Annotated in this window: 815 protein-coding genes, 8 tRNA genes, 2 pseudogenes and 2 riboswitches (1 of these 827 only partly in view); of the genes and pseudogenes, 368 read left to right on the plus strand and 457 right to left on the minus strand. The window is 42.7% G+C overall.

Going from position 1 to position 922,746, the window contains the following annotated elements:
• Positions 1-1,425, plus strand: a complete 1,425-nt coding sequence (gene dnaA, locus SNE25_RS00005) for a chromosomal replication initiator protein DnaA (protein ID WP_290327702.1) — start codon at positions 1-3, stop codon at positions 1,423-1,425.
• Between the two features lie 400 nt (positions 1,426-1,825).
• Here the strand turns inward: dnaA and SNE25_RS00010 are convergent, their stop codons facing one another.
• The 3 genes from SNE25_RS00010 to recJ all read right to left on the minus strand — a co-directional run bounded on the left by SNE25_RS00010 (position 1,826) and on the right by recJ (position 6,026).
• Positions 1,826-3,346 carry a GH3 auxin-responsive promoter family protein gene (locus SNE25_RS00010; RefSeq protein ID WP_321563035.1) on the minus strand — a complete coding sequence of 507 codons (1,521 nt, stop codon included), beginning with the start codon at positions 3,344-3,346 and terminating at the stop codon, positions 1,826-1,828.
• Between the two features lie 129 nt (positions 3,347-3,475).
• Complete coding sequence (gene lptB / locus SNE25_RS00015; protein ID WP_321563036.1) at positions 3,476-4,216, minus strand: LPS export ABC transporter ATP-binding protein; 741 nt, start codon at positions 4,214-4,216, stop codon at positions 3,476-3,478.
• Between the two features lie 112 nt (positions 4,217-4,328).
• Positions 4,329-6,026 (minus strand): single-stranded-DNA-specific exonuclease RecJ, encoded by a 1,698-nt coding sequence (gene recJ, locus SNE25_RS00020; protein WP_321563037.1) that lies wholly within the window; start codon positions 6,024-6,026, stop codon positions 4,329-4,331.
• A gap of 129 nt (positions 6,027-6,155) precedes the next feature.
• On the opposite strand from recJ, the gene SNE25_RS00025 reads away from it, so the two are divergent.
• Positions 6,156-6,923: an MBL fold metallo-hydrolase gene (locus SNE25_RS00025; protein WP_321563038.1), complete on the plus strand. Its 768-nt coding sequence runs from the start codon at positions 6,156-6,158 to the stop codon at positions 6,921-6,923.
• Here the strand turns inward: SNE25_RS00025 and SNE25_RS00030 are convergent.
• The 3 genes from SNE25_RS00030 to SNE25_RS00040 all read right to left on the minus strand — a co-directional run bounded on the left by SNE25_RS00030 (position 6,920) and on the right by SNE25_RS00040 (position 11,602).
• The gene (locus SNE25_RS00030) at positions 6,920-7,318 is read right to left on the minus strand and encodes a response regulator (protein ID WP_321563039.1); all 399 of its coding nucleotides are present in this window, start codon (positions 7,316-7,318) and stop codon (positions 6,920-6,922) included. The two genes, SNE25_RS00025 and SNE25_RS00030, sit on opposite strands and share 4 nt — an antisense overlap.
• A 537-nt stretch (positions 7,319-7,855) precedes the next feature.
• On the minus strand, positions 7,856-10,747 hold the full coding sequence (gene gcvP / locus SNE25_RS00035) for an aminomethyl-transferring glycine dehydrogenase (RefSeq protein ID WP_321563040.1): 2,892 nt from the start codon (positions 10,745-10,747) through the stop codon (positions 7,856-7,858).
• 138 nt (positions 10,748-10,885) lie between these two features.
• A complete protein-coding gene (locus SNE25_RS00040; protein ID WP_321563041.1) occupies positions 10,886-11,602 on the minus strand; it encodes a pyridoxine 5'-phosphate synthase in 717 nt (238 codons plus the stop codon).
• Between the two features lie 233 nt (positions 11,603-11,835).
• Between SNE25_RS00040 and SNE25_RS00045 the strand changes: the two genes are divergently transcribed.
• Positions 11,836-12,834, plus strand: a complete 999-nt coding sequence (locus SNE25_RS00045) for a polysaccharide deacetylase family protein (RefSeq protein WP_321563042.1) — start codon at positions 11,836-11,838, stop codon at positions 12,832-12,834.
• A 443-nt stretch (positions 12,835-13,277) separates the two neighbouring features.
• Positions 13,278-13,616, plus strand: coding sequence for a hypothetical protein (locus SNE25_RS00050; protein WP_321563043.1), 339 nt, complete (start codon positions 13,278-13,280; stop codon positions 13,614-13,616).
• 427 nt (positions 13,617-14,043) lie between these two features.
• Here the strand turns inward: SNE25_RS00050 and ahcY are convergent, their stop codons facing one another.
• The 3 genes from ahcY to SNE25_RS00065 form a co-directional block, all read right to left on the minus strand.
• A complete protein-coding gene (gene ahcY, locus SNE25_RS00055; protein ID WP_321563044.1) occupies positions 14,044-15,360 on the minus strand; it encodes an adenosylhomocysteinase in 1,317 nt (438 codons plus the stop codon).
• Positions 15,361-15,441: 81 nt separating this feature from the next.
• Positions 15,442-15,807, minus strand: a complete 366-nt coding sequence (locus SNE25_RS00060) for a bactofilin family protein (protein WP_321563045.1) — start codon at positions 15,805-15,807, stop codon at positions 15,442-15,444.
• 121 nt (positions 15,808-15,928) lie between these two features.
• Positions 15,929-16,795: a M23 family metallopeptidase gene (locus SNE25_RS00065; RefSeq protein ID WP_321563046.1), complete on the minus strand. Its 867-nt coding sequence runs from the start codon at positions 16,793-16,795 to the stop codon at positions 15,929-15,931.
• A gap of 209 nt (positions 16,796-17,004) precedes the next feature.
• On the opposite strand from SNE25_RS00065, the gene SNE25_RS00070 reads away from it, so the two are divergent.
• Complete coding sequence (locus tag SNE25_RS00070) at positions 17,005-17,415, plus strand: BrxA/BrxB family bacilliredoxin (RefSeq protein ID WP_321563047.1); 411 nt, start codon at positions 17,005-17,007, stop codon at positions 17,413-17,415.
• Positions 17,416-17,496: 81 nt separating this feature from the next.
• Here SNE25_RS00070 and SNE25_RS00075 read toward each other — a convergent pair whose 3' ends face one another.
• The 10 genes from SNE25_RS00075 to SNE25_RS00120 form a co-directional block, all read right to left on the minus strand.
• Complete coding sequence (locus SNE25_RS00075) at positions 17,497-19,032, minus strand: alpha/beta hydrolase-fold protein (protein WP_321563048.1); 1,536 nt, start codon at positions 19,030-19,032, stop codon at positions 17,497-17,499.
• A gap of 19 nt (positions 19,033-19,051) precedes the next feature.
• Entirely contained in the window at positions 19,052-21,442 is a 2,391-nt protein-coding gene (locus SNE25_RS00080) for an ABC transporter permease (protein ID WP_321563049.1), read from the minus strand.
• 60 nt (positions 21,443-21,502) lie between these two features.
• The gene (locus SNE25_RS00085) at positions 21,503-23,899 is read right to left on the minus strand and encodes an ABC transporter permease (protein ID WP_321563050.1); all 2,397 of its coding nucleotides are present in this window, start codon (positions 23,897-23,899) and stop codon (positions 21,503-21,505) included.
• Between the two features lie 100 nt (positions 23,900-23,999).
• Positions 24,000-26,360, minus strand: coding sequence for an ABC transporter permease (locus SNE25_RS00090; RefSeq protein WP_321563051.1), 2,361 nt, complete (start codon positions 26,358-26,360; stop codon positions 24,000-24,002).
• Between the two features lie 155 nt (positions 26,361-26,515).
• Positions 26,516-28,891: an ABC transporter permease gene (locus tag SNE25_RS00095; RefSeq protein WP_321563052.1), complete on the minus strand. Its 2,376-nt coding sequence runs from the start codon at positions 28,889-28,891 to the stop codon at positions 26,516-26,518.
• Between the two features lie 60 nt (positions 28,892-28,951).
• Entirely contained in the window at positions 28,952-31,318 is a 2,367-nt protein-coding gene (locus tag SNE25_RS00100; RefSeq protein WP_321563053.1) for an ABC transporter permease, read from the minus strand.
• 91 nt (positions 31,319-31,409) lie between these two features.
• On the minus strand, positions 31,410-33,782 hold the full coding sequence (locus SNE25_RS00105) for an ABC transporter permease (RefSeq protein WP_321563054.1): 2,373 nt from the start codon (positions 33,780-33,782) through the stop codon (positions 31,410-31,412).
• A gap of 66 nt (positions 33,783-33,848) precedes the next feature.
• Positions 33,849-36,278 carry an ABC transporter permease gene (locus SNE25_RS00110; protein WP_321563055.1) on the minus strand — a complete coding sequence of 810 codons (2,430 nt, stop codon included), beginning with the start codon at positions 36,276-36,278 and terminating at the stop codon, positions 33,849-33,851.
• A 64-nt stretch (positions 36,279-36,342) separates the two neighbouring features.
• Positions 36,343-38,742 carry an ABC transporter permease gene (locus SNE25_RS00115; protein ID WP_321563056.1) on the minus strand — a complete coding sequence of 800 codons (2,400 nt, stop codon included), beginning with the start codon at positions 38,740-38,742 and terminating at the stop codon, positions 36,343-36,345.
• 59 nt (positions 38,743-38,801) lie between these two features.
• Positions 38,802-41,234, minus strand: a complete 2,433-nt coding sequence (locus SNE25_RS00120; RefSeq protein ID WP_321563057.1) for an ABC transporter permease — start codon at positions 41,232-41,234, stop codon at positions 38,802-38,804.
• 308 nt (positions 41,235-41,542) lie between these two features.
• On the opposite strand from SNE25_RS00120, the gene SNE25_RS00125 reads away from it, so the two are divergent.
• Positions 41,543-44,041: a M1 family metallopeptidase gene (locus SNE25_RS00125; RefSeq protein ID WP_321563058.1), complete on the plus strand. Its 2,499-nt coding sequence runs from the start codon at positions 41,543-41,545 to the stop codon at positions 44,039-44,041.
• 184 nt (positions 44,042-44,225) lie between these two features.
• Here SNE25_RS00125 and pyrH read toward each other — a convergent pair whose 3' ends face one another.
• From pyrH to rplM, 6 genes are all read right to left on the minus strand, one after another.
• The gene (gene pyrH, locus SNE25_RS00130) at positions 44,226-44,930 is read right to left on the minus strand and encodes a UMP kinase (protein WP_321563059.1); all 705 of its coding nucleotides are present in this window, start codon (positions 44,928-44,930) and stop codon (positions 44,226-44,228) included.
• A gap of 126 nt (positions 44,931-45,056) precedes the next feature.
• Complete coding sequence (gene nagA / locus SNE25_RS00135) at positions 45,057-46,178, minus strand: N-acetylglucosamine-6-phosphate deacetylase (protein WP_321563060.1); 1,122 nt, start codon at positions 46,176-46,178, stop codon at positions 45,057-45,059.
• 179 nt (positions 46,179-46,357) lie between these two features.
• Positions 46,358-47,209: a translation elongation factor Ts gene (gene tsf, locus SNE25_RS00140; RefSeq protein ID WP_321563061.1), complete on the minus strand. Its 852-nt coding sequence runs from the start codon at positions 47,207-47,209 to the stop codon at positions 46,358-46,360.
• 157 nt (positions 47,210-47,366) lie between these two features.
• The gene (gene rpsB / locus SNE25_RS00145) at positions 47,367-48,227 is read right to left on the minus strand and encodes a 30S ribosomal protein S2 (RefSeq protein ID WP_321563062.1); all 861 of its coding nucleotides are present in this window, start codon (positions 48,225-48,227) and stop codon (positions 47,367-47,369) included.
• An 18-nt stretch (positions 48,228-48,245) separates the two neighbouring features.
• On the minus strand, positions 48,246-48,632 hold the full coding sequence (gene rpsI / locus SNE25_RS00150; protein ID WP_321563063.1) for a 30S ribosomal protein S9: 387 nt from the start codon (positions 48,630-48,632) through the stop codon (positions 48,246-48,248).
• Between the two features lie 25 nt (positions 48,633-48,657).
• Entirely contained in the window at positions 48,658-49,095 is a 438-nt protein-coding gene (gene rplM / locus SNE25_RS00155; protein ID WP_321563064.1) for a 50S ribosomal protein L13, read from the minus strand.
• Between the two features lie 293 nt (positions 49,096-49,388).
• On the opposite strand from rplM, the gene SNE25_RS00160 reads away from it, so the two are divergent.
• Positions 49,389-50,675, plus strand: a complete 1,287-nt coding sequence (locus SNE25_RS00160; RefSeq protein WP_321563065.1) for a BamA/TamA family outer membrane protein — start codon at positions 49,389-49,391, stop codon at positions 50,673-50,675.
• A gap of 91 nt (positions 50,676-50,766) precedes the next feature.
• Positions 50,767-51,450, plus strand: coding sequence for a PAS domain-containing protein (locus SNE25_RS00165; RefSeq protein WP_321563066.1), 684 nt, complete (start codon positions 50,767-50,769; stop codon positions 51,448-51,450).
• 58 nt (positions 51,451-51,508) lie between these two features.
• On the opposite strand, the gene SNE25_RS00170 is transcribed toward SNE25_RS00165, so the two are convergent.
• Positions 51,509-51,919 carry an SPW repeat domain-containing protein gene (locus tag SNE25_RS00170; RefSeq protein WP_321563067.1) on the minus strand — a complete coding sequence of 137 codons (411 nt, stop codon included), beginning with the start codon at positions 51,917-51,919 and terminating at the stop codon, positions 51,509-51,511.
• A 308-nt stretch (positions 51,920-52,227) separates the two neighbouring features.
• Between SNE25_RS00170 and SNE25_RS00175 the strand changes: the two genes are divergently transcribed.
• Complete coding sequence (locus tag SNE25_RS00175; protein WP_321563068.1) at positions 52,228-52,362, plus strand: hypothetical protein; 135 nt, start codon at positions 52,228-52,230, stop codon at positions 52,360-52,362.
• 91 nt (positions 52,363-52,453) lie between these two features.
• Here the strand turns inward: SNE25_RS00175 and SNE25_RS00180 are convergent, their stop codons facing one another.
• Together SNE25_RS00180 and SNE25_RS00185 are read right to left on the minus strand one after the other, a co-directional pair.
• The gene (locus SNE25_RS00180; RefSeq protein ID WP_321563069.1) at positions 52,454-54,415 is read right to left on the minus strand and encodes a TonB family protein; all 1,962 of its coding nucleotides are present in this window, start codon (positions 54,413-54,415) and stop codon (positions 52,454-52,456) included.
• A 2-nt stretch (positions 54,416-54,417) separates the two neighbouring features.
• A complete protein-coding gene (locus SNE25_RS00185; RefSeq protein WP_310096478.1) occupies positions 54,418-54,789 on the minus strand; it encodes a BlaI/MecI/CopY family transcriptional regulator in 372 nt (123 codons plus the stop codon).
• 169 nt (positions 54,790-54,958) lie between these two features.
• Between SNE25_RS00185 and SNE25_RS00190 the strand changes: the two genes are divergently transcribed.
• Positions 54,959-56,362 carry an MBL fold metallo-hydrolase gene (locus SNE25_RS00190; protein WP_321563070.1) on the plus strand — a complete coding sequence of 468 codons (1,404 nt, stop codon included), beginning with the start codon at positions 54,959-54,961 and terminating at the stop codon, positions 56,360-56,362.
• An 84-nt stretch (positions 56,363-56,446) separates the two neighbouring features.
• Here SNE25_RS00190 and SNE25_RS00195 read toward each other — a convergent pair whose 3' ends face one another.
• Complete coding sequence (locus SNE25_RS00195) at positions 56,447-59,164, minus strand: hypothetical protein (protein ID WP_321563071.1); 2,718 nt, start codon at positions 59,162-59,164, stop codon at positions 56,447-56,449.
• 342 nt (positions 59,165-59,506) lie between these two features.
• A complete protein-coding gene (locus tag SNE25_RS00200; protein ID WP_321563072.1) occupies positions 59,507-61,063 on the minus strand; it encodes a M20/M25/M40 family metallo-hydrolase in 1,557 nt (518 codons plus the stop codon).
• A 141-nt stretch (positions 61,064-61,204) separates the two neighbouring features.
• Between SNE25_RS00200 and SNE25_RS00205 the strand changes: the two genes are divergently transcribed.
• Positions 61,205-61,561, plus strand: coding sequence for a bleomycin resistance protein (locus tag SNE25_RS00205; RefSeq protein ID WP_321563073.1), 357 nt, complete (start codon positions 61,205-61,207; stop codon positions 61,559-61,561).
• Here SNE25_RS00205 and SNE25_RS00210 read toward each other — a convergent pair.
• The 3 genes from SNE25_RS00210 to SNE25_RS00220 all read right to left on the minus strand — a co-directional run bounded on the left by SNE25_RS00210 (position 61,554) and on the right by SNE25_RS00220 (position 64,723).
• Entirely contained in the window at positions 61,554-62,246 is a 693-nt protein-coding gene (locus SNE25_RS00210) for a response regulator transcription factor (protein ID WP_321563074.1), read from the minus strand. The genes SNE25_RS00205 and SNE25_RS00210 overlap by 8 nt on opposite strands.
• Before the next feature lie 9 nt (positions 62,247-62,255).
• Positions 62,256-64,070 (minus strand): sensor histidine kinase, encoded by a 1,815-nt coding sequence (locus SNE25_RS00215; protein WP_321563075.1) that lies wholly within the window; start codon positions 64,068-64,070, stop codon positions 62,256-62,258.
• Positions 64,071-64,354: 284 nt separating this feature from the next.
• On the minus strand, positions 64,355-64,723 hold the full coding sequence (locus SNE25_RS00220; RefSeq protein ID WP_321563076.1) for a DUF3127 domain-containing protein: 369 nt from the start codon (positions 64,721-64,723) through the stop codon (positions 64,355-64,357).
• Between the two features lie 89 nt (positions 64,724-64,812).
• Here SNE25_RS00220 and SNE25_RS00225 point away from each other — a divergent pair, with 89 nt between their 5' ends.
• From SNE25_RS00225 to SNE25_RS00245, 5 genes are all read left to right on the plus strand, one after another.
• Positions 64,813-65,985: a THUMP domain-containing class I SAM-dependent RNA methyltransferase gene (locus tag SNE25_RS00225; RefSeq protein WP_321563077.1), complete on the plus strand. Its 1,173-nt coding sequence runs from the start codon at positions 64,813-64,815 to the stop codon at positions 65,983-65,985.
• Positions 65,986-66,483, plus strand: coding sequence for a hypothetical protein (locus SNE25_RS00230; protein ID WP_321563078.1), 498 nt, complete (start codon positions 65,986-65,988; stop codon positions 66,481-66,483). It abuts the gene before it with no gap.
• Between the two features lie 206 nt (positions 66,484-66,689).
• The gene (locus SNE25_RS00235; RefSeq protein WP_321563079.1) at positions 66,690-66,929 is read left to right on the plus strand and encodes a helix-turn-helix domain-containing protein; all 240 of its coding nucleotides are present in this window, start codon (positions 66,690-66,692) and stop codon (positions 66,927-66,929) included.
• A gap of 121 nt (positions 66,930-67,050) precedes the next feature.
• Positions 67,051-67,698 carry an HD domain-containing protein gene (locus tag SNE25_RS00240; RefSeq protein ID WP_321563080.1) on the plus strand — a complete coding sequence of 216 codons (648 nt, stop codon included), beginning with the start codon at positions 67,051-67,053 and terminating at the stop codon, positions 67,696-67,698.
• Positions 67,699-67,741: 43 nt separating this feature from the next.
• Positions 67,742-69,052 (plus strand): carbohydrate porin, encoded by a 1,311-nt coding sequence (locus tag SNE25_RS00245; RefSeq protein WP_321563081.1) that lies wholly within the window; start codon positions 67,742-67,744, stop codon positions 69,050-69,052.
• Between the two features lie 240 nt (positions 69,053-69,292).
• On the opposite strand, the gene SNE25_RS00250 is transcribed toward SNE25_RS00245, so the two are convergent.
• Positions 69,293-70,177 (minus strand): UbiA family prenyltransferase, encoded by an 885-nt coding sequence (locus SNE25_RS00250; protein WP_321563082.1) that lies wholly within the window; start codon positions 70,175-70,177, stop codon positions 69,293-69,295.
• Positions 70,178-70,314: 137 nt separating this feature from the next.
• Between SNE25_RS00250 and SNE25_RS00255 the strand changes: the two genes are divergently transcribed.
• The 8 genes from SNE25_RS00255 to SNE25_RS00290 are packed head-to-tail and all read left to right on the plus strand — an operon-like array spanning position 70,315 to position 77,397.
• On the plus strand, positions 70,315-70,851 hold the full coding sequence (locus tag SNE25_RS00255; RefSeq protein ID WP_321563083.1) for a YceI family protein: 537 nt from the start codon (positions 70,315-70,317) through the stop codon (positions 70,849-70,851).
• Positions 70,852-70,869: 18 nt separating this feature from the next.
• A complete protein-coding gene (locus SNE25_RS00260) occupies positions 70,870-71,979 on the plus strand; it encodes a type III polyketide synthase (protein ID WP_321563084.1) in 1,110 nt (369 codons plus the stop codon).
• Positions 71,980-71,982: 3 nt separating this feature from the next.
• Positions 71,983-73,110, plus strand: a complete 1,128-nt coding sequence (locus tag SNE25_RS00265) for an NAD(P)/FAD-dependent oxidoreductase (protein ID WP_321563085.1) — start codon at positions 71,983-71,985, stop codon at positions 73,108-73,110.
• Between the two features lie 15 nt (positions 73,111-73,125).
• Complete coding sequence (locus SNE25_RS00270; RefSeq protein WP_321563086.1) at positions 73,126-73,824, plus strand: methyltransferase domain-containing protein; 699 nt, start codon at positions 73,126-73,128, stop codon at positions 73,822-73,824.
• Between the two features lie 10 nt (positions 73,825-73,834).
• Positions 73,835-74,899 (plus strand): sensor histidine kinase, encoded by a 1,065-nt coding sequence (locus tag SNE25_RS00275; RefSeq protein WP_321563087.1) that lies wholly within the window; start codon positions 73,835-73,837, stop codon positions 74,897-74,899.
• Positions 74,900-74,946: 47 nt separating this feature from the next.
• Positions 74,947-75,597: a DUF47 domain-containing protein gene (locus tag SNE25_RS00280; protein WP_321563088.1), complete on the plus strand. Its 651-nt coding sequence runs from the start codon at positions 74,947-74,949 to the stop codon at positions 75,595-75,597.
• 20 nt (positions 75,598-75,617) lie between these two features.
• Positions 75,618-76,628: an inorganic phosphate transporter gene (locus SNE25_RS00285; protein ID WP_321563089.1), complete on the plus strand. Its 1,011-nt coding sequence runs from the start codon at positions 75,618-75,620 to the stop codon at positions 76,626-76,628.
• Between the two features lie 37 nt (positions 76,629-76,665).
• Positions 76,666-77,397: a DUF4197 domain-containing protein gene (locus SNE25_RS00290; protein ID WP_321563090.1), complete on the plus strand. Its 732-nt coding sequence runs from the start codon at positions 76,666-76,668 to the stop codon at positions 77,395-77,397.
• Between the two features lie 184 nt (positions 77,398-77,581).
• Here the strand turns inward: SNE25_RS00290 and SNE25_RS00295 are convergent, their stop codons facing one another.
• Together SNE25_RS00295 and SNE25_RS00300 are read right to left on the minus strand one after the other, a co-directional pair.
• Positions 77,582-78,979 carry a carboxypeptidase-like regulatory domain-containing protein gene (locus SNE25_RS00295; RefSeq protein WP_321563091.1) on the minus strand — a complete coding sequence of 466 codons (1,398 nt, stop codon included), beginning with the start codon at positions 78,977-78,979 and terminating at the stop codon, positions 77,582-77,584.
• A complete protein-coding gene (locus tag SNE25_RS00300) occupies positions 78,969-79,541 on the minus strand; it encodes an RNA polymerase sigma factor (protein ID WP_321563092.1) in 573 nt (190 codons plus the stop codon). Before SNE25_RS00300 ends, SNE25_RS00295 begins: the two co-directional genes overlap by 11 nt.
• Before the next feature lie 79 nt (positions 79,542-79,620).
• On the opposite strand from SNE25_RS00300, the gene SNE25_RS00305 reads away from it, so the two are divergent.
• The 4 genes from SNE25_RS00305 (at position 79,621) to SNE25_RS00320 (ending at position 84,165) form a co-directional block, all read left to right on the plus strand.
• Complete coding sequence (locus tag SNE25_RS00305) at positions 79,621-81,546, plus strand: vWA domain-containing protein (RefSeq protein WP_321563093.1); 1,926 nt, start codon at positions 79,621-79,623, stop codon at positions 81,544-81,546.
• A gap of 159 nt (positions 81,547-81,705) precedes the next feature.
• On the plus strand, positions 81,706-82,224 hold the full coding sequence (locus tag SNE25_RS00310; RefSeq protein ID WP_321563094.1) for a helix-turn-helix domain-containing protein: 519 nt from the start codon (positions 81,706-81,708) through the stop codon (positions 82,222-82,224).
• Positions 82,225-82,316: 92 nt separating this feature from the next.
• Positions 82,317-83,054, plus strand: a complete 738-nt coding sequence (locus tag SNE25_RS00315; RefSeq protein ID WP_321563095.1) for a MauE/DoxX family redox-associated membrane protein — start codon at positions 82,317-82,319, stop codon at positions 83,052-83,054.
• 223 nt (positions 83,055-83,277) lie between these two features.
• On the plus strand, positions 83,278-84,165 hold the full coding sequence (locus tag SNE25_RS00320) for a PfkB family carbohydrate kinase (protein ID WP_321563096.1): 888 nt from the start codon (positions 83,278-83,280) through the stop codon (positions 84,163-84,165).
• A gap of 76 nt (positions 84,166-84,241) precedes the next feature.
• Here SNE25_RS00320 and SNE25_RS00325 read toward each other — a convergent pair whose 3' ends face one another.
• From SNE25_RS00325 to SNE25_RS00360, 8 genes are all read right to left on the minus strand, one after another.
• On the minus strand, positions 84,242-85,027 hold the full coding sequence (locus SNE25_RS00325) for a tetratricopeptide repeat protein (RefSeq protein WP_321563097.1): 786 nt from the start codon (positions 85,025-85,027) through the stop codon (positions 84,242-84,244).
• Positions 85,005-86,843 (minus strand): BatD family protein, encoded by a 1,839-nt coding sequence (locus SNE25_RS00330; protein ID WP_321563098.1) that lies wholly within the window; start codon positions 86,841-86,843, stop codon positions 85,005-85,007. The genes SNE25_RS00325 and SNE25_RS00330 overlap by 23 nt, the downstream gene beginning before the upstream one ends.
• A gap of 19 nt (positions 86,844-86,862) precedes the next feature.
• Positions 86,863-87,621, minus strand: a complete 759-nt coding sequence (locus SNE25_RS00335; RefSeq protein WP_321563099.1) for a tetratricopeptide repeat protein — start codon at positions 87,619-87,621, stop codon at positions 86,863-86,865.
• Entirely contained in the window at positions 87,618-88,658 is a 1,041-nt protein-coding gene (locus tag SNE25_RS00340) for a vWA domain-containing protein (RefSeq protein WP_321563100.1), read from the minus strand. The genes SNE25_RS00335 and SNE25_RS00340 overlap by 4 nt, the downstream gene beginning before the upstream one ends.
• 4 nt (positions 88,659-88,662) lie before the next feature.
• Positions 88,663-89,667, minus strand: a complete 1,005-nt coding sequence (locus SNE25_RS00345) for a vWA domain-containing protein (protein ID WP_321563101.1) — start codon at positions 89,665-89,667, stop codon at positions 88,663-88,665.
• Positions 89,664-90,626: a BatD family protein gene (locus tag SNE25_RS00350; RefSeq protein ID WP_321563102.1), complete on the minus strand. Its 963-nt coding sequence runs from the start codon at positions 90,624-90,626 to the stop codon at positions 89,664-89,666. Before SNE25_RS00350 ends, SNE25_RS00345 begins: the two co-directional genes overlap by 4 nt.
• Positions 90,627-90,628: 2 nt before the next feature.
• Positions 90,629-91,570 (minus strand): DUF58 domain-containing protein, encoded by a 942-nt coding sequence (locus SNE25_RS00355; RefSeq protein ID WP_321563103.1) that lies wholly within the window; start codon positions 91,568-91,570, stop codon positions 90,629-90,631.
• A 69-nt stretch (positions 91,571-91,639) separates the two neighbouring features.
• A complete protein-coding gene (locus tag SNE25_RS00360; RefSeq protein ID WP_321563104.1) occupies positions 91,640-92,695 on the minus strand; it encodes an AAA family ATPase in 1,056 nt (351 codons plus the stop codon).
• Between the two features lie 228 nt (positions 92,696-92,923).
• Here SNE25_RS00360 and SNE25_RS00365 point away from each other — a divergent pair, with 228 nt between their 5' ends.
• Positions 92,924-93,964, plus strand: a complete 1,041-nt coding sequence (locus SNE25_RS00365) for a hypothetical protein (RefSeq protein WP_321563105.1) — start codon at positions 92,924-92,926, stop codon at positions 93,962-93,964.
• Between the two features lie 117 nt (positions 93,965-94,081).
• On the opposite strand, the gene SNE25_RS00370 is transcribed toward SNE25_RS00365, so the two are convergent.
• Positions 94,082-94,930, minus strand: coding sequence for a DUF4198 domain-containing protein (locus SNE25_RS00370; protein ID WP_321563106.1), 849 nt, complete (start codon positions 94,928-94,930; stop codon positions 94,082-94,084).
• Positions 94,931-94,989: 59 nt separating this feature from the next.
• Here SNE25_RS00370 and SNE25_RS00375 point away from each other — a divergent pair, with 59 nt between their 5' ends.
• A complete protein-coding gene (locus SNE25_RS00375; RefSeq protein ID WP_321563107.1) occupies positions 94,990-96,969 on the plus strand; it encodes an alpha-ketoacid dehydrogenase subunit alpha/beta in 1,980 nt (659 codons plus the stop codon).
• Positions 96,970-97,251: 282 nt separating this feature from the next.
• On the opposite strand, the gene gldD is transcribed toward SNE25_RS00375, so the two are convergent.
• The 6 genes from gldD to SNE25_RS00405 form a co-directional block, all read right to left on the minus strand.
• On the minus strand, positions 97,252-97,830 hold the full coding sequence (gene gldD, locus SNE25_RS00380) for a gliding motility lipoprotein GldD (protein WP_321563108.1): 579 nt from the start codon (positions 97,828-97,830) through the stop codon (positions 97,252-97,254).
• Entirely contained in the window at positions 97,827-98,627 is an 801-nt protein-coding gene (locus SNE25_RS00385) for a shikimate dehydrogenase family protein (RefSeq protein ID WP_321563109.1), read from the minus strand. The genes gldD and SNE25_RS00385 overlap by 4 nt, the downstream gene beginning before the upstream one ends.
• A 36-nt stretch (positions 98,628-98,663) precedes the next feature.
• Positions 98,664-99,425, minus strand: coding sequence for a YoaK family protein (locus tag SNE25_RS00390; RefSeq protein ID WP_321563110.1), 762 nt, complete (start codon positions 99,423-99,425; stop codon positions 98,664-98,666).
• Between the two features lie 148 nt (positions 99,426-99,573).
• Positions 99,574-100,335 carry a phosphosulfolactate synthase gene (locus tag SNE25_RS00395; protein ID WP_321563111.1) on the minus strand — a complete coding sequence of 254 codons (762 nt, stop codon included), beginning with the start codon at positions 100,333-100,335 and terminating at the stop codon, positions 99,574-99,576.
• 241 nt (positions 100,336-100,576) lie between these two features.
• Positions 100,577-100,735 carry a hypothetical protein gene (locus SNE25_RS00400; protein WP_321563112.1) on the minus strand — a complete coding sequence of 53 codons (159 nt, stop codon included), beginning with the start codon at positions 100,733-100,735 and terminating at the stop codon, positions 100,577-100,579.
• 244 nt (positions 100,736-100,979) lie between these two features.
• Positions 100,980-102,383, minus strand: a complete 1,404-nt coding sequence (locus SNE25_RS00405; protein WP_321563113.1) for a tetratricopeptide repeat protein — start codon at positions 102,381-102,383, stop codon at positions 100,980-100,982.
• Between the two features lie 239 nt (positions 102,384-102,622).
• Here SNE25_RS00405 and amaB point away from each other — a divergent pair, with 239 nt between their 5' ends.
• The 3 genes from amaB to SNE25_RS00420 are packed head-to-tail and all read left to right on the plus strand — an operon-like array spanning position 102,623 to position 106,465.
• Positions 102,623-104,164: an L-piperidine-6-carboxylate dehydrogenase gene (amaB, locus tag SNE25_RS00410; protein WP_321563114.1), complete on the plus strand. Its 1,542-nt coding sequence runs from the start codon at positions 102,623-102,625 to the stop codon at positions 104,162-104,164.
• Positions 104,165-104,191: 27 nt separating this feature from the next.
• A complete protein-coding gene (locus SNE25_RS00415; protein ID WP_321563115.1) occupies positions 104,192-105,844 on the plus strand; it encodes a S8 family serine peptidase in 1,653 nt (550 codons plus the stop codon).
• Positions 105,845-106,465, plus strand: a complete 621-nt coding sequence (locus SNE25_RS00420) for a class I SAM-dependent methyltransferase (protein WP_321563116.1) — start codon at positions 105,845-105,847, stop codon at positions 106,463-106,465. It abuts the gene before it with no gap.
• 109 nt (positions 106,466-106,574) lie between these two features.
• Here the strand turns inward: SNE25_RS00420 and SNE25_RS00425 are convergent, their stop codons facing one another.
• The 4 genes from SNE25_RS00425 to ileS form a co-directional block, all read right to left on the minus strand.
• A complete protein-coding gene (locus SNE25_RS00425; RefSeq protein ID WP_321563117.1) occupies positions 106,575-107,798 on the minus strand; it encodes an IS4 family transposase in 1,224 nt (407 codons plus the stop codon).
• Between the two features lie 187 nt (positions 107,799-107,985).
• A complete protein-coding gene (locus SNE25_RS00430) occupies positions 107,986-108,591 on the minus strand; it encodes a lipoprotein signal peptidase (protein ID WP_321563118.1) in 606 nt (201 codons plus the stop codon).
• Positions 108,592-108,975 (minus strand): TraR/DksA family transcriptional regulator, encoded by a 384-nt coding sequence (locus SNE25_RS00435; protein WP_166092596.1) that lies wholly within the window; start codon positions 108,973-108,975, stop codon positions 108,592-108,594.
• Positions 108,976-112,368, minus strand: a complete 3,393-nt coding sequence (ileS, locus tag SNE25_RS00440; protein WP_321563119.1) for an isoleucine--tRNA ligase — start codon at positions 112,366-112,368, stop codon at positions 108,976-108,978.
• Positions 112,369-112,480: 112 nt separating this feature from the next.
• Between ileS and SNE25_RS00445 the strand changes: the two genes are divergently transcribed.
• A complete protein-coding gene (locus SNE25_RS00445) occupies positions 112,481-112,654 on the plus strand; it encodes a hypothetical protein (protein WP_321563120.1) in 174 nt (57 codons plus the stop codon).
• 117 nt (positions 112,655-112,771) lie between these two features.
• Here the strand turns inward: SNE25_RS00445 and SNE25_RS00450 are convergent, their stop codons facing one another.
• Together SNE25_RS00450 and SNE25_RS00455 are read right to left on the minus strand one after the other, a co-directional pair.
• Positions 112,772-113,548 carry an SDR family oxidoreductase gene (locus SNE25_RS00450; protein ID WP_321563121.1) on the minus strand — a complete coding sequence of 259 codons (777 nt, stop codon included), beginning with the start codon at positions 113,546-113,548 and terminating at the stop codon, positions 112,772-112,774.
• Positions 113,549-113,652: 104 nt separating this feature from the next.
• Positions 113,653-115,989: an efflux RND transporter permease subunit gene (locus SNE25_RS00455; RefSeq protein ID WP_321563122.1), complete on the minus strand. Its 2,337-nt coding sequence runs from the start codon at positions 115,987-115,989 to the stop codon at positions 113,653-113,655.
• Positions 115,990-116,154: 165 nt separating this feature from the next.
• Here SNE25_RS00455 and SNE25_RS00460 point away from each other — a divergent pair, with 165 nt between their 5' ends.
• Complete coding sequence (locus tag SNE25_RS00460; protein ID WP_321563123.1) at positions 116,155-116,511, plus strand: diacylglycerol kinase; 357 nt, start codon at positions 116,155-116,157, stop codon at positions 116,509-116,511.
• A 1-nt stretch (position 116,512) separates the two neighbouring features.
• Positions 116,513-117,238, plus strand: coding sequence for a DNA repair protein RecO (recO, locus tag SNE25_RS00465; RefSeq protein ID WP_321563124.1), 726 nt, complete (start codon positions 116,513-116,515; stop codon positions 117,236-117,238).
• A gap of 74 nt (positions 117,239-117,312) precedes the next feature.
• Here recO and SNE25_RS00470 read toward each other — a convergent pair whose 3' ends face one another.
• Positions 117,313-117,567, minus strand: a complete 255-nt coding sequence (locus tag SNE25_RS00470) for a hypothetical protein (RefSeq protein ID WP_321563125.1) — start codon at positions 117,565-117,567, stop codon at positions 117,313-117,315.
• A 693-nt stretch (positions 117,568-118,260) separates the two neighbouring features.
• Here SNE25_RS00470 and SNE25_RS00475 point away from each other — a divergent pair.
• The 3 genes from SNE25_RS00475 (at position 118,261) to SNE25_RS00485 (ending at position 124,569) form a co-directional block, all read left to right on the plus strand.
• Entirely contained in the window at positions 118,261-118,776 is a 516-nt protein-coding gene (locus SNE25_RS00475; protein WP_321563126.1) for a DUF2062 domain-containing protein, read from the plus strand.
• Positions 118,777-119,514: 738 nt separating this feature from the next.
• Positions 119,515-122,685, plus strand: a complete 3,171-nt coding sequence (locus SNE25_RS00480) for a SusC/RagA family TonB-linked outer membrane protein (protein ID WP_321563127.1) — start codon at positions 119,515-119,517, stop codon at positions 122,683-122,685.
• Between the two features lie 18 nt (positions 122,686-122,703).
• On the plus strand, positions 122,704-124,569 hold the full coding sequence (locus SNE25_RS00485; protein WP_321563128.1) for a RagB/SusD family nutrient uptake outer membrane protein: 1,866 nt from the start codon (positions 122,704-122,706) through the stop codon (positions 124,567-124,569).
• Positions 124,570-124,631: 62 nt separating this feature from the next.
• Here SNE25_RS00485 and SNE25_RS00490 read toward each other — a convergent pair whose 3' ends face one another.
• The 11 genes from SNE25_RS00490 to SNE25_RS00540 form a co-directional block, all read right to left on the minus strand.
• On the minus strand, positions 124,632-125,054 hold the full coding sequence (locus SNE25_RS00490) for a hypothetical protein (RefSeq protein ID WP_321563129.1): 423 nt from the start codon (positions 125,052-125,054) through the stop codon (positions 124,632-124,634).
• A gap of 60 nt (positions 125,055-125,114) precedes the next feature.
• Positions 125,115-127,496, minus strand: a complete 2,382-nt coding sequence (locus tag SNE25_RS00495) for an ABC transporter permease (RefSeq protein ID WP_321563130.1) — start codon at positions 127,494-127,496, stop codon at positions 125,115-125,117.
• A gap of 222 nt (positions 127,497-127,718) precedes the next feature.
• The gene (locus SNE25_RS00500; RefSeq protein ID WP_321563131.1) at positions 127,719-128,213 is read right to left on the minus strand and encodes a hypothetical protein; all 495 of its coding nucleotides are present in this window, start codon (positions 128,211-128,213) and stop codon (positions 127,719-127,721) included.
• A gap of 159 nt (positions 128,214-128,372) precedes the next feature.
• Positions 128,373-129,779 (minus strand): sulfatase-like hydrolase/transferase, encoded by a 1,407-nt coding sequence (locus SNE25_RS00505; protein ID WP_321563132.1) that lies wholly within the window; start codon positions 129,777-129,779, stop codon positions 128,373-128,375.
• A gap of 223 nt (positions 129,780-130,002) precedes the next feature.
• The gene (locus tag SNE25_RS00510) at positions 130,003-130,446 is read right to left on the minus strand and encodes an META domain-containing protein (RefSeq protein ID WP_321563133.1); all 444 of its coding nucleotides are present in this window, start codon (positions 130,444-130,446) and stop codon (positions 130,003-130,005) included.
• Between the two features lie 879 nt (positions 130,447-131,325).
• The gene (locus SNE25_RS00515; RefSeq protein WP_321563134.1) at positions 131,326-131,784 is read right to left on the minus strand and encodes a JAB domain-containing protein; all 459 of its coding nucleotides are present in this window, start codon (positions 131,782-131,784) and stop codon (positions 131,326-131,328) included.
• A 982-nt stretch (positions 131,785-132,766) separates the two neighbouring features.
• Positions 132,767-133,183 (minus strand): hypothetical protein, encoded by a 417-nt coding sequence (locus SNE25_RS00520; protein WP_321563135.1) that lies wholly within the window; start codon positions 133,181-133,183, stop codon positions 132,767-132,769.
• 3 nt (positions 133,184-133,186) lie between these two features.
• Entirely contained in the window at positions 133,187-136,645 is a 3,459-nt protein-coding gene (locus SNE25_RS00525; RefSeq protein ID WP_321563136.1) for a DUF6443 domain-containing protein, read from the minus strand.
• Between the two features lie 96 nt (positions 136,646-136,741).
• Positions 136,742-140,662: a DUF5977 domain-containing protein gene (locus SNE25_RS00530; RefSeq protein WP_321563137.1), complete on the minus strand. Its 3,921-nt coding sequence runs from the start codon at positions 140,660-140,662 to the stop codon at positions 136,742-136,744.
• 209 nt (positions 140,663-140,871) lie between these two features.
• The gene (locus SNE25_RS00535; protein WP_321563138.1) at positions 140,872-141,843 is read right to left on the minus strand and encodes a hypothetical protein; all 972 of its coding nucleotides are present in this window, start codon (positions 141,841-141,843) and stop codon (positions 140,872-140,874) included.
• Positions 141,844-141,847: 4 nt separating this feature from the next.
• Positions 141,848-142,939 (minus strand): hypothetical protein, encoded by a 1,092-nt coding sequence (locus tag SNE25_RS00540; RefSeq protein WP_321563139.1) that lies wholly within the window; start codon positions 142,937-142,939, stop codon positions 141,848-141,850.
• Between the two features lie 1,003 nt (positions 142,940-143,942).
• On the opposite strand from SNE25_RS00540, the gene SNE25_RS00545 reads away from it, so the two are divergent.
• Together SNE25_RS00545 and SNE25_RS00550 are read left to right on the plus strand one after the other, a co-directional pair.
• Positions 143,943-145,043 (plus strand): hypothetical protein, encoded by a 1,101-nt coding sequence (locus SNE25_RS00545; RefSeq protein ID WP_321563140.1) that lies wholly within the window; start codon positions 143,943-143,945, stop codon positions 145,041-145,043.
• Between the two features lie 36 nt (positions 145,044-145,079).
• Positions 145,080-146,096: a hypothetical protein gene (locus SNE25_RS00550; RefSeq protein WP_321563141.1), complete on the plus strand. Its 1,017-nt coding sequence runs from the start codon at positions 145,080-145,082 to the stop codon at positions 146,094-146,096.
• Positions 146,097-146,223: 127 nt separating this feature from the next.
• On the opposite strand, the gene SNE25_RS00555 is transcribed toward SNE25_RS00550, so the two are convergent.
• From SNE25_RS00555 to SNE25_RS00580, 6 genes are all read right to left on the minus strand, one after another.
• Positions 146,224-146,463, minus strand: a complete 240-nt coding sequence (locus tag SNE25_RS00555; RefSeq protein WP_321563142.1) for a fibrobacter succinogenes major paralogous domain-containing protein — start codon at positions 146,461-146,463, stop codon at positions 146,224-146,226.
• On the minus strand, positions 146,456-147,412 hold the full coding sequence (locus SNE25_RS00560; RefSeq protein WP_321563143.1) for a phage integrase SAM-like domain-containing protein: 957 nt from the start codon (positions 147,410-147,412) through the stop codon (positions 146,456-146,458). The genes SNE25_RS00555 and SNE25_RS00560 overlap by 8 nt, the downstream gene beginning before the upstream one ends.
• Positions 147,413-147,447: 35 nt before the next feature.
• A complete protein-coding gene (locus tag SNE25_RS00565; protein ID WP_407666945.1) occupies positions 147,448-148,431 on the minus strand; it encodes an ISAon1 family transposase in 984 nt (327 codons plus the stop codon).
• The gene (locus tag SNE25_RS00570; RefSeq protein WP_321560923.1) at positions 148,424-148,780 is read right to left on the minus strand and encodes an ISAon1 family transposase N-terminal region protein; all 357 of its coding nucleotides are present in this window, start codon (positions 148,778-148,780) and stop codon (positions 148,424-148,426) included. The genes SNE25_RS00565 and SNE25_RS00570 overlap by 8 nt, the downstream gene beginning before the upstream one ends.
• 201 nt (positions 148,781-148,981) lie before the next feature.
• Positions 148,982-149,056, minus strand: a tRNA-Val gene (locus SNE25_RS00575).
• A 119-nt stretch (positions 149,057-149,175) separates the two neighbouring features.
• The gene (locus SNE25_RS00580) at positions 149,176-149,496 is read right to left on the minus strand and encodes a hypothetical protein (RefSeq protein ID WP_321563144.1); all 321 of its coding nucleotides are present in this window, start codon (positions 149,494-149,496) and stop codon (positions 149,176-149,178) included.
• A gap of 512 nt (positions 149,497-150,008) precedes the next feature.
• Here SNE25_RS00580 and SNE25_RS00585 point away from each other — a divergent pair.
• A complete protein-coding gene (locus SNE25_RS00585) occupies positions 150,009-150,710 on the plus strand; it encodes a ferritin-like domain-containing protein (RefSeq protein WP_321563145.1) in 702 nt (233 codons plus the stop codon).
• Positions 150,711-150,721: 11 nt separating this feature from the next.
• A complete protein-coding gene (locus SNE25_RS00590; protein WP_321563146.1) occupies positions 150,722-151,579 on the plus strand; it encodes a ferritin-like domain-containing protein in 858 nt (285 codons plus the stop codon).
• 65 nt (positions 151,580-151,644) lie between these two features.
• On the opposite strand, the gene SNE25_RS00595 is transcribed toward SNE25_RS00590, so the two are convergent.
• Both SNE25_RS00595 and SNE25_RS00600 read right to left on the minus strand, forming a co-directional pair.
• Entirely contained in the window at positions 151,645-152,106 is a 462-nt protein-coding gene (locus tag SNE25_RS00595; RefSeq protein ID WP_321563147.1) for a thioredoxin family protein, read from the minus strand.
• A gap of 96 nt (positions 152,107-152,202) precedes the next feature.
• Positions 152,203-153,993: a DUF6600 domain-containing protein gene (locus SNE25_RS00600; RefSeq protein ID WP_321563148.1), complete on the minus strand. Its 1,791-nt coding sequence runs from the start codon at positions 153,991-153,993 to the stop codon at positions 152,203-152,205.
• Between the two features lie 184 nt (positions 153,994-154,177).
• Between SNE25_RS00600 and SNE25_RS00605 the strand changes: the two genes are divergently transcribed.
• On the plus strand, positions 154,178-155,140 hold the full coding sequence (locus SNE25_RS00605) for an isopenicillin N synthase family dioxygenase (protein WP_321563149.1): 963 nt from the start codon (positions 154,178-154,180) through the stop codon (positions 155,138-155,140).
• A 97-nt stretch (positions 155,141-155,237) separates the two neighbouring features.
• On the opposite strand, the gene SNE25_RS00610 is transcribed toward SNE25_RS00605, so the two are convergent.
• From SNE25_RS00610 to tilS, 3 genes are all read right to left on the minus strand, one after another.
• Positions 155,238-156,203, minus strand: coding sequence for a hypothetical protein (locus SNE25_RS00610; RefSeq protein ID WP_321563150.1), 966 nt, complete (start codon positions 156,201-156,203; stop codon positions 155,238-155,240).
• Between the two features lie 155 nt (positions 156,204-156,358).
• Entirely contained in the window at positions 156,359-156,847 is a 489-nt protein-coding gene (locus SNE25_RS00615; RefSeq protein ID WP_321563151.1) for a hypothetical protein, read from the minus strand.
• Positions 156,844-158,181: a tRNA lysidine(34) synthetase TilS gene (gene tilS / locus SNE25_RS00620; RefSeq protein ID WP_321563152.1), complete on the minus strand. Its 1,338-nt coding sequence runs from the start codon at positions 158,179-158,181 to the stop codon at positions 156,844-156,846. The genes SNE25_RS00615 and tilS overlap by 4 nt, the downstream gene beginning before the upstream one ends.
• 54 nt (positions 158,182-158,235) lie before the next feature.
• Between tilS and SNE25_RS00625 the strand changes: the two genes are divergently transcribed.
• Entirely contained in the window at positions 158,236-160,923 is a 2,688-nt protein-coding gene (locus SNE25_RS00625) for an OstA-like protein (protein WP_321563153.1), read from the plus strand.
• A 14-nt stretch (positions 160,924-160,937) separates the two neighbouring features.
• Here the strand turns inward: SNE25_RS00625 and SNE25_RS00630 are convergent, their stop codons facing one another.
• The 3 genes from SNE25_RS00630 to bshA all read right to left on the minus strand — a co-directional run bounded on the left by SNE25_RS00630 (position 160,938) and on the right by bshA (position 164,232).
• The gene (locus tag SNE25_RS00630; protein ID WP_321563154.1) at positions 160,938-162,332 is read right to left on the minus strand and encodes a voltage-gated chloride channel family protein; all 1,395 of its coding nucleotides are present in this window, start codon (positions 162,330-162,332) and stop codon (positions 160,938-160,940) included.
• A 205-nt stretch (positions 162,333-162,537) separates the two neighbouring features.
• A riboswitch (Fluoride riboswitch) is annotated at positions 162,538-162,602 on the minus strand.
• A gap of 85 nt (positions 162,603-162,687) precedes the next feature.
• Complete coding sequence (locus tag SNE25_RS00635; protein ID WP_321563155.1) at positions 162,688-162,879, minus strand: hypothetical protein; 192 nt, start codon at positions 162,877-162,879, stop codon at positions 162,688-162,690.
• A gap of 198 nt (positions 162,880-163,077) precedes the next feature.
• Positions 163,078-164,232: an N-acetyl-alpha-D-glucosaminyl L-malate synthase BshA gene (gene bshA, locus SNE25_RS00640; protein ID WP_321563156.1), complete on the minus strand. Its 1,155-nt coding sequence runs from the start codon at positions 164,230-164,232 to the stop codon at positions 163,078-163,080.
• A 122-nt stretch (positions 164,233-164,354) separates the two neighbouring features.
• Between bshA and SNE25_RS00645 the strand changes: the two genes are divergently transcribed.
• Entirely contained in the window at positions 164,355-164,777 is a 423-nt protein-coding gene (locus SNE25_RS00645; protein ID WP_321563157.1) for a VOC family protein, read from the plus strand.
• 319 nt (positions 164,778-165,096) lie between these two features.
• Here SNE25_RS00645 and SNE25_RS00650 read toward each other — a convergent pair whose 3' ends face one another.
• From SNE25_RS00650 to SNE25_RS00665, 4 genes are all read right to left on the minus strand, one after another.
• The gene (locus SNE25_RS00650) at positions 165,097-165,480 is read right to left on the minus strand and encodes a VOC family protein (protein WP_321563158.1); all 384 of its coding nucleotides are present in this window, start codon (positions 165,478-165,480) and stop codon (positions 165,097-165,099) included.
• Between the two features lie 96 nt (positions 165,481-165,576).
• Positions 165,577-166,389 (minus strand): helix-turn-helix domain-containing protein, encoded by an 813-nt coding sequence (locus SNE25_RS00655; RefSeq protein ID WP_321563159.1) that lies wholly within the window; start codon positions 166,387-166,389, stop codon positions 165,577-165,579.
• A gap of 180 nt (positions 166,390-166,569) precedes the next feature.
• Entirely contained in the window at positions 166,570-167,811 is a 1,242-nt protein-coding gene (locus SNE25_RS00660) for an MFS transporter (protein WP_321563160.1), read from the minus strand.
• Positions 167,812-168,067: 256 nt separating this feature from the next.
• Positions 168,068-168,583, minus strand: a complete 516-nt coding sequence (locus SNE25_RS00665; RefSeq protein WP_321563161.1) for an OmpH family outer membrane protein — start codon at positions 168,581-168,583, stop codon at positions 168,068-168,070.
• A 271-nt stretch (positions 168,584-168,854) separates the two neighbouring features.
• Here SNE25_RS00665 and SNE25_RS00670 point away from each other — a divergent pair, with 271 nt between their 5' ends.
• Positions 168,855-169,094, plus strand: coding sequence for a putative periplasmic lipoprotein (locus SNE25_RS00670; protein ID WP_321563162.1), 240 nt, complete (start codon positions 168,855-168,857; stop codon positions 169,092-169,094).
• A 265-nt stretch (positions 169,095-169,359) separates the two neighbouring features.
• The gene (locus tag SNE25_RS00675; protein WP_321563163.1) at positions 169,360-170,091 is read left to right on the plus strand and encodes a hypothetical protein; all 732 of its coding nucleotides are present in this window, start codon (positions 169,360-169,362) and stop codon (positions 170,089-170,091) included.
• A gap of 131 nt (positions 170,092-170,222) precedes the next feature.
• On the opposite strand, the gene SNE25_RS00680 is transcribed toward SNE25_RS00675, so the two are convergent.
• The 3 genes from SNE25_RS00680 to SNE25_RS00690 form a co-directional block, all read right to left on the minus strand.
• The gene (locus SNE25_RS00680) at positions 170,223-172,058 is read right to left on the minus strand and encodes a serine hydrolase domain-containing protein (protein ID WP_321563164.1); all 1,836 of its coding nucleotides are present in this window, start codon (positions 172,056-172,058) and stop codon (positions 170,223-170,225) included.
• Positions 172,045-173,676 (minus strand): amidohydrolase, encoded by a 1,632-nt coding sequence (locus SNE25_RS00685; RefSeq protein WP_321563165.1) that lies wholly within the window; start codon positions 173,674-173,676, stop codon positions 172,045-172,047. The genes SNE25_RS00680 and SNE25_RS00685 overlap by 14 nt, the downstream gene beginning before the upstream one ends.
• Positions 173,677-173,799: 123 nt before the next feature.
• Positions 173,800-174,114, minus strand: a complete 315-nt coding sequence (locus SNE25_RS00690) for a hypothetical protein (RefSeq protein ID WP_321563166.1) — start codon at positions 174,112-174,114, stop codon at positions 173,800-173,802.
• Positions 174,115-174,189: 75 nt separating this feature from the next.
• On the opposite strand from SNE25_RS00690, the gene mutL reads away from it, so the two are divergent.
• The 5 genes from mutL (at position 174,190) to cysS (ending at position 180,398) form a co-directional block, all read left to right on the plus strand.
• Positions 174,190-176,052 carry a DNA mismatch repair endonuclease MutL gene (gene mutL, locus SNE25_RS00695; protein WP_321563167.1) on the plus strand — a complete coding sequence of 621 codons (1,863 nt, stop codon included), beginning with the start codon at positions 174,190-174,192 and terminating at the stop codon, positions 176,050-176,052.
• Between the two features lie 21 nt (positions 176,053-176,073).
• Positions 176,074-176,793 carry a rhomboid family intramembrane serine protease gene (locus tag SNE25_RS00700; protein ID WP_321563168.1) on the plus strand — a complete coding sequence of 240 codons (720 nt, stop codon included), beginning with the start codon at positions 176,074-176,076 and terminating at the stop codon, positions 176,791-176,793.
• Positions 176,794-176,826: 33 nt separating this feature from the next.
• Positions 176,827-177,705 (plus strand): rhomboid family intramembrane serine protease, encoded by an 879-nt coding sequence (locus SNE25_RS00705; RefSeq protein WP_321563169.1) that lies wholly within the window; start codon positions 176,827-176,829, stop codon positions 177,703-177,705.
• Positions 177,695-178,810: an endonuclease/exonuclease/phosphatase family protein gene (locus tag SNE25_RS00710; RefSeq protein WP_321563170.1), complete on the plus strand. Its 1,116-nt coding sequence runs from the start codon at positions 177,695-177,697 to the stop codon at positions 178,808-178,810. Before SNE25_RS00705 ends, SNE25_RS00710 begins: the two co-directional genes overlap by 11 nt.
• Before the next feature lie 124 nt (positions 178,811-178,934).
• On the plus strand, positions 178,935-180,398 hold the full coding sequence (gene cysS, locus SNE25_RS00715) for a cysteine--tRNA ligase (protein WP_321563171.1): 1,464 nt from the start codon (positions 178,935-178,937) through the stop codon (positions 180,396-180,398).
• Between the two features lie 3 nt (positions 180,399-180,401).
• Here cysS and SNE25_RS00720 read toward each other — a convergent pair whose 3' ends face one another.
• Positions 180,402-181,085 (minus strand): hypothetical protein, encoded by a 684-nt coding sequence (locus SNE25_RS00720; RefSeq protein WP_321563172.1) that lies wholly within the window; start codon positions 181,083-181,085, stop codon positions 180,402-180,404.
• A gap of 283 nt (positions 181,086-181,368) precedes the next feature.
• Between SNE25_RS00720 and SNE25_RS00725 the strand changes: the two genes are divergently transcribed.
• Positions 181,369-182,232, plus strand: coding sequence for a hypothetical protein (locus SNE25_RS00725; RefSeq protein ID WP_321563173.1), 864 nt, complete (start codon positions 181,369-181,371; stop codon positions 182,230-182,232).
• A gap of 158 nt (positions 182,233-182,390) precedes the next feature.
• On the opposite strand, the gene SNE25_RS00730 is transcribed toward SNE25_RS00725, so the two are convergent.
• Positions 182,391-183,353, minus strand: coding sequence for an AAA family ATPase (locus SNE25_RS00730; protein ID WP_321563174.1), 963 nt, complete (start codon positions 183,351-183,353; stop codon positions 182,391-182,393).
• Between the two features lie 6 nt (positions 183,354-183,359).
• The gene (locus SNE25_RS00735; RefSeq protein ID WP_321563175.1) at positions 183,360-184,838 is read right to left on the minus strand and encodes a peptidylprolyl isomerase; all 1,479 of its coding nucleotides are present in this window, start codon (positions 184,836-184,838) and stop codon (positions 183,360-183,362) included.
• 181 nt (positions 184,839-185,019) lie between these two features.
• On the opposite strand from SNE25_RS00735, the gene SNE25_RS00740 reads away from it, so the two are divergent.
• The 4 genes from SNE25_RS00740 (at position 185,020) to SNE25_RS00755 (ending at position 187,004) form a co-directional block, all read left to right on the plus strand.
• Positions 185,020-185,595: a hypothetical protein gene (locus SNE25_RS00740; protein WP_321563176.1), complete on the plus strand. Its 576-nt coding sequence runs from the start codon at positions 185,020-185,022 to the stop codon at positions 185,593-185,595.
• Positions 185,596-185,650: 55 nt separating this feature from the next.
• Complete coding sequence (locus SNE25_RS00745; RefSeq protein WP_321563177.1) at positions 185,651-186,235, plus strand: non-canonical purine NTP diphosphatase; 585 nt, start codon at positions 185,651-185,653, stop codon at positions 186,233-186,235.
• Between the two features lie 77 nt (positions 186,236-186,312).
• Positions 186,313-186,468 carry a hypothetical protein gene (locus SNE25_RS00750; protein ID WP_321563178.1) on the plus strand — a complete coding sequence of 52 codons (156 nt, stop codon included), beginning with the start codon at positions 186,313-186,315 and terminating at the stop codon, positions 186,466-186,468.
• Positions 186,469-186,521: 53 nt separating this feature from the next.
• A complete protein-coding gene (locus SNE25_RS00755; RefSeq protein ID WP_321563179.1) occupies positions 186,522-187,004 on the plus strand; it encodes a hypothetical protein in 483 nt (160 codons plus the stop codon).
• A gap of 153 nt (positions 187,005-187,157) precedes the next feature.
• Here SNE25_RS00755 and SNE25_RS00760 read toward each other — a convergent pair whose 3' ends face one another.
• Positions 187,158-188,300 (minus strand): lactonase family protein, encoded by a 1,143-nt coding sequence (locus SNE25_RS00760; protein WP_321563180.1) that lies wholly within the window; start codon positions 188,298-188,300, stop codon positions 187,158-187,160.
• A 73-nt stretch (positions 188,301-188,373) separates the two neighbouring features.
• A complete protein-coding gene (locus tag SNE25_RS00765) occupies positions 188,374-189,768 on the minus strand; it encodes a pseudouridine synthase (protein WP_321563181.1) in 1,395 nt (464 codons plus the stop codon).
• Between the two features lie 245 nt (positions 189,769-190,013).
• Here SNE25_RS00765 and SNE25_RS00770 point away from each other — a divergent pair, with 245 nt between their 5' ends.
• The 9 genes from SNE25_RS00770 (at position 190,014) to SNE25_RS00810 (ending at position 204,733) form a co-directional block, all read left to right on the plus strand.
• Positions 190,014-190,784: a lytic transglycosylase domain-containing protein gene (locus SNE25_RS00770; protein WP_321563182.1), complete on the plus strand. Its 771-nt coding sequence runs from the start codon at positions 190,014-190,016 to the stop codon at positions 190,782-190,784.
• 556 nt (positions 190,785-191,340) lie between these two features.
• Complete coding sequence (locus SNE25_RS00775; protein ID WP_321563183.1) at positions 191,341-192,342, plus strand: phosphotransferase; 1,002 nt, start codon at positions 191,341-191,343, stop codon at positions 192,340-192,342.
• A gap of 406 nt (positions 192,343-192,748) precedes the next feature.
• Positions 192,749-195,595, plus strand: a complete 2,847-nt coding sequence (uvrA, locus tag SNE25_RS00780) for an excinuclease ABC subunit UvrA (RefSeq protein ID WP_321566271.1) — start codon at positions 192,749-192,751, stop codon at positions 195,593-195,595.
• Between the two features lie 279 nt (positions 195,596-195,874).
• A complete protein-coding gene (locus SNE25_RS00785) occupies positions 195,875-197,656 on the plus strand; it encodes a DUF885 domain-containing protein (protein WP_321563184.1) in 1,782 nt (593 codons plus the stop codon).
• 207 nt (positions 197,657-197,863) lie between these two features.
• On the plus strand, positions 197,864-198,259 hold the full coding sequence (locus SNE25_RS00790; protein WP_321563185.1) for a hypothetical protein: 396 nt from the start codon (positions 197,864-197,866) through the stop codon (positions 198,257-198,259).
• 171 nt (positions 198,260-198,430) lie between these two features.
• Positions 198,431-199,819 (plus strand): TolC family protein, encoded by a 1,389-nt coding sequence (locus tag SNE25_RS00795; protein ID WP_321563186.1) that lies wholly within the window; start codon positions 198,431-198,433, stop codon positions 199,817-199,819.
• 13 nt (positions 199,820-199,832) lie between these two features.
• Positions 199,833-203,084, plus strand: coding sequence for an efflux RND transporter permease subunit (locus SNE25_RS00800; RefSeq protein WP_321563187.1), 3,252 nt, complete (start codon positions 199,833-199,835; stop codon positions 203,082-203,084).
• Positions 203,081-204,163, plus strand: a complete 1,083-nt coding sequence (locus SNE25_RS00805) for an efflux RND transporter periplasmic adaptor subunit (RefSeq protein ID WP_321563188.1) — start codon at positions 203,081-203,083, stop codon at positions 204,161-204,163. The genes SNE25_RS00800 and SNE25_RS00805 overlap by 4 nt, the downstream gene beginning before the upstream one ends.
• 150 nt (positions 204,164-204,313) lie before the next feature.
• Positions 204,314-204,733 (plus strand): VOC family protein, encoded by a 420-nt coding sequence (locus SNE25_RS00810; protein WP_321563189.1) that lies wholly within the window; start codon positions 204,314-204,316, stop codon positions 204,731-204,733.
• Positions 204,734-204,740: 7 nt separating this feature from the next.
• On the opposite strand, the gene SNE25_RS00815 is transcribed toward SNE25_RS00810, so the two are convergent.
• The 4 genes from SNE25_RS00815 to SNE25_RS00830 all read right to left on the minus strand — a co-directional run bounded on the left by SNE25_RS00815 (position 204,741) and on the right by SNE25_RS00830 (position 207,132).
• Positions 204,741-205,136 (minus strand): DoxX family protein, encoded by a 396-nt coding sequence (locus SNE25_RS00815; protein WP_321563190.1) that lies wholly within the window; start codon positions 205,134-205,136, stop codon positions 204,741-204,743.
• Positions 205,137-205,299: 163 nt separating this feature from the next.
• Positions 205,300-206,187 carry an EamA family transporter gene (locus SNE25_RS00820; protein WP_321563191.1) on the minus strand — a complete coding sequence of 296 codons (888 nt, stop codon included), beginning with the start codon at positions 206,185-206,187 and terminating at the stop codon, positions 205,300-205,302.
• Position 206,188: 1 nt separating this feature from the next.
• Complete coding sequence (locus SNE25_RS00825) at positions 206,189-206,611, minus strand: cupin domain-containing protein (protein ID WP_321563192.1); 423 nt, start codon at positions 206,609-206,611, stop codon at positions 206,189-206,191.
• A gap of 5 nt (positions 206,612-206,616) precedes the next feature.
• Complete coding sequence (locus tag SNE25_RS00830) at positions 206,617-207,132, minus strand: TQO small subunit DoxD (protein WP_321563193.1); 516 nt, start codon at positions 207,130-207,132, stop codon at positions 206,617-206,619.
• Between the two features lie 182 nt (positions 207,133-207,314).
• On the opposite strand from SNE25_RS00830, the gene pdxR reads away from it, so the two are divergent.
• Positions 207,315-208,775, plus strand: coding sequence for a MocR-like pyridoxine biosynthesis transcription factor PdxR (gene pdxR, locus SNE25_RS00835; RefSeq protein ID WP_321563194.1), 1,461 nt, complete (start codon positions 207,315-207,317; stop codon positions 208,773-208,775).
• Here the strand turns inward: pdxR and SNE25_RS00840 are convergent.
• Positions 208,769-209,671 carry a metallophosphoesterase family protein gene (locus SNE25_RS00840; protein WP_321563195.1) on the minus strand — a complete coding sequence of 301 codons (903 nt, stop codon included), beginning with the start codon at positions 209,669-209,671 and terminating at the stop codon, positions 208,769-208,771. The genes pdxR and SNE25_RS00840 overlap by 7 nt on opposite strands.
• Before the next feature lie 84 nt (positions 209,672-209,755).
• A complete protein-coding gene (locus SNE25_RS00845) occupies positions 209,756-210,649 on the minus strand; it encodes a glutamate--tRNA ligase family protein (RefSeq protein ID WP_321563196.1) in 894 nt (297 codons plus the stop codon).
• Positions 210,650-210,742: 93 nt separating this feature from the next.
• On the opposite strand from SNE25_RS00845, the gene SNE25_RS00850 reads away from it, so the two are divergent.
• Complete coding sequence (locus SNE25_RS00850) at positions 210,743-211,042, plus strand: Dabb family protein (protein ID WP_321563197.1); 300 nt, start codon at positions 210,743-210,745, stop codon at positions 211,040-211,042.
• A 69-nt stretch (positions 211,043-211,111) separates the two neighbouring features.
• On the opposite strand, the gene SNE25_RS00855 is transcribed toward SNE25_RS00850, so the two are convergent.
• Together SNE25_RS00855 and SNE25_RS00860 are read right to left on the minus strand one after the other, a co-directional pair.
• Positions 211,112-212,188, minus strand: coding sequence for a ParM/StbA family protein (locus tag SNE25_RS00855; protein ID WP_321563198.1), 1,077 nt, complete (start codon positions 212,186-212,188; stop codon positions 211,112-211,114).
• Between the two features lie 150 nt (positions 212,189-212,338).
• Positions 212,339-212,887, minus strand: coding sequence for a 5' nucleotidase, NT5C type (locus tag SNE25_RS00860; RefSeq protein ID WP_321563199.1), 549 nt, complete (start codon positions 212,885-212,887; stop codon positions 212,339-212,341).
• Positions 212,888-212,982: 95 nt separating this feature from the next.
• On the opposite strand from SNE25_RS00860, the gene SNE25_RS00865 reads away from it, so the two are divergent.
• Positions 212,983-213,732 carry a DeoR/GlpR family DNA-binding transcription regulator gene (locus tag SNE25_RS00865; protein ID WP_321563200.1) on the plus strand — a complete coding sequence of 250 codons (750 nt, stop codon included), beginning with the start codon at positions 212,983-212,985 and terminating at the stop codon, positions 213,730-213,732.
• 5 nt (positions 213,733-213,737) lie between these two features.
• Here the strand turns inward: SNE25_RS00865 and SNE25_RS00870 are convergent, their stop codons facing one another.
• Entirely contained in the window at positions 213,738-214,709 is a 972-nt protein-coding gene (locus tag SNE25_RS00870) for a helix-turn-helix domain-containing protein (RefSeq protein ID WP_321563201.1), read from the minus strand.
• A gap of 119 nt (positions 214,710-214,828) precedes the next feature.
• Here SNE25_RS00870 and SNE25_RS00875 point away from each other — a divergent pair, with 119 nt between their 5' ends.
• Positions 214,829-216,523, plus strand: a complete 1,695-nt coding sequence (locus SNE25_RS00875) for an FAD-dependent monooxygenase (RefSeq protein WP_321563202.1) — start codon at positions 214,829-214,831, stop codon at positions 216,521-216,523.
• 375 nt (positions 216,524-216,898) lie between these two features.
• On the opposite strand, the gene SNE25_RS00880 is transcribed toward SNE25_RS00875, so the two are convergent.
• The 3 genes from SNE25_RS00880 to SNE25_RS00890 form a co-directional block, all read right to left on the minus strand.
• Positions 216,899-218,440 (minus strand): alkaline phosphatase family protein, encoded by a 1,542-nt coding sequence (locus SNE25_RS00880; protein ID WP_321563203.1) that lies wholly within the window; start codon positions 218,438-218,440, stop codon positions 216,899-216,901.
• A gap of 92 nt (positions 218,441-218,532) precedes the next feature.
• Positions 218,533-220,413, minus strand: coding sequence for a gamma-glutamyltransferase family protein (locus SNE25_RS00885; RefSeq protein WP_321563204.1), 1,881 nt, complete (start codon positions 220,411-220,413; stop codon positions 218,533-218,535).
• A gap of 71 nt (positions 220,414-220,484) precedes the next feature.
• A complete protein-coding gene (locus SNE25_RS00890; protein ID WP_321563205.1) occupies positions 220,485-221,249 on the minus strand; it encodes a DeoR/GlpR family DNA-binding transcription regulator in 765 nt (254 codons plus the stop codon).
• Between the two features lie 316 nt (positions 221,250-221,565).
• Here SNE25_RS00890 and SNE25_RS00895 point away from each other — a divergent pair, with 316 nt between their 5' ends.
• From SNE25_RS00895 to SNE25_RS00955, 13 genes are all read left to right on the plus strand, one after another.
• Positions 221,566-222,975: an L-fucose/L-arabinose isomerase family protein gene (locus SNE25_RS00895; RefSeq protein ID WP_321563206.1), complete on the plus strand. Its 1,410-nt coding sequence runs from the start codon at positions 221,566-221,568 to the stop codon at positions 222,973-222,975.
• Positions 222,968-223,807 carry a transketolase gene (locus SNE25_RS00900; protein WP_321563207.1) on the plus strand — a complete coding sequence of 280 codons (840 nt, stop codon included), beginning with the start codon at positions 222,968-222,970 and terminating at the stop codon, positions 223,805-223,807. Before SNE25_RS00895 ends, SNE25_RS00900 begins: the two co-directional genes overlap by 8 nt.
• 7 nt (positions 223,808-223,814) lie before the next feature.
• Complete coding sequence (locus tag SNE25_RS00905; protein WP_321563208.1) at positions 223,815-224,786, plus strand: transketolase family protein; 972 nt, start codon at positions 223,815-223,817, stop codon at positions 224,784-224,786.
• Between the two features lie 30 nt (positions 224,787-224,816).
• Positions 224,817-225,755, plus strand: a complete 939-nt coding sequence (locus tag SNE25_RS00910) for a D-ribose ABC transporter substrate-binding protein (protein WP_321563209.1) — start codon at positions 224,817-224,819, stop codon at positions 225,753-225,755.
• Positions 225,756-225,758: 3 nt separating this feature from the next.
• Positions 225,759-226,382 (plus strand): DUF2291 domain-containing protein, encoded by a 624-nt coding sequence (locus SNE25_RS00915; RefSeq protein WP_321563210.1) that lies wholly within the window; start codon positions 225,759-225,761, stop codon positions 226,380-226,382.
• Positions 226,382-227,887 carry a sugar ABC transporter ATP-binding protein gene (locus SNE25_RS00920; protein ID WP_321563211.1) on the plus strand — a complete coding sequence of 502 codons (1,506 nt, stop codon included), beginning with the start codon at positions 226,382-226,384 and terminating at the stop codon, positions 227,885-227,887. Before SNE25_RS00915 ends, SNE25_RS00920 begins: the two co-directional genes overlap by 1 nt.
• 13 nt (positions 227,888-227,900) lie before the next feature.
• Complete coding sequence (locus SNE25_RS00925) at positions 227,901-228,875, plus strand: ABC transporter permease (protein ID WP_321563212.1); 975 nt, start codon at positions 227,901-227,903, stop codon at positions 228,873-228,875.
• Positions 228,868-230,358, plus strand: a complete 1,491-nt coding sequence (locus SNE25_RS00930; RefSeq protein ID WP_321563213.1) for an FGGY family carbohydrate kinase — start codon at positions 228,868-228,870, stop codon at positions 230,356-230,358. Before SNE25_RS00925 ends, SNE25_RS00930 begins: the two co-directional genes overlap by 8 nt.
• Positions 230,359-230,367: 9 nt before the next feature.
• Entirely contained in the window at positions 230,368-232,011 is a 1,644-nt protein-coding gene (locus SNE25_RS00935) for a DUF5060 domain-containing protein (protein WP_321563214.1), read from the plus strand.
• A 97-nt stretch (positions 232,012-232,108) separates the two neighbouring features.
• A complete protein-coding gene (locus SNE25_RS00940; RefSeq protein WP_321563215.1) occupies positions 232,109-232,672 on the plus strand; it encodes a sigma-70 family RNA polymerase sigma factor in 564 nt (187 codons plus the stop codon).
• A gap of 117 nt (positions 232,673-232,789) precedes the next feature.
• A complete protein-coding gene (locus tag SNE25_RS00945; protein ID WP_321563216.1) occupies positions 232,790-233,851 on the plus strand; it encodes a FecR family protein in 1,062 nt (353 codons plus the stop codon).
• A 144-nt stretch (positions 233,852-233,995) separates the two neighbouring features.
• Positions 233,996-237,451, plus strand: a complete 3,456-nt coding sequence (locus tag SNE25_RS00950; RefSeq protein WP_321563217.1) for a TonB-dependent receptor — start codon at positions 233,996-233,998, stop codon at positions 237,449-237,451.
• A gap of 17 nt (positions 237,452-237,468) precedes the next feature.
• The gene (locus tag SNE25_RS00955; RefSeq protein ID WP_321563218.1) at positions 237,469-238,890 is read left to right on the plus strand and encodes a RagB/SusD family nutrient uptake outer membrane protein; all 1,422 of its coding nucleotides are present in this window, start codon (positions 237,469-237,471) and stop codon (positions 238,888-238,890) included.
• Positions 238,891-238,958: 68 nt separating this feature from the next.
• On the opposite strand, the gene SNE25_RS00960 is transcribed toward SNE25_RS00955, so the two are convergent.
• On the minus strand, positions 238,959-239,687 hold the full coding sequence (locus SNE25_RS00960; protein WP_321563219.1) for a 3-keto-disaccharide hydrolase: 729 nt from the start codon (positions 239,685-239,687) through the stop codon (positions 238,959-238,961).
• Positions 239,688-239,849: 162 nt separating this feature from the next.
• Here SNE25_RS00960 and SNE25_RS00965 point away from each other — a divergent pair, with 162 nt between their 5' ends.
• Positions 239,850-240,131 (plus strand): hypothetical protein, encoded by a 282-nt coding sequence (locus SNE25_RS00965; RefSeq protein ID WP_321563220.1) that lies wholly within the window; start codon positions 239,850-239,852, stop codon positions 240,129-240,131.
• A gap of 3 nt (positions 240,132-240,134) precedes the next feature.
• Here SNE25_RS00965 and SNE25_RS00970 read toward each other — a convergent pair whose 3' ends face one another.
• On the minus strand, positions 240,135-241,202 hold the full coding sequence (locus SNE25_RS00970; protein ID WP_321563221.1) for a serine hydrolase domain-containing protein: 1,068 nt from the start codon (positions 241,200-241,202) through the stop codon (positions 240,135-240,137).
• A 138-nt stretch (positions 241,203-241,340) separates the two neighbouring features.
• Here SNE25_RS00970 and SNE25_RS00975 point away from each other — a divergent pair, with 138 nt between their 5' ends.
• Together SNE25_RS00975 and SNE25_RS00980 are read left to right on the plus strand one after the other, a co-directional pair.
• The gene (locus tag SNE25_RS00975) at positions 241,341-241,625 is read left to right on the plus strand and encodes a hypothetical protein (RefSeq protein WP_321563222.1); all 285 of its coding nucleotides are present in this window, start codon (positions 241,341-241,343) and stop codon (positions 241,623-241,625) included.
• Between the two features lie 24 nt (positions 241,626-241,649).
• A complete protein-coding gene (locus SNE25_RS00980; RefSeq protein WP_321563223.1) occupies positions 241,650-241,841 on the plus strand; it encodes a hypothetical protein in 192 nt (63 codons plus the stop codon).
• Between the two features lie 40 nt (positions 241,842-241,881).
• Here the strand turns inward: SNE25_RS00980 and SNE25_RS00985 are convergent, their stop codons facing one another.
• The 3 genes from SNE25_RS00985 to SNE25_RS00995 all read right to left on the minus strand — a co-directional run bounded on the left by SNE25_RS00985 (position 241,882) and on the right by SNE25_RS00995 (position 244,774).
• Positions 241,882-242,229, minus strand: a complete 348-nt coding sequence (locus tag SNE25_RS00985; RefSeq protein WP_321563224.1) for a cupin domain-containing protein — start codon at positions 242,227-242,229, stop codon at positions 241,882-241,884.
• A gap of 136 nt (positions 242,230-242,365) precedes the next feature.
• Complete coding sequence (locus SNE25_RS00990) at positions 242,366-243,913, minus strand: FAD-dependent monooxygenase (RefSeq protein ID WP_321563225.1); 1,548 nt, start codon at positions 243,911-243,913, stop codon at positions 242,366-242,368.
• Positions 243,914-243,955: 42 nt separating this feature from the next.
• Positions 243,956-244,774, minus strand: a complete 819-nt coding sequence (locus SNE25_RS00995; protein ID WP_321563226.1) for an AraC family transcriptional regulator — start codon at positions 244,772-244,774, stop codon at positions 243,956-243,958.
• Between the two features lie 370 nt (positions 244,775-245,144).
• Here SNE25_RS00995 and SNE25_RS01000 point away from each other — a divergent pair, with 370 nt between their 5' ends.
• A complete protein-coding gene (locus SNE25_RS01000) occupies positions 245,145-245,771 on the plus strand; it encodes a HEAT repeat domain-containing protein (RefSeq protein ID WP_321563227.1) in 627 nt (208 codons plus the stop codon).
• Positions 245,772-245,890: 119 nt separating this feature from the next.
• Here SNE25_RS01000 and SNE25_RS01005 read toward each other — a convergent pair whose 3' ends face one another.
• Both SNE25_RS01005 and SNE25_RS01010 read right to left on the minus strand, forming a co-directional pair.
• Positions 245,891-246,418, minus strand: a complete 528-nt coding sequence (locus SNE25_RS01005) for a hypothetical protein (RefSeq protein ID WP_321563228.1) — start codon at positions 246,416-246,418, stop codon at positions 245,891-245,893.
• On the minus strand, positions 246,415-246,921 hold the full coding sequence (locus SNE25_RS01010; protein WP_321563229.1) for a hypothetical protein: 507 nt from the start codon (positions 246,919-246,921) through the stop codon (positions 246,415-246,417). The genes SNE25_RS01005 and SNE25_RS01010 overlap by 4 nt, the downstream gene beginning before the upstream one ends.
• A 154-nt stretch (positions 246,922-247,075) precedes the next feature.
• Between SNE25_RS01010 and SNE25_RS01015 the strand changes: the two genes are divergently transcribed.
• A complete protein-coding gene (locus SNE25_RS01015; RefSeq protein ID WP_321563230.1) occupies positions 247,076-247,483 on the plus strand; it encodes a cupin domain-containing protein in 408 nt (135 codons plus the stop codon).
• A gap of 112 nt (positions 247,484-247,595) precedes the next feature.
• Here the strand turns inward: SNE25_RS01015 and SNE25_RS01020 are convergent, their stop codons facing one another.
• Both SNE25_RS01020 and SNE25_RS01025 read right to left on the minus strand, forming a co-directional pair.
• A complete protein-coding gene (locus tag SNE25_RS01020; RefSeq protein WP_321563231.1) occupies positions 247,596-251,267 on the minus strand; it encodes an ABC transporter permease in 3,672 nt (1,223 codons plus the stop codon).
• 51 nt (positions 251,268-251,318) lie between these two features.
• The gene (locus SNE25_RS01025) at positions 251,319-251,606 is read right to left on the minus strand and encodes a hypothetical protein (RefSeq protein ID WP_321563232.1); all 288 of its coding nucleotides are present in this window, start codon (positions 251,604-251,606) and stop codon (positions 251,319-251,321) included.
• A gap of 564 nt (positions 251,607-252,170) precedes the next feature.
• On the opposite strand from SNE25_RS01025, the gene SNE25_RS01030 reads away from it, so the two are divergent.
• Positions 252,171-253,424 carry an alpha/beta hydrolase-fold protein gene (locus SNE25_RS01030; protein ID WP_321563233.1) on the plus strand — a complete coding sequence of 418 codons (1,254 nt, stop codon included), beginning with the start codon at positions 252,171-252,173 and terminating at the stop codon, positions 253,422-253,424.
• A gap of 122 nt (positions 253,425-253,546) precedes the next feature.
• Here SNE25_RS01030 and SNE25_RS01035 read toward each other — a convergent pair whose 3' ends face one another.
• The 3 genes from SNE25_RS01035 to SNE25_RS01045 all read right to left on the minus strand — a co-directional run bounded on the left by SNE25_RS01035 (position 253,547) and on the right by SNE25_RS01045 (position 255,157).
• Positions 253,547-254,530 carry an ISAon1 family transposase gene (locus SNE25_RS01035; RefSeq protein WP_407666945.1) on the minus strand — a complete coding sequence of 328 codons (984 nt, stop codon included), beginning with the start codon at positions 254,528-254,530 and terminating at the stop codon, positions 253,547-253,549.
• Positions 254,523-254,879, minus strand: coding sequence for an ISAon1 family transposase N-terminal region protein (locus tag SNE25_RS01040; protein WP_321560923.1), 357 nt, complete (start codon positions 254,877-254,879; stop codon positions 254,523-254,525). Before SNE25_RS01040 ends, SNE25_RS01035 begins: the two co-directional genes overlap by 8 nt.
• Positions 254,880-255,085: 206 nt before the next feature.
• Positions 255,086-255,157 (minus strand) — tRNA-Glu (locus SNE25_RS01045).
• A 193-nt stretch (positions 255,158-255,350) separates the two neighbouring features.
• Between SNE25_RS01045 and SNE25_RS01050 the strand changes: the two genes are divergently transcribed.
• Genes SNE25_RS01050 through SNE25_RS01075 form a run of 6 tightly spaced genes read left to right on the plus strand, consistent with a single transcriptional unit; the run spans position 255,351 to position 261,721 of the window.
• Positions 255,351-255,632 carry a DUF427 domain-containing protein gene (locus SNE25_RS01050; RefSeq protein WP_321563234.1) on the plus strand — a complete coding sequence of 94 codons (282 nt, stop codon included), beginning with the start codon at positions 255,351-255,353 and terminating at the stop codon, positions 255,630-255,632.
• 2 nt (positions 255,633-255,634) lie between these two features.
• Entirely contained in the window at positions 255,635-257,020 is a 1,386-nt protein-coding gene (locus tag SNE25_RS01055) for a mercuric reductase (RefSeq protein WP_321563235.1), read from the plus strand.
• A gap of 9 nt (positions 257,021-257,029) precedes the next feature.
• Positions 257,030-257,989, plus strand: coding sequence for an ABC transporter ATP-binding protein (locus SNE25_RS01060; RefSeq protein ID WP_321563236.1), 960 nt, complete (start codon positions 257,030-257,032; stop codon positions 257,987-257,989).
• The gene (locus SNE25_RS01065; RefSeq protein WP_321563237.1) at positions 257,982-259,553 is read left to right on the plus strand and encodes an ABC transporter permease/substrate-binding protein; all 1,572 of its coding nucleotides are present in this window, start codon (positions 257,982-257,984) and stop codon (positions 259,551-259,553) included. Before SNE25_RS01060 ends, SNE25_RS01065 begins: the two co-directional genes overlap by 8 nt.
• Before the next feature lie 4 nt (positions 259,554-259,557).
• Complete coding sequence (egtB, locus tag SNE25_RS01070) at positions 259,558-260,706, plus strand: ergothioneine biosynthesis protein EgtB (protein ID WP_321563238.1); 1,149 nt, start codon at positions 259,558-259,560, stop codon at positions 260,704-260,706.
• A 22-nt stretch (positions 260,707-260,728) separates the two neighbouring features.
• The gene (locus tag SNE25_RS01075) at positions 260,729-261,721 is read left to right on the plus strand and encodes an L-histidine N(alpha)-methyltransferase (RefSeq protein WP_321563239.1); all 993 of its coding nucleotides are present in this window, start codon (positions 260,729-260,731) and stop codon (positions 261,719-261,721) included.
• Positions 261,722-261,809: 88 nt separating this feature from the next.
• Here SNE25_RS01075 and SNE25_RS01080 read toward each other — a convergent pair whose 3' ends face one another.
• Entirely contained in the window at positions 261,810-262,631 is an 822-nt protein-coding gene (locus SNE25_RS01080; RefSeq protein ID WP_321563240.1) for a phytanoyl-CoA dioxygenase family protein, read from the minus strand.
• 125 nt (positions 262,632-262,756) lie between these two features.
• Between SNE25_RS01080 and SNE25_RS01085 the strand changes: the two genes are divergently transcribed.
• Positions 262,757-263,653 (plus strand): AraC family transcriptional regulator, encoded by an 897-nt coding sequence (locus SNE25_RS01085; protein ID WP_321563241.1) that lies wholly within the window; start codon positions 262,757-262,759, stop codon positions 263,651-263,653.
• Positions 263,654-263,672: 19 nt separating this feature from the next.
• Here the strand turns inward: SNE25_RS01085 and SNE25_RS01090 are convergent, their stop codons facing one another.
• The 4 genes from SNE25_RS01090 to SNE25_RS01105 are packed head-to-tail and all read right to left on the minus strand — an operon-like array spanning position 263,673 to position 266,302.
• The gene (locus SNE25_RS01090; protein WP_321563242.1) at positions 263,673-264,329 is read right to left on the minus strand and encodes a response regulator transcription factor; all 657 of its coding nucleotides are present in this window, start codon (positions 264,327-264,329) and stop codon (positions 263,673-263,675) included.
• 42 nt (positions 264,330-264,371) lie between these two features.
• A complete protein-coding gene (locus SNE25_RS01095) occupies positions 264,372-265,154 on the minus strand; it encodes a sensor histidine kinase (RefSeq protein ID WP_321563243.1) in 783 nt (260 codons plus the stop codon).
• Positions 265,130-265,762 carry a hypothetical protein gene (locus SNE25_RS01100; protein WP_321563244.1) on the minus strand — a complete coding sequence of 211 codons (633 nt, stop codon included), beginning with the start codon at positions 265,760-265,762 and terminating at the stop codon, positions 265,130-265,132. Before SNE25_RS01100 ends, SNE25_RS01095 begins: the two co-directional genes overlap by 25 nt.
• A 39-nt stretch (positions 265,763-265,801) precedes the next feature.
• The gene (locus SNE25_RS01105; protein WP_321563245.1) at positions 265,802-266,302 is read right to left on the minus strand and encodes a hypothetical protein; all 501 of its coding nucleotides are present in this window, start codon (positions 266,300-266,302) and stop codon (positions 265,802-265,804) included.
• Between the two features lie 427 nt (positions 266,303-266,729).
• Between SNE25_RS01105 and SNE25_RS01110 the strand changes: the two genes are divergently transcribed.
• A complete protein-coding gene (locus SNE25_RS01110; RefSeq protein ID WP_321563246.1) occupies positions 266,730-267,665 on the plus strand; it encodes a hypothetical protein in 936 nt (311 codons plus the stop codon).
• A gap of 53 nt (positions 267,666-267,718) precedes the next feature.
• Here the strand turns inward: SNE25_RS01110 and SNE25_RS01115 are convergent, their stop codons facing one another.
• The 11 genes from SNE25_RS01115 to SNE25_RS01165 all read right to left on the minus strand — a co-directional run bounded on the left by SNE25_RS01115 (position 267,719) and on the right by SNE25_RS01165 (position 281,970).
• Complete coding sequence (locus tag SNE25_RS01115; protein ID WP_321563247.1) at positions 267,719-268,276, minus strand: hypothetical protein; 558 nt, start codon at positions 268,274-268,276, stop codon at positions 267,719-267,721.
• 89 nt (positions 268,277-268,365) lie between these two features.
• A complete protein-coding gene (gene metF / locus SNE25_RS01120) occupies positions 268,366-269,322 on the minus strand; it encodes a methylenetetrahydrofolate reductase [NAD(P)H] (protein ID WP_321563248.1) in 957 nt (318 codons plus the stop codon).
• 145 nt (positions 269,323-269,467) lie between these two features.
• Positions 269,468-273,157, minus strand: coding sequence for a methionine synthase (gene metH, locus SNE25_RS01125; protein WP_321563249.1), 3,690 nt, complete (start codon positions 273,155-273,157; stop codon positions 269,468-269,470).
• A gap of 152 nt (positions 273,158-273,309) precedes the next feature.
• Positions 273,310-273,419, minus strand: a riboswitch (SAM riboswitch).
• A 135-nt stretch (positions 273,420-273,554) separates the two neighbouring features.
• A complete protein-coding gene (locus SNE25_RS01130; RefSeq protein WP_321563250.1) occupies positions 273,555-274,286 on the minus strand; it encodes a Bax inhibitor-1/YccA family protein in 732 nt (243 codons plus the stop codon).
• A gap of 150 nt (positions 274,287-274,436) precedes the next feature.
• On the minus strand, positions 274,437-275,420 hold the full coding sequence (locus SNE25_RS01135; protein WP_321563251.1) for a YihY/virulence factor BrkB family protein: 984 nt from the start codon (positions 275,418-275,420) through the stop codon (positions 274,437-274,439).
• Positions 275,421-275,492: 72 nt separating this feature from the next.
• Complete coding sequence (locus tag SNE25_RS01140) at positions 275,493-276,173, minus strand: M15 family metallopeptidase (RefSeq protein ID WP_321563252.1); 681 nt, start codon at positions 276,171-276,173, stop codon at positions 275,493-275,495.
• An 11-nt stretch (positions 276,174-276,184) separates the two neighbouring features.
• Positions 276,185-277,411 carry an alanine dehydrogenase gene (locus SNE25_RS01145; RefSeq protein WP_321563253.1) on the minus strand — a complete coding sequence of 409 codons (1,227 nt, stop codon included), beginning with the start codon at positions 277,409-277,411 and terminating at the stop codon, positions 276,185-276,187.
• 52 nt (positions 277,412-277,463) lie between these two features.
• Entirely contained in the window at positions 277,464-277,880 is a 417-nt protein-coding gene (gene tsaE / locus SNE25_RS01150; protein WP_321563254.1) for a tRNA (adenosine(37)-N6)-threonylcarbamoyltransferase complex ATPase subunit type 1 TsaE, read from the minus strand.
• A gap of 152 nt (positions 277,881-278,032) precedes the next feature.
• Complete coding sequence (locus SNE25_RS01155; protein ID WP_321563255.1) at positions 278,033-279,013, minus strand: alpha/beta fold hydrolase; 981 nt, start codon at positions 279,011-279,013, stop codon at positions 278,033-278,035.
• A gap of 243 nt (positions 279,014-279,256) precedes the next feature.
• Positions 279,257-281,575 (minus strand): TonB-dependent receptor, encoded by a 2,319-nt coding sequence (locus SNE25_RS01160; protein WP_321563256.1) that lies wholly within the window; start codon positions 281,573-281,575, stop codon positions 279,257-279,259.
• Positions 281,576-281,643: 68 nt separating this feature from the next.
• Positions 281,644-281,970 (minus strand): hypothetical protein, encoded by a 327-nt coding sequence (locus tag SNE25_RS01165; RefSeq protein ID WP_321563257.1) that lies wholly within the window; start codon positions 281,968-281,970, stop codon positions 281,644-281,646.
• 204 nt (positions 281,971-282,174) lie between these two features.
• On the opposite strand from SNE25_RS01165, the gene SNE25_RS01170 reads away from it, so the two are divergent.
• The 3 genes from SNE25_RS01170 to SNE25_RS01180 are packed head-to-tail and all read left to right on the plus strand — an operon-like array spanning position 282,175 to position 284,043.
• Positions 282,175-282,522 (plus strand): hypothetical protein, encoded by a 348-nt coding sequence (locus SNE25_RS01170; protein ID WP_321563258.1) that lies wholly within the window; start codon positions 282,175-282,177, stop codon positions 282,520-282,522.
• 24 nt (positions 282,523-282,546) lie between these two features.
• On the plus strand, positions 282,547-283,242 hold the full coding sequence (locus SNE25_RS01175) for a peptidylprolyl isomerase (protein WP_321563259.1): 696 nt from the start codon (positions 282,547-282,549) through the stop codon (positions 283,240-283,242).
• A gap of 33 nt (positions 283,243-283,275) precedes the next feature.
• Positions 283,276-284,043 (plus strand): exodeoxyribonuclease III, encoded by a 768-nt coding sequence (locus tag SNE25_RS01180; protein WP_321563260.1) that lies wholly within the window; start codon positions 283,276-283,278, stop codon positions 284,041-284,043.
• A gap of 143 nt (positions 284,044-284,186) precedes the next feature.
• Here the strand turns inward: SNE25_RS01180 and efp are convergent, their stop codons facing one another.
• The 6 genes from efp to SNE25_RS01210 all read right to left on the minus strand — a co-directional run bounded on the left by efp (position 284,187) and on the right by SNE25_RS01210 (position 290,299).
• Positions 284,187-284,750, minus strand: a complete 564-nt coding sequence (gene efp / locus SNE25_RS01185; protein ID WP_321563261.1) for an elongation factor P — start codon at positions 284,748-284,750, stop codon at positions 284,187-284,189.
• A gap of 101 nt (positions 284,751-284,851) precedes the next feature.
• Positions 284,852-285,472, minus strand: coding sequence for an ABC transporter ATP-binding protein (locus tag SNE25_RS01190; RefSeq protein ID WP_321563262.1), 621 nt, complete (start codon positions 285,470-285,472; stop codon positions 284,852-284,854).
• Positions 285,473-285,599: 127 nt separating this feature from the next.
• Positions 285,600-286,385: an acyl-ACP--UDP-N-acetylglucosamine O-acyltransferase gene (lpxA, locus tag SNE25_RS01195; protein ID WP_321563263.1), complete on the minus strand. Its 786-nt coding sequence runs from the start codon at positions 286,383-286,385 to the stop codon at positions 285,600-285,602.
• Positions 286,382-287,791, minus strand: a complete 1,410-nt coding sequence (locus SNE25_RS01200; protein ID WP_321563264.1) for a bifunctional UDP-3-O-[3-hydroxymyristoyl] N-acetylglucosamine deacetylase/3-hydroxyacyl-ACP dehydratase — start codon at positions 287,789-287,791, stop codon at positions 286,382-286,384. Before SNE25_RS01200 ends, lpxA begins: the two co-directional genes overlap by 4 nt.
• Before the next feature lie 76 nt (positions 287,792-287,867).
• On the minus strand, positions 287,868-288,911 hold the full coding sequence (gene lpxD / locus SNE25_RS01205; protein WP_321563265.1) for a UDP-3-O-(3-hydroxymyristoyl)glucosamine N-acyltransferase: 1,044 nt from the start codon (positions 288,909-288,911) through the stop codon (positions 287,868-287,870).
• A 161-nt stretch (positions 288,912-289,072) separates the two neighbouring features.
• Positions 289,073-290,299 (minus strand): HD domain-containing protein, encoded by a 1,227-nt coding sequence (locus SNE25_RS01210; protein WP_321563266.1) that lies wholly within the window; start codon positions 290,297-290,299, stop codon positions 289,073-289,075.
• A gap of 266 nt (positions 290,300-290,565) precedes the next feature.
• Here SNE25_RS01210 and porX point away from each other — a divergent pair, with 266 nt between their 5' ends.
• The gene (porX, locus tag SNE25_RS01215; protein WP_321563267.1) at positions 290,566-292,119 is read left to right on the plus strand and encodes a T9SS response regulator signal transducer PorX; all 1,554 of its coding nucleotides are present in this window, start codon (positions 290,566-290,568) and stop codon (positions 292,117-292,119) included.
• A 409-nt stretch (positions 292,120-292,528) separates the two neighbouring features.
• Here the strand turns inward: porX and hisS are convergent, their stop codons facing one another.
• Positions 292,529-293,959, minus strand: coding sequence for a histidine--tRNA ligase (gene hisS, locus SNE25_RS01220; protein WP_321563268.1), 1,431 nt, complete (start codon positions 293,957-293,959; stop codon positions 292,529-292,531).
• A 183-nt stretch (positions 293,960-294,142) separates the two neighbouring features.
• Between hisS and SNE25_RS01225 the strand changes: the two genes are divergently transcribed.
• Complete coding sequence (locus SNE25_RS01225; protein WP_321563269.1) at positions 294,143-294,652, plus strand: GNAT family N-acetyltransferase; 510 nt, start codon at positions 294,143-294,145, stop codon at positions 294,650-294,652.
• A gap of 16 nt (positions 294,653-294,668) precedes the next feature.
• On the opposite strand, the gene SNE25_RS01230 is transcribed toward SNE25_RS01225, so the two are convergent.
• From SNE25_RS01230 to SNE25_RS01250, 5 genes are all read right to left on the minus strand, one after another.
• The gene (locus tag SNE25_RS01230) at positions 294,669-295,136 is read right to left on the minus strand and encodes a low molecular weight protein-tyrosine-phosphatase (protein ID WP_321563270.1); all 468 of its coding nucleotides are present in this window, start codon (positions 295,134-295,136) and stop codon (positions 294,669-294,671) included.
• Positions 295,137-295,200: 64 nt separating this feature from the next.
• Positions 295,201-295,995 carry a S1/P1 nuclease gene (locus SNE25_RS01235; RefSeq protein WP_321563271.1) on the minus strand — a complete coding sequence of 265 codons (795 nt, stop codon included), beginning with the start codon at positions 295,993-295,995 and terminating at the stop codon, positions 295,201-295,203.
• A gap of 1 nt (position 295,996) precedes the next feature.
• The gene (locus tag SNE25_RS01240; protein ID WP_321563272.1) at positions 295,997-296,452 is read right to left on the minus strand and encodes a fumarate hydratase; all 456 of its coding nucleotides are present in this window, start codon (positions 296,450-296,452) and stop codon (positions 295,997-295,999) included.
• 149 nt (positions 296,453-296,601) lie between these two features.
• Positions 296,602-297,999: a class II fumarate hydratase gene (gene fumC / locus SNE25_RS01245; RefSeq protein ID WP_321563273.1), complete on the minus strand. Its 1,398-nt coding sequence runs from the start codon at positions 297,997-297,999 to the stop codon at positions 296,602-296,604.
• A 384-nt stretch (positions 298,000-298,383) separates the two neighbouring features.
• A complete protein-coding gene (locus tag SNE25_RS01250; RefSeq protein WP_321563274.1) occupies positions 298,384-299,319 on the minus strand; it encodes a tetratricopeptide repeat protein in 936 nt (311 codons plus the stop codon).
• Positions 299,320-299,450: 131 nt separating this feature from the next.
• On the opposite strand from SNE25_RS01250, the gene SNE25_RS01255 reads away from it, so the two are divergent.
• Complete coding sequence (locus tag SNE25_RS01255) at positions 299,451-299,747, plus strand: hypothetical protein (protein WP_321563275.1); 297 nt, start codon at positions 299,451-299,453, stop codon at positions 299,745-299,747.
• A gap of 25 nt (positions 299,748-299,772) precedes the next feature.
• Here the strand turns inward: SNE25_RS01255 and SNE25_RS01260 are convergent, their stop codons facing one another.
• A complete protein-coding gene (locus SNE25_RS01260) occupies positions 299,773-300,774 on the minus strand; it encodes a tetratricopeptide repeat protein (RefSeq protein ID WP_321563276.1) in 1,002 nt (333 codons plus the stop codon).
• A gap of 109 nt (positions 300,775-300,883) precedes the next feature.
• Between SNE25_RS01260 and SNE25_RS01265 the strand changes: the two genes are divergently transcribed.
• From SNE25_RS01265 to SNE25_RS01275, 3 genes are all read left to right on the plus strand, one after another.
• A complete protein-coding gene (locus SNE25_RS01265; protein ID WP_321563277.1) occupies positions 300,884-302,098 on the plus strand; it encodes a serine hydrolase domain-containing protein in 1,215 nt (404 codons plus the stop codon).
• A gap of 92 nt (positions 302,099-302,190) precedes the next feature.
• Positions 302,191-302,496, plus strand: a complete 306-nt coding sequence (locus SNE25_RS01270; RefSeq protein WP_321563278.1) for a YbaB/EbfC family nucleoid-associated protein — start codon at positions 302,191-302,193, stop codon at positions 302,494-302,496.
• A 124-nt stretch (positions 302,497-302,620) separates the two neighbouring features.
• Positions 302,621-303,301, plus strand: a complete 681-nt coding sequence (locus tag SNE25_RS01275) for a metal-dependent hydrolase (protein WP_321563279.1) — start codon at positions 302,621-302,623, stop codon at positions 303,299-303,301.
• Between the two features lie 156 nt (positions 303,302-303,457).
• Here SNE25_RS01275 and SNE25_RS01280 read toward each other — a convergent pair whose 3' ends face one another.
• The 6 genes from SNE25_RS01280 to SNE25_RS01305 form a co-directional block, all read right to left on the minus strand.
• Positions 303,458-303,646, minus strand: a complete 189-nt coding sequence (locus SNE25_RS01280; protein ID WP_321563280.1) for a hypothetical protein — start codon at positions 303,644-303,646, stop codon at positions 303,458-303,460.
• Positions 303,647-303,719: 73 nt separating this feature from the next.
• Positions 303,720-304,982, minus strand: a complete 1,263-nt coding sequence (locus tag SNE25_RS01285) for a glucose-1-phosphate adenylyltransferase (RefSeq protein ID WP_321563281.1) — start codon at positions 304,980-304,982, stop codon at positions 303,720-303,722.
• Entirely contained in the window at positions 304,979-306,403 is a 1,425-nt protein-coding gene (locus SNE25_RS01290) for a glycogen synthase (RefSeq protein WP_321563282.1), read from the minus strand. Before SNE25_RS01290 ends, SNE25_RS01285 begins: the two co-directional genes overlap by 4 nt.
• Positions 306,404-306,808: 405 nt before the next feature.
• Positions 306,809-309,616, minus strand: a complete 2,808-nt coding sequence (gene polA / locus SNE25_RS01295; RefSeq protein ID WP_321563283.1) for a DNA polymerase I — start codon at positions 309,614-309,616, stop codon at positions 306,809-306,811.
• A gap of 196 nt (positions 309,617-309,812) precedes the next feature.
• Entirely contained in the window at positions 309,813-310,373 is a 561-nt protein-coding gene (locus SNE25_RS01300; protein ID WP_321563284.1) for a DNA-3-methyladenine glycosylase I, read from the minus strand.
• A 159-nt stretch (positions 310,374-310,532) separates the two neighbouring features.
• Complete coding sequence (locus SNE25_RS01305) at positions 310,533-310,877, minus strand: carboxymuconolactone decarboxylase family protein (RefSeq protein WP_321563285.1); 345 nt, start codon at positions 310,875-310,877, stop codon at positions 310,533-310,535.
• 82 nt (positions 310,878-310,959) lie between these two features.
• Between SNE25_RS01305 and SNE25_RS01310 the strand changes: the two genes are divergently transcribed.
• Positions 310,960-312,219, plus strand: a complete 1,260-nt coding sequence (locus SNE25_RS01310) for a hypothetical protein (protein ID WP_321563286.1) — start codon at positions 310,960-310,962, stop codon at positions 312,217-312,219.
• A gap of 103 nt (positions 312,220-312,322) precedes the next feature.
• The gene (locus tag SNE25_RS01315) at positions 312,323-312,682 is read left to right on the plus strand and encodes a VOC family protein (RefSeq protein ID WP_321563287.1); all 360 of its coding nucleotides are present in this window, start codon (positions 312,323-312,325) and stop codon (positions 312,680-312,682) included.
• Here the strand turns inward: SNE25_RS01315 and SNE25_RS01320 are convergent.
• From SNE25_RS01320 to SNE25_RS01390, 15 genes are all read right to left on the minus strand, one after another.
• Positions 312,677-313,009 carry an MGMT family protein gene (locus SNE25_RS01320; protein ID WP_321563288.1) on the minus strand — a complete coding sequence of 111 codons (333 nt, stop codon included), beginning with the start codon at positions 313,007-313,009 and terminating at the stop codon, positions 312,677-312,679. The two genes, SNE25_RS01315 and SNE25_RS01320, sit on opposite strands and share 6 nt — an antisense overlap.
• A gap of 11 nt (positions 313,010-313,020) precedes the next feature.
• Entirely contained in the window at positions 313,021-313,671 is a 651-nt protein-coding gene (gene trmB / locus SNE25_RS01325; protein WP_321563289.1) for a tRNA (guanosine(46)-N7)-methyltransferase TrmB, read from the minus strand.
• 73 nt (positions 313,672-313,744) lie between these two features.
• Positions 313,745-314,182 (minus strand): hypothetical protein, encoded by a 438-nt coding sequence (locus tag SNE25_RS01330; protein ID WP_321563290.1) that lies wholly within the window; start codon positions 314,180-314,182, stop codon positions 313,745-313,747.
• Between the two features lie 4 nt (positions 314,183-314,186).
• Positions 314,187-314,537: a phage holin family protein gene (locus SNE25_RS01335; protein ID WP_321563291.1), complete on the minus strand. Its 351-nt coding sequence runs from the start codon at positions 314,535-314,537 to the stop codon at positions 314,187-314,189.
• A gap of 119 nt (positions 314,538-314,656) precedes the next feature.
• The gene (locus SNE25_RS01340; RefSeq protein WP_310094725.1) at positions 314,657-314,923 is read right to left on the minus strand and encodes a YtxH domain-containing protein; all 267 of its coding nucleotides are present in this window, start codon (positions 314,921-314,923) and stop codon (positions 314,657-314,659) included.
• A gap of 156 nt (positions 314,924-315,079) precedes the next feature.
• On the minus strand, positions 315,080-316,120 hold the full coding sequence (locus SNE25_RS01345) for an AI-2E family transporter (protein ID WP_321563292.1): 1,041 nt from the start codon (positions 316,118-316,120) through the stop codon (positions 315,080-315,082).
• An 85-nt stretch (positions 316,121-316,205) separates the two neighbouring features.
• The gene (locus SNE25_RS01350; protein ID WP_321563293.1) at positions 316,206-316,415 is read right to left on the minus strand and encodes a hypothetical protein; all 210 of its coding nucleotides are present in this window, start codon (positions 316,413-316,415) and stop codon (positions 316,206-316,208) included.
• A gap of 3 nt (positions 316,416-316,418) precedes the next feature.
• The gene (locus tag SNE25_RS01355; RefSeq protein WP_321563294.1) at positions 316,419-317,837 is read right to left on the minus strand and encodes a sigma-54-dependent transcriptional regulator; all 1,419 of its coding nucleotides are present in this window, start codon (positions 317,835-317,837) and stop codon (positions 316,419-316,421) included.
• 173 nt (positions 317,838-318,010) lie between these two features.
• On the minus strand, positions 318,011-318,595 hold the full coding sequence (locus tag SNE25_RS01360) for an outer membrane beta-barrel protein (protein WP_321563295.1): 585 nt from the start codon (positions 318,593-318,595) through the stop codon (positions 318,011-318,013).
• Between the two features lie 324 nt (positions 318,596-318,919).
• A complete protein-coding gene (locus SNE25_RS01365) occupies positions 318,920-319,702 on the minus strand; it encodes an enoyl-CoA hydratase/isomerase family protein (RefSeq protein ID WP_321563296.1) in 783 nt (260 codons plus the stop codon).
• A gap of 12 nt (positions 319,703-319,714) precedes the next feature.
• Complete coding sequence (locus tag SNE25_RS01370) at positions 319,715-320,134, minus strand: cobalamin B12-binding domain-containing protein (protein WP_321563297.1); 420 nt, start codon at positions 320,132-320,134, stop codon at positions 319,715-319,717.
• Positions 320,135-320,388: 254 nt separating this feature from the next.
• Positions 320,389-320,793, minus strand: a complete 405-nt coding sequence (locus SNE25_RS01375) for a hypothetical protein (RefSeq protein ID WP_321563298.1) — start codon at positions 320,791-320,793, stop codon at positions 320,389-320,391.
• A gap of 126 nt (positions 320,794-320,919) precedes the next feature.
• On the minus strand, positions 320,920-321,729 hold the full coding sequence (locus tag SNE25_RS01380; RefSeq protein ID WP_321563299.1) for a DJ-1/PfpI family protein: 810 nt from the start codon (positions 321,727-321,729) through the stop codon (positions 320,920-320,922).
• A gap of 189 nt (positions 321,730-321,918) precedes the next feature.
• A complete protein-coding gene (locus SNE25_RS01385; protein ID WP_321563300.1) occupies positions 321,919-322,083 on the minus strand; it encodes a hypothetical protein in 165 nt (54 codons plus the stop codon).
• The gene (locus tag SNE25_RS01390; RefSeq protein ID WP_321563301.1) at positions 322,080-322,544 is read right to left on the minus strand and encodes a hypothetical protein; all 465 of its coding nucleotides are present in this window, start codon (positions 322,542-322,544) and stop codon (positions 322,080-322,082) included. Before SNE25_RS01390 ends, SNE25_RS01385 begins: the two co-directional genes overlap by 4 nt.
• A 182-nt stretch (positions 322,545-322,726) precedes the next feature.
• Between SNE25_RS01390 and pdeM the strand changes: the two genes are divergently transcribed.
• The 4 genes from pdeM (at position 322,727) to SNE25_RS01410 (ending at position 327,248) form a co-directional block, all read left to right on the plus strand.
• The gene (gene pdeM, locus SNE25_RS01395) at positions 322,727-323,392 is read left to right on the plus strand and encodes a ligase-associated DNA damage response endonuclease PdeM (protein ID WP_321563302.1); all 666 of its coding nucleotides are present in this window, start codon (positions 322,727-322,729) and stop codon (positions 323,390-323,392) included.
• A 150-nt stretch (positions 323,393-323,542) separates the two neighbouring features.
• Positions 323,543-324,325, plus strand: a complete 783-nt coding sequence (locus SNE25_RS01400) for a succinate dehydrogenase cytochrome b subunit (protein WP_321563303.1) — start codon at positions 323,543-323,545, stop codon at positions 324,323-324,325.
• Positions 324,326-324,401: 76 nt separating this feature from the next.
• Positions 324,402-326,336, plus strand: coding sequence for a fumarate reductase/succinate dehydrogenase flavoprotein subunit (locus SNE25_RS01405; protein WP_321563304.1), 1,935 nt, complete (start codon positions 324,402-324,404; stop codon positions 326,334-326,336).
• 120 nt (positions 326,337-326,456) lie between these two features.
• Positions 326,457-327,248 (plus strand): succinate dehydrogenase/fumarate reductase iron-sulfur subunit, encoded by a 792-nt coding sequence (locus SNE25_RS01410; protein ID WP_321563305.1) that lies wholly within the window; start codon positions 326,457-326,459, stop codon positions 327,246-327,248.
• A gap of 199 nt (positions 327,249-327,447) precedes the next feature.
• On the opposite strand, the gene SNE25_RS01415 is transcribed toward SNE25_RS01410, so the two are convergent.
• Positions 327,448-328,839, minus strand: a complete 1,392-nt coding sequence (locus tag SNE25_RS01415; protein WP_321563306.1) for a Gfo/Idh/MocA family protein — start codon at positions 328,837-328,839, stop codon at positions 327,448-327,450.
• Between the two features lie 185 nt (positions 328,840-329,024).
• Between SNE25_RS01415 and SNE25_RS01420 the strand changes: the two genes are divergently transcribed.
• Complete coding sequence (locus tag SNE25_RS01420) at positions 329,025-330,929, plus strand: beta-N-acetylhexosaminidase (RefSeq protein WP_321563307.1); 1,905 nt, start codon at positions 329,025-329,027, stop codon at positions 330,927-330,929.
• Positions 330,930-331,178: 249 nt separating this feature from the next.
• On the opposite strand, the gene SNE25_RS01425 is transcribed toward SNE25_RS01420, so the two are convergent.
• From SNE25_RS01425 to thrA, 6 genes are all read right to left on the minus strand, one after another.
• Positions 331,179-331,784, minus strand: a complete 606-nt coding sequence (locus tag SNE25_RS01425) for an HAD family hydrolase (protein ID WP_321563308.1) — start codon at positions 331,782-331,784, stop codon at positions 331,179-331,181.
• Positions 331,781-332,140, minus strand: coding sequence for a hypothetical protein (locus SNE25_RS01430; RefSeq protein WP_321563309.1), 360 nt, complete (start codon positions 332,138-332,140; stop codon positions 331,781-331,783). Before SNE25_RS01430 ends, SNE25_RS01425 begins: the two co-directional genes overlap by 4 nt.
• Positions 332,141-332,187: 47 nt before the next feature.
• Positions 332,188-332,562 carry a hypothetical protein gene (locus SNE25_RS01435; RefSeq protein ID WP_321563310.1) on the minus strand — a complete coding sequence of 125 codons (375 nt, stop codon included), beginning with the start codon at positions 332,560-332,562 and terminating at the stop codon, positions 332,188-332,190.
• Positions 332,563-333,873: a threonine synthase gene (gene thrC / locus SNE25_RS01440; protein ID WP_321563311.1), complete on the minus strand. Its 1,311-nt coding sequence runs from the start codon at positions 333,871-333,873 to the stop codon at positions 332,563-332,565. It abuts the gene before it with no gap.
• Positions 333,874-334,129: 256 nt separating this feature from the next.
• Positions 334,130-335,101 carry a homoserine kinase gene (locus SNE25_RS01445; protein WP_321566194.1) on the minus strand — a complete coding sequence of 324 codons (972 nt, stop codon included), beginning with the start codon at positions 335,099-335,101 and terminating at the stop codon, positions 334,130-334,132.
• Positions 335,102-335,212: 111 nt separating this feature from the next.
• Entirely contained in the window at positions 335,213-337,663 is a 2,451-nt protein-coding gene (thrA, locus tag SNE25_RS01450) for a bifunctional aspartate kinase/homoserine dehydrogenase I (protein WP_321563312.1), read from the minus strand.
• Positions 337,664-338,024: 361 nt separating this feature from the next.
• Here thrA and rsgA point away from each other — a divergent pair, with 361 nt between their 5' ends.
• Positions 338,025-338,945, plus strand: a complete 921-nt coding sequence (gene rsgA, locus SNE25_RS01455; protein WP_321563313.1) for a ribosome small subunit-dependent GTPase A — start codon at positions 338,025-338,027, stop codon at positions 338,943-338,945.
• A gap of 91 nt (positions 338,946-339,036) precedes the next feature.
• On the opposite strand, the gene SNE25_RS01460 is transcribed toward rsgA, so the two are convergent.
• Both SNE25_RS01460 and SNE25_RS01465 read right to left on the minus strand, forming a co-directional pair.
• Positions 339,037-340,233, minus strand: a complete 1,197-nt coding sequence (locus SNE25_RS01460) for a serine hydrolase domain-containing protein (RefSeq protein ID WP_321563314.1) — start codon at positions 340,231-340,233, stop codon at positions 339,037-339,039.
• A gap of 78 nt (positions 340,234-340,311) precedes the next feature.
• On the minus strand, positions 340,312-341,550 hold the full coding sequence (locus SNE25_RS01465; protein WP_321563315.1) for a cystathionine gamma-synthase family protein: 1,239 nt from the start codon (positions 341,548-341,550) through the stop codon (positions 340,312-340,314).
• Between the two features lie 267 nt (positions 341,551-341,817).
• Here SNE25_RS01465 and dtd point away from each other — a divergent pair, with 267 nt between their 5' ends.
• The 3 genes from dtd to SNE25_RS01480 all read left to right on the plus strand — a co-directional run bounded on the left by dtd (position 341,818) and on the right by SNE25_RS01480 (position 343,620).
• Positions 341,818-342,276: a D-aminoacyl-tRNA deacylase gene (dtd, locus tag SNE25_RS01470; protein ID WP_321563316.1), complete on the plus strand. Its 459-nt coding sequence runs from the start codon at positions 341,818-341,820 to the stop codon at positions 342,274-342,276.
• A 9-nt stretch (positions 342,277-342,285) separates the two neighbouring features.
• On the plus strand, positions 342,286-342,612 hold the full coding sequence (locus SNE25_RS01475; RefSeq protein WP_321563317.1) for a nucleotide pyrophosphohydrolase: 327 nt from the start codon (positions 342,286-342,288) through the stop codon (positions 342,610-342,612).
• A gap of 120 nt (positions 342,613-342,732) precedes the next feature.
• Entirely contained in the window at positions 342,733-343,620 is an 888-nt protein-coding gene (locus SNE25_RS01480; protein ID WP_321563318.1) for a DUF4349 domain-containing protein, read from the plus strand.
• Positions 343,621-343,738: 118 nt separating this feature from the next.
• On the opposite strand, the gene SNE25_RS01485 is transcribed toward SNE25_RS01480, so the two are convergent.
• The 17 genes from SNE25_RS01485 to SNE25_RS01565 form a co-directional block, all read right to left on the minus strand.
• Positions 343,739-344,491: a 2-phosphosulfolactate phosphatase gene (locus SNE25_RS01485; protein ID WP_321563319.1), complete on the minus strand. Its 753-nt coding sequence runs from the start codon at positions 344,489-344,491 to the stop codon at positions 343,739-343,741.
• 53 nt (positions 344,492-344,544) lie between these two features.
• A complete protein-coding gene (gene gcvT, locus SNE25_RS01490; RefSeq protein ID WP_321563320.1) occupies positions 344,545-345,630 on the minus strand; it encodes a glycine cleavage system aminomethyltransferase GcvT in 1,086 nt (361 codons plus the stop codon).
• Positions 345,631-345,752: 122 nt separating this feature from the next.
• Positions 345,753-346,952, minus strand: coding sequence for a glycosyltransferase family 4 protein (locus tag SNE25_RS01495; RefSeq protein WP_321563321.1), 1,200 nt, complete (start codon positions 346,950-346,952; stop codon positions 345,753-345,755).
• Positions 346,953-347,008: 56 nt separating this feature from the next.
• On the minus strand, positions 347,009-347,605 hold the full coding sequence (locus SNE25_RS01500; protein ID WP_321563322.1) for a ribonuclease HII: 597 nt from the start codon (positions 347,603-347,605) through the stop codon (positions 347,009-347,011).
• A gap of 167 nt (positions 347,606-347,772) precedes the next feature.
• Entirely contained in the window at positions 347,773-349,011 is a 1,239-nt protein-coding gene (locus SNE25_RS01505) for a PP2C family protein-serine/threonine phosphatase (protein ID WP_321563323.1), read from the minus strand.
• 38 nt (positions 349,012-349,049) lie between these two features.
• On the minus strand, positions 349,050-350,249 hold the full coding sequence (locus SNE25_RS01510) for an ABC transporter permease (RefSeq protein WP_321563324.1): 1,200 nt from the start codon (positions 350,247-350,249) through the stop codon (positions 349,050-349,052).
• An 80-nt stretch (positions 350,250-350,329) separates the two neighbouring features.
• Entirely contained in the window at positions 350,330-351,460 is a 1,131-nt protein-coding gene (locus tag SNE25_RS01515) for a glycosyltransferase family 2 protein (protein WP_321563325.1), read from the minus strand.
• Positions 351,444-352,418, minus strand: coding sequence for a lysylphosphatidylglycerol synthase domain-containing protein (locus SNE25_RS01520; RefSeq protein ID WP_321563326.1), 975 nt, complete (start codon positions 352,416-352,418; stop codon positions 351,444-351,446). The genes SNE25_RS01515 and SNE25_RS01520 overlap by 17 nt, the downstream gene beginning before the upstream one ends.
• Before the next feature lie 81 nt (positions 352,419-352,499).
• Positions 352,500-353,345 carry a dienelactone hydrolase family protein gene (locus SNE25_RS01525; RefSeq protein WP_321563327.1) on the minus strand — a complete coding sequence of 282 codons (846 nt, stop codon included), beginning with the start codon at positions 353,343-353,345 and terminating at the stop codon, positions 352,500-352,502.
• Between the two features lie 349 nt (positions 353,346-353,694).
• Positions 353,695-354,675 (minus strand): FAD binding domain-containing protein, encoded by a 981-nt coding sequence (locus tag SNE25_RS01530; RefSeq protein WP_321563328.1) that lies wholly within the window; start codon positions 354,673-354,675, stop codon positions 353,695-353,697.
• Positions 354,672-355,316: a (2Fe-2S)-binding protein gene (locus SNE25_RS01535; protein WP_321563329.1), complete on the minus strand. Its 645-nt coding sequence runs from the start codon at positions 355,314-355,316 to the stop codon at positions 354,672-354,674. Before SNE25_RS01535 ends, SNE25_RS01530 begins: the two co-directional genes overlap by 4 nt.
• A gap of 424 nt (positions 355,317-355,740) precedes the next feature.
• Positions 355,741-356,112, minus strand: a complete 372-nt coding sequence (locus tag SNE25_RS01540; RefSeq protein ID WP_321563330.1) for an RNA recognition motif domain-containing protein — start codon at positions 356,110-356,112, stop codon at positions 355,741-355,743.
• A gap of 216 nt (positions 356,113-356,328) precedes the next feature.
• Positions 356,329-356,781, minus strand: coding sequence for a 3-oxoacyl-ACP synthase (locus SNE25_RS01545; protein WP_321563331.1), 453 nt, complete (start codon positions 356,779-356,781; stop codon positions 356,329-356,331).
• A gap of 427 nt (positions 356,782-357,208) precedes the next feature.
• On the minus strand, positions 357,209-357,838 hold the full coding sequence (locus SNE25_RS01550) for a gluconate 2-dehydrogenase subunit 3 family protein (protein WP_321563332.1): 630 nt from the start codon (positions 357,836-357,838) through the stop codon (positions 357,209-357,211).
• Between the two features lie 24 nt (positions 357,839-357,862).
• On the minus strand, positions 357,863-359,596 hold the full coding sequence (locus tag SNE25_RS01555; RefSeq protein ID WP_321563333.1) for a GMC family oxidoreductase: 1,734 nt from the start codon (positions 359,594-359,596) through the stop codon (positions 357,863-357,865).
• Between the two features lie 129 nt (positions 359,597-359,725).
• On the minus strand, positions 359,726-360,397 hold the full coding sequence (locus tag SNE25_RS01560) for a 3-keto-disaccharide hydrolase (protein WP_321563334.1): 672 nt from the start codon (positions 360,395-360,397) through the stop codon (positions 359,726-359,728).
• Between the two features lie 157 nt (positions 360,398-360,554).
• Complete coding sequence (locus SNE25_RS01565; RefSeq protein WP_321563335.1) at positions 360,555-361,610, minus strand: hypothetical protein; 1,056 nt, start codon at positions 361,608-361,610, stop codon at positions 360,555-360,557.
• Positions 361,611-361,929: 319 nt separating this feature from the next.
• On the opposite strand from SNE25_RS01565, the gene SNE25_RS01570 reads away from it, so the two are divergent.
• A complete protein-coding gene (locus SNE25_RS01570) occupies positions 361,930-362,961 on the plus strand; it encodes a serine hydrolase domain-containing protein (protein WP_321563336.1) in 1,032 nt (343 codons plus the stop codon).
• A 94-nt stretch (positions 362,962-363,055) separates the two neighbouring features.
• Positions 363,056-363,484, plus strand: a complete 429-nt coding sequence (locus SNE25_RS01575) for a CBS domain-containing protein (protein WP_321563337.1) — start codon at positions 363,056-363,058, stop codon at positions 363,482-363,484.
• A gap of 71 nt (positions 363,485-363,555) precedes the next feature.
• Here the strand turns inward: SNE25_RS01575 and SNE25_RS01580 are convergent, their stop codons facing one another.
• Positions 363,556-363,957: an EthD family reductase gene (locus SNE25_RS01580; protein ID WP_321563338.1), complete on the minus strand. Its 402-nt coding sequence runs from the start codon at positions 363,955-363,957 to the stop codon at positions 363,556-363,558.
• Positions 363,958-364,210: 253 nt separating this feature from the next.
• Between SNE25_RS01580 and SNE25_RS01585 the strand changes: the two genes are divergently transcribed.
• Together SNE25_RS01585 and SNE25_RS01590 are read left to right on the plus strand one after the other, a co-directional pair.
• Positions 364,211-365,437: a DEAD/DEAH box helicase gene (locus tag SNE25_RS01585; protein ID WP_321563339.1), complete on the plus strand. Its 1,227-nt coding sequence runs from the start codon at positions 364,211-364,213 to the stop codon at positions 365,435-365,437.
• Positions 365,437-366,438, plus strand: coding sequence for a glycoside hydrolase family 43 protein (locus tag SNE25_RS01590; RefSeq protein WP_321563340.1), 1,002 nt, complete (start codon positions 365,437-365,439; stop codon positions 366,436-366,438). Before SNE25_RS01585 ends, SNE25_RS01590 begins: the two co-directional genes overlap by 1 nt.
• Before the next feature lie 114 nt (positions 366,439-366,552).
• Here the strand turns inward: SNE25_RS01590 and cysM are convergent, their stop codons facing one another.
• Both cysM and epsC read right to left on the minus strand, forming a co-directional pair.
• Positions 366,553-367,428, minus strand: a complete 876-nt coding sequence (gene cysM / locus SNE25_RS01595) for a cysteine synthase CysM (protein WP_321563341.1) — start codon at positions 367,426-367,428, stop codon at positions 366,553-366,555.
• Positions 367,429-367,461: 33 nt separating this feature from the next.
• Positions 367,462-368,289: a serine O-acetyltransferase EpsC gene (epsC, locus tag SNE25_RS01600; protein ID WP_321563342.1), complete on the minus strand. Its 828-nt coding sequence runs from the start codon at positions 368,287-368,289 to the stop codon at positions 367,462-367,464.
• A 170-nt stretch (positions 368,290-368,459) separates the two neighbouring features.
• Here epsC and SNE25_RS01605 point away from each other — a divergent pair, with 170 nt between their 5' ends.
• From SNE25_RS01605 to SNE25_RS01620, 4 genes are all read left to right on the plus strand, one after another.
• A complete protein-coding gene (locus tag SNE25_RS01605; RefSeq protein ID WP_321563343.1) occupies positions 368,460-369,254 on the plus strand; it encodes an NIPSNAP family protein in 795 nt (264 codons plus the stop codon).
• 80 nt (positions 369,255-369,334) lie between these two features.
• The gene (locus SNE25_RS01610) at positions 369,335-370,219 is read left to right on the plus strand and encodes a sugar phosphate isomerase/epimerase family protein (protein WP_321563344.1); all 885 of its coding nucleotides are present in this window, start codon (positions 369,335-369,337) and stop codon (positions 370,217-370,219) included.
• A gap of 126 nt (positions 370,220-370,345) precedes the next feature.
• Positions 370,346-370,501 (plus strand): hypothetical protein, encoded by a 156-nt coding sequence (locus SNE25_RS01615; RefSeq protein WP_321563345.1) that lies wholly within the window; start codon positions 370,346-370,348, stop codon positions 370,499-370,501.
• 56 nt (positions 370,502-370,557) lie between these two features.
• Positions 370,558-371,703, plus strand: coding sequence for an alpha/beta hydrolase (locus SNE25_RS01620; RefSeq protein WP_321563346.1), 1,146 nt, complete (start codon positions 370,558-370,560; stop codon positions 371,701-371,703).
• Here SNE25_RS01620 and SNE25_RS01625 read toward each other — a convergent pair.
• The 3 genes from SNE25_RS01625 to SNE25_RS01635 are packed head-to-tail and all read right to left on the minus strand — an operon-like array spanning position 371,688 to position 373,982.
• On the minus strand, positions 371,688-372,482 hold the full coding sequence (locus SNE25_RS01625; protein WP_321563347.1) for a molybdopterin-dependent oxidoreductase: 795 nt from the start codon (positions 372,480-372,482) through the stop codon (positions 371,688-371,690). The genes SNE25_RS01620 and SNE25_RS01625 overlap by 16 nt on opposite strands.
• Complete coding sequence (locus tag SNE25_RS01630) at positions 372,463-373,170, minus strand: cytochrome b/b6 domain-containing protein (protein WP_321563348.1); 708 nt, start codon at positions 373,168-373,170, stop codon at positions 372,463-372,465. Before SNE25_RS01630 ends, SNE25_RS01625 begins: the two co-directional genes overlap by 20 nt.
• A gap of 11 nt (positions 373,171-373,181) precedes the next feature.
• Positions 373,182-373,982, minus strand: coding sequence for a DUF1223 domain-containing protein (locus tag SNE25_RS01635; protein ID WP_321563349.1), 801 nt, complete (start codon positions 373,980-373,982; stop codon positions 373,182-373,184).
• A 221-nt stretch (positions 373,983-374,203) separates the two neighbouring features.
• On the opposite strand from SNE25_RS01635, the gene SNE25_RS01640 reads away from it, so the two are divergent.
• The 4 genes from SNE25_RS01640 to SNE25_RS01655 all read left to right on the plus strand — a co-directional run bounded on the left by SNE25_RS01640 (position 374,204) and on the right by SNE25_RS01655 (position 375,927).
• The gene (locus tag SNE25_RS01640; protein ID WP_321563350.1) at positions 374,204-374,773 is read left to right on the plus strand and encodes a sigma-70 family RNA polymerase sigma factor; all 570 of its coding nucleotides are present in this window, start codon (positions 374,204-374,206) and stop codon (positions 374,771-374,773) included.
• Between the two features lie 9 nt (positions 374,774-374,782).
• Complete coding sequence (locus SNE25_RS01645) at positions 374,783-375,061, plus strand: hypothetical protein (RefSeq protein ID WP_321563351.1); 279 nt, start codon at positions 374,783-374,785, stop codon at positions 375,059-375,061.
• A 76-nt stretch (positions 375,062-375,137) separates the two neighbouring features.
• Entirely contained in the window at positions 375,138-375,614 is a 477-nt protein-coding gene (locus tag SNE25_RS01650; RefSeq protein WP_321563352.1) for a DoxX family protein, read from the plus strand.
• 94 nt (positions 375,615-375,708) lie between these two features.
• Positions 375,709-375,927 (plus strand): hypothetical protein, encoded by a 219-nt coding sequence (locus tag SNE25_RS01655; protein WP_321563353.1) that lies wholly within the window; start codon positions 375,709-375,711, stop codon positions 375,925-375,927.
• 91 nt (positions 375,928-376,018) lie between these two features.
• On the opposite strand, the gene SNE25_RS01660 is transcribed toward SNE25_RS01655, so the two are convergent.
• From SNE25_RS01660 to modA, 3 genes are read right to left on the minus strand one after another with little or no spacing between them, the layout of a single operon-like run.
• On the minus strand, positions 376,019-376,633 hold the full coding sequence (locus SNE25_RS01660) for an ATP-binding cassette domain-containing protein (RefSeq protein WP_321563354.1): 615 nt from the start codon (positions 376,631-376,633) through the stop codon (positions 376,019-376,021).
• Positions 376,630-377,301 (minus strand): molybdate ABC transporter permease subunit, encoded by a 672-nt coding sequence (gene modB, locus SNE25_RS01665; RefSeq protein WP_321563355.1) that lies wholly within the window; start codon positions 377,299-377,301, stop codon positions 376,630-376,632. Before modB ends, SNE25_RS01660 begins: the two co-directional genes overlap by 4 nt.
• An 8-nt stretch (positions 377,302-377,309) precedes the next feature.
• Positions 377,310-378,077: a molybdate ABC transporter substrate-binding protein gene (modA, locus tag SNE25_RS01670; protein WP_321563356.1), complete on the minus strand. Its 768-nt coding sequence runs from the start codon at positions 378,075-378,077 to the stop codon at positions 377,310-377,312.
• A gap of 206 nt (positions 378,078-378,283) precedes the next feature.
• On the opposite strand from modA, the gene SNE25_RS01675 reads away from it, so the two are divergent.
• A complete protein-coding gene (locus SNE25_RS01675) occupies positions 378,284-380,248 on the plus strand; it encodes a 7TM diverse intracellular signaling domain-containing protein (protein WP_321563357.1) in 1,965 nt (654 codons plus the stop codon).
• Positions 380,249-380,344: 96 nt separating this feature from the next.
• Here the strand turns inward: SNE25_RS01675 and SNE25_RS01680 are convergent, their stop codons facing one another.
• The 3 genes from SNE25_RS01680 to SNE25_RS01690 all read right to left on the minus strand — a co-directional run bounded on the left by SNE25_RS01680 (position 380,345) and on the right by SNE25_RS01690 (position 384,990).
• Positions 380,345-381,868: a serine hydrolase gene (locus tag SNE25_RS01680; protein ID WP_321563358.1), complete on the minus strand. Its 1,524-nt coding sequence runs from the start codon at positions 381,866-381,868 to the stop codon at positions 380,345-380,347.
• Between the two features lie 118 nt (positions 381,869-381,986).
• Positions 381,987-384,089, minus strand: a complete 2,103-nt coding sequence (locus SNE25_RS01685; protein ID WP_321563359.1) for a glycoside hydrolase family 97 protein — start codon at positions 384,087-384,089, stop codon at positions 381,987-381,989.
• Between the two features lie 262 nt (positions 384,090-384,351).
• A complete protein-coding gene (locus tag SNE25_RS01690; RefSeq protein WP_321563360.1) occupies positions 384,352-384,990 on the minus strand; it encodes a hypothetical protein in 639 nt (212 codons plus the stop codon).
• A 292-nt stretch (positions 384,991-385,282) separates the two neighbouring features.
• Here SNE25_RS01690 and SNE25_RS01695 point away from each other — a divergent pair, with 292 nt between their 5' ends.
• The 3 genes from SNE25_RS01695 to SNE25_RS01705 are packed head-to-tail and all read left to right on the plus strand — an operon-like array spanning position 385,283 to position 387,520.
• Positions 385,283-385,852 carry a dihydrofolate reductase family protein gene (locus SNE25_RS01695; protein WP_321563361.1) on the plus strand — a complete coding sequence of 190 codons (570 nt, stop codon included), beginning with the start codon at positions 385,283-385,285 and terminating at the stop codon, positions 385,850-385,852.
• Between the two features lie 45 nt (positions 385,853-385,897).
• Positions 385,898-386,254 carry a YciI family protein gene (locus tag SNE25_RS01700; protein ID WP_321563362.1) on the plus strand — a complete coding sequence of 119 codons (357 nt, stop codon included), beginning with the start codon at positions 385,898-385,900 and terminating at the stop codon, positions 386,252-386,254.
• Positions 386,255-386,296: 42 nt separating this feature from the next.
• Positions 386,297-387,520, plus strand: coding sequence for an RNA polymerase sigma factor (locus SNE25_RS01705; protein ID WP_321563363.1), 1,224 nt, complete (start codon positions 386,297-386,299; stop codon positions 387,518-387,520).
• 3 nt (positions 387,521-387,523) lie between these two features.
• Here the strand turns inward: SNE25_RS01705 and SNE25_RS01710 are convergent, their stop codons facing one another.
• On the minus strand, positions 387,524-389,056 hold the full coding sequence (locus tag SNE25_RS01710) for a SulP family inorganic anion transporter (RefSeq protein ID WP_321563364.1): 1,533 nt from the start codon (positions 389,054-389,056) through the stop codon (positions 387,524-387,526).
• 232 nt (positions 389,057-389,288) lie between these two features.
• Between SNE25_RS01710 and SNE25_RS01715 the strand changes: the two genes are divergently transcribed.
• Positions 389,289-389,456: a hypothetical protein gene (locus tag SNE25_RS01715; RefSeq protein WP_321563365.1), complete on the plus strand. Its 168-nt coding sequence runs from the start codon at positions 389,289-389,291 to the stop codon at positions 389,454-389,456.
• Positions 389,457-389,509: 53 nt separating this feature from the next.
• Here SNE25_RS01715 and SNE25_RS01720 read toward each other — a convergent pair whose 3' ends face one another.
• Together SNE25_RS01720 and SNE25_RS01725 are read right to left on the minus strand one after the other, a co-directional pair.
• Entirely contained in the window at positions 389,510-389,872 is a 363-nt protein-coding gene (locus SNE25_RS01720) for a DoxX family protein (protein WP_321563366.1), read from the minus strand.
• A 63-nt stretch (positions 389,873-389,935) separates the two neighbouring features.
• The gene (locus SNE25_RS01725) at positions 389,936-390,499 is read right to left on the minus strand and encodes a Crp/Fnr family transcriptional regulator (RefSeq protein WP_321563367.1); all 564 of its coding nucleotides are present in this window, start codon (positions 390,497-390,499) and stop codon (positions 389,936-389,938) included.
• A gap of 168 nt (positions 390,500-390,667) precedes the next feature.
• On the opposite strand from SNE25_RS01725, the gene SNE25_RS01730 reads away from it, so the two are divergent.
• Together SNE25_RS01730 and SNE25_RS01735 are read left to right on the plus strand one after the other, a co-directional pair.
• Positions 390,668-391,045, plus strand: a complete 378-nt coding sequence (locus tag SNE25_RS01730; RefSeq protein ID WP_321563368.1) for a nuclear transport factor 2 family protein — start codon at positions 390,668-390,670, stop codon at positions 391,043-391,045.
• Positions 391,046-391,065: 20 nt separating this feature from the next.
• Positions 391,066-392,352, plus strand: a complete 1,287-nt coding sequence (locus SNE25_RS01735) for a ComEC/Rec2 family competence protein (protein ID WP_321563369.1) — start codon at positions 391,066-391,068, stop codon at positions 392,350-392,352.
• Positions 392,353-392,412: 60 nt separating this feature from the next.
• On the opposite strand, the gene SNE25_RS01740 is transcribed toward SNE25_RS01735, so the two are convergent.
• Entirely contained in the window at positions 392,413-393,456 is a 1,044-nt protein-coding gene (locus SNE25_RS01740) for a DUF4097 family beta strand repeat-containing protein (protein WP_321563370.1), read from the minus strand.
• A gap of 101 nt (positions 393,457-393,557) precedes the next feature.
• On the opposite strand from SNE25_RS01740, the gene SNE25_RS01745 reads away from it, so the two are divergent.
• The 6 genes from SNE25_RS01745 (at position 393,558) to SNE25_RS01770 (ending at position 398,548) form a co-directional block, all read left to right on the plus strand.
• A complete protein-coding gene (locus SNE25_RS01745; RefSeq protein ID WP_321563371.1) occupies positions 393,558-394,238 on the plus strand; it encodes a GNAT family N-acetyltransferase in 681 nt (226 codons plus the stop codon).
• Positions 394,239-394,478: 240 nt separating this feature from the next.
• Complete coding sequence (locus tag SNE25_RS01750) at positions 394,479-395,927, plus strand: tyrosinase family protein (protein ID WP_321563372.1); 1,449 nt, start codon at positions 394,479-394,481, stop codon at positions 395,925-395,927.
• A 32-nt stretch (positions 395,928-395,959) separates the two neighbouring features.
• Complete coding sequence (locus tag SNE25_RS01755) at positions 395,960-396,427, plus strand: hypothetical protein (RefSeq protein ID WP_321563373.1); 468 nt, start codon at positions 395,960-395,962, stop codon at positions 396,425-396,427.
• 108 nt (positions 396,428-396,535) lie between these two features.
• Positions 396,536-397,651 (plus strand): acyltransferase family protein, encoded by a 1,116-nt coding sequence (locus SNE25_RS01760; RefSeq protein ID WP_321563374.1) that lies wholly within the window; start codon positions 396,536-396,538, stop codon positions 397,649-397,651.
• A 35-nt stretch (positions 397,652-397,686) separates the two neighbouring features.
• A complete protein-coding gene (locus tag SNE25_RS01765) occupies positions 397,687-398,019 on the plus strand; it encodes a hypothetical protein (RefSeq protein ID WP_321563375.1) in 333 nt (110 codons plus the stop codon).
• Positions 398,020-398,137: 118 nt separating this feature from the next.
• Positions 398,138-398,548 (plus strand): cupin domain-containing protein, encoded by a 411-nt coding sequence (locus tag SNE25_RS01770; protein ID WP_321563376.1) that lies wholly within the window; start codon positions 398,138-398,140, stop codon positions 398,546-398,548.
• 35 nt (positions 398,549-398,583) lie between these two features.
• Here SNE25_RS01770 and SNE25_RS01775 read toward each other — a convergent pair whose 3' ends face one another.
• Entirely contained in the window at positions 398,584-399,249 is a 666-nt protein-coding gene (locus SNE25_RS01775; RefSeq protein WP_321563377.1) for a C40 family peptidase, read from the minus strand.
• Between the two features lie 562 nt (positions 399,250-399,811).
• Between SNE25_RS01775 and SNE25_RS01780 the strand changes: the two genes are divergently transcribed.
• Complete coding sequence (locus tag SNE25_RS01780; RefSeq protein WP_321563378.1) at positions 399,812-401,140, plus strand: sensor histidine kinase; 1,329 nt, start codon at positions 399,812-399,814, stop codon at positions 401,138-401,140.
• 146 nt (positions 401,141-401,286) lie between these two features.
• On the opposite strand, the gene SNE25_RS01785 is transcribed toward SNE25_RS01780, so the two are convergent.
• The 5 genes from SNE25_RS01785 to SNE25_RS01805 all read right to left on the minus strand — a co-directional run bounded on the left by SNE25_RS01785 (position 401,287) and on the right by SNE25_RS01805 (position 405,096).
• Positions 401,287-401,721: a nuclear transport factor 2 family protein gene (locus SNE25_RS01785; protein WP_321563379.1), complete on the minus strand. Its 435-nt coding sequence runs from the start codon at positions 401,719-401,721 to the stop codon at positions 401,287-401,289.
• A gap of 362 nt (positions 401,722-402,083) precedes the next feature.
• A complete protein-coding gene (locus SNE25_RS01790; protein ID WP_321563380.1) occupies positions 402,084-403,133 on the minus strand; it encodes a hypothetical protein in 1,050 nt (349 codons plus the stop codon).
• Positions 403,134-403,516: 383 nt separating this feature from the next.
• On the minus strand, positions 403,517-404,500 hold the full coding sequence (locus SNE25_RS01795) for an ISAon1 family transposase (RefSeq protein ID WP_407666945.1): 984 nt from the start codon (positions 404,498-404,500) through the stop codon (positions 403,517-403,519).
• Positions 404,493-404,849, minus strand: coding sequence for an ISAon1 family transposase N-terminal region protein (locus SNE25_RS01800; RefSeq protein WP_321560923.1), 357 nt, complete (start codon positions 404,847-404,849; stop codon positions 404,493-404,495). The genes SNE25_RS01795 and SNE25_RS01800 overlap by 8 nt, the downstream gene beginning before the upstream one ends.
• Positions 404,850-405,023: 174 nt before the next feature.
• A tRNA-Met gene (locus SNE25_RS01805) sits at positions 405,024-405,096 on the minus strand.
• A 146-nt stretch (positions 405,097-405,242) separates the two neighbouring features.
• On the opposite strand from SNE25_RS01805, the gene era reads away from it, so the two are divergent.
• Positions 405,243-406,118 carry a GTPase Era gene (gene era / locus SNE25_RS01810; protein ID WP_321563381.1) on the plus strand — a complete coding sequence of 292 codons (876 nt, stop codon included), beginning with the start codon at positions 405,243-405,245 and terminating at the stop codon, positions 406,116-406,118.
• Between the two features lie 141 nt (positions 406,119-406,259).
• Complete coding sequence (gene der, locus SNE25_RS01815; RefSeq protein ID WP_321563382.1) at positions 406,260-407,561, plus strand: ribosome biogenesis GTPase Der; 1,302 nt, start codon at positions 406,260-406,262, stop codon at positions 407,559-407,561.
• A 109-nt stretch (positions 407,562-407,670) separates the two neighbouring features.
• Here the strand turns inward: der and SNE25_RS01820 are convergent, their stop codons facing one another.
• On the minus strand, positions 407,671-409,260 hold the full coding sequence (locus tag SNE25_RS01820) for a S41 family peptidase (protein WP_321563383.1): 1,590 nt from the start codon (positions 409,258-409,260) through the stop codon (positions 407,671-407,673).
• 101 nt (positions 409,261-409,361) lie between these two features.
• Between SNE25_RS01820 and murQ the strand changes: the two genes are divergently transcribed.
• From murQ to SNE25_RS01835, 3 genes are all read left to right on the plus strand, one after another.
• Entirely contained in the window at positions 409,362-410,168 is an 807-nt protein-coding gene (gene murQ / locus SNE25_RS01825) for an N-acetylmuramic acid 6-phosphate etherase (protein WP_321563384.1), read from the plus strand.
• Positions 410,169-410,210: 42 nt separating this feature from the next.
• Positions 410,211-410,777: a hypothetical protein gene (locus SNE25_RS01830; protein ID WP_321563385.1), complete on the plus strand. Its 567-nt coding sequence runs from the start codon at positions 410,211-410,213 to the stop codon at positions 410,775-410,777.
• Positions 410,778-411,024: 247 nt separating this feature from the next.
• The gene (locus SNE25_RS01835; RefSeq protein ID WP_321563386.1) at positions 411,025-412,323 is read left to right on the plus strand and encodes an IS110 family RNA-guided transposase; all 1,299 of its coding nucleotides are present in this window, start codon (positions 411,025-411,027) and stop codon (positions 412,321-412,323) included.
• Positions 412,324-412,473: 150 nt separating this feature from the next.
• Here SNE25_RS01835 and SNE25_RS01840 read toward each other — a convergent pair whose 3' ends face one another.
• The gene (locus SNE25_RS01840; RefSeq protein WP_321563387.1) at positions 412,474-413,799 is read right to left on the minus strand and encodes a D-alanyl-D-alanine carboxypeptidase/D-alanyl-D-alanine-endopeptidase; all 1,326 of its coding nucleotides are present in this window, start codon (positions 413,797-413,799) and stop codon (positions 412,474-412,476) included.
• A 62-nt stretch (positions 413,800-413,861) separates the two neighbouring features.
• Between SNE25_RS01840 and SNE25_RS01845 the strand changes: the two genes are divergently transcribed.
• Together SNE25_RS01845 and SNE25_RS01850 are read left to right on the plus strand one after the other, a co-directional pair.
• Positions 413,862-415,109 carry an aspartyl protease family protein gene (locus SNE25_RS01845; protein ID WP_321563388.1) on the plus strand — a complete coding sequence of 416 codons (1,248 nt, stop codon included), beginning with the start codon at positions 413,862-413,864 and terminating at the stop codon, positions 415,107-415,109.
• Positions 415,110-415,191: 82 nt separating this feature from the next.
• Positions 415,192-417,837 (plus strand): zinc-dependent metalloprotease, encoded by a 2,646-nt coding sequence (locus SNE25_RS01850; protein WP_321563389.1) that lies wholly within the window; start codon positions 415,192-415,194, stop codon positions 417,835-417,837.
• Between the two features lie 112 nt (positions 417,838-417,949).
• Here the strand turns inward: SNE25_RS01850 and SNE25_RS01855 are convergent, their stop codons facing one another.
• On the minus strand, positions 417,950-418,222 hold the full coding sequence (locus SNE25_RS01855; RefSeq protein ID WP_321563390.1) for a hypothetical protein: 273 nt from the start codon (positions 418,220-418,222) through the stop codon (positions 417,950-417,952).
• Positions 418,223-418,422: 200 nt separating this feature from the next.
• Between SNE25_RS01855 and SNE25_RS01860 the strand changes: the two genes are divergently transcribed.
• Entirely contained in the window at positions 418,423-419,109 is a 687-nt protein-coding gene (locus tag SNE25_RS01860; protein ID WP_321563391.1) for a collagen-like domain-containing protein, read from the plus strand.
• Positions 419,110-419,321: 212 nt separating this feature from the next.
• A complete protein-coding gene (locus tag SNE25_RS01865; protein WP_321563392.1) occupies positions 419,322-422,291 on the plus strand; it encodes an outer membrane beta-barrel protein in 2,970 nt (989 codons plus the stop codon).
• Positions 422,292-422,555: 264 nt separating this feature from the next.
• Here SNE25_RS01865 and SNE25_RS01870 read toward each other — a convergent pair whose 3' ends face one another.
• Positions 422,556-422,930: a response regulator gene (locus SNE25_RS01870; RefSeq protein ID WP_321563393.1), complete on the minus strand. Its 375-nt coding sequence runs from the start codon at positions 422,928-422,930 to the stop codon at positions 422,556-422,558.
• 269 nt (positions 422,931-423,199) lie between these two features.
• On the opposite strand from SNE25_RS01870, the gene SNE25_RS01875 reads away from it, so the two are divergent.
• The 3 genes from SNE25_RS01875 (at position 423,200) to SNE25_RS01885 (ending at position 426,833) form a co-directional block, all read left to right on the plus strand.
• Positions 423,200-424,609 (plus strand): glycoside hydrolase family 30 protein, encoded by a 1,410-nt coding sequence (locus SNE25_RS01875; RefSeq protein ID WP_321563394.1) that lies wholly within the window; start codon positions 423,200-423,202, stop codon positions 424,607-424,609.
• Positions 424,610-424,642: 33 nt separating this feature from the next.
• Positions 424,643-426,430, plus strand: coding sequence for a cellulase family glycosylhydrolase (locus SNE25_RS01880; RefSeq protein ID WP_321563395.1), 1,788 nt, complete (start codon positions 424,643-424,645; stop codon positions 426,428-426,430).
• 190 nt (positions 426,431-426,620) lie between these two features.
• Positions 426,621-426,833, plus strand: a complete 213-nt coding sequence (locus tag SNE25_RS01885; RefSeq protein WP_321563396.1) for a hypothetical protein — start codon at positions 426,621-426,623, stop codon at positions 426,831-426,833.
• A gap of 25 nt (positions 426,834-426,858) precedes the next feature.
• Here the strand turns inward: SNE25_RS01885 and SNE25_RS01890 are convergent, their stop codons facing one another.
• The 4 genes and pseudogenes from SNE25_RS01890 to SNE25_RS01900 all read right to left on the minus strand — a co-directional run bounded on the left by SNE25_RS01890 (position 426,859) and on the right by SNE25_RS01900 (position 427,851).
• A complete protein-coding gene (locus SNE25_RS01890) occupies positions 426,859-427,014 on the minus strand; it encodes a magnesium chelatase subunit ChlI family protein (protein WP_321563397.1) in 156 nt (51 codons plus the stop codon).
• Complete coding sequence (locus SNE25_RS01895; RefSeq protein ID WP_321563398.1) at positions 426,980-427,411, minus strand: ATP-binding protein; 432 nt, start codon at positions 427,409-427,411, stop codon at positions 426,980-426,982. Before SNE25_RS01895 ends, SNE25_RS01890 begins: the two co-directional genes overlap by 35 nt.
• On the minus strand, positions 427,408-427,539 hold the full coding sequence (locus SNE25_RS31810) for a magnesium chelatase domain-containing protein (RefSeq protein WP_407666979.1): 132 nt from the start codon (positions 427,537-427,539) through the stop codon (positions 427,408-427,410). Before SNE25_RS31810 ends, SNE25_RS01895 begins: the two co-directional genes overlap by 4 nt.
• A 10-nt stretch (positions 427,540-427,549) precedes the next feature.
• A pseudogene (locus tag SNE25_RS01900) lies at positions 427,550-427,851 on the minus strand (magnesium chelatase domain-containing protein).
• Positions 427,852-428,062: 211 nt separating this feature from the next.
• On the opposite strand from SNE25_RS01900, the gene SNE25_RS01905 reads away from it, so the two are divergent.
• Entirely contained in the window at positions 428,063-428,566 is a 504-nt protein-coding gene (locus SNE25_RS01905; protein ID WP_321563399.1) for a M15 family metallopeptidase, read from the plus strand.
• 72 nt (positions 428,567-428,638) lie between these two features.
• On the opposite strand, the gene SNE25_RS01910 is transcribed toward SNE25_RS01905, so the two are convergent.
• The 13 genes from SNE25_RS01910 to ruvX form a co-directional block, all read right to left on the minus strand.
• Positions 428,639-429,034, minus strand: coding sequence for a hypothetical protein (locus SNE25_RS01910; RefSeq protein ID WP_321563400.1), 396 nt, complete (start codon positions 429,032-429,034; stop codon positions 428,639-428,641).
• A gap of 213 nt (positions 429,035-429,247) precedes the next feature.
• Positions 429,248-429,376 (minus strand): hypothetical protein, encoded by a 129-nt coding sequence (locus SNE25_RS01915; protein WP_321563401.1) that lies wholly within the window; start codon positions 429,374-429,376, stop codon positions 429,248-429,250.
• A gap of 36 nt (positions 429,377-429,412) precedes the next feature.
• The gene (locus SNE25_RS01920) at positions 429,413-430,384 is read right to left on the minus strand and encodes a quinone oxidoreductase family protein (protein ID WP_321563402.1); all 972 of its coding nucleotides are present in this window, start codon (positions 430,382-430,384) and stop codon (positions 429,413-429,415) included.
• Between the two features lie 70 nt (positions 430,385-430,454).
• The gene (locus tag SNE25_RS01925) at positions 430,455-431,039 is read right to left on the minus strand and encodes a Crp/Fnr family transcriptional regulator (protein ID WP_321563403.1); all 585 of its coding nucleotides are present in this window, start codon (positions 431,037-431,039) and stop codon (positions 430,455-430,457) included.
• Positions 431,040-431,152: 113 nt separating this feature from the next.
• Positions 431,153-432,787 (minus strand): carboxylesterase/lipase family protein, encoded by a 1,635-nt coding sequence (locus SNE25_RS01930; RefSeq protein WP_321563404.1) that lies wholly within the window; start codon positions 432,785-432,787, stop codon positions 431,153-431,155.
• 229 nt (positions 432,788-433,016) lie between these two features.
• Positions 433,017-434,627 carry a M1 family metallopeptidase gene (locus tag SNE25_RS01935; RefSeq protein WP_321563405.1) on the minus strand — a complete coding sequence of 537 codons (1,611 nt, stop codon included), beginning with the start codon at positions 434,625-434,627 and terminating at the stop codon, positions 433,017-433,019.
• Positions 434,628-434,797: 170 nt separating this feature from the next.
• Positions 434,798-436,126, minus strand: a complete 1,329-nt coding sequence (ffh, locus tag SNE25_RS01940; RefSeq protein ID WP_321563406.1) for a signal recognition particle protein — start codon at positions 436,124-436,126, stop codon at positions 434,798-434,800.
• A 400-nt stretch (positions 436,127-436,526) separates the two neighbouring features.
• The gene (locus SNE25_RS01945; protein WP_321563407.1) at positions 436,527-437,549 is read right to left on the minus strand and encodes a DUF3078 domain-containing protein; all 1,023 of its coding nucleotides are present in this window, start codon (positions 437,547-437,549) and stop codon (positions 436,527-436,529) included.
• Between the two features lie 289 nt (positions 437,550-437,838).
• A complete protein-coding gene (locus SNE25_RS01950; RefSeq protein ID WP_321563408.1) occupies positions 437,839-438,639 on the minus strand; it encodes a peptidase associated/transthyretin-like domain-containing protein in 801 nt (266 codons plus the stop codon).
• 186 nt (positions 438,640-438,825) lie between these two features.
• On the minus strand, positions 438,826-439,656 hold the full coding sequence (locus SNE25_RS01955) for a glucosaminidase domain-containing protein (protein WP_321563409.1): 831 nt from the start codon (positions 439,654-439,656) through the stop codon (positions 438,826-438,828).
• 64 nt (positions 439,657-439,720) lie between these two features.
• Positions 439,721-440,269 (minus strand): glucosaminidase domain-containing protein, encoded by a 549-nt coding sequence (locus SNE25_RS01960; protein WP_321563410.1) that lies wholly within the window; start codon positions 440,267-440,269, stop codon positions 439,721-439,723.
• 2 nt (positions 440,270-440,271) lie between these two features.
• Entirely contained in the window at positions 440,272-440,910 is a 639-nt protein-coding gene (locus tag SNE25_RS01965) for an O-methyltransferase (RefSeq protein WP_321563411.1), read from the minus strand.
• Positions 440,911-441,103: 193 nt separating this feature from the next.
• A complete protein-coding gene (gene ruvX, locus SNE25_RS01970) occupies positions 441,104-441,520 on the minus strand; it encodes a Holliday junction resolvase RuvX (protein WP_321563412.1) in 417 nt (138 codons plus the stop codon).
• Between the two features lie 154 nt (positions 441,521-441,674).
• On the opposite strand from ruvX, the gene SNE25_RS01975 reads away from it, so the two are divergent.
• The 6 genes from SNE25_RS01975 (at position 441,675) to SNE25_RS02000 (ending at position 447,037) form a co-directional block, all read left to right on the plus strand.
• Positions 441,675-442,820 carry a DNA polymerase III subunit gene (locus tag SNE25_RS01975; protein WP_321563413.1) on the plus strand — a complete coding sequence of 382 codons (1,146 nt, stop codon included), beginning with the start codon at positions 441,675-441,677 and terminating at the stop codon, positions 442,818-442,820.
• Between the two features lie 2 nt (positions 442,821-442,822).
• Positions 442,823-444,265: a PSP1 domain-containing protein gene (locus SNE25_RS01980; RefSeq protein WP_321563414.1), complete on the plus strand. Its 1,443-nt coding sequence runs from the start codon at positions 442,823-442,825 to the stop codon at positions 444,263-444,265.
• The gene (locus SNE25_RS01985) at positions 444,265-444,747 is read left to right on the plus strand and encodes a gliding motility lipoprotein GldH (protein WP_321563415.1); all 483 of its coding nucleotides are present in this window, start codon (positions 444,265-444,267) and stop codon (positions 444,745-444,747) included. The genes SNE25_RS01980 and SNE25_RS01985 overlap by 1 nt, the downstream gene beginning before the upstream one ends.
• 101 nt (positions 444,748-444,848) lie before the next feature.
• Entirely contained in the window at positions 444,849-445,097 is a 249-nt protein-coding gene (locus SNE25_RS01990; RefSeq protein ID WP_321563416.1) for a hypothetical protein, read from the plus strand.
• A 182-nt stretch (positions 445,098-445,279) separates the two neighbouring features.
• Complete coding sequence (rmuC, locus tag SNE25_RS01995; protein ID WP_321563417.1) at positions 445,280-446,650, plus strand: DNA recombination protein RmuC; 1,371 nt, start codon at positions 445,280-445,282, stop codon at positions 446,648-446,650.
• Positions 446,651-446,740: 90 nt separating this feature from the next.
• Positions 446,741-447,037 carry a GIY-YIG nuclease family protein gene (locus SNE25_RS02000; protein ID WP_321563418.1) on the plus strand — a complete coding sequence of 99 codons (297 nt, stop codon included), beginning with the start codon at positions 446,741-446,743 and terminating at the stop codon, positions 447,035-447,037.
• Positions 447,038-447,194: 157 nt separating this feature from the next.
• On the opposite strand, the gene SNE25_RS02005 is transcribed toward SNE25_RS02000, so the two are convergent.
• The 3 genes from SNE25_RS02005 to nadA form a co-directional block, all read right to left on the minus strand.
• Positions 447,195-447,629 (minus strand): hypothetical protein, encoded by a 435-nt coding sequence (locus SNE25_RS02005; protein ID WP_321563419.1) that lies wholly within the window; start codon positions 447,627-447,629, stop codon positions 447,195-447,197.
• 2 nt (positions 447,630-447,631) lie between these two features.
• Positions 447,632-448,675, minus strand: coding sequence for a thiamine-phosphate kinase (gene thiL, locus SNE25_RS02010; RefSeq protein ID WP_321563420.1), 1,044 nt, complete (start codon positions 448,673-448,675; stop codon positions 447,632-447,634).
• 445 nt (positions 448,676-449,120) lie between these two features.
• Positions 449,121-450,113 carry a quinolinate synthase NadA gene (gene nadA / locus SNE25_RS02015; protein ID WP_321563421.1) on the minus strand — a complete coding sequence of 331 codons (993 nt, stop codon included), beginning with the start codon at positions 450,111-450,113 and terminating at the stop codon, positions 449,121-449,123.
• Positions 450,114-450,521: 408 nt separating this feature from the next.
• Here nadA and nadB point away from each other — a divergent pair, with 408 nt between their 5' ends.
• A complete protein-coding gene (gene nadB, locus SNE25_RS02020) occupies positions 450,522-452,114 on the plus strand; it encodes an L-aspartate oxidase (RefSeq protein ID WP_321563422.1) in 1,593 nt (530 codons plus the stop codon).
• 114 nt (positions 452,115-452,228) lie between these two features.
• On the opposite strand, the gene SNE25_RS02025 is transcribed toward nadB, so the two are convergent.
• Positions 452,229-452,301: transfer RNA gene (locus tag SNE25_RS02025), tRNA-Gly, on the minus strand.
• 70 nt (positions 452,302-452,371) lie between these two features.
• On the opposite strand from SNE25_RS02025, the gene SNE25_RS02030 reads away from it, so the two are divergent.
• On the plus strand, positions 452,372-452,884 hold the full coding sequence (locus SNE25_RS02030) for a gamma carbonic anhydrase family protein (RefSeq protein WP_321563423.1): 513 nt from the start codon (positions 452,372-452,374) through the stop codon (positions 452,882-452,884).
• On the opposite strand, the gene SNE25_RS02035 is transcribed toward SNE25_RS02030, so the two are convergent.
• The 5 genes from SNE25_RS02035 to SNE25_RS02055 all read right to left on the minus strand — a co-directional run bounded on the left by SNE25_RS02035 (position 452,874) and on the right by SNE25_RS02055 (position 459,428).
• The gene (locus SNE25_RS02035; RefSeq protein ID WP_321563424.1) at positions 452,874-454,526 is read right to left on the minus strand and encodes an Ig-like domain-containing protein; all 1,653 of its coding nucleotides are present in this window, start codon (positions 454,524-454,526) and stop codon (positions 452,874-452,876) included. The genes SNE25_RS02030 and SNE25_RS02035 overlap by 11 nt on opposite strands.
• 115 nt (positions 454,527-454,641) lie before the next feature.
• Positions 454,642-456,504 carry a tRNA uridine-5-carboxymethylaminomethyl(34) synthesis enzyme MnmG gene (mnmG, locus tag SNE25_RS02040; protein WP_321563425.1) on the minus strand — a complete coding sequence of 621 codons (1,863 nt, stop codon included), beginning with the start codon at positions 456,502-456,504 and terminating at the stop codon, positions 454,642-454,644.
• Positions 456,505-456,659: 155 nt separating this feature from the next.
• Positions 456,660-456,905, minus strand: coding sequence for a CBU_0592 family membrane protein (locus SNE25_RS02045; RefSeq protein WP_321563426.1), 246 nt, complete (start codon positions 456,903-456,905; stop codon positions 456,660-456,662).
• A 1-nt stretch (position 456,906) separates the two neighbouring features.
• Complete coding sequence (locus tag SNE25_RS02050; protein ID WP_321563427.1) at positions 456,907-458,775, minus strand: ABC-F family ATP-binding cassette domain-containing protein; 1,869 nt, start codon at positions 458,773-458,775, stop codon at positions 456,907-456,909.
• Entirely contained in the window at positions 458,772-459,428 is a 657-nt protein-coding gene (locus SNE25_RS02055) for an oxidoreductase (RefSeq protein WP_321563428.1), read from the minus strand. The genes SNE25_RS02050 and SNE25_RS02055 overlap by 4 nt, the downstream gene beginning before the upstream one ends.
• Positions 459,429-459,513: 85 nt before the next feature.
• Between SNE25_RS02055 and SNE25_RS02060 the strand changes: the two genes are divergently transcribed.
• From SNE25_RS02060 to SNE25_RS02075, 4 genes are all read left to right on the plus strand, one after another.
• Positions 459,514-460,224 carry a pirin family protein gene (locus SNE25_RS02060; RefSeq protein ID WP_321563429.1) on the plus strand — a complete coding sequence of 237 codons (711 nt, stop codon included), beginning with the start codon at positions 459,514-459,516 and terminating at the stop codon, positions 460,222-460,224.
• Between the two features lie 88 nt (positions 460,225-460,312).
• The gene (locus SNE25_RS02065) at positions 460,313-461,089 is read left to right on the plus strand and encodes an MlaE family ABC transporter permease (RefSeq protein WP_321563430.1); all 777 of its coding nucleotides are present in this window, start codon (positions 460,313-460,315) and stop codon (positions 461,087-461,089) included.
• Position 461,090: 1 nt separating this feature from the next.
• Positions 461,091-461,882 (plus strand): ABC transporter ATP-binding protein, encoded by a 792-nt coding sequence (locus tag SNE25_RS02070; protein ID WP_321563431.1) that lies wholly within the window; start codon positions 461,091-461,093, stop codon positions 461,880-461,882.
• On the plus strand, positions 461,879-462,700 hold the full coding sequence (locus SNE25_RS02075) for an MlaD family protein (protein WP_321563432.1): 822 nt from the start codon (positions 461,879-461,881) through the stop codon (positions 462,698-462,700). The genes SNE25_RS02070 and SNE25_RS02075 overlap by 4 nt, the downstream gene beginning before the upstream one ends.
• Positions 462,701-462,905: 205 nt before the next feature.
• Here the strand turns inward: SNE25_RS02075 and SNE25_RS02080 are convergent, their stop codons facing one another.
• From SNE25_RS02080 to SNE25_RS02100, 5 genes are all read right to left on the minus strand, one after another.
• Entirely contained in the window at positions 462,906-463,421 is a 516-nt protein-coding gene (locus tag SNE25_RS02080) for a glutathione peroxidase (protein ID WP_321563433.1), read from the minus strand.
• Positions 463,422-463,468: 47 nt separating this feature from the next.
• Complete coding sequence (gene ybeY / locus SNE25_RS02085; protein WP_321563434.1) at positions 463,469-463,894, minus strand: rRNA maturation RNase YbeY; 426 nt, start codon at positions 463,892-463,894, stop codon at positions 463,469-463,471.
• The gene (locus tag SNE25_RS02090; protein WP_321563435.1) at positions 463,894-464,319 is read right to left on the minus strand and encodes an ATP-binding protein; all 426 of its coding nucleotides are present in this window, start codon (positions 464,317-464,319) and stop codon (positions 463,894-463,896) included. Before SNE25_RS02090 ends, ybeY begins: the two co-directional genes overlap by 1 nt.
• A gap of 1 nt (position 464,320) precedes the next feature.
• Entirely contained in the window at positions 464,321-467,650 is a 3,330-nt protein-coding gene (locus SNE25_RS02095; RefSeq protein ID WP_321563436.1) for a DUF4175 family protein, read from the minus strand.
• 256 nt (positions 467,651-467,906) lie between these two features.
• A complete protein-coding gene (locus SNE25_RS02100) occupies positions 467,907-468,395 on the minus strand; it encodes a hypothetical protein (protein WP_321563437.1) in 489 nt (162 codons plus the stop codon).
• Between the two features lie 473 nt (positions 468,396-468,868).
• Here SNE25_RS02100 and SNE25_RS02105 point away from each other — a divergent pair, with 473 nt between their 5' ends.
• The 7 genes from SNE25_RS02105 (at position 468,869) to SNE25_RS02135 (ending at position 479,806) form a co-directional block, all read left to right on the plus strand.
• Entirely contained in the window at positions 468,869-469,057 is a 189-nt protein-coding gene (locus SNE25_RS02105) for an Arm DNA-binding domain-containing protein (protein ID WP_321563438.1), read from the plus strand.
• 373 nt (positions 469,058-469,430) lie between these two features.
• On the plus strand, positions 469,431-469,760 hold the full coding sequence (locus tag SNE25_RS02110; protein WP_321563439.1) for an SH3 domain-containing protein: 330 nt from the start codon (positions 469,431-469,433) through the stop codon (positions 469,758-469,760).
• Between the two features lie 829 nt (positions 469,761-470,589).
• The gene (locus SNE25_RS02115) at positions 470,590-471,813 is read left to right on the plus strand and encodes a hypothetical protein (protein WP_321563440.1); all 1,224 of its coding nucleotides are present in this window, start codon (positions 470,590-470,592) and stop codon (positions 471,811-471,813) included.
• Between the two features lie 47 nt (positions 471,814-471,860).
• A complete protein-coding gene (locus tag SNE25_RS02120; RefSeq protein ID WP_321563441.1) occupies positions 471,861-474,116 on the plus strand; it encodes a hypothetical protein in 2,256 nt (751 codons plus the stop codon).
• Positions 474,076-475,764, plus strand: coding sequence for a DUF5977 domain-containing protein (locus SNE25_RS02125; protein ID WP_321563442.1), 1,689 nt, complete (start codon positions 474,076-474,078; stop codon positions 475,762-475,764). The genes SNE25_RS02120 and SNE25_RS02125 overlap by 41 nt, the downstream gene beginning before the upstream one ends.
• A 12-nt stretch (positions 475,765-475,776) precedes the next feature.
• Positions 475,777-479,316, plus strand: coding sequence for a DUF6443 domain-containing protein (locus tag SNE25_RS02130; protein ID WP_321563443.1), 3,540 nt, complete (start codon positions 475,777-475,779; stop codon positions 479,314-479,316).
• Positions 479,317-479,326: 10 nt separating this feature from the next.
• Positions 479,327-479,806, plus strand: a complete 480-nt coding sequence (locus SNE25_RS02135; RefSeq protein ID WP_321563444.1) for a hypothetical protein — start codon at positions 479,327-479,329, stop codon at positions 479,804-479,806.
• Between the two features lie 73 nt (positions 479,807-479,879).
• Here SNE25_RS02135 and SNE25_RS02140 read toward each other — a convergent pair whose 3' ends face one another.
• Complete coding sequence (locus SNE25_RS02140) at positions 479,880-480,302, minus strand: helix-turn-helix domain-containing protein (RefSeq protein WP_321563445.1); 423 nt, start codon at positions 480,300-480,302, stop codon at positions 479,880-479,882.
• Positions 480,303-480,345: 43 nt separating this feature from the next.
• Between SNE25_RS02140 and SNE25_RS02145 the strand changes: the two genes are divergently transcribed.
• From SNE25_RS02145 to SNE25_RS02165, 5 genes are all read left to right on the plus strand, one after another.
• Entirely contained in the window at positions 480,346-481,956 is a 1,611-nt protein-coding gene (locus tag SNE25_RS02145) for a hypothetical protein (protein WP_321563446.1), read from the plus strand.
• Between the two features lie 38 nt (positions 481,957-481,994).
• Positions 481,995-482,507, plus strand: a complete 513-nt coding sequence (locus tag SNE25_RS02150; RefSeq protein ID WP_321563447.1) for a hypothetical protein — start codon at positions 481,995-481,997, stop codon at positions 482,505-482,507.
• Between the two features lie 872 nt (positions 482,508-483,379).
• Positions 483,380-484,327 (plus strand): RHS repeat domain-containing protein, encoded by a 948-nt coding sequence (locus SNE25_RS02155; protein ID WP_321563448.1) that lies wholly within the window; start codon positions 483,380-483,382, stop codon positions 484,325-484,327.
• 1 nt (position 484,328) lies between these two features.
• The gene (locus SNE25_RS02160) at positions 484,329-484,619 is read left to right on the plus strand and encodes a hypothetical protein (protein ID WP_321563449.1); all 291 of its coding nucleotides are present in this window, start codon (positions 484,329-484,331) and stop codon (positions 484,617-484,619) included.
• Between the two features lie 1,009 nt (positions 484,620-485,628).
• Positions 485,629-485,702, plus strand: a tRNA-Pro gene (locus SNE25_RS02165).
• A 326-nt stretch (positions 485,703-486,028) separates the two neighbouring features.
• Here the strand turns inward: SNE25_RS02165 and SNE25_RS02170 are convergent.
• The 4 genes from SNE25_RS02170 to SNE25_RS02185 all read right to left on the minus strand — a co-directional run bounded on the left by SNE25_RS02170 (position 486,029) and on the right by SNE25_RS02185 (position 489,051).
• Complete coding sequence (locus tag SNE25_RS02170; RefSeq protein WP_321563450.1) at positions 486,029-486,238, minus strand: hypothetical protein; 210 nt, start codon at positions 486,236-486,238, stop codon at positions 486,029-486,031.
• An 89-nt stretch (positions 486,239-486,327) separates the two neighbouring features.
• The gene (locus SNE25_RS02175) at positions 486,328-486,939 is read right to left on the minus strand and encodes a porin family protein (RefSeq protein ID WP_321563451.1); all 612 of its coding nucleotides are present in this window, start codon (positions 486,937-486,939) and stop codon (positions 486,328-486,330) included.
• A 329-nt stretch (positions 486,940-487,268) separates the two neighbouring features.
• Positions 487,269-488,033: a LytR/AlgR family response regulator transcription factor gene (locus SNE25_RS02180; protein ID WP_321563452.1), complete on the minus strand. Its 765-nt coding sequence runs from the start codon at positions 488,031-488,033 to the stop codon at positions 487,269-487,271.
• Positions 488,014-489,051: a sensor histidine kinase gene (locus SNE25_RS02185; RefSeq protein ID WP_321563453.1), complete on the minus strand. Its 1,038-nt coding sequence runs from the start codon at positions 489,049-489,051 to the stop codon at positions 488,014-488,016. Before SNE25_RS02185 ends, SNE25_RS02180 begins: the two co-directional genes overlap by 20 nt.
• A 257-nt stretch (positions 489,052-489,308) precedes the next feature.
• Here SNE25_RS02185 and SNE25_RS02190 point away from each other — a divergent pair, with 257 nt between their 5' ends.
• Both SNE25_RS02190 and SNE25_RS02195 read left to right on the plus strand, forming a co-directional pair.
• Entirely contained in the window at positions 489,309-489,755 is a 447-nt protein-coding gene (locus SNE25_RS02190; RefSeq protein ID WP_321563454.1) for a DUF2141 domain-containing protein, read from the plus strand.
• An 87-nt stretch (positions 489,756-489,842) separates the two neighbouring features.
• A complete protein-coding gene (locus SNE25_RS02195; RefSeq protein ID WP_321563455.1) occupies positions 489,843-490,529 on the plus strand; it encodes a DUF4397 domain-containing protein in 687 nt (228 codons plus the stop codon).
• Between the two features lie 116 nt (positions 490,530-490,645).
• Here SNE25_RS02195 and SNE25_RS02200 read toward each other — a convergent pair whose 3' ends face one another.
• Complete coding sequence (locus tag SNE25_RS02200) at positions 490,646-491,140, minus strand: DinB family protein (protein WP_321563456.1); 495 nt, start codon at positions 491,138-491,140, stop codon at positions 490,646-490,648.
• A 267-nt stretch (positions 491,141-491,407) separates the two neighbouring features.
• Between SNE25_RS02200 and SNE25_RS02205 the strand changes: the two genes are divergently transcribed.
• Positions 491,408-492,154, plus strand: a complete 747-nt coding sequence (locus SNE25_RS02205; RefSeq protein ID WP_321563457.1) for a hypothetical protein — start codon at positions 491,408-491,410, stop codon at positions 492,152-492,154.
• Between the two features lie 354 nt (positions 492,155-492,508).
• The gene (locus tag SNE25_RS02210) at positions 492,509-493,087 is read left to right on the plus strand and encodes a dihydrofolate reductase family protein (protein WP_321563458.1); all 579 of its coding nucleotides are present in this window, start codon (positions 492,509-492,511) and stop codon (positions 493,085-493,087) included.
• Positions 493,088-493,147: 60 nt separating this feature from the next.
• Here SNE25_RS02210 and SNE25_RS02215 read toward each other — a convergent pair whose 3' ends face one another.
• Complete coding sequence (locus tag SNE25_RS02215) at positions 493,148-493,552, minus strand: ester cyclase (RefSeq protein WP_321563459.1); 405 nt, start codon at positions 493,550-493,552, stop codon at positions 493,148-493,150.
• 628 nt (positions 493,553-494,180) lie between these two features.
• Between SNE25_RS02215 and SNE25_RS02220 the strand changes: the two genes are divergently transcribed.
• From SNE25_RS02220 to SNE25_RS02345, 26 genes are all read left to right on the plus strand, one after another.
• Positions 494,181-497,354, plus strand: coding sequence for a SusC/RagA family TonB-linked outer membrane protein (locus SNE25_RS02220; protein ID WP_321563460.1), 3,174 nt, complete (start codon positions 494,181-494,183; stop codon positions 497,352-497,354).
• A gap of 13 nt (positions 497,355-497,367) precedes the next feature.
• Positions 497,368-498,816, plus strand: coding sequence for a RagB/SusD family nutrient uptake outer membrane protein (locus tag SNE25_RS02225; RefSeq protein WP_321563461.1), 1,449 nt, complete (start codon positions 497,368-497,370; stop codon positions 498,814-498,816).
• 15 nt (positions 498,817-498,831) lie between these two features.
• On the plus strand, positions 498,832-499,524 hold the full coding sequence (locus SNE25_RS02230; RefSeq protein WP_321563462.1) for a fasciclin domain-containing protein: 693 nt from the start codon (positions 498,832-498,834) through the stop codon (positions 499,522-499,524).
• 5 nt (positions 499,525-499,529) lie between these two features.
• Positions 499,530-501,221, plus strand: coding sequence for a glycoside hydrolase family 28 protein (locus SNE25_RS02235; protein WP_321563463.1), 1,692 nt, complete (start codon positions 499,530-499,532; stop codon positions 501,219-501,221).
• Between the two features lie 147 nt (positions 501,222-501,368).
• Positions 501,369-502,781, plus strand: coding sequence for a polysaccharide lyase 6 family protein (locus tag SNE25_RS02240; protein ID WP_321563464.1), 1,413 nt, complete (start codon positions 501,369-501,371; stop codon positions 502,779-502,781).
• A gap of 4 nt (positions 502,782-502,785) precedes the next feature.
• Positions 502,786-504,837 (plus strand): discoidin domain-containing protein, encoded by a 2,052-nt coding sequence (locus SNE25_RS02245; protein ID WP_321563465.1) that lies wholly within the window; start codon positions 502,786-502,788, stop codon positions 504,835-504,837.
• 301 nt (positions 504,838-505,138) lie between these two features.
• Entirely contained in the window at positions 505,139-506,566 is a 1,428-nt protein-coding gene (locus SNE25_RS02250; RefSeq protein ID WP_321563466.1) for an alpha-L-fucosidase, read from the plus strand.
• 35 nt (positions 506,567-506,601) lie between these two features.
• Positions 506,602-507,492, plus strand: a complete 891-nt coding sequence (locus SNE25_RS02255) for an AraC family transcriptional regulator (protein WP_321563467.1) — start codon at positions 506,602-506,604, stop codon at positions 507,490-507,492.
• Between the two features lie 385 nt (positions 507,493-507,877).
• Positions 507,878-508,438 carry an RNA polymerase sigma-70 factor gene (locus tag SNE25_RS02260; protein WP_321563468.1) on the plus strand — a complete coding sequence of 187 codons (561 nt, stop codon included), beginning with the start codon at positions 507,878-507,880 and terminating at the stop codon, positions 508,436-508,438.
• A 128-nt stretch (positions 508,439-508,566) separates the two neighbouring features.
• A complete protein-coding gene (locus SNE25_RS02265; RefSeq protein ID WP_321563469.1) occupies positions 508,567-509,754 on the plus strand; it encodes a FecR family protein in 1,188 nt (395 codons plus the stop codon).
• A gap of 340 nt (positions 509,755-510,094) precedes the next feature.
• Positions 510,095-513,445, plus strand: coding sequence for a SusC/RagA family TonB-linked outer membrane protein (locus tag SNE25_RS02270; protein ID WP_321563470.1), 3,351 nt, complete (start codon positions 510,095-510,097; stop codon positions 513,443-513,445).
• Positions 513,446-513,465: 20 nt separating this feature from the next.
• Positions 513,466-514,995, plus strand: a complete 1,530-nt coding sequence (locus SNE25_RS02275) for a RagB/SusD family nutrient uptake outer membrane protein (RefSeq protein ID WP_321563471.1) — start codon at positions 513,466-513,468, stop codon at positions 514,993-514,995.
• Between the two features lie 27 nt (positions 514,996-515,022).
• On the plus strand, positions 515,023-516,921 hold the full coding sequence (locus tag SNE25_RS02280; protein ID WP_321563472.1) for a glycoside hydrolase family 97 protein: 1,899 nt from the start codon (positions 515,023-515,025) through the stop codon (positions 516,919-516,921).
• A 104-nt stretch (positions 516,922-517,025) separates the two neighbouring features.
• On the plus strand, positions 517,026-517,562 hold the full coding sequence (locus tag SNE25_RS02285) for an RNA polymerase sigma factor (protein ID WP_321563473.1): 537 nt from the start codon (positions 517,026-517,028) through the stop codon (positions 517,560-517,562).
• Positions 517,563-517,681: 119 nt separating this feature from the next.
• A complete protein-coding gene (locus tag SNE25_RS02290; RefSeq protein ID WP_321563474.1) occupies positions 517,682-518,557 on the plus strand; it encodes a FecR family protein in 876 nt (291 codons plus the stop codon).
• 135 nt (positions 518,558-518,692) lie between these two features.
• The gene (locus tag SNE25_RS02295) at positions 518,693-522,094 is read left to right on the plus strand and encodes a SusC/RagA family TonB-linked outer membrane protein (protein ID WP_321563475.1); all 3,402 of its coding nucleotides are present in this window, start codon (positions 518,693-518,695) and stop codon (positions 522,092-522,094) included.
• Between the two features lie 11 nt (positions 522,095-522,105).
• Complete coding sequence (locus SNE25_RS02300) at positions 522,106-523,815, plus strand: RagB/SusD family nutrient uptake outer membrane protein (protein WP_321563476.1); 1,710 nt, start codon at positions 522,106-522,108, stop codon at positions 523,813-523,815.
• A 54-nt stretch (positions 523,816-523,869) separates the two neighbouring features.
• A complete protein-coding gene (locus tag SNE25_RS02305; RefSeq protein WP_321563477.1) occupies positions 523,870-525,426 on the plus strand; it encodes a rhamnogalacturonidase in 1,557 nt (518 codons plus the stop codon).
• Between the two features lie 10 nt (positions 525,427-525,436).
• A complete protein-coding gene (locus SNE25_RS02310) occupies positions 525,437-526,732 on the plus strand; it encodes a PQQ-dependent sugar dehydrogenase (protein ID WP_321563478.1) in 1,296 nt (431 codons plus the stop codon).
• Complete coding sequence (locus SNE25_RS02315; RefSeq protein ID WP_321563479.1) at positions 526,729-527,166, plus strand: c-type cytochrome; 438 nt, start codon at positions 526,729-526,731, stop codon at positions 527,164-527,166. Before SNE25_RS02310 ends, SNE25_RS02315 begins: the two co-directional genes overlap by 4 nt.
• A gap of 31 nt (positions 527,167-527,197) precedes the next feature.
• A complete protein-coding gene (locus tag SNE25_RS02320; protein ID WP_321563480.1) occupies positions 527,198-528,415 on the plus strand; it encodes a glycoside hydrolase family 88/105 protein in 1,218 nt (405 codons plus the stop codon).
• 2 nt (positions 528,416-528,417) lie between these two features.
• Positions 528,418-530,019, plus strand: a complete 1,602-nt coding sequence (locus SNE25_RS02325; RefSeq protein ID WP_321563481.1) for a glycoside hydrolase family 28 protein — start codon at positions 528,418-528,420, stop codon at positions 530,017-530,019.
• A gap of 28 nt (positions 530,020-530,047) precedes the next feature.
• Complete coding sequence (locus SNE25_RS02330) at positions 530,048-532,105, plus strand: hypothetical protein (RefSeq protein WP_321563482.1); 2,058 nt, start codon at positions 530,048-530,050, stop codon at positions 532,103-532,105.
• The gene (locus SNE25_RS02335) at positions 532,074-532,973 is read left to right on the plus strand and encodes an SMP-30/gluconolactonase/LRE family protein (RefSeq protein WP_321563483.1); all 900 of its coding nucleotides are present in this window, start codon (positions 532,074-532,076) and stop codon (positions 532,971-532,973) included. Before SNE25_RS02330 ends, SNE25_RS02335 begins: the two co-directional genes overlap by 32 nt.
• Before the next feature lies 1 nt (position 532,974).
• Positions 532,975-535,557, plus strand: coding sequence for a glycoside hydrolase family 95 protein (locus SNE25_RS02340; protein WP_321563484.1), 2,583 nt, complete (start codon positions 532,975-532,977; stop codon positions 535,555-535,557).
• Between the two features lies 1 nt (position 535,558).
• Positions 535,559-537,712, plus strand: coding sequence for a glycoside hydrolase family 31 protein (locus SNE25_RS02345; protein ID WP_321563485.1), 2,154 nt, complete (start codon positions 535,559-535,561; stop codon positions 537,710-537,712).
• Positions 537,713-537,933: 221 nt separating this feature from the next.
• On the opposite strand, the gene SNE25_RS02350 is transcribed toward SNE25_RS02345, so the two are convergent.
• The 17 genes from SNE25_RS02350 to SNE25_RS02430 all read right to left on the minus strand — a co-directional run bounded on the left by SNE25_RS02350 (position 537,934) and on the right by SNE25_RS02430 (position 553,826).
• The gene (locus SNE25_RS02350) at positions 537,934-539,148 is read right to left on the minus strand and encodes an ABC transporter permease (RefSeq protein ID WP_321563486.1); all 1,215 of its coding nucleotides are present in this window, start codon (positions 539,146-539,148) and stop codon (positions 537,934-537,936) included.
• Positions 539,145-541,553, minus strand: coding sequence for an ABC transporter permease (locus tag SNE25_RS02355; protein WP_321563487.1), 2,409 nt, complete (start codon positions 541,551-541,553; stop codon positions 539,145-539,147). Before SNE25_RS02355 ends, SNE25_RS02350 begins: the two co-directional genes overlap by 4 nt.
• Positions 541,554-541,943: 390 nt before the next feature.
• Positions 541,944-542,864: an IS3 family transposase gene (locus tag SNE25_RS02360; RefSeq protein ID WP_321563488.1), complete on the minus strand. Its 921-nt coding sequence runs from the start codon at positions 542,862-542,864 to the stop codon at positions 541,944-541,946.
• Entirely contained in the window at positions 542,861-543,412 is a 552-nt protein-coding gene (locus tag SNE25_RS02365; protein ID WP_321560245.1) for a hypothetical protein, read from the minus strand. Before SNE25_RS02365 ends, SNE25_RS02360 begins: the two co-directional genes overlap by 4 nt.
• Positions 543,413-543,590: 178 nt before the next feature.
• On the minus strand, positions 543,591-544,169 hold the full coding sequence (locus SNE25_RS02370) for a YdeI/OmpD-associated family protein (RefSeq protein ID WP_321563489.1): 579 nt from the start codon (positions 544,167-544,169) through the stop codon (positions 543,591-543,593).
• A 29-nt stretch (positions 544,170-544,198) separates the two neighbouring features.
• Positions 544,199-544,759: a DUF4256 domain-containing protein gene (locus SNE25_RS02375; protein ID WP_321563490.1), complete on the minus strand. Its 561-nt coding sequence runs from the start codon at positions 544,757-544,759 to the stop codon at positions 544,199-544,201.
• 29 nt (positions 544,760-544,788) lie between these two features.
• Positions 544,789-545,181, minus strand: a complete 393-nt coding sequence (locus SNE25_RS02380; RefSeq protein ID WP_321563491.1) for a DoxX family protein — start codon at positions 545,179-545,181, stop codon at positions 544,789-544,791.
• 81 nt (positions 545,182-545,262) lie between these two features.
• Positions 545,263-545,700: a VOC family protein gene (locus tag SNE25_RS02385; RefSeq protein ID WP_321563492.1), complete on the minus strand. Its 438-nt coding sequence runs from the start codon at positions 545,698-545,700 to the stop codon at positions 545,263-545,265.
• A gap of 48 nt (positions 545,701-545,748) precedes the next feature.
• Positions 545,749-546,216, minus strand: a complete 468-nt coding sequence (locus SNE25_RS02390; RefSeq protein WP_321563493.1) for an SRPBCC domain-containing protein — start codon at positions 546,214-546,216, stop codon at positions 545,749-545,751.
• 6 nt (positions 546,217-546,222) lie between these two features.
• Entirely contained in the window at positions 546,223-546,546 is a 324-nt protein-coding gene (locus tag SNE25_RS02395) for an ArsR/SmtB family transcription factor (protein ID WP_321563494.1), read from the minus strand.
• A gap of 128 nt (positions 546,547-546,674) precedes the next feature.
• Positions 546,675-547,328, minus strand: a complete 654-nt coding sequence (locus SNE25_RS02400; protein WP_321563495.1) for a bifunctional 4-hydroxy-2-oxoglutarate aldolase/2-dehydro-3-deoxy-phosphogluconate aldolase — start codon at positions 547,326-547,328, stop codon at positions 546,675-546,677.
• A 1-nt stretch (position 547,329) separates the two neighbouring features.
• Entirely contained in the window at positions 547,330-548,310 is a 981-nt protein-coding gene (locus tag SNE25_RS02405; protein WP_321563496.1) for a 2-dehydro-3-deoxygalactonokinase, read from the minus strand.
• Positions 548,311-548,494: 184 nt separating this feature from the next.
• The gene (locus tag SNE25_RS02410; protein ID WP_321563497.1) at positions 548,495-548,962 is read right to left on the minus strand and encodes a carboxymuconolactone decarboxylase family protein; all 468 of its coding nucleotides are present in this window, start codon (positions 548,960-548,962) and stop codon (positions 548,495-548,497) included.
• 131 nt (positions 548,963-549,093) lie between these two features.
• Positions 549,094-551,898 carry a hypothetical protein gene (locus tag SNE25_RS02415; RefSeq protein WP_321563498.1) on the minus strand — a complete coding sequence of 935 codons (2,805 nt, stop codon included), beginning with the start codon at positions 551,896-551,898 and terminating at the stop codon, positions 549,094-549,096.
• A 279-nt stretch (positions 551,899-552,177) separates the two neighbouring features.
• Positions 552,178-552,435, minus strand: coding sequence for a hypothetical protein (locus SNE25_RS02420; protein ID WP_321563499.1), 258 nt, complete (start codon positions 552,433-552,435; stop codon positions 552,178-552,180).
• Between the two features lie 182 nt (positions 552,436-552,617).
• Complete coding sequence (locus SNE25_RS02425; RefSeq protein ID WP_321563500.1) at positions 552,618-552,995, minus strand: response regulator; 378 nt, start codon at positions 552,993-552,995, stop codon at positions 552,618-552,620.
• A 201-nt stretch (positions 552,996-553,196) separates the two neighbouring features.
• Entirely contained in the window at positions 553,197-553,826 is a 630-nt protein-coding gene (locus SNE25_RS02430) for an NAD(P)H-dependent oxidoreductase (protein ID WP_321563501.1), read from the minus strand.
• Between the two features lie 237 nt (positions 553,827-554,063).
• Between SNE25_RS02430 and SNE25_RS02435 the strand changes: the two genes are divergently transcribed.
• Positions 554,064-554,444 carry a VOC family protein gene (locus SNE25_RS02435; protein ID WP_321563502.1) on the plus strand — a complete coding sequence of 127 codons (381 nt, stop codon included), beginning with the start codon at positions 554,064-554,066 and terminating at the stop codon, positions 554,442-554,444.
• A gap of 115 nt (positions 554,445-554,559) precedes the next feature.
• On the opposite strand, the gene SNE25_RS02440 is transcribed toward SNE25_RS02435, so the two are convergent.
• Complete coding sequence (locus tag SNE25_RS02440; protein WP_321563503.1) at positions 554,560-556,806, minus strand: transglycosylase domain-containing protein; 2,247 nt, start codon at positions 556,804-556,806, stop codon at positions 554,560-554,562.
• Between the two features lie 119 nt (positions 556,807-556,925).
• On the opposite strand from SNE25_RS02440, the gene SNE25_RS02445 reads away from it, so the two are divergent.
• From SNE25_RS02445 to SNE25_RS02455, 3 genes are all read left to right on the plus strand, one after another.
• Complete coding sequence (locus tag SNE25_RS02445) at positions 556,926-558,011, plus strand: Mrp/NBP35 family ATP-binding protein (protein ID WP_321566196.1); 1,086 nt, start codon at positions 556,926-556,928, stop codon at positions 558,009-558,011.
• A gap of 197 nt (positions 558,012-558,208) precedes the next feature.
• A complete protein-coding gene (locus SNE25_RS02450; RefSeq protein WP_321563504.1) occupies positions 558,209-558,487 on the plus strand; it encodes a NifU family protein in 279 nt (92 codons plus the stop codon).
• Between the two features lie 115 nt (positions 558,488-558,602).
• Complete coding sequence (locus SNE25_RS02455; protein WP_321563505.1) at positions 558,603-559,238, plus strand: hypothetical protein; 636 nt, start codon at positions 558,603-558,605, stop codon at positions 559,236-559,238.
• 107 nt (positions 559,239-559,345) lie between these two features.
• Here the strand turns inward: SNE25_RS02455 and def are convergent, their stop codons facing one another.
• On the minus strand, positions 559,346-559,918 hold the full coding sequence (gene def / locus SNE25_RS02460) for a peptide deformylase (RefSeq protein WP_321563506.1): 573 nt from the start codon (positions 559,916-559,918) through the stop codon (positions 559,346-559,348).
• A gap of 23 nt (positions 559,919-559,941) precedes the next feature.
• Positions 559,942-561,168 carry a M16 family metallopeptidase gene (locus SNE25_RS02465; protein ID WP_321566197.1) on the minus strand — a complete coding sequence of 409 codons (1,227 nt, stop codon included), beginning with the start codon at positions 561,166-561,168 and terminating at the stop codon, positions 559,942-559,944.
• Between the two features lie 162 nt (positions 561,169-561,330).
• Here SNE25_RS02465 and hpt point away from each other — a divergent pair, with 162 nt between their 5' ends.
• Positions 561,331-561,870 (plus strand): hypoxanthine phosphoribosyltransferase, encoded by a 540-nt coding sequence (gene hpt / locus SNE25_RS02470; protein ID WP_321563507.1) that lies wholly within the window; start codon positions 561,331-561,333, stop codon positions 561,868-561,870.
• Between the two features lie 445 nt (positions 561,871-562,315).
• On the plus strand, positions 562,316-562,708 hold the full coding sequence (locus SNE25_RS02475) for a hypothetical protein (protein WP_321563508.1): 393 nt from the start codon (positions 562,316-562,318) through the stop codon (positions 562,706-562,708).
• Here the strand turns inward: SNE25_RS02475 and mfd are convergent.
• The gene (mfd, locus tag SNE25_RS02480) at positions 562,705-566,061 is read right to left on the minus strand and encodes a transcription-repair coupling factor (protein WP_321563509.1); all 3,357 of its coding nucleotides are present in this window, start codon (positions 566,059-566,061) and stop codon (positions 562,705-562,707) included. The genes SNE25_RS02475 and mfd overlap by 4 nt on opposite strands.
• Positions 566,062-566,217: 156 nt before the next feature.
• Here mfd and SNE25_RS02485 point away from each other — a divergent pair, with 156 nt between their 5' ends.
• The 3 genes from SNE25_RS02485 (at position 566,218) to SNE25_RS02495 (ending at position 567,587) form a co-directional block, all read left to right on the plus strand.
• Entirely contained in the window at positions 566,218-566,625 is a 408-nt protein-coding gene (locus SNE25_RS02485) for a DUF4199 domain-containing protein (protein WP_321563510.1), read from the plus strand.
• A complete protein-coding gene (locus SNE25_RS02490; RefSeq protein ID WP_321563511.1) occupies positions 566,618-566,938 on the plus strand; it encodes a DUF2752 domain-containing protein in 321 nt (106 codons plus the stop codon). The genes SNE25_RS02485 and SNE25_RS02490 overlap by 8 nt, the downstream gene beginning before the upstream one ends.
• 286 nt (positions 566,939-567,224) lie before the next feature.
• Positions 567,225-567,587, plus strand: a complete 363-nt coding sequence (locus tag SNE25_RS02495) for a TM2 domain-containing protein (protein ID WP_321563512.1) — start codon at positions 567,225-567,227, stop codon at positions 567,585-567,587.
• A 222-nt stretch (positions 567,588-567,809) separates the two neighbouring features.
• Here the strand turns inward: SNE25_RS02495 and SNE25_RS02500 are convergent, their stop codons facing one another.
• Entirely contained in the window at positions 567,810-569,465 is a 1,656-nt protein-coding gene (locus SNE25_RS02500; RefSeq protein ID WP_321563513.1) for a M28 family metallopeptidase, read from the minus strand.
• Between the two features lie 131 nt (positions 569,466-569,596).
• Positions 569,597-570,868: a serine--tRNA ligase gene (serS, locus tag SNE25_RS02505; protein WP_321563514.1), complete on the minus strand. Its 1,272-nt coding sequence runs from the start codon at positions 570,866-570,868 to the stop codon at positions 569,597-569,599.
• Positions 570,869-571,018: 150 nt separating this feature from the next.
• Here serS and rsmI point away from each other — a divergent pair, with 150 nt between their 5' ends.
• Both rsmI and lnt read left to right on the plus strand, forming a co-directional pair.
• Complete coding sequence (rsmI, locus tag SNE25_RS02510) at positions 571,019-571,732, plus strand: 16S rRNA (cytidine(1402)-2'-O)-methyltransferase (protein ID WP_321563515.1); 714 nt, start codon at positions 571,019-571,021, stop codon at positions 571,730-571,732.
• Positions 571,733-571,835: 103 nt separating this feature from the next.
• Positions 571,836-573,458, plus strand: a complete 1,623-nt coding sequence (lnt, locus tag SNE25_RS02515; RefSeq protein WP_321563516.1) for an apolipoprotein N-acyltransferase — start codon at positions 571,836-571,838, stop codon at positions 573,456-573,458.
• Positions 573,459-573,556: 98 nt separating this feature from the next.
• Here lnt and ypfJ read toward each other — a convergent pair whose 3' ends face one another.
• Positions 573,557-574,414, minus strand: a complete 858-nt coding sequence (gene ypfJ / locus SNE25_RS02520; RefSeq protein ID WP_321563517.1) for a KPN_02809 family neutral zinc metallopeptidase — start codon at positions 574,412-574,414, stop codon at positions 573,557-573,559.
• Positions 574,415-574,795: 381 nt separating this feature from the next.
• Here ypfJ and SNE25_RS02525 point away from each other — a divergent pair, with 381 nt between their 5' ends.
• From SNE25_RS02525 to SNE25_RS02540, 4 genes are read left to right on the plus strand one after another with little or no spacing between them, the layout of a single operon-like run.
• Complete coding sequence (locus SNE25_RS02525) at positions 574,796-575,476, plus strand: DUF6134 family protein (RefSeq protein WP_321563518.1); 681 nt, start codon at positions 574,796-574,798, stop codon at positions 575,474-575,476.
• 30 nt (positions 575,477-575,506) lie between these two features.
• Positions 575,507-576,127: an RNA polymerase sigma-70 factor gene (locus SNE25_RS02530; RefSeq protein ID WP_321563519.1), complete on the plus strand. Its 621-nt coding sequence runs from the start codon at positions 575,507-575,509 to the stop codon at positions 576,125-576,127.
• Positions 576,128-576,131: 4 nt separating this feature from the next.
• Entirely contained in the window at positions 576,132-577,115 is a 984-nt protein-coding gene (locus SNE25_RS02535) for a FecR family protein (RefSeq protein WP_321563520.1), read from the plus strand.
• 51 nt (positions 577,116-577,166) lie between these two features.
• Complete coding sequence (locus SNE25_RS02540; protein WP_321563521.1) at positions 577,167-578,813, plus strand: peptidase associated/transthyretin-like domain-containing protein; 1,647 nt, start codon at positions 577,167-577,169, stop codon at positions 578,811-578,813.
• Between the two features lie 259 nt (positions 578,814-579,072).
• On the opposite strand, the gene SNE25_RS02545 is transcribed toward SNE25_RS02540, so the two are convergent.
• Positions 579,073-580,608 carry a Do family serine endopeptidase gene (locus tag SNE25_RS02545; protein WP_321563522.1) on the minus strand — a complete coding sequence of 512 codons (1,536 nt, stop codon included), beginning with the start codon at positions 580,606-580,608 and terminating at the stop codon, positions 579,073-579,075.
• A 187-nt stretch (positions 580,609-580,795) separates the two neighbouring features.
• Here SNE25_RS02545 and dapF point away from each other — a divergent pair, with 187 nt between their 5' ends.
• Positions 580,796-581,581, plus strand: coding sequence for a diaminopimelate epimerase (gene dapF / locus SNE25_RS02550; protein ID WP_321563523.1), 786 nt, complete (start codon positions 580,796-580,798; stop codon positions 581,579-581,581).
• Between the two features lie 408 nt (positions 581,582-581,989).
• On the opposite strand, the gene SNE25_RS02555 is transcribed toward dapF, so the two are convergent.
• From SNE25_RS02555 to ku, 5 genes are all read right to left on the minus strand, one after another.
• Complete coding sequence (locus SNE25_RS02555) at positions 581,990-582,487, minus strand: anti-sigma factor family protein (RefSeq protein ID WP_321563524.1); 498 nt, start codon at positions 582,485-582,487, stop codon at positions 581,990-581,992.
• Entirely contained in the window at positions 582,484-583,062 is a 579-nt protein-coding gene (locus SNE25_RS02560) for an RNA polymerase sigma factor (protein WP_321563525.1), read from the minus strand. The genes SNE25_RS02555 and SNE25_RS02560 overlap by 4 nt, the downstream gene beginning before the upstream one ends.
• 168 nt (positions 583,063-583,230) lie before the next feature.
• On the minus strand, positions 583,231-583,386 hold the full coding sequence (locus SNE25_RS02565) for a lmo0937 family membrane protein (RefSeq protein WP_183561773.1): 156 nt from the start codon (positions 583,384-583,386) through the stop codon (positions 583,231-583,233).
• Between the two features lie 191 nt (positions 583,387-583,577).
• On the minus strand, positions 583,578-584,123 hold the full coding sequence (locus tag SNE25_RS02570; RefSeq protein WP_321563526.1) for a YciE/YciF ferroxidase family protein: 546 nt from the start codon (positions 584,121-584,123) through the stop codon (positions 583,578-583,580).
• 174 nt (positions 584,124-584,297) lie between these two features.
• Complete coding sequence (gene ku / locus SNE25_RS02575; protein WP_321563527.1) at positions 584,298-585,068, minus strand: non-homologous end joining protein Ku; 771 nt, start codon at positions 585,066-585,068, stop codon at positions 584,298-584,300.
• 305 nt (positions 585,069-585,373) lie between these two features.
• Here ku and SNE25_RS02580 point away from each other — a divergent pair, with 305 nt between their 5' ends.
• Positions 585,374-586,060: an SIMPL domain-containing protein gene (locus tag SNE25_RS02580; protein WP_321563528.1), complete on the plus strand. Its 687-nt coding sequence runs from the start codon at positions 585,374-585,376 to the stop codon at positions 586,058-586,060.
• A 223-nt stretch (positions 586,061-586,283) separates the two neighbouring features.
• A complete protein-coding gene (locus SNE25_RS02585; RefSeq protein ID WP_321563529.1) occupies positions 586,284-586,658 on the plus strand; it encodes a DUF6249 domain-containing protein in 375 nt (124 codons plus the stop codon).
• 49 nt (positions 586,659-586,707) lie between these two features.
• On the opposite strand, the gene SNE25_RS02590 is transcribed toward SNE25_RS02585, so the two are convergent.
• Positions 586,708-587,223 carry a DinB family protein gene (locus SNE25_RS02590; RefSeq protein ID WP_321563530.1) on the minus strand — a complete coding sequence of 172 codons (516 nt, stop codon included), beginning with the start codon at positions 587,221-587,223 and terminating at the stop codon, positions 586,708-586,710.
• Positions 587,201-588,415 carry a sensor histidine kinase gene (locus SNE25_RS02595; protein ID WP_321563531.1) on the minus strand — a complete coding sequence of 405 codons (1,215 nt, stop codon included), beginning with the start codon at positions 588,413-588,415 and terminating at the stop codon, positions 587,201-587,203. The genes SNE25_RS02590 and SNE25_RS02595 overlap by 23 nt, the downstream gene beginning before the upstream one ends.
• 168 nt (positions 588,416-588,583) lie before the next feature.
• Here SNE25_RS02595 and gltX point away from each other — a divergent pair, with 168 nt between their 5' ends.
• The gene (gene gltX / locus SNE25_RS02600) at positions 588,584-590,107 is read left to right on the plus strand and encodes a glutamate--tRNA ligase (RefSeq protein WP_321566198.1); all 1,524 of its coding nucleotides are present in this window, start codon (positions 588,584-588,586) and stop codon (positions 590,105-590,107) included.
• 68 nt (positions 590,108-590,175) lie between these two features.
• Here gltX and SNE25_RS02605 read toward each other — a convergent pair whose 3' ends face one another.
• Positions 590,176-590,865 carry a class I SAM-dependent methyltransferase gene (locus SNE25_RS02605; protein ID WP_321563532.1) on the minus strand — a complete coding sequence of 230 codons (690 nt, stop codon included), beginning with the start codon at positions 590,863-590,865 and terminating at the stop codon, positions 590,176-590,178.
• Positions 590,866-591,504: 639 nt separating this feature from the next.
• On the opposite strand from SNE25_RS02605, the gene SNE25_RS02610 reads away from it, so the two are divergent.
• Positions 591,505-591,918: a hypothetical protein gene (locus SNE25_RS02610; RefSeq protein WP_321563533.1), complete on the plus strand. Its 414-nt coding sequence runs from the start codon at positions 591,505-591,507 to the stop codon at positions 591,916-591,918.
• A 1-nt stretch (position 591,919) separates the two neighbouring features.
• On the opposite strand, the gene SNE25_RS02615 is transcribed toward SNE25_RS02610, so the two are convergent.
• Positions 591,920-593,251, minus strand: a complete 1,332-nt coding sequence (locus SNE25_RS02615) for an APC family permease (protein ID WP_321563534.1) — start codon at positions 593,249-593,251, stop codon at positions 591,920-591,922.
• Between the two features lie 166 nt (positions 593,252-593,417).
• Here SNE25_RS02615 and SNE25_RS02620 point away from each other — a divergent pair, with 166 nt between their 5' ends.
• The gene (locus SNE25_RS02620; protein WP_321563535.1) at positions 593,418-594,461 is read left to right on the plus strand and encodes an NHL repeat-containing protein; all 1,044 of its coding nucleotides are present in this window, start codon (positions 593,418-593,420) and stop codon (positions 594,459-594,461) included.
• 77 nt (positions 594,462-594,538) lie between these two features.
• Here SNE25_RS02620 and SNE25_RS02625 read toward each other — a convergent pair whose 3' ends face one another.
• Positions 594,539-596,293, minus strand: coding sequence for a M61 family metallopeptidase (locus tag SNE25_RS02625; RefSeq protein WP_321563536.1), 1,755 nt, complete (start codon positions 596,291-596,293; stop codon positions 594,539-594,541).
• A 170-nt stretch (positions 596,294-596,463) separates the two neighbouring features.
• Between SNE25_RS02625 and SNE25_RS02630 the strand changes: the two genes are divergently transcribed.
• From SNE25_RS02630 to SNE25_RS02660, 7 genes are all read left to right on the plus strand, one after another.
• Positions 596,464-596,901 (plus strand): MarR family winged helix-turn-helix transcriptional regulator, encoded by a 438-nt coding sequence (locus tag SNE25_RS02630; RefSeq protein ID WP_321563537.1) that lies wholly within the window; start codon positions 596,464-596,466, stop codon positions 596,899-596,901.
• A gap of 30 nt (positions 596,902-596,931) precedes the next feature.
• Positions 596,932-598,017 (plus strand): efflux RND transporter periplasmic adaptor subunit, encoded by a 1,086-nt coding sequence (locus tag SNE25_RS02635; RefSeq protein ID WP_321563538.1) that lies wholly within the window; start codon positions 596,932-596,934, stop codon positions 598,015-598,017.
• A gap of 4 nt (positions 598,018-598,021) precedes the next feature.
• Positions 598,022-601,147: an efflux RND transporter permease subunit gene (locus SNE25_RS02640; protein ID WP_321563539.1), complete on the plus strand. Its 3,126-nt coding sequence runs from the start codon at positions 598,022-598,024 to the stop codon at positions 601,145-601,147.
• 5 nt (positions 601,148-601,152) lie between these two features.
• Positions 601,153-602,469: a TolC family protein gene (locus tag SNE25_RS02645; protein WP_321563540.1), complete on the plus strand. Its 1,317-nt coding sequence runs from the start codon at positions 601,153-601,155 to the stop codon at positions 602,467-602,469.
• Between the two features lie 66 nt (positions 602,470-602,535).
• The gene (locus tag SNE25_RS02650; RefSeq protein WP_321563541.1) at positions 602,536-602,916 is read left to right on the plus strand and encodes a response regulator; all 381 of its coding nucleotides are present in this window, start codon (positions 602,536-602,538) and stop codon (positions 602,914-602,916) included.
• Positions 602,913-603,767, plus strand: coding sequence for a BadF/BadG/BcrA/BcrD ATPase family protein (locus SNE25_RS02655; protein ID WP_321563542.1), 855 nt, complete (start codon positions 602,913-602,915; stop codon positions 603,765-603,767). The genes SNE25_RS02650 and SNE25_RS02655 overlap by 4 nt, the downstream gene beginning before the upstream one ends.
• 243 nt (positions 603,768-604,010) lie before the next feature.
• Positions 604,011-604,841 carry an N-acetylmuramoyl-L-alanine amidase gene (locus tag SNE25_RS02660; RefSeq protein ID WP_321563543.1) on the plus strand — a complete coding sequence of 277 codons (831 nt, stop codon included), beginning with the start codon at positions 604,011-604,013 and terminating at the stop codon, positions 604,839-604,841.
• Positions 604,842-604,929: 88 nt separating this feature from the next.
• Here SNE25_RS02660 and SNE25_RS02665 read toward each other — a convergent pair whose 3' ends face one another.
• The 4 genes from SNE25_RS02665 to SNE25_RS02680 all read right to left on the minus strand — a co-directional run bounded on the left by SNE25_RS02665 (position 604,930) and on the right by SNE25_RS02680 (position 608,860).
• Positions 604,930-606,597: a glutamine--tRNA ligase/YqeY domain fusion protein gene (locus SNE25_RS02665; protein WP_321563544.1), complete on the minus strand. Its 1,668-nt coding sequence runs from the start codon at positions 606,595-606,597 to the stop codon at positions 604,930-604,932.
• A gap of 115 nt (positions 606,598-606,712) precedes the next feature.
• A complete protein-coding gene (locus SNE25_RS02670; protein ID WP_321563545.1) occupies positions 606,713-606,997 on the minus strand; it encodes a hypothetical protein in 285 nt (94 codons plus the stop codon).
• 4 nt (positions 606,998-607,001) lie between these two features.
• Positions 607,002-607,793, minus strand: a complete 792-nt coding sequence (locus SNE25_RS02675) for an SDR family NAD(P)-dependent oxidoreductase (protein ID WP_321563546.1) — start codon at positions 607,791-607,793, stop codon at positions 607,002-607,004.
• Positions 607,781-608,860: an NAD-dependent epimerase/dehydratase family protein gene (locus SNE25_RS02680; RefSeq protein ID WP_321563547.1), complete on the minus strand. Its 1,080-nt coding sequence runs from the start codon at positions 608,858-608,860 to the stop codon at positions 607,781-607,783. The genes SNE25_RS02675 and SNE25_RS02680 overlap by 13 nt, the downstream gene beginning before the upstream one ends.
• Before the next feature lie 151 nt (positions 608,861-609,011).
• On the opposite strand from SNE25_RS02680, the gene SNE25_RS02685 reads away from it, so the two are divergent.
• From SNE25_RS02685 to SNE25_RS02710, 6 genes are all read left to right on the plus strand, one after another.
• A complete protein-coding gene (locus tag SNE25_RS02685; protein WP_321563548.1) occupies positions 609,012-609,374 on the plus strand; it encodes a TM2 domain-containing protein in 363 nt (120 codons plus the stop codon).
• Between the two features lie 37 nt (positions 609,375-609,411).
• Entirely contained in the window at positions 609,412-610,509 is a 1,098-nt protein-coding gene (locus tag SNE25_RS02690) for a Nif3-like dinuclear metal center hexameric protein (protein WP_321563549.1), read from the plus strand.
• Entirely contained in the window at positions 610,509-611,252 is a 744-nt protein-coding gene (locus SNE25_RS02695) for a zinc ribbon domain-containing protein (protein WP_321563550.1), read from the plus strand. Before SNE25_RS02690 ends, SNE25_RS02695 begins: the two co-directional genes overlap by 1 nt.
• Positions 611,253-611,430: 178 nt before the next feature.
• Entirely contained in the window at positions 611,431-612,654 is a 1,224-nt protein-coding gene (locus tag SNE25_RS02700) for an IS4 family transposase (protein WP_321563551.1), read from the plus strand.
• A gap of 122 nt (positions 612,655-612,776) precedes the next feature.
• Positions 612,777-613,223, plus strand: coding sequence for a DinB family protein (locus SNE25_RS02705; protein ID WP_321563552.1), 447 nt, complete (start codon positions 612,777-612,779; stop codon positions 613,221-613,223).
• Between the two features lie 9 nt (positions 613,224-613,232).
• Entirely contained in the window at positions 613,233-613,598 is a 366-nt protein-coding gene (locus SNE25_RS02710; RefSeq protein WP_321563553.1) for a ribosomal maturation YjgA family protein, read from the plus strand.
• A 22-nt stretch (positions 613,599-613,620) separates the two neighbouring features.
• Here SNE25_RS02710 and SNE25_RS02715 read toward each other — a convergent pair whose 3' ends face one another.
• The 9 genes from SNE25_RS02715 to rsfS form a co-directional block, all read right to left on the minus strand.
• Positions 613,621-614,928 carry an alkaline phosphatase family protein gene (locus SNE25_RS02715; RefSeq protein ID WP_321563554.1) on the minus strand — a complete coding sequence of 436 codons (1,308 nt, stop codon included), beginning with the start codon at positions 614,926-614,928 and terminating at the stop codon, positions 613,621-613,623.
• A 142-nt stretch (positions 614,929-615,070) separates the two neighbouring features.
• The gene (locus SNE25_RS02720) at positions 615,071-616,141 is read right to left on the minus strand and encodes a PA0069 family radical SAM protein (protein ID WP_321563555.1); all 1,071 of its coding nucleotides are present in this window, start codon (positions 616,139-616,141) and stop codon (positions 615,071-615,073) included.
• Between the two features lie 29 nt (positions 616,142-616,170).
• A complete protein-coding gene (locus SNE25_RS02725) occupies positions 616,171-616,815 on the minus strand; it encodes a response regulator transcription factor (protein ID WP_321563556.1) in 645 nt (214 codons plus the stop codon).
• Positions 616,781-617,611, minus strand: a complete 831-nt coding sequence (locus SNE25_RS02730) for a sensor histidine kinase (protein ID WP_321563557.1) — start codon at positions 617,609-617,611, stop codon at positions 616,781-616,783. The genes SNE25_RS02725 and SNE25_RS02730 overlap by 35 nt, the downstream gene beginning before the upstream one ends.
• Positions 617,581-618,228, minus strand: coding sequence for a hypothetical protein (locus tag SNE25_RS02735; RefSeq protein WP_321563558.1), 648 nt, complete (start codon positions 618,226-618,228; stop codon positions 617,581-617,583). Before SNE25_RS02735 ends, SNE25_RS02730 begins: the two co-directional genes overlap by 31 nt.
• Before the next feature lie 92 nt (positions 618,229-618,320).
• Positions 618,321-618,680, minus strand: a complete 360-nt coding sequence (locus SNE25_RS02740) for a hypothetical protein (RefSeq protein ID WP_321563559.1) — start codon at positions 618,678-618,680, stop codon at positions 618,321-618,323.
• Positions 618,681-618,917: 237 nt separating this feature from the next.
• On the minus strand, positions 618,918-619,568 hold the full coding sequence (locus tag SNE25_RS02745) for a LutC/YkgG family protein (RefSeq protein ID WP_321563560.1): 651 nt from the start codon (positions 619,566-619,568) through the stop codon (positions 618,918-618,920).
• A gap of 42 nt (positions 619,569-619,610) precedes the next feature.
• Positions 619,611-621,710: an ATP-dependent zinc metalloprotease FtsH gene (gene ftsH, locus SNE25_RS02750; RefSeq protein WP_321563561.1), complete on the minus strand. Its 2,100-nt coding sequence runs from the start codon at positions 621,708-621,710 to the stop codon at positions 619,611-619,613.
• 96 nt (positions 621,711-621,806) lie between these two features.
• Positions 621,807-622,181, minus strand: coding sequence for a ribosome silencing factor (gene rsfS / locus SNE25_RS02755; RefSeq protein ID WP_321563562.1), 375 nt, complete (start codon positions 622,179-622,181; stop codon positions 621,807-621,809).
• Between the two features lie 47 nt (positions 622,182-622,228).
• Here rsfS and SNE25_RS02760 point away from each other — a divergent pair, with 47 nt between their 5' ends.
• From SNE25_RS02760 to pfkA, 4 genes are all read left to right on the plus strand, one after another.
• Positions 622,229-622,999, plus strand: a complete 771-nt coding sequence (locus tag SNE25_RS02760; RefSeq protein ID WP_321563563.1) for a biotin--[acetyl-CoA-carboxylase] ligase — start codon at positions 622,229-622,231, stop codon at positions 622,997-622,999.
• A gap of 4 nt (positions 623,000-623,003) precedes the next feature.
• Positions 623,004-623,456 (plus strand): protein-disulfide reductase DsbD domain-containing protein, encoded by a 453-nt coding sequence (locus SNE25_RS02765; protein ID WP_321563564.1) that lies wholly within the window; start codon positions 623,004-623,006, stop codon positions 623,454-623,456.
• Positions 623,457-623,476: 20 nt separating this feature from the next.
• Positions 623,477-625,231, plus strand: coding sequence for a protein-disulfide reductase DsbD family protein (locus SNE25_RS02770; RefSeq protein ID WP_407666981.1), 1,755 nt, complete (start codon positions 623,477-623,479; stop codon positions 625,229-625,231).
• A 143-nt stretch (positions 625,232-625,374) separates the two neighbouring features.
• On the plus strand, positions 625,375-626,352 hold the full coding sequence (gene pfkA, locus SNE25_RS02775; protein WP_321563565.1) for a 6-phosphofructokinase: 978 nt from the start codon (positions 625,375-625,377) through the stop codon (positions 626,350-626,352).
• Between the two features lie 18 nt (positions 626,353-626,370).
• Here pfkA and SNE25_RS02780 read toward each other — a convergent pair whose 3' ends face one another.
• Positions 626,371-628,122 (minus strand): PAS domain S-box protein, encoded by a 1,752-nt coding sequence (locus tag SNE25_RS02780; protein WP_321563566.1) that lies wholly within the window; start codon positions 628,120-628,122, stop codon positions 626,371-626,373.
• 66 nt (positions 628,123-628,188) lie between these two features.
• Positions 628,189-628,728, minus strand: coding sequence for a 5' nucleotidase, NT5C type (locus SNE25_RS02785; RefSeq protein ID WP_321563567.1), 540 nt, complete (start codon positions 628,726-628,728; stop codon positions 628,189-628,191).
• Between the two features lie 156 nt (positions 628,729-628,884).
• On the opposite strand from SNE25_RS02785, the gene SNE25_RS02790 reads away from it, so the two are divergent.
• Both SNE25_RS02790 and rimM read left to right on the plus strand, forming a co-directional pair.
• Complete coding sequence (locus SNE25_RS02790) at positions 628,885-629,427, plus strand: 30S ribosomal protein S16 (protein ID WP_321563568.1); 543 nt, start codon at positions 628,885-628,887, stop codon at positions 629,425-629,427.
• A gap of 75 nt (positions 629,428-629,502) precedes the next feature.
• On the plus strand, positions 629,503-630,030 hold the full coding sequence (rimM, locus tag SNE25_RS02795; protein ID WP_321563569.1) for a ribosome maturation factor RimM: 528 nt from the start codon (positions 629,503-629,505) through the stop codon (positions 630,028-630,030).
• A gap of 143 nt (positions 630,031-630,173) precedes the next feature.
• Here rimM and SNE25_RS02800 read toward each other — a convergent pair whose 3' ends face one another.
• Positions 630,174-630,353 carry a hypothetical protein gene (locus SNE25_RS02800; RefSeq protein WP_321563570.1) on the minus strand — a complete coding sequence of 60 codons (180 nt, stop codon included), beginning with the start codon at positions 630,351-630,353 and terminating at the stop codon, positions 630,174-630,176.
• Between the two features lie 175 nt (positions 630,354-630,528).
• On the opposite strand from SNE25_RS02800, the gene SNE25_RS02805 reads away from it, so the two are divergent.
• The 5 genes from SNE25_RS02805 to trmD all read left to right on the plus strand — a co-directional run bounded on the left by SNE25_RS02805 (position 630,529) and on the right by trmD (position 632,799).
• Positions 630,529-630,945, plus strand: a complete 417-nt coding sequence (locus SNE25_RS02805; protein WP_321563571.1) for a hypothetical protein — start codon at positions 630,529-630,531, stop codon at positions 630,943-630,945.
• Positions 630,946-630,950: 5 nt separating this feature from the next.
• The gene (locus SNE25_RS02810) at positions 630,951-631,151 is read left to right on the plus strand and encodes a helix-turn-helix transcriptional regulator (protein ID WP_321563572.1); all 201 of its coding nucleotides are present in this window, start codon (positions 630,951-630,953) and stop codon (positions 631,149-631,151) included.
• A gap of 13 nt (positions 631,152-631,164) precedes the next feature.
• Positions 631,165-631,554, plus strand: coding sequence for a VOC family protein (locus SNE25_RS02815; protein ID WP_321563573.1), 390 nt, complete (start codon positions 631,165-631,167; stop codon positions 631,552-631,554).
• A 49-nt stretch (positions 631,555-631,603) separates the two neighbouring features.
• Positions 631,604-631,975, plus strand: a complete 372-nt coding sequence (locus SNE25_RS02820) for a VOC family protein (RefSeq protein WP_321563574.1) — start codon at positions 631,604-631,606, stop codon at positions 631,973-631,975.
• A gap of 149 nt (positions 631,976-632,124) precedes the next feature.
• On the plus strand, positions 632,125-632,799 hold the full coding sequence (gene trmD / locus SNE25_RS02825; protein WP_321563575.1) for a tRNA (guanosine(37)-N1)-methyltransferase TrmD: 675 nt from the start codon (positions 632,125-632,127) through the stop codon (positions 632,797-632,799).
• Between the two features lie 50 nt (positions 632,800-632,849).
• On the opposite strand, the gene SNE25_RS02830 is transcribed toward trmD, so the two are convergent.
• Positions 632,850-633,629 carry a MerR family transcriptional regulator gene (locus tag SNE25_RS02830; protein ID WP_321563576.1) on the minus strand — a complete coding sequence of 260 codons (780 nt, stop codon included), beginning with the start codon at positions 633,627-633,629 and terminating at the stop codon, positions 632,850-632,852.
• A 287-nt stretch (positions 633,630-633,916) separates the two neighbouring features.
• On the opposite strand from SNE25_RS02830, the gene rplS reads away from it, so the two are divergent.
• On the plus strand, positions 633,917-634,264 hold the full coding sequence (rplS, locus tag SNE25_RS02835) for a 50S ribosomal protein L19 (RefSeq protein WP_321563577.1): 348 nt from the start codon (positions 633,917-633,919) through the stop codon (positions 634,262-634,264).
• 1,083 nt (positions 634,265-635,347) lie between these two features.
• Here rplS and SNE25_RS02840 read toward each other — a convergent pair.
• The 4 genes and pseudogenes from SNE25_RS02840 to SNE25_RS02855 form a co-directional block, all read right to left on the minus strand.
• Positions 635,348-636,001: pseudogene (locus SNE25_RS02840) on the minus strand (phosphatidylserine decarboxylase family protein); the annotation flags it as partial.
• 133 nt (positions 636,002-636,134) lie between these two features.
• Positions 636,135-636,941, minus strand: a complete 807-nt coding sequence (locus tag SNE25_RS02845; RefSeq protein WP_321563578.1) for a phosphatidate cytidylyltransferase — start codon at positions 636,939-636,941, stop codon at positions 636,135-636,137.
• Positions 636,938-637,150, minus strand: coding sequence for a putative signal transducing protein (locus tag SNE25_RS02850; protein WP_321563579.1), 213 nt, complete (start codon positions 637,148-637,150; stop codon positions 636,938-636,940). Before SNE25_RS02850 ends, SNE25_RS02845 begins: the two co-directional genes overlap by 4 nt.
• A complete protein-coding gene (locus SNE25_RS02855; protein ID WP_321563580.1) occupies positions 637,150-638,094 on the minus strand; it encodes a CPBP family intramembrane glutamic endopeptidase in 945 nt (314 codons plus the stop codon). The genes SNE25_RS02850 and SNE25_RS02855 overlap by 1 nt, the downstream gene beginning before the upstream one ends.
• Before the next feature lie 39 nt (positions 638,095-638,133).
• Between SNE25_RS02855 and dusB the strand changes: the two genes are divergently transcribed.
• Both dusB and apaG read left to right on the plus strand, forming a co-directional pair.
• The gene (dusB, locus tag SNE25_RS02860; protein ID WP_321563581.1) at positions 638,134-639,126 is read left to right on the plus strand and encodes a tRNA dihydrouridine synthase DusB; all 993 of its coding nucleotides are present in this window, start codon (positions 638,134-638,136) and stop codon (positions 639,124-639,126) included.
• 47 nt (positions 639,127-639,173) lie between these two features.
• Positions 639,174-639,560 (plus strand): Co2+/Mg2+ efflux protein ApaG, encoded by a 387-nt coding sequence (apaG, locus tag SNE25_RS02865; protein WP_290326484.1) that lies wholly within the window; start codon positions 639,174-639,176, stop codon positions 639,558-639,560.
• A 104-nt stretch (positions 639,561-639,664) separates the two neighbouring features.
• Here apaG and SNE25_RS02870 read toward each other — a convergent pair whose 3' ends face one another.
• Together SNE25_RS02870 and SNE25_RS02875 are read right to left on the minus strand one after the other, a co-directional pair.
• Positions 639,665-640,699 (minus strand): YXWGXW repeat-containing protein, encoded by a 1,035-nt coding sequence (locus tag SNE25_RS02870; RefSeq protein ID WP_321563582.1) that lies wholly within the window; start codon positions 640,697-640,699, stop codon positions 639,665-639,667.
• A 216-nt stretch (positions 640,700-640,915) separates the two neighbouring features.
• A complete protein-coding gene (locus SNE25_RS02875; protein ID WP_321563583.1) occupies positions 640,916-641,644 on the minus strand; it encodes a zinc metallopeptidase in 729 nt (242 codons plus the stop codon).
• A 135-nt stretch (positions 641,645-641,779) separates the two neighbouring features.
• Here SNE25_RS02875 and SNE25_RS02880 point away from each other — a divergent pair, with 135 nt between their 5' ends.
• Positions 641,780-642,919 carry an NAD(P)/FAD-dependent oxidoreductase gene (locus SNE25_RS02880; protein WP_321563584.1) on the plus strand — a complete coding sequence of 380 codons (1,140 nt, stop codon included), beginning with the start codon at positions 641,780-641,782 and terminating at the stop codon, positions 642,917-642,919.
• On the opposite strand, the gene SNE25_RS02885 is transcribed toward SNE25_RS02880, so the two are convergent.
• Complete coding sequence (locus SNE25_RS02885) at positions 642,908-643,315, minus strand: winged helix-turn-helix transcriptional regulator (protein WP_321563585.1); 408 nt, start codon at positions 643,313-643,315, stop codon at positions 642,908-642,910. The genes SNE25_RS02880 and SNE25_RS02885 overlap by 12 nt on opposite strands.
• A 92-nt stretch (positions 643,316-643,407) precedes the next feature.
• Here SNE25_RS02885 and SNE25_RS02890 point away from each other — a divergent pair, with 92 nt between their 5' ends.
• The gene (locus SNE25_RS02890) at positions 643,408-644,148 is read left to right on the plus strand and encodes an SDR family NAD(P)-dependent oxidoreductase (protein ID WP_321563586.1); all 741 of its coding nucleotides are present in this window, start codon (positions 643,408-643,410) and stop codon (positions 644,146-644,148) included.
• Positions 644,149-644,176: 28 nt separating this feature from the next.
• Here SNE25_RS02890 and SNE25_RS02895 read toward each other — a convergent pair whose 3' ends face one another.
• The gene (locus SNE25_RS02895; RefSeq protein ID WP_321563587.1) at positions 644,177-645,508 is read right to left on the minus strand and encodes a UDP-N-acetylmuramoyl-tripeptide--D-alanyl-D-alanine ligase; all 1,332 of its coding nucleotides are present in this window, start codon (positions 645,506-645,508) and stop codon (positions 644,177-644,179) included.
• 159 nt (positions 645,509-645,667) lie between these two features.
• A complete protein-coding gene (gene recQ, locus SNE25_RS02900; protein WP_321563588.1) occupies positions 645,668-647,824 on the minus strand; it encodes a DNA helicase RecQ in 2,157 nt (718 codons plus the stop codon).
• A gap of 178 nt (positions 647,825-648,002) precedes the next feature.
• Here recQ and SNE25_RS02905 point away from each other — a divergent pair, with 178 nt between their 5' ends.
• Entirely contained in the window at positions 648,003-650,504 is a 2,502-nt protein-coding gene (locus SNE25_RS02905) for a M14 metallopeptidase family protein (RefSeq protein WP_321563589.1), read from the plus strand.
• A 146-nt stretch (positions 650,505-650,650) separates the two neighbouring features.
• Here the strand turns inward: SNE25_RS02905 and SNE25_RS02910 are convergent, their stop codons facing one another.
• From SNE25_RS02910 to SNE25_RS02920, 3 genes are all read right to left on the minus strand, one after another.
• Positions 650,651-653,101, minus strand: a complete 2,451-nt coding sequence (locus SNE25_RS02910; RefSeq protein WP_321563590.1) for an outer membrane beta-barrel family protein — start codon at positions 653,099-653,101, stop codon at positions 650,651-650,653.
• Positions 653,102-653,679: 578 nt separating this feature from the next.
• Entirely contained in the window at positions 653,680-655,350 is a 1,671-nt protein-coding gene (locus SNE25_RS02915; RefSeq protein WP_321563591.1) for a PspC domain-containing protein, read from the minus strand.
• A gap of 24 nt (positions 655,351-655,374) precedes the next feature.
• Positions 655,375-655,707 carry a PadR family transcriptional regulator gene (locus SNE25_RS02920; RefSeq protein ID WP_321563592.1) on the minus strand — a complete coding sequence of 111 codons (333 nt, stop codon included), beginning with the start codon at positions 655,705-655,707 and terminating at the stop codon, positions 655,375-655,377.
• Between the two features lie 184 nt (positions 655,708-655,891).
• Here SNE25_RS02920 and SNE25_RS02925 point away from each other — a divergent pair, with 184 nt between their 5' ends.
• Both SNE25_RS02925 and SNE25_RS02930 read left to right on the plus strand, forming a co-directional pair.
• Positions 655,892-659,146: a SusC/RagA family TonB-linked outer membrane protein gene (locus SNE25_RS02925; protein WP_321563593.1), complete on the plus strand. Its 3,255-nt coding sequence runs from the start codon at positions 655,892-655,894 to the stop codon at positions 659,144-659,146.
• A 10-nt stretch (positions 659,147-659,156) separates the two neighbouring features.
• On the plus strand, positions 659,157-660,623 hold the full coding sequence (locus tag SNE25_RS02930; RefSeq protein WP_321563594.1) for a SusD/RagB family nutrient-binding outer membrane lipoprotein: 1,467 nt from the start codon (positions 659,157-659,159) through the stop codon (positions 660,621-660,623).
• Between the two features lie 69 nt (positions 660,624-660,692).
• Here the strand turns inward: SNE25_RS02930 and SNE25_RS02935 are convergent, their stop codons facing one another.
• Complete coding sequence (locus SNE25_RS02935) at positions 660,693-661,100, minus strand: DoxX family protein (RefSeq protein ID WP_321563595.1); 408 nt, start codon at positions 661,098-661,100, stop codon at positions 660,693-660,695.
• Between the two features lie 36 nt (positions 661,101-661,136).
• The gene (locus SNE25_RS02940) at positions 661,137-662,078 is read right to left on the minus strand and encodes a S66 peptidase family protein (RefSeq protein ID WP_321563596.1); all 942 of its coding nucleotides are present in this window, start codon (positions 662,076-662,078) and stop codon (positions 661,137-661,139) included.
• A gap of 98 nt (positions 662,079-662,176) precedes the next feature.
• Between SNE25_RS02940 and metG the strand changes: the two genes are divergently transcribed.
• The 5 genes from metG to SNE25_RS02965 all read left to right on the plus strand — a co-directional run bounded on the left by metG (position 662,177) and on the right by SNE25_RS02965 (position 667,771).
• Positions 662,177-664,246 carry a methionine--tRNA ligase gene (gene metG, locus SNE25_RS02945; protein WP_321563597.1) on the plus strand — a complete coding sequence of 690 codons (2,070 nt, stop codon included), beginning with the start codon at positions 662,177-662,179 and terminating at the stop codon, positions 664,244-664,246.
• A 147-nt stretch (positions 664,247-664,393) separates the two neighbouring features.
• Positions 664,394-664,465 (plus strand) — tRNA-Arg (locus SNE25_RS02950).
• Positions 664,466-664,785: 320 nt separating this feature from the next.
• Positions 664,786-665,691: an aldo/keto reductase gene (locus SNE25_RS02955; RefSeq protein ID WP_321563598.1), complete on the plus strand. Its 906-nt coding sequence runs from the start codon at positions 664,786-664,788 to the stop codon at positions 665,689-665,691.
• 397 nt (positions 665,692-666,088) lie between these two features.
• Positions 666,089-667,129 carry a methyltransferase gene (locus SNE25_RS02960; protein WP_321563599.1) on the plus strand — a complete coding sequence of 347 codons (1,041 nt, stop codon included), beginning with the start codon at positions 666,089-666,091 and terminating at the stop codon, positions 667,127-667,129.
• A gap of 141 nt (positions 667,130-667,270) precedes the next feature.
• On the plus strand, positions 667,271-667,771 hold the full coding sequence (locus SNE25_RS02965) for a hypothetical protein (RefSeq protein WP_321563600.1): 501 nt from the start codon (positions 667,271-667,273) through the stop codon (positions 667,769-667,771).
• 59 nt (positions 667,772-667,830) lie between these two features.
• Here the strand turns inward: SNE25_RS02965 and SNE25_RS02970 are convergent, their stop codons facing one another.
• The 3 genes from SNE25_RS02970 to SNE25_RS02980 all read right to left on the minus strand — a co-directional run bounded on the left by SNE25_RS02970 (position 667,831) and on the right by SNE25_RS02980 (position 670,704).
• Positions 667,831-668,811, minus strand: a complete 981-nt coding sequence (locus tag SNE25_RS02970; RefSeq protein WP_321563601.1) for an aldo/keto reductase — start codon at positions 668,809-668,811, stop codon at positions 667,831-667,833.
• 93 nt (positions 668,812-668,904) lie between these two features.
• Positions 668,905-669,795: a helix-turn-helix domain-containing protein gene (locus tag SNE25_RS02975; protein WP_321563602.1), complete on the minus strand. Its 891-nt coding sequence runs from the start codon at positions 669,793-669,795 to the stop codon at positions 668,905-668,907.
• Positions 669,796-669,885: 90 nt separating this feature from the next.
• On the minus strand, positions 669,886-670,704 hold the full coding sequence (locus tag SNE25_RS02980; protein ID WP_321563603.1) for an SDR family oxidoreductase: 819 nt from the start codon (positions 670,702-670,704) through the stop codon (positions 669,886-669,888).
• Between the two features lie 220 nt (positions 670,705-670,924).
• Here SNE25_RS02980 and SNE25_RS02985 point away from each other — a divergent pair, with 220 nt between their 5' ends.
• On the plus strand, positions 670,925-671,458 hold the full coding sequence (locus tag SNE25_RS02985) for an ester cyclase (protein WP_321563604.1): 534 nt from the start codon (positions 670,925-670,927) through the stop codon (positions 671,456-671,458).
• 98 nt (positions 671,459-671,556) lie between these two features.
• Here the strand turns inward: SNE25_RS02985 and SNE25_RS02990 are convergent, their stop codons facing one another.
• The 6 genes from SNE25_RS02990 to SNE25_RS03015 all read right to left on the minus strand — a co-directional run bounded on the left by SNE25_RS02990 (position 671,557) and on the right by SNE25_RS03015 (position 676,561).
• A complete protein-coding gene (locus SNE25_RS02990; RefSeq protein WP_321563605.1) occupies positions 671,557-671,727 on the minus strand; it encodes a hypothetical protein in 171 nt (56 codons plus the stop codon).
• A gap of 160 nt (positions 671,728-671,887) precedes the next feature.
• Positions 671,888-672,736, minus strand: coding sequence for an NmrA family NAD(P)-binding protein (locus tag SNE25_RS02995; RefSeq protein ID WP_321563606.1), 849 nt, complete (start codon positions 672,734-672,736; stop codon positions 671,888-671,890).
• Between the two features lie 93 nt (positions 672,737-672,829).
• The gene (gene trpC, locus SNE25_RS03000) at positions 672,830-673,612 is read right to left on the minus strand and encodes an indole-3-glycerol phosphate synthase TrpC (protein ID WP_321563607.1); all 783 of its coding nucleotides are present in this window, start codon (positions 673,610-673,612) and stop codon (positions 672,830-672,832) included.
• Between the two features lie 197 nt (positions 673,613-673,809).
• On the minus strand, positions 673,810-674,421 hold the full coding sequence (locus SNE25_RS03005; RefSeq protein ID WP_321563608.1) for an anthranilate synthase component II: 612 nt from the start codon (positions 674,419-674,421) through the stop codon (positions 673,810-673,812).
• Between the two features lie 68 nt (positions 674,422-674,489).
• Positions 674,490-675,899: an anthranilate synthase component I family protein gene (locus SNE25_RS03010; protein ID WP_321563609.1), complete on the minus strand. Its 1,410-nt coding sequence runs from the start codon at positions 675,897-675,899 to the stop codon at positions 674,490-674,492.
• A 233-nt stretch (positions 675,900-676,132) separates the two neighbouring features.
• Positions 676,133-676,561 (minus strand): cytochrome B, encoded by a 429-nt coding sequence (locus tag SNE25_RS03015; protein ID WP_321563610.1) that lies wholly within the window; start codon positions 676,559-676,561, stop codon positions 676,133-676,135.
• Between the two features lie 209 nt (positions 676,562-676,770).
• Here SNE25_RS03015 and SNE25_RS03020 point away from each other — a divergent pair, with 209 nt between their 5' ends.
• Entirely contained in the window at positions 676,771-677,301 is a 531-nt protein-coding gene (locus SNE25_RS03020) for a DinB family protein (RefSeq protein ID WP_321563611.1), read from the plus strand.
• A 153-nt stretch (positions 677,302-677,454) separates the two neighbouring features.
• On the opposite strand, the gene SNE25_RS03025 is transcribed toward SNE25_RS03020, so the two are convergent.
• Together SNE25_RS03025 and pdhA are read right to left on the minus strand one after the other, a co-directional pair.
• A complete protein-coding gene (locus tag SNE25_RS03025; protein ID WP_321563612.1) occupies positions 677,455-679,119 on the minus strand; it encodes a pyruvate dehydrogenase complex dihydrolipoamide acetyltransferase in 1,665 nt (554 codons plus the stop codon).
• Positions 679,120-679,162: 43 nt separating this feature from the next.
• Complete coding sequence (gene pdhA, locus SNE25_RS03030) at positions 679,163-680,158, minus strand: pyruvate dehydrogenase (acetyl-transferring) E1 component subunit alpha (protein WP_321563613.1); 996 nt, start codon at positions 680,156-680,158, stop codon at positions 679,163-679,165.
• 496 nt (positions 680,159-680,654) lie between these two features.
• Here pdhA and SNE25_RS03035 point away from each other — a divergent pair, with 496 nt between their 5' ends.
• The 3 genes from SNE25_RS03035 to SNE25_RS03045 all read left to right on the plus strand — a co-directional run bounded on the left by SNE25_RS03035 (position 680,655) and on the right by SNE25_RS03045 (position 684,902).
• A complete protein-coding gene (locus SNE25_RS03035) occupies positions 680,655-681,251 on the plus strand; it encodes a C40 family peptidase (RefSeq protein ID WP_321563614.1) in 597 nt (198 codons plus the stop codon).
• A gap of 94 nt (positions 681,252-681,345) precedes the next feature.
• Positions 681,346-682,485, plus strand: coding sequence for a CapA family protein (locus SNE25_RS03040; RefSeq protein ID WP_321563615.1), 1,140 nt, complete (start codon positions 681,346-681,348; stop codon positions 682,483-682,485).
• Between the two features lie 74 nt (positions 682,486-682,559).
• Entirely contained in the window at positions 682,560-684,902 is a 2,343-nt protein-coding gene (locus tag SNE25_RS03045; RefSeq protein WP_321563616.1) for a S9 family peptidase, read from the plus strand.
• Between the two features lie 78 nt (positions 684,903-684,980).
• Here the strand turns inward: SNE25_RS03045 and SNE25_RS03050 are convergent, their stop codons facing one another.
• Positions 684,981-685,166, minus strand: coding sequence for a hypothetical protein (locus SNE25_RS03050; RefSeq protein WP_321563617.1), 186 nt, complete (start codon positions 685,164-685,166; stop codon positions 684,981-684,983).
• Positions 685,167-685,264: 98 nt separating this feature from the next.
• Between SNE25_RS03050 and SNE25_RS03055 the strand changes: the two genes are divergently transcribed.
• The 4 genes from SNE25_RS03055 (at position 685,265) to SNE25_RS03070 (ending at position 691,188) form a co-directional block, all read left to right on the plus strand.
• Positions 685,265-686,209 (plus strand): SPFH domain-containing protein, encoded by a 945-nt coding sequence (locus tag SNE25_RS03055; RefSeq protein WP_321563618.1) that lies wholly within the window; start codon positions 685,265-685,267, stop codon positions 686,207-686,209.
• Positions 686,210-686,230: 21 nt separating this feature from the next.
• Positions 686,231-686,791 (plus strand): DUF922 domain-containing protein, encoded by a 561-nt coding sequence (locus tag SNE25_RS03060; RefSeq protein WP_321563619.1) that lies wholly within the window; start codon positions 686,231-686,233, stop codon positions 686,789-686,791.
• Between the two features lie 165 nt (positions 686,792-686,956).
• Positions 686,957-688,075 carry a DNA polymerase IV gene (gene dinB, locus SNE25_RS03065; protein ID WP_321563620.1) on the plus strand — a complete coding sequence of 373 codons (1,119 nt, stop codon included), beginning with the start codon at positions 686,957-686,959 and terminating at the stop codon, positions 688,073-688,075.
• A 218-nt stretch (positions 688,076-688,293) separates the two neighbouring features.
• Positions 688,294-691,188 carry a DEAD/DEAH box helicase gene (locus tag SNE25_RS03070; RefSeq protein ID WP_321563621.1) on the plus strand — a complete coding sequence of 965 codons (2,895 nt, stop codon included), beginning with the start codon at positions 688,294-688,296 and terminating at the stop codon, positions 691,186-691,188.
• 231 nt (positions 691,189-691,419) lie between these two features.
• On the opposite strand, the gene SNE25_RS03075 is transcribed toward SNE25_RS03070, so the two are convergent.
• The 7 genes from SNE25_RS03075 to aspS all read right to left on the minus strand — a co-directional run bounded on the left by SNE25_RS03075 (position 691,420) and on the right by aspS (position 697,501).
• Complete coding sequence (locus SNE25_RS03075; protein ID WP_321563622.1) at positions 691,420-691,734, minus strand: low molecular weight protein tyrosine phosphatase family protein; 315 nt, start codon at positions 691,732-691,734, stop codon at positions 691,420-691,422.
• 6 nt (positions 691,735-691,740) lie between these two features.
• The gene (locus tag SNE25_RS03080) at positions 691,741-692,643 is read right to left on the minus strand and encodes a hypothetical protein (RefSeq protein ID WP_321563623.1); all 903 of its coding nucleotides are present in this window, start codon (positions 692,641-692,643) and stop codon (positions 691,741-691,743) included.
• A 23-nt stretch (positions 692,644-692,666) separates the two neighbouring features.
• Complete coding sequence (locus SNE25_RS03085; RefSeq protein ID WP_321563624.1) at positions 692,667-693,182, minus strand: nuclear transport factor 2 family protein; 516 nt, start codon at positions 693,180-693,182, stop codon at positions 692,667-692,669.
• 22 nt (positions 693,183-693,204) lie between these two features.
• Positions 693,205-694,512 (minus strand): amidohydrolase, encoded by a 1,308-nt coding sequence (locus tag SNE25_RS03090; protein WP_321563625.1) that lies wholly within the window; start codon positions 694,510-694,512, stop codon positions 693,205-693,207.
• A 144-nt stretch (positions 694,513-694,656) separates the two neighbouring features.
• Entirely contained in the window at positions 694,657-695,127 is a 471-nt protein-coding gene (locus tag SNE25_RS03095; RefSeq protein WP_321563626.1) for an FKBP-type peptidyl-prolyl cis-trans isomerase, read from the minus strand.
• A gap of 78 nt (positions 695,128-695,205) precedes the next feature.
• Positions 695,206-695,667, minus strand: coding sequence for an FKBP-type peptidyl-prolyl cis-trans isomerase (locus SNE25_RS03100; RefSeq protein WP_321563627.1), 462 nt, complete (start codon positions 695,665-695,667; stop codon positions 695,206-695,208).
• An 88-nt stretch (positions 695,668-695,755) separates the two neighbouring features.
• Entirely contained in the window at positions 695,756-697,501 is a 1,746-nt protein-coding gene (aspS, locus tag SNE25_RS03105; RefSeq protein WP_321563628.1) for an aspartate--tRNA ligase, read from the minus strand.
• A 481-nt stretch (positions 697,502-697,982) separates the two neighbouring features.
• Between aspS and SNE25_RS03110 the strand changes: the two genes are divergently transcribed.
• From SNE25_RS03110 to SNE25_RS03155, 10 genes are all read left to right on the plus strand, one after another.
• On the plus strand, positions 697,983-700,424 hold the full coding sequence (locus SNE25_RS03110) for a TonB-dependent receptor (RefSeq protein WP_321563629.1): 2,442 nt from the start codon (positions 697,983-697,985) through the stop codon (positions 700,422-700,424).
• Between the two features lie 60 nt (positions 700,425-700,484).
• Positions 700,485-701,096 carry a nicotinamide riboside transporter PnuC gene (pnuC, locus tag SNE25_RS03115; RefSeq protein WP_321563630.1) on the plus strand — a complete coding sequence of 204 codons (612 nt, stop codon included), beginning with the start codon at positions 700,485-700,487 and terminating at the stop codon, positions 701,094-701,096.
• 63 nt (positions 701,097-701,159) lie between these two features.
• Complete coding sequence (locus SNE25_RS03120) at positions 701,160-702,254, plus strand: acyl-CoA dehydrogenase family protein (protein ID WP_321563631.1); 1,095 nt, start codon at positions 701,160-701,162, stop codon at positions 702,252-702,254.
• A 168-nt stretch (positions 702,255-702,422) separates the two neighbouring features.
• Entirely contained in the window at positions 702,423-704,105 is a 1,683-nt protein-coding gene (pafA, locus tag SNE25_RS03125; protein ID WP_321563632.1) for an alkaline phosphatase PafA, read from the plus strand.
• 96 nt (positions 704,106-704,201) lie between these two features.
• The gene (locus tag SNE25_RS03130; RefSeq protein WP_321563633.1) at positions 704,202-704,825 is read left to right on the plus strand and encodes a thiamine phosphate synthase; all 624 of its coding nucleotides are present in this window, start codon (positions 704,202-704,204) and stop codon (positions 704,823-704,825) included.
• 4 nt (positions 704,826-704,829) lie between these two features.
• Complete coding sequence (locus SNE25_RS03135) at positions 704,830-705,207, plus strand: hypothetical protein (protein WP_321563634.1); 378 nt, start codon at positions 704,830-704,832, stop codon at positions 705,205-705,207.
• 55 nt (positions 705,208-705,262) lie between these two features.
• Positions 705,263-705,835 (plus strand): thiamine pyrophosphokinase, encoded by a 573-nt coding sequence (locus SNE25_RS03140; protein WP_321563635.1) that lies wholly within the window; start codon positions 705,263-705,265, stop codon positions 705,833-705,835.
• 162 nt (positions 705,836-705,997) lie between these two features.
• Positions 705,998-707,119 carry a DUF6515 family protein gene (locus SNE25_RS03145; protein ID WP_321563636.1) on the plus strand — a complete coding sequence of 374 codons (1,122 nt, stop codon included), beginning with the start codon at positions 705,998-706,000 and terminating at the stop codon, positions 707,117-707,119.
• Between the two features lie 155 nt (positions 707,120-707,274).
• Entirely contained in the window at positions 707,275-708,354 is a 1,080-nt protein-coding gene (locus SNE25_RS03150; protein WP_321563637.1) for a GDSL-type esterase/lipase family protein, read from the plus strand.
• A 73-nt stretch (positions 708,355-708,427) separates the two neighbouring features.
• On the plus strand, positions 708,428-708,772 hold the full coding sequence (locus SNE25_RS03155; RefSeq protein ID WP_321563638.1) for a four-helix bundle copper-binding protein: 345 nt from the start codon (positions 708,428-708,430) through the stop codon (positions 708,770-708,772).
• Positions 708,773-708,947: 175 nt separating this feature from the next.
• Here the strand turns inward: SNE25_RS03155 and SNE25_RS03160 are convergent, their stop codons facing one another.
• Complete coding sequence (locus SNE25_RS03160; protein WP_321563639.1) at positions 708,948-710,066, minus strand: DUF4407 domain-containing protein; 1,119 nt, start codon at positions 710,064-710,066, stop codon at positions 708,948-708,950.
• A gap of 209 nt (positions 710,067-710,275) precedes the next feature.
• Between SNE25_RS03160 and SNE25_RS03165 the strand changes: the two genes are divergently transcribed.
• From SNE25_RS03165 to SNE25_RS03185, 5 genes are all read left to right on the plus strand, one after another.
• Positions 710,276-710,590 (plus strand): rhodanese-like domain-containing protein, encoded by a 315-nt coding sequence (locus SNE25_RS03165; RefSeq protein WP_321563640.1) that lies wholly within the window; start codon positions 710,276-710,278, stop codon positions 710,588-710,590.
• A gap of 2 nt (positions 710,591-710,592) precedes the next feature.
• On the plus strand, positions 710,593-710,781 hold the full coding sequence (locus SNE25_RS03170) for a DUF6358 family protein (protein ID WP_321563641.1): 189 nt from the start codon (positions 710,593-710,595) through the stop codon (positions 710,779-710,781).
• A 9-nt stretch (positions 710,782-710,790) separates the two neighbouring features.
• On the plus strand, positions 710,791-711,696 hold the full coding sequence (locus tag SNE25_RS03175; RefSeq protein WP_321563642.1) for a prohibitin family protein: 906 nt from the start codon (positions 710,791-710,793) through the stop codon (positions 711,694-711,696).
• Between the two features lie 367 nt (positions 711,697-712,063).
• Positions 712,064-712,924: a helix-turn-helix domain-containing protein gene (locus SNE25_RS03180; RefSeq protein ID WP_321563643.1), complete on the plus strand. Its 861-nt coding sequence runs from the start codon at positions 712,064-712,066 to the stop codon at positions 712,922-712,924.
• A gap of 96 nt (positions 712,925-713,020) precedes the next feature.
• Positions 713,021-713,818 carry an alpha/beta hydrolase gene (locus SNE25_RS03185; protein ID WP_321563644.1) on the plus strand — a complete coding sequence of 266 codons (798 nt, stop codon included), beginning with the start codon at positions 713,021-713,023 and terminating at the stop codon, positions 713,816-713,818.
• Positions 713,819-714,233: 415 nt separating this feature from the next.
• On the opposite strand, the gene SNE25_RS03190 is transcribed toward SNE25_RS03185, so the two are convergent.
• Positions 714,234-715,244, minus strand: coding sequence for a dipeptide epimerase (locus tag SNE25_RS03190; protein ID WP_321563645.1), 1,011 nt, complete (start codon positions 715,242-715,244; stop codon positions 714,234-714,236).
• A 196-nt stretch (positions 715,245-715,440) separates the two neighbouring features.
• Here SNE25_RS03190 and SNE25_RS03195 point away from each other — a divergent pair, with 196 nt between their 5' ends.
• A complete protein-coding gene (locus SNE25_RS03195; protein ID WP_321563646.1) occupies positions 715,441-716,430 on the plus strand; it encodes a hypothetical protein in 990 nt (329 codons plus the stop codon).
• Here SNE25_RS03195 and SNE25_RS03200 read toward each other — a convergent pair.
• The 3 genes from SNE25_RS03200 to SNE25_RS03210 form a co-directional block, all read right to left on the minus strand.
• Positions 716,399-717,028 carry a rhomboid family intramembrane serine protease gene (locus tag SNE25_RS03200; protein WP_321563647.1) on the minus strand — a complete coding sequence of 210 codons (630 nt, stop codon included), beginning with the start codon at positions 717,026-717,028 and terminating at the stop codon, positions 716,399-716,401. The two genes, SNE25_RS03195 and SNE25_RS03200, sit on opposite strands and share 32 nt — an antisense overlap.
• 456 nt (positions 717,029-717,484) lie before the next feature.
• Positions 717,485-717,841 carry an MmcQ/YjbR family DNA-binding protein gene (locus SNE25_RS03205; RefSeq protein ID WP_321563648.1) on the minus strand — a complete coding sequence of 119 codons (357 nt, stop codon included), beginning with the start codon at positions 717,839-717,841 and terminating at the stop codon, positions 717,485-717,487.
• Positions 717,838-718,584 (minus strand): hypothetical protein, encoded by a 747-nt coding sequence (locus SNE25_RS03210; protein ID WP_321563649.1) that lies wholly within the window; start codon positions 718,582-718,584, stop codon positions 717,838-717,840. The genes SNE25_RS03205 and SNE25_RS03210 overlap by 4 nt, the downstream gene beginning before the upstream one ends.
• A 75-nt stretch (positions 718,585-718,659) precedes the next feature.
• Between SNE25_RS03210 and pepT the strand changes: the two genes are divergently transcribed.
• The gene (gene pepT / locus SNE25_RS03215; RefSeq protein ID WP_321563650.1) at positions 718,660-719,910 is read left to right on the plus strand and encodes a peptidase T; all 1,251 of its coding nucleotides are present in this window, start codon (positions 718,660-718,662) and stop codon (positions 719,908-719,910) included.
• 22 nt (positions 719,911-719,932) lie between these two features.
• A complete protein-coding gene (locus SNE25_RS03220) occupies positions 719,933-720,433 on the plus strand; it encodes a GNAT family N-acetyltransferase (protein ID WP_321563651.1) in 501 nt (166 codons plus the stop codon).
• A 3-nt stretch (positions 720,434-720,436) separates the two neighbouring features.
• Here the strand turns inward: SNE25_RS03220 and SNE25_RS03225 are convergent, their stop codons facing one another.
• On the minus strand, positions 720,437-722,488 hold the full coding sequence (locus SNE25_RS03225) for a M13 family metallopeptidase (RefSeq protein WP_321563652.1): 2,052 nt from the start codon (positions 722,486-722,488) through the stop codon (positions 720,437-720,439).
• Positions 722,489-722,572: 84 nt separating this feature from the next.
• Positions 722,573-722,815, minus strand: coding sequence for a helix-turn-helix domain-containing protein (locus tag SNE25_RS03230; protein ID WP_183557205.1), 243 nt, complete (start codon positions 722,813-722,815; stop codon positions 722,573-722,575).
• 401 nt (positions 722,816-723,216) lie between these two features.
• On the opposite strand from SNE25_RS03230, the gene SNE25_RS03235 reads away from it, so the two are divergent.
• The 3 genes from SNE25_RS03235 (at position 723,217) to SNE25_RS03245 (ending at position 727,325) form a co-directional block, all read left to right on the plus strand.
• Positions 723,217-724,356, plus strand: coding sequence for an acyl-CoA dehydrogenase (locus SNE25_RS03235; RefSeq protein WP_321563653.1), 1,140 nt, complete (start codon positions 723,217-723,219; stop codon positions 724,354-724,356).
• 168 nt (positions 724,357-724,524) lie between these two features.
• Positions 724,525-725,772 carry a TlpA disulfide reductase family protein gene (locus SNE25_RS03240; protein ID WP_321563654.1) on the plus strand — a complete coding sequence of 416 codons (1,248 nt, stop codon included), beginning with the start codon at positions 724,525-724,527 and terminating at the stop codon, positions 725,770-725,772.
• Positions 725,773-726,026: 254 nt separating this feature from the next.
• A complete protein-coding gene (locus SNE25_RS03245; protein ID WP_321563655.1) occupies positions 726,027-727,325 on the plus strand; it encodes an IS110 family RNA-guided transposase in 1,299 nt (432 codons plus the stop codon).
• A gap of 206 nt (positions 727,326-727,531) precedes the next feature.
• Here the strand turns inward: SNE25_RS03245 and SNE25_RS03250 are convergent, their stop codons facing one another.
• The 3 genes from SNE25_RS03250 to SNE25_RS03260 form a co-directional block, all read right to left on the minus strand.
• Positions 727,532-728,284: an ABC transporter ATP-binding protein gene (locus SNE25_RS03250; protein ID WP_321563656.1), complete on the minus strand. Its 753-nt coding sequence runs from the start codon at positions 728,282-728,284 to the stop codon at positions 727,532-727,534.
• A gap of 1 nt (position 728,285) precedes the next feature.
• On the minus strand, positions 728,286-729,761 hold the full coding sequence (locus tag SNE25_RS03255; protein WP_321563657.1) for a DUF5687 family protein: 1,476 nt from the start codon (positions 729,759-729,761) through the stop codon (positions 728,286-728,288).
• A gap of 244 nt (positions 729,762-730,005) precedes the next feature.
• Positions 730,006-731,286 (minus strand): replication-associated recombination protein A, encoded by a 1,281-nt coding sequence (locus tag SNE25_RS03260; protein ID WP_321563658.1) that lies wholly within the window; start codon positions 731,284-731,286, stop codon positions 730,006-730,008.
• A gap of 199 nt (positions 731,287-731,485) precedes the next feature.
• Between SNE25_RS03260 and SNE25_RS03265 the strand changes: the two genes are divergently transcribed.
• The gene (locus SNE25_RS03265; RefSeq protein ID WP_321563659.1) at positions 731,486-732,139 is read left to right on the plus strand and encodes a DNA-3-methyladenine glycosylase family protein; all 654 of its coding nucleotides are present in this window, start codon (positions 731,486-731,488) and stop codon (positions 732,137-732,139) included.
• 104 nt (positions 732,140-732,243) lie between these two features.
• On the opposite strand, the gene cphA is transcribed toward SNE25_RS03265, so the two are convergent.
• The gene (gene cphA / locus SNE25_RS03270) at positions 732,244-734,871 is read right to left on the minus strand and encodes a cyanophycin synthetase (protein WP_321563660.1); all 2,628 of its coding nucleotides are present in this window, start codon (positions 734,869-734,871) and stop codon (positions 732,244-732,246) included.
• 247 nt (positions 734,872-735,118) lie between these two features.
• Between cphA and SNE25_RS03275 the strand changes: the two genes are divergently transcribed.
• The 12 genes from SNE25_RS03275 (at position 735,119) to SNE25_RS03330 (ending at position 748,427) form a co-directional block, all read left to right on the plus strand.
• Entirely contained in the window at positions 735,119-736,039 is a 921-nt protein-coding gene (locus tag SNE25_RS03275) for a cyanophycinase (protein WP_321563661.1), read from the plus strand.
• Positions 736,040-736,169: 130 nt separating this feature from the next.
• Positions 736,170-737,012 carry an isoaspartyl peptidase/L-asparaginase gene (locus tag SNE25_RS03280; RefSeq protein WP_321563662.1) on the plus strand — a complete coding sequence of 281 codons (843 nt, stop codon included), beginning with the start codon at positions 736,170-736,172 and terminating at the stop codon, positions 737,010-737,012.
• Between the two features lie 148 nt (positions 737,013-737,160).
• Entirely contained in the window at positions 737,161-737,784 is a 624-nt protein-coding gene (locus tag SNE25_RS03285; RefSeq protein ID WP_321563663.1) for a tetratricopeptide repeat protein, read from the plus strand.
• A 186-nt stretch (positions 737,785-737,970) separates the two neighbouring features.
• The gene (locus tag SNE25_RS03290) at positions 737,971-740,106 is read left to right on the plus strand and encodes a carboxy terminal-processing peptidase (RefSeq protein ID WP_321563664.1); all 2,136 of its coding nucleotides are present in this window, start codon (positions 737,971-737,973) and stop codon (positions 740,104-740,106) included.
• 174 nt (positions 740,107-740,280) lie between these two features.
• Positions 740,281-741,384 carry a ligase-associated DNA damage response exonuclease gene (locus SNE25_RS03295; protein ID WP_321563665.1) on the plus strand — a complete coding sequence of 368 codons (1,104 nt, stop codon included), beginning with the start codon at positions 740,281-740,283 and terminating at the stop codon, positions 741,382-741,384.
• Positions 741,381-742,997: an ATP-dependent DNA ligase gene (locus SNE25_RS03300; RefSeq protein ID WP_321563666.1), complete on the plus strand. Its 1,617-nt coding sequence runs from the start codon at positions 741,381-741,383 to the stop codon at positions 742,995-742,997. The genes SNE25_RS03295 and SNE25_RS03300 overlap by 4 nt, the downstream gene beginning before the upstream one ends.
• Before the next feature lie 67 nt (positions 742,998-743,064).
• Positions 743,065-743,526, plus strand: a complete 462-nt coding sequence (locus SNE25_RS03305; RefSeq protein WP_321563667.1) for a MaoC family dehydratase — start codon at positions 743,065-743,067, stop codon at positions 743,524-743,526.
• Positions 743,527-743,709: 183 nt separating this feature from the next.
• Positions 743,710-744,444, plus strand: coding sequence for an acyl-CoA desaturase (locus SNE25_RS03310; protein ID WP_321563668.1), 735 nt, complete (start codon positions 743,710-743,712; stop codon positions 744,442-744,444).
• A gap of 207 nt (positions 744,445-744,651) precedes the next feature.
• Positions 744,652-745,908 carry a pyridoxal phosphate-dependent aminotransferase gene (locus SNE25_RS03315; RefSeq protein ID WP_321563669.1) on the plus strand — a complete coding sequence of 419 codons (1,257 nt, stop codon included), beginning with the start codon at positions 744,652-744,654 and terminating at the stop codon, positions 745,906-745,908.
• Positions 745,909-746,090: 182 nt separating this feature from the next.
• On the plus strand, positions 746,091-746,675 hold the full coding sequence (locus SNE25_RS03320; RefSeq protein WP_321563670.1) for a DUF4142 domain-containing protein: 585 nt from the start codon (positions 746,091-746,093) through the stop codon (positions 746,673-746,675).
• Between the two features lie 201 nt (positions 746,676-746,876).
• A complete protein-coding gene (locus SNE25_RS03325) occupies positions 746,877-747,896 on the plus strand; it encodes a Gfo/Idh/MocA family protein (protein WP_321563671.1) in 1,020 nt (339 codons plus the stop codon).
• 42 nt (positions 747,897-747,938) lie between these two features.
• On the plus strand, positions 747,939-748,427 hold the full coding sequence (locus SNE25_RS03330; RefSeq protein ID WP_321563672.1) for a TlpA family protein disulfide reductase: 489 nt from the start codon (positions 747,939-747,941) through the stop codon (positions 748,425-748,427).
• A gap of 100 nt (positions 748,428-748,527) precedes the next feature.
• Here SNE25_RS03330 and SNE25_RS03335 read toward each other — a convergent pair whose 3' ends face one another.
• The 7 genes from SNE25_RS03335 to SNE25_RS03365 form a co-directional block, all read right to left on the minus strand.
• A complete protein-coding gene (locus SNE25_RS03335; protein ID WP_321563673.1) occupies positions 748,528-749,496 on the minus strand; it encodes a transglutaminase family protein in 969 nt (322 codons plus the stop codon).
• Positions 749,497-749,507: 11 nt separating this feature from the next.
• The gene (locus tag SNE25_RS03340) at positions 749,508-750,443 is read right to left on the minus strand and encodes an alpha-E domain-containing protein (RefSeq protein ID WP_321563674.1); all 936 of its coding nucleotides are present in this window, start codon (positions 750,441-750,443) and stop codon (positions 749,508-749,510) included.
• A 131-nt stretch (positions 750,444-750,574) separates the two neighbouring features.
• Complete coding sequence (locus tag SNE25_RS03345; RefSeq protein ID WP_321563675.1) at positions 750,575-752,035, minus strand: circularly permuted type 2 ATP-grasp protein; 1,461 nt, start codon at positions 752,033-752,035, stop codon at positions 750,575-750,577.
• A 229-nt stretch (positions 752,036-752,264) separates the two neighbouring features.
• Positions 752,265-753,395: an acyltransferase family protein gene (locus SNE25_RS03350; RefSeq protein WP_321563676.1), complete on the minus strand. Its 1,131-nt coding sequence runs from the start codon at positions 753,393-753,395 to the stop codon at positions 752,265-752,267.
• Positions 753,396-753,504: 109 nt separating this feature from the next.
• On the minus strand, positions 753,505-755,286 hold the full coding sequence (locus SNE25_RS03355; protein WP_321563677.1) for a RagB/SusD family nutrient uptake outer membrane protein: 1,782 nt from the start codon (positions 755,284-755,286) through the stop codon (positions 753,505-753,507).
• 23 nt (positions 755,287-755,309) lie between these two features.
• Positions 755,310-758,876, minus strand: coding sequence for a TonB-dependent receptor (locus SNE25_RS03360; protein ID WP_321563678.1), 3,567 nt, complete (start codon positions 758,874-758,876; stop codon positions 755,310-755,312).
• A 167-nt stretch (positions 758,877-759,043) separates the two neighbouring features.
• Entirely contained in the window at positions 759,044-760,108 is a 1,065-nt protein-coding gene (locus SNE25_RS03365) for a FecR family protein (protein WP_321563679.1), read from the minus strand.
• Positions 760,109-760,349: 241 nt separating this feature from the next.
• On the opposite strand from SNE25_RS03365, the gene SNE25_RS03370 reads away from it, so the two are divergent.
• Positions 760,350-760,916, plus strand: coding sequence for an RNA polymerase sigma-70 factor (locus tag SNE25_RS03370; RefSeq protein ID WP_321563680.1), 567 nt, complete (start codon positions 760,350-760,352; stop codon positions 760,914-760,916).
• Here the strand turns inward: SNE25_RS03370 and SNE25_RS03375 are convergent.
• From SNE25_RS03375 to SNE25_RS03435, 13 genes are all read right to left on the minus strand, one after another.
• Entirely contained in the window at positions 760,898-761,404 is a 507-nt protein-coding gene (locus tag SNE25_RS03375) for a hypothetical protein (RefSeq protein WP_321563681.1), read from the minus strand. The two genes, SNE25_RS03370 and SNE25_RS03375, sit on opposite strands and share 19 nt — an antisense overlap.
• Positions 761,405-761,444: 40 nt before the next feature.
• The gene (locus SNE25_RS03380) at positions 761,445-762,125 is read right to left on the minus strand and encodes a TonB family protein (RefSeq protein ID WP_321563682.1); all 681 of its coding nucleotides are present in this window, start codon (positions 762,123-762,125) and stop codon (positions 761,445-761,447) included.
• A gap of 67 nt (positions 762,126-762,192) precedes the next feature.
• Entirely contained in the window at positions 762,193-762,939 is a 747-nt protein-coding gene (locus SNE25_RS03385) for a peptidoglycan DD-metalloendopeptidase family protein (protein WP_321563683.1), read from the minus strand.
• A gap of 10 nt (positions 762,940-762,949) precedes the next feature.
• Positions 762,950-763,321, minus strand: coding sequence for a 30S ribosome-binding factor RbfA (gene rbfA, locus SNE25_RS03390; RefSeq protein ID WP_321563684.1), 372 nt, complete (start codon positions 763,319-763,321; stop codon positions 762,950-762,952).
• 104 nt (positions 763,322-763,425) lie between these two features.
• Positions 763,426-763,797: a hypothetical protein gene (locus tag SNE25_RS03395; RefSeq protein ID WP_321563685.1), complete on the minus strand. Its 372-nt coding sequence runs from the start codon at positions 763,795-763,797 to the stop codon at positions 763,426-763,428.
• A 9-nt stretch (positions 763,798-763,806) separates the two neighbouring features.
• Positions 763,807-765,033 carry an FtsX-like permease family protein gene (locus SNE25_RS03400; RefSeq protein ID WP_321563686.1) on the minus strand — a complete coding sequence of 409 codons (1,227 nt, stop codon included), beginning with the start codon at positions 765,031-765,033 and terminating at the stop codon, positions 763,807-763,809.
• Positions 765,034-765,135: 102 nt separating this feature from the next.
• Positions 765,136-765,774 (minus strand): MBL fold metallo-hydrolase, encoded by a 639-nt coding sequence (locus tag SNE25_RS03405; protein WP_321563687.1) that lies wholly within the window; start codon positions 765,772-765,774, stop codon positions 765,136-765,138.
• A gap of 157 nt (positions 765,775-765,931) precedes the next feature.
• Positions 765,932-766,543 carry a SprT-like domain-containing protein gene (locus SNE25_RS03410; RefSeq protein WP_321563688.1) on the minus strand — a complete coding sequence of 204 codons (612 nt, stop codon included), beginning with the start codon at positions 766,541-766,543 and terminating at the stop codon, positions 765,932-765,934.
• 255 nt (positions 766,544-766,798) lie between these two features.
• Positions 766,799-768,913 (minus strand): ferrous iron transport protein B, encoded by a 2,115-nt coding sequence (feoB, locus tag SNE25_RS03415; RefSeq protein WP_321563689.1) that lies wholly within the window; start codon positions 768,911-768,913, stop codon positions 766,799-766,801.
• 11 nt (positions 768,914-768,924) lie between these two features.
• On the minus strand, positions 768,925-769,140 hold the full coding sequence (locus SNE25_RS03420) for a FeoA family protein (RefSeq protein WP_321563690.1): 216 nt from the start codon (positions 769,138-769,140) through the stop codon (positions 768,925-768,927).
• Between the two features lie 415 nt (positions 769,141-769,555).
• The gene (locus SNE25_RS03425) at positions 769,556-769,951 is read right to left on the minus strand and encodes a VanZ family protein (protein ID WP_321563691.1); all 396 of its coding nucleotides are present in this window, start codon (positions 769,949-769,951) and stop codon (positions 769,556-769,558) included.
• The gene (gene gcvH / locus SNE25_RS03430) at positions 769,952-770,332 is read right to left on the minus strand and encodes a glycine cleavage system protein GcvH (protein ID WP_321563692.1); all 381 of its coding nucleotides are present in this window, start codon (positions 770,330-770,332) and stop codon (positions 769,952-769,954) included.
• Positions 770,333-770,509: 177 nt separating this feature from the next.
• Positions 770,510-771,226, minus strand: a complete 717-nt coding sequence (locus SNE25_RS03435; protein ID WP_321563693.1) for a hypothetical protein — start codon at positions 771,224-771,226, stop codon at positions 770,510-770,512.
• A gap of 55 nt (positions 771,227-771,281) precedes the next feature.
• Here SNE25_RS03435 and SNE25_RS03440 point away from each other — a divergent pair, with 55 nt between their 5' ends.
• On the plus strand, positions 771,282-771,992 hold the full coding sequence (locus SNE25_RS03440; RefSeq protein ID WP_321563694.1) for an SAM-dependent methyltransferase: 711 nt from the start codon (positions 771,282-771,284) through the stop codon (positions 771,990-771,992).
• A gap of 3 nt (positions 771,993-771,995) precedes the next feature.
• A complete protein-coding gene (locus tag SNE25_RS03445; RefSeq protein ID WP_321563695.1) occupies positions 771,996-773,591 on the plus strand; it encodes an FAD-dependent monooxygenase in 1,596 nt (531 codons plus the stop codon).
• A gap of 59 nt (positions 773,592-773,650) precedes the next feature.
• On the opposite strand, the gene SNE25_RS03450 is transcribed toward SNE25_RS03445, so the two are convergent.
• The 8 genes from SNE25_RS03450 to SNE25_RS03485 form a co-directional block, all read right to left on the minus strand.
• Positions 773,651-774,184: a hypothetical protein gene (locus SNE25_RS03450; protein WP_321563696.1), complete on the minus strand. Its 534-nt coding sequence runs from the start codon at positions 774,182-774,184 to the stop codon at positions 773,651-773,653.
• Positions 774,185-774,243: 59 nt separating this feature from the next.
• The gene (locus SNE25_RS03455) at positions 774,244-774,984 is read right to left on the minus strand and encodes a dioxygenase family protein (protein ID WP_321563697.1); all 741 of its coding nucleotides are present in this window, start codon (positions 774,982-774,984) and stop codon (positions 774,244-774,246) included.
• Positions 774,985-775,101: 117 nt separating this feature from the next.
• Positions 775,102-775,803, minus strand: a complete 702-nt coding sequence (locus SNE25_RS03460; protein WP_321563698.1) for a LytR/AlgR family response regulator transcription factor — start codon at positions 775,801-775,803, stop codon at positions 775,102-775,104.
• Positions 775,804-775,809: 6 nt separating this feature from the next.
• Positions 775,810-776,979, minus strand: coding sequence for a sensor histidine kinase (locus SNE25_RS03465; RefSeq protein ID WP_321563699.1), 1,170 nt, complete (start codon positions 776,977-776,979; stop codon positions 775,810-775,812).
• Positions 776,980-777,051: 72 nt separating this feature from the next.
• Positions 777,052-777,651, minus strand: coding sequence for a tRNA-(ms[2]io[6]A)-hydroxylase (gene miaE / locus SNE25_RS03470; protein WP_321563700.1), 600 nt, complete (start codon positions 777,649-777,651; stop codon positions 777,052-777,054).
• A gap of 173 nt (positions 777,652-777,824) precedes the next feature.
• Positions 777,825-778,397: a nicotinate (nicotinamide) nucleotide adenylyltransferase gene (nadD, locus tag SNE25_RS03475; RefSeq protein WP_321563701.1), complete on the minus strand. Its 573-nt coding sequence runs from the start codon at positions 778,395-778,397 to the stop codon at positions 777,825-777,827.
• Positions 778,398-778,486: 89 nt separating this feature from the next.
• Positions 778,487-779,077: a guanylate kinase gene (gene gmk / locus SNE25_RS03480; protein ID WP_407666983.1), complete on the minus strand. Its 591-nt coding sequence runs from the start codon at positions 779,075-779,077 to the stop codon at positions 778,487-778,489.
• A gap of 82 nt (positions 779,078-779,159) precedes the next feature.
• Positions 779,160-780,035 (minus strand): YicC/YloC family endoribonuclease, encoded by an 876-nt coding sequence (locus tag SNE25_RS03485; protein ID WP_321563702.1) that lies wholly within the window; start codon positions 780,033-780,035, stop codon positions 779,160-779,162.
• A 237-nt stretch (positions 780,036-780,272) separates the two neighbouring features.
• On the opposite strand from SNE25_RS03485, the gene SNE25_RS03490 reads away from it, so the two are divergent.
• Complete coding sequence (locus SNE25_RS03490; RefSeq protein WP_321563703.1) at positions 780,273-781,073, plus strand: hypothetical protein; 801 nt, start codon at positions 780,273-780,275, stop codon at positions 781,071-781,073.
• Here SNE25_RS03490 and rnc read toward each other — a convergent pair.
• The 3 genes from rnc to SNE25_RS03505 are packed head-to-tail and all read right to left on the minus strand — an operon-like array spanning position 781,070 to position 783,317.
• Complete coding sequence (rnc, locus tag SNE25_RS03495; protein WP_321563704.1) at positions 781,070-781,795, minus strand: ribonuclease III; 726 nt, start codon at positions 781,793-781,795, stop codon at positions 781,070-781,072. The two genes, SNE25_RS03490 and rnc, sit on opposite strands and share 4 nt — an antisense overlap.
• Positions 781,796-781,807: 12 nt before the next feature.
• Entirely contained in the window at positions 781,808-783,061 is a 1,254-nt protein-coding gene (gene fabF / locus SNE25_RS03500; RefSeq protein WP_321563705.1) for a beta-ketoacyl-ACP synthase II, read from the minus strand.
• 19 nt (positions 783,062-783,080) lie between these two features.
• On the minus strand, positions 783,081-783,317 hold the full coding sequence (locus SNE25_RS03505) for an acyl carrier protein (protein WP_031266521.1): 237 nt from the start codon (positions 783,315-783,317) through the stop codon (positions 783,081-783,083).
• Positions 783,318-783,465: 148 nt separating this feature from the next.
• Here SNE25_RS03505 and SNE25_RS03510 point away from each other — a divergent pair, with 148 nt between their 5' ends.
• The 5 genes from SNE25_RS03510 to SNE25_RS03530 all read left to right on the plus strand — a co-directional run bounded on the left by SNE25_RS03510 (position 783,466) and on the right by SNE25_RS03530 (position 791,362).
• Positions 783,466-783,891, plus strand: coding sequence for an IPExxxVDY family protein (locus SNE25_RS03510; protein ID WP_321563706.1), 426 nt, complete (start codon positions 783,466-783,468; stop codon positions 783,889-783,891).
• 66 nt (positions 783,892-783,957) lie between these two features.
• On the plus strand, positions 783,958-785,394 hold the full coding sequence (gene pyk, locus SNE25_RS03515) for a pyruvate kinase (RefSeq protein WP_321563707.1): 1,437 nt from the start codon (positions 783,958-783,960) through the stop codon (positions 785,392-785,394).
• 449 nt (positions 785,395-785,843) lie between these two features.
• Positions 785,844-789,176: a vitamin B12-dependent ribonucleotide reductase gene (locus SNE25_RS03520; protein ID WP_321563708.1), complete on the plus strand. Its 3,333-nt coding sequence runs from the start codon at positions 785,844-785,846 to the stop codon at positions 789,174-789,176.
• A gap of 431 nt (positions 789,177-789,607) precedes the next feature.
• Complete coding sequence (locus SNE25_RS03525) at positions 789,608-790,345, plus strand: carboxypeptidase-like regulatory domain-containing protein (protein WP_321563709.1); 738 nt, start codon at positions 789,608-789,610, stop codon at positions 790,343-790,345.
• 228 nt (positions 790,346-790,573) lie between these two features.
• Positions 790,574-791,362 carry a DUF1835 domain-containing protein gene (locus SNE25_RS03530; RefSeq protein WP_321563710.1) on the plus strand — a complete coding sequence of 263 codons (789 nt, stop codon included), beginning with the start codon at positions 790,574-790,576 and terminating at the stop codon, positions 791,360-791,362.
• A 20-nt stretch (positions 791,363-791,382) separates the two neighbouring features.
• Here the strand turns inward: SNE25_RS03530 and SNE25_RS03535 are convergent, their stop codons facing one another.
• On the minus strand, positions 791,383-792,945 hold the full coding sequence (locus SNE25_RS03535) for a glycoside hydrolase family 10 protein (RefSeq protein ID WP_321563711.1): 1,563 nt from the start codon (positions 792,943-792,945) through the stop codon (positions 791,383-791,385).
• 346 nt (positions 792,946-793,291) lie between these two features.
• Here SNE25_RS03535 and SNE25_RS03540 point away from each other — a divergent pair, with 346 nt between their 5' ends.
• Positions 793,292-794,206 carry a hypothetical protein gene (locus SNE25_RS03540; protein WP_321563712.1) on the plus strand — a complete coding sequence of 305 codons (915 nt, stop codon included), beginning with the start codon at positions 793,292-793,294 and terminating at the stop codon, positions 794,204-794,206.
• 293 nt (positions 794,207-794,499) lie between these two features.
• Here the strand turns inward: SNE25_RS03540 and SNE25_RS03545 are convergent, their stop codons facing one another.
• From SNE25_RS03545 to SNE25_RS03595, 11 genes are all read right to left on the minus strand, one after another.
• Positions 794,500-795,300, minus strand: coding sequence for a hypothetical protein (locus SNE25_RS03545; RefSeq protein ID WP_321563713.1), 801 nt, complete (start codon positions 795,298-795,300; stop codon positions 794,500-794,502).
• A 22-nt stretch (positions 795,301-795,322) separates the two neighbouring features.
• Positions 795,323-795,823, minus strand: a complete 501-nt coding sequence (locus SNE25_RS03550) for a heavy-metal-associated domain-containing protein (RefSeq protein WP_321563714.1) — start codon at positions 795,821-795,823, stop codon at positions 795,323-795,325.
• 71 nt (positions 795,824-795,894) lie between these two features.
• Positions 795,895-796,281 (minus strand): HYC_CC_PP family protein, encoded by a 387-nt coding sequence (locus tag SNE25_RS03555; protein ID WP_321563715.1) that lies wholly within the window; start codon positions 796,279-796,281, stop codon positions 795,895-795,897.
• Positions 796,282-796,423: 142 nt separating this feature from the next.
• Positions 796,424-797,104 (minus strand): OmpA family protein, encoded by a 681-nt coding sequence (locus SNE25_RS03560; protein ID WP_321563716.1) that lies wholly within the window; start codon positions 797,102-797,104, stop codon positions 796,424-796,426.
• A gap of 220 nt (positions 797,105-797,324) precedes the next feature.
• Positions 797,325-798,659, minus strand: coding sequence for a sensor histidine kinase (locus SNE25_RS03565; RefSeq protein WP_321563717.1), 1,335 nt, complete (start codon positions 798,657-798,659; stop codon positions 797,325-797,327).
• A gap of 3 nt (positions 798,660-798,662) precedes the next feature.
• Positions 798,663-799,346: a response regulator transcription factor gene (locus tag SNE25_RS03570; RefSeq protein WP_321563718.1), complete on the minus strand. Its 684-nt coding sequence runs from the start codon at positions 799,344-799,346 to the stop codon at positions 798,663-798,665.
• A 4-nt stretch (positions 799,347-799,350) separates the two neighbouring features.
• The gene (locus SNE25_RS03575; protein WP_321563719.1) at positions 799,351-800,220 is read right to left on the minus strand and encodes a hypothetical protein; all 870 of its coding nucleotides are present in this window, start codon (positions 800,218-800,220) and stop codon (positions 799,351-799,353) included.
• A gap of 30 nt (positions 800,221-800,250) precedes the next feature.
• On the minus strand, positions 800,251-800,595 hold the full coding sequence (locus SNE25_RS03580) for a hypothetical protein (protein WP_321563720.1): 345 nt from the start codon (positions 800,593-800,595) through the stop codon (positions 800,251-800,253).
• A gap of 188 nt (positions 800,596-800,783) precedes the next feature.
• On the minus strand, positions 800,784-801,731 hold the full coding sequence (locus tag SNE25_RS03585; RefSeq protein WP_321563721.1) for an FAD:protein FMN transferase: 948 nt from the start codon (positions 801,729-801,731) through the stop codon (positions 800,784-800,786).
• A gap of 309 nt (positions 801,732-802,040) precedes the next feature.
• Complete coding sequence (gene prfA / locus SNE25_RS03590; RefSeq protein ID WP_321563722.1) at positions 802,041-803,114, minus strand: peptide chain release factor 1; 1,074 nt, start codon at positions 803,112-803,114, stop codon at positions 802,041-802,043.
• A 166-nt stretch (positions 803,115-803,280) separates the two neighbouring features.
• Positions 803,281-804,042, minus strand: coding sequence for a UDP-2,3-diacylglucosamine diphosphatase (locus SNE25_RS03595; protein WP_321563723.1), 762 nt, complete (start codon positions 804,040-804,042; stop codon positions 803,281-803,283).
• A gap of 175 nt (positions 804,043-804,217) precedes the next feature.
• Here SNE25_RS03595 and SNE25_RS03600 point away from each other — a divergent pair, with 175 nt between their 5' ends.
• A complete protein-coding gene (locus tag SNE25_RS03600) occupies positions 804,218-804,436 on the plus strand; it encodes a hypothetical protein (RefSeq protein ID WP_321563724.1) in 219 nt (72 codons plus the stop codon).
• 12 nt (positions 804,437-804,448) lie between these two features.
• Positions 804,449-804,793, plus strand: coding sequence for a hypothetical protein (locus SNE25_RS03605; protein WP_321563725.1), 345 nt, complete (start codon positions 804,449-804,451; stop codon positions 804,791-804,793).
• 64 nt (positions 804,794-804,857) lie between these two features.
• Here SNE25_RS03605 and SNE25_RS03610 read toward each other — a convergent pair whose 3' ends face one another.
• Positions 804,858-805,610, minus strand: coding sequence for a hypothetical protein (locus tag SNE25_RS03610; protein ID WP_321563726.1), 753 nt, complete (start codon positions 805,608-805,610; stop codon positions 804,858-804,860).
• Between the two features lie 414 nt (positions 805,611-806,024).
• On the opposite strand from SNE25_RS03610, the gene SNE25_RS03615 reads away from it, so the two are divergent.
• From SNE25_RS03615 to SNE25_RS03625, 3 genes are all read left to right on the plus strand, one after another.
• On the plus strand, positions 806,025-808,082 hold the full coding sequence (locus SNE25_RS03615; protein WP_321566201.1) for a prolyl oligopeptidase family serine peptidase: 2,058 nt from the start codon (positions 806,025-806,027) through the stop codon (positions 808,080-808,082).
• Between the two features lie 99 nt (positions 808,083-808,181).
• Positions 808,182-808,952, plus strand: coding sequence for a GDSL-type esterase/lipase family protein (locus tag SNE25_RS03620; RefSeq protein WP_321563727.1), 771 nt, complete (start codon positions 808,182-808,184; stop codon positions 808,950-808,952).
• Between the two features lie 131 nt (positions 808,953-809,083).
• Positions 809,084-811,348, plus strand: a complete 2,265-nt coding sequence (locus tag SNE25_RS03625) for a Tex family protein (RefSeq protein WP_321563728.1) — start codon at positions 809,084-809,086, stop codon at positions 811,346-811,348.
• A 64-nt stretch (positions 811,349-811,412) separates the two neighbouring features.
• Here the strand turns inward: SNE25_RS03625 and SNE25_RS03630 are convergent, their stop codons facing one another.
• On the minus strand, positions 811,413-811,889 hold the full coding sequence (locus tag SNE25_RS03630) for an Lrp/AsnC ligand binding domain-containing protein (RefSeq protein ID WP_076373882.1): 477 nt from the start codon (positions 811,887-811,889) through the stop codon (positions 811,413-811,415).
• Between the two features lie 152 nt (positions 811,890-812,041).
• Between SNE25_RS03630 and SNE25_RS03635 the strand changes: the two genes are divergently transcribed.
• The 3 genes from SNE25_RS03635 (at position 812,042) to SNE25_RS03645 (ending at position 818,165) form a co-directional block, all read left to right on the plus strand.
• Positions 812,042-812,153 (plus strand) — tRNA-Asp (locus SNE25_RS03635).
• Positions 812,154-813,156: 1,003 nt separating this feature from the next.
• On the plus strand, positions 813,157-816,582 hold the full coding sequence (locus tag SNE25_RS03640; protein ID WP_321563729.1) for a ThuA domain-containing protein: 3,426 nt from the start codon (positions 813,157-813,159) through the stop codon (positions 816,580-816,582).
• Positions 816,583-816,713: 131 nt separating this feature from the next.
• Positions 816,714-818,165: an IS1182 family transposase gene (locus SNE25_RS03645; protein ID WP_321563730.1), complete on the plus strand. Its 1,452-nt coding sequence runs from the start codon at positions 816,714-816,716 to the stop codon at positions 818,163-818,165.
• Between the two features lie 221 nt (positions 818,166-818,386).
• Here SNE25_RS03645 and SNE25_RS03650 read toward each other — a convergent pair whose 3' ends face one another.
• A complete protein-coding gene (locus tag SNE25_RS03650; protein ID WP_321563731.1) occupies positions 818,387-818,959 on the minus strand; it encodes a porin family protein in 573 nt (190 codons plus the stop codon).
• A gap of 269 nt (positions 818,960-819,228) precedes the next feature.
• Here SNE25_RS03650 and SNE25_RS03655 point away from each other — a divergent pair, with 269 nt between their 5' ends.
• From SNE25_RS03655 to SNE25_RS03670, 4 genes are all read left to right on the plus strand, one after another.
• Positions 819,229-819,444 carry a hypothetical protein gene (locus tag SNE25_RS03655; protein ID WP_321563732.1) on the plus strand — a complete coding sequence of 72 codons (216 nt, stop codon included), beginning with the start codon at positions 819,229-819,231 and terminating at the stop codon, positions 819,442-819,444.
• 51 nt (positions 819,445-819,495) lie between these two features.
• Complete coding sequence (locus SNE25_RS03660; protein ID WP_321563733.1) at positions 819,496-821,253, plus strand: S41 family peptidase; 1,758 nt, start codon at positions 819,496-819,498, stop codon at positions 821,251-821,253.
• A gap of 120 nt (positions 821,254-821,373) precedes the next feature.
• The gene (locus SNE25_RS03665) at positions 821,374-821,895 is read left to right on the plus strand and encodes a hypothetical protein (RefSeq protein ID WP_321563734.1); all 522 of its coding nucleotides are present in this window, start codon (positions 821,374-821,376) and stop codon (positions 821,893-821,895) included.
• A 229-nt stretch (positions 821,896-822,124) separates the two neighbouring features.
• Positions 822,125-822,757 carry a hypothetical protein gene (locus SNE25_RS03670; protein WP_321563735.1) on the plus strand — a complete coding sequence of 211 codons (633 nt, stop codon included), beginning with the start codon at positions 822,125-822,127 and terminating at the stop codon, positions 822,755-822,757.
• Positions 822,758-822,986: 229 nt separating this feature from the next.
• On the opposite strand, the gene SNE25_RS03675 is transcribed toward SNE25_RS03670, so the two are convergent.
• Positions 822,987-825,452 (minus strand): TonB-dependent receptor, encoded by a 2,466-nt coding sequence (locus tag SNE25_RS03675; RefSeq protein ID WP_321563736.1) that lies wholly within the window; start codon positions 825,450-825,452, stop codon positions 822,987-822,989.
• A gap of 122 nt (positions 825,453-825,574) precedes the next feature.
• Here SNE25_RS03675 and SNE25_RS03680 point away from each other — a divergent pair, with 122 nt between their 5' ends.
• Positions 825,575-826,225, plus strand: coding sequence for a metal-dependent transcriptional regulator (locus SNE25_RS03680; RefSeq protein ID WP_321563737.1), 651 nt, complete (start codon positions 825,575-825,577; stop codon positions 826,223-826,225).
• Positions 826,226-826,320: 95 nt separating this feature from the next.
• Here SNE25_RS03680 and SNE25_RS03685 read toward each other — a convergent pair whose 3' ends face one another.
• Positions 826,321-826,821 carry a hypothetical protein gene (locus tag SNE25_RS03685; RefSeq protein WP_321563738.1) on the minus strand — a complete coding sequence of 167 codons (501 nt, stop codon included), beginning with the start codon at positions 826,819-826,821 and terminating at the stop codon, positions 826,321-826,323.
• A 204-nt stretch (positions 826,822-827,025) separates the two neighbouring features.
• Here SNE25_RS03685 and SNE25_RS03690 point away from each other — a divergent pair, with 204 nt between their 5' ends.
• The gene (locus tag SNE25_RS03690) at positions 827,026-828,564 is read left to right on the plus strand and encodes a tetratricopeptide repeat protein (protein ID WP_321563739.1); all 1,539 of its coding nucleotides are present in this window, start codon (positions 827,026-827,028) and stop codon (positions 828,562-828,564) included.
• Positions 828,565-828,638: 74 nt separating this feature from the next.
• Here the strand turns inward: SNE25_RS03690 and SNE25_RS03695 are convergent, their stop codons facing one another.
• Positions 828,639-829,622 (minus strand): pyruvate dehydrogenase complex E1 component subunit beta, encoded by a 984-nt coding sequence (locus SNE25_RS03695; RefSeq protein ID WP_321563740.1) that lies wholly within the window; start codon positions 829,620-829,622, stop codon positions 828,639-828,641.
• 142 nt (positions 829,623-829,764) lie between these two features.
• Between SNE25_RS03695 and SNE25_RS03700 the strand changes: the two genes are divergently transcribed.
• Positions 829,765-831,657: a DUF4153 domain-containing protein gene (locus SNE25_RS03700; protein WP_321563741.1), complete on the plus strand. Its 1,893-nt coding sequence runs from the start codon at positions 829,765-829,767 to the stop codon at positions 831,655-831,657.
• A 438-nt stretch (positions 831,658-832,095) separates the two neighbouring features.
• Here SNE25_RS03700 and SNE25_RS03705 read toward each other — a convergent pair whose 3' ends face one another.
• From SNE25_RS03705 to pdxA, 13 genes are all read right to left on the minus strand, one after another.
• Complete coding sequence (locus SNE25_RS03705; RefSeq protein WP_321563742.1) at positions 832,096-832,638, minus strand: dihydrofolate reductase family protein; 543 nt, start codon at positions 832,636-832,638, stop codon at positions 832,096-832,098.
• Positions 832,639-832,664: 26 nt separating this feature from the next.
• Complete coding sequence (locus SNE25_RS03710; protein ID WP_321563743.1) at positions 832,665-834,056, minus strand: LutB/LldF family L-lactate oxidation iron-sulfur protein; 1,392 nt, start codon at positions 834,054-834,056, stop codon at positions 832,665-832,667.
• Positions 834,057-834,167: 111 nt separating this feature from the next.
• Positions 834,168-835,730, minus strand: a complete 1,563-nt coding sequence (locus tag SNE25_RS03715) for a M28 family peptidase (protein ID WP_321563744.1) — start codon at positions 835,728-835,730, stop codon at positions 834,168-834,170.
• Between the two features lie 74 nt (positions 835,731-835,804).
• Positions 835,805-836,239 carry a ribose 5-phosphate isomerase B gene (gene rpiB, locus SNE25_RS03720; protein ID WP_321563745.1) on the minus strand — a complete coding sequence of 145 codons (435 nt, stop codon included), beginning with the start codon at positions 836,237-836,239 and terminating at the stop codon, positions 835,805-835,807.
• 155 nt (positions 836,240-836,394) lie between these two features.
• A complete protein-coding gene (tatC, locus tag SNE25_RS03725) occupies positions 836,395-837,258 on the minus strand; it encodes a twin-arginine translocase subunit TatC (RefSeq protein WP_321563746.1) in 864 nt (287 codons plus the stop codon).
• 73 nt (positions 837,259-837,331) lie between these two features.
• Complete coding sequence (accC, locus tag SNE25_RS03730; protein ID WP_321563747.1) at positions 837,332-838,666, minus strand: acetyl-CoA carboxylase biotin carboxylase subunit; 1,335 nt, start codon at positions 838,664-838,666, stop codon at positions 837,332-837,334.
• Positions 838,667-838,824: 158 nt separating this feature from the next.
• Positions 838,825-839,307, minus strand: a complete 483-nt coding sequence (accB, locus tag SNE25_RS03735; protein ID WP_321563748.1) for an acetyl-CoA carboxylase biotin carboxyl carrier protein — start codon at positions 839,305-839,307, stop codon at positions 838,825-838,827.
• Between the two features lie 238 nt (positions 839,308-839,545).
• Positions 839,546-840,535: a beta-ketoacyl-ACP synthase III gene (locus SNE25_RS03740; RefSeq protein ID WP_321563749.1), complete on the minus strand. Its 990-nt coding sequence runs from the start codon at positions 840,533-840,535 to the stop codon at positions 839,546-839,548.
• 11 nt (positions 840,536-840,546) lie between these two features.
• The gene (plsX, locus tag SNE25_RS03745) at positions 840,547-841,485 is read right to left on the minus strand and encodes a phosphate acyltransferase PlsX (protein ID WP_321563750.1); all 939 of its coding nucleotides are present in this window, start codon (positions 841,483-841,485) and stop codon (positions 840,547-840,549) included.
• 16 nt (positions 841,486-841,501) lie between these two features.
• Complete coding sequence (gene rpmF / locus SNE25_RS03750) at positions 841,502-841,693, minus strand: 50S ribosomal protein L32 (protein WP_076373869.1); 192 nt, start codon at positions 841,691-841,693, stop codon at positions 841,502-841,504.
• A gap of 14 nt (positions 841,694-841,707) precedes the next feature.
• Entirely contained in the window at positions 841,708-842,232 is a 525-nt protein-coding gene (locus SNE25_RS03755; protein WP_321563751.1) for a YceD family protein, read from the minus strand.
• Between the two features lie 221 nt (positions 842,233-842,453).
• Positions 842,454-843,638 (minus strand): DUF5009 domain-containing protein, encoded by a 1,185-nt coding sequence (locus SNE25_RS03760; protein ID WP_321563752.1) that lies wholly within the window; start codon positions 843,636-843,638, stop codon positions 842,454-842,456.
• Between the two features lie 81 nt (positions 843,639-843,719).
• Positions 843,720-844,775: a 4-hydroxythreonine-4-phosphate dehydrogenase PdxA gene (gene pdxA, locus SNE25_RS03765; RefSeq protein ID WP_321563753.1), complete on the minus strand. Its 1,056-nt coding sequence runs from the start codon at positions 844,773-844,775 to the stop codon at positions 843,720-843,722.
• A 232-nt stretch (positions 844,776-845,007) separates the two neighbouring features.
• On the opposite strand from pdxA, the gene rsmA reads away from it, so the two are divergent.
• The gene (gene rsmA / locus SNE25_RS03770; protein ID WP_321563754.1) at positions 845,008-845,796 is read left to right on the plus strand and encodes a 16S rRNA (adenine(1518)-N(6)/adenine(1519)-N(6))-dimethyltransferase RsmA; all 789 of its coding nucleotides are present in this window, start codon (positions 845,008-845,010) and stop codon (positions 845,794-845,796) included.
• A 104-nt stretch (positions 845,797-845,900) separates the two neighbouring features.
• Here the strand turns inward: rsmA and SNE25_RS03775 are convergent, their stop codons facing one another.
• Complete coding sequence (locus SNE25_RS03775; protein WP_321563755.1) at positions 845,901-846,461, minus strand: hypothetical protein; 561 nt, start codon at positions 846,459-846,461, stop codon at positions 845,901-845,903.
• 174 nt (positions 846,462-846,635) lie between these two features.
• On the opposite strand from SNE25_RS03775, the gene SNE25_RS03780 reads away from it, so the two are divergent.
• From SNE25_RS03780 to SNE25_RS03795, 4 genes are all read left to right on the plus strand, one after another.
• Positions 846,636-847,559 (plus strand): NAD(P)-dependent oxidoreductase, encoded by a 924-nt coding sequence (locus SNE25_RS03780; RefSeq protein ID WP_321563756.1) that lies wholly within the window; start codon positions 846,636-846,638, stop codon positions 847,557-847,559.
• A gap of 437 nt (positions 847,560-847,996) precedes the next feature.
• Positions 847,997-848,470 carry a transcription elongation factor GreA gene (gene greA, locus SNE25_RS03785; RefSeq protein WP_321563757.1) on the plus strand — a complete coding sequence of 158 codons (474 nt, stop codon included), beginning with the start codon at positions 847,997-847,999 and terminating at the stop codon, positions 848,468-848,470.
• 142 nt (positions 848,471-848,612) lie between these two features.
• Positions 848,613-849,008, plus strand: a complete 396-nt coding sequence (locus tag SNE25_RS03790) for an HIT family protein (protein WP_321563758.1) — start codon at positions 848,613-848,615, stop codon at positions 849,006-849,008.
• Between the two features lie 6 nt (positions 849,009-849,014).
• On the plus strand, positions 849,015-849,578 hold the full coding sequence (locus SNE25_RS03795; RefSeq protein ID WP_321563759.1) for a hypothetical protein: 564 nt from the start codon (positions 849,015-849,017) through the stop codon (positions 849,576-849,578).
• A gap of 26 nt (positions 849,579-849,604) precedes the next feature.
• Here the strand turns inward: SNE25_RS03795 and ruvC are convergent, their stop codons facing one another.
• From ruvC to SNE25_RS03815, 4 genes are all read right to left on the minus strand, one after another.
• Positions 849,605-850,183 (minus strand): crossover junction endodeoxyribonuclease RuvC, encoded by a 579-nt coding sequence (gene ruvC, locus SNE25_RS03800; RefSeq protein ID WP_321563760.1) that lies wholly within the window; start codon positions 850,181-850,183, stop codon positions 849,605-849,607.
• Positions 850,184-850,262: 79 nt separating this feature from the next.
• Positions 850,263-850,904 (minus strand): leucyl/phenylalanyl-tRNA--protein transferase, encoded by a 642-nt coding sequence (gene aat, locus SNE25_RS03805; protein ID WP_321563761.1) that lies wholly within the window; start codon positions 850,902-850,904, stop codon positions 850,263-850,265.
• Between the two features lie 11 nt (positions 850,905-850,915).
• Entirely contained in the window at positions 850,916-852,859 is a 1,944-nt protein-coding gene (locus tag SNE25_RS03810; RefSeq protein WP_321563762.1) for a DUF3857 domain-containing protein, read from the minus strand.
• A gap of 7 nt (positions 852,860-852,866) precedes the next feature.
• On the minus strand, positions 852,867-854,801 hold the full coding sequence (locus SNE25_RS03815) for a DUF3857 domain-containing protein (protein WP_321563763.1): 1,935 nt from the start codon (positions 854,799-854,801) through the stop codon (positions 852,867-852,869).
• A 294-nt stretch (positions 854,802-855,095) separates the two neighbouring features.
• On the opposite strand from SNE25_RS03815, the gene hflX reads away from it, so the two are divergent.
• Both hflX and SNE25_RS03825 read left to right on the plus strand, forming a co-directional pair.
• Positions 855,096-856,280: a GTPase HflX gene (gene hflX, locus SNE25_RS03820; protein WP_321563764.1), complete on the plus strand. Its 1,185-nt coding sequence runs from the start codon at positions 855,096-855,098 to the stop codon at positions 856,278-856,280.
• Positions 856,281-856,309: 29 nt separating this feature from the next.
• The gene (locus tag SNE25_RS03825; RefSeq protein ID WP_321563765.1) at positions 856,310-856,858 is read left to right on the plus strand and encodes a hypothetical protein; all 549 of its coding nucleotides are present in this window, start codon (positions 856,310-856,312) and stop codon (positions 856,856-856,858) included.
• Between the two features lie 245 nt (positions 856,859-857,103).
• Here SNE25_RS03825 and SNE25_RS03830 read toward each other — a convergent pair whose 3' ends face one another.
• Both SNE25_RS03830 and mqnB read right to left on the minus strand, forming a co-directional pair.
• On the minus strand, positions 857,104-857,982 hold the full coding sequence (locus tag SNE25_RS03830) for a menaquinone biosynthesis family protein (protein ID WP_321563766.1): 879 nt from the start codon (positions 857,980-857,982) through the stop codon (positions 857,104-857,106).
• A 104-nt stretch (positions 857,983-858,086) separates the two neighbouring features.
• Positions 858,087-858,707: a futalosine hydrolase gene (gene mqnB, locus SNE25_RS03835; RefSeq protein ID WP_321563767.1), complete on the minus strand. Its 621-nt coding sequence runs from the start codon at positions 858,705-858,707 to the stop codon at positions 858,087-858,089.
• Between the two features lie 229 nt (positions 858,708-858,936).
• Here mqnB and SNE25_RS03840 point away from each other — a divergent pair, with 229 nt between their 5' ends.
• From SNE25_RS03840 to SNE25_RS03855, 4 genes are all read left to right on the plus strand, one after another.
• Complete coding sequence (locus SNE25_RS03840) at positions 858,937-859,353, plus strand: 6-pyruvoyl trahydropterin synthase family protein (RefSeq protein ID WP_321566202.1); 417 nt, start codon at positions 858,937-858,939, stop codon at positions 859,351-859,353.
• Positions 859,354-859,362: 9 nt separating this feature from the next.
• On the plus strand, positions 859,363-860,007 hold the full coding sequence (gene folE, locus SNE25_RS03845) for a GTP cyclohydrolase I FolE (protein ID WP_321563768.1): 645 nt from the start codon (positions 859,363-859,365) through the stop codon (positions 860,005-860,007).
• A gap of 93 nt (positions 860,008-860,100) precedes the next feature.
• Positions 860,101-860,985 carry an ACP S-malonyltransferase gene (gene fabD / locus SNE25_RS03850; RefSeq protein WP_321563769.1) on the plus strand — a complete coding sequence of 295 codons (885 nt, stop codon included), beginning with the start codon at positions 860,101-860,103 and terminating at the stop codon, positions 860,983-860,985.
• 61 nt (positions 860,986-861,046) lie between these two features.
• Positions 861,047-864,778, plus strand: a complete 3,732-nt coding sequence (locus SNE25_RS03855; protein WP_321563770.1) for an ATP-binding protein — start codon at positions 861,047-861,049, stop codon at positions 864,776-864,778.
• A gap of 89 nt (positions 864,779-864,867) precedes the next feature.
• Here SNE25_RS03855 and SNE25_RS03860 read toward each other — a convergent pair whose 3' ends face one another.
• Positions 864,868-865,416 (minus strand): YfiT family bacillithiol transferase, encoded by a 549-nt coding sequence (locus SNE25_RS03860; RefSeq protein WP_321563771.1) that lies wholly within the window; start codon positions 865,414-865,416, stop codon positions 864,868-864,870.
• Positions 865,417-865,504: 88 nt separating this feature from the next.
• On the opposite strand from SNE25_RS03860, the gene SNE25_RS03865 reads away from it, so the two are divergent.
• On the plus strand, positions 865,505-867,331 hold the full coding sequence (locus tag SNE25_RS03865; protein WP_321563772.1) for an FAD-dependent oxidoreductase: 1,827 nt from the start codon (positions 865,505-865,507) through the stop codon (positions 867,329-867,331).
• On the opposite strand, the gene SNE25_RS03870 is transcribed toward SNE25_RS03865, so the two are convergent.
• Positions 867,328-867,846: a GNAT family N-acetyltransferase gene (locus SNE25_RS03870; protein ID WP_321563773.1), complete on the minus strand. Its 519-nt coding sequence runs from the start codon at positions 867,844-867,846 to the stop codon at positions 867,328-867,330. The two genes, SNE25_RS03865 and SNE25_RS03870, sit on opposite strands and share 4 nt — an antisense overlap.
• A gap of 89 nt (positions 867,847-867,935) precedes the next feature.
• On the opposite strand from SNE25_RS03870, the gene SNE25_RS03875 reads away from it, so the two are divergent.
• On the plus strand, positions 867,936-870,302 hold the full coding sequence (locus tag SNE25_RS03875; protein WP_321563774.1) for a S9 family peptidase: 2,367 nt from the start codon (positions 867,936-867,938) through the stop codon (positions 870,300-870,302).
• Between the two features lie 77 nt (positions 870,303-870,379).
• On the opposite strand, the gene SNE25_RS03880 is transcribed toward SNE25_RS03875, so the two are convergent.
• Positions 870,380-870,838, minus strand: a complete 459-nt coding sequence (locus SNE25_RS03880; RefSeq protein ID WP_321563775.1) for a hypothetical protein — start codon at positions 870,836-870,838, stop codon at positions 870,380-870,382.
• Positions 870,839-871,031: 193 nt separating this feature from the next.
• On the opposite strand from SNE25_RS03880, the gene SNE25_RS03885 reads away from it, so the two are divergent.
• The 12 genes from SNE25_RS03885 (at position 871,032) to SNE25_RS03940 (ending at position 888,102) form a co-directional block, all read left to right on the plus strand.
• A complete protein-coding gene (locus SNE25_RS03885) occupies positions 871,032-871,451 on the plus strand; it encodes a hypothetical protein (protein ID WP_321563776.1) in 420 nt (139 codons plus the stop codon).
• A gap of 129 nt (positions 871,452-871,580) precedes the next feature.
• Positions 871,581-872,045, plus strand: coding sequence for a ribosome assembly cofactor RimP (gene rimP, locus SNE25_RS03890; protein ID WP_321563777.1), 465 nt, complete (start codon positions 871,581-871,583; stop codon positions 872,043-872,045).
• A gap of 3 nt (positions 872,046-872,048) precedes the next feature.
• Entirely contained in the window at positions 872,049-873,284 is a 1,236-nt protein-coding gene (gene nusA, locus SNE25_RS03895) for a transcription termination factor NusA (protein ID WP_321563778.1), read from the plus strand.
• Between the two features lie 60 nt (positions 873,285-873,344).
• Positions 873,345-876,389 (plus strand): translation initiation factor IF-2, encoded by a 3,045-nt coding sequence (gene infB / locus SNE25_RS03900; protein ID WP_321563779.1) that lies wholly within the window; start codon positions 873,345-873,347, stop codon positions 876,387-876,389.
• 265 nt (positions 876,390-876,654) lie between these two features.
• Positions 876,655-877,404: a hypothetical protein gene (locus tag SNE25_RS03905; RefSeq protein WP_321563780.1), complete on the plus strand. Its 750-nt coding sequence runs from the start codon at positions 876,655-876,657 to the stop codon at positions 877,402-877,404.
• 102 nt (positions 877,405-877,506) lie between these two features.
• Positions 877,507-880,302: a TonB-dependent receptor gene (locus SNE25_RS03910; RefSeq protein ID WP_321563781.1), complete on the plus strand. Its 2,796-nt coding sequence runs from the start codon at positions 877,507-877,509 to the stop codon at positions 880,300-880,302.
• A 4-nt stretch (positions 880,303-880,306) separates the two neighbouring features.
• Positions 880,307-881,479: a DUF4249 domain-containing protein gene (locus SNE25_RS03915; protein WP_321563782.1), complete on the plus strand. Its 1,173-nt coding sequence runs from the start codon at positions 880,307-880,309 to the stop codon at positions 881,477-881,479.
• Positions 881,480-881,483: 4 nt separating this feature from the next.
• Positions 881,484-882,662: a DUF4249 domain-containing protein gene (locus SNE25_RS03920; RefSeq protein WP_321563783.1), complete on the plus strand. Its 1,179-nt coding sequence runs from the start codon at positions 881,484-881,486 to the stop codon at positions 882,660-882,662.
• A 23-nt stretch (positions 882,663-882,685) separates the two neighbouring features.
• On the plus strand, positions 882,686-885,073 hold the full coding sequence (locus SNE25_RS03925; RefSeq protein ID WP_321563784.1) for a hypothetical protein: 2,388 nt from the start codon (positions 882,686-882,688) through the stop codon (positions 885,071-885,073).
• A 197-nt stretch (positions 885,074-885,270) separates the two neighbouring features.
• Positions 885,271-885,344: transfer RNA gene (locus tag SNE25_RS03930), tRNA-Asp, on the plus strand.
• 497 nt (positions 885,345-885,841) lie between these two features.
• Positions 885,842-887,113 carry a site-specific integrase gene (locus tag SNE25_RS03935; RefSeq protein WP_321563785.1) on the plus strand — a complete coding sequence of 424 codons (1,272 nt, stop codon included), beginning with the start codon at positions 885,842-885,844 and terminating at the stop codon, positions 887,111-887,113.
• Entirely contained in the window at positions 887,110-888,102 is a 993-nt protein-coding gene (locus SNE25_RS03940; protein ID WP_321563786.1) for a PDDEXK nuclease domain-containing protein, read from the plus strand. Before SNE25_RS03935 ends, SNE25_RS03940 begins: the two co-directional genes overlap by 4 nt.
• A 94-nt stretch (positions 888,103-888,196) precedes the next feature.
• Here SNE25_RS03940 and SNE25_RS03945 read toward each other — a convergent pair whose 3' ends face one another.
• Together SNE25_RS03945 and SNE25_RS03950 are read right to left on the minus strand one after the other, a co-directional pair.
• A complete protein-coding gene (locus SNE25_RS03945; protein WP_321563787.1) occupies positions 888,197-891,859 on the minus strand; it encodes an SIR2 family NAD-dependent protein deacylase in 3,663 nt (1,220 codons plus the stop codon).
• Between the two features lie 629 nt (positions 891,860-892,488).
• Positions 892,489-893,538: a hypothetical protein gene (locus tag SNE25_RS03950; RefSeq protein ID WP_321563788.1), complete on the minus strand. Its 1,050-nt coding sequence runs from the start codon at positions 893,536-893,538 to the stop codon at positions 892,489-892,491.
• A 438-nt stretch (positions 893,539-893,976) separates the two neighbouring features.
• Here SNE25_RS03950 and SNE25_RS03955 point away from each other — a divergent pair, with 438 nt between their 5' ends.
• Both SNE25_RS03955 and SNE25_RS03960 read left to right on the plus strand, forming a co-directional pair.
• On the plus strand, positions 893,977-894,474 hold the full coding sequence (locus SNE25_RS03955; protein WP_321563789.1) for a DinB family protein: 498 nt from the start codon (positions 893,977-893,979) through the stop codon (positions 894,472-894,474).
• Between the two features lie 173 nt (positions 894,475-894,647).
• A complete protein-coding gene (locus tag SNE25_RS03960; RefSeq protein ID WP_321563790.1) occupies positions 894,648-894,947 on the plus strand; it encodes a helix-turn-helix domain-containing protein in 300 nt (99 codons plus the stop codon).
• 483 nt (positions 894,948-895,430) lie between these two features.
• Here SNE25_RS03960 and SNE25_RS03965 read toward each other — a convergent pair whose 3' ends face one another.
• From SNE25_RS03965 to SNE25_RS04015, 11 genes are all read right to left on the minus strand, one after another.
• The gene (locus tag SNE25_RS03965) at positions 895,431-896,750 is read right to left on the minus strand and encodes an efflux RND transporter periplasmic adaptor subunit (RefSeq protein WP_321563791.1); all 1,320 of its coding nucleotides are present in this window, start codon (positions 896,748-896,750) and stop codon (positions 895,431-895,433) included.
• A 1-nt stretch (position 896,751) separates the two neighbouring features.
• A complete protein-coding gene (locus tag SNE25_RS03970) occupies positions 896,752-897,876 on the minus strand; it encodes an efflux RND transporter periplasmic adaptor subunit (protein WP_321563792.1) in 1,125 nt (374 codons plus the stop codon).
• Between the two features lie 4 nt (positions 897,877-897,880).
• On the minus strand, positions 897,881-899,116 hold the full coding sequence (locus SNE25_RS03975) for a TolC family protein (protein ID WP_321563793.1): 1,236 nt from the start codon (positions 899,114-899,116) through the stop codon (positions 897,881-897,883).
• A 1-nt stretch (position 899,117) separates the two neighbouring features.
• A complete protein-coding gene (locus SNE25_RS03980) occupies positions 899,118-901,004 on the minus strand; it encodes an efflux RND transporter permease subunit (RefSeq protein WP_321563794.1) in 1,887 nt (628 codons plus the stop codon).
• Complete coding sequence (locus SNE25_RS03985; RefSeq protein ID WP_321563795.1) at positions 901,001-902,275, minus strand: efflux RND transporter permease subunit; 1,275 nt, start codon at positions 902,273-902,275, stop codon at positions 901,001-901,003. The genes SNE25_RS03980 and SNE25_RS03985 overlap by 4 nt, the downstream gene beginning before the upstream one ends.
• Before the next feature lie 49 nt (positions 902,276-902,324).
• A complete protein-coding gene (locus tag SNE25_RS03990) occupies positions 902,325-902,585 on the minus strand; it encodes a heavy metal-binding domain-containing protein (RefSeq protein WP_321563796.1) in 261 nt (86 codons plus the stop codon).
• An 85-nt stretch (positions 902,586-902,670) separates the two neighbouring features.
• Positions 902,671-903,288, minus strand: a complete 618-nt coding sequence (locus SNE25_RS03995; RefSeq protein WP_321563797.1) for a hypothetical protein — start codon at positions 903,286-903,288, stop codon at positions 902,671-902,673.
• Positions 903,289-903,489: 201 nt separating this feature from the next.
• Positions 903,490-903,876: an HYC_CC_PP family protein gene (locus SNE25_RS04000; protein WP_321563798.1), complete on the minus strand. Its 387-nt coding sequence runs from the start codon at positions 903,874-903,876 to the stop codon at positions 903,490-903,492.
• A 243-nt stretch (positions 903,877-904,119) separates the two neighbouring features.
• The gene (locus tag SNE25_RS04005; RefSeq protein WP_321566203.1) at positions 904,120-905,742 is read right to left on the minus strand and encodes a protein-disulfide reductase DsbD family protein; all 1,623 of its coding nucleotides are present in this window, start codon (positions 905,740-905,742) and stop codon (positions 904,120-904,122) included.
• A gap of 32 nt (positions 905,743-905,774) precedes the next feature.
• On the minus strand, positions 905,775-906,224 hold the full coding sequence (locus SNE25_RS04010; RefSeq protein WP_321563799.1) for a protein-disulfide reductase DsbD domain-containing protein: 450 nt from the start codon (positions 906,222-906,224) through the stop codon (positions 905,775-905,777).
• Positions 906,225-906,236: 12 nt separating this feature from the next.
• Positions 906,237-907,298 (minus strand): PLP-dependent cysteine synthase family protein, encoded by a 1,062-nt coding sequence (locus SNE25_RS04015; protein WP_321563800.1) that lies wholly within the window; start codon positions 907,296-907,298, stop codon positions 906,237-906,239.
• Positions 907,299-907,462: 164 nt separating this feature from the next.
• Between SNE25_RS04015 and SNE25_RS04020 the strand changes: the two genes are divergently transcribed.
• The 4 genes from SNE25_RS04020 (at position 907,463) to SNE25_RS04035 (ending at position 911,621) form a co-directional block, all read left to right on the plus strand.
• A complete protein-coding gene (locus SNE25_RS04020) occupies positions 907,463-907,930 on the plus strand; it encodes an Lrp/AsnC family transcriptional regulator (protein WP_321563801.1) in 468 nt (155 codons plus the stop codon).
• Between the two features lie 108 nt (positions 907,931-908,038).
• Positions 908,039-909,022 carry a type I glyceraldehyde-3-phosphate dehydrogenase gene (locus tag SNE25_RS04025; RefSeq protein WP_321563802.1) on the plus strand — a complete coding sequence of 328 codons (984 nt, stop codon included), beginning with the start codon at positions 908,039-908,041 and terminating at the stop codon, positions 909,020-909,022.
• 315 nt (positions 909,023-909,337) lie between these two features.
• Entirely contained in the window at positions 909,338-910,702 is a 1,365-nt protein-coding gene (locus SNE25_RS04030; RefSeq protein ID WP_321563803.1) for a hypothetical protein, read from the plus strand.
• Between the two features lie 28 nt (positions 910,703-910,730).
• Positions 910,731-911,621 carry an SIR2 family protein gene (locus SNE25_RS04035; RefSeq protein WP_321563804.1) on the plus strand — a complete coding sequence of 297 codons (891 nt, stop codon included), beginning with the start codon at positions 910,731-910,733 and terminating at the stop codon, positions 911,619-911,621.
• Positions 911,622-911,628: 7 nt separating this feature from the next.
• On the opposite strand, the gene SNE25_RS04040 is transcribed toward SNE25_RS04035, so the two are convergent.
• From SNE25_RS04040 to SNE25_RS04120, 17 genes are all read right to left on the minus strand, one after another.
• Entirely contained in the window at positions 911,629-912,363 is a 735-nt protein-coding gene (locus SNE25_RS04040; RefSeq protein ID WP_321563805.1) for an ion channel, read from the minus strand.
• A gap of 48 nt (positions 912,364-912,411) precedes the next feature.
• Entirely contained in the window at positions 912,412-912,987 is a 576-nt protein-coding gene (locus SNE25_RS04045) for a hypothetical protein (RefSeq protein WP_321563806.1), read from the minus strand.
• A 190-nt stretch (positions 912,988-913,177) separates the two neighbouring features.
• Positions 913,178-913,546 (minus strand): DUF2493 domain-containing protein, encoded by a 369-nt coding sequence (locus SNE25_RS04050; protein WP_321563807.1) that lies wholly within the window; start codon positions 913,544-913,546, stop codon positions 913,178-913,180.
• Between the two features lie 6 nt (positions 913,547-913,552).
• Positions 913,553-914,005 (minus strand): macro domain-containing protein, encoded by a 453-nt coding sequence (locus tag SNE25_RS04055; RefSeq protein ID WP_321563808.1) that lies wholly within the window; start codon positions 914,003-914,005, stop codon positions 913,553-913,555.
• 3 nt (positions 914,006-914,008) lie between these two features.
• Positions 914,009-914,203 carry a hypothetical protein gene (locus tag SNE25_RS04060; protein WP_321563809.1) on the minus strand — a complete coding sequence of 65 codons (195 nt, stop codon included), beginning with the start codon at positions 914,201-914,203 and terminating at the stop codon, positions 914,009-914,011.
• A 10-nt stretch (positions 914,204-914,213) separates the two neighbouring features.
• On the minus strand, positions 914,214-915,038 hold the full coding sequence (locus SNE25_RS04065; protein ID WP_321563810.1) for a PRTRC system ThiF family protein: 825 nt from the start codon (positions 915,036-915,038) through the stop codon (positions 914,214-914,216).
• Positions 915,035-915,760: a PRTRC system protein B gene (locus tag SNE25_RS04070; protein ID WP_321563811.1), complete on the minus strand. Its 726-nt coding sequence runs from the start codon at positions 915,758-915,760 to the stop codon at positions 915,035-915,037. Before SNE25_RS04070 ends, SNE25_RS04065 begins: the two co-directional genes overlap by 4 nt.
• Positions 915,741-916,670 carry a hypothetical protein gene (locus SNE25_RS04075; RefSeq protein ID WP_321563812.1) on the minus strand — a complete coding sequence of 310 codons (930 nt, stop codon included), beginning with the start codon at positions 916,668-916,670 and terminating at the stop codon, positions 915,741-915,743. The genes SNE25_RS04070 and SNE25_RS04075 overlap by 20 nt, the downstream gene beginning before the upstream one ends.
• Positions 916,671-916,726: 56 nt before the next feature.
• The gene (locus SNE25_RS04080; protein ID WP_321563813.1) at positions 916,727-916,903 is read right to left on the minus strand and encodes a hypothetical protein; all 177 of its coding nucleotides are present in this window, start codon (positions 916,901-916,903) and stop codon (positions 916,727-916,729) included.
• A gap of 10 nt (positions 916,904-916,913) precedes the next feature.
• Complete coding sequence (locus SNE25_RS04085; protein WP_321563814.1) at positions 916,914-917,132, minus strand: PRTRC system protein C; 219 nt, start codon at positions 917,130-917,132, stop codon at positions 916,914-916,916.
• A 10-nt stretch (positions 917,133-917,142) separates the two neighbouring features.
• Positions 917,143-917,721: a hypothetical protein gene (locus tag SNE25_RS04090; RefSeq protein ID WP_321563815.1), complete on the minus strand. Its 579-nt coding sequence runs from the start codon at positions 917,719-917,721 to the stop codon at positions 917,143-917,145.
• Positions 917,722-917,738: 17 nt separating this feature from the next.
• Positions 917,739-917,990, minus strand: a complete 252-nt coding sequence (locus tag SNE25_RS04095) for a hypothetical protein (protein ID WP_321563816.1) — start codon at positions 917,988-917,990, stop codon at positions 917,739-917,741.
• 11 nt (positions 917,991-918,001) lie between these two features.
• The gene (locus SNE25_RS04100) at positions 918,002-918,547 is read right to left on the minus strand and encodes a hypothetical protein (RefSeq protein WP_321563817.1); all 546 of its coding nucleotides are present in this window, start codon (positions 918,545-918,547) and stop codon (positions 918,002-918,004) included.
• Between the two features lie 9 nt (positions 918,548-918,556).
• A complete protein-coding gene (locus tag SNE25_RS04105) occupies positions 918,557-918,934 on the minus strand; it encodes a hypothetical protein (RefSeq protein ID WP_321563818.1) in 378 nt (125 codons plus the stop codon).
• Between the two features lie 47 nt (positions 918,935-918,981).
• On the minus strand, positions 918,982-920,052 hold the full coding sequence (locus SNE25_RS04110) for a DUF932 domain-containing protein (protein WP_321563819.1): 1,071 nt from the start codon (positions 920,050-920,052) through the stop codon (positions 918,982-918,984).
• 57 nt (positions 920,053-920,109) lie between these two features.
• Positions 920,110-920,508, minus strand: coding sequence for a single-stranded DNA-binding protein (locus tag SNE25_RS04115; protein WP_321563820.1), 399 nt, complete (start codon positions 920,506-920,508; stop codon positions 920,110-920,112).
• Positions 920,509-921,196: 688 nt separating this feature from the next.
• A protein-coding gene (locus SNE25_RS04120) for a hypothetical protein (RefSeq protein ID WP_321563821.1) crosses the window boundary here: on the minus strand, positions 921,197-922,746 show its 3' portion. It continues 202 nt past the right edge of the window; the window shows 1,550 of its 1,752 coding nt (coding positions 203-1,752); the start codon falls outside the window, past its right edge; the stop codon is at positions 921,197-921,199.

The raw sequence follows: 922,746 nt of genomic DNA on the forward strand, positions 1-922,746 counted from the left end.
ATGGAAAAAACTTGTACTAACGTTTGGAATAGCTGCCTCCAGATCATAAAAGATAACATACCAGCACAAAGCTTTAAAACTTGGTTCGAGCCAATAAAAGCTTTACGCATGGAAGGAAGCGTCCTGACGATACAAGTACCAAGTTTATTTTTTTACGAATGGCTTGAAGAACACTATGTAGGTTTACTGCGCAAAACAATAAAAAAACAATTAGGCGACGAAGGACGTTTAGAGTACAATATTGTTGTTGAGCAATCATCAAGTAAACCATACACAACGAATATGCCTTCGAACGGAAATGGTGCCGAGTCAAAAAATCAATCAATGCCGATACCCATCTCAATTAATAAGGACATAAAAAACCCTTTTGTGATACCCGGCTTGAAAAAGTTAAATGTAGATCCGCAGCTGAACAGGAACTATACCTTTGAAAACTTTGTTGAGGGTGATTGTAACCGTTTGGCCCGCTCTGCCGGTTATGCTGTAGCTGCAAAACCCGGAGGCACCTCTTTTAACCCCTTAATGATATATGGCGGTGTTGGTTTAGGCAAGACCCACCTGGCCCAGGCCATTGGCAACGAGATAAAACGTTCATTGCCCGATAAACTGGTACTTTATGTATCGTGCGAGAAGTTTACCCAACAATTTGTTGATGCGCTTAAGCATAATAACATCAATGACTTTGTGAACTTTTACCAGGCTATTGATGTACTGATCATGGACGATGTACACAACTTTGCTGGTAAAGAAAAAACACAGGATTTCTTTTTCCATATTTTTAATCATTTACACCAGAGCGGCAAGCAACTGATCATCACATCAGATAAAGCGCCGAAAGATCTCGCTGGTTTAGAAGAACGTTTGTTATCCCGGTTTAAATGGGGGCTCTCCGCTGATCTGCAGATCCCGGACCTGGAAACTCGTATGGCCATCCTGAAAAACAAAATTTACCAGGACGGTATCGAACTTTCAAATGATGTAATTGAGTATGTAGCGCATAACATTGATAACAATGTACGTGAGCTTGAAGGTGCCATGGTATCCCTGCTGGCACAATCAACCCTTAACCGTAAGGAGATTGACCTGAACCTGGCTAAGCAAATGCTTAAAAACTTTGTAAAAAATTCATCTAAAGAAATTTCGATGGAATACATACAGAGCCTGGTTTGCGAGTATTTTGAAGTGCCTATTGAAATGGTAAAATCGCAAACACGCAAACGCGAAATTGTACAGGCCCGTCAAATTTCTATGTACCTGGCCAAAGCACATACCAAAAGTTCATTAAAATCTATCGGTCACTTTTTTGGGGGCCGTGATCACTCCACCGTAATTTACGCGTGCCAAACCGTTGAGGACCTTATTGATACCGATAAGAAATTTAAAGGTTATGTTGCCGACATTCAGAAGAAGCTCAAAATGTCTTAACAGACCTATTATCATATTACTATGGGCCCTGCATATGTTTTATGCAGGGCTTTTTGTAAAAAAACATGACAGTCGGATAATAATGCGCCTACATAAGTTGTAAAACACATTATGCTCCGTAGGAGCTACCTGTTTGTAGAAAACGGAAGCTATTTTCTTTTGCTCCGTAGGTGCAACCTAAAATATAAAGGGTAATTGATCATGTTGGAAACAGTTTGCACCTACGGAGCAAACTTTGATTCGGCTAATTTTCTATAAACAGGCGGCTCCTATGGAGTGAACCGATAAATAACTCATAGAGTTGAACTATTACTTTCCCGCCCGATTTTTGTAATGTGTTATTAAAAAATCATCTGCATACTTAATATATGGCCTAGGAAACTTAAATATCTTGTACCTATTATCCTACCGGTTCCATCATTTTTAAAATGGCATCTACATACTCCCGGTTGTTGGCTAAGCGGGGTACTTTATGCTGACCGCCCAGTTTACCTTTCTCTTTCATCCAGTTAAAGAAAGTACCTTCTGGGGCACGGCGCACAATGGGGCGGCGCAGGGCCAGGTCTTTAAACCGCTTGGCATCGTAATCGGAGTTTATACGGCGCAAGGTTTCGTCAAGCAGGTCGACAAAGCGTTCAAACTCGGCAGGTTTCTTTTCAAACTCAATAATCCACTCATGTGCACCACACTGGTCGCCGTTAAAGTAAACAGGCGCCGCAGTATATTCCCTGATAATAGCTCCGGTTTGATGACAGGCTTCTTCCAGCGCACGTTCGGCATTATCAATAATTACTTCTTCGCCAAAGGCATTAATGTAGTGTTTGGTACGCCCGGTAACCTGTATGCGGAAAGGCGACAGGGATGAAAAGCGAATGGTATCGCCTATCATGTACCGCCAAAGGCCGGCGTTGGTAGTGATGATGAGCGCGTAATTTTTATCCAGTTCCACTTCATCAAGTGTAAGCGTAACCGGGTTTTCGTCATGCAGGTGTTCGATAGGTAAAAACTCATAAAATATACCATAATCGAGCATCAGCAGCATATCACCCGGCTCTTTGGTATCCTGAATGCCAAAGAAGCCCTCAGATGCATTATAATTCTCCAGATAATACATATCATCACTCGGAATAAGGCCTTTAAACTGCTCACGGTATGGCGTAAAGTTAACCGCTCCATGAAAATACATCTCCAGGTTGGGCCATATCTCCAACAGGTTCTTTTTACCGGTTATTTCCAATATACGTTTAAACAGTACCAGGTTCCAGGTGGGTACTCCGCTAATACTGGTTACGTTCACATCTTTAGTGGCATGAGCTATCTTTTCAATCTTTTCCTCAAAATTATCGAGCAAGGCTATATCCAGATCGGGGGTGCGGTGAAACTCGGCCCACATTGGCAGGTTCTTCATAATCACTGCCGAAAGATCACCAAAGGAAGTTTCCGCACTCAACTGACTAATTTGATGACTGCCGCCGAGTGTTAGTATTTTACCAGTGAACATCCGGGCGTTGGGCCTATTGTTAAAATAAATGGTAAGCAGATCCTTCCCACCTTTAAAATGGCATTCCTCCAGTGCCTCTTCGCTAACTGGTATAAATTTACTCCTGTCATTAGTAGTACCTGATGATTTGGCAAACCAGCGTATCTCAGATGGCCATAAAACATTCTTTTCGCCCATGAGCATGCGCTCTATGTAGGGCTTCAGCGTGTCGTAGTTTTGAATTGGAACCCGTTCCTTAAACTGATTAAGGTTTTCAATGCTTTTATACTGATATTTTCTGCCCCATTCGGTGCTTTCAGCACCTGATATTAACTGCTCAAACCACTCCTCCTGTACTTCATTAGGGTATTTCATAAAAAGCTCTATCTGGTGAATACGCTTTTTCATGAACCAGGTAAATACCGAATTAAAGATTGTCATATCAGAGAGTCAAGAAATTAGAATCAAGAGTCAAGATATGAAAAATCCGGTTAATCCTAAAAGCTCTGTCAGCAAGTTTCATAACAGGGCATTGCTAACTCTTGATTCTTAACTCTATCCTCTTGATTGTTACTGCGGAAATACTTTTCTTTTCAAAACAAAGTTTGATCCCAGGTATACTTTACGTACCATTTCATTTTCAGCCAATACTTCAGGCACGCCGGATTCCAGTATCTTACCTTCAAAAAGCAGGTAAGCACGATCAGTAATAGATAAGGTTTCCTGTACGTTGTGATCTGTAATCAGGATGCCTATGTTACGATGTCTTAGTTTGGCCACCATAGCCTGTATTTCTTCCACCGCTATGGGGTCAACCCCTGCAAAAGGCTCATCCAGTAAAATAAAGTTTGGCTCTGCCGCCAGTGCCCGTGCAATTTCGGTTCGGCGGCGCTCGCCACCCGATAGCAGGTCGCCACGGTTTTTGCGCACTTTATGCAAACTAAACTCATCTATCAGCTCTTCCAACTTTTCGCGTTGTCTTTCCTTGGGCATTTTACCCATTTCCAGTACGGCTTTAATATTATCCTCTACAGAAAGCTTCCGGAACACTGATGCTTCCTGCGCCAGGTAGCCAATGCCTTTCTGCGCACGGCGATACATCGGGTCGCCGGTAATATCGTTATTGTCCAAGAAAATAGTACCTTCATTAGGTTTTATAAGGCCTACTATCATATAAAATGAGGTGGTTTTACCTGCACCATTTGGCCCCAGCAAACCTACTATCTCACCCTGCGATACCTCAAACGACACATCGTTAACAACCGTTCGCTGTTTATATTTTTTTACTAAATGTTCTGCTCTTAAAATCATGTTATAAATTCAAAAGTCAAAATTCAAAAGTCAAAAAACACATTTTCAACTTAAATTTTGCCCTTATATCTGATCAAAAGCCATTCAATTTTTGACTTTTGAATTTTTTTTCTTAAATCCTTATTCCTTTTATATTCAATTGTATAGTTCGTCTTTCGCGCCACACATTTTCTTCAATGCTGTAGCAAATGTCAAACGGGACGCCGCTTTTTAACTGGGGTAAGTATTCGCCGTGGTTAAAGGCAATACAATCAAAAGCTGCTGAACCTTCCTGCATAAGGTTCATTTTGATATGTGCCGCACCCACCAGGCCTACGTTACCGCTAACATACACATTTTTACTTATGAAAACTGGCGACATATTTTCCGGCCCAAATGGTGCAAACTGGTTCAATATCCTGAAAAACTTGGGCTCTATCTGGCTTAAACGTAATTCGGCGTCTATTTGTATTTGCTGTATCAATTGTTCGGGTGAAATAGTAGCGCTTACCACCTCCTCAAAACGAGCTTTAAAGGCTTCTACATTTTCGGGTTCCATGGTTAGGCCCGCCGCATATTTGTGTCCGCCAAATTGTATCAATAGATCTTTGCACTCGCACAGGGCTTCGTACAGGTCATATCCCAATACTGAACGGGCCGAACCGGCTACGTGCCCGTTTGAACGCGTAAGCACAATGGTTGGCCGGTAATATTTTTCGGTAAGGCGCGATGCAACTATACCAATAACCCCCTTATGCCAGTTTTCGTTAAAAACCACAGTCGATTTCCGGTTTATCAACACCTCATCATTATCTATCATATTCAACGCCTCACCGGTAATATCCAGATCATGCCCTTTTCGCTCGGCATTCCGGGTGTTGATCATGAGGCCTTTCTCTTTGGCAATATCTTCATCACAGGCAATCAGCAGTTCAACCGCATGCTTGGCATCATCTATGCGACCGGCAGCATTAATACGCGGCCCCAGTAAAAAAACCACGTCGGAGATGGTAAAGCTACCTGTACGCCCAGCTACTTGCATTAATGTTTTTACACCGATGCAAGGGTCGGTATTAATTTTTTGCAGGCCGAAATGCGCCAGTACTCGGTTTTCGCCTGTAATGTGTACAATATCACAGGATATACTGATAGCCACCAGGTCAAGAAAGCGGGCAACCTCTTCAAAAGGGATATCGTGTTTTTCGGCATAAGCCTGTATCAGCTTAAACCCAATACCGCAGCCTGAAAGCTCTTTGTACGGATATTCACAATCGTTTCGTTTGGGGTCAAGTACCGCTACCGCGGCCGGTAGTTCGGCACCGGGGAGGTGGTGGTCACAAATGATGAAATCAACGCCGCGACTATTAGCATATTCAATTTTATCAACCGATTTAATGCCGCAATCGAGTGCAATAATCAGTGTAAAGCCATTATCCGCAGCATAATCAATTCCCTGTGTAGATATGCCATAACCTTCCTTATAGCGGTCGGGTATGTAATACTCCAGTTTTGGATACCAGCCTTTAAAAAATCCATATACCGTTGCAACAGCGGTAGTACCATCTACATCATAATCACCATATACCAATATTTTTTCGCCAGCGGCTATGGCATCTTCTATACGCATAATGGCCTTTTCCATATCCTTCATCAAAAAAGGATCATGCAGGTGCCGTTGGTCGGGCCTGAAAAAGTAACGAGCCTCTTCAAAAGTACCTATACCCCTGTGAACCAGCAAAGTACTTAAAACAGGATCAATATTAAGCTCGACGGCTAATTTTTTGACCACATCCTGATCAGCATTATCCCTTACCGTCCAACGTTTATTCATACATTTGCAGCTTAAAAACAGTAAAGATAATTTTTTAGTATCAAGTAGTTGGTATCAAGTATCAAGATTTTGGCGCTTTTACTAACAATGCAACTGTCTTGATACTTGATACCAACTACTTGATACATTATGGAAATTTTCGCGTTAGGTGAGGGCTCTTATTCGGTTGATGCAACCAAAAAATTTATTCCTTTTAACCCGGAAGTTGATAATCCCAAAGATCGTCCGGCCTCATTATTTATCCACGTTAACCCTTTCCTGATCAAAACCAGTCAAGACCTGATTGTGCTTGATACCGGGCTCGGATTTAAAGATACCCGCGATGAATTACTGATACACCAAAACATACGCAATGCGGGTTTTGATCCCGAAGATGTAAGCCTTGTACTGATGTCGCATCTGCATTATGACCATTCGGGTGGTCTGGTGGTTGAACGTAACGGCAAATTAGAGCCCAGCTTTCCGCAAGCCAGGCACGTGATACAACGCAAGGAATGGGAAACCGGACTGGCAGGAAAAACTTCTTCATATCACAAAGAAATATTTGGGGCACTAAGTGGAGCCAACATTACTTTTGTTGAAGGCAGTGGCGAATTACAGCCGGGCATCAAATATGAACATTCGGGCGGACATTGCCCTTATCATCAGGTTTTTTGGATAGATATAGAAGGCAGAAAAGTACTTTTTGGTGGAGATGAATTGCCTGAGCCAGAACAGCTGATTAGAAAGTTTATTGCAAAATATGATATGGACGGGCGCAAAGCAATGCAATTGCGCGAGGAGTATGGGAAAAAGGCAGTAGAGGAAGGGTGGACCTGCCTATTTTATCACGCCAAATCATTTGCTATTGGTAATGTATTACAAGATGACGGACATTTTAAAGTTGTACCTGCTTAACTTGCGTTTTGAACTTCAAAAAGCTCTTTTATTTTTTCGACATTAAGGGGTTTTGATATAAAATCCTTTACCAGGGGGTATGATTTAGCTTTATTTATATCGTTACTGAACACCGATGATGAAATAATATATATTTTACTTTTACCCAGAGGATCTATATTCAGTCGTTTATATTCATCAAGAAATTCCCACCCATTCATAATAGGCATATTAATATCCAGCAAAATATAGTCGGGCATTTTATTGGGGTCTTTCCGCTGTATATCTGCTAATTGGTCAATAGCAAATTTACCATTCAAACACGCCATGATCTCCGTATTTAATAAGGCTTTCTTTATTAATTTAATCGAAATGAAATTGTTGATTTCATCATCATCAATTAATAATACACTCACGGGCTTTGGATTAATTGTCATAACGCATTTTCAATAGATGTACTTAGTTTATTATATAGATGTACTTTATACGCTGCACGAAATTAAAAAGTTATATTCCTATAAGTTGTATAACCAAGTATTGTTTCAATTGCGTGGATTAATAACTTAAAAGCAAGGCATTTATTTTATTCGCCCCCCTGTTTTTTTAAGAAACCGCAATCAAAGTGTATTGAAATCACATATAATTCACAAACACAAATTGCAAATAAAAATCAAAACACACACATAACAATTAAATAATAAGGCTTTATAATTATTACCTAATTTTTAATAAAGCTTCAAAATAAACTATAGTGTATTTTAATATTACAATTTCACGTCGCGAATTTATGATAAATCACTGAATAAAATGATTGCTTAATAATCAAATGACTAAAAAGAAGAAGTACAAAAAGTCAAAATAGTTGAAATAATAAAATGTGCAGATAATTTATAACTATCTGCACATTTATTAACGCATTAAAGCATTTTTTGTCTGAAATTTACTCTTTTATTTTATTCTACTATGCTCTCTTCAAAAGCATAATCTTCAAGTGGCGGGCATGAGCAAATCAATGTTCTGTCGCCATAGGTATCATTAACACGTCCTACTGATGGCCAGAATTTATAGGCAGCCACATAAGGAAGCGGGAATGCCGCCTTTTGACGGGTATATGAATGCTCCCACTCATTACCGGTAATTACAGCAACAGTATGTGGCGCGTTTTTTAATGGGTTATCTGTTTTGTCAGACACTCCATCGGCTATATCGGCAATTTCATGACGGATAGCGATCATGGCATCGCAAAAACGGTCAAGCTCATGTTTTGGTTCAGATTCGGTTGGCTCTACCATAACGGTACCGGCAACCGGGAAAGATACGGTTGGCGCATGGAAGCCATAATCCATCAAACGTTTCGCAATATCAGTAACTTCAATACCAAATGGTTTAAACGAGCGGCAATCCAATATCATTTCGTGCGCGCAACGGCCGTTAGCACCCGTGTATAATACCGGGTAATGATCCTGCAGACGGGCCTTAATATAGTTGGCATTCAATATTGCATAACGGGTAGCGTTGGTTAAACCATCGGCGCCCATCATAGCTATATAAGCATGTGAAATAATCAGGATAGAGGCCGAGCCCCATGGTGCTGCTGATACCGCATGGATAGATTTACCCTGGTCAATGTCAACCACGGCGTGGCCTGGTAAGTAAGGCACAAGATGTTTGGCTACGCCGATAGGCCCCATACCCGGACCACCGCCACCATGCGGAATACAGAAGGTTTTGTGCAGGTTAAGGTGGCAAACATCGGCGCCAATATTGGCCGGACTGGTTAAACCTACCTGGGCGTTCATATTGGCGCCATCCATGTAAACCTGGCCACCATTCTGATGTATAATATCACATATCTCAATGATCGACTCTTCAAATACCCCATGGGTAGATGGATAGGTGACCATCAGGCAAGAAAGTTCGCCTTTATACTGTTCTGCCTTGGCTTTCATATCAGCCACATCAATGTTGCCGTTATCGTCGCATTTTACAACCACTATTTTCATACCGGCCATAGCTGCCGATGCAGGGTTGGTACCATGTGCAGATGATGGAATCAAAGCAATATTACGGTGGTTGTCGCCCCTGTCTAAATGATAAGCACGGATCACCATCAGACCAGCGTATTCACCCTGGGCACCGGCATTCGGCTGTAAGCTCATCGCAGCAAAGCCAGTAATTTCACTCAGCCAGTTATTGATCTCGTCAAAAAGCTGCATGTAGCCACCCACCTGGTCGGCAGGGGCAAAGGGATGAATTTTGCTAAACTCCGCCCAAGTAACGGGCACCATTTCGGTGGTCGCGTTCAGTTTCATGGTACATGAACCTAAGGCGATCATGGAGTGACAAAGCGAAAGATCTTTAGTTTCGAGCGATTTGATATAACGCAGCATTTCATGCTCTGAATGATGTGAATTGAACAGGCTGTGTGTTAAATAAGCAGATGTACGTTGTAATTCGGCCGGGATAACAGTTTTTAAGTCTGTCTTTAACTCATCAACATTTACATCGTTAATAGTTTTGCCTTTCACCTTGGCAAAAAACCTCACTATGTTTTTGATATCTTCTGCCGATGTAGTTTCATCAACAGAAATGGTAACAACAGAACCTTCGTAGTTGAAATTCATCTCGTTGTTCAAAGCCTCTGAATGAATAGGACCCGCTAAATGGCCAACATCAAATTTCAGGGTATCAAAAAACGATTCGTTCAATTGTTCATAACCTAACTCATTTAATGAGTTGGCTAATAAAACAGCTAAACCATGTATCCTTTCGGCAATTAATTTAATGCCTTGCGGTCCGTGGTATACGGCATACATCCCGGCCATAATAGCCAGCAATGCCTGAGCAGTACAAATATTGGAGGTTGCTTTATCCCTGCGGATATGTTGTTCGCGGGTTTGCAGCGCCATACGCAGGGCGTAGTTACCGGCGCTATCAATGGTAACACCAATAATACGGCCGGGGATAGAACGTTTATATTCTTCCTTAGTAGCAAAAAACGCTGCGTGCGGCCCGCCGAAGCCCATCGGTACACCAAAGCGCTGGGTAGAGCCAACCACAATATCGGCCCCCCACTCACCGGGAGGGGTTAACAGCACCAGGCTCATAATGTCAGCAACAACGGTTAGTTTAATACCTTTTTCATGTGCTTTGGCAGCATAATCAGTGTAGTTATATACAGCGCCATTACCGGCAGGATATTGAACTATGGCACCAAACATTTTGTCGGTTAGCTCAACGGTGCGGTGGTTGCCTATCTGCAGTTCAATACCATAAGGTTCTGAACGGGTTTTTAATATATCAATAGTCTGCGGAAACAACTCTTCCGAAACAAAGAAAACATTAGCATTTTGATTTTTGCGTAGGCTGTATTGCATAAACATGGCCTCGGCGGCGGCAGTACCCTCGTCAAGCAATGATGCATTAGCTATTTCCATCCCAGTAAGGTCAATCACCATGGTTTGGAAATTCAGTAAAGCCTGTAAACGCCCCTGTGCAATTTCAGCCTGATATGGCGTATACTGTGTATACCATCCGGGATTTTCCAGGATATTACGCTGTATAACGCCCGGCACAATCACATCATAATACCCTTTGCCGATGAATGATTTGAATACCTTGTTTTTTGAAGCAGTTTGCTTTAAAGTGTTTAGATAATCGAATTCGCTTTTTGCGGCAGGAAGATTGAGTGGTTGTTTTAACCTGATCTTGTCAGGAACGGTTTGCGCTATCATTTCATCAAGCGAATTTACACCGATAGTTTTTAACATTTTTGCCGTATCGGCCTCATTTGGAGCAATATGTCTCGACTGAAACTTCTCCTGGTAGTCTGCGTTCAACATCATGAATCAAGTGTCCCTCTAAATTTAGCGCAAAGGTACTATTTTACTAATTGAGTAACAATTACCTAATATGATATTGACAAAGTGTTTACAAGCTTTTTTAGATAAACGAGCAAAGACAAAAAGATAACAGACAGTTAACTATATCAGCTGCCTTAAATATTGCTGTATGGTGTTTTCGAGCCCGTAATACAACGCGTCGCTGATGAGTGCATGGCCTATACTTACCTCCTGTAAACCAGGCACATTTTCGGCAAAGTATTTCAGGTTATGCAAGTCGAGGTCATGGCCGGCATTAATACCTAAGCCTAAGCTTTGGGCAACCTTTGCGGCTTCAATATAGGGGGCAATAGCAAGCTCTTTACCCTGGTGAAAGTGGGTGGCATAACCTTCGGTGTAGAGTTCAATACGGTCGGTACCTGTTTTGGCGGCGCCTTCAACCATTTGCACAACAGGATCAACAAATATAGAAACCCGTATGCCCGCGTTTTTAAACACGGCTATCATATCTTTTAAATAGTGATAGTTGGTAATAGTATCCCAGCCATGGTTCGAGGTGATCTGTCCAAGCACATCGGGTACCAGGGTAACCTGTTCGGGTTTGTTGGCCAATACCAAGTCAATAAACTTTTGTTCCTGGCAATTGCCTTCAATATTAAACTCGGTGGTAACTATCTTTTTCAGCTCAAATACATCATTGTAGCGGATATGTCTTTCATCGGGACGGGGGTGTACGGTAATACCCTGTGCGCCAAAACGTTCGCAATCTTTGGCAACTTGTATCAGATCGGGGTTATTGCCGCCGCGCGAGTTGCGCAGGGTAGCTATTTTGTTTATATTGACAGATAAATGGGTCATGCTTCAAAGTTAATATTTCATCTATATATGCCTAACTAAAAACGCGGCGATAAGTTTAATTTTTATCGAATTCAGGAGTGTTCGTTTTTTTGAAGTGCGAACACCCATGAACAGTCGCGAACACCTGCGAACGCAACCGAACAGGTGCGAACACGACAAATAATTACACCTCTTTCCTAAATTCCGTGTGTCGTTTACATTAAAACTTATATTTAACTGGAATTTTAACAAAAATGAACAGCAGGCTTCTTAAATATATACTCACCTTATTCCTTTTAACCGGCCTACATCAATTGGCCTGCGCGCAAGCCAATTACCGTAAAATAGAAAATTACAAACCCTACTTTGGCTGGGCTCACCACTTTCCGCAAGACTGGATGATACTGCGCCAGTTTGAAAACGAGGGAAAAAGCTATTACCTGCTCGTGAACCCGCAAACGCTGCAAACCAAAACTGATGAGTGCGATTTTTACGAGGTAAAAGCCATGAATATTGCCCAGGCGCGCGATTTTTTTAAAAACACGCCCTATCAAAAAGCATTGCGCAAAGCCGAAAAGCAATCGGTAGCGCTGCAAGATGCCGGTATTGAGAGTGGCATCCCTAAAGAAACAGGCATCAGCCTCACTGCCGATCTGTGCCCATCGCACAGGCCTTTGGATAAACGCATATTCACCGATATATTTACCGAATTTCAGAAAGTGGAGCGCCCCGTGCCTGTAGCCCTCTCGGTTACCGGCGTTTGGATGCGCCAACACCCGCAGGATCTCGAGTGGCTTAAACAGATGCAGGCCAAACACGAGATCTATATCACCTGGATCAACCATTCCTTTAATCACCGCGTGAGTTTGAAAGCCCCGCTGAAGAAGAATTTTTTGCTGGAACCCGGCACCGACATGAACTACGAAATACTGGAAACCGAAAAGGCCATGCTCAAAAATGGCTTGCTGCCTTCGGTATTTTTCAGGTTCCCGGGACTGGTGTCTGACCAGCAATTGATTTATAAACTAACCGACTATGGCCTTATTCCCGTAGGTACCGATGCCTGGCTGGCCAAAGGACAGCAACCGCAGGCGGGTAGTATTGTACTGATTCACGGCAATGGTAACGAACCAACAGGCGTAAACGATTTTATAAAACTGCTGCAATCAGAAGCTGGGGCAATAGCCAAAAAACAATGGTTATTGTATGATCTGCGCGAAAGTGTAGAGGAGGAGTTTGAAGGAAGTAATTGATAAATTGACCGTTTTAGCTATCAATACGGATAACCATTGTTTTAACCCTCAGCAGTTCACCGCTTTGATAAATGTATGGGCATTTGATTCGGCGGTTCGTCAAAAGCTCCCAGGAAACATTTGTGCACGATGCCTTACTAAATTTATCAAAATACACGATGTTTAACAACCAATGCCATTGTTTTTTTTTAAAATAGCTGCAAATGTTAAAACATCCGCAAGTTCACGGAATATTAGCCGGCATATCTTGATCGTAAACCGCAATCGATGCTTTTTTCTGTAAAGTTTGAGTTTTAAAGTGTGCTGAAATTCACAAAATACCCATTATGATTTACAATTTACTATAAAAAATTGACTGCTAATTAATTAAAAGTCATATTTATATAGCTATTCATCGAAGGGGATAAGCGAAAGCTGATTCCCCTTTACAATCCCGCCAGTCTATGACAGAATATGTGAGCCAACTTGCTGAATTAAAAACCCGGTTAGATAATTTAACCGAATACTCTTATTCAAACGGTAATACGTTACAATCTTTATTGCAGCGGTATGATAGTATAGTTGTACATCTGTACTGCATCAATAATGAAAAGTTTCAATGCTCTGTTGAAACTATCGGGGTGTTGGAATACTATATGGGACAAATTTGTTCGCCGAAAATTTCGGGCGTAAAAAAGAAAAGTATTTACCATACAGCCAAGTATATCCTAAAAACCTCTATCAATTTAGACTTAACCAATTATTACCAACACGTTTTATTGGATAAGATAATTTATAATTAGGGTATTACCACTAAATATCAGCTTGGGGAACGTGCGCAGAAACCTCCGTCAAAGGGTTGCGCGCAGAGGCCTGCCCACTATGCTTCGACGATGCTCAGCATGACACTCTTTTTTCTCATTAAATATTAAAATTCCCCTCATCCTGAATTTATTTCAGGACCTCTCAGGACAGTTACGCTTGTTGTAAAACCTTGCTTATATACCGAAACAAGTTCAGCATGACATTTCTCTCTAAGAAATGAGCGTACAGAGATGGCCTGTCATCCAGACCTTCGTCAAAGGGTCGTGCGCAGAGGCCTGCCCACCATGCTTCGACAAAGCTCAGCATGACAGCCCATTAGTTATATCGATACCTACAACAAAAAAGGGCATGATCCGAAAACCATGCCCTTTTGAATTTTTATTTTTGAATTTCGGCTTTCAACGGTTAGTACCTGTAGTACTCCGGTTTAAACGGACCTTCAACAGTTACGCCGATATACTCTGCCTGATCCTGGTCAAGAACTTCCAGCTCAACACCAATTTTGGCAAGGTGCAGGCGGGCTACTTTTTCGTCAAGGTGTTTTGGCAGGGTATATACTTTGTTTTCGTAAGCTGCACCATTTGTCCAAAGCTCCAGCTGGGCCAAAGTTTGGTTGGTGAATGAGTTACTCATCACAAAGCTTGGATGACCGGTTGCACAGCCTAAGTTAACCAAACGACCTTCGGCCAGTACAATTACATCTTTACCATCAATGGTATATTTATCAACCTGTGGTTTAATTTCAATTTTAGTATTGCCGTAAGTACCGTTTAACCAGGCCATATCAATTTCGTTATCAAAGTGACCGATGTTACAAACAATGGCTTTGTCTTTTAACGCACGGAAATGCTGTTCACGAACAATGTTCTTGTTACCGGTAGCTGTAACTACAATATCGGCTTCTGTAATAGCGGTAGATAGTTTTTTAACTTCAAAACCTTCCATAGCTGCCTGTAACGCGCAGATAGGGTCAATTTCGGTAACTATAACACGAACACCGGCATTGCGCAGTGAATCGGCAGAACCTTTACCTACGTCGCCATAGCCGCAAACAACGGCTACTTTACCTGCCATCATTACATCGGTAGCGCGGCGAATGGCATCAACCAATGATTCGCGGCAGCCATATTTATTATCAAATTTTGATTTGGTAACCGAATCATTTACGTTAATGGCAGGCATTGGTAAAGTACCTGCTTTAACACGCTCGTATAAACGGTGAACACCAGTAGTGGTTTCTTCTGATAAACCTTTAATTTCCGCAACCAGCTCAGGATATTTATCCAGTACCATGTTGGTTAAGTCGCCGCCATCGTCCAATATCATGTTCAATGGTTTGCGGTCTTCGCCAAAATGAAGAGTTTGCTCAATACACCAGTCAAATTCTTCGGCGTTCATACCTTTCCAGGCATAAACAGAAATACCGGCAGCAGCAATCGCGGCAGCGGCATGATCCTGGGTTGAGAATATATTACATGACGACCAGGTAACTTCTGCGCCAAGGGCAATCAGGGTTTCAATTAAAACTGCGGTTTGAATGGTCATGTGCAGGCAACCGGCAATACGCGCGCCTTTTAAAGGCTGTGTTGGGCCATACTCTTTACGTAAAGCCATTAAGCCAGGCATTTCGGCTTCGGCCAGTTCAATCTCCTTCCGACCCCACTCGGCCAGTGATAAGTCTTTTACTTTGTATTTAACGAATGCGGTTTCTACTGATGACATAACATTTCATTTTTTGAATTGCAAAAATAGCTTATAAAAACATCAAAATGAAATGACGAAGATCACACTTTCAGAACCAACTTATTTATCAGCCTGCTGCATATTAAGATTACCATTATAAACACCCCCGTTTTCAACCACGAGGTTTTGTGTTTTAATATTGCCGGTAATTTTTCCTGTTGCTTTTATTTCGAGTGAAGTGGTGTAGATATCGCCGTTAACAATACCATAAACTACAATTTCTTTGGTATTGATATTACCTGCCACCAGGCCTCTCTCCCCAAGTATCAATCCTTCATCAATAGTTACGTGGCCGTTTACTTGTCCGTCAATCCGCGCAAAAGCAGGGGCTTTCAGGTTGCCCTCTAAAATACTTCCGTCGCTTATTAGTGTAGATATTGCTTGCAGATCAAGCGCAACTTTTTCCTTTTTACTAAAAATTGTCATTGTGCGTTTAGGGTTATGCGTATACAATTTTGAATTATACTGCCCTTTTACGAAAACAACGCCCCGGATGTTTAATAAAAATAAAATTTACTTATTATTCACCCCGGCAAACCACCGTATATTATTTATTGAGCGTTAAGAAATTAACCGGGTTTATTGGCCGGCCATTTTTACGCACTTCATAATGTAGGTGTGCACCGGTTGAGTGCCCGGTTGAGCCAACCAAGCCTATTTCGTCGCCAACGTTTACCTGCTGGCCAACCTTTACCTTAATGCGCGACAGATGGCCATAAACGGTTTCAAAATTATTGATATGCGCTATACGGATGCAATTGCCGTAGCCACCGCTCCAGCCGGCAAAAACCACCTTGCCGCTTGCAGTACATTTTACCTCATCGCCCTTTTTGCCCTTAAAATCAATACCCGGGTGAAACTCGGCGCGCCCGTCATCAAAAGGGTCGCTGCGGTAACCGAAGAAGGATGTAAAAGAACTAACCCGCGGATAGCCCATCGGCGTAAACGCTATGGTACCCATTAAATGGTTTAGATAATCGTTGTACAAGGAGTAAACTTCTGTATCGGTTAGTTTATTCTCTTCGCTATTGCCGTCGCCGCCTATGCCCTTGGTCGAGAAACCTTTTAAGCCTCGCCTTTTTAAATAACTGTTAATGGTTTTTAACTTACTTTCGATGGCCTGTATATAGGATTGGGCGCTGCCCTCCTTATTTTCTATTGGCGCAACATCGGGGATAGCGCCTTTAAGTTTTACAATTTGCTGTAATAATGCCTGCTTTTCCAGCTCTTGCTTTTTGTTTTGCGATCTTAAATAAAAAATAAAACCTATTAACACCAATAAAACAGATAATACGCTAAACGCGTAGTGCTTTACCCTGTTAATATGCTTTGTTTTTATTTGTAATGATTTGGTGTGCTGCTGGTTTTTGTTAATGATAACAACCGTACTGATGTCGGAAGGTTTTTTATTCATCAAAGTCATTAATTAGGATATGCAAGATAATTATTACAATTTATAAATCAATACTTATTCTAAACAAAACTATAAGGAATAAATAATTTAATATTGCCTTTACATAACGTTTGCATCGTCAGCAAATTGTTATTATTGTGCTTTTTACATGCAAACTGATAATGATTTCTTATTTTTGTTTTCAGGTAAATTTTAGAACATAAAAAATCATGTATCCAGAATATTTAGTTGCCCCGATGCGGGAAGATTTGACAAGAGTTGGCTTTGAGGAGTTGAAAGATGCCGATGCTGTAAAGCAAGCTATTGAAAGCGAAGGCACTGTATTTGTAATGGTAAATTCTGTTTGTGGTTGTGCCGCAGCTAATGCGCGCCCGGCGGCCAGAATTGCTGCAGCTAACGAAAAACACCCTGATAAACTGGTAACTGTTTTTGCAGGCATGGAAAAAGAGGCAGTTGATACAGCACGTAACTATATGTTGCCTTATCCGCCGTCATCACCGGCAATGGCTTTGTTTAAAGACGGTAAACTGGTACATATGATAGAGCGCCACCAAATTGAAGGCCGCCCTGCACAAATGATTGCCGATAATTTAATTGGCGCGTTTGAACAATACTGCTAATTAAGCCGAAAGCTTATAAATAAAAAATCCGGTGCAGAAAACACTGGATTTTTTTGTGCCTATTAGGCTCAGCTACACCTGTTAATGATCGCTGTATTGCAGATCTAACGGGATTGTAACAGGCTCCTTAGTAGTACTTGTTAAAGTTGGTGTCAGGTAAACTAACTCCAATTTACGGTCTCCTGTTTTATGCAGATACTCAAGCTTGAATGGGTAAAACCCTTTTTTTAGTGGCAGTATATATGATTTGCCATTGTCATGTAAACTATCAGTAGTCATTAATAACTGGTTACCCAGGTATAGTCTTGATCCGGCGTCGGCGTCGAATCCAAAAATATAATAACCATCTTCCTTTGCCTCCATTTGCCCGTTAATAAGCAGGGCGAAATTATTTTGCCGGGGCAGCTTATTAATATCAAAATCTTTGCTTGTTATACCTGTTTGAACCGGTTTCAGTTTTTTAAAAACGGGCAATCCGCTCCACTCACCTTCATAATAAGCATAACTGAAACCGCCTGGCTTTGCATTTTTCTCTTTTTTAACAGCAGGTAAATCTGTACCAGCTTTAAAATCGCCGATAGTACTTCTGCTATACCGGGCTCTGTTGGCAAATCTTTTCACGGTAAGGGTAGTCGGCCCGGGCAAGGTGATCTCACGCTCTATTTTGGCGGATGTAGGTACCGGTTCTGTTCCGTCTGTAGTATAGTATACTTTAGAAGGGTCGTTAAAATACCACAATTTAAATGGTTTGTTTTTTAAAACGATACCATTCATCGGATGAAATACTATATCCTTGCCGGTGTACCCGCTGTATAAAAACCTCAATCCGTCATAAGTAATTTTAAACCTTACCGAGCTATGTGACTCATCCGGATAGTTAATGGTTTTCCAGGTTAGTCCTGCGGGAGCTATTTTTTTAAGAATAGTATCCATAGTATCAATCTTCATTGATCTACCGGCCTCGCCTTCACGACCGCCCATAAAAAGTGTAATATTTAAACCCGCCAAACCGGGTAATTTATCGGCAGCAATTTTAGGGAGATACATCTTGTCCCACCAAAGACTGGGGTCCACCGCTATGTACGATTTAAACACCTTTGGTTCATTTAGCAGCGCGTACATCACAAACAAGCCGCCTAACGAATGCCCCCAAAGCGTATTATCGCCATTAGAGGGGTATGTTTTATTGATGTAAGGGATCAGCTCATTTTTTATAAAACCAAGGAATTTATCAGCCCCGCCCGATGTTTTCCAATCTTCCATGTGCGTTGGAGTAAGGTCTTTATTCCGGTCGATACCCAAAACGCTCACGATTATTGTAGGGGGCATATAATCCTCACCCTCTAAAAACCGCTGGATATCAGCAATTAAACCGGTGTTCCAGTTGCCGCCGTCAAGCACATACAGTACGTCATATTTATTGGTACTCCCCGGTTTGTAATTTGGCGGAGTAAACACTTGTATAAGCCTTTCCTGTTTTAATATGTTTGAATTTAAAGAGTCGAGTCTTCCCTTATAGAATTTTCTGATAACGGTGTCCTGTGCTGCTACAGTGTTAAATAAACCACCGGTCATTATTATCGATAGTATTAAAAAGGTGAAAAGTTTGTTTTTCATTCTATCTTACCTTTTACTGTTATTCCGTTTTTAGGCTTTTTACCGGGTTTGTTAGTGCTGCTTTTATACTCTGGTAGCTTACCGTAAGTAGCGTAATCATAATAGCGCCAATAGCAGTGAAACCAAATATCCACCAGGAAAGCTCGGCCCGGTATTGGTAACTTTGCAGCCAGCCGTGCATAAAGTAATAAGCAACGGGTATTGCTATGGCCAATGCTATAACTACCAGGGCTACAAAATCCTTCGACATTAAACGCCACAGACTGAATATCGAAGCGCCCAGTACTTTACGCACTCCGATTTCCTTTATACGCTGTTCGGCCATAAACGATGCCATGCCAAACAAGCCCATGCAGCTGATAAAAATAGCCAATATGGTAAAAAAGCCGGCCAGCTTGCCTATGCGCTCCTCATTTGCAAATTTTTGCGCATAGTCTTCGTTGGTGAATTTATATTCAAACGGACTGCCGGGATTGTAGCGTTTAAAAATGGGTTCGATTTTGCTTAGGGCTTCTCTCGGGTTCATTTGGGGGTTCAGGCGAATGTCGATCATTTCCATGGCATAATTGGCAATGATGAATACGCTTGGTTTTACAGGCTCATACGGCGACGACATAACCATATCCTTTATCACACCGATAACCGTAAAATCGCGGTACCACTTTATGGTTTCGCCCACCGGGCTTTTCAGGTTCATGAATTTTACCGCCGCCTCATTTAGTATAATGCCCGATGTATCGGCCACCGCCCTTGTGAAATCACGCCCATCCACCAATTTCCAGCCAGCTGTTTTGCCAAATTCCGGACTCAGCCTTATCGTTCCGAAATCGTCCTGCAGGTTGGGGTCTTTGCCCCGCCAGTTTAACCCGCTGTTGTTTGACCATACACCCGTTAGCGGACTGCCCGATTCGGCTACTTCTACGATGGCGCCGGTTTGCAACAAGTCATTTCTGAAGGCCATAAAATGTTTGTGTATATCATCGCCGTGAATGTTCATTTGTACAAGTCCGGTACGTTCATAGCCTACCGGCCGGTTCTTGGTAAACTGTACCTGCCTGAAGACAATTATGGTGCCGATGATTAGTGTTACCGAAACTGTAAACTGTAAAACTACCAGTACCTTACGAGGCAGTGCAGCAAAGCGTCCTGCCTTAAATGTTCCTTTTAAAACTTTTACCGGCTGAAATGATGACAGGTAAAATGCCGGATAGCTGCCGGATATTATACCGGTGAGCAAGCTGAACATTAACCCGCAGAGCCAAAAAACAGGATTATCCCATAGTACAACTATATCTTTACCGGCTACCTGGTTAAACCATGGTAATATCAGCATCACTATAACTATCGATACCATAAATGCAAAAACGGCAATCATTAACGACTCCATAAAAAACTGGCCAATAAGCTGCCTCCTCAACGAACCTATGGCCTTACGGATTCCTACCTCCTTAGCCCGTTTCTCAGACCGGGCGGTGCTCAGGTTCATGAAGTTGATGCAGGCCAGCAGCAATACAAACACGCCTATAATGCCAAACATCCAAACAAATTGTATGGCGCCGCCTGTGATTACGCCGTTTTTAAATTCCGAATATAAATGCCACTTATTCATGGGGTGTAAAAACAGGGTCGATTTAAATGCCATGCCAACTAAATCGTTATCAGCTGTAAGCCCCTTATGTTTCAGATCTTTTATTTTGGTGGCTACCTTATTGATATCGACATTGGGCGCCAGTTGGGAAAATATTTGCCATGAGGTGTTACCCCAGCGTGTAGCCTGCTTTTTTAATTGGGGATCGGTGGTCATGTACAAATCCCACGGTGCAATAAACTTCATACCACTAAATGAGGTATTCCGGGGCAGATCTTCATAAACACCGGTAACCTTAACATTCCATTTATTGTCAATCTTTACAGCTTTGAGCATCGGGTCGGCATTACCGAACAGCGCTTTGGCCACCGATGCCGAAAGCAGGATAGATGAAGGGTCTTTTAATCCGGCGCGCGTACCCTTGAGCATTTTTAAGGTTAGCATATCCGGCGCTTCAGCCTGCATGTAATTGCCGTCCTGGGTTATTTTAGTATCGCCATTGGCCAATACGTGCCCGGATGTCCAGGTTGATAATACGGCATATTTGAAATCCTCCTTATAATCCTGACGAAGTTTATAACCCAGGGGTATAGGTAACGAATTTTCTGAGGTGATTTCGCCATTGAAGGTTTCATGCTGCATGACCCGCACAATACGGTCGTGGTTTTCAAAATACTTATCGTAAGATAGTTCATCCCATATCCACAGACCAATAAGCATGGCCACCGCCATACCCACCGACAAGCCGGCCACATTAATAAATGTGTGAGCCTTGTTTTTCACAAGGTTTCGCCAGGCTATTTTTAAATAATTCTTGATCATTATAAGTAGTTCAATTGTTCATTAGTTCATTGGAGCTTTGACCTTTATCCTTTAACCTCACTATTCGCTTCTTAAACTTTTTACGGGATTAGCCAGTGCCGCTTTAATGGCCTGGAAGCTTACGGTAACCAGTGTTATTATAATGGCGCCTACTGCCGATACACCAAATATCCACCAGGAAATTTGAGACCGGTAAGTGTAGCCCTGCAGCCAGCCATGCATAAAATAGTAAGATACCGGCGATGCGATAATAAAGGAGATGATAACCAATACAACGAAGTCTACTGACAGCAGTTGCCACAGGTTAAATACCGATGCACCTAAAACTTTGCGTACACCTATTTCCTTAACCCTCTGCTCGGCCATAAAGGTTGCCATACCAAATAGGCCCAAACAGCTGATAAATATGGCCAGCATGGCAAAAAAGCTCGCCAGCTTGCCTATACGCGTTTCGCCGTCAAATTTTTTTGCATATTCTTCGTCGGCGAACTTATAATCAAACGGCGAAGCCGGCGAATATTTCTGATGTATGGCGGCAATTTTTTCGAGCGCATCGCGGGTGCTCATCTTCGGATTTATCCTGATAGTTACCACTCCCTGCGGGTCTTTATCCAGGAAAAAGAAAGTTTGCTTAACCGGTTCATAAGGCGATGACATGAGCATATCTTTAATAAGCCCTATTACATGGTACGGCTTGCCGTCGGTTGTTATGATCTCGCCCACAGGGTTTTTAAAATTCATGAACTTTGCCGCGGCCTCATTAATTACTACACCGGTCGAGTCGGTTAAAAACGCGGTCGAAAAATCACGGCCATCCTTAAACTGCCACCCAACGGTTTTACCAAAGTCAGGTGTTATGCCTACCGTCGCAAAATCATCCAGCATGCCGGGCGGCTTCCCTCTCCAGTCAAAACCACTATTGTTGCTCCACACACCGGTAACGGGACTTCCCGATTCGGCCGTTTCTATAACAGCTCCCGATTTTATCAGCTCATCTTTAAAAGCTACGTAATGATTATGGATATCGCTTGTTTTTTGCACCATGTAAACCAATCCTTCGCGGCTATAGCCAATAGGCCTGTTCTTGGCAAATTGTATCTGCCTGAAAACAATGATGGTGCCTATAATAAGCGTTACCGAAACGCTGAATTGTAAAACTACCAGCACCTTACGGGGTATAGCAGCCAGCCGTCCTACTTTGAATGTTCCCTTTAAAACCTTTATAGGTTTAAATGACGACAGGTAGAGCGCCGGGTAACTACCAGCTATTAGTCCGGATATGAGACTAAAAACCAAGCCCAGTATCCAAAACCATGGATTGTTCCATAAAACAACCATCTTTTTATCTGCAACACCGTTAAACCAGGGCAGCGTAAGCATTACCAGTACTATTGAAAAAACAAAGGCAAAAGCAACTATCAGCAGCGATTCCATAAAAAACTGCCCTATGAGCTGTATCCGCTGCGAGCCTATGGCCTTGCGGATGCCTACTTCCTTAGCTCGCTTCTCGGACCGGGCGGTGCTCAGGTTCATGAAATTGATGCAGGCCAGCAATAATACAAACACCCCTATGATGCCAAACATCCATACAAATTGTATGGCGCCACCTGTATTTACACCGTTTTTAAACTCCGAATATAAGTGCCATTTATTCATTGGGTGTAAAAACACGGCCGGTTTAAAATCGGCCCCTAATTTGTCGCCCTGTGCGGCTATGTTTTTGAGCTTTAAGTCTTTAATTTTGGCTGATACTTTATCGGCATTAGCATTGGGTGCCAATTGCGCAAATACCTGCCATGAATTGTTGCCCCAGCGGGTAGCGGCTCGTTTAAGCCAGGGCATGGTGCTCATGTACAGGTCCCAGGGTGCAAAAAAGGTGACCTCTCTAAACTCGGTGTTGTTGGGCATATCCTCATACACACCTGTTACCTTAACCACCCATTGGTTGTCAATTTTAAGTGTTTTATTAAGAGGGTCGGCACCACCGAAAAGTGTTTTTGCCAGCGATTCAGACAGCATGATAGACGACATATCCTTTAGTCCGGCGCGCGTGCCTTTAAGCATTTTCAGCGTTAGCAGATCGGGCATTTCGGGCTGCACATAGTTACCCAGCTTGGTGAATTTCTTGTCGCCATTGGTAATAATGTGCTCCATAGTCCATGTCGAAAGTACCACATATTTAAAATCGCTCATGTACGATTCACGAAGTTTTAAGCCCAGCGGAATAGGCATGGCCGTTTGGCTGCCCACAACTCCGTTAAATGTTTGGTTCTGCCATACCTGTACAATACGGTCGTAATTTTTAAAATACTTGTTGAACGAGACTTCATCCCAGATCCAGAGCCCAATAAGCATGGCCACCGCCATACCAACCGAAAGGCCCGCTACGTTAATAAAACTGTGCACCTTATTTTTTACAAGGTTTCGCCACGCAATTTTTAAATAATTCTTTAACATGTTGTACGTTTTAGTTTATACGTATTACGTTATACGGCTTTCAGCTTTATGCCTTCGGCCCTTATTATCTTTCGCCTTTGACCTTTACTCTTTCGCCTTACTATTCGCTCCGCAAGCTTTTTACCGGGTTGGCCATGGCCGCTTTTACCGCCTGGAAACTCACGGTTATTAGTGTAATGGCTATTGCGCCGGCGCCTGCACAAACAAATATCCACCCGGAAATTACGGCTTTATACTGGTAGCCCTGCAGCCAATGTTGCATAAAATAGTAAGCCACAGGTACTGCTATAAGCAGCGATATAAAAACCAGCACCACAAACTCGGTTGATAACAGACGCCACAGGTTTACCACCGATGCGCCCAGCACCTTGCGCACCCCAATTTCTTTAACCCGCTGCTCGGCAACGAATGATGCCAGCCCAAAGAGGCCCAGGCATGAAATAAAGATAGCCAGTACCGCGAATATGGAGGCCAGGTTACCTATACGCTCCTCGTCCGAAAATTTATGAGCGTATTCATCGTCATTGAATTTAAATTCAAAAGGACTGCCAGGGTTGTATTTTTTAAAAACAGGTTCAATTTTGCTCAGTGCCTCCCGTATGGGCATGTTTGGTTTTATGCGTACGGTGATCCAGTTAACCCAGCCGGGGGTCATAAAGAATATGGTGCCTTTGGTTTTTTCATACGGCGATTCCATCACCATATCTTTGGCTACGCCCACAATTACATGGTTACCGTCGTGCCAGTGTATGGTTTTACCTATCGGGTTTTTAATACCGCTCATTTTAAGCGCCGATTCGTTTAGGATAATAGCGCCCGTATCGGTAGGGAAGTTACGTGAAAAATCGCGCCCCTGTGCTATTTTCCACCCTACAGTGTGGCCAAAATCATAAGTTACGCCTATAGTACCAAATGTAGGGTCATACCCGGGGGTTTTGCCGGCCCAGTCAAAACCGCCATTGTTTGACCATATCTGGGTTGTTGTGCTGTTTGATTCGGCCATATTTTCCACCGCACCGGTTTGTATCAGGTCGTTGCGCATTACTTCATAGTGGCCATAAATTTCGGGCGTGTTCATTTCAATAGAAATAAGGCCCGCACGCGAGTAGCCAACCGGCCGGTCTTTAGCAAACTGAATTTGCCGTAAAACAATGATGGTGCCTATAATTAAAACGATAGATACCGTAAACTGAACCACGACCAGCACCTTGCGTGGGATAGCAGCCAAACGGCCTACCCTAAATGTACCCTTTAACACCTTTACCGGGTTAAAGGCAGATAAATAAAACGCCGGGTAACTACCCGATATCAGGCCTGTAAAAATGGTAAAGCTCAACGTAAGCAACCAGAATAGCGGATTGCCCCAGGGTATGGAAACCTCCTTATCTGCAACATGATTAAAGTAGGGGATAGCCAGCAGTACCATGATAACCGTTAATACCAGCGACAGGAACACCACCAGCAACGATTCACTTAAAAACTGCCCGATAAGCTGGTTGCGAACAGAACCTATAGCCTTGCGTATGCCTACCTCTTTGGCCCGTTTTTCGCTTTTAGCTGTACTCAGGTTCATGAAATTGATACAGGCCAGCAACAACACAAACAGGCCAATAATTCCAAACAACCAAACAAATTCTATGCGGCCCCCAACGGCTACTCCGTTCTTAAAATCGCTGTATAAATGCCATTTGCGCATGGGGTGTACCTGTATTACCTCGTCGTTCATTTTAAAGTGCGGCTTGGTAATGTTCCTGATCCTGGCTGATACTTTATCAAAGTCGGCATGATCATTCATCAGTACAAATAAATGGCAGGCGTGATTATCCCAGGCTTGCATTTGGGTGCTCCACCAGTTTGCCGGGTTACTGAATGGGAGCATAAACTTTGTTTCGTAAAATGTGGTATTGTGCGGCAGGTCCTGATAAACGCCAATTACTTTCATATTGGTTTTATTATCAATCCGCACGGTTTTATTTATGGGGTCGGCATCGCCAAACAAGGCTTTGGCCATTGATTGTGATATCAGAAATGACGAAGGATCTTTAAAACTGGCATAGCTGCCTTTTACCATGTTCAGTGAAAGAATAGTGGGCATAGCAGGCTCGGCCCACATCCCGTTTTGCGATATCTTTTTATCGCCTACAGCCAATATGTGGGCGCCTTCCCAGATAAGGGCTGTCAATTTAAAATCGCCCGCATATTTGGTACGAAGTTCGTTACTCAGCGGCACAACAGTCGCCCCAAAAGTGGGGGTTTCGCCATTGGCCGTTTGGGTGACCATTACCTGGCCTACACGGTCATAGTTTTTATGATACTTATCAAATGACAGTTCATCCCAGATCCAAAGGCCAATAAGCATGGCTATAGCCATACCAACCGACAGGCCAACAATATTTATGGCCGAATGCACCTTGTTCTTAACGAGGTTCCGCCATGCGATTTTTAAATAGTTCTTTAACATGATCTCTTAAATTCTAAACGCTAATCTCTAAAATGGACTGCCATCCATCCTGTCGAAGAATCGTGCGGAGAGGCACCGCCCACCATGCTTCGACAGGCTTCAACATGAACCCTTTTATTTTACTCACTACTCAAAACTCATAACCCGCAACTCCTTCATTCACTTCTCAAACTTTTAACCGGGTTTATCAGTGCCGCTTTTACTGCCTGAAAACTGACCGTCGCAAGGGCTATCAGTATAATTATTGCGCCCGACAGAGCAAATACCCACCATTGCACCGGTGTACGATAAGCAAAGCCCTGCAGCCATTTGCCGGTGGCATACCAGGCTATTGGCGATGCTATAAGTAGGGCAATTACCACCAGTACTATAAACTCCGATGACAGCAGCGTAAATAATGAACTTACGCTCGCGCCCAATACTTTGCGGATACCAATTTCCTTAACACGCTGCTCGGCAGTAAACATGGCCAGCCCGAGTAACCCGAGGCATGAAATAAATATGGCCAGAAATGAGAACCCGTTTGACAGTTTACCCACTATCTGTTCGTTTTGATATAGTTTCTGATATTCCTCATCAGAAAAAGTGTAGGTAAACGGATAAGCAGGGTTAATTTGTTTGCACAAGCTTTCCATGCTGGCCAGCGCCGCACGGGTTTTGCCGGGCTGGGTTCTGATCAGGATGTTGCCATAAATTTCATCAGCCCTTGATCTGATAATTAATGGCCTTATTTCCTCGTGCATGGAGCTATAATGAAAGTCTTTTATCACCCCAATTATTTTGCTTTTGCGCCCCCAGAAGGTGAGCGGCTGCCCGATGGGGTTTTTATATCCTATCCTTTTTAAGGCGGCTTCATTCAGTATAAGACCAACAGAATCGGTGGGGTAATCTTTTGAGAAATCGCGTCCTTCGAGCATCCTTAGTTTCATGGTTTTTACAAAATCGTACCCTACGGAGGTTTGCGTAAACTGGATATTCACAGTGGTGTCTTTACCAATCCATCCTACTCCACCAGTGCTGTTCTGGATGTTTGTTGGCGCATTGGTCATGCGGGTAACCGATTGTATTCCGGGCATAGTTAAAGCCTGCTCCTTAAACAGATCGTATTTGTGGGCAAGCTCTCCCTCCAGCGGTATGTAAATCAGGTTTTCGCGATCGAACCCCAGGTTTTTTGATTGGATATAGTTCATTTGCCTGGATATAACTATAGTACCGGTAATTAATATAACCGACAGTACAAACTGAAATACAACCAACCCCTTACGAAACAGGGTAGCGCCCGAATCTAATTTCAAAGTACCCTTTAATACTTTAACCGGGTTAAATGACGATAAAAACAAAGCCGGATAACTGCCCGATATCAGACCGGTAACCAGGGTAATGCATACCACCTTTGTCCAAAAACCAGTTTGGTTAAACGGTAGCTCAATTTGCTTTTGGGTTACCTGGTTAAATACCGGCAGCAATACAACCAAAAGCAACAGGGCAAAAATTACTGAAAGCGAAGTGATCAACAGCGATTCGCTGATGAACTGTTTTATTAATGCCGATCGCATCGCGCCAACTACCTTACGTACACCAATTTCTTTGGCGCGTTTAACCGAACGCGCGGTGGTTAAATTCATGAAGTTAATGCAGGCTATCAACAAAATGAATATGGCCACAACGCTAAAAATGCGTACATATTCAATACGGCCACCGCTAATTTTGCCATTATCAAAACTGCCGTGCAGGTATTGCTCGCTGAAAGGTTGTATCCCTAAGTCGATAATAAACGTTGATGTTTTACGGTCGGTGCTGTTATAGGTATCTAAAAACCGGGTTATCTTTTGTTCAAACTGAGCCGGATTAGCTCCTTGTTTTAACATGACAATGGTCGGCGGTCCCTGGTTGCCCCAGTCACGCGCCCAGCTGTTATCCTGTAAAAAGCTATACCAGTTAACCAGGTAGTCAAACTTTTGCGATGAATTTTTTGGCAGGTTTTCAAATACAGCTGTTACCTTAAAGTTTTTACTGTTTTCATAACGGATGGTTTTACCTATGGCCGCCTGCGGGCTGCCAAAAAAGTCTTCGGCCATTTTGCGTGATATGGCCAAACTTACCGGCGAGTTTAACGCGGTTTGGGCATTGCCCTGCAGCAGTTTAAAACTAAATATGCTAAAATATTCGTCACTTGCTGATGAACCATTCTGCTTTAATATTTTATCACCAACCTGAAATGTGTTGTTTTGGCCAAACCCTAAACTAACGGCATGCTCAACCTCGGGCATTACCTTTTTCATTTCATTAGCAGTGGGGCCGGGGGTATTATATGTACCATTAATCTTATGATCAAATTGCTGCCGTTCATATATGCTATACAAACGATCACTATTTTTAAAAAAGCTATCAACACTCAGCTCATTTTGTACCCATAACAAAATAAGCAGGCTGCACGCCAAACCCACCGAAAGACCGGCAATATTAATAAAGGTTTGGACCCTATTTCTGACAAGGTTGCGCCATGCGATTTTTAAATAGTTCTTTAACATAACAATCAGTTTATTGGTTCAATTGTTCATTAGTTCATTGACCTTTGCCTTTTAACCTCATTATTCGTTCCTCAAACTTTTTACCGGGTTTATCAGTGCCGATCTTGCTGCCTGGAAACTTACTGTTGCCAGGGCTATCAGCATGATCAACCCCGCCGAAAAGGCAAACACCCACCACTGTATCAAAGTGTGATAGGCAAAGCCCTGCAGCCATTTATTCATGGCATACCAGGCTATAGGCGATGCTACAAGCAAGGCAATAACTACCAGTACCAAAAACTCTGATGATAGCAATGTAAATAAGGAGCTTACACTTGCACCTAATATTTTACGGATGCCTATTTCCTTTACACGTTGTTCTGCGGTAAACATGATCAAACCCAGCAAACCCATACAGGAAATAAAAATTGCCAAAAATGCGAAGTAGCCAGAAAGGCGACTAACCACTTGCTCACTGTTGTACAATTTGGAATACTCCTGGTCAGAAAATTGGTAAGTAAATGAAAAGTTGGGGTTCAAATCTTTGCAGATCTTTTCCAGTGCGGCAATAACCTGTTTGGTTTTACCAGCTTCAACACGGACCAATATAGTTCCCCAGGTTTGATTTTCTGACAGGCGGATAACCAATGGTTCGATAGCCTCGTGCATCGAATTAAAATGAAAATCTTTTAGTACACCAATGATCTTCCCCTGGCGGCTACCCCATGATAGTGGCTGGCCAACAGGGTTTTGATAACCAATTTTCTTAACAGCTTCTTCATTGACCATATAACCTACAGAATCGGTACTGAAATTCCTGGAGAAATCTCGCCCATCCTTTAATTTCAGTTTCATGGTTTTCACAAAATCATACCCCACAGTGGCATCTGCAAACGGTGTAATCAGATTGGGATCTTTCCCTACCCATCCAATATCATCCTTAGTATGACCAATTACAGTAGGCGACTCCTTCATTTTTGAAACAGACTGGATACCTGGTATTTTACCCACCTCTTCCTTGAAGAGATCATATTTTTTAATCAAATCACCTTCTATCGGGATATATAAAAGATTGTCGCGATTGTAACCGAGGCTTTTGGTTTGCATGTATTCCATTTGGCGATAAATCACAATCATCCCCACTATAAGTATAATGGAGAGTGAAAATTGAAAAACGACCAAACCTTTACGGAAAAAAGTTGCTCCCCGGCCAAAGATGAGACTGCCTTTTAAAACCCGGACTGGGTTTAACGAAGACAGGAAAAACGCTGGATAGCTCCCTGCTACAATGGCTGTAAATAGTAACATGCCTGATATCGTTCCCCAAAAAACAGGTTGCTCAACAGGTAAAAACAGGTATTTCCCGGTAAGGTTATTAAATGCCGGTAGCAGGGCAATTACCAGGATAACTGCAATTATGATGGAAATAGATGTGAGCAACAGGGCTTCGCTCAAAAACTGCACAATCAAGCTTGACCGCGCCGCGCCAATAACTTTTCTGACACCGACTTCTTTAGACCGTTTGATAGAACGCGCAGTTGCCAGGTTCATGAAATTAGCACAGGCAATTAGCAAAATAAAGATAGCTGCAAGACTAAAAAGATGCACATATACTATACGTCCTCCATCAATTTGGCCATTTTTAAACGTAGAGTTAAGGTATTTTTCGGCATACGGCTGCAAGTATAGTTCCGTATGATTGCTATTTGTTTCTGAGTTATACAGGCTGATGAAATTTTTGACCTTAGCAGCCGTCTTATCAGGATCAGCATCGGCACGTAATTGCAAAAAGGTAGCAGGACTGAAGTTGCCCCAGTTATTTACCCAGGCGTTTTCTTTTACAAATGCTTTCCAGCTTCTCAAAAAATCAAATTGCCGGGAAGAATTTGCCGGCAGGTTTTCAAAAACCGCTGTAACCTGAACATTGTCCTTGTTCTCATAGCGAAGACTTTTCCCAATGGCTTTCTCAGCAGATCCAAAAAAAAGTTCAGCCATTTTTCGCGAAATGGCAATACCGGCAGGTGTATTCAAAGCTGATTCAGGTGTGCCCTGCAATAATGGATAACTAAACATGCGGAAAAAGTCGGCTCCGGCAAATGTCCCTTCCATTTTAACGATCTTATCACCAGATTGAAACGTCAATGGGTGCCCTTGCTCCAGACCGCTGGCATACCGCACTTCGGGTATTCTTCTTTTTAGTTCATCGGCTAATAAAGCTTGCGTAAGATAACTGGCCTCAATTTTACCATCATGAGACTGTCGTTCGTAAACCTGATATAACAGCTTGCCATTGGCATGAAAAGCATCTATGCTTCGTTCATCCTGTACCCAAAGCACAATCAACAGGCTGCAAGCCAGGCCAACCGAAAGACCCGAAACATTTATAAATGAATGCGATTTATTTTTGATGAAATTACGCCATGCGATTTTTAAATAGCTTTTTATCATTGTCATATTTTTTAGCTTATAGCACAAGCCTAAAGCCTTTATATAATCTTATTTATTCCTTTTTAACTTAAGCCATGTGCTTTCGGCTTATCTATTCGCTTCTCAAACTTTTAATGGGGTTTATGAGTGCCGCCTTTATTGCCTGGAAGCTTACCGTTAGTATAGCTATCAGTATAATAGTAGCTCCCGACAAAGCGAACATCCACCACTGTATAGGGGTACGGTAAGCAAACCGCTGCAGCCAATGGTTCATGGCATACCAGGATACGGGCAACGCGATAAACAGGGCAATAATTACCAGTAATAAAAACTCCGACGACAGCAGCGCGAACAGTGAACTCACACTCGCGCCTAACACCTTGCGGATGCCTATTTCCTTGATGCGCTGCTCGGCGGTGAACATGGCCAGCCCCAATAATCCCAGGCATGAAATAAATATGGCCAGGAAAGCAAACGCATCCGAAAGCTTGGTTACCACCTGTTCGTTTTGATATAGCTTCTGGTATTCCTGATCTGAAAAATTATAAGTAAACGGGAAAGATGGGTTAATTTGTTTACACAATGTTTCGAGGCTGGCCAGCGCCTGTTTGGTTTTACCCGGCTGGGTTTTTACCATTACAGTACCATAATCTTCCCCTTCTCTTGACCTTATCACCAGCGGTTGCACCTGCTCATGCAGGGAGTTAAAATGAAAATCTTGAACCAGCCCTACAATTGTGCCTTTTTTACCCCAAAATGTTAGGGGCTTGCCAATAGGATTTGCATATTTGATCCTTTTCAGGGCCGCCTCATTAATAATATAACCTACAGAATCTGTGGGGTAGTCCTTTGAAAAATCTCGCCCGGCCAGCATTTTCAGCCTGAGTGTTTTTACAAAATCATACCCTACCGATGTTTGGGTAAACTCAATGTTTACATTAGGATCCTTACCTTCCCAGTTTACATTGCCTGTGGTGTTTGACATATTGGTTGGTACGCTGCTCATACGGCTTACCAGTTGTATACCCGGCATACGCAATGCCTCTTGTTTAAAAGTGCTGTATTTAGGTATCAGTTCGCCGTTCATGGGTACATATATCAGGTTTTCACGGTCGTACCCCAGGTTTTTTGATTGTACATAAGCCATTTGCCGCGATACAACTATGGTGGCGGTTATCAGTATAACCGATAAAGCAAACTGAAATATAACGAGCCCCTTGCGGAACATAGTGGTTCCTGAATCTAACTTGATGGCACCCTTTAATACCTTAACCGGGTTAAAGGACGATAAAAACAAAGCCGGGTAGCTGCCCGAAATTAAACCGGTTATGATAGTTAAAGCTGCCAGTTTTATCCAGAATAAAGGCTGATTAAATGGCAGATCAATCTCTTTTTGGGTGATATGGTTAAACACCGGCAACAACAGCACCAGTAAAACCAGTGAAACTACTACCGCCAGCGTGGTGATGAGTAATGATTCGCCGATAAACTGTTTGATCAAAACCGACCGTACTGCGCCTACTACCTTGCGAACCCCTATCTCGCGGGCACGTTTAACTGAACGTGCGGTGGTAAGGTTCATAAAGTTAATGCAGGCTATCAGTAAAATAAAAATGGCTACAATGGTAAACAGATGTACATACTCAATACGACCGCCTTCTATTTTACCATTATCAAAATTGCCATGCAGGTAACCTTCGTCTAAACGCTGCATACCCAGTTCTTCTGTAAATGTGCCCTTCTTTTGATCTTTATTTAAATTATCTAAAAAGTGGGTGATCTTTTTTTCAACCAATGCTGGATTGGCATCGGCCCGTAACATGATCATCGTAGCCGGTCCGTTATTGCCCCAGTCTTTCGCCCATCCATTCTCTTCCAGGAAACTATACCAGTTCCTTACGAAGTCGTACTTTTGTGATGAGGCTTTTGGTACATCTTCAAATACCCCGGTTACTTTAAAATCCTTTTTGTTTTCGTAACGTATGGTTTTGCCAATAGCCGCCTCGGGGCTGCCAAAAAAAGCCACCGCCATTTTGCGCGAGATAGCCAGGCTCACAGGCGAGTTTAACGCGGTTTGCGCGTTACCTTGTAATAGCGGCACGCTCACCATTTTAAAATAATCGGCGCCGGCATCGGCGCCTGTCATTTTCAATATTTTATCGCCAACCTGAAAAGTGTACTCATCTCCGTATATTAAATTGGTAGCCGCTTCAACTTCCGGGATCTGCTTTTTTAATTCATCAGCAAGTACTCCCGGGGTAGCATATTGCCCCTGAATTTTATTATCATAATACTGCCGTTCATAAACCGTATAAAGGCGATCTGCGTTTTTATGATAAGCATCTATACTCAACTCATTTTGTACCCATAACAAAATAAGCAGGCTGCAGGCCAGCCCAACCGAAAGGCCCGCGATGTTAATAAAGGTGTGTGCCTTGTTCTTAACTAAATTACGCCAGGCTATTTTTAAATAATTTTTTAACATAATAATTCAGTTTATTAGCTCATTGGTATAATACCTTTTGCCTTTGACCTTTATCCATTCACCTCTTTACTCCGTTTTCAAGCTTTTCACAGGGTTCATCAACGCTGCTTTAATGGCCTGGAAACTTACGGTTACCAGGGCAATAACAATGGCCAGTACACCCGCCAGGGCAAACATCCACCAGCTTATATTTATACGGTAAACAAATGCCTGCAGCCATTTACTTGCGGCCCACCAGGCAAATGGAGTTGCAATTACTATGGATACCATAACCAGCTTTAAAAAATCTTTTGATAAAAGTGCTACTATACCCGATACACTTGCACCAAGCACTTTGCGGATACCTATTTCTTTACTCCGCTGTTCGGCGCTAAACGCTGCCAAACCAAACAAGCCAAGGCATGAGATTAGGATAGCGATCAGCGTAAATGAATTAATGATCTGCGATAAAGTGATTTCCGATTCATATTGTTTTTGCACCTCGCTATCCAGAAACGAATATTCAAAAGGTGCGTCTGGGATATCTTTGTGCCATACGGCTTCCATTTTTGACAGCAGGCCCTTATAGTTTTTACTATCGGTAGATACAATAATGGTGTTCAATTCATCTTGTTGACCGTCATAAACCAGCATAAAGGGGTTTACTTCACTATGCAAGGAGTTGTAGTTAAAATCTTTCATCACACCTGCTACCTCAACAAAGGTGACCGGATTTGGCTCGTATTTGGTGTACAGCCTTGTCCCCGGGGCGGTTTGCGGGTTTAAACCCAAACGTTTGGCAAGAGTTTCATTGATAAGTACCCGTGTTGAGTCGTGTTGCCTGAGATCGCGGCCGCTGATCACTTTTATACCATTGGCTTTTACAAAGTTTTCATCAACGTTTATATTTTGCGCGTCGATAGCCGTGGCCATATTACCGCCGGCCAGGTAAACCCCATGATCATGCGGCACAAACTGGCCCAAATAATTATCGGCGTTACTAACCGCTTTTACCCCAGCCAGTTGTTTCAGGTCGTTGGTAAATGCGGGCATTTGCCGCTGGGTAGTACTGGTATAAAAATTAAATATCAGTTTTTGGCTCTGGTCAAACCCGAGGTCTTTATTTTTAATATAATTAAGCTGACTGTAAATTACAATAATGCCGGTTACCAGCACAATTGATAATACAAACTGAACCACTACTAATGATTTACGGATGCCACCTGCCGAAATATGATTGTTAAAATTACCTTTCATCACTTTTACCGCTTTAAAAGCCGAAAGGTAAAATGCCGGATAGCTACCAGCAACCAAGCCGGTAACAACAACCAGGCTCAGCAACATTATCCATAAGCGATAGTTTGTAAAAAAGGATAGTTGTATATCTGAATGGGTTATCTGGTTTAGGTATGGCATTAATAAGATCAATAACGGCAGCGCTATAGCCACCCCAATAAGGGCAAGTAAAAACGATTCGCCCAGAAATTGTCTTATCAAATCGCTCTGGCCTGCGCCTATCACTTTTCGTACGCCCACTTCCTTGGCGCGTTTGGATGCGCGCGCGGTTGATAGGTTCATGAAATTGATGCAGGCTATAACTTGTATCATTACCGCGATGAGTATTAGTATGTACAGGAACGACGGATCAAGTGTTTTGGTAAATTCATGTTCAAAGCCCGGCGTTGTATGTATGGTTGTAACCGGCTGCAGGTGCAGTACTTTTTTCATGCCTATCTCCTTTAGTTGCTGTGCGCCATACTTGTTTAAAAGGTCGGGCAGTTTTTTTTCAAGCGCGGCTGCACTGGCACCCGGCTTCAGTTTGATATATGCAAACAGAAAATTATTACCCGCCCAGGTGGTGTTCTGGCGAACGAATCCGCCCAATCCCCCGCTATTCATGGCCATAAACATATTGGCGTGGATATGTGTTTTACCTAGGCTTTCATCAATTACCCCGGTCACTTTAAAATCATGCTTGCCAAATGAGTTGTCGATAGATATCATTTTACCTATCGGGTCTTCAGTACCAAAAAGCTTGTCAGCAACGGGTTTAAAAAGTACAAGTGAATATGGTTCGGTTAATACTTTTGACGCATTCCCTCCAACAAAATGATAGTTGAACATATCAAAAAAGGTAGAGTCGACATAAGCAGCATCGTGCTCATAAAATGATTTCTCCTTATAGCGCAGCAAATGCTGTTTAGCGCCAAAGCCATCTGTCGGCACTACCCGCGTAAATTGCTGCACCTCTGCAAAATCATTTTTCATGGCCGGTGTAATGGGCGGCGAGCTTGTACTGCTATGGTGCTTATCGCCCGTTAATTCCAGGTCTGTTGTAATGCGATAAATGTTGTCAACCTGTTTATGATGCTTGTCATAATTGTACTGTTCCTGCACATATAACAAAATATACAGGCAGCACAACGTACCCATTGCCAGGCCAAATATGTTTATAAAACTAAAGGTTTTGTTCTTTAACAAAAATCTCCAGGCGGTTTTTAAATAACTTTTAATCATACAATTAGTTCATTGGTTCCATTGTTCATTGGTCTTTGGCTTTTCATCTTTATCCTTTCACCTCTCACTCCATTTTTAAGCTTTTTACCGGGTTCATTAGGGCGGCTTTTATACTTTGATAGCTAACCGTAAGCAGGGTAATTAAAATAGCACCGAAGCCGGTTAATACAAATATCCACCAGGTTATGCCTGCATGGTACGCGTACCCTTGCAGCCACTGGTGCATGATGTAATAAGCAACTGGTGTTGCTATTAACAGTGAAATGATAACCAGCCCAACAAAATCTTTTGAAAGTAAACGCCACAGGTTAAATATCGATGCGCCTAATACTTTGCGTATGCCAATTTCTTTGATGCGCTGTTCGGCCATGAAGGTAGCCATCCCAAATAAACCTAAACAACTGATAAATATGGCGAGGCCCGAAAAACAGCTGGCCAGTTTTCCAATACGCTCTTCGTTATCAAATTTTTTGGCATAGTCATCGTCAACAAATTGATAGCTAAATGGGGTTGCGGGGTCGTACTTTTTAAATATTGTGCTGATCTTGCTTATGGCATCATGAGTGCTTACCAGCGGGTTTATTTTTATGTTGATATTACTCAAATTTGTCCAGAAGCGCGGCAAAAAGAAAATAGTTGGCTGAGGGGCAGCATATACCGACTGATTGACCATATCTTTTACTACACCAATAATTTTAAACTTATTGTCGTTCCATACCATAGTTTCACCAACCGGGTGTTTCAGCCCCATAAATTTGGCCGCGGTTTCGTTGATAATAAATGTTAAAGAATCTGATAAGAAAGCAGGGTTAAAATCCCGTCCCGCGGTAATTTTCCAGTCGAAGGTTTTCCCAAAGTCAGACGTTACGGCCATGGTAGTAAATTGTTCCTGTACGCCAGGGTCTTTACCCGGCCAGGTAAGGCCGCCATTAGATATATATATTTGAGTGATCCGGCTTTCAGATTCGGATACATTTTTTACAACTCCGCTGGCAAGTAAATCATTTTTAAGGGCCTGGTATTGTTTATTAATATCATCGGTTTGCAGATTCACATTTAACATGTTATCGCGGCTGAAGCCTGCCGGGCGGTTTTTTGCAAACTGGATTTGCTGGAAAACCACGACCGTGCCGATTATCAGTATTACTGATACGGTAAACTGAACTACCACCAATACCTTACGTGGGATGGCTGCCAAATGGCCAACCTTGAATGTCCCTTTTAATACTTTTACGGGGCGAAATGATGATAAGTACAATGCCGGATAGCTGCCTGCAATGAGCCCGGTAAATAAACTAAAGATGATACCCAGTGCCCAGAATACAGGGTTACCCCATAAAATAACTATTTTTTTACCCGCAAGCTCGTTAAACGCAGGCAGGCATAACAAAACCAGCAACAATGATAAAACTAAAGCAGCAACAGCTATTAAAAGAGATTCAGTGTAAAACTGAGCGATCAGCTGGCTGCGAACGGAACCGATAGCTTTGCGAATGCCCACTTCCCGGGCCCGTTTTTCGGACCGGGCTGTGCTCAGGTTCATGAAATTGATGCAGGCCAACAGCAACACAAAAACGCCGATTATGCCAAACATCCATACGTACTGGATATGGCCTCCGGTATTTACGCCATTTTTAAACTCGCCGTACAGGTACCAGCGGTTCATGGGGTGCAAAAAAAGCGCCGACCGGTAGCGTGCATCGCTATTGTGCAGGCTTACGAGCGCGTTCAGTTTCAGGTTTTTGATTTTAGCCGAAACCTGGTTCATGTCGGCATTATCAGCAATTTGTACAAATGTCTGGAACCAGCTGGCTCCCCAGGGATTATTGAACCTGGTGGCGTAATGTTCGCTTGTTGCCAGCATTTGAAATGGGGCGATGAAAGCAAGATCGCCAAAAGATGAATTTTGCGGCAGGTCCTGGTAAATGCCGGTTACCTTGGCTTCAAGCTTCTTATCAATCCTTATAACATTGTTTATCGGGTCGGCATTACCAAAAACCGCCTTAGCGGCCGACTGAGAAAGTAGTATAGATGTAGGGTCATTTAAACTACCGGCATTGCCCTTTAGTATTTTTAAAGAAAGCATGTCGGTTACCGCAGGCTCCATATAGTTGCCTTTTTGGGTTACTGTTTTATTGTTATAGGTTAAAAGATGGTCGTTTGTCCACGATGTTATAATAACATGTTTAAAAAGGTTTCCGTAGCTATTTCTAAGGGCAGGTGCCAGTGGCAAAGCTGATCCGCCAGATGTTTCCACTTCATTATTCACCCATCCGTTATCCATTACTTTAGCGATGCGATCTTTATTTTTGAAGCCTGAATCATAGGATACCTCATCCCAAATCCATAAACCAATAAACATGGCCACTGCCATACCAACAGCCAGGCCGCCGATATTAATTAAAGAAGAAGCCTTATTTTTTATAAGGTTTCTCCACCCGATTTTCAGATAGTTTTTGATCATGACAATTAGTTCATTAGTTCAATTGTTCATTGGTCTTTGACCTTTATCCTTTCACCTCATTACTCCGACTTTAAACTCGTTACCGGGTTTGTTAACGCGGCTTTTATACTTTGGTAACTAACCGTTACAAGGGCTATTAATATGGCAACTATCCCGGCAAGGGCAAACATCCACCAGCTAATGGGCGTGCGGTATGTAAAATCCTGCAGCCACTTGGTCATGGCCCACCATGCAATTGGCGATGCTATGATAATAGCCAGGAAAACCAGCTTTAAAAAATTCATAGACAACAGCGTGGTTATATTACTAACAGTTGCTCCCAGCACCTTACGGATGCCTATTTCCTTGCGCCTTTGCTCGGCCATGAAAGCAGCCAAGGCGAACAGGCCCAAACAGGCAATAACAATGGCCAGTATGGCAAATGTGGTAAATATGCGCCCCATGCGCTGTACATCGGCATACATGCTGGCAAAGCGCTCATCCATAAAGGTATAGCGAATGGGTTGGTTGGGCGCAAAGTTTTTCCACGTTGAGCTGATCTGAGCCATCGTATTTTTCACATCACCGGCCTTTATTTTTACCGACACGATAGAATTGTTGTTAGCCAAATGCATTACCAGGGGATCTATCCCATCTCTGAGCGACTCGAAATTAAAATCCTGCACTACACCTATTATTAACCTTGTAGTACCGTAATGACTAATACGTTTACCTACCGGGTTTTTGAGATTAAGCTTTTTAGCTAAAGTTTGATTGATAATAACCGCCTGTGAATCGGTTTTAAGCGCAGGATTGAAATTGCGGCCCGCCACTATTTTCATCCCGAAAGTTTTGATATAATCTTCATCTACATCCCAAAACTGGCTACCGGTACCGGCCTCAGTTTTTTCCTTACCTTCGTTATGAAATTCGTTACCGTTTCGCTTGGTACCCGATACCGGCAGAAAATCGCTGATGGATACACTTTGTACCGACGATAATTTTAGCAGTTCATTTTTAAAGCTTTTTACCTCATTATCTAAAGTACTGGTGCCCTGTATCATTACCACCTGATCTTTTTCAAATCCTACTTTTTTATTGAGGATAAATTGCATCTGGTTATAAATAACAACCGTGCTGATGATCAGGATAATAGATGTAGTGAACTGGAAAACAACTAATCCGTTGCGCAATACTGAGCTCTTACTGCCTATGCTTAGTTTGCCTTTTAATACTTCGGCAGGTTTAAAACCTGAAAGATAAAATGCGGGATAGATGCCAGCAACCACCCCAATTAAGACTGCCGATATGAGTACAGCTGGTATAAACCACCACTGTAACCATGGCATGGTAAGCGTTTTTGATGCCAAAACATTGAAATAAGGGAGCAATACAGTAGCCAATATTAACCCCAATACAAAGGAGAAAAAACTATAAATTAATGATTCGGTCAGGAACTGGCTGATCAGCCCGCTGCGCTGTGAACCCACCACCTTGCGCAAACCAACTTCTTTTGCCCGATTGGCAGATTTTGCTGTTGACAGGTTAATGAAATTGATACAGGCTATAAGTAAAATAAAGCAAGCTACCGCGCCAAATAACCATATAAACCGGATATCGCCATGCTGCATGCCGTCATGTATATCATACGAATGCAGGTTGATATCCTTAACATTCTGCAAGTACATTTTTAGCGCATCTGCAATTCTTGCCGCGTTTTTATCCCCGTTCTTTTGCATACTCGGGATAAAATAATTGTTGATTATATCATCATTTATCTTTTTCCCGAGTGCAGCAACATTAACTCCCGGCTTCAACAACAAATAAACACTATAGTTGGCTGCCCCCCAGGTTGTTTGTTCGTCATCCCAAAATTTAACCCCTGTAAGCGTTAATAAAAAATCATAATTAAGGTGCGTGGTTTTTGATAAATCCTGCATTACGCCGCCAATTTTATATGGCTTGGTTTTATCGTTATTAAGGTACATTACTTTGCCAACAGGATTTTGTCCGGGGAAATATTTATCGGCCTTACTTTTTGATATCACCATGGTAAGGGGCTCAGCAAGTGCATGTGCCCTGTCGCCATACACCATGCGTAGCTTCAATATGTCAAGCAACGATTGATCGGCGTAAGCGAAGCCCTCTTCATGTGTATTTTCCACGTTTTCGGCACGCCTTAACTCGTTGCTGCCGGCCCCCCAAAACAGCGAGTTAGGCATCAGTCTGCCAAACTTCTCAACTTCAGGAAAATCAGCTTTAACAGTGCGGCCCATTACAGCTGGCCAATCAACCCCCTTTCCGTCAAATCCATCAACATGATATGCACCAACAACCCTATATATGCGATTGCCATCCGGATAACTCTTATCAAAGCTCAGTTCATTTCGAATGTAGAGCGCAATAAGTAAACAGGCCGCTATACTAAACGCAAAACCACCAATTTTAATAGCAGCGTACATTTTTTGTTTGCGCAGTTGCCTAAGGGCTATTTTTAAATAATTTTTGATCATGCTGATATAATTTAAGGACCGGACGCCTGATTTTATTTTTAATTGTTGATTTATATCCTATGGTTACTGAGAACATGCCACAGCACACAAAGAATAAAATATGTGCCACTCATTCAATTAACTAATTATCAACAAGTTAAATATTTAATTTTACCACTACTGTACGAAACCGAACAGCTGGTGTTCGCTTTTACGCTGTTTCATAGCTCAATAAATCGCGCATGCAGTAACATACAGCGTTGTTAAACGTCATAGGAAGATTAAGGGGCATACTTTTTTAGTTTGCCCTCAAAGTATTAATATTGTATATGACTGATTTCAAAAAAATTTCAACGCTCCTGTTATCATGTGCGTTAACGGCAGCTTTTACCCCATCCCGCGCCCAGGAGGCGCCTAAGCCAGATGATCCGGCATTAAAAATTTACCGTGCAGTGCCTACCAAGGTGAACGACCTGGTGCATACCAAACTCGATGTTCGTTTTGATTACAAAAAGCGCTATCTGTATGGTAAAGAATGGGTTACATTAAAGCCTCATTTTTATCCTACAGATAGTTTAAGGCTTGATGCCAAAGGCATGGACCTTAAAAATATATCGGTTGTAAAAAACGGTAAAAATATTCCGCTTAAATTCACTTATGAGGATAGCCTTTCGGTTGCCATTAAGCTCGATAAAGTTTATCGCAACAACGAAAGCTATACCATTTACATTGATTATACGGCCAAACCTAACGAGCTAAAACAAAAAGGCAGCGCTGCCATTAATGATGCAAAAGGTTTATATTTTATAAACCCAGACGGCACCGAAAAAGATAAACCTACGCAAATATGGACACAGGGCGAAACCGAAAGCGCGTCGGCCTGGTTCCTTACCATTGATAAGCCAAGTCAAAAAACTACTGATGAAATCAGTATGACGGTACCTGCAAAGTATGTTACCTTATCAAACGGCAGACTTGCCTTGCAAAAAACCAATACCGACGGTACCCGCACCGATACCTGGAAAATGGAATTGCCGCACTCACCATACCTGTTTATGATGGCCGTTGGTGATTTTAAAATTTATAAAGACAAATGGCGCAATAAAGAGGTAAACTACTACCTGGAACCAAAATACGCTCCTTATGCCAAAGAAATTTTTGGCTTTACCCCGGAGGTAATTGAGTTTTATTCCAAAACTCTGGGTGTTGATTATCCATGGAACAAATATTCACAAATTGTAGTGCGCGATTATGTGAGCGGCGCTATGGAGAATACCACGGCTACACTGCATGGCGAGTATGTACAGGCCACGCACCGCGAGCTGATTGACGCTTATTATAATAACGGCCGCAGCACCATTGTTCACGAGCTGTTTCACCAGTGGTTTGGTGATTATGTAACCGCCGAAAGCTGGAGCAACCTTACCGTAAATGAATCATTCGCCAATTTTAGCGAAACCATTTGGGCCGAACATAAATACGGCAAAGATGTCGCAGACGAACATAACCATGATGATATGCTGACCTATTTAAGATCGGCAGATGGTAAGACTAAAAACCTTGTGCGTTTCTATTACGCTGATAAAGAAGATGTTTTTGACGCGGTTACTTATCAAAAGGGTGGTCGTATTTTAAATATGCTGCGCAACTATTTGGGCGATGCTGCATTTTTTAAAGGCCTGAATATTTACCTTAAAACAAATGCATTTAAAAATGGTGAGGCCCAGCAATTACGCCTGGCGTTTGAAGAAGCCAGCGGGCTCGATCTTAACTGGTATTTTAACCAATGGTATTATGGAGCAGGTCACCCGGCATTAAACATCAGCTATAAATGGGACGATGCCACCAAAACCCAAACAGTTTACCTGCAGCAAACCCAGGATGGCCAAACCTTTAAACTGCCTATGGCCATTGATATCTATGCCGGTGGTAAAAAGGAGCGCCATAAAGTTTGGATGAATGATAAAGCCGATACCCTGACCTTCCATGTAGCAAGCAAACCCGACCTGGTAAACGTTGATGGCGACAAGATATTACTTGCTAAGAAAACCGACAATAAAACAATTGATGAGTTTTCGTACCAGTACTTTAATGCACCGTTGTATATGGACAGGTATGAAGCCATTGAAGCGGCAGCAGCCAATCAAAAAGAAAAACCAAATCAAAAAATTATAATTGCGGCTTTAAAAGATAAATATTATGGCTTGCGTATTAAGGCCATTAAAGCCCTAAACCTTACCAATGATGATGTGCGCAATGCTGCACTACCTGTATTAACCTCGCTTGCCAAAACCGACGATAATACACTGGCACGGGCAGCAGCAATTATTGCTTTGGGCAAATTAAAAATGGCGGGCAATTTAACCCTGTTCAAAGAATCATTAAACAGCCAATCATATGCTGTACAGGGAGCCGCTTTAACCGGCATTGGTTTGTTGGACCCGGCACAAGCACTGCCTTTGGCTAAGGGTTTTGAAAAAGACAATAAAGGTGCTTTAACTACTGCTATATTTGGTTTGTATGCTGCCAATGGCGGTAACGATCAGTGGCCTTATGTTTATGACACTTTTACCAATGCTACACTGCAAAATAAATTTAACAGCGTAAGGGCTTTGGCAGAAATGACCGGCCGCGTTGAAAAACCTGAATACGCGCAACAAGGTATCGCACAGCTAAAGGAATTCGGTGTTAAATATAAAATGTATGGTGCCGATCAGTTTGTAACCCAGCAAATGCTTGATATTAAAGCCAAACGTACCCAGATGAATGATACCGCATCGGCAAATGCTGCTGATGATGTTATCAAAGCTATGGCCGTGGCCAAGTAGTTAATTGCACTTATAACGTAGAAATCTCAAATCTTATCTGTCATTCTGAGCGTAGCGAAGAATCTGTTAAACGCCATACATATTTGTGAATAGATTCTTCGCTGCGCTCAGAATGACAAGATGTATAAAAAAAGAAAACCCTGATATTATCGGATATCAGGGTTTCTTTGTATAAGTCTTATCCTTAGTGTACCAGCGTTCCGATAGGTTCACCTTGTGCAATTTTCATAAAATTGCCCGATTCATTCATATCAAATACAATGATAGGCAGTTTATTTTCACGGCAAAGTGTTATAGCGGTCATGTCCATTACGTTCAATCCCTGATCATATACCTCCTGGAATGATATTTCATCATAACGGGTAGCTGATGGGTCTTTTTCCGGATCGGCAGTATAAATACCATCAACACGGGTGCCTTTCAATACTACATCGGCTTTAATTTCAATAGCACGCAGGGAAGCGGCTGTGTCTGTAGTAAAATAAGGGTTACCGGTACCAGCGCCAAATATCACAATTTTACCAACCTCTAAATGGTGCATGGCACGACGACGGATGTAAGGCTCGCAGATCTGTTCCATTTTTATGGCCGATTGCAGGCGTGTTTCAACACCAATACTTTCCAGCGCGTTTTGGAGGGCCATACAGTTAATTACGGTGGCCAGCATTCCCATATAATCGGCCTGGGCACGTTCCATACCCGATTTTTCGGCACTTAAGCCCCTGAAAATATTACCGCCACCAACTACAATCGCAATTTCAATACCTGCATCATATACATTTTTAATATCATGAGCATATTGCAAAACCTGGTTATTATCAATACCATATTGTCTGGTGCCCATGAGCGATTCGCCCGAAAGTTTTAGTAAGATTCTTTTGTACTTCATCTGGTGTGATTTGTTTTTAATAGAAATAGATGGAACTCGCTTGCGTGTGTATCATGAATTGATAAAGCTCTGTTCATATCAGGAGTAGTTCGCCAAAAATAATTAATTAAAGCCAGTGTTAAAATTTTATCTTGTCTTTGTTAAAAAATCACCTTTTAAAATGGTGTTTTTTACTTCAAAATCAGCATCAAAAATGATCATATCGGCGTCAAAGCCTTTTTCGATTTTACCTTTTTTGGTTTGCTTTGCCAGCTCAGCTGGGTATAATGATGCCATGTTTACTGCCTCGGCGAGTTCAATACCAACCTTCTTTACACAATTTTCAACGGCCTTAAGCATGGTTAAACATGAACCCGACAGGGTGCCGTCGGGCATGGTATATCGGTCGCCACGCAGCTCGTGCTGGTAAGCGCCTTCTTTTGTTGAGGTAACCGCGTCGGTTATTAAAAACAGCTTATCACCCAGTTCGCGTTTTGCCAGCCTTATCATAGCAAAATCAACATGGATACCATCAGCAACAACGCTGGTGTACGGGCGTTCCTCAAAAATTGCAGGAATATAGCCAGGCTCGCGATGGTGCATCTGCGGCATAGCGTTGTATAAGTGAGTAACTGCCTGTACCGGTTTATTTAAAAAAGATTTCCCTTCGGCATAAGTAGCATTGCTGTGGCCCGATGAAAGGATAATACCCTGGTTGTATAAATAATCAATCACTTCCTGATCCTGTAACTCTGGGGCAATAGTAATCATCCTGATAACACCGTCAGCTCGTTCAATCCAGCTTTTTACTTCGGCAAGTGTAGCTTTTTTAATAAACTTTTCGGGGTGTGCACCTTTTTTAGCCGGATTTAAATATGGCCCTTCCAGGTGCAGGCCCCAAAAAGCGCCCTTACTTTTTGGGCGATAGCTCTTTGCGGCGTCAATTCCGGTTTCAACTATATCATTTGTATTGGTGCCAATGGTGGCAAATACCCCTGTAGTTCCCTGACCAAGCAGGTCGTTTTCCAGTTGCTCCAGCGCTTCAACAGTAGGAGTGCCGGCAAATAGTTTACCGCCGCTGCCATAAATTTGTAGATCGATAAATCCGGGGGCAAGATAAGCTCCCTGAAGATCTGTTTTTTGAGCATCCTGCGGAATGGCATTTTCCGCAATTACATCAATGATCTGGCCGCCTGATATTAAAACGGCTTTACCTTCGGTGATCTGGCCACCTGAAATAAGTTTGAGATTGTGAAGCGCTGTTATCATAGATTGAAATATTTATAACGTCGTTCTGTTGCGTCCTTTCGGGCAAGGTGTCATGCTGAGCCTGTCGAAGCATGGGCGGTCAGGCCTCTATGCGCAATCCTTCGACAAGCTCAGGATGACAAGGCCAAAATATTATTGCAAAAAAAATCCCTTCCGAATTAACGGAAGGGATTAAATATTTAAGCTCCTAAAGCTACTCGCTTAAAGGCTGTTACTGTTAAACCCTTTTCAACAGTGCTCAGGAACTGAGCAACAGATTTTGAAGGATCTTTAACAAACTCCTGGTTTAACAGGGTTGAATCTTTGTAAAATTTGTTCAGTTTACCTTGAGATATTTTTTCAACCATTTCTTCTGGTTTACCTTCTGCACGGATCTGATCTTTTGCAATTTCAAGCTCACGCTCAACTGTAGTAGCATCAACACCGTCTTTATCAACCGCGATAGGGTTCATAGCTGCAATTTGCATAGCTACGTCTTTACCTGCCTCGTCAGCACCGGCTGGGTTAGCATTTAAAGCAACCAATACACCTAAACGGAAGTTACCATGTATATAAGCAATAACTTTGTCGCCTTCAACAACTTCATATTTAGATACACCAATTTTTTCGCCGATTTTTCCGGTTTTATCAATAACAGCCTCACCAATAGTGGTAGTGGTATTATCAGTATCGATAGAAAGAGCGTAAAGCTCTTCGATAGTAGCAGGTTTGTTTTCAACAGCTTTGTTTGCAATTTCGTTTGCGAAAGCAATAAACTCAGCGTTTTTAGCCACGAAATCAGTTTCGCAGTTAAGCTCGATGATTACACCGGTTTTTCCATCAGCAGAAGTGCGCGAAATAACAACACCTTCGTTTGACTCCCTGTCTTGGCGGCTTGCAGCAACTTTAGCACCTTTTTTTCTTAAAAAATCGATAGCTGCTTCAAAATCACCGTTTGTTTCGGTTAATGCTTTTTTGCAATCCATCATACCGGCACCAGTTTGCTGGCGCAATTTGTTAACGTCGGCTGCAGATATTTGTACTGTAGACATGTTTTTTTGAATTTTAAGTTTTGTGTTGTGAGTTGTAAGTTTTGCGCAAAATTAAAGTGCCGTTATAACCTGCAACTATTTTTAATATTAAAACTATGGGCTGTAAGCTGTAATTACAAGAAACCTTATAACCCACAACTTACAACCCACAACTTAATTACTCTTCTGTTTCGGCAGCAGGAGCTTCAGCATCGGTTTCGGCAGCAACGTCTGCTACTTCAGCAGTTTTGCGGGCTCTTTTAGCACCTTCAGCTCTGTCGGCAACTTCAGGAGCATCTGCTTTAGCTTTCGCTACAGCTGCTTCTTTTTCTGCTTCGTCTTCTTTTTCGCGTTTGCGCTCATCTAAACCTTCTTCAATAGCTTTGATGATAATGCTGGTGATCAATGAAATTGATTTGGTCGCATCGTCATTTGCCGGAATAGGGAAGTCGATGTTTGAAGGATCAGAGTTGGTATCAACCATAGCAAATGTAGGGATGTTCAACTTTAAAGCTTCTGAAACCGCGATATGTTCTTTCTTAACGTCGATCAGGAATAATGCTGCAGGTAAACGGTTCAAATCAGAGATACCTCCTAAAAGGGTTTCTAATTTGATACGCTCACGTTGTATCATCAGTCTTTCTTTTTTAGAAAGGTTGCTGTAAGTACCATCTTTAGTCAGTTTATCGATGTTTGACATCTTTTTGATTGACTTACGAACAGTTGCAAAGTTGGTTAACATACCGCCCAACCAACGCTCGGTGATGTAAGGCATGTTTACACTTTTTGCATAATCGGCAACAATATCTTTCGCTTGTTTCTTTGTAGCTACGAATAATACCTTACGGCCTGATTTTACAATTTGTTTGATAGCTGCAGCAGCTTCTTCAACCTTGGTTAAGGTTTTATTTAAATCAATAATGTGGATACCGTTGCGCTCCATGAAAATGTACTGTGACATTTTCGGATCCCATTTGCGGGTAAGGTGACCAAAGTGTACACCTGCATCCAGTAAATCCTGATATGTTGTTCTTGCCATTTTGTTGTCCTCCTTTGATTAACGTTTACTGAATTGGAATCTCTTACGTGCTTTCTTGCGTCCTGGTTTTTTACGCTCAACCATACGGTCATCGCGGGTCATGATACCTTTAGCGCGCAGTGAAGGTTTCTTTTCAGGATCAAGTTCAACAATGGCTTTCGCAATAGCTAAACGAACGGCTTCTGCCTGTCCTTTTACACCACCACCTGCAACATTTACTTTAACATCAAATTTTCCGGTTGAGCCAGAAACCTCAGTGCTCTGAGTAACGATGTATTGTAATGGCAATGTTGGGAAGTACTCTTTGTAATCTTTACCGTTTACGATGATCGCACCATTTCCTTCTGAAAGGTAGATGCGGGCAACGGCTGTTTTTCTTCTGCCTGAAGTGTTAGTTGTTGGCATTTTTTTTCTCCTTTAAAATTAAAAGTTAAATGGTTGTTGGGTTTTGTGCTGCATGAGGATGCTCAGAACCTGCATATACATACAGGTTACCAAATAATGCTTTACCCAAACGATTTTTAGGTAACATACCACGAACGGCTTTTTCAATTACGCGCTCAGGATGTTTCGCCATTAACTCCTTAGGAGAAATGAAACGCTGACCACCTGGATAACCAGTATAAGAAACATATTCTTTTTGGCTGAATTTGTTTCCGGTCAACTTTACCTTGTCTGCATTGATAACTATTACATTATCACCGCAGTCTACGTTCGGGGTGAAATCTGGCTTGGTTTTACCACGGATGATCATTGCGATCTTAGTGGACAAGCGCCCCAAAATCTCGCCTTGTGCGTCAACAACAACCCATTGTTTGTTAACGGTTTTTTTGTTGGCTGAGACAGTTTTGTAACTTAACGTATTCACTTGCTTTAAATTAAATTGTTTAAACGTTTATTATACCCCGCATTTTCGGGACTGCAAAGATACGCTTATTTGAATTATTTACAAATAGTTTTGAGGTTTTTATTAAAGCCGGGCAGCACAAAATTCAAGATGGCATTTCAGATAGGTTCCGGACATTGACCCCGAAGAGCATTTTAAACCATTAGTTAATGATAACTATACCTTCAACATTAAAAAATTACTTTTTTATGACTTTTCATTTTGATGTTGGTGGGATAACATTATATTAGCAATAAGTAATAAATTAAACCTAATTGATCATCCTTATTTGCAGATGCGCGCTTATAACAGGTTTTGTGATATTAAGTGCCTGCAGGTTGTTTGCCCAAACAGAGGCCAACATTGCAGACTCCTTAGCATCGCAAAGGGATGCTAATGGCATTTTGAGTGAGTTCTTCAGCGGTAAAAATACTATCGCAGCTCCGGTTGATATGACAAAAGCAGGCAGCTGGTCGGTATTACCATCCGCAGCCTATAATCCCAGTGTGGGTTTTGCCGTAGGAGCAATTTCATCGGGCGGCAAATATTTTGGCAACCCAGCCAATACAACCCTATCAGTAATTAATGCCGGATTTTATATTTCAACCAACAGGCTTTCAACATTTGAATTAAAGCATAACGCGTTTTCATCGCAAAACAAATGGAACCTGCAGGGCACCATACAAATTGGTAAAACCATAGCAATGGACAACGGCCTTGGCACCGGCCGCCGAAGCTTTGGCGATGGCGAACTGCGTATGAATAACGAGCAGTTTCCAAACAATCCTAACGAATACCCCCTGCGATATGTTTATATCAAAGCAAATGAGCGCATATACCGCAAGCTTGCTGATTACCTGTATGCCGGCGCAGGCCTCAGTTTTAATTTTTACAGCGGCATTGATGATGGACGCAAAGAGGTACCCATAACCGCCACACATAATTTTAGGTATAGTGTTAAAAACGGCTATTCGCCCAGCGCCTACCAGGCTAATGGCGTATTGGTGAATTTTCAGTTCAATAACCGCGACCAGCCAAACCGCCCTTTCAGGGGTATTTACGCCGATGTTATTTTAAAAGAAAATGAAACCTGGCTCGGGAGCGACCGTAAGGCGGTTCAGCTTAAAGTGGAGTTCAGAAAATACTGGAGCCTGTCGTCTACCAATCCCGAAAAAGTATTTGCCATTTGGCACTGGTCAAACTATCTGCTGAGTGGTTCATTACCCTACCTGGAACTACCTGGTACCGGTAGCGACGCTTATGGCCGTATAGGGCGTGCATTTATAATCGGGCGTTTTAAAGGCATGTCATTTGTGTACAATGAGGCCGAATACCGTTTCCCTATTACTGCTAACAAGCTGTTGAGCGGCGTTGCGTTTGCAAATATAGAATCGGCCAACAACCAGCGCGATATTAAGTTGTTTAGATACTGGGAGCCAGGAGCCGGGGTAGGGCTCAGGCTATTATTTAATAAATACACGCGCTCAAACCTGTGTATTGACTATGGTCGGGGCAGTTATGGTTCAAATGGCTTTTTCCTGGGGCTTAATGAGGTATTTTAATTTATTTAATTAACTCAATGCTTTATTGTTTAATTAATAATTTATAAATGGTTTCATTTTTGCAGGGTGATACATATCAACCTCAAATGAAATGCAAATTCCATTAACACCTATTTTACTCGGCAATCTTATAGAAAAGGGCTTTACTTATATGTTGGCCAACATTGAGACCAAGGATAACAGCGACGCTATAACTACCATACTGGTACCTGTAAGAAAAAAGCCCGACCTAAACAACCTGCCCCAGGGTTATACTACCTTTTATAAAATTACAGGCGAACCTATGCAGCTGGCCTGCGGCGCCGAGGAAACCAATCCGTTAGTTGAATATCACACGCTTGACGAAACCATAACCAGTAATGATATTTTTGAAGACAGGTATTTCAGAATGAGTGAAGACTTTTTCAGACAGGTGCTGGACAGTCTGGAAGATTACGCCGTGGTTACAACTGATAAAAACGGAGATATTAACAGCTGGAATACTGGAGCCGAAAAAGTTCTGGGTTATAAAGAAGAAGAAATTATAGGCAGGTGTGCCAAGGTGTTTTTTACGCCGGAGGATATTGCAGCCGGCACCCCGGAAAAAGAGCTAAAAACAGCTTTAACAGATGGACGTGCTATTGATGAACGTTACCATATGCGTAAAGATGGGTCGAGATTTTGGGGCAGTGGTCTTGTTTTTCCGTTATTTGATGAGCAGCACACTCACCGTGGGTATACCAAAATTATGCGGAACCTCCGCGAACGCGAGCAAGCCGAAGAGCAGGTTTTATGAAAAAAGAAAGGGATGTAATATAAACTACATCCCTTTCTTTTATATATCAGAAGTATTTTTATTCTTCAATAATCCCGGCAAGCCCTTTGTCATGATGATGAGGAGCCGGGGTTGAAAATCTTGATCCTTTTGTAAAGGCACCCATTATTACCAATAAACCACCTAAAATAACTTGTGGCCAATAGGTTACGTGAGCATAATCATATATCCATGGTGAGCAAAACAGGAATGAACCACCAAATACATCTAAAAAGAAATGCATCTGCATAGGGAACTGCTTGATAAAACCAAATTGGTGATTGCTGAAAATTGCCATAATAAGCTGAAACCATCCTAAGATCATAGGTAAAAGCAAAGCCGCACCTATTTTATGACCTTCGAAACCAAACAACCATGGCGATGCTATGAGTACAATAGCAACTACATAATTTAAACCTGCATAAAGTGTTGGCGAAATAAAACTTTTCATTTTAAGCGAATTGTATAGTTTATCTGTATAAACGTGTATATATCAAAAAAATTTCCCAAAGTTAAGCATTATACAGGCAGTTTGTCAATTAAATACGTATAATATATATTTAATTCAGCCACCTTTATTATTAATTAAAAGCCTACCTTTAAGTAATTGCTGCAATAATTGGTCAAAGATATAATTTTCAAAAATTAAAGCAATCTTTTCTTCAACAAGCCGGGCTTAAACAATCGCGTCCGCAAACTACTTCACGATAATATCTGCAGCAGGAACATTATTCTGTTACACATTAAAAACATAAAACCATGAGCAAGGACAGACAAGCAATAAAAGAAAAAAAGAAACCTGCTTCAGAAGGCAGCAAAAAAGCACCGTCAGATTATCAATCGGGCAAAAAAGATGGGGTAAAACCGATTAGCGAACCAGGCAAAAAGAAATAGCCACCATCACGGTAAATCCATAAAAAGCCTTTCATAGTTTATGAAAGGCTTTTTATGGATGTTAGTTTAATTGTTTTAGGTTCCGTTGTTTTTATTTTTTGCCTTTTGACTTAATTAATATTACACCATTTCTGCCACTGTTTCCATAAATTGCTGTAGCCGAACTACCTTTTATCACATTTATGCTTTCAATATTGTTCGCATCGAGTAATCCCATATCCACGCGGCGTACCACCTTATCATCTAATAAATACAATGGCTCCGCGCTGGTAAGGCTTCGGCCAAATGCAATTTTAGGGCTTTTATCAATAATTTTATCGGTGTCTTCGGTAATGCTGTGAGTCACCAATATTCGTTCGCTCTTGCCCTTAATAGTCTCCGCGTTTCCTGTACTCTCCTCGGCTGGTTTTCCGGGTTTGTCGTAATTAAGAATAAAGCTGATCGGAACAGAATAATGCACACGTACCGTTCTGCCGTTTTGCACACCTGGTTTCCATTTGGGAGATAGTGAAAGCACACGGAGCGATTCGTCGTCTAAACCGGAACTCAATCCCCGGGTAATTTTCAAATCCGACAGTGAGCCGTCAGCTTCTACAATAAATGTAGCAATAACCCTTCCCTGTATGCCTTTAAGCCTCTCGGCCTGAGGGTATCTTATATTGGTTGCTAAAAATCTGGAAAAAGCTTCCTGGCCTCCTGGAAACTCCGGCACCTGCTCAACAGACGTAAATACCGGCGCTGATTTATTGGTATCGGGTTTGCTTGCCTCGTTGGCTAAACTAAAATTTATGGGTACCGAATACTGAACTCTCACAGCTTTGTTATTAACCTTTCCCGGTTTCCATTTGGGCGACAGTTTAAGCACTCTTATCGACTCTGCATCTATATCGTCACTTATCCCTCTTAAAACCTTAAAGCCCGATAGTGATCCGTCCTTTTCTACAAAAAAAGTTACAATAACCCTTCCCTGCAAGCCTTCATCAAGGGCTTTTTTAGGGTATCTTATGTTTGTACCTAAAAAACGGCCAAATGCATTAAGCCCGCCCGGAAAACCCGGAACTTCATCAACTGATGAAAATACTTTTGAAGGTTTTTCATCCGTGGTAGTAACAACAGCATTGTCGGTTTCTTCCGGCTTATCATTATCATTAAATACATCATTTAATGCCGCAGGCTCTGCCGATATTGTAAACAGTTGGTGCGCTTTGCTATTAATAACGGTAACCGGTTTACTGTTATTTATTGTTGCCGATGATAAAATGAGCATCAGAATAAACAAAGGTGCCGACAGGCCATATTTAATAAGCGAGATGCGCTGTGATTTATTTTTTTGGAGCATCATGATGCGCTGCCTCAACAGACTACGATTAAAAAACGGGTTTACCAACTGGTGTGCCGGTGCGTTAAATGTTTGGCTTAATAACAGCAAAGCATAATCAACTTTGCTGGTGCCTGCTTGCACAGCCTGCCGGTCGGCTATATACTCATGAATATGTTTTATAGCAAAACGGTACAGGTACACTACCGGGTTAAACCAGTTAATAATCATAACCAGCTCGATGAGCATAACATCGGCCGAGTGCCATTGCTGGACGTGCACCTGTTCATGGGCAATAATTACCGGATTAACATCATTCTCCTCGTTGAGCCTGATTTTCTTAAAAAAGGAATAGGCGGTAGATGATTTTGGTTGCCTGATCACTTTTCTTAACCTGATCAGTTGCCACATGAGGCGTATTGATAAAAACAATATGCCTATTCCATATAAAACGGTAAACACCTGTCCTATACTTATTTGTGTGGCTTCAATTGGCTTAAAATGATATATCATTACCGGACTGCTGTAAATAGTATATTTTACCTGCTGGGTAATAAACAGGTTCCGTACCCACTCTACCTGTATAAGCGGAATAAAGAAGGATAGCAATGAGGCCGCTACTAAATAAACCCTATTAAGTTGAAAGAAAGTTTCTTTACGGAGCAGTAAAACATAAAATCCATAAAACAACACCAGGTAAATATTTACCAGTAATAAGTATTGCCACCAGCTCATAATTATTTGTCTTTAAGTTTTTCGATCAGTTTCATAATGGCATCTGCCTCTTTCAGATCTATTTTCTCTTTTTTTACAAAAAAGGACAGCATACGGTTTACTGAGTTATCAAAATAACCGCTAAGCAGTTTATCGGCAGCAAAATTCTGATATTGATCTTTACTTACTACCGGATGGTACTGGTGACTTTTGCCAAATGCCGTATGCCCTACAAATCCCTTTGTTTCCAGTATGCGGATAATGGTTGATACCGTATTATAGGCCGGCTTGGGCTCGGGTAACAAATCAATCACATCTTTTACATACCCTTTTTCAAGTTGCCATAATACCTGCATAATCTGTTCCTCGGCGCGTGTTAGTTCTTTAATTTCCATGGTGCTTGTAAATAAAAATTTTTGATGCATTAACCAATACTGCATCAAATTATCCAATTGGTTAAATCTAAGATAAGTACTATAAATGAAAATAACAACTAAGATTTTAGTTTCCGTTTTGTAACCTTTTATTGTGCATCTTGCATCTGCAATTTTATACCACTCATAAATGAATATAACTTTTCATGGCGCTGCCCGTAACGTTACCGGCAGTAAGCATTTGATCAGGCTGAAGGATGATACTACCATTCTGCTTGATTGCGGCATGTTCCAGGGCATGGGCGAACAATCTGAGGACCTTAACGAGCATTTTGGATTTAACCCTAAAAAAGTTGATTACCTGGTACTTTCGCACGCACATATTGACCATTGCGGTTTAATACCCAGGCTGGTGGCCGAAGGATTTAACGGACCAATATTTTGCACATCGGCCACTATGGATCTGGCCCGCATACTGCTGATGGATTCGGCACACATACAAATGCAGGATGCAGAATACAGTAACAAACACCGCGTCCGAAAAGGGCTTCCACCGGAAACCCCGTTATATACCGATGAGCAGGCTATGGCGGCCTTACGATTGTTTAAAATAGTAGAGTATCATGAGGAATTTGAAATAACGCCACGAGTAAAACTTACTTTTACCGATGCCGGGCATATTTTGGGCAGCACGGCAGTGCATTTATCTATACTGGAAGATGGCAAGCTTACCCATATTACCTTTAGCGGTGATGTTGGCCGTTATGATGATTTGCTGCTAAATGATCCAGAAACGTTTGAACAGTCTGAATATATTTTGCTGGAATCGACTTACGGCGACTCATTACATAAAGAGCTGGGGCCGATTGAGGATGCCTTGCTTGACATCGTCAGGCAAACCTGCGAGATCAAGAAGGGGAAATTGATTATCCCGGCATTTAGCGTTGGCCGCACACAAGAATTATTGTATGCTTTAAACGCACTTGAAATGCGTGGTGTATTACCGGATTTACATTATTATGTAGATAGCCCGCTGTCGCAAAAAGCTACCGAGGTGCTCATGAACCATCCGGAGGTATATAACAAGGGTGTTAAGGAAGTTTTAAAAACTGACGCCAACCCGTTTGGCTTTAAAGGCTTGCGTTTTATACAGTCGACCGAAGAATCAAAAGCTTTGAATAACGACCAGCGCCCCTGCGTTATTATATCCTCATCGGGCATGGCCGAGGCGGGACGGGTAAAGCACCATATTAAAAACAATATCAGCAATAATAAAAACACCATTTTAATGGTGGGCTATTGCGAACCCAGCTCGCTGGGCGGCCGTTTATTAAACGGCGACCATGAAGTACACATTTTTGGTGAAATGTATGAGGTTAAGGCCGAGGTAAGATCTATCAAATCGATGAGCGCTCATGGCGATTATGAAGACCTGTTACGTTTCCTCACTTGCCAGGATCCTGAAAAAGTAAAAAAGATATTCTTGGTACATGGCGAATACGAGGTGCAGCAGCATTTTAGCGGCAAACTAAAAGAGAAAGGGTTTAAACATGTTGAAATCCCATACCAGCACCAGAAAATTGAGCTGGAATAATTAATCATTTTGGTAACAAGCAATCAGCCCCGTTCTCTTATGCAGAACGGGGCTGATTTGTAAAGTACAAAAACTAAATATTTATTAAAGTTTCAATAAGTCGCTGTAACAATCACCATATCCTTTATCAGGTAAAAAGTACCCCAAAATCTGTTTAACGTCTTTATCCAGCCTGAAAAAGAACTGCCCGTTATCGTCTAATTTTACGGTTACATATTTTTTCACCACATCGGCAAAGAAAAGTTCGAGAATTACTTTCCCCCTGGCAGGGGCCTTGGTTGCCTTTACCAATACCTGGCCGTATAAGGTATCACCGTCATTACCAAACCTAACAAACTGGGTGGCCTTACCGGTAACAACCTCCACCTCGGCACCACCTAACACATATTTTGAATGCCGTGGATTATCATGAGGATTCTCGATCATACATGCCAGGTTAACTTTATTAGGAACGTCCTGGTATTTTCTTTGTATCTCTTCCGCATTAATTTTATGATCATTATTGCTGGCAATTACATTTATTGATTCATAAACACCCAGCGACAGCGGCCCTTTAAATAAATTGGTATGATCATACTCAAACATCAGTTTAATTTTGCGTGTTTCGGCCGGTTCAAGCCATAACCACATAAATTCTGCATAGGAGCGGTACAAGGGATTAGTTTGATCAGGTATGAGATACACCTGGGTAGCTACCGGGTAAGGATTGCCAACGGTTACATAAGTGATCATCCTTTCGGCCGGCGACGCGCTGGCCGAAATAAAACGGTCATAATTGGATTGGGCCAAATTATTAAGTTCGGTCATTTCGACAATGGCTGGGTTGTCTGGGCGCTGGTATAGCTCTATTCTTACAATAATACAAAAGTGCCCTTCGGCTGGGGGGTTCCAGCTCGTGGTAAACTCTATAGGAGCTCCCCCGGCAGGTACATCTTTCACAACGGTCCCGAGCGGACTTTCGGGAGCTCCGCCAACATTGTAATCTTTAACAGCAAAATGGACCACTACCCCCGGAGCATCAAGGCTGCCATTATTCCTCACCTGCGCAGCTACCGTATTGTCATGCCCTACCCACGGAACATTGAACCATTCGGGGTTTGATGCATTGCGGTCATTACGCACTTCTATATCCGGGCTTTGGTATTGGTGATCAGGCCGCGGCCACGGCCTGATAGAAGGATCGGGTTTGCTGTTTACACCATATTGTACGCGCACACTGGCATTGCTGCCGTTAATGCCACTAACCCCTACTTTAAAATCGGTAGGAAAGGTAGGGTCGGTATGATCTGTTTCTTTATAATCCTTTCCGTTGGTGAGCACACTGCCATCGCCGTCTGCATCATTATTTAACAGTAAGATTACGGGCCTTGATATAGGAGGCACCCAAGGTGCCGATACCACATCCGTTCCAAAAACCACGCTGTCGGTTGGCAGTTGTTTATCTCCAAGTTCCGCCGCCTGGCCTTTACGGTATTCAAAATAGTAGTTCCATCCATCGGCAATACGTACTTCTATCGCCGATGCCTGCCCCGCAGCCGGGGCAGCCTCTATAGGTTGCAGCGTTGTACTCTGGTCAACCGGGGTAGCCATTGAGCTAAAGTTATACTGAACAATATTGGTGGCAGGTAGCCAGCCAAGCATCATGCGGTGCGCCACCGAAAAATATGGCCAGTTCCGCTCAAAATCCATCAATTCCCAATCATCAAGGTTTCTTCCGGGTACCGATGGGGTATATTGATCCAACAGGCCCAGATTGTGGCCAAACTCATGAGAAATTGTTTGATAACGCTTTCGTCCATCGGCTTCCTCCCAGTCATGCGGCATTGACATAATACCAAAACTCTTGTCACCCTCGGAGGTGGAGTATGGGCCCCACTTACCAATAGATGAATAAGGCCAGGCAGCTTTAGCCCTTACAATATTGCCACCCGCATCTGTTGTATGAACAGGTTGGGAAACGCAAAGCAAATATTCATAATTGTTATAATTGATCAGTCCGTCACCGGCTGTAATTGCTGCCTGGTTAAATGCACCCTTGGTTGTTCCATCGGCATTGAAATAAGTATCAAAATCTGCAGGCAATTGTACGGGCCCAAATACATCGGCTGTAATGTCAATATTATTATATGAAACTTCGCGGTAAAATTGCTTTACACTCCTGGTTATACCGCCTTCGGTAACCCCATTTATTAATGAGTTCATCCACTTGTCTTTAATAGCCTGCACATCTGCAATAGTAGTAGAATATCTTTCTGAACTTGTATCAACCAATAAAACGGCAATGCGTTTGGTTCCCGACTGTGGGATAACATTCAGGTTTTGCGGGGCGGCCGGCCCGCCACCCCAGGCGCTTCCGGCGCTATACCCGGTTACAATACCAGTAAATGATCTTGAAGCGCCTACTTTATTATCCGTCCAGATAGTGGTAACCGAAAATTTTTCTTCACTCATCAGAGCCGACGTACTTTTATTATAGCATTGTAGTCTATAATCTCCGGGCTCATAACCAATGCATAACATAATATCGGGATTGGCCGGATCAAATTCCTTATCCTGGCAAAGAGAGATAGTGCCTGCTTTGGGGCCATCGGGTATGGTAAAATAAAGATCATCCAGAGTAAGCACAGGAGAACCGGTTATTTTCAGTTTTACCTTGGTGTAAGAACCAACAAAGTAATCGCCTGCATCAAAAACCAAAACTACCTTTGGGGCTGATAAAATGCCTAAATGCTTTAATAACCATTGCCAAAAGCTAAGGATGAGGGTGACTAAATAGTTTAAAAATTTCTTTAAAATACTCATGACTATACGCTTTAAGGTTAAAAGAAAGTTATTCGTTTATCCCTGTAAGCGATAGAATTTATTAAAGAAAGGCTTTATAATTTTAGATGTACAGGTACCGCAAACAGGAGAAGTATATTAATAATAAAGTTATAGCCCTATTTTAAGGTAGCCATAAGTAATTCTACGCATTATAACAGAAAACACGCAAGTACTTTTACTCGATTTAACAATCAGTAATACAATTACTTACACATATTAATGTCCAATTTTACACAATATGGATTCAAACCGCAGTTATTAAAAAGTAAAAGCGCTCCGGCAGGCCGTGGCGCTTTTACTTTTTAGCTGAAAAATCTGTTTTTACTTTGCAGGCTGTGCTTTTGGCAGCTCCTTGCGTGGTATCATTTCGGCACGTTCAGAAGTATTGTAGACAAATGAGGCTACAATGGTTGCAGCCTGTTTGAGATCGTCCTCTATCAGACGATCGTACGTATCCTGGTTACTATGGTGCGTACGTGAACTATAATCAATAGGGTCTTGTATAAACTGAAAACCGGGGATACCCACCGCGTCAAAAGAAAGATGGTCTGTCCCGCCGGTATTCCTGATGGTTAAGGTTGTTGCGCCCAGGTCATTAAACGGTTCCTGCCATTTTTTAAATATCGGTGCCACGGCCGAATCACCCTGTAAATAAATGCCCCGTATTTTGCCGGTACCATTATCCAGGTTATAATAAGCGGATAATTTAGCCTGTTCGGGTTTAAGCTGCATGGTTTTAGGATCACCGAAGTGATTTAATACATATCCTTTTGAACCAAACAAACCCTGCTCTTCCGAGCTCCACAAGGCAATACGTATAGTACGTTTGGGTTTAAAGTTTATGGCCTTCAAAATACGTACGGCTTCCATCATTACCGCGCTGCCGGCAGCATTATCGGTAGCACCGGTAGCAGCATGCCATGAATCAAGGTGACCGCCTATCATAACAACCTGCTCTTTTAATTTTTTATCAGTGCCTGGTATTTCGGCCACTACATCATAACCCTGAAGGTCGTCTGTTAAAAACTGGGTTTTAATGTCAGCTTCCATCTCTACTTTTTGGCCGCCCTTTGCCAGGCGCAAAATACGCTGGTAATCTTCACTACTGGTTTCCAGTTCGGGCGCCACCGCTTTAGCTGTATCGGCGTATGACGCACCGTTGGTTGTAAATACAGTACCATCGGTACCACGGGCCTGGCTTAAAATCAGCGCAGCCTTTTCATCATATACAAAGCTTCTTAATGCTGTTTGAAAAGCGCGGGCTTTACGGATAGCAGCAAACTGGGGCGAATTAATATCAGCTGGAGCAGCTTGAGGTTGGGGTGTTGCATTGGCCATTTCGGCAAGCTCTTCGTCAGTATACCTAATGGCATCCGGTTTAAGCGTGCGCTCTACCAATGGTTTCACGTCAAATATCACAATCTTTCCTTGCAGCTTACCCTTGTATTTATCCAGATCAATTGCAGAATCGGCCTTTACCACCACAACATCGCCTTTGATGAGGCCATTAGTGCCAGGCGTCCAGGCTTTGGGGATAGCTATAATAGCATGATAATAGGGCACTGTGATTGCCGCATAATTTTTCTGCACTTCCCAGCCTTTGCCAAACGTACCCCATGGCTCCAGTTTGGCGTTCACCAGTCCCCAGGTTTTTAATTGATTAACCGCCCAGTTTTGCGCGCGCCTTAATCCCGGAGAATTGGCCAGCCGCGGACCGGAAACATCTGTTAAATAAAACGCTGTTTCCATTACTTTGGAGTGGTTCAACCCTTCTTCGCGTATTTTTTGAACAGCAGCGGGGTTAACAGTTTCCTGAGCAATTACAGGTAAAGCAATGCCTGCAGAGATGAGGCATGAAAAAAGTAACTTTAGTTTCATAGGTAATGAATTAATGTGATCAGTTAATAACAAACCTATTTATTAATAGTCAAAAAACAATTGCCTGTATTAAAAAAAGTTGTTACAAACGGATAATTTGAGATATATTAGAATTAATAGCCATTTTGAAAACCTGATATTATGCTGCAAATCGCCATACCTGTTTTAGCATCATTAAATGAAGCCAATACCGTGAAGTTTTACACCGAAAAACTGGGATTTGCATTTCATGCCAGTTGGGATGGATATTTGATCCTGAGCCGCGACGGAATTTATATCCATTTGTGGCCCTGCGCTAATGCTGCAATTGCAAAAAGCACCAGTTGTTATATTATTGTAAACGAAGTTGAAAAGTTATATGCCGAATATAAATCAGCAGGTGTTGTTCATCCGGAAAACGAACTGCAAGACAGACCCTGGAAGATGAAAGAATTCAGCATATTGGATAATAATGGCAACCTAATCCATTTCGGTCAGGATATTTCGGGAGTTAATTAATAAGCAGTTTATAGCCCCGGCCATGTACGTTTATGATCTCTACACTGGGATCATCCTTTAAATACTTGCGTATTTTGCTCAAAAACACGTCCATGCTGCGGCCGTTAAAGTAATTATCATCGTGCCATATATTCAGCAAGGCTTCTTCGCGGGTAAGCACTTCGTTTTTCCGCATGCATAATAAGCGAAGCAGTTCGGCCTCTTTGGTTGAAAGCTTTTGCTGCGCATCGCCTATAGTAATGATCTGTGTAGTATAATCAAATATATAGCGGCCTATCTTAAATGTAGTCTGTTTTTCTTCTTCCTTTTTATCGGTACTCTCGGTTCTTTTAAGCAAGGCATTAATGCGGAGCAGCAGTTCTTCAATACGGAATGGCTTGGTGATATAATCGTCGCCACCCAGGTTAAAGGCCTGCATTTTATCTTCGATCATACCTTTGGCTGTGGCAAAAATAATAGGCACATGCGGGTTTATCTTCCTGATGTCCTTACCCAGGGTAAAACCGTCCTTCTTAGGCATCATCACGTCTAATATCAGCAGGTCATACACTTGTTTGGTAAAGGCACGCAAGCCTTCCTCGCCGTCTTTACACAAAACAACATCAAATTTACCCTTCAATTGCAGATAATCCTGCAACAGTAAACCCAAATTGGCATCGTCCTCAACCAGTAGTATTTTCTTCATATAGTATAGTTAGGCCAGCAGAAATTTCAGTTCAAACTCCGAGCCTTTTTCCTTTTCAGATTTTACGCTTATAGTACCGTTCAGTCTTTTGACAATGGTATTTACGTAGCTCAGCCCTAACCCAAATCCCTTAACATCGTGCAGGTTACCGGTAGGTATACGGTAAAATTGTTCAAATATTTTTGTTTGCTGATCGCGGCTCATGCCTATGCCCTTATCTGCCACCCTGATGAGTACCTGCCCACTTTTAACCACTGTGCTTATCGTTATCTCGGGCGCTGTAGCGCTGTATTTTATGGCATTATCAATCAGGTTATACAACACATTTGAAAAATGCAGCTCATCGGCAACAATTACCGTATTTTCATTGGTAAGGTTAAGGGTAGTTTTCGCATTATGCTTATGCAGTTTAAGTGCCATGCTATCCAGCACAACAGCTATCATATCATTTACATCAAGCGGCTTTTTGTCCAGTTTAAAATCATCCTTTTCAATACGGGCAACGTTCAGTACACGTTCAATATGACTGCCCAGCCGCGCGTTCTCTTCAAATATAATATTAGCCAGGCGCGACACGCGGCTTTTATCCTCAGCAATTTCATTATCCTTTAAAGCCTCACTGGCTATCATAATGGTTGACACGGGTGTTTTAAACTCGTGGGTCATATTATTAATGAAATCGATCTTCATTTCCGATACCTTTTTTTGTTTGAGGATGGAAAAGATGGTATAACCGAAACAAAATATCAGCACTGCCAGTAAACCTCCCGAAGTACCTACAGTGGCGGTCATGTTTCTTAATATGAGCGAATTTTTTTGCGGAAATGCCAGCTTAATTTTACCCGGATCGTTAATCACATCTTTGCTGAATATGGGCGTTTGATAGGTATTTGCAGCTATAAACATGGGTTTGTTACCATCGTTATCGGTAGCGCTCGAAAATATGAGCGAATCACTGCTGGCCGTGGTTACTTCATAACTGAAGGGCAAAAAGATGCCTTTGTTATGCAACTCAAAACGAAGTAAAGAGTCAATCCAGAACGGGTTTACTCGTTTTTTCAAAGGTTCACCGGTTTTACGGTATTCTTCGGCAAGGTTTTCAATTACAGTGGTTTTGCCGCTGTTGAGGTTTTGCAGCGAGTCTGTTTCCAGCATTTTCTTGATTTGGGCAACCTGTCGTTCCTTTTGCTTGCGTATCTGCTCTCGCTGCCATAAAGGATTTATCTGTGGTACCGAAATTAGCTGTTTACCAAACTGCGGATCGATATATACATACCTTAAGGTATCATATTTATGCAGCTTTTTTGGTCGGTTTATGGTACGGGTAATGCGTGTTCGTACAATTTGCGGAGTAAAACGGCCGTGTACCACACCAAACTCATCTGTATATTCCTCAACCTTTACCTGAAAATCAACCGAACTTTCCTGCTGCAGCAAATTAGCCAGTTCATCATCCATTTTTTTATGCATGATCATCCGCTCCAGGCTATCGCGTAATATGGCAATCTTCTTTTCGCGCAGGGATTGCTTTTTATTCTTTTTATACGCGTACGGCTTGTTGGCATTACTTTTCAACACCCGTATTCCTGCGTTGCTATCATTACCTGCGGTAATACTGCCCTGTGCCTTATTGCTTAAAAAATTAACAGCGTCCTGTTTACTAACTTTTGACACCACATTGTTAAGCGCCTCATTTACCGAACGGTCAAACAATTCAGATTGCATCTGGTACGATTGCCTTAAAAAGTACAATTGCATGGCCATTACACCCAAAAGCGCAAAACCCATTAACCCAATAATTAACCCGATGCTTCTTTTCTTCATTTGCTAACAAGCAAAATTATTTTAAATAACTGTACTATAATTGCTTTTAACAAAATTTAACAATTGTTAATTACAATAACCTGTTGAAATATAACCTTTTGCTTCGACATGGCCTATACCCAGCGATCAACAATAAAATATACAAAAAATAGAAGGAGACAGGTTATATATGGGAGTAGGGGCCTGTAGTTTGTGCTAAACAAAAACAACCATAGCCAAAACGATCCCTTTTTTAATTAAAAAAGGGATCGTTTATTTAATAAGTACTTTATTAAGCAGGCCGATTAAAACGGCAGATCGTCGTCATCATTTGATGAGCTGATATCTGACGATGGCGCCGCATATTCTGGTGTAGTTGCGCTGCCTGCACCTGCTGCCAGCGCATTTACTCTCCATAGCTGCAGGGAGTTGAAATAGCTTTTTTTACCTGTTTTATCAGTCCATGGGCGGCCTTTCAGGTTAAAGAAAACTTCAACATCATCGCCTACCTTAACATTGTCTAATAGGGCGCAGCGATCCTGTATAGCTTCAAATTTTAAATATTCGGGATATTGAGGGTTCTCAATATATTCAAGTATCAGTTCGCGTTTTTTTAGTGATTCAGTTACCTGCACTGTTGGCGACACTTCATATACCTTACCTTTAACTTCCATAATAATCTTCTCAAAAAAATTTAAAATGTAAAGTTAATAGATAAGAAATTAAAATAGGGTGTTTTTAATTTATAAATTCGCAAAATAATATGCAAGTTTTCCACACCGAAAGTAAAATCGTAATTACCTGTAACAAAAGACTGTCGCCTTACCTGCAGCAGGAAGTTGAGGAATTGGGTTTTACACCTACCCGTGTTTTTCAAACCGGAGTTGAATTATTGGGTACTGTTACTGATACCATTGCCCTAAACCTTAACCTGCGCTGCGCAAGCCAGGTACTGTACTTATTAAAAAGCTTTAAAGCAGCCAACCCCAATGAGCTTTATGAAGAGCTGGTTACCATTGAATGGGAAAAACTGATAGATTTCGCCGGATATTTTTCCGTATCGTCAAACGTTAATAACGAACATATCCTTACCCCGTTGTTTGCCAATGTAAAGGTTAAAGATGCCATTGCCGACAGAATAAAATCGGTAAAAGGTATACGGCCAAACTCAGGGGCCGAGGCTAATAAAACCCTGATTCACCTGTACTGGCAGGATGACAATGCCGATATTTTTATTGATTCATCCGGCGAAACGCTGGCCAAACACAGCTACCGTAAAATACCGGGCAAGGCTCCTATGCTCGAAGCTTTGGCTGCATCAACCATTATGGCTACCCGCTGGGACAGGAAGAGCACCTTTATTAACCCCATGTGCGGTTCGGGTACGCTGGCCATTGAGGCGGCACTGCTGGCTACCGATAAATGCCCGGGCTTATTCAGGATGAATTACGGCTTTATGCACATTTTAGGGTATGATGAAACCGTGTTTTTTACCGAGCGCCGTAAATTAAAGGATAAGGCAAAAAAAGAAACAAATTTTAAAATTATAGCTACCGATATATCTGCCGACGCCGTTGACATTGCTCAAAAAAATGCAAAAACCGCCGGGGTAGAACATTTAATTGATTTTAACGTTTGTGATTTTGAAGATACCGAAGTGCCCGGAGATGCAGGTGTGGTAATGTTTAACCCCGAATACGGCGAACGTCTGGGCGTACACTCCAAACTGGAAGCTACCTATAAACGTATGGGCGATTTTATGAAAAAGAAATGCCTCGGATACCGCGGCTATATTTTCACGGGCAACCCCGACCTGGCAAAAAAAATAGGTTTGCGCCCGGCACGAAGAATTGAATTTTACAATGGAAAGCTTGATTGCCGCCTATTAGAGTATGAGCTGTATGAAGGCAGCAAAAGAGAACCAAAAGAAGTATAAATGAAGAAGACCCTGTTATTTACTATAGCTATTTTATCATCTGTTTACAGTATGGCCCAAACCGAGCTTGCATTCCCGTTTCAGGGTGGTGGTGCGGTAATGTCCCGTTTTTTTAGGGATAGCCTGAAAGTATCGCCCGAGATAATTAAAAAGAAAGCTACCGGCACTGCAGTATTTAAGTTTACAGCCGATGAAAAAGGCACTATTAAAAAGATAATCGTTTACTACGCTGATGATTATGTTTTAACCCTACCTATTATTGAAGCCCTTAAAAAATCGAACCATAAATGGGTTATTCCCGATCATGAAAAGTTTCATGATTTTATCATTCCTTTTTCCATCAGTTTTAATCCGCCTGCGATGGCCAGCAATGCTACCATTAAGGAGGCATATAATTTTTATAGTCAGCGTAAACCCATCGTGTCTTACAACCAGGTACCGTTAGAATATGCTACACTGCTGCCAACAGTGGTGGTAAGCTATAATTTGCCGGAGTAAAACAAACTGATAATCAATAATACACGAAATTTTGTTGCCGCGAATGTATATCAAAACATTCGTGCCAATGTGTTATACGCAAAAAATTACTTTCTCTGGCACTCTGCTCATTCATCAAATAAAAAAAATATTTTAATTTAAACTAAAAATTTAAAATCCGGGCGACCTTTAATTTCGTTAGTTATAGTAAACCAATAACTAATTGAATGAAAGACATGCTGAATTTCAAGATAAGGGCAATTGCAGCTAACATCAGAAATACAAGAGAAAACCTGAACTATACTCAGGAATACCTGGCTGCCAAACTTGGCATATCACAAAATGCTTACAGCAAAATTGAACTGGGCTATACCAAGATAACTGTTGAACGGCTTTTTCAAATTGCCGCTATTTTAGAAGCCGACGTTCACGAATTAATAGATACTGAGAAAATAGTCGCCGCTTAATGAAACTGAAAGGCAAAAAACCCGACATTCATCCTCGGATATTTAAGCCGAACCTTATCAAGCCCAAAGCAAAATAAATAATTCCATTTTGCTGTGGGCTTTTCACTTAAATTTGCCCCTGATGGAAAACAATAACCTTATTGCTGCAACCGCAGGATTTGTACGGGATACCTTGAAAAATGCAGAAGGCGGCCATGACTGGTCGCATATACACCGCGTATGGACCAACGCCAAATTAATAGCGCAAACAGAAAAGGCCGATCCGCTTGTTGTTGAGCTCGCGGCCCTTCTTCACGATATTGCCGACAGTAAATTCCATAATGGCGACGAGGAAATTGGCCCCACCACTGCAGGTAAATACCTCAATAGCATGAATGTTGATGCCGGAATTGTTGAACATGTGCAGCAAATTATCAGGCACATGTCGTTCAAATCAAGTTTTGATAACCCTGCCTTTCATTCGCCCGAACTGGCTATAGTACAGGATGCCGACCGTCTTGACGCTATTGGTGCCATAGGCATTGCCCGCGCATTCACCTACGGTGGCTTTAAGGGTCGGGAGCTGTATAATCCGCAAATTAAGCCCAATCTGAACATGAGCAAAGAGGAATATAAAAACTCTTCTGCCCCAACCATTAACCATTTTTACGAAAAACTGTTATTACTGAAAGACAAAATGAACACCGAAACGGGCAAAAAACTGGCACAGCAACGTCATGAGTTTATGGAGGCTTATTTACAACAATTCTATATGGAGTGCGGACAGTAAATTTTTAGCTAAAGTTTACTTTCTTTGCGCAAAAATTGGGCTTATGAAAAAAACTTTATCACTCACCGTAATTCTAACGGGCATTTCGTTTTTTTGCCGCGCACAGGATACGCTCAAACAGCAGCGTTTTAACTTCCATTTCCAGCAAACGGTAATTACCCAGACTAAGCCCTCCTTTAGTGCCGATTATACCGGAGCAAACAGCATGATTACCAAAGGCGAAACACAAAGTTCGTTAACAACTACCCTTTTTGGGGGTGCTCGGTTATGGAAAGGTGCCGAAGCCTATTTTAACCCTGAACTTTCTGGGGGTTCAGGATTAAGCAAAACATTAGGTGCTGCCGGTTTCCCCAACGGCGAAACTTTTAGGGTGGGTGCCGCAGAACCTAAAATTTATATAGCCCGGTTATATTTTACCCAGAACTTTGAATGGGGTAAAGAAAAAGATACCTTAACCGATGATGCCAATCAATTGGCCGGCCTTAAAAGCAAACGTTATTTTTCTGTAACCGTTGGTAAATTTGGCATGGCCGATTTTTATGATGGCAACGAGTTTAGCCATGATCCGCGCACACAGTTCATGAACTGGTCGTTAATGGATAATGGCGCGTGGGATTATCCCGCAAATACCCGCGGTTACGTAATGGGTGTCCATACCGAATTGGGCCAGCCCAACTGGACTTTAAGATTTGCCTTCACCATGTCAACAACCGAAGCTAACGGTGCTATCTGGGATGCCAAAATAGGCAGGGCCAACACACAGACTTTAGAATATGAACGGCGCTATACCCTTAATGGCAATAAAGGAACCGTACGTGTTTTAGCGTTCAGGAATAATGGCAAAATGGGGGTATACAGCCAGGCGCTTGCTATTAACCCGGTTAATCCTGTTGTTGATACCAACCTCGTATATAGCAAACACAAATATGGCTTCGGCATTAGTGCCGATCAGTATCTGAGTAAGGATTTTGGCGTATTTGCAAAGCTTAGCTATAATGACGGTAAAACAGAAACCTGGTATTTTACTGAAATAGATCGGTCGCTAAGCTTTGGCGGCGTCCTTAAGGGCACTTCATGGAAACGCGCTGATGATGAACTCGGACTTGCATTTGTGGCCAACGGATTATCAAAACCACATCGCGACTACCTGGCCGCCGGTGGCTATGGCTTTATTATCGGCGATGGTAAACTAAATTATAGTCATGAACTTATTGCCGAATTGTATTATAAGATAAATGCTTTTCAAAAGAAATTCTGGCTCACCCCCGATTACCAGTTTATCCTAAACCCGGCTTACAATAAAGACCGCGGCCCCGTGAATGTGTTTTCGCTAAGGGCACATGTGGAGTTTTAAAGAAACATTGAAGTGGAAAAGCCTAACGTGTTCACGTTCACACCCCGTGAACAATCATGGACTTTTATGAACAATTGATAATCAGCCAATTGCATTTTTAAAGCAAAATGTTATATATAGGAAGATATAGCAGATTTAATAAGATTCCCTGGTCGGGAGATAATTTCTCGCTACCGTTCTATTTAATATATGCTTTATTTCTTCCGAACACTTGTGGTGTTGCCACCAATAACCATTATATCACCCCATTATAGCCAGCACACCAAAATAAATTAACATACAAGCCGAGCTTAAAAAATTCATGCGCATGGCGTTTTTAAAATTGGCATTTTCTGTTGACTGGCCCACTTTGTAAAACCAATAATTAAAAAACAAGAATATGGGCAGCGCGCAAAGCAAAAAAAAGTAAAAGTTCAGCATCATGCCTGCTAAATGCCAGTAGTACCATGACAAGGCTATCCCAGTTGCAAATAATAATCCCGAAAAAATAAAAGAGCCCTTATAACCCAACAGTAGACTCAGCGTCCGGTCGCCGCGGCGGCTATCCTCCGCATGCTGGTAAATCTGTGTTAAGGGATATGAAGCACCTATTAAACAAGAGCAAATTCCTCCGGCTATCACAAACCCAATATCCCAATGCCTAAACAGGCTTAATCCTGTTAAAGCCGAATAGGTGGTAAAATATATAAACGCCCCTTGAAAAAAGAAAACCGTAAGGAAACTAATAATTGGGTATTTCTTTAATCGAGTGGCCGGGTGGCTGTATAATTTTGACATGATACCATATAGCAGTACGGCGAAGGCAAACTCCCAGTTAATTAAAAACCCAATTAAAAAGGCCACAGCTTCCAGCAATATCGAAAAATAGTACAAACTTATATCTACCTCAGGCGGTTTAGCTAAAAGGGCAATACTTTCTTCATCACGGTCAAAATAACTATTATATCCGTTACTAGCCGGGAAAGCCAGCAAATGCCAAATAAAAAATATAAGCAGTGCCTGAGCAGTGTTAACCGCATCAGCCTGACTAAGCGCAAAAAGATATACCGGCAATAAAAAAACAGAAAACACAAAGCGCAGATGGGCCAATGCCGAGCGGGTAGGTATAAGCTGTTTTAGTTTCATTTATAAATGTTTTATAAAGCCAGGTTGTTTTGCCTGTCATGTTAACAACGAAATAAATACCCACGTAGTTGCCTGCACATACTAAAGTAAAAATTAGTATTCAATAAAATGTTATGTTTGATAGTTACGTTTATTCCATGATGAAAAAAATATATATCGTCTTAATTTTAGCCATTTTAGCTTGCAGCAGCTTTGCGCAAACAAAATCAACCATTACCAAAGCATCTGTTACATTTAAAATTAAAAATCTGGGTATTAACACTTCCGGGGCTTTTAATGATTTACAAGCCAGCATACAATTTAAACCGACAGACCTTGCCGGTAGCACAATTGAGGCGTCTGTTAATTCGGGTTCCATTAATACCGATAACAGCATGCGCGATTCGCACCTTAAAGGCTCCGATTATTTTGACGCAGTCAACTATCCCCGGGTCACCATGAAATCGGTATCATTTAAACATAAAAGCGGAGGCAACTATATTGGCCATTTTAACGTAACTATAAAAGATAAAACAAAGTTAATAGAAGTACCTTTTACTTATACAGAATCGGGCAATACCGCTATGTTTAATGGCAGCTTTAAAATAAACAGGTCTGACTTTGGTATTGGAGGCAAAAACATGGTGCTGGCAGACGAGGCCACGGTTACTGTAGATACCGAAATCAGCAAGTAAAAGGATGATATAATATAAATGGATAGTTGCATAAGTGCCATTGGGATAGCAAATCCCGACAACCGTATAGCGCAAAGTGATATTTACCACTTCATGGTAAATGCATTTGGGCTGGATGCAACCAATGCTTCACGGCTTAAACGTATCTATGATCATTCGGGTATTGATTATCGCTACTCGGTGATCCCCGACTTTGGCAGCAGCGATCCGTCGCAATATACTTTTTTTGAACAGGTTACTGATCTGGAACCCTTCCCCGGAACACAAAAAAGGCTAAAACTTTATGAGCAGGAGGCTATATCTATTGCCATTAAGGCTGTAAAAAACTGTCTTAACAATTTTGAGGATGGCATTTTACAACAGATAACCCACCTTATAACGGTTAGCTGTACCGGCATGCATGCTCCCGGTATTGATATTGAACTGGTTGAAAAACTACAGCTAAACCGCGATACCGAGCGTACCTGCATTAATTTCATGGGATGTTATGGCGCCATAAATGCCCTGAAGGTGGCCGATTATATTTGCCGCGCCAACACGGAAGCCAAGGTTCTGGTGGTAAGCGTGGAGCTATGTACACTGCATTTTCAAAAAGACAATACCCTTGATAACTGGGTGGCCAACTCCCTGTTCAGCGATGGGGCGGCGGCGGTATTGGTTGAAAATACAGTAAACCGCCTGGGTAAAGGAACATACCTCTCATTAAAAAACTTTTATACCGAATTTGTTACGGAGGCCCGTGATGATATGGGGTGGTACGTGGGGAATACCGGTTTTGAAATGAAGCTCACTTCACGCGTATCCAAACAGATAAAAAAACACATTAAGGATTTAACAGGGCGTTTCCTGCAAAAAATCAAGATCGATGCCGATCAGATAACCGCATATGCGGTACACCCCGGCGGCCGTACTATACTGGAGGCGGTTGAAGACGCCCTTGAACTGCCTGAAGAAAGCAATGCTTTTGCCTACCAAACACTGCAGGAATACGGAAACATGTCGTCGGCTACCATATTATTTGTTTTGCAAAAGATGTTGGCAGCTCAAAACCTGAAAGAGCAAAAAATAATGAGCTTTGCTTTCGGACCGGGTTTAACAGTTGAAGGTATGATACTGGAAATGCATTAAGCCATGAACGATGTAATTGTAGTTGGCGGCGGTTTGGCAGGATTATTTAATGCCATTTTGCTTAACCGGGCCGGTCTGCGGGTTACAGTTATCGAGAAAAAGAGCTATCCCATGCACCGTGTTTGCGGCGAATATATATCAAACGAGGTTATACCTTTCTTGAATAAGTTAGATATTGACCTGGAACCACTGCAGGTTGCCCGGATTAATCGCCTCGAAGTAACCGCAGTATCGGGCACCAAACTTTCTCAAAAACTTGATCTCGGTGGCTTTGGCCTGAGCCGCTTTACCTTTGATCATCTTTTATACCAAAAAGCCGTTGCCGAAGGTGTAAGCGTACTTACCAGTACCCGGGTAGAGGATATCCGTTTCGTTGATAATCATTTCGAGGTTACAACCCCTGACGGTATACTGACCGCCCCGCTTGTAATAGGTTCATTTGGCAAGCGTTCCAATCTAGATCAAAAATTAAAACGCCCGTTTTTCTATAAACGCAGCCCTTTCCTGGCCGTAAAGTTTCACCTGAAGATGGATTTTCCTGATGACCTGATACAGCTTAATAATTATAAAGATGGTTATTGCGGTGTAAGTAAAACCGATGGCGACCGCTACTGCATGTGCTACATGGCTCACCGCGATGATCTGCGTAAATACGGAACCTTGCAGGCGCTGGAAGAAAACGTGATCCGCAAAAATCAATATCTTGATGATATTTTCCGCAATGCAGAGTTCTTGCTGGATAAGCCCGAGGTGATCAATGAAATATCCTTTGAAAAAAAATCACCGGTAGAAGATCATATCCTAATGAGTGGCGACACCGCAGGCATGATAGCCCCGCTTTGCGGCAATGGCATGACCATGGCTATCCACTCGGCCAAAATACTGTCCGAAAAAATCATCAACCATTACCGCAGCGATAAATTCACTCCTGATAACCGGGCGGCACTGGAGGCCGATTACAGTCAAAGCTGGAACAATCAGTTCGCCAGGCGTTTATGGACAGGGCGCCAGTTACAACGTTTATTTGGCAATAATACTACTACAGCCCTCACCCTAAATGCATTAAAGGTGATGCCCCCTGTATCCCGGTTTCTGATCAGCAAAACCCACGGCAAACCTTTTGCCGGATAGCAGCGTATTCATTATATGGCAAATTTAAGAATGCGCGCCTATGACACTGAAATAATGGACGATTTTGATCTACCCATGAGCGAGATAGCTCCGGTTTTGAGTGGTTTAGGTAAAGTTAATTCCTGGTTTGGCGGCCACAACCACCTTATTAAAGCGCTAAAGAATTTCCCCGTTCAAAAAGGCTACTTTGTAAGCGACTGGGGCTGTGGAGGCGGTGACGCTTTGATAGCTATTGCCAAATGGGGCGCTAAAAACAATCTCGAATTAAAATTAACCGGTGTTGATGCTGCCCCTGCTGCTATCAGCTTTGCCCACAGTCAATCAACAGCATTTTCAAACATAAATTACCTGAAGCAGGATGTTATTACAGATGAGGCCGGCACCCGGCGATATGACATCATTATCAGCAGCCTGTTCACCCATCACTTTGATGATGAGCAATGGGTAAAACTCATTAAAAATATGCAGGCATCGGCACGTAAAGGCATCATCATTACCGATCTGCACCGCCACTGGCTGTTATATTACGCCGTTATAGTCATAACCCATATTTTCACCCGCAATAAAATGGCGCGCAATGATGGGCCCCTGTCGGTAAAACGCGCCTTCAAAAAACACGAATTGGTGGCATTATTAAAAAATGCAGGAATTGATAACTATAATTTAACATGGCATTGGCCGTTCCGCTGGCAGTTAATCATCTATAAATCGTAACTTTACGGTTATGAACTTGCGTGTACTGGTTTTAATAACCGCGCTGGGCGTCGCTATAACGCTTTCAGCTGTTAACTTTTATTTTCAGCATAAGTGGTACGATGTAATGGTAACCTTTTTAGCTACACTGATCACCAGCTATGTAGTTTTTTATTACCTCATTGAAAAATACATCTATTCCCGTATAAAACTCATATATAAGCTCATTCACAACTTAAAGCTGGGTCGCGATCTGCGCGATGCCCTGGGCGAGCATGTAAGCGCCAATCCCATTAATGATGTGGAACAGGAAGTAAAGGAATGGGCCAAGCAAAAAAAGATTGAGATTGATGAACTGCGCAAACAGGAAAAATTTCGCCGTGATTTTTTGTCGAACATTTCACACGAATTTAAAACCCCGCTTTTTGCCATACAGGGCTATATTGAAGCCCTGCAGGACGATGATTTTGAAGACCGCGAAATGGCCCGCCAGTTTTTAGAAAAAGCGTCAAAAAATGTGGACCGCCTGAGTTATCTGATCAAGGACCTTGATGAAATATCGAAACTCGAATCGGGCGAAATACCTATTAATTACAGCAAATTCAAGATCAACGACCTCATTAAAGAAGTTTTTGAATCATTAGAGATCAAAGGCAAGCAATACCATATTAAATTAATATTTAAACAAAAATATGATGAAGGTATATTGGTATACGCCGATCGTGAAAAAATAAGGCAGGTACTGGTTAACCTTATCGACAACTCTTTTAAGTACGGCAAGGAGGAAGGCAGCACATCTGTAAGCCTTTTTGTACTGCATGACCAGGTATTGGTTGAGGTTACTGATGATGGTATTGGCATTGAAGAAAAGTTCCTTCCACGCTTATTTGAGCGATTTTACCGTACCGACAGCAGTCGTTCAAGACAAATTGGTGGCTCGGGGCTTGGGCTGGCTATTGTTAAACACATTATTGAGGCACATCAGCAAACCATTAACGTGCGCAGTACAGAGGGTTTGGGTTCAACATTTGGTTTTACCCTGCAAATTGCAAAGCAAACCCTGCATTTACCCAATATACCCGTGTTAAAAAGTTAACATTAACTTAACATAGCAACTGTACCTTTATCCCAATTTAAAGCATTATGTCACTTAACAGTATATTCCAGTATTTTGTACCTAAGGACAAAAAGATATTTTTTCCTTTATTTGAGCAGGCGGCAAGCAATGTAGTTACCATGGCTACAGTATTGGTTGAGGCCGTTAACTCGAATAATGCGGTTACCCAGGAGGAACTGTACAAACAGATTGATAAATTAGAGAACAAAGGCGACGAGCTTACCCACCAGATATACCTGGAACTGGGTAAAAACTTTATTACCCCCTTTGACCGTGAGGATATACATGCACTGGCTACAGCTATTGATGATGTGGCCGACTATATTCATGGTGCTGCAAACCGCATGAGCCTTTACAAGATAGATGATTTTAGTGAGCATATCCGCAAACTGTCCGACCTGATATTGCAGGCAAGCATCGACCTGGAAAAAGCCGTGAAAGAATTAAAGGATCTTAGAAATGTACGTAACATAGCCGATTCCTGCATCAGGATCAACAGTGTAGAGAACCAGGCCGATTATGTTTTTGACCGCGCCGTGGCCGACCTGTTCCTGTATGAAAAGGATGCTATCCGCCTTATAAAATATAAGGAAATACTTGCAGCCCTCGAAACAGCCACTGATATGTGCGAAGATGCTGCAAATGTTATGGAATCAATTTTAGTTAAAAACGCATAAGCATACTTAATCACCACTAAATGGTTACCTCCCTACTTGTTGTTGTTGTTGTACTTGCTCTTTTGTTTGACTATACCAATGGTTTTCATGATGCGGCTAACTCCATAGCCACTATAGTATCAACCAAGGTACTCACACCATTTCAGGCTGTGTTAATGGCTGCCATATTTAACTTTGTAGCTTACTTTTTCATTAAAGATCATAAGGTTGCCAACACCGTATCTAAAATTGTATTGGAGCATTTTGTAACCATACATGTTATACTGGCTGGTTTAATAGCCGCCATATCCTGGAACCTGATCACCTGGTGGTTTGGTATACCATCCAGCTCATCGCACACACTAATAGGCGGTTTTGCAGGCGCAGGCATGACAAACGCCCTGTATATGCACTTAAATCCGCTAAAGGCTATTGAAATGGATTATGTGTTAACCATTATAGCTTACATTGTATTAGCCCCGTTTATTGGTTTACTGATAGCTTATCTGGTTACCATTTTAATATTACACATCTGTAAAAGGGCAAAGCCGGCTGTTGCCGAGCGCTGGTTTAAAAGATTACAATTAGTTTCTTCGGCTGCGCTGAGTTACGCACACGGTGGTAACGACGCTCAAAAAGTAATGGGTATATTATATGTAACCCTGGTTACATCAAATGTAATAAAAAGCGGCGCCCCAATGCCGGAGTGGATACCACTTGCCTGCTACTCGGCTATCGCTGCCGGAACAATGTCGGGCGGTTGGAAAATTGTTAAAACCATGGGGTCAAAAATTACAAAGGTAACTCCATTAGAAGGTGTGAGTGCCGAAACCGCGGGCGCTATAACTCTGTTCATCACCGAAAGATTTGGTATCCCGGTATCAACCACACATACAATTACAGGTTCTATTATAGGTGTAGGCTTAACCAAACGCGTATCCGCGGTGCGCTGGGGTGTTACTATTAACCTGGTTTGGGCCTGGATCATTACCATCCCTATATCGGCCCTTATTGCAGCTGGTGTATTTGCATTGTTCAAGGTAATAGGGTAAGCTAATTGTGGCCGTATTTTTTCTAAATTTAACCGCTATGAGATCAAAATTTTTAATCATAACCTCGTTATTAGTGTTTACCGGTTTAACAAGCTGCGATACACTTAACCAGGCCGCCCAGGCGGCAGTTCAGCAGCAGGGAACACCATCAACTTTAGAAATTGGCAACGGCCTTAAACAAGCGCTTGAAATTGGCACAGGTAAAAGCTCAGACCAGCTTTCGGCTTTGAATGGCTTTTTTGGTAATGCCGCTATCAAAATACTTTTCCCGCCCGAGGCGCAAAAAGCTGAAAAAACACTGCGCGGACTTGGCCTCAACAGTTTATGCGATAACGTAATATTATCGCTTAACCGTGCTGCCGAAGATGCCGCCAAACAGGCAAAACCTATATTTGTTGATGCCATTAAGCAAATGACGTTGCAGGATGTTACCAACATACTATTAGGCAACCAGGATGCTGCTACCCAATATTTTAAACGTACTACTACCACACAATTGTCGGCTAAATTTAAGCCTGTTGTTCAGGGTAGCCTGAATAAGGTAAATGCCACAAAATATTATACAGATGCGGCCACTGCCTATAACAAGGTGCCATTTGTAAGCAAGCTTAACCCCGATATAAGCGATTATGTAACGCAAAAGGCCATTGATGGTTTATTTGTAGAGATAGCCAAAGAAGAACTGAACATCCGCTCCAATTTAGGCGCACGTACCACTCCGTTATTGCAAAAAGTATTTTCTTTTGCTGATAAGAAGAAAAAATCCTGATAAGCAATAAAAAAAGCGATGGGAAGGTTCCATCGCTTTTTTTATTGCTATATAACCGTGTCATTTCCACGAACTTTTGCTGACAGGAGCAGTAGGATGAGGGGAAATCTTATGCGATATGTGAACTCATATGCCAGTCGAACAAGATTTCTCCTCGATGACATTTCTGTCTGTCATAAAACTTCTACTTCATTTTTTGAAATTTCACCTTAACCGTAACCTCTTCGGGTTTGTGGTTGTTATTGCCCTCCCACTCAGGCCCGTTTTTTATCAGGTCTATAGCCTTTTGATCGGCTATAGCATTCAGGCTCCTTTTAATTTTAAAATCACTGAGCGTACCATCAATACCAACAGTAAATAATACGGTTACGCTTCCGCTTGTGCCATCGGCTAAATAAGCATTAGCCTGCAAATATTTTTTGAGACTACCCCATCCATCTTTCGGCTGAGCACTTTGCGCCGCAGGTTCATCATCTGCATCTTTTTTAGAGCCATAACCTGTTACAACCACTTCACTTAATGAACTTTCATTGGGTTTTAGCTCCACTTTTAAATTATCACCAGCCTGTGCTGTTACTAACGTATGGCCATAGCCTATATATACAATATCAAGTGTTTCCTTGTTTCCGGAGCCTGTAGATATAGCAAATTTGCCATTGGTATCGGTTACTGTTGATTTGTTTGTTCCCTTAATACGTATGGCGGCGCCAATTATAGGCTGGCCATCGTCTTTCCCAATAATAATACCCGAGATACTGGTACCACCAATGTTTCCGGCACCAAAAATTGTTTTTGCTTCTCTTGATGTAGTTGTGCTTAACCCATCGACCTTGCCTGGTAATTTAGCGTTGGTCGCTGCGACAGAATACCGGGCTTTATTCTGCACTTCAGCTTTAGCTATACTATCCTGATTGCTTTGCTGGGTGTAGTTCATTACTACCATTTCACTCAGCTTTTGGGTGTTATCCTTTTTCTCTTCCTGCGGTTTGGCAGGCTCGGCGGCCGGAGCAGATTCGTATCCAGGATTTCCACTGCTTTGATTCGCAGCAATTTTATTATCATTGGCCGATATTTCCTGCTGATATACAGATTTATCTGCCGGCTTAGTCGCTGATCTTGCAGCGGGTTTCAAAACAGCTGCGGGTTGTGCATTATTTTGAGCAACTAACTGTTGCTGTGCAAGAGGGGCTGCGGAAGCTTTTAAAGTATCTTTTGCCTTTGATTCGGTGACGGCTTTATCCGGAGCGGGCAATGCTATGTTTGCTATCTTCTTTTCTGGAGCTGGCGCCTTTTTAAGCCACAAGCCCCCAATAGTTAAAACTACAATGACTGATGCCGCTATTGACCACACCTTCCATGAAATAACCCGACCCTTTTTCTCAGCTGCGCGCTGCTGCAATCGTGCAGATAGTTCATCAATGTTAGCCTGCTGATTTTTACTAATATCGCCGTATCCTTCCAGCGCGTCCATTAAAAACGGATCGTCGAGCGCCTCACGTTCCAGCTTGTGCATAGCATTGGCGTTAAGCTCCCCGTTAAGGTACTTCCTGATCTGCGATATGTCTGCCTTCTTATTGCTCACTGTTCTTCTCCAGGCAAATTTTCAGATTCCTTTTGCCGTTTTGTATATAACTTTTTACTTCATTTAAGCTAAAACCGGTTACTTCAGCAATCTCTTTATAACATTTCTCCTGCAAATAAAACAGGTCGATGCTTTGCTTCTGCGCACCGGTTAGTTTATCAACACAACGCTCCAAAGCTTTATAAGCCTCTTCGCGGTTATTATCATCAGGATGCAAAAGCGGAGTAAATTCCATAACATCATCCAACGCAACCACCTCCATCTTTTTACCGGCCCTTAACTGCATCAAGCAATAATTGCGCCCAAGTACATATAACCAGCTCCTGAACACACTGATATCATGTTGTTTAACCTTAATTATCAGCTCCTCAAAAATCCCCATCACGGCATCTTTGGCAGCTTCTTCGTCCTTGAGGTATTTTAAACAAACGCCGTAAACCAAAGGCATATACCGTTCATACAACTGTCCTAAAACCGCAATATCACCGTCATTCCGGTAAATGGCAAGCAGCTCGTGGTCAGTTGGAGAACTTAGTTTATTTGGTTTGATAAAATTGGCCATTAAAAGCCGCAAAATAAATTTTTTTAATGGCTTATGGAAATTAACCGTTGCGTACATCCTTATTAAAAAAGAAAAGGTTATGAAACAGCTATTATTCATTTTAATAATCGCAGGCTTAGCGGGGTTTAAGCCAGTTGCCACACGGCATATCAGCGGAACAGTTTATGATGATACCAAAACGGTATTGCCAGGTGTACAAGTAACAGTGGCCGGAACGAATACGGCTACCCAAACCAATGCTAAAGGCCAATACAACATTGATGTGCCCGCCGACAATGCGAGTTTAATGTTCAGTTTTATCGGATTTGAAACACAAACTGTTAAAATTGGTAAAAGCAACGTTATTGATGTTTATCTTAAATCATCCAGCCAGGCATTGAGCGAGGTAGTAGTAATAGGATATGGTTCACAAAAGAAGGTTGATTTAACAGGAAGTGTATCAAACATAAATCCGTCGCCATCATCACCTGGCAGCGCCCCTAATGTAAAAATGAGAGGACTAAACAGCACTGCCATCTATGGCTCACGCGCAGCAGATATGCGCATGATGCCTGCTCCGGAAAATACCGAAAGCTACAAAGGCATCACCGAAAATGGTTTTAAAACAGTTGAAAGCGAGCCACTATCAACATTTTCAGTAGATGTGGACGCGGCATCATACAGCAACGTGAGGCGCTTTATCAATAACGGGCAACTGCCGCCAGCTGATGCGGTGAGGATTGAGGAAATGATCAATTATTTTCATTACAATATACCCGGCCCTGCTAATAATGAGCCCGTGGCCATCCATACCGAACTATCTTCAGCACCATGGAACGGCAATCACCGCCTGTTGCGGATTGGCATCAAAGCTAAAACCGTTGCCACCGATAAATTACCGGCCTCAAACCTGGTATTCCTGATAGATGTTTCGGGCTCTATGAATGAAGCCAACAAGCTACCGCTGGTGCAATCGTCATTAAAAATGCTGGTTAACCAATTAAGGCCTCAGGATAGGGTAGCCATTGTGGTGTACGCCGGTGCGGCAGGTGTGGTATTACCGGCTACTACAGGCGACAAGAAAACAACTATTAACAACGCCATTGATAATTTACAGGTAGGGGGCTCAACCGCGGGCGGTGCAGGCATAAAGCTGGCCTATAAAATTGCGCAGGAAAACTTTATGAAAGATGGCAACAACCGGGTGATGCTGGCTACAGATGGCGATTTTAATGTAGGGGCATCCAGCGATGATGATATGGAGAAACTGATTGAGAAGGAACGCGAAAGCGGTATATCGTTATCTGTTTTAGGGTTTGGAATGGGCAATTATAAAGACAGCAAGATGGAAACGCTGGCCGATAAAGGCAACGGCAACTATGCCTATATTGACAATATTACTGAGGCACGTAAAACCCTAATCAGCGAATTTGGCGGTACGCTGTTTACCATAGCCAAAGATGTAAAATTGCAGGTTGAATTTAACCCGGCGAAGGTACAGGCCTATCGTTTGGTGGGGTACGAAAACCGTGCACTGAACAAAGAAGATTTTAACAATGATAAGAAAGACGCGGGCGACATGGGCTCGGGCCATAACGTAACCGCCTTTTACGAAATAGTACCTGTCGCGGTTAAAGATGATTACTCGGGCAGTGTAGATCCGCTTAAGTATCAAAAACCTAAAAAAGTACAATATTCCAGCACCTCTGATGAAATGCTGACCATTAAATTCAGGTATAAACAACCAACCTCATCCGTAAGTAAAATGAGCCATGTGGAAGTATATGATAAACCCATGGCCATTGCATCAACCTCAACCGATTTCAGATTTGCTGCCGCGGTAGCCGAAGTGGGTATGCTGCTCCGCGATTCGCAGTTTAAACAGCACTCCAGCTATGAGCAGGCTATAAAAATGGCCCGGGCGGCCAAAGGTGATGACAGTGAAGGTTACCGGGCGGAGTTTATAAAACTGGCCGAGAGCGCAAAACTGTTAAGTCCGGATAAGGTATTGGCATTAGAAGAGTAATCCATTATACCTGCATAGCATTTTAGCATTGTTATATAAATATAATAAACCTGCCTTTTGAGGCAGGTTTATTGCGTAATATGAGTTTATATGTAGCTTTACGTATATTTAATATCTGTGAAACTATACGTTAAAAACATGGTTTGCAATCGCTGCAAAATGGCGGTACAAACAGAACTGGACAAGGCCGACATGGAACCTCTAAGTGTGGAACTCGGCGAAATCACCCTTAAAGAAAAACCAACGCCATCGCAGCTGCATGAACTGGCAAAAGCCTTAAATAGTTTAGGCTTTGAGATAATTGACAATCAAAAAAGCCGGATGATTGAGCAAATAAAAACACAGATCATCAGCCTGGTACATTACACTGATATTACAACGCCATTAAAACTTTCGGCTGTATTATCAGACCAGCTCAATCATGATTACAGTTACCTGAGTAACCTGTTTTCGGCTGTGGAAGGTACTACTATCGAAAAATATTATATAGCTCAAAAAATTGAACGGGTGAAAGAGCTTTTGGTTTACAATGAGCTTAATCTTTCGGAGATTGCTTACCAGATGGGTTACAGCAGTGTGGCCTATCTTTCTTCGCAATTTAAGCAGGTAACCGGGATGACACCGTCACAATTCAAGGGCCTGCAGATACATCACCGTCAAAATCTTGATGACCTGTAAGCGAAAAATCTTATAACATCCTTCGATAATTCCGTAACGCCTGCCGGTGCACGTGCAGGTAAATTTGTGTCAGTAATTTAATTATTTTAATCATGACACATACCTATCAGATAACCGGCATGACCTGCAGCGGTTGTCAAAATAAAGTTCAAGCACTGCTTTCGCAGGTAAAAGGGATACAAAACGTTGATATTTCCCTTGTCGAAGGCACAGCGGATATCACCATGAGCCCGCACGTTCCAACATCGGTACTACAGGATGCACTTAAAGATTATCCTAAATACCATCTCAGCGAAGTCCCGCACAGCCACACCATGAGCATGGAGCCAGACACCGAAAGCCCGTCATGGCTGGCAACCTATAAGCCCATATTGATCATATTCGGCTATATATCCGTTATCGCGGTTATTGCGGGCTACAGCATGGGCAATTTTATGACCATGACTGCCATGCGCGTATTTATGAGCGGCTTTTTTCTGATATTTTCCTTTTTTAAATTACTCGATCTCCAGGGCTTTGCCGATAGTTACTCCATGTATGATATCGTAGCTAAAAAGTTCAGGGCATGGGGATATATTTATGCTTTTGTTGAACTGGGTTTAGGTTTGGCTTTCGCCCTGAATATCGCACCTGTAATCGTAAACGCTATAACATTTATCGTAATGAGCGTAAGCCTGATAGGTGTACTGCAAAGCGTACTAAACAAAAGAAAGATACAATGTGCCTGCCTGGGAGCGGTATTTAACCTCCCTATGAGCACCGTTACTATTGTGGAAGATGCGCTAATGATTGTAATGAGCGCGGCGACATTGTGGAGCGTGGTTTTTTGATCTGCATATTAGGAGACGCATGTGATGCGTCTCTACGTTTCGTTTTTGTAGAGACACATTACATGTGTCTCTCTATATGTCTCTGTATTTAACAATACCCATATATGTCATTTTTTAAAGATGTAACCTGCATGATACATGTAAAAAGCATCTTATTGCCTACATTTGCGGTTTGCTCAAAATATGAAAATATAAAAGGCAATTTATCATTAATAAAAACTTCATGTACGACATTTGTTGCATAGGGCATATTACGTTAGATAAGGTGGTGACGCCAAGAGCGGTTGCACACATGGCCGGAGGCACATCCTTTTACTTTTCAAGTGCCATCCGTAATATGGATGTAAGCTATACCTTAGTTACCTCGCTTGCCGAAACTGAAATGCACACGGTTGATGCCCTTCGCGCAAAAGGCACCGAGGTACACGCTTCTACCTGTGCGCATACTGTTTATTTTGAAAATATTTATTCGGGCAACCAGGACCATCGCACACAACGCGTGCTCCAAAAAGCCGATCCTTTTACTATTGAACAATTACAGGGTATTGATGCCGGTATTTTTCATTTAGGTCCGCTGCTTGCCGATGATATTCCGGTTGAACTGATCAGGGAACTGAGCAGCAGAGGCAGGGTATCGTTAGATGCGCAAGGCTATTTACGCAAGGTTGAAGACAAGAATGTAATACCAGTTGACTGGCCCGCGAAAAAAGAAGCTCTGCAATACATTGATATTTTAAAAGTTAACGAACACGAACTGGAAGCGCTCACCGGCCTTACCGATATTAAAAAGGGCGCTGTTATGTTGGCCGACTGGGGTGTAAAGGAAGTTGTTGTTACCCTGGGCAGCATGGGTTCGGTAATTTACGCCGATGGCCTTTTTTACAACGTACCAGCTTACATCCCAACCGCTGTAGTTGATGCCACCGGGTGCGGCGATACCTATATGGCGGGCTATTTATACCAGCGTACCAAAGGAGCTTCGTTCCAGGAGGCAGGGGAGTTTGCCGCCGCTATGGCCAGCTTTAAAATCGAATCATCCGGACCATTTACCGGCACTAAAGAAGATGTGATGAATTTATTAGAGATTGGCCAAAAAACCTTTAGTTACTAACTCAAGATCAGACTAATCAAGCGAGATTTACGAAGTTTTAAAAACTTCGTAAATCTTAATATCTCTCCGTAAGTATTTATATTTCCTTTACATCCGTAGCGCTTATCCAGCCTTCGTTTCCGTTAGAGAGCCGTATTTTCATCCACTCGTTATTGTGCTCCAGGATGTCGACTTTGGTACCATCATGCAGTATAAAAAGATCTTTTGACGCTCTGCCTGGTCCGCTTTTTATGGTTACCGTTCCGCTAAAAACAATAGCTTGCCTGTGCGATTCAAAATAATCTGCCTGCCTGCCGGCTATAAAAACGAATACAACCCCTAAAAACACCAGTAAAATAGCCGAGTAAAACGCCGCTTTTTTAACGCCTACCGATTGGGTAAACCGGTAAAGGATAAACGTTACGGAGCCGGCGAAAATAAGCAGCACACTTATTATGGCTAATGTATTTAATGAAAGCCCTAATATAAAGGCGTGCCACCATTTAGTGATAAAAAATTCAGGCGCTTCATCCAGTTTATCGGTAGTTTTTAAATTAGCCAGCTGAATGTTTACGTGGATGTCTTCGTCCCCGGGAGATAATTTGCGGGCTTTTTCGTAATATAGCAATGCCGATGGTATTTCGTCGGTTTTATAATACGCGTTGCCCAAATTAAAATATAAGGCGGCCGACTGGTACCCGCCATCTACCAGTTTCTGATAGGTTGCTATAGCTTCGGCATACTTTGCTTTGGCATAGGCATCGTTCCCTTTTTTTAATAACGCGCTGGCAGCGTCATTGCATAATGCCATTAAGGGCGATACGACGAGCAATAACAACCAAATAATACGCCTGATCATGTTATACTTCATTTTCGATGTCATTGATCATATTTTTTGCCTTGTCAAACACCTGCTGTTCTGAAATGCCGGATACCGGCGCGTAACGGGCCATATCGCACAGGTCAAGTGTGTCCAGTAGTTCATTAATCAGCCTTTCATCAATAGCGCGCGTTTTTAGCTCAGCGGCAATTTTTTCACGGTTCAAATCAGCGGCGGCAATATTCAGCTTGTCACTTAAATAACCATACAGGCCTCTAAACACATTTTCATAGAATAACTTTGAGTTATTGGCCGATAATTGTGCCTTAGCGCTCGCCAAATGTTTGGCCGCAATTCTACCAGCCTTGCGGCTTTTAACCTTAACAATGTCGCTGTTATTTTTTTCGTACCACTTGCCGTAAACCAAAGCTCCTAAAAACAAAAGCGGCCCGAATGCAAGCAGACTATAGTAAAGGTCCGAATCATAAAAGCCTTCTCCCTTTTTGCTGACATCAACATCCTCAGTTTTAATATACCTGATATCCTTGTTCAGCATTTTAACATCCTGTTTGTCCGCACCCGAATAGGCCGTCACGTTACTTTCAGATGTTCCTTTATTTACTTTAACCGGGTATGCTTTTGTTGGAAGCGACACGTACCTGCCGGTTGAAGGATCGAAGTAAGAGAATTTTACAGGATCAATGGTAAACTTACCTTCATGCCGAGGTATCAACAGATAAGTATAAGTGCGGCTCCCCGATTGGCCGTTTTCATTTTCGGCAATGGTATCAATAGTTTTAGGATCGTACTTTTCAAAATCGGCAGGGAAGCTCGGAGTAATTGGCTTCAGCAATTTAAGATTTCCCTTCCCAGAAATCCTGATCTTGTAATTCAGTGGTTCATTGGTTTTAAGCTCATTTTTATCAAGCGATGTGCTGATATTGAACTTACCCACCGCGCCGCCAAAACCAATGGGTTTCCCGGCCTGGGGCAAGGGTTTAACATGTATGGTTACCGGAGTACTTTTAATTTTATACCGTACATCATTGTACGAGCCAAAAAACTGCCCTATCATGTCATCATCATCGGCCGACTGATCGGCTTCCCTTACGACAAATATCATTGATATGGGGTCGATGGTAACATCGCCGGCGTGTTCAGGGAACAGAATGGTCTGCTTCATGTTGGCAACATTGTACTTAACGCCTTTATAAGTTTCGGTAGTCCATTGTACCTGCTGGTTCGGGTTTTTCGGGGTAATATCCTGGCTGTAAAAACCGTTCAGGTCGGGCAATTTATCCGGTTCGCTGCCTACCAATGCCACACGGGTATATAGCTTATAAGTTAAGGTGATCTGTTCGCCCAAATAAACATTGCTTTTATCAAGCGCGGCCCTTATAAATAACGATTTGGAAATATCGGAACCGGGGCGCTTCATGGTAACCCTACTATCCATGCCGTTTTGCTGAGCGGCGTTTTGCTGCCCCTGTTGAGCGGGCTGACCGCTACCTTTAACTACATTTATTTTGATGGGTTTGGTGGTTAGCTGTTTACCGTTCACCACAATACTGGCCGGCCCAATAGTGTAAGAACCCGGTTTTACCGCTATCAGCTCATAACTATACTCCATGCTTGATGAGGCATTACCGTTAATTACCGTCATGCTGGTTGATACATTGGGTCCGGAGGCTACCAGGAACCCGGTAAACGATGGCGGGGTAAAGCGGTCGCCATTACCGTTTACAGAAAACGTTATTTCAAATTGCTCGGTTGTACTTACCTCTGTTTTACTTACTGATGCGGTAAATTTTATATCGGCAGCAAAAAGCAAGCTGGTATTGAGCAGCAAAAGCAATAATATACAATATCTTCTTTTCATTTATTTACTACAATAACGCTTACCAGTCTTTACTGATGCGCAATTTAGCACCTTTCAGCTTTTTATTTTTTAGTTTATCCTGCGTTTGCTTCTCATCGTTGTTCAGGGCCTCCAGCATCCGTTCGGCGTCGTCTTTTGATACGTTGTTGGGCTGCGGCTGCTGACCATTTTGCTGGTCTTTTTTATCCTGGTCTTTATTTTTATCGTCCTGGTTCTTTTTATCCTTGTCGTCCTTGTTTTTATTGTCGTTCTTCTTATCCTGGTCCTTCTTATCCTTGTCTTTATTTTTGTCGTCCTTGTTCTTATCCTTATTATTCTTGTTGTCTTTGTTCTTTTTATCCTGCTGTTGTTTCTGTTTCAGCTTTTCCTGAGCATAGGCTAAATTATAGCGGGTCTCTTCATCCTGCGGATTGTTGAGCAGCGATTTTTTATATGCAGCCACACTCTCCTCCAGCTTTTTCGACTCCAGCAGGGAGTTACCCAGGTTATGATAAGCTTTGGCCAGTACTTGTTTATTATTTGAGCCCGACGCTATTTTATTGAACTGCTGGCCAGCCTCAGAATATTTTTTTTGCTTGTACAGTGCGTCGCCCAGGTTAAAATTACCTTCAACTGTTTTATCCTTTTTCCCAACCGAAAGGCGGTAGTTGCTTTCGGCATCCTTATAATTTTGCTGCTGATAAAGATCGTTACCTTTTTTGATGTACTTTTTTTCTTGCTGGGCAAAAAGGAAAGAAGCCTGCAGTACTAATAATACAACTATGATTAATTGCTTCATGACTTTTTTACTTCAAATAATTTTAACCCGCTTAACCGCATATTTTTCCGATTGGATATAAAGAACTCCACTACCAGCAATGCCAGCGCTATGGCCAGGAAAAACTGAAAACGGTCTTCAAAGTCCTTGAATGATTTGCTGTCTAAAGTTTTGCGTTGTATTTTACCAATCTGGTCCATTACAATGCCTAACCCGCTGTTGGAGTTGTTGGCTCGTACATAAACGCCGCTGCCTGCTGCCGCAATATCTTTACCCATATCCTCATTCAGTTTACTTACAACGGGTTTACCCAGGCTATCGGTATGGTAGCCTGCCGGCTGCCCGTCTTTATAAATTGGTATAGGTGCGCCCTCCGCCGAACCTACGCCTACCACGTTAATAATTACCCCCCTGCTTTTTGCCTGCGTGGCAGCCTCAACGGCATTATCCTCATGGTTTTCACCATCGGTAATAATGATCATGGCTTTACCTGTACCGTTCTTAAAATCAAACGACTGCATACCCAGGTCAATAGCGGCGCCAATGGCCGTGCCTTGCGTGGGCACCATATTGGTATTAATGGTATTTAAAAACAGTTTAGCTGCGGAGTAGTCGGTAGTAATAGGCAGCTGTACATAGGCCTGACCGGCAAAAACGATAATGCCTATGCGGTCGTCGTGCATTTTATCAATAAGCTGGGCTATAGCCTGTTTGGCATTTTCCAAACGGTTAGGTGCCAGGTCTTGCGCAAGCATACTGTTTGACACATCCAGCAGGATCATCAAATCAGCACCTTTACGTTTTACTTCCTCGGTTTTTGAACCCAGTTGCGGATCGGCCATGCCTACAATTAAGCTGGCGTAAGCTACAGCAAAAAAGATGAACTTAAGCCAGGGCCTCGAAAAAGAAACCTGTGGCATCATTTCCCTCACCACATTTTTATCGCCAAGTGATGCAACCGCCTTTTTTTTCCAGCGGCTTACCACCAAAAATAAAAGCACAAAAACCGGAATAACCAGTAATCCCCACAAAATATCTATATGTGCAAAACGTAGCATTTTATTAAGTTAAGGCCCCTTTTAGCAGGGTGTTTTTTAATAAAAATTCAAGCGACAATAATACCAGCGCTATAATGGCCCATGGCAAAAACATTTCGGTTTTTTTGCGGTATTGGGTTACATCAATCTTCGCTTTCTCCAGTTTGTCAATCTGGGCATAAATTTCTTTCAGCGTTTCATTATTGGTTGCCCTGAAATATTTACCGCCGGTTATCCTAGCAATTTTTGATAACGTCCCCTCGTCAATGTCAACTTTCATGCGCTGGTATTGCACACCAAAGGGGGTTTGCACCGGGTATGGCGCATAACCATTAGTGCCCAGGCCTACAGTGTATACCCTTACATTAAACTGCTTGGCAATTTCGGCAGCAGTAATAGGCGGTATGGAGCCCGAATTATTTGAACCATCGGTAAGCAATATCACCACCTTACTTTTAGCCTCGCTGTTGCGCAGACGGTTTACTGCGGTTGCCAGGCCCATGCCAATGGCGGTACCATCTTCTATCATTCCGTTCTTGATATCGGCATACATGTTAACAAGCACGTCATGGTCAATAGTTAAAGGACATTGGGTAAAGCTTTCACCGCTAAATACCACCAGGCCTATCCGGTCATCCGGGCGGTTTTTTATAAAATCAATGGCTATATTTTTACCTGCTTCTAAACGATTAGGTTTAAAGTCCTCGGCAAGCATACTGCCCGAGATATCTGAGGCTATCATGATATCGATACCCTCAGTAGTAGTGTTTTGCCAGCTTAATGACGACTGCGGCCTTGCCAGCGCTACTATCAACGCAGCAAGAGCCAATGACCTTAACACAATACCCACATGCCTAAAACGGCTTATTTTGCTTTTACGGGCAAGGGCAAATCCCTTAAGCGTAGGTACATTTAAATTACCCTGCAGTTGCTGTTGTTTCCAGATATACCATGCCGTCATTAATGGGATAATGATCAGCAACCAGAAAAATCCGAGATGGGCAAATTCTATTCCGTTAAACCAGCTCATTTTTTATCCTCTCCCTTTATAACGGGTGTTTGAACTACCTGCTTGGTGTTGTTTACAAAAGCCACAGCATTATCCAGGCTCTGCTCATTTTCATGAGGCAATGGCTTTTCTTTGGCAAATTTCACCAGATCGGCCAGTATCAGCATCTGCCGTAACAGGTTTCTGTTCTCCTCGGATATATCCATATACCGTAAACTGGCAAAAATCTCATCAGAGGTTTGTTCCTGGGCCTGTATGGCATAGCGGCTTTCCAGGTAATCGCGTATTACATCTGTAAGCTCGGTATGGTATTGCTTGGTTTGCTCCTGCTGCCAAAGCTTTTTGTCGCGCAGCTCGGCAAGTTTCTGCAATGCGGTAACATATGCTGGTATAACCGGTTTAGGAGGTTCCACAACCTCTACTTTCTTAGGTCTTGTCCGCAGGTAATAAATAATACCGCCAATGATCAGTATAACAGCCAATGCACCAACTACCCATACCCAGTTATCGCGCAGCCAATCCCAAAATGTATAGGAAATGGCTAAAGGTTGCTTAATATCATACGCCGCTTTCGTGGTATCAACTGCTACTGTGGCTACCTGCAGTGTTAAAGGCTGGGTTTTAACATCGCCCCCGGTTGTATGGAAAGCATAAGCCGGAATTGCGTATTGCCCGCTGTCAAAAGAGGTAATGGTATAATTGTGCCTGATAGTTTGAATGCTGACATCATCCTTGTCAAAAATGGTATCTATCTTGCTGCCTACAATCAGTACTTTACTGCCTATACTATCCGCCAGCGCCGGAAACTCAACTTTATCCTTAACATGAAAACGCGCAACCAGGTGCAGCTGGGTTTGCTCGCCTATTTTTATCGCGGTACGGTCAAGCTTTGCTTCGGCCTGAACATCTTGCGCCTTAGCGTTATAAACAGAACCGGTTAGTAATATAAACAGGATCAGGATGTAATTAAAATTCCGCATGGTTATCTTCTGCCTTCCCGCTTTTTAAATAATGTCATTAATGGTTTCACGTATGATTCATGTGTGCCCACGCTGGTAAAATCAACCCCCGATTTATTAAATGTATCTTTTAACACACCATTGCGTTTTAAGGCTTCTGCCTTAAATGCCTTACGCACGGCTTCGTCAGCTGTGTTTACCCAAAGCAGTTCACCTGTTTCTTCGTCCCGCATCGGGATCAGGCCCAGATTCGGAAATTCTTCTTCGTGCTTGTCATACAGCCTAAGGGCAATGATGTCATGCTTTTTATTGGCGATCTTCAGCTCGTCATAAAACGCCGGACTTATAAAATCTGACAGAATAAAAGCAGTACATTTTTTCTTGATCACCCGCGTAAAATATTTAAGCGCCTCTGCAACGTTGGTACCTTTACTTTCTGGTTTAAAATCAATCAGCTCACGGATGATCATCAGGATATGGGTACGTCCTTTTTTGGGCGGGATGAATTTCTCTATCTTATCACTGAAAAATATCACACCAACCTTATCATTATTCTGTATGGCCGAAAATGCCAGTACGGCGCAAAGTTCGGTAGCCAGGTCCTGCTTTTGCTGATTTTGGGTACCAAAATTTTCGGACCCGCTCACATCCATCAGCAGCATTACGGTAAGCTCACGTTCTTCGTCAAAAACCTTTACATAAGGGTGGTTAAAGCGGGCCGTAACGTTCCAGTCAATCGTCCTGATCTCATCGCCCAGCTGGTATTCGCGCACTTCGCTGAAAGCCATACCACGTCCCTTGAAAGCCGAATGATACTCGCCCGAGAATAAGTGGTTACTTAACCCACGGGTTTTAATCTCTATCTTCCTTACTTTTTTAAGTAGTTCTTTGGTATCCTTAGCCATATGGAGCCCTCTAAAAGCCTCACCTAAATCCTCTCCAAAGGAGAGGACTTTGATCAGCAAGTTTAGTTTTTATTTAGTGGTTAAATCGTTCTTTTTACTCCCTCTCCTTTGGAGAGGGTCGGGGTGAGGCTATGGAACCTCTACCGCGTTCAGTATCCCTGTAATTATGTTTTCAGAAGTGATGTTTTCTGCTTCAGCCTCATAGCTTAGCCCAATACGGTGACGCAGTACATCATGACAAACGGCCCGCACATCCTCCGGAATTACATAGCCGCGGCGTTTGATAAAAGCATAAGCCTTTGCAGCCAGTGCCAGGTTAATGCTCGCCCTCGGCGAACCTCCAAACGTAATGAGATTTTTATAATGGGCCAGTTTAAACTGCTCGGGATAACGGGTGGCAAATACAATATCAATGATGTATTGCTCTATTTTCTCGTCCATATACACCTCGCGCACTATCTTGCGGGCCCTTACAATTTCTTCGGGTTTTATGATAGGCGAAGGCTTAGGCATACCGCCGGGTAATATATTGGCACGGATAATTCTTTTTTCTTCCTCCTTATCTGGGTAGTGTATTACCACCTTGAGCATAAAACGGTCAACCTGTGCTTCGGGCAGCGGGTAAGTACCTTCCTGCTCAATAGGGTTTTGGGTTGCCAGTACCAGGAAAGGGTTTGGCAGCGGGAAAGTATTATCACCAATGGTAACCTGGCGCTCCTGCATGGCTTCCAGCAACGCACTCTGCACCTTTGCCGGGGCACGGTTAATTTCATCGGCCAGGATAAAATTGGAGAACAACGGCCCTTTACGAACGATGAACTCTTCCTTTTTTTGATTGTAGATCATGGTTCCCAGCAAATCTGCCGGTAAAAGATCCGGAGTGAACTGGATACGGCTGTAATCGGCCTGTATAGCTTTTGCCAGCGTATTGATGGCCAGCGTTTTGGCCAGCCCCGGTACACCTTCTAATAAAATGTGCCCATCGGCCAGTAAACCGATCAGCAGGCGTTCAACCATATATTTTTGCCCGATGATCACTTTATCCATCTCCAGTTTAAGCAGATCGATAAAGGCGCTTTCCTTTTGTATCATTTCATTCAGCGCCCTGATATCGGTTGAATACGATAAACTACCAGGAATTGAGCCTGATGAAACGTTTTCGGTATTACTTTTTAATTCTTCCATGCAATCTTTTTTATTCGGTAGGCAAACTTAAACACACTAACATTTTTTCACCAAAAAAATTCCCCTCTTAAATGTTAAATTTTGTTAAATTTTTAACAATGGCGGTAAATATATAAGTTATGCAAGGTATTTAGGCTTATTTAATTCATTAAAAACGACAGTATTTACTATCAGCGCTTTGCAGGTTAATAATCGCCACTATTACGAATTTAACTTATATTTATACCTATGATAAAACATTATCTGTACATTTTGCTGATGGCGGCAATTATATGCACTTCTGCGACAGCGCATGGCCAGGATTCGTTTAAAGCAATTGCATTGCCTCAAAATATCAACAGTGTAGACGAAGAATTTTCGGGCATGACCATGTATAACGGACGGCTCTATCTGCTGCCCCAATATGGCGATCATAAGGAAACAAAGCTCAATGGCACTTTTTCCATTTACAGCATCGTGGCCGACAGCATAGGCAGGGTAATAGACAAAAAAGACACCGCGCTCACAGCCTACAAAGCCATCAGCGTTAAAAAACTTAATCAATTACCCGATTCTGTAAAAGCAAATTATGAGGGCTTTGAGGCTATAACTATGGTAAATAATATGGTTTACTTATCCATAGAAACCGATGATAGTTATGCTTATTGCTTTTTACTAAAAGGCACATTTGATACCATTAAAAATACCATAACTATTGACCCGTTGCATTTTGTAACGCTTAAAAGACCAATCCACATCAGCAATGCCGGTTTTGAAAGTGTAACGTGGTTACCTAAGGAAAAAAAACTATTGGCCTATTATGAATTTAACGCAGCTGCAAAAGGAGGCAATGGCTATTTAATTGATACCTCGTTTAATAAAACGCCCGAACAAGTAAAAACACCTTTCCTTTATTTCAGAGTTACAGACATTGCCGCTACCAGTGACGATAAGATATACGGCATTAACTATTTCTGGAACGGCGACTACAACTCATATCTGAACAATGATGTATTAAAGAACCAGTTAGAAAATATCAGAAAAACAATTCCAGACCTTAACAATACCGTTGCGAATGATCCCGATTATTTAAAAACAAACAGCTACAACCGAATAGTAATGCTCAATAATCGTAAGGACAAACAGTGGAAACAGGTTACCTCAACATTTCCGGTTTTAAAAAATAATTGGGAAGGTATAGCGCTTTACCGGAAAGGTGCTTTGATCATTACCGATGCCAATATGAGCGGTAAACAGTTAAGTACGTTTGGATATGTGGAGTTCGAGTAGAGGCATTAAATTCCCCTTGTCATCCTGAGGAACGAAGGATCTATTAACGAACTATGTACATCGCAAAATAGATACTTCACTGCGTTCAGTATGACAAGCTTTTTGAAAGTCGGGCTCTTAGTGCTTATCGCCAAAACCAAACTCTTTGTACGTATTAGGCATGCTGTCCTCATTGCTGAAAGCGAAGGTGTAGGTGGCGCCCCAGCTTTCAAAATCGGCATTTTTATCAGTAGAAGTTTCCACATGTACAGAACTTATCATGTAAATACCCTCACGGCTTAGTTTAAAATAAACCTGTCCCTGGGCATCTGTAGTTAGTTTCTGTGGGAATACATTGCCGCTTATGGTTTTTACATATACAATAACTACGGCATCTTTAAGTATCTTACCTTTGAACAATACCTGCGCTGTTACATCATCGCCATAGCTGGCCTTGTAGGGATTTTGTTGTATCACTATCTCATAATCCTCGCCCAGTGGTTTATCAAAATCTTTACCGTTAGGCTTGTCAACGGATATCAGCGTTTTTAAGTAGCGGTTTGATTTTTCGACAAAATATTGCTGGTTGCTATTCTTCGCGTCTTCGGCTATTTTATCCAAACCTTCATTAGCAAGGTATTTCAAAAATTTGTTCCGTTCAGACTCTATGCTTTCACTTTTTACCAGTTCAATCAATGCAAGTCCACCGTTTTCAAGCTGGTAGTTGAGCACATTGCTTGCTGTGTCTTTTGGATTACCCAGGTCGGTCTTTTTTGATCCCTCATACAGCATAAACTTCAAGATCTTTTTAGGTTCGTATTTATACTCGGCATCTTTCTGAAACTCGCTCCCACTTAATAAGTGCAGGTTCAGCTTATCACCCTTCTTCATATAAAAGCTTTGGGGCAGCAAAAAATAATCCTGTGAGCTGGCAGCAAAACCAATAAACAATAGTAGCGCGAGTAATAAAAAACCGAATCGTTTCATACTTTTTTGATAGGATTGTCAAACATACAAAGTTTTAAAAACTTCAGTAGTTTTACGTCATGATTTTTGACCGTAAAAACCTTGATACTGAAAATTTAACACTTTTTTACAAAAAATTGTTGTTGCCACGACTGATTGAGGAGAAAATGCTGATCCTTTTACGGCAGGGGCGTATAGGCAAATGGTTTTCAGGAATAGGTCAGGAAGCCATTGCTGTTGGCAGTACATTGGCCATGCAAAGCGATGAATATATTTTGCCCATGCACCGCAACCTCGGGGTTTTTACGTCAAGGGATATTCCTCTTTCGCGGCTAATGGCGCAATGGCAGGGCAAGCCATCTGGTTTTACCAAAGGCCGCGACCGCTCCTTCCATTTCGGTACACAGGAATATAAGATCATCGGTATGATATCGCATCTGGGGCCACAGCTGGCATTGGCAGATGGCATTGCCCTGGCCGATGTTTTATCGGAACGGAAAAAATCAACCCTGGTATTTACCGGCGAAGGAGCAACCAGCGAGGGCGACTTTCACGAGGCGCTTAACATTGCCTCGGTTTGGAAACTGCCGGTTATATTTTTAATTGAGAATAACGGCTATGGTCTCTCTACTCCGGTTAACGAACAATATAACTGTCTTAAACTGGTTGATAAGGCTATAGGCTACGGCATAGAGGGCCGCCGCATTGATGGCAATAACATACTGGAAGTTTACCATGCCATAAAACACATAAACGAAAGCATCCGGGAAAACCCAAGACCGGTTTTGGTAGAGTGCATGACATTCAGGATGCGTGGGCATGAGGAAGCATCGGGTACTAAATACGTTCCGCAGAATTTGTTTGAATGGTGGGAAGGCAAGGACCCTGTGGCAAATTTTGAAAAGTATCTGCTGAACGAAGGTGTGCTCCGCCCCGAGTGGATACCGGTAATTAAAAAAGAGCTCGCCGCCCATATAGAAACCGAAATTGAAAAGGTTTATAGCGAAGCCGATATTGTTCCGGATATAGAAACTGAGATTGCGGATATGTACCAGCCTTATCAGTTCCCGGCGATACAGCCACCGACTACACCAACTACCAGCAAACGCTATATTGATGCCATAAGCGATGGACTAAAACAGGCGATGCGCAAACATACCAACCTGGTGATCATGGGCCAGGATATAGCCGAATATGGCGGCGCTTTTAAAATAACCCAGGGATTTGTAGAGGAATTTGGCAAAGGTCGGGTGCGTAACACACCTATCTGCGAGTCGGGGATTGTGGGCGCGGGCATGGGACTGGCATTAAATGGGTATAAAGCAATCGTAGAGATGCAGTTTGCCGATTTTGTAACCTGCGGCTTTAACCAGATCATTAATAACCTGGCCAAAACCCATTACCGCTGGGCACAGGGTGTAGATGTGGTGATTCGTATGCCAACGGGAGCGGGCACCGGGGCGGGGCCTTTTCACTCACAAAGCAACGAGGCCTGGTTTACCAAGACCCCCGGATTGAAAGTGGTTTATCCGGCCTTCCCGGCAGATGCCAAAGGGTTGCTGCTGGCCGCCGTTGACGATCCCAACCCCGTAATATATTTTGAACATAAATACCTGTACCGCAGTATCAGCGGTGATGTACCGGATAATTATTGCTTGATAGAAATTGGCGAAGCTAATGTTGTAAAACAAGGAGAACAGGTTAGCATTATTACCTTTGGACTGGGCGTACACTGGGCGCTGGAGTATGCCGGCAAACATCCCGAGCAATCTATAGAAATTATCGACCTCCGCAGCCTGTTACCCTGGGACAAGGAAGCAGTAGAAGAAAGCGTAAAGAAAACCGGCCGGGCACTGGTGCTGCATGAAGATACCCTGACCAGCGGTTTCGGCGCCGAGATAGCCGCCCATGTTGCCGAACATTGCTTTAAATATCTTGACGCTCCTGTTATGCGCTGCGGCAGCCTTGATACCGCCATACCCATGAACAAAGCTCTTGAGGATCAGTTTCTGGCCAAAGCAAGACTGGAAGAAACAATGGAGAAGTTACTGGCTTATTGATTTTGAAATTTTTGTCATGCAGGAACGGGGTGAAGCATCTATCAGACGAACAACCGCCGTGGATAAGACAGCTATCCGCGGTTAACAAATAGTTTTACACTTAAATATTAATGCATTGATTATCAATGTGTTCATAAATATTCACGGTGTTCATGCCTCTGTGAACGTGAACACTGTGAACGCGCTCATATTGAAGAAGATCCTTCGTACCTCAGGATGATAAATTTTTATTTTTTCTACTTTAACTTCCTGATTCTTGCCTCTTATTTCTTGATTCTTAGCTCACTTCCACCTAAAACTCTTAATCATTACTTCCATGTCCTTTTTTATAAAATTGAGCACAGGTTGTATGGAGTCAAGCCGGGGTTCGGTGTTGAAATAGAGCGCGCCGCGCAGGTAGTTTTTAGTACTGTCGGTCAAAAAAAACTGTGCCGACGATGCCGCGTTGCCGTCAATAGTGTAATAAATACCAAAAACCTTACGGTCGGCATAGCTGATCACGCCTTCGTCAATAGAGGTTGCTTTAACCGTATGTTTAAATGCAAAGGTGCGGGCATCTTCTACCAGCTCATTAAACACTTTTTTTGATGTTACCGGCTGGTAGCTTAAGTGCAGTGTGGCCCCAAACTGCGGAAACTGCATATTAACCCAGCATGATTGGGCGCCTTTCGTTGTATCGGGCTCAATAAAAGCGTATTTAGGATAGCTAAAAGTATAAGGGCAACCCACGTTATAATCCCGGTATCCCTTTTTTGGGAAAACTATGCGGAAATAGCCCCGCGGCTTTGGCGAATAGTCGTGATTGCCACCGCAAGCCGCAAAAAGCATTATCGCGCCCATTAATACGCTAATGTATCTCATAAGCGGTTATCTTTAGCATTCCAGATCTCCCATGATCTTTCGGCCTGTAAAACGAGCATTTCATAACCATTTTTAGTGGTGGCCCCTTGCTCCCGTCCTTTCCTTAAAAACATCGTTTCTTCCGGATTATAGATCAGGTCGTACAGCAAATGGTCGTCGGTTATAGCATCATAAGGTATAGGCGGGCATTCGTCAATTTTGGGCGAAGTGCCAACCGGGGTAGTATTGATGATGATCTTATGCTGTTCAATATGGTGCGGTTTAAGCTGGTTGAACAAAATATTGCCAGGATGCGGTTTCCGGGCGACCGTTTTATAGGCGATACCCATATTTTCGAGCACGCATTTAACCGCCTGCGCGGCGCCGCCGTCGCCCAAAACAAGGGCCTCGTGATTGGTATCTTTAATTAATGGTTTTATAGACATTTCAAAGCCGTACAGGTCGGTATTATAGCCTTCCAGCCTGAAATCATGCCCACCTACTCCAACTTCGCCGGTAAAGGCAGCCTGCAGCGGACTTTCGGCAATTACGCAGATACAATTTACGGCACCCGCCTTACGTGCATCGTGTTCAATCCAGTCCAGGTAAGGCAACACCGCCATTTTATGCGGAATAGTTACATTAAGCCCCTTAATATGCGGATTTTCATCGAGCAGGTCCTGCAGGTCTTTGATGTTTTCGAGCGGGTACAAATCATAAACAGCATCTGTAATATTTTCGTTCTTAAATTTCTCTGCGAAATACTTCTTTGAAAAAGAGTGTGAAAGCGGATAGCCTATAAGTCCGTATTGTTTCATGCGGTAATATTAGCAACAATTCATAAGTTATGAAAACTATTGATCGGTACGCCGTGATTTATACCTTATTATAGGATACAAAAACCTTGCCTTTTGCCTGCGCCAGCAAATAATGAAAGCGATGAACAAAACACCGGCAGGTATAAACAGGGAATAATCATGCAGCCTGGGGGTCGTTAGCGCGGCTAAAATCGCTCCCGCCAAAAAACAAAGACATACAAAACCAAACAAGCGGGCTTCGCGCAGGGCAACACGATCAAGACCGGGCATAGTTCCCCTGAAAAAAGCTTCGGCAAAGCGGCGAAGGTTGCCGGTGGTCATTACAGAGTTATACGTCCACAGTTCGAGCTTGGTAAAATTTGAATTTTGCATGGCCGCCACCAGCGCAATGGCCAGCACCAGCAATACATCGGGGAATGAATCTGATAAAAAGGAAGCCGCTATCAGCACTATAATTTCGAGCCCGAGGCAGGTCAACGCCGGCTTGGGGAAATATTTTAATACCGAAGGCAAATGCATGCGGTAGGCAATAAGTACACCTGCTAAAAACGCTACAATTGGCGGAATGTGCCTCATGGCCTGGTGCCAGTTACCTGTTGCAGCGTACATGCCCAAAAACACCACGTTACCCGTCATGGAGTTGGCAAATACATGACCGTGCCCTATATAAGTAAACACATCAAGGAACCCACCTGAGAGGGTGAGTAAAGCCGCAACCTCTATAGAATTATCAGAATATACCTGCACCGGCAATTCATCGCGGTTTACGCTGGGCAGGTTTTCAGCTTCTGGCGCCATATTGCTGTTCAGTTTTACAAAACCGGTAACTGGTTTTAATTCCTGTTAAGATAATAAATCCGCAACATTACCAGTAAGCCTAAAATAAAAAAGCCCCCAGAAATTATTCTGAAGGCTCCGTTAACTTTATAGTAAGATCAGTCAAAAGTTACAAATTTAAAAAATGGTCAAAGGTATCACTCCGGATACCCAGGCGTAAGGTTTCAAGAGGTATAATATCAGCGGGAGCAATATTGCCCAGGCTTACATTGGCACCTATGAGTTTAATGAACCAAACCTGCTGGGCCTTTTGTGGGGCCTCCCAAATAATGGTTCCTTCGGGTATCTGGGTCAATATTTCATCAACCAGTCCCTGTCTCACTTCCCCCGAATCGCGGTATATGCCTACATTGCCACTTTCGCGTGCTTCGGCTATTACCTTCCACGAGCCGGCTTCAATTTCGGCCTGCATCAGTTTAATCCATTTGTAGGGGGCAAATATCTTTTGCACATCTTTCGAGCCTACTTCAGATATTACCGTTACCTGTTTGGCCAGCCTGCTAATATACTCGCACTTCTCATCGTGCTCAATTTCAATAGAACCATCAGACACTTCACAGTGTTCCAGATTGTATTTATCCAGTATACGGCAATAATCATCAAATTGTTTCCTTACAATAAAGGCTTCAAACAAAGTGCCGCCAAAATATACGGGGATACCGGCCTGCTGGTACAGCTTTATTTTTTCTGTTAAATTGGGGGTAACGTATGATGTTGCCCAGCCTAATTTAACAATATCGGTGTACGGGCCGCCAACTTCTAAAAAATCCTCTACCTGCCTTAAACTGAGCCCCTTATCCATCACCATGGTAATACCTTTGTCGCGGGGTTTGGCTGTACGTTGGGGAAGATCATTGATCATATAATTCATATAGATAGTTGGTTATAGCCTATAACTAAAAGTTCTAACACTGCAAATGTCGGAAATTATCCGGAGATTGAGCAAATCCCATAAAATTTTTACGAAAATTTGGCAGGAAGCTAATTTTCAACATATGTGGATTGAATACATTAGAGGCCGGCCCGCAAATAAAATGGGTTCCTCTGTGCCTATAGCACAAGGGAACCCATTTTTAACTTAAAAGCCTACCCGCTTTTAAAAAATGTTTTTGCTATGCGATATTGCTTGCTTCCTGTTCCTTTTTAGGTTCTTCCATTTGCGGAACAAGAGCAGCTCTGGCACCTTTATAAAGAGGGTTGGTTCCTACCTTACTTGCCAACAGCTGAGCATTCACGTTTAATTTGGGCGCCTGCACTTTACTTTTTGTCATGACTTTTAGGGGTTTTATAACTTGATCAATAAATAAAGGCAAATATAACGTTTTCTTAACCCACTGTATATCAGCATGTAAAATTGTACAATTGTGTACCTAAATGTTAAAATTATACAAAAAAAAGCCAAAACTTATTTTAAAGTTTCGGCCTTTTCATATTCATTAATTAGGGTATGGATACGTTTAATAAACCATGCCTATTTAATTAATAAGCCAGTTTAATTAAATTATAACTCGGTTTTTATTTGGTATACCTATTTATAATATCCACAATCACTTTGTTTTTTTGTAACTGGGGCAGGTAATCAAAAAGTATATAATGCTTCTCCGGATCGCTTGTAAGCGCTAGTTCCAACTGGTTAAGCGCCTCATTATACTCGCCTTTTGCAAATAAATAAGCTACCATACGGTAATAAAGCTCAGCGGCTTCTGGGTTATTCTTTATAGCTTCCGAAATGATTTCAATAGCGCTAACCAACCTGTCTTGTTCATACAATATGGATGAATAGTCGAGCCAGGCATCAATATCCAGCGGGTTTAATTCAACCACTTTTTCATAAGCTTGCTCGGCTTCAGTCATGTGGCCCAGCTTATATTCCGCGTCGGCAATGGCAAACCAGTAATCGGCGTTGGCAATATCCAGGTCGAGCGCTTTTTTATAAAAGTGCAGGGCCTCAAAATAGCGTTCCTCAAAATCAAGCGTAACACCAATCCCAAACCAGGCATCGGCCAGCTTAGGGTCCATCTTAACCGATTTTTTGTAAAAGGCCCGCGCATCGTCCATTTGCTCCAGCTTTTCATAGCATTCACCAATGGCGCAATAAGTATCGGCATTAGGCTGCTCATACTCAAAGGTGTGGCGGTACACTTCAATGGCTTCGGCATATTTCTCGAGGTTAACAAGGGCGTTACCCTTATTAAAATAGGCCGATGCAAAACTATCTTTGATCAATATGGCATAGTCATACGCGTCAATAGCTTTTTCGAACAGGCTCAGCTTGGTATAGGCATTACCCAGATTATACCAGGCAGCGTAGCTATAGGGCTCGTTATCAATATACTGCTGGTAAAACTGTACACTTTCCTGCTGGTTGTCCATTACATCGTAACAAAAAGCCAGTTCGTAGAGGGCATCCTGGTTTTCCATATTTTGCTTAAGGCATAGCTTAAGGTAGGTTATGGCAGTATCATAATCGCCCATGTTTTGGTAAACGTAGGCAATATGCAGCAGTATCTCGTCGGTTTCTTCGGCAAGCCCTAATGCTTTTTCATAATTTTCCAGCGCTTCGCCAAAACGCTCCATGCTCTCATACATATTGCCGCGGATAATATAAATATCAGCGTCAGAAGCTTCGAGCATAGCCGCTTTATCCAAAGCCGCGAAAGCCTCGGTCACTTTGTTGGTTACAACCAGCAACTGGGCTTGTTTAATTAAAAAAACTGCTGCAAAAGGGTGCTGGTTACGCGCGTACTCTGCTACTTGCAGTGCTTTGGCCGGATCATTCTTTTCGATGTAATAGTCGATAATGTTCTCAAACGCCTGGGCATCAAAAAAGTACTGGTCGTGATTACGAATCATCTCCTCGTACCGTTCTACCGAAAACTTTGGATCTTCGGTAAAACCAAATTCAAATTCTTCTTCCATTCAATTTTGTTTGCAGAACATCCGCTTTAGGTTAACAATTGTTATTGCTTCGTAAAGACTTATTGAGTTCAAAATACAACAAGTAAGCGTCCGTTTAGCAATTAAGTTTTCCACATTCACACATTTATACAACAATTGTGTTGCAATGCATTGATAATTAATAACAATCAATTAATAGGCCAAAGGTGGGAAAACGAAAAATTGCCTTAAGATTTTTACCTTTGACAAAAGTAACAATTATGAACCTCGATATTTCAGATATTCTAAAACGTTTACATATAAACGATATTAGTGAGGCTTTTAGTACGGGCGCAACCTGGGGCAGCAGCGCCGGGGCTGCCGTAAAAGATATTATATCGCCGGTTGACGGTAAAAAGATAGCGGCGGTAAGATTTGCAACCGAAGATGATTATAATAAGGTTATTGAACAGGCTGCCCAGGCTTTTAAAACCTGGCGCAACACCCCCGCACCAAAACGCGGCGAAATTGTACGCCAAATAGGCGAGGCGCTGCGTAGAAACAAGCAAGACCTGGGCACACTCGTATCATACGAGATGGGCAAAAGCCTGCAGGAAGGATTGGGTGAGGTGCAAGAAATGATTGACATTGCCGATTTTGCTGTTGGCCTCAGCCGCCAGCTTTACGGCTTAACCATGCACTCTGAGCGTCCAAATCACCGCATGTATGAGCAATACCATCCATTGGGTATTGTAGGTATCATTTCGGCATTTAATTTCCCGGTGGCTGTTTGGAGCTGGAACTCGCTGCTGGCCTGGGTTTGCGGTAATGTTTGCATCTGGAAACCATCTGAAAAAACCCCATTAACCGCTATCGCCTGTCAGCGTATAGCACAGGAAGTATTTAAACGCCATAACATTGACGAGGGTGTATCAAACCTCATTATTGGCGACCGTAATATAGGCGAGCTGATGGCGACTGATACCCGTGTGCCATTAATATCTGCTACCGGCTCAACCCGTATGGGTAAAGCGGTTAGCGCTGCGGTAGGTGCCCGCCTGGGCAAAAGCTTGCTGGAATTAGGGGGCAACAATGCCATTATTATTACTGAAAATGCCGATCTGGATATGTCGCTCATCGGAGCGGTATTCGGCGCAGTGGGTACCGCGGGGCAGCGCTGCACCAGCACCCGTCGTCTTATCATACACGAAAGTGTTTATGAAGCCTTTAAGCAAAAACTGGTGAATGCTTATGGCCAGATACGCATTGGCAATCCGCTTGATGAGCATAACCACATGGGCCCGCTGATTGATCATGACGCGGTGAGCCTGTATCTTAACTCAATTGAAAAATGTAAGGCCGAAGGCGGCAAGTTCGTGGTTGAGGGCGGTAAACTGGAGGGAGAGAACTATTCATCAGGATGTTACGTAAAACCCTGCATTGCCGAAGTGGAAAACCATTTTAAAATTGTGCAGCACGAGACATTTGCGCCCATACTTTACCTTATTAAATACAGCACTCTCGATGAAGCTATTGAATTGCAGAATGGGGTACCGCAAGGCTTGTCATCGGCTATTATGACTAATAATTTGCGCGAGGCAGAACAATTTTTATCATACGCTGGTTCTGATTGTGGCATTGCCAACGTAAATATAGGTACATCGGGTGCGGAAATAGGTGGAGCGTTTGGCGGTGAAAAGGAAACCGGCGGTGGTCGCGAATCTGGCTCTGATGCATGGAAAGTTTACATGAGGCGGCAAACTAATACTATTAATTATTCAAAAACGTTGCCTTTAGCACAAGGCATTAAGTTTGACCTCTAAAAAATATTTTATTACTAACTTTTGTACATGTTTAATTTCCCCAAATTCATTACCGGCACCACCTTATTAGTTTCATTAATAATCAATATACCTGCTTCCGCGCAAACACTCCCTAAACAAGAACCCGAACTGCCCAAAGGCTGGCAGCTGATGGACCTGAAAGAAACCGGTTTTTATGGCATCAGTTTAAAACCCGCCTATCTGTTTTTACAGGGTAAAAAAAGCAAACCTGTTGTGGTAGCTACAATCGATAGCGGTGTTGACACCCTGCAACGGGATCTGAAAAGTATTTTATGGGTTAATACAAAAGAAATACCGGGTAATGGTATTGATGACGACCATAACGGTTATGTTGACGATATACATGGCTGGAATTTTTTAGGGGGCCCTAATGGCAAAGCCGATTTTAATGAAACTACCGAAGAAGTTAGGGAATACAATAAGCTCAAAGGTAAATTTGAAACACTTACCGATACCAACTCGGTAGATAAAAAACAATACGCCTATTGGAAACGGGTAAAAACCATTTACGATACCACCATTAACAAGGCCCGTACCGAAACCGAGCAGCTACAGCCCATTATGAATGCCTTAATGGTAACCAGCGGCTATATTAAACGGGGGCTTAACTTGCCCGCTAACGGAACATTTAAACAGGCCGACCTGGTAAAGCTTAAGATGACCAATGATACCCTCACCCAAAGTAAATACGTTTGGGACTCCATATTTTCGCAGGAAGGTGGCAATCAAAACAACGCGGCTATTATTAAAGACCTGAGCGAATACCTGGCTAAGCTGAACAACGACCTGTCGCCTGACCTGGAAGCACGTAAGCGCATAGTGGGCGACAATGTTGACAGTATGGATAATAAGCCCTACGGCAACAACCTGCTTAAATTTGCTGACGCGTCGCACGGAACAGGCGTGGCCGGACTTATAGGCGCTTTACGCAACAATGGGTATGGCATTAATGGCGTGGCCGATAACGTACGGATCATGGTTATAAAGGCCGTACCCAACGGCGATGAGTACGATAAAGATATTGCCAATGCTATACGCTATGCTGTTGATAATGGCGCCAAGGTTGTTAATATGAGCTTTGGTAAAAAAATATCACCACATAAAGAGTGGGTTGATGAGGCCTTTAAGTACGCCGCGTCAAAAGATGTGCTCTTGGTACAGGCATCGGGTAATGACAGTGAGGACATGGATGCCAATCCTGATTTTCCGAATGATACTTTCTTAGATGGCTCATCAACCGATGCGGATAATGTAGTTAATGTCGGAGCTTCGGGCCCGAGAATGGGTGAGCAGCTGGCGGGTGAATTCAGCAACTATGGCAAAAAAAGCGTGGATGTGTTTGCGCCGGGCGTCAAGGTTACCACAGTTGATACCGATGCCGAGTTCATGACCGAAGACGGCACCAGTTTCTCATCGCCTGTTACGGCTGGTATAGCGGCATTGGTACTGGAATATTATCCAACGCTAAGTTCTAAACAACTTAAACAGGTCCTGTTGCAGTCGGTTACACCATTAACAGGCACTATGGTACTTAGACCAGGCAGCAAAACCATTAAAGTTGATTTTGCCAGCTTGAGTAAAACCGGTGGCATTGTAAATGCTTATAAAGCATTGCAGATAGCGTCAAAAATGAAGGGCGAACGCGTGATTGCGAATTAAATGGCAAACGAAACCGAAAAACCTGAGTTCTGGGAATCAACTTTTGGCGAAAAGCAGGAGATGTGGGGCTTTGAGCCGGCTAAATCTGCAGTATTGACCAAGGATTTTTTTGTCCAAAATTCGGTAAAGAACATCCTGATTCCCGGAATTGGCTATGGGCGGAACGCTCAAATCTTTAAAGAAAACGGAATAACAGTAACCGGCATTGAGATCTCAAAAACGGCTATTGCCATGGCAAGAAAGCATTACGGAACGGATATGGTTATCCACCACGGCTCTGTAACTGATATGCCATTTGATAAAAACAAATACGATGGCATATTTTGTTATGCCTTAATTCATTTACTGGACAGCAGCGAAAGGGAAAAACTCATTCGCGACTGCTATGATCAACTGGCAGAAAATGGCTATATGGTATTTACGATGATTTCGAAAGAAGCCCAAACCTACAGACAAGGCAAATTTATCAGCATAGACCGTTACGAAATATTTGAAGGCGTAAAGATGTTCTTTTACGACAAGGAATCAATAAAATCAGAATTTAAAAAAGCCGGATTATTTGAGATCTTCGAAATCAACGAAAATCAGCCATTTTTTTTAATAAAATGTAAAAAGAGTTAATCCTCCTAAGGTTGGCCTGTCACCCTTGATTACGTGCGGTGAAATAGCTTATAATAATACGAAAGGCCGCTAATTGCCACGAATGGTCGGAAGAAATTCGGGCCATTTTTTATGTCTTAAAAAAGAGGCCGGGATCACCACCACATTGTACAACAATTAAAGCAATGGCCAAGTCTCTGACTTCCATAGCAAATCGTCTTTTAGAAGTTTTATAACCCTGTTTATTCCCCTTTTTGTAGATCAATACCAGCATACTGGTTATCAATGTCATATATAACATAACCTGTAGACCGTTTTTATTTAGCGAAACCAGGTGGCTCACGTTGAGTTCTTGTTTGAGGAACCGAAAAAAAACCTCCATGTCCCAACGCCTGCGGTAGGCTTGGGCGATGTCTTTGGCTGATAAGTCGAACTCATTGGTTAACAGCCAGTACTCTTTACCATCATCGGATTTACTTTTTACGACAACCAGGCGAAAAGGACGATCCACCAGTACCTCTCTGTAATGTTTATTCCCCCGCTTGTTGGCTATAGGCATACCTGTATAGAGCCGGACAATGCTATCTCTAAGCAAAATGGATCCCCCCATATCCATGTTCTGCCCTTCAGTGATCAGCGATTCTACCAATTCGAACTTTCTGTTCTCCTTTGAACGACAGATGAAGTTTAGCTCACTTTCACTGAAAGTTTTCATTGTCCGGGTAGATTGAAGCCCCCTGTCCAGTACATAGATATTTTGATGCCCGGGTTCTTTCTTTACGTGCGCCATGACAACCTCGGGCAGTGCATTATCTTCGTTGCCATACTTTGGGCTGGTAAAGACCTGCGCAAGGCCTGGCAGCAAGCCATCAAAAGCAAGACTATATTTGATTGCTTTCTTGCTACTGCCGGCATTGACAATGCCTGCGGTTAGCTTGCCGGCGGTTTCACTGACTATAGTGCTGTCTACACGGATGAGATTATACTGCTTTCTTTCCCTTAACGTATAGGAGCAGGAAAAACGCTCGTAGATGTATTCATAGATCTGTCTGAAATAGTCCGGGTCAACCTTAGACAACCTTTCCGAAATGGAACTCCTGCAGACCTTTTCATCTTCATCAAGGTTAAAAAGCACTTTAAATACCGAAGCATTGAACGTGTCCTCAAGGCTTCTCTGGCTAAGCCTGTCGTTGTCTAAAATACCATAGAGCTGCAAATAAAACAGCTTATTGCCATGCAAAACCTTTGCGTAATGATCGATCTTGCTTGTGAGCGACAAATTTGCTATCAGCGCCTCCGGAATGAAACCTAAAAGCTGTTTTACAGTAATGTTATGATCTTTAAATATCGTCATATCTGATTGATTTACTGCATTTAATATACTCAAAATCAATGAGAAAAACAAGTAAATAATTGATAATCAAATGCTTAAATACAAAACATTAAGCCTGAAAAACAAAAAAAGTCGGAAGATAAAATCTTCCGACCATTCGTGGCTAATTGCGGCCTTTCGTATTATTATAAGCAAAATTAATATCCGTTTACTCCTCCACCATTTCACTGTTGGGGCTGTTTACTTCGGGCACTTCGTGTTTAAAGTAGTGTTTCTGGAATATCAGTATCATGATTACGCCAACGCAGATTGCCGAGTCGGCAAGGTTAAATACCGGCCTGAAAAACTCGAATGATTCATTGGCCCAAAACGGGAACCATGAAGGGTATGTACCCCTGAACAGCGGGAAATAAAACATATCAACCACCCGGCCATGAAATAGCGGAGCGTAATTATACATTATGCCATAAAAGGTCGAGTCGATAATGTTACCCACCGCACCGGCCAGTATAAGCGCCACATTCATGATAAGCCCGCGGTGATATTTGTGCTTTATTAAGTAAATAAGGCAGTAAACAATACCACAAACCGCAAAAATGCGAAACAATGTTAAAGCCAGCTTACCTGCATCACCTCCCCACTCCATGCCAAACGCCATACCGTTGTTTTCGGTATAGTGCAGCATGCCGTGGCTGCCCAGAAAACGGATCTCTTCGCCCATGAACATGTGCGTTCTAACCCAGGTCTTTATGATCTGGTCGACAAGAATAATAAATATAGCAGTTAAAAAAGGTTTGGTGTAAGCAGCCTTCATTTATTGCTTTAATTTAGCTTCCATTGTAAGGGTAGTGTGCGGCACGGCACGTAAACGCTCCTTTGGAATCAGCTTGCCAGTTTCGCGGCAAATGCCATAAGTTTTGTTTTCAATACGTACCAGGGCAGCTTCCAACTGGTCAATAAATTTTTTCTGACGGGCAGCTAACTGGTTTATCTGTTCTTTTTCCAGCGTGGCCGAACCATCTTCAAGGGTTTTATAAGTACCGGCAGTATCATCAGTTCCGTTAGCATTAGGCGAACTTAACGAAGTTGCAAGGGAATTTAATTCCTCTTTAGCAATACGCAGTTTATCAAGAATAAGTGTTTTAAACTCTTGCAGGTCTGATTCAGAATATCTGGTTTTTTCGTTTTCTACTTTCATTTATACTTTACTAATAACAATAAAAATTTCATTTCCATCAATCTCTACTTTATCACCATCATTTAGCTGACTATCAAGCACTATACTTTCGGCTAAAATTTCGGCGCAAATATAGGATAAATTATTTTTTACCGCTTCTCTGATATAAGGATGATCGCTAATACGAACATTTATCTTATCAGTAACTTCAAAACCTTTTGTTTTACGCAGGTTCTGAATACGGTTTATCAACTCACGCGCAATACCCTCCTCCTTCAATTCGTTGGTTATGGTAACATCTAAAGCTACAGTTAGTTTTCCTAAATTTGCAACTTGCCATCCGGGCACATCTTCTGCAATAATTTCAACATCTGTTGCTGATATTAAGTATTTGGCATCAAGCACGTTAACCGCACCTTCGCTTTCAAGCTTAGCTATATCATCCTGTGTAAAATTATTAATAACCTCAGCTACAGCCTTCATATCCTTACCTACTTTTTGCCCTAAAGCCTTAAAGTTGGGTTTTATCTTCTTTTTGATAAAGCCTGCTGTGTCGGTAATATACTCAATATCCTTAATGTTTGTTTCAGATAAAATTAATTCTTTTACCTGCTCCACGTGCTGTTTAAAGCCTTTATCCAATATCGGCAATAATATTTTACCAAGTGGCCGACGTACCGGGATTTCAATTTTCTTACGTAATGATAACACTAATGACGAAACATCCTGTGCCAACTGCATACGTTCTTCCAGATCGGCGTCAACCAGATCATCATGATAGGTTGGGAAATAAGCCAGGTGTACCGATTCAAATTCCTCTTTACCGGTTACCTTGTTCAGGTCTTTATACAAACGATCTGCAAAGAAAGGCGCTATAGGCGACATCAGTTTGGCAATGGTCTCCAAACAAGTATAAAGCGTTTGGTAGGCCGATAGTTTATCGTCAGAGTTATCAGACTTCCAGAAACGGCGGCGGCTTAAACGGATATACCAGTTACTAAAGTGCGCGTCAACAAATTCCTGTATGGCACGTGCAGCTTTGGTTGGCTCAAAATCGGCATAAAAACCATCAACCTCGCGACTCAGGGTATTTAACAATGATATGATCCAGCGGTCAATTTCCGGGCGTTGGGATATAGCAATCTCTGGTTCGCTGTAGGTAAACTTATCAATATTGGCATACAGCACAAAAAACGAATAAGAGTTGTACAGCGTACCAAAAAACTTACGTCTAACTTCATCCAGGCCTTCCTCGTTAAACTTGAGGTTGTCCCATGGTGATGCATTACTGATCATGTACCAGCGGGCGGTATCGGCACCGTATTGATTAATGGTTTCGAACGGATCAACCGCATTGCCTAAACGTTTAGACATTTTGTTGCCGTTTTTATCAAGTACAAGGCCGTTTGATACTACGTTTTTAAACGAGATACCTTTATTGCTAACCAGCGCGTTCACAGCCTTTACCTCATTGCTGCACTCGCTCAGCATTACGGCTATGGCATGCAGGGTAAAAAACCAGCCGCGGGTTTGGTCAACACCTTCGGCAATAAAGTCGGCCGGGTAGGCATTTTTAAATTCCTCCTGGTTTTCAAAAGGGAAATGCCACTGCGCATAAGGCATAGCACCTGAGTCAAACCAAACATCTATGAGGTCGGGCTCACGGAACATTTTGTTGCCGGCTGCCGATGTTAAAATTACATCGTCAACATAAGGGCGGTGCATATCTTCCAGCTTAAAACCTGCAGGCATAAAACCGGCATCAATAGATTTTTGTATCTCCGTGTTCAGCTCCGCGATAGAGCCGATACATTTTTCTTCAGTACCATTTTCTTCACGCCAGATAGGCAATGGGGTTCCCCAGTAGCGTGAACGTGAAAGGTTCCAGTCAACCAGGTTCTCTAACCAGTTACCAAAACGGCCGGTTCCGGTCGATTCGGGTTTCCAGTTAATGGTTTTATTAAGCTCTACCAGTTTTTCCTTTACCGCAGTGGTACGGATAAACCAGCTATCGAGCGGGTAATATAATATCGGTTCATCTGAGCGCCATGAGTGCGGGTAGCTGTGCTCATATTTTTTAACGTCAAACGCTTTATTGTCTTCTTTAAGCTTAATAGCTATCAGTACATCGGTACCCCTGAAATCAGATGCGGTACGTTCGGCATCGGTATAATACTCGTCTTTAACATAGCGTTTTGCAAAGTCGGTTACTTCATCAACAAAACGGCCCTGTTTATCAACCAGCGGCACATCCTTGCCAAATTCGTCCTTCACCATTACCGATGGTACGTTATTCTCTTTACAGGCCCTGAAGTCATCCGCACCAAAAACAGAGGCGGTGTGTACTATACCTGTACCATCTTCGGTAGTAACAAAATCGGCAGGGATAACACGGAAAGCGTTTTTCTCCAGGTCCTCATTGGTAACATAAGGCATCAGCTGGTGATAGCGTAAGCCAAGCAGTTCAACGCCTTTAAATTCGACACGTACTTCCCACGGAATAACTTTATCACCCCCTTTATAATCCTGGAACGAAGCAATTTCGCCTTCGGTTTTAAAGTACTTACCAACCAGCGCCTTTGCCAATACTACACTAACCGGCTCATAAGTATAAGGGTTAAAGGTGCGCAGTTTAACATAGTCGATATTTTCGCCAATGGCCAGCGCGCAGTTTGATGGCAGTGTCCATGGCGTGGTTGTCCAGGCCAGTATAACGGTATCTTCGTTCACATCTTCAAACAAAACCGGCATCAGCGGGTGCTGCTGGTCGTTCTTTAAATGAAACTGGGCCACTATAGAGGTATCCTTTACCATTTTGTAAGTACCCGGCTGGTTTAACTCATGCGAGCTTAAGCCGGTACCCGATTTTGGCGAATACGGCTGCACCGTGTACCCTTTGTATAATAGATCATTATTATAAAATTCCTTCAGTATCCACCAAAGGCTTTCAATATATTCATTTTTGTAGGTGATGTATGGGTCGTTAAGATCAACCCAGTAACCCATTTTTTCGGTCAGGTCGTTCCATACGTCGGTATAGCGCATTACCTCCTTGCGGCAGGCATCGTTATAATCCTTAACGCTTATTTTTTTACCAATATCATCCTTGGTTATCCCTAAAGCTTTTTCGACTGCCAGCTCAATAGGCAGGCCGTGTGTGTCCCAGCCGCCTTTACGCTTAACCTGGAAACCTTTTAAGGTTTTGTAACGGCAAAAAATATCCTTTATGGAACGTGCCATTACGTGGTGAATACCGGGCATACCATTAGCGCTCGGCGGCCCCTCGTAAAATGTGTAGGGGTTACTTGCCGGACGACTGCTGATACTTTTTTCAAATATGTTGTTCTGCTGCCAGAACTCCAGTATCTCTTTGCCTGTTTGCGATAGGTTTAACTGCTTATATTCCTTGTACATCTATATATTCTACCTTTATTACCTCTTTTTTAAGAGGTTGCAAAAATACGGAATTTATAAATGATTTTTTTAATTTAGACGGGTGAAAAATAAAGTAAAGCGTACGATATATATGTTATTGATCGCAGTGTTGCTGTTTTCGGCTTCTATGGCTATCCCCGCTTTACACACTTCCAAATGGAAGGATCTCATACAGGGTGCTGCACTGGGCCTGACCCTTGCCGGCATCATCAGCATAATTACCCTTATTATTGATTATTTGAGGGAAACAAAAAAAGGATTTTAGCGCTTCCTCCCGCATCTGACCTTGATTTATATGATTCAGGTATTAACCTGGTTTTTAAAGTAAAAGAGACACATGTGATGTGTCTCTACAGATAATCTTTAATCTGACAAATCATGGTCAAAATATAGCTCTGTTTGCCCCGCCATCAACCTGTATAGTGGTTCCGCTAATATAGGCTGCCTGTTCAGATGCTAAAAATGTAACCAGCGCGGCCAATTCTTCGGGTTTGCCGATACGGCCAAGAGGTATACCCCTTGTTTTTTCTTTTAAAGCCTCTTCCTCACTAACACCTTTGGGCAGAGTGTGTTTTATCCTGTCGGTAAGGATCAATCCAGGGGCCACGTTATTTACGGTGATATTGTACGGGCCGAATTCGTCGGCCATGAGCTTAGCCATACCCACTACGCCCATACGCATGCTGGTTGACAGTACCGAATTGCCCAGCACCGCTTTTACCGATCCGCTTATAATGTTGATTATACGCCCGCTACCTGTTTTTTGCATGTGCGGCAGCGCCAGTTTACTAAGGCGCGCGAAACTAAGCAGGTTAAGATCAAATGCTTTTTGCCATTGTTCGTCGTCAAAGTTCTCAAACTTATCAAACGGCGGCCCGCCGGCATTGTTCAGTAAAATATCTATCCGCCCGAAAGTTGCTACGGCTTTTTGAATAAACGCCCCCAACTGATCGGCCTTTGAAACGTCAACAGGTATAGCAATCACCTCATTACCGGTAAGCAGCTGTATTTCGGCTGCTGTTTTAGTAAGTTCTTTTTCATCCCGTGAGCCGATGACCACTTTCGCACCCTCGGCGGACAAGGTGGTTGCTATTGCCCTGCCTAATCCTTTACTTGCCGCTAATACTACGGCTACCTTGTTGTTGAGTTTAAGATCCATAAAGATAGTTTTAAACCTCACTTAAACCCTCTCCAAAGGAGAGGACTTGATTAGCATTGTTAAATATTTTAGCTCCCTCTCCAAAGGAGAGGGCTGTGGTGAGGCTACTCTTCTATATCTGGCCCCTTAATTTTTTCACGATCAATGCCACGCTCCAGGCTCAATAAAAACGCCGGCAACAGCGTAAGGTTACTGATCATGGCAACCAGCAGGGTAATGGACAATAAAACCCCCAGCGCTACCGTACCCCCAAACTTTGATACCGCGAATATACCAAAGCCAAAAAACAATACAGTGGCTATAAATATCATGCTCACACCTGTTTCGCGAATGGTATCGGATACGATGTGTGATATAGTTTTTTTACTATGGCGCAGTTCGTGACGGTAACGGGTTATGAAATAAATCGTCTGGTCAGACGAAATACCCATAGCTATACTAAATATCAATATGGTTGACGGCTTTAACGGGATGCCAAAAAAGCCCATGATACCGGCCGTAATTATAAGTGGCACCAGGTTAGGCACTAACGACACGACTATCATTTTAACCCCTCTGAACAATATCCACATCACTGCGGCAATTAACAAAATGGCCCAGGCCAAGCTCTCATACAAATTTTTGAGCAGGTAGTTGGTTCCTTTGATAAATATGATGCTTGAACCGGTAAGCTCCACATGAAATTTGGCAGGATTAAAAATAGAATCGATACGGGGCTGTAGTTCAGCCAGCACGGCGTTCATTTTTTTGGAACCGGCGTCGATCATCTCAAACGTTACACGGGTAACCTGGCGGTTACTGTCCAGATAACTGTTCAATGCGCCGGAGGTGCCTTTGCCCGAATTGCCCGCATAGTTCAGAATAAAATTTTGCTCGAGCCCATCGGGTAACCTGTAATACTCCGGGTTGCCGCCATAAAATGCCTGGGTTGAGAATTTTAATACCTGTATTAATGATATTGACCGGCTAAACTCCGGATACGATGAGATAAGCTTCTCCAGTTTTTCAACCTTGCGGATAGTGCCCAGGTTCATGACGCCATTTTTGCGCCTGGTATCAATGCTGACCTCCAACGGCAACACCCCGTTAAAGTTCGATTCAAAAAATCGGAGGTCATTCAGTGTATTGTTGTGCTGGGGAAGGTCATCAACTACATAACCGTTAATATTGATCCTGGCTATTCCAATCGCCGAAATAACAATGAGCACCAGTGCGGTAATATAAATTGCTTTACGTTTATGGTGCACCATGACATCTAATTTCACCAGCAGGGTTTTCATTACTTTGCTGTCCTTAATACCTGTTTGTTTGGCTTTGGGGCTCGGCAAATAGCTAAAAACAATGGGCACCAATATCAGGCTTAAAGCAAATGTGGCCAGTATGCTCATAGACGCTACCAAGCCAAACTGTGTTAACAATTCGCTATTGGTAAAACAAAGCACACCAAAGCCTATGGCTGTGGTAATATTGGCGATAAAAGTGGTTATCCCGGCTTTCTCGAGCGCTATGAGCAATGCCCCCATTTTATCGCCCGACATTTCAAACTCGTGATAGTATTTGTTCAGAATAAAAATAGTGTTTGGTATACCGATAACCACCACCAGCGGCGGGATAATGCCGGTAAGGATGGTCATTTCGTAATGCAGCAACACCAGCATACCCAGGCTCCATACTACACCAAGCACCACAATAAGCACCGGGAAAACAACCGGGAAAAACGACCTGAAAAAGATGAGCAATATTAACGCCGTGATCGCGATAGACAGGCTCAGGAACATGGAAAACTCGTGCGCAACCAGGTCGCCTACAACGGTACGTATAAGGGGAAGGCCCGAGTAGTGCACCTTGATGTTATGCCTTTTTTCAAATTGCTGCCCAAGGCTAAGCATTTTATTGATGATGGGTACGCGATAGGGCGTGTTGATTATCTTATCGTCAAAAGTAATGGCCATCAGTGTCGACTTGCCATCGTCACTTAACACTAATCCTCTATAAAATGGCAGATTTAAAAGCCGCTGTTTTACACTATCAACCGCCTGTGCGCTTGGTAATATACCGGTAACCAGCGGCTTTATCACAAAACGATGCTGTGCTGTATCTTTTTGCAGGTTATAAACATTGGCTGCAGAAACTACTGCTTTAATGCCCTTAATCTGTTTTAGCTGTGTACCTATCTGGTACCAGTCATTAAACACATCCTTATCAAAAATTTTATCTGACTTGATGCCCAGCACCATAGATGAGGCATCCTGACCGAAGGTTTTTTTAAACTCATTATAACGTATGTAAGCCGAATCGGTAACCGGTAGCACCTTACCGCCGTTAAAGGTTATCTTTACTTTTGATGCCTCAAACCCCATAAAAGTGCTCAGCGCAATGACGCAGATAAATACGATAAGTCTGTTTTTGAGGATAAAAGAAGCAGTATGTTTCCAGAACATTATGAGTGATATTAAGGGCGGCGCAAAACTACGAATTTTGATTTACCCACCCGCCTGCTATTTATTTTGTGACAAAGTTATAACCCACTTCCTGCTTCTTTATGGGTAATTAAAGGATAAAATAATTAAATCCATAAATGTTGATAACTATGTATTTTTGCATATATGAGAAGACTGATACGCAGTTTTGGCTTTGCCTTTAAAGGCCTGGCATACGCGGCAGAGTCGCAGCCTAATTTCAGGATACACCTGGTGATGAGCCTTGTTGCCATTGCACTCGGGTTCGCTTTGCATATTTCAACAGCAGAGTGGCAATGGGTAATGTTGTGTATAACCCTGGTGCTGGTGACCGAACTTTTAAACACGGCCATTGAAACACTGACCGACCTGGTTTCACCTACCTACAATGTTAAGGCCGGCCACGTTAAAGACGTAAGCGCCGGGGCTGTGGTTGTTGCCGCTGTATTTGCCTTTATAACCGGCATGATCATATTTATACCTAAACTTATTTTACTGTTTTAGCATGCTGCATAAAACCAGGGGCATCGTATTTAAGGCAACCGACTATGGCGAAAGCAGCGTTATTGTACAGCTGTTTACCGAAAAGTTTGGCCTGCAATCGTACATCATTAACGGAGCCAAAAAACCACGGGCCAAAATTGGCCGTAATATGCTGCAGCCGCTCCATTTGCTTGACCTGGTAGTCTATCATAAAAATACAGGCAGCGTGCAGCGCATAGCCGAACTCAAAAACTCGCCGGTATTGCAAACCGTTCCTTATGATGTGATAAAAAGTTGCCTGGCCATTTTTTTAAACGAGGTGTTATACAAGGCTATCAGGCAACAGTCGGCCGATGAAAATTTGTTTGATTTTGTATTCAGCGCCATAGAGTGGCTCGACCACCAAGCAGACAGCGTGGCCAACTTCCACCTGCTGTTTTTAGTGCACCTTACCCGTTATCTTGGTTTTTATCCAGACAGGAACCTGTCCGGTAATGCCGATTATTTTGATATGAAGAATGGCACCTTCAGCAAGTATAAACCCGATAATACTTTATACCTGTCGCCTCCGCATACTCAAAACTTTAGCTTGCTTCTACAGTGCGGCTTTGAAAACATGCAGCAATTAAAATTAAGTAATGATGAGCGCCGGTACTTGCTCCAAAAATTATTGGAATATTATGCCCTGCATATTGAAGGCTTTGGCAATGTCCGTTCAGCAGATGTGCTGGAAGAGGTGCTCGCTTAGTGAGATAAATAACCGGCATCGCAATAAAATTACTGTGTCCCGCCTGAATCTGATCGAGATACCGGTGTCCTGAATTACTGTTCAGAATGTTCTAAAACATGTTTCTTTATAAATTCAATACTGGAATCAGGTAAATCACTGCCCCCTGTTTGAACGATACCACCATCAGGTTTTATCTCCAGTTCGGCATTAATGTTACTATCTATAAAAACATGAAGTTTATTTTGCTCTTTTTCCACCCGGCAAGCCAGCTCCCGGCCCGAATAATTGATGTGAAATTCATATTTACCATCCTTTGCTGCAGGTGACGTGTCTTTAGGATCGATCATAGTTATCGTGTTTAATATCATAACACTGCAACCTGCCCGATGTTTTGCCGGAGAATAAAATATGTATCAGCCTAAAAAAACAAAAAAGAGAAAGCCAGGGGCTATCTCTTTTTTTAGTTGACTGACCTCATTATTTACCATAAAGAACTAATTGGTTAGATCGATAATAACAATTGTTACAAATATATGCACTATAGAATTAGTAGACTAATTTTTTAATAAAAATTTAACACGCTATTTTACTTATAATGTGCACTATAGCTAATATTTAAATCTACGGCATCATTAACAGATTGACACCTGGGCAACTTCTTATTGGCTATTACACAAAAACACTGTATTTACCCTATGTAGTTGTTTCTATTTAAAAAGAAGTGCAGCGATATCTAAAAAATAAACGGTGTTTTCTCACAAAAAAGCACCATTTTAAACAAATGTCAATCCAACAGCTTATGAAGAATAATCGCCATTTACATATTATATACCAAAAGCACCTATTAAATACAATATAGCTATAAATTAGCCATTTATCGGAAACTATTATCACCGCCAAAATATGTCGCCAGAGTTAATTATACAGGCTTTTTTTAGCTATTATTTGTTAAAAAATTAAACATCAATTAACGCTAATTAAGATAAATTTGCGCGTGCTTTAGTAAGCCTTGTTAAAATGCACCGCAGGAAATTCATAGTATGGCTCTAAATAAAACAAAGCTTCAAAAATTCAGATTCAGTAACATTAAACCTTTACATTTTTTCAAAACCCTTTTTAGCCGCGAAAAAAGCCGGCAGTTCATAAAAGAACACCTGTTTAACCCGCAGCACTCGGCACAGTTAAAAGCTTCATCCATTGGCTTTGGGGTATTTATGGGTATAATTCCTATATGGGGGTTTCAATTAATAGCTGCTTTTTTGTTGGCTGTACCGCTCAGGTTAAATAAGGCGCTGGTCATTTTAGCTGCCCATATCAGTTTTGCACCCATGATACCGGTTGTAATTTTCCTGAGTTATAAAGCCGGGGGCTGGTGGATGGGAGAGGAAACCGTTGATATACCCTTTAGTCATAACATTACTTTAAAATTAATAAGTCTTCACCTAAAACAATATCTATATGGCAGTATATCACTTGCTATAACAGCAGGTTTGTTTGCCGGTTTATTAACCTTTGCCTTGCTAAAACTGTTTACCAGGAAAACTACATCCGCATAGTCAAGTTATGTAAAACCTTTTACTGACACTAAAAAGGGGCTTTTTTTGAAATCGCCGACCATACCAACGAAAACGTTATCGTAAATAAAAACAGTTAAAGCTTATGAAAAGCTATTCGCTCCGGATATTTTTGACATACGCTATATATATAATATTTTAACCAATTGTAAATAACTAAGCGCTTTTAATCACTAAAAACCGACTTAATTATTACTTATAAAACCGCTTATACCTGCAAATCTTCGTTGTTCTGCAGCACATAAATAGTGTTAACTACGCATGTTTGCCGGGATGAAAAATAGTACATAGAGTAACCTTTAATCACAGATCATGAAAAAATAATTCAAGGCTCATCCCAAAAAGGAATCGGTAGTGGGTTCAGCACTACCGAAATCTTTAATGTCCCGTTAAGCCAAACAACAACATTTTATGTTGCAGGGGACGCTTTTGCCTAATTCAAACCGAAATTTTAAATAAGCAACACAAATATGAAGAAAAAAACCTCACATTTTGTCATATAAACCGGCTTTGTTGCAGCATACTATTGCAACAAACAGAAATGTGGCTTACCCGTACTCCGGGCTGGATACCCCTATTCGCATCAGCTAAATTTTATGTCTTATAAACAGGATCCCTACGGATAACCCTGTTGATCTGCTTGCAATGGGTTTATACACCCTCAATATTTCCCACGTAAGCATTAACCTCCTATAAACCAATCTATTAAGTATTGAAATTATGAGAAAACAAATTACGCTCCTTATTTTATTTTTCCTGGCGAGCTGCACGCTTGCGCTCGCACAGGATATATCCATAAAGGGTATTATCAAGGATGATAAAGGCCTGCCTATACCTGGCGCAACCGTTAAGATAAAGGGTGGCACCAAAGGGGTAGCCGCCGATTTAAAAGGCAATTATTCGCTGACTGCTCCATCAAATGCCACATTAGTATTCAGCATAATAGGCTACGCAGCCCAGGAGCAGCCTGTAAATGGCCGTACAGCTATAAATGTTATACTGGCCGAGGACAACAAACAGCTAAACGAAGTAGTGGTGGTTGGTTACGGAACCCGGCAAAAAAAGGATGTTACCGGCGCCGTATCCAGTATAAAAGCTACACAGCTTGAAAATGAAAACCCTACCAGTATAGGCGATGTGCTTAAAGGTAACATTCCTGGTCTTACGGTGAGTATGAACACTTCGGCTAAGGGAGGCGGCGATCTGCTGGTGCGCGGAAAAAGTACATTAACTGGCAATACTTCGCCATTAATTGTATTGGATGGCGTTATTTACCCGGGTCAGCTGGCCGATATCAACCCGAACGATATAGCATCTGTTGATGTGTTAAAAGACGCCAGCGCCCTTGCCGTATATGGTTCAAGGGCCGCGGCCGGCGTAGTTGCTGTTACTACCAAAAAGGGCAAAACCGGGCCACCTGTGATAACCCTCAACAGCAATTTTGGTATAGCGCAGTTGGAAAAAGAGCAAAAAGTGTATGGCCCGCAAGGCTTTCTAGACTGGCGCGCCGATGTAATGCGCAGTATCAACGTCAACAACCCTGCCTACGAGTATACCGATCCACGAAGTTTGCCCGCCGGCGTAACCGTAGATCAATGGATGGCCTTAACTAATGCAACCGGCGACCCGGTTGACCAATGGCTGAGCAGGCTTGGCCTGGTACCAAATGAAAGGGCCAATTATTTCGCCGGTAAAACGGTTGACTGGTTTGACAGGGTTTTCCGCAATGGTTTCAGGCAGGACCATACTGTGAGCATGTCGGGAAGGCGGGAAGATGTTAACTACTACATGTCGTTAAACTACACCAAAAATCAAAACCTTATTGCGGGCGGCGATTATAGTAACATACGCGCCCGGTTAAACCTGGAAGGGCAGGCCACCAAGTTTTTAACAGTAGGCGTTAACGCACAATACGCGGTAAGGGATGAGAGCGCCCTGCCGACCATCAGTAATGTTAATAACAATACAGTTGACCGTGCCCATACGATGGAAGCCGACTGGACACAGATAACCAACAACTCCCCTTATGGTGATTTTTATAATGCCGATGGTACCTTAAGAAGGATACCGACAGATGATGCGGGCCTCAATGCCAGGAACCCGTTTTTAAATACACAGTATGATGAGAGCATGAACATTCAGAATACTTTGTTTGCCAACCTATACGCAAGGGTAACGTTGCCATTGGGTATAACCTTGCAAACCAATTTTACACCAAGTATCGACTCTTATCGTAATTTCTATCATAACTCTTCAAAAAACCCCAATGTAACCGTTCCTGGCGGGCAGGCACAGCGCGCAATGGAGAACCGCTATAATTACCAGATAGACAACTTATTGAAATGGAACCGCACATTTAACAATATCCACAATATTGATGTTACCCTGTTGGTTAACAAAGAAAAATATCAATCATGGTACACCAAGGAAACCAATGAAGGTTTTAGCCCGAATGATGACCTGGGTTTTCACAATTTGGGTGCTGGCAATAAACCTACAGCAAGCAGCGATGACCGGTACTCAACAGCAAACGCTTATTTAGGTCGTATTAACTACACGCTGATGCAACGGTATTTACTTACCGTTTCTGTCCGCCGCGACGGGTATTCACTATTTGGGCAAAAACACCCCAGTGACAACTTTCCATCAGTTGCCGGTGGCTGGATATTTACAGACGAAGACTTTATGAAATCGGTTAAATGGCTGAGTTATGGAAAGCTCCGCCTGTCATACGGTGTTAATGGTAACCGCGATATCAGGGATGTAAACGGAACGGTTGACCCTAACAGGGCTTTGGCTGTTATAACTGCAGAAAAATATCCAACTGTAACTCCTGGAGGCACGGCTACTGCAAATTCGGCCCTTTACATCAGCAGAATGGCCAATGCAGAATTGAAGTGGGAACGCACTACCTCATTAAACGCGGGTCTTGACTTTGCATTGTTCAACAGCCGTTTAAATGGTTCAATTGACGTTTACAGCAAAAAAACCACCAACCTGTTAGTTCAAAGAACATTACCCCAGGTATCTGGCTTTGAGAGCGTTATTTCAAACATAGGGCAGGTAAATAATAAAGGTTTTGAGTTTAACCTGTCGAGCAAAAACATAACATCCAGCAATTTTAACTGGACCAGTACGGTCAACTTTTTCTTAAATCGCAATAAAATTGTGCATTTATATGGCGCGGCCGATGTTACCAATGCCGATGGTAGCGTGAGCCGTGTTGAAAATAGCGACAAAGCTAATGGCTGGTTTATAGGTAAGGACATCGATGCCGTATGGGATTATAAAATTTTAGGCGTATGGCAAACCAACGAAAAAGATGAAGCCGCCAAATATGGTGCGGTACCGGGCGATTTTAAATTGCAAAAACTGGTTAACAGCGGTCCCAATCAATATAAATATACCGATGATGACAAGCAATTTATTGGCCACGAGTCACCAAGGTTTAGCTGGTCGTTACGGAATGATTTTAATATCTACAAAAACTTCGATTTTGGTTTCCTGCTGCTCTCCAACTGGGGGCAGCTTCGGAAATATAACCAGGCCATTAACAACCAGGGCGGTGTAAGTATTTCAAGAACATCATCATATGTACAGCCATACTGGACGCCTGATAACCCCATAAACAACTATGCCCGCCTAAACTCAGGTTCAAGCGGCACTACTGTTACTGTATGGCGTAAGGCCTCATTTATCAGGCTCAACACGGTTTCCCTGGGTTATAATTTCCCTAAATCATGGCTTACTCCTTTAAAAATACAAAGCGCCAAATTATATGCAAACGTAACCAACGCATCTGTATATGCCCCCGACTGGGATTATTGGGACCCTCAAAATGACGGGCCAACCCCAAGATATATATCAGTAGGTGTAAACGTAGTATTTTAAAAATTTGAACTGATTAACATGAAAACGATAAATAAAAGAATTATAGCATCAGTTACTTTAGTAACCATGCTGGCCGCAGGGAGTTGCAAAAAGGATTACCTGAAACCTAAAGATCTTTCTGACTTTACCCCAGATATTACCTTAACATCGGTACCTGCCATGCAGGCTGCACTCAATTTTCTGAATAAGAATTTAAGGGCGGAGTTTTTTGGCGATTCGGCTCCTATGCTTACAGAATCTATTTTCTCTGACGTGGCTGTTGAGGGAACTACCGATAAAACAACACCTGCACAAGATCTTAATGTACGTATTACTCCAACGGCCGAACTGAACAATAACGATTATAATAAAATAGGCTGGTACTGGAAACAATGGTACCAGGGTGTGCGCTATGCAAATACCATCATTTCGCGTATCGACAATGTTAAGTATACCTCTGATGCTCAAAGGAATGACATTTTAGGCAAGGCCTATTTTCACAGAGCCTATTGCTATTATCGCCTGGTACATGAGTTTGGCGATGTGCCTTGCCCCATTAAAGAAGAGAGCGCCCCAAATGTAGCTTACGTAAGCGTAAAGCGTGAGGTAATTCTTCAGAAAATGAAAACCGACCTGGAGTTTGCCCAGCAATGGGTAACCGACGCGGGTAATAAAGGAGATGTTACCAAAGGGGCCGTTAGCCATCTGCTTACCAAGATAGATCTTGCACTGGGTAAATTTGATGATGCCATTGCGGCCTCAAGTTCGGTAATTAACGGCCCATATCATCTGATGACCACCCGCTTCGGAAGCACCGGCGCCGATGCAACCAAAAACGTGATCTGGGACCTGCACCGCCCGGATAATAAAGCCATTGCAGCTAATACCGAAGCATTATACCTGGTTATTGACAGGGATAACCTGGAAGGGAATACCGATCTTGGTTCGCAGTTAATGCGTAATTGTACCCCTTTTTACTCACAGGCTAACACCATACTTACCCCGGGTAAAAATAAAGCCGGAATAGTTGATGCCGTAAACGTTGAAATTCCGCTTACGTTATATTATGGACGCGGAATAGGCCGTTATAGAGGTACTACTTACAGTACCAAAGCTATTTGGACAGACAAGACCGATTTAAGGCATGCGCCGGGAAACTGGATTGACATGACCGACCTGGTGTATAATAACCCAGCCTTAAAAACCTCGGATCCAGACTGGTATGGCAAGCCATTGGAACAATGGACAAAGGATAATGTTGCCACCCGGTTTTTAAATGGCCCGAGAGATACCATACGTTGCTGGTTTGGCTGGCCGCACTACAAAGTATTTGTCAGTTCAACTAAAACAGCAACTGATAAATTCTGGAGCCCGCCACGTGGTACCGATACCGATTGGTATGTATTCCGTTTAGCCGAAACTTATTTATTGAGGGCCGAAGCTTACGTATGGAAAGGCGACTTGAACAACGCCATGGCTGACCTGAACATAGTTAGAGCCCGCGCGCAGGCAGCCCCCTTAACGGATGCAAGTAAAGTTAACATAGGCACCGTACTTGATGAACGCGCAAGGGAGTTGTATTGGGAAGAGCCGCGTAAAACGGAGCTAACCCGTATAGCCTATATTTTTGCGCTAACCGGTAAACCATCATATACAGGTAAATCATACAATGTAAATAATTTTTCGGAATCAAATTTCTTTTACGATCGCATCATTGAGAAAAACGATTTCTATAATAAAGGTGTGGTTACCAACTCAGGAAATACTTTCACTATATCTCCATACCATGTATTATGGCCTGTACCAAATAATGACATCCAGTTAAATATTAACGGACATATCAACCAAAACAAAGGTTATGCAGGTTCCGGAAGTAATGTTCCGGCACTCGATAAAATTCCATAAGCAGCCAGTAAAGCGGGTAAGGCCATCCGGGTTTTATCCGCTTTACTTTGTTGCAAAGTTCTTCAATCCAAACTATCTAATATTTGCTTGGTGATCTCATCGGCATAATTAACATCATACCTGGTATGATCAAAGGGGACAATAATTATATCGCCCCAAGCCGTAGCCGAGGACAATGGTAATTCATCTGCGACTTCCAGAACAAACCAGTTTTCTTTGCCGTCCCATATCAGGCGCAAAGCATCCTCATTATTTGACCAGATAACAAAGCGGCTGTAAAACACCTTGTCGTCATTATGTTCAATTACTATTTGATACCCTTCGGCATTTAGCCTGCTATTTAAGGCATCCTTAATTTGCTCATAAGTCAGATCAATCCTGCTGCTAACATCCATATCATTTAAATTATACCAGGTAACCGCAATTTGCATACCATCAATGGTTATCAATCTGTGGCTTTGCGGTTCCTTAATATAAAAGACCACTTGATCAGTGGTATTTTATATTAGCTGCGGATGAAAATTATTCCTCATTCCTCAATGCTGTTATTCGGTTTTTAAACTCTTTATGGGGTTTGCCAATGCTGCTTTTATAGACTGGAAACTAACCGTAAGCAGGGTAATTGATATAGCACCCAGACCCGTTAGCAGAAATATCCAGAACGATATGGTGGTATGATAATCAAAATGCTGCAGCCAGTTATGCATCAGGTACCAGGCCACCGGGCTGGCAATTAAAATGGATATGGTAATAAGGCGGATAAAATCGGTTGACAACAGGCTCCATAATGTGAATACAGAAGCGCCCAGTACCTTGCGTACACCTATTTCTTTTACGCGCTGCTCAGCCATGAACGATGCCATACCAAACAGGCCCAGGCAACTGATCAGGATAGCCAGGCTGGCAAAAAATGCGGCCAGCTTTCCAATACGCTGTTCGTTACCAAACTTTTTGGCATACAACTGATCAACAAAATTATAGGAGAAGGGTTGTTCAGGATTGAAATGCTTAAACACCGGCTCTATCTTTTCTAAGGCAACGTTAGCGCTCAGTTTAGGATTTATTCTTAGCAATACCGTGCTGCTTGAACCCTTATTCATGAAAAATACGGTGGGCCTCACCTGCCCGTACGGCGAGTCTACAACGATGTCATCTATTACACCTATAATCTTAAACTGGTTACCATAGTAAGTGAGACTTTGCGTGAGCGGGTTTTTCAGCCCCATAAATTTCACGGCAGCTTTATTGATCACTACCGCGGCAGAGTCGGTCAGGAACTCCCGCGAAAAATCACGACCAGCTATAAATTGCCAGCCAGCCGTTTTGCCATACTCCGGCGATACCCCATTTTGCAGAAAATCTATACTAAGGTTCGGATCTTTACCGCTCCACTCAATAGCGCTGGTACTACCTGCCGTTTCGGTGGGCGCAACATCGCCCTCGGCCATTGATACAACCGCACCTGTTTTAAATAGCTCATCCTTTACCGCCTCATAGCTTTTATGGATATCATTGGTACCTGCCGGAATTGATATCAGCCCATCGCGGCTATAGCCTACCGGGCGATTTTTGGCGAACTGTATCTGATGAAAAACAACAACCGTACCTATAATAAGGATAACTGATACGGTAAACTGAACTACAACAAGCACCTTCCGGGGCACAGCTGCCAGCTTACCAACCCTGAATGATCCCTTTAACACCTTAACCGGTTTAAACGATGACAGGTAAAGCGCCGGGTAGCTGCCCGCTATCAATCCGGTAACTAAACTGAAACCTATACTCAATACCCAGAACAGCGGTGACTTCCACGGAATAACCATTTGTTTATCTGCCACTTCGTTAAAAAAAGGAAGGCTCAACATTACAAAAAGCAGGGCTAGTAAAAATGCCAGCGTCACGCATAATACCGACTCGCTAAAGAACTGATAAATCAGCTGACTGCGCAGGGAACCAATGGCTTTTCGTATCCCTACTTCGCGGGCGCGCTTCTCTGACCGGGCGGTGCTCAGGTTCATGAAATTAATACACGCCAGCAGCAATACAAACACACCAATTATACCAAACATCCATATATACTGAATACGGCCGCCAACGTTTTTTCCATCTTTAAACTGATCATATAAATGCCATTGGCTCATTGGCTGTAAAAAAAGCGCGGGTTTCTTTTTGGCCAGTACCTGGTTAACATGACGCAGCTTTACATCTTTTATTTTTAGCGAAACCGCGTCCATATTGATATTGGGAGCCATTTGCACATACAGGGTAGTAAAATTGGGCCTCCAGGGCTCATTCATCGATTTTATATCATTGGCATTATAAAACATCTCCCAGGAGCCGATAAAGCCAAGATCGGCAAAGCTCGAATTCTGCGGCAGGTCCTGGTAAACACCACCTACTTTTGCTACAATCTGGTTATCGATTTTTAAGGTTTTATCCATCGGGTCGGCATCGCCAAAGTATGCCTTGGCGGTAGATGAGGAGATTAAAATTGATGAAGGGTCTTTCAGTGAGTTTCTGCTGCCGGCCAACATTTTTAAAGTTAACATATCGGGGCCCTGGCTTTCCATATAACCGCCGGTACGGGTTAACTTCTTGTTATCGAGGGCCAAAATGTGGCTGCCCATTCCGGCGGTCATTACCACGTACTTAAAATCACTGCTGTACCCCTTGCGCAATTCGGCAGCCAGGGGGTAAGGCATGGTTTCCCAGGTTTGCACCTCACCATTATTGGTTACATTCTGTTTTACCTGGGCTATATGATCATAATTGGAAGTAAATTGATTAAATGATACTTCATCCCAGATCCAAAGGCCAATAAGCATGGCTACCGCCATACCAACAGATAGGCCCACGATATTAATAAAGGAGTGAACTTTATTTTTAATTAAGTTTCGCCAGGCAGTTTTGAGATAGTTTTTTATCATGATTATACAATTGGTACATACCGATGATAAAATTCCATGCCATTTTAATAAAAACCTAATAATCAGTGATTTATCATTAAATTTACATTATTAATGTATCATTTGCGAACAGTGAATTGTTCGGTTTTGGAAGGTATTGACCCAGTGATATTACAATGGGTTAAGAGTGGGTTAACCATTCCTCAGAAATCTGAGTCTGCCTTTTACTGAATTATTATCATTTCACTGTTCTTTTGAAAATGTATATATGTCACCGCTGTTTCCTTTGCACTTAATAAATATTTCTTTTGGCAAACCATTACTAAGATCAATATATGTTATAAGCTTTGGATCGCAACCTGAGCCCTCTTTATCGATATTAAAAAATAACAATTTATTATTCTTTAGTTTGCTAGGTAAATCGTACGTCATTCCTACATAATATTCACCTACAAAATGGTTATATTTATTAAAAATTAAGACCCTGCTGGTGGCTCTATGTGATAGCCCCCAAATCCAGATGGAGGTCATTACTTTATAAGTGCCACCTTTACGGGTCTCCACTTTTCCCAGATAGGTTAAATAAGTAATTGTTTTATCTTTATTCCGAAATCTATATTCTTTTCCAACATGCGCTTTTAACAGCACTTTAGTTCTTGTGCAATTGTTATTCAATTGTCCATAACAATTAAACGACAAAACAAATGATGTAAAAATTGTGAGCCAGCCTTTAATCATACATCAGTCTGATGTTACCGTGAAATTGATTGGGAAATAGTATATTTTGTCAATTGGCTTTCCATTATTACTGGTAGGTACCCACTCTGGCATTAGTTTAAAAGACTATAGGTACAATTTGAGTGCTTATTGAGCCTTTTTTGCATTCCCTCTATATCCTTATTTTTTTAATTTAGGAAGTGACGCCCACCATTTAATTAATTTATTTTTCAATTCAATGGCTATTTTGGGAAAATCTGCGGCAACATCTTTGGTTTCATTTTTATCGTTCTTTATGTTGTACAACTGCGCATCGCTACCGTCATTGTTCATCAGGAGCTTCCAATCTCCTGATCGTATAGCCAGATTGGGGCTTTTATCACGGCCCTTCGGATAGTTGAAAGCGATATTGTTACGGCCATACTCCCAATACATATCCATGTTTCTCGCAGACGGCTTCCCCAACAAAACCCCACTCCGGTCTTTGCCATCACCACGATAATCGGCCGGGAGTTTTACACCCGCTATTTTGGTTAACGAGGGTAAAAGGTCCAGCGAACTCAATACCGAAGTTTCATCTGTTGTACCTGGTTTAATATGACCGGGCCAGCTTACGATAAATGGCATGCGGATCCCCCCTTCGTATAAGGACAGTTTGGAACCGCGCAATCCCGCCGCCCGGCTGCCTCTAAAACTGGGTAGCGGCCCATTATCGCTGGTGAAAATCACAATCGTATTTTTATCAAGTCTCATATTTTTCAATCCATCGAGCAGCCTGCCGATCTGCATATCGTATTCTTTTAAAACTAATTTAAATGCAGCCTCTTCTTCAGGGTTCATAGGGAACTTGCCTGTATATTCTGTCTCCGTTCGGGGCACCCAGGGGGTATGCACATCATCGGGCCACAGATTAATGAAACACGGTTGCCCTTTATGCTTCTGCAAAAACGCCAATGTTTTGTCAACAAAATATTTTGTTCGATCCCAGCGCTTGATACTGTCTTTTTCTGACCATATCCAATTTGTGGCGGTAATTAACGGATCGGGATCGGGGCTTTCATAGGTACTAACATGTTCGTCAAATCCATACCTTTCAAAGCCTGGCGCATCTTTCACATCCCTACCGCCACCTAAATGCCATTTGCCGAAATGTCCCGTAGCATACCCGGCACTTTTAAAAAACTTAGCAATTGTTGGCACATTAGAGTCAAGGTAGTCTGCCTGTTGCGCGTTACGGTTATGCTTGCGATTATCCAAATAAGTGCTGAAGTTCCATCGTGCTGGATAATTACCCGTGATAATACCGGCTCTGGATGGCGAACATATGGGCGCGGCGCTGTAAAAGTTTGTGAATTTCCTGCCGCTTGCCGCTAACCTGTCAATGTTAGGCGTTGGAACAAAATTACCACCAAAACACCCCACATCGCTATATCCCATATCATCCGTAAGTATATAAATTATATTCGGTCTGTTATCAGTTGCCTTATGTATTGCGGGCTGAGCAAAAAGCTCCCCGTTCAATATAATGGCTCCAATAATAAGGATCACTCTCAAGACCTTTAACTTTACTTTTTGTTGGTTTATCATAGATAGTGCATTTTATTAGTAAACTATGTGGATTAGGCGATTATGGAGATCGGGGTTACCGTTTATTCAATCCCCGTCAGTCACCTTCTCTTGATGAGGTTACCCCTGCAATATAAAAATATCGATCCTTACTATCCCGGATTTTGAGTTTTATACTGGATTTGAAGCTAATTGCTGGTTTTGACAAGGAATCTGATTAGTTAACTAACGGTTGGACGACCCTTTAGTCAATCATAATCAGCTTGCGGAACCTGACCGTAGTAGGCACATTGGGCCATACAGCCTTGTAAGTTTGGTAAGTCAGCGTAAGGGTGTCGTTGCTGATGCTATAAGTCGCTTCAGGGAATAGCTCCTGATTGACAGCTATGGTCCGCGCGGATTTCCCAGGCTCTTGTACCGACATTTCAGTGGCGGTTACGCTGATGGCTTTCCCTTTCAAATTATAAGTTCCGGAATACCTCATCGAGGTTCCTGCAACCACTGCGGAAGATGAAAAAGAATTGTCCTTGCTGAAATTCAGTGATAGCGATTGTCCGCTTGCTGATCCTATCTCGTGCCAGTCACCGCTAAGCTTGTTTTCAGACGCTGGCTGGCGGTTCTTTTTACAAGCGGTAAAACAAATGACCATTGAAAGCAGGCAGGTAAAGGTAATGATGGCTTTTTTCATAAGTTTTAAGGTTTAGTACTGTTACGAAAGAAACAGAAAAACGCTACACGAACGTGAACGATTTACTGTCTGAGCATTATCTGTTAGTCTGATACCCTCGGTTTTTTTATCTCATTTAAATGAAGCCGGACTGTGTAACGTTTTAAATGCAGGGAGAGTTTTGTAACAAAAAACTAAACAATACATGTACCATAAAGCCCTATTCCTTATTATATTATCCTTCCCATTTTAACTGTAACCCTGTCTGCTCAAACATTTGCCCAGCAACCGTTCGCGGTCACGCAGACAGAGTTAAAACAAGTCACGGATACTTTAGCTAAAAGGATAAGTGGTTGGTACGTTTACCCGGAAGTTGCCGGACTACAAGGCAATTAAAACTGAAGCCGAAGGAAAGATCGCCGTACTGGAAGCAAAGATTAAGAAACTGTCGAATACCTCTTACATGAGTTTGGACACAGTTGAAGCAATATTGGATGATCGATAGTTAACTTAACCGGCTTGGATGCAATCTTCTGTACATCAGGCACTAACAAGAAAAGAGAAATACTTGGTTCGATCTACCTTGGAAAATTCACTTTTGAAAACCTATTAGGCCGAACCGCGAAAATTAACGATACGTATGTTCGTACATATCAGATAAACAGCGAATTATGTGGAAATAAAAACGGGGCAAATGAATATTTTTCATTTGCCCTGTATGGTGGGAGTTACTGGGTTCGAACCAGTGACCCTCTGCTTGTAAGCCTAAGGTCATTCCTTGGTTTCAAACGTGTTAAAGCCCTTTTATGCCCTCTATATGTAGTCTGTGCAAACTGTGTGCAAACAGAGCGACCTTGTTAATAAATTAATGAACCCAATTGCTAATATAATGAATTGGTTTTACAATATACCTTCATCAGCAAATGAATAGTAGCCATCGGATGCTACGATAATATGATCTAACACCTGAATGTCCAACACTCTTCCGGCTTCTTTTATTCGCCTTGTCATTTTTAAATCTTGCTCACTTGGCTGTAAGTTCCCTGACGGATGGTTATGTGCCAAGATCACATTATGAGCACAACTTAGTAACGCTGATGCAAATACTAACTTCATATCTACAAAGCAACCTGCCATTCCACCTGTACTCACAGTATAGATACCAAGTACCTTATTCGACCTGCTTAGTAGCATCAATTTAAATTGTTCTATAAACTCTATTTTACCCTTATTCCAGGACGATAATAGTAATTCATAAGCTTGTCTTCCCGTTTCAACTTTGGGTCTGTGTTGAACCTTAATAACTGGCCTGTAGGTTAACTGAATTTCTGCACATTGAAGCATGTTTTGCATTTCCATAATTTTAATTGTTAAGTGAATAAATAATTATGGTGCCCCAACAAATGCAAGACTGAATTAAATGCAAGGAGGAACGGAATAAATGTAAGGTAGTGCGTAGGGTAGTGTTTATGCCGGAAATTCCTTGCCTTGTATTCCAGACTCCCACTTAACTTTGCTGAATAATTATTATCTCACCCCTTCTTCCGTTTCACTCTGCACATTTTATGTCTGAGTCCTATAACTCTATACTGTATGATTCAGAAATGTGCAGGTTTAACTGTAAACGCTAAGTTATATGAGAATACAAATTGAAAGTATTCCTGAGTATGGAGATTTCTTATTTTTTTAAAGATTTTGTAAGTACCCTTATAGTAGTAAAATTGTTATAAAAAAAGGAAAAGAGAAAGTGCTTGAGGATGGCTTAAATTGGATGTCTGCCCACTGTCTTTAAAAGGTAGGCTGTCCAATTATTACTCAATCAGCCATCTTCAGTACCTTTTAATAAAATAATTAAACCACGCCTATGTTTTAAAGTTTCCCTAAGAGGCTATTAAGAACTTTGATAAAGAAAAGGCCATCTATATTATCCAGAATAATTACGAAGCCTCATCCAGCAATTACAGCGGCTTGTATCATTGTACGTTTAACCCCATTGATAAGCTTCTTGAAGTTATCGAAGAGAACAAAAAGCTCTATGAGCGTCTCTTAAAGCCGAACAGGAGAAAAACGAGCTGCTGAAAGGCAGCTAAGCCGGTTTAACGAAGACCAAGTTGCGCAGGTCTTCCACCCCCCTTACCGCTCCGGTGGCAAGGCAAGTAGTTTTTGGGGCACCCTAAAACACAACTTGCAGCTTAAAAAACAAGCGTATATGCAGATAGTTATAAATGCATATACACAAACGAGCCAGGCGTAATGGCCAGGCTCTGCTGCTTTTTATTCACACATCCTAGGGTAAACTAACATTTGAACAAGTATGCGTCTACAGGTATGTCCTAACAATTTATTTTTGCCACAGATGCAATTTACGGTTTAAAAAATCTATCAATTTTTTATTATAAAAAGTTATTCCATCTCTCTCAAAGTACCCATGTGCATCAAAACAATATGCAATTTTATTTTTCTTGTAATTAAACGTTATTACTCCCCGCACATCCATATTCCTACTCTTTTTTATGAATAACTCATTTAGTTGCTTAAATTGATTCAAACATAATTTTCTATTTAAAACTACCTGGTGAATCGTATTTCCAAAGGCAGTCCTAAATGAGGCGCAATCCACGTTGTCAAAACTTTCAGTTAGAAAGTTTTCATATTCAATTTTAACAGATAATAATTTTCCATCCTGCGCATAAGATTTGCAAACTGCCGTGGATATAATGATGGTAAGAAGCATTATAATAACTGGTTTCTTCTTCATAGATTATTCTTTGTTTTTCTTAGGTGCCACAATCTTAATTTCCTTCATATGATACATGCGCATTATCGGAGTTCCTTTATTAGATATCGGACTAGTTACGAAAATAGGTGTTTTAAAACTATGTGAATCTCTGGTTATTTGATCCTTACGAATTTCTCCAAGCCCTCTCGCTGTTCTTTGCTCATTACCTTCTATCACTCTTTTTTCTTCTTTATTGTTATATTTTGGATCATCAGTTTTTCGCCTTTCCATATATGCTTTGGGGTCACTATCATAACCTGCACCATGTGCAAATTCATGATTTATTGCAGTAGTAGGAGAAATTGACGTACCATTTATATCTTGTTCTCCCGTTGTAGGATTCCATGATATAGTTCCTCCTGGCAACAATTTACCATCGCTATCTTGATTCGGTTTAAAATAGCCATTTGTATCTTCGGTTTCCTTAATAGTATAAATAGCTGTCGAATTTTCCAATTGTGTGACCTCTTCATCTTGGCCATGTTCATGTAAATAAGCTCTGGCCGTTGCATAATCCTTTTTAAATTGCTCGGACGCATGAGGATCTAAACGAACGGTATCACCTTGCGGGTCAATATTTCGTATAGGGTTGTTCAGAACATAACTGTAGGGTGACCACTTTTCGTATTTTTCTAACTCTGGATCAACTGTTGTAAAACGTCCAATCACCGGATCATAGAACCTTGCACCGTAATCGTACTGGTTCAGTTCCTCCTGTAATTCCTTCTTATTGTAAAGATACTTATTTCCCGCATTGATCTGGCGGTGCACATTCATCCCGAACGGGTAATAATCATCTTCACCTACTTTACCACCAGTCTGGTCAAACGTCACCCGGTTATTACCCAGGTGATCCGTTAAGGTGTATTCATATACGTAGTTCGTCCCGCTTTTGTTCGCCCGTCCTTCTTCCGTCTGGATGAAATCCAGGTTCGGGGCTCCGCTGCCCGTTGTCGTGTACTGGATTCCGCCAATATAATCCGTTGCCGTTGTCCCGCTCACCTTCCGCAGCTTTTCTCCAGCCGCGTCATACACATAACTGATCGCAGGACTGCCTGTTACCGACCGCGGCAGGTTCAGCACATTGTAAGAGACGTCCCGGTTGTTCCGCCCGTCATGCCTCATGTTCCCGTTCGGATCATACGTGTAGGTACTGCCCGTCAACCCGGTCACCGTCTGCAATTGATTCCCAGTATAGTTATAGCTGTATTCCGGGCTTGTTCCACGGGTCAGCTTTTTGATATTGCCCAGGTTGTCATATCCGATACTCTTTTCGCTGAACGTCGCACTGCTGATCCCGTCCGTTAGCCGGTTTAGCGCATCATAGCTGTACTTGACATTCTGTTTACCGCTGATGCCTGCGTTATAGATCTGCTCTGTGATATTCCCGTTGAACTGCGGTAACACGCCAGCTGGCGCCTGGTTATAGTTCAGCTGTTCGGCAAACAATTGTTTACTGTTTAAAGCAACCGACGGGTCATTGATCTTTGACAGCCAGCCACGTTCATTGTAGGTATAATTGATATCCTGCAGAAAGGCCGTTGTGCCGTTTGGCGCATGCAGGTGTTTGGCATCTACCTGACCGATCTCGTTATAATCGGTTTGCGACAGCACCACCTGCGGATTGTTATCGATCTGTTCTTTGGTCTGGATCTTCCGTCCCATATGGTCATACACATAGGTATTGAGCACCGTTACGCCTTTTACCTTATCCGTATTGCCCGCGTTTTTGGTATAGTGTTCCCGTTTGCTGTCCGTCAGTTCACTGGTGATATTGTTATACGTATTGTTGATCTCGTCATAGTTATAAGGGCTTGCTGTCCGGCCCAAATAGTGCTGTTTAAAGGTCTGCTGTTCCCGCCCCTTGGCATCATAACGGTGGATTGTCCATAACATGGGGCCATAGGTGCCATCGGCGTTCAGTATCGTCGTTTTGGTCGCCGTCAGTAAACCCGTTGGATTGGTGATCGTCCCGGTGGCGGCTGCGGTGTAGGGATTACCGGGAAAAGTATAATCATCATAGTAATTAACCGTCAGCAGTTGTCCCTGCGGGCTCTGGATTCCATAACCGGTTGCCGTGGTATTGTCAGGGGTAAGCCAGAACACGGTTCGGCCATTTGCCCAGTTCACCAGCCATTGTCTCAGCTCCCGGCTTGGTGAGGGGATATTCGTGTCTGCAGCACTTCCCGATGCCCCGCCTGATGACCATATACCGGTGATCGCTACCCGGCCCATCGCATCATACTGCGTAAAGGTCCATACCTGCGGGCTTTGCGTACGCTGGTTAGCATCCTGACTGAAGATCACCTGGTCCAGTTTATTATAGACCATAAACTCCCAGCCTTTGCCCGGCACCTTTTTTTCTATTAACCGGTTACGTTCATCATAATGGTAACCATAGGCATAACCGGTGAATATGGCGTTCGTTTCCGGAAGGCTTGCCAGATAGGTCGTTCCCGCGGGCAGCGGCGGCAATACATAGGCCAGGTTACCCAGGTCGTCATAAACATACTGCGTGGCCAGGTAACCTGCCGGTCCCTGTGCCTTTTTGCACACCACATGTCCTTCCTTATCTTTATATTCGATCGTGTTGTTCCCGTTTTCATCCGTCGTCGTCGTAACATATAGCTGACCGGCATCGTAGTTGGTATTACCCCCGCTCAGGCCATTACCCGTGGTATTGACGCTCCATAAAGGAACATCGGTTCCACCGTTCGTTCCGTAGGCTATTTTTACCGTATGACCGCCGCCGCTGACGCCGCTGTTCGACAGCTGCCAGGGGATGCCCGGCGCGCCCTGTTCCACTACCCGGTTCAGGGGCGAGGGTTCAAAATTAGTGCCGGCTGACGGATAATCGATCCGGCTCACACCGGAGGTTGCCGGAGGGAGATTATAGAATGCCGCCTGATCGCTTATCGCGCTGCTTTTATAGCTCCCGTCTGCCGTGCCCTGCGCCGCATACGGCAGGTATTTCTGTGTTTCCCGTCCGAACTGGTCATAGACCATCGGCTGCACCACGTCTTTATTCGCCGGGGAACCTTTTACCTGAACCGTTTGCAGGGGCCTGCCCAAACCGTCAAAATACTGCACACTCTGCATCAGCTCGCAGGTCGTCCTGTTCGCAAAATCTCCCGAGTTTGGGGTGGAGCCTACCGTTCTCATGCCGCCAACCCTGGGCACTGAGGTGACGATATAATTCTGGTTCTGGTTAAAGCTGTTTGCCAGTTTCTGGCAATCCGGATTGGCGATATACAAACTCAGGCTGCTCCCTGCTGCCGCCATAAAGCTAAAACCGGGGCTTAGAGTAATACTGCTATAACTAAAGTATGAACCCGCCGCTGGTGTACTCGTCATCGGAGCCGTTACCTGGGTCTGGGCTTGTAGGCTAAAGGCCAAAAGCATAAAGCTGAAGGCTATGAATAGGCTTTTTATATTTTTCATTCGTGATAATGTCTTGTAGGTTGATCCTTCGGTTTATTGCCCCTGGTAATGATAATCCATGTATCTGATGATATTGCATTTTGTAGCGCTTTAAAATTATAAGCTATAACCACCAGCCAAGAATATTACTTCTGAACCTACCGGCTTGGGGCCGTTTAACAGCTTAACACTAATGGTTCCTCCGGCTATTGTTACTTGCCAATTACGAGAACCTCCCGTCGAATCCTGGATGGTATTAAATGTGTGACTATTACCTGTTGAGCAAGAACCTATAATAGATGCGATAGTATAAGGCCCGGCAAGATCATAGATGTTACCTGATGTAGAAGAAAACCGAATGTTAAGTGAAACAGATGTGCCAATGTTTGTTAAGCTACCTGACAAAACACTCCAGCCCTGAGCCGGCGCGAATGAGCAACTTGAATTACAACTTCCATTTGCATTTGCATAATTCTGACCATTCGCGGTGATATCATTTAGTGCTATTTGATTGGCATCCCCCACGCTAATAGCAGAACTATATTTATTAGCAGGAACAATGTAACTAACTACAGTTCCTGTACTGCCGCTGCCACAATTGTTTTTAGTAAAATCCCTTTTCTGCTCTGTGTTATAATAGGTTGCGCAAATACCATTAGTGTTGGCATAACTTTGCCCGTTGGTATTTACATCATCTTTTGCTTTTTGGTCGGCATCTGCCTGGCTTACGGGTGAACTGTGTGTGCCTGCGGGTACTGTATAGGTAACTGTACTCCCCGGCACCGTAACAGAACAGGTATTACGGGTGAAAACACCAATCTGAGCGGTATTAAAAAATGTACACCAGCCATTTGTATTTGCGTATTGCTGCCCATTTCTATTTACATCATCCTGTGCTTTTTGGTCGGCATCTGCCTGGTTGATAATTGAACTATAACTTTTTGCGGATACCGTATAAGTGGTTATCCCACCTGTGCCTCCCGAAGGACAATTATTTTTAGTGAAATCTCCTCTTTTTTCAACATTATAATAAATAGTACGCCCTAAATCGTCTGTCGCCGAATTTGCATAATTATAACGGTAGTTGTTTACAATATTTCCATCCTTATCTTTCACGTTCATCAGCCGTTGGGAACTATCATATTCAAAGATAGTCGTCTCGCCCTTCGCATCTGTTGTACTGGTTATACCAATCAATGGGGTGTAGGTGTAGGCAGTAACCTGGGAATTTTTTAGCCTGCTATCTGTACGCAATGTATTTAGTAATGCTCTTAAGGCGGCATCACCGGTGGCGGCAGCATTATCTATTTGTGTTTGGGTGATTATACTGCTTACTGTGGTATAGTCGCTATTGATAATTTTAGCTACCGGATACTGGCCGCTGTAGCTCCAGAGATAGACCTCTTTGGGGCCTCCTGTTTTTTGTTGTTCAAGAATATTACCATAGCTATCATACCTGTTAAACTTTGATATAGTATCAATCGGGTAGGATAATTGTTTAACAGCAGCACTTTTAGGTGCATAAACCGCCCCAGTTGGATTAAAATATTGAATGCCGATCCATTTTAATTGATTGGTAGCTGCATCTTTACTTAATACATCGGTTTGTTCAACCATAGGATTAATGATGTTAAGACTGGCCATTTGCTGGAATATGCCGGCAGGGTCCTTTCCTTCACTAATCATATCTTTAGGGTATTTATAAGTTGTTGTGATGAGCGCTTGGTTACTCTTTTGAATAGATTGCGACCTGATGTAATAATTGGAGGGATCATAGGTATTGGTTGTTTTAACTACTACTGAATCCCCGTTATTTGCATAGGTTGTATTGGTGGAGCCGGCCAATTGTTCACGTCCCGTGGCAGGGTAATAACTGCAATGCATCCAGTAAACAGGTGCTCCATCGTTAAAAGACGGTTTGGTGATTTCTCTTGTCGTAAATTTGATAGGAGATACCATAACAGATCTGAAGTTTTCCATTCGGGTTGGAGTGGTAATCAGGTCCTCGCCCTCAATAGCATCATATTTGTTCTCTGTCTTTTTTATCAGCCGGTTTTGAGCATCATAAACCAGTTCCTGCTTCATTAATCCATAAAGCCAGTCTTTGAAACGTGGCGGAGGATGAGGGAATTGAGAAGTGGAAAAATCAGATGCGGTGTCATAATCGCCAAAAACAGAAAAAATCCTGACTGTTTTGCCGTTTGAAGTGGGATTTGTACCTGATATTTTCTCTTCTACCCGCTGATAGGTGACCGGGCTGCCCATGGCAAAGGCCAGATTGCTCAAAGATGAAGAAGAACGGATCAGTACATTATAATCTGTTGATTGATAAAGCTCCCGGTAACCTGGTTGAAGGTGGTATACTCCGCCAGAACTCCCGTACCCAGGTATGGGAAGGGGTGACCAATAGCCTAAAGATGGATATCTAACGTCACCAGCTTCTACTGTGATAATCCCGCCGGGCCCAATCTCAGTAGTCTGCCTATCAGTAGGTGGAAGTTGTTTAAAGTCGTAAGAAAGCGCATCAGAGTAGTGCGGGTAGTTAGCAATAACACCTGAGCTTTTTCCATCCGGTAAAGTGTAAGTAAATTCACGCGTTAGTGCCGGTGTAGTGCCAAGTCCATCATAATCCTGAATTTTCCTTATTCGTGCACCGCCAATAACATCATATCCGCTGGATAGCCCGGGAATATATAAATTTGGATTGTAATCGGTAATGTTCGCATCATTGGCCTCCATCTCAAATAAAGTATATCCACCAGTTGGATAAGTCATTTTTTTTATAGTTCCATTTATGGTCACAAAACTGGCGTTACGATAACCGCCTTCGTACAACTTAGGTGCAGGACCTGGATAAGATTGTTGCATCCGGTACTCTGCCGGGATCATACGTCCGTCAGGATTGCGAGTCGGAAAACCCCAATGATCCTGATTGGCGCTTAATCTTTCCGGAAGGTCGGCATCCCCATTATAATCAAACGCATATTCGCCCTTTGCTGCACTAGTAGCATCTTTTAAAATTACCTTGTCCAGGAACAGCCTGTTTGATGCATACTTCTGCTTTAAGTCAAACTTTTTATACTGCTTGTTATTATTGCTGATTGTGATACTGTTTAACGCCTTATCGCTGGCCCAATCTGTTCTATTTGTTGCGTCATATGAAAAGTTAACTTCAGTTAAATCAGCAAATTGGATCTTCAATAATCGTTTATAATTGCCACTTTCAGTAACCTGGTAATTTGAATATAAATAAGCGGGAGTGGGTGTAGTATATTGTGCTGATGACAATGCATATTTTTCTGATGTTACGTTAGAAACGGTATGCGCTGCGCCAAATGTTTCATATTGAAAAGTTATAACATCTGCTCCATTGGGGTTGGTAATTTTACTCAGATACCATGCCGTGGGGTATTCCCGAGCATAAGTCCAAGTGCTGGAATACGTTGTCTCCTGATCTGCAAATTCATATTTAAAACCATCTTCGGTTGTAATAGTAATTTTACTGGTGATGTTTGTGCCGTTGCCGGAGTCGGTTTTTTCAATAATAAGCTTTTGCTGCGGGGTGATCAGGACATCGCCATTCTTACCTAAATAAAATTTCCCGCTCCTGCCATTAAAATTGAATGAGTAATCATCAATCTGCCCATCCATCCTACCATCTTGCATCATATTTCCGGGTGTAGTATACGTAGTCGCGTCGGCTGTATAGGAGGCTCCGACCGCATCTCTTGGTAAAGACCGCTGATCCACAAGAAACCCTTTTTCATCTGGAAGATCTAATTCGTCAGGGTTGCCATTTATTGTTCTTGTGATAACACCACCTGCGTTTAAGGCCCAACCAAGCCCAACATTTGAAGCAATTTCATCAACCCGCACACCACCGGCATGATAGTCAAGGGAAATGCTTAACCCGCATTTGTTATTACCCCCCTGGCGTTCAAATATGGGTATGTTAATTTTAGGTATCCCATTTGATGGGGATACAGGTATACTCCCAAATTTTCCAAGTGCCGCAGCGCTGGGAGAAGGCAAAGTCATATTTAATATATTCGGGTTCAATTGGGTGGTTTGTGCCAAGCAATCTGTGGTAATGAGTAAAACAATAATTGTGATCAACAGAAATACGCGAGGTAGGTGATTTGTCAGAAACATAAGTCTGTTAATAAAGGATTCTTCTTTTTTCATATATATTTAACAGCTAAGAGCAAGGTATACTTGATTTGATCTAACTGATGATAGTAGCTTAGTTAATTTTCGACCCAGGATAGTTTATTGATTTGTTTTTGTTGCTCGTCTATTCGCTTGTTCTGTTCAATCAAATACAAAGTCAGCTCTTCCACCTTCTTCATCAGCAGTTTATTCATTTCCCCCAGGTTCAACCCTTCCCTCGCGATTTCCTGTTCTGAAGGTACTTCCGGTAAATGTTTATTTTGTTCGATATAGGTTTTGACATCAGTTAGGGATGGTAATTGGTAATCCTTTTGGAAAACATAATCCGGCCAGTTAGCTGTCTCTACTTTGATCTGTTTAGAACGAATGTTACCATTCACCGACAGGGTCTCTTTAGGTGTAGCTGTACCAATCCCTATATACCCACGATTGTCGATCACCATTCTTTCTACCGGACTACTTCCACCGTTATTTCCGGTGTAAAATCTCATGACCGACCCGGTCTTGGTATCATCGGTATAAGTCTCCGTGGCTTCCCCGGAAATGTAAGCGACCATTTTCGGGGCACTGAAATCCACATCATTGGATACAAATCCCAATTGTCCAAGATATTTATTAACAGCGTTCGCATTAGCAGACCCGATGACTATACTATTGGTAAGACTTGGAGTCGTTGGTGCGCTCAAGCCACTGTTCACACTTAAAAGAGAGAATGGAATAGTTGTTCCGATACTGACTTTACCCTTAAAATAACTGCTTCCGCCAACGGCGGCTGACAGCCCGATATTAGGTGTAGTAGAGCCCCACTGCGACAATAGAAATGTGTCGCCAGTGTTTGAAATACGGGAAGCACTCCCACTGTTCCACCACATGATACTGGCGTCATGGCGAATTCCTCCATTTTGATCACTTCCGATCACAATATCAGCGGCGTAGGGATCTGCGGGATTTACCAGGTTGTTGCCGGTCGTCACAATTTTAGTTTGGGCAGAAACTGTATCTAAAATAATTGTACACCCAACTATCCACAAGAGTAATATTCGTTTCATATTTTTATTTAGATTTTCTTAATGATTCATTTTGTTTTTGTAATTCCTTGATCTCTGCCTTCATTTCAATCATATATAAAGTCAACTCTTCCACTTTCTTCATCAGCAGTTTATTCATTTCACCTACGTTTAACCCATCTTTTTTAATTTGTTCCTCGGATGGAACCTCCGGTAAATGCTGGTTCTGATCGATATAGGCTTTAATTGCTTGAAGAGACGGCAATTTATAATCTTTTTCGAATACGTAATCTGACCAGCCGTTGAGATCAATTAGCACGGACTTGGAATGAATAGTTCCATTAACAGCTAGTTTATAATTCTGAGGATTGTTTGTACCTATAGCTACGTTGCCATTCCCCTGTATCAACATGAGACGACTTTCTGCATCAGCGTTATCATGATTATAAAAGGCAAATCCGCCCGCGCTTCCGGCTCCTTGATTTGCTATAAAGTCAGTTTCCCCATATCCGCCTGTTCTATTCCAGCCGATAAGCATTTGTCCCGTGTTTGCCAAGTCAGCGAGCGTCAATCCCGTACTTGGCGCCAAGTTAACTCCCGAGCCCCCCAGACGTACATCTCCACGCACGTCCAACAAGGATAAAGGTGCTGGTTTTCCAATGCCGACCTTTCCGGACGAAGTAATGGTCATTTGTTCCACGAGTGTATTATTCGGGCTACCAATAAAGAAAGATAATTTACCTGGAATATAATTAGTACCAGCCAGGCCATCCTGGTAACCGATAATCCGGGTGCTAAAGCCAAATGTATTATTTGGACGGACACCCATATAATCCACTGTTCCCATGATGTCCCCGGAAAGCGTTGTTACCTGAGAACCGATCGTAGTCCCGCGTGACTTCGTTAACCGAAGATATCCTCCTCCGCTGGCTGAGTTTTCAAATCCTTGGATGCTTATTATAGCCCCCCCATTGCCTGATCCCACCCGTTGTATATCCAGCGGATTCTGAGGAGTGGTGGTACCTATACCTACGAAGCCGCTGTTGATATAAACATTATTTCCGGTATTCGTCCATTGTGCGTGAGCCAGCTGGGAGATAGTTAAAAGAAAGAAGGATGTCAGTATTGTTCTTTTCATGGAGTGACATAGTTACAGTTTACAGAATAGCATATATATATATATATATATCAATACCTGCATACAGTATGTACGGATACTATTCTTTAATAACTGAAGGTTGTTGATTGAGTCTTTGTGAGACTTAGCGAAGTATATTTTTTATTGCGACAGGTTAATCATATTAAGTGATTTAGGTACAGCAAATATATATAATTATCATTTGAAACAAATAACTTGTAATAATATTCTTGTTATTGATAAATAATAACATTTGTTGACATCCTTCTGCGAGCCGCCTGCGAACAGAGCAAACCGTCTGTGAAAAGAAAGCACAATGTGCGATTTCACAGCATGCTTCACAAAGTTTTGGCGTCGCATTTGACCTTATAAGGCAAGTGTTGAAAAGGCAATTATCAAATGCTGTGACAAGACTGAAGCGGGTTTGCGAGACGCAGGTGAGCTAAAATAATGGAATGCGTCTGATTTAGCAATGAATGAGCATAGCGAATAATTGATAAGACCAGAGACAGCTTACATAGAGCAATGACTTTGCTTAAGTCAAATTGGATGACAGATCGCAATGTGGGTTTATCTGCACATTTTATTAGTGGGTGGTATATGTTATAGGGATTGAAATAAAAAAGTGCAGGTATCGTGTGTTAGCCTTGCGGTGGAGTTTAATGTGTCGCAGACTTATTAAACGTACGAAATCTGGCGACTGATTTGAAAAACTTAAGAATTGCGTAATACCGATCTTCCTGGTGTGTGAATGGCCTCTGCGCCCAGCCATAAGCATAACTTGCCTTTCCTGTTGTAAGCAACCAAAATGGGAGAGGCAAGTGCTGACTTATGCAGTTGAATTATTTTACTGAATCAACAAAACTTCGATTCACGAAGAGCCAATACAAAACCACACATTACGCACAGACGTTTCTCAAAATAGTATACGAATGCGGAAGAGATGCTCCATTCTTGTTTTCGGACAGCTAAATTTAATTACCAATCAATCAAAACCTCCTTTATGAAAACAAAACCTACCTACATCACTTGTCTGGTTATTTTTTTCATTTTCTTGGTTTCCTGTCAGCGTAAAGATTCTATACTGCCTTTGAGTCAAAAAAATAATGGGCAGGGACTATCTTCGGGCGAAAACCAGGTAAACCTGCAAATTCAACCTTACACTGTTTTTAACGTTGCCGGCGCCGTAGATCCGGGCAATGCAGATGGAACTGGCACAACGGCAAGTTTCAGGAGCCCCGAGGGCTTGCAATTAAAGCCAAACGGTATTTTATATGTTGCAGATTTTGGCAATAATGCTATCAGAAAGGTGGTGATTACGCGCTTGAACGGTAACGTTAACCAATATACTGGCACTGTAACTACCCTGAACACACCCGCCGGTCCAAATGCATTGCAGCTTACCCATCCAGTTCGCGTGGGGGTTGGCGATGATGGCTCAATAAACACTGTATTCTTGCCGGATACCCGTTTTTCATCCGGAATAAGCCTTGGCAGAATCTATAAACCATCAGGCGAAATATATACTACTCAAATTGATGAAACTAGCACAATTCCGGGATTGACCAAAGACCCAACCGGCGATTTTTTCTGGTTTCTGGGCAATGGATCCTTAGGCAAATTCTGGTCGGGTCATATCCAATTACCTAATCTTACGCTTCCCCGGGATTCGTTCTTAGTTCGTTACACCGACCATCCTGATTACATATATTCGAGGGCATTACCGAACGTGATTTATGCATGCCCCAACGGCGTAAAATATTTAGCCACACCAAACCAGTTTTATAAAATATCAGCAAATGGAACAGTTTCCAAAATAAAACCGATAGTTACATATCCCGACCTGCCTTTCGAGAGCGTGAATGACCTTGTCACATCCGATGACGGTAATACCATTTATTTTACTTCAAAAGGATCTATATATAAGCTGAACAATGGCGTCATAACCACATTAGTTGAAGTTCAGCAACCAACGGGTGAAGAATCGATGCCTGGCGATGTATATGCCTGGGGGCTGGCAATTGATGACAAGCAGCACATTTTATACTTTACTGATGTAAAGAGCATAAAAATACTCACACTACCAGGCTACGTTGCCCACTAACTTGACCTTTTCTCATAACAACAGATTTTGAACAATATGAAAAATATTATAGCATTTGTAACAGGCATTTTATTCGTGCTGTTATTTACCACCTGTACCAAAGAGAGATTGAATGATCTGAGCGTCGCGTCCGGAAAAAAAGCAGCAGCCGGTAGTACTCAGTATACAGTCACAACACTCGCGGGCGCTTTTGTGCCATCAGAAGATGAACATGACGGCGTAGGCCGCGGTGCATCTTTTTTTGAACCAAATGGCATAGCTGTTGCGCAAAATGGTGACTTGTATGTCGCCGATATCAATGGCAACAGCATCAGGAGAATTGTAAAAGACAGTGTTGTTTCAACCGTGCAATTTCCGACGAGCGGCGTCGGAAACCAGGTTCCATTTGCGCCTTTTGAAATCGCGGTATCAACAGATGGCTACATCACCTTTACTCAAAACGGCGATTTCAGATCGGCGCCATCAGTAATAAGCTATAAACCCAATACGGATATTTATAAAGAACGCTCTTCACCAGATGGTTCCGCATTCTCGAGTGTCAGTCTTGATCCCCATTTTAACCTGGTCTGGGTTTGCAGTTCGCAGGTTTTTACAAATAGTTATCAGATATATAAAGTCGATCCACCAAAACAACAGCTATACCCTAAGTTGGTTGCTATTGATAATGTCGGCCAGGATGTAAGCTTTGTCGCCATTTCAGCATGTTTGAACAACATTAAATACCTCGCAACAAGCAAAAACACTTTATATAAGTTTACTTCCGACCAGCAACTGGTACTTATACCAAACATCCATTTCGATTCAATAATGGGCATGGCAGCTACAAAAGACGCAAGTACAATATATGTAGCTGATGACGGTTATATTAAAAGGATTGACGTGGCAACGGGAACAATGACCACCATTGCCGGACCGGATGGGTCGAATACCCAAAAAGATGGAGTGGGTATGGCTGCCGATGTAAGCGCCATAAGGGTTGCCCTATCGAACGATGAGAAAACATTATATTTTACCAATTACGGCTTCATTATTCGAAAAATAACTTTGATGTAATTCATCGGCGATTACTTATGTGATATGCTTTTTGACAAAAGCAAACAAAAAGAGCCTACCCGAAAGTAAGCTCTTCTATCATTTTGATTTCCTTTTAAGAGGTCAGCTTAGTTGTCCTTTACAAATCTTAAAGAACCTCTTTCATTAGTTGCGCCAATGATATCTGTAACGATAGCATCCGTTTCTCCATCCTGCTGATAGATATTAAAGCATCAGGAACATTGTAATCAGGTAATATGGATGTCGTAAGAAATACCGCATCTGTACCTTTGCCATCGTAAACGCCATTTGAAAAGAACCCTACAGCCAAAGCATTAAAGTTTGATGCATTGGTACCTGTGTTGCTTTCCCATCCGGTTTTAGCCATAAGTTTGTTTGGATCGGAACTTTGTGAAGCCAATAGTTTCTTTCTGTTGTTCTTTAATGGTTACTTTTGACTGTCTATAAATTCTATCCTTATCGCCTATTGCATAGTCTTCTATGCTATATGTCGGGGTGAATTGCTTATCTTGTTCTTTATAAGCCTCTTGTAACAGATCGAAGCTTTTGTAATAGCCTTTAACTCTGTCCTCATGTATGTAATTATCTACTTTGAACTCATTGACTCTCATCTTCGAGGTGTAGAACGTACTAATGAACGATTTGTCAAGAAAATTCTGTAACATATCTTTACTTCCTTGATTTTTTTCCTTGACAGCCAGCTCTCGGATAAGTTCGTAAGTATCAAAACAACCTTTAAGATAAGCTAGTGACTCTTCTTTCGTTTTGGCTTCAATGTCAGAATTGCTTATTGAATTGACCTTAACCCCGTCCTTTATAAGCTGACGTTTAAAACCTTCAAGAAAGGTATATGTTATATCAGTAAACTTAAGTTTAGGATTACCTGCATAACCCATTAGTCTATTAGTAGCCGTTTGATAGACAATCGAGTTCCCTGCTTTATTGATAGCAAGCATATCACTTATGAGTTGGTCAGCATACTCCTTAAACTGTTGAACGCGATTAATCTTCGGAGCAACAACGTTTGTGCTTAATCGGCCTTTCAGTTCTCCAAAGCTGAAACTATTTTCACTTTCAAGTTCTATAACCGCCTTTTGTACCTTGAGATAAAACTCTGTTATCTTCCGATTTAAAAGGGGAGCATTGGGGTGGGTATTGAATACTTTGCTTTGGGCTTCATCCCAAAATTCTTTCTTCACAAATACGCCAGTGTTGGCCGTGCTACTTATTCGATTGGCTGTGATTCTGATTTGAACAGAATAGGTTCCATCTGACTTTGCTCGTCTTGTATCTAACAAAACTTTATACGTAACCATAAGGGATCAGTCCGAAAGGTTGGGGGAATAAAAAATCAGGCATAGATATTTTGGAGTCTGAATAAGAAGAAAGCGGTATCTCTTACGCCTCTTGAAGTAGCTCTGAAAGCTTTGATCTTGGCGTTGAATGATTCGGCAGAAGCATTGGTGGCCCGGTTATCGAAGAAGTTCAGGATTGATTCATAGTGGGTTTTGACTGACCTTGCCACCGTACTGAACGCATCTATACCGGCAGTTTCCACGTCATTATACCAGATAGCCAGCCCTTTAAAAGCTTGTTGTTTGTTCTTACAGTTGGTAAAGATGCTGCCCAGCCGAATCGATAGCTGATAGGCCTTTTGTAATAGCGGATATTTATGGAATAATAGATCTGCCCTTTGCTTTTGTGACAGGTTCCATTTCGTATGATGTTTGAAAAGCAGGTAACGGCTCCGGGCTAACAGTTGCTTGAGCGTGTCGCCATTGCTGAACACTTCGGGTTGATAGCTTTGTTTATTCTTTTTAGCGTTATCATATGCAAGATTCTCGGCATCCAACGCTTCCCAGCGATATTTAATCCGCGCCTCCTGTACAGCATCATAAGCCAGCTTTTGCACATGGAATCGGTCGATCACCCGGCTGGCATTAGCAAAGCACCGGCGGATGGATTTGATCATGTTTGCCGCCATATCCATCGTTACTTCGCTGACCTTGTTCCGCTTACGTAATGGAATACGTTCCAACACGGCCATGATCTGCTCGGCCTGTGTGCCTTTTAGCATCGCTACAATCGCTTTCTTGCCGCCTTTGGCTGCTTTGTTGGTAATAATGGTGTAGAGCTCGCCATTGCTTAGGGCTGTTTCATCGATGCTTAATGACGGTCCGATATTATCCGGAAACAGCAGCCATTCTTCTGCATGCTCTTTTTGTGGCCAGGTATGAAAATCGCTTAGGTGATCTTTATACTGCTGTTGTAGCTGTTTTCCGTCGACGCTGTAAAGCCTGCCCAGCAAGTGGCAGCTGATCGGGTTATTATCCAAATATACCTTTTAAAAAAAGGCCGAATTCCGTTGTCATTCGTGCCCCTTTTCGTACTAAATCCCAGTCCCTGGTGATGACCTCACCGCTGGATTTTACTTCCCATCTGCGCCGTTTAATACAGAGTGCTACCTTATGACCACGGATCGGAAAGTCCTGGATAGCTGTTTCAGGCAGAAAGCCTTTTGACTCTATTTGTGCCTTTTCATAACCGGCAGGAGGCAGGTTCTTTTCTTCCAGGTAAATATTCAGCTGACCACTTTCTGACGGTTTAACGTCAGTCAGTTCAAAATAATCTAACAAGCCTTCAGGAAGTATAAGGCGGACCAGGGTTTCGTATGCGTTGGACAAGAGATCGTGTTTCGTTAAATACAAAACAAATACTTTTTATCTTATCCCACAACTTTTCTGCTTGACCCACCATAAGATTGTGATTATGGCCACTCTGTTTGTGCAAACAGTGTGCAAACAAACTATAGACGAATAGGACTAGCAGGAATTCTCAATCCAACAAAAAACCCCTCAGAAGTTAATCTGAAGGGTTTAAAAGTGTGGGAGTTACTGGGTTCGAACCAGTGACCCTCTGCTTGTAAGGCAGATGCTCTGAACCAGCTGAGCTAAACTCCCTTGCTTTTGGGTCTGCAAATATAGAAGTTCTGATCTATTCTTCAAAAAAATATTTTCAATTTATATTAAAGCGCTGATTGTTAGTCTATTTTTTTTTGAAATTCGTGACTAAATTACCTTTATTGACCATACATGGCTACATTTTGGCCCGGGCGGGGGTCTTCGGGTAGTATCTCCATCTGGGGCTTATCAATGTAACTGGCATACCACTTAATGGCGTCAAGTAGGTCAATTGCGTCTTCGGGTATAATATCAATAGTTTCAAATGCCAGTAGTTTATCATCGGCATAACCGTACAACTGCAATTCATTATCATCCGGACTAAACCGCTCTTCATTGAGGCAAAAAACCCTAACCTTCAAACGGGTATCCCTCGAATGGATAACATCCCTGCAAGGGTTTTTAGGGTCAGTAGCCAGCAAATAAATGTTATGGTCCATAATGATAGTTAACAATGTTATTAGTGTATGGTTTCCGGAGTCATCATTTATATATTAACACCTGGCAATCAGACAGTTCTAAAAATACAAATCCGGGCAAATAGTCCCCATATATTGGGAAGTATTTTCCACAACACATTGAGCATTAGATATAAAAATACACTTTTGGCACACAATTGCACACATTTTGATTACTGGCACTGCATTTGACTTAATCTTATTACCCTTCTCAAAGGGTTGTTTTTCATAGGTAGATGTAGGGCCGAAACACTGCGAGAGTTTTTCGGCCTTTTTTTGTTTAAACTTTTTTGCCTCAAGTCATTTATTAGCGCAAGACCTCCGCTTCTCTGTCGATCTCAAATAAGCACTTATTTTTCTTCAATATTTAACCTTTAAGAAAACCACTCTTATTAAGAGTAAGTTATTTACCAAAATCAACAATCCGCGCTGTTCAATTAGGCGTATGTCCTTTTACAAAGCAAACTAATTGAAACAATTTTAAAACTTAACTTATGAAAACAGAATCACAAGAAAGCATATCAGATGCAAATATGGCCAGGCGGTCGTTTTTGCGCTATGCAGGTGTGGGTGTTGCGTCAATAGGCTTATTAGCTACCGCGGCTTGCCATAAAGATCACCAGGTTACACCAACACCAAACGGAGTTGACCTGGGCGCCAAAAATGATTTCGCTATTTTAAACTATGCCTACGCGTTAGAGCAACTGGAAGCAGCATTTTATTTACAGGTTGCCGCTACTCCTTTCAGCGGCATAACTACTGCCGAAACCAAATTGTTAACCGATATTCGTGATCACGAGGTTTTACACCGCGAATTTTTTAAAGCCGCCTTAGGAGCAAAAGCAATCCCCGATTTAACACCCGATTTTTCTTCTATTGATTTTAGCAGTCGTGCCAAAGTATTGGCCGCGGCAAAAGCTTTTGAAGATACCGGCGTTACTGCTTATGATGGCGCAGGTTACCTTATCGAAAGTCCAGATTACCTGTTGATAGCCGGCAAGATTGTTTCTGTAGAAGCACGTCATGCCGCACTGATCAGTAACATGATCACTCCGGGTTCCTTCGCAGGTGCCGATGTAATTGATACCAGCAATAGTTTAAACAAATCGGCCACTATAGCGGAAGTCCTTAAGATAGCCAATGGTTTCTTAAAAACAAAAGTTAGTGCAATAAATTACGGTTACGTAGCATCTTAAAACCCATCGTCATGAATTTATTTAACATAATAGATGAAATTGAAAATATTGATCCGGAAGTTTACGGAAAGCTAAGCCAGCGCCGTGATGTGATCAAAAATATAGCCAGTTTTGGTTCAAAAGTAGCAGTTGCCGCTTTACCGTTTGCTGTTGGTACAATGTTTAAAAAAGCTTATGCCGCCGACGCTTCGGCACCATCGGTAGTTGATGTATTGAATTACGCGCTTACGCTGGAGTACCTTGAATCTACCTTTTATAATGCAGGTAAAGACAAAGGCTCAGCTTTGATTCCGGCAGCAGCTGCTACTCAATACTTTAACCAGGTAACAACTGATGAGAACAATCACGTCACATTTTTAACATCAGTAATTAAATCATTGGGTGGAACGCCTGTTTCTAAACCAGAAATTGATTTAACAGCCGGTAATGGCTCAGGCAGCGGTCCGTTTGCCGATGTGTTAACAAATTATGCTACCTTCCTGGCTGTTGCACAGGTATTTGAAGATACCGGTGTAAGAGCATATAAAGGCCAGGCGGGTTTTTTATTAAAAAACCAGGTAGTATTAACAGCAGCATTATCCATTCATGCGGTTGAAGCCCGCCATGCTTCAGCTATCCGCCAGATCCGTTCACAAACTCCTTGGATAACAAGCACCGCTGGTTTAGGTAATGATACCGGTATTGCACTTGTAAACGGTAATTATGATGGCGAACAAAATGTAAAACAAAGTACTGTTGATGTTACTACTTTAAAAAGTGCAACAAGCAGTTCTACCTCTGTAGCTGTAGCCACGGCAGCATTTGATGAGCCTTTAAGCAGCACGCAAGTACTTGCATTATTGCAGGGATCATTCCTGGTAAAAAAATAATCAGGTTTTTGCTTTAGATTAAAAAGACCAGAAATTAATTGTCCTGGTCTTTTTTATTTATATGCTTATTTATTTAAAGCCTGTACACCAAATTTAATCAGGTCATCTGGTCGCATAAAACCTTCTGTGCCATAAACAGGTTTCCCTTTCGCGTTAAAAATAATCAGTGTTGGATAGGCGCGCAATCCCCATTGTGCGGCAAGAGCAGGCCCTTGCCCCTTTTCCATATCAATGGCCACGTTAATAAAATTGCTGTTATAAAAATCGGCCACCTTATTATTTTTAAATGTAGTAGCCTTTAGCATTTTACAGGGGCCACACCAGGTGGCATAGGCATCAACAAAAATGTATTTCTTTTGGGCTGCAGCCTGTTTTAACGCTTCGTTCCATGAATTTTCAATAAAGTCAATCTGGCCCGATTTTTTACCCGCTTTTGAAACCTGCTGAGCGTTACCAGTAAAGGCAAACAGCACTAAAAATAAGACGATAAAAAAAACGGATGGTTGTTTAAAATTCAGAAATTTCATAGCTGTACAGCGGTTTATTATGAGCCATAAAAATAGCACATATAAATCAAATTAGTTTATATGTGCTATTTCTCCCATGTCTAAATCTGACCAGTATTAATTATTGCCCTGGGGCCTTGTGCGGTGGGCCTCCTGTTGCCGCTGCTGTTGTTGTTGCCGCTGGGCTTCCTGCTGTTGCTGGCGTTGAGCTTGTTGTTGTTGCCGCTGGGCTTCCTGCTGTTGCTGGCGTTGAGCCTGTTGCTGTTGGCGCTGAGCCTCCTGCTGTTGCTGGCGTTGAGCCTGTTGTTGTTGACGCTGAGCTTCCTGCTGTTGCTGGCGCTGGGCCTGTTGCTGTTGACGCTGAGCTTCCTGCTGTTGCTGGCGCTGGGCCTGTTGCTGTTGGCGCTGAGCCTCCTGCTGTTGCTGACGTTCAGCCTGTTGCTGTTGACGTTGTGCCTCTTGCTGGCGCTGAGCTTGTTCTTGTTGACGTTGGGCGGATTGTTGTTGCTCACGCTGAGCAGCTTGTTGCCTTTGTTCGTCAGATTGTTGCTGACGTCTTGCGCCCTGCTGTTTTCTCTGCTCTTCTTGTTGCTGCTGACGTTGCACCTCTTGCTGTTGCTGGCGCTGAGCGGCTTGTTGCCTTTGCTCATCAGACTGCTGCTGACGCCTTGTAGCCTGTTGCTTTTGCTGGTCTTGCTGTTGGTGACGTTGTGTTTCCTGTTGTTGCTGACGCTGAACTGCCTGCTGCCTTTGCTCATCAGATTGCTGCTGACGCCTTGCACCCTGCTGTTTCTTTTGCTCTTCTTGCTGCTGGCGCTGTGCTTCCTGCTGTTGCTGGCGTTGGGCAGCTTGTTGTTGCTGAACATTTTTTGCATCCGGTTGCCCGGTACGCTGTCCTGAACCACCATGTTGATTTGCAGGCTGACCTGGCCGCGCACTCGGCTGGTCCGGACGTTTGTTATCTGGTTGTGCTTGCCTTACCGGCCTGTTGTTATTAACTTTTACCAGTTTGTTATCATTACTTTTAGCAACCTGAGCTAATCGCGCGGCATTACCACGGTTTACAGTTGCCTGTCCGCCTACACGGTGTGCAATACCTTCATTAGGGTGTTCTTTTCTGTATTCGGCAGCATTTACTACTCTGGCCGGACGGGCATCAGGGGCTTTCCTTATTTCTGGACGGTAAATATTCAGCCTGTTATTGCTGATGCTCGGCCTGCCGGTAGGCCTGTTTACATTATTTACCCTGTACACCTGTACATTTTGCCTGGTAACCCGCCTTACCTCGTTAATACGTGGACCGGTTACATAGGTGCGTTTATTATAAACATAAGTATTGTTAATAATGGTAGTACGGTGTATAATATTTACTACGCGGGTATGTGGCTCGTAATAATTATAAATATTGGGGCGGTTTATATACTCCTGCCGTGCACATACCCAATAATAATCGGGCACCTGGTAACTATTACCGAACGAAAGGCTAATACTTATACCAGGTTGTAAAGGGGCCCATCCATAATAACCGCCACCGCTGCGCCAGTTAACCCAGGCCGGAGCCCATTCATGTCCCGGAATCCATTCCCATCCGTAATAATCATCATAACGCCAGCGGCCATAGTGGAAGGTTGCCCATCCCCATGGATAATCAGAAACCCATGTGTTACCATAATCGGTTACAACCCAATGGCCACGGGTGGCATAGGGCCTAAAGCCGTCTTCTGCATCGGGAATCCAAACGTTACCGTAAGTAGGGTCATCTACCCAGGTACCGTAAGGATCAAGTTCGTCGTAAAATTCCTGGTCAGAAACATATTCCCCTTCCTGAGCCCGGGTTTTATTCGGAGCGGCCAGCACAATTAAAAATGCTATTAAACTTAAACCGCATATTTTCTTTATCAATTTCATTTTTTGTCAGGATTAAATGATTGGTTTATAAGTATGACCAGACAAATTGTAAAACGTTTAAACCAAGAATTGTTTTGTCTGTTAATATAGCTCAATTAACATGCCGTGAAACTTTTTATTTATACCTTGCATAAGCTATATTAGACATTAAATAATTTTACATTTTACTATCTATACTATTACCATGAGTACAGTAAATATCCCAAGGCTTGATCTGGACAGTTATATAAATGGCAGCGCGGCCGAACGCAAACAATTTTCGGACGATATTGGCCGGGCATTTAACGAAACCGGCTTTGTAACCATTACCAATCACGGTTTAAGCAAACAATTAATAGATGAGCTTTACCAACAGGTGAAGGCCCTGTTTGCATTGCCCGAGGATACCAAACACAAATATGAAATACCCGGGCTTGCAGGTCAGCGTGGATACACTGGTAAAGGAAAAGAAACCGCCAAAGGGTTTAAAACCCCCGACTTAAAGGAGTTTTGGCAAATAGGCCAAACCGTAACAGATGGCTCACCCATTAAGGAGCAATACCCTGATAACATAACGGTTGATGAACTTCCTGTTTTTAACACTACGACACGTGAGGTATATAAAAAACTGGAATCTGCGGGTACACATCTGCTTAGGGCCATCGCGGTATATTTGAATTTAGACGAGAATTATTTTGATAATAAAGTGCACAATGGAAATTCTATACTGCGCACCTTGCATTATTTCCCTATTCTCGACCCTGATTCGGTACCTGCCGACGCAGTACGTGCCGGTGCACATGAAGATATAAACCTGATTACCTTGCTGATTGGCGCAAGTGCCGATGGATTGGAACTACTTACCCGCGAAGGCAACTGGTTTCCGGTTAAGGCTCATGGGGAAGACCTGGTAGTGAATGTGGGCGATATGTTGCAGCGCCTAACTAATAACAAGTTAAAATCAACCACGCACAGGGTAGTAAACCCACCCCGCGAGCTGATGAAAAACTCCCGTTACTCGGTTCCATTTTTCCTACACCCGGTATCAGACATGGAATTAACCAGCCTTGAAACCTGTATAGACGCGCAACATCCTAAATTATACCCGGACATTACAGCAGGCGAATACCTGGATGAGCGACTAAGAGAGATTGGCTTAAAAATGTAGTAAAACATAAGAGACGCATCACATGCGTCTCTTATGTTTCTTTCTTTCGCAGAGGCACATTACATGTGTCTCTTTCTATTTTCTGGTCTCACAAATCTTATTTTTTACTCTCCCCACGTGCAGACGTTTTTCCTTGTACATGTAAAGTTATATTGCTCGAGTGCATAAAGCCAAGCGTAGTACCCGGAATAATTTTAAAATAATATTTTAAATAGCTATCCATCACGCTTTGCGAAAGATGGATATATGATTTTTGAGCCTCTTCGCCAACCATTGAAAAGTCAATTAGCGGACGCAGGTAATGCATCTCGCCCCTGTCATCTACGCAAGCCGTAAACGAATAATAAAAATCGGCATAAGCTTTATCAATATTGATATCATATTCCGGGCTAAGATAATCGGTAGCGGTATCAAAATTATTCATGATATCGGGCTTTGTACGCAACTGTTTGGCGGTTACCAAAGGGCTTTTGCTTATGAACTGAACAGGGTGCCTGGCTGCAAAAGCCTTGGTAATATCTTTATTGGCCTTGATCACTAATGATTTTACAAACTGTGTGTCGCGGCGACTTGGTCGTCTTAATGTCGCGGTATCGGAGTGTAATACGTTTTTGATATAATTATCTGCATAAAACAACATATACACTTTTGATCCATTAATCTCTATCGAGTCGTTCTTAGCTTTAAGTATTTCCAGTACCAAACTGTCTTTATTCATTTTTTTAACCCTGAGCCAAGCCCTTGCTGTATTGAAGACAGAATCATACCCACGACTAAGCGGGAAATTAAGGAATTGCTTTTTGATAGGACTGTATACACTTGCTGAATCGTCAGACACAAAATTTATCTGCCATTGAGGCTCCAGTTGGTATCCATAAGCATTTAACGCAAGGCCATTCTTTTGAAGCCGCTGCACTTCACTGTAATGTATTCCTTGAATTGGTTTAAATGATATAAGCTGCTTTTTGCTACTACTTGAACTTGCATTATTGCATGCGGTATATATAATTGAAATTACGACCAGCAATATTGGCCCGAAAGCTTCTATTAATTTTTTATTCATATTAAACATTTCGGTTTAAATATATAATTCAACAAGTTGATATAAATGGTTTTGTGGTAATAATGTTTGCACGCAACTTCATTTTGCAAAACCGAAGGCTGAAAATAAACAGAAGATTGTTGGGAATGCTGAGGTAACAAAAAATGGCAGGTAAATTAATTTACTTTTTTCATTTCTTCCTGTATGGCCCGTAAAAACTCATTGGCATGCTGCGAGCCAATGATGTACAGCAGGCCGTCCCTGTCTGTAAGGTGAATAGCATCATTACCCGCTGCGTAAAAGCGAATAGTTCCTTTAGTATGCAGGTTATATACCGGATTATTGAACAGGTAACGGCTGTATATACCTTTTTCAACCTTAACAATACTGTTCAGGTCAATTTTTACCAGGCGGGCTGTCCACAAACCGTTAAGCAATATGCTTTTGTTTTGCACCCTGGTACCAAAATGAAGCAAAAAACCCATGATAATGGATATAATGATAATGGCAAAGCCAACTACCACCAGCAGGTCGCCGTTGCGTTCACGTTCATCGGTAAAAAAATAGGCTGCAAAGCAAAACATGGCCAAAACCAGGCGTATGGTAATAGGTATAAATTCCCTGCCGAGGTACTGTTTTTCTACAAAGATCGGTTTATCGCTCATCTTAATTTGTACAGTTCGAAGATAGTAACTTTTTTAGTGTTATTGTTTACTTTATACCTTTCATCGGGCCGGTAACTGCCTACCCATATCACATCGCCGTTGCCATTTACAAGCAAAGGCACTTCATTTTTTTGATGCAGCGCTATTTTCTGGCCGATGAAAAAATCGCTGAGCTTTTTTCGCCCCTTCATCCCCAGCGGATAAAAATGATCGCCCTCCTGCCATGCCCGCACGGTTAATGGAAATATCAGCAGGGCCGAATCAACCGACACCGCCATCGGATTGTCTTTTACAATCAACGGGCTATCATCATGCAAAATATTCAACTTATAATTGCCATAATGCACCTCCCGTGTTTTCTCTGCAATTAGCGCAGCTTTCCGCAGTTCGTTTGTCTTTTTTTGCAGTATAAACCTGTCACGGTCACGTATCAGCAAAAACCCTGCAGACTCAAATACCCTTCCCGGGTGTTTATCCAATACCGATATCAGATCATCAACGGTTGTTTCATTAAAACCGTATTCCTGCAGCAATTTAAACAACAATAACCTGATGGGGTTTAACTGCTTTACGTCATCAAGCAACAAATAATTACCATCGGCCCCGTGTCTAATTACAGTTTTTTTAAGTTCGGCTACTTGGCTTTCAAGCAATATTTCCAGGTCGCGAAAGTGTTTCAGGTTGTTTTCAAATGTTTTTTCAAGGCTGGGGTTTAGCTCCTTTAATTTGGGTATCACCTCCAGCCGTAGTTTATTACGGGCGTATTTGGTAGATGAGTTAGAGCTATCCTCCACCAAATCAAGCTTATTATCAACTACCAACGCGGTTATTTCTTCGCGCCTTAAAAATAACAGCGGACGCACCAGATTGCCATTTTTGGGCAAAATACCATGCAAGCCGGCTATCCCGGTTCCGCGCGTAAGGTTTAACAATATTGTTTCAATTGTGTCGTTTTGGTGGTGTGCAAGCGCAATAACCTGGTAGTCTGATTGCTGGCTAACAGTATCAAACCATTGATAACGCAGTTCGCGCGCGGCCATCTGTATAGATATTTTATTGTCGGCCGCATAATTCCGGGTATCAAAATTGATGGTATGGAAAGGTACACGAAGCCGGTTGGCCAGATTGTTGCAAAACTCCTGGTCGCGCAAGGCCTCGTCGCCACGCAGCTGAAAGTTACAGTGTGCAATGCCAAAGGTGTAGCCCGCCGCTTTTAACAGGTGAGCCATTAAAACAGAGTCGGTGCCACCGCTTACAGCAGCTAAAATTTTGCTGCCGGCGGCAAATAGATTATTTTGTTCAATAAAATCAACAAACTGTTTAACTGGTAGCATTCACCAAAATTATTAATTTAATAACCCCAACAAAAAACTAATTTTGCCAACGCAATGAAATATGTTTTAAGCTTTTTGTTATTGATGGTGGCAGGGGTTGTTATGGCCCAAAAAACCAAAAAGTCAATTGTAAATTTAATACAATCAGAAAGCAGCTCCTTTGCCAAAATTAACGGACGCGATGTAATTAAGGTTTACAAGGGAGTTTTCAAACAGGATTTCTCCATCTTACGATCAGACAGCGCTTATTTTTACCCCAATGAAAATGCTTTCGACGCATTCAGGAATGTAAATATTAACCAGGGCGATACGCTCAATATTTTTTCGGATAAGCTAAACTACAATGGTAATACTAAGCTGGCCATATTAACTGATAATGTAAAAATGGTTGACCGTGATGCCACCCTAACAACCAATTTCCTTACTTATAATACAGCTACCCGTATAGGCACCTATACCAGTGGCGGCAAACTGGTGAATAAAGACAATGTGCTTACCAGTAAAAACGGATACTACTTTGCTAAATCTCGCGACTCGTATTTCCGTTATGATGTAGTGCTTACCACAATTGACGCTATTATAAAGACCGACACCTTACGGTATAATACCGGCACCCGTATATCTTATTTTTACGGACCTACCAATATTTATGGAAAAAAAGATAAAGACACACTTTATACCGAAAACGGCTTATATAATACCGTAACCGAACAGGCTTTTTTTGGCAAGCATAATTTATATAAACAAGGTACAAAATCATTAAAAGGCGATAGTCTATTTTATGACAGGTTGAAGGGATATGGCCGCGCGGTTAAAAACATCACCTTTAACGATAACGAACAAAAAATTACACTGAAGGGCGATCTGGGCACTTATTACAAGGCTGATGAGCGAACAGTGGTTACCCAATATGCCTACGTAGTAATGATTACCGAACAAAAGGATACCACCAAAACGGATTCGGCCGCAGGCAAAGCCCCGCCCCAGCTGGCCCAAAATAAAAACCCCAAAGCTACTGCTACCGATGCCAAAAAAATAACCAATATGGCCAAAATGGTTGAAGAGCTTAAACCCAAAGGGATAGTGGGCAAAGCCGACTCGGCAAGGGCTGATTCGGCGGTAAAGGCGTTGGCTGCGCAGGGTAATAATGTTAAAAAGGAAGATGTAAAAAAGATCACTAATCTGGCACGGATGGCGGAGGACCTGAAACCAAAAGGGATAATTAGTAAAACCGATTCGTCAAAAGCCGACTCCACACTCAAGGCCCTCACTTCGCATGCGAAAAATATAAGACCAGGGGATGTTGCTCAGAATTTGGCAAATGTGGAGAAGGTAGCCGGGAACATTAAAAATATCAAGACTAAAGGAGATAAACTGCCCGCGGCATTGGCGGATACGGCTAAGAAGCCCGAGAAAATAAAACGCGATTCGATATTTATGACTGCCGATACGCTCGAAACGCAGATCATGACCTTTAAGAATCTCAAAATATATCAGGAAAAACAGCGCATGCTGCATTTCAGAGATACAACCGAAAAGGGGATGAGACTGGCTGTTTTAAATGCAAAACTTAAAGGAATGCCAATAGTGTCATTACACATCCCGAAAGATACATCCTACCTGCACAAGGACTTTTTTGGCAAACCAAAAGTTGATTCATCACAAATAAAAAAGGACAGAACAGCTGCAATAAGAAAAGCGAAGCAAGATAGCCTGAGGCAGATACAAATGAAAAAAGACCCGGTTTTTGCAACACGGGAATTTAACACCAGTGATACCGCCAGGGTGAGGATATTGATTGCCCATCATCATGCTAAAATATTCAAATCGGATCTGCAGGGTAAGGCCGATTCTATTTTTTACAGCAACAGCGACTCTACCATACGCTGTTATGTAAAGCCCATGTTCTGGACCCAGGGTTCGCAACTATCGGGTGATACGGTTTACCTGCAAATGCGAAACAAAAAGCTGGATAACATGGAGTTGTTTCCGTCGGCATTTGTAGTCAATATTGAAAAGGATGACTCCGTACACTTCAACCAGGCATCCGGCAGAAAAATGCGCGGCTTTTTCAGGGACGATAAGCTTCACGAGGTATATGTAGCAGTAAATGCCGAAAGCATTTTCTTTAAACGCGACAGTGGAAAGGTGGCCGGCTTGCAGCGATCACTCAGCAGCCGTATCCATGCTGTTTTTAATAAGGGTGAAATAAAAGCTGTTACCTTTTCTACCAAACCTGAGAACCGGTATATCCCGATAAAAAAAGTAACTGACGAGGATAAGGAATTAAAAGGCTTTATCTGGAAACCAAAGGACAGACCTATCTCGAAAGAATCCATTATACCATCGCGTACAAAAAAAATACCGGTGGCAAAATCGCCTCCCAAAACTAAACCTGATAGCTTAAATAAAACAAAAACAGATAGCCTGGGAAGGCCTTTGACAGATAGCTTGGGAAGACCGTTGAACATTAACCAGGATTCGACACAGGCTGGACCTGATACTGTTGAAGCGCGTGGCCACCCTAAAACAGTAAAAGATACGTTGAATCAAACAGCGCCAGAAAAAGCACCTGGTACAAAAGCGGCAAAGGATACCGTAAATAAAGCATCCGGTACAAGCCCTCTGCCCGCAATAAAAACGACTAAAGATACCTTAAACAAAGCGAGAACATTGCCGCCACCGCCAATAAAAGCTGTGAAGGATACGGTGAAAAACCCGGCAAAAAAGCCTGAGGATTAGTGATCAGGTAGTATTTACTTATTTTTATTCCGGGTCCAAAGTCCATACTTTTTCATCTTGTGCCGCACGTAGTTCTGCCGCCGGTTACCGGCTTCGGAAAGGGTGGCCGAGTCTGAAAAACGAGAACCTGTTATTTTAGGCACGCCAATACGTTGTGCGCCATATATACCCGAATGCCCGCTGAAAAAATAAGCTGTAAAACAAGCAACGGCGAAAAATAGCACATACTGTCCGCCAAAAAGCTCAACCCCCATAATGGTGCAGGCCAGTGGTGTATTGGTTGCGCCAGCAAAAACGGCTATAAAACCCAACGCGGCAAATAACCCAACCGGGGCATCCATTAATACGGACAAGGTATTGCCAAGTGTTGCGCCGATATAAAAGAGCGGGGTAACCTCACCGCCTTTAAACCCTGTACCCAGGGTAATGGTAGTATAAATGGTTTTCCAGAGCCAACTCCAGGTATCGGCGCCACCTGCTTGAAAAGCAGACGGAATAGTAACCGCCCCGGCGTGTTCCGCGTCAACTCCCAGGCTCAGGTAATCGGGTTTACCAATAAGCATGGTAATGCTAATAATGAGCAATCCACCCAAAACCGGTATAAGCCACGGCACTGATACCTGTTTAACAAAAAATGTCTTGATGCCATGTACCATATAAGCAAACAGGTAACTGGCCAGTCCGAAAGCCGCGGATGCGATGATGATCTTAAAAAGCAATACAAAGTCAACCGGCAGCCACGCTGAGAACCAATGAGGGGTAATGATGAAAACATCGATATGATAAGCCGTGTGATGAACACCCCAAGCAGCAACAGTTACATCGCCAATAACACTGGCTATGAGACAAGGCAATAAAGCGTTATATTGGATACGCCCCAGGGTGAGCACCTCCAAGGCGAATATGGCGCCGGTTAAAGGGGTGCCAAAAACCGCCCCGAAACCTGCTGCTACGCCAGCCATTAACACAATACTTGTATCGTTTTCGTTCAGCCCAAACCAGTTCCCAAACATTTGGGCAATACTGCCGCCAATTTGCACTGCTGTGCCCTCACGCCCGGCCGAGCCGCCAAAAAGATGGGTAATAATAGTTGTTATGAGCACAATAGGCGCCATACGCTTAGGCACACCGCCACCCGGCTCATGAATTTCGTCGATAATCAGATTGTTCCCCTTTTCGGCATTGCCGCCTGCCAGCTTATAAATAAAATATATGAGCACCCCGGCAAGCGGCAAAAAATACAGTGTATATGGATTACGGAACCTGAAATGGATCACAAAATTAAGCAGCCATAAAAAAAAAGCCACTGTGCTGCCTATGACTATAGCAATGGGAATGATAATGAATGTCCACCGAAGCAGATGTTTCAATATAGAAAAATGTTCGGACGTAAAAATTTTATCTTTCATTTTATGGAAGGCAAATTTAGGTTTAATATGGCGGGATTAAGGCACACGAAAACGCTTCCGGACCTGCCGGAAATTTTCGGCGCAAGATCACAGGAAGACAGCAGCAATTGCAGCCATAAATTATGATCGGAGATTTTGAATGAGATTGGTTGAGTTTTTTTTTCCACCTACAAAAAATCAGCACAGGTCAAATCCTGTGAGTTAATTAATTGTAGGCGCCATCAGCTTTTCAGGGCGGTTAGTTAGGAAGACACCATTTCCTTTATGACAAATATAACTTCTTTTTTTAAAAGCACATAATTATCAGGGGAATGTTTATGAACAAACCCGCTATTAAATAGATTGGCACTCGTTTTTAAACAGCCAGTTCAACCTCTTTAATTGAGATGAATAATAAACGGCCCTGGTATTCAACCCAAAGGTCGGCGAAACCATTACCGTCGTAACCCAAAAACTTCATGAAGGGATTACTTATATTTAAATTCTTCCATCTTTTACCAATGTACTTAAGTAATTGACCACGCTTTAGGGTTGTGTGCTTTGCCATAAGTTTTAATTTTTAAAAGTGAAACAATAAACTAAGTTAATTAACATCCACAACAAATTTTAACCTTTAGAAAATAAATTTTCATTTGTATCAGGCATATTACATCAGAAAAATGCTAAGATCCTCAGGTTCAATAAAAAAGGGAATTCGTTTAAATCTAACAAATTCCCTTTGAATAAGTTGTTGAACCTGATAAAATTATTTCACTTTGCCAGGACACAAAACCTTGCATTTATCAATTACCTCCAGGTAATAGTTCTCATACAGTGGTAAAATGGTGGCCAGGTCAAATTCTTTAGCGCGGGCCAATGCGTTTTCTTTAAATGTAGCAAGGCGGGTTTCGTCCTCCAGTATGTAAATAGCCTTTTCGCCCATACCTTCCACATCACCAACATCTTTCAGAAACCCGGTTACGCCATCTACGTTTAATTCGGGCAGGCCCCCGGCATTCGTGCTAATTACCGGAACTTTGCAGGCCATTGCCTCCAGTGCCGCCAAACCAAAACTTTCTGACTGCGACGGCATCAGGAATAGATCGGCCACAGAAAGTATTTCTTCTATAGCATCTTGTTTGCCTAAAAAGCGCACATTTTCGGTAACATCAAGATCGCGGCATAATTGCTCACAGGCCGAGCGTTCAGGCCCGTCGCCTACCATTAATAACTTTGAGGGGATTGCCTTTACTACCCTGGCAAATATCTTAATCACATCCTCGGTACGCTTTACCTTACGGAAGTTAGAGGTATGCACCAGTATTTTTTCGCCAGAAGGGGCTATGGCTTTTTTAAAATGGTCTTTAGCTTTAAGGCTGAAACGGTTAAGATCAATAAAGTTAGGGATCACCCTTATATCATTCTCGATATCAAAAAACTCATATGTATCTTTCCTCAGGTTTTCAGATACCGCGGTTACGCCGTCAGATTTATTGATAGAAAAGGTAACTACCGGATTAAAGGTACGGTCTTTACCAACCAGCGTAATATCAGTACCATGCAGGGTGGTAACCACCGGTATATATATACCAAAGGTTAATAGTATTTGCTTGGCCATAAACGCCGCCGAAGCATGCGGAATAGCGTAATGAACGTGCAGCACATCAAGCTGCTCATGGCGCACCACATCGACCAAACGGCTGGCCAGGGCCAGTTCATAGGGTGGAAAATCAAACAGCGGGTAGTTGGATACCGATACCTCGTGGTAAAATAAGTTTTCAGAAAAAAGGTCTAAACGGGCTGGCTGGTTATAGGTAACAAAGTGAACCTGATGCCCCCGGTCTGCAAGGGCCTTACCAAGTTCTGTGGCAACTACCCCGCTTCCGCCGAAGGTTGGGTAACAAACAATTCCGATCTTCATTAATGCGTTGATTTTGGATGCAAGTTTAACAGCAATTTATGGCAAATGTGTTAAGGCTGTGTAAAATGATTTAACTTAGATAGTTTACTTGGTTCAACGAAATATTTATAAATATACTAACAATGGAAAACATCATCAATTTAAAGATCAACGGTATACAGCACATCGGCGTGCCGGTAACCGATATTAAAGTGTCGCAAGCATTTTATACCCGACTGGGCTTTAAGAATGCAATGGAAGCGCCGTTTACCGACAAGGGGAAAAAGGGTACCTGCATCATGATGCAGCGCGGCAATATGATCATGGAGTTATATCAGCTACCGCAAGCCTCCTTAGCGGCGATCAGGAGCAGGGGTGATGGCCATGTTGACCACGTGGCGTTTGATGTGAGCGACATTGACGAGACTTTCAGCACAATTAAAGCCGCCGGCTTTAACGTGATAGAGGAAGCGCCGGTATTTCTCCAGTTCTGGAAAAACGGGTGCAAGTATTTTAACATCACCGGACCCGATGGCGAACGGTTGGAATTTAACCAGATACTCTAATGTGTTCATAAATTGCAGGGGTGTTCGTTTTTTGAAAGTGCGAACACCGCGAACATCCACGAACGGGTGCGAACACCTGCGAACAGTCGCGAACGCAACCGAACAGGTGCAAACACGACATTCCAGAGCGGTAGCCTGTCAGCCTGAGCTTGTCGAAGGGTCGAGCGCGGAGGCCTGCCCACCATACTTCGACAAGCTCAGCATGGCAACCTCCCTACATAACTAACTATCATTCTTCCCCTTCAGCAGATAAGCTTCGGATGAAAGCGGGCAGAACATGGTGGGGCTTGCGCGGCGGCGGGGGCATAGCAAGTCTTTACTATAAAGGATTAGTAACCCACCAGGTATTGCCAAAAGGATCCTTTACACCTGCACTGCGACCGTAGGGCTGGTCGGCGGGCTGCATGACGCTTTCTGCGCCGTTGTCTATCGCTTTTTTATAGGTTTCATCGCAGTTATCAACATAAATGAACATGCCTGCATTTTGCTTCTGATAGGTATCGGTACAATCGGCAAACATAATGGTGCTGCCTTTAATGTTTATTTCGGCATGCATAATGGTATTCTTGTCGCGCATGTGTTTGTACTGTTCTGTGGCGCCAAATACATTTTGCGTAAACGTCATAAATTTTGCCCCATCCTCTATAATAAGGTATGGCATAATACGCTGATAATTTTCGGGGATGCTTTTTATTGTTTCCATATTGATATGCTTTTATTCAAAAATAACAAGTCGTCATTTGTCGAAATTGTAAAAACAAGACATTTTTTGTTGGTTCAGATAATTCTTGAATGCTAATTACCCGTTAGCATTACGGTATTCGGTACCCTCGGCCCTGCCCGAAAAATAAAAGGAAGGATGATACCCGGTAAAAACTTTAACATCATGTATAAAGTGCGATTGGTCATAGTAACCGCATTCCAGCGCTATTTGTGTTAATGTTTTATGGTTGTTGTATTGTTGAATAGCGTTTTGCAGGCGCACCAGCCGCAAATAGATTTTGGGGCTAAACCCCGCATATTCTTTGAAACGCCTGTCGAACTGCCTTACCGAAAGATTAAAGGTATCGGCCAGTTGCGCTACTGTTTGATGCTGTTTGGAATGAATTACTTGGCGAATAGAAGTGATAATACGGTCGTCTGTTTTTACGTTATGGCGCAGGCGCATCAGTAAAAAATCGCTCAGGATACCGGCCCTTTCCTGGTTATCTTGTGCCAGTATAATCCGCTCTTCCAGTTCACGGCCGGCACAGCCTAAAAAAGTATCATAATCAAGCGCGAGGTTGGTTGTTTGGCTGCTGGGAATATTAAAAAGGCGCGGAACAGCAAACGGATATATATAAGCGCCAAAAATGCCGAAGCTCTCACGGGTTATAAACCGCCGATAGGTATCAGTCTGGAATTGGATGCCCGACGGATCGCTGTTCTGCTCACCCTGTTCGGTTATCTCATCAAAACCCGCGCGGTAATGAAACACCATTTCGGTACAGCTATCGGCTATCGACCGGTAAACGTACTCTGGCTCCCTGGCCGAAAGCTCGTGCTCCAGTACCCAAAAAAACCTTACAAAAGGTTTTAATATTTCCGGTGGCGCTATGGTGTAGTACTTCATGCTTTATTTCTACTGCTCTGCTGCGGGCCGTTGTCTTTTCATAAAGTTAGAGTTTATTGTTTTTATTTTAGCATTGAGCATCAGCAGTTTATTAAATTATTACAGCACAATAGGGCATGCAAAACAAAAAGCCCTTGCCAAAATGGCAAGGGCCCTGAATATGTGAGTCGTAGCTGGAAATTATGCCTTTGCTGCGATTTCTAAAGCAACTGGTTCTTTCTCCCTTATTTTGGAGATTAAAAACATGATAACCGCCGACAGTATAATGGGCATCAGATAACTGAAACTAAGGTTTCGTTCGTCTTTCGCGGGTACAATATTCACAATGCCGTAACTTAAAAACGAAACAATAACATAAGTAATGCCGCCGGTAAGGCCGCTGGCAATGCCCGCGTTTTTAGGAAATTTGCCCAGGCAAAATGTAAAGTAGTTATTAAAGGTATAGCCCGCGCATACATGTATAATAAACGCGAAGAATATGAGCGAATACAGATTGCTGATAAAATTAACGCTGATGATCATCACCGCCACAAAAAGTATCTGTAAGGCTATATTAATTACCATTCTTTTAAAAAACGGGCGGTTAATGGTTGCTTTGCCAATAAAGCCGCCAACCATCCAGGCAAAACCAAGCACCAGTGAGCTGTAACCTGCAATTACCGGCGACAGGTTAAAGTGGTGCTCAATAATAAAAGGCCCGGTCATGTTATACGTCATCACCATACAATAAGCCAGCCCCAGCATTACAATACCAAGGGTAAAACTTGGGGTCTTGATCATACCGGTATAAACCTTTACAATTTTTTGAAAATGAAAATCTGAAAAGTGTACCAGGGTTTCGCCGCTGAAAATAAATTCTAAAACGGCAAACACCACCGCGAAACCGGCCAGAAAATAAAAGTTTGACTCCCAGCCAAAAGCCGTTTGCAGGTAGCCGCCTATAAACGGGGCCACAATAGGCCCGGTTGACCAGATAATAGAAAACAAACTTAAATAATGCTTTAATTTTTCGCCGGCAAACAAATCAACAAAATAAGCCCGCTTGGCTACTATTATAGAGCCAACAGTAACCCCGTGTATCACCCGCATAAGGTATATGAGGTAAATATTATGTGTAGTGGCTATTACCACGCTGGCCGCCGCGAAGACAACTAATGAAACCAAACAAAGCTTATACCGGCCAAAACTGTCCAGTACGCTGCCAATAAATAATTGCGAAACGCCATAACTGATTAAAAAAATACTTAGTGTTAACTGTACCTGGATGCTGCCAACATGCATTTCGCCGGCCATGGTGGGTAACGAGGGTATATAAATATCAGTAGCAAAGCCCGATAAAGGGATGAGGGCAAAGGCCAGTAAAGTAGCGATACCCAGGTGGCGTTCTTTAATGGCTTTTGTTTTTGATGTAAGTGTAATCATAGATACTGCAAAATTAGCATTCTGCAGCTGGCGTAACTATGCGTTTAGAATGGAGAGATACATAAAATCTACGCTTACATCTTAAAAACACACTGAATAACAACACATTAATAAGCAGCAGGGCATAAAATACCCCAATTATGTACGGTGTAAAAATTACACGGGTCAAACAAACCCGTCCATTTGGCGCAAGTATACTGCTGAGTATTCGCAACTCTTAATACGCCAAATGGATAGGATAATATTGATATGGATTTTATTTGATGCCGAGCTTGGTTTTAACAGGTACCATTAAATCTGTCCCGTCGCTTGCTACAAGCAATGGCGATCCCTGTGATGAATCAAGCACATAAGTGATACCTTTTTCTTTGGCAACGGTGTTAACAGCCGTGCGGGCTTTATCTGATAATGGTTTTATCAATTCGTTTGACTTGGCTTCAACCTGCTGCTGGGCGCTGGTCTGAAGATCCTGCATACGTTTTTGAAGGTCCTGAAGCTCATTTTGCTTTGTTGTACGTACAGCATCGGTCATTGTTTTGCTCTGGTCCTGAAATGCCTTTCCTTTGGTTTGCAATTCGTTGTTCATAGCTGTAAGCTGATCAACAAACTGTTTCTGATAGGCATCAATCTGCGGTTTTATTGTTTTGGCCTCGGGCATCTGGCCAACCAGTGCCTGAAAATCAATATATCCGAACTTGGTTTGTGCTTTGGCAAATTGACCGGCAAACAATAAACATACTGCAATTAGGGTGACTTTTACTGTGTTTCTCATACTTAACAATTAAATTCATAAAGGTAAGGGAACGCAATAAACAAGAAATTGTTTTAAATAATAGTTAACTTTTTGAGGATTAATTTCAGGCGCTTTTATTTCCTCCCGATGGTGGCAATCGCACAACCCGACGCTTTTTTATTCTTCCTAATACACTTCTGACAATAACTCCGACGCTTGTCATCACACTATTACATCATTTGCGGCATTCAAGACAGGCACTTATATTTGCCACCGTAAATGCCTTACTTTGTCACTAATCCTAATATCATTGAAAAAACTCGCGTTATTTTTTGTTTCGGCTATTATTTTTGCCGGCTGTTCTAAAAACAAAAATACCAAACCCGACGATGGGAACAAACCACCTGTTGAAACCGTGGTAGACACACTGCTTACGCTAAACCTCACGGTTGAAGATTTGCGTTATTACAGCAGTACTTATTTTGTATGTACCGACGAAAACGGAGAAATATTGAACGAAGTTAAATACGTAAACGGTACAACATCTTAAAAATAACTTCATTAAAGCCGTATGAGAAAGATCGCTTCAATTTTTTTGAGATCAATTTAACTGCCGATTCAACCGTCACAAAATCTGTTATCAAAAGCTATTTACAGGTTAAAAAAGGAAGCCACTATTATGACTCAAACAAACAACTGTTAACAAAGCAGGCTCATGAAGTGGAATATCATTTAAAACATCCTATCTATTTTGATCAGTTTGATATTAGGGGAGATCAGTATGGATATCAGTTAAGAACGCTTGGGGATAGATTATGAAATTGTACCCCGCCGGAAGCGATGATACCAAACTTTATGCGCATTTTAGGATAGGAGGCTATAATGTATACAACTTTTTTGATGTTGGCAAAGGGGGAACCAAGGTTGATATAGACATGACCCAAATAAACAAGACGCCTTTAGCTAAAACCATTACTTCCACCGGAACAAACCTTTCGGTAACTGTACTCGCCAGGCCTGATAAACAATACTATAGCAATTATTTTATAGGAACTATAACCGCTCCGGGCAACCAGGTTAATTATTATTATCCATCAGAGCCTTTTGCAGAATATATTACCAAAATAACGTACAAGCTCGGCAACCTTGATTATTATTTTACCAAAAATAGCAGTATCATTCCTGATAAGACCGATACTTACAATGGCGTAATTAACACCCCAGCTTCAACCCTGGCCACTTTTAAGCCCTCGTTTTCCGGATCAGTTGATTATTATGCAGGTTATTTTGAAAGCGAAAAATCAGGCCCAGGCTTTTACATGCAATTATTTAGCCCAGCCGCGGCATATTCTGCCGGCATAAAATTTCCTGATTTTTCTAAGTATCTGGGGGTGAAGAGTGTTGACCTGAGCAAAGAGACGCTTATATCTTTTGCTCTGTTTAGGGACGGCACCTTTGACGAAACAAGATTTCCGTACAAAGCCAATGGCACTTCGAGTTACCCTGATCTTGACTTAAGGTCGGTTACCCGAAACTACAGACCATAAGGCTATAGTGCATTATTCTTATTATAAATTGTCATTCTGAGGAACGAAGAATCTATTTACCCATCAGATTCTTCGCGATGCTCAGAATGACAATTTTGATTGAACAGCTTTCTTTTAAGACAAGGGTAAACTCACATCCCCATTCCCTTAGCTATCGCTTCATAAACCACATCCTGTATCCGCGGCCTGATGTTAAGGCTGCCCAGTTTGTTGCCGGCATCCGGATGTACACGGTTACTCAAAAATACATATACCAGGTTGCTTTTCGGGTCAACCCATATACAGGTGCCCGTGAAACCAGTATGGCCGTACGTTTGCGGAGAGGCCAGTTTTGAGGGATAATGCCTGTCGGCAATTGGGTCCCAGCGGTCAAAACCCAGCCCACGGCGGCTCACCGCCGATTGCTTGGAAGTAAACAGGTCAACCACTTCGGGTTTAAAATACTGAACGCCACCATAAGTGCCCCGGTTAAGCATCATCTGGTAAATAATGGCCACGTCGTTGGCATCGGCAAACAAACCGGCGTGACCTGCAACTCCACCCATCATGGCGGCGGTTGGGTCATGCACATAGCCATCAAGCAGGCTCTGGCGGTACTCCTGGTCGTTCTCTGTTGGAGGTATGCGGTCGGCACTAAAGCGGTTCAGTGGTAAAAAGCCTGCTGTTTGCATACCCAGCGGCCCGTAAAACTGCTGCTGTACGTATACATTTTCGGGTATAGAGGTAATGCTTTCCACCACCTCTTTCATCAGTAGCATACTCACATCACTGTACACATACTGCCCTCTTGTTTTAAGCGGGGAGTTCAGCATATCGGGCAGCATTACTTCCTTATAATAATCCTTTCTTAAAAAATAGTGATCCGATACCCGCGTCGGGTAAGCTGCCGATGAATCGGTACTATGATCTGCAGGTTTTACCTTTTCAAAGGTCTTAATATCGGGTATCAGCCCGGCCTGGTGCATCAGCAGCTCACGTATCAGCAAATCATTTTTATTGCTTTTGCGGGCCAATGGAATATAGTCGCCAACGGTACCCTCCAAACTTAACTTGCCCTCGTCGGTAAGCTTCATCGCTTCCATGGTGGTAGCGGTTATTTTGGTCATGGAGGCCAGGTCAAATATATCTGTTATACGGTCGGGGATGGTTTTGTCATAAGTATGGTAACCATAGGCTTTGTTAAATATTACCTTACCATCCTTGGCTACCAGCACCACACAGCCGGGGGTTGCATGCTCGGCTATGGCTTCGCGGGCAATATCATCAATGCCGGTAAGGTTATTGGAGTTGATACCTGCATCTTCGGGCACGGTATATTGCAACCTTATTTTATCGGTAATAAAACCCATTCCCGAGGCAAACTGCGGTGAATAGGTACGGGTGAGCTTCTGGGTAACAGGCAAGCCGCCAAAAATGGCTTGAGCGCCATAAAAGGCCGAAACCATCGTTGCCCGTTCGCTCCATAAAATAGGAACGGTAACATTGCTTAGTTTACTCAGCATAGCACCGCCACCAAATGCGGCGACTATTACATTTTTTAGTTTTTGGTTGCTGGTTATAAAATCCATGATCTGCGGATTGTTCAGATCGGCATCAGTTAGCTGGAGTATAATGGTATTATACCATTTCAGATCGGATGACAGGTCGACCAAGGTTTTGGCACCTGTGTAAGCGTTGCCGTCAAATGCATCTACCTTGCTGTATTTATTAAGCAAGCTATCAAAAGGGGCGGCATACTGGTTGGAGAAGTGAACGCTTGCTATCTTTAACTGATCAAGATCTTTCAGCGGTACCAGGTATTTGCTGTTGTTAAATAAAACTGTTGAATGCTCAACCAGTCGTTGTTCGTTAACATAAGCCTGACCAGTAGGTGGTGCGGTAACAGGCGGAATTTGTGCACAGGCGGTATTAAATATTGTAAATCCTAACAGTACTAAAGGCACGCAGCCCCATTTATTTTTTATCATATACTTTTATTCCGTTTATATAGGTTTTAATCACTTTAACTTTTGGCAGTTCGGCTCCTTTGGCCTTCATAATATCCTTATCAAGCATCACAAAATCGGCATATTTTCCTGGCTCCAGGCTGCCTTTTTCTTTTTCTTCAAAATTGGCTTTGGCTGCCCATATGGTTATACCCCGCAGTGCTTCCATACGGCTCAGCGCGTTTTGGGGCTGAAAGCCTCTTGCAGGAAACCCCTTCAGATCTTTCCGTTCTACAGCTGCGTAAAAGGTATATAGTGGGTTAATATTCTCTACCGGGAAATCGGTACCAAGCGGCAGCCACCCGTTTTGTTTTAATAATTGTTTGTTGATATAAGCCGACTTCAGCCGCTCTGTCCCGAGCCTTTTCCCGGCCCAGTACATATCTGAAGTAGCATGCGTAGGCTGCACCGACGGTATAATGTTATAATCACCAAAATATTTAACATCCTCCGGCGATAGTACCTGCGCGTGCTCAATACGCCAGCGTTTATCATTTTTACCTTTTAATATGCCCGCGTAAATTTTCAGCATCAGCCGGTTAGCCGAATCGCCAATGGCATGTGTGCTCATTTGTAAGCCATGAGCGGCAATTTTGGCCGCTACTTCCTGAAAATGCTGTGGACTGCTCAGTAAAAAGCCGTTCCAGTTTTTCTGATCGGTATAAGGTTTTAATAAGCATGCCCCCCTTGAACCCAGTGCGCCATCGGCATAAACCTTAAACCCGCGTACGTTGAGGCCCGGTGTTTTATAAACGCCATGTTTAAACAAGTATTCATAATTCTCTTCTCTGTCACTCAGCATCACAAACAAGCGCATTTTGAGCGTCCCTTTATGCTGCAGTGCGGCAATGGTGTTGACCATGGTGTAAGGCAACCCGCAGTCATCAACAGTAGTTAAACCAACCGCAAAGCAATTTTTCTGGGCCGCCAAAAGCGCGCCTTCAACAATTTCCCCTGTTGGTTCGGGTATTTTACGGGCAACAACGCCAACCGCATTATCTACCAATACACCTGTAAGTTTGCCATTAATGGTTTCAAACTCCCCACCGGTAATGGTTTGGCCGGGTTTTACGCCCGCAATGTTCAAAGCAGCCTGGTTGGCAATAGCAGCATGACCATCAATCCGGCTCAGTAGTACCGGTCGTACCGGGAACAGGGAATCAAGCCGGGCCTTATCCGGAAATTGTTTTTTTGGCCAGTCGTTCTGGTCCCAGCCATGGCCCATGATCCAACCGTCAGTATTCCTATCGGCGTATGCCTCTACCGAATCAACAACCTCGTCCCAACTGTGGGTTCCAACGAGGTTAACCTCCTGCAGTCCCAGCCCGTACTGGTAAAAATGAGCGTGTGCGTCAATAAAACCGGGGTACACCGCGGCTCCGGCCGCGTCAACAACTTCATGGGCAAGATATTCCTGTTCAAGGGTATCTGCATTGCCTACCGCTAAAATTTTGCCTGCTTTTACTACAAACGCGTTAGCGGTGGTAAAGCTGCTGTCGACAGTGTAAACAACAGCATTTTTTACCAAAAGGTCGGCATTATATTCCTTTTGTTTGCAGGCCACAGCAAAGAGGAGCAGCACAGGCAATAATTTCTTCATACGGTAGCTTTAGTATAATGCTGGCAATGTAACTATTAGTGTTATATGTTTATACAATTATCAAATCATAAAGTTATGCCTTCAGCTGTTTAATTTAACATCAAGTTTAAAATCAGCAAGCATTTATTGCTTTTTTAGTTTTTCATAACAGGCATCAAACTGTTCGGCCATCTGTAAAAACTCATCGGCCCAGCCATTTGAAACAGACAGTTCCTGGAATGAGCCGGTTGGCAAAAACATTAAATATACGTTTTCAAGGGTTTGGTAATCGCCCTGCCGAAGTTTTTCTATACTTACCGTTAATTCATCTATAAGTGCAGGGGCAGAGCTAAACTGGGTCCACTCCACATCGGTTTCGGCGTTTACCTTAATAAATATGCTATTTAAAATTTCAATTATTTGTTGAAAGTCATTAAAAGAAGGAATTATAGCAGCCATATTTAGAAATCATAAAGTTATGCCTTCAAATATTTAATTTAGCATCGAATTCGAAATTGGAGGGATTTTTTTTAAATGTCAGATATAATACAGCTTTTACCGGATGCCGTTGCCAACCAGATTGCCGCGGGCGAAGTAGTGCAGCGACCGGCCTCCGCCGTAAAGGAATTAGTGGAGAACGCGATTGATGCCGGCGCCGGAAAAATCCAGCTCATTGTAAAGGATGCGGGCAAATCATTGATACAGGTTATTGATGATGGCTGTGGCATGAGCCTTACTGACGCGCGCATGTGTTTTGAACGCCATGCTACCTCAAAAATACGCAAAGCCGACGACCTGTTTGCCATACGCACCATGGGTTTCAGGGGCGAAGCCATGGCATCCATCGCCGCTATTGCCCAGGTTGAAATGAAAACCCGCCGCCATGAGGACGAGCTGGGCACCTGCATTTTTATCGAAGGCTCCGAAGTAATAAGTCAGGAGGCTTGCTCAGCCAATACCGGCACTTCCATATCTGTTAAAAACCTGTTTTACAATACACCCGCCCGCCGTAACTTTTTAAAAAGCAACCCAGTGGAGATGCGTCATATTATTGACGAATTTCAGCGGGTAGCCTTAGCCCATCCAGAGATATTTTTCACCCTGCACCATGACGGGCAGGAGGTTTACCATTTACCAGGTACCGCGTTAAAACAGCGTATTGTACACCTGTTTGGCAATAATTACAACCAGCGGCTGGTACCTGTTGAGGAAGATACTACGATTATTAACTTACGCGGTTTTGTAGGTAAGCCCGAATTTGCCCGTAAAACCCGGGGCGAGCAGTTCTTTTTTGTAAACAACCGCTTTATTCGTGATGCTTACCTCAACCACGCGGTACTCACAGCTTTTGAAGAGCTGCTGCCCGATGATTGTTTTCCGCTATATGTGTTGTTTATTGATATCGACCCATCCAGAATAGATATTAACGTACACCCCACAAAAACCGAAATAAAATACCAAGACGAGAAAGCCATATATGCTATTATCCGGTCGGCGGTAAAGCGCTCACTGGGCAGGTACAATATTACCCCCAGTTTGGATTTTGACCAGGAAAACAGCATTGAACACCTCATAACACCCAAACCGTTTGAGGAGATCATAGCACCAACCATTTCATTCAATCCTGATTTTAACCCATTTGCCAGCGAGAAAAAACCTGCATCGCGCGAGCACCCTTTTTTAAAGGACAGTGGCAACGATTACCGTAGCAACCCAATACCCCAGAACTGGGATACATTGTACGAGATCAGTAAAAAGGATGCCAATCTGCAGCATGAACTGCACCAGGAAGAACGTATTGAAGTTAATGAACAGGAGGTAAGCAAATCAAGCGAACGACAATTGTTCCAGATCCATAACCGTTTTATCCTGTCGCAGATTAAATCGGGTTTTATGCTGATAGGGCAGCAGGCCGCGCATGAACGTATCTTATACGAACGCTTTTTACAGCAGCTGCAAAACCACTCGGGAGTAAGTCAGCAAAGTTTATTTCCGCAGTCGGTAACGTTAAACGGAAGCGATTTTGAACTTTTAAAAGAGCTTTTGCCCGATATCAGGGCACTTGGTTTTGACATCCGTGAGTTTGGGAAAAACACCGTAGTGGTTGAAGGCATACCTGCCGAATTGAATAATGTGGGCGAGCACGAACTGCTGGAACACTTGCTGGAAGGCTTTAAAAACAACCTGGCTATTTTAAAGGTTGATAAGCGCGATAACCTGGCCCGATCATTGGCGCGCAACGCGGCCATTAAAACCGGCACAAAACTATCGCTCGAAGAAATGAACCAGCTGATTGATCAGCTTTTTGCCTGTCAAATGCCTAACCAGGCATTGAATGGTAAGCCCGTAATCAGTACCTTTACCATGACCGAATTATTAGAACGATTTGAAAAATAGCCTCGCGGCTCTTATTTATATATGAATAGTCAATCACCCTTTGCCAATCTTACAGTGGTTGTAAAAAACCTGCTGATCATTAACCTGATTTGTTTTTTACCCTACATTTTATTCAGACCATTATATCTTGACAAAATAATATTATGGTTTGGCGGGTATTATTTTAACTCGTCTGACTTTAGGCCATGGCAAATTATCACCTACATGTTTTTACATGGGGGTTGGGAGCATATTTTCTTTAATATGTTTGCCTTATTTTCCTTCGGCCCAATTGTTGAATATGCACTTGGCGCTAAACGATTTTTTAATTTTTACTTTTTGTGCGGCATAGGGGCAATCCTTTGCCAAATGGCTGTACAGGCGTTTGAAGTACATGGTATAACGGGGGGCTTTACCATAGCACACCCCGAACTTCAATCGTCGTTTATTCAGTATGGCGAGAAGGCACAAAGTCTTTATGATTTATATCATGCCCCAATAGTAGGTGCATCGGGTGCTATATTTGGCTTACTGATAGCTTTCGGAATGCTTTTTCCAAATATGGAACTTATGATGTTGTTTATTCCTGTTCCTATAAAGGCCAAATACATTATCCCGGTATATGTTGTGGTTGAGCTATTTTTGGGAGTAAAGCAATTTTCGGGCGATTCGGTAGCACATTTTGCGCATTTGGGCGGTGCAATTATTGGTTATATTATGGTAAAAGTTTGGCGGCTACAACGGCCAAACAATTTTTATTAATATTGGTAGTTATCAAGTAAACGGAACTTCTTTATGAGTACCCTTTGGCAAAATATTCAATATAAAATGCTTCGGTCAGGCAATAAGTTAAATTTGCTTATTGGCATTAACGTTGCTGTTTTTTTGATCATTAATGTTTCGGCTGTTATTGAACACCTTTTAACCAGCTTTAACCAGCCCAGCATGATTGCCTATTATGCTAATGAATATTTTGCCACCACTGCCTATCTGCCTAAATTACTTACCCGCTTCTGGACGCCGTTCACCTACATGTTTATGCATGAAGGAATTTTACATATCCTGTTCAATATGTTGTGGCTTTACTGGATGGGACGGATATTTGAAGAATACCTGGGCAATAAACGTACGGTAGGCCTGTATATTATGGGCGGCCTTGCAGGGGCTTTCTTTTATATTACCTGTTTTAATATTTTCCCGGCGTTTACGCACAACCCTGCATTGCAGGCAGTTCCTGCGGTAGGCGCTTCGGCCAGTGTTATGGCAATTATGGTTGCAACAGCTACCCTATTGCCTAATTATACCATATCGTTATTGCTATTTGGGCCGGTGAAATTAAAATGGCTGGTAGGTGTCACCTTAATTATCGACTTTTTATTAATTGTGGGCAGCAACCCGGGCGGCGAAATTGCTCACCTGGGCGGCGCTTTATTTGGTTTCATCTACATTAAGCAACTTCAAAAAGGACACGACTGGGTAACCGGCATCGGCAACATATTCAAATCAAGGCCCAAATTAAAAGTAGTTGCCAAAAACACAGGTAAAAACAACGCTGAGTACCCCCGACAAGAAGAGATTGACCGCATTTTGGATAAAATATCGCAATCCGGCTATGATAGCCTGAACAAGCAGGAAAAAGAAATTTTATTTCGCGCGAGCAATAATGAGAGCTAAACGAAAACAAAGCTTTATTGGTAAAATACTATTATGGATAAACCTGTTGCTTTGTTTCGCCCTCCTGTTAAGCTATTTAGCTCCTCAAATTAACCCCTCAAAGGTATGGATACTGGCCTTTTTCGGCCTGGCCTATCCATTACTGCTGATACTCAATCTCATGATGATGGTTTATTGGCTGCTACGCAGAAGGTGGCAGTTCGCCCTTTCCTTTATCACCATTTTAGCCGGTTATAATACTTTGCTAAATAATATAGGTTTCAGGTTTTCCGGGGCCGAAGCAGCAAAACCAGCTGTTGAAAACGCCATAAGGGTAATAACCTATAATGTACATAATTTTAAGCGCTATGGTTCTAACAATGATGCATCAACCAAACATCAGATTTTAACCATGCTTAGCCAGCAACAGCCCGATATTATCGGTTTCCAGGAGTTTTATACCAAAAATAAAGGACAATATGAAATGCGCGACTCCATTATAAAAATTATGGGTGCTGATAATTTTTATTTTGAGCCTTTTAATTTTAACAGTAGCGAAGCTATAGGCATGGCCATATTTTCCAGGTTCCCGATAGTAGGTAAGGGCATGATCCATTTTTCTGCTTCCAAATCCGAGAATCAGTGCCTGTATGTGGACGTAAAGAAGGGCCAAAAAACCTTTCGCCTGTACAGCGTGCACCTGCAATCTATCCGTTTTGACCCAGAAGATTATAAATACCTCGACAGTGTTTCAAAAAAAGGCAAAACGGATATACAATCAACCAAAAGGCTGGGTGGTAAGTTAAAAACCGCTTTCATTAAAAGGAGTGAGCAGGTATTTAAAGTAAAGGAACATGCCGCCAAATGCCCTTACCCCTACCTGATCACCGGCGACTTTAATGATACTCCTGCCTCATTCGCCGTTAATCAAATGGCCAGGGGCTTAAAAAACACGTTCCGCGAAAAAGGATCGGGATTTGGCCGCACTTATAATGGCGACTTCCCCAATTACCAGATTGATTATATTATGGCAAGCCCGCAATTTGACGTGCTTACCTATAAGATCATTGAAAAAAAACTGTCAGACCACTTCCCCCTGCGCAGCGATGTAGTGCTTGCCAATTAAAGTCTCCGGCATTTTATCAAAACAAACTATCCGGATTATTTTTTTACTTTTCCAATACGCGCCGGCCAATATTTACCCTACACTACCATTAACTTGAAATTGAAAAAATCGTAAGTTTGCGCTCATGGAACAAAATTTGTTTGTTTACAATACTTTAACTCGTAAAAAAGAAGAATTTAAACCGCTTAACGCGCCGCATGTAGGCATGTACGTATGTGGCCCAACTGTTTACAGTGATGTGCATTTGGGCAATTGCCGCACTTATATATCATTCGACCTGATGTTCAGGTATCTTACTCATATTGGTTACAAAGTACGCTACGTTAGAAACGTGACTGACGCCGGTCATCTGGAAGGCGATGGCGGAGATGAGGGAGAAGACAAAATATCAAAAAAAGCAAAATTAGCTCAATTGGAGCCAATGGAAATTGTACAGAAGTACACCGTTGGCTTTCACGAGGTAATGCAAATATTTAATACGCTGCCGCCAAGTATTGAACCAACCGCAACAGGCCATATTATTGAACAGATTGAACTGGTTAAGGTAATATTGGAAAAAGGCTTTGCCTATGAGGTTGACGGCACCGTTTATTTTGACGTTGAAAAATACAACAGCACCAAAAACTATGGTATACTCAGCGGCCGTAATCTCGAAGATCTGTTAAATAATACCCGTACACTAGGTGGCCAGGAAGAGAAACACGGCAAGCTTGACTTTGCCTTGTGGATAAAGGCAAAACCCGAACACCTCATGAAGTGGCCTTCGCCCTGGGGTGTTGGCTTTCCGGGATGGCACCTGGAATGCTCGGCCATGAGCCAGAAGTACCTGGGAAACCAGTTTGATATACATGGCGGCGGCATTGACCTGGTACCTACCCACCATACCAATGAAATTGCACAGCATGTAGCCTGCTGCGGTAAAAACCCGGCCAATTACTGGGTACATACCAATATGCTTACCGTGAATGGTCAAAAAATGTCGAAATCATTGGGGAACAGCTTTTTACCGCATGAACTTTTTACTGGTAATAACTCTATACTCAATAAGGGCTACAGCCCTATGACCGTTCGCTTTTTTATGCTGCAGGCCCATTATCGCAGTACCCTTGATTTTGGCAATGAAGCTATGGAAGCATCAGAAAAGGGCTTTAAACGCTTAATGAATGCATTTGCCCTGCTAAACGGCTTAAAAGCAAGTAACACTACCGAAGTAGAGATTGAGCCTTTAATGCAGCGCTGCTACGCGGCCATGAACGACGACTTTAACAGCCCGGTACTTATTGCCGAATTGTTTGAGGCATCGCGCATTATTAACTCAGTACACGATGGTAAAATGAAGATTGATGAGCCGAATTTGCAGTTGCTTAAAACGCTCATGAATACTTTTGTGCTTGACGTGCTGGGCCTAAAAGATGAACAGGCCGACAATGATGACCTGCCCAACATCCTGAACCTGATAGTTAACTTAAGGAGTGAGGCAAAAGCCAGTAAGGATTATGCCATGTCTGATAAAATACGTGATGGTTTAGCTCAAATAGGATTCCAGCTAAAAGACAGCAAAGAAGGCACTCACTGGAGTAAAGCGTAATTTTCAGAGTGAATTATAATAGCTAAACAGGTTGGCTAAAGCGGCATCGTTTTTATAATCTATCTTATTGCTTTGCATATAGCGTTTTAACTGGTCGGCCTTGTCACCCAGGGCTGCCAGTATGGTTTTCTGGCCGGGTTTAATCCGGGTGATCTGATTGTCTATAAATAGATAATACACATCCGACAAAACAAACGACCGGGTTGATGTTGCCGAATTAAAAGCCTTTTCGGTACGGATTATTTTTTTGTAATGCTTCAAGAGCTTCACTTTTCCATCGGCAATAACCTGGTAAAAAGAGGCCGGCGTTTGGCCGTCAACCGCGGGGTACCCGCTGTTAAATACGGGCATAAGTATGTTGCTTTCTTCAATGACCGAACTGGTAAAACTAAAGCCCTTTACCTGGTCAACAAAAGCAAACGCAACCGAATCAGTTTTGCTATGAAATAAAAGTTCGTCTTTTATTAAGTCGTATTTAATTGGAAGGGTTGTAGTTTTCCCGTTAACAAAATCAACTTTCCCTTCGGCCCAGTTAGGGATCAGGTATGCACTGCCCTCCACCATCGTGTACGACTGCTCCATATAAGGCTTGCCCTGAACATCGTTCAAAAACTTCACCTGCGCACTCACCTTAAAAGTGGCTGGCACAATAATTGCCAACAAACAGAAGATGTATTTATTCATCATACGGTAATTTTTTATAAATATGCAGATAATGAAATTTTCAATCAAAACATTATCATGTGTATAAAGTTAATTAGTTTTTAATTCACACTTTGACGATAAATAGCGTCTGGTATTGGTTTTTTGCATGATAAACTCTCCACATTTACAATTAAATATAATCATATCCGTTTCTGATAAAATATATATAACCGCAATACCGCAGGCCTACATGCCTACGGCAACGGCTCAATCACATTCCTGACTTAAAATTTATTACTAAATTGCCCCAAAATCTAACATGACCATGAAGAAAATAATATTAGCTGCTACATTTATTGGCTACAGTGTATTTGCCCTGGCGCAAACGAGCCCTGTTCAGGTAAATAAGGTAGTTAGTGCCGAAGAAGCTTTCAATAAATTAGTTGAACGTAAAGGCATAAAAGATGGCTTTTTATCTGTTGCCGACCCCGAAGGGATAGTTTTTAAACCCAATGCGGTTAAAATAACTGACTTTTATAATAACATTGATAAACAAGCCGGCAAACTGAGCTGGCAGCCAAAATTCGGCCGTATTTCGGCTAATGGAGATCTTGCCTTTACCGCAGGGCCCTACATTTACAACAACGGCAAAAACGATGATGATAAAGTATTTGGCGATTATGTTTCCATTTGGCGCGCCGACGTTGAAGGCAAACTGAAGCTGTTAATTGATCTGGGTATACAACACCCTGAGCCGGAGCAGGAAGAAATAACAGATTTTAAAGAACCTAAAGCTACCCGCACAGCACCCAGTAAAGATCCGTTCGCTGCCAAAAGTATTATTGTAAATACCGATAAGATATTTAACCACTCTTTAACCATATCGGCACTGGCCAGTTATAAAGAGTTCTTAAGCCCTGAGGCCCGTTATTATTTTCCGGGTTTTCATCCAATGACCGGCCCTGATGTTATTATGAAGTTTATTAACAATCAGGCCATCACCATCTCTGCCGAAACTACAGACGGTGGTCGCGCTGCCAGTAATGACCTGGCATATACTTACGGCCACGCGCGCATTACAAAAGGCAATGTAGTAAGCAATTATAACTACGTGCGTATATGGGAGCTGGATAAAACAAAAAAATGGGATATTTTGCTGGAAGTTTTCTCGGCAGTTGAAAACGAATAAGGGGGTTATACCCAAAACAAAAGGGAGATGTATTTGATACATCTCCCTTTTTTAATATCAAATGTCATCCTGAACTTGTTTCAGGATCTCTCGGGATGTTTAACCCCCTTGTTGTAAGCTGGGCACGTGGGATGCCGAAACCATGACCTTGTTATTAATTAAAACAGCTGTTCAATAATATCTGCTGCCGACAGACCTTCGGCCTCGGCATGATAGCTCCGCACAATACGGTGGCTTAAAATAGGTTTGGCAATGGCCTGTACGTCTTCAATATCCGGCGAATATTTTCCATTGATAACAGCATGGCATTTAGCGCCTAAAATCAAAAACTGTGAAGCCCTTGGACCCGCTCCCCAAGTTAGCAAACGGTTAATCTGCGGTGTGGCAAACTCGCCGTTGGGACGGGTTTTAGATACCAGCTTTACTGCGTATTCCATCACATGATCCGTAACAGGGATATCTCTGACCAATTGTTGAAAATAAATGATCTGGCTGGCGTTTAATATTTTATTAACATCGGTTTGCAGAGTGCTCGTAGTGTTTTTAACCACCTGCAGTTCTTCCTGAAACGATGGGTAGTTTAACGCAACGCTAAACATAAAGCGGTCAAGTTGGGCTTCGGGCAGCGGGTAAGTGCCTTCCTGTTCAATAGGGTTTTGCGTAGCCAGTACAAAAAATGGCTGAGCAAGTTTATGCGTAATGCCGGCAGCTGTAACCGCTTTTTCCTGCATGGCCTCTAAAAGGGCGGCCTGTGTTTTAGGCGGGGTGCGGTTAATTTCATCGGCCAGTATAATATTTGAGAATACAGGGCCGGGTATGAATTTAAAGTTCCTGTCTTCGCCCAGTATTTCAGACCCAATAATGTCTGATGGCATCAGGTCAGGAGTAAACTGTATCCGTTTAAAATCAAGGTCGAGCACTTGGGCAATAGTTTGCACCAGTAAAGTTTTAGCCAAACCAGGTACCCCCACCAGCAGACAGTGACCATTGCTGAATATAGATACCAGCACAAATTTCACCACCTCATCCTGGCCTATTATAACCTTGCCTATTTCGGAGCGTATTTGCTGATATGCCTGCCTTAAAGCATCAGCAGCCTCCACATCAGAGCGGTGTTGCATATATTATTATGGTTTAACTTGCGCGGTAGCAGTTGGTGTAGTGATCCACTTTTGCAGTATGTCGCAAGTCTGGTACTCCTTGTCAATTTTAATAAATGTTTCTTTTCTGCGTTTATCAAACCACTGGTTTACCGTACGGTTAGTTTTATCTTCAAAGGCATATTCCTTTAATTTTGGAAAATCCTGCTCCAGGTTGGCCTTATGCGCGTTTGTTGCCGATTTGAGGTACAAAATTTTATAGCTCTTTTTACCGGCAGCGTCAGTAAATACATCGGGTTTTGATATGCTGCCTATCTTCATGGTGTCAACAGTAAGCGCAACCCTAGGGTCAAGTTTATCGGTAGGGATATAAGTTGAGCGGTTTTGAACGTTCTCGGCGTTCAGCATCATACCACCGTTATATTTAGTTTCCTTATCGTCCGAATAATAAGCGGCCGCGCTCGAAAAGTCAATTTTTTTGTTTGCCATCATCAGGGTATAAATACTGTCGGCTTTAGTTTTGGCCCTGTCCAAACTGGCCTGGGTTACCACAGGTGCTATCAGTATATGCCGTACATGTACTTGTTCGCCCCGGCGCTCAATCACCTGCAAAAAGTGAAAACCAAAATCGGTTTCAAACACCGGCGATATTTCACCTGCCTTTAGTTTAAAGGCATTGGCCGTAAATTCCTTTACAAAGGTAGTACGGTCGGCAAAGCCCAGGTCACCGCCATCAGGCGCCGAACCGGGATCTTGGGAGTAAAGCCTGGCCAGTGTGCCAAAATCTTCTCCCTTTTTAACCCTTGCCCTCAGCTCTTCAGCCTTTTCCTTATACATTTGCTTTTCTTCCTTGTTCAGTTGCGGTTGAAAAACAATTTCACCTACTTCTACCTCTTTATTAAATGACGGCAGACTGTCTTTCGCTATTTTATCGAAATAGGTTTTAACATCCTGAGGGGTAACATTCAGTTTTTCGGTAATATGCTGCTGCATTTTCTGCGCAATCATTTGCTCTTTAATATCCGGGCGTATCTCGTCTTTATACTGAATAACCGAACGACCTAAAAAGCTTTCCAGTTTTTCCTGCCCGCCTGCTCTTTGGGTCATTTCGCGCATCCTGCGGTCAACGTTGGCATCAACTTCGTCGTCCTTTACATCAATACTATCAATAATAGCCTGCTGGGCCAAAAGCTTTTGGGTTAATAATGATTGCAGTATCTGGCACTTAATTGACGGGTTTGGCTGGTTACCCTCAACCAGGTAACGGGCATATTGTGTTTCAATATCTGATTGTAAAATAGGGCTGTTACCAACAATGGCAGCTATTTTGTCGAGCATTTTTCTTGGGCCGGCAACAACGGCAGAATCAGCTTTCACAGGTGTTTTTCCTGCCGAATCAAGCCTGGCCGCGGTTTTAGCAGCCGCAGTAGTATCGGCCGCGGTTTGTGCCTTTGCAACCGATATGATTAAAATAAAACTTAAAATGACTATCCCTAACTTTCTCATGTAATGCACTTATACTCTAAATAATACGGATCAATAGTCCGTTAAAAAGTCCGAATTTCGGTAAAATTTATTAATTATAGTCGAACAAAAAATGTCAATTAAAATATAACCGCCTATAATTGTGCTAATATGGCTATAAAGCCTGAAACGGTTTAACTACTTTTGGTTAAAATTTGTTAAAGTGAAAGTTGAAAACCCCGTTGCCCTGCGCTTTATATTAGAGGATGAGCTTTATCTTTTAAGTAAGGATAAACCCCTGTACGAGAAAAAAGCTATTACCGAACCCATAATTGCTGAACAAGCCCCTGAAATTCAAACACCACAGGTTGTTGCGCCTGTAATTGAAGAGCAGCAACCTGAAATAAAAACGCAAGCCCTCTCTTTTAATTATCTGGGACAAAATTTAAAAAACTTTTTGATACTGGTTTATTACCCCGAACTGGAATTTATTGCCGACGCGCACTTAACCGCCCTTCAAAATATACTAAAACGCAAGGAGTTTGAACTTAACGATGTAGCCATTGTAAACATAGCCAAACATAATCGGGTAACACTTGACGGCCTCACCGGCTTTTTTAAACCAACCAGACTGTTGCTGTTAGGACAACCGGCCATACCGCAAGGCCTTGCCCAGCTATCATTAAACAGCCCCAAAATTGTAAGCGGCTTTCCTGTCTTGTATAGCTTCAGTTTTGGCGAGATGATGGATAACGTTGATCATAAAAAAGCTTTTTGGGAACAAATGAAAACGTTATAACTGTCTTATCCAAAAAACCATTCGTTTTTTATCTTCAAATCCTTAATCCCTAAAAATGCAGCAATTAGTTTTTGCAACCAATAACCGCCATAAACTCGAAGAAGTAGCCGCCAAGGTTGGCGATAAAATTCAGCTGTTAACACTTAATGATATTGGCTGCACTGATGATATTGAGGAAACAGGTACCACTTTTCATGAAAACGCTTCCATTAAAAGCCATTACATCTTTGAAAAATACAAGCTCAATTGCTTTGGCGACGACAGCGGTTTGGAGATAGATGCGCTAAATGGTGAGCCAGGCGTTTATTCGGCTCGGTATGCAGGCGAGCACGGTAACCATGCGGCAAATATTAGCAAGGTGCTTCAGAATTTAACTGGCGAAACCAATCGTAAAGCCCGTTTCCGTACGGTTATATCATTAATTTGGAACGGCGAAGAGCATTTTTTTGATGGCACGATAGAGGGTACTATCCGCACAGGTACAGCCGGTACTGATGGTTTCGGGTACGACCCGATTTTTGAACCTACCGGTTACCCAATCACTTTTGCCGAAATGAGCATGGAACAAAAAAACAGCATAAGCCACCGGGCAAAGGCTATGGAAAAGCTAATCAGTTTCCTGAGTGCAATTGATGGCTAAACTAAACGAGTAGTTTTACTCTATTTGTGCGTAACATTCTTTTCACGGGCTCGTATAACAGGCATTCACCTACAATCATGAAAGCAGTAATAAATTTGAGCCGCGCCTTATTTTCAAGAAACACTAACCATCGCATTGCCAATAGCCTCACCAAAGTTAAAGAAGCCGACCAGGTAACAGAGAACATTCACAAACGGTTAAAGGAAATTCAAAAGAAACTCAAAAATAAATAAGCGGTAATATTTGGCAGGGTTTATGCTCTTATGCAATTAAAAATACCTCAGTCATGAAAAAGCTATTTCAAACCTCAATCGCAATCCTATCGCTTATTTTTGTATTATCGGCTTGTTCGAGCCAAAAAAATACGGTATCAAGCAATGTATCACGTGGTAAATTTGTTGGTACATGGACATTAAACAACGTAAGTTATGACGGACTGGTTCAAAACGCTGTACAGAATGTGTTTGACCAGGCACCTCCCGAAGCTTTTGTGGGCAGTACATGGAAACTAACCAACAGCGGCAACGGGGTGTATACTTTAGCAAACGGTGCGTCGCAAACAATATTCTGGTCGGTTTATAACGGTGGTACCACCGGCACACAATTCCAGTTTAAAAAATTGTTTGAAGGCGACAAAGCCAAAAACGTTGCCGAAGGTTATCGTTTAGATATAGCCAGCAATGACGGCTCGGCAATGACCCTTAAATCGCCGGTTGCTGTTGGCAACGGAACAGGTTATATCATTTATTCGTTCACTAAAAGCAATTAATTGAGCCGAAGGCGGAAAGCCCAAAGCAATACGCTATTAAAGACAAAGCAATAAAAAAGCTCAAAGTGAAATTCGCTTTGAGCTTTTTTATTGTCTAATATTCTATATGCGTTACCTTTAAAGACTTTTCGCTTTCAGCCTTAAGCTTTCCGCTTAAAGGGCTGGCGCAAATTTTAAGCATACCGGATTCCCAATTTCCAGCTTAAATCCGGTAGGAGTAATTCGGCCGGTTGCGGTATCAATCCGGAATACATATATGCTATCGCTGTTTTGGTTGGCTACTACCATGAACTTGCCAGTTGGGTCAATAGCAAAATCGCGCGGGTTTTTACCAAATGACGACTGGCGCTGAACAAAAGTAAGCTCACCTGTTTGCTGGTTTACTGCATAAGCAATAATTTCATTGGTTTCTAACCGGTTTGATGCATACAGGAAACGGCCATCGGGTGATAAATGAATTGCAGCACCGGCAGTCTGCCCTTTAAAGCCATCAGGCAGTAAGGTGATGGATTGCTTTTGTGTTAGCTTGCCATTGTCATAATCAAAAACAATAACGTTCGACCCCATTTCGGTTACCAGATAAGCGTGTTTTTTATCAAGTGAAAATTCAAGGTGCCTTGGCCCCTCTCCGGGTTTTACACTTACAAACGGAGGTGTAGCAGGTTCAAGAGGCTTATCTTTTGATGGTTTGTAACGCAATATGTTCACCTTATCGGTGCCCAGGTCATTGTACAATAAATACTTTTCATCTGGGCTAAGGATTGACATGTGCGCGTGGGCGGCTTCCTGACGCTCTTTATTTGGGCCATGACCATTATCATGTAGTGTTTGAGAGGCCTTACCTATGGAGCCATCTTTAGCTAAAGGCAATACGGCCACGGTACCGCTGCTGTAATTGGCTACAAAAATATTTTTCTGCGCTTTATCAACAGCTATGTAACAGGGGTTGGCACCTTCTGAAGGCTGCTTGTTAATAAGCACCATTTTGCCGGTTTTAGGCTCAAATGAAAAGGAGCTTACCTCGCCTTTGTCTACTTCATTTACCGCGTAAATAAATTTGTTGTTTTTGCTTAATGTTAAATATGAGGGGTTATCCACGCCATCAATCTGGCTCAGATAAGCCAGGCGGCCGTTTTCGGCATAAAAACGGTAAACGGCTATGCCCTTACTACTGCCTGTTGTATAAGTACCTATTACCAGGTCATAGGTTGAAGGGCCTTTCTTTTTATTTTGCTTGTTTTGCGCATAGGTGAACAAGGGCAATAACAAGACAATGATCAAAACAATTTTTTTCATGTGGGATGAAATTGGTTACAGTGTGCAAGTTAACAAAAGCAACAAAAAACGCCCTGTTTAGCAGGGCGTTTTTTTATTTTATTAAATGCTTTAATTGAATAACCTCTTTTTCGTCCAGATAACGCCATCTGCCGCGTGGCAGGTCCTTTTTAGTAAGGTTGGCGTAAACCACACGGTCAAGCTTTACCACCTCATAACCCAGACTTTCAAATATACGGCGCACAATGCGGTTTTTTCCGCTGTGTATCTGTATACCAACTTCTCTTTTTGAACCACCGGCCACGTATGATACCGAATCAGGCTTAATTAAACCATCCTCCAGTTCAATACCAAAGCCAATTTTGTTCAAATCGCCCTGGGTTAAGCTTTTGCTCAGTTCTACCTGATACAACTTGCTAATATTGCTGCGCGGGTGCGACAGCTTATCGGCCAGCTCACCATCATTTGTCATTAAAAGCAAACCGGTAGTATTCCTGTCTAAACGGCCAATAGGGTAAATGCGTTCTTTGGTTGCTTTTTCAACCAGATGCATTACGGTACGGCGTTCTTGTGGGTCTTCGGTTGTTGTGATATAGTCTTTAGGTTTATTTAATAATACATAAACCATTTTTTCGCGGCGCAGGGTTTCACCGTTGTATTTGATCTCATCTTTAGTAGGATCAATCTTGGCGCCCAGCTCATCAACCACTACACCGTTTACCATCACCACACCGGCAATAATCAGTTCATCGGCTTTACGGCGTGAGCATATACCTGCGTTTGAAATATAACGGTTCAAACGGATCAGCCCATCGTCTTTAGCTTTTGGCTCGGCCGATTTTTTACGGCCGCGTAAGGTTTTCACCGGGGCATTCTCGTCGCGTGTTATTTTATCGTAGGTTGGCTTGCGTTGTGGTGGTCTTTCGCCGCTATATGGTTTGGCAGCACCTTCGCGTTTTTTAAATCCGCCTGCGGCAGGTCTTTCACCAAACCTTTTGTCGGTTGCGCGTTCCGCACCCTGGTCAGCACCGAAGCTCCTTTTGGGCTTATCGCCAAAATTTGATGATGTGCGGGTACGCGGGGATGAATATGGTTTTTTTTCACCTGCAGAGCTTGAACCAAATGATCTTTTTGGCTTTTCATCATCACCTGGGGTTGGCCGGCCTGAGTAAGGCTTGCTGCGTGGTGAAAATGATTTTTTATCACCTGTATCGGATGGGCGGCCTGAATAAGGTTTTGATCTTCCGCCCGATTTTTTATCAGCTGACGATGCTCCGTCCCTAAAACTGCTTTTAGGCTTGTCATCATTAAACCGGTTGCTTTGGAATGTTTTGGGTTCGGGCTTTGTAAATTTCTTCTTCTCTCCGTTTGGAGTGGCTTTGCCTTTAGCCGTTGCAGGTCTTTTGGGTTTATCGTCGCTTCCTGAGCTCCGGCCTGTCGTTCTTTTTGGCTTGTCGTCGCGACTACCTGTTGGTCTCTTAAATACCATATTTTTTTGTTTTGCGCTTTCGCAGCGTGAGGGTCAAAGGTACGCTTTTTTGGGTAAAAATAATCAAAAAAATCAAAAATTTTGCCCGGTTCAAAAACGATGTTTAAACTGTTTTAAAGCCCGATTTTGGCCCAAAAATGAACACTAAAATATTTAGCATTTTGCTAAGTATTTGATAATGTGCCCCATATAACTTACCTTTGCTGCACATTTTACCTAATGTATAGTTAATGATTAAAAAAGAAATGATAAAAAAACACTTACTTACGTGCTCCGTAATGCTGGTGCTGGTTCTCATTTCAAAGCTTAATATTTTCAGCACAACCATAACTGAAAAGGTTGCGAATAATGGAAATATTAGCCATTGGACTTCGAAATTTATTTTTATAAAAAGCAATGCAAATGCATACAGTTTTGCAAACGAAGCTTTACCTGTAAACGATGCAAGGGTTACACGAAAATTGAAAACTTCGCTTAGACAGCATACTTTCAAAACCGTGCAATCAACCATACTGCATCGTAAAGCCGAAAAGTGGTTCCCCGTTATTGAGCCGCTCTTGAGGGCTTATGGTATTCCCGATGATTTTAAGTACATCCCGCTGGTTGAATCGGGCCTTTGTGAAGGTACCTCACCAAAAGGAGCACGTGGTTTATGGCAATTTATGCCCGGTACCGCGCGTACTTACGGACTAAAAGTGGGTCATGGGGTTGACGAACGCAATAACCTGCGTAAATCAACCATAGCGGCCTGCAAGTATATCAAAGAACTATATGGTGAATTTAATAGCTGGACCCTGGCCGCAGCCGCTTACAATAACGGCTCAATTAAGCTGGAAAGGGCTATTAACAAACAAAATGAAGATAATTACTTCCGCATGAGCTTGAACCGTGAAACCGGTTCATACATTTACAAGCTTGTGGCCATGAAGGCAATTATCCAGCAACCTAAGAAGTATGGGTATACCAATTATTATGCGCTTGCCCAGCCTTCACCAACATTGCTGAACTTTAATTAATATTGATTTTTTCAGTATCAATATATTAATTAAAGACACATTACGGAGCACCCCGAAACCGGCTTTCCTGGATGGAAGCCGGCTTTTTTTTGTCTTTATTTCTGCATGCCAAAACTCCGCATTGGCCACTTTTTAAAGTTAAATTTTAACATATTTCGGTAGCAAAAACATTCAAAACCGCTTAAAACTGGCAAAACTTTATTCAAAAATGATTCAGAACCTGCGTATTTAACACTTTTGGGAGCACTCTGTAAGATTTTAAGAAGATATAACCTACCGATATTAAAACAACTATTAAAGAACTATTCAGATTTTGCATTTATTTGGCAGGGTTTATTTACCAAAACAGCCCGGTTTCCTGACGCGAAACCGGGCTGTTGTATATACAAATATACGCAATTTATTGCAATCATCATCTGCCCTAAGTAACTGGCATATATTTTATTAACGTGAATTTTGCTGATAAAGTGCGGCTTAAAAAATATAGTCCCAAAAGCTATCATAAGTAAAAAAGCATAGATAAATTTGGTAATAACCCCCAATTAAACCGCCTTTTATGATACCCCAAAACAAAAAAGCCGCCGTTATTAACGCCCTGCAATCAGCCTTTGGCGTAAGTGAATTTGAAGCTATCCGCGAACTTACCGCCGGGCTTTCAACTGCTCTGGTTTTCCGGATCACTGTTCTCGGGAAAGCGTACCTGCTCCGCATCATTACCCGTACCGATGCCATGGCCGACCCAACCCTCGAATATGCCTGCATGAAAGCCGCTGCCGAAGCCGGCATTGCCCCGCGGGTTTGGTATGCCAATACTGAAGAAAGAATTGCTATTGTCGATTTTATTGACGCAAAACCTCTACCGCTTGATGAGGCTAAACTGAAACTGCCTCAACTGCTCAAAAGCCTGCATGAACTCCCGCCATTCCCCTTCCAGCTCAATTACCTGGATAAAATTGATGAGTTCATCGAAAAATTCAGGGTCGCGCAGTTTATGCCCGATGATATGACGGCCGAGATGTTTGGCATTTATACGAAAATCAAAAGCATTTATCCGCGTAACAGCGATGACCTCGTAGCTTGCCACAACGATCTTAAGCCCGAAAACACGCTGTTTGACGGCGAACGGGTATGGCTGGTTGACTGGGAGGCCGCTTTTTTAAACGACCGCTACCTGGACCTCTCCATCATGGCAAACTTTGTGGTCAGAAACCCGGACGATGAAAAGGATTACCTCACCGCATACTTTGGCCGGGAGGTTAGCGAATACCAGTATGCCCGGTTTTTCCTGATGCGCCAGATACTTCACCTATTTTACTTTATTGTTTTTACGCTAACCGGTCAAACACCCGGCAAGCCAATGGATTTGAATATGCCCGTGCCCGGTTTCAGGGAATTTCACGACCAGATCTGGATCGGCAAAATCAGTTTGGCCAATATGGATGCACGGTTGCAATATGCGATGGTTCACCGTGAGCAATTTCTGCATAACTTACGACTGAAAAGGTTTGATGAGGCTTTGGATTTAATTGCGACTCACACTACTGCGGCTGTCCGGTAGTTTGAAGACTACGTGCATAAGCGGTCGAAGTCAGAGACTTCGAACAGGGAGGGCCTTGAACAATAGAGTCATGCTGAGCTTGTCGAAGCACGGTGGGAGGGCCTCTGCGCGCGTCCTTCGACAGGCTCCAGCATGACAGGCCATCTGCAAAAGTAAATATTATCGCCGCTGTCTGAAGTCTCTGACTTCAGACCACTACGCCTGTAGTTTGCAAAACGGTAACCCGGTAAATATTAACCTTATGCTGACATGCTTTACATAAAATCCACGTCAATTTTCTGTATCTTTGCGTAATTTCTTAGCAAAATGCTTTTAAAGGCACCTATCTCACAAACAATTTAAGTTAAGCTTTTAAAACCGAGCCCGTTTACCCGGGTTTAATAAAATTTGGTACCGATAATACATGATGAACGAAACAACCGTTGACCTGGGCGAACAAAGCGAAGTTGAAGTTTATGGCGCCAGGGTACATAATTTAAAAAACATTGATGTTTCTTTTCCGCGCAACCAATTGGTAGTTATTACCGGTTTGAGCGGCAGCGGTAAATCGTCGCTGGCCTTTGATACTATTTATGCCGAAGGGCAGCGCCGTTATATGGAAACATTTTCGGCCTATTCTCGCCAGTTTATGGGCGGCATGGAACGCCCGGATGTGGATAAGGTATCGGGCCTGAGCCCTGTTATTGCCATTGAGCAAAAAACAACCAGCAAAAACCCGCGCTCAACCGTGGGCACTATTACCGAGATATATGATTTTATGCGCCTGCTTTTTGCCCGTACCGGTGAAGCTTACTCGTACACTACCGGCGAGAAGATGGAGCGCATGAGCGAAGACCAGATACTGAAAACCATTACCGAAAAATTCGACGGGCAGCCGGTTAACATCCTGGCCCCGGTGGTAAAAGCCCGCAAAGGCCATTATCGCGAACTTTTTGAATCTATACGCAAACAAGGCTACTTAAAAGTGTGGATTGACGGCGCCATAACCGACGTTGAACCCAAAATGCAGGTTGACCGTTATAAGATCCACGATATCGACATTGTGGTCGACCGCCTGGTGATAAGCGAAAAGGACAGCAAACGTTTATATACATCGGTACAAACCGCCCTTAAAATAGCCAAGGGAATTATCCGCATTGGCGATAAGGATAACAACGTACATTATTACAGCAAGTACCTGATGGACCCGGTGTCGGGCATATCATATGATGAGCCGCAGCCAAATACCTTTTCCTTTAACTCGCCTTATGGCGCCTGCGAAAAGTGTAATGGTTTGGGTTACATTTTTGAGGTTGATGAAGCTTCGGTTATCCCCAACCCCAAACTGAGTATCATGAACGGGGGCCTTGCCCCAATTGGCGAGTACCGCGAAACCTGGATATTCCAGGTATTGAAAGCGCTGGCCAAAAAATATGAATTCTCGTTGTCAACCCCAATCGAAAAATTAACGCCTGAGCAACGGGATATTATCCTGAATGGATCGCCGGAGATGATCACCGTGGCGGTGGAGTACAACAAATGGAATGTACAAAGCTACCAGATCACTTTTGACGGTATTGTGCGCATGCTGGAAGAGCAGCAGGAGCGCCGCGGCGACGAAGGCATGGATGATATGGAAAACTACCGGGTACTTAAAACCTGCCCGGTTTGCGACGGTGCGCGCCTCAAAAAAGAATCCCTGCATTTTAAGGTTGATAACAAAAACATATTTGAACTGGCCTGTATGGATATCCGTACCCTGCAGGAGTGGTTCACCAACCTGGAAGACCGGCTCACCGAACGCCAGAATGTTATCGCCAAAGAAATATTAAAAGAGATCCGTGCCCGCATTGTTTTCCTGCTTGATGTTGGTTTGAGCTATTTAACGCTTGACCGCACAGCCAAAACCCTTTCGGGTGGCGAGGCACAGCGCATCCGCCTGGCTACGCAAATAGGCTCACAGTTAATGAACGTGATGTATATTCTGGATGAGCCCAGCATAGGCCTGCACCAGCGCGATAACGAGCGTTTAATAACCGCCCTTAAAAACCTGCGCGACCTTGGCAATACCGTACTGGTAGTGGAGCATGATAAGGATATGATACTGGAGGCCGACCATGTAATTGACATGGGGCCGGCAGCAGGCGTTCATGGCGGCGAGGTAGTTGCCGAAGGCACCCCGGCCGAGCTGATGGCCAAACACACCCTGACCACCTCATACATCAACGGCGAACGCTCCATCGCTATCCCCGCAAAAAGGAGAGAGGGCAACGGCAAAACGCTGAGCCTGAAAAAAGCGACAGGCCACAACCTTAAAAAGGTTTCGGTTGATTTTCCGTTAGGCAAACTGATTGGTATTACCGGGGTATCGGGCAGTGGTAAGTCGAGTTTAATTACCGAAACGCTATACCCTATACTCAATCATCATTTTTTCAGGGCTAAGAAACAGCCTTTGCCTTATGACAAAATTGAGGGTCTCGAAAACATTGACAAGGTTATCGAGATAGACCAGACACCTATTGGCCGTACGCCGCGCTCAAACCCGGCTACCTACACCGGGGTATTTTCAGATATCCGTAACCTGTACGTAGCCCTGCCCGAATCGAGGATCAGGGGTTACAAACCGGGTCGTTTCTCGTTCAACGTAAAAGGCGGCCGGTGCGAAACCTGCCAGGGCGCCGGCATGAAGGTGATAGAAATGAACTTTTTGCCCGATGTTCAGGTACCATGCGAAGAATGTGGCGGCCGCAGGTATAACCGCGAAACGCTGGAAGTACGTTACCGCGGCAAATCCATCAGCGATGTGCTCGACATGAGCATTGAAGATGCTACACCATTTTTTGAGCATATCCCATCCATTTATCGCAAGGTAAAAACCTTAAATGATGTTGGCCTGGGCTATATTACGCTGGGCCAGGCGTCAACTACCCTTTCAGGCGGCGAGGCGCAGCGTGTTAAACTGGCAACAGAGTTGTCAAAAAAAGATACCGGTAATACTTTTTATATTTTGGATGAACCTACAACCGGCTTGCATTTTGAAGATATCAACGTATTGCTAGGCGTGCTTTATCAGCTGGTTGATAAAGGCAATACCGTACTGGTTATTGAGCACAACCTTGATGTAATAAAGGTAGTTGACCACGTGATTGATCTTGGCCCCGAAGGCGGATCAGGCGGCGGCAACATACTTTACTTCGGCACACCCGAAGGCCTGTGCAAGGTAAAAAACAGCTTCACCGGCCAGTTCCTGAAAAAGGAAATGGGAATAAAGTAAGCCATTGCTTGACTATCAGCGTCAAGGCACGAAGCCCCCTCTAAATCTCCCCCAAAGGGGGAGACTTTAAAATGTTTTTTAAAGCCCTCTCCTTTGGAGAGGGTTGGGTGAGGCTTCGTGCCTCGCAATGACGCGTTGAAGTTTTAAAAACTTCGTAAGTCTTTCTGCATAATTCCAAACCAACCTTTAGTAATTACCCCCATTGCATAAAGGTGATTCACGCATAGCCGTTTTTCTTAATTTTCGTTTTATTAGCTTTAATTAACTATTACTGAAAAAATGAAAAAAACATTCCTACTCCTTTCCGCTGTAGCTATACTGGCTGCCTGTAATCAAACCAAAACAACCGGTTCTGCCAAAACAGCCAATAAAGAGCTGGCTAAGGTATTTGACAACTACTTTGAAGAATCATTAAAGTTATACCCGCTCAACGCTACTTATATAGGCGATAACCGCTATAATGACCTGTTGCCTGACGACGGCTCGACCGAATTTTTAGACAAAGCCAAGGCTTTTTATACCAACTACCTGGCCCAGGTTAAGCATTTTAACCGCGAAGAACTGAATGAAGACGACCAACTTTCGTACGATATTTTTACCTATGAAGCTCAGCTGGCAATTGATGGCTTTAAAAATCATTTTGAATACATGCCCTTTAACCAGTTTTATGCTTTGCCGCTAACCATAGGTCAACTGGGTTCGGGGTCTGGCGCTCAGCCATTTAAAACCGTCAAGGATTATAATGATTGGCTTAAACGTGTTTCGGCATTTTCTATCTGGGCAGATACCGCCATCAGTAATTTCGACAAAGGCATTAAAGCCGGCGTGGTTTTACCAAAAGCGCTGGTTATAAAAATGATTCCGGAGCTGACGGACCTCGTAGTTACCGATCCCACAAAAAGCCTGTTCTATGGACCAATAACCAATCTGCCTAAAGATTTTTCAGAAGCCGATAAAAAACAGTTGACCGATGCTTATAAAAAAGCCATTACCACTACCATATCGCCCACATACAAAAAACTGGCCGACTACTTAAAAACCCAATACCTGTCTCATGCCCGTACCACATCGGGCTATTCATCACTGCCGGATGGTACCGCCAAGTACGCTTACTTAGTAAAGCAGCAAACCACCACTGATAAAACCGCCGAAGAAATTTACCAGATTGGTTTGAAAGAGGTAAGCCGCATACGTGGTTTAATGGATAGTATAAAAACCAGCGTTGGCTTTAAGGGCGATCTAAAAGCGTTTTTTGAATACATGAAAACCGACCCTAAGTTTACTCCTTACAAAACCCCGAAAGATGTTTTAGATGCTTTTGAAAACATCCATAAGCGCATGGAGCCAAATCTTAAGAAAATGTTTAACCATGTGCCTAAAACCCCGTTCGAGATCAGGCAAACTGAAGCATTCAGGGCAGCATCGGCCAGCGCCGAATACAATGCAGGTTCGGCAGATGGCAGCAGGCCGGGCATATTTTATGTACCAATATTGGATGCCACTAAGTTTAATGTCACCTCGGGAATGGAATCATTATTCCTGCACGAGGCCATACCCGGGCATCACTACCAGATATCGCTTACGCAGGAAAACGCGTCGTTACCAAAGTTCCGCAGGTTTGATGGCAGCGAGAACGCTTATGTTGAAGGTTGGGCTTTATACTGCGAATCGTTGGGAAAAGAACTTGGCTTATACACCGACCCATACCAATATATGGGCGCGCTCGGCGATGAAATACACCGCGCCATCAGGTTGGTGGTTGATGTAGCCATACATACCAAAGGCATGAACCGTGAACAATCCATTAAATACATGATGGATAACGAAGCTATAAGCGAACAAGGCGCTACCGCCGAAATTGAACGCTACATGGCCATCCCGGGCCAGGCGTTAGGTTATAAAATGGGCGCCCTCAAAATACGCGAGCTCCGCAATAAGTACGAAAAACAACTGGGCAGCAAGTTTAACCTTGCCGAATTCCATAACCAGGTCTTGAAAGACGGAGCCATGCCACTGGCCGTTTTCGAAAGCAAAATGGATGCCTGGGCCGCAAAGCAATAAATCATTAAGAGCCTATTTAAAGACTTACGAAGTTTTAAAACTTCGTAAGTCTCTCTTTAAAAAGTTCCGCGCGTCACAATGACGCGTTTTTTATAGTATCTGCCCGGTCATTTCTATTTTTAACTTCACCCTTACTTCACATTGCAACAATACTTTTGCACAAGCACATTTAAAATTTTACCATTTTTGCATCTAAAATTTCAATAAGTGCGGAATAACAACTTAGATACGGTTAAGAAGCTGCAGGTAATTATTTTAGTTACATGCTACTTTTTTATTGCCGTATCGCATATGTTTTTTTTGCCCAGGCTAACGCAGCTGGCAAGTAAAAACAACATGAGCCATAATTCTATTTTTAAAAGGACCGCCGAATACTCGTTAAACCAGGCTAATCATATTAATTTTTTGCAGCGTACCGATAAGTTTATCGTTAATGATAAAAAGTCGGCTATTGACCTGCTCAATATGGTAATCAGCAGTTTTATTTTATTACTGTTCCTGCAACGCATCTGGAAACTCAATCCAAAGCATTTCCTTGCATTCAGGCGCTTGCACCTTAACTATCAATATACTTACCTCTCTTTCTGCACATTTAAAATTTGATACAGTTGCCCGACCGGGCATAAGCAAAACGCTTATTATCAAGTATTCAAATTAATTTATCTGTCATTTACCGGTATCAGTTACATTATTACGGCTTATGGTCACGCATTAACGCGCAGCCAGCAGCTCAATATATCAGGATAACGGTATAAGTTCATATAGCAAACTTATATGCAAAGTTTTAAAAAAAATGTACTCATAGCGGCGGGCCTGCTCATTGCCATGAATACTTATGCGCAGCAAAGCAACCCGCCCATTGGTTTAAAAACGCTGCTTAATCAGGTTGATCAGAACGCGCCAACACTGCTAACTGATTCGGCCGCCATTGGCATTCGCCGGGCACAGGCCGCCGAAACGCGCAGCAACTGGTTACCCAACTTAAAATTAAATTACCAGGCCGATATCGGCACCAACAACAATGTGGCGGGACCGTATTTTACTTTTGGCATTATCCCGTCCAATTCAAAAGTACGCACCGAAAGTAATACAACAACCGTATCGGCAAACGTAGGTGTTGCGGCGCTCGACTGGGAAATTTACAACTTTGGCGCTTATGGCGCTCAAAATAAAGTAGCCAATTCTGACGTGCAGGTAGAGCAGAATCAATTTGCCCGCTCACGCTACCAATTACAGGCTTATACCATTAATAATTATCTGCAATTATTAAGGCTGCATGATTTGCTAACCATACAGGCCCGTAACATACAGCGCAACGTCGAGATTCGCCGCTCTATCCAGTCGCTGGCCAAAAGCGGCGTAAGGGCCGGGGTTGATACCAGTATTTCAGAAGCCGAACTATCAAAGGCCCGGTTAAATTATATCGAGCTCAGCAACCAGGAAAAGCAGGTACAACTGCAGCTTTCGGCGGTAAGTGGTCTGCCATATCAATCCATCATTCCTGATACTACTGCCGAAATAATGCTGATGGGCCAATCGCCGGTTTTACAATCTTTAAGTCCGGATACGGTGAACCACCCCCTCATCAATTATTACAGGTCGGTATATCAAAACAGCCTGCAACGGGAAAACCTGGTTAAAAAAAGTTATAACCCTAAGATATTGTTAGAGGGCGCCGTTTGGGGCCGGGGTTCCAGTATTGATGCCAACGACCATTTCAACAGCCTGTCAAGCGGCTGGGGTTTTGATCGTAACAACTATCTGGTTGGTATCGGCATATCCTACAACCTGGTCGATCTGCGCCGCCGGCAGCTTAAACTGCACACCCAAAAAGCCACTACCAGTTATAATGCGCAGAAACTGGCCGAGCAGAAGCAAATGCTCTCCATCAGCGCCAGCCAGGCCAATGTTGAGCTGGAAACCGCCCGGCAGCGCCTGCAGGAAATCCCCCATCAGTTAAAGGCAGCCAATGACGGCTATCGCCAGAAACTTTCCCTGTATAAAAACGGGTTAACGGATATTATTGAGCTCAACGCAGCTCTCAATATCCTATACCGTGCCGAAACAGATTACGCGCAGGCTAAATACACCTATTCGGGCGCGCTGTTCCAGAAAGCGGTTACCGAAAATCAGGTAAATACAGTTTTAAACCTTTTAAAATAATTTAACTATGTCAATGGTCACATCCGCACTAAAAAGGCCCATTACCACGGTGGTGATCACCGTGAGCCTTTTGATATTTGCAGTGCTCAGTGCAATAAAAATACCCATAGATATTTTCCCGCAGTTAAACCTGCCCACCATCTATGTAATTGAGTCGTATGGCGGTATGTCGCCGCAGCAAATGGAGGGGTTTTTCTCCACCCGCCTGCAGGATCAGTTTTTGTATGTAAACGGGGTGAAAACCATCACCAGTAAAAACATACAGGGCTTAACCATGCTTAAGCTGAGTTTTTATGAAAGCACAGATATGGCCGAGGCCGAAGCCCAGGTAGCGCTGCAGGTTAACCGTGCCATGAAGTTTTTTCCTCCCGGCGCTTTGCCCCCACAGGTAGTGCGTTTTGATGCGTCGTCATTGCCGGTTGGGCAGCTGGTGTTATCTGCACCCTCGCGGAGCCTGAAAGAAATATATGACATGGCCGCAACCCGCATCAGGCCCATGTTTGCATCGGTTCCGGGCTTATCCGCCCCGCCGCCTTTTGGAGCCAATTCCCGCTCCATAACCGTAAATGTTGACCCCAATAAATTACGCAGCTATAACCTGACATCCGATCAGGTGGTAGAAGCGTTGGCAAAGTTCAACGTGATGTCGCCATCGGGCTATCTTCGTATGGATAATACCATGTTTGTTACAGCCATCAATACGCTGGTTAAGCAGGTTGATGAATTTGGCAACATTCCGGTGGTAACTAAAAACGGGGTGCCTATTCTTGTAAAAGATGTAGCCCGTGTGGCCGATGCCAGTGACGTTACGGTTGATTACGCGCTCATTAACGGCAAACGCTCGGTATATATCCCGGTTGTAAAAACGGCTGATGCCAGTACCTGGAGCGTGGTACAATCGCTCAAAGGCAAGATACCCGAAATGCAGAACCTGTTGCCTGAAGATGTAAAGATCTCTTATGAATTTGACCAGTCGGTATTTGTGATCAACGCGGTAAAAAGCCTCATGACAGAGGGTGGCTTAGGCGCGCTCCTTACCGGCCTCATGGTATTACTATTTCTGCGCGACTGGCGAAGCAGCCTCATCGTGGTGATCACCATACCGGTTTCTATCCTGATTGGGGTGCTGCTGCTAAGCCTTTTCGGGCAAACGATTAACATCATGACGCTGAGCGGGCTCGCGCTGGCCATAGGTATCCTGGTTGACCAGGCTACGGTAACCATCGAAAACATACACCAGCACCTGGAAATGGGTAAAAACAAGGCCCAGGCTATTTATGATGCCTGCGAAGAAATTTCCTTCCCGTTATTACTCATACTGCTTTGTATTCTGGCTGTATTCGCGCCATCGTTCCTGATGAACGGGGTACCCAAGGCCATGTTTTTGCCTTTATCCATGTCAATAGGGTTAACCATGATCGTATCATACGTGCTGGCGCAAACCCTGGTTCCTATTTTATCAAACTGGCTCATCAAGGCCGAAACCTATCAGCACTATGAACACGGCGAATTGCACGCCCACGCGGGTGAAGCCCTGAACAAGCCGCAGGAGGGGCAGATCATTCACCACTTAAAACAAGAGCAGCAGCACCCCGAAAAGAATGACCTTTTTGAACGGGTAAAATTGCGCTTTATGCACATTATACAAAGTTGGATGCCTGCCAAAAAGATCATCGTTCCGGTTTACCTTATTGTGGTAATTGCCCTGGCAGGTTTATGTTTTGTTTTTATTGGGAAGGATATGATGCCAAAACTGAATAACGGCCAGTTCCAGATCAGGATAAAAGAACCCGACGGCACGCGGCTGGAACGCACCGAAGATAAACTGAAACAGGTGCTGCAAATTATTGACAGTACGGTAAATCATCATGTAGCCATCAGTTCGGGCTATGTGGGGCTTATACCCAGCAGCTATGGTTCCAGCAACATGTACATATTTAATACGGGTACGCATGAAGCTGTTTTGCAGGTTAACCTCGACCCTGAATATAAAATGAACATGGATGAGCTGAAAGACGCGCTCCGCAAAAACATAGCCTCCAGGCTGCCCGATCTCCGCCTTACTTTTGAACCTATTGACATGACCGAAAAGATCATGAGCCAGGGAGCTTCTACACCTATAGAAATACGGGTAGCAGGGAAAGACATGGCGCAGATAGAGGGCTATGCCAATAAAGTACTGACGAAACTGAAAAATATCCCGTACCTGCGCGACGTGCAAATTGTACAGCCGCTCAGGTTCCCGGTAGTAACCATCACTTTAGACAGGCTGAAGGCAGCGCAACTGGGTTTAAACGTTACCGATATTGCCCGCTCGGTTACTGCCAGTACCTCTTCCAGTCGTTTTACCGAAAAAAACCAGTGGCTGGATGAAAAATCGGCCTATACCTATCAGGTACAGGTGCAAATTCCCGAATATGTAATGAATAACATGGCCGAGCTCAAAGAAATTCCGCTGGTAAAAGGGCAAAACACACCAGTATTGGGAGATATTGCCACTTTTAAAGTAAAATACGTTCCGGGCGAATATGACCGGTCGGGCCCTCGGCGTTTCCTTACCGTAAGCGCCAACATTTACAAAAAAGATCTGGGCACCGCTACAAACGACGTACAACAGGCTATCAAATCGGTAGGCGCACCACCACGTGGCTTACTGGCCGAGGTAAAAGGGATGTCGAGCCTACTGACCGAAACGTTAACCAGTTTACAGAACGGGTTGCTGTTTGCTATTTTGGTGATACTCTTACTACTGGCCGCCAATTATCAATCGTTTAAATTATCGCTTACAGTACTGTCAACCGTACCGGCGGTTATACTGGGTTCTTTAACAGCATTACTGCTCACAGGTTCAACACTTAACCTCCAATCGTACATGGGTATGATCATGTCAACCGGGGTTTCGGTGGCCAACGCCATCCTGATTGTAACCAATGCCGAAACCTTAAGGTTGGAATACAAAGATGCAACCCGGGCAGCCGTTATCAGTGCATCTATCCGGTTAAGGCCAATTCTGATGACCAGTTTGGCCATGATGGCCGGCATGGTCCCGATGGCATCGGGCATGGGCGAAGCGGGGGAACAAACCGCGCCACTTGGCCGGGCCGTTATCGGCGGGCTGTTTGCCTCCACCATTGCGGCCCTGTTCATATTGCCGCAGGTATTTGCCTGGGTTCAGCAAAAAACAACTTATAAATCGCCGTCATTAATGGAGGGCGTAAAAACCAATCAAACTAAAGAACTTCAAACTTTAAGCATAGAGCCATGAGAGCAACATCAATCATATTAACGGCAAGTATTTGCCTGTTTGCCGCCTGTTCGGGTAATCAAAAACCTGTGGATATGACCGCGCAACAAACAAAAAACACTAAACAATATGAAACGGGAACAGTTACCGAACGCGCGCTTTCGGGCAGCGCCCGCTTACCGGGACAGTTAAAACCTTTTAATGAAGTAAACATTTTCCCCAAGGTTAATGGCTTTGTTAAGAAGCTTTATGTAGATCGCGGCACCGTCGTAAAAAAGGGTGAATTATTAATTACGCTGGAAGCACCCGAAATGGAGTCGCAATTGCAGGCTGCTAATTCTCGTTACCTGCAGGCCCAGGAAACTGCGGCAGCCAGTAAAGAAAAATATCGCCGGTTAAAAGAAGCGGCCAAAGAGCCGGGTTCTGTTTCGCCGCTTGACCTGGATAACGCCATGGCCAGGATGAAAGCCGATGATGCTATGGCCCGTGCAGAGGAATCAAATGTTTCGTCGGTACGTACCGTGCAGGATTACCTGAACATCCGCGCGCCTTTTGATGGCATGATCGTTCAGCGCAATGTATCACCGGGCGCACTGGTATCACCCGGCAAAGGAACCGACCAGCCCATGCTGGTGCTACAGGATATCAACAAAATGCGCCTCGAGGTTTACATCCCGGAAGATTATGTTGATAAGGTTGATCTGGAACAACCCGTTAAATTTACATTTAACGCCATGCCCGGCAATCAGCAAACGGCTAAAATAAGCCGCTCAGCCAATTCATTGGGCAGCATGCGCTCAGAAGCTATTGAAATTGATGTTCAGAATAAAAGTGGACAGCTTAAACCGGGCATGTATGCCGAAGTAAGCATCCCCCTGCTATCGGGCGCTAAATCATTACTGGTGCCTAACAACGCCATTGTACGGTCGACGGAACGCGAATATGTTGTCGCGGTAAAAAACGGAAAAGCTGAGTTAGTAGATATTAAAGAAGGCATGGCCAGAAATGATTCGACCGAGGTTTTCGGCAATTTAAAATCCGGCGACAGGATTGTAAACCATGCTAACGACGAATTAAAAGCAGGAATATCCATTCAATAAAAAATAAAAGCCGTCCTTCAATTAGCTTTGGGCGGCTTTTATTTTGTCGTATTTGCCCTCTCAATTGTCGTATTCGCCCCTCATTAATTTGCGTTGCAACACTCATTTTTGTATTGTCAATTAATCTGTACACACTAATGGCGCATCAATATGGCACACATCAATTCATACTTAACTTTTAACGGTAACTGCCGGGAGGCCATGACATTTTATCAGCAATGCCTTGGGGGTGAACTGATCATTCAAACAGTTGGCGAATTAACCTTACCGCTTGCCGAGCCTCTGCCGCCATGTATGGAAAACTGCATTGTACACTCCACCCTGGTTAACGATGCGTTAATAATTACCGCCTCTGATATGGTACCTGAAAACGGGCTGATCAAGGGCAATGCTGTTTCGCTGCTATTGAACTGCAACAGCGAAGAAGAAGCACGGTCTTTTTATGCCGACCTGTCGGCCGATGGTGAAGCTACGCACCCTTTAGAAAACACATTCTGGGGAGCTATTTTCGGCGACCTTACCGACAAATTCGGTACGCATTGGCTCATCAGTTGCGAAAATCAGGACTAACACGAGTTCAAACCACACTCAACTTAGCCTTTTGGGCCCGTATTCTTTTATGATGATATATATAGGAAAAGGCAATCAAAATATATCCTATGAATATAGGTGAAACCTGTAATAATGAATCGCCCGAAGAAAGCCCGGAATATATAGCGCCGGTGAGATCAAAAACAAATCCTGCGTAAGCCCATTCTTTAACCCTTGGATAACCGGGAACCAGTATGGCAATAACTCCCAGTAATTTGGCCGCACCCATAAAAGGCGACAAGTAGGCCGGATAGCCCAAATGCTTAAACACAGCAAGGGCTTCAGGTACAGATAACAGATCAGGTATAGCGCCCAGCGTTATTAATACAAGGAACAAGCCGGTAACTACCCAGTAAATGATGTTGATCTTTTTCGCGTTCATTAATTTGGAATTAGGTTATTTTATTAAGGTTGATTAAGGCATACCTCAGTACCGTGAACCGAACTCAAAGGCTTCACCCTTTGATTATTACGAACACGTTTTCCAAAACGCGACAATATTAAAGCAACCTTGTCATATTTAGCCATATTAACCAGTAATACGCTTACCAAAATAACCAACGTCCGAATATCTGTAACCTCGAAATATTTTCATGTGCAAACAAGGTACCCAGCAACACCGCGATAACCGGGTTAACATAGGAGTGGGTACTTACCTGCGTAGCCGGGCGTACCTTTAATAACCAGATATAAGCGCTAAATGCAGCTATAGAACCAAACAGAATGAGGTAAACGATAGCCAGCCTTGACTGAACAGAAACCTGTGCAAAGTGAAAGGAATGAAATTCATGATTAACCAACGCGGCGGGTATAAACGCCAAACCCGAAATGATCATTTGCCACGAGGTATTTACCCTGGCGGGAGCATCGCTTGCTCTCTTTTTAGAATACAATGAACCAGCCGACCAGGCTATAGGGCCAGCAAGCAGCAAAACCAAGCCATTTAGCTGCGCATAACTAATGGAACCTGCGAGCGATTTGCTGATAGCTTCGCCAAACAACATGATCACGCCTGCAAAGCCAAGTATGAGGCCGGCAACGGTTGTTCTGCTTTTAAGATTAACGTTCCAGTTCACCTTATCCAATACCACAAACCATATTGGGTTGGCCGATACCATGATGGCCACCATGGCGCTGGGCAGGGTGCGTTCGGCCCAGATCACTATACCTGTGGCAACAAACAGCATCAGCAAACCGCTTACGCCCGAGGTGATGATGTCTTTTGTAACCCATAACTTGTCGCCTTTAATGGCACACCATGTTAATAACAATACACCCGCGGAAAAAAAACGCAAGGCGCCAAGCAGCATAGGCGGAAAGCTATGTACAGCCATCTGGATAAAGAAATATGTTGAACCCCATACCACGTACACAATGGCAAAGGCGATAATTACCAAAAGGGCTGATGGTTTATATGATGACAGGGTTTTCATATTATTTAATTTTTTCGGGTACTATAGTAGGTTTATTTTTTTCGGCGATATAGAACACGAGGAGCTTCGCCGCTTTATTGGGGCTGGTATTTTTGGTTACCGCGTGCAAGCCGTTGGGTTTTTCATAAAAGGAATCGCCGGGCTTGTAATGGTTGGTTTTTCCTTCAAATGTCGATTCCAGTTCACCTTCCAGCAAATAATCAAAAGTTGGAAACGGGTGCCGGTGAGCCTTAGATACGCTTGCGGGCGGGAAAGTTACCACCAGCATCTGCACTTCCTTATTGTTTATACCGGGTTGGTTCAGCAGCTTTTTAAGCAGGTAGGTTTCGTTTATTTTATCATTTTGAGGGTGGTGATTTTCCACACGTACCCTGCCTGGGTCGAGCATAAAAAGGAATAAAATACTTATTAATAATGCTTTCATTTTATTTAAAATTTGTGGTTAAAAACAGCCTCAAAACTGTTTCTGTCCTGGTAAATACCTAATTGTTTATTGATTTTTTTGTTCATCAGCCGGGAGTCGAGGCTCCATGAATAGTTGGGTAATGTGGCTAATAAAAAGCTGCCGGCACTCAATGTAAACACAGAATAGCCCAGCGGCGATTCGATACCGAACGATATGGCCATGGCTACTGCAAAACCTAAGCTTAACACGCCACTGCCTAAGGCAGCCTGCCGGGTGAACAGGCCCAGTAAAATTAAAAGCCCGAATACAGCTTCGCCAATAGTTGCTAAGGCAGCCAGCGCCGGTATTAATGATGCGGGCAAAAAACTCATTACCTGGGCGGCATAGGCTATAAAGTGCCCCCAATCGCCCCAGCTTACATGTGGCTTACCATTGGCTCCCAACATCCCTAACCTATCGGCAACTTCCCATAAATAAGCCGAGCCGATAGCTATCCGGAGATACAGGGAGGGTAATTTATAATTTTGAACAATTTGCATAACGTAAGTGCTTTAATAACAATAATTAAAGATACCTACATACTGGACCATTCAACTGGTCCACAAAAACAAACCAGATGGTCCAGACTATATAATTCATTAAATTAATTGGACTATCTTTATATGTTTGTAACTATCGTTCAAACAGACCAGTTATGTTGTTGACAGAAAACCTTATAAGCATGGATAAATCGGTTCAGACACCGATTTATCTGCAAATAGCTAACAGTATTATAAACCACATCAGGCAAGGGAAACTGAAACCCGGTTCGGCATTGCCGGGAAGCCGCATACTCGCGCAAAACCTGGCCATCCACCGGCAAACGGTAGTTGCTGCTTATGATGAGTTGTATGCACAAAACTGGGTCGAGATTTATCCCCGGCGGGGTATCTTTGTAGCTCAAAACCTGCCCGATATAGCGCCCCGCCCCCTGTTGACAGCTTCCGGAAAGGGCGGATCCGCATCGAAAACTTATTTTGATGTTGATGATCATAAGATCCCGTACCCGCTGCAGTTTAAACCCGCCAACAATACCAATCTAATTTTTAATGAAGGTTTTCCGGATACCCGTCTGGCTCCGGTTGAGCTCATTGTACGCGAATACCGCCGTTTTGCCAACTATCATTTCACATCCAAGTACCTGATGTACGGCCCTGAGCATGGTTCAGAAAACCTGCGGACAGAACTTGCCCACTTTCTGGGTGAAACGCGGTGCCTGCAAGTTAACCCCAACCATATACTGATTACCAAGGGTGCCCAAATGGCCTTGTATCTTATCGCCCAGATCCTGCTTTCAAAAGGCGACACCGCCATAGCTGCCGACCCGGGATACCTTGAGGCAAATAATGTTTTTGAACAGGCAGGCGCTCAGGTGGCGCTGGCTCCTGTTGATGAATGCGGAATTGATCTGGACGCGGTTGAGGCTATCTGCAAAAAGAAAAGGGTAAAACTGGTATACGTAATCCCGCATCATCACCGCCCCACTACGGTAACATTAAGCGCCGAACGGCGTATGCGGCTGCTGGAACTTGCACGTCAGTACCGCTTCGCTATCATTGAGGACGATTACGATTATGATTTCCACTATTCCAGCGGACCCATATTGCCTTTAGCCAGCGCCGACTACTACGGCAGTATCATCTACATCGGGTCGTTTTGTAAAACTATTGCACCGGGTATCCGTATTGGCTTTATGGTTGCTCCTCCTAACATGATCATGCAGGCCACGAGACTGCGCCGCCTTATAGACAGGCAGGGGGAATTGCTCCTGGAGGAAGCCATGGCTAACCTTTTAAAAAATGGCGATGTAAGCCGTCACCTGAAAAAAACCAACAAAATTTACCACGAAAGGCGCGACATATTTTGCAGCCTGCTGCAGGAGCAACTTGACGGGTACATCAGCTTTAAAGTTCCGGATGGTGGTTTTGCGGTTTGGATAAATTATTTAAACGGCATAAAAGCTGATGAAGTAGCTCAAAAAGCAGCAGCCAATGGCCTCACCATGAGTGATGGTAAAAGCTATTATCAAGAAAAAGGCCGGCCACTGCATTATGCGAGGCTGGGTTTTGCGTCCATGAACCCTAAAGAACTGGAAACTGCTGTTGATATATTGGCTGCTTCTGTTAAAAAATTGTATCAATAATTCACATAATCTTCGGTAAAGCTGCCATCGGCGTATAAGTCGATAACGCCATATCCAGGGGCTGTTTCTCTGCGGTTGCCTTCCCACCAGGCCCCGCTAACGGCGCCATTGCATATATAGGTAACATGGTTGTAAACCACCTTATCGCGTAAATGAATGTGGCCGCTCAGGCACAGTTTAACATTGGGGTGCCGGTAAAACAGGCTGATTATTTTAGCATTATCGGTATGCATATCGCCTCCCAGCATAACCCATTTATTCACGGTGTTATCTTCAATAAGGTTGGTCGCGGTTAAAATGGGGATATGTGTGAGTACCAAAACAGGCATAGATGGGTCAGTGGTTTTAAGTTCCTGCTCAAGCCAGGCAAACTGCTCTTCGCCCAGTTTACCAATGTACCAGGTGTTGTCAATATCTAAATGAACACTATCGAGTATAATAAATTTCCAACCGCCCTGGGTAAAGCTATAGTAAGGCTTAACCAAACTTAACTGATCCATGGAATATTTTTTCCCATAAATGGCCTGGCCCTTATCATCCTCGTTCCACCAAATGTCATGATTACCCAGGCAGTAATGTACAGGTACGCTGCACTCAGCCTTCATTAACGATTTACTAAGCTGCCACTGGTCATTAATGGTGCTGATGTTTTCCTTGTTCATATCAAACACCATATCGCCGCCATTCAATATCAGATCAACTTTGGGTGTTTGCTGCTGCACATGGTGCAAGCATCTAGCAAACCGGGCCGGGGCATCAAACTTATTTTTAAGATGGATGTCGGTTAAATGTGCTATCCGTAAAACCGGTTTTTTCTCTGCAGATGTTTTGGCGAACCCCAGGGATGGTACCAAAAGCAATCCACCAATATTTTTAAGGGCTGATCTTCTTTGCATAGTGTTTAACTGTAGGTGCAAATTTGCTTTATCTGTTTCTACTTTATCTTAAATCAGGGTTAAATATGATGTTAAAATTTGATCTTAAGTAATATCCGGAATTATTACCCCGGCAAGCTGCTGCCAGTTGGTTATATTTTCGTCAATACCAAGCATGCCCGCAATCAGCGTGTAAATAGCTGCCGGAGTTTTGCCATTCTCCCGCAGGTACCGGACAGAGGTAGCCCCCGCCGATTTGGAAAGTTTTTGACCCGAGGTTTCTGTAAGCAGGGGATGATGATAAAAAGCTATTTCTTTAAAATTATTTAACCCCAACGCTGATGACAACTGATGCTGGGCAAGGGTTGATGGCCACAGATCTTCACCCCTTACTATCAGGTCGATTTTGTAAAAATCATCATCAATTAAGGATGCCAACTGATACGCAGGGAAGCCATCTTTCTTTTTAACGATAAAGTTATACATATCGGCAGGCAACACCGATTCAATGATTTGATGGCTATAATCTTTAACCATGATTGGGTTGGCATTGGTAACTAATCTCCAGCTTGCATTTTCGGCAGTTAGCGGCATTTTGCGGTTAAAGCATGCGCAGTGCCGATTAAACTCAGCGTCGGCCAATTGTTTACGGGAGCAAGTGCATGCAAAAACCAACCCATCATCATATAATTGCTTGAACGCCTCCTGGTAAAGCGGCATACGGTGCAGCTGGGAGTAATTGCTTTCAAAATCATGCACATCACGCGGACCCTCATCCCAGGGTATTTCTAAAAAATGGAGCGTATCAAAAATATCCTGCAGGTACTGTTTGTTAACCCGGGCCCGGTCAAGGTCGTCTATCCGGAGCAATATGCGGGCCCCGTGTTTACGGGCAATACCCGTGGTAATTACAAAAGACAGCACATTGCCCAAATGCAAATAGCCGCTTGGTGTAGGTGCAATGCGGGTTTTATGATAACTGGTAATATTGCTTATCACGCTCAACAAATGTGTACATGTGCCAAAGTACGAAAAGCAAGCTTCCGGTTAAATACCTGACCGGATATTTTTACATTTGCCGAAAAACAAAAAATGATAGTACACCACGTTTTATTCTGGGTAAAAGCAGATACATCCGAAGACCAGAAAATCGCATTTCGTAAAGGTCTACAGTCTTTAGAGGCTGTAGAAGTTATAAAAACATTGCACATTGGTACACCCGTTATGGCTATCGACCGCCCTGTTGTTGATACCACTTATACCTTTAGCCTAACCGTATTTTTTGATGACCTTGCCGCGCATGATGTTTACCAGGTTCACCCGGTGCACAAAGCATTCTTAGAGGAATTCCGTGTATTTTTTGAAAAGGTAGTTATTTACGATGCCGAATAAGGATACCTTATAAAATAAACAGGCCGCTTAAATGAATTTAAGCGGCCTGTTTGTTATGATTAAATAATATTATAAAGAATGATTTAGTACCTGTGCCTCTTCATAAGTATTGGCCAGCTCCATTTGCTGATGCACCTGGCTTACTACAGTATAGGCATTCCCAATATCGAGCCCAACTGCCTGATTAGAATGACCCGGGCCACACCATTGTGCCGAGCGTAAACAATACCCTAAACTGGCCATATTCTCGGCCGTGTCCGGAACAACAATATCCAGTACACCGTCAAATTCATTTTTAAAGCAATCAACCAGTTCGGCGTATTTGGCGCCGCCGCCTACCAGGTACAGGGTATCCGCCTTTTCAAAATCGCTGTCTATAAAAGCTTTCTTTAACGTTGGCGATAATATCTCATCATAATAATTGGCCAGGTGGTTGCGCCTGATATCAATAAGGTCTTTCCGTTTGCGATCCAAAACTATTTTTCCATTCTGAAAGCTTTGGTTAACCATGTGTTCATTTTTCATACCCAAATTATAGCTTTTGCTTAATTCGGCATGCAGGTTATTAACAGCATAGCGTAAACCAGAAACACTCATGCAGGTACGGGTAATTAGCCCGGTATCCATACTTAAACCTGTTTCGCAGGTTCCGTAGCCCAGGCTCACAATAAAAAAGTTACCCTGTTGTTTCAACCCTTTACGGACAGCCATAATGCAGCCTAAAATTTCGGGCATTACTTCAACGTGGCGTACGGTAAGCTGTATGCGTTTGTGCGCATTGCTGGAGTAGGTATCGGCGTTAAATTCAATAAATATATCGCGGGGAGTAAAAAAGTCAATGGCCTGCTGCTTGTAAAGCTCATAAGTGGTGTAAGGGAACCCGGTAGTAAGCACCAGTTCGCCCGACTTGGCCCCGGAAGCCATCAGCAATCCGGCTTTGGCCAGCAACTGATAATCTGCCTCTGCCGGCGAACTGTTCAGGTTGCGGTAAGGGGCATAACCCTGGGTAAGCGCCAAATCGCCGATCAGATAACCTGCGCCCGCTTCATAAAGCTGGATGCATTTTTCGGGATCAGAAACTACATTTATTAAAGGCTGGTTATATCGTTCAACAACGCTGGGAATACTTAGAGATTTAAAGTTCATAAGGAATAGTTTGTCCCTAAAATATTCAACGGCAATGAATATGATATTAACCCGATAAGAATTTATTGTTAAACTTTCAGGTATTTTATTTAACCTTTATTATCTGTAATGCTTCCTGAAAATTTATTCTGTACTCAATTACATTAACTATTAATCAACACTGCATTCTGCAGCTTTCAATAAATCCAATACTTCGGCCCATGACCTAACCCGCTGATGATGTGTAATATTTGCATTATGGGCAGCATTAAACATGATGGTAACCCCTTTAAATTTATCTAAATTCTTGGGGTGGTCATCTATCATATAATCGGCATTGATAATGCTTTTATCTCCGCAAAAAACAATGTTGTTCCAGGCTATAAACGGAAAATGTTCCTGCAACCATTCATATTTTTCGGGTAACGACAATGGAAACTCCATAGCTGCCGATACGATATAAATTTCAAAATCCTTCATTAATTCCTTTATAGTCTCAACCGCGCCCGGTATTACAGGAAGGGTGCGGAAAAAACCAGGCGAGAGGATGAAATTGCGTATGGCGTCTTTTTCCGGAAAACCCTCTCCCTCGGGCTTACCAAGCATTTGTTCATACGGAATGTTAACACCATAGGCATTATAATACCATGTTAAATAGTGCGCGTCGGTATCGGCCAACACACCGTCCATATCTACAGCAATTCTTTTTAATGTTTTCATATTGCAATATTATGCAATATATTTCAAATAATTGCAAATTAAAATTCACAACATTGCAACAATTTGCAATTCTGATTTTATTTCTATATTTGCCTATGCTAAAAGCGGAGCGACTTCAAAAGATAGTAGAGCAAATTGCCAAAGACAATAAAGTTATTCTTGACGACTTGAGCAGGCTGCTTAACGTATCGACAGATACGATAAGGAGGGACATTAAAGAGTTATCTGATAAAGGCTTGTTGAAGGCGGTACGGGGAGGGGCAATTATAGGTTCGCCGGTGCACCCCCATTTTAAAGAGCGCCAGAACATTGATACACAACATAAAAAAGTTATCGCTCAAAAGGTACTGTCGTTTATTAAACCCGGCCAGGTGATTTTGGCAAATGCCGGCACTACAACAACCGCCGTTATGGAAGCGCTGCCCAGGGACATCTCCCTCACTGTTATTACCAATAGCTTTCCCATTGTATCTGTTTTAGAGGATTTCCTTAATGTAAATGTATTTTTTATTGGCGGCCAGCTTAACAAGCACAGCTTTTCAACAACTGGTTACGAAACCATCGAGGCCATCCGTAATTTCAGGGCAGATATATGCCTGCTGGGTATTTGCAGTATCGACTTAAAACTTGGAATTACAGGTTTTACATACGAAGAGAGTTTGATTGACCGCGCTATGATCGAGACATCAAAATATGTAATAGCCTTATCTACCTATGAAAAAATAGGAGCATCTGACCCATATTATGTATGCGCTGCCAATGCCATTGATGTAATCATTACAGAGAAAGACCCATCCATAGCCGACCTGACAGGTTTTAAGGATGCGGGTATCACAATTAAATAAGTACGCTATTTAAGCAGCTCCCTGGGTGTTATGCCAAAACGCTTTTTAAAAGCACGCTGAAAATGCTGCGGATGTGCGTAGCCCAGCTCATAAGCAATGGCAGAAATATTTTTCTCTCCCTGGTAAATAAGCCCTTTCGACGCTTGAAGCCGCTCCTCCTGCAAAAGCCCGAAAACACTGGTATCAAACACCTGCTTAAAGTACTTTTTTAGTTTAAATTCATTTAAACCGCAAAGTCGCGAAAGCTCAGCCAATGAGGGCGGATAGCTCAGGTTATTAAGCAATATCTCGCGGGCATAATAAACTTTTTCAAGATCAGTCTTAGAAATGGCTGCCTCCTTTACCTCATAACCGGTAAGCACCTCGCATTGCCGGCAAAGCAGGTCCATTACTTTAGATTCAAAATACAGCTTACGCAGGCTCAGTGGCGAGGGACAATCCCAAAATGAATCAAAAAAGTATTTCATGTGCTTACTGAACCCATTTGCAGGCGAATGCAGTACAAAGGGTTCGCCTTTTGCTATTTTTTCGGCAAATGGTGCCAGTTCCGGAACATAACTGTCAAACAGGCTCATCATTCTTTCGGGAGGGATATGTGCCGAGAATATGCGATGAGTACCCGCCCCTTCCAGGCAATTCCTTTCGATGGAATACGGGTTGAACAAAATATTATGGTATCCTTTTTTAAAACTATATTGTTTTAACAGCCCTTCGTTGGTTTGGCTGATACTACCTTCCAGCATAAAATTCATTTCAACAAGCGGCCTGTTGTTGAAATGCTCCATCGGCCTGGTTCGCCCGGTGGTGATCATAGTGCCATCAATTATGCCCATACCATCCGTAATTACCAATTTCAAATGGCCTTCCCGATCAGTCATGGGTGTTTTAAACTCCTGAACAACCCCCTCCGGAACTTTCAGGATTTTCTCCATGCTGAATTCAGTCAGCGTCTCTTTTTGATCATTCCGGTTACTCACTGGATAATATTATTTCATTAATGGTACAAATTAATCCTTTAAATGCCCTGTTCTGCAATAGCCAACCAGCAGTTTTGCATAAATAAGCAGGCACATTAAACAAATTTAATTGAATAAAAATGGAATTACATAAAAAGGTACCCGTATTAATAGTTGGTGGCGGAATTTCTGGCTTAACGGCGGCCTTATTTCTTTTAAAACATGGCGTTACCCCGTTATTGGTTGAACGGCACCGGTCAACCTCAATTCATCCCCGGGCCAGGGGCTTTGATGTACGCAGCATGGAGCTTTACCGCGAACTTGGGTTAAGCGAGCCGATACGCAAGGCCGGCGAAGCCCTGGCACCAGGTTGGGGAATCCTCACCGGCGTTTCGCTGGCAATTGCCTTAAAAAACAAAAAACCAAGAAAAGGTGAGGCTGTCAGTTCGCCCAGTGAAATGAAGGGATTGGGGCAGCTGAAAAAACTTAGTCCCGAAATGGCGGCACGCTGCACCCAAGACCTGTCAGAACCTATATTGCTGCAAGCTGCGGAAGAAAGGGGAGCGGAAACATGCTTCCACACCCAACTGCTCTCGTTTACACAAAATGAAGACGGGGTAACAGCCATACTCAGAAACAGGGATACGGGTGAACAGCAAACCATACAGGCAGATTATATGATAGCTGCCGATGGCGCCAATAGCAGTATCCGCGAAGTTTTAAAGGCCGAAACCACTGGCCCAGGTGCATTAGGGAACTTACTGAATATTTATTTTGAGGCTGATCTTACCGATTTTGTGCGCGGCCGCGAATTTAGTTTGTTAAGAATTGACGATGCCGGCATAAAAGGTTTACTGGCATCCATCAACAACAGCGACCGGTGGGTATTTCATCTGCACTATGATGTAACTAAAGGAGAACGCCCTGAAGACTTCACCCATGAGCGTGTTATTACCATTTTACAAAAAGTAATTGGTTTGCCGCAAATAAGTATCAGGATCGTCAGCATATTACCCTGGCAGCCGACAGTAAAGGTGGTAACCGAAATGCAGCATGGTCGCATATTTTTGGCCGGCGATGCTGCCCATGTCATGACGCCCTATGGCGGCAAAGGGGCCAATACCGGTGTGCAGGACATACATAACCTTGCCTGGAAACTGGCGGCCGTTATACAAGGAAAAGCAAACCCGGCCCTGTTGCATACTTACAGTACCGAAAGGCAACCGATAGGCCGGTACAATGCGGAGCAATCCGGCAAAATGACCAACGAATATGGGCTGATAAAACGTATGAACTTTACGTTTTTGGGCTCATTTCTAACCGTAATGCTCATCAGCTATCTGCGGCTTCAAAAATTATTCCCCAAAACTCCTGTTTCGCTTTTGGGTAACTTGCTCGGTTTACCCGTATACCGGTACTCGTCGCCAGCCATAACCGACGGCGATTCTTCCACCAAAGGCTATATTAAAGTTGATGCGCTTACAGCTCAACCCGGCACCCGGTTTCCGCATTTATGGATAATGCACAAAGAGGAAAAAATATCCACTCTCGATCTCCTCGGAAAGGGTTTTGTATTGTTTACCGGCATTGATAATATCTATTGGAAACAGGCGGTTATGGCTGTAAACAAGGAGCTGGACATAACTCTATACAGTATTGGCGACAATGCTGATCTGATTTACACCGATAAACCCATTCAGGATACCCTACAGATTGCTGATACCGGAGCCGTGCTGGTAAGGCCCGATGGTTTTGTGACCTGGCGGTGCAAAGAACAGACCGCGGCATCTCCGGAAAAACTCTCTGCGGTTTTGAAACAAATACTGGGTTGTTAAAGATATTCTTATTCGGCAATGTGGAAAGCACTTACATTTTGGACGTAGCCCACCTGTCATCCTGAACTTGTTTCAGGATCTCACAGAATGTTTAGGCCGCTTGCTGTAAATGACTTGTTAATGGGATGCCGAAACAAGTTCGGCATGACTTCCTTTGTGTTTTGGTGTGGCTAATCTGTTATCCTGAGCCCCGTCGAAGGATCGTGCGTTGCAGGCCCACTCACCATGCTTCGACGGGGCTCAGACTGACGGCCGCCTTTAAAAAAATTTGTCTTCCTGAACGACAGTGAAGGATCTATTTTGCTGCTGCTTAGTTCTACAATAGATCCTTCGTACCTCAGGATGACAAATTTTTTATTTCGTTATTGAACGGCTCTACTTTAACTCCCGTGTTACGCTGGTGTAATCGGTATAAATGTATTTCCCTAATAGGGTACGGTGCAGCATCAGCTTGTAAGTTCCCCAAGAGCTTTTTACTTCGGTTTCTACAATATCTTTTGTTGCTTTTGAAGGAGCGGTTGCAGGTGCCTTTTCATTTAACAGTTCATACACTACCCGTCCATCCATTTGCGGAGGTACAGGCAGGTGCAGCAAATGCAATACCGTGGGGGCTATATCAACATTTGAAGTTGGCAGTTCGCTTTCATAACTTTTTTTAAAATCGGGCCCTGAGGCAAGTAAAGCGATATGTACCTCGTACGGACTAAAACCGCCGTGACCTGCAACACCGCCCGAAAAACTTGTACCCGCATAGCCAAATTTATTTTTGCGGTCGTCCCAGTTACCTCCGGTCAATATATCTCCCGAGCGGGTGGGGTGGTCCCAGTGGATGGATTCAAACGAAAGTGTTCCTTCGACCCAACCTTTCAAATCGCCCTTTTTTGTACCTTTTGTAAACACCGGACCAACATTTTTTTGCTCCTGTAAAACAGCTACTATCTTTTTTATGGTTTCTTTATCGTGGTTTTTTACATAAATAGCGCCATCGGCCATTACTACATCGTCCGATAATATATCTTTTTTCAAACCTTTAGCAATCAGCAAACTTACCACATTGCTGCCACCGCCAGCATGACTTATAAAACCATGATCGGCCGAAATAATGATGTTATAGTTTTTATCCAAATGTTTGCTTTTCAATGAATCCAGGATCCGCCCAAACTCATGATCAACAGATTTAATGGAAGCCATAGAAGTTTCGGCACCTATACCATCTTCATGCGCGGTACCATCAGGGTCTGAAAACCAGATAGCACTTACTTCAGGGCCATCGGCTGCCAGACCAAAATGTATCAGCGCGTCGGCTACCCATTTGTGCTGGGCGGTATTGGGTTTTCCATGCTCGGGAATTGGACCTACTGCATCTACAACGGTATTTTTAAACGATTCGGGCAGTATCATTGACGGATTAACAATAGCGCCACCGCTTACCTTATGGTTTTGCAGCAAAGCCTGTCCGGTTGAACCCGAACTAAACACCATCATGTGTTTGCCTGCGGCCTGCAGCAACTCACCCAGTGGCGTAGCCGTAAGCAGTTTTCCTTTTGTAGCCTTGCTGATGAGGTTCAGCGCCTCAGCTTCGCCGGTGTTTAGCCCTTTCAGTTTGTCCACTTCAGGAAAATACACGGTATTACCCATCAAGCCGGTTTTTGCCGGATAGCTCCCCGTTGAATATGCCGATGAATTTACACGGGTTACTGTTGGGTACACACTGTGATGTTGCTTGCCATATGAGCCTTGTTTGCTAAACGCGTACAAATTCGGCATTGCTTCAGGAGTAATGTAATCGGGCCGCAGGCCGTCAAAGAAAACTATGATTGTTTTGGTAGCTTTAGATTTCGACTGCGCATTTGCACCTGTTGTTATAAAAAGTACTGCAAGAGCTTGCAGTATTATTGCTGTTGATTTCTTGAGCATAGTATTTTGAGTGCCCTTTTAGGCACGATGGCAAAATAAAAGCACCTGTATTACTTTATTGTTAACCCAGCGAAAAGGCTTACGGCCGTCAGTTACCAACCGATGCCATAATCTTCACCATGATTACTGGAGCCACCCCAAAGGCTGCCATGTTTCCAGTCAAAATACACCGCATTGATGGGGCCGCTGGTACGGTCGGCAAAACTTAGCGTATAGCCCATTTTTTTAAGGTCGTTGCGCACACTTTCAGGCGTGTTGTTATTCAATAATATCTGTCCGGGCTTAGGCTCCCTGTCCGAAGTTTTAGTCCCGCCGAGTGAAAGCCATAGTTGATTGGTATTAAAATTAGCAGCCTCGGTTGCCTTTTGCACAGTCATGCCAAATTCGGCAACGTTCAGAAAGAATTGTAAAAGGTTTTGATCCTGCGTATCGCCGCCCTGTACAGCGGCGGATAAAAATGGTTTACCATCTTTTAAAAACAATGAAGGCGACAACGTTACCCGCGGTCTTTTACCTGGCGCTACCACATTGAACGGATTTAGCGCGGAGTCGAGCACGAAGCTTTGCATGCGCTGGCTCATACCTATACCGGTGTTTCCGGCAATACAAGCCGGCAACCAGCCACCGCTTGGGGTAACGGAAACCACCCAGCCTTCTTTATCGGCCGCTTCAATAGAGGTAGTGCCCCTCCAAAGCCTGTCCTGGTATTCTTCTTTCGGCGAATTATTACCCAGATCATGCGTAGGCGCGAAGTTCCGTTTAGTGGTATCCATTTCAAAACCCCGTTGTTTCAATAGATTGATATAAGGGTTTTGCTTTCCCTCAAAAGGATATGGATCACCCGGACCAATATGCGCATCGTTATTATTGTACTGTATAAGCGCGGCCCGTTGTTTCCCGTATTCCTTACTCAACAAACCTTTCATAGGTTGGCCTTTGTTTGTATAAGGATCGCCGTAATAAAAATCACGGTCGGCAAACGAAAGGTTCATGGCCTGATAAAGGGTATGGATATATTTTGAACTGTTATATCCCATACTTTTCAGATCAAAATTCTCCAGGATGTTCAGCGCCTGCAACATCGCCGGGCCTTGTGTCCATTGTTGTAATTTATAAACATCAATTCCTTTATAATTTATCATCAACGGTTCTTCCTCCGCAGGTTTCCACTTGGCCAGGTCCTGCATGGTGATCAGTCCCCCTTGCTCCTGGCTGCCGCGTACAAACTCTTTGGCTATATCGCCTTTATAAAAACGATCATAAGCTGCCATCAGCGCGGCTTCTCGGCTTTTTCCTTTTTTTAGCGCAGCTGTTTCTGCATCAACCATTTTGGTAAGGGTTGTCAGCAGATCTTTTTGTACAAAAATTTCACCGGGTTCGGGTGCCTCCCGTTTTTCGCCGGGGTGGGTAAGAAATACTTTTTTACTGTAAGGCCATTGTTTAAGCATTTCCTTATCGCGTTCCATAGTATTGGCCGCCTGCGCTTCAATAGCATAGCCCGCTGCCATGTGCATGGCTGGTGCCAGCACCTGTTTAAGGCTCAGCTTGCCATAATGAATAAGCATGTATATCAAGCCGCCGGGTGTACCGGGTGTAGTTGCTGCCAACGGCCCATATTCCGGAGGGAAATTATATCCCTTGCCTTTAAAATAGGCAACGGTAGCGCCGGTAGGTGCAAAGCCCATGGCGTTAATGGCAATTACTTTATGCGTTTTAGGATCGTAAATGAGCGCCTGTGTTTCCCCACCCCAACTTAAGGTATCCCACATGGTACAGGTGGCGGCAAGCATGGCGCAGGCCGCGTCAACCGCATTGCCGCCTTGCTGAAAAATCATGGCGCCCGCTGTGGCAGCCATTGGTTTACCGGTAACAGCCATCCAGCTGCTTCCGTACAACATGGGCTTTTGCGTTTGCTGAGCAGATAGGGGAAGTGCAAAAATAACGATGAGGAGTAATACCGACAGATGCTTCATAAAACTAATATATGAAAAATGAAAGTATCAATATCGGTATTGCGAATACGCCAGAAGTAACAAATTCGTTGCTAATCAGCTATAATCAGCTCTATTTCGTGCGTTCTGAATACTTCTTTATGATTTTCTTCCACACCGTTATCGGTAATAATATAATTAATGAGCGACAAGGCCCCTAAACTGGCAAACGCGCTTTTACCAAACTTGGTAGAGTCGGCTACCAGGTAGGTGGTTTCGGCCGCATCTATCATTGCTTTTTTAACCACCAGATCACTGATGCTGGGATAGGTTAAACCGGCCTTTAACGAAAGGCCCGCCGTTGCCAGAAATAACTTTTGCACGTTGATGCCCTTAAAAAAATCGGCTGCTTTTTGACCCGTTAACGACAGGGTTGGCGGCTTAAATTCGCCGCCAGTCATGATCACTTCAATATCGGGTTCAGCGCCCAGCATCAACGCAATATTTAAAGCGTTGGTAATAACGGTTACATGACGGTTACCTTTTAGTTTTTTAGCTATCTCGGTAGTGGTAGAGCCCGAATCAAGAATAATGGTATCCCCGTTTTCAATAAACTCCAGGCATTTGGCGGCAATAAGCTCTTTCTTATCTAAATTATCATGATTGGCAACCGAAAAGGAACTTACCTGATCTTTGATATTCTTTAAAAAAGCGCCACCATGTTCACGTATCAGCAAGCCATCCTTTTCCAGCTTCTCTAAATCCTGCCTTACTGTAACTTCGGTTACCTTAAAAATTTTAGCCAGGTCGGTTACCTTGGCAGAGCCATCCTCCTTTAAAAGATCCAGAATTTTATCTCTTCGTTGATTTGCAAGCATTTTTATTTTTTAAACTATCAAAGATATATAATTGCGCCAATGAAAAGCAAAACAAATAAATCGAAGCCAAGCATAAATATATTATGAGTTATTGGCATGATAAAAGAAAATTACGCTAACACACATAAAAGGGCGTATAACATGCGGGCGAAGGAACAAAAACGAAAACATTATATATTAATATGATAATAAAGTATAGGATTTAATTTTTGTTTTCTTTGCTTTTTCTTTTTTTGTTTTCTATTTTGGCATTTCCAAATAAAAGTATTCCACATTAGCCGTACTGTGTGGAACCTAAATTCAAATAATATATAAAATGAATAATAAAGCAACACTGGGCGTAATTATTGGCAATCGTGATTTTTTCCCTGATCGTTTGGTTTCAGAGGCACGTACCGATATTATCGCACTGTTTAACAAGCTTAACATTAACCCCATCATGCTTACTGAGCAGGAATCAAAACTTGGCGGGGTTGAAACCTTCAGGGACGCGCAGCGTTGTGCCGACCTGTTTAAAAAACACCAGGAAGAAATCAGCGGAATTATCGTATTCCTGCCCAACTTTGGTGATGAACGAGGGGTAGCCGAAACCATCAAACTATCCGGGTTAAATGTACCTGTGCTGGTACAGGCTTATCCCGACGAACTGAACAAACTTGATGTAGCCCGCCGCCGCGATTCCTGGTGCGGCAAAATATCGGTTTGTAATAACTTTTATCAGTATGGCATTAAATATACGCTTACCGATAGCCATGTAATCCATCCGTCAAACCCTCTGTTTACCGAAGATCTATTAAATTTTGTGGCGGTTTGCCGTGTGGTAAAAGGCTTGCGCAAAGTTCGCATTGGCGCTGTTGGCGCTCGTCCGGGCGGTTTCAACACTGTTCGTTACAGCGAAAAAATATTGCAGCGCAATGGTATATCGGTAACTACTGTTGACCTTTCAGAGATACTAGGCAATGCCAATAAACTAACTAAAGATCATGCCGAGGTTAAGGCGCATCTGGATAAGGTACTGGCTTATGCACCGGCAGGTAAAACACCCGATGAAGCCTTGATACAAATTGCCAAGCTTGATGTGGTGCTCAATCATTTTATGGAAGACAATTCACTTGATGCCACCGCCATACAATGCTGGACATCGCTACAGCAAAACTACGGCTGCAACGTGTGCACCAGCATGAGCATTATGAGCGAGAACATGTTGCCAAGCGCCTGCGAGGTTGATGTTACCGGAACGCTCACCATGTACGCCATGCAACTGGCCTCGGGCTCGCCAAGCGCACTGGTTGATTGGAACAATAACTACGCTGATGATGAAAACAAATGCGTACTATTCCATTGCGGCAACTGGGCCAAATCATTTTTACCCGATATCGAGATCAGTAACGCGCCTATCCTCGGTACTACTGTTGGGGTTGAAAATACTTACGGCGCATTGTCGGGTCGCACTCCTGCATCACCTTTAACCTATGGTCGCATCAGTACTGATGACCCTAAGGGTGTTATCAAAGCCTATTTCGGTGAAGGCAATTTAACCGATGACGCGCTGAATACTTTCGGTAACCGCGCTGTTGCCCAGATCCCAGATTTGCAGGGATTGATGCAATACGTTTGCCGTAACGGTTTTGAGCACCATGTGGTTATGAACGCTTCAAAAACAGCAGGGATATTAAAAGAAGCATTGGGGAATTATATGGGTTGGGAAATTTATCAGCATGCGTAATATGATAGCGGAAAATGAATTGATAGCCAAGTCGGTTAATTACCGTAAAAAGATCCTCAAATATATTGTGGGCGCTAAAGCCGGGCATACCGGGGGAAGTCTTTCTTGTGTTGATATATTGAACGTTTTATACAACAGCGTTCTGAATGTATCGCCCGATAACTTTACATCACCAGACAGGGACCGATATATCCAAAGCAAAGGCCACTGCGTGGAAGCACTATATGTGGTACTGGCCGATAAAGGCTTTTTTCCGGAGGATGACCTGAACACTTTATGCCAGTATAAATCGCATTACATTGGTCACCCTACACGTAAGGTGCACGGGGTAGAGCAAAACACCGGCGCATTAGGCCATGGACTACCTATTAGTGTAGGCACCGCCCTCGCTGCTAAAATGGATAACAAAGCTTACCGGGTTTTTACACTTTTGGGCGATGGCGAATTGCCTGAGGGCTCCAACTGGGAAGCAGCACTTACCGCGGCCCATTACAAGCTCGATAACCTTTGCGCTATTATTGATAACAACAAACTGCAGATCACCGGCTCTAACGCCGAGGTTTGCAATACCGCCCCCATTGACACCAAGTTTGAGAGCTTTGACTGGGCAGTAAAACACGTCGACGGGCACGATATAAAAGCCCTTAATGAAGCCTTTGCCGCTTTACCTTTTGAAAAAGGGAAACCAAGTCTCATTATAGCACACACCATAAAAGGCAAGGGTATAAGTTTTATGGAGAACAGTGTAAAATGGCACCACGGTGTACCCGACAAAGAACAATACGAAACAGCCATAGCAGAACTGGACGAGGTTATGACCGGCGCTAATTAAACAGATCATGGGAGCAGTTATTGAAAATACAACTATAAACGGTAAACCTAACCAGGACATATTCTCGGCTACTTTGCAGGAACTGGCCACTATTGATAAAAGCATCGTGGCTGTTACCAGCGATTCAAGGGGCTCGGGCAAGCTGGTTAAATTCGGTGCCGACCTGCCAGAGCAAATTGTGGAGATAGGCATTGCCGAACAAAACCTGGTTGGTGTAGCCGCCGGACTGGCTTCGGCCGGTAAAAAGGCTTTTGCCGTATCACCTGCCTGCTTTTTAACCGCACGGGCATTGGAACAAATTAAAAATGACGTAGCATATTCTAATAATCCGGTGAGGCTCATCGGCATAAGCGCCGGTGTAAGTTATGGGGCGCTGGGTTCAACTCATCATAGCCTGCATGATTTTGCCGTGTTGCGTGCTATTAATAACCTGATCATAGCAGCCCCGGCTGATAATTTTGAAACCCGCGAGGCGGTGAAGCAGGCCGTAAAAACCAACCAGCCATTGTATTTACGTTTTGGCAAAAAAGCCATGCCCGCTTTGACCGATGATGAAAACATAAGCTTTGAATTTGGCAAAGGACGCGTGATTAAGGAAGGGGACGACCTTACGATCATAGCCACCGGCGAAACCGTTTACCCCGCTTTACAGGCTGCCGAAAAACTGGAACAGGAGCAAGGCATTAAAGCCGCCGTGGTAAGCATGCACACCATTAAACCGTTCGATGCAGAACTGGTGTTACGCCTTGCGGAAAAAACCGGAGCCATTATCACTGTTGAAGAACACAGTATTTACGGAGGCCTGGGCGAAGCCTGTGCTTCGTTACTGCTGGCCAACGGCTATCATAAACCATTTAAAATAATGGGCATACCCGACGAATACACAGTCACGGGTTCGCAAACAGAAATATTTAATCACTACGGCCTGTCGGCAGATGGGATTGCGCTGGCCGTAACAAAATTGCTTGTTAAACAATGAAATAACCAATCGCCATAATAAACCTAAATTATGAGATATTTTAAAGTATTGCTGTTGCTGGTTTTGGTTTTTGCGGGTTGTAAAAACCGGTCCGACTCGGCAAAGCAAAAAAAGATGGCCATTATTGTGTCTACACTCAATAATCCGTGGTTTGTTTTTTTGGCGCAAACAGCTGCCGCGCAAGCCAAAACGCTGGGCTATGAATCTAAAATATTCGATTCACAGAATAATACCGCGCTGGAGACCGACCATTTTGAAAATGCCATCGCTTCGGGCTATAGCGCTATTCTGTTTAATCCTACCGATGCCAACGGCTCTGTAGTAAATGTTTTAAAAGCCAAAAAAGCCGGTGTACCCGTATTTTGTATGGATAGGGAAGTGAACACCGCCGATGGGGCTACTTCTCAGATCTTATCCGACAGCTATTCGGGCAGTGTATCTATCGGTAAATATTTTGTGCAGAGCATGCATAAAAAAGGCAAATATGTGGAGCTGCTGGGCTTAGTGGCCGATAACAATACATGGAGCCGGTCCAAAGGTTTTCACAGTCTGGTTGATTATTACCCCGGTTTAAAAATGGTGGCCCAGCAAAGCGCCGATTTTGACCGGAACAAAGCCATGGAGGTTATGGAATCTATACTGCAGGCACACCCTGATATCGACGCTGTTTTTTGTGGCAATGATGCTATGGCCATGGGCGCTTACCAGGCCCTGGTTGCCGCCGGCAAGGCAAACCGTGTTAAAGTGTTTGGTTTTGACGGCGCCGAGGATGTAGTGCAGGCCATTAAGGAAAATAAAATAGCGGCCACGGGCATGCAGTTCCCCAAGGTAATGGCGCAAACCGCAGCCAATTATGCCGATGAATATTTTAAAGGCAAGCGCGACTTCCCCAAAAAAATACCTGTTGCTGTTGAGTTGGTTACCAACGATAATATAAACGACTACATCGCTTACGGTAAAAAAGATTAAACCATGGCAAAAAAAACACTTAAATACCTTGTGGCTGTTATCGTGGTTGTTTTCCTGGCCTGGAATTCAGTTTATTTTAAAAAACTGAGCGATGTAAAAGCGTCTGTTGTAAAGCAATTTAACGCGGCTGTTTACGCCCGCAACTATGTTGACAAACAACTATTACCATCGGCGGGTAAGGCTACTGATATTGACCAGTTGCTGACCTTGTTAAAAGACAAACCCGACAGCACTTTTAAATCATACTCACACACCATGGATATCGGTAACATCCGGTTTTTCATGACTTCAGGAAAGGGTATGGTTACTTCTATTGATGACAATGACGTTTATCTGCTTACTCCAAATAAGCAAACTGTTAAAATTGCCACCGAATACATTTTCGGAAATGCGCTGCGCGACGCACCGGGCATCATCAGCATCAATGATTTTACCAACACTATGGACCTTAACAATGTATCGGCCGAGGTAAATAAAATTGTGCGCAGTGAGGTGGTTCCTGCCTTTAAAAGTAAAGTTAAAAAAGGCGATACTGTAACCTTCGCAGGGGCTTTTGAGCTTAACCAAGCGCACATCAACCTTAATAATATTGAAATTATTCCGGTATCATTAAAAACAATCAATTAGTGTTAGCAGCAGAAAATATATGCAAAAGATTTTCGGGTGTAACCGCGCTCGACAATGTTAACCTCCGGCTCGAAGCCGGAAAAGTGACTGCTATCATTGGCGAGAATGGTGCGGGTAAATCAACGCTCATGAAAATACTTTCGGGCGTGTATGACGATTATGAGGGTAACATTATTTTTAAAGGGAATGCCGTACGTTTTAAAAATACGCGCGAAGCACAACATACAGGTATCGCTATTATTCACCAGGAACTAAACCTGGTACCTCATCTTACCATAACGGAGAATTTATTTTTAGGACGGGAGCTAACCAACAGCTGGGGCATGCTTGATAAAAAAGCCATGCGCCTGCGGACGGAAGAATTGCTACAGAAACTTAAATTACAGGTAAGTGCCGATAGCTTAATTACCGATTTAAAAGTGGGCCAGCAGCAGGTGGTTGAAATTGCTAAAGCTTTGCTTTACGATGCCGAAGTAATTATCATGGACGAGCCTACCTCAGCCATCAGCGAAAGTGAGGTGGAGGTACTGTTTGAAAATATTGCCAATTTAAAAAGCCAGGGTAAAGCCATTGCTTACATTTCGCACAAGCTGAACGAGCTCTTTAAAATAGCTGATCACTACACCGTTTTGCGCGATGGTAAAACCATTGAAAGCGGTGAAATGAAAGGGATAACGCATGATGTACTGATCCATAAAATGGTTGGCCGCGAAATTGAGATTGTGCGCAACAGCAATGCCGCCATAGCAAAAAATGTATTGCTAAAGGTAGATGGACTATGCCTTAACAAGCCGGGTAACGACCAGAAACAACTGTTAAAAAACATTTGCTTTGAACTTTACAGCGGCGAGATATTGGGCATTTTCGGCTTAATGGGCGCGGGGCGCACCGAACTGATGGAAACATTGTTGGGCATGCACCCAGGCCTTACGCAAGCGGCCATCACGCTCAATAACCGACCTGTAAAATTCAAATCGGCAGCCGAGGCCATCAAAGCCGGGATAGCGCTGGTACCTGAAGACCGCAAAAAAGATGGTTTGGTTTTAGGGCTTGATGTAAAAACCAACATTAGCCTGAGCTCGCTGGATAAAATGCAGGGCTCAGGGCTTATCAACAATAAAACAGAATTGGAACTGGCACATAAATACATCAAAGCATTAAAGATCAAAACGCCGTCTGAAAAACAAATGGTTAAAAACCTGAGCGGGGGCAACCAGCAAAAAATTGTGATTGCCAAATGCCTTTCAACCCAGCCTAAGGTACTGATGCTCGATGAACCAACCCGGGGTATTGACATTAATGCCAAAAATGAAATTTATAAACTAATGGCCGAGCTGGCCGCGTCGGGTCTGGGCATCATCATGGTTTCATCGGAGCTGCCGGAAATCATGGCTGTATCCGATCGTATACTGGTCATGGCCGAAGGTGCCATAACCGCGGAGTTTGAAGCCAATAAAGCTACTGAGAATAATATACTTAAAGCAGCGATAGCTGATATCAATTAAAAAATTTGAGTAAATGATTTTAACACAACAACGTACACAACTGGCCAAGTTTCAATCGCTCATAGCGCTGGTGCTGCTTTGTATAGGCATCAGTCTCATGTCCGACAAGTTTTTAACTGTCGACAATGCATGGAACGTGATGCGGCAAATATCGGTTAACATCTGCATATCCGTTGGAATGACGCTGGTGGTGTTAACATCAGGCATCGATCTTTCAGTGGGCTCTGTACTGGCCTTTTGCGGCGCTATCACCGCCGGGTTGCTCAAATCGGGCATTGAGTTGCCATCAAATAACTTATACATTGGTTTTACCATACTTGGGGCTATACTTGTGGGTTTAATAGCAGGGGCCTTGTTAGGCTTATTTAACGGCTGGACAATCACCCGTTTTAAAGTGCCGCCCTTTGTAGCTACGCTGGCCATGCTCACCATTGCCCGCGGCTTAACGCTCCTATGGACCAAAGGCTTTCCGATATCAAACCTGGGGAACAGCTTTGCTTACATAGGTACTGGCTGGTTTTTAGGTATCCCGTTACCTGTATGGATTTCGGCAGTAGTTATTGTTTCAGCTGTAGTTATCACCCAAAAAACAGCTTTGGGCCGATACATTTATGCCATTGGCGGAAACGAGCATGCCTCCAAATTGTCGGGCATCAACATTAACAAAGTAAAACTTATTGTTTACTCCATAGCTGGTGTACTGGCCGCGGTAGGTGGTATCATGGTAACCTCGCGGTTGGATTCGGCACAGCCTAACGCGGGTATCAGTTACGAACTTGATTCTATAGCTGCCGTAGTAATAGGCGGCACGTCCTTGTCGGGCGGTCGCGGAACTATTATGGGAACAGTACTTGGCGCTATCATTATTGGTGTGCTAAACAACGGCCTTGTGCTGCTCAATGTATCGCCTTTCTGGCAGCAGGTTGTAAAAGGCGGCGTGATACTTTTAGCGGTAATTATTGATAAAGCCAATTCAAAGAATGACTAACAATTACATACTTGCGGTTGACCAGGGTACCAGCAGTACCAAATCCATCATTTTTGATACCCATGGTAAAGTTGTGGCCAAGGCTACTGAACCTCTTAAAACTCATTATTTAGCCGGCGGGTTTGTGGAACAGGAACCTGATGCCATTTATCAGAACGTGCTCGACGCGGTAAAAAAATGCAGTGACACGTTTACATCTACCGGAGGTAATTTAGCCGATATCCGTTGCTGCGGCATATCAAACCAGCGCGAAACGTTTATAGTGTGGGACAAGGCAGGCAAGCCTTTATATAATGCTGTTGTTTGGCAATGCAAGCGATCGGTGAGCGTTTGTGAGCAGCTTAAGGAGCAAGGCTTAGAACAATTAATAAAAGAACGGACAGGGCTGATCATCGATCCCTATTTTTCGGGCACTAAACTGATATGGCTCTATCAAAACAATACACAAGTTAAGCAGGCTATTGATAACAGCGAAGCTTATTTCGGCACGGTTGATACCTGGCTGCTTTATAAACTAACCAATGGCAAAGTTTATAGCACCGACCACACCAATGCATCGCGTACACTATTCTTTAATCTCAAAACACTTACCTGGGACAAGGAAATTTTAGCCGCGTTTGGATTATCAGGATTGAATTTACCGCAGATAAAACCATCGGCCTCCCTTTACGGGGAGTCTGATTTTGGGGGTTTATTTGATGCTCCGCTGGAGATAACCAGCATGATTGGCGATTCGCACGCGGCTGCATTTGGCGAGGGCTGCTTTGAACCCGGCACAGCAAAAGCCACATTAGGCACGGGTTGCTCTATCCTCATGAACATTGGCGACAAGGCTACTAACTCGGCCAACGGCATGGTTACTACCATTTGCTGGAGCACAGAAGAACGCGTTGATTATGCTTTAGAGGGTGTAATTGTATCGTGCGGGGCAACGATTGAATGGCTAAAAAATGAGCTTGGCTTATTTGCTGATAGCCACCAGACAGAACAGATGGCCACCAGTGTACCCAACAATAACGGCGTTTACATTATACCTGCGTTTAGCGGCCTGGGTGCACCACACTGGGATATGAACCGTAAAGCGAAAATTGTGGGATTGACCTTCGACTGCAATAAAAATCATATTGTAAGGGCTTCCTTAGAAACCATCCCCTTCCAGATCAAAGATGTCATTACCGCCATGGAAACCGATACCGGGATAGCGTTGCTAAAACTTATGGTTAATGGCGGCATAACGGCCAACCATTTTGTTTTACAACTGATTGCCGACGTACTGGAATGCGAGCTTGTTAAACAGGATACGCCTGATATATCGGCACTGGGCGCGGCTTACCTGGCCGGGTTACAAGCAGGCATATTTAAAAACCTGCAGGATATCAGCAGTCTGAAAAACGAGCCGGTTAATTTTACCCAAACCGATACTGAAAATAACATGCAGCAATATTACGAGGAATGGCTATCATATATTAAAAAGGTTAAATAACTAAATAAGATGAAACCAGGCATTAAACCCAGCTATATAAAGTCAAGTTACATGCAAAGATGCATTTGCATTGTCGCTTATTTTTTAGTGGGCTCATTATGCTTAATAAAATGCTATGCCTCAGATGTGCCGAAAGTGGAGCGCTGGGGTCGGTACGAAATAACGCTGAAAGGTCCGGTTACCGGCAATCCTTATACTGATGTTACCTTAAAGGCAACGTTTTCCAAAGGAACGGATAAGGTAACTGTAAACGGTTTTTACGATGGTGATGGTGTGTACAAAATCAGGTTTATGCCTGCAAAAACCGGGGTATGGAATTACGTTACTGCCAGTAATTTAGCTGCCTTAAAAAATAAAACTGGTTCATTCCAATGCGTGTCTGCGGCCGGCGATAACCATGGCATGGTGAGGGTATGGGACACCTATAACTTTAAATACGACGATGGCAAAGTGTTTTACCCCTTTGGCACTACTGCTTACGCATGGACCCACCAGGGCGAAGAATTAGAACAGCTTACTCTAAAAAGTTTAAAGAATGCACCGTTCAATAAAGTAAGGATGTGCGTTTTTCCGAAGTATTACAACTATGTAACCAACGAGCCTGAGTTGTATCCTTATGAAAAAATATCATCAGCAAAAGGTGCCAACGGCAGGGTAAAATTTGTATGGGACTTTAAAAAATTCAATCCTGCATTTTTCAGGCACCTCGAAAACCGGATCGACGATTTGAACGCATTAGGCATACAGGCCGATGTGATCATTTTTCACCCTTACGATAAAGGCCACTGGGGCTTTGACAGCATGGGCAAAGCAAATGACCTGTTCTATATCAAATACCTGATTGCAAGGCTATCATCATTTCGTAACGTGTGGTGGTCAATGGCCAACGAATTTGACTATATCAAAAGCAAGCCACGCGAAGTATGGGATACTTACTCGGCGGCTGTAGTAAACAATGACCCGTACCGTCATTTATGCTCTATACATAATGGCAGTGTATATTTTGATAACTGGAAATCCTATTTCACCCATGTAAGCATCCAGAACGGCGCGCCGGTTGAGGATTTCGGCCGAGCGGTTTTACTGCGCGATGTTTACTTTAAACCGGTAATTTATGACGAGGTATGCTACGAAGGGAACCTGCCGCTGCGATGGGGTAACTTAACGGGGCAGCAAATGACCGAAGCCATATGGCAGGGTATTATTGCCGGCACCTACGTTACCCACGGCGAAACTATAAAAACAAAAGGCGATACTATTTTCTGGGCAAAGGGCGGTGTACTAAAGGGAGAAAGTCCCGCCCGCATTGCCTTTTTAAAAAACATTATGGAACAAGGCCCTGGTCCGCTAAAATTGGCCGACCCGTGGAAAGACAACCAGACTGCGCAAACAGATAGCACCTACTACTTAATTTACTTTGGTAAACAGACACAAAAAGATTGGGCGTTTAGCCTGCCTAAAAAGAACGGCCCACCAGCCGGGACCAAATTCAAGGTAGATATTATTGACACCTGGAACATGACTATCACTCCGCTTAATGAGGTTTTTGAAACCGCGGCGCCCGATGGTTACCGGATATATGATACGCACGGCAAAAAGGTTAAACTGCCGGATAACCCATATATGGCACTGCGCATTAAACAAGTAAAGTGACACTTAAATAAACAATCTATAATTCAACATAAACAATACCATACCGCAATCACAAAACACATAACAACGAGTAAATAACCATAATTAAAAACTGGCTATGCATAAGTCAACTACTGATTTATCGATCATTGTACATGATATCGCGCTACACAACAGTGAGCAGGCATACAAGCAGTTATTTAATATGCTTTTTGGCCCACTGAAGCGTTTTGCGGTATCTATCATCAAATCAAACGAGCTGGCCGAAGAGATTGCGGGCGATGTAATGATCACGCTTTGGCGTAACCGTGTTCAGCTGCTCAGCATTCAGAATATAAAGGTTTATGCTTTTGTAATGGCTAAAAATACCGCGCTCAACATGCTTAAAAAGCAATCGGGCAATATGGTATCATTAGATGAAACCAACATTGATATCACTTTTGATAGTTTAACCCCCGAGCAGATACTGATCAACGAGGAGTTTAAAAAAAGTATTGAGCTTATTGTTCAGGCCCTGCCCCCGCGCTGCAAAATGGTGTTTAAATTGGTAAAGGAGGATAACCTAAGTTACAAAGAAGTGGCGCAGATACTTGACATTTCAACCAAAACAGTTGATGCACAACTGGTAACAGCCATAAAAAGAATTTCCTGCGCTATTAAAAGCGAGTATAATTTAATCTGATAAGAGGCTGCTTTTTACCCTCTTAAAAATATTTCAATTTCTTATAGGGAACTCCCCGATTTTTTTTGTCCTCTACATAACAACCAATATTAACCGGATTTCAAGATCCTATTTTTCATGCCACACAACAGGATATTACAGCTATTGGCGCGTAAGGTAGCCGGCGAAGCTACTGCTGATGAATTGAGCGAATTGCAAAATTTGCTTGAACAGCATCCTGATAACGTATATATTGAAGAGATATTAACCCAGTTATGGGCAAAACAAGCCGTTGATGATACCGAACAGGAACTTGAATATCTCAAACATAAATTAAAATACACCGCAGATTTTGAGGCTGAAGAAGAAACAGTTACCCGCAACCTTTATCCAAAAATTAAACATTACCTGGCCATAGCAGCCATATGCTTGTTAACCATAGCAGGAGTGGTTTATTACCGTGTGTTTACCGCCAATACGCCGGTTGCACTTACCGAAATTTCAGCAGGCAAAGGTGTCCGTAAAAAAATAATACTGCCCGATGGTACGCAGGTATGGCTTAACAGCAACAGCAGGTTAACTTTTAATAATAATTTAAGCACTGCCCCCAACAGAATGGTAACACTCACCGGCGAGGCTTATTTTGACGTAGTTAAAAACAAGCACCGCCCGTTCATTATACAAACCAATAAAGTTTCCATTAAGGTATTAGGAACAGCTTTTAACGTAAAAGCTTACCCCACCGACAGCATCACAGAAACATCATTGATCAGGGGATCAATTGAGTTAACCCTGGCAGATAACCAACATCAAAAAATATTATTAAAGGCCGGTGAAAAACTCCTGCTGGCAGATAAAAACACTGCAAGTAAAGGAGCGCCTCTGCCCGCCGCTATTACCGAAAAACAAAAACTATCTATTGAAAATATTAAACCTGTGGAAATTGAAAGCCAGCAGTATATTGAAGAAACATCGTGGATAACTGATAAGCTGATTTTCAAAAACGAATCATTCAGCCAGCTGGCCCCCCGGCTGGAGCGCTGGTACAATGTCAAAATACATATAAACAACATCGCGGTAAATGATTTTCATTTTACCGGGGTTTTCCAGAACGAAACTATAGAACAGGCCTTAAAGGCCATGCAATTAATCAGACCATTTAAATTTAAAATAAGCAACGATGAGATAAACATTAACTAACCAACAGAACCTAAATAGAAGAAGTAAAAGTAAGCGGAAGATGCTCCAACATCTCCCGCCGAAAAATCTGCAAATTTTTTTGACAAGGGTTATTGCTAACCCCGGTAATTAACAGATTGTTTAACTAATTAAACTTTTAAATCTATGAAAATAAAACAACTTCATAGTTACGGCTACCCTATTTCCCATTACAAAAAATATTTACTAATGCTTAAATATGTTTTCATTTTTACTTTTTTGTTTTGCATAAGGGTATCGGCATACACTTACTCGCAAAACGTGCGGGTAACCATGGATGTTAAAAAAATGGAACTTAAAAAAGCGCTCTCCATGCTCGAAAAGAAAAGCAACACACGCTTTTTATACAGTGAGGAGATGCTGCCCAGCGCAAAGGAAGTTACCATAAATGTAAAGGATGCCCCGTTTGCCGATGTGCTGCAGGAATTATTGAAAGACACCCAACTCAAATACCAGATAGGAGAAAACGGCCTGGTGATCATCGCGCCTAAAAGCACCGAGATAAAAGATATCAGGGTAAAAGGCACAGTAGTTGACGAAAAGGGAGTGCCTTTAGCGGGCGTAACAGTCAAGCAGGAGGGTACAAAGTTCGGAGCCATTACCAACGCTAACGGCGAGTATGAACTTACTGTTCAAAGCGGTGCACAGCTTACTTTTTCGTACATCGGTTTTAACAGTCAAACGGTTAGTGTAAAAGGCACTGCAGATGTAGAGACCCTTAACATAACTTTAAAAGTTAATGCCTCGGGCAAGCAATTGAATGAAATTATAGTGGTTGGTTACGGTACCCAAAGCAAAAGGGCAGTAACCGGTTCTATTGCCTCTGTAAAGTATGATAATTTTAAAGACCGTACCAACAGCAACGTTACTCAGTCGTTAGCAGGCGAACTGCCAGGTGTAAGCATTACGCAGGCACAGGGCGCGCCGGGCTCAACGCCTATTATCAAAATACGGGGTACAAGTTCCATTACAGCAGGCACCAATCCGCTATATGTGGTAGATGGCTTACCGCTGGAAAACTTCAACTTAAACTACATTAACCCGCAGGATATTGAATCTATAGATGTGTTGAAGGATGCTTCTTCAACAGCTATTTATGGTTCCCGCGGTGCCAACGGCGTTGTAATTGTTACTACCAAACTGGGTAAGGCCGGTCAAACTAATGTAAACGCGTCTTATGAATATGGCGTACAGGATGTAACCCGCCGAATAGATATGATGAACGCACAGCAGTTTATACAGTATTATGTAGATGCGCATAATAACGCCTGGGTTGCTTTAGGCGGTGGTAACCAGGCATCAGACCCAAACAGTGTCCGTTCATCAGCCTATAAAATCCCGGAAGACTTTACTACCAACCCGGCACAATTTGGTAATGGAACCAACTGGCAGGATGTAATGTTCCGCTCTGCACCCTTGCAAAATGCGCAGGTATCAGTATCGGGTGGCACGGATAAAACACAGTTCCTGTTTTCGGTAGGTTATCTTAACCAGGATGCTGTGCTCGATGCCAATTACTACAAACGCCTGTCGTTACGCTCCAACATCAAACACAAAATATCCGATCATTTTACGGTAGGTACCAACCTGTCATTCACCGGCATATTTGACCGTACAGACGGCGTAGCCGGAAAAAGCGATGTGGTTAGCCTTGGCCTGCAAAGCGATCCGATATTCCCGGTTTATACCGAAACCGGCAGCCTTGGGTTCCGGGACCCTAATTCAACCTGGTACCGCTTTATCCCCTACAGCGACCTGATTGAGTGGCACCCCTATTCCCTAACCCGTGAAATTGAAGCGAAAAATAAATCATTCAACACCCTCGCTACCGGTTTTGTGGAATACAAGATCATTGACGGATTAAAGTTCCGCAGCAGCATTAATGCCAACCTGTATAATAACAGTTATAATTCATACGCCAATGCTGGCCAGGGTTACGGCTACTCCGCGGTACTGCCGGCACAGGGTGTGGTAAGATCAAACTACTCACTAAACTGGCTTACTGAAAATACATTAACTTATGACAAACAATTCGGAGATCATAGTTTTAATGCACTGATTGGTTACACCGCCCAGCATGAGCGCGATGAGTATAGCCAGCTGGTATCATCAAACTTCCCTAACGACCTGGTACATACCTTAAATGCAGGTACTGCAAGTTCCGGTACATCCACCGCGTCTGAATGGGCTATGGTTTCGTACCTGGCCAGAGTAAATTATAATTACAAGAACAGGTATTTCTTAACCGGTACCGTACGCCGTGATGGCAGCTCCAGGTTTGGTACAAGTTCTAAATGGGGTTATTTCCCATCGGTATCGGCTGGCTGGCTCATATCCGACGAGGATTTTATGAAGAATGCTGAGTTCGTCAGCAACTTAAAATTAAGGGCGAGTTATGGTGTGGCTGGTAATAACCAGATACCTAATTATGGCCCGGTGAGTTTATTAACCACCTCAAACTACGTTAGCGGCAGTGCGCTGGCCAGCGGACTCACGGTTTCCAATATTTCCAATCCAGATTTAAAATGGGAAAAAACAAACCAGTTTAATCTTGGGCTTGATATCGGCCTGATTAAAAACAGGGTGAATTTTACCGCTGAGTTTTATAACTCCATTACCAACAACCTGCTTTTAAATGTTCCAGTACCCGATATTACCGGATTCTCCACACAACTTACCAACATTGGCAAGGTCAGAAACCGCGGTTTAGAGTTTAGCCTGAACACCAAAAACACAGTCGGGGCATTTAAATGGAGTACCGATTTTAACCTTTCATTTAACCGTAACAAAGTATTGCAACTGGGACCAGGCAACGCGCCGCTGCTGTTTACCGATTATGTAGTTCAGGTTAAAACCGAAGTTGGGCAGCCGGTATCTAATTTCTACGGGTATATTTTTGATGGCGTTTATAAAAACCAGGCTGCAATTGACGGCTCGCCACACGTAGCCGGCACCACACCTGGTGAACCTATTGTGAGGGATGTAAACAAGGATGGTAAAATTGATGCCAACGATCAAACCACTATTGGTAACGCGCAGGCTAATTTTGCCTCAGGCATAACCAACACGTTCAGCTATAAAGGCTTTGAATTTTCATTTATGTTCCAGGGATCATTTGGCGGGCAAATCACCAACCAGCTTACCCGCTACCTGGGTATCTGGAATGGCGGCAGGAATGCTTACGCCGGCGTAGCCAATTACTGGAAGTCTGAAAGCGACCCGGGTGATGGTGTTCACTTTAAACCGTCTATCAGCCCTACCGCTATGGAACAAAGCTTTTCGAGCTATTGGGTAGAGAGCGCAACCTGGGTACGCCTTAAAAACATCAGGCTATCGTATACGCTACCTAAATCATGGCTTCAGCATACGCCTGTTAAAGGAGCCCGTATTTATGTAAATGCCGAGAATGTGCATTTGTTCAGCAAATACAAAAACTTCGACCCGGAGAATACGACCTACCCATCAACAGTTCCATCGTCAACGCCATCAACAGGAGTACCATCAGGTGCATTTTATGGGGTTGATTATGGTTCGTACCCGGTACCACGTGTAATCACTTTTGGAGCCAAGCTTGACTTTTAATTTTAATAACCGTGAAAATGAGAAATATAAAAAGAATTTTAGCCATTACCTTTATTTGTGTAATGGCCTGCAGCTGCAAGAAATCGTTCCTGGAGTTGTCGCCGGTTTCCAATGCCAATGCCAATAACTTTTATAAAACCAAAGCCGATTTTGAGGTAGCCATCAACTCAGCTTATGCCACCCTGTATGTTATTTATGCTCCAGAGGAGGCTGTGTCATATACTGAGATCATGTCTGACGAGGGAACACTGTATGCAGTGGCAGGCGCACAGGCCGATAAATGGGCGATCAGGGATTATACCACTACAGCGAGCAACACATTGGTGTACCAATATTGGCAGGATTATTATAAAGCACTGTTTAACATCAACAATGTTTTAGATAAGATACAAACTGCAAGCCTTGATGCCGCTTATACAAACCGGGTGAAAGGCGAAATGATGTTTTTGCGCGGCCTGTACTATTATAACCTAGTACAATTGTTTGGCGGCGTACCACTGGTTACCAAAGTGATCAGCGCAGATGAAAGTTATGGCATATTACGCTCGCCGGTTGCCGATGTATATAACCAGATCGTCGCCGACCTGAAATTCGCAGTAGATAATTTGCCGTTGGCAAACGCTGTACCCGCAGTAGGTCGCGCGTCAAAAGGCGCCGCCGAAACGGTGTTGGGGAAAGTGTACTTGTCTTTAGGTAACAAAACTGCTGCCACGCAGGTACTGCAGGATGTTTACAACAGCGGTCAGTATAGCTTATTGCCACAGTATACTTCACTATTTGGGGCTAATGTTAAAAACACCAAAGAGTCGGTTTTTGAAATTCAATATCTGGGTGGTTCAGCGAGCAATCCTTACAGCCCATATTGGACAGCTTTTGCACCAGTTACCAACGGTGTAATTACCAAATACGGCGGCGGCATTAATCAGGTAACCGACGATTTGTACAATGAATACGAAGCCAATGACCCGCGCAGGGACGCCTCTGTCGAAACAGGATATACCGATGCCAAAGGAAATTTTGTAAAAATTAAATTCCCCAAAAAATGGGAAGACCGCACAGCGCCCACAAGTGGAACCCAGGAGCTGAGCAACAACAATTTTATGGTGCTGCGTTATGCCGACGTACTGCTGCTTTTATCAGAAGCCACCGGCGACGCTACTTATTTAAACCAGGTGCGTGCACGGGTTGGTTTGCCCGCTTTCGGAACTGCTGGCTATCCTTCGGCTCAATACCCAACAATTGCGCTGGCTATAGAACATGAAAGAAAAGTGGAGCTGGCATTAGAGTTTCACCGCTTCTTCGATTTAAAAAGGACCGGAAGAGCAGTAGCCGTTTTAACCGGAAAGGGCAAAGCGGTAACAGAACAACGGTTGGTATTGCCGATACCGCAATACGTTATTACGCAAAACAGTAAGATAACCCAAAATCCGGGTTACTGATAAATTATCTTTCAACCTAAACAATAAAGGGAGTTAATGTTGCATTAACTCCCTTCGTATTGTACAGCCTATTTTAAAATCTTTATCATAAAGTCTTTATACTCAACCTTCATTGGCGGCCCAACGTGTACCTGTACGCCGATAAGCCCATCCAGCTTGCGGTTAGCGGTATCGTTATCCGTCACCTCGCTCATGAGTTTGCCATTAAGGTAATGTTGCAGCTTGTTTCCTTTGGCAATAATGTGCAATTGGTTCCAGCCATCATAGTTTATACTTTTCAACAGTTCGGTCTTTGACCCTAATGAATCTATTACCTGTGGCGGTTTACCGTTTTCAATAACAACGTTTTGTCCGCGTAGGGCAAGGAATTGCCGACCGCGTTCCTCATAATTTTGTCCGGAGTAACGGGGATAGCCCAGTTTGTATTTATCTTTCCCGTCAATATCCTGCTGATACCCTTTCAGGGCATAAGGCAGGCTGTCAATCCGCACGCTCCGGTAATTTACGCCGCTATTGCCATTGTCCGATATACGGTAGTTTACCTTCAATTCAAAATCGGCCGGGTGGCCGCCCTTCCAGATCAGAAAAGTATTGGCTTTTAAGAGTATTGCGGGAGTAACTTCGCCTACAATTTCACCATCTTCTACCCGCCAGTATTTTGGGTCGCCCTCCCAACCATTCAGTGTTTTACCATCAAACATGGGTTTAAAACCTTTATCGGCCCGTTCAATTAACGTAAATGCAGATGATAAAACAAGCAACAGCATTGCCGGCAGTAACAATTTATTGACCTTCATAATATTTAGGATAATTAGTTAATGAAAGATGCACACAAAGAATGGAATAACAATCCTGTACAATCCCGGTATAACTGCTGAAATTATTTCAGAATTAAAAGGAAGACAATCTGCATTAAATCAGCGATTGGGGTTTTATCTTTGATATAAGCAATTTGAAAAATGACATTTCATAAAACCATAAAAAGGGAGCTGGAGGTTGCATTCTCCAAACAATCTCAACCGGTTGGGTTTCGGGTTATAAAGTACATTGTGTTGGGCTGTATCCTGTACTTTTTTTGGGGGAGCAAACTCCTTTGGATCATTTTGCTTGTGCTGTTTATTTTTTCACTGGCTTTGCATTTCTGGTACCGATACAAAACCCACGGCTGGACAAAAAGCTATGGGTTGTGGAAATACGACAAAGACGATTCCTCCCATGAAGATGCACGTAATTTAAACTAATATTTATCGATCTAAATAGGCGCCCAATACGTCTACCCGCATTTTATTTAAATCGGCGGTTTCTGTATTGGAGAGTAAAATGAGTGTTATGTCTTTATCTATCAAATGTACCCAGTTGGAGTTATGCCCGTAGCCACCGCCTTGCCTTTCGGCAAAAAGCGTATTTTCCTTGCCAATCTTTTTAGGATACACCCAAAAACCAAATGCCACATCCCCAAGTTGTTTATATGGTGTTAACATCAGGTCAACCGTAGCCTTTTTAAGTATGGTATGATTAAAAATAGCCTGGTCAAAGATTAGCAGGTCCTGCGCGGTAGAATACATGGCCCCGGCAGAAAAATGATTATCCATGTAATGATTGGTAGGCATAATTAATGAATCTACACTGCCTTCCTTATTATAATACCCCTCGTCCAGGTTTTTTATAATATCCTCATGATGCAGATAATCAGTATTATTCATTTTAAGCGGGCGCAGAATTTTTTCTCTTAATACATCTTCAAAGCTCTTGTTATATATCTTTTCAATTATTCTACCCAATATAATAAAGTCGCCATTGCTGTAATTGAATTTGGTGCCTGGTGTATCTATTAATTTTTCGGAGCAATATCTGTTAATAAAAGTATCAACAGGCCATAAATTCTGGTCGTACGCTTCTGGTATATATTTTGGCTGCATTTCCTTTGTGTCTCTGCCGCTGCTGTAAGTAAGCAAGTTTCTGATGGTCGCTTTTTTGGCAGCTTCCCCTTTATATTCAGGGTAATAGGTGGAAATAGTGGCGTCAAGGTTAATTTTTCCCTGCTCATATAACTGCATAATTAAAACAGCAGTAAATGTTTTAGTAACAGAAAAAATCTGGAACCTGGTTTTGTCTGAAAATTTAATATCGTAATGCCTGTTGGCTATGCCCGTGTACTTAAGGTAATCAACTTTACCATTTTTGGCTATTAATACAACACCATTAAAGTTTCTTTTGCTGATGCAGGAATCAACCACTTTATTTACATTTTTGATTTGCGCACTGGCAAAATTTGCAACAAGAATGAATACAATAAAGCTTATATTTTTCATTGATTTGATTTAGGAACTTAAAATTAAATATTTATTCCATACTCCTAACTTTCACGCATTCAAAATATTATTAAAAACCTAAACCTGCCAAACCTTTTCTTTTTAAAAATGTCTTTTTATAGAGATAACCTATTTAAAATGAAAGCATTTGAAATAAGAGTTGGCCAGGGTCAGCGATTGCTAAGGTTTAAGCCGCAAACAGATGGCAACACATTTAAAATCTACGCAGCGGATAAAGCTGAGGACTGGATAGACTACGAACAATCCAGATCAGTAGATGTTCCTGAAGATGGCTTATTAGGTACTATTAAAGTTTATAGCGAGCGTCATTTTGATTTTGATGGCGCCGGAGCTTTAACCGGCCAGGACCTATCGGGCATAGCTGCGCAAATAGCTAAACACCCCCAGTTTAAGTCAAAATAATTTGTTTCAAAAAAATGAAATATCATGGGTAAGAAAAAAACTATGCCGGTTGAACCTGACGAAATGCCGGTGCAACCCGAAAGGCCAGAAATTAAACCATCTACCGATCCTGGCGAACCTCAGATCCCTGAAGAGGCACCGGAAAATATTCCCCGGGAAATACCTCCAGATGAAAACCCCAAGCCCGAAATTAATCCCGACGAATTCGAAAAATAGGTTAGAATAGCACGTTAAGGCGATAACTTGAATTGGCGGTCTATTCGGCTTCTATACGAACGGTTTTCATAGCGGTGAGTTCGATGGTAAGATTTACAGATTGTGCCCCTTTTGGGCGTGTGCGGTGGGCAATATTTTTAGGCACCGTGATCATTTGGCCTTTATTAAGTTCTATTGTTCCGGTTTCGAGATCAAGCATCAGTGTTCCTTCAATAACAATAAACGTTTCATCGGAGTTGGGATGATAATGCCAGTAAAAATCTTCCGTCATAATGCTCATCCTTATCACGTGGTCGTTTACTTCTGAGAGAGGGAAATTTTTATAGCCTCCGGCGGCTTTCCCGCTGTGCTCATTAAGATCAACAATGTTGGCTGATGAGATAGTCATACTGATTATGATATTAAGATAACTGACATTAAACCCGATTGTTCATATAATAATCATGAACAATCGGGTTTGTGTATGAAGATACTATAAGCAGCGTAAAATTTATCGGGCTGATAAAACAATTTTACTTTGGTATTCAGCTTTTACGTTTGATGCCTGAATTACAAATAAACCATTGCACGGCAGCCTTTTGGAGTTCGCTGTAATCGGGATCACTGTCAGAAGCCCAGGCGATAGTACCGTCGGGGCGTATGAGTACGGCACTCAACCCTAATTGCTCTTTCGCCCGACCCGAAACATACTTCATTTGATCGCTGTATTCACTTGCGAAAGCTTTTAGTGAAGCATTCATACCAAAATCAAGCAGTATTCCCTGGCCACTTTGCATTAGCTCGCCAATCCTGGTGCCGTCTTCCAACTCAAAATTGGGAGCACTGTGACCTACAAGTGGGTGGTGGCCACCGAGATCATATTGTGTGAAAATACCCCACACCCGTCCTGCAAAATAAGTGGCACCATCGCGCGTATCTATAAGGTCGCGAAGAATTGTATTCAGTGCGCGGGCTTGCGGATTTGGTTTCATGATTGCAACCTGGGCACGTGACCAGTCCAGAACCTGCACACCAATTGGGTGCCGTTCGGCATAATAACTATCCAGCAAGCTTTCCGGGGCTTTCTCCTGGATGGTTGCGGCGAGCTTCCAGCCCAGGTTCATGGCATCACCCAGCCCAAGGTTAAGGCCCTGCCCCCCCAACGGGGCATGAATGTGCGCAGCATCGCCGGCCAAAAACACTCGCCCGTTGCGGTAGGTGGTGGCCTGCCGTGCCCTGTCAGTCCAGGTGGTTGCTATGTGCAGGGTGTTGATGGTAACATCGGTGTTCGATACGCGCCGTAGCACCTCCTGTATGTGTTCAAGTGTGATTGGCTTTTCTGAACTATGAAATGCCCCGCCATCAAAATCCTGTATCATCAGATAACCGGGCTGCGATTGCAAGTACATGCCTATGGGCGTCACATTTCGGCCCGGGCTGAGCTTTTCCGGGTCGGCTATGTCCACTTTTGCCGTGTAGCCGGTAAATTCAGGCTCCGTACCGGCGAACTCAAAGCCGCCTATTTTGCGAACAACACTACGAGCCCCATCGCAGCCCACAAGCCATTTACCTTTAAAAGATTGATCACCGGACTGAACAGTTACCTCATCTGCAGTTTGATGAAAGCCGGTAACAGCAAGCCCGCGCTTGATTACTACACCTAAGGCTTCCGCACGGCGGGCCAGCAACGTTTCAAGCTCTTGTATTTCGGAAATTAAACTGGTGTCTGTAGCGCCTTGCAGGCGGTATGTCCATTGTGATTTGTCAATATCGCCGTCATGAAATGGAATGCCCGCGAAGTGCCCTACCTGGCGTCGCGCCCCCTGTCCGGCATTTTGGTGCGGGTTTTTGACGCGTTTATGTATCTCTAGGTCTTTTAACAACCCGCGACGGTAAAGCGCTTCAATAGTAGGCGCCGATAGCCCCCTTATCCCGAAAGGAAGTTGCTTTAAGGGCGAGATTGGATCCTCCGCCTTTTCCAGTATCAGGACTGAGCATTTAACCAGGGCCAATTCGCAGGCAACGAACAGGCCTACAGGCCCTGCGCCGGAAATGATCACGTCGTATATAGAATGATTTTGTGTAGCTTTCATATTAGCATTATTGAAAGCACAAAATTCAGGAATGCCGTCGCATCAGGCTTGTACAAACGCGACAAAATCGTCGCTTACAACCTGCTTACCTTTCTTCGCTTTTCGCGCGAATGCCGCCGGCGTGGTGTCGCTGTAGCGCTTAAATTCCCTACTTAGGTGGGATTGATCTGTATAGCCCAGCTCGTGAGCCAAGCCGGCAAGATTGGTATCAGGGTAATGCCATAAACAGTTTCGCACCTGCTCAAAACGTATCAGAGCCGACACATCTTTAACAGTGTGACCAGAAGATTGCTTGAAGTTTCTTTCCAGTGTGCGAAGCGTTGCGTGGGCCGCCGCCGCTACCTGGCTTACCGGCATGGTACCGTTTGCTTCGCGCATAGCAACTCCTGCTTTAAATAACATACTGTTGGCAGTAATCCGCGACCGTACATTCAAGAAATATTGTTTTACGTGGTCCAGCGCCTCTTCTACCCGGCCGGCATGAATCAACTTATTTAACGTGGGTTGAAGCTGGGCGATGGGGTGCTCAAATATGTGTAGCCCGTCTTTACCGGACTGTAGCCCGAGCAAATCGAACACAGTCCAGGGAAAGCACCTGATACCAATAATTTCTAAACGGTTTTGCGTAAAAAAAACAGCAGGCTGATTGAGCAGGCCCATCATAAACGGTGAAGGCAATGGCTGCAAACCCCCATGGTAAGAAACGCTCCGGAGGTTTCCGAAATAAAAAATAATTTCAGCGTAGCCATCAGGCTGCACCTCGAAACTTGATTGTATTTCTTCAGAGTCTTTGGTGTTGTGCCAAAAGCACTTTATGGTATCCCGTAGCTCTTCAGGAGGTTCAAATTCTTGGTGCTGCATTTTGAAAGATAACTATTTGGGATTATAGGGATGTAATCTTTTTAAATTAGTTAAAGATACCGGACATTTCAAACTATTCCGTATAGGAAAACAATTTTTGTGAGGGCCTGAAATGCAACTACTTTATTTTTGAAGAAGGCGTAATAAAAGATTCAGTAAATTTGGAGTGCTTTTGAAAGATTTGTCGACATGCTTAGAAGGAAGGTCATTTTAAGGTTAAGATCATCTCTTGTATCATAGCGTCGTACCCGAGAAATGAAGTTCTATTTTCTTCGAAACTCCTAAAAATAAAATGAAGGCAATGAGCATTCCGGGATTTTTAACTGGATTTTTTACAAAAAAATCCCCAAATTGGAAAGGTGAAAAACAAATGAGCGTAATTAATCAGTTGGCCTCCGCACTGGGCCGCCGGGACGAGATACCTAACCAGGAACTTGCAAAAAAGATCGCTGAAACTAATGATGAGACGGCTGTCCAGGAACTTGTCGAAAACTTACAGCATAAAAGCAAGGACATTCAAAACGACTGCATCAAGGTGCTATATGAGATAGGCGAACTTAAACCGGGTCTGATCTCGGCTTATTCCAAAACTTTCACCGCGCTGCTTGATCATAAAAATAACCGGCTGCAATGGGGCGCGATGACTGCGCTTTACACGATTATAAGTGAAAATCCGAAAGCTATTTACGAGGAGCTCCCCCGGATTGTTATGGCGGCAGACAACGGCTCTGTGATCACTAAGGATTACGCGATCAGGATTTTAATAAGTGTTTGTGCATTTAAAACCTATGCGAACGATGCCTTCATCTTGCTAAATGAACAATTGTTAAACAGCCCGACCAACCAGCTACCTATGTACGCAGAACTCGCGACACCGATGATCAATGACGATAATAAAGGTGTTTTTGTTAAAACCCTGATATCCCGCCTGGATGATATTGAAAAGGATACGAAACGCAAACGGGTGGAAAAAGTAATAAAGAAATTCAGTAAATGACCCTTGTATAGTTTTGATTTGTTTTCAATAACCATAAATCATCCTGCCAGCCCAACTGGTATGATGATGCTGTCTGCATAATGCCCATGTTTTGGTGCCTGGCGCCCGAGTTTGAATGATCACGGTAGTGGACGCAGCACTTTGCGTACCCGGTTCAGGGTATAACTGAAATCCTGGTCGCCTGTCAGGAGTTCCCGCTTTTCATCCAGGATAAAAAGGACATTTTCATCACCCTTATACAAGTAGAGCACCTGTCCCGGTTGGCCATAACTAAGTGCAAAGACCACCGCCTTGGGATCGTTTTTGGTACCGCGAATAATCGCCCATTTTCCCTTCAGCGGCTTCCCGTCAAACATTTCGGTAGTCAGCAAGAAAGTAGCAGGTTTCAGCGTAACGATGTCCCGGAACAAAATAAGCTGCCATTTGAGGTGATCGCAATCGCCCGCCATGTCGGCATTCATCCGCCGGCTGATCCCGCAGGGAGAGCGGCCTTCAAATATCCCGTAAACGGCTGGCCCTTTTGGCATTTCCCTGAAGGTAACGCTTTCCGATACCTTATTGTCCGCGGCGGCGGTCTGCCCCCTGGCACTTTGGATCAGTGACCAGCTCAGGCATGTGGATAGGATAAAAATAAGCGGCTTCATCATTGCATACGGTTAAGTGTGTAACTCCAGGCACCAGTCCCAATCATCAGCTGATCACGGTTGTCGAGCAAATGGAGTAAATTCTTGTTTAAACAGAGGAATGAGACGGACACCTGCGGTTTGCCGGGATCCAGTCGGTAAACGATAGCCGCCGGATTCGTTGCGGTGCCTTTTATGATCGTCCATTTCCCTTCCCGGTGAAGACTGCGGCCGCCATTGATAAACCCCCTGGCGCCCTGTTTGGGCATTCCATACGTACAATCCATTACATAGTTCCCAGAGCTGTACTTTCCGGTGTCCCTGACGAGCCGAAGCTCCCATTTAATGAGTTCACAACCAGCCCCCCTCGGGATACCAGGCAGTGGTTTGGTCCTTGGGCTACAAGGGGTGCTGGCTACGAAAACAGCGGAAACCCGTGAGTGATCAGCGGGTACCGCCTGCGCATGGGCATGCAGGATGCTGAAGTATAAGCAGCCTAAAAATAAGAAAATCGTTCTTACTGTCACTTTCATAGGATAAATTTAAGACTGATTGAACGACGCGCAAAATTTTATAGAGCAACTGCAAAAAAAGTAGATGAATTTACCCTGGTATACCGATGACTGATCATAAATTATTGTTGCATTATACCAGCTGAAAACTTTCGTATATTTAATAAAGATGAAACATAAAAATGACCATAGCCAAACACTAATTCTAACGGCAGGACAAGGACGGGTCTATCATTTGGGAGCGATGACTGCCATTTTCAAAGCAGACGAAAATGAAACAGCTGATCAATATAGCATTTCAGAATGGTGGCTTGCCCCAAACTCCAACGGGCCAGGCCCACATCAGCATGATGACCAGGACCAGGTTTTTTATGTGCTTGAAGGCACTATTTCCATACTTACCGGAGACAAATGGATAGAAGCTGACCGGGGGACGTTTATCAGAATTCCCAGGAACACGATACACAACTTTGCAAACCGGACCAATAAAAAAGCAGGCATGCTGAATTTCGATATTCCTGGAGGATTTGAGAAAAATATGCCTTCCATGGTAAAATGGTTTGAAGAAAACAAATAAAGAATTACCAACAGGCAGATCATAAACTCCTTGTTATGGATATCTCATTTCGTTTCAACTAAATCTCAAATCACACGTTTACAACCTAATCTCTATTGTCCGGCTGCACAAATTATTCACTTCTCAGACTCTTCACCGGATTTTCTTTTGCTGCTTTTATTGCCTGGAAACTTATCGTTGCAAGTGCAATAATTGTTGCAACAAGTCCGCTTGTAGCAATTAACCACCAACTGATGTTGATGCGATAAGCATAGGCTTGCAGCCATTGGTGCATGTAATACCATGCAATGGGTATGGCAATGGCATAGGCAATTGCAATAAGTATGACAAATTCTTTTGAAAACAAATAAACAATACTGCTTGAAGTAGCGCCAAGCACTTTACGGATGCCAACTTCTTTTATTCTCTGCACTGCCATGAATGAAGCTAAACCATATAATCCCAAACAGCTGAGGAATATGGCGATTGTTGCAAAAACTTTATACAAAGCCGCTAACTGATTTTCCTGTTTGTAAAAGCTTTCAATTTTATCATCTAAAAACTTGTATTCATAAACAAAATCTGGAAATGTTTTATCAAATATTTGTTTAACAGATTGCATTGTAGAAGAAATGTTTGTGGTTACAAGTTTTATTGCGGCCTGGTTGTACATGGTGTTGTTAGTGGCAATAAGCAATGGTGCCAACCCGTGGCGAAAAGATCTGTCATTAAAATCTTTCAACACACCAACAACAGGACATTTTATTTGATTATTCCATGTGCTTATTTCTTTGTTCAGTATATCTTCCGGCTTTTTAAATCCTAAACTCTTCACGAGTGACTCATTCACCAAAAACTCTCTGGTATAAGAGGAGTGCTGCAAATTCCTTCCGGCTATCAGTTGTAATTTATAAGCGGGCACATAGCCTTCGTCGGCAAATTTGGTGATAACCTTAAAGTCCGATTCTTTAGTTGCATGGTTAACCCTGATCGTGCTCCACGTATCGTTATTATCTTCAATCGGGGTGTTGGAACTGTAACTCACAGCCTGCACGCCGTTTACCGCTAATAACTGGTTCTTTAAATAATCCAGCCTGGCTATTCGAAGACTATCCACACGGAAAGGGACATTTACAATGGCATCTTTATTAAAGCCTAACGGTTGATCAATAAAATAATTCATTTGCTTTACAATGATAAGTGTCCCGATGATCAGCGCCTGAGCGATGATGAATTGAAACACTACCAACCCCCTTCTTAATGAAATTCCAGATGCCGGGCTTGCTGTGAGCTTGCTTTTTAAGGCATTAACGGGATTGAAACGTGATAAAACAATAGCAGGATAAAAACCGGCGAGCGCGGTTACAACAATAGTTACGATCAACAGAAATAGAATAATTGCGGGGTTGTTCAGTATGTTGAATGAAAGCGAAAGTTCCAAAAGTTGATTTACAAAAGGCAATGCAATAATTGTAATAACCGCGGCAAGCATTACAGCACTTGTAACTATCAAAAATGTTTCAACGATGAATTGGATCTGCAACTGGGATTTATTACTCCCCAAAACTTTTCTTACGCCAACTTCCTTTGCGCGATTAACAGCTTGTGCGGTGGAAAGATTGATAAAGTTTACGCAGGCAATTAACAGGATGAATGCCGCAATAAGCCACAATACATTGAGCAGTTGATGACTGATAGTTTTGTTGCTGTAATTACCAACCTGGGTATCATAATGTATCGCACTTAATGGTTGTATAATATGACTGTTCTTATCATCAGAAGATTTCACTTTTTGTGAATATGCGCTTAATTGTTGATTAAAATTGTCAGCAGAAGCATTCGGCGGCAACAAAACGTAGCAACCAAAGTCAGCTACCGTTCCATTCCAATCGGTTGATTTTGATAAATAATCCCCGGTAAACCCTGTTCCATAAGCTACAACTACTTTTAACTGAAAGTCTGTATTTGAAGGTATGGTAGCAAGGATACCGGAAACTTTCAATACATCGGTGCCGTGTTCAAACATATAGCCGCCCATCTGTAGTTTAATGGTTTTACCTACCGCTGTTTTCCAGTCGCCGAAATATTTCTCTGCTATTTCTTTTGTAAGCAATACGTTGTTCGGGGCTTTTAATGACTCATACGAACCGGCAAGCAGCGGAAAGTTGAATATTTTAAAGAATGAAGGCCCTGTACAAAATACACCCCGCTGCTCTTTAAATACTTTTTCCGTATTTCCATTATTATTCAATATAAATAACTGATCATCGTGGCTTGCGAAAATTGGAGCTACCTGTTCTATTTGTGGAAAAGCCGTTTTCAATCCTAAGGGAATCGGAAAAGGAAGATCTTTCCCATAAGATATATTCCCTGTTTCTGCATGATGATATTCTGTTAATACCCGGTAAGTGCGATCTTTCTTCGGGTGAAAATTATCAAAGCTTGTTTGAAACTGTATAATGATAAAAATCATCATACAAACGGCAATACCAACAGCCAGGCCGGTAACATTAATGGCAGTATAGCTTTTATTGCGTATCAGGTTGCGCCGTGCTATTTTAAAATAATTTCTGAACATGTAATTGCGATTTAATTTGTCAGGAAACCATTTAGGAGCGGTTTCTTGGTTCAAAATTATCGGCGCAAATTGGGATTGGCTTCCCAAGTTATAAGATGGGTACTCTTTTTTCAGGTCATTTTTATATCCCAGCGGGCTTTTCCCCGTCATTTGTTTGAAAATTCGGTTAAAGGTACTTTGGGAGTTGAAACCTGATTCATACGCTATTCCCAGGAGGGTGATATGGCCATAGGCTGGATCCTGCATTTTCCGGGCCACCGCCTGTACGCGATATTCATTGATGAAATCATTGAAGCTTTTTTTAAGCACTGTATTGATGATCCGGGATAATTCATGAGGGCCCAACTCAAGCTTCTCGGCCAGTGAGGTTAAACTCAGTTCCGGGTCCTGGTAATAAAGATCGGCTTTAACGACATTCTTCAGCCAAATACCTCTTTGCTTCATTTCCGCGGGAAGCACTGGCTTTAAAAACGAATGGGGGGCGACCGGCACGCCAACCTCGTGCGTTAAAAAAGCTATGGCCGCCATCCAGATGGCCATTACTATTAAAAGGAGATATAAAGGATAATATGCATGTACACTTAATTGGTACTGGTAATAGAAATAATCTGCGGCTGTAAAAGGTATCCACAATAGCCATAACAGGCCGAAACCGATGATTAACTTATGCAGCCACCGCAGCTCGTACCGATACCGGTCGCCCCTGTTAAATTTTAATCGACGGTAAAAGCGCTCTATTAGCCGATGACACAGGTAAAGGTAAGTTATAACCGAAACAAACGCCAACAATTGCAATACCGGGTTCAGTTGCTGAAAGGTTGCCGTTTTATAAGTAGCTGCGCCGGTTTTTATACTATCGCTAATTTCCAATGCTTGGGCACCCAATTCCAGCAGTAACGGACTAAAATGCAGCAGATCCTTAAACCGGAATTTATATTCCGGCCGGGTTATTTTAAGTACATAAAAGAATATAAGGGGGCCAAGCGAAAGCGAAAACTGCAGCGGTATCCAGCTCCAGTTAGCAACATAAGCAGACAGCCCTATATCGATGCCCAATATCCTGGCTATCCATAAAACAATGGTAACCATTGCCAGGGCCAAATATCGGTTTGCGGCCAGGTTTATCCTTTTCGTGAACCATAAAAGCAAGGTAAAAGTGAGCGCTATAAAGATGGTCCCGAAGAAAGCCAGGTCATAAGTGTTAATATGGAAAGTATACGTATTCAATTGAAATATTTAAAATCAATAGCTATACAATGGAATATCAGGCTTATCCGATCAAAGAAATTGTAATACTAATTGTTCCCATTCTTCTTCCAAAGATAGGTCCGGGCGGATTTTCCGTGCTTTGCTATACCAGTAATCGGCATTCCCAATATCACCTTCTTTACGGTGAAGATAGGCATGGACCCATGCTGACGCCTGATCATTCAGATGATCAACCTGTGCATGTGCTTGATGCCAATCACCTTTACCATCATACCAAAGGCTTTTTAATTGCACAGAGAGCCCGCTAATGGGTTGTTCTGAATTTAATGATGCTTCAAATTCCTTTAGAGTTTTCATTGAGCGTTAGTTTTAATAATAACGTAGAAAACGTGATTTATACATGAAACTTTTATAGATAAGAAGATGGTCATACCTATAATTCGATTTCATTACCGGCATCAAATTATGCTATCTTCATAAAGATCCTAAATTAATAAGAAAAATTAAGCCGGTTCCCGGTTATTAGATCAAACATAAAATAAAGTTCCGGCCGATATGACATTGTCATGCCAGTCGGGAATATGTTTCATCACAATTAAAAATTCAAGATGATTTCACCGCACTCTTTGAAGTTGCGCGCAATAGGTATAGTAAAAAAAGCCTTCAACTTTCGCTGAAGGCTTAGTAGCCCGTAGGGGAAGGTTTTCGAACCCCTTTTTAGCGGATTTGCGCCTAACAGCTGCTTCATAGCTTATGATATTTGCCTATACTTTAATTGCTTAAATTTCGAGCGGTGCGATAGGACTCACCATCAAAACACAGTTTTTCGGGATACATCAAACTAGCTTCTTCGTTTGAGAAACATATATATATTTGCGCTGATATCTTAATAATTATACCCAGCAATCATTTATATTAATCATGAAATTCTGTTTATACAAGTTCAATCCAAAAACCTTTGTAATATCTTCTTTCTGTTTCCTTGCCCTCCTTTTCATTACTTGCTATGTCCATGCACAAGAAAACAGCCCGTTTAGGACTGGCTTCGAGGAAACGATTTCGTCAAAAATATTGGCGCAGCAACGTAAAATTTGGGTACATATCCCCAATAGCAATGGAGGCGATAAAATTAAGAATAAGGGAAATTATCCTGTCGTTTATATACTGGATGGAAGTGAAAACTTCAACACTGTCGTAAGTATTACGGAGCACATGGAAGAATCAAGCCTTTGCCCTCCCATGATTGTAGTTGGCATTGTGCCTGTGGAAAGATTGAGTGAACTAACTACCGGTACGGATAAAGAGCTGCCTAATATTGTTGGAAATGGCGATAAATTCATATCCTTCGTAGAGAAAGAACTGATTCCTCATATCGATGCCAATTACCCTACCACAACCTATAAAACACTCATCGGTCATTCTCTTGGAGGCTTAACGGTCATCAATACCTTACTTCACCATCCAAATTCATTTAACTCTTATGTTTCTCTTGAAGCGTCCTTATGGTGGAATAACAAGAAGTCTGTTGAAGACGCAAAGACGATTTTACCCGCTCAGCATTACCAAGAGAAAACGTTATTTATGGCAATGGCCAATCGGATGGAAAGAGGAATGGATACGCTTAGTGTTCAAAAAGACACGAGCGGGTCTACTGCGCTTCTCCGCAGTAACTTAGAATTTATTAAAATTCTTAATAACAATAAAACGAATCAATTACGCTATGGCTACAAATTTTACACGGATGACAACCACCCTTCCGTAAGATTGATTGGAGAATATGATGCGCTTCGATTTATTTTTGCTTTTTACAAGCTTAAAATCTATGACAGTGAGCTGGCTAACCCAAACTTTAATCTAGATTCGGTACTGGTTGCACATTACAAAAAGGTCTCCGAAAATATGGGATACACCGTTAAACCAAGTGAGAGTCAGGTCAATATTCTAGGATACCAGATGTTAGGTAAAAAACAATATAAGAAAGCGGAAAACTTGTTCAAACTCAATATTGTCAACAACCCTTCTAACAGTAATAATTATGATTCACTTGGCGATTTGTACTTGGCAATTGGTGATAAGACTAAAGCTATAGAGGCTTTTAAAAAGGCTTTAACGTTGCAAGCAATTCCAGAAACAAAAGAAAAATTGGATAAGCTATTAAATGGTAGAAAAAGCTAATAAGTCATATTTTTTAGTGCTGATTAGCGCATGTTTAGATCCTCGGTAAGATTGGGAAACAGAGTTATTTGTAGTGCTACGCCTTTAAGTGGATCAGTCCGAAAGGTTGGGGGAATAAAAAATCAGGCATAGATATTTTGGAGTCTGAATAAGAAGAAAGCGGTATCTCTTACGCCTCTTGAAGTAGCTCTGAAAGCTTTGATCTTGGCGTTGAATGATTCGGCAGAAGCATTGGTGGCCCGGTTATCGAAGAAGTTCAGGATTGATTCATAGTGGGTTTTGACTGACCTTGCCACCGTACTGAACGCATCTATACCGGCAGTTTCCACGTCATTATACCAGATAGCCAGCCCTTTAAAAGCTTGTTGTTTGTTCTTACAGTTGGTAAAGATGCTGCCCAGCCGAATCGATAGCTGATAGGCCTTTTGTAATAGCGGATATTTATGGAATAATAGATCTGCCCTTTGCTTTTGTGACAGGTTCCATTTCGTATGATGTTTGAAAAGCAGGTAACGGCTCCGGGCTAACAGTTGCTTGAGCGTGTCGCCATTGCTGAACACTTCGGGTTGATAGCTTTGTTTATTCTTTTTAGCGTTATCATATGCAAGATTCTCGGCATCCAACGCTTCCCAGCGATATTTAATCCGCGCCTCCTGTACAGCATCATAAGCCAGCTTTTGCACATGGAATCGGTCGATCACCCGGCTGGCATTAGCAAAGCACCGGCGGATGGATTTGATCATGTTTGCCGCCATATCCATCGTTACTTCGCTGACCTTGTTCCGCTTACGTAATGGAATACGTTCCAACACGGCCATGATCTGCTCGGCCTGTGTGCCTTTTAGCATCGCTACAATCGCTTTCTTGCCGCCTTTGGCTGCTTTGTTGGTAATAATGGTGTAGAGCTCGCCATTGCTTAGGGCTGTTTCATCGATGCTTAATGACGGTCCGATATTATCCGGAAACAGCAGCCATTCTTCTGCATGCTCTTTTTGTGGCCAGGTATGAAAATCGCTTAGGTGATCTTTATACTGCTGTTGTAGCTGTTTTCCGTCGACGCTGTAAAGCCTGCCCAGCAAGTGGCAGCTGATCGGGTTATTATCCAAATATACCTTTTAAAAAAAGGCCGAATTCCGTTGTCATTCGTGCCCCTTTTCGTACTAAATCCCAGTCCCTGGTGATGACCTCACCGCTGGATTTTACTTCCCATCTGCGCCGTTTAATACAGAGTGCTACCTTATGACCACGGATCGGAAAGTCCTGGATAGCTGTTTCAGGCAGAAAGCCTTTTGACTCTATTTGTGCCTTTTCATAACCGGCAGGAGGCAGGTTCTTTTCTTCCAGGTAAATATTCAGCTGACCACTTTCTGACGGTTTAACGTCAGTCAGTTCAAAATAATCTAACAAGCCTTCAGGAAGTATAAGGCGGACCAGGGTTTCGTATGCGTTGGACAAGAGATCGTGTTTCGTTAAATACAAAACAAATACTTTTTATCTTATCCCACAACTTTTCTGCTTGACTCAACTTTTCTGCTTGACCCCTTTAAGTCATCTAATAGCATGCCCGGGTAAGCATATACGCTTAATTGAAAATAATTGCGAGTGTTCACACTCGCGTCAACCCACAAAAAAAGCCGCTCTACTTTCGTAAAGCGGCTTTGTAGCCCGTAGGGGAATCGAACCCCTGTTTCAAGAATGAAAATCTTACGTCCTAACCCCTAGACGAACGGGCCTTTTTTATTTTGTTTCCCTTGTTTTGGGATTGCAAAGATATAGCTTTACCGATAAATTAAAAATAAATTTTAAAAAAAATATTTACACCCTTATTTGTGGCTTATTTTGAGTTATTCTCAAACAAAATCATTCTTTCTTCTTTGTAAATCTTACCATGTTAAAGCTATCTTTATAAATAAATAAACATACCTCATGAAAGCAATTTGGAACGATCAGGTTATTGCCGAAAGCAATGACACCATTGTGGTTGAAAATAATCATTATTTCCCTAAAGAAAGCGTAAAAGCTGAGTACCTGGAAAATACAGACACCCATTCTACCTGCCCATGGAAAGGGCTGGCTTCTTATTATACACTTAACGTTAACGGCAAAAAGAACCCGGATGCTGCCTGGTATTACCCGCAGCCTAAGGACGCAGCCAGCCATATTACCAATTATGTAGCTTTTTGGAAAGGCGTTAAAATAACGGAATAACCATGAAAAAGTACGATGCCATTGTTATAGGTGCCGGCCAGGCCGGGGCACCACTGGCCAAAAAGCTGGCCCTTGCAGGTAAAAAAACCGTCCTCATCGAAAAGCGGTTTTATGGCGGCACCTGTGTAAACGACGGGTGTACACCTACCAAAACTATGGTGGCATCGGCAAAAGCGGCTTATATGGCTGTTAAAAGCGCAGAACTTGGTGTAACCGTTAAACGTTTCTCGGTTAATATGCCGTTAATTAAAAAGCGTAAGGACGATATTGTCCTTCGTTCGCGCAACGGGGGCCTGCGTGCTGCCGAAAAAACAAAAAATCTTGATGTTATATTTGGCGAAGCAAGTTTTACCAGCGATAAAACGGTAGCTGTGATGCTCAATAGTGGCAAAAAACAAACCCTGCAGGCCGATCTCGTATTTTTAAACCCTGGTGCACTGCCCACCATTCCAGAAATTGACGGGCTAAACGATATCAATTATCTTACCTCAACTACAATACTTGATCTGGATTATGTTCCTGAGCATTTACTTGTTCTGGGTGGTAATTATATCGGGTTGGAGTTTGGGCAAATGTTCCGCAGGTTTGGCAGCAAGGTTACCATACTGGAGAAATCGGACAGGATAGTATCGCATGAAGACGAGGATATTTCTGCCGAAATGCAAAAAATATTGGAAGCCGAATCCATAGTTATTCATAACAACACACAGGCCACCCGCTTTAAACAAAAATCAGGCGGCAAAATAACAGCTACCGTATCAATAAATGGCGAAGAGAAAAAGATCAAATGCAGCCACGTCCTGATCGCCATTGGCCGTACACCGCAAACCAAGGCGCTCCATCTGCAAAACACGGGTGTTGTTACCGACGAAAAAGGGAACATTAAGGTAAACGACAAACTGGAAACCTCAGCTTCGGGTATTTATGGCCTGGGCGATGCCAATGGCGGTCCCGCATTTACTCATATATCCTATAACGATTATACTATTGTTTATAGAAACTTAATTGAAAAGCAGGACTTGAATACCAAAGACCGGCCCGTACCATATTGCATGTTCACCGACCCACAACTGGGCCGGGTGGGCATTGATGAAACACAAGCCAAAAAACAGGGGCTTGATTACAAAGTAGCTAAACTACCTATGGCGCATGTAGCGCGCGCCATTGAAACCGGTGATACACGTGGCTTTATGAAAGCTGTTGTTGATGCTAAAACCAAGAAAATATTAGGCGCTACGGTCTTGGGCCCAGAGGGCGGTGAAATAATGACCGTACTACAGATAGCTATGGAAGGCGGTATTACGTATGACAGGATACGTTATTGCGTATTTGCCCACCCGCTTTATTCCGAATCATTAAATAACCTGTTCATGACCCTGGAGGATTAACATTAGCTTATGATAAAAGTTGATCGAGTAAGTAAAAACTTCGGCAAAGTTAAAGCCGTTAACAGCATCTCTTTTGAGGTTCAGGAACAAGAGAATATGATATTGCTGGGCACCAGCGGCTGCGGCAAAACTACTACGCTTAAAATGATCAACCGGCTTATTGAGCCAACCGGCGGCGATATTTTCATCAACGGAAAAAATATCACTCTTGAACAACCCGAAATATTACGGCGAGGCATTGGCTACGTGCTCCAGAATAATGGGCTCTTTCCACATTATACCGTGGCCGAAAATATTGCGATTGTACCACAGCTTTTAAAGTGGGATAAAAAGAAGACTGAAAACCGCACCGCCGAACTGATGGAAAAGCTGCACCTCAGTTCCGACTATCTACACGTTTATCCAAATGAATTAAGCGGTGGTCAACAGCAACGGATAGGATTGGCCAGGGCCCTGGTATCAGATCCGCCGGTTTTACTGATGGATGAACCTTTTGGCGCGCTTGATAACGTTACCCGTTCAAATATCCATAAGGAGTTTAAGGCCCTTGATGAGCTCAAAAGGAAAACCATTATCATGGTTACCCACGACGTGCAGGAAGCCTTTGAACTGGCAGACCGCGTATGCCTAATGGATAAAGGAGAAATTATACAGGCAGGCACCCCGGCTGACCTACTGTTTAAACCGGCCAGCGAATTTGTTGAAGGTTTTTTGAAAGATCAGCGCCTGCAATTGGAGTTTAAAGCCATCAAACTAACCGACATCTGGGAATTATTGCCTGAAAGAAGTAAAGAAGGTGACAGCCTAGCATTAACTGCCAATACCGATCTGTGGACAGCGTTGGAAAGTTTCAAATTTACCCAATCTGAAACCATTAACATTAAGGAACAAAACCAAATAAAAACAGTTGGTTTTGAACAGCTCATGTCGGCCTTTAATCATTACAAAAACCAACAACGGTATGACTGAGCACCAGCAAACCCTGTTTGAGTTTATGCAGCAACAGGCAGATAAGCTGGCTGTGCAAACCCTGCAACACATTGGGCTCACTTTTATTTCCCTGTTTATAGCGGTGCTTATTGGTTTACCTTTAGGCATTCTCATCGCACGTAAAAAACAATTATCAGGGTCGGTTTTAGGTATTGCCGGCGTGCTGCAAACCATTCCGAGCATTGCCTTGCTTGGGTTTATGATCCCGCTATTAGGTATTGGCGCCAAGCCCGCTATTGTGGCTTTGCTGCTGTATGCGCTGCTACCCATTATACGCAATACCTATACTGGCATTACCGGGGTTGATGCTTCGGTAAAGGAAGCTGCCGTTGCTATGGGTATGAGCAAATGGCAGGTATTGTTCATGGCAGAGCTTCCACTGGCTATGCCGGTTATACTGGCGGGTATCCGCACTGCTACTGTGATTAATGTGGGGGTGGCAACTTTAGCCTCCTATATAGCAGCTGGCGGCCTGGGCGAGTTTATTTTCGGCGGTATCTCTCTTAATAATACCAACATGATACTGGCAGGAGCTATTCCGGCTGCGCTGCTGGCTATTATTTTCGATTTCCTGTTATCGCTGGTACAAAAGCTCAACTTCAAAAAAATAAGGGGCAGCGCCTATGCTTTGCCTGTTGTACTTATACTATTATCATCATTTTATTTTATTCCAACTGCCTATGGCGGTAAGCTTACTGCTGGTTTCACACCCGAATTTATGGGCCGGCAGGATGGCAACCTGGGCTTGGAGAGCAAATACGGTTTAAAGATCCACACCATCGTGATCAGCGATGCCGTGATGTATAAAGCCGCGTATGAAAAACAATTGGATGTAATAAGCGGCTATTCAACAGATGGCCGCTTAAAGGCTTACGGATTGGTAGTTTTAGATGACGATAAGAGTATTTTTCCACCTTATTACGCTGCACCCATTGTTCGGGAAGATGCACTCAGGAAATTCCCGGAGCTCGAAAAAACGCTGAATTTGCTATCGGGCAAAATAAATGATAGCATCATGACAGATTTAAACTACCGTACTGACTATCTTCACCAAAGCCCAGAGAGAGTAGCTAAAGATTTTTTGGTAGCCAATAAGCTGTACAAACCATCACGCAATAGCAATGGGGGCGTTGTACGCATTGGGTCAAAAATATTTGGAGAGCAATATATATTGGCCAACATGTACAGCATGCTAATAAAGGGCTATACCGATTATAATGTTTCAACTAAAACAGGTTTGGGCGGCACTAAAATTTGCTTTGATGCTTTAACCAATGACCAGATAGATTTTTATCCGGAATATACCGGTACCGGCTTACTGGCCATATTACAGGCTCCGCCGAAAACAATTAGTGAGGTAACAAAAAATAAAGACAGCACCTATAAATATGTGCAAAAGGAATTTAAAGATAAATATGAGGTGAAATGGCTAATGCCAATTGGCTTTAATAATGCCTATGCCTTAATGATGAGAGCACAACAGGCAAAAAGTTTAAATATTAAAACAATTTCTAACCTCAAACGATATTTGAATAGTAAGTAGTTCAATGGATTTAACCGATTGTTATAAAAAAGTCCGCCAGCGCACGGAGTATATTTGCAGCCCCTTGCAAACCGAAGACTATGTAGTGCAACCTGTAGTAGATGTTAGCCCGCCTAAATGGCATATCGGACACACTACCTGGTTTTTTGAAACCTTTATCCTCAAGCCCTATTTTATGGGCTATGAAGAGTTTAACTCCAATTACAATTACGTATTTAACAGCTATTACGAAACTGTTGGTAACCGGGTAATCCGTACCGACAGGGGTAATTTGAGCCGGCCTACTGTTAATGATATTTACCAGTATCGCGCTTACGTGGACGAGGCTATGGAAAAATTCCTGAGTGTTGAGCCTGCTGCCGATGTAAAAGAACTGATCATACTGGGTTTTAACCATGAAGAACAGCACCAGGAACTCTTGCTAACAGATATTAAATACATTTTAGGCCATAACCCCTTGTTCCCACCTTATTCCACCACCTATGTATCGCCTCATGCCGAAACCGGGGAGGCTGAATTTATTAAGATGGATGAGGGTATATACGAAATAGGCTTTACCGGAGAGGGCTTTTGCTTTGATAATGAACTTAACCAGCACAAGGTGTATTTAAACGCTTATGAAATAAGCCCCCACCTGGTAAGCAATGCAGAATACCTGGAATTTATGAACAGCGGTGGATACCATGATTTTAGACACTGGCATGCCGAAGGGTGGGACTGGGTAAAAGCCAATAATGTTGAGTCACCTCTTTATTGGCATTTAATTGATGGCGAGTGGAACAATTACACTTATCACGGCCTCGAATCACTCAATTTAAAAAATCCAGTATGCCATATCAGCTATTTTGAGGCTTATGCCTATGCGTCATGGAAAGGCCTTAGGCTACCCACAGAATTTGAATGGGAAGCTGCGGCGCCAAAATTTAGCTGGGGTAAAAGCTGGGAGTGGACAGAAAGCTCTTACCTGCCTTATCCTGGTTTTGCCAAGGCCTCGGGCGCCATTGGCGAGTATAACGGTAAATTTATGGTAAACCAAAAGGTATTACGGGGGGCATCAGAAGTTACGTCGCCGGGGCATAGCCGTATTACTTACCGCAATTTTTTTCAGACAAACTTACGCTGGCAATTTACTGGCATAAGGCTTGCTCGTTAATTGGCATCAAATATCAAAATATATGGATTCTACCTTAACACAAACAGAACTGAATAAATCATCAAAAACAAAAACCGATTTGTTTTATGATGATGTGATAGCCGGTTTGAAATCGACACCCAAGCGGTTAAATTCAAAATATTTTTATGATGCCAATGGCGATAAGCTTTTCCAGGAGCTGATGAACAGCCCGGAATATTATCCAACCAATTGCGAACTGGAAATATTCTCAGAAAAAACTGCTGAAATTGCAGACTCCATTATTGGTGATGGCGATGCTTTTGACCTGATTGAGTTGGGCGCAGGCGATGCCATGAAATCAACCTACCTGCTCAAGTATCTGGTATCAAAAAAGGCCGACTTTACTTACCTCCCTATTGATATTTCTGAAAACGTAATATCATACCTGAACATAACCTTGCCTGTTACTTTACCAGGCCTGAAAATTACCGGACTTAACGGCGAGTATTTTGACATGATGGAGAAAGCTGCTTCCATTTCATCGCGCCGTAAGGTGGTTTTGTTTTTAGGATCGAATATTGGCAATATGGCGGTAAATGATGCTATTGAATTTTGCCGGGAACTGCGCAAGCACTTATCATCCGGTGATATGGTGTTGATCGGCATGGATCTTAAAAAAGATCCCAAAGTGGTGCTTGCTGCTTATAATGACAAAGAAGGCATTACCAGGAGGTTTAACCTCAATCTGCTGGAGCGTATAAACCGGGAGCTGAACGCTAATTTTGATATTGATAAGTTTGAGCATTACCCAACCTATGACCCCGAAACAGGAGCCTGCAAAAGCTATCTCATTAGCACTGTGGATCAACAGGTAACCATCAATGGCAAAGAAACCATTTCGTTTTTAAAGGACGAATATATTTACATGGAGATATCCCAAAAATTCACCATAATGCAGGCCGATCAAATTGCCATAAACACAGGCTTTGCTCCCGTAGGTCAGTTTTTTGATACCCGAAAATGGTTTATTGACGCTATTTGGGTAGCTGCATAACCGTTGATTTTTTTGATTAAATGATTTCGCTGATGATTTTTGGTATAATATTAAATCAGCGAAATCTTTTTATCATCTAAATCAATTGTCAAAGTAATTTCGGGTTAAGTTCCGAGTCAATGATCTCTCCAATTGGCTTGCCCATCAGCCATTTTTCATGATCATTTTTTTGCCATTCATTTTTATGAGGAGTAATGCGCGCGCCATCGGCTACATAAATAATGGTCATTATCTCGCGCATTTTATCAGAGTTATTACCCGGTGCGTTGTGTATGGTAAACCCGCGGTGCCAGGTGGCGTCGCCGGCTTTCATGGTTTTAGCGCGGCTAATTTCAAATTGCTTTTCCTTTACATAATCATCATACAGGCTTTCAGATTCGTCTGATATTTCATGATTAAATACAGCTCCGTTAACATAAGATCTGGATGCAAAGGTGAGCATTCCCATCTCCACGTCAATGTCAACCAGGGGCATCCACATGGTAATGGTATTATTGGTATCAATGGGCCAGTAATACTGGTCCTGGTGCCACGGGGTAGGGCCACCACCCGGTTCTTTAAACAGGGCCTGGTCATGGTAAATCCTTACGTTTTCAACCCCCATCAAATCGGCAGCTATTTTGGCCAAACGTTTAGCTTTAACAAACTTTTTGCTGGGCTCATCTACCCGCCATAAATTCATGATCTGCAGAAAAGCTTTTCCATAAGTGTCGCGCTCGTCCAGTTTGCGCTTTTCGGTATTATACCTGTCGGCAGCATCAACAATTACCGGTCTGTAAGCATTTATTTCTTCCGCAGAAAGTACATTTCGAACTAATGTATGTCCCTTTTCACGGAACTCCTGAATTACCTCTTCAGGCAGTTTTTTAAAATTATCCAACCCCGGTAAATAAGAAACCTGTGTATTCATAATTTTTTTAGTTTATTTCTCAAAGTAAGTTTATCTTTATGTTAAGAAAAATGAATTGAGTGGCGTAAAAGTGGAGTATTTTATCCCTATATTACGCAAATTTACTTTTTACGCTAAAATATGCAATGATTAAAGCCTCTTACGAAGTTGTTCAACCCGCAAACAGTCAGTCATTCCTTGTCAGAAAATTTGACAGGCTTGCATTTGATGCGCCCTATCATTTTCATGATGAATATGAGCTAACCTGCGTTATAAAAGGCAGTGGCAAGCGATATGTTGGCAGCCACATGGAAGACTTTGTTTCTGGCGACCTGGTATTGCTGGGCCCGAACCTGCCGCACTGCTGGAAATTGGAAGGAAGTGAAATACCCACTGAAGAGGCAAGCGCCATAGTTATTCAATTTAATGATGCTTTTTTAGGCGATGACTTTTTTAATAAGTTTGAACTGCAGCTTATAAAAAAACTCTTTCAAAAGAGCGCCTGCGGCATTTTATTTCACTCAGATACACAGGCCGAGGTAAACCACCTGTTGATGGCCCTTGTTGAAGAAAAAAGCAATTTCAGGATCCTGATATCACTGCTGGAAGTATTGCAGCGAATGGCCTCATCAGACGAGTATATATTACTTGACCAACACCGTGTGATAGCAGAACGTTCGCTGGCCGAACGTGAGCGTATAAACCCTGTGTTAGCTTATCTGGTAGAAAATTTCAGAAAGCAGGTTTCGCTGGATGCGGCCGCGAGCATAGCCAACATGACCACCAACGCGTTTTGCAAATACTTTAAAAAGGTAACCCGCAAAACATTCATGGAAACAATTATTGAATACCGGTTAAACTATGCCATACAGCAGCTGGTACAAACAGACAAGCCTATATCAGAAATATCATTTGAAAGCGGCTTTGGCGATGTGTCACACTTTTACAAAATGTTTAAAGCCAAGATGCACCTGAGCCCGCTCAATTATCGTAAAAGATTTATGCGTAACCTTCTCACCGGGGATAAAAAACAATCGGCCTGACAGCAGATTGGCAGCAATATCAGGATACGCTGATGATGCCGCGTTTTATGGCATATATCACCAGGCCCACCAGGTTTTTTGAACAGGTTTTTTCAAACAAACGTGCCCGGTAACCTTCAACGGTGCGTACGCTCAGAAAAATTTTATCGGCAATTTCCTGGTTGGAGCATTCCTGGCAAACCAGTTTCAGCACCTCTATCTCGCGCTCATTAAGGTCGGCCTTGTTATTAGCGACGCTTTCGGTATGCTCGTTGGTAACCAGTTGTTTAATAAGGGTTATTGACAAGTGCTCATTAAAGTAGAAACCTTTGTGATATACGGTTGATATAGCTTCGATGATCTCCTCGGGTTCGGCATTTTTAAGTAAATAGCCCGATGCGCCGGCCTTCATCATATCAACAATGTATTTATCTTCATTAAACATGGACAACGCCAGTACCTTTACATGCTTATAATGCTGGTGCACATAATTAGTGGTCTGGATGCCATCCATCTCGGGCATTTTAATATCCATTAACAATACATCCGGAACTTTATCGGTAAGCAAGCCTACCAGCTCTTTGCCATTAGATGCCTCTAATATCAGGTCAAAATCTTCACAATCTTCCAAGGTTGCTTTTAAACCATTCCTGAAAATTTTATGATCATCTATGATGCCTAATTTAATTGTACCCATTGTTTAACAAATAGTTGGCTAAATATAGGTTAAAGATATAAACTATGCTATTTTTAATTTTATAGTTGTAAGTGTGCCGCCCAGCGGCTTACTGTAAATATTAATTTCGCCGTTTATAAGCTGCACCCGGCTCTCGAGGTTTTTAATACCGAATCCTTGTTTTACCTCATTTAATTTAAAGCCCACACCATTGTCTTTAAATTCCATAACCATATATTTCCCCTCCTGCGTAACAGACATCTGTATAACTGTTGCATCGGAGTGCTTAATGGCATTACCAAAAAGTTCCTGGGCTATGCGGTAAAGCGCAAGTTCAATTTCGTGCGGAAACCGCTGGTCTGTTATCCTTTTATCAAATTTTACCTTAATCTGCGTGTTTTGCTCCACTTTATTGCTTAGGGCTTCAAGCGCCACCAAAAAGCCATAATCGGTAAGCACAGGAGGCAAAACGTTATGAATAATATTGCGTATTTCCTGTATACATTCATCAGTAAGCCGACGGGTATCAGCCAGCAGGGGCTGGGTACTTTCGCTTATGCAATTTTTATCAATCCGGTGCAGATTGAGTTTTATGGCCGATAATACTTGCCCAACGCTGTCATGCAAATCCTCTGCAAGGCGTTTGCGTTCGCTTTCCTGTGTTTCAAAAACAGCGTTCATCAAATCGCCCTGCCGTTCATCGTGCAGCGTGCGTAATTCTGCCTGACTTTTTATCATTTTGCGCTGATAAATGATCACGAAGAAAAACAAACACGTAATTAATACAACAACTACCAGTGTCCCGATAATTAATACCGGGATCAGGCTGTTTTCTGTGGTTTGCAAAATAGTCCTACCGAATATAGTATGTTAGCAATGATGTTGCTTATACTGTTAATAACATAGTAATTAGGCCTGTCATCAACAGGTATTTGTGTAAATATCATAAATAAAAATATATTAACTGAAGAATAAAAAAGCACTCCTGCATTTATCCAGAAAAGCCCCTGTTTTTCGATATCAATATATTTTAACGGATTTAGTAATTTATAAAAGTAAAATAACGACAATATAATCAACAATATAGCCGAAGCAGTGCTTGATATAGACGGATATTCTAAAAAGTTCCAGTTATAAATAAGCATAATACCCAAAGTTATAACTGAAAGAATTACAGTAGTTTTTTTTTGAACGCGATTAGTAAACAACTTGTAATAAATCACTGCAAAAAAAACCACTGTAACTATAATATTAACGTGTATTAAAGGCATGTTGTTTTTTGCTCCGTTATTGGCCAAAACCCACATCAACGGATCAAAAAGAGATGAAATAAGAAAAAAAAGCGCTGCGATTTTTAATACCTTATCGAGGTTTTTATAATTATAAAAAGCAACCAGTACCGGAAAAAACCCAGATATAGTTGAAAGAATGTCCAATACTGTACTTAAAGGCATGCCTTACTTTTTTACCTGTTATATGCGGATATCCCAATTTTAATTATCACCACTTAATTTACCTTTAGGACAGCCTGCAGAACCAGGACATGGATGAGAGCGATCTGCTACAACATTTTCTGCGGGCGCCGCGGTCAGCTTAAAAGTTTTCACACTGGTTGAAACTGCCATATCATTCTTTTTTTCATTTGGCAATTGATCTTCTCCATCTTCGTCAACACCCACTATTACGAATTTTTTTTCACCTTCGGCATTTGCAACAACTTTAATAAAAAAGTTTCCAACCGATACAAAAAAACGCTGCCAGCCACTTAGCTGATGACTATTTGCGTAATAAATACGAATACCAAGACACCCTTCCTGCTGTAGTATCCTGTTCAATATCTTTTGCCCAAAAAATTGAGATATAGTTGTCTTTGGGTTACGGTGCCGATAATTAGTTGTTAAAACAATTGCTTCGTCAAGTTCAATCGGGGCTCCTTCATCGCCGGTAATAACACCTCGTGTTGGTTTAGTTTGTGTTGCTGTTGTTGTTTCCATGATTTAATTAATATTGAATATTTAGGGAATTTTATGCCTAAAACTAACATTAATTGACTATTCTTTCAATAAGCTTATAACCTATAGTAAAATTTAACATTTTAAAAAAACAACATAACACACTAATAAACAGATACTAACACCAATGCTGTAATTTACACGTACTGGTATATTACGTAGTTTTACGTATTAAAAACTGTAGTACTACGCAGGCTAATATTTACCTATATGGCAGTGATATCATCAATATTACACTTATCGTTATATATTAATTCCTGAATAAAAGTGATGCTCGCTCGTTACCAACAATACTTATTAACATGCATGAATAATTGTTAATAAGTATTAACCGGTGATTAATATAGTAATATTAATTTTTATTATTAAGTTTATAATAAGCAAATCTTAACCTAAAATTAATAAACTAATGACCCCAATAAGAGCTACTGCCAAAGTTGAACCACAATGTGTAGGTGGATTCATTAGTAAAAGCAGATACAATGAGCTTACTAAAAATTTCAAAACCAGCTTTCCGGGCGAAACAACCTTTGTAATGCTCTCTAAATCGGCTATAGAGACTATTCTTAGCGATAGCAGTGTGTCGGGCATAAAATTCATGAACGGCATTGAAAATGTTAATGTCCCATCATCACGCATACTTGTTTTGATACCGGCAAACTACACCAGTAAAGGCAGCCTTCCAATCTCGCTGATTAAAGCCGATGGTTTTTTAACTAATAAGGGGGATAATATTTCGTTAGAGCAAACCTGGCAGGTATTATTTAACCATGTGCTTAACTACAAAAAGACAAATATCGATACCCATTATACCAAAATTAACCGGGGCTCATTTATGGGCCGGAATATATTAACCGAACTGGTGGACAAAGCTAAAGGAGATACACTTATTTATCATTTTGGATATGATATAGAAAACAATTACCCCTACAAGGCACTTATACAGCCGGAAGCGAACGGTATCCCAATAGGCGACGAATCACATCCATGCCCGGGCTCAACCGGATGCCCTAAAAGCATAGAAGAAATGTGCGCACTTACCCGCATCATCACCAACCTTGTTGATAATGATCCCGATGGGCAACTAAATGAACTGCGAGCCTTCAGGGATAAACTATTGCAAAATAGCCTGAGTGGTGCCGAAATTGAAAAATATTATACCATTTCGGCTTCTCTGCTCGAAACTATTGACATGGAGCCCAATCACGACCTTATTTATGAAGGCATATACCAAGCGTATATTAAACCTTCCCTGCATTCATTAGCAAATCATAACGAAGAGGCGGCTTATATCATCTTCCGCGAAGCGTTGGAGCATCTTACCACTACTTATCTGTACCAATAGGCTGTTAATATTTAATAAAAAAGGGTACTGCATAAGAACAGTACCCTTTTTTATTAAAACAATCTTAATATATACGAAAATTCATATACAATAAACACAACTACGAGGATAGAGTGGAACACACGATTGTTTACCTTCATAGCCACCATACACAACAAAAAGTGTGAAATGTTACGAATAGGGTATTCAATACCATAATGATGCATATAGGCTTCACCTTTAATGAAGGTATCTACTATGTCCATTAAATAGCTAAACCCTAATATCCCGAATACCCATTTTCTGCGCGAATAAAAATAATCTTCATAATCTTTATAATCCTTCAGGTCATCCGGATATAGCAAAGCACAAACAGAGTAATAAATAACTATGTAAAGAATTACAAAAAGATACTCTGCAAACACCCAATGCTTAATATCATGCAAATTATACTCCCACCACCAAAAATGGAGCAGCAAAATAAACAAGTAAAACGACCAAAGGGAATGTACCCAATATGGTTTGCTGCGCCCCGGGTGCTGAATTTGCTTAGCGGCCCCTCTTAATAAATGGGTAATACTAAGACCTAAAATAATTCCAATTGCTGATTTAATATGACTAAAAGTGTCCATAGGTGACTGTGATGCAGGGTAATACTGATTAAAAATAGAAATTTTTAATCAGTATTTTATTTTCATAATCAGCACAATGGACAAGCTGCCTAAAATATAGCCTCGGCAATGCGCCTGGTTGGGCCGGCGTTGCTCATGGTATAGAAATGCAATACCGGTACACCAAACTTCACCAGTTCGCGGCATTGGTTTATCATCCATTCAATACCCATATCCTTTACCTCTTTTTCTGATTTGCAACCGTTAATGGCATCGCACAAATCTTCGGGCATATCAATATGGAATGTTTTTGCCAGGTTAATCAATTGTTTTGACGAGGTAATTGGTTTTAAACCCGGGATAATAGGCACGTTAATACCATTGGCCTTGCAGTTATTTACAAAGTCGAAATATTTTTGATTGTCGAAAAACATCTGGGTAACGATAAAATTGGCGCCCATATCCACCTTTTGTTTCAAATACTTAAAGTCGGATTTAAGATTAGGGGCTTCAAAATGTTTTTCGGGATAGCCGGCAATACCGATACAAAAATCAGTTTTAAGGCTCGAATCGCTGTGCTCATGCAGGTAAATACCATTGTTCATGTTCGCTACCTGCTGCAGCAGGTCGGTAGCATAGCAATGCCCGTTAGGGGTAGGTACAAATGAGGCATCGCCGCGCCGTGCATCACCGCGCAGTACCAGCACATTCTCGATGCCTAAAAACTGCAGGTCAACCAACCCGTTTTCGGTTTCATCTTTGGTAAAACCGCCACACAGTAAATGCGGAACCGTATCAACCTTATACTTGTTCATGATAGCTGCACAAATAGCGATAGTGCCCGGCCGTTTACGATAGCTCAGCTTTTCAAGTAAGCCATTGGCGTGCTCTTTATAAATATAATCTTCGCGCAGCGAGGTTACATCAATAAACGGCGGCTTAAACTCCATTAAAGGATCAATGGCATCATAAATACCCTGTATGCTTTGTCCCTTTAAAGGCGGTATCAGTTCAAAAGAAAATAATGTTTTGCCGTTGGCGTTTGCGATGTGTTCGGTAATTTTCATTCTCCGGGTTCGGTTGTATAATTCGTCTATCCATCCGTCATTGCGAGGTACGAAGCAATCTCTATACTATACAGAGCAGATTAGCCTGCTTACGTAGAGATTGCTTCGTACCTCGCAATGACATTTGTTTTGTTTCTATTTTATATTAATAATTAATATTAGGGCCCAACCAGCGCTCTACTGTTTCCAGATCCATCTCTTTACGTTTGGCATAATCCTCTACCTGGTCTTTACTGATCTTGCCCAAACCAAAATAGCGGGCCTGCGGGTGCGCGAAATAGAAACCGCTTACAGAGGCAGCCGGTGTCATGGCCAAACTCTCGGTCAGGTGCATGTGGGCATTATCCTCGGCCTTCAGCAGATCAAACAGTGTAGTTTTTTCCGTATGATCAGGGCAGGCGGGATAACCCGGCGCCGGACGAATACCCTGGTACTCTTCCTTGATCAGCTCATCGGCACTCAGCTGCTCGCTTTTGGAGTAACCCCAGTATTCCTTACGTACCAGTTCATGCATTTTTTCGGCAAAGGCTTCGGCCAGTCGGTCGGCAAGGGCCTTGGCCATAATGCTGTTATAATCGTCATGGTCGCGTTCAAACTCTGCCACCAGCTCATCGCAGCCAATACCGGTTGTTACGGCAAAGCCACCGAAGTAATCGGGTACGCCACTTTCTTTAGGAGCGATAAAATCAGACAGTGCATAATAAGGATCGTTCTTCACCTTTTCGGCCTGTTGGCGCAGGGTATGGATACGGGTTAAAAGCTTGGTACGGCTTTCGTCAGTATATAATTCAATATCATCGCCCACACTATTAGCAGGCCAGAAACCTATTACACCACTGGCTTTTAGTAGCTTTTGATCTACAATTCTCTTTAACAGATCTTGAGCATCGTCAAAAAGCTTTTTGGCTTCGTCCCCAACAAACTTATCGGCAAATATTTTCGGATAGCTACCGCGCAGTTCCCAGGTATGGAAAAACGGTGTCCAGTCAATGTACGGCACCAACTCTTCCAGCGGATACGATTCAAATACCTTTGTACCGGTAAAGGCTGGTTTAGGAGCAACGTCACCATCCAGACTGATCTGGAAACGGCCTTTACGAGCTTCGTCGATGCTCACAAAGCGCTTATCTGATTTTTTATTCAGGTGTGCTTCGCGTGCTTTGGCATATTCATCTTTTATACCTTGTATATACCCGTCTCGGTTGTCCTTATTCATCAAACTGCTGCAAACCGTTACACTACGTGATGCATCAAGCACGTGTATGGCTGCGCCCGAATAATTTGGGGCAACTTTAACCGCTGCGTGGATACGTGATGTGGTAGCCCCACCAATAATAAGCGGAATGGTAAATCCTTCGCGCTCCATTTCTTTGGCAAAATGCACCATTTCATCAAGCGATGGGGTTATTAACCCACTAAGACCAATAATATCTACCTCTTGCTTCTTTGCTTCTTCTATGATCTTTTGCGCAGGTACCATTACCCCAAGGTCAATTACCTCAAAGTTATTACAGGCCAGCACCACACCTACTATATTTTTACCAATATCGTGCACATCACCCTTAACGGTGGCCATTAATACTTTACCGGCGTTAGCGCGGCTTCCGCTGGAATCTTCTCCGGCGTCAATAACCCTTTGTTTTTCAAGCTCTATAAATGGCAGCAGATAGGCCACGGCCTTTTTCATCACCCTGGCCGATTTTACAACCTGCGGCAAAAACATTTTGCCGGCGCCAAACAAATCACCTACGATGTTCATGCCATCCATTAATGGCCCTTCTATCACTTCAAGCGGTTTGCTGTAAGCCTGGCGCGCTTCTTCCACATCGTCATCAAGGTATTCAATAATACCTTTTACAAGAGCATGAGATAACCTTTCCTGTACCGTTCCTTTGCGCCATTCCTCATCACGCACTACCTCTTTGCCTTTACTTTTTATGGTATCGGCATATTCAACCAGGCGCTCGGTAGCATCGTCGCGGCGATTAAGCAGCACGTCCTCTACCAGCTCGAGCAGAGTTTTATCTATCTGCTCATACACCTCCAGCATACCGGCATTTACAATACCCATATCCATACCTGCTTTTATGGCATGATACAGGAAGGCAGAGTGCATAGCCTCGCGTACCACATTGTTACCCCTGAAGGAGAATGATATATTACTTACCCCACCGCTTACTTTGGCATGAGGCAGGTTTTGTTTTATCCAACGCGTTGCCTCAATAAAATCGACAGCATAGTTGTTATGCTCTTCAAGCCCGGTGGCTACGGTTAATATGTTAGGGTCAAAAATGATATCCTGTGACGGAAAACCTATTTCATTCACCAATATATTGTAAGAGCGCTCACAGATTTCTTTACGGCGTTCCAATGAATCGGCCTGGCCGGTTTCGTCAAACGCCATCACTACAGCAGCGGCACCGTAGCTTAATATTTTACGGGCATATTCTTTGAATTTTTCTTCGCCCTCTTTCAGGGAGATAGAGTTCACAATACCTTTGCCTTGTATACACTTTAAACCAGCCTCAATAACCGTCCATTTAGAGGAGTCGATCATGATAGGCAATTTGGCAATATCGGGCTCAGAAGCAACCAGGTTCAGGAATTTCACCATCACCGCTTCCGAATCGATCATGCCCTCGTCCATGTTAATATCTATCACCTGCGCGCCGCCTTCTACCTGTTGCAGGGCAACGGCAAGGGCTGCTTCGTAATCTTCGGCGAGTATCAATTTGGAAAACTTCGGCGATCCGGTAATGTTGGTACGCTCGCCCACATTCACAAAAATGCTTTCGGGTTTTATGGTAACCGCTTCCAGGCCGCTCAATCGCAAATCGGGTTCAATCTCCGGGATTCTTCTTGGCGGGTACTTAGCTGCTCTTTCGGCAATACATTTTATATGCTCGGGTGTGGTGCCGCAGCAGCCACCCACAATATTAACCAAACCGGCTTTTATAAAATCATCAACCTGGTGCGCAGTTTCGTGCGCGGTTTCATCGTACTGACCAAACTCATTAGGCAGGCCCGCGTTTGGATAGGCAGATATAAATACATCAGCTTTTTCAGACAATTCGGCCAGGTGAGGGCGCATTTCTTTGGCACCCAAAGCACAGTTTAAACCTACCGAAAGCAGGTTGGCATGGCGTATAGAGTTCCAAAACGCCTCTACTGTTTGGCCAGACAAGGTACGGCCCGAAGCATCAGTAATGGTACCCGAGATCATAATAGGTAGTTGCTTGCCCGACTCATCCGCATAACGGTGAATAGCAAACAAAGCCGCTTTAGCATTAAGCGTATCAAATATGGTTTCAACCAGTAACATATCAGACCCGCCGTCAACTAAACCCCTAACCTGGTCATAATAAGCATCGGCCAGATCATCAAACGTCACAGCACGGTATCCCGGGTCGTTTACATCGGGCGACAAAGACGCGGTACGGTTTGTCGGACCAACGGCTCCGGCTACAAAGCGCGGTTTATCGGGGTTCCGTTGCGTGTATTCATCGGCTACTTCACGTGCCAGACGTGCACCTTCAAAACTAAGCTCGTAGGCAAGCTCTTCCAGCTTATAATCGGCAAGCGAAATTATCTGGGTGCTAAAGGTATTGGTTTCAATAATGTCTGCGCCCGCGTCAAGATACTCAGCATGTATTGCCTTAATAATATCGGGGCGTGTAATATTGAGCAGGTCATTATTGCCCTGCAGATCGGTTGAATGATCTTTAAAACGCTCCCCGCGAAAATCGCGCTCGGTTAATTGGTACCGCTGTATCATGGTACCCATTGCCCCGTCAATTACCAGTATGCGTTTCTCTAATTCTTTTCTAATATCCATTGTTATCAGTTGCCTGTTTTCGGTGGCGTGTTGCGGGTATCCTCTAATAAACTAATGAACTGCAAACATGCAAATCACTGGCAACAGAAGCCTGGCAACACATAACAGAAAAAATATAGCTTATTCGAAAAGTCGGGTGTATGATTGACTTTCGCTTATCTGTCCCAACATTTTGTAGCTGTTGAGTAGAATGTAGCACCTTGTTAAGTACAGGTTGCTAAGACATCGCAGGGTCTAATCCCTCCGCCTTTCTCTATAAGCAATGCAAAGGTGCACAATAAAGCTTTAATATGCAATAGCCTGACCCTTTACAAAATGTGTATACAAAGTAAATTTATGTTAACCAAAAAAAGCTGCCTTTTCGGGGCAGCTTTTAATAATAGTTTCTTGCTTGTTATTATCTTCTTCTGCCAAATAAACGCAGTATCATCAGGAAAAGGTTGATGAAATCAAGGTATAAAGTTAAGCCACCCATCAATGCCATTTTTGAGGCAGATGCATCACCATATTCTAAACCTGCACCTATGCGTTTCAGTTTTTGCACATCATAAGCGGTAAGACCAACAAATACTGCTATACCCACATAACTAATGATATAATCTAACTGGCTGCTATGCATAAACATATTAACTACGGATGCTATGATAATACCAATAAGCCCCATCATCATGATAGAACCAAACTTAGTAAGATCTGTATTGGTAGTATAACCGGCAACCGCCATTACGCCAAAAACAGCAGAGGTGGTTATAAACACGCCTAAAACCGAGCCGGCTGTAAAAACCAAAAGTATGTAACTTAAGCTAACGCCCATTATCGCCGAAAACGCGACAAACAGGAACGCCAATACTCCGTACGACAGTTTGTTGAACCCAAAAGAGATGATTAACACAAACGCAAGCGGGGCAAACATTACAATAGTACCCAAGCCTGTGTTACGACCTGTAGCAGGATCAATAAGCATGTTAAGCAGGGCTTGGTTTTGTGCAAAGAGAAATGCGCAAAAAGCAGATAGCCCAAGAGCCACAAACATCCACACAAATACGTTGGCTATAAATTTGCGTGATGCGTCTTGTTCGTTTACTTGTATTACGTTTTTATAAACGTAGTCAGGATCTTTAATTTCCATTTGTATTAAAAATTTAATACTCAAATTTACGAATAAAAAGTGAATATAGCATGAAGGATTTGGGGGACTATGAGACTTTTGGGACTTTAGGACGAACGACAAAAGAATCTTTTGTCTCATAGTCACTTCGTCCCAAAGGTCCCAAATTCCTTATTCCTTTTTGTTTTGCCTTACCAGGTTTCCCTGCAATTCAGGGTTTTGCGCTGGCAGGTTTTTTACTGATTGTTCAACCTCGGTTTGATGGATGTGCACCGCGTAATCTGCCGGTGCAATATGACTGCCGCTGGCTTCGGCATAAACCTGCGTAAATTCGGCACCGATATACAGAATGGCCGACGTATAATAGATCCATACCAAAATTACAATGATAGAACCGGCAGCACCATAAGCCGAACCCTGAGCGGTATATTGAATATACAGGCTGATGAGATACTGACCCAGCATAAACAGCAATGCGGTAAAAAACGCGCCCGATCGCACATCTCTCCACTTAATTTTCACATCGGGCAGAAACTTAAATATAATGCCGAACAAAATGGTGATCACTACCACGGTTATGCCCAGGTTTATGGCTTTTAACAACAGTCCCGTTACAGCGGGTAAAAAATGTTCTATCTTCTTCCCCAGTAAATCAACTATAAAATTTACCAGTAATGACGCCAGCAATAAAAACCCCAGACTGATGATAAGAGAAAACGATACAAACCGGTTTTGCAACAGCTTAACCCAACCGCGTTTCGGTTTTGCTTTAACACGCCAGATGATATTCAGGGAATCTTGTATCTCGATAAAAATACTGCTTGCGCCTACTAATAAGGTTATTGTGCCAATAATAACCGCCATACCCGATTTTCCCGAAAGCTGTAGATGTTTTAGCATAGACTGTATCTGGGCTGCTGCCTGTGTGCCAACATAACCCTCTATTTGCGGATACAGTTTATTGGTGGCTGCGTCCTGTCCTAAAAACAAGCCTGCGAGCGAGATAACGATGATAAGCAATGGCGCCAATGAAAACACGGTGTAGTAAGCCAATGACGCGCTTAATTTTAAGCCATTATCATTTGAAAAGCCCGAGAATGTGGCCATTAGTATTTTCCACAGTGCCTTGAGGTACTCTTTGCTAAAAAATTTCATACCGGATATTTTACTGTTCTCCATCGAACAATAGCTTAGCAATTTTAATGCCTTACGACTTAAAGCTACAAATTAAAGTGCCGAAAACGGAATATCAAGTAATTCATATTGAGGCCATCCGTTAAAATCATAGTGCCACCATTCAGTATTCAACACCTTAAATCCATGAGCCTGCATAACGGTTTTAAGTAATTCACGGTTAGCAAACTGCTGTTTTGTGATAGCCGGATAATTGGCCGCCGCCTTTCTGCTAAAACTGTCAAATCCGGTGGGCATATCCAGTTCCTTACCGGTTTTAAGATCAATAATACTGAGGTCGATAGCACAGCCACGGTTATGTTTGGAGCCTTTTCGGGGGTCGGCCACAAAGTTGGTATCGCTGGCCATTTCATAAAACTTAACGGTAACCGAGTATGGGCGGTAGGCATCATAAATTTTAAGCCCGAGGCCGCGGGTTTTCAAATCAGCCTCTACCGCCTGCAGCGCCTTTACTACCGGCAGGCGCGCATAGGCTTTTGGCTGCTGGTACATGCGCCGATGCATAAAGTTGTTTGTGGTCGCGTATCGTATATCAAGTACAATGGTTGGGATGTACTGTTTAATTTCAACCAGCTGCTTATCGGGATTAGCCTTTACCTGTCTTTTATAACGGGCAGTTCCGCTAATTTTTGTACTATCAATGTATTTATAATGCTGCGCCCGGGCACTGATCCCCGCAACAATAAAAAACACTGCAATGAGGTAACCGCGCATAGATAAGTAATTTAGCGGTGCGATACGATAAGCAGGTCGAGATCTTTACAGGGGATAGAAAAACGCTCGGCAATGTGCTTATTGGTTAAATGCCCGTGGTAAATGTATACCGCATTGCGCACCCCCGACTTTTGCCATATCACGTTTTTTAGCCCGCCCTGATCGCCAATATCAAGCAATATGGGGGCAAATATATTGGTAAGCGCATATGTAGCAGTACGGGCTACACGTGAAGCGATATTAGGCACACAATAATGAATTACATCGTATTTTCGGAACACAGGATGTGTATGGTTGGTAACTTCAGATGTTTCAAAACAGCCGCCCTGGTCAATACTTACATCAATAATCACCGAATCGCGCTTCATGCGGCTTACTGTAGCCTCCGAAATAATACAGGGGCTGCGGCCGTCTTCCGCGCGCATGGCGCCAATGGCTACGTCACAAGTTGTGATGGCTTTTTCGAGTACAATGGGTTGCACTACCGATGTAAATACCCGGCTGCCTATGTTGTTCTGCAGCCTACGCAGTTTATATATCGACGGATCAAAAACCTTTACTTCGGCGCCTAATGATATAGCGGTACGAGCAGCGTATTCACCAACGGTACCTGCACCCAGTATTACTATTTCGGTAGGCGGAACGCCAGTTATACCGCCAAGCATCAGACCCTTGCCATCAAATACGTTACTTAAATATTCGGCGGCTATAAGTATAGAGGTTGCGCCTACAATTTCGCTCATTGCCCTTACTACACTTAGGGAGTTACCTTCATCGCGCAGGTGCTCAAAGCAAAGCGCGGTTATTTTTTTAGCCATCATGGCATGCAGGCATTCGGCTTTGAGAGTAGCCAGCTGCAGTGCCGATATCAGGATCTGTCCGGGTTTCATCAATGCCACCTCCTGCATGGTGGGAGGAGCTATCTTGATAATAATATCGGCCTCGTAAACAGATTTGGTATCATAAACAATGCGTGCGCCCTGATCACTATAATCTTTGTCGGAAAAATTGGCGGCCTGCCCGGCATTACTTTCTAAAATAACTTCATGCCCGTTATTAACTAACAATGCTACAGATAATGGTGTTAACGGGACCCGGTTTTCCTGGAAGGATATCTCTTTTGGAATGCCGATGTATAGCTTGTCTTTCTTATTCTTAACTTCCAGCATCGACTCCTGAGGCTGCATCATTGCCTGTTTGGCAACGTCCGAAAACCCACTGTATATCCCTGAACTCATGTTGTTTTATTTTGTGGCTGATGAAGATAAGAAAAAAGGGGTTACCATTAAATTAAAAAATTTCACAATTGATCTGTCGTGCGCCGTCATCCAATACCTTGATATTTATGCTGATATAATTGGCCGGCAGCAGGTTGGGGATTTTTTCGGGCCATTCAATAAAACAGTATGCGCCTGCATAAAAATATTCTTCATAACCCATATCCAGGGCTTCTGTCTGGTTTTTAAGGCGATAAAAATCAAAATGATAAATTTTATCGGCAGCGGTCTGGTATTCGTTCACTATGGCAAAGGTAGGGCTTGTAACCGCGTCTGTTGTGCCCAAAGCCGTGCACAATGCCTTAATGAGTGTGGTTTTGCCCGCGCCCATATCACCATAAAAAAGAAATATCCGGTTGTTTACAGCATAGTCAATAACGGATTTGGCCGCGGCAGGTAACTCTGATAATGATTGAACGGTTAATAGCATGTACTTGAATTGTAAATTAAGCAAGCCTGTCATCCTGAGTTTGTCGAAGGATCGTGGGGAGGCCCGCCCGCCATAGTTCGACACGCTCACCATGACACCCTTTTCTCCCCTCAAAAATAATCAAAAACCTATCCTAATAAATCATCAAAAATTCAAATATTATCGATAAGTGCTTTTAAAAACTTTTCAGGCACTTCTATATGTGGTATATGGCCGCAATTATCAAACTCTATAAGCTTGCACCCGGGTATTTTTTTAGCCGTTTCGGGTCCCAATATTTTGTATTGACCATGCCTGGCCTTTTCAGCATCGCTTAGCAGGGCTTTGCCTACAATGGTTTTATCTTCCTTACCCGTAAAAAGCACAGTTGGAACTTTGATCTGTCCAAACTCATAACAAACGGGCTGTTCATATATCATTTCAAAAGTAAGGACAGCTACCTTTGCATACCGTGGAAAATCGGCGCTTTTACTTACACCAGCCGCGATTTTAACCAGGTAATCATACTCCGGCTTCCATGAGGTAAAGTAGGATGTTTCGTAATATTTTTTTACGTTTTCAAAACTTGTTTTCAATTCGGTTTTATAATCATCCTCAGCGCTTTGGTAGGGTACAAACGTGCGGTAGTCTTCCAGGCCTATCGGGTCTTCCAACAAAAGCTTTTCAACTTTTTCGGGATACATCAACGTAAAACGTGTGGCCAGCATACCACCCATGGAGTGCCCCATTATTGTTACTTTCTGTATACCCAGTGTATTGAGCAGGTTTTTATTAAAACGGGCCAGCTGGTGAAAACTGTAATGAATAAATGCTTTTGACGATTTGCCAAAACCAATCTGGTCAGGAACAATTACCCGGTAACCTTTGGCAGTAAAGGCCCGGATCACGTTTGTCCAGTAATAACCCCCAAAGTTTTTACCGTGAAACAGCATTACGGTTTTACCATTGGCATTAGCGGGTTTTACATCCATATAAGCCATCCGTATATCTTGACTCTCGACCCTGATGGGGAAAAAGCTTACCGGGTATGGATATTTCACATTTTCGAGGGTGATGGATAAGGTATCTGATTGGGCATAAACAGCCGCCGATATGATAAGCAGTGTAATGGATGATATTATTTTGCGGTACATGATAATAATACAGTGATGAACTTTAAATGTTTGGTCAGACTCACCCGATCTGCGCTTCGCTGGATCACCCTCCTTCGGCTTCGCCGCAAAGAGGGTTGAGGAGAATTATATCTAATCCAGAGTGAGACTTACGAAGTTTTAAAACTTCGTAAGTCTGGTAAAATATGATTTACAGATCCTCATTAACAAAAACACCCCGCCGTGTTTTTGCGGCAGGGTGTTTTACATAGGTAAAATGCAGGGCTACAAGGCTAACGGTAAATACACGCCGAAAGTAATATTCCGGCCCATGTTGTATATACCAAAAGTTGGGTCTTCGGAGCTTATTCTGCCCGGTTTAAAGCGGCTCAGGGCATCATAATATTTCTTATTAAGCAGGTTATTACCCGCTACATAAAACTTAACCGGCTGTTTGCCAAAGTTAACCGTGGTGCCTAAACCGGCGTTAAGCAGGGTATACCCTTCGGTACCAGTTTCAAAGGCGCTATCGAAACGGGTTTGGTTAAAGAAGTTATCTATGCCTATCGAAACATACGACTGTTTAAGCCCCTTGATATTTGGCTCAAAACGCAAGGTATTTTTAAGCGTACCAGCCGGTATAAAGGCCAGCGGCCTGTCCAGCGTTATATTGCGGGCGTAGGTATAACCAAATGTGTTTTCAAAATGTATAAAGCTTACCGGGTGCAGCGTAAAATTACCCTCAAAACCATACAAATTGGCATTTACCTGGCCGTAACGGTACACATCAAAATTCTGCGACGTGCCATCTTCTCCTTCGGCTGCGGCAACATCACCGGCAACGTGGGAGGCATAAATATAATTATGAATGTAATTTTCATAAATACCCAGACTGGCGCTCACCATGTTATTGTCATACTGCAGGGTTGCATCGGCCTGGTAACTCCTTTCCGGAGCAAGATTTGGGTTACCTACCTCATAACGGAAAGTTCCCTCATGTACCCCGTTTGATCCTAGTTCGGCCGGGTTTGGCGCACGGAATGCAGAACCGGCATTGGCCTTAAAGTTCAGGTTATCGGTAAACTCGTGGGTATAGCCCAGTGCGCCGCTCACGTTTGAGAATTTATTGGTAAATGGTGTAAACTTAGTCTCGCCGTCTTCTTCCAGTCCTTTGCCATCGTTTTTGCGGTAATCATAACGAATACCAGCATTGAACGTGTTTTTGTCCCATGTTTTTTTGATATAGGCAAAAGCGCCGTAGCCATAAGTATCATAGGCCGGTATTAAAAACTCGGTGCCTTTATTAACGCTGTGTCCAATTTCGGTGCTTACACCAAAAACAGGCTGCCACCCGTTTGATTCGGTTACGTAGTATTTGGCATCGCCCGAGTAAGTATTCAGGTCAAAGAACAGGGACGGATCAGGGCCGTCGAGCTCACGGCGCTGATTTTTCTGATAACCGAGGTTAACTTTCAAGTTACCACCATCAGTAATAAAATTATTATCCCAGTTTATTTTGTAGTGGCGAATGTCCTGTTTTGGGTATTCGAGCGAACGGCTTTTATACTCGTCTTGCGTAAACGGCGTACCATCATCATGCACAAAGTTTAGCCCATTGGCCGGATCCGGGTCATAAAACCCAATATTGTTTTTAAAGTAGGAGAAGTTGATGTGTGAGTAACCCCATGATTTATTTAAACCCACCATGCCGCTCAAATCGGTTTCGTTAAAGCCCGAGTTAGGGAAATAGTAATCGGGCGTTTTAAAGGAGTAAGCATTTTTATAGCTGCCTCTTGCGCGCCAAACAAATCCATTTTCAGATCCTGTTAGCATTAATGACGAACCGGTTAAGCCATTGTTGGTAGAGTAGTTGGTTAAAAACTCTCCTTTTATCTGCCCATCGGGTGGGGTAAGGGGCTCCAGCAGGTTAATAACACCACCCAGGGCATCCGAACCATATAATAACGATGCTGCGCCACGCAATACTTCTACACGGTCGGCACCGTACTGGTCAATCTCAACGCCATGCTCGTCACCCCATTGCTGGCCCTGTTGCTTTACACCATCGCTTAAGGTAACTACACGGTTATAGCTTAAGCCGCGAATAACCGGTTTGGAAATAGAGGGCCCGGTTGTAATTTGTGATACGCCAGGTACCTGGTGCGCCAGTGCATCTATCAGGTTGGTTGATTGCCGCAGCAGGTTTTCGCGGCCAACGGTTGAAACCGAAGTACTGTTTTGCTTATTGTTGGCGCTAACAGCGGTACCTGTAATGACCACCTCATGGGTTTCAATAATGCTTGGCTGCAATGAAAAAGTTAACTGTGTACCTGATGAAAGGTCAACAATTTGAGTAATGGTTTTATAACCTATATACTCTATAGAAACCAGGAACTTGCCCCTCGTCGGAACCGACTTAAAGGTGAACTCTCCGTTAGCGTCGGCAATGGCCGAAGTTTTTAGTTCGGGTATAGTAATAACAGCTCCGGGAAGGCCCTGCTTTGTACCAGCATCAATTATTTTCCCTTTAAATATATTGGCATCTGCAAATGCGTAAAAACCTATAAACAGCGTTAGTATGCAACTAATCAGCTTTAATTTCATAATAAGAATAATTTTTTGGATCAATAAATACCACACAAAGGGTGGTGCAATTTTCAGAAAAGGTATTATTATGAAAGTACAGGAGGGGCGCGGCCGGCGGCCAAAATAAGCCCTATGCTTACAAAGCCGTAATTGCAGGCCTTAAAAAAATACGGTACGGCAATCTGCGTATCAAAATGGAAAGGGTTGTCAATTATTGCCACCTGGTGATGCATGGCATCGCACAGGTAACATTTTTCTTTAACGGTTTGCTGATGATGATCATTAGCTGTATAAGAAGTTTTTGTTATCCCTTTTACAAACAAGTGCTGGTGGGTATAAACTACATACTGTCCGGCTGTAAAGCAAATGAGCAACAGCCACGAATAAATAATATGCAGTTTAGTTTTCTTCACCTTTAACATTTGCTAATGTTTTGCAAAAGTACTCATTAAAACGTTAAAATTAATGCAACATTGTAACAACAATGAAACATAAGTATTAATTTATTATTATTTTTCGACAACTGGTTTAACAGCCAATGGTAAATATCTGCTAAATTTATAGTCCGGCGTATGGCAAACCACCATAACTAATACCGATCATGTATCTTTGCTGTTATGACACCCGCAGAAATTAATATAAAATGGGACGCCCTGCAACAACGCATAGCGGAGGATTTTGATAACGAGAAACCCGATATTAAGGTAATGCTGTTTTTGATTGGCGTGCAGGAGCTTGGCCAGGGGCCTCGCAAATTCAGTAAACGCCAAAAAGAAGAGCTGATGCATATTGCCAATTGCCGCCTGTTTAGCATGCTTGGCTTTTATGAACTGGAAGGACTTGACCAGGATGGATGGCCGCATTGGAAAAGGATAAAAGTTATACCCAACTATACCCTGCTTGAGCAGGAAATGCTCATCAAATCATTGATCATCAATTATTTTGAAGAACAGGGCGTGGTGTAAAGCATACTGATCCAAATCACGATTATGAAAAAAATCTTTACCTTAAGTTTGTTATTACTGAGTATTTGCGCGTTTGCCGGGCCACCCAAAAACCAGTATGTGCGCATTAAAACCGCTTATGGCAATTGTATTATCCGGCTGTACAATGAAACGCCCCTGCACCGGGACAACTTTATTAAGCTGGCTAAAAAGGGATTTTACAACGGTACCCTATTCCATAGGGTGATACAAAACTTTATGATACAAGGCGGCGACCCCGATTCAAAAGATCCGGAAAAAACCAAATTTGGCGCAGAGCTTGGCGATGGCGATGTTGGGTACACCATACCTGCAGAATTTAGGGACAGCATTTTTCATAAACGCGGTGTACTGGCGGCGGCCCGAGACGATAATCCGAAAAAAGCATCGAGCGGGTGCCAGTTTTATATTGTTGAAGGAAAACGCTTTACCGACGGCAAACTGGACACCTTGGAAACAACCCGCTTAAAAGGCCATAAGATACCTGTGTGGCAAAGAGAGTGGTATAAATCGGTAGGCGGCGTGCCGCACCTTGATCAAAATTATACCGTTTATGGCGAAGTGGTTTCGGGCATTGATATGGTTGACCGTATAGCGGCAGTAAAGAAAGATGAGTGCGACCGGCCACTTGCAGATGTATCCATGACCGTTGAGGTATTGAGCAAAAAGGAATGCAAACAACTGGATGAAATACTATTTTGATTTTGGAATTCGGATGTTCGATATATAAAAAACATGAAAATTATAACCTATAACGTTAATGGAATCCGCTCGGCAATAAACAAAAACTGGCTGGCCTGGCTGCAGGCTACCGATGCCGATGTGGTATGCTTACAGGAAATTAAAGCCACTCCCGATGTACTCACCGATCTGGGCTTGGTTGATCAATTGGGTTACCAGCATTACTGGTTCCCGGCTGAGAAAAAGGGTTACAGCGGCACCGCCATTTTCACCAAACAACTACCTAAACATATTGAATATGGCTGCGGCATACCTGATTTTGACCGTGAAGGCCGCTGCATTCGTGTTGATTTTGACGAAGTTTCGGTAATGAGCGCATACTTTCCGTCGGGTTCCAGCGGCGATGAGCGCCAGGTATTTAAATATCGCTTTCTGGATGAATTTGGCAAATACCTTACCCTGTTAAAAAGCCAGCTACCTAAGCTGGTGGTATGCGGCGATTACAATATCTGTCACCGCCCCATTGATATTCACAACCCGAAATCAAATGCCAATTCATCGGGCTTTTTACCCGAAGAACGCGAATGGATGGAGAAGTTTATTGAAGGCGGATTTATTGACACCTTTCGCCATTTAAATAAAGAGCCGCATAATTATACCTGGTGGAGTTTCAGGGCCAATTCAAGAGCCAAAAACCTGGGCTGGCGTATTGATTATGCTATGGCCAGCACCGAACTGGAAGCCAATATTAAAAGAGCAGCCATACTTCCCGAAGCGCGGCACTCAGACCATTGCCCGGTATTGCTGGAGCTGGAGTTTTAGCCCCCCGGCCCCCTAAAGGGGGAGTTATGTGCGTGGGATAAAACAATAAAAAAAGAGGTCCCGTTTGGAATCTCTTTTTTTTATTGATCTGCAAAGCAGAAACAATGCAATTCAAAAATTCCCCCTTCAGGGGGTTAGGGGGCTTAACCCTTTACACGCTCTACGTAGGCGCCGGTAGCGGTATCAACCTTTACCTTATCACCAATGTTGATGAACAAGGGTACGCGAATTTCAGCACCTGTTTCTACGGTAGCGTTTTTAAGGGCACCACTTGAAGTATCACCTTTAACAGCAGGCTCAGTATAAGTAATTTCCAGCTCAGCAGAGCCTGGGATCGAACCCATGATAGGCTCTTCGCTTTCAAAGGCAACAATTACGTTCATACCTTCTTTCAGGAATTTCACCGCAGGGCCAAATAAAGTTTTGGGTATATTATGCTGGTCATAAGTAGTGTTATCCATTACTACCAATGAATCGCCCTCATCATATAAATATTGATAATCGTTAGTTTCAACACGGGCAATATCCACCTCTTCGTCGGTACGGAAACGGTATTCAACCAATTTTCCTGATTTTACGTTACGCATACGTGCCTGATAAAATGCACGCAAGTTACCTGGTGTACGGTGTAAAAATTCTTCAACCTGCACTAACTCGCCGTTAAAGCGAAGCACATTTCCATTTTTAACATCTGATGCTTTAGCCATAAAATAATATTGAGGCGCAAACTTAGCTACTTATCACCAAAGAAACAAGTAGTTGATTACGTGAGCAGTTGATTAAATGAACCCGTGAATGGTATTGGCGACTAACTCTTATAGTCCGAAATATTTATGTGATTGTTACAAAAAGCATATTCATGCTCCTGGTTTGAACACACTATGGTAAGTCGATCATGCGCAAACTGCTCCACAAGGCTCAAATACCAATCCACGCCCTGAGTATCCAGATTTGACGTGGGTTCATCGAGCATGAGCATAGGGGTATCAGCACAAAAGGCCAGGATGAGCTTAAGCCGCTGTTTCATACCCGACGAAAAATACCTGATCAGCTTATTTTCACTTTTGGTAAGGTTAAGCAACCGGGTCAGTTCTTTTTTATCAAGACCCGGTTTATATTGTTTAAACCTGAAATGAAAATCAACCATCTCATTCAGCGTAAACTCTTCTATCAACTCGAGGTAGGGAGCGGCCAGGCTTAAATGAGTAAAAACATCACTTGGTTCTACCGGCTTATCCTGCAATGTATAATTAATAGTTCCGGCAGATGGCGACATACTTGCATTTAAAACCTGCAACAGGGTAGACTTCCCCGAACCGTTTGGCCCCAGGATAGCATACGTTTCGCCCCGATTAAAAGTATAATCAATACCCCTGAATATCCAGTCGCGGTTAAATCTACGGCCGATGTTTTGGAGGGTGATGTTCATATTAGCTTGTGGTTCATGTTTCGTGTTGCCGGGGTTGTGTTTCGTGTTGGTTGTGATAGTGAAGTGTAGCTTTTAACACTCAACAATATTTGGTAACTCGCACCCCGAACCACACAATCCGAACCGATTAAGTATTCCCGAACCCTTTCATGATACCCCTTTGCGAGTTTTGCAAAAAGTTGATGATCTCATCGCGCTCCACGCTGGGGGTAAATTCGGCCTCAATAATATCAAGGGCCTTACTTACATTGTATTTTTTCAGGAACAAAATGCGGTATATCTCCTGTATTTCGGCAATGGTAGCGGCAGAAAACCCCCTGCGGCGTAAGCCTACCGAATTGATACCTACATAAGATAGAGGCTCGCGACCAGCCTTGGTAAACGGAGGAACATCCTTACGCACCAATGAGCCACCCGATATCATACTATGAGCGCCAATTTCAACAAACTGGTGCACGGCAGATGATCCGCCAACAAACGCATAATCATAAATATTGATATGGCCCGCAAGTTGTACCGAGTTGGCAATAATTACGTTATCGCCAATAACACAGTCATGCGCTACGTGTACGTAGGCCATCAGCAGGCAATTGCTGCCGATGGTGGTAGTATTTTTATCAAGCGCGGTGCCGCGGTTAAGGGTTACGCACTCTCTTATGGTCGTATTATCGCCAATGGATACGGTACTTTGTTCGCCCTTATATTTTAAATCCTGTGGCGGAGCGGATACTACTGCACCAGGGAATATGCGGCAGTTTTTACCGATACGGGCACCATCCATAATAACAGAGTTGGAGCCAATCCAGGTGCCTTCACCAATCTCCACATCCTTGTGTATAGTTACAAAAGGCTCAATCACCACGTTATCGGCTATTTTGGCCTGCGGGTGTATATATGCTAATGGCTGGATCATGCTTCTGCGGTTTTATTTACTTTTACTATTTGTGCCATTAATTCGGCCTCAACAACTATACGAGATCCTACCATACCGATGCCCTTCATCTGTGCAATGCCGCGCCTGATAGGAGCAAGCAGGTTACAATGAAATATGATGGTATCGCCGGGTACTACTTTGTCTTTGAACCTTGCGTTTTCTATTTTCAGGAAAAGCGTAATATAGTTTTCCGGATCGGGCACGGTGTTCAATACCAGGATACCGCCTGTTTGCGCCATGGCCTCAATTTGTAAAACGCCCGGAAAAAGCGGCGAACCGGGGAAGTGCCCCATAAACAAATCCTCATTCATGGTTACATTTTTTAGCCCTACCACATGGCTTTTTGACAGCTCCAGAATTTTATCAATCATGAGCATAGGCTGCCTGTGCGGCAATATCTTCATGATTTGCACGGTATCATAAACCGGGGTCATGTTGGGATCGTATACCTTAACATGCTTACGGCTTTTTTCTTTTTTAATAAGTGCCTTTATCTTTTTGGCAAAAGCAACATTAGCCGCGTGACCAGGTCGTGCAGCCATGATATGCCCCTTAAGCGGAACACCAACCAACGCCAGATCGCCAATCATATCAAGCAGTTTGTGCCTTGCAGGCTCATTCTGGTGGCGCAGTTCAATATTATTTAAAATACCCTGCGGAGCAACTTTAATATCCTTACGGTTAAATAGTTTGGCCAGGTGTAAAAGCTCGTCTTCGTCAACATCCTTATCAACTACCACAATGGCATTGTTCAGGTCGCCACCTTTAATCAGATCGTGCTTTACCAGCATCTCCAGCTCGTGCAAAAAGCAAAAGGTACGGCAAGAGGCAATTTCTTTTTTAAACTCACCAATGGTTGATATACTGGCATGCTGGCTACCCAATACCTGTGAATTATAGTCAACCATGCAGGTAAAGCGGTAATCGTCAAGTGGCATGGCTACCATCTCCACCTTACGGTCGGGTTCAGAGTAATGTATATTATAAGGGATGTGGTAATATTCCCTGTCGGCATCCTGTTCAACAAGACCGGTTTCATTAATTACGTCAACAAACTGTATCGAACTGCCATCCATAATAGGGGTTTCGGGGCCGTCCATATCTATCAAAACGTTATCTATCTCCAAACCAACCAAAGCAGCCAGCACATGCTCAACCGTATTCACGGTTGCGCCGTTTTGCGAAATAGTAGTACCACGCGAAGTATCGGTAACATTATCAACATCGGCATCAATAATAGGCGATCCGGGTATATCGATACGCCTGAATTTATAGCCGTGGTTTTCTGCAGCCGGGTTAAACGTCATGGTTACACGCTGACCAGTGTGTAAGCCTGTACCAGAAACTGATACGGGCGCTTTGATAGTTCTTTGTTTTACGTTCATTTTATAATGTTCATTGGTTCATTAGTTCATTTGTTATTGGTGAATAGTTCATCGGAAAGCCCAACGAACCAGTGAACTAATGATCACCCTTTCTGAGTTCTTCTATTAATTTTTCGAGCTCGTACACCTTTCGGTCCAACTCAGGTAATTTCCGGAGTTTGGCATGCGCCCGAAGATAATCTTTAAACGGCATATATGGTGTACCTCCCCAGGCTTTGCCCTCCTCTGTAATAGAGCTATTAATACCCGTTTGTGCCGATAGCTGTGTGCCATTGGCTATATCCAAATGTCCTGATATACCTACCTGGCCACCTATAACGGCATTTTTTCCTATTTTGGTACTGCCGGATATTCCCGCCTGCCCTGCAATAACGGTATGGGAACCCACCTCTGCATTGTGCGCAATCTGTACCAGGTTATCAATTTTTACACCTTTGTGTATAATTGTTGAGCCCATAGTAGCGCGATCAATAGTGGTATTAGCACCTATTTCTACATCATCTTCAATAATCACATTCCCTATCTGGCTTATTTTGTTGTAGGTACCATCGGGGTTGGGGGCAAAACCAAAGCCATCGCTGCCAATAACCGCCCCTGCATGTATAATTACATTATCGCCCAAAACACAATCAAAATAAATTTTTACGCCGGCAAATAAGGTAGCGTTTTTGCCTATAGTAACATTATCTGCAACATAGGTATTGGGATATATTTTGCTGTTATCGCCAACTTTTGCGCCGGGGCCAATGTAAGCAAAAGCACCTATATATACATCATTGCCTACCTGGGCAGATGGGTGAATAAAACAAGGCTGTTCAATACCTTTTTTATTAAGCTTAATGGTGTTGTATCTTTCAAGCAGAATAGAGAAAGCACTATAGGCATTCGCCACGCGTATCAGCGTAGCCTTAACCGGCGCGGTAAGCTGCTGGTCGTTATTTATAATAACCACCGATGCATCGGTGGTATATAAAAACTGCTCGTATTTGGGGTTGGCCAGAAACGAGAGGCTGCCAGTAGTCCCGTCTTCTATCTTGGCCAGCTTATCAACCGTTACAGCGTCATCTCCCTCAACAGTTCCGTTGAGCAATAAACTTATTTCCTGGGCAGTAAATTGCATCGACAAATTTAAATGTTAAAATTAAAGCAACAAATTATTAATTGGTTGTGCGTATTGAGTTACCAGTTTTGAGTGAACAATTAATAATATCTTCATTTTCAGGCAAAATATCTCATAAACCCACTATTCAAAACTCATGACACTCAACAACCCATTTACCCCTACAACAAATCCTTACTATAACAAAGTATATGTTTTTTTACGGTTTTAGCCAGTGCCTCCAAATTGGAGTTATCGCTGGCTGTGGTAATATCACACACGCGTCCGCTTTTCAATAATATACCAATGTTACCATCGCCTGCCGTATAGGCATTGTTGCGTATGGATGTTGTAAAAACAAAGTAAGAGGCATCATGTTCGCTCAAACCATATTTTTTCATTGCTTGCTGTACCAGTTTATCAACAAATGCCTCATCGGGCCGCTCGTTGGTTATATCTACATGGTAAAGCTTACGCTGAACCAGGTTACGTGCCAATGTCGACAACACAAAATCATCATGATCGGCCCAAACCTTTACCGCCGACATGATATCGGCATCGTCTAAACTTGCGAATATATCCAGGTGATGATCTTCATTCATAAAGGCTTCCCGGCTGATGTTGTTTTTTATAAAATGCTTCAGCGCCGGGGTGGCAAACAGGTCTGCGCCCCTGAGGGTAAGCTCGCGGCAGCGCTTAAACACCCTTACCAGCAATTCTTCGCCGGCTATTACCGTTTTATGCAGATAAACCTGCCAGTACATCAACCTGCGGGCTATCAAAAACTTCTCTATCGAGTAAATGCCTTTTTCTTCTACCACAACATGATCGTCTTTCACGTTCAGCATTTTGATAATGCGGTCAGAGCTGATCACCCCTTCAGATACGCCCGTAAAAAAGCTGTCGCGGTTAAGGTAATCCAGCCTGTCCATATCCAGCTGACTTGACACCAGCTGGTGCAAAAACCTACGCGGATACGTATCATTAAAAATATTAATGGCCATAGTTAATCGCCCCTCAAACTGCTCGTTGAGCTTGCTCATGAGCATGGCCGATATATCCTCATGTGCGATACCTTCAATAATACTGTGCTCCAGCGCGTGCGAAAATGGACCATGACCAATATCATGTAGCAATATGGCAATGGTAAGGGCCTCCTCTTCGTCGATGCTTATCTGGTGCCCTTTATTGCGCAAGGTTTCAATGGCCATATCCATCAGGTGCATGGCGCCCAGCGCGTGGTGAAAACGGGTATGCAGAGCCCCCGGATATACCAGGTGGGTCATGCCCAGTTGCTTAATGTATCTTAACCGCTGAAAATACGGATGTTCAATCAGGTCAAATACCAGCTCGGTAGGGATGCTGATAAAGCCATAAACAGGGTCGTTTATAATCTTCTTTTTATTCAATGTGGATGTTTACGATGCAAAAATGTAAAACAAAGGTAAAATAAGCGCATCATGTTTGTTAATTTTTGTTAATACCTTTACTTATCAACAACAAAAGCATTGCTTTGGGGTTTAATGGATGGTATCAGAATTTACTGATTTTTAAAATTAGTAAGATATTACCCGGATAAAAAGAGATATTTGAATCAGCGTTACCTTATCCATTAATTCTCAAAAATCTGCTAATCTGAAATTCTGATTCCTGCAATTTTTAATACAATACTACTATGCAAGACACCACCATATTATGGGCCGATGACGAAATTGACCTTTTAAAGCCGCATATACTTTTCCTGAACGAAAAAGGATACAAGGTTACTACAGTAACCAACGGCAATGATGCCGTTGACGCTTTTAAGCAACATTATTTTGACCTGGTTTTCCTGGACGAGAACATGCCCGGCTTAACCGGACTGGAAACCCTACAGCAGATTAAAAACATCAATATTGATGTTCCAATTGTGCTGATCACCAAAAACGAGGAAGAGTACCTGATGGAAGATGCCATAGGATCTAAAATTGATGATTACCTGATTAAGCCGGTACACCCAAAACAGATATTGCTTACTATAAAAAAGCTTACGGAAAATAAACGCCTGGTTACCGAAAAAACTACCATGGCCTACCAGATGGACTTCCGTACGCTGGGCATGACCCTTAATGACAACCTGAGCCACCAGGAATGGGTTGATGTATATAAAAAGCTGATATACTGGGAACTGGAACTTGAAAAACTGGAAGATGCCGGTATGCACGAGATACTTACCCTGCAAAAAGCCGAAGCCAACGTACAGTTTTGTAAGTTTATTGAGCGCAACTATTTAAACTGGATCAAGAACCCGGAATTTGCTCCTACCAGTTCGCCGCAGCTGTTTAAAAAGAAGGTGTTCCCGAAACTTGATGGTAACGGACCCTTGTTTTTTATATTGATTGACAACCTGCGGTACGACCAATTTAAGGTGATAAACCCTATTATATCCGAGTATTTCAGGCTGGAAGAGGAGGATACTTACTACAGTATTTTACCAACCGCAACTCAATATGCCCGTAACTCCATTTTCTCGGGCCTGATGCCACTGGATATGGAGAAACGCTATCCAACCATGTGGCAAAATGACGAAGACGAAGGCGGCAAGAACCTGTATGAGTCTGAATTTATTGCCGACCATTTAAAACGCGTATTGCGCAAGGAATGTAAATACTCGTACCATAAAATTTTGAATATTGACGAAGGCAGGGCGCTTAACGAGTCGGTAAATAACCTGATGACCAACGAGCTGAACGTGGTTGTTTACAACTTTGTGGATATGCTTTCGCACGCTCGCACTGATATGCAGATGATCCGTGAGCTGGCCAGCGACGATGCTGCTTACCGTTCCTTAACGCTATCGTGGTTTGAGCACTCACCATTGTTTGACCTCCTTAAATATTTAGCGCAAAAACAGGTGAGGGTAGTTATTACAACCGACCACGGTACCATCCGCGTAAAAAACCCAAGCAAAATTGTAGGCGACCGCAACACCAATACCAACCTGCGCTATAAACAAGGCAAAAACTTAAATTATAACGCCAAAGAGGTATTCCACATCCGCAATCCACACGATGCCATGCTGCCTAAGCTGCACCTGAGCTCAAGCTTCGTGTTTGCCAAGGAAGACAGCTATTTTGTGTACCCCAACAATTACAACCACTTTGTTAATTTTTATAACGAAACCTTCCAGCACGGCGGCATATCGTTAGAGGAAATGATTATCCCGATAGTCACCTACGGGCCTAAATAAAGCTACAGCCCCCTAAAGAGGGAGTTATAAATAAGAAAGGCCATTACTTTTAAAAGTGATGGCCTTTCTTTTATCTGCATCGCGTTGTCATCCTGAGAAATGAAGGGCCTATGCGCAAACTATGTAAATTTTAGAATAGCTACTTCACTGCGTTCAGCATGACAAGTTTATTTTAGGGCGGAAAAATAGTAAACTTTGCATATCTCCGAATAGACTCACCCCGGCATCGCTTCGCTTGCCGACCCTCCTTCACCTGCGGTGGAAAGAGGGTAAAGAAAGTATTCTTTTCAAGTTTTCGGATTTACGAAGTTTTGAAATCTCGTTTTCATCGTTCCCCTCAACCCTCTTTGCGGCGAAGCCGTAGAGGGTCGTCCAGCGAAGCGCAGACGTGGTGAGTATTAACCGGCGTTTATTCAACCAATCTTGCCACAATCTCATCAGCCGCAAGTTTTTCCTGCTCACCCGTGGTCATGTTTTTAAAGGAGAGTAAACCGCTTTGCATTTCGTCGCTGCCGATTACTACTGTGTAGGGGATGTTTTTGTTATTAGCGTACTCCATTTGCTTTTTGATCTTGGCTCCGGCAGGGTATAGCTCCGCATTGATGTTCCTGCTGCGCAGCTTTTGCAACAGCGGGAGGGCGTAGAGCTCACCTTCTTTATCAAAATTACAGATAAGTACCTGGGTGCTTTGGTTTGCCGCGGCAGGGAACAAGGTGAGTTCTTCCAGCACATCATAAATACGGTCGGCACCAAAGGATATGCCAACACCGGTAAGACCTTTTAACCCGAACATGCCGGTAAGATCATCATAACGACCGCCGCCGCCGATGCTGCCCATGGCCACCTCATTGGTTTTTACCTCGAAGATGGCGCCGGTGTAATAATTTAAGCCGCGGGCCAGGGTAATGTCCAATTCCAGCTTGGCGGTTTGCAGCGGGCACTTTTCAATATAACTGAAAACGGTTTCAATTTCATCGCAACCTTTCAGGCCAATTTCAGAAGCAGCCAGCGCCTCACGCAGGCTTTGCAGTTTTTCGGTATTGGAACCTTCCAGTAAAATAACCGGTTTAATTTTTTCAATATCTGCCTGGACAAAACCGCGTTCCAACAACTCTTTGATCACACCATCAAGCCCAATCTTGTCGAGTTTATCAATGGCTACAGTCAAATCAATTATACTATCAGCTTTATCTATAATTTGAGCAACACCTGATAGAATTTTTCTATTATTAATTTTTATGCTGAAATCCTTTAATCCAAGCTTGTCCAAAGCCTCGTCATATATCATGATAAACTCAGCCTCATTCAGTAAAGAATCGGAACCAACCACGTCGGCATCGCACTGGTAAAACTCCCGGTAACGGCCCCGTTGAGGCCTGTCGGCACGCCAAACAGGCTGCACCTGGAAACGCTTGAACGGAAAAGTGATCTCGTTCTGGTGCTGTACTACGTAACGGGCAAAAGGCACGGTAAGATCGTAACGGAGGGCTTTTTCAGTACTTTTTAAAAGTGCTTCCCTTCTCTTTTCTTCAATGCGACGTTCTATTTCAACGTCCCATTCTGTAATCCCATTAGGAAATATTATATTTTTTAAAGAAGTCGCTTTGAAAATTTCAAGTTGCTCATTAGTATTCAGCACCTTAAATATCAACTTATCCCCCTCATCTCCATATTTACCGGTCAGGGTTGATAGATTTTCCATCGTAGGCGTTTCAATCTGTTGGTAGCCGTATTTACGGAAAACGCTTTTAATGGTATCAAAAATATAGTTACGTTTCACCATTTCGGTAGGTGAAAAATCGCGGGTGCCTTTTGGTACGGATGGTTTGATGGATGCCATGCGGCAAATGTACAAAAGTTTTATTTTTTAGTTCCGTTGTATGCAACCTGCATCATGGAATAGCACAACTAATCTGGAATGCAAAAACATACTTCATGTAACAAGCTCGCTTCATGTATCGTATCAGCTTAAATGACACTCCTTTTACCTTAGCACTTGCAGAAAAATATATTTTTGAAGCCCATGAACATTATCACTCAAACTTCCCGCCTGCTGATCCGCGAATTTATACCCGATGACGAAGCTCTTTTACTTGACCTCGATGCCGATGCCCGTTTAACCCGCTATGTAAAAAAGCGTACCGAACAGGAAAGCAAAAAGGTTTTTAAGGAGACCCTCAGAGAATACAAGAACCTGTCGGGTCTGGGTCGCTGGGGCATATTCAACAGTGCCGACAACGACTTTATTGGCGTTTGCATACTTAACTACAGCGAGTATGACAGCAGCAGCATTGAACTGGGCTATCGCCTGCACCTCAAATACTGGGGCGCCGGTATTGCCACCGAATTGGCCAAAGCACTGGTATTTTACGGCCTTAACGAAATTGGCTTAAAAGAAATTTGCGCGGTTACGCATCCGGATAATACGGCTTCTCAAAAAGTGCTGGCCAAAGCGGGCTTTCAGCCTCATGGCCGGGCCTTCTGGTATGGTGAGGACCTGCCTTTATTTAAGATTGGGAAAAGCGCCCTTTAACAAGGAGGATTTGAATTTAGCTACTCCCTTCCGGGGGAAGAGAGGCAAGGCGGATCAATTCCCTGATTATATCCTTACAGCCGCCTTCTATCAGCTCAAAAACAGGTTCAAACTGGTTATCATCATAGTAGGGATCGGGAACCACCTTATCGACAAGTAACAACTTTACCTTTTGGGCATCATCGTCATTACGGGCCATATTAAGCACATCGCTCAGGTTATTCTTATCCATCACAAAAATATGGTCGAAACGATCAAAGTCGGCTACCTTAAACTGGCGGCAAACCTGCTTGCTGATGTCAATGCCATGCTCACGCGCCGTGAGGATGGACCGCCTGTCGGGGCCTTCGCCAATATGCCAGCTGCCGGTACCTGCAGAGTCAACCTCCCAGTCCAAACCGGCTTTATCACTCAAATGCTGCATCACACCCTCTGCCAACGGCGAGCGGCATATATTGCCCAGGCAAACCATTAGTATCTTCATATTTTTAAAGTGAATGGTTTGATGTTTAATCTATTCATCTCTCACTTAATCAACTGCTCACCAATTATCCAAATATCTGATTCAGCACACCGGCAAGGCGTACACCGGCTTTTAGCATTTGCTGGTTAAGCAGGCCAATGTATTTAAAATTATACTTATAACTCAGGTTTTCCATTGGAGTTACACCTGCATATATCTTTTCGGCAAGCTGGTTGCTTTCAAACAGCCATTCGCTTATTGGGGCCTTTTGCAGTTGCACGCGTTCAGCCGCTGTAGTGTGGTTAATCATTGCTGCATACTCCGTATAGCTCAGTTGCTGGGCATCTATCAGCTCACTATCCCAAACAGAGTGCAGGTTACTGTCTTTACCAAACCACTGTACTTTAACGTCATTACCGCCCTTATCTTGTGTATGCCCGGTGTGCAGGGGCTGGTGCACGTCTTCTACAATATGAATGAGCATACGCAGATAAAGCAGCTTATTGGCTTTGTCAAGGTTTTTCTTTTTTAACTCAGCAATTAAAAAATTCATTTTGGTATAAGCATCGGTCGCGGTATCGGCCTTTAAATAGGTCTGCAGTTCCGGGTAGGTATAAGCCTTATCCAGATCAATAAAATGCCAGTTGTACAAATACCTGTAAGCAGGGTCAGATTTAATAAAATCAGCCCAGTTGCTGGTGATCGCGATAGATTCGTCACCCAAAATAGCTTTTATAGCCGCACGGGCCTTGGGCGTTAAATAACTATCGGCTATTTGGCCGCAAATACGGTGGCCATTGGTTCCCCAGGCCATACTTTGCAGGGGAATATAAAATAAGGCAATAAGCAGAACGATCTTTTTGAAAAAGTTTGTTTTCATTTTACAAAGGTTTTGGGACACAGCTTGTGCGTTTTATTAAATGCACATTGATAGGTATAACGTTTGATGTACTCGCAAATTGGATAAGCGAATCGGTTTTTTGCTTTACTTTAAAATACTCCTCGTAATCGCCATAACGGAAACAGCCTTTCTCATCCTTGTAGCTGCCATCGGCATTACAAAATTCGCCTTTAAGGTGCAGCGTGTCCAGCTTTTGTGAGTAAGTGCCTCTGATATATTCGTTCCAATGGCCGCTGTTCATACAGGTGTCAGCACCATAATTTACTTTGCTCACCGTGCTGATCTTCATAAAAAAAGAATCGCAGCTAAACCTGAGGTTATACAGCGAATAAGTAACCAGGCGCTTTTGAGCCGGTACAGAATCCTGTTGCCATTCGCCCTGTATATATTTTTCGCCGGGGCCCTGAGTGTCGGGATTTAATGAGCAGGAAGCCATTAGAAAGGCGAAAGGTAAAAGGCAAAAGACAAAAGAGCTTTTTGTGATAAGAGATAAAAAACGAAAGCTTAAAGGCTTTGACATAAACTATTGCTAAAAGCAGTAAATAAAAAGCCCCTCTCCTGAAGGAGAGGAGTTGGGGTGAGGCTTTATTTTAAACTGCCTATCATATCTTCTGGCTTAACCCATTGGTCAAACTGCTCATTGGTTAACAAGCCCAGGCCAATAGCGGCTTCGCGCAGGGACGTACCTTCTTTCAATGCTGTTTTGGCAATTTTGGCTGCATTCTCGTAACCTATGTGCGGGTTAAGGGCTGTAACCAGCATTAGCGAGTTTTCCAGGTGTTTTTTGATGCCTTCGTAGTTTGGCTGAATACCAACCGCGCAATGGTCATTGAAAGACACACAAGCATCGCCAATTAAACGGGCCGATTGTAAAAAGTTAGCTGCCATTACCGGTTTAAATACATTCAGCTCATAATGCCCGTTTGAGCCGCCAATGGATATCGCCACATCGTTACCCATTACCTGTGCAGCCACCATGGTAACCGCCTCATTTTGGGTTGGATTAACTTTGCCGGGCATAATTGATGATCCCGGCTCATTATCTGGAATATGAATTTCGCCAATACCCGAACGCGGACCAGAGGCCAGCATCCTGATATCGTTTGCAATTTTCATTAAGGAAACAGCAATTTGCTTTAACGCTCCGTGGCTCTCCACAATGGCATCGTGTGCTGCAAGCGCTTCAAATTTGTTTTCGGCAGTAATGAAAGGTAAGCCGGTAAATTTGGCGATATATTCGGCTACTTTTACATCGTATCCTTTAGGAGTATTGATACCAGTACCTACTGCTGTACCGCCCAAAGCCAGTTCAGAAAGGTGATCAAGTGTATTTCTTAGGGCTTTTAAGCCATGGTTCAGTTGTGACACATAGCCAGAAAACTCCTGACCTAAGGTAAGCGGTGTAGCATCCATCAGGTGGGTACGGCCAATTTTTACAACGTTTTTAAACGCCTCGACTTTAGCCTGCAGGGTATCGCGCAGTTTTTCAATACCTGGGATGGTTACATCAATCAGTATTTTGTAAGCCGCGATGTGCATGGCCGTAGGGTAAGTATCGTTTGATGATTGCGATTTATTTACATCATCATTGGGATGAATGAAAGTTTTACCTTCGCCCAGTTTATTGCCTTGTAATACATGAGCGCGGTTGGCCACCACCTCGTTCACGTTCATGTTTGATTGCGTGCCCGAGCCCGTTTGCCATATCACCAGCGGAAATTCACTTGCCAGCGATCCGGTTAATATTTCATCGCAAACCTGTGCTATCAGGTCGCGTTTTTCGGTCGGCAGTACACCAAGATCGGTATTGGTATAAGCGGCGGCTTTTTTCAGGTATGCAAATGCATCAATGATCTCTTTAGGCATTGATGCCTCCGGACCAATTTTAAAGTTGTTGCGTGAACGTTCTGTTTGTGCTCCCCAGTATTTATCGGCAGGTACCTGTACCTCGCCCATGGTATCGTGTTCGGTTCTGAAACTCATGGTAGTATTAAAATTTTAGCAGGGCAAAGTTATGGTTTTATATGATGCAAGGGAATGGCAAAGCGTAATCTTTTTAATACAGGGTTTAGTATGAGATTTTGGATACTGACGAAATATTGAACCGGCACTTTAAGTAAAACGGCTCGAAATTTTTTTAAATGTTCACGTTCATGCGCCCATGAACGACCGTTAACATTCATGAACATCTGATAATCAGCAATTTAAAATTCAACCAATAAACTTGCGAAGCTTAAAAAACTTCGCAAGTATGAAAACGCGGTAAATTTTAAAACTCCCGCTTAGTATTACCTACCCAGGTCTCCAACACAGATAGCTGTTTGTCGTTTTCCTTAAACCATTTCAGGTTGTCGTCTTTATGGGCGCTCAAACTAACCAGCCGGGCAAAAGCGGGCATATTATCTGTTTGGGCAAGTTTGCCAAAGTAATCGGCATAGTATTTCCAGAAAAAGTCTTTATTGCTTTGTTATCCGATTCCCTCCCTGTTGTTTCAAATATCATTTTTAATTCACTCGCCAATCGCTCCTGCGGCGTTCCGATATTTTTATCTTCAAATGCTTTGCTTGCCGCAGCAGCCAGGGAGACTGAAGTTTCGGCCACAGACATGGACGAAATCCCTTTGGAATCTTTATCCATGTTAATTAAAATATTTTTTTGAACGGCTTCTGTCTTAAATATTTTGTCGAGATATTCATAAGCCTCGGCAGATCGCTTGGTTTGGGGTTCAAGCAGCAGAAAACTGCAGAAGGCCATCACTGCACATACTTTTTTATTTTGACCAAGAGTGGCTAAAGCATAGGCTCGTTGACTGCTGGCATGCTTAGGATCCAATTTTATGGCTTCAATGGCATAAGCCTCAGCTTCGGGATATTTTTTTTGACGCAGGTAGGCTAAAGCCATGTTGAAATGCAGGCGTTGAAAGTTGGGAAAAGCTTTCATTCCGGCCTTGTAACAGGCTTCGGCTTTGTCAAACTGCCCGTCATCATCATAAGTGCTCCCGAGCAAATCAAATGCTTCGGCCATTTGATTTGTTGATGTTAGCTTTTCAAGGTATGGAATGGCATCCTTTGATTTGCCTGAGCTGCACATGGTAAATGACATTTCATACATCGCGTTAATATTATCCGGATCGGCCTTTAAGGCTTCCTGATATTTGGCAATGGCCTCGTCATACTTTCTGGCATCATGCAGTGTTATACCTTGCTTAACCAAGGCTTTAGCTGCATCTTTATCCTGCCCAAAAACAAGGGTTGAAAAAACAGAGAATACGGTTATGAGTAAAATTTTGTGATAGGTTTTCATGCTTAAATTTAAATACAGAAAACCAAAAAAGAAAGTTCTTTAAAATTTTTAGCACGGTAACATTATGCTTTTATGTGATGTAAGGGAATGACAAATGGTAATCTTTTTGTGATGGGATTATATATTTGTGCATGGAGTACGAAATACATTTATTTTCAGGAACGGCTTGCATTACGGAAGCAGCGACTTACAAATATCCGGTGGGAGAAAAACATGCTTTTTTGTTTTTTTTGAGGGAAAATAAAAACTCCGAATATGATTCTCTTAAAGCTGAAGGGCTCATTATTTCTTGTGGACTTAATAAAATCGAATTTTCCAGGGAAGGAAAAGTAAGCCAGGAAAAAGCAGAAAATAGTGACAAAAAGAAATACTATGATGCTGCTATTGAATCTGGATCGGCTTTGATTTTGTACTCTGATCCAATCTAAGTGGGAATAATCTTCGAATTTCCGATTAAAACTTTCTTTCCTGCGCGCTCACCCATTCTTCCAGCGCTTTGCGGTTATCCTCATTTTGCTGCAGCCATTGGCTGTCCGCTGCTTTATTGGCGCTCATATCCATTAAGCGGGCAAAGGCCGGCATGTGCTCTGTTTGAGCCAGTTTGAAAAAAAAGGAGGCGTAGTAGTTCCTGAAAAAATCATTCCCAGTTTGCTTTTCGGCCAATTGCCCAACCGCCAGAAATACAGCCTTTAATTGTGCTGCAAGTAAATCTGCCGGTGATGCATATTTTCTCGAGGCTGTAATTGCCGCCGCCGCCGAAAGCGCTTTGTTTAGGACAATAATAGCAGCATCCGTTTTTTCAGTTTTCAGCGTGCCGCCTTTTAAAATGCTCTGCATATTAGTATACGCCTCGGCAGCGCGCGGGCCATCGGGCTCCAATAACAAAAAACTGCAAAGCCCCAGTAAGGCCGCAGCCCTTTTGTTTTGATGGAAAGTCACCAGCCCGTATAACCGCTGGCTGTTGGCATGTTTAGGATCAAGCTTAATGGCATTAATAGCAGCCTGCTCCGCATCAGCATATCTTGCAGCCCTGAAATAGGCCAGACCTATGTTAAAATAGAGGGGCTGATAGTCGGGCTTGAGCTGTATACCGGCTTTGTAAGCATCAATGGCTTGTTGAGGTTGATGAGCGCCGTCATAAATGCTGCCCATGAGTTCATAGGCCGGACCGGTAAAATTGTTGTTTGTTTTAACCACCTTATTCAAATACGGGATACCCTCTGTACCCTTACCCGATGAAAAGAGGCTGTAGGCCAGTTGATAATTAGCCTGCATATTTTCGGGGTCGCTAGCTAAAACTTGCTTATATTTTTCAATTGCTCCGGCATAATTATGCTCATTGTTTAGCTGAACGCCTTGTTTTATTAAAGCGTTAACATCTGTATCCTGAGCGTGGACTGTGAGTCCCAAAAGCAAAACGGGTATAATAAGTACGGCTTTTTTCACAATATTCATAGTTAAACATACAAAGTGTATGAAGTAAACGAAAAAAATTAAAACTTTAATTCATACCTGCGTTATAATTTCTAATTTTCGCATTCGTTTAAGAGTGAGAAATTTATTTATGAGATTAGTGTACAAAAGTGTCCTTTCATTTACCGCCATCCTGCTGATTTTAACTTCCTGTTCGTCAAAAAATAAAAATAAAAACCAGGGTACAGATCCTGCGAATAGCAAGCCCCTTGATACTACCGCCTTGCTGGCTTACAATCCTAAAAATGCCGACAAAAAAATAGATGAGGTGATGAAAGAACTTCATCGCACCCGCGGCTTTAATGGCAATGTACTGGTCGCAAAAAAAGGCAAAATCGTTTATGAAAATGCCATAGGCTGGGCCGATTACCTGCATCGTGATAGCTTAAAGTTAAGCTATCAGTTTGAGTTGGCCTCGGTTACAAAAACCATGACCTCTACCGCCATTTTAATGCTGATGGAACGCGGCAAACTTACGCTTGACGATAATGTAAAAAAGTTTTTTCCCGATTTCCCTTATGATGGTATCACCATCCGCCTACTGCTTACGCACCGCTCGGGCATGATGAACTATGTTTACTTTATTGACGATATATACCGCAGTCAGCACCTGAACCAACGCAAAGGATTAACCAACGCTGATGCCATGAAAATGATAGCCGAATATAAGCCGCGCCCGTTTAATGTGCCCAATAAAAGGTTTTTGTATAACAACTCCAATTTTATGGTGCTTGGCGCCATTATTGAAAAAGTGAGCGGGATGTCATACGCTGATTTCATGAAACAGAATGTGTTTATCCCCGCCAGCATGATGCATACCAATGTATATTCAAAAGCGGTTTATGATAAAATACCGGTGCATGTTGTAGGGCATGATCGCGGCCAGTGGAGATATTCGGTAGCCCAAAATTTCTTAGACGGTCCTGTCGGTGATAAGGGTGTTTACAGTACCGTTGGCGATCTGTTTTTATTTGACAGGGCCCTGCGTGCAGGCAGGTTGCTGAAACAAGCTACGCTCGACTCGGCCTATGTGCCCCGGAACCCCATGTTGCACGGGCATTTTAGTTACGGCTATGGCTGGCGCACATTTACCGCACCTGGGCAGCAGGTTATTTATCATACCGGCTGGTGGCATGGTTTCAGGCACATTTATTTGCGCGATATGAAAAACGATATCACGATAGTACTGTTATCTAATTTAGCCAACGGCAGTTTGCTAAAGCTTGATGACTTGTTTAAAGCTGCGGGCATGCCGATAGTGCGTAAAAGCGCCTACAATGGCAACGGAGATACGAGTGATGATTAATAATTAGTGAGTGGTTGATTGTGTTGATTAAGTGAATGTACCTTGTAAACCTAATCAACCACTCTCTCAATAAACCATAAAAACCAAATATCATGTTTGATAAATTAATGGAAGCCCAGCAAAAGGCTGGCGAGGTAAAGAAAAGACTGGATGCTATCACTGTATCCGGCACCGCCGAAGGAGGCAAAATCACGGTTACTGCTAACGGTAATAAGGTAGTACAATCGGTACAAATAGATAGCGATTTTTTGGCCAACGCAGATAAGGAAGAGATTGAAGAGCTACTGGTAGTCGCCATTAACAAGGCGATGGAACAAGCTGACAATGTAAGCCAGAGCGAAATGGCAGCCATGACCAAAAACATGTTTGGCGACCTGGGCGGCATGTTTGGCCAATAAATGCCTACCTACAAGGGGCGATAATGGCAAAGCGTTTGTAACTTTTCTGCCACTAACGTGTTATATGTTGCAACACTTGTTTACAAGTGCTTAATTTTGATCTGTATTCATAAAACATCAAACCATGAAAACTACTTATTACGGCCAATCAACAATTGAAATAGAAACAGGCGGCAAAAAGCTGCTATTCGATCCTTTTATTACACACAACTCGCTGGCTAAGCATATTGATATCAACAGCCTTAAGCCCGATTATATCCTGGTATCGCATGGGCACGGCGATCACGTAGCCGATCTGCTCGAAGTACAAAAGAACAGCGGCGCCAAAGTTATCTGCATTGCCGAGATAGCCGGCTGGCTCAACAGCAAGGGCGTTGACAATGTACACGGAATGAATATTGGCGGTGGCTTTAATTTTGATTTCGGGCGTGTTAAAATGGTTAACGCCATACATTCAAGCACTATGCCCGATGGAGCACCGGGTGGCAATCCTGCCGGTTTTGTGATTTACGCTACAGAAGGAAAAACGATATATTTTGCCGGGGATACCGCGCTTACCTATGACATGAAACTGCTGGAAGATGACAACCTTGACTGGGCGTATTTACCATTGGGAGATAACTACACCATGGGCGCCGATGATGCCATAAAAGCAGCGGGTTTTATCAACTGTAAGAATATTATCGGGATGCATTATGATTCTTTCCCGGTTATTGAGATAAATAAAGATGAAGTTGCCGAAAAGTTTGTTAAAGCAGGTCTTAACCTAAAGCTACCAGCAGTGGGTGAGAGCCTTGATATGTAAGTAAGCATAAGATTATCTTGGCATCTCACATGCAAGGCTCTACAATAGCAAGGTTAAATGTCATGAGAGATCCTGAAACAAGTTCAGGATGGCGAAACATGTTAACAAAAAAGCTCCGGGGAATATTCCCGGAGCTTTTTTGTTGTTAAATGAAGCTTAACCTTTCATTTTCATGGTGTCTTTTTTCATGGAGGTATCTTTCTTCATTTTTTTGTGTTTCTCCTTTTTCTTGGTAGTATCCGTTTGCATTGAGCCATGATCGGCTTTTACTACTACAGTACCATGCGCAAAAACGCTTCCGAAAGAGATTGCTGCTAAAGCAACCATACATAATACCTTTTTCATCGTTTTTTAAGTTTTAAATAGTTTTATCTATTTATAACAAATTAACGCTGAATTGTTTGTATTGATTTTTTAATTAAATAACCGTTCCATTTGGTATTATAGCACGTTTCTTTACCACTACAATGCCATCCTGTACGGTATGCGTTTCAAAATCACCATCGGGCAGCGTTTCGCCCATGTTTATTTTTACATCATTACCTATGTAGGTGTTTTTATCAATTATGGCATTCCTGATCTCGCATCTATCGCCTATACCCATAATTGGCGAATTGCTCAGTTTTAGCTCGGCAATTTGATCAAGTGTTTGATAACTGTCGCATCCCATTACATAACAATTCTCAATAATGGTATCTACACCTATCCGGGTACGTATTCCTATTAACGAATGCGTAATTTGCTTGGCATTAATAATACAGCCATCGGCAATTATAGAATGCTCAAGTAATGTGCCCGATATTTTTGACGGGGGCAGCATACGAGCCCTAGTAAATATATGGTTTTCGCCAAACAGGTTGAATTTCGGAATGTTATCAGTTAATCCAAGGTTGGCCTCAAAAAACGAAGGGATGGTACCAATATCTGTCCAGTAACCTTCATACTGATAACTGGCTACCTTATGCTCTGAAATTGATTGCGGGATAATCTCTTTACCAAAGTCTGTACGGTCATTGCCTTCCAGCAAATCATATAATAACTTACGGTTAAAAATATAAATACCCATAGATGCAAGGTAAACCCTGCCTTCGGCTTTCATTTCATCGCTTACATCTGATGCCCAGCTTTCAAAATCCTTTTTAGGTTTTTCAATAAAGGCAGTAACCATATTATTTTCATCGGTTTTTAATATACCGAATCCTGGAACATCCGCAGCATCAACAGGAATGGTAGCTATAGAAATTTCGGCACCCGAATCAATATGCTGATGAATCATTTCCTCAAAATCCATCTGGTATAACTGATCGCCCGACAGGATCAACACATATTCAAATTCGTGTATAGCCAGGTGGTGCAGGCTTTGCCTTACCGCGTCGGCAGTTCCCTGGTACCAGGTAGCATTTGACGGCGTTTGTTCAGCGGCTAAAATATCTACAAAAGCGTCACTAAAGCTGCTGAAGTGATAAGTGTTTTTGATATGCTTATTTAATGATGCCGAATTGAACTGCGTTAGCACATAAATACGGGTAATGCCCGCATGCAGACAATTGGAAATAGGGATATCAACCAAACGGTATTTGCCCGCAATAGGAACGGCAGGTTTAGAGCGGGTTGCTGTAAGGGGGGATAAACGACTGCCCTGGCCACCGCCAAGCACAATTGAAATTACTTTAGATGTCATATCGTAGGGTTTAAACTTTCATACAGGTCATTATATTCTTTTGCTGATCGGTCCCACGAAAAATCGAGTGCCATCATGCGTTTGCGCAACTGCTGAAGTTGCGCGGTATTTTGATAAAGTGTAACGGCTCGAAAAATAGCATAGCAAATATCATTAACGCTGGCATTGTTAAAGCGGATGCCATAGCCATCGGTATCTCCAAAATCAATCACTGAATCAATTAGTCCGCCGGTGCTGCGTACCAGGGGCATGGTACCATATCTTAACGAATACAATTGATTAAGCCCGCAAGGTTCAACCCGCGACGGCATGAGTAAAAAATCAGCGCCGGCATAAATAAGGTGAGCAAGCGATTCATCATACCCAATAAACACGTTGCAGCGGCCCGGATACTTATCTTTTAGCGCTAACAGAGCGGCCTCCATTTCTTTATCGCCAGAGCCTAATATCAGGAAGTTCAGCTGATCCGGGTTTTCTAAAAGACTTCGCTCGATAGCCTCAGGCAGTAAATCAGCACCTTTTTCAATCACCAGGCGACCAATGAAGGTAAACAAAGGCTTATTTGGATCTAAGCCAAATCTTTCACAGATCACATTCTTATTGGCTTGCTTGCCTTTAGCCAAAGTTTTGGCGGTAAAATTACCGGCAATCATGGAATCTGTTTTTGGATCCCATACCTCGGTATCGATACCATTTATAATGCCTACCCCTTTAGCGCTCTCAATCCAGAATAAATACTCCAGCCCATTTGAATTTACAGTAAGCTCATGCAAATAAGTAGGCGATACCGTAGTATATTTCCAGCAGCACTTTACAGCGGCGGCTAATGGGTTGATGCCGCCGGCCCAGTCAAGCAAACCCGTTTTTGTTAAATCAATCTCGGGCAGGTATGATAGGTTTTCCCAGCCAAATGCACCATGATACTGTCCGTTGTGAATAGTAAATACAGTAGGTGTATTAGCCAGGCGACGGTATAGTTTAGAATGATATAGCAGAAACGGCACCAGACCCGAATGGTGGTCATGGCAATGGATAATATCCGGAGTTTGCTGCGAGTAACTTATCCAATCCAGAAAAGCCAGTTGAAAAGCGATGAACTGCTCTCTTTCATCGGGATAGCTGTACACATTTTCGCGATCGAGCAAGCCTGGTATTTTTACCAGGAAAAGCTCAAAGCCAAGCTTGTCGGTTTTTTCCTTTAATATTTCAAAGTAAAGCCGTTGGGTACCCAAAAGCGTGGCCGCGCTAAAAACAATTTCAAATTCGTTTTCGCGGGTAAACTTGCGGTCGTAATAAGGCATAACAACTGCTGCCTGCAACCCCGCCATATTTTGATATTTAGGCAGCGCTCCAACAACATCAGCAAGGCCGCCAACTTTGGCAACTGGGTAACACTCAGCACTCAGGTGATATATTTTCATTCAGGTTTTATTGGTCTCAATTTAAGCAAAGATTACTAAAAGAGAAACCTATAATGATTAATATAGTTTTTAAAATTTAGGCTGATTATTGTAAAAAACTTATTAAGATTTTAGGCTATACTTTGCAGTATTCGCACTAAAACGAGAGAAATTATGGTAACGCATTTTACCGTTTAGATACACTAAGTGGCGTTTATTGGAAAAAAACGACAGATTTATGCTTTGGCGGGTTTGTTCAGATGTAAGAAGTTGACTGATTTGGCTAAAGCCTTTTTCTGAGATTTCTTAACCGCCCCATAAATGGGACGGCAATGAGTTTTTATGTAATTTATCAATATATGCCATGCAGTAGCCAAGCTACTGAGCAAGCTTTTATTTCGCGGCTCCAATTTCTTTACTCATTCATTAATGCGCTTCCAGCCAATTCAAACCGGTACCAATCTCAACCAGGATAGGCACCTCGGTTTTAATGGCGGTTTTCATGTTGTGCATAATGATGGGTTTCACCAACTCAATTTCATGATTGGGTACATCAAACACCAACTCATCATGTACCTGCATGGTCATGCGGGCATCAAGGTTTTGCGCTTTAAGCTCGCGGTGGATATTGATCATCGCTATCTTGATCATATCAGCGGCGGAGCCCTGTATCGGCGCATTGATGGCATTTCGTTCGGCAAAGCCGCGTACCGTGGCATTGGCCGAGTTTATATCGCGCAGGTATCTGCGCCTGCCCATCAGGGTACACACATAGCCATTTTCACGGGCAAAATTCATGGTATCGCCCATGTATTGTTTTATACCGGGGAATTGCACAAAATACTGTTCAATAATATCGGCAGCTTCTTTACGCGGTATACCCAGGCTTTGAGATAAGCCAAATGCCGACTGCCCGTAGATAATGCCAAAATTAACCGCTTTGGCATTACGGCGCTGATCGCTCGTTACTTCATCCAGGCCTACACCATATACATTAGCTGCTGTGGCGGTGTGGATATCCAGGTTATCAATAAATGCCTGCATCATGTTGGCATCCTTACTGATTTCGGCAATAATGCGCAGCTCTATCTGCGAATAATCCGCAGATACAATACTGTGTCCGTTATCTCTTGGAATAAAAGCTTTACGCACCTCGCGGCCACGCTCGGTACGAATGGGTATATTTTGCAGGTTTGGGTTTACACTGCTTAACCGGCCTGTTGCCGCTACTGCCTGGTTATAGGAGGTATGCACACGCCCGGTTTTAGGGTTTACCATAGTTGGCAGTGCATCCACATACGTTGATTTTAACTTTTGCAACTGGCGAAAATCTAATATATCGCGTACGATATCACTTTTAGCAGCTAACGATAGCAGCACATCTTCGCCGGTTTGATATTGGCCGGTTTTGGTTTTTTTTGCTTTAGGGTCAAGCAGCAGCTTTTCAAACAATACCTCGCCCAATTGCTTCGGCGATGCAATGTTGAACCGTACGCCTGCCTTATCATACACTGTTTTTTCAAGCTTGGCAATATCGGTTTCCAGTTCTTTAGAAAACTCGCGCAGTGTATCATGATCAATTTTTACCCCTTCGTACTCCATATCAGCCAGTACATAAATAAGCGGGTGTTCAATTTCATTGATCAGCTTTTCGCTCTCCACCTGTTTTAACTTAGGCTCAAAAATGGCTTTAAGCTGCAGCGTAATGTCGGCATCTTCAGCAGCGTACTCTTTTATCTTTTCAATTTCCACATCGCGCATATTGCCCTGGTTTTTACCTTTAGGCCCAATAAGTGAGGTGATAGAAACCGGTTTATAGCCCAGGTAATTTTCAGACAGGATATCCATGCCATGGCGCGTATCGGGGTCAATCACATAGTGGGCCATCATGGTATCAAACAAAGCACCATTTACCGCTACATCATACCATTTCAACATCAGGATATCAAACTTAATGTTCTGACCTATCTTGCTGATATGCTCGGCCTCAAAAACCGGTTTAAATTCGGTCACTATCCCTTTTGCCTCATCCTGATTGGCCGGAACAGGCACATACCAGGCCTGGCCAGGCTTTATAGCGAATGACAAACCCACCAGCTCGCAATGGTTGGCATCTGTACCTGTAGTTTCGGTATCAAAACAGATGGTTTGCTGCTGTAATAATAAAGTGATCAGTTCCGCCCTTGTTTCCAGTGTATCGGCCAGGTGATATTCGTGCGGTACATTATCAATATTTTTAGCGGCAGTAGTAATATCCTCATGAATATCTTCCACATCAACCGTCATGGTGGTACGGGCAGTAGCAACAGGCTCGCCAAAAAGATCGGTTTGTACCGAAACAGCTTTCATTTCGGTAATACTGAAATCATCGCCAAAAACACGCCTGCCCAGTGTGCGGAACTCGAGCTCTGCAAAAAGCGGCTCTAACAAATCTTTGCTTGGCGCACACATTTCCAGTCCGGCTTCGTCAAGTTCAACAGGGACATTTAATAATATAGTTGCCAGTTTTTTTGACATCAGGCCCTGCTCGGCATACTGCTCCACATTTTCGCGCTGTTTTCCCTTTAACTCATGGCTATGCGCTATGATCTCTTCCATGGAGCCATATTGTTTAATAAGGGCTTTGGCCGTTTTTTCGCCAATGCCGGGAATGCCCGGAATGTTATCAACAGCATCGCCCCATAAACCTAAAATATCAATAACCTGCTCTACATGCTCAATCTCCCATTTCTCCAGCACTTCCTTAACACCCAGTATCTCCATTTCATTACCCATACGGGCGGGTTTATAAATGCGGATATTTTCAGACACCAGCTGCGCGAAATCTTTATCGGGTGTCATGCAGTAAACCTGGTAGCCTTTTTGCTCAGCTTTTTTAGCCAGGGTGCCAATAATATCATCGGCCTCATACCCGTCTGACGTGATCACGGGAATATTGAAGCCCAGTATTACCTTAATTACATAAGGGAGGGCTTTGGACAGATCCTCGGGCATAGCCTCACGATGGGCCTTGTAATGTTCATAATCTGTATGGCGTTCGGTTGGTGCATCAGTATCAAACACCACTGCCATGTGCGTTGGTTTTTCTTTCTTCAAAACATCAAGCAGGGTATTGGTAAAACCCATAACAGCCGATGTGTTTAATCCACCCGATGTAAATCGCGGACTTTTACTTAAAGCAAAATGCGCCCGGTAAATAAGGGCCATGCCATCCAAAAGAAATAGTTTTTTCATTGATATTTTACACTAATTGTACAGATTTATTCGAATTACACGAATTTAAGGGCACAATGGTTTACGCAAAAATAACATTTATGGGCACAAAGAATGATTAATTGGCGCTATAATTAATTCGTGTAATTCGATATTATTCGCGAAGGTTTGGTCTATCCAATTCGTGTAATTCGAATAAATCCGTGCCTAATTAGTGCTATCTGAAATCACAACTGGCCAGATGATCGTTTACCATGCCGGTTGCCTGCATGTGAGCGTAGCAAATGGTGGTACCGAAGAATTTAAACCCGCGTTTTTTCATATCCTTGCTTATGGCATCAGATATATCCGTACTGGCTGGTATATGTTTTTCGGGATGGTTGATCAGCGGTTTACCATCGGGCATAAAGTTGTACAGGTATTTATCAAACGAGCCAAACTCCTTTTGTACCTCTAAAAATAATTTCGCATTATTTATGGCGGCAAGTATCTTTAAATGGTTACGGATAATGCCAGAATCCTGCATCAGGCGTTCTACATCTGCTTCGGTAAAAGCGGCTACCTTTTTAACATCAAAGTCGGCAAAGGCTTTACGATATCCTTCCCGGCGGCGCAAAATAGTGATCCAGCTTAAGCCGGCCTGCGCCGATTCGAGTACCAGGAACTCAAATAAAGTTTTATCATCATGAGTGGTTTTTCCCCATTCCTCATCGTGGTATTTCATGTATAAAGGATCGGTACCGGCCCATGCGCATCGGGTTAAGTTTTTGGTTGGCATAATTGTTTTTTGTGTTAGATATGAATAATAAAATTATGTCATTGGGAGGCATGAAGCAATCTCATAGGACAATTTGCAGGCTATGCATAATGAGATTGCCACGCTGCGCTCGCAATGACAATATGGGAATAATCATTTCAGCCTGCAACCCGTTACTTGCTAAACGTCATTCAGCTCATCCCAATACTCCACAGCCCTGCGGTAATGAGGAATTACGATGGAGCCCCCTACCAAATTAGCTATCATAAATACCTCGTTCATTTCGTCGGAATTTACGCCGGCTTCGTGACATTTGCCCAAATGGTATTTAATACAATCATCGCAACGCAAAACCATGCTGGCTACCAGGCCAAGCATTTCTTTGGTTTTAACATTCAGTGCACCTTCGGCGTAGCTGGTGGTATCAAGCGCGAAAAAACGTTTAATATTGGTATTAGCTGTTTCCATTATCCTGTCGTTCATTTTGGAACGATAGGCCTCAAATTCTCCTATTAATTTTCCCATGATATTTGGTAATAATAAAAACTATGCATATTGGTTGCCTTATTCGGACAAAAAAATATCTTTGCAAACCTAAATCTTATACATGAAAATTTTATACTGCTTTACAGTTTTATACGCCCTGACTATCTCTTTTTTACATGCACAAAGCAATTATAAACAAGGCTATGTGGTGAACATGAATAATGACACATTAAAAGGGTTTATTGATTATAAAGAATGGTCACATAACCCAACCGGGATAAATTTTAAAACAGGTAATAGCAATACCCCTCAAAAATACACACCTTTAAACACAAAGGCGTTTTCGGTAAACAACCTTGAATACTATGAAAGGTTTATTGTACAAGTAAGTAAAAGCCACGTAGAACTATCGGATATATCCCACAATCTGGATACGACCTATCGTATCGATACTGTATTTTTAAAATCCATGGTGCTGGGTAAACACATTTCACTTTATAGTTTTACCGATGAAATTAAAACCCGTTTTTATGTCCTTGACAACTCCAATGGTCAGATAAATGAACTAAAGTATCTTTTATATTTAAATGACGAAACAAATACGATAAAAGAATCAAGCGGTTATCGCCTGCAGCTGCTTCGACTCGCCGCAAATTACCAACCTGGAAATACAAAATTAATCAATTTAATAAATGAAAGCAGTTATTCGGAAAAGAAGCTCACTGCTATTTTTGTGGCTATAAATGGAGATAGTAACCAGCTGATTGTTCGCGAAAACGCTTTTGGAAAACGCTTTTTCGTAGGTGCTGGTGTAAGGAACAGTAAATTAGCCTTTTCGGGAGTTAATACCGCATTCCCGGATGGGACCCAAAAAAGTAGCATTTCACCTGTGTTATCAACAGGAATTGACTTTTTAACAAATAAGAATACAAAAACATTCTTCCTGAGGTTTGAGTTAGAATTAGCTGCCAACCATTTTAAATTCCCCAAAATTGTATCTTCCAACAACAATATGGACAATTACAACAGCCTTGATTTTAAACAATACACACTCGCGCTAATGCCTCAGGTAGTTTACAATTTTTATTCGACGGATAATTTGAAGTTGTTTATTGACCTTGGTTTTTCAGCAAATTTTTCGGCATATAATAATTATGATTATGTAACTACCTATAGTGATAACTCTACTTCGATAAGAAATAAATTTCCGGAGTTTGAACAGTTTTATTTCTCTCTTCCATTGAAGGCTGGCGTTTTACTAAATAAACATTTTGAAATTTACGGTTCTTACTGGCTCTCATCATCAACTACCAATTATAGCCAATTTTCTGCAGGCCTTTCGGCTTACCAGGCAGGCATTAATTATATGTTCGGCAAATAAATATTTATTAAAGGGCCAATCAGTTATTTTAATGATGCAATAGTTTTCTGTAATACATTATAAAAACAAACGTTATAATCACCACATTTTAACCAATTGTGCCATGATCAACTTTAAACGGGCCGACCATATACATATCTGTGTTCTGCATGGTAAGCTGGAAGAAGCGCGGCTATTTTATACCAATATCATCGGCCTGCAATTAATTGATAGGCCGGATGTATTTTCGTCAGCCGGCTATTGGTTCAGCTTAGCTGATATAGAATTGCACATTGGGATTGAAGATAGCCTGCCGCGCTCCATCAGGCATACTGCAATGGAGGTGAGCAACGTTTCCGCCGCACGCAAACACCTGGAAAATCATGGGGTTGAAATAGTGGAAGAACCGGTAATACCCGGTCGCATACGCTTTGCCTTTATTGATCCGTTTGGCAACCGTATGGAGTTGCTGCAAATGCTATAAAGCCAGCTCTATGGATGGATCCCAGAATAAGGTTTTAAAATCCTGCACCTGGTCATCCTTTACCTTTACGCCCTCGCTTTCCAATAGTTGCTGCATTAAATCGCCCCCGAAATGGAATTTAGCAGTGAGCAGCCCCTGGCGGTTCACTACCCGGTGAGCGGGCACTTTTGGTACCACTTTGCCTGCAGCCTGCATGGCATAACCCACCATACGCGATGAGCCTTTTGTACCTAAATAGTTGGCAATTGCTCCATAAGAGGTTACCCGCCCCGTTGGTATAAGACGGGCTACCTGGTAAACTTTATCAAAAAAATTAATATCCTCCATAATATGGATGGTTAAGCAAAAGAAAATTTAAGATAGTTAATGTTCTTATTATCTTTTAAATATTTTTTCTCATAATATGTTTTGATTGACAGCACTTCATCTGCATAAGGCGAATGGTAAAGGTCTTCGGTTTTAATGTGGAGTTTTAGTTTCAGCTCCTCTATTTTTTCGGCAGTGTAAGCATGCAGGCCATCATTGTCGGTTTTAAGGTTTACACAGCCACCGGGTTTTAATATTTCTATATATTTATCCAGAAACCGGGAGGAGGTAAGTCGTTTTTTTTCGCGGCTTAGTTGCGGCTGGGGGTCGGGAAACGTTATCCATATCTCATCTATTTCGCCATCGGCAAAATAGTCGAGCAGGTTTTCTATCTGTATCCGTAAAAATGCTACGTTCGGAACGTTTTCTTCCAGCGCGGTTTTGGCCCCACGCCATATACGGTTACCTTTATAATCAATACCAATAAAGTTTTTATCCGGAAATAAGGTGGCCAGGTTCACGGTATATTCGCCTTTACCACAGGCCAGTTCCAAAACCACCGGATTGCTATTCTTAAAAAAGCTATTGCTCCACTGGCCTTTAAATGGCTTGCCGGCATCTAACTGTAATACATTGCTAAAGGTTTCTATTTCAGCAAAGCGCCTTAATTTATCTTTTCCCACTTCTTTAAATAAAGTGCAAAAATAGCCTTTTCTGTAAAATGTGAAACCCTTGCTTGCGGGCAAAAATTCGTGGCTACAACACTACCGGGGGCGGAACAGCGGGCATCCCCTTGCGTACCTCGGGCGATTTACTTTTAACCGATTTGCTAAATAGAGATCTTATCTTCCCCCACAAACCACCAATAGAGTCTTCACTGATATAATTTGACGCTTTTTGCGATACCAGACCAACCAGGGCCTTAACTAAAAAATTGGAGTGTTTAAAAAGGGTTTTATTTAAGGTGAGGGGCACAACAATTCTTGATAACAGCCCAAAAAAATCTTGGTTAAAAATGCCCGGCTGTTTTTCCCCTTCATCTTTATTTGAAAACAGCGACAATAAAGTTGAGAAAAGTGCTGATGGGCTATTTACACGTGCTATCAATGCAACACTTTGTTGATTTTCAATAACGCGGAGCCTGGAAATTTCTTCCTGAAGATCGTTTATATTATTTATTTGCTGAAAACCCATGGCTTTACTTTTTAAATAGTTTTTGAATGAAGAGATTTACAAGCGGCTTTTCAATACGTTCCTTATTCAGTTTAATAACAACTGCAATAATTAAATAAATAAGCGCAACGCAACCAAAACCTTCCCAAAATGAATCCAACACATCAGATAGATAATAAGCTAAAGTAAAGCTGGCAAATATAAAGGCTAAAACCATACTTATGGCGGTAATGGCATCAGTTATTACACTTGCTAAAATTGAAGTTCCACCTTCAATGGCCTCATATTTTAAAAGCTTAAAACGCGTTTCGGCATATTCTTTTAGCTGATCAACAATTGGCGGTAATGGTGGTGGTGTTTCTTTTTTGGCTTCCATAGGTATATGTATTATTTGTTAGGGTATCAGGTAGTTAGTATCAAGTATCAAGACAGCCGCATTTGTTTTAAGATATCTGCAAAGAGAAATCTTGATACTTGATATTAATTACTTGATACTTATGCATGTTCCAGATCGTCCTGATATTCTTCTTCCGCGCCCCTGATCTTTGATTTTATATTTTCAACCACCTTGTCTTTTAAACCTACCAGGTTATCTATTTCCGCAGCCGCAGTCTCTTTAATAGAATCGCCCAGGTTTTTTAATGATTCTGTAAGCTTATCGCGTGTTTCGTTACCTTTATCAGGTGCAAACAAAATTCCCAAAGCTGCTCCTGCCGCCAAACCTGCAAGCAATGCAACAACTACTTTTGTGTTATCATTCATTGTAATATAATTTTAAGTTGAACATTTGTTTTTATATGATTAAATACCTTGCCAAATATCATAAATCAGTTAATTTGTCTGCAATTTCTGTATAAATATTTTTTTATGACCGGTTCACTTTTATCCCTGTGTTCACAAAAGTATTCATTAACCCGGTCAGTTTTCAGGGGTACGTATACGTTCTAAACGGTCGGCAGCCATTCTGTTTGTTTCATATATCTCCAGCAACAGCAAAAAATACGACAATAATACCGGCCCAAAAACCAAACCCAAAATACCGAAAAGCGGCAACCCTATAAATACCCCAATAACCGATATTATAGGATGAGTATTGGCTATACGTTTATTAATGATCATGCGTAAAACATTATCAACATTACCTATAAACAACAACCCGTAAGCTAACAGTAAAATCCCATTTAAAGTATGCCCCTGCGCAAATAATATAATACTTGCCGGTATGCACAACGTTGGCGCGCCAACAACCGGTAAAAATGAAATAAAAGCACCTATGACACCCCAAAATACTGCATCCGGAATTTTAAACGCATAAAAGCCCATGGCTAACAATGTACCTTGCATAATGGCTATTATTCCTTGTCCTAAAACGTTCGAATAGGTAGAATCGCGCAGCGCGGCTGCAAACTTTAAAGCATGCTGTTCCCGAAAGGGCGCGTACTTTAACAGGCCGGCTTCAAACTCCCTGATTTGCGTGAGCATAAAATACAATAAAAAATACAAAACCAGCAGAGTTATGATAATGTTTGCCGCGCTGCTTAGTATAGAAGGAAAAAGCTCGGTAGCAAACGTTCCCAATTTTTGTAATGTATTTTCGGCAAAACGAGGTTGATTAAGGTTGGACGCAGCAAAAGCATCAATTTTTGAGGTCCATTGATCAATAGGTAATGATTTAATGTTGATGCTTGATATTTTACCCACTACCATAATGCTTAATGATAGAAATGGAATAACAATTACAATTAGCGAGGTAAAAATAATAAGCAAGGCAACCAGTACTTTGTTCCAGCCTTTTTTTTCGACAAGGTGAATATAAAGGGGTCTGAAGATGGTGAACAGTACAATAGCGCCCAATATAGAACTGAATAAACCACTAAGTGCATAAAGCAAAAAACAGCCCAGCACCACTATGCTTACCAGAATAATATTATTGCGCTGTTTATAATTAAAAATTGACATTAAGGCTTAGTTAAAGGGTACGATATTAAAACAAAAAAACGCTAAAAAGGTTTAGCGCTTTTAAAGTAAATACACCATAAAAAGGCTATTCTGAATCATTAAGCAGATTGTTTATCTGCGTTGAACTTGTTAAGATGGTATCCATATAAAATAAACAATCAGCCGAGGGATCGGGCATTTCGTATTTTAACTGTTCCAATGCCAAATGAATGTTTGAGAGCTGGTTTTTAATATCATGCTTCAACTTACGCAGTTTGTCATCGCTATCACCCGTTAGTTGCCGTGGTTCTGACATTTTTTACTTAAGGTTTATGGCCTTCATTTTATTATAAAGCGTTTTACGGTCGATATTTAAGATCTCCGCGGCTTTTGTTTTATTAAAATTAACTTCCCTTAAAACTTTAATAATGGTTTCATACTCGGCCTCGAGCGCGGCATTTTTAAGGTCATGTCGCGCTTCTTTCATTTCGGGTACTTCGTGCGTTGTAGTAAAGCCCGGCTCAAATGAAGGAGCTTTAAAATTTGATATCTCCAATGGAAGCGCCTTCATGGTGATCTCGCTGTCTTCGGCCAGCAATGCCGCACGCCTGATCACATTTTTAAGTTCGCGGATATTACCCGGCCACCTGTAGTTCATAAAGCAGTCAACCACTTCGGCAGAAAACGTTGTCACATTACGGCCCAATTCTGCATTAACCGATTTTAAAAAATGTTCAGCAAGCAGCATAATATCGGTACCACGATCACGCAAGGGCGGCATATATATGGTAAACTCATTAAAGCGGTGATAAAGATCTTCCCTGAATTTTCCTCTTTGTATACCTTCCTGCAGGTTTTCGTTGGTAGCTATAATAATACGTACATCAAGATCAATTTCTTTAGTACTGCCTATCCTTTTAACTTTCCGCTCCTGAACGGTGCGCAGCAGTGCTGCCTGTATTTCGTACGACAGGTTCCCCACCTCATCTAAAAACAATGTACCGCCATTAGCCATTTCAAAATGCCCTATTTTGGTATATAAGGCCCCTGTAAATGATCCTTTTTCATGACCAAAAAACTCGCTCGCGGCCAGCTCCTTAGTTAAGGATCCGCAATCCATAGCTATAAATGGCTGACTGTGCCGCGGACTATTAAGGTGAATGCTTTTTGCAACCGACTCCTTACCGGTGCCGCTTTCTCCTAAAATAATTACACTATAGTTAGTAGGGGCAACCAGTTCTATTTGCCGTAACAGCTCTTTTGAAGCCCTGCCTGTACCGGCAACAAACTCCGACGCAAAAATCTGCTTTTTGTTGTCCCTGGTTTTTGATTTATCTGTAATTATATTATCAACCGGCATTTCTTCAACCAGGGCATGATGCGTTTCAAATGCCTTATTAATAGTATTTAATATTTCATCGGGATACAGCGGTTTGGTGATATAATCATATGCGCCCATTTTTATGAGCTCAACCGCCATTTTAATATCCGAATACCCGGTAATAATGATCACTCCGGTTTTGGGATATTGAGTTTTAATATTTCTGAGCATCTCGCGGCCATCGGTATCTTCCAGCCTGAAATCGCATAAAACAAGATTGAATTCTTCGTTTTTTAAGGCTTCCATGCCGCTTGTTCCGCTCGAAGCGGTACTTACATCAAAGCCGTTCCGGGTTAAAAATTTAGATAGCAATAAAGCCACATTAACTTCATCATCAATGATGAGGATTTTCTTCATAAGAGCAATACTGATAACGGTAAATGTATTTAAACGTGTTAAGTTACAAACAATGTTGCTAATTTATGGAGCTTTATTTAAATATGGGGCTTTAAACACAAAAAAAGAATAAAACAAAAAGGGAGGTCGCAATTGACCTCCCTTTTTGTTAAATAGGTATAAGTAGGGCCATATTAAAACCCGTACGCTACGCGGATACCGATCAGGTTAACTTTGCTTTGATCAAAGTTTGATGCAAATTTAGTAGTGGCTTCGTAACGAATGCCCGCATCAATAAAGTTACCGTTTGCACTAACCGGGAACTGAACACCTACTTGCGGAGCCCATACAAACGCGGTTGATTTATTAGCGCCAACGTCAGATTTGTTTAGCAAGAAAGCAGCACCGGCTTCGCCCTGAACATAAAAGTTTTCGATAGGGAAGTATTTTAAACCAGCTTTAACCGGAATAAGGTGAAAATCGGTAGGGTTTGAAGGAATATCATTTTTAGCAAATACGTTATTATATCCTGCGTTAACAGTAACAAATAACTGGTTTGATAATACCGGGATATCGGCCTGTACCGAACCACCTAAGTTCCATTTGTAGTTATCTTTAAAATCGCCAAGTGCAATGCCTGCATCAACACCAATGCTGTAACGGATGCCGTCTTTAGTAGTAGTAGAAGTGGTTGTAGGGGTAGTTGTTTGTGCTTTAGCGCCAAATGCAAGACCTGCAAAAGCTAAAGCAAGAGCTGAAATTTTTAATGTATTTTTCATAACAATTGTGTGTTTTTGATATATGTTTTATAAACACAATGCAAAGTAAAGCACATAAACATATATCATTTTTCATCCAAAAGTCATGAATGTTTAATCGATTGATTAACAGTAATTTATTTTTTGACCAATTTGGTATATTGGTCAGACAAGTGTAAAATGAGCGAAGATTTAACTTTTTAATGTCAAAATTAACATGAATTTAACATGACATTAGGCGCTAAAAACAGCGCCTAATTGAATCCATTTTAGTTGAATTTGGTTCTTTTTAACAAAAAAAGCCGCGAAAACGGTGTTTTTCGACGGCTTTTACGTTCAAATCGGTTATTGCCCTTTAAACTCAGGTTTCCGTTTGTTAAGAAAAGCATCCACGCCTTCTTTAAAATCTTGCGTTCCAAAACATTTACCGAATTCATCAATTTCGGTTTGAAAACCATCTACCCCATCAGCACATCCGGCATTCACCGAGCGGATGGCAGAGGCTAATGCCAGCGGTGCCCGTTGCAGTATTTTTTGCAGTATCTCTTCGGCGGTAGTCAGCAGATCTTCGGGGCAAACCACGTGGGTCACCAGGCCGTATTGGTGCGCTACTACCGCGGTTATCATATCGGCAGTGAGTATCATTTCCAATGCCTTACCCTTACCTATCAGCTGTGCAAGTCGCTGGGTACCGCCGTAGCCGGGTATCAGGCCCAGGGTTACTTCGGGCAAACCCATTTTAGCAGTTTCTGAAGCAAGGCGGATATGGCAGGCCATAGCCAGCTCTAAACCGCCGCCCAGGGCAAAGCCATTAATGGCGGCAATTACCGGTTTGTTACCATTGGCAATTAAATCAAATACGCGGGCGTGCCCTTCGCGCGCCAGGGCAGTACCCTGGGCAACGTCAAAGCTGGCAAACTCGCTGATGTCGGCCCCGGCAACAAATGCTTTTGGCCCCGCGCCGGTTATGATAATGCCCCCAACAGCCGGGTTACTGAACGCCTCTGAAAAGGCAATATGCAGTTCGGAAAGGGTATCTTTATTGAGCGCATTAAGTTTGCTTTCTCGGTTGATGATAATATATTGTATGCGCTCCTTATTTTCTATTAACAGATTTTGATAGTCCATTGGTGGTTCCGTTTAAAAATTACGGTGCTCGTGCACCCAGTTTGTAATATAGGTAACAATGTCTTGCGTGTTAGTCCCCGGCGGAAAAAGCTCGCCTACACCCAACTGTTTCAGGGCCAGCATATCTTCATGCGGAATAATACCGCCGCCGGTAAGCAGCACATCATCCATTTGTTTTTCCCTGATGAGGTTAATGATGCGTGGAAAAACGGTCATGTGAGCGCCGGACAATATAGATATGCCTATAGCATCCACATCTTCCTGCAGGGCGGTGTTTACTACCATTTCGGGGGTTTGGCGTAAGCCTGTATAAATTACTTCCATGCCCGCATCGCGCAGCGAGGTAGCAATAATGCGCGCTCCGCGGTCGTGCCCGTCAAGCCCTACTTTGGCAACTAAAACGCGGATGGGTCGGTTAAAGGTATTACTCATGTAAACCGTTATTGGTTACGGTAAAAGTAATAAGAAAGGGGGAATAATATCTAATAATGAATTTTGAATAGCCAATATCGAATGTTTTCCTTACGATTCGCTATTCTTTATTGGATGTTCGATGTTCGGTATTGACCCTAATAATCAGGCGGCCTGTTAACAATATAAAATTTTCACTTCATTCAAGAGATAGTTTCTCCCCTCCGGTCGAAATGACGGGCTGGTGAAGCAATTATCGGAGCTCCATATCAGTTTTAAGATACCTCACTACTGCTTCTTAAGCCGATAGATATAATTATACATATTACCCTTTTCACCAGTATCAAACTATCGCTTTTGGTGGTTAATGTGTATTTACCGGCAAGCACCAGGCCCGAGTCAAAATCGGCAGTGTGTGCAAGGCTATCTGTAAAAGTTATCTCCTTATTATTAACTATATAGCTGCCATAGCTATTGGCATGAAAGTGCGTGTTGATAGATGTATTGTAGGTTTTATCTGTTATAACCAGTTGAGCATCGGTTTCTGCAGCGCCGGGGCTGGTGCTGTATAGTTTACCTATATAAGTACCTTTAAGGTTTATAGGTATTGCCTTCTCTTTTTTACAGGCAGCTAAGCTCAATAGGATCAACAACGTTACTAACAGGGATTGTGCTTTCATAATAATAATGGTTTAATCGGTTTACATTATATTACGGCAGGTTTTATGAATACGCTACAGTAGCTTTTAGCTTTACCATAGTAATTTATACCCTTACCTATACCATATAGTATAATTGCTCCCCCCTTACCGTTTTACAATCAAGCCCTGCTCCGCTATCCATTTATCATATTCAATTGTTGTGGCAACACTTTTTGCAAAGTCCCTGCCACGTAATTTTTCAACCAAATGCAGCGCGCCATCCATCCCAGCCGAAATACCGGCGGTTGTGATCACATTGCCATTATCTACAAACCTTACATTGGCCATAACTTTGGTTTTCGGAAGAAGCTGCCGTAAGTTATCAATCTGTGTATGATAAGTGGTTGCCGTAAGGTTATCTAAAATTCCGGCTCTTCCTAAAGTAAACGCACCTGTACATACCGATAAATAATACTGTGTGTGAGGTTTCTGGGCCTTTATCCATGATAATACTTCGCCATCAATAGTACGCGAGCCGGTTTCGCCTCCAAAAACTACCAGCACATCGGCAGGGGGCGCGTTATCTATAGCGTAATCGGGTATAATAGATAAAATGCCCTGCGACCGGATTGGCTCTTTGGTTTTGGAAACCGTAAATACTTTGAAACCTGCGGCGCTGAAAATTTCCATAGGGCCGGCAAAGTCCAATACCTCAACTCCGTTTTGCAGATAAAAACAAATAGTTACTGGTTTAAGACTGAGTTGTTTTTTCAAATCGCCGGATGTTGTTTTAACCAGCTTCATGCCGCAATGCGGACAAGTACCTGGTTTATCAAATTGCAGTTTATCACAATCGCTGTTGCAGGGAGGGCAAACGTAAACAATAGGATTTTTAGCTGCCGGCGACTGCGCGGATATCGTAGATATGGCAAATACAAACAGCAAAAAAGCTAAAAGAAAACCAGATTTTTTCATAGCAATAAGGGTTATTATAAGGTTACTTTTTTACTTATAAAGTATTAGCCTTTAGAATAAAAACAGGTTGTTTTGTTACGAAATATGTGCGTTAATTATTGTTGTATAACAAGCATCATCGCACAGCCAGTCTGAAGACTACAGTACTTTCGTCCTACATCAAAAAGCAAGTTGGTTACCCAAACCAGATTAATTCTCCCCTATAAAAGGTTGCACCTCTACTCCGGTTTTATAAAAGCCAGCCAGTTCGTTCATATCCCTGTAATGGTATGTTTTATTCTTTATCCGTTCAACTACCTCGGGTTTAGATTCCATGATCTTACTCATCACCGCTATAAAATCCTTTTTTTTCATTTCGGTGAGGTTGTCCGGATTTTCGCCATAGTAATAGGTTTTTTTGAACTCTTAAATCCTACTGCCAGCGTAACAACTCCCGCCGGGCCGATGGGACTCATTGGACTTGTTATTGTATAAACAAAAAGAAATAATTTTACAGGCCCATCAACAATGACCTTTAGAAGAGGTGCTTTTTTTACTATTTCTGCATGGCTTACCACGAAACTATCCCGGGTAACGCTATCCCGGTTAATTACAATTGCCCGTATGCTAAAAATGTCATATTCGTCCCGTTTGCTCTTTCTATCCTTTTTATAGTCAAACGTGTTAACTCCGGTATAACTGGCAAACAGACCTGTAAATTTGTGATTGTTTTTGTCATAATAACAACCGGCCTTCCATCGGTTTTCTAATATAGACTGGGCTTTCAAAGAAAAACCGGATACTAAAAAACATAGAAGTAATAAAAGTTTAGACATAAGGTTTGGGTTAAAAATTTCACAAATGTATCATTTTTTATAAACGGGAATTTGAGAAATCATTCATACGCATCCCCATCCCCGCTATTCGAAACCTCCGCCTTAAAATAACTATGCCTGTGTTTGCTATACTACCTAACTTTCCCATCCGCCCCAAATAAATTTTTTAAATTTGCCTTTCTATGATAATCAGTGCGGCAACTCCATTTACTTTACTCGGGCAAAACCTATCCCTGCTCCCTCAAAAAGCACTTTACTGGGAACAGCAAAAAGCGCTGATTGTAGCCGACATGCATTTTGGCAAGGTTGGGCATTTCCGTAAAGCCGGTATCGCGGTGCCCCGCGATATGGAGCAAAGCGATCTGGCTACCCTGAGCGACCTGATACATGAATACAAGCCCGAAAAGCTCTTGTTCCTGGGCGATTTGTTTCACAGCGACATGAATAATGATTGGGATTGGTTTATCCTTTGGCGCAGCCAATTCCCCGGTCTGCAGATCATCCTGATCCGTGGCAACCATGATATTATTGCCGATAGCCACTACCAAAACCTGAATATCGAACTGCATAACGAACTGCTTATCGGGCCCTTCCTGATGCTGCACCACCCCTTGTCAGATACCGGCCTGCAAAACGCGAGCGGCTATGTTTTTTGCGGGCACATTCACCCCGGTGTTAGCCTGAGCGGGCGGGGGAGGCAATCTATAACCCTACCGTGTTTTGCCTTCGGCAGTGAGCAGGCGATACTACCGTCGTTCGGAAAATTCACCGGAAAGGTTGCTATCCGCAGTCAAAAAACCGACCGGATATTCGCGGTTTTAAAAGATAAGGTGCTCGTTATTGACTAATTACGGGTTAACTTATAGCTAAGCGGACTGTAATTCCTATGTAATTTCTTAGATTGATTCTAAATAGCCATTTCACGGGCAATAAGCCAATTGCATTTCTATCTTTTGGCTTTTAATAAATACTTTTGCCTAAAATAAATCTATTTCATAATGAGCGAATTTAAACAAACCTTTAACTCATCGCTGGGAAAAAAGCTGATCATGGCTTTAACAGGCTTGTTTTTGTGTACATTTATTATTGTACACGTTGGAGGTAACCTGTTGCTGTTTAGCAACGACAATGGCTTTGGCTTTAATGTTTATGCCAATTTTTTAACACATTTTCCACCTATCGAGGTTGTTGCGTGGATCTTGTACCTGTGTATAGCAATACATGCATTATACGGCCTTATTTTAACTATTAAGAACCGTAAGTCAAGACCTGTAGGTTATGCAATTCAGCCAAAAGCTGATGCATCATGGTCATCAAAAAACATGGGGTTATTAGGTTCAATCCTGTTTTTATTTATCGTAATACACATGGGCGACTTTTGGTACAAGTATAAATATACTAACGCTGTTGCTTTTAAGGAGTACCGTACTGACCTGGCAACCGGTCAAACAACTGTATCGGATTATACACCTGCTTCTGCCGACTTTAACCATTCTGTTTCTACCGAAAATAATGTGGAAATAGTAAGGGTAAAAGATTTGCATGCACGTGTAGCCCATAGCTTCAGCAATGTATGGTATGTACTATTATATGTAATAGCAATGGGCGCTTTATCATTCCACCTGCTGCATGGCTTTCAGAGTGCTTTCCGCACACTGGGTTGGGTACATCGTAAGTACACACCTATTGTATATGCTGTAGGCACCTGGTTTTTCGCAGTTATTATCCCGGTTGCTTTTGCGCTAATGCCGTTGTATTACTTTTTTTTCTACAAAGGTTAAGTTGAATTAATAGTTGATCAAGATGAAACGGGCTGATTAAAAGCCGGCCCTTCACTAAAATATAAATTGTATAAACATGAGTTTAGATGCTAAAATTCCTCAAGGCCCATTAGCCGAAAAATGGAGCAAGCATAAATTTAACCTGAAGCTGGTTAACCCGGCCAACAAGCGTAAATATGATATTATTATTGTAGGTACGGGTTTGGCAGGAGCTTCGGCCGCGGCTACACTGGCCGAGCTGGGTTATAACGTAAAATCTTTTTGCTTTCAGGATAGCCCCCGCCGTGCGCACTCTATTGCTGCACAGGGTGGTATAAACGCTGCAAAAAATTACCAGAACGACGGCGACAGCGTTTACCGTCTGTTTTATGACACTATTAAAGGCGGCGATTACCGCGCCCGCGAAGGCAATGTTCACCGCCTGGCCGAAGTGTCGGTAAATATTATTGACCAGTGCGTTGCGCAGGGTGTTCCATTCGCGCGCGAATATGGCGGCTTACTTGATAACCGCTCATTTGGTGGTGCCCAGGTGTCCCGTACGTTTTACGCCCGCGGTCAAACTGGACAACAATTATTATTAGGCGCGTACTCGGCACTTAACCGCCAGATACACGCCGGCAAAGTAAAAATGTACACTCGCACCGAAATGCTTGATGTGGTTACCGTTGATGGCCATGCCAAAGGTATTGTTACCCGTAACATGCTCACCGGCGCCATTGAAACCCATGCAGGGCACGCGGTATTATTATGTACAGGTGGTTACAGCAACGTATTTTACCTGTCAACCAACGCCATCGGTTCAAACGTTACGGCTGCCTGGAGGGCCCACAAACGTGGCGCGTTCTTTGGCAATCCTTGCTATACTCAAATTCACCCAACCTGTATCCCGGTAAGCGGCGATCACCAGTCGAAGCTTACACTGATGTCTGAATCGTTACGTAACGACGGACGTGTTTGGGCACCAAAAACAAAGGAAATTGCCGAGCAACTGCGTAAGGGCACTATTAAAGCAAATGAGGTTAAGGAAGACGATCGCGATTACTTCCTGGAACGTAAATATCCGGCCTTTGGTAACCTTGTTCCGCGCGACGTGGCTTCACGTAATGCCAAGGAAATGGTTGAAGACGGCCGAGGTGTAGGTACTTCTGGATTTGCCGTATTCCTTGACTTTGCCGATGCTATTAAACGCCTGGGCGAAGAAACCGTTGCGGCTAAATATGGCAACTTGTTTGATATGTATATCCAGATCACCAACGAGAATCCATACAAGCAGCCAATGCGTATCTATCCAGCTGTTCACTATACCATGGGTGGCCTTTGGGTTGATTATAACTTGAGCACCAATGTACCGGGCTTATATGCTTTGGGCGAGTGTAACTTCAGCGACCATGGCGCTAACCGTTTAGGTGCTTCTGCCTTGATGCAGGGCTTGTCTGACGGTTACTTTGTAATTCCTTATACACTGGGTGATTATCTGGCTACCATCGGCCCTAAAAAGGTTGATACCAGCCACCCTGCTTTTGAGCAAACTAAAAAAGACGTATTAGAGTACATCAATAAACTACTTGCTTTAAAAGGCAATAAAACAGTTAACGAATACCATCGCGACCTTGGTCATATTATGTGGGAGTACTGCGGAATGGCGCGTACAGAGGAAGGCCTGAAAAAAGCTAAAGGCCTGATTCAGGAACTAAAAGCCGATTTCTGGAAGAATGCTATCGTAACAGGCGAAAACGAAGAAGTAAACGCTTCGTTAGAAAGGGCCGGTCGTGTAGCCGACTTTATTGAGCTGGGCGAACTGATGGTTGATGACGCGCTGATGCGCCGCGAATCATGCGGAGGTCACTTCAGGGTAGAATCGCAAACAGAAAGTGGCGAGGCCTTACGCGATGATGAAAACTTTGCTTTTGTTGCAGCCTGGGAATTTAAAGGCGAAAACCAACCCGAAGTATTGCACAAAGAGCAGCTTGTATTTGAATCGGTACATTTAACACAAAGGAATTACGCGTAGATAGTGAATGGTTGATTGGGTTGATTAAGTTAGATTGGTTTCCTTATCCGACAAAAACAACTCACTTAAGCAACCAGTCACCCAATTAACAAAATAACGATATCTCAAATCTAATAAAAGATGAGTAACGGAAATATGAACCTGACGCTTAAAGTATGGCGTCAAAAAAACGCTCAGACAGCGGGGAAATTTGTGACATATAAGGCCGAAAATATTTCGCCCGACATGTCATTCCTGGAAATGCTTGACGTTGTTAACGAAAGCTTAACCCACAAAGGCGATGAGCCTATCCATTTTGATCATGATTGCCGCGAAGGTATTTGCGGTATGTGCTCATTATATATTAACGGCCACCCGCACGGACCAAAACGCGCCGTTACTACCTGCCAGCTGCACATGCGTACTTTTCATGATGGCGAAACCATCACCATTGAACCTTGGCGCGCGTCAGCATTCCCGGTAATTAAAGACCTGGCGGTTGACCGCTCCGCGTTCGACCGTATCCAGCAGGCTGGTGGTTATGTGTCGGTAAATACCGGTGGTGTACCCGATGGTAATGCCATTCCCATCCCTAAGGTAATTGCCGACGAGGCCTTTAACTCTGCTACCTGTATAGGCTGCGGCGCCTGCGTTGCGGCATGTAAAAACGCATCGGCCATGCTTTTTGTATCGGCTAAAATAACCCAGCTGGGCTTATTGCCGCAAGGTCAGCCAGAGCGCTACCGTCGTGTACAATCAATGGTAACACAAATGGACGAAGAAGGATTTGGCAGCTGTACCAACACCGGCGCCTGCGAAGCAGAATGCCCGAAAGAAATTAAGCTTACCAACATCGCCCGCATGAACAATGACTATTTCAGCGCAAAACTGTTCCGTCAGGAAGAAATTCATGAAGAACAACATGGTGGTTAATTGTCGATTAACCATTTATCTTTCAACAAAAAAGCTTTGGAGAACTCCAAAGCTTTTTTGTTGAAAGAACAATATTACGCTCCTCGCCACTTGTCATCCCGAGGTACGAAGGATCTGTTGGCGAACTATGCAAACTGTAGAATAGATGCTTCACTATGTTCAGCATGACAATCCTTTTTTTATCAAGTTCTCATAGTTCCTATCCCAGCTTCATGTTCACCGGATCCCACTTAATAACCTTATTTTCAAAATAGCTGTCGTTACAAGCCAGGCAGGGGGCTGCGGCGCGGAAACCGAATACGGCATCTTCAACTACCGGTTTTCCTGTACGCATGGAATCAAAAAAGTTGGCAAAATGCTCGTTTGAATCATTGTAACCTTCGGGTTCGTGGTAAATAACATCATCCATTTTAGGTGCCTGCTGATCGGCTGCGGAGTACTTTTTATTGTACTCCTCCACAATGGCCTTTTGCATAGCTTCCGGATAAGTATCAAATGAATCCCATCCGCCATAACCCGGCGCTACCGGCATTTTACGTTTACGAATAGTAAAACCTCCGCCATCGCTCATGTCAATAACCCCTTCAGAACCCACAATTTTGGTTGTGGAGCGCTCACCCTCGCCGCTTACAAAATTAACCCGCAGGGTAGTCTGGAAAGCCGGATGTTCGGGTGATTCGGGATAGGAGATCACCGCGCTCATTACATCGGGCACATTGCGCCCATCCTTCCAGTAGTCGAGGTCGCCAATTGAAAATATTTTGTTGGGTCCTTTCGAGCCGGTTATAAAGTGGATGCCTGTAAGCAGGTGTACAAACAGATCACCGGCTACACCCGTGCCATATTCGCGGTAATTGCGCCACCTGAAAAAGCGATTACTGTCATAATCGTGCTTTGCCTTGCTATTGGCCTGAAACTGATCCCAATCTACTGTTTGTACAGAGGCATCAAGAGGGATAGTATACTGCCACGCGCCTAAAGCGCTTTGCCTGCTGAATGATGCTTCAATAGAGTTTATTTTCCCTATAGCGCCCGCCTGGTATAACTCCCGTGCCTTTTTAAAAGCAATGCTGCTTACACGCTGGCTGCCCACCTGGAACACCGCTTTGGTTTCCCGTTGCGCCTTTATTTCCTTAAGCCCCTCGCTGATGTGGTGCACCATTGGCTTTTCGCTGTAAACGGCTTTGCCGCTGTGCATCGCGTCAATGGATATTGGAACATGCCAGTTGTCGCTGGTGGCAACTATAACCGCGTCGATATCCTTACGGCTTAAAATTTCCTTATAATTCCCTGTAGTAAATATATTTGGCCCATACAATTCTTTAACACGGTCAAGACGGCCTTTATACAGATCGCAGCAAGCCACCAGTTCCACCCCGGGAACACTGAGCGCAGCGCGGGTATCATTAAAACCCATAATGCCCATACCAATGGTGGCTATCCTTATCTTATCATTTGAGCTGATGCGTTTTTCGGCCTGTAATATTCGCCGTTCATGCTCTTCCTTAGCGGCCAGGCTGGTAAGCGATGCCGAGGTGAGGATAACCGAGGTGCCAAATTGCTTTAAAAATTTTCTTCTGTCAGTTGCCATAGGTAAAAATGTTTAGGTCCGGTAAATGATTAATTGGTTTAATACTATCGGGTATATTCTGCAGGCGCAGGTACGGGATGTATTTATATGCAATATAAAAGAACAAAATTTAGTCTGCAACTTTTTAATATTATTTAAAAAGTTTAATTTGCGTAACGTTTCCAATAAACCATTAACCCTTCTGTATGAAAAAATTATCCTTATTGCTCTGCTGCTGCATAGCGCACTTTTTATCCTACGGCCAGGTTGCCCAAAGCGGCTTGTCTATCATTCCCGAACCGGTAAAGGTTACACGCCTGGCTGGTCAATTTGTACTGCCCAAAAAAGTGCTTATTGAGGCTGGCACCCAGCCAGAACTGTCACCGGTAAAAAACTATCTTCAAAAAAAGCTGTCGACAGCTCCGGGCTCATTAGTTACCATAAAAAGCGTTGCGCCGCTGGCATCTATCAGGCTCATCCTGAATAAAACTGCGGATACCGTGATAGGTAGCGAAGGATATAAATTATCAGTAAAAGCAAAAAAGATAGTGATAAGGGCTAATGAAGCCGCCGGTTTATTTTATGGCGTACAAACGCTTATGCAATTACTGCCTGCCGATATTGAAAGCGCGGAACTGGTTAAAAACGTAAAGTGGACGGTGCCTGCCGTTGACATTACCGACTACCCAAGGTTTGGCTGGCGGGGACTAATGTTTGACGTAGCGCGCCACTTTTTCACTAAAGATGAGGTAAAGCAATACATAGATGCCATGGTGAAGTACAAATTTAACCTGCTGCACCTGCACCTGACCGACGATGAAGGCTGGCGCGTTGAAATTAAGAGCCTGCCAAAATTAACTACGGTTGGCGCCTATAATGTAAAAAAGATTGGCCAGTTTGGTACGTTTACCCCTCCGGCGGCAGATGAACCACGCAACTATGGCGGTTTTTATACCCAGGATGATATCAAAGAACTGGTACAGTATGCTCAGGACAGGTTTGTTAATATACTACCTGAGATTGATGTTCCCGGACACAGCCTTGCGGCAGTTGTTGCCTATCCTGAACTTTCCTGCACACCTGGCGCCGATAAATATGTGGTTAACTCCGGCGAACCATTTATGGACTGGACCGGCCCGCATAACAAAGCTATTGTTGATAACACGCTATGCCCTGCTAATGAAAATGTTTATGCTTTTTTAGATAAGGTAGTAACCGAAGTTGCCCAGCTGTTCCCTTTCCCTTACATACATTTGGGTGGCGATGAGTGCGCCAAGAATTTCTGGGAGCAAAGCGACGCCATTAAAGCGCTCATGACTAAAGAAAACCTGAAAACCCAACAGGAGGTTCAAAGCTATTTTGAGAAACGTTTGGAAAAGATAGTGGAATCAAAAGGCAAAAAATTCATGGGCTGGGATGAGATCATTGAAGGCGGCCTGGGCCCGAATGCCGCGGTTATGAGCTGGAGAGGTATTAAGGGAGGAATAGAGGCTGCCAAAATGGGCCACGAAGTGGTTATGAGCCCTACAACCTTTGCTTATCTTGACTACATGCAAAGCGACCGCGTAAATGAAACCCGCATTTATGCCACGCTGCGTTTAAGCAAATCATACGAGTTTGAACCTGTACCCGATAGCGTTGACGCTAAACTGATTAAAGGCGGGCAGGCTAATTTATGGACCGAACAGGTTTATAACCTGCGCCAGGCCGAATATATGACCTGGCCACGGGGTATGGCTATAGCCGAATCGGTATGGTCGCCGAAGGAAAAGAAAAGCTGGCCATACTTTTTTGGCAAGGTTGAAAAACAGTTCGACCGCTTTAATGCCGCCGAAATTAAGTACGCGCCAAGTGTTTATGATCCATCATTCAGCGCGATACGCAACGCCGATGGCACGCTGAAAATAACGCTGGCCAACGAGGTTGACGGACTGGATACTTACTACAGTTTTGACAATTCGTTCCCCGATAGGTTCTATCCAAAATACAGCGAGCCAATTGACGCTCCCAAAGATGCTACCACATTACGGGTAATTACCTACAGGGGCAAAAAACCTATAGGCCGTATGGTTACCATGCCGCTTTCTGACTTGGCGAGCAGGATTAAATAATTAGCTTACTTAAGCAATAAAAAAGGCGTCAATTAATTGACGCCTTTTTGCTTTTAATTCAGTTGCTTTTAAGACTTACGAAATTTTAAAAACTTCGTAAGTCTGCATATTCGTAAGTCTTTATATCTAATAAAGTAATTTTTGTCATCCTGAGGAACGAAGGATCTATTAATAAGCTATGCCCGTGGCAAAATAGAGACTTCACTTCGTTCAGTATGACAATTTTTTTAAGAGGATGGAGGATTTATTTTAAAGCAGCTCCAATTTCCCCAGCTCTTTTTCAAGCTGCTCTGAAGAAGTAAAATGAATGCTTTTGATACCTACTTTTTCGGCAGCTACGATGTTTCGGTAATTGTCGTCGATAAACAAGGCTTCCTGCGGATTTACCTCATACCGGTCAAGCAATATCTGGTAAAACTCCGGGGTTGGCTTCCGCATTTTTTCGGTGCCCGAAACCACAATACCGTCAAACCAGTTCAGAAATTCATAACGCTTTACAGCTACCGGAAATGTCTCGGCCGACCAATTGGTGAGGGCGTATATTTTGTATTTACCGCTTGCTTTCAGCCTGCGGAACAGCTCCACCGTGCCATGAAAAGGCTCGCCCAGCATTTCTTCCCAACGACCATAAAATGCACGGATATTGGCCTCATGTTCGGGGAATTGAGCTACTAACAGCTTTGTGCCTTCCTGCAGTGAGCGACCGGCATCTTGTTCCTCATTCCAATCGGAGGTGCAAACCGTAGCCAGGAAGTTTTGCATTTCCTGCTCATCACTAAATATAGTACGGTACATGTAATGCGGGTTCCAGTCAATCAAAACCGCGCCCAGATCGAAAATTATGGTGTTGATCATTTCTTTTTGCCTGTTTCAACAATTTTAGTACCGGTTACTACCGAATCTTTGCTCAGGTAAAGCACCAGGTTCTTTCTATAATTTGAAGAACCTGGTTCAACATTACGTACAATTTCGTAATACATGCTTACGGAATCAACTCCCTGCGGACGGTGCAGTAAAGCAATCACGTGGTAGTATTTCATCCCTTTAAGCTTCTGGCTCTTGAGCAGATCATCCAGCATCTGGTTACGGTTAGGAAAAGTTAACCCGTCACCGGCATTCCATTTATCCCTGTCGAACTTTACGCCCCTATTGCAGGCTGTAAAAAGAATAAGGATCAGGCCAAGTATAAAAACTGTGTTTCTGTTAAGCATTGAATTACATTTCACAAATCAAATATCCCTTAAATTTCTCAATTTTATCAGGGCTTTTTCCATTCATTAATAGTTATACTATTGACGATGGAATCTTTGTTAAAACCGATTAATAGATTTTTTGTGTAAACAGGATCTATATCGTTGCCGAAATCCATTACTATCTGATAATAAATACCTGCTGAATCTTCGCTCTGCCCTTGAGGTATACCCAATAAATTTATTAACTGTTTATAATTCAGTCCTTTTAGTCTATGGTTTTTAACAAGATCGTCAACTACATTATTACGCTGTGGATAGTCCCAGTCTTCTTTATCATTCCACTTTTGCTTATCGAAAGATTGCTTAAATACAACGCTATGGCAGCCTTGAACAACCAGTGAAATTAATAAAGAAAATAAGAGCCCTTTCCCTATCGTCATTTATTCAGCATTCAATAAATAAGTTTTAAACGCATCAAAATCTTTACTCAGCGGCACCGCCAGTTTTGTTTTTGACGCCAGTTCCTTCACCTGCTCCGGTATTTCAATTTTGGCAGTCATCTCTTCATCAAAAACATCCGGGAACTTACAAGGATGCGCTGTTGACAGGAACACACCCGCGGTATCGGCACTGGCATGATCATGCTGGTAATCTGTAAGCGCCTGCCAGGCTATTGCGGTATGCGGGCAAACCACATATCCATAAGTATCAAAAACCCAGTTAATAGCTTTTACAGTTTCGTCGTCGTTATATTTAAAACCAATTACCAGTTTTTTAAGCTCGTCCATATCCTGTTTAAACATATCCGCAATACGTACCCAGTTGCTCGGGTTACCCACGTCCATCGCATTTGAAAGGGTAGCCACCGATGGCTTTGGCTGATAAACACCGGTTTTCAAAAACTCCGGAACGGTATCATTAACGTTGGTGGCTGCTATAAATTTTTCAACAGGCAAACCCATTTTCCAGGCGAGCAAACCCGCACCAATGTTGCCAAAATTTCCGCTGGGCACTGAGAAGATCACTTTTTTAACACCCTGCCTTAACAACTGTGCATAAGCATTAAAATAGTAAAAGGTTTGAGGTACTAACCGCGCTATATTAATAGAATTGGCCGATGTAAGGCGAAATTTCTGGTTCAGTTCCGTGTCTGTAAAAGCTTGTTTTACCAGCGCCTGGCAGTCGTCAAAGGTACCGTCAACTTCCAGCGCACGGATGTTTTGGCCATTGGTGGTTAGCTGCTGTTCCTGTACGCCGCTTACCTTGCCTTTAGGATATAGAATTGTTACCCGGGTATTGGGCACACCCAAAAAGCCTAAGGCCACTGCTCCACCGGTGTCGCCGCTGGTAGCAACCAGTACATCAAGCTGCTTCTCGCCATCTTCTAAAAAATAGCTCATCACACGACTCATGAAACGGGCGCCAAAATCTTTAAACGCTAACGACGGACCATGAAAAAGTTCCAGTACATGCACATGCTCATCAAGCTTTACAACAGGCGCGGGGAAGTTAATGGCATCATCAATCAACGCTTTCAGATCGGCTTCGGGCATGGCATCACCCAGCAAGTTTTTAGCTACCTTAAAAGCAATTTCGGGCAATGAGTATTTATCCAGATTATTGATAAATTCATCATCTAAACGCGGGATGCTGATAGGCATATATAAGCCTTTATCCTGCGGCATGCTGTTAAAAACCGCGTCTTTAAAAGACACTTGCGATGAGGTGTTATTGGTACTGTAGAGTTTCATTTTTTTATTTCGGATGTCGAAATTTCGATTTCGGATTTATTTAATTTTTAATTTTTCAACTTGTCATGCTGAATGTAGTGAAGCATCTGCTTGGCAATTAGATCCTTCGTCCCTCAGGATGACAAATTGGGCTGTCATGCTGAGCTTGTCGAAGCATAACGGGCAAGCCTCTGCGCAGGCCCTTCGACAGGCTCATGGTGACAACCCCTTTTATTTTAAAGCCCTCTCCCTTTAGGGGAGGGTTGGGTGGGGCTCCTTACCCCAGCACCCTTGGCCCCGCATCATTAATAGTTGATACATAAGCATTGGAGCCTATTTTAAGACCGGTTAAGTGCTGCTGCAGTTTTTGGGTGATCAGGCGGGCCGTTTCCTCATCTTTAGCGAATGCAAAAACCGACGGACCGGAACCTGATATGCCAAAGCTTACCGCGCCCATATTCATAGCCATTTCGCGCATTTTATAAAAATCAGGTATCAGCATAGAGCGTACCGGTTCAACCAGTACATCTTTCATACTGCGGCCGATGAGGTCAATATCCTGCATAAATAAACCACTTACTAAACCGGCTATGTTGCCCCATTGGGTAACCGCGTCTTTCATCTGAATATTTTTGCGGATGATCTGGCGTGCCTCCCGTGTAGGCACATCCACATCGGGGAAAACAATGGCGCACCACAAATCGGCCGGGTGGGGTAGGCGTACCACATCAAGCGGTTCGTAACTGCGTATCAGCACAAAACCACCAAGCAGGGCAGGCGCTACGTTATCGGCATGGCCATGGCCGCAGGCCATTTCTTCGCCTTTCATAGCAAAGGGTAAAAGTTTGGCCGGGTCAGAGTTGTCGCCCAACAGGGTTTTTATTGCAAACAAGCCAGCCACCGTACTGGCCGAGCTGGAACCCAGCCCGCTGCCTATCGGCATTTTTTTATGGAGCTCAATATCCAACCCAACATCAGTACGGCCAACACTTTGCAGGTAATGCTGCACACTCACACTCACTGTATTTTTAGCCGGATCCATCGGCAGGCGACCGTCATCGCCAGTAATTTTGCTTATGCTGATACCCGGTTTATTGGTCATACGCATAATTACTTCATCACCCGGCGCGTTCACAGCAAAGCCCAGTACATCAAACCCGCAAACCACATTGGCAACCGTAGCCGGCGCAAAAACGTGAACGGAACTACCTACAGCCCCCCCACCCCCTAAAGGGGGAACTTCTTGCATGGTGGCTTTTAGATCTTCTATTTTATTATCTCCCATTTTAATATCAAATTATAATTCCCTGTAGGGATTGTACTTATCAAACTATAGTTCCCCCTTCAGGGGGTTAGGGGGCTAATTAGCTCCCAGATTTATTAAATCAGCAAATACACCTGCGGCGGTAACCTCGGCACCTGCACCGGGGCCTTTTACCACCAGCGGGCGTTCCTTGTACCTGTCGGTTGTAAAGGAAATGATGTTATCACTGCCTGATAGCATATAAAAAGGGTGGTTTTCATCAACCATTTGCAGGGTGATGGATACTTTACCATCTTCAAGCTTACCAATGTAACGGAGTACCTTACCGCCTTTTTCGGCCTCGTCTTTTAACCGGGCAAAATGCGCGTCTTCGGTTTTTAGCGTGTCATAAAAATCCTCAACGGATTTAGCTTCCAGGCTGGCTTTAGGCAATACGCTTTCAATTTCAACATCTGCCTCTTCCATCGCATAACCGGCATCGCGGGCAAGGATGAGCATTTTACGCATAAAGTCTTTCCCACTCAAGTCATCGCGCGGATCAGGTTCAGTATAGCCCTTTTCCTGTGCTTCTTTTACCACATCATGAAAGTTGGCATCGCCCTTAAAGTTATTAAAGATGAATGATATAGTACCCGACAGGATAGCCTCAATACGCTGAACCCTGTCGCCGCTATTCATCAGATTTTTAAGGGTATTAATGATTGGCAAACCTGCACCCACGTTGGTTTCATAAAAGAAATCAACACCATGACGGCGCGCGGTATCGCGGAATGTTTTGTATTGCTTATAACTTGCAGAGTTACCTATTTTATTACAAGTGATAACCGAGATATTGGCTTTAAAAACCTTCTCATAAAAATCAACCGGAACAGGGCTGGCGGTATTATCAATAAACACGCAATTAGGCAGGTTCATTTCCTTCATCCTGTCTATAAACATCTGCAGATCGGCAGTGTGCGGCGAGGCCAGCAGATCGTCCTGCCAGGTATCTAAAGATATACCATCGCTGTTGAAGGTCATTTTACGGGTGTTACTGATGCCTGCAATTTTTACCTGTATGCCGTTATTGTCCTTTAAATATTCAGTATGGGCCTTTAACTGGTTAAACAATGTTTTACCGATGTTGCCGGTACCCAGGCAAAACGCGTGCAGGGTTTTGGTAAGCTGCACAAAAAAAGCGTCATGAACGGCATTGAGCGCCTTTGACAGGTCATTGGCCGAGATGATAACCGAAATATTATATTCTGACGAGCCCTGCGCTATCGCTCTTACGTTAACTCCGTTACGGCCCAATGCATGAAACAACTTGCCCGACATGCCCGGCGTTTGCTTCATGTTCTCGCCCACTACGGCTAAGATGGCCAGGTTTTTTTCGATAACTAAGTGCTCCAGCTTTTTGGCCAACAGCTCCAGCTCAAACTCCTGTTCAATTACCCGTTTGGCCCTTTCGGTATCCTGCGGCTGTACCGCAAAGGTAATGCTATGCTCTGATGACGATTGCGTAATGAGTATAATGTTGATCTGCTCCCTTGCCAGTAACGAGAACAGACGGCCGCTAAAGCCCGATTTACCAACCATACCGCTGCCTTCGAGGTTAAGGATACTGATATTATTGATTGAGGATATACCTTTAATGGGCAGGCTTGATGCCTTGCAATCATGGCGGATCACCGTGCCTTCAAATTCAGGCTCAAAAGTATTTTTGATAACGATAGGGATCTTTTTCAGGAAAGCCGGGATCATGGTTGGCGGATAGATCACCTTGGCGCCGAAGTAAGAAAGTTCCATAGCCTCAGTATAGGTAAGCTCGGTTAGCGAGAATGCCTTTTTCACCATACGCGGATCAGCGGTCATCATACCGTTAACATCTGTCCATATCTGAATTTCTTTGGCATTAAGTGCCGCGCCGAATATAGCCGCAGTATAATCGCTGCCACCGCGGCCAAGCGTAGTGATCTGCCCGGCATCGTTACCGGCAATATAGCCGGTCACAATCAGCATTTTATCTTTATTGGCCTCATGCAGGTTACGTATCAGCATCTCGGTCAATTCGGTATTAACCTTGGCATTACCAAAAGCGCTGTCGGTTCTTATCACTTCCGATGCATCAACAAAAAGCACATCCTTAAAATGCTGAGCGGCAATTTTGCTCACCATAATGGTTGAGCAGCGCTCGCCATAGCTTAGCACCTGGTCGCGTGTTTTGGGGGTAAGCTCCCTGAGGGTAAGTACGCCCTGCAACAATTCTTCTAACTGGTTAAAGTGGATTTTTAAACGGGTAAAGGCCGGGTTTTGATTTTGTACATCGAGCAGGCTTTTCACCACGTCAAAATGGCGTTTCTCCAGCTCGGCCAGTGCCGCGGTAAATTCCTTGCCGTTTGCAGCGTCCTCGGCCATTGATGCCAGCAGGTTGGTTACCCCGCCCATGGCAGATAACACAACTACCGGTTTTCCCTGATTTTTTATTTCATCGCTCAGGATGTTTAAAAGAGTTTGGATGCTTGCAACTGATCCTACGGATGTACCGCCAAATTTTAGAACTTTCATTTATGGTTTAGTATCAATATTTATATATTTCCCATTTGGCCTCACCTAAATCCTCTCCAAGAAGAGGACTTCAATATTTATTTCCAGAACCCTCTCCTTAGGAGGGGGCAGGGTGAGGCCATTTAAACAAAAAGCCTTCCTCTTTGCGGAGGAAGGCTTTCATTTGGTTTCTTTTTTTATGTTTTTACACCATACGATTATCTTCCTCCGAGTTTTATGCCGGTGGTAATAATAGATGTAATAATGGTGTTGTTAAGTGTCATATTTAATGTCGACAAAGTAAATAGATATTTTTCTAATTCGCAAGCTAAAAATGTTTTATTTTTTCAATACCTGTTAACTTTCCTAACTTGCACCTTTTATGCAGGGATTAATCACCAAATCAACCGGAAGCTGGTACCAGGTACAAACACCCGATGGGCAACGTATAGATTGCCGCATTAAGGGAAAGTTCCGTATAAAGGGCATTACAACAACCAACCCGGTTGCGGTAGGTGATGTGGTTGATTTTGAAATGGAACCCGATAGCGACAACGGTGTGATCACCAATTTGCAGCAACGTAAAAACTACATTATACGTAAGGCCATTAACCTGAGCAAACAGGCGCAGATCATTGCCGCCAACCTTGACCAGGCGCTGTTAGTGGTTACGCTGGCATCGCCCCGCACCTCGCTGGGCTTTATTGATCGCTTTCTGGTTACTGCCGAAGCCTATGACATTCCTGCCTGCCTCATTTTTAATAAACTCGACCTGTTTAGTGATGAAGGGCTGGAGATACTGGCCGACTATAAAGCTATATATGAAGATATCGGTTACCCTTGTTTCGAAGTTTCGGCATTGGAGGGGATTAACATTGATCAGATACAGGAATTGCTGAAAGATAAGGTAACGCTGTTTTCGGGCCACTCGGGGGTGGGTAAATCAAGCCTGATCAATGCTTTGTTGCCCAGTTTGGAGCTGCGTACGCACATGGTATCCGAATGGAGCGACAAGGGTATGCACACCACCACCTTTGCCGAAATGTTTGAGTTGCCCCAAGGCGGGTTCATTATTGATACACCCGGCATCCGCGAGCTGGGCGTTATCGACATAGAAAAACAGGAACTCGGCCATTTCTTCCCCGAAATGCGTTCACGTATGAACGAATGCCGTTTTAACAATTGCCGCCACATTAACGAGCCGGGCTGCGCCGTACTCGCAGCCCTGGAAGACGGTGAAATTGAACTATCGCGCTATGAAAGCTACCTGAGTATTTATAACGGTAATGATACGAGGGCGTAAGAAGAGCCAAGAGATTAGAATCAAGATTTAAGATAACGCCAACTTATCATTCTGAATGGAATGACAAGTGCTTTTTTTGTTGTTGAACTATTTATTCCTTTGCCGCTTCTTGCACCAATACATCAACTATGGCCTGTTTGTTGGGCAAATACTTATTGCATAAAAACAAGCCGCCTTTACCTGTGGCCTTATTAAAAAACAGATAGGTACCCACCCCCGGGTCGTCTCCGTCATGACCTATGGTGCCGTTGGTGTACAGGTTCCAGAAAATTCCTTTGTTCCGGTAAGTTAAGTTGATGTCTTTAGGCGGATGCTCTTTGCTAAATTGCGGGGTAAACATGGTTTGATATGATGCTTCGGTCAGGAGTTTTTTATCATGACTGCTGATTGCCATCAGATACCGGCTTAAATCTGCTGCTGAGGTTTTCAATCCGCCGTCGGGGTAGGTAGTAAGATCATATAACGGGAACCAGCTTTTTTGATCGAGATACAATTTGGCGTGGTTTTTTAAATTTACATCATGAATATGCCAGCCGGAGTGATCCATCTTTAATGGCTTCAGGATATATTTCCGGGTAAAATCGGCGTAGGGGAGATGCGATTTAATCTCGATGAGATAGGCTATCAGCGCCGAACCGATATTGCTGTATGATGATGTGCCCCCGGCCGGGCCCTGGCCAAAATTTGCTTTGCTGTAATATTTACCTTGTCGCGATAAATAATTGTAAAAGAATTGGGTTAAAGTTGTATCCTTTAATTTGTCGCCAAACCCCATCTTGTTCAGTACAATTACCGATGTGCTGTCGTACGCCCGCAGCTTCGGGTAAAAACGATAGCTATAATGATAAATTTCCGGGTTATCAACAATGCCCGAGGAATGATCGGTTAATTGTCTGATAGTTATTTTACCATCCGGGTCGTTTGGGTTAATTACCTTAAAAGGCAGTATCTCATTAATGTCAGTTTCTAAGGCGAAATACTTTAGTTCAATGGCCTTCATCAACGCCACCGCTATAAAAGTTTTACTTACCGAACCAATGTTTTGAACTGTACCGGCAGAATAAGGAATATGATTGGCAATATCGGCATAACCAAAACCGTGCTGATACGTTGTTTTATTGGCACCAGTCATGATCACATACATACCGGGCAGGCTATCCTGCGCAAAGGCCTGTTGCAGTTTGGCGGTAAGGGAATCAGGTTTAGCCCGTGCTTTGGCCTTATTTAAAGCCAAAGCACAGGTAAAGCTAATCAAAATGGTGTATAAGATAGGTTTGTTGGTTTTCATATACTATTATACAATAATATATGTAACCCCCTATCCCGCTCAGAAATATTTATCTCCGGACTAAAAATTCTATATCAATTATTCGCCCAGGGCTGTTTTAAAATCTTCCAGCAGGTCTTCAATATCTTCGATACCTACCGACAGGCGAATCATGGTTTCAGGGATACCCATTTCGGCCCTTCTTTCGGGGCCCAGTTCAAAAAATATGGTTTGAGCAACCGGGATAGCCAGTGTGCGGGTATCGCCAAGGTTACTTGATTTTACAACCAGTTTCAGTTTATTTAAAAAGGCAAGGCAATCAACGCTTTCATCAAGCTCAATGCTCATCAGCCCGCCAAATTTTCTGAATAATTTAGCAGCACGCTCATGCTGCGGATGGCTTTTAACACCCGGATAAAATACATTTTTTATGAGCGGATGCGATTCAAAATACAGTGCTAACGCCAAAGCATTGTCGCATGAACGTTCCAGGCGCAGGGCCAGTGTTTCGGCGCCTACAGATATAGAATGAGCAGCCTCTGGCGATAAGGTACCGCCAGAATCCCTCAATCCCTTTTTACGGATTTGGGTAAGGCCCAACGTTTCGGGCTTAACCTGTTTTTTAAACGTTTCGAATATGTTTGGGTATACCGCCCAGTTAATTAAACCGGTATCGGTAACGCTGCCGCCCAGTGCGTTGCCGTGACCGCCAATGTATTTGGTTAATGAGTTGATGACCAAACCTGCCTTTACATCAACCGGGTTAAACAGGTAGGGCGAGGTCATGGTATTATCAACCATATATATAATGCCTTTCTGCGCGCAAAGCTCTCCTATAGCTTCCAGATCGGCTATCTGGGTGGCAGGGTTGGCAATGGTTTCCACAAAAACCAGGCGGGTATTTCCTTTTATTTCGTTACGTACGTTTTCAACATCGGTAGCATCAACAAAAGTGATGTTTAAACCCATGTCAATGTAGGTTTGGAATATACTGCGGGTATTGCCAAATAAAAATGAGCTGGCAACAACGTGGTCGGTATGTTTAATAAGGGCCATTACCGTAGCGGAAATTGCCGCCATACCTGTTGAAAAAGCAATGGACGCTAATCCCTTTTCCATCTGTGTTACCTTTTGCTCTAAAGCAGTAATAGTTGGGTTTCCCTGACGTGAGTAGGCATAGCCTTTTTTCTTGTTCTGAAAAATATCAACCAGGTCCTGTACATCCTCATGCCCGTAAGTTACCGAAGTATGTATGGGTTTATGTAATGAACCGTGCTCTGGTTTACCTAAACGGTCGGAGTGTAAAATGGTAGTAGTAAAGCCTTTTTTAGTTGTCATTGTAAATTATTTTAAAGGCACTAATTCCACGAATGTAACCGAATAGGTGCGAATTGCTATTTCATTCGTGAAGTTCGGCTTTATCTGAGGCAATTAGTATTTATCTTAATAGCGGTTGCGAACTTAATGAAATAGGTACGAAATAAAAAGGCACTAATTATATAAATGCACTCTAATTGACACTAACAAGACTAATAAGTTAAAAAGCGTTGGTATTAATTCGTGTAATTCGAAAAAATTCGTGATAATTAGTGTTTATTAAACTTTATGAGAGCAGTACTACAACGCGTTTCTGAAGCACGCTGCACAGTTGATGATAAAATAACAGGCGAGATCAGGACCGGCTTCCTGGTTTTATTAGGGATTGAAAACGAAGATGTCGATGACGACCTGAACTGGTTGGCCAATAAAATTGTGAGTATGCGCGTTTTTAGCGACGAGAATGGCCTGATGAACAAAGCCCTGGCCGATATTGACGGTGACATCCTGCTTATATCGCAATTTACCCTGTTCGCGCAGACCAAAAAAGGCAACCGCCCCTCATTTATAAAAGCAGCAAGGCCTGATAAGGCCATACCTATGTACGAGCAGATGATCAAAACACTCGAAAACCTTACCGGCAAAAAAGTGGCAACCGGCATTTTTGGGGCCGATATGAAGATAAGTCTGGTGAATGATGGTCCGGTCACCATCATGATGAACACTAAGGATAAAGAAAATCATTAAAAAACTTTTATGGAAATTAAAGAAGCACAGCATCTTGTAGATAAGTGGATAAAAACCACCGGTATCAGGTATTTTAATGAGCTTACCAATACGGCCATTTTGATGGAAGAGGTAGGCGAGGTGGCCCGCATTATGGCGAGGCAGTATGGTGAGCAATCATTTAAAAAATCGGATACCGAGGTTAACCTGGCCGATGAAATGGCTGACGTGCTTTTTGTGCTGATATGTCTGGCTAACCAAACCGGAATTGACCTCACGGATGCGCTAGAGAAGAATTTGGAAAAGAAAAGCATCCGTGACGCCGACCGGCACCAAAATAATGAGAAACTGAAATGATGCTTTATTGAAATTATATTTTAAATAAAACTATTATGCAAAATATAATTCTGTAAAATTTAAAATAAACACAATTTAATAAGGCAAAGTTCGTTTATACTATAATTAATTAGCCTTATTATGAAAACTTATCTTATCTCCGTTTCGCTGCTGCTGGTTTTGTCGGGCTGCGGACATAAACCTACCGTAGAAAAGGAAACAGTGGCAGCGGTCTCGTTTGCTCCGCCCCCTGTAAAAGCCGACAATGAATTGTATGACCAGGCAGCAACAGCTGAGGGCAATGCAATAGCTAAGCCATCTGGCGATGCGGATGTGAAAGTTGTTGATGATGCCATTCGCGACACCTCAAAGAAGATCATCAAAAATGGCTCTATCGAATTTGAAACCGCTAACGTTAACGCCATCCGTAAAAGGATCCTGCATTCACTTAAAAAATACGGTGGCTATGTTGATGAGGATAATCAGTCGACCAACAGCGATGCCAACCGAAAAGAGTATAATTTAAAGATAAGCATCCCGGCTAAGTACTTTGATTTCCTGATTGATTCCGTTTCAGCATCGGCTGATAAGATCAATAGTAAAAACATTTCCATAACCGATGTTACTACCCGTTATATCGACATAAAAACCCGGCTGGCTAACAAAAAGATCCTGGAAAACCGGTATCTCGAATTGCTCAAAAGAGGAACAAAGATCTCGGATCTGCTGGAAATTGAGAATAAACTCACCGAAATCCGCAGCGATATCGAATCGACCCAGGGGCAACTTAATTATCTGAATAAACAAGTTGCCTATAGTTCACTGGATATTACTTTTTACACCCAACATGTTGAAAAAACCGATAAGGGAACAGGTCCTGGCTACAAATTTAAAACAGCCATGGTTAGCGGCTGGGATTTCCTGCAAAATCTGTTCTTCGGAATCATCGCAATATGGCCGGTTATCCTGATCATTGTCCTTATTTACTGGATAATTAAAAATTGGAGAAAGAGGAGAAGAGCGAAGTAAAACGCTATATGTCATTGCGAGGAGGAACGACGAAGCAATCGCGAACTATGGAGATTGCCACGCTACGCTCGCAATGACATATTCAATGTATATTTATTTATTAAAAGCAGAACCTTACCTAAACCAACCTCACCAACCGCTCTCCCTGCAATACGGGGATTGCGGTTGTAATATCAACCTGAAGGCAAAAAGTTATATCCTCTTCAATACCCAGTTTTTTCATACGCTCACCATGCGATGTTTTTTTGAGATACTGGTTAATATCGTCCTTGCCCAGCTGAAAAAGGTCATTAGCGGCTATGGCGGCATCATCAAGCACAACTCCTTCTATTTTCAGCTGCTCAATTACAGCACCGGCAAACAGGGTATCTTCCAGATTAAAATTATTTTTCCAGCCGGCGCATACCAATAATACGTTTTCATGCTGGTTTTTTAGCCAGTTGCACAATGCGGTAAGGTTCAGGAACGAGCCGATGACTATTTGTTTGGCGCTGCGCGATAAGTGCAGTGCGTGAGTGCCATTAGTCGTAGTAAGCACAACGGTTTTACCGGCCACTTTTTCGGCAGTGTATGAAAACGGCGAATTGCCAAAATCAAACCCATCCACTACTTTTCCGTCGCGCTCTGCCGCCAAAAGGTAATCCAGCCCTTTCTCTCTATACGCGGCACACTCCTCAACCTGTGATACCGGAATAATAGCCTCAGCACCGTTTTCAATACCATAACATATAGATGATGTTGCCCTGAAAATATCAATAATTACTACAATGTACTCTTCTACATTATAAAGCGGCAGTAATGCCGGGGTGAGGCAAACGTGTGCCCCCCGGCCCTCTGAAGGAGGAGTGGTATTTTGAGTTTCTTTAGACATATTTTTAATTAGTACTGAAGAGCAACTATTGTTTATAGTTCCCCCTTCAGGGGTTAGGGGGCTTTATAAAAAGGTGGCTTTACAATTTTAGCTTTAACCTTATTATCCCTTATGCTGATAAATATTTCGGAGCCTTCCTTAGCATATGAGGTATCCACGTACCCCATGCCTATAGCTTTTTGTAATGACGGCGATTGTGTGCCTGAGGTTACTTTGCCAATATTGTTGCCATCGGCATCAACAATGGCATAATCATGGCGAGGTATGCCGCGATCAATCATTTCAAAACCAACCAGTTTTCGGTTTATACCTTCTTGCTTCTGCTGCTGTAAGGCCTCAGAATTTGTAAATTCTTTATTAAACTTGGTTACCCAACCCAATCCGGCTTCCAATGGGGAGGTTGCATCATCAATATCGTTGCCATATAAACAAAAGCCCATTTCCAAACGCAAGGTATCGCGCGCGCCTAAACCTATCGGTTTTATACCTGCCGGCTCGCCAGCTTTAAAAATGGCATCCCAGATATGCCCGGCATGCTGGTTCTCAAAATATATTTCAAAACCACCGGCCCCGGTATAACCTGTTGCCGAAATGAGCACATTATCTACATCGGCAAACTTTCCTTTTTTAAAGGTATAATACTCCATAGATACTAGGTCAATATCGGTAAGGCTTTGCAAAGCTTCGGCTGCTTTAGGGCCCTGAATAGCCAGCAAAGAGGTGCGGTCTGATATGTTTTTCATATCAACGCCAAAAGTGTTATACTTTGATATCCAATCCCAGTCTTTCTCAATATTGGAGGCATTAACCACCAGCATGTATGTTTTTTCGTCTATACGATATACCAGCAGGTCGTCAACAATGCCGCCATCTTCATTAGGCAGGCAGGAGTACTGTACCTTGCCGTCGTACAATTTGGAAGCATCATTACTGGTAACTTTTTGTATGAGGTCAAGGGCATGGTCGCCTTTTAAAATAAACTCGCCCATGTGGCTTACATCAAACACACCAACTGCCTTGCGAACGGTTTCGTGTTCGGCATTTATGCCCGCGTATTGTACAGGCATGTTGTATCCGGCAAAGGGCACCATTTTGGCGCCTGCTTTTATATGAACTTCTGTTAAAGCCGTGTTTTTCATTTACAGTAATTTGTTTTGTAATGAGGCTATCATGAGCCCGTTTTTTGAACGGTGGCCAATGATAATATTATCGTCAACTAATATTGGCGCAAAAGTAATTATTCTGCCGGTAATTTTGGGTGTTATGCCAGTTTGGTATAAAACGCTGCCAGGTCGCGGGCTACGTTATTTACATCATGCTGTTGCTCAACAAGCCTGCGCGCGTTGGTGCCAATGGTACGGCAATGCTCTTCGTCGGTAATGCAGCGCTCAATGGCCTCATAAAACTCCTCTTGATTATTGGCGATAATGATATTGATACCGTTCTCAAAATTGATACCCTCGGCCCCCAGCGACGTGGATATGATGCACTTTTGCATGGCCATGCCTTCTACTATTTTTACACGCATGCCCCCGCCCGATAAAAGCGGAACGATCATGATAGACTTACTGTTCACAAATTCGAAAGCGTCGTCAACCTCGCCCTGTATAAATATTTTGCCCATTACCTCATAATCATCAAACCGCTCGGGTATGTTATGGCCGGCAACATAAAACTTCACCCGCAGGTCGCCATCAGTGAGGTCTTTATGAAAATTATCTATGAACCATTCAATACCTTCGCGATTGGGCAACCAGTCAAGTGATCCTAAAAAAAACAGGCTCGGAAACTCGGTTTTACTAAAATCGGGCTTATACCGGGTAAGGTCTATCCCAACCGGGAATATTTCAACCGGGATATTTGTTCCGTATGACAGTATGGTCTTTTTATCTTCGGTGGTAAAAACGGCTATGGCGTCAACTTTGTTAAGTTGCTGCAGTTCATAATCTTTTACCCGCCGTGCCAGCATACGCAGGTACCATTTTTTAAACAGATCGCTTTTTTGCTGCGCCAGCCTTTGCCATACCTGGTGTTCAATGTTGTGAGAACGATAAACCAGCTTTGCCCTGGAGTGTTTGCGGATAGCGCCTAAGTAAGGTGTTACAAACAACCCCTCGAACTGTATAATATCGTAAGCTGTTTGCCGAAGTTCGCGTATCAGCAGTTTTTCAAACTCCGCGTCGTAATATTTGTCAATATCGTTTGCCTTTTTGCTGAACAGGTTAACCAGCCCATCGATCATAGATATATTGATATCGATATTATAGGAGGTATAATTTATTTTTTCCAGCAGCTCATCCTCGGTTTCCTGTTCATGTCCGTTGTATTTTTTTGCATTAAGTGCAACCAACGATACCTCATGACCAAGCGCCACCAGGCCTTTTATGGTATTACATACCACAATGGCATAGCCTCCATTTTGCGGAAATGGCACTCTATGTGTCAAAATAAGGATCTTCAATTGGTTATTTGGTTTGGTGCAAAAATACCAACCTGAAAGCCGTAATCAAAGTATCTTTAAAAAATACTTAGCTGTGGATCTGTTACTCTGAAAGTTTTACGATGATATGGCGTATATCCTATTTTCATCACCGTTTCGCGGTGTTTAATGGTTGGATAGCCTTTGTTGCTATGCCAGTCGTACTCGGGATGTTCAGTTGCTATTTGCAGCATATAATCATCGCGATAGGTTTTGGCGAGTATTGACGCTGCCGCTATACTGAAAAATTTACCATCGCCCTGAATAATGCACTCATGCGGAATGTTCTGGTATTTTTTAAAGCGGTTGCCATCAATAATTAAAAACTGGGGTGTTAGGTGCAGTTTAGCTATAGCCCGGTGCATGGCCAGGAAAGAAGCATTTAAAATATTGATCTCGTCAATCTCCAGGTTATCAACGGATGCTACGGCGTAGGCAATGGCTTTTTGCTCTATTTCAACACGCAGCTGGTATCGTATTTCTTCAGGTACCTGCTTGGAATCGTTGAGCAAATGGTGATCAAAATCAGGCGGCAGTATTACAGCGGCGGCAAAAACCGGGCCCGCGAGGCAACCACGTCCGGCCTCGTCACATCCGGCCTCAATAAATTCATGCTGGTACCTGGCTGATAACATGTGGCAAATATAAAAAATGTTGTTCAGTATTGAGTTGTGAGGGGTGAGTTGTCAATAGTGAATGGTTGACTTCGAGTATCAAGATTGTTAAGAATTACAAAAAAATCAAACTACCAAACAAACTTGTCTTACTACTCTCCACTAACAACTCACCACTCACTACTGTGCTAAAATATTTTTAAAGTAAGCAGGGTAATATCGTCTATCGGTTTGCTTTTAAATACATGGTTTAAGTACTCCAGAAGCTTATCATTAAAACTATCGGGTGATAGATGACCATTTGTCTTTACAAAATCAAGCAGCTTGTCTTCGTTCCAAACCTTAGTGCTTGACGATTCAAAATCCATTAACCCATCAGTATAATTAAATACCAGGCTACCAGGCTCCATGTCTATTTCGCCTTCGTTTAAAAAGGGCAGGTCCTCAAAAACACCAATCATGGTAGTTCCTAACTTCAGTGGCACAGCCTCTCCGTCGGAGTACAGAATGGTAGGGTTATGCCCTGCGTTTATATAATTGAGTTTACGTTTCTTCTCGTTATACCGGGCAATGAACAGGGTTATAAACCTTTCACCCTTTGTATTGCTCAGTACTATTTTGTTGAGGCGATCGATGATATTGGTCAGGTCATTCTCCACCGCGGCCCAGGCATGTAAGCTGGCCTGGAAATTGGCCATCAGCAAAGCTGCCGATATTCCTTTGCCCGATACATCGGCTATGCACCACAGGAACTCATTTTCGTTAAGCCTGATAAAATCGAAATAATCGCCGCCGATATTTTGATGGGGCAGGTACTTGGCGCCTATCTCTACGCCGTCGTCTCTATGCATCCGCATGGGGATGAGCATGTTTTGCACCTCAACAGCCAGTTCCATTTCGCGCTGAAAACGTTCTGATTGCAAGCGTTCACGAAAAAGTTTTTTATTCTCCAGCGCCACAATGATCACATTCATCAATGTTTGTATGAAGTTCAGATCATTGTTAAGCATCTCACCCGATGTATTGAAATCGCCGATAAGGGCGTAGGCCAGCGCTTTGCTTTTATGATGTATGGGGATAAAATAATTATATTTTTGAAGCAGGGGGTCCTGGTGATCTGATATAGCGATGGGTGATTTAATTTTGCTTAATTTATTACAGGCCCGACTCAATAAAACGGCCGATTCAATATCGCCGCCATATTTGGAAATACAGACAAATTTATTTTCTTTTTCAATAAAAAAACGCAGCTTCCCTACCTGCAGATAGCTCTGCAGAATTACCTCAAGCATTTGTATAAGTATAGGGGTAGCGGTGTTTTTATTAATGGCCCTGGTAATCTCCAATAGAGAGTTTAATTCAGACTGTCTTTTGAGCAACAGTCTGATTAATTCGTCTTCGCCAGAACTATCGTCTATATATTGCATTTGTTATGAGTAGTCTTGACTAAAGTAAAAAAATATTTTCAAATGCGTGTACTTTGTGATTTTATATCGAAGGCATCCCGCAAGCCAACAGTAACCAGGTTAAAGGCATACACCAGTAACATAATGGCGAGTCCGGGAATGATGGCGAGATATGCAGAATTCATAACAATGTACCCGTAATGCTCTTTGATCATGCCGCCCCAGGTTGGCATAGGGGGCTGCGCGCCAAAGCCTAAAAAACTAAGCCCGGCCTCAAGCAGTATAGCCGATGCAAAGTTGGAAGATGCCAGCACCAGTATAGGTCCGGTTATATTTGGTAAAATATGCCGGGTGATAATACGTGTGTTATTAAAGCCCAACGCGCGGGCCGCTTCTATATATTCTACCTGCTTCAGGCCCATTACCTGGCCGCGTACCAACCGCGCTACCTCTACCCACATAGATAACCCAACCGCAATAAATATTTGCCAAAGTCCCTTACCAAGCGCAAATGATATGGCTATAACCAGCAGCAATGCAGGCAATGACCATAATATATTCATCAACCAGCTTAAACAGCCATCTATCCAGCCGCCAAAGTACCCGGCAATAGCGCCAATAGTTACCCCCAACAACATACTGATCATGACCGACATGAGCCCAACAGCCAGCGATATACGGGTACCCAATAATAACCGGCTCAGCATATCGCGCCCATAAATATCGGTACCCAGCAAAAAGGTACGGGTAATTATCTGGTCGTTTTTAATTTTATCGGTAAAGCGTTTATATATTTCATTGCTTTTGCCGGCAGAGATACCCGGGTTTAACAAAGCCGCTCCGTAATGATAACGTGATTTAACCCCGTTCACCACTTCAAAAATATTATAGGCTTTCTTTTCGGGCTTATCCTCGTCGCCAATATATTCCGTTACGTATATAGAATCTTGTTTAAAAGAATAACCGGTTATAGGAATATCGCGGTAAAAGGACGGCTGACCAACAAACATCCTTGTAAAAAAACCAACAGTATCAACAGGTTCGCTTTTCCTTACCCGCAGCATCATAAAGGAGGAACCCGGCTTTTTAATGCTTAGTTGTATGGTCATGTTATTGGCATACGGACTTTTGTCGGGCATTATTAAATAACCCAGTATAGCCACAAGCAATGTAAGCAAGATAAAAGTAAGCCCGGCAACGGCAATTTTATTGCGATTAAACGCCTGCCAGGTTCGTTTAGAAGAGATAAGTTCTGCCAAAAATTAATAGTTGCTTTGGGCTAATATCGTTTAAATAGGCACAAATCACAAGTAAGTAAATCAATATTTACAAATGCTTGTCACTTTACAACCCGGCCTTTCCATAAGTATTTATGATTATTACCCATAAGGCCAATTACTACAAAATAAACAATGTGGAGCGGTATTAATATGATGAGTAAGCTTACCAGGTAACTGCGTTTAAAAAATGAGGTGATAGGCAGCAGATAAATGATCTCGAACAGGTATTTCAATAAAAACTGAACCAGGAAAAGCTTAAAAAAGTAAAAGTCGTAAAACCCAAGTGCCGCATTTACAAGCAACGACACATTAAACAGCCAGATACATATACCAAATACCACTACTTTTTTATCTTTATACTTGGTTGATTTTGAGGCCCAGCGGCGCCTTTGCTGCATAAACTCCCCCAGAGTATGCTTGGCGTGGGTGTAAACCACTGCCTCTGTTTGTTTTAAAAACCCAATTTTACCGGGATAACGTTCGGCAACCTTTTGCAATAACAGCTCATCATCGCCCGATGCCAGGTCATCAATACCCTTAAATCCGCCTACTTCGTAAAACACATCTTTGCGGTAAGCAAAGTTTGCCCCGTTACAGGTTGATGCCCGGCCATTACCAATAAACGCGGCACCGATACCTATCAGGTATCCAAACTCCAGGGTTTGCATCAACTCAAACAATGAGCGTTCTTCAAAATATGTTACCGGCGATGATACCATCACCAGGTTATTCGTTTCATAATAACCCACAATAGATGATAACCAGGCGGGCCCCATGCGGCAATCGGCATCGGTAGCCACCATAAGTTCGCCGGTTGATAGCTTAATGGCTTCGGTTATGGCTTTTTTCTTGTACGAATTTAGTGCTCGCTCTTCATGCAATTTCAGCAACTTTACGCCATGATCTGCATAACTGCTGATAATGGCCGCGGTACTATCTGTTGAGTGGTCATCAACAATAATTATTTCGAGCAGGTGCTTAGGATAGTCCTGCGCTAAAACATCGTCAATAGTTAAACTTATCCGTTCTTCTTCATTGCGGGCCGCAATCAGCACCGTAACCCTGGTTTGCAAAGGCGCGGCTTGGGGTGAGGTAACTTTTATGCGGCCCCAGCCACGTATCAGATAAATTACTAACAACAGGTAAATTCCTGTTAAAAACAACGAAACAAAACTATGCAGTGCGATCAAAGAATTTGAGTTTAAAAACGAATAAAGATCCTAAAATAGCTGGAATAATTAAATTTATGAGCCATATTGACGACACACCCGCGATCACAGCAATTTTTTGATCGGTTACATAAGCAAATAAATGTGAAGCCGTAAAGCTGCGTACCCCCACATCAAGCAAATCAAGCGATGGTAACGCCGATGTGATAAAAAAGTATACAAACAGTATCATCACCATAGGGAAATAGGCAAAATCGGGAATAAGCAAATGGAATACAATACAATACTGAATGGTAAAAGTTACATAGCGGGCCATACTAAAGCCCAGTATCCTGATGAGTTCATTGGTTTTGTACCGTCCCATGATTTCAAAAAATTTATGGTACTTTTTCAGGAAACCAATACGGTCGAGCAGGTTTACTATCCATTTAATGTGGAAGAAAAATATCAGTAATATGGCTAAAGTAAGTGCCGACACCAATATTATTAAACAAAAAAGCCAGGTACTTACCGGGATAAAGAGATAAACAAACCAAATTATAGCAATTAAACCCAACAGGTTGGTCATGATAATTTGACCAAAAGCGCCCACTGCCATGGCAAAAACCCCATGGATACGTTTGCGATTGGGTAAAAACATTACCCGGCCGCCATACTCGCCAACCCGGTTTGGAGTTGAAATAGCCCAGGTAAGCCCACAGAAAACAGCCTCAATTGATTCCCATATGGTAATATTAACCAGATTTTTGGTAAGATACCTCCACTTAAAGGCTTCAAGCACCCAGTTAACCACCATCAGCAAAACTACAATACCCATGGCTACAAATACATGGGTACTATCTATACGGGCCGTTAAAGCTTTAAATTGTTTGAGATCGTCGTTTTTTTTATAGAACTGGTGGTATATATACCAGGCAGCCATTACCAATACGGCGGCTTTGAGCGAAAAGGATATTATTTTCTTGGTAGAAGTAGTCAAAGGTAAATTTTATGCAATGTTACAAAAAAACCGGGCAAAGGGTTAGCTTGCCCGGTATAACATAACATAAATATGTTTTGTTTATTTTAAACGTGCCTTTAAAAAAGTTATGGTATTGGCGTAAGCGTCCTTAGTGGCATTACTGTCATAAACAGGGTTACTGGGGTTCGCAAAACCATGGTCGGCATCATATTGGTGCAGGTAAACTTTTTTACCCGCCCTTTTCATATCAGCATCAAATTTGGCAACCACTTTAGGGTTTATCCATTGATCTTTATTGGCAAAGTTGCCTAATACATCGGCATTTAATGTTTTTAACCGATTAACATCCTGCTCGGGCATGCCATAATACATTACGCAGCCAACGGCTTTTTTACCGGCCAGCAAGCTGGTTTGCAAACTCCAGCCACCACCAAAACACCAGCCAATGGTGGCAATATGTGCTTTAGCACCCGTGTAGGTAATAGCTCCGTTAATTATGGCTTTTGCCCTATCTTCGTTTACTGCCTGCATAAATTTACCGGCATCTTCGCGGGTAGTGGCCACTTTGCCATCGTACAAATCAATATCAATAATATTTACATTACCCAGGTCATTGTATATTTTTTCCGATTCACGCTTTACAAAATCATTCAGCCCCCACCACTCATGAATAACCAGTATATAGTTATTAGTTGCTTTTTTTGCCTTCAGCATATAAGCGGTTGACTCTTTACCATCAGGGGTTTTATAAGTTACAGATTTCCCTATGGCACTTTGAAAATGAATAGGCGTTGGTGTTTTATGGGCCATCCTGAATGTTGAGCTGGATGCCAGCATAGCAAATTGCCTTGTTGCCGATGGCTTACTGCAGCACACCACACGCCGTTGGCCGAAGGTAACAGCACTAAAGCAAATAAGTAAAGTGAGTAGAATAAGTTTTTTCATGGATTGATTTTTTGTGTTGATAAATTGAGCATTATATAAAAGTTCCTGACCGGAACAAAGCTATTTTTAATTGTCATCCTGAGGAACGAAGGATCTGTCAGCAAACTAACAATCGCAGAGTAGATGCTTCACTCCGTTCAGCATGACAATTGGATAAGAGATGGGATGCCGAACTTGTTTCGGCATCCCATAAGCAAAGCTCTACAACAAACAAGGTTCAATAACTGTCCGGAGAGATCCTGAACTTGTTTCAGGATCTCTCCGGTATTTTTTTATCTCCTTGTCCCCGGTTATAAAATCCTGGCAATCCTTTAATCCGTTTAGTAGTCGTTCAGACAAACTTATGGCATTAAACTAATCCCGCCGCATGTTTTAATGCTTCGGTTATACCCGCGGGGGCCATTTTTAATTTAAACGCGTTGTGCCCATAACCTTTAGCACCTTGCATGGCTAATTGCGCAGCCTGCTGAAAGCTTTCTTCGGATACGGGCTTACCTGTGAGTGATTTTTCGGCATCAAACAAGCGCCATGGTTTGTGTGCTACACCTCCCATTGCCAGGCGCGCATTACGGATAACGCCATTTTCAATATCAAGGCCCGCGGCAACAGATACCAGGGCAAACGCGTATGATTGCCTGTCGCGTATTTTCAGGTAATAGCTGTTTTTGGCGAAATTATTATCAGGTATTTCCACGCCAACTATCAGTTCGCCCGGCGCCAAATGATTATCCATTTCGGGATGATCGCCAGGCAGGCGGTGAAATTCGGTAAATGGTAAACGGCGTTCGCCTTTTTTACCGGCAATTACGACCACAGCATCCAAAGCCGCAAGTCCAACACACATGTCACTTGGATGTACGGCTATACACTGCGAGCTGGCACCAAATATGGCGTGCATGCGGTTAACCCCTTCATAAGCGCCACAACCAGAACCGGGAGCACGTTTATTACAAGGCATAGCGGTATCATAAAAATAGGAGCAGCGGGTACGCTGCATCATATTACCGCCAACAGTAGCCATATTACGCAATTGCGGCGATGCCCCGGCCTTAAGGGCCATTGATAAAAGCGGCTGCTTTTCAATAACCAGCTTATTTTCTGATACTACGCTATTGAGGGCCAACGCCCCTATAAGTAAGCCTTTAGGGGTTGATGTTATATTTTTAAGTGGTAATTGATTTATATCAACAAGCTTATCGGGCGCGGTCACTCCCCGTTTCATGAGGTCGACCAGATTGGTACCGCCTGCTATTATTTTTGTACCGGGCTTATTGATAACAGCCAGCACGGCTTGTTGTGTGGCGGGACGAACATATTGAAATTGTTTCATACGGTTTGCCCTCCGTCTTTCACTTCCTGTATGGCATTAACTATATTGGGGTAAGCCCCGCAGCGGCAAATATTACCGCTCATATACTCTCTTATTTCGGCTTCCGACCCGGCATGCCCTTCGCGAATACAAGATACAGCCGACATGATCTGACCCGGCGTACAGTAACCACACTGAAAACCATCGTGTTTTATAAAGGCCTCCTGCATGGGGTGTAGCTGGTCGCCCTGGGCCAGGCCTTCAATGGTGGTTATCTTTTTCCCGTTCATCATAATACCAAATGTCAGGCATGAATTTATCCGTTGCCCATTAACATGAACGGTGCAAGCACCGCACTGCCCATAGTCGCAGCCTTTTTTTGTGCCGGTAAGGTCAAGCTGTTCGCGCAATATATCAAGTAAGGTTGCCCGTGGCTCAACAGAAAGGTTTTGCTGCTTTCCGTTCACCTCCATTTTTAATGGCACTTTTTCAAAAGCCGTGGCTATTTTTTCATCAACGTGCATAGTGGCCGCCTTTACAGCCGTTCCGGGAGTAAGCGCCACAGCCGTCAGCAACGATGATTGTTTAAGGAAATTTCTTCGTGAACTGTCTTTTACATCAGGCTGTTCGTCGGGCCCGTTACAGTTTTTTCCATTTTCCATAAATAATTGGCTTAATATGATGTTAAGTTAAGTATTTTATTAAAAAGCACCAACCAGGAAAAAATGTTTTGCAAACCCCTGCGCTATTAATCAATAATGGGATATACGCGATACGAAGCCGGATAATAACGGAACAAAATAAGATTTAAAGAGAGGGGGGAGGGAGGAACTTCAGACCCGGAAGGACAAGTCAACAAGCTATATCAGTTCGAACGGACAGGATGGGAATCAGACACTTTGATTGAGTATTGTTCGCTGTAAAAGCATCAGCTAAAGGTAAAATATCCGATTTTTTGAAAAAAAAAAGCACTGCCGGTAAAAACCCGCTGGTAAAAATGCCCTGAAAAACCGATAATTGGAGATATCAATTAAACTAAAACACCGGATAGAGTACCCTACCCGGTGTTTTAATTTAGTTTATATTTTACCAACGGCCGCCGCCGCCACGGTTGTTATCTTTTGAGTAGCCGCCGCCACCACCACGGTTACCACCATAGCCGCCACCGCCGCCACGGTTGCCACCATAACCGCCGCCGCCACGGCGATCGTTAGGTTTTTTCTCTTCCGCCTGGCTTACCGCAATTGAACGGCCCCTTACTTCAGAACCATTTAAGCCGGTAATAGCCGACTGAGCAGCTTCATCGTCTGGCATTTCAACGAATCCGAAACCTTTACTTCTTCCAGATTCTCTGTCAATAATTAGTTTTACGGTGCTTACTTCACCATACGCTTCAAAAAGCTCTTTTAAATCGGCTTCCTCTAATTGAAAAGGAAGGCTTCCTACGAATATGTTCATCAATCTTTAATTTATATGGGCAAGTTCATTTTTTTATTTGCCCTCTTTTGTTAACATCAAATATAGTAATAGATATTTGATGATTACTGCAAGATTTTGTGAATGAACGTTTTTTATTTTTTTTTAAATTAAATTAACATTTAACTAAAACAAAACCAGGTTGACCCGTGTTATAACGCACCGGTTATAAAACTATAATTTCCGAGCTAATCCACCTCAGCTTACCGATTCAATAATGTAATGTTTGCCATTAAGCATAAAATCATCGCCCGCAATCTTGCCGGTTAACTTTAAGCCAATGGGTGAAGCCGGGGACACCGCAAAGTAGTTTTTACCGTTAACCATCAGGCTGCCAGCGCTAATAGCCAGATAAAAGTTGCCATTATTAGTGATAATAGCACTACCTGTTTCGGCTTTATCGGAGGTAAAGGATGTATTGATCCGGTTAAGAGCAACCAAAAGTTTATTGGCTTCGTTTAATTGGGCCAGGTTTCGGTTGGTTTCCTGTTGCATCATAGCCCGGCCGGTTTCATATTTATCGCCGGCGCTGCTTTTGGTGTCTTCGTTTGATGCTTTTTGCGCCTCTTTTATGCCTAACTCTGCCGCATCCATACTTTTACGAACATATTCTGCACATAAATTGTATAATTCTTTTTTCAGATCGCTCATTTGAGGCATTAAATTAATATGGAAACAGGCCTTTTAAATTTTGATGCGGCAAAGTAAAGTAATTTATGATGAAGAACAGCACTTAAAAATAAAAGCCCCCTTGCACTCGCTGCTTGGGGGCTTTAAACCTAAACCTTATCACTATTTGCAGGTGTGAACCTACAAAGTAGATAAACGTTACAAATTGGCAAAATGGTATATCAACGTGATACTAATTGACAAAATAATGATAATTCAATAATATTAAATTTCTTTTAAGTTAATAATCAGCATCTTATGTCTTAATAAAAACACAATTTTAGTTAAAATAAATTCACAACGAACTATATTCCGGACGTTAAATCACACGGTTTTATATTACCATATAAAGTAAAAGCGCCTGCCGGCGAAGCCAACAGACGCTTTAAAAAATACATGGAGATTTTATTTATACATTTTCCATGCCATAATGCTTTAATACATCGGCTGGTACGCCGGTCCACTTATTTGGGGCATTGCCAGCATAGCCCACGTCTTTAACGCCTATTTCGCTGGTAAAAAACCCAGAGGCGGTTAAATCGCGCATACGGTTAAAGAATGCAACGCCCTGTGCCATTTCAGGTTTAGCCTTTTTAGGATAGGCTATCATATCAATCAGTTCTATTTGCTGCACTTTGGAGCTTTCGGTAAACACTTTGCCGAAACGGTTTAAGCATTGCAAATCAAGCCAGCGCAAGCCGCCACGCATAGGTGTCTGGTGCTCAGGCATATCCTTTACAATAAACTCAATAAAATCGGGCACCTTAGCGTCTGACGCACTGCCTGATTTTTCATCTTTGGGGATAATAATATCGGCAAGTAAGGTAATGGTAGCCATTTCTGCCGGAGTAAAAAACTTGTCGGCATTTAGTTTTTTATCGCGCTCAACTTCGTATGGTTGCCTGCCGGGAGGAACTTCACCCGTTGCCGGGGTAGCTTCTTCAGCTGCTTTTTTATCTTCGGTTTTACAGGCCTCCAGTAATAATCCTGCTGAAAGTGTGCCGAAGCCTAATGCTTTGATGGAATCACGTCTGTTCATAATAAATTGTTATTGGATTACTTGTTAAACATTTAATTTTTTTCTTTCCTGTAAAATATACTCAGCGGTACGCATAGACATGGCCAAGATGGTCCAGGTAGCGTTTTTATCACCTTGCTGTACAAACGGAGCTGCATCAACCACAAAAAGATTTTTACAGTCATGAGCCTGGCACCATTTGTTCAGGGCCGACTTTTTGGGGTCATCTCCCATACGAATAGTCCCCACTTCGTGGATAATTTTCCCCGGCGCTTCCAGCCCGTAGTTTGTTTCTGGGCCTTGCGGCGGTCCGTAAATGGCGCCCATGTTGTGCATAATTTCCTGGAAGGTTTCCTGCATGTGTTTGGCTTGTTTTATTTCGTCATCGGCCCATTTGTAATGGAACCTTAATACAGGGATACCATATTTATCAACCACGTTAGGATCAATCTCACAATAGTTGTCATAACGGGCAATAGCAGTACCACGTCCGGCCATGCCAAACTGGGTACCATAAAAACGACGGTAATCATCTTTTAATCCAGCACCATAGCCTCCGGCTTCTTTCATTTTACCATCGCGGCCCGGTACCAGACCATTCATATTTTGGATGCCATGACCAAAGCCATATGAAGGCATGTGTAAGCCACCACCATATTCTATATGGTAACCACGCGGGAAATCGAGTTTTTTATTATCAAGCCACCATGGCGAATAAATGTGCACACTGCCTGCGCCATCCTCGTTATAACGTTTACGGTCCATCAGTTGCGGAAGGAAACCGCCTGCGCTTGATCCGGTTGAATCATGCAGATAGTGACCAACTACGCCACTGCTGTTAGCCAAACCACCGGGATGCTCTGCCGATTTTGAATTAAGCAGGATCCTTGCCGACTCTCCTGCGCTGGCACCAAGTATTACCGTTTTGGCATTTACCTGGTACTCTTGCATATCTTCTTTATTTATGTATGATACGCCTGTAGCAAGCCCTTCTTTATTCGTAATTACTTCCCTCACCATGGCGTTGGAAATAACCTTTAAATTACCGGTTTTTATAGCTGGTATAACCAAACATGATGATGCTGAGAAATCACCATAAATTTTACAGCTGCGGCCGCACTGTCCGCAAAAGAAACAAGCGCCACGATCTTTATTATTAGGCAAAGCTTCGGTTAATACAGCGCCGCGGCCCGGTATAATTTTCACGCCTGCTTTTCTCGCTCCCTTAACAATGTACAGCTCATTTAGCCTTGGCTTTGGCGGGGGCAAAAAGATACCGTCAGGCTCATTCTCCAAGCCTTCTTTTGTACCGTAAACACCAATCAGCTGGTCAACCTTATCGTAAAAAGGTTTTACCTCATCATAAGTAATTGGCCAATCATCAGTAAGGCCATCTTTTGCTTTAAAATCATGCGGGCCCATACGTAGTGAAATACGGCCCCAGTGGTTGGTACGGCCGCCAAGCATACGAGAACGGAACCAGAAAAATTCTGTGTTATCCTTGGTGGTATAAGGCTCGCCTTCGATTTCCCAGCCGCCATATGCTGCGTCAAAATCGCCGAAAGGTCTTGTGGTACCCGCACCACGGCGCGGCGACTCCCATGGCCATTTTAATTGCTGTGAATCTTTAGCCGGGTCAAAATAAGCCCCAGCCTCCAGCATTAATACTTTTACACCAGCGTTGGCTAAAACATAACCTGCCATACCGCCGCCGGCACCCGAACCAACAACTACTACATCGTAGGTTTCTGTTGATTTTTTGATTTGTAGATCGCTCATAATATCAAATGTATCCTCTGTTTGGGAAGAAAAAAGATGCATGCTTATTGCGCACATCTGCCTGAAATTGGTTAATGGTATAAATATATTGAACACCGGGGCGCTTAATATATTTATGTTTTAAAATTACTATAATTCTTTAATAGATATATTACGGAAAGCAACTTCGTGGTTATGATCCTGCAATGCAATATGACCTTTGGGGTATTTGGCAAAATCGGCCCAGGTTTTAAATTTACTATTGTTCAGCATTTCAGTCCATTCCAGGCTGCCTATTTGTGTTTCAACTATTTTAGTTCCGTTTAGCCAAAAAGTAAGATGACCATCTTTTTTACGCAGCACTACCGAATTCCATTCACCTGCCGGTTTTGCGACATCGGCAGAGGGCGCTTTCAAGTCATATAACGAACCGGCAAGGTGGTTTGCTTTTTTATTGTCCGAAGCATTTTTATTATCAAGCACCTGCATTTCTACGCCGGTAAGGTAGGTTTCATTAAATTTAGGATCTTCATGAACCCCGAAAATGATACCGCTGTTGCCGGTGTCTGAAATTTTCCAGTCAATTTTTAGTTCAAAGTTTTCGTATTCCTTGTCGGTGAGCAGGTCGCCCTGGCCTTCGGCATTCGGATCAAGCTGCAAAGCGCCGTCAACAACCTTCCATGCAGTAACGTTATTTTTCAAATAGGTGTGCCAGCCGGTGGTTGTTTTACCGTCGAACAGGGGTTTGTAGCCTTTAGATTGTGCCGATACCGCAAAATGAAGCGCAGGAATGGCCATAAGACTCAAAAAGATCTTTTTCATTACAATGTTTTAGAATTTGGTTAAGATATACCATAAGGCGGGCTAAATATATCCGCTTTTTTTTAATGCTAAAACGATTATATCAAAAATAAATTACAAACAGCTGTGGACTGCTGTGTAAAATTATGGTTATACAAAAATATGCCTGCGAAAGCATTTAATGCCTATGAAAATCAAACGACAAGCTTGAAGCCAGACCTACAGTTATATAGCCGTAACTATCTTCAAAAAACTGGTTGTAATCATCCTGGCCGCGGTAACCTCCGCCAAACATTAAAGCTGCGCTCGGCATAAAAGGGAATTGGTAATAATACTTCAGACTTACGTTTAAACGCTTTTTAAAATCCACAGCCGAGTAATTGTTATACTTATCGGCAATATAGGTAAAATCAAAGCGGATACGCTGCCAGTTTTTATATGTCTTTTTACCTTTTTCCAACGGATCATCGTATGCTTTGGCCAGGTTATACATGCGGCTGCCATTGATCCTGATAAAACCGTAATGATCTTTTAAACCTTCAGACACACCCAGGCCAAATAAACCTGCATGTACCTCAAGGCCCAGGTTATCATAACGCTGTATAATAAGCCCGTCTTTATCTATACGTTTACCGGTATAGTATGTTAAGGTATAAAAGTTGGTGGTGAATTTGCCACTGTCGCGGTTAAAGCTGCCATCGGGATTTAATGATGGGCCCCTTACACCGTTGGAGTGGTGCGAATAGCCAAAAGAAAAGAATTTGGGGTTATAGGTATCCTCATTTACCCTGAAAAACACCGTTGCGCCCGGCATAAAACTGGGTGATTTTACAGGTGCTCCCCGTGATGCCAGTAAACGTATTTTAACCCTGGGCGTAAACACCGCGAAAAAACGCGATTTGGGTGTACTGAATAAAACAAAGTTGGGAGCCAGGTCGGCCGTAAGCTGGGTTTTTACTTTATTGAAGTAATCATTACCCCCTTCAGACAATCTTAAATTTTGATTATATATATAGTCAAACGCGTTATTTATAAGGCGTGTTTTAAAGAGGGTAGAATCGGCAGTAGTATCGGCAATGATCTTTTCCTGTAGTTTTGACACGAGAGTACCGGCCATTAATTTTCCGGGCAAAACAAAACAAGCCAGGCAGCAAATGATTTTTAAAGCGGCATTAAATTTAACAGGAAGGGCAGTATTATTTAAAACTGCTTTGCGGGGTATATATGTAATCAATTTGACGCCGATTATTTTGACCGAATAAGTGAACTATACTCAATTCCATTTAACAATATCATGTTAAAATACCGTTAAGAATTGTGTTGGCAATATTAGATATTATTCTGTTTTTAAGCGGTATAATCAGTGTCAAGCAAACGTAAAAGCTATGGAGCCCTGATTAGGATAAAGCCAATTGTTTTTTCTGCCTTCAGGATCTGTCGAGCTATACTGTGAAGCAGTTAAAAAAGCGTCAAGACTGTAACGAACGTGCAGGCAGGGGCGTCATATAATTACCTTGAAAATAGCGCAAATCAAATATTGTATAACCGGGCTTATGCTTAGCCTGCTACTGATAACCGGTATTACTGTTTGCTGCGGTCAAGCCGTTACAAAGCTTGTTATTCCAGCCAATTGTCTCGATAGCATCCCATCGTGGATGGCGAAGAGTAAAATACCTGTTCTGGCCGCCAGCGTGATAGAGGGAGGGGAAATTAAGGAACTAAAGATTTTCGGCAAGCTGGATAACGGGCAATCTGCGCCGCTCAATACCTTTTTCAATGTCGCCTCACTGACCAAACCGATTACCGCACTAACCGTTTTGAGACTTGTAGATATGGGTGACTGGAACCTGGACGAACCTTTGGACCGCTACTGGATAGACCCGGATATTCGGGCCGACCTGCGATATAAAAAAATAACCACCCGGATTGTGCTGAGCCATCAAACCGGCTTCCCCAACTGGCGCTCACAAAATCCGACAAAAAAACTGGCTTTCCTTTTTGATCCCGGCACACGGTATGGTTACTCGGGCGAAGGTTTTGAGTATCTGCGCCACGCGCTCGAAAACAAATTCCACAGAACCCTGCAACAACTGGCCGATTCCGTCCTTTTTAAACCACTGGGCATGAACCATACACGATATGGCTGGAGCGACAAACTGGATTCGACCCTTTTTGCCGAACCGCATGACAAGAACGGAGAAGTAATCAAAATGGCGAAAATCAAAAATATTGTGGCAGCAGACTGGTTAGTAACCACCATCAACGATTATTCAAAATTCGCGCTGGCTGTATTGAACCCAAAAGCGCTATCCAACCAGTTATTCACAGAAATGGTGACCCCGCAGGTAAAAATGCAGGGCGGCCCCAAAGAAAATATGGGTCTTGGCTGGGAAGTGATCAAACCGCTGGATAACGACGAATATCTGCTGATGCATACAGGATCGGATGATGGCGTAAAGACCCTTGTCATACTGTTTCCCAAATCCAAACGGGGCATAGTCCTTTTTACAAACGGAAACAATGGTTTCGATGTTATCAAGCAAACGATAAAAGCAGCGTTTCACCTGAAGGAACTTACACCTTAAAAATCAAAACAACCCCGCTATTATATAGTTGGTTTTTCAATTCTGTTTTATTATATTTGATTATAGCCAATCCTCCAATTTTAACCTGTGTATCATGATAAAAGTTGCAAATATTCTTGCGCGCAAGGGCGGCGGTGTTGTCACTATTGATGCGTGTACATCTGTTTTAGATGCCTTAAGATTAATGGCCGACAAAAATATCGGCTCGGTGGTAGTGATGGATAACGATGAATACGTTGGCCTGCTTACCGAAAGAGATTACGCCCGAAAAGTAATCCTGAAAGGAAAATCATCGCATGAAACCCCGGTAAGAGAGATCATGAGCACCGGACTGCCACGTATAATTCCCGAGAATACAATTGAAACCTGCATGCACGTCATGAGCGAAAGCAATATCCGCTATTTGCCTGTGTTTATTGACGATAACTTATGCGGCATCATATCCATCAATGACCTGGTTACCGAAACCATACTAGCGCAGCTGGAAACCATTGAACAATTAAAAAGCTATATCACTTCGTAGCATACCAAAACCAACGCCCTGTGCTATAAACACAAGGCGTTAATTTCTTTTGTCCATCCTTTTTTAGAATGTTATTGAACCACTTCGCTGATCTGGATAACGGGGGTGACGTTGGTGTACTTAGGAAAATCAGCTTTGATTTCCTCTGTATGCTGTGCAAGGGCATTCTCATAATCAGAAATTTTGTCAAAATACAAATAACCAATTGCCAGAAACGGAGCCGGATCATTCGCGGCCCTGCCTGATATCCCTTTATCAATAGCGTAAATTTTCAGGTTAAAAAATTTCGCCATCAGGGGCATGTGGCTCTTGGTGTAATAGTCCATGTCAAATGTTTTCCCTTCTCCATTTGGATACAGGACGGTTACTTTGATCATTCCTTTTTTTACTTGAGGAGCATCTTTTGTTTGGGCTTGCAGGCAACTTAAAGAAAGTCCGAAAAACAGGAGCAGTAAAATAGTTTTTCTTTTCATTTTATGGGTTTTAAGGTTGAACTAAAGATAGTGAAAATTGCCTCTCTATTGTAGAGACGCATCATTGCGTCTCCCACATTTATTTATCACCAGTTCTATTGAGAAACGCAATATGCGCCTCTTCAGAAAAAATGCTTTGCTTTAAATTTGATCAGCCCTTATCTTCTGCGTTTGTCTTCCGCGGATTGGTCCTGTTTAATTGCTATTTAAACCACAAATTTTCATACCTTGCATAATTTACCAACAACATATAGTGACGTTTCAGGATTTTAATTTCAACGAACAATTATTCGAAGGCATTCAAAGCATGGGATTTACCACCCCTACGCCTATACAGGAAATGGCCATCCCGGTTATTTTAAACGGACAAGACCTTATTGCCTGCGCGCAAACCGGTACCGGTAAAACGGGTGCTTATTTATTGCCTGTTTTAAACCACATCAGCAGCACCAATAAACACCATACCAGCGCGCTTATTTTGGCGCCAACCCGTGAGCTTGCTCAACAAATTGACCAGCAGGTAGAAGGGCTGGCTTATTTTACAGGCGTTAGCTCCATAGCTGTATTTGGCGGTGGCGACGGTATGGCCTACGAGCAGCAACGCCGGGGCATACAAAATAATGTAAATATTATTATTGCTACACCTGGCCGGTTGATAGCCCACCTTACATCGGGTGTTTTAAAGCTAAATCATTTAACCCACCTGATACTGGACGAGGCCGACCGCATGCTCGACATGGGTTTCTCGGACGACATCATGAAGATCATCAGCTATTTGCCCAAAACCAGGCAAACGCTGCTGTTCTCGGCTACTATGCCAGGACGCATCCGCTCATTGGCCAAAGCCATTTTAAAAGAACCGCAGCAAATCAACATCGCTATTTCGCAACCCGCTGTTGGTATCGATCAGCAGATCTATCGCCTGCACGACCAGCAAAAAACGCCATTGCTGCAGCTTATCCTGCGCGATTCGGCCTATACCAGTACCATCATTTTCGCATCGAGAAAAGAGATCGTAAAATCTCTATATAAAGAGCTTAAAGCTATAAAAATTAACGCGATGGCTTTTCACTCCGATCTGGAACAAAAGGAGCGCGAAGAAATACTGCTGAAATTTAAAAACAAACAGCTCCCGGTTATTATAGGTACCGACGCACTGTCGCGCGGTATTGACGTAGAAGGTATCGATCTGGTAATCAACTATGATGTTCCCGGCGATCCGGAAGATTATATTCACCGTATTGGCCGTACCGCACGTGCTGCCACCACAGGCACAGCCATCACCTTTGTTAACCACCGCGATGAGCGAAAGCTGAAAAACATTGAACAGCTGATTGAAAGACCCATCCGTTTAGTTGGCTTACCCGACGAACTGGCGGCTATACAACCCACACATCCGGTACATGCTGATCAGCACGATAACAAAAAGAAACCCAACAGGCGCTGGAATAAAAAGAAACCTAAAAAGAATATTCAGTAATGAAAAAGAGCATAGCCAAAACGCTGCTTTTACAAATGGTATTGGGGGCTGCATTGGCTGCCCCATGTGCTAATACGTTTGCACAGAATAAAAAAACATCGGGCAATCCGGTAGTTGAAGGTTGGTATGCCGATCCGGAAGCTAAAATATTCAATAAACAATATTGGTTATATCCAACCTATTCGGCTAAATACAATGAGCAGGTATTTATGGATGCCTTTTCATCACCCGATTTGGTACACTGGACCAAACACCCGCACATTATAGACACCAGCGGTGTAAAATGGGTGAGGCGTGCGCTTTGGGCTCCTGCCGTTACTGAAAAAGGCGGCAAATATTATATTTTCTTTGGCGCAAATGACATACAGAACAATAACGAAAAAGGCGGTATAGGCGTTGCGGTAAGCGATAACCCGGCCGGGCCTTTTAAAGACCATTTAGGCAAGCCCCTTATTGATCAGATAATCAACAAAGCCCAGCCTATAGATCAGTTTGTTTTTAAAGACGATGATGGCCAGTACTACATGATATATGGCGGCTGGGGGCAATGCAATATTGTGCGGTTAAAAGATGATTTCACCGGTCTTGTGCCATTTAAGGACGGTGAAACTTATAAAAAAATAACCCCCGAAGGTTACGTAGAAGGCCCGGTAATGTTTAAGCACAATGGTAAATACTATTTTATGTGGAGCGAAGGCGGCTGGACCGGTCCTGACTATCGCGTAGCCTATGCCATTGGCGATACCCCTTTCGGTCCGTTTAAACGTATAGGCACTATCCTGAAACAGGATGCCAGCATTGCTACCGGCGCGGGTCACCACTCGGTAATTAACGTACCTGGAACTGATGAATGGTACATTGTTTACCATCGCCGCCCATTAACCGAAACCGATGCGAATCACCGTGTAATGTGTATTGACAAGATGTATTTTGATACCGATGGAAACATCAAGCCTGTGAAGATCACCAATGAGGGTGTAGCGGCGCGGGTATTGAAATAGATCTTAACCGCTTTGTCATGCTGAACGAAGTGAAGTATCTATTCATAAACTATGCATATCGCATAACAGATACTTCACTTCGTTCAGCATGACAAGTAAGAGGGCCTAATAAAACTACAACCCAAACAACTCGCTGCTCAGGTATCTGTCGCCGCGATCGCAGCAGATAAAAACAATTACGCCTTCTTTAAGCTCTCCGGCCAGCTTTACGGCAGCAGACATTGCGCCGCCACTACTCATACCGGCAAAAATCCCTTCAACCTTAGCCAGTTTTCGGGCCATTTCAGTTGCATCCTCCTGCGATATATCCATCACCCTGTCAACCCGGGTAGCATCGAATATTTTGGGTAAATAAGCTTCGGGCCAGCGGCGTATACCGGGTATGGATGATCCTTCTGTTGGCTGGCAGCCAACTATCTGTATCTCCTTATTTTTATCTTTAAAGTACCTTGAACAGCCCATTATGGTGCCTGTAGTACCCATTGCGCTTACAAAATGCGTTATCTTACCCTCAGTATCGCGCCATATCTCCGGACCGGTGCCTTTTATATGGGCCATATAGTTATCGGGATTGGCAAACTGGTTAAGCAAAAAATACTCGTCAGAAGCGCTCTTTTCTTCGGCATAGTCACGACATTGTTCAATACCCTCCAACAAGGTAACCTTAGCGCCAAAAGCCTCCATGGTTAGCGTACGTTCACGGGTAGAATTGGATGGCATTACCAGCTCAATTTCCAGGTCAAACAAGCGGGCTATCATGGCAAGGGCAATACCGGTATTGCCGCTGGTAGCTTCAATAAGCTTAGTTCCCGGTTTAATGTCCCCACGTTCCAGAGCGCTGCTTATCATGTTTAATGCCGCCCTGTCCTTTACACTGCCTCCTGGATTATTTCCTTCCAGCTTCGCGTATATTTTTACATTAGGATTGGGGTTTAACTTCTTTATTTCAACCAGTGGCGTGTTGCCTATAATATCAATAATACCAGCCATAATAATGTTATGTGTTTAAAATAGATGTATCAATTATCTCCTGCCGAATATGCGGCGGCTCAGTTTATTAAGGATGCGGTGATTAGGAGTATGGTATACCCTTGAATTAGGCGGCAGGCTTTTAGTGAGCCAAACATTACCGCCAATAACACTATCGTGACCAATAATGGTTTCGCCACCCAGTATGGTAGCTCCCGAATATATTACCACGTTATCCTCAACCGTAGGATGGCGTTTGGTATTGGCCATGCTTTTATCAACGCTTAAAGCACCCAGCGTAACACCCTGATAAAGTTTTACGTGGTTGCCAATTTTACAGCTTTCGCCTACTACTATACCCGTACCATGATCTATATAAAAATACTCGCCGATCACTGCAGCCGGGTGAATATCAATACCAGTTTTAGAATGAGCATACTCGGTTAGTATCCGCGGAATAAGCGGAACATCTTCTATATATAAGCTATGGGCTAAACGATATAAGGATATGGCGAAAAAGCCCGGATAGGTACGTACTACCTCAAATTCGCTCCTTGCAGCCGGGTCGCCGTTAAATATAGCTTGAATGTCGGTATTCAGCACCAGGTAAAGCTTTGGCAACTGCTCAAAAAAACGTGCTGCCCGTTCTTTATTATTACTGTCGGCACAAGCTTTGGTAACCTCCATAATATGGAAAAGCTCATCTTCCAGCATTTTAAATTCGGCCTTAATGGCATCCACATCGACAAATAATTTGCCGGTTTGTTCCGGATATAATAAACGAATAACCTGAAGCGCCCATTTAGTGATCTCTTTATTTGACGGCACAGCCTCAAGCTTTTGCTGCTTGTTAAAAATTTGCTCGTAAAACTCCTGACTCATGTTTTATGTTGACTGTTTAGGATAACAGCCTGTTTCTAATGCAAGTTTATGGAAAAGAATGTGTTTTATATGTAAAAAGCGCTACTTAATTGATAGATCAGCTAAGCCATATATTCGATAATATGTTTTATCATAAACTTGTTACCTTTAAAGCATATTAACCACTATTCATGAAAAGACGTTCATTTGTTAAAGCCTCCCTTTTAACAGGCGCGGCGGCAAGTATATTACCCAACAGCAGTATGGCAACATCAGTAAAAGCAAAACCCGGCACCGAGTTTTATGAACTGCGTGTTTACAACCTTAAAAACGAAACCCAGCAAAAGCTGGTAGAAGATTATTTTCAAAACGCCGCTATCCCTGCACTTAACAAACTGGGCAGTAAAAACGTTGGCGTGTTCACCGAGCTTAAACCAGAAGGGCAAACAAAAATTTATGTACTGATACCATATAACAGTATTGCTGATTTTTTAAACGTGCAGGAAAAACTGGACCAGGATGCCGTTTACAAAGAAAAAGGAGCGTCCTATTTAACAGCACCTGCATCCGAGCCCGCCTATGAGCGTATTGAAAGTTCCTTGTTAAAGGCATTTGTACACATGCCCAAAATGGAGGTATCAAAACAAGGTCAGCGTATTTTCGAGCTTCGCCGCTATGAGCATGCTACCGAAAGCGCGGGCAAAAAGAAACTAGAAATGTTTAATGACGCAGGCGAAATAGACATTTTTAAAAAGCTGGGCTTTAGCCCCGTATTTTTTGGCGAAACCCTGATTGGAGATCACCGGCCAAACCTCATTTATATGATCACCTTTGATGACCTTGATGCCAAGGCAGCCCACTGGAAAGCTTTTGGCAGCGACCCTGAATGGAAAAAAGTAAGTGCTATACCCGACTATTCTGATTCTAAACTGGTATCGCATATTACATCAACACTACTACAACCGGCTGCATGTTCGCAGATTTAAACTATTTCTTTTAATTTTAGTCGTACGTTTAGTGTTCATAATACACTATATTTACATAAACCAATTTAAAAGTAAACCAAATGACTACCAGACGTTCATTTCTCAAAACTTCGGCGTTGCTTTCGGCCGGACTTTTAGCGGCACCTAATTTATTTGCCTACGACAAAAAATACATCGGTCTGCAATTATACACCATTCGCGATGCCATGGCTAAAGACCCGGCAGCTTCACTGGCTAAAGTGGCGCAAGTGGGCTATAACTCTGTAGAAGGTGCTACCTACACCGGTAATGAGCTATTTTACGGAATGGATGCCAAGGCATTCAAGGCCCTGTTAAAACAAAGCGGACTGATTATGCCAAGTGCGCATTACAGATTGGGCGAGGAACTGGTTAACGGCGCTTCGCAAAAAGGAACAATTTTGAACGACTGGGAAAAGGCGGTGGCAGATGCGGCCGAAGTTGGTATAAAATATATGGTGTGCGCTTATTTGTCGCAACCAGAACGCGGTTCGCTTGACCATTATAAAAAAGTAGCCGACGATTTTAATAAAGCAGGCGAAACCTGTAAAAAAGCGGGCATCCAGCTTTGTTACCATAATCACGACTTTGAATTTATACAGGAAGACGGCAAATTCCCTTATGAAACCATTTTAAAGAATACCGATAAAAACCTGGTAAAATTTGAAATGGACCTGTACTGGATAACCAAAGCCAACCAGGACCCAATTGCGCTGTTTAATGAAAACCCAGGCCGTTTCCCGTTATGGCATGTTAAGGATCTGGACAAAACTCCGGAAAGAAACTTCACGGAAGTGGGCAATGGCATTATCGACTTTAAAAAGATCTTCGCTCAATCAAAAAAAGCCGGGTTACAGTATTTCTTTGTAGAGCAGGATAAATGCCCGGGTGACCCGTTTGACAGCATTACCCAAAGCATTACTTATATCAAAAAGAACCTGGTATAAAAACTTTGTTACAATAACACATTAAATAAAGACCATCGTTTAAACCTAAAGCGATGGTCTTTTACTTTATCATATTAGATCGCTTCCTGTCTTAATATATTACTAAGTATGGAAACAAATAACAATATGATAAAATTTTTGCTGATCATTCTGGCAGCATCATTCTTGTTTACCTGTGTGGCAGAGGCACAATCTGAAAAACGGATGGCCAACAGCGGTCCAATGCCATTATCCCCTTTAAACTATCAAAGTAATAAGCAGCAGTTTTGTAACCATACATAACACTCTAAAAACGGCAATAAAATTGGCTATTCATTATTTATTTATAAAATTGCCCGATGATCCGTTTCCTGCTGGCCATTTTACTATTGCTGATATCATTACTGGCTGTTTTTAGGGCTCCCGAATATCATTTGTGGATGCTGGCTATTTTGGTCACCGAGTTTCCATGGATATTTATGGCGCTTACAATTGGACTGATTTTAATGGGTTTTTATACAAATAAATATCATCTTGCTGGCACTACAACTGCCATTATCGCCCTTATGCTTTTTACTTCGCCAATAATAAGGGCTTACACCGTAGCAGGTAGTTTAAAACAGGCTTTTACGCAGGCCTTTGCCCCAGACGACAGTAGTACCGACAGTCTCGGCAACTTGGTACCTTTTAGCTTTTGGAAGCAGTTTAGCCGTACAACAAAGATAGCCTGTAGGCAGATTACATATAGCAACCCTATCGGGGCAAATTTAACTCTTGATTACTACCCCTCACAACTCGCTGGAAAAAGGCCTTGCGTCATAGTAGTACATGGTGGTTCCTGGAGTAAGGGCGATAATAAACAATTGCCCGAGCTGAATAGCTACCTCGCAAGTATCGGCTATAACGTGGCCGCTATCAATTACCGTTTGGCACCGGCTTTTCAAAATCCTGCCCCTATAATAGATATCCACGCCGCCATAAATTACCTGCGCGAACACGCCACTGAATTGCGTGTAGATACCAATAATTTTGTTTTGCTTGGGCGATCGGCCGGGGCACAAGTAGCGTTGCTGGCTGCTTATACTTTAACAGAGCCAGGATTGAAAGGTGTTATTGATTATTATGGCCCGGCAGATATGGTTTGGGGTTATTCGGCACCTGCAAGTCCACTTGTTATGAATTCGCGCAAGGTAATGGAGAATTATTTAGGCGGCAAGTACCGGCAAATCCCTCAAAAATATCATGAAAGTTCGCCGATTGAATTTGTAACACACCAAACCGTTCCAACACTTATCATTCACGGCGATAATGATGTGCTGGTTTCACCAGAGCACAGTACAAGGTTGAACGCAAAGCTGAAGCAAAACATTATCAAACATTTTTTGCTCAAACTTCCGTGGGCAACACATGGTTTCGATTATAATTTAAATGGCCCCGGAGGGCAGCTGGCAACTTATACTGTTGTAAGGTTTTTAAACCAGGTAGTTCCTTACAAACCCGAATAATAATCATAACCCTGCTCAGCCCAGTAATCGCGTGGGCGGTTGTTGCTAAAGCTGATACTCCCTATACGTTTCAGGTTTTTGATGCCGTATTTAACCGGGATGATCAGCCTTAAAGGAGCCCCATGCCTTGGCGGCAGGGGTTGTTCATTTACCTCGTAGGCCAGTAAGGTTTGCGGGTGCATAGCGCTTGGCATGTCAATACCCACATAATATTCCTTATCGGGGGTTTCCATGCCTACATATTCCAGTTGGGCCTGGTCGTCGAGCTTATAATGGCTTATAAAATCGCTGAATTTTACACCGCCCCAGTGCGATATCTGATCCCAACCCTCTACACATTTAAAATCATATATAATATCGGTTTTGGGCAATGTTTTTATTTCATCAATCGAAATCTTTAATACTTCGCCCGATTGCTTTTTTACCTGCAACCGCCATGCATCAACATCAATTTTCCCACCCGAACCTATATCGCTGTTATGCCGCACATTTTTGGCAGCCATATCTTTAGGATAGGTTTTTACCAGGTTATTGTTACTGAACACGCGGCGAAAGGCCAGTTCGGTTTTATTTAATGCCCGGCGCAAGGGTTTGCGCGCACCCGCGGTTACTGAGGTGGTTTCTTCAGGTGAGTTATATAACCATTTCCACCCTCCCCAGGCAGCGCCCGACAATACAATAAAGCTGCTGAATGAAATAAAGTTACGCCGTGTGATCTTTTGTTCAACAGTAAGCGACCTTTTGGGCTTCTTGTTTTTTCTACTGAATGGGCTTTTCATCGGCTGGGGTGTTGGGTTCAATAATTGGTTTAGGTTTCTCATTTATAACTTCAAACCCGGAAATAACCGATCTGAAATTGTTCCACCCGGCAAGTATTACCTGCACCACATGGATCATGAAGAAAAGCACATAACCAATGGTTAGCGCAAAATGAAATATACGGGCCAAATGATACCCGCCACAAAGCCATGTTAAATAGTAAAACTGTACCGGTTTATAAATAGCCAGTCCGGTTATTAACGAGCCAAAACCCATCACAATAATGGTAGTATAGGCAATGCGCTGGGCAGCGTTATATTTGTTTTGAGGCGGCGCCATTTTACGGATATGCAAATCATGCAGCAACACTAGCCAGGCTTCTTTAAACGATTTTTTTTGTGGCACAAGCTCCCGCCACTCGCCCGATATTATGGTGTACATCACATACAAAATACCGTTAAGGGCAAAAAACCACATAAACAAAAAATGGAAGGCCATGCCTTCGGCCAGGCGATGCGGTATGTGCAGTTTATCGTAAAACCATTGCGGAAAAAAGCTGAAGTAAGTATGCCCAAACAGGGTGATCTTATATTCGTCGTTGGCCCAGTAAATGAGCATGCCGCTCCAGATCATGATCGTTAATATCGGAAAGTTTACCCAATGCGTCCAACGCATTATTAAGGGGTGTTTTTCTTTAATTACTTTCATATCCACTTTAATTATTTGTGGGCATTAATCGTCGCGTTAAAACCCGATTTTGCCGCTGCTAAAATTTTACCGTTTTCATTATTTTGAACAAAACCTATTATCTCCCAATTTTGCGCATTAAAATCAGTCGGCAAGGCGATAGATGCATTTCCGCCTGAACTCAAAGGCAGTTTCTGCATACTACGTACAATTTGGACATGCGACAACGTACGCCCACTATTTTCGCCTTTTTTGACACTTGTTTGTGCCCCCTTCTGCACCAGCGCCAAAAGCAAGCTGGTATTTTTTCCGGCATCCGCAGCCATGTATTTTACTCTGATATTATTATGATCTGCCTGCGCGCTAAGTGTTAGCGTGGTAGCTGTACCCGTCTTTAATCCGGCGGTGATAGCGTTACGTAAAGTGCCTTCCTGCGAACCAACAAATTCTTTCTGACCATTCACTACTATCTGCGGGGTATAAACCGATTGCAGATTTAGCCATTTGGCATATTCATTTTGTCTTTTTGAATAATCGGCGCTGCTAAAAACATCTTTCCACCCTAGGCGGTTCCAGTAATCAACATGAAAAGCCAATATATAAACCGGCTTATCCTTGTTTTCTTTTTGTATACGTGCTACCAGAGCATCAGCCGGCGGGCAGCTTGAACAACCTTCCGACGTAAAAAGCTCCACAACGGCAAAACCTTTGCTATCTGGTTTTATAACATCCTTTTTGGCTATACTCGTTTCTTTGCGATTAACAAAGGCCGTTAAAATCATTACAGACAATGCAAAGCTGGCGGCAAGTGTAAATATTTTGATCGGTTTCATATCGTGTTTAATTAACCTACGTTTTTAGGGCTTAGTCGGCTTTTTGGTAACAACCTTACAATAAATTCATTTTCTTTTTTTGGTAAATCCCTGTGGATGTATAATTAATAGGTATATGTAAATTTAACTAATTAATAGCTCCATATCTATAACCTAAAAAGCACATGTTTTTGTAAGGTTTTACGTTTACTTACGACAAATGATTATTAACAGATTAATTAATGTTGACCGAAAACTTGCTTGATCCGCATAATTGGGTTAAAGCCCATGCCGATTATTTGTATGCCTTTACCTTGTCGCGCATCAATAGCCATGAACAAGCTAAAGATCTTGTGCAGGAAACCTTTTTAGCCGCCTTGCAAAAAGTCGAAAAATTTGAAGGCAGAAGTTCAGAACGCACCTGGCTAACGGCTATCCTGAAAAATAAGATCATTGATGTTTACCGCAAAAAATCATCCGGATTAGGAAATACTATCGAAAAAAATGCGGAAGAGGAACAACGGGATTTCTTTGAAGAAGATAACGGGCACTGGACCGAAATACATCAACCCATGCCATTTGGTATTGAAGATCATGACCCGCTTACAGGTAAAGAGTTTAATCAAATACTACAAAAGTGCATGCAAAAATTACCCTCGTTATGGATGTCGGTTTTTACCATGAAACATATTGATGACGAGACCACAGATTTAATATGTAATGAACTCAGGGTTAGTCAGGCAAACTTCTGGGTTATTATTCACCGGACCAAACTTAGCCTAAGGGCTTGCCTTCAAAAAAACTGGATTTAAATTTTAGTTATGAGTTACTTAAAAAAAGCTATATACAACTGCAAACAAGCCACTTTACTGATTGAGAAAAAACAGCTGACCCAGCTAAACTTTCGCGAAACCATTGAACTACAGATACACCTAACAGGGTGCGGGATGTGCCGCCTTTACAGCAAGCAAAGCCAGGTTATAAATACGATGGTGCAACAGCTTTTTCAAGCATCTGTGCAGGCTGGTAATATATCGCTCGATGATGATTTTAAAAAGGAGCTGCAGGACCGTATTGAAGAGGAACTCAATAAAAATTAAAATATGCTGTAAGGTTTATCCCTCTGTACCGACTAACCAACTTTAATAAACATATTTTAAAGTTATAAACACAAGCATGATTGGGAAAAAATATCAGGATTGGGCGCAACTGTTGCTGCGCCTTGTTATAGGTTATGGTTTTATGGCTCACGGATGGGCAAAATTAAGCCGTGGGCCGGCCGGGTTTGAAAAACTGCTTGTTCTTATCGGAGTTCCTTTTCCGCATATCTCTTCATGGATTGTGCCTTTAATTGAATTGCTGGGTGGTTTAGCTCTCCTATTAGGCCTGTTTGTAAACATAACGGCCATCCCCCTTATTTTAACAATGCTTGTAGCTATGTTTACCATCCAGATTAATTATGGTTTCAGCTCGGTTAAAACTATAGGGTTAACGCCACAAGGACCATTATTTGGCCCTCCCGGGTACGAGATAAACCTGGTTTACATTGCTGGCTTAATCTCCCTGATTTTTTCGGGTGCAGGCATTTTTTCAGTTGACACGTTCATAAGCAAGAGAAGATCGGCCCAAGCCCCTGCTGCACGCCGGGAATAGCCTAAAAATAAAAAGCGAAATGCTTGTAAGGTTTAAATACACCGCCCGACTAAGGTTTTAAATGTTAGTAAAAACCACACATTAAAATCAAAGTATGAAATCAATTATTAAAGGCATTGTTGCCGTAAGCTTAGTAGCTGTATGTTTAACTGCAAATGTTCAGGCCAAAGCATTAGTTCCATTAAAAGTATCAACTACCGCTGTAAGCGATACGGGCAAAATGGATAAGATGAGTAAGAAGAAGATGGACAAAATGGAAAAGAAAAAGATGGGTAAGAAAAAAATGTCGAAGGACACATCAGGTAAAATGTGAGTTGTTTTTGTTTTGAGAGAGGGAGAGGGTAATGCTTCTCCCTTTTATTTAATATGTATCCGATAAACCCGTAAATCACAAATGGGCGGGCTCAAAAAATCATTTCTTCATCAGCCCAGCCCGCCAGTTCCTGTGGGTTGTGGCTTACTATAAGCGTGGTTGTATCCAGTTCCTTTAAAACAACTTTTAATTCAGCAACCAGCTCTGTTTTCATTTTGAGGTCGAGGGCCGAGAACGGTTCATCCATTAAAACCAGTTTAGGTTTGGTAGCCAGCGCCCGCAATATGGCCAGGCGCTGCTGTTGCCCGCCCGAAAGGTGTTCTGGTTTTTGATGTTCAAGCGTATCCAGCTTGCCTAAAAGCAACAGCCGTTTTATCCACTGCTCATCTTTGGTAGCATAGGCTAAATGCTGCCTGATAGTCATGTTCGGGAACAGTGCATATTGCTGAAAAACAAAGCCGGTGTTTCTTTTTTGAGCGGGTATGTTAATTTTTGTATCGGCATTAAACCACATAATCCCATCGGCTATTATGGTGCCTTTTTCCGGAATAATAAGACCCGCTATGATCTTTAAAAAAGTGGTCTTTCCTGCTCCCGATGGGCCATGAATTTTGGTAATGCTGCCGCTTGCAAATTGCCGGTTTACTTGCAATACCTGTTGCCCGTGATAGGCCCTCAATTTTTTTTCAATAGTTACGCTGATCATTCCAAGGGGCTTTTTGCCTGGTATTTGTTAAACACAAAAACAGCCATTACCAATACAAACGTAATAACAAATAGTATAAGCGAGTAATTATTGGCCATATCGTAATCGCGCCGCTCAACCGAATCATACACAGCAATGGATGCAACTCTTGTTACTCCCGGTATACTGCCGCCAATCATTAATACCACGCCAAATTCGCCCAAGGTGTGCGCAAAAGTGAGTATAGTGGCTGTTAGTAACGACGGTTTAATATTGGGTAATAGCACATATCTGAATGTTTGCCATTCTGTTTTACCAAGGGTGTATGATGCCTCGGACAGCGCTTTGGGCAACTGCTGCAGGGCCGATTTTACCGGGCCAACCATAAAAGGTATGCTGTAAATTACCGATGCCAGCACCAGGCCCTGGAAGGAGAATACAAACTGCACATTAAATGTATGCTGCAACCATTTGCCAATACCATACTGCGGACTAAAAGCTAGCAACAAATAAAAACCCAGCACCGATGGCGGCAGTACCAAAGGCATGGTGATAATGGCCTCTACAATAATCTTAAAAAATGATCTTCCCCTTGAAAGCCACCAGGCAAACGGCAAGCCGATAAGCAACAACACCAGGGTGGTAATGCCCGCTAATTTTAAGGTAAGCCAAATTGGTGAAAGATCCATTTTTAAATTTATTCAATACCTTTTGACGGAATATAATAACCGTAGGCTACAAAAATTTTCCGGGCAGCAGGACTTAAAATGTATTGGTAAAATTTTTCGGCATCCAGGTTGTTTTCAGCATGTTTGAGCAACACCATTCCCTGTAATATAGGCAGGTACTCTTTAGGGTTAATAACTTTGTAATATAATTTAGTTTTACTATCGCTCTCTTTTACCAACGCCTGGGTAGTAAAACCAATATCAGCAACACCGGCAGTGATATATGTATTTACCTGGGCTATACTCTCACCATAAACAATTTTAGATTTTATCTCATTTAAAATGCCTTTGTGTTGCAGCAATTGTGTAGCGGCTTTCCCATAAGGAGCAGTGGCCGGATTGGCTATGGCTATTTTTTTAACCTTGGCGGTCATTAATGTGCGTTGCCAGTTATCAAACCCAATATTTTGCGAGCTGCAAATAATCAGGCTCCCGGCAGCATACACCACCGGCTTTTTTACGGCGAAGCCATTTTTAAACAACGTTTCCGGAAAATCCACATCGGCAGATAAGAATACATCAAAAGGAGCACCGTTACTGATCTGGGCTACCAGCTTACCCGATGAACCAATAATGGGCTCGATCACAATACCGGTTTTCTGTTTAAAATCCTTTTGCAAAACTTCTATTACCGATTGCAAGTTGGCAGCCGCTGCAACCCTGATATTTTGCGCCATTATAGTACCATGCAGCAAAACAATTGCAAGCGATAAAAATACAAGCCGTTTTTTATTCATGTTGTTAAAATAACAAGATACTAATATACATTGTTAGCAAACGGAAGCCTTTATTTTTGATGATATTGCTTTAAAAAAAACAAATCAATTGTATTTAACTTATTATCACCAATTTAAATAACTGTATTACTTACTTTTAATAGGATTATAAAAAGAAATATATTATCATTGTATCCGGCCTGACGCTAACCAAAAAACCCCCTTTCGTGCCTGTAGTATATGCACTACGGGTGCGGAAGATCCCTTACCGGCTTTTGAGCATGTTTAAACTTTTACTGAGATCCCTAATATCCGTTACGGCACTTGCTTTGTGTTCAATTATAAACGTATGCGCGCAAACTACAGTACCTATAAATGATAAGGTTCAACAACATATATTTGAATACAAACAAATTTACTGGCTGGAAGATACTACCGGTAAACTCAACTTTAACCAGGTAAAGAACCTTGCCCGGAGCGGCAATTTTAAAATTAACCAGGAACCAACGCCGGTAACGCGTCACCCCAATTCGGCTTATTGGTACCGCCTTAGCATCGGAAAAAATACCGGCACCAAAAACAACTGGCTGCTGGAGTTTTTTGATCAAACTATTGATAGTATTGCGGTTTACTCGCCCGTTACGCAAAATAGCTATTCGATAGCCTATCTGGGCAGCCGACACCCTTTTGCTGCGCGGTTTTATCAGCATAAAAACCTAAGTATTAACATTAATCCTAATGCCAATAATGATGGGGTATATTACGTACGTATCCGCTCAAACCACTCGGTAAATGTTATTATAGTATTGCGTTCGGTAAGTCGCTTTATCAGTTACGCGCTTGATGAGTACTTCTTTTTCGGGGTATTTTACGGCATGATACTGGTTTTCGGTCTCTATAATTTAATGATGTTTATTGCCATGCGGCAGGTACAATACCTGTATTACATCGCCTACAATATCAGTATTGGCCTGTATGAAATGTGCGCCGATGGCATTGCCTACCAATATATGTGGCCAAACCTTCCTGGCTGGAACCAATACGCTTACGGCATAGCACTGTTTGCCGCCAGTATTTTCGCCGTTCTGTTTACACAAAGCCTGCTTAACTTAAAGGTTAACGCGCCCCGTTTAAATAAAGTTATTAGCTGGGTAGTCATATTGCGCAGCTTATATTTTGCCGCCTGCATTTCTATTAATAACAATTTGTTCAATTATAAGATCATTGAATTTATACCCTTGTCACTGGCCTTTTATGCAGGCTGTTATACGCTGTTTACCGGGTATAAGCCAGCCCGCTTTTTTGTAATAGGATATGCTTTTTTACTGGTTGGCTTTATTATCAAAACCTGCATTGCCCTTAACATATGGTGGCTGCCCGTTTCCGAGTTTGATTACTACAGCTTGAGCTTTTGTTTTATAATGGAAATGCTGTTTATTTCATTTGCCATTGGCGATAAGGTGCGAATCCTGAAAAATGAAAAAGATGATGCGCAAGGGCACATGATTATGCAAATGAGGCAAAATGAAGAACTTAAAGATACTCTGAATAAACGCCTCGAAGGACAAGTACGCGAACGCACCAGGGAGCTGGTAGAAAAATCATCAATGATAGCCGAGCAGAATGAGGAATTAAAATCGGTTAACGAATTGCTGCAGCAACAGGCCGAAGAGATTTCGCGGATGAATGTATTACTTGAAAAGGATAATATCATTTTACATAACGACATTGAAAAAGTTACCCATGACAGGGTAATGTCGGCCGAAGTTGATTTTGAAGAGTTCAGTAAAATATATCCCGACCGCGAAACCTGTTTCAAGTTCCTGTCTGATCTTAAATGGGAACATGGCTATGCCTGCCGCAAATGCGGTAACACCCATTACGGAGGCGGGCATTTACCTTATAGCCGCAGGTGCTCCAAATGCGGTTATGAAGAGTCGGTAATAGCCTATACTATTTTACAAAACACCCGTATCCCTATTAACAAGGCCTTTTATATCATATTTTTGATGTACTCTACCAAAGGCAAAATATCGTCACATAAATTGTCTGAGATTTTATCTATTCGCCAAAGTACCTGTTGGGCATATAGTTCGCGTATTAAGAAGGTAATGGAAAGCCGCAAAAAGGAGATCAGGGACGCCGGCACTAAAGGATGGAGTAAACTGGTGATAGATTATACTGCAAATTAATTCGTTGATTTTGATATCTATCGAAGCATAAGCAATCACAAATAAAAGCCCCTACAAACTAATGCAGGGGCTTTCTCTTTAACAGGAAAATCTTTGTTAATTCTGTTTCACAAACAGGTATGGATCATATTCCAGTCCATCGTTCACCTTAATTTCGTTTGATATTATCTTGTTGTTTTCAATTTTAAACTTTAACGGGAAAATACCATAGGCCGCGTTATTATAGGTTAACAACCATTCGCCGTTATCCATATATTGCAGGTTTGCGGTAAGTTCTTTATGCAGGTTGAACTTTATAAACAAATTCTTTTTGTTTACCGAAACCTCAATAGGGCCATAAAGCGTATTTTGATATTGACCGGCATAAGCCTTAAGTGGCAACTCAGGCGAAGCTCCTTTTACACGGGCCTGCATAGCATTGGTTTTTTTTATCGTTTCGTCGTTATCCTCGGCAAATGCTTTTAAGAATGCCTTGCTGCGGTCAACATAAGGCACGCCCAGGTAGGCATCCAATATCTGGTAACGCAACACTTCAAAAAAGCTCTGATTATCATTATTAGTTAATATGGTAATGGCCAGCTTTTCTTCGGGTACAAAACAGGTATTGGTAACAAAACCGTCGGCGCCGCCGGTATGCCAGAAAATTTGCTTGCCATTATAATCGGCCTCAAAAACACCAAGTCCGTATCCCCTGAAATGCATCGGCAATACCAACGATTTTCTGCTACTGACAATGGTGTTCTGGTCACGGGTTTTTTGAAGAGCTTTCCACGATACAATTTGTTTGCCTTCATATTTACCGCTGTCGAGCTGCATGGTGAGCCATTTCGCAACATCTTTTACACAGCTTACTATGCTGCCGGCAGGTGCCAGGTTATCCACATTATCATAAGGCAGCTCAGTCATTTTGCCTGTGAATGAATTGGTGTAAGGCTTTGAAACCTCTTTGCGGCTTGCAATGCCTGTGCTAAGTGGATAGGTATTGGTCATGCCCAGCGGGGTAAGCAAACTATCCTGAACATAACTTTCCCACGGCTTGCCGGTAACCTGCTGTATTACCTGCCCCGCGGTTAAAAAGCAGCTATTGCAATAGCCGTAGCTCTGCCTGAACTCCATAGATGGTTTCAGCAGCTTCATTTTATCAATAATTTGCTGACGCGACAAGGTAGTGTTCCAGAAAGTAAAATCGCCCTGAAAAGTTTTGGTACCTAAGTGATGGCCCAGCAGGTCTTTTATGGTTAATAGTGCGGTAGTGTTGGTATCATATACTGAATAATCGGGGAAATATTTAGTGATCTTATCATCAAGCGATAACTTTTTGGCTGCATCCAGCTGAGCAAGTGCCGTACCTGTAAAAAGTTTGCTGTTGCTGGCAATCATAAACAGCGTGTTTTCATCAACCGGTTCTTTGGTTTTGATGTCCCGAACACCGTAGCCCTTCATCACAACCACCTTGCCATCTTTAATAATGGCTATGGCCAAACCTGGCACATTCCAATCTTTAATACCCTGGTTAATATAGTTATCCAGATCTTTTTCAATAAACGCCGGTTGTTGCTGCGCGAGGGCAAATGAAACCACGAAAAAGTTTAATAGTACAAATAGTAATGATCTCTTCATATTGAATTTTAAAGATGAAAGATATAAAAATATGATACATGAAAAAAACCTGCTATAAATAGCAGGTTCTCTCTTAAAAAATATATCAACCACTTATCTCAAAGTGCAAATTATTCGTTTATTTAATACTGATAGCGGCACCTCCTCCCGGCGCTATAAATTGCTTCAATACTGTTTTAGATGTTACCTTAACCTTGCGGATAGCATAGCTTTTAGGGTTTTTATCATAACTGGCGTTTTTACCGTCGGCATATATGGTTGCCTCATAGGTTTTGCCTTTGGGCAAATATTCAAAAGTGATATTGGCGGTACGGGCGTTCTCATCCGTGATACTGCCGATGTACCATTCCTCCTTATTCTTGGCTTTACGGGCAATGGTAATATAATCTCCGGGCTCTGCTTCCAGTATATAGGTTTCGTCCCAGTCAACGGCCACATCTTTTATAAACTGAAAGGCATCCATGTATTTATTATAAGTTTCGGGCAGGTCGGCAGCCATTTGCAGCGGACTGTACATAGTTACATACAGCGCCAGCTGATGCACCAGTGTAGTATGCACAAATGATTTATTTTCGGGATTGTAAGCGCTAACCTGTGTTTCAAATATGCCTGGAGTATAATCCATAGGTCCGCCCATCAGCCTGGTGAAAGGCAGTATAGTGGTATGATCCGGATTGTTCCCTCCGAATGCTTCATATTCCGTTCCGCGGGCAGATTCGTTACCAATAAGGTTAGGATAAGTACGGCTCAATCCTGTTGGTCTGATAGCCTCGTGTGCGTTAACCATAATTTTATATTCGGCCGCTTTCGTAATGGCGTACAGGTAGTGATTTACCAGCCATTGCCCGTAATGGTGTTCACCACGGGGAATGATCTGGCCCACATAGCCGCTTTTAACAGCATTGTAGCCATTTTCTACCATAAATTTATAGGCAGTATCCAGGTGGCGCTCATAATTACGTACCGAGCCGGATGTTTCGTGGTGCATAATAATCTTCACGCCCTTTTCAGCGGCATAGCGATGCAATTCCTTTACATCAAAATCTGGGTAAGGGGTTACAAAATCAAATACATAATCTTTAGTTTTGCCAAACCAGTCTTCCCAGCCCTGGTTCCAGCCTTCAACCAGTACAGCATCAAAACCATTTTTAGCAGCAAAGTCAATATATTCCTTTACATGTTGTGTATTAGCGCCATGTTTGCCGTTGGGGGTGGTTTTTGAATAATCGGTTATGCCCAGCTGTACGTTTTCCAGATCGGTATAGGCCCAGGTACTTTTTCCGGTGATCATTTCCCACCATACACCCACATATTTAACGGGCTTTATCCATGACACATCTTTGTATTTAGTAGGCTCGTTCAGGTTTAAAATGAGTTTGGATGCAAGTATATCGGCAGCCTTATCGCTCACCACTATAGTACGCCAAGGCGATTGTGTGGGGGCCTGCAGATAGCCTTTATCGCCAATGGCATCCGGTGTTAAAAAAGATTCCAGCACAAAATTCTTATCGTCAAGATTTAACGACATGCAGGAATAATCAATCAACGCGGCCTCGTGTATGTTGATATACAGACCGTCCTTACTTTTAAGCATCAACGGCGTTTGTACGCCAGTTGGCGAAAAAGTGGTTTGCGATACATTGGGTGTAACCGCCGCTTTCATTTTATCCCGTATCTCAGACAGGTTAGAAGTTACCGTTTCGTATTCCTGTGTATCAAAATCGCCGGGCAGCCAGAACGCTTTATGATCGCCAGTTAAAGCGAATTGGGTATGCTCTTCCTTGATAATAAAGTAGTTCAGATTTTTTTGCGACGGAAATTCATACCTGAAACCCAGACCATCATTAAACAACCGGAAACGAATGCGGATCATCCTGTCCTGAACTGCCTTTTGGGTTAGGGTAACCAGCAATTCATTATAATGGTTACGGATGCTTTTTTGCTCGCCCCAAACCGGGTTCCACGATTCATCAAAGGTGTTTTGCTCCGTTTTGGCAACTGTAAACCCGTCCATAAAGGAGGGAACGTCTTTTGTTTCCAGACCCAATTTGCTGGATTTTATAACTTCTTTTTGCTTATAACTGAGCTGGTAGGTGGGTACGCCATTGTCTTTAAGCTCAAATTTCAGAGTGAGGTTTTTATCAGGTGATGATATTTCCTGTGCTTGTACAAAAACTGCAGTATGAAGCATTACTGCTACAACGAATAAAAGTTTACGCATATTTTATTTTAGGATTAATTTTGGCTTTGCCTATTGGTTAATAACAAAGTTTATAATCCTTTTAACAGCGTCATACTTATTTATTTAAAATATAACTGATTTTTTACATAAAAACCTATTTATCAATGAATTAGTTATTTTTTATGCGTTTTTTTGATTGTTTTATTTAAAGATATTTTCAAGTTTTTTAATACCATCAAAACAACAAACCCTAAATCTTTCGATTTAAGGTTTGTATGTCAATATTTTATAACGAGGCTGTTTATTTACCAAAAACATAGTAAACTGACAATGCCAGATTATCTGTAAAGTTTAGGTTGAATGAATTATTAGTGCCCTCCATAGCGCCGGTGCTTTTTTGATGCGCATATCTTACATTACCTAAATTAGCCGCAAGCCCTATGTTTTTTGTTGGATAATAAACAAAATCTAAACTTACACCTCCTGCATAATAATCACTGTTATATTTACTTGTGTTTGTGGGATAAATGTTGCTTCCTTTTGTTTTCTGATAACTTAAGAAAGGCCCGGTACGAATGCCTATTTTATTATCAAACAAAAAATATTTCCGCAGAGATATAATGCTGGTAAAGCTTTTACCTGTCTGCTCATGTACATCATAGTCGGAGTTATATTTAGAATTACTATAGGCATAACCCAATCCTACCCCAATATCAAGCTTATCTGCAATAAAATAACTGTAATCGGGCGAAATAGAATAATCCTTTTGTTTTACGTTGTTGTGATCAATTGTATTATCAAAGTTCAAACTGTTCAGTTTAGTATTTGCTGTTGATACTCCGAATGTCACACCTAAGTTCTGGCTTCCTTTTTCTGTTTGTGCCTTGGCGGCTTGAAGAGTAATTACTGATAATATTACCAGCAGGATTTTTTTGTACATAAAGTTTGTGTTGAAGGGTTAAATATTTGTTTATAAATCGGATATATTGACTACTATAAGCTTAGTTGGTTTAATGTATTATATATGATAATATTTAACATACTTATAATGTGTCATTTAATTTTCTGACGTTCATTTTTTAATAGCGCAGGCAATCCTATTTATCCGCTTAACCTTATCCGGAGCAGCTTTTGGTTTATTAAAAAATATTTTTTATCCAGTGTCCTATTCCGGTGATCTCACTTGATATGGGGTTATAATTAAAAAATTAATAACTATTAATAACACCGACATGAGAAAATTAACAGCATTTAACTTTATAACCCTTAACGGTTATTATAAAGGGGCCAACGGCGATATCAGCTGGCATGTGCACAATGCCCATAATCAGGATACCGAGGAGAGCAATCTTGCCGAGAAAGGCGCCAACTCAGGCAATATCTTGTTGTTTGGGCGCGTAACCTACCAAATGATGGCCAGCTACTGGCCAACCCGGCAGGCCATTGCAAGTTCACCGGTTGTAGCCGAGGGAATGAATAAAGCCGATAAAATAGTTTTTTCAAAAACCTTGCAAAAGGCCGATTGGAACAACACAATACTGATCAATGGTAATCTGGTAGAAGAGGTAAGAAAATTGAAACAACAACAGGGAAACAACATTACCATACTGGGCAGCGGAAGTGTTATAACCCAACTGGCTGAAGCGGGACTGATTGACGAATACCAATTCATGGTGGATCCTGTTGCTATAGGTCGTGGTACGCCAATATTTCATAATATTAACCACCCCCTGAATTTAAAGCTTACCCAAGCCAAAACTTTTAAAAGCGGTGCTGTGGTGCTTAGCTATCAGGCAGTTTAACCTATCTAATTCATTATATTTATTAATAATTAAAATCTTAACAACATGGACGAGTTCGTATTATTGTTCCGCATGGACATTATAACTAAAGATGCGCAGCCTTCTCCTGAACAACTACAGGTGTATATGAAACAGTATCATGACTGGGTTGGCGGCATTGCAGCTCAAAACAAATTTATTGGAGGCACCGGGCTATCAACCGAGGGCCGGGTTTTAAAACCGCACGATATAATAACCGATGGCCCTTATGCCGAGATCAAAGAATCGGTAGCCGGCTATATCATGATAAAAGCCAAAGACTTTGACGAAGCTGTAAACCTGGCTAAAGACTGCCCCATGTTAAAAGGCGAAGGTAACAGCGTTGAAGTACGAAAAATTACCGGGTCGCATAATAAAGATTAAAATTATATAGCCCTCGCAATTATGCGGGGGCATTTTACCCCTATGGAAAACGGCGAGCTTATACCACATCTGTTCCGGACCGAGTACCGGAAAATTGTAGCTGTGCTTTGCAAACGCTTCGGTTTTGAGCAGATAGAGGTTGCTGAAGATATTACCAGCGACACATTCCTTACAGCAGCACAAGGCTGGGGCATAGGTGGTATTCCGCCCAATCCTGTTGCCTGGCTTTATAATGTTGCCAAAAACAAAGCCAAAAACCATTTACAACGCGGGCATGTTTTTGACAGCAAGGTTGTTCCTGAATTAGTGCATGACCTTATTGATATACCAGAGATTGACCTGTCGCCTCAAAACATTAACGACAGTCAGTTACAAATGATGTTTGCCATTTGCAACCCCGTTATTTCCCCTGAGGCGCAAATTGGGCTGTCGCTCCGCATACTTTGCGGTTTTGGTATTGAAGAAATTGCCGACGCGTTTTTAAGCAATAAAGAAACCATTAACAAACGCCTTTTCCGTGCAAAAGAAAAACTCAGAGAGGGCGAAGTAAAGTTTGAAATTCCCAATAAAGCCGAAATTGATGAGCGGCTAACATCTGTGTTAACAACTATTTACCTGTTATTCAATGAGGGCTATTATTCGGTAAGCCAAAACAAAACCCTTCGCAAGGATCTTTGCCTCGAGGCGATGCGCTTGTGCACCATGCTGGTTGAAAATGAAAGCACCAACAAACCACAGGTAAACGCGCTGCTTTCGCTCATGTGTTTTCATGCCTCCCGGTTTGATGCCCGGCTTGACAATAACGGAGAACCCATTTTATATGAAGAGCAGGACACCGATCTGTGGAATACCGACCTGATTAGTAAAGGTGGATATTTTTTAAACCGCGCCACCAGCGGCGATAAACTATCCCGGTACCATCTGGAGGCAGGCATTGCTTACTGGAACACGCAAAAGGCTGATACCCAAGAAAAATGGGAGAATATACTACAGTTTTACAATCATTTATTACAGATAGAATATTCGCCCATAGCGGCTCTTAACCGAACTTATGCGCTTTCAAAGGCCAACGGAAAATCCGCGGCTATCATGGAAGCAGAGAAACTAAACCTCTCAAGCAATCACTTCTATTTTATGCTGCTTGGCGAACTCTATACCGGTATTAATAATGATCAGGCCATCGTTAATTTTAACAAAGCACTCGCACTGGCCAAAACTCCGGCCGATAAGCAGGCCATTCAAAAGAAGATCGATAAGCTTTATTAAAGTTTAATTTGTAGCAACATGATAATAAGGATCCTCTATTACATTCACGTCAATAATATCACCCGCGTTTTTAAGCAGCAACCGGCAATCTTCACTCAGATGCTTCAAGTGAAGCTTTTTGCCCGCCTTGTGATATCTTTCGGTTAATTTATTCAGGGCCTCTATTCCAGACATATCAGAGATGCGGCTATCTTTAAAATCAATGATCACCTCATCAGGATCGCCGGCTATATCAAATTTTTCATGAAACGCGGTAACCGAGCCAAAGAACAAAGGTCCATATATTTCATAGTGTTTTATCCCTGCGGCGTCTATATACTTCCTTGCTCTGATGCGCTTAGCGCTTTCCCAGGCAAAAACCAATGCTGAAATGATAACGCCAATCAGTACAGCCAACGCAAGGTTATGCAGCCATATAGTTATCAGAGCTACAAGTATGCCTACAAATACATCCTGCTTAGGCATTTTATTAATAATCCGGAAGCTTATCCATTCAAATGTGCCTACGGCTACCATGATCATTACCCCGGTTAATGCGGCCATAGGAACACGCTCTATAACGGGAGCACCAATTAAAATAATAACAAGTATGGTTAATGAGGCAATAATGCCAGACAGTCTTGCCCTTGCCCCGGCAGAAAGATTAACCAGTGTTTGCGCGATCATTGGGCAGCCTCCCATACCAAAGAAAAATCCATTTAATATATTGGCGCTGCCCTGCGCTATACACTCCCTGTTTCCGTTACCCCTGGTAGCTGTCATCTCATCCACTAAGTTCAGGGTTAGTAATCCCTCGGTTAATCCTACTCCCGCCATAATGAGCGCATAGGGGAAAATAACTGTTAAGGTATCGATATTAAAAGAAACCAAAGGCACATGAAAAGGAGGAAAACCGCCACTTACTGCTGCAATATCCCTTACTGTTTTGGTATGGATTCCAAAACCAAGTACAATCAAAAAAACAACAATTATGGCAACTAACGATGGGGGAACGGCCTTGGTAATACGGGGCAATAAAACAACAATACCAATAGTTAGGGCAACCAGTGCAGCCATAATCAGGAGTGGTGTACTGGTTAACCAGGTTTCGTGCCCGCCAACAATTGTTTTAAACTGTTGCAGTTGCGCCATGAAAATAATAACTGCCAAACCATTAACAAAACCATACATAACAGGCTGCGGAACCAGGCGGATAAACTTCCCCAATTTAAACAAGCCTATTAAAATTTGAAATACACCAGCCAGGGCCACGGCGGCAAAAACATATTCAATACCATGCGATTTCATCAGCGATATTAAAACCACAACGGTAGCACCTGCTCCTCCTGAAACCAGACCCGGACGGCCGCCGAATATAGAAGTTATCAGCCCCATAATAAACGCGGCATATAAGCCAACAAGCGGAGGGAAACCGCCAAGAATAGCGAAAGACAGCGATTCTGGCATCATGGTCATGGCTACGGTAAGGCCGGCCAGGATTTCGTTTTTATAATTAATCTTTTGAGAAAAATCGAACAAGCGTAAATAAGGCTTCATCCTTCGTAATTAAAAGTGAATAAAAACAAATGGTACTTAAATATCCCAGCGGAAGACCGGATAAACTCAAGGCAATGCAATAGGACTAATTGAAAAGGTACAATTTACCATGGCGCAAATTTATAAAAAGTTAATTACCGTATGTTTTTGCCACACAAAAGAAAGTTGATAAACTTTAAAAACAACAAGCTACCTCTCCTGTTACTTATTAAAACCAAACACGGTACACATTATGAAACCTGCAACTATCGGCGAAATTATTGTTATAGTTGTTTTGGCTATAGCAATAATCATTTACCTCGCCAGAAAAAACGCGAAGGACGAGGAAAACACAAATCCGGATCTGACGGATGCAATAAAAAGAGGGCATCCCCCAGGAACAGAGGAGAAGGAAGATTAATAAGACTCCTAAACTAAGTCCGCGGCAGTCTTTTGCTACCCGTATTAACCCTGTTAAATAAATCTGTAGAGAGCTATCCAGGTTGCTATTAAAAAAATAATAATATTAAATGCTACCTGCTTGAATTCGCCTCTTTTATAATGTATGCGAATAGCAAATACCATAATAAGGGCAAAACACACGGCAGCTATCGGTGTAAGTACCGGGATAACCCGAAGATAGAGCGGCAATATAATGCCAAAGGCTCCCAGTATCTCTGTAATGCCAATAAATCTGATGCTGGCATAAGAAAGATTTGCCACCCCGGTTTGGTTAAGACTCATCAGTTTTTCACGGTCTTGTGTTGATTTCATGGCCCCGGAGTAAAGGAACAACAAAGCCAAAATTATCTGCAATATCCATATTAACGTGTTCATAGTCATTTTTTTTTACAAAGGTGGGCATACTATAAACACATGCTTTTGACATTTATCAAAAAGTTAAGCCTGGCTGCGTATCCTGCTTAAAGTTTCTTGAGTTACCCCAAGAAACGAAGCAACGTGCCCTAAGGGAACCCGTTGTATCAGGTTTGGCCGGGTTAACATTAACTGAGTGTAACGCTCTTTGGCGGTGGTAAAATGCAGATCATCAAATCGCTGCTGCATTTGTATAAGGCCATTGTTTATTAATAATCTCCCTAAACGTTCCAGGTCGTGGTATTGCGAATAAAGCTCTTCTAATTTATCATGATGCAGCGCGTACAAGGTGCTGTTTTCAAGCGCTTCAATGATGCGTCTGTCGGGTTTTCTGGATATGAAGCTAACTATTGAAGTCGCAAAGTCGCCGTCCATGCTTATCCAATCTGTAACATCTTTCCCATCTTTATAATAAAAGGTGCGCGTAAGCCCCTGCTTTATATAATAAACATAGTTACATATGGTATTTTCCCTTACCAGTATATCTCCCTTATTAACCTTTTTTATGTTAATGATAGCAGCAAGCTCGTCTCTTCCTTCATCCGTTAACCGGGTTAATTGCGCAATGGAATTAAAGAAATCCTCCATAAAAACAAATACATTTACATAATCAGCATTTAAAATTATGTATTTCGGGGCATATTGTTTAAATCTGTGTGACTCCGTGTTAAATCAATTTTTTACCAATATTAAATCATTGCCATAACAGTTTCTGGTATTTCAATTAAGTTATATTTGAACATACCGGAAACCTGTATGAAAAAAAGAGAGCAGATAATAAGCAATTACATTAAAGCTTATAATAGTTTTAACATTGCGGACATGATGACTGACCTTGATGAATCTGTAAAGTTTGTGAACGTATCAAACGGCGAGATTAACATTACAATTTCCGGCTTACCTGCTTTTAAGCAGCAAGCCGAACAGGCTTCACCTATTTTCAGCAGCCGGCAGCAAACGGTAAATTCTTTTAAACACGATGGCGACAGAACCGAAGTTGAAATAACCTATCATGCTGTTTTAGCAATTGATCTGCCACACGGGTTAAAAAAAGGTAACGAACTTAACCTGCACGGAAAATCAATATTTGAGTTTGAGGGCGATAAGATCATTGCGATAACCGATATCAGTTAAACCCATTATTATTTCTATACATGAAAAAATTGATTTTATGCAGCCTATTACTGGCTTCGCTTGCGAGCCACGCGCAGGTAGCAACTGTTGGTAAACCACTGCCCGAATGGAAGTCTGGCTATCTCGATTTGCATCATATAAATACGGGACGGGGCAATGCCTCCTTTTTTGTATTTCCGGATGGAACTACTATGGTGCTTGACGCCGGTGAGCTCGACCCAACTAACGCCCGGACCACCTCAAAACGCAATACCCCTATGCGACCCGATGACAGCAAACATCCTTATGAATGGATTGTGCAGTACATTAAGCAGGTGGCGCCAATGAAAGAAAAAACAAAGATTGATTATGCGCTCATTACGCATTTCCATGATGATCATTTTGGCAGCTATTATCCGGGCGCACCTTTATCGGCCGGCAAACAATATGCCTTAACAGGTATTACCGGCGTTGGTGGTTTAATCCCGATCCGTTACTTGCTGCAACGAGATTATCATTACCCGGTAAACCTTACCACGGCTTTAAAACGCTTGCCCCAGGATATGAACTATAAAAAAACCTGGACCAATTACCTTGATTTTATTAATGCCGAATCAAAGAAAGGCATGCAGGCACTGTACTTTAAAGCAGGTTCGGCATCTCAAATACGGTTGCAGCATCAAGCCAATCAATATCCCGGTTTTTATGTGCAGAATGTAAAATCAAACGGATGGATCTGGACGGGGAAAGACAGTTCGGTAGTGCAGCATTTTCCGCCGATTGATACACTCAACAGCAAAACCTGGCCCGATGAAAACGCGCTAAGCAATGTACTGGTGGTACACTATGGACCTTTTGCCTATTACAATGGCGGCGATACACCAGGCAATGTATTTTTGGGCGATCCGGCATGGCGCGATCTGGAAACACCGATAGCAAAAGTAGTTGGCTCAGTAGATGTTGCCACAATGGACCATCATGGCAACCGCGACGCGGTGAACGAAAACCTGATTAAAGCCCTGCAGCCAAGGGTATGGTTAGAGCAGGTATGGACGGCAGATCATCCGGGGCATGAAGTGCTGATCAGGGCAGTTTCTCCTTATCTTAATAAAACCAAACCCGATTTGTTCGCCACCAACATGATGGAAGCCAACGAGCTGGTTATCGGAGGATTGATCCAACAGTCGTACAAAAGCCTGCAGGGGCATATTGTTGTACGGGTATTGCCAGGCGGAAAAGAATATTACATCATTATTCTTGACGACAGTCAGCCATCAATACCTGTTAAGGCCATATTCGGACCATATACAGCAAAAGCGGCATTATAAATAAAAAAGCCCCGGATGTTTTCAATTCGGGGCTTCATTTAAGGTATACTATTTAGTCAGTCAGTTAAACTTCACATTTACATTTCCGCTTGAGGCATCTGCACTTACCGGGATACCGCCGCCATTAACTTTTCCTTTTATCCTGTCTTTTTCCCATTGGCCGCTAAAACCGCTTATTTTTGATGGGCTCTGATTTACAGCATCGCCACTGATATCAAGATCAAGGCCCTGTTTTAATGGCAATTCCATGTCAATATTACCAGAGCTTGCTTCCAATTTTAAATATTTACCTACGCTTTTCATTTGAGCATATAAGCCTCCTGCACTCGTTGACGCATTTAAGCTGCAATCCATCTGTTTCAGGTCGATACCACCACCTGAAGTACTGGTAATCAGCTCCCCGGTTATATTATTACCTTGAACACCACCACCACTGGTGTGAGCGCTTATGGTTCCTCTCAGGTTTGCAAGCTGTATTCCACCGCCGCTGGTTTCCAGTTTAATTTTACCAGAGCAATTTTTTGCAATGATACCGCCACCGCTGGTTTCCAGGTTAATATCATTATCTGAATTAGAAACTATAATTCCGCCTCCTGACGTTTCGCCACGTATAATTCCGCTAACCTTGTTAATCATTAGCCCGCCACCGCTGGTAGTAAAAGTTTCATTTCCCTTTAAATTATCAAGAATAATGCCGCCGCCACTGGTTCTCAGATCGGTAGCTGTTTGCTCCGGAACATATATTTTAAAAGAGATACTGATGGATTTTTTCCAGTTGGAAAAATTGTGCTTGTTTTTAGCAATGGCGCGGACTTCATGACCGCTAACAGAAACGCTCAAGTCATAGTCTTCATCAAGGCGCTTTTTAATTTCTTCTTTTGAAAGTTGACGCCCGTTATTCCCTTTAATATAAACTTCCACCCGCGGCGCTTCACCGCTCCGTCCGCTCACATTAATCCCGCCGGCAGATGTATTTACAACAACACTGTTAATCGCGTTGTTAGCCAATGATTTGGTAAGATACGGCGGTGTATTATCATTATCCTGCGCTGTTGCTACAACTGCGCTGCAGGCCAGTACAAATAGTAAAAGATATGTTTTCATGTGGTTTATTAGGTTTACATATATGACAGCTGTTTTACCCAATCCGTTGCACCATTATCAAAATTTATTTAACTAAAGCTTTTTTTATAGGTTTGCTAAACATGAACCACATATTGGATAACCCCGCCTGGAATGCCTTAATTTCGGGCAATAAACATCTTGCTAAAGGAAACAATCAGATCAGGTACTTCGATAAAGAGGTTTCGCCTTTTGTTGCGTTTGAAGAAAATTCAATGGAAAATTTTGAACTGCTTTATGAGCAGATTACCCATGCTGAGCCTTTAGTATTTGTGACTTCTGATAAAACAGAAATTCCAGACGCCTGGAAAGTGCTGTATTTAATAAGCGGTTTGCAAATGGTTTATGATGTCCCGACAACAATAACGGATACCGACTCAAGCATTGTTTCGCTAACCAATGAACATATACCTCAAATGCTTAGCCTCACCAAATTAACCAATCCAGGCCCCTTTGCCGAAAGGACCATTGAGTTCGGGCATTATAAAGGCATTTTTGATGGCGATAAATTAGTGGCGATGGCAGGTCAGCGCATGCATGCTTTTGAATATGCCGAAATAAGCGCGGTTTGCACTCATCCGGATTATACCGGCCGGGGATACGCCAAATTGTTACTGCTCCAGCAAATAAACCGGATCAAAGCAGCTGCCGGTATTCCGTTTTTACATGTACGGGATGACAATGAACGGGCTATCAAAGTTTATGAAAGTTTGGGATTTGCAGCCAGGAAGCCTATTTATTTTTACGTAATACAGAAAAACTAAGCTGATAACAGGCTCGTATTTATATATTTCGTCAATCCATTTCATAGTTGGTTTCTCATCAATTGCACAGCAAAATGCGATAGGTATACCTGTGCAAAATCGGGTGTTTCCACGCAGGCATACGCGTGTTTTTACGCATAGCTATAAGGATAACATTCTCTATATTCGATAATTATAAACCCGAATATTATCTACCTTCCAGATAACCATCTTGTTTTTTAACCTTAAAAAACTGCTGCTATGGAATTCTTGATACCCAACATGAACCGGCGTGTATTTGTTAAAGGCATTGGGCTCGTTAGCGCTGCCCTTATACTTGGAACATTAGGCGGCTGTGAGCAAATAGCCGAAGCCATACGGAACAGACCTATCAGACGACGGCTGCGCGTAGGATCAGCCGCAGTTGATGCGGATATTGCCACCTATAAGCAGGCTGTTACCTTAATGAAAGCCTTGCCTGCCAATGACCCCAGAAACTGGGCCAAACAAGCCGCCATACATGGTACCGCGGGGGTTGGTTTTAATCTTTGCCAGCATGGTACAGAGCACTTTTTTTCATGGCACCGGGCTTATTTGTTTTACTTTGAAAAAATCTGTCAGAAACTAACCGGTAACAACAAATTTGGCTTGCCGTATTGGAACTGGAATCAAAACCCCGATATCAATCCGGCGTTTTTAGACACCTCAAGTGTACTCTATTTGCCAAGGGTAAATGCTACGGTGACAGGCGTTTCGGCGGTTTCAACGCCGGAGCTTGATCCCATTTTTGCCGATACTAATTTTTATACTTTCTGGCAACAAATAGAAGGCACACCGCACAACACGGTTCATACCTATGTTGGGGATACCATGGGCGGCTTCGGCTCCGCAATGGATCCCGTATTCTGGACACACCATTGTATGATTGATTATTGCTGGGCCAAATGGAATATTGACCTGGATAACAATAATACAAATGACCCGGGCTGGAACAATACCGCCTGGAACTATTTTGTTGATGGCGACGGGAACACTGTAAGTTCCATTACTGCAGGCATAACTACGATTATGCCGCTCTTAAGTTATCAATATGAGCATAGTGATATTGGTACGCCAGTTGCACAAAAAATTGTAAAAACAAAAACCGATTTTAATAAACTTCAGGATCGGATAAAAAAAGGCGCCAATATCAAATTCAATATTAAAAACAGGATATCCATTGCCGGCAAAACAACCATAAGCATTGCCAAACCATTTAGCGTGCAACCACGTGCCGGTGCAAGTGACTTTGCCGGTATTATAAATACCGATGCGGCGAAAGATCACGTATTCGTGAGCATAAACTATGTGCAAATACCTGCTGAAAGTGATTTCTTTGTGCGTGTATTTTTAAACCTGCCCGAAGCTAATGCCAATACACCTGTTGATGATATACATTACGCCGGCAGCTTCGCTTTTTTTGGCGCTCCCATGCCCGAAAATAATATGGATATGACAGCACATCATCATGTACCTAAATTCCTGGTAAATATTACGCCTACCCTGCAAAAATTAAAAAAGAACCAGCAGCTTACCGACAAAACCCCGATCTCGGTACAATTGGTTGCTGTGCCATTTTTAGGAAAGTTTGAAAACCCGGCTACTGAATTATTACTGGATACGGTTGAGTTTATTGTTAGCCCCATAATTATAAACGCTAAAGAACAATAATATCCCTGTTTTTTAAGCGTATAAGATTTGTGATGACAGCCGCTAAAACATATGCCATTTTAGGTATTGCCTTTTTAACCTTATCCGGATATTGCAATGGAAAAATGCCAAAGCCATATTCGGGTAATATAACCGCCGGGGCCATGGATAGCTTATATCATTTAAATCTGCAGAAAACAAACCTTGTACAGACAGTTAACCCGGGCATGCTGTTAAACCACACCTATCGGTTTGTGCAGGTGGAGGTAGAGAAGGTGGATAACCCGCAAAACCACCCGTTGATATTTTATGTGTATTACCGATATCCGAACAGCGAAAAACAGCTGCTTAGCAGCTTTAGCCTTTACCCGGCCACTAACCCCGGCAAATTTATTGTGGCTACACATGGCAAGCTGAACAGGGAAGGGGCAATCATAGTATCACTTACAACCCCGGCAAAAATTAAACCGGGCGATAAAGTTGAGGTGACCATAAAAAAACTAACCTTGCTCGAAAAGTAAAGTAAATGCCTTAAAAAATTTGGGTAGCATATTTATTATCGGTATTCTTGGCGATATGTGTAACTCCTGCGAGTTATCATACAACAAACATATAGCCTTATAAAACCGATGAGCGTAAAAAACTTAAGTCCTGACATTTTAAAAACTAAACAGCATTTTGACATTCTTGATGGATTAAGAGGAGTAGCCGCTTTAGCAGTTGTGACTTTCCATTTTATGGAAATGGCCATTTCAGATTATAGCCAAAATTTTATTGCCCATGGTTTTTTAGCGGTCGATTTCTTTTTCTGCTTGTCGGGGTTTGTTATAGGATATGCATACGATGATCGGATTGGGAAGATGGGCGTTGTGGAATTTTTTAAATCAAGAATTATACGGTTACATCCGCTGGTTATTTTAGGTTCGGTACTGGGCCTGCTAACTTTTCTTTTTGACCCGTTTGGCGGGCATCCTGAGTTATATAGTACGGGCAAAATTATCCTTATATTTTTAAGCTCTATTTTTCTTATCCCGTATCCGTCTATGACTGAGCGCGCGTTTAACCTGTTCAGTTTCAATGCACCGGCATGGTCGTTGTTTTGGGAGTATGTAGCCAATATTGTTTATGCTTTTGTGCTTTACCGCATCAGCCGCAGGTACTTGCTTTTATTAACCATAATTTCGGCAGTGGGGTTATGCTTTGTTGCTTACCATGCCGGGAACGTGATGGGCGGCTGGGGCGGTGATACTTTTTGGCAGGGTAGTGCCCGTATTGCTTATTCATTTTTAGCCGGGCTACTTGTTTACCGCTCCAACTGGATCATCAAAAACAAGCTGGGTTTTGGCGGTATTGCCATATTACTGGCCTTAGCATTTGTAATGCCCTTCGGTAAATGGAACTCGATTACCGAGCCATTGGTTGTATTATTCTACTTTCCTCTACTGGTAGCCTTAGGCGCCGGCGCTACCCTAACACAGGGACTTAAAAAACTTTGTGTATTTTCTGGTAAAATATCCTATCCATTGTACATGACACATTATGCTGTGATATGGGCGTTTTTAAATTATTACACCTCGCACAAGCCGGCAACACCACAATTAGCTTTAATTATAATTATTGGTGTAATACTTTTAATTGGGGTGGCGTATTTGTTTATGGTTTTTTACGATATCCCGGTACGCAAGTATTTAACCAACAAACGCAAGCAAGAATTAAATAAAACGGCAGTACTTCAGGAAAAATAAGTGTATCATCCGCTTGTTATTTATAACTTGCAGATATGACGGATTATCTTACACTTTTTAAGGATTATGTTATTGAATTAGGCGAGAAACATGATGTTGATCCGTTACTCCTGGGTTGTCTGTATTTCATTAGCAAGCCCTCTTTCATTACATCTCTTGCATGGTTACTGAAGAATTTCAGAGCAAAAAAATCAATCCTTATTCCAATATTATTTGCTGCCGTTAGTTTTAGCCTGCCCTATGTTTACCTGATCACCGCCGGTCGCAATATACCGGTTTGGGTTTATGTCTTCATCTGTCTGATGTTCATTTACGGAGGATTCACTATCTGGAAAAAGATTACTACAAAACCAATATTGGCTGATTAGGACAGTTGAATCGTTCAGCATCGAAAATGCCCGGATCAGCACCAACCTTGCCTGGCTAACCCGCTTTGTTGTTGAATGCAACTCATGATTATGAGCACTTTTGTAGAAAATTAAAACCATGGAAACGAAAAAACACTTCTTCGCCGGCATTATCGCAATTGTTGCTATAGCGGCAATCACAATCCCGGGCTCCGCTCTGGCACAGCAAGCAGGAATTAAGCGGACCGAGCTCCAGCGGCATGATCTCAGCACACCTGGCCGCGAGGCAGTTCAAGTGCGAATTGATTTTGCTCCGGGAGCGGCATTTGGTAAACACATACACCCTGGCGAAGAGATCATCTACGTTCTTGAGGGGGTACTGGAATATCAGGTAGAGGGTAAACCACCGGTGATACTCAAGGCCGGCGATGTATTATTTATTCCGGCAGGTACGGTACATGCGGCCAGGAACACCAGCAGTGCCGACGCGCAGGAACTCGCCACTTATGTTGTTGAAAAAGGGAAGCCGATTGTAGTGCCGGTTAAGTAGTACGAATGCTCCCAAGTGTTGTGGGGGTTCTCTGGCTATGAGCCTGAAGTGGAACTAACGGCGGGTACCAGATCCTGTCGCTCAGCGTCAGAGGAAGTGCTATCAATCGGGTTATAACTGTTATCAGAAAATAACCTGATTGTTTTTATATATCTGCCCATATAATAGTCGTTCAAAGGTGTTTCGGTAACGCCGTTGGCGGCACCTGATGTAGAATGTATAAACATAACCGGCTCTCCGGGCTCTGAAATAACAATACCAATGTGGCCGGCCCTTCTTGATTTTTTTGTGCCGGTAAATAATATCAAATCGCCTGTTCGGGCCTCGCTCAGGGCAACACGACCGAATGCTGATGCAAAATCTATCGAACTGCGGGGTATGCCGATGCCAAAATGGTGGAATACATAATTAACAAAGCCCGAGCAGTCAAATCCTTTTTCGGGATTAGTTGAACCAAACCGGTACCTGATACCCCTAAGCGATTTGGCAAAAGTAACGAGTTCATCGGGCGTGGTACATCCTGTTGAAATGGTAGATGTATCTATGCTGCCCGAATAATAATGTGTGCGGGAATGCTTATGCGTTTTAACAATTTTACTGGTTTTGTGATGTTTAGCGGCGAGTTTTAAATCAGATTTCTCCGGATTAAAAAATGATAGCAAAGCCAGAAAAAGGATTTGGAAACCAGTATGAAAATGCATGCGGTAATAATAGGAAATTTTTTTCTGCTCTTTTTATTCAAAATAAAAATCTTTCGACCTGAAGCCTTTTGATTTGCTTTGCACAGCGAGGGGAAAGTTTTGGCGCAGCGGAAAACCTTATACTGTTCACGTTCATATCTCCATGAACAACCATGAGCATTCGTGAACATCTGATAATCAACAATTTAAATATATAGCCTTTTTAACAAAACCCTACTTGCCGCAAGCGCATCGCTTATGCCTCTTCATGATATTAGCTTTTAGAATACACAAGCGGCTTGCGGAGACGGAGGTGGAAGAAGTCTCTGATATGATCAATTCACGCAAAATGTCTATAGATTCGATGCGGTATTTTGTCCCCGGTAGCGTTACTGCCTGCATGATATTATTTCTGGTTATCTTTTGAATCCCCGGACTATCCGGTATCGTAAAACGATTTGAATATAACAATAAACAACGCTTTGTTTCGTAGGAGTTTACTACTTCGCCCACTTTATCGTGCCGAGCCAAAGCGACTTGTTTATAATAATAAATTGTTAATTTTAGCTGCTACTATTGGTCTATGGTAAAAAAAATGAATGCGGTTTGGTTTAGGCTAATAGGTAGTTCTTCGGATTTTTCGTTAGAAAGCAGAATGTTTCACTCCATTAGTGTGGGGTTGATTGTGCTGGCTATTTTTTATGTTCCTTATAACTTTTTTGCTGGACTTTATGTAGCTTCTTTATCCAGTTTGCTATTAAGTTTATTTTTTTTGTACGAGTATTATAATTCGCGCTTTAATTACAAACCACACAGTAGCATTTTATTTGGGGTAACAGGGCTAATTATTTTCTCGGTTAACTATTTCGCCAATTCGGGTATTAATGGATCAACTGATATTATATGGCCCGCATACCTGCTATTGGTATTTGCAATTTCCCCTTACCGGCAGCACCTGGCCTGGCTAATGGTTTATATTATTTGTTTTCTGGCTTTGCACCTGGTGGCATATTATAATCCGCAGTTGGTGAAACATCCATTTACTGCGGGAAAGGGTGAGCTGATAGACAGGATTACGGCGTTCCCCTTGCCCGTGATCGCTATTTATATCGTTATTAAATACATCCGCAGAAGTTATGATAAAGAACGCATATCCGTAGAAGAAAAGGCTAAGGATATTGAAGTCCAAAACCGACACATATTACTTCAAAAAGAGCAGCTCGAAAAAAGCGACGCGGAAAAGAATAAGTTAATGTCCATTATATCTCATGATATGCGAACGCCGCTCATTAGCATACAAAATTACCTGCAATTACTTAACGAAAATGAACTGGACAGCTCATTGCGCGCAAGAATAGAGCAGGAATTGCTGACTGCCACCAACAGCACAATGGATATGCTTACCAATTTACTGCAATGGTCTAAATCACAAATGGAGGGGTCCGCAATTCATTTGATACCGGCAAACCTGCTTGATGTAATAAAAAGCACGCTGGATATGGGCAAAGCCCAGGCTGATAAAAAGGATATCGCCCTGAATTATAAAATCAACCCTTTGCTTAATGTAATTGCGGACAGGAACATGCTGCAACTGGTGGTGCGTAACCTAGTTAGCAATGCCATTAAATTTACGCCAAATGGCGGTATGATAAATATAGATGCGCATTTGGTGCAGCATGAATGTAAGATAACGGTTAGTGATAATGGCAAAGGCATAGAGCATAACAAGCAGGAAAAAATATTCTCTATCAATACCGAGCCGGACTTCGGCACAAATAATGAAATAGGAGTAGGCCTGGGCCTGCCTTTATGCAAAGAATTTATTGAACGCCAGGGAGGCAGGATAGGCTTTGAAAGCGCACCCGGCCAGGGCTCCACTTTTTTTATTTTTATACCGGCGGAAACAATGTAATAAATCCAGGGGGTAGCATCCGGGCATAACAACTTAAATATATAGTCTTTTTAACAAAACTCCACTTGCCGCAAGCATCTCTCCATGATATTAGCCTTTAACTATTTGAAAACACCACAATTGAGACGCTTGCGGCAGCGGAAGATTCATTGATTGTCGGGTACTGTCACCTGGGATGCAACTGCATACCAGCGGCCGTTACGTTTTTCGTAAACATCCAGATAACAAGTAGTGACGGTAAATTCTTTTTGAGCGGCTTTGCCATGTACAGTGGAGGTGGCGTTCACCAAACCGATACTGCCAAAAATCCGCACTCGAACACTATCAACTTTGGAAGAAATGAATTCCTGATCTGTAGACAAAAGGTTCTTGAGAAGATCTTTTTTATGAAATATTTTCCCGCCGGGAGAAACCAATTCCATATTGTCGGCATAAATGCCGCGCATGGTCGCTGTGTCCCGTGTAACAAAGGAAGCGATCCATTTTTCATTCAATTCTTTGAGCTTTTTAATATCTGCTTCCTGCGCGGATGCCACTTGCATTGAAAGGCTCAGTAATAAGAAAAGAATGCCGTATTTCATAAGCTATCGCTGCTTTTGAACATAAATATCGGCGATTATATTTAGAGTTATCGTTAAAAGATGTTAAATAACATCTGGAAGGATCTCCTTGATCATTCTGTCCTTAAGCTTTTCTCCCTCATGTTTCTCGCTCGTGATTCTCCATGATATTAGCCCTAACCATTTGAAATACTATAAGCGGGACTTGCGGCAGTGGAAAGAATAAATTAAACAAAAAGCCGCACCTTTTCAACTCGAAGCTTTTTGTTTGTTAAGTAATAACGGAAGACGTTATGTTAGATTACGCATTAGCAATTTGTGTTGTTTTTCGTTTGAAACAGAGGATATCTGCAGCCATAGTTTTTCTGTCCTCGGATGAGTATTTAATTGAATACCTTTTTCAGATTCGATTTCTTGAATAGTTTAAAGAAGGAGTCAACTTTTAATTGGCAATATATCATAAAGGATGTTCGAACCACGCGAAATTCCTTTGATTCGGCATGTGAAAATAATTTCTCCATAAGATTTTCCTTATAGATATCAGCCTCAACAGGTGTAAAATACGGTTTTGAAACATTTTTTATCTCAAACAGATTGATACAATCAGTGGCGGGTATTTGTTGATCAGGATCAGCTTCTCCAAGCCACGCTTCATAATAATATCTAAAATCGGAAATCTCGGGCGCTTTGCAATTTGCTAAATAACTGCCTTTGGCATACCAAAAGTTATACCAGATCCACCCGCGTTCTGCCGAAAATAATCCCATCTTGTTTTTACCCTCTTTGCTCAATAATTGAAGGTTTTTTCGCCAGTTTTCAAATGTTTTGGTGAGTAGCATTATTTCCTGAAGAGATCGTGAATGCAGGCTATGTGTCATTCCTTTACTATGAAAGTAAATGAAATTATTATTTGGATATTGTATTGCCAAGTCATGCAATAATTTAATTGCAGGGTACTCAAATTGATTGATAGATGAGGTGCTAATTATGGCGGCGGGCACTATGTTAATAATCAGTGTTTTTATTTCGTCTATATAATTATTACTGTCGGTAATGTGAATATACAAATCGGCCTCTGATAATATGCCATAGCTTTTCAATTGATATAGTTGGCCTGAAACTATCGCACGCCAATTCGAATTTGGACTTGTATATATATAATAAACTATTTTTATGCTATTAACTTTCTTTAGCAAATCGAGTTCTATATTCTCAATATATTCGTCTTCTGCTATATTGAATACCTGATCATTGACAGATATCTGCAAGTAGCTTCTTTTGTTGTTGCCAACCTTATCAAACAGCGTATCAAAATTAATATCTTGTGGAATTTCAATTATATTACCCTTCAGGAACTCGTCAATTTTTTCTGTAACATTGATAGTCTCAACCGGTAACATATCAATACTAAATTTTCCATATATGGCGTTCATTTTCTTTAAAATAACTTATTATATTATATAAATGCAATCTTAGTAAAAACATAATATATTTCATTAATATTAATACCGCTCCACAATAATATTAATACCGCTCCACAATAATATTAATACCACTCCACAATCGATAGCTCATTAATTAAGCGAACTGAGTTAATGAGACTTATATCATCTTGCCTCCCCGCAATTAATGTCCAAAATTGTGAGTGAATTCTCAAACGAACGAACTGCTGAACAGTAGCACTAAGGCAAGGTGGAGAGCTAAGAAAATGCGAAAGGCTTCCATGCCAATGGAATACCCTCAGCTTGCGCACGCGTGCCGCGTGTGAACGACAAACATAGTTGGGATCAGTCCGAAAGGTTGGGGGAATAAAAAATCAGGCATAGATATTTTGGAGTCTGAATAAGAAGAAAGCGGTATCTCTTACGCCTCTTGAAGTAGCTCTGAAAGCTTTGATCTTGGCGTTGAATGATTCGGCAGAAGCATTGGTGGCCCGGTTATCGAAGAAGTTCAGGATTGATTCATAGTGGGTTTTGACTGACCTTGCCACCGTACTGAACGCATCTATACCGGCAGTTTCCACGTCATTATACCAGATAGCCAGCCCTTTAAAAGCTTGTTGTTTGTTCTTACAGTTGGTAAAGATGCTGCCCAGCCGAATCGATAGCTGATAGGCCTTTTGTAATAGCGGATATTTATGGAATAATAGATCTGCCCTTTGCTTTTGTGACAGGTTCCATTTCGTATGATGTTTGAAAAGCAGGTAACGGCTCCGGGCTAACAGTTGCTTGAGCGTGTCGCCATTGCTGAACACTTCGGGTTGATAGCTTTGTTTATTCTTTTTAGCGTTATCATATGCAAGATTCTCGGCATCCAACGCTTCCCAGCGATATTTAATCCGCGCCTCCTGTACAGCATCATAAGCCAGCTTTTGCACATGGAATCGGTCGATCACCCGGCTGGCATTAGCAAAGCACCGGCGGATGGATTTGATCATGTTTGCCGCCATATCCATCGTTACTTCGCTGACCTTGTTCCGCTTACGTAATGGAATACGTTCCAACACGGCCATGATCTGCTCGGCCTGTGTGCCTTTTAGCATCGCTACAATCGCTTTCTTGCCGCCTTTGGCTGCTTTGTTGGTAATAATGGTGTAGAGCTCGCCATTGCTTAGGGCTGTTTCATCGATGCTTAATGACGGTCCGATATTATCCGGAAACAGCAGCCATTCTTCTGCATGCTCTTTTTGTGGCCAGGTATGAAAATCGCTTAGGTGATCTTTATACTGCTGTTGTAGCTGTTTTCCGTCGACGCTGTAAAGCCTGCCCAGCAAGTGGCAGCTGATCGGGTTATTATCCAAATATACCTTTTAAAAAAAGGCCGAATTCCGTTGTCATTCGTGCCCCTTTTCGTACTAAATCCCAGTCCCTGGTGATGACCTCACCGCTGGATTTTACTTCCCATCTGCGCCGTTTAATACAGAGTGCTACCTTATGACCACGGATCGGAAAGTCCTGGATAGCTGTTTCAGGCAGAAAGCCTTTTGACTCTATTTGTGCCTTTTCATAACCGGCAGGAGGCAGGTTCTTTTCTTCCAGGTAAATATTCAGCTGACCACTTTCTGACGGTTTAACGTCAGTCAGTTCAAAATAATCTAACAAGCCTTCAGGAAGTATAAGGCGGACCAGGGTTTCGTATGCGTTGGACAAGAGATCGTGTTTCGTTAAATACAAAACAAATACTTTTTATCTTATCCCACAACTTTTCTGCTTGACCCCATAGTTGTCCGAAATTTGCAACCTCGGAAAAGATACCCAGTAATCTTAGCTATCGAATATAAACAAAAAAGCCTCTCAGATTTCTCTAAGAGGCTTTTCTCTTTGTAGCGGGAGCAGGACTCGAACCTACGACCTTCGGGTTATGAGCCCGACGAGCTACCAACTGCTCCATCCCGCACTGTTATTCTTATATGTTGCAATCCGGTCATAACTCCGGAAAGTTCCTTCCAATTATCAAAATGCAATTTTGCACTCCGTTTTAATTGGACTGCAAAGATATAATTCGTTTCTTTGCAGTCCAAATATATTTTTAATTATTTTTATATGAGTCATCAGGCAGGTTTTGTAAGCATAATTGGTAAGCCCAACGCAGGTAAATCAACCCTTATGAACGCCCTTGTTGGCGAAAATATGTCTATCATCACCCCCAAAGCCCAAACCACACGTCACCGTATATTGGGTATTGTGAACGATGAAAACTACCAGATTGTATTTTCAGACACCCCCGGCGTCATCAAACCGCATTATGCCCTGCACGAAAGCATGATGCACCAGGTAGATGGCTCCATTGTTGACGCCGACCTTATTTTGCTGGTTACCGATATTTACGAAGAGTATGATGAGACCGACGTTTTAAAAAAACTGGAAGGCTCACTGGCACCTATCGCTGTCCTGATTAATAAAATTGACCAGAGCGATGAGGAAACCGTAAAAAAGAAAGTTGAATTCTGGCGGCAAAAGCTAAACCCCAAAGCTGTTTTTGCTATATCGGCGCTGCATGGTCACAATATCAAAGCGGTTATGGATTTTGTTATCGAAAACCTTCCCGAGCATCCGGCTTATTATGAAAAAGATGCATTAACGGATCGTAACGACCGCTTTTTCGCGTCCGAGATGATCCGTGCGCAGCTCCTGAAACAATACAAAAAAGAAATCCCATACAGCGCCGAGGTTATTGTAACTGCGTTTGTAGAGGGAGAGACACTGCACCGCATCAGTGCCGAAATTATTGTAGAGCGCGATTCGCAAAAAAACATCATTATTGGCCAGGGCGGTAAAATGCTTAAAATAGTTGGCACCTACGCCCGCCGTGATATGGAAGACTTTTTCCAGAAGAAAGTTTTTCTTGAAATGTTTGTAAAAGTGATTCCCGATTGGCGCAGCAAAAAAAATTACCTTAAAAAATTCGGATACGAATAAAATGGTTTTGAGTAATGAGTATTAAGTTTTGAGTTATCTTTAGCTTAAAATTCAGTGCCGGGACTAATATTTTTTTAATTGAGTGTGATATTTTGAAGCTTTAACTCAAAACTCATTACTCAAAACTTACAACTAATAACCATGAGTAACATAGTAGCCATAGTGGGCAGGCCCAACGTGGGCAAATCAACCTTATATAACCGCTTAACAGAATCTCGCAAAGCCATTGTTGACGATTTTAGCGGTGTAACCCGCGACAGGCATTATGGCGTTGCCGAATGGCTAAATCACCAGTTCACCGTTATTGATACCGGCGGTTATGTGGCCAACTCTGATGATGTTTTTGAAGCAGCCATACGCGAACAGGTTGATATTGCCATTGAAGAAGCATCTGTAATTTTATTTATTGTTGATGTTACTACCGGCATTACCGACCTTGATGATGAAATAGCTAACCGTTTGCGCAAAAGCAGCAAACCTGTTTTTGTGGTTGTAAACAAGCTTGATAACAATAGCCAGTTAGCGGATTCGATGGTGTTTTATAGTCTGGGACTGGGCGAAATTTACACCATTTCGTCAATGACCGGCTCTGGTACCGGTGAATTACTTGACGAAGTGGTTAAACATTTTGAGGATGTGGTGTTAGAAGAAAACACTCGCCCCAAATATGCAATTGTTGGTCGGCCGAATGTGGGTAAATCATCTATCATTAACGCATTGATAGGCAAAGATCGTAATATTGTTACTCCAATAGCAGGCACCACGCGCGACTCGATCCACATCCACTATAACCAGTATGGGCATGATTTTATGCTGATTGATACAGCCGGCCTGCGTAAAAAAACAAAAGTTAAAGAAAATATAGAGTTCTACTCGGTAATGCGCACCATAAAGGCTCTGGAAGAAGCCGATGTGATTATCCTGATGATTGATGCCGTAGAAGGCTTTGAGGCTCAGGATATGAATATCTTTCACCTCGCCGAAAAAAATAAAAAAGGCGTGCTCATTGTGGTAAACAAATGGGATTTGATAGAAAAAAACAATAAAACCGTTAAAGTATTTGAAGAGCAGATACGTGAAAAAATAGCGCCGTTTACAGATGTACCTGTTGTATTTACCTCTGTTACCGAAAAACAACGGGTTTTAAAGGTAATTGATGTAGCCAACCAGGTTTACCAAAACCGTGCGCGTAAAATATCAACCTCTAAACTTAACGAGGTGATGCTGCCTATTATTGAAAGCTACCCCCCGCCGTCCATCAAAGGCAAATACGTAAAAATTAAATACATCACCCAAATTGCGGGAGCGTCGCCAATGTTCGCCTTCTTCTGTAATTTGCCTCAGTACGTAAAAGAACCATACTACCGCTTTATTGAAAATAAACTGAGGGAAAATTTTGATTTTTCCGGTGCACCTATACAGGTTTGGTTCAGGCAGAAATAATTCAAATGTGCAGATTTTAAATGTGCAGATATGCAGATGGTTTTTTGACTGTGTGATAGGGATATGTACTAATCTTTATTTGCACATCTGAAATCTGCATATTTGCACATTATATACTCAGCGCTTTCTTAAAAGCTTCGTCGTTAATATTCATTACCTGGTAAAAAGCGTTATCGCCCCATTTAAAACGGGCGGCATTGGCTTTCAGAATATTTTTGATGTAATCCCTCGAAATCAGTAATTCGTGCGAATCCATTTCCTTGAGCTTTTGTGAGGAATAAAGTATAAAGCTGTGAAAATCGTCGTCGCTTACGTTGTAGTTTTTTATAAAATCATCGCCTGTTGCAAACTTGTTGATAACGGGCTGCATCTTGTCAATCACATAAGCCGAAAACAATTGCTGATCAAGCAGGTTTTGGATGAGCATGGTGTTTTGTGTAGTATCCGCCGGCACAAAAACATCGGGCATAATACCGCCGCCACTAAAAACCTTACGGCCGCTCAGGGTATGATACGATGAGCCTTTACCATTAAAGGCCGAAGTATCGCTCCTGTTACTTTGCTCAGAAAACAGCTCCCCTTTTTGCATACGTATAGCCAGTTCGTTGCGGTAGCTTTCCAGTCCGCCTTTGTATGATTTTTGTATCGACCGGCCCGAAGGGGTATAGTACCTGGCCACGGTTAAATTTACAGCAGAACCATCGCCAAATGGGAATTGCTGCTGAACCAGGCCTTTGCCAAATGAGCGGCGACCAACTATGGTGGCCCTGTCCAGATCCTGCAGGGCACCCGCCAGTATCTCACTTGCCGATGCCGAATATTCATCAATTAACACCGTTACCTTGCCATGCTGAAACAGGCCTGAATCTGTTGCGAAATAATCAGTACGTGGTTCGTGTACGCCCTTGGTATAAACTATCAGTTTACCTTTACTTAAAAACTCATCAGCCAATGAAGTTGCAGCATTCAGGTAGCCGCCGCCATTACCGCGTAAATCAAGCAGCAGGTTGTTCATTCCTGTTGTTTTAAGCTTTCCGAGAGCCCGGCGAAAATCAATATCGGTGGTTGATGCAAACTTGCTTATTTTAATGTAACCTGTATTTTCATTGGCCATATATGCAGCATTTACACTGCTCAGATCAACGCGTCCGCGTTTTATGGTATATGTTTTTATCGCTTTCCCTTCGGCTACACCAAGCAATATAATGGAGTCCTTTTCACCCCTGAAAACACTATTTATCCTATCGTTGGTTAGCTTTGTGCCCGAAAATTTTTTGTTATTCACATTAATTACCCGACTGCCCACCAACAGCCCCGCTTTTGCCGCCGGGCCACCCTCATATACCTGGGTAATAATCAATGTATCGCGCATCAACTGGTATTCAATACCAATACCATTAAAACCCCCATCAAGGCGTTCGTTAATAGATTGGGCTTGCTGCGGAGGTAAATAAAGCGAATGCGGATCGAGGTTTTGTAATAAATCATTAACCGAGGCGCCTTCAATGCTGTCAATGTTCACACTATCTACATAATTTTGACCTACGAGTTCCAAAACTTTAGATAGTTTGTCGGTGCCAGAAAATGAGAAGCCAAGGTTACGGTCAGCAAAATTATTATCGCTTATCAGCAACCCAATTGTTATACCCACCAGCAACAGGATCATCGTCCTGAAAATAACACCCGCAGTTTTTTTCATGTTCAGTAAGCAAAGTTAATCAATGCTATATCAATAATTTTTATTGACGTCATTGCATTTGATGTTTTTTACCGAATTTTGTTATAAATTATTTGAAATTAATGGAAACCATCACCGAAAGGGAATCGCATTATAAGAATTTAGAGCAGCTGTCTGTTCTTGAAATACTTGAAAACATCAACAAGGAAGATCAAACCGTACCATTGGCGGTTGCAAAAGCATTACCGCAAATTGAGCAGCTATCTGCCGCAACCGCAAAAAGAATGCGCAAGGGCGGTCGCCTATTCTACATTGGTGCCGGAACCAGTGGCCGTTTAGGCGTGGTAGATGCCTCTGAATGCCCGCCAACATTCGGAGTTCCGTTTGATATGGTTGTAGGCCTGATTGCCGGGGGTGATGGTGCTATACGCAAAGCTGTTGAATTTGCGGAGGATGATACCGAACAGGCCTGGAAAGACCTGCAGGAATTTAATATCAATGATAAAGATGTAGTTGTGGGCATAGCGGCATCTGGCACTACTCCTTATGTAATAGGGGGGTTAAAAATGGCCGCGAAAAATAATATTGTAACCGGCTGCATAGTTTGTAATAATGGGAGCCCCGTTGCAGCTGAGGCGCAATACCCGGTTGAAGTGGTTACCGGACCGGAATTTTTGACCGGCTCAACCCGGATGAAAGCAGGCACTGCACAAAAGCTGGTTTTAAATATGCTGAGCACCAGTGTAATGATACAGCTGGGCCGCGTAAAAGGGAATAAAATGGTTGATATGCAGTTAAGCAACAACAAGCTGGTTAACCGCGGGGCCCGCATGGTGATGGAAGAAACAGGGTTAAACGAAGATGATGCCGCCGCGCTATTAAAAAAACACGGAAGTGTTAGAAGCGCGGTGGATAACTATAAAAAATGATTAATTGGTGTGCAGATATGCAAATTTGAAATTGAATAAAGTATGCACGAGATAGAGCCATATTACCGCTGGCGCGATGATTATATAGCATCAGAAGATGAGTTTTCACCCTTCTACGCCACTGAATATAATGAGTTTGAGTTTGATAAACAGGTGTATAATTATCTGCTTCATCCGCAGTGGGACTCGTTCGGGTCCAACACCTTATACCTAAAGGTGCTGTTTGCTGATTATGAAAGAGGCTATACCATAATTGAATTTATTGGAGAGTGGAACGATGCCATTAATAATGATATTATGCTGCTAAAGCGCGAATTGCTGGAGCTGATGATTGACAACGGCATTAATCATTTCATATTAATAGGAGAAAATGTGCTCAACTTTCACTCATCAGACGACCTGTATTACGAGGAATGGTTTCAGGACGTGGAAGATGGCTGGATTGCCGGTATCAACTTCCGCGACCATGTAATTGATGAATTCAAGCGCAACAATATCGATTATTATATCAACTTCGGTGGCGTGCTTGACAATCTGGGCTGGCGTGCGCTAAAACCCATACAGGTATTTAAAATGGTACAAGAGCAAATGGTAAAGCGGCTAAATTAAGCAACCTCTTTTGTCATCCTGAGAGAGTGATTAAATCCTTGGCCTCTGAAGGAGAAATGACATAGCTTTGCTGAGCCGTGCAGTGTGTCCGATCAAGTTATAGTGCTTATTGCCTGTTGCTGAGTATGGTTCTGAAGTATAGAGTCTGAAGGTATGGTACGATCCTTACAAGAGTGATTTGTCCGATGGGTAGCCTGTCTTTTCTTTAAACTCCTTCGGGCACGGCTTCTTAAAAAAGGATATAAGGATGGAAAAGATGCATTTTCATGCAGCGGGCATAGATATAGGCGCCCGTAAGCTATTCGTGGGGCTTGAAAGTCAGCCGGTTCGTTCGTTTGAAACTTTCACCAGTGATCTGGTATCACTTAAGCATTATTTATTGGAGCATAAAGTAAGTACGGTAGCCATGGAAGCGACAGGAGTTTACTGGTATGTGCTTTATGATATTCTTTTGGATGCGGGATTAGATGTGTGGCTTGTTGACGGGCGGCAGACACGGCAGTTACCAGGCAGAAAAACAGATGTAAAGGATTGCCAGTGGATACAGCAGTTGCATAGCTATGGTTTACTGAACCGCTGTTATGTTTCAGAGGGGCATATCAAAGAATTGCGTAGTTATCAGCGTCTTCGGGAGGATCACCTTCGGAGTGCGGCCATGCATGTTCAACACATGCAGAAGGCACTGATAGAAATGAATATCCGTTTGCCGGAGGTATTAAGCCAGGTCCATGGAGTAAGCGGCATGGCGTTGATCGATGCGATACTGCAGGGTGAGCGTGATCCTGCTAAGTTGTTTTCACTGTGCCATAAAAAGATCAGGGAGAATAAAGGAGAAGAAGTATTGAAGGCCTTGCAGGGCCATTATACAGCCCAGGGGCTTTTTGCCTTGGGTCAGGCCTATAAGGGCTATGGTTTTTATCAGGGTCAGATACAGGAATGCGACAGTCAGATTGATAGTGTTTTACAGCGGATCAACAGGGACAAGAGCCTACCGCCGGGAATAAGCGGCGGGAAACGCAAAGCGATCCGTCACAACAAACCTAATATCGATAATCTGGGGGATCACTTGTTGAAGATATTTGATGGTAAAGACGCGACCAAACTCCCGGGTATTACAGATTACAACTGGTTACAGTTATACACAGAGGTAGGTTCGGATCTTAGCCGATGGCCAAGTGAAAAACATTTCACCAGTTGGCTTGGTTTATCGCCGGGGCATGACCGTTCAGGAAAGAAAAACAAAAGTAAAAGCAAGGGTAAGCCGACCGTTGGGCAAATATTCAAACAGATGGCCCATGGATTATTGAACAGCAAGTATATCGGCTGGGGTTCATTTGCAAGAAGATTAAGGGGTAGAAAAGGCCCCGCGATAGCTATTAAAGCTACAGCCAGAAAACTGGCTGCTCAATACTGGCGTTTAATCGTAAAAGGCGCCGACTTTGTAGAGAAGGGCCTTCACTCGTATGAGAACATTCTTAAAGAACAGAAACAAAGGCGATTAGAAAGACTCGCCCTTGAATTAAATATGGAACTTGTGCCTGCTTAAATTATTATGTCATGGGTAGGAACGAAGGATCTATCTGTCGTCTATGCTCGCCTAATAGATCTTCGCTGTCGCTCAGAATGACAACCCTTTTGATTTATTAAAAACGGCGGTCAAAAGTCTTCCCCTTTGGGGGAGATTTAGAGGGGGTTCTTAAAACTCCTCATGTATATAGGTCATGATCCTTACCATTTCGTCTCTTACCTCTTTAACAGGCCGGGTAAAATTATTATTCATGAACGAGAATGCCAGCCGTTTACCTTTTCGGGTAACCAGGTAGCCGCTTTGGTTATAATTATTTGATAACGATCCGGTTTTTGCCCAGATAAATGCCTGTCCATTGTCTGTTTTATAAGCATTTTTAAGCGTTCCGGTAGCTCCTCCGGCAGGCATCATGCTATGCAAAAGCTGCTCATCTTTTACCTCATCCTTAATTTTGCATAGCAAAGCAATAATGCTGCGGGGAGTAAATAAATTCATCCTCGAGAGCCCTGAGCCGTCAACCCATTGCGGAGCATCCGGCAGGTCATTTAGCAGATGAGCTTTAGCATAATTAATTACCGAATCGGTGTTCAGCGTATTAAACTTAAGCGATGAACAGGTTAGCAGTAGCTGCTCCGCTATGAAATTATCGCTCGGCTGCAACATGCGCCTGTAAACAGAATCGGCATTGGTATCGTAAATGGTTTTCGCATCGCTGCTTAAAGGCAAATCCGTAGCCCATACCGGTTTTTTCAAAGTATCGCGCAGCAGTGCCAATGTTAGCCCGGTGCTTGTTCTCCATGGTATCTCCTGCCTGAAGTTCGGAGGAAGCGGCATTACAGGATAAATAAAGTTGTTGCTAAAAAAATCGCGCTTAACGGTAAACTTTGCAGGATGGTAACTGGCATCACTGTTTAAAAACCGTTTAAGATATGCCGGTTTAACCTGGAGGTTACCGTCATGATCGGCATACAGCAGCGCCACATTGTCTTCTAAGGGTAAGCCGGTTATTTCGGCCTGATAATAATCGTTATAATCATCCCAGGCCCAACCTGTACCATAAAAATTATTGGCATAGCCAGTTGCCGAATAATAAAGCGTTTTATTGCTTTGCTTTAAAAAATTCAATCCGTTTATCCCTTTAAGGTCACTATGTAAAAACGAAGGGTCGCCGGTGCCCCAAAACACCAATGAATCATGCCGAAGCTCATACCGCAATGCCGGGATAGAATCGCCCAGCATTTTAAGGCAGGTATAAAAAGTAAACAGCTTGGTATTTGATGCCGGAATAAAATATTTATCTGCATTTAATTCATATATCATTTTCTTTTCATCCAGGTCATATAAGGCAAACCCGGTAAAATGATCATTAACAATTTGCGAATGCTTAAACAGCTTTTTGATCTTCCTTTTTTTTTTTGAGCGGCCATAAACAGTGTTATTAAATAATAATAAACTACCTATTATTAGCAGAAATACAAAAGTTGCTTTTCGCATAAATTTATTCAGTTTTTAACCAATTATTGTTGTAAATTTAATATACCGATTAATATACCAACTTGTTACTTGCGTTATTTCATAAATTAAAGCAATTCCGGGCATTCTGGCTGGTATGTTTATTCTCGTTTTGTTTTTTTTCGGCTCAGGCTCAGTACTTTGACCTCGATTATCATAAAAAAAAGATCACCATCCCCTTTCACCTGGTACGTAGCCTTATGGTAGTAAAGCTACATATTAATCATAGAGGACCTTATAATTTTATATTAGATACCGGAGTAGGCCTTATGATCATAACAGATCCTAAATTAGCCGATTCTATCCCTATTCCTAATAAACGCACCCTAAAAATACCCGGACTGGGAGAAGGCGAGGACTCGGAGGCCTATGTTACTTCGCCCCTTGATGTAGAAATACCAGGCCTGGTAAGTTATGACGTGGCCGCCGCCATACTAAAAAAAGATCTTTTTAGCTTATCGGGATATGCTGGAATGCCTATACATGGTTTACTCGGGTATGAATTTTTTAATAATCTGGCCGTTAAAATCAATGTTCAGGATAGTACACTAACGGTTTGGCGACCGAAGGACCTCAAAGTATTCAGGAAAGGAGTTGCCATACCTATTACCATTGAAGACAGGAAACCCTATGTTGAAACATGGGTAAAGCTTCAAAGCGGAGAGAATATAAAAAGTAAACTAATTATTGATCTGGGAGCCGGGCATCCGGTTTCGCTTGAAAACATTATACCCCGCTACGGGCTGCCGCAAAAATTTATTGCTTCGGCCAATCTGGGTATTGGTTTAAACGGCCCCATCAATGGCTATATAGGCCGGGTGGAATCACTTGAAATAGGTAAGTTTAAAATTAAGAACGTTATAGCCTCTTTTCCCGACACTACTAATAATATGAATGAAGTATCGGTTAAAAGAGATGGTAATTTGGGCATTGGCGTATTGAAGCGATTTTCTGTTATATTAGATTATGCCCATAATACCATGTATTTAAAAACCGGTTCACATTTTCGCGATCCCTTTGAACATGATATGAGCGGCCTTGAATACTATGCCGCCGGCGATCATTTCGACCGTATAATTATAAACAGGGTAGAACCCGGGTCGGCCGCCGATGAGGTGGGGCTGGAGAGGGATGATGAAATTGTGAACATTAATTTTAAACCCGTAGCAAAAATGACCCTCGAGGAAATCGACGAAATATTTAAATCAAGGGCCGACCGCAGCCTTCTGCTTGATGTGTACCATGATAAAAAGTACGATAAAGTTATACTCACACTAAAGCGGCGAATATGATATCCCCCTTATCATTTGTTGCTATTAACACATTTTAAAGCCAATATTTTAATTAAGTTTACCACTCAAACTATTCTGATAAATGAAAAAATACTCCCCGGCAGGTCGTTATTTCTGCGGTGCTGCTTGCATACTTGTTATGTTAGCCAGCTCTTGCGCCACAAAAAAACAAACTGCAGCCCAAAATCAATCCTTAACGCTTAAAACCACAACAAGTCCAACAGGTACAGTATCAACAGCAACAGTTGGCACACCTAAAAAAGACGTTATAAAAAAGTTCAGTGAGGTTATAACCGACAAAACAAAGACAGATAGCGGCCTTTTTAACACCTACAAGGTAGAAGGGAAATATTATTATGAAATACCTGATTCATTAATTAACCGCGAAATGCTGGTAGTTACCCGCTATGTTAAAACGCCCGGTGGGCTAAAAACATTTGGGCAGCAATATGGTGGCGAGCAATTAAATAGCCAGGTATGGAAATGGGAGCGCCATGATAAACAAATAATGATACGTGTACCCAGTTATTCTATAAGGGCCGACAGCACTACCGACATGTACCAATCGGTTAAAAATTCAAATCTTGATGCAGTACTGGCTTCGTTTGATATTAAAGCCTTTAACAAAGACACAACAGGCGTGCTGATTGATGTTACCGATTTTTATAATGGCGATATAACCGCAATAGGATTAAGTGATGATGTAAAAAAAGCTTATAAAATTTCAGGTGTTGATAATACCCGGTCATATATTGATACCATTAAAAGCTTCCCCATAAATCTGGAAGCCCATAGCCTGAAAACTTATCGTTCGGGCGAATCGCCTACTGATAACACTAACGGTGCTGTAACGTTTGAGCTCAACACATCTATGTTGTTATTGCCCAAAACACCCATGAAAGCGCGGATCAGCGATGAGCGGGTTGGCTTTTTTGGACAACGGCAAACTGACTATGGAACCAATGCACAAAAATCATTGGTGACCGGATATATACACCGCTGGAGGCTTGAGCCTAAAGACCCTGTTGCGTATGCAAAAGGCCAACTGGTGGAACCCAAAAAGAAAATAGTTTATTATATTGATCCTGCTACTCCTAAAAAATGGGTGCCTTATCTTATTCAGGGAATAAACGACTGGAACAAGGCTTTTGAAGCTGCGGGCTTTAAAAATGCTATTGTAGGCAAAAAAGCCCCAACCCCGAAAGAGGATCCTGAGTTTAGTACGGAAGATGCCCGCTACAGCGTAATCAGGTATTTTGCATCGGATGTTGAAAATGCTTACGGCCCCCATGTGTCTGACCCGCGAAGCGGCGAAATTCTGGAAAGCCATGTAGGCTGGTACCATAATGTGATGAGCCTGCTTCGCGACTGGTACCTGATACAAACTGCCGCCATTAATCCAAACGCGCGTAAAGCACAGTTTACTGATGAGCAAATGGGCGAACTTATCCGCTTTGTTTCATCACATGAAATTGGGCACACTTTGGGCCTGCCGCATAATTTTGGTTCAAGTTATGCCTATCCGGTTGACTCACTCCGGTCAAAAACATTTACCGACAAGCATGGTACAGCGCCCTCTATTATGGATTATGCCCGCTTCAACTACATAGCACAGCCTGGTGATGGTGTTACCCACCTTTATCCACAAATAGGAGAGTATGACCTTTGGGCTATAAAATGGGGATACAGCTGGTTCCCGGAGAATAAAACACCACAACAGGAGAAAGAGATATTGGCCGGCTGGACCAATAAAAAGGCTGGCAACCCACTTTATTACTATGGCAGGCAAGGCACTTCTATTGACCCGCGTTTGCAAAACGAAGACCTGGGCGATAATGCCATGAAAGCCGGAACCTATGGCATAGCCAATTTAAAACGCATTTTACCCAATCTTGAAAAGTGGACCTACCAAAAAGATGAAAACTTTAGCGATGTGGCGGAGCTGTACAATGAAGTAATAGGTCAGTTTAATCGTTATATGGGGCACGTAACCACCAATATTGGCGGCATGAACGAAAACTTTAAAACTTACGATCAAAAAGGTGCTGTATATGATTTTGTGAGCAAAACACGCCAGCATGATGCTATGCTGTTTTTAAACAAGCAACTATTCCAAACCCCGCTTTGGCTTATTAACAAAGCTGAATTAAGCAAGTTTGATAACGGGCTTATCCTTAACCGCATAAAAGCTTTGCAGGTTACTGTATTGGCTAATATACTTAATCCGTCGAGATTGGCGCGCATGTATGATAACGAGGCCAAAAACAATACAAAAGCATATACCGTTGCAGAGTTGTTTACGGATATACGGGCCGGTGTTTTTACGACGGGTAAACCAGATGCCTTTAAACGAAACCTGCAACGCGGATATATTGACAATATGAAAAACCTGCTCAATACCGATTTGAGCTTCTCTCCTCCGGGGGTAACAAGCGCTCAGCTGGCGGCTTTTGGTTTAACGCCAATAAACATTGCACTGTCTGATATACGACCTATGGTACGTGCCGAATTAAAGAAAATTGATGCCGGGCTACCTAAAGGTGGTGATGCTTTGACAGCAGCTCATTTCGCCGATCTGCATTTAAGGATCAAAGAGGCGCTCAATCCAAAACCTATAGTGTCCTTTCCATCATTACCGACGCGGAGCTTAAATACTGAAGAATTGATTAAAGAAGATAATGGCGGTGGTTATATGAATTGCTGGCCACGAACAATGGTTGACCAATAAGTTATCTGTTAGTTAAACTCTCTAGCTTCATCCTGCTTACAAAATAGGCAGGATTTTTTTATATCAATTCCGGACCCGATATGGATCAGGTTAACAATATGCCCCAATAATTTTATTTAAGCTGGCTTATATTTTCAAAAAAAGCAACCTGAAGATCAAGCAACGATTTCACGTTAATTTTTTCTCCGTAAGCATCAAAACATAAAAACTTTGTGCTTTCAGGATGATCTCTTTTTTCCTTTTCAAAAAAATTAAAGGTTTCAAAAAAATAATGATTGGTTGTAACATTATTTTTCCTGTTAGTTTGAGATGTGTTTAGGCGGAAGCCTATTGCATCTATCCAATTGTGCACTTTTGAGTGCAATGTGCTGCCAATATTTTTCATAGGTTAATGAGCTTTTAAGTGTAACGAAAACAACCGCAATTTTGTTGCCACTTTTTTTGTAACATTTGTGCATTTCTTAAATGAAATCTCCTGATTTGAAGCAACATAGGTAAATAACTAATTAATACAGTCCCCAAACTGCTGAAACTAATTATTCCCGGATACGTAAAATGTTACTACACATTATAAACCTTTAGTTCATGACAAAACTACGACTCTTATTTCCTGCTTTATTGATATGCATATTCAGTATGGGTGCATGTAAAAAAGGGGCTCCCGGCCCGGCAGGCACATCGGGGACAGACGGGGCACAAGGCCCGCAAGGCAACACCGGCGCTCAGGGCCCGGCAGGCCCCCAAGGGCCGGCGGGACCAACGGGAGCTACAGGGGCTAATGGAGCCAATGGAGCTCAGGGACCAACAGGACCGCAGGGGCCGGCCGGACCACAAGGGCCTGCAGGGCCACAGGGGCCAACTGGCCCGCAAGGACCAACCGGACCCGCAGGAGCCGACGGTACTGATGGTACGCTTAATATTAAAAGCTACCTATTAGTTAATAAAAGCGTTACATTAACAGGGTTTACCAACTTCTCCATCCCAGCAATTACACAGGAAATAGTGGATAGCGGGGTGGTTTTAGTTTATTTCAGAACTACAGGCAGTACGGGCGGTTATTATGCTTTGCCATACAGCGAATTGGACCGAACCATCACATTGTCTGATTTTGGCGTAGGCTATATAAATATTAAAGCAAATTTTTCACAATCAGGTCTTGATTTTAAGGTTGTGGTTATTCCGGGAGGAGGCCTCACTACAATGCGGATTGCCCACCCCCGCCTCAATTTAAAAAACTACAGCGAGGTTGCAACCGCCCTGCATATAAATTAATATTACCAAATATGTATATAACAAGAAAAGCTCCGGTGACCGGGGCTTTTCTTGTTATAGCAGGTGTAACAAAGATGTGATTGATAGGTATTTAGCATACAAAATGTAACAATCATATGCTTTTTTGCTATTTAATACATTATAAATTGAACATTTGCAGCCGTATTATGTCTAACCACTAATTAATAAATAGCAAGCTGAATAACTACTCTATGAAACCCCTATTCCTCATTTTAAGTTTTATCCTTTTAACTGCATTCAACTCTTTTGCTCAATCCTCACATGATGTAAGCGGCGTAGTTGTCGACTCTACTAAATTATCATTGCCGGGCAGCAGCATTAAGTTGGTATCCAACACCGGCGACAGCACCATGTCTATCGCTGACGCTAACGGAAAATTTATGTTCCCGGCGGTTAAAGGCAGTACTATAACGCTTACTATATCATCCATTGGTTTTACATCTGTAAGAAAACACTTCGCGCTTGATAACGATAACAGCCCCGTTGATCTTGGTAATATCATTTTACAACCCTCTACTAAAATGCTGGGCGTTGTTACGGTTGTTGGAGCTGCAAACCCGGTTACCCTTAAAGAAGATACCGTAGTATATAGCGCAGCAGCTTATAAAGTGCGAGAAAACGCTCCCGCCGAGGATCTGCTTAAAAAACTACCCGGTGTTGATGTGGATGTAAACGGTAATGTTACAACCCAGGGTAAACAGGTAACCAAAGTACGCATAAATGGAAAGGATTATATGGGTGGCGATGTTCAGAGCGCAACCAAAAACCTGCCCGCAGACATTATTGAAAACATACAAATGATTGATGATTATGGCGATCAGGCAAACTTAACCGGCATTAAAACCGGCGAACCAGATAAGATCATGAACATCACGATCAGGAAAGACAAAAACTACGGCTACACCGGTCAGGCTACCGCTGGCGATGGTGAAGACGCTTTGCCCAAAAGCCAGGGCATACCTAATCAAAACCGTTATATCGGATCATTAAATGTTTTCAACTTTAATGGCGATCAGCAAATTGCGGTTCAGGGGAGTTTCAATAACACCAACGTAAACACCTTTTCTTTTGGCAGCACCGGCAGTCGTGGTGGTGGCGGAGGAGGTGGTGGTTTTGGCGGTGGGGGCGGCGGCTTTGGCGGTGGCGGCGGTCGTGGCAATGCCGGGCGTGGCAGCTTTAACTCCGGGAGCTTGATAACAGCTCAGAATGGTATCACGATTGCCCGTTCTATCGGTATAAACTTTCGCGATCAGTGGGGTAAAAATCTTTCTGTATATGGCAGCTATAGCTTTGCAGATAATACTACTTCAACCACCAATAACATATTCCAACAAAACCCGTCGAGTGAACAGCGTCAGTACAGCCTTGAAAAAGATGAGAATATCAATCACCGCTTTACATGGAACATGGAGTATAAGCCCGATACGGTCAACTACTTAAAGGTTACACCTACGTTTTCATACGGGGGCACCAATACCAATGAGGCAGACAGTTCTTCCCTGAGTCAAAGCGGAGCCATATCATCTGCATATACTTCTATTAGCAACGGCGACTCGCAGGCCCCTAATTATGGCATTTCGGCATTGTATAATCACCGGTTCAAGCATCGTCGTAATTTAAGCATTTTTGCTAACGCGAGCTCAGCCCCAAGCTGGTCATTCCAAAACCCGGTTTATAGTTATACCGTTGGCCAACCCAATGTTCCTATAAACCAGATGACAAATACCTACAGTCGTACCAATAGCTACGGTGTAAACTTATCATATCTGGAACCGCTTGGCCAGCGTTCATATCTTGAATTGAATTATGCCTTTAATAATGCCATTACAGCAAATAATAAAGAAACGGATACCTTAAATCTTGTAAGTAATAACTTTAACCGGTCGGAGTTATTGAGTAACCAGTACAACTATACCTTTACTACCAATAGAGTGGGTTTAAACTACCGCTTTGTTGAAAAAAAATATAACTATACGTTGGGCCTCGGTGTACAGCCCTCCGTTTTAGATGGCGAATCACCTTTAACCGGTATCGAAACACATAAATCAACCTTTAACTTTATTCCTACGGCCCGGTTTATTTATAATTTTTCGCGCAGCAAGGCATTCAGTGTTAATTATAACGGATCAAATGCGGCGCCAACGTTTAGTCAGCTGCAACCCGTACTCGATTACACCAACGCGTTTTATCCTGTTATGGGTAACCCGAACCTTAATCCGGCTTTTACAAACAATTTTTCCATCAGGTACAACAACTTCAGTTTTGCTACAGGTGATGTATTCTTTGCCAACCTGTCTTATCAGCAGGTAAGCAACCAGGTAGTCACCAATACCATTAGTTCGACCACGCCAGGTGCATCAAGCAAAATTTTAACGCAGTATTTAAATGCAGATGGCTATTATAACGTATCGGGCCGTGTCACTTTCTCTAAGCCATGGGCCGAGCGTAAATACACCGTAACCCTTAATGGTACGGCTACTTATAATAATAATGTAGGTTATTTAACAAATGTAGAAGGTGATCCGCTGAGTGCCACTCAGCAGGAAATTGACGCAGCCATACAAAAGAACCTTGCTAAAAACCTTGTTTTTACTCCCGAAATACGTTTCAGAGTCGACTTGCCAAATATAATTGACGCCCAGGTTTTAACTAATTACGCCATTAACCGTACCAGCAACTCTGTAAAACAAACGTTTAACGATGCCATATCAAATGTAAGAACATGGAACGTAGGCGTAAACGGAAAAAACTACTTTGGCGACTGGGTATTTAGCTACGACTATTCAAAAGCTACCAACTATGGTTATACCTCCGATATTAAGGTAACCAATCCAAACATCCTGAACCTTTACGTGGAGCGCAGATTCCTGAAAAACAAGGTTGCAACTCTTCGCCTTTCGGGGTTCGACTTATTTAACCAGAACACTGGTTTTACATCTGTTCCAACGGCCAGTTCCATTACACAAACACGCGTTAACCGCCTGGCCCGTTATTTCCTGCTAACCTTTACTTTACGCCTGCAAAAATTTGCCGGTAAAGCTCCGGTACAGGATGGTGATATGGGCGGAAGACGATTTAGAGATGGCGGCGGAAGACGTGACGGCGGTGGATCTGGCGGACCGGGCGGCGCTCCTGGTGTTCCGGGGGGAGGACCAGAATAATTTTAAACAAAAAGCCCCGTCTTTTCAGGAGGGCACTGAAAAAGTCCCGGAAAATCCGGCAAAAATGAAGGGGTTGTTCAATAAGCACGAACAACCCCTTTTCCTTGTCTTATAGGCCTACAAGTCTAATCGCCGAGTCGTATAAACGATTCTCAACGTATCAAATTGATTTTTTTAAGCCCTCCTTTTTACCTCACATATTAATTGGACTTTTTCAGTGCCCTTTCTTTTCAGACGGGGCTTTTTGTTTAATTACATTTACGGCTAATTCGTTATCAATACATTTTTGATAACCCGTTCAAGTTCTTCCAGGTCAAAAGGTTTAGCCAGATAGGTTTCGGCACCTGCATTGTTTGCCAGCATTTGAATATCGCTATTGGCCGAAAAATATATAACCGGTATATGTTTTAATGCTTCCGTTTTTTTTAATGTTTGTGTAGCAACAATACCCCCGGCATCGGGTATCCAGTTATCCATCAGGATCACATCGGGTAAAATAGGCGAAACCTTGTCAATTATATTATTGCAATTGGTAAAAGAGTGCACTTCCCATCCCTGCTCTTCCAAAATATAACTACAAATCGAAAGTATATCTTCATCATCATCAAATATGATGATCTTTTTTTGCGGCTCTTTCATACGAGTACTCCAGAATTGAAACTATGAATAAATTTAAACATAATCAAATTTACATTGTGTATGGCTATAAATTAATTTGCCACATCAGTTCGACATATTTTATAAAAAGTTTATATTTAAAATAGTGTATAATTTACACTTTCATAATATATTAGTTATTCAGTATTTTATGTAGGCATTTATTAAAAACAATAATAAATTTACTACTCCTGTTATAGCCTTATTTATAAACCGAATTGCTTCAACGCAAGCCTGCCAAATTTTAGAGTATGAACAAAAAAATCAGATCAGTGTTTTTGTGGCCCCTTTTACTGGGTGCTGCAACGGCCGTTAACGCGCAAAAAAACATGCAGGCCAGCCTGTGGCTAACTAAAGCCGACCGGTCTGTTCTGTTTGAAAAGCAAAAGGATGTTTTATCCTTTAAACCCACCGGTAATAACAACTTTACCATAAATGTTGATGATAAGCAAACCTACCAGCCTATAGATGGTTTTGGCTTTGCATTAACAGGTGGTAGTGCCATGCATATTATACGTATGAGTGCCAATAACCGGGCCGCGTTGTTAAAAGAGCTTTTTGCCACCAATGGCAACAATATAGGTGTTAGCTATATCCGGTTAAGTATCGGAGCGTCTGACCTGAACGAGAAGGTATTTTCATATGATGACATGCCAGCCGGCCAAACCGACCCAACCCTGAAACATTTTGATCTGGGTCCCGACCGCCGGGATGTGATACCGGTAATGAAACAGATACTGGCTATTAATCCTGCCATAAAAATATTAGGGTCTCCATGGTCGCCGCCGGCGTGGATGAAAACTAATGAGGATACAAGGGGCGGCCGGTTAAAACCCGAATATTACACTACTTATGCCAAATACTTGGTTAAATACATTCAGGGCATGAAAGCACAGGGCATTCCTATTGATGCCATTACCATTCAGAACGAGCCTTTGCACCCGGGTAATAATCCCAGCTTATTACTGCCCGCACCGGATGAAGCATTATTCATAAAAAGCAACCTCGGTCCGGCTTTTAAAGCTACGGGTATCAAAACCAAAATCATCCTTTATGACCATAATGCCGACAGACCCGATTATCCCATTTTTATTTTGAATGATCCTGCCGCACGTAAATATGTCGACGGTTCGGGCTTTCACTTATACGGTGGCGACATTGAGGCTTTAACAGATGTACATAACGCCCACCCCGATAAAAACATTTATTTCACCGAGCAAATGGTGGTTGAGCCTGAAAACAGTGCTACTATCGATATCATATCGCCCGTTAAACGCCTTATTATTGGCGCTACCCGCAACTGGAGCCGCAACGTACTGGAATGGAACCTCGCTGCCGATCCGGATTATAAACCATATACCGACAGGGGTGGTTGCCCCTCGTGCCAGGGCGCGGTTACTATTGATAAAGACGCCATAAAAAGAAACATTGCTTATTATTCCATAGCACACGCCTCCAAGTTTGTGCGCCCGGGTTCTGTTCGTATTGCCTCCAACAATTCTGATAAGCTGCCGAATGTGGCCTTTAAAACCCCGGATGGTAAAAAGGTTTTGATAGTTGCCAATACAAGCGACTCCGCTCAGAGTTTCAACATCAAATATCAGGGCAAAGCCTTATCAACAACTTTAGATAAAGGCTCGGTAGGTACTTATATCTGGTAAAACAACATTGATCATTAATAACCTAAGTATATCATGATACTACATCGTTTTAAAAATATGTTACTAAAGCCTGCTGTAAGGGTATTGCTCCTGGCTTTACCTGTTTCGCTTATTGCAATGCAAGCCAGTGCCCAGACTTTTTTACGGGCCGATGGCAAGAAAATAGTTGATGAAAGTGGCAAAAACGTCCTGCTACGTGGTATGGGCCTGGGCGGCTGGATGCTGCAGGAGGGGTATATGCTGCATGTTAATAAAGATAGCCGCCAGTACCGCATCCGCGAGCGGCTGGAAGAACTGATGGGACCAGCCGAAACAAAGGAGTTTTATGATACCTGGCTGGCCAACAACACGCGTAAAATAGATATCGACTCCATGCATCGCTGGGGATTTAACTCTGTACGCTTGCCCATGCATTATAACCTTTATACCCTGCCTATTGAGAAAGAACCTGTTGCCGGAAAAAATACCTGGATTGACAAGGGCTTTAAAATGACGGATGACCTGCTGGCCTGGTGCAAAGCCAATCACATGTACCTGATACTTGATCTGCATGCCGCTCCGGGCGGCCAGGGTAATGATTTGAACATATCCGATCGTAACCCTGATAATCCTTCGTTATGGGACAGCGAAGCCAATAAGCAAAAGATGATAGCGCTTTGGCGCAAGCTGGCCGAGCGGTATAAAAATGAACCTAATATAGCCGCTTATGATATTATAAATGAACCCAACTGGGGTTTTGACGATCGGGAGAATGATAAAAATGGCCTGAAGGAAAAAACAAACGCGCCGTTGAGAAAACTAATGGTTGATATTACCACGGCTATTCGCGCTATCGATAAAAAGCACATCATTATTATTGAAGGCAATGGATGGGGGAATAATTACAATGGCATATTGCCACCGTGGGATAAAAACATGGTGCTCAGTTTCCATAAATACTGGAATTTTAACGACCAAAAATCTATTGAGCACATCATCAAAACCCGCGACCAGTATAACGTTCCGGTGTGGCTCGGCGAAACTGGTGAAAACTCTAATGTCTGGCTTACTGAAGCCATTCGTCTTTTAGAAAAGAATAATATTGGCTGGGCTCTGTGGCCATTGAAAAAAATGGGAAACAACAACCCAATCGAAATACCATCAAACTTGAATTATGATGATGTTACCAATTACCTGAACACGGGTAAACATAAGCCAAACGAAAGCAATGTATATAGCGGCACGCTCGAAATGGCAACTTACGCCAAACTGGAGAATGCCATTATTCATCACGATGTAATAGATGCTATTTTCAGGCAGCCGTTTTCTGCGGCGACCAAACCCTTTAAAGCCAATAAGGTTATCAACGGCACCATCATCAATGCGGTTGATTATGACCTGGGTCGTAATGGATTTGCTTATTTTGACACCGACACCGCCGATTATCATACATCGGGAAAACCGGGCATTGGCAACCATGGTCGCGTTTACCGTAACGATGGGGTAGACATCAGCAAAGATTCAACCGCCTACAATAGCTATTATGTTGATCATATTGAAACCGGCGAATGGATGCAATACACCCTGCAGGTAAAAACAGCTGGTATTTACTCGGTTGGCTTAAAACTGGCATCGGGCATTGATGACGCTAAGCTATCACTAAACGTTAACGGCGCCGACCAAGCCAAAGAGGAGGCCGTGCCTAACACTGGGGGGCTCACAGCCTGGCAGGTTATCACCGTAAAGGATATACGTTTAAAAGCAGGCAGCAATAAGGTACGGGTTTATGCCAATAAGGGCGGTTATAATTTGCATTGGCTGCGCTTTTGGAAGGCTAAGTAAACTTTATAATTCTATAATGATTAACAAAAAAGCCGAGCATCACCTACTGGAGCAGGTGATGCTCCGATAAAAGTTGGCTGGGCCTAAATATTCCTTTAAATACTCTTCAATTAAAAATAATCACCTTTTTTATTGCATGTTAAAACATATTATGCGGAATTACACGTATAAGATTAAATAGATAATTTAGATGAAAAAGTTGCTTTTTGCATTCAGGGCTTTTAAAAGTATCTTAAAAGCCGATAGTTATTGTTTAATCACCACAAAAGGAAATACGTTTGCCTGTAAAGGAGATATTAAACCTCAGGATTTCCATCACATTGTTAATGAAGTATGGGATAATTTTTCCGGCCAGGAAGATACACTTAAACAGTATAAAGAATTACTTGGGGTAAAATCTTAGTTACTCCCGGCTGAGGATTTTACCCTTACCCGGCCGAGCCCTCTCTGTCCAGACTCCTGAAATGTATTGCCTCGGCCAGGTGTTCCAGCTTAATTTCTTCACTCCCGGCCAAATCAGCTATGGTGCGGGATACCTTTAATATACGATTATAAGCACGTGCGGAAAGGCCCAGTTTCCACATCGCTAATGGTATGGTGCGGCGAACGGAATGGCCTTATGGTAACTAAAGCATCGACTGCGGCCAGCTTGCCAGCAACAGAATGGATTTTGGTAGTCTCTAATGATTCGTATAAACTCAGCGGCGGCAAAATAGATGGCCGCCTGCAGGCAAGCATGGTTTTACCTGCTCCCGGCGGACCGATCAGTATCACGTTGTGCCAGCCGGCGGCAGCAATTTCCAACGCGCGTTTAATATCTTCCTGGCCTTTTACTTCGCTGAAATCGCTGTCATAATTGCTCAGGCTATTATAAAACTCTTCGCGGGTATTTACTACTTCGGGCTGTATGTTAATATCTCCGTTGAAAAACCCGGCTACTTCTTTGATGCTCTCCACGCCATAAACTTCCAGATCATTCACGATGGCTGCTTCACGCGCATTTTGTTTGGGAGAATAAATCCTTTGAAGCCATCTTTGCGGGCCTGTATAGCTATGGGCAGAGCTCCTTTAATGGGCTGCAAGCTGCCGTCAAGCGACAGTTCGCCCATGATGATGTACTTATTCCATGTTCTCGGGTTCTATTTGCCCAGAAGCGGCCAAAACACCCGAAGCAATGGTCAGGTCATACGATGAACTTTCTTTTTTAATATCAGCGGGGCCATATTAACCACTACCTGCTGGCGGGACATCCGGAAACCGCAATTTTTCAGGGCCGATTCTATACGGAAATAGCTTTCTTTAACCGCAACATCGGGCAGGCCAACAATAAAGTATTTGGTTCCCGCGGCTATATTTACCTCAACTGTTATGGTAATAGCCTCAATACCATAAACCGCGCTCCCAAAAGTTTTAACTAACACTGTGATAAGTTTAAATCAAGCGAAAGATAAATATTTTTTAGTTAGGTGAAAAAGCGGAATGATTTTGTGATAATTCACCAATTTTGGACAATAACGTTCTTCCCTTAGATAGCGACGTAATGTTTTGTATATTAATGCTTTGACTTTCAGCGTCGAAAAGTTTTACAAGGCCAATTATTAATCTTTCTTATCATTTATTAACCCCACTACCATGGACCCTCAATCACAAAAGTTTTTCAATTTGCTTCACCCGAAGCTAATTGATGATGCCATTGCCGCCTGGACAATTTGTCAAACCGATTTGTTAGATCATCCTAATGTTCAGATTACCGTAACGCAATCATTACGCACGTTTGAAGAATCTGACGAGCTTTTTAAACTGGGCCGAACGAAAGTGAATCCCGATGGAAGGAGCCCTTCAAAACCTTTCGGAAATATTGTCACCAATGCCCCTGGCGGAAGCAGCTATCATAATTATGGCCTGGCTTTTGATTTTAAAATGATAACCAATGGTCATGACGATTGGGACGTTGGCCCGCTATGGCGCCGTGTGGCTGCAACTATGAAAGAACACGGCTGGACATGGGGAGGCGATTTTAAAAAGCTGGCCGATGCACCACATTTTGAAAAAACATTTGGCTTTAACTGGAAAGCCCTCCTGGTTAAACACAATGCAGGTGATTTTATACCCGGAACGCAATACGTAAATATATAGCCAATCTTTTATTAAAAGTAAAAGCCCTGTTTGATTACAAACAGGGCTTTTTAATATTGATTCCCTTTTTTCTTATCGCGCCATTGTTGTAAACAGGAAAAGGCCACACGAAAAAACAACACTGGCCAAAACTATTACCGACCATACGCTTTGATGCCTCCTGCTCATTTTTTCGAAGGCCAGATTGAGCGTTCTAAGCCTTTTATTATTTAGCAATATAAAATAGTTTAACAGCAGGGCGCCTACCGCACCGAAGAGAATAAACGTGCCCGTAGTGATATTAAAATTAAACCAACCCGATCTTAAACAAAGCTGAACCATCAACATCAGATTTGTTAATAAAATGATCATCAGGAAACTCACGCCAAAAAGCGAATTAAAACGTGGCAAACTTACCTGACCGAAATTTTTAAAGCTCCACCTGTAAAAACTTACATACACGGATTTATAAAATCTTGCAGTGTTCATGATGCTGGGGGTTAAGGTTAATAAATAGGTTTATGATATTATATATGGCTATAACGTCATTTAATAAAATTTTATTGCGTTAAATTAATAAATAATATCAATTTAAACACTTTTTTAACAAGAAGCACTAAAAATGCGGCAATTGCATTTATATAATATAACCTACACATAATAGTTAAAAAATTATGCTTACTCATTAAATATTGGCAAATATCAGCGCGCTTTGATTTTCCTTCTTTTGCCTGATTTTAACACCCGGATCATGGTGGTTTTAAACCATCCGGATTTACGAAACCTAATGGCAATAAACGACCACGCGGCTATTAATAATGCGGCTATCATAACGGTAAAGTTTATCTACAGAGTGGTGAGAACAAGTTAAATGGCAACTACGAGCCGTTGCCCGTTGGGTACATCTAAATTCCAGAGGTCAGCGATATCTATCAATTTTACGCTGATCGTTCGAACCCTGAGTTTTCTTTCTGCGGCCAATTGAAACATCTCCGGAAGCATCTCTGAAAAAAGCAAACCAACCTGTTGCTTTGACCAGCCACCAAGACCAGACCCGGTTAATTGAAGGTCCACACTTCGCAAATTGGCCGCCGACAGCTGGATAAGGTCTCCCGCCATGCTACCTACCGAAACATATCTTATTTTATTTGTAAATGAACCATCGCCTTTTATACAGGCAAGTATCATCTCTGCTGTATGTCCCCACAGGTAATCTATAATAATATCAAAAGGGGTTTGTGTATGAATGGCCTTAACCTGTGCCTTAAATGGTTCATCATCCTGCATAACAGAAATCGTTTCGTCCGCACCCAGCGCTAACAAGCTATTAAGCGACTCTGGATTTCTGCCAGTAACAATGATTTTTTTAGCGCCATAATATTGTGCTATCTGTACAGCTACCTGCCCGGTAAAACCTGTCGCTCCATTAATCAGCACCACATCTCCAGGCTTAATATCGGCTTTAAACCGCAAGCCCATTGCCGCGCCAATAATCGCATTGGGTAAAGCCGCTGCCGTTGCATCATCCAGTTCTGTTGGTACTTTAACTATCCGGTCTTTATGGATAGTGGCTTTTTCTGCCAGCATTCCGCTTACACCCATGCCGTATACCCTGGTTCCATCATCAAGTAAGCAAACACCATCGCCCCCAATAACGCGGCCCTCAGCCCCGGGTGTATCACTTGAATAATGCTTTCCGGCGGCGCGCCCCTTATCAAGGTGTTTAATAGCAACGGCCCTTACCTTTACTACTATTTCGTCGCTGTTTTGAGCTATTGGTTCAGGAAAATCAACATATTGAGGTAATTCTCCTTTTTCGTACATTACTGCTGCTTTCATCTTTCTTCTTTTTGTTAACACAAAATTAAAAGCTGAAGTAGCGTTGGGACGATAACATATGTTATCAAGTTCAGAAATGTGGTTTGCCTTTCGCGAGTTTGCTTTTGATACGGCTTAAATGAACCGTGCTTACACCCAGGTAAGAGGCGATATAATGCTGCGGGACGCGCTGTACAATATGTGGCCTTTCATTCAAAAGATTTTGATACCGCTCTTCGGGTGTATCCCTGATAAACGAAACAAACTCGTTAATGTAATGCATTTGCCTAATGGCCGATACTTGCAGTATCATTTCTAAAAAGTAAGGTTTCTGGCTTAACTCACCCATCAGTTGGGTAACATATTGTTTGGGGAGCAAATAAACTATCGATGGTTCTAATGTTTCGATAGTAAACGGGCTCGGTGTGTTGTTAATAAAACTGTCGAAGGAGGCAAGGCCTTCATTTTCGAAAAAAAACTGGACTGTTTTATCATCGCCCTTATTGTTAAAAAATGTTCGCACACAACCCTTTTCAATAAAAATATATTGGCCAGACACCTTTCCTTCTTCCAGCAAAATAGTTTTGGCCGGCACCTCCATTCGCTGCTGATATTCCAGGTATTTATCCCAAAATGAATTTAATTCCGGAAACTTATTTCTAAAATGAAAAAGCATAACTTATTTAATTGATATGCTAAAGATAAGACCCGGATTTGATTTGTTAAGCGCCGATTTATCCATAGCAAAGGCCTTTGCTAAAGTGGCCTTTGCTATGGATTAAATCATTTTTATTTGGCAGCAACTATTTGCAAAAGGCCCTTGTCGGGGTTACTTTTTACTACGCACTGGTTATCAAATATCATAGTTGCCCCATTGGCTTCGGTATATTTTGGCCAGTTTGGCAGGTCTTTATTATTGGGGTCACCGTTTCTTGCAAAATTTATCCAGGCCTGACTTATGCGGTTGGCCAGCGCATAAGCCTCTTTGCCGCCACCGGTCATTTCTTCGCAACGGTCTATATTGTTAAACTGGAAAGCCAAGTCCATACAATGAATGGCCTTAAGCGTACCATCCAATACCGGCGATTGCCAGGTGAACAAATAGGTGTAAACCGGAGCGGTTCCTGATGCCGATTTGGCATTAGCCTGTTTTACTACCCCCGGCCTGAAACGCAGATCGATATCAACATAGTCTGATGGTTTTAGGGTGCTGTTAGGATAGGTTTTTTTAACCTCGGCCATGTAGGCATCCGTTTTATCGCCATATGTTTTTTGCAAATAGGTTTTGATCGAGTCTATTGAATACTCCTTTAACGCAGGGTTCATGGCCGATGCAAAAATCTCGTTCTTGGTAGAGCCTACCAGCAGCGGTACATCTTTTGACAAAGCCAACGCGGCGTCATCGCCCGGCTGATAAGACAGGAAGTTGTTATCCAATATAGGTCCCCAGCCTAACCCAAAGCCCGGAAGGTTTTTACCTTCGGCCTTTAATGCGTCTGATACCTTTTTCATGGCTTTTTTACTGGCGGCATACAGGCGGTCGTACGGCACGGTTTGTAATGAATCTGCCTGTGCGGGTTGCAGGTTAAGCTCTTGCAGTAATTGGGCTGAAACTCTTTTGGCAATAGCGTTATCTAAAAAGTTGTTTACATAACTGCCGCTCTGTACAATGGCTTTTTGGAACAGCCCTTTTGCTGATGGTGCAGCCATCAGGGTTGATACCTTACCACCGCCACCCGACTGACCAAAGATGGTCACATTGTCCGGATCGCCGCCAAACTGGGCTATGTTTTGCTTAACCCACTGTAAAGCAGCCACGATATCAAGCATACCGGCATTGGGCGACGACTTGTATTTATCGCCATAGGCCGACATATCCAGGAAACCCAGCACATTTAAGCGGTGATTGATGGATACTAGCACCACATCGCCTTTGCGGGTTAGGTTTTCACCATCATAGGAGGGCAGTTCGATTGATGAGCCGGCCGTAAAACCGCCACCGTGTATCCAGAACATTACCGGCCGCTTTTTGCCATCGTTAAGCCCTTTTGTCCAGATGTTGAGTACCTGGCATTTTTCGCTGCTATAACCCCAGTCATGATGATAAGCAAATTCCGATGGATCATTTACCTGCGTGGTTACATCGGTAGGGCAAACCGGGCCGTATGACCTTGAGCTTCTGATGCCCTTCCAAGGAGCAGGTTTTTGCGGTGCCATAAAACGCTCGGCAGTAGCGTAGGGGATACCCTTATAAATATAAATCCCTTTATGGATATAGCCAGCCACCTGCCCGTTATCAGTATTGGTTACGGCTATATCCTTACCGGCAACAATAGCATCATCGCTGTTTTTATTTTGACAATAACCGTAAGCGGGCAGCAGGCAAATGGCCAAAAGCACCCTAATTGTAGAGATTTTCTTCATGACTTTATCTGGTTTAGTATAATTGGTTTATTGATTATCCGGGAGCCTGAATAACAAAACCTAAACCGATATTACAGACAAATCACTCTTAGCAGAAATATATGCTTAAGCGGATGCTTTTTCTATAATTATCATTGTGTAGGTATTACACAATGATAATTATAAATTCTTATAAATCAAGGCATCAGTGTAAATTTAATGATGCCTGAAATCGCGTACCACAAAATTGTTACTGTACTTTATATTTTAACATAAGCTCAAGCCAGTTAACATTGTTAAAGCTGGCCAGCAAATTCACCTCAGGATCAAAAATTACGTCAGCAGGAGCCGCCTTCGCGGGAATTTCAAAATTATTTATCTTATCTTTTATAGTTGCAGTATAGAGCTTACCGTCAACAGCATACGTTAAAGGGAACTCATAAGGTGTTTGCTGTGTTTGCTCAACAGCAAAGTTTATCACCCCTTTACCTGCATCATAATGCCAGGCCACATTTAAATCCGGATGCCCCGCGGTACGCAGCCATTGGTTAAAAAATTGTTTCAGGTCCTGCCCGCTGGTTTGCTCCATTACCCGGCGCAGATCGTCGGTATTAGCATTGCTGCCCTTGTATTTGGCGTAATAGTTACGTATCCCTTTCCAAAAAAGGTCGTCGCCCAGTTTGCGGCGTAACATGTGCAATACCCAACCGCCTTTTTCGTAACTGTTGGCATTTAGCAGTTGCATATAGTCGCTTTTTACGGCGCTGTCAAGCACAGGGGTAAGACGCTTCTTTTCAAAATCCAGTACCTTTTTCCTGTCAGCAATTAAACGCTTTTTCAGGGTATCGGCACCGTATTTATTTTCGAGGTACAGGTTGGTCATATAAGTAGCAAAACCCTCGCTGAGCCACAGGTGCCAGAAACTTTTTTCGCTGGCGCCATCACCAAACCACTGGTGTGCAATTTCATGGGCCATTAATTCCTCAATCTCCGGCGACGTTACCGACTCTTCAAAGTAAAATATGGCGCTGGCATTTTCCATGCCCCCAAATATGGTTTTTGACTGTACGTTGGCCAACTTCTCATAACTGTACGGACCAACCTTGTTTATAAAAAATGGCAATATCTCTTTAGCAACCGAATAGCTTTTAAAGCCCACAGCCCTACTCTCCGGAAAAACATAAGTATAAACCGGGATTTTATTTACATCACCCTGGTGCTCAATGGCGAATGCTGCAACTCCAATCACCATTACCTTAGTGGGCAATACCGTTGCCTCATGCCAATGGGTAAGTTTTAAATGATTGGGTAATTGCTGCTCTTTTATTTTTAACCCATTTGATATTACCTGGTAATGATCGGGCGCGGTAACCACAAAGTCAACGGAAGCCTTATCGGCAGGTACATCTACACAGGGAAGCCAGTTATGCGCGCGGTTTGGCCAGTTATCGCCAAAAAAAGTACGGTGCCCAAATTTATTAGTAGATATAATCAATCCATCAGCCGGGACACCCGAGTAACTTACCTTATAGTTATGTATGCTGTTTAATTTAGCGTTGGTGTATATTTTAACATTACCGCTATTCTGCACAAATTTTAGCTTTTTGCCATTTTCGGTAACCCCCGCAACCAGCATGCCTTTGCCCTCAGCATTTTTTTTAACCAGGTCGAGGTTAAATTCACCCGTGCTTTTTAAAAATTTTACAGTAATGGCAGCCTGCCCATTTATGTTATTATCTGTATCATTTAGCTGCAGGGCGAAGTTATAATGCAGAACATCAATAGCTGCCCCTGGAATTTGGGCATGTCCCGAGAATTGAAATACGATAAGCGCTGCACAAAGGGCAATATATTTACGCATGTTACCGGTGTTCTGAATGTTTAGATGAACACAAAGCTAATAAAAAAGCAATGGTTAGCTGTCGCTGATACCGATGGTCCGAAGATCTTTATTCGCTCCCAAGAGAGGGAATCGCACAACCCTGTACTTTTATATAATATTATAATAGCGCCCCAAACAGGGCGCATTAATTACATCTTCGGCATCCTGCGCATCATGCTGGCCATGGCTGCCGGGTTGCTCATTTGCTTCATCACCTTTTTCATGTCGTCAAACTGTTTCATGAGGCGGTTTACCTCGGCCAGATCGGTTCCGGAACCTTTGGCTATACGTGTACGGCGGCTTTGATTAATGGTTTCGGGGTTTGATTTTTCAAACGGGGTCATGGATTGAATAATGGCCTCTATCGCTTTAAAGGCATTATCATCAACCTCCACATCCTTCATCATTTTGCCTACGCCAGGTATCATACCCATCAGATCTTTCATGTTACCCATCTTTTTGATCTGCTGTATCTGGCTGTAAAAATCGTTGAAATCAAACTTATTTTTACGGATCTTCTTTTGCAGTTCGGCGGCTTCTTTTTCGTCAAACTGCTGTTGCGCACGTTCTACCAATGATACCACGTCGCCCATGCCCAGGATACGGGATGCCATACGATCGGGGTGGAAAACGTCGAGCGCTTCCATCTTTTCGCCGGTACCTATGAATTTGATAGGCTTGCTCACCACCGATTTTATAGACAACGCCGCGCCACCGCGGGTATCACCATCAAGCTTGGTTAATACCACGCCGGTAAAATCAAGCCTGTCGTTGAACACTTTAGCGGTATTCACGGCATCCTGACCGGTCATCGAATCGACCACAAACAGGATCTCATGAGGGTTAACAGCAGCTTTTACCTGTTCAATTTCCACCATCATGGCTTCGTCAATAGCCAAACGACCGGCGGTATCAATGATCACCACGTTGTTGCCGTTCTGTTTAGCCTGGGCAATACCTTCGCGGGCAATAGCAACCGGATCTTTTGATTCGCGGTTGGCATAAACCGGGATACCTATCTGCTGGCCTAAAACCTCCAGCTGGTCAATAGCCGCTGGGCGGTAAATATCATCGGCAACCAGTAACGGCTTTTTGTTTTTTTGCGTTTTTAAGTAATTGGCCAGCTTACCGGTAAAGGTGGTTTTACCCGCACCGTTCAATCCGGCAATCAGTATAATGGTAGGCGTAGCCGGAAAATTAAGTTCGGCGGTGGTGCCCCCCATTAGTTCGGCCAGCTCATCGTTCATGAGTTTGGTAAGCAACTGACCCGGCGAAACTGCTGTTAACACGTTCTGTCCCAGTGCTTTTTGCCTTACATCATCTGTAAAGGCTTTGGCGGTTTTATAGTTAACGTCAGCATCCAGAAGGGCTTTGCGTATCTCCTTCATGGTTTCGGCCACGTTTATTTCAGTAATAGTTCCTTGACCCTTCAGGACCTTGAACGCCCTGTCGAGTTTATCCGAAAGATTTTCAAACATTATAATAAAGTACTTTAATCTTTTAAAGGTTACAAAGGTATGATTTTGAAATATATCCGTTGAATTAATTTAGAATTGACGGCGCATTTTGAAAAGCCATCCCATGATACACCCGGCAAAACTTTTTAAAGTTCTATTTTAACATATTATACCCGTTTTCAGTATCCAACCCGGATAAAAACCATTCATAAACCGAATGAAAACCATCAAAAACAATTCATTTTAACAAAAAATACGCGGCTTTTTGATTTTTTAAAAAGTATTAATGTTTTGGCTTACAATAACATTGTCAAAAAACGTCTGGTTATTTTATGCTCTCCATTCAGCAAAACAGCCCGGCTTTCCTGATAGGAAAGCCGGGCTGTTTGTATATACAAATTTACTAAATTTTTCTTTAAATCTACGGGAACCTGTATAACATACCCAATGCCAGGCCCTCTGTTGCCTGAGCATCAGCCGATGTATGTTTATCGTATAACAACGTACCATTGACGGTTACATTGATTAGCCGGTTTACACGGGCTGACAGCACCATATCCACACGGTGGGTTATATATTTAAGCTCTTGCCCATAGGGTATGAATAACGCATAGCGGGTATTGAGGTGAATATTTTTCATGATATCCTTATCAAACAGGGCAACCATCTGGAACGCGAGATCGTTTTTTACTGTTTTAAGGGTATCTACACCATAATTATCTACCTGGAACCGGTGTATGTCATGATCTAATACGAAGGTTTGCTTGGCGGTACCAGTACCCAAACGCAGATCGAAATAATTGGTTGGTTTGTACTCAAAACCGACAGATTCTGTTAAATATCCCGGCGACATAAAGTTGGAGATATACTGCGCATCTATTACACCATTCCCCATATCGACATAGTTAAAACCCTTGTCAAACTGCGACTCGAAGGTTAACGATCCGAATATGTACCAGTTTTTGGATAATTGCGAGGCTATTTTGTTATCAAAAAATATACGGTCATTCGTTTTACGTTTGCCTTGCCCTTTATTTTTCGATACACCGTATAGCAGGTTCAGTTCAGATACATAACTAAACGGGGCCTTGTTATACTCGGTATGATAAATAAAGTTACTACCGAGTGCAACGGCGTTCACACCACCCGCGCTATAATTGCTGCTAAAGGCCGACTGGCTGAAGTTAAGCCCGAAGGTGATCACCTTCTTCCAGTAGTTCACTTTATAATCAAGCATAGTAAGGGGCACCTGTGCCCTCTGGATCTGTACGGGCCTTACCCGGGTAGGGACGGCATTTTTGCGCGAATCTATCCGCAATTTGTTAATCTGAGCCGTATCAATTTTAACGGTGTCTCTTTTTAATGTGTCGGTTTGCTGTGCTTTGGCCGAAATGCCGAAGGTAATAGATACCAGTAAAAGTACGCCAAGTCTGGTTTTTATCATAGTTGACAAATTAAAGCAAAAATCTCCTTTTATAACAGATTAATAAAAAATCAGCCCGATGGTTTTAAAAAAATTGTTTTTGTGGGGTGGGATGGTATAGTGGAAATTGAAGTTTCCGGGTATAGCCTCCCGAAGTTTGGAAACTTCGGACAGCCCCTCCACTGCTCTCACAAACTGTCATCTCGAAAGGTACGAGGAGAAATCTTGTACGCGGGATAGTCATGGTGTATAAGATTTCTCCCTTCGGTCGATGACAAGGCGAAGAAAGGGTGACAGACTATCCCCTAAACTACTTTTTATCCAGATCTTCCGCCTTTGGCGTAACCAACACGGGCAGGTCATACCTGCGCGGGGCCCTTAAAAACCTTTTCAAATTGGTTTTTATAGATGTAATAAACTCATAATCGCTGGCGGTGGTTACCAGGTAATAGCCGGGACGATATCTACGCATAAACTCGGTAAGCTGCTCATCTTTCAAATTGGTAATACTCCCTACATAGGTGCGGTTAAAACGATAATCGATAACGTTTTGCCGGTAATCGCGTTCAATAATGCCCCGCAGGTGTTCGGCGTTGCGGCCACTGCGGCTCAAAGAGTTCCATAAGGCATCAATACCAATGCCCGCGCCCATGCCCGGCGCTACCGAAAGCAGGTCGTGATTATCGAGCGATCCGTAAATTTTGGTATAATCTTTTTTGGTAGCGATGAGTTGCTTTTGAGGATTTAGCATGGTATCGCGAACAATAACCTCTTTAAGCTGAATGGCATTGCGCGTCATATAAACGGCCAGCGGCGCGGTGCTTTGTATCTTTAAAGTATCGGGATGATGGTCTGATTTTGTAAAAACAAGTACATCGCCGGGCTGGGCCTCTATTTTAAATTCTCCCTTTAGGGTGTTATAAACCGACTTGCCTGTTGTGGTATTAAGCACATTTACCTTGGCAATACGGTCTTTGCTTACTTTATCAAACACAATACCGTCAATGGTTTTTTGCTGGGCAAAAACCGTTACCGATAGCGTAAAGAAAAATAAAAGCAGCCATATTTTCATATTGGCGCCAAAAATAAACGTTCGGCAGTGCCTGGTCATACTATTTAACAACAATTAACAGGTTGATGTGAGATGAAAGAGACAAGAGGTTAGAGTCAGGAAGCAAGAAAAGAGAGGGTCTCACCCCGAGCTTGTCGAAGGGTCGCGCGCAGAGGCCCTGCCCACCATGCTTCGACGGGCTCAGCATGATATCTTTCTTTTCTCTTAATTCTCACATCTTTATCCCTACTTCACCACTATAAGTTTTTGGCCAATAGCAATGTGGTCATCAGCTATACTGTTTAACGCTTTTAGTTCATCAACTGTTATTCCAAAACGCTTTGATATGTTGTATAGTGTATCGCCCTGTTTAACGGTATATATTTTATCGTCGGGGCTGGTTTGGGGGATGATATCTGTAGTGGTTTTGCCAATGCTACTATTAATTTGCGACAGCACACGGTCTTCGCGTTTAATTTTGGCTATTTCTCCTTCGGGCCGGTCGTACTGGTCAAGGTGATACCGTACAATAATATTGATAAGCATTTCGGGATATTTGGGGTTGGTAGCATAGCCAGCCTGTTTTAGGCCGCGGGCCCAGCCCTCATAATCGTTCTTATCCAATTCAAAAAGCCTGGCGTAGTTTTTACGTTTCAGGAAAGCAGAGTGGTCACGATAGGAATCATCCGGGTTGTCATATACTCTGAAGCACTCATTGGCGCTGTCATCGTCTTTATAATAGCTTCTGCCGCGCCAGTCGCTGGTGCATTTAATACCGAAATGGTTGTTGGCATACCGGGCCAGTTCGCTGTTGCCGCTGCCCGATTCAAACAGTCCCTGCGCCAGCGTAATACTTGCCGGGATACCGTTCTGGTTCATTTCCTGTATGGCAATACCTTTAAAGCGCTCAATGTATGACAAAGATGTATAGGACTGGTAATTGGCCGCGTCCTTGTTTTCCTTCTGAATGGTGTTATTGTTACGGCGAACCTGCCTGTTTGAAATGGTTCCTTTGTGTGACGAGCACGAGCTCAGGCCAATAGCGGCTATAAATAATAATGAAAGTAGTTTTCGCATACAGTTTAAACCTTGCTGTAAGGCATTAATAAATATGCCAAAATAAGATTTATAAATGTATTTATCAGTTTGTTTCTGCTAATTGCGGCCGGGTGGCCACGTTTGAACTGTCTGCGGGTTTTTCGTCGAGGTCATGCAGGTCATATTTTTTAATAATACCAAGTACCTGCGATGCCCACTTGCGACTGCCAGCATAACCGCTGCGTTGTATGCCTTTTGCCCAGCCCAAATAATCATAATGGGTAAGCGCGTCGGCCAGGTGGCTGAATTGCTTGCGTTCGGTCATGATGCGGGCAAAATCCTGAAACGAATCCAGCACAGAATCGTATCTTTTGTAGGGTGTACGTACTTTTTTATTGTGTTTGGTATAAACCGCGCCACCACCGCCTTTTACGCCAAACTGGTTGTTTAACTTTTGGGCGATGTTGCTGTTGCCGCAACCCGACTCATGCATGGCTACGCCTAAAACAATGCTTGCCGGGATCCCGGTTTCGTGCATAATACGCACGGCATCGTCTTTAAATTTCTCGATATAAGATGTTGAAGTGTTTTTTTGCGCTGAAGCAGCTAATGTTGAGATCAACAATGTTGTAATCAGTAAGATTTTCTTCATAATTATTTTTTTCTGATAACCAGCAGCCCGTCGCGTACCGGCAGGATCAGTTTTTCTACCCTGCTGTCAACAGCTATCTGGTCATTTAGTTTGCGGATATTCTCAGTATCGGTATCTTTTTCGGTACCATATACCTTTCCTTTCCACAAAACATTATCAATTATTATCAATCCTCCGGACCGTACCTTATTAAAGGCTAATTGAAAGTAAGTATAATTATTCTTTTTATCGGCATCAATAAACACCAAATCAAAATTATCTTCCTCTAAATCAGCAATAATGTCCTCTGCCTGGCCAAAATGCAGTTTTATTTTATTTTCAACATTTGTTGATTTAAAGTGTGAAATAATGATTTCCTCCATTTCTCGGTTCACCTCAATGGAATGGAGTATGCCACCTTCGGCAAGCCCTTCGGCCAGGCAAATAGCCGAGTAACCGGTAAAGGTGCCCACTTCCAGTATGAGCTTTGGCTGTATCATTTTGCTCAGGAAACTGAGCAGGCGGCCCTGGTAATGGCCCGACAGCATGTGCGGCCGAAGTACCTTTAAATGCGTTTCGCGGTTGAGCTTTTGCAAGGCTTCCGGCTCCGGATCGCAATGGTCATCTAAGTATGCCTGAAGGTCATGGGGTAGAATATCCATAGGGGCAAAGATAGGGATTTTGTTTTTAATGGGTAAAAACGGGTATTATTCAACTGAAAACCAAACAATAACCCAAATGTCATTGAGGTACGAAGCAATCTCTATGTTTTATAGGGCGGACATAAATATATAATTGACCTGACTTTGTAGAGATTGCTTCGTACCTCAATGACATTTTGGGATGAATAATGGTTCAAAATAATCTGCGGTCCATGTAGCTCTGCAGCAGTATCACTGCCGATATAGTATCAACCAGTTCTTTATTTTGCCGGTTTTTTTTGTTCATGCCGCTTTGGGCTATGGTGGCAGATGCCATTTTGGAGGTGAAGCGCTCGTCAAGCATTTCGATGGGAATCTGCGGGAAATTCTTGGTAAGGATAGTGACAAACCCTTTTACATGCATGGCCGATTGCGATGGTGTATTGTCCATTTGCTTGGGTTCGCCTACAATAAAGCGTTCCACCTGTTCGGTTTGCAGGTAATTTTTCAAATAGTCGACAATATATTGCGGGTGTATGGTATCCAGGCCGGTAGCGATGATTTGCAACGGATCGGTAACCGCAATGCCTATGCGTTTGGTACCATAATCAAAAGCCATTATTCGGGCCATAAGTAGTATTGAGTTATGAGTTGCAAAAGTAATAGTTTAAGCCGGCTTGTGTGCATTATAAGAACCACATAACTCAACACTCATTACCATCACCATTTCACTTTCTACAAACTCAATACTTATAACTCAAAACTATTTCACTATTTTGCACCAAATGCAGTTTAAACACATAGTAGGACAGGCGGATGTTAAACAACGATTGATTAATACGGTGAAAGAGAACCGGGTAAGTCACGCGCAGTTGTTTTTGGGTCCCGAAGGATCGGGAAGCCTGCCCCTTGCTGTGGCCTATGCGCAGTACTTATCTTGTGAAGATAAACAGCTTGACGACTCCTGTGGCATATGTTCCTCATGCCGCAAGTATGAAAAACTGATGCACCCCGACCTGCATTTTTCGTACCCGTTTTTTGCCAAACATAAAGATGATACCGCGCTTACCTTTATTGAGCAATGGCGCGATGCCTTTATCAATAATCCTTACATGAACCTGGATACCTGGCGCGGGTATCTTGATGCCGAAAACAAACAGGCCAATATCAATATTGCCGAGTGCCACCAAATCATCAAAAAGCTGAGCTTTAAGCCTTTTGAGTCAGTTTATAAAATATTGATACTTTGGCTGCCCGAATATTTAGACAAAGAAGGGAACGCCTTATTGAAAATTATTGAGGAGCCGCAGCCAAATACCCTGTTTATACTGGTGGCACAAAACCAGGATCAGATACTGAATACCATTTTGTCGCGTACGCAGCTCGTCAAAATCCCTTCGCTGGATTATGATGAGGTGAAACAGCACCTCATTACCGAACATAACCAGACAGAGGATGCTGCGGCCGAAATAGCTTACCTGAGCAACGGCAATTTAACCGAGGCTTTAACCATGCTGCAGCATGATAATAAAGGCTACCATGACCTTTTTGTGCAGTGGCTGCGCTTTTGTTTTTCAAACAAGGGGCTGGAAGTTTTAACCTTTGTTGACCAGTTTGCCAAAATGGGCCGCGAAAACCAGAAAAACTTTTTACGCTACGGTATCAGCTTTATCCGCGAGTGCTGTTTGCTGATGGCGGGGGCGGGCAACCTGGTGCATTTACCGGCAAAGGAACTGGAAACCGCACAAAAAATGACCAACGTGCTTAGTATAGATAAGGCGCAATATATAAGTACAGAGCTTGAAAAGGCACATTACCATGTAGAGAGAAATGCAAATCCGAAAATTTTATTTTTAGATGTATCTTTACAGATTATAAAAATATTAAATTTAAAAACCATCCCTGCGGGGAGTCAATATATACCAAATTAATTATGGGATGTGGAAGTTGCTCAACAGGGGGCGGATGCTCACCTGCGGGCTGCAAAAGTAACGGGTCATGCCTTACTAATGGTTGCAGCAAATTAGATGTTTACGATTGGCTGTCGCACATGGACATGCCAACAAACTATACGCCTTTTAAGGTAATTGAGATAAAATTTAAAGGCTCCAGAAAAGAGTTTTTTTTAAACGTCGATAATATTTACCTCGAAGCCGGCGACCTTGTAGCTGTTGAAGCTGCTACCGGAGGTTATGATATAGGCCATGTATCACTAACCGGCGAACTGGTGCGCATGCAAATGGTAAAGCGCCATGTTAAAGAAGCCGATGTGGTGAAAAAAATATACCGCCGCGCCACTCCTGCCGATGTGGACAAATGGAAAGCTGCCAAAGATATGGAATGGGAAACCATGCATAAATCGCGCAAGCTGGCCCTTGACCTTAACCTGAGCATGAAACTGAGCGATGTGGATTACCAGGGCGATAAAACCAAAGCCACCTTTTATTATACAGCCGAAGGCCGCGTTGATTTCAGGGAGCTGATCAAAAAAATGGCCGAAACCTTCCGCATCCGTATCGAGATGAGGCAGATTGGTATGAGGCAAGAGGCAAGCCGCCTCGGTGGTATTGGCTCCTGCGGCCGTGAACTTTGCTGCTCAACCTGGTTAACCGATTTTAAAACGGTATCAACCTCGGCTGCCCGTTATCAAAACCTGTCGTTAAATACCCTGAAGCTGGCCGGTCAATGCGGCAAGTTAAAATGCTGTTTAAACTACGAGCTGGACACCTATATGGATGCCCTTAAATATATACCTGATAACGTGAATGTGCTGAAAACTGAAAAGGGAGAAGCCCGTTTGCAAAAAACAGATATCTTTAAAAAGATCATGTGGTTCAGCTATCCGCGCGAAGAATCATGGGTGCCGCTGCCGATCAGCAAAGTTAAGGAGATACAACAGCTTAATAAGGATGGTGTTATCCCTGCCGATCTGGGCGAAATAGTGGAAGTGGAAACACAGCCGGCAAAAGCGCTCGACTATGAAAATGTGGTAGGTCAAGATAGCTTGACCAGGCTTGATGAACGCAGTCGCAACAATAACAAAAAGAAGAACAACAAGAACCGTAATAAAAACCCAAAACCAGGCGGACAACAGGCAGATAACCGTTCTGGAAATCAGCCAAACCAGCAACGCCAGGCGGGAGCCCCCGCTGCCGAAAAACCGGCACAAGGCACACCGACACAGGATGGCAACAAACAACAACAGAACAGGCCACAGCAAAATAAACCACAACAACAGCAGGGTAACCGGCCGCCACAGGCCGCCCAAGAAGGTGGTAAGCCGCAAAATAACAACAGGCGCAACCGGCCAAACCGACCCAACAACCCAAATCGTAACAACACTAATAACAGCACCCCTCCGGATAGCAATCAATAATGAAGCGGGCATTTAACATCATTTACCCGGCAGCATGTATGTTATTCATCATGCTGTTGGGCAGTTGTACGGATCCACAGGCGGTTATAGATAATAATATCGCCCTTCCCGATCATAACTGGTCGTACGTGAACAGAATGAGGTTTGATTGTAAAATTGATGACGAAGCCGCGGCTTATAACCTTTACCTCAATTTACGGGTAACGGATAATTATAAATACTCCAACCTGTTTGTGCTTATTTATCAATCGCAGCCGGGCAGCAAAGCAAAGGTAACCCGTTATGAGCTAAAGCTGGCCGCGGCTGACGGCGAATGGTACGGCAAAGGATCGGGCAATTTATACAGTTACCAGGTGCCGTTTAAAACCAATTACAAATTCCCGGCTAAAGGCAGTTACCATTTCGAGGTAGAGCAAAACATGCGTGATAACCCCCTGCATGAGGTGAGCGACGTGGGCTTAAGGGTGGAGAAGGCAAAGTAGGATTTCGCATCTATATCCATCACCCAGAGTTGATCAATTCGCTTAAAAGCAAATAATCAGAACTAATAGGGCCGGCGGGTGTTTAATAAATAAACATCGCCATGAAAAAATTAATCATTATTGCATTTGCAGCAGCCGGTTTTATTGTAAGCTCCTGCAACGGAACGGACAAAACCAACCGCACCGACGACACCAGCGCGGCCAAAGGCAACGGTGGTTCCGCAGACACCACACAAACAGTGGGCTCCTCTTCCTCCTCTGGAGGCGCAGCTGCAACACCAGGATCTTCGGATACGAGCAATATTGGGGCATCGCCAGCTAACCCGACAGACACAGCAAAGAAGCCATAATCGGCGCAGAGCTTTCTATTTATACTTTTTTGGGTGTCACCCTGAGCCTGTCGAAGGTTGTGCGTGGGGGCTTGCCCACCATGCTTCGACGGAGCTCAGCATGACCTCCTTTTTCTATCATACGCTCATTTATTTTGAAATACTAAAAATATTATCATAGCTTTACTAATATTTTTATCAAAATGAGTGCTGAAGTTCTGCTTATCGTTTCCCTGGTAATATTGGTTATATCGGTTTTCTTGTTTGTTAAAAAACCCAAAGCCGTTGATCTGATCTCGGCTGAAGAGCTTAACAGGATCAGGAATGAGCATGATATGCTTAAAATTGCCCTGGCCAGAGCCGAGGAAAAGGCCGATATCATAGCAAACGAAAAAGAAAACATCATTCAGCTTTTAAAGGACGAAAAAACACGCATGCTCGATGAACTGCTGTATGAACGTACGCAGCTTGCCCAGGCAAATCAGCAACTGGAAAGTTCGCGCTCATACTATAAATCGCAGCAGGAAAAAATGCAGGAGCAAAAGGTAGAGATCGAACATATTCGCACCCAGTTTCAGCGCGAGTTTGAAAACGTAGCCGAGAAACTGCTCAAAGAGAAATCAAAGGAGTTTATTGATGTAAACCGTACCAATCTTGATATAGTACTTACCCCGCTGAAAGAAAACCTGAAGGCTTTTGAAGACAAGGTTGAAAAGGTTTACAATATGGAGGCCGCCGAGCGGAACACCCTGAAGGGGGTAATTACCCAGCTGATGGACCTCAACAAACAGATTAGCGACGAAGCCCAGAATTTGACTAAAGCCCTCAAAGGGGATAATAAGAAACAGGGGAATTGGGGCGAAGTGATACTGGAGCGTGTGCTGGAACGGTCGGGCCTGGTACGCGATCAGGAATATCGCATACAAGCCGCCATGCAGGCCACTGACGGCACCCGTTACCAGCCCGACGTAATTATAGACCTGCCGGATGACAAACACCTTGTGATCGACTCTAAAGTATCGCTTATTGCTTACGAACGCCTGGTAAATGCCGACACCGAAGAAGACCGAAAGCTTTTTGCCAAGGCACATGTCGAATCGCTCCGCGGTCATATCAGCGGCTTATCGGCTAAAAAATATCATGACCTGTACAAGATCAATTCGCCCGATTTTGTGCTGCTTTTTGTGCCGATAGAGTCGTCGTTCAGTATAGCGGTACAGTTAGATGGCGAACTTTTTAATTATGCCTGGGACAAAAAGGTGGTGATTGTTAGTCCATCGACTTTATTGGCTACCCTGCGAACCATTGCCAGTATGTGGAAACAGGAACGTCAGAACCGCAACGTGCTGGAGATAGCCCGCCTCAGCGGTGATATGTACGACAAGTTTGTGGGCTTCCTGGGCGATATGGATGGCATTGGCCGCAATATAAACCAAACCCAAACCGCTTATAATAGCGCACTTAATAAATTGTCTGATGGTCGTGGTAACCTAACCAGCACCGCAGAGCGTATCAAGAAACTCGGTGCCAAAGCCGATAAACAAATTGATCAGAAATTTATAGGGGAGGAGTAAATACATTTAACTTTTGAAAAGTCATGCCGAATTTATTTCGGCATCCCACAGGATAAGTATAGGTTGTTATTAACTAACCGATCTTAACTTATGCTTTATAAGCAAGGACATGTTTATATCATGTCAAATCTTTATCGAACAACATTCTATATAGGTGTAACCAGCGATTTGCGCACAAGGGTTTGGCAACATATAAATGGAGAAGGGTCCGCATTTGTTAAAAAATATAGCCTTCACTACTTGTTATATTTTGAATATTTTGAAAGAATAACTGATGCGATAGACCGGGAAAAACAGCTAAAAAGGTGGCATCAGGATTGGAAAATTAATCTGATTAAATCAGTAAACCCCGAGATGGAGGATTTAAAAGGACAGTTGGAATTATAAAGGTGTATAATGTGTCCCGTGTGATCCTGAAACAAGTTCAGGATGACCTAACTCTTTTTATTTTAGTGTTCCCTCCCTTAGTCAAGGCTAATCTATTTCACCTCAATACTAAGCATAAAGACTTTAAAACTATATCGAATCCCCAATAAAAATAATCTTACTCCGCTACCTCTTCCGCTCTTTTTCCGTTAAACCAGGCATTGGCCGGTTTGGAGAAAAGCAGTACCATTGCGGTAATTTCTAAAATTATTTCAATGGTATACAGTATTATTACCAATATCGTGAACTGTTCTTTTACGCTGTTATTTAACAATTGGTAAATATTACCGGAAAAGAGCAGTAAATTAAATATGATCAGGATCAGTATTACTACCCTCGCCCATTTTTTACCTTGATTGGTTGAGGATATTAAGGCGCTGAACAGCAAGAATAAAATAATGAACGGAAGCACGCCTATGCCATCCAGCCAGTCGGTTATCATTGATGAAATAAAGGCCACGTACAATAAAAATATCCCGTTGCCTACCTGTTTGGGCCTATCTTCATTATTATCCTGATTTGTATTCAGCTTTTTAAACAGTGTGTTCAGCATTTTTAGTCTTGTTTAAATGCGTTCCAGCCCTGGGCTTTTAAAGGATGAACATTACCTGTTTTGGTAATGAGATTACAACCGGCAGAAGGTTCGGTAATATGACCAATAATAGTGATATCCATTTTAAACTTTATTTTGTCGTAATCGGCCTGCTTTACGGTAAAAAGCAATTCGTAATCCTCACCACCGCTTAAGGCACAAACCGTAGGGTCGAGGTTAAATTCGCGGGCTGTTTCATACGTCATGGGGTCGAGCGGAATCTTTTCTTCGTATAAATTACACCCTTTATCGCTTTGTTTACAGATGTGCAAAATCTCGGATGCAAGGCCGTCAGATACGTCAATCATAGCGGTTGGTTTTACGTCAATACTTTTCAGCAGTTCTACAATATCACGACGGGCCTCCGGTTTTAGCTGGCGCTCCACTATGTAATCTTTACCTTCCAGATCGGGCTGAATTTTTGGATTTTCGAGGTAGATCAGTTTTTCGCGTTCCAGTAATTGTAAACCAACGTACGCCCCGCCAAGATCGCCTGATACACAAAGCAGGTCGCCTTCGCCTGCTGTATTGCGGTAGGTTACATCAGCTTCATCGGCATAACCAATAGACGTTACGCTGATTACCAAACCTTGTTTTGAGGAGGTGGTATCGCCGCCAACCAAATCAACATTATACTTTTCGCAGGCAATATAAATGCCCTGGTAAAGTTCTTCAATAGCTTCCAGCGGAAATTTGCTCGACATACCGATAGAAACCGTAACCTGCGACGCGGTACCATTCATGGCATAAATATCGCTCAGGTTTACCTGTATGGCTTTGTAACCCAAATGTTTTAGCGGTGTATAAGCCAGGTCAAAGTGGATACCCTCCAGCAACATATCAGTACTTACCAATACTTTTTTACCTGTAAAATCAAGTACAGCAGCATCGTCACCAACACCTTTTACGGTACTTTGCTGTGTTAGCTTTATACTTTTTGTCAGATGATCTATCAGGCCAAATTCGCCAAGGTCATCTAAATTAGTTCTGTCTTGATTTTCAAACATTTTTTCTATAAAATTTTAGCCTATAAAAATACGAAAATTAAAATTTCGGGCCGTCGCAAAAACCACGTTGATGTCTACCGCCGAAGGCGGGAAATTTTTTTGGATTTTAAGCCTTTTACCAATAGCCAGAAATTCCATCATATCCGCCAAGGCGGAAAAAAAAATTTGGATTCTGGAGCTTAGCAAAAGTTGAGATTGCTACGCTCGCAATCTCACCATGCTAAATTCAATAGGCAAAGCTCGCTGTTTGTCCTGTGAGATTGCTTCGTTCCTCGCAATGACATATCTAATAAAAACGCATTAGGCCTGCCAGTCTGAGCTTGTCGAAGCATGGTGGGTGAGGCCTTAATACACGAGTCTTCGACAAGCTCAAACTGACACCCTTTTTTATACCTTTCAGACTTACGAAGTTTTAAAAACTTCGTAAGTCTCTTATACCATTTACCTACAATCCCAGTCGCGCCGATATTTCGAGCATGCGTTCAATAGGTTTTACTGCGCGTTCTATAATATGCTCTGGTACAGTAATTTCAGGTGATCCGTTCTTTAAACACAGGTATAATTTTTCGAGTGTGTTACGTTTCATATGCGGACAATCGTTACAGGCACAGGTATTATTTGGCGGCGCCGGAATAAACACTTTATCAGGGTTTTCCTTTTGCATCTGGTGTAGTATGCCTGCCTCAGTAGCTACAATAAATTCTTTATCGGGATGGTTACCTGCATATTTCAGTATCCCTGTTGTCGAACCGATATAATCGGCCATTTGCAATATAGTTTCCTCACATTCCGGGTGGGCCAGCAATTTAGCTCCAGGGTGCCTTTCTTTCAGTTTGGTTATTTTCTCCCTTGAAAAAATTTCGTGAACCATACAGGCCCCATTCCACAATACCAAATCACGTCCGGTTTTTTTAGCAACATAAGCCCCCAGGTTTTTATCCGGGCCAAATATGATCTTCTGATCTTTTGGTAAACTTTCTACAATGGCCACAGCGTTACTTGATGTACAAACAATATCACTTAAAGCTTTTAATTCGGCTGTGCAGTTTACATAAGTGATCACCAGGTGATCGGGATAGTTTTCCTTAAACTTTTTAAACAGGTGAGGCGGGCAACTATCAGCTAATGAGCAGCCGGCTTTTAAGTCGGGTAATAAAACTTTCTTGTTGGGTGAAAGTATCTTGGCTGTTTCGGCCATGAAGTGTACACCGGCAAAAACAATAACATCGGCATCGGTTTTTGCAGCTTGTTGCGATAGCCCAAGACTGTCGCCAATATAGTCTGCAATATCCTGAATATCAGGTTCCTGGTAGTAGTGGGCCAAAATGACAGCATTTTTTTCCTTTTTAAGTTTTTCAATTTCATCAAAAAGATCCAGTGTGGGGTCGATGTATTCGTCCACAAATCCTTTCACTTTTATTTCTTCGAAGATATCCATTTCAACAATTCAATTAATAACAACTAATTTTTTATATAAATAAAACTATTGTTTATTGGTGTGTTAGTTATGTGCAAAAGTCGGTATAAATTTTCTCTGTTAAATTAGTTTTCACATTTTATCAACAGTTATCCACATGTTTTGATATGATATTTAATTGATTTTGTGATTCGTATGACAATCAAATTTAATTTGAAAAAGTTTTATGTTAATATTTTTGGGGTTAGGAAAATGTTAGGTTTGTGACTTTAACACCTCAAAAGTCGCTCAAAAATTATTCATATTAGCACTGAAAATAGGAGTTATCAACTCATTAATTATTTATTAGCTTTTTGTTTACACAGAATTAACAAGTTTTATACCTGTTATTAACACAAATAGTACTTTTACACAACTTATATATAAAACATGACTAAAACTGTTGATTTTTTGGTAGTGGGATCGGGTATTGCCGGACTAAGCTTTGCACTCAAAGCTGCAAAGCATGGTAAGGTTCTGATAGTTACAAAATCAAATGAAGACGAATCAAATACTAAGTACGCACAAGGTGGTGTGGCTGTAGTTGTGGATAAAAAAGAAGATTCTTTTGAAAAGCATATAGAAGATACCTTAATATCTGGTGATGGGCTTTGCGACCATGAAGTAGTGGAAGCGGTTGTTAAAGAGGGGCCGGAAAGAATTAATGAAATTATTGATTACGGAACCAATTTTGATAAGACAAATGAAGGCTTTTATGACCTGGCTAAAGAAGGCGGCCACTCCGAATTTCGGGTATTACATTATAAGGATGTTACAGGTTGGGAAATTGAGCGCTCGTTGTTAGAGGAGATCCATAAAAACCCCAATATTGAGATATTAACACACTATTTTGCGGTAGATCTGATAACCCAGCACCATTTAGGTGAGCTGGTGGGCAAATCAAGCACTGATATTACCTGTTACGGAATTTATGCTTTTAACACCGAAAGTAATGTTGTTGAAAAGATATTATCAAAGGTTACTGTAATGGCATCTGGTGGTGCCGGCCATATATATGCTATAACTACTAACCCAACCATTGCTACGGGCGATGGTATCGCTATGGTTTATAGGGCAAAGGGTAAGGTACGCAATATGGAATTTATGCAGTTTCACCCTACGGCACTTTATAACCCCGGTGAATATCCTTCTTTTTTAGTGTCGGAAGCAGTTCGTGGTTTTGGTGGCGTATTAAGACGTACAAACGGCGAGGAATTTATGCAGGAATATGATCCGCGTAAATCATTGGCACCGCGAGATATTACCGCAAGAGCTATTGATGCCGAGATCAAAAAATCGGGTGAGGATTTTGTTTACCTGGATATCAGGCATCGCAGTAAAAATGATATTTTAAATCATTTTCCTAATATATATGCCAAATGCCTGGAGATAGGTATTGACATGACCAAGGATATGATACCTGTAGCGCCGGCCTGTCATTATATGTGTGGGGGTATTATGGTTGATCATGTCGGTCAGTCATCCATCTTACGTTTGTATGCCTGTGGCGAGTGTTCATCTACCGGACTACATGGAGCTAATCGTTTGGCTTCCAATTCATTATTAGAGGCTTTGGTATTTGCGCACCGTATTTATAAAGATGCTATTGAAAAGTTTGAAAAAAATGTTATTCCTGATAATATTCCTGATTGGGACGAGAAGGGTGTACAGCTGTCAAATGAAGATATTCTGGTAACCCACAACGTACGCGAAATGCAAAAGTTGATGAATGACTATGTGGGTATTGTACGCTCTGATTTTAGGCTGGAAAGGGCTATGCGCAGACTGGGCTTACTATATGAAGAAACAGAGGATTTTTATAAAAAGACAAAGCTGTCTGTTAAGCTTTGCGAATTGCGTAATCTGATACAGGTATCGTTCATTGTAGTAAAATCGGCCATGCTGCGCAAGGAGAGCAGGGGATTACATTTTACTACTGATTATCCCGGACACGCGGAAGAGGTTAAGGATACGGTGTTTTAAGGGATGAGGGCGTTAAAATTGTCATTGCGAGCGATAGCGTGGCAATCTCATTTGTAGGTTCTTCACTTGCTCTATGAGACTGCTTCGTACCTTGAAATGAAGTAATAGGAAATGAGCGGAAAACGGGATTCGAACCCGCGGCCTTCAGTTTGGGAAACTGATGCTCTACCAGCTGAGCTATTTCCGCTTAAATTTGGTACTCAAACATAAATAAAAATTCAATAATCCAATCATTCAATAACTCAATAATTAAACAAATGTCTGTTATACTGCCCGTAAAAGATAAAAACCCGGTTTGGGGTGACGATTGTTTTATAGCTCCTAATGCCACTATTGTAGGTGATGTGGTGATGGGGAAAAACTGTTCTGTTTGGTTTAATGCGGTGATACGCGGCGATGTACATTATATTAAGATAGGGGATAATACCAATATTCAGGATGGGGCAGTGATACACGCTACTTACTTAAAAGCGGCTACGAATATTGGCAGTAATGTATCTATCGGGCACAACGCGCTGGTACACGGCTGTACACTGCATGATCATACCCTGGTGGGTATGGGCGCCATAGTGATGGATCATGTGGTTGTTAATGAGTTTGTAATTATTGCTGCAGGCGCTGTAGTATTAGAAAATACCATTTGTGAATCAGGTTATTTGTACGCGGGTATCCCAGCTAAAAAAATTAAACCGCTAACCGACGAGCAAAAAGCTATGCTTAAACAATTACCTAATAATTATATTATGTACTCTGGCTGGTTTAAGGAGTAACGGGTTCCTTAGGTACAGTTACAGATTCTTCGGCCTCCCAATTTGGACGTAAAGCTATAACTTTATCGCTCACCCAGGTATTTTCGGGTTGTCGTTTCTGATGCACGTTACCGCTATCCCATTTGCCATTTTTGTTTTCATCGTAAATAACCCTGATCATATATTTCCCTGTTATAAAGTTGTTATATACTACAGAGGTATTTCCACGTATGGGGTTGCTTTGCAATACTACTTTCTGTTCATTCAGCAGTTCAACTACATAAGCTTTTGAGGTATCAGGTGGCACAGAAATCTTTACAGTGAGCGAACTGTAATTCTCCGTTTTGTCAATCTGGAACTTTTTGCTTAGTCTCTTATTTTTATCTCCATAAATAGATGTGAAAGCACCGTCATTGAAAATGATTTCATATTTACTGCCTTGTCGCCAGCGATATCTAACAGCAATTCTTTTCAGGTTACCAGTATCTTTTTGCAAAGTATAATCACTAAGCGACACGGCTATAGAGTCTTCATTTAGGGTGATCTGTGAATTATCAAAATTTTCAACCGGTAAACTGGCTGTCAACCTTAAATCATTACCTGGTTTAAGCAGGTTATTACTACCTATGTTATATTGAAAGGTGAGTGAACGTTGAAATGTTTCTTTTTTACCCTTTTTTAATGACGTAGTATCAATCGGCTTATTGTTATCATAAAGTGCTACTCTTATTGAATCGAAACCCATGTTTCGCATGTAAACCGATGCCGTATCTTTTGTCTTACTGAATTCAACCAGTTTTTGCCTGTCCATATCAGCCGGATAAATTACTTTCATTGCTGGCTTGGTAAGCGCTTTATTAAAAACAAAGAGCATTTTACCGTCGGTATCAAATCGTTTTTCGGCAAACCTGAATTTTTCGGGGAGCTGCTTAAATAAATTAAGCTGAACGTTTGAGGTGTCCGACTTTAAATGAATGGGCTTTTTCAGAAATGCGATCAATTCATTATCATTATCGAATATTTTATTGGGGGATGCTTCTTTAAGTGCATATATGCGGTAATTGTCGTCGCGTAAATTGTTGAGACTAAAATTTCCGGATGAGTCGGTTGTTGTAAAAATACTTGGTTTCTTTTTTCCAAACAGGAGCGAATCCTGTTTCAACGGAAATATCATTACGGTTACATCTTTTTCCTTTTCTTGGGTTAAGGTATTGGTTACGCTTCCCGATATACTCAGCGAGTCGATATGCGGACCGGTTGAAAAAACGTAAGTGAAATTTTTTACTACGTTACCTTCGTTTACATCCTGGATAGATTTTCCGAAATTTATAACGTACGTTGTATTTTTTTGTAAGGTATCCTTAAATTTAATGGTAAGGTTTCGCTTATTCGAACTATACTCCGGTTGTTTCTCCATTGCCGGGCTCATGCTAATTTCCTGGTAGGTGTTGGTGAGTTTTATAAACTCATCAAATTCCAGGTTAATTTCTTTGGCGGTAAAATTTCTTGTTTTATTGGCCGGTGTAGCCTTCACCAATTTGGGTGCAGTGAGGTCGCGCGGACCTCCCTGGGGGGGTTGTTGCGCGGCGCAGCCAAAAAGGAATAAAGCGGAGAAAATATAGGGTATAAAATTGTAAAAATTGACCTGTTTTTTATTTAACATGGTTTTTAGGCGATATAAGCGATTTTTATGTTTTTATGAACCGTAATATTAAAAATTAAAAATAATTGATTAAAAACAATATTTTATAACATATTTATTATCAATAACTTATATACTATCTGGAGACATGAACCATTAAAACTGATATATCAGACGGTGAAACACCCGAAATTCGGGATGCCTGACCTAAAGTGCGTGGTTTTATCTTCATTAGTTTTTCGCGGGCCTCTTTTGAAAGCGACACCAGTGTATGATAATTAAATTCAGGATTAATTTCACGGTCTTCCATTTTTTTCATCCTGTCAACTATTTCCAGTTCTTTAATAAAGTAACTCTCATATTTGATTTTTATTTCAGCCTGCTCAATAGTTTCTTTATCATAGTTTGATAATAATTCGGTGAGTGATGGATCTGCTTTTTTTAGGTCATTAAAACCAACCTGCGGACGGCTCAATAAATTAAAGAGCTTGGCACTTTGCGAAAGGGGACTAGTACCTAATTCATCTAACATGGCATTGACATTTGCCGGATCGATGGATTTGCTTTTGGTGTAGGCAACAATATCATCAGAGTTTTTTACCTTTTGATTTACCTTCTCCAATCGTTCATCACTGATCAAACCAAGCTCATGACCCATTGGGCTTAGCCTGATATCGGCATTATCCTGGCGTAATAATAAACGATGTTCGGCTCTTGAAGTAAACATACGGTATGGCTCCTCGGTGCCTTTTGTAACCAGGTCATCTATCAAAACACCAATGTATGACTCCGATCTTTTAAGGATCAACTCATGTTTATCATTAATTTTCTGATGCGCGTTTATACCAGCGATGAAGCCTTGCGAGGCCGCTTCTTCGTAACCAGTGGTGCCATTTATCTGTCCGGCAAAATAAAGGTTGCTGATCAGTTTGGTTTCTAAAGTTAATCCAAGCTGGGTAGGCGGGAAGTAATCGTACTCGATGGCATAACCAGGACGGAACATTTTTGCGTTTTCAAATCCTGGTATTTGGGTTAATGCTTTGTATTGAACATCTTCTGGCAGGGAGGTAGAGAAACCATTTACATATATTTCTACCGTGTTCAATCCTTCGGGTTCAACAAATATCTGGTGGCGTTCGCGCTCTGCAAAACGGTTAATTTTATCTTCAATAGAAGGGCAATAACGCGGACCTAAACCTTTAATGCGGCCGGTAAACATTGGCGATTTTTCAAAGCCTTCCTTCAGTGTTTCGTGTACATTAAGGTTGGTATAAGTGATCCAGCAGCAACGTTGTTCCTGTATCATTTCAACATCTGTAAATGAAAATCTGCCGCGTTCTTCATCGCCCCATTGCTCTTCCATAAGGCTATAGTTTAAGCTGCGGCCATCCACGCGGGGTGGGGTGCCGGTCTTCATTCTGCCCGAATCGAAACCAAGTTCAATCAGTTGTTCGGTAAGTCCGGTAGCTGCTTTTTCACCTGATCGGCCGCCGCCAAATTTCTTTTCGCCTATATGTATTACGCCATTTAAAAAGGTGCCATTGGTAAGCACTACTGCATCGGCTTCTATCTCTACACCTATAGATGTACGCACGCCTGCTATAGTATTATTTTTTACCAGGAGGGAAGTAACAGTGTCTTGCCAAAAATCAACATTAGGGGTTCTCTCCAGTGCCAAACGCCATTCTTCGGCAAAACGCATACGGTCGCTTTGTGCCCTTGGGCTCCACATGGCAGGGCCTTTTGATTGATTAAGCATCCTGAACTGGAGGGATGTTTTATCTGTAATAATACCAGAGTATCCACCCAAAGCATCTATCTCGCGCACTATCTGTCCTTTGGCAACACCGCCCATAGCAGGGTTACAGCTCATCTGTGCAATGGTTCCCATATTCATGGTAATCAGCAGAACCGATGAACCTAAATTGGCCGCAGCAGCAGCAGCTTCACAGCCGGCATGACCTGCACCAACAACTATTACATTATATTTTTTAAACATTTTCACCTCCATGTTCCACGTGGAACGTTCTGTCTTTTTATCAAAATATGCCTTAAAATAGCATGTATGATCGGTCTTATTTATCATATGTTCCACGTGGAACATATGTCTTTATTCTTTAAATTATTCAAATAGAGAATACAAAATTATTCAATCTATACAGATGTTCCACGTGGAACTCTGAATAATGATATTAAAGCTACAAATCCCCATACACCTTCTAATACCACAAAAGGATAAAAGCTTACCATGTACGAAGCATAGCAGCAGGTACCTGCCCCAATGAGGTTTAATAAGCTATATAGCTTGCTTTCCGCAGATAGTTTCTTATATAAATTTAATAAAAAAGCCATCAAAAGAATGATTACACCTATAGAAGCAATAATATCCGATGTTTTCATATTATGATTCTTTTAGTTCGGTCAGTTCCATCCAGCGGGCGCTTTTTGCATCTAGCTTTTTATTTAGCTCTTCTATCTGGTTTATGATTTCGTTAAGCTTTGCAGGTTCTATTCCTACCACGTTTAACTGGTCGGTTTTATCTTTTATCTGGTTTTCTATAGCTTCAATTTCGGCTTCGGTAGTTTCCAGTTCTTTGGTCTCTTTAAAGCTTAGTTTGCTTTTTTTAGGGATAGGAGTAGCAACGGGAGCTTGCGCTACCGGGGCTTTTTTGCTTTGCTGCTTGGCTTCCTCAAGCTCTAAACGGTATGATGAGTAATTGCCATTATATATCCGCACATTACCGCCATCTTCCATAATAAAAAGCTGGTCGGTTAATTTGTCAAGCAAGTACCTGTCATGCGATACCATCATCAACACACCGCCATAGTTGGTTAAAAATTCTTCCAATACGTTTAACGTATCAATATCCAGGTCATTGGTAGGCTCATCCAGTATCAGGAAGTTCGGGTTCTTCATCAGGATACTCATCAGCTGCAAGCGTTTCTTTTCGCCACCACTTAGTTTTGATATAAAACCATATTGCTTGGCAGGAGGGAACAAAAATAAAGTAAGCAGGGCAGAGGCCGAAATGGTTTTACCATCAGCCATGGTAATAAACTCTGCAACGTTCTTTACAATATCAATTACCCGCTCATCTTCTTTAAAAGTAATGCCCGACTGGTGAAAATATCCAATCACTGTGGTCTCACCTTTAACAATTGTTCCTTTGTCTGGCGCCAACGCGCCCGTGATCAAATTAAGTAACGTCGACTTACCGCTTCCGTTCCTGCCTGCCAAGCCAATACGGTCACCTTTTTTAAATATATAGCTGAAATTTTCAATAAAGGTGCGGCCGCTGAATGATTTATAAAGATGCTCCATCTCCATGATTTTGTTTCCCTGACGTGCTGTTTTAACACTCAGCTCTACTTTGTCACGTATGCCGCCGCTCTTTGTTTTTTCTTCCAGATCATAATAAGCATCAATGCGGGCCTTTGATTTGGTTCCGCGGGCTTGTGGCTGGCGGCGCATCCATTCCAGCTCCTTACGCAACAGGTTGCTGTTTTTTTGGAAGGCAGCTTCATCAGCCGCATCACGCTCAGCTTTCTTTTCCAGGTAATAACCGTAGCTGCCATTGTAAGGCACAATTTTACCGCGGTCAATTTCCAGTATCTCGTTACAAACGTTGTCCAGAAAATACCTGTCGTGCGTAACCATCAGTATAGTCTTGTTACCTTCGGTCAGTAATTTCTCCAGCCACTCTATAGTATCAATGTCAAGGTGGTTGGTAGGCTCATCTAAAATATAAATGTCCGGATCCTCAATAAGCAGCTTGGCCAGGGCCAAACGTTTTTTTTGTCCGCCCGATAGGGTATTGATCTTTTGATTGAGGTGATGAATATCTAACCGGCCCAAAATGGTCTTAATTTTATATTCATATTCCCAGGCATCTACCTCGCTCATTTCTTCCATCACCTTTTCAATGGCTTTGGCATTGTCGGGCTCATTTTCCAGAAGCTCCTCGTATTTACGGATGAGCTGCTGCTGCACATCATCTGCATGAAAAATATAGTCGCTTATGGTTACCGCGTTTTTAAAATGAGGATCCTGTTCCAGGTAGCCCATATTAAGGTCGCGGCTTTGAACCACCTTGCCTTCTGTAGGTTTTAAATGACCGGCCAATAGTTTCAATAGGGTAGACTTGCCCGCGCCGTTAACGCCAACCAATGCCACCCTGCGGCCACGGTTTATACCGATGGTTATATTTTTAAAAAGCCAGTTGTCATGAAATTGATGACCCAGGTTCTCGGCCGAAATGTAAGTACTCACGATAGTTGTTTTATTTTATCATACTGGTATATAAATACACCGGTATTGTGTTTTATTGATTGTTTATACATGGCAGCAGCTACAGTTGCCGCCGGTATGCTCCTGTATTTTCTTAACCCGCCAATTAGCAACGGGTTAAATGCTTTCATCAAAACGGCAGCAATCCGCTCGGTCAACCTCTTTTCTGGCCTGTCGCCTGTTAACAGCGACGGGCGATAGATATGTAGCGCCGGTAACCCAACTTCCTGCAGATCAGCCTCTGTTTCGCCCTTCATTTTTAAATAAAAGTTTGATGAAGCTGCATCTGCACCAATAGCCGAAACCAAATGATATTGCTTAACACCATTTTGATGTGCCAATTGCGCCAGTTGCAACGGATAATCATGATCAATTTGGCGGTAAACTGCCAAATCGGGCGTTTTACTTTTGGTTGATCCCAGGCAGCAAAAAACAACACGGCCATTAAGGAAACCCTTATAAGCGTCGAGCTGATCAAAATCCACCACCAATTGAGTCAGTTTAGGATGCTGTATATCTAATTCTTTTCTTACCAGAATTAAAACTTCATCGTAAAAAGCCTCCTGCAGTAAAATATCCAGTAAATTACTGCCAATTAGTCCGCTTGAACCTGCAATAATAGCCTTATTTGCCATTGCATGCTTAATTTTTTGCAAAAATACACATAATTATATTGTGGAATAAAAATTGTGTGTTTAAACATATAAATAGGAGAACATCATGAAAACAATTTTTTATCCTGAGAATGAACGTGGAAAAAATGATATCGGTTGGTTAAAGGCAAACTTTTCATTCAGTTTTGCCTCATATTATGACCCTAATAAGGTTCATTTTGGGGCGTTACGGGTTTTAAATGACGATGCTATAGCAGCAGGCAAAGGTTTTGGCACCCATCCGCATGATAACATGGAGATCATCACCATTCCGCTTGAAGGAGGAATTGAACATAAGGACAGCATGGGTAATACCGGTGTAATTACCGCCGGCGAAGTACAGGTAATGTCGGCAGGTACCGGGGTTTATCACTCGGAGTATAACGCCTCAAAAACAGATGCTGCTAAAACGCTGCAGATATGGCTTTTTCCAAAAGAAAGGGACATACAGCCACGCTATGATCAAAAGAACTTTAAAGACAAGCTTAAATCTAACCAGTTGCTCACTTTGGTATCACCCGTTAAAAGTGACGATACTTTATGGATTAACCAGGATGCCACCTTTAGCATGGGCAACTTTGATGCAGGGCAGCAGGTAGCCTATGATATAAAGTATTCTGGCAATGGTGCTTACATATTTGTTATTGAAGGTTCTGTTAAAATAAACAGTACGGTTTTAAACAAAAGAGACGCCATGGGTGTTTATGATACAAGTTCATTTACAATTGAGCCCGAAGTTGCTTCACGCTTCCTGATCATTGATATACCAATGTCATAAACCAGTACGCCGAACCTAAAGGTTAATTTTCTTGGACCGCAAAGCAAAGCCACCAGGCTTTGTTTAACTATATTTAGTTGACTGACGTATGGCAGAACAAGCAATTACCGGATGGAGAAGATGGATGGAAGGCATTGGAGAACAAGGTATCTTCTTTACCAGGTTTTTCAGAAATATTTTTACCGGCGGCTTTGAGTGGTCGGAGTTTGTGCGGCAATGTTATGAAATAGGTTATCGCTCACTTACACTGGTGGGCATAACCTCTTTTATTATGGGGCTGGTGCTTATTATACAACTCCGGCCATCGCTGGTTGAGCTGGGTGCTGCCAGTATGCTGCCCAAAACGCTGGCGGTTTCTTTTGTACGCGAAATGGGCCCTGTAATTACCGCTATTATTTGTGCAGGTAAAATAGCCTCAAGTATTGGCGCCGAACTGGGCAGTATGAAGGTTACTGAACAGATAGATGCGATGGAAGTATCAGGTGCCAACCCGCTTCAATATCTCGTTGTTACGCGTGTTTTGGCCACCAGTATTATGGTACCCCTTCTGGCTCTTATTGGCGACGCTATAGGCCTGTTTGGAGGCTTCATCGCCCTCAATATTACCGATCATATCAGCTTTTCCCTCTATTTTAATAAATGCATCGCCTCGCTTGACTTTTCTGACCTGCTGCCGGCTGTAGTTAAAACTGTATTTTTTGGCTTCGCTATAGGTTTTGTAGGTTGTTATAAAGGATATCATTCTAACAAGGGGACAGAAAGTGTGGGTATTGCCGCCAATTCGGCTGTGGTAACCGCCTCCCTGTGGATATTTGTTATTGATGCCATAGCCGTTCAGATCACCAGCTTGTTATTTTATCATTGATATGAAGACCGAGGACGGAAATACCAACACTAAAAAGCCCGCATCTGCTAAAAAAGACGAGGTGGTGATTCATGCTAAAGGCCTGAAAAAGGGATTTGGTGAAAAGGAAGTATTAAAGAATATCACCTTTGATTTAAAGCGCAGCGAAAACATGGTTGTTTTGGGCCGATCCGGTTCGGGAAAATCGGTAACCATACAATGTATTGTAGGTATGCTTAAGCCCGATGGGGGAGATTTGACTGTTTTTGGGGAAAATGTTGCCGGTATGAATGACAATGAATTGAAACAACTACGCATAAAAATTGGGTTTTTGTTTCAAAGCGGCGCTTTGTACGATTCTATGACCGTACGCGAAAACCTGGAATTCCCATTAACCCGCGTATTGAAAATTAAAGACCAGGCAGATATTGATCAGCGCGTGGAAGACGTTTTAGACGGGGTGGGTTTGATGGATGCCGTTGATAAATTACCCTCAGATCTATCCGGCGGTATGCGCAAAAGGGTAGGCCTGGCGCGTACACTTATTGTTAAACCCGAAATTATGCTTTATGACGAGCCAACCACTGGTCTTGACCCTATTACATCAAGAGAAATTAGTGAGTTGATACTCAATATGCAAAAGAAATATAAAACATCGTCTATCATTATTACCCATGATATGGAATGTGCCAGGATTACAGCCGACCGCATTGTAGTAATGGAAGACGGGGAATATATAGCCGAGGGTTCTTACAAAGAGCTGCAAAAATCGGATAATAAAATAGTGAAGTCATTTTTTAGCGAAACGATATGAAAGCCACATCATCACAAAAAATAAAAATTGGCCTGTTTACCTTTGCCGGATTAGTGGTGTTGGTACTGGGGATATTTTTTATCGGAAATCAGAAAAGCCTGTTCAACTCTACTTTTAACGTGTACGGAACGTTTAAAAATGTAAGCGGCCTTCAGGTAGGGAATAACGTACGCTTTGCGGGTATAAACGTTGGCGTAGTACAATCAATAAATATTATTACAGATAGTTCTGTAAGGGTTGACCTTACGCTGAATAACAGTGTAAAGAAATTCATTAAAACTGATGCCAAATTAAGCATAGGGAGTGATGGGCTGATGGGGGATAAGCTGGTAGTTATTGCTCCCGGCGGCATAACAAGTCATGAAGAGATACAGCCGGGGGGGCGCCTGGGTTCTATTAACCCGGTTGATGTAGACAAGATTATAACCAAGCTTACCCGTGTTGCCGATAATGCCGAAACCCTGACTACTGATCTATCGCAAATTGTAGGTAAAATAAATGGCGGCAAAGGAACTATTGGGCGGTTATTAAATAATGATAAAATGGCGAAAGACCTGGAGGGTACAGTAAAACAGGCTCAAACTACCATGAAAAACGTTCACAAAACCACCAATACCCTCAATGAAGACCTAACCGCCGCCCAGCATAACTTTTTGTTGAGAGGGTTCTTTAACAAAAAGAAAAAGGCAGCCAAAGCCAAACAGGATTCTATAAAGAAAGTGCAGGAAGAAGCGCAGAAGGAAAAGGAAAAAGCAGCCAAAGAAAAGGCAGATGCTAAAGAAAAAGCAGCAAAGGATCAGGATAATAAAGGGAACTAAACAGAGGATAACAAGGTTAATTTTAACCTCGGGCAGTATGACTTTAAGCTGACACGCGGCGCCTTACATAACTAAACACAACTATATAGAATACTGTACACAACAACTATACAATAGCCCTAAAAAACAGCCACGATTTGTGCATAAACGGAATAAAAAATCCTCCTGATGTTACCAGGAGGCTTTTTTATTATAAGGAATGATTTTAGTTAAGATATTTGGTTATATCCTCTGATAACGGAGTGGTTTGTGACCTGAAACGGTGTATCAGTTTTCCATTTTCATCAATCAGGAATTTTTCAAAGTTCCATTTAATTTCGCCGGTAAAATCAGGGTTTTCGGCAGTGGTTAAATACTGGAACAATGGGTCAATATCAAGCCCTTTTACGCTAACTTTTCCGCTCATTGGGAATGATACATTGAAGTTTTCTTTGCAAAAGGTTTTAATGTCCTGATTAGTACCTGGTTCCTGACCTCCAAAATTATTGGCAGGGAAACCGACAACTACTAATTTACCTTTGTACTGTTCTGACAGTTTTTCAAGATCGGCATATTGTTTGGTAAAGCCGCATTTGGAGGCTGTGTTAACAACAAGCACTTTTTTGCCTTTGTATTTGGCCAGTGTAAAGTCTTTACCATCAATAGTTTTAAGTTTAAACTCATATACTGACGACGGGGCCGAAATAAAAAGGAAAGCGATTATTAATGTAAGTAATTTCATTTTGTTTAAAATTGATCGTGAAATAAATTCCTTAGTAAAATTAACTATTAAAAAATTCTTTTAGCCAAATACTCATCCTCTTTTTGTGTCATTTTCTGTTTTGTAACAACACTTTTATCCGTATAGCCAAGTAAATGCAATGCCCCGTGAATAATTACACGGTGAAGTTCCTCTGTTTCAGCAATTTTAAATTTAGCGGCATTTTCACGAACACGTTCAATCGAGATAAAAATATCACCAACAATTTCACCTTCAACCTCTGAGTTATCAAAAGTGATGATGTCTGTATAAGTATCATGATCAAGGTATTGCTGGTTAATGGGCAGCAAATATTCATCGGAGCAAAAAACGTAGGTAAGTTCTTTTAACTTAAAACCCTCGGCGGTAATGGTGTTTTTAATCCATTGTCGCACAAGGGTTTTGTTTTTTAATTTATAGCTGATGTCTTCTTCAAAAAACTGAATAGCGGGCATTATATTTTAAAATGTAGTTCAATGGTGTTGCCCGATGTATTGAAGATGCATTGATCGGCAAGGTGTTTTATAATGTACACACCCCTGCCGGTTAAATTTTCCAGGTTTTCGGGTGCTGTTGGATCGGCCAGGTTGGCATAATCAAAACCGGTTCCTTCATCAGTAACGGTCCATATAATGCGCTTTTGTTCTATCTCAGCGTTGATAATTACCTTTTTTGTTTCATCGAGTTTATTACCATGTATAATAGCGTTTATAACAGCTTCGTTCAGACAGGTCATCATATTGGCGAAGGTGTCTTCGGTAATATGATATTTATCAGCAATTTCTTCAATCAGCAGCTCAAGTTTAGCTATGCTCTCCGTTTTTGACGGTAGCTGTAACGTAAACAATTCACTGCTGGTATGAACATTTGCCTGTTCCATATTATTTAGCATTAAGTTGATCAAAGTAAGATTTTATTTTTTGTTTGTAATACAAATTAAGTGCCGGAGATACCGTTTTTATTTGCTCTGTTTGCTTATTCTGCTGCTGCTGGTACCCCTGCAGTGCTTTTATGTATCCCGGCGGTATATCCTTACCGGCATGGCTTTCCCTTTTCTGATCCTGTTCCCGTTCCTGTTCGGCTTTTTCAGCTTCTAATAACCGGCTTTGGATTTGTTGCTGCCTCTTTAGCGCTTCATCTGTTATCTTCCTGTTTACGAGATCATGCTCAGTTTGTTCCATTTCTTTCGAAATTTTATCTAAATTTCCCAAACCGCCCTTTCCGTCTTTGTTTTCTTCGCGGTTTATTTGTTCAAGGGCCTGCCTGATCATTTGCTGCTGACGCGCCATTTTGGCCAGCTGCTCGCTCATATTACCCTTTTCCCCCTGCTGGCTTTTGCCCTGGTTTCCCTGCTGCTGCATTTGTTCGCGGGCCTTTTGCATATTCTGGTTAAGCTGCTGCTGCATTTTGGCCAGCTGCGATACAGACTGTTGTTTCCCCTTGCCCGGCTTGCCTTTGTTCATCATTTTTTGCAACTGCTCTAAAGCCTCGCTTAGCATAAGCGCCAAGTTGTTCATAGCGGTCATGGCGTATTGCTGGTGGCGGTTAGCTTCGGCAGTGCGACGGTCGCCCAGGTTGTCAAGCGCCTGGTCAATATGGTTATTGATATTGCCTATTTCCTGGTTTACGGTTGATTGTATCTGAGGTATACGCCTGCTGAGGGAATAAAGACTATCCTCGGCAGTTTTAAGGTTGTCTTTTATATTCTTTTGATCCTGCGATAAGGTAACATAAGCCGGATCTGTTGGATTGGTGTTTTTTAAGGTTTGCATTACCTTTTCCTGATTAAAGGAACTGTTCACAAGGCTTTTTAACAATTCGCGCAGTTGCTGCGCGTCAATGGCATTTTCTTTACTTTCGCCTTCCTCGTTATTTTGCTGGAGTTTGCTGGCGAGCTGCTGCATTTGTTTGGCCGCCTGCTTTTGCGATTTTGCCGCACCACTTTTATTGTTTTTCTGTAGTTCGCCCGCGCTTTGATCCATTTGCTGGTCAATGCTTTGCGTTTCTTTTTGCGGGTTTTCAAAGTCACTTTTATGCTCGGCCTGCTCGTTTGTTTTCTGAAGATCTTCCAGCCCCTTTTTTATGTCCTGGAAATCCTTTTTCAGGTTGTCCTGTTCCTGTTGCAGGGCCTTTTGATCGCTGTTTTGCTGCCCGGTTTTGTCCGATAGTTGTTGTTGCTTATCGGCCAGTTTATTTAACTGGTCAACGCTTTGGTTAAGCTTTTGCTCAAACTCCAGTTTCTTATAAAGTTCCAGCATACGGTCGAGCTCTTTTTTCAGCGATTTGTTATCCATTTGCATTTTTGATAACTCATCGCGGGTATCGTCTTTTTGTTGCTCGTCCAAAAGCTTTTGCAGGTTTTGCAGCAACTCTTTTGTTTTTTGATCGAGCACATTGTTAAAAAGGTCCTCGATTTGCTTTTGCTTTGCCAGTAGCTCCTGGTTTTGCTGCTGGTTTTCCTGGCGGTTGTAGAGGTTTTTTTTGTTATCGTCTTTTATCTCCTTTACCAGGTCTTCAAGATCGCGGCGTTTCTGAAGTAGGTCCTCTACCTGTTTCTTTTCATCAAAGGAAAGCGTGTTTTTGTTCAGCAACAGCTGATTTAGCTTTTGCGAATCGTGCTCAACCTGGCCGGCAAGCTTAATGGCCGATTGCATTTTTTGCTTAATAGCCTGCGTACCGGTATTTAACTGTTCATTAATGGCTTTGGTATCAGGTACATTAAGCGTACGTTCGGGGCTGCGTGCTTTTTTAGGGCCGTTTACGCCATCATTATCTGCAACTTCAAAAAAATAAGTTACCCGGGCGCCGGGGTTTATGCCCAAATCCTTCAGATCCCAGAAATAAAAGAAGTCCGATTGTATTTGATCCATCGCCGCATCAACTCGTTTAATAAACGTTTTTTGCTGTTTGTTATTACCGGTATTTTGCACACTATAGTGAAAATTTAACGACGAGAACCCATGATCATCCTGTATCTTTCCGTTGAAATATAGCGCATTCATACTTACCGAGTCTGACTTTTCTTCAACAGTAATAGCCGGGGGCTCGTCTGTTATTACATTGATATGATAGGCTGCAGAATCGCTGTGGTTAACAAGGGGGTTTAGTGGGCTAAGCTTGTAAACAGCATTTTTATAAATAGTTTCGGTATGCTCAAACAAATCGGTGCCACTTAATTTGGCTGGCTGCGCAATTCCGTTCATATAAAATTGAAGCCCTGTGGCGTGTTGGGTATGTAACTGCCATTTAACCCGGGTTCCCTGTGGTATAACCAGGTCGCCGGCATTGGTCAGTGTTTCCTCTTTTTTATGCAGATAGGCCGGATAGCTGAGTTCCACATCAAAATGAAGCAGCGCGGGCTTTTGGTTTACTTTTATTTCATACTGTACCGAACTGAACCCATTGCCCAACAACCTGAACCTGGTGTTTTGCTGCAGATTACTGAACTGATAATGAAAGCGGCTGATGTTCTCTTTATCGAGCTTAAAGGTATTATTTGCAGTTTCAATATACACATCGGCAGGCAGTTTATCACCATCCAGCTTGAGATCCAGCTTAAGGTCGTCTCCCTGAACTACGGATAGCTTTTTATTCAGAATGGTGAACCGGAAAGGAGCGATTGGTGCAAAATATTCGTTATGCCTGATGATCCTTTTAGTACTTTCTGTTAATACCGATGGTGCAGCGAAAGCTAAAACGATGATCACCGCAACCGGAGCCAATATCCATTTGAGGTATTTACTATTCTCACGAATGTTGATGGCTGATGGAAAGCTCACCGGCTTAAGCGCTTCTATCTTTTGATCAATGCTGGCTTCAATAAGGGCACGGTGCTTTTCATCACCGGCAGCCAGTTTTTTAAGCTGCAGGGTGTTCAGCAGTTTATCATTAACATCATGAAAATGTTTGCCTATAATTTCGGCAGCCTCATCATGTGTTAATGAATGCCCCAATTTTAACCAGGAAAGCAGCGGCGGTAAAATAAGCCAGCAAGCAAGGCCAATATTAAGCAGAATAAAAAAGTAGAATAATATGGTACGGAAAGCAATATTGAAATTGCCGAAATACTCGCTCAGGGTAATTATTACATAAGCGGTAAACAGACCGGCCCCTAAAAATATAAGCCCGCGCAGAAAATTATTGAAATAGTATTTCCTGATGAAGATGTTGATCTTCCCGATTAATACGTCATAATTTTCGGAGGAGTTCATATTCGGCGCTAAAATGCAATACTATATTAACTTAACGGAAAAACAGGGCAATTTATACAATTAAGGGTTTAAACTGAAAAAAACAACGCAATGAATAAAACGATTTATTAAATTGTAAACGAACGCTAACAAGTGTTAACAATCTGTGTATAAGGCAAAGGTTAAGTACTGGTTTTTTTACCGGACAGGCATCATTTTCTACTATTTTTCATCTCCGTCCCCAATTAATAAAAATAGCCAGTGTAATAAGATTTATTTAATATGCGGCGTTCGCGACGCTTTTATTTTCTAACACTTGTGGAGTTGATTGCAGGGTGTAATTAAAGAGAATTTGGCCGGTATCAATATCAAATAAAATTACTGCTACTGGATTTTGCCTGAACGCTTGATGCCGTTGAGCGGTGTATATGACTTTCATTTTCTCTTTAATGAGCTGTATTGTTTCTTCCTGGTTGCCGGTTGATGTACCGCTGATTAATTGGTTAGGGAGCAGGCCTGGCCACTGCGCGTCAACAGTTCTGATCTCGTTTTCGATGGTTTGGGTGGCAAGCAGCTTGTGTGAGGCTGGCGGAAGGACATAAGTAGAACCGGGTGTATATCTGAAAGATTTTGGCGTTGTGAATACATAAAAATCAGATGATGGCAAGTGAATGCTTGCCGAAAAATAACAATAGCCTTTTATTTTTTGTGCTTGTGATGTTATTGAGCTACTCAATAATAGTAACACCATGAATGTACATTTCATAACCGTAATTGCTTGAAATATTGTTAGTTAGGTCCTCACGTGCAAATTATTGATTTTAACAGTGTGTTTGCGGACAATATTGGTACAATATGATTTACACAAATGTGAAATAGCGGACGTTGATTATACACTTATTGTATTAAAGGCGTATACCTTCAATAATTCGCTCTCTGGCTAAGCAGGGTGCTGTATCAGAAATAGCTGCAATGCAGTGATGTTTAGAAATTAAAATGTCTGCTTGCACTTACAGGGGGACTTATTATATTTGCCTCTCAAACATTTGTGCCGTTTATTGTACTTTGATGTTTGAGAACACATTCGGGATGTAGCGTAGCCCGGTATCGCGCCAGCATGGGGTTCTCGCTATCGCTCAAAACGATGGCCTCTCGACCATCATTGCTGGAGAAGAAAGCTCTAATTTCCGCTCTTTTTTGATTTTGTTTACTACCGTTTTGGTGTCATTAACTTATTTTATGGCAACCATTGCTATTGTATTGAATACCACCAAAAAACTATCAAACGGCGAATATGCCGTCGCTCTAAGAGTTACACATGACAGGCAAAGTAAATATTATTCACTAAGTATGTTGATGACAAACCAATCATTAAAATGGCGTTGTACTAATGAAAGAGGTTCTTTAAGATTTGTAAAGGATAATTAAGCTGGTTTGCTAAAAGGTACTGAATCCAAATAACTGAAGAGCTTACTTTCGGGTAAGCTCTTTCTGTTTAAAGTATTGTAACTGTTCTAATAAGTTGCTAATATTGTTTATACCTTATCATTAAAATCGATGGCAGCATCATGCTACAAGTGTGGTCAACATAGCGCTAATTACAGACGTACAGTGCAGACCGGTTATGCCCAAACCTATTATTTCAACACTAGGCACAATACTTCAAGTACAAGAACTTATTTCGGTGTAAGGAGTTTATGTGAGGGTTGTGCATATTCTTATGATAAAAGCAAAGCAGTTAGATTTTTATTGATACAAATATTAATTCTGGCTGTATTAACCTACCTTTTGATTCATTAATATGTACAATTGGAGCAGTATTAAGAAAATCAGATGGATTGCCTACACTATCTTGGCCATCAACTTGGGACTCGGTTTATTCCTCATTAGTGGTAAAGCTAAAAACATAATATATCACAAATATGTAGATGGCAGAGTTGGTTATATTCATGCTAAACGAGGCGTTAAACTCAGGCAAGAACCGAGAGCTGATAGTAACCCCATTTCAAATATTGGTAATGGAGAGTCAGTAACAATTTTAAATGACACATCAACGGTAAATGAAGGATGGGTTCAGATCAAATATAGGAGGAGCACGGGTTGGGTATGGGGAGATTACCTTAGCAAATAAATAAGCTATCACTTTCCTTTACCCTCTTTTGTTGCTTAGGAGAGCAAAGGAAAGCTTTGCTTATGCCTGTCCATCGCAGAGGCCATCCACACACCAGGAAGATCGGTATTGCGCAATTCTTAAGCTTTTCAAATCAGTCGCCGGATGTTGTTCCGTTTAATAAGTCTGCGACACATTAAACTCCGCCGCAAGGCTAACACACAATACCTGCACTTTTTTATTTCAATCACTATACACATATACCACCCACTAATAAAATGTGCAGGCATTGCCCACCACAATGCGATCTGTCATCCAATTTGATTTAAGCAAAGTCATTGCTTCATGAAAGCTTTCTCTGGCCTTATCAATCATTCGCTATGCTCATTCATTGCTACGTCAGCCGCTTTCCACAATTTTAGCTCACCTGCGTCTCGCAAACCGCTTCAGTCTTGTCATAGCATTTGATATATGCCTTTTCAACACATGCCTTATAAGGTCAAATGCAGCGCCAAGTCTTTGTGAAGCATTCTTTGAAACCGCACGTTGTGCTCTCCCTTCACAGACGGTTTGCTCTGTTCGCAGGCGGCTCGCAGAAGAATATCAACAAATGTTATTATTTATCAATTTAAGAATATTATTACAAGCTATTTGTTTGGAATGATAATTATATATATTTGCGACACCTAAACGATTAATATGATTAACCTGTCACAATAACAAACACCCTTCGCTAAGCCTCATAAAGGCTCAATCAATCAGTTTTAATCTATCAAAGAATAGTATCCGTACATGCAGTATGCTGGCATAACTATGTATGCTGTTCGGTAAGCAATAACCAAATCACATTATGAAAAAAATAGCACTGACCCTACTTGTCTTTTTGAGCATTTCCCGTTGTGCACACGCGCAGTGGGTGAACGGAACGAACCTCATGTATTATACCGGCGGTAATGTTGGTATAGGAACAACCATTCCGGTTTCTGGTTTGAGCGTAGAGGCCGCTCAGAATGCGGCGATGGCGCCATTGACCAGCTTACCCAACGGCTCGGCATGGATCGGTGCTACCAGCACTACCGGAGGGATTTCCATCGGTCAGTTCGGCGGAACATACGGCTATATCCAGAGCCGAAATAAAGGAATAGGTAGCGGGGCATATAAGCTGGCCCTGAACCCCTTGGGTGGTTTTGTCGGTGTGGGAACAACGGCACCGGCAAGTGCACTGCATGTTATAGACGCCAATGCTACCTTATTGACACTGGAAAGGAACGCCGGAGCCACTAATATGAATATCCAGTATAAGAATAACGTAAATTCGATCTTTGCCGGACTGGATGTTAATGGCGGCTTTAGTATTGGCACCACTGCTAATTTTACGTTGAGCAGCAAACTGACGGCCACAATTGACGGCAACGTTGGTATTGGAATATTTACACCGACAACCAAGTTACAGGTGAGGGAACTTACAGACAGTAAACCAGGAGGGGTAACACAGCCCAGTAAATCAGTTTTTAAACTTTCAAGAAGCGGTACATCCGGCTATTCCTATAATGAAAGCGCGGAATTTAGAATCGGACATGGCGGTCCTGGCGCATTTGGCTCCAAGTTAGACCTGTTTATCAATGGAGCTAACAATATCAATGATACGCCTGATCAGCAGGCAATGACATGGCTATATAACGGGAACGTGGGTATTGGAGTAACAAATCCTCAAAACAAGCTGGATGTAAACGGCAGGATACATTCTCAATCAGTGCTGATAGACATGAATGGCTGGTCAGATTATGTATTTAGGAAAGATTACCAACTCCGATCATTGGCTGAAATTAAAACTTATATCGATCAGAACCAGCACTTACCGGAGATTCCATCAGAGAAACAAATAGCCAAAGAGGGTTTGAACTTAGGCGAAATGAATAAACTACTGATGAAAAAAGTAGAAGAGCTGACACTTTATCTGATTGAGAAAGACGAACAATTGCAACAGCAGGGGCGACAGATGCAAAAATTACAGGAAGAGGTGCAGCAGCTTGTAAAAAGTTCATCGAAGACCAGTAGCCAGTCAACGCAATAATTTTTAATGCTGTTCAATCTTTTTATCCTACTACACTTATCTGATTCATGAAAAAAATTCTATTAACCATCACCATAATCGGGGGAGTTATCCATATGCTTTGCGCGCAACAAGCCGGAATGCGTCAACAAACCAGCGCAACCGGTACTGCTCCGGGCGACGGAAGCATAGGTATAGATATGCCCAATATGCTGCCACCATCTCCATCGGTTTCCGAGATTACTAAATATGCACTGGTTGGTCCGAGCTTAAGTACCGGTGCGGTTAATACCCATATAGACCTATATACCTATTCCACCAAAAATCTGCATTTACCCATTACCCTTAATTATAGTTCCACGGGATTAAAAGTTGATCAGATCGCTTCCCGGGTGGGGCTGGGCTGGATGCTGAACGCCGGCGGGGTAATCAGCAGGACCGTTGTAGGCGGTCCGGATGAAAGCGGATCGTTTGCCTTCCCTCCCGCAGACTTTCCGGGTACCAGAGGATCCGCTTTAGCGGATTATGTGAATTCGGTTGTTAATAACGGGTACGATACCCAGCCGGATATTTTTAATTATAGTTTTCCGGGATATTCCGGCCGGTTTGTCTTTAAAGGAAGCACGATCAGTAAACTGGAGCAAAATAACTTAATCATACAGGGTAATGCGGTAAGTGGATTTACCATCATAACACCGGATGGGGTAACGTATGAATTCCATGCCGTGGAGACATCATCCTCACTTGATTCAGCTAATCCAAAATACCGGACGACTATCAGAAACGCCTGGTATCTGACGCAGATCACCCACCCTGAAGGGGACATTATTTACCTGAAATATGAGTCTTGTCAGTTCAGCTATGTGCCCTCGGTTAACCAAAGTATTAACTTTCTGGATAGCGATGCGGATGATCCCAACGAAAGAGCACCATGTGACAATTCCCCAACTCTGACACAGAATTCCGTGACGCTGATGAACAAGGGCCTATTTATATCCGAAATCAGCAGTAATTCCAGGTTGGGAGGGGTACTGCAATTTTCGTACATCCCACGGCAGGATATGCCCGGTGATGTCGCCCTACGGCTGATCAAACTGTTTGATGGTACGGGAAGTAAAACAGGTGACGCCACAATCATTTCCGATGTCGCCAAGAAGACGGTCGAAATGGACTACAATTGCGTCAATTGTACGGGTACAACCCCAAGCGTTACCGGGCGGCTGTTTCTAACGGAAGTAGATATCGATGATCAGGCCTATCTGTTCAACTATAAAGATCTGGATCACATCCCGGCCCGTCTATCCTCAGGTCAGGATGATTTCGGGTATTATAATGGCAAGGGCGGAAACAGCACCTTAATTCCCAACAGGGTGGATCCCCGGTACACCAGCGGCGCCGACAGGCACCCGAATTGGTTTTATGCGCAAAACGGATTGTTGAATAAGGTGACTTACCCTACGGGCGGATATGACAGCCTGGAGTACGAGCCCAATCAGGTATACAGCGATTCCGGGCCAGACTGCGACAATCCGGATCAGGTCTTCCAGGTCGAGGCAAACGGTACCTCCACGCTTAAGCATTATAATATTTATTACAGCGAACTGATGCATGTGACCTGTGACCAGCAAACGACGATTAATGTCAGCTGTATTCCCATGCACCGGAGTTCCGAAGGCTTGCCGACCTATCCGCAGTATGAATACGGTGTATTTGCAGGTTTGGCAGATTTGAACCATAATCTAATCACAGCACAACCCGTTCCCGCAGCTGTTGACCATACCACTAATGCTGATTTTCATGTGCCTCCAGGTGATTATTATTTATACGTAAAAGTGCAAGGGGATACCCGCGGCATTGCAACACTGGATTACAACAACAGTAATGCAGCCAAAGGGAATAAAGATGTCGCAGGAGTTAGGATCAAGCGGGTATTATCCTATGACCAGGTGGGTGACCGCCTGGCGATCAAGCGGTATATTTACGATACTGTAGGCACGGACGGGGTTACACGTTCCTCGGGCGCCTTGCTGGACCTCCCGCCTAAATATGCGCATGCTTATAAAAGTTTTAAAAAGGTACCTACAGATGGTCCAGCAACACCCTGGTGTTCACTCAAGACCTGTTTCTATACGCAGTTGTCTTCTGCCAATTACTATGAGACCAACGGAACCGGTAATCATATTACTTATAGTAAAGTAACTGAAAGTATCGGTGATAACTATGAAGGGGGGGGGAACGGAGCACACTTTCTTTGCAGGCGCCGTAGAGACATCTGGTATTTTAATGGGAAATCCAATACCTACTGTTCCCCTGTCGAACCTTAACCGGTATATGGGTTTGGAACGCGAACAAAAAAGCTTCCGGATGCAGGGGAATCAAAGAATCGTTTTAAAAGACATTGTTACCAATTATACAGATGATCCCCGTTTATCTGAAAGCTCTACCTATTACGCTATCCAGGCAGATGGCGGCAGACAGTACTCCTGTGATATGATCAATACCATTTTTGACTACAAATGGCTGAATGTGGCCTATTATTCGCTGTACAGCGGATGGCTCTATCCTTCGTCGGTTAAAACCATCATTTATGATACTAACGGACAGAACCCGCTAACTACAACAGAGAATTATGTATATAATAATCCGGTTAATCAGTTGCTCAGCTCTGTCCAAACTACCAATAGCAAAGGAGAAACCCTGTTGACGGATAACTTTTATCCTCAGGACAACATCACAGGGTTGTCCGCTGAGGCGTTAGCGGCAAAAAATGAACTGGTTAACAGGAATATTATTTCACCACTGATCTTTCAAAAGGTTAGTAAAAACAGCACCTTGCTGGGCGTATCAAAAGTCAATTACCGGATATGGCCGAATAACCTGGTCCTGCCCGCAACAGTAGAAGCACAGATCGGAAGCAATCCGAGTGAGACGCGGCTCGTTTATCAGCAATATGATAAAAATGGGAATGTCTTACAGCTTCAGAAGGCAAACGGACCATTAAATTCATATTTATGGGATTATACCCATTCCTATGTTACTGCCCAGGCAATCAACGCTGCAATCAACGATATTGCCTATACCTCATTTGAAGCGGACAGCACGGGGAACTGGAACATTCCATCTGCGGCTAGAACGGCTCAAAATGCCATTACGGGTGTTAACAGTTACAATCTTTCCAACGGGGGTATCAGCAAAGGTAATTTGAATGCAAGTGAGATCTACAAAGTATCCTACTGGCTGAAGAGCTCCACGCCATTAACCATCCCTGGAACATTGTCGGGATATCCTCAAGCAGGAAGGAATTATAATGGCTGGTATTATTTTGAACATTTAGTAAGTGGAAAAAATGCGATATCGATCAGTGGAACTACGCTGATCGATGAATTACGCCTTTACCCGGCAGATGGTCAAATGCTCACTTACACTTATAGTCCGCTGACAGGTATCAATGCGCAGGATGATGCGAAAAATGCCATATCTTATTATGATTATGATGATTTCAACCGGCTTCAGAACATTAAAGATCTGAACGGAAATATCCAGAAAAACTATTCCTATAAGTATGCGGGCAGGAGTGTTAATTACGGCGGACATCTGGTTTATTACAACACCGAACAAAGCGGAGGCTTTACGCGGGACGACTGCGGAAGCGATCATGGATCAACAGTGACTTATACGAAGGCCGCCGGGTTGTACAGTTCTATAGTCAGCCAGGAAGACGCCGATAGTCAGGCAATTGCTGCTTTGAATGCAGAGGGGCAGGCGTACGCCAACCAGCATGGTACCTGTATTGTTTGCACCGGCGATGGCAATAAAATAATAAATGACATATGTGAAGCGGGAGTCAAGATTTATACAGCTTCAGTAAGACATGCGGGTAAGTTTGATTGCACCTATCATTATCAATGGTCGGATCATAGCATAAGCATCGATTATGTTGAAACGAGTACTACCGATTGTATGCTAAACTAATATATCACCTACATGAAGACCTTATCACAGATGAATCATATCAAAAGACTGGCAATAGGCATCATCCTTTTGCTATCAGCATATCACCTCCAGGCCCAGACATTAATAACGACCACGCAGCTGAGCGGAACAGCGATAGCACCGGGCCAATACTATAATTACAGCAGCATTCAATTGGGGCCGGGGACAACGATCACGCCGGGGGCCGGTCAAAGTGTCAAGTTGTATATAGCTAACCCGGACTGCCAGCCGCTGGCGAATAGTTTTAATCAGAATCAGAATTATATTGTGACCTCGGTGCCCCGGCGCGAGGGGATGAAAACCGTCGGCGCTACGCCAAACTCAGGAGACTTTGCAAACCGGACAAGCTGCGAGCTGATGCAGACGGTGCAGTACTATGACGGTTTGGGCAGGCCCCTGCAAACCGTGCAGGTGAAAGGGAGCACGCAGGGCAAAGACGTGGTACAACCGATGGCCTATGATCAGTTCGGCAGGGAAACTCAGAAATACCTGCCCTATGCGGCCACGACAGCGGATGGTAGTTATAAACCAGATGCCTTGACGGCTGGTTTATCCGGCTTTTATAACCCTACAGGCAGCGGCGTCAGCGGCAGCCAGCAAAGCAATGGAATAGTGGTGATCCCACAACCATTCTCGCAAACTGTATTTGAGCCTTCACCGCTGAACCGGGTGCTGGAGCAGGGGGCGCCGGGAACACCCTGGCAGCCGGTAGCAGGCAATACCACGGGACATACGATAAAAATGGTTTATACCACCAATAACCTGAACGCCTTTAGCGGGGCCGATACGGCGGTAAGCATGAGGGTAACACTTTATAACGCGACCGTCAACAGCGACCAGAGCCGCGCGCTGACCATAGGCAATACCGATGGCAATTATTACCTGGCGGGTCAGCTGTATGTAACGGTGAGCAAGGACGAAAACTGGAAAAGCGGTCGTGGCGGAACAACGGAAGAATATAAAGACAAGGAAGGCCATGTGGTGCTGAAACGCACGTTTAATTATACTACGGGCACGCTGCAAATGCTATCTACTTATTACGTGTACGATGACCTGGGCAACCTGGCCTTTGTGCTGCCCCCACTAAGTGGTGCGGATAACGGTATTACCAGCGTAGCCAATCAAACCGTGCTGGATAACCTGTGTTACCAGTACCGTTATGATGAACGCAACCGGGGAAGCCGTAAAAAATTGCCCGGTAAAGGCTGGGAGTATATGGTCTATAACAAACTGGATCAGCCGGTGCTCAGCCAGGACGCGGTTCAGCGTGCCAGCAAGCAATGGACAGTAACCAAGTATGACGCCTTAGGCAGGGTGATCATGACCGGCCTGTGGACCGATGCTGCTGCTTTGTCGCAATCCCAGCTGCAAACCAATATTTACAATGCCGACCAGTGGGATGCGCGCAATACCAGCGATACCAATACCGGCTACAGCATCAGCAGTTACCCGGCAATCAGCAGTTATTTAAGTATCAACTATTACGATGATTATAGTTTCAGCAACATCACCGGGTTCCCGGCCCTATTCGGGACTATGCCATCCGGAGCCAGTCCCCAAACGAAGGGTTTGCTTACCGCCAGTAAGGTCAATATACTGGGAAGCAGTAATATGCTGTGGGATGTAAACTATTACGACGGATTTGGTCGTAACGTGCAAACCTATAAGCAGCACTACCTGGGCGGTGGTACGCCAAACGCCAATAATTATGATGTGATCGCCACCGGTTATGATTTTACCAATGCCATCACCTCCACTACACGTAAACATTATAATACCACTGGTACCACAAGCCCGGTACTGACCATCGCCAACCTGTATTCCTACGATCATATGGGTCGTAAAACGCAGACATTTGAACAGATCAATGGCGGGCAAAATGTGCTGTTATCCCAGGCAGATTATAACGAAATAGGACAGTTAAAGACCAAACACCTGCATAGTACCAACAACGGGACTTCGTTTTTGCAGAACGTCAGTTATGCGTATAACGAGCGTGGCTGGCTTTCGCAGGTAAACGATCCGAATGTTGCCCCGGCGGCAGATAAATTGTTTAGCATGGCGTTGAACTACAATGCTCCGGTGCCTGCACATAATAGTAGCCCTCAGTATAACGGTAACATTGCCGAGCAGTTGTATAACAAGGGCAGCGCAGGGCAAAAGTATGTTACCTATAATTACGATCAGCTGAACCGTTTAACCGCGGGCAATTCCGTAGAGACATTCAGTGAGAACGGGATTACCTACGATGCCAACGGCAATATCAAGACATTGACACGCCTGGGGCCCAATGCGGGGACGCTGACCTATAACTATGGAAGTACCAATCAGTTGCAGTCGGTAAGCGGCGGCGTAACGCGGAGTTATGGCTATGATGCCAATGGCAACGCCACCAGCGATGGTCAGGGCCATACGATCAGCTATAACCTGCTGAACCTGCCTCAAACGATCACGGGCAAAAGCTTAAGCTATATCTATGACGCCTCCGGTCAGAAACTGCGGAAGATCTCGGGCACAACGGTAACTGAATACATTGATGGCATACAATATACGGGAACAGGGATCGATTTTGTGCAGACCGAGGAAGGCAGGGTGCTGAACCCGACCACTTCGCCGAACTACGAATATACCCTGACGGATCACCTGGGGAACAACCGGGTAACCTTCGACCAGGTAAAGGGAAAGGCGAGTGAGGATGATTATTATCCTTTTGGATTAAATGTTGCAAGGGGAATGATACCAAGTTTGAGAAATCATTATCTTTACAACAAGAAGGAGTTGCAGGATGAGCTAAACCAGTATGATTATGGCGCAAGGTTCTATGATCCGGTGATTGCAAGGTGGACGAGTGTTGACCCGTTGGCGGAGAAGTCAAGACGGTGGAGTCCATATAATTATGGAGTTGATAATTCCATAAGATATATTGACCCGGATGGAATGGACGCTGAAAATTGTTGTGGGGTATTGGCACAAGACCCAGTAACTTTAGGGCTGGGTGCGGCAGAGGTAATTTCCTCTGGATTGGCAGCGTTAGGGATCGTTACAACAGCCGCGATTATAGTGAACTCTCAGAAAAATAATTCAAATAGTTTTCCTGTAATGCCACGTGACAATACAAGGATAACTAATAGTGTTCCACGCATAGCACCAACCATTGTCAACAACAAATCTAGTAGTGATACCAAAACAAAAGGTGATACTCCGGAAAATCCTCAACCAACTTCAAGGGCGGCGAGAAGAGATGCTCAGAGAAAAGCGGGGATACCGACAAGTCAACCTTTGCATCAAGATAAAGATTCGAAATCTGGTGACCAAGTATTATTAGATAGGGACAACGAAAACACTGTACAAGATGCAAAAAACGATTCAAGTCATCCTGGTCAGCCACATTGGGAAGCTGGAAAAACAAAAAAAGATGAGAGTAAGCCGGATGGATTAAATAGATCAGGAGGACAATCAAATAAACCACAAATGCAGAATGATAGCAAGGCGAAATCATATTATACACCGCCTCCATTATTTAATTATTAACAATTGACTTATGAGCGATAGGAAGTTAGATTATTTAATTAGGAAGAACAAAGGCAAATCCATTTTTTTAAAATATCAAGAAATGTTTATTGCCGCAGGGTTCAAAGAAGGGGATATTAAACATGTGGATTTAATGCAATCAGATAAAATCTTGAATATTGTAAGACAGACGTTTCCAAATTTGAAGGAAGAAATCGAGCTATTAGCGAGCGATGGTAATTTTGTTAGTTCAAGACTGATTTCATCAACATTTCAAAATTTAAGTGATTCTAAAGAGTGCTATATATATTCTGATGATGTTTACTTTTGTGGGATGTATCTTGCCAAGATAGGCCATATCCACGCATATGCTTTGAATGTGGCTAAATATGGGTATAGTAATACTTGCTTTATCATAGATCAAGAGTTCAAGTTTTCTTTTACTATTAATTTTTATGATAATGAACATCCTGAACTAAAGAATACTTTTGACATACATCTTAGGAGATAGGTATTGTTTTATTTGAAATATTAGACCTCATGCGTCAATCCATAATGCACAGCCAAACCACAGTGTTGGGCTTTTACTTTTTATAAGCTACCCTGGTTTTAGCATGTTGAATAAGGCCATCTATGGCATACAGGATATGTTCTCTATCCTCAACTGGGAGTTGCTGGATAGATAATACTTTGTCCAGGAGCGCTTGATCTATCTGCTTATCAGCTTTACCAACGAGATAATCTAATGACACGCTTAAGGCATCGGCGATCTTAGCAGCAACCTCCACAGAAGGTATAGCTTCGTCACGCTCATACCTACCTATAAGGTTAGCATGCACACCAGCTTTGATACCCAAATCGCTTTGTGATACCTTACGTTCTTTCCTGATCGAAGTTAAACGGTTGCCAAAAGTCATATCCATTGTAGTGGTTCTACCTTTATAGGTAGCTGTAGGGTAAAGATAGTAACTTAAATGATAGTATAAATACCCAATGTGGTTTGTCATAGATTACCCTATTGAGTATATTTACATCGTAAAGGTTAAATATATGATCAAGGACAAGCTACTCACCGACAACCCCGAACTGCTGCATTACATCGCAGACAAGCTGCATATCACTATCCTGGGTGGTATCAAACTAACCGGGCTGGACAGGTTGAAAGTAACGCTAAAGATGATCTGTACAGACAACAAGCAGGTTACTTTTCGGCATAGTCTTGATCTGTATAACTATATACAAACAGCTCAGCTTATAGAACGATCAGCAGAAACACTGGATGTAAGTACAACAGATATAAACCTCGTCATCGGTCAACTCATCACCGAACTGGAAAACTACAGAGCAACATACCTGGAATCATTGAAACCCAAGCCACAAGAAATCAGAAAGCTGACGGATGCAGAACGTAAAGCAGCATTAACGTTTCTTAAGTCACCTGACCTGTTGAAACAAACACAAGCAGCTATCTTACAAAGCGGGATCATCGGCGAAGAAACCAATGCCATCATAGCCTACCTGATCTATACCTCCCGAAAGCGAAATACTCCGCTGCACCTGATGTGTTTAGGTGCCAGCGGTACCGGTAAAACCTGGTTACAGGAAAAAGTAGGAGAACTGATACCCGAAGAAGATAAGTTAGAAATCACTACGCTAAGCACCAACGCATTTTACTATTTCGGTAAAGAAGAACTCAAACATAAGTTATTACTTATAGAAGATCTGGACGGAGCAGATAATGTACTGTACCCGCTTAGAGAACTGCAAAGCAAACGCAGGATCAGTAAAACGGTAACCCTGAAAGACAGCAAGGGTAATATGAAAACCGTGACCCTGAATGTGGAAGGGCCGGTATGCGTGAGCGGTTGTACCACTAAAGAACAGCTATACGAAGACAATGCCAACAGGTGCATATTACTGTACATGGACAACAGTCCGGAGCAGGATAAACGGATCATGGATTACCAAAGAAGGATCAGCGCGGGAAAAGTTGACCAGTACGAAGAAAGAAAAGTAAGAGAACAGCTCAAAAATGTACAACGCCTTCTTAAGCCTATAAGCGTAAGAAACCCATACGCTCCCTATCTCAACCTGCCTGATGCGGTGTTTAAACCACGCAGAACCATGCTGCTACTATTAATGTTCACCGAAACGATCACTTATTATCACCAGTACCAACGAGAACTTAAAACGGATCAGGACACCGGAGAGCAATATATTGAAAGTACACCAGCAGACATTGAAGCAGCCATTGCACTACTGGAAACCGCACTGCTTAAAAAAAGTGATGAACTGAACGATGCTTGCCGTACTTTCTTTGAAAAGCTAAAGAGCTGGTTAAAGCAGAACCAAACCGAAACCTTTTACAGCAAAGACATCCGTTCCATACTTAGGATAACGCCTAGCAGTATGCAGCGTTACCTGCACGAACTGGAACTGATGGGTTACATTAAAATAGTACGTGGCAGCAGATATAAAGGTTTTGAGTATAAAGTAAACAGCTGGAACGACCTGGAATCCTTAACTAACAATACCCGGCAGATTGTCAAAGATATACTGGAAACGATTAACGCAGTAGTTCGTAACCCAACAGTAACCCAAACCGATGATGGGTTACATAAACCGCAGAGAACCAATAAGAAGAAGGAAGTAACCCAGTAAGCCTGTAAAACAAGAGGCAACTATTATTATATAAACAGATGAACCCTACTTATACCCGATTACATGCCGGTTTCACGGAATGGCTCCGCATCCTGAACTTTGAACCTACCAGTCAAAGAGATATGCCCAAGATGCTGATGGGGTTCCTTAATTTCCTGGAAGCAGGTAACTGCCATACTATAGCCATGATAAAGGAACAACATATCAAAGCCTATCTAAACTACCTGTACCAAAGGACAAACCAAAAATCAGGTGGAGGATTGAGCGTAAACTATATCCGTAAGCAAATGCAGGTTGTCCGTAAGTTCAGTCGTTACCTTACCGAAAGCGGTCAGGAAAGCTTTGAAGCTGCTATCCGTATCAAAGACAAGAACACCAATACAAGAGAAGTGCTGACCGTCAAAGAAGTACAGCAGCTTTACCTGGCTGCTAAAGACGATCTTTTAGGGTTAAGAGATAAACCTTTTTTTGTGTACAAGGCAGTTGCTGAACTATGTTACGAAATCAAAGTAGACCTTAACAGTATGGTACTAATATTGAATCCTGAATAACATAAGCCTTCACTTACCTTTCCCGCTTTCTGTTGCTTAGACCGAGAAAGGTAAGCTTTGCTTATGCCTTCCATTGCAGAGGCCATCCACACACCAGGAAGAGCGGTGTTCTTCACTTATAAGCTGAAACAACAAATCACGCCAGGCTTCACATCGTTCAATAAGTGCTATCGCACACATTTCACTCTGTTGCTTTTGCCTTACTTCTTAAAGGCTTACATTGTCTATAGCCAACACTGATCCAAACACATAGACAATACGCCTTTAACCTATCACACCAAGCAGCCTGTCACGCCTGTTGTAGTAGCAAAGTAGTTCATCACATGAGCTTTCTCTGTCTTTATATACCTTTCGCTTATGCTGCGCTTTTACTTGGTCTGTCGACCAGGTAATGCTTGCAACGCTCAATATCTATAAAGTCAGACGCTCATATTGTTAGGCTCGCCTGCGCCATCGTTCGGGCTTCACGACTGTCACAGCATTTGAGAGGCAAGCAACACAAGGCCATTATCAAATGCAGCGCCAGTCGTTTGTGAAGCATTCTGTGAAGCCGCCTTATCAGGCTCTCTCTTCACAGACCCTCACTCAACTCGCAGCGGCTTGCAGATATACGAAGCCAAAGTTATATTTGAGCAAGACACGTTCTTTGAGTTAACAACTATACCTATAACGGTAATTATAACCTGACGGCAGACAACAGCAAGAGCATTACCGCTATCAGCTATAACCTGCTGAACCTGCCTCAAACGATCACGGGCAAAAGCTTAAGTTATACCTATGACGCCTCCGGTCAGAAACTGCGGAAGATCTCGGGCACAACGGTAACCGAATACATTGATGGCATACAATACACAGGAACAGGGATCGATTTTGTGCAGACCGAGGAAGGCCGGGTGCTTAACCCGACCACTTCACCGAACTATGAATATACCCTGACGGATCACCTGGGGAATAACCGGCTGGCGTTTGATCAGATGAATGGAAAAGTAGGTGAAGATGATTATTACCCTTTTGGATTGAATGTGCACCGGCAAGTAAATGCGGGAAAAAAGTGTCTTTACAATAAGAAGGAGTTGCAGGATGAGCTGAACCAGTATGATTATGGCGCGCGGTTCTATGATCCGGTGATTGCAAGGTGGACAACGGTGGATCCGTTGGCGGAGAAAGGGAGGAGATGGTCGCCTTATAACTATGTTTGGGATAATCCAATGCGTTTTATTGATCCTGATGGAATGGAAGGTGATGACCCTTGGTATGTTAAAGTTGGAAAAGCGATAGCAAACTTCTTTGTCGGTAATACGGGAGATACATATAAAAACGTTGAAGAGTATGCGACCAATAAAGTAGATTATATAAAAAATAGGGGCCAAAGATATGGAGAGGCTGTAAGGAATGGCCAAAATCCTTCTGATGTCGATAAGGAATATACTTATAAGCAAACCGTTGTAGGAATTAAACTTGCGGATAATGCTATAAATTATATAGGTCTTAATACGATGGCTGCTGAAGGATCGGTAGCTGGAATGTTAAAACAATCTTCCACAGATTTAATTCGAGGTATCGATTTTAAAAGCTTATCAAAAGAAGAAATAAAATCAATTGCATCTAACTCAAAACAAATATTTAGTCATCAGGAAAAGTTGGAAGAATATATAGCCAATCCAATGAAGGGTGATAACGCCAATGTTTTAAAGAAAGCAAAGAGTGATGCAATTAGAGAGGAAATTTATAAAGGAAGAATAACTAAGTTAGAAAATGAAATAAAGAAGTTTCAAGATAACATTAGGAAAATAATAGAACCTGTAACTAAAAAACCATGATATGATCACAATAGATATTGACGAACTTCAACAAGCTATTTCACTTTTGCTTAAGAGATTAAAAGAAAGAAAAGGCGTGAATATAGAACTGAAAAACGATTATTACTGGGATATCGACTCTAAGGAATTATATAACCCATATGAGCAACCTAAAAACTTTGCACTTGGGCAATTAAGTTTTGATTGGGAACATATAACAAAGTCTGACCAGGATGATTTAATTCCATATGACTTTGAGAAAGTGTCTTGCATTTTGAAAGCTTTGAGTAATGAATATCCAATAGCTTTTTAATCCCTTAGCTGGCTCACGCGTGTGATGTGTTAGCAAGAATTGGTAAGCAGCAAGTAAGCCCAACCAAATGTTGGGCTTTTACTTCTTATAAGCTAACTTTGTTTTAGCATGTTGGATAAGGTCATATGGAGTACGTGATGTATTATGCGAAGACATGTTAGGCTACTTTATTAAAGGGTATCGACGATAGATAAATAACTTGGTGAGAACTGATCAGGCACTCTTTGGAATGTAGCGTCAAAATATATAACAAATCCTCACTGTTAATAAAACTTTGCAGATAAATAACAATCCATTATGTTTGCAGTTCATATTCTAGACGTGATATCTTGAATATGGTTTAGGTAAAACCTCTGAGCAGCAAGTGCAAAGAGGTTTTTTTAATAGTTATAAGAGTAGTTTACCTTTTAAGGCAATGAATAGAAACAGCATCTCAAATCATCCTCAAACACTTTCCTTTTTCCTGTTTTTATAACAATCTCAATCTCCAATCCAACATTTTCATACCCTCTATAAAGTACAAAAGTTAAGATTCTTTGGATTGAACTTGATCATTCTCATTTTGTAATCCAGAGTTTTATTACCTCCTATAAAGAGTAAAATCTTAATTTTCTTGGATTGATACTAATGACACGTAGAACGAATTAAAATAAATGGTAGAGTGAGGAATGAATTATTGGGCAAAGTTACAATGATATCTGCTGTAGCGTGCAAGAGCTTCCGGCATAAACGCATATAGCCAGTACACAATCCATTTATTCCTTTTCCATCTTGCACTTGATTGCCATAATCGTGCATGGGCATCATAATTCATTCAATCACTTAATCAAAATCATTATGGAACACTTTGCAATTACAGACACATGATTATATTTGCACCAACGTGTACTACTTTGTGTACTACCACGTCAAAAGAGATCATTAACAACTTAAAGTTTAACCAAGCAATTAATTAGTAATACTTGCTTAGTACACTCAAAACGATGTTTTTGAGATAGAGTCAACCATTCGGGATGTAGCGTAGCCCGGTATCGCGCCAGCATGGGGTGCTGGAGGTCGTGGGTTCGAATCCCGCCATCCCGACGAAAGATGAAGTAAAAGAGAGCATATCTGAGTTTTAGAACTTATTGGATATGCTTTTTTGCTTTTGTTGACCTCGGTGTTGACCTTCGTGAAGCCTTTACTGCCATAACAAATCCGTTATGGTTTACTATAGCAATGGTTCTTAAAACTAAACAACGATTATCAAACAACGAATATGCTGTTGCTCTTAGAGTAACGCATGAGAGGCAAAGCCGATTCTTTGCTTTGAGCATGTTAGTAACAAACCAGTCTTTACAATGGCGTTGTAAGACTACAGGAATTGCAAAGAGTGGCAGGCCTTTACAGAAAAACCTTTAAGGCACTTATTATTCTAATGCCCGGCATTCAAAACCTTTATCCTTCAGTATTTTAATAATGTTTAATAAACAAAGCTTTTCGTCTTTAACTCTTAATATGCTGTCACAATCGTCAAGGTCAAAGGTGATTTCGGCGGAGGGAAAATGCCGGTTCAATAAGATAATTAACTTTTTTGCCTGTCTTTCATTTTCAACATTGGTTTTAAAAATTTCAATCATATGAATAGCTTGATTTACTAAAAAGTTCCGGTACACAATGCGACCGGAACAGTCTGGTAATTGTACTTGATTTTTAGGATGGATATTTGTTAAAAAACGTAGAATATACTGGCTTGTATACTGTTATTTTTAAAGTCGCCCAAGGTAGGCGAAGGTGTTTCAGAAACTTTTTGCATTCCGTAAACGTATCTCGCACCAATCCCTAAACCAATTTTGGATTGGAAGCCAAGACCACCAGCCAAACCGAAATCAATTTTTTTAGCAAATTTGGCATCAGTTATCCCTCCAATATCTTCCTTTACTTTAAAACCTGCCTGCGGGCCGGCTTCAACATAAAAACCAGAATTAGTACGGTATTTAAAAAGGATGGGTACAGAGGCATAGGAAAGTTTTATCTCTTGTGCGGCAAATGCGCCATCCTTAACTTTGGCTCCCTGCAGGGAGTATAGAAATTCTTCTGATACCAGGAAGTTGTCGGTAAACTTGTAAGAAACAGTGAGTCCGGCGTGGAAGCCAGGAAGTGGATCTGTGGCGAAATTAGCATTGGTAAAATTACTGTAATTACCACCTGCCGTTATGCCAAATTCAAGACGGCTTGCGATTTTCTTAAAAAAGCCCTGATTTTCGGGAGGTGTCGTAGTTGTTTGGCTAAAACCCTTCGCGGATGCCAGGATTAAAACGGCTAAGATCATTTTTTTCATAAATTTCTTTTGTATGTGAGTTATTTTGTTTGTAGCCTGAGGCTAATGCGTTATTTAGATCAAAGATGTGATGTGGCGGGGGGCTTGAAAAGGAAAAGGTGACCGAAGCGGGCAAAGTTGAGCTGGAAGCGGAATAAAAAGGCTTGAAAAAAAACTGAAACTGTTCTTTTTAAAAGATTGAACGTAGGCTGATGTTCGCATCTTTCACGTGTTTCACACCGTACATGTTACGGGTGTTGCAAAGCAATATACATGCTGTAGGCCGGGTACAGAGAGCCGGCACGGATTATCGGGCATACTTTGCCGGTATGAAAATATACTTCAGCAGATTAGGCTTTTGTTAGCCAGCTGAGGAATTGAGAAGCCTTACCTTTACTGACGATCACTTTTTCACTAAAAGGTACATTCAGGTTTAGCGATAGTTTTCGGGAGAAGAAACTGGAAACGTCGATAATAGCTTTACGGCAAACCAGGAACTGGCGGTTTGCCCTGAAAAAGTAGTTCCCGCCCGATTTCTCCAGCTCGTCCAGGTTTTTATTAGGGTAAAAGGTTTTCCCGGAGAAGGTCAGCAAATGAGTGATCTCGTTTTCCAGGTAAAACATAGCGATATCTTCAAGTTTTATAGGAATGATCTTATCCTGATGATAAACCAGCACAGAGGTGGCGGTTTGCGTTTCCCGGTTGAGCAGCATTTGCATCAGCGCATCATACTGCGGTGTTTGATCTGCAGATAATACTTTTTTAAGCTGCCTGTATTTTTGGAGGGCCCGATAAAGGGTTTGGATGGTAAAGGGCTTTAATATGTAATCTATTCCGTTAGCTTTAAAAGCGTCTAACGCATACTCGTCATAAGCAGTACAAAAAATGACAGGCACAGAAACAGGTTCAGCAACAAATATTTCAAAACTCAGGCCATCCCCCAATTGGATATCACTGAAGATCAGATCAGGGGCCCCCGACTTTTTGAAATAAGCTATAGCTTCCTTCACAGATCTGAGCTGGACAATGTTTACCGGCTCATCAATCAACTGCCCGATGTTTAGTTCGAGTTCATCTGCAACTACCCCTTCATCCTCAATGATTACTATATTCATTTTTTAACAGTTTAATACTTACTGAAAATGAGCTTTGATCTTCCTTGACAATAACGTCATCTCCTGACCAAAGATGGTAGCGTTCCGCGAGATTGGCCAGCCCGTAATTGGTTGATGGGCCCTTCATTTTCTTCTTTTGGAGATTATTACTCATGATCAGCCACTCATCTTTATGGCAGATTTGTACCCTCAACGGCGCTTCCTGTGTAAAATCGTTATGCTTTATGGCATTTTCAAGTAATGGCTGCAACGAAAAAGAAGGCAGGTAATAGTTTTTTAATGTTTCTTCGGGTAACAGTATCGTACAATCCAACGCTTTACCAAACCGGATCTGCTGCATTTCAAGATAGTCGCATAACAATTTTACTTCATCTTCTAAGGTAGATATTCTGGATGCATGATGATATATAGATGCCCTTAAAAAATTAGCCATATGAACAATATATGTATCTGCCGTATGTACGTCTTTGTGATAAAGGGCTTTTAAGGTATTAAGCGCATTAAACAAAAAATGGGGTTGTATCTGTTGCTTTAAAAGTAGGTTGGTGGCTTCAGCATTCGCTGTTTTTAATCTGGAAAGCTCCAGGTCGGCATGTAATTTATGTTCATATAACAACACGGAATTGTGCAACTGCATGATAAGCGTATTGATCACGATACCAGACCCCACAAATGCAAAGAACGAACCAGCATCCCAAAATGACCATGCTTTATCAGACTCATACGAAAAACAGGGCCTTAACAGGAGATAGATCAGCACACTTACAGGGTAGGTTAACAGTATGCGGTAAGTTGAAAATTTTTTTGACCTGATAGAAAAGTACTTTGATAACACGATCATCAAACAGATATCGGCATGCCCCACCAGTAAAATACCGGACGTTGTGAGCAGCGTAAGCGGTATAATGTTACTTAGTGTGCCATTATTGTAAACAAGCAGATAGAAGATAAAACCAATGATTATGGCCTGTAACCAGGTTAGGCGGCTTAATCTTTTTATAGGGAGCTTCTCTTCCATAATAGCAAATGTAGTTAATAGATATATTGTTATTAACGATTGTTGACCGAAGCGGGCAAAAGCAGGTTTGAACTGTTCAAATTTGAATTGAAATGATACCTAAGGCCCCATCAGCGGCGCACGCTGCGTTTTTTTCAGATAGGCTATAATAACATTCGGGCAGCATTTTGCCCGTTTCGCTATATTTTTAATATATCAGCGTATTTAATGCCAATACCTTCGGCTCCAAATAAATGTCAAACTTAAAATTTTACAAAATGAAAAAGACAACTGTATTTGGAATTAACCTGCTAATTGGCTTGCTGTTTATTATCCTGGCTTCTTATATACAGGAACAGGAAACACAGATTAAAGTTACAGGGATAAGATCGCCAAAGGGAAAGATCATTCTTAATGTTTTTAAAGACAATGAAACCTACAACGACGAAAAGCCCTGTAGGAAATTCGTATTTGATAAGAAAGCGCTTGTAAACGGGACACTGACCGTGAAGTGTGAGCTGGAGCCCGGAATTTATGGGATCACCCTGGTGGATGATGAAAATGAAAATGGCAAGATTGACAAAAATTTAATCAGAATGCCCAAAGAAGGGTTTGGATTCTCGAACTTCTTTATGGAAAAGCTAAAAAAACCAACCTTCAACGATTTTAAAGTTGATCTGAAATCTCCAAATAACAACGTTGAAATAAAGGTAAAGTACATGTAAAATCGGTGCTTGTTCCCAGTTACCTGAAAACAATTGGAAAGCGCCTGCATTCCTCAATCCAATAATTAAAAATCAATTTAACAAGAAATGAAAAAAATATCAATATGCAGAAAACTATTCACAGGCACAGTCCTGATGGTATTAGCTATCAGCTTCTCATCATGCAAAAAGAACACCATAGATCCTTCGGGCCAATTCAATATCAAAGTAGTAAACGCCGCGTCTACTTCGGGCCCGCAAAGTTTTACGCTGGCAAATTCTGCGCTGGTGAACGGCGGATTGAGTTTTGGCGATGCTTCTTCTTATATCACAGCCCCTTCGGGGAAAAATATGGTTATGGAATTTAAAGATGAAGGTACAAATAACGTTCATGCATCGGGTTCTCTTTATACCACTAATGGTGTAAGTTTTACCGTGTACATGGTTGGAAAAGGATCATCAGCCAGGGTAAAATCATTTGAGGACGATCTGGGTGCCCCGAATAACGGCAAGGTAAAGATCAAGTTTATTCATTTAAGTGATGAAGCACCTTCTGTTATTACTATAAAAAATTCGTCGGGAGATGACCTGGTGACTACTTTAGCCAGAAATATTTCGAGCGGTTACAAATATGTAGACCCGGGAACCCTTTCTGTCCAATTCTCAGGCACAGCGTCCAGGAGTAATATCGGGAACTTTGACGTGACCGATCTGCAAGCAGGTAAAATTTATACCCTATACCTAACCGATTCGGCCAACGGCAGCCTCCTGCTGAACAAAGTTCTTCACAATTAAGTGCGAAAATTGTTCAAAAAGTTTTTACAAGCCCTCAGAATTTAATCTGAGGGCATTTTATAATTCCTCATGGGTTATGATAGCTTATGCAATCCCGAAGAGGTTAACTTATTATCCTAATCATACCTCAGGGCCGGATAATTCAGCAACCTGCGCCATAAGGCAAGCTGACCGATGATACTTGCTTCCCGATAAATCGTAAAAGATAGCAGCTCATAATAGGTCATTTTCATAAAACCCATATCAATTTCACTATCAAGCTTCTCATCGTCCATGTTCAGCAGTACCTCCCGGGCTACAGGGCTGATCTTTTCCCAATCCTTTAAATATTCGGCGGAAGTGGGATACTTTGCATCGTCCTGGATCCCTTTATTGTCTTTAAATAGTTCGTCGCCGGTCTGTTTTAATTCAGGGCGGGTCTCCGTGGTCATGTTGTATCGCTGCTGCACCAATGACCCGGTGAGCCATGCAATGTGGTTTGCCTTGGTATTTAAGCGGTTATAAGTATCTTCTGCAGAGATACCTTCAATTGCACGGGCAAAAAAAGTGGTCTGCATATCAAATAAGGTCAGTAACCCCTCTGTTCTTCTGCTTGCTGTTTTTGTTTCCATAGCTGTACGTTTTAAGTTCTATCGGTTTATTGTGTAAAGCTATAGTAGGGAGTGATTAAAACACCTGTGTTATTGTGACAATTAGCGGGTTGTTTGCGACAATATTGCCCCTGCTCCCGATAGCATAGCTCTGCATTCTCTTTTCACAAGAGTGGAACCCTTTTTTACTATTTTGAAAAATTAAAACATTAAATTTAATGATTAATCTTCCTCTCCGGAAAGATCAAGGGTAAAAGAGCACTGACCACAAGTTTAAACTAAATGGATATGAAAATAAAACTTAAATCCCTGACCATCGCATTCCTGGCGATATCAGTAGCAGCTGTCTTTACATTCTTTAAAATTACGGGCATAGACGCAAATGATCTGAAAGGTGCCTGGGAATATGGGCCTGCTGAAAAGCAAACGGTAATGATTAATACGGCAAAAATTTTCTCTGTTGCCGCCTACGACGTTCCGGGAAAGAAATTTATAAGCTCCTATGGAGGCACCTGGCGCATTAAAGGCAGCAACCTGATCCAGCATATAGAATGGAATACTATAGATCCTGAACAAGTTGGTAAAGAGCTGAGTTCTGAAATTACTTTAACGGGCAGCAAACTCACTTTAACCCGATCAAATGAAACATGGAACCGGGTAGATGACGGAAAGTCGGGCGAACTGACGGGCGCATGGATAATTACCGGAAATTATACAAATGATATGGTAAGTAAGCGGCCCAGCCCTTTTTTTCCGAGAAGAACCATGAAGGTACTTTCTGGTACTCGCTTTCATTGGATCGCCTACAATGTAGCAACTAAACAATTCATGAATGCCGGGGGAGGAAGCTATTCTGCCCATGATGGCAAGTACACAGAGCATATAGCGTTCTTTACCAAAACACCTGAGAGCGTGGGCAAAACCCTCTCTTTTCAATATTCATTTGTAAACGGCGACTGGCGCCATAAGGGCGAAAAATCGACAGGGGGGGCAATGGATGAATGCTGGTCGCGACGGGAAACGCTCGAAAATTAGGTCAAAGAAGTCTTGTGTTTTCCTGATAGGTGCCGGATTTCGTTGGGGCGAATCCCGCCATCCTGACAACAATAAAAGGCCTTCGCATTTGCGGAGGCCTTTTATTTGGACTGAACATTTTACCGTTGAATCTATAAATTGGCAAGAGGTCGTTTCGATACTTTTGAGACGGCTTTTTATGGTATGTATTCATCCGGATAAATCAGCAAATCAATATTTGTCGTAATTGCCCCCCTTATTTGTCGGTTTTGCCCAATCCTATTACGGATATTTCCCTGAGATTTGTATCACAAACAAAGCAATCATTCTAAAATAGCATTAGTAAAACGTACGCTGATTTAAATAAAAACCAATATGGGAAAGATAGTATTATTCATGCATGTATCGCTCGATGGCTTTGCTGCCGGTACAAAAGGTGAAATGAATTGGATCCATGTAGATCAAGAGATTTTTGATTTCGTAGCAGAGAGGATCACAGAAACCAATACGGCATTATACGGGAGGGTTACCTTCCAGATGATGGAAAGCTATTGGCCAACGGCGGCAGAGCAACCCGGGGCAAGCAAACACGACAGGGAACATGCTGCCTGGTACAAGAGCGCACACAAAGTAGTATTGTCAAATACGTTGAACCAGGCAACGCTCACGAATACGACGGTGATTGGAAAGGACTATGCCGCTGCCGTTCGCAAATTAAAGAAAGAAACATCAGGAGAAATTCTGTTATTTGGAAGTCCTACCACGGCGCACGCCCTTCTGGCAGAAAACCTGATTGATGAATGCTGGCTTTTCGTCAATCCGATATTGTTGGGTGAAGGAATTCCGGTGTTTAAAGGCATTAAAGAAAAGCAGTCGTTGAAGCTCCTGAAAACACATGTTTTTAGCTCAGGTGTAGTTTGCCTGCACCACGAACTGCGGCGTGAAACTAATTAGCCAAGAGAGGCTGCCACAGTTGGCAGCCTCTCTTGTATTTATAGGGATTATGATTAACTATCAAAGCAACTGTTGGGCCGTAATCTTGCCGATCTGCAAGTTAAAAGTTAAGAAGTCGAAATAGTTCCAGCCTTCAATAAGTTTTCCGTCAATTATTTTTACAATAGCAACTCCCCAAAATTCAACATGCTCTTTAGTTGGCCGGTGTATCGCTTTGACGGTACACATAGCAGCTACATAATCACCATCCGTCAGGGTTTTGTCAACACTTATCTTAATATTATCAAGCATATCCCTAAACGTTCTGTAGAATGGTTTGAACGCTTCAGGTCCTATCAATGGCTCCGCTCCAAGGCCGTAAGCCTTGCCTTCCGGGTGAAACATTTCATCAATAGCACTTTCATTTCCCTTGTTCCAAACTTCGTTAAACCAACGAACCATGAAACTGTTGTTTTGATCTGACATACTAATGGTTTAAATGTAAATAAAGTAGGTGCATACCACAACTGATGTGTGTTGGCATGGGTGTAATTGCACCTAAACCTACTGATTATTAATGAAATAAGCAAGTGGCTAAGGGTTTATTTTTTAAAATAAGCTGATATATCCTGACACTGTTTACCTCGTTCTATGTATTGCGAAGAACAAGTTAATCAGGCGCAGATAACGGTAAGCACTCTACTTATAACGTCAAATGCAGCGCCTGTCCTTTCAACAAGCAATACAGACATGATCGCCCCGAAATTGTAAAAACAGCAGAGTAAATAGTCAATATTGTTTATTTCTGCTTTGTTTTTCTCCCTTAATTTTATCGATAACCAATTACAGGCATTTTCTGCATTAAATGCACATGCTCAAACCTGATCTCTGCTGTTAGCACTGAAAATATTTCAGAAAGGCATTGATATCTGATTAAATAGCAGATACGTAATTGTTAACTGATTGATAATTAAAATGATATAGCCTATGATAAAAATTGACCAATAAAAATTATAAACCAAAAAAGCGGAGAATGTTGGCACATCCTCCGCTGTAACGGTACCCAATTACAAGTCTTCTGAAACCAATATTTAAGTAACCTAAACACTAAATTATGAAAAAAAATGCTTACCGCGCAGGTAACAGGCGGTTGCAATACTTTTTAATAATATTTCTGATAACCAATTACATACTGATAATCATATCGTCGGGTCCGGCTTTTTCAAAAAGCCTGTCCGATAATAAAACGGAACCTCCAATATCCATTACCGGCCGTGTAACCGATTCAAAAGGCGGTCCGTTGCCGGGCGTTAGTGTGAAAGTAAAAGGCGCTCAAATTGGCGTTATTACTGACCCTGACGGAAAGTTTACCATTAAGGTCCCCGACACTAATGCCGTATTGGTATTCTCATTTATAGGGTTTGTTTCAACAGAGGTGCCGGTTGGCGACCGCGTAAACATCAGCGTTGTACTCAAGGAGTCGGCTACCGACTTAAATGAGGTAATTGTAACGGGTTATGGCCAGTCGGCAACCAAACGCGATTTAACCGGGGCGATATCAACCATCACCGCAAAACAAATTGAAGAGCGGCATCCCATAAACCTGATAGATGCGCTGCAATCGCAGGCATCGGGCGTACTGGTTACCAATGATTCGGGCGAACCCGGCGCTACAGGTTCTATCCAGATACGGGGAGGATCTACATTTTCATCTGCGGGTAACGCGCCCCTGTTTGTAATTGATGGCATTTTAAGTCAAAATGCCGATAACGTAAATCCTAACGATATACAGTCTATCGAAGTATTAAAAGATGCAGCGTCTGCCGCTATCTATGGTTCACAGGCTGCCAATGGCGTTATATTAATTACCACCAAACGCGGACAGATTGGCAAACCACTCATTAACGCGCAATATGCACGAATTTTTGGAGAAATGGCATACAAGCTGCAACAGCCAAACTCCAAAGATTTACGTGTTGAACGAAATCTGTACAATGGCAACAGCCCGGATAAACCCACTACAACAAACGATTCGCTTAATGTGGTTTTTAATTCTGATAACGATAACCAGGATGTTATTACCCAACTGGCTAAAAGAGATATTCTTGATTTTGGAGTTAGCGGCGGCGAAAAAAGCATTCAATACTATTCAAGCCTCCGGTATATCAATGACCAGGGCTTAATAGTTAACAGTTATTCTAAAACATTACAGGCCCGTTTTAACCTCGATTACCAGGTATCGCCGCGGTTTAAATACAGCAACCGCCTGTCATTTGGTTATAACACCAACAACAATATTAACGAAGGTAATACCATAAACCAGGCATTTCAGCGGCCGTCAAATTTAGCTTTGTACTATCCGGATGGTACTTTAACCGGTTATATCAGCGGGCGCCGCAATCAGTTAACAGTTGCACTATTGGAAATTAATGTTACCGATACTTATACCGGCGACCTGTTTAACCAGATTGATTATACCATTAGCAAAGACCTTAAGCTAACCAATAACTTTGATTTTGGTCTGTCGTCGCCTCACAATGTTTTTTTCGATCCTAAGCTGCTGAGCAGCGCCACCCCAACTGTAAATTCCGGAAAAGAAAGTTTCGCCGTTAATACTAACTGGGCCTATCAGGGTTTTTTAAATTATAATAAAACGCTGGGCCAGGATCATTCCATATCAGTTGTAGCCGGGGTAAGTGCCGAAAAAACAAATAATAACAGTTTTAAAATAGCTGGCTCTAACTATGCTAATGAAAGTATATATACTTCAAACGTTGCTGGTACCATCGATTTAACTAATACCGGTACCAATGCAGGATCAACCAGTCGCGAATCACTGTATGCGCGTGCAATCTATAATTATAAAAGCCGCTATATATTAAGTGCGGTTTATCGCAGGGATGGATCATCAAAATTTGGTTCATCAAATCAGTACGGTAATTTTTATGGTTCATCTGCCGCCTGGCGATTTTCAGACGAATCATTCATGGCCTGGAGCAAGGGTTTTTTGGGCGATGCAAAGCTGAGGCTAAATTATGGCGAAGTGGGGAATGACCGTATACCGGCCAACTCCAACCTGCTCATCTATACTTTTGGATCTTCTTTTTACAATGCTATCAATGGCGTGGTTTTGAGTAACCAGTTTGGCAATACACAATTAAAATGGGAAAGCAATATTCAAAAAGGTATCGGCCTTGATCTGCAGTTTTTTAATTCCCGCTTAAATATTACTGCTGATTATTATCAAAAGATCACGAAAAACTTGCTTTATCAGCGCAATATCCCGGTTGAAACCGGCTTTACCAATGTATATGTAAATGTTGGCGATATCACCAATAAGGGGTATGAATTCTCTGTAAACGCCACACCCATTGCAAGCAAAAAATTCAGCTGGAATATTTCTGCCAATATGTCTATCGAACGCAATCAGATCAAAAGCCTGTATAATCACCAGCCGTTTCTGGCTACATCGGGCGGGGCCACCTACCAGATTCAGGAGGGCGGAAAGATTGGTGATTTTTATGGATATAAAGGATTGGGCGTTTACCAGTACGATGCATCAAATGCTTACGATGGTAACTGGAACAGGTTAACTCCTGTAGGGGTTTCGGCAGATGGTAAAACCGCCTCAGGTTATACCTTAAATGGCCAAAATTATGCAGGAACCGTACATCACATGTATGCCGGAGGCGCCTTATTGCTGGGAGGAGATATGATATTTGATAATGTTCAGAAAGATAGTGTAATAGATGCCAACGACCGGCAAATTATAGGTAACGCGCAGCCTTCATTTTATGGTGCTATCATTAATACACTTAATTATAAACAGTTTAGTTTATCATTTACGTTTAATACCGTTTGGGGTGGCGAAGCCTATAATAGTCCAAGACAAACATTAAATAACCTGGCCACATCCGGTATTGTTGCCGATAATAATACCACTTACAATTCCTGGAAAAATCAGGGCGATATTACCGATATACCCTACATGGGCCGCCGAAACTCTATCGCTAACTTTCCGGGAACGCAGACCCGCTTTCTGGAAAACACCTCGTTTATAAGGTTAAGTTATGCCAAATTTACCTATAACCTACCAGCCAATATTGCCTCACGTATTAAGCTGAAAAATATCGGGGCTTATGTGTATGGGGCCAACCTGCTCACCTGGACAAACTACTCCTGGTATGATCCTGAATTTTCTTCAAGCTCGGCATTAACACCGGGCAACGACAATGGCCGCTATCCGCGCCGGCGCGAATTTGGGTTTGGACTAAATGTTAATTTTTAAAATGAATGTACTCATGAAAAAAATATTATGTATTACTTTTTTGATGCTTTCCATATCGCTGTTTAGCTGTAAAAAGTTATTGGATCAGCCTCCTAAAAGTCAATTGGCAGCCAGTGAATTCTGGAAAACATCTGATGATGCAAAGGCCGGTATAGCCGGCATCTATGACGGTATCCAGGATATGTTTAGCAGCCAGTATATTTATTGGGGCGACGGCCGGACAGATAATTTTACTTATCACCCTACCTATAATGACGCGCTGCCACTGGCCTTAAATGTTTTAACGCCTACTACCAATGGGTCCGACTGGACATTGATATATGCCACTATAGGCAGGGCAAACTTTGCCATCAAATATATCCCTTTGATAGAGGGCATCGACCCGGTTTTATCAAAGGACTTGCAGGCGCAGGCCCTGGGGATAAGGGCATACTGTTATTTCTGGCTCATCAGGCTCTGGGGTAATGTACCGGTGTGGACCGAGCCCTATGAAGATTTGACCACAGACCCCTACAAAGCGGTAACACCGGCAGCAGATGTAGTGAAAAATGTGATCCTGCCCGATCTTTTAAAAGCCTATGACCTGTCTGACCATACCGCCGCTGTGGTTTGGAATTTAAATTCGGGTGGTATTGCTGCCATGCTAATGGATGTTTACATGTATAACCATGATTATAACAATGCTTTATTATGGTGCGATAATTTGTTTAAGCTGAACCGCTATAGTTTGGAAAGTACCGCTAATTGGAAAAACAACTTCATAGCTCCTACAAATACCAAAGAAAATATCTGGAGCCTCAACTGGGATTTTACTGTTGATGGGGGGAACAAAACCTCTGAGGAAATAGGTGCAGGTAATACCAACAGCGATTTTGCCGTTGATCCTGCTTTATGGACATATTTTACCACAACCACTACCGATATCAGAGGCGCTCAAAGTGTTGACTTTAAAGTGAATAATCACGATAAAATATTAAAATATTATGCCCCTAACCTGGATAAGAACGGTAATCAAATTTATCCTAATTCGCCCCAGGCTAATCTGTTTTTCCCGCTATATCGCCTGGCGGATATTTTCCTGATGCGCGCTGAGGCTTTAAACAGAACCGGCGATATGGTTAATGCTCTTTTGTATTTGAACATGGTACACACACGGGCAGGCCTGCCAGCTTACCAGGCAAGCGATTTTGCAAATGCCGATGCGATGCTTTATGGCAGCCCCGTTAATACCAACGGTATTTTACGTGAACGACAGCTGGAATTGTTCTGTGAGGCCAAGCGCTGGTTTGATTTGCAACGAAATGATATTATCATCACTATCATGGATCCGCAGATCAAGATCAGGCAAACGCTCCGCGGGATCCCGGCTACCGGTTTTGGCGATCCCCGCAAAATATTCTGGCCCATTGATCAGGATGTGCTGAACGCGAATACCAAACTCACTCAAAATCCACCTTATTAAATAAAATTATCTCCAATGAAAAAAATAAAACAAACTGCTATATGGTTTGCATTTGCAGGTCTTTTAATAAGTATGGCCGGCTGTAACCTGGCTGGGTTAAAAATGCAGGAAAGTGCCGACTACCATCCCTATGTGCTCGATCCGCATATTGATAAAACTACCTGGCAGTATATTAAAGATCGTAGTTACAACTTTGCCGGAAAAGACACCGTTTTTAAACTGATGCGCCAGGCAATTGAATACTCGGGCATTGATACTAATCTGTATATCAAAACCAACTGTACGTTTATACTGCTGCATAATGATGCTGTATACAGAACCACGGTTGTAAACAAAGTTGTTACCCCTACGGCCGATTGCTACTGGGGTAAATATCTGGTAAATGGTAAACCGGCTACAAAGTGGAGCGATTACCCCAAAGAGCAGGTGAAAAATTACCTCTTATATTTAATTGTACAGGGGGCATATTCATTTAATAACCTTACACCAAATAATGTTGTAGCCACCACACTTGAGCCGCTGAATTACGATCCGTTAAACCCCACCTCGGTAATGACGTTACGGGTTAATGACGATCAGAATTTTACCATGCGGTTAAATGATTTCTCCAATTCCGTGGCCTACGTAAGTGTACGTACCAGTAATATTTTAGCGGTAAATGGAGCTATTCAGGTAATTGACAGGGTACTTTTTTATCAAGCTAAATAATCCGGATGGAAAATCTATCTAATAAAGCAGTAACGCGCCGTAATTGGCTGGGTGCAATTGGTAAAGTATCGTTAGGAACAGGTTTGGTTGCCCTAACCTCAAATGCAGTAGGCTTTGAGCACAAGCAGGTAAAGTCCACGGGTAATGATATAGGCGCCCGCATATATAACATCCGTGATTTTGGTGCGAAAGGTGATGGTAAAACGCTGGATACCGCGGCAATACAGTCGGCAATTGATACCTGTAACAAAGAACAGGGGGGCACTGTGCTGGTACCTGCGGGAATATTTGTTATTGGAACTGTTGAGTTAAAAAGCAATGTTACACTACACATTGCAACGCAGGGGAAATTGCTGGGTAGTGCCGATGGTAAACAATACCACGCCAGCGCCGCTATCCCGCTTGATGGCGGCTGGACAATGGGCGACGGTAATGTTGGATTGATATTTGCCGCCAATGCAGAAAATATTACCATTGAAGGTAATGGTACCATTGACGGGCAGGGCGCGCAATTCCGCAGCGACACTAAGGGGGTGTTGCCCCCGGCTGGTATCACAGGCAATCATCGCCCGTATCATTTACTTTTTTATCAATGTAAAAATCTAACGGTGCGCGATATTTCGCTCATCAACAGTGCATATCATTCTGTGCGGGTTTGTATGTGCTCTTACGTAAAACTGGAAGGGCTGTATATCCGAGGTAAAGTGATACATAATAATGATGGGTTTCATTTTATTGGTAGCACCTATGTGCACGTTAGTAACTGTGATGTACAATGCCAGGATGATGCCTGCGCTTTATTTGGCAGCTGCAAATTTGTTACCGTATCTGATTGCTCCTTTAGCACACGATGGTCGGTGTTCCGTTTTGGAGGCGGCGAGGCCGAAAATATAGCTGTTTCCAATTGTCTCATTTATGAAACCTATGGCTGCCCTATAAAAATGCGCTGTTCGCCCGGATCAAGGTTTGAGAACATTTCATTTTCAAACCTGGTAATGAGGGATGTAACTGGCCCCATTTCCATAGGCCTGGGTAATGTGCAGTCATCAAGCGAGAACGGAAAAATGGCTACTCCCGGAATTATCCGGAATATTTCTTTTAATAATATCCATGCCACAGTGGTAAAACCAGTTCCGCTTCGCGATTCAGAATTTGCCAGCAAGTATAATCCGGGAGAAGAATTTTCATGCGTTGTGCTGAATGGTGTGGATAAGGGGTTTTTAGAGCATATTTCTTTTGATGACGTTCATATAACTTTCCCGGGAGGCGGTACTGCCGAACAGGCTGCGGTAAGGGATGTGCCCAAAGTCGCGGGCGAATATTATCAGATCGGCGTTCCGCCGGCTTACGGCATGTATGCCCGGAATGTTCGCGGCTTAACGCTACATAACGTAAGGTTTACTATGGCCAGTCCTGATTTGCGCCCAGCCCTCATCCTGGATAATACAGATGACGTAGCTATAAACGGATTTAGTGCGCAGGGGCAAAAAAGCGCTGAGTCGCTATTGCGTTTTATCAACTCCCGCGATGTCCTGGTAAGTGGTATGCGATTATTAACACCTGTAACTAATCTGCTGCAGGCAGAGGGTAAGGAGTGCAATAATATAAAAATAGATGGAGGTGATATTTCCAAAGCTGGCAAAGCGTTAGTGTTGGCCTCCGGGGCATTGGCACAGGCAGTAAGGATAAAGGACTGATAAATGGCAGATCAAAAAGCGGGTTGTAACAATAATGATAGGGTCAATTGAGTGTATTAATTAGCTTTTTTGTGTAATTAACCTCTTGAAAAATAAGCCGATGTTAGTGGCGTCATACTCTTTTTATCACCAGAAAAACTTATAATAATGTATAAAGAATATTTAAAAACAGGCAGGGCCGGGTTAGCAATTGCTCTCGTTATGTTTTTGTCGGTAAGCTCAAAAGTGCTTTTAGCAGATACTATTACGGTTTCGTCTATTGCTGATCTGCAAAAAGCGATCAACAATGCAAAGCCTGGTGATCAGATCATGCTGACTGACGGGATTTATACCACTACCGAAGATATTACTATTCATCAGCAAGGTACACATGATAAACCAATCACTGTTACCGCTCAGCACAAAGGAGCAGCTGAAATTACCGGAAAAGGAGGGTTTAGTTTAATGAGCCCGGCGGCTTACATCACCATACGTGGGTTTAAGTTTACACATGCTGCCAGCAGGGCTAAAACAGGTATTGGCACAAGTTATTGCCGTTTTACTCAAAATGTTTTTGAAACTCCCGGCGACGGGGAAGATCTGACGGTTGCAGGCAGCGATCAGGAAATTGATTATAATACCTTTCAAAATAAAAATGCCATGGGACGGTTTATCGCTATACGGGGCGAAGGCAAACAAATAGCCCAGCGATTACATATCCATCATAATTATTTCAGCAATCAGGCCAGTCAGGGCGGCAAAAACGGCGCGGAAACGCTTCAGTTTGGGTTGAGTGGTTTTAGCTTGTCATCAAGCAATAGTATTGTGGAGTACAATTTATTTGAAAGGTGTGAAGGTGAGAATGAATTGATCTCGGTTAAGGCCTCTGCAGTAACGCTCAGGTATAATACTATTCGCGATTGTCCTGCTCAGTTTACTTTACGCCATGGTAATAAGAATGTAGTTAATGCCAATTACTTCTTTAACACACCGGGTTTACGCATCTTCGGCGACGATCACCTGATCTGCAATAATTATTTTGAAGGCTGCAGCCAGGCCATTGTTATTGGTAATGGCGATGGCGAAGTTGCCGACGGTGCGCAGTTAACCGCTCATGACCGCCCCGACAGGGTGCTGATAGCGTTTAATACGTTGATTGACAATAAGGAAAATATTGTTCAAACCAGCCGCAAAAATGGCATGGGGGCTACTTATGTTACGGTGGCTGATAACATTATTCAGGGCGGCGGACCGGCAGCGGTTATTTCAGGGCCTTATACCAACCCGAAATGGATCGGAAACATATTATTTAATGTGAAAGATGCAGGTAATATGCCGGATGATAGTTATAAAACAGCTGATCCTGAACTGGTTAAAACAACACAGGGAACATATCATATCCAACCGGGAAGCCCGGCTATTGATCATGGTACAGGTGCTTACCCGGGCATTACTACCGATATGGACGGTCAGCCCCGTACCGGAACGCCCGATACTGGCGCAGATGAGCAAAGTAGCGCACCCGTTAAAGCTTATGCGCTTAAACCGGCCGATGTAGGTTATAATGCCAAACAGGAATAAAAGCATGAAGAAGATTATTGTATTTGTAGCTGGTTGGTTAACAATCATTAACGCTTATGCGCAAAAGGGCGAAAGCCAGTGGGTGTATCGTGGTAAGGATGGCAAACTGACGTATAAAACCACTCCGGCGGGCGACAAGATCATGGATTTTTCCCATGCTGGTTATTCGGGCGGCGGCGTGGCATTGCCTGTTGTTCCGGTAAAACGGGTGGTAAAACCATCAGGAGGAAATGACGACACCCCGTTAATTCAAAAAGCTATAGATGAAGTGGCGGCGATGCCTTTGCAAAATGGATTCAGGGGCGCTGTGGAACTGGCCCCGGGAACTTTTACCTGTTCAGGTCCTGTTATCCTGTCGGCAAGCGGTATCGTATTACATGGCAGTGGAAGCGGGCCGGACGGCACCACCATAAAAATGGCTGGCGACAACCACACTGCCATAGTAATTGGCCGTGGAAACACTAAAGTGCCGTTAGGAAAAACGGAAAGGTCAGACAGCGGGGAGGTTAATGCAGCCCATACTTTAATTACAGATACTTATGTACCGTCGGGAGCAGTGTCATTTACTGTTGCCGATGCTTCAGGACTGGCCTTAGGTGATACTATTGCTATCATCAGGCCGGTAACAGAAAACTGGGTTCATTTTATGGAAATGGATAATATGTGGCGCGACGGCAAGAAGCAAACATGGCTTAAAGTAGGTGCCAGGGGCGTTACCAAAAGAAAGGTAACAGCTATTACAGGCAACAAGTTAACCATTGATATTCCTCTTGCAGACTCTTATGATTCTAAATTTTTAACCCAGCCGGGTGTAACGGTTATGAAGCTAAAATCAGCGCCAAGGGTAACCAATGTTGGTGTTGAATTTCTGCATATCCAATGCCCCCCGCTTGAAATTGATTATGGGCACGCGCCGTATGCCGGGATCCGAGTAGGAGGCGATGACTGCTGGGTTAAAGATGTTTATTGCGAAGAAACCATGAATACTACGGTATTGGCCGGCAATAGGATCACGATGGAAAAGGTTATCGTAAAGCACACCTATGCTAACCTTGGCGCATCCAAGCCAACGGATTTTAGTTTGGAAGGCAGTGAAAACCTGATAGACCGGTGCGAAATTACAGGCGGCAACATGTATTTTGTATGGACATCCTCCTTAATTCCAGGGCCTAACGTTTTACTCAATTGCACGTTCAGGGGCATTGGCAGCAGGATTCAGCCACACCAGCGATGGTCAACCGGGCTGCTGGTTGATAACTGTACAGTGCCCGATGGGGGTATAGACTTTATGAACCGTGGTATTGCCGGATCCGGCCATGGCTGGACGATGGGTTGGGCCGTTGCCTGGAACTGTGTTGCAAAAACATATATTATTCAAAACCCGCCCGGAGCGGTAAACTGGGCTATTGGTTGTATTGGCAAACGGGAACAAACCGGGCGGCTGTTTGATAAAAACCCTGTTTTACCCGATGGCAACTTTGATTCGCATGGTGCCCCGGTAGCAATACAGAGTCTTTATCTGGCCCAATTAGCAGAACGGTTAGGTAATAAAAGCTTAAGAAACATAGGATATGCAGCTAATACGGCCGGTATGTTTCCTAATAAACAAGTGAAAGCTTTTTCGGTTAAAACAGACCGGGACAAAGTATTAGGTTTAAACCTGGCATTAAACAGGCCGGTAAATACAAGCAGTAGCGCCCGCAATTTTGGAGGTGAAAAAGCCCTTGATGGTATTGCAGACACTTATTGGCGTACTAATGATAATGTAACAAAAGCCACTTTTGAAGTTGATATGGAGGGCCCTGTAAACATAAACACCGCGCAGTTGAGTGAGGCTTTGGGGCAGCATATAGATGAATATAAAATTGAAGCCCAGCTTGACAGTGAATGGAAATTACTATGGCATGGAACCACGATAGGAAAAAACCTGATTGTTAAATTTCCTGCAACCACTGCCTGGAAAGTAAAATTAACCATACTTAAAGCCAGAAATTACGTGACCATAAACCATTTTGGCTTATACCTGCAAAGCGAAAATCAAGAGAAGAAAATATAATTATCGTATAGCTGTTAAATCGATAACGGCAAAAAGGCTACTCCTCAAAGCCCATGCAACTTAAACAGGTCACGAAAACGTTTTCGTAGATTATCAGAGATCAATGTGGTACCAAACACAGCCGGCCTTGTATTGTATGGTATGAGCTGCAAAAACGCGTGCTCATAACCAATTATACAAATGTATTCACAAATGGCTGGCAAGAGATTTTGCCTTTTGTTTGCATATAAACGTTTTTAATATAAAAACTACTTAATTATCATTATAAACCACAGCAGATAATGCTGAAAAATAAAACCTTATGAGAAAATTTTTTATTGCTTGTTTATTACTGATCTTTTTTGCCCCCACCGTTTTTGCTCAAAAAGAACTTTCGCGCGATGAACGTATGAAGTGGTGGCGTGAAGCCCGTTTCGGAATGTTTATACATTGGGGCGATTATGCCCAACTGGGGGGGATGTACAAAGGGTACCAGATTGGTCATGGCGGCGAATGGATCATGAACCGTGCTAAAATACCAGTGGCTGAGTATCAGCAATACGCCAAAAAATTTAATCCTGTAAAATATAACGCCGATGCCTGGGTAAAACTCGCAAAAGAGGCCGGTATGAAATACATTGTAATAACCGCAAAGCACCATGACGGTTTTGCCATGTTTAAATCAAACGCCAGTAAATGGAATATCGCGGATGCCACACCTTACGGAAAAGATGTTTTAAAACCATTGGCCGAGGCGTGCAGAAAATATGGTATTAAACTTGGGTTTTATTATTCACAGGCACAAGACTGGAATAACCCGGGCGGCGCCGCTGCCCGTAAAGTAAGCAGCGAGGGGTGGGCAAATCCCGATTCGGCCAAAATAGACGCGTACACTAAAGACCATAGTGGCCATTGGGACCCCGCACAAACTTCGGCTACCATGGCCGACTATATTGACAGGGTCGCGGTTCCGCAGGTAAAAGAATTGCTTACTAACTATGGAGAAGTTGCTGTTATATGGTGGGACACTCCAACTAATATGACCGATGAGTTTGCTCAAAAACTTCATGACCTGTTAAAACTTCAGCCCAATATTATAAGTAATGACCGGCTTAAACGCCCCAATTTCGCAGGTGATTATAAAACACCCGAGCAGAAAATCCCTAACCTGAGCGAGCTTGACGGAAAAGATTGGGAAACCTGCATGACCATGAATGGAACCTGGGGTTATAAAAGCTATGATCATAAATGGAAAACGCCGGAAACACTGATCCATAACCTGATTGATATTGCTTCAAAAGGCGGAAATTACCTGTTAAATGTTGGTCCAACTGCCGAGGGTGAGTTTCCGCAGGAAAGCATCGCTTCTTTAAAAGAGATGGGCGCATGGATGAAGGTAAACGGTGAGGCCATTTATGCTACAAAAGCAAGTCCGTTACAGCCATTAAACTGGGGGCGTTGTACACTTAAGCCTGCGGGAAAAAATACTGTTCTTTATTTTTCTGTATTTAATTGGCCTACAGATGGTAAGTTGGTTATCCCGGGATTGAAAAATGAAATTATTAGCGCCAAAATGCTTGCCGGTGGAGCCGCGTTAAAAACCGAAAAAACAAACGATGGTCTGCTCATTAATGTGCCTGATAAGGGTACAGATAATATTGCTACTGTAGTTAAGGTAGAAATAAAAGGAACAGTAGAGGGTCCGGCCGGCACATCAAACGGTAAAATGAAAAGCGGTTCAATTGATTAACCGGTTAAAACCTGTCTGCAACAAAATATATTGAAATGAAGCCCCAATTACTAAAAGTATCCGCTGGCCCTGCTCAATCCTTTAGCGTAAGGCAAGATATGGCTCCCTGCATCAACAACCGCTGGCATTATCATCCGGAGGTTGAGCTAATCCATTTTGAAAAGGGTAGTGGAACGCAATTCATAGGAGATAACATCCGGCAGTTTAAAACGGGTGATATCGTGATGGTAGGGGCTTACCTGCCTCATTACTGGCGGTTTGATGATATGTACTTTTCTCAGGAGGATCATGCCGCGGTTGATATCAGGGTAGCCCATTTTTGTGAAAACTTTTGGGGAAATGATTTTTTGCAATTGCCCGAAAACAAGATGATCAAAACCGTTCTTGAAAAAGCCCGGCGCGGAATACAAATTACCGGCAAGGCCAAAAAAGTTATTGCCGGCATTATGGAAGAACTGCTTACGGCGGGAGGGGCTAAAAGAATATTTTTATTAATGGAAGCCTTAAATGTAATTGCGGAGTGTGACCATGTAAATAGTTTATCATCAATAGGGTTTAGCCCGAATGTTGAAGAATCGCGAAACGATTGCATCAATGTTATTTATGAATATTCGCTGGCAAACTTCAAAAATAAAATACACATGGGTGAGTTAGCCGACCTTGCAGGTATCAGTCCTAAATCCTTCTGCCGTTATTTTAAATCCCGTACGCACAAAACCTATTCAAAGTTTTTACTGGAGATCAAAGTCGGGCAGGCCTGTAAATTATTGATCGAAAATAAGCTGCCATTAAAGCAATTATGTTATGAAAGTGGGTTTAACAATTTTGCCAATTTTCATAAATATTTTAAGCTCATTACAGGTAAAAGCCCGTTAAATTATCAGAAAGAGTTTATCAGGACTAACCCCAAATTTTTGTATGAATAAGCTATGTCAGGTTCCTGATTTACCAGAAATCAGGAACCTGTGCTTTAAATACACCGCATTCAGGTACTACAAGCTCAACAGTATCATCCGCATAAAATAACATTAGCGAAAACGTTTGCGTATTTAAATTAAAATTCTTGTTATTCTGCCTAATTTATTTTTAATTTAGTTCAATCAATTATACACCAAGTAGTACTCGTTAACCATACGCAGAATGCTACAAAACCTTTTAATTTGTTAAATTAATAGATAAATAATGTAAATGTGCCTGCGTTTATTATAATACTTTACACCAACTAATATTAATAATATACACTAAGGCATGTTTTAATATGATAAATTACTATTTGATTTTAAACTTAACACATTCAAATGTTTGACGCTTATGCCTGAAACAATTTCAATAGCGGCGTTTCAAAATGGCGACAAGGAAGCTTTTAATCATGTTTTTAATATGTTTTATAAGCGTATTTGTTTTTTTGCAGCAGGAATTGTTAATGAAGACAGTGCTGAAGATATTGTTCAGGATGCTTTTATTAAATTGTGGGAACGCCGGAATAGTTTTGATAATTTAAATGCTATAAAGGCGTTTTTGTATTTAACCACAAAAAACAGCTGTATTAATACCTACAAACATCAAAAGGTTGTTGATAAATTTGAAAGTGCCCAGGTTGATATAATAGATGAATCGAACATCATTTTTCACTTAATTGAGGCAGAGGTATTAGAAGAGGTTCAACAGGCTGTACAACAATTACCGCAAAGTTATCGGAAGGTAATTTATCTCAGTTATTTTCAGGGGCTTAGCAATCAGGAAACTGCTGATCATCTAAATGTATCAATCAATACCGTAAAAACTCAAAAAGTACGGAGCCTGCGTATCCTGCGCGAAATATTAAAACATTCACCAACTGCTTTGGTGTTGCTGGTGCACAAAATTCTATAACATAACTTCTTTGCTTGTGTGCAATATCAGTTAAAAGGGTGCCCATCTTACCAAATATCTTCACTAAATAAAAAAAATTACATTAACTGTCACCCGTTAGTCAGGTGTGGTTGTTTGTATTATATCCAATGAGAAAAACCGAACGTGACTTTTACATCGCTGAGTTGATCAGCAAGCTTCTGAAAGGCGATATTTCGCCGGAGGAGGACTTATGGCTAAAAAATTGGGTAGAAGAAAGTGCGGTCAACCGAGCACATTTCGAAAAGCTAACCGATCAATCCTATCTGGAAAACCGGTTAAAGTACTGGAATGCCATTGATAAGGAGAAAGCATGGGATAAGCTTCAGCAAAAGCTGGAAGCAAAAGAGACAAAAGCACGTTTTAATTATCTGCCGTTGTTAAAATACGCGGCCATACTGATATTATTATCAACCGTTGGTATTTTGTTGTACCGGGAAAACAGTAAACATCTTCAAAAAGCGGTCAATCAATCTATAGTTCATAACCAGATCCGTCCGGGGAGTAACCACGCCATCCTTATTCTTGGCAATGGTGAAAAAATCACGCTAAAAAAACATGCTAAATTGTCAATAAGCGAAAACGATGGCACGGCAGTATCCAGTCAAAATGATGTGTTGGCTTATAAGCAGGATGAACGCCAGAGCGGTGTTGATCAAAAATTGGTATATAATACCATTATGGTCCCACGCGGCGGAGTGTACCAGCTTATATTGGCCGATGGCTCAAAGGTTTGGATGAACTCTGCTTCCTCTTTACGCTACCCTACAGCATTCTCCGGAAAAGACCGGCGGGTATATTTAACCGGGGAAGCTTACTTTGAAGTTGCAAAAAATGCCCGCATGCCGTTTATTGTAAAAACAAATAAGGCCGAAGTGCAGGTATTGGGTACGCATTTTAATGTAATGGCCTATGATGATGAAAGCAGCTGCAAAACCACACTTCTGGAAGGAGCCGTTAAGGTACAGTCATCGGCGGCGGTTAATGTGATTAAACCGGGGCAACAGGCTGTAATTGATATCCAGGGGCAACAGAAAATAAACAGCGATATTGATGTTGATGAAGAGTTGGCCTGGAAAAATGGCTTGTTCATTTTTAAAGATGCCGGTATCAAAGGCATTATGCAGCAGGCCTCAAGGTGGTATGATGTTGATGTGGTTTATGAAGGTAAAATACCCGAAATACAGTTTACCGGTCAAATGTCGCGCAAGGTTGATTTTTATGGATTTACCAACATCCTGAAATATGCCGGACTGAATTTTAATATCAAAGGTAAAACAGTAACTATAACCAAATGATCAGGCTAATGTGTGAGAAGATTATCCTGTGAATCATAATAATAAAAACCAGTTATTACTTAAATTAAAAACGATGAGAAAACAAATACCTGCCACACCGTAGAGGATTACACGCATCTGCGCGTATAATATAGAGGTACCTATCTGTAATACGCTTCATGAAACAATGATAAAAACCGGGAGGTGCTGTAACACTCCCCGGCTATATCTGGGCAACCCAATTATTCCTGAACAGCATAATTGAAAATTAATACGTTAACCCAAACTGTACAAAAGTATGAAATTCATTTCTAAGTCCGTACCGGGCAAGTGCCCCCTAATACCTAAAATTTTATTGGTTATGAAACTGATTGCCATCATGATGATAACCGCCCTGACCAGCGCGGGCGCTAAAAGCTTCAGTCAAACTGTCACGATTCATGAAAAAAATGTATCGATCAAAAAGGTTTTGGAATCCATTGAAAAACAAAGCGGTTACCATCTTATCCTGGTTAATGTAAAAGAGGATGTGGCCCGAATTAAGCTGCCAAATATTAATATAGATCGCGCCAAAGTTGAAGAGGCGCTAAATGCCTGCTTCCGCGATCTACCCATTACCTATAAAATTATACAGGAAACTATAGTGGTTAAACGCAAAGAGGAAGAGCTTAAAACACAACCGCGAGCCAGTATTGAAATACAGGGCAAAGTGGCTGATGAAAAGGGGCTGCCCCTAATAGGCGTTAATGTAAAAGTAAAAGGATCGACCACGGGCACTGTTACCGACACACAGGGTAAATATACAATTAAGGTACCTGATGAACAGGCGGTACTTGTATTTAGCTATGTGAGCTTTGAAACCCGGGAAGTAGCGGTAGGTACACAAACGCAGATCAATATTACCATGAAGGATGCAACCAACAACCTTAGTGAAGTGGTGGTAGTAGGATACGGAACCCAAAAGAAAGCCGATTTAACGGGCGCCATAGCTACCGTGAGCGGCACTGAGCTGAACAAGAGGGTTGCTACAGACCCTACACAATTATTACAGGGAAAACTGCCCGGGTTATCAGTTGTGCAGGGTTCTGGCGAGGCCGGTAATGAAGGTACAACCTTACGCATAAGGGGGAATGGTACTTTCAGCGGCGCTGGTAACTCTCCTTTTGTTATAGTTGATGGTTTGCCGGGTAGCCTTACAGCCCTTGATCCTCAAAATATTGAATCTGTAACGGTATTGAAAGACGCCGCATCCGCGTCTATATATGGTACCCGTGCCGCCAACGGGGTTATTCTGGTAACAACCAAACAAGGTAAAGAGGGTAAAATGCAACTGTCTTATGATTATAATTTAGGTATAACCAAAGCTACGGCCTTGCCCGATAACCTGATCTATAATTCGGTACAGTACATGACCCTTTGGAACCAGGCGGCTACTAATTCCAATTATCCAAACAAATTCACCAATGAACAAATCGCGCTTTATCAAAATGGGGCTGACCCTAAACTATACCCAAACTATAACTGGCTTGATGCCGTATTTAGCACCGTAAATGTACAAACACACCACCTGGGTATAACCGGGGGCAGTAATGGTACTACCTATAATGTGGGCCTGGGTTTTGTTGACCAGCCCGATGTGATGCTGGGGTACTATTATAAAAAATATAATATGCAGTTTAATTTAAATTCTAAATTAAGCAAGTGGGCCACATTTGGCTCAAGCATCACCTTAAATTACAGTGAAAGGGGATATACCTCAAGAGGCAGTCAAGATCAGTTTTTATCTACCCTGTCGCAGTCGCCAATGTATGGTCCTATACTGCCCGATGGTAGCGGCCGCTATGTAAATTCGGTATTTCCGAGCGTACAAACTCCCAATAAAAATCCGATAGCCATTGCTCAAAATGCCATTAATAAGCAAAATGACTATTATCTGCAAAGCAGTTTCTTCTTAAATATTCATCTCTTAAAAGGGCTGGAATGGCGGACAAATGGCGGTTTTAACTTTGATTATAATAAAACAAACGATTTTAAGCCGGTAATTTACCAGTACAATTGGTTTGCTAAACCAACAGATGCACCAGAGCGTACTTTAGATGTAAACGGCCAGGGTATTGACGTAACCGATAATAACTCATTTTATCCCATTGCTTACACCCAGCTTACTTATACAAAGTCGATCAATAACGAGCATAACTTTAAATTACTGGCGGGTACGCAGGTTGAATATAATAAATCGCAAAATTTAGAAGGCATCCGCAATTTGCCTTTTGCTACCAATACCTTACAGGAAATTGATGCAGGGCCGGTTGCATCACAATTAAATAACGGAACAAGTAACATCTATGCATTACACTCTTACTACGGACGATTAAATTACGATTATCAGGAAAAATACCTCCTGGAGGCCAACGCTCGTTATGACGCGTCGTCCCGCTTTCCCGCAAATAACAGATGGGCATTTTTCCCATCTGTTTCATTAGGCTGGGTAGCAACCAAAGAAAAATTTTTAACCAACTTAAGCTGGTTAAACAATTTAAAACTTCGCGGTTCTATAGGTAGTTTAGGCAATCAAAACATTGGTAACTACCCTTATCAGGAAACATATAATTTTAAGAGCTATTATAATAACAAAACCAGTTATGCTTATCCGTTTTCGGGCACAACAGTTACCAGTGGGTTAGTTAACAACTCTTTAACCAATCCCAATATAAAATGGGAAACAACACGGGTGTTTGATCTCGGTACCGATATTTCTGTACTCAATAACAAGCTGAGTCTAACGTTTGACTGGTATAACAAACTTACCTCCGGTATCCTCGAAAATGCCACACCGCTTACCCCATTATATTATGGTTTAAACGCGCCTACTATTAACTACGGCAAAATGAAAAACACGGGTATTGAAGCATCTTTTCAATACACAGACCGTTTTGGACAGGTTGGCTTTTCTTTTGGCGGAACCATACAGGCTAATAAAAACACACTGGTATCCTATGGCGCTCCGGCCCCAAACACCTCTACCAATACCATTAACCAGGAAGGGCAGCCCTATAACAGCTTTTACATGCTGAAATACGTAGGCATATTTCAATCGGCCGAAGAAATTGCCAATTCGCCAACACAGCAATATAACCCTCAACCCGGCTATGTGAAATATGCCGATACCAATGGTGATGGAAAAGTTGATGATAGCGACCGGGTAATTGTCCCCGGGGCATATCCTAAATTTGATTATTCCTTTAACACCGGGGCTACCTGGAAAAACTTTGACCTTACTGTTTTCTTTTATGGTTCATATGGCCAAAAGCTGTACGTAAACGGATGGGGAATACAGCCATTTAACCAGGGATCGCCGCCGCCTTCACAATGGCTAAACGCCTGGACACCAACTAACCACAGCTCTACCATGCCGCTGGTATATGTTTTGGGCCAAGGCAATATCAGCAGCAATGCTAATACAGCATCTACTTATTATTTGCAGGATGCTTCTTTTTTAAGGTTAAAGAACATTCAACTGGGTTATAATTTACCGCAAAAGTTTGCCAAACACGTATTCATGTCGGGCCTACGTATTTACTTCGCCGGCGATAACCTGTTCACGTTCACCAAATTCCCCGGGCTTGATCCGGAACGTGTTGCTTCAAATACCAGGTTCGTTACGCATCCGCAAAATCAGGTTTATTCTTTTGGCGTAAAGGCCACATTTTAACACCTATTATGAAAATGATTATGAAAACAGCAATAAAATATTTCATACCTGCTTTGATAGCCGCCAGTTTATTAGGGGCTTGTAAAAAGAATCTTTTAGATCAGAATCCCCCGGCTGATATTGGCAGTGGACTTTTCTGGAAAACACAAAATGATGCCGACCTCGCGCTGGCCGGTATTTATAGCTTTTTTATCCAGGGATTTAACTACACGGCTTCGGGTAATACCGGGCAGGGCTTTGGAGCAGGCACTCCTTATTGGGAAAGCCTTACCGATAACTCTTATAGCGGCGCTTATTCCAATATAGCGCAGGGTGCTATTACGCCCACTGTAGGCGGTTTGCAAACAGATGCCTATACCACCGCTTACCGGGCCATACAGGCTTGTAACACTTTTTTAGATAATATCAGAAAAGTTAACCTGCCATCGCCTACTTTATACCAGTACGTTGCCGAAGTTAGGTTTGTAAGGGCCTACTGGTATTTTATGCTTACCCAGCTTTACGGTGATGTGATTTTAACTACTCATCAAATAACCATAGATCCGGCAGGGCAAGTAGGGAGAACGCCAAAATCAGTGGTTACCGATACCATATTAAATGATTTAACTTTTGCTGCCAATAATCTGCCTAATACTGCATATAGCGGGCATGCGGTTAAAGGTTCGGCATTGGGTTATATGGTAAAGGTGTATTTGTCAAGGCACCAGTATCAGTTGGCGGCTACCACGGCTAATACGATAATTACAGATGGTAAATTCAGTATTTACACAGGTGGCTATAAAAACCTGTTTTTAAAACCCGGACAAAACGGTAATCCCGAAATTATGTTTTCCGGCCGTTATCAGGTGCCCACGGCTTTTAGTCCTGCCGAATATTTGTACACCTATAGCTCAAGCTTTCAGCCGTTAAATTATTTGGTAAATGATTACGAATGTACCGATGGACAGCCGATCACGACATCGCCTTTATATAATGCGGCAACTCCGTATGCTCACCGCGACCCAAGGTTACTGGCCACTATATTAACCCCGGGTGTTTTATACAAGGGGGGCATTCCGTTTGTTCCGGCAGCTATCGGCGCTACAGCGGGTTTCCTTAATAAAAAAGGTGTCGATTCTACCCGGGCCACTGTAATTGGTACTCAAAGCGATCAGGACTGGGTTTATTTAAGATATGCCGATGTACTATTAATGTATGCTGAGGCGCAAAATGAAATTGCGGGTCCCAGCCCCGATGTTTATACAGCCATCAACGCTGTCCGTACCCGGCCCGGTGTAAATATGCCACCTATTCCTTCAGGTCTTTCTCAATCTGATATGCGCGACCGTATCCGTCATGAAAGAAGAATAGAACTTGCCCTGGAAGGCCAGAGATATTTTGACCTGAAACGGTGGGCACTTGACAGGGTAATTATACCTACCATTAAAGACCCGAACGCGGCTCAGCGAACATTCCCGCTGCGCGATACCATTTGGCCGGTTCCGCAAACCGAAATTGATATTGCCAAAGCGGTAGGCAACAACGCCTTTAAACAAACCCCAGGTTATTAATCATTAATGAATATTTATTCGGAATAAATGAAAATTCTAAAAAAAATAAAACTCGCCATTCGCCTGGTGTTATTGGTTGCGGCTTGCCCCTCAATTTTATTTGCAGCCGAAAATATAACGGTTTATAGTCCTGATAAACAGTTGCGTTTGGAGGTGTTTGATCATCAGGGAACTTTATCTTACTCGGTTTATTTCAAAAACAAACCTGTTATTAATACCTCGGCTATGCAGATGAGTATTGATAAAAACTCACTTACAAATCAGGTTATCATTAATGGCAGTACATCGTATACGGTGAACGAAAGCTACCCGTGGTACGGGGCGCATGCAGTTGCTATAAATCACTGCAACGGTGCGAAAATAAAATTACTGCATGGCAAAAGCAGCTTTTTGCTTGATGTGAGGGTTTTTAATGACGCTGCCGCTTTTAGTTTTCAAATACCGGGCGATAAGAGCACGAGCCGTATCCCCAACGAATCAACCGAATTTAACATACCAGCCGGAAGTACGATATGGTATCATGATCTTAACGGGCATTATGAGGGGCAGCATGTTAAAAAACAAATAGATTCTGTAAAAGCCGGGCAATGGATAGCGCCGCCCGCCACATTCAAGTTACCGGGCGATGCCGGATATGCTTCTATTACCGAAGCCGACCTCAAAAATTATGCAGGAATGGCGCTACAGGCCGACGGTAAAGGTAAGCTTGTTTTGCAGTTAGCAGATCATCACCCTATATCACATCCTTATGAATTAAGGTATAGTAAAGATGATATAGCAAGGGTTTCAAAGCCGGCCGCCATCACCGGAACCATTAATACCCCATGGCGGGTAATTATGGTTGGCGCCGACCTGAATACACTGGTTAACTGCGATGCGGTGCATAACTTATGCCCTCCGCCCAATAAAAATTATTTCCCGCAGGGAATAAATACTTCGTGGGTAAAACCAGGCCGGGCGGTTTGGCAATATCTTGACGGCGGCGGCGATAAAACCGTAAATAACATGAAGGAATACTCACAGCTTGCTTCAGAGCTGGGTTTTGAGCACAACATACTGGAAGGTTTTTGGTCAAAATGGAGCGATGAGGAAATTAAGGACCTGGTAAGCTATTCTAAACAGCGAGGCGTGAGCATCTGGGTATGGATGCACTCAAAAGAACTGCGTGATTCAAGTGTAAGGCATGCCCAGTTTAAACGTTGCCATGATTTGGGAATAGCCGGCTTAAAGATAGATTTTTTTGACAACGAGGCTAAGGAAGTGGTTGATCTGTACGAGGACATTTTAACTGAAACAGCCCGGTTACATTTAATGGTTGATTTTCATGGCTCCAATAAGCCAACCGGTCAAATGCGTACATGGCCCAATGAACTAACACGCGAGGCGGTTAAAGGCATGGAATCAAGTAAGTTGGCAGACAGGGCCACACACAGTACCACCTTGCCATTTACCCGGTTTTTAGCAGGCCCTGCGGAATATACACCGGTGCATTTTGGCGAGCGCCGTAAAAACACTACCTGGACTAATCAAATTGCCAGTGCGGTTATTTTAAGCGCCCCAGTATTAACGTACGCCGCCAGTCCGCAACATTTGCTGGCCAGTCCGGGTGTTGATATTATTAAAAGCATTCCCTCGGTATGGGACGAAACCATTGTTCTGAAACCATCTACCATAGGCGAACTGGCCGTATTTGCCCGCAGAAAGGGAAATACATGGTTTTTAGCGGTTATGAACGGGGTACAACCCAAAAGCATCAAAATACCGCTAACCTTTTTAAAAGCTTCGGCTAAATGCACCAGTATTAATGATGATCCTGATAACACAGGGGCTTTAAAAACCGGAAACTCCACAGCAAAAGCCACAGATGTTTTGTCATTGAATTTAGGTGTTGGCGGAGGGTATATAGGCAGATATACCATACAATGATAAATGCCGAAAAATAAAATTATGAGCCTGCAATAATTTATATCAAATAAAAAAGATAGTCAAGTAAACACGATTAAACGATAAGCCACTTAAGTCCCTGAGTAATGGTTTCAGAAATTGAATTGATCATATTAATTAAGGAAGGAAACATACAAGCCTTTGACCAGTTTTATAAACAAAACTGGAGGGCCTTATATCAAATGGCTTATCGTTCAACGTGTTCACAAGAGGATGCGAAAGATCTTGTGCAAACGGTTTTTATAAATTTATGGAACTGCCGGTACAACTTAGAGCCTGAGCGTTATAATGCGTCTTATCTTTTCAGGATGCTAAAAAACAATATCATCAATTTTTATAAGCAGGATTCGGCCCGGAAAAAAAGACTGGAAAAGCTATTACAATTTGATAACGCTGATCAATACACCAATGAAGATAGCTTGATAGCCAAAGAGCTATCTGTTGTAATTGAAGGTGAGATCAAGGAATTACCCCGTAAAATGCAGGAAGTTTTTATTTTATCGAGGCATCAAAACCTGTCGGTAAATGAAATTTCTGAAACCCTTAATATTACTCCGCGTACGGTTAAAAACCAACTCTCCAATGCCCTGAAAATACTACGCACCAAATTGGGTATGTTTTAATGGCCTGATTATAAAAAATGCAAATAAATCTGGTACCCAAACCATTTAGTCTTGTATATATAGTATCAAAACCAGAAAGCGGCTTTAAAGCTGGTTTATAAACTTAAAAACAGATTAACATGATGGAATGGCGAAAGCCCGCCTCCGGCAATAAAACGGGGGAAGATCATCTTCAGGATGAGGAAGCTATGCTTGCTGTGGAAAAGGAAATGCTGTGTAATATCCATAAAGAAATTTTTGGAAAATGGTATTTCATTAAAACCACTGCGGCAAAATACACTATGGCTGCTTCTTTATTATTGATGTGTTGCGCTTCATTTTTTTATGCGAGATTCTCAAAAACTGACATTAACCGGATCACGGTGGTCGTAAAAAAAGGCAATATCAAAATGGTTACCCTTCCCGACGGATCAACTGTTTGGCTGAATTCTGGTTCCATCATAAAATTTCCTGAACAATTTGGCAAAACCCGGGAAATACAACTGATTAACGGTGAAGCTTATTTTGATGTGAAGCATGATAGCCATTCGCCGTTTATTGTGCATTATGGGCATTTACACGCACGGGTACTGGGTACGGCGTTTAATATTAAATCGTATAAAAACATACACGATGTAAGGTTAACTGTTACCCGCGGCCGGGTAGAAGTTGGTAATAAGGCAGCGAGTTTTGGCGTACTAACGCTTGATAAAGAAATTATTTTCGATCAGAAAAAAGGCACCCACCGGATCAGAACTGTTGATGCTGAAAAGATAGCAGCCTGGCGATCAAATGAGATCAATTTATATAATGTTCCGTTTGATGAACTTATAATGCGGTTAGAAAGTATCTACGGCATCCACGTCAATTATGATCAAACCAATACCAATCATTTAACCGCAACCATTCATTTTACAGGCGGTAATACTTTACAATATGTGTTGGAAATTATCAAGACCATCTATCATTTAAACTATGATATCAAAGGGAAGGAGGTTTATCTGAAAAAGAGCTGAACCACTAAACAAATAATGTCAATACCCCTGGCTGATACCAGGGATACCGACAAAGTATGGAATATAAATTATTGGCAGGTTCCAAGCTAATCCAATAATTCATATAGTTTTTTCATTAAAAAAACCTTAGTAAAGATGATAAAAAAACAGACTAAATTATTTACTTTTTTCAGGAAAGTATCCATAGTCGTTATGATTTGTTCATTGGCATTCGGCCAGATATTACAGGCGAAAGAGATAGATGGACAAGTTTCTGATTATCCTGTTAAAGTTTCGTTTAGTAACGAATCGTTGCAAAACTCAATAGATAAGCTTGAAAAGCTATCAAATGTAAAGTTTTCGTATAACCCGGCAGATTTAAAGGGATATATCACAACACCGCGTAAATTTCAGAATGAGCCGCTTGGCAAAGTATTAAATTACTTGTTTATTAAAACCCGCCTGGTTTTTAAAGAAATAAATACCGGCATTGTAATTTATGATAAAACAGCTTCATTAAAGACAAACCTGATAACCAATAAAACCGATGAGCAAAATATTACAAATGAAGCTGCTGATATTACAATTACAGGTAAGGTATCAGATGCAAGCGGGCCACTGCCGGGTGTAACGGTAAGTATCGAGGGTAGCGTAAAGGGTATAATTACGAATGAGAAGGGTAATTATACCCTTAAGGCAGCCCCTGATGCTAATTTAATATTTACATCTGTAGGGTATAAAACGCAGAAGATAGCTGTTAACAACCGCACGGTTATTAACTTAACTATGGAGTCTGACATGAAAGCACTTAGTGATGTGATAGTAGTTGGTTATGGTGTTCAAAAAAAATCAGATGTAACGGGGTCAATTGTTTCGGTTAATGAACAGGCTCTGCGTGATATTCCTGCTGCCAATTTGGGTCAGGCGCTGCAGGGGCAAGCTGCAGGTGTTGATATTCAAAAAGGTAACGGTAACAGTCACCCAGGTGCAGCGCCATCCATTTTGATTAGGGGAACCCGGTCAATTAATGCCTCTAACTCTCCTTTGATTGTGGTTGATGGCATCCCTTTTAACGGTAGCCTTAACGATATAAATCCCGACGATATAGTTTCCCTTGAAGTGTTAAAAGATGCTTCATCAACCGCTATTTATGGTTCAAGGGGCGCCAACGGCGTGCTGTTGGTATCTACGCGCCGCGGAAAAAAAGGAGGTGCAAGCATAAGCTATAGCGGTTATGCTGGATATAATAAACCAATGGGACATTACAATATTATGAACGGCCCTCAATTTGAAGATTTGAAAAAGTGGGGACTGATCAATGGTAACCCCGGCAAATACACCGGCATTGATGATCCGGCCTTTTTAACTGATGGCTCTTTTGCACCCCAGGAGGTGGCCTCAATAAAATCCGGGCGCAGTACCGACTGGCAGGACCTTATTTATAAAAAAGGGTTTGTAACCGACCATCAGTTAGGTGTTTCCGGCGGGAACGATCAAACACAGTATGCCATATCCGGCGGGTATTATAATGAAACGGGCATTTATTTCGGCCAGTCCTTTGTACGTTATTCTATTAAGCTAAGTGTTGACCAGCAGCTGGGTAAAAATGTTAAAATAGGACTGAGCAGTTTAAACTCACTAAGCTATACTAACGGCGAAAACGCTAACCCGCTTGGGCAGGCATTAAGAGCAAGCCCGCTTTCAACACCTTATGATGATGCTACCGGCAAACTGGTAGGTTTTACCGCCGGAAGTGCCAACCAGGTATGGAACCCATTGGCCAATTTTGTTCCGAACGCGGCTGTTGAAACCCGCAAAAGGTTCGGAACTTTTACTACTGCTTATGCTGAGGTAAACATCGCTCCCGGATTAAAGTACAGGTTTAACGGAGGCGCTGAAATAAGGCCCGATATATATGGAAATTTTTATGCCAGCGCAACCACCAATAACCTGGGCGGGGCATCAACAGCAAACAATCAAAGCATTTACAATTATAACTACACGCTTGAAAATATATTAACTTACGACAGGACCATTGCGCAAAAACACCACATTAATTTTACTGGCCTCTATAGTTTGCAGGAAAGCCAGAGTGAGTCAAACTCATTTAGCTATAATAATATTTTATCAGATGGTGTTCAGTATTATAACCCGCAGTACGGTTCTAATTTAAGCGGTTCAGGTTCCTACTCCAAATGGGATATCATCTCATATATGGCGAGGGTAAATTACGGATATGCCAATAAATACCTGCTAACATTAACCATGCGCTCAGACGGGTCATCACGTTTAGCTCCCGGCAATAAGTATCATGTGTTCCCATCAGCAGCAGCGGCCTGGAACGTTACGCAGGAGCCATTTCTTAAAAACTCCAATGTGCTTTCAAATCTTAAATTACGGTTAAGCTATGGTACGGTAGGTAACACCGCCATTAATCCTTATCAAACCCTTGGCGGCTTATCATCGGTTAATTACAATTTTGGCTCAACTAACTTAACTGGCGCATATCCAACAAGTGTTCCCAATCCAAATCTTACCTGGGAATATACATCTACATTGAATGCCGGTGTAGACTTTGGATTTTTTAACGGGCGCATCAGCGGTACTATTGATGCCTATCATCAACGCACCAAATCATTATTGCTGCCGTTATCCCTGCCACCTACATCGGGTATTCCCAACAGTATTTTAACCAACGTAGGCCAAACTCAAAATAAGGGTATTGAAGTAAGTTTAAGTACTATTAATATTCCGGGTAACGGCAGGAACAGTTTTAGCTGGACCACTAATCTTAATATCACCTTTAACCGGGGTAAAGTAACTAAGTTATCAAGCGGGGTTACCCAGGATATTACAAACGGCCTGTTTGTAGGGCAGCCTATAAACGCTATATATGATTATAAAAAGATTGGTATATGGCAAAATACCAGTGCTGATAGCGCCATGGCCAAAAGCCTAGGGCTTACTACCACCGGTACAGGCTCAGTTATAGGTACTATCAGGGTTGAGGATGTAAATAAAGATGGTAAGATCAATGCCAGCGACAGAATAGTACTCGGATCTGATCAGCCTAAATACACAGGTGGTTTTACCAACCGTATTGCCTATAAAGGATTTGACTTTACAATAGTTGCTGTTTACAGGGTAGGGGGACTGATCACTTCCAAACTATTCCAGAGCGGTAGTTTTATCAATACCTTCCAGGGTAATTATAATAACCTGAATGAAGATTACTGGACCCCAACCAATCATCAGAATTATTATCCTAAACCGAACTCTGCGTCAACCAATACACCTTACTCATCGTTAATGAGCTACTTTGACGGTACTTTTCTTAAAGTGAGGAGCCTTACACTGGGTTATTACATGCCCGAGGCGATAACAAAACGCATCAAGGCGAGATCATTAAGGGTGTATGCAACGGCCCAGAATCCATTTATACTTTTTTCGCCATATCGTGATGATTTTCATGGCCTTGATCCGGAAACAGCCGGAGCTTTAAACGTAGATACACCGCCTACCAGGTCATTTACATTCGGTATTAATATGACACTTTAAATTGAAATAAGATGAAAAGGATATCCATATACTTATACACCTGTTTGTTTTTAGGGCTTATAACTACAGCATGTAAAAAAACACTGATAGAAAACCCAAAATCGGGCCTTACTCCGGCCTTTTTTACAACAACGCAGGGTTTTCAGGCAGGCCTTACCGCCGCTTACGCGGGTTTTAGAACCATCTGGGGGCCCGATACCTATTTTGAAATGACCGTGCCCGGAACCGATGAGTTCATTGCCGGGAATGATGGCAACAATGGCATGGTTAAATATAACAGTAACTTTAATACCTCTGATGGTACGGTTGCAACCATCTGGAAAAACTGTTACACTTATATCAATACCTGTAACGGACTCATTGATAATGCTCCTGCCGGTATAGACGAAGCCACCAAAACCAGTACCATTGCCGAGGCAAAGTTTCTGCGGGCAAATTATTATTTTGTGTTGGTACAGTCTTGGGGCGATGTAACCCTGAATAAAACGTTTCAGGCTACCCCAACAACGTCTGCCACACGGGCTAAAATGGCCGATGTATATGATTTTATCATTCAGGACCTGAAAGATGCCATTGCCGTATTGCCGGCCGGCCCGCTAACCAGCGGCGTTCTGCCGGGTAAGGCCACGAAAGCGGCTGCTATGCATGTGCTGGCCAAAGTATATTTAACAAGGGCAGGCTCGTCGGCCAAACAAGCTGATGATTATAAAAATGCATATACCATTGCAACTGACTTGATCAATAATGTTGCCCCTGCGGCGGGTTTAAGGTTACAGCAGGATTTTGGAAGTGTATTTGCTGAAGGTAATGAAGCAAATAGCGAGATATTGTGGACCGTACAACACACACCTACATTAGCTTATAATGGATCGCCAAAACAAGATAACCGGGAGCCCGATAATTTGCTGTGCCATTTGTTTGCCCCAAAATATGAAGTTCAGCCGGGTATGCAGCGTAGTACGCTTTACGGTCGGCCCTATATACGGGCAGTACCTACTCATTGGCTTACGGATACCGTATTTAGTGAAAGGGTGAACGATCAACGTTATAAAAAAACATTTCAAACAGTTTGGTTATGCAATAACGCGGCCTCCGTACCTACCTGGCCAAATCCGTTACCCGCCGGGGCCCCGGCAAGCGCCAGTCCGGGTGCGCCTAAATTTACGGTAGGCGATACCGCGATATGGATGCCTGGATATGAAATGACCGCGTCGCAAATTGCCGGATATCGTTACCAGGTTATTCCGCCAAGTAAATATAGCATCGCGTTATCGCCGGCCATGATTAAATATTTTGATACCAAACGCCCTGATCAAAATTCGCCTTCTATAAGACCAATTATCATCTATCGCCTGGCCGAAACTTATTTGATTGCTGCCGAAGCGCTATTTATGGATGGGCGTGCCGGGGATGCCGTGCAGTATATAAACGCGGTACGGGAACGGGCGGCTTTCCCATCCGGCAATCCTGGAGCAATGGATATTACCGCGGATAAACTTACGTTGGATTTTATTTTGGATGAGCGTTCAAGAGAACTTTGCGGTGAATTGATGCGCTGGATGGATTTGGCCAGAACCGGCAAGCTATTGGAGCGCGTAAAACTGCATAATACCGATGGCCGGAATAATATTAAACCATTTCATGTCCTGCGGCCAATTCCGCAAACACAAATAGATGCCACTATTACCGGCACCCCGTATCCTCAAAACCCTGGTTGGTAAACCAGGGTACTTAAATATCAACCTAAATAAAGCATAAAGCAACCATAAAATTATATGAAAAAGCACAGTCCATTATTCGGTATCTTTTTTGCCTTTCTTTTGTTTTTTTACGGCTCCCCGGCGCGGGCCGACGTTGGATCGGCACCCGAAACATCACCTTACAATGTAAAGCTTTATGGCGTAACAGGCGATGGAAAAACAATTGATACTAAAGGGATCAATAAAGCTATTGATGCCGCGGCGGCAGCGGGCGGAGGCACGGTTTACTTCCCCGCCGGAAATTATCTGAGCGGATCTATTCACCTGAAAAGTAATATCTCTCTATATATCGATCAGGGGGCTACCATCATTGCAGCCCCGATTGCCGATGAATCGGGCTATGATTTGCCGGAAGAAAAGATAGATAATAAATACCAGGATTTTGGGCACCGCCACTGGCATAATAGTTTAATATGGGGCGAAAACCTGCATGATATTTCTATACTGGGGCCAGGCACCATTTGGGGCAAGGATCTGGTGCGGAGCAATAAGGGAGAGGACGATAAACGCCCAAACAAAAGCATCAGTCTTTATTTGTGCCGTAATGTGATCATCAAGGATGTCTCCATTCTGCATGGCGGCTGGTTTGGCATACTTGCTACCGGGATAGATAATTTTACCATTGATAATGTAAAAATGGATACCAACCGCGATGGTATGGACATTGATTGCTGCCGTAATGTGCGCATCTCCAACTGTAGTGTTAATTCTCCTTATGATGATGGTATCTGTTTAAAAAGCACCTTTGGACTTGGTTTTGCACGGGCCACCGAAAATGTTACCATTACCAATTGCCAGGTAAGCGGTTATGATGAAGGATCATTTTTAGATGGTACATTTAAACGTAACGAAAAAAAATATTCTGACGGGAACCCTACCGGCCGCATAAAAATGGGCACCGAATCAAACGGAGGATTTAAGAATGTTACCATTTCTAACTGTGTGTTTGATTACTGTCGCGGTTTAGCACTCGAAACGGTTGACGGTGCGCTTTTAGAAGACGTAACCATTACCAATATTACCATGCGCGATATTGTAAATGCCCCAATATTTGTACGCCTCGGCGCCCGTATGCGCGCACCAGAAGGTACACCTGTAGGCTCGCTCAAAAGAGTGATCATCAGCAATGTGATGTGTTATAATGCTGATAGTAAACACGGGGCTATTATCAGTGGTATTCCGGGCCATGATATTGAAGATCTGCAGTTAAGCAACATCAGGATATATTATAAAGGAGGAGGCACAAAAGAACAATCAACGCGTGAAGTGCCGGGTTTGGAAAAAGAATATCCCGAACCTTATCGTTTTGGTACGATGCCCTCGTATGGCTTCTTTATCCGGAATGTTAAAGCGCTTAAAATGAATGATGTGGAAGTGAGTTATATTGACCAGGACCTTCGGCCGGCGTTTATACTCGATCACGTGACCGGTGCCGACTTGCAGCATATCAAAGCTCAAAAGGCAGCCAATACACCTACGTTTGTTTTAAATGAGGTAAAAGACTTTAATATCAATAATAGTCTGCCGGTATCAAATACTAAACTGGCCAACGCAAATAAAAAGGAGTTGTAAAATTAATAACATGAAAAATAAATTATTCAGGTTGGCGGCGGCATTTACAGTATTGCTGGTAAGCATAACGCTTTATGCGCTGAAACCGGCTGCTGAGGTAATACCCGATGCCGATAATGCGGGTTTAAAACTGCCCGCCGGATTTGGTGCTTTAAAAGTAGCCGAAACCGCCGCCAAGGCCAGGCATTTAGTAGTTACACCGCAAGGGGATATCTATGTAAAACTGGCTAAACCCAATAAAGAGGGTAAAAGCATTTTGGTATATCACGAGGGGGCCAATGGCAAAGCGGAGTTTAAAACAAGCTTTGGTAACTATGGCGGTACAGAGGTTTGCTTAAAAAACGGCTATCTGTATGCGTCTTCCAATACTGAAGTATTCCGGTATAAAGTGAATGATCAGAATGAAGTGATCAACCCTGATCAGCCCGAAAAAATAATCACCGGTTTAAAGGCTGGCCGCCAGCATGAAACCAAATCTTTTACGTTGGATAATGACGGTAATATTTATGTAAACATAGGCGCTTGGTTTAACTCATGCCAGGAAAAAGACCGTGGGTTCCATTCGCCGGGTATACCGGGTTGCCCTATACTGGATTCGATGGGCGGCGTGTGGCAGTTTAAAACTGATAAATTAAATCAAACCTATGGCGATGGTGTAAGGTATGCGACGGGGTTAAGGAACATGGTGGGCATGGACTGGAACCAGCAGGACAACCAGCTTTTTGTAATGCAACACGGACGGGATAACCTCAACAGTTCATGGCCCGAGCTATATACCACCAAACAATCTGCCGAGTTACCGGCCGAGTGTTTATACGCGTTAAAAAAGGGTGATAATGCGGGCTGGCCATATATGTACTATGATCAAATTCAACACAAAAAGATACAGGCGCCCGAATATGGCGGCGATGGCAAGAAAGAAGCCGACGCCAAATTTATAGATCCCGCGATGGCATATCCGGGCCACATGGCGCCCAATGCCTTGTTGTTTTACACAGGTAACCAGTTCCCTGAAAAATACAAGAACGGTGCTTTCATCGCATTTCATGGTTCATGGAACCGGGCCCCCGAACCGCAGGCAGGGTATTTTGTGGTTTTTCAACCGTTTAAAAATGGTAAACCCGATGGCGCCTGGGAAGTATTTGCCGACGGCTTTTCGGGCTCACCAGAAAAAACCGCTGCCGGTCGTGCAGATCATCGCCCTTGCGGTTTGGCTCAGGGTTCGGACGGTTCGCTGTATGTTACCGATGATTCAAAAGGAACTATATACCGGATTATCTACACTAAAAAGCAACAGTTAAAATGAAAAAATGCTTAATCATTATCTGTTTTATTTTTAGCTGTGTGCAATTAATAGCCCAGGTTAAAACCAAACCTAAAACGCATCCAGGATCAACTTTACCCGCCACGGCGGTGAGCGGTAAAGCCATATATGATAAATATTGTTTAACCTGCCACCAGGCAGATGGGGGCGGCGTGCCTAACATGAACCCGCCGTTAATTAAAACATCCTATGTACTGGGTGATAAGTCACGCCTGATAAAAGTTGTACTTAATGGATTTGCGGAAAGCGTTGATATCGACGGCGAATCATATTCAAATGTGATGCCTGCTCATGATTTTTTGAAAGATCAGGAAATCGCCGCCGTGTTAACCTACGTCAGGAAAAATTTTACCAATAAAGCACCAGCCATAAGCTCCTCACAGGTAAAGGCAGTAAGGGCTACCAATAAAAAGTAAAACGCATCTCACTTAATCAAATCAATAAATTATGAAATCATTTTTATACCTATTGCTCATCGTCTGTTCAACTACGGTATTTGGGCAAAGCACCAATACTGAAGAGGTAATTCGCCGGGTTGCCAATAATGTAGTTCAAAACACCTCATTTAAATTCATCAATACCAATACCAAAGAAAAATACGATTCAACCAAAGGCCTGGCATCATCTCCGGATATTAAAGCTGACAGCAGGTACAATAAATGGGCTTATGTAAATGGTGTTTTAACCATTGGCATGATACAAACCGCGGATGTACTTGGTGACAAAAAATACTCGGATTATTCCCAGCACAATTTTTCATTCATTTTCGATAACCTGGCTTATTTTGAAGCGCTGCGCAAGGCCAAAGCACCTAAAGTAGAGTATGGTGCGGTTTTTAATATCAGCAACCTTGATGCCTGCGGGGCCATGTCTGCCGGGCTATTTGATGTGGATGCCCTGGCAAACAGGAAAGACTATAAAGCCTATTTAAACAGATCGGCAGATTATATTTTAACTAAACAGATGCGCCTGCCCGATGGCACACTTTCGCGCCCTACCCCACGAAACATGACCCTTTGGGCCGATGATATGTTTATGAGCATCCCGTTTTTAGCACGTATGGGGAAACTTACCGGCGACAGTAAATATTTTGATGATGCCATTAAACAGGTAGAGAACTTTAACAAATATCTTTATGATCCAACCACAGGCCTTTTCTTTCATAATTACTATTCTGATGATCAAACCAACGGCGTAGGGCACTGGGGGCGTAGTAACGGCTGGATAGCCATGGCAACGGTACAACTGCTGAATAATTTGCCTGCAAACCACCCCAAACGCCCGGAGGTGATCAAATTACTGTTAAGGCAAATTGTTGGTTATGCCCGTTACCAGGACCAAACCGGATTATGGCATCAACTGTTAGATAAACCAGACTCTTACCTGGAAACATCAGTTACGGCCATGTTCACTTATGCCGTAGCCAGGGCGGTTAATCAGGGCTGGATCAATGAAAAATATATTGCCATAGCCAACGAAGGATGGAAGGGCTTAACCTCTAAAATTACAGCCGACGGACAGATACAGGATGTTTGTATCGGTACTAATATGGATACTGATATTAAATTTTACTACACCCGGCCAACCGAATTGAACGATACTCATGCCATTGGCGCGGTTTTATTAGCAGGAACGGAGATACTTAAAGCTGAAAGGAAAAAGTAACCATGTACAGATCAGCCAGGTTGTTTTTGGTTGCTGCCTTTGCTTTAGCATGTAACTTAAGTGCATTTGCTGCTGATGTGGATATTGCCAGCTATGGGGCTGTAGGTAACAGTACTACATTAAATACAGCAGCCATTCAAAAAGCAATTGATGCTTGTTATAAAAGCGGTGGAGGTAAGGTTATTATCCCTTCGGGCACATTTTTAACCGGTACTATAGCGCTGAATGATAACATTACCCTGCAGCTAAAAAAAGGCGCCGTGCTTTTAGGGAGTACCGATGTTAACGATTACCAAAACCTTGACCCGTTTGTTGACGGATTGGGTATTAGTGTGGGTTGGGCTTTGGTTGTAGCGGTTGATAAAAAAAACATAGGTATTGAGGGCGAAGGTATTATTGACGGTCAGGGATCAAAACTTAAGGCGCAGCAAATATTAACCGATACCCGACCGGAATCACAACGCTGGGGACGGCGCCCGTTTTTACTGCGGGTTGTACGTTGCCAGAATGTTTCTGTACAGGGTGTTACCCTGAATTACTCGGCTGCCTGGACATCGCATTACTTTCAATGTAAGCGGGTAAACATCAAGAATGTAAAAATTGTAAGCAGGGGAGTTGCGCATAATGACGGTATGGATATAGACGGCTGCCAGGATGTTACCATTAAAGATTGCGATGTGGTAAGCGGGGATGACGCCCTGTGTTTTAAAACAACATCGAGTAAAATGGCCTGTAAGGATATTGTAATTTCTGGTTTGAGATTAAAAAGTGGTCAGGGAGCTATTAAGATCGGAACGGAATCAATGGCGGCATTTGAGCATATCAGTATCTCAAAATGTTACATTTATGATACCACTAACGGCGGTATCAAGCTGCTTTCGGTAGATGGCGCGCAGATCAGGGATATCAACATCAGCGATATTACCATGGTGGAAGTAAAAACACCAATGCTTATCCGTTTGGGTGCAAGGCTAAGTGTATTCCGCAAAGATCAGGATAGACAGCAACCAATAGGGTCACTTGAAAATGTAACCATTCGCAATGTAAAGGCAAAGGCCGCTGATAATGCCCAGTTAATGCCACCATCGGGTATCCTGATAACCGGTATCCCGGATCATCCCATCAAAAACCTGACCCTGGAGAACATCGAAATAAACCTGGCTGGTGGCGGGAACGCCGAAAATGCCAGGCAGGTTGTACCCGAGGCAATTGATAAATATCCGGAAGTGAAAACCTTTGGTCCGCTGGTGCCTGCTTATGGCGTTTGGGCCCGGCATGTTGACGGATTAAAGCTGCGTAATGTGAAATTCACTTTAAGCCATAATGACCTGAGGCCGGCCTTTATCTGTGAGGATGGTAAAAACATTGAATTGAACACCTGGTCAATTCCGGAAACAACCGGTGCCCAGGCGGTAGTGAGGTTAGAGAATGTAGCAGGGGCCACCATCAACAGCAATACGGTAACCGGATCTGCAGATGCATTTGTGCGTGTGGAAGGTAGTGCGAGCCGGGATGTACATATTTTGAAAAACAAGCTCCCGGGTATACCAAAAAAGGTAGAGCTGTCTGCTGATCTGAAGGCCGGAACAACTGTTTTGGATTAGAATTAAATGAACAATAAGCATACATAGCATGAAGGTAAATACATACAAAATATTTTTAGGCTTGCTGGTTTTTCTGCTACCCCGCCTGGTTTATGCCCAGCAGACCGCTCTGCCTGCGCAAACAGACCGTTGGGTCATCCAAGCAGATGGCAGTATTAAATGGACTGTTAACGGCAGACTCCCACATACCGATCATATTGAAATGTCAGGAGAAAAAGTGTCAGTATGGGTGCTGTACGGTATCGATAGCGCGGGCAGATCGTCTGTTTCACGCACGGTGGTATTTCCCACCTTCAGGATGCTGCCTGACGGCACACGTACACATATTGATTACACATTCCAGGATAATGAGCTGCCGCGTTTTTTGATTAATAACCGCCAATTGAAAACTGATCTGGCAAGCGGAAAAAAATCCGGCGATCTGACCTATAATATCAAAAGCATCAGCCATAAAGGCATCATGCGAATAAGCGCTACCTCAGGTAACCCGGCACTGGTAAAAATTGACCGGAGTATTTTTCCTTCCGTGGATAAGCCTATGGTTATTGAAAAATTTGTTTTTACCAATATAACCGATAAGCCCGTAACGGTTACCATGCAATACATGAGGCGCGAAGAAAGAACCGATAGCGCTAAAAGCAAAGTAAGGCCGCATACGGTGATCATGGGCTCTGTTGATCATGGTAGCAGGGTGGTAGAGTCCGGCGCTAAAACTACCTTCTCGGTTTATTACCTGGCGACGGATTTCCCGACCCAACACGTTAAAATAGATGCGGACGCCGAAGAGAAAGCCCGCGAAAAACGCGTGAACACCATTTTAACCCCATTGCAATTGCAAACACCCGATACTTTATTGAATACTGCCTTTGCATTTGCCAAGATCCGGGGTACCGAAAGTATTTACAAAACCAAAGTCGGGTACCTGCATAGTCCTGGTGGCTTGGCCTATTATGCGGCCATCTGGGCCAATGATCAGGCGGAGTATATCAGTCCGTTCTTTGCATTCCTGGGCGATAGCGTAGGTAACCTTTCGGCTATGAACTGTTACCGTCTGTTTGCCAAATACATGAACCCTGAATATAAACCTATCCCCAGCTCCATTGTAGCTGAGGGCGACGCGGTTTGGAAAGGGGCAGGCGACAGGGGTGACCAGGCCATGATTGCTTATGGCGCTGCCCGTTATGCCCTCGCTTATGGTCATCCGGATTCTGCCAAAAGGTTGTGGCCGCTTATTACCTGGTGCCTGGAATTTAGTCGCCGGAAATTGAACGATCAGGGTGTGGTAAACTCCGATCATGACGAACTGGAAGGGCGCTTCCCATCAGGCAAAGCCAATCTTTCAACCAACAGTCTTTATTATGACGCGCTGATATCCGCGGCATATCTCGGGAAGCAATTACATCAGCCCAAAACACAAATTGATGGATACCTGAAACAGGCCGCAGAACTAAAAAGCAACATCGAAAAGTATTTCGGGGCAAATATTGAAGGTTTTGACACTTACAAATATTACGAAACCAATGATGTGCTGCGCGCCTGGATCTGCCTGCCACTTACCATGGGCATTTTTGACAGGAGCGAAGGAACCATTAATGCCTTATTTTCACCACGATTATGGACTGCCGATGGCTTAGCTACGCAAGCCGGAAAAGAAACCTTCTGGGACCGCTCCACCCTGTACGCGCTCCGCGGCGTATTGCAAGCAGGTAAAACTGAAAAAGCGATGGATTACCTGCGTTATTATTCGCGCCGGAGGTTGCTTGGCGAACACGTGCCATACCCGGTAGAGGCTTATCCTGAAGGTAATCAAAGACATTTATCAGCCGAGAGCGGCCTCTATTGCCGCATATATACCGAAGGTTTGTTTGGTATGCGCCCCACCGGTTTTACCACCTTTAATTGTACGCCACGGCTGCCAAAAGAATGGAACGAAATGGCGCTCAATAATATACATTCATTTGGCCATGTGTTTAGTCTTAAGGTTACCAGACAAGGCAAAGAGAAGCTATTGATCACTATTACAGAAGGCAGCAGATCAATAAAATACAAGATAAATGATGGTAGTACGCAGTCCGTTCAACTATAATTTTCAAATCAATAATGGAAAGGTAATGAAACAGTTTTTTAAATATATATTGGCTGCCGTGGTGGCCATAATGGTTCAAAACACTCTTGCGCAAACCCATCAGCTGGAAAAACTTTGGGAAACCGATACTGTTGTACGGGTTCCGGAATCTGTTTTGCCCGATCTTAAAAAAGGGGTATTGTTTGTATCAGAAATTGAGGGCAATCCAAACGCGGTTGACGGTAAGGGTGGCGTTGCTAAAATTGGTTTAGATGGAAAGATCATCAATCTTGATTTCACCACCGGCTTAAACGCCCCTAAAGGACTTGGGCACTTTGGTAATGAATTATACGCTGCCGACCTGTCGGAAGTGGTGGTTATTGATATCAATACCGGAAAGGTTAAAAACAAAATCGTGGTTGACAGCGCCAAGGCCCTGAATGATATTACTGTAAACGATAAAGGGATTGTTTATGTATCAGACAGTAAAACAAAAAAGATACATCGTATTGAAAATGGAAAAGTAAGCACGTTTTTAACAAATGTGGGCGGCGTAAACGGACTTAAAGCTGTTGGTGCCGACCTTTATATTCTGGGTGGGCAAAAATTTATGAAATCAGATAGCCAGGGAAATTTAACACAGGTAGCCATGCTAAGTTGCGGCGGGGATGGTATTGAACCTGTAGGTAATGGCGATTTCCTGATCACCTGCTGGTCGGGCCATATATATTACGTTACCGCCGCGGGTAAAATAGAAACCCTGCTCGACATACAGGAGAAAAAGGTGAACACGGCCGATCTGGCCTATGATAACGTAAAACACATTTTATATGTGCCTACATTTTGGGGCAATAAAGTAATGGCTTATAAATTAATAACTACCAAATAGCATGGGGTTTTATCACAACTTACATTTCTTTAAAAGATGCCTTGTTATTGCCGGGGTGTTCAATGCCGGTATTGCAGCTGCACAGATACCTGGTACCGATCAGTATTTAAAACTGTGGTACACTAAACCTGCTGCAGCCTGGGAAGAAGCGCTGCCCTTAGGTAATGCTACTACGGGTGCTATGGTGTTTGGGGGCGTCAACCATGAACGTTACCAGCTTAATGACCATAACCTTTGGTCCGGGTTTCCTGAATCAGGTAATAACCCGCAAGGGCCCGAATATTTACCACAGGTTCGCAAAGCTGTTTTTGATAATGATTTTGACAAAGCGGCCGATCTGTGGAAAAAGCATTTACAGGGACCTTACACTGCCCGTTACCTGCCCCTGGGTGACCTGCTGCTTAATTTTAGCCTGACAGACAGCACTAATTATCAACGCGAACTAAATTTGAACAACGCGGTTTCAACCGTACGGTATGAGGTTGCGGGGGGGCACTATTTACGCGAAACATTTATAAGCTACCCGGATAAGGTGATGGTGGTACGCATCACTGCCGATAAAAAGGGCACTGTTAATTTCACAGCTAACTTGCAAAGCAAACTGCACTTTAAGGTGACGAATGATGGAGATAGTAAATTAATATTAAAGGGAAAAGCCCCAAGTTATGTAGCCAATCGCGATTATGACCCCCGCCAGGTAATTTATGATGAGCCCAAAGGCGAGGGGATGAATTTCCAGATCGACCTGAAAATAAAAAATGATGGCGGCCGCGTGATCGCTGTTAACAATGCATTGAAGGTTACCGGCGCTAATCAGGTAGTTATTTATTTAACAGAGGCTACCAGCTTTAACGGATTTAATAAGTCGCCGGGCCTACAGGGTAAGGATCCTGCTGCGGAGGCCAATGGTAACCTGTTGGCTGCATCTCAAAAAACGTATGAACAGCTTAAGCAAAGGCATATAACCGATTATCAGCATTTGTTTAAGCGGGTCAGTTTTAATTTAGGTGTAGATGCCGGTATGGTAAAACAACCTACGGATGAACGGCTCAGGAATTTCAACGTAGCCAATCCTGATAAGCAGTTGCAAACCCTCTACTACCAGTTCGGACGCTATTTGCTGATAGCCAGTTCGAGGCCGGGCAGTGCGCCGGCTAACCTGCAGGGTATCTGGAACGATCAGGTATCTCCGCCCTGGGGCAGTAATTATACCACCAACATCAATACCGAAATGAATTACTGGCTGGCAGAAAACACCAACCTCTCCGAGTGTCATCAACCCTTGTTTGATTTTTTGAAAGAACTCAGGGTAAACGGCGCTATTACTGCTAAGGAAAGCTACAATATTAATGAAGGCTGGGTAGAACACCATAACACCGATATATGGGCCAAAACATCTACAGTTGGTGGGTTTGATCATGACCCTAAGAGTTCAGTCAGGTGGTCGGCCTGGCCCATGGGTGGTGCCTGGATGAGCCTTCATTTGTATGATCATTATTTGTTTACAGGCGATAAGACTTTTTTGAGTAAGACCGCCTATCCTATTATGAAAGGCGCCGCGCAGTTTATGCTGCACTGGCTGGTGACCGATCCTAAAACCGGGTACCTGGTAACCAATCCTTCCACATCGCCCGAGAATACGATAAAGATCAGCGGGAAAGAATACCAGGTGAGTATGGCTTCTACCATGGATATGTCTATCATTCGCGAATTGTTTCAGGATTGTATGAGCAGCGCCCAAATTCTGGGTATTGATCAGGCTTTCGCTATAAAGGTAAAAGTTGCCTATAATAAACTTTATCCTTTCCATATAGGTAAATATGGCCAGCTGCAGGAATGGTTTCAGGACTGGGATGATCCTGCCGATACACACCGGCATATATCGCATTTATTCAGCCTGTTTCCGGGCAGGCAGATCTCTGTATTCAATACACCCGAACTCGCAGCTGCGGCCAAACAATCCATGATATACAGGGGAGACGTAAGCACAGGATGGTCAATGGCCTGGAAGGTGAATTGGTGGTCGCGTATGCATGACGGCAACCATGCTTATAAAATATTAGGGGCCGCATTTAATTATATGGACCCTGCGCAAAAAAAGGAACAAATGAGTGGGGGCGGTACTTACCCCAATTTGTTTGACGCGCACCCACCTTTTCAGATCGATGGAAATTTTGGCGGAACGGCAGGTATGACTGAAATGTTGTTGCAGAGCCAAAATGGAGAAATAGAATTGTTACCGGCGTTACCCGATGCCTGGGCTGATGGCAGCATCAAAGGCATTAAAGCCCGCGGAAATTTTGAGGTAGCTATTGACTGGAAAAAAGGAAGGTTGAGTAAAGCGACGGTTAAATCAAATATAGGGGGCAATTGCAGGTTACGCACACAGGTTCCGGTAAAGGTGGTTGAAGAAAACAGTAAAATTGCTCAAGGTACTAATAAGAACATTTTAAATGCCCAGCCGGCAATACCGGCTTATAAAAAAGCGGATGATGTTAAACTAACCGATATAACCTTTAATAAAGGTTATGTAATTGACTTTGCTACCCAAAAAGGTAAAACCTACACCATTATACCCCAATAAGATGATGAACGCTTTAAAATATTTTTTCCTTTTTTGTTTGTTTGTGAGTTTTGCCACAACAATTAACGCACAATCCATAACCTGGACAGAAGTAGAGCCCGGGATATGGAAGGGCGTAATTGGGAAGCCAGAAGAATTTGACCTGCTAAAAGCCGCCGGAGTACAACCTTATCATGCAGGCTTACAGCAAATGCCCAAAGCCGGTTTCCCCCTGGCTCAGGAAGAAATTAATGCCCGCGTACAGGATGGCAAAACTTACCTCAGATTTCCGTTAGAAAGAAAAGAACAACTGTTCGGGTTCGGCTTAAATTTCCAAACTGTATTTCAGCGGGGCAAAGTGCTTACGCTGCATGTTGATAATTATGCGGGTAAAGATAATGGCCGTACCCATGCACCCACACCGTTCTATGTGTCATCAAAAGGGTATGGTGTATTTATCAACTCGGCAAGATATATCAATGTATATGCCGGTACGGCGGTAAGACGCGAAAGTAAGGTGCCTCCTGAAGTAAAAGACAGGAATCTTGACAAAACCTGGAGTTCGCACCCATATTCGGATGGGGTAGAAATGCTGATACCGGCGGCAGGGGTAGAGATCTACGTATTTGCAGGGCCTACTACCCTGGATGCTATCCGGCGATATAATTTATTAAATGGCGGCGGTTGTTTACCCCCGCGCTGGGGCCTCGGCTTTACCCAGCGCATGCAGCGCCTGACGGATGCAAAGGGTGTTGAAGATGAGGCAAAGGCATTTGAAGAAAAGGGCTATCCGCTTGATTTTATCGGCCTTGAGCCGGGTTGGCAAAGCAAATCGTACCCATGTACTTTTGAGTGGGACAAAACACGGTTCCCTGATCCTAAAGGGTTTGTTCAGGATATGCTGAAAAAGAATATCCGACTCAATTTGTGGACCAATCCTTATGTATCGCCGGAAGCGCCTGTTTATAAAAGTATTTTACCACTCAGCGGCTCTCATACCGTTTGGAATGGCATAGTGCCTGATATCAGTATGCCCGAAGCACGGAAAATCTTCTTCGGTGAACTGGAAAAGGATAAGATAGATATTGGTATTAGTGGTTATAAAATGGATGAGGTTGATGGCGGGGATAATTATTTGTGGCCGGATGTGGCAGTTTTCCCTTCGGGGCATGATGCCGAACAAATGCGCCAAACCTATGGCTTAATGATGCAGCGTTATACCAGCGAAATCTATCATCAGCGTAACCAGCGTACATTTGGTTTGGTTCGTGCATCAAACGGAGGCGGCTCATCATTCCCTTATGTAATTTATAACGATTATTATGATCATCGCGATTTTATAACCGCATTGGTAAACAGTGGTTTCGCCGGCGTGTTATGGACCCCGGAGGTGCGCTCATCCAAAACAGGAGAGGAATGGTTGCGCAGGTTCCAGTCGAACGTGTTTTCACCTATGGCGATGATCAATGCCTGGGCCAGCGGTACCAAACCATGGTCCTTTGCCGAAGTTGCTGATCAGGTAAAAACAATGGCCAATCTGCGTATGCAAATGATGCCTTATTGGTACAGTGAATTCGCTAAATATCATTTTCAGGGAACCCCGCCTTTCAGGGCAATGTACCTGGAAGATGGATTTGTAACGGCAGATGCCAAAAGCGAGAACAAAAAAACAAACCTCGAAGAAAACCCTTATGAAGAAGCCATAACCAAAGAGGTAAAAGATCAGTATATGGCCGGCGAATATTTATTGGTTGCTCCGGTATTTGCTGGGCAAACCAGCCGGAAGGTAATTTTGCCAAAAGGTAAATGGTATGATTTTTACACAGGGAAATATGCGGGTAACGGAGAGGTGATTACTGTTACCCCTGGTATGGATAAAATACCGGTTTATGTAAAAGACGGCGGCGTTATACCCATGATGCCGGTTATGCTGCACGCCCCAAAAGCAGGACAAAAGATTGATTTAGAGATCAGGTACTATGGTGAAAAACCAGGCACTTATGCTTTATATGATGATGATGGCGAAACCTATAACTATGAAAAGGGCGAATACAGCTTCAGGCAAATTAACGTGCAAAAAGTAAATGGCAGGATAAAAGGTGCTATCACATCCGCAATAAAGGGAAAACCGGATAATGTTGGTAAAGTAGCCTTTAAGCAGATGACGGATAATTGAACAGCGTCTAAGAGATTTTAAGACAGGCAATCCAATTGTTTATAGGATTCGAATCCTGCATACCAGCTAAAGAAAAGAATAATAAAAAAGGTAAAGAGGATCTGACGTTTAGGAAAAAAAATGCGTTCCGTATCTCACCCCAGAACGCACCACATAAGTGTTTCAACTAAATCTCAGATCTCACGTTTACAGATCTAAGCTCTGCCGGCGGAATGCGCAGATCATTCACTTCGTAAGCTATGTACCGGGTTCGCCAGCGCCGCTTTTATCGCCTGGAAACTAATGGTGATCAGGGTAATGAGTATAGCCGCTATACCCGAAGCGATGAACACCCCTACGCCGATGCTTACACGGTAGGGGTACTTTTGAAGCCAATTGTGCAGGTAATAGAACGCCACTGGCGAGGCAACGACGCAACTGATGACCACCAGCACGATAAAATCGCGAGATAGCAGCAGCCAAACCTGTGCTATGGATGCACCCAGCACTTTGCGGATACCGATCTCCTTGGTGCGCTGTTCGGCAACGTAAGCGGCAAGCCCGAACAGCCCAAGGCAGGATATAAATATGGCCAGCCCGGCGAACACGCCCGCCAGTTTGCCCACCAGCACCTCCAGGTTAAACTTGTGCTCATACTCGTTGTTCACAAACTTGTACTGGTAGGGGTAAGCCGGGTTATATTTTCCAAACACCTTGCCGATCTTGTCTATCGCAGTATGCGTACCTGCGTTTTTTACCAGCCGGTACATCACCACAAACCCGAAGGGGTTATGTCCGAAAACGGCAGGCTCCACCGGGCTATAAGGCGAATCCATCAGCGCGTCTTTTACCACGCCGATGATCCTTACCGGATTTTTGTTAAAATTGATGGTTATTAATTGATTAACAGGGTCTTTTAAACCGATGCGCTTAACCATGGCTTCATTCACTATCACATTCAGCGAGTCGCTTTTCCAGTCGCCCGTGAAAGTGCGCCCCTCAGCAAAGGTCATCCCCAAAGTCTTAAAATAGTCATCAGACACCCATATCGCGCCGATGTTCACATTTTCGTCGCTCGCATTTTTACCCGGCCACTTCTCCAGCGAAAAATGACTGTACACCTGTGTTGCCGGTGAGGTTGATGAGGCCACGCTCTCTACCAATCCTAAAGATAGCAGGTCGTTTTTCAGCGTTTCATAATGCTGTGAAAGGTCGTTGTTCATGTCGGTCATCATTAATCTGTCGGCACTGTAACCTGTCGGCCGGTTCTTCACATACTGTATCTGCTGGTAAACGATCACGGTACTGATGATCAACGCGATGGAACAGGTAAACTGCACCACCACCAGCACCTTCCTTGGCATGGATGCCCACCGGCCCATCTGGATACTGCCCTTCAGCACCTTAACAGGGTTGAACGAAGACAGGTAAAACGCCGGCCGGCTCCCAGCTATCAAACCAGTAAACAGACAAATACAATCATAATACCCCAGAACCCGATATTGCCATAAGGAATATGGACATCGGCACGCGTCAGCGTATTGAATGCCGGCAAAGCCAGCTGAACCAGCAGCAAACCCAGCAGGAACGATATAAAAGTGATCAGGACAGACTCCAGCAAAAACTGGTAAACCAGATCGATACGCGCCGAGCCGATGGCTTTGCGTACGCCAACTTCCCTTGCCCTTTTTTCAGACCTGGCAGTAGAAAGGTTCATGAAATTGATACAAGCTATGGCCAATACCAGCATACCGATAATGCTGAACAAACGCACATATTCTACAAAGCCGCCAACAACTTTGCCATTTTTAAACTCGTTATATAAATGCCAGTCCTTTAAAGGATGCAGTATCACCTCAGGCTTTAACGACCGCATCTCCGGGCTTCTTTTATTGACGATATCCCTGATCTTTGGAGCGATCTGCTCGTATGTCACGCCCGGCTCCAGCGCCACGTAGGCAGAGAATGAATTGTAAGTCCACTTGGTACGACCATCTTTGATCCAGCCCTGGGTGGCTTCTGAGTAGGCAAAGGGCACAAGATAGTTGAATTGCAGCGTAGCATTGGCAGGGACATCGCGTATAACACCTGTTACCGTCATGTTCTGCGAATTATCAAACCGCACATTTTTCCCCATCGGATCGGCATTGCCAAACAACGCTTTTGCCGTCGATTCGGTCAAAACTATCGAATAGAGATCTTTTAACGCTGAATTGGCGTTGCCTTTTATAAATGGATATTGAAATATTTTGAAGAATTCCGGCCCTGCAGCACCTCCTTCCATGTACAGCTTTTTATCGCCGACCCAAAGGCCGTGGTTCATGTGGCCTATATCGTCAGCTTCAGCAACGTACTGTATGCCGGGGATCTCTTTCTTTAAAACATCAGTCAGTGGCAGAGCTATGGAAGTTTGGGTACTCGTGCCGTTATGCTGCGAGGTCAGGTTCATTTCAACCTGGTATAATTGTTTATAGCCTGGCAGAAAACGATCATATGAATATTGGTTAGTCACCCATAAACCGATCAGGAGTGCCACGGCCATGCCGGCTGCCAGGCCGAGGATGTTCAGCATGCTGTAAACTTTATTGTGCAGCGTATTGCGCCAGGCAATCTTTAAATAATTTCTAAACATAAAATTGCGGGTTAATTTCTCATAAGACCACTTGGGAGTGACTTCATGACACGAAATTATTGCAGCGGGGCGGGAATGAGGGGTCAAGTTATAAGATGAACCCTCTTTTTTCAGATCGCTACTGTATTCTCCCGGGGTTTTCCCGGTCATTCGCCGAAAGGCCCGGCTAAAAGTTGTTTTTGAATTAAATCCTGAGTCAAAAGCAATGCCCAGCAGGGTTAGCCGGTCATAAACAGGGTTCTGCATTTTCCGGATCACCTCAGCAATACGATATTCATTAACGAAATCATTAAAGCTTTTTTTGAGCACCGTATTGATGATCCGGGATAACTCATGGGGAGTCAAGTCAAGCTTTTCAGCCAATGAGCCTAAGCTTAATTCCGGGTCCTCATAATAACGGGTTTCTTTAACGACTTTCTTCAGCCAGGTACCTTTTTGCTTCAGTTCCACAGGCGGCAACGGCCTGGAAACAAAAGGCGCATGGACCGGCACTCTGGCATCCAGCCTTAAAAAGGACACGATTGCAATTCGGATGAAGATTATTGCCAAAAGGAGATACAAAGGATAACAAGTTTGGATATCCATCTGGCCATGATAATAAAAATAATCCGCGGCGGCATACGGAATCCACAATAGCCATAACAGGGCGAAACCCGTCAGCAAGCGATACAGCCACCTCAATTCGTAGCGGTACCGGTCACGTACATGATTAAATTTCAGCTGCTGATAAAAGCCTTCAATTAGCCTGAAAGACCAATACAAGTAGGTGCTGACCGAAATAAACGCCGCCAGGTGCAATACCGGGCTCATTTGCTGAAAGGTCAGCGTATTATATGTAGCCGCCCCCGTCTTTATACTCTCCTTAACTTGAAACACCAGGACACCCTGTTCCAGCAACAAGGGGCTGAAATGCAGCAGATCCTTTGGGCGGAATTTATATTCCGGCCGGGTAATTTTAAGCACATAAAAAAAGATCAGTGGACCAAGTGTCAGCGAAAATTGCAGCGGCAGCCAGCTCCAATGGGGAAGGTAGGTACCCAACCGGATATCAATGCCCAATACCCGGACTATCCACAAAACGATGGTTGCCAGGGCCAGGCCAAGAAACCTGTTGGCAGCCAGGTTAATCCTTTTGGTGCACCACAACAACAGGGTAAAAGTCAGCCCAATAAATATCACTCCCAGGAAGACCAGGTCATATATATTGGTATGGAATGTATAGGTGTTCAAAGCAGATCAACGCGCGCAATTGCTGTTCCATGTTTATAAGGCATTGACAGATAGTTCATTGTCTGGCAAATATTATAACAGTTGTAACAAAAACGAACATGAACTGTACGGTTTCAACAATGATTTGACCCGTCCTGAAAAGACTATACATTTTGTTAGGTTAATCCTGATTGAACAATACATCAGATTTTGTTAATCCTGATTAGTACTGTCCTGTTCGGTTAGTAAATATAATTCATAAACGAACAGTGGCTTGTTTGTCGGGTTGGAATGTGGGAAACTCACAGAGTTTTCCATATTTCAACCCGTTTTTCTTTTTTTGCTTCTTTTTTTCTTTTTGCCGGTACCTCCTTTTTGTGAATAACAATAATGATCTACAATCGAGTTTATTTAGACAGCCTTAACTACAGGGTTTTCTTTTTGCCATTTTCGCTGATAGCTTTTCCAACGCCTTTTAAGTGCATGCTGCTGAGTATGCGCCTGACTTGGCGTTAGATAGTCACAACTGCCATGTGGCCTGACCTCGTTGTAAGTCTTGATACTTTTTTCTATTTTCTGCCGGGTCTGTTCAAAGTTCAGCGAGCTGCTATAGAGATTGAACTCTTCTTTAATAATCCCGTTCATCCGCTCGGCCAATGCATTCTCATATGGATCTCCGTTTTGTGTCATGCTGATTTGTACACCGTGAAACAGGAGCACGTTTACATAGTCTTTCGAGCAGTACTGTGATCCCCTGTCAGAATGATGGATAAGCAGGCGGTCATGGTATATGCGGTTATTTAAAGCCATTTGCAACGCCTCTAGGCAGCCTTGCGCCAGCATATCGTCACGGAAGCAATAACCCATAATCTTCCTGGAGAAAGCGTCTGTGATCAGCGACAAATAGCCCCATTGATTCATTACCCTGATATAAGTCATATCACTTACCCAAACCTGCTCTGGCCTTGCTACCGGCAAATCTTTTACTAGGTTATTGTATTTATGCATCCAATGCCTGGAATCTGTTGTATAAGCCTTCTTTTTACGTTGCCGGATCAATAGCTTATGAACGCCCAGCAAATCAAATAAATAATCCCTGCCTACAACAATACCATGGGATTTTAACCGGGGAGCCAGCATGTGTATCATTTTTCGGGTTCCCAGACGGGGAAGTGAGTCCCTGGTCTCATAAACCAACTGCAGGATGATGTCTTCTTTCAAAGAATCATTCTGCGCTCTCCATAAATGATCGTAATGGGCATGACGGGTCTTGCCAAACAGCCTGCAAAGAACCTCCCAGCTTAACTGGGGATAATCTTGCTTAATTATCATGACTGTTTGGCTCCAGGCTTTTTTCTGATGGCTATTTTAAATTGCTCCTCTGCAACGTCGATCAGCGTATTAAGGGCATGAATCTTTAATTGCGCTTCCTGGAGAGCTTTTTTCAAAGCCTGTTTTTCAGAATCTGCTGTATCGGGCTGTTCTGTGGCTTTTTTCTTCATCGCATTTCGAGAGTCTATGACAAGATCGGGATTTTTTCTGGAAGCTGTCTTTAGCCACCGGACTAAAACATCGCCACCCAATTCATAAGTCTTTCTAGCCTGGTGCCTCGTTAACTGCCCTTGCTGAATTAACCGTATAATAGTTTCCTTTTCTGCTTTACTCAAATGCTTTCCCTGACGCTTTGCCTGATATTCAGGCGATCCATGATCGCGCATCCAGTCTGATAAAGTACTTCTGGCTACACCATACTTTTTGGTAAACACACTTCTGGCAACGCCATGCTCAATAGCTTTGATAATCTCGTCTCGAACGGCTACCTGAAAATGACCCTGTTCCGAGAAGCGAACCATTTGCATTAATTTTTCCTCTTTTTTCATCTTACACTAATAGTTTTAGTGTATAGTTTTTTTAGGACGAGTCAATTAAAAATCAAGCTATGTAAAATGGTTTGTTTCGATAGTAGATTAATGTATTTTGGACTTAAGAAGCATACTTAAAGGGATTCAAGACTGATTGCATATGCTTTTTTTTGTATGATTGGCCCTAAGACTTACCTCAATCATTTATTCCTTTTCCACTCAAAATTTGCGGGATATATTTTTCAACCCGCGACTCGCGAGTTTTGGATTGTTTGGGGGTAGAGAAATGCAGCAGGTATGCTCTTTGCCTTCCCTGGGTTAGTGCCTCAAAAGCAGTTTTCAGGGCAGGCATGTTATCTAATTTTTGTTGGAATTCGTCGCAAATGGCAAAATCCCTGGTCTTTTTAAAAGTAACCTTCAATCCAACTTTTTCTACTTCAATGGCTTCAAAAATATAAGCTTTCAGGGCGGGCTTCATCTTCATAATTTCCCCAACATTGGTAAACCTGATTTGTCGCGCCGATTGTACATTCTCGGTTTGCTGTATCAGGATGCCTTTGGTATCATTAAGGAGGGCGCCTTTAAAAAACAAAAGCGCGCAGTAGTCTTTAAATACATGTATTAAAACAATGTTACTTTGCTGATACGTGTAACAAGGAGTGCCCCACTTCAATTCTTCGGTGAGGCCACAATCAAGAATGATTGTTCTCAATTGCTCCAGCTCTTCATGCCATTTATTGTCCTTATTAAAATAAAAATCAACCTTTGGGTTCATGCTATTACTTTAATGTAATGGTTATTATATCAAACGCTTAACCAACCGCGGAAGCCCCTGGCGGCATAGTAAGATTCTGCCCCGTTGTGATAAAGGAAGACCGTATTGTAGCGACGATCACAAAAGGTAGCTCCGCCAAGTTTCCTGATATCGGCAGATGTTTTCACCCAGCTCGAGGTCTTCAAATCAAACTTTCCAAATTTTTGCAATTCGCGATATTGTTCTTCCGTTAAAAGCTCAATGCCCATATCACGAGCCATTTCAACAGCGCTGTTTTCGGGTTTGTGTTCTTTTCTTGCCTCCAGAGCTTCATGATCGTAACAAAAACTTCTGCGGCCTTTCGGGCTTTCTGCCGAGCAATCATAAAAAATGTAGGCACCTGTGTCTCTGTTATGGGCAATTACATCCGGTTCGCCCCCGGTTATTTCCATTTCATTGAGCGACCACAATTTTTTGGGATCAGCTTCCAGCCGTGCCTGTACGCCGGCCCAATCTAAACCAGAATGGCGGCCTATGTTTTTTTCAAAACGGGCTTTCAGTATGCCAAATAGTTGTTCCTGCTGTTCTGACGATAATTTGTTGTTACTCATACTTTATCAATCTTAGGTTGTGTATTGGTTTATTGATTGGCTGACATAATTTTTCTTTCGGCCGGCCGGAAATACCACGATATTGCAGTCAGGATAAGTAATAGCAAGGCCGGAAATATTTCCTTAACTGAATCGCCCAATGCGATATGCGAAAATATCGCTCCCGACATGGCAAAGAAGAAGCCTGCATAAGCCCATTCCTTTAATAAAGGAAATTTAGGAATAAGTACCGTTATAACGCCCAAAAATTTCCAGATACCCATTATAGTCAGAAAATAAACCGGATAGCCCAGATGTGTAATGCTATCCACACCTCCCTGACCGGCTTTAGCCCTGAATAACTGTACTAATCCGGTCGATAGCATTCCTAATGCAAGCCAGATAGTAAAAATCCAATAGATAATTTTATTTCTCTTCATCATAAGATAACGTTTTTGTAAGGTTATATAACTGATAATCAATGCCCGCAAGGGTTCAGACTTGCAAGCATTGATAGTGCCTGATTATTGCTGCTGTGTAATAATATTGAACATCCAGCGGATGCCAAAACGGTCTTTGCAGGTGCCCCAATATCCCCAGAATTCATCATGTGGCGCCACTGCTTCTGTTCCGCCTTCCGATAGCTCGTCGTACAATCTGTCGGCTTCATCCCTCGTGTCGGGGTTTAAACTGATGGTAAAATTGTTCCCTTCTACCAATTTTTGCCCCATGCTTTCCAGCATGTCGGTAGCCATTATCTCCAGGCCGCCAAGTATGGGTAGCGCAACATGCATTACCTTGTTTTTGTCGGCTTCTGGTAGTGGTTGTCCTCCATCCTGGGGCGGCATGTCTTTAAACCGCATTAATGGATTAGAAAACTCTGTTCCGAAAATTTTTTTGTAGTGGTTAAATGCTTCTTCGGCATTGCCACTAAAGTTTAAATAAATTGATACGTGTGCCATTGTTTATAATTTGGTTTTATGATTTTGATTGGTCTGTTGATTAAAGAGTTATTTTGATTTGTTTACTATTTCTTCTAACCGGTTATGTGCCATGTTGATGCCCTGCGCAAATGGTAACTTCAGCAGCTGGTCTCTTTTTGCTACCGATTCATATATAGTGTGTATTATGAGTTTGCTGGTATCGGCGGTAAGCTGTTCAAATTGCAGCAGTTCCAACTGTACACCGAAAGGGGCATTCTCCATTTCAAATGTCCGGATGATTTTTTTGTTTGAACTAAACTCATGGATTGTTCCGTTGGCCCGGAATACTACATTCCCTTTAGCATCTGATGTTTCAAAAGAATAACCACCATACTTTTTATTTTCAAGCCTCAGCACTTTAGTTCCCATCCATTGTTCAACAATTTCGGCCTCTACATATGCTTTAAAAAGTAATTCCAGCGGTAAATCAAATTCCCTTGTAATCACTAATTCCTGCTTGCCCTCTTCGGCATTGATCTTTGTTTTTCTTTCCATGACAGGTTATTTTTTGGGTAGATAGTTTTTCATTATGGCTTCCAGTTTGTTAAACCTGTCATCCCACATTTCGCGAAATGGTTCAATAAATTCTGCTATTTCTTTCATTTTTTTTGCATTAATATGATAATGAATTTCCCGGCCGGTTTGCTCTTGTTTGAGCAATTCGCACTCGGTAAGTATTTGGAGGTGTTTGGAAACGGTTGGCCGGGCGGTGTCAAAGTTTGCAGCTATGGCACCGGCAGTCATAGAATGTGTAGCAACCAGCAGCAGTATGGCCCGCCTTGTGGGGTCGGCAATGGCTTGGAATACGTCGCGTCTTAAATTCATAATGTAGTTATTTGACTACAAATATAAATGTAGCTATTTAACTACGCAAGTTTTTCTGTGATTTTTTTTAACGGTCTGTATCAGAATATTTCACGGGCGGTGGGATAATGAGCTGTAGCCCCGGAAACTCACTTTTGCGTCTTAATATAGTTTATATAGGTTTCTTTAAAAAGTACAAACAGGCTTTTGAGGGCGGCCCAGTCATTATTTTTAATAATATCAGCCGGGAATAAGCTACTGCCCACACCAACACCTTTGGCGCCGGCAGATAAATAAGCTTTAAAATTGTTTAACCCGATGCCCCCGGTGGGCAAAAGTTTAATTTTATTTAAAGGCGCTAATACTTCTTTAATATATCCGGGACCTAAGTCGGTTGCAGGAAATACTTTAACCATAGTTGCTCCCCAATGCCAAGCCTTATATATTTCTGACGGGGTATAGGCTCCGGGAAAAACAGGTATATTTTCACTCACACAGGTTTTAATTACCTGTTTATTTAGTATCGGCGTAACAATAAACTGGGCATTGGCATTTAAGGCTTTTTCCAGGTCGTGCATGCTGCAAACAGTACCGGCACCGATATTTAACTTGCCTGCATAAGTTTTTGCAAGCATACTGATGTTTTCTGTGGCACCTGCCGAATTCATGGTTATCTCCATATTGGTTAAGCCGGCCTCGAAATAATTCTGGGCAATAATAGCGGTATGTTCTGCGGGTAAATTCCGCATGATGCCAATAATGGGTGAAGCCTCGAACAGCTCCATTGAAAATTCGTTGTTCATATTAATTGCCAATTTGATTGTAAATTTTGTGATGGGCCCTCACTACCGCTTCATCAACCCACTGGGGCGGATAGGTTTTTAGTTGTTTTGCCATGTTCAATTGTTCAAACGCCATGCGGTAGCATTTTTCTAATCCTGCACCGCATAATAAATGAAACTGGTCTTTGCTGTTTACCGCAAGGTCCTTTAGCTCGGTTCCTATTAACAAGCCGCTCAGGTAAAAGAAGTTTTGCTTTTTGGTATAAACGTTGAACAAATTATTGGTGCGTACTTTAAAAATGGCATGGAGTAAATTGCCGCCAGCCGCATCAGTTACACCTTGTTTAAAGCTTAATGCATGTTCCGCTGCTTCTATATCATTTTCTTTCTCCACCGAATTATGAAGGATGCTTTTTTGCGATAAGAGCTCAAAAAGGTCGCCCGTCATATAGGTTTTAAAACCTGTGATGTTGTTTTGATGTACATATATATGTTTGGAATGAGTACCCGGTAGTATAAATACCTGGTTGACGGCAGTGCTTTCAATAGCCTCAACACATCCTATCAGTTGAGTTTCTTCCCCGCGCATCACATCATCGGCGCTTCGCACACCCGATATCATGCTGATGGCATGGTTAAAGCCTTCCGGAGCCGGCAGATGTTTTACCTGAAGACCGGGACCCGACAACGCAAACGGCAACTGGCTGTATGGTAATTCTATAAAACCGATTGATGAGGAGGCCATTCCCGAAATAAAAAGCTTTACACCGTTTAACGATACACTTAGCCGGGTTTCGATATTGCTGATAAGCTGTTGTAAAACATCCAGATAAAAAGCAATGCGCGAGTTTTCATCGGTTATATTTGTAGCCTTCCATAATTCAAAGGTTTTGGCTATGCCACTGTCTGATCTTTCACCGGTCATTATTTGGCCGCTTTTGGCATCAATAAGGTTTAATCTTAAAGCGCTTGTACCCCAATCGCAGCTCAATAACATATTCATGGAATTACAACAGATTATTTCGGTTCAGCACGCAAGCTAAAAAATATATCATAACTCCGCAAAGCAATTGGGAAGGTAAATGGCGAAGATGGCGCGCTTTTTTTTAATGAAAAGCCCCGCTTTTTTTACAAAAGCGGGGCTTGTTTATAGAATATATGAATTGCGCAAAACGCGTGTTATTTGCTTAATGCCCGTGCGCGCCGGGTGTATAGGTTCCAACGGCGACCGGATTGGGGAAAGCAAGATTGATACGATTGTAGCCGTTTATAGCGATAACGGCCATGAGCACGTCAATCAGTTCGTCTTCAGAAAATTGTTTTCTTGCATCTGCGTACACATCATCCGGAACTATGCCGTTAAGTTTAGTAAGCGCTTCGGCGAAAGCCAAAGCCGCGCGTTCACGGTCGGTATAAAAAGGAGCTTCGCGCCATGCATTCAGTACATAAAGGCGGTGTTCGCTTTCACCCTTTGCACGCAGGTCTTTAGCGTGCATATCAAGGCAATAAGCACAACCATTAACCTGTGATACGCGGAAGTAAATTAAATTTAAAAGTGATTGTTCAACCGGCGATTTTGCCAGGTATATCCCTAAACCATACATTGCCTTCATGGCATTCTGACCTTTTTCGAAAAGATTAACTCTTTGTTCCATTTTGTTGCTGATTTTATTAAATATTTAGATTATACAGCAATGATGAATGAGATTATGGAAATAGGACAATTGCCGTAAAAAAACTTCAGCAATTAAAAAAACAGCACTCGGTTGTCGAAAAGGGCAGCGCCTTATGGGTGAGATACATTATTCACAATAATTTTTTGCCGGATGCTTTCTATATTTCCATTCATGTCCGAACCATCCATTAAAAGAGTGTAGGTTCCTGGTTTATCGGTAGTGTAGAATGAAAACATCGCTTTGCCATTTTTATCAGTAATAATATTGGGCGACCAATAAATAGTAGAGCGCAAGTCGGTAAACGAGGTATCTGCCTGGGTTTTTACCGTATAACGTGGCGAATAGAATTGCTTTTGCGGGCTGAAAGCTAAGGGTTTGTACATATAAACACCGGGCGTTTTCTTTAAAAAGGGGCCGGAACCACTATATGTTGTTACCTCAACAAAAGCATGATCGAAGGGAACAGCCAGAGGATCTAAAAATCTGGTGGTGTAACTGCTCACATATCTGGCAGATCGCATCACCTCAATGCCTTTAATATCTTCGGCTGTATAATAATCAAGAAAACTTTTAACATAATGCATAAACGCCGTAGGGCCGCTGCCATCATAAGTAAAGGAAAAAGTTATATCAACACCATCAATAATCAGGTGCATAAACTGTCCGTTAATATAATAGGCATACGGATTCTTGCCCGAGCCCAAATGGAAACCCTTTACTTTTTGAGTTAACAAGTCGCCCAATTTGGCTTTCCCGGCTTTTTCCAGATCTTCGGTGGTTAAAGAAAAATCCGAGCCGCCGTCACTGTTCAGGTTTTTGGAGTCTTTAATTATTTTTTTATCTACAATTTTCACCTCTTTAAGCATATTATGGCCTAACAGTTTTTCGTGCTCTTTTTTGTAGCTTAAATAGTTATCCAGGGTTTTTATGCCACTGCTGTCGATATTTACATACCAGGGAATCATCCGTTCTGTTGACGCAGTAAATACGGGTGGTTTAAATTCATCCACATCAATGCCCACATTAAAGCTTTTTCCTCTTTTATTTCTGGCCTGTATAATATATATGGCGGTGTCTGAAGGGTAAATATCATTGAAATTAAATACACCGGCTTTGTTTGTAAGGGTATCCCTGATAAAGGATGGTTTTTTTGACAGCAGCATAACCCCGGCTTTTTCTACCGGCTTGTTAAACATATTGCTTACCTTTCCTTTTACTGCAAACGCCTGTTCTGCCGGGTTTAAAGCAGGCGTTATTGGCCGAAACACCGTCGGCCAATCATAATTCACCCATCCCTGTGCCAGCAATAAATTATCAAGATGCTGCCATTGTGCAGCGGTTAAACCTGATTGAAAATAATAACCGGGATCTTCTACTGTCCCTTTCAGATCGGAGGTTAACAGCAGGGCCGACTTTAGGGTGTTATTTTTTAAACTATCGTTTTTTACCTGGCTATCATCAGTTATGGCAACAGAGAAACTGCCCAGAACGGGCTGCCCGTTTTTGTCAGTCACTTCAATACTGACAGCAACACTATCGCGCTTTGTGTAATATCTTTTGTCACTGGAGAGGGCAATACGGAGGTTGTCGTTCCGGTTTATATAAACAATGCGCTCATTCAGGGCTTGTTTATTAATGTTTAATAGGGAAAGCCGGGCTATACCGGTAGGAAAGGATGTTTTGCTGATCCTGATCTTGCTTGCTCCGTGCCTCAGCCTGATCACGGCCCCATAACAGGCAATGCCACGCGATTGGCCCACCAGGTAATAAACCGGATTGGCCGCCTCAAGATCGGCTGTTGCTGCAATGTTAATTTCGAGGGAATCCTGGGTCAGTTTATTAATTACGTTTAGCACTTGCCCTGATGATTTTACCGGTGGCAGGTCGTATGGTTTGGAGTATAAGCCGTCAGGTAATTTTATTTTGGCGGTGTAAGTTTCACCGGGCTGCGGGATGATGTCAAATGAGCCAATGCCCAGATGTGCCGATTGAAAAGCGGCTATTTGCTGCTGTTTGTTATTGTAAATTAATCCCGAAACTGAAGTCCCCCGGCCATCCTCGGCTATGGCTTTAAAAGCGATATGGGTATTGATGCCCGCTACCATATAACCTCCTTCGGGCATAAACTGCAGGTCGGTATATTCGGGCCGGTTAAGTATAACAGGTATGCTGAGTATTGGTCCGGACTCATCTTTTTTTAAGGATTGCAGCGTGACGGCAAGTTTGCTTGTATCCGCTTTTTCCGGAACATCAAAATTAACATCTATTGATCCGTCGACCGAGGTCTGAACCTTATCCCTGTACCATACCTTATTGCCCGTTGTTATTTTGAGCTGAAAACTACCCAGCACAAGCGGCAGGTGATCTGTTTTATGAATTTGTAAACCTATCCCAATATGCTGCTTTCCTTCAACCTGTTTGGTGGTAAATGCCGACCGGATCAACAGGTCGGTTTCGCCGGGACTGCTGATGTAAAATTGTTTTTTAAATATATATTGTGTGTCAAAGTTGCGCATCCAGCTGGTATATGCCCTTAAAATGTAACCACCCTGCGGAAATTCCTTTTCGCCAAGCGCAATATCTCCCCAGCCCAAACCCATATACATGGATACCATTTCCCTTTTTACCACTTTGTTTTGCTCATCGGCAATTTCAATATAGGCCATCCCGCTTTTGTCTGAGCCGGCAAGATAGACGGCGTTGAATAAATAGGCCTTAAACCGCAAGGTGTCGCCGGTGGTGTAGACCGGTTTATCTGTTTGGAGATATATTTTTTCAGAAGCAAGGGAATCGCTCCGTTTTGTCACGGCATTGACAATATCCCTTACCGCCACCCGCGGATCGGTTTGGCCATAAACAGCCTTATTTTGTAGGAAAAGGAACAGCAAAAGAAAGGTGAACCATAAGATTTTCATAGGTATTATGACGATGGTTTACTATGAATTTAAAATTAGGCAATAATTTCTTTTTCAGCTACTTAATTTGAAAAGTATTATTAGTTTTTAAGGTTATTATTAAGTATAACGCAGCCTGATAAATATTAATCAACAGGATAAGGCCCTGTTTAAGCAGGTATCGGGATCAGCCTGCAGGTATTTGGGTAGTATTGAACAATGGAGGTAGGAATGAGTATTTAAATAAGGATGATCTAAGGCATTGATTAGTATATGCTCAGAAACCATTAAAAGCAGCTTTTACATTCTGAACCTTAAAGAAACGGATCGGCCCAGCGCTTGTGCCAATTCGGGGTCAATTACCGGGCCGTCACCCATTTGTACCCATGCGCCCCGGGTGTCTTTCTGTAATGTTATTTTTTCACCGTTTAATAATATTTCAAGCTCTGTAGTAGCTTTATTTATTGGCGTTGTATTAATCTGATAAACGTGATCGGTATCGTTATATGTTATGCGTAGTGGCAGGCCCATCTTTTTCTCCTCGGGGTAAATATACAATTGTTGACAACAAAAAATGCATTTTAACGAAAATGGAAGAAATAAAATTCCCTAATTCATATAAACACAGCTAACCGAAATGTCATCGAACGAGGAACGAGGAGAAATCTTGTGTGATCTTGCCCGCTAATTTTGCCTGTCGAATACGATTTTTCTTTTGTCCAAATGACAACTTATAAAGATTAGGCAGCCAGTTGGTATCCAACCTTTTCAATAAGACTGTTCATGCCGAATGGTTTGTGCAATATATCATCAGGCGCCCCTTTTTGGTTTAAAAAGCTTTCGATATTATCATTGTCTGAGCAAATGATTACCGGGAGGGTTTTTGTTTCCTTGTTGAGTTTTAACAAACGGCATAATTCAAGGCTATCCATGCCGGGTAAGGTTATATCAAGAATGATCAGGTCGGGGTGGTTGGTGCGGATGCTGTTGAAGATATGATCGGCACGGGTGGTCGCAATTACATCGTAGCCGCTGCCCGTCAGTATGTAATACATTACCTCTGTCATTAGTTCGTCGTGATCTACCAATAATATTTTCTTTGCCATGATCTTTTCCATCCCTGTTTTTTTAATGCAAAGGGCATGCCATTGATTAGCATAGCGTTATGGGAACCGATAACATGGAAATTTGTGCTGAACGAAGGGCCGTTATAAAACAATCGGGCTTGACCGGCAACGGGATAGGTAATAACCCAATCAACCAGTCCCTAACACAACAACAGCATCAAAATATGCCGGTCAAGACCCGATTAAATAATATTATATGTGTACAAACAGTTCTTCTTTTGGCCGGCGTACTTTGATCATTTTACTGTACTTGTCATCGTCTGCACGGAAGCCAACTGCGGCTATAACAGAGGTTGTAAGCCCTTTTTCTTTCAGGCCTAATATTTCATCGAATTTTTCGGTATCGAAACCTTCCATCGGACCGGCGTCAACACCCAGGTCGGCAGCGGCGCTTAATAATACACCTAAGGCAATGTAAGCCTGTTTGTGCGCCCATGCTACCTTTTGCTCATCGTTGCGGCTGCTCAGAGTACCTAATATTACTTGTTCCAACCCCTCTAAGCTTTCGCGCTCCACACCGCGTGTTGACGCAACAAGATCAACAAATTTTTTACCAAAGTTTTCATCAAGGTTTGTTTCGGCAGCAAACACAAACAGGGCCGATGAGTCGGTAATTTGTGGTTGGTTGTAGCCAGCGGCCTTTAATTTCGCTCTTGTTTCAGTGTCTTGTACAACAATTACTTTAAAAGGTTGTAAGCCATATGATGATGGCGCCAGCTGAACAGCGCTTAATAAACTATCTAACTGTTCTTCAGTTACTTTTTTATTGGGATTGAATTTTTTAACGGCGGCGCGCCATTGTAATTTTTCTATGAATGACATGATATCTTCTATTTGTTAAACAAAATTAAATGTTTAAACATGTATCATAGTCATTTATAGGCAAATTAGGCGTTTAAACATTTAATTTACTTATAATGGATAAAATTTAACCTTGCCACCAGCATTAATAGGATTTGGAAACAGATTTGATAATGTCTAAAAATAGATGGAAATTGCTTCAGGAACCGCTCTTTTCTTCCATTTTTATATCACCTTTAATTATACAATATTTTTAATATGAAAAAAGTAACAGGCCTTGGCGGCGTATTTTTTAAATGCGATAATCCGCAAGCTATGAACGAATGGTACGCCAAAAACCTTGGATTGCCTACCGGCGAATACGGAGTAACATTTGAATGGCGGCAGGATGATGATCCGTCTAAAAAAGGATCCACAGCCTGGTGCACGTTTCCGAAGGATACTAAATATTTTAATCCGTCGGCCAAGCCATTTATGATTAATTACCGGGTAGAAAATCTTGTTGCACTGGTAGATGAACTAAAAAAGGATAACGTGACCATTATTGATGAGATTGCGGAATATGATTATGGCAAATTCATTCATGTGCTCGATCCGGAAGGGAACATTATTGAGCTTTGGGAACCCAAAGACGAGTGAGAATGGCCTGACAGGTTAAACCGGGCCACCCACCAAATATTGCGCTGGAGTTGAAACCCATCGCAATATTCGGTATGATGGAGATAAGCCCTTTAATCGCGCAATACGTTAATGCTTATAAATTAGCCTTCTCTTTCAGCTCATCTTCCTTGTCGTTTTGCTCTTTTTTAAGGCGCCGCTTTTCCTGCCGAATTTCCTTGCGGGTTTTACCTGCAGTATCAATGTTATCTATCTTGAGTTTATATTCCTGTTTAAGGGCATCAATTTGCTCATTAAGTTTTTCCTTAGCGGTTTTCTCTTTTTGCTTTTCTTTATCCCCCTCTGCTTTTCCGGTAGTATCCTTTTTGCCAAAAAGACGCTGCAAAAAGTTTGGCTTCTTTACTGGGTCTTCAAGCACCGGCAATATTTCATAGTCGTCGCTTTGTTTCATCAGGCTGTCGGCAGTAGCAGTATCAACAGGGGCTATGGCGCGGCGCAGGCTTTCTCTTAAACGAACATTATAAAAACCATAGGCATTGGTATCGCGTTGCGTATAGCCTTTGCTGGCCATTAAGCGGCCAATGAGGTTAAAATAACCATGCAACCCCGGTCGCAGCGTGCCGTCGGGCTGAAAAGCGTAAAGACCACCTTTTGGATACGGAACAATACTGGCCAGGTAAATACTTTCGCCCAAGGTAAGTTCCGATGGCGATTTGCCAAAATAATAATGCGAAGCTTCTGATATGCCATAAATTCCGCGACCCCATTCAATAATATTGAGGTAAACCTCCAGCATGCGGTTTTTATTCATGATGCGGTTGTTTTCAATGATCCATACAATCAAGATCTCCTCAATTTTACGGGCAAGGGTTTTTTCACGGCTTAAAAAGGCGTTTTTAACCAGCTGCATAGATATGCCGCTGCCGCCGCGTTTAAACTTTTTGGTTTTAAAGTCGGTAACCAGCGATTTACGAAAAGCTTCCTCTACAAAGCCATGATTGGTGTAGAAAGAAGGATCCTCAGCTGTCATTACAGCGTTTCGTAGGCTCGGCGCAATTTCATTAAGCGGGGTAAACTCCGGGTTATCGGGCCCTATAAGGTGCGGCGACATGGGTTTGCCTTTTTCGTAGGGGGTATGAATAAACGTGCTGTTCAGTTTACTAAGGTCTGTTTTGCCATACTTAATTATCCTGAAATTATCCTTGCTCAGTCTCGAGTCGAACTGCAAATCGTCGATCTTTGAAGCATCCATGTAAAAGTTGAGCGCATAGTTTAGCTTTCCGGCAACTTGTATACCATTGAGCGCGTCAAACATCCCCGACGGGAAAGCCTCAAAAATATCAGTGGCGTTTAGCCATCCGGTGTTTATCTTCAGCTCATATATTTTAACCGGGTTAAGTGTATACTTGATAAATGGCCGGGCAGTAAGTTTTTTAATATGTATAAGTGATGAACTATCAACCGATACATAGTTTTCGCCTACAAACACATTGGCATCAATGGAGGCGTTTGGAAACACAATGTTTTCTGACGATATACCGGGATGGTTAATAAGCAGATTATTAACTGCCCAGGAACCATAAATCTTTGTAAGGCCGCTGCTGTGTTCTACCCTTGTTAAGCGGGTGCTGATGGTATCGAAATTTAATTTAAGCTTGAACTTTTTTTCAATAATGGGCAACTCCACCTTTTTACCATCGGCATAAAGTTTCACATCAATGTCTTTATCTGATGGGTGCATTTTGCCGGCCATGTGCCATGTGGCGTAGCCATTATTTACATCAATGGTTGAGGTTAGGTTGCCGTCTTTGATCAGGGCTGTTTTTGTTAACAGTTTTATCTGGTTGGTATCGTCCTTAAAGCTGATGGAAAAATTACTAAGGGCAAGATTATCGGGGATTTTATAAAGTACTTCATTAACCAGGTGGTTGGCCAGTTCAGACAGGTCGACTTTGGTACGGGTAGCTGTACTATCCTTTTTCTTTTTAAACAGGAAGTCGAAATTCCTTACGCCTTTAACACTGGTGAGGTGTATAAAACCGTCCTGCAATAAAACATCGGCCAGCTTAATATCGCCAACGGCAAGCGGCAATAACTTTACGCTTATTACCAGGTTTTTGATGTTTAGCAGGCTGTCGCGGTTCTCGGGCACTATGCAGATATCAGAAAAAGACACCGTACTTGTACCCGTAAAATGGGCCGAACCTATTTTTACATCTAAATTATAATCCCTTTTGGCTTTTGCTTTAGCTTTGTCAATAGCTTTTTGAAGCAGGGCCTCGCGTTTGGAATAAGCTGTATAGCCGCCTATTAAAAAAATCAGCAATAAGGGTATTAATATAAATGCGGCTATGCGTATGTATTTAGGATTAAGGCGCTTCATGTGTAAATTTTTCCAAAACTAAACTAATTCTTATCCCCTGCAAACGGTTGTTTCTGCAAATTGTTTCTTTAACAAACGCAAATCAACGGCCTGTTTTCATAAATTTGCCATAATATATGATGATAATCACCAAAGAACAAATTTTACAAGCCCTGGGAAATGTAGAAGAGCCCGATCTGAAAAAAGACCTGGTTACGCTCAACATGATACAGGACATACATATTGATGGCAATAATGTGAGCTTTTCGGTTGTGCTGACCACGCCGGCCTGCCCACTGAAAGCGCTGATAGAAAATGCCTGCCGTAATGCCATCAGCCACTTTATAAGTAAAGAGGCTGTGGTGAGCATTAACATGACATCAAGGGTTACTTCGCAAAAAAATACCGGCGTACCCGGCGTTAAAAATATTATAGCCGTGGCATCGGGCAAAGGGGGTGTTGGCAAATCAACCGTGGCGGCAAACCTGGCGCTGGGGCTGGCAAAAGCCGGGGCCAAAGTTGGTTTAATTGATGCGGATATTTATGGCCCGTCGGTGCCCATTATGTTTGGTTTGGAAGGCGCCCGCCCGCAAGCCAGCCAGGTAGATGGCAAAACCCGTATTGAGCCTATCGAAAAATATGATATTAAGCTGTTATCAATAGGTTTTTTTACAGATCCTAACCAGCCTGTGCCGTGGCGCGGACCAATGGTATCAACCGCGGTAAAGCAATTGTTTAATGATGCCGACTGGGGTGAGTTAGATTACCTGGTAATTGACCTGCCGCCTGGAACCGGCGATATACACATTACGGTTACACAAACCTTCCCGGTTACGGGTGCGGTAATAGTAACCACGCCGCAAAACGTGGCCCTGGCCGATGCCAAAAAGGGGATAGGTATGTTCCTGATGCCGGCCATTAATGTGCCTATATTGGGTGTGGTAGAAAACATGTCGTACTTTACCCCAGCCGAGTTGCCCGAAAATAAATATTATATATTCGGAAAGGGCGGGGGGCTAAAACTGGCCGAACAGCTCGATGTACCATTTTTGGGTGAAATTCCGTTAGTAAAAGGTATAAGCGATTCTGGCGACGCGGGCAAACCCACCATACTGGAGGAGGATGGCCCAATGACCAGTGCGTTTTTGGAGATGGCCCGACGTGTTGCACAACAGGTAGCTATTTCAAACGCGAAGGCTATGAGCAGCGTGCCTGTAGCGGAGTAATTAAATAGGATAAAAGAGGGCAGGAGCAAGGATGAAGTTGGAGTAAGGATAAAAGACAAAAAGATAAAGGAGATGAAGTAAATAAAAACAAGCTTTCCCTTTATCCACATCTTTAAGTCTTTTGTCCATAAGTCCATCGTCCATTAAAAATATTGTAAATAATTAAGTAACTTTACTTTTATTATAAAATAGTTAAAATGAGTTTATTAAGTCAGGTAGAAGCAGCCTTAGATACTATCCGTCCGTATTTGGAGGCTGATGGCGGGAATGTTTCGATTGAGGAGATCACCCCTGAAGGTGTAGTTAAATTAAAGCTATTGGGATCATGCGGATCATGCCCCATGAGCATCATGACGCTTAAAGCAGGCATTGAGCAGGCTATTAAGAAAGCAGTTCCGGAAATTACCGGTATTGAAGCTATAAACCTAACGGATATTGACGACCCCAACGCAGTACTTCCCGAAAATTTAAGATAGTAGTGTTAAGTATTGTTAAAAACGGGTAAATTTTACCGTATTAACTTACTTTTGATTAAAATTTTGAAACTTTTTCCGGCCGTAAAAGGTAGTATCAGGGAAGAGCGATGGATATATGAAATATTTAGTTGTCATATTTTTTTTATTTGCTACAGTTTCCACCTTTGCACAAAGCCATGATGATAGGCCCGTTGTGCAGTTTACCGGTGTTGTACATAATGCCGACAGCAGCAGTGTTATTGTACCCTATGTAAGTATTACCAATACCTCGGCACGCAATTCCGTTAGCTTATCAAATTATAAAGGTTACTTCTCGTTTGTAGCGCATGAGCAGGATACCCTGCGTTTTACCTGTGTAGGCTATGGCCCGGTAACGGTAGTTATACCAGCAAATGTGCCAAATAAAAGCTATACGATGCAGGTATCGCTTAAGCCGCAGATCATTAACCTGCCAACTTTCCATGTATTTCCGTGGGCCACTACAGATGAATTTAAGAAAGATTTCCTATCCATAAAGCTTGCAGATGATGATCTGGAAATAGCGCGTAAAAACATAAACCGTACAACACTGGTGGCATTGTCAAACGTATTGCCAAGAGATGCCCAAGAAATACAGTCGGCAAGTGCGCAGTCAATGCATACCAGTATTTTAAATTCGCATTCCCTTACACCAAATCCATTGCTTAATCCGCTGGCCTGGGGTGGTTTAATAAAACAAATAACCGATAGCGATAATAAGAGCAGTAATTAGTTCTGGGTTTTCAGTATTGAGTTCTGAGTTCCTCTTAGTTGTGGTTATTAATCTATTTATTTCTTCTCTTACTCAAAACTCATCACTCACTGCTTAAAACAAAAAAACTACCGTCCTTTTTTTGCGGCGGGGAATTTCATTTTGTAATCTACGTCAACCATCCCTTTTGATATATCATTCAGCTTTTTCTCAATAAGGCGCCTGCGCAGCGGGCTCAGTTTGTCGGTGAACAGCTTACCTTCAATATGATCATACTCGTGCTGAATTACACGGGCGGCTAAACCCTTAAAGCTTTCTTCATGATGTTTCCAGTTCTCATCATAATATGACAGCTTTACAACTGGTTTGCGGTACACATCTTCCCTGATATCAGGAATGCTCAAACAGCCCTCATTAAAGCCCCATTCTTCGCCGGTTTCCTCTAAAATGGTAGCGTTTATAAATACTTTTTTAAAATCTTTCAGGTCGGGTTCTTCATCGCTGAACACAGATGCATCAACCACAAACAAGCGCATTGACATACCTACCTGCGGGGCGGCCAAACCTACGCCGCGGGCGGCATACATGGTTTCAAACATGTTTTCAACCAGCTCTTTAATATGCGGGTATTCATCAGGCTCAATTGCCGTTGCTTTTTTTCTCAGAACAGGATCTCCGTAGGCGATGATAGGATATTTCATTATGCAAAAATACAGGTTTATTATTATTTAGGTTCAAATTTCAATGTAATTAACTTGTCGATATCGAAAACGTCATTGCTTATTTCCAGAATTTGCTCTGCAGTTACCGCATTTATTTTATTAAATACATCTTCCAGCGTATCAATGTGGTTAAAATCAAGCAAACTTTTGGCCATAGAAATGATCAGGCCGATTCTGTTTTCTTCGGCCAGTGCAATTTGGCCGATAAATTTTTCTTTTGCCTGGTGAAGCTGCAAAGTGCCCAATTTTTGGTCGCGTAGCTTTTTTAGTTCCTTATGTACCAGCCGTGAAGCCTTGTCGGCCTTTTCGGCATCGGTTCCGAAATAGATTGAAAAAATACCCGTATCTGAAAGTGGGGTATAGTTTGATTCGATGGTGTATGCAATACCATACCTTTCGCGGATCTCGAGGTTGAGCCTGCTGCTCATGCCCATGCCGCCCAGCAAATTGTTCAGCAGCAGCAGCGGGGTTTTGTATTTGTGCGATGAAGAATAAGCCTGGTTGCCCATTACACAGTGTGTTTGCGATATTGGCTTTTTAATAATATGTATACCGCTTTGGTTAGCCTGCGGGACTATCCGGTTTTTTTGAGGCTGGTTTATCGCAATCGCACCAAAATATTTTTCAGACAGCCTGATGAGCTTTTTAAAATCATAATTACCATGCAGCGCGAATATCATTTCGGCGGTATTATAATTGTCTTTAATAAAAGCCCTGACATCATCGCCATTCATTTTGGTAACCGATTCGGTAGTACCCAATATGTTTTTACCTATAGGATGATCTGCAAAAAGCAGTTCCTCAAAATCATCCTGTATAGCTTCTTCGGGCTGATCAAGGTAGGAGGCAATCTCATCCAGTATAACCCCTTTTTCTTTTTCCTGCTCCTCTTCAGGGAAGGTAGAATGAAAAAGGATATCTTCAAACAGGTCCATGGAACGCTCCAGGTGCTGGTTAAGCAGCGAAGCGTGTATGCAGGTATACTCCTTGGTGGTATAGGCATTTAAATCGGCGCCAACCAACTCCAGCCGGTTTAAAATTTGGCTGGTATTGCGCCTTTCGGTTTCTTTAAATAACAGGTGTTCAATAAAATGCGCGAGGCCTTCCTGCTGCGGTTTTTCATCGCGTGAGCCTGCATTTACAATAAAGCAGCAATGGGTTATGGCAGATGGCGCATGTTTATACAATATCCTGATGCCATTGGGTAAGGTGTAAGCCTGGTAGTCGATCATGAGCAGCAAAGATAACGTTATATACGTTACAATTATTTTCACACTATTGTAAGTGATTTGTGCTATTTTAGGCAAAAAAAAACAAAATGAATATGCAAGTCACCTGATAAGCATTATTTCAATACCCCCATATATTAAAATAACCCCCCACATCCATCTATGAAAATTAAAATTGCAGACCTTGAGTTTGAGACCCTCATTAATGAAAATAATATACTGGAACGTGCCAAAGCTATTGGCCAGCAGCTAAATGCCGATTACCAGGATAGCGTGCCCGTATTTATCGGCGTATTGAATGGTAGCTTTTTATTTATTGCCGACCTGATTAAGCAGATTGATATTAACTGCGAAATTGCCTTTACCAAGCTGGCTTCGTACTATGGCGGCACTACCAGCAAATTAAAAATCCGGGAGGATATTGATTTAGCTATGGATATCAAAGACCGGGATGTTGTAATTATTGAGGATATTGTTGATACCGGCAATACCCTTAATTATCTGATTGATAAGCTGAGACTTCGTATGCCTGCATCTATTAATGTATGTTCGCTGCTGCTTAAACCCGCCGCCCTTCAAAACCCAATTGAAGAGCTTAAGTATATAGGGTTTGAAATTGAGAATGATTTTGTAGTGGGCTACGGCCTCGATTACCAGGAAATGGGCCGAAATCTGAGAGATATTTATAAGAAGGTAAATTGATATTTCGGAATTGAAATGTTCGATTTCGGATTCGAACCTTTATGAAGTCATCCCGAATTTATTTCGGGATATCATATGTTGAGCACCTCACATGCATATTTTATCTTACATGTGTGGTGCTTGAGCAAGTTCAGTGCGACATTTTATCTTGGATTACCCCGCTTTTTTGTGCCCCTAAAGTCATTGAAGAAGAATTTACTTTAGTACTCATTTCATAAAATCTTATTGAAGAAGTATATTTAAAAATGATCAAAAGGATACTGATTATAAATGTAATAGTATGTCTTGCTTTTGGGCTGAAAGCCCAGATTTCCTTGTTTAAGTCAAACGCCACCGATCAGGAAAAATTGAATCTTTTGTTTATCAAAATATACATGATAGGTACGATCAAGCGATAGCTTATACTCAGTCGGTCTATTGGAATAGCAATATAAAAGACTATTCCATGCTTGTTTTTAAAGATGGAGTTTGGTATAAAGGATATTTATATTCAAAAAGATTAAAGAGCAATGTGTGGTCAAAACCCAAAATCAAATTAAGAAGAGTAGAAAACAGTAAAGTGCTGAAAATAGTTGATTATTTAAACTCAGCTAATTTATGGAGTATGAACCGTGATTCTTTAAATATTCATGAACGACGAAATAAAGATGGATCGATAGAAAAACTTTCCGTTTATGACCTCGACAACGATCGATTTGAGATCTTCGACAAAAATAGGTTTGTTATAATTGAGTCATATGCACCGGAATATTTTTTAGAGGAGCTTCCCGAGAATAAAATTCTCGAACACTTTATAAAAGTAAGGGATTGGTTTACAGTGAATTATGAAGCGCTTTAATCTACCCCAACCATTCCCGCAATTTCACTCAAAAACAAAACGGCTTGATCAATGCTGTTAACGCCCTCAATACTCAGGCGCAGGGTATTTTTAACTTCTTTAAGATTGGTGCGGCGCATGTTGCTTTGCACAAACGTAAGCACATTTCGGAAAGCATCTGATTCGAAATAGGTAGATTGCTGATTGCTGATAAAATAACCGCGCAGCACATTCTTTTTAAGTGAAATTTTCTCGAAACCGATAACCTTACCCAGCCATTGCAGGCGCATGGTATTCAACAAGTCATTTACCTGCGGGGGTATTTTACCGAAACGGTCATGTAGCTGTTGCTGAAATGCCGATAATTCCACCTCGTTCTCCAGTTTAGAAAGCTCGGTGTACAGGTTATATCGTTCGGTAATATTGGTTACATACTCATCCGGTATCAATATCTCCAGGTCGGTATCAATTTGAGTAAAGGAAATGAAAGGCCGTGGTTTATCATCGGGGAATACACCTTTAAACTCATCCTCCTTCAGCTCCTGTATGGCCTCATCAAGAATTTTGTGGTACATATCGAAACCTATCTCGGCAATAAAACCGCTTTGTTCGGCACCCAGCAAGTTGCCACTGCCGCGAATGTCCAGATCGCGCATGGCCACATTAAAGCCACTTCCCAGGTCGCTGAACTCCTCAATAGCGCTCAGACGTTTGCGGGCCTCGCTGGTTAGTGTTGATAAAGGCGGACTCAGTAAGTAGCAATACGCCTTTTTATTACTCCGCCCCACACGACCGCGCATCTGGTGCAGATCGCTCAGGCCAAACATGTGAGCGTAGTTAATGATAATGGTGTTGGCATTGGGGATATCCAAACCGGCTTCAATAATGGTTGTGGCCACCAGCACATCGTAATCGTTATTTACAAATTTGAGCATTACATCCTCCAGGTCGTCGCCCTCCAGCTGACCGTGAGCAATGCCTATGCGTGCTTTAGGCACCAGTTTGCGGATAAGGCCACCCAATTGTGGCAGATCGGCAACACGGTTATGGATAAAGAATACCTGGCCCCCACGATCTATCTCAAATTCAACCGCGTCTTTAATAAGCGTATCGTTAAATACATGCAGTTCGGTAACTACTGGCTGCCTGTTGGGTGGTGGGGTTGATATGATGGAAAGATCACGTGCGCCCATGAGCGAAAAATGCAGTGTACGCGGAATAGGTGTAGCGGTAAGCGTAAGCGTATCCACATTGGCGCGCATTTGTTTCAGCTTTTCTTTGGTTGATACGCCGAATTTTTGCTCTTCGTCAATGATCATCAGCCCCAGGTCTTTAAACTTCACGTCTTTGCTTACCAGGCGATGGGTGCCTATAATGATATCTACTTTGCCTTCTTTTAGTTTCTCCAGGGTTTCCTTGATTTGCCGGCTTGATTTAAAGCGGTTCACGTAATCAATATTGGCGGGGAAGCCTTTGAGCCTGTCGGTAAATGTTTTGTAATGCTGGGCAGCTAAAATGGTGGTTGGCACCAGTATGGCAACCTGTTTGCTGTCGGCAACGGCTTTAAACGCCGCGCGAACGGCAACTTCGGTTTTACCAAAGCCGACGTCACCGCAAATGAGCCTGTCCATAGGGTGCGGCGATTCCATGTCCTTCTTAAAGTCGGCGGTGGCTTTTTCTTGGTCAGGAGTATCCTCGTACAGAAACGATGCTTCCAGTTCGGTTTGCAGGTAACTATCTGGCGAAAAGGCATTGCCATGCTGAGCCTTACGCAGGGCATAAAGCTTTATCAGGTCGCGGGCTATGTCTTTAACTTTTTTTTTTGTTGTTTTCTTGAGGCGTTCCCAGGTATCGGTACCCAGCTTGTTCATTTTGGGCACGGTGCCCTCTTTGCCGCTGTATTTGGAAATACGGTTAAGCGAGTTAATGTTTACATAAAGCAGATCGTTATCGGCATAAACCAAACGGATCATTTCCTGCTGCTTGCCGTTAACCTCCACTTTCTCTAATCCGGCGTATTTGCCTATGCCGTGGTCAATATGGGTTACATAATCACCGGTTTTCAGGTCGCGCAGTTCTTTCAGGGTGATGGCCTGTGAGCGCTGATAGCCTTTTTTAAGCTTATATTTATAATAACGGTCAAATATCTGGTGATCGGTATAGCAGGCCAGCTTTTGCTCATGGTCCACAAAACCTTCACGTATAGATACGCTGATGGGAGTAAATTTTACACTTTTATCCAGATCGTCCAAAATGGCGTATAAGCGCTCCACCTGCCGGGATGAATCAGTAAGGATAAAGTTCTCTATTTGTACCTCCTCATTATTTTTAAAGTTGTGGATAAGCAGCGTAAAATCTTTGTTAAAAGACGGCTGCGGCCGCATATCAAAATTGATGGAAGCCGTGGGCTGATAAAAGAACTGCTTGCCAAACTCAACCACAGGGAAATCATGCAGCTGATCGGCTATAAGTTTTTCATCGGTGAAGCCAAATTTAGGGTCAATCCATTCGGGATTTTGCGCCTTTTCTTCGGCAGATAAAGCTTTCCAAAGGGTAACCGCTTTTTTATAACCTGTTTGAATAATATCAAGCGTAAACTGTACATCCTTTATCCATACCTGTGTACCTACATCAACATATTCCAGTAGCGAAATATTGCTTTCGGTTAAATATTTTGATTGTACGTTGGGTACAATGGTGATGCTTTTTACCTGCTCAACGGAAAGCTGGCTTTCAATTTCAAACGTGCGGATAGATTCAATAAAATCGCCGAAGAACTCTATGCGATAGGGCAGGTTGTGCGAGAAGGAAAAGATATCAACAATACCGCCGCGAACAGAGAACTGACCTGGTTCATATACAAAATCAACGCGGTCAAAATCGTATTCAATTAAAAACTCATTAATAAAATCGATGCTTAATTTACTTCCAACAGCAATTTCGAGCGTGTTTTTTTCAAGCGATGCACGATCTATCACTTTTTCGGCCAGGGCCTCGGGATAAGTTACTATCAGCTGCCCAAATTCGGTGGAGTGGTTAAGTTCGTTCAGCACCTCAGCACGGGCCAGTACATTACTGCTGTCGGGCTGGGTAAATTCAAACGGTTTACGGTACGACGATGGAAAAAGCAGCACCTCCTTGCCTGTCAGATTTTCCAGATCGGCCTGAAAATAACCGGCTTCCTCGCGCTCGGGCAGCACAAATATCATGTGCTTATGCTGTAAAAAATACAAAGCTACCGCCATGGCCGAATCACTTGATCCGACTAAACCACGAAGCTGTACTCTTGGATTTTTAGAAGCGTTAAGGGCCGCAGCCAGCGCCTTGATCCTGTCATCAGCTTTATATCTGTCTAAAATATCACGGATGTTCAAACTGCCGCAAATGTACAAAAAAAGCGTCTTTTAAAATAACATGGTTAAATTGTGCATAATTATGCAAACAATATGCGTATAATATTACTTTTTAATGGTAAATTGAATAAGCTTATCACCTAAGCCAACCTATTACTTAAACCAAAATTTATAACCATGAAGAATGCAATTGTATGGGGTATTATTATTGGCGTATTAAGTGGTCTGTGGATGTTTACCATGCACCAGTTAGGTATTACGCCGAGTACAGACAAAGTAGCCACAGCTGAATATTTTTCGTTTCTGATACCGGCCATAGGGCTGTTTTTTGGTATCAGAAGTTACCGTGCCCATGATTGCAAAGGCCAGATGGGCTTTTTGGAGGCACTGGTGCAAAGCTTTAAAATATTAATAGTAGGAGGTATTATTGCTGTTTTTGGCGCGATACTTTATATTAGCTATATAGCTGAAGGAAATAACATCAGAGATTTTTCGGGCAGGATATTCGGGGCTTTGCTGGTAGGCGTACTGCTGGCCTTCGGTGTATCGCTGCTGTTTCACAATAAATCAAACAAGGTTGATTAAAAGGCTCTTTTCAAAATATTTTGAACTTGCTTTCTGGATAACCGCGATGCTTTGCCTGGCTTTTACAAGCCCAACGGCAACACCGCATTTTACGCTATGCCCATTAAAACTTATGGGCATAACCTGGTGCCCGGGCTGTGGGCTTGGGCACGCCATTATTTATTTGTTTCATGGCGATATTCGAAATTCGTTCCATGCGCACTGGCTGGGCATCCCTGCAGTGCTTATTGTTTTTCACCGCATTTATGTATTGGGGAAAGACCGTTTGGGATACGGACAGCGGTTTGAAAACACCGGTAAGCACGTCTCGTAAAATAAATACACTTCATCATGTTGTCATGCTGAACGCAGTGAAGCATCTGCTTTACGACATGCACAGTTCACGAATAGATCCTTCGTACCTCAGGATGACAAGATGTATTTGATAATAAACAACCACCTAATCCCATAAATCACAGGTCAGGCAAAATCATTTTCACCGTTAAAACTCGCCCGCTTACCGACTTGTTTTTGCCGCTAACCAATTTTGCCTGTGCCGGTTTTGCCTGGTGCTTTACCTTTATATCATAAAACAAACGATAACCTTAAACGCTACTAAAATGAACACTTACCAAAATCCATATATGATGTTTGACGGGATGACACCCGAAGAATTTTCTTTTTTGCAACAGGCCACCGCTTCATTAACTGAAAGCCAACAGGCCTACTTTTTAAATATTTATGGTAGCAAAAGAAAAAACCCACAGGATATTATGCTGGCTACCTTGATAGGTTTCCTGGGCGTATCGGGCGTACAGCGCTTCATGACCGACCAGATTGGCATGGGCCTGCTTTATTTTTTCACAGCTGGTTTTTGTTTTATCGGTACTATTATCGACCTGATAAACTATAAAGACATCGCTACCGAGTACAATAAAAAAATGGCTTTTGAAAGCTTTAACATTGCTAAAATGAGCAACTAAATTTCCCTTCGGGGAATATAGTTTCACTATATATCCAAAAAATCCACCTTCTGTTACGGGGTGGATTTTTTATGATATTCACTTTGGCCATCCATAAATATGTCATTGCGAGGAACGAAGCAATCTCATCATACTGGCACCATCACCGAGGTCCGTTACCTGTCCTCTGAGATTGCCACGCTGCGCTCGAATGACATGGTATTATGTTGGTTTGATAAAATTCTATTTCCCTATTGATTTGTCCCTTACCGCTTTAAATTCCGAGCCGGTTTTCCAGCCAGGGAAGGTGGTTTCGTTACTAAGTTTTGTGCCTACACGGTAAAGTATGTCGGCTATCTGGGCCATGCCCGTGGCATCCATGCTGTCGCTATAATTATCGGCTGCCTGGTGATAACGGTTATCGCCATATTCTTTTTGCTGGGCTTCACCGTATTTATCGTCATGGATTTTGCTTACGCTGCCATTATTAATATCAAGCGCCGGCACACCCTGCTTGGCAAAGTTAAAATGATCTGAGCGGTAATAGCTACCCGATCCGGGGTGGCGGTCGCCTACGGTAGTAAGCCCGTCTTGTTTGGCTATATCGGCAACATAATCTTCCAGATCATTCTGGCCTTTGCCAGTAATGGCAATATCTTTTGTTTCGCCATAATCACCCAACGCGTCCATATTCAGGTCGGCAATGGTTTTGTTCAGCGGATAAATAGGGTGTGTGGCATAATACTCCGATCCTAACAAGCCTTGTTCCTCCGCGGTTACGGCCAAAAATACTACAGAACGCTTAGGTTTTTCTTTAGCCTGCTGAAATGCTTTAGCTACGCTGATGATGGCCGCAACGCCGCTGGCATTATCAACCGCACCGTTGTAAATGCTGTCGCCTTTGGCATCAGGCTTGCCTATACCCAAATGGTCCCAGTGCGCGGTGTACAAAATGTATTCACCAGGCTGTGAACTACCCTTTAAAGTGCCAATTACGTTGTGCGAGGTAGAGTATTTGAGCTTGTTGGTTAAGGTTAAAGAAACATCCATATTCAGCGAAATGGCTTTGAAATCTTTTTTGCGGGCAATAGCGCGGATATCGCCGGTAATACCTGCTCCTGCCAGTAGTTTTTGAGCTGCAGATTCTGTCATCCAGCCCTCTACCTTACAGCGCGACAGGTGTTTGTCTTTTTGTGTGAGGTACAGCTTAGCTCCCGAAAAGCTGTTGGTCACCACCTTCCAGTCATAGCTGGCGGGTTCGGTTTGGTGTACAATGATCACTCCCGCAGCACCCTGGCGCGCGGCCTCCTCGTATTTATAGGTCCAGCGGCCATAATAGGTCATGGTATCGCCCTTGAAAAAAGTAGGGTCGCCATTTTTAAAGCCTGGATCGTTCACCAATACAATTACGGTTTTGCCTTTTACATCAAGTCCGGCATAATCGTTCCAATGATATTCGGGAGCTACAACACCATAACCCGCGAAAATAAGCGGCGATTTTTTGAGTTCTACGGAAGGCAGTTCTTGACGTGTGGAGGCCACAAAATCTGTCATGGCATGCAGGTTCAGGGGAGCCTTGCCACCGCTAACCTCCATCGTTTCGGATGATGTGCTGGTAACCTCCACCATAGGCACATCCTGAAAATAGCTGCCGTTATTGCCCGGTTCCAGGCCGGCCTTTTTAAATTCAGACGCAATGTAAGCGGTGGCTTTTGTTTCACCAGCGGTAAAAGGCTTGCGGCCCATCATCGAGTCGTTGGCCAACACCGCGATATGCGATTTGATCTCATCGACAGAGATGGCTTTTTCGGCTCCGGTGCTTTCTTTTTTATCTTGACTGCACCCGGCTAATAAGGCAATGCCTGCGAATGCCAATAAGTAGTTGTATTTGTTATTCATAAATATGATGCTTTATACCAAATGTACTTAAAGGGAAGGGGTAATACAAGGAACCCCCTCTAAATCTCCCCAGGGAGGGGAGGCTTTAAGAAATGTTTTAAAGCCCTCCTTTCCGAGAGGGTTGGGTGGGGTTAATCAATCCACTCAAATTTGGTATAAGGCACAAGTACCTCAGGTATTTTGATACCTTTTTCGGTTTGGTTGTTTTCCAGCAAAGTGGCTACAATACGGGGCAGGGCCAGGGCGCTGCCATTGAGGGTGTGGGCCAGTTGTGTTTTACCTTCGGCATTTCGGAAACGCAGTTTCAGGCGGTTACTCTGAAAGGTTTCAAAGTTTGATACCGATGATACTTCCAGCCAGCGTTGCTGTGCAGCGCTCCAGGTTTCCATGTCGTAAGTTAGGGCAGAGCCAAAACCCATGTCGCCGCCACACAGGCGTAGTACACGGTATGGCAAACCTAATTTCTGCAGCAGGCCTTGTACATGTGCGCTCATCTGTTCCAATGTCTCGTATGATTTATCGGGATGTACTACCTGTACAATCTCTACTTTGTCAAACTGGTGCAAACGGTTCAGGCCGCGTACATGGGCACCGTAAGAACCCGCCTCACGGCGGAAGCAAGGGGTATGACCGCAGTTTTTTACCGGTAACTCATCTGCTTTCAGTATCACGTCACGGTACAGGTTGGTAATGGGCACCTCGGCGGTTGGTATCAGATATAAATTATCCAGGCCAACAAAGTACATCTGTCCTTCTTTATCGGGCAATTGTGAGGTGCCAAAGCCTGACGCTTCGTTCACCATTAGGGGTACACTTACTTCACTGTATCCTGCTTTTTCGGCTTCGTCAATAAAATAATTGATAAGGGCACGCTGTAATTTGGCCCCTTTGTTTTTATATACAGGGAAGCCGGCCCCGGTTATTTTAACACCCAGCTCAAAGTCGATGAGGTTGTATTTCGCCGCAAGTTCCCAGTGGGCCAGGGCTGTGGCCGGCAGATCGGGCCTGGCGCCATTCTCCAGCACTACTTCATTGTCCTCGGGGGTTAACCCTTTGGGTACAGAGCTATGCGGCAGATTGGGCAGCAAAACAAGCTTTTGATATAATTCTTCTTCTGTAAATGCTAATTGTTCGCTAAGCTTTTTAATATCTTCTTTCCATGCACCGGTTTTGGCTTTGATAACTTCAGCCTCGTCCTTTTTACCGGCACGCATCAGATCGCCGATTTGTTTGGCTGCAGCGTTGGCCTCGGCCGAAACGTTATCCATGCTGGTTTGAGTCTGACGGCGTTTGTCATCTAATTGAATAATTTCATCAACCAGTTCGGTCTGTTTAAAATTTTTTACAGCCAAACGTTCTAAAACCTGTTCACGGTTATCGCGGATATAACTAACTTGCAGCATTATTTAAAATTTTAGGCAAAGATATAACGAGTTGGCAGTTTAGAGTAGTGAGTAATGAGTTTTTTGTAAATAGTACCAATCATATAGTTGTATTTACAGAGAATTTATACAGGAACTACTCATAACTCATAACTCATAACCCGAAACTGAATGCCCGGCAAATTATATTTAGTACCCACACCAATAGGCAACCTGGAAGACATCACCTTCAGGGCCATTCGTGTTTTAAAGGAGGCCGACCTTATCCTGGCCGAAGACACCCGGACATCGGCCCCGTTGCTGAAACATTTCGACATACATCAAAAGGTATTTTCGCATCACCAGCATAATGAGCACCAGTCATCAAACGAGATTGTTAAATTTTTGCTGGAGGGAAAAAATATCGCCCTCATATCCGACGCCGGTACACCTGCCATATCCGATCCAGGTTTTTACCTGGTACGTGAGGCCTTAAAATTTAATATCGCGGTTGAATGCCTGCCCGGCGCCACTGCCTTTGTGCCGGCGCTCGTAAACTCCGGCTTCCCTACAGATAGGTTTTGTTTTGAAGGGTTTTTGCCGCTAAAAAAAGGACGCCAAACCCGCTATAAGTTTTTAGCAGAAGAGGAGCGCACTATTATCCTGTATGAGTCGCCACACCGCCTATTGAAAACACTGGATGAAATGGCCACCTATTTTGGGGCCGACAGGCAGTTATCGGTATCGCGCGAGCTTACCAAGATGTTTGAAGAAACAGTTCGCGGTACGGTAGCGGAAATAAAGCTTTATTTTGAAACCCACCCGGTAAAAGGTGAATTTGTTATTTGTGTGGCAGGAGCCGAGGTCAAAACATCAAAGAATAAATATAAAGACGACGACGAATAAAAGTTAACGGCCTGTCATGGGTAGCTTGTCGAAGGACGAGCGCAGAGGCCCTGCCCACCATGCTTCGACAAGCTCAGCATGACACCGTCAAGAAAAAATATAAATGAAAAAAAACCTTCCTTTAGCCATACTTTCCGGTTTATTATTGTGGATAGCGTGGCCGCCTACGCCTTATACTACTTTCCTGCTGTTTATTGGCTTTGTTCCAATGCTTTTGGCAATGGAAAACATTATCCAGTCTACATCAGCAAAAAAAGGACGACAGATATTCAACACCACTTTTATTGGCTTTTTTATATGGAATGTGGGTTCTGTTTACTGGGTATATAACGCGCTGAAACAAGTTGGCGATCTGGTGGCTATCCCAATTACACTGATCCCGTATTCGCTTGGCCCGCTGCTTATGGCCACGGCGTGCTGGCTTTATTATCGTTTAAGGTTGATGACCGGCCGTGGATGGGGTTTGGCAGGCTTGGTTTGTTTTTGGATTGGCTATGAGTACCTGCACCAAAGCTGGGACCTGAATTTCCCGTGGATGACCTTAGGTAATGGTTTTGCTACAACGCACCAGTGGATACAATGGTATGAATATACAGGCGTTTACGGAGGCACCATCTGGGTATGGGGATTAAATATACTGGCGTTTTTAATTTATGCAGGACTGCGCGAAGCGCAGCCTAAAAAGGTAAGATTAAAATTGATTACCGCGTTTGTTTTGCTGCTGGTGCTGCCGCTTAGCTTTTCATTGTTCACCTACTATAACTATACCGAGCAAAAAAATCCTTCGAATGTTATTGCTGTTCAGCCTAATATTGATCCTTATGAAAAGGAGGGGAGCATACCTGTAAATCAGCAGCTGGATATCATGATCAATCTCTCAAAGCGTGTTGCCCAGCCAAATACAGAGTTCTTTTTATGGCCGGAAACCGCGATTCCGGACTATATAAATGAAGACGACATTAACGCTAATCAATACTTTAAACAGGCGCAACATTTTTTACGTAGTTACAAAAACAGCACGTTAATTACGGGAGGTGAAACATACAGGTTTTATAACTCAAGAGCTACCTCCACGGCGAGCCCTACAGAACAACCTGGGATATTTGCCGATAACTTTAGTTCGGCATTAGGTATTGAAAATAGCGGTAAAGTACAGATATATCATAAATCGCGTTTGGTCCCGGGTGCTGAGTCATTACCGTTTGGTAATGCGTTATCGTTTTTAAAACCTGTTTTTGAACATTTAGGCGGCGCTACTGGCGCTTATGGCAGCCAGCCCGATGTCGGTGTGTTTTATTCGCAGAGTGGTATTGGCGCCGATCCGGTGATCTGTTTTGAATCTATATGGGGCGCATATGTGGCACGGTCCGTAAAAAAAGGAGCGCAATTTATAGCAGTTATTACTAATGATGGCTGGTGGGAAAACACCTCAGGAAAAGACCAACATTTGGATTATGCTAAATTGCGGGCCATTGAAACCCGGCGATGGGTTGCCCGTTCGGCCAATACCGGAATATCGGCCTTTATAAACCAGCGCGGCGATGTGGTACAGCAAACCAAGTGGTGGACGCAAGATGTTATAAAACAGGATATTAACCTTAATTCAGATATTACTTTCTATGTAGAACATGGCGATTACCTGCCTGAAGCAGGTAGTATACTGGCCGTTTTGCTAATTGGGTTTGTTATTGTTGGGCCGAGATTTAAGAAGCGTAGCGTTGCGTGATTTCTATTGTCTTCAATCTCAATTTGTTATGCTGACGCAGTGAAACAGGCGCAGAATAACAACTAAGATGGTTAGCCTTCTCTTTATAAACAGGGTTCCTACTGCTCTTTCTCAAAAGTATCGCCCTGCTTGATATCCCCGGTTTCGTAGCCTTTTTTAAACCAGTACATGCGCTGGGCGCTGGTGCCGTGGGTAAAGCTGTCGGGCTCAACGTGGCCCTGGGATTGTTGTTGCAGGCGGTCGTCGCCAATGGCGTTTGCAGCGTTCAGGGCCTCTTCAATGTCGCCAGGATTGAGTACGTTTTTAAGACTTTGCTCATAGTGCGCCCATACGCCGGCATAAAAATCGGCCTGTAATTCCAGTTTTACTGATAATTTGTTGTATTCCGTTTCGCTTAAATTGTTGCGGTCCTCATCCATGCGGGCGGTTACGCCGAATAAATTTTGTACATGGTGCCCAACTTCATGCGCTATCACGTATGCCTGGGCAAAGTCGCCGGCAGCGCCGAAACGGTTCTTTAATTCGTCATAAAAGGAAAGATCAATATATACTTTGGCATCCTCCGGACAATAAAACGGCCCCGTAGCCGAACTGGCAAACCCGCACCCCGACTGCTGCGTTTTGGTAAACAGCACCAGTTTAGGCTTCTGATAGGTTTTACCCATATCGCTAAAAATTTTGGTCCATATATCCTCAGTATCGGCCAGCACCACCCGTACAAATTTCTTTTGATTGTCTTCGGGCGCATTGGGGTTATTGGCGCTCTGTTCGGTTTGCGGCTGATTATTGGTTGTTACCCGGTTAAGCAACTGCGAGGTATCAATCCCCGTAAAATAATAAATAGCCAGCGCTATGATACCCACAACGCCACCACCCACAGCAAAGCGGCCACCGCCGCCACCACCACCGCGATTATCTTCTACATTATCGCTTTCGCGTCTGCCAAACCATTGCATATTGTTGTGATTAAGTTTTACCTGCTCCCAAAGAGAATCCTATACAAGATACGGATTATCAGAATTATTGTTTGTGATTCTTTCAATTCGTATAGACTCACCCGACCATCGCTGCGCTTGGTCACCCTCTCGACACCTGCGGTGCAAAGAGGGTTAGAAACCCACTCTAAATCTCCCCCAAAAGGGGGAGACTTTAAAATGCTCTTCTAAAGCCCTCTCCTTTGGAGAGGGTTGGGTGAGGTTAATCTACCAGTTTAGTAGATTATTTTTTATATCTTAGTGATTATTATGCAAACACGTAGGGGTAAATCTTTAATCTGTTGTAATAGCTGTATATAAAAAGATAATACAGTTGTTCACCGCTATTAAAAATTTACCATCATGATACCTGCGCTATTAATCTGGCTCTATAAAAAATATCTGGGGCCTGCTCTAAAAAATAAAAACATCACCCCGGTAACCTTTATTAAACCGTTAACCATGGTGGCTACACTGTTGGCCCTGCTCTGTTTTTCGGGTGGTGTATTGGCGCAGGAACAAATTGTTAAATACAACGTACTGCATAGCGGCAAAGTGGTGGGCCACATGGACCTGTACCAGAAACGTGAGGGCGACGACCTGTACCTTAAAATGACATCGCAGGTAAAAATGCGCTTTATCATGAGCATTAAGGTTGATATTCATGAAGAGTCGGTGTTTCAGAGTGGGAAACTCATAAGTTCGCTCACCCTTCGCAGTGTTAATGGCAAGGAAAAAGCCAACCGGCAAACCAAAGCCTGCGGCGACTGCTACCAGGCCGTGGCCGAGGGTAAAAGCAAACAGCTGAATCAAAAGCACATCGGCCAAAACCTCATGCTGTTGTATTGCCATGAGCCGGATGATAACGCGCAGATCTATTCGGATAATTTTCAACAGTTTTTGCAGGTAAAACAGGTTTCGCCGCATGTTTACCGAATTGATCTGCCCGATGGTAACTATAATTTTTATTCGTACACCAATGGCGTTTGCAGCAAGGTTGATATTCACCACTCGCTTTATACTATACAGATACAGCTGGCCTGAAATGATGCTTTTCACATTCCCTTCATAAATATGAATGCCAAACAAGCTATCTTTAGCGCAAACTTTCACCCCTTTAAAGTGGAATACAGCGATAGCACGGTCATCAGTTTATTGAAGCAGGGCGGCGAAAAGGCATTTGAATGGTTATTTAAAGAACACTTTAAAAGCTTGCATGCCTATGCTTACACTTTTTTAAAGGACGATGAAATGGCCGAAGAAATTGTTCAGAACGTATTTTGCCGTATTTGGGAAAAGCGCGAACTGCTTAAAGCCGACGGATCGCTAAAAGCCTACTTGTACCGGGCTGTACATAACGAAAGCCTTAACTATTTAAAGCATCAAAAGGTTAAGGCATCATTCGGGGTATATTATGCGGGACAGCAGCAAGATGAGGATGAGCAGGTATCGCACAAAGTGGCAGCGGCCGAGCTGCAAAAACATATTGATGCTGCCATGAGCGAACTGCCGCAGCAGTGCCGCATTATTTTTCAGTTAAGCCGGTTTGAGCAGCTTAAATACCAGCAAATTGCTGATCATTTAGGGCTTTCAATTAAAACGGTAGAAAACCAGATGGGCAAGGCCCTGCGGTTGATGCGCCAGAAACTGGCGGAGTTTTTACCTATTATTTTACTTTTATTAATGAAATGGTAGCATTATGAATAATGCAGATACAAATATGGATGATGATCTGGTAGTAAAATATCTGGCCGGCGAGGCTTCGCCGGCAGAGGTTTTGCTGGTAGATGAGTGGGTTGCCGCCAGCGAAAACAACCGCAAGATTTTTAATGATTTTAAGCTGATATGGGACCAAAGCCCTATAACCGAAAGAAACGTAAATAAGGACGATGCCTTTATGCGCTTGCAAAACCGTATAAAACGCACACCAACAGCTTCTCGCAAAACAATCATAAAAAAACTAAAACCTGCACACTGGATAGGTTTGGCCGCATCGGTAGTGTTAATATGTACGGTACTTTGGCTAACCTTTAATCATGTTTATGATAATGGTTCAGTGTCATTTGTGCGGATAGACAGCAGGAACAAGGTACGTACACAAACCCTGCCCGACGGATCGGTTATTACGCTTAACGCCCGTTCAACCATTATTTATCCGTATAAATTTACAAGCAACTTCAGGCCGGTGAGTTTGCAGGGCGAGGCTTTCTTTAAAGTTGCGCCTAACAAAGCAAAACCTTTTATAATCAAGGTAAATGATGTAACGGTTAGGGTGGTTGGCACGTCATTCAATGTAAAGAGCCGTAATGGCAAAACCGTAGTGATTGTGGAAACAGGCATTGTAAAGGTCATCAAAAAGCAAAACAGCATTGACCTTAACCCCGGCGAAAGAGTAATCGTTACCCGCAGCCCGGGCACACTATCAAAAGAAACAATTAAGGGCAAGCTGTATAATTATTACATGACCCGGCAACTGGTATGTGATCATACACCATTACGCGAAGTGGTGCAGGCGCTTAACGATATATTTGGAGCACACATCAGTATAGCTAATAAACAGCTGGAAACACTGCCCATTACCACTACGTTCCAGGGTCAGTCGCTTGATGAAATTGTGGGGGTTATTTCCGATACCTTTAAGATCACGGTGGTTCGTAAAAACCAGCAGATCATTTTTAAATAAAACTTTCTGCCTGCGATGGATAGCTTACGCCGATATATCATTTTGCTTCTGATGATTTTGATGATCCCGGCCGTAAGCCTTGGTGCCGAATCTATCCTTGCCAAAAATATATCGGTACACGTAAGTAACATGCGTTTAGGTACGGTGTTAAAAACCATCGAACAAAAGGGCAATTTCACCTTCTCCTACAACAGCAATATTGTAAAAACCGATAGCCTGGTAACCGTTAATGCCGATAACTGGACCATTAAGGAAGTGCTTGACCATATGCTCATGAATCGCTTTGAGTATAAAGAAACCCGCAACTTCGTTATCCTGCGTTATGCTCCGCTTGAATTGTCGTTAACTACCGAAAAGGCCATTGTTGAAAAAGATGTATACAGCATCAGTGGTTTTGTGGCCGATGAACATACCGGTAAAAAATTGGCAAATGCCAGCGTGTATGAGCGTGCCCTGCTGCAATCGACCCTTACCGATAAAGAGGGGCATTTTGAACTGCAGCTTAAAAACAACGGCAAGCCTGTACTGCTCACTGTAAGTAAAGAGTTTTATAAAGATACAACCATCACTTTTTTAGACGGTGTTACCATAAACCCGGAGAGCGCTAACAACTCAACCGACTATGCGGTAAACGATGATAATAACGGCATTGAACGAACACCGCTCGGGCGGCTTTTTATATCAGCCAAACAGCAAATACAATCGTTAAACCTGCATGGCCTCATTGCACAGGCCCCGTTTCAGGCATCGGCCATACCTGGCGTAAGCACCCATGCCGAGTTTAGCGGACAGGTAGTGAACACGGTTTCGTTAAACGCGGTAGGCGGTTACAATGCCGGTGTCGACGGTTTTGAGCTTGGGCTTATTTTTAACCTCGACAAAGGCGATGTTGGCGCGGTTCAGATAGCAGGTGTGTTTAACGTGGTGGGGGGCAATGTTAACGGCATTCAGGTGGGCGGCCTGTATAATAATGTGCTGGGCAGCGTAAGGGGTATACAATTATCACTCCTGCATAACAGCGTAAAGCGCGATCTTAATGGCATACAGCTATCAGGTTTATATAACCATACCCGCGGGCAAGTAAGGGGTATACAAACGGGGCTGGGCAACATTGCCGGGCAAAAATTCAGCGGCATACAGGCTGGAGTTTTTAACTATGCCCGTAACCTGAGGGGGGTACAGCTTGGCCTTATCAATGTTGCGGATAGCTCATCGGGTTATAGTATCGGTTTAATAAATATTATACGTTATGGCTATCATAAGCTGGCCTTATCAAGTAACGAAACGGTTAATGCCAATGTCGCCTTAAAAACGGGCAGTAAGAACTTTTATGCCATCTGGCAGGCTGGTATGCGGGTAAACACCGACAGCAAACTGTACGCCTTTGGCTTTGGTTTCGGCAGGGAGCTCGGTCTGGGCAACCGCGTATCGCTCAACCCCGAATTAACGCAGCACTACATTTACCAGGGCAACTGGGCCCGCACCAACCTGCTGAGCCGGTTAGATGCCGGGCTGACCTATAAATTCAGTAAGAATTTCTCTATAAACGCCGGGCCATCGCTAAACCTTTTTTACTCAGATCAGCGCAGCCCTGTTAATGGCTATGCTTATGTTAGGGATATGCACCATAGTTTTATCAATAGCAGCAATAGCTGGAGCGGCTGGATAGGCTGGACGGTTGGGGTAAGTTTCTTTTGAGGGGGTATGAACGGCTTTTGTTATAATAATTGGATATAAGAGGGTTGTCATGTTAAGCTTGTTGAAGCATGGTGGGTTGGCCTCTCCGCGCGATCCTTCGACAAGCAGGATGACAGGCCAAGCAGAAGCTTTCTTATATACTTGAAACTATGCTTAAGGGACCCCGAAATAAATTCGGGATGATTTGCCGCTATTGCAAACAAAAGCCCCGACCAGTTGGCCGGGGCTTTTGTCAATCACACTATTAATTAAAATTTGCTTATTGTACCTGGAACATGTTGTTAAAGTTTGTTCCGTCTGGATAGTAGCCTGAAATGACCAGGTTGCCGTTACGCAGGTTGGTAATCGCTTTATCAATATCGGCTACGCTGTTTATTGGCGATTTGTTAATACTGGTAATAATAGAACCTACCGGAATTTCAAAATCATCAAACACACGGCCCGGACGAACCTGGGTTACTTTAACACCAGAGTTCACATGGAATTTAGCTTTTTCGGCCTGGGTTAACGGTTGGAAGCTTGCTCCCAGTTTATTAAACAGTTCCTCTGCCGATTTTGAAACAGCAGCGGTACGGTTTGTTGGGGTAGCATCGGCTTTAAGCGTTACTTCAAAGTTTTTCTCTTTGCCATCGCGTAGCACGGTCATGTTTATTTTATCGCCCGGCTGTAAACGGCCCACGCGTTCTTGCAGGTCTGAGGATTCATATACTGCAACGCCTTCTACTTTTTCAATAACATCGCCTTTTTTGATGCCAGCTTGCTCTGCGCCGCCACCAGCTACCAGGTCATTAACATATAAACCGTTATTGTTGGTTATACCCAGTTGCTGAGCAACATCAGGGTTAAGTTCGGTAAAGCTTATACCAACAAACCCACGTTTTACAGTACCGTATTTTTTAATATCGTTCAACACTTTTTTGGCCAGGTTAATCGGGATGGCGAAACCATAACCTTCATAAGAACCTGTATGTGATGCTATAGCCGCATTAATGCCAACCAGCTCGCCTTTGGTATTTATCAGGGCGCCACCGCTGTTACCAGGGTTAATAGCCGCGTCGGTTTGAATAAACGACTCGATCGCTTTATTAAGCCGTGGCTGTGTTTGGTTGCGGGCACGGCCAAATGGATTATCATCGTCATTATTTTCGCTGCCGATGATATTAATATTACGGCCTTTGGCACTTACAATACCCGCGGTTACAGTTGAGTTTAAATTAAACGGATTACCTACGGCTAAAACCCACTCGCCTACACGTACCTCATCAGAGTTACCCAATTTTAAAATAGGTAGGTTGTCTGCGCTGATCTTGATCAGGGCAAGGTCGGTATTAGGATCGGTACCAATTACTTTAGCCTGGAAAGTACGGTGATCATTAGTGGCAACTGTAATTTTATCTGCCTTTTCAACAACGTGGTTATTGGTTACAATATAACCATCGGGCGAAATGATAACACCTGAGCCAGATGCCATTTGCGGGCCACGCTGCGGTGCACGCTGTCCAAACATATCACCAAACATTTGTTCCAGCTTGTCCTGGCTGCCGCCCGACTGGCTGCTGTATGTGGTACGAATATACACCACCGCCGGAGTTGCCACCGCTGCGGCCTCCGTAAAATCAAGCGCCCCGGTTGATGATACAACAGGCGCCGCGGCCTTATTGCTGGTGTAGTAAACTTTCTGTTTTTCTTCAAAGCTCATATTGTCGGCATATTTGCTTTCAATTACCTTATATGCGCCTAAGGCCAGTGCACCTCCTACAAAAGCGGTTAATAGTGTTAAACCTATCTTTTTCATTTATATTTGCCTTTCTTTATTTTGTTTATATAATTTAACAACTCAAATTTAATACCATATAGACGATATTATCAACGATAAGTTATTGCGTTTTTTGTTAAATTTTGTTAAATTAAGATTAACCCGGCTGCTTTGATAAGCCCTTCAACGGATTAAAGCTAAGTAGTTGATATTAAATGACATTATTGTGAATATACGATTTTATAAATACCAGGGCGCAGGCAATGATTTTATATTGGTTGACAATCGCGAAAATAAGGTAGATCATGCTGATCCAAAACTTATTTCGGGCCTGTGCGACCGCCGTTTTGGTATTGGCGGCGACGGTATGATGTTTCTGCAAAATAAAGCCGGTTTTGATTTCGAGATGGTTTACTATAATGCCGACGGACAGCCCAGCAGCATGTGCGGAAACGGGGGCCGTTGTATTGTAGCCTTTGCAAAGTTTCTGGGTATTATTGATACCGAGACTGAATTTTTGGCGGTTGATGGTCTACATCATGCCAAAATTGCTGACAGTGGCGATTGGGTGAGCCTGCAAATGATTGATGTTGACCGCATTAATACCGATAATGATGCCTATGTACTTAATACCGGCTCACCGCATTATGTAAAACAGGTTGAAGACCTGGAACACCGCAACATATACCAGGAGGGAAAAGCCATCCGCAATAATGCCACCTACCGCGAAAAGGGTATCAATGTAAATTTTGTTGAACCAAAAGATGACGGCTACTTTGTACGCACCTTCGAACGCGGTGTAGAAGACGAGACGTTTGCCTGCGGAACCGGTGTTACCGCTGTTGCTTTGGCTATGGCGAGCCATAATCGTAAAACCGGGCAAATCACCACCCCTATTAAAGTTTTAGGAGGCGATCTTAATATCCGTTTTAATTATGACGGCAAAGTGTTTACCGATATTTTTTTAGAAGGCCCGGCCGTACAGGTGTTCAGCGGTGAGGTGGAGATTTAGGTTTTTATTGGAGTGACCTTATTCACATCCCCCAGTCGTGCCGAATTTATTTCGGCATCCTACATGCGAGGTTCTGCAACAGCAACTAAACTATTCCTGAGAGATCCTGAAACAAGTTCAGGATGACAACCTGTTTTATAAAATAGGTGCTAAAAAATAAAAGCCCCCTGGACTTGCTCCGGGGGACTTTCAACCTAAACCTTATCACAATTAAACCGGTAAGTTTACCAGTTCGTATAGGGTTATACAATTACTATACCAAAATTTATTTGGGCTTTATATTTTGTTATTATATGATGTGTGTTTATTTAACACAGGTGAAAATCTGATGTTTAAATTACATAACACCTTGTAAACTGACCACTTGTATGGCCAATTGTCGGTTTTGGCATACACAGTGTACAGCATTTATACATGTTTGGCAGTCTTTTTTCTGCGCAGGTAGGCATCGCCTAAAAATAAAGCAAGCACAACATCAAATATCAAAAACCATTTTAAAAATGGTCCGCTGAAAAGGTTATTGGCATTGGGCAACTTCACGTTTCCAGGAACATCCACACTTAACTTTACGCCCGATAAACTAACACTGGCAAATGCAAATACCAGTAAGGTGAGGATAGTAACCGCAAAGAAAATACCTATACCCAAAATGATGCGTTTATCAATAGCGGCTTTAAGCGGTTTGCTGGCATTTTCGGTGCGAATAGCTTCCATTACATTGTAAGTGAAAGCCATAGGCGGCTCATCCAGTTCAATAGCCGCAAACTCCTGGTTAAGCGTCATCAGCTCCTGATATTTTTTGGCATATGCCTCATCCTGCTCAATAAGCCTGGCTATGACTTCCTGCTCTGCCGGAGTGCAGGTTCCATCTATATAATTCCAGAGTTGTTCTTCTATCTTGTTCATATCAGTTCTTTCACCTCCTGTTTTAAATTACGCTCCAGTCGTTCTTTTAAACGCTGGCGTGCCCTAAATAGTTTAACCTTCACCGTATTGGGTTCCATACCCATTGTCTGGGCAATTTCTTCAAGCGATTGCTCCCCTTTATAAAACAGGGTAATGATAGCTGCATCATCGGGCAGCAATTGTTCAATGGCTTGGTTCAGGTAAAACGATCTCGATTTATTTTCTACATTATTAGCATAACCCGATTCATGATTTTCAATTTGGATATACGTATTTTCATCATCTATTGAATCGGTTGCTACACGCTTCTTTCTTAAAAATGTCATGGCCGTGGTATAAACTATACTGTACAGCCAGGTGCTAAATTTCGACTGCCTCTGGAACGATGCCAATGAACGGTACGCTTTTATAAAACAGTCCTGCGCAATCTCCTCGGCATCTTCCCTGCCCTTTGCAAAACGCATGGCCAGTGTAAATACAAAACGCTGGTGCCGTTCAACCAGATCGGCATAGGCCGATTGGTTACCCGCCAGGGTTTCTTCTATAAGTTCGATATCTGAAAGCTTGCTCTGCATTTGTTACAACCTCTCTGACGCCGTGGGTTTAAGTTAGGTTACACTGCTTATGTAAAAATACTGAAAATCCCCCAAACCCCTAAAGGGGGAGCTTTTGATTTACATACCGTTAGAAAACAACAAAGCCCCCAGAGTTACCGGGGGCTTTGTTGTTTATTTCAAGCAGCATTAAATAGCTGTTGGTCGTCTGATGATGCCTAACAGTACGGCAATTATAGCTATAACCAGCAGTACGTGGATTAAACTGCCTACTGAGGTAAAAAATACGCCTATTGCCCAGCCAATCAGCAGGATAACGGCAATGATATACAATAGTGAGTTCATGGTAATTTTATTTTAGTTAATAATTTCATAGGTATATATACAATACTTGTATGATCGTAAATGTTTTAAAAGTTGAATCGGAGTCATGCCGAACTTGTTTCGGCATCCCACAAGCCTGGTTGTGCACAATAGCAACCCCCCCGGAGAGATCCTGAAACAAGTTCAGGATGCTCCGATGAGTTTCGTTTAATCTATTTTTTTTCTGATCTGGATGATTGGTTGATACCGGCTTCTGCAATTTGAGTTAGCAGGCTGTCGGCATTTTTTTCTTCGTGCAGGGTAGCCTCAAGCAACTCTGCGGCCTCGTAATACCCTAATACACTTGCCAGTGTTTTTAATGTACCGTATGAAGCGATCTCATAATGCTCAATTTTTTGCGCGGCCGATATAATACCAACATCGCGGGTTATACTGCCTTTTTGCGTTTCGGCAACAATTTCGTCACCTTCTTTAATTAAACCGGCCATCGCCTCGCACTTTATAGCTGTGGCTTTTTTACCTATTGATTCAAATGCCGACTCCAGCCGGGTAACATGATTTTCGGTTTCGACCAAATGGTTTTCAATTGCCGACCTTAATTCGTCGGATGTTGCCGCTTTCGCCATTTTAGGCAAAGCTTTGGTCAGGTGCTTTTCGGCCCAGTAAATGTCTTTTAATTCATCAAGAAACAATTCATTCAATGCCGATTCAGAAACAAGACCGGTTTGTTCGGGTGCTTTTACTTTTGTAGTTGCCATGGTAGAGTGTTTTAAGTTTTGTACCATGAAGAAAACAAAGGCAATGCCATTTTTACCTATTTCTTAATAATATTAATTATTTTGAAAGTGTAGGCATAAAATACACACCTCCTGTTACCCTCATCTGTATAGTAACAAAACCTAATTTGTATAGTAAAAAGGAATATTTGAAAACTATGCCCCCTTTTTAGCTTTCAGACTGCTCATCAGCTGATCGTACAGATCATCACTTGTTGTTTTGCGTGGTTTTAGTTTTTTAACGGTGGCCCGCTTGCCTTTTGCTTTCGCCTTAATGATATTTAACAGCTCGTTATGATACTCATCCTTAAATTTTGATACATCGAACTTTGAAGCATACTGATCAATAAGCGCAAGGCCAACATCAAGTTCTTTTTTACTTACTTTAACCTCGCCGGGTACATTCAGGTCATCGGTATCACGTATCTCCTGGCCAAAACGGATGCGGGTAACTACTAGCACATTTTTAACCGGGTGTACAATACAAAGGCTTTCGGTGCTGCGCAATACAAAACGGGCCAGCCCTGCTTTTTTTGATTGCTGCAGTGCTTTCAGTAGCAGGGCGTACGCCTTATTGTTTTTGGTATCGGGTTCGGTATAGTACGATGTTTCGTAAAACATGGGGTTTACCTCGGCTATGTTCACAAAATCTTCAATCTCAATTACCTTGCTTTTTTCAGGCGCCGCGTCTATAAAATCCTGCTCTTCCACAATTATATAATCGTCATTTAGTTTATAGCCCTTTACAATTTTATCATATGGCACTTCCTTGTGCGTATGTTCATTTACCCGCTGGTAGCGGATGCGGGCATGGTCGCGGCTATCGAGCATATCTAAATTAAGCGTGCTGCTTTGCACTGCCGAATACAGCTTTACAGGAATACTCACCAAACCAAAACCAATTGAACCTTTCCAGATAGATCTCATAACCCCGGTGTTTAAATTATTTAAATATAACCTCAAAAACAGTCAAACGGTTTTATATTGTTCATTTACAGTATATACACTTTTGAATCAAAGCAAAGCTGTAGTTTTATATATAATGTTACTGTCACTTCACGAACAAATAAATCATTATACCTGTTACGTATTAAACTTTAAGCACGTTATCATAGTCATATACCATATAATATTTATAAAAAAACAATTTATCACATGAAACCGTTGGGAGCTATCTTAAAAACAAACAACAGCTCCCGATAGCTTCATAGCAACTAAAAACAAATTATCACATGAAAAAGCTATTTATCCTTGCCGTATTACTTACGTTTACTTATGGAGCCTTTGCTCAAACGGTTGATCTGCGCCGCAAAATTGAAGTTACCGGCATTGCCGAACAGGAAGTTACTCCTGATATTATCAATGTGTCTATCTCGTTACAGGAATACATGGATGGCAAAAAACGTATTACCATTGATGTGCTGGAAAGCCAGCTGGAAAAAGGCGTAAAGGATGCAGGCATTGCCAAAGACGATTTTACAATGAACAATGTATCGGCCTGGAACAACACTTACCAAAAGAAAAAAGCTCCCGATTTTTTAGCCAGCAAACAATATCTTATTAAACTGCGTGACCTGAATAAATTTAACCAGATACTGGCCAAGGTTGACCCGAAGGGCATACAATCAACCAATATCGACAGCTATGATTATTCAAAGATCAATGATCTGAAGAATGACTTGAAACTGAAAGCCCTGCTTGCTGCCCGCGACAAAGCTGCCTTCCTGGTTAACGGATTGGGCGACAAACTGGGTTCGGCGCTTAATATTACAGAAAACGATAACAGCAGCTTCCCGCAGCCACGCGCCGTAATGATGTATGCTAAAGCTGCTGATGCTGCCGGTCCGGCTGAATCAGATATCGACTTTAAAAAGATAAAACTAAGTTTCCAGATACAGGCTGTATTTGAAATAAAATAAGGGCGAAAGCCAAAATGTTAAAGGCGAAAGGCATCTGCTTTTCGCCTTTTTTATTACCTAATTTCTCTTAAAAACCTTTTGCCTTTAACCTGTCAGCTTTCGCCTCAACTTTTTTTTCCTTGGGGTGTAACCTGTTTTAAAACAGTGTGGTCATAGCTTACAAATACACCGCAATGGTGGATTCATAAAAGAAAGATTTATTAACTTATTTAACTTAAATATTATGCACGCAGGTGAATTGGGAGTATTAGCAGGTATATTAGTACCCCTCGGCTTTTTCATGATGATCTTCGGGGTTGTTTATCTTAACAAACGCGAAAAACTGGCAATGATTGAACGTGGTATGGATCCGCGTACCTACAAACCACAATCAGCCCCTTACCAAAATTTAAAATGGGGACTGTTGCTTATTGGCTCAGGTGTGGGATTGTTTTTAGCCTTTATTTTAGATCATACCATATTCAATTACATGGACGATGAAACTTTTTTCCTTTACATAGCCCTTATTGCCATATTTGGCGGTGCAGGCTTGTTCCTGTCATACAAGATAGAAAAAAGGGAAGTGTTAGATAAAGAAGACCATGCCCCGCAAAAATAATTTGGCGCAGGGATCAAAAGCACGTTATAACGAGTTATGACGTGCTTTTTTATGAAATGTTATAAAGTTCCTTAAAGGTATGTAAGTGGTACATTTCGTGCCCGGCTATCATGTAAACCAAAGCCCTTACCGAAAACAGGTGGTTGCTGGCAATGCCGCTGCGCAGCAACTGTTTCTCGCTGAACCCTTTAATCATATAGATATTTGACAACCGGGTGGCTTTAAACTCCTCTGCCAGATCCTGTATGCTCCGGCTGTTAAAATCAGCGTTGTTTACATATATATCCTGATCAAAACCCGGCAGCTCAACCGAATTTCGCGAAAAAACGAGGGCCCGGTAAGCAAACGTGCGTTCGGTATCAATCATGTGGCCAAGCGCTTGTTTTACGGTCCATTTACCAGGCGCGTACGCATAGGCCGCCTGTTCATTGTTAAGGCTGCTGAACAATTTATAGCTCGATTCCATTAAGCGTTCCAGCAATTCAACGACATGCGTATCCGGAACAAGATTAACATATCCGGCCGAAAACGGCGCGTATTCATTAGTGTTTGGTTTGCTTATCATTTCGTGTGTTTCTTAATACTATCCTGAATGTTGTTCCTTTGCCTACCTCAGAATCCTTCACAAATATCTGCCCGTTGTGATAATTCTCAATCATACGTTTTGTTAATGATAGACCCAACCCCCAGCCACGCTTGCGGGTGGTATAACCCGGCTGAAAAACGGTATCAAACTTAGAGCGCTGTATGCCTTTACCGGTATCGGTCACGTCAATAAATACCTGGTTCTTTAATTTGTTACCGCCAATTTCAATCTTGATGCTGCCTTTGCCATCAATAGCGTTAACCGCGTTTTTAAGCAGATTTTCGAGGACCCAATCAAACAGCGGGATATTAAGACCTGCTTTCAGGTGCGGGTTGCCCCCCAGTTCAAAACCGATATTTTTACTTACGCGTACCTTAAAATAATCTACAAAATCTTTCACAACTTCATAAACCGGATGTTCTTCCAATACCGGCTTCGACCCTATTTTTGAAAACCGATCAGCCACAATTTCCAGTCGCTTTACATCATTCTCCATTTCAGCCACCAATACATCCTCTTCAGCGTTAAATTTCTCTTTCATGAGCTCAATCCACGCCATCAATGATGATATAGGCGTACCCAGCTGGTGGGCCGTCTCCTTTGCCAGGCCAACCCAAACCTGGTCCTGCTCCGACTTTCGCGACGAGCTGAATGCCGTGTAAGCCATCAGTAAAAATATGGCTATTACCGTTAACTGAATGTAAGGGAACAGCCTTAACTGGGTAAGCAGGGCCGAATCTTTATAATAGATCAGGTTTTCTTCGCCGAAAATATTTAGCTTGATAGGGGCGTGTTGCTTTTTCATATAAGCCAGCTCTTCTTTAAAATACTCAGGGTCGTATTTCTTTTTCTTATTGCTTTCGGCCTCAAGCTTTAAAGGCGTTTTAGTAGTATCCAACCCGCGTTGTATCACAATATCGCCCTTGCCATCAATAACAATAGCAGGCACCGTGAGGCTATCGCGTACAGAAATTACATAACTTAAAAAATCATTATCATCCGAGTTTAATATCTGCCGCATACTCATGGCCCAAACCTGCGCGCGGGTACGTTCGGAGCGTGCAATGTTTTTAACCAGGTAGCTGGTGTAAAATAAAGACCCGCTGGCAATAACTGTCGCGAATGCGAGCAGAAAGTATTTCCAGCGTTTTTTCTGTTGATATGGGTTCATACTGGCCAAGGCCCAAATAACGTAAAATTATTTCAAATGTGCAGATGTGCAAATTTCAGATGTGCAGATGATCAATAACTATAATTAATGTTTGCTCTTGTAATCGACCACGATTATCATTTCATTTCAACATTTGCACATCTTAAAAAACTTATCTTTGCCCTCATCATGACCGATAAAAAAGTAAGAGTCCGTTTTGCACCAAGCCCAACCGGTGGTTTGCACCTGGGTGGTGTGCGTACCGTATTGTTCAATTATTTATTCGCCAAAAAACATCATGGCGATTTTATTTTAAGAATTGAAGACACCGACCAAACCCGTTATGTAGAAGGTGCTGAGGAATATATTTTAGATTGCCTGAAATGGTGTGGTTTACAGCCGGATGAGAGTCCCGTTGCAGGAGGCCAATTCGCTCCCTATCGCCAGAGTGAGCGTAAAGCCATATACCGCGAATATGCCGAGCGCCTGGTAATGCAGGGACATGCCTATTATGCTTTTGATACTGCCGAAGAACTGGATAAAAACCGTAAGGAGATCCCTAATTTTCAATATGGCCAGGTTTACCGTAAAAGCCTGCGCAACTCTATTTCGTTGCCGCAGCATGAAGTTGATGCCCTGCTTGACGCCGGCACCCCACATGTGATCCGTATTAAAATGCCTGCCGACGAAACAATTAGTTTCATGGATATGATACGCGGCCATGTAAGCTTTGAAACTAACCTTGTTGATGATAAGGTATTGTTAAAAGCCGATGGTATGCCAACCTATCACCTGGCCGTTGTTGTTGATGACTTCCTCATGAAAATTTCGCACGCATTTCGTGGCGAAGAGTGGCTGCCATCTGCCCCGGTACATTTATTATTGTGGGAATACCTCGGCTGGAAAAACCAGATGCCGCAATGGGCGCATTTGCCACTGATACTGAAACCCGACGGCCATGGTAAACTGAGCAAGCGCGATGGCGACCGCCTCGGATTCCCGGTGTATGCCATGAACTGGTTTGATGCCAAAAGCGGCGATCTTACCGCTGGTTTTCGCGAATTGGGCTTTTTGCCAGAAGCGTTTTTAAACCTGCTGGCCACCCTGGGTTGGAATGATGGTACCGACCGGGAAATATTTACATTGGATGAACTGATAGAAAAATTTTCGCTGGAGCGGGTAAGCAAGGCCGGAGCCAAATTTGATTTTGAAAAAGCCAAGTGGTTCAATGCCGAATGGATAAAAAAGCTTGATGCAGAAAGCTTAGCTCCAAAAGTAAAGACCATTTTAGAAGATAAAGGAATTACCGTTGCCGATGAGGATTACTTATTGGCCGTTATTAACCTGGTTAAAGACCGCTGCGTATTGCTGCCCGATTTTTATACACAGGCGGCATACTTTTTTGAGCAACCCAAAGAATACGACCTGAACGCGGTAAAACCCAAATGGACAGATGCTAAAACCGATTTCTTTAACGCATTAACCGCATTATTAAACAGCAGCGAAACCGCTCTTGAAGCGCATGGTTTTGAGGCGCAGTTTAAAACCCTGATGGAAGAAAAAGCCCTGAAAGCCGGCGATGTAATGCTGCCATTCCGCATTATGCTGGTTGGTGGTAAATTTGGCCCCCATGTGTTTGATATTGCAGCGCAGCTTGGCCGGACCGAAACCGTTAGCAGAATGGCAAAAGCATTAACTGAGTTTAGCTCGTAAGTCTGCTAATAATAAATAATAATTTGTTTCCGGCCGTTCATGCAGATAACCTGCATAAACGGGCCGGATTAATTTTGCACCAGCCATAACTGGTATATCTCAATTTCCGGAGCTTTTTTCACGGGCGGCATAGCTGCCCGTGAAAGTAAATGATTTGTTAACCCGGCCTGTTCAAATAATGATCCGAGCGCTTTTTCGGTCATCCAATCTTCCACAGGCTGCGCCGCGTTGCCGTATTTTATCCATTCTGCTTCTGCGTCTTTGCGGGGTGTGGTCATCATTAAAAAGCCACCTTTTTTAAGCAGGCTTTTTAAGGCAAATATAAAATCAGCCTTCTGGGCATCCGGTATGTGTTCAATAACTTCCGAGCATACAATAACGTCGAAATAAGATAGTTTACCGTCTGCAACTAAATCTCCTGCAGTTCCGCACCTGATATCAAGATGGGGGAATAATTTACGGGCGTGTTCCACAACGGGCCTCACCGGCTCGATGGCTATTACATGGCCATAATTTGCCAAAAGATTACTTAACCAGCCGCGGCCGCAGCCCATGTCAAGTATGTTATTTGAATTTAACCTACCCGTTGATTTTTGATATCCTTTGATATAGTATAAAAATTTCTCGATGATCTTCCATCTCAGGTTTTCGTCAGCGTTGGGTGTTGCTTTATTCCAGTGAGGATTTTGAGTAAAAAAACTGGTGTAAAATTCATCCTCGGTTTGGCCGGCGACATTTTTAAACGTTTTCGTAATCAATTTTTTTGCTTTTAATATAACACCCGCCATGTGGTAAATACGGCGCGTTAAAGCAATAGGTTGCCTTTGGGGCGTTTAATACCCGGCCCATAGCTAAATAACGTACGAAAGCTATTTTTTTATCCCGTTCAAAATTTCATTTATCCGGCTTGTTGCTACCCCTTTTTCTATAGCAATTTCAGACAACAATTAGGTTTGCGCTTTTTGGTATGTTAAAAACCGGGGGATACTAAAAACTAGCCTGGTTATGAAAATTAAAACGGCAATACTAACTATATAAATAACCGGAGATAGCATCAATAACATTTCAGGAGTGCCCATGTGATTTTCATGTTTTGGTTGATAAAACTAAGATAGCCTTAATTATTTTATAATATCAGAATAATATGGTAACAAACCTGAACCTCAACTCGTAATAAGGCCGGCCAGCAGGTTAAATAAGGCATATTTATAACTAAATACAATATTTTTATTTTACTTTAGATTAATTTATTTTTTATAGTAGAAATATTTGGTTATCAGGGGATTTTTAAGCGCGCTAACGGTTGCTTTGTGTATCAATATTATTACAATTGACAATAATATTTGGCCGGAATGACATTTATAATTTAATTTTATCTTCCTCTTAATTAACTGGTTATGATCAGCGCACGATCTAAAAATGTATTGTTGGTGGCTCCCGATAATTTTTCGGTTGAATTATTTCCTGAAAAGAAAATGTTCAGGCATCTTTCTGCTGTAAACAGTATTTTCCCTACTATACATGAGCTTAAGCCCAACCTGGTAATATTTGATTATGATCATGTAAATAAGGACATTGAAAAAATATTACGCCGTATGACTTCAAATCCGGCTTACAAAAAAATAAAGATCTGCTGTTACAAAAATACCTCTCATACCAAAACCGATGGTTTATTAAAGGCGCTTGGCGTTGATTATATATTTTATCAGGATGATCTTAAAAAATCAGTCGAAGGTAAAAACGCCAGCAGTATATTCTCAACCATTTTTGAAATGCCTATTATTAACCTCCTGGCCCGGGCTTCTCACTAATTTATAGCTTGTCTCTTTTTAAATGCGGCCTGCTTATTAAAATAATACGCCAGGCAATTTCAGCACTTAGCAAAGCTCCTATGGCAAATACTGCAGCCTTAAGCGCCTCGGGAGTTGACGAAAACGCACCGCCGAGGGCAACTATATAAACAATAAATGGCAGCAGGAGCACAAGGCAAAGTCCCGTAACATCTAAAGGAACACGAAAAGGCCGGATTTTATGAGGTTCCTTTATCCTGAGTTTTATAAGCGAAATATATTCCAGCGATAAACCCGCGCCATATACCGTTACATCAATAATAAGCAAATCAGCAAAGGTCCATAATATCATCAAGCTAACCACCAGCGAGCAAATGATAATGGAGATATAGGGGGTTTTAAACCTGCGGTGAAGTCTGTTTAAACCGGCTGGTAGTAAATTATCTTCAGACATTACCTGGGGCACCCGCGATACCGATAACAGTACAGCGGCGTAAATACCCAGTGTACTGGCCATGCCGCCAGCAGCAACGGCAATGCCCAGCCACTGTCCGCCTATCAACACACCCAATGCCGGGAAACCATCATTAGTTAAAGTATCATGGTTAATGCCCGATTGCTGCGCTACCCAGGTAATAAAAAAGTAAACTACCATAACCAGTACAAAAGCAGTAATCATTGATACTTTATAAGAGCGAACGGGTTTTTCAACCTCCTCGGCATAGGTGGTAATATTGTCCCAGCCCAGACAGTTCCACATTACGGTGTATAAGGCCATCCCAAACGACGGAAAAGAAATACCTTTTAATGACGGTGCCGGTACAGCTAAGCTGCCACTGTGTTGATAAATAGCCAGAACAACCAGCACAATAACGGGCGCCAGCACGGCCGCGCTTAAAAACAAGGACACCTTACCTACTGGCACTATACCCAATATATTTAACCCCGCCGATGCCCATATAATAAGCAAACAAACAGGCACCTGATATTGCAGCAAACCCGGAAAAAAGAATGAAGCGTACTGCACAAACAGAACCGGATAAATAGCCAGGTCAACAAAGGTATAAAGCCAGGTCCACCAGCCTTCGTAAAAACCCCAGCGGGTGCCTAACGCATATTTAACCCATTTATAATAGCCGCCGGTTACGGGCATCATGCTATTGAGTTCCATCACTGTAAATATGGCCGGCACATCCCAAAGCAACGGCGTAAACAATAGTATGAGCAGGGCGCCATGATCGCCTGCGTAACTTAACAGAGGCTCTAGTCCGTAAGGGCCCCCGGAAACAGTAAAAAAGATAACAGCGATAAGCTGTATAGGCCTGATTTTTTTTAAAGCAGCGGCTGACGGCATAAGCCATAAAAATATAATTTATACTGCATTTATTAAAGCAATGTGTGCTTATTTAACAGTCTATAATATTTAATATCATGTATTTATACAAAATAATACACAACCAAACCATAACTAAATAATTAGATGCGTTAGTATTTAACTTTATCTTAAACTTTAAACCATCATGAAAACCAATAGTAATCCTGTCCTGCTGCTTGGCGTTAGTATTATTTTATTTATCGCCGCCTGTAAAAAAAATACAGAAGCACCTTCAACTGTTTCCGACATAGACAAACTGGGGGTAATGAGCGCCACGGCTGCTGCAAAAGCCCATGCCTCCTTAACGGTGGTAACCTTTGCCGGGCACATTAATTCATTTGGATATGCGGATGGTACAGGCAGTACGGCCTTCTTCAATTATCCGGCTGGGATTGACTTAATGGATGATGGGACGCTTTATGTGGCCGATAGTTATAATAACAAGATTCGTAAAATAACACCAGGCAATGTGGTGTCAACAATACCCATCCCTAATGCTAGCGATGGCGCAAGCCTGGTGTATCCCCGATCGGTAAGGGTATCAAAAGATGGAAGCATTAATATAATATCGGATGGAAGGCATAATATTTTGATCCTGAAACCGGGAGGCGCGCTGTCGACACCGGCAGTTTCATTACGACAGGGCGAATTCAGCGGGGTTACCTCTCTTGAACATGATCCCTACAGCGATATTCTTTGGATGAGCACCAATGCCAGCTTCCGGAAATTTTTGCCGGATAATGCCGGAAATATTGGGATAAATCCATACTATGTACCTGTTGACTCATTGAAATATTTACCAAATCCTTATACATCATATTATATTATGGCGCTTTATTGCGGATATAACGGAATAAAATATTTAGCTATGGACGGTAAACATATATATAAGTACACTCCATCAGGGTTATTTACTGAGATTTATAAAGACCTGAAATTTAATGGTATTACGAGCATAATAGCCTCAAAAGATAGCCGGGTTTTATATATCGCCGACCAGGGGGCAATAAAAAGCATCGTTAACGGAAAACTTCAGTTCCTTGTCGGGCCGAATAATAAATACCCTTTTGGTCGTGATGGAGTTGGGTCACAAGCGGGTGTTTATGCCCAGAGCCTGGCGTTATCAAAAGACGAAAGCACAATTTACTTTAGCGACAATTCCTGTATTCGGAAACTCTATTTAAGATAATTATCCGCACAAATAATGTTTATACAGCAAGGGGTTGTTTATAATTATAAACAACCCCTTGCTTATTTTTATTCTGGCTACAAACTCAACCACTTTTTCCGCACCTGCAATTGCTGAGGTGTAGCATTATCAACCGGTACAATTTGGTATTTAACCCGTGCGTTTTTTAACAGGGTGACCGGTATGGTAAGCGGCAGGCCGTCGCGGGTCACACTCACTTGTATTTTATCGCCCGGTTTTTTACCATCAAGCATAGTTCCGGCATCGGTAATGGGGTTGTTATCAATAGCAACAAGCTCATCATTAACATTAATACCATCGATATATGCCGCGGTGCCACGCAGCACACTGGTAACAATAACCTTTTTATTACCATTGGTGGCGGTAATTAAACCAAGCGCCGGATCATTGTTATCTGCCAGCTCATCGGTAATTTTGTAACCTGCATAGCCCAGGTATTGATTATAATCTACAGGCGTTAGGCCATTGATATATTTTTTATAAAAATCATCAAGCTTTTTACCGGCAAATTTTTCAAACCCTTTTTTAAACTCACCATCGGTATAGCCGCGTTTTTTGGTCTTATAATACTCAGTGTACATATATTTCATCACATCATCAAGCGAATATTTGCCCCCGCTGCTGTTAATGATTTCCAGATCGAGCATCATACCTATAATAGCCCCTTTGTTGTAATATGATATAGTAGAGTTGGCAGAGTTTTCGTTTGGCCGGTAAGCCTTTATCCAGGCATCAAAACTTGATTCGGCTACGGTTTGTACATCTTTACCCGGCAGGTTTTCCAATATATTAAACTCGGTTACCAGGGCGTCAAGATAATTTTCTACGGGGTAAAGATTGGTGCGGCGCACTATTATTTCCTGGTAATATTCAGTAAAACCCTCGGCTATCCAAAGGTTGGTAGTATAGTTCTCGTTATCATAATCAAAGGGACCAAGCACCACCGGGCGCAGGCGTTTTACATTCCACAGGTGAAAATGTTCATGAGCGGCCAGGGCTAAAAAATTCTTATACCCCTTTTCGGTACCATAGGCATCGCGCGAAACGCCTAACACAGTGGAGCTCAAGTGTTCCAGGCCGCCACCGCTTTTTAAATGATTATGTATAATAAAGACGTAGTGACTGTTGGGGTTTTCGCCATAAATAGCAGCCTCTTTCTCCACGATCTGATGCAGGTCTTTTTTAATACGCTCCTTATCATAATTACCGCCGCCATACATACATACCTCATATTTTACACCGGATGCATTAAAACCAAAAACATCCTGGTTACCCACCTCAATAGGCGAATCGAACAGGATATCATAGTTAGGGGCACGCCTGGTAAACGGATCGCCGTTAACCATTTCTAAACTGGTTGAAACCTGGGCCCAGCCCTTGTATGGTTTAATGTTAATGGTTGATGGCTGGTGCATCATGTTAGCCGGATAAATAAATATACCTGATGTAGACAAGAAAGCATGCGACGCGTCGATATAGCTGGTGCGTACCGAGTTTTCGTTAGCATATACCCTGTATTTAATAGTTAATGCCGATATGCCTTTGGTAGTGATACGCCAGGTGTTTTTATTGATCTTACGCGGAGCTAATGGTTTTGTTCTAGCTGCGGCGCTTAACGATTCAATATTTTTTGCAAACTCCCTTACCAGGTATGAGCCGGGTGTCCATACGGGCATTTTCAGATCGAGTATATCCTGATTTAAATCTGAAATATGCATTTCAATATCGGCATAATGCGCCTGAGCCTCTGGAAACGAAACGGTGTAGGATATGATAGTGGTATTTTGAGCCTTACTGGTAGGTAGATTCATAAAAAAACATATTAAAGTAACAGCGACAACAGGCTTAATCGATTTCATGGCCGCAAGTTAAAAAAATTATAGATTTCAAAAATCCATGTCCAAACGGGTACTTGTAAAATGGTTGATACATACAACTATTTTAATACCAGACTGTTTATGTTTGCGACACCCTTATATTAATGAAATTAATAGAGCCCATATCGCGCAAACTGATACGCCTTGGTAAATTGTACCAAAGCGTACTGGCCCGGCATACGGCACACCTCGACGTAAATCAATACCATTATATTCTGTCGCTAATTTGTTACCATGATGGGCAATTATCCCAAAAGGCGCTGGCAGAAATATTAGGCAAGGATAAATCAGCCATGGTTAACATCATTAACCTGCTTAGCGCCAAAGGATTTGTTTACCGTGAAAACAATCCTAATGACCGCCGCGAGCAAATACTAAAAGTTACAGAAAAGGCAAAACAGGCGGTACCGCATATTGTGGAAACCTTTAAAAACATGAACGCCGACATTACGCAGGGTATATCAGCAGCAGATATGCAAATATTTGAAAGCGTTTTGTTGCGTATGCATAATAATATAAGCAAAGAACAACAACCTGACTAAAAACTAAAATCACAAAATGATTGATTCACTATGAGAACAAGGTATATCATTTACATCGCGCTGGCATTGCTGGTTGCTTATTTAATTTACAACAAATTTTTCAGCCCTCATGCTAAAGAATCGGCTGCTGCTATAGCCGCGGGCGGCAAGGGTAGTAAAGGGCGCAAAAACGGACCTGTGTCTGTTAATATCATGATTGTAAAGGATACCGCCGTTAACAATATTATAGATGTAACCGGATCAATTGATGCCAATGAAAAAGTAAGCCTGGTAAGCCAAACCGCCGGCAACATTACCGGCATATATTTTACCGAAGGCAGCAAGGTAAAAAAAGGACAGTTGCTGGTAAAAGTATATAACCAGGATCTGGAGGCGTCGCTGCAACAGATTAAATACCAGGAAACCCTGGCCAAACAGAATGAATACCGTAACAAGATATTATTGCAGAAAGAAGCTATAAGCCAGCAAGAGTATGATACCTCGTTAACTTCACTTAACTCGTTAAAAGCACAGGGTGACGTAATCAGGGCGCAAATATCACGCACAGAGATACACGCACCTTTTTCGGGCACCATTGGCTTGCGTAACGTGAGCCCCGGTGGCTACCTGTCGCCACAATCTCCTATTGCGCAGCTGGTAAATATTGACCCGGCTAAAGTTACTTTTTCGGTTCCTGAGCGCTACTTATCCATCATTGGCCCGGGCAGCAAAATTAGGTTTAATACCGAAAGCTCGAGAGAAAATTTTACAGCTACCGTTTATGCTATTGAGCCATCAATTGATGTAAATTCACGTACTATAACAGTGAGGGCTAAAGCACCCAACCCCAAAGGCTTACTTACGGCGGGAGGCTTTGCAAAAATTAATTTAACACTTGATCAGATACCCAAAACTATTTTATTACCAACACAGGCGGTTATACCCGATTTAAAAAGCAGCCTGGTTTACGTTTATCAAAATGGTGTAGCTGTATCAAAACCAGTAAAAACCGATATGCGCACAGATACCAAAATACAAATCATTGACGGTTTAAAACCCGGCGACAGTGTGGTGGTATCGGGCCTTATACAAATGCGACCAAAAGTTCCTTTAAAAATTGCTAAAGTAATTAAGTAAAGCTATGAGTTTATCCTCAGTTAGTATTAAAAGGCCGGTACTGGCAACAGTAATGTCAGTAGTTATTGTCGTGTTTGGCATTATCGGCTACAAATTTTTAGGGGTACGCGATTTCCCTTCTGTGGATCCGCCAATCATATCAGTATCCACCAGCTATTCTGGCGCAAATGCCGATGTAATTGAATCGCAGATAACCGAGCCGCTTGAACGGGCCATCAATGGTGTGCCGGGTATCCGTAACCTATCGTCCAATAGCTCTGTTGGGTCAAGCAATATCACCGTGGAATTTGACCTGGATGCCGATCTGGAAACGGCTGCCAACGACGTACGCGATAAAGTTGGCCAGGCACAGCGTCAATTGCCACAAGACATAGATGCGCCGCCGGTAGTTACCAAGGCTGATGCTAATGCAGATAACATTATTACCCTGGAGGTTAGCAGTAATACGCGTAATATTAATCAACTGGATGATTATGCCGAAAACGTACTGCAGGAGGGCCTGCAAACTATACCCGGCGTAAGTGCTGTTAACATACAGGGCCAGCGGCAGTATGCCATGCGTTTATGGATAGACCCAAGCAAACTAACCGCACAGGGTGTAACAGCTACCGATATTTCAGCTGCTCTGGCTAAAGAAAATGTGGAACTGCCTGCCGGAAAAATTGAAGGTAATAATACAGAAGTTACCATCAGGGCACTGGGCAAGCTTTCAACTGAAAAAGATTTTAATGATCTTATTATCCGCTCAGACAGTAACCGGGTGATCCGCCTGCGGGATATTGGATACGCGGTTTTAGGATCGGCCAACGAGGAAACCATATTTAAGGAATCGGGCGTACCCATGATCGGTTTGGCCATTGTTCCGCAGCCGGGCGCCAATTATGTGCAAATAGCCAAGGATTTTTATAAACGCCTTGACCAGATTAAGAAAGATCTTCCACCCGATATTTCGGTAAAGGTAGCTCTGGATAATACCCGATTCATTAACCAGTCCATATCTGAGGTGCAGGAAACGCTCATTGTTTCGTTCGTGCTGGTGGTAATCATCATCTATCTGTTCTTCCGCGACTGGCTTATTGCTTTCCGTCCGCTGATCGATATACCGGTATCATTGATAGGGGCTTTCTTTATCATGTATATTTTTGGTTTTTCCATTAATATATTAACCCTGCTGGGTATCGTGCTGGCAACGGGCCTGGTGGTTGATGACGGTATTGTAGTAACGGAGAATATATATAAGAAGGTAGAAGCCGGTATGGCAATCCGTAAGGCTGCCTTTGAGGGGTCGGCCGAGATCTTTTTCGCGGTGGTATCTACCTCGGTTACGCTGGCAGCAGTGTTTTTACCCATAGTGTTCTTACAAGGTTTTACGGGCCGTTTATTCCGTGAATTTGCGGTAGTAGTGGCCGGAGCGGTATTAATATCGGCATTTGTATCTCTGTCGTTAACACCAATGCTTAATGTTAAGCTGATCCGCAAAAGCAATAAAAAATCAAAATTCTACGAAAAAACCGAGCCGTTCTTTGTGAACATGACCAACTCTTATACAGAAACGCTGGTTAAGTTCATGAAAGTACGCTGGGTATCATTCGTGATCCTGGCTGTATCGCTTATACTTATAGGGGTTTTGGTAAGGATTATACCCTCTGAGCTTGCCCCGCTTGACGACCGCAGTTTGCTGCGTTACAGCGTAACGGGATCTGAAGGTGCTACTTATGAGTATATGACCAGGTATATGGATAAGGTAGCCAAGCTGGTTGATGATTCTATACCCGAAGCAACGGTTAATTTTGAGATTGTTTCGCCGTCATTCGGCGGAAGGGGTGCCAATACAGGTTTTGGGCGGGTAGGGCTCGTTCCTCCCGATGAGCGTGTCCGCACCCAGCAGCAACTGGCCGATTGGCTAAATAAAAAACTAAGCAAAATGCCCGATGCCCGTGCTATTGTGGTACAAGAGCAAACCATAAGCGGTGGCGGTAGCGGGTCAAAAACATCATTGCCGGTACAGTATGTAATTCAGAACCAGGATTTTGAAAAAATAAGGGCTGTGCTTCCGAAATTTTTTGCCGAGGTTTCCAAAAGCCCTGTTTTCCAGGGAACGGATGTGGATCTTAAATTTACCAAGCCCGAACTGCGTGTAACTACCGACCGTGACAGGGCGCGGGACCTGGGCGTATCGGTTGATGATATTGCTCAAACCTTACAATTGTATTATAGTGCCGGACGCTTAGATTATTTTTTAATAAACGGAAAACAATACCAGGTAATTGCCCAGGTTGACCGCGCCAACCGCGATCAGCCACTTGATCTTAAATCAATTTACCTGCGTAGTACTAAAGGCGGTTTGGTACAGTTGGATAACGTGGTAAAGGTTTCTGAAGCGGCAACCCCGCCGGCTATTTATCACTTTAACCGGTATAAGTCGGCAACCATATCGGCAGGTTTGGCCCCTGGCCGAACTGTAGGCGATGGCATTAAAGAGATGGACCGTATAGCCGCAAGCATGCTCGATGAAACATTCAGTACAGCGCTCAGCGGCCCATCACGTGACTATGCCGAAGGTTCATCAAACATATTGTTCGCTTTTGGCTTTGCGCTGTTATTGATCTACCTGGTACTTGCTGCCCAGTTTGAAAGTTTTATGGACCCCTTTATAGTGATGCTAACTGTACCTCTGGCTATTTCGGGAGCGTTTATATCCCTATGGCTATTTAACCAAACACTCAATATCTTCAGCGAGATCGGGATCATAACCCTGGTAGGACTGGTAACTAAAAACGGTATCCTTATTGTGGAGTTCGCCAACCAGCGTATGGAACATGGCGTAGCCAAATACGAAGCCGCTATTGAGGCCGCCACCGCACGTTTACGCCCTATATTAATGACCAGTTTGGCGGTGGTACTGGGTTCGGTTCCAATCGCTTTCGCGTTGGGTGCTGGCGCAAAAAGCCGTGTGTCGTTAGGTATTGTAATTATGGGTGGTATGCTATTCTCCCTGGTGCTTACGCTCTATATTATCCCGCTCATGTATGTGATATTTGCTTCAAAAACCCGTGTCGATCCCGATCATTTACCGGAAGATGTGGCTGTCGAAGAAGAAAAAACACCTAACCTTATTGAAAACTTTTAAGCAGTATGATCTCTAAAAAAATTGCTTTCTTTATTTTTTGCAGTATAGCTTTTAGCGCGACGGCATGGGCGCAGGACGTACCCATGCTTACGCTAAAAGACGCGGTAGAGATAGCCTTGAAAAACAACTATAATATAAAGTTGTCGCAAAACAACTCCACTATTGCGGCAAACAATGTAACCCTGGGTAACGCAGGTATATTACCACAGCTTGCAGGTAATTTTTCAACCAGCAGCAGCAGGCAAAAAACCAAACAAACACGTAATGATGGCACCGTTAATAACATCAATGCCCATAACTCCAATAACAGTTACGGCGTAAACCTAAACTGGACTGTTTTTGACGGGTTTAACATGTTTGCCACTTATGATCAGTTAAAAACGCTTGATACCCTGGGTGCCATAAGGTTAAAAGACACCATTCAAACTACCATTGCCAACGTAATTACTACTTATTACGATCTGATAAGTCAAGCCGAACAGATAAAGGCCCTTAAAGGTGCTATTGATATTTCGCGCACCCAGCTGCATTACGCAACTGATAAATTTAGCGTAGGCCGGGCTTCAAGACTTGATGTATTAAACGCCCAGGTAAATCTAAACACCGATACGGCCAACCTGGTTACGCAGTATCAGCAGTTTAAGACTATTAAAATCCAGCTCAATCAGTTACTGATCCGTGATCTGCAAACTGATTTTTCTGTTGCCGATACCATTCTTGTTGATGATAAGCTAACGCTGGCCGAAATAATTAACAGCGCTCAGCTGCAAAATCCGGCAATTTTATCAGCGCAAATCAATAAACGTTTGGCCGAGATTAACTTAAAACAGGTACGCTCAACCCGGTATCCACAGGTTGGTGTAACATCTGGCTATACGTTTTCAAACAGCACAACACCCGCTGGTTTTACCTTGTCGCAAAACGTACATGGATTAAACTACGGACTAACGGCTACTATCAACATTTTTGATGGCTTTAACCAGAACAGGCGCGAAAAGAATGCTAAAATACAAATAGACAATGCCAATATCAGCGCAAAACAAACCCGGTTGTCTGTTGAAGCACAGATCAATAATTTTTTTGTAAGTTACTTATCCGGTCTTGATCTCATTAAACTGGGGCAGGCTAACGTGGTTATCGCGAAAAAGAATCTTGATATATCATTAGAGAAATATAAACTGGGTAACATCACCCCTCTTGAAATAAGGGAAGCGCAGCGCAATTACCTTGACGCACAATCGAAGTTTTTTGTTGCCCAATATCAGTCAAAACTTGCTGAAGTAACTTTAAAACAGATCACCAGCAGCATAAATATTAATTAATACGAATACGCATTTATTTAACAGGTGTGTTTTTTTAAATTGTTTTAAAAAGCTACTTTTGAAACAATGTTAAATCCCTACAAAACCTGTTTGTTAATTGATGATAACTACATCGACAATTTTGTTACGCGCAGGATTTTGGAAAGCAGTAATTTTGCCGAACAGATTATTGTAAAACAATCGCCGGCTGAGGCTATTTCTTCCCTTAGTGATGGCAGCATTAAACCCGATGTCATATTTTTGGATATTCGTATGCCCCTGATGAATGGATTTGAGTTTTTGCAGGAATATGACTTGCTTTCAATTGATAAAGAGAACATTAAAATATTTATGCTTTCTTCATCCCTCGACCCTACTGATATGAAGGAATCATTGGGGAACAAATACATAACCCAGTTCATTCATAAGCCACTAACCACTAAAGCGCTCCAAGAAATTTGTCAATGATTTTAGTTGCCGATAGCGGATCTTCAAAAACAGACTGGCTGCTTAGCACCCGCGGGCAGGAATTGATATCTTTCCAAACCTCCGGATTAAACCCGTATTTTTTAACAGAAAAAGAGATAACTAAAATAATACAGGACCAAGTGCCAGAAATGGTAGCCCATGCTGCCGATGTTGAAGAAATATATTTTTTTGGCGCCGGCTGCTCGAGTCCCGACAGGCATGAAATTGTTTCGAACGCCATAAGCCAGCTATTTAACAAAGCATTTATAAGTGTTGATAGCGATTTGTTAGGTTGCGCTTACGCCACCTGCGGATATGAAAAAGGCATTTGCTGTGTATTGGGAACGGGTTCAAACATTTCTTATTTTGATGGCGAAAATATACATGACGGCCAGCATGGCCTGGGTTTTGTTTTAGGAGATGAGGGCTCGGGCACATGGTTCGGGAAAACGCTGATCACCGATTTTTTATATGGTAATATGCCTGCCGATATTAACCAGGAGTTTGACAAAGCCTACACCATCAATAAAGAAATTGTGATCAAAAATGTTTATCAAAAACCTAATGCCAATACCTACCTGGCCTCTTTCTCAAAGTTTATAAGCGAAATAAAAACGACACCATACGGTCAGGCCCTGTTAGAAAAAGGATTGGTAGAGTTTATTGACACCAACATCAAATCGTACCCTGAATACCATCGTTACAAATGTCATTTTGTAGGCTCCATAGCTTACTCGTTTATCGGCGAATTGACCGAACTATGCCACCAGCATGGTGTAAAAACGGGAAAGATCATTAAACAACCCATTAATGATTTGATGGCTTTTATCCTGAAAAGGAACGGGCTGTAGATTAAATTTGTTATGCTCATGCCGTTCAGTATTTTTCAAACTGAATCTCATTCCAAAACGCAACTAATTGATTGTCAGTTAAAATGAGATGTTCCGAAATAGACTCTAAAAAGCTTAATATGCTGATTGTCAGCAACTAAGAGTGTTCACGGCTATTCACGGTGTTCATCGTGAACAGCCGTGAACAGCGGCTTTTTACTTAGTGTATTATTTGTTTACATTAGCAATATCTATTGCTGCCTCATGAAAAATACTTACACTATATTTTTAATATTGGCTCTTGCTGCTCTTAGTTCCTGCTCGCTCAAAGGCCCTTATGCCTTAACCAACAAAGTGTACAAACACCAGACAGATTCGGTAGTGAATGTTATAGAACAAACACAGCCGCCCATGCTGGTTGACAGTGCCGGTGCTGCTGTGCCCGGCGAGTGGGTGGGTACGGTAAACTTTAATCTGCGCAAGCCTAACTACGTGATCATCCACTTTACCGCGCAGGATTCTATACAACAAACGCTCAAAACCTTTACGCTGGTACGGCCGCAGGTGAGCGCCCATTACGTGGTGGCTAAAGACGGAAAGGTGTTCCACATGCTGAACGATTACCTGCGGGCCTGGCACGCGGGCATAAGCCGCTGGGGCAGCATTACCGATATGAACAGCTGTTCCATCGGCATTGAGATTGACAATAACGGTAACGAGTCGTTTAATGATGTGCAGGTGAAAAGTCTGCTGGCGCTGTTAGCACAGCTAAAAAAGGTGTATAATATACCAACTGGAAACTTTATCGGTCACCAGGATATTGCCCCGTTGCGTAAACCCGACCCAGGACCATTCTTCCCCTGGAAACTGTTGGCTCAAAAAGGTTTCGGCTATTGGAGCGACGAACTGCTGGAGCTGCCTCCCGATAACTTTGACTATGCCACCGCCCTCAAACTCATAGGCTATGATACCCGCGACCTTACTGCCGCTATCGTAGCCTTCAAACGGCACTTCGTGCAAACGGATGTTACACCCACCATGACCCAGCTTGATCTGAATATTCTGTATAATGTGTACAGAAAGTATGCCCCTTAACCCTCTGAAGGGGGAGTTCTTGATTTGCTTGGTGAAATAAAAGCCATTCTTTTTCAGAACGGCTTTTACATGTTTAGTAACTCTCCCTTCAGGGGGCTGGGGGACTCTTCCATCCATCCTTCAAGGTCACGGTGCGGTTAAACACGAGGTGATCTGGGGTAGAGTATTTATCTAAAGTAAAATAGCCTTTACGCATAAACTGAACGGCTTTGCCGGGTGTGGCATTGGCCAGGTCGGGTTCAATGTAGGCGGTTGGCAGTATATGTAAGCTGTTTGGGTTCAGGTAGTCTTTAAAGTCACCATCTTCATTTGATGGATCTTCTACCTGGAACAGGCGGTCGTATAACCTAACCTCGGCAGTTTTGGCGTGGGGTACGCTTACCCAGTGAATGGTTCCCTTAACGTTGATGCCGCTGGTGTCGTTGCCTGATTTTGATTCGGGCAAGTAGGTACAGTGGATCTCGGTTACGTTGCCATCTGCATCCTTTACAAAATCATCACAGCGGATGATATAAGCATTTTTTAAACGCACCATCAGGCCAACACCCAAACGGAAGAATTTCTTGGGTGGAACTTCCATAAAGTCCTCGCGTTCTATCCACAGCTCGCGGCTAAACGGAAACTCACGACTGCCATCACCACCTTCAACCTCGGGGTTGTTTTCGCCGTGCATAATTTCGGTTTCGCCCTCAGGGTAGTTGGTCAGGATACATTTAATAGGGTCGAGTACAGCCATGCGGCGCCACGCGGTCTTGTTCAGGTCCTCACGGATACAAAATTCCAGCAAACCTACATCTATCATGTTTTCGCGTTTGGCTACGCCAATGCGGTCGCAAAACTCACGGATACTGGCAGGGGTATAACCACGGCGGCGCAAACCGCTAATGGTTGGCATCCGCGGATCGTCCCAGCCTTCTACATGTTTTTCCTCTACCAATTGCAGTAGCTTGCGCTTGCTCATTACGGTGTAGTTAAGGTTTAAACGAGCAAACTCGTATTGTTTTGACGGAAAGACGTTCAGTTGTTCAATAAACCAATCATACAGCGGACGGTGCGGTACAAATTCCAGTGTACAAACAGAATGGGTAATTTGCTCAATAGCGTCAGACTGCCCATGGGCAAAATCATACATCGGGTAAATACACCAGGTATCGCCGGTACGGTGATGGTGCGCGTGTTTGATGCGGTACATCAATGGGTCGCGCAGGTGCATGTTTGGCGATGCCAGATCAAGCTTGGCCCGCAATACTTTGGCGCCGTCGGGGTATTTGCCGGCTTTCATATCGGCAAACAGCTGCAGATTTTCTTCTACAGAACGGCTGCGGTACTGGTTTGGTGTGCCGGGCTCTGTAGGCGTACCTTTTTGCGCTGCTATCTCTTCGGCGCTGCTGTCATCAACATAAGCCAGCCCGTGTTTAATAAGGGTTACGGCAAACTCGTATAATTTATCAAAATAGTCTGAAGCGTATAACTCTTCGGCCCATTCAAAACCAAGCCATTTGATGTCTTCCTTAATGCTATCTACATATTCGGTTTCCTCCTTAGTAGGGTTGGTATCATCAAAACGAAGGTTGGTTTTGCCATTATATTTTTTCGCCAGTCCAAAATTTAAACAAATAGATTTGGAGTGCCCTATGTGCAGGTAGCCATTTGGCTCGGGCGGGAAACGGGTTAATATCCTGCCGCTGTTTTTACCGGCAGCTATATCTTCTTCAACAATTTCCTCTAAAAAATTCAGTGATCTTTCTTCGCTCATAAATAAAGTAGCAATAACTGCAAAAGTAGCAAAAAAGATTAAGCCCCCGAACGGGCCTCACCTAAATCCTCTCCAAAGGAGAGGATTTAGGTGAGGCCCGCCGTTTAGGTGAGACTTAAGGCGCCGGAGGAATATCGGCCTCTTTAATAATATTATGGTTGATGAGGATATGCATCAGCAGGTCAACAGAAGTATTGCGGTCGATATCTAAACACAAGTTTAATCGCCGGCCAATTTTTACCTGGCAAATGTTGTAGTGAAATTCCAGTATTAAACCACTCAAGCTGCCCGAATTGATCACGATGGTTTCATCATCAACAACCTCATAGGTGTTGCTGGTGCGGTTAAAATAGCTGCACAGGTTTTTAATAAGGCGATATATGGGCAATGACAGGATCATAAATTCACGACTCTAAAATAGCGTTTAATCTTCGTTTAATAATACCTTCTTTAACATAAGCAGGCAGTAAACTGTTAAGTAAAACCAGCATACGGTTAACCATACCGGGGATGATCTCTTTTTTACCTTTCAGCAGTCCGTCAATAGCAATCCGGGCTACCTGGTCGGGCTCCAAAATAGTGGCTTTTGATATGCCTTTGAGGCTGTTATTCATTACCAGTAATTCGGGTTTGGTGTTGATGCCACCTGGGCTAAGCAAACTGATCTTCACGTTTGATGTATGCAGTTCCAGTTGCAGACATTTGGTAAAATAGCGTATGAATGATTTGGTAGCGCCATAAACCTGTTTTTTGGGCACAACAAACAGTCCGCCCAAGCTACCCACATTTAAAATGTACGATGTAACGGTGGCGTCTGCTTGGGCCAGGAACAGGCGGGTGAGCAACACGGGAGTAATAACATTAAGTTCTATCTGCATTTTATAGAAAGCAATGTTCTTATCCTCAAACCACGACCAATTACCTAACCCTGCATTGTTGATAAGTAAATGCGCCTTGATGTTTTGCTCCTGTAAATAATTAAATATCTCCGGGTAGCTTTCTGTTCGGGTAAGGTCTGTTTCTATGTGAGATACTTTCACCGAAAAGTTTTTGCGGATAAAGGATGCGAGTTCGGATAAACCTGATCCCGGCAAGGCCACCAATACCAGGTTAATGTTACGGCCGGCCAGTTCAATGGCGAATGATTTTCCCAGGCCCTCGCTGGCGCCGGTTACTATAGCGGTCAATTGTTGCATAAGTTTACTTGATTGATTTCTGAACCATGATTCACTGGATTACAAGATTCTGCTGATTTTTTATCTATAACCTCAACGTCTTTATTGTTTGATCCTCTCATATAATTAACGGTTTTGAGCATGCCTTCGGAGAAGGGGGTTATACGGTAGCTCAGGTCATTTACGGCTTTATTGCTGCAATATTTTTGATCGTATTTAAGGCGGTCGGCAAATTCGGGTAAAAATAAAGGAGGTAGACCTGTGAGCCAGGTTTTGAGCCATTCCAATCGACTATATAAGGCAATAGCCTTTAGCGGTATCCTGATCATGCCGAGTTGTTTGCCCGATAACTGCTGCAGGGTTCTGAAAAATTCATTAAAGCTGATGTCATGTCCGCCTAAAATGTAGCGTTCGCCGCTAACGCCTTTGTTCATAGCCGCGATGTGCCCGGCTACAACGTCATCTAAAAAAGCATAATTAGCTACCTGCTCGCCGCTGCCGGGTATAAAGCGCCATGTGCCCTTTAAATATCCCGAAACCATTTTACCCACAGTATTGCTGTCGGTAATGGGGCCTTCGCCATATACCCGCGATGGGTTTACGGTTACCACCTGCATGCCCTGTTTTACAAAGCTTTGCACTTCCAGCTCGGCGAGGTATTTGGTGCGCTCGTATGCAATCGGGAAGCCGGTTACGCGCGGGTCGGTTTCGGTCATGGGGTGTTTTATGGTTGGTCCCCATACCCCGCAAGTTGATGTATATACTATTTTTTGTACACCGGTATTGCCCGCCGTTTGTAACACGTTGCGCGTGCCGTTAACATTGGTTTCATGATAAGCATCAGGATTGCGGCACCACATTTTTGCCATGGCCGCCGTGTGATAAACCTGGTTGCAGCCCTGCATTGCTTTTTTCAGGATTTGCGGGTGCAATATGTTGCCTAATACCGGCTCAATGTTTTTATGTTTTATCAGGTAGGGGTGATCGATATTGCGGCATAAGGCTTTTACCTCATGGCCGGCTGTGGCCAGCGCCAGGGTAAGCTGCCTGCCAATAAATCCGGTTGCTCCTGTTACTAATACTTTCATACAGGTATTACATCCTGCTATTTATTTACCCCTATGTGTTATAAATATTTTTTAATATTTGTTTTTAGTGCTGATATTGAGGTAAATTACCCTATAGTTTTATATCATAAAATAATTAAATTTGAAAACAGCATTATAAACCATTATCAATATGAACACCTACCCGGATCCTTATATGGGATTTTCAGATATGACCGCCGAAGAAATGGGCTTCTTGCAGCAGGCCACTGCCGAACTTAGCGAGAGCCAGAAAAAATACTTTTATACCGTTTACGGCAGCAAGCGGAAAAACTCACAGGAAATAATGATTTTTACTTTGCTGGGTTTTGGCGGCCTCGCCGGCATCCATCGTTTTGTTTTGGGGCAGATAGGGATGGGTATTCTTTATTTTTTTACCGGAGGCCTTTGCCTTGTCGGAACTATTGTTGATCTGGTTAAATATAAAGCGCTTACGCTGGAGTATAATAAAAATATGGCCTATGAAAGCCACCGTATGGCTGTAATGAGCAATTAAATCATACGCTTTAAATGCTTTATACCCATATTTGTTCATGAAATTAGCCGTACTTACTGCCTATCTTGAAAGCCTGGCTCCGTTGGTGTACCAGGAAGACTATGATAATGCGGGCCTTATTGTAGGCAACCCGGAACAGGAGGTATCACAGGCGCTGTTATCGCTTGATTGTACCGAAGCGGTGGTTGACGAAGCCATTGCCACTGGCTGCCAGGTTATCATATCGCATCACCCTATAGTTTTCAGAGGCCTAAAAAAATTTAATGGCAAAACCTATGTGGAAAGGGTGGTGGAGAAAGCTATCCGCAACCGTATAGCCATTTATGCCACACATACCAATCTGGATAATATTATGGGTGGCGTAAACCAGCGTATTTGCGATACGCTGGGCCTAAAAAACTGCCGCATACTGGTGCCCAAACATAACCTGTTAAAAAAACTGGTAACCTTTGTGCCCCAAAGCCATGCCGATGAGGTGCGCAATGCTTTATTTGCAGCGGGTGCCGGTAACATTGGTAACTACAGCGAAACAAGTTTTAATGTCGAAGGCGCCGGCACTTTTAAAGGAAACGACTCGACCAACCCTTATGTAGGCGAACCCGGCAAACGCCACCTGGAGAACGAGGTGCGCATAGAAACCGTTTACCCGGCCAACCTGGAGAGCAAAATATTAATGGCGCTGGTACTGGCGCATCCGTATGAGGAGGTGGCTTATGACCTTTTTAACTTAACCAATCAGCACCAGCAGGTAGGCTCAGGTATGATAGGCGAATTGGAAATTCCGCAGAACGAGGAGTCATTCCTGTTTCATGTGAAAGATAAAATGCGCACTCATGTAATAAGGCATACCAAATTAACTGGTAAACACGTTAAAAAAGTAGCAGTATGCGGTGGCGCCGGAGGCTTCTTGTTAAAACATGCCATATCGGCAGGAGCCGACGTTTTTGTCACCGCAGATTACAAGTATCATGAGTTTTTTGATGCCGAAGGAAAGATAGTGATTGCAGATATCGGACACTTTGAGAGTGAACAATTTACGGCGCAATTATTGTATGAAATAATAAGGAAAAAATTTCCTATCTTTGCCGTCCGTTTAACAGAAGTAAATACAAACCCCGTCAAATATTTTATTTAATGGAACAAACCGTAGAACAAAAGCTTAAAGCTTTATACGAACTACAAACCATCCACACCAAAATTGACCGGATTCGCCAGGTAAGAGGCGAACTGCCAATGGAAGTTGCCGATCTGGAAGATGATGTTGCTGGTCTTGAAACCCGCATTCAGAAGATCAAAGCCGAGCTGGATGATGTAGAGGATGAAATAGTAACTCGCAAAAACCTGATCAAAGAAGCCCAGGCCAATATTAAAAAATACGAAGCGCAACTTAACGAAGTTAAGAACAACCGTGAGTATGATGCCATATCAAAAGAAATTGAGATACAGGGTCTTGATATACAGGTAAGCGAGAAAAAAATACGTGAGCATGGTTTTGAGATCACTTCAAAAACCCAGGTTTACGAAAAAGCCCTTGCCGATCTGGAGGCACGCAGGAGCGACCTTGATGCCAAAAAAGATGAGTTAGGCACCATTACCGCCGAAACTGAAAAGGAAGAAACCGAACTTACCTCACAGGCAGAAAAAGCGACCGGAAACATTGAAGAGCGTTTATTAACCGCTTACAACCGTTTGCGCCAGAATGCTAAGAATGGCTTAGCGGTGGTGACCATTCAGCGTGATTCATGCTCAGGATGTTTTAACCAGATTCCGCCTCAGCGCCAGTCTGATATCCGTCAGCGTAAAAAAATCATCGTTTGCGAGCATTGCGGCCGTATTTTGGTTGACGAGCAAATGGCTCTTGAAGCTGAAGAAGCATAAGCAATTACTTATAAAATATATAAAGGCGCCCGTAAGGCACGAATGGTCGGAAGATTTTATCTTCCGACTTTTTTTGTTTTTCAGGCTTAATGTTTTGTATTTAAGCATTTGATTATCAATCATTTACTTGTTTTTCTCATTGATTTTGAGTATATTAAAAGCTGTAAATCAATCAGATATGACGATATTTAAAGATCATAACATTGCTGTAAAACAGCTTTTAGGTTTCATTCCGGAGGCGCTGATAGCAAATTTGTCGCTCACAAGCAAGATCGATCATTACGCAAAGGTTTTGCATGGCAATAAGCTGTTTTATTTGCAGCTCTATGGTATTTTAGACAACGACAGGCTTAGCCAGAGAAGCCTTGAGGACACGTTCAATGCTTCGGTATTTAAAGTGCTTTTTAACCTTGATGAAGATGAAAAGGTCTGCAGGAGTTCCATTTCGGAAAGGTTGTCTAAGGTTGACCCGGACTATTTCAGACAGATCTATGAATACATCTACGAGCGTTTTTCCTGCTCCTATACGTTAAGGGAAAGAAAGCAGTATAATCTCATCCGTGTAGACAGCACTATAGTCAGTGAAACCGCCGGCAAGCTAACCGCAGGCATTGTCAATGCCGGCAGTAGCAAGAAAGCAATCAAATATAGTCTTGCTTTTGATGGCTTGCTGCCAGGCCTTGCGCAGGTCTTTACCAGCCCAAAGTATGGCAACGAAGATAATGCACTGCCCGAGGTTGTCATGGCGCACGTAAAGAAAGAACCCGGGCATCAAAATATCTATGTACTGGACAGGGGGCTTCAATCTACCCGGACAATGAAAACTTTCAGTGAAAGTGAGCTAAACTTCATCTGTCGTTCAAAGGAGAACAGAAAGTTCGAATGGGTAGAATCGCTGATCACTGAAGGGCAGAACATGGATATGGGGGGATCCATTTTGCTTAGAGATAGCATTGTCCGGCTCTATACAGGTATGCCTATAGCCAACAAGCGGGGGAATAAACATTACAGAGAGGTACAGGTGGATCGTCCTTTTCGCCTGGTTGTCGTAAAAAGTAAATCCGATGATGGTAAAGAGTACTGGCTGTTAACCAATGAGTTCGACTTATCAGCCAAAGACATCGCCCAAGCCTACCGCAGGCGTTGGGACATCGAGGTTTTTTTTCGGTTCCTCAAACAAGAACTCAACGTGAGCCACCTGGTTTCGCTAAATAAAAACGGTCTACAGGTTATGTTATATATGACATTGATAACCAGTATGCTGGTATTGATCTACAAAAAGGGGAATAAACAGGGTTATAAAACTTCTAAAAGACGATTTGCTATGGAAGTCAGAGACTTGGCCATTGCTTTAATTGTTGTACAATGTGGTGGTGATCCCGGCCTCTTTTTTAAGACATAAAAAATGGCCGGAATTTCTTCCGACCATTCGTGCCCGTAAGGCGCCTTTTTTATTGCCCTGTTTTTTATTTGTGAACAATAATAATTGATGATACATTTAGCATAGAAATTACAACCACAGCTATGATGGTAGAGATATTAAAAAAAATGTTTTTGAGAGATCTGGGTAAACTTAAAACCGAGATTGAGCTATACAAAGATGAGCAGAAGATATGGTATATTGAAAAGCAGATCACCAATACGGCGGGTAACCTTTGCCTGCACCTGCTTGGGAGCCTGAACAATTTTATCGGCGCCGAGCTGGCCGGAACAGGGTATATAAGAAACCGCGACCTTGAATTTTCATCGGACTCGGTGCCAAGAGAACAATTGCTGAAAAGTATTGATGATACTATGCTCATGATCGCCTCGGCCTTTGATAATATCACCGATGCGCAGCTGGAAGAGAATTTTCCGAAACCCGTATTTAATGAAACGGTAACTAACGCGTTTTTGGTGACGCACATGATCGTCCACCTTAACTACCACCTGGGGCAAATCAACTATCACCGGCGTTTACTGGATAATTAAAGAATCCGCATGATGCCAAAATCAAGGGCGACTTATTTAATACTCATTATTATAACCATTATCACGGGTTTGCTTTCCCGGCATTTCACCTTTATCCCGTTATTTATAGGCGATATTCTTTGGGCGCTGATGGTTTACTTCATTATGCGTTTCTTGTTTATAACACGCCCTGTTAAGTTTATTGTGATAGTAAGTCTGCTGTTTTGTTATGCCATTGAGTTTAGCCAGTTGTATCAGGCGCCATGGATAAATGATCTGCGGCATACGCTATTTGGTCACCTGGTTTTAGGCGAAGGGTTTTTATGGAACGATCTGCTGTGTTATACAATAGGCGTGGGAATAGGGATTTGGGTTAATACCAGGCTTCGCAGGTAATTAAATTCAAATGGATAGTCAATTATTCTAATAATCCTGCCGGTATTTTTCCATCCACTTTTGGAAATGAAATACCAAGTAGTTTTACCATGATGGGCGTCATATCGCGCAGGTTCATTTCTTCTATTACAGCGCCTTTACGAATGCCCGGGCCATGGGCTATCAGGCCGGTGCGGATATTTTTTGTGTCGGGAAAATGTCCGTGTGTGCCGCCCTTGCCGGGCTTTACGGCATTGCCTGTGCTGGCTGAGCTGAATGCAGCGTCATGCTCTCCGCTAAGCGCAAAGGCAACATTCGGGTTATAGCGGCCTTTGGTCAATTGCTGCCTGGTGATGATGCGGAAATACTGCCTCACGCTATCGGGCTGTGCTACTAATAATGTTTTTACCTTATTGATGGTAGCTTTATCAGACGGGTCTTTCAGGTACAGGTAAGCAGATCCACCTACTGAATTGAATTGCGCTTTCCAATCGCCTGTTTTAAGGTCAGTGATCAACCCGGCTTCTTTCAGCCATACGTTGGGCGAGATCATCTTCTTTACATCATAAAACCCATGATCGCCACCAACAAGGAGTACCGTGTTTTCCCATATGCCTGCTGTTTTCAAGGCATCTATGATAATGCCTACGGCAGCATCGGCATCAGCCACCGCTTCCTGTACACGTGCTCCGTAACGGCCTACAGCATGTTCCGCACCGTCGACAGAAAATACGTGAATAGTCATTAGCTCAGGCTTGCTTTTCTTTATTATATACGCGGCTATCTTAGCGATATTCTGGTTTTTTCCTGCATCTATCTTGTCAACACCGCCGAAAATTTCTTTTTTTACCTCGGCATAAAAGCCCTGAGGCAAAGAATATTGTTCGCGAACCCCATCGCCTAGGCTGCCTATGTCGGGAATGTTGTAATCTACAGGAGCATTGGCAGATACGGGCCAGTAGAGTGATGCAACGGTCATGCCTTTTTCTTTCGCCGCTTTCCAGATGGTAGGTGCATGAATGGAGCTATCCTGCCAGTAAGGCTGTTGCGGCGCTCCGTCAGGGGTAAATATGTTGTTATAGAAAACACCATGCTTCGCGGGTTGCACACCCGTAACAATTGTGGTATGCGAGGGATAGGTCATGGAAGGAAACACACTGTTTACCCCTTTAGCATAAGCCCCGTCATTCATTAGCGTATGCAGGTTAGGCGTTTGCCATTCGCTGTCGAGGTAAAAATCTGGGCGGAACCCATCAATGGTAATAAATATAACGTGTTTGGCAGTTTGTGCCATAAGCTGACCTGTTGTCATCAACAAGGCAAGTAGTGCGATTGATAGTTGCTTTTTCATATTTAATCCCATCCAAGTTTGCGAGAGTTAAGGTAGCTCCGTAAATTGGAATAACGAACAGGGTAAAGGTGTTTGTAATTTTGTTAACTTTTTATGATATTATGATTATGTAATTCGGCTGAAGTAGCGCCTAGCGGCACTATCAAAACATACTCGTTTGCTTGCCCTTTTTTGGCACAAACAGGGTATAGTCATATTCTGGCATCACACGGCCTGCTAGAAAGCGGTTACAGGACATTCTGTACATCTGGTGGATAGATTGTGCCACCTGCCCCTCGCCGCTCATACGACGGACAAAATCGCTGTCGTTCAGTTTGCCGTCATGGCATGATTTTATCATGTTCAGCACTTTCTCTGCCCGGTCGGGAAAAGCCTTGTATATCCAATCGCTGAATATTTCGGCAATGCTGCCGTTGAGCCGCACAATGGTAAAACCTGCCGATAGAGCCCCCCTGTCGGCCGCGGCTTTGATAATATTGGGTACCTCATTGCTATTAAGCCCCGGAATAATGGGGGCTGCCATTACCCTTACCGGTATGCCTTGCTCAGAGAGTTTTTGTATCACTGCCAGCCTGCCGGTAGCAGTTACCGTGCGGGGCTCCAATTTTTGGCGTAATTGTTCATTTAATGAGGTAACCGATACATTTACATGCACCAGGTTCATGGCTGCCAGTTCGGTAAGTATATCGAGGTCGCGCAGGATCACGTTGTTTTTAGTAATAATGCTTACCGGGTTCCTGTATTTTAAAAATACCTGCAGCAGGTTACGGGTTATTTTTAGCCGGCGTTCAATAGGCTGGTAACAATCGGTATTGCCCGAGAGCATAATGCATACCGGCTGGTAGTTTTTTTTATTGAAGTACTGCTCAAGCAGTTCGGGCGCATTACGTTTTACGATGATCTTGCGTTCAAAATCGAGCCCGGCGCTAAAACCATAATATTCATGACTGTTGCGGGCATAGCAATAAATACAGCCGTGCTCACAGCCCTGGTACGGGTTTATGGAGTACATGTGGCTCAAATCGGGGCTGTTTGATTCGCTGACGATCTTTTTGGGGCTTTCTTCAAAAAGTTGCGTAGCGGTATTTTCAAGCAGGGGTTCGTCTAAACCTTCAATGTGCTCGGCTACATACTTGTTTTTTAAAAATTTGTTGTGCGTATTCAGCTGCGCTCCCCGGCCTTTAAAAAAGTCGGGATTTTCTTCCTGTGCCATCAAACAAATTTGCTAATATTTTTAGCAAATTACAAGTCGATCAGTTTATTTTTTATACTGTAAAGTACCAAGCCAACACGGCTCTTTATCTGTAGTTTTTCAAAAAGCTGGTCGCGGTAGCTATCGACGGTGCGTACGCTGATGCACATGGTGTCGGCGATTTCTTTGTAGGTGAGTTCGGTGCCGGTTAACCTCAGGAATTCGATTTCGCGCGGATTTAATTTTACCTGCGATGTTTTATCATTGTTGAAATTATTCAGCAAATGATGGGTAACAAAATCAGGGTAATACAGATCGCCATCGGCAACTTTAAGTAACGCGGCTTCAAACTCATGGGGTTCAGCATCCTTAAGCAAATAACCTTTTACGCCCATTTTAACCATGGCGAGCACCTTTTCGGCATCTTCAAACATGGATAAAATAATGGTGCGAATAGATGGCTGAAATTTTTTGAGCCATTGTGCTGTTGATATGCCATCCATAACCGGCATATTAATATCAAGCAAAACAATATCAGGCATTAATCCTGAATTTATTTTATCAACCAGTTCCTTACCATGTGCAGCTTCAAACAGAATATTGTAGCGGTTAAAGCTCCCTACCAGCGATGCAATGCCGCTCCTGAAAAGGCGATGATCATCAACCAGGGCTATTTGAATTGGTTCTGTTAGCATAAGTTTCTTGTACGTGTGGGTTGAGCGACAACTTAACGCTGCAGCCATTGCCTGGTGCGCTGTTTATAACCGCTTCAGCACCAATTAACGCCGCCCTGTTTACAATGTTGCGTAAACCCGATCCGCTTTTATCAATAAGCAATTCAGGCTGAAAGCCAACCCCGTCATCTTCGATGGTCAAATTAAACATTTGTTCCTTATAATACAAACTGATTTTGAAGTTGGCGGCCTGGGCGTATTTAAGAGCATTGTTTAATGTCTCCTGAAAAATCCTGAACAAAACCAGCTCACGCTGTTCGCCAAGCGGATAAACAACGCCATCAGTTAAAAGCAATAAGTTAATAATACCGCTTCTGTTAATGCGGTCGGCTTCCATTTCTAATGTTTTTACCAGACCAATGGCGCTGATGTGTTCAAAGCTAAGGCTTTTTGAAAGGTTACGCAAGTCGCTGATAGACTGGGCTATGAGTTCGCGGTTATCGTTGAGCTTTATTTTATCATTACCTTCAATATTTCTACCCAATACGCCCAGGTTTAGCTTTACGAATGATAGTACCTGGGTTATATTATCATGGAGCTCGCGGCTGATCTGGTTAAGTGTTTCTTCCTGAATTTCCATGCGGGTTTTAAGCAGCTCCTGTTGAAACGATGATTTCAAATGTTCCTTTTCGAGTAAGTTCTTATTCTGCTTTCTTTGATAAATCAATAAAAAACTGACAATGAACACACCGAGCATCATTAACATGGCGGTGCCGGCAATCAGTATCAGGATAACTTCTTCGTCCTTGAAAAGCATAGGAATGAAACTGCTAAAAGTGAATATAAAAATATACAGCCTACGTCGCAAATTACTTTGGCCACCAGATAAAAGTGATAGTTATTTACATACATCATATAGCTAAAAAAGGCATAATAGAAAAAATTTGTTAATGCATAAAATAACAGGCCTATAGTAGCGTAAAAAGGGGGGTAACTGAGCAGGTCGAGATATTCGTCGGAATTATTGATCAGGTTGTAATAATAAATACATACCAGGGTGGCTAATATGGTGTTTTGTACTACAATGGCTATTGTTCCTAAGGTCCAGAAACCCTGTATAAAAAACATGTCGATAAGCGTTAATACAATACCTGCAGCAATGGCTATATAGACCTTTTTTCTGTAGGCTTTTCTTTTATCTAAAGACGCCATAAATTGCCCGAACACGATCATCTCTATAATTCCTTCAAAATTGTTGCACCATGCGTTTGTGTTATGCCAATTAAGCCAGTTAAACAAATTAACGTATTCGTAAATAATAACAAAGGACAGAAATGGAAGGAATATTCTGAAGTTTTGATCAAGTTTTTTATAAAAGCGTAAGCAGCTTATAAAGGCAAGTAGTTCAAAAACGAAATACAAATAATCTAACATCAGCAGTAATAATGACCTTTAAAAGAAAAAGCTAAAATAGAATATTCATTTTAGCTTTTTAGAAGGTTAATTACGATAACAGGTATATTTTGTTAGCAATATGGCGGACAAGCTTTGCCCCTGTTAAATGGTTCCATGCCTTCATCGGTATCAGTCAACGCGCTATTGCTTGCAATAGCATCCGTATGTCCATCACCTTTATCAACTGTACCCATAATAATTGCGGTGGTTTGATTAGGGTAATGTGGCTCGTCATGGTCATAAGCTGCCAGGTAAATTCTTACGCCGGTAGCACTTGCAGGCAATTTATTAATGAAATCTTTAAAATGATCAAGGGAGATCCAGATAGACTCAGTGTCGTTAATACTATGAGCCTTATCAATGAGTTGTTTCCTGGTAGCATGGTAATTTTTTACCATTTTTTTAGCGGTAGTTAATTCAATCTGTTCCATCAGTTTGTAGTTTTTAGTTATACCAAGCTACTAATTCCATAATAAAGTACGGGTGATTTTTTAATGAGTTGTGTACGATATTAACAGAATTAAACAGCCTGGGCTGGGATTAAGGAACTAAATTAGCGATCAAAAAGCAAAGCGGTGCAACTTACTTTTGATAATTTATGATTAAATAATAGCTTTTTCTTATAAGTTATAAATTATCGTAAAAGGCTCGTAATAATTAACTTATTGCTAAGAGGTAACGCTGTCATCCAGTAAAAAAACGAAGAGCTCTTTGGGGCCATGAGCGCCGAGCACAAGCGTTTTTTCAATATCGGCTGTGCGGCTTGGCCCGGTAACGTTACTGATCATGGAAGGTAATCGCGATCCGTATTTGTTTTTCAGGAGTTTAAAGCCATCCTTAAGATCGAGAACCATTTGCGATGTGTAGGCCAGCACAATATGTACGGGAGGATATATGCTTAAGCGCCTGCCCGCCATATTTCCGTTTGACAGCAGGATACTGCCATTGCGGGCTATTAATGCTTCGCAGAAGGTAAAACCAACCTCGGCCTGTTCAAAGTCTTTGTCGGTTTCATAAAAAGGATATTCAAAGCGGGTTAGTATTTCCTGTAAGCCAGGTTCCCAGCAGTATATTTTATGCCAGCTGCGTTCTTCGGCAAGGGTAAGCAGTGTTTCAATGAATTGTATTTCATCCTCGCAAAAAACAAATTGCCCGTTAACAGCGGTAAATTGCTCGGCGAAAATTACTTCGGGAATTTCATCAGCAGGGGCATAATGCGGCAGGTCTTCCAGCTGGGGATATGGGTTGTCCCGCTTTTCAAGAAGCGCCTTGCGTATTTTTTTAAGAAGCTTTTCTTTTGATGTAGTAATATCCCTCATAGTAAAAAATAAAGCCACCAGCTTGCTGGTGGCTTTTTTAATTTATGCTTTGGAGTCTTGCCCGTCAACCCTTGAAAGTTCAGGGTTGGTAATGTTTTCGGGTATGGCGTTGTTATCAACGTCGGGGTTTAGCGCAGCTTCACCGTTCACAAATTTATCATAAGTGGTACGTTCATCAAAAGGCCGTTTACCCAATATCTCTTCCAGGTCTGACTGGAACAGCACTTCTTTCTCCAATAGCTTTTGAGCTATCTTCTCCAAACCGTCGCGTTTTTCATTCAACAAATCTTTTGTTTTCTGATAAACAACATCAACCAGTTTGCGCACTTCGTTGTCAATCATTTCGGCAGTGGTATCAGAGTATGGTTTGTTAAACTGGTACTCACCCTGCGGGTCATAGAATGATACGTTACCTACACTATTGTTCATACCATAAATTTTGGTCATGGCATAAGCAAGCTTGGTAATACGTTCCAGATCGCTCAACGCGCCGGTAGATATTTTACCGAAAACGATGTCTTCGGCAACGCGGCCACCCATTGATACGCTCATTTCATCGAGCAATTGCTCTGTGGTATATAAAAACTGCTCTTTTGGCAGGTATTGAGCATAACCCAGGGCGGCAACACCACGGGGCACAATAGAAACCTTTACCAATGGGTCGGCATGTTCCAGGAACCAGCCGGCTATAGCGTGACCAGCTTCGTGGTAAGCAACAATGCGTTTTTCTTCGGGAGAGATGATCTTGTTTTTCTTTTCGAGGCCACCGATAACACGGTCAATAGCATCCTGAAAATCGGCCATATCAACAGCTTCTTTGTTTTTACGGGCGGCTATTAATGCAGCCTCGTTACAAACGTTAGCAATTTCGGCGCCGGCAAAACCTGGTGTTTGGGCTGATAATTTTTTAGCGTCAACACCATCTGATAACTTAATAGGTTTTAAATGCACCTTAAATATTTGCTCACGGCCAATCAGATCGGGCTTGTCAATAGATACTTGTCTGTCAAAACGGCCCGGGCGTAATAACGCCGAATCCAGCACGTCCGGACGGTTGGTTGCCGCCAGGATAATAATGCCCGAGTCGGTACCAAAACCATCCATTTCAACCAATAACTGATTCAGGGTGTTTTCGCGCTCGTCATTACCGCCTACTATATTGTTTTTACCACGGGCACGGCCAATGGCGTCAATCTCATCAATAAATATGATACATGGGGCCTTATCCTTAGCCTGGCGGAACAAATCGCGCACACGTGATGCACCCACGCCCACAAACATCTCCACAAAGTCAGATCCTGACAGCGAGAAGAAAGGTACCTGTGCCTCGCCGGCAACCGCTTTGGCCAATAAGGTTTTACCTGTACCAGGTGAGCCTACAAGCAATGCTCCCTTTGGTATTTTACCACCAAGGTTGGTGTACTTTTTAGGGTTTTTAAGAAAATCGACAATTTCCATTACTTCCTGTTTAGCCTCTTCAAGGCCCGCCACATCGTTAAATGTTACCGACACCTGGGCTTCTTTATCAAACAGGGTAGCTTTTGATTTTCCGATATTAAATATCTGACCGCCTGGGCCACCGCCAGAACCGCCACTCATGCGGCGCATGATAAATATCCATACACCAGCAAACAGGATCACCATAATAACGCCTTGCACCAGCCAGTTAGACAAGAAACTTTCATGCCCCTGCTCGTACTGGATAGGAACTTTCTGCTCTTCGGGCATATCTTTTTCAGCATTAAGAACAGACTGCTTTAGGCTTTCGTATGAAGCATCGGTAAAAGTGTACTGAGGGCCGTTATTGGCTGTATTGAACAAACGCTGCTCTTTATTGGCATTTGCGTATTGAGGTTTTTTCAGGCTTTCTTTTTTAATGTAAACCTCTGCAACCACCAGGTCGCCGCTTTTGTAGGCTACCAGCTTTTCAACATCGTTGCCTTTTAGCATAGTCTCAAAATCCTGGAAATTGATGTTTTTGCCTGAGCCACCGCTTAATAGCGTAGGTACCAGCAGGAATGCTAAAATCACAATGCCATAAAGCCACATAATGTTAAACTTAGGTGGTTTAGGTGGCGATTTTTTATTTAGTATCTTCCTAATAGGTCTCGGACTTTCTGATTTATTATCTTTATCTTTCATTTCTTTCGTTACGAGCTCAAACTTACAATCTATAATTTAAAAATTTACAAAGGTTTAGTACCATGACTCTGCCCGGCAGGTTTTTGTGACGAATGTTTAAGCACTTTTATAATATTTAATTTCGGCATCACCCCACAAATCCTCTACGCCATAAAATTCACGTTTATCGGTTCTGAACACGTGGACCACAACGTCCACATAATCAAGCAGTATCCACTCTCCATATTCCAAACCCTCTTTTCGCCAGGGTTCTACCTGTGTGGCTTTGAAAATCTCATCTTCAATACTGCCGGCAATAGCTTTAACCTGGGTGGTTGAATCGGCATGGCAAATCACAAAGTAATCTGACACCGAACTGAATATATTACGAAGGTCTAACCTTACAATATCATTTCCCTTTTTTTCCTGTATGCCATGTATGGCAAGCTCTGAAATATAGGTTGACTGATTTAACACTTTGTTTTTTACCATCAAAAAGAATTAGTTTTGAACGTTTTTGAGTTAAAAATTATTATACTTTGCAAAATAACATATTTTCGGCATTATTTGTTGGTCAAAATTTAGTAACAATTAAAGAAGTTGATTCAACCAACACTTTCCTTAAGAATTTACTGTCAAATTCCAAGCCATTGCCCGAAGGTACGGTCATTATGGCAGAAAGCCAATATGCCGGCCGTGGCCAGCAGCAAAATAAATGGCATAGCGAACCCGGAAAAAACCTTACATTCAGTATATTGTTAACGCCTGGTTTTCTGCCGGTTATTAACCAGTTTGATCTTAACCGCGTAGTTAGCCTGGGGGTTTTTGATGCGCTTGAACCTTACCTGGGTAGCAAGTTAAAGATAAAATGGCCAAATGATATTTATTATGACGATCGTAAACTCGGTGGCATACTCATTGAAACCCATATACTGAGCGGGCATATAAAGCATGCCATTATAGGTATAGGCCTGAATATAAACCAGGAAAGTTTTGACGCAGGTGCAGGTAATGCCATATCGCTAAAGCAAATCTTACATAAGGATTATGATTTACGAACAATATTATCAGAAATTTGCGCCCATATTGAGGCTCATTACCTTAGTTTAAAGGCAGGTAGGTTTTTAGCTGTCAGGGAAGTATATTTATCCAGGCTGTATTGGTTAAACCAGCAGAAGTATTTCAGATCAAATGATCAGGTTTTTGAAGGTATAATCAGAAATGTGAAGGATGAAGGTTTGCTGGTTGTGGAAAATAATAATGAGCAGCAGGAGTTTAGTTTAAAACAAATTGAATTTTTAAATAAATAGTTAAATGAAGAAGGTACTGTTGGTAATTATGGCGCTTGTGATTTGCGCGGGGGCCTATGCCCAGATTGAAACGCCCGTAAGATGGTCATACGCGGCAAAAAAGTTGAATGATAAAGAAGCCATTGTGTTTTTAAAGGCCACTATTCAACCAAGCTGGCATATATACTCCCTTAACGTTAAGGATGGCGGCCCAATAAAAACCTCTTTTGAGTTTACCCCTTCAAAATTATATGCGCCGGTAGGTAAACCATCTGAACCGGCCCCGGTAACCAAATTTGAAAAAGCTTTTAATATGAATGTAAGCTACTTTGAAAAAGAGGTAGTTTTTCAACAAAAAATAAGTCTTAAATCGGCTAAGGCTACAAATGTTACAGGTAAACTTACCTACATGACCTGTAACGATAAAAAATGCCTGCCACCAGAAGATGTTGATTTTAATATTCCTTTAGGCAAATAATTTACCTTGAGGAAATAGCAATGAAACTGTTCAATAAAATTAACTGGCTGCCAACGTCGCTTGCTTTAGTAAGCCTACTCATTATATTTGGCATAAATGCCCCGCGGCCTGCTTATGCCATGCAGAAAAGCGATAAGGACACAACCATATCAACCAGCGATATTCAATTTACCGATATACCAACCGCGGCCGATAGTATAGCCATACGAAAAAAAGCCGCTGATTCCGCGGCAAAAGCTGCCGCGGCCAAACCTGCACCTAAGCACACCAGCCCCGAGCCCGAAAAGCCCAAGACCCTTTGGCAGATATTCATATTTGGACTTTTGGGTGGGTTTACCGCAGTAATACTGCCTTGTATATATCCGTTGCTGCCATTAACCGTAAGTTTTTTTACCAAAAAAAGTGGTAGCCGGCAAAAAGCAATTGGCCAGTCCCTTATTTATGGTGCATCCATTATTGTTATTTATGTTACACTGGGCTTGCTGATATCTATCATTTTTGGGTCAGATGCTCTTAACCAGTTGGCAACAAACGGCATATTTAACATATTCTTCTTTTTGCTGCTTATTGTTTTCGGCATTTCGTTTCTGGGGGCATTTGAAATTACACTGCCCAGCTCGTTAGCCAATAAACTGGACGAAAATGCCGATAAAGGTGGTCTCGCGGGTATATTCTTTATGGCATCAACGCTTGTAGTGGTGTCATTTTCATGTACGGGGCCAATTATAGGGACGCTTTTGGTTGACGCTGCATCAAAAGGCGACCGTTTAGGACCTGCTATTGGCATGTTTGGCTTCGCTCTGGCACTGGCCTTACCATTTACCATATTTGCTTTATTTCCCTCTGCCTTAAAAAGCCTTCCTAAATCGGGGGGGTGGCTTAATAGCGTAAAGGTGATTTTAGGTTTCCTGGAACTGGCCTTTGCATTAAAATTTTTATCAAATGTTGATCTGGCCTATCACTGGAACTGGTTTGACCGTGAGATATTTTTATCACTGTGGATAGCCATTGGTTTAATGATGGGGCTTTACCTTATTGGCAAGATCAAGTTTTCGCATGACAGTGATGTGCCCTATCTGTCCATACCACGAACATTTTTGGCTATAATGGTATTTGCATTTGTAATATATATGGTGCCAGGACTATGGGGTGCGCCTTTAAAATCAATCAGCGCGTTTCTGCCGCCAGAAGCAACGCAGGATTTTAACCTTTCAAGCGTACCAGATGGTTCCGGTTCTTCTTCCTCAAGCTCAACTACTGCGCCGGTACTGGCAGGCATTGGCGAAAAGAAGTATGCCGGCAGCTATACCCGCATAAAAACCCGCGGACTTGATTCGTGGTACGACTACGACCAGGCTTTGCTGGTATCAAAGGCGACACACAAGCCAATACTGATTGACTTTACCGGATTTAACTGTGTAAACTGCCGTAAAATGGAAGCAAACGTTTGGTCGGATCCGGAAGTATTCAGGCGGCTCAAAAATGATTTTGTACTGTTGCAGCTTGTGGTTGATGATAAAGCAGCGCTGCCGGCACAAGAGCAATTTGTTTCTGACTATAGTGGTAAAAAAATAACCACATTGGGTGGTAAATGGAGCGATTTGGAAGCCAAAAGATTTAACTCAAACTCGCAGCCTTTATATGTGATGCTTGATAGCGACGGTAATTTTTTAAAGGATGCCAACGGCGCCGATATCCCAACTTCACCGGCCGATTATGACATAGCCAGCTACATCAAATTTTTAGACAGCGGTATAGCGGCTTTCAAAAAGTAGCCACATCGTAAAAAAATAAAGCGTAAATTCGCGGCAAGTTTTAAGGCTTGGCCGCGTTTTTTTTATGTGCATAGCTTAAAACGCTTAATTTAAATTATTAATTTTTTAAGGTAGGGTTCCTACTTGCCCGTACAGAATAAAAAATGACGCAGATTAAAAACATCGGACTTTTTACATCAGGTGGCGACGCGCCGGGAATGAATGCTGCCATAAGGGCGGTTGTACGTACGGCTGTATATTACGACATTGAAGTTACCGGTATACGCCGTGGTTATGACGGCATGACCAAAGGCGACTTTATACCGATGAACCGTAAATCAGTATCAAACATCATACAACGCGGCGGCACTATTTTAAAAACTGCCCGCTGCGATAACTTCAGAACAGCCGAAGGGCGCAAACAAGCTTACGACGAATTAAAGAAACAAAACATTGATGCCCTGATTGCCATTGGCGGCGACGGTACCTTTACCGGCGCCAAAGTATTTGGCACCGAGTATGATATACCTATAATTGGTTTGCCAGGTACTATTGATAATGATTTGCTGGGTACCGATTTTACTATTGGTTATGATACCGCCATTAATACAGTTGTGGAAGCGGTGGATAAGATCAGGGATACTGCCGAATCACATGACAGGTTGTTTATAGTAGAGGTAATGGGCCGCGATTCGGGCCTGATTGCCCTGAGAACCGGTATTGCCGCCGGGGCTGAGGCTATACTGATTCCAGAAAGTAAAAGCGGTTTGGAAGGGTTGTTTAACAGGCTTGAACATGGTCGTAAAGACAAAACCTCGAGGATAGTAATAGTCGCCGAAGGTGAAGAAGCTGGTGGTGCATTTGAAGTTGGCAGGTTGGTTCAGGAAAAATTTCCTCATTATGATACCCGCATTTCTATTTTGGGCCATATACAGCGCGGCGGCGCACCAAGTTGTATGGATAGGGTGCTGGCCAGCAGAATAGGCGCGGCAGCAGTTGAGGCTTTAAGGGATGGTCACCGTAACGAGATGATAGGCATTATTCATAATGAGATTGCTTACACACCGTTTGAACATGCCATTAAACACCATGTAGATATAAACCCTAACCTGTTAAAGCTGGTTGAAATATTATCTATGTAAGCATTGCTTACAAGCAGGTCAATCGCCGGTAAAGGTGTGGTCACCTGTAAAAGTATGGTCAACAATAAGGCGTATCACGTCGTCAATCTCGGTGCTTACAATGTGCAGGTAATCCATTATTTGCCTGTTCTCGGGATTTTCGGGGTTTTCCATGTCAATAATGTTCATTAATCCCAGCATGCTTGCCACCGGTCGCCTTAATTCATGTGAGCTTAATGTGGCAATATTACGCATGCGTTTGTTTTGGCGCAGCAATTCCTGCTCAGCCTTAAGTCTGCGGGTTATGTCACGTGCAAAGCAACCAACACCCATAATGCAACCCTTTGAACTGTAAATGGGATTGAAATTTATTTCGAAGAACAATTGTTCATTTGAGGCATTGTGGACACTTTCCCTGATAATGGTATAATGCTCACCTTTTAATGCGCGTTGGTAGTAGGTTTGCCAATCATCAATAACCTGTCTGGGCAGCCGGGCATGGGTATAAGAACGGTCGCCTTTTTTGGGGGCTGTGCCGGTAAGATGCGCCATTTGCTTTATATAAGCGTTGTTCATGTAAACATAACGGCTTTCGGCATCAACAGACCAAATTTGGTCTGTGGTATTATTAATTAGTGCTTCAAGGCTGTTTTTAGCGCTTATGGCTTCTTCCTGGGCATGTTTTTTTTCGGTTATATCCTTCACAAAAACAGTCAGGCCCTCGGCCGACGGGTAAACCGACACATTGAACCATCTATTTGCCCCGGCAAAGTCTTCGGTAAATTTGATACTCTGCTGGTTGTTTTTTGCTTTATAAAAGGACTGTTCAAAGCCTGTATTTACGATAGACGGGAAAATATCCCATATTACTTTATTAAGTACCTGGCCGCGGTTTTTGAGGGTCGTTTTTTCAAAGGCAGCATTTACGCGTACAAATTTCCAGTCGTTATCAACAATAAAAAACGCATCGGTTATGCTCTCAATAAAGGTGTCGAGCTTTTGCGATGTTTTTTTTATTTCCGCTTCGGTTTTTAGCCGGTTGGTAATATCATGGCCAATACCCTGTACGGCGCAAACCTGGCCGTTTTCGTCAACTATTGATATTAGTTCCCATTCGGTATCATGTAAATTTCCGCATGCATCGGGTTTTTTGTGTAGCAGCGGAATAATTTTACCGGGGTTATTAACGCATTTGGTGAAAGCTTTTTTGCAAAGGCTAACTTCCTGCGGTATAGTGGTAGTTGAAAAATGTTTTCCTAATATGTCTTTGGCTTTGTAACCAAACGCCTTAAAATATTGGCGGTTTGCAAAAATATAATTGCCATTAATATCTATCCTGATCAGGAAGCTGGTTTGTGAATCAATAAGAGAGTTTAAAAACTGCTTGCTTAGTCCGGCGTTTTCATGTTGATGCAGCTTTTTGGGAGCAACTGCGGGTTTGTTGTTACCAGGCTCCTCCTTAATGGTACTGAGCAAAATTTTGTGTCCGCTGCATTCATCAATAAAGAGGCTCTTTTTGTCATTAATGGTTTTGATGGTTTGCTGCGGTGTCCTGATCTGGTAGATTAACTCCACCGGATTGTTTTCGGTAAGGCAATTAATGAGCTTTTTTGTACAGGCAATATCCTTATCGTCAATCAGGTTTTCCCATAGGCGATAGTCGTGATTTAGTTGACCGGCAGTTATACCCAAAACGGCAGAAATTCCGGGGCTTATAAACAAATACTTTTGTTCGTCAATGTCAAAAGCAAGTGTACAGTCGCCAAGTGTAACATTTGTATGGGAATGCATACTTTAAATTAAGGATAGCGGGCCAATTTTATAAAAGTAGGGCATTTTTAATGTGCGCTTATCTTATTAATGTAACAATTTTGTTGCAACATCATTCCAGTTATCAACTCTTTCAAAGTCGGTGATGAGCATGTTATGCGGCGAGGTAAACAATAGCTTACGCCCTTTAAAGGTCACAAAGTTTTTTATACGGTCGTCAATCATAATATCCACATCCACAATTTTATGTCCGCAAAAAATAATGTTGGTCCACGAGATGAATGGAAAATGCTCATTGAGCCATTCCAGCTTATCTTCGAGCGAGTTTTTAAACTCCATGGCGGCCGATGCTATATATACGTCGTATTTTTCGGTTAGCGCTTTTACTACTTCCTGGCTGCCGGACATAACCGGTAAATCGCGAAAAAAGCCTTTTTCATTTATATACTGTCTTAACGAGCTGCTTAGATGTGGCGGCAATATTTCATGGAATTCCTTGCCATGCATATCGCCCAGTGATATGGTGGTTTGGTGCCGGGCTTCGTACAGGTCAATAAACTTGGCAATGGTGTCGGCCATAACCTCATCCATATCAATAGCTATGCGTAATTTTCTGTTGATGCTCATTGCGGCTGAAATTGCAATTTTTTTCAAAGAAAGCATAGCGCAATGTGCTTTAATAAATAATTAATTATTAGGGCTTTAAATTATTACAAATAATTTATACCTTTGCATCCCCGCAGAAAGAACTCCGGGGACATGTTGAATACATAAAAAGAAGAAATGGCAACTAAGATCAGACTGCAAAGACACGGTAAAAAAGGTAAACCTTTTTACTACATCGTAGTAGCAGATGCCCGCGCTCCACGCGACGGTCGTTTTATTGAGCGTTTAGGTTCATACAACCCAAACACTAATCCTGCAACTATCGACATTAATTTCGACAAAACTTTAGCTTGGGTTAACACAGGTGCCCAGCCTACCGATACTTGTCGCGCTATCCTTTCATACAAAGGCGTGCTTTACAAAAAACACTTAGAAGGGGGTGTTAAAAAAGGTGCTTTAACCGAAGAACAGGCTACAGCTAAATTTGCTGAGTGGACTGAGCAAAAAGAAGGTAAAATCACCGGTAAAAAAACCAACTTGCTTTCTGCAAAAGACGAAGCGCGTAAAGCTGCTTTGGCTGCTGAAGCTAAAAAGAAAGAAGAAAAAGCTGCTGCTATTGCCGCTAAAAATGCTCCTGTTGCTGAAGAAGTTGCAGAAGAGGAAGCTCCGGCAGAAGATGCTGCTGCTGAAACAGACGCTGCTGCTGAAAGCGCAGAATAATTTTATTATTAAGACTTACTTAATGGCGAAGCAACCTACAGGTTCTTCGCCATTATTTTTTAATCCATATTTTTCATGAAGACTGAAGATTGTTTCAGGGTAGGCAGTATATTAAAAACCAAAGGCCTCAAAGGCGAAATGCAGATTTATGTTGACTTTGATGGCCTTGACGCCATAAAGTTTGATGCCTTATTTATTGATATAGCAGGCAAGTTGATCCCTTATTTTGTGACATCAATTAAATACCTGCAAAAAAGTAATGCCTATTTATACCTGGAAGATGTGGACATCATTGAAAAAGCAGCTTTACTGGTAAAAAAAGACATCTACCTGCCCAATAAGCTAAAGCCCAAAAAGAAAAAGAGTGAGTTTACCCTGAACGATGTTAAAGGCTTTATTGCCATTGATGAAGCCCATGGCGAACTTGGCGAAATACTGGAAGTGCAGGAATACCCACAGCAATTAATAGCCACCGTTCAATATCAAAATAAGGAAATTCTGTTCCCGCTGAATGTGGATATTATTAAAGGTATTGACGTAGAAGCCGGCGAAATTTACATTGACCTGCCCGAAGGGCTGCTCGATGTTTATTTGTCTGAATAACTCTTTTTGTCATCCTCAGCGCAGCGAAGGGTCTTCTTCGACATAAGCCTCTCTGCTATTTTAAATTTGGAGGCCTGGTGCAATTGGACGGACGATCATAGCTGCTGACAAACACAAAGTCCAATAACAGCAAATAGCGTATGCTATTTATTCTCGTTAGTTTTTTTATGAATAACGGTTAAGTGTTCATACTTACGTAAAGCGTCCCTTACAATGCAAAGTTCATATTGAAGTTTGTGCAATACTTCCTGAATTTCCGCAACCTGCTGCGCCAATAGCTTCTCGTCCGCTAACAACATTTCATATTCCGTAGGTTCGCTCATGTTTAATTATTTCTTAACTTTTACGGGTTTGGGCAAAAAATGGGTGTGTTACAAAGAAAAATTTTGAAAATGTGTTTGAATACACAAAGGGATTATTTTTAGATTAATTTTTTTGTCCAATATATTTGACTTTTGTAAAGTTTGTTTTACATTTGGTAAACCAAGCTTGACAATCATGAAGCCGCTGTTCTTATTTCCATACTGGTGCCGGTATTTAGGATATATACTGGTTGTAGTACATATACCAATTGTGCTATACAAAAACGAAATAGGTTTTGATATGCACGGTGCCGATGCCGGCATCTTTAACAGCAGGCACGTGTTTTTTATGCTGACCACCTTGCTAATGGCTGTGGGTTTATTTATAGCAGCTTTTTCAAAGGAAAGAATTGAAGATGAGCAAATAACGAAATTGCGGCTCGATTCATTACAATGGGCCGTTTATGTCAATTTTTTGTTTTTGATTATCAGCCTGGTTTTTTCTACAGATACTGAGCATATATTGTTTTTAAATTTACTGGTCCCCCTTGTATTCTTTATTATCCGGTTCAGGTGGAAGATTTTCCAGAACAACCGCTTAATTAACGAGTAGCCATTATGAAAAACAATATACGCGTAGAGCGCGCCATCAAAAATATTACCCAGGCCGACCTCGCCGAACTGGCAGGGGTATCGCGCCAAACTATTAATACCATCGAGAGTAATAAATACGTGCCTTCAACCGTGCTGGCCCTCAAAATTGCTCGCATATTTGGAAAGCCCGTTGAAGAAGTGTTTATATTAGAGGAAGAAGATTAAAAACCAGCCAATTATGCAAACCAAGCCAACTTTTGCCCCTGAATTAATTATCCCGAATGGTGTAACTGATGTTAGTTTTTATACCAGCGTCTTTGGCGCTACTGAGCTACGGCGTTTTAGCAACGATGATGGCTCTATTCATGTAGTGGAATTGTCTATAAACGGAACCCTGTTTCATTTGCATGAAGAAACGAGTAATTTCTCGGCCGTTCGTCCGGATAAATATGACAGCACTACGGTAATCATCGGCCTTTTTGTTGACGATGTGCACGCAGTTGTAGACCGGGCAATAAACGCAGGCGCTGAAATGCTATCACCGGTACAAGACTATGATTACGGCTACCGGCAGGGTAGAATAAAAGACCCTTTCGGGCATCACTGGATGATTGAAAAGGCTATTTGATTAGTTGATAGATACAAGACGTTAGAAACATTCATTTTAACTCCTTACTATGGCAGACAGACCTACCTATGGAAATGGCAAAATATGCTATATAGAAGTGCCCGCAAGTGATATTGCAGCATCCGCCGTGTTTTTTCAAAGCGTTTTTAACTGGCGCGTCCGAGCTGATAATGCCGGGAATACTTCTTTTGATGATGGTGTTGGAGAGGTAAGCGGCATGTGGGTAAGCGGTCGTAAACCCATGGCTGAGGCTGGTTTTATCATATCCATTATGGTTGATAACGCCGAAGCAACTATCGAACTCATAAAAGTCAATGGGGGCGGCATCGTTAAACCCATCATAAAAGGTGAACCCGAAATAACCGCCCATTTCACCGACCCCGCCGGAAATTTGTGGGGGATATATCAGCACGGGGGGTAGATTGGATATGCGGATGTACAGATTTCAGATGTGCAAATGATAACTTACATAATGAGATGCCGAAACAGGTTCACTATGACTTTTCTCGTTTAATATTTGCACATCTGATTTCATATCCGCACATCAACCAATAATCCGCATATTTGCACATGCGTTTTGATATCATATCCGTTTTGCCCGATCTGCTGGTGAGTCCCTTTGCACATTCTATTTTACAGCGTGCGCAAAAAAAAGGCATCTCCGAAATTCATGTACATAACCTGCGCGATTACGCTACCAACAAGCAAAAAAGTGTAGATGATTATCCGTACGGCGGCGGCAGCGGCATGGTCATGACTATACCTCCCTTTGCGGCCTGTATTGAAAAGCTAAAGGCCGAAAGAGAATACGACGAAATCATTTTTATGTCGCCCGATGGCGAGCGCTTAAATCAGGCCATTGCCAACCAGTTGTCCATTAAGGGTAATATCATCATTTTATGCGGACACTATAAGGGGATTGACCAGCGCATCCGCGATATTTATGTAACCCGCGAAATCTCCATAGGAGATTACGTACTCTCAGGAGGCGAATTACCGGCGGCTGTTCTGGTAGATGCGGTTGTAAGGCTGATCCCCGGTGTGCTGAGCGATGAAACATCGGCTTTGAGCGATTCGTTCCAGGATGATATGCTCGACGCACCCGTATATACCCGGCCAGCCGACTGGAACGGCCATAAAGTTCCCGATATACTGCTGAGCGGAAACACCCCCGAAATTGAAAAATGGCGCTTTGAACAGGCCCTTGAACGCACCAAAACTCGCCGCCCGGATCTGCTGGAATAATGTTTTCAAATAACGTCATTGCGAGGTACGAAGCAATGACGAAGGTTCTTTTATTTCAGCTTATTATCTGCAAAATATATCATCCCCTTGTGCATAAATGATGCAAATTCCGGATCGGTTTTTCCGTCAACGGTAGTATAACGCTCATCGGCAATATATAATTCAGCAAGACCTTTGTAGGTTTCGGCCTTAAGGTCGGTAGGGTCAGATACACCCCAAAAGCTCCGGATATTGGCATAGTGCCGTGCAATTTGCTCCTGTACCTCATCGCTTTCGGGCGCTTTATTTGCCAAAGTCTTAAGCTTTTCGGCAATATCCTTTTGGTCGGCTTTTAGCTGGCTCAGGTCAAGCTTGTCCATTTCGAGCAAAGCATTTTCTGATCGCAGTACGGTGTCCTCGCCCCATTTGTCCACAGCTTCTTTGCGCCAGGCCACGGCTTGTTCCTTGGGCAGGCCCTCATATAGTTCTTCCAGATTATTCATGGTTTTGTTTTTTAGATTATTCATGGTTTTGTTTATGGTTTTTAACAGTGTGTTTAACCGATCTCTCCGGGCCAGCAAGGCGGTTTGGTGACCAGCAAGGGCTTTTGCAATATCAAAATGCGGATCGTTTAAAATATCAGCAATCTCCTTCAGCGGAAAATCGAGCTCACGGTAAAACAATATCTGCTGTAGCCTTAATAATTCGTCCGGGCCATATTGCCGGTAACCGGCACGGGTACGTGTGGCGGGTTTTAATAAACCCATTTTATCGTACAGGTGCAATGTTCGCACGCTAATCCCGGCCAGCCGGGCAATTTGTTTAACAGAATAATGGGATGTAGTTTGCATAAACCATTTGTTTAATTACAAAGCTATGGTATGACGCAAGGTAAGAGTCAAGAACTTTTTTCAAATTTTTTAAAATTGCGTGGATACTTTTTTTATTAGCTTTGAAACTCCTGTAATAGTGAGAAATAGCCCCGCGGCTTGTTAAAATGGGCTTATCTCTATCCGCGTTTTGTTAGTAAAATATAAAATGTGGAAATTTTTAAAATACGTTTTTATTTATTAAAAAAATTCCCTATAATTGCAATCCGATTTTTACGGGCTAAAAATCGCTTTAAGAGCTAAAAATCATGGATTTAGTAAAATTTGTTGAAGAGCAATCAGTAGAAAAAAAGCAGTTTCCTTCCTTCAAGGCTGGCGATACTGTAAGTGTGCATTATAAAATCAGAGAAGGAAATAAAGAACGTGTTCAGGTTTACCAAGGTGTTGTTATTCAACGTAACAGTGCTGGTAATTCTGAAACTTTTACTGTTCGTAAAGTTTCAAACGGAATAGGTGTTGAGCGTATCTTCCCTATTAACTCTCCAAACATTGATAAAATTGAAGTGAACAGCCACGGTAAAGTGCGTCGTTCTAAATTATACTACCTGCGTGCCCTTACTGGTAAAGCAGCTCGTATCAAATCAAAAAGAGTTTAATTTCCCGCATCCGTTTATAGCGGATGTATATTTGATATTAAAAAGGCCTTTCTGGATTTTTTCCGGGAAGGCCTTTTTTATGGCAAAAATTTAATTTTTGTCTTGTCTTGCTGACGCAGTGAGCATCTATTCTGCAATACGCTTTAACTTGTCATGCGTAAAACGCAGACAACCGAACGAAGTGAGCTCATTAATACTAAAAAATAATAAACACATTAATAATCTCTATACTGTACAGGGCGGATAGTGCCTGTCGCAGATCGCTCAATTGCCGCTGAAGGCTGTTGCTTTGTCATGATACAAAGTAACCAAAGATCAAGTCAGCAGAAATGCTTCTTTGCGCACAAGGCCCTTGCCCTGCAATCAGTCAGAACCACGGCTGCAATTATTTTGCCCCACTTCGTTCACACACGCCCCACTTCAGCAAAAACTTGCTATGCCCCTGCAGTCGCACCAGCCAACAGGTTCTGCCTGCTTTTACCCGAAGCTTATCTGCTGACCAAGGAGAAGATTCATCTCCCCATGCCATTGGTACGAAGCAATCGCGAACAATACGGGGGGCCTTATTATCCTGAAACTGATATACAAACCAATTGTCATGCAACGCAGTGAAGAATCTTCTTCAATATGCTTGCGGGAGATGATCCTTCGTTCAGGATAACAAAAGTAACCATGTCATTGCGAGCGATAGCGCGGCAATCTCGGTTTATGCCCTATGAGATTGCTTCGTACCTCGCAATGACATGGGAGGGAGATAAACACAAAAAAGCCGGTTCAAAAACCGGCTTTTTGCGTTTTATGTAGCTTAAACTATTCTTCCTTTTTATCCTTATCCTTTGGAGCTTTAGCAGCAGCCGGTTTTTTAGCGGGCGAAGCTTTCTTTGCTGGTTTTTCGGGCGCTTCATCCGCAGCTTCTGCCTCCGGATGGTCAATCACCAGGGGGAGGTCTTCCTGGTTCTCGGCGTTTTCTATTACGGTTGGCTCGGCATCGGCAACCGGAGCTTCAGTAGCGGCGCTGAGTGTTTCTATAGGTACTGATTTAGCAGCAGGCTCTGCTTCGGTAACACTGGTTAGCGCGCTGGGTAATTCGGCAAGAATCGTACGGCCGCCTTTCACCACGTCGCCTATGTTTACCAACACTTTTGAACCTAACGGTAAAAATACATCGACCCTTGAGCCAAATTTGATAAAACCAAACTGCTGGCCCTGCTCCACTATATCACCCTCTTTTACATACCACACAATACGGCGCGCCAGTGCACCCGCAATTTGCCTGAACAGTACCGATACCCCTTCGCTGTTTTGCACACAAATGGTGGTACGCTCGTTCTCGGTTGATGATTTGGGGTGCCAGGCTACCAGGTATTTGCCCTTATGGTACTTAAAGTAGCTCACCACGCCCGATACTGGGTTGCGGTTCACATGCACGTTTACCGGCGACATGAAAACCGACAACTGGATGCGTTTGTCTTTCAAAAACTCGGTTTCTTCGGTTTCCTCAATCACTACCACTTTACCATCTGCCGGGCAAAGCACGGTTGTTTCATCTGCGCTGATGTCAAAGAAAGGACTGCGAAAAAACTGCACGATCACTAAAAAGAACAGTGCCGACAAAATGTAGATGATCCATTTTAAAGTATGCGCTTCGGGCATATAAAACTGTACTAACGCGTTTATTACGAAAATGAACAGTACTGTTAATGCCAGTGAGGTGTATCCTTCTTTATGAAAAGTCATATTATAGATGATTGGTTTATTACTATTTTGGTATAAGGTATTTAGTATCAGGTATCAGGATTTCTTTTTGTTGTTTGGTAAAGCCGTCTTTATACCTGATACTAACTACTTGATACTAATTATTACAAAACTACTAATTTGAAATGAAGTACAGGTAAGCATAAACAATAGGAGCGGCTAATAAAAGTCCGTCGAACCTATCGAGCAGGCCTCCATGGCCCGGCAGTATGCCACCGCTGTCCTTCACGTTAATGCTGCGTTTAAACATCGATTCCACCAGATCACCCAGGGTGCCGAAACATGATATTAAAACAGCTACGGTAACCCATTGCTGCCAGGTAAGTTCGGTATAATAATGACTGAATATTAACCCGGCCACGGCACTGATGATAACGCCGCCAAAAAAGCCCTCCCATGTTTTTTTAGGTGAGTGGCGTTCAAATAGCTTAGTGCGGCCAAATGCGCGACCGGCAAGGTAAGCGCCTGTATCGTTACTCCAAAGCATCACCAAAAAGCCCAGCGGAATATGAGAGTTAAAATTTTCGCTGCCGTTCATAAAGGCCATTGCATGGAAAAACAAAAATGGCACTACCGCCAAAAGTATCCCCAAAAATGTAAAACCCAAATTGCTGAATGGCGCCGGTGTTTTTTTATAGAGCTCCTGTATATAAACCGCGCTTAAGCATACCGGTAAAAAGAAAATGAATTTCCAGGCCGGGAAATAACACTGCGCTGCAAAAAAAAGAAATATCAAAAAGCCGTTGATCAGCCCGCTTTCGCGGCTGGGTTTAAAACCGCCCTCGCGCACCAACTTGTAAAACTCAAACAGGCAAAACGAAGTTAAAATGAGATAAAATACACTAAATACATAAGGGCCCAGTAAAACAGAACCCAGCATTACTATAACAAAAAAGAAGCCGGTAATGGCGCGTACTTTCATAAATTAATTTGATTGAGGATCATGATCTCAATGGCCTTGCTAAAATCCTCCTGGTGAATATAAACTTCAATATCGCCAAAGGCCTTGTGCGATGAATCTTGCTTGTTTAACAATACGGTATCAATGTGGTGCCGGGTAAGCACCTGCTTAACAATTTCTGATTGATAAAAATTGGATGATGTGAAAATTTTGATCCAGCCTTTTTCCATTAATAATTAAACATGGGCTTCCTGAGCGCAATATTCCTGTATATATAAAGCAAAATTAAAATAATTATCAGGCTAAAAGCATAGCTGCTATAATTAAATACATGCTGGTCATCAGGGTTCAGGCTGATGCTTTTATGCTGGTACAGGTAGGTGATAACCACGGCCGAACCATTGTTTAAAAAATGTGCCCAAACGCCTGTCCAAACACTGCCACTCCAGGCCACAAAATACCCAAAGAACACACCCAATGCTACACGCGGTAAAAATGAGAAAAACTCCATGTGGAAAGTGCTGAACAAAATAGCCGTGATCCAGATGGCAGCATGGGTGTTTTTTGTCCATTTAATAAATATGGTTTGTAAACATCCCCTGAATAAAAATTCTTCGGCGATAGCCGTTAACAGGCCAACCACAAAAACGGCCCAAAGCATGGATCCTACTGAGTTCATGGTAAGCATCACGGTAGTGGCTTTCTGCGCTTGCTGTTCCATGGCGCGCATGGCATCTTCCACTGCTTTTAACGAATCGGGCAAGGTTAGTTTCTGATTAATATTGGTCAGTACCTCCATCACCGGCGACGAAAACAGCATAATGGCAAATACCAGCAGTAACAAAATTGACGGGAACTGAAAGTTTGTTTTTAAGTATTTGGGGGTATCATGTACAATAAACCGGGCAAACAATACTGGTACTACAAATAACGGAAGAGTGGTGCTTACAATTTGTAATATCCAAAGTCCGGATAGGGTGTTTTTATTGGCGGTGTTAAAGCTCATTACATCCGTAACGGTTTGAGTGCCATATATTGCCCATATTATACCTGCAGCCAGCAAGCCAAACACAATGAGCGCGAAAATTGTACCGGCTACTAAAATGATGATTTGTATTGATGGATGAGTTTGCGTTGGCTGTGCCTTGTACTGCTCAATGGGTTCTTGTATCATTTGATGTAAAATTCGTATTTTTGCACGCTAAAGATAAGGATGTCTGTACAAATAGGAAATATTGATTTAGGTGAGTTCCCGCTGTTGCTGGCGCCGATGGAAGATGTGAGCGATCCGCCCTTCCGTTACGTGTGCAAACAAAACGGCGCGGATATGATGTATACAGAGTTCATTTCATCCGAAGGATTGATACGTGATGCCGCCAAAAGCCGTCAGAAACTGGACATATTTGAATATGAGCGCCCTATAGGTATCCAGATATTTGGCAGCGATATTGACCACATGCGCGAAGCCACCGAGATTGCCTCATTGGCTGGGCCCGATCTGATGGATATTAATTATGGCTGCCCTGTAAAGCAGGTGGCGTGCCGCGGTGCCGGCGCCAGTTTATTACAGGATATTGACAAGATGGTGGCCATGACCAAAGCCGTTGTGAACGCTACCCATTTGCCTGTAACCGTAAAAACACGCCTGGGCTGGGACGATAATACCAAAAATGTTTACGAAGTTGCCGAACGCCTGCAGGATGTAGGGATAAAAGCCCTCACCATACATGGCCGCACCCGCGCGCAAATGTATAAAGGCGTAGCCGACTGGTCGCTGATACGTGATATTAAAAAGAACCCCCGCATCCAGATACCTATTTTTGGCAACGGAGATATTGATTCGCCCGAAAAGGCAGCTAACTGGCGCATGGAATTTGGTGTTGATGGTATGATGATAGGCCGTGCGGCTATTGGCTATCCGTGGATATTCCGTGAGATAAAGCATTTCTTTAACACTGGTGAATATCTCGACAAACCAACCATTACCGAGCGTATAGCCGCATGCTCAACCCATTTGCAAAAATCGGTAGAGTGGAAAGGGCCAAAAACCGGGATATTTGAAATGCGCAGGCATTACTCCAACTACTTTAAAGGCGTTGATCACTTTAAAGAATACCGTATGAGGCTGGTAACCGCCGGTACTCTACAGGAAGTATACGAAATTTTAGCAGAAATTGACGAAAAATATGCTATTGAAATGGCGTAATATTTGTTCAGATGCTTTATATTTGAAATTTAACAGACACAATTCACATGGTTACCACTATAACTGAGGGCGTTAAGGTTTCCATAGAAACCATTTATCAGCCGGAATATTCAAATCCGGCTAATGATCACTTCATGTTTGCCTATAAGGTGAATATCGAAAATATGAGTAATTATGCCATACAGCTCATTAGCAGGCATTGGTATATTTTTGATTCAAATGGTGCCAAGCGCGAAGTGGAAGGGGAAGGTGTAGTGGGTCAGCAGCCGGTTATTGAACCCGGTCATGCACATGAATATGTATCTGGCTGTAACCTGAAAACAGATATGGGCAGCATGAAAGGCGAGTACCAGATGACCCGTCTGTTAGACAATGCCTCTTTCAATGTACAGATCCCCGAATTTTACCTGATCGCCCCATACAGAATGAATTAAGCCCACAACCCCTGAATGGGGAATTGGTGAAAATATAAAAAGCCCGGATGATAATTCATTCGGGCTTTCGTGTATATATGGTATTCGATTTGGGGAAAAGTTATTTACCGGTGCTTTTCGTGTTCCTCATGAGGCCTTGTTTCCTGATGTGGCTTTGGCTGTGACGTATGGTGCTCATGAGCAGCCTGCGAGTTAGGAGTATGATGATGGTTCTGTGCAGGTTGTGGCCTGTTTTCTTCTGTAGGTTTATTGGCAGGAGTACCACCCGGATTAGCATGATGATGCGGTTTTTCACCTGCATTATTTGCAATAGCGGGTTGACTGCTGTTATCAGACTTATTGTGTTTGCTTCCGGCTTCGGCGTTGTTATCTGAATGGTTCCCGCGGGCATTGTCGCCCGATTTGTCAGTCGCAGAAACCCTTGCAGGGTGTCCTTCGGAGGTAAAATGTTTGCCGTTAACCTTGTTCATCGCGGCTGTTGCGGGTTTTCCGTTATTAACGCTGGCAAACTGGCTGCGGTCTTTCCCCGCAACCTGACGATGGCTAACTTGCTCACCAGTTGGCTGAACATGCTGCTCCTTTTCGGCGGCGCGTTCTTCGGGCCGTGGCTGGGCGCTTACACCACCCGGGCCGTTAAAGCTGGTATGATTATTTACAGTTACATTGTTAACAACCGTTTTATTGATGTAGGTGTTGTGCACAACGGTTTTGTTAACATTTACCACCGCTGTATTATAATGGAAAGAGTTGCCCGACCATCTGCCGCCAACATAACCAGAGCCTCCGTAGCCGTAACCATAATTTACACCACCATAAAAGCCGATATGCCTGCCCCAATAGCCCTCATGATAAACATACAAGGCGCCGTCGTAACCCCAGTAACCGGGAGTCCATAAATAGCCTGGTCTGGGTGGTGCTACCCAAACACCGGGTACCCAGTAATAGCCGCCATCCTGGTTATATGCCCAGTAACCGGGAGTCCATAAGTAGCCGTCAACCGGGCATGGGGGTTGCGTATAAGTAGGTAAAACCGGAGGGGCGGTTCTTATTGATATACCTATACTCACCTGCGCATAGGTTGTAGATACTGCCAGGGATGCTATCAAAAGCACCATCAGCATTTTCGCTGTTTTTTTCATATCAGATAAATTTTTACACCAAACCTATGCCCGTAACATGAATATTACATTAAGATTTGGGGTATCTGCAATTGCGCTTCATGAAAGCTTCATGAAAATAATAGCCTGATATGCAGGTTTATACAGCGAGGTTGTAATCAAAAATAAAAGCCCGGATAATGACTATCCGGGCTTTTATCAGCGTGTAAAAGACTCCCCCTTTAGGGGGCTGGGGGGCTAATTTCGTCTATTAAACAGGAACGAGGCGTAATAAACCAGCGTTGCCAGCGCGCTTAAGGCGGCAACAACATAGGTCATGGCGGCCCACCACAGGGCGTCTTTAGCTTGTTCGTGTTCTTCGGTGGTTTGCATAATGCTGTAATTGTTATTGAGCCAGGCCAATGCCCTGCGGCTGGCATCAAATTCAACCGGCAATGTGATAAAGCTAAAGAAAGTTACCAGTGCAAGCGCTGCTACGCCAATAGCCAGTACATAAGGGTTATTAGCGAAGAACAACAGCATAATACCAATAAATAAAGTCCACTGGGTTAGGGTCGAAGCTACATTGATAATAGGCACCATAGTCGACCGGAATGTTAGCCAGCCATAAGCCTGCGCATGTTGAACGGCGTGTCCGCACTCGTGCGCGGCAACAGCGGCCGCGGCTATACTGCGGCTATGATAAACATCGGGGCTTAAATTAACTGTTTTGGTTTCGGGGTTGTAATGGTCGGTAAGCTGACCTTCGATAGATACTACCTGAACATCAAATATGCCATGGGCGCGCAGCATTTTTACTGCTACTTCCTGACCCGAAAGGCCAGACAATAATGCAACCTCTGAGTATTGTTTAAATTTACTTCTGAATCGCCACTGCACTATAAAACTCACCAGGGCGACCGCAATCATCAGGAACCAAGCCGAATTGTAACCGATGTATCCCGTAATTAATAATAAGTGATTCATTGTAGTAAGTGAAATGTTAAAATGTTGTGTATTGTGAAAAAAACTGTTCAAAAAGTATTCCGAATTACTTTAAAAAGCCAAAATATATGTTAAAATAAACAGTTTTGACCGTTAACTTTTTACTTTTGATTTTAAATGGAACCTTCATTTTCATACTGGGAGCGCACCGCTTTTATAGACCATGCCGATGTGGTTATTATCGGCAGTGGCCTGGTAGGCCTGAGCGCCGCCCTGCATTTAAAAAAACAACAGCCCAACTTAAAAGTTACAGTTTTGGAGCGCGGCTTTTTACCATCAGGCGCCAGTACTAAGAACGCGGGTTTTGCCTGTTTTGGTACTGTATCTGAGCAAATTAACACAATAAATCAATCGTCTGAAGAAGAAGCTATGCGCCTGGTTGCTTACAAATGGCGCGGACTGCGGCGCCTGCGCGAAAACCTGGGCGACGGGAATATAGATTATCATCAATATGGTGGTCATGAGCTGTTTATGGAACATGAAACAGAGAATGCCAGAAATTGTATTGACCAGATAGCTCATCTTAATAAATTGTTAAAGCAGGCCATTGGTAAACCTGACATTTATGCAGTGGCTAATGCTAAAATAGCAGATTTTGGCTTCAATAAAGTGAATCATATTATATACAACCCTTATGAAGGTCAGCTAAATACCGGTAGAATGATGCGCACTCTATTAAATAAAGTGTATAATTTAGATGTGCTGGTGTTAAACGGTTGCGACATAACAGAAATAACACGGGAAGATAATCATATCAACCTCATCACATCACAGGGGAATTTTAAAGCTGGTAAAGTGATATTAGCTACCAATGCCTTTGCAAATCAGCTATACCCCGAGCTGAAGGTGATTCCGGGAAGGGGACAGGTGCTGGTTACCAAGCCTGTTCCGGGGTTAAAGCTAAAGGGCACCTATCATTTTAATGAGGGTTATTACTATTTCAGGAATATTGATGGCCGCATACTGTTTGGCGGAGGTCGTAATTTAGATTACAAAACCGAAGAAACCTGGGAGTTTGGGCATACCGATACGGTGAAAGAAAAGCTGATTACCTACCTGAAGGAAGTGATCTTGCCCCGTCAGCAAACCGAAATTGATTACTGGTGGAGCGGCATCATGGGTTTTGGTGAAGAAATTACACCTATAATAAAACAGGTTAGGCCCGATATATTTTGCGCTGTACGTTGCAATGGCATGGGGGTGGCTATGGGCAGTTTGGTTGGGGAAGAAGTGGCCGATCTGGCCCTACAAACTTAATTCCTTTTCATTCGGTTCACCAATTTGATCAGCGGATTCTGTTGTTCTGTTCGGTCTATTGGCATCGCCCCATTCAGACAAAGATCTTAATATAGGCTCCAGGCTTAGTCCCAACGCTGTTAAACTGTATTCAACCTTAGGCGGAACTTCAGGGTAAACTTTTCTGCTAATGAGCTTATCCTGCTCCAACTCACGCAGTTGAAGTATTAATATCCGTTCAGAAACATTCGGCATAGAGTTTTTGAGCTGGCTATAACGCAAACAACCCTTTAATAATAATCGCCACAATATCAATGGTTTCCAGCGACTTCCTATAACGCTGAGGGTGTAAAATGTGCCGCAGCTGGCTTTGATCAGCAGTTCATTTTCCAGATTTGTTGAGCTTTCTTTTCTCATACTTACATTTATGTTAGTACTATACAAATTTATTAGTATATGCAAATGTAGGAGCTCAGCCTTAACTTTGCAATAGTATTAAAACAACTGATATGCAACCATTAAAAAATAAAATAGCCTTTGTTACCGGAGGAAGCCGGGGCATGGGCGCCGCAATAGTGAAACAACTGGCCCGCGAAGGGGCAGAAGTAACCTTTACTTATGTAAACGGTAAAGAAAAGGCAGGTGCCTTAGTTGAGGAGCTGAACGGAGAAAATTTGAGCATTAACGCAATTAAGGCAAATAATGCTATTGAAGGCGAAATAACATCGGCCCTGGCACAAACACTTGAAAAATTTGGCAGGCTGGATATTCTGGTTAACAACGCGGGAGTTTATTTGGGTAAGCCTATTGAAGAGCATACCATGGATGATTACCGGTTGCTGATGAATGTTAATGTGAGCGCAGTGGTTGAAGGCGTTTTGTTTGCCGCACAAAACATGGCTAACAACGGCAGGATCATAACCATTGGCAGCAATATGGCCGACAGAGTGGCCTTTGCCCAGGGAACTTTATATGCCATGAGCAAATCGGCATTAATTGGGCTCACCAAAGGTTTGGCGAGAGATCTGGGCCCGAAGGGAATCACTGTAAACCTGGTACAACCCGGACCTGTTAATACAGATATGAACCCCGAAAATGGTGGACACGCAGACTATGCCAGGGGCCTGATGGCCATACCAAAATATGGTCATCCTGAGCAAATTGCAAATATGGTAGCCTTCCTCGCCAATCCGGCAGCGAGCTATACCACAGGCTCCATCATTACTATTGATGGTGGAACCAACTGCTAATTACCAGCTGATTTTACATCGTTGTTATTTAAAATAACTCTACCAGCCGTTCCAAAGCCATTCCGCGCGAACCTTTGATCAGAATGGTGGAGTTTTTTATAGGATTTGCCTTTAAGTCGGCAATAGCGTCTTCCGCTGTCAGATAAAAACGGTTAGTTTTTTCGTCCCCGGTCTTTTCAGCCGCTGCAGTGAAGTCTTTTCCTATAAATATCCGTTCATCTACAGGAGTATCCATGGCTTTACGGATAACTGCGGCATGCTCGGCAGCTGATTCCTGGCCCATTTCAAACATGTCACCCAAAATAAGCACCCTGCGTTTGGCGTCTATTTTACCAATGTTTTCGATGGCTACAAACATGCTGCTGGGATTGGCATTGTAATAATCGCAAATGAGCGTATTGGTTGCTGTTTGAACAATTTGCGAACGGTTGTTTTTGGGCTGGTAGTTCTCAATACCGGCATTGATTTCAGCGGCGGTTAAATTAAGGTAAGTGCCTATGCAGATAGCGACCAATATATTGCTCAGGTTATAAGCGCCGGTAAGTTGTGTTTTTACAGTATAGTTTTCTTCGGTTTTATTGTTGGTCCATTGTACTGTAAGTAGTGGCGCATTTTCAACAATTATACCGCTAATAAGGCTGTTGGTTTTATTATTGCCGTAATAGATCACTGTTTGCAAATCCCTTGCATTGGCCATTTCCATTAATACGGCATCATCGCTATTTACAAAGGCAATCTTATTTTCGGCAGAATGCGAAGCTAAATAATCATACAGTTCACCTTTACCCTTTTTTACGCCTTCGATACCGCCAAAGCCTTCCAGGTGCGCTTTACCTACGTTGGTAATTAGTCCGTGCGATGGTTGTGAGATACTGCAAAGCAGTTCAATTTCTTTTTGGTGATTAGCGCCCATTTCAATTACAGCGGCTTCATGCGTAGTATCAATGGTTAATATAGTAAGCGGTACGCCAATATGGTTGTTCAGGTTTCCCTGCGTTGCCTGTGTTTTAAAATGCTGTGAGAGCACTGCGTTTATGAGCTCTTTAGTAGTGGTTTTGCCATTGGTACCGGTAAGTCCGATAACCGGGATAGTTAACTGCCTGCGATGGTGCCGTGCCAGATCCTGAAGGGTAGTCAGCACGTCCTCAACCAATAGATACCGATCGCCTAATTGATACGCTCCATTATCAATCACAGCATATGCAGCACCGGCTTCTATAGCTTGTTTTGCAAAAGTATTGGCGTCAAATTTATCGCCTTTAAGTGCAAAAAACAGGCTTCTCGGTGCAATTTTGCGGGTGTCGGTACTGATAACAGGATATTGCAGATAAAGGTTATAAAGTTGTTTGGTAGTGATCATGCGAATAGTATCAAGTAATTATTATCAAGTATCAAGATTTTTGATAATATGACGTTAGTTTTTGTAAAAATATAAAAAGATGGAACGCCCACTAAACGAATACCGATCTAAAATTATACATTTTCTGTCTTAATACCTGATACTAACTACTTGATACCGCTATTGGTTTTTGTTCATCCAGCTTATTACGGCTTTAATTTCGCCGTAGGTATAGGCATCGCCTAAAACTTCTTTTAGCGGCGCAAGGCGTTCCGCTCCGTAACTTTCTAAGGCCTCCAAAATTACATGTAATTTAGCTTCGGACACCAGTTCGTTTACATCCAGATCTCCGGTTTGTACAAAATGGCTCAAATGCCCTTCAATGGTTACCTGTGACAGTCCCCGTTCGGCAGCTATTTCCATAACATTTTTACCCTGACGGTATAAATTAAAAGTTTCTGAACGGGTATCGGTGCCACTACGCGGTGATCTGGTTCGCTCAGTTTTGGGTTTACGTTCCCTTTTTGCTGATTTATAAGCAATTTTTGATTCCAGGCTCTTTTCCTTGCAATAATCCTTAACCGGTTGCAGCAGTTCGCGGCCATAACGGGCCAGCTTAACATCGCCAAAACCGGAGATAAGTCTCAGTTCATCCAAACTCTGTGGCAGGTAGGTGGCCATTTCAAGCAACGTGGCATCTGATACAATAATATAAGCAGGCACATTTTCCCCCTCGGCAATGTCCCGACGAGCATTTTTAAGGCGACTTAATAATTCGGCCTCATGTAGTGGCACAGCCTCGGTGTGGTGTTCTTCGGTTACCTGGGTTTCAATAAATTCTACCTTTTGTATGCCTTTGAGCACTAAAGCGCTTTGATCTGTCAATTTTAAAACCGGGTACCCATCACCGGTCACCTGAAGGTATTCCATTGTGATCAGTTCGCGGATGTAACGCTGCCAGTCGGCTTTGCTGATATCGGCGCCTATGCCATAAGTTTTAAGCTGTTTATGTTCTTCGCGGATCTTTTCGTTTTTTGATCCCCGTAAAAAATCAATTACATAATTAACCCCAAACCGTTCGTTTAACCGGGATACAGCCGATAATGCCTTTTGGGCAATGAGTGTCCCATCAAAACGTTTAAACTCGGTTAGGCAAACATCGCAGGAGCCGCAGTTTGGCGGAAAAGCCTCATCAAAATAATTCATGAGATATTGCCTGCGGCAGGTTTGCAGCTGACAATACCGCACCATATCGTTCAGTTTGTTGAGCATGATCCGACTTTGCTCCTCGTTTCCTTCAATACGGGCAAAGTGCTGCAGCTTACCGGCGTCGCCGGGAGAGTAGAGGAGCAGGGCTTCCGACGCCAAACCATCCCTGCCGGCTCTGCCCGTTTCCTGGTAATAGCCCTCAATGTTTTTGGGCAGGTCTATATGTACCACATAGCGCACGTTTGATTTGTTGATACCCATACCAAAGGCAATGGTAGCCACAATGATCTTTACATCATCGCGCAAAAAAGCTTCCTGATTTTTGGCTTTTGTTTCGTTGTTTAAGCCAGCGTGATATGCTTCGGCCGCGAAACCTGCATTTTTAAGATCAAGGGCCAGGTCTTCTGTTGATTTGCGGGAAAGGCAATATATAATGCCCGATTCTTCCCTGCGTTCATTTAAAAAGGCAATGAGTTGTTTAAAGCTGTTTTTTTTGGGAACAACTGTGTAAGTAATATTTGCACGGTTAAACGACGACACAAACACGGCAGGCTTGTGCAGGTTTAATTTTTCGAGTATATCTTTTTGGGTGAGCTTATCGGCGGTGGCGGTAAGCGCGATAACAGGTACATTCGGGAACTCATTTTTTAGCTGGGCCAGCATCAGGTATTCGGGCCTGAAATCGTGCCCCCATTGGGAGATACAATGTGCCTCGTCAATGGCTATCTGCACCACATTGAGTGTTTTTAAAAATGGTACCAGTTTATTCTCATTGCCAAACAAACGTTCGGGCGCAAGGTATAACAGTTTAACCTGGTTATTCCGGAGTTTTTCAACCAGCAGACGCTGTTCATCTGGTGTTTGGGCCGAATTAAGAAAAGCTGCAGGTATGCCGCTCACATTCAGACTGTCAACCTGGTCTTTCATTAACGCAATCAGTGGTGATATTACAATGGTAAGTCCGTTGAGCAATACGGCAGGCAACTGGTAACATAATGATTTACCGCCGCCTGTGGGCATCAGGGCCATTACGTCCTGCTTATTTAAAATATGCTGAATAATAGCTTCCTGCTGGTGTCTGAACGTGTTGTAACCAAAATATTTTTGCAGGGCTTGTAATGGAGTCATTTTAGATGTGCGGATTTCAGATATGCAAATGTGCAGATATTATTTGATGTGCACATTTCGGATACGTGATTTTCAAAATTAACATGTGATTTTAAGGAGCTTATATAATATGATCATTTGGTACATCTGTATTAAATTCCGCATATTAGTATATCTCTATACTCGTATCTTTAGTACTATGATAAAAAGACTACTGTTTGTTTTAATAACCTTTATTTCCTTATCGTCAGCCATCGCTCAAAAAATACAATCGCCTGATGAGTTTTTAGGATATAAGCTCGGAGATCAGTTTACACCCCACTACCGTATTGTTGACTATTTTAAATATGTTGCCCAGGTATCGAAAAACGTAAAACTGCAACAGTTTGGCACTACCAATGAGGGAAGGCCGCTACTGGCCGTATTCATTGCATCAGATGCGAACATTGGCCGGTTGGAAGAAATAAGACATAATAATTTACGCCTTGCCGGTATGGAAAAGGGTAGCGTAATTGCCAATATGCCGGTGATTACCTGGCTGAGTTATAATGTTCATGGTAATGAGCCGGCTTCGAGTGAGGCGGCTATGTGGACTTTGTTCGATATGGTTGACCCCTCGAACACCACTACAAAAGCATGGCTAAAAAACACAGTGGTTGTCATCGATCCTTGCTTAAACCCCGACGGGCGCGACCGTTATATTAATTTCTATAATTCGGTACATGGCGAGGTGCCTGATGCTAACCCTATATCACGAGAGCACGTAGAGCCGTGGCCGGGTGGCCGTACCAATCATTTTTACTTTGATTTGAACCGCGACTGGGCCTGGCAAACACAAAAGGAAACACAGGCACGTGTTGCCTTGTTTAACCAATGGCTGCCCGAGGTTCATGTTGATTACCACGAGCAGGGATACAATGCCCCTTATTATTTTGCCCCGGCAGCCGAGCCTTATCACAAAGATATAACCCAATGGCAACGCGATTTTCAGGTTATCATTGGTAAAAACAATGCTAAATACTTTGACCAGAATGGCTGGATGTACTTTACCAAGCAGGAGTTTGACCTGCTTTATCCGTCATACGGTGACACTTATCCTTTGTATAACGGATCCATCGGCATGACTTATGAGCAGGGAGGCATCAGTGCAGGGCTGGCTGTACTTACCCGTAGCGGCGATACACTTACGCTTGCCCAGCGTATAGCCCATCATCATACCACGGCTTTAGGCACTGTTGAAATAGCATCGGCAAATGCCCAAAAGCTGCTTGATGAGTTTAAAAAGTTTTATGACAATAGCCGCATTAACCCACCCGGTATATACAAAACCTACATTATTAAAAACGATAATCACAATAACATCAATGCGCTGGCTGGCATGCTGACCAGGAATGGTATACAGTATGGCTTTGGTTTAAATGATAAAACCATTATTGGATTTGATTACTTTACAGGTAAAACAGAACAATATAAAGTTGGAGCAGACGATATGGTTATAAATGCCCATCAGCCCAAGGCGGTTTTGCTGCATGTATTGCTGGAACCTAAAACCTTTATAGCCGATTCAAACACGTATGATATTACAGCCTGGGCCTTGCCATACGCATATGGCTTAAAGGCTTACGGGGTAAAAGAATCATTAAAACCAGCCAGCTCAAGGCAGAGTATTGCTAAACCACAACAATTGATTAACAGCCGCGCGTATGCTTATGTAGCCACCTGGCAATCGGTTAATGATGTGAAGCTTTTGTCGGCATTGCTTAAAAAAGGCATTAAAGTACGTTATTCTGAAAAAGCTTTTGAGGCCGGAGGTAAAAAGTTTATGCCCGGCTCGCTGCTTATTACGAGGGCCGGCAACGACGGCGCCGATTTTGACCAGGTAGTTACCCGCACTGCCGCCGAACTTAATGAAGGACTTACTTCTTTATCATCGGGGTTTGTTGATAAAGGCGCGGATTTGGGATCAGATGCCATAAGATATATAAAACGCCCACGTGTAATGCTGATAGCTGGCGAAGGAGTTAATGCAGAAGCCATGGGCGAGGTTTGGCATTTGTTTGAGCAGCAAATAGGTTATCCTGTTTCGCTGGTAAAATATCAGGACCTGGGCCGCACCCGGCTTGCTGATTTTGATGTGGCCATTTTTCCCGATGGTACCTATGATGATTTTCCTTCTGATAAGCTGCAAAACTGGATACGTGATGGCGGCAAACTTATTGCCATAGAAAATACGGTTGCGCAACTTGCCGATAAAAAAGGCTTCGCCCTTAAAAATAAAGAAGAGAAAAAGGATGATAAAGTCGAAGAGAAGGAAAAAGAAACGGTAAAACTCTATGGAGAGCGTGACCGCGATGCCATTCGCTCCATGATTCCTGGTGCAATATTTAAACTGAACCTTGATAATACCCATCCGCTGGGTTTTGGCTTACCCAATTATTACTATTCGCTTAAGCTTAATGATGATATATATAACCTGCTGAGTAATGATGATGGCTGGAATGTAGGCACCATTAAAAAGAACAGTTATGTGTCGGGTTTTGCAGGTGCACAGTCAAAGTTGAAGATCAATAATGGGTTGTTGCTCGGCGTGCAGTCATTGGGTCGTGGTTCGGTAGTATATATGGTAGATGATCCGCTGTTCCGGAGTTTCTGGGAAAACGGAAAGCTGCTGTTTAGCAACGCGGTGTTTATGGTACAGTAGGTCCCCCTGCCAAGCCCCCTTGCCCCCTAAAGGGGGAGCTCTTGATTGGCAATATCGAAAAAAATACAAAACGGCCTGCATTACAAACTAATGCAGGCCGTTTTGCAAATAAAAAGCTCCCCCTTTAGGGGGCAGGGGGGCTTGGCCTAATTACCGCCCTTTACCCTTCCTTTTTCATCATCGGCACCACTGCGGTGTTCGCGTGATTTTATTTTGCTGTTACCAAAATTGTAGGTAAAGGTTAAACGGCCAACCCTTGAATCGCTTCTTTGTCTGATATCGAAATCGTTACCCAGGGTGTGGCTGCTTACATTATTACGACGGATGTTAAATACATCATCAACCGCCAGTTTTATGTTTACCTTTTTATTGGCGAATGAATGGCTTAATCCGGCGTCAACACCGTAACGGGGTTTTATTTTATATATACCGTAAGTAAGCGGCGATTGGTAGTCGCCCATGATTTCAAAGCGATAGCTGCCAAATGTAAATGTTTGTGTTGTTTTGGCCTGAACGGTCACTTGCCCGTCGCTTAACCTTCCTGTTCCGACAGAATCTGATTTAAAGCCCAGGTAAAAGCTATTGATGTTGATATTGCCTGTCCACCATTTGGTAATGGTAAAGGGCGCATCAATGTTAAGGCTATACGAGTTCTGGGTTTGCAGGTTCAGACTGGTTTGGAAAGATTTTTGGCCTTCGGTTAATATTATTTCGGTGATCACATCGGTAGTGCGGCTATAACCAAGGCTTATGTTAAGGCTTTTGTTGTGTGTGAAATTAAATTCAAAATTGTTGGTGTATTGTGGCTTAAGAAAAGCATTTCCCTTTGAAAAGGTATAAGGGTCAAGATAATATATAAAGGGGTTCAGGTCGTCATATCCCGGACGATCAATACGGCGGCTATATGAAAAGCTGATCTCGTTTTTATCATTAAGCGTATGGTTAATAAATACGCTTGGGAAAAAGTTAAGGTAACTGCGGTCTACAGAGGTACTGCCCATCAAATTACCATTTGATTGTGTGTACTCGGCCCTCACCCCTAATTGTACCGATGTTTTTTTGAATTGCTTATTTAAATTTAAATAGCCGGCGGTTATTTTTTCGGTATAAATAAAACGGTTGGTACGGGTAGTATCATTAATATAGGTGTTACCGTCAAATATTTGAGCCTGCAGGTCATTGTCTGTTTTAACGCTGCTGAATTTTGCACCGGTTTCAAATTTTACAGTTTTTGATAGTGGCTTGGTATAATCAACCTTGCCTGTATATATGGTGATGTTTGATGGTGTTTGGTTGCGCAGCAATTGAGGCGCATGCTGCGGACTGCCATCGGGCAAAAAGTAATGGGTGTCATATTGAGCGATGGAGTTGTTTTTGAATTTAGAATAGTCCAGATCAATGCTCAATTCCTGGCCGCTGGTATCTATCTTAAACTTATCGTTCAGGTTGGCGGCAAAATTCTTATAGGTTTGGTTAATGGTTGATACGGTGGTCAAAGATGAATCGACCTGATTTGGCGCAGCGCTGATATTGGTTTTTCCATTATTGCTATCCAGCCAGCTGTTTGAGTACCCGCTTACTACAAAGCCAATAGTGTTCCTGCTTGTCATATCATAATCGGCGCCAACACGGTAGTTATTGTAATGGTTGGTTGGCTGCATTTTGGTAAGCTGGTTAAAATAGCTTGGCTTGCCTAAACTATCGCGGGTGATACGATCAATATTAATATCACGGTCGCGTTTATTATCGCCACGGCTTAAGGTGGCAAATACATTCAGCTTACCTGACTTATGATTTAAATTCAAGCTGGAATTGTCCCTCCAGAATTTGCCCTTAGCAACGCCAACAGTAACGCTTCCGTTTGTGCCCGACTGGCTGTTCTTTTTTAATTTAATGTTGATGATACCAGAATTACCGGCGGCATCGTATTTAGCCGAAGGGTTTGTAATGATCTCGATTGATTTAATGGTATTGCCATCGGTAGAGCGTAACAAAGTAGCCAATTGCGCAGCGGTAAGGTAAGTTAACTTATCGTTGATCATTACAGTGACCCCCTGTTTGCCTTTCAGGCTTATATTGTCATCCTTGTCAACTGTAACACCAGGCGCTTTGGCCAGTATTTCCATCGCGGTGTTACCGGCCGCAAGTACGCTGTTTTCAACATTCATTACAGTGCGGTCAATTTTGCGCTCTATCAGCGGTTTGGCTGCTGTAATGGTTACTGTGTTTAAAGTAGTGTTGCCGGCTTTCATACTTAAAGCAGGAGCAGCTACGGTTGCTGTGTTTTCTGATACGACAAAAGGTTTGGTTGCGGCCTTTTCATATCCTACGGCGGTAGCTTTAACAATGTATTTACCCGCATTGATACGATCAAAGGTATAAACACCATTGTCATTGCTTAAAGCACCTTTAACAACGGTAGAGTCGGTGGCTCTAAGCAAGCTTACGGTTGCGTAATCCATGGGCTTACCTTGTTCATTTGATAGGGAGCCGGATACTTTGGTGCCACCTGATTTGCCATCCTGGGCAAATGATGTACTCCAGCTGATAGCTACAAGCAGGAGTGTGCGGAATATGTTGAGTATGTTAGTTTTCATGGTTGCGGTGTTAAAAAGTAAAGGCAATAAGGTGCCATTAAAGAATATGCTTCTTTTTAAAAATGGTTAATAAGTTTTTAGTTGTTTTCGGTAAGTCCCGGCAGTGTGTTTAGTATATTATGATATATAGGCGATTTTTTTTCATGATGTTGTGATTTATACCTCAAATTTGCTAACAGAATAGGTTTTTATATAATGCTTTTAGGCGAAGGCGGCTAAACTTCCGGTAAACGGCCGAAAAATACCGATGAATGAGTCAATCTTCCTTTCAATTATTAAAACTTATGCTGCCTGTTAACATGGTGTTGTGCTTGTGTTGTTTTACATTAAGATGCAAAAACATGCCGGAAGGTTACAACTGCTTTAAATTTTTTAATACCGGGAAGCTGTTTTTTATAATATCACAAACAAATAAAAAGCCCCGAGACCCGATATTAAACTGAATAGCTGAAACTTGTATTTGCTTTTTTGAACTTGTAGCGGACTGATAATAGAAGGGTATAATAAGCCCGCTAAACAATAGCAGGCTTATATATTTTATCAGGGTTTTCATTTGGTATGATTGGCTTATGTTTGTTTTACTGAGCCGGTTTTTTTACGGTATCTGTAACAACGGGAGGCTGGGTTTTCAGGGTATCAGTCTTTACAGTCGGGATCGTATCTATTTTACACTGTAAACCATCAGGCTTCATAATAAATACCGCCCCGGCCGGATTGCGCGGCGTATTACTCTGTTCACAATCATACAAGTTAAAATTCATATTGCGGTCGAGTTTCCGGTCAATAACCAGTTTAGTGTTTAGTGGAACCTTTAAGGTCATGTGCAGTTCCTGCCCGCGCCACAATCCGTTATTAAGCCTTTCCAGGTGGCGGTCAAACTTTAACACCGAATCTTTTTGTATAAACCTGTAGCTGATATTTCGCGCGTTGATCAGGGCATCCTCGTCGTTGCGGCCGCGGGCAATACATGATTGCTCTAAAACAGGTTGGGCCACGTCGCTTTTTTCAATATCAATGCTTACACGGTCGGGCGAATCCCAGTCATCACCATTGTAGTCATCATCTAAAATGATCATACCATTAAAACGTTCTTTAATCCGCAGGCGGGTGCTGTCTTCATTGGTTAAAAATTTGGCGTCGTTAAGTTCCAAATAATAGGTGTTGTTGGCGGTTGGTTTTACATTGATGGTTTTGCTTAATCTGGCGCCTTCCCTGAAATCGGCAGATGCTCTTACCCCATAATATATTACGGCGCCCATAGAGGCCAGCCATATACATAATAGTGTGGTGCCTATTGAGCGGTTAAAGGAGGCATTTTTAAACAGGAAGCCTATAGTTAATAATATAATGGTTAATAAAGGTATAGCCAGCAATAAAAAACCACCGGTTAAAAATATCATATTGGTATCGCGGTTAACGATATTGAACGGAAATATATGATAGATGTCTGTTTTGCCAAATCCTATTAGTGCAATTAAGCTAACAATAAGCGCTATAGCAAGGCCAAAACAAGTTAGCAGAATAACTATGGCAATCAGTTTGACCACTAAGCCGGTCGCTCCTCTTAAAAAAGTACCAAGGTGATCAAAAAAATCGCCGGCAAAATCACGGGCTTTGTAAACAAACGGTCTTGCTTCGTGCCTGAAGTTGGAAAGGTTTTCTTTAACCGAGCTCATTTCTTCTTCAAAGCTCCTTTTAAAGCCTTTAAGATCCTGCTTTTCGCCCTTCATAGCCATGCGGTCGGCACGAGAAACAGCTTTTGGTATAACTATCCATAATATAATGTACAAAATAAGACCACTCCCGGCAAAAGCAAATGATAATGCAAAAGCGAGCCTGATCCACACGGCCTGAATGTCGAAATAATTGGCAATGCCTGCAGCTACACCACTAACCAAATGATCGTCGGGATCACGAAAAAGCCTGCGGCGCTCTGTGTTATAAGAAAAAGGATTGTTACCCGGTGTCTTATCGTCGGTTTCTGCAAACTCAAAATCTTCTACGGTACCCATTTGCTCAATAACCAGCTTAACATCAGCCTCTACAACAACCTGTGTGTTTTGGTTGGCCAGTGCCTCGTTAAACATTTCAGCAATCCGGTTTTCAATATCTGTTGTTATCTCCAGGCTGTCGGCCGACGTTGCAAAATGGCGTTTTACATCGGTCATGTACGCTCTGAGTACTTCGTAAGCATCCTCTTCTATATGAAATACGATGCCGTTTATATTTATGATGATAGTTTTATTCATGATCTGTGATTTTTATAGGTTTTTTTATTTTCTGTCGCCAATTGCTGTTTGAACAGCATAAACCAGCTCCTGCCAGGTTTTATCAAGCTGTTCCAACACGTTTTTTCCTTCCTCAGAAAGAACATAATATTTACGTGGCGGCCCTGAAATTGACTCCACCCAATTGTAAGTGAGCAGACCATTATTTTTTAACCGGGTCAATAGCGGGTACAGAGTACCCTCAACTACAAGCAGTTGGGCTTTTTTGAGTTCAGAAATGATATCTGACGCGTATGTTTCGCCCTTAGCTATGATGGAAAGAATGCAGTACTCCAGTATGCCTTTCCTCATTTGGGTTTGTGTGTTTTCGACAATCATGATACAAAGATATATGTTTTAGATTGTATTATGCAATACATAGTACTATAATTATAAACTTTATTATTTAAATCTTGCTTTTTTAAAAAAAAAGTAGCCGTTTAGAAGATTTTACTTGACTTTTTAATAATGTAACATTACTTTTATGATTAATTAACTATTAACTGATCTTATTATTAACGCAATGAAAAAACTTCTACTAGCAAGTTTGTGCGTTCTGTTGTTATGCGTAACGCAGACATTTGCACAAAACCGTACAGTTACTGGTACGGTTACGGCCCAAGAAGACGGCCTACCCATCCCGGGAGTAACAGTACGAGTAAAAGGAACTACAATCGGTACTCAAACCGGAACCAATGGCAAGTACACTTTAAGTGTTCCTGAAGGTGCAACATTAATCATTAGCTTTATTGGCTATGCACAGCAAGAAATTCCGGTTACCGGTTCTGTGGTAAATGTAAAACTTGTGGTATCAAGTAAACAACTTGGCGAAGTTGTGGTAACAGGCGCGTTAGGTATAACCAGAACACGTAACCAACAATCATACGCAGCACAACAGGTTGCCGGTGAGGAGGTAAACAAAACCAGATCATCAAACTTTGTAACTGGGTTATCAGGTAAAGTTGCAGGTTTAGAGATTCGTCAGAACAATGCACTCGGATCATCTGTAAACGTTGTTTTACGTGGTGTAAAATCTATTACCGGTAATAACCAGGCTCTTTTTGTAATTGATGGTGTTCCGGTTGATAACTCTAACCTGAATGCCCGTCCGGATCCTAAAAAGCTGGCTCAGCAAGATGGTAACGGAGGATATGATTACGGTAGCCCGGCATCTGATATTAACCCTGATGATATAGAATCGGTAACGGTATTAAAAGGTGCGGCTGCGAGTGCGTTATACGGTTCGCGTGGTAGCAATGGTGTTATCTTAATCACCAGTAAAAAAGCTAAAAAAGGTTTGGGTATTGTTATCAACAGCAGCATTAGCCAGGGTTCTTTAGTCAAATCAACCTTCCCTACTTATCAGCACAGCTATGGCGCTGGTTACGGCGCTTATTATAGCGACCCCACTGCCCATTTCTTTTATGGCGATGTTAATGGCGATGGTAAACCTGATTTGGTTACTCCAACAACAGAAGATGCGTCTTATGGTGCAGCGTTTGACCCTAAATTGATGGTTTATCAATGGGATGCGTTTGACAGTACCTCTCCTAATTATAAAAAAGCTACTCCATGGGTTGCTGCAAAAAATGACCCGACTTCCTTTTTTGAAAAACCAATTTCAAATAACCAGAGCATCATGATTACCAATGGTACCGATGCCGGAACATTTAAATTAGGTTATACCAGGAGCAATGAAAATGGTATTGTTCCGAATAGTAACATCAATAAAAACCAGGTTGATTTAGCTGGTACTTATAACATCACTTCTAAATTAACAGTAGGTGGTGCTGTTAACTTTTTCAACATTAATGGTCGCGGCAGACCAGGTACCGGTTATGATGGTGCTGGTGGCAGAAACGTAATGACCAACTTTAGGCAGTGGTGGGAAGTTAACAATGATGTGCAGGACTTAAAAGCTGCTTATGACAGAACAGGTAAAAATATTACCTGGAATTATGCCGATCCGCTGGCTGGTAACTTCTCAGCTATTTTCTGGGATAACCCTTATTATGTACGTTACCAAAACTATGAAACAGATACCCGTAACAGGTATTTAGGAAACGTGAATGCTGTATATAAGGCTACCGATTGGTTAACTATTACCGGCAGAACCTCATTAGATTCATATACAGAACTTGATGAAGAGCGTAAAAATGTTACCAGCGTTGGTGTTCCATATTATTCAAGGAATAACAGATCATATACCGAAACAAACTATGACCTGTTAGCCACCGTTGACAAAAAGCTTTCAAATTCATTTAACCTGAAAGCATTATTAGGAACAAACATTCGTAAGCAAAACATCCAGAATATTTATGCGATAACAAACGGTGGTTTGTTTACCCCTTCTTTATATTCAATCGCGAACTCGCTGAATGCACCTAACGCTCCTATAGAAAACAAATCACTTAGAGAAGTTGACGGTATTTTTGCCGGAGCAACACTTACTTATAACAACTTCCTTACCTTGGATGGAACTATAAGAAGAGATAAGTCATCAACTTTACCAGAAGCTAATAATACCTATTATTACCCATCCGGATCATTAGGTTTTGTTTTCTCCGAACTGCTTAAACAATACAACTGGTTATCATACGGAAAATTGAGAGTTAACTACGCACAGGTTGGTAGCGATGCACCGGTTTACAGCGTCTTGGATAACTATACTATCAATCCGCCAATCGGCTCTATTCCGCAGGCAAACGTTAATACCACTAAAAACAATCCAAACTTAAAACCTGAACGTACAAGAAGTACAGAGGCCGGTTTGGAATTGGCTTTCTTTAACAATCGTTTAGGTTTTGACGGTAGCTATTACAATACATCAACCTTTGATGAAATATTACCTGTAAACGTATCAACAGCTACAGGTTACTCTTTCAGCTATTTGAACGCTGGTACAGTTAAAAACAAAGGTGTCGAGTTATCATTAAACGGTACCCCTGTAAGCACCAAAGATTTTAGCTGGAAACTGACTTTAAACTTCACAAAAAACATAAGCAAGGTTACCGAATTGTTTAAAGACGACCAGGGCCAGGAAGCGAGCAACCTGCAGCTTAACAGCTATCAGGGTGGTGTTTCTATCAATGCAACGTTAAATCAGCCATTTGGTACGATTCGCGGAACTGACTTTATATATAAAGACGGTCAGAGAGTTGTTGGCGCAAACGGCCAATACCTGCAAAGCGGTCCTACCGAAACTATAGGTAACGCAAATCCTAAATGGATAGGTGGTATCAATAACAGTTTCAGATACAAAAACTTTAACTTTAGCTTCCTGATAGATATTCGTAAAGGCGGATCTGTATTTTCAACAGATATGTACTATGGTTTAGCAACCGGTCTTTATCCTGAAACTGTTTACACCAACGATCTTGGTAACCCTGTACGTAACACCCTTGCAAACGGTGGTGGTTTCATCAGGCCTGGTGTAACCGAAGATGGTCAGCCAAACACAAAACGTGTAAGTGCAAGTAACTATGGTGCATTTGGTTATGCTACTTTACCAGATAAAGCTTTCGTATACGACGCCGGTTATGTGAAACTGAGAGAGGCTGTTTTAGGTTATACTATACCGGAGAATACCCTGTCGCACATTGGTCCAATTAAAGAAGTTACCTTCCAGGTTATCGGCCGTAACCTTTGGATAATGCACAAAAACTTACCATATGCCGATCCGGAAGAGGGTTTGTCATCAGGTAACTTACAAGGTTATCAGGTAGGTTCTTACCCAACTACCCGTACTATTTCACTGAATCTGAAACTACGTTTTTAATTAAATAACGATGAAAAAAATATTTGCACTGTTTTTACTGGTGTCGACGCTTTCGGCCTGTAAAAAAGATATAGCGAGTCTGAATACAGACCCCAAGAACCCGGCAATTGTGCCGTCGTTTTCGTTCTTCACCTACGGACAAAGGTTAATAACCAATACCGTAACCTCATCTAACGTTAACCTGAACATATTCCGTTTAGTAGCGCAGCAATGGCAGGAAACCACTTATACAGATGAAAGTAACTATGATATCACCACTCGCCCTATCCCTGATAACCTGTGGAATGCTATTTACAGGGATGCTCTTCAAAACATAGAGCGTTCAAAACTGTTGATCCCTACAGATGTTGCAGATGCTGGTGTGCAGAAAAACGAGATAGCTATTGCTGATATCATGGAGGTGTATTGCTACTATTACATTTTTACCACTTTTGGTAATGCCCCTTATACCGATGCATTAGATATCAGCAAACCATTCCCTAAGTTTGATGATGCTAAAACTGCATATTATGACATGCTAACCCGTTTAGATAAAGATATTGCAGCTTTAAACACAGCATCTGCAAGCTTCGGAACTGCCGACGTAATTTATGGTGGCGATGTAGCTAAATGGAAAAAATTTGCAGCTTCCTTTAAACTGAAAATGGGTATAACTATTGCAGATTTAGACGCTGCAAAAGCAAAAGAGGTTGTTCAATCTGCAATTACAGCCGGTGTATTTACCTCAAACGACGACAATGCCTTGTTTAAATATGTAGCCAGCCCGCCAAATACAAATCCAATCTGGGTTGATCTTGTGCAAAGTGCTCGTCAGGATTTTGTTGCCAACAGTACCATTATGGGTTTCCTGAATCCGCAGACACCTTTAGCAGATCCAAGGCTTCCGTACTATTTTACAGTAAATAACTTAAAAACGAATATTTATGCCGGTGCAGATCCTGGTGCGAGTGCCGCTTTTGGTGATTTCTCAAAACCATCAGGTCCGTTATTGATAAGCTCATCTATTGGTAAAATTACCAATGCAGATTTCCCGGGTTTATTGCTTGATTATGCTGAAACTGAACTTAACTTAGCCGAAGCCGTATCAAGAGGATTTATTGCCGGTTCTGTTGAAGACCATTATAACAAAGGTATAACTGCTTCAATAACCTTTTGGGGAGCGCAGCCATCTGAAGCTGTTACTTATTTAGCTCAGGCCAATGTTAAGTTTGCTACAGCAACCGGAACAACTCCTCTTCAAAAAATCGCGCTTCAAAAATACCTTGCCCTTTATAACAGGGGCTGGGATGCCTGGACAGAAGTTAGAAGGTTAGATTATCCTGTACTTACTGCACCGGAAACTGCGCAAACAGCGTTCCCTGTTCGTTTTACCTACCCTGTTAACGAGCAAAACGTAAACGGAGTTAATTATAACAAAGCTGCTGCAGCAATTGGTGGCGATAAAGTAACTACTAAATTATTTTTTGATAAAAACTAATTCAGGTAAATAATAAAGAAAAAGCCTTGCTCAATATTGAGCAAGGCTTTTTTAATGGTGGTTTTGAGGCTACTTCTTATCCACACTATACTTGCCGGGGCCAACAAATAAAAGGCCTGCAAATATCAGCGCATCTTCAATGGCGTGTACCGCTCCTGAAAACCCTTCGCCTTTACCTAAATGGGTAAATGCGGCAATAATAAGGGTAAGGCAAAGCAATATGCATACAGGTCGAAAGGTCAGTCCTATAATTAATAGAAAACCGCCAAAAGTTTCTGTTACAGCCGCCAAAAATCCCCAAACTACAGGCAAAAAGTGAATGCCAATGTATTTGGTGGAATACCCCACTTCCTTCCAATTGTTAACGCCACCCGTAAGCATCGGGTATCCGTAGTGAATAAACGTAATACCCAGGCCAATGCGGATGATCAGGAGGCCCAGGTTTTTGTAGTTGCTCAAATTTGTTAATACTGCCATAGCTTGTGTTGAATTTATAAGGGGTAAATTTCTGATTCAGGAAAATTTAACGGTTACCTGCTGCTCCTGTACCGACAACTCAACCAGTCGCCCGAAAATTAAGCTGCAATTATCTGGGATATGGCCAGCCGGAAAGTCAAAGCACACCGGATAATCATACTCTTTTACAACATCCATAATAATTTCAGGTACAGTTTGCCCAAACGGGATGTCATTATCCTTAGTATCAGAAAACCCGCCTGCTATCAAACCTGCGAGTTTGCTCAATTTACCGGCACGTTTCAGGCAGCGCAGCATACGATCAATGGCATACAGATATTCGCCTACATCTTCAATAAACAATATTTTACCAGCATAATCAATGTCAGATACCGAGCCTGACACCGCCACCAGTAATGATAAGTTACCGCCGATGAGTATGCCGCCGCTGTTACCGGTCCGGTTCAAGGTATGCGATAGAAATTGATAATAAAGATCTTCGCCAAATAGTGCTTTACGCAAGGTTTTCAATGAGTGTGCCGATGCATCGGGAATATTTACCGGCATTTGGCCGTGGATACTTTGTGCTCCGTAATTTGCATACAGGTGGGTATGCAATATGGTGATATCGCTAAAACCTACAAGCCATTTGGGGTGTTGAGCAAAGTGGCTAAAATCAACCAGGTCAATCATCCTGATGGTGCCATAACCTCCCCGTGCAGCAATAATAGCCTTAATGCTGTCGTCATCAATAAACCGCTGCAGATCTTTTGCGCGCAGTTCATCATCGCCGGCAAACTGGTGATAGGATGCATTTACGGTATCGCCCAAAATTACTTCCAGTCCCCATGATTGCAGTAAGGCAACAGCATCATCCATTGGTTTGGGCAGTTTTTTGGCCGGGCAGGTGATGGCAATTTTGTCGCCTTTTTTAAGGTATGGTATAGCAACGAGAGCCTGAGTATCTGCCAAGGCAATAATAGATGAGGGTTTATCCATAGTTAATAAAAAACTTTCTGTGTTTCGGGCTTTCCCGCTTCCGGAGTTTCCGACTTAATAAATTATCTTTGCAGCTTATTTATAATGCCGCTTACGTCATGTCACAACTCAACAAATATAAACGATATACCATTACATCGGCTTTGCCTTACGCCAATGGGCCGCTGCATATTGGGCACCTTGCAGGTGCATATATCCCGGCCGATATTTTTGTACGTTATTTAAGGCTCAAGAAAAAAGATGTAGTTTACGTTTGCGGCTCTGATGAACATGGCGCAGCTATTACTATTAAGGCTAAAAAGGAGGGTACCACACCCCAGGCTATTATTGATAAATATCATCAGCAAATAAAAGATAGTTTTGAGCAGTTTGGTATTGCGTTTGATATTTATCACCGCACCTCGTCGCCCATACACCATGAACTGTCGCAGGAGTTTTTCCTGAACCTGTATGAAAAGGATGAGTTTATTGAAAAGATAAGCGAACAATATTACGACGAGGATTTTGACCAGTTTTTGGCCGACAGATATATTGTGGGCACTTGCCCCAATTGCCACAACGAGAATGCCTACGGCGATCAATGTGAAAGATGCGGTACATCGTTAAGCCCGACAGATCTGATCAACCCGGTATCAACCCTGAGCGGTAAACCTCCGGTGTTAAAACCTACCAAGCATTGGTATTTGCCACTTGATAAATACCAGCCCTGGCTGGAGCAATGGATTGACGCAAAAGAAGGCAGCTGGAAAGTTAATGTTTTTGGTCAGTGTAAATCATGGCTTAAACAGGGGCTGCAGCCACGTTCCATGACGCGCGACCTGGATTGGGGTATAGACGTTCCGTTGGCAGATGCCAAAGGCAAAAAGCTGTATGTTTGGATGGATGCGCCGATAGGCTATATATCGGCCACTAAACAATGGGCTATTGATAATAATAAAGACTGGAAACTATATTGGAAAAAACAGGCGGATGAACAGGACGACGCTTGTTTGATACATTTTATAGGTAAGGATAATATTGTATTTCATTGTATTACCTTTCCATCTATACTGCATGCGCATGGCGAGTATATTTTGCCGCAAAATGTGCCTGCTAATGAGTTTTTAAACCTGGAGGGCGATAAATTATCAACCTCGCGCAACCACGCCGTTTGGCTGCATGAATACCTGGAAGAGTTTCCGGGTAAACAGGATGAACTGCGCTATGTGCTTACCTCCATACTGCCCGAAACCAGCGACAGTGAATTTACCTGGAAAGATTACCAGGCGCGTATTAATAACGAGCTGGTAGCCATACTGGGCAATTTTGTGAACCGGGTAATGATACTGATGCACAAGTTTTACGATGGTAAAATTGAGGGCGATACCGACCGTATTGAACTTACCGACGGTAACCTTAACCAGGAGCTTGGCAATTACTATGACGAAATTGAGAAAAACCTCGAAGCATACCGTTATCGCCAGGCCCTGCAGGCTGTGATGGATGTTGCCCGCCTCGGTAACCGCTACCTCACCGAAAAGGAGCCCTGGAAAACGATCAAAACCAACCCAGAGGATGCCAAACAAGCACTGCATAACTGCCTGGTGCTAATAGGGCACCTGGCCGCTTGCGCGCAGCCGTTTTTACCGGCTACTGCTAAAAAGATCGTAACCATGCTTAATTGGCCAAATGAGGCTATCACCTATGATCAGGAGGTGTATTTTAACAATGGGCACCAATTAAATCCGTCGTCATTATTGTTTGAAAAAATTGAGGACGAAGCGATTGAAAAACAGCTTAAAAAGTTAGAAGATAAAAAGGCTGCTTTGCCGCCAAAATCGGCAGATGTACAACCGGCGAAGGAGAATATCAATTACGAAACTTTTAGTACCATGGACATCCGTACGGGTACCATTTTAGCCGCCGAAAAAATAGCCAAAACCAAGAAACTGCTTAAGCTTACTATAGATACCGGTATTGATGAGCGTACGGTAGTATCGGGCATTGCCGAATATTACGAACCAGAAGCCATAGTAGGGCATAAGGTGAGTATACTGGTAAACCTGGAGCCACGCGAAATAAAAGGTATAGTTTCGCAGGGAATGATCCTGATGGCCGAAAACAGCGATGGCAAACTCAGTTTTGTATCGCCTGTTGATGATTTTCATAACGGCTCGGTTATCAGGTAAATGTGTGGATTTTAGATGTGCAGGTATGCAGATGGAGGGCAAAAGAACAGCCGATAAATTTTGCTTGTCCGGAGTGTGATTTTTCATCAATAATTTGCACCTTTGCAAGCTGATAACGGATGAGTCTGTAAAGCTTATCTATAAAAAGGTCCCGTAGTTCAACGGATAGAATAGGAGTTTCCTAAACTCTAGATATGAGTTCGATTCTCGTCGGGACCACAAAATGACCCACCGTATGCCAAGCATGGGAATAAAATTGAAAAGCCTTTAGATGTAAATCTGGAGGCTTTTTTGTTACCTAATCCTTCAATTTTCCCGACAATGCAAATCAGCCATAAAAGAGTTAGGGTTTCCTTGTCGTTTAGCAGAGCGAAATAATACAACTTCTTTTAAATTGAAATCCAGGCTCCTTTCAAAATGTGATATAGGTCACACAGTTCCTGGAATTTCGTGACGTATTTTGTTGTAACTTAATTTAAGGCTTAAAGCAACGTTAGCCAAGTGGTTGACAAAAAAGGAACAGAATAAATACTATAAAAATGGAGACAACAAATAACCGCATAGGTATGCCCGCACTCGGTTTTGGCACCTTGATTCCGGATGCGGCAGCAACCATAAGTGCTACAAGGGATGCCCTAGAAGCCGGATTTAGACACTTCGATTGCGCGGAACGATACCGAAATGAGAGCGAAGTGGGCGAGGCGTTGCAGGCCGGGCTTGCCGCCGGAGGACTTACCCGCGAAGATATCTTTATTACCACAAAGTTGTGGAACACCAATCATCGGCCCGAGCGTGTAGAGCCGGCATTCGAGGCGAGCCTGAAGCGGCTTCAGATTAACTACCTGGACCTTTATCTCATTCACACTCCATTTGCATTTCAACCGGGAGAAGAGCAGGATCCGCGGGATCAAAATGGTAACGTTATTTACGACAGCGACGTAACTTTGGCCGACACCTGGCGGGCGATGGAGCATCTCGTGGACAGTGGCAGGTGCCGGGCAATTGGTTTGTCTGACATCAGCTTGAACGAGCTATTACCCCTTTATGAATCGGCGAGAATCAAACCAGCTGTAATACAGGTCGAAGCACATCCATATTTGCCGGAAACGGAGCTTTTGGAATTTTGCAAGGAGAAGGGTATTGTATTTCTGGCTTTTGCGCCATTAGGGCACGGAATAAAGCCCGGGCCGCTTGACGATCCAACCATTTTGGCTATTGCCGAACGGATTAAAAAGACGCCGGCACAGGTACTGTTGGCCTGGGCAATTCAGCGTGGCACAGCTTTACTTACTACGCCCCGAACCGCAGCCCGGGCACGCGAGAATTTTGACATCTCCTCCCTGCCGGAAGATGCATTCGATGAAATCAATAACATTCAGACAAGACAGAGATTGAATGAAGTGGTAAAAACTGGCGTTCCTGGTTTCATTGCAAAAGGTAACTGAACAACACCATAACACAAAACGATCCGCCGTTGGCGCATCACTAATTATTCAAGGCCTTCGCATTCACCGCGAAGGCTTTTTATTGGAGCTTCAATGAAATCTGAAGAGTTTTTATTTAAATTACTTTTAATTCAGTTGTGCGTGGTAATACCGTAAAATATCTTAGTTGCTGATTTACAGGGTGTTCACAAATGTTCATGGGTGTTCACGCGGGTGTGAACGTGAACATTGGACGTTTTTCAACACGTTTCACAAAAGTTGATCAGCCGTTTATCAAAAAAAACCTTTATTCTTATATCTAATTAAATACCAGTATTTTAGATAACCTGATTTTTGCCCACCCGGGTAGAATTTTATGGAAGCCATTACCAATTTATTAAAACCGATAATTAAAAAAATGGAACAGCAAACTAACCTGCCATCGCCTGAAAACATTATGAAAATTGGCACAGGCTTTTGGGCCTCAAAAATTCTTTTAACCGCAGTGAGTTTTCAATTATTTACCAGGCTTGCCGAAAAGAAAACCATGAAGGCCAAAGACATTAAAAACATGTTAGGGCTTAAATGCACAGACAGGAATGTTTATGATTTTTTAGATGCTTTAACCGTGTTCGGTTTTTTAAAGCGTGAGGGTATTCTGGATACCGCTGTTTATTCAAATACCTTAGACGCAGATGCATTTTTAGACAAGAACAAACCATCATATATTGGAGGGATCCTTGAAATGATGAACAACCGTTTATATGGATTTTGGGGTAGCCTGGGGGAGGGACTGCTTACCGGACTTCCGCAAAACGAAGCAAAAAGGAGCGAAGATTTTTTTGGTTTGATATACCAGGACCCTGAAAAATTAAAAGAATTTACCAGTGCGATGAGCGGCATCCAAATGGGTAATTTTATGGCTTTTGCTCAAGAATTTGATTTTACAAAATATAAAACGCTAATTGATGTAGGCGGTTCGGCCGGGCTGCTTTCACTTATGGTCGCAAAGCATAATGTCCATATGCATTGTACAAGTTTTGACCTTCCACCGGTTGAGCCTATTGCAAATGCTACCATACAGCAGTTCGGGTTATCAGATCGTGTAAATGCCGCAAGTGGCGATTTCTTCACGATGCCAATACCCAAGGCAGACGTTGTAGTAATGGGAAATATCCTGCATGATTGGAACGAAGAAAATAAAGTATCACTAATGAGAAAAGCTTATGACGCACTACCCGCTGGCGGGGCATTTGTAGCTATTGAGGGCATAATAGATGATGAAAGAAAGCAAAACGTTTTTGGTATGATGATGAGTTTGAATATGCTTATTGAAACAGGAACAGGATTTGACTACACATTTGCCGACTTTAACCGCTGGGCTAATATCGTAGGGTTTAAATCAACCTCGTTACTTCCGTTAGCAGGGCCATCAAGCGCAGCAATTGCATACAAATAAGCCGTGTTAATGACAACAGATGTATTAAAATGATAGCTAGATAAAGAAATGATTAAATGGAGATATAGAACATACAGATTATGGGTTATTAACACCCAAACAGCATGTGATCTATATTTATGGGACAAATGGAAGCTTCTGATGCCTTCGTTAGATGCGCTTATAAAACTAACAACAGCGCAGGCATTTATGCGTACATTTCAAAGTTATGAGTTTGAAAACCGCTGGCTCGGGTTTGGTCGAATGAAATGGAGTCAGGAAAACAATATTAAGTGGACAACAAAATACTGGAACGGAAACGCGGAAGATAAAATTATCCTTTTTTTTAATACAGAAATATGGGCGCCTGACTGGAATTGGGTATGCGACAATGATATGCCGCCCGACCTATTTATAAGATTATACAATTATCCAACCTTAAAAAACATAAAAGAGGGACTGATCGTTGCAATGCCTAAATCCCTTTATAATAAGAATAAGGTTTTGGTTGATGACGAATTGAGGAAACTTGTGAACCAAATTCCAGATTCAACAATCTCCACCTCAACACAAAGCTGGTGGCCCGGATGGAGAACCTGGAATGAAATTGGAGATATAAATAACCAGGAAATAGAAAAAATTGTAAAAAGAAAATCGCGGTAATCCGGAGTGTTCCACATACACGTGTGGAACACTCGGGTTATTCAGACGGCGACTGACATTTAGGAGAAGCCCAATACCGGGTGGGGTTTATAAAGCTCTTCCAACCGTTTCATATCATCATCAGTAAGTTTTACAGCTAATGCTGCTACGGCGTCTTCCAGATGACCCGGTTTGCTTGCCCCAATAATAGGAGAGGTAACTCCGGTTTTATGGAACATCCATGCCAAAGCCACCTGTGCATTAGGAATGCCCTTTTCTGCAGCTATTTCGGTAAGGCGGTTTACAACATCAAAATCGGTAGGCTCGTTATACAGCATTTTACCAAAGGCATCGGTTTTAGCGCGTTCGGTTTCATTGCGCTCCTTTGATCTTTTTCCGGTAAGTAACCCGCGGGCCAGCGGCGACCATGGTATTACTGCTATTTTTTGATCCTGGCAAAGCGGGATCATTTCCCGTTCTTCTTCGCGGTATATTAAGTTGTAGTGCGGCTGCATAGATACAAATCTGGTCCATCCGTGTAAATCGGCAGTATATAGGGCCTGCGCAAACTGCCAGCTATACATAGATGACGCGCCAATGTAACGAGCCTTGCCGGCTTTAACAACATCATGCAGTGCTTCCAGGGTTTCTTCTATAGGTGTATTGTAATCCCACCGGTGAATTTGATACAGATCTACATAGTCTGTTCCTAACCGCTGTAGGCTGGCATCAATGGCGCTCATGATATGTTTTCGCGAAAGCCCTTTATCATTAGGGCCGGGACCCATAGCATTAAAAACTTTAGTAGCAATTACCACCTCGTCCCTTTTGGCAAAATCACGCAGTGCTTTGCCAACCACTTGTTCGCTGGCACCGGCCGTGTAAACATCGGCAGTATCAAAAAAATTTATACCCAGTTCAAGTGATTTTTTAATAAAGGGGCGGCTTTGCTCTTCGTTTAATGCCCATGGCCATCTTTCGGTAGGTGTACCATAAGTCATGGTACCCAAACACAGGCGAGATACCGTCATGCCGGTATTACCAAATCTTATATAATCCATAGTAGCGTTTTAAATTTATTCAAAGCTACAAATACCGTTTAAATAGGTTTTAACGGATGATCATCATAACAAAAATGTGACTCAGTATAAAGCCTAATTTACAATCTGCCTTTTAAACTGGTTAGGGCTCACGCCAACCTCTTTTTTAAACAAACGGGAAAAATAAGGAAGGTTGTCAAACCCCAGGCTGTAGGCGGTTTCGGCAATATTATTATCCGAGCCTTTAAGCAGGTTTTTTGCTTCGGATATCAGGAAAATGTGTATCAGTTCAATAGCCGTTTTACCCGATTCCTGTTTTAAAAGATCGCTTAGATAACTTGGCGATAGATGAAGTTCGGCTGCCATTAATTTTACAGTAGGCAACCCTCTTTCAAGCAGTAGGCCTTTTTCAAAATACCGGGAAAGCGCTTCATTAAACCGGGTAACCATTTTCCCGGATACGTCAATACGATTAATAAATTGCCTTTTATAAAAACGCTGCGAATATTTTAATATAGAATCGATATGCCCAAGGATAATATCGCGGCTGTATTCGTCCTGGTTGTTATAATACTCGGTTTCTATCTTACTAAACAGCTCCCAGATAATTTGTTCTTCCTTTGGTGAGAGGTGGAGGGCTTCGTTGGTCTCGTAGTCAAAATAACCATACTTTTTAATTTCTGAATGAAGTGCATGACCATTTAAAAAATCCTCGTGAAGAAAAATAAGAAAGCCATCCTCATCAAGCTCCAGGTTTTTAAACTCAACTACCTGCCGTGGTTTAATAAACGACATAGAACCATTATCATGATCATATCTGGTACGGCCATATAAAAATACGCCCGCGGCTATTTTTTTAAAACCGATCATATAAAAATCACCGGTAAACTCCCTGTCGCCAAGCGTGCAGGCTTTATTACAACGATAAAGGCTAAATAGCGGGTTTTCCGGCGGCGTAATTCCGTTTTCACGACTCAGCTCACTTAAGCTTTTATAATGTTTCATATCCGTTAATATTAAAGGCATAATTCACGCTATTAAAAGTATGAATTATGCCGGGCTATTTAGTTTAGCCAATGTAAAATGTCATGCTGGTTATTCGCCGTGAGCGGCAACAGCGACATCCTGCCACTCTTCCCAGGTTGCTAAACGCTGTTCATACACTTGTTTAGCAAACGGAAATGCTACTTTACCCAAGAATAAACGTAACGGTGGGTTTGCTGAATCTACCAGTTTAAGGATAGCTGGCGTAGTTGCTTCGGGATTACCAAAGCTGCTCTCGGCCATGCTTGCCTGGAAAGCGGCTTTCACGCCATCATATGCGGGTAATGATTGAGCATGCGTTGCAGAAGCGCCGGCCCAGTCGGTTGTAAATCCGTTAGGTTCAACTAATGATATGTTAATACCAAATCCTTTTACTTCCAATGCCAGTGTTTCACTTAATCCTTCCACTGCAAATTTCGAAGCGTTGTACAAACCAAGAACGGGCAATGCAACCAACCCTAAAATACTTGAAACCTGTATAATATGTCCGTGGCCTTGGGCCCTCATAATAGGTAATACAGCCTGGGTTACCCATAGCAAGCCAAATACGTTGGTTTCAATCTGGTCACGGGCTTCCTGCTCGCTGGTTTCCTCAACAGCGCCAAATAAGCCAAAGCCGGCATTATTGATCAATACGTCAATGGTACCGAAGTGTTCTTTTGCCTGGTTAATTGCCGTGAAACAAGCTTCACGGTTAGTAACATCCAGCTGAATTGGAAGTATGGCCTCGCCATAGGTTTGCACCAGGTCGGTAAGTGAATCGAGGTTTCTTACAGTGGCCACTACTTTGTCGCCACGTTTTAAAAATGCTTCGGCCCAGATTTTACCAAATCCGCGGGAAGCTCCTGTTATAAAAATTGTCTTTGCCATTTTTAAATTATTGAAATTAATTATGAATCAAAGTTATCGCGGACCTCCCGGACGGATTTATACAAAAACCGGGAATACAGATACATTTTGCGGAATAGGTTTAACCGCTGGTCGGCCTTGATGAATTTTTATAATGTTGTATAGTAAAGTTACATGTTTTGCTAAAGTGTTGTATTATAAAACTTTAATAGTAAATTTATAGTACACCAAAACTTAAAATATGAGAAAAATTATCACCGGCATGGCTGTTATGGTAATAGCCTGCCTTTTGTTTGCCTGCGAGGGTAAAACCAGTTCAGGAGGGAGTGGTAGCGATAGTACAGCAACCATATTGGCAAGAAATAAAATGACTGCCCTTAACTCAGATGAGGCGATGGGCAGAAAGGATGTAGAAGGGGTGTTTAAAGATTGCTCGGCCGATTTTATAGATTATGGTAACGGAGGATATCCACCGATGAAAAACCTCGACTCGATAAAAGCTAACATGAAAGGCTTTTTAGCAGCCTTCCCTGATTTTAAGGCAGAAAGTTTGCAGGCCGTAGCGCAAGGCGACACCGTAATTGTAACCGGCGTTTGGAGCGGAACTTTTAAGAATGAGTTTATGGGAATGAAGCCAACACAAAAAACATTTAAGGCCGCTGACGCGGATATTTTTACCTTTAATAAAGAAGGCAAAATAACCTCGCACCGGTCAATACAGTCAGAAGCAACCTATTTTGCGCAATTGGGTATAAAGATGCCCGAAAAGAAATAGCCCGCAGTGATAATAAAACTCAAAAGCCTTCAGTTTACTTGCTGAAGGCTTTTGTTTGCAGGAAGAAGGAAGACTGATTAAAAGTTTACGATGACTGTTTACCCGGTTTGCGGGTGCATATCACGCCACTTTTTAAGGGCCTCTGCCTGGAGTTTTTTACTACGCTCTATAGCTCTTGCCTGCTCATCCTTTTCACAAAGTGGTCCCTCGGTTTTAAGACGTTTATCATACCCGGATGATAGGTCATTTGTCTTTTTTTCGGTTAGCATGACATATTCCTCCTTTTAAGTTGTTGAACACAGGTGCGGGATTTAAATTTAACAATTAAATAGCATTATTGATTAATACAAGCCGTAAAATATTTGTTGTTTCTTATCCGCGAAAATTGGCCGATAAACCTCTGATCTTTGTAAGGAACATATAATAAATTCAGGCAGTTTCGTTGTTCCAGACGTTTGTGGCGATGGTCTTTTTTATATATTCAGAAAAGTCAGTCGGTTTACGGTCCAGGGCACGTTGTACACCATCGGCAAGGCTGGCATTACGGCCATCAAGTACTTCGGTAAACAGGTAGGAGATGAGCCATATAATATCTTGCGGCACCTTATATTTGGTAAGCATGGCTTTATAATCATCCATAGAGATCTGCTCATATTGAATCGCCCGACCGCTGGCGGCCGCTATTTCGTTTACAGCATTCTGAAAAGTTAATAAACGTGGTCCGGTTAGTTCATAAAGCTCACCATAGTGACTATCATTAGTCAAAACTTCAACCGCCACATCGGCAATATCATCTACATCAATAAAAGGCTCGGGGATGTTGCCAACCGGTAATGCCATGTGCCCCGCTAAAATGCCATCTAAAAGATAACTTTCACTAAAATTCTGGCTAAACCAGCTTGCACGCAAAATGGTCCAGTTGATGCCTGCATCCATTATTATTTTTTCACATGCTTGTGCTTCCTCTTCACCGCGGCCCGATAACAGCACAAGATGTTTAACATTGCTTTCAACTGCCAATTTGCTTAGCGTACGGATGGCGTTTACTGCACCTGGTACCGCCAGATCCGGCTGAAAGGTGATATATATAGCATCCATGCCGTTTAGCACCGGGAGCCAGGTGCCCTGGTTATTCCAGTCAAAAGGTATTTCCGCGCTGCGGCTCCCGATCCGTACCGAACAGCCCATTTGTATAAGGCGTTCGACTACGCGGCTTCCGGTTTTTCCGGTGCCACCCAGCACCAGTATTTGTTTTTCTGTGTTTTCCTGATTTTTCATGGTCTTGTTTTTTTAACAAAACTATGCTGCTCCGAAATCAGAAAATTGAACAAAACCGACAGCGGTTATTTTGAGGGCACTTTGTTTCGTTGTTTACAACTGCGCTACAAAATCGCGCATGGCCTGGCCGGGATCGGGCTGCTTCATAAAGGTTTCGCCTATTAAAAAGCCATTAAAGCCCTCCAGTTTTAAATGCCTGATGGTTGCCGGATCGCTGATGGCGCTTTCTGATATTTTCAGAAACTCGGCAGGGATATGTTTTGCCAGTTGGTACGATGTTTCTACCGATACCGTAAAATCGGTAAGGTTACGGTTGTTTACGCCAATGGCATCCAGGTTGGGGTTTATACTGCGTTCCAGCTCCTCAAGGTCATGTACCTCCAGCAGCACATTTAAGCCAATGCTTTTAGCCAGTTTAGCGAGGTTATCAATTTCAGCATGTGAAAGTATGGCGGCTATCAGCAAAATAATATCGGCACCCAATGATTTTGCTTCAATCACCTGGTACTCATCAATCATGAAATCCTTACGCAATACAGGGATAGTATTTACCGAACGGGCTTTTACCAGGTCGGCCTTACGGCCCATAAAAAAATTACGGTCGGTTAAAACAGACAGGGCCGACGCGCCGGCCGCGGCATAATCATTAGTAACCGCGCTTACCCTTACCTTATCATTAATAATGCCTTTTGATGGCGACTTGCGTTTAAACTCGGCTATAATTCCGCTGCGTTGTGGATCGAGCAAAAAATCTTTGAACGAATAGGTTTCGCGGTGGAAATATTCAGACTCTTCCAGCTCTACGTATGAAGTGCGTTTTTTGGCCGATGCTACTTCCTTTTTTTTATTGGCAACTATTTTATCAAGTATATTCATGCCCCCTAACCCCCAGAAGGGGGGATTTATTTTGTTTAAAGTTTAAAAAAGTTGTTTGTCATGCTGGACGAAGTGAAGCATCTATTCTACAATATGCATCAATAGATAGATCCTTCGTTCCTCAGGATGACAAAGTGTTTAACACCATACCAAGTGATACCGTATTAACACAAAGTTATTATTATTTACCGGTTGTATTAACTCAACCAGTTTTGCATTAACTGTTTTCCATACTCGGTTAATACCGACTCCGGGTGAAACTGTACGCCGCGCACGTCATATTCCCGGTGGGTTAATGCCATGATCGAATTATCAGCATCGTCAATCGCGGTTACCTGCAGCACTTCAGGCAGGTTTTTATCGCTTACTACCCATGAATGATAGCGGCCAACCTTAAAACTCTCCGGAAGGCCTTTAAAAAGCTGCTCCTGGCTGTTAGTAACCTTTATGGGAGTGGCTACGCCATGCATTGGCTGACTTAAGTTGTATAAACTACCGCCAAACACCTCGGCTATGGCCTGCTGTCCCAGGCATACGCCAAAGATACTTTTGGTAGGCGAATACTTTTCGATCACGTCCAGCAGTAACCCGGCTTCCGAAGGTATGCCGGGTCCCGGCGAAAGAATGATCTTATCAAAAGCATCCACATCACTAATGGCAAACTTATCGTTCCTCCAAACCTCGCATTGCAGGCCAAGCTCATTAACCAAATGCACCAGGTTATAGGTGAAAGAATCGTAATTGTCAATTATTAATATGCCCCCCGGCCCCCTGAAGGGGGTGTTTGAGGTATTCTGTTGCTCGTTCATGTTATTATATCTTATATTGATATGTCAAATATTGTTTATTATTCCCCTTTTAGGGGGTTAGGGGGCTTCTACAACTCCTCTGCCAGCTCAAAAGCACGCCTTAGGGCCGCTATTTTGTTATCAACCTCTTTCAGTTCGCTTTCCGCTACTGAACCTGCAACGATGCCCGCACCTGCCTGGTAATGCAGCGTATTATTTTTACTCAGAAACGAACGGATCATGATGGCATGGTTAAAATCGCCGTTGAAACCCAGAAAACCTATGGCGCCGCTGTAAAAGCTGCGTTTAATTTTCTCGTTCTCGTCAATAATTTCCATGGCCCGGTATTTAGGTGCGCCGCTCAGCGTGCCCGCAGGGTAAGTATCGGCTACGATTTTAAATGACGATACATCGGGGAGCAGTTTGCCGCTTACATGCGATACAAGGTGTATCAGGTGCGAATAATACTGTACCTCTTTAAAGGCTTTAACCTCTACCTGTTCACAATGGCGGCTCAGGTCGTTACGGGCCAGGTCAACCAGCATCACGTGTTCTGCCGATTCTTTAGGGTCGTTTTCCAGGTTGCGAGCTATTTCTGCATCTTTTTCATCATCGCCACTGCGTTTAAATGTACCGGCAATTGGGAATATACTGGCCACATTGTTTTTGATAGTGATCTGCGCCTCGGGCGATGAGCCAAAGATGCGGAAATCGCCATAATCAAAATAAAACAGGTAAGGCGAGGGGTTAATGGAACGAAGCGCCCGGTAAACATTAAATTCATCACCCTGGAACGTTCGGGAGAAAGCTCTTGATGGCACTATCTGAAAAACATCACCGCGATAAATGTGCTGCTTCATTTTTTCAACAATGGCTATAAACTCATCACCGGTAAGGTTTGACTGCTCATCGCCCACGCTTTTAAAATGATATTCCGGGAAATTTTTGTTTTTGATGAGATATTCCAGTTTTTCGATACCGCCATTGGTTGGTCCGCCTTCAGCCTGGTTATGGAAAATGTACAATTCGTTTTTAAAATGGTCAACTGCTATAATATAGCGGTAAATATGATATTGCATCACCGGAATCTGCCGGGTAGTGTCATCACTTTGTTTGAGTTTGATGGTTTCAAAATGCTCTACCGCCTCATGTGTAAAATAACCAAACAGCCCGTTTGAGATGATCTTACCCGGGTTGGCATCAGTTTCAAAGCTACCGATGAACTGGTTAATCTGATCTATCAGCTCAAAAGTTCCGGCCTCATGTATTTCCTGGCTGCCATCGGGGTATTGTTTTTTCAGGATACCGTTGTTTAGTACCAGTCCGCTGATGGGCTCGCAGCAAATGTAGCTTAAACTGTTTTCGCGGCTGTGGTAGTCGGAGCTTTCCAGCAACAACGAGTTGGGAAATACATCTCTCAGGCGGAGGTAAATGCTTACCGGCGTGGTGGTATCTGCGAGTAGCTTTTTATGGGTAGTGGTTATTTTAAATTTGTTCATGTTGTGTGCAAAAAGTGTATTAAACAAAAAAACCCGGCGAATTGGGGTCGCCGGGTTTCCTATTTAGGTTTACAATTGATTAGTTGTCTCTGACTAAAAAACGCAACCGGCTGCCAAATTTAATTGGTGCCACCAGCTGTTTGTGTGTGTTTTTTTAATCATCGCGGTCACAAATTTATAAAGAAAATTGAATTGTCAAATTTTTTCTGAAATTATTTATTTGCTAAATCCTATTAGCCACGTGGAATTAATAGGATACCGGTTGAAATTATAATCAAACCGAATATGTAGAACACAAAAATAGCTTTGTGCTTGGCTTCATCAGTAGTAGCTTTTTTTGATTTGCTGTGACCAATGGTGATTAATACAATGGCAATTACCATCATAAGCCAGTGTTCAACTGTAAAAAAACGGGTAACTGGGTTTTTCATGGTAGTACTGTTAAACTGAACAAACGGGCTCACAAAATACAATACAATACCAATAAGCAATTGGGTATGTACCGATATCATGGCGAAAAGGTTAAGCTTGCGGTTACCTTCGGTATAAGGTTTTTTACCCATGAGGTTAATAAGCGCCAATAAGGCAGCCACAACAATAAGTACCACCACAATGTAACGAAAGCCAGAATGGAGATGCTGTAAAAAGCTATAAAGGTTCATATCGTAAATTTTTGTGTGAATATACAATAAAAGAAAAAGCTGAAAAAACATCGCGGTTATTTGACAGTGAATTAACGGTTTGCGATGGGAGGTTATATGATCAGGTGATAAAAATTGTCGTAAATCACCCCTAATTTGTCTTTCTTGCCACCCATGACTAGCGATTTTAGAGCTGATATTTGAATCATCAATAAAGTAATAATGTTATTATGAAAGAGGAAACCATAAAAACCAACACGGCAACACAACCGTTACCTGTTCAATTAAAATCAACGGCCAATGAATTGCTGCAAACTCTTGATGATGTAAAAGAGGAGGACATTAATAAAGTTCCGTTTGCCGGCAGCTGGACCGCCGGGCAACTTGGCGAGCATATCATACTGTCAGTTTCGGGTATTACAGACCTGGTAAACGGCCCTACCGGTACAACCAGGAGAAGCCCTGATCAATATGTGCAGGCCTTAAAGGATATGTTCCTGGATTTTAATTTGAAATTTACATCTGCAGAGGCAATTACGCCTGCGGTTAAAACTTATGATAAGGATTCTGTTAAAAAAAAGCTGGCAAATGTTTTTGAGCGTTTTATAGTCCTTGCCGAAACCAGGGACCTCACCGACTCCTGTCTGGCTTTCGAATTTCCGGGCATGGGGCACCTCACATTGCTGGAATGGATGTATTTAACCGTTTTTCATACCCAACGGCATATACACCAGTTACAAGGGATTAAGGCGCAGCTTTAATTTCTCCGCGTATTATTGCGAGGAACAAAAGTAACCAAACGGAGTGAGTTCATTATCCCATCTGCTGACGGGGAAGAATAGGGATGAATATTTTAAAAGCAAAAAGAGCGATGAAGGAAACTTCATCGCTCTTTGAATATATTAAATCTGAAATTAGATCAGCAGCCTTACAGGCTCTTCTAATAGTGACTTTAGTGTTTGCAGGAATGCAGCACCTGTTGCGCCGTCAACCACGCGGTGATCACAGCTCAGGGTAACTTTCATGATGTTACCAGGTACTACAGCTCCATTTTTAACAACCGGAACCTGTTGTATACCGCTTACCGCAAGGATACAGGCATTAGGTGTGTTAATAATAGCGGTAAATTCATCAACACCAAACATACCAAGATTTGATATAGTAAAGGTTGAGCCTTCCATTTCTGCAGGCTGTAATTTTTTTGATTTTGCTTTACCGGCAAACTCTTTTACTTCAACCGAGATATGGCTTAATGATTTACCATCGGCAAATTTAATAACCGGTACCAGCAGACCTTCGTCAACTGCAACGGCAACGCCAATGTGGATATGCTCGTTGGTACGGATCTTATCGCCCAGGAATGATGAATTAATAGCCGGGTGTTGTTTTAAGGCAACGGCGCATGCTTTTAATACAAAATCATTAAATGATATTTTAACCGGGGCAACGTCATTGATGCGGGTACGGGCAGCAATGGCCTGGTCCATATCAATGCTCATGGTTACATAGAAGTGGGGCGCGGTAAACAAGCTTTCGCTTAAGCGGCGGCTGATAGCTTTACGCATTTGTGTAACTGCCCTTTCGGTAAATTTCTCTTCGCCGGTATAAGTTGGCAGGGTGATAGGCGCTTTAGTAGCAGGTGCAGCAGCAGCCGGAGCTTCTGCGCCTGCCGGAGCGGTAGATGTTGGCGCAGGTGCCTTAAACTCTTCTATATCCTTTTTAATGATACGACCGCCTTCTGCGCTGCCTTTTACATCATTAAGGTTAATGCCTTTATCTTTCGCTATTTTACGTGCAAGCGGCGATGCTTTCACGCGGCTGTCATCAGCAGTTGATGAAGCAGCAGGGGCGGCTTCGGTAGTAGTTTCGGCTTTTGCTTCAGGAGCGGCTTCTTCTGCCGGTGCAGTAGCTGTTGCGCTACCGGCATCCTGTAATAAAGGTGTAATATCAGTACCCTCTTTACCAACAATGGCTATAATGCCATTAACCGGTGCCGCTTCGCCCTCTTTAGGGCCAATATATAAAAGCGTACCTTCTTCATAGCCCACAACTTCCATAGTAGCCTTATCAGTAGCTACGTCGGCCAGTGAATCGTCAGATTTTACTTTGTCGCCAACTTTAAAGTTCCATTTTTCAATAACACCCTCGGTCATGGTATCGCTAAGGGCAGGCATACGGATAACCGTAGCAGGAATGCTTGAAAGGTCAACCTTTGGCGCTGCGGTAGCAGCAGGTTTTTTGTCTTCGGCCTTTGCTTCAGGGGCAGCAGCTTCAGCAGGTTTTTCTTCTTTCTTTTCGGCGCTGCCACCACTTTGTTCAAGTGCGGCTTTGTAATCTTCGCCCTCGTTGCCTAAAACGGCAATAACAGCGTCAACCGGAACGGCATTGCCCTCTTCAACACCTAAGTATAACAAGGTGCCATCCTGGTACGATTCAAAATCCATGGTAGCTTTATCAGTTTCAATCTCGGCCAATACATCGCCGGATTTTACTTTATCGCCAACTTTCTTATGCCATTTCGCCAATACCCCTTCGGTCATGGTATCGCTCATCTTAGGCATTTTAACTACTTCGGCCATATACTATTAATAGTGTTATAAATAATTTAGTATAAATATAGGATTAGTCTCTGATGTATGGGTAGTCTGCCTGAACATAAACATCTGTATATAGTTCAGAAGCCTCAGGCCATGGCGATTCTTCAGAAAATTTAACTGACTCCTCAACTATAGCTTTTATTTTGGCATCAATTTCTTCAAACCATTTATCATCAGCATAACCTTCTTTTACAATAACTTGTTTGGTTATTTCAATTGGGTCTTTAGCCTTGTAGCTTTCCAGCTCTTCTTTGGTACGATACTTTTGAGGGTCAGACATGGAGTGACCTTTATAACGGTAAGTACGCATTTCCAGGAACGTTGGGCCTTCGCCACGGCGTGCACGCTGAACGGCTTCGTCCATTGCCACATGAACAGCGGCAGGATCCATACCGTCAACAGCCTGAGAAGGGATACCATAAGGTAAGCCTAATTTATAAATATCAGTTTGTATGGTGGTACGCTCAACAGAAGTACCCATGGCGTAACCATTGTTTTCGCAAACAAAAATTACAGGTAACTGCCAAAGCGCTGCCATATTAAAGGTTTCGGTTAAAGCCCCCTGACGTACAGCGCCATCGCCCATATAAGCAATGTTTACAAACTCGGTACCTTTATACTTTTCGGCGAAAGCGATACCGGCTCCCAGCGGAACCTGTCCGCCTACGATGCCGTGGCCACCATAAAAATGTTTTTCTTTATCAAACATGTGCATGGAGCCGCCTTTGCCTTTTGAGCAACCGGTAGCTTTACCATAAAGCTCGGCCATAACCGCGTTAGGGGTTACGCCTTTAGCAAGTGCATGAGCGTGGTCGCGGTAAGCGGTAATCATGCTGTCTTCCTGTTTTATTACAGACATGGCACCGGCCAGTACGGCTTCCTGCCCAATGTATAAGTGGCAAAAGCCCCTGATTTTTTGTTGTCCGTATAACTGTCCTGCTTTTTCTTCGAACTTGCGCATTAACAGCATTTGTTCGTACCACATCAGGTAAGTGTCTTTGTTAATTTCGATTGAACTCATGTAATTAAAACAATCAATTTCTTGGGAGTAAAGCGCAAATCTAATTATATCCTTGAAATTATCGAAACCGCAGCGAATTTGTTGAACAGATTATTTTTTATTTCAAGAAAAGCTTATAAATGAGCAGGGTTAACCGCGTTTTGTTTGTTTAGCCAAACATTATACTGCTATATTGAAATATTACCGAAGCTTTTTAGGTATTAAAACACGATTTTTACCCTAAATTGATTGATTTTAGATCAAAATTCTTCTGATTTTTTTAATAAAACGCAAAAATATCGATTGCAGCCGTAACCCAAAAAGTAACATAAACGTAACAGGTCAGGGCTTTAATTGATAGGTTTTTTGCGTTAGAAGTAATATTTATATTTTTTGAAAAAAAAGTGCCATTTATTTGCAATAATAAAAAATATAAATAGTTTTGTATCCAACAACAGACACTATGTCTAATTTAATAAACAAATTTGTTGCCCCTAACAGCAAACTAAAACATTAAATGAGGAAAATTATTTTTGCTATTGCATTACTTTTCAGCGTTTTAGCTTCACAGGCTCAAACAACAAGTGTCACCAATACCACTACAGATAAAGCTCCCGACGAGCAGGAGGGTTTAGCCAAAACATATCTTTCACAAATTATGGGTGTTGCATTATCAGCAACCTCAAACATGAAACTTTTTCATTTTGTTTATGATTGGATTGGTACCCCATACCACTTTGGCGGTGAATCAAGAAGAGGGATAGACTGCTCGGCTTTTACTAAAGAATTATACAGCGAGGTTTTTAACCTGGATATTAAAAGAAGCTCACGTGATATTTTTAGTATGGTGAACCCTGTAGGGAGGGATGACCTGAAAGAAGGTGATTTGGTTTTCTTCAAAATTCACAGCCGCCGTATATCACATGTTGGTATTTATTTAGGCAACAACAGGTTTGCACATGCATCATCAAAAGGTGTTGCCATCAGCAGCCTAGATGATAATTATTACAGCCGCTATTTTTACAAAGGCGGTCGTTTGCTGGCTTCGTTTAAAGACGAACTTACCGGAGGCTCATCATCCTCGTCAGATGATGTTGATGAAAAAGAACAATAATTAAGAAATTGAATTAAATAAGTAATTTAGTCCCGTCATATACATGAGGGGATTTTTTTTTACTATAAAATTATTCGTGCCCACAGCAATCGGCATGTTAATCTTTTTACAGGCTTGTGAAAGGCCTGTCCGGAGTAAGCAATTCGCCACTCAACAAAAAAAACAGTTATCTCCGCAAAATCCACTCATAAAAGTTCCTGCCCCTGCTCATCACGATTCGCTTTGTGTAGCTGCCGTTGGCGATATTATGATGGGTACATCATATCCCGATAGTACCACTCTGCCTCCTGATAGTGGTCGCAATAGTTTCAGGGCGGCCGCTGCCGAGTTAAAAACGGCCGATGTTGCGTTTGGCAACCTTGAAGGAGCCTTGCTTGATACCGGGGCGCCGGCACATTTTAAGCTGCACCAGCGGAGCAAATCGTACCTGTTCAGGATGCCTACTCATTACGCCTCGGTTTTAAAAAATGCCGGGTTTAACGTGCTTAGTTTGGCAAATAACCATATTAATGATTTCGACGCTTTCGGTCGTAAAAGCACCACTAAAGCCTTGGATAGCCTGGGCATACATTACGCCGGGTTACAGGTAAAGCCGTCAACCGTGTTTGAGTTTAATGGTATCAAGTATGGCTTTTGCTCCTTTGCACCTAATGCTAATACCGTATCTATCCATGACCTCAAAGGAGCCGCACGCATCATAAGCGATCTGAAACAGCGCTGCAATGTTGTTATAGTATCATTTCATGGCGGAGGCGAAGGTGTTGATTTTGAACACGTACCCTTTACGGTTGAAACGTTCATTGGCGAAAAACGGGGCGATGTACATGCCTTTGCCCATAATGCTATTGATGCCGGTGCCGATCTTATTTTAGGTAACGGCCCCCATGTTAATCGCGCATTAGAAATATATAAGAACCGGTTGATTGCCTATAGCCTGGGGAATTTTTGCACGTATAAAAGCGTGAGCGTGATAGGCGTTTGCGGTATGGCACCCCTGCTAAAGGTTTATGTAAATAAAAAAGGTGAGTTTTTAAGCGGCCGTATTATATCGTTCAGGCAGGCTCATGACAAGGGTTTGGTACGCGACACACTTAATCAGGCCTCGCGCCGTATCCGCATGCTAACCGAAACAGATTTCCCGGATGCCGGCCTAACTATTTCTGACAACGGCGACATTACTGCTGTTCCCCAATTTGAAAATTCATTTGCAAAAGTTATACAGCCTAAAGAATAAGCACCCTAAAAGCATTAATTTGCACTTTAATAATTAATAACAACATTAACTCTTAAACAGACGTTCAGCAACGCATGAATAAATATTTATTATCCATTACTGCCGCAGCATTCGCCCTCACCGCAAATGCGCAGCAAGGCCATACCTTAACCGAAAATGACTACGCACATGCGGAAAGTTTTATGAGTTACATTACCAGGCAATTGGTTGATCATGACGAAGTGACCCCAAACTGGATGGCCGGCGATAAATTCTGGTACCGCGTTTTAACCGCTCAGGGAAGTGAATTTATTTTGGTTGATCCGGCTAAGAAATCAAGGACCGCGGCTTTTGATCAGCAGAAACTGGCTGCGGCGTTATCAGCAGCAGCAGGTAAAACCTATTCGGGTAACCAGCTTCCTTTCACATCTATTGGCTTTTCTGCCGATGGTAAATCTGTTTCATTTATTGCCGATGGCAAATCATGGAAATGCGATTTAAAAACCTATCAGTGCACACCGGATAATGCTGTGGCGGACGCCTCCGGACATGAGGAATCTGGAAACAACGACAATGAAGTTTTTTCGCCTGATGGTAAACTTGCGGCATATATAAAAGATGATAACCTGTGGGTACGTAATGTAGCTACCGGTCAGCAAACGCAGCTCACTACCGATGGAGAAAAAGACTTTGGCTATGCCACGGATAACGCCGGCTGGAAATCGTCTGACACCCCTATTCTGCGGTGGTCGCCCGATTCAAAAAAGATAGCCACGTTTAAGCAAGATCAACGTAAGGTTGGCGATATGTATTTGGTTACCACCAATGTTGGTCACCCTACATTAAAAGCCTGGAAATATCCTTTACCAGGCGACAAAGAAATAGCCATGATCCAGCGTGTGATCATCAATGTTGACAATCCTAAAGTAATTAATATACAAATTGCTCCCGACCCGCATCGGGCCACATTGAGTGATGATATTGCAAGCAGCGGAACTTTCGATGATGTAGACTGGAATGCTGATGCTTCCAAACTGGCCTTTGTTTCCACCTCGCGCGACCATAAACAGGAGAAGTTTCGAATTGCGGACGTTGCAACCGGCGCGGTACGCGAAGTTTTTGAAGAAACCGTACCAACGCAATACGAGTCAGGCCAGGGAACCATCAACTGGAAATACCTTGCCAAAACAAATGAAATTATCTGGTTTTCGGAACGGGATAACTGGGGCCACCTTTATCTTTACGATGTGCTTACCGGCAAGGTTAAAAACCAGATTACCAAAGGCAGCTGGGCGGTAACGCAATTGCTAAAAGTTGATGAAAAGAACAGGCAGATATACTTCCTGGCCGATGGCCGCGAACCGGGCAACCCATATTTTACGCACTTTTACAGGGTTGGGTTTGATGGCAAAAACCTCACCTTACTGACCCCTGAAGCCGGGACACATGAGATAACACTTTCGCCAACAAATAATTATTTTATTGATACCTATTCATCGCCTGATGTTGCTCCGGTTAGGGTGCTGCGTAGCATAAACGGAAAGCTCATCAGCACGTTAGAGAAAACGGATATTTCAAGACTGGTAGCCACCGGCTGGAAACCACCGGTACCTGTTGCGATGAAGGCGCACGATGGCAAAACAGATATTTATGGTTTGATGTTTGTGCCTACCAAGCTCGATCCTTCAAAAAAATACCCCATTATCAACAACATTTATCCAGGGCCGCAGGGCGGTAGTGTAGGCGATTGGGGATTTGAAGCAGCCCATGGCGATTGCCAGGCACTGGCCGAATTAGGTTTTGTGGTTGTACAAATTGAAGGCACCAGCAACCCTTTGCGGTCAAAAAGTTATCATGACATGAATTATGGCCACATGTCTGAAAATACCCTGCCCGATCAGATTACCGCCATGCAGCAACTGGCGCAGAAATATCCTTACATTGATATTAGCCGTGCCGGTATCTGGGGCCATTCGGGCGGAGGCTTTGCAACAGCGGCGGCCATGTTCCGCTTTCCAGATTTCTTCAAGGTGGGTATATCCGAATCGGGAAATCACGATAACCGTAATTATGAGGATGATTGGGGCGAACGCTATATAGGTTTATTAACCCAACAGCCAGACGGCACATCCAATTACGAAGCGCAGGCCAATCAAAACTATGCTAAGAATTTAAAGGGTAAATTGATGCTTGCCCACGGCTTATTTGACGATAATGTACCGCCCTATAATACCATGCTGGTGGTTGAGGCATTGGAAAAAGCCAATAAAAATTACGATCTGGTGGTGTTCCCGAACAGTGCACATGGCTATGGTAAATATTCATTGTACATGACGCGCCGCCGCTGGGATTATTTTGTGAAGAATTTGGCAGGAAATGAACCTCCGAAGGAATATCAGTTAACCAGAAAAGCAGATCCTCGTGACAGCATAGAGTAATCAAAAGCGGGTACTGCCGCGCTATAAACGAACTGTGCAGATTTAGATTTTAAAGACGAAGCCTGAAATAATATTATTTCAGGCTTCATCTTTTGTATTACGTATCAGGCTGATGCCGGTAAAAAAGAATAAAAGCGCGATAATGCCTACTACTACCAGCGTAGTGGTTTGACCGGTATGGTTAATAACCCCTAAGCCGGTATAAATTAAGCCAATTATACCAAGTACGGTAAGTATGGCCCCGAAAGTTCGTTTTAGGTTCATGAATGTATGCTTGTTTATTTAAAGCATTTTTGTAAAAACAAATAGCACACCATAAATTAATTACTACATTTATTTACTAAATATTATCACTTATGGGAATGAGCGAAATCACCTTTATTATTTTTGCAGTTGTTATTTTAATTATTGTATCAACCTCGTTTGTGTCTGTAAAACAGGGCACAATAGTGGTCATTACAATATTTGGTAAGTACCGTAGGATACTTACCCCGGGCTTAAATTTTAAACTTCCGTTTATCGAAAACGTGTACTCCAAAATATCTATCCAGAATCGGTCGGTAGAGCTGGAGTTTCAGGCAGTAACTTATGACCAGGCTAACGTTTACTTCAAAGCCATGCTGCTGTACTCAGTACTTGATCAGCAGGAAGAAACCATCAAAAACGTAGCATTTAAGTTTGTTGACGAGCGCAACCTGATGCAGGCCCTCATCCGTACGGTTGAGGGTTCAATCCGTGCCTTTGTGGCCACCAAGCGCCAGAGCGAAGTATTGATATTAAGGCGTGATATTGTAGAGCACGTAAAAGAACAGCTTGACCAGATACTGGAAAGCTGGGGATACCACTTACAGGATCTGCAATTGAACGATATTACATTTGATGAAGTGATCATGAAATCAATGAGCCAGGTGGTGGCATCAAACAATCTGAAAGCAGCAGCCGAAAATGAAGGTCAGGCATTATTGATTACCAAAACAAAAGCTGCCGAGGCAGAAGGTAATGCCATCAAAATTTCGGCACAGGCCGAGCGTGAGGCCGCACAGCTGCGTGGCCAGGGTATTGCCCTGTTTCGCGAAGAGGTGGCCCGCGGTATGACGGTTGCAGCCAAAGAAATGGCAGAGGCCAACATGGATACTTCGGTAATTATGTTTACCATGTGGACAGAATCTATCAAGCACTTTGCCGAAAACTCGCAGGGTAACGTGATATTCCTGGATGGCTCAACCGACCAGATGCAACATACATTAAAAGAAATGATGGGCTTAAACCTTTTATATGCCGACGCTGTCAAAAACGTCAAAAAGTAAAAGTTTTAACCTGCATGTTTCATGAGTGTAAGATGGATTAAGTGTACCGGCATTATAGCCCTGTTTTTATTAATGATGGGCAAGGCAGCTGCCCAACAGTTCCATCAGTTAACTGTAAATGATTTTGGCGGAACGCCGCGTGCAAACGCGCGCGGCGTAATTGCCTATACAAATTGCACTATTGATTTTAAATACCAGGCAAGCCGCCAAAATGGTAGTTACATCATCAACGCCTTTGTTCACCTGATATTGAATACCGACAGGTCATGGCTCGACAGGAGCAAGATCACATCGCCCCAGGTGCTGGCCGAAGTGTTAAAGCACGAGCAGGGGCATTATACCATCGCCTACCTTGAACAACAGGAGGTACTGCGCGAAATAGCCAAAACCCGTTTTAGTCGTAATTACCAGTACGAAGCCATGGCCATTTTTAGCCGCATTGATGCCAAATACAAGCAGCTCAATACTGATTACGATGAAGACACCCAGCACATGACCGACAGGGTACAACAACATAGCTGGGATGTATATTTTCAAAAGCAACTGCGTTTTATGCCGGGCGAAGACAGAGATAGCCGTTAAGTAAATGTTGCTGTCATGCTACATAGTGAAGCATCTATTCTTCGATATACAAGCTTCTTTAATAGATTCTTCGTTGCTAAGAATGACATTTTAATATGAGCTTGGAATAAAAAATTGCAATCTTACTCCCCCTTTAGGGGGCTGGGGGGCTTATCTTTGCTATACATGTCAAATGACCCCGCTCAAATCATCCGCAAAATTATCCATATTGATATGGATGCGTTTTATGCATCGGTTGAGCAGCGCGACTACCCGGAGTACCGGGGAAAGGCGCTGGTAGTAGGTGGTTCACCTCAGGGGCGGGGCGGGGTAGTCGCCACGGCAAGTTATGAAGCCCGTAAGTTTGGGGTACGGTCGGCCATGTCATCCAAACGGGCATTACAGCTTTGTCCGGATGCCATATTTGTAAGGCCGCGGTTCGCTGCATATAATGAAGTATCACGGAGTATTAGGGAGATCTTTAGCCGATACACCGACCTGATTGAGCCATTATCTTTAGATGAAGCCTATCTCGACGTAACCAACGATAAGCTGAATATCGGCTCAGCTATTGAAATAGCTAAACAAATAAAGCAGGCCATTAAGGATGAGTTGCAGCTCACGGCTTCGGCGGGTGTATCTATCAATAAGTTTGTAGCCAAAATAGCATCGGATATTAATAAACCCGATGGCCTGAAATTTATAGGCCCTTCATCTATTGAAGATTTTATGGAACGCCTGCCAGTCGAAAAGTTTTTTGGTGTAGGCAAGGTTACCGCCCAAAAAATGAAACAAATGGGCCTGCATACCGGTGCCGACCTGAAAAACCTTACCGAAGAAGAACTAACCCGGCATTTTGGTAAAGTGGGTAGGTTTTATTACCAGATCGTACGCGGCATTGACAACCGCGAGGTACAGCCGCACCGCGAAACCAAATCAGTAGGCGCCGAGGATACCTTTGCCTATGATCTCACCACGCTCGAAGAAATGGACGCTGAACTGGAAAAAATTGCGCAGACTGTTTATAACCGGCTTACTAAATACGACTTAAAAGGCCGTACACTTACCCTCAAAGTAAAATACAGCGATTTTAAACAAATTACCCGCAATCAATCTTTTCCAACAGCTTTTAATGACCTGGAAACTATCGGTCAAACGGCTAAACAGCTGATGGCTGTTGTTTATACTGACGATGCCCGGATCAGGTTGCTGGGAATTTCCCTTTCCAATTTTGGTGATGTTACTCCCAAACAAAAAGAAACCCGTGAAGCCGGACCCGGTGATCAGCTGGAACTGGAGTTTTAGATGCCCATTAACCCCTAAAGGGGGAATTCTCCTGTATTTCCCGCCTTCACATTACTTCTCACAAATTGTCCATCAACATCACTAAATCAACAATTTAACTCAAACTATGGTCGAGTTAACAATTATTTAACAAAAAAACCTTTCAAATACAGCAAATTCTCATTACGTTTGAATTTTTTGTTGATGTAGCTTCAATAAATTTTTTACCCCGAAGTTTAATGCTACGCGTCGACAGTACAAAACCTTGCCAGATTATATATGCCATTGCCCGGCATGAGTACCTGTCGTACGTTATAGAACCGCATATAGTTCAGCTTAATCCTAACGGCGAATTTTCATTAACACACCAGCGTTTATTCTCAAATACTGCTAAGGAATTTGTCCATTGCCTTGACGAAACCGACATCAAACTCATCAAAATATTGGAGGAGATGGAACAGGGCAATGTGATTAAACGGTATTATAAAAAACCTATTCGCCCGTTTGAGTTTTTTGCCAAAATATTTAACGAGCAACTGTTTGATACTATTCGCCCTAAAATGGAAAGACGGATGGCCGAAGCGCTCAGTTTATTATGCAATAAGCAGGTATACCAGATGAGCAAAGAGGGATATCCGGGTGAGAAGAAACTGCAGATAGCTACAGAAGCGGCATCGGTGCTGTTCCATTTCAGGCGTAATGAGGAGGAGATCAGGTATTTCCCCACCATTAAGTACCAGGGGATGCGCATTGAATTTATGTTCAAAAATGCCGAGATCATTTGCAACCACCCCGCTTGGATGCTGCTGGATGATACCCTGTATTATTTTGAAAAGGAAATTGAAGGCAAAAAGCTGGTGCCTTTTCTCAATAAACGTTTTATAGCTATCCCGCGCTCATCAGAGCAGTCATATTTTGAAAAGTTTGTAGCTCCGCTTATCGAAAAACAGAACGTATACGCCGAGGGCTTTACTATCAATACCGAAAAATACGATGCCCAGGCTGCCTTAAAGCCTATTTATATTGAGGGCGGCACATCACAGCTGCAATTGTATTTTAAATATGCTGGTTATATTTTTCCTTATGGCGATGGCCGGCATGTATCGGTACGGATGGAGAAAAACGGCGACGACTATATATTTCATCGTATAAAACGCTCTATCACCTGGGAAAGGAACAAAATGCAGCAGCTGGAGCAAATGGGTCTTAAAACGGTATCGAGCTTGTTCCAGAACCTGGAGGTTAATAATAACGATGAAGATGCCGACCATTCCTTCTCGGTTTTTGAATGGCTTAACCAGCACCACGACCAGCTTATTGAGCAGGGTTTTGAACTGGAACAACCAGAGGGCCAAAAACGATATGTATTTGGCAATAGTAAAATAGACCTCGAGGTAACTGAAAATAACGACTGGTTTGATATTCATGCCATAGTTTGGTTCGGACCTTACCGCATACCCTTTATACAACTAAAAAACCACATCCTTAACCGTAAAAAGGAGTTTATCCTGCCATCGGGCGAAATAGCGGTAATTCCGGATAAGTGGTTTTCGCAATACGGCAACCTGCTGCACTTTACCGAAGGTGGCAACGATCTTAAACTGCGCCGCCACCACATAGGCCTGGTAAATGACCTTGCAGAGGGCGAGATGGCTAATGTAACCATGACCCGCAAGCTGCAAAAGCTTACCGACTTTGAAGCGCTGGAAGATGTGGAGATGCCGCAAAATTTTGCGGGTCATTTACGGCCATACCAAAAAGCAGGCTACAACTGGTTTCACTTTTTAAAGAACTATCATTTTGGGGGCTGTTTGGCCGACGACATGGGCCTTGGTAAAACCATACAAACACTTGCCCTGCTGCAAAAACATAAAGAAGATACCGAGGCTGCAGGCAGTAAAAGCACTTCGTTGGTAATTATGCCTACCTCGCTGATATATAACTGGCTTAATGAGGCTAAAAAGTTTGCCCCGCAGCTTAAGCTGATGGTGCATACCGGTACCATGCGTTACCGCTCGGCAGAGGTGTTTGCCAATTACGATGTGGTGATCACCACCTACGGCATCAGTCGTATTGATATTGGCATGTTTAAGGAATACTTTTTTGATTATGTAATACTGGATGAAAGCCAGAATATCAAAAATCCGTCCTCAAAATCATTCCAGTCGGTAAAGCAGCTTAAATCGCGCTTTAAACTGATATTGAGCGGCACCCCGGTGGAGAATTCGGTTAATGACCTGTGGACGCAAATGTCGTTCATTAACCCGGGTTTGCTTGGCGGACAGCAATTTTTCCAGAACGAGTTTGTAACACCTATTGAAAAGAAAAAGGACGAAGACAAAGCCCGCAAGCTGCAGGCGCTCATAAAACCTTTTGTTTTACGTCGTACCAAAGAGCAGGTAGCAACCGAGCTGCCGCCAAAAACTGAAAATCTTTTCTACTGTCAGATGAGCGAAGAACAGGCATCGGTATATGAAGAAGTAAAATCAGAATACCGTAATGAGCTGCTGAAAAGCCTGGAAGACGGCACCTTCGCCAAAACGCAAATACAGGTACTACAGGGCTTGATCAAGCTTCGCCAAATTGCCAATCACCCTATCATGATCGACAAGGATTATGAGGGCGATAGCGGTAAGTTTGAAAACGTGGTGCATACCCTGGCCAACGTATTGGATGGCGGTCACAAAGTGCTCATATTTTCGCAGTTTGTAAAACAGCTGGCCATTTACCGCGATCATTTTGACCGCGAAGGCGTACCTTATGTGTACCTCGATGGCAGTACCCAGAACCGTGGCGATGTGGTAAAGCAATTCCAGGAAGATGAAAGGACCCGCGTGTTCCTGATCTCTATTAAAGCTGGTGGCGTGGGGCTTAACCTTACCGAAGCCGATTACGTGTTTATCCTCGACCCATGGTGGAACCCGGCCGTTGAGCAGCAGGCCATTGACCGCACGCATCGCATTGGACAAACCAAAAACGTGTTTATCTATAAATTCATCACAAAAGATACGGTTGAAGAAAAGATACTGGCCCTGCAGCAGCGCAAGCTCAGCGTAGCCAAAGCCCTCATCACCACCGAAGAAAGTTTCATCAAATCCCTTTCGGCCGATGATATTAGGGAGATACTGGGATAATAATTAGCGGGAGGGGGTGTCACCTGAGCCCGTCGAAGGGTCGCGCGCAGATGCCAACCCATCATGCTTCGACGGAACTCAGCATGACAGCCATTTTTTTACGCTCAAAGCGTCATCGACGCCAATACAAGCCAATATGAAACTTGTCATACTGAACGTAGTGAAGTATCTATTCTACAGCTTGTATAGCTCGCGAATAGATACTTCGTTCCTCAGGATGACAATCTGATTTTACAAATAATCCTTCAAAATCCTTTCTAAAATTGTGATCAGGTCCGGATCATTAAATTGGTAATCGTCTTCAATATCAAGTATGAAGAGTTGTTTGCCGGTAATATCAAAGCGCTGTTTTAGCAGGTCTTTATGTTTGCGTTCCATCACAAAAATAACATCGGCCTGGTCAATCATTTTCTGATTTATGCGGATACGGGCCTTATCGCTGGTTCCGGCAGAACTGGCTGTATGTATAGGGTGGTTCCTGAATAATAGCTCCGCCGTTGGGCTGCGCCATTGATTTTTACTGCAAATGAAAAGGAGGTTTGCCAAATGATGTTAATTGTGATTTGGGTGTCTTGTTGCCTGATCCTCACCTGTTTTTTTCCATGCTTCCATTGTCATTTCAAAAAGCTCATTCTTTTTACAATCCCATATAGAAATATATTTTTTTGACATTACATAATATTGCTTCCACGTAGTGTATTTTTCATACAACATTAAGGTACAAATGTCTGTTGCCGTTATAAAATCGCCGGTTTCTGGTAAGTGAGAATGCATGGCACTAACTTCTGTTTTACTGCTATCGGCCGTCGGACTGTGATATTCCATAGGGATAATATTTTTATGTAACCGCTTTATTTCCGTTATCTCGTTGCTCTTATCAAAATTCACCAGATAATCGTTGCCGAAAATAACGACTCCGCTCGTCCGCGGCCCAGTTAAAATATATACTCTTTTAACCCCATTCCTGATAATAGGTACAGGATTAAGCTCGGTGTTTTTAAAGTATTTAAATATGGTATCAGTACCCATGCGTTTTACCACAGCCTGACGAATGCTGACCAGTTCTTTTTCTGAAGTATTGAGTTTCCGCGTAACGGTATCCAGCTTGTAGTTATTTTCGTTAAAATCGTTACCGAATGATGTTGTTGCTAATACCATCGGGTCGTCGCCTTTTGAAAAAAATACATTGTTCAAACCCGTTGGGGTTTCGTAGGATATATAGCCTCCAATTAACGCCCTTTTCTCTTTGCATTGTGCCACAAAAATATCTGAGCCATACCATGATGCCCATTCCGATCGAAAAAGGGCTTTTCCTTCATTAACGATGCTATCGGTTATTCTTTGTGTGTTTTTATGTTGAGCCGATGCTTTTAGTGCAAATACTAACAAGGTGCACGAAATAATTAATTTTCTCATTACAGCGACATCAGGAAAGGTAATAAGGTTAGGTTTCATATATCGGTTTAGGTCAGGAAAATCTACAAGCCATTTTTGGGTACCCAGGCCTGGCTTTTGATGAGCCATTTGCCGCCCACCACGCGTAGTACAAATGAGAACGCGCCTTCTTCGTCAAAAGGTTCGCCGTTAATGGTGCCGGTATATTCTACTGGTACAACCAGGTAGGCAATCTCTTCTGTTTGCTGAAAAACTTTTATGCGTTTAACATTTACCTTAAAGTCTTTAATTTTAAAATCGGCAACGGCTTTTTGCACCGAGTTTACCCACTGCACGCCAGCCAGCTGCCCGTTCCACGAAAAAGGTTGCTGCTCATCGCTCACTACCGCGTTGGGGGTGTACACCTCTGAAACCTTTTCTATTTTAAAAGTATAGGAGGCTTGCAGCACGGTATTTACAATTTCCAGTACTTCGGGCTTTAATGTTTTTATGGTTTTTACAGAATCTGTCCCCACGATATTCCTGGCGTATGTTTTTGGTGCGGTTAACAAGCATGTTAAAACACCCAGGCACAACATAGCTGATATATTTTTTTTCATGATCAGGTTAATATGGTTAACACTATTTGGCATTACTGTTCATATAATCCAAAGTTAAGTTACAAAGGGCTTTAACACCTAATGTAAAACCACTTTCATCAATATAAAAATCGGGTGTATGGTGCGATGGTGCTTTGAGCGGATCCTGGCCCTTGGGCATTCCGCCTAAAAAGAAAAACAAACCCGGAACCTTTTCCTGATAAAAGCTAAAATCTTCGGCCCCAGTAACTGGTGGTTTCAGCAACACGTTTTCAGCACCGGCGGTATGCTGCAAGCTGGGCAACATTTTTTGGGTAAGCTTAGGGTCGTTAAAAGTAACCGGGTAATGCGTGCTGTATGGTATCTTCACTTCGGCGGTAGCGCCCTGGGCTTCGGCAGTTTTGGTGGCTATTTGCCTTACCCGCTCCTCCAGTAGTTTTTCATCGGCTGCGGTAAAGGAACGCAGGGTTCCCAGCATCTCCACCGATTCGGGAATAATATTGGTGCGGTTACCGCCTTTTATAGCGCCTACTGTTACAACGGCAGGGTTTTCGGTTAAATTAACATTGCGGCTCACAATGGCTTGCAGGTTGTTGATGATCTCCGCCGAAATTACAATCGGGTCAACGCTCGACCATGGGTAGGCCCCGTGTGCCGACTTTCCTTTTACAATGATCTGCATATCATTAACCCCGGCCATGGTACCACCCGGGCGGTAAGTGATCTTACCCACCTCGGTTTGCGAATTGATGTGCAAGCCGAATATAACATCAACCTTTGGGCTTTCCAGTATGCCCTCTTTCACCATTTCTTCGGCGCCACCCGTTTGTCCGGGTTCAACGCCTTCTTCCGCAGGTTGAAAAATGAATTTAACCGTGCCATGCAGTTCACTTTTCATAGAGGAAAGCACTTGCGCCACGCCCATTAATATGGCCATGTGCGAATCGTGCCCGCAGGCATGCATTACGCCAACCTCCTGCCCATTATAAGTTGTTTTTACTTTTGATGCAAAAGGTACCGGGGTGCGTTCAATTACCGGTAGCCCGTCCATATCGGCACGAAGGGCAACTACCGGTCCGGGTTTGCCACCTTTTAAAATCCCTACAACCCCTGTTGTAGCAATACCTGTTTGTACCTGTATCCCTAACGACTGCAGGTGTTTGGCAATAATGCCCGATGTGCGCACCTCGTGGTTACCCAGTTCCGGGTGTTCATGAAAATCGCGCCTCCAGGCAATGATCTGGCTTTTCAGCGCTTCTGCCTTGTTACTTACCTGTGTTTTTGCCGCATTATTTTGAGCAAATGCACCAACCGTGAACAGCAAAAAGGAAAAGGTAAGGCCTGTTTTCATAAACTGTTTTTTTGAACAGTTAATATAAGAACAATACTTTAAAAAAGCATAACTACCCGGTGATAAGATGTTTAGGATAGTTGCGTAAACAAAACAGGCCCGGGATGTCCCCGGGCCTGTTTTCAGTTTATGTCAGAAGTGTGATTATCTGTAAAAGCCAATCAAATCGACAGTAAATAATAATACTGAGTTAGCAGGTATTGAACCATTGGCGCGGCTGCCGTAGGCTAAGCCCGATGGGATGATCAATAAAATGGTACCGCCTGCCTTAACCAAAGGGATGCCTACTTTCCATCCTGTTATCAGGTTGCCGTTTAAGGCGCTTGTAAACGATGTTCCTTTGTCAAAGGTAGTGCCGTCAAGCAGTTTGCCTGTATAGTTTACCGTAACTGTTGAAGTGGATATTGGATTATCGCCGGCACCTGGTTTTATCAATTGATAATATATACCAGAGGGATCTTTGGTGGCATTAATTTCGGGATGTGCCTTAAGGTAGGTTTTGATAGTGGCATCATCGGTCGCGGCTTGTTTCACCGGGTCGACTTCTGAATCATTTTTGGAACAGGACGATAAAATTACAAGAGGAGCTAAAAATAAGAATAGAAGTTTTTTCATTTATTTATATGTGTAGTTAGAACACCATACGTGTTGATCTGATAAACGATACAGGCATAGTGATATTTTAAGGCGCTTTTATTTGAAGCTGAGCAGATCGATATCAAACAGCAGTACGGAATTGGGGGGGATGCTGCCTGCTTCGTTATTGGCATAACCCATGGCCGATGGGATAATAAGCAGTATGCGGCCTCCTGGCTTAACGTGGGGGATGCCAACTTGCCAGCCCGGGATTAGACCCGCCAGCGGGCTCGTAAAACCTTTGCCCGAATCAAATTCAGTACCGTTAAGCAGCTTGCCAGCGTAGTTTACCGTAACGGTTGATTCTGCTGTTGGATTTGCGCCTTTACCGGGATTAATAACCTGGTAATATAGGCCCGAGGTATCTTTAACAGCCTTGATGGACGGGTTGGCAGCCAGGTAAACCCTGATGGTGGAATCGTCAAGCCGGGCTTGTTTGGCAGCATCAAACGGTGCTCCATCGGTACATGAAGCCAGCGTTATGATGATAACGCCTAGTAGTAAAATATATCTTTTCATTTTTATAATGAGAAAAGCTCTCTTCAAATTTCCTACGGTTGAAAGAAATCAGGAGAGAGCTTTTGTTTATATGTTTATCGGTGAAGATTTAAACAGTTGTTTTGATCTTGAGCTCGGTCATTTGCGCATCTGCGATGGTTGATGGCGAATCGATCATCACATCGCGCCCTGAGTTGTTTTTCGGGAAAGCGATCACATCACGGATAGAATCAAGGCCTGCAAAAATAGATACTAAACGGTCAAACCCAAGGGCTAAGCCGCCGTGCGGAGGCGCGCCAAATTCAAAGGCATCCATTAAAAAGCCAAATTGCTTTTGTGCCTCTTCAGCCGAAAAGCCCAGGTGTTTAAACATCAGCGATTGCATGGCACGGTCGTGGATACGGATAGAGCCACCCCCAACTTCGGTACCGTTGATCACCAGGTCATAAGCGTTTGCTCGTACAGCTCCCGGATCGGTATCCAGCAGATCAATATCTTCTGGTTTTGGTGAGGTGAACGGGTGGTGCATGGCATGGTAACGGCTGGTTTCCTCGTCCCACTCCAGTAAAGGGAAATCAAGCACCCAAAGCGGCGCGAATTTGTTTTTATCGCGCAGGCCTAAACGGCTACCCATCTCTAAACGCAGCTCATTCAATTGTTTACGCACTTTATCGGCCTGGCCGGCAAGTACCAGCATCAGGTCACCTTTTTCGGCATTGAAAGCGGCTGCCCAGTTGGCCAGCTCATCTTCGCTGTAAAATTTATCAACAGATGATTTTAAGGTGCTATCCTCATTGTAACGGCAATAGATCATGCCGGTAACGCCAATTTGCGGGCGTTTTAACCATTCGGTCAATTCATCAATTTGTTTACGGGTGTAGCTGGCGCAGCCTTTGGCGTTAATACCTACTACCAGTTCGGCATTATCAAAAATACCAAAGCCTTTACCTTTTACAATATCATTCAGTTCCACAAACTCCATCCCGAAACGAACATCCGGTTTGTCGGAACCATATAAACGCATGGCATCGGCGTATTGCATACGCGGAAAATCGCCCAGATCAATACCTTTTACGGTGGTGAACAGGTGGCGGGTTAACCCTTCAAAAATATTCAGAATATCTTCCTGCGAAATGAACGATAGTTCGCAGTCAATCTGGGTAAATTCCGGCTGGCGGTCGGCACGCAAATCCTCATCCCTGAAGCATTTCACAATCTGGAAATAACGGTCAAAACCGCTTACCATCAGTAATTGCTTAAAGGTTTGCGGCGATTGCGGCAGGGCGTAAAATTCGCCCGGGTTCATGCGGCTTGGCACCACAAAGTCACGTGCGCCTTCCGGGGTTGATTTGATCAGTACCGGTGTTTCCACCTCAATAAAATCAAGCCCGTCTAAATATTTACGGATTTCCTGGGCCATTTTATGGCGCAGAACAAGGTTGTTACGTATAGGGGCGCGGCGCAGGTCAAGGTAACGATATTTTGCCCGCAGCTCTTCGCCGCCGTCGGTCTCGTCCTCAATTAAAAACGGCGGCAGCTTGGCCGCATTTAGTATTTCAATACCCTCAACAGCAATTTCAATTTCGCCGGTAGGTATTTTAAGATTTTTATTGGTGCGCTCAAGCACCTTGCCGCTAACTTTTATCACAAATTCACGACCCAGCTCACGGCTTGTATCGCGCAGTGCCGCATCGGTATCGGTATTAAATACCAATTGGGTTAAACCATAACGGTCGCGCACATCAATAAATGTGGTGCCGCCCAAATCGCGCGATTTTTGTACCCATCCGCACAAAGTAACCGATTGGCCTAAGTTGCTGAGATTTAATTCGCCGCAGGTATGAGTTCTAAGCATAATAATAGTTTAATAAAAGTTTGCAAAAGTAAGTTTTTGATTTCGGATTTCGGATGTTCGATTTCGAAATTTGAACTTTTGAAACAACTTTACGCAGATTTGGAGCGGTGACTTTACATCAATTATATGCTCATCACCATCCACAGTCCGAAATCGAACATCCGAAATCGCAAATAAACCCTATATTTGCACCATAATTCTCAAGGGGTGCCTTGCTTTGGGTTCAAAAACAAATGTTTTTACCAAAACTGAAAGACAGGCTGAGATCAAACCCATTGGAGTTGTAGTTCTGAGTATGGAGTTTTAAGTTTTGAGTACTATCTTTTTTTGATGCACTCGCAACTCATAACCGGTCACTCATAGTTCAATTCCATGCACCTGATCCGGGTAATGCCGGCGTAGGAAGAGGTAACAAGTTAAGTGTACTGTACATTCACCCTGATGGGCAGATGGTTTAACTATTTTTAGTTTATTCATTATTTTGAAATTTTTATTCGCGGCTATCACCGCCTTGTTGCTGCCTGTTTTGGCATCAGCACAACTTTCTATTACGGGCCAGGTCACCAACCAAATGGGTGAGGCCCTGCCCGGAGCAAGCATCAGCATTATTAACCCTGCCCGGAGCACGGTTGCCGACGCGGCGGGAAAATATGACTTTACCAATCTCAAAGCCGGTAATTACACCTTAAAGGTGAGCTATATCGGCTACCAACCAGCCACAAAAAACATTGTCTTAAAAACCAACGAGGTTGTTAACATTGCCCTGAATAATGGCACACTTACAGCCGAAGAGGTAACGGTAAGCTCCACAAGGGCAAGCAAAAACGCACCTACGGCTTATACCAACGTAAGTAAAAAGGATCTGGCCAAAAATAACTTCGGGCAAGATCTGCCGTATTTGCTTAACCAGACCCCGTCTGTAGTGGTTAGTTCAGATGCGGGGGCGGGCATTGGCTATACCGGTATCCGCATACGCGGATCGGACGCTACAAGGGTTAACGTTACAATCAATGGCATCCCGTATAATGATTCTGAGAGCCAGGGCAGTTATTTTGTCGATCTGCCGGATATCGCTTCGTCTATTGATAATATCCAGATCCAGCGCGGGGTGGGAACATCAACCAACGGAGCGGGGGCTTTCGGAGGCAGTATCAACATACAAACCACCACCCGCCGCGATACCGCCTATGCCGAAATTAATACATCGGCAGGGTCTTATGGTTCCATAAAAAATACGGTGAGCGCAGGTACGGGATTACTGGACGGTCATTTTAGTTTGGACGGCCGTTTGTCGCGCATCCATTCCAATGGTTATATCGACAGGGCTTCTTCAAACCTTAAATCGTTTTTCCTGAGCGGTGCCTGGTATGGCAAAAACAGTACGTTGAGGGCCAACGTGTTTTCGGGCTATGAAACTACTTACCAAGCCTGGAACGGTGTGCCCGATTATATGATAGGCGAAGGCAACCGCACTTACAATGAGCTGGGCTTAATGTCCGACGGTTCTTATTATAAAAATCAGGTTGATAACTACACGCAAAACCATTACCAATTGCTTTACGATCAAAAACTATCTGATAAGTTATCCTTTAGCGGCGCTTTACATTATACTAAAGGCAAGGGTTATTATGAAGAGTTCAGGCCGGGAGATAATGTGAGCGGCTATGGCCTTGCACCAGTTATTATTGGTGCCGATACCATTAATACTACTGATTTGGTACGCAGGCTTTGGCTCGATAACGATTTTTATGGTGTTACTTACGCGTTGAAATATCAGCCTCAAAATAACTTGAATTTAAACCTTGGCGGAGCTTATAACCAATACTCAGGCGCGCATTACGGTAATATTATTTATACCAAAGAGAGCGCAGGTATTGGTCCGGATTATGAGTACTATCGTGACAACGCCAAAAAGAAGGACTTTAATATTTTCGGCCGCGCAGAATGGCATTTGAGTAAATTTTTGCTGTATGCCGATGTGCAGTACCGCCATATCAGCTATTCCTTTTTCGGGATAGATAAAAACCTGAACAACGCGCAGCAAACTGCCGAACTTAACTTTTTTAACCCTAAGGCCGGTATCACCTACCAGTTTAATGAACATAGTAATGTGTACGCATCGTTCGCGGTGGGTAACCACGAGCCCAATCGTGATGACTATGTAGATTCGCCGCCGCAAAACAGGCCCAAGTCAGAAAACCTGAAGGATATTGAAGCCGGTTACCGTATCAGCAGTTCTGTTTTTACCGGGGGAATCAACGCTTTTTATATGCTCTACAAAAACCAGCTGGTATTAACCGGTTCATTGAACGATGTGGGCTCGCCGGTACGTACCAATGTAAAAGACAGCTACCGTGCCGGTGTTGAACTGGATGGCAAGGTGAAAATCACCAGCCAGCTTAACTGGGGTGTAACAGCTACTTTAAGCACCAATAAAATTAAAAACTACGAGCAGTTCTTTTCAAATTATGACGATGGTACGCTGGTTGGCGAAAAATTCGCGAAAACAGATATTGCCTTTTCGCCGTCATTCATCGGTTCAAGTGTAATCAGCTATAGCCCGGTAAAAGGCGGAGAGATAGCTTTTATCAGCAAATATATCAGCAAACAATATGTTGATAATACCATGAACCGTAATCCGGAGGGGTTTGACATAGCGCCCGAAAATGCCGCTAACCCTTATGCTGTTAACCGCTACCTGAAAGGTTATTTTGTGAGCGATGTGCGGCTGCGGTATAATTTTAGCGTAAAGTCGGTTAAGAATATCGGGCTTGGCTTGCAGGTAAATAATATCTTCAGCAAAAAGTATGAGGCTAACGGCGCTACCTACCCGGATATTGAAGGCGGGCACGTGGTAAATTATAACTACTTTTTCCCGCAGGCACCGCGCAATTTTATGGCATCGTTAAGTCTTAATTTTTAAAATGCACGAAGTTTTACGAATGAAAACGAATTTCACGAATTGAAGGTATAAACTACAGTTATGCATGATCTTGTATCACTTTTTATTGAACAAATAAAAGAAACCACCTGGGTGCAATGGCTTGCCGTTGCTTTGGGTGTTGCCGAGGTGTTGCTGGCCCGTGTTAATAATATCTGGCTGTACCCTACGGGCATTCTGGCCACTGCACTATCTATTTTACTGCTGATGGAAGTACAACTGTATGCGGAGTCGGCATTGAATGTTTATTATGTGGTAATGAGTGTTTACGGCTGGATACACTGGATTAAAAAACGCGATGCGCCATCGGTAAAAGTTACCTATTCCAACAAAAACGAGTGGATGATAAGCATGGCTATTTCGCTGGGCGGCTGGGCGGTATTGTATATTTTGCTTAGAAGCTTTACACCGTCAAATGTGCCGCTTTGGGATGCCTTTGTATCGGCAACAGCCTGGGCAGGCATGTGGCTGCTGGCCCGCCGAAAGGTAGAAAACTGGGTATTTTTAAATATATCCAACCTGTTTGCCGTACCGCTGTTGTTTTACAAAAAACTGCCCATGTTTGCTGTGCTAACCGTTTTTTTATTTGTGGTAGCCTGCTTTGGCTATTTTGACTGGAGGAGAAAAGCCGAAAAGGTTGTACGTTATACGTAATACGTGTTACGTAACATCCTATTTGCTAATCAAACATAAAACTTACAACGTATTACCTACAACGTGATAGATCATCCTTCACATAACCTCAAGCCCAGATGGGTAAAAACAATACGGGATGCTGCGCCTGCGGCCGAGAAGGCAGGAATGCTGCATTTTGACCAGTTAGCCTTGATCTATGAACAGGGATGGTTCAAATTCCTGGTGCCGAAAGTTTATGGTGGTTTGCAGTTGCCCTTGCCCCAAATGGTACGGTTGGAAGAAAGCCTGGCCTGGGCCAATGGCAGCCTGGGATGGGTGGTAACGCTCTGCAGCGGCGCCGGATGGTTCGGCGGTTTTTTATCGTCGGAGATAGCCCCGCAGCTTTTTGCAGATACCTATTTATGCCTGGCCGGCAGCGGCGCTGCTACCGGTACCGCAACCATTACTGATGGCGGTTACATCACTAATGGCAGCTGGAAATATGCCAGCGGTGTGCATCATGCCACGCACCTCACTGCAAATTGTATTGTTAAACGGGGCAAAGAAACTGTTTTGAATGCAGATGGAAGTCCGCTGATATTGCCTTTTATATTCGACCGGAAAGATGTAACCCTGATACCCGCCTGGAAGTTTATGGGTATGATGGGTACCGGCAGCGATGCATACGAGGTGAACAATCTTTTTGTAGAAAAGCACCGTTGCTTTAAAATTGACGCCGATAGTGCAGTGGTTAATGAGCCCTTGTATCAGTATCCGTTTTTGCAGCTGGCCGAGGCTACCCTTGCCGCCAATATATCGGGGCTGGCCGTTCATTTTACCGACCTGTGCGTCCCCATCTTCGACGAAAAAATAAAAGGCGATAAACTAAACCCAGCACAAAAAGAGATCATCAGCCAACTGCTGAAAACCTTAACCGACAAACTGAATGCCGTTCGCCGGGAGTTTTATATGGCCATTGATGCATCATGGCGGGGCAGTTTAACAGGTAGGGCAACACATTTGGAACAGGTAAGCGCAGTCAGTCGCCAGTTAGCCAAAACCGCCCGCGAATGTGTTGACGAATTATATCCATATTGCGGCTTACAGGCAGCCAATCCCGATACAGAAATAAACCAGGTATGGCGCGATCTGCATACCGCGGGCCAGCATTCTTTGCTGACGTTTAGCCCCCTCTAAATCTCCCCCAAAGGGGGAGACTTTCTAACATATTATTAAATTATAAAAGCTTTTTTGAAGTCCTCTCCTTAGGAGAGGTTCTTTTGTAACAATAGACTATAATTAACACAAAATTTTTATTGCTTTTTAATTGCATTGTTGATATTTGGCAACACCAAATCAATAAAAATGAAGTTTAAACACCTACTGCTTATTTCATTATCTGTTGTTACCGTTTCGATATCGGCACAAACAAAGAAGACTACATCTGCTCAAAGCTCCGCCGCTGCAAACACATTAGCCCGCCCTAAACTGGTTGTTGGTTTTGTGGTTGACCAAATGCGCTGGGACTATCTTTACCGTTATTATGATCGTTACCAAAGCGGGGGCTTTAAACGTTTATTAAATGATGGTTTCACCTGCGAAAACACCAATATTGACTATATACCAACTGTAACCGCAGCCGGGCACACTTGTGTGTACACTGGTTCGGTACCTGCTATACATGGTATTGCCGGTAATGATTTTATCATTCAGGTTACGGGAAAATCAATGTATTGTACCGACGATAGCACCGTAAGGGCGGTGGGCAGTACTTCAAAAGCAGGACAAATGTCGCCTCGTAATTTGCTGGTAACCACCGTTACTGATGAGCTGAGGCTGGCTACTAATTTCCGTTCAAAAGTTATTGGCATAGCACTTAAAGACAGGGGCGGCATTTTGCCTGCCGGTCATACTGCTAATGCTGCTTATTGGTTTGATGATGCCAACGGCGCCTGGATAAGCAGCACTTATTACATGACCGACCTGCCTGCCTGGGTTAAAAAATTCAACGATCAGAAACTGCCCGAAAAATACCTGAAACAGGATTGGAATACGCTTTACCCTGTCAACACCTATGTACAAAGCGCACCCGATAACAGCGCCCGTTACGAGGGTAAATTCCCGGGTACAGAAGCACCTACTTTCCCCATCAAAACGTCTGAACTTTATAAAGGCCGTATGGGCATGATCCGCTCTACACCTTATGGTAACACCTTAACGCTTGACCTGGCCCGTGCCGCGGTGGAAGGAGAAAATCTGGGTAAAAACACCGTGACCGACTTTTTAGCCGTAAGCCTTTCATCTACAGATTATGTTGGTCACCAGTTTGGTCCGAATTCTGTTGAGGCAGAAGATACCTATTTAAGACTTGATAAGGACCTGGCCGCTTTCCTGAGCTACCTGGATGCCACCGTTGGTAAAGGTAACTATTCGGTTTTTTTAACTGCCGATCATGGCGCCGCGCATAACACCAACTTCCTGAAAGATCATAACGTACCTGCCGGTACCTGGAGCGATTCGGAAACTCAAACTAACTTAAATAAGCTACTGGAAGATAAATACAAGGTGAAAAACCTGGCTATCAGTATGGATAACTACCAGGTAAACCTTAACAATGCCGCCATTAAAAAAGAGGGACTTAACGAAGAAGCCATTAAGCTGGATGCTATTCAGTACCTGCAAACCCAGCCTGCAATAGCTTTCGCAGTTGATATGCAGAAGGCACAAACCGCCAACCTGCCCGAAGAGCTGCGCAGCCGTATCATAAACGGATACAATGTAGAGCACAGCGGCGTAATACAAATTATTTTAAAACCCGGATGGTTTTCTGGTCATGGTGCTACCGGTACTACCCACGGCACCTGGAACCCTTATGATACCCACATTCCGTTGGTATTTATGGGATGGGGCATTAAACATGGCAGCCTTACCCGCCAAACGCACATGACCGATATTGCACCAACCGTTGCGTCGTTATTGCACATACAGGCGCCTAACGGCAATATTGGCAAAACCATCAGCGAGGCATTGGTTCAGGAAAAACATTAAGAAAGTTGAGCAATCAATAAAGGCCGGAAAGTCCGAAAGAGAAGCACATACCAGGCAAAAACTTTCGGACTTTCTGGTTTTCAGGCTAAACAGAACATGAAAAAATACGTTTCCAAATTTCATTACTTAACGCAGGACCTTCCCGGGCAAAGCCACGTTCAGCAAGTGCAAACAGCCTGCGGCGCGGGAGCCAACTGGGTGCAATACCGCTGCATGACCAAGCCCGAAGACGAGCTGATTGATGAAATAAACGAAATAGCCGAGATCTGCGATGAGTGGGGCGCCACACTCATCATCACCAACCACTATGACTTACTCCATCGTGTGGACGCGCAGGGGGTACATATTGAAGATTTCGACGCCGATTTTGTAACCATCCGCAAAGCCATTGGCGAGGATAAAACCCTGGGCGCATCAGCCACTAATCCCGACGACCTGCTCAAGACACAAGCCCTCGGCGTGGTTGATTATTGCGGATACGGCCCTTTTGCCCATACGGATACCAAACCAAATGATTATACGCTGCTTGGGTTTGAGGGATATCGCAAATTGGAAAAATTGCCTGTTGATATACCGGTAATCGCCGTAGGCGGAATACAGTTGCAGGATGTGGAGCATTTGCTGCAAACAGGCGTTTACGGAATAGCAGTATCAGGTGCGGTTAATTTATCGGCCGACCCGGCAGGGATGCTGAAGGAGTTTTACAGGAAAATATATTAAGCAGATGCTATCGCCATATCAAAATGCGGTTAAATATCTAAATGAATTATTCCACTTGCCCGCTTCAGGACAAGAGCAGGATTGGGATATTGAAATGGCAGACCCAAAAAGGCTGAAGGAGTTCACAGATGCTTTTGAAATAAATATGCCGTTAGCTGTAAAGCAAGCGCTCTTGTCGTTAATATTGGCTTCTTATGATGATTTTCTGAAGAGTGATAAGGATTTGGATAACCATCAATGGAATAAAATAAAATCGATCATTGAGGCCGAGCCTCATCATTATGAACAATTGTTGATCTATTGGGCAATGGAAGGTAACGATAATGCGGTAGATATGTTTGATATCACACCACGCATCAGGAGTTATCTGAACGATATTTAATGCGAGCTCTCCTCGTTTTCATCTATTATTCATTTATTCTCCCTACATTTATCTGATGTCTTCTCACCATATTGTACGCGAAAAGCAGGAGCCGGCTTTGCTGGTGCTGGGGATGGATAATTTTTCGGAGGAGTTACTGGGCCAATTGCTGGAGTGGAGCCCTACGGTGATCACTACCCCGCATACTGCCGAAAAGCTTGATTCTTTTGGTATTAAGATAGATTGGGTAATTACCAACAAAGAGGAAGCGGTTTCGCAGTCGGATGTTAAACTGTTGCCTGCCGGCGATGACACAATGACAGCAGCAGCGTTAAAATATCTGATAGCCAACCATTACCCGGCAGTAAACGTAGTAACAGATGAGTTACAGCCGGACGATTTTATGCTTTATGCCGATAAAATTAACCTGGTTGTATTTTACCATCACCAGAAAATTTACGCGGTAAATTCAGGTTTCAGCAAGTGGAAACCTGCAGGAGAGACGATAAAGCTGTTATTTACACCTGTCGGACTAAATTACACAGGCATGGAACAAACCGGAGCAGGCGAGTACAAAACCACTAACGACGGTTTTTTTACCCTGCAGTTTAATCAGCCGTTTGTTTTGATTGCCGAAGAAGTTGACTAAGCTTTGAATTAGTAATAAACAAGCTGTTTTACAACTAAAAATTTTATTGGTGTGCTTTTTGTTAAAAATAATTAAATACGCGTTAAACCGTTTAAACATTTATTAGTCTATATATTTATATCAGCAAAAAATACCTTGCTGATCTGTTAAAAATCTTTCATCATGAAACGGACATATAAAAATTTATTTTCACTCGCTTTAGGTACTCTGATGAGTTTGTCTTTAGCTTTTACTGCTACCGCACAGCATAGAGGTGGTGGCGGAGGCGGCGGTGGTGGCGGCGCAAGGTCATCCGGTGGTGGTGGCGGCGGCGGCGGTGGCGCTGTAAGGTCATCTGGTGGTAGTTTTTCAAGGCCATCAAGTCCTTCTCCTTCTTCATATTCACGCCCATCTTTCGGAAGTGGTACCCGTTCTGCTGTAGCTGCTCCGCAGCGTACTTATGGCAGCGGTACCCGCAGTAATGTAACCGCAGCACCACAACGTACCTATGGTACCGGAAGCCGCAGCAATATAGCTGTAGCACCTAATGGCAACCGTGTTGCAACCGGAAGCGGAACACGTGCTTACGGATACGGATCACGTGGTTATGCCAGTGTTGACAGGCGTGCCTACAATGGTGGCCGTGGTACTTATTACAGAGGTGCAAACGGATATGGAAATCGTGTTTACAACCGTAACAGCTATCGTTATGGTGGACGCGGCGGTTACTTTGGCAACCACTACTGGTATCCGTATCGTAACTACTATAATTCATATTATTATCCAAGGCTTGGCTTTAGCATAGGATTTTTACCTTACGGGTATTATCCATTTTACTGGGGCGATTATCAGTACTTCTACAGCGATGGTTTATACTATCGTCAGTATAATGACCAATACACTGTGGTTGAACCGCCAATTGGCGCTGAGATCAAACAATTGCCATCAGATGCGCAATCTATCATGATCAACGGTGAGCAATATTATGAATCAAATGGTGTTTACTACCAGCCAATCACCAAAGATGATGGTACATCAACCTATGTTATTGCAGGTAAAGATGGCGAGTTAAATACCGACCAGGGAGATGGTGGATATGACCAGGCCCCTCAAATAGGCGACGTAGTTGGCCAGCTACCCCAGGATAGCCGTAAAATAAAAATCAACGGAGAAAAGCTTTACATATCTCCCGATGGTTATTATTATCAGGAAACTACTGACAACAATGGTAACAAAGCCTACAAAATTGTTGGCACTCCATCTGATGACGAACAAGGTAATCAGCAGGATCAGGACCAGCAATAAAATATAAATTATTCTGATAAAAAACAGGCTGCTTCTGGACAGAGGCAGCCTGTTTTGTTATGAAATTTTTTAACCTATAATTTAAATGTTAAAAAAGTATTCATGCCGGTAAGGGTAAATAACTAATTTTACGGCCGTACTGTTTAATTGATACGATGAAATATATAGCCGGTTCGTTTTTTGCCCTACTACTGCATATATCATTCAGCACCATTGCGGCAACCCCAAAGGAAACACTTAAATTGTATAAGGCCAATAACGCATATATACAATATGTTGGCCGGATTGACTTTTCAAACCCGCTAAAACCCCGCATGTGGTCGCCGGGGGTATATATAAAAGCCCGTTTTATCGGTAAAAAATGTGAGTTGCTTATTAATGATGAGGTACTGGACGGCAAAAACCATAATTACCTGGAGATAGCGATTGATAATAACGCACCCTACCGCATGCAAACTACGGGTAAAACCAATGTGATCACGGTAGGCGAGGGGCTTTCAGATGGAGAGCATACCATTCTTATTTGTAAGGATACCGAGTCGCAGATAGGCTATATTGATTTTGCAGGTATAAAATGTCAGAAACTTCTACCACCACCCGAGCAACCCACACGGAAGATTGAATACATTGGCGATTCTATTACAAGTGGCCTCGGAATGGATCAGTCAGTTACCCCTTGTGGTAAAGGGGAGTGGTATGATCAGCATAATGCTTATATGGCCTACGGAGCGCGTACTTCGCGCAACGTAAACGCCCAATGGCAGCTTACTTCGGTATCGGGTATTGGGATGGTGCACAGTTGCTGTAATATGGATATAACCATGCCCGACGTATTTGATAAGGTTTACCTGCACCATGACTCACTAACCTGGGATTTTAAGCGGTACCAGCCCGATGTAGTTACCATATGTCTTGGCCAGAATGATGGGATGCAGGATTCTGTATTATACCGTACCGTTTATAGTCGGTTTATTAAAACAGTTCGCCAAAAATACCCGGATGCTGATATTGTTTGCTTAAGCAGCCCCATGGCCGATGAAAGTCTGAACGCCGGCCTGCAGCGCCTGCTTACAGCAATTACTACCGATGCCAATGCCAAGGGCGATAAAAAAGTATATAAATATTTTTTCTCCCGCAGGTATTTTCAGGGTTGCGGTAGCCATCCCGATATGAAAGAACATGAGTTTATAGCCGATGAACTCACAACCTACCTGAAACAACTCAAAGGCTGGTAGCGGTATGTTTAATTAAAGAAAACATTTTTAAGCAGAGTGGTATTATTATTAAGTATTACTTAAGTAAGCCACCATGGAAAATCATAATCACCAGCAATTAATTGAGAAATTACTGAATTGCGTATCAGCCTGCGAACACTGTGCAACCGCCTGCCTGCACGAAGATGATGTACAAATGATGACCCGCTGCATCAGTTTGGACAGGGATTGTGCCGATATATGCGCTCAGGCAACCCGCCTGCTTCAGCGCGATTCGGAAATAGGGCATCAGTATTTATTGCTGTGCGAAGAAATTTGCAGGCTTTGCGCCGAGGAATGCGGAAAGCACCAGCACGACCATTGCCAGCAATGTGCCGAAGCCTGCCGTGTATGCGCCGATGCCTGCCACCAGCATCACCAGCCCATTACACAGGGTTGATAGCAACAGGCCTGTCAGTCTGAGCTTGTCGAAGACTCGCGCGCAGAGGCCCGCCCACCATGCTTCGACGGAGCTCAGCATGACAACCGGTATTGCGAAATGCTTATCGAAGAAGATCCTTTGCTATCGCTCACGGTGACAAACTTTTATTGGCAATAATATGAACTAAGCTCAGTTACTCATAACTATGCCGCTCAAAATCATAGTCAGATTGCGAGGTGATGATTTTCTTTCGCCGTTCAATATCAGTACCTACAGAGTGGTCATAAATATTATCAGTAACGGCAATGTCGCGCTCCTTATCACGTTCGGCAAAATGGATGTTGGCTTCTGATATTCTGGATATGGCCACATCATATGGCCCCTTGGGCGACATCAGCTTTACAAACACCGGCAAGCACTCAAATAATATAAACAGGTAGCCGATAAAGGAAATAGCCAGATAAGTATCCAGATCGCGCGAGCCATTTTCATTATAGGTTAGCTGCCCCAGCGCCCAGTTACGGTCGCTAAAACCGGCTATGTTGGTTAAACTATCCAGCTGATGTTCCGAAAATAAACGGGTGCTGTTAAGCCCCTCGTAATCCTTTCGGGCGGCGAGGTAACTATCCATCTGTCCTAAATTCTGGGTCACCTCCTTAAGCCGGTTCTCCTTCTCTTCCAGTACCGACTGCTTTTGCTTGGCATAGGTGCCATAGCCGGTAATACCCGAGGTCTGGTTGGTTTTATCGCCAAAAACTTCCTGGTTAAGCTGGTAGCGCGAACGGTTGATGTCACGTTCCAGCGAGTCTTTTTCTTGTTTCAGGTCGTTATTTTTGCCCATCTCCATCGCGTATTTTTGCTGATAGGTTCTTTCGAGCGTATCAATTTTGCGGTGCTGCCCTTTCAGGTAGGCGGTTTTAAGTTTCTGGCGTATCTCCTTATCAAATATCTTAAGTTCAAGCGGGCGCGAAATAACTACCCCAATCATAATAGCCAGTAAAATACGCGGCGATGCCTGCAATATTTGCTGATTAGTGGTACCATCTTTATTAATGCTTGATACAATGTACCTGTCCATGTTAAAAATGGCAGTACCCCAAAGTATACCAAATAAAATGGCAAACCCTACTGCAAACGCGTCGCCGTTAAAAACAAAATACATGGCATAGCCGCCGGAGAGCGAGGCAAACAGCGCCGTAAAAAATATGGTAGCGCCAATGCCTACATATTTATTATGCTCAATAGGATATTTCTTTAGGGTATCAATATGCGCTCCTGAACAAAACCAGAAAAAGCGTGTAACTTTTTTCATCTATATGATTTTTTTTTAGTGATGATAAGTGTTATAATAGTGTAAAGGTTTTAGCTCATCATCGTTATATTTACCACACCAATTGCATCAAAACACAAATATTGTGCAATATTATACATAAAACGCACTTAAGCATTGATTGTTACAAAAATCGGGCTTAATTATTTGATGTGGAAAAAAAGCTACCTTTGAATTATAATTTTATTAACATGAACGAGATAACCGTACAGGAACTAAAAGAAAAACTGGATAAAGGCGAAGATTTTCAGCTGATTGACGTTAGGGAAGATTTTGAGTATGAAACATCTAATCTGGGCGGTCAGTTAATACCGCTTGGCGGCATTTTAATTGAAGCCGATAAAATAAGTAAAGATAAACCTGTAGTAGTAATGTGCCGCAGCGGTAAACGCAGTGCAGCAGCCATTATGCAGCTGCAGCAATTAGGCTATACTAACCTTAGCAACCTGCAGGGTGGTATCCTGGCCTGGGCTGCCGAAGTTGATCCCACACTTAATGTATATTAATTATGGGTTTTAAGTTAGTGCTCAATGTGTTGTATACTATAGGTATAGTATTATGCCTTTTTGTTGCATACAGGGCCGGTGAAGCAAAAAACTTCACTGTGGTGGGTATTGCCGCATTGGTTGCAGCCATTGTTATTATATTAAAAATAAGACTGTTAAAAGACGTAAGGAACTCGCAGAAAAAGCTGTAACTTCATTACATGTTTATAGCAATTTTAGGGGTTATTATACTCGTTGTGGGTATAGTTCTCAAACGTTCACCCGAGCCTGTGGGGCGCCTTAGCGGTATTGTAAGTACCGTTGGTATAGTAGTAGCGGTTATTGGCCTGTTACTATCCATGTTTAAAGTTATTGATCCGGGTAAGGTTGGTGTGCAAACCCTTTTTGGCAAGGTACAGGACAATGTACTCGAAAGCGGTTTGCACATCATTAATCCACTGGTTGATATTACTACGTTTGATATTCAAACGCAAACCTACACCATGAGCGCCGTTAACAACGAAGGGCAAAAGGAGGGCGATGATGCCATCCGGGTACTTTCGAGCGATGGGCTGGAAGTTACCATTGATCTTTCGGTATTGTATAAGGTAAGTGCCGATAGGGCCCCCTACATTCTGCAAAACATTGGCGAAGCCTATATTGATAAGATTGTTCGCCCGGTATCGCGCACCGCCATACGCGACAACGCGGTTAATTATGCCGCTGTTGATCTTTACTCTACCAAACGCCAGGAATTTCAGGATAAAATAAACCGCTACATCACCGCAAACTTTGCCAAACGGGGGCTTGAACTGCAGCAGATCCTGGTGCGCAACATTACCCTGCCGGCCTCGGTAAGGGCCAGCATCGAATCAAAAATAAACGCCGAACAGGATGCCCAGAAAATGCAGTTTGTGCTGCAAAAGGAACGCCAGGAAGCCGAACGTAAACGGGTCGAGGCCCAGGGTATAGCCGATTACCAGAAGATCATTTCTACCGGTTTGTCAGACAAACAACTGCAATATGAAACCATTAAGGCCCAAAAGGAAATAGCCCTTTCGCCCAATGCCAAAGTGATCATTTTGGGTAACAGCAAAGGGATGCCCATTATGCTGAGTGATAAGTAAGGGAGACTCACCCCGACATTACTGCGCTTGTCGGCCCTCTCTACGGCTTCGCCACAAAGAGGGCAGGAGGCTTTATATTTTATCCAGATATCAAGACTCTTTTTTAAGTTAGATTTTCGCTACCCTCTTTGCGTCGAAGGCGTAGAGGGTGGTCCAGCGAAGCGCAGACCGGGTGAGTCGGCCTGTTGTTTGCAAAAAACGGGTGTCATGGTGAGCTTGTCGAACCATGGGGCAAGAGTCTTCGCGCACGATCCTTCGACGGAGCTCAGGATGACAGGCCACTTTTACCATAGCTACTATAATCAGTCCGCGATATGACATTTTCAAAACGTCAGGTACTGCGATTTTATAATATCTTTATCGCACAATGAAACTATCAGTATCAGACCACAACACCGGCGGCGATCTGTTGCTGCACAATAGTGAAACACAGTTTGATCGCCTGTTTTACACACGCGACCTTGACCATAAATATTTTACCATAGCCTGGAACCGTGGCGAAAAACAAACCGTTACCATTGACAGCTACGCCTATGATTTTATGCCTAATACCATATTGCCACTCATGTATAACCAGTCGTTTTATTTTGAGCACTCGGCAGATATTGTAGCCTGGCAGTTTAATCGCGAGTTTTATTGTATTGTGGACCACGATACCGAGGTAAGCTGCGTAGGCTTTTTATTCGGTATGAATGATAATATATTCATTGATCTGGATGGAGAAACCCAAAGAAAACTGCAGATACTGCTGGATATATTTATTGAGGAACTAAAAACCAACGACGATATTCAGAACGGCATGCTGGTGATGCTGCTGAAACGCCTTATTACCATGATTACCAAACTGGCCCGGACAGGAACGTTTCCGGACGTAAAACTGAATGACGACAGGTTCCACATTCTGCGTAAATTCAACTTACTGGTCGAAATGAATTTTCATACCCAGCATAGCGTAAGCTACTACGCTGGTAGGCTCAACAAATCCCCAAAAACATTATCAAATCTTTTTGCACTCTATAACTACAAAACACCTATCCAGGTTATCCAGGAACGCATACTGATGGAGGCCAAACGCCTGTTGTTTTATACCGATAAGCCGGCCAAGCAAATTACCTACGAATTGGGCTTTGATGATGCAGCTTATTTCAGCAACTTTTTCAAAAAACATACCGCTTTATCGCCATCTGAGTTCAGGAATAATAAGAAAATGGTTGCCGAAGGGAAATAATTACAAGTGGTCGGGAAGTTTACTCATTCCGCAGCTCCGATAGTTGCTGCACCTTTGTATCGTTGATCACGACAAAAAACTCAACATACAAAAGCAATGAAAACTTCATCATTAAAAAACAAATTAAAAGCAGGTATAGCTGCATCAGCAATTATCTTATCAGCCATCATCGGTTCAGCTCCTAAAGCTGAAGCGCAAACCCCGGTAAAAAACATAGTATTGGTACACGGCGCCTTTGCCGATGGCTCTGGCTTTAAAGGCATATACAACATACTTACCAAAAAGGGATACAATGTTACCGTTGTTCAAAATCCACTAACATCACTTAAAGACGATGTTGACGCTACCAACCGCACTATCGACAAACAAGACGGTCCGGTAATATTGGTTGGCCACTCATGGGGTGGTACTGTAATTACCGAAGCCGGCAATAACCCAAAAGTAGTTGGCCTGGTTTATATAGCCGCTTTCGCTCCTGATAATGGCGAAACAACTTTGAAATTGGTTCAGTCGTTACCGGCAGCACCCGAAAATGGGATCCTTGCTCCGGATGATAAAGGCTTTGTTTATTTCAGTAAAGAAAAATTCCACGCCGGTTTTGCCGCCGACCTGAGCAAAGAAGAGGCCGACTTTATGTATGCTTCACAAGGTCCTATCGCCGCACAAGGTTTCGTAGCTCCAATTACCCAGGCTGCCTGGAAAACCAAACCCAGCTATGCCATAGTTGCCACCGAAGATAAAGCCATTAACCCCGACATTGAACGCAACATGTACAAACGTGCCGGCTCAAAAGTAACCGAAATAAAAAGCAGCCACGTAGTGTTCATCTCACATCCTGATGCAGTTGCTAAAGTGATTATAGATGCAGTCAATAATGTATCTGCTATAAAATAAATTATATCGATATCTGTTAAAAAGGTCCGGAAACCTGATTGTTTCGGGACCTTTTTCGTTTAAAAACCTTTGTTGTTGCTAAATACATGAAGCTAATCATCCCCGCGTATTATTACGAAGGACGAAGCAATCCTTACTTCTCCTTGTCATCTCGACGGTACGAGGAGAGATCTTATACATGCGGCATATGATTCGTATAAGATTTCTCCCTCCGGTCGATGACAATTTCATAAGGGGTGTCATGCTGAGCGCCGTCGAAGCATGGTGGGTGGGCCTTTGCGCCCGACCCTTCGACAAGGGTGACAAGCCACCACTTCAGAATGTTGTGTTTGCACCTGTTGGGTTGCGTTCGAGACTGTTCGCCTCTGTTCGCACTTTCAAAAAACGAACGCCTGTCTCCAACAAAAAAAGAGTGTTATAACCTGATGCCCAACCCGGGATCATTGTTCAGTATATACCGGCCATCAGCAAAGTCAGGCATTTGGTAGGGGTTGTTGCTCACGAGGAACGGACCGTCGAGATCTACCCAGTCTGCCTGCGGGGCGAGTGCCAGTCCGGCGAGGGCGGCGCAGCTGGTTTCGGTCATACAGCCAATCATGATTTTCAGGTCGAGTTCACGTGCACGCTTGATCATACGGGTAGCCTCATACACCCCTGCCGATTTCATGAGCTTGATATTAATGCCGGTGTAAACGCCTTTGGCGCGTTCCACATCCTCAAAACGTTGTACGCTCTCATCGCCGATGATAGGGATGGGGCAGCGTTCGGTGAGCCAGGCATTGCTGTCGGGATCGGTTTTAAGCATGGGTTGCTCAATCAGTTGTACACCCTGTTCCTGCAGCCAGTAGGTCATGTCGAGGCTTTGCTGCAGGTCTGTCCACCCCTGATTGGCATCCACATACAGCGGCACATCGGTAACCGAACGTATGGTGCTAATGAGTTCCTTATCTGTATCGCGGCCAAGCTTTACTTTGATCACCTTAAAACCTTCGGCTTCTTTTACCTTTTTGATGATCATCTCCGGCGTATCAATACCTATGGTAAAACTGGTAACGGGCATCAGGGCGGGGTTGCTGCCCAGTAATTGCCAGCAGGGTTGTTGTTTTATTTTGCCATCCAGGTCATGCAGGGCAATATCAATAGCTGCTTTTATGGCTGGGTTACCGGGAGCGATGCTATCCAGATAACCGATTACCGCGTCAAAGTCAATAGGATAATTGATGCGACTGATATCAACCTGGTTCAGAAAATCGGTAGCGGTTTGGTGGCTCTCGCCCATATAAGGCACCATAGATGCCTCGCCGTAACCCGTAAAACCTTCATGCTTAATTTGCACCAGCATAACCGGGGTAGACGTGCGCGAAAATTTGGCTATGGTAAAAGCGTGCTTGAGTTGAAGTTCAAAAGGTTGATATTTCAGTTCCATGTTTAAATTTCAGATGTGCGGATGTGCAAATATGCAGATGATATAAGAAATTTAAGTAAACCTTGTTCAAGGTAAAAAAACTGCACACTCGCACAGCTGCATATTTACACATTTATAAGTTCTGCTTTATGTAAAAAAAACTGCATATCTGAAATCTGCATATCCGCACATCACATTCCTGCTTATCTTTGCGCCCATGTCGGCACAAATTTATTCACCGTTCGAGCGTTTTAATTTTAGTAATAGTAAATGCTTCCTTACCGGGCAGCCATTGAATTCTGAAGAAGAAAAGATACAGGTTTTTCCGCAATGGCTTATGAGCCGCTACAGCCTGGAAGATAAACCCTTTAAACTACTTGACGAAAGCATGGCCACCTACAAGGACCTGAAACTGCCCTGCACCGCCGCCATAAATGAACAATTTCTGGAACCATTGGAGGCCGAAATAGCCACCGCCTTTGATGCCGGTTACGAAGCAGTAAAACAGCTTGATGAGCTAAAACTTTTCCAATGGGCGGGCAAATTGCTGTACGGCATCATATTTAATGAGATACAGGCGGGAATAAAGCAACAACATGCGCAGGGCGAAGAATTTAACATGTCGCAGGCTATTATTCACAAGTTTAGCTACCTGCATTTGATGCTGCAAAGTTTAAACCTGCCCATTGAATTTGATGGTTTTAAACCGTTTAGCCTGGTGCTGTTTAAGGTTGATAACGCCGATGATATTTTTGGTTACCGAGATGAAATCAATACACTTACCTTCTCTCTGCGGATAAAAGACTTTGGCCTTATTATTTGCTTGCAGGATAACGGTGCCAACGCCAGCTACCACCGCGAAGCGCTGGAAAAAATAAAAGGCCAAACCCTGCACCCCATACAGTTTGAGGAGGTTAACGCCCGGTTCTTTTACTCGGCTTACCTGTTTAACCGCCTGCCCGAGTACAATATTTTACCGGTTGAAGATATCATTTATATAGAGGCCATGCCCCTGCGCGGCACCAGCAGCAAACCCCTGTTTGACGACTGGATGAATAAGGTTTACGGCCAGGTGCTCGAAAACTTCTGGAAAAACTGGGGCTTCCTGTTGCTCGAGATCATCAAGAACCCCGAAGAGCCTATGAGCTATTTGTTTAAGGCAGATGGCAGCATCATTAATGCGCAAGAGATTGCACTTTCTCGATAATTTGCTGGAAAAAGCCGGGTAAAATACCGGGATGAAAAATAATGGTGATCATTAACCCGCTGAGCGCGCCAAATAAGTGTGCATCATGGTTAACATTGTCACGGCTGTATTTGGAGGCATAACTGCAATAAACCAGGTACAATATGCCAAATAATACCGCTGGTATAGGTATAGGCAAGGGGAGAATCATCATTTGCCCAAGCGGGTTATATAATATCGCGCTAAAGACAACCGCGCTCACTGCCCCTGATGCGCCAAGACTATAATAGCTATAGTTTTCCTTATGCTTTAATACTGATGGCATATCGCTTAAAATTAAGCTTACTATATACAGTACGGCAAATTGCCAATGCCCCAGAAGAGGTTCCAGTTGAAAAGCAAAAAAATAGTACGAAAGCATGTTGAAAAACAGGTGCATCCAGTCTTTATGTATTAACCCGCTGGTGATGATGGTATAAATATAACGGCCGCGCGAAACGTTGTAAGGGTGTAGCATGAGCTTGCCATACAGGTTTTGGTTGGAGAAGGCCATTAACGAAGTAATGAGTGTAATAATAAATATTATTGATGCTACGGGTGTTACAATAAGATATTCCATTATGTGTGTGTTGTGGCCCAAATATAGGGTTAAGGAAATAATCCAGAAGAAAAATTAAAATCCGATTTGGTTTTGGGGTCATTACCCCAAAGTGGGTAATAGCCCACAGACAGAAATAAGGCATCGTGCTGTATTTTAACGCCTGCGAAGACTCACCCCGACGTTGCTGCGCTTAGCTGGATGACCCTCCTTCGGCTTCGCTGGAAAGAGGGCAGAGGAGATGACACGTTTGTTATGCTGAGGAACGAAGCATCTGTTATTGTGCGCTGCAATTGTAGAATAGATCGTTCACCGCTTTCAGAACGACAAATAATTTTAGTCCTTCAAATCCCTCTTTGCGGCGAAGCCGAAGAGAGGGGTCGAGCGCAGCGATTACCGGGTGAGTCTCCGGCAACGTTCAGGCGTAGTAGGATGGCCTCGCTTTTTGACTTTATTGTACTGTATTTTTATGGGCTATTATTCCAAAGCCGCGATTTCGGCTTGTATCTTTTTAGGCAGGCTTTGAACCACCAGTTCATAGGAGTGATCGATGAGTTCGCGGAGCAGGTTAGAGGAGAGCGAGCCGTCCATGTAAACGGTATTCCACATTTTTTTATTCATGTGGTAGCCGGGTTGTATTTCGGAGTATCGTTCGCGCAGGTCGGCCGCGCGTTCAGGGTCGCATTTGGCATTAAAGCTATTGCCGCTTTGGAGGCCGGTAAGTAAAAACATCTTACCAGCAACTTTAAAAACCAAAGTGTCCTCGCCAAAAGGAAAACCTTCCGTCGCGCCTGGTTTTTGCAGACAATAATCGCGTAATTCTTCTATGTTCAAAATCTAAAATTTCTTACCAGTTTGTTATATGACACCGTATTGCCAAAATTGTACCGAAAGCCTAAAGTAAAATGGGCATACTGGTCGGGCGCGTTATTTTTATATTTTGCCGGGTTATCATTATAGCCGTCAAGCCCTTCGCTAAAGGTATAATTATGCTCATAGCCAATAGTAATGGTATAGCCTACCTGGTCATAATTGTCATAAATTTTAAATTCGTAGCCCACCCTTAGCGGTATTAAAAAATTGATACTTTTATCTTTTCCCTGAAAGCCTTCGGGCGATCCGATAACGTCATTTTCACTATACAAATTAGTACGCTGAATGTCCTTTATATTGTTTGATACAGCGCCTATACCTGTACCAATGTAAAAGTTTTTAATCACATTTAAAAAGCCGTTATCTGAATAGTCAATCAAATCGCCCATTTGTTGATCGGCATGCAAAATCAATGCTTTATAAGCGTTTTTATATATTCGCCCGGATGCATCTTTATCGCGGGTGCGGCCCCCGCCCGATAGTGTTCCAAACTGCAGTTCAAGCGCTATCGGCAAAAAAGGGTTGTAGTTGTAGGCGATGTTAAGGTTAAATATGGGATGATAATCCTGCCTTTTGGTATCGGCATATGCTCTGCCATAACCAATGCCGCCGCCCCATCCCCATTCATAATAATTATAACCGCTCTGGGCTTTTACGGTAATACAGGCAAAAGCCAGAACTAAAAACAGAATAAATTTTTTCAAAGCTAAATTTTAATCAATATTTACAAATGAAATATGCCGGGTACAGTACCGGCAGTTTTTACTAATATTACCATTATGAATTTCAATTCATCACTGAGTTTTACCGTAACCGAACGTTTTTTACGTTATGTCACCATTGATACGCAATCAGACCCCTCTTCTGTTTCGTTTCCGTCAACAGAAAAACAAAAAGATTTAGGCAGGTTACTGGTTGAAGAGCTACTGGCTATTGGTGTAAAGGATGCTCACCTGGACGAATATGGTTATGTATATGCCACTATACCAGCCAATACCGATAAGCATGTGCCCGTAATTTGCTTCTGCTCGCACATGGATACCGCACCAGATTGCAGCGGAAAAAATGTATTACCAATTGTGCATAAAAATTACCAGGGACAGGATATTGTATTACCCCATGACAAATCTCAGGTTATTAAAATGACTGAGCATCCCGATCTTAAAAAACAGATAGGTAATGATGTGATCACCGCCAGCGGAACTACCTTGCTGGGTGCGGATAATAAAGCCGGTGTGGCCGAAATTATGGATACCTGTTATCAGCTCATGAACCATCCCGAAATAAAACATGGTACAATCAGGATATTATTTACACCCGATGAAGAGGTGGGCCATGGGGTTGACCACGTTGATATTGCCAAATTAGGGGCCTTTGCCGGTTATACCATGGATGGCGAAAGCGCGGGTAATATGGAAAATGAAACGTTTTCGGCAGATGGCGCAAGGCTTACCATACAAGGAGTTAGCTCGCACCCGGGCTTTGCCAAGGGTAAAATGGAAAGCGCCATAAAAATTGCCGGCGAGATCGTCGCGGCTTTACCGGCAGAACTATCACCCGAGCATACTGAGGGAATGGAGGGCTTTATACATCCGGTAGCCATTGAAGGCCATGTAGAAGTTGCCAGCATTGATTTTATCCTCCGCGATTTTGACGAACGCAAGCTGAATAACCATGCGGCCGTTATCCGGAAAACAGCCGATGACGTATTGAAAAGATATCCTTCATCTACTTATGCCCTTGACGTAAGCGAACAGTACCGCAATATGAAAAATGTACTGGATGAGCACCCCCAAATTGTTGATTATGCGATGGAAGCCATTAACCGTACAGGTTTAACCGCCAAACTTTGCAGTATAAGGGGTGGAACGGATGGCTCCAGATTATCGTTCATGGGTTTGCCTTGTCCTAATATTTTTGCTGGCGAGCACGCTTTTCACAGCAAGCAGGAGTGGGTATCGGTACAGGATATGCAAAAAGCGGTTGAAACCATATTGCATCTGTGCATGATATGGGAGGAGAGAAGTTAAGCACCAATTAACCTGAATTAAGATGTATACTATAAGAACAGCCACCGTAAATGATGTAGAAACCATACGCCAGATAGCCGACCAAACCTGGTGGGTTACCTACGGCCCTATACTGGAAAAAGAACAGATAGATTTTATGCTGAGTGAAATTTATTCGGCAAGCAAGATCAGGGCGCAGATAGAAAACAATGTGCAGATCTACCTTTTATTGCTGGAAGATGAACAGCCTGTAGCTTTTGCATCCTACTCGCCCCGTGAAGAAAATGTCGAAATTTATAAGCTGCACAAGCTATATTGTCTGCCGCAAATACAGGGCAAGGGATATGGTAAGATACTGATTAACCAGGTTGCTCAAAAAACCATGGATGCGGGTAAGGATGTGCTTGAATTGAATGTAAACAGGTATAACAACGCCAAAACTTTTTATGAAAAAATGGGCTTTGCTATTGCCTACGAAGAAGACATAGCCATTGGCCCATACTGGATGAATGATTATGTAATGCGGAAGGAGCTAACTTCTTAACCCTTACCATATCTTTACCCGTTTATCCGGATCTATCCACATTTTATCGCCTTTTTTTATTTTAAATGCTTCGTAAAATTCGGGCACATCGGTAAATGGTCCGTTCACACGCATAAAGCCGGGAGCATGTTCGTTGGTTAGTATCTGGCTTGATAATGATTCTTTGCGCTCCTGGCTCAGCCAGCCCAGTGAATAACCCAGAAAGTATCGCTGTAATGGCGTCAATCCATTTATAGGTTTCCCTTCTTTATACTGATCTGTTTTTTTAAACGCATCAAGACCTATTACTATGCCACCTAAATCGGCAATGTTTTCGCCCTGGGTAGCTTTGCCGTTCACGTGCAAGCCGTAAATGCTGTAACCGTTAAACTGGTCGATAAGCATTTTGGCCCGTTGTGTAAATTTCACCGAATCCTGTGGCAGCCACCATGTTTTTAAATTCCCTTTGGCATCAAACTGCCTTCCCTCGTCATCAAAGCCATGGGTCATTTCGTGGCCAATGGTTGATGCCGCGGCATACCCGTAAATAACGGCATCGTCAATATCCTCGTCCCTGGAACCGGGAATGGTGAATATACCTGCTGGCAATACAATTTCATTGTTAGATGGATTGTAATAAGCGTTGTAAGTTTGCGGCGTAATATCCCATTCAGTACGGTCAACAGGTTTGCCAAGTTTAGATGCGCTGTACTTGTGCCACCAGTTTTTGGCCCGTAATACATTTAAAGCATAAGGGCCCCGGTTAATCTCAAGCGTAGAAAAATCCTTCCATTTATCGGGGAAACCAACCTTGGGCATTACCTTGCTGAGTTTATAATAAGCCTTTTCTTTTGTTGCGGGGCTCATCCAGTCGAGCTTTTCAATATGCTCTTTAAAGGTGGCGCGCATGGTTTCAACAAGGTTTACGTAACGCTCCTTGGTTTTTTCGGGGAAATACTCCTTCACAAATATTTGTCCAAGTACTTCGCCCATTAAACCATTTTCGGCATCCAGCACACGTTTCCAACGAGGCAACTGCTCTTTGCTGCCATCCAGTACCGAATCATAAAAGCGAAAAAGTTCCTGGTCAAAGGGCTTGCTTAAATAAGAGCCGAAAGTAGTGATCAGGTTTTTGCGCAGGTAATTTTTCCAATCGTTTATGCTGTAGGTTTGCAGGGCTTTATTAAGGGCACGGTAATATTCAGGCTGACCAACAATAACGGTATCAACATTTTTGTAATCCATTTTTTCAAATGTTGATTTCCAGTCTACCCCAGGCATAAGTTTGCTGAAGCCTGCCAGTGGCATTTTATTATAGTTATGATAAGGGTCGCGAAGATTTTCCAGCTTACGGCTGCTATCTGCCAAAAACTTTTCTAACGCATATACCTGTTTAGTTGCAGAAGCTGCTGCTTCGGGCTGCACACCTGCAAGTTTAAAAATCGTTGGCAGGTGCTTTTGCTGGTAGTCATTGCGTATAGCAACACTGTGTTCGTCGTTATTAAAATAATAATCACGGTTAGGCAGGCCAATCCCCGACTGAACAAGTTGCAATACTATTTTTTCACTGTTCTTGCTATCCTGGCCCGGATAAACACCTATTGGCGTTTTAACCCCAATGGTTTTAAGATGGGCGAATTCTTCTATTAGCCCTTTAACATCTTTTACCTCGTCAATTTTCGCAAGCTCATCTTTAAGGGGTAGCAGACCTTGCTTTTCAATATCAGTAGTGTCCATACCGCTGAAATAAAAATCGCCTATTTTTTGCGTATTGCTGCCTTTGGGTGCATTAGCTGTAAGCGCATCTTCATTTATTTTTTTCATGCGGTTACGCAGCTCTTCTTCTACTACGTCACCTATTCCCCAGGATGAATAAGCCGGGGGGATCGGATTTTTTTTGAGCCAGGTACCATTGGCATATTTAAAAAAATCGTCACCCGGTTTTACAGTCGCATCTATATTTTTAAACACTGGATCACTATCGGCATAAGTTTTTGTTTTGTCTTTGCAGGCGGTGAGCAATAACAGGCCAATGGCACATGCTTTAATTGTGTCTGACAGATTTTTTAAGGTCATAGATTTTAAGTGTATGAAATAAAATACAACAGATGTATGGAATAGTAGAATTTAAAATACCAATTTAATAAAAAAAATACCTGTTTAATATATGCCTTGAAAAAAACCGGCTAAAGAAACATCAAAATAATAACAAACTTTCCTTAAAGTATCTAACCTGATATCTATTTTACCCGACTCCAGCCTGGCTATATTGATATTAGTTTCAGTAAAAAACTTCTCTTGTGTAACTTGATTTTGCCTCCTAAGGTTTTTGATCTGCAGGGCTACTTTTTTCTTAAAAGCATCATCGGAGTTGCTAAGATATTCAAAATCAGTAAGTAGCATGGTGGGTTGCGGCTAATGAATAATTCATTTATAATATGGGCTCAAAAATAAATAGTAATATGTAATTAAAGTTCATGAAAAATATTGGCAATAAATATATGTCTGAACAAATATTTATTGGTATTTAATATGGGCCGATTTAAAAATTGTGGCAGCAAAATTGTTTACTACAACCTGCCCTGCATACGATCTGTGAAAAAAAATTAAAATCACCTACCTGTGAAAAACTTTTTTTGAATTCTCAGACGCCCAAGTTGAGATTTTTTGTTCTTTGTTTTGGGTTTAATCAATAGTTTAAATTAATTAGGGGAAAGGGAGCTTTGAAAAAAGCTCTCTTTTTTTATGCAATAATTTTTGCTATGCGTGCATAGTAATTGCTATATTTATTTTTTTTAAATATTATGCATTTCGAATTTACAGAAGAACAGCTAATGATACGCCAGGCTGCACGCGATTTTGCCCAAACAGAATTAAAACCGGGGGTAATTGAACGCGACGAGCATCAGAAATTTCCCGCCGAGCAGGTAAAAAAATTGGGCGAGCTTGGATTTTTAGGCATGATGGTATCGCCGCAATACGGAGGCAGTGGCATGGACGCTATTTCCTATGTATTGGTTATGGAAGAACTTTCAAAAGTTGATGCTTCTGCATCGGTAGTGGTTTCTGTAAATAATTCGCTGGTTTGTTATGGGCTCGAAAAGTATGGAACGGAAGCACAGAAGCAAAAATACCTGGTCCCGCTGGCTAAAGGCGATGTGATAGGCGCTTTCTGCCTTTCGGAACCTGAGGCTGGTTCAGATGCTACTTCACAGCGCACAACTGCCGTTGATATGGGCGATTATTACCTGCTTAACGGTACCAAAAACTGGATCACCAACGGTAATTCGGCATCAACCTATATTGTAATGGCTCAAACAGATGCTTCTAAGAAACACCACGGCATTAATGCGCTGATCATTGAAAGGGGAATGGAAGGCTTTACCGTTGGTCCCAAAGAAAATAAAATGGGCATACGGGGTTCTGATACCCATTCGCTCATGTTTACCGATGTTAAAGTACCTAAGGAAAACCGCATAGGCGATGAAGGTTTTGGATTTAAATTTGCCATGAGCACTTTAGAAGGGGGACGCATTGGCATAGCTTCGCAGGCTTTGGGCATAGCCTCGGGCGCTCATGAACTGGCCGTAAAATATGCTAAGGAGCGCAAGGCCTTTGGTAAAACCATAGCCGATTTGCAGGCCATTCAATTTAAACTGGCTGATATGGCCACCGAAATTGAGGCCGCACGCCTGATGTGTCTTAAAGCTGCCTGGCTAAAAGATCACGGCAAACCTTATGCGCAGGCAGGATCAATGGCTAAGCTGTATGCTTCAGAAGTAGCCATGCGTACTACCGTTGAGGCTGTACAAATTCACGGTGGTTACGGGTTTGTTAAGGAATATCATGTGGAACGATTGATGCGGGATGCCAAAATTACACAGATATATGAGGGCACATCTGAAATTCAGCGGATTGTAATATCGCGTGAGGTGCTAAAATAGTTCGCTGGTTTAGCCTTACCCTGCCCTCTCCAGAGGAGAGGGTTCAAGATTGCGAAGTTAAAGTTCCCTCCTTTGGAGAGGATTAGTTGATGCCAAAATAGTGTTGAAATAGTTCGCTGTTTTTTATACTTTTGACAAAGTATATCTATTTAGTAGACTATTTTAAAAATGAAGTACAAAACCATCATAGCCATCCTATCGTTCGCTTTGATTTTGCAGGTATCGTTTGCTCAAACAAAACTCAAAACAGGTATATGGCGGGGCGCCCTTAAAACAGCATCGGGCACCGAGATCCCTTTTAATTTCGATGTAAAGGATACAGCAGGAAAACAGCAGGTGTTTATTATAAACGGTACCGAGAGATTTAAGGTGACGGACGTCACCAGTAAAGGCGACTCGGTTTTTATACACATGCCTTTATTTAATTCGGAGTTTAAATTGAAATTGGATGCCGGTAATTTAAAGGGCCAGTGGGTAAAGCACCTGGGCGAACGCGACGCTACCGTTGAATTTACAGCCGAGCCTAACACTGCCTGGCGCTTTATCAAAGCACCCGATAAGCCAGCCTTTAATATAGCAGGTCGCTGGTCGGCCGTCATGGGTGAAGGTGAAGGACGGGACACTACCGTAGGCGAATTTAAACAGGATGGCAACCACCTTACCGGTACATTTTTAACTACTACAGGCGATTATCGTTTTTTAGACGGAACAGTATCTGGCAACAAAATGTACCTGTCGTGCTTTGACGGCGGTCATGCTTACACCTTTACGGCTACAATTAAAGATGCGCAAACCATAACCGAAGGTAAGTTTTATGCCGGGGCCACCGCTGTACAATCATGGGAGGCTGTTAAGGACGAGAATGCCAAATTACCTGATGCCTATTCGCTTACCGCGCTTAAGCCAGGGTATAAAAAGATAGATTTTACCTTTAAAGATCTTAACGGCAAAGAAGTATCACTGAAGGATGCCCGTTATAAAAACAAAGTAGTTATTGTGCAGATATTGGGTTCCTGGTGCCCTAACTGTATGGACGAAACCGCTTACATGGTAAATTACTACAAAAAATATCAGCCTAAAGGGGTAGAGGTTATAGGTTTGGCCTATGAGCGTACCAAGGATTTTGAACAATCGAAGAAAGCATTGCTGCAAACCAAAAACAGGTTTAATGTAAATTACCCGATATTAATAACCGGATACACCAGCAGCAGGGGCGAGCCTGCCAAAAGCCTGCCTATGCTGGCTAAGGTTGTAGGTTTCCCTACGACTATTATTATTGATAAAAGCGGCGATGTGCGTAAAATACATACCGGCTTTAATGGCCCCGGTACCGGCGAACATTATACCGAGTTTATTAGCGAGTTTGAAAAGTTAACAGATGATCTGCTGGCCGAGAGAGCGCCTGCTTCTAAATAAAGGAGTTGATATAATTTTAATTTGTCATGCTGAGTGATTAAATCCTTGGCCTCTGAAGGAGAAATGACATAGCTTTGCTGAGCCGTGCAGTGTGTCCGATCAAGTTATAGTGCTTATTGCCTGTTGCTGAGTATGGTTCTGAAGTATAGAGTCTGAAGGTATGGTACGATCCTTACAAGAGTGATTTGTCCGATGGGTAGCCTGTCTTTTCTTTAAACTCCTTCGGGCACGGCTTCTTAAAAAAGGATATAAGGATGGAAAAGATGCATTTTCATGCAGCGGGCATAGATATAGGCGCCCGTAAGCTATTCGTGGGGCTTGAAAGTCAGCCGGTTCGTTCGTTTGAAACTTTCACCAGTGATCTGGTATCACTTAAGCATTATTTATTGGAGCATAAAGTAAGTACGGTAGCCATGGAAGCGACAGGAGTTTACTGGTATGTGCTTTATGATATTCTTTTGGATGCGGGATTAGATGTGTGGCTTGTTGACGGGCGGCAGACACGGCAGTTACCAGGCAGAAAAACAGATGTAAAGGATTGCCAGTGGATACAGCAGTTGCATAGCTATGGTTTACTGAACCGCTGTTATGTTTCAGAGGGGCATATCAAAGAATTGCGTAGTTATCAGCGTCTTCGGGAGGATCACCTTCGGAGTGCGGCCATGCATGTTCAACACATGCAGAAGGCACTGATAGAAATGAATATCCGTTTGCCGGAGGTATTAAGCCAGGTCCATGGAGTAAGCGGCATGGCGTTGATCGATGCGATACTGCAGGGTGAGCGTGATCCTGCTAAGTTGTTTTCACTGTGCCATAAAAAGATCAGGGAGAATAAAGGAGAAGAACTATTGAAGGCCTTGCAGGGCCATTATACAGCCCAGGGGCTTTTTGCCTTGGGTCAGGCCTATAAGGGCTATGGTTTTTATCAGGGTCAGATACAGGAATGCGACAGTCAGATTGATAGTGTTTTACAGCGGATCAACAGGGACAAGAGCCTACCGCCGGGAATAAGCGGCGGGAAACGCAAAGCGATCCGTCACAACAAACCTGATATCGATAATCTGGGGGATCACTTGTTGAAAATATTTGATGGTAAAGACGCGACCAAACTCCCGGGTATTACAGATTACAACTGGTTACAGTTATACACAGAGGTAGGTTCGGATCTTAGCCGATGGCCAAGTGAAAAACATTTCACCAGTTGGCTTGGTTTATCGCCGGGGCATGACCGTTCAGGAAAGAAAAACAAAAGTAAAAGCAAGGGTAAGCCGACCGTTGGGCAAATATTCAAACAGATGGCCCATGGATTATTGAACAGCAAGTATATCGGCTGGGGTTCATTTGCAAGAAGATTAAGGGGTAGAAAAGGCCCCGCGATAGCTATTAAAGCTACAGCCAGAAAACTGGCTGCTCAATACTGGCGTTTAATCGTAAAAGGCGCCGACTTTGTAGAGAAGGGCCTTCACTCGTATGAGAACATTCTTAAAGAACAGAAACAAAGGCGATTAGAAAGACTCGCCCTTGAATTAAATATGGAACTTGTGCCTGCTTAAATTATTATGTCATGGGTAGCTCGTCGAAGCATGATGAGCATGGCCTCTGTGCTCGAGTCTTCGACAAGCTCAGACTGACAGGCCTTTACACCTTGAAGATCGAATACATGATGAGTTGGCATAACAAAGAATCTGTTATACGCCTGTTATATGTGCAATAGATCCTTCGCTATGCTTAGGATGACTGTTACGTTAACAACAACGGACTAATGATTTTCTTCTTTATCAATACTGACGTTGACTGTCCCGGCGCTCACAGTTTGCCCAACACCAAAATAATCTTCCAGTTCGTTTAATGTTGATGAGCTGGTGGCAATGTCTTTAATAATAATGCCCCTTTCCATTAGTAAAATGCGTTCGCACACATCGGTAATGTGGTTAAGGTCATGACTGGAAACTATGGTAGTAATGCCCTGGCTCCGGTTTGCCTCTTTCAGCATATTTTTAAGCCTGAACTGCGTGCTTGGGTCAATATTGGCAAAGGGTTCATCAAGCATCAGCAATTGCGGGTTTTGCAGCAGGCATGAGGCTACGCCAACCTTACACTGGTTCCCTTTGGAAAGATCACGGATGTATTTACCCCGGTTTAATATTTCATCATTAAAAAAATCGCCCAGTTTGGTTAAAGTTTCGTCAACCTGTGCGCGGCTTTGCTGGTGCAGGCCGCCTACAAAGTACATGTATTCCTCGGGGGTAAGGTAGTCTATTAAAAAGCCTTCATCCAGATATGAAGCCGTGTAGCTTTTCCAATTTTCGTGCCCCGCAACCACCTCTCCGTTTGATAGTACCTCACCGCTTTCGGGGCGTATCAGGTCAAGGATCATGCGGAAAAGTGTGGTTTTGCCTGCGCCATTATTACCTACCAGGCCAACACTTTCGCCCTTCCGTATTTCCAGATGTGGTATATCAACAACGGTAATGCCGTTATAAATTTTTTTAAGACTCTTTATTTCAATCATATTATTTGTTTCTAAAGCCTTCGGCTATTTGGTACCGTTTGGTGTAAAAATCTGCTTCCAACTGTTTTATCCAATAGTTGCGGGTGAGTATAAATATTATTGCTAATCCGGCTAATACCGCCAGACCGATGTCCTGATGTTTAAAAAGTGCAAATGGTCCGTAAAAAATATAAGGCGCAATTAAAAGCGGGAATGTTAGCAACAGTTGTGTAGCGCCAACGCCTTCCCAGTTAAACGATGCGCTTTTTGACAGATCAATACGCCTGAAATTGCGGTTGGCGAAAAACAGCATGATGGTGGTATTGATCCCAATGTTCCACAGGTACATGATTAAATGGGTTATTAGTATCCGCCAGCCAAAGTATACATAAGGTGTGCTTAACAAAAAAGCAATTGTTGACACCATGGTAAAAAGCAAATACTTGGCTTTTAAAAAATCGGTAAAGCTTATTTTACTTACCAGTAAGCCATCAAAGTGCGAGCCCTGCCAGCTAAACATGAATTGTCCGTAGTTGATAATAAATATCCCCGTCATGAACATGCCTGCAAAAACCGCCCAGTTTTTATTGAGTAGCGGATTCGTGTAAAATATCAACCCGTAGAACATAAAGAACAAACCCATAATAAGCGCGGAACGGGGGCGTTTGTTGCGCAGCACAAGCTTGATCTCATTGGCTGCCAGATCGCCTACTGCGCCAAAGTGGGCAAGGAAAGGAATGTCGGTACTGCTTTTATCTTTTTGTATTTTATGCGCGGTAAGCTCTTCGAGATAAAGGTTTTGTTTGAGATATAGAAAGTTAAAATAATACATAACAATGCCTAATGCCAATGGTATTATAGCAAAAGCCGGATTTGAAATTATGCGCCCGAAGAAAGCGTACGAAATATCGTGGAGAGAATAAAAGTGCCATCGGAAATCGCACGTGGTAATCAGAATTAAAATAGCAGCCGCTATCAGGAATATCCATCCGTTCAGGTTCGACTTTCTTTTGATGTACAGCGAGAGGTAATTATTAAAAACCGTGAGCCCAGCAATGGCAACAACAAAGGCAAATGCAACGAGTAAACCCGAGTCTGTAATTATAATTTTAAAAACAAAGGGCAGAAAAAGGATGAATGGCCAAAGATTAAACATAGAGAAAACCGCCGTTATGGCCAGATAACGAACCAGAGTATTACGTTTAATGGGTAAATGCAAATAAGGTTGTACCCGAAGGGTTGGTAACTCCTGTAATTGCAGCCGAAACAGCAGATCGAACAGGAAATAGACGAGGATTATACCGCAGAATGACTTTACCAGATCGTCATCCGGAAAAATACCTTCCAGCATTTTATCTAAAAAAATACCAACGGCTAATACGTTAAGAAACAGGTAAAGTATCAAAATGCCCATCACCACACGTATGGCTATGCTTTTACCCGTATTTTTTGACCGCCAGAAGGCTTTTAACTCGTGCCTGATAAAAGTAGATATCATGTGCTGCCTTAAATATTAGTTTTGGTTGAAGGTAATGAAACTGGAGCCGAGTATCAAGTAATTGGCATCTTGTACACTTTTATCCCTGTTTTCAAATATAATAAGTATAGGCGATAAAGGAGATGATAGTGTTTTGTCAGTAGGGCTATTTATTAAATTGTTGATTATTAGGTGTTTATGTGTGTTCGTGGTCGTTCACGGCGGTATGAACGTGAACAAAAGATGCTCACTACCTGATATTTCTCTAATACTTATATCTGTCGCCCCAGAGTTTCCGTAACTTTTCTTTTGATTCATTTTCGCGGGCATTGTTACCCGGCTGGTAAATTTGAGCTCCTTTAATGGCATCGGGTAAAAAATCGAGCTCGGTAAAATTGCCTTCATAACTGTGGGCATATTTATAGTCTTTACCATAACCTATATTTTTCATGAATTTGGTTGGCGCGTTACGCAGGTGCAGCGGAACGGGCAGGTCGCCGGTTTGGCGTACCAATGCAATGGCCGCACCAATTGCCGTTGTTGCCGAATTGCTTTTGGCCGATGTGGCCAGGTAAATGGCTGTTTGCGATAATATGAGCTGCGATTCGGGCATACCGATCTTATTCACTGCTTCAAAACAGCTTTGTGCCAATAACAGAGCATTAGGGTTGGCATTACCAATATCTTCAGATGCCAGGATCAGCATACGGCGGGCTATAAACAGCGGATCTTCGCCACCAACTATCATACGCGCCAGCCAGTACACCGCTCCGTTGGGATCTGAACCCCGCATAGACTTGATAAAGGCCGAAATAATATCATAATGCTGCTCGCCGGTTTTATCGTACAGGGCCATGTTTTGCTGCACATGTTCCAATACCACCTCATCGGTTAAAACTATTTCGGGAGTGTCAAAGGCGTTTACCAGCAATTCAAAAATATTGAGCAGCTTACGTGCATCACCGCCTGAAAGGCGGAGCAGCGCCTCATAGTCCTTAATGATGATGTTTTTATCCTGAAGCACCACATCTTCCTTCATGGCCTTATCAAGCAGATTTATAAGATCTTCCTCTGCCAGCGACTGCAGGATATACACCTGGCAACGTGATAGTAAAGCGGATATTACCTCGAAGGAAGGGTTTTCTGTAGTAGCGCCAATAAGTGTTACGATGCCTCGCTCCACAGCGCCCAGTAAGGAATCTTGCTGCGATTTAGAAAAACGATGGATTTCATCAATAAACAATATGGGCAGTGTTTCGCCTTGTTCTTTTAATAGTGATGCTTTTTCAATTACCTCCCGCACATCTTTAACCCCTGAGTTGATAGCGCTCAGCGCAAAGAATGGCCGGAATAATGATTGAGAAATAATATAAGCCAGTGTGGTTTTACCCACCCCCGGGGGCCCCCAGAATAACATAGACGGCAACGAGCCCGACTCAATGGCTTTGCGTAATACAGCGCCCGGGCCAACAAGATGTTTTTGCCCCACGTAATCGTCGAGTGATTTTGGGCGCATACGTTCGGCTAAAGGAGGCAGATTGTTCATATTGGTAAAATTCAGAAAACAAAACGCTAAATCCTAAAAAAATTAGTAATTTATCGGCGCTAACTATTCTACACGTCATTGCAAGGCACGAAGCAATCTCTAAGCTATACAGAACTGACTTTGCATATTTGATCTGCTTTTGTGAAGATTGCTTCGTGCCTCGCAATGACGAACTTTTAATATAGTGAATAACAACCTTATGATTAAACAGTTTAACCAATCCAACTACCGATCTATTTGTGATGAACTTGCTTCGGCCGATGCGGATCTGGCTGATATCATCGACACGTATGGTTATCCGCCATTATGGTCAAGACCAAATACTTTTGAAACACTGGTACACATTATTCTGGAGCAACAGGTGTCATTGGCATCGGCACTTTCGGCGTTGAATAAGTTAAAGGAATATATACAAGAAATTACCCCGGCAAGGGTACTGCTGCTTACCGATGAAGAATTCAAGACCTGCTATTTCAGCCGTCAAAAAACAATATATACCAAGTACCTGGCCGAAGCGATCATCAGCGGACAGATCAACCTTAAAGAGTTAGAGCAATTGCCGGATGATGTAATTCGCGCCAAACTGACTGCCCTGAAAGGTATAGGTAACTGGACTGCTGATGTGTACCTGATGTTTGTGCTGCAGCACGCCGATATTTTCCCCATTGGTGACCTGGCAGCGGTAAATGCCCTTAAAAGGGTAAAAAAATTACCAAAAGAAACTACACGGGAAGAGCTTATTGACATAGCCAGGCAATGGGCGCCGTACCGTACCATAGCGAGTATGTTGCTGTGGCATTATTACCTTGCCTCACCTAAATCCTCTCCGAAGGAGAGGACTTTAAAAAAATAATTTAACTTCAAACCTTGTCATCCTGAGCGGAGTGAAGGATGACAAGGTTTGAAGCAAGCATAAATATGCTAATCAAGAAACTCCCCCTTTAGGGGGCTTGGGGGCTAAACGTTGAACAAACCATTCCTCTCCTGTTCCTGGTAGTTTTGGACGGTTTCAATGGCGTTATCTATTACATCGCTCAGGGCAGTGATAAAAGTGCCGGGTTTAGCTAAACTCATGGCATGTTTTATGGCATCCACTTCTTTAGGTATCACCTCCACACCCTTGTCAGGGTCAACAGAACGGATACCTTCTGTAAGCAGACTGATAATATTTTCGGCAGTGCGGCCGCGCAGGTGTTTTTCCTGCCTCAGGATGATGTAATCAAACATCTCGGCTGATATTTTGCCCAGCTCACGAATATCATCGTCGCGCCTGTCGCCAGTGCCGGCTATAATGCCAATCTTTAAAGGCGAATCAATATGTTTCAAGAACTCCTTGATACCGTTATAACCATCAGGGTTGTGGGCAAAATCAATCATGAAACGGAAATCCCTGAACTCGAAAATGTTCATACGTCCCGGCGTTTGTGCTGCCGACGGAATAAAGGTTTCCAGTGACATTTTAATATCCTCAGTTTTAAATCCCCATAAAAACGAGGCAAGTGTGGCGGCCAATACGTTTTCAATCATAAAGGGCACAGTGCCGCCAAAGGTTAACGGAATCAGGATAGTGCGTTGTACGCGTATTTTCCAGTCGCCTTTTTGTATGGTGATAAAACCGTTTTCACAAATGGCGGCAATACCACCCTTACGGCAATGCGATTTAATAATTGGGTTATTTTCATTCAAACTGAAATAGGCGATATTACAATCGGCCTTGTTACCAATGCGTACACAATGCTCATTATCGGCATTTAAAACACCCCAGCCATCTTTTTTTACGGAGTTAAGTACCACGCTTTTTACCCTCGCCAAATCATCCAGACTATGAATATCGGCCAGACCCAAATGATCTTCCTGAATATTAGTTACCACACCTATATCACAAAAGCCAAAGCCTAAACCTGAGCGCAGGATGCCGCCACGGGCGGTTTCCAGTACGGCAAAATCAACCGTAGGATCTTTCAATATAAACTCGCTGCTTACCGGGCCGGTAGTATCGCCCTTGAGCATCATGTTATTCTGCACGTAAATACCATCAGATGTGGTAAAACCTACCCGGTGGCCATTGTTTTTTACAATGTGAGCGATAAGGCGGGTTGTCGTTGTTTTACCATTAGTACCGGTAATGGCAATGATCGGTATCCGGGCCGATTTACCGGTTGGGTAAAGCATATCCAGCACATGCCCGGCAACGTTGCGTGGCAAACCCTCGCTTGGTGCTATGTGCATCCGGAAACCCGGTGCCGCGTTAACCTCCAGCACCACTCCGCCGTTTTCTGTAAGTGGCTCGGTCAGGTTTTCGGCCATAATATCAATACCGCAAATATCCAGACCAATAATTTTTGAGATCCGTTCGCAAATGAAAATGTTTTGCGGGTGTATATGGTCAGTAACATCAACAGATGTGCCGCCGGTGCTCAGGTTGGCGGTTGACTTTAAAAATATTTTTTCGCCTTTTTCAGGAATTGTTTCAAGGGTATAACCCATCTTTTCCAGCAGATCAAGCGTGTCACGGTCAACCGCAATTAATGTAAGCACATTTTCATGTCCGTAGCCACGGCGCGGATCAGCATTTTCCTTGTCTATCAGCTCCTGTATAGTTAATGTGCCATCACCAATAACATGGGCAGGGTCGCGAAGGGCAGCAGCCACCATTTTATTGTCAATCACCAGCACCCGGAAATCATAACCCGTAACAAAACGCTCTACTATTACCCGGCTTGATATTTTAGCCGCGTGTTCGTAGGCCTCCATGGCAGCTTCTTCGGTTTTTATATTGGTAGATATCCCTCGGCCATGATTACCATTAAGCGGTTTAAATACCAGCGGGAAACCCACTTTGCGTATAGCTTCGGCCACCCCGCTGGCCGACGAAATAGTAATACCCTTGGCAACAGGTATAGCCTGTTCCTGCAGCATGCGTTTGGTTTCGTCCTTATTACTGGCAATATCAACGGCAATACTGCTGGTTTTTTCGGTCATGGTAGCGCGGAAACGAACCTGATTTTTACCATAGCCCAACTGCACCAATGATTGATTATTGAGCCTGATCCAGGGAATATCGCGGGCAATGGCCTCTTCAACAATAGAGCCGGTGCTCGGCCCGAGGCGGGTATTTTCCCGTATCTCACGCATTTGCTGTATATCGGGTTCCAGATCGTAATCTTCTCCTTTAATCAATGCTTCCGTAATGCGTACTGCCGATTCGGCCGCGAAAACACCAACTTTTTCTTCCAGGTAAGCAAATACTACGTTATATACGCCTTTTGTTTTGGTTTCGCGGGTGCGGCCAAAGCCGGTATCCATGCCGGCCAGTGTTTGAATTTCGAGTGCTACATGTTCAATAACATGGCCCATCCAGGTGCCTGCAATTACCCGCTGAAAAAAACCTCCGGGTACACCCGGGGAGCAGCGATGAGTATAAAGGCTGGGTAGTAGTTTCTCCAGGCGCTCATAAAATCCTTCAATTTCATTTGTGGGCTTATGCTCCATCTCCTGCAGGTCAAGCCGCATTTGTATTAATTTTTTACGACGGATGCTCCAAATGTTTGGTCCGCGCAATACTTGAATATTCTCGATCTTCATACCGGCTTAATTTCCTTAAAACTATAAAACTTAACAGTGTAAATAAAACTTATAAGGTAAAAAGGCATTAAATGTTCACAACAGTCTGCGTTTGTGCGGGTTTTTATCGTAATTTGTAATTTAAATTGGTTGATTGGGTTGGATTAAGTTGATTAAGTTCAGGATTTGTTAATAAACAGGAAAAGATTTATTAACCCGATGCGCTTGATCCACCCTGATTAACGCCATCAACTAAATATAAAAAATTATGATTGTCCCGAAAGGAAAACTAATAATTATAGGCGGCGCGGTTGATATGGGGAGTAACGTTACTATCCAGGAGCACATAAGGCAGCCCGATTATATTAAATTTTTTGAACAGGGCATTTTAAGGCGCATAATCACAGAGTCAGCTAAACATGAAGGCTCTTTAATTGAGGTGATAACTACAGCATCGCAAATTCCGGAGCTGGTAGGTGATGAGTATATCAAAGCTTTTGGCCAGCTAAATGTTACCAATGTAAATGTACTGCATATTAAAGGTCGCGAAGATGCGGCGAATGAAGCTTATCTCGACCGTATCCGTAAAGCTGATGTAGTGATGTTTAGCGGTGGCGACCAGCTCAGGCTTACCGCAATTTTTGGAGGCACCGAATTTTTACAGATCCTTAAGCACCGTTATCAGCATGAAAATTTTCTTGTGGCCGGTACATCGGCCGGGGCTGCTGCGGCGTCAACCCATATGATTTATAGGGGGCAAAGCAATGAAGCGCTTATTAAGGGAGAGGTGCAGATTACCGCAGGTCTTGGTTTTATAGACTCGGTTATTGTTGATACACATTTTGTACAACGCGGCCGTATAGGCCGTTTAATGTATGCTGTAGCTACCAATCCTGGTATTTTAGGTATTGGTTTGGGCGAAGATACCGGCCTGCTTGTTACCGATGGCAATATGATGGAAGCGATTGGCTCAGGCCTTATTATTTTGGTTGATGGCCGCAATATTGTGGCAACCAATATTTATGATGTTGCCATTGGTTCGCCGGTTTCTATTGATAGTTTGAAGGTACATGTAATGTCTATTTTTGATAAATATGACCTTGCACAACAACGTTTGATCATTAAAAAGACAGTTAAAGTAGAGGAAGGTGTTTTTATACATGCGCCGGATAACGACCTGTTGCAATAATACGCCCATTCTGTTGTTAATAAAGATATATTATCCTGAGTTATTTTAGTTAGACATTTACATCTGTGAGATACCGAAAATAAACCCGGCATGAAAGGGTGCATTTTTGGATCAACTAACTCCGTTCGAAATGAAGATCATTATACACGGCGGTTTCTTTAGCGAATCGCAAACCAACCAGGAAGTAAAGCAGGCCAAGCAGCTGGCTTTAAGGGATATAGTGAAGGCAGGATATAAATATCTGCAAACGCATAGTGCACTCGAAACGGTGGTTTATGCGGTGCGTTTGCTGGAAGATTGTGAACTTTTTAATGCAGGCACCGGTTCGCAGATACAGAGCGACGGCAAGATACGTTTAAGCGCCTCTTTAATGGATGGTAAAACCCAACGCTTTTCTGGCGTTATTAACATTGAGGATGTAAAAAACCCCATTTGTATAACCGAAAAATTGATGGCTTATGACGACCGCGTTTTAAGTGGTAAAGGAGCCCGTGATTTTGCCACGAATAATGGCATAGGTTATTACAATCCCGAAACACCGCAGCGCCGCCATGAGTACGAGCAAAAGCTGAGCGATTCTATAAGATTGGGCACCGTTGGCTGTGTGGCGTTTGATATTTACGGCAACCTGGCCGCGGCCACCTCAACAGGCGGCAAAGGTTTTGAAATACCTGGCAGGGTTAGCGATTCTGCTACAACCGCGGGTAATTATGCCAATGCTTATGCCGCTGTTTCATGTACCGGAGTAGGCGAAGACATAGTGAGCGGTTCTGTAGCTACAAAAATTGTTACACGTGTTACTGATGGCTCGCCCATATCGGCAGCTACCCATAAAACACTTGATGAACTAAAGCCATTTAACGGCCTTGCTGGCATCATAGGAATATCAGCCGACGGTCATATTTACCATGCAGATACCCATCCTTATATGGTTTGGGCGCTTCATGATGGCGATATTGAAGTTTTTGAATAAATTAAAATAATTAATTATAACATTATATTAGGTTTTGCGTTAAAAGGGGCTGGTTTGGTAATTAGCCTGTTACAGGTATTGCTTAACTATAATATATTATTATATTTGTTTACTGATTAATTTATTTAAACCCGCTCAAAAACAATAAATGAGGTTTATTTTACTACTAATCTTATGTTCGCTTAGCTTTTCTGCGTCTGCGCAGTGGTATAAGTATAATCCTTTCAGAAAGCATACCCGCTATCCGCAGATTGCTCTTTTGAAGGATAACTCTATTAAAAAATTACCCGTTGCCCGTATTCCTAATGATAAGATCACTTACGCCCGTATTGAGCGTACGCCCTATTCGATGTACCTGATGGAGGCATCGGTAATGAAAACGGCCCAGCATAATATGCGTTTCAGGGTTTACAACTCGGCCAGCTATAACTTTAGCGACCTTGCGCAAATGTACCTGAAACAAAACAGGCTATCTGAAGCTAAATGGTATTTACTGCAAAGCTTACAGATATCGCGCCAGCAAAACGATAATCGGCATACCATTACAAATCTGATAAATCTTGCCGCGGTTAAAGCCGGTTATGGCGATTTTATGCAGGCTAAACAAGATCTGGTAGAGGCCCGCAATTTAGCCAGTTCACTTGGTTTAAGCATGGATGTTGCTGCGGTTGACAAGCAAATGCGCTATCTGCAGGACAACAAGAATACCCTGAAAACCGAAGTTCGGTACGCGGAAACTACTGATACTGACCCGAAACCAGCTATAAAATGATTTTTTTGTGTAACATTAGCGTAAAATGCTGATGCTTATATACTACAAGTAAAACATTATCGTATAATTGTTATTGTAATTTAGAGACAGTATTATCACTGTCTCTTTTTATTTACATTAGCAAACTAATAATAGGCACGAGTATTGATGTTTTACAAAACCCCTGATTTAACTACAGTAAAAGATATGTTTAAGAAAGTATATTTAGTATTGGTGCTGGCCGCTGCACTCGCTTGTAAAGCATCGCCGTCAAAACCTATAAAAGTCCCCGGTTCAACCGATCTGCAACCCGACGAGCAACAAAGTATTGTTTGTAAACAAGTTGCTTCCCTTATATCAAATTATAATTATAAGAAAGTTGATCTGAATGATTCTATATCAAACATCATTTATGACCGCTATATAAAAGCGCTTGATGAAAATCACAGCTATTTTTTGGCGTCGGATATAAAAGAGTTTGATAAGTATAAAACTGTACTGGATGACGACCTGAAAAGTGGCAACTTAAATGACGCTTTTTACATATTTAACGTTTTTCAGAAACGATACATTGAGCATGTAAATTACTCGCTGGCGCAGTTAAATAAAAACTTTGATTTTAATAAAAATGAATCGTTTGTTTATGACCGCGATAAACTGCCATGGCCTGCTAACCAGGCAGAAATGGATGCCATGTGGTCGCAGCGTGTAAAATACGATCTGCTTAACCTGAAACTGGCCAGCAACGATATGGCTAAAAATAAGGAAACATTGAAAAAACGCTATCAAAATTTATTGTCGCAAGCCAATAAGCTTTCCAATCAGGATGTTTTTCAATACTTTATGGATGCCTTTACCGAAGCCATTGACCCACATACCAATTACTTTAACCCATCAAACGCAGCAAATTTCAACATCGAAATGTCGCGCCAGTTAGAGGGTATTGGCGCTTCCCTGCTGTCTGAGAATGAGTATGTAACCATTAAAACAGTAGTTCCGGGCGGACCGGCTGATAAGAGCCATCAAATAAATATTGATGATCGCATTGTTGGAGTAGCACAAGGCAAAGCCGGCGAGTTTCAGAATGTAGTTGGCTGGCGTATTGAAAATGCTATAGCCATAATACGTGGCACTAAAGGTACTGTGGTAAGGCTCGAAATATTACCAGCAGGCGCTAGTGCGGGCAGCAAGCCCAAAATTGTGGAAATGGTGCGCGAAAAGATCATTTTAAAAGATCAATCTGCCAAAAAAGAAATCCGCACTTACAACAGCAATGGCAAAACAGTTAAAATAGGTGTAATTGCTATTCCTGCATTCTATATTGATTTTAACGATTATAAAGCTGGTAACCCTAATTATAAAAGCACCACCCACGACGTTAAACTAATATTGGATTCACTGAAACGCGAAAACGTTGATGGTGTTGTGATTGACCTCCGCGAAAACGGTGGTGGCTCTTTAATGGAGGCTATTGAACTTACGGGATTGTTTATAAAAACAGGACCGGTAGTACAGGTTCGTGATACTAAAGATCAAATTGAGCAAGATAAAGATGATGATCCGGCTGTTACCTATTCGGGCCCTCTGGCGGTTTTGGTTGATAGGTTCAGCGCCTCGGCCTCAGAAATATTTTCAGGCGCCATACAGGATTATGGTCGCGGATTGATCATGGGTACACAAACCTATGGTAAAGGGTCGGTTCAGAGCGCTATTGACCTTGATCGTGTGTTAGGTTCGCCAATCCGCGATAAAATTAACCAGCTGGCGGGCGGCGGCAATAAAAAAGTAACTACCGGCAGCCAGAGCACTTATGGTCAGCTTAACTTAACTATAGCTAAGTTTTACCGCATTAGTGGTAATTCAACACAGCATAAAGGTGTAATGCCCGATATTCAGTTCCCGTCATTAATACCGCTTGATAAATATGGCGAAGACACCGAACCATCAGCCATGCCTTTTGATATCATCGCGAAAACCGATTATACCAAGGTGGGCGATTTTACAGGTGTTTTACCTCAGATTAAAAAACTGCACGATCAGCGAATGGCCACTAGCGACAGCTATAAATACATGGAGGAAGATATTGCCGACTTTAAAAAGCATGACGCTGAAAACAGTGTTACCCTGAATGAGTCAGACTTGAAAAAGCAGCGCGACTCTGATGAAAAAAAATCTCTGGATCGTAATAACCTTCGCCGCATTGCCTTAGGTTTACCGGCGCTGAAAAAGGGTCAGGCCAAGCCAAAGAATGAGGATCTTGACTTTGTAAAACGCGAAGCAGGACAGATCCTCACTGATTACATTAGCCTGGAGCCTAAACTAACCAGCGTAACGCCGCAGTAGCCCCACCCCCCTAAAGGGGGAGCTTTTGAATTAGAAATATTTAAGCCCGGCTCTTTTGGAGCCGGGCTTTGTTGTTTTATGCTTTTAAAGTAAGATATAGCCCGGTACATCAAAAAGGCTCCCCTCAGGGCAGGGCGGCAAACTAATTCGCATTCTGTAGGTTTACCTAATACCATGGCTAAAAAACCGTTGCTTGAATTTACTGACAGGGGAATTTACTGTGCCCGGGGCAAGTTTTATATTGACCCCTGGAAACCGGTTGATGATGCCGTGATTACTCATGCCCATGCTGATCATGCTTATTGGGGCCACAAAAATTATCTTGCTCACCACTTATCCAAAGAAATATTACTTTATCGTTTGGGCGAAATCAACCTGCAAACCGTGGAGTATGGTGAAACGGTAATGAAAAACGGGGTTGCCATATCCCTGTATCCGGCAGGTCATGTAATTGGTTCCGCACAGATCAGGGTAGAATATCAGGGTGAAGTTTGGGTGGTATCGGGCGATTATAAAGTGGAAGATGACGGTATTTCTACACCTTTTGAGCCTGTTAAATGCCACCATTTTATTTCTGAATGCACCTTCGGGATGCCGGTTTATACCTGGAAACCACAGGTGCAGATATTTGAGGATGTAAATAACTGGTGGCGTACCAATTTACACAATGGTGTTGCCACGGTGCTGGTGGGGTATTCTTTAGGTAAATCTCAACGTATATTGCAAAATCTCGATCTGTTTAATGGCAAAGTGTACACCCATGGTGTAATTGAAAATACCAATGAAGCTTTGCGCCGCAATGGTGTGCTGCTGAACCCCACCGAACGGATCACTGCCAATTCTGTAAAAGAAGAAGTAAGGAAAGGGATCATCTTAGCACCTCCATCATCAGTAAGCACACCCTGGATGCGTAAATTTCAACCCTATAGTTTTGGCTACTGCTCGGGCTGGATGGCTATTCGCGGCGCCAAGCGCCGCAGGGCCGCCGACAGAGGCTTTGTTCTCTCTGACCATGCCGACTGGAACGGCCTAATCAGCGCTATTGACGCTACCGATTGTGAAAGTGTTTACCTTACACATGGTTATACCGCTACATTTTCAAGGTATTTAAATGAGATAGGTTTCGATGCACACGAGGTGCATACGCTGTATGGTGGGGAAGAAGAGAACCCCTCCAACCTCCCCGAAGGGGAGACTCCTAATGTGCCGGAAAATAACAATGCAAATCAAGTCCTCTCCTTTGGAGAGGATTTAAGTGAGGCTGGAGGAGTTTCATGAAAGCCTTTGCCCAACTCTTCCTGTCGTTAGATGAAACGAACAAAACCAACGAAAAGATTAAAGTATTAAAAGACTATTTTAACGCTGTTCCTGATACCGACAAGATGCATATGCTGGCCCTGTTTACCGGGCGGAGGCCCAAGCGACAGATCAACTCAACATTGGTACGCAACTGGGCAGTTGAGGCATCTAATATACCGGCCTGGCTTTTTGAGGAAAGCTACCATGTAGTAGGCGACCTGGCCGAAACAATGGCCTTACTCATGCCCGAAACCAGCAACAGCAGCAGCAAAACCCTTACCGAATGGATAGCCGAGATTAATGCCCTGAATGATAAAACCGAGGCTGAAAAAAAACTGTGGTTATTGGAGTCGTGGGCAATGTTGGACGGTCAGGAACGTTTTGTCTTTAACAAATTGCTTACAGGGAGCTTCCGCGTTGGGGTATCGCAAAACTTAGTGATCAAGGCGCTGGCAGATATTTCTGGCCTGGAGGCGGCTGTGCTTACCCACCGTATTATGGGAAGCTGGCTGCCCGAAACGTATCAGTATACCCAACTGATGGAAGAACAGGATACAGCCGAAAACATCTCGAGGCCATACCCGTTTTTCCTGGCTTATCCCATACAGGAAACTTCCGAAAAGCAAAAAACACCGGAGGAGGTTGGTGCTTCGCTGGGCGATGCTGCCGATTGGCAGGCCGAATGGAAATGGGACGGCATTAGGGCTCAAATGATTAAGCGTGGCGGTGAAATATTTATATGGAGCCGTGGCGAAGATCTGGCCACCGAGAAATTCCCGGAACTGCACCCTTTTTTGAATGCCCTGCCCGATGGTACGGTGATAGACGGTGAAATCCTCAGTTTTAAAAATGGATTGCCTATGCCGTTTAGCGTGTTGCAAACCCGCATAGGCCGTAAAAACCTGAATAAAAAAATACTGGAGGAAAGCCCGGTAGCAGTAATTGCTTATGATTGTCTGGAATACCAAGGCGAAGATATCCGCTCGAAAACACAGGCCGAACGCCGGGTGATACTGGAACAATTACAGGCTTCTACATCTTTCCTGGAGGTGTTCCGCCTATCGGCATTAATACTTTTCAATACCTGGGAAGAATTGGGCATGATAAGGGAACAATCGCGAGCCATGATTGCCGAAGGTATTATGCTAAAACGCAAGAGTGCTACCTACCAGGTGGGTCGTCGTCGTGGCGACTGGTGGAAGTGGAAGATAGACCCTTTGTCGGTAGATGCGGTAATGATCTATGCTCAAAAAGGTCATGGCAGGCGGGCAGATCTGTACACCGACTATACCTTTGCCGTTTGGGATGGCGATAAACTGGTGCCCTTTGCCAAAGCTTATTCTGGCTTAACAGATGCCGAAATTAATAAGGTTGATTATTTTGTAAAACGTAATACTATCGAGAAATTTGGCCCGGTGCGCACGGTAAAGCCCGAGCTGGTTTTCGAGATAGGGTTTGAAGGTATCAATAAATCAACCAGGCATAAATCGGGTATCGCGCTGCGCTTTCCGCGTATATTACGGTGGCGGCATGATAAACCAAAGGAAGAAGCTGATACGCTCGAGAGTTTAAAGGCGCTATTGGGTGAGTGAATAAATTAAATATTTGTTCTGACGGGAATTGAATTTATTAATTACTTTGCCAATAAAACTATTACCGATGATCATTATAAATAACTATAGCGAATTTGAAACATTATTAGGCAAGGAGCTTGGCGTATCGGCATGGCATACCATTACGCAGGAGCAGATCAATAAATTTGCCGATGCCACGCTTGATCACCAATGGATACATACAGATCCTGAAAAAGCGGCAACAGAAAGTCCGTTTAAATCAACCATAGCCCATGGTTACCTTACGCTATCACTGATACCCTATTTATGGAAACAGATAGCCGATATCCGTAATCTTAAAATGGAAATAAACTACGGTATCGAAAACCTACGTTTTGCACAGCCGGTACTGGTTAATGACAAAGTAAGGCTAAAGGTTAAACTGTCGAGCCTTATTAACTTACGCGGTGTTACCAAAGCCACCATGGGTATTGAGCTGGAAATTGACGGTCAAAAGAAACCCGCTTTTGCCGGCGAGGTGGTTTTTCTGTACCATTTTATTAATTAGTTTAATTAACACTAAAACCTTTTGGGGAGTCACTTTAAAAAAAAGCCAATTTTTAAACACAGAATAGGTTTTTTTGCGTTAAATAGATATCAATCCTGGCATGTAAAAACTTTATATCGGGTTTTAATCGTATCTTTGGAAAGATTATAAATAACACTTTCATATTCTAATTATTTCAATTCAGTGGTCATTATCATATTCTTTATAGCGCATTGGTTCTTGTCGCTATTCTTCCAAACATTCTTTCTGCACAGGTACGCTTCTCACAAAATGTTTACTACCAATAAGTTTTACGAGGGTCTATTCTACCTGCTTACTTATATTTGCCAGGGTTCATCATTCTTAAACCCGAGGGCTTATGCCATTATGCACCGTGAGCACCATGCTTACAGCGATACGGAAAAGGATCCTCATTCACCTCATTTTTTTAAGGATGTATTTCAGATGATGATCTACACTGCAAAAAGTTATAGCCTGCACGTAAGAAAATTGAAAGAACCCGAGGAGCGTTTTAAAGGCAATATCCCCGAATGGCGTTTGGTTGACTACATAGGTTCATCTACAGTGTCGCGTATTTCATTTGGTATATTGTACATTTTGGTCTACGTGTTTTTTGCCACCCAATGGTGGATGTATCTGTTAATTCCTATCCATTTTTTAATGGGCCCTATTCACGGCGCTATTGTTAACTGGTGCGGCCATAAATATGGCTATTCCAACTTCGACAACGGCGATAAGTCAAAAAATACCACACCTTTCGACTTTTTAATGTTGGGTGAACTGTTCCAGAACAATCATCATAAGCATCCCAACAGAGCCAATTTTGGTGCTAAATGGTTTGAAATAGATCCGGTTTATCCAGTAATGAAACTCATGCACTGGATGCGCATCATTAAGCTCAGAAAAGCATATTTATAAGCATAAAGCCTAATGCAAAAAGCTTAAAGCGAAAAGTAAGGATTTGATACCTTCCTTTTCGCTTTTTTGTTTGGTTAAAAAAGCTTTTTGCTTAAACCTTATGCTTTTAGCTTTTCCCCTTTAATCTCATTTTTTACCTTTCTCCTTTTACCTTTCGCCTTTCACCTCAAATTCCCCTTATATTTGCCGCTCATAAAACATACTACTATGAGTATTTCTGTATTAGCTCAAAATTTGCGCGGCTCTGAAATTATTAAGATAGCCGGCGAGATCAATGAATTAAAACGCCAGGGTCAGAATATAGCCAATTTAACTATAGGTGATTTTGATTCCAATATTTACCCTATACCGGCCGAACTGAAAGCAGGCATTGTTGAGGCTTACGCCCAAAATCAAACCAACTATCCCCCGGCCGATGGCATGCTTAACCTTCGTCAAAGCGTATCTACGCTTTTAAAGAACCGTTATAATCTTGATTATTCAGCCAATGAAATATTAATATCGGGTGGTTCACGTCCGCTTATTTACTCTACTTTTTTGGCACTAGTTAACCCGGGCGAAAAGGTGGTCTTCCCGCTGCCGTCGTGGAACAACAACCATTACAGTGACCTCCTGAACGCCGATGCGGTAATGATACCTACCACTGCCGAAAATAACTTTATGCCTACGGCCGATGAAATTCGTCCGCATTTAAAGGGAGCAGCTTTGCTGGCTTTGTGTTCGCCGTTAAACCCAACCGGTACCATGTTTGGCAAAAAAGACCTTGAAGAGATCTGCGACCTGGTTATTGCCGAAAACAAGAGCCGTGCTAAAGGCGAAAAACCACTTTACCTGATGTATGACCAGATATACTCGCAATTAACCTTTGGCGATTTTAAACATTACGACCCGGTTACCCTGCGTCCCGAACTGAAGGATTATACCATATTTATTGATGGCGCATCCAAGTGTTTCGCGTCAACAGGAGTAAGGGTAGGCTGGGGCTTTGGCCCGGCACATGTTATTGATAACATGAAGGCCATTGTAGGGCACATGGGGGCATGGTCGCCAAAAGCTGAGCAGGTAGCAATGGCCAGCTTTATAACCAATGATGCGGCGGTAGATAATTACCTGAATGATATTAAAGGTAAAATACAAAACAGCTTAAATACCCTGCATGAAGGTTTTCAGGCATTAAAAGCCGAAGGGTTTCATGTAGATTCCATTATCCCGATGGGGGCTATTTATCTTACACTTAAAATCGATTACGCCGGCAAAACCACACCAGATGGCACAGTGCTGAAAGACTCGGCCGATATTAATTTTTACCTCATTAAAGAAGCTAAGGTGGCGTTGGTTCCGTTCTCTGCATTTGGCACCGATGATAATGTGAACTGGTTCCGCGCATCGGTAGGGGCAAGTACCCTGCAGGATATTCAGCAACTTATACCAAGGGTAAGAGAAGCCCTTTCAAAACTTAAATAAGTTTTTATAAGATATGGTAATGGCCATCATATGTACATGATGGCCATTTTTGTTTATATAGTTTATTTCCACATGCGTCATTGGAAAAGTAATTACATAAATAATAGGTTTTTTACAAATAAGAAAATGAAACTTATTTGAGTGAAAATTGTTGCTTATAAAAACATATATAAACACTCACTATGAAAAGATTAAGTTTAATGATGATGTTCGTGCTATCGGCATGGATGTTTCAGGCATGTAATAACGCTGCCAAAACCGACAGTAAAGAAAGTGCCGACAGTACCAATGAAGTTAAGGACACTACAACAACGGGCGCCACAGGAATAGCCGTTGATGAGGGCGACGCCAAGTTCGCTACCGACGCCGCCAATGGTGGTATGGCCGAAGTAGCAGTAGGCAAAGTTGCTGAACAAAAAGCCGTTAATCAAAAAGTGAAAGATTTTGCAGCAATGATGGTAAAAGATCATAGCAAAGCAAATGATGAGCTTATGGCCATTGCCAAAGCAAAAAATATTACGTTACCCGCTGCACCGAGCGATGATAAACAAAAAGAACTAGCAGATCTTTCTGCAAAATCGGCAAGTGATTTTGATAAAGCCTATGTAGATGCCATGGTTGATGGTCACCAAAAAACAATCGCTATGTTTGAAGATGCTGCAAAAAATTGCAAAGATGCCGAACTAAAAGCCTTTGCAACCAATACATTACCCATTATAAAAGGACATTTGGCTGAAATTGAAGCTATTAAAAAAGGTATGAAATAATTTAAAGTTCATCATTCAGTAAAAGAAAAAGGGAGATAATGCATCTCCCTTTTTCTTTTATAAAAATATTGTATTACCCCACATAAAACAATAATTTTAGGCGATGTACTGGCCGGTTACCGGCTTTGCAATCAGGGGTAAAATAGTATAGCAATAGAACCTCTTAAACAATCAGGGGTGTAAAGTAAAAAGTTAAAAAATATGTCATCAAAACCAATAGTAACCGGCCTTATGGCCTATGGTATGTCGGGCAGGATATTTCATGCGCCGTTTTTAGTTACCAACCCGGGTTTCACATTCAAAGCGGTGGTAGAACGCCATGAAAAAAAGGCAGGAAAAAGATATCCGGATGTGATCAGCTATGATACTATTGATGAATTACTGAATGATAAGGAAATTGAACTTATCATCGTAAATACACCTAACAACACCCATTTTGATTATGCCATGAGGGCCCTTAATGCAGGCAAACATGTGCTTATTGAAAAGCCTGCGGCAGTAACATCGGCAGAAGTTAAGATCATGTTCGATCTGGGTAAAAAACTTGGGCTAAAAGTACTCATTTATCAGAACCGTAGATACGACAGCGGCTTTCTATCGGTAAAGGACGTAATTGAAAGTGGAAGACTGGGCCAATTGATAGAAGTTCATTTCAGGCTCGACAGATATCGGATGCCAATTGGGCCGAAAGTATTTAAAGAAACAAAAGATACACCGGGTAACGGGCTTACCTACGACCTCGGCGCTCATTTAATTGATAATGCAATTAGTCTGTTCGGTAAACCATTAAGTTTTGTTAAAACCATAGGTACATACAGGCCCGGCTCGCAGGTTGATGATTACTTTAACTTTCATTTAACCTATCCTAATCAATTGCATGTTTATTTAACCTCGGGGCTGCTTATTGCCGAGCATACCCCCGGCTTTATAATTCATGGTACCCTGGGAAGCTTTGTTAAGCTGCGTACCGATGTACAGGAAGCGCAGCTTGATGCCGGGATGATGCCTACCGATGATGGTTTTGGTATTGAACCTGAGGGCAGTGATGGCAAACTGGTACTTATGGGAGCCGATAATGAGAAAACTGTTGAATGGGTTCCGTCAGACAAGGGTAATTATAGCGGTTTATTTGAAGCGGTTTATCATACTATAAGAGAAAACGCGTTATTTCCAATAACCCAAGAGCAAATAGCGTGGCAGCTGGAATTGCTGGAAAGTTAAAAATATCGTAACTATGCTTTAATGAAGTATTATATTAACATAATGAAAAAGATATACTTATTCCTTTGTTTACTTATTGCAGCTGGCTGTACCCAGGCTCAAACACTTGGTGCAAATTCGGGGATTCCGCCTTATCATATATTAACTACCGATAGTGTTTATGTTACCCCGGCTAACCTGAAAAAGAATAAACCGGTAATGATCATTTATTTTGCACCTGATTGCAGTCATTGCCAGCACCTGATGTACGACCTTAAACCGGAGCTTAAACAATTGCAGAATGTGCAAATAGTGATGATAACTTTTGTTAACCAGCTTAAAGCTATCCAGGTTTTTCAGCGCGATTTTGATTTGACCAAGTATCATAATATCACGATAGGAACTGAAGGCTATACCTACGTGGTGCAGAAATATTATCAGATACAAAATACACCTTTTATTGCCATTTATGATAAAAATGGCAAAATATCAAAAACCTATAATAAAGTGCCAACCATCCCGGTGCTGATGCAGGCAGTTAAAAAGGTTTAATTTTAGATGTGCAGATTTAGATGCGCCAATATGCAGATGGGATATCAGGGTATATTTTGATGATCTGCACACCTGAAATCCGCAAGTCTGCAAATCAAAATTACTGTTGCTGCTGTTGCTGCTGTATAATTTCCATATATCGCTGGTAACTATTTTTAGGGTATTCGGTGACCTGCTGCAAGGGGCTTGTTTCATGAACAACTTTGTCGTCATAAGCAAACGCGTTTTTGTCATCAACGGTTACTGAAACTTCAAGTTTGTGGCCCGATGATCCCTTATATACACCTTTTACAGGAGAGCAGTCTGAAAAATTACGGCCAACTGCCAGGCGTACATGGGTTTCGTTTGCAATGCAGTTGTTAGTAGGATCAATACCCAACCAGCCATAATCAGGTATATAGGCTTCGGCCCAGGCATGAGTGGCCCCTTCGCCGCGCATGTTGCTGCTATTGGTGCAGATGTAGCCACTAACATAACGTGCAGGTATTTTTAACAACCGGAGCATCACCATTAAAATATGTGCGAAATCCTGGCAAACGCCGGCCTTTAATTTCCATACTTCATCAAGTGTGGTTTCAACCGTGGTAACCCCCTTAATATATTCAAAATTCTGGTACACGTAATTGCAAAAACGGAGGGTTATCTGATAAGGTGTTTCGTCTTTTGATCTTTCCTGTTCCACAATAGCCTGCAATTCGGGTAGTCCCTCAAAGTATTCCTGTTTTAAAAAGTCAATATAGGGTACCATGTATTGCAGGCGTTTCAGGTCTTCCCATTGTTGTTCCGGAAAAATATCGTTTATGGGGAGTGGCCTTTGCCTGGTAGTAACCTCAAGTTTAGAGTTAATGAGCAATACGGAATGTGGTTCGCTATAGGTAAAACTGCCTACTTCGTTGCCGTAGTAGTCAATATGCGTATCAACAACCGGGTTGCCGGTTATATGTACTTCCTGTTTTACAATATCCTGATACTCGTCCTTTATGGGGAAGAGAATGATCTGGTTAGCACTGTCGCGTACGGACCCCTCGTAGGTATACCGGGTTATGTGTTGTATTTTAAATTCAGGCATATCTTGTATAATTATGAATTTGCAAAATAATATTCGTTCAGCGAGTTACCAATCCCAAACAGCTCGTTCCTGATCTGGGTAAGGAAGGTGTGTAAGCCCTCCTGTCTGATACTGCGTACCGAGCTATACTTGATGCGGCTTTGCAGTCGCCCTATTTGAAATGACATTTCCCGGTAAGTATCCACCGTGGTATCGTTCTTCAGCCGGTCAAAATAACGCTGTATATTATTTACCGAATAAATAACCGAACGCGGAAAATCATTATTTAAAACAACCTGCTCCAGTATGTTTTCGGCCTCAAAGCCCACACGGTATGTTTTCAGGTACAGTTCATAACCACCCAGCGAAAGCAGCAGGTGTTTCCAATAAGTGGTATCGGTAAGCAAATCAGGGTTGTCACTTACCGAGCTGAATTTGGTATCGAGGATATCAACCGATTGTATAGCACGCTCCAGGTATTTTCCAATATTCATGAAGCTGCGCCCTTCGCCACGCTCCATCGTAATTTCTACCGTGCCATAATACAGCATGATCTGCTTTATCAACACATCGAGCACGCCAATGGGGTCCTCGCGCTGCAGGTAGCGTTCAAGCCGTGGATCCTTTACGGTATGATAATACTCATTGAGGCACTGCCATAAATCTTTGGTAATGTGTTCCTGTACGCCCCTGGCGTTTTCGCGTGCCAACGTAATAATGTTTAATATGGAATTTGGATTGTTTTTACCCGTTACCATATATTTTAAAACCGACCTGCTGTCATTTTCCAGCTGATCAGCCTCGGCTGCATCAAGTCCTGCAAATATCCTGATCACAGGTTCCCAGGTAAATTCCTGCACGGCATCCTGAGATGATGCATAGTTTATTTTGAGCATCCTCAGCATACCATCGCTGCGCTCAATATAACGGCTTAACCAATAAAAACTTGCTGCTACCCTGCTTAACATATTAGCCCCCTAACCCCCTAAAGGGAGAATTTCTTGATTTGTTAGCCCCCTCACCCCCCTAAAGGGGCAATACTTGGGGGAGTTTAAATATTGTTTATTATAAATATTCTTGTTGTCCTATCCCTCCCCCTTTAGGGGGCCGGAGGGCTTAGTACCCATGTATCTTTGCTGCCGCCACCCTGCGAGCTGTTTACCACTAATGAGCCTTCTTTAAGGGCAACCCGTGTAAGGCCCCCGGGGACTATCTCAATACCGTCGGGGCCATAAAGCGCATAGGGCCTCAGATCAATACGACGGGGCTTCAATGAACCCTGCATATAGCAGGGCGCCGCCGAAAGACTGATGGTTGGCTGCGCTATAAAATTGCGCGGATCTTTTAATATCTCCTTTTTGTAATCGTCAATTTCCTGCTCAGACGCTGCATGCCCCATAAGCATGCCATAGCCGCCGCTGCCGTTGGTTTTTTTAACCACCATTTTATTGAGGTTTTTAAACACGTGTTCGCGTTCATCGGTATTGCCCAACTGATGGGTGGGCACGTTTTTAAGAATAGGTTCCTCGTTGAGGTAATAGCGGATCATGTCGGGCACGTAAACATACACCGCTTTGTCGTCGGCGACACCGGTGCCAACGGCATTTACTATGGCAACATTGCCTTTGCGGTAAGCGCCCATAATACCAGCTACGCCAAGCATACTCGCCGGGTTGAATACCAGCGGATCAAGATATTCATCATCGACACGGCGGTATATTACATCAACCTGCTGCAGGCCGGTAGTGGTTTTCATATATACCTTGTGGTTATTAACTACCAGGTCGCGCCCTTCAACCAGCTCAACGCCCATTAGCCGGGCAAGTGTGGTATGCTCAAAATAGGCCGAATTGTAAATGCCTGGGCTCAGCAAAACTATCGTTGGGTTTTGTATTTGCCGCGGCGACAACGCCAGTAAGTTTTTGTACAGTATGGCCGGATATTCTGTTACGCTGCGAACCCCGCATTGAGGCAACAGATCGGGGAAAAGACGTTTGGTGATCTCACGGTTTTCGAGCATGTAGCTTACGCCCGATGGGGTACGCAGGTTATCTTCCAGAACATAAAAAGTGCCATCCTCATCGCGTATCAGGTCTATGCCTGATATATGTACATAAATATCATAAGGTACCTTAAGCTGATACATTTCGCGCAAAAAATGCGGGCACGAGTATATAATGTCGATTGGCACTATGCCATCTTTTATAATAAACTGATTGTGGTAAATGTCTTTAAGAAAAAGGTTAAGGGCAGTAAGTCTTTGTTTGATGCCTTTTTCTACAAAAGCCCATTCACCCGAGGTAATAATGCGTGGAATAATATCAAAAGGAAATATTTTTTCAATGCCCTCGCCACTGCTATAAACTGTAAAAGTAATACCCTGGCTCATGAACAAACTCTTGGCTAATTCCTCTTTTTTGTTCAGGTCTTCTGCTGATTCTTTTGAAATATATTCAATTACCTTGCGATAATGATCGCGGACATTGCAATTAGTGCCATACATTTCATCCCAAACGCCATTAATTGGGTTGTATTGGTTAAAATATCCTGATTCTTCCATATTAAATTTGCAAAAAGTATAAATTTACTAATCAGTTATTTTGAAAAATGTAATTTATGAAGTGTTTTTGATAAAAATGCAATCTTTTTTAAATTATTTATAATAATATCAAATAATTGTGCTGTTTTGTGTAATTTTTGTGGGAAAAACGGGCGGATTTTAAAATGAATTAACAAAAAAAGCGCAATCAATTTAATGATCGCGCTTTTTAAACAGTTGTTTTGACAAATTACACCCGGATATATATCTTCTTTTTATCTAGTATCCAGCCCACAAACCAGCAAACAAGCATATAGCTTATGGCAAATAATAATGAGCCAATGGCTCCTGGGGCTATAACCTGGTAAACAGAACTGTTAACCCAATCATAAAAGGATGTTCCCTTTACGGTTAGCATGTAAAGAAGTATCACCAATATTTCTGAAAGTATATAAATAGGCAGTGGGTTTTTACCTAAAATGGTAAAAAAGCGGGTCCAGTTCCATTTATTCCAGCTATTAATTTCCAGTGCATATACCAGAAAGGAAAGGATCACCAGATCAAGCCCTGTAGTTACCAGAACAAATGAGCTTGTCCATAGTTTTTTGTTGATCGGGAACACCATATTCCAGCAAAGCGCTAAAAATATGAACAGACAGCCGATAAGCAGCATTTTTGAAATAACATCGTACCCTTTGCCTTTTTGCTGTATAAATTTACCTGCATAATAGCCCACAATTACATTAACAATAGCTGGTATTGTACTTAGGATACCCTCGGGGTCGAACGCTATTTTTTCGCCATGATACATGTGACTGTCGCCAAGTATGTATTTATCAAGAAATATACCCGCGTTGCCTGTAATGCTCAGCGGATCATTAGGGTCGCCAAAAACCAATAGTAAGGCCCAGTATCCTATTAAAAACAATACTGATAAAATAACAACCGATTTTTTAGTCAGGAAATGTATCATAAGCGATGCGAAACAATAGCACAGGGCTATGCGCTGTAATACGCCCATAATACGGGTATCCGAAATAGGCGACAACGAAATATGGCCGCCCTTAAAATTAAAGAAGGGGAACCAATACATGAGATAACCTATTATAAAAATAAGCAATGTGCGCCTGAATATTTTACTTAAAACGGCAGCATTGCCCATTTCAAGGTAACGTTTCATAGAAAAACTCATAGCATTGCCTACTGCGAATAAGAACGATGGGAATACCAGATCGGTAGGGGTAAAACCATGCCATGCGGCATGTTCAAGTGGCGAAAATGCAGTCGCTCCGCTGCCGGGTGTATTTACTATGATCATGAAACAAATGGTCATACCGCGAAACACATCCAGCGATAAAAATCGCGTTGATGATTTATTCATAAGCTGTTTAATATTGAGGTTTATGTGCTTTGTAGCAGGAGGGCGCGATAAGCAATAGTTTAAAACTTACCGGGCATAATATCCCGGTAAGTTTTTGATTGAATTTTTATTAATGATAACCCGGGTTTTGCTTAAGTACCGCGGCACCTCCGGTGGCACTTAAATCAATTTCGAGTTGGGGTATGGGATAGTATTCGTTTTTACCTTTTAAGAATTTGCCACCTTTAACATCGTTGGTTTGGGTGCTTTGGAAAGCGATATAAGCGTTAAGCTCAGTATCGGCAATTCCCCAGCGCACCAGGTCAAAAAAGCGGTGACCTTCCATTGCGAGCTCAATTTTACGTTCAAAATAAATGGCTTTAAGCGCAAAATCCTTACTTGCAAAAGCGCCGCCCGGATATGGGCTTATTTTATAATTGGCAGCTGGTGTTGTGGTAAACCCGGAAGTTGGCTTAGCATTATTTTTATAAGTATGCACCCAGCCCGTTGGGTTTGCAGCCCTGTTACGTACCATATTTACATAGTCCTCGGCTTTTATGAGGTTACCTAATTGTGCTTCCACTTCGGCAGCCATTAATAATACATCAGCATAGCGTATCAGGTTATAGTTAATCCCTGAGCCTGGCGCCCATGAAAGGTTATCACCGTTGGTTTCCTGCTCGGCCTGGCCATATACGTTTTTAATAGGTGAGTAGGGTCCTGCGTAAGCCTGATCTCTTACCCAACCATCACCGGGGTGTAAGCCCCAGTCAAGATACGGAATGCCGCGACGGCCGGCTGTCCAGTCCAAACGCGGATCTATTGTTCCGGCATCAGGTGTAAAGGGTTGAGTTCCTGCTATATTCATGTCGTTTTTAATGGCATGACTGTTATAATCATCCAGGTAAGGCAGGCCGGTGGCTGAATTAGTGCGAAAATGGTTTACCAGATCAATTGATGGCTGATAAAACCCGCAACAGCTAAACGGACTACTGTTTCCGTAAGGGAAGTTCAGCATGTCGCCGTTATTGGCATTTGAAGGACCATTAGGGTCGGCATTGGCTGCTGCCTGTACCGCAAACACCGATTCGGCGCTGTTATTGGTAGTGGTTCTGAAATTGTCATTAAAACGTGCGTTTAGAGCATACTTTTGTCCATTGGCGGTTACACCCTGTGCAATTACCGCATCAAAGACAACTTTTGCTTCGGCATATTTGTGCTCGTACAGATATGTTTTAGCTAAGTATGCGCCTGCAGCCCATTTGTTGGCGCGGCCCACATCGGATTGTGTGGGAGGCAAATTATCATAAGCATATTTAAAATCAGCCTCAATTTTAGGCCAGATGTCGGCTGTATTTGGCTGGTTAATTGAAGTGGTGGTTTCATCCATATAAGGCACATTATTAAACATCTTTTTAAGGTCGAAGTAATAATGGCCACGTAAAAACCGAGCCTGTGCAATGATGTTGGTTTTTGCCTCGTCTGTTATTTTGGGTACCTGGGCAGTTATCTTTAAAGTATTGTTAGTGCGGGAAATGCCTTCATAATCTGCTCTCCACTTGCTGTCAAAAAAGCCGTTACTGGCATCGGCGTTGTATTTCATCATGGGTTCAATCTGCTGCTGATCGCCGGCTATACTTCCTTTTGAAGCATCCCCACCTACAACTCCTCCATAAATCCAGTTATCAGGTGATGCTTCCCAGGCGCCACCGCCTCCAATGGCCGCATCGCCGCCCTGTTGCCCGTCTAAAGCGGCGTAAGCACCAATAAGTAACTGGTTAACGCCTTCTTCCGTTGCCAAAAACTGAGGTTCGAGCGCTCCGGTAACAGGCTTATCCAAATATGATTTTTTACATGCGCTAAGCGACAATGCACCTAACAACATTATTGTAATATATTTCTTAGCTTTCATTGTAATACTTTTTAATACTGTTGTTATAATGAAAAATTAACTCCGAATAAAAATGTACGTGGGCTTGCATAGCTGCCTTCATCAATACCAAAACTGTTGGTGCTGCCACCCAGTTCGGGGTCGGTGCCGCTATAGCCGGTTATGGTAAGTAGGTTAGTTGCCGAAGCGTAGATTCTTAATTTTTGTATCCCTGCCTTTTTTAAGCTCGGTATATTGAAGGTATAACCAATTTGTGCGTTACGGATGCGCACATAAGTGCCGTTTTCAACAAAGTATGAGTTAGGTGTAGAGCCGCTGCTTGTTGATGCATTAATTTCCTGTATAGGAGCTTTGGCATTATGGTTACTGGGTGTCCAGGAATCATATAAGGCAGTATGGCTTTTGGCTGTTTCAAAGCCGGCATAAAAATCTGTCCAGTATTTAACGCTGTTCCAGAGTTTATTTCCGAATGAGCCGTACATGAATATGCTGGCATCAAAATTCTTATAATTTACCCCCAAATTTAAACCTGCGGTAACCTTAGGGTTAGGGTTGCCTATAAAAGTGCGGTCGTCTGGAGTTATAACACCATCGCCGTTAACATCTTTATATTTAAAACGACCTACGGCGTTGTCGGTCTGGTAAACAGCTGCCGGATCATTCAAAACTTTTTGAGCGCCCGCATCAGCCGCGTTAATTTCAGCCTGGGTGTTCCAGAAACCAACTATCTGATATCCATAAAACTCGCCTAATGAATGGCCAACCTGGTTACGTGTTATAAAGCCGTCAAAGCGTCCGGCAACGTCGCCATAAAAATAATTAGCCCCCTGCGACACATTGAGTATTTTGTTGCTGTAGGTGGTAGCCGTACCTGTAACAGTAAAGTTCAGATCGCTGTTGGCCCTAAAATTCCCGGTAACCGAGATGTCAAGCCCGTCAGTTTTCATTTTACCTACGTTTACAAATGGCACGTCGCCATTGCCTGCCGTGCCCAACTGCTTGGCATTAAAAAGCAGGTCCCGGATATCTTTACGATAGTAATCGGCGGTTATCGCTATATTACCGTCAAACAAGGTGGCATCAAAACCAAAGTTGGTATTTACGTCTTTTTCCCATTTTGCATTGGAGTTAGCAATCTGGTTTTGATAGAAACCGGGTGATATATCCGGTCCGCCGTTGATGGGATAATAAGATTGGCCAATACTTGTGTTAAAGGTTGTGTAAGCGTTGGCCCCATTGATATTGATCTGGTTACCCATGATTCCCCAGCCACCCCTGATTTTTAAATCGGTGATCCATTTTACATCACGGAGAAAGCTTTCCTGTGATATGCGCCAGCCAGCGCTGAATGCCGGAAAATAACCGTATTGGTTGTTTTTTGAAAATTGTGAAGCCCCGTCACGGCGTATGGTTGCGTTAAACAAGTATTTATCCGCATAGGTATAATCCAAACGTGCAAATTCTGAAAACAACGAGGTAGAACTGCGATCGCTGTAATTTCCCAATCCACTTGCCGAGCCTGTTGAAAGATTTACATAATTGGGGTCAAAGTTGAAATAGCCTTGCCTGCTGCCTCCTACGCTGCTGTTGTGACCTTCTGCAGCCTCGGTACCGGCTACTACCTTCAAATCATGCTTGCCAAAGAGTCTTTGATAGGTAAGCGTGTTTGTCCAGGTAAAACTGTAGTTATTGTAGGAGTCTTCACTATAGCTGTTAGTTAGCGAGTTCTCCACATTTTCATAGGTTGGGTAACTGAAAGCGTGGGCGCTGCCATTTGTAATGTCGCCGCCAAAGCTAGTACGAAGGGTAAGCCCTTTAATAATGTCGGCCTCAGCAAACATATTACCAAACAAGCGGTAATCTGTTGATCCATTTACCCTTGTGCGTTGTTGTATTGCCACCGGGTTGTTCGCATCGCCCAGGCCTGATCCGTAACTACCTGCGTAGTTGCCTTTGATATCATAAACTGGTACAATAGGCTGTTCGCGCAGTGCCATGGTAATAACACCATCGGCATTATTAGCACTTATTTGTGCATGAGTTGTTCCATCGGCAATTTGTGGGGTTCTGGAAATAGAATAAGCCAGGTTTTCGCCAACTCTGATGCTCTTGGTGATATTAAAAGACGTATTTGAGCGCAGGGTGTATCGTTTAAGATAGGTATCTATCAGGGTACCCTGCTGGTTAAAATAATTGAGGGAGAACAGGTAGCTGGCCTGGTCGGTGCTGCCGCTTAAGGTTAAGTTATGACTGGTCATCGGGGCCGATTTAAATATCTCATGATACCAGTCGGTACCCGCTTTATTGGCTTTGGTTATGCGGTAAAAGTTGTTAAAGTCGTCAGGAGAAGTATAAAAAGGATTTACATAATATAAAGATGGATTAACCTCCGGAGAACCATTTTTAGCACCTGCCGGCGTAATATAATCGGGCAGGGTATACTTAGATCCAACACCACTTGGATTATACTGATCATCCTGAAACTCGGTAGCGCCGGAGTTAGTTTGGGCTGTTTTTTTAAGAGTAGCCATATCTGTTGGACTAAGAATATTCCAAACATTGCCGCCTTTGGGTACTTGTGTGCCATAATAAGCATCGTACTGGATATTTACTTTTCCTTTACCTTTTTTGGTAGTAATAATGATAACCCCGTTTGCCGCCCGCGAACCATATATTGATGCAGAGCTTGCATCTTTCAATACCTGTAAAGATTCTATATCATTTGGGTTCATGGTACTTACGTCGTAAGTTGGGATACCATCAACTACATATAAAGGCGTGTTATTGCCAAAAGTATTAAAACCCCTGATGTGTACCTGAGGTTCTTCACCCGGTTGCCCAGATCCGGTAACGGTAACACCTGCGGCCTGGCCCTGTAACTGGCTGTTTACCGAGGATGAAGCTGTTTTGTTCAGGTCCTTGGTGTTTACAACCGCTACGGCGCCGGTAAGATCCTTTTTCTTGAGGGTGGTATAACCTACTACTACAACTTCGTTTAGTGCTTTTGACTCTTCACTAAGCGTTACATTAATGGTTGTTTGTCCGTTAACAGGTATACGCTGCGGCGTGAAACCAAGAAAGCTAAATTCAAGAGTGCCGGTGCCATCGGGCAGTGTAAGGCTGTATTTGCCGTTAATGTCGGTAACGGTACCTAATGTGCTCCCGGCAAGCTTTACGCTTACTCCCGGCAAGGCATTGCCGTTAATATCCTTAACTAAGCCCGTTACCGTAACGGCAGCTATAGTTTTGTCGTTAGCTGGTTTAATGATAATGATATCATCAACCACCTGGAATGTTAGGGGCTGATTCTGAAGCACATTTTTCATCACCGTTTCAATGGAGGCGTCGGCCAGCTCTACGTTAATTTTTTTATCTATGTTAACCTGGTCAAGCCGATAGAAAACAGTGTATTTACTGGTTTTTTCTATCTGCTTAAACATTTGTTTAACCGAGATATTATTTACGTTGAAATTGTAAACGTTTTGCGAATAGACGGCAGCGTGTATGTGCATGATACCTGTAAGGAGCAAAACAGTAACAAGCTTCATAATTTTAATCGTTTTTTGCCATGCACGCACAGCCATTGCAGATTTTCTGTCAAAATTTATCATAAATTTGTGTTTGTTAATTAGTTAATACATGCTTCCCCAAGCGTAGGGTATTAGCTATTAATTTTACTGAGCCTGGTGTGTTAGCGCACACCGGGTTTTTTTATGGAAGAGAGAGAGTTATTTTTTTGCCATATGTTCTTTTTAAGTTTGTTTAATTTATTTGTTGTTTAGTTGTTGCTTTTGGTAATGGTAATGGTGTTGTCTGTTATGGTATAATCGATATCGGTGTTGCCCTTTATTAGATCAAGCACTTTGTTTACAGAAGCCACACTCCTGAAACTGCCTGAGTATTTTATATTTTGTAAACCGGCATCGTCCATAATTATTTTTACGTTGTACCTGCGTTCCAGTACCTTTGCTATTTCTTCAAGGGTGTTACCATCAAAAACCAGTAGATTTTGTTTCCAGCCGTCATACTTATCCATTTTGGCCGAATCAACCTGTAATACCTGTATTTCATTAAGGTTTTTAAGCCCCTGTAAATCGTCGGTTTTATAGGTGTATTTTTCATTCTGCTGTTGATAATATATGCGGAGCACCTGGCGCGGCTTAACATATATCCTGCTCATTTCGCGCGCGCTGCTGTTAACATTGCCTTCAACCGAAACTTCTCCTTTTACAACAGTTGTTTCAAAGAACGGATCGTTGGGGTAGGCCTTCAGGTTAAATTTGGTGCCAATGTCCCTAATGGTGTAGTTTTTTGTATTTACAATAAAGGGAATTGGTTTTTTACCGGAAGCTATTTCAAAAAAAGCTTCGCCTTCGAGGTAAACTGTTCTGTTCTTTTTACCAAAATCGGTGTTATAATTCAGCTTACTACCCGCATTTAACCAAACCAGGGTACCGTCGGCCAAAACCATTTTTTTTGTAGCCCCTTTGTTAACGGATACCTGTCTTACACTTTCAATATTTTGTGTGTAATGTTTTATTAGTAATACCGAGAGTACACCAAACAGTGCAATAACAGCTGCCACCTTGCTCCACTTAACCAGTTGCCGGTATTTTGATGGCGGGGGTAATGTCACAGCCGAAAAGTTGTTAAACGCCTTTTCGCGATTTATAGCCTCCGGGTTTAAATACAGCATGTTTTGCCAGGTTTCGTATAGCTGGGCAAAGTACTGTTCATTTTCGGGGTGCGCGTTTACCCAATCTCTAATCCGGTCAATCTCACTTTCGTCAGCTTCCCTTGTAATGTACTTTACTAATAACAGTTTTATCTCTTCGTTGTCCATTCTTATTATAATAGCATGACAATTGAAAAACCGCTTACCCTCAAAGCCGAAGAAAATATTTTTTTAATTATTTTGAAATGTGCAATAAATGACCCAATTAATTGTGTGAGATTTACACTATGCCAAATATTTTATAATTACTTTATCATTATTTCCATATTAAATTTGAAGCAGATATTTTTTTTGCTTAACTTGTTAAAGTTTTTTAAAAAGTACTTCATTTTTGATTGAGCATGAATAAATGATTACCAAAAACAACGATATACTGATTACAAAACTTACTCAGGGCGATGCCCGGGCATTTGAAGTTTTATTTAAACTTCACTATACCCGTCTTACGCTTTTTTCGAACCGGTTTATAAATGACCTTTCTGTCGCCGAAGAAATTGTTGCTGATGTTTTTGCACTGCTATGGGAAAAGGGGCATGAGCTTACTTTTTCAACATCGGTAAGCTCGTATCTTTTTAAGATGGTGCAAAACCGGAGCCTTAATTATTTGAAACATCAAAAGATCGAAAATCTGTACGTTTCCTATCTCGAAAAGAATAATCTTTTTGATGAAGTACGCAGTGCCGTTGAAGATGGGTATGAGGAGAAGGAGCTTGCCAGGCAGATAAATGATGCTATAAACACGCTGCCCGAAAAATGCCGCGAAATTTTTATGCTGAGCCGCTTCAGCGATATGAAATATAAAGAAATTGCCGGTCAGTTGAATATATCGCCTAAAACGGTTGAACGGCAGGTAAGCATAGCTCTTGAAAAGCTCAGGAAAACTTTAAAGCATGTTACCTATATGCTGTTTTTATAAGAAGAAGGCACTATTTGCTCCAGTTTCTTGATATCGCGATAGCAAATGTAAAGCGGTATAATACCAAAGATGCCAAAGCAGCAATCAATAAACCGCCAGTAAACAGGGATACCCCTTATTGGCCCCGCGATAAAAGCCAGCGGGAATACCATAACACAGGCAATCATGCCAAACTCAATTATCCAGATGTTTTTTACAGGATCTCTCAAAGGGCCGATAAATACCGTAGCTATAACCAGGTGGCCGAATGCCAGCCAGTCGGTACCATAGCTTAAATAAGGATAATTTTGGTTGGTGATTTTTACAGCCATGTAGATCTTCATGATCCAGGGCTGCATGAAGGCCGGAAAGCTTTGCACATGCGCGGCGAAAAATGAAAGCTCTGTTTCAATAGGAAATGCGGTAACCCCGCTTAATACCAGGCCGATAATAAATACAATAACCCAGGTTTTTACTCTTTTGCGTAACTGCTGCTCGTTTTGCATCATGAGGAAATGTAAAAAAACTTCACCAATTAAAAGTGCAGATTTATTGGAGACTGCCGCAATATTTTGTGATAAAACTATCGGCTTTGTCGCTACCAATGTTATGGATAAAATTCCAGTCGGTGCAGGCGCTGTCATTATCACCTTGTTTTAGTTTTTCATTGGCTTGCTTCAGTAAATCATTTATCAGGTCGTCATCAAAACCCAATTGTTTTTTGAGCGCCAGGATGTATGATTCCTTTGAGAGATCGGCCTTGCCTTTGTATTTATTGATGTAATAATTGGTTACTGCGTTTTCCAGCTCCTGCCGTTTCTTATAATCGTCAATAGCGGCTTGCATGTTGGTTGCGTTAACAGACGCACAGCGGGTTGGCTCCGGATCAAACTGGATGGGCTGTACAAGATTGGTGGTTACGTTATAATCTGAAGGAACTGTCCATTGGCCCGATGTGAGTTTTATTACCCGCAACGCTTCATCGTCCAAATCAATACCCAGGCCACGTTGCACGGCAGCGTTGGTTACACGACCATCCTTATCGAGCCGGAAGGCCACATCAATAGTACCAGAAATACAATTTTGCCTTGAATATTCGGGATAAACTATTTTGATCTTTAAAAAATTAGTAAGCGCCTGCTGTCCGCCTTTAAAAACCGGTTGCTGGGCAAACGCGGTAAAAGCCAATAACAGCAATACTATAGTACCTATGAACCAGCGCTTTATCATACTATAAATATCGACAATAAAACGGATAAAAAGTTTAACAAAAAGGATGTTTCCGATTAACAGTACGCTAAGGCTTAATAATGGTTAGGATAGACACAGATTTAGCCCGACGTCTAAATTTGAACCACGAAAACTTTAATACCAATCCCGGATCAGGGACATTCAAACGATATTTTTCCTTTTCTGAGTACCGACATACGCCGGGATAATCGCCATACTTGCCTTCCATATCAAACATAAGCTGGAAATGCAGGTGTGGCGGCCATTGACCGTTTTCCTGATTATTGCCCAACGTGCCTATTTGCTGATTTTTACTTACCAACATACCAACAGTTAAGCCTTTCAGACTTTTGCGGCTCAGGTGACCGTAAAGGCTATACAGCGTTAAGCCATCGAGATCATGCTGTAATATAATGGCCGGACCGTAGTCGCCCAGGTTACCATTGTCCTGAAAACTGTGTACCGTACCTTCAAGGGGGGTATAAACAGGAGTACCGGCATCACCCCAAATGTCAACTCCGAGGTGCAGGCGCCGGGGTTCATCATCCGTATCAAAATGCGGGCTCACAGCATATATGGTTCGGTGTTCCATATAGCCGCCAATGCCGTACCTGCAATTGTTAGTCTTTAGTTTGTTGTTTACCCAATCACTAAACTTTTGCGTATCAGCAATAATGGCTGTAGTTAGTTCGGTACTGGCTGCGGTAAAATCAAATGAAAAAAGCCGGTCGGTGCCGGCATCAAAATCAACTACCTTGCCAATGGCTTCGGGATTATTGTTGATAAAGTTTTCTAAAAAAATATGGCGGTCCATCCGGATAGTTTTATTCAGTATCGGGCTGCCGTTCTTCTTTGCTTATTTTTTCAAAGATCTTATCCATGCGCTCCACATACTCACTGGTATCGTCAACAAAAAATTCCAGCTGAGGGATGATCCTTACCTGGTCCTTAATGCGGGCGCCGAGTTTATACCTGATTTCGGAAGCGTGCGATTTAATGGTTTGCAGGGCCAGTTGCAGGTTGTTGTTGCCAAAAAAGCTTAAAAATATACGGGCAATGGCTAAGTCTGGTGTTACGCGTACTTTAGTGATAGTTACCAGTGTATTTGGCAAATAATTAATGCCCTCGCGCTGAAATATAGCGGCCAGATCCTGCTGTATTACTCCGGCAAATTTTTGCTGACGTTTTGATTCCATAATAGTTAATTAACGCCACAGTGGCAGATGAGTTTTATTTATTTGGTTTTGAACGGCTGAAAATGCAGGCGTTATTTAATAATTAAAGCTATTAATAATAAATATTAATTACACATGTCCTGGGGTATCTCTTTTGTTATTTTTATAACTTTTTTTACCACAAGGGTGCTGTCATATTCAGATCCCATACCTTCCTTGCCCGATTTTGATTTAATGCCCTCTACTTCAACGTAAACAGGCTCGTAAGGTTTTTCGAAATTTAGTTGTGAGTACTGTAATTCCAATTGAGCCGAACTGTCGGCTACCCAAAACTCACGCCCGCTGTCGCAGTCTTTAAATGATTTTATTTCGGGGCCAAAGCTATATAAACCTTTATAAACTACCGGCTGATCAGTCTTAGATGATTTGGTGTTACATGAGCACGCAGCAATTAAAACAAGTAAGAATGCGAAATATTTAATATACCTAATCCTCATACAACAAATTTACAAATCCTGTTTGATTTCGTCCAACCCTTTAATACTTAAACGCGCGCTTATCCCTGATGCCACCACAGATATGGCGCCTACTGTTAAAAATACCAATCCAAAATTGGCAATATCCAGGTCAATAGGGTAAGCATCAATTACCGACATTTGCGCACCCATTTTAATCCAGCCATAATGCTGCTGTAAAAGGCAGAAGACGAGTCCCAATAAAACACCTGCCACACAGCCAATTAACGATATCATCATCCCTTCAAAAAAGAAAATGCCTTGTATAGTTTGCTTGTTGGCCCCAAGGCTGCTTAAAATGGCAATGTCCTGTCGTTTGTCTATCACCAGCATGGTTAACGAACCAATGATATTAAATATTGCTATGATCAGCACAAAGGTCAGTATCATAAATATCGACCAGCGCTCGTAGTTCAGTGTTTTGTACAGCTCGGTATTTTGCTCCTTGCGGTTTTTTACAGTGTACTTGCTGCCGACAGCCTGTTCTATGTCCTTTTGAACCGAGGTTAAATCGGTACCTCTTTTATAAGTTAGTTCAATGGATGATACTTCTTTAGGCTGATCGAGCAGATCGCGGGCAAATTCAATTGGGGTTACCAGGATATCATCAAATTCCTGCTGTATGGCAAAAACGCCCGATACGTTAATGGACCGTACCACAAATTCATCCAACGGATTGGCCGAGCTGATGATGCCACGCCTTGGCGAATATATTTGCAAAGGCGTAAGATTGTCGTGCACATTGATACCCAGATTGCCCTGTATGGTTGAGCCAACTACTGCAAACATTTGTTTATTGCTTTTAAGGGTAAATGACCCGTTTGAAACGGTGCTGTCAAGCTGCTTATTTTTTAAAAAATCATCGCTTACACCCTTGATTGTTCCCAAAAAAGGCTTGTCGCCATACCTGATCAGTACTTTTTCCTCCAGTACCTGCGTATAGGATATTATGCGGGCATCCCTGTGTAAGGCATTGAAATAAGGTATGTTCGGGTCAAAAGTTTTACCCCGGCGGGTTTCTATCTTTATTTCGGGTGTAAAATTGCTATACAACGAAAGTATTACCTTTTCGAAACCGTTAAACACCGATAAAATAATGATAAGGGCCGCGCTGCCAATTAAAACCCCGAGCATAGATATGCCTGAAATAATATTGATGGCATGCATTTTTTTGCCCGAGAACAGGTACCGCTTAGCTATATATACCGAGGTATTCAATTAGTTGGGGATTTTTATGTTGAACGTGCTGCGTTACACGTTTCTTTTGATCTGTAAATTATTAAAAATTATCTTATTTATTCGAACGTATTCACGTACAACTTAAGTTAAAAAAGGATTGTTTTGTTTTTCGTAACCAATAGTGGTTTCGGGGCCGTGACCGGGATAAACCGTACAGTCATCGGGCAGGGCGAATAGTTTGGTTTCGATATTATCTATCAGTGTGCTGAAATTACCACCAGGCAAATCGGTGCGACCAATACTCAGCCTGAACAATACATCGCCGCCAATTAAAATATTGGCTTCCTCATCATAAAAACATAAATGGGCAGGTGAATGCCCGGGCGCGAATATTAATTGGAGCGTGGTATTACCAAATTGTATGCTCCCTGTTTCGGGGAGGTACATGTCAGGCATGGGGGATACTTCATAACGGATACCCATTTGGGGGGCATAAGCCACAACAGCCGCCAGCACTTCCGACTCGCCCATGTGAAACTGTGGTTTTAGTCCGTATTTGTCAAATATAAATTTATTACCCAGTACATGATCTATATGGCAATGAGTGTTGAGCAGTGCTACAGGTTTTAAATTATTATCCCTGATAAAATTAGTTACCGCATTTTGTTCAGAAGCGGTGTACATGCCCGGATCAATAATTACACATTCGCCAATTTCATCATATAAAATATAGGTATTTTCCTGATAGGGGTTATTTATAAATGATTTAACTTTTGCCATGCTGCAAAAGTAAGGATTTAATTGAATTCGGATTTCGGATGTTCGATTTCGGATTTACCTTCACAGTATATGGTAAAGCTGATAATTATTTAATCCGATATAATCAAGGATTAGACAAATAAATCCGAAATCGAACATCCGAAATCCAAGTTCACAACTAATCCTGCACCAATTCCACCTCAGCAACCGGGCTAAATAAATAAACCCGTTTGGTGGCAACCTCCACACATTTAAAACGCTTGCGCAATTGTTCTTCCTTACGGAAAACGCGATCGCCTTTTATTTTGAACAGGGCTTTGAAAGGTACTTTTTCTACGGTGAGCATCGATTCTTTCGGAGCGTCATATTTGCGCAGGGAACGGTACAGGTTAAGATCTGAACAGCTGGAGGCCGCAGGGTTATTTAAATAGCTGGTAATGGCGTGTTTAATGTCGTGCGGAAAAATATCCTTTTCAAAAAAAGGCTGCATCATTTTTTTGAAATTACTTTTCCATTCCGTGCCATGCGGCTTTGCCTTGTGCTTGTATTCATTCCAGGTATGCAGGTGCGCGAATTCATGCACTGTAGTTACCAGGAAAGCATAAGGGTTTAAATCATAATTGACAGAAATACGGTGACCTTTACCACCATGAGGCGAACGGTAGTCGCCAAATTTGGTACCGCGGTTGCGCGAAATTTTGAATTCGCATTTAAAGTAATCAATCCAGCGGCCAATCAGGGGGGCCGCGTCTGGCGGAAGATACCTTTCTAAAACTTTTACTTTATCCAATGTTTACCTCAACACAAATATAAGGATTTTGGCTTTGTAAATTTACAACGGTTGTGCTATCTGTCTGTCAAATGATTAGTTGCCCCATAGGGGATACCTGTTTGTGGTAGCAAGGGGTGAAATTTTATTTTGCCCCCGGAGGGGGTTATCCTAAAGGTTGATAATCGCGTTACCTATGGATTGCACCTACGGAGCAAACCTGCCTGAAAGATGTATTACTACAAATAGGTAGCTCCCACGGAGCATTACCGTAAGTTACTTCAATAGATGATAGACGATAAAGCTGGCGGTATACGCCAGTGCTGTCATGTAAGCGAACTGCGCAGCGGGCCAACGCCAGTTTTTGGTTTCGCGGTATACTACTGCCACGGTACTGGCGCATTGCATGGCAAAGGCATAAAACATCATGAGCGAGAATGCTACAGCCAGTGTAAAAACAGGCTGCCCGGTATCAGGTTTGGTTGCACTATGCATTTTTTGCTGTACCGATTCCATTTTGTCGGCATCGCCCTCCACGCTGTAAATGGTGGCCATGGTCCCCACAAAAACCTCGCGGGCGGCAAAGGAACTGATGAGTGCTATGCCTATTTTCCAGTCGAAGCCAAGAGGCTTAATCACCGGCTCAATCACGTGACCAAATACCCCGGCATAGGAAGTCTCCAGCTTTTCTGATGCTATCACCTTGTTCAGGCTATCAGGAGTCATTGTTTTGGTGTATTGAGATTGGCTGTATTTTTGGTCAATACGCGCAAAGGTATCGCCGGGAGCGTAAGATTTTAGAACCCAAAGTATAATGGAAACGGCAATGATTACCTTACCGGCCTGCAGTACAAATGTTTTGGAACGGTCATACATGGTGAAACCCACATTTTTCCAGCGGGGCATACGATACACCGGCAACTCCATGATAAAGTAACCGCGTTCGCGGGCCTTTAAAATAAATTTCATTACAAAGGCTACCAGCACTGCCGATACAATGCTAAGCAGGTACATAGCGGTAAGCGCCAGTCCTTGCAAGTTAAATATCCACCATACATTACGGTTGGGAACAACCAGCGCTATAAGCAGTGTATAAACAGGTAAACGTGCAGAACAGGCCACCAGCGGGGTAACCATAATGGTGATCATCCTGTCTTTCCAGTTCTCGATATTTCGGGTACTCATGATCGATGGTACCGCGCAGGCAAAGCCGCCAATGAGTGGTACAACCGATTTACCATTGAGGCCAACCTTACGCATCACCTTATCCATCATAAAGGTAACGCGCGACATATAGCCGGTATCTTCCAGTATGGATATGAGGGCAAATAATATGGCTATCTGCGGTATAAATACCATAACGCCACTTAACCCGGCCAGTACGCCATCGCTCAGTAAACTAACCAGCGGGCCGGCAGGTAAGGTTTTGCTCACTATGCTTTGCAGCCAGATAAACAGATCCTCAATAAGCGACATGGGGTATGCCGACCATGAAAAAATAGCCTGGAATATAAATAATAGTATGGCAAAGAAAATTACAAAGCCAAATATTTTGTGGGTAAGTATCTTATCAATTTTATTGCTTACTGTTTCATCGTGTGCCGTTTCGGGCTTTTTAACGGTGTCATAAAGCAGGTCATTAATAAAGTTGTATCGGGCAATGGTCTCTGTAGCCTGTGCCTTTTGCGAGTGGAATGAAAACTCCCGTTCCAGGTTTTCAATACGGTCGCTTTCTTCGGTCGACAAGTAACTAACCGTTTCGTGCTGGTGTGCAAGCTGCAGGGCAAAATAGGGGTTATCAATTTTTAGGTCGTCCTTAATCTGCGCTATAATTTGTGGGGCTATAACCTCAACATCAATGGTATCCTGCTGCAAGGCTATTTTATTAGCGTACGCAATGGTGCTTTTTAGCTGATCAATCCCCATGATCTTGCGCGCTGAAATAGGTACTACCGGCACTCCTAATTTTTTGGAAAACAGGTCGACATCAATTTTGATACCTGCCTTTTCAGACACGTCTATCATGTTTAAAGCAATCACAACGGGTATTTTTAAATCGGCAATCTGGGTATAAAGCAGCAGGTTACGCTTAAGGTTGGATGCATCAAGTATTACAACTATCAGATCGGGCACCAGGCTTTTGGCTTTATCGGCCAATACCGAAAATACGATAGATTCGTCTTTGCTTTTTGGATAGATGCTGTAGGTACCGGGCAGGTCAATGATTTCGGCGGTGCGCCCGTCGGGCAGCTGGCAAAAGCCTGTTTTTTTATCAACAGTAACCCCCGGAAAGTTTCCTATTTTTTGATTAAGACCGGTTAAAATATTAAAGAGAGTTGATTTACCGGTGTTTGGATTTCCTACAAGTGCAACTCTTATATCGGCTTTCAATTGTTACAAAACTACTGCAAAATAATGGTGGAGGCTTCAAATTTACGCAGACTTAACTGGTAGCCCGAAACGTGTATGGCTATAGGATCGCCAAGGGGGGCAATACGTGAAATTCTTATTTCCTCGCCTGGCAGGCAACCCATTTCCATCAGCTTTACCGACATTTCCAGATCAGTAAATTCCTTAACAATTCCTTTTTCGCCTACTTCAAGTTGTGAAAGTGTCATCGTATAATTTTAAACCACAGCAAATGTAATCTTATTTATATTAAATCCAAATAACGCGGCAGGGGTAATTTGCAAATATGGAAATGTAACAAGGGAATGTTGTTTTAATGTGACAAATAATGTGGTGGCACATTCAAAATTTCTTTCGATTATATTTTATATGTCATTGCGAGCGCAACGTGGCAATCGCATACTTTACAGGGCAAATATACATAGTTCGCGATTGCTTTGTTGTTCCTCCTCGCAATGACAATTTTTTATTTTTCCGATTTACGAACGGATAAATGAAGATTAACCAATCATCTTCATATTCGGCGTTTTCACTTTCCCAAAATGCGGGCAGCCGCATCCTTTTTTGAATATGCCGCAGGAGGTAAGGCTCATTAAAACTATCACTCCCACAAAAACCATCAATTTACTTTTTGCCATAACCAATTGCTCCCATTGTTACCATCACACTAAAAATGCCCATACAAGTACCCAGGGTATCTGCAAACATGTCGCTCCAGTCAGCGCTGCGCCAGGTAAAAATGGTGAGCTGAAGAATTTCAATCAGCCCACCAAAAAAAATAGCAACTATCGTAACTAAAACTGCCTGTTTATACGAGAACGACCGGGGCTTTTGTTGCCTTATAATTCCATTACAAAAAAGTACTATCAACGTAAAAAAGAATCCGGTATGTGTAAGTTTATCAAAACCCGCAAAAAACATAGGCGAATCACCAACGTCGCCTAAATCGGCTGAGCACATGATAAAAACAAATAAGGCCCACAAAATAGTGAGCCCGTGATATTTTAAGAATAGCTTCATTTAAACACCGATAACCGTTTTATAATCGTCGGCCGATAGCAATGAATTCACATCGCCTGCATCAGCAAGGGTGATCTTAACCATCCAGCCTTCACCATATGGATCGGTATTTACCAACTCGGGCTGGCTGTTTAAAGCGGGGTTAACTTCGGTAACAGTTCCGGCAACCGGCATAAACAGGTCAGATACTGTTTTTACAGCCTCAACAGTGCCAAAAACCTCGTCTTTGCCAACCTCTTTCCCTAAGGATGCAACATCAATGTAAACAATATCACCTAATTCGCCCTGTGCAAATTCGGTAATGCCCACGTAAGCATCATTGCCTTCAACTCTTATCCATTCGTGGTCTTTGGTGTATTTTAATTCAGCGGGGAAATTCATGTTGTTGATTTTATGTGTTCAAAAATAATAAAACTTTAGGCTATCACAATATTTTAAGATTTATTAACCCATTATGTCATGCCGAATTTATTTCGGCATCCCACCTGCAAGTTATGCGCCCTGATTAGAACAATTATGTGAGATCCCGAAACAAGTTCGGGATGACCGCGCAGACTTTTACGCCGCTTTTGAAATGTACTTTACCAGGCTCCTTTTTGCCACGGGCAATAAGGTTTGTTCCAGCGGGAAGGTAATATCGCTGTGAACATAATATACCGCGGGATTAGGTAAAAACTTGTTGCGGTTTATCAGGCCCAGCTTTATGGCTTCGGGGGTGTTGGTTATGCTATGTTCGTAAGTATCAATAAATGATACATTAATGCCCCTGTACTTATCGTCCTTACCTTCAAAAATAGTAAGCTGGTATTCGTATATCAGATTGGTGCGTTCGCGGCCATTATGCAGCGAGAAATAACCATGATAAGGCATCAGCGGTATAATGCCAACAGGGTCGATATTAAGTTGGCTCTCTACAAAGTCATATATCTCTTTACCGGTTTGTATGGCCGGGTTCATCTGGGCGAGTGCGTAGGCGATGATCTGCTCAATTTCCTGCATGCTTTGATCATCCTGTATGATTTTTTGGTAGGTGAGTTTTACAGCGTCAATATCGGCCTGGCTCAGGCGCTGCGGAAAACCCTGCTGCAGCACTGTTTTATTCTTTTTAAAATCTATCAGGTTGTTATAATGAAATATCAGGTCGGCCAGGTTAGGGTATAGCCTGCTTTTATCAAAGTGGCGGTTAATTTCCTGCAAATAACTGAGCAGCACATATTTTTTGTGCTCAAAGTCAATATATCCTTCAATAAACCAGTTTACACCTAACGAACTCATTTTTTCAGGTTCCTTTCAATAGCTTAAATTAAACAAAAAACACCAACTTTGCAATATGCCCTATGGAACCCTTTATTTAATACCAGTGCCCATTGCCGAAGAAGCGGCCGCGCAATCATTTACCCCTTACCTGGTTGATACCATTAACAGCATTAAGGAGTATATTGTGGAAAATGAGAAAACGGCCCGCAAGTTTTTGAAATTGGCCGGACTAAAAACCCCGCAAAGTGAACTCATTATACACGATTACAGTAAGCATAATCGTGATATGGGTAAGGCCGATTTTTTTAAAGGCCTGCAGGCTGGTAATGATGTGGGCCTGATGAGCGAGGCAGGCTGCCCCGGCATTGCCGATCCGGGTGCCGAAATTGTGGACAAAGCCCACCGTATGGGTATAAAAGTGGTTCCGCTGGTGGGCCCGAGCTCTATTTTGCTGGCGCTTATGGCATCGGGTTTTAACGGTCAAAGCTTTACCTTTCATGGTTACCTGCCTATTGATAAGGTGCAGCGCAGCAAAAAGATCAAAGAGTTGGAAAGCCAGGCTATTAAGCTTGATCAAACACAACTATTTATTGAAACCCCCTTCCGTAATAACCCTATGCTGGAAGAGATACTGAAAACAGCTAATCCTAAAACAAAACTTTGCATAGCCTGCGACTTAACCTCGGCTACCGAATTTGTGCAAACCAAATCCATTGCCGAGTGGCAAAAAAAAGTGCCCGAGCTGCATAAACGACCAACCATATTTTTATTATTCCATCAATAACAAGTGACCATTACGCAGCAACATACCAGCGTATTGATAGTGGGGGCTGGGCCTTCGGGCTTGATGATGGCCGCGCAGTTGTTGCGTTATGGTATACAGCCGATAGTAATTGATATTAAACAAGGGCCGACCAACCAGTCGAAAGCATTGGGGGTACAGGCTCGTTCACTGGAAATTTACCGGCAAATGGGCGTTATTGACACCGTAATTAAAGGCGGCAAACAAGCTGCCGGAGTAGTTTTTAATCAGAACGGAGCCGAAGTGGCAGCCTTATCATTAAATAATGTGGGCGAGGGACAAACGGCATTTCCATTTGTATTGCTTTATCAGCAAAGTAAGAACGAACGCTTGCTGCTTGATTTTTTAACACTCAATTGCTGCCCGGTTTATTGGAATACCTCGCTGTTATCAGTTCAGCAGGATGCGGGAAAGGTAACAGCGCAGCTACAAACCGGCGACGAAACTCAAACTATTACTACTGACTGGCTGATAGGTGCCGATGGCGCTCATAGCACAGTTCGTAAACAATTACAGCTGCCTTTTAATGGCGATACTTACCAGCATCAGTTTTATCTGGCCGATGTTAAAATGACCAATGATTTTGGCGATCGCGTTAACCTGTTTTTATCAAAAAAAGGATTTAACGCTTTTTTCCCGATGCCCGAAGAGCAATGTTACCGTATTGTTGGTCAGCTGCCCGACGAATTCAGCGGGAAGAAGGATCTTACTATAGAAAAAATACTGCCGTATTTAAATGACATAACCGGTACAAGCATCGAGGTTGAGCAAACCAACTGGTTTACTGATTACCACCTGCACCACCGCATGGCCGATAAATTTAAACAAGGGCGATGCTTTTTAATTGGCGATGCCGCGCATATCCATTCGCCGGCAGGAGCGCAGGGCATGAACACTGGTTTGCAGGATGCCTATAACCTGGCCTGGAAACTGGCCGGGGTGGTGAATAACCAGCTAAAGGAAACAATTTTGGATAGCTACGCCGCGGAGCGAATGCCGGTTGCCAAAATGGTGCTGAATACTACCGACCGTATTTTTAAAATGATCCTGTCGCGCAACTGGCTTGTGGGCTTGTTTAAGAAATGGATGCTGCCAGGACTATTGAAAAATGCGTGGAGCAAACCAGCGTTGAGGGATATGTTTTTTAAAAAGATATCGCAGATTGGTATATCTTACAGGGACAGCCAGATTAACTTACATCTGAGCCACCACTCGCCCATAAAAGCCGGCGACAGGCTGCCTTACCTGAAGGTGTTTGACGAGAAAAAGAAGCAGGAAACCGATCTGCATGAGTGGTGCAGCAAGCCAGGATTCACTATAATAACATTAGGTAAATTACAGGAGCTTGATCTGTTCACCTTAGCTAAATGGATCACTCAGAATTATCCGGCTAATCTAAACTTTTTCTATCTGCCGCCGTCGTCCAGGAACCAGCATGTATTTGATGCCTTTGGTGTTAAAGAAAAGAAAAAGCTGGCACTTATTATTCGCCCGGATATGCACATAGGCTTTATTAACGATATCGTTGATATTGATATGATGGATAATTATTTACAGAATGTGGTAGGCTTTAACAAATAAAAAAGCGCCTGCATGTAAACACACAGACGCCAACCTGACCTTATGAAAAAAGAAGTTAGTTAAGCTTGTTTAAAAAGATCTTCAAATAAAGGCTCCGGTTGATGTAGCTGATAACTTGTTATAGAAAGTCCCGGCTGCATTTTTAACACAAAAGTATCGACTACAATTTTTTCAGATACATCACCCTCGGCCAGTATCATAAAATCGGCCAGCTGGTTAACCAGCGTAAGGGTGCCCGTGTTATAAGTTATGGCAATACGGTGTGCGGATATATCATCAATGCTTGATTCGAGCAATTCAAATTCCGGCATCTCGAACAGGACGGGCTTGCCCAGGTTATCCGTTAACCCCGGAATCTTGTTGTCCAGTTTCTGTATAAAATGGCCAACTGAAAACCCCAGTTTATAATGCAGCGAATTGGCACGCCCATCATGGGCTTTTAATGCTGTAAACGTTTTAAACTTTCGGCCGGGATTGTAAGTCTGCATTTTTAACAAAAATTCCTGGTAAGAGGCCATGAGCACAGCTTGTTCAAAACTTCCCTGTGCAGCCATATCGATGATTTGTTTATAAGCTAATTTTATAAGTGCCATGTTGTTTTAGTTTTGGGTGATCAGTAATGAGTTTTGAATTTGCATTTGCGGACCTAACCTTAAAGTGCAATGCCTAAAGTAAATGTGCCGGAGTACCCTTCCGAAACGCTACCGGTTAGCGCCAAAGTTTCGTTGGCCAGATCGGTTGTGGAGTCGCCAAAAACGCTGTCGCTGGCGTTGCGGGTGGGGTTTACCCCATGAGAGGCATACAATGACGAAACATGCACCACATCAGATATAGCCTCAGAAAAAGTTAGCTGCGATACTTTTTTCAGTACGTTATTCACAAAAACTTCCATGTGTATATGCGTAGCGCGGCCGCCATACCAGCCCGGATAAATAGTGGTGAATTTGGCCAGCCCCGCACTATCGGTAACTAAATAGCCGCGTAACCATGTTTCACCGAGGTAACTTTTAGTACCCAGTAAACCCGGCTGGTTACCATAGCCTGAATAGTAACCGTCTTTATTGCAATGCCATATATCAACACGCGCGCCGGTTACCACGTTACAGTTATTATTAGTGTTAACCACCAGGAAGTTTACAGACAAAGGCACTCCGGTTTGACCGTCTGTAACATTGGCCCTGTTTAGCGGATTGGTTATTTCGCCGCCTACGTAGGGGTAAGGGCCCTCTGTTTCTGTAGGGGTAACTGTACAGGTACTGCCATTGGTTGATGTGGTAGAGGTACTTGTACTATCAGTTGTACCCGATGCTGAATCTTTTTTGCAGGCCTCAATAAGCATTGGCCCCGCTGCTGCGGCTACCGCGAAAGTGCGGAGAAAGCGTTTACGTTCCATATCATTTACATTAATTAATAATTCGTTTTATTAATTAATGTAAATGTAGGGGCGGCCTGTATCAGCTAAAGAGTTGTATCGGTAAACGGGTATTTTGTGCCGATAAATGCAAAGTTTTCATCTGAATTTCATCCAGTTGCGGATAACATCATAATAACTTTCACTTACAGGTAGCTCTACATCGGTGAGTTTTACTTTACGGTTCTGGATAGAGCGGATCTTGTTAACAGGTACAATATAACTGCGGTGGATCCGCTGAAACTTATCAGCAGGTAATTTTTCGAGCACCTTTTTTAAAGGCATGAGGGTAAGCACAGTTTTGGCATTGGCAACATGTATCTTGATATAATCTTCCATGCTTTCAATATACTCTATGGCGTTAAGTTCAATTTTTACCATGCGATATTCTGAGTAAACATACAGGCTTTCCTCGGGCTGTTCTGGTGTAGTGTTGTTTTTGTAGCGGTAGTAATCAATAGCTTTTTCAACGGCTTTTTCAAAACGCTTAAAGTCGATGGGTTTTAAAATATAGTCGAGGGCTTCGAGCTCAAACCCTTCGTAGGCAAAGTTTTTGTAAGCGGTGGTAAATATCACCATCGGCTTTACCTCAAGTGAGCGCACAAGGTCGATCCCGGTAATATCGGGCATGTTGATATCAATAAAAAGCAGATCAACAGGTTTGCTTTTCAGAAATTCAGCGCCGGATATGGCATCATCAAATGTTTTTGTTAATTGCAGGGCCGGGAAACGCGATACATATTCGCTGATCAGCCTTAGCGCCAGCGGCTCGTCATCAATGGCTATGCATCTAAGTACCATAGGAGGTTAAGTTTGTAAAATAAGCTGAACGGAATGCTGATCGTTTTCGTTCCAAATATTTAATAAATGCCTGCCCGGGTACAGGTGGTTTAAACGCTGCCGTGTGTTTTTGATGCCGATACCCGTACGTTGGTTTTCGGTGCGTGTTGCAAATACCCGGTTTTTGCAAAAGAATAAAATATCCGAGTTGCTGGTGCGGATGTTAATATCAATGACCGATTGTTCATGTTTACTTATACCATACTTAAATACATTTTCAACAAAGGTCATTAATACCAGTGGCGTTATCTTTTTGCCATCTATTTTGCCCTCCACAGTAAAATTAACGGTTGTATTGTTACCAATCCGCAGCCGCTGCAGTTCAATATAATCGCTTATACAGTCAATCTCACTTTGCAAGGGCACAAAATCATCAGTCACGTCATCGGTTACATAGCGCATAATGTTTGATAGTTTCATGATACTATCTGCGGCATGGTCATCTTTGGTAACAGCCAGGGTATAAATATTGTTAAGCGTATTGAACAAAAAATGCGGATTGATCTGCGCTTTTAAAAAAGAAAGCTCCGCGCTGGTTTTGTCGGCCTCGGCCTGGGCCGCGCGCCGTTCGGTAAGCTGCCATTGCTGCACGGTTTTAATGGCGGTGCTTAGGGCCATAATCATGATAAAAATGAATAAGCTGGTGCTGTCGAGCGGCCGGTTACGCCTGAAAGGAGGCCTGCCATTGCCCCAGCGCATAGCATTAGGTGGCGGTTGCTGAGCTCCACCGTTAGAAAATTTATCGCCCTGCGGCGGTGTCCCTAGTTCATGGTTGCCGGCAGGAGGAGGAGCAAAAGGTGATGGCTGACTCATGGCCGGATTGTATCTCCGGTTGCCGGCGCTGTGCAGCAGCTTATCAAACGGCCGTAAATAATAAACGCCGGTAAGCAACAGTAGTACTATGATGGCGTAAACTGCATATTTCTTTTTTAAGAAAAACTCGGGTATAAAGTAATAGGCATTGCTGTAAAACAGAAAAGCGTAAGTATAGCCAAACATCCAGTAACTGTGTTTTTGCAGTAATGACCAGGTTGGAGTGTCCTGCCCGCGGCTGTTCAAGAATACCACCGGGAAAGCCATGAACAGCAGCCAGCCTGCAATATGTATAATTACCGAAAATGCTCTAAAGCGCGACATATATATAAAGTAACGCATTCAAAACCGGTAATAAAAAAAGGTATCGGTAATTTGCCGTTTTGTATGGATGAATTATCCGTGTATGGTTTCGCTTTTGCCATAATTTTGTATAACACCGGCTTCATATTCTAAAAACTCTTTCCAGCGTTTGTCTACATCAATTTCTTCGGCGTACTTTTTGGCCAGGCGAATAAATGTGGCGTAGTGTGTAGCCTCGCTCACCATGAGTTCGTGGTAAAAGTCAGACAAGTAAGCATCATTTATGTTTTCAGATAGTACCTTAAAACGCTCGCAGCTACGTGCCTCAATCATGGCAGAAAACAGTAAACGGTCAATCAGCTGGGCTTCGCGGCCGCCTCCTATAATAATAAATTTGCGAAGCTCATTCACGTAATTGTCCTTACGCTCGCGACCCAGCACAAAGCCGCGTGCTATAATAATGTCATGCACACGTTTAAAATGGTCCATCTCTTCCTGAACCAACAGCGCCATTTCCTGCACCAGGTCTGACAGGTTGGGGTTTTGCACAATAAGGGTAATAGCATTGCTTGCTGCCTTTTGCTCGCAAAAAGCATGATCGGTCAAAAGCTCCTCAATATTGCTTTCCACAACATTTTTAACCCAAAGCGGGTCGGTAGGCAGCTGCAGTTTAAGTATGATTTTTTCGCTCACAGAAGCAAAGATAGCTTAAGGAGGCGAAAGGTAAAGTATTTAAGAGGTGAAATGGTAAAGGCGAAAGGTAAAAAGGGAGGCAAGATGTGAAAGGTAGGAGGAAAGATAGTCAGGAGGGTAAAAAGCGAAAGAGAAGGTTAATCCGACTGATCGATAACCGTAAAACCTTTAACCTATCTGTACAAGCTCTTGTTTTCAATAAAATTCAATACCGCGTCGGGTACAAAATATTGTACATTCTTTTTTTCGGCGATGGATTTACGGATAAATGTGGCCGATAATTCCATCTGCGGGGTCATGGTGATGGTAACTGATGGATGATCGGCCAGTTCGGCGTTTTCATATCCGGGGCGCGGGTAAACAAATATTTTGTAGTCGCGTAATATCAGCTTGTAGTTTTTCCACTTATGCAATGTGCCCAGATTGTCAGACCCCATGATAAGGGCAAATTCATGCTCGGGATATTTCTCTTTGAGATGGGTAAGCGTATCAATAGTGTATGAAGGTTGCGGCAACCTCAACTCCACATCGCTTACGGCAATATTAGTGGCGTTGTCTGTAGCCAGCTTAGCCATTTCGAGGCGATCATAAGTATTGATCAGGTCGCCATATTTTTTAAGCGGATTTTGCGGCGACACCACCAGCCAAACCTTATCAAGTGTTGTATGGTTGGCCATGTAATTAGCAATAATAAGATGCCCTATATGTATGGGATTAAATGACCCAAACAGTAAGCCTATTTTCATATTGTGCCCCTTGACCCCCTGAAGGGGGAAGTAATTAAAGTGTTTTTTGTAGGGCCCCTGTTCTGAATGAGTTATTCAAAACTCCCCCTTTAGGGGGCTGGGGGGCTAATAAAATCTTTTACCAGTTTTTCGGCTTCTTTGCAAGCCGTTTGAAGATCGTAATTTTTAAGGATAATATCAAACTGCGGGGCGTATTTTAGTTCTTTTTCGGCTTTTATAAAGCGTTCCTGCAGTTTTTCGGGGCTATCAGTACCTCTGCCGGTAAGACGTTCAATCAATACTTCTAATGATGGGGGCTGTACAAATATAGCCAGGGCCTGGCCGTCATATTTACGTTTAAGGTGCATGCCGCCTTCTACGTCTATATCAAATATCACGGTTTTACCCTTTTCCCAAATACGTTCAATTTCGGTGCGAAGCGTACCATAAAAGGTACCAGTGTAAACCTCCTCAAACTCAACAAACTGCTTTTTTGCAATGCGGTGCAAAAACTCCTCTTTACTTATAAAATAATAGTCTTTTTCATGTACCTCCTCTCCCCGACGCTCGCGTGTGGTGGCTGAAATAGAAAACTCCAGCTCAGGCATTTTGCTAAGCAGGTGGTGTACTATGGTAGTTTTACCGGCGCCGGAGGGGGCCGAAAATATAATGAGTTTACCTTCTGGGGTCATTGGGTTCATTAGTTCATTTGCTTATTAGTTCATTGGTACAGCTCTCATCAGCATGAAAACCAATGAACTATTGAGCCAATGAACCAGTAAACTATAATACGTTTAACAGTTGTTCTTTAATTTTTTCAAGCTCTTCTTTCATGCCTACAACCAGTTTCTGGATATTGGCATCATTGGCTTTTGAGCCCAGGGTATTTATCTCACGGCCTATTTCCTGTGATATAAAACCAAGTTTCTTGCCGTTCGCATCAGCATTTTTCAAGGTTTCAATAAAATATTCGCAATGTGTTTTAAGCCGTATTTTTTCTTCGGTAATATCAAGCTTGTCTATGTAGTAAATCAGCTCCTGCTCAAAACGGTTCTGATCAATAGCCTCGCGGCTGGCAGCTTCGTTTAAAAAAGTATTAAGCCTTTCGCGTATCAGCGGTATACGTTTAGGGTCTTCAACCTCAACCAGTTCGAGGTTTTTTAGGATGATGCCTATACGGTATTTCAGGTCGTTCTCCAATACATTGCCTTCATCGGCCCTAAACTGCTGAAATGCAGCCAATGCCTGCTGAAATGTTTTTTCAACGAGTTTCCACTCATCTTCAGACAGGGTTTCATCGTCATATTTAACCACTTCGGGTAAACCTAGTGCAAGTTCCAGCAGGTTTGCCGCAGGCTCGTTTAGCTCTTCGCTTACATCCTTAAGCTGCTGGTAATATTGTTTTAGCAAAACCTTATCAATGCCGGCGGCTTTTACTGCGGCATTCACCTGTTCTACGTTGATAGATAAATTAACTTTACCACGCTCAATCTGCTTGCTGCAATCATTGCGCAGCTGAAATTCTTTTTCAGAAAATATTTTGGGCAGGCGAAGTGATAGTTCGAGGAATTTACTGTTCAGGGATTTGATCTCAACGGTATATTTTGTATTACCTGAATCAAAACTGGCAATTCCATACCCTGTCATGGATTTTATCATGTGCAAAGATATGTTTTTAGTCGTAAAGTGGGAAACGCGGAAAGTTGGGGGAGGCCGAAAGCTAAAAAGAGTAAAATTGGGGAAGTTGAGTTGCCGAAATTCGAAATATCAGGATCATAACTGTTCTGGATATGTTGTATACCAGACAGCTCCGCGCTTTTCCGGCATGCTCAGTTTAACACTTTTTTACATTTGGTGTAAAATACAGTTGGTATCTTTACGTTCATATACGTATTAATGCATTATCGCTTTTACCTGCTTCTGATTATCTGCTTTTGTTTTGTTTTAAACGCATCGGCACAGGAATTTACCCTTAAAGGTGTTATCTCCAAGAAGAGCTCACCCGAGCGTGTAGGCCAGGTATTGATCAAAAATTTAAAAACAAACAACTTCATGATCAGCGACGATCTTGGCTGGTTTACCGTAAAAGCTTCGGCTGGCGATACACTGCTCTTTACAAAAGAGGAATTTACCCCTCAAAAAATAGTTGTGCTCAATAACAGCGATATGCCGGTTTATATGCAGCCAGTTATAAAGCTTAATGAAGTGCAGGTTTTAGGGCAAACCAAAAAGCAGGAACTCAACGAAATTATGGGTGATTACCGTAAACAGGGTACATTTTATGCTGGCAAGCCGCCGGTATTATCGTTTCTGGCGAATCCGCTTACGGGTTTATATGAGCTTTTTGGCAAAACGCCTGGCAGGGCACGCCGCTTTGCCAATTTTGCCAGAGGAGAGGCAGAACAGGCCGAAATTAACAGGCGGTACAATGTTAGTTTTGTAAGGGAATACACCAAGCTGCCTACGGATAGTGCAGCCCGTAAGTTTATGAATTACTACACACCCTCATACGAAGATTTGAAACAGTGGACCGATTATGACCTGATCAAACACATGCAAAAGTCATACGACTTTTATAAAAACAGTAATGATAAGGATGCGTTGGAAGGAATTAATGCTCCGTCGTTTTTAAAGAAAAAGGATACCTCGCTGAGACTGTCGGAACCGGGAGAAACCCTGAAAAAAGAAAAGCCTTAAATACCCAGCGCTTCGCAGGCTTTTTCGGCAGCCAGTTTTTCGGCATTCTTTTTACTGAACTCCTTACCTTCGCCCATGACGTCGCCATCAATGCTGGCTTGTATGGTAAACAGTTTGCTGCTTTCGCCATCCTGGTTGGTTACCAGTTCAAAAATAATATCGCGGCCATGACGCTGACAATGCTCAATCAATTTACTCTTGAAATTGGTTTCGGTTTGCTCCAGCTTATGGATATCAATATGGGACTTAATGATGTGGTTTATCAAGAAGTTTTTGGTAAAATCATATCCCTTGTCTAAATAAACAGCACCTATTAAAGCCTCAAAAGCATCGCCAAGCAAAGAGCCCTGCCTGCTTGAATTGAGCATGCGGCTATCATACTCAATCAGTTTATCAAACCCAAGCTTACGACCAAGGGCGTTAAGATTTACCCGGCTTACAATTTTTGAGCGTAGTTCGGTTAAAAAGCCCTCATCTTCATAAGGGTATAACTTAAAAAGCACTTCGGCCACAACACTGCCCAATACCGCATCACCCAAAAATTCCAAACGTTCGTTGCTGTTCTTTACGCCTTTCTTAACGTTTTGGGCAACCGATTTATGCCTGAATGCCAAACGGTATAAAGACAAATTGCCCGGCACAAAACCGAGCAAATTCTTTAAAATCTTAACGTACTTTCTATTGGGTGATATATATAGCTTGTAAAACTGACTTATAGGCATCCACAACCAAAATTAATCTTCGTACTTTTTAAATATTACAGAAGCGTTATGACCACCAAAACCAAAGCCATTACTTTGAACAATCTTTACATCTCTTTTTTGAGCTGTATTGAAAGTAAAGTTTATTTTAGGGTCAAAAGCAGGGTCGTCGGTAAAATGGTTAATGGTTGGTGGGATAATACCATGTTTTAAAGCCAGTATAGATGCAATTGCTTCAACCGCGCCCGCTGCACCTAATAGGTGGCCGGTCATTGATTTGGTTGAGCTGATATTTATACGATAAATATCTTCGCCAAAAACATCATGTATAGCTTTTATTTCCTGCGGATCACCAATTGGAGTTGATGTTCCGTGAACATTTACATAATCAATGTCGGCAGCAGTAAGATTAGCATCTTCAAGTGCCGATTTCATAACCAATGCCGCGCCAAGCCCATCAGGGTGTGGTGCTGTCATGTGGTAAGCATCAGCGCTCATGCCGCCGCCCATCATTTCGGCATAAATTTTAGCGCCGCGGGCCTTTGCATGCTCCAGCTCCTCTAAAATTATAGTACCTGCACCTTCGCCGGCCACGAAACCGTCCCTGTCCAGATCAAATGGACGTGATGCCGTTGCCGGATCATCATTACGGGTTGACAGTGCATGCATAGCATTAAAGCCGCCAATGCCAGCTTCGTTGATAATAGCTTCAGAACCACCGCTTATAAACATATTAGCTTTACCCAGACGGATATAGTTAAATGAATCGATAAGGGAATTGTTTGATGAAGCACAGGCAGACACAGTTGAAAAATTTGGTCCGCGTAACCCGTATTTGATGGAGATATGGCCAGGGGCAATATCGGCTATCATTTTAGGGATAAAGAATGGGTTAAAACGTGGTGAACCATCGCCTTTGGCAAAGTTTACAACCTCGTCTAAAAATGTTTTTAACCCACCAATACCAGATCCCCAGATAACTCCTATGCGGCTGGTATCCAGTTTGGTAAAGTCTAATCCTGCATCTTTTACAGCTTCTTCGGTTGAGAAAAGGGCGTATTGAACAAAAGGATCTAATTTACGGGCGTCTTTACGGCCCAAAAAACCATCCGCATCAAAGTTCTTTACTTCGCATGCGAATTTCGTTTTGAACTTTTCGGTATCAAAACTTTTAATTAAGGCAGCGCCACTTACCCCATTGATCAACCCGTTCCAGTACTCTGAAACTGTATTGCCAATTGGAGTAAGTGCTCCAAGCCCGGTTACTACAACTCTTTTAAACTCCATTTAATCCAGTTAGGGAGTCTTATTTAACGTTTTTTTCAAGGTAAGCAACAGCCTGACCTACAGTACCGATAGTTTCAGCCTGATCGTCAGGAATAGCCACGTTAAATTCTTTTTCAAACTCCATGATTAATTCCACGGTGTCTAACGAGTCGGCACCAAGATCATTGGTGAAACTCGCTTCTGGCGTAACTTCACTTTCGTCAACACCCAGTTTTTCTACGATAATAGCTTTTACTCTTGAAGCGATATCAGACATAGTCTTTATAGTTTAATGATTAATAAAAATTCAGTGCAAAGAAAAATAAATTCTGTCAATTATCAAATCTAAAACTTTTACAATATATTTCGTTAACAAAATTTTATTCAAACAGTTTGGATTAGTAATTTTGACGTTTGTAAAAGTAATGATTTTGAACAGGAAATTTTTAAAGTTTGAGATCGATTTTGATTTTGTGCTTATTGCCATAACCACATCATTAAAGGACTACCGCGTTTGTTACCTTATTAACAAATCTTTAAATTTTAATTTTACCAGAACAAATGATCTGGCGGTTGATATTTATCAGGGTGCCGAGCCTGTTCTGTTTTCTTTGTTCCATTACCAGTGGGAAACAACCGAAACCGACTTCTATTTTATTGGTAATAAGGGCTCTGATGGTTATTTAGTGCCCGAAATTAAGAGTGCCGACTACTTTTTAATGATCAGAAATTACATTGATGACGACGACCTTGAAAACATGATATCGGCCATTAATAAGATACCCGAAATTGTGGCCGCCGTAAAGATTGATCCGAAAAAAATAAAATCACGTGAAAATCTGTTATTTTAGCGCAAATTTTAAAAAGAGTGTTGGTTTTACACTATTATAAATATAAGCCAGTTTAACCCGAACAATATGAAACTATATTATAATCGTACCAAAATTGTTGCCACCATGGGCCCGGCATCAGCTAAAAAAGATGTTTTATTAGCCATGATAAAAGCCGGTGTTAATGTTTGCCGCCTTAATTTTTCGCACGGAAGACCGGAGGATCATAAAGCCGTAATTGATACCATTCGCGAAATTAACGAACAATACAAAACCAATGTTGGTATCCTTGCCGATTTGCAGGGCCCTAAAATTCGTATTGGTTTGGTAAAAGATGGCGGTATCCATTTGGTTAACGGAACACATATAAAAATTACTACCCAGGAGTGTATTGGTAATGACGAACAGATATACATTACTTATGACACCTTTCCGCAGGATGTTCAGGCTAATGAAATTATTTTGCTTGACGATGGTAAATTACAGTTAAGGGTAATTGAAACCAACAAAAAAGATACTGTAATATGCGAGGTTGTGCATGGTGGTATTTTAACCTCACGTAAAGGGGTTAACCTGCCAAACACCAAAGTGTCTATCCCAAGCTTAACCGAAGAGGACCTGATAAACCTTCAATTCGCTTTAAAATATGATGTAGAGTGGATTGGTTTGTCATTTGTGCGTACCGGACAGGATATTACCGAGCTGAAACACATTATTGCACAGAGCGGTAAAGCGGCAAAGGTTATTGCTAAAGTAGAAAAACCGGAAGCCATCGATAATATCGACGAAATTATTGCCGCTACAGATGGTGTGATGGTAGCCCGTGGCGACCTTGGTGTTGAAATGCCTTTGGAAGAAGTGCCATTACTGCAAAAAATGATCGCGAGCAAATGCCGTGCGGCTTCAAAACCGGTAATTGTGGCTACCCAGATGCTGGAATCAATGATCACTACTCCGCGCCCAACACGTGCAGAGGTTAATGACGTAGCCAACTCTGTATTGGACGGCGCCGACGCGGTGATGCTGAGCGGCGAAACATCAGTTGGTGAGTTCCCGGTTATTGTTATTGAAACCATGGCAAAAATTGTGCGTAATGTTGAGGAGTTTGGTTACAGCTTTAATACAGCTAAAGTGGTTGGTACCGATCCGTCATCGCCAGATTATCTGAGCAACGCGGTTTGTGAGTCGGCTGTTCACCTGGCCCAGCACACCAACGCGGTTGGTATTGTATCCATGACTACATCGGGTTATACCGCTTTCCAGATATCAAGCCACAGGCCACAGGCAAGTACCTATATATTTACGTCGAACAAACAGCTGTTAAATGCTTTGAGTTTGGTTTGGGGCGTACGTGCCTTTTATTATGACCAACTGGAAAGCACTGATCAAACCATCAGTGATGTAAACAACATCCTGAAAAATGAAGATCTGATAAAAGTTGGCGACGTAGTGATCAACACTGCCGCTGTACCTATTATTAAACAAGGCAAAACCAATATGCTTAGAGTAAGCATTATTGACTAACCTTATTTTAAATATACTTTTAATGGAAAAAGGCTCGCCGGTAACGGTGAGCCTTTTTTGTTAATAACCTCATTCCAAGAAGTAATTCAATACGGCATCACTTAGTACATTGTATTTGTAAAAAAAGCATGAAAGCATTACGCCATGTAATTGCAATGACATGGTTTTATTCGTTCTGATAAATGAACTATAATACAGTTATTCCCAGCAATCCCTTTTAAATTCGAAAAGCAGTTTTATATTCCTTAAAAAAACCTGCATTTTTTAATTATTAACAAGTTAACTAATTGAATATTAATTTATTAAAAATTAATATGTAATGCAGGGGCTTGTTAACTGACACATGTGGAAAACTCCGAAATAAAAGATAATAGTCATAATAATAGCTTTGAGTAAAACACCCTTCGTGTTTTTAAACAGTACTTATACATCAACATAACTATTATACTATGGCCAGAAACATGACTTCAAAAACGCCTGGCGTCAGCGGGGCGAAAGGGCTTAAAACAACCCGCTATTTTAGTAAGGAGGGTATTAATGTGTTTGATCTGTTTAAGTATGAGAAGCGATCGTCGGTAATCCGCAACCCATCGGGTGATGCGGTGTTTGAAATGAACGATGTGGAAGTACCGGCGGCATGGAGCCAGGTAGCTACCGATATTCTGGCGCAAAAGTATTTCCGCAAGGCTGGTGTTCCGCAGCCAGATGGTACAATCGGTTCTGAAAAAAGTATTAAACAGGTTGCCCATCGTATGGCCAACTGCTGGAAAGACTGGGGCATGCGTTACGGATACTTTGCTACCGATAAAGATGCCGATATATTTTACGACGAAATAGTTTATACCATTGTTGGGCAGCTGGCAGCGCCAAACTCGCCGCAATGGTTCAATACAGGGCTGCATACTTCTTATGGTATTACCGGCAAGCCGCAGGGCCATTACTTTGTTGACCCGGTGACCGAAGTGTTAAGTAAATCAACCTCGGCTTATGAACGCCCGCAGCCCCATGCCTGCTTTATCCTTTCGGTTGATGACGACCTGGTGAACGAGGGAGGTATTATGGATCTTTGGGTGCGCGAAGCCCGTATATTTAAATATGGTTCGGGGGTAGGCACTAATTTCTCTAAGATCCGTGGTGAAACGGAAAAACTGGCCGGTGGCGGTTATTCATCGGGCCTGATGTCGTTCCTGAAAATTGGCGACCGCGCGGCCGGGGCCATCAAATCTGGCGGTACTACCCGCAGGGCGGCTAAAATGGTTTGCCTTGATCTCGACCATCCCGAAATAGAAGGTTTTGTGAACTGGAAGGTGGAAGAAGAAAAGAAAGTGGCCGCGCTCATAGCCGCAGGCTATTCGTCAGATTATGAAGGCGAGGCATACCGCACAGTATCTGGCCAAAACTCTAATAACTCGGTGCGCGTTCCCAACAACTTTTTCCATGCCTTAAAAGCTGGCCGACCCTGGGAGCTTACCAGCCGCATCAGCGGTAAGGTGACTAAAACCATACCTGCACAAAAGCTGTGGGACGATATCGCTTTCGCGGCCTGGGCCTGTGCTGACCCCGGTGTTCAGTTTGATACTACCATTAACGAATGGCATACCTGCCCCGAAGGTGGTCGTATCAATGCCTCCAACCCATGTTCGGAGTATATGTTCCTGGATAATACAGCCTGCAACCTGGCTTCTATTAACCTGGCGCATTTCTTTAATCCGCAAACCCGGGTATTTGATGTTAAAGGCTTTGAGCATGCTTGCCGCATGTGGACTATAGTGCTTGAAATATCTGTACTGATGGCGCAGTTCCCATCCAAAGAAGTGGCACAGCTTTCTTATGATTACCGTACGCTGGGTTTAGGGTACGCCAATTTGGGCTCTGCCCTGATGGTGAACGGCATTCCTTATGACAGCGACAAAGCCCGCGCCACGGGCGGCGCCATCACCGCTATCATGACCGGTACTGCGTATGCCACCTCGGCAGAAATGGCCCGTGAGCTGGGGCCTTTCAGCAAGTACAATGATAACAAGCAGCACATGCTGCGGGTAATGCGTAACCATCGTTATGCCGCTTATAACTCTACCGAAAACTACGAAAACCTGGAGATAGCGCCTCCTGGTATCGATCAGCAATATTGTCCGGATTACCTGCTTTCGGCTGCCTGCAATGCCTGGGATAAGGCTGTAGAAATGGGCGAAAAATATGGTTATCGTAATGCCCAAACTACTGTTATTGCGCCAACCGGCACCATCGGGCTGGTGATGGATTGCGATACCACAGGCATTGAGCCCGATTTTGCCTTGGTTAAATTCAAAAAGCTATCGGGAGGTGGTTATTTCAAGATCATTAACCAGGCTGTGCCTGAAGCATTGCGCAACCTTGGCTATCGCGAGCATGAGGTTACCGCTATTGTAAATTACGCCAAAGGCGCTGCCAGTTTGAAGGGCGCTCCGCATATTAATGTTGACACGCTGAAAGCGAAAGGCTTTACCGATGACGAACTGGAAAAGCTCGACAAGGGATTGGTATCGGCCTTTGAGATTAGTTTCGCGTTTAATATTTGGTCACTGGGTGAGGAGTGCCTGAAACGTTTAGGTGTAACTGCCGAGCAATACAATGCACCCGATTTTAATGTGCTGCGTGCCCTCGGTTTCAGCAAAAAACAAATTGCCGAAGCCAACGAATATATATGTGGTACCATGACCATTGAAGGTGCACCTTATTTAAAGGAGACCCATTACCCTATATTTGATTGTGCTAATAAATGCGGCGCCAAAGGTGAGCGTTACATACACGCGCATGGCCATATTAAAATGATGGCCGCGGCTCAGCCTTTTCTTTCGGGCGCCATATCAAAAACCATTAACCTGCCAAACGAGGCTAATGTTGATGAAATTAAAGATTGTTATCAGTTATCATGGGAGCTTGGCTTAAAGGCCAACGCGCTTTACCGCGATGGTTGTAAACTGTCGCAGCCGCTTTCTACCAAGTCTGACGCTAAGGAAGAGGCTGACGAAAAGCTGGATACCGTGGAAGAGGTACTGGGCGAAGCCGCGAACGTAAAATTAAGCGACCTGACTTCTGAACAGGTAATTGATGCGGCCATGGCCATCATGGAAAAATCAAAGGATACCAACTTTATGCGCCAGCTGTCGCGCGTGGTGCAAAAAAAGAGCCTGCCCTTTAAGCGTCGCGGGTTTACCCAAAAAGCCACTATCGACGGGCAAAACGTATTCGTTCGCACAGGGGAGTATGAGGATGGCACGTTGGGCGAAATATTTGTGGATATGCACAAAGAGGGAGCCACCTTCCGCTCGCTGATGAACTGTTTTGCCATAGCTGTTTCGGTTGGTTTACAGTATGGTGTACCGCTGGAAGAATATGTAGAGAAATTCACCTTTACCCGCTTTGAACCTGCCGGTATGGTATCTGGCCATGCCAATATTAAAAGCGCCACCAGTATTATCGATTATATTTTCAGAATGCTGGGCTACGAGTACCAGAACCGTACCGACCTGGTGCACGTGCTCACCGAAAACAATGCTCCTCTGGGTAACCCTCAAATGAGCGATGAAGATTTTAATACCGATGAAAGCAACGTGTATGAACCGGTTACCAAACCGTTAACTGCGGATAGTAACAACGGCAAAAAACAAGGTATTGCGTTTGATGTGAGTATGGGTGTACAAAGTGACGCCCCGAGCTGCAATGTGTGCGGGCACACCACGGTACGGTCGGGTACCTGTTATAAATGCCTTAACTGCGGCAACTCCATGGGGTGTTCCTGATGTGCAGGCAAGTTTTTCATTCTGGCTTTTTCAGTTATAAATAGTTAGTGTGTTAGGTCCCGTTGTAATGCGGGGCCTTTTTTTGCTTTTTATCTCAAGCATCATTGCTGAGGCTCGTATGGATGTGAACACGTTAGGTTTTTCCACTTCAAAACCCATCGGGTAGAACTCTCCGCACAGTCTCCCGCATGTCATTGCGAGGAACGAAGCAACAGCGAACATTACAGAGTAGTCACTTGCCGAAGACCACCCCGCCCGCGCTTCGATTGCGTGCCTGCCATTCATAAAAATGTCATCTCGACGAGATACAGGGAAAAATCTTATACATCATGAAAAATCACTTTCATTAGTTAAAAAACGTTAAACCAATTTAACAAACCCTGGGTCGTGGTTATGTTTGTAATAGTTTGATTATCAAAACGTCCTGACGTATGCGTTGCCTGCTTCCCCTGCTTATGATTTATAGCTGCATAAATGCATACGGACAAACTATAAATGGCATACTTACCGATGGAAGAACAGGGCAGCGCATCAGCGGAGCCTGGGTTACATCTGCCAAAGCAGGAACCATCAGCGGTTTGCAGGGTGAGTTTGCAATTAAAGCTAATAGCCCTATAGATACCATCCGCGTAAAAATGCAGGGGTATAAACCCTATATGCAGCCTGTTGATGCATCGGCAAATAAAAATATACTTATAAGATTAGAGGAAGCTGTTATTGAACTCGACGTGGTTCATGTAACCGCCAAAAGAGACAGGGTGAAAGATTCGCTGAATAATCGCGCAATGTTTGCTAAGGAGTTTAACACTTCAGCGCCAAAACTTAAAGATATTTTGGTGGTATCCCATTCGCCCGGTCCTTTGCCTGTGTTCGGGGTAACTGTAGCGCCGTCGCAACTCATCAGGGCTATTACCTATAAACACAGCAAAGAATATAAATTTAAAAAGGTACTTGTAAGGGATGAAAATAACAGGTACATCGATAGCCGGTTTAGCGAGCGACTGGTAACAGAAATTTCAGGCCTTAAAGACGATTCGCTGCTCAGTTTTATGGATAGGTACCGGCCAACCATCGACCAAATTAAAAAAATGACCGATTACGATATCCGGATATACATTAAGAATAATATACCGAAATTCAGGAGCGATACCTTATTGAAAACTAAATAGCGTTTGCCTGGTACTTATCGTGCTCGCACCTGTTCGGTGGCGTTCGCGACTGTTCGCAGGTGTTCGCACTTCAAAAAAACGAACACCCCTTAATTAGCAGATACCGTTTAAAAAACGAGACATTTAGTGAGGTAAATCAATGTTGAGGTAAAAAAGCGTGCTTTTTGTTAAATTTATTCCTCAGTCGGCAAATAAACCCGTTGTTTTGTTAATAATTACATTAATCCTATGAGTAAAATATTGCATATCCTTAATGGCGATTCCGCGTTATATGGCTTTAACCAAACCGGTTTAGATGGCGATGTGATGGTGTGGCGAGAAGTGCTTTCTGAAGGGCCGCTTCAGGAAAATATATTATCGGGCAGTTTTTGGAGCGCTCGTTCCAAGTGGATCACCCAAACATTTAATGAGGATCCTGAGGTTTATCAGCATAAAGTAATTGATGAACTGGGTAAACTCAACAGCGCTTATACAGAAATAAACCTGTGGTTCGAGTTTGATTTGCATTGCCAGGTAAATTTGCTGGGTGTGCTTAAAATGCTCAGTCAGAATATTGATATGTCTGCGCCCTCCATTTACCTCATTTGCCTTGCCGATTGTGTGCAGTTTAACTATGCCAAAGGTTTGGGCGAATTAAGCGGCGACCAGTTTGAAGAGTTATATGATGGCCGCGAACAGCTTAACCAATGGGAATTTGCTGTGGCTGCCGAAGCCTGGAGCCTATATGTAAATGGCGATGCGGCGGCATTGGAGAAGTGGCTTAATGAAAATAACTTTTGGGGCGGTATACCGCTGCTAAAACCAGCCTTAAAGGCACACCTGAAACGCCTTTCGGTGAATGCAGCCGGTTTAAATTATATTGAACAAAGATTGCTCGAAATTTATAACAGCGGCGCCAAAACCCGCGAGGCCATATTCATCATTTTTTGGGAATCGGAAAAAATATACGGCATGGGTGACTCAGAGATTGATATCTATCTAAACCGCCTCAAAGAAAAACAGCTCATTGCGCTTTAGGAGTGATAGACCAAAAAGGGTCAGGGTACCTTAACTGCAATGGCTGGAGATCGGTCGCTCTCGTTCTTTAACCTGTCTATCGCGGTTATGATGTATAAATAGGTTTTGCCCCTTTGTACGGTACTGTCCTCATAGGCTAAGTTGGTATTATACTGGATACGGAGGATATTTTTAGGGTTATCTATATTTATTTTATCCCCATCATCAAACCGGTATATGACATAGCCATACACGGGTTGCTCGTCCTTGGCCAGGGTAGGTACGGTCCATTTTAACTGTACATGGTTAAGCACGGCTTTGGCAGTTAAATCGCGCGGTACATTAGGTGCAATAGAATCGAGCCAGAGCATGGGTGGCGGTAGAGCCGGGTAACGGTAATAGTTTTCGCGCAGCGAATCGGTAAAGCCAAGCAGGTTATTGGTAAGCGAGTTGGAGCTAAAATAAACGCTGCCCTGTACCCTTGGGTTATCGCGCATTAATTTTATCTGGTCGGGAAGTTGCGCGGGGTTTTTAAAAGCCGGTATTTTACGCTCATTAATACGGTAGGCCGCCTGCCCGATGTATAGATGCCGGCCATAAGTATTGTCGCTCCACCAGCTAAGCAATTTTTCAAAATCGGCCGAGCGGTTACCTATTTGCCAGTAAAGCTGTGGATTTATATAATCTATCCAGCCTTCTTTTATCCATTTGCGCGTATCCGCGTAGTTTTCGTAATAAGATGAACCGCCACTGGTTTCAGAGCCTTCGTCATTTTGATATTTATTGGCCCATATTCCAAACGGACTAACGCCAAACTTAATATCGGGGTTGTGGGCATGTACGCTGTCGCCAATCATTTTTATCAGCACATCAACGTTATGCCTGCGCCAGTCTTTTATATCGTCATAACCTTCGCCGTATTTTTTAAATGTTTCTTCATCGTTTATTTTTTGCCCGGCAATGGGGTACGGATAAAAATAATCATCCATATGTACGCCATCTATGTCGTAATTATCAACAACGTCCAATATAACCTGCACAATATAATCGCGCACTTCGGGCAGGCCCGGGTTAAAGGTTTTAATGCCGCCATAAGTAAAAAACCACTCAGGCTTTATTTTAGTGATATGCTGTGGGCTAAGCGAACCAAAATTACCATCGAAAGTTGCGCGGTAAGGATTAAACCAGGCATGCAGCTCCATCCCGCGCTTGTGCGCTTCGGTGATGGCAAACTCTAACGGGTCATAAGCCGGACTTGGCGCTTGTCCCTGTTTTCCGGTTAAATATTTCGACCACGGCTCACGGCTTTTAGCATAAAATGCGTCGGCAGCGGGCCTTACCTGTAGCATTACGGCATTTATGCCTGTTTCCTGGTGAGAGTTTAATATATCAAGCAATTCCTGTTTTTGCCTGTCGGTTGTAAGTTTGGTGCTGGTTGGCCAGTCGATGTTTACTACTGTTGCTATCCATACACCCCGAAAATCGCGTTTAGGCTCGAATTTAAGCGGAGCAGGTTCAGTAACGGGTTCAGCCGGTTGGGCGTTTGCAGTTACAATGGTAAGCAGGGGGATAATCAGAAGTATAAAATGGCGTAATATATGCATTAACAGGAATTAATTAAAAGCTGCAAAGATATAAAACTCAAAACGTAGCAATTTTATTATGTACTATAAAATTTGCAGGTTTATTGTGATTTTGGCATATTGTGCTTATTTTTAACTATTGCCTAACATAAATTGTAAACCTATAATTCCATTTTAAATCATAATTTTAGTGTTTTAACGTTCAATATCGTTGAACCTAAAGTGCCGTTACAGGTAAAATACGGCTAAATGAATATGGCATTTAATATGTACATGCCGGTAAATTAAAAACAATAGTTAAATAGCTGCATTTTTTTAAAACAGCTTTGCTTTTTAACTGTATTAAAACATTAAACATTTAATTGCTATGGAAAATCAATCCGGTCAACCATCTAAGAAAAACTCGAACGTTATTTATTTCCTCATTGTGGTGGTACTGGCATTATTAGGTACCGATGTGTATTTGTATTTACAAAAAAACAAATCAGATACTAAAATTGTGTACCAGCATGATGAGCAAACACGCTTGCAAACCGAGCTTGACAGCCTGGAATCACAAATTGAACAGGTGAATGCTGGGAAAGCTAAATTATCGGCGGCAATGCAGGCTAAGAATGATTCGTTGACAGCAAAGATCAAAGTATTAAGATCTCAACTGGCCAAAGGAAAACTAACTAAAGCCGAGCTTGTAAAAGCTCAGGAAGATGTAAAACAACTGAGGTATTTTGTTACCAAATATACCGCCGATCTTGAAGAGCTGAAAAAGCAAAATCAATCACTTACAACAGAGCGGGATACCTTAAAAACTAACCTGGCTACGGTAGCCAAAAAGGCTGATACGCTTGCCAAGCAAAACGAAGATCTTGGCGCTAAGGTAAAGGTGGCGCAGGCGCTCAAGCTGGCCACGGCAAATGTAGTAGCCTATAAAATTAAAGGCAGCGGTAAAGAAGTTGACGTTACCCGAGCTAATCCGGCAAAAAAAATAAAGATCAATTTTACAGTTGCCAGCAATAGCATAGCTGAAAAGAGCATGCATGATGTTTATGTACGCATTATTGATCCAACCGGTAACCTGATAACTGCTGTTGACGGCGGAACTTTTAATGCCGATAACCAGGATTTGCAGTACACCTATAAAACATCAATTGATTTTAAAGATGACGGCAGCCAATACACTATTGATTGGGTAAATCCGAATCTTCCGTTCCAGAAAGGAACTTATACGGTATTGCTTTATGCCGATGGTGGTACCATGGGTAAAACAGGCTTTACACTTAAATAAGCTTGTAACACAAATTGTATGTATATAAAAGCCCTGTTCTGCATTTGCAGAACAGGGCTTTTTGTTATGGGAAGACTCACCCTGTCGTCGCTTCGCTCGACGTACCTCTCTACAGCTTCGCCGTAAAGAGGTAGTTAGGCATGTTCTAATATTACATTTGTCAATCCTGGGGAATGAAGGATCTGTTAGCGGACTATGCAACCGCAGTACAGATGCCTCACCCCGTTCAGCATGACAATTTTGTTTCCAGAACCCCCTTTACGGACGAGGTCAGATCGGGCAAGTTTAACATATTACAAATTGAAGAAATTATATTCCAACCGTATCAGGTACATGTTTTTGGTGTTACGAACCATGTCATTATAAAGCGGGGTACGGTATGAGAGATCGAGCCGGCAAACGCTGTTAAAAATGAATTGTACTGCCGGTGCCGCATCCAAATAGCTTTGCCCATGACCCGGATTAGTTTTACCCAGCAACTCGGCATACAGGTTGACATTAACCTGCTTGTAATCGCGATAGCTCCTTGGGAACAACAGGTAGCCTGCTGATAATGTATATGCTGCTGCATTACGGGCTTGTGACGCGGGCAGGCTATACCCACCACGATTATCAAAAGCACGCAGATAGCTTACCGAACCTGAAATGGCCAGTTTGTGCAAAAGCTGGGTGAATACCACGCCGCTTTGCAAACCCGAATTATCGCCTTCAAGGCTTATTTCCTGGTTGGGTAATGGGTTGTTAATACTTGATGCCTTTATAAAAAAAGCCCCGCGCAAGTGTTTTTGTACTGTATCTATTGATAAAAAGCGGTATTTGGCATATATACTGCCGCCTTCAAAATGCTTGTTACTGCTGTAATAATCGGACATATATAGCGAGCCGTGCACCATTAAATGCCGGTTAACACCATACATGGCTTCAAGGGTGCTGCGATTTTTATACTCGGGCTTAAAAAATCCCTGATTTTCTATGCGTAAACCCAGCGAGCCGGTGGCCATATTGCTGGCAGGTTCTGTATTTACATACAACTCCTGCGAAAATGCGGGGCATACCATAGCCATAAGGCAAATAGCCAATAAAATGATCTTCATGATAAATAATTTTTATGAAAACCTATATAGCTAAATGATAAATACGCCCGCTGGCCGGAGTGGTATCGGTAACCTGACCCAGGTATTTTTTTGAAACCGATTTTGGGGCAAAGCCATTATCAACTATGGTGAAGCTTACGCTGCCACTCAGTGTTTTATCAGTGGCGTTCAATAACCGGTAAGTGTCGCCTCCGTAGCTAAAGTAGTTGTCGGCTATTTTAGTGTTATCAAAGTTAAAGGTGGCCTTAAGGCTGTTTACCGAGAAGCCTGAACCCTGAACTTTTTTGCTGATCTGTTCAAAATTTACGGGTACATCATTTTTAAAGGTGATGAGGTATAAATTATGCATCAGGTCGGTTTTAATTTCGCTTACAAAAGGAAGTGAACGCAACGCTTTTTCGGTTGATTTTGCGCAAAGGGCGCAGGTAAGACCACTAACCTGCAGTTCGGCTTTGGTGAACTGGGCCTTTGCCGCGGTTATGGTAAAAAGAAATAGGAAGATGAATATTTTTATCGTTTTCATTTGATTTTAATTAATTGTTGGAAATAAACTTGCGGTAAGTTACCGGCTATTACACATGCAATTAATGACTATCAAATACGAAAGATGCAATTTTTAATAAACGTGGCAATGTTTTGCCAGGGTTTTCCGGGCGGTCCGCGCTCTAAAGAAACATCCGCAGATGATTGTTGCAGGGGGGCAAAGAATCCACTAAAAGACAGGCGCGGAATATCAAAACCGAATAATTTTGATAAGATAGATATGGGTTCTACCTGATGAGCATCCTTTACTTTGATCTGTATTTGCTTATCCTTACAGCATTTCATTTTGCCGCAGATTTGAGCCATTTTACCACTTACGGGTGGCGAATCAATTTTAACAGATGCTATTTGTGTACCGCAATAATGAAGATTAAGAGCAAAGCCCAGCACAGTAATTGTGTACAGCAGGGTTAATAATAGTGCTCCTGATCTTTTCATTGTATCACAAAAATAAGTTATTAACTTATTGATTACAAATTGTTTTGGATATTAATGATACCTGTGCCCAAAAAAAGCAATAAAAAAACCCGGCCCTCGCGGCTGGGTTTTAAATTAACTTTGATCTTTTTATTATATATTTTTATTGGGCAGATTGCTTAGCCTGCTGTTTCATTTGATCATTAGCAACAATTACTATTTCAACCCTGCGGTTTTGTGCACGTCCTGCAGTGGTTGTATTGTCTGCAATTGGTTCGGCTTCGCCTTTACCGCTGGTTGTTAAACGTGATGCGGCAACATTATCGGCAACAATGTATGATTTTACTGATTCGGCCCTTCTAACAGACAGATCCATGTTATGCGAATCGGACCCGGTGTCGTCCGTATGTCCAACAATTAAAATATTGGTATTTTGGTTTTTTTGTAATGAAGCAGCCAGGTTTTGCAAATTAGCCTGAGCAGCCGGTTTAAGATCAGATTTATCGGTATCAAATAATATACCTGAGTCAAATTTAACCAGGATACCTTCGCCTTCGCGGGTTACGGTTGCACCGGGTACTGTTTGTTTAATTTCAGCAGCTTGTCTGTCCATATTACGGCCAATAAATGCACCCGCAGTGCCACCTACAGCACCGCCTATTATTGCACCCAAAGCGGTATTACCAGCAGCTTTGCCAATAAAGGCACCTACTGTGCCGCCCGCACCTGCGCCAATTGCAGCTCCTTTTTGTGTTTTGGTTAGTGAATTACAGCTTGTACCTAAAATGCCTAAAGTGGCTAAGGCTAAACTTAGGGTGGCTACCTTAATTTTAAGAGTTTTCATATTAATTATGATATGTTTTATGAGATCGTTTGCAAAGCAAATGCCAAAAACAACGGTTATGCCTTAATGAATGGAATAGCTCACTATTGGTGTTTTTTTTTAATGTTAAGGAAAGTAATTTTCAGAATGGAAGAAGTAATTGGGGTATTGTTTTACAAAATGCCTTATTTTTAGTACAAGCAATGTAAAATTGTCGCTACAAAATGTCAGCCCGGCCGGCTTAATTAACTACAATTAATGTGGCTGGAAAAATAAGCTTAAAGGTACTGCCGGCACCCTTTTCTGATACTACTTCAATATCGATATTATGAAACTCGGCTATTGATTTTACAATAGGCAGACCCAGGCCAAAGCTATCCTGCTGTAATGATTGCCTGAATTTTTTAAAACGGTTAAATATGTAAGGTATAGCATCAGCATCGATCCCTATACCGTCATCGACAATGCTAATTATAAAGTTATCTTGCACGGCGGTGCCCGTTACTCTGATGTTCCCGCCCTCGTGGTTGTATTTAATGGCGTTGTTGATCAGGTTAAAAAATAAGTTAAAGAGCAAAAATTTGTTAATGTTTACCATATTCCAGTTATTTGGTATGGATATGTCATAACTGATGTTTTTTTCCTGCAGGCGGATGGAAATCTCGTCATATACGTCATGCAACAGTTCGGATACAGAAACCTTGTCTTCCTTTAAAAATTGTTCATTTTCAATTTGCGATATCAGCAACAGTGTTTTGGTGATGCTTTTTAGCCGGTTCAAAATTTTCTGCATTTCAAGCAACCGAACCTTAAGCTCATCGTTGATATCTTCCTCTTCAAACATGTTTTCAATTTTTGATTGAAGGATGGATATGGGGGTCATCAACTCATGCGAGGCGTTTGATATGAACTCTCGTTCTTTGTGGAATTTATCAGCAATGGTTTCTATCATTTTGTGAATACTGATATCGAGGTATTCAAAATCGGTAGTGGTGGTGCGCACTTTTCGGTAGGAGTTAAAGTTTGGAAATTTTTGCCCTACAAGTTTGGTCCTTATAATAAGCCGCAATGGTTTAAGCACATAATTGGAGTAAAACTGATCGGCCAGGATGGTGAGCATTATCATACCCAGCAACACTTGGAAAGCGATATTTTGCAGCGGGGTGCTGGTTTCGTCAAGCGTATCCACGCTCTTTCCTATCTCGAGCAGGTAATTTTTATTTTTAACCTTAAACGTATGACTCAATATCCGGTATTCGAGCGTATCGCCTTCGCTAAACAAACGCTTACCTAATTTAATAGTGTCTGAAAAGTAATCTGGGGCAACCTCATCCAAGCTTATATACTCATCTTTAAGCGGCAGGTAACTGCCATAGCTTTCCCCATTTTCAATATAGGCTTCTATTCCACGGTTTTTTACTATCTGTAGCAGCTTGTTTTTTTGTTTAATCAGCTTGCTGTCAACGTAATTGCTACTGATGTTCTTGATCAATACGGGTACAAGCAACACAAACAGTATCACGATTACCAATTTTGATATGGCATTAAAAAGCGTAAGTTTTGTTCTGAGTCTCAATACTTAAGCGTTGATCTTTATTTTATAACCAAGGCCCCTTACAGTTTCCAGCCAATCGGGCGGGGCAAAGGCGTTCAGTTTTTTACGTATATTTTTTATATGTGCGTCAATATAGTTGGAGTCGTAATCATTGTTTACAACACTGCCCCAAATGTGCTCACTGAGTTGCATGCGGGTTAAAGTCCTGTTCTTATGCAAAATGAGGTAAGCGATCAGGTCAAACTCTTTTTTGGTGATGGTATTTACAACACTGTTATAATAAGAAATGGTACGGTTGGTTAAATCAATTACAAAGCCGCCCAGTTCAATAATATTGTTTTTTACGCCAAACTTACGGCGTATAATAGCCTGCATACGGCTTTGCAGTTCCAGTAACGAAAATGGTTTGGGCAAATAATCATCCGCACCAAGATCAAGTCCTTTTATACGGTCAGTAATTTCAGTACGTGCGGTTAATATAATGCATGCTGCATCCGAATCCATTTTTTTAACTTCCTTCAGCAGGTCGAGCCCATCATAATCAGGCAGGCCAAGATCTATTAAAATGAAATCATACAGATTAATAGCTATTTTTTCTGATGCCGATGTGCCGTCAAAGCACACATCGCATACATAATTGTAATTGGTTAAAAATATTTCCAGCTCCTGTGCAAGTGCTTTTTCATCTTCTATAATCAATACATTCATTTGCTTAATAAAAGAGGTAGTAAAATGTAAAGTTAAAAAATGATTCGCGACGGTTTTCAAGTGTCCCCTCCACGTTAACCGGCATAGAATAGCGCCAGGAGGCTTCCAGCGTATAATGCGGCCTGTTATAAGCCACCGGAACTTTAAAGCTGTAATTGAGTATATTGAACCTCCGGTTTCTGCGGGCAGCGGCTGGGTCAATATGTTCTATGATGCTGGGTGGCAATACGTGCTGGTAGTGATGGTCAACCTCATAACGCTGTACAAAGTTTTGCGTACCCAATATCATATTAAATGATGGGTTAAACGATAGGTAATCCTGATCATCAAATATGCTAAAGCTGCTTTCAAAATATTTTGAATTGCTTATGGTAGTAAAAAAGTCGTTTGATTTGCCAAACAGATAATCAAGAATTACCGTGGTTTTAAGGATCTTCCAGTCATAAGCATTTTTTAAGTTTATGTCATTTGATGAAGCCGACTTAATAACGTTGGCATTTTTGTTGAAAATGAACCGCGTGTAACTGGCCGCTCCTGAAAATTGCTTTGAAAGTTTATAAAAATAACCACCGCCTACGTCAACTTCATCAACTGGGGCATAGCCTAAAACTTTTAACACCGAACCATATACAAACCAACCCGTTTTGCTGTTATAAATGGCGTCGCCTGTAAGGAAAGGATATTTGATTGGTCCTGTACGGCCAAAAAACAGCGCATCGCTGCCATAACTTACCCCTACAGAAACCGATCTTTTTCTGATGATGGTATCAGTATCTGAAACCAGCCGCCTGCCGGTAAAATGTTTCAGATCAATACCTGCAGCAAACAAGGCATTGCTGCCGGCAACAAAAAAAAGTAAGCAAAGGTACTTCATCAATAATTGGTAAATTGTTTGTTAACCTGTTTAATTGCCATTTCTTCTGGGTATTTCGGGCGGCCGCTCCAAACCTTCTGGCCGTCGTTGTCTTTTCGGTTTTGGTTTGGGAACCACCGGTACCCCCGATTCATCAACTTTTTCTGGTTTGGCCTGTTTTTTTGCCTTCGCTACCTCTTTAACTTTATTTTTTTCGTCCTGTTCGCGCTGTTTTTTTGATGTTGTAGTATCGCTTAAAACTTTATTATAGCCTGGGGGCGGTGCAGCTATCGTTTTGTTATAAGCAGGATCAAATTTACCGCTTTTAACGTTTGCAAATAATAAACATGGTGCAAATATTAATACAAGGACAATATACGCAAACCACTTTATCATTGAGGGGAAGAAAAACTTAAAATTATTTTCAAATATCAGTCAATTTAAACAGTTTTAACCTAAGGGGATGGGTACTGTTAACAACAAATTCATTTACCTGGGTGTTTGAGCATAAGTATCCAGGTAAATGAACGTTGAATTGCAGGTTAGCCGGAGTGATTATGATACGTTTAAATATAGATACTGTATCAGATACTAACGTCTTTTGATGTATAAACACGATTTTGATCGTCTATAATAATACAGGCAATTTGGTTTAGCTGATTTATTAGGTATAAACCCGCGTTAACGCCAATGTTAATTACCGGCGATGCCATCGCATCTGATAATTCGGCAGTTGGGCTAATGATGCTTACGCTTGTAATTTCACTTACCGGGAAGCCTTTTTTGGCAGCCATTACACTTACAAATTTCTTGTTGCTAATGCTTGCGTATTTTTCGGCATTAACCGATGTAGCAAAAGCCATGTTACTGATATCCAAATGAGCAAATGGTTGTTTGCTTTGTTCCGGATCGGCAGCAGCAACTGTCCAGGGTTTCATATTCGGTTGTGTACCCCAGGTAAGCAAATCGCCACCCGCGTTAATAACACCACTGCTTGCGCCGTTCATTTGTAAAACATACTTGGCCCTGTCGGCAGCATAACCTTTGCTATTGGCACCAAAGCCAATACGCATTCCTTTTTCCTTTAAAAAAACGGTTTGTTTGGCGGGATCAAGCGTAACATTTTTATAATTGGTAAGCATTACCGGTGAAGGCGCTATTTTAACATCTGCGTTTTCGGCAAGGGCGGCATCGTCGCCAGTGTAGCCCGTACCCGCAAAATAAGTAACATCAAATGCGCCATGCGTAAGCTCTGATATTTGCAGAGCCCTGTCAATAAGCCTGAAAATTTCGGGGTTAGCTTTTACGGGTTCAATACCTGCGTTGCGGTTGATCTGATTAATATTACTGTCTTCGCTAAAGGTTGATAGTAACCTTTCAACCCGGTTAATTTCATTGATGGCAATGTTAATTTGTTCATCGGCCAGTAAAGGATCGGTCCCAACTACACTAATTTCAAATTTATCACCCATTAAACGTATTTCACGCCTGAAAGTGGTTAAATTATTGGTTAAAGTTTTTACAGCCAGCATAAATAAAATTTTATTATCGTCAAAAAAATAAACAGTGATGTAATACTTAAAAAACAATACGAATGCAGTAACAAAAATGCTACACCACCATTGCTATAAAAACTAAAGTAGCCCCCTTATATGAAAATAAGATGAAAAAGGCGTTGTAATTACAATAAAACTGATAATTTTACAATTTTTAACAATTGACTTACAGTAAGTTAAGGGCGCCAGTCCGGGCGTTGTAAAAAACGATAAAAAATAAAGGGAGATACTATCCGGCGGATAAAATCTCCCTCTATGAAATTATTTGAGAGGTAATTGAAGTTATTAAACTACTGTTCCTTCTTTTAACTTTTCGGCATTTTCGGCAAATTGCAACGATTCCAGTATTTCCTGGAGATCACCGTTAAGTACGCCCGGCAAGTTATATATAGTAAGCCCGATACGGTGTTCGGTTAGGCGGCCTTGCGGGTAGTTATAGGTACGTACCTTGGCCGAACGGTCGCCGGTTGAAACCATTGTTTTACGCTTTTTAGATGTTTCTTCCAGGTGCTTTTGCAACTCCATTTCATAAACCCTTGAGCGTAATACCTGTAAAGCCTTGTCGTAGTTTTTTAACTGCGATTTCTGATCCTGACATTGCGCTACAATACCGGTAGGGATGTGCGTTAACCTAACAGCAGAATAAGTAGTGTTTACAGATTGACCACCCGGACCGGATGCGCAGAAAAGATCTTTACGGATATCACTTACCTGCAGGTCAATGTCAAATTCATCAACTTCCGGTAGTACCACCACCGATGCGGCCGATGTATGCACCCTGCCCTGGGTTTCGGTATCAGGTACACGTTGTACACGATGCACCCCCGATTCATATTTTAACGTACCATAAGCATCTTCGGCCGTTACATTAAATACAATTTCCTTGTAGCCGCCGCTTGTTCCTTCAGTATAATCAACCAGTTCAGTTCTCCAGCCGCGTTTTTCGCAATAACGCATGTACATGCGGTAAAGGTCGCCTGCAAATAGGGCCGCTTCATCGCCGCCGGTACCGCCACGGATCTCTACTATGGCATTTTTGCTGTCTTCCGGATCTTTCGGGATCAGCATTAAACGAATCTCCTCTTCCTTTTCTTCGCGCTGGGTCAGCAGTTCATCCAGTTCGGTTTTTGCCATTTCACGAAATTCTTCATCCTTTTCGGTAGCCAGAATTTCTTTATTGGTTTCGATGTTGCTCACTATGTTGCGATAAATGTGGTACTCATCAACAATTTTGGCAAGATCCTTATATTCTTTATTTAACTGGGCAAAGCGTTTCATGTCCGTCATTACTTCGGGATTGCTTAATTCGCCTTCTACGCTCTTCCAGCGTTGAAATATCAGTTCTAATTTCTCTAACATATGTTCTATTCAATGGCCTTTACAGCTGTGTGTTTATCATTATCCGGCTAAGAAAGTGTTAAATTTCGGTCGGTTTATGGACATGCCCTAAAAAGCCCACAAAAATACGCATTTTCGGGCATATATAGTTCAGCGTATTGTAAGTTCTGAATGATAAGGTGCGGAACTAAGCTATAGGTTTATCCCCAAAACTCTTTAACAAAAGCGTATTGCCATCAAACTCGGCATAAGTGCTGTAATTTACCCACTCGCCCAGGTTTATGTAACGGCTGTTTGGGTTTAGTTCAATATCAAGTGGTAAATGCCGATGGCCAAAAACAAGATAATCGTAAAAATTCCTTTGTAATTCCTCCTTGCAAAATGTAACCAGCCATTCCTGTTCACCGGGTTTAGGGTTATCTTTTTTCTGGTTGCTGATGCGACTGTGGGTAGACCAGTAATTGGCTATACCCACACCTAAATTGGGATGTACGCGTGCAAAAAGCCACTGGCAAAACCGGCTGCGAAAAAAGTTCTTCAAAACCTTATAAAACTCATCGCCGGGGCCAAGGCCATCGCCATGGTGCAGGAAAAACTTTTTACCGCCCCGTTCTATTTTTAATTCATTGCTGATGATGGTGGCACCCAGCTCTTTTTCAAAATAGTCGAACATCCACATATCGTGGTTGCCTTTAAAAAGGTATAGTTTTACACCTGCATCGGTAAGTTCGGCCAGTTTCCCTAAAAAGCGGATATAGCCCTTAGGTACCACAGTTTTATATTCAAACCAAAAATCAAATACATCGCCCATCAAAAACAGTTCGGCGGCATCGGTTTTTATGCTGTCGAGCCAGCTCACTATCCTGTCTTCGCGTTTGCGGCTTTCGGCGTAGCCGCCGGTGCCTAAGTGAAAATCAGAGGCGAAGTAAAGTTTTTTACGGGTTGACATATCGGGCAAAAATACATTTTAACCACGAAAGGAGAAAGGGTAGCGTTATTGGTATGAGTTTAAAGCGTCACAGGTGTATTTTAAACAACCAATGTTCATAAATACTAACGGTGTTTGGGGTAAGGTATTGGTTAACAATTTGTAAACATTCGCCCGGTATATTTGTAATGATTTTATGGGCAATAAGCTGGTATTTGAACAGGAGCTTAACGGAAACATCAGACAAGTGAGCATAACAAAAGCCGATGACGACAGCTATGTTGTTAACCTTGAAGACGTGGCAACGGCTGGTATTCGTAATCTGGACAACTGCTGGCAACAGATACATGGTGGCAAACTGCCGCAACACTTTATTGATGAATTGGGCAAACACATAGAATCAGCTAAATTTTAATCAATTACGCTAATGAAAAAAGTATTACTTGCTACAATGATGTTGTTTGCTTTTGCCGGCGCCGCTAATGCGCAGCACACTTTTAACGCAATCGATTTTAAAAACAACCTCGGCAAAACCGGTACACTTTGCGATACTGTGTACTCGCTGAAAATTGTAAACGACACGCTTACCTTGCTAAACATGGGTGCGGCTTATCCCCGTCAAAAATATACCATAGCGGTGAAGGGCAATAAGACCACTCTCGATTTGCCGCACATTAAAGGCAAACAGGTTTGTATAACGGGGGTTTTTGAAATGTTTAAAGATCAGCCCGAAGTTGTAGCCAGCCAGCCCGAGCAGTTTGAAGTACATTAAAGCAAAAGGCACCTGTAAAACAGGAGCCTTTTGCTATTGCCGATAAACAAACGGGTTCTTTTAATTAAAACTCTTTCAGTAAGCCAAATACCAGTTGGCCTTCTGTCATAGGTTGTTTGGTAACTATACGGCCCAGGTTGCTGGTGCGGCCTGTGGTTGTAATATTGGGTCCTTTTGAGTCAATATAATTTCCTTTTAGCAATAAACCCCAGCCGGCGCCCATGTTAAATTTAAGGGCCGCGCTTCCGCCATAGGCAAATGCTGTTCCTTTTGAGCTTTCTTGTGTAAAAGTTGCGGTTTGTGCCTTAACACCGTCAATAGCTACGGCAATACTTGGGGTAGCCCTGTTTTTAATAATACCTGCAGATGCCCTTAGGTCAAAGCTAAAGCGGTGATATACAAAGGTGTATTGCGGACCAAGCAAAATGTTATAGCTCCTGTAACGTTTATCGGCAGTAACGGTTGAACCATCCGCTTTAAAATCATCAGTATAACCTTGTGAAATCTTTTGGTCATCATCATAAGTTAAATTACCCTGGTCTTGTTTTGATATGGTATAACCTATGGCAAAATGTTTATAAAAGTAAACAGCCCCATCAATACCCAATACCAAACCATTTTTCGCGAAGCCTGATTTGGGATTGCTGTAATCGGTTTTTTTAAAATCCCCGTATGCCCTTGACTGGCCGCCGAATATACTGATGTAACTTTTAAGCTTTGCAGGTGCGTCGCCGTCGCTATCAGCATCCTGGGCCCGGGAGTTAAACGCTATCAGCATAAAAAAGGCTGCCGTAAGTAATGTAAAGGTTTGTTTCATGTTGTAATATTGTACAAATAAATGTTATATGGTTTGCCGGTTACCCTGTTTATTTGGTTTAGCAAACGTGTAAAAAAAAGCATTATTATCAATAAAGGCCGCATATATTAAAATACAATTGTAAATAAATAATTACGCCTGGGCCTGTTGCTAAAGTATCCGGCCGTTAAATAGCAGGTATTTCGGCTAAATGCTTATTTTTCATAATCGGGGGCTAATATAGCTTGCCCCGTTCAATTAAACAGCAGAAAAGGCCAAAATTAACAACTTTTAACCTTTTAATATGGCAAATGGCTTGTAGCCTTTATACTCAAATCCCTATCTTAGTTTTTTGCAATCTAAATCAACATGAAACGAACTACCTGTTTATTTGCATTAGCTGTTTTATTTTGCAGCTATATCCACGCACAACAAATGACTATAAAAGCACTATCCTATCCGCAAACAAAAAAAGTTGATACCGTTGATACCTATTTTGGCACGCAAGTGCCCGACCCATACCGCTGGTTGGAGAATGACCAGGCTCCTGATACCAAGGAATGGGTAAAAGAGGAAAATAAAGTTACCCAAAACTACCTGGGTCAGATTCCGTACCGCGAGGAGATGCGCAAACGGCTGGAAACCTTATGGAATTACGAAAAGTACAGCGCTCCTTTTAAAGAAGGTAAATACACCTATTTTTATAAGAACGACGGTTTGCAAAGCCAATCGGTTTTATACCGCCAGGTTGGCGATAACGGCACCCCGGAAATATTTTTAGATCCCAACAAATTCTCGGCCGACGGCACTACCTCCCTGCAGGGAATTGATTTTACTAAAGATGGCGACATGGCCGCTTACCAGATATCTGAAGGCGGATCTGACTGGCGCAAGGTAATTGTAATAAAAACCGACGATAAAAGCGTAGTTGGCGATACCCTTACCGATATAAAATTCAGCGGACTGGCCTGGAAAGGCACTGACGGATTTTACTACAGCAGCTATGATAAACCGACAGCAGGCAGCCAGTTATCGGGCATGACGCAGTACCATAAACTGTACTACCATAAGTTGGGCACACCGCAAAGTACCGATAAGCTGATTTTTGGCGGCGACAAAACACCACGCCGGTACATCGGCGCTTACCTTACCGAAGACGAGCGCTTCCTGGTGATCACCGCGGCCACCTCAACCACCGGGAACGAACTGTATATACAGGATTTGAACCAGCCCGGCAGCAGTATAGTTAACGTAGTTGATAATTTTGATAATGAACACGCCATATTGGATAATGTTGGCAGCAAGCTGTACATATTAACCAATATATATTCTCCCAACTTTAAAATTGTTACGGTCGATGCTTCTACTCCAACTGTAACGCACTGGAAAAACCTTATCCCTGAAACCAAAAATGTACTCACCGCCAGTACCGGCGGCGGCAAAATTTTTGCGGAATACCTTCAAGATGCTACTTCATTTGTACAGCAATATGATATGAACGGTAAACTGGAGCGTACCATTGCGCTGCCATCAGTTGGTACAGCGGCAGGTTTTGGTACAAAAAAGGAGGAAAAAGAAACTTATTATACTTTCACCAGCTATGTATACCCACCAACTATCTTTAAGCTGGATATAGCCAGCGGCAGATCAACAGTCTATAAAAAATCGAACGTAAAGTTTGATCTGGAGCAGTATGAGTCAAAGCAGGTGTTTTATACATCAAAGGACAAAACAAAAATTCCGATGATTATTACCTATAAGAAAGGTACGGTACTTAATGGCGAAAACCCGACTTTGCTGTATGCTTATGGTGGTTTTGGTGTTAGTTTAACCCCTGCTTTCAGTACGTCGAACATTATATTGCTGGAGCACGGCGGCATTTACGCGGTACCCAACCTGCGTGGTGGTGGTGAGTATGGAGAAACCTGGCACCGCAAAGGTATCAAAATGAAAAAGCAAAACGTGTTTGACGATTTCATAGCCGCCGCCGAATACCTCATCAAAAATAAATATACGTCTAAAGAGAAACTGGCTGTTTCGGGCGGTTCAAATGGCGGTTTGCTCATAGGCGCCATGCTTACCCAGCGACCAGATCTGTTTAAGGTGGCTTTCCCGGCTGTGGGTGTTATGGATATGCTGCGCTATAATAAATTTACCGCAGGCGCAGGCTGGAGCTATGATTATGGTACCGCCGAAGATTCTAAAGAAATGTTCGAATATCTGTATAACTATTCGCCATACCATGCCTTAAAGCCAAACCAGTACCCCGCTACCATGGTTACTACTGCCGATCATGACGACCGCGTGGTACCCGCGCACTCCTTTAAGTTTGGTGCACGCCTGCAGGAATATCAAAAAGGCACCGCCCCAACAATAATTCGTATTGAGACCAAGGCAGGCCATGGCGCGGGCCAGAGTACCGCGCAGGTAATAAGCGGCCAGGTTGATAAATGGGCATTCATGTTCTGGAACATGGGAGTGAAATGGAAGTAGCATTTGGAATATTATTGAAAATAATGAAGATTGTGGGATTCCCCTCTCAAGAGTGGAACTGAAAATATAAACCTTATATAACACTATTTAAATAAATTTATGAAACCATACCTTACCCTTGTAGTTGCATTATTAATCAGTATCTCTTCTTTTGGTCAAACAAAAAAGCCAAATCTTAATGTTGTTTTTATCGGCAACAGTATAACACAGGGAGTGCAGTTACAAGACCCGGCTACCGAAGCTCCGCCGGCTACAGCTATAGCCTGGTTGCGTCAGCAAAAGAACCTGGGTACGGTTGAGTTTAGCAACCAGGGCCACAGCGGTTACACCACGCTCGACTTTTTGCCCGGTACAGGCACTTTTGCCAGGGTAGAAGACGCGGCCAATGCTTTTACCGATAAGGATGCCTTGCTTATATTCTCGATGAAACTGGGCACTAATGACAGCGCCATACATGGTCCGCATGGTGCCCCTGTATCACCCGAAAACTATATCAAAAACGTAAAAAGTATTGTAGATAAACTGCTGGCCGATTTCCCTAAAGCTATCATTATATTACAGCACCCTATATGGTACAGTAACAACACCTATAATGGTTCTATGTACTTGCAGGAAGGCCTGTCAAGGTTGGAAAGCTATGTGCCTAAGCTGGATAGCCTGGTTGCCAACTATGGCACAACCAATCCCAGCCATGTTTTTGTGGGCGATACAAAAGCGTTCAACTATTTCAGGAAACATCACCCAACCGAGCTGATCCCGGAAAAAGGTAAGCAGGGCACATTTTATCTGCATCCCAACAAAAAAGGCGCTGTATCGCTTGGCGAGTTTTGGGGCAGGGCGATTGAACGGGTAGTGAAACAATTGAAATAAGTAAATAAAGATGTCCTCCTGAACTTGTTTCAGGATCTCTCCGACATGACAGCAGCTTAATCTCTATTCTTTTACAAACCATTTTTGCTTTTTAGCCGGAGAGTGCCCAACTTCGCAGTCCAAAATTTACTATGATAACTCATTATAAAAAAATAGCCCAGGAGCTTTCCATCTCCGAAAAGCAAGTTAGCGCCACAGTTGAGCTGCTTGATGAGGGCGCTACCGTTCCGTTTATTTCCCGCTACCGTAAAGAAGTTACCGGTACGCTTGATGAAGTGCAGGTGACCGAGATCCGCGACCGCGTACAGCAATTGCGCGACCTGGATAAACGCCGTGAGGCCATCCTGAAATCGCTAACCGACATGGGCAAACTTACGCCTGAACTGGAAAGGCAGATCAACGAGGCCGAAACCATGGTGCTGCTGGAAGATATTTACCTACCTTATCGCCCAAAACGCAAAACCCGCGCCACTACAGCTCGTGAAAAAGGCCTGCAGCCACTGGCCGATTTGGTACTGGAACAAAACAAAATTGATCTGGAAACCGCTGCCGAAGCATATATTGATGCTGAAAAAGGGGTGAATAGCGTTGAAGAGGCATTGGGCGGTGCAAGGGATATCATTGCCGAAACCGTTAGCGAAAATGCCGAAGTACGTACCCGCATCCGCGAATTATTTATTGAAAAGGGAACTTTTCAGTCGAAAGTGGTTGACGGAAAGGAAGTAGAAGGCATAAAATATAAAGATTACTTTGATTGGTCGGAGCCGGTAAAATCTGCGCCATCGCACCGGATACTGGCCATGCGCCGCGGCGAAAAGGAGGAAATTTTGTGGCTGGATATTAAGCCTGAGGAAGAAGAAGCTATTGCTATACTGGAAGACACCTTTATTAAAGGCAATAACTCAGCGGCCGATCAGGTAAAGCAAGCCATTGCCGACGGATATAAACGTTTGTTAAAACCATCCATGGAAACAGAGGTGCGCCTGTTCACTAAAAAGAAAGCTGACGAAGAAGCCATCCGTGTTTTTGCTGAGAACGCCCGCCAGCTTTTATTGAGTGCTCCGCTTGGTCAGAAAAGAGTGATGGCCATTGACCCGGGTTTCCGCACGGGCTGTAAACTGGTTTGTCTGGATGAGCAGGGGAAATTGCTGGAAAATACCGCTATTTATCCACATACCGGAGCCGGGCAGGCGCGTGAGGCCGAAAAAACAGTTCAGCATTTATTCGAAAAATATAATATTGAAGCCATTGCCATAGGCAACGGTACGGCGGGCCGCGAAACAGAACTATTTGTGCGCAACCTGAATTTACCGGGCGTAACTATTGTAATGGTGAACGAAAGCGGGGCTTCTATTTACTCAGCATCTGAAGTGGCAAGGGATGAATTTCCGGATAAGGATATTACGGTAAGAGGCGCGGTATCTATCGGCAGAAGGCTGATGGATCCGCTTGCCGAACTGGTAAAGATCGACCCTAAATCAATAGGTGTAGGACAGTACCAACACGATGTTGATCAGAACAAACTGCAAACCTCGTTAGATGATACTGTAATGAGCTGCGTAAACGCCGTTGGGGTTGAATTGAATACCGCATCCAAACAAATACTGGCCTATGTGTCGGGACTTGGGCCGCAGCTGGCGCAAAACATTGTAGAATACCGTGATCAGAACGGTGCCTTTAAACGCCGCGATCAGTTGAAAAAAGTACCCCGCCTGGGCGATAAGGCATTTGAGCAGGCTGCCGGATTTTTACGCATACACCAGGCCGAAAACCCGCTTGATTCAAGCGCGGTACACCCTGAGCGTTATGGTTTGCTGGAGCAGATAGCTAAAGACATGAGCTGTACAGTTAAAGACCTGATGAGCAATGCGCCTTTACGTAAAAGCATTCCATTACAAAAATATACTTCTGAAACGGTGGGCTTGCCTACGCTTAATGATATTATGGCCGAGCTGGCTAAACCGGGCCGCGATCCGCGTGAACAGTTTGAAGCTTTTAGTTTTACCGAAGGGGTAAATTCCATTGGCGATCTTAAGGTAGGAATGAAGCTGCCGGGCATTATTACCAACATTACTAATTTTGGTGCATTTGTTGATATCGGGGTTCACCAGGATGGGCTGGTACACCTAAGCCAGATTACCAACAGGTATATTAAAGACCCTAATGAGGTACTTAAAGTACACCAGAAGGTAGAGGTTACCGTTACCGAAGTTGACGTGAACCGCAAACGCATCGCCTTATCAATGAAAGAGAACGATAAAAGCGCTCCGAATGAAAGAAGAAATGATGACAGGAGACCGGCCGGTAACAAACCTGTTTATAACAAAAAGCCCGAACAGCAGCCTGAAACGGATATTGCTATAAAACTGGCTGCTTTAAAGAATAAGTTTAAGTAGGGGCGTGGCTGTCATCCTTAAACAATAGGGATGACAGCCCCTTATCTTATTTTTAAAGTAAAGTTTATTCCAAAGTAATTTGCCTCCTGATGCTTTCTTCCAATGATATGAAGGTTTCAGTACGTTGTATCCCTTTAACACCTTGTATCTGCTCGTTCAAAACTTCGCGCAGGTGAGTGGTGTCATGGCATACAATTTTGGCAAAAATGCTCCATTCGCCGGTAGTATAATGCAGCTCTACAATCTCTTTGATTGTTTTTAGTTGTTTAACCGCTTCATTATACTGCGAGCCTTTTTCAAGGTATATACCCAGGAACGCTGTAATGTCATACCCTAATTTTTGAGGATCTACTTCCAGACTGGCCCCTTTAATTACACCCATCTCTTCCAACTTTTTCATTCTCACGTGTATGGTTCCGCCAGAAACGATTAACTCTTTAGCTATCTCCGTGTACGGAGTGGTCGCATTTTTCATTAATATTGATAAAATCTGAATATCAAGATTATCAATTTCTAAATTTTGAGCTTTTCTGTGGGACATAAATTTGAATATCTATATTGAAATACAAGTTTAATTAAAATTTGAATAAAAATAAAATATTTTTGTTGAAATATTTGCAAGGAATTGATAGGTCTATTAAATTTGTATCAAGCAATTGACAAATGCCTATCGTTCTTTAAACAAAAAAACAATGTTGGGTGGTGAAATTTTTGGCAGACACACCTCCTTGTCCCGGTGGCGGAGATCCTGGAAAACCCGAAGCGGGCTAACCACTCTGTGAAGGTTCGAATCCTTCCCCAACAGCTATTAAGTTCAAAGCTTAATTACAATCCTGTAGGATGGTGAAATTTTTGGCAGACACACCTCCTTGTCGCGGTGGCGGAGAAATTGGGAAACTTTCAGCAATGAAAATAACCACTCCGTGAAGGTTCGACTCCTTCTCCTACAGCTCTTCTCATAATTTAGGTTTATAATTGGTTAGTAAAGGCCCCTGCCCATCAGGGGCTTTGCTGTTTTTAAAGGTTTGGGTTTTTAGAAACAGAAGCAAAAATAAGAATCAAGAGACGAGAATGAGGAAATAAGAATAACATACACAAAAAACATTGTTTCATTGCTGACATAGGGATGGCATGTCACCCTAAGCTTATCGAAGGGGCGAGCGCAGAAGCCTCCCCACCATGCTTCGACGGAGCTCAGCATGACACCTTCTCCTACCGTTGATCCTAATTTACAGTTTTCTTCCCCGTCAGCAGATAAGCTTCGGGTGAAAGTGGGCAGAACATGGTAGACTTGTGCGGCTGCAAGGGCATAGCAAGTTTTTGTTGAAGCGAGGCTTGTGCGAACAAAGTGGGCAAAATAATTGCAGCCCGTGGTTCTGCCTGATTTGCAGGGACGGGTTTGTGCGGCAAAGAAGCCTTTCTGCTGAAAGCCCTTTGGTTACTTTGTGGCTACAAAGTAACTGGCCCTCCCGCGGCCAAGAGCGGGTATGCGACAGACTTGTTCGCCCTGTATAGCATAGAGATTATTAATGTGTTTATTATTTTTTTTAAGTATTAATGAGCTCACTTCGTTCGGTTGTCTTCGTACCTAGCAATGACGCGTATTTTTTAAATCGGAGAATGAGCTCACTAACTCTTCCTGATCCGTACCTTTTATCCTATCAAAAATTTTACTGTGTCATTTTTACACATTGTACTTGACACTTCAATATTTAATTATAAATTTGGTAAGTGTCGTATTTTCGTAATCGATTGCGTAATTTTCGGGCATTCATAAAAACCAACTAAACCAACCAATTAGCACATATATGAAAAAAATCTTACTGATGGTACTTGCGGCCTGTTGCTGCATTTGTTTGTCCTGTAATAAAAAGCGCGAGGGTAAGCCCCGTGTACTCATTTTCTCAAAAACTATGGGTTTTCATCATGCCTCTATTGATGCCGGCATTGCCGCCATTCAAAAGCTGGGCAAGGAGAATGGGTTTGATGTGGATACCACAAAAAACGCCGATATGTTTAATGAGGATACCCTGAAAAAATACGCAACCGTTATTTTTTTAAGCACCACCGGTGATGTGCTCGACTATCGCCAGGAAGCCGCCTTTGAGCGTTATATACAGGCCGGCGGTGGTTTTGTAGGCGTGCACGCCGCTACCGATACCGAATATGACTGGGGCTGGTACGGCCGTTTGGTTGGAGCCTGGTTTTATGACCACCCGGGCATTCATGATAAAAATCCTAATGTACAACCGGGAACTTATAATGTAGTTGACGCTAACAATGATGCTACCAAACACCTGCCCAAGGTTTGGAAACGTACTGATGAGTTTTATGCCTTTAAAAAAGCGCTGGCACCCGATGTTCATGTGCTGATAACGCTTGATGAAAGCACTTATAAAGGCGGTAAGCGCATGGGCTATCACCCTGCAACCTGGTATCATGATTTTGATGGTGGCCGCGCGTTTTATACCGCTATGGGCCATACTGACGAATCATACAAGGAAGATAATTACCTTAAAATGCTGCTTGCGGGTATTAAATATGCCATTGGTAATAATCAGGAGCTGGATTACTCCAAAGCAAAATCGCAGTTACCTCCGGATGAGGACCGCTTTAAAAAGACTCAGCTGTCAACAGGCGCGTTTTTTGAACCAACCGAAATGACCGTTCTGCCAAACCTTGATATTATGGTTATACAGCGCCGCGGCGAAATTATGCTGTACAAACACGATACGCAAAAAGTAAAACAGGTTGGTTTTTTTGATGTGTACTACAAAACCTTGCATACTCCCAATGTGAACGCCGAAGAAGGCATGCTTGGCCTGGCCAAAGACCCTGACTTTGCCAAAAACAACTGGGTTTACATTTATTATAGTCCGGCTGATAGTTCGGTTAACCGTTTGTCGAGATTTACTTTTCAAAATGATACCTTAGATAAGAAAACCGAAAAGGTAATTTTGGAAGTAAAGGCCCAGCGCGAAATTTGCTGCCATACCGGCGGTTCTATAGCTTTTGGTCCGGGGCCTGATAAATTATTATTCTTTTCTGCAGGTGATAACTCTACGCCATTTGATGAAAAAGGGCAAAAACACTTAACCAGTGGTTATGCGCCTTTAGACGACAGACCTGGTCATCTGCAGTTTGATGCCCGTCGTTCTGCGGGTAATACCAATGATCTGCGTGGTAAGATCATGCGCATCAAGATCAACGATGACGGAACGTATTCAATTCCCGAAGGAAACCTTTTCCCTAAAGGCACGCCAAAAACCCGTCCCGAAATTTTCGTTATGGGCGACAGGAATCCTTATCGTATCTCTGTTGATCAAAAAACAGGTTACTTATACTGGGGCGAGGTTGGTCCCGATGCCAAGGTTGATAGTTTAGACCAGCGCGGCCCGATGGGTTATGACGAGGTAAACCAGGCCCGCGAGGCAGGTAACTTTGGCTGGCCATATTTTGTGGGCGATAACAAACCGTACCGTTTGATGAATTATGAAACCGGGGCATTTGGTCCAGCTTTTGATCCTAAACACCCGGTAAACAATTCGCGCAATAACACCGGTTTAACAGACCTGCCTCCTGCACATTCGGCATTTATATGGTACCCGTACGGGCCATCTGCCGATTTCCCGCAGGTTGGTACGGGCGGTCGTAACGCCATGGCTGGTCCGGTTTATTATACCGACATGTTCCCTGCCGAAACACGCTTCCCGGATTATTATAATGGCAAGCTGCTGATTTACGACTGGATGCGTGGATGGATCAAAGCGGTTACCATGCTGCCCAATGGCGATTTTGATAAAATGGAGCCATTTTTCCCGAAACTTAAGTTAAACTCCATGATTGATATGGAAGTAGGGCCCGACGGACGGCTTTACGCGCTGGAGTACGGCAGCGGATGGTTTACCCGTAATGACGATGCAGGTTTGGCCCGTATTGATTATATAGCAGGCAACCGTCCGCCAGATATATCATTAATAAAAGCGGATAAAACATCAGGCCAGTTGCCGTTTACCATTAAACTAATTGCTAAAGCTAAAGATCCGGAAGGGGACAAAATCTCCTATACCTGGGATATGGGTAATGGTGTTACCAAGCAAACAGACGTGCCGGAGTTGAGTTATACTTATACTAAAGCCGGCGACTATAAGATTATCCTCGAAGCAAAAGATAACCAGGGCGCTGCTGATAAAACCATGCCGCTAAGGATATATGCAGGTAACGAACAGCCAGAGGTAAACGTCAAATTAACAGGAGGTAATAAATCGTTCTATTTACCTGGTGTACCGCTTAATTACTCGGTAACCGTGACCGATGGTGCAAATACACCTAAAGTTGATCTTAAACGCCTGTTTGTAGAGGTAAATTATATTGATGGGTTTAAGAGGAAAGCTTCTGCAACAGAATTGGAGCAAAGCGAACCCGAAAACAGCGGGAAAGCCATTATGTTGACTATGGATTGCAAGAGCTGCCATAAAGAGGAAGGCAAATCAATAGGGCCTTCATTTACAGAAGTATCGGCTAAATACAAAAAGGACCCGAATGCCATGGCCAAACTTACTGCCAAGGTAGTTAAAGGTGGTGCCGGTGTTTGGGGCGAAACAGCTATGCCTGCTCACCCAAGCATTAAAAAAGGTGATGTTGACCAGATCATTACCTGGGTATTGTCAATTGATAATAAGGATTCGCAAAAGAAATCTTTACCTGCGGCCGGCATTATCGCGCCAGATCCGGGTAAGAAACCTGCAAGCACGCTGGTATTATCGGCTAAATATACCGATGCGGGCGGCGATGGTATAAAAGCTTTAACCGGTTATGGTGTAGCTACACTAAACAGTAATAATTACCTGTTTACAGGCGCCGAGAAGGTTAATGGATTTACCGCATTTAAATATAATGGTATTAACCTGCTCATCCTGCCGCAAAACGAAGGCTGGTTTGAGTTAGATAATATCGACCTTACTGGTGTGCGGTCAATAAACATGACTAACTTCTGGCAAACACCGCCAAGCATCAGCCTTAACTTTGAGGCCCACATTGATGCACCGGATGGTAAACTGGTGGGTAAAGGCAGCATGCCGGTACCAACAGCAGATCAGAAAGGTGGTATTACGCATGTGGTGATCACTCCGGTAACGGATGGTAAAATGCACAAGCTGTACCTGGTTTACAAACCGGTAAAACCTGTTGCCATGCAGGCCGGTGTAACCGGGTTGCAGTTTAACGCTAAATAACCTGATAACGCAAAAAGCCCCGGCAATTGCGAGGGTACTGAAAAAGTCTAAATAGGCAAAACGGGGTTGAAAAATTAGTTTTTCAACCCCGTTTTTTGTATCTTGAAGTGTCAAAAGAAAGCCACTACAAGATGCTCGTTCAACAACAAAAGATCCATTTTAGCGCGTTTTCGGGCTTATATGACCTGATCGTTCCTAAAGACAATCTTCTGCGGAAGATCAATGACCTGGTAGATTTTACCTTTATCTATGATGAACTGATCAGCAAATACAGCATTACTAACGGCCGGGCAGCAGAAAGCCCTGTACGGATGTTCAAGTATCTGTTGTTGAAAACGGTTTATACGGTTTCAGACGTTGATGTGGTTGAGCGTTCGCAGTATGATATGTCTTTCAAATATTTCCTTGATATGTCGCCTGAAGAAGAAGTTATTGATCCCAGTTCATTAACAAAGTTCAGAAAGCTGCGGCTAAAGGATAATGATCTGTTAAACCTGCTCATTGGTAAAACGGTCGCTATCGCTATTGAAAAAGGGGTCATCCGGTCCAGATCCATCATTGTTGATGCTACGCATTCCCTGTCACGGTCAAACCCATATTCAGCATTGGAAGTATTGCGGGAACGCTCGAAACTGCTCCGCAAAGCGGTATATGCTATCGATGAAGACATGAAGGCCGGTATGCCTGAAAAGAACACAGCCGACGAACTGGAAAAGGAACTGGCTTATTGCAGCGCGCTGGAAAAGCACATCGAAGCTGATCAAACGTTAAGCCAGATACCTGCGGTGAAGGAAAAGCTGAACCTGCTGAAGGAAACGGTAGCGGATACGCAGGATCATTATACATTATCTAAAGACAGGGATGCCAAAACAGGGCATAAATCAGCTGACAACTCATTCTTTGGTTACAAGACCCATCTGGCGATGACCGAAGAACGCATCATTACCGCTGCGGTAGTAACATCAGGTGAAAAAGGTGATGGGCCGGAACTTCCCAAGCTTCTGGAGATCAGTCAGAACAACGGCATTGAAGTAGAAAGGATCATCGGCGATTCGGCTTATTCAGGAAAAGAGAACCTTGCGTTAATGAACGGACAGGATATTAAGGTGGTAGCCAAACTAAACCCAACCATTACCCAGGGGTTTAGAAAAGAAGAAGATAAGTTCAATTATAACAAAGACGCTGATATGTTCGTTTGCCCTGCAGGGCATTTGTCCATACGAAAATCAAGACAGGGAAAAAAGAACGTTGGAACAAATCAGACAGACACGTATTACTTTGATGTTGAAAAATGCAAAATCTGCCCATTTAGGGAGGGTTGCTACAAACCTGGGGCAAAAACCAAGACCTATTCTGTAAGCATAAAGTCAGACCTGCACCAACAACAGATGGCTTTTCAGGAAACGACACAATATAAGGAAAGCATCAAACACAGGTATAAGATCGAAGCCAAAAACAGTGAACTAAAAAACGTTCATGGTTATGACCGGGCGATAGCTTATGGTATCGAAAACATGCAGATGCAGGGCGCATTGGCCATCTTTACTGTCAATCTGAAAAGGATCATCAAGCTGATCGCCTAAAAAACAATAAAAAGAGGTATTTAGCCGTTTTTTGCACTCCCCAAACTCCTATAGGCCCGTATTATCCACATTAAATCACCCACACAAAAGCAATCAGAACAAAAAAGCGACCAAGTAAAAGTTGCCTTTTCTCTTGATCGCTTTTCGTAATTCGTTTTATTGCACTACTTTTTCAGTGCCCTCGCAATTGCCGGGGCTTTTTTATGGAGATTGTCGTGTCCTTAAAATATCTTGAAGCCTACGCTTAACGCCCATAAATTCTGGCGTTTGGCAAAGCTGTCGCTTATTTTGGTCAAGCCACCTTCATAACGTAAATCGGCGGTGATAGAACCGATATCAACACCTGCGCCTACCTGGTAACCTATGTTACTTTTGTTAAAATTATCAACCGCTCCGTTGATATTATCGCCGAGGCTGCCACTTTTATCTAACTGATAGGTATAAATAGGGCCTGCCATAACACGGAAGTTAAGGTCTTTTTCACCAAATGACTTGCCAATAAGCAAAGGGACGTTCAGGTTGGTAAATCTTACTTTACCGCTAAAATTCTGATTGTTTTCGCTCGATTCAAATTTACCGCCGGTTCCGCTTAAATAAAGCTCTGGCTGAAAATACAAGCTGTTACCCACGCGGGCAAATAAACCGGCCTGGTAACCGGTAAGTGTTGAATTCTTTAAATTGTCGGAGCTGATTTTTGAAAAATTAACACCTCCCTTAACGCCTAATGATACTTGTGCTTTAGCGCCGATGCTTACAGCTATCAGTAACGCCACACTTAATAAATACTTTTTCATAATCTTGATGTTAGTTATGCCGGCCGCATCTTTATTATATTAATGGATATTTCCGGCATTTAATTTAGTTTAAAAACAAGGCCAAAATTTTAAGCCTTACAGTAACCTATCAATTGACGAGCCAAAATTTAAAATGTTGCATGAGGATACAAATGAAATAATGCCATTATTGCCTCTGCAGCAGGTAATTTAGCCGATAAAATAAGCTGCTGATATTTTAAGCCTTGCCTGCGCTGTATTTTTTATATTTTTGCTGAAAATAATTAATCATGTCTGAGATCAGTATCACAAACAAACAGTGGGAACGGATAAAAATAAAGGTACAGCGTAAATACAACCATCTAACCGATGAACAATTACAATACTCAGAAGGCCAGGAAGAAAGTCTGATAACCAAACTAATGGACCTTGTGAACCGCGACAGGAAATACGTTGTGTTTACTTTGAAAAAAGCATTGGTAAATATTGACAACAACCGCTTGTAAATAAGCATTATTTATAAAAACTGCTAAGCTTTTTGTATTTTTATAAGCTTAATGATGAAACAGGGCATGGTGATCAATAAAAGATACAAAAAGATAGGTTTATTTGCCGGTATTGCCTTACTGGCCGGCGGGGCGGTGGCTTTTAATGATGACCTTTTCCAGATATCAAAAAACCTGGATGTGTTTGCTTCGGTATATAAAGAGGTAAACATTAATTATGTTGATGACATTAACTCGGCTAAGCTGGTAAAAACCGGCGTTGATGCCATGCTCGACGGGCTCGACCCTTATACCGAGTTTGTTCCCGAATCAGAAATTGAAGATTATAAGCTGCATTATGTAAGTACGCAGTACGGCGGTATAGGTGCCAGCATTTTTTCGCGCAGCGGCAAAGTGTACGTTTCTGATGTTTTCGCAGGCTTCCCGGCCCAGAAGGGAGATGTGCACCCGGGCGACCAGATCCTCAAAATAAATGATATAGACCTTAACGGCAAAAATAACGACCAGGTAAGCCAGCTACTTAAAGGCTCAAAAGGTGCTGCCATAAAATTGTTTATCAAACGCGATAACATAGCGCAGCCATTTGAAAAAAACCTGATACGCGATGAAATTAAACAGCCCAATGTATCCTACTTCGGGATGGTTGATGGCAATATGGGCTATATTAAGCTCGATAAATTTCTGGAGAACTCGGCCAACGAGGTTACCAATGCTTTAGTGACCTTAAAAAAGAGCAATCCTAACGGTATTATACTTGATTTGCGGTCAAACGGGGGCGGTATATTGCAAGAGGCGGTAAAAATTGTAAATCTTTTTGTACAAAAAGACGTGGAAATCGTATCGCAAAAAGGGAAGATCAAGGATAAAAATTTTACTTACAGTACCGTAAATACACCGCTTGAACCTACTTTACCCTTAGTTGTACTGGTTAACAGTCACTCCGCTTCGGCATCAGAAATTGTTGCCGGTTCCCTGCAGGACCTTGACCGCGCCATTATTATAGGGCAGCGCAGCTACGGTAAGGGACTGGTACAACAAACATTTAACTTGCCTTATAATAGCCTGGTTAAAATAACCATTGCCAAATATTACGTACCATCGGGCCGCTGCATACAAGCGCTTGACTATACCCATCGTAAGGATGATGGCAGTGTGGTAAAAGTAGCCGACTCGCTGATACATGAGTTTAAAACAAAAAATGGTCGCTCTGTTTACGATGGCAGCGGTATATATCCCGATATTTATATTAAGCAGGAAAAGTTTGCCAACATAACCCAGGCGCTGGTAGGGAAGCTGCTGATATTTGATTATGCAACGGTTTATCACGACAAACATGCTAAAATTGCCGAGCCAAAATCGTTCAGCTTATCAGATGCTGACTACAACGATTTTGTAAAATACCTGGCTGATAAGAACTACAGTTATACCACTGCATCTGAGAAATTGCTGAACAGTCTGAAAACTGAATCGACCAAAGAAAAGCAGTTTACCGAGATCCAGAGCGAGTATGACGTGTTAAAATCAAAACTCCTGGCCAGTAAAAAGAACGACCTGCAACTGCATAAAACCGAAGTAAAACAAGTACTTGAAAATGAAATAGCTTCGCGTTATTATTATGAGCGCGGCCGTTATGAAACTAACTTCAAGTACGATAAAGAGCTTGCCCAGGCCGTAAAAACCATGCAGGATAAAGCCCAGCTTGCGTCTATATTAAAGGGCGAAGGCAATTACAAGGTAATAGGTAAACCTGTACTGGCTATGGCGGCCAAAAATACCACTGACAAAGATACTACCGACGACGAGCAATAGTCAATTAGCTGTACCACATCGCATTGAAAATTGTAACTAATTAGTTACCATCCTGCCGTAATAGCGGGCTAAACTTTTAATATAGTTTAGCGTCATACTTACAAATAACACGATAAAACTATGAAAAAGTTAATTTTAACAGCAGCTATATTTTTTAGCTTCCTGTCAGTAAAAATAGCCAGCGCGCAAATAAGTTTAAATATAAATATTGGCAGTCAGCCAGATTGGGGCCCGGTAGGATATGACCATGTTGACTATTATTATATGCCCGATATTGATTCATATTATGATGTTACTTCACATCAATATATATATCTGAACAACAATGTTTGGGTGCGTACATCTTCATTACCTTCCCGTTTTGGAAATTATGATGTTTACCACAGCTATAAGGTAGTAGTGAATGAACGTACCCCTTGGGTTCATAATGATGTGATCAGGCAAAAATATGTAAGTTATAAAGGCCGCCGCGATCAGGTTGTTATCCGCGATAGCAAAGATGTTAAATATCGTAACCATTGGACCGGTAATAACCGCGGACAAGGTCGCAGGGTTGTTGTTCACAAAACCAAAGTTGTTCACCGGGATAATCATGATAACCATGACGATCATGGCAATCGCGGTGAAGGCCACAGGAACTAATTTGTATTGTTAATTTTATATATAAGGCGGGCCCCCTGGTATTGGGGAGCCCGCTTTTTTGTGGCATGGTTTTGGGTAAAAGGGAAAAATGGTATGGAAAAATTTAAACTATTTGTGATAACTGGTGTCATACCTTTCAAACAATGCTACAATAGGGTTACCATGGCCTGCAATTCAATAACAGAATTAACCATGATAGCTCACTTTATCAACACTAAAAAACTATCTAATGAAGAAGTTCATTTTATCGGCAGCAATATTATTAAGCTGCTTAACATTCAAAACCGCCAGTGCCCAGGTAAGTGTAAGTTTAGGCGTTAATATTGGCAGCCAGCCCGATTGGGGCCCGGTTGGATATGACCACGCCGATTACTATTATATGCCCGATATTGATACCTATTATTACGTACCAACCCATCAGTATGTATATTACGACAATAATGTATGGGTACACCGCACTTATTTACCTGCACGCTACCGCAGCTATAACCTATACAGCGGTTATAAAGTTGTTATTAACGAACGCAACCCATGGTTAAGGGGCGGCTATTACAGAACAAGGTATGCGGGTTACAGGGGTCGTCATGACCAGGTGATCATTCGCAACAGTCATGATGCAAGGTATGCCCACTACTGGCGCGGTAATTATGCCCGCAGGTATGCTTACAACCGTCCGCATTATAATGGAGGAAATCATAGGTTTGGGCATCAGTATTATGGCCACAGAGGCGGCGGTTATAACCGTGGCAACAATGGCCATTGGGGTGGTGGCCACAGGGGCGGAAACCATGGTGGTCACGGAGGTGGCAATCACGGGCATGACAACCATGGCCACAACAACCATGGCCACGACAGGCACTAAATACTAATTGATCTTATAACAAGCAGGCCTCCCTTAAAAAGGAGGCCTGTTTTGTTTGTAGCTAATAAGCTCAACCCATTATACTTCGACAAGTTTAACATGGCAGCCATCACTCAATTGTCATCGACCGAAGGGAGAGATCTTATGTGATGAGCTTATAATGTGTACAAGATCTCTCCTCGTACCTCGGGATGACAAGGAGAGTTTTGTGAGCGCTTCCACACTTTCTTTAAAAATGCAAAATAGCCTTAAAACTAATATTACGCCCCATGTTATAAATTCCGGTGTGCCCGTTGGGTGATGCCTGGTAATATTCAAAATATTTAAGCCGGTTTAAATTGGCCTGGTAAGCGGTATCAAATATATTATCAGCCTGTATAAAAAACTCATAAAAACACGTGGCTGCTTTTGCCGGTTTAATGGTAAAGCCAAGTCCTGCGTTAAAAAGCGTATATCCTTTGGTGTAAGTTTCGGTGTTATCTAAAGCGTAAAAATGATTTTGATTGGCGTAGCTATCTGCCTCTAAACGGGCGTTCAGTTTTGTAAACAGGCCATAAGTACTGGGCAGGTTCAACTTTAGGGCCGACCGGATATGCAGCGGAGGTATAAAGGGCAGGTATTTGGCGGCATTGCCATAACGGGCTATTAGCTGCTGATTTTTATTAATACCGGTTACCCAGGCAATACTGTTATCGAGGGCCAGCCATTTAATGCTTTGCGGGTGCAAATTAAGGGTAAGTTCGGCCCCGTATAATCGCGCTTTTGATTGCTGGTATTGGTAGGTACTATTGCCGGGTACAATGATAACCGGGTTGCCATCGGCATCATTAACCTTGGCCTGGTAAATGTAGTTATCAATATTATTGTTAAATGCCTCGGCAACAATGTCCATATCGGGCAAATAGGCAATAAAGCCTATATCCTGCTGCAAGCTAAATTCAGGATTAAAGCTGCGGTTACCCAGGTAAACAATGTGCGCGCCCGGGTCGAGCCCGTTTGAACCAATTTCGGTAATATTAGGCGCCCGGTACCCGCGTGCTATATTGGCTTTTAACAGCAGGCGGTCGCTAAGATTATAGGTAAGCCCCAGGCTGCCCGAAATGCCCTGATAAGTATGTTTAAACGAGGGAAACTGCAGGTTGGCACCGGCGGTGTCGGGCAGGAGCGCCTGTTTGCCAAAACCGGTTTGCGCATCAGCGCCCACATAAAAATTGTTCCAGCTGATGTGCCGGTTATCGTAACGGATGCCGCCGGAAACATCAATCCTCCCAAAGCTTTTTTTAGCGAACAGGAAGCTACCGGCGTCGAACAGGTTATAGTCTGGTATCGGAAAATCAGTGGCGGCCTTGCTGCGGTTGGTTTGGTAAATGCCGTTAACGCCTATGGTAGTTTCAACACCGCCAAACGCAGGCAGGTTATAACGTACATCGTAATTTATGGTATTGAGCACTACGTATAAGCCTGCTTGTTCAGGTACGGTTGGGTGATTATATTCCCTGCGGATGCTTTGCTGAAAACCCAGTGATGTGTTAACGCTGCCATCGCCGGTTTTAAAAGAATTGGAAGTATATAAACGATAATGCTGTATACGCTGGTGTAGCGGAGCAATACGATAGGAGCTAAGCTCATCGCCGGAAACTATAGGACGGCTTTTAATATCGTCCTGTCCGGCTTCGTAAGTTTGTTTAGTAAACCGGCGGCTCAGCGAGTCGCGGCTGCCGTCGGGTATTTCCTGGCGGTTATCATACAGGGTAGCGCCAATTTGCGAGTATCCCCATGATTTATCAACCCGGGCAATGCCCGATAAATTAAATTCGCGGTAGCCGGTATTGTATACAAAGCCGTCAATTTTATTTTGATAATCATGCGCTGTTTTTGCGGTGGCACGAAAAGCATATTTCCAGTTATTTTTTTTGTATGATAAGCCAACAGAGGTACCCACCATGCCGTTATTGGTATGGTAATCGGCTATTACATCGCCATTCAGTTTGCCGTCGTCGCCGTTAGGAATATAGGGGATAAGGTTGATCACCCCGGCAAGCGCATCGGAGCCGTAAGTTAAACTGGCTGGGCCTTTTACCACCTCGGCACGACCGATGCCATACTGGTCAATCTCAATGCCGTGTTCATCGCCCCATTGCTGCCCTTCCTGGCGTATGCCATCGTACAGGGTTAGGACCCTGTTGTAACCCAGGCCGCGGATAAAAGGTTTGGAAATATTGGGCCCTGTGGTAACCGCGCTTACGCCGGGTACGCCTTTTATAACAGCATCAATAATATTATTATTTACGTGCTGCTCAATTTCCTTTTTACTCATTACCGTTATAGGCACCGGGTTGCTCCGCAGCTGGGTAGCACGTGATACGCCGGTAACCACAACCTCGTTTAATTTAGAAGGCTTTTCTTTCAGGCTGATGTCATGAACAACCGGGTTATCGGCACTGATGGTGATACTCAGCGTTTCGGCTTCGTACCCTATACTGGTAATAGTAATGCCATAGGTGCCCGCAGGTATGTTTTTGATTTCGAAATAGCCCTTTGTGTTTGTACTGGCTCCCTTTCCGGTACCCTTAACATTTACCGACGCGTATGATAATGGCAGATTATTGGCCAAAACACGACCTTTTAAAACTCCGGTTTGAGCAAATAAGGTATTAGTAGCAAGTAATGAAAATAGTAAAAATAGTGTTCGCATTTAATTTTATTTTGTACAAACTTATTTAAATTTTTTGATTAACTGATGTAAAATAATTAGTCAAGACTAATTTTATAAAAAAGGCAATGTTTTTCCTATGTTTGTGTGTAATTATATTGGGGATGTACACATTATCAGAAGAGAATTACTTAAAATCCATTTACCGGCTTGGGCAAACCGGTTTTAAAATAACGCCAACAGCTATTGCTGAATCGTTGGGGAACAACCCGGCATCGGTGGTGGATATGATACGCAAGCTCACCGAGAAACAGCTGATCTCATACGATAAAAAGAATGGGGTAAAGCTTACACCACAGGGCTTAAAGGATGCTGTACTAATTGTGCGCCGCCACCGGCTTTGGGAGGTTTTTTTACTGGAAAAGCTGGGTTATCATTGGGATGAGATACATGATATAGCCGAGGAGCTTGAACATATTAATAATGCTACACTGGCCGACAGGCTGGATAAGTTTCTGGGTTTCCCGGAATATGACCCTCATGGCGACCCCATACCCAAGGCCAACGGCAAGGTGCCTAAGTCTTACTCGGTAACCTTAACCGACCTTAAGGCGGGAGATACCTGCCGTGTGGCCGCTGTGCGCGATACCAACAGTCCGTTTTTGCAATACCTGCAAAAGCTGGAAATAGGTATAGGTACCCAAATACAGCTTATTGAAAAAATACCGTTCGATAATTCGCTGGTGATCCGGATTGGCGACAAGGAAAATACCACAGTGTCACAAAAATTTGGCGAAAATATCCTGGTGGATTAAGCGGAAAGCAGAATGTTTAAAGCGGAAAACTAAACATAGTAAAAGGCGCAAAGTATTCATTTGCTTTAGGCCTTTAGCTTTCTGCTTTAAGCTTTTTACGGTTTCCCATTTATCTTAGCCGATTCTTCGAGTTCGTTATCAACCTGGTCGTCAAAATACAGGCGATATATTTCCCAGTCGTTTTTAGGTTTGTAAAACATAAAGGTGAACCGCACAGGCTGGTTCTGGTGTTTAACCAGGTAACTATACAAAATAAGGCTGTTGGAGGCTTTGCGTTGTACTATAAGTTCCTTACCCACATACAAACCAATTAAGGCCCTTGTGGTATCTATTTTAGCGATCAGGCCCCTCAAGCTTGTAGAGTCAACCAGCGGATTGGTTTTAAAAATATTAATGATAGCCCTTGACGTGCCGTCCTTTTCGTAAGTCTTAAAAAATTTGTCGATATAAGTGGTTACGCCTGTAACGGCTGCCGCAGGTTTGGCAGCTGCGGTTGCCGGTGTGGCAGTTGTTTGCGCGCGGGCACTGCTGTAAAAAGCACAGGTTAATACGATAAAGAGTGCCGGTTTTATTGTTTTAAGGCTAAAGTATTGCATATTGGTATTTTAAGAGGTTTAAAAATAGGTAAATTATACAACTCCGAGTATTTATTCCTATCAGTAAGATGTAAAAAAGTGTTTTATTTAAAATCGGCTGTTTCCGGCCTGTTCATCAGTATACGGTCATCAATAAAATAATATTTTATTTGAATAAGCTATAATACCTATATTAAACTACCAATCACTTATCGCTATTGAAATATGAAACGACTACTGTCGGCTTTGTTGCTGTTCGCCTTATCAAACACCTTCGCCCAAACAAAAACCGATTACCAAAAGAATGGCGATTCCCTTTACAAAAACAAGGACTATAATGGAGCCATTGATGCTTATACCAAAGGGATCGGCGCCAATCAAAAAAATAAAGTAATACTTGCCATATTGTATGACAAACGTGCCCAGGCTGAGATTGAACTTGAACAATATCAAAAAGCGATAGATGATGAAACTGCGGCGATTTCTGCCAATCCTAATAATAAGGATGCGTATTGGAACCGGGGAATAGCCTACGGAAATAGTAAAGCGTATCAGCTGGCTATTAACGATTATACCAAAGCCATGGTTTTTTATAAGGGTGATAATGAAAACCTGTCTACATTATATGATAACCGTGGAATAAATGAGCGGCGGCTGAAACAATATCAAAAGGCTATTGACGACCATACGCAGGCTATTACATTAAACAGTAAAAATGGCGATGCGTATTGGCATAGGGGCATTGCCTATAATAATAACCATCAATACCAGCAGGCTATTGACGATTATACTACCGCTATGTTCTATAACCAAGAGGATGTTGAAGACCTGGCTACCTTATACAAGAACCGGGCGGTTAATAAGCAGCTTTTAAAACAGTACAAGGAGGCTATCAATGATTTTAACACAGCTCTGCAACTAAACCCTAAAAACGGAGATGTGTATTGGGACAGGGGCCTTACTTACCAATATAACAGTGATTACCAGCTGGCTATTAATGATTTTAACTCGGCTATATCCTATTATCAGGATGACAAAAACAGTAAGGCCACTTTATATAACAACATGGCCGTTAATGCAATGGCCTTGCACCAGGCCCAAAAGGCGCTTGATTATGTAAGTAAAGCCGTTGAGGAGAATCCGCAAAACGGCTACTTTTACTGGATACTCGGCAGTATTTACAGTCAGATGGGTGAATGCAAAAAAGCTATCGAAGAGTTGACCAAAGCCATGGGTTTTTATAAAGACAACAAGAGGATCCTTGCATCACTGCACAGTGAAAGCGCTACTAACCTTTATATACTTAACCAAAATCAGCAGGTAATTGACGAGTGTAATACCGCCATCGCGCTTTACCCCAATAATGCAAACCCATATTTTACAAGAGGGAAGGTCTATCTGAAAAGAATTGTTGATAAAGAAAAGGCCATGCAGGATTTTAACAAGGTAATAGCACTAGATACCACTAAGGCCACGGTGAGTTATATCTTTTCGCAGTTTTATATTGGCAATACCGATTTGGCCATGCAGAAACTACAGGAGCAGGTATTGAAAACTGTTAGTGCCGATGATGTGCTGAACCATTACTATAATATTGCCTGTATGTTTTCCATTATGAATAAACCCGATGAAGCCAACATTTATTTAAAAAAGGCCGTTGAGTCGGGCTACTTTAAACAGTTTGCGGCCAATGATGAAGACTTTGACAACATACGTAAAACACCGGACTACATAGCGCTTATGGCAGACGGCAACTCAAAATAGTATAACAGGCAAAAATGTTGAAATAAAAAAAGCCTGCTACAAGAGCAGGCTTTATAAATAGCTTTATGGTATGATTATTTAGTAACGTACATTACTTCTTTTACCGCTTTAATAACTCTTTCTGGATTTGGCAGGTATTCCTGTATTAAAGTTGGTGCATAAGGCAATGGAACGTCGCCGCCCATGATGCGCAGAATAGGAGCATCAAGATAATCAAACGCGTCTTTTTGTACTTTAAAGGCAACCTCGGTAGCAATTGAACCTAAAGGCCAGCTTTCTTCAATAATTACCAGACGGTTTGTTTTTTTAACTGACTCAATAACGGTAGCGTAGTCAATAGGACGCACTGTGCGCAGATCGATCACTTCGGCATGGATGCCTTCTTTTTCTAGTTCGGCAGCGGCAGCAACAACCACTTTCATGATCTTGCCAAAGCCAACTAAAGTAACATCGGTACCTTCTTTAACCACCTTAGCTTTACCCAGTGGTATATAGTAAGTATCTTCAGGTACTTCGCCTTTATCGCCATACATTAATTCAGATTCCATGAAAATAACCGGATCCGGATCAAGAATAGCTGATTTTAATAAACCTTTGGCATCATAAGGGTTTGATGGTACAACCACCTTTAAGCCCGGACAGTTAGCATACCAGTTTTCGAAGCACTGGCTGTGCTGCGAGCTGAGCATACCCGCGTTACCGGTTGGGCCGCGGAAAACTATCGGAACTGAAAACTGACCGCCGCTCATTGACATGATCTTGGCAGCTCCGTTAATGATCTGGTCAATAGCTACCAGTGAGAAGTTGAAAGTCATGAACTCGATGATGGGGCGCAAACCATTCATGGCAGAGCCAATGCCTATACCGGCAAAGCCTAATTCAGAGATGGGCGTATCAATAACGCGTTTAGCACCAAATTCATCCAGCATACCCTGACTTACTTTATAGGCACCATTGTATTCGGCAACCTCTTCACCCATCAGGTATATTTTATCGTCGCTGCGCATTTCTTCGACCATGGCCTCTCTTAGCGCTTCTCTGAATTGTATTTCTCTCATTATATTTATATAAAATGATGTTTTTTGCGACCGCAAATATAAACACTAATGTGTAAAAAGCAATCCCTAAGGGTATGCAGTTGAGGTTTTAATACATATATTTTACAAAATTCATTACATTGGGTTCATAAACCTTGTACCAATGAAATTTCCATCCCTGAAAAGCCTTGCCGAAGGTGCGGCACACACCATAAAGTGCTATCCTTTTGAAGTGTTGTTTGCTCTGGCAGGCACTATAGCAGCCACTGCAGAGGTTGAATTGCGGCATCTTAACCGCGAGCACGAAAGCTGGTGCATCAGAATCATCATGATAGCAAATTTGGGATTGCTGCTCAGCCTTTCGGCAACGTTGTACACCCAAAGCCGGAATATAGCAATGGGTAAACGGCGGTTGATAAAGTATGTAGCCGCAATATTTGCTGCCTCGTTGATATTTATTATTGATCCATCAGCGCGTGAAGCAGATTACATCCGGTTTTTCCTGATGAGCCTGGCTTTCCATTTGCTGGTGGCTTTTGCTGCTTTTACCGGTAAGGGGCAGCTGCAGGGTTTCTGGCAGTTTAATAAAGCATTGTTCTCGCGGATTTTAACTGCTGTGCTGTATGGGCTTGTATTATTCTTGGGTTTGGCTGCAGCTATCGGCGCCACTAATTTCCTGTTCAATTTTAATTTTGAGTGGGATACCTATGCTATTTTATGGGTGTGGATAGTTGGCATGTTCACCACCATTTTCTTTTTGGCGGGTGTGCCGGTTGAAACCCATTTGCTTGATGAAGATCAAAGCTACCCTAAAGGGTTAAAGATATTTACACAATATGTGCTGATACCACTATCAACCGTTTATGTGATCATTTTGCTGGCTTATGAAGTTAAGATATTGGTGGAGTGGAACCTGCCTAAAGGGCTCGTCTCAAACCTGGTTTTAGGTTATGCAGTATTTGGTATCCTGTCTTTATTGCTGGTTTATCCAATACGGGAACACGACGAAAATAAGTGGCTTAAAACCTATGCCCGCAGCTTTTATTTTCTGCTGATCCCATTGCTGGGGTTATTATTTGTGGCGGTGGGGACAAGGGTATTTAAGTATGGGATTACCGAATGGCGATATTTTTTGATTGTACTGGCCTGCTGGTTGCTGTTTATATCCATCTATTTTTTACTGTTTAAAAAACAGAATATTAAACTGATACCAGTTTCATTGTGCGTTTTAACAATACTGGCTATTTACGGTCCTCAGAGCGCTTTTTCGGTGAGTATGTATTCGCAGAGGCGTATTATCGTTCAGTTTTTTAAGAATAATAATGCCTTTAAAAATGGGAAGTTGATACCGGTTGACAGTACAAAAATAAGTAACAAGGTGGGTAGCCATGCGGTAGCCAACCTGGAGTATTTTATATCGCACTATGACCTGGCGCCTTTGCAGCCTTATTTTAAAAAGGATTTGGCTGCGGTTGCCGACTCATTGGGTAAGTTAAAAAGCAAAGGGGATTATGGTCTTGTTGGGCGATACGAATTGAGGAATGAGAAGTTGGAATGGGCTAAAAACTACCTGGGTCTGCATAAATTTAAGTCTTATTATTTTGCCGGTATGGATACGGTTGATAATCACCCCGAATATCAAATTAATACGCAGGGAATAACACGCGATGTTAAAGGATATGACCTTATATTTAATACCGGTTATCAAGCCGATACCGTTAATGATAAATTTAATGATCTTACCATTCAGCACGTAACCTTAGCAAATAAGGTATGCAGATTAACTATAAATAATGAAACCTTGAAATTTAATACGCAAGATCTGGCAAAAAAACTAATAGTTGATACAAAACAATTAGAAAAGTATCGCCAGCATGCTGATGAAGATGAATATCAAAGGATTTATTCAGTACCAGTTGATCTGATATCTGTTACCCAGGAAACTCCCAATTATAAAGTAAGATTTATAGTTGATAATATGCATTTCAGGCTATTCAAGAATGACAAACCTGAGGTTACTTCCCTCACATTCATGTATCTGATTAAGCAAAAGTGATAGCCGTAAATGAAATGACCAGTAAAGGCACAGGCAACGGGGAAGAGGCCCTTTATAAAAATTTGTCGTTCTGAGTTGTTAAATCTGGGACTCTGAAGGGGAAATGACGTTGCTAAAAGGGCTGTCATGCTGAGCTTGTCGAAGCATAGCGGCAAAGGCCTCTCCGCATGAGTCTTCGACAGGCTCAGACTGACAGTCTTTAGACCTTGAAATCGAATACGCCATGGGTAGAATCTATTTACCAATCTACATGTCGAATAATAGATTCTTCGCTGTGCTCAGAATGACAAATTGATTAGTTTATATGCTATTATTCTCTTTCGCCGTTGTTGGTTACAACACCAACATTTGCGTAGGCTTGTCATCCTGAGCTTGTCGAAGGATCGCACGTGAAGGCCTGCCATGCTTCGACAAGCTCAGCATGACAGCCATTGTCTCCTACAGATCAAACACCTCCATATCAAACTTTGGTTTCAGGGTGTACCTTAACTGTACCAACCCGCTGCTAAACTGTTCGGAGCCGAGAAGTACCAGATCGGTACGTTCTTTAAGATCGGTAAACAATGGTTTACCGGCACCTAAAATGGTTGGATGTACGGATAGTAATAACTCATTGATTTGACCACTTGCTATAAATGCCGATACCAGGTCGGCCCCGCCATACAGCCAGATATTGGCACCTGGCTGGTTCCTGATTTCATACACGCGTTGTTTAAAATCATCTCGCGTAATAATTTCATTATTCCCTTCAACATGAGTAAGGGTATCTGAGAATACATACATTTTTAGCGCCGCAAACATTTCGGGATAGGCGGCCATCAGCATTTCATAACTTTTGCGTCCCATAAATATGGCATCGGTACTATTTAAAAATTCGGTCATACCATAATCCTGATCGGCGAAGCACCAGTCATATTCTCCGTTCGGACCTTCAATATAGCCATCAAGGCTCACAGCCAGGTTTAAGATTATTTTCCGCATAATGTTTTGTATAGGTATAATAGGAGCTATTCTTCTTCAGGAGTATTGTGTTTTTCCTGCCACTGCTTGCTGAATGATTTTTCAGCTACATTCGGCATATCGCGCAGGTGCCCCCATGATTTTTTAAAGAATGTTTTGAGCAGATAGTTTTTCATTTTACCGCCAAAAAAATCCATGAGCTTACGTTTAAGCATACCCTTTTTCCAGATGCTCCATCCCCAGCGTTCTTTGGTAGTTACCAAATGTTCGTTCACTGCATCGCGGCGATTGAGCAGTAGCATTTTGTGGATATCTATTTTTACCGGGCAAACCTCGGTACACCTGCCGCACAGGCTTGAGGCATAACTTAGATGTTTAAACTCACCCATACCACGTTCATGCGGGGTAATGATAGAGCCGATAGGGCCGCTGTAGGTGGTGTTATAAGTATGGCCGCCAATATTTTTGTAAACCGGGCAGGCATTTAAGCAGGCGCCGCAACGGATGCAATACAGGCCTTGCCTTTGGTCTTTTTGAGCCAGCAGGTTAGTACGGCCATTATCAAGTAGTATCACATACATTTCATCGGGGCCGTCGGTTTCATCAGGCTGGCGCGGACCGCTTAAAATGCTGTTGTAAACGGTAAGGTTTTGCCCCGTACCGTGGGTAGAGAGCATGGGCCAGAAAAGATCAAGATCGGCAAGCGACGGGATTACCTTTTCAATGCCTACAATAGCTATATGTATTTTGGGGAAGGTGGTGCATAAGCGGGCGTTCCCTTCATTTTCACTAATGGCGATGCTGCCAGTATCGGCCAGTAAAAAATTGGCTCCGGTTATACCGATATCGGCCAGTAAATATTTGTCGCGCAGTAGTTCGCGGGCCTTTAATGTAAGCTGTTCGGGAGTGGCGTCAATTGGAGTATCAAAGCGTTCATGAAACAGTTTGGCAATATCCTCTTTACTGAGGTGCATAGCTGGTGTAACGATATGGTAAGGCTTTTGGCCCAGCAGCTGTACAATGTACTCGCCAAGGTCGGTTTCTAACGATTCAACGTTATGGCTTTGCAGAAACTCATTCAAATGAATTTCTTCGGTAACCATTGATTTTGATTTAACTACCGTTTTAGCGTTTGTTTTTTGAATAATGTTCAGGATTTCGCGATTGGCTTCTTCGGCATCGTTGGCCCATATCACCTTGCCGCCGCGTTTCTGGAAATTGGCTTCGAACTCGGGTAAAAACTTGTCGAGGTTTTCCATCACCTTCCACTTAATTACATGGCCCTTGCGTTTGGCATTATCAAGGTTAATAATGCGGGAAAGGCCGCGCGTTACCGAGGTGCTGTACTTATCAATGTTATTATTGATAATACGGCGGTGATCAACATCAAATGCCTTTTCTTCAGAGGCTACCAAAAACTCTTCCGCAGTGCTTCCCATATATGCGAAAATAAGATTTTTTGTTTAAGTTGTGAGTTTTGAGTAACGAGTTTTGAGTAAATCAGCAGTGTCAGCTTAAATAACTCATCACTCAAAACTCACAACTATAAACTATTCACTTGCTTTCCCATCAACCAACGGTCGTTTATCGCGGTTAGCCAGTTCCCAGCCGGTGTAAAACACCAGTTGAGCGCGTTTGGCCAGCAGCGGGAAATTTATTTTGCTTACCTCGTCGCCCGGCTGGTGATAGTCGGCATGTACGCCGTTAAAATAAAATATAATAGGCACACCATGTTTGGCAAAGTTGTAATGATCGCTGCGGTAGTAAAACCTGTTAGGATCATCAGGATCGTCATATTTATAATCCAGATTTAGTTTGGTATAGGTGTTGTTGGCTTGCTCACCTATTTCGTGCAGCTCTTTACTCAGCATAGCCGAACCAATGGCATAAACATAATTAGCAGAATCTGGCTTGCCGATGTATTCATCTCCTACACGGCCAATCATATCAATATTCAAATCGGTAATAGTATTGGCCAGCGGAAATACAGGGTGCTCAGAATAATACTCAGAACCCAGCAAGCCTTTTTCTTCGCCAACGTTACCTAAAAACAAAATACTACGACGAGGGCCATGTCCATCGTTTTTAGCCTGTGCAAAAGCGCGGGCAATTTCAAGTATCCCGGTAGTACCTGATCCGTCATCATCTGCACCGTTATTTACCTTGTCTTTTGCCGTGGCATCAGGGTTAAGGCCGATATGGTCATAATGAGCGGAGATTACCAAAACCTCATCTTTAAGATCTGTGCCCGGCATATAGCCCAACACATCAACTGCTTTTACATCACTTTTGGCTGTGGTGTAGCTAATTGTAACTGCACTTTTTATACTCGAAGCAGGGGTAGTAGCTGCAGCCGATGCTGTTTTTAATTCGTCATAAGTTTTACCGGACGGCTTTACAAGATCATCGGCAAGGGCAATTGTAATATTAAATAACGGTGCGTTGGTATTGACAGGTTTTGCGGCAGCACCTTTAATGGTAAGGCGCGGACTGGTTACGCTCTTACCAAAACGGCTGAGCGCAGCTGCAATGCCCGGATTAGCGGCCAATATTGCTGCAGGATTTTTGCTTCGCAGGTATTCTATGGTTTTAGTGCGCTTTTTGGTTAAGCGGTAGCTGGTATTCGGGGTAGTACTTGCTTCGGGCTTGTCTTCATTTATCCAGAGCAGTATTTTTCCGCTAAGATCAGTTGCGCTCACTTCAGCATCAGTGCCATAGCCTACAAACACAAATTCATTTACGTTGATGTTGTTGTCCGAGTAAGTGCCGCTTAAATAGTAATCCTTACCATATTCAGCTGTTTTGCCGTTGATTGTGAAGGTGGTTGTTTTTAAAGCGTTTTGAGTTAGCGGCACATTTAAAAAGTATGAACCGTTAACAGGCGCCTGCAGGCCCAGTTTTTTAAACTCGGCGGCAATATAGTTTGCCGCTTTCTCGGCGCCGGGAGTGCCGGTTTCACGACCTTCAAACGCGTCGGATGCCAAAATGCTGAGATGTTTGCGGGCATCATCGGCTGTAATTAACGCACCGTATTTTAAAGCCGTTGGGTTTTGCTGGGCACATGCATTTAATACAAATGCTGAGGATAATGCCCATAGCGATATTTTTTTCATCTGTTGTTGATTTAATTTATAGATCAGGCCGAAGTAATGATTTGCTTTCAGCCTTCAGCTTTTACCTTTAAGCTTTAACAGGAAATTTTTCCAACACGCGTTGCGTGACGGCCACCTTCAAACTCAGTATTCAGGAAAACAGAAACAATTTTTTTTGCCTCATCTGTACTGATGAACCGAGCGGGGATACATACGATGTTAGCGTTGTTATGTTTGCGGGCCAGTTCTGCAAGTTCCTCATTCCAGCATATGGCGGCGCGGATGCCCTGGTGTTTATTGGCCGTAATGGCTACCCCATTGGCGCTGCCGCAAACCAGTATGCCAAGATCAAATTCACCGCTCTCAACGGCAGAAGCCACAGGATGTGCAAAGTCGGGATAGTCGGCAGAGGCATTGGAGTAAGTGCCGAAATCCTTTAATTCGGCTGTTTGTATTGCCTCCAGTAAAATTTGTTTATAATCAAAGCCGGCATGGTCGGCACCAATGGCAATCTTAAGCCCTTCTTTCATTAGTTAATTAAGTATTAAATTAAGCTACAAATGTGCAAAATTATGCTGATAGATTTGGGGTGATAAATGTGCCGAAATCCTGATTATTCGAGCGGATAAAACAATAAAAGCTGCCATTGGCAGCTTTTATTGTTTAGAGTTATCTGTACAAATATTTATGACATAATTTCATCGTGCCTCTTCAGCTTCCTTTTTTCAACAAGTCCGGCCACCACAATACTTACTTCGTAAAGTACAAACAGCGGAATACTTACTACGGTCATGGTAAGCATATCGGGTGTTGGGGTTACGATGGCTGCTATAACTAATATAATTACAACGGCATATCTGCGGGTTTCGCGCATGAACTTAGGTGTTAAAACACCCAGGTTTGATAATATGTACACCAAAATTGGCAACTCAAAAACTACGCCTGTTGCCAGTGTTAAGGTAGCAACAGATGATATGTAGGAATCAATAGAGAACAAGTTTTGAATTTTTGTACTTACTGTGTAGCCCGATAAAAAGTTGATGGACATAGGCGTAATTACATAATAGCCAAAAAGTACACCCATAAAAAATAGCATACAGGCGTAAAAAACAAAACCTGTGGCAGCTTTGCGTTCCTTTTCGTGCAGGGCGGGTTTCACAAAGCGCCATATTTCCCATATGAGGTAAGGTACACCCAGTGTAATGCCTATTATCAGTGCCGAATTGATCTGCAACGTAAACTGACCGGCCATTTCGGTATTGATAAGCTGGATATTTATTTTATCGATACAAAAACCAGAGCGGTGCAAAGCCGCGCCAATTTCGCAAAGCATGCGATATGTCCAGAAGGTGGGCCTACTTGGGCCCATAATTATGGTGTCAAATATCCAGTCGTAAAAATAGAATACAAAGGAGGTAAATATCACAATGGCTACAGACGCCCTTACCAAATGCCATCTTAAAGCTTCCAAATGATCGAAGAAAGACATTTCTGCTTCCATCGTCTTGCCTTTGTCTCTTATGGCTTTAATTATCTTGTTTTCGCTCATTGTGTATCAATACCGTTTTGTAACGCTATTATGCTAAGTACGTTTTATTGCATGAAGATAGTTTGAATTTTTTTTAAAATTCAAATGTTTCCATAAACTTGGTGGTAAAATTACCCGCGCGGAAGTTTGGATCCTGAAGCAGCTTTAAATGGAAAGGTATAGTTGTTTTCACACCTTCAATTACAAACTCGCTCAGAGCCCGCTCCATAGTGCTCAGGGCTTCATCGCGGGTTTGCGCCACGCAAATTACCTTAGCTATCATGGAGTCATAATTCGGCGGTATCACATAACCAGTGTACACATGGGTATCAATACGCACACCATGGCCACCCGGTGAGTGAAAGTTGGTTATTCTTCCCGGTGAAGGGCGGAAACTGTTAAAAGGATCTTCGGCGTTGATACGGCACTCAATAGCGTGCATGGTTGGCTCGTAGTTTTTACCCGAAATCGGGATGCCTGCTGCAACTTTTATCTGCTCTTTGATCAGGTCAAAATTGATTACTTCCTCGGTAACCGGGTGTTCGACCTGGATACGAGTGTTCATTTCCATAAAGTAGAAGTTGCGGTCTTTATCAACCAAAAACTCTACTGTACCTGCTCCCTCGTACTTAACAGCTTTAGCGCCTTTTATAGCGGCATCACCCATTTTTTTACGAAGTTTTTCGGTCATGAACGGCGATGGAGATTCCTCAACAAGTTTCTGGTGACGGCGCTGTATAGAACAATCGCGCTCAGAAAGGTGGCATACTTTACCGTATTGGTCGCCTACTACCTGTATTTCAATGTGACGAGGGTCCTGTACGTATTTTTCGAGATAAAGACCATCATTGCCAAAGGCGGCACCCGACTCAGCACGGGCCGAATCCCAGGCGTTTTCAAACTCACTGTCTTTCCACACAATACGCATACCGCGGCCACCACCACCGGCAGTAGCTTTGAGTATAACCGGGTAACCTATTTTGTTAGAAATGGCAATGCCTTGTTTAACATCGGTAAGCAAACCATCAGAACCGGGAACAATTGGTACACCGGCTTTTTTCATAGTATCTTTAGCCGAAGCTTTATCGCCCATCTGGTTTATCTGGTCGGCAGTTGCGCCGATGAACTTAATGCCATAATCGGCGCATATTGCTGAGAATTTTGCATTCTCGGACAGGAAACCATAGCCCGGATGTATGGCGTCGGCATTGGTAAGTTCGGCAGCCGAAATGAGATTAGGAATACTTAAATACGAATCGCGGCTTGGAGGGGGGCCTATGCAAACAGCTTCATCAGCAAAACGTACATGAAGGCTATCGCGGTCGGCAGTTGAATATACAGCTACAGTTTTAATACCCATCTCTTTGCAGGTACGGATAATTCGCAGAGCGATTTCGCCCCGGTTAGCTATTAATATTTTTTTAAACATCTTTTTTTGTAAGGATTACACTGATTTTTTTATGATTTCACCGATCAACTCAATTACTTACACTGATTGATTTTGATTTTACAGATATTAATTACAAAATCAGTCAAATCAAAATGTTGCTATCGGTGCAATCATCTTATAATCGGTGTAATCACTAACTAAATAGGTTCTACTAAAAATAAAGGTTGGTCGTACTCTACCGGTGATGCATTATCAACAAGTACTTTTACTATGCGGCCGGAAACCTCTGATTCAATTTCATTGAAAAGCTTCATGGCTTCAATTATACAAACTACAGAACCGGTTTTGATTTCATCGCCAACGTTTACAAACAGGGGCTTATCCGGGCTTGATGAGCGGTAAAAAGTACCGATCATTGGCGATTTTATAGTAAGGTATTTAGAAGTGTCTGGACCTGCCGGTGCGGTAGGAGCTACGGTTTCTGCCGGTGCTGCCTGCGCTACAGGAGCCTGCGGTAACAGAGCTGGTGCTGTTTGTGCTGGTATAGTTGCACTAATAACCTGAGGCTGTACCTCATTGGTTTTTATAGTGATCTTAAAATCTTTTTGCTCAATTGACACTTCGTTTACGCCTGATTTTGAAACAAAACGAATAAGGTCCTGAATTTGTTTAATATCCATACTTAGGGATTGATTGGTTTTGGATAAAGTTTATTATCTAAAATTTATACTGATAATGCAAATTGGCAATATGCAAATAAGCAGACTGCAAATGTGCAAATGTTTTTCAATGGTTTGTTGTCAAATGTACAGCTATACAAATGTGCAAATGTTTTTATGATTTATCTATTAAAATAGGTAACATATTAAAATGAACAGATGTTTTTAAAATTTAATCTGCGCACTCAAAAATCATATTTTAATAGGCCCATTTTAAATATACTGAGCCCCAGGTAAATCCACCGCCAAAAGCAGCTAAAATAAGCACATCGCCTTTTTTAAATTTATCCTCCCATTCCCATAAACATAATGGAATAGTGCCATTGGTAGTGTTACCATAGCGCTCAATATTGATGATCACTTTATCGTGGCTTAAGCCGGTACGGTTAGCCGTTGCATCAATAATGCGTTTGTTGGCCTGATGAGGTACTAACCAGGCAACGTCTTCACCGGTAAGGTTATTGCGTTCCATAACCTCATGGGCCACATCGGCCATATTGGTTACGGCAAATTTGAATACCGCTTGCCCTTCCTGATAGGCAAAATGCTCGTGAGCGTCAACAGTTGCATGTGTTGCCGGTTTCACAGAGCCGCCGGCTTTCTGGTGCAGGTATTGCGCGCCCGAACCGTCGCTTTTTAATATAGAATCGATAACGCCATTGCCTTCGGTGTTGGGTTCAAGGAGTACTGCACCGCAGCCATCGCCAAAAATGATACAGGTGGCACGGTCCTCATAATTTACTATTGATGACATTTTATCGCCGCCAATAACCAGTACTTTTTTATGTTTTCCGCTTTCAATAAACTGTGCGCCTGTAGTAAGGCCATATATAAAACCGGAGCAGGCCGCCTGCAGGTCATAACCCCAGGCGTTTACAGCACCAATTTTATTGGCCAGGATATTAGCAGTTGCCGGGAAAGGCATATCTGGGGTAGTGGTACAAAAAATAATAAGGTCGATTTCTTCGGCGCCGATACCGCGTTTTTTTAATAACCCGTTAACCGCCGGAACCGCCATATCAGATGTGCCCAAGCCTTCGCCTTTTAATATACGGCGCTCTTTAATGCCGGTACGGGAAACAATCCACTCATCATTTGTATCAACCAGTGTTTCAAGCTCCTGGTTGGTTAAAATATAGTCGGGAACGTAACCATGTACAGCAGTAATAGCGGCATGAATTTTACTCATCTTTTATTTTTTTACTGAAAAGCTTGTTTAATTTTATCAACCAGGTGGCTCTCTACCATGTTCCGTGATAGCAGAACCATGTTTTTAATGGCCTCGGGGCTTGAAATACCGTGGCCAACAACTACCGGGGCATTTACACCCAAAATAGGGCTGCCACCATACTGCTCATAATTAAACCTGTCGAAAAATTCGTCTTTTAGCTGTTTCTTTAATGTTATAACGTAAAACGATTCGGCAAGTTTTAATATTACATTGCCTGTAAAACCATCGCATACATAAACATCGGCGTTTTCACTAAATAGGTCGCGTCCTTCAACGTTACCTACAAAGTTAAACAGCGATGTTTCTTTCATTAAAGGATAGGTAGCCTGGCAAAGGATATTGCCTTTTTCTTCCTCTTCGCCAATGTTCATGAGCGCTACGCGCGGATTATCAATATCATATACCGATTGCGCGAGTAAACTGCCAAGCACGCCAAATTGGACCAGTACATCTGGTTTGCAATCGGCATTGGCGCCCACATCCAACAAAATACCCAAACCTCCTTTAAGTTTGGGTACAATAGTGGTCATGGCCGGGCGTATAACGCCGGGGATGGTTTTTACACTGAACATGGCTCCAACTAGCATAGCGCCGGTATTACCTGCCGATGAAAAGGCTTGTATGTGCCCTTCTTTAAGCAGCTGAAAACCAACCGCGATACTTGAATCGGGTTTTTGAACAATGGCTTTTGTAGGATGTTCGCCCATACCTATCACTTCGGTTGTATGCACAAACTCGAAATGATCGGGGCTCACATTATTTTCCTGAAGAATATTGACAGTAAGATCTTTATCCCCAATGAGTACCAGTTTCTGGTCGGCAGATAAAGCCTTATAAGCTTCGATTGCCCCTAAAACGGTTGCTTTGGGAGCAAAATCACCGCCCATAATGTCTAAGCCAATCTTCATTTTCAGAAAATTAAACTTATGCTACTGCTGCTTTTTCTATCAGTAATTTACCGTTGTAGTAAACGTTACCATCAACAGTATAAGCTCTGTGCGGTAAGTGCACTGCACCTGTAGTTTGACAGGTAGTTAAAGTTGGAGCTTCAGCTTTGTAGTGTGTTCTACGCTTATCTCTTCTTGATTTGGATATTTTACGTTTTGGATGTGGCATGATCCTGTTATTTGTTATTTATTTATTTTCTTGAGTACATCCCACCGCGGGTCTGTATGCTCATTTTGTTCGTCGCTTCCCGAAAGGCTGTTTAGCTTTTCGAGCATTTCTTTATCACAATATGGGGTGTTACCCTCATCGCTGCATACCGATATAAATGGCATGGCAACGTTTATATATTCATATATGAGCCCTGCTATATTGATCTCATGATCATTTTTGTTCAGGGTGATGATCTCATCATCTTCATCAATAACCTCATCGCTAAACTTGGCTATTTGCTGCTCGGTTATATCCAGTGGCTGCTCATATTGTGCCAGGCACCTGTCGCAATTTGCACTAACAGTGCCCTTGATATGGAAATTCAGGATGAGCATTGTTTCCTGTTTGTCCAATTCCACCTGGCATAGCAGGTTAGCTTTTTTAACAAGCGAATAATCAAACTCGTCAAAAAAGGCATCATCAACAGCGTATTCAAACTGGTGTTTCCCCAATTTAAGTCCTGTAAAAGGAATCGAATATGTTCTAAGCGATTTCAATGAGCAACAATTAGCCCGCAAATGTATGGAAAAATACCATAACTGAAAAGTGTTTTTTTTATTTGATATTTAGCTTTTTAAAAAGCTAAATATCAAGGCGAACGGCAATGATAAGATGACTAACACTTAATGCAGGGACTGATAATAGGCGAAAGTAAACCAAATACCGTTTCGGTATTCAAAATTAACAATCTTTTTTTTACAAGAATGTTTCTTTCACGTTAAATTTTCAGCCGAATATTAATCTTATCCAGCAGCCCAGTTAACCATACCATTACAAAGGCAAATATAATGCATTTGATAAGGCCCCCTGTGCCCTGGCTCAGGTATTCGGGATAGCCAAGTTTGGTCATTTCATACATAGGGTAAAACAAAAATGGTATAATATAGCAAGTAAACGTATTGGTGCCCGCCGGTTCAATTACCTTAAACCAATTGTACTTATGTTTAAAATCTACCACATAAATAAATATAGCATACATAACCAGGCTTATACCGGTACAAATAAGCACCCATGAAGGAGTATCGCGTGCTTTTGATATACCCCCGCTAAAGTAGCGTACTATAAAGCCCATGTTAAACATAATAATGGCTATAAGTATAAGCGCAGCCCATAATAGCTTAATTTCATTATTGGCCTTAAGGCGCATATAAAGTACCGAAACAAACACGCCGGCCATAGTAAAGGCCTGCATGGCCCCGTTGCCGGCTATCCACACATATTTCTGAAGCCCACTTAAAAAATCAAGAAAGCCGAAGTGAAAATCGATATTGAAGAACATGAAGAAGATCCATGCTGCGGCCTGTATCCATAAATAACCGCCGGAGTAATAGTATATAAGCGCACAAAGCAAGTACGACCAGCCAATAAGCCCCAGTATGCCCCACCAGGTAAAATGCAGCCAGGTATGCCCCGGATCGCTTGTTTTGTATAGTACGGACATGGCCAGCAGCAGCGCTATACCAAAGCCCTGCAATATATAACGTTTAAGATTGGACGTGTCTTTACTGTAATCTAAAAATATAAAGAAAAAGCTAAACGTAACCAGGCTTTCCCACACCGGCTTGGGTAAAGCAGTAGTAACCTCGTTATAGGTTTCCATATTGGCGTGGAAAAAGCCAATAAATATCAGCGCAAACGACCGGCTGACTATACGCGAGAGTAATTTATAATTGCCTTTTTTTAACCTGTTTTGAAAAGCGAATGGTATGGATAAGCCAACAATAAATAAAAATGCAGGGAAAATAGTGTCTGCAAGCCCTAAAGCATCAACGTTTTCGCCAGCATGTTTTAACCAGTTTGGAGTATTTGGAATGCCGTCAAGATCATTCACAAATATCATCAGGAACATCGTTACGGCACGGAAAGCGTCAATAGAGCGGACACGACTAAAAAAATCATTCATTAAACTTGTAAATGCAATATCAGCGCAAATGTTTTAATCTAACGTTAATTAAATTGAAACATTATTATTACAGGCCATATTTTAATCCCTGTCGCGGCTCAGCTTGGTAAATACCAGCGGGTTTTCGTTAAGTTCCAATGTTTCGCGGCGGTGTTTTACAATATGTATAGCCGTAAATAATGCTTCACGGAACGATATTTCTGAAGCCATATTTTTACCGGCTATGTCATAAGCTGTTCCATGATCGGGAGAGGTACGTACAAAGCTTAAACCGGCCGTAAAATTAACTCCCGATTCAAATGCTATTTGCTTAAAGGGTATAAGCCCCTGGTCATGGTACATAGCCAGTACTGCATCAAATTGTAAATAGGTGCCGTTTGCAAAAAAACCATCGGCAGGGTATGGGCCAAAGGCCAATATATCATTATTGCGGGCCTCTTCAATAGCCGGTATAATGGTGTCTTTTTCTTCGTTGCCTATAAGGCCATTGTCACTGGCATGGGGGTTAAGGCCCAGTACCGCAATTTTGGGTTTCCGTATCCAAAAATCGTTTTGCAGACTGTGGTTCATCAGCTTAAGCTTGGCCAATATTTTTTCGGTAGTAATGCTTTCCGAAACTTTAGCAATGGGGATATGCCCCGTAACTACACCAACCCTTAAGGTATCGCTCACCAAAAACATTAACGATTCGGCAGCGCCGTCACGCTCCTGTAAATACTCGGTATGGCCCGGGAAGTTAAACTGATCGCTTTGAATATTATCCTTATTGATAGGCGCCGTAACCAGTGCGTCAATGTAACCCTCCTTTAAATCGAACGTTGCGCGTTCTAATGATTTAAACGCGTACTTGCCACCTGTTTCGGTAACTGTTCCGGGCTCAATTTTTACATCCTCATCCCAGCAATTGATCATGTTGGGTTTTTTATGCTGCGCCTGTGAAGGGTCGTTTATAACCTGAAAATTAAGCTCATTTATATGGGTTGCACGGCGATGGAATGACGCTACTTTAGTATGGCCATAAACGATAGGTGTACAATATTCATAAATATGGTTATCGGCCAAAGTTTTAAGGATAATTTCTAAACCTATACCATTTACATCACCTATACTTATCCCTACTTTAATTTTTTCGCTCATTTTATTATTGATGATTACGCAGATTATTTGATGATTTCACCGATTATGGGGGTGATTTCACTGATGTCAATCTGTGATTGTTTTTATTATTAATTTGTGGCCCGGGTATTGCCTTTTACCTTTAACCTTTCAGTTTTTATCTGATTTTTTTACTGCAAATAAAAGATTTTAAGCTTATAGTTCCCGAATAAAGCACAAATATGCCTTAATTTGCTCAAATATTTGACTAATAATGACATTGGTAAGGGCAAAAAAACATTTAGGGCAACATTTTCTTACTGATAAAAATATAGCCGCAAAAATTGTGGACAGTCTGAAACCGGCCGGCAGGTACCACCATGTGCTGGAGGTTGGTCCCGGTATGGGCATCCTGTCTGATTTTTTGTTGCAGAAGACCGAGTATGAGGTGTCATTGATAGATATAGATACAGAGTCGTACGAGTTTCTTCAGAAAAAGTACCCTCAACTGGGCAAGCGCCTTATTAACGCCGACTTTTTAGAAATGGATTTTGAAGATGTGTTTAGCGGGCCTTTTGCCATTATTGGTAATTTCCCTTACAACATATCATCGCAGATACTTTTTAAGGTGCTTGACAGCAGACAACAAGTAGTTGAAGTAGTGGGTATGTTCCAGAAAGAAGTTGCTGAGCGCTGCTCTGCAAAGCCCGGCAGTAAGGAATACGGTATACTCAGCGTTTTTTTACAGGCATATTATAAAGTAGAATACCTGTTTACCGTTAAGGCCGGGGTTTTTAATCCGCCGCCCAAAGTGCTGTCGGCAGTGATCAGGCTCACCCGTAACAATGCCGAAACGCTTGACTGCGACGAAAAGCTTTTCTGGCAAATTGTAAAAGCCGGCTTTAATCAAAGGCGTAAAACCTTGCGTAACGCGGTATCATCGCTTATTAATAAAGAAAAAATGGCAGACAACACTACGCTCGACCTGCGCGCCGAGCGCCTGAGCGTTGCTGATTTTGTAAAGCTTACCAATGAGGTTGCAGCAAGCAGGGTTGGTAGTTGATTTTTTTGTCATGCTGAATGGAGTGAAGCATCCGTTCTGCGATTGCAAAGCTCAATAGTAGATCCTTTATACGTTCAGGATGACAAATAATGTAGAATATACTATTAGCTCACTTGTATCACCATGGGCTCGCCATAGGTTTCTTTTATAGAATCGGCCATGCGTTTAACAAACAGGTAATTGGCCGTGCCGCCTATTACGGCGCCAACTACTGGTATTATCCTTTCGGCGGTGCGGGTGCCTAACAGCATCAACAGTTTTTCGGCGATACCTTCCATCATGGTTTTGGTGAGTGTTACACCTGCCTCTACTTTAAGCGAAGTGGCTACCAGGTTCATGAACTCTTCGTATCCTATGTGGTAACTGCCCTTGTTATAGTACATAATGGCCATAGTTACCCTGAATTGCTGGGTTATCAGGTTTATAAAATCAACGGGCATTCCGGCAATAAGCGTGATCATACCGCCGCTGCCTGCTATGGCACCCGAGCCTGCCGCCATTATAGCACACTGATTAATGAATTTGTCGAGCCCCAGGCTATCAACCCCCTTTTTTATCTTGAGCTGGTCAATATGGTTATATACCTGCTTAAAGCCACTATCAGTTAGTTTCCCGGCCTGCTGCTTTATATCGGCGCCCAGTTTGTTGAATTTGATAAGTTTCATTTATCTGTAGATTAATGATCTGATTGATAATTATACGCTATTCCCGTGCCAATTTATAAAATCATTAAAATGGCAGAAAATATATTTAAAGCGTAAAAATTATTTAATCTGGTAAAACTCTGGCCAGTAATAACATGGGGTTTTGTAAATTCGCCCCTTAATAAAATTTAACAATTGAAAAATAATATCCTTATTGTTGATGACGTCCACCCCATATTTATGGAAATGGCAACGGCCAAAGGCTATCATTGCGATTACAAGCCACTTATAAAGGCTGATGAAGCCCTTCAAATAATCGGCGATTATGCCGGTTTGGTTATCCGCTCAAAATTCAGGGTAGATAAGCAGGTAATTGACGCTGCCGCCAGTCTGCGTTTTGTGGCCCGTGCCGGTGCCGGTATGGACAATATTGACGAAGCATACGCTGCCGAAAAAGGAATCAGCCGGATTAACGCGCCCGAAGGTAACTCCGATGCCGTTGGTGAGCATGCTGTGGGTTTACTGTTATCATTAATGAATAACTTAAACCGCGGCGATGCCGAGATCAGGGCAGGGGAGTGGAAACGCGAAGCTAACCGCGGGTACGAATTGAAAGGAAAAACCGTGGGCATTATTGGCTACGGCCACATGGGGCATAGCTTTGCCCGCAAACTATCAGGTTTTCAGGTTGATGTGATTGCTTATGATAAATACAAAACCGGCTTTAGCGACAGGTATGCCCGCGAAGTAAGTATGGAAGATATTGTAAAACACAGCGACGTACTGAGCCTGCATATACCGTTAACCACTGAAACAAACGGACTGGTTGACGATGAATACCTGTTTCATTTTAAGAAGCCCATATTTTTCATCAATACCTCGCGCGGTAAAACCGCCAGGGTAAGCGCTGTACTGAACGCCATAAAAGAGGGCAAAATTTTAGGCGCTGGTTTGGATGTGCTGGAGGTAGAAAAATTCCCGGCCCTGGCCGAACAAACCTGGTTTGATGAGCTGCGCCAGAGCGGTAAAGTATTACTGAGCCCACATGTAGCCGGATGGACGTTTGACTCCTACCGCAAAATAAGCGAGGTAATGGCTGAGAAGCTGGTTGCTGTTTGAGTTGTGAGTTGTGAGTTGTGAGTTGTGAGTTGTGAGTTGTGAGTTGTGAGTTGTGAGTTGTGAGTTGTGAGTTGTGAGTTGTGAGTTGTGAGTTGTGAGTTGTGAGTTGTGAGTTGTGAGTTGTGAGTTGTGAGTTGTGAGTTGTGAAAAAAATGGCATTCAATTTAGTCAAAATCCTGGTAATCCCGTTAATCTGGCTAATCCGGTTCAGATAAAGGAATCAACGAAATCAATACAATCAAAAAAAATCAACGGTCAAATAAATTTGGATAATAAAATTTAAATAACTTATCTTCGTTAAATACAAAAGCAAGACTATGTAGGCCGAGGTCCATATAGTCTTGTTTGTTTTTATAGTCATAGCGTCCTTCTTAAAACAAGGGGGGCGGTTTTTTTTGGATGACCAATAGGATAGAACATTAAATAAATTAAGTGTTATGGCAGAGGTATCATACTTTACCAAAGATGGTTTAGAAAAATTAAAAGAAGAATTACAAAGATTAAAAACAACCGGTCGTTCGGATATATCAAAACAAATTGCGGAGGCACGTGATAAAGGCGATTTATCTGAAAATGCCGAATACGATGCGGCCAAAGAAGCACAAGGTTTGCATGAAGCTAAAATAGCCCAAATGCAGGAAACGCTGGCTAATGCCCGCCTGCTTGATGAATCAAAACTTGATGTATCAAAAGTGCTGGCCCTGTCAATTGTTAAGATCAAAAACCTTAAAAATGGCGCCACCATGAGCTACCAGCTGGTAGCGGAGAGCGAAGCCGACCTTAAAACCGGAAAAATTTCGGTAGCATCGCCAATTGCCAAAGGATTACTGGGCAAAAAAGTAGGCGAAAAAACAGAAATAACAGTGCCTGCAGGTACTATTGAATTTGAAATACTTGAAATTAGCAGGTAATACAGTTATGAGCAGTGAGTTTTGAGTAATGAGTTGTCTGAATCTTGATTTGCATGATTAAAGGATTTTTTAGATTCATTATTCAAAACCTAAACTCAATTTAAACTGATAACTCACAACTCATCACTCAAAACACAAAAAAATGACCATTTTTTCTAAAATAGTAGCAGGCGAAATTCCCGCCCATGTAGTAGCTGAAAGTAATGAGTTCCTGGCTTTTCTGGATATCAGTCCGCTGGCTGAGGGCCACGTCCTGGTAATACCAAAAAAAGAGGTTGATTATATATTTGATCTTGATGATGAAACGTATACCGGGCTGCATATCTTCGCTAAAATTGTAGCTACAGCCCTGAAAAAAGCTATCCCATGTAAAAGAATTGGTGTAGCTGTAATTGGCCTGGAAGTACCTCACGTACATATACATCTGATACCCATGAACCGGGTTGATGATCTTAATTTTTCCCGCCCCAAACTGAGCTTTACTCCGGAAGAGCTTGTAGCTACAAAGGAGAAAATAAAAGCGGCGTTTAGGGAATAATCTCAGATGATTGTTTCTGAAGTCTTCGCCGGAGCGTATACGCTTAAATTTAATAGCTTGCCTGCTTATGATGAAGGATCCGTGGATAATCATGTTTATGATGCAGTTTATGGAAAGGATTCCGAATACAGGTTCACTGCGGTTTATGAGATCTCTGTTTTTTTAACTAACGATCTTTTAAAAAGGGTATTAATAAGAGCAAAGGGTGGAGGAACAGCCATTCATAAAACCTCTTTAGTGATTGAAGAAGATCTTATAGTTATTTGTTGCTCTGATACCGTTTTTTGCTTGTCTCTGCCTGAATTAACACTTCTCTGGAATACAAAAGCAGATCTGGCTACTTGTTTTGAAGTGTTTAAATATCAATCCGATTATATAGTTCACGGGGAATTGGAAATAAGCCGTTTAAGTAGAAATGGCGAGATCATTTGGCAGCAGAGCGGTGCTGATATTTTTGTATCGACGAAAAGTAATGAAGACAATTTTGCTATTACCGATAATTATATTTTAGCCACCGATTGGGATAATAGAAAATATAAGTTCGATTTTGACGGGAACATTATTGTATAAAATCTGAAAATCATTTATCCGCACATTTATTTTACAATGCGCTTTGCATTATCCTTCACAAAAGTGTCCCAGCCGGAGTATGATTTTTTGCTGCCGGTTTTACCCCCGGTAGTTATCCGTTGAAACGAGTGGCAAACGGCTACGGCCAGGCCGTCAGTAGCATCTAAAAAGTCGGGAGTTTCTTTAAAGCTCAGCAGGTTTTGCAGCATGGCGGCAACCTGCTCTTTGGTAGCATTACCGTTGCCGGTGATGGATTGTTTTATTTTGCGCGGCGCATATTCTGTAATATCCACATTACGGCTCAGGGCCGCGGCCATGGCTACACCCTGCGCACGGCCAAGCTTAAGCATTACCTGTATGTTCTTGCCATAAAAAGGCGCTTCAATTGCCAAACAATCGGGGTGGTAATTATCAATAAGGGCTACGGTTTTTTCAAATATGCGCTGCAGCTTCAGCATGTGGTCGTCGGCAACGTTCATTTTTACCACGCCCAGGGCAATGAGCTCAATTTTTGGTCCGGTTTCTTTAACCAGGCCATAACCCATAACGGCAGTACCGGGGTCGATGCCTAAAATAATACGTTCTTTAGTGTTTGCTTGCTGCACGTTTCAAAGGTAGTTATATAGGAGCTAAAAGCCCAGAGCGTAAAGCCGAAAGCTTTTGTGAATTTTTATTGGCAGGTGTTTATCGGCTTAAGCCAGATTGTAAAACATCCATATACTGCTCGCGGCTGATCATGCGGGCCCCCATCGATTCGAGGTGTTCGGTATGCACCTGGCAGTCTATCAGCTCAAATTGTTTGCTTTTGCAAAGGTGTATCAGCGCAGTTTTGGAGGCATTGCTTACCCGGCTGAACATACTTTCGCCGCAAAAAACGTGGCCAACCTGTACGCCATATATACCACCAACCAGTTCCTTATCCTGCCATATTTCAACAGAGTGGGCGTATCCTTCTGCATGCAACTGATTGTAAGCTGCCTTCATATCGGCGGTGATCCAGGTACCATCCTGACCCTCGCGGGGTACGGTTGAGCAGGCCATGATCACTTCATTAAAACAGGTATTGGCAGTTACATTGAATTTACCCGAGCGCAGTACCTGGCGCATGGATTTGGAAATTTTTAATTCCTGCGGATACAACACAAAACGTTCATGAGGCGAATACCATAGTATGGGTGTATCATCACTATACCAGGGGAAAATACCGTTTTGATAGGCCAGCAGTAAGCGCTGGGTCGAGAGGTCGCCGCCTACAGCCAGGAGCCCGTCTGGTTCGGCCAAACCGGGCTCCGGAAATAATAAACGTTTATCAAGCCTGAATATCATCAGGGGCAAATTTACGCTTTGCGGTGTATCACCAATTTTTTATTTTGAGCTTTGGCCACTGCATCCATGTACACCTGCATTTCGGTGTATTTGGCCGCGGGAATTACCTGGTTGGTTAAGTTAAATTTCGCGGTACTGATCACCTGGTTTTTAGCTGCATCATATTTATATTTTACCTCGTAAGTACCATAGCTGAATTTCAGGCTTTGGTCTGTTGGCAGCGCCTCAACTTCAAAACCGGCCGGCAGATCAATGGTGGTAACGCAGGTTTTTAGCATTGGTGAGTTAAAATAATAGTTTGATCTTCGCTTTTCCTCAGCCGGTAAAGTGCCAGACCAAAGCATAAATGCCTGCGGGCGATAGAATTGTTTATCGCCGGTAGCGATGTCACAAAACTTATCATATTGCATATCAATGGTTACATCTTTAAACCCATCCTTGTCGGCAGCAGGGGTGTACTCAAAAAGCGAGGGCTGTTTTATATGCAACTCCTTTATAAGATACTCTTTTTGCTCATCGGTTTTATAATTGGGCAGCCTGTCAACAAACATGCTGCGGTACTGGCCATTGCTTGAAACCTTAATTTGTGCTTTGGCGCCACCATCGGCATCAAGTATAAGATGAACATAGCTGTTAAATTGATTGTCTGCCGGTGAGCTTTTGGGAGTGTTAACCAGCTTGCCTCCCTCGTCGGTTATCAGCAGTGCATTGCGGTTTTCGGTAAAGGGGCCAAGTTTGCCAAATGCCGTGGTATTGCTTGTACATTCGAGCCAGGTAGTGTCATTTTTAAAAGGGATGCACAATATGGCATGATTAAAAGTATTGTTTGGAAAGGCAAAGTCGGCAGGTTCCTCATTATAACCCGCTTTGATAATGGCATAGTTTGAGGGTATATTAACCGCGCTGAGCAAGGCCCGCATATAGTTTGATAACGCCTTACAATCGCCATATTTTTTTTGATCAACAAAAGTTGCCGGAAAAGGCTTGTAGCCGCCTATGCCCAACTGAATGCTTACATAGCGCATGCTTTTTTGCATATAGTTGTACAAAAAGCGGGCTTTTTCTTTATCGGTTTTGATGGTGTCGGTCATCTTTTTTACTTCGGCTATACGCTCAGGAGTAAGGGTGCAAACATCATCATTTAATGATTTTATCCAGTTCCCAAAGGCCTGCCAGTTATTGAAGGTACCCGGATAGCCATAGCAGTTAAAGAGGTCGGTCGCGAAGGATATTTTTGATTGTATGTTCCATGACATTACATTTTCCTCTTTTTTTATTGCTTTCAGGTTTTTAACCGACCAGGTATAAGTGTCGAAGCCTTCTGAATTGCCTTTTTCAGGTTTAAGCTTTGTATTGGTGGCTTTAAAACGGAAACCAACCGCCGGGTTTACGGAAATTTTGCAATACTCATTTTGTACAGCTTGTTCCATTTTGTCCTGTACATACCAGCTATTCAGACTTATGAAGCTACTCTCATTTTCCTCAAAAATAATTTCAACGGTAGTTGGGTAAGCCGCAATTGTATGCTTTATTGCCAGGTAGCGATCATCTGTTACAATGGTTTCGTCATTTGAGGCCGAGCCATCATACATATCGCTTTTGCGATATTTTTTGATAAGCGTACCCGAGGCGTTATAAATGTTTAGCTCAATATTGGTGTATGAATCATACTTACGGTTATAAGGCAATGCAAGTATAGCATCATCATCTCCCTTGTCATTAAGTATGGTTACAATGCTATGCTCTTTTGTTATTTGCTTACCGGCATCTTTTATAGTGGTTTCACGGGCTTCATAACGGACTACAACGTTAGCGTCTTCTTTCAATGAATCGGGAATAGCCGAGGCGATATACAGATCTTTGGGAAGGTTTTTATCCTGGCTGTAGCCCTGATTATATAGTGTGCATAAGGCCGCTACGGTAAGTAGCAGCCTGTTATAATTTTTAGTAAACATAAGGTTATCAGGATTTTTTGAGTACAACCTGCTCATTAAGCATTTCGTACATTTTTTTACAAAATTCATGGAACTCGGCATAGTTCTCTTTAAAGTACATGGATTGCTTAAAGTCGACACTCAGCCTTATCATAACAGAACCATCCTGCTCTGCAATGATGCGCCTGAAAACAATACTCTTATCTGGTATCATCATGCTCAGGCTTTTTGGCAGCGCATCAACCTTATATCCGGCGGGCAATTTAAAAATGCCGGTAATGTTGTAATTATCGCGGTAACCGAAATCAATATCGGTTACCCGGTTCTCGTTTAAAAACGGATTGGTTTTAAGATCGGTAAATAAATTGGAGTTAAAATAAATGTAATTATCATCGGCCCCGGTGAGGTCCAGGTTGAAGTCCATTTTTTGCCTTAGCGGCAGTGTATCTACATCCATGTTCTCAAACGTAACCGAGGCTATTTTCATGTTGTTATTATCATCACGCAAAAAGTCGATATATTTTTTTTCGCCATCGGTTTTATATTTCTTAACACAGTTTATGCGGTTGTAAGCAAAGCTGCTGATGTCGGCCGAACCCGTCATTTTGCCTTCGGGTTTTATTTCGGCATTTATCAAAACGATCTGCCTTACGGGGTCCTTGTCTTGTAAAAAAGCAAGGTCATAAACCTTATCGACTTTATTAACATATAAACCAAAAGAGTTAAGGAAGTTATTGGGTACCTGGTTGTAGATATTGTATTTGCTGGTAGCATCAAGCACATAGTATTTATTACTATCAACCGGGATGTAGGCTACGGCACTGTTAAACTGGTACGAGCTTGGATAACCAGGGTTAACATGGCCATGCTTACGGGTACTTACCAGCATAGGGTATACTTGTAACCCTGTTTTCTTCAACAGGTGTGTCAGGATCAGGTTAACCTCGGCAGAGTTGCCCACCTTTTTTTCCCAGGCTTTTACGGTGCCATCGTTGGCATAACGGGCGTATACATCATTCCATTTAACGGTGTTTTTAACCTCATTAAAAATATAAGCTATCTTTTCATCATCCGTTTTTAAGCTTTTTGCTTTGGTGATAATGGCTTCTTCGTCGGCGAGTTTACGGTTTAGCTGACCGCCAAAATCTTCATCATCAGCCCAGCTTTCGCCAACTTTAGTCCACGAGTCTTGAAAAGTATGGGTGAAGCCATTGGTTGGCCTTATACTTAACAGCTGGAAAAGTATACGCTCGGAGTTATCATCACGGGAGCCCATAAACGGCTCATCTCGTAATGAAGGAATATTGGCTAGGGCCAATGTATGTGTATTTGAAGAGTTGGTTTTATCAACTACATAAGGATAATGTACATTTACCAATCTTTTATAATACAAGATATCCGGAACATTAGTGGCTAATTCGCTATACCGGGTTGGTAAATGACTTTGAAAATACCAGTCTGGAAAATCGGCTACGGAGTTGGCGGTGAGGCGGTATTTAAACTCAATAACCGAACCTGGTTTTACATTTGGAAATGAAAAAACCATGGCCGAGTAGTATTTATCAACCACTTCGGTAAATATCTGTTTTTTATCAACCTTGGTAATTTCAACAGTGCCGTTGTTTGAGTTAATAGTTTGCGCCTGCAAGCCGCTTATATATTCGGCCCGGTTGGCGCTGTAATACTCAATGCGAATGTTGGCTTCGCTTTTGCCGTTGTCATTAAAAATTTTAATGCGTTTATGGCGTTCGGTTACAACATTATAAGTTTGGTCAAAGTAAACCTCGCCCTTGTCAAACAGGATTTCGGCGTTTGCATCCTTCTCAAAGTCGCAGGCTTTCAATTCCAGATCGGCTTTATCAATTTTTCCGAAGGCTTGTGCGGTGGGTGCAGTGGCAGGCGTTTGCGCTTTGGCTGTAAAAGCCAATGCTCCCGCAAAAAGCAGAGTAAAGGTTTTATTCATGTGATAAGGTTTAAGAATATTTAAATTAATGTACAAATATGAAAATAAAAAAAACAATTTTATTTAATATTTGTATGGGTTTGATTTGTTGTAAAGCAAATTTACGATTTTGTATAATCCGGGCTGGTTTGATGATCTTTACAGCGCAGCGCAACTATTAAACACTGTCTCACACAAATAGCCATATTTAATTTATATATTGCTTTATATGTAACTTTGGCACCTGAGTTAAGGTTGCAAGGTTAATTATATGCCATTTATTAAACTGGCGCTTTGATTGATAATAGATAATTAATGAAACAAAAATTTTATGATACTGCTGTGAAGCAGGAACGAGCTGTTTTGGTTGGTGTAATGACACCGCATGAAACCGAGGAACAGGAGAAGGAGTATTTAGAGGAACTGGAATTTTTGGTGGCTACTGCCGGCGGCCAAACCGTTAAAAGCTTTACCCAAAAACTGCAGCGGCCGGATAGGGCTACTTTTGTTGGCTCGGGTAAGCTGGAAGATATTAAGGCTTTTGTAACCGAGGAAGAGATTGATATAGTTGTATTTGACGATGAACTGTCGCCGTCGCAACTGCGCAATATTGAGCGCGAATTACAGGTGAAAATACTCGACCGCAATAACCTTATACTTGATATTTTTGCCAATCGTGCACAAACCGCGCAGGCCAAAACACAGGTTGAACTTGCCCAGCTGCAATATTTGCTGCCCCGCCTTACTCGTTTATGGACCCACCTGGAACGGCAGAAGGGTGGTATTGGTATGAGGGGCCCGGGTGAGTCGCAGATTGAGACCGACAGGCGCTTGATCCTGAATAAAATATCGCTGCTTAAAGAACGGTTGAAACAGATTGATAAGCAGAACGAAACACAGCGCAAAAATCGTAACCAGATGGTGCGTGCTGCCCTTGTGGGTTATACCAACGTAGGCAAATCAACCATCATGAACATGATTTCCAAATCGGAAGTGTTTGCCGAAAATAAGCTGTTTGCTACGCTTGACACTACCGTGCGCAAGGTGGTGATTGAAAATGTACCCTTCCTGCTTTCGGATACGGTAGGGTTTATCCGCAAGCTGCCCCATCATTTGGTAGAGTGTTTTAAATCTACGCTTGACGAAGTGCGCGAGGCCGATATCCTGGTACACGTGGTCGATATTTCGCACCCTAACTTTGAAGATCAGATACGTACCGTAAACGAAACCCTGAAAGATATTGGCGCCATAGATAAACGGATGATTACTGTGTTTAACAAAATAGATGCCTTTAAACCCGAGGAACACCAGGTTGAACCACAAACCGAACCGCTTACTTTGGATGATTTTAAACACAGCTGGATGGCTAAAAATAACAGTCCGGCTATATTTATATCGGCTACAAAAAAGGAAAATGTTGACGAGTTCAGAGAACTGCTTTACAACGAGGTAAAAGCCATTCATGTTGAACGGTACCCTTATGATCAGTTGCTTTATTGATTGCTAAACCGTTAATCAACAAGGTAACAATGGGTAAAGCTTTTATATCAATAGTATTAACATTTATAATGGTGTTGGCATATGTGGCTGGTAATGCACAGGCACGCAGCGGTATAGGTGTTGGTTTGGGCGTCAACGTGCCATTTGCTACAGGTTACAGCCCCGGCATTGATTTAAACGTACAGGGTAATATACGCCTGAACAACAGGTTTGCGCTGGTACCCTCATTAGGCGTAAAACAAATAAAGGGCGATAATGCCATTATCCATGAAGGGTATCAGGGATACAGTAGCTACACCCGGGGCGATTTGGGAGGTATAGCCCTTGCCTTTAGCGTAAAATATTATTTTAGTGATCAGTGGTTTACAAGCGCGGGAATAGTAGCGACCATTCATCCCGATAGGTCCAGCAGTGGCGGTACGCTCGCCCTTGGCTATCAGGTACCCATTGATAACAAAAACAATGTAGAGTTTAACCTGAATGGTACACTGCTTACGTGGTCCCGAACCAGTGGCAGCACTCATGTACCTGTAGCAGGTTTAAGAGTAGCCTATAATTTTGATTTCAGGAGCCATTAAACGGGCGAGACCTCATGCCGAACTTCTTTCGGCATCTCACGAGCAAGGGATGTGGCATAATGGTTATCTGCCCTGAGAGATCCTGAAACAAGTTCAGGATGACAGTCGGTGATTAAAATCGCCATAAAAAAGACAGCTGTTCGCGGTTACAGGAGTTTTTGCACTAAAATGTTAATGTGTTTATTATCAGCGTGTTCATGGATGTTTACGGTGTTCATGCAGTCGTGAACATGAACACGCTATCTTTAAACAGCCTGCGGAGTTAAAAACAATTCCGCCTTTATAGCCGGAATAGTTTGATTTTCTAATGCTGTATCAAAAAGCAGCTTAATAGCTTTTCTGCCTTCCTCGCCCAGGTCAACCGAATATTTATTTACGTACAATTCAATGTGTTTGTACATCACTTCCTCGCTCATTTCCTGTGCGTGTGACCGTATAAACTCTAATCCCGATTTTGGATTGGCAAAAGCAAACTCTACCGATTTACGCAAAACCCTGTTCAGTTTATGCTGAACATCAATAGGTAAATTGCGATTTGCAACAATGCCGCCAAGTGGTATGGCGCAGCCGGTTTGTTTTTCCCAGTAATCGCCCAGATCAATGATCTTTTTAAGACCCTTGTCCTGATAGGTGAAGCGGTTTTCATGGATAATAAGGCCAACATCAACACGACCCTCCAGTACAGCGTTTTCAATGTCAGAAAATACGAGCTCAACCTTGTTGGTAGCCTTCGGAAATGCGTAACCCAATAAAAAATTGGCGGTAGTATACTTGCCGGGGATACCTATTAACGGATTTCGGATTTCGGATTTACTATTTCTGATTTGACCCTCTTTTAAATCCGAAATCGAAATTTCGACATCCGAAATCAAAAGTGGTCCTACACCGTAGCCGAGGGCGCTGCCTGCGTCAAGCAGCACGTATTTATCGGCCACATACGCAAAGGCATGGTAGCTGAGTTTGGTTACATCCAGTTCGCCGCGAAAGGCTTTCTGGTTAAGGGTTTCCACATCGTCATAAAAAACCTCAAACTCCAGGCCTTCGGTATCAATCTTATGATGTATTAAAGCGTCAAAAATAAAAGTATCATTAGGGCAGGGCGAAAAGCCAAGTGTTAGTTTCATAAGTGTGTGTGTTGCGGGGTTCGTGTTGCGTGGTTCGTGGTTCGTGGTTTGTATGTTATACTCAGGCCAACACGAACCCCGCTCCCCGCAACACGAACCCTCAATTAATTATCAATGATCCGGTTAACCAGTTCAATGGCAAAGTTATTTAGATTTTTAATGGCGAGTTGTATATCCCAGTTGTCGCGGTTGCGTTTTTCCACATAATTTGACACTGCCCTGATTTGCAGGCACGCAATATTGAACTGGCGGCAGGCATAAAAAAAAGCTGCGCCCTCCATAGTCTCAATCTGAGGGTTCAGACGGCGCTGCACTTTTTTAATTGATTCCTCATTGCCGTGTACCGTATTTACAGTAATTGCATTTGCCTTGGCCAGGTAAAGGCTATTGCAAACCTGCTCCAGTGTAGTAGTAGGCTTAAACGTGTTTTCGCCAAAGCCAAGTGTGGTAATAGGTATGAAGTCCTGATCGTCTTCGGCGCCGGTTTCGGCAAAGGTATCTTCGGTTATTTCAACAACATAGCCTGGGGTAATTTCCCGGTCGAAACTACCCGCTATGCCGAGGTTGATCACCAGATCATATTTATGCAGGTTAAACTGCCGCCCCATGGCAAAGGCAGTAGGCACCATACCCGCGCCGGTTATCAGTATATCAAGCCTTTTGCCAAAGCTATTTGCTAAAGGTTCAACTTCAAATGCTGTGGCTGCAACTATTAATATAAGCATATTGCTTTTTTTTAACGATACCAGCCTCACCTAAACGGCAAAGCCCTCATGAGCACTAAATAAACATAAATAGCGAATAATCCTCTCCAAAGGAGCGGACTTTAACTTCACTTTTTAAACCCTCTCCTTTGGAGAGGGCAGGGTGAGGCCAAATATTGCTTTTTTTGAGTGCTAAGATAAAACAACTCAGCTATTTTTGTTTTGTATATTTGCACCCACGATTATTATGATGATACATATAACGCGCAAAGAACATTTTAATGCCGCTCACCGGATGTACCGTGAGGAATGGAGCGCTGAAAAAAATAATGAGGTATTTGGCAAATGCGCCAACCCTAACTGGCATGGGCATAATTACAACCTGTTTGTAACCGTTAAAGGCGAAGTTACGCATGCGACAGGCTATTTAATTGACCTGAAAGAGCTCAAAACTATCATTAACGATTATGTTATTGAAAAGCTCGACCATAAAAACATCAATAAGGATGTTGAGTTTATGGCTGGTAAAATGGCTTCGACAGAGTTGCTGTGTATAGAAATATTTAAGCAGCTTAAAGCGCCTATTGAAGCTTATGAGGGTGTTTTTCTGCACTCGGTTAAATTGTATGAAACCGAAAACAATTCTGCCGAGTACTTTGGCGGATAACTTGAAAAGATGATAGATAAAGAGAACCTCCCGCATCGCGATGATGACGATGATTTGGATGGATATACCAAAGTTGACCGTTATAACCCCGCTTTGATCCAGAACCTTTCTGGTCATTACCATGATGTTTTAAAGCAAATTGGCGAAAATCCAGAACGGGAAGGCTTGTTAAAAACCCCCGAACGTATGGCTAAAGCTATGCTTTACCTTACCCATGGTTATGATCTTGATGCTAAAGAGATCATGAACTCGGCCATGTTTAAGGAAGAGTACAGCCAGATGGTTATTGTAAAGGATATTGAGGTGTACTCCATGTGCGAGCACCACATGCTGCCATTTTTCGGTAAGGCACACATTGCTTATATACCCAATGGCTATGTAGTTGGCCTGAGTAAAATACCGCGTATAGTTGATGTTTTTGCCCGCCGCCTGCAGGTACAGGAACGCCTTACTAACGAAATTCGTGATTGTATACAGGATACCTTAGGCCCCATTGGCGTAGGTGTAGTTATTGAGTGCCGCCATTTGTGTATGAGCATGCGGGGAGTGCAAAAGCAAAACTCAGTAACCACCACATCGGCATTTACAGGTGAGTTTTTAAAAGAAAAAACCCGCACAGAATTTTTAAATTTGATATCAGCAAAATTGGGGTAAGCCCCCCGGCCCCCTGAAGGGGGAGCGTGAGAGAAAATAAACTAAATTATAAACAATTAATAACAAATTCCCCCTTTAGGGGGTTAGGGGGCTATGAAAGCATATATTTTTCCGGGCCAGGGTGCTCAGTTTCCAGGCATGGGTAAAGATCTGTACGAACAGTCAGAAAAAGCCCGTGAATTATTTGAAAAGGCAAACGAAATTTTAGGTTTCCATATTACCAACGTTATGTTTGATGGTACAGCCGAAGATCTTGTTCAAACTAATGTTACGCAACCTGCCATATTTCTGCATTCAGTTATTTTAGCAGCTGTTTTGGGTGATGATTTTAAACCCGAAATGGTTGCCGGTCATTCATTAGGTGAGTTTTCGGCATTAGTGGCAGCAGGGGCTTTATCATTTGAGGACGGTTTGCGTTTAGTAGCTGCCCGGGCCAATGCTATGCAAAAAGCCTGTGAATTGCAACCATCAACCATGGCCGCAATTTTAGGACTGGATGATTTTACTGTTGAAGATATCTGCCAGCAGGTAACAGAAGTTGTGGTAACCGCAAATTATAATTGTCCAGGGCAACTCGTAATTTCAGGCAGTATTGCCGGTATTGACGAGGCCTGTGAAAAAGCACTCGCCGCAGGTGCTAAAAGGGCATTAAAACTTAAAGTTGGCGGCGCTTTCCATTCCCCATTAATGGAGGCGGCAAGGGTTGAGCTGGAAGCTGCTATTGTTGCTACCGAAATTAACCGGCCGGTTTGTACTATATATCAAAATATAGATGCCAAACCTTATACTGATCCGGCGTTGATTAAACAAAACTTAATAGCTCAGCTCACCGGGCCTGTAAGGTGGACACAAACCGTAAAACACATGCTCGAAGACGGCGCTACTTCTTTTACCGAAGTTGGCCCAGGTAAGGTATTGCAAGGCCTGGTAAAAAAAGTTGACATGGCGGTGCCTACTAGTAGCGCTGTTTTACAGTAATAATTATTACAGGCACCGCAAGGTGCCTTTTATTGTTATTAATAAATTTATATAAGGCAATTTGACTACCTCCGGAAAAATACGTTTGTTGTTGACCCTGATAGGCATTTGTTTATTATTTACGGCTATTATTGTCCAAAAAACGTATGCGCCGGTAAATAATCTGGTACAAATCGGCCGTACGGTAGAAAATAATCTGCACCAAAAAGAGGCTTATGTAAATGGGCTTATAAACGATAAATTAAAATTCAGGCTGTTTAAATACCTGCCCGATAATGAGCAGGATGCACTTAATGATATTGATGAAATAACCAATCGTAACAACATTTGGTTTGTTACACTCTATAATAACCACCTCAGGTTTTGGAGCGGTATAAAAGTAATTCCTGATAATTTAGCAGGCATAACCGAAGGCTACTCATTTATTAAGCAGCCCAATGGTTATTATGAAACCGTAAGAAAAAGTAAAGGTGATTTTTCCGTTATTTTTTTTATTCCTATAAAAACCAATTACGCGTTTGAAAACCAATATCTTCAAAATACTTTTAACCGCGATCTGGTTAAGGAGAACAACATTGACATAGCCGATTTTTCTGATCGAAACGTATATGAGGTACACAGTAGCAATAACGATTATTTATTCTCTGTAAAAGAGAAGGCAAATGCGGTTAATGATGCGTTTGTTTATTATGAACTGACCGTTTGGATATTAACTATCCTGACATTGTGTATTTTAATGCATAATGTCTGTTGCTACGTAGCATCAAAAGACTATGCATGGGTTGCGGCAGTTTTTTTGGCTTTGTTTATTGTATTGTTCAGGTATATTAATCTGCATTACAACCTACCCGATTTTACATATACACTTTCCGTTTTTAATCCGGCATATTATGCTTCGAGCGTGGTATATCCTTCCCTGGGCGATTTTTGTATCAATATTTTGTGTATACTCTGGTTTGTTACTTTCCTGCATCAGCAACGGCATCGCTTGTTTAATACTACACCGGCTAAGGTTTCAAGTTATGTTATTGCAATAACCTGTATATTGATACTTATTGTAATATCAGCCTTGTTTTTAAATTTATTTTATGGCCTGGTTATCAATTCAAAAATAAGTTTTAATGTAAATAACGTACTTAGCCTTTCAGGATTCAGTTTACTCGGGGTATTAATGGTGTGCTTTAGCTTCCTGGCGTTTTACATCATTAATGAAATTGCGCTCTTTGTTTGTTTAAAGCTTATTATACCACGTTCGCACCTACTATTTCTTTTCATAATTAGCGTTATTTTAACAACAGTGACTTTTGCATGGTATAAAGAGTATACATCTTTTTACCTGCTATGGGCAATATTGGTTATTGTAAGAGCCTACGGTTTTTTATATCATAACGGGCGACTTAACGCGGTAACTTTTCTTTGTATTGTATTAATATGCTCACTTATATCAGCTATAAAACTTAACCAGTTTGAAACTATAAAAGAAAGGGGAACACGTGAAGCCCTGGTTCAAAAACTGGAGGTACCTGATGACGCAACCGCAGACTATATTTTTAAACGAATAGAAGGGCAGATAGTTGCCGATTCGGCAATCGTCTCGTACTTTAAGCAGGACTCATTGCATAACCGGGATTTTCTGAAAACCCGTTTTCAAAAGCTTTATTTTGATGGTTATCTGTCAAAATATGAATTTAAAGTACATGAGTATAACGAAAAAGACGAGCCTGTAACAGGTGATAATTATTCGTTAAATGTATTTAAAGACCTGGTGCTGTATAGTTCATTTAAGGTATCAGATTACTTCTATCGCGAAAACGAATCTTTCGGATTTCAAAATTACTTTGCCATACTGCCTGTTAATTATGCCGGTAGGCAACTGGGTACATTGGTAATTGAATTAAAATCAAAACCGCTGCAATCGTCGGGCTCATTTCCAGAATTACTGATTGATGGCCATATAAAATCTGAAGATGAATTTAAAGATTACTCTTATGCCTTCTATATCGACAATAAATTGTTAAGCCAGAGAGGTAATTATGTTTATACGCTTAATAATACGGAGTTTAATGGTGATATTAAGAAATATCAAATTAAAATTACCCGAAGTAATAATGGAGAGTGGTATGATAACTTTACAACTTATAACCATCTCATATACAAACCCAGTAACCGTAACTTAATAATAGTAAGCAAGGAGGTTAATTCTTTATATAATGGAATAACCTCCCTCACATTCTTTTTTGTGGTATTGCTCATGTTTAGCGCCGTAATTGTGGGTATCAGATGGGCATGGAAGCGCATCAGGATATTTAGCATTACCGAAAATGGCATTAAATGGCACTTGAGATTAAATTTCGATAGGATATTATACAGAACACGAATACAATTCTCTATGATCTTCGCTGTAATGATAACGCTCATTATGGTAGGGTTTATCACATTTATATCCATCAGTACACAATATCACACCCAGCAGGATAAAATGATCCGCGATAAAATAACGCGTATAGTTACAGCGTTTGAAAGTGGTATTTTCAACAAGTATATATATAATGTAAACGAAGAAAGCCAGGTTAGTTTTAACGAACTGGCTAATAATTATTCAACCGATCTGATCCTGTATGATACCAATGGAGTACCACTTGTAACCACTCAGCCCAAAATTTATGAATACGGATTATCGGCTAAAAGAATGAACGCGAGGGCATTTATTTACTTAAGCAGGCTGCAAAAATCGGAGTTCGTAAACGAAGAGAAAATAGGCGGGTTAAGTTACAAAGCAGCTTATGCGCCAATCATTAGTTCAAATAAAACCATTGCTTACATTCAGTTACCCTATTTTTCTAATGAGGCTGATTATCGGGAACGGATCAGTTCATTGCTCAATGTAATGATCAATGTATATGCTGTAGTATTTATAGCTATTGGTTTGTTCGCCATTATTATAGCCCGGCAAATTACAGCTCCCCTAAACTTTATTCAGGAAAGTTTGAGTAAAACCATATATGGCAAGAAGAATGAGCATATTAAATGGGCGCGTAATGATGAAATAGGGGCCCTTATAAAAGAGTATAATAAAATGATATCGGCCCTGGAGCATAGTGCCCACCGGCTGGCGCAATCAGAGCGCGAAAGTGCCTGGCGCGAAATGGCCAAACAGGTGGCGCACGAAATTAAAAATCCCTTAACCCCTTTAAAGCTGGGTTTGCAGCTGCTTGATAAATCATGGAAAGATAAGGATCCTAAGTTTGATCAGAAGTTTGAGCGTTTCAGCAGATCATTTGTTGAGCAGATCGAGAGCTTGTCGTCCATTGCGTCTGAATTTTCAGCTTTTGCCAAAATGCCGGATACACGTATAGAGCAGATCAATATTTTTGAAATGCTGGGTCAGGCGGTAACCATTTTTAAACAAATGGATAATATCTATATTACTTATCAGCCACCCGAAGCTCCGTTTATCATCAGTGCTGATCGTGATCAGTTATTGCGCTGCTTTAACAATCTGTTAAAAAACGCCATAGAAGCCACCCCTCCGGACAGGAAGGGTGAGATAGATATTAATTATCTGATAACGAGCAAAAATGTTTTACTCACCATAAAGGATAATGGCAACGGGATACCCGAAAACATGCGCGAGAAAATATTTGAACCAAACTTTACCACTAAAAGTTCCGGAACAGGGTTAGGACTGGCATTTGTTAAAAATTCCATTGAAAATGCCAATGGTAAAATTTGGTTCGAAACTACCATAGGCAGTGGCACCGCGTTTTATCTGAGTTTCCCGGCCGCGAGTTAAGGTTGTTTAAGGTGAAAGGATAAAGATAAAAGTCGAAAGATTTTGCTTTGAAGTTTTCCAATTGCCATTCTCTCCTCTGATTTTTACATTTATCCTTTCACCTCGTGTTTCACATGAAATTTCTTTACTGTTTCGGTAACGTGTGCTAAATGATGGTTGCTATGCCAGGCATAGGTTGCCAACGCCCTGATAAGCGATATGGTTTCGCCCGATGCGGGGTGCACAAATGTTCGGGCCCATTCATTCTCGGTAAAACTTTCAAATAAGGCAACAAAACGCTGGTGTATACCCTCCAGCATTTTTAATGATGGCTCAACTGGTAAGCGATAATCGGGCAACAGCGCCCAATCGGCTTCTTCATATGGTTTTATAACCGGGTTGTTTTCGGTTAATGCCAGTTTAAAACGGGTAATAGAGTTCATGTGGCTATCGGCCAGGTGGTGTATTACCTGTCTTAGTGTCCAACCACCTCTGCGGTATGGTGTATCAAGCTCCTGGTAGTTTAAACCGGTAATGGCATGCCGTAATTTGCCGGGCAGCGTTTTAATGTCATCAATCCACTGGCGTATATCTTCATTGGTATATGATGCAGGAGGTGCAAATTTCCCTATCGGGAATTTCATTTGTTCGTCTGTCATGGGCTTAAAAAAATTTAATTTAGACATTAATTTAAACTACCACAAGCTTTTGCCTTAATTTAGCGTTTTGTACCTATTTAGTAAACCGATGGTTAAAAAGATACTTATCATTATTTTCCTTTTAAATAGTTCATTTATATATGCCCAAACCATCAAAACCGATATACTGGTAATAGGCGGCGGAGCCAGTGGTACAGCCGCCGCCATACAGGGTGCGCGCAGCAAATTAAAAACCTTATTGGTTGAACCCGGACCGTGGCTTGGCGGCAGCATGACCGCCGGGGGAATGTGTGTAGTGGAGGGTAACCGTAATTTACCATCGGGCATTTGGGGGGAGTTTCGCAAACATGTAAGAGATTTTTATAAACCCAGGCTTGGGTATGATTCTACTTATAATGCAGTACTGCGGTTTGAGCCATACACAGGTGCTGCTATCCTAAAAAAAATAACAGATACCGTTAAAAATCTAACGGTAAAATTAAATACTCCCTGGACGGCCATTGAAAAGGATGGTACCGGCTGGCAGGTAAGTATAATGGTAAATAATAAAAGCACCACCATTAAAGCCAAGGTAGTTATTGATGCCACAGAAACGGGCGACGTAGCCGCCAAAGCAGGCGAGGCATTTGTATCGGGGTTTGATAGCGCGCTGGATACAGGTGAGGGACTCGCACCGAAAGAAGCTTTGCCGCGCGTACAGGATATTACCTGGATTGCCATTGTAAAAGATTTCGGTAAAACCGCTAACAAAACGATCATAAAGCCTGAGGATTATGACGCTGCCAATTATGCGTGCCTAAAAGGGAAGGATATAGCTAAAATGCTGAACGACGGCCGGTTACCAAATGATAAATATATGATAAAGTGGGCAGGCTGCGGCAATCAATATCCAACTACAGCTGATGATTTGAAACCCGCTAACCGCAATGCTTTTTATGCCAAAGCGCGTTTACATACTTTAGGGCTCGTATACTATTTGCAAACAGAGCTCGGATTTAAAAATCTGGGTATTGATGATGAATTTCCAACGCCAGATCACCTACCTTTTATCCCCTACATCCGCGAGGCCTCACGTGCCAAAGGGCTGGTGCGCATGACACTTAATGATGTGTACGATCCGTATAATCAGGCTTTGAAATTATACCGTACCTCCATAGCTGTTGGCGATGCTTCACCAGGCCAGCATTATGGCGAGGGTACTGCTCCTAAAACAAATTATCCGTCATTTACCGCTTATAGTGTGCCGTTGGGCGCTATTGTTTTAAAAGATCTGGACAATTTATTGGTTACGGAAAAAGCCATGTCGGTATCACACCTGGTAAATGCCAGCAGCATGTATCCGTCAGTACAAATGAGCATAGGGCAAGGGGCGGGTGCTACCGCCGCTTTTTGCGCCTTCTTCAAAACCACTACCAAAAAACTAAATGTGAGGATAATACAGGGCGAATTGCTTGATTTTAAAGCATGGCTATTACCATTTACCGATATAAAGCAAAGTGACCCATATTTCCGGTCAATACAGCAAGTTGGGGCTACTGGTTTGCTAAAGGGCGTACAGCAAGTAAATGGCAACAGCGCGGAACTGCTTTTTATGCCGGATTCTATAGTGAATACCGCGGAGGTAGAACCCTTTTTTAAGGAAATTTATTCCCGTGCTTTTTTATGGTTTAACCGTGAAAAACCGGCCGAAAAATTTACGCAGGGCAATCTTCTTTCATTTATTAGTGAGATCACTTTAACCGAACCAAAGGCCCTGCAGATCAGCATGCAGAAAGCCTGGAAAACGCAATATAAATTCACGTCAGATTTTGATATGAACCGCCCTGTTACACGTCGTGAGTTTGCCGTTTTAACCAACAAATTCCTGAACCCATTTGCCCGCACGGTTGATGTGACCGGAAGAATGCTGAATTAAGATTCTTTCAGAATGGCGTACATGTGTTTATCCATTACTTCGCCGTTTTTAATAAGGGCATGGCGCAGTACGCCTTCTTTAACATATCCGGCTTTTTCCAGTACCCGCATAGATGCGGAATTTTTGTCAAACACACCCGCCTGTAAGCGTATGACATCTAAATTTTCAAAAGCATAGCTGGTTATCAGCCGCACAGCATCTGTTATAATACCACGATTCCAATAAGGTTCGGCAAGCCAGTATCCTATTTCGGCTGTCTTGCTGTTGGCATCAATCATCAAATCTGCAGCTATGCCGCCGCAAACCTGTCCGTCAATGGCTATGGCGAAATTGGTTAGCGGTTGCTGTTTTTTCGTAAAAGCAACCCATTTGGTGGCTTCCTCTAAAGTATAGGGGTAAGGGAAGCGGTCCAACAAAAAAACCGATATTTTAGGGTTGTCCGCATGTTTCTGCAGTGATTCCTCATCACCATCCAACCATCCCCTTAAAGTAAACCCCTTGCCGTGTATTTCCATCCTGTAATAATAAGATGCCTAAAAATAGCAATCATTGCCGAAACTGCTAAATTGCGTTATTTTAAAGGCATTGTGCCATCTATAGCTACATGAAAAAACTACTTACCTTTCTTTTTCTTTTGAATTCCGTGGGACTATTTGCCCAAAAACTGGATACGCTTACCATTGAAAAGATCATGCGTGATCCGCAATGGATAGGAGTATCGCCCTCAAATATCCGCTGGAGCGATGATAGCAAAAAGATCTACTTTGACTGGAATCCAAATAAAACAAGTTCTGATGAGTTGTATGCAATTACCCCGGACAATACAAAGCCGCAGAAAGTAAGTATGGCCGAACGACGCAGTTTAACTACCGCAGAAGGCGATTGGAATAAAAGCTATACCCGGAAAGTTTTTGAGAAGAACGGAGATCTGTTTCTGGAGGATATAAAAACAGGCAAGGTAATTCAGCTAACCAATACCCAGCAGCAGGAAGATGCACCGGTATTTAGTGGTGATGAAAGTGAGGTGATATTTAAGCAAGGCAGTAATTTGTTTGCCCTAAAACTTAACGGCGGGCAGTTGAAGCAGTTAACCAGTTTTGTGCACTCCGCTCCAAATAATAAAAATAACACGCCACTTAATGATCAGCAGGCATGGCTTAAAAAACAGCAGTTGGAGCTGTTTGATATTATAAAAAAAGAAGCAAAAGAAGCGAAGCAGGATTCGGTTAATAAAGCTGATCTTGAACCGCAAAAAATAAAAGAATTGGTTATAGGCGATGATAAAGTAAACTCAGTGAAGATAAGCCCTGATATGCGATATGTTACCTACAGGTTGGTGAAAGCAGCCGATGGTGTAAAGAATGCCATTGTACCCAATTATGTAACCAGCTCAGGATTCACCGAAGATATTCCTAACCGCTCAAAGGTAGGCAGGCCCTCCGCTACGTCCGAAACATTTATTTTTGATACCCACCGCCAGGCTGTGTACCCGGTGCTCACTAAAGATATACCGGGGATAAAAGACCTGCCCGATTATCTGAAGGACTATCCCGGTGAACTCGCGGAGCGTAAACAGCTTAATGCCGATAGGAAGATTAATATTGAAGGTCCGTTTTGGAGCGCTAACAGCAAAAACACGGTTGTAATAATAAACGCGCATGACAATAAAGACCGCTGGATTATGCGCCTTGACCCGGTAACCGGTAAGTTAACCTTGCTTGACAGACAGCGTGACGAGGCCTGGATAGGTGGCCCTGGCATTGAAGATTCGCCAACCGGCAATATTGGGTTTATCGACGATACGCATTTTTATTTTCAGAGCGAGGCCAGCGGCTATTCGCATATTTATGTAGTTGACGTAGTAAGCGGTGTAAAAAAGCAGCTCACCAGTGGCAAGTGGGAGGTGCAAACCCTGCAGCTGTCAAAAGATAAAAAGATATTTTATTTTACGGCAAACATCGATCATCCGGGCATTACCCATTTTTATAGCATTCCAGTAAGCGGCGGTAACCCTGTTAAAATTACCAGTATAAAAGGCGGTAGCGAAGTATCACTATCGCCTGATGAAAAATGGCTGGCTATCCGGTATTCTTACTCTAATAAACCCTGGGAGCTTTATGTGCAACCTAATAAGCCAGGCGTCAAAGCAATTCAGGTAACCCACTCGCTTACCGCCGAGTTTCAATCGTATCCGTGGCGCGATCCGGAGATCATTACTTTTAAAAACCGATATGGGAATGATGTTTATGCGCGTCAGTATCTGCCCAAAAATCCCGATCCGGCAAAGCCCGCGGTTGTTTTTGTGCACGGTGCAGGCTATTTGCAGGAGGTAACCTACTCGTGGAGCTATTATTTCCGCGAGTATATGTTTAATAATATGCTTGCCGATAATGGTTATACCGTGCTTGATATTGATTATACAGCAAGCGCGGGCTACGGGCGCGACTGGCGTACCGGTATATATCGCCACATGGGCGGCAAAGATTTAACCGATCAGGCCGATGGAGTGAAATATCTGATTGATAAATATGGCATCAATCCTAAACATGTAGGCTTATATGGAGGCTCTTACGGTGGCTTTATTACCCTGATGGCAATGTTTACCGAGCCTGACGTCTGGGCAGCGGGAGGTGCTATCCGTTCGGTAACTGATTGGGCGCATTATAATCATGAGTACACTTCCAATATTTTAAACGAACCTTTTACCGATGAGAACGCATACCGTAAAAGCTCGCCCATATATTTTGCTAATGGCTTAAAAGGGAACCTGCTGATGCTGCACGGTATGGTAGATCAGAATGTAAATTACCAGGACATCATTCGGCTTACGCAAAAATTGATCGAGCTGCATAAGGAAAACTGGGAACTGGCCTCATACCCGGTAGAAGATCATGGCTTTGAACAACCCAGCAGCTGGACGGATGAGTATAAACGGATATTTAAACTGTTTGAGCAAACGTTGAAAAAGTAAATCTGCAGGTGTTTAAAAAGACCGAAGAAATTACCTCACCATCATTTTATTATGAATGATGGTGAGATAGATGAATTTTAACGGCTTGCCTTAAGCTCAAGAATTACTTTGGTGTAATACACTCCATTATACTTATCCGGTATGCCATCGTATAAATTATCTGATTTAAAGTCTAAATTATGGTTGGTTAAACTTACAACTTCATAGGTTGTTGAATTGACATTGCCATGCCCATCGTCTGTGGTTACTTTAAGGTTCTTTTTACCGTTAGCATCAGTAAGTGTATAAGTGGTTTTTTCACTATCGTCTTCGCTAAGCGTTCCGGTTATGGTTCCATCACTTTTAAATACAACTTTGTCTTCCTGTGTAGAGTCAATTCCTAAAAGTGTACCATTTTTATCGTAATAGGATATGGTAGAACTATTAATGGTCCAGGTACCGACAATCGAAGCACTTGTGTCGGGATTATTATCTTTATCCTTTTTGCAGGAAAATAAAAAGAGGCAGATTAAAACAACAGGAAATAGTTTTTTCATTTTAAGATTTGTTTTTTTTTAATTTTCAACTTGTGGCTTATACGGTTTTATTGCAGCTAATGATTTGCTATTATGTAATCTTTTCATTCATTGTGGAAAACACGACCTTAACTCTATGAGGAAAATCTAAATAATTTGAAAGGAGCAAACCGGTTAGGTATATTCGAAAATTATACAAATCCGTACAGATTACATGATGAAAAAAATGATATGGCTATGCTTACTCCTTTGCTTTGGTTGTAATACCAATAAGGAGGAAGTAAATGTACAGATTACCCAATCTGCCGATAAGCGTTCCATACAAATAAGCGGTCTGGACAATGCTGTTTTACAGGATATTGCCCGTGATTCATCAGGGAGTGCGTGGCAGGCGCTGGTACCTGTTTATAAAATGCCTGCCGATACTGATCTGAAAAATTATCAGCCGGTACAGCCGGGTACATACCATGTTAAGGATAACAGCGTTATTTTTACACCAGATACGCCTTTTGCGGCCCATCAAACCTATTTTGTACGATACTATAAATATGATACCGCCAATAAGGCATCTGATTTTATTATGGGGCGTAACAGGCCCGGCGGTTTGCATTATTCCGATTTGGTATTTAAGTAAAAACTGCTGTGAATTGCTTGAAAATCAAATATTATTATGTATATTTGCACCTAATTAAAAAAAGAGGGGGCGATTAGTCCCCTCTTTTATTTTGTCAATCAAATTATCAATCAACAACACCGAAGGGTAATGAATATTGAAAAAAGAGTAAAAGAGCTGGTAGAGGAGAAGATTGCCGATAAGCCGAATTTGTTTTTAGTGGATGTTAAAATGCACCCGAACGGAAAGCTGATTGTGCTTATTGATGGCGACAATGGTGTAGGTATTGATGATTGTGTGCAGGTGAGCAGGCATGTGGGTTTTCACCTGGAAGAAGAGAATGTGATAGAAACGGCGTATAACCTGGAAGTGTCATCTCCGGGAATTGATTTTCCGCTGTCATCGCCCAGGCAATACGCCAAAAACATAGGTCGTAACTTAACCATAAAAATGGCCGATGGGGCCAAAAGAGAAGGTAAATTAACAGCTATCGCCGAAGATGCTGTTATTATTGAGGAAAAAGTAAAAGAAAAAGGGAAAAAAGCCGAAACTGTTGAGAGCGTTATCCCTATTGATAAAATAACAGAAACAAAAGTTTTAATATCATTCAAGTAGAAAATGAGCAATATTAATTTAATTGATTCTTTTCAGGAATTTAAAGATTTCAAGAACATTGACCGCCCAACCATGATGAGCGTTTTGGAAGACGTTTTCAGAAGCATGATCAGGAAAAAATATGGCACCGACGAGAATTGCGACGTAATTGTTAACACGGACAACGGTGACTTGGAGATCTGGCGTACCCGTAAGGTAATGGAAGATGGTTTTAGTGAAGATGATGACCTTGAAATTGAACTGGCCGAAGCACAATTGCTTGATGCCGACCTGGAAGTTGGGGACGATTACATTGAGCAGATCACGCTGGAAAGCTTTGGCCGTCGTGCTATTTTAGCTGCACGCCAAACCCTGGTTTCAAAAATTCTGGAACTGGAGAAAGACGAGATCTTCAAAAAATATAAAGACCGTGTTGGCGAAATTGTTACCGGCGAGGTTTACCAGGTTTGGAAAAAAGAAACCCTGGTGCTTGATGACGAGGGTAATGAGTTATTACTGCCAAAAACAGAGCAGATACCTGCCGACTATTTTAAGAAAGGCGATAGCGTAAAAGCAGTGGTTTATAAGGTAGATATGCTGAACAGCAATCCTAAGATCATTATATCACGTACTGCTCCCGAGTTTTTACAGCGTTTGTTTGAACTGGAGGTACCGGAGATTTTCGACGGATTGATCACCATTAAAAAGATTGTACGTGAACCGGGCGAAAGAGCGAAGGTTGCTGTAGAATCATATGATGACCGTATTGACCCGGTTGGAGCTTGTGTGGGTATGAAAGGTTCACGTATACACGGTATAGTACGCGAATTGAAGAACGAAAATATCGACGTGATCAACTTTACCAATAACGTACAATTGTATATTCAGCGTGCTTTATCTCCGGCTAAAATAACCTCTATTAAGCTTGATGATGAGAAAAAAACCGCTGCAGTATATTTAAAGCCCGATCAGGTGTCGTTGGCTATTGGTCGCGGTGGTCATAATATAAAATTGGCAGGCAAACTGACCGGCTATGAAATTGATGTTTACCGTGAGGCAGATGAGCATGACGAGGATGTGGACATCGAAGAATTTTCAGATGAAATTGATAGCTGGATAATTGATGAATTTAAACGCATAGGTTTAGATACAGCAAAATCGGTACTTGCTTTAACAGTAGGAGAATTGGTAAAACGTACAGATTTGGAAGAAGAAACTGTAAAAGAAGTGTTATCAATATTGAATGCTGAGTTTGAATAAGCATAATAACCAAAATTAAAATCGTATTTTTGCGATTATAAGCAGAGAAAGTATTAATAAATGTCAGAAGACAAATCAATAAAATTAATTAAGGCAGTAAAGGAACTCAACATTGGTATGGGTACTATTGTCGATTTTTTGGCTACAAAAGGCTATAAGGTTGAAAAGCAACCTATGGCAAAGCTGGATAGCGACATGTACAGCGCATTGTTGAAGGAGTTTGCTGTTGACAAAAGTATCAAGGAGGAAGCCAAGCAGATCAGTATCGGAAAGATCAGAAAAGAAGAGCCTGCAGCGTTTCCTGAAAAACCGGTTGAGAATCGCCGTTCAAGAGATTTTGAAAACGAAGAGATATTGATCAAAAATGCAGGTCAGTATACTTCGCCGCAGGCAGAAAAACCAAAACCGGTTGAGCCTGCTCCTGAAAAATCAGATGAGCGTAATGATGTTTTGCCTGGTGTTAAGGTGGTTGGTAAAATCGATCTTAATAACTTAAACGCAAAGCCGCAGCCTGCTGCTGAAAAAACAGTGGAGGCAAAGCCTGTGGAAGTTGCTAAGCAGCCAGAAGTTGTGGCTCCTGAGCCAAAACCAGAGCCTAAAGTTGAAGCGCCAAAAGAGGTTGTTGCGGAAGCACCTAAAGCTGAAGAGCCAAAGGTGGAGGCTCCGAAGCCAGTAGTTGCCGAAACACCAAAACCCGAAGAGCCAAAAGCGCCAGTAGCTGAACAGGCTCCTGTAGCTCAAGCTCCTGTTGTGGAAACACCTGCAGAGGACAACAATCAGGAACCTGATGTGATAAGGGCTAAGGCCGAACGCCTTACAGGACCTAACGTGATTGGTAAGATACAGTTGCCGGTTAATGCGCCAAAGCGTAATCCGGTAGCATCATCGTCAAACGCGAATAACGCTGATCATAAGCGCAAAAGAAAACGTAAAGATAATCAGGGAAACCCTCAGCAGGGCGGACAAGGAGGTGGCAATCATCCTCACCAGGGAGGAGGAGCACATCAGGGAGGTTCTCAGCAAGGAGGGCATAATCAGCCGCCAGCAGGGGGAACTATTAACCCTAACCGTCCCGATTTCAGGAACCGTGCCAATAATCCGAATGCAGGTGGTCATAATCAGGGGGGCGGCAATCGTCCTGATTTCAGGAATCGTAATGCCCCTCAAAACAATACCCCGAAAGAGGAACCGTCAGAAAAAGATATACAAGACCAGATCAAGGCAACACTTGCCCGCTTAAGCGGTGCGGGTAAATCTGGCAAGTTTGCACAGCGGGCTAAGTTCCGCCGTCAAAAACGTGACGATGTAGCTTCTTCTGCAGAAGAACTGGCACTGGAGCAGGAACTACAGTCAAAAGTGTTAAAGGTTACCGAGTTTGTAACTGCCAACGAATTGGCGCTGATGATGGATGTGTCTGTAACACAGATTATATCTACCTGTATGAGCCTGGGTATGTTCGTGTCTATTAACCAAAGGCTTGATGCCGAAACGTTGAGCATTGTTGCCGACGAATTTGGTTACCAGATAGAGTTTGTAAAACCACAGGATGAGGAAGCCAACCTTGACCAGCCAGATGATCCGGCTGATCTGGTTCCGCGTGCGCCAATTGTAACCATCATGGGCCACGTTGACCACGGTAAAACCTCACTGCTTGATTTTATACGCAAAACAAACGTAATAGGCGGCGAAGCCGGTGGTATTACCCAGCACATTGGTGCTTACGAGGTAACCCTGCCTGGCGATAAAGGAAAAATAACATTCCTGGATACTCCGGGTCACGAAGCGTTTACCGCCATGCGTGCAAGGGGTGCTCAGGTGACGGATATTGTAATTATAGTAATTGCCGCTGATGATAGCGTGATGCCGCAAACCCGCGAGGCCATAAACCACGCGCAGGCAGCAGGAGCACCTATTATCTTTGCTTTCAACAAAATTGATAAGCCGGGAGCTAATGCTGATAAAGTACGTGAGCAGTTATCTACCATGAATATTTTAGTTGAAGAGTGGGGTGGTAAATATCAAACACAGGAAATATCGGCCAAAACAGGTTTAAATATTGACCTGCTTTTAGAAAAAGTATTGCTTGAAGCCGAATTACTCGAATTAAAAGCTAACCCAAATAAACGCGCGGTAGGTACAGTTATTGAAGCGGCCCTTGATAAAGGCCGTGGTATTGTTACCACTATCCTTGTACAGGCTGGTCGCTTAAAAGTTGGCGACCCGATATTGGCTGGCTGTTACAGCGGTCGTGTTAAGGCATTAACCAATGAACGCGGTCAAAGAGTTGAATCTGCAGGCCCATCAACGCCGGTACAGGTATTGGGTATGCAGGGCGCACCAACAGCGGGTGATAAATTCAACGCGCTGGAAAGCGAACCGGAAGCCCGTGAAATTGCAAACAAACGTTTGCAATTACAACGTGAACAAGGTTTACGCACCCAGAAACACATCACTCTTGATGAAATTGGCCGTCGTTTGGCAGTTGGTAACTTTAAGGAGCTTAACATTATTGTTAAAGGTGATGTGGATGGTTCAATCGAAGCATTATCTGACTCATTGCTTAAACTTTCAACCGAGCAAATACAGGTTAACATTATATCAAAGGCAGTAGGTCAGATATCTGAGTCCGATGTATTGCTTGCATCAGCTTCTGATGCGATCATTATAGGTTTCCAGGTACGTCCGTCGGGAAGTGCCCGTAAATTGGCCGAGGCTGAACAAATCGATATCAGGTTGTATTCTATCATCTATGATGCCATCAACGAGATCAAAGCCGCGATGGAAGGTATGCTTGCGCCAACCTTTGAAGAGAAGATTGTTGCTAACGTAGAGATACGTGAAACCTTCAAAATCAGCAAGGTGGGTACTATTGCAGGTTGTATGGTGCTTGATGGTAAAATTAACCGTAACAGCAAAATCCGTGTTATACGCGATGGCGTTGTAATCTATACTGGTGAGCTGGCATCCTTAAAACGCTTTAAAGACGATGTTAAGGAAGTGAATGCAGGTTACGAATGCGGTTTAAATATCCAAAACTTTAACAACATAGAAGTAGGCGATATTGTTGAGGCCTATGAAAACGTAGAAGTAAAACGTAAATTATAATATATTACACCTCATTTAAAGGGCTAATCTGAAAAGGTTAGCCCTTTTTTTATTGCTTTTTTAAAATTCTGTAACACTAATGCTCAATTATTTTGACCTTTTTGACTGTAATTTTATCGCTTATGATAATATTTAACACGTTTTTTTACTAAAAGGCAATATTTGTAACATAATTAATACAGTATCTTATTTTGAATATTTATTTTCTGTATCTGCTTGATTATTAACTTAAAGTAATGTAAATTTCATTTTTATATAAACCTGAATGCCAAAAAAAATACTCCTTTGCCTTATTGTAATATCCTGTATATTCCTAAGCAAACGATCTCGGGCGCAGACTTCTATTGGCGATACTACCGGGCAGCAGGTTGCATTAACGCGTATTACAGATGCCTATAATAAGGCAATAGGGCAGCAGTCGCGTTTATATAATGGCCAGGAGCATAATCCTTACAGCCTTAATATACAAGGAACCGCCTATTTTTCTGACGTAAATGGTTTTAATCCAGGTACTGTTACCTATGATGGCTTCTTTTATAAAGATGTTCCCATGATGTATGATTTGTATAAAGATGTTGTTGTGGTGCTGCTTTATAACAAATTTTCAACGTATTGCCTGATTAACGAAAGAGTTCAAAGTTTTGATCTGCTTAACCATCACTTTGTATATATCGTAGCAGATTCGTTGAATGTAAAAGCAGGTATAAATACCGGTTTTTATGATCAATTATATAACAGTAATAATTCGGCAGTATTAGTTAAGCGTTCAAAATCCATTCAAAGTACCTCCTCCAGCAATACAATTGAAACCTTTTTTACTTCAAGCAAAAGCTTTTACTTGAGAAAGGGTAATACTTACTACAGTATTAGTAGCCAGAGCTCATTATTGGCTATTTTAAAAGACAAAAAGAAGGACCTGCAGCAATATATAAGAGCCAATAAGATTAAGTTTAGAAAAGCTCCTGAAGAAACCATGGTAGCTATAGTTAACCGGTATGATGAGCTATCAAGATAAAATATATAAGTCCTTATTTATAAATATGATGCATAAAAGGTAGAGATAAACAGAGATAATATATTTTGCCTGACCTAAATACAGAGAAAATAAAAATTGCTGATGAAAAAAATTTACTTTCTGAGTTTCTGTTTTTTGATGTTATTTAAGTGGGGTTATGCTCAGCAAAATACCGCCATATCAATAAGTGTAAACTTTCAACAAGCGGGTATAGACCAATTTGTAACAGAACTCGAAGCAAAAACAGGCTATCACTTTTATTATAACCCTGCCCAGTTTGACAGTTTAAAAGTTACTGTTCAGGTAAATAATAAGCCAATTGAAACTGTATTGACTGCTGCTTTTAAAAACACAGATTTTCACTACGCCATTTCTAACAGGTTCATATTCCTTACCCGGGGGCGCGAAATACAGCCTAAATTAGCTGCTGGTTTTTTCGGAAATAAACCCCAGGCTAATCCTCAAACTAATCAACCCGTAAGTCAGACTGTAACTACTAATACTCCTGTTGCCGATTTTACCGATGAAAAAGAAAAGAAGGTTCCGGAAGCAACTACCGAAAATAAATTATATGAAATAGGTATAAAAACAAATACCATTGAGCCAGGCAGGGCCACACTCTCTGGTTATGTACGTGATGGCAAATCTGGTGAATCAGTTGTAGGCGCCAGTATTTATGTTACCAACACCAAAACAGGAGTAGCTACAGATCAGTTTGGATATTTTACCATAACGCTGCCAAAGGGCAGGCAAATTTTAAGTATAAGAGGTATTGGCATGCGCGATACCCGCAGGCAAATTGTTCTCTATTCGGATGGTAAGCTCAATATTGAAATGCAGGAGCAGGTAACCAGTCTTAAAGAGGTGAAGATATCGGCTGAAAAAGTTGCCAATGTTCGTAATGTGCAGTTAGGCGTAAACCGTCTTGATATTAAAAGTATTAAACAAGTACCCACCGTATTTGGCGAGGCCGATGTGCTTCGGGTAGTGTTAACGCTGCCTGGTGTACAATCGGTAGGTGAGGCTACAACCGGGTTTAACGTTCGCGGTGGTGCCGCCGATCAAAATTTGATATTGCTGAATGATGCTACCATTTATAACCCCTCGCATTTCTTTGGGTTTTTCTCTTCCTTTAATCCGGATATCGTAAAAGAAATAGAGCTATATAAAAGCAGTATCCCCGAAAAATTTGGAGGCCGTGTATCCTCAGTGCTGGATATAACTAATCGCGAGGGTAATAAAAAGAAATTTACAGGTTCGGCCGGGATTGGTTTAATTACCAGCCGCCTTAATGTGGAGGGGCCAATTATTAAGGATAAAACATCGTTTATATTTGGTGGCCGCGTTACTTACTCTGATTGGCTGCTCAAACTGCTGCCCGAAGCTTACAAACACAGCCAGGCTTCATTTTATGATTTTAATCTTGATATAAGCCATCAAATTGATGAGAAAAACAATATTTACCTTACCGGTTACATAAGCAAGGATAAATTTAAACTAAACAGCGATACTGCGTATAGTTATAGTAACCGTAATCTCAATATTAAATGGAAGCATAATTTTAACGATAAGCTGTTTAGCCTCATCACTACCGGCATTGATCATTATCAATATGATATTGCCAGTTTTGATAACCCGGTTAATGCTTACAGACTTAATTTTGATATAAACCAAACCAATTTAAAAGCTGATTTTACTTATTATCTTAACCGTAAGAATACTGTTAATTTTGGCGTAAGCTCTATTTATTACAAATTGCATCCCGGCAACCTGCAGCCGAATAATGTTCAATCGTTGGTGGTGCCAGATGTTGTTCCGGCGCAGCAGGCCTTGGAAAGCGGTGCTTACATAGGCGATAAATACGATATTACCGATGATCTGTCTTTGAGCGTTGGTGTGCGGTATTCACTGTATAATTACCTGGGGCCTCAAACTGTTTATAATTATGCTCCCAATCTGCCCAAAACAAGTTCCAACTTTCTTGATAGTACCACCTATTCAAAGAATAAAGTAATTAAAACCTATTCTGGTCCCGAATTCAGGCTTTCGGCCCGTTATAATTTGGGAGATAATACCTCCATAAAGGGCGGATACAATACCTTAAGGCAATACATCCACCTGTTATCGAACACCACAGCCATAGCGCCTACCGATGTATGGCAATTAAGCGACCCCAATATTAAACCCCAGTATGGCGATCAGGTATCGTTAGGGATATATCATAATTTACAATCAAATACCATTGAAACTTCTGTTGAGGTTTATTATAAAAGATTAAGAGATTATCTGGATTACCGCAGTGGCGCCAACCTTGTGCTCAATCATCACATTGAAAATGATGTGCTGGGAACCGAAGGTAAAGCCTATGGTATAGAGTTTTTGGTTAAAAAAGCCACGGGTAAAGCAAACGGATGGATAAGCTATACCTATTCGCGCACGTTTTTAAAACAGGATGATATTAACGCCGGCGAACTGATCAATGGAGGCGCATACTATCCGGCTAATTTTGATAAGCCGCATGATTTTAATTTTATAGGTAATTACAGGTTTTCGCACAGGTTCAGCGTATCTTTGAATGTTACTTATAGCACAGGTCGTCCAATTACCCTGCCTATAGCCAAGTACTATTATGGCGGGTCTGAGCGGGTTTATTATTCAGATAGGAATGCTTATCGCATACCTGATTATTTCAGGTCCGATTTTTCGATGAATATTGAGGGTAATCATAAGGTACACCAGCTAACCCATAACTCGTTTACTATAGGCGTTTATAACCTTACCGGGCGCCAAAATGCCTATTCAACATATTTCACGCAGCAAGGTGGCGTAATAAACGGCTTTAAGCTATCCATATTTGCTAAACCCATACCATTTATTAATTACAATATCAGGTTTTAAAGCAATGAACAGGGAGTTGACTTATATATATTGTTTACTTGCGCTTGCTTTAGCTACGGGGTGCAAAAAGCCATACAATCCTCCTGTGATTAGCTCTGACAATCATTATCTTGTTGTAGAGGGAGTAATAAACAGCGGTAACGACTCAACCTTTGTTAGCCTGAGCAGAACGGTAAAAATAGCAGAAGATGTGCGATCGCAGCCTGTAATCAATAGCGCTGTTGCTATTGAGGGTGAACAAGGTGGTGCTATGTATGATTTGCAACCCCTGGGTGATGGCCGGTATTTTATAGGCCCTATGCACCTTGATGCTACAAAAAAATATCGGCTGCACATTAAAACATCTGACAATAAGGAGTATGCTTCAGATTATGTAGAGGTAAAGGAAAATCCACCTATTGACAGTATTGGTTTTACGCTAAAGAACAATACCCTGCAGATATATGTAAATACACATAATGCGGCAAACAATACGCGCTATTATCGTTGGGATTATGCAGAAACCTGGAGGTTCCATACCAAGTTTCAGTCAGATTATATAGTTGATCCGGTAACCAAACAGGTAAGAGGGCGTCGGCCCGATGAAGAGGTGTATTATTGTTTTGCAGATGATAAATCGAGCAATATCATTATCGGTTCATCGGCAAAGCTTGCGCAGGATGTAATATATCAAGGGCCAATAACAACTATTCCGCGGGATGCAGAAAAGATATCTGTAAGGTATAGTATCCTCCTCAAGCAGTACGCCCTTACTAAGGAGGGCTACCAGTTCTGGGAAAACATGAAGAAAAATACCGAGCAGCTGGGTAGTATATTCGATGCCCAGCCTACGCAACTGCAGGGTAATATCCATTGCATAAGCAACCCTGCCGAACCCGTTATAGGTTATGTAAGTGTCACCAATACGCAGTCGAAAAGGATCTTTATTGATAATTCGCAGATACCCGACGATTGGCTTGTTAAATATCCTTATGACTGCGGTATACCCGATTCAGCACGCTATTTTAATCCAAAATCGGGCATAGCAGAGGTAGACGCATTTATTGTTCGAGGAGGCGCAATTGCTTTGGAAAAAATGTATATACAAGGAGCTGACGTAGGTTATACTTTCTCTACAGAGTTTTGTTCAGTTTGCACCATAAGAGGCAGGGTTCAACAGCCGGCATTTTGGAAATAATAGAATGATAAAAGATAATTATATATGTTATTTGATATTCCTGTTAGTTATGGCTACAGGGTGCAGGAAACCGTATAACCCGCCTGTGGTTAGTTCAGACAATCATTACCTGGTTGTTGAGGGTGTAATTAATAGCGGTAATGATTCTACCTTTGTTAGCTTAAGTAAAACGGTTAAAATTTCTGAAGATGTAAAAACTCAGCCTGTAACCGACTGCGCTGTCGCTGTTGAAAGTGATCAGGGAGGAGCTACCTATGATTTGCAATCGCTTGGCGATGGAAAGTATTTTACGGGCCCCATGCATCTTGATGTAACTAAAAAGTACCGCTTACATATTACAACTTCAGATCGTAAAGAATACGCGTCAGATTATGTAGCCGTAACACCAACTCCTCCGATTGACAGCATTGGTTTCGTGCTCAAAAATAATACGGTGCAGGTGTACGTAAATACACATGATCCGGCTGATAAAACAAGATATTACCGTTGGGATTATGCAGAAACCTGGAGATTTCATGCCAGGTTCAATTCTGATTTTTTAGTTGACCATGTTGCTAAGGAAGTAAGGGGCCGGCGTACGGGTGAAGAGGTATATTACTGTTTTGCAGATGACAGGTCAAGCAATATTATTATTGGCTCATCGGCCAAGCTTGCACAGGATGTAATATTTCAGGGACCTATAACAGCCATTCCGCGTGATGCAGAAAAGCTGGAATTAAGGTACAGCATACTGCTTAAACAATATGCATTAACCAAAGACGGCTATCAGTTCTGGGAAAATATGCGAAAAAACACCGAGCAGTTAGGTAGCATATTTGATGCCCAGCCAACACAATTGAAAGGCAATATCCATAATATAAATAATTCGGCCGAACCGGTTATTGGCTTTATAACCGTTACCAATACACAGTCGAAAAGAATATACATAGATAATTCACAACTACCTGATGACTGGATTGCTAAATACCCTTATGATTGTGGTATGCCCGATTCTGCACGTTACCTTAACCCTAAGTCAGGTGTAGCAGAGGTAAACGCTTATATTATTAACGGAGGTGGAATCCCCCTAGCAAAAATATTTGTGGAGGGAATCGCAATAGGATATACTTATTCTTCAGAGGTTTGTTCAGTTTGCACCATAAGGGGCAGGACTCAAAGGCCAGCATTTTGGAAAGATAAATAATACTAAACAACCAGGTATAGGTTATGAGAAAACTTAGGGGAACTGTTAAAATTACAGCTTTATTAACACTGATTTTACTACAGTTGCATACAAACTGTATGGCACAGGCCATAAATCAGATATCAAAAAGTTTTGCTCAGTATCAGCAGGGAGTTGTGCAGGAAAAAATATTTGTCCATACAGATAAGAGCGCTTATTTACCTGGTGAAATATTGTGGTTTAAGATATACGATGTAGACGCCAGTCATCATAAACCGCTTGATTTAAGCAAAGTTGTATATGTAGACGTGCTCGATAACAATAATAATGCTGTGCTGCAGGCAAAAATTGCCATGAAAAATGGTATAGGCAGTGGTTCATTGTATATTCCGGTATCATTAAGTAATGGTAATTATAAGTTTCGGGCATATACCAACTGGATGAAGAATTTTAGTCCCGATTATTATTTTGAAAAAAATATCTTAATTGTTAATCCGCTAAAATCACCCGATGCGCCGTTGAAAGAAACGGTTGTGAGTTATGATGTGCAATTTTTTCCGGAGGGAGGAAATTTGGTGGCGGGTATTATGAGTAAAGTTGCTTTTAAGGTTACGGCGTCTGATGGCAAAGGGTTATCAGTATATACAGGAGCTGTTATCGATCAGCACAATGATACTGTAGCTCATTTTCGGCCACTAAAATTTGGGATGGGGAACTTTATATTTACGCCAGTTGCAAATAACACTTACAAAGCAATTATCAAAACTGGTTTCAGTAATCCGGTTACCAAAGATTTGCCAATTGTAAACAGTTCGGGTTATGTAATGCAGCTAAAGGATAATGGTATGCAATTACAGATTTTGGTAAGCACTACAGGCATTGCTGAGGGTGAAGTATATCTTTTTGCGCACACCCGGCAAGTGATTAAAGTAGCGGAAAGCACAAACCTTAATTCAGGCACCGCCAGTTTTGTGATTGATAAAACAAAGCTTGGTGATGGCATATCGCAGATAACCATTTTTAATAGCGCTAAGAAACCTGTTTGTGAACGGCTTTATTTTAAGAGACCCAAGCAGCAACTGGTTATTGGAGCTGTTGCCGATCAGTCCCAATACGCACCGCGCAAAAAGGTAAGCTTAAATATCTCTGCTCAAAATATATCCGGTAATTCATCGCCCGTCAATTTATCTTTATCCGTTTACCGGATCGATTCGTTGCAGCATCCAGATGCAGACAATATTACGAATTACCTTTGGCTGAGGTCAGATCTGCGTGGAAATATTGAATCGCCCGACTATTATTTTAAGAACATTAATCCCGAAACCGAAGAAGCTATTGACAACCTGATGCTTTCGCAGGGATGGAGAAGATTTCAGTGGAACAATGTGCTGAACAACACCGCCCCTGTATTTAACTTTTTACCGGAGTATAATGACCACTTAATATCGGCGAGGATTGTAAATACGGCTACTGGAGCCCCCGCGAGAGACATAGTGGCATATTTGAGCGTTCCGGGAAAAAGAGTTCAGCTGTACGCCTCAAAAAGTGATTCTCTGGGAAGGCTGATATTTAACACCAAGCAATTATTTGGTCCGGGTGAAATAATTGCCCAAACAAATTCAGAACGGGATACTGCTTTTCGTATAGATGTTTTAAGTCCATTTTCTGAACAGTACACAAAATCTCCTGTGACCAAATTTAATTTAACTCCGGGTACACAAAAAGCTATAGAAGAACATAGCATAGCCATGCAAGCGCAAAATGTGTATACAGGTAATCAGTTAAAGCAATTTTATGATCCGGGAGTTGATAGCTCAGGATTTTATGGAAAACCATATAAAACCTACCTTTTAGATAATTACACCCGTTTTACCACTATGGAAGAGGTATTACGTGAATATATAAGAGAGGTTAACGTTGTAAGGTCGCAGAAGAGATATCATATAAAAATACTGAACGATAATGGTTTTTTAGACGGCGATCCCCTGGTTATGCTTGATGATGTGCCGGTATTTAATATAGATAAAGTAATAGCTATTGATCCGTTGAAAGTAAGAAAGCTTGAGGTAATGCGTGAAAGATATTTTTATGGTCCGTCAGTACATGAGGGAATACTAAGTTATACCACCTATAAAGGTGACTTGGGCGGGGTTGAAGTAGATCCGCATGCGGTTGTGCTTGATTACGAAGGCTTGCAACTACAACGTGAATTTTACTCGCCGGTTTATGATACCGATTTAGCTTCGAAAAGTAGATTGCCCGATTTTAGGAACCTGTTGTATTGGCAACCCAATATTAGCATCAGTCCGAACGGGAAAACCCAGGTATCATTTTACACGTCAGACCAAACTGGCGAATACATCGGCTTAGTGCAGGGAATAACCACAAATGGTGAGGCCGGAAGCCAATATTTTAACCTCAGCGTGAAATAAAAAAAAATAAATCAAGAAAAATAAAATGGATGCGGAAATATATTTTTTTGCCGGTTTTTCCTGATATAGAGGAGATTGTATTTGTATAAAATAGCTATCCTATAATTTAAAAGAAGGATAAAATTATAAGCAATAACTTTTTTTCAAAAATCACTTGCGTAATATAAAAAGCTGCGTATATTTGCAGACCCAAAAACGGAGTGGTAGTTCAGCTGGTTAGAATACATGCCTGTCACGCATGGGGTCGCGGGTTCGAGTCCCGTCCATTCCGCTAAAAGAGCCGCAAGGCTACGCAAAACGCTTAAATCATCTGGTTTAAGCGTTTTTTTTTACCTCAAAATTGCGCAAAACGCCTCAGTATTTATGACTCAGCCGGTGACCTATTCGGTTCATTGGTATAAAATTCTACCTTGTCGCCAATCAACACAATATGCTGATATTCAATGTGTTTAATCATAAATCAGAGCGCAAAATGCCTTAAATTTTATGATATAAATGGATATCAGGAGGCAATTGTATTTGGTGATTCATTCCGTTTCTCAGGGTTACGGTTCCGATTGATCCGAGGGTTCGAGTCCCGGACGAAAAAGGCTCATTTTGGGTGTTTTGCGTTATAATCGGTGACTAACCCAATCGGTCGGATTTTGGTCACCGAATTTCTTGTTAATGAGTTGATTTTAAATTACTTGTAGCCTAAATTTTTGCCTCAAAAAGGCTCAAACGGACGCAGTAATTAATCTTATTAGGTAACTTAAAATTATTGGTGACATGAAAAGCTCACAAAAGTTCTCAGTTTTAATCTGGACTGACAAAAGAAAAACAGATGCAAAAGGTAAAGTTCCATTATACGCGAGGATCACGTACCTGGGTAAACGCGCAGAAATTTCCATCGGCAGAAAAGTAGACCCTAAAGACTGGGATGCCCAGTCCTGCTATGTAAAGGGATCCGGTCAGCAAATTAAAGACCTTAACCAACGATTGATCGAGGTTACTAATGAACTTCAATCCATCTTTTATGAACTCCAACGATCTGAGGATTTCGTTACAGCCGAAAAGATTAAACAAAAGTTTACCGGTGAGGGTGAAGTTCACCGGATGCTATTAGAAATATTTGATGAGCACAATGCGGGAGTTGAGGCCTTATTAAAGGAAGGCAAAGACTATGTGAAAGCTACGTTGACCAAATACAAAACGGTACGAAGCAAAACAGCAGATTACATAAAGCATAAATACAAGAAAGATGACCTGTTCCTTGAAAATATCGATTATGCATTTGTATCGGGTTTAGAGATATACTTAAAGACGGAGCATAAGATTGAACATAACACCGTCATGAGGTATATTAAAAACCTTAAGAAGGTTATTAACCTGGCCGTCAATCATAACTGGATGAGCCATAATCCATTCAATCTTTTCAAGTGCACTTATAAAAAGGTAAACCGGGTTGTGCTTGAATGGGAGGAGTTGATTGCACTTGCCGAACATAATTTTAAAATGCCAAGGTTAGCCGAAGTGCGGGACACTTTTCTATTTTGTTGTTATACTGGTTATGCTTTTGTTGATGTAGAAAAACTGACGCCGCAACATGTGGTTACGAGGACTGATGATGTAAAGTGGATCATAACAACGCGTACCAAATCTGATATTGAGTCGAACGTTCCACTAATCCCTCAGGCCCTGGATATTATTGAACGCTATAGCGACCATTCCGCCAGAATTGTTGAGAACCGATTGTTACCTGTTAAAAGCAATCAAAAAATGAATGCTTATCTCAAAGAAATAGCTGATCTCGCTGGGATAGATAAACTACTTACTACCCACATTGCACGGCATACTTTCGCCACCACAGTAACCCTGGAAAATGATGTGCCGCTGGAGACAGTTAGCAAAATGCTTGGACACACTAAATTTTCGACAACGCAGATTTATGCAAAGATGAAAGACAAAAAGGTGAATCGGGATATGGACGCGTTGAAAAACCGGTTGCAATTCATGGGTAAAAAGCAGGAAGCAAATATAGAGGAGGAACGAGCTGTATGACATTAACGCAATCTATCGTGGTCGATATTCAAGCGATTATCAGCACGGCACGGGAAAAAGCTGCTCGTTCAGTTGACAGAGAGCGAGTAATAATGTATTGGCATATTGGTAATAGAATTTTTGAGGAGGAACAGCATGGACGTGATCGTGCAGCGTATGGAACACGTCTTATCAAATATCTTTCTGAACAATTGCAGCCTCAATTTGGACGAGGATTCTCTTCGCGAAATTTGAACCTCTTCCGGCAATTTTACAGAAGCTACCCAATTGTGCAGGCACTGCCTGCACAATTGAGTTGGACGCATTATTCAATCTTGTTAGGCATTGAAAACGAAGGAAAAAGAGCATTCTATGAAAAGGAAACCGTAAAAAATAACTGGACCTCAAGGCAGGTGGAAAGGCAAATAAGTAGTCATTTGTACGAAAGATTGTTATTAAGTACGGATAAAGGGAGTCTACAAGAAGCCGCAAACATTGACGATTCTCCAAAGGAGCCTAAAGACATCATTAAAGACCCTTTGATTCTGGAGTTTCTTGGATTGAAGCCGGAAGCGTCATATTACGAGAAGGACCTGGAATCTGCATTAATCACACATCTGCAAGAATTCATGTTGGAATTAGGTAATGGCTTTTCCTTTGTCGCCCGTCAAAAGCGAATCCATTTGGATGGTGATGATTTCTATGTAGACCTGGTGTTTTATAACCGGCTCCTCCAATGTTTTGTAATCATTGAACTAAAGACTCATAAAATCACTCATCAGGATCTAGGTCAACTGCAGATGTATGTGAATTATTATGACCGGATTGAAAGACTTCGCCATGAAACACCTACGGTCGGAATTTTACTATGCCTCGAAAAGAACGATACTGTGGTCAAGTTTACCTTGCCTGAGAATAGTAATGTATTTGCTTCGAAATATCAACTTTACCTACCGACAGCTGAACAACTGACGAAAGAAATACAAAATGAGGTAAATAAGCGTAAATAGAGGTTAATCATTAAGATTTCTAATATAAATCCACCGTTTTCTAATTGTGCCCGCACTGCGGGCACAATTAGAAAATATCACAATATTCGCATGTTTATAAGGTTTGTTCACCTTCCCATTCGATAATTATTTCATCAAATTCTTCCTTCCTTACCATCGCCTCTTTCCAGTTTACCAAAGCGGCCGGTAACTCTAGGTTAGAACTGTTGTAAAATTGAAATAGTCTACCCGCCAGCCGTGTCGCCCGCTTCCTAAAAACGAGCAGTTCATCCACTGTAAATTTTTCTTTTTTTCGTGTCTCTGTAAGCAAGTGCCCGAGGCCAAACAAAAGGTCCTCATGATGGTTAGGCGTTAACTCATCGGGACAATTTGAAAGCATCATACCAATGGTGTGCAGCGCATTAACTAGGATAGGATAATTTCGCCATTTGATCTGATGAACAACTAAGCTAACTAACGCTTCAAACCGCCCTTCCAGCTCATGCCGTATATCTTGCCTGACCGTGAGGTCGATGATCATGTTATAGGCGTCCGTAGCAATACCTGGATCGTTAATAGCCAAGCTATTTTCGATTTCCTGAACAACTTCTTTGGCGTATTCCGGAAAGAGCTTCAAGAAAGACAATTTAAGATTATTTATGGGCAACCCATGACAAGCCATTTCCTTGACCAGACGTTTGACCGTTTCGCCAATCTCGACCTTTTTCTCCCAAAAACTATTTAACGCCAGAACCTCACCTAAGATTCTTCTGAGATGATGAAACCTTGACCGAAATTCTTGCGGGACGTTGCCAATCGCGCTTGGCGTTTCCTTTTCCAGTAAATATTTTTTATCTCCATCCCACCAAATGACAAGTTTGCAAAAGATTTGGTATGCCTCGTCTTCCGTCCAGGTAATGCCTTTATCAAAATGTAAGCGTTTTGATCCGTTGAACAAATCTGACAGGGTTTGATTCTCACCTTGCGTAAAACCGATACCCTGCTTGTTTTCCCGACTTTGCAAATTAGGTTCATAGGCCAGGATATAGCGCTTAAACAGCCCTACGGGATTGCTACCAACTGGAGACGGGATATTTATAAATGAGAAAAAAAGATATTCGGTTTTTGCGGGTAGGCCGTTTTCATTGGTGATCGCCCACAAGGATTTGGCCAAAGCCGATATTTGCCGCGAATTAAGCAGGTCGACCGAGTAAAGGTTGATCAGCCGGTGGAAAGCATTGGTGCGCCTGCCGTCATCCAAAAGCGACAGCTTTAATAATTCATCTATGAGTTCTTTAGCAGGACAGTATCTACTTTCCGAAGCAGGTTTTTTCCTTAGCTTAAGGAAACTGAAAGGTTCAGGGTATTCCGGATGTCCGTCGTTCGTTGCCGCCGTCACCGGAAAGCGGAGCAGCAATTCAATCATTCCGAATTGCTCCCGTTTGCTCGTTGCGTCAAACAGTTGCCGCCAAAGTTCCGGTATTGCGCCATGGTGCCAGCGCGCATCGGAACGGTAAATCGCTAACAGGAACTCTGCAATAAATAACTTGTTTTCATATGAGCTTTTTACAATCAGTCGGGACAAAATCAGCGGGATTGCATACCGTTTTTTCTGCGTTTCATTATTATCGGTCGGTTGCGCTATTATCTTGTGGCCTAAATCGAGGAAATACCTGATCAGGCGGTTGCATTCCGTACGCGGAAGTTCGGCAACGAAATTCCTGGTAAGCAATTCTTTTGCACTTTTCTCCTGTCCTGAACGCATGATAAGGCCAAAAGCCCACGATCTAGATGATTGACCGATGCGTAGGATCGCTTCTTTCAAGGCTTTGTCGCCATAAGTCGTTGCGCCCAGTTTGGGTGGGATACCGGTGTCTTCCAGGTAACGCACAAACTGGTAGGCCGCCAGTAAATCTTTGTTGGTGCCGCCTAAACGATGGACCGTGGTGGTCTTCCCGAGACGAAACATTTGTAGGCGTTCCGGTTGCTCAAAATCGCGAGCGGGGTGTTCAAGCATTAGCTCAAAGGTTTCCAATTCCTGCCATGGATCACAGTTGAATAATTTCAACTTATTTTGTCTGTCAACAAAATCTTTGCTGTCTGCCTCCATTCGCAAGTTACCCCTAGCGAAGGAAACGCTCCGGGTGACATAACGAAGCAACTGCATCAGGTATGCTTCCTGTGAAACCCAGGTGAAATCTGTCAGATTGTCTACGCTCGGCGTACGCTTGCGGACATTGAACAGGGCGTTTTCAAGGATCGGTGCGGCATCACTTGGCTGTCCGGTTTCTGCCAGTAACATGGCCCTTTTGGCTTCCCAATAAGGTAGACCGGAATTGGCGGGCCATTCGGAAAGACATTTCTTAACAAGGTCGTAGTCTAATGAGTAAAGGAAAAAAAGGCATTTTTCGTACCAGATGTTGGCTGCCCTTTCTCCTTCCAGAAATGGCAGGAAATTTTCTAGGGTCGCAGCACATGCCTGCCACTGGTCGGTATTGCTTTCTTCGCGATAATATCTCCAGACATTTAGGCAGACCGCCAGCCATTGGTCTTCGACTTCACCACCTCGTCGGTTCAATATATTGTTTGTAACCTGGCTTTCATACTTTTGAAGCACAGCTTCATAATTCGGAAGATCACTATCCTGTATCGGGCAAAGGCATCGCTCCATCCGCCAGTTATATTCATAAATTAATTGAAGGTCATCTGGAGATTTAATTGATAAAAGGTCTAAGTCGCTTAATCTGAAATTTCCGGTAAACGCCCACAGATCTTTTCTCTGTTGAAGTGGAGCAATCAGCCAGTTCGGGTAATTTCGGCGAAGAGCGCCCCAATGTTGTATTATGTCTTGGACCTTTTGTGGCAGGTCACGTGACGTGTAGTGAATTGCTTTGTCCGGCCAGTTTAGCGGTCGTTCATTATCTCTGTAGTGCGTTAAGTAATTAAAAAAAATTTGTAGGGTCTCCTGGTGACTAAGCTGGCTACCTTCTTCATTCAGTTTAACAACGATGATGTTCCTACTTTGTAGAAGCCGTCGTTGAGCATCAGTTAAGCTGGATGAACCGACGAGGTAAATTTTGGGCGCATTGTTTACTCCCAAATTGTCATTGATCCAACTAATCCAGTTTAAGAAATTAGGGTCATCGGAAGAAAAACCCAATAAACAAAACGTATTTTCTAATAGTGACTGTTGTACGGTGTTTACAAAAGGGGCGAAATCCCGGGGGTATTTCCGGTAATCTTCTTCGCTGACAATGAAAGGACGTTCAGAGGGCATGCTGCCATGCAGTTTAACAATTCGCGGCTGTTCAGCAAATATCAATTCATTTTTATCAACGACCAAGTCATATTTATAGGCATAAACGTTTTGACTTGCCCTTTCCAGTAGGGTGTCGTAGTTCGTCGTGAAAATATCGTTCCATGGCAGATTCAAGAGGTTGATATGCAAATCCGATGGGCTATGATCAAGATCGGGCAGACTGTCAAGAACAAGTTTATCCAATGCGGGACGTCCAAAGGCAGCTTGAACCTCGTCGGCTAGCTTCAATATGTTTAGATAGGTTTCACTAGCTCCGGGTCTTCTGCCGTGTAGTTTTTCATACAAAAGGTCGCCGAGCCCTGACCAGGTGGGAAAATCATGCTTGGTATGATCGTTCTTAACCGCATTCCTGCTGAATCCTGAGCCAATCATGACAGCGGCATGTTTCGACCATAAACGGTCTGCAATTTCTTTTAGGTATGGCCGAGCATCTGATGGGAAATCGTTTAAAGTGATCATTATAAGGTCCGGTAATAAATGCAATTTAAATAATTCGCGGAGATTTTTTTGGATATATCGATTGCAACGCGATTTTTAACGATTTGTCTTTACTTGATAAATCAGGGAATGTGAGCCTTGAGGATTTTTCGAAGACCAACTTTGACGTAAATCATTCGGGATCTCAATGTCAAAAAAATGCTAGACAGCGACATTAAACTAAATAAACCGTGAAGATTAATCTGTCCGGAATTACAGATTCAACGGTCAGCCTTACCTCAGCGTTCGCAGAATTTAATTTTCTGTAAATTCTCTATGGCTTAGTGCGTTACATCGTATGAACTACGGTCAGGAAATGCGCCTAAGTTCATCACAGGTCTACATCAAAATAATGAATTTGAGCGTAAGCACTTACAGGATATTATAGATTTTCCGCATTGAATTGATTTTAAAGTATACCCATCGCTTGGTTTAACTAAAATCAGCCTGAAGAATTATCACTGCATTCCGGTGAGGAAGATGCTATGCTACGAGCGGTTGAAAATGCTTATAACATCACTTAATTGATCGAAGTTCATAACTTCTACCTCAAACATTTAAGGCTTTAAGCTTAAATTGTTGTAAGAGGGTGTATGCGCTAACAAGGAGGTTTAGTTACCAAATAAAAAGGGTGGTATGTATGTAAAGTCTTTCCAATCAGTTTTTCCTATTAAATCGTTGTAACAATAAATAGTTATTCTCCCTTTGAAAAAGGTTTTTGATCCCCCAACTAACTTTAAGTCAGAAAATGGAATAAATATATAATTTCCTGAATCTGAAGTATATGAAAAATGAGGCATCGTACTGATAACTCTCTTAGATATAAAATATCTATGCTGAGGTAATACTTCATCCTTTGTGCTAAAAATAGAGTCTTGAGAATATTTTAGTTCAGCATATAATTTCAAATCTTTACTCATGCCATTTTCTATATGAGCACTTAAAAAGAACTTAATTCCAAAAGATTTACTAATCTCGTCAAATACATCAGATTTAATTTCCCCAATACATTTTCCGCTCGTGTAGGCGATTGACGTTGAAGAAATATTTGGTTTATTAATTATTGTATTAAAAGCAGATTTTTCAATCTTTTCCCAAAACTGCTCTTCCTTTTTAAGTTGATCCGTATTTTCCCCTTTTTCGCTTTTTTCATGTATTTCTCTTTCAATTTCTAGTTTAGCACCCATAGCGTCCTTTTCTAGAGCCGCTTTTGTTATATCATCTAGCTGTTTAAAGGTTTGGGGAATTTCCTCTAAATCTCCATTTGTTACCATTAAGCTGATAGATAATGCTAATTCAACTGGATTTCCAGTTAGTACATCAAGCATTGGATTTGCCATTATAAGTGCTTTGATTCTGGTTGTAGCTTTTAAATGAATTTGCATTTGTTTAATCCACGAGATAGTTATCTCTGAAGCTCCAACTGGCGCTTTTGGAACCACTGGAATTGCTGGAGGGTTAGAAACGCCCTTTAAAGTATTATTTGGCTGCGGATCTTTAGGCCCTGGATTTCCAGGCTTTTCAGTTATTTGGCGAGCAGGGGAGCGTTCTACAGTGACCCCTTTCATTTCTATATTTGTACTAGGTTTATCGCCATTATGTTGCGCTTTTAATACCAACGATAACATAACCAATAAAAACAATAATGATAAAGTTTTCATAAAGAAAAAATTAGATGTTCTATTGTACCAAGAAGGAAAATTAAATGATTAAAAAGGTAAGAAATTACTATTAGATATTGTCGGCTTAAGCGTGAAAATAATGCCAGTAAATATGTTTACATGTATCAAGTATAAAAATAATTAAAATAATTAAAATAATTCCTTGCGTTGGCAAACGAGAGTTCGAGTCTCTCATGGGCACATCTAAAAAACTAAACTCTCAACCCCGCTACCGCAAGTGTCCCGCTTGTGGTACTTTTGCTAAGTGCCCGGAACTCGGTTCGAACCCGTAAAGTTTAATAACTACAGGGATAAAGGATGGGGCTCGAACCCAAACATGGGAAAGGGACTTATTCCGGCGTTATCTTTCTAAGTCATTAGAACATCATAAAAACAAGTCGGTCTGTTTTAGTAATATAACGGTTCGTATTATTGTTTATGAAAACAAATCAGTCTTTACAAGTTATAAACCAGGTTTTGGGATTCTGGCAAACAAATAACAACCACATTAGCGCACTTTTCGACAAGCATGCCGATGAAACTTATCTTGAACGTGTAGCTCCTGGGCGTAATACAGGAATGTACATTTTGGGACATTTAATAGCGGTTTCAGATGACATCTTTTATACCCTTGGACTTGGAAACACCATGTTTCCAGAACTTGCAAAATATTTAGGAGAAAGCGAAGCTAACATTGACCATGAGTATTCTATCGCTGATTTAAAGAATAAATGGGAGGCGGTAAATAAAAAATTGATGATGGATTTTTCTTCCCAAACGACTGATTGGTGGCTAGGCAGACACATGCGCGTTTCAGAGGCTGACTTCGCCGCCGACCCAAGCCGAAATAAGTTGAGCGTCTTGTTAAGCCGCGCGAGCCATGAAAGTTACCATGGTGGCCAATTGATATTCCTTGCAGGACGTCATTCAGCTTAACCAGACATTGTTCCTTGAGCTCAGACCCATAGATTATCGGTGGTTTGGGCTTTTTATCAAATCCGACTCGGATAAACTCGGATATTTTCTGAGGTCATTTAAGGGATATTTGAATGAGGTTTTGGCATTGTAACTTAGGATGCCAAAAAATTGCACACGAAAAACCAAGTTTTATGGCAGCAGAAATTATCACAAAAGAGGATTTGAAGGAATTTGGAACAAATCTATTGAACCAGATTAAAGGGCTGTTGAGCCAGGCCGTTGATTCGCCAAAATGGCTAAAGAGTTATCAGGTCAAAAACCTTCTGAAGGTTTCGGATAATACGCTACAAACCCTTAGGGACAATGGCACTTTACCATTCACAAAAGTTGGAGGAATCCTTTATTATAATTCGGAGGACATCGCCAGATTATTATCCGGCGAAGTAAAAAGTAAACGGATACGAATCGGTAAGGGGACACAGGTAGCTTAAATGCCTCAAAAAGCAATTTAAATTTAGTTAACATGCTTGCCGTCCCGGGCCGGCAAGCATGCTACTGTCCAATTCTTAATTAATATTAGTTGTTCCGGTTGGCCAGGTGTGGGCAAAGAAGATGTCGTGCCATTTGTGTCTCGGAGATTACTGGCCAGGGGCAATATAGATGTCGTAGCCAGGAGGAAGGGCATGATTAGGGGAATTACTTTTTCCCCTGTTGCGGAGGTAACTGAACAACCGAATGGTACGGTCCGGAAGCAAGTATAGTTGATTCCGGACCTTTATTTTTACCTATCCGTCAGGGCTCCGAATGGAAAATTGTTGGAGCCAAGCCAACCATAAAAAACGGTTTAAGCCCAAAGAGTGCCGACCCAGTAACGGATCGCAAAAACCTCTGCCATTCACCTGCGAAAGACTGGAAGCTTTTGGCCGGCATCAATGATCGTAAACGATTTGCAAACCGTATGGCATTCCCAACTCTTACATTTTCATCCTCGGGTCCATTTTCATCCTTGAATCCATCTTACTATCCATTCCGGACATATTCATCTGCCCGTCACTGTTGCCGAAGGACGCCTCACTGTTCAGCAGGTAAGCGCCTCCGGTAACCACGACCTCGCCGGCCGTCAAACCGGAAAGCACCGATACATAGCTTGAATTACCTGGCCCGGTTTTGATTATCCGCGCAGAAAAGCTGCCATCTGCATTTTTTACCCATACCAGATCGCCCTTACCGCCGTAAATAACAGCGGATGCCGGTACCGCAAGACTGCGCTTTTCACCGCCTCCGGCCGAAACATAAGCTTGCATCCCCGGTCTAATCAGCCCCTGTGGATTTGGAATTGTAACGCGGATCAGGTCTACCTTAGAAAAACCGGAAAGCTCCGGGTTAATAAAATCGATAGTTCCCTTTATGGATTGCCCACCGAGGTCCGGGAAGCTCACATTGACCGGATCGTGATCCCGGTAACTGCCAGTTTCACTTGCATATAACTGCGCCTCTACCCAAAGGCTGTTTAACGCCTGCGTTTTCAGGATTGGCATACCTTCGCTGACATAGTCCCCTTCGTGTACCATAACATCGGCCACGGTACCTCCGATCGTGCTGAGCATCGTGACCATAGCTGACGCTTCCCCTGTCTTTGCAAGTTCTCTTATTTGTACACGGGTAAGGCCCCATAATAGTAATTTGTTCTCTGCTCCGGCAATTAATTGCTGGTAATCCACGTCCGGATTATTCAGTTTTTTTGCCTGTTCTTTAGCCAGCAGATATTCCTTTTCAGCTTCGAGCAGGTCTTCACTATAAACCGTATAGATGGGCTGACCGATGCGAATAGTTTCTCCGGTTGTCCGTACAAAAAGCCGCTGAATCCTGCCGGCTATCCTGGCGCTTAACTGATCCGTTTTGTTTTCATTGGTGGTTACTGTGCCGGTAAGGGATTTTTCCTCTCCTGTATTTTGTTCTTTTACTGTATCCGTTTTAATCCCACCGAGCTGCATTTGTGTCTTGGTCAGTAAAACGCGGTTTCCTCCCATTGACATACTCATTTGTGATACTTCCACCTTGATCAAGTTCATCCCGCAGACCGGGCAGTTTCCAGGGTGGTCTTCATGAACCTGGGGATGCATAGAGCAGGTATAATAGGCCTTACTGGTGGGTGCTTTGACAACTTTCGCTGAACTCTCCTTTGGCTGCACTTTCTTTTTGCAAGCTACAAAAAATGCAGCGATTAATAACACTGCCAAAGATAACCGGGCCACCCTACTGTAGACAGTTCGATATATGATTGATTTTTTCATCTCATTGCGTTTTAATAAAACCTTCGCTATCTGTTAAATACTGGGCGTTGCTCGCCAGACTGTCCGCCGGTGTAAGCCCCCTGGTGATCAGGATGTTTTTATCCAGGCTTAGCCCGGTTTGAACCGGTCGCGCTTTGAAAAGCCCACTTTCTTTTACCCATACGATCCGGGTGGTTCCCAGGTCAAGCACTGCAGTACGGGGTATCCACAAGCCTGTACGTGTCCCTGCTTGAATAGCTGCCTGCACCAGGCTATTGACTTTTAGCGCGTGATTCATATTATCCAGATAAACACGGATGCTGGTGGTTTTATCCCCGTTTTCCAATAAGGGCTCAATAAAATTCACATGACCGATGAGCGTTTTGCCGGGGAGGTCGGGGAGGCTGATCGTCACCGGCTGATTAAGCCGGACTTTCCCCGCATCCGATGCCGTAATTTTCAGGATCGCCCACAAGCGGTGCGGGTCGACCACGTTAAAAACAGTTTGCCCCCGCTGTACGTAGCTGCCTTCACGTATCGATAGCGGTATGTTCGTGGCATAGTCATCCACTGGTTTAGGATCGTCGCTTCCCGGCATTTGGCTGTGCGGCATATCATGAACATGACCCTCATAAGGACTGTAAACAGGCAGGCTATAAAAAGCCTTACCCGTCTGAATAACTTCACTCACCTGGGACGCTGTCATCCCCAACAGTAGCAGTTTTTGCCGGGCCGCCTGCAGCATATTCTCATCGGCTTTACCGCTTTTGCTCAGAAAAACAAGGTCCTGCTGCGCTGAAACCATCTCTGGACTATAGATATCAAAGACACGCTCACCCCGATGGATCGGCTGAAAGGCGTATTTTACATACAGCTTTTCGATGCGCCCGGGAAACCTTGCAGCAATATTATTGAATGTTCTCGTGTCGAAGTCAAGATATCCGTCGGCTCTAATAACTATCGGTAAGGTCTTTTGTTCCGGAAGGACCGCAGGGACGGTGGTGATTACCGCGGAGTTAACCGGCTGCAATACGGTTTTTAAGCTTATCACTGCAGAATCCTTCTTTTTTACAGGGGAGTTTTGCATTTCTCCCGGTTTCTGCCCGCAGCCGGCTATCGCCAGCAACACGAGACAGAACGTTGCCATCGCCCTAATATTTTTCATTTTCTCTTTCATAAGCTACTTGTAGTTGTAATAGTTCCTGTAACCGGTCTAATCTGCCCATTTTGGCTGTGAGCAGGTCGCGGACAATAATAAGCGCCGATAAAAGATCACCGTTGTTTTGTTCATAAGCTAATAAAGCCGCTCTATAACTATTTTGCAGTGTGGGAACAATGTTTTGGTCATAATTATTTAGCTGTTCTTTTTTACTGCGGATATCCAGCCTGATCGAAGCGAGCTGCCCCTCAGCCTGGTTAAGCTTATCCTGCTTTTCATTTTCAAGCTGCTGAGTTTCATAACGGATGCCTTTCAGGTTCGCTTTATATTCCCGTGACGCCCAGGGGACGATAGGAATGGTGACCGAAGCCATCAGGATGTATTGATTAGAATTCCCCCCGTAACTAAACATATGCGCGGCCTGAATACCGAAGTCGGGTTTGCGCTTACTGTATTGCACCTCCGTATTTAATTGCTGTAGCCGGATGTTCCGGTCGATTAGCTTGATGTCGCTTCTTGCCGCCGCCAGCGTCGCCGTGTCGGTTTGCAGGGTCTCATAGTTTTGCACTGCGATAGCAGTATCCACTTCAAATACAATCTGCTTGTCCTGGTTCATCAGGGTATTGAGCATCACCGTATTTTGCAGCAGCTGGTTGCCGAGCTGCAACTTCAAATTGTCCAGCTCAAAAATATCCGCTTTTGCTTTATAAAGGTTAGGAAGCTTTTCCTTCCCATAGGTCAGTTTGATATGAGCATCCTTGAGCATGTACTCCAGTAACTTACGCGTGTTTTCCAGTAACGTAAGTTTTTTTTCCAGTACGGCCTGGTCGTAATAATAACTCCGCGCTTGAGCCAGAAGCCGGTTTTTGAGGTAGGCATGTTCCTGTTCGGTTACTGCCGACATACCCTCCATGTACCTTTCATTGGCTCTGAGCTTCGCCGGGTTGACGAATTGCTGCTGTGCCTGGATCATAAATGACCCGGTATTCGGGTTCAGCCCATAGGGCGTCTGATATTGCCCGGCGCTGATCTGCGGCGCATCCAGGTTCCTTGCACCTTTTGCATACTCTTTTTGCGCAACTGCCTTCGAGGTATAGGCGAGCAGGGCCGGATTTATCCGATTGATCCTGACAAGCACCGAGTCCAGCGGAAGAACGGCCGTTTGCGCCTTCAGCGACTTAACTGGCTGCAAGCCTGCAGCGAGCAGTAGAAGAAATATCTTTTTCATATTAATGTTTCTTTATATCCAGCTTCCCGTATTTCCGTAGCTCGTATTCCTTTACCATTAAAAAAATGAGCGGGGTGACCAGCAGGATGTGGGTGGATGAGGTTAATACACCGCCGATCATCGGCAGCACGATAGGGCGCATGACATCGCTACCAGTCCCTGTCGACCATAAAACAGGCACCAGGCCAAACAAAGCCACGCAAACGGTCATCAGTTTTGGCCTTAACCGCTTTATGGCGCCATCCATCACAAAGTGGCGCAGGTCTTCCTTTGTGATTGTTTCACTTGAATTACCCTTCAGTGCAATCAGTTGAAGCATGGCATCGTTCAGGTAGATCACCATTACAATACCCGTTTCAACCGCAATACCGAATAACGCGATGAAGCCAACAGCTACCGCTACGGATAAATGAACTCCAAAAAAATATACGATGTACGCACCGCCGATGAGTGCGAAGGGTATGCTGATCAGGCTGAAAAAGGCCTCTCTAATGGAATGAAAGGCAAAATAAAGACACCCGAAAATGATGAGCAGCACTACCGGCATTATCATTTTTAAGGTGTGTTCGGCACGAATCAGGTTTTCATACTGCCCGCTCCATTCGATAAAGTAACCTTTCGGTAATGTTTTTACAAGAGTGTTCAGCTTATCCTGCGCCTCCTTTACCGTGCTGCCCAGGTCCCGGTCCCTGACATTAAAAAGTACGGTGCCGCGCAACAATGCGTTCTCGGACTGGATCATTGCAGGGCCGTCGCTGATTTGTATGTCTGCGACAGAGGACAAGGGAACAGGGCCATTATTCGGCGTTTGTACCAGTGTTCTTTTGATCGCGTCAAGGCTACTCCGGTAATCCTGCGCCAGCCTGACATTCACGCTGAAACGCCTTCGTCCCTCTACCGTTGGGGTAACAGTCATACCGCCCAGCGCACTTTCCACGATCTCATTCACATCGTCCACGCTGAGCCCGTACCGGCCAATAGCTTCTTTGTTGACCTGAATGTCGAGAAACTTACCGCCGGTGATTGGGTCTACATAAAGATCCTTAACCCCCTTTACATCCTGCATAGCTTGTTTCATCTTGCCCGACAGGGCAAAGATCGTGTCCAGGTTCTGCCCGTAGACCTTTAATCCCACATCGGTACGGATACCTGTAGAAAGCATATTAATGCGGTTGATAATGGGCTGTGTCCAGCCATTTACCACACCCGGTATCTGAAGTTTCGCATTTAGCTGATTAACAATATCTTCCTTTTTCAACCCTTTGCGCCATTCGCTTTGCGGCTTTAGCAGGATAATCGTTTCCACCATGCTAATCGGGGAATTGTCAGTAGCGGTATTTGCACGACCGGCTTTTCCCAGTACATTTTCAACTTCCGGAACGCTTTTGATAATCTTGTCCTGAAGCTGTAGCAGCTGCTTGATCTGCGCATTCGAAACATCCGGCATCGTTACCGGCATGAACAATATTGTACCCTCGTCAAGCGGCGGCATGAATTCGGTGCCCAGGCTGATTATTAAGGGGATGCTGATGAGGAGTGCGACGATATTAATTCCCAGCGTTGTCTTTCGCCAACGGATACACCAGTCCAGTAGCGGCCGGTAAGCCCTTTCCAGAAAACTGGTGAATGGGTTATGGTCATCAGGCCGAAGCTTTCCTCTGACAAAAAAGGAAATAAGTACCGGGGTAAGCGTTACGGCGAGGATGGCATCGATAGCGAGTATGAACGTTTTGGTCCATGCCAGCGGCCCGAAAAGCTTTCCTTCCTGGCCTTCCAGCAGGAACACCGGCAAAAAAGAAGCAACGATAATGAGCGTGGAAAAAAAAACGCCCCGTCCAACCTGCTTGCAGGAGGCCTCTATGATTTTGATTCTTTCCAGTGTATTCATGATTTCTCCTTTTGTTGGGCAATTGCAATATTGCGGTGTGAATTTTCGACCATCACGATACCGTTATCAACGATCACCCCGATGGCGAGTGCGATACCCGTTAACGACATGATATTAGAGGATATGCCGAACGCATTCAGCAGGATAAAACTGGCCGCGATCGTAATCGGTATTTGAATAATGATACTTAGCGCGCTGCGCCAGCTGAACAGAAATAGTACGACGATCAGGGAAACGGTGATCATTTCTTCGATCAGTGTGTGCTTAACCGAGCCGATAGCGCTTTCGATTAGCCCGCTGCGGTCATAGGCAATTTTGAATTTGACGCCGCGAGGTAATCCTTTTTGAATGTCGGTCATCTTATCCTTGACCGCATGAATGACCTTATCCGCGTTCTCGCCATAACGCATCACGACGATGCCGCCAACGGTCTCCCCTTCGCCGTTCTCATCGAAAATGCCAAGGCGCAGGTCACCGCCCATCTGGACAGTACCGATATCCTTCACTTTTACCGCTACTGTGTTCACGGTGCCTACGGGAATATTTTCTACGTCCTCAAGGCTTTTGATATAGCCAAGCCCGCGTACAACATACCCGGTACCATTCATTTCGAATTTTCGCCCGCCCACATCGTTGTTGTTACTTTTGACCGCTTTCAGGACCTGGCTGAGCGGGATATGATAATAATTTAGCTTATGGGGGTCAATGTTTACCTGGTATTGCTTTTCAAAGCCGCCAAAGGACGCGACCTCGCTTACCCCCGGCACGGTCTGCAAGCCAAGCTTCACATACCAGTCCTGCAGTGCGCGCTGTTCGCCAAGGTCAATGTCTTTGGCATCCAGTGTGTACCACAGGATATGGCCGACTCCGGTACCGTCAGGGCCAAGACTTGGCGTGATCCCTGTTGGCAGCAGTCGCTGCGCGTAATTCAGCCTTTCCAGTACCCTGCTGCGCGCCCAGTATATATCCGCCTTGTCGTCGAATATGATATAAACAAAGCTCATCCCGAACATCGACGTCCCACGGATGGACTTCACCTTTGGGATTCCCTGCAGGTTGCTGACAAGTGGATAGGTCACCTGGTCCTCCATGATCTGCGGGCTGCGGCCCTCCCATTCTGTAAACACAATGACCTGGTTCTCCGAAAGGTCGGGGATGGCATCGATCGGATTTTGTTTGATCGCATATACGCCCCAGCCAAAAAGCGAGAGGGCGACAAGCAATACGATATACCTGTTTTTAAGGGACAGGCTTATTAGTTGGTTAATCATCTCTATTGATTTTAGAAGGGCACGGGTGTCCCGTGCCCTTTGGCAACGGTTACATTTTCATCTTTCCCATTTTGGCGGCATCCGCCTTCTTCTTAGTGGTTTCCTTTTTCACCAGTGTCATACCGCATTTTGAGCACTTGCCCGGCTTACCACTGATCACGTCGGGATGCATCGGGCAGGTATATTGCACCTTGCTCATTTTGTTTTTAGCCGTGTCGGCCTTCGTTTTAGTCTGCGCCCGTACAGTTTGTGTACCGGCAGAAATTAACAGGGCTGCGCAAAGCGACGCCATAGCAATTACATTTTTCATGTTTTCAGTTTTAAAAAGATTTGTAGATGGCAGGATGTGATCCCGCCGGTTTATATTAATTAAGATGATCGCTGATTTTTAGCGCTTATCGGGACTGCATTTGATTATGCGCCGAAAGCAGTTCTTCTTCCGCACGTTTATAGGCGCGTTGTAGCTTATAGCCATGATTAATCTCGTCAAAGGAAGCAAGGGCTGCATCGTTGTTGAATTTATTATCGATCTGATCAAGAAAGCTTACATCTTGGGCGAACGCGCGCCTGAGATTTCTTAGGCTGAGTGCCTGGAGCGGAGTACCTGGTGTAACGCTAAAATAGTAAGCCGGCACCAGGACGCGACCTTTACCGGCCGGTACAGATAGCGGGTTTTCATAAAGATAAAAACCGGTGGTGTCGAGAATACGGTACCTCAAATTGTTTTGAAACCTGAAGTCCCTGCCGTGCTGGTCTCGGTATGCATAAATATCCTTTTTTGCGAACCTGATGGTTTTTCCATTTTCTGTAACACTGATATTGGCAGAATTCAAAAATTCATTGAGCCGGATCCGGGCATCAGTATGGCTGATTTTATGCGCCTGGAAATCCTCGCTGGTTAAGAAAAGGCCAGAAACCTGGCTTTGATAAGTTAACGCGGAGACCGCATGCTGCGCAAATGCGCTGTTTGCTGCCATAAAAATGGCTATAAACAAAATGAATAGATTTTTCATTGTATGAAATTTAGGTGGTCATTGCTGCACCACGGATAATTAACTACCACTTGGACGGTTTCATCAGACACGGGCGGCAGAGCCACCGCATGGGGAATAATTGTTGCGCAATAATTCGCCGGAATTAAGCCACTGTGGTCTTGAAATATAGGGTTGGGAATTTGAGTGCTGGCCGCTAAGAATGGCAGGCAGCAGCCGGGATCAGATCCGGTATGTGCAGTTTATTAAATAGATAGGGGTATCTTTTCCTAAGGGCGGAGCATGGCTTTGATAAGCGTATGACACCACGGTCTTCTCTGTTATACTTAAATTATAAACGGGTAAATAATGGTGCAGGGCAGGGAATTGTTTGGCCAGCTGTGAAAAGCCGTCCGAGCCCATGTGATTGTCCTTAACTTTAAAAGATTGCTTATCTGTCTTGCAGCAATTGTCCGGCACTGAAGCATATTTGCCTGCCTGGTTATGAGACTCGCCAAGTGATAAGGTCGTAGATTTAAGAACACCGCAGCAATAAAAACGGCTGGCCGACACCCCGATTGCGGAAAGCAGGTATACAACGGTTATAATTACTACAGCTATCTTTTTCACGATACTAAGATATATACTTAATGATAATATAAATATAAGTCGGTTCCATTGATCAATCCTTACAGAATTTTATAAAAATTTTATAAAATTCCTATAACCAACAAATCTTATCCCGTTTCACGCGCCGTGTTGTAAATCCCCCCCCCCAAAAAAAATAGCCACCACTGAAAACAGTGGTGGCTTAACTTCCATTTCCGGAGTGGGGAATGTGAATTAACTATCTATTAACAGAACAAAAACTCCCTAATTCAAAGCTGTCTTGCCGCTCGTTAGATATGCAGCAAATGCAGCGGCATCATAATTCGCCCCCTGAGGGGGAACTATAACCGATTCATCTTTCGGATTGAGCAGCACGTAAAATGGCTGCGAATTACTCTGAAATTTTGATGCCTGCAGGTCGCTGTAACGGGCACCTATCGTGGTGATCTTTTTTCCGCTGAAAGCGGAAACGTATTGCTCATTTGCGGGCAGATCCGTTTTGTCATCCACATATAACTGGATCAGCACATAATCGTTATTGATCAATCCGTAAACGGTTTTATCCGGCCAAACGCTGGCTTCCATTTTACGGCAATTAACACAGGCATGGCCGGTGAAATCGATCATGACCGGTTTGTTTACCGAACGCGCATAAGCCAAACCTTCCTCAAAGTCGAAGAATGGGTTCAGTCCTTGAGGCCGGTCAAAAAGCTCGGCATATTTGTGTGGTTTACTGTCTGCAATTCGAGCGTTCGATCCTGAACCGCCGCCGAGTGTCGGCGTATACAAGTCGAAATCCTGGCTGGCCTGAGGCGGCAGGAAAGCCGAAACCGATTTTAAAGGAGCGCCCCATAAACCGGGTACCATGTATACCGCAAAGGATAAAACGACGATTGACAGAAATAAACGGGGAACCGAAATATACATCAGGGCGCTATCATGAGCGAACCTGAGTTTTCCCAGGAGATACATACCGCAAAGCGCGGCCAAAACGATCCATAATACCAGGAACACTTCACGGTCAAACCAGTGCCAATGATAGGCCAGGTCAACATTGCTCAGGAATTTCAGAGAAAACGCCAGTTCTAAAAACCCGAGCACTACTTTCACGCTGTTCAGCCAACCGCCAGATTTGGGCATAGCCTGCATCAGGTTGGGGAACATGGCGAATAATGCAAAGGGAATAGACAGCGCCAGCGAGAAACCGAACATCCCCGTCGCCGGGCCTAATAACGCTCCGGACGTAGCCGCCTGTACGAGCAGCGTGCCAACGATGGGGCCGGTACAGCTGAAAGAAACCAGCGCAAGCGTCGCAGCCATAAAGAAGATACCCGCATTCCCGCCTTTATCGGCCTTTTGATCCATTTTATTGACCCAACGGCTTGGCAGTGTAATTTCAAAAGCTCCTAAGAAAGAGGCAGCGAAGACGACCAGCAAAAGGAAAAACAGGAAGTTAAACACACCGTTTGTGGCCAGGTTATTCAGTGCGTCCGCACCAAACGAAACGGTAATGATCAACCCAAATACAACATAGATCACAATTATGGAAATACCATATAGTAAAGCTTTCCTTACTGCGATGGCCCGGTTGTAGGAACTTTTCGTGAAATAACTGACCGTCATTGGCAACATGGGAAATATGCAGGGCATCAGTACCGCCGCGAGGCCACCAATGAAACCGGCCAGAAGAATAGACCAAAGACTCTGTTTGACCGGCGGTGACGGCTTGGTGGCTTTTATTTCGCTACCCTTTTTCAGGCTGTCCTTGCTGGTCCCGGTGGATTTGACAGCAGCGGGCTTTTGGGCGGGTATCGTCGTAAATTCAATATCATTAGTAGCAACGGTATCTTGCGCAAAAGAGCGGCTGACAGGAAATATCAGGACCATTGACACGAGGAATAACCAGAATATTCTATTCATTATTTAACCGGGATGCTAAATTCAACGTCATCAGGCGGCAGGCATTTTTCATCATTACAGGTCATAAAACTTAACTTTCCGGCAACGGTGGTTTGCCCCTTTTTCAACCTGATCTTTTGCTGGAAAATGGCGGCATTTTCAAAGTAACTTACTTCCATTGCAAACACTTTTTCCATTCTGGTCAATGGTTTGGGTTCGGCAGTTTTGCCGACCAGGCTAAACTCCTTTGAAGGCGCAAACGTAAAGGTGGTGGCCACCGGCCCGCCTTCTTTCACGTTCTGCGAATAAATATGCCAGCCTTTTTCTATGGTGGCCTTCAACAGGACCACTGCCTCCGTCGGGCTTGTTTTTTTAGCCGCGTAACTCCAGGTAACCGGGTGTAAGATCTGGGCCTTTGATTGGGTAATCGTGAGAATGCTGATAAACAGCAGGGTAATTATAGTTTTCATATTCATAAAGTTTTATTGGATCATTGGTTCCGACAGGCGTGCAATCGGTTCATAGTTGGTAAAAGTTATTTCCCTTGATAAATAGCCCTCTTTAACCGGTTCCTCCTTCATCAGATCCGTGCTGAGGTATTTTTTATTACTATCGCTGAAAAGGGTAACGACAACCGCTTCCGCTCCGTATTGCTCTTTTAGTTTGATTGCGCCGATCACGTTTGCCCCCGAGGAAATTCCTACCGCCAGACCGAGCTGCGCTGACAATTTTTGAGCCATTAAAATGGCATCGCCGTCGTTTGCCTGTATAATATTATTCAGGTCATTTAATTTCACAATTGATGGGATAAATTCATCGGATATGCCCTGAATACGATGAGAGCCGACCTTATGGCCTGTGCTCATCGTCGGACTTTCTGCAGGCTCCAGGGGGTGCACCATCGTAGCGGGGTTTACCTGTTTCAGGTAATTGCCGATACCCATTACCGTACCGCCCGTTCCTACGCCCGCAACAAATACGTTTGGAGTGATGCCGATTTGCTGTAATTGCGCCCAGATCTCGGGGCCGGTGGTCATTTCGTGCGCTTCCACATTGGCGTTATTTTCAAACTGGCGGGGCAAGAAAACGTTTCTCAGACTTTCCTTCATACGTTCCGCGATGGCGATGCTGCCCAGGAATCCACCTTCGGCTTTACTCACCAGGTGAATTTTTGCACCGAGGCTCTTAATAATATCCATGCGTTCCCGGCTTAACCAGTCCGGCATCATAATCAGCACCTCATGGCCAAGCGCCTTTCCTATGGCAGAAAACGATATACCGGTATTACCCGAAGTAGCTTCGATTATCCGATCTTGAGGTTTAATCAGTCCGTTCTTATAGGCCTGGTACAAAATGTACAGGGCCATCCTGTCTTTTACACTTCCCGTGAGGTTATAATGCTCGCATTTGACATAGATTTTATTGGGGTTTCCTTTATATAAATAATGAAGTTCCACCATGGGCGTATTGCCAACCAGGTGCCATAAGTTCTTAAATTTTGCATTTAAGACTGCGGGTTCAAGTGCGGTCATAATCTGGTCCATCGGAGGTAATTGATTAAGTAAAAGTCCGCAGGACTTTATAGAAGTGCAATCCTTTTCTATTTTTCCAGAAATTATAAGGCAAAACGGTAAAATATTTTGTATTTTTCTGTACCAACTGGTATGTTTTTATATTAAACTTGTTCTTTTATCAGCACGCACCCAAAATGGCACTATCCGAAATTGATCGTACAGACCGTGAAATCCTCCGTTTATTACAGGAAAATGCAGAATTTAGCAATAAGGAACTTGCTCACAAACTGAATAAATCGCTGCCCACGATTCATGAACGCATCCGTAAACTGAAAGAAACCGGGTTTATTAAAAAGGTGGTCGCCCTCCTTGACAAGAAAAAAGTGGACCGAAATTTAATAGCCTTTAGCCAGGTTGTATTAAGTGATCACACCGCCGAAACATTACTTGATTTTGAGCGGGAAGTAGCCCGGTTCCCCGAGGTGATGGAATGTTTCCAGATGGCAGGATCATGTGATTTTTTATTACGCATAGCAACGGCGGATATGGACGCTTATCAGGAATTTTACCGTTTAAAACTTTCCCTGTTACCCCGGATCATTACTATCAATACTTTTTTCGTGTTGACTGAGATCAAAAGTGTTACAGCCTATCCGATATAATGACTGGATATATTCAGAATAAAAAACACACTTGTCTGTTTTAATGATTTTTTACATATTTGAGCTTTGCCACCACAAATAATATAACTGAATTAATCTTACAACCACATGAAAAAAATTGCCATTAATGGCTTTGGCCGCATCGGCCGTGCCGCCTTAAAGATCATATTTGAGACTGCCGACCTGGAACTGGTGGGCATCAATGACCTGATGAGTATAGAAAATGCCGCCTACCTGCTGAAATATGACAGTATCTACGGCAAATACGAAAGAGAGGTAAGATATGAGGGGGACAGCCTGATCGTTGGCGGTAAAACCATCAGGTATTCTAACATCCGGGAGATTGAGAACCTGCCATGGAAAGCGCTTGGAGCGGACGTTGTTATTGAAAGTACCGGTTTGTTCACCAATTACGCTGCCGCGGAAAAACACATTCTTGCAGGTGCTAAAAATGTTGTTATTTCAGGACCGACCAAGGATACCCCAACAATAGTTCATGGTGTTAATACTGAAGAAGGCAAAGTGTCCATTTTCTCCTGCGCCAGCTGTACCACCAACAGCATCAGCCCGGTGATTGAAGTTTTAGGCCGCAGGCTGGGTATTAAAAAAGCTATCTTGAATACGACACACGGATATACCGCGTCACAGACGTTGGTGGATGCGCCGTCAAAACGGGAGCCGCGCATGGGCAGGGCTGCCGGAATCAACCTTTCGCCTGCCGCGACCGGGGCTGCTATTGCTACTACGAAAGCCCTGCCGCAATATGCGGGTAAATTCGATGGTATCGCTGTTCGTGTCCCTGTACCGGTAGGTTCTATTTCAGATATTACTTTTATAGCTGAAAGACCCACTACCGCGGAGGAGATCAATGCCATTCTGACCGAAGAAGCGGCAACCGACAGATATCGTAAAGTACTTGCGGTGACTAACGAACCACTGGTTTCGACTGATATTATCAAGAGCCCGGTTGCCGCTACCATCGACCTGGAGATGACCCGCGTGGTCGACGGTGACCTGGTTAAGGTAATGGCCTGGTATGACAATGAATGGGGTTTCACCAATCAGATGATCAGACAGATCCAGTCCCTTTAAACAATGTAAATTTGGTTTCCCGAAAGGGTAGGATGTGGCGGTTACCTGTCGCGTCCCGACTTGCTTTTAGTTGCCGGAAACAAACCGGGAAACCATACAGGTGCCTATAATGGCCGGATTAGTGTATTTCCCAAATTTAACAATAAGTCGCCATTCAGGCGGCTTATTTCGTCAAAGGATTTTCCAGAATAAACTCGGCCATTAAATGAAATACACCTAAATCATTGAAGAAACATAAAACCTCCAAGCTTAACGCAAGGGGTTGTATATAAGCAGCCCCCTTTCTACATTAGTATATCTATCAAACCTTATTACATGGGAAGTATAACCTACGATTTTTTAGCCGACAGCCTTTTTCTGAACCAAAATGCGATCAATACAGCGTTTAAAAATGAATCTGATGAACGCATAGAGAAAGAACTTGCCGATTACCGGGAACATTGTCTTAAGAATTTAGAGAACCTGAAAAAAGAGATTAATGAAAACGCGTCCACGCTGAGCGTGTTTTCCTCCACTGATGATACGCCCATAGATCTGCTTAAACAGACAGCGCTTTATATGGACCAGTACGTCGTTTCAGACCCTTTATTTCGCTACACAAACCTTTTTACGAACGAAGAAACGGTCATGTCCCAACAGTTGGGGTTCCCGCAGAAAAAACATCACGGGGATGGTTTGGTCAAAGCAGCCAAATATCTAAAAGAGATCACACCAATGGTTGCCGGTAATTTTGTCAAAATATTTCCGGTGAGCTATCATTTTGAGCCACCTAAAGAACTACCCTTCAATATACCCGTTGATTACTACAACAATATCTTACCACGAGAAATCCTGAATTTCTTTCACGAAAACAAAATTGTCAATGGCCTGGAGAAAATGCCGGAAGGGGGGTGGGCTGTACGGGATGGCCAAGAACTTCAACCTTGCCGTGGTATTACTATTGATTTTGGAAATATCGGACATCATAGCAGCATGTTATATTTTCTTCATGAAATGGAGATCTTACACTATGATGAACGCACAAAACGTATGCAATACCGCCAATATCTTCCAGAAACGCCACCGGATGAGGCGCATTTTAATGCCTGGGTACAACAGTCGGTTAATTCTGCCGCACGCGCTTATTTTGATACAACTTTTGGGGAGATCTATATTGCGTCCCAATTGAAGTCCAGTTATATCTGTGAAGACGCATTCACCAACGATCTGATTTCCAAAGATTTTCAGAAGAATGATTCGATATCCAGCTATACTGCTAATCAGATGCTTAACATTGAGTTACCATTTTTAGACAAAATTGACGTTGATAAGCTAATGCAGATTCGCCAAAATGACGCGGATGTGTTTACAAACTTCAGGGTAGAATTAGAAAAACAATTCCGGGAAATACGGGCGATCACAGATCCCGAGCAAATTCGCCTGAAAACAGAAAATATTTTTCATGAATTAAATGAAGTTCAAGGCCATAAAGTAAAAATGAAATTAGACCATCTCAAAAAGCAGGTGTTTCTTAACTCGGCACTTGCGATAGGCGGGCTCGTCGGAACTGTCCCTACTGCCGGAATCAGCCTGATCAGTACAGCCGTTGCTGCTGCCAAAGGCTATAAGGATTATAGGGATTACTTATCCTATGTGAAAGAAAATCCTGCTTATTTTCTCTGGAATGTGATTAACCGATAATGAATACGTGCGTAAATAATTAACTATCATGATGAAAAGACCACTGGCGCTGCTTATCGGTAACGGGATTAACGACTCCACTCCCGGCAAGGGCTGGGGTGATGTCTTAGATGACATTGCCGCGCATTGCGGATTACCAGCCCTGAACAAAAAAGGCAAACCGTTTCCCGTGATCTATGACGAAATATTTCTTCGCGCTTTAAAAACCAGGGACTGGGATGAATTAGAGGTAAAGAGATTTATCGCAACCGCAGTAAACGAGATCAGTTCGAATGAGCTGCACGCAAGGGTCAGGGCAATGAACGCTGAGCATGTCATGACCACTAATTATGATTATGCCATTCAAGGCATTCGGCCACAGAAAAACGAGGGATTAGTTTTTGAAACAACCTATAGTATCTTTCGTAAACACCAATTTGGCGAGACCACTTACTGGCATATTCATGGGGAATGCAATTACCCGGCCTCGATCAATCTTGGTTATGAGCATTATTGCGGGCAATTGCAACATATGCGTAACTATACCGTCAATGGTACTCAATACCAGTCTAAAGAGGTACCCAAAAAATCGTTGGTTGGGCGACTCCGTTCAAACCAGGAACCAGGCTTTCATTCCTGGATAGACCTCTTTTTTACACACGATGTTCATATTATTGGCCTGACGTTAGATTTTGTGGAAACAGATTTATGGTGGCTGCTTACCTATCGTGCACGATTGAAATATTATAAATCGAAACGTAAAGGAACGAATTCTATAAAGGTGGACAATCAGATTCACTATTATTTGCCTGAGAAATATGAGAAAGAGGCAGAGTCCAAATTACAGGTGATGGAAGCGAATGATGTGGTCATTCACCGTATTCCGGGCCCGGATAAAACGCCATACTATCAGGAAGTATTTGATAGGATCAGCAAATAGTAAGATGTTATTTTGAAGGACAATTGTCTGATTGTTGATTTGCCAATCCTGCCTTGCTGAAATTCGCCATCATATTGGTGATGATCACTACAACGAAAAATAAGGATACCATGACCTGAAGACAAACCAGAAATTGGGCGGGTGCCGAGGCAGCCGATATATCCCCATAGCCTACAGTAGCACCTGTAACGAAACTATAATATACCGCCTGAGTTGAGGTTAAATGATGGGTACCTACATCGATCTGGTTATGAATAATAAATGCATAACCCTTTGCCGGATTTTGATACTGGTCACAAAACAGATAGGCACCAGCGAAGCAAACTGCAATTTCGACGTAGTTGACAAATGCCATGATGAGATTGCGTTTGGGGCTAACCTCCTCGCGCCATTCCTTATTTAGAAAGATGCGGCAAAGTAAAGCATGGAAAGTATCGAATCCGGCAATGAACAGGATAATTAAGCCGATCCAAAGGGCAGCTAATCCTGAAAAAACAACCACCGACACGATAAGTAATTTAAAGAAGGCATAAATCTCTATATCTTTTCGTCGTCTCAGCAGCAATTTACCATCCGAACATTTTTTAATATAGGCAGATGGGACAACAAAACATAAACGTTGCAGAACCATTCGTAACCCCCATTCCACCCCGTAGGTTTTTTGGCCCAGGTTATCGCGTATTTCTACTAGCCGTTCTCTTTGCGTCTCAAAATAGGATTTGGTTATTTCGTTTTCGATCATGGTGATTTTAATCCAGGGTAAACTATTATAAAGATATCCGCGATTCCATTAAATCACTGGCTCCCGTGTATCACTGGCTTTTCTCAACCTTTGCAATCGACCACCCGCACCAATGCGTTTTTTTAGCCCTTTGTCCAGTTTGTTAAAGGCAAGGTCTTCACGCATAGCATCAATCACATCATCGAAAATATCATTTATCTGTGTCTCGAATTCATCGGTCTTGCCGGCTTTTGCTGTATCATTTAAGAAATCATCGTGATTAAATAAAGCAAAGAAATTATCTATAGGTTCCAATACCTCATCAGGAAGTACAAGTGTTTGCTCGTAAATAGTGTCCTCCATTAAATAATAGGCTTTAGCCAGTTCCTCCTCCAGCTCCTCCTTTGCTTTGACCAACTCACGTGCCGGAAGTTCTAATATTTGGTATTCGTGTGCGCATTCCAGGTAAACAGCTGCTGCTGTATTGAGGGCTGCGATCACCGCCCTGTAACTTTTGAATTTTTCCTCAAATAATTTATTCTCGTTGGGCAGTTTTCGGCTCACCCGGTAGTTCAAACAAGAAACAATAAATGCGCTGCCCGCGAATGCGGCACTAAGAGCGCTAATGAGTATGGGATAATTCATTTTGTGATATGCTAAGTTTACCGTGCAATTTACAAAAAGAGCAGACACCAACTTGTTAATTATAGCACGTCGTTATCTTCCAATGAAAGTTATTGGGATGGCGCGCCCCGTGTTTTCTCCGCGAGGATGAAAGTATACGAAAACAGGGGGCGATAAGCGGGGCGGGCGAATGCCCGCCCGCCGGACGATTTTAATACCTTACCACCCTGAGCGGGATGCCGGATGCAGTAGCAAGATCGATCATGTGTTTAGTTCCTGCGGATTTGCCATCCCAAAAACAGATGCAGGCATCGGCATATGCTGCCATCGCCTTATTGCGTTCGTAACCTCCCGATTTTCCGTTTGACCAATCGGCAGGAAATTCCTTAACCGTAAAATTATTAGCGGCTGCATATTTTTCGCCCAAGGTGTCCGCACCCCTGGCCTTCCCTGAAACGATCTCGATCTGTGCGGAATGCCGTTTTTCAGCGATCATGACATCGACCTTCTTTTGCAGCAAGGCATAATCTGTGAATTCCCTGCTGCCCGCAATAATTAACTTAAATACTTTGCTTTCCATTGGTTCTCAGGCAGGTTCATAAACGATAATTTCGATTTGCAAATCGGACAGCATGCCGGTTAACATCGGTTTAACCACCTGCCAGTCCAGTCCGCCGTTACCGCAGCCGAGGGCAGGAAGAGCGATGCTTTTGAGTTTGCTTTTTTCGAGGAATACACGGAGTGCAATCAGTCCTGAAGCGATATATTCATTTTTGGAGGGGTGTTTCCAATCCTTTTTGGTAGGGAAGTTGATGATTGTCTTTTCACCTGTCAGCAGGTTTGTGTCTTTCACCACCAGCAATTGTCCTGTTTCCAGTTCGCCCCGCTGACAGGCTTCCCGGTAAAGCTGGTAGTTTAAAGGGAAAGCTTTTTTGAATTGCAGGGCGATCCCTTTACCCATAACCCCCATTGTATTCACAGTATTGACCAGTGCCTCTGCTCCTGAATCCAGTAAATTCCCCTTAGTAAACCTTAACATAAGCTATCTTTTCGCTGTCTTTATCTGACCGTCTAAATTAAGCAGTTTCTGATAAATATCCTCCCAGTAACGATATCGGAATTCATCATTTTTTGTGGGATTCCGTACCCTGTAGTGACGATAATCATCAGCCTGCATAAGGGCTAAAGTTAAGTTGGTCACTTCAATTTCCTTACCCTCCAAATCAGTAATTTTCATAATGTATGCTTTAGGCCACCCTGAGCGGCGTTGTTTTGAACTCCCTGAGATTGAGAAAAAATCCCCTGTTTAACAGGATACCCTCCCGGAACAATTGCCACAACAGGGATGCGCCTAAATTGGCCAGTGCAGAATTAATAAACAAATCCTGCTTGGTCAATGCCTCGGCCAAAGAACAGCTTGGCGTATTGTCGGTAGTTTCCGCATTTTGCAGTAATTCCTTAAATTCTTCGGTTACCATAGGGAGCCTGCTTCTGACCATGAACTTTTTTGATGCTGGCTGTTTGATTTCTGCGACCGTAGACAGGATGACCTGTCCTGTATCCCTGCTGTTGCCGCAGTCAAGCCAGTAAAGCGGGTGATGATAGCTGTGCATTTTATTGCTGTATAGCTTCGTCAGGATTTCGGCAATTTCAAAGCGTGCTGAAACCGTGTCCACGCAAGAAACTGTTAATTCTGCAAGCGAGTATTCGGGTATGCTTTGCAATGTTTCCCCGCAATATTTTTCCGGAACGGCTTTCCAGTTCGTCCCAAAGAAAAGGTTGATACGGTTTATTAAAGCAACGGCCTTGTTCATTCCGATTTCAGCCGAAGTAAAAAGCTGTCTGCCTAAGTTGGCAGGTTCTACGGTATCGTCATCAAACAATCTGACCATCAGGCCGGGATGATGGAGGGCGATGAGGGCATGGTTCATTCTCGCCAATGCGGTCAGGAACTGACTGCCCGTTCCACCCGCACCAATCAAGTTGACAATGATGGGGTTAAAGGGATTAAGCAAACTTTTTTCTACGATATGCGCGATTGGTTTTACCACTTTTAGTCTCTTGATTTTCATAAGAACAGGTTTTTCAGCGTGTAATTCGTTGGCTTTAAGACTTGGCAGGGAAACGTTCTTTCCGTATTGATTTGGGTCTGCCATAACTGAACAATGTTTTCAGTAACAGGGTTATGGTCATTCATCAGGTGGCTGAAATAGCTGTTCCAATAATATTTTTCCCATTGCTGCATGAAATCCTCCAAACGGGTTTCCTGCCCGATGTCAATGCGCACATTCCCCATGCACACCTTACCGTCATGATAAATGTTGAAAAATGGCGCATGATAAAGGGCTGTTTTCTCTGTGGGTTTGCGGTTTCCCTTAAGCGCATAAACCGCAAGGCTTTCCCTGCCTGCCCGCCAAATCATGGCAGGTACTTTACCGTTTCCTGATTTGATGCCGAGGCTATCCGAAAAAAACAAGGTCACTTCCTGCGGTGGCGTATACCAAACGGCATAACCTCCCTTTTCGTTGTTTACATAAAGCACCTTGTTGGGCATTAAGCCCCTGCACCGCAGGAAACCTGTTTTAAGTTCTTGCGCCGTTTGAAATAAACCACTTAAAGCCAGTGTTTCTTTCAGGCTGAGGGGATGGGCGTTAATCGGGTTTCCAAATTTGCCGATGTCATAACTCTCCACGTAAATGGTGTTATGTTCCGCTTCCCCGGTCTGCTTGTTATATATTAGCAGGGCTTTCACAGGCTGATAGCTGCTGCTGAAATTATTTGTTAGGTTCTTCATAATCCAAATCATTTAATAGGGCGGTCAGTTCGTTGAGCAACCAAAACAGCCTTGTTTCAAAATCAAAATCATAGCTTACTTTTTCTATAGTGGTGTCGTACCATTGAATGGCCATCGGTTCTTCCTGATAACCCATTTCCTGCAGTTCGTTGTTCACCATATCGAACAGCATTTCGTTTAGGCTGTCCTCGCCACTCCAGTAAAAGGAAAGGTAGTTTTCCCAATAGATCATGTCCTCGCCTGCCGTTTCAACGAGGTCATAGTGCATCGAATGACGGATGTTTCTTTGGGGGTAATCAAACGCCAGTTTATAGATTTCCGTAACCACCTCATGGAAGTTTTTATCCCATTCCGTTTGTATTTTAAAAACTTTCAGTAGCTGCTGCCAGTCCTTTAAATCAACAGGCTGCTTAATTTCAGGGAGCAAAGCATCGCCCTGTACTTGCATTTCTTTAAAGTCACGCAACTGTCGTTGACTGTAGGTTTTATCTTCCTCGTCCTGCGTATGTTCCTGCACTACTTCTCTAATCCAGTTTTCAAGCGCATCATAGGTATTGTCGAGATAGCACGGTTCACGGAAATAGGGAATATCAACGGCATTGTATAAATAAGAAAATACGGCACGGGTCAGTTTGTACTGCGCCTGTTGTTCCGGGTTGTTTTTCATCTTCCAAAGCGGTCGCACAGGTATATAATAAAGGCGATATTGGGTGTCAAAAGTCTTTACGGTCGCCAGTCTGGCGGGGTTACCCTTATCCTGTAAAAGCATACAGGCAGCCCCGTCAAAATTTTTGCCCGATAACTCCGCCATTACTTTGGCGATATTCTGCGGAAACGGCAAGCCTGCAACATCAGGGGCATCCCATTGGTGCAGCCTGCACAGGTTTTTAAGCGAAGCAAAAAACTCCATTTCACTCCGATTGAAGTCCGTGAAGGGCAGGGCGTGAAAGCTGCCGAATGAATGGCTTAAAAAACCATTACGATACGCTCCGGCGGTGCGCTTCGGAGTGCGTTTGACTGTACCTGCCTTGCATCGGGCAGGCGGTCTAACTGCTGAACGAACTCCCCGAATAACTGATGTAGCTGCCATTGTTTTCCCTCCTCTATGATGGTTAGTTTGCGGTCTGATTTTTTTGTTTTCATTTTTTTCTGTTTAACCCTTTGTACCCATGGTACTTTCAAAGCGGTATTGAATTTCATCGTTTATGATTTCCGGCCCGACAATGCGGGCGTTGGTCAGGATGGGGTATGTTCCCGTATAAAAGTTCAGCACCGCATCAGGGTTCATGCGGTCGTTGGGGTCGGTCAAGCGGACTTCCTGTCCGTTCTCCTTATGGATAAAAATCCTTTCTAAATGTGTGGTCTGTAACATGGCGATAGAATTATGCTTGTTCAAATAGTTGTAATGCCTGTTTGTATTGTGTTGCTTTTCGGGTCAGGTCGGCCTTTCTTTTTTCCAGTTCCTCTTTCTTTTCGGGATAATCTTCCACCGTTGGCAGGATGTTCAGCGCTTCCTCATATTTGCAGGCATCATTCAGTTCCACGACTTTTTTAAGGGTATCGAAATAAGATTTCTTTTTCTCCTCTGCGCTAATCTTTGGTTCGCCTACTTCGATTTCATCTGGGTTACCAGTTGTTTGTTTTACAGGCTGTGGCTTACCCCCTTGTGTAACTTTTTTCTTGGCTGCTTCTACGCTTGCCGTTACCGCTTTAAGGTTGCTGTAAAGCCCTTTGAGACTTTCCACCTGCGTTGCGGTGGCCTCGAAAAAACCTTCGTCCATTTCGGAAGCCTTGCCCCTGTGAATTAAGGGTACTATCATTTTTGCAGCGGGGTCGTTAGATTTAAAGGGTGCATATAAAGCTGATACGGTAAAATCGCCGTTTTGATCATTTTGGATGCCGATTGTCCAAATGCCGGGGGCGTTCAGGTTGGCTATATTTTCAAAAAAATTCGTTTTCATGGTATTCCTATTTAAGTTTAGTGATTTGTATAAATTCCGCAGGCGGTCAAAAAGACACCTGCGAGCAACATCAGGGTTGCAGTGAAATTCAGGAAGCTCTCTATTAAGGTGGTGATGCGCCAGTGCCAAAAGGATTGAAAAAGCTGCAAGCCAGTTATGCTCCTGCGGTTAAACCTGCGCCTACTGATAGCAGTGCGGATAACTAATGCGGTAACTATCAGGGCTGCCCCAATAACCAGGGTGGTATGATGAACGATTTGTGTTTTCATAGTTTCAGGGATTAGTGGGATTTGGGTTGCGGGTTATCCAAATCGTAAATAATGACCATAGTGTTACCCCGCATGGCGTAATCAAACCTGCCGATCGAAACCCGCATCCTGCGGTAGAGTTCCGTACCCTCATCATTCCATTTAAAATCGGGCAGGCTGTTTATTCTTTTGACAAGCTGCCTGTTGGATAAATGGGCGAACTGCGCTTTTACGGCTTTCTCCAAATCGCTTTCTTTTTGCAGGTATTTGATATACCGTTTGGTAAGGTTCTTACCCTTGCGAAAGGTATCGGTTCTGTAATCGTAATTTTCTTCATAGAACCGTACAATTTTTTTTCGCAGGTTAATAGTATAGCAATAGGTGGCATTGGAGCGCAGTTCATTCAGAGTACAGGTTTCCTGCAATAAGTCCAGTTCCTTCTGCGTATCAGAAAGCCGAAGCAAGGGAAACAGGAAATGTTCTACTATGTAACCCTGTTCAGGTGCGCTGCTGCTGTCGGCAACGGCATTGATTTTTTTGCCGTTGCTTAATTTGATATATAAATTAGAGCGTGTCATATTCAGGGATTAAGGATGAAATAATAATTCTACCGCTGTTCTGAATTTCGGGTCGCTGAGTTCGGCCTTTTCGGCATAGGTGGTCAGGCAATGATTAAGGAACAATGCGCCGTAACCGTCAAATAACTGGTCGCTGAAAACTGCACTGCTTTTTTCCAGTTGCCTGCCGTACCGCTTTATTTTGCGCTCGGCTTCTTCCGCCAGTTGAAACGAAAAATCCACCCCAAACAACTGGTTCACCCAAACTTTGCGCACTTCGTCACGGTTCTCCCGCATATAAGTGCATAGCTGTTGGCTATAAGTTAAAAAGGCGGGAATTTCGTGTATAAAGAGGGCATGTAAAAGCCTTGCTTTCTGTACATTATTTAATATTCTTAATGGTTGCATATTATCCATTTTTGATTTAAAAAAGGGGGATTGCTCCCCCGTTCATTTTACTTAACTTGGGTTAGGGCATCCATGCCATGACGGGCAAAGTCACTGCATAGGTCAAAGGCAACCTGTCCACGTTGTTTGGCAGTTCCATCCATGATAGATTTGAATTTGGCTTCACCGTCTTTGTAGCTGCGGACATTTTGGAAGTAGCCAGTTATCGCATTGTAAGCGCCAAAAACTGTCCCTGCGGTAGTGTCCATTTGTTGGGTCGGGCTGCCTAAAGCGTACTCGTAGACGCTGTCTACGATGTTGGTGTAATTGGTTGATAATTTATCCAGTACGCCCAATTCCAAATTGGTAATAGTTTCCTTGTTCGGTGCCATAGCCACCTGTATCAGTTTTTTTACCTGCTTGTCGGTAATTTTAACCTGTGACCAATGGTTGAAAATGCCCTCCAGTTCTTCGGCCATATTACCCGAAATACCCATTAGTGTATGCGCCTGTTTCAATCGGTCGTTGGCCGAAGCGGTATGCCTGATTTTTATCGAATTGGTATGGTTACGTATGGCTGCGTTAAGGGTGTTTTGACAAACGACACGCACAGGTGTAAATGCTGCCATGATGCTGCCCCCGCCATCGTGAGAGGTGGTCAGCATGAGGTATTGTTCTATCATATCCTGATTGCCTACCCGTATGTAGCCCGGCAATTTGGCGGTAATAAATATCCGCTCCCCTTTGCCTAAAGCCCCTGCGGTTTCATACAGGATACCATCCCCACCGCCAACGATAGCGTCAAAAAACTCAAAGGCGTTTACATTCTGTACTACTTCGTAATCCTTACCCACCACGCCCAATACGGCATTATTGTCATTGCGTACGGTTGCATAAAAATGTGGTACAGTAATTTTAGAAGCTGCTATGCCTGTATCAATTTCTGATAATTCGTTTTCCAAACTGTTGGTGTATAGCGGTCGTTTTTCGACGGTATAATCCAAGCCTGCATATACTATGGCTTCTGCGCTTGTCGGATATTGGTCAACGATTTGGCCTAAGCCGTGCCATGCCTTTTCCTTTACACTAAAAAAGCTGTGGTTTCCTGTTTGTTCGTTATAATTCAGATTGTGTCCCATGACGTTTTGTTTTTTATGAATTGAATGGTCTGTATTTTGAATATTATGTTATGGTGATTAAAATGGCAGGTCGTCATCATTACCACCACCTGCGTTTGCGCCCTGTTTCTTTTCGGCTTTTTGTGCAGGCTTGTCTGCGTTTTCGCCAGTTGCCCCGCCGATGAAAATGATACGGGACACATTTAGCGTAATTGCTGCGTGTGCATTGCCGTCTTTATCGTTCCATGCCCTTGCGCCAAGGCGACCGAACAACTGTACCACCAAGCCTTTTTTCAGGTATTCGCCAACAGCTTCGTTTATCCAGTAGGCGCAATCCACATAGGTTGTGGTGCGTACGGTTTCCCCGTTTGAACGGTAGCTGTCATTCATAGCGATTGAGAAATTCACTACTTTCTTGTCATTGTTAACCACGCTAACTTTAGCGTCTGCGGTTAATCTTCCTGTTAATGTTTCCATTGCGTGTTTAAATTATTTGCGTTAAAAAATCTGTTTACTCAAAGTCCTGATTCGGCTAAAACCCTCATTTGGCCTTTGATAGAGGCAGAATATTTGCGCGGGGGGCTGGCACGCAAGGCTGACGCAAAAAATACTACCCGGAGCGCAGCGGAGGTGTGGAGATTTTTTAGGCGGCACGGAGCATGGCCTTGCGTGCCGAAGAGGTATAAATTTGCCTCCAGCAAAGGCTAAATGAATAATGATGTGGATATGAAAAAGTCCGGGAGCTGCCCTGGAAGATAATCCAGAATGCGGTCTTTAAGGATATGATCCGGTATAAAATCAGCTGCCCTTCCGGCTACCATTGCCGGACGAGGCACCCGCAGGGTCTGGCTGATTTTTTAACGGGTGTGAAGGTTTGGATAATGAAATGATCAGGCATATATGATCGTGAAGCTATCATTGTTCGGGACTAAATACTGTTCCGATAGGTATCTTTATGGGGTTTACGACGTTATTACTGTTATGAAATTTATTTAAAGGTCATTCTAAAATGTTAGTGCAGACATGATATCGCTATTGACCATAGCTTACGACAAGTTTAAAAACAGAAGCAACTGCGAAGGCACAGACACTTCTGTTTTTAGGTAGGGCACTATAGACATACGGGAAATATTCCCAGTTATTCTTATGTCTTAGACCTGAGTGACTATTTGCCCCATATATTGGTAAGGCTCAGCGAGTAGCCAACCTGAATTTGGGTATACGCCTCGACGGGCCTATTTAAATTGATGTTATGATGGTACCTGAAAAACAACTTGTTACCCAAATCTCTTTTGCCGTAATACATTACATCAATTCCAGGCGTCGCCCAGTATTCAGTTCCGTCGTTTTTAATTTTTCCGCTTTGCTTAATATTAATAGCACGAAAGGGAAGCGATAAGGTCAGGCCGAAATTCTTATGCCGTGCAACTGATACGCTTGGCTCAATGTACCATTCGTTCATAGTCACTGTCCTAAATGCTGTGTCGATCACCGTTCTGGCTTTATCTTTAAAGGTGGTGTCACTGACGCGACTTCCGATAAAATTATAACCAATGTTTAGTTGCCAATCGCTTAACAGGTGGTGGGGGTAAGGCGAGGGTAAGCCATGCAAAAGATTTAGTTTAACGCCAACATTATAACTTGAACGTTGTAATAAGGAACTCCTATCAATACTGTCTTTATGGACTAACATCGTACCATTAAACTTGCTGTCATATTTTGCAAGTCCGACCAATACGGAGAGATAATTTAACCAGACAGTAGCACCGTTCCTAAAATTACGGGTATTGGTAATAAATTTACCCTCCCCGCTAAACTGGGCAATTCCGTTCGGTTCACCGCTTATTCCTTTAATATCCGTAAACGCAGATATATTTACATACGAGTTGACGGAAGTTGATTCTTTAAGCACAAAGGACGGATGGTCTTTATCAAGCGTAATATTGAAATCGGCGTAAGGTAAATCACTATATGATTGCACCGGAGTATATTTAATAACATCATCTAAAAAGATATATCGGTATTTGCCATCGCGATAATATTGCTGTCTTTCATAGCGAAGTGTATCATTATTTCTAGTATCCATATGAACCAAGTCAATTACTGAGGATTTGTTGCGAAAAATGCCATCATTGGTATATACTACAAGTTCACGCATAATTCCCTCTGACGCCAGGATATGTACTTGTTGGATGGGTGACTTTATTACCCTTGAAACGTTGCCAAATCTGTCGAAGGAGAACGCCTTTGTTTTGGTAGAAATAATTTCACTTATCTTTTTTTTTCGCTCGGCCTCGGTTAGCTTCATTCGTGAATATATATTCACGGTGCCACGTTTTTCAATTATTGCAATCACTTCCAAACTGTCGGTTTTTTTTAGGATCTCAGTAGCGTGCGATTTAAACCCGTCATCTTCAGTATCTGACTCATTGTTTTGCTCGTCATCATTCTCCTTCGCGCCTGAGGTGTCTTTTTTAAGTAGAGTGGTTTGTTTTTCTTTGTTCTTCTTAATTTCCGGAAGAGACTTCGTAAGCATTTGTATCTTGCTAAAGAAGATTTCGTAATTGAGTTTTTGTATATTCAGTTCCAGGTTGTTTATTTTTAGCTGGCTTGTCAGGGATTGTTCTTTCGCTCGGAGTTCGGCAAGTTCGGTTTGTGTTCGTGGATTTTTTCCTCCAAGCTTTGTCAAGCTGTCAATTTTAAAATGATTAGAAT

The sequence above is a fragment of the Mucilaginibacter sabulilitoris genome (assembly GCF_034262375.1).
In the GTDB taxonomy this organism is placed as follows: Bacteria; Bacteroidota; Bacteroidia; order Sphingobacteriales; family Sphingobacteriaceae; genus Mucilaginibacter; species Mucilaginibacter sabulilitoris.

Excerpts from the sequence above, each read along its gene's own strand:
- dnaA (WP_290327702.1), top strand. The coding sequence starts at position 1 with ATGGAAAAAACTTGTACTAACGTTTGGAATAGCTGCCTCCAGATCATA.
- SNE25_RS00010 (WP_321563035.1), bottom strand. The coding sequence starts at position 3,346 with ATGACAATCTTTAATTCGGTATTTACCTGGTTCATGAAAAAGCGTATT.
- lptB (WP_321563036.1), bottom strand. The coding sequence starts at position 4,216 with ATGATTTTAAGAGCAGAACATTTAGTAAAAAAATATAAACAGCGAACG.
- recJ (WP_321563037.1), bottom strand. The coding sequence starts at position 6,026 with ATGAATAAACGTTGGACGGTAAGGGATAATGCTGATCAGGATGTGGTC.
- SNE25_RS00025 (WP_321563038.1), top strand. The coding sequence starts at position 6,156 with ATGGAAATTTTCGCGTTAGGTGAGGGCTCTTATTCGGTTGATGCAACC.
- gcvP (WP_321563040.1), bottom strand. The coding sequence starts at position 10,747 with ATGATGTTGAACGCAGACTACCAGGAGAAGTTTCAGTCGAGACATATT.
- SNE25_RS00040 (WP_321563041.1), bottom strand. The coding sequence starts at position 11,602 with ATGACCCATTTATCTGTCAATATAAACAAAATAGCTACCCTGCGCAAC.
- SNE25_RS00045 (WP_321563042.1), top strand. The coding sequence starts at position 11,836 with ATGAACAGCAGGCTTCTTAAATATATACTCACCTTATTCCTTTTAACC.
- SNE25_RS00050 (WP_321563043.1), top strand. The coding sequence starts at position 13,278 with ATGACAGAATATGTGAGCCAACTTGCTGAATTAAAAACCCGGTTAGAT.
- ahcY (WP_321563044.1), bottom strand. The coding sequence starts at position 15,360 with ATGTCATCAGTAGAAACCGCATTCGTTAAATACAAAGTAAAAGACTTA.
- SNE25_RS00060 (WP_321563045.1), bottom strand. The coding sequence starts at position 15,807 with ATGACAATTTTTAGTAAAAAGGAAAAAGTTGCGCTTGATCTGCAAGCA.
- SNE25_RS00065 (WP_321563046.1), bottom strand. The coding sequence starts at position 16,795 with ATGAATAAAAAACCTTCCGACATCAGTACGGTTGTTATCATTAACAAA.
- SNE25_RS00070 (WP_321563047.1), top strand. The coding sequence starts at position 17,005 with ATGTATCCAGAATATTTAGTTGCCCCGATGCGGGAAGATTTGACAAGA.
- SNE25_RS00075 (WP_321563048.1), bottom strand. The coding sequence starts at position 19,032 with ATGAAAAACAAACTTTTCACCTTTTTAATACTATCGATAATAATGACC.
- SNE25_RS00080 (WP_321563049.1), bottom strand. The coding sequence starts at position 21,442 with ATGATCAAGAATTATTTAAAAATAGCCTGGCGAAACCTTGTGAAAAAC.
- SNE25_RS00085 (WP_321563050.1), bottom strand. The coding sequence starts at position 23,899 with ATGTTAAAGAATTATTTAAAAATTGCGTGGCGAAACCTTGTAAAAAAT.
- SNE25_RS00090 (WP_321563051.1), bottom strand. The coding sequence starts at position 26,360 with ATGTTAAAGAACTATTTAAAAATCGCATGGCGGAACCTCGTTAAGAAC.
- SNE25_RS00095 (WP_321563052.1), bottom strand. The coding sequence starts at position 28,891 with ATGTTAAAGAACTATTTAAAAATCGCATGGCGCAACCTTGTCAGAAAT.
- SNE25_RS00100 (WP_321563053.1), bottom strand. The coding sequence starts at position 31,318 with ATGATAAAAAGCTATTTAAAAATCGCATGGCGTAATTTCATCAAAAAT.
- SNE25_RS00105 (WP_321563054.1), bottom strand. The coding sequence starts at position 33,782 with ATGTTAAAAAATTATTTAAAAATAGCCTGGCGTAATTTAGTTAAGAAC.
- SNE25_RS00110 (WP_321563055.1), bottom strand. The coding sequence starts at position 36,278 with ATGATTAAAAGTTATTTAAAAACCGCCTGGAGATTTTTGTTAAAGAAC.
- SNE25_RS00115 (WP_321563056.1), bottom strand. The coding sequence starts at position 38,742 with ATGATCAAAAACTATCTGAAAATCGGGTGGAGAAACCTTATAAAAAAT.
- SNE25_RS00120 (WP_321563057.1), bottom strand. The coding sequence starts at position 41,234 with ATGATCAAAAATTATTTAAAAATAGCCCTTAGGCAACTGCGCAAACAA.
- SNE25_RS00125 (WP_321563058.1), top strand. The coding sequence starts at position 41,543 with ATGACTGATTTCAAAAAAATTTCAACGCTCCTGTTATCATGTGCGTTA.
- pyrH (WP_321563059.1), bottom strand. The coding sequence starts at position 44,930 with ATGAAGTACAAAAGAATCTTACTAAAACTTTCGGGCGAATCGCTCATG.
- nagA (WP_321563060.1), bottom strand. The coding sequence starts at position 46,178 with ATGATAACAGCGCTTCACAATCTCAAACTTATTTCAGGTGGCCAGATC.
- tsf (WP_321563061.1), bottom strand. The coding sequence starts at position 47,209 with ATGTCTACAGTACAAATATCTGCAGCCGACGTTAACAAATTGCGCCAG.
- rpsB (WP_321563062.1), bottom strand. The coding sequence starts at position 48,227 with ATGGCAAGAACAACATATCAGGATTTACTGGATGCAGGTGTACACTTT.
- rpsI (WP_321563063.1), bottom strand. The coding sequence starts at position 48,632 with ATGCCAACAACTAACACTTCAGGCAGAAGAAAAACAGCCGTTGCCCGC.
- SNE25_RS00165 (WP_321563066.1), top strand. The coding sequence starts at position 50,767 with ATGCAAATTCCATTAACACCTATTTTACTCGGCAATCTTATAGAAAAG.
- SNE25_RS00170 (WP_321563067.1), bottom strand. The coding sequence starts at position 51,919 with ATGAAAAGTTTTATTTCGCCAACACTTTATGCAGGTTTAAATTATGTA.
- SNE25_RS00175 (WP_321563068.1), top strand. The coding sequence starts at position 52,228 with ATGAGCAAGGACAGACAAGCAATAAAAGAAAAAAAGAAACCTGCTTCA.
- SNE25_RS00180 (WP_321563069.1), bottom strand. The coding sequence starts at position 54,415 with ATGAGCTGGTGGCAATACTTATTACTGGTAAATATTTACCTGGTGTTG.
- SNE25_RS00185 (WP_310096478.1), bottom strand. The coding sequence starts at position 54,789 with ATGGAAATTAAAGAACTAACACGCGCCGAGGAACAGATTATGCAGGTA.
- SNE25_RS00190 (WP_321563070.1), top strand. The coding sequence starts at position 54,959 with ATGAATATAACTTTTCATGGCGCTGCCCGTAACGTTACCGGCAGTAAG.
- SNE25_RS00195 (WP_321563071.1), bottom strand. The coding sequence starts at position 59,164 with ATGAGTATTTTAAAGAAATTTTTAAACTATTTAGTCACCCTCATCCTT.
- SNE25_RS00200 (WP_321563072.1), bottom strand. The coding sequence starts at position 61,063 with ATGAAACTAAAGTTACTTTTTTCATGCCTCATCTCTGCAGGCATTGCT.
- SNE25_RS00205 (WP_321563073.1), top strand. The coding sequence starts at position 61,205 with ATGCTGCAAATCGCCATACCTGTTTTAGCATCATTAAATGAAGCCAAT.
- SNE25_RS00210 (WP_321563074.1), bottom strand. The coding sequence starts at position 62,246 with ATGAAGAAAATACTACTGGTTGAGGACGATGCCAATTTGGGTTTACTG.
- SNE25_RS00215 (WP_321563075.1), bottom strand. The coding sequence starts at position 64,070 with ATGAAGAAAAGAAGCATCGGGTTAATTATTGGGTTAATGGGTTTTGCG.
- SNE25_RS00220 (WP_321563076.1), bottom strand. The coding sequence starts at position 64,723 with ATGGAAGTTAAAGGTAAGGTATATGAAGTGTCGCCAACAGTGCAGGTA.
- SNE25_RS00225 (WP_321563077.1), top strand. The coding sequence starts at position 64,813 with ATGCAAGTTTTCCACACCGAAAGTAAAATCGTAATTACCTGTAACAAA.
- SNE25_RS00230 (WP_321563078.1), top strand. The coding sequence starts at position 65,986 with ATGAAGAAGACCCTGTTATTTACTATAGCTATTTTATCATCTGTTTAC.
- SNE25_RS00235 (WP_321563079.1), top strand. The coding sequence starts at position 66,690 with ATGAAAGACATGCTGAATTTCAAGATAAGGGCAATTGCAGCTAACATC.
- SNE25_RS00240 (WP_321563080.1), top strand. The coding sequence starts at position 67,051 with ATGGAAAACAATAACCTTATTGCTGCAACCGCAGGATTTGTACGGGAT.
- SNE25_RS00245 (WP_321563081.1), top strand. The coding sequence starts at position 67,742 with ATGAAAAAAACTTTATCACTCACCGTAATTCTAACGGGCATTTCGTTT.
- SNE25_RS00250 (WP_321563082.1), bottom strand. The coding sequence starts at position 70,177 with ATGAAACTAAAACAGCTTATACCTACCCGCTCGGCATTGGCCCATCTG.
- SNE25_RS00255 (WP_321563083.1), top strand. The coding sequence starts at position 70,315 with ATGATGAAAAAAATATATATCGTCTTAATTTTAGCCATTTTAGCTTGC.
- SNE25_RS00260 (WP_321563084.1), top strand. The coding sequence starts at position 70,870 with ATGGATAGTTGCATAAGTGCCATTGGGATAGCAAATCCCGACAACCGT.
- SNE25_RS00265 (WP_321563085.1), top strand. The coding sequence starts at position 71,983 with ATGAACGATGTAATTGTAGTTGGCGGCGGTTTGGCAGGATTATTTAAT.
- SNE25_RS00270 (WP_321563086.1), top strand. The coding sequence starts at position 73,126 with ATGGCAAATTTAAGAATGCGCGCCTATGACACTGAAATAATGGACGAT.
- SNE25_RS00275 (WP_321563087.1), top strand. The coding sequence starts at position 73,835 with ATGAACTTGCGTGTACTGGTTTTAATAACCGCGCTGGGCGTCGCTATA.
- SNE25_RS00280 (WP_321563088.1), top strand. The coding sequence starts at position 74,947 with ATGTCACTTAACAGTATATTCCAGTATTTTGTACCTAAGGACAAAAAG.
- SNE25_RS00285 (WP_321563089.1), top strand. The coding sequence starts at position 75,618 with ATGGTTACCTCCCTACTTGTTGTTGTTGTTGTACTTGCTCTTTTGTTT.
- SNE25_RS00290 (WP_321563090.1), top strand. The coding sequence starts at position 76,666 with ATGAGATCAAAATTTTTAATCATAACCTCGTTATTAGTGTTTACCGGT.
- SNE25_RS00300 (WP_321563092.1), bottom strand. The coding sequence starts at position 79,541 with ATGGCCAATTTTATCAAACCAAATAAACTAAGTTCTCCAACTGACCAC.
- SNE25_RS00305 (WP_321563093.1), top strand. The coding sequence starts at position 79,621 with ATGAAACAGCTATTATTCATTTTAATAATCGCAGGCTTAGCGGGGTTT.
- SNE25_RS00310 (WP_321563094.1), top strand. The coding sequence starts at position 81,706 with ATGGCGGTACAAACAGAACTGGACAAGGCCGACATGGAACCTCTAAGT.
- SNE25_RS00315 (WP_321563095.1), top strand. The coding sequence starts at position 82,317 with ATGACACATACCTATCAGATAACCGGCATGACCTGCAGCGGTTGTCAA.
- SNE25_RS00320 (WP_321563096.1), top strand. The coding sequence starts at position 83,278 with ATGTACGACATTTGTTGCATAGGGCATATTACGTTAGATAAGGTGGTG.
- SNE25_RS00325 (WP_321563097.1), bottom strand. The coding sequence starts at position 85,027 with ATGACATCGAAAATGAAGTATAACATGATCAGGCGTATTATTTGGTTG.
- SNE25_RS00330 (WP_321563098.1), bottom strand. The coding sequence starts at position 86,843 with ATGAAAAGAAGATATTGTATATTATTGCTTTTGCTGCTCAATACCAGC.
- SNE25_RS00335 (WP_321563099.1), bottom strand. The coding sequence starts at position 87,621 with ATGAAGCAATTAATCATAGTTGTATTATTAGTACTGCAGGCTTCTTTC.
- SNE25_RS00340 (WP_321563100.1), bottom strand. The coding sequence starts at position 88,658 with ATGCTACGTTTTGCACATATAGATATTTTGTGGGGATTACTGGTTATT.
- SNE25_RS00345 (WP_321563101.1), bottom strand. The coding sequence starts at position 89,667 with ATGAGCTGGTTTAACGGAATAGAATTTGCCCATCTCGGATTTTTCTGG.
- SNE25_RS00350 (WP_321563102.1), bottom strand. The coding sequence starts at position 90,626 with ATGCGGAATTTTAATTACATCCTGATCCTGTTTATATTACTAACCGGT.
- SNE25_RS00360 (WP_321563104.1), bottom strand. The coding sequence starts at position 92,695 with ATGGAAGAATTAAAAAGTAATACCGAAAACGTTTCATCAGGCTCAATT.
- SNE25_RS00365 (WP_321563105.1), top strand. The coding sequence starts at position 92,924 with ATGATAAAACATTATCTGTACATTTTGCTGATGGCGGCAATTATATGC.
- SNE25_RS00370 (WP_321563106.1), bottom strand. The coding sequence starts at position 94,930 with ATGAAACGATTCGGTTTTTTATTACTCGCGCTACTATTGTTTATTGGT.
- SNE25_RS00375 (WP_321563107.1), top strand. The coding sequence starts at position 94,990 with ATGATTTTTGACCGTAAAAACCTTGATACTGAAAATTTAACACTTTTT.
- gldD (WP_321563108.1), bottom strand. The coding sequence starts at position 97,830 with ATGAGATACATTAGCGTATTAATGGGCGCGATAATGCTTTTTGCGGCT.
- SNE25_RS00385 (WP_321563109.1), bottom strand. The coding sequence starts at position 98,627 with ATGAAACAATACGGACTTATAGGCTATCCGCTTTCACACTCTTTTTCA.
- SNE25_RS00390 (WP_321563110.1), bottom strand. The coding sequence starts at position 99,425 with ATGGCGCCAGAAGCTGAAAACCTGCCCAGCGTAAACCGCGATGAATTG.
- SNE25_RS00395 (WP_321563111.1), bottom strand. The coding sequence starts at position 100,335 with ATGAATTATATGATCAATGATCTTCCCCAACGTACAGCCAAACCCCGC.
- SNE25_RS00400 (WP_321563112.1), bottom strand. The coding sequence starts at position 100,735 with ATGACAAAAAGTAAAGTGCAGGCGCCCAAATTAAACGTGAATGCTCAG.
- SNE25_RS00405 (WP_321563113.1), bottom strand. The coding sequence starts at position 102,383 with ATGGAAGAAGAATTTGAATTTGGTTTTACCGAAGATCCAAAGTTTTCG.
- amaB (WP_321563114.1), top strand. The coding sequence starts at position 102,623 with ATGAACCTCGATATTTCAGATATTCTAAAACGTTTACATATAAACGAT.
- SNE25_RS00415 (WP_321563115.1), top strand. The coding sequence starts at position 104,192 with ATGTTTAATTTCCCCAAATTCATTACCGGCACCACCTTATTAGTTTCA.
- SNE25_RS00420 (WP_321563116.1), top strand. The coding sequence starts at position 105,845 with ATGGCAAACGAAACCGAAAAACCTGAGTTCTGGGAATCAACTTTTGGC.
- SNE25_RS00425 (WP_321563117.1), bottom strand. The coding sequence starts at position 107,798 with ATGACGATATTTAAAGATCATAACATTACTGTAAAACAGCTTTTAGGT.
- SNE25_RS00430 (WP_321563118.1), bottom strand. The coding sequence starts at position 108,591 with ATGAAGGCTGCTTACACCAAACCTTTTTTAACTGCTATATTTATTATT.
- SNE25_RS00435 (WP_166092596.1), bottom strand. The coding sequence starts at position 108,975 with ATGAAAGTAGAAAACGAAAAAACCAGATATTCTGAATCAGACCTGCAA.
- ileS (WP_321563119.1), bottom strand. The coding sequence starts at position 112,368 with ATGTACAAGGAATATAAGCAGTTAAACCTATCGCAAACAGGCAAAGAG.
- SNE25_RS00445 (WP_321563120.1), top strand. The coding sequence starts at position 112,481 with ATGTTATTGATCGCAGTGTTGCTGTTTTCGGCTTCTATGGCTATCCCC.
- SNE25_RS00450 (WP_321563121.1), bottom strand. The coding sequence starts at position 113,548 with ATGGATCTTAAACTCAACAACAAGGTAGCCGTAGTATTAGCGGCAAGT.
- SNE25_RS00455 (WP_321563122.1), bottom strand. The coding sequence starts at position 115,989 with ATGTTCTGGAAACATACTGCTTCTTTTATCCTCAAAAACAGACTTATC.
- SNE25_RS00460 (WP_321563123.1), top strand. The coding sequence starts at position 116,155 with ATGAGAAGACTGATACGCAGTTTTGGCTTTGCCTTTAAAGGCCTGGCA.
- recO (WP_321563124.1), top strand. The coding sequence starts at position 116,513 with ATGCTGCATAAAACCAGGGGCATCGTATTTAAGGCAACCGACTATGGC.
- SNE25_RS00470 (WP_321563125.1), bottom strand. The coding sequence starts at position 117,567 with ATGATCGATCCTAAAGACACGTCACCTGCAGCAAAGGATGGTAAATAT.
- SNE25_RS00475 (WP_321563126.1), top strand. The coding sequence starts at position 118,261 with ATGGCTCTAAATAAAACAAAGCTTCAAAAATTCAGATTCAGTAACATT.
- SNE25_RS00480 (WP_321563127.1), top strand. The coding sequence starts at position 119,515 with ATGAGAAAACAAATTACGCTCCTTATTTTATTTTTCCTGGCGAGCTGC.
- SNE25_RS00485 (WP_321563128.1), top strand. The coding sequence starts at position 122,704 with ATGAAAACGATAAATAAAAGAATTATAGCATCAGTTACTTTAGTAACC.
- SNE25_RS00495 (WP_321563130.1), bottom strand. The coding sequence starts at position 127,496 with ATGATAAAAAACTATCTCAAAACTGCCTGGCGAAACTTAATTAAAAAT.
- SNE25_RS00500 (WP_321563131.1), bottom strand. The coding sequence starts at position 128,213 with ATGATTAAAGGCTGGCTCACAATTTTTACATCATTTGTTTTGTCGTTT.
- SNE25_RS00505 (WP_321563132.1), bottom strand. The coding sequence starts at position 129,779 with ATGATAAACCAACAAAAAGTAAAGTTAAAGGTCTTGAGAGTGATCCTT.
- SNE25_RS00510 (WP_321563133.1), bottom strand. The coding sequence starts at position 130,446 with ATGAAAAAAGCCATCATTACCTTTACCTGCCTGCTTTCAATGGTCATT.
- SNE25_RS00515 (WP_321563134.1), bottom strand. The coding sequence starts at position 131,784 with ATGGAAATGCAAAACATGCTTCAATGTGCAGAAATTCAGTTAACCTAC.
- SNE25_RS00520 (WP_321563135.1), bottom strand. The coding sequence starts at position 133,183 with ATGAAGAAGAAACCAGTTATTATAATGCTTCTTACCATCATTATATCC.
- SNE25_RS00525 (WP_321563136.1), bottom strand. The coding sequence starts at position 136,645 with ATGAAAAATATAAAAAGCCTATTCATAGCCTTCAGCTTTATGCTTTTG.
- SNE25_RS00530 (WP_321563137.1), bottom strand. The coding sequence starts at position 140,662 with ATGACTTTGCCTTCTCCCAGCGCTGCGGCACTTGGAAAATTTGGGAGT.
- SNE25_RS00535 (WP_321563138.1), bottom strand. The coding sequence starts at position 141,843 with ATGAAACGAATATTACTCTTGTGGATAGTTGGGTGTACAATTATTTTA.
- SNE25_RS00540 (WP_321563139.1), bottom strand. The coding sequence starts at position 142,939 with ATGAAAAGAACAATACTGACATCCTTCTTTCTTTTAACTATCTCCCAG.
- SNE25_RS00545 (WP_321563140.1), top strand. The coding sequence starts at position 143,943 with ATGAAAACAAAACCTACCTACATCACTTGTCTGGTTATTTTTTTCATT.
- SNE25_RS00550 (WP_321563141.1), top strand. The coding sequence starts at position 145,080 with ATGAAAAATATTATAGCATTTGTAACAGGCATTTTATTCGTGCTGTTA.
- SNE25_RS00555 (WP_321563142.1), bottom strand. The coding sequence starts at position 146,463 with ATGGCTAAAACCGGATGGGAAAGCAACACAGGTACCAATGCATCAAAC.
- SNE25_RS00560 (WP_321563143.1), bottom strand. The coding sequence starts at position 147,412 with ATGGTTACGTATAAAGTTTTGTTAGATACAAGACGAGCAAAGTCAGAT.
- SNE25_RS00580 (WP_321563144.1), bottom strand. The coding sequence starts at position 149,496 with ATGGACCATAACATTTATTTGCTGGCTACTGACCCTAAAAACCCTTGC.
- SNE25_RS00585 (WP_321563145.1), top strand. The coding sequence starts at position 150,009 with ATGAAAACAGAATCACAAGAAAGCATATCAGATGCAAATATGGCCAGG.
- SNE25_RS00590 (WP_321563146.1), top strand. The coding sequence starts at position 150,722 with ATGAATTTATTTAACATAATAGATGAAATTGAAAATATTGATCCGGAA.
- SNE25_RS00595 (WP_321563147.1), bottom strand. The coding sequence starts at position 152,106 with ATGAAATTTCTGAATTTTAAACAACCATCCGTTTTTTTTATCGTCTTA.
- SNE25_RS00600 (WP_321563148.1), bottom strand. The coding sequence starts at position 153,993 with ATGAAATTGATAAAGAAAATATGCGGTTTAAGTTTAATAGCATTTTTA.
- SNE25_RS00605 (WP_321563149.1), top strand. The coding sequence starts at position 154,178 with ATGAGTACAGTAAATATCCCAAGGCTTGATCTGGACAGTTATATAAAT.
- SNE25_RS00610 (WP_321563150.1), bottom strand. The coding sequence starts at position 156,203 with ATGAATAAAAAATTAATAGAAGCTTTCGGGCCAATATTGCTGGTCGTA.
- SNE25_RS00615 (WP_321563151.1), bottom strand. The coding sequence starts at position 156,847 with ATGAGCGATAAACCGATCTTTGTAGAAAAACAGTACCTCGGCAGGGAA.
- tilS (WP_321563152.1), bottom strand. The coding sequence starts at position 158,181 with ATGCTACCAGTTAAACAGTTTGTTGATTTTATTGAACAAAATAATCTA.
- SNE25_RS00625 (WP_321563153.1), top strand. The coding sequence starts at position 158,236 with ATGAAATATGTTTTAAGCTTTTTGTTATTGATGGTGGCAGGGGTTGTT.
- SNE25_RS00630 (WP_321563154.1), bottom strand. The coding sequence starts at position 162,332 with ATGAAAGATAAAATTTTTACGTCCGAACATTTTTCTATATTGAAACAT.
- SNE25_RS00635 (WP_321563155.1), bottom strand. The coding sequence starts at position 162,879 with ATGGCAAAGCACACAACCCTAAAGCGTGGTCAATTACTTAAGTACATT.
- bshA (WP_321563156.1), bottom strand. The coding sequence starts at position 164,232 with ATGAAGATCGGAATTGTTTGTTACCCAACCTTCGGCGGAAGCGGGGTA.
- SNE25_RS00645 (WP_321563157.1), top strand. The coding sequence starts at position 164,355 with ATGGAAAACATCATCAATTTAAAGATCAACGGTATACAGCACATCGGC.
- SNE25_RS00650 (WP_321563158.1), bottom strand. The coding sequence starts at position 165,480 with ATGGAAACAATAAAAAGCATCCCCGAAAATTATCAGCGTATTATGCCA.
- SNE25_RS00655 (WP_321563159.1), bottom strand. The coding sequence starts at position 166,389 with ATGAAGTACTACACCATAGCGCCACCGGAAATATTAAAACCTTTTGTA.
- SNE25_RS00660 (WP_321563160.1), bottom strand. The coding sequence starts at position 167,811 with ATGATTACACTTACATCAAAAACAAAAGCCATTAAAGAACGCCACCTG.
- SNE25_RS00665 (WP_321563161.1), bottom strand. The coding sequence starts at position 168,583 with ATGAGAAACACAGTAAAAGTCACCCTAATTGCAGTATGTTTATTGTTT.
- SNE25_RS00675 (WP_321563163.1), top strand. The coding sequence starts at position 169,360 with ATGAAATTGTACCCCGCCGGAAGCGATGATACCAAACTTTATGCGCAT.
- SNE25_RS00680 (WP_321563164.1), bottom strand. The coding sequence starts at position 172,058 with ATGATAAAAAATAAATGGGGCTGCGTGCCTTTAGTACTGTTAGGATTT.
- SNE25_RS00685 (WP_321563165.1), bottom strand. The coding sequence starts at position 173,676 with ATGAAGAAATTATTGCCTGTGCTGCTCCTCTTTGCTGTGGCCTGCAAA.
- SNE25_RS00690 (WP_321563166.1), bottom strand. The coding sequence starts at position 174,114 with ATGGCTGCTATAATTCCTTCTTTTAATGACTTTCAACAAATAATTGAA.
- mutL (WP_321563167.1), top strand. The coding sequence starts at position 174,190 with ATGTCAGATATAATACAGCTTTTACCGGATGCCGTTGCCAACCAGATT.
- SNE25_RS00700 (WP_321563168.1), top strand. The coding sequence starts at position 176,074 with ATGAATAGTCAATCACCCTTTGCCAATCTTACAGTGGTTGTAAAAAAC.
- SNE25_RS00705 (WP_321563169.1), top strand. The coding sequence starts at position 176,827 with ATGAGTACCCTTTGGCAAAATATTCAATATAAAATGCTTCGGTCAGGC.
- SNE25_RS00710 (WP_321563170.1), top strand. The coding sequence starts at position 177,695 with ATGAGAGCTAAACGAAAACAAAGCTTTATTGGTAAAATACTATTATGG.
- cysS (WP_321563171.1), top strand. The coding sequence starts at position 178,935 with ATGGAACAAAATTTGTTTGTTTACAATACTTTAACTCGTAAAAAAGAA.
- SNE25_RS00720 (WP_321563172.1), bottom strand. The coding sequence starts at position 181,085 with ATGATGAATAAATACATCTTCTGTTTGTTGGCAATTATTGTGCCAGCC.
- SNE25_RS00725 (WP_321563173.1), top strand. The coding sequence starts at position 181,369 with ATGAAGAAAATAATATTAGCTGCTACATTTATTGGCTACAGTGTATTT.
- SNE25_RS00730 (WP_321563174.1), bottom strand. The coding sequence starts at position 183,353 with ATGCAACACCGCTCTGATGTGGAGGCTGCTGATGCTTTAAGGCAGGCA.
- SNE25_RS00735 (WP_321563175.1), bottom strand. The coding sequence starts at position 184,838 with ATGAGAAAGTTAGGGATAGTCATTTTAAGTTTTATTTTAATCATATCG.
- SNE25_RS00745 (WP_321563177.1), top strand. The coding sequence starts at position 185,651 with ATGCAGCAATTAGTTTTTGCAACCAATAACCGCCATAAACTCGAAGAA.
- SNE25_RS00750 (WP_321563178.1), top strand. The coding sequence starts at position 186,313 with ATGAAAGCAGTAATAAATTTGAGCCGCGCCTTATTTTCAAGAAACACT.
- SNE25_RS00755 (WP_321563179.1), top strand. The coding sequence starts at position 186,522 with ATGAAAAAGCTATTTCAAACCTCAATCGCAATCCTATCGCTTATTTTT.
- SNE25_RS00760 (WP_321563180.1), bottom strand. The coding sequence starts at position 188,300 with ATGAAAAAAATTGTTTTGATCATTGTCTTGTTATTGCCCTTGTTCACC.
- SNE25_RS00765 (WP_321563181.1), bottom strand. The coding sequence starts at position 189,768 with ATGGTATTTAAGAGACCAACAGGTAGTCGCGACGACAAGCCAAAAAGA.
- SNE25_RS00770 (WP_321563182.1), top strand. The coding sequence starts at position 190,014 with ATGATAAAAAAACACTTACTTACGTGCTCCGTAATGCTGGTGCTGGTT.
- SNE25_RS00775 (WP_321563183.1), top strand. The coding sequence starts at position 191,341 with ATGATACCCCAAAACAAAAAAGCCGCCGTTATTAACGCCCTGCAATCA.
- uvrA (WP_321566271.1), top strand. The coding sequence starts at position 192,749 with ATGAACGAAACAACCGTTGACCTGGGCGAACAAAGCGAAGTTGAAGTT.
- SNE25_RS00785 (WP_321563184.1), top strand. The coding sequence starts at position 195,875 with ATGAAAAAAACATTCCTACTCCTTTCCGCTGTAGCTATACTGGCTGCC.
- SNE25_RS00795 (WP_321563186.1), top strand. The coding sequence starts at position 198,431 with ATGCAAAGTTTTAAAAAAAATGTACTCATAGCGGCGGGCCTGCTCATT.
- SNE25_RS00800 (WP_321563187.1), top strand. The coding sequence starts at position 199,833 with ATGGTCACATCCGCACTAAAAAGGCCCATTACCACGGTGGTGATCACC.
- SNE25_RS00805 (WP_321563188.1), top strand. The coding sequence starts at position 203,081 with ATGAGAGCAACATCAATCATATTAACGGCAAGTATTTGCCTGTTTGCC.
- SNE25_RS00810 (WP_321563189.1), top strand. The coding sequence starts at position 204,314 with ATGGCACACATCAATTCATACTTAACTTTTAACGGTAACTGCCGGGAG.
- SNE25_RS00815 (WP_321563190.1), bottom strand. The coding sequence starts at position 205,136 with ATGAACGCGAAAAAGATCAACATCATTTACTGGGTAGTTACCGGCTTG.
- SNE25_RS00820 (WP_321563191.1), bottom strand. The coding sequence starts at position 206,187 with ATGAAAACCCTGTCATCATATAAACCATCAGCCCTTTTGGTAATTATC.
- SNE25_RS00825 (WP_321563192.1), bottom strand. The coding sequence starts at position 206,611 with ATGAAAGCATTATTAATAAGTATTTTATTCCTTTTTATGCTCGACCCA.
- SNE25_RS00830 (WP_321563193.1), bottom strand. The coding sequence starts at position 207,132 with ATGCAAATTGTTCAAAATTATAAATTACCCTCCCTGTATCTCCGGATA.
- pdxR (WP_321563194.1), top strand. The coding sequence starts at position 207,315 with ATGGATAAATCGGTTCAGACACCGATTTATCTGCAAATAGCTAACAGT.
- SNE25_RS00840 (WP_321563195.1), bottom strand. The coding sequence starts at position 209,671 with ATGCAAAGAAGATCAGCCCTTAAAAATATTGGTGGATTGCTTTTGGTA.
- SNE25_RS00850 (WP_321563197.1), top strand. The coding sequence starts at position 210,743 with ATGATAGTACACCACGTTTTATTCTGGGTAAAAGCAGATACATCCGAA.
- SNE25_RS00855 (WP_321563198.1), bottom strand. The coding sequence starts at position 212,188 with ATGAACTTTAAATCTCTAAGTATTCCCAGCGTTGTTGAACGATATAAC.
- SNE25_RS00860 (WP_321563199.1), bottom strand. The coding sequence starts at position 212,887 with ATGAAAACATTAAAAAGAATTGCTGTAGATATGGACGGTGTGTTGGCC.
- SNE25_RS00865 (WP_321563200.1), top strand. The coding sequence starts at position 212,983 with ATGCTAAAAGCGGAGCGACTTCAAAAGATAGTAGAGCAAATTGCCAAA.
- SNE25_RS00875 (WP_321563202.1), top strand. The coding sequence starts at position 214,829 with ATGGAATTACATAAAAAGGTACCCGTATTAATAGTTGGTGGCGGAATT.
- SNE25_RS00880 (WP_321563203.1), bottom strand. The coding sequence starts at position 218,440 with ATGCTCAAGAAATCAACAGCAATAATACTGCAAGCTCTTGCAGTACTT.
- SNE25_RS00885 (WP_321563204.1), bottom strand. The coding sequence starts at position 220,413 with ATGAAGCATCTGTCGGTATTACTCCTCATCGTTATTTTTGCACTTCCC.
- SNE25_RS00890 (WP_321563205.1), bottom strand. The coding sequence starts at position 221,249 with ATGCTTGCAAATCAACGAAGAGATAAAATTCTGGATCTTTTAAAGGAG.
- SNE25_RS00895 (WP_321563206.1), top strand. The coding sequence starts at position 221,566 with ATGAATAATAAAGCAACACTGGGCGTAATTATTGGCAATCGTGATTTT.
- SNE25_RS00900 (WP_321563207.1), top strand. The coding sequence starts at position 222,968 with ATGCGTAATATGATAGCGGAAAATGAATTGATAGCCAAGTCGGTTAAT.
- SNE25_RS00905 (WP_321563208.1), top strand. The coding sequence starts at position 223,815 with ATGGGAGCAGTTATTGAAAATACAACTATAAACGGTAAACCTAACCAG.
- SNE25_RS00910 (WP_321563209.1), top strand. The coding sequence starts at position 224,817 with ATGAGATATTTTAAAGTATTGCTGTTGCTGGTTTTGGTTTTTGCGGGT.
- SNE25_RS00915 (WP_321563210.1), top strand. The coding sequence starts at position 225,759 with ATGGCAAAAAAAACACTTAAATACCTTGTGGCTGTTATCGTGGTTGTT.
- SNE25_RS00925 (WP_321563212.1), top strand. The coding sequence starts at position 227,901 with ATGATTTTAACACAACAACGTACACAACTGGCCAAGTTTCAATCGCTC.
- SNE25_RS00930 (WP_321563213.1), top strand. The coding sequence starts at position 228,868 with ATGACTAACAATTACATACTTGCGGTTGACCAGGGTACCAGCAGTACC.
- SNE25_RS00935 (WP_321563214.1), top strand. The coding sequence starts at position 230,368 with ATGAAACCAGGCATTAAACCCAGCTATATAAAGTCAAGTTACATGCAA.
- SNE25_RS00940 (WP_321563215.1), top strand. The coding sequence starts at position 232,109 with ATGCATAAGTCAACTACTGATTTATCGATCATTGTACATGATATCGCG.
- SNE25_RS00945 (WP_321563216.1), top strand. The coding sequence starts at position 232,790 with ATGCCACACAACAGGATATTACAGCTATTGGCGCGTAAGGTAGCCGGC.
- SNE25_RS00950 (WP_321563217.1), top strand. The coding sequence starts at position 233,996 with ATGAAAATAAAACAACTTCATAGTTACGGCTACCCTATTTCCCATTAC.
- SNE25_RS00955 (WP_321563218.1), top strand. The coding sequence starts at position 237,469 with ATGAGAAATATAAAAAGAATTTTAGCCATTACCTTTATTTGTGTAATG.
- SNE25_RS00960 (WP_321563219.1), bottom strand. The coding sequence starts at position 239,687 with ATGAAGGTCAATAAATTGTTACTGCCGGCAATGCTGTTGCTTGTTTTA.
- SNE25_RS00965 (WP_321563220.1), top strand. The coding sequence starts at position 239,850 with ATGACATTTCATAAAACCATAAAAAGGGAGCTGGAGGTTGCATTCTCC.
- SNE25_RS00970 (WP_321563221.1), bottom strand. The coding sequence starts at position 241,202 with ATGAAAAATATAAGCTTTATTGTATTCATTCTTGTTGCAAATTTTGCC.
- SNE25_RS00975 (WP_321563222.1), top strand. The coding sequence starts at position 241,341 with ATGAAAGCATTTGAAATAAGAGTTGGCCAGGGTCAGCGATTGCTAAGG.
- SNE25_RS00980 (WP_321563223.1), top strand. The coding sequence starts at position 241,650 with ATGGGTAAGAAAAAAACTATGCCGGTTGAACCTGACGAAATGCCGGTG.
- SNE25_RS00985 (WP_321563224.1), bottom strand. The coding sequence starts at position 242,229 with ATGACTATCTCATCAGCCAACATTGTTGATCTTAATGAGCACAGCGGG.
- SNE25_RS00990 (WP_321563225.1), bottom strand. The coding sequence starts at position 243,913 with ATGAAAGCTACACAAAATCATTCTATATACGACGTGATCATTTCCGGC.
- SNE25_RS00995 (WP_321563226.1), bottom strand. The coding sequence starts at position 244,774 with ATGCAGCACCAAGAATTTGAACCTCCTGAAGAGCTACGGGATACCATA.
- SNE25_RS01000 (WP_321563227.1), top strand. The coding sequence starts at position 245,145 with ATGAGCGTAATTAATCAGTTGGCCTCCGCACTGGGCCGCCGGGACGAG.
- SNE25_RS01005 (WP_321563228.1), bottom strand. The coding sequence starts at position 246,418 with ATGATGAAGCCGCTTATTTTTATCCTATCCACATGCCTGAGCTGGTCA.
- SNE25_RS01015 (WP_321563230.1), top strand. The coding sequence starts at position 247,076 with ATGAAACATAAAAATGACCATAGCCAAACACTAATTCTAACGGCAGGA.
- SNE25_RS01025 (WP_321563232.1), bottom strand. The coding sequence starts at position 251,606 with ATGAAAACTCTAAAGGAATTTGAAGCATCATTAAATTCAGAACAACCC.
- SNE25_RS01030 (WP_321563233.1), top strand. The coding sequence starts at position 252,171 with ATGAAATTCTGTTTATACAAGTTCAATCCAAAAACCTTTGTAATATCT.
- SNE25_RS01050 (WP_321563234.1), top strand. The coding sequence starts at position 255,351 with ATGAAAGCAATTTGGAACGATCAGGTTATTGCCGAAAGCAATGACACC.
- SNE25_RS01055 (WP_321563235.1), top strand. The coding sequence starts at position 255,635 with ATGAAAAAGTACGATGCCATTGTTATAGGTGCCGGCCAGGCCGGGGCA.
- SNE25_RS01060 (WP_321563236.1), top strand. The coding sequence starts at position 257,030 with ATGATAAAAGTTGATCGAGTAAGTAAAAACTTCGGCAAAGTTAAAGCC.
- SNE25_RS01065 (WP_321563237.1), top strand. The coding sequence starts at position 257,982 with ATGACTGAGCACCAGCAAACCCTGTTTGAGTTTATGCAGCAACAGGCA.
- egtB (WP_321563238.1), top strand. The coding sequence starts at position 259,558 with ATGGATTTAACCGATTGTTATAAAAAAGTCCGCCAGCGCACGGAGTAT.
- SNE25_RS01075 (WP_321563239.1), top strand. The coding sequence starts at position 260,729 with ATGGATTCTACCTTAACACAAACAGAACTGAATAAATCATCAAAAACA.
- SNE25_RS01080 (WP_321563240.1), bottom strand. The coding sequence starts at position 262,631 with ATGAATACACAGGTTTCTTATTTACCGGGGTTGGATAATTTTAAAAAA.
- SNE25_RS01085 (WP_321563241.1), top strand. The coding sequence starts at position 262,757 with ATGATTAAAGCCTCTTACGAAGTTGTTCAACCCGCAAACAGTCAGTCA.
- SNE25_RS01090 (WP_321563242.1), bottom strand. The coding sequence starts at position 264,329 with ATGGGTACAATTAAATTAGGCATCATAGATGATCATAAAATTTTCAGG.
- SNE25_RS01100 (WP_321563244.1), bottom strand. The coding sequence starts at position 265,762 with ATGCCTTTAAGTACAGTATTGGACATTCTTTCAACTATATCTGGGTTT.
- SNE25_RS01105 (WP_321563245.1), bottom strand. The coding sequence starts at position 266,302 with ATGGAAACAACAACAGCAACACAAACTAAACCAACACGAGGTGTTATT.
- SNE25_RS01110 (WP_321563246.1), top strand. The coding sequence starts at position 266,730 with ATGACCCCAATAAGAGCTACTGCCAAAGTTGAACCACAATGTGTAGGT.
- SNE25_RS01115 (WP_321563247.1), bottom strand. The coding sequence starts at position 268,276 with ATGGACACTTTTAGTCATATTAAATCAGCAATTGGAATTATTTTAGGT.
- metF (WP_321563248.1), bottom strand. The coding sequence starts at position 269,322 with ATGAAAATTACCGAACACATCGCAAACGCCAACGGCAAAACATTATTT.
- metH (WP_321563249.1), bottom strand. The coding sequence starts at position 273,157 with ATGGATATTAGAAAAGAATTAGAGAAACGCATACTGGTAATTGACGGG.
- SNE25_RS01130 (WP_321563250.1), bottom strand. The coding sequence starts at position 274,286 with ATGGAAATTAAAGATCCTGACTACGTTTATAAAAACGTAATACAAGTA.
- SNE25_RS01135 (WP_321563251.1), bottom strand. The coding sequence starts at position 275,420 with ATGAAATTTTTTAGCAAAGAGTACCTCAAGGCACTGTGGAAAATACTA.
- SNE25_RS01140 (WP_321563252.1), bottom strand. The coding sequence starts at position 276,173 with ATGCGCGGTTACCTCATTGCAGTGTTTTTTATTGTTGCGGGGATCAGT.
- SNE25_RS01145 (WP_321563253.1), bottom strand. The coding sequence starts at position 277,411 with ATGAGTTCAGGGATATACAGTGGGTTTTCGGACGTTGCCAAACAGGCA.
- tsaE (WP_321563254.1), bottom strand. The coding sequence starts at position 277,880 with ATGCTATTAACCGTTCAATCATTATCAGAGTTACCTGCCGCGGCCAAA.
- SNE25_RS01155 (WP_321563255.1), bottom strand. The coding sequence starts at position 279,013 with ATGTACCGCAAAATAATATCATCCATTACACTGCTTATCATATCGGCG.
- SNE25_RS01160 (WP_321563256.1), bottom strand. The coding sequence starts at position 281,575 with ATGAAATTAAAGCTGATTAGTTGCATACTAACGCTGTTTATAGGTTTT.
- SNE25_RS01170 (WP_321563258.1), top strand. The coding sequence starts at position 282,175 with ATGACACCCGCAGAAATTAATATAAAATGGGACGCCCTGCAACAACGC.
- SNE25_RS01175 (WP_321563259.1), top strand. The coding sequence starts at position 282,547 with ATGAAAAAAATCTTTACCTTAAGTTTGTTATTACTGAGTATTTGCGCG.
- SNE25_RS01180 (WP_321563260.1), top strand. The coding sequence starts at position 283,276 with ATGAAAATTATAACCTATAACGTTAATGGAATCCGCTCGGCAATAAAC.
- efp (WP_321563261.1), bottom strand. The coding sequence starts at position 284,750 with ATGGCTAAAGCATCAGATGTTAAAAATGGAAATGTGCTTCGCTTTAAC.
- SNE25_RS01190 (WP_321563262.1), bottom strand. The coding sequence starts at position 285,472 with ATGAACATCACCCTCCAAAACATCGGCCGTAGATTTAACCGCGACTGG.
- lpxA (WP_321563263.1), bottom strand. The coding sequence starts at position 286,385 with ATGATCCAGCCATTAGCATATATACACCCGCAGGCCAAAATAGCCGAT.
- SNE25_RS01200 (WP_321563264.1), bottom strand. The coding sequence starts at position 287,791 with ATGAACGTAAAACAAAGAACTATCAAAGCGCCCGTATCAGTTTCTGGT.
- lpxD (WP_321563265.1), bottom strand. The coding sequence starts at position 288,911 with ATGCAATTTACTGCCCAGGAAATAAGTTTATTGCTCAACGGAACTGTT.
- porX (WP_321563267.1), top strand. The coding sequence starts at position 290,566 with ATGCAAGACACCACCATATTATGGGCCGATGACGAAATTGACCTTTTA.
- hisS (WP_321563268.1), bottom strand. The coding sequence starts at position 293,959 with ATGGCATCCATCAAACCATCCGTACCAAAAGGCACCCGCGATTTTTCA.
- SNE25_RS01225 (WP_321563269.1), top strand. The coding sequence starts at position 294,143 with ATGAACATTATCACTCAAACTTCCCGCCTGCTGATCCGCGAATTTATA.
- SNE25_RS01230 (WP_321563270.1), bottom strand. The coding sequence starts at position 295,136 with ATGAAGATACTAATGGTTTGCCTGGGCAATATATGCCGCTCGCCGTTG.
- SNE25_RS01235 (WP_321563271.1), bottom strand. The coding sequence starts at position 295,995 with ATGAAAACAAACTTTTTCAAAAAGATCGTTCTGCTTATTGCCTTATTT.
- SNE25_RS01240 (WP_321563272.1), bottom strand. The coding sequence starts at position 296,452 with ATGGCTTCCTGCTCATTAAATCCCGACACTCAGGGCCCCGGCGAAAAA.
- fumC (WP_321563273.1), bottom strand. The coding sequence starts at position 297,999 with ATGAGTTTCAGAACCGAACACGATACCATGGGCGAGGTACAGGTACCT.
- SNE25_RS01250 (WP_321563274.1), bottom strand. The coding sequence starts at position 299,319 with ATGAAAACCTATCACAAAATTTTACTCATAACCGTATTCTCTGTTTTT.
- SNE25_RS01255 (WP_321563275.1), top strand. The coding sequence starts at position 299,451 with ATGGAGTACGAAATACATTTATTTTCAGGAACGGCTTGCATTACGGAA.
- SNE25_RS01260 (WP_321563276.1), bottom strand. The coding sequence starts at position 300,774 with ATGAATATTGTGAAAAAAGCCGTACTTATTATACCCGTTTTGCTTTTG.
- SNE25_RS01265 (WP_321563277.1), top strand. The coding sequence starts at position 300,884 with ATGAGATTAGTGTACAAAAGTGTCCTTTCATTTACCGCCATCCTGCTG.
- SNE25_RS01270 (WP_321563278.1), top strand. The coding sequence starts at position 302,191 with ATGTTTGATAAATTAATGGAAGCCCAGCAAAAGGCTGGCGAGGTAAAG.
- SNE25_RS01275 (WP_321563279.1), top strand. The coding sequence starts at position 302,621 with ATGAAAACTACTTATTACGGCCAATCAACAATTGAAATAGAAACAGGC.
- SNE25_RS01280 (WP_321563280.1), bottom strand. The coding sequence starts at position 303,646 with ATGAAAAAGGTATTATGTATGGTTGCTTTAGCAGCAATCTCTTTCGGA.
- SNE25_RS01285 (WP_321563281.1), bottom strand. The coding sequence starts at position 304,982 with ATGACATCTAAAGTAATTTCAATTGTGCTTGGCGGTGGCCAGGGCAGT.
- SNE25_RS01290 (WP_321563282.1), bottom strand. The coding sequence starts at position 306,403 with ATGAAAATATATCACCTGAGTGCTGAGTGTTACCCAGTTGCCAAAGTT.
- polA (WP_321563283.1), bottom strand. The coding sequence starts at position 309,616 with ATGAAAAAACTATTTCTTTTGGATGGCATGGCCCTTATTTACCGGGCG.
- SNE25_RS01300 (WP_321563284.1), bottom strand. The coding sequence starts at position 310,373 with ATGCCAACCAAAAACTTAACCCGATGCGCATGGGCCGGTACCGATCCT.
- SNE25_RS01305 (WP_321563285.1), bottom strand. The coding sequence starts at position 310,877 with ATGGGAAAATTAATAGGAGAATTTGAGGCCTATCGTTCCAAAATGAAC.
- SNE25_RS01310 (WP_321563286.1), top strand. The coding sequence starts at position 310,960 with ATGAAAATTTTATACTGCTTTACAGTTTTATACGCCCTGACTATCTCT.
- SNE25_RS01315 (WP_321563287.1), top strand. The coding sequence starts at position 312,323 with ATGATCAACTTTAAACGGGCCGACCATATACATATCTGTGTTCTGCAT.
- SNE25_RS01320 (WP_321563288.1), bottom strand. The coding sequence starts at position 313,009 with ATGGAGGATATTAATTTTTTTGATAAAGTTTACCAGGTAGCCCGTCTT.
- SNE25_RS01330 (WP_321563290.1), bottom strand. The coding sequence starts at position 314,182 with ATGGGTTTTCAGCAAATAAATAATATAAACGATCTTCAGGAAGAAATT.
- SNE25_RS01335 (WP_321563291.1), bottom strand. The coding sequence starts at position 314,537 with ATGGAAGCCAAAAAAGAAACACCACCACCATTACCGCCAATTGTTGAT.
- SNE25_RS01340 (WP_310094725.1), bottom strand. The coding sequence starts at position 314,923 with ATGAATGATAACACAAAAGTAGTTGTTGCATTGCTTGCAGGTTTGGCG.
- SNE25_RS01345 (WP_321563292.1), bottom strand. The coding sequence starts at position 316,120 with ATGTCAATTTTTAATTATAAACAGCGCAATAATATTATTCTGGTAAGC.
- SNE25_RS01350 (WP_321563293.1), bottom strand. The coding sequence starts at position 316,415 with ATGTCAGAACCACGGCAACTAACGGGTGATAGCGATGACAAACTGCGT.
- SNE25_RS01355 (WP_321563294.1), bottom strand. The coding sequence starts at position 317,837 with ATGAAGAAAATCCTCATCATTGATGATGAAGTTAATGTGGCTTTATTG.
- SNE25_RS01360 (WP_321563295.1), bottom strand. The coding sequence starts at position 318,595 with ATGAAAAATACATTAAAAATTTCAGCTCTTGCTTTAGCTTTTGCAGGT.
- SNE25_RS01365 (WP_321563296.1), bottom strand. The coding sequence starts at position 319,702 with ATGGACTATCAAAATCTGTTAATAGAAAATAAGGAGCGCATACAATAT.
- SNE25_RS01370 (WP_321563297.1), bottom strand. The coding sequence starts at position 320,134 with ATGAGTAATACCTTTAACCGACCCATCCGCGTTTTAGTTGCCAAAGTA.
- SNE25_RS01375 (WP_321563298.1), bottom strand. The coding sequence starts at position 320,793 with ATGAAAGCACAATCCCTGTTAGTAACGTTGTTGATCCTATTGAGCTTA.
- SNE25_RS01380 (WP_321563299.1), bottom strand. The coding sequence starts at position 321,729 with ATGAAAAAATCTGGTTTTCTTTTAGCTTTTTTGCTGTTTGTATTTGCC.
- SNE25_RS01385 (WP_321563300.1), bottom strand. The coding sequence starts at position 322,083 with ATGAAAAAAAAGGATTTTATAGCGGTGATGAGTAAGATCATGGAATCT.
- SNE25_RS01390 (WP_321563301.1), bottom strand. The coding sequence starts at position 322,544 with ATGTCTAAACTTTTATTACTTCTATGTTTTTTAGTATCCGGTTTTTCT.
- pdeM (WP_321563302.1), top strand. The coding sequence starts at position 322,727 with ATGATAATCAGTGCGGCAACTCCATTTACTTTACTCGGGCAAAACCTA.
- SNE25_RS01400 (WP_321563303.1), top strand. The coding sequence starts at position 323,543 with ATGAGCGAATTTAAACAAACCTTTAACTCATCGCTGGGAAAAAAGCTG.
- SNE25_RS01405 (WP_321563304.1), top strand. The coding sequence starts at position 324,402 with ATGAGTTTAGATGCTAAAATTCCTCAAGGCCCATTAGCCGAAAAATGG.
- SNE25_RS01410 (WP_321563305.1), top strand. The coding sequence starts at position 326,457 with ATGAGTAACGGAAATATGAACCTGACGCTTAAAGTATGGCGTCAAAAA.
- SNE25_RS01415 (WP_321563306.1), bottom strand. The coding sequence starts at position 328,839 with ATGGCAACTGACAGAAGAAAATTTTTAAAGCAATTTGGCACCTCGGTT.
- SNE25_RS01420 (WP_321563307.1), top strand. The coding sequence starts at position 329,025 with ATGAAAAAATTATCCTTATTGCTCTGCTGCTGCATAGCGCACTTTTTA.
- SNE25_RS01425 (WP_321563308.1), bottom strand. The coding sequence starts at position 331,784 with ATGATCAACACCATAATTTTCGATCTGGGCGCGGTTTTGATTGACTGG.
- SNE25_RS01430 (WP_321563309.1), bottom strand. The coding sequence starts at position 332,140 with ATGCTTAACAGAAACACAGTTTTTATACTTGGCCTGATCCTTATTCTT.
- SNE25_RS01435 (WP_321563310.1), bottom strand. The coding sequence starts at position 332,562 with ATGACGATAGGGAAAGGGCTCTTATTTTCTTTATTAATTTCACTGGTT.
- thrC (WP_321563311.1), bottom strand. The coding sequence starts at position 333,873 with ATGAAACTCTACAGTACCAATAACACCTCATCGCAAGTGTCTTTTAAA.
- SNE25_RS01445 (WP_321566194.1), bottom strand. The coding sequence starts at position 335,101 with ATGCAAGAAGTTCCCCCTTTAGGGGGTGGGGGGGCTGTAGGTAGTTCC.
- thrA (WP_321563312.1), bottom strand. The coding sequence starts at position 337,663 with ATGAAAGTTCTAAAATTTGGCGGTACATCCGTAGGATCAGTTGCAAGC.
- rsgA (WP_321563313.1), top strand. The coding sequence starts at position 338,025 with ATGCAGGGATTAATCACCAAATCAACCGGAAGCTGGTACCAGGTACAA.
- SNE25_RS01460 (WP_321563314.1), bottom strand. The coding sequence starts at position 340,233 with ATGAAAACCAACAAACCTATCTTATACACCATTTTGATTAGCTTTACC.
- SNE25_RS01465 (WP_321563315.1), bottom strand. The coding sequence starts at position 341,550 with ATGACAACTAAAAAAGGCTTTACTACTACCATTTTACACTCCGACCGT.
- dtd (WP_321563316.1), top strand. The coding sequence starts at position 341,818 with ATGAGAGCAGTACTACAACGCGTTTCTGAAGCACGCTGCACAGTTGAT.
- SNE25_RS01475 (WP_321563317.1), top strand. The coding sequence starts at position 342,286 with ATGGAAATTAAAGAAGCACAGCATCTTGTAGATAAGTGGATAAAAACC.
- SNE25_RS01480 (WP_321563318.1), top strand. The coding sequence starts at position 342,733 with ATGAAAACTTATCTTATCTCCGTTTCGCTGCTGCTGGTTTTGTCGGGC.
- SNE25_RS01485 (WP_321563319.1), bottom strand. The coding sequence starts at position 344,491 with ATGTCTAAAGAAACTCAAAATACCACTCCTCCTTCAGAGGGCCGGGGG.
- gcvT (WP_321563320.1), bottom strand. The coding sequence starts at position 345,630 with ATGAAAAACACGGCTTTAACAGAAGTTCATATAAAAGCAGGCGCCAAA.
- SNE25_RS01500 (WP_321563322.1), bottom strand. The coding sequence starts at position 347,605 with ATGTTATCAGCCAGGTACCAGCATGAATTTATTGAGGCCGGATGTGAC.
- SNE25_RS01505 (WP_321563323.1), bottom strand. The coding sequence starts at position 349,011 with ATGCAATATATAGACGATAGTTCTGGCGAAGACGAATTAATCAGACTG.
- SNE25_RS01525 (WP_321563327.1), bottom strand. The coding sequence starts at position 353,345 with ATGAAAAAACTTATTCTACTCACTTTACTTATTTGCTTTAGTGCTGTT.
- SNE25_RS01530 (WP_321563328.1), bottom strand. The coding sequence starts at position 354,675 with ATGAAACAATTTCAATATGTTCGTCCCGCCACACAACAAGCCGTGCTG.
- SNE25_RS01535 (WP_321563329.1), bottom strand. The coding sequence starts at position 355,316 with ATGGAAAATGGAAAAAACTGTAACGGGCCCGACGAACAGCCTGATGTA.
- SNE25_RS01540 (WP_321563330.1), bottom strand. The coding sequence starts at position 356,112 with ATGAACATATTCGTAGGAAGCCTTCCTTTTCAATTAGAGGAAGCCGAT.
- SNE25_RS01545 (WP_321563331.1), bottom strand. The coding sequence starts at position 356,781 with ATGAGCGATCTGAAAAAAGAATTATACAATTTATGTGCAGAATATGTT.
- SNE25_RS01550 (WP_321563332.1), bottom strand. The coding sequence starts at position 357,838 with ATGAACAGACGTGATTCCATCAAAGCATTAGGCTTCGGCACACTTTCA.
- SNE25_RS01555 (WP_321563333.1), bottom strand. The coding sequence starts at position 359,596 with ATGAGCGATCTACAAATCAAAAAATCAACAGAAACCTACGATGTAGTA.
- SNE25_RS01560 (WP_321563334.1), bottom strand. The coding sequence starts at position 360,397 with ATGAAAAAGATCTTTTTGAGTCTTATGGCCATTCCTGCGCTTCATTTT.
- SNE25_RS01570 (WP_321563336.1), top strand. The coding sequence starts at position 361,930 with ATGCTTAGCCTGCTACTGATAACCGGTATTACTGTTTGCTGCGGTCAA.
- SNE25_RS01575 (WP_321563337.1), top strand. The coding sequence starts at position 363,056 with ATGATAAAAGTTGCAAATATTCTTGCGCGCAAGGGCGGCGGTGTTGTC.
- SNE25_RS01580 (WP_321563338.1), bottom strand. The coding sequence starts at position 363,957 with ATGAAAAGAAAAACTATTTTACTGCTCCTGTTTTTCGGACTTTCTTTA.
- SNE25_RS01590 (WP_321563340.1), top strand. The coding sequence starts at position 365,437 with ATGAAAAAGAGCATAGCCAAAACGCTGCTTTTACAAATGGTATTGGGG.
- cysM (WP_321563341.1), bottom strand. The coding sequence starts at position 367,428 with ATGGCTGGTATTATTGATATTATAGGCAACACGCCACTGGTTGAAATA.
- epsC (WP_321563342.1), bottom strand. The coding sequence starts at position 368,289 with ATGAGTCAGGAGTTTTACGAGCAAATTTTTAACAAGCAGCAAAAGCTT.
- SNE25_RS01605 (WP_321563343.1), top strand. The coding sequence starts at position 368,460 with ATGAAAAGACGTTCATTTGTTAAAGCCTCCCTTTTAACAGGCGCGGCG.
- SNE25_RS01610 (WP_321563344.1), top strand. The coding sequence starts at position 369,335 with ATGACTACCAGACGTTCATTTCTCAAAACTTCGGCGTTGCTTTCGGCC.
- SNE25_RS01615 (WP_321563345.1), top strand. The coding sequence starts at position 370,346 with ATGATAAAATTTTTGCTGATCATTCTGGCAGCATCATTCTTGTTTACC.
- SNE25_RS01620 (WP_321563346.1), top strand. The coding sequence starts at position 370,558 with ATGATCCGTTTCCTGCTGGCCATTTTACTATTGCTGATATCATTACTG.
- SNE25_RS01625 (WP_321563347.1), bottom strand. The coding sequence starts at position 372,482 with ATGAAAAGCCCATTCAGTAGAAAAAACAAGAAGCCCAAAAGGTCGCTT.
- SNE25_RS01630 (WP_321563348.1), bottom strand. The coding sequence starts at position 373,170 with ATGAAAGTAATTAAAGAAAAACACCCCTTAATAATGCGTTGGACGCAT.
- SNE25_RS01635 (WP_321563349.1), bottom strand. The coding sequence starts at position 373,982 with ATGAAACCGATCAAAATATTTACACTTGCCGCCAGCTTTGCATTGTCT.
- SNE25_RS01640 (WP_321563350.1), top strand. The coding sequence starts at position 374,204 with ATGTTGACCGAAAACTTGCTTGATCCGCATAATTGGGTTAAAGCCCAT.
- SNE25_RS01645 (WP_321563351.1), top strand. The coding sequence starts at position 374,783 with ATGAGTTACTTAAAAAAAGCTATATACAACTGCAAACAAGCCACTTTA.
- SNE25_RS01650 (WP_321563352.1), top strand. The coding sequence starts at position 375,138 with ATGATTGGGAAAAAATATCAGGATTGGGCGCAACTGTTGCTGCGCCTT.
- SNE25_RS01655 (WP_321563353.1), top strand. The coding sequence starts at position 375,709 with ATGAAATCAATTATTAAAGGCATTGTTGCCGTAAGCTTAGTAGCTGTA.
- SNE25_RS01660 (WP_321563354.1), bottom strand. The coding sequence starts at position 376,633 with ATGATCAGCGTAACTATTGAAAAAAAATTGAGGGCCTATCACGGGCAA.
- modB (WP_321563355.1), bottom strand. The coding sequence starts at position 377,301 with ATGGATCTTTCACCAATTTGGCTTACCTTAAAATTAGCGGGCATTACC.
- modA (WP_321563356.1), bottom strand. The coding sequence starts at position 378,077 with ATGAATAAAAAACGGCTTGTATTTTTATCGCTTGCAATTGTTTTGCTG.
- SNE25_RS01680 (WP_321563358.1), bottom strand. The coding sequence starts at position 381,868 with ATGAAGAGATCATTACTATTTGTACTATTAAACTTTTTCGTGGTTTCA.
- SNE25_RS01685 (WP_321563359.1), bottom strand. The coding sequence starts at position 384,089 with ATGCGTAAACTTTTATTCGTTGTAGCAGTAATGCTTCATACTGCAGTT.
- SNE25_RS01690 (WP_321563360.1), bottom strand. The coding sequence starts at position 384,990 with ATGTACAAAAAAATCCTGCTGGTAATATTATCAGTAATTACTCTTCAA.
- SNE25_RS01695 (WP_321563361.1), top strand. The coding sequence starts at position 385,283 with ATGAGAAAATTAACAGCATTTAACTTTATAACCCTTAACGGTTATTAT.
- SNE25_RS01700 (WP_321563362.1), top strand. The coding sequence starts at position 385,898 with ATGGACGAGTTCGTATTATTGTTCCGCATGGACATTATAACTAAAGAT.
- SNE25_RS01705 (WP_321563363.1), top strand. The coding sequence starts at position 386,297 with ATGGAAAACGGCGAGCTTATACCACATCTGTTCCGGACCGAGTACCGG.
- SNE25_RS01710 (WP_321563364.1), bottom strand. The coding sequence starts at position 389,056 with ATGAAGCCTTATTTACGCTTGTTCGATTTTTCTCAAAAGATTAATTAT.
- SNE25_RS01715 (WP_321563365.1), top strand. The coding sequence starts at position 389,289 with ATGAAACCTGCAACTATCGGCGAAATTATTGTTATAGTTGTTTTGGCT.
- SNE25_RS01720 (WP_321563366.1), bottom strand. The coding sequence starts at position 389,872 with ATGAACACGTTAATATGGATATTGCAGATAATTTTGGCTTTGTTGTTC.
- SNE25_RS01725 (WP_321563367.1), bottom strand. The coding sequence starts at position 390,499 with ATGGAGGATTTCTTTAATTCCATTGCGCAATTAACCCGGTTAACGGAT.
- SNE25_RS01730 (WP_321563368.1), top strand. The coding sequence starts at position 390,668 with ATGAAAAAAAGAGAGCAGATAATAAGCAATTACATTAAAGCTTATAAT.
- SNE25_RS01735 (WP_321563369.1), top strand. The coding sequence starts at position 391,066 with ATGAAAAAATTGATTTTATGCAGCCTATTACTGGCTTCGCTTGCGAGC.
- SNE25_RS01740 (WP_321563370.1), bottom strand. The coding sequence starts at position 393,456 with ATGAAAACATATCTTTTACTATTTGTACTGGCCTGCAGCGCAGTTGTA.
- SNE25_RS01745 (WP_321563371.1), top strand. The coding sequence starts at position 393,558 with ATGAACCACATATTGGATAACCCCGCCTGGAATGCCTTAATTTCGGGC.
- SNE25_RS01750 (WP_321563372.1), top strand. The coding sequence starts at position 394,479 with ATGGAATTCTTGATACCCAACATGAACCGGCGTGTATTTGTTAAAGGC.
- SNE25_RS01755 (WP_321563373.1), top strand. The coding sequence starts at position 395,960 with ATGACAGCCGCTAAAACATATGCCATTTTAGGTATTGCCTTTTTAACC.
- SNE25_RS01760 (WP_321563374.1), top strand. The coding sequence starts at position 396,536 with ATGAGCGTAAAAAACTTAAGTCCTGACATTTTAAAAACTAAACAGCAT.
- SNE25_RS01765 (WP_321563375.1), top strand. The coding sequence starts at position 397,687 with ATGACGGATTATCTTACACTTTTTAAGGATTATGTTATTGAATTAGGC.
- SNE25_RS01770 (WP_321563376.1), top strand. The coding sequence starts at position 398,138 with ATGGAAACGAAAAAACACTTCTTCGCCGGCATTATCGCAATTGTTGCT.
- SNE25_RS01775 (WP_321563377.1), bottom strand. The coding sequence starts at position 399,249 with ATGCATTTTCATACTGGTTTCCAAATCCTTTTTCTGGCTTTGCTATCA.
- SNE25_RS01780 (WP_321563378.1), top strand. The coding sequence starts at position 399,812 with ATGGTAAAAAAAATGAATGCGGTTTGGTTTAGGCTAATAGGTAGTTCT.
- SNE25_RS01785 (WP_321563379.1), bottom strand. The coding sequence starts at position 401,721 with ATGAAATACGGCATTCTTTTCTTATTACTGAGCCTTTCAATGCAAGTG.
- SNE25_RS01790 (WP_321563380.1), bottom strand. The coding sequence starts at position 403,133 with ATGAACGCCATATATGGAAAATTTAGTATTGATATGTTACCGGTTGAG.
- era (WP_321563381.1), top strand. The coding sequence starts at position 405,243 with ATGAGTCATCAGGCAGGTTTTGTAAGCATAATTGGTAAGCCCAACGCA.
- der (WP_321563382.1), top strand. The coding sequence starts at position 406,260 with ATGAGTAACATAGTAGCCATAGTGGGCAGGCCCAACGTGGGCAAATCA.
- SNE25_RS01820 (WP_321563383.1), bottom strand. The coding sequence starts at position 409,260 with ATGAAAAAAACTGCGGGTGTTATTTTCAGGACGATGATCCTGTTGCTG.
- murQ (WP_321563384.1), top strand. The coding sequence starts at position 409,362 with ATGGAAACCATCACCGAAAGGGAATCGCATTATAAGAATTTAGAGCAG.
- SNE25_RS01830 (WP_321563385.1), top strand. The coding sequence starts at position 410,211 with ATGCACGAGATAGAGCCATATTACCGCTGGCGCGATGATTATATAGCA.
- SNE25_RS01835 (WP_321563386.1), top strand. The coding sequence starts at position 411,025 with ATGGAAAAGATGCATTTTCATGCAGCGGGCATAGATATAGGCGCCCGT.
- SNE25_RS01840 (WP_321563387.1), bottom strand. The coding sequence starts at position 413,799 with ATGCGAAAAGCAACTTTTGTATTTCTGCTAATAATAGGTAGTTTATTA.
- SNE25_RS01850 (WP_321563389.1), top strand. The coding sequence starts at position 415,192 with ATGAAAAAATACTCCCCGGCAGGTCGTTATTTCTGCGGTGCTGCTTGC.
- SNE25_RS01855 (WP_321563390.1), bottom strand. The coding sequence starts at position 418,222 with ATGAAAAATATTGGCAGCACATTGCACTCAAAAGTGCACAATTGGATA.
- SNE25_RS01860 (WP_321563391.1), top strand. The coding sequence starts at position 418,423 with ATGACAAAACTACGACTCTTATTTCCTGCTTTATTGATATGCATATTC.
- SNE25_RS01865 (WP_321563392.1), top strand. The coding sequence starts at position 419,322 with ATGAAACCCCTATTCCTCATTTTAAGTTTTATCCTTTTAACTGCATTC.
- SNE25_RS01870 (WP_321563393.1), bottom strand. The coding sequence starts at position 422,930 with ATGAAAGAGCCGCAAAAAAAGATCATCATATTTGATGATGATGAAGAT.
- SNE25_RS01875 (WP_321563394.1), top strand. The coding sequence starts at position 423,200 with ATGAACAAAAAAATCAGATCAGTGTTTTTGTGGCCCCTTTTACTGGGT.
- SNE25_RS01880 (WP_321563395.1), top strand. The coding sequence starts at position 424,643 with ATGATACTACATCGTTTTAAAAATATGTTACTAAAGCCTGCTGTAAGG.
- SNE25_RS01885 (WP_321563396.1), top strand. The coding sequence starts at position 426,621 with ATGAAAAAGTTGCTTTTTGCATTCAGGGCTTTTAAAAGTATCTTAAAA.
- SNE25_RS01890 (WP_321563397.1), bottom strand. The coding sequence starts at position 427,014 with ATGTGGAAACTGGGCCTTTCCGCACGTGCTTATAATCGTATATTAAAG.
- SNE25_RS31810 (WP_407666979.1), bottom strand. The coding sequence starts at position 427,539 with ATGGGCGAACTGTCGCTTGACGGCAGCTTGCAGCCCATTAAAGGAGCT.
- SNE25_RS01905 (WP_321563399.1), top strand. The coding sequence starts at position 428,063 with ATGGACCCTCAATCACAAAAGTTTTTCAATTTGCTTCACCCGAAGCTA.
- SNE25_RS01910 (WP_321563400.1), bottom strand. The coding sequence starts at position 429,034 with ATGAACACTGCAAGATTTTATAAATCCGTGTATGTAAGTTTTTACAGG.
- SNE25_RS01915 (WP_321563401.1), bottom strand. The coding sequence starts at position 429,376 with ATGATAGCCGCATTATTAATAGCCGCGTGGTCGTTTATTGCCATTAGG.
- SNE25_RS01920 (WP_321563402.1), bottom strand. The coding sequence starts at position 430,384 with ATGAAAGCAGCAGTAATGTACGAAAAAGGAGAATTACCTCAATATGTT.
- SNE25_RS01925 (WP_321563403.1), bottom strand. The coding sequence starts at position 431,039 with ATGCTTTTTCATTTTAGAAATAAGTTTCCGGAATTAAATTCATTTTGG.
- SNE25_RS01930 (WP_321563404.1), bottom strand. The coding sequence starts at position 432,787 with ATGAAGAAAATCTCTACAATTAGGGTGCTTTTGGCCATTTGCCTGCTG.
- SNE25_RS01935 (WP_321563405.1), bottom strand. The coding sequence starts at position 434,627 with ATGCGTAAATATATTGCCCTTTGTGCAGCGCTTATCGTATTTCAATTC.
- ffh (WP_321563406.1), bottom strand. The coding sequence starts at position 436,126 with ATGTTTGAAAATCTTTCGGATAAACTCGACAGGGCGTTCAAGGTCCTG.
- SNE25_RS01945 (WP_321563407.1), bottom strand. The coding sequence starts at position 437,549 with ATGATAAAAACCAGACTTGGCGTACTTTTACTGGTATCTATTACCTTC.
- SNE25_RS01950 (WP_321563408.1), bottom strand. The coding sequence starts at position 438,639 with ATGACCAGGCACTGCCGAACGTTTATTTTTGGCGCCAATATGAAAATA.
- SNE25_RS01955 (WP_321563409.1), bottom strand. The coding sequence starts at position 439,656 with ATGCGAAAACTACTTTCATTATTATTTATAGCCGCTATTGGCCTGAGC.
- SNE25_RS01960 (WP_321563410.1), bottom strand. The coding sequence starts at position 440,269 with ATGAAGAAAATCTTACTGATTACAACATTGTTGATCTCAACATTAGCT.
- SNE25_RS01965 (WP_321563411.1), bottom strand. The coding sequence starts at position 440,910 with ATGGATATTCTACCCCATGACCTTCAGGCATACTTAGATGACCATTGC.
- ruvX (WP_321563412.1), bottom strand. The coding sequence starts at position 441,520 with ATGGCCCGAATAATGGCTTTTGATTATGGTACCAAACGCATAGGCATT.
- SNE25_RS01975 (WP_321563413.1), top strand. The coding sequence starts at position 441,675 with ATGCAGTTTAAACACATAGTAGGACAGGCGGATGTTAAACAACGATTG.
- SNE25_RS01980 (WP_321563414.1), top strand. The coding sequence starts at position 442,823 with ATGGGATGTGGAAGTTGCTCAACAGGGGGCGGATGCTCACCTGCGGGC.
- SNE25_RS01985 (WP_321563415.1), top strand. The coding sequence starts at position 444,265 with ATGAAGCGGGCATTTAACATCATTTACCCGGCAGCATGTATGTTATTC.
- SNE25_RS01990 (WP_321563416.1), top strand. The coding sequence starts at position 444,849 with ATGAAAAAATTAATCATTATTGCATTTGCAGCAGCCGGTTTTATTGTA.
- rmuC (WP_321563417.1), top strand. The coding sequence starts at position 445,280 with ATGAGTGCTGAAGTTCTGCTTATCGTTTCCCTGGTAATATTGGTTATA.
- SNE25_RS02000 (WP_321563418.1), top strand. The coding sequence starts at position 446,741 with ATGCTTTATAAGCAAGGACATGTTTATATCATGTCAAATCTTTATCGA.
- SNE25_RS02005 (WP_321563419.1), bottom strand. The coding sequence starts at position 447,629 with ATGCTGAACACACTGTTTAAAAAGCTGAATACAAATCAGGATAATAAT.
- thiL (WP_321563420.1), bottom strand. The coding sequence starts at position 448,675 with ATGTTTGAAAATCAAGACAGAACTAATTTAGATGACCTTGGCGAATTT.
- nadA (WP_321563421.1), bottom strand. The coding sequence starts at position 450,113 with ATGGATATCTTCGAAGAAATAAAAGTGAAAGGATTTGTGGACGAATAC.
- nadB (WP_321563422.1), top strand. The coding sequence starts at position 450,522 with ATGACTAAAACTGTTGATTTTTTGGTAGTGGGATCGGGTATTGCCGGA.
- SNE25_RS02030 (WP_321563423.1), top strand. The coding sequence starts at position 452,372 with ATGTCTGTTATACTGCCCGTAAAAGATAAAAACCCGGTTTGGGGTGAC.
- SNE25_RS02035 (WP_321563424.1), bottom strand. The coding sequence starts at position 454,526 with ATGTTAAATAAAAAACAGGTCAATTTTTACAATTTTATACCCTATATT.
- mnmG (WP_321563425.1), bottom strand. The coding sequence starts at position 456,504 with ATGTTTAAAAAATATAATGTAATAGTTGTTGGTGCAGGTCATGCCGGC.
- SNE25_RS02045 (WP_321563426.1), bottom strand. The coding sequence starts at position 456,905 with ATGAAAACATCGGATATTATTGCTTCTATAGGTGTAATCATTCTTTTG.
- SNE25_RS02055 (WP_321563428.1), bottom strand. The coding sequence starts at position 459,428 with ATGGCAAATAAGGCTATTATTGCAGGTTCAAGCGGACTAATTGGCAGT.
- SNE25_RS02060 (WP_321563429.1), top strand. The coding sequence starts at position 459,514 with ATGAAAACAATTTTTTATCCTGAGAATGAACGTGGAAAAAATGATATC.
- SNE25_RS02065 (WP_321563430.1), top strand. The coding sequence starts at position 460,313 with ATGGCAGAACAAGCAATTACCGGATGGAGAAGATGGATGGAAGGCATT.
- SNE25_RS02070 (WP_321563431.1), top strand. The coding sequence starts at position 461,091 with ATGAAGACCGAGGACGGAAATACCAACACTAAAAAGCCCGCATCTGCT.
- SNE25_RS02075 (WP_321563432.1), top strand. The coding sequence starts at position 461,879 with ATGAAAGCCACATCATCACAAAAAATAAAAATTGGCCTGTTTACCTTT.
- SNE25_RS02080 (WP_321563433.1), bottom strand. The coding sequence starts at position 463,421 with ATGAAATTACTTACATTAATAATCGCTTTCCTTTTTATTTCGGCCCCG.
- ybeY (WP_321563434.1), bottom strand. The coding sequence starts at position 463,894 with ATGCCCGCTATTCAGTTTTTTGAAGAAGACATCAGCTATAAATTAAAA.
- SNE25_RS02090 (WP_321563435.1), bottom strand. The coding sequence starts at position 464,319 with ATGGAACAGGCAAATGTTCATACCAGCAGTGAATTGTTTACGTTACAG.
- SNE25_RS02095 (WP_321563436.1), bottom strand. The coding sequence starts at position 467,650 with ATGAACTCCTCCGAAAATTATGACGTATTAATCGGGAAGATCAACATC.
- SNE25_RS02100 (WP_321563437.1), bottom strand. The coding sequence starts at position 468,395 with ATGAAATGTACATTCATGGTGTTACTATTATTGAGTAGCTCAATAACA.
- SNE25_RS02105 (WP_321563438.1), top strand. The coding sequence starts at position 468,869 with ATGGCAACCATTGCTATTGTATTGAATACCACCAAAAAACTATCAAAC.
- SNE25_RS02110 (WP_321563439.1), top strand. The coding sequence starts at position 469,431 with ATGTACAATTGGAGCAGTATTAAGAAAATCAGATGGATTGCCTACACT.
- SNE25_RS02115 (WP_321563440.1), top strand. The coding sequence starts at position 470,590 with ATGAAAAAAATAGCACTGACCCTACTTGTCTTTTTGAGCATTTCCCGT.
- SNE25_RS02120 (WP_321563441.1), top strand. The coding sequence starts at position 471,861 with ATGAAAAAAATTCTATTAACCATCACCATAATCGGGGGAGTTATCCAT.
- SNE25_RS02125 (WP_321563442.1), top strand. The coding sequence starts at position 474,076 with ATGGGAAATCCAATACCTACTGTTCCCCTGTCGAACCTTAACCGGTAT.
- SNE25_RS02130 (WP_321563443.1), top strand. The coding sequence starts at position 475,777 with ATGAAGACCTTATCACAGATGAATCATATCAAAAGACTGGCAATAGGC.
- SNE25_RS02135 (WP_321563444.1), top strand. The coding sequence starts at position 479,327 with ATGAGCGATAGGAAGTTAGATTATTTAATTAGGAAGAACAAAGGCAAA.
- SNE25_RS02140 (WP_321563445.1), bottom strand. The coding sequence starts at position 480,302 with ATGACAAACCACATTGGGTATTTATACTATCATTTAAGTTACTATCTT.
- SNE25_RS02145 (WP_321563446.1), top strand. The coding sequence starts at position 480,346 with ATGATCAAGGACAAGCTACTCACCGACAACCCCGAACTGCTGCATTAC.
- SNE25_RS02150 (WP_321563447.1), top strand. The coding sequence starts at position 481,995 with ATGAACCCTACTTATACCCGATTACATGCCGGTTTCACGGAATGGCTC.
- SNE25_RS02160 (WP_321563449.1), top strand. The coding sequence starts at position 484,329 with ATGATCACAATAGATATTGACGAACTTCAACAAGCTATTTCACTTTTG.
- SNE25_RS02170 (WP_321563450.1), bottom strand. The coding sequence starts at position 486,238 with ATGATTGAAATTTTTAAAACCAATGTTGAAAATGAAAGACAGGCAAAA.
- SNE25_RS02175 (WP_321563451.1), bottom strand. The coding sequence starts at position 486,939 with ATGAAAAAAATGATCTTAGCCGTTTTAATCCTGGCATCCGCGAAGGGT.
- SNE25_RS02180 (WP_321563452.1), bottom strand. The coding sequence starts at position 488,033 with ATGAATATAGTAATCATTGAGGATGAAGGGGTAGTTGCAGATGAACTC.
- SNE25_RS02185 (WP_321563453.1), bottom strand. The coding sequence starts at position 489,051 with ATGGAAGAGAAGCTCCCTATAAAAAGATTAAGCCGCCTAACCTGGTTA.
- SNE25_RS02190 (WP_321563454.1), top strand. The coding sequence starts at position 489,309 with ATGAAAAAGACAACTGTATTTGGAATTAACCTGCTAATTGGCTTGCTG.
- SNE25_RS02195 (WP_321563455.1), top strand. The coding sequence starts at position 489,843 with ATGAAAAAAATATCAATATGCAGAAAACTATTCACAGGCACAGTCCTG.
- SNE25_RS02200 (WP_321563456.1), bottom strand. The coding sequence starts at position 491,140 with ATGGAAACAAAAACAGCAAGCAGAAGAACAGAGGGGTTACTGACCTTA.
- SNE25_RS02205 (WP_321563457.1), top strand. The coding sequence starts at position 491,408 with ATGAAAATAAAACTTAAATCCCTGACCATCGCATTCCTGGCGATATCA.
- SNE25_RS02210 (WP_321563458.1), top strand. The coding sequence starts at position 492,509 with ATGGGAAAGATAGTATTATTCATGCATGTATCGCTCGATGGCTTTGCT.
- SNE25_RS02215 (WP_321563459.1), bottom strand. The coding sequence starts at position 493,552 with ATGTCAGATCAAAACAACAGTTTCATGGTTCGTTGGTTTAACGAAGTT.
- SNE25_RS02220 (WP_321563460.1), top strand. The coding sequence starts at position 494,181 with ATGAAAAAAAATGCTTACCGCGCAGGTAACAGGCGGTTGCAATACTTT.
- SNE25_RS02225 (WP_321563461.1), top strand. The coding sequence starts at position 497,368 with ATGAAAAAAATATTATGTATTACTTTTTTGATGCTTTCCATATCGCTG.
- SNE25_RS02230 (WP_321563462.1), top strand. The coding sequence starts at position 498,832 with ATGAAAAAAATAAAACAAACTGCTATATGGTTTGCATTTGCAGGTCTT.
- SNE25_RS02235 (WP_321563463.1), top strand. The coding sequence starts at position 499,530 with ATGGAAAATCTATCTAATAAAGCAGTAACGCGCCGTAATTGGCTGGGT.
- SNE25_RS02240 (WP_321563464.1), top strand. The coding sequence starts at position 501,369 with ATGTATAAAGAATATTTAAAAACAGGCAGGGCCGGGTTAGCAATTGCT.
- SNE25_RS02245 (WP_321563465.1), top strand. The coding sequence starts at position 502,786 with ATGAAGAAGATTATTGTATTTGTAGCTGGTTGGTTAACAATCATTAAC.
- SNE25_RS02250 (WP_321563466.1), top strand. The coding sequence starts at position 505,139 with ATGAGAAAATTTTTTATTGCTTGTTTATTACTGATCTTTTTTGCCCCC.
- SNE25_RS02255 (WP_321563467.1), top strand. The coding sequence starts at position 506,602 with ATGAAGCCCCAATTACTAAAAGTATCCGCTGGCCCTGCTCAATCCTTT.
- SNE25_RS02260 (WP_321563468.1), top strand. The coding sequence starts at position 507,878 with ATGCCTGAAACAATTTCAATAGCGGCGTTTCAAAATGGCGACAAGGAA.
- SNE25_RS02265 (WP_321563469.1), top strand. The coding sequence starts at position 508,567 with ATGAGAAAAACCGAACGTGACTTTTACATCGCTGAGTTGATCAGCAAG.
- SNE25_RS02270 (WP_321563470.1), top strand. The coding sequence starts at position 510,095 with ATGAAACTGATTGCCATCATGATGATAACCGCCCTGACCAGCGCGGGC.
- SNE25_RS02275 (WP_321563471.1), top strand. The coding sequence starts at position 513,466 with ATGAAAACAGCAATAAAATATTTCATACCTGCTTTGATAGCCGCCAGT.
- SNE25_RS02280 (WP_321563472.1), top strand. The coding sequence starts at position 515,023 with ATGAAAATTCTAAAAAAAATAAAACTCGCCATTCGCCTGGTGTTATTG.
- SNE25_RS02285 (WP_321563473.1), top strand. The coding sequence starts at position 517,026 with ATGGTTTCAGAAATTGAATTGATCATATTAATTAAGGAAGGAAACATA.
- SNE25_RS02290 (WP_321563474.1), top strand. The coding sequence starts at position 517,682 with ATGATGGAATGGCGAAAGCCCGCCTCCGGCAATAAAACGGGGGAAGAT.
- SNE25_RS02295 (WP_321563475.1), top strand. The coding sequence starts at position 518,693 with ATGATAAAAAAACAGACTAAATTATTTACTTTTTTCAGGAAAGTATCC.
- SNE25_RS02300 (WP_321563476.1), top strand. The coding sequence starts at position 522,106 with ATGAAAAGGATATCCATATACTTATACACCTGTTTGTTTTTAGGGCTT.
- SNE25_RS02305 (WP_321563477.1), top strand. The coding sequence starts at position 523,870 with ATGAAAAAGCACAGTCCATTATTCGGTATCTTTTTTGCCTTTCTTTTG.
- SNE25_RS02310 (WP_321563478.1), top strand. The coding sequence starts at position 525,437 with ATGAAAAATAAATTATTCAGGTTGGCGGCGGCATTTACAGTATTGCTG.
- SNE25_RS02315 (WP_321563479.1), top strand. The coding sequence starts at position 526,729 with ATGAAAAAATGCTTAATCATTATCTGTTTTATTTTTAGCTGTGTGCAA.
- SNE25_RS02320 (WP_321563480.1), top strand. The coding sequence starts at position 527,198 with ATGAAATCATTTTTATACCTATTGCTCATCGTCTGTTCAACTACGGTA.
- SNE25_RS02325 (WP_321563481.1), top strand. The coding sequence starts at position 528,418 with ATGTACAGATCAGCCAGGTTGTTTTTGGTTGCTGCCTTTGCTTTAGCA.
- SNE25_RS02330 (WP_321563482.1), top strand. The coding sequence starts at position 530,048 with ATGAAGGTAAATACATACAAAATATTTTTAGGCTTGCTGGTTTTTCTG.
- SNE25_RS02335 (WP_321563483.1), top strand. The coding sequence starts at position 532,074 with ATGATGGTAGTACGCAGTCCGTTCAACTATAATTTTCAAATCAATAAT.
- SNE25_RS02340 (WP_321563484.1), top strand. The coding sequence starts at position 532,975 with ATGGGGTTTTATCACAACTTACATTTCTTTAAAAGATGCCTTGTTATT.
- SNE25_RS02345 (WP_321563485.1), top strand. The coding sequence starts at position 535,559 with ATGATGAACGCTTTAAAATATTTTTTCCTTTTTTGTTTGTTTGTGAGT.
- SNE25_RS02360 (WP_321563488.1), bottom strand. The coding sequence starts at position 542,864 with ATGATAATTAAGCAAGATTATCCCCAGTTAAGCTGGGAGGTTCTTTGC.
- SNE25_RS02365 (WP_321560245.1), bottom strand. The coding sequence starts at position 543,412 with ATGAAAAAAGAGGAAAAATTAATGCAAATGGTTCGCTTCTCGGAACAG.
- SNE25_RS02370 (WP_321563489.1), bottom strand. The coding sequence starts at position 544,169 with ATGAACCCAAAGGTTGATTTTTATTTTAATAAGGACAATAAATGGCAT.
- SNE25_RS02375 (WP_321563490.1), bottom strand. The coding sequence starts at position 544,759 with ATGAGTAACAACAAATTATCGTCAGAACAGCAGGAACAACTATTTGGC.
- SNE25_RS02380 (WP_321563491.1), bottom strand. The coding sequence starts at position 545,181 with ATGATGAAGAGAAATAAAATTATCTATTGGATTTTTACTATCTGGCTT.
- SNE25_RS02385 (WP_321563492.1), bottom strand. The coding sequence starts at position 545,700 with ATGGCACACGTATCAATTTATTTAAACTTTAGTGGCAATGCCGAAGAA.
- SNE25_RS02390 (WP_321563493.1), bottom strand. The coding sequence starts at position 546,216 with ATGGAAAGAAAAACAAAGATCAATGCCGAAGAGGGCAAGCAGGAATTA.
- SNE25_RS02395 (WP_321563494.1), bottom strand. The coding sequence starts at position 546,546 with ATGAATTTAAGACGCGACGTATTCCAAGCCATTGCCGACCCCACAAGG.
- SNE25_RS02400 (WP_321563495.1), bottom strand. The coding sequence starts at position 547,328 with ATGAACAACGAATTTTCAATGGAGCTGTTCGAGGCTTCACCCATTATT.
- SNE25_RS02405 (WP_321563496.1), bottom strand. The coding sequence starts at position 548,310 with ATGAATATGTTATTGAGCTGCGATTGGGGTACAAGCGCTTTAAGATTA.
- SNE25_RS02410 (WP_321563497.1), bottom strand. The coding sequence starts at position 548,962 with ATGGAACAAAGAGTTAATCTTTTCGAAAAAGGTCAGAATGCCATGAAG.
- SNE25_RS02415 (WP_321563498.1), bottom strand. The coding sequence starts at position 551,898 with ATGAAAATCTTATGGTTCACCTTTCTTTTGCTGTTCCTTTTCCTACAA.
- SNE25_RS02425 (WP_321563500.1), bottom strand. The coding sequence starts at position 552,995 with ATGGAAAAGATCATGGCAAAGAAAATATTATTGGTAGATCACGACGAA.
- SNE25_RS02430 (WP_321563501.1), bottom strand. The coding sequence starts at position 553,826 with ATGTCATTCATAGAAAAATTACAATGGCGCGCCGCCGTTAAAAAATTC.
- SNE25_RS02435 (WP_321563502.1), top strand. The coding sequence starts at position 554,064 with ATGAAAAAAGTAACAGGCCTTGGCGGCGTATTTTTTAAATGCGATAAT.
- SNE25_RS02440 (WP_321563503.1), bottom strand. The coding sequence starts at position 556,806 with ATGAAGCGCCTTAATCCTAAATACATACGCATAGCCGCATTTATATTA.
- SNE25_RS02445 (WP_321566196.1), top strand. The coding sequence starts at position 556,926 with ATGATAATCACCAAAGAACAAATTTTACAAGCCCTGGGAAATGTAGAA.
- SNE25_RS02450 (WP_321563504.1), top strand. The coding sequence starts at position 558,209 with ATGAGTTTATTAAGTCAGGTAGAAGCAGCCTTAGATACTATCCGTCCG.
- SNE25_RS02455 (WP_321563505.1), top strand. The coding sequence starts at position 558,603 with ATGAAATATTTAGTTGTCATATTTTTTTTATTTGCTACAGTTTCCACC.
- def (WP_321563506.1), bottom strand. The coding sequence starts at position 559,918 with ATGAAATATCCTATCATCGCCTACGGAGATCCTGTTCTGAGAAAAAAA.
- hpt (WP_321563507.1), top strand. The coding sequence starts at position 561,331 with ATGAAAATTAAAATTGCAGACCTTGAGTTTGAGACCCTCATTAATGAA.
- SNE25_RS02475 (WP_321563508.1), top strand. The coding sequence starts at position 562,316 with ATGCTTGTTTTTAAAGATGGAGTTTGGTATAAAGGATATTTATATTCA.
- SNE25_RS02485 (WP_321563510.1), top strand. The coding sequence starts at position 566,218 with ATGAAGAATGCAATTGTATGGGGTATTATTATTGGCGTATTAAGTGGT.
- SNE25_RS02495 (WP_321563512.1), top strand. The coding sequence starts at position 567,225 with ATGAACACTTACCAAAATCCATATATGATGTTTGACGGGATGACACCC.
- SNE25_RS02500 (WP_321563513.1), bottom strand. The coding sequence starts at position 569,465 with ATGAATAACAAATACAACTACTTATTGGCATTCGCAGGCATTGCCTTA.
- serS (WP_321563514.1), bottom strand. The coding sequence starts at position 570,868 with ATGCTGCAAGTTAGTTATATCCGCGATAACCGTGAACAGGTTTTAGAA.
- rsmI (WP_321563515.1), top strand. The coding sequence starts at position 571,019 with ATGCCCGGCAAATTATATTTAGTACCCACACCAATAGGCAACCTGGAA.
- lnt (WP_321563516.1), top strand. The coding sequence starts at position 571,836 with ATGAAAAAAAACCTTCCTTTAGCCATACTTTCCGGTTTATTATTGTGG.
- ypfJ (WP_321563517.1), bottom strand. The coding sequence starts at position 574,414 with ATGCAATGGTTTGGCAGACGCGAAAGCGATAATGTAGAAGATAATCGC.
- SNE25_RS02525 (WP_321563518.1), top strand. The coding sequence starts at position 574,796 with ATGATACCTGCGCTATTAATCTGGCTCTATAAAAAATATCTGGGGCCT.
- SNE25_RS02530 (WP_321563519.1), top strand. The coding sequence starts at position 575,507 with ATGAATGCCAAACAAGCTATCTTTAGCGCAAACTTTCACCCCTTTAAA.
- SNE25_RS02535 (WP_321563520.1), top strand. The coding sequence starts at position 576,132 with ATGAATAATGCAGATACAAATATGGATGATGATCTGGTAGTAAAATAT.
- SNE25_RS02540 (WP_321563521.1), top strand. The coding sequence starts at position 577,167 with ATGATTTTGATGATCCCGGCCGTAAGCCTTGGTGCCGAATCTATCCTT.
- SNE25_RS02545 (WP_321563522.1), bottom strand. The coding sequence starts at position 580,608 with ATGAAAAAGATAGGTTTAACACTATTAACCGCTTTTGTAGGAGGTGCA.
- SNE25_RS02555 (WP_321563524.1), bottom strand. The coding sequence starts at position 582,487 with ATGAACAAGATAGAAGAACAACTCTGGAATTATATAGATGGAACCTGC.
- SNE25_RS02560 (WP_321563525.1), bottom strand. The coding sequence starts at position 583,062 with ATGCAGAGCAAGCTTTCAGATATCGAACTTATAGAAGAAACCCTGGCG.
- SNE25_RS02565 (WP_183561773.1), bottom strand. The coding sequence starts at position 583,386 with ATGAACTCACTATTGTATATCATTGCCGTTATCCTGCTGATTGGCTGG.
- SNE25_RS02570 (WP_321563526.1), bottom strand. The coding sequence starts at position 584,123 with ATGGCAACTACAAAAGTAAAAGCACCCGAACAAACCGGTCTTGTTTCT.
- ku (WP_321563527.1), bottom strand. The coding sequence starts at position 585,068 with ATGAGATCTATCTGGAAAGGTTCAATTGGTTTTGGTTTGGTGAGTATT.
- SNE25_RS02580 (WP_321563528.1), top strand. The coding sequence starts at position 585,374 with ATGAAAAAGCTATTTATCCTTGCCGTATTACTTACGTTTACTTATGGA.
- SNE25_RS02585 (WP_321563529.1), top strand. The coding sequence starts at position 586,284 with ATGCACGCAGGTGAATTGGGAGTATTAGCAGGTATATTAGTACCCCTC.
- SNE25_RS02590 (WP_321563530.1), bottom strand. The coding sequence starts at position 587,223 with ATGATAAGCAAACCAAACACTAATGAATACGCGCCGTTTTCGGCCGGA.
- SNE25_RS02595 (WP_321563531.1), bottom strand. The coding sequence starts at position 588,415 with ATGAACCCATATCAACAGAAAAAACGCTGGAAATACTTTCTGCTCGCA.
- gltX (WP_321566198.1), top strand. The coding sequence starts at position 588,584 with ATGACCGATAAAAAAGTAAGAGTCCGTTTTGCACCAAGCCCAACCGGT.
- SNE25_RS02610 (WP_321563533.1), top strand. The coding sequence starts at position 591,505 with ATGATCAGCGCACGATCTAAAAATGTATTGTTGGTGGCTCCCGATAAT.
- SNE25_RS02615 (WP_321563534.1), bottom strand. The coding sequence starts at position 593,251 with ATGCCGTCAGCCGCTGCTTTAAAAAAAATCAGGCCTATACAGCTTATC.
- SNE25_RS02620 (WP_321563535.1), top strand. The coding sequence starts at position 593,418 with ATGAAAACCAATAGTAATCCTGTCCTGCTGCTTGGCGTTAGTATTATT.
- SNE25_RS02625 (WP_321563536.1), bottom strand. The coding sequence starts at position 596,293 with ATGAATCTACCTACCAGTAAGGCTCAAAATACCACTATCATATCCTAC.
- SNE25_RS02630 (WP_321563537.1), top strand. The coding sequence starts at position 596,464 with ATGAAATTAATAGAGCCCATATCGCGCAAACTGATACGCCTTGGTAAA.
- SNE25_RS02635 (WP_321563538.1), top strand. The coding sequence starts at position 596,932 with ATGAGAACAAGGTATATCATTTACATCGCGCTGGCATTGCTGGTTGCT.
- SNE25_RS02640 (WP_321563539.1), top strand. The coding sequence starts at position 598,022 with ATGAGTTTATCCTCAGTTAGTATTAAAAGGCCGGTACTGGCAACAGTA.
- SNE25_RS02645 (WP_321563540.1), top strand. The coding sequence starts at position 601,153 with ATGATCTCTAAAAAAATTGCTTTCTTTATTTTTTGCAGTATAGCTTTT.
- SNE25_RS02650 (WP_321563541.1), top strand. The coding sequence starts at position 602,536 with ATGTTAAATCCCTACAAAACCTGTTTGTTAATTGATGATAACTACATC.
- SNE25_RS02655 (WP_321563542.1), top strand. The coding sequence starts at position 602,913 with ATGATTTTAGTTGCCGATAGCGGATCTTCAAAAACAGACTGGCTGCTT.
- SNE25_RS02660 (WP_321563543.1), top strand. The coding sequence starts at position 604,011 with ATGAAAAATACTTACACTATATTTTTAATATTGGCTCTTGCTGCTCTT.
- SNE25_RS02665 (WP_321563544.1), bottom strand. The coding sequence starts at position 606,597 with ATGAGCGAAGAAAGATCACTGAATTTTTTAGAGGAAATTGTTGAAGAA.
- SNE25_RS02670 (WP_321563545.1), bottom strand. The coding sequence starts at position 606,997 with ATGATCCTGTCATTGCCCATATATCGCCTTATTAAAAACCTGTGCAGC.
- SNE25_RS02675 (WP_321563546.1), bottom strand. The coding sequence starts at position 607,793 with ATGCAACAATTGACCGCTATAGTAACCGGCGCCAGCGAGGGCCTGGGA.
- SNE25_RS02680 (WP_321563547.1), bottom strand. The coding sequence starts at position 608,860 with ATGAAAGTATTAGTAACAGGAGCAACCGGATTTATTGGCAGGCAGCTT.
- SNE25_RS02685 (WP_321563548.1), top strand. The coding sequence starts at position 609,012 with ATGAACACCTACCCGGATCCTTATATGGGATTTTCAGATATGACCGCC.
- SNE25_RS02690 (WP_321563549.1), top strand. The coding sequence starts at position 609,412 with ATGAAATTAGCCGTACTTACTGCCTATCTTGAAAGCCTGGCTCCGTTG.
- SNE25_RS02695 (WP_321563550.1), top strand. The coding sequence starts at position 610,509 with ATGGAACAAACCGTAGAACAAAAGCTTAAAGCTTTATACGAACTACAA.
- SNE25_RS02700 (WP_321563551.1), top strand. The coding sequence starts at position 611,431 with ATGACGATATTTAAAGATCATAACATTGCTGTAAAACAGCTTTTAGGT.
- SNE25_RS02705 (WP_321563552.1), top strand. The coding sequence starts at position 612,777 with ATGATGGTAGAGATATTAAAAAAAATGTTTTTGAGAGATCTGGGTAAA.
- SNE25_RS02710 (WP_321563553.1), top strand. The coding sequence starts at position 613,233 with ATGATGCCAAAATCAAGGGCGACTTATTTAATACTCATTATTATAACC.
- SNE25_RS02715 (WP_321563554.1), bottom strand. The coding sequence starts at position 614,928 with ATGAAAAAGCAACTATCAATCGCACTACTTGCCTTGTTGATGACAACA.
- SNE25_RS02720 (WP_321563555.1), bottom strand. The coding sequence starts at position 616,141 with ATGGCACAGGAAGAAAATCCCGACTTTTTTAAAGGCCGGGGAGCGCAG.
- SNE25_RS02725 (WP_321563556.1), bottom strand. The coding sequence starts at position 616,815 with ATGCTAACAGAACCAATTCAAATAGCCCTGGTTGATGATCATCGCCTT.
- SNE25_RS02730 (WP_321563557.1), bottom strand. The coding sequence starts at position 617,611 with ATGCTTTTCAAGGACGAAGAAGTTATCCTGATACTGATTGCCGGCACC.
- SNE25_RS02735 (WP_321563558.1), bottom strand. The coding sequence starts at position 618,228 with ATGTTAGATTATTTGTATTTCGTTTTTGAACTACTTGCCTTTATAAGC.
- SNE25_RS02740 (WP_321563559.1), bottom strand. The coding sequence starts at position 618,680 with ATGGAACAGATTGAATTAACTACCGCTAAAAAAATGGTAAAAAATTAC.
- SNE25_RS02745 (WP_321563560.1), bottom strand. The coding sequence starts at position 619,568 with ATGAGGGATATTACTACATCAAAAGAAAAGCTTCTTAAAAAAATACGC.
- ftsH (WP_321563561.1), bottom strand. The coding sequence starts at position 621,710 with ATGAAAGATAAAGATAATAAATCAGAAAGTCCGAGACCTATTAGGAAG.
- rsfS (WP_321563562.1), bottom strand. The coding sequence starts at position 622,181 with ATGGTAAAAAACAAAGTGTTAAATCAGTCAACCTATATTTCAGAGCTT.
- SNE25_RS02765 (WP_321563564.1), top strand. The coding sequence starts at position 623,004 with ATGAAGAAGGTACTGTTGGTAATTATGGCGCTTGTGATTTGCGCGGGG.
- SNE25_RS02770 (WP_407666981.1), top strand. The coding sequence starts at position 623,477 with ATGAAACTGTTCAATAAAATTAACTGGCTGCCAACGTCGCTTGCTTTA.
- pfkA (WP_321563565.1), top strand. The coding sequence starts at position 625,375 with ATGACGCAGATTAAAAACATCGGACTTTTTACATCAGGTGGCGACGCG.
- SNE25_RS02780 (WP_321563566.1), bottom strand. The coding sequence starts at position 628,122 with ATGCATTCCCATACAAATGTTACACTTGGCGACTGTACACTTGCTTTT.
- SNE25_RS02785 (WP_321563567.1), bottom strand. The coding sequence starts at position 628,728 with ATGAGCATCAACAGAAAATTACGCATAGCTATTGATATGGATGAGGTT.
- SNE25_RS02790 (WP_321563568.1), top strand. The coding sequence starts at position 628,885 with ATGGCAACTAAGATCAGACTGCAAAGACACGGTAAAAAAGGTAAACCT.
- rimM (WP_321563569.1), top strand. The coding sequence starts at position 629,503 with ATGAAGACTGAAGATTGTTTCAGGGTAGGCAGTATATTAAAAACCAAA.
- SNE25_RS02800 (WP_321563570.1), bottom strand. The coding sequence starts at position 630,353 with ATGAGCGAACCTACGGAATATGAAATGTTGTTAGCGGACGAGAAGCTA.
- SNE25_RS02805 (WP_321563571.1), top strand. The coding sequence starts at position 630,529 with ATGAAGCCGCTGTTCTTATTTCCATACTGGTGCCGGTATTTAGGATAT.
- SNE25_RS02810 (WP_321563572.1), top strand. The coding sequence starts at position 630,951 with ATGAAAAACAATATACGCGTAGAGCGCGCCATCAAAAATATTACCCAG.
- SNE25_RS02815 (WP_321563573.1), top strand. The coding sequence starts at position 631,165 with ATGCAAACCAAGCCAACTTTTGCCCCTGAATTAATTATCCCGAATGGT.
- SNE25_RS02820 (WP_321563574.1), top strand. The coding sequence starts at position 631,604 with ATGGCAGACAGACCTACCTATGGAAATGGCAAAATATGCTATATAGAA.
- trmD (WP_321563575.1), top strand. The coding sequence starts at position 632,125 with ATGCGTTTTGATATCATATCCGTTTTGCCCGATCTGCTGGTGAGTCCC.
- SNE25_RS02830 (WP_321563576.1), bottom strand. The coding sequence starts at position 633,629 with ATGCAAACTACATCCCATTATTCTGTTAAACAAATTGCCCGGCTGGCC.
- rplS (WP_321563577.1), top strand. The coding sequence starts at position 633,917 with ATGGATTTAGTAAAATTTGTTGAAGAGCAATCAGTAGAAAAAAAGCAG.
- SNE25_RS02845 (WP_321563578.1), bottom strand. The coding sequence starts at position 636,941 with ATGAAAGTACGCGCCATTACCGGCTTCTTTTTTGTTATAGTAATGCTG.
- SNE25_RS02850 (WP_321563579.1), bottom strand. The coding sequence starts at position 637,150 with ATGGAAAAAGGCTGGATCAAAATTTTCACATCATCCAATTTTTATCAA.
- SNE25_RS02855 (WP_321563580.1), bottom strand. The coding sequence starts at position 638,094 with ATGATACAAGAACCCATTGAGCAGTACAAGGCACAGCCAACGCAAACT.
- dusB (WP_321563581.1), top strand. The coding sequence starts at position 638,134 with ATGTCTGTACAAATAGGAAATATTGATTTAGGTGAGTTCCCGCTGTTG.
- apaG (WP_290326484.1), top strand. The coding sequence starts at position 639,174 with ATGGTTACCACTATAACTGAGGGCGTTAAGGTTTCCATAGAAACCATT.
- SNE25_RS02870 (WP_321563582.1), bottom strand. The coding sequence starts at position 640,699 with ATGAAAAAAACAGCGAAAATGCTGATGGTGCTTTTGATAGCATCCCTG.
- SNE25_RS02875 (WP_321563583.1), bottom strand. The coding sequence starts at position 641,644 with ATGAATCACTTATTATTAATTACGGGATACATCGGTTACAATTCGGCT.
- SNE25_RS02880 (WP_321563584.1), top strand. The coding sequence starts at position 641,780 with ATGGAACCTTCATTTTCATACTGGGAGCGCACCGCTTTTATAGACCAT.
- SNE25_RS02885 (WP_321563585.1), bottom strand. The coding sequence starts at position 643,315 with ATGAGAAAAGAAAGCTCAACAAATCTGGAAAATGAACTGCTGATCAAA.
- SNE25_RS02890 (WP_321563586.1), top strand. The coding sequence starts at position 643,408 with ATGCAACCATTAAAAAATAAAATAGCCTTTGTTACCGGAGGAAGCCGG.
- SNE25_RS02895 (WP_321563587.1), bottom strand. The coding sequence starts at position 645,508 with ATGATCACTACCAAACAACTTTATAACCTTTATCTGCAATATCCTGTT.
- recQ (WP_321563588.1), bottom strand. The coding sequence starts at position 647,824 with ATGACTCCATTACAAGCCCTGCAAAAATATTTTGGTTACAACACGTTC.
- SNE25_RS02905 (WP_321563589.1), top strand. The coding sequence starts at position 648,003 with ATGATAAAAAGACTACTGTTTGTTTTAATAACCTTTATTTCCTTATCG.
- SNE25_RS02910 (WP_321563590.1), bottom strand. The coding sequence starts at position 653,101 with ATGAAAACTAACATACTCAACATATTCCGCACACTCCTGCTTGTAGCT.
- SNE25_RS02915 (WP_321563591.1), bottom strand. The coding sequence starts at position 655,350 with ATGAATAAAACTATCATCATAAATATAAACGGCATCGTATTTCATATA.
- SNE25_RS02920 (WP_321563592.1), bottom strand. The coding sequence starts at position 655,707 with ATGATTGTCGAAAACACACAAACCCAAATGAGGAAAGGCATACTGGAG.
- SNE25_RS02925 (WP_321563593.1), top strand. The coding sequence starts at position 655,892 with ATGAAAAAACTTCTACTAGCAAGTTTGTGCGTTCTGTTGTTATGCGTA.
- SNE25_RS02930 (WP_321563594.1), top strand. The coding sequence starts at position 659,157 with ATGAAAAAAATATTTGCACTGTTTTTACTGGTGTCGACGCTTTCGGCC.
- SNE25_RS02935 (WP_321563595.1), bottom strand. The coding sequence starts at position 661,100 with ATGGCAGTATTAACAAATTTGAGCAACTACAAAAACCTGGGCCTCCTG.
- SNE25_RS02940 (WP_321563596.1), bottom strand. The coding sequence starts at position 662,078 with ATGGATAAACCCTCATCTATTATTGCCTTGGCAGATACTCAGGCTCTC.
- metG (WP_321563597.1), top strand. The coding sequence starts at position 662,177 with ATGTCACAACTCAACAAATATAAACGATATACCATTACATCGGCTTTG.
- SNE25_RS02955 (WP_321563598.1), top strand. The coding sequence starts at position 664,786 with ATGGAGACAACAAATAACCGCATAGGTATGCCCGCACTCGGTTTTGGC.
- SNE25_RS02960 (WP_321563599.1), top strand. The coding sequence starts at position 666,089 with ATGGAACAGCAAACTAACCTGCCATCGCCTGAAAACATTATGAAAATT.
- SNE25_RS02965 (WP_321563600.1), top strand. The coding sequence starts at position 667,271 with ATGCCTTCGTTAGATGCGCTTATAAAACTAACAACAGCGCAGGCATTT.
- SNE25_RS02970 (WP_321563601.1), bottom strand. The coding sequence starts at position 668,811 with ATGGATTATATAAGATTTGGTAATACCGGCATGACGGTATCTCGCCTG.
- SNE25_RS02975 (WP_321563602.1), bottom strand. The coding sequence starts at position 669,795 with ATGAAACATTATAAAAGCTTAAGTGAGCTGAGTCGTGAAAACGGAATT.
- SNE25_RS02980 (WP_321563603.1), bottom strand. The coding sequence starts at position 670,704 with ATGGCAAAGACAATTTTTATAACAGGAGCTTCCCGCGGATTTGGTAAA.
- SNE25_RS02985 (WP_321563604.1), top strand. The coding sequence starts at position 670,925 with ATGAGAAAAATTATCACCGGCATGGCTGTTATGGTAATAGCCTGCCTT.
- SNE25_RS02990 (WP_321563605.1), bottom strand. The coding sequence starts at position 671,727 with ATGCTAACCGAAAAAAAGACAAATGACCTATCATCCGGGTATGATAAA.
- SNE25_RS02995 (WP_321563606.1), bottom strand. The coding sequence starts at position 672,736 with ATGAAAAATCAGGAAAACACAGAAAAACAAATACTGGTGCTGGGTGGC.
- trpC (WP_321563607.1), bottom strand. The coding sequence starts at position 673,612 with ATGAATATACTTGATAAAATAGTTGCCAATAAAAAAAAGGAAGTAGCA.
- SNE25_RS03005 (WP_321563608.1), bottom strand. The coding sequence starts at position 674,421 with ATGAACGAGCAACAGAATACCTCAAACACCCCCTTCAGGGGGCCGGGG.
- SNE25_RS03010 (WP_321563609.1), bottom strand. The coding sequence starts at position 675,899 with ATGAACAAATTTAAAATAACCACTACCCATAAAAAGCTACTCGCAGAT.
- SNE25_RS03015 (WP_321563610.1), bottom strand. The coding sequence starts at position 676,561 with ATGAACCTTTATAGCTTTTTACAGCATCTCCATTCTGGCTTTCGTTAC.
- SNE25_RS03020 (WP_321563611.1), top strand. The coding sequence starts at position 676,771 with ATGAAAGAGGAAACCATAAAAACCAACACGGCAACACAACCGTTACCT.
- SNE25_RS03025 (WP_321563612.1), bottom strand. The coding sequence starts at position 679,119 with ATGGCCGAAGTAGTTAAAATGCCTAAGATGAGCGATACCATGACCGAA.
- pdhA (WP_321563613.1), bottom strand. The coding sequence starts at position 680,158 with ATGAGTTCAATCGAAATTAACAAAGACACTTACCTGATGTGGTACGAA.
- SNE25_RS03035 (WP_321563614.1), top strand. The coding sequence starts at position 680,655 with ATGAGGAAAATTATTTTTGCTATTGCATTACTTTTCAGCGTTTTAGCT.
- SNE25_RS03040 (WP_321563615.1), top strand. The coding sequence starts at position 681,346 with ATGTTAATCTTTTTACAGGCTTGTGAAAGGCCTGTCCGGAGTAAGCAA.
- SNE25_RS03045 (WP_321563616.1), top strand. The coding sequence starts at position 682,560 with ATGAATAAATATTTATTATCCATTACTGCCGCAGCATTCGCCCTCACC.
- SNE25_RS03050 (WP_321563617.1), bottom strand. The coding sequence starts at position 685,166 with ATGAACCTAAAACGAACTTTCGGGGCCATACTTACCGTACTTGGTATA.
- SNE25_RS03055 (WP_321563618.1), top strand. The coding sequence starts at position 685,265 with ATGAGCGAAATCACCTTTATTATTTTTGCAGTTGTTATTTTAATTATT.
- SNE25_RS03060 (WP_321563619.1), top strand. The coding sequence starts at position 686,231 with ATGAGTGTAAGATGGATTAAGTGTACCGGCATTATAGCCCTGTTTTTA.
- dinB (WP_321563620.1), top strand. The coding sequence starts at position 686,957 with ATGTCAAATGACCCCGCTCAAATCATCCGCAAAATTATCCATATTGAT.
- SNE25_RS03070 (WP_321563621.1), top strand. The coding sequence starts at position 688,294 with ATGCTACGCGTCGACAGTACAAAACCTTGCCAGATTATATATGCCATT.
- SNE25_RS03080 (WP_321563623.1), bottom strand. The coding sequence starts at position 692,643 with ATGAAACCTAACCTTATTACCTTTCCTGATGTCGCTGTAATGAGAAAA.
- SNE25_RS03085 (WP_321563624.1), bottom strand. The coding sequence starts at position 693,182 with ATGAAAAAAAATATATCAGCTATGTTGTGCCTGGGTGTTTTAACATGC.
- SNE25_RS03090 (WP_321563625.1), bottom strand. The coding sequence starts at position 694,512 with ATGAAAACAGGCCTTACCTTTTCCTTTTTGCTGTTCACGGTTGGTGCA.
- SNE25_RS03095 (WP_321563626.1), bottom strand. The coding sequence starts at position 695,127 with ATGAAAAAACTTCTATTCTTATTTTTAGCTCCTCTTGTAATTTTATCG.
- SNE25_RS03100 (WP_321563627.1), bottom strand. The coding sequence starts at position 695,667 with ATGAAAAGATATATTTTACTACTAGGCGTTATCATCATAACGCTGGCT.
- aspS (WP_321563628.1), bottom strand. The coding sequence starts at position 697,501 with ATGCTTAGAACTCATACCTGCGGCGAATTAAATCTCAGCAACTTAGGC.
- pnuC (WP_321563630.1), top strand. The coding sequence starts at position 700,485 with ATGCATGATCTTGTATCACTTTTTATTGAACAAATAAAAGAAACCACC.
- pafA (WP_321563632.1), top strand. The coding sequence starts at position 702,423 with ATGAAGTTTAAACACCTACTGCTTATTTCATTATCTGTTGTTACCGTT.
- SNE25_RS03130 (WP_321563633.1), top strand. The coding sequence starts at position 704,202 with ATGAAAAAATACGTTTCCAAATTTCATTACTTAACGCAGGACCTTCCC.
- SNE25_RS03135 (WP_321563634.1), top strand. The coding sequence starts at position 704,830 with ATGCTATCGCCATATCAAAATGCGGTTAAATATCTAAATGAATTATTC.
- SNE25_RS03140 (WP_321563635.1), top strand. The coding sequence starts at position 705,263 with ATGTCTTCTCACCATATTGTACGCGAAAAGCAGGAGCCGGCTTTGCTG.
- SNE25_RS03145 (WP_321563636.1), top strand. The coding sequence starts at position 705,998 with ATGAAACGGACATATAAAAATTTATTTTCACTCGCTTTAGGTACTCTG.
- SNE25_RS03150 (WP_321563637.1), top strand. The coding sequence starts at position 707,275 with ATGAAATATATAGCCGGTTCGTTTTTTGCCCTACTACTGCATATATCA.
- SNE25_RS03155 (WP_321563638.1), top strand. The coding sequence starts at position 708,428 with ATGGAAAATCATAATCACCAGCAATTAATTGAGAAATTACTGAATTGC.
- SNE25_RS03160 (WP_321563639.1), bottom strand. The coding sequence starts at position 710,066 with ATGAAAAAAGTTACACGCTTTTTCTGGTTTTGTTCAGGAGCGCATATT.
- SNE25_RS03165 (WP_321563640.1), top strand. The coding sequence starts at position 710,276 with ATGAACGAGATAACCGTACAGGAACTAAAAGAAAAACTGGATAAAGGC.
- SNE25_RS03170 (WP_321563641.1), top strand. The coding sequence starts at position 710,593 with ATGGGTTTTAAGTTAGTGCTCAATGTGTTGTATACTATAGGTATAGTA.
- SNE25_RS03175 (WP_321563642.1), top strand. The coding sequence starts at position 710,791 with ATGTTTATAGCAATTTTAGGGGTTATTATACTCGTTGTGGGTATAGTT.
- SNE25_RS03180 (WP_321563643.1), top strand. The coding sequence starts at position 712,064 with ATGAAACTATCAGTATCAGACCACAACACCGGCGGCGATCTGTTGCTG.
- SNE25_RS03185 (WP_321563644.1), top strand. The coding sequence starts at position 713,021 with ATGAAAACTTCATCATTAAAAAACAAATTAAAAGCAGGTATAGCTGCA.
- SNE25_RS03190 (WP_321563645.1), bottom strand. The coding sequence starts at position 715,244 with ATGGAACTGAAATATCAACCTTTTGAACTTCAACTCAAGCACGCTTTT.
- SNE25_RS03195 (WP_321563646.1), top strand. The coding sequence starts at position 715,441 with ATGTCGGCACAAATTTATTCACCGTTCGAGCGTTTTAATTTTAGTAAT.
- SNE25_RS03200 (WP_321563647.1), bottom strand. The coding sequence starts at position 717,028 with ATGGAATATCTTATTGTAACACCCGTAGCATCAATAATATTTATTATT.
- pepT (WP_321563650.1), top strand. The coding sequence starts at position 718,660 with ATGAATTTCAATTCATCACTGAGTTTTACCGTAACCGAACGTTTTTTA.
- SNE25_RS03220 (WP_321563651.1), top strand. The coding sequence starts at position 719,933 with ATGTATACTATAAGAACAGCCACCGTAAATGATGTAGAAACCATACGC.
- SNE25_RS03225 (WP_321563652.1), bottom strand. The coding sequence starts at position 722,488 with ATGACCTTAAAAAATCTGTCAGACACAATTAAAGCATGTGCCATTGGC.
- SNE25_RS03230 (WP_183557205.1), bottom strand. The coding sequence starts at position 722,815 with ATGCTACTTACTGATTTTGAATATCTTAGCAACTCCGATGATGCTTTT.
- SNE25_RS03235 (WP_321563653.1), top strand. The coding sequence starts at position 723,217 with ATGCATTTCGAATTTACAGAAGAACAGCTAATGATACGCCAGGCTGCA.
- SNE25_RS03240 (WP_321563654.1), top strand. The coding sequence starts at position 724,525 with ATGAAGTACAAAACCATCATAGCCATCCTATCGTTCGCTTTGATTTTG.
- SNE25_RS03245 (WP_321563655.1), top strand. The coding sequence starts at position 726,027 with ATGGAAAAGATGCATTTTCATGCAGCGGGCATAGATATAGGCGCCCGT.
- SNE25_RS03250 (WP_321563656.1), bottom strand. The coding sequence starts at position 728,284 with ATGATTGAAATAAAGAGTCTTAAAAAAATTTATAACGGCATTACCGTT.
- SNE25_RS03255 (WP_321563657.1), bottom strand. The coding sequence starts at position 729,761 with ATGATATCTACTTTTATCAGGCACGAGTTAAAAGCCTTCTGGCGGTCA.
- SNE25_RS03260 (WP_321563658.1), bottom strand. The coding sequence starts at position 731,286 with ATGAACAATCTGCCTCCTTTAGCCGAACGTATGCGCCCAAAATCACTC.
- SNE25_RS03265 (WP_321563659.1), top strand. The coding sequence starts at position 731,486 with ATGATTAAACAGTTTAACCAATCCAACTACCGATCTATTTGTGATGAA.
- cphA (WP_321563660.1), bottom strand. The coding sequence starts at position 734,871 with ATGAAGATCGAGAATATTCAAGTATTGCGCGGACCAAACATTTGGAGC.
- SNE25_RS03275 (WP_321563661.1), top strand. The coding sequence starts at position 735,119 with ATGATTGTCCCGAAAGGAAAACTAATAATTATAGGCGGCGCGGTTGAT.
- SNE25_RS03280 (WP_321563662.1), top strand. The coding sequence starts at position 736,170 with ATGAAGATCATTATACACGGCGGTTTCTTTAGCGAATCGCAAACCAAC.
- SNE25_RS03285 (WP_321563663.1), top strand. The coding sequence starts at position 737,161 with ATGAGGTTTATTTTACTACTAATCTTATGTTCGCTTAGCTTTTCTGCG.
- SNE25_RS03290 (WP_321563664.1), top strand. The coding sequence starts at position 737,971 with ATGTTTAAGAAAGTATATTTAGTATTGGTGCTGGCCGCTGCACTCGCT.
- SNE25_RS03295 (WP_321563665.1), top strand. The coding sequence starts at position 740,281 with ATGGCTAAAAAACCGTTGCTTGAATTTACTGACAGGGGAATTTACTGT.
- SNE25_RS03300 (WP_321563666.1), top strand. The coding sequence starts at position 741,381 with ATGAAAGCCTTTGCCCAACTCTTCCTGTCGTTAGATGAAACGAACAAA.
- SNE25_RS03305 (WP_321563667.1), top strand. The coding sequence starts at position 743,065 with ATGATCATTATAAATAACTATAGCGAATTTGAAACATTATTAGGCAAG.
- SNE25_RS03315 (WP_321563669.1), top strand. The coding sequence starts at position 744,652 with ATGAGTATTTCTGTATTAGCTCAAAATTTGCGCGGCTCTGAAATTATT.
- SNE25_RS03320 (WP_321563670.1), top strand. The coding sequence starts at position 746,091 with ATGAAAAGATTAAGTTTAATGATGATGTTCGTGCTATCGGCATGGATG.
- SNE25_RS03325 (WP_321563671.1), top strand. The coding sequence starts at position 746,877 with ATGTCATCAAAACCAATAGTAACCGGCCTTATGGCCTATGGTATGTCG.
- SNE25_RS03330 (WP_321563672.1), top strand. The coding sequence starts at position 747,939 with ATGAAAAAGATATACTTATTCCTTTGTTTACTTATTGCAGCTGGCTGT.
- SNE25_RS03335 (WP_321563673.1), bottom strand. The coding sequence starts at position 749,496 with ATGCCTGAATTTAAAATACAACACATAACCCGGTATACCTACGAGGGG.
- SNE25_RS03340 (WP_321563674.1), bottom strand. The coding sequence starts at position 750,443 with ATGTTAAGCAGGGTAGCAGCAAGTTTTTATTGGTTAAGCCGTTATATT.
- SNE25_RS03345 (WP_321563675.1), bottom strand. The coding sequence starts at position 752,035 with ATGGAAGAATCAGGATATTTTAACCAATACAACCCAATTAATGGCGTT.
- SNE25_RS03350 (WP_321563676.1), bottom strand. The coding sequence starts at position 753,395 with ATGAATAAATCATCAACGCGATTTTTATCGCTGGATGTGTTTCGCGGT.
- SNE25_RS03355 (WP_321563677.1), bottom strand. The coding sequence starts at position 755,286 with ATGAAAGCTAAGAAATATATTACAATAATGTTGTTAGGTGCATTGTCG.
- SNE25_RS03360 (WP_321563678.1), bottom strand. The coding sequence starts at position 758,876 with ATGATAAATTTTGACAGAAAATCTGCAATGGCTGTGCGTGCATGGCAA.
- SNE25_RS03365 (WP_321563679.1), bottom strand. The coding sequence starts at position 760,108 with ATGGACAACGAAGAGATAAAACTGTTATTAGTAAAGTACATTACAAGG.
- SNE25_RS03370 (WP_321563680.1), top strand. The coding sequence starts at position 760,350 with ATGATTACCAAAAACAACGATATACTGATTACAAAACTTACTCAGGGC.
- SNE25_RS03375 (WP_321563681.1), bottom strand. The coding sequence starts at position 761,404 with ATGATGCAAAACGAGCAGCAGTTACGCAAAAGAGTAAAAACCTGGGTT.
- SNE25_RS03380 (WP_321563682.1), bottom strand. The coding sequence starts at position 762,125 with ATGATAAAGCGCTGGTTCATAGGTACTATAGTATTGCTGTTATTGGCT.
- SNE25_RS03385 (WP_321563683.1), bottom strand. The coding sequence starts at position 762,939 with ATGGACCGCCATATTTTTTTAGAAAACTTTATCAACAATAATCCCGAA.
- rbfA (WP_321563684.1), bottom strand. The coding sequence starts at position 763,321 with ATGGAATCAAAACGTCAGCAAAAATTTGCCGGAGTAATACAGCAGGAT.
- SNE25_RS03395 (WP_321563685.1), bottom strand. The coding sequence starts at position 763,797 with ATGAGGATTAGGTATATTAAATATTTCGCATTCTTACTTGTTTTAATT.
- SNE25_RS03405 (WP_321563687.1), bottom strand. The coding sequence starts at position 765,774 with ATGGCAAAAGTTAAATCATTTATAAATAACCCCTATCAGGAAAATACC.
- SNE25_RS03420 (WP_321563690.1), bottom strand. The coding sequence starts at position 769,140 with ATGACACTTTCACAACTTGAAGTAGGCGAAAAAGGAATTGTTAAGGAA.
- SNE25_RS03425 (WP_321563691.1), bottom strand. The coding sequence starts at position 769,951 with ATGAAGCTATTCTTAAAATATCACGGGCTCACTATTTTGTGGGCCTTA.
- gcvH (WP_321563692.1), bottom strand. The coding sequence starts at position 770,332 with ATGAATTTCCCCGCTGAATTAAAATACACCAAAGACCACGAATGGATA.
- SNE25_RS03435 (WP_321563693.1), bottom strand. The coding sequence starts at position 771,226 with ATGAGTTCGTTAGGTGTAAACTGGTTTATTGAAGGATATATTGACTTT.
- SNE25_RS03440 (WP_321563694.1), top strand. The coding sequence starts at position 771,282 with ATGCCCTATGGAACCCTTTATTTAATACCAGTGCCCATTGCCGAAGAA.
- SNE25_RS03450 (WP_321563696.1), bottom strand. The coding sequence starts at position 774,184 with ATGGCACTTATAAAATTAGCTTATAAACAAATCATCGATATGGCTGCA.
- SNE25_RS03455 (WP_321563697.1), bottom strand. The coding sequence starts at position 774,984 with ATGGAACGTAAACGCTTTCTCCGCACTTTCGCGGTAGCCGCAGCAGCG.
- SNE25_RS03460 (WP_321563698.1), bottom strand. The coding sequence starts at position 775,803 with ATGGTACTTAGATGCATAGCCATTGATGACGAGCCGCTGGCGCTAAGG.
- SNE25_RS03465 (WP_321563699.1), bottom strand. The coding sequence starts at position 776,979 with ATGTCGCGCTTTAGAGCATTTTCGGTAATTATACATATTGCAGGCTGG.
- nadD (WP_321563701.1), bottom strand. The coding sequence starts at position 778,397 with ATGAAAATAGGCTTACTGTTTGGGTCATTTAATCCCATACATATAGGG.
- gmk (WP_407666983.1), bottom strand. The coding sequence starts at position 779,077 with ATGAACCCAATGACCCCAGAAGGTAAACTCATTATATTTTCGGCCCCC.
- SNE25_RS03485 (WP_321563702.1), bottom strand. The coding sequence starts at position 780,035 with ATGATAAAATCCATGACAGGGTATGGAATTGCCAGTTTTGATTCAGGT.
- SNE25_RS03490 (WP_321563703.1), top strand. The coding sequence starts at position 780,273 with ATGCATTATCGCTTTTACCTGCTTCTGATTATCTGCTTTTGTTTTGTT.
- rnc (WP_321563704.1), bottom strand. The coding sequence starts at position 781,795 with ATGCCTATAAGTCAGTTTTACAAGCTATATATATCACCCAATAGAAAG.
- fabF (WP_321563705.1), bottom strand. The coding sequence starts at position 783,061 with ATGGAGTTTAAAAGAGTTGTAGTAACCGGGCTTGGAGCACTTACTCCA.
- SNE25_RS03505 (WP_031266521.1), bottom strand. The coding sequence starts at position 783,317 with ATGTCTGATATCGCTTCAAGAGTAAAAGCTATTATCGTAGAAAAACTG.
- SNE25_RS03510 (WP_321563706.1), top strand. The coding sequence starts at position 783,466 with ATGATTTTGAACAGGAAATTTTTAAAGTTTGAGATCGATTTTGATTTT.
- pyk (WP_321563707.1), top strand. The coding sequence starts at position 783,958 with ATGAAACTATATTATAATCGTACCAAAATTGTTGCCACCATGGGCCCG.
- SNE25_RS03520 (WP_321563708.1), top strand. The coding sequence starts at position 785,844 with ATGGCCAGAAACATGACTTCAAAAACGCCTGGCGTCAGCGGGGCGAAA.
- SNE25_RS03525 (WP_321563709.1), top strand. The coding sequence starts at position 789,608 with ATGCGTTGCCTGCTTCCCCTGCTTATGATTTATAGCTGCATAAATGCA.
- SNE25_RS03530 (WP_321563710.1), top strand. The coding sequence starts at position 790,574 with ATGAGTAAAATATTGCATATCCTTAATGGCGATTCCGCGTTATATGGC.
- SNE25_RS03535 (WP_321563711.1), bottom strand. The coding sequence starts at position 792,945 with ATGCATATATTACGCCATTTTATACTTCTGATTATCCCCCTGCTTACC.
- SNE25_RS03540 (WP_321563712.1), top strand. The coding sequence starts at position 793,292 with ATGGAAAATCAATCCGGTCAACCATCTAAGAAAAACTCGAACGTTATT.
- SNE25_RS03545 (WP_321563713.1), bottom strand. The coding sequence starts at position 795,300 with ATGAAGATCATTTTATTGGCTATTTGCCTTATGGCTATGGTATGCCCC.
- SNE25_RS03550 (WP_321563714.1), bottom strand. The coding sequence starts at position 795,823 with ATGAAAACGATAAAAATATTCATCTTCCTATTTCTTTTTACCATAACC.
- SNE25_RS03555 (WP_321563715.1), bottom strand. The coding sequence starts at position 796,281 with ATGAAAAGATCAGGAGCACTATTATTAACCCTGCTGTACACAATTACT.
- SNE25_RS03560 (WP_321563716.1), bottom strand. The coding sequence starts at position 797,104 with ATGAAAACTCTTAAAATTAAGGTAGCCACCCTAAGTTTAGCCTTAGCC.
- SNE25_RS03570 (WP_321563718.1), bottom strand. The coding sequence starts at position 799,346 with ATGAATGTATTGATTATAGAAGATGAAAAAGCACTTGCACAGGAGCTG.
- SNE25_RS03575 (WP_321563719.1), bottom strand. The coding sequence starts at position 800,220 with ATGAAGTACCTTTGCTTACTTTTTTTTGTTGCCGGCAGCAATGCCTTG.
- SNE25_RS03580 (WP_321563720.1), bottom strand. The coding sequence starts at position 800,595 with ATGATAAAGTGGTTTGCGTATATTGTCCTTGTATTAATATTTGCACCA.
- SNE25_RS03585 (WP_321563721.1), bottom strand. The coding sequence starts at position 801,731 with ATGCTGGCTGTAAAAACTTTAACCAATAATTTAACCACTTTCAGGCGT.
- prfA (WP_321563722.1), bottom strand. The coding sequence starts at position 803,114 with ATGTTAGAGAAATTAGAACTGATATTTCAACGCTGGAAGAGCGTAGAA.
- SNE25_RS03595 (WP_321563723.1), bottom strand. The coding sequence starts at position 804,042 with ATGTCAACCCGTAAAAAACTTTACTTCGCCTCTGATTTTCACTTAGGC.
- SNE25_RS03600 (WP_321563724.1), top strand. The coding sequence starts at position 804,218 with ATGGGCAATAAGCTGGTATTTGAACAGGAGCTTAACGGAAACATCAGA.
- SNE25_RS03605 (WP_321563725.1), top strand. The coding sequence starts at position 804,449 with ATGAAAAAAGTATTACTTGCTACAATGATGTTGTTTGCTTTTGCCGGC.
- SNE25_RS03610 (WP_321563726.1), bottom strand. The coding sequence starts at position 805,610 with ATGAAACAAACCTTTACATTACTTACGGCAGCCTTTTTTATGCTGATA.
- SNE25_RS03615 (WP_321566201.1), top strand. The coding sequence starts at position 806,025 with ATGACTATAAAAGCACTATCCTATCCGCAAACAAAAAAAGTTGATACC.
- SNE25_RS03620 (WP_321563727.1), top strand. The coding sequence starts at position 808,182 with ATGAAACCATACCTTACCCTTGTAGTTGCATTATTAATCAGTATCTCT.
- SNE25_RS03625 (WP_321563728.1), top strand. The coding sequence starts at position 809,084 with ATGATAACTCATTATAAAAAAATAGCCCAGGAGCTTTCCATCTCCGAA.
- SNE25_RS03630 (WP_076373882.1), bottom strand. The coding sequence starts at position 811,889 with ATGTCCCACAGAAAAGCTCAAAATTTAGAAATTGATAATCTTGATATT.
- SNE25_RS03640 (WP_321563729.1), top strand. The coding sequence starts at position 813,157 with ATGAAAAAAATCTTACTGATGGTACTTGCGGCCTGTTGCTGCATTTGT.
- SNE25_RS03645 (WP_321563730.1), top strand. The coding sequence starts at position 816,714 with ATGCTCGTTCAACAACAAAAGATCCATTTTAGCGCGTTTTCGGGCTTA.
- SNE25_RS03650 (WP_321563731.1), bottom strand. The coding sequence starts at position 818,959 with ATGAAAAAGTATTTATTAAGTGTGGCGTTACTGATAGCTGTAAGCATC.
- SNE25_RS03655 (WP_321563732.1), top strand. The coding sequence starts at position 819,229 with ATGTCTGAGATCAGTATCACAAACAAACAGTGGGAACGGATAAAAATA.
- SNE25_RS03660 (WP_321563733.1), top strand. The coding sequence starts at position 819,496 with ATGATGAAACAGGGCATGGTGATCAATAAAAGATACAAAAAGATAGGT.
- SNE25_RS03665 (WP_321563734.1), top strand. The coding sequence starts at position 821,374 with ATGAAAAAGTTAATTTTAACAGCAGCTATATTTTTTAGCTTCCTGTCA.
- SNE25_RS03670 (WP_321563735.1), top strand. The coding sequence starts at position 822,125 with ATGAAGAAGTTCATTTTATCGGCAGCAATATTATTAAGCTGCTTAACA.
- SNE25_RS03675 (WP_321563736.1), bottom strand. The coding sequence starts at position 825,452 with ATGCGAACACTATTTTTACTATTTTCATTACTTGCTACTAATACCTTA.
- SNE25_RS03680 (WP_321563737.1), top strand. The coding sequence starts at position 825,575 with ATGTACACATTATCAGAAGAGAATTACTTAAAATCCATTTACCGGCTT.
- SNE25_RS03685 (WP_321563738.1), bottom strand. The coding sequence starts at position 826,821 with ATGCAATACTTTAGCCTTAAAACAATAAAACCGGCACTCTTTATCGTA.
- SNE25_RS03690 (WP_321563739.1), top strand. The coding sequence starts at position 827,026 with ATGAAACGACTACTGTCGGCTTTGTTGCTGTTCGCCTTATCAAACACC.
- SNE25_RS03695 (WP_321563740.1), bottom strand. The coding sequence starts at position 829,622 with ATGAGAGAAATACAATTCAGAGAAGCGCTAAGAGAGGCCATGGTCGAA.
- SNE25_RS03700 (WP_321563741.1), top strand. The coding sequence starts at position 829,765 with ATGAAATTTCCATCCCTGAAAAGCCTTGCCGAAGGTGCGGCACACACC.
- SNE25_RS03705 (WP_321563742.1), bottom strand. The coding sequence starts at position 832,638 with ATGCGGAAAATAATCTTAAACCTGGCTGTGAGCCTTGATGGCTATATT.
- SNE25_RS03710 (WP_321563743.1), bottom strand. The coding sequence starts at position 834,056 with ATGGGAAGCACTGCGGAAGAGTTTTTGGTAGCCTCTGAAGAAAAGGCA.
- SNE25_RS03715 (WP_321563744.1), bottom strand. The coding sequence starts at position 835,730 with ATGAAAAAAATATCGCTATGGGCATTATCCTCAGCATTTGTATTAAAT.
- rpiB (WP_321563745.1), bottom strand. The coding sequence starts at position 836,239 with ATGAAAGAAGGGCTTAAGATTGCCATTGGTGCCGACCATGCCGGCTTT.
- tatC (WP_321563746.1), bottom strand. The coding sequence starts at position 837,258 with ATGAGCGAAAACAAGATAATTAAAGCCATAAGAGACAAAGGCAAGACG.
- accC (WP_321563747.1), bottom strand. The coding sequence starts at position 838,666 with ATGTTTAAAAAAATATTAATAGCTAACCGGGGCGAAATCGCTCTGCGA.
- accB (WP_321563748.1), bottom strand. The coding sequence starts at position 839,307 with ATGGATATTAAACAAATTCAGGACCTTATTCGTTTTGTTTCAAAATCA.
- SNE25_RS03740 (WP_321563749.1), bottom strand. The coding sequence starts at position 840,535 with ATGAGTAAAATTCATGCCGCTATTACTGCTGTACATGGTTACGTTCCC.
- plsX (WP_321563750.1), bottom strand. The coding sequence starts at position 841,485 with ATGAAGATTGGCTTAGACATTATGGGCGGTGATTTTGCTCCCAAAGCA.
- rpmF (WP_076373869.1), bottom strand. The coding sequence starts at position 841,693 with ATGCCACATCCAAAACGTAAAATATCCAAATCAAGAAGAGATAAGCGT.
- SNE25_RS03760 (WP_321563752.1), bottom strand. The coding sequence starts at position 843,638 with ATGAATGATTTTTTTAGTCGTGTCCGCTCTATTGACGCTTTCCGTGCC.
- pdxA (WP_321563753.1), bottom strand. The coding sequence starts at position 844,775 with ATGAGCGAAAAAATTAAAGTAGGGATAAGTATAGGTGATGTAAATGGT.
- rsmA (WP_321563754.1), top strand. The coding sequence starts at position 845,008 with ATGACATTGGTAAGGGCAAAAAAACATTTAGGGCAACATTTTCTTACT.
- SNE25_RS03775 (WP_321563755.1), bottom strand. The coding sequence starts at position 846,461 with ATGAAACTTATCAAATTCAACAAACTGGGCGCCGATATAAAGCAGCAG.
- greA (WP_321563757.1), top strand. The coding sequence starts at position 847,997 with ATGGCAGAGGTATCATACTTTACCAAAGATGGTTTAGAAAAATTAAAA.
- SNE25_RS03790 (WP_321563758.1), top strand. The coding sequence starts at position 848,613 with ATGACCATTTTTTCTAAAATAGTAGCAGGCGAAATTCCCGCCCATGTA.
- SNE25_RS03795 (WP_321563759.1), top strand. The coding sequence starts at position 849,015 with ATGATTGTTTCTGAAGTCTTCGCCGGAGCGTATACGCTTAAATTTAAT.
- aat (WP_321563761.1), bottom strand. The coding sequence starts at position 850,904 with ATGATATTCAGGCTTGATAAACGTTTATTATTTCCGGAGCCCGGTTTG.
- SNE25_RS03810 (WP_321563762.1), bottom strand. The coding sequence starts at position 852,859 with ATGTTTACTAAAAATTATAACAGGCTGCTACTTACCGTAGCGGCCTTA.
- SNE25_RS03815 (WP_321563763.1), bottom strand. The coding sequence starts at position 854,801 with ATGAATAAAACCTTTACTCTGCTTTTTGCGGGAGCATTGGCTTTTACA.
- hflX (WP_321563764.1), top strand. The coding sequence starts at position 855,096 with ATGAAACAAAAATTTTATGATACTGCTGTGAAGCAGGAACGAGCTGTT.
- SNE25_RS03825 (WP_321563765.1), top strand. The coding sequence starts at position 856,310 with ATGGGTAAAGCTTTTATATCAATAGTATTAACATTTATAATGGTGTTG.
- SNE25_RS03830 (WP_321563766.1), bottom strand. The coding sequence starts at position 857,982 with ATGAAACTAACACTTGGCTTTTCGCCCTGCCCTAATGATACTTTTATT.
- mqnB (WP_321563767.1), bottom strand. The coding sequence starts at position 858,707 with ATGCTTATATTAATAGTTGCAGCCACAGCATTTGAAGTTGAACCTTTA.
- SNE25_RS03840 (WP_321566202.1), top strand. The coding sequence starts at position 858,937 with ATGATACATATAACGCGCAAAGAACATTTTAATGCCGCTCACCGGATG.
- folE (WP_321563768.1), top strand. The coding sequence starts at position 859,363 with ATGATAGATAAAGAGAACCTCCCGCATCGCGATGATGACGATGATTTG.
- fabD (WP_321563769.1), top strand. The coding sequence starts at position 860,101 with ATGAAAGCATATATTTTTCCGGGCCAGGGTGCTCAGTTTCCAGGCATG.
- SNE25_RS03860 (WP_321563771.1), bottom strand. The coding sequence starts at position 865,416 with ATGACAGACGAACAAATGAAATTCCCGATAGGGAAATTTGCACCTCCT.
- SNE25_RS03865 (WP_321563772.1), top strand. The coding sequence starts at position 865,505 with ATGGTTAAAAAGATACTTATCATTATTTTCCTTTTAAATAGTTCATTT.
- SNE25_RS03870 (WP_321563773.1), bottom strand. The coding sequence starts at position 867,846 with ATGGAAATACACGGCAAGGGGTTTACTTTAAGGGGATGGTTGGATGGT.
- SNE25_RS03875 (WP_321563774.1), top strand. The coding sequence starts at position 867,936 with ATGAAAAAACTACTTACCTTTCTTTTTCTTTTGAATTCCGTGGGACTA.
- SNE25_RS03880 (WP_321563775.1), bottom strand. The coding sequence starts at position 870,838 with ATGAAAAAACTATTTCCTGTTGTTTTAATCTGCCTCTTTTTATTTTCC.
- SNE25_RS03885 (WP_321563776.1), top strand. The coding sequence starts at position 871,032 with ATGATGAAAAAAATGATATGGCTATGCTTACTCCTTTGCTTTGGTTGT.
- rimP (WP_321563777.1), top strand. The coding sequence starts at position 871,581 with ATGAATATTGAAAAAAGAGTAAAAGAGCTGGTAGAGGAGAAGATTGCC.
- nusA (WP_321563778.1), top strand. The coding sequence starts at position 872,049 with ATGAGCAATATTAATTTAATTGATTCTTTTCAGGAATTTAAAGATTTC.
- infB (WP_321563779.1), top strand. The coding sequence starts at position 873,345 with ATGTCAGAAGACAAATCAATAAAATTAATTAAGGCAGTAAAGGAACTC.
- SNE25_RS03905 (WP_321563780.1), top strand. The coding sequence starts at position 876,655 with ATGCCAAAAAAAATACTCCTTTGCCTTATTGTAATATCCTGTATATTC.
- SNE25_RS03910 (WP_321563781.1), top strand. The coding sequence starts at position 877,507 with ATGAAAAAAATTTACTTTCTGAGTTTCTGTTTTTTGATGTTATTTAAG.
- SNE25_RS03915 (WP_321563782.1), top strand. The coding sequence starts at position 880,307 with ATGAACAGGGAGTTGACTTATATATATTGTTTACTTGCGCTTGCTTTA.
- SNE25_RS03920 (WP_321563783.1), top strand. The coding sequence starts at position 881,484 with ATGATAAAAGATAATTATATATGTTATTTGATATTCCTGTTAGTTATG.
- SNE25_RS03925 (WP_321563784.1), top strand. The coding sequence starts at position 882,686 with ATGAGAAAACTTAGGGGAACTGTTAAAATTACAGCTTTATTAACACTG.
- SNE25_RS03935 (WP_321563785.1), top strand. The coding sequence starts at position 885,842 with ATGAAAAGCTCACAAAAGTTCTCAGTTTTAATCTGGACTGACAAAAGA.
- SNE25_RS03940 (WP_321563786.1), top strand. The coding sequence starts at position 887,110 with ATGACATTAACGCAATCTATCGTGGTCGATATTCAAGCGATTATCAGC.
- SNE25_RS03945 (WP_321563787.1), bottom strand. The coding sequence starts at position 891,859 with ATGATCACTTTAAACGATTTCCCATCAGATGCTCGGCCATACCTAAAA.
- SNE25_RS03950 (WP_321563788.1), bottom strand. The coding sequence starts at position 893,538 with ATGAAAACTTTATCATTATTGTTTTTATTGGTTATGTTATCGTTGGTA.
- SNE25_RS03955 (WP_321563789.1), top strand. The coding sequence starts at position 893,977 with ATGAAAACAAATCAGTCTTTACAAGTTATAAACCAGGTTTTGGGATTC.
- SNE25_RS03960 (WP_321563790.1), top strand. The coding sequence starts at position 894,648 with ATGGCAGCAGAAATTATCACAAAAGAGGATTTGAAGGAATTTGGAACA.
- SNE25_RS03965 (WP_321563791.1), bottom strand. The coding sequence starts at position 896,750 with ATGAAAAAATCAATCATATATCGAACTGTCTACAGTAGGGTGGCCCGG.
- SNE25_RS03970 (WP_321563792.1), bottom strand. The coding sequence starts at position 897,876 with ATGGCAACGTTCTGTCTCGTGTTGCTGGCGATAGCCGGCTGCGGGCAG.
- SNE25_RS03975 (WP_321563793.1), bottom strand. The coding sequence starts at position 899,116 with ATGAAAAAGATATTTCTTCTACTGCTCGCTGCAGGCTTGCAGCCAGTT.
- SNE25_RS03980 (WP_321563794.1), bottom strand. The coding sequence starts at position 901,004 with ATGAATACACTGGAAAGAATCAAAATCATAGAGGCCTCCTGCAAGCAG.
- SNE25_RS03985 (WP_321563795.1), bottom strand. The coding sequence starts at position 902,275 with ATGATTAACCAACTAATAAGCCTGTCCCTTAAAAACAGGTATATCGTA.
- SNE25_RS03990 (WP_321563796.1), bottom strand. The coding sequence starts at position 902,585 with ATGAAAAATGTAATTGCTATGGCGTCGCTTTGCGCAGCCCTGTTAATT.
- SNE25_RS03995 (WP_321563797.1), bottom strand. The coding sequence starts at position 903,288 with ATGAAAAATCTATTCATTTTGTTTATAGCCATTTTTATGGCAGCAAAC.
- SNE25_RS04005 (WP_321566203.1), bottom strand. The coding sequence starts at position 905,742 with ATGGTCCTGATATTTCCTGTCAGCCGCTCTTTTGCGCAAGATACCGTT.
- SNE25_RS04010 (WP_321563799.1), bottom strand. The coding sequence starts at position 906,224 with ATGAAAACTATAATTACCCTGCTGTTTATCAGCATTCTCACGATTACC.
- SNE25_RS04015 (WP_321563800.1), bottom strand. The coding sequence starts at position 907,298 with ATGGACCAGATTATGACCGCACTTGAACCCGCAGTCTTAAATGCAAAA.
- SNE25_RS04020 (WP_321563801.1), top strand. The coding sequence starts at position 907,463 with ATGGCACTATCCGAAATTGATCGTACAGACCGTGAAATCCTCCGTTTA.
- SNE25_RS04025 (WP_321563802.1), top strand. The coding sequence starts at position 908,039 with ATGAAAAAAATTGCCATTAATGGCTTTGGCCGCATCGGCCGTGCCGCC.
- SNE25_RS04030 (WP_321563803.1), top strand. The coding sequence starts at position 909,338 with ATGGGAAGTATAACCTACGATTTTTTAGCCGACAGCCTTTTTCTGAAC.
- SNE25_RS04035 (WP_321563804.1), top strand. The coding sequence starts at position 910,731 with ATGATGAAAAGACCACTGGCGCTGCTTATCGGTAACGGGATTAACGAC.
- SNE25_RS04040 (WP_321563805.1), bottom strand. The coding sequence starts at position 912,363 with ATGATCGAAAACGAAATAACCAAATCCTATTTTGAGACGCAAAGAGAA.
- SNE25_RS04045 (WP_321563806.1), bottom strand. The coding sequence starts at position 912,987 with ATGAATTATCCCATACTCATTAGCGCTCTTAGTGCCGCATTCGCGGGC.
- SNE25_RS04050 (WP_321563807.1), bottom strand. The coding sequence starts at position 913,546 with ATGGAAAGCAAAGTATTTAAGTTAATTATTGCGGGCAGCAGGGAATTC.
- SNE25_RS04055 (WP_321563808.1), bottom strand. The coding sequence starts at position 914,005 with ATGTTAAGGTTTACTAAGGGGAATTTACTGGATTCAGGAGCAGAGGCA.
- SNE25_RS04060 (WP_321563809.1), bottom strand. The coding sequence starts at position 914,203 with ATGAAAATTACTGATTTGGAGGGTAAGGAAATTGAAGTGACCAACTTA.
- SNE25_RS04065 (WP_321563810.1), bottom strand. The coding sequence starts at position 915,038 with ATGAAAATCAAGAGACTAAAAGTGGTAAAACCAATCGCGCATATCGTA.
- SNE25_RS04070 (WP_321563811.1), bottom strand. The coding sequence starts at position 915,760 with ATGAAGAACCTAACAAATAATTTCAGCAGCAGCTATCAGCCTGTGAAA.
- SNE25_RS04075 (WP_321563812.1), bottom strand. The coding sequence starts at position 916,670 with ATGGAGTTTTTTGCTTCGCTTAAAAACCTGTGCAGGCTGCACCAATGG.
- SNE25_RS04080 (WP_321563813.1), bottom strand. The coding sequence starts at position 916,903 with ATGAAAACAAAAAAATCAGACCGCAAACTAACCATCATAGAGGAGGGA.
- SNE25_RS04085 (WP_321563814.1), bottom strand. The coding sequence starts at position 917,132 with ATGTTACAGACCACACATTTAGAAAGGATTTTTATCCATAAGGAGAAC.
- SNE25_RS04090 (WP_321563815.1), bottom strand. The coding sequence starts at position 917,721 with ATGAAAACGAATTTTTTTGAAAATATAGCCAACCTGAACGCCCCCGGC.
- SNE25_RS04095 (WP_321563816.1), bottom strand. The coding sequence starts at position 917,990 with ATGAAAACACAAATCGTTCATCATACCACCCTGGTTATTGGGGCAGCC.
- SNE25_RS04100 (WP_321563817.1), bottom strand. The coding sequence starts at position 918,547 with ATGACACGCTCTAATTTATATATCAAATTAAGCAACGGCAAAAAAATC.
- SNE25_RS04105 (WP_321563818.1), bottom strand. The coding sequence starts at position 918,934 with ATGCAACCATTAAGAATATTAAATAATGTACAGAAAGCAAGGCTTTTA.
- SNE25_RS04110 (WP_321563819.1), bottom strand. The coding sequence starts at position 920,052 with ATGGGACACAATCTGAATTATAACGAACAAACAGGAAACCACAGCTTT.
- SNE25_RS04115 (WP_321563820.1), bottom strand. The coding sequence starts at position 920,508 with ATGGAAACATTAACAGGAAGATTAACCGCAGACGCTAAAGTTAGCGTG.